Here is a 908,775-nt window from a genome sequence, read left to right on the forward strand (position 1 = left end):
TCGTCGCGGCTCTCGCCATCCTTCACCGTTTCGGTGGGGGTATCTTCCGGAGCCGACTGCTGCACGGTAGCGTCAGGAGCGACGGCCTCACCCTTCACTTCGGTGGCCGAAGTCACAGCGGCGTCGCCGGCAACTGGCGCGGCACCACCCGAGCGGCGGCGCGAACGACGCGTCGTGGTAGCTTTCTCAGCGGTAGCGTTTTTAGCTTCTAGCAGGGTGTCGTTGTAGTCCACCAGTTCAATCACGCACATGTCGGCGTTATCACCAAGGCGCGAAGCACTCAGCTTAATGATGCGGGTATAACCGCCGGGGCGGTTGGCAATTTTGCCCGCCACTTCACCGAACAATTCCTTGATGGCCTCTTTCTCCTGCAACTGGGCAAACACCAGGCGGCGCGAGTGCGTCGTGTCCTCTTTCGACTTAGTGAGCAGCGGCTCCACGTACTGGCGCAGGGCCTTAGCCTTAGCTACAGTCGTGGTTACACGCTTATGCATGATGAGCGACGTTGCCATGTTCGACAGCATCGCGTGGCGATGGGCGGTAGTCCGGCCCAAATGATTAATCTTTTTTCCGTGCCGCATGGACTGAAAAGTAAGTGTGCGCTTGCGGGTAGCGACCACGGCGGGTCAAAACCTCATTAGAACCGCTACCCCTCGGGCGCACTGGTTGAAAATGTGAGAAACAAAAAAAGTGGAGCAGTGCCACAGCGGTTACCCACTGCCGCACTGCTCCACCGCATTACTAGTCTTCTTCGAGGCGGTACTTGCCGAGGTCCATACCGAACTCCAGGCCGCGCTCCTCTACCAAGTTCTCCAACTCAGTCAGGCTCTTCTTACCAAAGTTCCGGAACTTCATCATGTCGGCAATCTCCAAGGTCACCAGCTCGCCCATCGTCTTGATGTCGGCAGCTTTTAGGCAGTTCTTAGCGCGCACGCTCAACTCCATGTCTTCCAACGGAGTTTTCAGCATTTTACGCATCTGCATGGTTTCCTCGTCGATGGGCTCATCTTCCACCACACGGGCTCCTACGGTAGCCATCGTACTGTCCGAAAACAGCATAAAATGCTGAATCAGAATGTTAGCCGCACCTTTCAATGCTTCCTCTGGATGAATAGAGCCATCGGTCTGAATTTCGAGAACAAGCTTCTCGTAGTCAGTCTTTTGCTCCACACGAGTGTTCTCAATGCTATATTTCACGTTCTTAATAGGCGTGTAAATAGCATCAATGGCAATCTGACCAAATACTTGGTCAGTCTGCTTGTTCTCGTCAGCCGGCACATAGCCACGACCACGGTTGATGGTCAATTCGAATTCCAGCTCCTTGCTCGGGTCAACGTGGCAGATCACGTGGTCCGGGTTTAACACCTGAAAGCCGCTGGCAAACTTGCTGATATCAGCACCCGAAAAGGTGTCCTGGCCTTTCACGCGCACCGTAATTTTGTCTGGAATGGCATCACTCACTTTCTTGAAGCGCACCATTTTCAGATTCAGAATGATTTCGGACATGTCCTCAATCACCCCCTCAATCGTCGAGAACTCGTGCAGCACGCTGTTGGTGCGCACCGATGTAATGGCAAAACCTTCCAGCGACGACAGCAGAATACGACGTAGCGCATTGCCGATGGTCACGCCGTAGCCCTTCTCGAGCGGTTTGAATTCAAACGTCCCGGTGAAGTCGTCGGATTTCTCCATCACTACTTTCTCCGGCATCTGAAAAGCTAAGATTGACATAGATGAGGCGTTAAAAACTAAAAAAAATGAGGGAGGCATTACGCACGAATGCGGCCCGGCAATTTGCCAGGCCGCACCCTATCGGCGCTATGCAGATTACTTTGAATACAATTCGACGATGAGCTGCTCCGTGATTTTCTCAGGGATCAACTCGCGCGAAGGTGCATTCACAAATTTGCCAGCCAGTTCTTTGCCATCCCACTCCAGCCACGAAAACTGGCGCGAGTTGCGAACCGAAAGACTCGTAGAAATAGCTTCCAGCGACTTCGATTTCTCGCGCACAGCCACGATGTCGCCGGCACGTAAATGATATGAAGGAATGTTTACCACCTCACCATTCACCGTGATGTGCTTGTGACCCACCAACTGACGAGCAGCACGACGGGTCGAAGCAATGCCCAAACGGTAAACCGTATTGTCGAGGCGCGCCTCCAGCAAGCTCAGCAGGTTATCACCCGTAATACCGGGCAAGCTTGCTGCTTTATGGAACAGGTTCTCGAATTGCTTCTCGAGCATCCCATACATGTACTTTACTTTCTGCTTCTCCATCAGCTGCACAGCGTATTCCGACTGCTTCTTACGGCGGCCGCGGCCGTGCTGGCCCGGAGGATAATTCTTCTTGTTGAGAGCCTTGTCCGGGCCGAAAATCGGCTCGGCGAAGCGACGGGCAATTTTGGACGTGGGGCCGGTGTAACGTGCCATGGTAATATAAAATCAGAGGTGAATAATCAGACGCGACGGCGCTTGGGCGGGCGGCAGCCGTTGTGCGGCAGCGGCGTTACGTCGCGGATGGTCGTCACCTCAATGCCCACGTTACCCAAGGCACGAATGGCCGACTCACGGCCCGAACCAGGGCCCTTCACGAACACTTCGGCTTTGCGCATACCCAAATCATGGGCAACCTTGCCACAATCGCTCATCGCCATTTGGGCGGCGTAAGGCGTATTCTTCTTCGAACCACGGAAGCCCATTTTGCCGGCTGAAGCCCACGAAATCACTTGCCCGTTGTTGTTCGTGATGGAGATAATAATATTGTTGAACGAAGCACGAATGTGCACCTGTCCAACCTGCTCCACCACGACAACGCGCTTCTTGGCTTTGTCTTTTCTTTTTTGTGCCATTTGGTTATCGCGAAAAATGCGGGAGGTGTTGACGCTGGCAACTCGAGTACATCACCCGTAGCTGCCAGCGCCGATTCCCACTAAAAGTTATTTCGTTGCCTTCTTCTTGCCGGCTACGGTCTTGCGCTTGCCCTTGCGGGTACGCGAGTTGTTTTTAGTGCGCTGGCCACGTACGGGCAGCCCTTTGCGGTGACGCAAACCACGGTAGCAACCGATGTCCATCAATCGCTTGATGTTAGTAGTTACCTCCGAGCGCAGTACGCCTTCAGTCTTATGTTCGGCAGCAATAATTGCGCGAATAGCACCAGACTCTTCTTCAGTCCAATCCTTCACTTTCTTATTAATGTCGACACCTGCTTTCACCAGAATTTTCTGGGAATTGCTTCGGCCGATGCCGAAAATGTAAGTCAGGGCGATTTCGCCGCGCTTGTTGTCCGGGATATCAACCCCTGCGATACGAGCCATGTAGTTTTATTATGTTTTTGCGGACAGAAACCCGGCAGCATCTTGGAAGGCGGCCACCATAGTGACCAGTACCCAAGGCTCCGGGATTCTTAAAAAAAGTTGCTTAACCCTGGCGTTGTTTATAACGGGGGTTCTTCTTGTTGATGACGTACAGTTTGCCATTGCGGCGGACGAGTTTGCAGTCCACACTGCGCTTTTTCACCGAGGTCTTGACTTTCATGACGAGGTTATTTGTAACGGTATTTAATTCTGCCCTTCGACAAGTCGTAAGGTGACATTTCCAGCTTCACTTTATCCCCCGGCAGAATTTTAATATAGTGCATCCGCATCTTACCGGAAATGTGGGCAATTAGTTGATGACCGTTTTCCAACTCCACGCGAAACATAGCGTTGGAAAGGGCTTCGAGGATGGTACCGTCCTGCTCAATAGAGGCTTGTTTGGCCATAAGGGGCTACTGCAATACTTTTTCGATGTATTCAAAAGACGTGAGAATCTCCGCCTTATCTTTTCTAACAACAACAGTGTGCTCAAAGTGCGCTGAAGGTTTGCGGTCTTTAGTACGGATGGTCCAGCCGTCCGCTTCCTGTACCACATCTTTTTTGCCCAAGTTCACCATTGGTTCAATGGCTAATACCAAGCCTGATTGAAGCAAAGGACCAGATCCTCGCTTGCCATAGTTTGGTACTTCAGGTTTCTCATGTAAGTTGGCTCCCACACCATGACCGACCAACTCCCGAACCACGCCGAAGCCCAAGGGACCTACATGATTCTGAATTGCGTAACTAATATCACCAACACGATTGCCACTAATTGCTTTCTCAATTCCTTTAAACAAGCTTGCTTTAGTTTCCTTAAGCAGAACTAATACCTCGGGGCTTACTTCCCCTATCGGATAAGTATATGCACTATCAGCATGGTATCCATTCATGAAAACACCGCAATCAACAGATAGTATGTCGCCGCTCTTTAACGGTTCATCTGTTGCGAATCCGTGAACTACCACCGCATTAGGTGAAAGACACAAACTAAAAGGAAACTTGTTATAACCCTTAAAGGAAGGCACTCCACCATTGTCCCGAATGAACTCCTCGGCGCGTTGGTCAAGTTGCCTCGTAGTAACACCTTCTTTTATTAGAGCGGCCACCTCACCATGGGCTTGAGCTAATATGTGAGCACTAACCCGGATAAGGTCAATCTCCTCCTCTGTTTTATATTGTATGCTGCCGTTTGCCATGATAACCGCTTACGAGGCTATAGCCACGTTTTGCGACCTTCCGCGTACCCGGCCAGATTTCATCATGCCATCGTAATGTTGCATCAGCAAGTAACTCTGCACTTGGTTCACTGTGTCCAATACGACGCCTACCATGATGATAAGAGAAGTGCCGCCGTAGAAAGCTGAGAAAGGTCGTGTAACACCTAATAGCAATGCAATAGCCGGAAAAATTGCAATGGCTGCCAAAGCAATAGCACCGGGCAAAGTGATTCGAGTCAGTATTTCATCGATGAATTCCGAAGTATCTCGTCCTGGTTTAACACCAGGCACAAAACCACCGCTTCGTTTTAAGTCATCAGCAATCTGATTGGGATTGACACTGATTGCAGTGTAAAAATATGTAAACACAACAATCAGAACCCCAAATGTCAGGTTGTATTGCCAAGAGGTGTAGTCTGAGAATTTTACTCCGATGTAGCTAGCAAAATCACTCTTATTTTGCCAGACTGAAGCAGCAATTGCTGGTACGAACATCAGCGATTGGGCGAAAATAATGGGCATCACGCCAGCAGCATTCACCTTCAACGGAATAAACTGACGTTGGGCGTCAAGCTGTGTTGTGCCCCCAACCTGCTTGGCATATTGCACAGCAATGCGCCGAACAGCTTGAGTCAACACGATAACGGCCATCACAACCAAAAACAGCACAACCAATTCTAGCAAAAAAATCAACGATTTGTTTACGCCTTTGGCAGCAGCTTCCCCAATCATCGCACCAGGTAGGCGGGATACAATGCCGATCATAATAATCATGGAAATACCGTTGCCAATACCCTTATCGGTGATCTTCTCACCCAACCACATACAAAACAGCGTTCCGGCTGTGATGATAAGCATAGTTGAGATTGTGAAGAAAGTACCCGGATTAGTGATTGCCTCGGCATTAATAGTGGCAATGAAGCCTACAGACTGTGCAAGAACAATCGGTATCGTTAGGATGCGAGTATACTGATTTATCTTCTTACGGCCTGACTCACCTTCTTTTTGCAATTTCTGAAAGTACGGTACTGCGATCGTTAACAATTGCAGTACAATACTAGCTGATATGTAGGGCATGATGCCCAAAGCAAAAATAGAAGCGTGGCTGAATGCACCGCCAAGCAACGTATCTAAAATACCAAATAGACCTTCGGCGCCCGTTTTTAGTCGGGTTGGATCAACGCCTGGGAGAACAACGTAAGAGCCCAGACGATAAATGGCAATGAAAAAAAGCGTATTGAGGATTCGCGTACGCAAGTCCTCAATCGCAAAGATATTTTTTATCGCGGTGATAAATTTATTCATTGCCTTTATTTGAGCTTTAGAGCGTTACCGCCTTGCCGCCCGCTTTCTCAATAGCTTCAACAGCCGACTTTGAAAAAGCGTGAGCATGAATTTCAAGGGCAGTAGTAATTTCACCACGACCCAAAACCTTGATTTTAGCGTTTTTTGACACCAGTCCGTTTGCTACAAAGTAGGCTGCATCCATAGTAGCGGTTTGCGTGCCCTCAACCAGAGAGGCAAGTACGTCCAAGTTGATAGCTTTGTATTCAACACGGTTGATGTTGGTGAAACCAAACTTAGGCACGCGGCGCTGAAGTGGCATCTGACCACCTTCAAAGCCAGACTTACGCTTGTAGCCCGAACGCGACTTGGCACCTTTGTGACCTCGGGTCGACGTACCACCACGGGTCGAGCCTTCGCCACGACCGATCCGCTTTTGGTTCTTTGTAGAGCCAACGGCAGGTTTTAGATTGCTAAGATTCATAATGATTGAAAGACTACAGGTCGGTTACTTGCACCAGATGCTGCACACTTTTAACCATGCCTAAAATAGCTGGATTAGATTCGTGTTGAGCAATACTGTTCATTTTGCCTAAGCCCAACGATTTGACGGTGCGCTTCTGGCGCTCGGGGCGGTCAATGACGCTACGCACGAGCTTTACTTGAATTTGTGCCATTGTCAATTAACCGTTAAATACACGGGACAAAGAGATACCACGTGCCTGTGCAATTTGCAACGGGTCACGCATCTTAGCTAATGCGTCAAAGGTAGCCTTAACTACGTTGTGGGGGTTCGACGAACCCTTCGACTTAGCCAAAACATCTTTAATACCTGCACTTTCAAATACGGCGCGCATGGCACCGCCAGCAATTACGCCAGTACCAGCTGCAGCAGGCTGCACCAGTACAAAGCCACCGCTGTACTTGCCTTGCATCACATGAGGTACAGTATGCTTGTACATTGGTACTTTTACTAAGTTCTTCTTAGCGTCATCGATGCCTTTAGCAATAGCATCAGTTACTTCGTTGGCTTTACCAAGACCGTAACCTACAGTACCATTACCATCACCCACTACCACAATAGCAGAAAAACTAAAGCGACGACCACCCTTCACCACCTTCGCAACGCGGTTGATGGCAACGACTTTTTCTTTGAAGTCGGAGTCCGGGCCCATGCGACTCGCTTCCTTGTTGCGGTCCCGGTCGTTGCTACGCTGACGGTCTCCGCCAGGACGATTGTTGTCGCGTTCTTGCGCCATGATATTTTAGAAATTGAGGCCGCCTTCGCGGGCTCCTTCTGCTAATGATTTTACGCGGCCGTGATACAAATAACCTGAACGGTCGAATACCACTTTCGAGATACCTTTCTCTTGCGCCACTACTGCTAGCTGCCGACCAACAGCGGCCGCTAGTGCTACACCGTTACCACCTTCGGCAGTTACTTGTTTCGACGATGCCGAAGCAAGGGTACGGCCAGCCGTATCGTCAATAATTTGAGCGTAGATGCCTGTATTACTACGAAACACCGACAACCGCGGCCGCTCGGACGTGCCAGCCACCTTCGTGCGGATGATGCGCTGGATTCGCTTTCTGCGGGTTGCTTTATCAAAAGCCATGATGCAAATTATTTAGAGGCTGTTTTACCAGCTTTGCGACGGATAATCTCACCCACAAAGCGTACACCTTTGCCTTTATAAGGCTCAACTTTACGCAGCGAACGAATCTTGGCGGCCACTTGGCCCAGCAGTTGGTTATCAATACTCGTTAGCGTGACAATCGGATTTTTACCCTTTTCTGTAACAGCCGTAGCGGTTACTTCTTTTGGCAATGCGATGTACACGTTATGAGAATAACCAAGAGCCAACTCGAGGGTAGTCCCAGCTAACGTAGCCTTGTAACCTACACCTACAAGCTCCAACTGCTTGGTGAAGCCATTACTCACTCCAACCACCATGTTGTTGATAAGCGAGCGATACAGGCCGTGCATAGCTTTGTGGCGCTTCTGCTCAGTAGGACGGGTTACGGTGAGGGTACCGTCTTCAACAGCAACGGCAATATCGCGGTCCACTTGCGTGGTCAGCGAGCCCCTGGGGCCCTTTACCGTCACCGCGTTGTCTTTGTCAACCGAAATATCGACCCCAGTGGGAACAGTAATCGGCAGTTTACCAATACGTGACATAGTTCTATTAGCTAAGCAGATTTCGAATTAGTACACGAAGCACAGTACTTCACCACCTACGTTCTCGGTTTTAGCCTCCTTCTCCGTCATCACACCTTTAGAGGTTGAGATAATGGCAATACCCAAACCGCTGAGTACACGCGGAAGGTTATCAGCCGCGACGTATTGACGCAAACCAGGCGTCGAAACGCGCTGAAGCTTGGTGATGGCCGGGACCTTAGTAGTGGGGTTGTACTTGAGCGCGATTTTAATCGTGCCCTGTACTGCTGCATCATCAAACCGGTAGCTCTGAATATACCCTTTGTGGTAGAGCACCTTCGTGATTTCCTTTTTGATATTGCTGGCCGGGATTTCTACTACCCGGTGGTTCGCCTTGATGGCGTTGCGCACCCGGGTCAGATAGTCGGCGATGGGATCAGTGTTCATTGAGTGCTAGATGCGTCCAGTTTTTTCGGAGCGCAAAGATAAGAAGATTTCGCCGGGCTTCCAATGGGGGCCAACGAAATCTTGGTTAAGACTACTTGGCTTGCCCGGCGACGGTACAGCCAATGGTTTCTTTCGGCAACCTGCCAAAGGGTCTGGGGCCTTCCCCAACTTTTCGGAGTGCAAATGTAGCAGGCTTACAGGGCTTTTGCAAGCGGGTAAGGAAGTTCTCTTTAGAAATTGTACATCAAGCTATTTTATATCTCTCCCCCACTACCCGCCGCCCAAGCATCAGCAAAAACTGAGAGTAGCAGGAGATTTACAAAATACAATTCAAATTAAGCATGTAATAAGGCTGAGGTCCTCCCAATTACTGGACCGGTCAAAAGTAGAGAGTCAGGCGTTCAAAGCTCGACAGTAGTAGCGGCTGCTGCCACCTCATCGGGGATTAAATTCTGTGAGGAACTGTGGGGTCGGAAGCCATTATACTCCTGCCGCCACTGCTCAATTTTCTCCTGGGCGTCGGGTAGCGAGAGAAACCTGTAGACTCCCCCTGTAAGTGAGCCAGTCAAAAGTAGAGGTCAGGCAGCTTGACGAAACTCGATGGGGGTTAAGAAGTTAAGGGCCTCATGGGGCCGCAGGTGATTATAATCATACTGCCAGCTCTGGCACTGTTCGCGCACCTGCCGCAGGCTGGTGAAGAGGTAGGCGTTGAGCAGCTCGCGGCGAAACGAGCCGTTAAAGCGTTCAATATAGGCGTTTTGGGTTGGACTGGCAGGCTGAATCCAGTGCAGCTCGATGTGCTGGTCCTGGCACCAGGTCTGCAAAACCTGGCTGATGAGTTCGGGCCCATTGTCTACTCGAATCCGGGCGGGTGGGCCGTGGCAGCCAACCAGCGTCGTGAGCAGGGCCACTACGCGCACAGCGGGCAGCGAGAAATCAACCTCGATACCGAGCACTTCCCGGTTCTAGTCCTCCACTACGTTGAGCGTGCGGAAGCGGCGGCCATCCGTTAAGGCATCGCTCATAAAGTCGGGCGACCAGCAGACATTAGGCTATGGAGGGACTTCCAAGGGCCGCTTGACCCGCTCGGGCAGGCGTTTCTTTTTGCGCCGCTTTCCTATTTGTAAGCTAATTACCTGATAGATATGCCATAAGCGCTTGTGATTAACCAGTACGCCCTGCTTGCGCAGGCGGTAGTAGTACTTCCAAAAGCCCCACCCGCTGTGGCGCGTGACCAGGGCCTGCAAGCGGCCCATTAGGTCAGCATCGGCGGGCTGGATGCCCCCACGGCCCCCACCGGGTGGCGGGGCGTAGCTGTTGCGGGCCAGGCCCACCAGCGTACACGCCTGGCGCTGGCTCAGCCCCCGCCCGCAGGCGTAGTGGGCTACTGCGCGCCGGGCCGTGGGGGTGGTTACTTTTTTCGCAAGACCTCCTTAGAGGCTATCCGAATAGGAAAAAGTCAGTTGTATTTTAGGGGTATGGCTACGGTTCAAGAATTTCGTATTTCGGACACGCTTTGGGAGCGCTTGTCCGCTCATTTGCCCGTGCATGTGCCCAAAGCACATCCCTTGGGCCGTCACCGGCAGCGGGTGCCGAACCGGCAGGTGCTGGACGGGATTTTCTTTGTGCTGCGCACGGGGTGTCAGTGGAAGGCGCTGAGTGCGACCGGCATCTGTTCGGGTTCGACGGCCCACAGCCGGTTCCAAGAGTGGGTGCAGGCTGGGGTTTTTGCCCGGCTCTGGGACGTAGCCCTACAGGACTACGAGGACTTGATTGGCCTCGATTTTGAGTGGAATTCCCTCGACGGCTCGCTGCACAAAGCGCCGTTGGGCGGAAAAAAAAACCGGGGCCAACCCCACGGATCGGGGCCAACCCCACGGATCGGGGCAAAGGCGGGGTCAAGCGCAGCCTGCTGACCGAGGCGCGGGGCATCCCCGTGGGCCTGGTGCTCGACGGAGCCAACCGGCACGACATGAAGTTGACGGAACCCACGTTGACGAGCCTACCCCCGGCGGCTGAAGCCGCCCGCGATGCCCACCGCGCCGGCGGCGGCGAGCAACACCTGTGCCTGGATGCCGGCTACGACTATAACCAGGTCCGGGAAATCGTCGCGGCCCACGGCTACACGGCCCACATCCGCCCGCGCGGGGAAGAGGTCCAAGCCAAAAAAGCCGGCCAGAAAGCCCGCCGTTGGGTCGTGGAGCGGACCCACTCCTGGCTCAACCGCTTCCGCCACCTGCTCATCCGCTGGGCCAAAAAGCCCGAAAACTACCTGGCCATGCTCCATTTTGCTTGTGCCCGAATTACCTGGTATAACTGTCTTTTTGGGTGACCCCGTTCCCCTATTCGGATAGCCTCTTAATGACCTGATTCTCCAGGCTCAGCTCCGCGTAGAGTTGTTTGAGGCGGCGGTTTTCGTCCTCCAGATGCTTGAGACGCTGTAACTCGCTGGTGCTCATGCCACCAAACTTGTTTTTCCACCCGTAAAACGTGGCCTCGCTAATACTATGCTCGCGGCAAATCTGGGTGACGGTCTGCCCTTGGTCCTGTTGGCGCAAAATGCCCAGAATCTGGGCTTCGCTGAATCGACTCTTTTTCATGAATAGCTAAAAATAGAGAAAGTGAAAAGTTACTACTTCTCTCTACTTTTGGCTGGCTCACTTACCGGGGGAGCCTACAGGGTAGCGAGAGAAACCAATGCACGTTTAATCACTCGTCGCGGAAGCTGCCGTTAAATGATTCCATGTACGGATTATCCGTGGGTTTGCCCGGCCGCGAGAAGTCCAGCGTGACGTGCTGGTCGTAGGCCCAGCGGTCCAGGGCCTTGCTGATAAACGCGCTGCCCTGGATGCGTTCGGGAACCAAGCCCAGTTCTTAGTGTAAGCGCTGCATGACGGCTATCACATCTTCCCCTTTGAGCGACTGCCCCACGTGAATAGCCAAACACTGGCGACTCTAGTTATCGACCACAGTTAAGGAGCGGATTTTGCGCCCATCAAAGAGGTTATCGGCCACAAAATCCATGCTCCAGCGCTGATGCAGGCGGCCCAGTGGTAGCCGTTCCAAGCGGTATGCGGCCAGCCCGGCTGCACTTGGGACGTTTGCTACATAAGTGCGCCTTCCAGGCAGTAAAGGCGGTGTATAGGGTGGTCCAGTGAAAACAGACAGGGAGCTAAGATAGGTTTATTTTCAGGTCCTATTCAAATTGGTGGGGCGAGCGGTAGCCGAGAGCGGAGTGGCGGCGTTCGAGGTTAAAGTAGACATCAAGGTACCAGGCGATTTCTAAGCGGGCTTCTTCGAGGGAGGCGAAAGGGGCATTGCCAGGCAAGAGTTCGGTTTTCAGGGTGCTCCAGCCGGCTTCGGCCTGGGCGTTATCATAGGGGTTGCCCGGCCGGCTAAAGCTGGGCACCGCGCCAGCTTGGTCGATACGGGCGCGGCAGGCTTGGCTGGTGTATTGGCTGCCGCGGTCGGCATGGATGAGGAGTCCCGGCGCGGGCTGGCGCAGGATCAAGGCCTGTTCCAGCGCCAGCAGCACGAGTTCGGTGGGCATCTGCGCGGCCAGGTGCCAGCCCACGACCCGACGCGAGCAGGTGTCGCGCCAGGTGACCAGGTAGCATCAACGCCCGCCCACCAGCGGCAGGTAAGTGATGTCGCCGACCCACACCTGGTCGGGGGCGGTGGGGGCCGGCTGGCCGAGCAGCCGGTTTTCGGCCACGACGGCCGCCGGGTCGGCCACGGTCGTGCGGGGGCGGTGCGGGTGGGTGCTCAGGGCCCGTAATCCGTTGCGGTGCAGCCAGGTGCGCAGCGCATAACGCCCCACCGCGTGCCCTTCGGCATGCAATTCGGCCCGCAACCGGCGGGTGCCATAACGGCGGGCATGACGCGCAAAGGCGGCCTGCGCCGCCAGCTGCCACGCCGTAGCTGGTGGGGCCGGGCGCTGACGCCACTGATAATAGCCGGCTGAACTGACCGCCAACAAGCGGCAGAGCACCCGCACGGGCCACGGTTCCACGCAGGCATGGATAAATGCGTAGCGGCTCATGACTGAGGCGGTTGGGAGAAGATGGTCACGACTTTTTTTAAAATATCACGCTCCATTTCTACGCGCTTGAGTTCGGTACGCAGCCGTTTGATTTCGTCGCGCTCCGCGCTGCTGGGCACGGCTTGTTCCAGCGCCTCGCGCTGCCAACGGCCCAACAAGGCGGGTGAAATGCCTTGGGCCCGAGCCACGTCGCTTTGTCGGGCACCAGCCGCCACTTGGCGAACGCATTCGGCCTTAAAAGCCAACGTGTACTTCTTGCGCGGGGCAGGCAGCGTTCCGCCTAGATTCAGTTTTTCAGTCATGGGCAATGGAAGATAAGACTTCACACTGTCCGTTTTAGCTAGACCACCTCAGTACACGCTTGTGATTAGCCAGCCAGCCTTCCCGCCGCAACAGGGTGTGCAGGCGCTGGCAACCGTAGCGAATACGCACCTGGGCCAACTCGCGCAAACGCTGGCGGAGCAAGGTGTCGTCCTGGCCATGCGCTTTGTAGGACCAACTGGCTCGTTGCAAGCCGATAACCCGGCAGGCCCGCCGGGCTGAGATGCGGTAAGCGTCGATTAAGTGTTGAGCCGCATGCCGACGCTGCACGGGCTTCAGAAGGTTGTTTAAGCACATCTTGGAGCAGCTGCTTGTCCAAGCTCAGGTCAGCCACGAGCTGTTTAAGCGGCTAATTTTCCTCTTCTAACTGCTTGATCCGACGCAGCTCAGGTACACCCAGGCCGCCATACTTCTTCTTCCAATTGTAGTAGGTGGCCTCGCTGATGCCCATCTTCCGGCACACCTCCGCGACGGTCACACCGGTGTCGGCCTGGCGCAGCGCGAACACGATTTGAGCCTCGGTAAACTTGGTCTTTTTCAGGACAATTGTCTGGATTTTAAGGTACGACAAGTGCCTGATTGCTCTACTTTAGCTTGGTCTAGTTTTATGGAAGAAGGTCAGGTGATTTACCTAGCGACGTATTTTGGGCGGTGGTCTATTAGCGAGTGAGGTTGTAAATTAGCGCATGGTTTATACGCAACACTTATGTGCCCGCTGTGGTAGTGAACACATCCGCCGCAATGGCACGCAGGGTGGTCAGCCTAAATACCAGTGCAAGGCGTGCGGGTATCAGGCACGGTTTATACCAGCGGCCGTGGCCAAGGCGGCACAGTATGCGCAGGTGGAAGCCTTGCTCACCGAGCGTAACTCCCAACGTAGCATCGTGCGCGCCACCGGCGTGGCACGGATGACCATCGCCAAGCTGATAAAAAAAAGCGGCCTTGGACTCGCCCCGGCTGCCGCGTCGCCGGACGAAAAAGGCCCAACGCCGGAAACCTGAAGCCCTCGAACTTGACGAAATGTGGACCTTCGTGGGCCGGCGCACGTGCAAAGTCTGGTTGTGGCTGGCCGTTGAACGGGCCTCGCGCCGCATCGTGGCCTGGGTGCTGGGTTGCCGGGGAGCCGCCACGGCCCGGCGCTTGTGGGCCGCGCTGCCGCGACGCTACCAACGCCACTGCCGCTACCACACCGACCAGTGGGAAGCCTACGCCAAGGTCTTGCCCGCCCACCAGCATCGGCCTCATCCCAAAGGCAGCGGCAAAACCAATATTGTTGAGGCTATCAACTGCTCCTTACGCCAGCGCTGCGGGGTATTGGTCCGCAAATCCTGCTCCTTTAGTAAAAGTTTGCGCATGCACACGGCTCGCATCAAGATTGTGATTGACAATTACAACCTCACTCTTCAATAGACCGCCGCCGTATTTTGTTTCAACGATTTGTGGTATTCTTTAATTTTCCACCGTCTTTAGTAGATTGTCGTCAACTGGGCCTGGTCCAGGCTCGTATCACTGCTCACCAGCTATAGCACGCCCTGCGACCCATCTTTGTTGAGAAAGATTTGCCGAGCCACGAGCACCGCCGGTTGGACGGAGCTCAACCAGACGTGCAGGGGCTGCTCATCGGGAAAAAGCGGGGCATCGAGGGCCTGAAACTGGCCATTCTTGCGGCCCTTATCACGCAGGGTTACGGTGCGCGAGGATGCGAGAGCCAGCACGAAGTCGTGGCCGAGTTCGAGCACCGTGTTCAGGTTCTCGGCTGAGGCATACCAACTGTCGGCCAGCAGGTAGCGGTAGCGGACGTGCTGCTGGGCCACGCGCAACATGGCCCGCAGGTACTCGTTTTTGGTGAACTTACTTTTAGCGCTGGTTTTCTGGGTCTTGGGATCCACCACGGCTTCGGTCTTTTCGATGAGCTCGACGGCGATGGGCAGGGACAGTTCGCCGGCCTGATAGCGTAGGCTCACGAAGTTGAGGCCTTTGACGAAGCGGCCCTTGCGGTGGTCGTAGTGGGTACAAATCAGCGCACTTGGGTCCGTGTGGGCCTTTTCCAGAATCGAATCATCCACGAGTAGGACGGCAAATTCCGCCGCCGGCCGCTGGCGCTCGGCTTGGCGAATTACGGGCTTGGCGGCGGCCCAGACCTGGGCCGAGTCCAGATACGAACTACTCAGCCAGCGCGTCACCTGGTCGTGGCTCACGGCCCCACCCAGGAGCCGCGACAAGCCCGTGGCGGAAGTTTGCCCCGTCGAGCTAATCAAGTAATCCGTGTGCAAATCCAGCGTGCAAGTCCTGGCCAGTTCGAAAATTACTCCCCAAATATCCGCGTAACATCAGTGATTAATATGCCAAAAAAAAGCGCCTTGATTAGTCAAGGCGCTTTTTTTATAAATAAGTCTCTATTACAAAAAACCTAAACTGGATACTACCAACTCGACTTGGTCACACCGGGAATTTTCCCGGCGAGCGCCATTTCGCGGAAACGCACGCGGCTGATGCCAAACTTGCGCATGTAGCCGCGGGGACGGCCATCAATCATGTCGCGGTTGTGCAGGCGCACGGGCGAAGCGTTTTTGGGCAGCTTATCAAGACCTTCATAGTCGCCGGCAGCTTTCAAAGCCTTGCGTTTCTCAGCGTAGCGGGCCACGGTGGCAATTCGCTTGCGCTCCCGTGCTTTAATGGATTCTTTAGCCATGAGTTCAAAAGATTAAGCTTCTTTCTTAGCGTTAGCGAAAGGCATACCGAATGCTTTGAGCAACTCGTAACTCTGCTCGTCATTCTCAGCAGTGGTCACAAACGTGATATCCATACCTGAAATACTCTTGATCTTGTCGATCGAAATTTCAGGGAAGATAATTTGCTCCTTTACACCCAGTGTGTAGTTACCACGGCCATCAAATCCTTTGTCATTGATACCTTTAAAGTCACGTACACGGGGCAATGCTACAGTCAACAAACGGTCCATAAACTCATACATCCGCTCGCCGCGCAAAGTCACTTTCGCGCCGATGGGCATACCCTCGCGGAGCTTAAAGTTAGATACCGAGCGCTTAGCAATCGTTGGAACAGCTTTCTGACCAGTAATAGTTGTCAGCTCTTCAACACCATTGTCGACCAGTTTTTTGTCAGCAACCGCTGCACCAATGCCGCGGTTAATGCAAATTTTGGAGATGCGCGGTACCTGCATGATGCTCTTAAACTGGAATTTCTCCTGGAGCGCTGGTACTACGTCTTTTTGATATATGTCTTTTAATCGGGCCATGATACGAGGAGGCTAGTTAAGCCTTTTTCGTGGCCGGTGCGCTTTTGCGCACCCGCTCACCGGTTTTAGGATCGACAACCTGCACATTGCTTACGTGCATTGGCGCCTCCATCTTAGTGATGCCACCTTGGGGTGACTTGGCGCTCGGCTTGTTGTGCTTAGTTACCAAGTTAAGACCGTCCACAATCACACGCTGGGTCACTCGGTTCACCGATTTGATGACACCAGTTTTCCCGCGCTCATCACCGGCAATCACCTTTACAGTGTCGCCCGATTTCACATGTAGCTTAACGGGCAGTTCTTTATTAATAGCCATGGCTTACAGTACTTCGGGGGCCAGCGATACAATTTTCATGAATTGGCGCTCACGCAACTCACGGGCCACTGGTCCGAAGATACGTGTACCGCGCGGCTCATCATTGTTGTTAAGCAACACAGCGGCATTATCGTCAAAGCGAATGTAACTACCGTCTTTACGGCGTACTTCCTTCTTTGTACGCACAACCACTGCCTTGCTTACAGTACCTTTTTTAGCGTTGCCAGAAGGAATAGCTGATTTAATAGCTACTACAATTTTATCGCCAACACTAGCGTATTTTTTGCCCGTGCCACCCAGAACGCGGATGCAAAGCACTTCCTTAGCGCCGCTGTTATCGGCTACCGTCAGGCGGGATTCTTGCTGAATCATTGGTCTGTGTTATTTAGCGCGTTCAATGACTTCTACTAAGCGCCACCGCTTAATCTTGCTCAGCGGACGGGTGCTCATAATGCGCACCGTATCGCCTTCGCCACACTCATTCTTCTCGTCATGAGCGTGAAACTTCGTGGTTTTAGTCACGAACTTCCCATACTTAGGATGTTTCTGCTTTTCAACTACAGCTACCGTGATGGATTTTTCCATCTTGCTACTGGTTACTTTACCAACGATTTCTTTACGCGCATTACGGTCGGAAGCTGGGTCGTGAGCCGGCAACAGTTTTTCTTGAGTTGGTTCCATTATTGAGCGGGATTAATGGCCTGCTCGTTATTGCGGCGGGTTTGCTCGGTAAGCAAACGGGCAACATTTTTGCGGCTAGCCTTCAGACGGGAAGGGTTTTCGAGCGGCGAAATGGCGTGGGCGAAACGTAATTGTTGGCCCTGAGCACGCTCAGTTTTAATTTGCTCTTTCAGCGCATCAGCGGAAAGACCTTTGATGTCGTTCTTGTTTTTCATGTTAAGCGGCGGCTTCAACGTAATCGCGGCGTACCACGAATGTAGTCCGAACCGGCAATTTTTGGGAGGCTAAGCGAAGCGACTCCTTCGCTACCTCCAGCGTCACACCATCCGATTCAAACATAATCTGGCCCGGTTTTACGCAGGCTACCCAGTACTCTGGCGAGCCCTTGCCCTTACCCATCCGCACTTCAGCGGGCTTCTTAGTAATGGGCTTATCGGGAAAAATGCGGATCCATACTTGCCCTTCGCGTTTCATTGCGCGGGTCATGGCAATACGGGCTGCCTCAATCTGGCGAGCCGTAATCCAAGACGTTTCCAGCGACTTGATAGCGAACGAACCGAAGTCTATGGAGCTGCCGCGGTAGGCTAAGCCAGTCACGCGACCCTTTTGCATCTTGCGATACTTAGTCCTTTTCGGTTGTAACATGAGAAATTAAATAAAAAGATTGTTAGGGATGGGCGGACTAAATGCGTAAAAAGTCTGCTTCGAGGTATTAAGACATGGGACCCAACACCCCGAAGTAGCTTCTTATCTTAGTTAATTAGCGGCGGGGTGCCCGGCCAGCTCCACCACCTTGGGCAGGGCCGTTGCGACGGGGGCCGTTGCTATCGCCACGGCCAGCACCGCCAGCAGGAGCACCACCGGCAGGATTACCGCCACGATCGCGGCGGGGACCACGGTCACCACCGCGGTCGCCACGTTCGCCACGAGGGCCACGATCATCGCGGCGTCCACCAGCATCGCCACCTGGATTAGTCTGCTGTTGGTTAGGTGATAGATCAGGCTTACCAAATACCTCCCCACGCATTACCCACACTTTGATACCAATTTTGCCATACACTGTCTGAGCTTCTGACAGCGCATAATCAATATCAGCGCGCAAAGTGTGCAAGGGAGTACGGCCCTCTTTATACTGCTCCGAACGGGCAATTTCAGCGCCACCCAAACGACCACCACACTGAATCTTGATGCCTTCAGCTCCAACCCGCATTGCAGCTTGGATAGACATCTTCATAGCACGGCGGAAAGAAATACGGGCTGCCAACTGCTGGGCAATGCTCTCACCTACCAGCTTAGCATCCAGTTCTGGACGCTTAATCTCAAAGATATTTATCTGGACATCTTTGTTGGTGATTTGCTTTAACTCATCTTTAATCTTATCAACCTCCTGACCACCCTTGCCAATTACCACGCCCGGGCGAGCCGTATTAATGGTAATGGTGATCCGCTTGAGCGTACGCTCAATCACAATGCGACTGATGCCACCTTTCTGAATACGGGCGTTGATGTACTTGCGAATTTTTTCGTCTTCCACCAATTTCTCGGCGAAGTCCTTACCGCCGTACCAGTTCGAGTCCCAGCCTTTGATGACGCCCAAACGGAAGCCAACCGGATTTACTTTCTGTCCCATATTATTTATGAGTTGGCCTCGGCCTGATTTTCGGTGGTGGCGGAATTAGCAGCTTGCGCCTGAGCGGATTTACTGCCGGCCTTCTCAATCATTGTATCGATTTTCAGCGTCACGTGATTGCTACGCTTGCGAATACGGTGACCACGGCCCTGAGGGGCAGGACGTAAACGCTTTAGCTGCCGACCTTCGTCAACGAAGATCTCGCTAATGTAGAGATTTGCCTCTTCAATACGCTGGTCTTCGTTATGTTGCTGCCAGTTGGCCAAGGCCGAGAGGAGCAGTTTCTCAATCTTCTCAGCACCGCTGTTGGCTTCAAAGCGGAGCAAGCCCAAGGCCCGCGTCACTTTTTGACCGCGTACCAAGTTGGCTACCAAGCGCATCTTGCGCGGCGAGGTAGGCACATTGCGGAGTTTTGCTACTGCTTCCATCTTAGCGCTTGCCTTTATCTTTTTTGGCGACGTGACCACGGAAGTTACGCGTCGGGGCAAATTCGCCCAACTTGTGCCCTACCATGTTCTCGGTCACGTACACCGGGATGAACTTATTGCCGTTGTGAACAGCGAAGGTGTGGCCTACGAAATCTGGCGAAATCATCGAGCGGCGCGACCAAGTCTTCACCACCGATTTTTTACCAGCCGTTTCGAGTGCCGTGACTTTCTTCTCCAGCCGGAAGTCAATGTACGGCCCTTTTTTGAGTGAACGTGCCATATATTACTTCTTGCCTTTGCGGCTCACAATCAGGTTCTCCGAATACTTATTTTTATCGCGAGTCTTGTAGCCTTTCGACAACAAACCATTACGGCTACGTGGGTGACCACCCGACGATTTACCTTCACCGCCACCCATTGGATGGTCAACGGGGTTCATAGCCACACCACGAACACGGGGGCGACGACCAGCCCATCGGTTCCGGCCGGCTTTGCCCATACGCACGTTCATGTGATCACCGTTTGAAACGGTACCTACCGTAGCCATACAAGTAACAAGAACCATCCGCATCTCACCCGAAGGTAATTTCAGGGTAGCATAGCGCTCTTCCCGGGCTACAATCTGAGCGTAGGTACCAGCCGAGCGAGCCATAGCCGCACCTTGGCCAGGCTGTAACTCGATGTTGTGTACGATGGTACCGAGAGGAATCTCACGTAATGGCAACGTGTTGCCAATTTCGGGAGCTACACCGGGGCCTGAAACTACTTGCGCGCCAACCGTAAGGCCGGCCGGAGCAATGATATAACGCTTCTCACCATCAGCGTAGCCGAGCAATGCAATGCGTGCGGTGCGATTAGGATCGTACTCGATAGTCTTCACCGTGGCAGGCACACCTGCCTTGTCGCGCTTGAAGTCTACGATACGGTACTGGGTTTTATGCCCGCCGCCGATGTAGCGGTTCGACATTTTACCGGAAGAGTTCCGGCCACCCGATTTCTTGAGGGAAGTCATCAGTGACTTCTCCGGGGTCGACGTTGTTAGCTCGTCAAACGCCGGCGCAACGCGGAAGCGTTGCCCTGGGGTTGTTGGTCTGAGTTTTTTAAGTGCCATTACTAGCTAGTTGTGCTTTTGCGGCGAAAATGCTACAGGTTACCGTAGAAGTCAATGATATCGCCTTCTTTTACAGTCACAATGGCTTTTTTGCCATGAGCGCGACGGCCAATGGCTTGGCCGCTGCGGGTAGCTTTTGACTTCATTTTGCCAATGGTGCGCATCGTGTTGATATCGGTTACCGTCACGCCATAAAGCGATTCGATATCTTTCTTGATTTGCACTTTATTGGCAGTACGCTCCACTTCAAAAGTGTAGCGACCTTTCTCGGTCAGGCCCGTAGCCTTCTCGGTAACGATGGGACGTTTCAGCGTGCTCATTATTCAGCGGTGCTATAGAGTTGAACCAACGAAGCCATACCGTCTTCGGAAATCAGCAACGTATCCGTATTGAGCAAATCATGAGTGTTAAGCCCAACCGGCGTCGACACTTTCACTTTCTGAAGATTACGGGCGCTGAGGATAACGTTTTTGTTCACCTCAGCGGTGACGAGCATCGTTTTCTTACCATTGTTAAGCTTGAGGCCGTCCATGATGGCAACGAAATCTTTGGTACGGGGAGCATCCATAGCAATGTTTTCCACTAAGGAAATCTTGCCGTCTTTAGCCAAACTTGACAAAGCCGAGAGGCGAGCTACGCGTTTAGTTTTTTTGTTGAGCTTGAAGTTGTAATCGCGAGGCTGCGGACCAAACATCCGGCCGCCACCAACGAACACGCCCGACTTCATGCTGCCAGCACGAGCACCACCCGTACCTTTTTGCTTCTTGAGCTTTTTCGTAGTGCCGTGCACCTCGTTCCGCTGCTTGGATTTGTGAGTACCCTGACGCTGATTAGCGAGGTACTGCTTTACGTCCAGATACATTACGTGCTCGTTGATTTCGAGCCCGAAGATATCGTCCGACAGCGTAACCTTGCGGCCCGTGTCTTCGCCTTTAATGCTATATACTGCGAGTTCCATTGCTACGTCGGGTTATTTCTCCAGGACCACGTAAGAATTCTTGGCACCGGGTATCGAACCGCTAACCAGAATCAGGTTCTTATCGACTACTACGCGCATTACTTTCAAATTCTGAATTTTGACGCGGTCACTACCCATGCGGCCACCCATGCGCATTCCTTTGAACACACGGGAAGGCCACGAGCAAGCTCCAATAGACCCGGGGTGACGTAGGCGGTTGTGCTGGCCGTGAGTCTGGCCACCGACACCCTGAAAGTTGTAGCGCTTTACTACACCCTGAAAGCCTTTGCCTTTTGAGGTACCAACTACATCGATAAGCTCGCCTTCTGCGAAGAGCGAAGCGTCGATAGTAGCACCAGCGGCGTAAGTTGATTCCGCATCGAGACGAAATTCAACGAGCTTTTTCTTGGGAGTGGTACCAGCTTTGGCGAAGTGACCGGCCAGAGCCTTGGTCGTATTCTTCGCCTTCTTTTCGCCGTATCCAATCTGAACGGCAGTGTAGCCGTCGTTGGCGATAGTCTTAACCTGCGTCACTACGCACGGACCCGCTTCGATGAGCGTGCAGGGAATATTTTTCCCGTCCGGAGTGAAGAGGCTTGTCATACCGATTTTCTTACCGATGATGCCAGGCATTCTGTGGAGATTTATAAACACAAAAAGAAAACGACCGAGTGTCGTTTTCGCTAAGGGAGTGCAAAGATAGAATTAAAGTCCGAATTTTCCCAATGTAGCATATAAATAATTTCCAAATGAGGCAGTTAGCTTTCAGAAATTCTATTCAGTATATGCGTTATTCGAAAGCAATTTCATTAAGAAGCCCCGTTTCGACTAATCGAGACGGGGCTTCTTAATGAATGCATTAAGTCCGGTCCTCAGACTTTGATTTCTACATCAACGCCGCTGGGTAGTTCCAGTTTCATCAAGGCATCTACAGTTTTCGACGAAGTCGAGAAGATATCCACCAAGCGCTTGTAAGTGCAAAGTTGGAATTGCTCCCGGCTCTTCTTGTTCACGTGGGGCGAGCGTAGGACGGTGAACTTCTCCTTTTGCGTCGGCAACGGGATTGGGCCGCTAACGATGGCACCGGTAGCCTTTACAGCTTTCACGATTTTCTCAGCCGATTTATCTACGAGGTTGTGGTCGTAAGACTTGAGTTTGATGCGGATTTTCTGGTTCATTGGTGGTTTTGGTCCGATTGACCAAGTTAGTGACCGATATTATTTAGCTCCTTTTACTTTAGCAATAATGGCATCAGCCAAGTTTTGAGGCACCTGCTCATAGTGCGAGAAGGTGAGCGAAGCTGAAGCCCGACCCGACGAGATCGTCCGCAGGTCCGTTACATAGCCAAACAGCTGCGACAACGGCACGTCGGCCTTGATCAACTGGGCACCGCCTTTGGTGTCCATGCCTTTCATCAGGCCGCGACGGCGGTTCAGGTCACCAGTTACGGGACCTGTGTACTCGTCGGGGCATACCACTTCTACGCTCATGATGGGCTCCATCAATTTGGGGCCAGCCAAACGGGCAGCTTCGCGGAAACCACCCCGGGCGGCCAGTTCGAACGACAGGGCATCCGAGTCAACGTCGTGAAAGGAGCCGTGGTAGAGGCGCACTTTCATGCCCTCAATCGGGAAGCCTGCCAAGGGGCCTTGCTTCATGGCTTCTTCAAAACCCTTCTGGATAGGGGCAATAAATTCGCGAGGGATGACACCACCTACAATGGCGTTATCAAACTCAAATCCAGGCTTTTCGGGTTCGGTTTCTTTCGGACCGAGTTCGAACAGGATATCACCGAATTTACCGCGGCCACCGGTCTGCTTCTTGTATGTTTCGCGGTGGTCGACTTTCTTGGTGAGAATCTCCTTGTAGGCCACCATCGGGGCACCCTGATTGATTTCCACTTTGAATTCACGACGCATGCGGTCAATGATGATTTCCAAGTGCAGTTCGCCCATGCCACGCAACACCGTCTGACCGGTCTCGGGGTCGGTGTTCACTTTCAGGGTGGGGTCTTCCTCAATGAGCTTAGCGATGGCCATACCCATTCTATCAACGTCGGCCTGCGTCTTCGGCTCAATGGCGTAGCCAATCACCGGTTCGGGAAAGCTCATCGACTCGAGGACGATGGGGTGCTTCTCTTCGCTCAGCGTGTCACCGGTTTTGATATCTTTGAAACCAACGCCCGCCGCAATGTCACCCGCCTGGATTTTATCAATCGGGTTCTGCTTGTTGGAGTGCATCTGCATGAGGCGCGAGATACGCTCCTTCTTACCAGTGCGGTTGTTGAGCACGTACGAACCGGCGTCCAATACTCCGCTATAGCAGCGGAAGAAGCACAAGCGGCCTACGAACGGATCGGTAGCAATTTTAAACGCCAGTGCGGTGAACGGCTCTGAGTTATCGGGGTGACGCTCAATTTCCGCCCCTGTATCGGGGTGAGTACCCATAATGGCAGGCATGTCGAGTGGCGACGGCAAATAGGCCATCACGGCATCCAGCATGGTCTGCACACCCTTGTTTTTGAAAGCTGAGCCGCACAACACCGGCGAGAACTTCATGTCGATAACCGCTTTACGGATAACGACCATCATTTCTTCCTTAGTGATGGAGTCGGGATTCTCGAAGAATTTCTCCAGCAACTCGTCATCGTACTCGGCCACGCTCTCAATGAGCTTCTGACGCCACTCGGCGACAGTTTCCACCAAGTCCTCGGGTACCGGAATTTCGCTGTACGACTTGCCTTCAGTGGCATCGTCCCATACAATGGCTTTGCCGGTCAGCAAATCAACGACGCCTTTAAAGGTATCTTCGGCACCAATCGGAATCTGGAGAGGCACGGGGTTAGCCCCGAGCTTATCCTTGATTTCGGCAACGGCCTTGAAGAAGTCGGCACCGGCGCGGTCCATCTTATTCACGAAACAGATACGGGGCACGCTGTACTTGTCAGCCTGGCGCCACACCGTCTCTGATTGCGGCTCGACGCCCGACACGGCGCAGAACAGTGCCACGGCACCGTCAAGAACGCGCAGCGAACGCTCCACTTCCACCGTGAAATCTACGTGGCCGGGGGTGTCAATCAGGTTGATTTTGTACTGGTGGGTATCCGCGACCGGCTCGCCTTTTATATCGGTAGGATAGTTCCAAAACGTAGTCGTTGCAGCCGAGGTAATCGTGATGCCGCGCTCCTGCTCCTGCTCCATCCAGTCCATCGTGGCGGCACCGTCGTGCACTTCCCCGATTTTGTGGGTTTTCCCGGTGTAATACAGAATACGCTCCGAAGTCGTGGTCTTACCGGCGTCGATGTGCGCCATAATCCCGATGTTGCGGAGGTATTGGAGTTCTTTGTTAACGGCCATGATTATGTTTAGGGTCTTAGGAATGAGGGGCCCCAAGGGCTTGGTTGTTCAACGTCAGGTTGCGTCAAAAAAATCCAAGTTCCTTGGGGCCCCAAATGCCGGACAACCAATTTAGAATCGGAAGTGCGAGAAAGCTTTGTTGGCTTCTGCCATGCGGTGCGTATCGTCTTTTTTCTTGACGGCAGCGCCTTCACCCTTGGCGGCAGCGATAATTTCGCCGGCCAATTTGTCTTTCATCGTTTTCTCACCACGGCGGCGAGCGTACTGAATCATCCATTTAGCCCCTACCGAAATGCGGCGATCAGCGCGCACTTCAATCGGAACCTGGAAGGTAGCACCACCTACGCGGCGGCTTTTCACCTCCACAGTTGGCATTACGTTATTCAGGGCTTTGCGCCACATTTCAAGGCCGCTTTCCTTGGTGCGCTGCTCCACTAAGTCGCAGGCATCATAGAAAATAGTGTACGCCAGGTTTTTCTTCCCGTCGTACATCATGTAGTTCACAAAACGCGTTACCAGCGTCTCTTTGTACTTAGGATCGGGAAGCAGAATGCGCTTCTTCGGTTTCGACTTTCTCATTTGAGTTTTTGGTATTGGGTAGTCGGTAGTCAGTAATTGAAGCCAGTGCTTATCAAACCAAAGGGCTTAAATACTGACAACCAACTACTCAATCACTATTTTTTCTTGCCAGGTGCGGCTTTTCCGCCTTTGCCAGCGGCTGCAGCAGGCTGGCCGGGCTTAGGACGTTTCGCGCCGTATTTCGAGCGGCGCTGTGTACGTCCGCTTACACCAGCGGTATCGAGGGCTCCGCGGATGATGTGGTATCGCACACCTGGCAAGTCTTTTACCCGGCCCCCACGAATCAGCACAATGCTGTGCTCTTGGAGGTTGTGGCCTTCACCGGGAATGTATGCGTTTACTTCCTTACCATTGGTAAGGCGCACACGGGCCACTTTGCGCATAGCCGAGTTCGGCTTCTTAGGCGTGGTGGTGTACACACGGGTGCACACGCCCCGACGCTGCGGGCACGAGTCAAGCGCGGGTGACTTTGACTTTGTGGTCAAAGCCTCACGGCCTTTTCGTACTAATTGGTTGATAGTTGGCATTTAGGGAATGATTAGCAGGAGCCGTTTGCCCCCAATTTTTGGCTTGCAAAGGTAGGTTTATTTCTTTGCAATAGCAAACTACATGCGTTGGTTAATTTTGAGTAGCCGCGGGGGGCCTACGCTTCCCCCACCGCACCACCGAAGCTTATCGGGTAATTGGGCGCGTCGCTGTGTACTTTGATATGGCCAAACGACTGCTCATAACGTTCCACATTTTCGGACAATGCCGCAAGCAGGCGCTTGGCATGTTCGGGCGTTACGACAATGCGCGACTTGACCTTGGCCTTCGGCATTCCTGGCATCATCCGAATAAAGTCAATCACGAATTCGCTGTTGCTGTGGGCTATCAGAGCCAGATTGGCGTACTCGCCTTCGGCCATGTTCTCGGAAAGCTCGATGTTGATGGCGTTGGGGTCTGGCGTTTGTTCGGGCTGCATATAGTCGTTTTTTTTGCGGCATTACGCCTAGGAAGGCCTGCCAGTAAATGAAAAAAGTAAAAGCCGACCGGCTCACACCGGTCGGCTTCTTCTTCACTCAACGCGGAGCCAGATTATTCGGCTACGGTTTCCCGCTTGCCAGCGCGCGAGGGGCGCTTGGCAGGCGTAGCTTCCTCGGCAGCTTTAGCAGCCTGCTGGGCTTCCACTTCGTCTTTAGTTTGCACTATCTGACGCGTGTATTCTAACAAACCGGTACCGGCCGGGATGAGGTGACCGACAATCACGTTCTCCTTCAGACCCAACAGCTCATCGGCTTTGCCACGGATAGCGGCTTCCGACAGCACCTTGGTTGTCTCCTGGAACGAGGCAGCCGAGATGAACGACTGCGTGCCCAAGGAGGCTTGCGTGATTCCTTGCAGCGTGGGGCGTGACACCGAAGGTTGCGCCTCGCGCACTTGCACGAGTTGCAGATCGCGGCGCTTCAGGCTGCTGTTCTCGTCGCGGAGGCGGCGAGCCGTCACAATCTGACCAGGCTTCATAGATGCCGAGTCACCGGCTTCCGTCACCACCTTCATATCGATGATGGTGTCATTTTCCTCCATGAACAGGATTTTGTTAATCACCTGGTTCTCGAGGAACGAGGTATCGCCAGCATCCAAGATCACCACTTTCTGCATCATTTGGCGGACGACCACTTCAATATGTTTGTCGTTAATCTTCACACCCTGCAAGCGGTATACTTCCTGAATCTCATTCACGAGATACTCTTGCACGGCCCCGGGGCCCTGAATGCTCAGGATATCGGAAGGTGTAATGGCACCGTCCGATAGCGGCATGCCGGCGCGGATGAAGTCGTTGTCCTGCACCAAAATATGCTTCGACAGCGGCACCATGTACTTCTTCTTTACACCGTCTTTCGACTCGACGAAGATTTCACGGTTACCACGCTTCACCGAACCGTAGGTTATCACGCCATCGATTTCCGACACAACGGCCGGGTTCGACGGGTTACGAGCTTCGAACAGTTCCACTACACGCGGCAGACCACCGGTGATGTCACGGGTTTTGCCCACCATGCGCGGAATCTTGGCCAGGATATCACCAGCCTTGATTTTCGCGTTGTTCGCAATGTTAATGTGTGAACCAACGGGCAGGCTGTAAGCCCGCTGAGCATCGGCATCGGCCTTTTTGCCGCCCTTCACAATGATGGACGGGTTCTGAGCCTTGTCTTTGCTTTCGATGACTACCTTCTCGCGGTGACCCGTTTGCTCGTCCGACTCTTCGCGGTAGGTAATGCCTTCCGTGATGGCGTCGTACTGCACCGTACCGTCAAACTCGGCCAGAATAACGGCGTTGTAGGGGTCCCAAGTGCAAAGTTCATGGCCTTTCTCTACCTGCTGACCTTCCTTCACCAGCAAGACCGAGCCATAGGGAACATGGTTAGATAGCAGCACTTTGCCAGTACCTGCTTCTACTACTCGGATTTCGCCCGAGCGGCCCATAACTACTTGGCCTTTGACGCCTTCGTTATTCAGGGTATCCACGGTGCGGATATCTTCAAACTCAACCACGCCAGCGAATTTCGCCTTGATGCCGGCCTCTACGGCAATGTTTGAAGCGGTACCACCCACGTGGAACGTGCGCAGCGTAAGCTGGGTACCGGGCTCACCAATAGACTGAGCAGCGATAACGCCCACTGCCTCACCGCGCTGGACCATGCGGCCCGACGACAGGTTACGGCCATAGCACTTACCGCAGATGCCACGCTTCGACTCACAAGTCAATACCGAACGAATCTCCACCGACTCAATGGCCGTTTGGTCGACACGACGGGTAATTTCCTCGGTAATCTCACCGCCGGCAATCAGGATCATCTCATCGGTCAGCGGGTCCACGATGTCGTGGACGGCTACTCGGCCGAGGATACGCTCGGACAGCGGCTCCACAATATCCTCGTTGTCCTTCAATGCAAAAGTTTCGATGCCCCGCAGGGTACCGCAGTCGCTTTGGGTTACGATTACATCCTGGGCTACGTCGTGCAGACGACGGGTCAGGTAGCCGGCGTCAGCCGTCTTCATAGCCGTATCAGCAAGGCCCTTACGGGCACCGTGCGTCGAGATGAAGTACTCAATTACGTCCAGGCCTTCTTTGAAGTTAGACAGAATCGGGTTCTCGATAATTTCACCTACTGAGCCTTGCAGCGACTTTTGGGGCTTGGCCATCAGGCCACGCATTCCGCCGAGCTGTCGAATCTGCTCGCGCGAACCACGGGCCCCCGAGTGCATCATCATGTAGATGGAGTTGAAGCCTTGGTCTTCCTTCTCCAGGCGGCCCATCAGGGTTTCCGTAATCTGGTTGTTAATGCGCGTCCAGATGTCAATAACTTGGTTGTAACGCTCGTTATTAGTAATCAGACCCATCTGGTAGTTTTGCGTCACCGCAGCTACGTCAGCCTGGGCTTGCGCAATCAACTCGTCTTTCTCCTTGGGAATGTTGATGTCACCAAGGCCCATGCTCAAGCCGCCTTTGTAAGCCGACTGGAAACCGAGCGTTTTGATGTCGTCCAGGAATTGCGCCGTGCGGGCCATGCCCGTGCGCTTAAACACCAGCGAAATAATCTGCTGAAGCTTCTTCTTAGTCAACAGCTCATCCACGAAGCCCACTTCAGCGGGCACCATCTGGTTGAACAGTACACGACCTGCCACCGTTTCAATGACTTTCGTCACCAAATCGTCGTTCTCATCGCGGATGATCGTGCGCACCTTGATGTAAGCGTGCTTCGAAAGCTTATTTTCATTTAGAGCAATTACAACCTCCTCGTCTGAATAGAATACCCGGCCTTCGCCTTGGATGTTCTCATCGTCTGTGCTGCGCTTGCCTTTGGTCACATAATACAGCCCAAGCACCATATCCTGCGAAGGCACCGCGATGGGGGCCCCGTTGGCAGGGTTCAGGATATTGTGCGAAGCCAACATCAGCATGGAAGCTTCCAGGATGGCAGCTGGGCCCAGAGGCACGTGCACAGCCATCTGGTCACCATCAAAGTCGGCGTTGAAAGCTGTACACACCAGCGGGTGCAGCTGGATGGCTTTGCCCTCGATGAGGCGCGGCTGGAACGCCTGGATGCCCAAGCGGTGCAACGTGGGGGCCCGGTTGAGCAGCACGGGGTGGCCTTTCAGCACGTTCTCCAGGATGTCCCAAACAACGGCGTCTTTGCGGTCCACGATTTTCTTAGCCGATTTCACCGTTTTCACGATACCGCGCTCGATGAGCTTGCGGATGATGAATGGCTTGAACAGCTCGGCAGCCATATTTTTAGGCAAGCCACACTCGTGCAGTTTCAGCTCGGGGCCCACTACGATAACCGAACGGCCCGAGTAGTCAACACGCTTACCAAGCAGGTTCTGACGGAAGCGGCCCTGCTTACCTTTCAGCATATCAGACAGCGACTTCAGGGCCCGGTTGCCTTCGGCACGCACGGCGTTTACCTTACGCGAGTTATCGAAGAGCGAATCGACAGCTTCTTGCAGCATCCGCTTCTCATTCCGTAAAATCACCTCCGGGGCCTTGATTTCAATCAGGCGCTTGAGGCGATTGTTGCGGATGATGACGCGACGGTACAGGTCGTTCAAGTCCGACGTGGCGAAGCGACCACCGTCAAGCGGCACCAGTGGGCGCAGCTCGGGCGGAATCACCGGCACCATGCGGATTACCATCCACTCGGGCTTGTTCTCCACACGGGTAGCGGCGTCACGGAACGCTTCCACCACGCGCAGGCGCTTCAATGCTTCAGCTTTACGCTGCTGCGAGGTTTCGTGCGCAGCCGAGTCGCGGAGCGAGTAGCTCAGCTCGTCGAGGTTAATGCGCTCCAACAGCATCTGCAAAGCGTCGGCCCCCATCTTAGCGATGAATTTATTGGGGTCTTCGTTCGGCAGCATCTGGTTTTCACGGGGCAGCTTGTCGATGACGTCCAGGTACTCGTCCTCCGTCATAAAGTCGAGTTGCTGCACGCCTTCTTCAGCCATTGCACCGGGCTGCACCACTACGTAGCGCTCGTAGTAGATAATCTGGTCGAGCTTCTTAGTGGGCAAGCCCAGCAGGTAGCCGATTTTGTTAGGCAACGACTTGAAGTACCAGATGTGCGCAACGGGCACCACCAACTCGATGTGACCCATCCGCTCACGGCGAACTTTCTTCTCGGTAACTTCCACGCCGCACCGGTCGCAGATGATGCCTTTGTAGCGAATGCGCTTGTACTTGCCGCAGTGGCATTCCCAGTCCTTCACAGGGCCGAAAATTCGCTCGCAAAACAGGCCGCCCATCTCGGGCTTGTAAGTGCGGTAGTTGATGGTTTCAGGCTTCACCACCTCTCCAGTCGAGCGCTCCAGAATTACTTCCGGGGACGCCAGCGAGATGGTAACTTTAGAGAAGTCCTGTACTAACTTCTTGTTTTTTGCGAAAGCCATTAGGTTGAATTATTAGCTGTTAGCTGTTTGGCTTTTAGCTGTTAGAGTTCGTTCTAACAGTTCGACGCTACGAAAAGTGCTCTACGGGTCGGACAGGTACGCCGCGTAGCAGATTTCCGTCAGGTCTCAGATACTCATTATCTATAAGCTCCCGATTCCTGTGGCTGCCCTGACCTGTCTCGGGACAACTGTTTCGTATCGGATGCTTTCTAACTACTCTCTTAGAATACAAAAGGCTTCGGGAAGCGGGGGCTCAAACTAGTTGGTTACTGGCGTTAACGCACCAGCAACCAACTAGTTCTGCCAAAATATTACTCCAGCGTGATTTCCAGTGCCAGGCCACGCAGTTCGTGGATAAGCACGTTGAATGACTCGGGGATATTCGGCTTGGGCAACACGTCGCCTTTTACGATGGCTTCGTAAGCTTTGGCACGACCCACCACATCGTCCGATTTTACAGTTAGGATTTCTTGAAGCACGTTGGAGGCACCGAAGGCCTCCAGGGCCCAAACTTCCATTTCGCCGAAGCGCTGACCACCGAACTGTGCCTTACCACCCAGCGGCTGCTGCGTGATAAGCGAGTACGGCCCAATGGAACGGGCGTGCATCTTGTCGTCAACCAAGTGGCCAAGCTTAAGCATGTAAATCACACCCACGGTCACGGGCTGGTCAAACTGCTGCCCGGTCAAGCCGTCGTGCAGGTAGGTACGGCCGAAGTGCGGCAAACCAGCTTCCGCCAATTCTTTCGATACTTCTGCTTCCGTAGCGCCGTCGAAAATTGGCGTCGAGTAACGACGGCCCATTTTCAGACCGGCCCAGCCCAGCACGGTCTCGTAGATCTGCCCGATGTTCATCCGGCTTGGTACGCCCAACGGATTCAGCACAATGTCCATCGGCGTGCCATCGGCCAAGAAAGGCATATCCTCATCGCGCACGATGCGGGCCACAACCCCTTTGTTACCATGGCGGCCGGCCATCTTGTCACCCACCTTCAGCTTGCGCTTCTTGGCTATGTAAACCTTAGCAAGCTGCACAATGCCTGCGGGCAGTTCGTCACCCACTTCCAGCGTGAAGCGGTGGCGTTTGAAGTGCGCCGTGATGGTGTTGCGGCGTTTGGCGTAGTTTTTCACCAGCGTCAGCAGCATTGCATTCACGCGAGCGTCAGCCGTCCAACCTTCCAGGATCAGGTCCTTAAACAGGTTTACCTCTTCCGGTACGGCGTAGTTGCTTTCGTCCTTATAGGGGTTCTTCTCGGGGAAGAGGCCCTCGTTGATGTTTTTGCGATTGAACTTAACGCCCTTGGCAATCATCTCCTCGCCAAAGCGGTGCTTGATGCCTTGCGACGTTTTGCCTTCGAGCAGCTGCACCAGCTTATCCACCATGATGGCTTTGATACCACGCAGCTCGTGCGCGTACTTATCTTTCAGGTCTTCCACTTCCTTCTTCGACTTAGCCCGCAGGTTTTTGTCTTTCTTAGGACGCGAAAACAGCTTGGTACCAATCACCACGCCCTGCAAAGAGGGCGGCGCTTTAAGCGAAGCATCTTTAACATCACCAGCCTTGTCGCCAAAGATAGCGCGGAGCAACTTCTCTTCCGGGGTTGGGTCCGTCTCGCCTTTAGGCGTGATTTTACCAATCAGAATGTCACCTTCCCGCACTTCAGCACCCAAACGGATGATGCCGTTATCGTCGAGGTTACGAACTGCTTCTTCGCTCACATTAGGAATTTCCGAAGTCAGTTCTTCTTCGCCGCGCTTGGTTTCACGCACTTCCAACTCAAATTCTTCAATGTGAATTGAGGTGAAAATGTCATCCCGAACTACGCGCTCCGAGATGACGATGGCATCCTCGAAGTTATAGCCCTGCCATGGCATAAAGGCCACCTGCATATTGCGACCCAGGGCTAGTTCGCCCTGGTTGGTACCGTAACCTTCGCACAACGGCTGGCCTTTGCTCACCCGCTCGCCGCGTTTTACCAGCGGCGTTAAGTTGAGGCAAGTATCCTGGTTGGTACGGCGGAATTTGATGAGGTCATAAGTGATACGCTCGGCATCAAAGCTTATCATCACATCGTCTTCCGACAAATCATACTTCACGATAATCTTGTTGGCGTCCACGTAATCGATTACGCCTTCACCTTCCGATACAACCAGCGTACGCGAGTCGGTAGCAATGCGGCCTTCCAAACCAGTACCCACGATGGGGGCCTCGGGGCGCACCAACGGTACAGCCTGGCGCTGCATGTTCGAGCCCATTAGGGCCCGGTTAGCATCGTCGTGCTCTAGGAAAGGAATCAGCGAGGCAGCTACCGATACAATCTGGTTTGGAGCCACGTCCATGTAAGAGTACTCTTCGGGGTTTACCACCGGGAAGTCACCTTCAAAACGGCCCTTCACCAGCTCCTGGGTAAGTTTACCATCATTATCAAGCAAGGAGTTGGCCTGCGCAATGTGATGCGTGTCCTCTTCCTCAGCGGTCAAGAACTTCACATTGGAACTCATGTCCACCTTACCGTTTTTTACGTCCCGGTAAGGGGTTTCAATGAAGCCCATCGAGTTCACGCGGGCGTGAACGCACAGCGACGAAATCAGACCGATGTTGGGGCCCTCCGGAGTTTCTATGGTGCACAGACGACCATAGTGTGTATAGTGCACATCACGTACTTCAAAACCAGCACGCTCACGCGACAGACCTCCCGGCCCAAGAGCCGATACGCGACGCTTGTGCGTCACTTCAGCCAGTGGGTTGGTTTGGTCCATAAACTGCGACAGCTGGTTCGTGCCGAAGAACGAGTTGATCACGCTGGACAGCGTCCGGGCGTTGATCAAGTCAACCGGTTTGAAATCCTCGTTATCGCGCACATTCATACGCTCCTTAATGGTACGGGCCATACGAGCCAAGCCCACGCCAAATTGCGCGTAAAGCTGCTCGCCCACCGTGCGTACACGGCGGTTGCTCAAGTGGTCAATGTCATCAACAATGGCCTTCGAGTTGATCAAACCAATGAGATATTTCACAATCAGCACAATGTCCTGGTTGGTCAATACCCGTGAAGCCTGGCTCATGTCAATGGCTAGCTTCTTGTTGATACGGTAGCGGCCTACTTCCCCAAGGTCATAGCGCTTGTCCGAGAAGAACAGCTTCTGGATAATGTCGCGGGCAGTTTCTTCGTCAGGGGCCTCCGTATTACGGAGCTGGCGATAAATCTGCTCTACGGCCTCTTTCTCCGAGTTAGAGTTGTCCTTCTGAAGCGTGTTGTATATGATAGCGAAGTCCGCAATGTTCACATTCTCGCGGTGCAGGATAACCGATTTCGCCCCAGCCTCTAAGATGGTGTCGATGTCAGCTTCCTCGATCATCGAGTCACGCTCCAAAAGCACCTCGTTCCGGTCGATGGAAACCACCTCCCCAGTGTCCTCGTCCACGAAGTCTTCCGTCCAGGTGCGTAGCACCCGGGCAGCCAGCTTGCGTCCAACAGCCTTTTTTAAGTTCTTCTTATCTGCTTTTACTTCCTCCGACAGCCCGAATAAGTCGAGGATATCTTTGTCGGTACCATAGCCAATGGCACGGAGAAGTGTTGTAACCGGAAACTTCTTCTTGCGGTCGATGTAAGCATACATCACGTTATTAACGTCCGTGGCAAACTCGATCCACGACCCTTTGAATGGAATGATGCGCGCCGAATACAGCTTGGTACCGTTGGTGTGCTTGCTCTGGGCAAAGAATACACCCGGCGAACGGTGCAACTGCGATACGATAACCCGCTCAGCGCCATTAATAACAAACGAGCCTTTTTCGGTCATGTACGGGATATTACCCAGAAACACTTCCTGCTCAATCGTTTCAAAATCCTCGTTGTCCTTATCGTTACAGATAAGGCGCAGTTTAGCTTTAAGCGGCACCGAGTACGTTAGGCCCCGGTCAATGCACTCGTCAACCGAGTACTTGGGTGGGTCAACGTGATAATCTATAAAATTCAGGACGAAATTTTCGCGCGAATCAGAGATGGGGAAGTTCTCGGCAAATACCTTGAACAAACCCTCATTTGACCGATTCTCAGCGGCGGTTTCCAACTGAAAGAAATCCTGGAACGACTGCACCTGCACGTCCAGGAAGTCCGGATATTCAATAACCTTTCTAATCTTAGCGAAACTGATTCGCTCAGCGGCGGCCGATTTCTGGAGCGCGGCCGTTTTTGCTTTCGGTGTAGCCAATGCGGAGGGGATTAAAAGATGGACACGGAAGCGTAAACCTGGGGGCCCCCCAACAGAGGTAGCCGTTCAGCCCTGTAAACCTATTGATTTACAGCCCAAAACAACTCTGCAAAACAGAATTGTATACTGACACAACGAAGCGCAAACCAAGTGGCTTGCGCTCCGGCGATACTACAAACAGGAAAAGACCTGGCTAAGTTGCCAGGTCTAATCATTATTTGAAGTAGGTTAGATGCAGCTTCAGGAGCTGCAATTACTTCACCTCTACTTCGGCACCAGCTTCTTCCAACTGCTTCTTCAGCGTGTCGGCTTCGTCTTTGGTTACGCCTTCTTTCAGGGGCCTAGGGGCACCGTCAACAAGTTCTTTGGCTTCTTTCAGGCCGAGGCCAGTCAGGTCTTTCACCAGCTTAACCACAGCCAATTTGGCTCCACCGGCAGCCTTCAAGATAACGTCGAACGACGTTTTCTCTTCAGGGGCCTCTTCGGCAGCAGCGCCACCGCCACCAGCCATCATTACAGGAGCAGCAGCAGCGGGCTCGATGCCATACTCGTCCTTCAGGATACCAGCCAGTTCGTTTACTTCTTTCACCGTCAGGTTGACGAGCTGCTCAGCGAATGCTTTCAAATCTGCCATTTCAGTAGATTGTTAAAAAAAGGTGTTGTTGAAAATTATATTAGAATACGAGAAACAAATAAAGCGATTAAGCTGCCTCTTTCTCGGAAAGCGTTTTAAGAATACCAGCCAGTTTATTGCCGCCGCTTTGCAGCGCCGAAATAACGTTTTTGGCAGGCGATTGCAGGAGGCCGATAAGCTCACCAAGCAATTCTTGTTTGCCTTTGATGGTAATCAAACCTTCAAGTTGATCCGAACCTACATAAATGCTGGCATCAACATAGGCTCCCTTCAACACGGGCTTAGGCTTCACGTTGCGACCGTAAGCTTGCGACTTATAAAAGTCGCGCAACAGCTTAGCAGGGGCCGAACCACTCTCTTGCGAGAACAGTACGCCCGATTGGCCTTTCAGCGCAGCGTCCATCTCCGAGGTGTCGTGGCCCAAAGTATCAAGCGCCTTACGGATAAAGGTGTTTTTGTACACCTTGTATTCCATACCACGGGTGAAGCACAGACGACGAAACTCGTTGATTTTCGCTACTGACATCACCGAAGCATCGACGATGTAGAACGAGTTGTGCGATTGAAACTTCTCGCTCAACTCGTCCACGAGGGTTTGTTTTTCTTCCCTGTTCATGGGTGAGTCGTTTAATTAGTTAGCGGAAGTAACCTGGCTGTCGACCGGTACGCCGGGCGACATAGTGCTGCTCAGGGTAATGCTCTTGATGTAAGTGCCTTTCGACGAAGACGGCTTCAAACGACCTAAAGTCTGGATGATCTCCAGCGCGTTTTCAGCCAGTTTGCTTTCGTCAAATGAAACCTTACCTACCGAGCAGTGAATGATACCGGTTTTATCAACTTTGAAGTCAATTTTACCAGCTTTCACTTCTCGCACAGCCTTAGCTACATCAGTCGTTACTGTACCTGACTTAGGATTTGGCATCAAGCCCCGGGGGCCCAATACACGACCCAGACGGCCTACCTTAGCCATTACGGCTGGCATAGTAATAATAACGTCAATGTCAGTCCAACCTTTCTCAATTTTCGAGATGTAGTCGTCCAGACCTACGAAATCAGCACCAGCGGCGAGGGCTTCGGCTTCCTTGTCAGGGGTCACGAGTGCCAACACACGCACAGTCTTGCCGGTGCCATGGGGCAGGGTTGCCACACCGCGTACCATTTGGTCAGCTTTGCGGGGGTCAACGCCCAAGCGCACGTCAATATCCACTGAAGAGTCAAACTTAGTGTAGGAGATATCCTTCACTACTTTTGCTGCTTCGAGAAGGCTACGCACCTCCGTCAGGTCATATTTGGCAAGGGCATCCTTGCGCTTTTTTGTGATCTTTGCCATTTGCTTTTCTCCGTTTAATTATTCTGCAAAAGGAGAATCGCCCTTAACGGTAATACCCATGCTGCGGGCCGTACCGGCCACTTGCTTCATGGCCGACTCCACCTTGAAGGCGTTCAAGTCAGGCATCTTCGTTTCGGCAATGGTACGGATTTGGTCCCAGGTAACTGAACCTACCTTGTTACGGTTAGGCTCCTTAGAACCGCTCTGCAACTTAGCTGCTTCCATGAGCAGTACCGGTGCAGGAGCAGTCTTCACCACAAAGTCAAAAGACTTATCGGTGTACATGGTAATCAATACGGGACAGATTTGGCCGGCCTTATCCTGGGTGCGCGCATTAAACTGCTTGCAAAACTCCATGATGTTAAGGCCTTTGCTACCAAGTGCAGGTCCTACCGGCGGCGATGGGTTCGCTGAGCCTCCCTTTATCTGCAAGCGCAGATAACCTCTAATTTCCTTGGCCATTTGATTTATAAGGCTGTGGTTCTCGCGTCGTAACTCGCAATTGCCTCAGTTAGTAGTATACTCCTGTTTGGAAGCCCAGCCGACCCGGAGCCAATGGCCGACATGGTATAATCAGGGCCCTAGGACTCTTTTTCTACCTGGGTGTAATTCAATTCCATCGGCTGTGAACGACCAAATATCTTTACGATGACATTAAGCTTTTTACGTTCATCAAAGATTTCGGAAACAGTCCCTGACATACCGGCAAAACCACCATCCGTTATTTTTACCAGCTCGCCTACCACGTAGGGTTTATCGAGGGTAGCGACTTGCTCTTCGGCTTCGTCTACAATGCCAAGAATCCGGTTGACTTCGGTGATGTGGAGCGGAACAGGCTTATTATTGGCAGCGTCCTTCTTGTCTTTATCGCCAAGGAAGCCGATTATGCCTGGGGTACTGGTAATAATATGGTCTACTTCTCCATGACCCAAGTCAGCGTGGATGATAATGTAGCCGGGATATAGATTACGCTCCCGAACGCGCTTCTTGCCGTTACGCATCTCAAATACCTTTTCCACTGGAATCAGGACCTGGGGAACTAACTCGGTCAGATTATGACGACCAAGTTCGGTTTCGAGATAATTTTTGGCTTTTTTTTCCTGGCCACTCACTGAGCGCACCACATACCATTTCAATTCGCCCATCTTCTACTGCGTGCTTAGCGAAATGACTGATAAAAAGCCGTCAGGCTTTTATTGAATGCAACGTCCATGATGCCGACAACTGCTGCGAACACCAATGAGCCGATGAGCACCAGCCCAGCGCTCTTTTGCAGTTCGATGGCAGTAGGCCACGTCACGCTGTAGCGCATTTCCTCAGCGGTTGCGCGGAAGTAATTAGTCAGCTTGTTCATTGCAGAAGGAACTGGCCAAGCCAGCAAAAATGAACCGAATGCGAGGCAACAGCCTCAAGATGCACGAGTGGAGAGATTCGAACTCCCATCAAAGGTTTTGGAGACCTCTATTCTACCCTTGAACTACACTCGTAAAGGACACTCCCGGTGGCAATATTTTATCAACGGGAGTGCAAAGGTACTACAACTTAGCGACAAAACAAATCCGCCCCTGCGGAGGCAGGAGCGGATTATCGTTTTAATCAGTCGGACTAGTCGAGCACTTCGGTTACCTGACCGGCACCCACCGTGCGGCCACCCTCACGGATAGCGAAGCGGAGGCCTTTCTCCATTGCCACCTTGCTGATCAACTCAACGGTGATGGTGATGTTGTCGCCGGGCATTACCATTTCTACACCCTCAGGTAGGGTGATGATACCAGTAACGTCAGTGGTACGCAGGTAGAACTGCGGACGGTAGTTGTTAAAGAACGGGGTGTGGCGGCCGCCTTCCTCTTTCGAGAGAACGTACACCTCAGCCTTAAACTTCTGGTGGGGAGTTACCGAGCCGGGCTTGCAAATAACCATACCGCGGCGGATGTCGTCCTTTTCAATGCCGCGGAGCAACAGGCCAACGTTATCGCCAGCCTCGCCACGATCCAGGATTTTGCGGAACATCTCCACACCCGTTACCGTCGACTTGAGGCCCTGCTTGGCGCCCATGCCGAGGATATCTACTTGCTCGCCCGAATTGATGATGCCGCGCTCGATACGACCGGTGGCAACTGTGCCACGGCCCGTAATCGAGAATACATCCTCAACTGGCATCAGGAAAGGCAATTCGGTCAGACGAGCGGGAATCGGAATGAACGAATCGACTGCAGCCATCAACTCGTCGATTTTCGGCACCCATTTGGCATCACCGTTCAGACCGCCGAGGGCCGAACCCTGAATAATCGGAATGTTGTCGCCATCGAAGTCATAGAACGAGAGCAACTCACGGATTTCCATCTCCACCAGCTCCAACAGCTCGGGATCGTCCACCATGTCTACTTTGTTCATAAATACCACCAACTGGGGTACGCCTACTTGGCGGGCAAGTAGGATGTGCTCGCGGGTCTGGGGCATGGGGCCATCGGTGGCAGCTACCACGAGGATAGCACCGTCCATCTGGGCGGCACCCGTTACCATGTTCTTCACATAGTCAGCGTGGCCGGGGCAGTCAACGTGTGCATAGTGGCGGTTAACCGTCGAATACTCTACGTGCGAGGTGTTGATGGTAATACCACGCTCTTTTTCCTCGGGAGCGTTGTCAATCGAGGAGAAGTCACGCTTTTCGGCCAGGCCCTGATTTGCCAACACCATCGTAATAGCAGCGGTCAGGGTCGTTTTGCCGTGGTCAACGTGGCCGATGGTGCCGATGTTAACGTGCGGCTTGGACCGGTCGAAATTTTCTTTAGCCATTGTAAAGAGTTGAAAAAAGAGGGTGGTGAATTTAAAAAATAGGCCCCTACGGCAAGAAAGCGAAACTCAGCTCCCAAAAGTTCAGGAAAACTGCGCGTCGCTTACTTCGTGTGGAGCTTGCCCATAGCGGGTGAGCCGACAGGACTTGTAAATAATGTGAGCCATTTATGGGATTTGAACCCATGACCTCTTCCTTACCAAGGAAGTGCTCTACCACTGAGCTAAAACGGCTTATTCTGTTTGAAATGAGCGGGAGACGAGGTTCGAACCCGCGACCTGCAGCTTGGAAGGCTGCCGCTCTACCAACTGAGCTACTCCCGCAGGTGGCATTCAATAATTATAAATGTGGGGGTAACAGGACTCGAACCTATGAACCCGAAGGAGGTGAGTTACAGTCACCCGCAATTGCCACTATGCGATACCCCCAAATTTGGCGCTGGCCGGCCGATTACCTGCAAGCATTCCCCTTGATTTACTAATTGCCGTAAAGCAGTAGTGTTTCATAAGGAAGCGCAAAATTACGGTTTTTCTTTTACGGGGCAAGGGGTACGCACAAAAAAATGGTTCTTTTTTCAGCTCTGCTGGGCAACTCCTTCTACATCAAATTATAAAATGCTTTGAGCCGTTGGTCAGTTTCCTGCTCGCGGATGCGCTGGAGGGTGGCTTTGAGCGCGGGGGTACTGGGTAGCAGCAGCGCTAAGCCCTTGTAGGCCCCCAGCCGCACGTCGTAGCGGGGGGCGCGGCGGGCGTATTCTTCGAGTAGTTGCTGGCCTTTGTCGCGCTCGACTGGCGGGATGTTGGCCATGAGGGCCCCGAAAGCTTGCAGGTAGCGGTAGAGGTCGCTCTCGGGCACGTCGGGCAGGCGGCGCAAGAACCACGCGTACTGGTTGAGGGCCCCATTTTGCGCGTAGTAGTCGGCCAGGGCCAGTACCAGCACATTGCTGGCCGTGTTGTCGAGAGCAGCCACTTGGGCCTGGATGCCACTGCCGGAGATTTTAGCAACAGCCGCTAAGGCCGCTGCGGCCACGGTGTACGAACTATCATTGAGGGCAGCCAAGAAGGTGGCACGGTACGCATTGTCTGGGAAACTGGCCAGCGTGGCCAACGCCTGGGCGCGCACCTGGGGATTGGGGTCGGTGGTGGCCACGCGCAGCACGGCTTGGCGCACAGCGCTGCCCTCGGGGCCCCGGTAGCGGCTCAGGTGCTCAAGGGCCGTGCGGCGGATGGCCCAGAACTTATCGTCCAAGGCATTCCGAAATAGGGCGCTGATGGACAAGTCGCCGGTTTTGTTTTGAAGTAGCTCCAGCACTTCGGCCCGCTGCAAGTAGCCGCGGGCGTGGTCGAATTGAAAAATTAACTCCTCGGGGGTGCGGTCTTCGTCGATTTGGGCCAGCAACTGGCCTTCGCTGTCGAACTTGACCAAGCTGGGCCGTTCCGCGGTGGGGAACGAAAAGGTTTGGTCAGCTTTGCTGACGGTAATGCGGTAATCGGTTGGCCGGTCTTTTTGCCACACCGTCACGGTCACCGGCAGGCGGTACACGGGCTGGTAGACGGTATCCTGGGTTTGCTGCACGCGCAGGGCCATAGCCCCACCGGCGTAGCTGTGGCTGATGCGCAGCTCGGGGTGCCCGCGCTTCAGGAACCACTGGTCGAAAAACCACATGAGGTCTTCGCCGGTGGTTTCTTCAAAAGCCGTGCGCAGCTTGGATATCTCCACCGCCGACTGCTTGTTCTGGGTCAGGTAGCGGTTGAGGGCCCCGAAGAAGGCGTCGTCGCCCACATACTTGCGCAGCATGTGCAGCACCCGGCCGCCCTTGGCGTAGGAGTGGCGGTCGAACATGTCTTCCCGCTCGTTGTAATGGTAGCGAATCAGCGGCTCGCGCTTGCCCTGGGCTTCGTCGAGGTAGCTGGCCAGCTTGGTTTCCTGCACCAATGCAGCTTCGTCGGGGCCGTACTTGCGCTCGGCCCAGAGGTACTCGCCATAGTCGGCAAAGGCCTCGTTCAGGGGCAGGTTACTCCAGCTCTTGCAGGTCACGTAGTTGCCAAACCAGTGATGCACCAGCTCGTGGGCAATAATGGACTCGTTGCCGGCGTACGTAGCGTCGAGCAGCTCGCGGCGCGTCACCTGCATGTTGGTGCCGTGCGTCACAGCCGTGGTATTTTCCATGGCCCCGCTCACGTAGTCGCGCACCGCCACTTGGGCATACTTATCCCACGGGTAATCCACGCCCAGTTTTTTCGAGAAAAACTCCAGCATCTCGGGCGTGTGGCCGAACACGGCTTTAGCAGTGCTGGCGTACGGCGGCTCCACGTAATACTCCACCGCTTTGCCGCGCCACACGTCGCTCACCACGGCGTAGTCGCCCACCACAATCGTGGTCAGGTAAGGCGGCTGGGGCTGGCTTTGGCGCCACGAGTCGGTGCGGGTGCCGTCGGAGTTATTTTTGGAGGAAATGAGCGAGCCGTTGGACAGCGTTTTGAACTGATTTTCCACCGTCAGGCTGATTTCCTGCGTCATGCGCTGGTTGGGCCGGTCGATGGTTGGGAACCAACACGAGTTCGATTCCGTCTCGCCCTGGGTCCAGATCTGGCGCGGCTTGTTTTTTTCCAGGCCCAGCGGGTTAATGAAGTACAGGCCTTTAGCAGCCGTGATGGCTACCGAGCCGCCGGCGGGCAGCTCATTGGGCTTAGCCACGTATACAATGCGTACTTGGTAGGCCTCGGTGCGTGAATAAGGACGGTCAAGGGTGAGGGTGAGTTGGCGCTTGTCGTAGGTGTACACCAGCGGTTTCACCTTGCGCTCGCCCACCAGCTCCACTTTTTGCACGTCGAAGCCTTTGGCGTCAAGCACTACCTGGCTCTGCGGGTAAAAGTGCGAACGCAGCGTGAGAATGGCCGTACCGAGCAGGTACTGCTTTTGGTAATCGAAGCGTGCGTCGAGCTTGGTGTTTGTGACCTCGGTGAGGATGGTAGCGGCCGGCCGCAACGGGCCTTCCGACGGCAGCCACGACGGCACCACCAGCGGCGCCGCGGCGGGGGGCCCGGCAGCAACCGCGGCGCCCTTGTGGCGCTGTGCCGCGTGGCTGGCCGGCCCCAGGGCACCAGGCCGCGCCTTTTGTGCCCAACCCCCTAGCGGACTGGCGAGTAGTAGCCCGCAAAGGCCCATTAACAAGTAATTCATAGCAGTGATAAGGGACGAAAAATCGCTGGAATTTCCGAAATAATTTGGGAATAGGGCTACCTTTAACCCCACTCCTGCCCCACCCGCTCCGTTCCTCATGCTTCAAATCAGCACCGGCCCCGACCGTTTTTGGGAGGTCGACTACCGCGCCACCGACGACCTGCGCCTCAATGGCCAAGCTTTTACCTGGGACGTGGCCACTGGGGCCCCCGGCCATTTTCAAGTTTTGCACAGCGGCCGGTCGTACGACGCGGAAGTGGTGAGCGCCGACTACGCCACTAAGCAGTTCGTATTGAAAATCAACGGCCAGCGCATCGAGCTACGGGCCAAAGACCGGTTCGACCAGCTGCTGGAGCGCCTGGGCCTAAGCAACGCTGCCGCCGTGCAGGTCAACGAGCTGAAGGCCCCCATGCCGGGGCTTATCGTGGACGTGCGGGTGCAGCCTGGCCAGGCCGTGCAGAAGGGCGACCCGCTGCTGGTGCTGGAAGCCATGAAGATGGAAAATATTCTCAAGGCCCCGGCCGACGGCACGGTGAGCGCCATCAAGGTGGGCCTGCGCGACAACGTGCAGAAAGGGCAGCTATTAGTGCAGTTCGGCTAGGGCCCCGGGGGCCCAGCGCCGACATTTGTCATTTACCTTATTCTTTACCAACGCTCCGCATTTTGAACTACCACCGTATTCTTCTCAAACTCAGCGGCGAAGCCCTGATGGGCCAGCAGCAGTACGGCATCGACGCTGAGCGGCTGATGCAGTACGCCTCCGAAATTAAGGACGTGGCTGCCACCGGCGTGCAAGTGGCCGTGGTGATTGGCGGCGGCAACATTTACCGGGGCGTGCAAGCCGAAGCGTTCGGCCTCGACCGTGTGCAGGGCGACTACATGGGCATGCTGGCCACGGTCATCAACTCAATGGCTTTGCAGAGCGCCCTCGAAAAGCTTGACGTGAGCACCCGGCTGCTTTCGGGCCTCACCATTCAGCGGGTGTGCGAACCCTATATCCGCCGCCGCGCGGTGCGCCACCTAGAGAAAGGCCGCGTGGTGATTTTTGGGGCCGGTATTGGCTCGCCATACTTCACCACCGACTCGGCCGCTTCGCTGCGGGCCATCGAGATTGAGGCCGACGTGGTGCTAAAAGGCACGCGCGTGGACGGCATTTACTCGGCCGATCCGGAGAAGAACCCCGATGCCGTGCGCTTCCCGGCCATCACCTTCGACGAGGTGATTGCCAAAAACCTGAACGTGATGGACATGACGGCCTTCACGTTGTGCAAGGAGAACAACCTGCCCATCATCGTTTTCGACATGAATACCCCCGGCAACTTGGCGCGCCTGCTCAACGGCGAGCCCATGGGCACCTTGGTGAGTATGAACGGTACCGCCGCGACCCGCCACAACAAGCCGCCGGTGCTCGACGCCAAGCACAGCGCCTTGCAGCCCGCGGTAGGGCCCCAGCCGGAGCAAGCCTAATTTCTGGTTTCCGCCGGCCGTCGTTAGTTTGTGCTGAAAAACTAACGACGGCCAGCAGCCGACAGACTGCCAACAACCGATAATTTTAAATTACAATGGACGAAGAAATTCAGTTCTACCTCGACGATGCGGTAGAGTCGATGGGCAAGGCCCTGGCCCACGTGGGCGTCGAAATGGGCCGCATCCGGGCCGGCAAAGCCTCGCCGGCCATGCTCGAAGGCCTCAAGGTAGATTATTACGGCACCCCCACGCCTATTGACCAGGTGGCCAATATTTCGGCCCCCGATGCCCGCTCGCTGCTCATCAAGCCGTGGGAAAAAAATATGGTGAGCGAGGTAGCCAAAGCCATCAAAGCCAGCGATTTGGGCCTGAACCCCGTATCGGACGCTGACGGGGTGCGGCTCAACATCCCGGCCATGACCGAGGAGCGCCGCCGCGATTTGGTGAAGCAGGCCAAAAATGAGTCGGAAGCCGGTAAAATCCGAATGCGCGGCATCCGCAAGGACGTGAACGAGGCCCTGCGGAAGCTGCTGAAAGACGGCGCTTCGGAAGACGCCATTAAAAGCGCCGAGGAGAAAGTGCAAAAAGCTACCGACAGCTACATCATGGAAGTAGAGAAGTCGCTGAGCAAGAAGGAGTCGGAAATTATGACTATCTGAGGTATTTTTCTGCCACCAAAAAAGCCCCAGCTACTGCGCGCAGCCGGGGCTTTTTGGTGGGAATTGAGGGCCCCGGTTACCGTTGTATTAATTCGCTAACTCAAGCTTGAAAATCGATGGTTGCCAAGGCTGCTTCTACTGCGGGCGGCACCAAGTAGCGGATGCTGTAACCGGCCCGCAGGCATTCCCGGATGTAGGTACCCGAAATATCCAGCAGCGGCGCTTCCAGCAGCTGCACGCGGGGGAACGCCGCTAAATGAGGCGCGGGGGCCCCGGGCCGGGGATACACATAGGTATCGGTTTCGGCCAGCAGGCGGTGGGCATTGTGCCACTGCGGCACGCCCGGCAGATTGTCGGCGCCCATCAGCAGCACGAATTCGGTACCGGGGTGGCGCAGGCGCAGGGCGTCGAGCGTGGCAACAGTGTAGCTGGGCCGCGGCAGTTCAAACTCGATGGCTTCGGCCCGCAGGTGCGGGTTGCCAGCTACAGCCAGCTCAACCCAGCGCAGGCGCTCGGCCTCGGGCAGCAAGCCGCCGGCGGCTTTGAAAGGGTTGTGGGGCGTGACGACCAGCCAAACCTCGTCCAAATCGGTGCGGGTGGCAAAATACTCAGCCAGAATGAGGTGGCCGGTATGCACGGGATTGAACGAGCCGAAGAGCAAGCCCACGCGGCGGCTCATACGGCGTCGGTCGCGGCCTGGGTGAAGTCGCGCACGAGTTTCTCGGCTTCGGCCGATGCCTGGTCCAAGTCGTCGTTGACCACCGTCACGTCGAAACGGTCCTCGAAGGCCAGCTCGAACGCGGCTTTGTAGAGGCGTGAGGAAATACTGGACTGCGAATCGGTAGCGCGGGCTTGCAGCCGCTCGCCCAGCGCTTCGATGGACGGCGGCCGCACAAAAACGGCCAGGGCCCTATCCTTGTAAAACTCCTTGATACTGAGGCCACCCTTTACGTCAACGTCGAGAATAGCGTGCTGGCCGTTGGCCCAGATGCGTTCGATTTCAGACTTGAGGGTGCCGTAAAAGGCACCCTCATACACTTCTTCCCACTCCACGAACTCGTCGTGGCGAATCTTCTCCTGAAAATCCTGGGCCGTGATGAAGTGGTAGTCCTTGCCGTTGACTTCGGAACGGCCGCGGCGGTCGCGGGTACAGGCCGAGATGGAAAAACTAAGCCCGGGCACCCGCTGCATGAGCCGGTGCACGATGGTGGTTTTGCCAGCCCCGGAAGGTGCCGAAAAAACGATAATTTTGCCTTGCATCGCGCAAAGCTAGGGGCTTTTACGCCATTTCGGCGTGCACGCGGGCCATGATGGACTGGGGCAGCCCGGCCGGCGTGGACTTGCGGCCAATGCGCGAATTCAGGAATTCGATGAAGACGTGCTGCTTGCCGATGCCGTCGAAGCAAGGCGAGCAGTCGGTGCCATGGTCGTAGAGGTAGTCCTCGTCTTCGGCCGTAATGGCTTGGCCTTCGGCCAGTTGTTCCAGAACAGTGTTCACGCGTTCGCAGTCGGGGCCGCCATCGAGTAGTGAAGCGGGGACCGACGTATTGGTGGAAGTAGTAGCGACTGAGTTCATAACGAAAAATGTGGAGAGCTGGGGATAAGAAGATAGTTGCTAGTTGGGAAGCTAATCATTCTCATCGTCGGGAAGTTCCGCCGTAGCACGCAATTCGTCGTGGCCATAGCCCATTGATTGGGCGTACCGCTCCAGTTTATCCTTGAGGAAGTTACGGGCCCGGTGCAAGCGCGAGCGTACCGTACCAATCGGAATATCAAGCACTTTGGCCATTTCCTCATAGGTAAATCCCTCCAGGTCACAGAGGATAATGACGGTGCGAAAATCGACAGGCAAAGAATTAAGGGCCCCGGCCACTTCGTCGCCAATTAAGTCGCGCGCCGATTGCTGACGCAGGTCAGACGACGAGGCACCCACTTCGCCTTCGGCCTCCACGTCGTCGGGGTTGTAGTAGCCTTCAATTTCGCTGTAGTCGACCTTGGCGGGCTGCTTGCTTTTCTTCCGAAAGTCGTTGATGAACGAGTTTTTGAGGATGCGGAACAGCCAAGCCTTGGCGTTGGTGCCGGGCTCGAAATACTCAAAAAACCGGTAGGCTTTGAGGTAGGTCTCCTGCACGAGGTCGTTGGCGTCGTCCTCGTCCAGCGTGAGGCGGTAGGCAAAGTTGTAGAGCGGATCGATGATGGGCATCAACTCGGCTTGAAAGCGCCGGTCTTTTTCTTCTTTGCTCAGTTTAACCCGTTCGGGAGAATCGCTCATGATAATGGGGCAGAGAATATAATAGGGTGTAACCTACAAAAGGGCAAGCGCAAGAAACCAAGGTCCTTGCATAAGCAACAACGGGCGTTAAAGTTGCGGCTGGGCTGCCCGTGGCAAGCAATGCAGGCCGCCACCCAACACAGGCGCATGGTAACGCAAGTGCGGACCCAGCGGTACACTGGCACATAACATTACGCCAAACCCCAACACAAGCTGGCAGATGTACGGAGGGTAACGGGCCCCGGGTTTCACCACTAAGCGGGATCCCTGGGCTTTTGCACCTGGCGTAGCCCCGGCGCTGGGCAGCGGCCAAAGCCGGCGAAGCGTGCGGCAGGGAGCTTGGCTGAGCATCATCGCTCGCCCAAAAAAACGGGCTGCCACGCCTGCACGCGCGCCGCCACGGCGGCGGCCGCCAGGGCCCGAATGCAGGTGCAAGCCGCGGGCTGGGCGCGGCAGTCCTGGCAATTGGGCCGGCCGAAGACGAGGTATTCGGCCCGGGGCCCTAGGGGCCCCCAGCGGCCGGGGTGCATGGGCCGGATGGGCGGGTACAGCCCCAGGGCGTGGCGGCCCAGCGCGGCGACCAGGTGCAGGGGCCCCGTGCTGCCCGCTACGATGCCATCGGCGGCCGCCAGGAAGGCCAGGAACTGCGGCATAGCCAGTTGGCCAGTAAGGTTGGCGGCCAGGTAGAGCGCGTTGGCGACCAGCCAGCCAGCCAGCTCGGCGCCCTCGGCGGCGGTGCCGGTGACGAACACGCGGTGGCCGGCGGCGTGCAGGAGCTGCGCCAGGTGGCCAAAATTATCCAGGCCCCACTCGCGGGCGCTGCCCCGGCTGCGGGGGTGCAGTACCACATTGAGCTGGCCGGGGCGGCGCTGGGCCAGCAGCAGCTGCCACGGAGGCCCCAGCGGCTCGGGAGCCCGCAGGCGCACCAGGTCGGCCACGGCAGGGAGGGGCAGGGTTTCGGCGCTGCCCAGGGGCTTGAGGAGCTGGAGGTTGAGCTGGGCTTCGTGCAGGGGCGAGTGGCGGCGGCTGAGAGCCACCAGGCGGTTACAATTCAGCCAGTGCCACCAGCGATTGCGGGTGCCGATGCGCACCGGAATGCCCGCCCGCCGTGCCAGGATGGCCAAGGCGCGGTTGGGGAATACGTGGATGATGGCCAGGGCCCCGTACGCCCGTAGGGCCCCCACTTGCGCGGCTACGGGCAGCGTTTGCAACGCGTCGAAGTCCAGCACTTCGTCGACCCACGGGCAGGCGGCAGCCACCGGCGCGGTATAGGCGCGGCCGATGAATACCACCCGGCACCCAGGAAACAGCTGCTTCAGGCGGCCGGCCACAGGCAGGGTCAGCACCACGTCGCCGATAGCGTCGGTGCGGGAAACGAGGAAGGTGGGGCTCATGCTTCGGCGCGTTCGGTGCGGGTTTTCAGCTTCGCAAATTTCAGGAACACGCCCCAGGCCGAAATGCCGGCGATGCACAGCCCGGCGAACCCATCGAGGAAGCCTAGCCGCAGGAAATAGCCGTGCCCGAACTTCCAGAGCGGCTTGAGCAGCAGGTGAAACAGCGTGACGCGGGTGCGGCCCTTTAAGGCCAGCTCCTGGGCGGTGATGCTAGTAAATTTATTCAACTGGCTGACGTGCTGCGCGATGGAATGATAGGAGTAGTGCAGCGCGTCGCCGGCCAGGATCCCAGTAGTGTGGCCGGGGCCCACCTCGTAGTGCTCGTGCAGCAGCAGGCCCTCCCAGCGGCCGAGGCGGCGGTCATAGAGGCGCAGCTTGCGGTCGGGGTACCAGCCGCCGTGGCGCACCCAGTGGCCGCAGTAATTGGTGAGGCGGGCCAGGGCGTAGGCGGCGTGCTGCCAATCGGCCTTCGCCTGCTGAATGCTCTGGCGCAGTTCTTCGGTCAGCACCTCATCGGCGTCGAGCTGGAGCACGTGGTCGAAACGGGCCTGGGCAGTAGCGAAATTCTTCTGCTCGACGTAGCCGGCGAAGGCATTTAGCACCACCCGGGCCCCGCGGGCGCGGCAGATTTCCACCGTATTGTCCGTCGAAAACGAGTCCACGACCAGCACTTCATCGGCCACGTCGCCCAGCGCGTCCAGGCAGCGCCCAATATTGGCGGCTTCGTTAAAGGTGATGACGACGACGGAAAGCGAAACCACGGCGGGCGGGCGAAAGGATAAGCGCAAAGGTCGGGCTGGGGCCCCTAGGCAGCGGGCGGCTGGTTGGCGTAACTGCGGAATTCGCGCGTCCAGTGGTAAGCTCCGTAGGCCGCCACGGCGCAGAACATGGCGTACTCGATGCCCACGAACTTGATGCCTTTCAGGAAGTACACGTAGGTCAGCACCACGTCGGCGAGCAGCCACACGTACCAGCTTTCCACCTTTTTACGCATCAGCAGGAAGGTGGCGGCAATGCTGAGCACCGTGGTAAACGAGTCGAGGTAAGGGAAGGCGCTGGGTTTGCTGAACACCAGCGGCACCCACTGGTGCAGGCGCTGGGCCAGGGCCCCCAGCAGTGCTGTGGCCACCAGGGCCCCGGCGCTACCCAGCAGCAGCACGGGCCGCGGGGTGTAGGTGATGCGCAGTTCCTGCTGCTGGTCGGCCTCGCGGGGGGCGGGGTGCGTCCATTGCCACCAGCCGATGAGGCTGGTCACGAAGAAGAACACCTGCAAAAAGGTATCGGGATAAAGCTGCACCTGAAAGAACAGGAAGAACGAGAGCACAATGCCCACCAGGCTCAGCGGCCAGCTCCAGACGTTGGCCCGGGCTGAGAGCCACACGGCCACGGCCCCCGTCAGCACCCCGAAGAATTCGAGGTAGCTCATGGGATAGCCGAGCAAGGTAAAAAAGATGGTTTCGACGCGCAAAAATTCGGGCATGGGACAAAGTAAGCACGGCCCCGGCGCCCAGGGCCCCAAAATATTCGGCACCGCAAACCGTCGTGCCGCGTATTAAGGACCACAACTTTCCCTTTTTTCACCACCATGGCTAACTTACAGAACCAAATCATTCTCATTACCGGCGCCACATCGGGCATCGGCAAGGTCACGGCCCAAGTCTTGGCCAAGCAAGGGGCCCACGTTATTCTGCTGGGCCGCAACCGCCTGAAAACCGAGCGCACCCGCCAGGAAATTATCGAAACTACTGGTAACCAGCGCGTGGACATGGCCCTGGCCGACCTCTCGTCGCTGCAAGAGGTGCGCGACGTGGCCGCCGAAATCAACGCCCAGTACCCGCACCTCGACGTGCTGGTGAACAACGCCGGCCTCATGCTGGGGGCCCAGCGCGAAGTATCGGCCGACGGCTACGAGCTGACGCTGGCCACCAACCACCTGGGACCCTTCCTGCTCACGAGCCTGTTGCTCGACCTATTGCGCAAAAGCCCGGCCGCCCGCATCGTGAACGTGGCGTCGATGGCCTACCGGTTTTCTAAGCCCACGCTCGACGATATTCAATCGGAGCGCAGCTACAGCCCCGTTTGGGAATACGGCACCACCAAGCTCTGGAACATCATGTTCACCCAGGAGCTAGCCCGGCGGCTGCGCACCCACAGCATCGCCAACGTGACCACCAATTCGCTGCACCCCGGCTCCGTGGCCACCGGCTACGGCCAGCAGTCGGGCGGCTGGCTTTCGGCCATACTGGCGCTGGGGCGGCCCTTCATGCTCTCGCCCGAGAAAGGGGCCGAAACCAGCATTTTCCTCGCTTCTGACCCCAGCGTGGCCGCGGTTAGCGGGGGCTACTACAGCAAGAAGAAGCCTGAACCCGTGAAAAGCAGCTTCAACACGCTGGCCAACAACCAGCGCCTTTGGGAAATGAGCGAAGAGCTAACGGGTGCGAAGTTTTTGAATTAGCGGGCTCGGTTACCTCCGAGAACGCGAAAAAGCCCCGCCAACACGCTGTTGACGGGGCTTTTTCGGTAAGGGCCAGGGGCCCTAGTAGCGGTACAGGTCCGACTTAAACGGGCCTTCCACCGTCACCTTGATGTAATCGGCCTGGTGCGTCGTTAGCTCATCCAGCTCCACGCCGATTTTAGCGAGGTGCAGGCGGGCCACTTTCTCGTCCAGGTGCTTGGGCAGCGTATACACTTGGTTATTGTACTGGTCGTTGCGCTCCCACAGCTCCAGCTGGGCCAGTACCTGGTTGGTGAACGAAGCCGACATCACGAACGAGGGATGGCCGGTGGCACAGCCCAGGTTCACGAGGCGGCCTTCGGCGAGGATGATGACCTCTTTGCCGTCGATGGTGTAGATGTCCACCTGCGGCTTCACCGTGTCCTTGGTGTGGCCGTAGTTGCCGTTCAGCCACGCCATATCAATCTCATTGTCGAAGTGACCGATGTTGCACACAATGGCCTTGTCCTTCAGGCTACGGAAGTGCTCTTCGGTGAGGATGTCGCAGTTACCGGTGGCAGTCACCACAATATCGGCCTCCTTCACGGCATTGGCAAGCTTCTTCACGGCGTAGCCATCCATGGCCGCTTGCAGGGCGCAAATCGGGTCAATTTCCGTTACGATGACGCGGGCCCCGGCGCCGCTCAGCGAGGCGGCGGTACCTTTTCCTACGTCGCCGTAGCCGGCTACCACGGCCACTTTGCCGGCCATCATTACGTCGGTCGCCCGGCGAATGGCATCCACGGCCGACTCTTTGCAGCCGTATTTGTTGTCAAATTTCGACTTCGTTACCGAATCGTTCACGTTGATGGCCGGGAAAGCCAGCGTACCGTTTTTCACGCGCTCGTAGAGGCGTAGCACGCCGGTGGTCGTCTCTTCCGACACGCCCCGGATGCCAGCAGCTAGCTCAGGGTACTTATTCAGCACCATGTTGGTAAGGTCACCGCCGTCGTCGAGAATCATGTTCAGCGGCTGGCGCTCCTTGCCAAAGAACAGCGTCTGCTCAATGCACCAGTCGAATTGCTCCTCGTTCATGCCCTTCCAGGCATACACCGGGGTGCCGGCGGCGGCAACGGCGGCGGCAGCGTGGTCTTGGGTCGAAAAAATGTTGCACGACGACCACGTCACCTCGGCGCCCAGCGCCTTCAGGGTTTCGATGAGCACGGCGGTTTGGATGGTCATGTGCAGGCAGCCGGCAATGCGGGCGCCTTTGAAAGGCTGCGCAGAACCGAACTCTTCGCGCAGGGCCATCAGACCGGGCATCTCGGCTTCGGCAAGGCGGATTTCCTTGCGGCCCCACTCGGCCAGCGACAGGTCTTTTACCTTGTAGGGAACGTAGGTGTTCGTTTTGGTTTCCACCATGATAGGGATTGATTTGTATAGTCGGGGTCAACCACAAAGATACGGCAATTGTTTCGGGGCCCCAGCCGCCAAAGGCATCTCCATCGTGCACAAAGGCGCACTTATCTTTGCTTCATGCAATATTATATCCCGTCGGCAAACCTAATCCCGCGCTTATATTTTATCGTGTTCCTATTGGCTTTGGCAACGGCGGCTCCGCGCCCGGCCGCGGCCCAGACGGGCCCCGCCACCATCCGGCTCCAGCCCGACGATGCCGCGCGCGGCCTCAGCGGCCCCCAGCACAATTTTTACTTCCTACCCCCCGGCAAAACGGGCGAGGACTACCAAAACGCCGGTTTCTTCGGCCAAAAGCTGCGGCCCTACTTGAGCCCAAACGCCGAAGCCCTGGCCCACCTGAACGACTACCGCCGCCAGAAAACCTTGTTCCTGGCCGACCGACTGGTGGCCGTGGGGGCCCTGGGCCTGTACGGCAGCCAGGTGTTTGCCAAAGACAGCGGCCAGCAGTATTTCAACGGCGCCCAGCAAGTAGCGGCGGGCTTGTTCATAGCGAGCTTGCTGGCCACCATCCCCATCAACCGCCACACCAATGAGCACTTACAGCAAGCCGTGTCGGCCTATAATAACGGCCCGACGGGTACCCACGGCACCTGGTGGCAGCAGTGGGGCCCCAGCACGGCGGGCCTGCGCCTAGGGCCCCAAAGCACGCCGCTGCTGGCCCTGGGCTGGGGCTTGCGCTAGGCCGCGGGGCACTATTTATGCTGCCCGCGGCGTTTTTCCCGTTATACCCGCTTACATGGAATTCCCTTTGCCCGAGGCGGCCCGTCGCTACATGGCCGCGCACTTGCACGACGACCCCGCCCACCTGGCCCTGCAAGCCCGCCGCCACCCCGGCCTGCCCGTTCCCGAATTGGTACGCCAAATCCAGGCCCGCCAGAAAGCCCAAAGCAAGCTCCCCACCTGGGCCGCCAACCCTGACCTCGCCTTCCCGCCCGCCCTGTCGGTCGAGCAAGCCTCGTCAGAGCGCACGGCTACTTTTAAGGCCGGGCTGGTGGATGGCCAGCGACTAGCCGACCTCACCGGCGGCTTTGGGGCCGATGCGGCGCACTTTGCCACCCGCGTGGCTCAGGTTGATTACGTGGAGCGTAGCGCCCAGCTGGCGGCCGTGGTGCGCTACAATTTCCGGCTACTCGGCATCGAGAACGTGGCGGTGCACCACGCCGATGCCCTGGCCTTCCTCAAGGAAACGCCCCATCATTACGACTGGATTTACCTCGACCCGGCGCGGCGCGACACGGCCTCGCGCAAGATTTTCCGGCTCGCCGACTGCGAGCCCGACGTACTGCGCCTGCTACCCTTGCTGCTGCGTAAGGCCGACCGCATACTTCTGAAAACCTCGCCCATGCTCGACATTGAGCAGGCCGTGCAGGAGCTGAAACATGTGCGCCGCCTCTGGGTGCTGGCCCTGGACAACGAGGTAAAAGAGGTGCTATATGAGTTGGGCCCCGAGCCCGCCGTGGACCCCGAGCGCTTCGCCCTGAACCTGCGGCGCGACGGCACCCGGCAGGAGTTTCGCCTCAACCGGGCCCGCGAGGCCCGGGCCGTGCCGCGCTACGCCGAGGCCCAGCAATTCCTTTACGAGCCCAACGCGGCTATACTCAAGGCCGGGGCGTTCCGCAGCATCGGCACAGCTTTCGAGCTACTGAAGCTCCATCAGCACAGCCACTTGTATACGTCGGCTACGCTACGAACCGATTTCCCGGGACGCATTTTTCGGGTGCTGGCGGTGGAAAAGGCCGACGGCGCGGCCCTGAAGGCCCACTTGGGCCCCGAGGCCCGCGCCCACGTCACGACCCGCAACTTCCCCGATTCAGTGGCTGATTTTCGACTGCGCACCGGCATCCGCGAGGGCGGCGACACGTATTTGTTTGCCACCACTGACTTGCGCGGCCGGCCCGTGGTGCTGGTTTGCGAAAAGGCCGTACTAACCAATTTCGCCGAACCCGCCCCAGCGGAGCCCACCTCTTCGGGCGGCATAGCGTAGTTTTGCCGTTCGCCCACGCATTGGTTTTGACCGCGTAAGCAGTTAGTTTTTTGCTTTTTATTGCTTCTCTTCCCGTTCTATGCCCTACCTGTTCACCTCCGAATCGGTTTCGGAAGGCCACCCCGATAAAGTTGCGGACCAGATTTCCGACGCCATCCTGGACGAATACCTGCGGCAGGACCCGGCCGCCAAAGTGGCCTGCGAAACCCTGGTGACCACCGATTTTGCGCTGGTAGCCGGCGAAATCAAATCGACTGCCCGCGTGGACGCCGAGCCCATCATCCGGGCCACCATCCGCCGCATCGGCTACGACAAGCCCGAGTATCTCTTCAACGCCGACACTTGCGAGGTGATGAACCGCCTGCACGAGCAGTCGCCCGATATCAACCAGGGCGTGGTGCGCGCCATGGCCGAAGACCAGGGCGCCGGCGACCAGGGCATGATGTTCGGCTACGCCACCCGCGAAAGTGATAACTACATGCCCCTGGCCCTCGACCTCTCGCACCGGCTGCTGCAAGAGCTGGCGGCCATCCGGCGCGAGGCCCGCGACATGCCCTACCTGCGCCCCGACGCCAAGAGCCAGGTCACGATTCGCTACGCCGACAACGGCACCCCCGAGGCCATCGACACCATCGTGGTGAGCACCCAGCACGACGAATTCGACGCCGACGAGGCCACCATGCTGGCCAAAATAAAGGCCGACGTGCAGGCCGTGCTCGTGCCGCGCGTGCTGGCCGGGCTGGGCCCCGACGTGCAAAAGCTCTTCACCGACCAGATTACCTACCACATCAACCCCACGGGCAAGTTCGTCATCGGGGGGCCCCACGGCGACTCCGGCCTCACGGGCCGCAAAATCATCGTGGACACCTACGGCGGCAAAGGAGCCCACGGCGGCGGTGCCTTTTCGGGCAAAGATTCAAGCAAAGTGGACCGCTCAGCGGCCTACGCTACCCGCCACATCGCCAAAAACCTGGTGGCCGCCGGCGTGGCCGACCACGCCCTGGTGCAGGTAGCCTACGCCATTGGCGTGGCCGAGCCGGTGGGCGTGTTCGTGGATACCTACAGTAGCACCAAGGCCCTGGGCCCCGACGGTAAGCCCCTCTCCAACGGCGCCATTGCCCGCAAGGTGGAGGAGCTGTTCGACCTGCGCCCCTACGCCATTGTGCAGCGCCTGGGCCTGCAAAATCCCATTTTTGGCGAAACCGCCGCTTACGGCCACATGGGCCGCCCGCCCGGCACCAAGCAGGTCACCATGCCCAGCGGCGAGGTAAAAACCTTCGACACCTTCACCTGGGAAAAGCTCGACTACGTGCCCAAAATCAAGGAGGCCTTCGGGCTGTAAAGACCGCTGGCTAACACTGCGGCAAAGCAAGAGGGCCCCGACTGATGAACTCAGTCGGGGCCCTCTTTTTACGTAAAAAGCCGGTGGCTATCGGCCGCCAGCCGGCGGTTCGGCACTAGTGCGTTTGCAAGGTTTTTTCCTTGTGTTTCACAATTTGGCGGCGCAGGCTTTCGGTGGCAGCATCGGTAGCGGCTTCGAACGAAGCAGCGTCCTCTTCGCTAAACAAGGTGCCGCCGGGTACCAGCAGCTTTATCTCGACGGTTTTGTTGGCAACGCCGTCCTTATTATTGATTCGCAAAGTGACTTCTCCGCCGGTCACTTTATCGTAAAAAGTTTCCAGCTTATTGAGCCGCTGCTGGATAAAATCGAGCAGCTTTTGGTCGGCAGTGAAATGCACCGCATTCATCTGAACTTTCATAGAGCGAAGAAGGAACTAAGGGTGAAGAAATTAACAAGCCCCGCGTTTAAGCCCGCGGGTGGGCTTGATCAAATACGGATTTTAGGCGATCGACGGACATGTGGGTGTACACTTGGGTGGCCGCTAAGCTAGCGTGGCCCAGCAGTTCCTTGATGGCGTTGAGGTCGGCGCCCTTGCCCAGCAAATGCGTGGCGAAGGCATGGCGCAGCGCGTGCGGGTGCTGCTGCGCCGCCGACGTGGTGACGGTACTTAGGTACTGCTTCACGGTACGGTACACGTGCTTTTCGTAGAGCGGCGCGCCCTTATCGGTAAGCAGCAGGGGCCCCGGCAGGGTCCCAAATGCGTGGGACCGACGGGCCTGATATTTAGCCAGCACTTGCAGCAGCGTGGGGTTGAGGGGTACAAGGCGCTGCTTGTTGCCCTTGCCCGTGACGCGCACCGTGCCGCCGGGCAAGCTCACGTCGGCCGCCTCCATGCCCAGCAACTCCGAGAGGCGGATGCCCGTGCCGTAGAGCATCTCCAGCACCAACTGGTCGCGCTGCCCGGCAAAGGAATCCTCAAACTCAAACGAGTTCAGCATATTATTCAGCGCCGCTTCGGGCACGAATTCGGGCAGTTTCTTGGCCATTTTAGGGGCCTTAATGCGCAGCATGGGGTTGGCCGCAATGGCGTTGGTGCGCAGCAGAAACTTGTAGTATGAGCGCAGGCAGGCCACTTTGCGGTTCACGGTGCGCGGGTCCAGGGCCTGCTGCATCAGGACCACCACCCAGCCCCTAATGGTGTGGTGCGTGGCCTGGCCGGGGCCCTCCGCGTCGCCCTCGGCCAGCAGGTAAGCGGCAAACTGACCCAAGTCGGTGCGGTACGAGAGCACCGTGTGCGGACTGTAGCGCCGCTCGAACTGCAAAAAATCAAAAAACGCTTCCATCTACCTACGCCGCAAAAAAGCCCGGCCTGTGGGACCGGGCGTCCAAAGTACAATTTTTTTATTTACTCGCAGCACTTAGCCCTAGCGGACGCGAAAAAACCGGCTGGCGGGTCCTAAGGAACCCACCAGCCGGTTTTTTATCCACAAAACAGGAGCCTATTCGTTGGGCGTGCCGTAGGTGGCCAGCTTGTATACGGCCTTCTGCTTCAGTTTGCGATCCGTCACGCTCGGCTTCTGGAAAAACGTGCGGCGACGCAGTTCTTTCAGCACACCAGTGCGCTCGAACTTCTTTTTGAAGCGCTTCAGGGCGCGGTCAACCGACTCGTTGTCTTTGATTTGGATGATGATCATATCGGGGATTGCGGGAAAATGTCAGGCGGGAAGCCGAGTAAATCGGGCCGCAAAGATAAGCAGAATTTTTGCCTAAGCAAAACAGCCAAATCACAATCTTACTTCAGCAACGTGCGTGCAATCACCAGCTTCTGAATTTCGCTGGTGCCTTCGCCAATGGTGCAGAGCTTGGCGTCACGGTAGAATTTCTCCACCGGGTAGTCCTTGGTGTAGCCGTAGCCGCCAAAAATCTGCACCGCCTCATTAGCCACGCGCACGCTCACTTCGGAGGCGTAGAGCTTGGCCATAGCCGATTCGCGGTTCACGTTCAGGCCGGCGTCCTTCATCTCCGCGGCGCGGTAGGTGAGCAGGCGGGCGGCTTCGATTTCGGTGGCCATGTCGGCCAGCTTGAAGGCAATGCCCTGGAACTGGCTGATGGGCTGGTTGAACTGCTGGCGCTCCTTGCTGTACTTAATGGCCGCGTCCAAGGCCCCCTGGGCAATGCCCAGGCTAAGGGCCGCAATGCTGATGCGCCCACCGTCGAGCACTTTCAACGACTGCACAAACCCCTCCCCCACCGCGCCGATAACATTCTCCAGCGGCACGCGGCAGTCGGTGAAGATTAGCTCCGTGGTTTCGGAGGCGCGCATGCCCAGCTTGTTTTCCTTGCGGCCGGCAGCGAAACCCGGCGTACCGCGCTCCACGATGAAAGCCGTCATGCCGTGCGAATCGCCCACCTCGCCGGTACGGGCAATAATCACAGCCACGTCGCCCGACTTGCCGTGCGTAATAAAGTTTTTGGCGCCGTTCAGCACGTAGGCGTCGCCGTCAAGCGTCGCTGTGGTGCGCATGTTGCCGGCGTCAGAGCCCGTGTTGGGCTCGGTGAGGCCCCAGGCCCCCAGCCACTCGCCCGTGGCCAGGCGGGGCAGGTACTGCTGCTTTTGTGCTTCCGATGCGTGCTGCAAGATGTGGCCCGTGCAGAGCGAGTTGTGCGCCGCCATGCTCAGGCCAATGCTACCGTCGATGCGCGACAGCTCGACGATGGCCGTTACGTACTCGGGGTAGCCAAAGCCGGCCCCACCGTACTCAGTGGGCACCAGCACGCCCATCAACCCCAGCTCGCCCAATTGGCGGAACACCTCGCGGGGAAACTCCTGGCTCTCGTCCCACTCCATGATGTGGGGTTGCATGTACTGGGCCCCAAAGTCGCGCACCATTTGCGCAATCAGGGTTTGGTTCTCGGTGGCTACAGCTTCCATAAAACGGAGAATGGGTGGGAATAAGGGAAGGAAAACGATGACTGAACATGCGGCTAACTAACGCTAGTTCGTGGCCAGCAAAAGTACGTCTTTAGCGGTTGAAAATCTTATGGTTGCCTACTACATATAGTGCATCGCATCAACAGGATGAAGCAAACGTGTTACTTTTGAGGCTTTTCGGGAGCATTTCGACAAGCATAGCCGGGCGCTTCACCGAATTATTCATCCTATCGGCACCTTTTTGGTCTGCATGTCTCCTTCTATTTTTGGCCGCTTCGGGCAGATTCTTCTAAGCTGCCTGCTGACCGCGCTGCTGTTTTCTTCGTGCGCCTCGACGCGCTATTACAACCAGCGCACCATGTTCCGCCTTACCGATGAGCGCGGCAGGGCCATAGATACAGCCAAGCTCCGGGTAGCGGTGAACCGGACGGCGCGCAATTATGTCATCCAGCCCAACGACTACCTCGAAGTAAGCGTCAATACGAACAAGGGCGAACGAATTCTAGACCCCAACGGCGAGTTGCAATTTGGCGGCACGGGCGGGGCCCCACTTTCCAGAACGACCGGTAGTAGTGGGTCATCGGGCGGCGGACAGCCGGGTGCGGGATCCTCTTTTCTGGTACAAGCCGACGGCACAGTGAGGTTGCCTTTGGTGAACCGAGTGCGGCTGAGCGGCCTCTCGTTGCTCCAAGCCGATAGCGTGCTCCAAATCAGCTACGGCAAATACTACATCGACCCTTTCGTAATGACGCGCGTGACCAACAACCGCATCATTTTGTTGGGGGCCCAGGGCGGCCGGGTCATTCCACTTCTCAACGACAACATGAACCTGCTCGAAGTGCTGGCCCTAGCTGGCGGCGTAGACGGGGGCGGCGGGGGCGGTAGCTTATACAGGTACGGCGGACGGGCTGACAATATCCGCATCATCCGGGGCAATTTGAAGTACCCTCAAATAGAGCAGGTAAACCTAACGACAATTGCGGGCATGCGGCGCGCCAATTTACAGGTAGAGCCTAACGATATCATTTACATCGATCCCATCCGCCGCCCACTACTAGAGAGCGTGACTGACTCCGCTCCGCTCCTTGGGGTTGCGGCTAGCATTACTTCACTGGTCATCACTATTACTTATCTTGTTATTAACAATAGAAAGTAAAAGCTTTGTCTAACAATGCGTTATCAAGATAGCATTATCAATTTTATTAAATAATCTTTATTAAGTTCATCGCAATGGCTGTAAACGAAAATGCGGAGCTAGAAGCTCTCATCCGCAACGCCATCGACGGCGGCACGGAGCCGCCTACTGCTGCAACCGTGGGCGCGGCCGCTGATGAAGAAGCTGATGACGGATTGGATTTGTCTACGCTGGCACTGGTAGCGCGGCGCAGCTTGTTGTGGCTGCTGTTGCTGTTAGCGCTGGGTGGCTCAGCGGCTTGGCTGTATTTACGTTATACAAAGCCAGTCTATAAATCTACTTCGCTGCTCAAAATAGACCAGCGAAGCGAAGCTGGCGTGGTGGGGCTGGGTGGCCAGCTTGCTGCTGCTGACCCCCGCGCCAGTAGCAAATTAGCAGGTGAGGTCCAACTAATTAAGTCGGAGATTATTTACAAAGAGTTGCGCGACTCTTTAGATTTGTATGTGAACTACTATGTGCAGGGCACGGTGCTGGAAAGTGAATTGTATGGCATTTCACCGTTCCGGATTGCGTACACCATCAAAGATAAAGAGCTTTACAATCAAAAGATTAGCTTGGAATTTACCAGTCCTACACGCTATAGCATTAGCTACAGTGGGCCGGGTGCCGCCCTCGATGGCGAGTATAACCTTGGGCAACAGGTATCACTGCCTGGCCTCGATTTGAAGGTGACGCCGACGCGGTATTTTGGACCCGCAACCCTAACTGCAAAATACCATTTCACTGTCCAAGACGAAGGCACGGTGAATGCTTATTTAGAAAAGAATCTGGCCGTTGATATTTCGAGCGCCGATGCTAATACCATCCAGATCTCCTTTACTGATTTTAATCCCAAGAAGGCGCAGCGCATTGTCAATAAAGTTGACACTGTGTACCAACGGGCCAAAGTGCTGCGCGAGCAGGAGAATACTGCGCGCACACTACGCTACCTCGACCAGCAGCTTGAAGTTAATTACGATAACCTGGAACGCGCCGAGAATCGCTACCAAGGTTTCGTTGAGAAAACAAAAACGTACGACGTAAGGTCGGAAGTGGCGGCACTGGCTGCCAAAGGCGAGAGCTTGGAGGAGCAACGGCTGAAGCTAAACCAAAACCTGGTGCTACTAAGCGAAATCTCCCGCATGGTGCAACAGCAAACCCATATTACCCGAAACGAGAACGAAACGATAGAGCAAAGTATTCCGGGCTTGGGGGACATTAATGACCCTGTGCTGAGCCAACTGCTGAGCCAGCTTAACGGCATGCAGTGGGACCAGGAACGGATCAGGCGCTCTTATACCGGCGCCACTGAGGCGGTCCAACAGAAGAACGCTCAGATGGATTACACCTTGAGCAGCATTTTACGGCAGATAACGCAGGCGCGCAAAGATTTACTTAGCAAAATAGCGTTGCTTGACCGGCAGCAAAATAAGCTTGATGCCAAGCAGGAAGGGCTGCCCAGCCGAGCCACTGAGCAGGCCCGTTTGCAACGCCCGCTCGCCTTGGCTGAGGGAACGTACACCATGCTGATGGGCAAAAAGGTGGACTACAACATTCAGAAAGCCGGCACTACTGCCGACTTCCAGATCTTGTTTCCCGCTTCGGAGCCGCGGGTACCCATTTCGCCGGTTCGGCTCATTGTGTATGCCATTGGGCTAGCCGGGGGCCTATTCCTGGGGTTGGGGTTGACTGCGGTGCGCTACTTAATGCACAATACCATTACCAACACCCGGGAGTTGGAACGAAGCACGCAAGCCGCCGTGCTGGGGGTTATTCCTACTTATGGCAAGGAAAAGATGGAGGTGTCGCGCCTCGTGGTGAACGACAATCCCAAATCGGCTATTTCTGAGGCCATCCGCTCCATTCGCACCAACTTGGATTTCATCAGCTCTGCCAAGAAAAAGCGACTGATTTCGGTGACGTCCACGATATCGGGCGAGGGCAAAACGTTCGTTACAGTCAACCTGGCGGGCATTATCGCTATGTCGGGGCAACGCGTTGTTGTGCTCGACCTCGACATGCGCAAGCCCAAGGTGAACCTGGCGTTTGGGGCGGAGAACGTGAAGGGCGTGAGCACCATCCTGATTGACCGGCACTCGGTGGCGGAATGCATTCAGCGCACGTCCATTGACGCGCTGCAGTTTATTTCGGCGGGGCCCACCCCACCCAATCCATCCGAGCTGATCCTCAGCCCGCGGTTCGAGCAGATGCTGGCCGAGTTGTACGAGAGCTACGATGTAATAATAATTGACACGCCGCCGGTGGGGCTGGTGACCGACGGCATTCTGGTCATGCGGCGGGCCGATATCCCAATTTACATCGTGCGGGCCGATTATTCGCGCAAAGCCTTCATCAAGAACATGAACCGCCTGATGCGCACCAATAACCTTACCCGCATGTGCACCATTCTCAACGACGCCCAGTCGAAGGGTGCCTATGGGTACGGCTACGGGTATGGGTACGGCTATGGCAGCGGCACGTATGGCCAAGGGTATTATGAAGATCCGGGGCCAACCACGCGCCCAACGCTGGCGCAGAAACTGGGCCGCCTCTTCAAATAAGCCATTTTAGGGCCCCGACCTGCACTGATGGCTACTTTCTGGCAACGGCTTTTTGGCCCGGCCGCCGCGCCCGCCGCCGTGGGCCCCGCCCCGGCGGGGGCCCTAGCGGCACTGGGCGCCGACATGCACTCGCACCTGCTGCCGGGCCTCGACGATGGCGCGGCTACGCTGGAGGACTCGCTGGCCCTGTTGCGTGAGCTGCGCCGGCTGGGATTTAAGCGGCTGGTGATGACGCCCCACATCATGGGGGACTTCTATAAAAATACGCCCGAAGGCATCCGGGGGGCCCTGGTGCTGTTGCGCGAAGCGGCCGCCGCCGAGGGCCTGGGCGACGTGGTGCTGGAGTGCGCGGCCGAATATTACCTCGACGAATTTTTAGGCCGCAAGCTGGCCGATGGCACCGAGATGCTCACCTTCGGAGGGGCCCAGCGCTACTTGCTGTTTGAGACGTCGTACCTGAACGAGCCACTTAACCTGTACGAAATCATCTTCGAACTAAAATCGCAGGGCTACCAGCCGGTGCTGGCCCACCCCGAGCGCTACACCTACCTCTACGGGCGGCTGGCCGACATCGAGAAGCTGCGCCGCGACTACGGCGTGCTGCTGCAAATCAACCTGAATTCACTGGCGGGCTACTACTCGCCCGCCGCGCAAAAGATTGCCGAGCAATTGATTGACGCGCGGCTCGTAGACTTTGTGGGCACCGACACGCACCACTTGCGCCACACTTCTACGCTGGGCCGCAAAGTGGCCTCTTCCCCCTACTACCAGCGTCTTTTGGAATTGCCGCTGCTCAACAAAACGCTCTGAGCCATGATTTTTGTCACGGGTGGCACCGGGCTGATTGGCTCTTTTCTGCTGCGGGCCCTGCGGGCGCGGGGCCTGCCGGTGCGCGCCCTGCACCGGGGCCCCGTGCCCGCCGGGGCACCGGCGGGCGTGGAGTGGCTGGCCGGCGACTTGCTCGATACTGACCTATTGCGGGCAGCCCTCACGCCCGACGTTACGCACGTGTTTCACTGCGCCGGGCTGGTGTCGTACGCGCCGCAGGACTTGGAGCTGCTCCAGCGCGTGAACGTGGACGGCACGGCGGGCGTGGTGGACGCGTGCCTGGACCGGCCGGGCATCCGGCTGGCGCACGTATCGTCGGTGGCGGCGCTGGGCACGCCCACGGCCCCGGGGCCCCAAGTGGTGACGGAAGCCACCATCTGGGACCTGGGGGCCGCCCACCCCGCCTACGCCACCAGCAAATACCTGGGCGAGCTGGAGGTGTGGCGCGGCGCGGCCGAAGGCTTGTCCACCGTCATCGTGAACCCGTCGGTGGTGCTGGGGCCCGGCGACTGGCACCGCAGCAGTACCCGCCTGCTGCGCTACGCCTACGACCAGCACCGCTTCTACACCCGCGGCTTGGTCAACTTCGTGGATGTGCGCGACGTGGTGGCGCAACTACTGGCCCTGGCCCTGGACCTGCCCACCATGCGCGACCAGCGCTTTATTCTGAGCGCCGGGGCCCTGCCGCTGGCTGATTTCTTTCAGCAGGCGGCGGTGGCGCTGGGCCGCCGCCCGCCCACGGTGGCCGTGCCCGACTGGGCGGCCGAGGGCATTTGGCGGGTGGAGCACGTGCGGGCCCTGCTAACGGGAGCCCGGCCGCTCATCACCCGCGATACGGCCCGCGCCGGCCGCCACCCCATTACCTACGCCAGCGCGCGGGTGCAACAGGCTACTGGCCTTCCCTTCAAACCGTTATCTGAAACCATCGCCTGGTGCGCAGCCACTTTGATAAAAGCGGCTGCGGCGACGTAGCTTTAGCCGCTGAAGACAACCACATCTGTGGCGCGGAGTTTTTTCGTTAATCGCACGGATTTTGGGGAATATTGTTAGTAATATTGGTTAAACCCCGGCGCCCACCGGTTGCACCGCGCCTGGCTTTAGCGGCCGGGCCGGGTCGCACCAGCCCCGGGGCTTAGCGGCGATACTATGCGAATGAACGAACATTATGAAAACCACCGGGCCGTGCTTGACACCGTCCGGCGCTTCGAGCAAATGCAGGCCCGCCAAGAGTCTGTTTTTTTCGACCTGGAAGATTTTGAATTAATCATTGACCACTACGTCACCAACGCCCGGTTTGAGGAGGCGTTGCAGGCGTGCGAAGCCGCGCTCGGCCAGTACCCTTTCTCTACAGAACTGCTCATCGACCGGGCGCAGGTGACGGCCATGCGCGGCGACTACACCGAAGCCGAGCGCCAGATTGACCACGTAGCCACCATTGACCCTACCAACGCCGACGTGGCCGTGACGCGGGGCATCATCAGCACCCAGCGCGGGCAGTTTGCCGAGGCCGTGGCATTTTTCCAAATTGGCTTGGAGCAGGAGCCTGAGCGCGACGACATCCACTTCAACTTGGGCCTGGCCTACCAGAGCTGGCAGAAGTTCAAGAGCGCCGCCAAGCACTACAAGCAGAGCCTGCGCCTGAACCCCGATAACGAAACCGGCGTGCAGGAGCTGCTGCACTGCCTGGAAATCAGCGGCCGGCTGGAAGAGCACTTGGAGTTCTTCCAGAAATTCACCGACGACGACCCTTACGCGGCAATGGCCTGGTACAACCTGGGCCAGTATTGGTACCGGCGCGAGGACTTCACGAAGGCCGCCGAGGCGTTTGACTACGCCATCGTCATCAGCCCTGATTTTTACGACGCCCACCACTGGCTGGCCGATGCGTTTGTCTGCCAGGAAGAATTCCGCAAGGCCATTGCCGAGTTTGAGCTGAGCTATGCGCCCGGCGAGCCCACCGACGAGGCCATGTGCAACATTGGCGAGTGCTACGAGAAGCTGCGCGAGTGGGACGCGGCCCGGCGCTTCTACCGCCAGGCCCTGGAGCTGAACCCCGAGATGGACGAGGCCTGGTTTGGCCAGGGCGTGCTGATGCAGGAGCAGGAGCGCTGGATGGAAGCCATCCACTTCTTCCGCAAGGCCACCGAGCTGTACGGCGACAGCGGCGAGTACTGGGCGGCGCTGGGCGCGGCTGAGAACCAGGTGGGCAACGTCGTCAGCGCCCTGGAGGCCTACGAAAAAGCCACCGAAGTGGCCCCCGAGGAAGCCCAGGGCTGGGTAAATTGGAGCGCCATCCTCTACGAGCAAGGCCACTTTGGCGAGGCGGCCGCGCTGGTGCAGCACGCCGTGGAGCTGCACCCCCACGAGGCCCACTTCCACTACATGCGCTGCGCTTACTTGCTGGCCGACGGCCACTTGCGCGAGGCGTACCAGTCGCTGGAGACGGCCCTGGCCCTGAACTACGACCAGCACACGCTCCTGTTCGATTACTTCCCCGAGCTGCGCCGCCAACCGGCCCTGCTGCGCCTCATCGACCAGCACCGATCGTAGCGGTGGGGCCCCGGCTGCTATTTTTGCACCTGCCTGCCCTTTGGGGCGGGCAGGTTTTTTTATTTCCGCCGCGCTTGCCGGCCCATTCTCCGCTTGTTTTTGCCCATGAACTACTCGATCAACCAACTTCCCGACCGCACCGCCAAGCCCCGCGAGCAAGGCTATACCATGGTAATGGACAAGGGCATGAGCCTGCGCGAGGTGGAAGATTTTCTGGAAGTTGGCGCCATGTACACCGACGTGGTGAAGCTGGGCTGGGCCACGTCGTACATAGTACCCAACCTGAAGCGCAAGCTGGAAATTTACCGGGCGGCTGGCATCCCGGTGTATTTCGGGGGCACGCTGTTCGAAGCCTTCATTATCCGCAACCAGTTCGACGACTACCGCCGCCTACTCGACCAGTACCAGATGGAGTACGCCGAGGTGTCGGACGGCAGCATCGACCTGGCCCACGACCGAAAGTGCGAGTACATCCGCGACCTGAGCAAGACCGTGCGGGTGCTGAGCGAAGTGGGCAGCAAGGACGCCGAGAAGATTATTCCGCCCTACAAGTGGATTTCGCAGATGGAAGCCGAGCTGGCTGCCGGGGCCATTAAGGTCATCGGCGAGGCCCGCGAGGGCGGCAACGTGGGCCTGTTCCGCAGCACTGGCGAAGTGCGCTCGGGCCTGGTGGAAGAGATTCTGACCAAGATTCCGGGCGAGAAAATCATCTGGGAGGCCCCGCAGAAGGCCCAGCAAGTGTGGTTCATCAAGCTGCTCGGGGCCAACGTGAACCTGGGCAACATTGCCCCCAACGAAGTAGTGAGCCTCGAAACCATCCGCCTGGGCTTGCGCGGCGATACGTTTACCCACTTTCTCGATATGGATGCGGTGGACCCCATGTTCCGCCCCGCCGCCAAAACCAGCAAGCCCGGCACGTCCATGCCCCGCGGCTAACCTTTGGGGCCCCGGCGCGGGCATTACGCACGCATCCTCACCAAAACGCTGGTCTCTTCTTGGCAGGGGCCGGCGTTTTGGCTGTTGGGGCAGGGCTTTGCGCCGGGATAATTTTCTTTGTTGCCTACTCTTTTGCGTCCGATGGAAATCCTTAAACACCTCTTCGACCTGCTGCTGCACCTCGACAAAACCCTCGTGAACGTAGTGCACGACTACGGCAGCCTCACGTACCTCATCCTGTTCCTCATCATTTTCACCGAAACGGGCATCATCGTCTTTCCTTTTCTGCCCGGCGACTCGCTGCTGTTTGCCGCTGGGGCCCTGGCGGCCCGCCCCGAAACGGGCCTGAGCGTGTGGGTGATCATCCCACTGCTGATTACGGCGGCCTTCGCCGGCGACAACGTGAACTACGCCGTGGGCGACTACTTGGGGCCCCGGGTGTTTCAGCAGGATTTTCGGTTTTTGAGACGCAAATACCTGGAACAGACCCAGGCTTTCTATGCCAAGCACGGCGGCAAAACCATCATTATGGCCCGCTTTGTGCCGATTGTGCGCACGTTCGCGCCGTTTGTGGCCGGCGTGGGCACCATGACGTACCGCCACTTCGCGTCGTATAGTATCGTGGGGGCCGTGCTGTGGGTGGTGCTGCTGACGCTGGCAGGCTACTTGTTTGGCAACATCGAAATGGTGAAGAAAAACTTCGAACTCATTGTACTGGGCATAATTGCCTTATCAGTGCTGCCGCCGCTGTGGTCGTTCCTGAAAAGCAAGCTGAGTCCCCGGACCGGGACCCCGGCGCAGTAGCCGTCCGTTTTTATTCCTGCCCCATGCGTGAGTTCGGACTCATCGGCCGCTCGCTCGGCCACTCGTTTTCGCAGACCTATTTCACCCAGAAGTTCCACGACCTGGGCCTGGCCGACTGCCGCTACGGCTTGTTTGAGCTGGCTAACGCCGCTGAACTGCCGGCGCTGCTGCGCGCCAACCCGGGCCTGCGGGGGCTCAACGTGACTGTACCTTACAAGGAAGAAGTGTGGCCTTTTCTGGATGAAGTGGTGCCCGCGGCGGCCCGCATCGGGGCCGTGAACGTGATTGACGTGCGCCCCGACGGCCGCCTAGTGGGCCACAACACTGACTACATTGGCTTCCGTGAGTCGCTGCGCCGGTTTTTCCCCGGCCGGGGCCCCGGAGCCCCGGCCCTGGTGCTGGGCATGGGCGGGGCGGCCAAAGCTGTGGAAGCCGCTTTGCACGACCTGGGCATTCCGTACCAGCTGGTGGGCCGCCGCCCGGGGGGCCCCGGCCTCACCTACGCCGACCTGACGCCAAAAGTACTGGCCGCGCACCCGCTCATCGTCAACGCCACGCCGGTGGGCACGTTTCCCCACGTGGACGAAGCCCCGGACTTGCTCTACGGGGCCCTCACGCCGGGCCACTACCTCTACGATTTGGTGTACAACCCGCGCGAAACCACGTTTATGGCCCGCGGCCGGGCGGCGGGGGCCCACGTCAAGAACGGCTTCGAGATGCTGTGCCTGCAAGCCGAGGCCGCCTGGGACATCTGGAACCTACCGGCTTAAGCTTCGCTAAACCGCAAACAAAAAGGGCTGCCCGTATGGGCAGCCCTTTTTTGTATCTAGAAGCGTTGCGCTTACTTGGCCAGCTTGCTGGCAATTTCGGCCGTGTGCTTGCCTTGGAAGCGGGCGCCTTCCAACTCGTTCTCGCTGGGCTGGCGCTCGCCTTTACCGCCGGCCACAGTGCTGGCGCCGTAAGGCGTGCCGCCGGTCACTTCCTCGTGGCCCATCTGGCCCTGCCAGGCGTAGGGCAGGCCCACAATGACGAAGCCGTGGTGCAGCAGCTCGGTGTGGAAAGAGCGGAGGGTTTCTTCCTGGCCGCCGTGCTGGGTGGCCGTGCTCACGAAAGCGCCGCCCACTTTGCCCACCAGGGCCCCCGTGGCCCATAGGCCGCCGGTGCTATCCATGAACGCCTGCATCTGGCCACAGAGGTTGCCGTAGCGCGTGGGCGTGCCGAAGATGATGGCGTCGTACTGCGTCAACTCGTCGGGCGTAGCCACGGGCACGTGGGCAAAGGCCTGCTGGGCCCCGGTGGCCCCGGTTTTGTCGAGCAATTCCTTGGGCAGCGTTTCGGGCACGCGCTTTACTATTACTTCGTTGCCAGCTACTTGGCGGGCGCCTTCGGCTACGGCTTCGGCCAATTTCCAGACGTGGCCGTAGGTGGAATAAAACAGAACCAGCGTTTTCATCGGGTTAGGGTTTGGGTTGGAAAAATGAGAGATTAACAGGCATTACCATACAAATGTACATACATTAAATGTAGCGACATGTTTTGCGGGCGCGTTACTTTTCGTTGCTGCTTAACTTATTTTAGGGAGCCGTGCCTGCCCGTGCAACCATCGGGGGGCGGCTGGCCTCCCGGGAATAGCCCACGGCTTTGCTAGTTCTACCCACCTCGCGCGCCCCTATGCCGGACTTTTTCTTTTTCGCTCATTTCACCGCTGGTCCTACCGGGCACCGGGTCGGTTTTTACCGCCGGCCCCGCGCATGAGCACGGCCGCCTGGCCGGCCCGCGAGGCCGACGAAACCGCCCTGCCGCACTTCACCGTGAGCCGTACCGCCCGCGCCGCGCCCACCGAAGAAGAGTTGATCACTGGCTGCCTCGCCGGCCGCCAGTTGGCCCAGAAACAACTGTACGACAAATACGCGGCCCGTATGATGGCCGTGTGCCTACGCTACGCTCAAACCACATTCGAGGCCGAGGACGTGCTCCAGGAAGGCTTCCTGACCGTGTTCCGGACGCTGGGCAGCTTCCGGCGCGAGTGCCCGCTCGAATTCTGGATTCGGCGGGTGATGGTGAACGCCGCCCTGCGCCAGCACCGCCGCAACGCCCCCTTGGTGGCGGTGAGCGACGCCGAGTACCCGGCCGCCCTGGCCAGCCCCGAGTTCACGCTCAGCAACTACAGCTTCCAGGAGCTGCTGGCGTTGGTGCAGGAGTTAGCCCCGCGCTACCGCATGGTATTCAACCTCTACGCCATCGAGGGCTACAACCACCGCGAAATCGGCGAGCTGATGGGCATTAGCGAGGGCACCAGCAAGTCGCAGTACTCGCGGGCCCGCGCCATTCTACAGGCCAAGCTGGAGCGCCTGGGCACTCCGCCCCGCCACGATTCTTAACAATTTATCTAGTTAACTACGATTCATTATGGCCCTCCACGATTTTTCTAGCCCGTCCGACCACGACGCCGACCGGCCCCAGGGCAGCCTGGAAGACCTGTTCCGCCACCACCTGGCCCAGGCAGAGGCCCCCCCGCGCCCGATGCTGTGGGAGCAAATTGACACCGCGCTGCTCGTGCGCCAGAACGAAACGTACCGCCGCCGCCTCGCCGCCACCCGCTGGGTAGCGGCCGCCAGCCTGCTGCTGGCCACCCTGGCCGGTGGCGCCAGCTGGTGGGCCCACCATACCCCGCCGGGGCCTTTCGTGGCCGCCGCCGCGCCCGGCCCTCCTGGCAGCGGCAGCACCGCGGAGGCCCCGGGCGCGGGCCAAACCGCCGGCGCCGCCTGGGCCCGCGTTGGCTCGGCCAGTGCCGAAGCCATCAATTCCAATGCAACGACGGACCAACTAACAGCGGGCCAGCCGCTAGCAGCACGTGCCATTTATGCTACTACTGGTGCCCCCAGGCACGGCGCTGGCTACGCAGCTGGGGCCCCGGTGGCGGGTGCCGGGCTCGATGGTACGCTATCCAGTTCCCAGGGGCAGGCCCGCACGGGCGGCAGCCACGGCGCAGCTTTCGGCACGCAGGCGGCGGGCGAGGCAGCTTTTGCCAGCTCAACCACCGGCCAGCGCGACGAAACCTACCGCACGGCCCTGAATACCTACGCCGCGGCGGGCACTGGGATGAACGCCCAGGGCCCCGGCTACGCCGAAGCACCTGCCGCCGCGCAGTTCGCGGCAGAATGGGATGCCCTGGCACAGCGGCCGGCGGCGCTGGCAAAGAATGCGGCTGCGTCGGCTTTGCCGGTTCGCCTGGCGGCGGTGGCCGTGGTGCCCAACGTGGCCGCTGCCCCCCTGAAGCGCTGGCAGTTCGGGGTTAGCGTGGCGTCGGGCGTGTTTTCTCCCAACGCCGATTTCTCGCAGGAAGGCGGCGCGCCGGCGTCCACGGTCAGCGTCCCGTACGCGGTGGCGGCCACCACCAACGCGGTAGCGTTCAACAACCGCTCGGCGGCTGAGTACCGCCAGCACCTGCGCGGCGGGCTCGACCAGCGCGTGGCCGTGCGCGCCACCCGCCTGCTGGGCGGCCACTGGGCCCTGCGCACCGGCGTAGAGCTGGGCCAGCACGAGGCGCAGTCGGCCACCAGCACCCGCTTCGTAGGCGAGCAGCCCACCTACTACGACTACAACAACGCCGCCACCCTGGCCATAATGGCCCCTGAGCCGGCGCTGCACACCACCTCCTTTCGCTACCGCACCGTGGGCATCCCCGTGGCGGTGCACTATGCCAACCCCGCCAAACGCGGCTGGAGCGGCTACGGCCACCTCGGCGCCGTAGTGGGGGCCCTGCTGAGCGTGCGCTCGGAGGTGGCCGGCGAGCCCAACGCCACCAGGGACTACCCTCTCGCCGCGGCCGGCTCGCCCTACCGGCGGCTGCTCACCACCCTGCGCGGCGGGGCCGGCGTGCAGTACCGCGCCGCCGCCGGCCGCTGGGCCCTCTCGGCGGGCCCCACGGCCGAGATTGGCGTGCTCTCGCTCAACGCCCAGCCGGTGCAGGATTTTGCGAACCAGCGCCGCCCCTACAGCGTGGGCCTGGAAGCCGCCGTCGATTTCGGGGGCACTGTGAAAATGCGGTAGCCGCCCGGGTCCCCGGGGGCGGAGCCGGCCAGCGCCAGTAGCCTTTTCCACCACCGCAGCGCAGGACGTTCTATGATTCAACTTCGACTCTTTTGCCTGGCGGCTTTCGGCAGCCTGCCCCTCTTGGCCTCCCAGTGCAGCCCCGCGGCCAGCGAGCCGGGGCCCCAGTGCAGCGCCAGCATCCAAGCCAAAATTGCGGAATTGGAGGCGCTGCCCAAAAGCAACCCGGCCTACGAAGTGTGGCAGTACACGTTCCGGGGCCAGCCGGTGTACCTGGTCACGGCCCCGTGCTGCGACCAATACGAAACGTTATACGACGCGTGCCTGAACGTGCTGTGCGCCCCGGGCGGCGGCCTCTCGGGCCAGGGCGACGGGCGCTGCCCAGAATTCTATCGGCTCGCGGCCGACCGGCAGCTGGTCTGGCGCGACCCGCGCTGAGCGGGGCCCCGGGCGGCGGCGCGCGCTATTTTTGTTGAAAGCGCAGAAACCCAAGCCCCTGGTTTGGGGTTGGGTAGGTCGGCCTTTTCCGCCGCTTTCCTTTCCGCATGGACTACCAGCTAACCTCTGAATTTCAGCCCACCGGCGACCAGCCCGCCGCCATCGCCAAGCTGGTGGCGGGCGTAAACAACGGCGAGCACGCCCAGGTGCTGCTGGGAGCTACCGGTACCGGCAAAACCTTCACGATGGCCAACGTCATCGCCGAAACCGGCAAGCCGGCCCTCGTGCTGTGCCACAACAAAACGCTGGCCGCCCAGCTCTACGGCGAATTCAAGGCATTTTTTCCCGAGAACGCCGTCGAGTACTACATCAGCTACTACGACTACTACCAGCCCGAGGCCTACATCGCCAGCTCCGACGTGTTCATTGAGAAGGACTTGGCCATCAACGAGGAGATTGAGAAGCTGCGCCTGCACACCACCTCCACACTGCTTAGCGGCCGGCGCGACGTGATTGTGGTGGCCTCTGTGTCGTGCATCTACGGCATCGGCAACCCCGAGGAGTTCGCCAAAAACATCATTTTCCTGGCCCCCGGGCAGCGCTACACGCGTAATAATTTACTCTACCAGTTCGTCCAGATTCTGTACTCGCGCACCGAGGTGGAGTTCACCCGCGGCACGTTTCGGGTGAAGGGCGACACCGTGGACGTGTTCCCGGCCTACGCCGACTACGCCTACCGCATCTACTTCTACGGCGACGAGATTGAGTCGGTGCAGAAGATTGACCCGGTGAGCGGCAAGAAGCTGAGCGAGGAGCAATCCGCCACGCTTTACCCGGCCAACCTGTTCGTGACCGGCAAGGAGACGCTGCAAACCGCCATCCACCAGATTCAGGACGACATGGTGGCCCAGCACGCTTACTTCGAAAAGGAAGGCCGCGACGTAGAGGCCAAGCGCATCCAGGAGCGTACCGAGTTCGATTTGGAGATGATTCGGGAGCTGGGCTACTGCTCGGGTATCGAGAACTACTCGCGCTACTTCGACCAGCGCACACCCGGCTCGCGCCCGTTCTGCCTCTTAGATTATTTCCCGAAAGACTACCTGCTGGTGGTGGACGAAAGCCACGCCACGATGCCCCAAATCCGGGCCATGTGGGGCGGCGACCGCAGCCGCAAAACCGCCCTTATCGAGTACGGCTTCCGCCTACCCTCGGCCCTCGACAACCGGCCCCTGACGTTCAACGAGTTCGAGAGCATGTACCAGCAGGCCGTGTTCGTGAGCGCCACCCCGGCTGACTATGAGCTGGCCCAGGCCGACGGCGTGGTGGTGGAGCAAGTCATCCGCCCCACGGGCCTGCTCGACCCCATCATCGACCTGCGCCCCAGCTCCAACCAGATCGACGACCTGCTCGACGAAGTGGACGAGCGAGTGAAGATGGGCGACCGGGTGCTCGTGACCACCCTCACCAAGCGCATGGCCGAGGAGCTGAGCAAGTACATGCTGCGCCTGGGCATCAAGGTTGAATACGTGCACTCCGACGTGAAAACCCTGGACCGGGTGGAGATTCTGCGCAAGCTACGGCTGGGCGAAATCGACGTGCTCATTGGCGTGAACCTGCTGCGCGAGGGCCTCGACTTGCCCGAAGTGAGCCTGGTGGCCATCCTCGACGCCGATAAGGAAGGCTTCCTGCGCGACCAGCGCAGCCTGATTCAGACCATGGGCCGGGCGGCGCGGAACGACCGCGGCAAGGTTATCCTTTACGCCGACCGCATGACCGGCTCGATGCAGCGCGCCATTGACGAAACCAACCGCCGCCGCGCCACCCAGGCCGCCTACAATGAGCTGCACGGCATCACGCCGCGCACCGTGCGCAAGAGCCACGCCCAGATACTGGGCCAAACCGACCTGGCCAACTACCGCACTGTGGAGCCCCAGGCCGCCCCCCTGGGCTACGCCGACGGCGGGGCCGCCCTGGCCATGGCCGCCGAGCCGGTGGTAGCCATGATGAATCGCCCCGAGCTGGAAAAGCTCATCAAGCAGACCGAGAAGCAGATGGAGGCCGCCGCCAAGGAGCTGGACTTCCTGCAAGCCGCCAAGCTGCGCGACGAGCTGGCCGCCCTAAAAGGCGTGCTGAAAGGCAAGCGCGACTAGTTTTTATTTGTAGGAAACGGGCCCGGGGCCCCTGCCGTGTGCAGGGCCCCGGGCTTTTTTTTATACATTTGGCATTGAAGCAGTTGGGCAGTTAAGGAATCAGCGCAATATGTTAGGTATTATATTCCTATCTATCAGCGAGTTGCACTATTATTAATCAGTTGTTCGTCATTGGTTAAAACTAAGTTGCCGCTACCGAAAGTAGAGAATAGGCTGGGCCCCGAGGATGGCAGGCCACAAGACGTTTATTGGGCAGCAATGGGCGCCGGGGCCCCGGCCATTTCCGGCGAAGGGACTTGAGCCAGGTATTGATTTCTTAGCTATTAACGCTTCTCATTTTCTTCATTATTCACATTCCATTCACCAAACCAACCAAAAAATGAAGCAAACTCTATTATTATTTGTCCTGCTCCTTGGCGGCCTGTTGCAGCAGGCCCAGGCGCAGAACCGAACCGTTTCTGGGAAAATAACCGACCGGGCCACGGGCCAAGGGCTGCCCGGAGTGACAGTGATTGTGAAAGGGCGGCCGACCGTCGGTACCACGAGTAACTCGGAAGGTGCTTTCGTGCTGAACGACGTGCCAGCAGATGCTTCTGCCTTGGTATTCAGCTTTGTGGGTTTTGCTACGCAGGAGCAGCCCATCACCGGCGGCGCCCTAAACGTGGCACTGGCCACCGACGCCAAGCAGCTGAGCGAGGTGGTGGTAACGGCCCTGGGCCTCCAGGCCAACCGCGACCAGCTGGGCACGGCCCAGGCCACGGTGCAGGGCGCGGCCCTGGTAAGCTCGGGCGAAACCAGCGTCGTGACCGGCATTTCGGGCAAGACGCCAGGCGTGCTCATCACCCGCTCGTCGGGCGACCCGGGCGCCAGCGCCAACATCCAGATTCGGGGCGCGGCCACCATCACGGGCAACTTGCAGCCGCTGATTGTGGTGGACGGCATTCCGATTTCTAACTCGTCTATTGGCAACGATGGTATCCTGACCAGCAACGGCGGCGCCGGCTCGAACCAGACCAACGGCGTGGTGCAGGCCTCGCGCCTCAACGACATCAACCCCGACGACATTGCCTCGATGGAAGTGCTGAAGGGCGCCGCCGCCGCCGCGCTGTGGGGCACCCGCGCCGCCAACGGCGTGATTGTCATCACCACCAAAAAGGGCAAGCTGGGCGACCGGATGCACATTGCTGTGCGCTCGACCTTCAGCTTCGACCGCATCAACAAGACGCCGGCGCTACAGCTCAACTATGGCCAGGGAGCCGGTGGTTTGTACAAATTTGGTAGCTCTAGCAGCCGAAGCTGGGGCGACTACATCGGCGACCGTACTGGCGCGGCCGATGCCCAGATTACCGACCCAACCAACCCTGCCTACAAAGGCTTCGTGACCTTCCCCGACGGCTCGACGCAGTACGCCATTGCCAACGGCACGGCGGCCAACCCCCACGGCGGCAAAAACAGCCAGCAGACCTACGACCACGGCCGCGATGTTTTCGGCACGGGCTATTACCGCGACAACTCTATCGAGTTTAGTGGCGGCGACGAGAAATCGACCTACTTCCTGAGCGGCAGCAACACTTACACCAAGGGCATTGTGTACAACAATAGCGACAACAACCGCACGACCATTCGCGCGAACGTGACCCGCAACTTGTCGGACAAGTTCAGCTCAGCCGTGAACGTGACCTACGCCCGGACATTCTCCAACCGTGTTCAACAGGGCTCCAACGTCAGCGGTATTTTCCTGGGCGGCCTGCGCTCGCCTGCTGACTATAACAACAGTCAATACATCGGGGACTACACTGATAAGACCGGCGCACTAATAGCAAATCGACAGGTAACCTATCGCAACCCGTTGGGCGCTGGCAACCCGGGCTACGACAACCCCAACTTTACCATCAACCGCATTACGAATACTTCCCTGGTGAACCGCCTGGTGGGTTCTACTGAACTTAACTACCACCCCACCGACTGGCTCAGTTTCCTTAACCGCACGGGGGTGGACACTTATACCGACCGTCGCGAGGCGTTTTTCCCGCGGCAGTCGGCCGCTAACCTATCGGGGGCCCTAACCGAGGAGTACATTACCGAGACGCAGGTAAACAACGACTTCATCGTGCGGGCCAACCACAGCTTTAGCGAGAACTTCTCGATTTCGGCCATTGTAGGCAACAACCTGAACGAGCGCCGGGCCGACCAAGTGGGGGCTTCGGCCACCAACATCGTGAACGTTCTCTCACCGCCCCAGCTCGATAACTCACCGGCCAACACCCGCGTCCCATACAATATCAAGTCGGTGATTCGCACGGCTGCCGTGTACGGCGAGGTGGACGTTTCGCTGCTGGACCAGTTCTACTTGACGGGTACCCTGCGCGGCGAGTCCGCTTCGACGTTCGGGCCCTCCACCAAAAGCACCTTTTACTTCCCGTCGGGCACTTTTGCCTGGCAGTTTACCAAGATTCCGGCGTTTGCCAACAACGCGGCGCTGAGCTTTGGCAAGCTACGGGTAGCGTACGGCCAAGTTGGGGTGCAGCCCGGCATCTACCAGACCCAAACTTATTACGTCCCGGGCAGCGGCAACTTCGTGGATGGCTTTGGGCCAGCCCTGGACGTGGCCAACTACGGCGGGGGCTACATTCGGAGCACAGTGCAGGGCAATCCGTTCCTGAAGCCCGAGCGCAAGTCGGAAGTGGAAACTGGGTTGGACCTGCGTTTCCTGAAGGACCGCATCAGCTTCAGTGCGACGTACTACAACAACAAGACGACCGCTGCTATCCTCCAGGTATCGACGCCGTACACCACGGGCTATTCGTCGCAGTGGCAGAACGCCGCTACTATCACCAACAAGGGCATTGAGTTGCAGTTGGACGGAGCCATCATCAAAACGGCTGATTTTGGGTTTAACCTGGCGGCTAACTTCTCACAGAACAAGAACAACGTGGCCGATTTGGCCGGGGTACAATCCGTGTTTCTTAACGGCTTCAGCGGCAACTCCATCAACTCAGTGGCCATCAAAGACCACCAGCTGGGCACGCTCTACGGGTCGCGGTTTGCCCGCACTACGGACGGCACCAATGCCCTGGCGCTGGACCCGCAGGGCTTCGCCGTGCTGGCCGCCACCAACGGCGTGGTGGGCGACCCCAACCCGCAGTGGCGCGGGGGCCTTGGCGCTACGCTGCGCTACAAGGGCCTCTCGCTGTACGCCCTGCTCGACCACGTGCACAGCTTTGACGTTTGGAACGGCACCCGCAGCATCCTGAACACGTTTGGCACGTCGGCCATTACTGGCACGCGCACCACGCTGAGCGCCGCCGACGCGGCCGCTACCAAAACGTTCGGGGGCGGCACCGTGGCCTCCAAAGTGGGTCAGAACGCCGCATATGTACTCAACGCCGACGGCAGCGTGACCTTCCGCGGGACGGTGAACAACTTTGGCGGGGGCCCCGTGGCGCTCGACGAGGACTGGTATTCAAACGGCGCCGGCAGCGGCTTTGGCGGCGCTGGCGAGCAGTATGTGGAGCACGTGAACACGACCCGCCTGCGGGAAGTCACACTGTCGTATTCGCTCAACTCTGCGGCCTTCCGCGACGCCACCAAGCTGCAATCCATCGATTTCAGCCTGACTGGCCGCAACATCTACTTGTGGACGAACTACTCGGGCGTGGACCCGGAGACGAACCTGACGGGGGTTTCTAACGGCCGGGGTCTGGATTACTTCAACAACCCCAGCACCCGCTCGGTCTTGTTCTCCGTGCGCCTCACGTACTAATTTTTCCAGCTTTTATTTGTTGATGCCTCGCATCTCCGCTTTATATGAAACGATCATTAAAAATACTTTTCCCCGGGCTTTTGGCCGCGGCGGCCCTAGGCGGCTGCGAAAAGTTTGTGACCGGGTTTGACGTCAACCCCAACTTACCATCAGCGGCCAGCACATCGCTACTACTCACGTCCGCGCAAGTAGCAACGGGGCTGCAAGAGGAAACGGGGGCGATGCGGGTTTCCAACATCTGGGCGCAGCAATTTACCGGTGTTTCGCGCCAGCAACTCAGCCTCGACGGGTACCAGACCCTGGCTTCGGACTACGACAACGACTGGAGCACGGTTTACCTGTACGTGACGAACAACGCCCGGCTGGCGGAAGCCGGGGCCGACGTCGACAAAAACCCACTGGTGAAAGGCATTGCCCAGACGCTGGAAGGCCTGTCGGTTGGCCAGGCTACGGCCTTATGGGGCGACGTTCCGTACTCGGAAGCGTTCAATCCGGCCATTGGTAAGCCCAAGTTCGACGCGCAGAAAGACGTGTATGCCAGTATGCAAACGCTGCTCACCGACGCTGCTACCAACCTGGCCAAGCCCGGCGCTAGCCCGGGCGCAGCCGACATCTTCTTTGCCGGCAGTGGCGCGCAGTGGCTGGGCGTGGCCAACACCTTGCGTGCGCGCTATTATCTGCACACGAGGGACTACGCTAACGCCGCTAAGTACGCCGCGCTGGGCATCTCGGCGCCGGCCAACAACATGACGTTCACGCACGGCACGGCTTTGGGATCAAACCAAAACCTGCTGAACTCTTTTCTGAACAACGACCGGCCGGGCGACCTCACCGCCGACGGTGCTTTTGCAACCAAGCTGCTGGCCTCGGGCCACAACAACGCCAAAACCACCGAAACAGGCCGCCTGAACTACTTCTACGCGAAAACCTTCCCGAACGGGAACGCCATCTTAGACTACGAGCCCAACATTACCAATGGGGCTTTTAAGATTGATAATTCTTACCCGATGGTTACGTTCGCCGAAACGCAGTTGGTGCTGGGCGAAGCGCAAATCCGGTTGGGTAACTTCTCGGCGGGCCTGGCTGCTTTGAACGCCGTGCGCGCCAGCCACACGGGCAGCGGCAGCCTCTACACCGCCAATGGCGCAGTGAAGTACGATGCCTACACGGCCGACGACTTCGCCGCCGGCGGCATGGCCGTGTACGGCGCAGCCAACGCCAACGAGGCTCTGCTGAAGGAAATCCTGACGGAAAAGTACCTGAGCATGATAGGCCAGATTGAGCCCTTCAACGACCAGCGCCGGGCCCAGCCGTTGGCCGGCGGCAGCGTACTGGCCAAAAGCCTGATCGGCGTGACGCCCAAGACGGGCGCTATGCTGCCCCAGCGATTCCTGTACCCGCAGATTGAGATAACGACCAACCCCAACACGCCCGCCCAGTTGGCGGCGGACCTGTTCGCGCCCACCAGCGTAAATAAGTAGTAGCCAGGTTAGCCGTTTTGAGGGCCCCGCACCGTTTGGTGCGGGGCCCTTTTTGCGTGGTGGGCGGGCCGTTTGGCCGTTCTTTGGGGCCCCACTTGCCCCGCCCGCCCATGCCCACCGGCACCATTTTGCTGATTGACGACGAAACCCAGCTGCGCACCGTGGTGGGGCGGCTGCTGGAGCTGGAAGGCTACACCGTGCTGCAAGCCCCCGACGCCCGCCGCGGCCTGCAAACCCTGCACGACCACGCCGACGAGGTGCTACTGGTGCTGAGCGACGTGAAGCTGCCCGACGGCCACGGCGTGGAGCTGCTGCCCCGCTTCAAGGCGCAGGCGCCCCTGGCCGAGGTGGTGCTGATGACCGCCTACGGCACCGTGGCCGACGGCGTGCGCGCCATGAAGGCGGGGGCCTTCGACTACCTCACCAAGGGCGACTCCGACGACCAGCTGCTGGTGGTGGCCGAGCGGGCCGTGGAAAAAGCCCGCCTCCAGCGCCGCGTAGCCGACCTGGAGCGCCAGGTGGCGGGGGCCCAGTCCACGTTCGACGCCATCATCGGGCACGCGCCGGCCCTGGAAGCGGCCAAGCACCTGGCCCGCCAAGTGGCGCCCACCGACGCCACCGTGCTGCTGGGGGGCCCCACGGGCGCGGGTAAGGAGCTCTTTGCCCAGGCCATCCACGGGGCTAGCGGGCGGCGCAACAAGGCCTTTGTGGCCGTCAATTGCAGCGCTTTTTCGCGCGAATTACTGGAATCGGAGCTGTTTGGCTACAAGAAAGGGGCCTTTACCGGGGCCCAGGCCGATAAGAAGGGGCTGATTGAGGAAGCCAACGGCGGCACGCTGTTCCTCGACGAGATTGGCGAGCTGGAGCTGGGCCTGCAAGCCAAGCTGCTGCGGGTGCTCGAAACCCAGGAGTTCCTGAAAATCGGCGACACCAAGCCCACCCGCGTGAACGTGCGCCTGGTGGCCGCCACCAACCGCAACCTCAAGCAGGAGGCAGACGCCGGGCGCTTCCGACCCGATTTGTACTACCGCCTTTCGGTGTTCGAGGTGCAGGTGCCGCCCCTCAGCGCCCGCCGCGCCGACGTGCCCGCGCTGGTCGCGTTCTACGCGCGGCAGCTGGCGGCCAAGCTCACGCGCCAGCCCCTGGTGCTCACCGCCGAAGCCCTGCGCGCTCTGCAAGCCTACGCCTGGCCCGGCAACGTGCGCGAGCTGCGCAACGTGCTCGAGCGCGCCGCCATCCTCACGCCCGCCGGCCAGCCGCTCGCCCTCGACGGCCTGCCGCTGGAGGTGCAGCTCGCCGCGGCCACTCCCGCGGGCCCCGCCACCGCCGACGATGAGCGCAGCCTGCGCCGCGTAGAGGAGCAGCACATCCGCCGCATCCTGCTGGAAGCCGGCGGCAACAAAACTGAGGCCGCCCGGGTGCTCGGCATCGGCCTCACCACCCTCTACCGCAAGGTGCAGGAGTACGGGCTGGGGTAGCGGGGGCCCGGCAGCGGGCGGGCCGGGCAACGGCCTTTCGGTGAGGCGAGGGCCCGGCCGTTCGTGTGGGCAAGGGGCCCCGGGGCGCAGCGCCGGCCGGGGGCCCCGGCCGCGCCCTACCAAAGTAGCAAGGCACCCTACCAAAACGGAAAGCCCCCGGGGCCCGTTGGTACGTCCCAAAAGCCCGCTAATAAAAATTATCTCCTGGTTATCATCATTTTACGCATCCAGCCATAACCCTGGGCCTACCGTGGCGCAGGGCTTGAAGCGGGGTCCCCGAGCTTTCCAACGATTCGGCACCTAGCCGAACCGCGGCTGGCCCCGCCCCGGTCGGTAGCGCGCCGGGGCGGGGCCCTACGCCGGGCGGGCTTCCCGCCTTTTCATTGAATTTTCCCATGCTGGACCCCACGCGCACGGCCGACTTGCTGGCCGCACATTTCCCCGGCCTGGCCCCTGCGCTGCACGCCCCCGCCACCTACCCCAGCGTGCACCGGCAGCTGGCCTGCTTCGCGGCCTACACCCGCGCCGCCGCCACCGCCGATGCCCTGCTGCGCCTGCAACGCTGTTTTGCCGTGGCTGACCGCCTGCGCAACGACGGCGACACGGCCTTGGCCGCCGCCATCGAAAGTGGCTACCTCCACTGCCTGCACCTCGACGGCACGGCGCGCGGCAACCAGCTTGCCCGGCAGCTCATGCCCAGCCGCCTGTACAGCGCCTATGCGCACCAGCACTACGCGCCGCTGCCGTAGCGTAGCTAGAGTGGTTTCGGGCTTCGTGTGCGCGAGCCACCGCGGGCGGAACCTCACCCCCAGCCCTTCAGGCCCCCCAGCTACCGGGCGATACTGTGCAGCGGCAGGTCGCCGTTGAACTCGCCGTGGGCGGCCCACAGCTCGTAGGCGGGCACCGACAGGCGCGGGGCCATAAACGCGCGCATGGCGTAGCCCCGGCACTCCAGGCAGTAGCGCAGGAAGCGGGGCTCGGCCCGGCCGCCGGGGAGGCCGCGCGCCAGCAGGCCAGCCCGCTGGGCGGTGGGCAGCTCGTCGAGCCAGGAAGCGAAATCGGTGGCAGTGAGGGGCAAAGCATTGGCTTGGGCGTAGTAAGCGCGGGCGGCGGCGGTGATTTCGGCCAGTAGGTCGGGCATGGGGCAGGTTGGATGATCGGTCCCTTTGATGCCAGCGCCGTGCCAGGGGCCCCAAAGCACCCCCAACGCCGCGCCGGGGCCCTAAGCGGCTGCGTGCGCCCGGCGCCACCCTGCCGTTTTGGAAAGCACCCTACCAAAACGGTAGGGTGGGCCGGCCGCCGGGCCCCTAGTACAGCAAGCCCAAAAAAATATTCCTCCCTGATAATCTTGCATTTAACATAAATACGGCGTCCGCTACCGGGGTTGGGAGCGGCGTTGGCTTGCCGCCCACGCATCCACACATTCTTCACTAAAGCTTTTTGCCATGGCCCCCGCCCTCATGATTCCGGTCCTCTCTGCTGCCGGCATCGGCTTTTTCTGGCTCTTTTTCAAATCGATCGATTTTTTCGACCACATCTAACCCGCTTTCGCGCCATGATGTTCGCCCTGCTTTTGCTCGCCGTTGCCACGTTCGGCTACCTGTGCTACGTGCTCCTCAAACCTGAGAAATTTTAACGCCTGCGGTGGCGTCCCGCTGCCGCCCACTTTTTGATATGAACAAAGAACTTCTCGGCATCCTCGGCATCTTTGGCGCGACGGTGCTGCTGGCTATTCCGCTGGGCCGCTACCTGGCTACCGTGTACCGGGGCGATAAAAGCTGGTCCGACTTTATGGCCCCTTTCGAGCGGCTGATCTTCCGCCTCGGCGGCGTCGATGCGAACAAGGAGATGACCTGGCAGCAGCACATGGTGGCGCTGCTCACCATCAACCTGGTCTGGTTTTTCTGGTCGATGCTCGTGCTCTGCACCCAGGGCAGCCTGCCGCTCAACCCCGACCATAACCCGAGCATGACGCCCGACCTGGCGTTCAACACCACCATCTCGTTTCTGGTAAACTGCAACCTACAGCACTACTCCGGCGAGTCGGGCCTGTCGTACCTCTCGCAGGTAGTGGTTATCACGTTCCTGCAATTTGTGTCGGCCGCCACGGGCATCGTGGCCTGCGTGGTCGTGTTCAACGCCCTCAAGGACGGCACCACCGAAAAGCTGGGCAACTTCTACAACTACTTCGTAAAAACCCATACGCGGCTGCTGGTGCCGATTGCGCTGGCGGTGGCCATGGTGCTGGTGTTCCAGGGCACGCCCATGACCTGGAGCGGCAAAGCGCCCATCGTAACCGTGCAGGGCGACTCCGTGAACGTGAGCCGGGGCCCGGCCGCCGCCATGATTGCCATTAAAGAGCTGGGCACCAACGGGGGCGGCTTCTTCGGAGTCAACTCGGCCCACCCGCTCGAAAACCCCACCTACATTACCAACGCCGTCGAAAACTTCGCCCTGGTGCTGATTCCGATTGCCCTGGTGTTTGCCCTGGGCTTTTACCTCAAGCGCCGCCGCCTGTCCTACATGGTGTTTGGGGTGATGACCGTTGGCTTCCTGATGCTGCTGGGCCCCACGGTGTATTATGAGATGCACGGCAACCCCGCCATCACGCACATGGGCGTCGACCAGCACCTGGGGGCCATGGAAGGCAAAGAAATTCGCCTGGGCGCGGCCGCCTCGGCCTACTGGGGCATCACCAACACCATCATTTCGTGCGGCTCGGTCAACTCCATGCACGACTCGCACATGCCTATTTCGGGCATGTGCGAAATGCTGGGCATGATGACCAACGCCTTCTACGGCGGGGTGGGCGTGGGCATTCTCAACTTCTTCGTCTTCGCCGTTATCGCCGTCTTCATCTCGGGCCTGATGGTGGGCCGCACCCCCGAGTTTCTGGGCAAAAAAATTGAGGCCCGCGAGATGAAAATCGCCGTCATCGTGGCCCTGCTGCACCCGCTGATGATACTGGTGGGCACGGCCATGGCCGCGCACCTCTACGCCGGCAACCCCACCGAATACGCCGCCTGGCTGAACAACCCCAGCTACCACGGCCTGTCGGAAATGCTCTACGAATACACCTCCTCGGCCGCCAACAACGGCTCGGGCTTCGAGGGCCTCGGCGACAACACGCCCTGGTGGAACATCTCCACGGGCGTGGTGCTCATCCTCTCGCGCTACCTGCCCATCATCGGCCCGGTGGCCATTGCGGGCCTCATGGGCCGCAAAAAATTCATCCCCGAAAGCGCCGGCACCCTGCGTACCGATACGTTCACCTTCGGCATCATGGTCTTTTTCGTGATTTGGATTATCGCGGCGCTGGCCTTCTTCCCAGTGCTGACCCTGGGCCCGCTAGCCGAGCATTTCACTCTCTTCGCAAAGTAAGCTGCCCCCTGGTCGCGCGCTTATCAGGCTTTCAATTTTCTCTCTGTTAAAAGCTAATAGCTATTAGTATTAGCTAACAGCTCAAGATAATGGCAACTCAATCCCAATCTTTATTTCAACCGGCGCTGGTGCGCGAGGCCATTGGCCAGGCTTTCGTCAAGCTCGACCCGCGCGTCATGTTCCGCAACCCGGTGATGTTCACCGTGGAAATCGGCACGGTGGTGATGTTCTTCCTCACCATCGGCCTGCTCTTCAAGCCCGATGCCGCGCAGGGCAGCTTTGGCTACAACTTCACGGTATTCTTCGTGCTGTTTCTGACCCTGTTGTTTGCCAACTTTGCCGAGGCCATTGCCGAGGCGCGGGGCAAAGCCCAGGCCGACTCCCTGCGCAAAACTCGCCAGGATACGCCCGCTAACGTGCGGATGGAAGACGGCAAAATGGTAGCCATGAGTTCGGCCCAGATCCAGAAAGGGCAGGTTTTCGTAGTTGAAGCCGGGGAATTGATTCCCACCGACGGCGAGATTATTGAGGGCCTCGCCACCATCGACGAGTCAGCCATCACGGGCGAGTCGGCCCCGGTTATCCGCGAGGCGGGCGGCGATAAATCGTCGGTTACGGGCGGCACGATGGTGCTCTCCGACCGCATCGTGGTGCAGGTGACGACGGCCCCCGGCGAGTCGTTCCTCGACAAGATGATTGCGCTGGTGGAAGGCGCTTCGCGGCAGAAAACGCCCAACGAAATTGCCCTTACCATCCTGCTGGCCGGCTTCACGCTGGTGTTCGTGATTGTGTGCGTGACGCTGGCCCCATTTGCCGAGTATTCCAAAACGCCCATCGCCATTTCGGCCTTCATTGCCCTGTTTGTGTGCCTGATACCCACCACCATCGGCGGGCTGCTCTCGGCCATCGGCATTGCGGGCATGGACCGGGCCCTGCGGGCCAACGTCATCACCAAGAGCGGTAAAGCCGTGGAAACGGCCGGCGACATCGACGTGCTGCTGCTGGATAAAACCGGCACCATCACCATCGGCAACCGCAAAGCCACCCACTTCTGGCCCGCCCCCGGCGTGCCGATGCTGGAGTTTGTGGAGCGGGCCACCATCGGCTCGCTCACCGACGAAACGCCCGAGGGCAAAAGCATTGTGGAGCTGGCCCGCGACAACAAGGTGGACCCCCAGGCCCTGCAAAGCCGCCTCGACGGGGCCGAACTGATCAAGTTCACGGCCGAAACCCGCTCTTCGGGCGTGACGCTCGGCGACGGCACCCGCATCCGCAAGGGCGCCGCCGATGCCATCCGCAAGCTGGCCGAGGCCGCCGGCCAAACCTACCACGACGACGTGGCCGACCGCGTAAAGGCCGTGGCCAGCAACGGCGGCACCCCGCTGGTGGTGAGCGAAAACGACCGCGTGCTGGGCGTGGTGGAATTGCAGGACATCATCAAGCCCGGCATCCAGGAGCGGTTCGAGCGCCTGCGCCGGATGGGCATTAAAACCGTGATGGTGACCGGCGACAACCCCCTCACCGCCAAGTTCATCGCCGAAAAAGCCGGCGTGGACGACTTCATCGCCGAGGCCAAGCCCGAAGACAAGATGCAGTACATCCGCGCCGAGCAGCAAGCCGGCAAGCTGGTGGCCATGATGGGCGATGGCACCAACGACGCCCCCGCCCTGGCCCAGGCCGACGTGGGAGTGGCCATGAACTCCGGCACCCAGGCCGCCAAGGAAGCCGGCAACATGGTAGACCTCGACAACGACCCCACCAAACTCATTGAGGTGGTGGAGATTGGCAAGCAGCTGCTGATGACCCGCGGCACCCTCACCACGTTCAGCATTGCCAACGACGTGGCCAAGTACTTCGCCATTGTGCCGGCCCTGTTCATGGTGGCCATCCCCGCGCTGGGGGCCCTAAACGTGATGGGGCTCAAGTCGCCGCAGTCGGCCATTCTGAGCGCCGTTATTTTCAACGCCCTCATCATTCCGGCGCTGGTGCCGCTGGCGCTCAAGGGCGTGGCCTACCAGGCCGTGGGCGCGTCGGCGCTGCTGCGCCGCAACCTGCTCATTTATGGCCTGGGCGGGGTGGTGGTGCCTTTTATCGGCATCAAAGCCATTGACCTGGTAGTGGGGCTCTTTTTGTAGAATCCCTTTGAAATCAAAAAGAACGTCATGCTTCGGCTTCGCTCAGCACGACGTTCCGAAAAATTAATTCTCATGAAAAATCAACTGCTTCCCGCCATCCGTTTCACCGCGCTCATGCTTGTGCTTTGCTGCGTGCTATATCCGGCTATCGTGTGGGCCGTGGCCCAGCTGGCTCCCGGCCGGGGCGAGGGCGTGCAAATCAGCCGCAACGGCCGCGTGGTAGGCTTTGCCAACGTCGGCCAGAAATTCGACAAGCCCGAATACTTCAACTCCCGCCCTTCAACCGTCGACTACCACGCCGACGGCTCCGGGGCCTCCAACAAAGGCCCTTCCAATCCCGAGTACCTGGCCCAAGTGAAGGCCCGCCTCGACACGTTTCTGGTGCGCAACCCCGGGGTGAAAGCCGCCGATGTACCCGCCGAGCTGCTCACGGCCAGCGGCTCGGGCCTCGACCCACACCTCTCACCCCAGGGGGCCCTGGTGCAGGTGGCGCGGGTGGCCGCCGCCCGCCGCCTGGCCCCGGCCCGGGTGCAGGCCCTAGTGCAGCAGCACGTCGAGCCCGGCCTGCTGGGCCCCGACAAAGTGAACGTGCTGGAACTCAACCTGGCGCTTGATGCGCTGGCCCAGCCCGCGGGCCGCTAACCCTTTTTTTCGCTTCGCCATGAAAGCTGCCTTAACCTTCTTATTGCTGCTGTGGTTGGCTATCGAACTGATAGTCTGAGGCCAATGGGGGCCCAATTAACTCCAATTATATTCTTTCCACACCTGCCTAAAAGCCCTCCCCGCGCGGCCTGCCCGGGCCGCCGGGGAGGCACTAGCTCCTTCCCGTTCCCACTTATTTCGATGAAAAACTTTTCTCGTTGCTTGTTACCGAAACCTTTGCTGACGGCCCTGCTGGCCGCCGGCTCTTTTGCCCCGGCCCTGGCCCAAACTACTGAAACCGGCGCCGCCCAAAACCCCGTTATCAAAGGCGATACGGCCAAGGCCGTGGCCTACTCGGCCCCCGCGGGGGCCCCGGCACCGGCCGCCAAAATCCCCTTCGACGGCATGGACCTGAGCTGGGTGAACGGCCAGAACCGCCAGCAGAACTTTCCGCTTCAGTTTAAGGACAAGGACGGCGAAACGGTGCTCACGGCCACCACGTTCCTTGATGGCTACTACAACTACAACTTCGCCCGGCCCCTCGACCATACCCAGACGATTTCGGCCGTGACGGGCCGCGCCCAGGAATTCTCGGTGGCGCTGGCCAGCATCGGCATCGAGAGCAACTATAAAAACATCATCGGCCGCCTGTGGCTGCAAACGGGCTCGATGCTGAACGTGATTCAGGAAACCGACGCCTCGGTGCTGCGCGGCCGCAACACGGGCACTACCATTGGGGCCAACGGCGTGAATAACGGCGTGGGCATCACCACCAACAACCTCAAGTACATCCGCGAGGCGGCGGCCGGCTACCACTTCAACGTGGCCTACGGCCTGAACCTGGAGCTGGGCATTTTCATGAGCTACATCGGCCTGGAAAGCTACGTGACCCAGGAAAACTGGAGCTACCAGCGTAGCCTGGTCTGCGATTTCACCCCCTTCTACTTCCAGGGGGCCCGGGCGCAGTTCTACCCCAGCAAGAAGTTCAAAACCGAGCTGTGGCTGATGAACGGCTGGCAGACTTACCACACCTATAACAACCGCCCGGCCATCGGCAACTCGAACTACTACCGGCCCAACGAAAATCTCCAGCTGGTGGCCAACTTCTACTACGGCAACGACTCGCGGCCGACGGCCGATAGCCTGGCCGTTGGCCGGGCCAGCTACCCCAACGTGCAGCGCTTCCACCACGATAACTCCATCGTGGCCCGCTACTACCACAAAGACAAGCGGGGGCCCCTGCACGGCATCACGCAGGCCGCCTTCAGCCTCAACACCCACTTTGGCTTCCAGAGCGGCGACGGGGTAGCCATCAAGAACAACTACATGGTGGGCAGCTCGCTGGCCAACCGCATCTGGTTTGCCAAAAACAAGCTGGCCGTGACCACCCGCGTGGGCTTTGTGAACAACCCCTCGCGCTACCTCAGCTTCAACCCGGCCGTGCCGGGCGGCGACGGCACCAACGCCTTTACCCGCACCGATGCCAAAAACCTGCGGGCCGAAGAAGGCACGATTACCTTCGACATGATGCCCTCGGACTTCGTGACCTTCCGGGTAGAGTACGTGCACCGCTCGGCCAACGTGCCCTACTTCGCCGGACCCGGCGGCACCACCTCGCCCAGCGGCTACGCCGACCAGGTGCTACCGCGCTCGTACCAGCCCGACCTGCGCGACTACGAAAACCGCCTGATTTTTGCTGTCAACTTTAGGCTTTAATCTGCTTAATTACAATATGTTGAATAATAATATCTACCCCTCGTTCTTCTTTCTTTCAGGTTCCCGCTTCTTTTCACCCCCTCCCCTTTTTTGTTGTGAAGTACGCACTGGCCCTGATCCTGAGCATTGGTACAACGCTGGCTTTTGGCCAGCAGCCCGTGCCCGGCCAAAACCCTAGCCCCGCCCCACCGGCGGGGACCCTGCCCACCGTGGACGGCACCAACGGCCGCAGCTTGCCCTCGCCGCTGGCCTCGCTGCCGTTTCCCAGCTCGGAGTGGGACGGGGCCCCGGTGGTAGGCATCTCGGCCGAAGCAGCCAATTACCCGCTGCAAAAGGCCCTGGGGCTAACCAAAAGCCGCTTTAAAATTTACGGCTGGGCCAGCATCGGCGGCAACCTGAGCACCTCGCACGACTCGAACGCACCGACTTCCTACAACCTGGTGCCCAACCAGGTAGTGCTCGACCAGCTGATTCTGCGCATCGAGCGCCAGCCCAACACCATCCAGACCGACCACATGGACTGGGGCTTTCTGGTGGACAATATATTCGGCACCGACTACCGCTACACTATCGCCAAGGGCATTTTCAGCGACCGGCTGCTGGCCGGCAACCACCTCTACGGCTACGACCCTACCCAGTTCTACGGCCTGCTGTACCTGCCTAAAATCGGGCAGGGCACGCTGCTGAAGGTGGGCCGCTTCATTTCGCCGGCCGACATCGAGGCCCAGTGGGCCCCCGACAACTACCTGTACTCGCACTCGCTGATGTTCACCGTGGACCCCTACACCTTCATGGGGGCCCAGGCCACAGTGCGCCTCAGCCCGTACTGGCAAATTGAGCTGGGCGTGCATGGCGGCAACGACGTGGCCGTGTGGAACGAGTCGGCGCACCTCAACGGGCTGGCCATGTTCCGCTACGTGTCGCGCACCAACAACAACTCCATCTACGCGGGCATCAACTCCATTGGCAGCGGGCAGTACAGCCACGAGCACGACAACCTGCAAATGGCCGTGGCTACCTGGGGCCACCGCTTCAACGCCAAGGTGCACACCCAATCCGAAGTTTACTACATCTGGCAGTACGACGCGCTGGTGGGCGGCACCGTGATTGACGGCCCCGGCCGCCGCTTCTACCAGGGCACCGGCGCGGGGGCCCTGCACCCGGGCACCTCCAACGCCGTGGGGGCCGTGAACTACACCCAGGTGCAGCTCGGCAAGCTTACCTACCTCTCGGTGCGCAACGACCTGCTGGTGGACCCGCAGGGCAACCGCACGAGCTATGCCACGGCCTACTCCAGCCACACCGTGGGCGTGGTGCACCACTTCAGCGAGCTGGTGCGCATCCGGCCCGAGGTGCGCTACGAGCGGGCCTACGCCGCCGGCGCCACGCCCTACGACAACGGCCAGAAGAGAGACCAGTTCACGGCGGCGATGGACGTGGTGGTGCGGTTTTGAGCGGGCGGCCAGCTTTGCTTTTGAATAAAATGAAAGGTTGAAGGGCCGGGTGGGCAGCGCCCCTTCAAGCCTTTGCTTTTGCTGGCTGCGGACGGGGCCAGCGGCAATTTTTTGGCTGATTTCACAAGCCTTTACCGACCAGCCTCCGTAACAGCCCCCATGCTCCAAAGCCTTACCCCCACCCCGCACGCTTCCCTCCAAAATAAGGCCACCACGGCCGGCACGCTCATCGCCCTTGGCATCGTGTACGGCGACATCGGCACCTCGCCCCTGTACACCGTGCGGGGCGTGTTCGTGAGCCGGCCCGTGACGGAAGACGTGGTGCTGGGCACGGTGTCGGCCATCATCTGGACGCTCACGCTGCTCACGACGGTGAAGTACGTGTTCATCGCCATGAAGGCCGACAACAACGGCGAGGGCGGCATTCTGTCGCTGTACGCGCTGCTGCGGCGGCTCAAAATCAAGTGGTTGTACTTGCCGGCCATCATCGGGGCGGCGGCGCTGCTGGCCGACGGCATTATCACGCCGCCCATCTCGGTGGCCTCGGCCATCGAGGGGCTGCGCATCCTCAAGCCCGACCTCGACACGGTGCCCATCGTGCTGGTGATTATCGTGGGGCTGTTCACCTTCCAGCAGGCGGGCACGGCCATCATCGGCAAGCTGTTTGGGCCGGTGATGCTGGTATTTTTCAGCATGCTGGCCGTGCTCGGGGCCACCCACCTGGTACAGGACTGGAGCATTCTGCGGGCCCTGAACCCATACTACGCCCTGCACATGATCATCACGGAGCCGGGCGGGTTCTGGCTGCTGGGTTCCATCTTTTTGTGCAGCACCGGGGCCGAGGCCCTGTACGCCGACATGGGCCACGTGGGCCGCTCCAACATTTACGTGTCGTGGACGTTCGTCAAAATCTGCCTGCTGCTCAACTACCTGGGCCAGGGAGCCTGGCTACTCCAGCACCTGGGGGCCCCGCTGGGCGAGCGGAATTTATTCTTCCTGATGATCCCGGCCTGGGGACTGCTGCCGGCCATCATCATCTGCACGCTGGCCACGATTATTGCGTCGCAGGCGCTCATTTCGGGCTCGTTCACGCTCATCATCGAGGCGCTGCGGCTCAATTTCTGGCCCAAGGTCAAAATCTCCTACCCCACCGAGCTGCGCGGCCAGGCCTACGTGTCGTCGCTGAACTGGATCCTGTGCGCCGGCTGCGTGGGCGTGGTGCTGCACTTCCGCGAGTCGGGCCGCATGGAGGCGGCCTTCGGCCTGGCCGTAACGGTGACCATGCTGATGACCACCGTGTTACTGGCCTATTACCTGCGCCTGCACCGCCGCAGCGTGGTGCTCATCGGCCTGCTGCTGGCGGTGTACTTCACCGTAGAGGGCTCGTTTCTGGTGGCCAACCTGCGCAAGTTCACCCAGGGCGGCTGGCTGAGCGTGCTGCTGGGCACGGCCCTGCTGCTGGTGATGGTGAGCTGGATTCAGGGCCGGCGCATCCGCAACCAGCTGGCCCAGTTCACGCCCCTGGCCGATTACCTGCCCCTGCTGGCCAAGTTGAGCGTGGACCAGACGGTGGCCAAGTTCGCCACCCACCTGGTATACCTCACCAAGTCGAACGACCCCAAGCAGGTGGAGAATGGCATCGTCCACAGCCTGTTCCGCAAAAATCCCAAGCGGGCCGACATGTACTACCTCATCCACGTGGTGACCACCGACGACCCCTACACCAAGACCTACCACGTGACGCACATCCTGCCCGACAACCTGATGCGCATCGAGTTCCGCCTGGGCTTCCGGGTGGACCACGCCATCAACTACATGTTCCGGCAGGTGCTCACAGACCTGGTGAAAACCGAGGACCTCGACCTCACCTCGCGCTACGAATCGCTGCGCGGCCAGGACATGACCGGCGACTTTGAGTTTGTCATCCTCAACCGCACCCTCCCCTACCAGGGCCAGCTACCGGCCTGGCAGAACGCCGTGCTGCGCGGCTACGGGGCCCTGCGCTGGCTGGGGGCCAGCGAGCAGCAGAGCTTCGGGCTCGACAACTCTTCTTTCACCATTGAAAACGTACCCCTGGCCCTGCCGCCCCGCCCCGAGCTATCCCTCACCCGCGACTAACCGCTTATGTCCCTTTCTATTCGTTTTCTCGCGGCCGCGCTGTTGGCCACCGGCTTGCTAAGGCCGGCCCGTGCCCAGCAGGTACCAGCGGCCCCCGCGCCGGCCCCCACCAGCACCACCACCACGGCCCCGCCCGCGGCGCCAACTACAGTGGGCGCCGCCACTACTGCCGCCGCCGCCACGGCCGACACGGGGGCCGAAGAACTCAAACCCGAGTTTTTTGGCTACGTGGGCGTGTACTACGGCTACGATTTCAACAATCCCGCCAGCCTGACGCGGCCGGGCTTCATCTACTCCGAGAGCCTGCACAACCAGATTGCCTTGAACCTGGCCCTGCTGGGGGCCCGCTACACAGGCAAGCGGGTGCGCGGCACCTTCGCCATCCAAACCGGTACCTACCCCGACGCCAACTACGCCGCCGAGCCGGGCATCTTCAAAAATATCTACGAGGCCTGGGCCGGGGTAAAAGTGGCCAATAACCTGTGGCTCGACGCCGGTATTTTTCTCTCGCACATCGGCCTGGAGGGCCCCAACTCGCGCGATAACCTCACGCTCACGCGCTCCATCATGGCCGACAACTCGCCCTACTACGAGGCCGGCGCCAAGCTCACCTACGACAAGGGCAAGAAGTGGCTGTTCTCGTTCCTGACCATCAACGGCTGGCAGGTCATCCGCGACCGCAACCAGAACCAAGCCATCGGCACCCAAATCCAGTTTCGGCCCAGCGCCAAGGTGCTGCTCAACTCCAGCACGTTCCTTGGCGAGGGCCGCAACGTGCCCGATTCGCTCGGTATCCGGCTGCGCTACTTCCACGACTTCTACGTCACCTACGACCCCTCGAAGAAATGGAAAATTGCCGCGGCCTTCGATACCGGCTGGCAGGAGAAGCTCGACGGCCGCGGCGGCTACGACGCCTGGCAGGGCGGCTCGCTCATTGTGCGCCGCCGCCTCTGGGAGCGGGCGGGCCTGGTGGGCCGGGCCGAGTTTTACCACGACCCCGCGGGCGTGCTGGCCCCCACGCGGGCGGGCGGCCTGCGCACTACGGGCTACTCGCTGGGCTTCGACTACCTGCCGGTGCCGCGCGTCATCCTGCGGGCCGAGGTGAAGGAGTTCGTCGATAAAAACCAGGTGTACCAGAAGGAAAAATCCTTCGGCCGCACCAACGTCGCCGCCACCCTCATGATAGGGTTTACCCTTTAACCACTATCCCTTTACCCCTACCCTACCGCCATGACGGCCCCCGAGCAAGACCCGCGCGACCTGTCCGCCGAGCGCTTCCTGCGCCTCGTGCAGGAAAAGCGGCGCGGCACGCTCAAGATCTACCTGGGCCTGGCCGCCGGCGTGGGCAAAACCTTCCGCATGCTGCAAGAGGCCCACGACCTGCACCAGCACGGCGTGCACGTGCTGCTGGGCTACGTGGAAACCCACGGCCGCGCCGGTACCGAGGCAGAGCTGCGCGGCGTGCCGCTGCTGCCCCGCAAGCAGGTGTACTACAAGGGCAGGGCCCTGGCCGAGATGGACCTCGACGCCATTGAGAAGCAGCGGCCCCAGGTGGTGATTGTGGACGAGCTGGCCCACACCAATGTGCCCGGCTCGCGCCACGAAAAACGCTGGCAGGACGTGGAGGAGCTGATGCAGAAAGGCATTTCGGTGATTACGGCCGTGAACGTGCAGCACCTGGAAAGCCTGCACGACCAAGTGCTGAAAATTACCGGCACCGACGTGACCGAGCGCATCCCCGACCGGCTGCTGAAGATGGCCGACGAGGTGGTGAACGTGGACCTGACCGTGGGCGAGCTGCGCGCCCGCTTGGAGGAAGGCAAGATTTACGACGCGGCCAAAGTGCCCACGGCGCTGGCCAATTTCTTTCAGGCCGAGAACCTGCTGCAACTGCGGCGCCTGGCCGTGCGCGAGGTGGCCCAGCTGCTGGGCCACCAGGTGGAAAACAGCGGCGGCGGGGCCCCCGCTGTGGACGCCCGGCGCCGCAACGACGACCGCATTCTAGCCTGCATCAACTCCAACGAAAAGGCGGCTAAGGAAATCATCCGCAAAACTTCGCGCTTAGCTGACCGCTTCGGGGCCGCCGCCTGGTACGTGCTGTACGTGCAAACCGGCCGCGAAAGCGCCAACCGCATCGGCCTGGCCACCCAGCGCCACCTCCTCAACAACCTCCAGCTAGCCACCGAGCTGGGGGCCCAAATCCTGCGCGTGAAGGACGACGACGTGGTGGGGGCCATCCGGCGGGTGGCGGCCGAGAAAAACGCCACCTTATTAGTGTGCGGCGTAACGGGCGAAAAAACCGCCTGGGAGCGCCTCGCCGGCCGCGGCGGCATCACCCGGGGCCTAGTGCGGGCCATTGCCACAGCTACGCCCGAATTAGATATTTTCCTGGTAACGTATTGACTGAGTAAATTATTTTTTTGATGAGAGGACGTCATGCAGCGCGCAGCAGAGCACAGTCGAAGCATCTCTACCGCGGTAGTAATCAATAGATAGTGAGCGGCAGAGATGCTTCGACTGCGCGGACGCTAGATGACCTAATCAACCCCGAACAACCAGCAACTGACAACGAATAACCAGCAACCAGCCCCCCGCCATGAACCTCAAAACCAAGATTACGCTGGGCTTCTTAGCCTTGCTGGTGCTGCTGGGCAGCATCGGCGGCTACGCCTACTACACGGTGCGGGGCCTCAGCGCAGACTCGGGCCAAATCCTGACGGCCAACTTCTATTCCGTGGAGCTGGGCCAGCAGATGCTGCAAGCCCTCGACCGGATGGAAACCGCGCCGGGGGCCCCGGCGGCCGCCCCAAAGTTTCAGCAGGCCCTCACGCGCGAGGCGGGCAACATCACCGAGCCCGGCGAGCGGGCCTTGGTCGACTCGCTCACCCAAGGGTTCGACGCCTTCCAGCGGCAGCCGTCTGTGCCGGTGCTGGAGCAGCTGCGCGCCCACACCCACCGCATGATCCGGCTGAACACCCTGGCTCTGAGGCGTAAAAACGGGCAGCTGGCCCAGCAAGCCACCGGCGCCGGGCGCAACCTGCTGCTGGTGGCCACGCTGGCCGTGCTGCTGGCCCTGCTGCTGGTGGGCAGCGTGCCCGAGGCGGCGGTGCTGCCGCTGCGCAAGCTCACCAACGCCTTGGAGCACGCCGTGGGCAGCAACTTCGAGGCCAGCATCCCGGTCGAAAGCCAGGACGAGTTTGGGCGGGTGGCGCGGGCCTTCAACCGCATGCTGGTGCAGCTGCAGGAGTACCGCACCTCCACCCTGGCCGAGCTGGTGACCGAGCGCAACCGGGCCCGCAGCGTGGTGAACGGCCTCGACGAGGGCCTGCTGCTACTGGACGAAAACGGCCGCATCCTGCTGGCCAACCCCGTGCTGGGCGAGCTGCTGGGCCTGCCCGTGGCCCAGCTCGTGGACCAGCTGGCCGCCGCCGTGGCCCAGCGCAACGACCTGCTGGCCGCCATGCTGCGCCCCCTGGGGGCCCCGCGCCGCGCCACCGCCGTGGCCGAAACCCCCCTGCTGACGGTGGCCCGCAACGGCGAGGAGGTGTACTACCGCCTGGCGGTGCAGGACTTGGTGAACTTCAACGAGGCCAGTGACAAAATGGAATTCGTGGGCCACGTGCTGACGCTGCGCAACGTGTCGGACTTCAAAAAGCTCGACCAGGTGAAATCGAACTTCCTGGCCACGGTGTCGCACGAGCTGAAAACGCCGCTCTCCAGCATCAACATGAGCCTGAAATTGCTGCAAACCGACAAGATCGACGCTGCCGAGCGCACGCGCGTCACCGACGGCATCCGGCGCGAAACCCAGCGCCTGCTGCGCCTGGTGGGCGAGTTGCTCGACGTGTCGCGCCTCGACCCCGGCGCCGGCATCGAGCTGAACTTCGGGGCCACCGCCCTGCCCGACGTGGTGGCCTTTGCCACGGCCACCGTGCAGGCCCAGCTCGACAACAAGCAGCTGCGCCTGGCCACCGAGCTGCCCGCCGACCTGCCCGCCGTACGCGCCGACGTGGAAAAGACCACCTGGGTGCTCATCAACCTGCTGGCCAACGCCATCCGCTACTCGCCCGCCGGCGAAACCCTGACGGTGCGGGCCGCCGCGGCCGGCAAGTTCGTGCAGGTAACGGTGCAGGACCGGGGCCCCGGTATTGCGGCCGAATACCACGACAAAATCTTCCAGCGCTTCACCCAAATCCCCGACAAAACCGGCTACCAGGGCGGCTCGGGCCTGGGCCTGAGCATCGCCCGCGAGTTCATCACCGCCCAGGGCGGCCGCCTGTGGGTCGAGAGCGAGCTGGGCAGCGGCAGCGCCTTCCACTTCACCCTGCCAGTGGCGGGGTAAGGGGTTCGGAATTAGGCTTAAGCTCCACCGCCTGTCATCCTAAAAAGCTGCTTGGTTTAATCTCCCGGCTCCCGGCACGGTGTAGAGACGCATCCTTGCGTCTCTACACCGTGCCGACGTTAACTTAAACAGGAGCTTCTAAACGCAGTGAAGGATGACAGGCGAGCAGGCGAGGTACCGCCCGTTGGGACTAACCAGCGGGCACGCATCCTTCCCAGCCCAAGCCCGGTTGCCGGGGCCCTAATTCCCGATGCCGAAGCCCAGGTACACCTCCAGGCTGCGGGTGTAGATGTTGTTGTTGGACAAGTACACGGCGCCGCTATTGTACTGCACATTGGCGTCTTGCTGGTAGAGGCGGCTGAAGCTCAGGTTATAGCGCGCGCCGAGGCGGGCGTTACCCACCCGGTATTCGAGGCCGCCCACCCCGCCCAGGGCGAAGCGCTGGTAGCGGCTGTCGAGCGGCACGGTGGCCCCGTCGCGGGCCACGTCGAGCAGCACCGACGCCTGGGGCCCCACGTGGAAGCTCAGGTTCGGCGTGATATTTCCCACGAACAGCACCGGCAAATCGAGGTAGTTGAGGCGCGTGGTGTAGGCATCGGGGCTACCCAGCGTGGTGCGGTAGCCGCGCCGGGCATACAGCAGCTCGACCTGCACCGAGGCAAACTTGTTGAGGCCCAGCTGCCCGTAGGCCCCCAAGTGGAAGGCGGGCAGACGGTCGGCGTTGGGCAGGGCGCTGGCCCCGTCGCCGGTGATGGACGAGAGCGAGTAGCCGGCCTTCAGGCCCACGCTGGTGCGGTTGGCGGGGCGCGGCGCGGGGGCCAGGGGTGTGGGCTTGGCGGGGGCGTCGGCATCGGCCTGGGCGCGGGCGGCGGGGGCTGCGGCAGTGCCCACGAGTAGGGCCAGGAGAAATTTTTTCATGAAACGCAGGATGAAACGGGGGTGATGGGCCACCTGGAAGGGCCGGCCGGCGCGCAAATAGCACGGGGGGTCCTTTTTTTTCCATGAAGTCCGCCGGGCCAATCGCCCAATTGCCCAAAAGCCCCGACTAACCCCGCCAAACGGGCCCCAGCCGCCGCGCCGGGGCCCCAGCCAAAACTTCTGCCTGCTTCCGGGGTTCATGCGCCGCCCAAGGGCCCTGCATTATATGCAACTTGCAGGACACCATTTGCTTTTGTGAATATTTGATGAGTATTTCCACCCTGCTTCCCACCGAAGACGACATCCACCGCCGCCGCATCACGGTGGCGGGACTGCTGGTCACGCTCGGCATCATTTTCGGCGACATCGGCACTTCGCCGCTCTACGTTTTCCAAACCATCATCGGGCCCCGGCCGGTGAGCGAACTGCTGGTGTACGGCGGCGTATCGGCCGTTTTCTGGACGCTCACGCTCCAGACCACCATCAAGTACATTATGCTGACCTTGGAGGCCGACAACCATGGCGAGGGCGGCATTTTTTCGCTGTACTCGCTGGTGAAGAGCCGCGGTAAGTGGCTGATGTTCCCGGCCATTATCGGGGCAGGTACGCTACTGGCAGATGGCATCATTACCCCACCCATCTCCGTCACGTCGGCCATCGAAGGCCTGAAAATCCTGTACCCGGCGCTCAACCAAGAAACCATCGTCATCGTGGTGCTGGTGATTATCAGCCTGCTGTTCGGGTTCCAGCAGTTCGGCACCAAAATCGTGGGCGCCGCCTTCGGGCCCATTATGCTGGTCTGGTTTTCGGTCATCGGCACGCTCGGTCTCATCCAGATTACGCACCACCCCGGCGTGCTGGCCGCACTGAGCCCCGTGTACGCCATCCGCCTGCTCACAGAATACCCCAAGGGTTTTTGGCTGCTGGGGGCCGTGTTTCTGTGCACCACCGGGGCCGAGGCCTTGTACTCGGACCTGGGCCACTGCGGCCGCAAGAACATCCGTTCGTCATGGGTTTTTGTGAAAACTGCGCTGGTACTCAACTACCTAGGCCAAGCCGCCTGGACGATGGGCCACGTGGGCCAGCCGCTGGCCGGCAACCAGAACCCGTTCTTTATGATTGTCCCGCAGTGGGGACTAGTGCCGCTCATAATTTTGGCCACGATGGCCACCATCATTGCCTCGCAGGCCCTCATTTCGGGCTCGTACACGCTTATTTCGGAGGCTGTGAGCCTGCGCTTCTGGCCTAAGGTGCGGGTGCTGTTCCCGACGGACCAGCGCGGGCAGATTTACGTGCCCAGCATCAACTGGTTGCTGTGGTTTGGCTGCGTGTGCGTGCAGCTGCACTTCCAAACCTCGGAGGCCATGACGGCGGCCTACGGCTTCTCCATCACGGTGGCCATGCTGATGACCAGCATCTTGCTCTCGCAGTACCTGCGCGGCGTGAAGCACTGGGCGGTGCCGGTGGTGGTGGGCCTCATGCTGGTATTCTTCACCGTCGAAACCTCGTTCCTCATCGCCAACATCACTAAACTGCTGAACCGGCTGGGCATTTTGGTGTTCGAGTGGGGCCTGATTTTCATGATGTACCTGGGCTACAAGGGCCGCGAAATCAAGAACCGCCTGCTGAAAACCGTGCCCGTGGCCGCGAGTGTGCCCACGCTGGACGAATTGAGCGCCGATACCTCGGTGCGCCGCTACGCCTCCAACCTGGTGTACCTCACGCACAGCAAAACGCCCGGCGAGCTGGAAACCGAAATCCTGTACTCCATCATGCGCAAGCAGCCCAAGCGCGCCGACCGCTACTGGTTTGTGAACATGAGCATCCTCACCGACCCGTACTCGACGCGCTACAGCGTGGAGGAAATGATACCGGGCGTAGCCTACAAAATTAACTTTAAGCTAGGATTCCGGGTGCAGCCGCGCCTCAACCTGCTGTTCCGCAAGGTATTGGAGGAAATGGGCAGCAAGGGCGAGCTGGACATTACCTCGCGCTACGACTCGCTGGCCCGCCACCACCTACCCGGCGATTTCCGCTTCGTGGTGCTCGAAAAAGTGCTCAGCTACGACAACGAACTGACCTGGCAGGAGCGCTTTTTTATGAACGGCTACTTCTTCATCAACCGCTTCGCCATCTCCGACCAGCAGCTCTTTGGCCTGGATACCAGCGACGTGGCCGTGGAGAAAGTTCCCCTCACCATCAAGCCCGCCGCCAGCAAGTACGACCTGCTGCGCGACGACCCCGATCTGACCCAGGACCCCGTACCCGCCGCCCTGGTGCCCGCCGGGGCCCCGGCGTAGCGCTGTCTGGAAGTAATTAAAAATGATAAATTACTTCCAGAACCACACCGGGGCCCCGTTACGCCACCGGCAGCACCAAGAAAACGCCCGTGCCCTGCCCCGGCCGCGAGCGAACGGTGAGCGTGCCGCCCAGCAGCCCCACCCGCGTGCGGATGCCGGCCAGCCCCAGGCCCGGCACGGCCACGGCCGCGTCGAAGCCCAGCCCGTCGTCCTCCACGCTCAGGTGCACCTCGGGGCCCTCGCGGGCCACCTGTACAAACACCTCGCGGGCGCGGGCGTGCTTCATCACGTTGTTGAGCAGCTCCTGCACCGTCCGGTACACGGCCGTGGCCAGCGGGGCGGGCAGGGGCTCGTCGAGGCCGCTCAGGTTCAGGTCGAGGGCGAGCTGATCGGCGGGGATGCGGCGGGCCAGCTCGCGCAGGGCCGCGGGCAGGCCCAGGTCTTCCAGCACGCCGGGCGTGAGCTCAAAGGCAATGGTGCGAACCGCCCGAATGGCCTCGCTAAGCAGGTCCTGGCCGGCGCGCACCGCCGCCGAGGGCAGCAGGGCGTCGAGGTGCAGGCGGGTGGCGTACAGGAGCTGGCCCACGCCGTTGTGCAGGGCCTCGGCAATGCGGCGGCGCTCCTCCTCCTGGGCCGTGAGCACGGCCGCCAGCAGCACCTGCTGCTGGCGGGCCACCGTACGCTTGAGCACTTCCGACTCGGTGACATCGATGAAAAACGTGACGCCCTCCTTGTGGTCGGGATCCCAAAAGCTGTAGGTGAGGAAGTGCACCGGCTGGCCTTCGTGCACGAACGTGGCCACGTGGCTGTCGCTGTGGCCGGCCAGCAGGCGCGCAATGTGGGCGGCTTCCTGCGGGAACTGCTTGGCGGCCACCTGGCCCACCAGGGCCCCATCAGCCAAGCCCAGGCGGCGCAGGCCAGCGCCCCGCAGGGCCCGGAAGGAGCCGTCGGGCGCGAGGCGGGCGAGGATAACGGGTAGGTTTTGGAGGATATTGCCGAGCAGCCGGTTTTGGAACCGCAGCGCCTCCTGGGCCTGGGCAGGGGCCGTCACGTCGCGCACCAGCCCGGCCATGCGCAGGGGCTGGCCGGTGGCCGCGTCGTACACGAAGCGGCCGGTGGCGGCCACGTGGCGCACGCTGCCATCGGCCCGCACGAGGCGGTGCTCCAGCTCGAAGTGGCCGTGGGCGGCCAGGGCCCGCTTCATAGCTGCGTCCACGCCGGCCAGGTCGGCGGGGTGCATGGCGGCTTGCAGGTCGGCCCACGGCACACGCGGGGCCGCCATGCCCAGAATTTCCTGGGCGCAGGCGTCTTGCTCCACCAGGCCGCTGGCCAAGTCCCAGGCCCACACGCCGGTGGCGGAGGCGGCCAGGGCCAGCTGCAGGCTCTCCTCGCTGTCGCGCAGGCGCTCCTGGCCCAGCCGGCGGTCGGTCACGTCGCGCCAAGTGATGTGCAGCAGCGCCTTGCCCTGCACCACCACCGGGTCGAAGGAAAGCTCGTCCCACACGGGCGCGCCGGCGGCATAGCGGCGCAGCTCGTGGCGGCACCAGCCCTGTGTCTGGGCCTGCTGGGCGCAGTGGCTCAGCACCTCCCGCAGCGGGCTGCCGCCGGGCTGGTCGTCGGGCCAGAACCCGGCCAGGTGGCGGCCTAGCACTGCTTTCTTGTCGGCGGCCCCCAGCAGGCGCAGGGCGGTGGCGTTGGCGTCCACCAGGCACAGGCTGCTCAACAGCAGCACGCCGTCGTGGCTTTGCTCAAAAGTGGCGTGGAAGCGGGCCTCGCTGGCGGCCAGAGCATCGGCGGCCTGGCGGCGGGCCGTCACATCGGTCAGGGCGAGGCGGCAGCCGGCGGGGGCGTAGTCATCACCGCCGGGCCCATCGACCACCACGCCTTCGAGCTGGGCAAAAAATGGGGCCTTGCCGGGGCCCAGCATAGCTAGCTCGCAGGTGTGGCGCTGGCCGGGAGCGGCCCACAGCCGGGCCAGGAACTGCGAAAACGCCAGCCGCTCGGAGGGCGCCACGTGCAGGCCCAGCCGGCGCCCCAGCAGCTGCTGGCGCATGGGGCCAAGCAGCTGGGCCAGGCGCAGGTTCATCTGGGCCAGGGTGCCGTCGGGGGCCAGGATGCAGTAGCCCACGGGCGCAAAGTCGTACAGATCAACGTACTGGGCGCGACTGGCTTCGGCATCGGCCTGGGCCAGCAGCAGCTCTTCGTACTGCATTTCCAGCTCAATCTGGTGCGCTTGCAGCTCCTGGGCCAGGCGCTGGGCATCGGCGGGGGCCAGGGGCACGGCGGCGGCCAGGCGCTGCCGCTCGGCGCGGGCGCGCAGCTGATTCAGGTTGTTGTGCGGGTCGGAGGGTTGCATAAGGCCGGCGGGCGTGGCCCCCCCGCCGGCGGGGGGCCCACGCCCCAAGGTAGCACCTGGCGGGCCCCCGGCTGCTAGGCCGGCGGGGCCACCACTTCCACGCCCAGCAGCACCTGGCCGGTGGACCGCCCCTGGCGCAGCAGGCGGCGGCCGTAGAGCACCACGCGCCGGGGCCCCAGGCCGGCAAAGTCGACCATCAGCGCCAGGCCGTCAAACTGGTCGTGGGGGTGGGTGGGTGGGGTCCAGCAGCTGGGCCAGCTGGGCCAGCAGAGCCGGTTAGTTCCAGGCCCCACCGCTGAGAACGGCCAGGGGCTTGCCGCGGATCTCGTTGGCCACCAGCCCAAAATCCTCGGCAAAGGCGTGGTTGGACACGCGCACGCGCAGCTGCGCATCGAGGGCCACGGAGGGCTGGGGCATGGCCTCCTGGAGGCTGTCGGCGAAGCGGGCGGTTTCCTGGAGCTGGGCTTCGAGCTGCTTGAGGGCCGTCACGTCGGTGAAGGTGATAACGGCGCCGTTGATGTAGTTATCGAGCGAGCGGCAGGGCAAAATGCGCATCGTGTGCCACTCGCCCCGGGTGGTCTGGATGTTGGCCTCCACGCTGGTGAGGCGGTCGAGCACCCGCTGGGCGTCGCGCAGCAGGTGCTCGTAGCGCAGGTTGGAGGCGACGTGGGCCAGCGGCCGCCCCACGTCGCCGGGCAGCAGGCTGATTATGTCGCGCACGTACGGCGTGAAGCGCTTAATCAGCAGGTCGTTATCGAGGAAAATAATGGCGATTTCGGTGGCGTCGAGCAGGTTTTTCATGTCGCTGGCCGTTTGCGAAAACTCCTCCGTTTTGGCCAGGTACTGCATGTTGAGGGTCATCAGCTCCTCGTTCAGGCTCTGCAGCTCTTCCTTGTTGGTCATGGCCTCCTCGTTGGTGCTTTGCAGCTCCTCGTTGGCGCTTTTGAGCTACTCCGGGCTGCCTTCCATCTCCTCCACCGTGGTTTGGAGGCGGCGCTTGGTGTACTGCAACTCCTGGTCGAGGACGGCGTCGCGGATGTCGGCGGCGGGGGTCTCGTCCTTATCCTTGGCCCGGCGCCCGCGGCGCGGGGTTGGCTGGTCCTCAAACACCACCAGCAGCAGCAGCCCGGCCAGGGCCTCGGGGGCCCCCAGGTGGCGCACCGACAGGCGCAGCGCCTGGGGACCGGCGGCGGTGGCCACGCGCACCCGCTCCACGGTCACGTCGGCCTTGGTTTGCAGGGCCCGGTGCACGGCCCCGCTGATTTCTACGCGCAGCTCGTCGCGGGCCATTTCAAACAGGTTGAGGCCGCCCACGCCGGGGGCCGGCTCCAGGTACTTGCCGGTACGGCCGTTCACGTAGAGGATTTCGCCCTTGGGCGTAATCACCACCGCCGGCGGGGTGTAGGCGGCAAGCAGGTTTTTTTGCACCAGGTCGGCAAAGGGCGCGCCCGAATGGGCGGCGGTGGGCGGCATAGCAGCGGGGTGAGCCACTACCGACGGCCAGGACGACATGGCGAAGGGGAAGTTCAGTAGCCGGGCGGGAGCCGCAGCGGTTTCGAGACGCCGCGAGATTTTCCACTTGCCGTTCAGGGGCTGAAACAGGTCCTGGAAGCCGGTCAGGTTTTCGCTGGGGCCCAAAAACAGGATGCCGCCCGGGCGCAGAGCGTAGTGGAACACGGGCAGCAGGCTTTTTTGCAGCTCTGCGCTCAGGTAAATCAGCAGGTTGCGGCAGCAGAGCAGGTCGAGCTTGGTGAAGGGCGCGTCCTTGTTAACATCGTGCAGGGCAAACACCACCACGTCGCGCACCTCCTTGCGGATTTGGTAGTGGCCGTCGACCTGCTGGAAGAAGCGCGCCAGGCGCGCGGGGGACACGTCGGCGGCCACCGCGGCCGGGTAGCGGCCGGCGCGGGCAAAGTCAATGGCATCGGGCGCAATGTCGGTGGCAAACAGCTGGAGCTTGAGGCCCCGGCCGGGGCCCGCTGCGTCGAAGCATTCGAGCAGCAGCATGGCCAGCGAGTACACCTCCTCGCCCGTGGAGCAGCCAGGGGCCCACACGCGCACGGTGCTGCACGGCTCCTTGGCCAGCACCAGCGGCTGCAAGTGCTCCTGGAGGCTGTCGAAGGCCGCACCGTCGCGGAAGAACCGCGTCACCCCAATCAGCAGCTCCCGGAAGAGCTGCTCCACCTCGGACGGGTTTTCTTGCAGGTAGCGCACGTAGTGGGCAAACCCCTTGATTTGGTGAGCGTTCATGCGCCGCTCGATGCGCCGGAATATCGTGTTGCGCTTGTAGAGGCTGAAGTCGTGCCCCGTACGCTGGCGGATGAGCAGGAAGATTTTTTGCAGCGCGTGGGCCGGCTGGGCGTTGGGATCCTTCTGGGGCGGGGGCAGCCGGTTGCCCCCGGGCATTTGCAGGCGGCCGGCGTAGGCCAGCAGTTCGGCGGGCATCTGGGCGGGAGCCAGGGCAAAATCGACGAACTCGGTGGCCAGCGCCGCGCGCGGCATGGCGTCGAAGGCGGCCGTGGCGGGGTCCTGGGCCACCACCAGCCCGAAGTTCTCCATCACTGCCTTCAGCCCCGCGCTGCCGTCGGCCCCCAGGCCCGAAAAAATGATGCACGCGGCCCGCGCGCCCACGTCTTTGGCCAGGCTTTCCAGGAAGAAATCGATGGGCAGGCGGTGGCCCGGCGGCTGGGTGGGTCGCAGCACAAACAAGCAGCCGTGCAGTAGGCTCAGGTCGCAGTCGGGCGGGATGACATACACGTGGTCGGGGCGTACGCGCAGGCCGTCGGTGGCCTCGGCCACGGGCAGCGGCGTAAAGTTTTGCAGCACCTGCGGCAGCTGGCTGTAGGGGGTGGCCCCCAAGTGCGTGACGACCACAAGCGCCAGCCCGGGCCGCTCCGGCAAGGCCCCGAAAAACGCCTCAAGCGCCTCCAGCGAACCTGCCGAGCCGCACAGCGCCACCACCGGAAACTTGTCGCCCCCGCCGCCGGCCCGGGGCTGGGGGGTAGGGCCGGCGGGGGCTGCGGTGGGCGTAGGGGCAGGCGGGGCAGCGGGCGCGACGGCCAGGGGCAAGGGTGGTTTCATCGAGGTAAAAACAAAGTTTCCCGCGGGGTACTAAGACGAATTATCCTATCAAAATTGCGCACAAATTGCCTAACGTACCACCCGGCGGGCCGTATAGTTGATATCAGGCCCCAGTCGGGGGCTTCTCATTTTCTTATTTCTCGCTTCATGGCCCTTCCTACCCACCTCATCGTGATTGGCACGTCGGCCGGCGGCATGGCTGCCCTGTTGCAACTCGTGGCCCAGCTGCCCGCCGCCCTGCCCGCTGCCCTGCTGGTGGTGCAGCACCTCCCGCCCGATGCCGACCCCGAAAGCCTCGTGATGCGGCTGGCCACCCACTCTGCCCTGCGCTGCCAAGTGGCCGGCCACGGGGCCCCGCTGCTGGCCGGCCACCTGTACCTGGCCCCGCCCGACCGCCACTTGCTGGTGAAGGAAGACCGGGTGCTGGTGACTAAGGGCCCCTTCGAGAACGGCTACCGCCCCGCCGCCGACGCCCTGTTCCGGGCGGCGGCCGTGGCGTTTGGGGCGCGCGTGGTGGGCGTGGTGCTCACCGGGATGCTGCACGACGGCACCGCCGGCCTGGAGTTCATCAAGCGCTGCGGGGGCACGGCCGTGGTGCAAGACCCCGCCGAGGCTGAGTTCCCGAGCATGCCCGAAAGCGCCCTGCGCAACGTAGCCGTGGACCACGTGCTGCCCGTGGCCGCCATGGGACCCCTGCTGGTGGGGCTGGTAGGCCCTGGCCACGCCGGCCCCGCCCACACCCTGGGCATCCCGCCCGATTTGCAGTTGGAGGCCGCCATTGCCGAACGTGTGGTAGGCACGGCCGACCAGGTAGAACAGTTGGGCAACCTGGTGCCCTTCACCTGCCCCGGTTGCGGCGGCAACCTCTGGGACGTGACTAAGGGCAAGGTGGTGCGCTTCCGCTGCCACACCGGCCACTCCTACACCGCAGCGGCTATACTGGAAGGCTCGCAGCGCAAGATGGAGGAAACCCTATGGGTAGCCCTGCGCATGATGGAGGAGCGCAAAAACTTACTCGCCAGCCTCGCCGCCCGCGACGAAGCCTACGGCACCGGCCGCCACACCGAGCGCCTCAACGACCTCAAGCGCCACGTCAACCGCATGCGCGAATTCCTACTCAACGAGTACGAGGGCGAAAACGAAGCCGCCGCCACGGATTAGGGCCCCGGGGGCCCTGCTTCACCAGCCCGGGCACGCAGGCCGGAGGCAGGTTTCCGCCTGCTTTCCCAAAACCGCAGTAGCCATCTTCCTTCACGTTCAGCGGGTTGGTGAAGTAGCCGTTGGGCAGAGCGAAGGCTGGGGGCCCCAACTGCTCAGAGGCAACGGGCCAGCGTAAAGGTTTCGGAGGGCACGTCGGTTACGCCGCCGAGGCCCTTTTGCTGGGCCACCCGCAGGCCCACCAGCCAGCGCTATTACAGGCCCAGGACCACTAACGCCAGGCAGCAAAAAAACCCTGGCTGAGGCCGTCCGTTGCACGAGCGTTTCAGTTTATAATAATCTACTAATAACAGGCGCTTTGATGCTATTCAACTACATTGTTTTCTGTTCCTAGAAGTACCCTTCCTATAAATCGAATGTATAGGATTTGGTCTGTCCAGCGATTACCTGCACACTTTGGGCAGTCGAAGCAGCCACTACGAATACGTAGTTTCCTGGATTTAAGCCATTTAAAACAATATTGGTTTTCAAGCGAGTGTTTGTAATCGGTGGTGGCGAGCCGGTAAATGGGCCATTGCGTAACGGGTTGCCAGTACCGGTTGTCGTGCGAATTAGCCAACCTTCTTCAGTGAAGAGGGAATAGCCGACGTAGACAGAGTCGTAAGTAACTGTCAGGTTGAGATTACCCGTGGTAGGAGCCGGTTCATTCTTTTTACAAGCGGAGACGAAAAAAATCGCAACCGTAAGCGCTACGAGGTAGAAACAGCGAAGAGTCATCGGAAATAAGAGGAAAGTATTGATGAGGAATTCCTACGAAACTATTTAGGAATTCGCCAGAAATTACTGGGCTGACAATAGCATAATTTTTGCACAAAAGCAGCCAAACCAAAAAGGCAGAACGGGCCGCCCGGTATGTTCCAATAAGGTGCAAGCGGAAAAGCATCACGTTCGAGGGCCCCTGCGCCGCCGGGTTGAAATCAGTGCAGTTTCGGGAGTGGTCTGAGAAGGAGTTTTACGTTACGTACCGATTCCAGGAGCTGCAAGGACAACCAGGGTTCTATCCGCTCCGCCTACAACCTATGCCGCTCGTTGCGCACGGCGTTGTGCAGGTCCCACACCACCGCCCGCTCAAAGGGGTGCGCGCGCACCGGACAGTCGGCCATGCGGCAGAGCGAGCAGGCGGCAAACGTGCACGGGTCGGCGTGGACGAACATCTCCACTTCCACCGCAAACTTCGCCCGGATCAGCTCCTCAATGTCGTGCAGCTCGGTGTGCACGTGCTCCAGGCTGTAGTAGTAGGGCATCTGCATGTGGCAGTCGATGTGCAGGTTGGCGCCGTAGCGCTGCACGCGCAGGTTGTGCACGTCAATCCAGGGGGCCCGGCGGTGGGCCTGCAGCTCGGCAATAACCTCCGTGACGACGGCCGTGTCAGTTTCGTCCATCAGGCCCGCCACCGAGCGGCCCACCATGCGCCCGCCGTTCACCAGAATGAAGCCGCCCAGCAGCAAGGCCGCCCCGCCATCAATGCGCACCACGCCGGTGGCCGCCACCAGCAGCAGGGCCCCCGACGACACGATGGACGTCAGGGCGTCGATGTACAAATGCTGGCCATCGCCGGCCAGGGCCACCGATTTCAGCGCCTTGCCCTGGCGCACCAGGTACAGGCCCAGGCCCAGGTTGGCCACCGCCGTGGTGGCCAGCAGCGCCACGCCCCAGCCGGGGCGGTCCACGGCGTGCGGGTGCAGCAGGCTGCCCGTGGCCGAATACAGGATGTAGGCCCCAGCCATGAAAATCAGGGCCCCCTCGAAGCCCACCGACAAGTACTCAATTTTGCCGTGGCCGTAGGGATGGTTTTCGTCCTTGGGCAGGGCGGCCAGGTACAGGCTGTACAGGGCAAAGCCGCTGGTGAAGATGTTGATGATGCTCTCCAGGGCATCCGTCAGCACCACTTGCGAGCGGGTGAGGTGGTAGGCGTAGAATTTGATGGCCACCAACGCCACGCTCACCACGAGGGAAAGCAGGCCGAGGCGGGTTTTAGTTTGGGCCAGCGCAGTCATAGTAAAAAGCAAACGGGCCGGCAAAGGTCGTTCCCCCGGGGCCCCGGCACTGACTTACCCGCAACTTTTCTCCGAATTCAGCGTATTTTAGGGCGTTTAAAATTAATTTTTAGACTAGTCTAAAAATTTGCTCTACCTTTGTAGTATTCTATGCCTGAGTTTACTCCCATCACTGCCGTGCCCGCCGCCGTATCCACCGTTTCGCCGCCCGTTGCCCTACCCGCCGAGCCGGGCTGGCGGCATCCCCGCCGGGGCATCTCGCTGAGCGAGGTGCACGGCAGCATTGCGGTGCCGGGCGAGGGAGCGTCGTTCTGGCGAAAATTCCGGGCCTACTGGGGCCCTGGGCTGCTGGTATCGGTGGGCTACATGGACCCTGGCAACTGGGCCACCGACATTGCGGGCGGGGCCAAGTTTGGCTACACCCTGCTAAGTGTGGTGCTGCTAAGCAACCTGTTTGCCATGCTGTTGCAGCACCTGGCCGTGAAGCTAGGCGTGGTCACCGGCCGCGACCTGGCCCAGGCCTGCCGCGACCACTACTCCAAGCCCGTAGCCATGGTGCTGTGGGTGCTCTGTGAAATTGCCATCGCGGCCTGCGACCTGGCCGAAGTCATCGGCTCGGCCATTGCCTTCAACCTGCTCTTCGGCCTGCCCATCACCTGGGGCATTGTGCTCACCACCTTCGACGTGCTGCTGATCCTGCTGCTGCAAAGCAAAGGCTTCCGGGTGATTGAGAGCATCGTGATGGCGCTCATTTTTACCATCTTCGTTTGCTTCCTCTACGAGATTATCGCCTCGCATCCCGACTGGGTAGGGCTGGCCGGCGGGCTGGTGCCGCGGGCGGTGGTGGTCACCAACCCGGCCATGCTCTACGTGGCCATCGGTATTCTGGGGGCCACCGTGATGCCGCACAACCTGTACCTGCACTCGGCCATCGTGCAGGTGCGCCAGATTGAGCCCACCGAAAAAGGCAAGCGCTCGGCCATCAAGTTTGCCACCATCGACTCGACCACGGCGCTGGGGCTGGCGTTTTTCGTGAACGCAGCCATTCTGGTTACGGCCGCTGCCGCCTTCCACGGCAAGGGCTACGACAACGTGGCCGACATTGCCGACGCCCACAAGCTGCTGACGCCGGTGCTCGGCGCGGGCGCGGCCAGCGTGGTGTTTGCCATTGCCCTGCTGGCCTCGGGCCAAAGCTCCACGCTCACCGGCACGCTGGCCGGGCAGGTGGTGATGGAGGGCTTCCTGCACATCAAGCTGCGGCCCTGGCTGCGGCGGCTCGTCACGCGGCTGCTGGCCGTGGTGCCGGCCTTCATCGTGGCGCTACTGTACGGCGAAAAAGGTACCGGTGAGTTGCTGGTGCTTAGCCAGGTCATCCTGTCGCTCCAGCTTTCGTTCGCCGTTATTCCGCTGGTGCTTTTCACCAATGACAAGCTCAAGATGGGCGTGTTCGTGAACCGGCCCTGGCTGCGCATTATGGCCTGGGTGGTGGCGGGTATTATTCTGGCATTGAACGCTTTCCTGCTTTACCAAACGTTTGCCGGTAATGAGTAGACGACTACCTACTTTTTAAATAACTGACTGGATTTTGCACGTGGGGTGCGGGGCTTGCCCCCGCCCTTCGTTACCCGAACCCAGCACCAATCGTTCAACGACGGGCGGGGGCAAGCCCCGCACTCTACCCGTAGCGGGTAGCGCTTACCCCTTCCCTTTTCCTCCCAATCCGGATTCTTTTTTCAAGCGGCTTTTCAGCTGGCTATTGGCCGCGCCTTGTCTTTTCAACTTGCGTATTTTATGAAACAACTTGTTCTCTTACTGTTACTTATTCCTTTTCTAGCGCAGGCCCAGGCACAGAGCCTGCGCGGCCAGGTGCTGGACGCCGAAGGCCGGCCGGTGCCCTTCGCCAGCGTGGCCGTGCCGGCCCTCACCCAGGGCACCGCAGCCGACGACAACGGCCGCTTCAGCTTCGCCAACCTGCCGGCCGGGGCGCAACAGCTGCAAGTAAGCGCCGTGGGCTACGCCACCACCAACATCAGCGTCACGATTCCGGCCGCTAAAGCTTTAACCATTAGAGTAAAGAACGAGGGCAAGACGCTGGCCGAAGTAGTGGTAACGGGCGTGGGCCGGGCCACCGAAATTCGGCGCTCGCCGGTGCCCATCGCAGCCATGTTGGGCAAGGAAATCCGCCTCAACGCCAACTCTAACGCCATTGATGCGGCTGTGCGCGGCATTCCGGGCCTGTCGGCCGTGACCTCGGGGCCCAACATCAGCAAACCTTTTATTCGGGGGCTGGGCTACAACCGGGTGCTCACCATGTTCAACGGCCTGCGCCAGGAAGGGCAGCAGTGGGGCGACGAGCACGGCATTGAGGTGGACGGCTACGGCGTGGACCGCGTGGAAGTGGTGAAGGGCCCCGCCAGCCTGCTCTACGGCTCCGATGCCGTGGCGGGGGTGGTGAACCTTATTCCGGCCCTGCCCCGGGGCCCCGACGGTGAGCTGCACGGCGAGGCGCTGGCCGAGTACCAGGGTGTGAACGGCATGGTGGGCAACTCCCTGGCTTTCAATTACCAAAAGAACGGCTTCCAGACCAGCCTGCGCGGTAGCCGCCGCCAGGCCCACGACTACCGCAACCCTGTGGACGGCCTGGTGTACAACACTGGCTTCCGGGAAGTGCAGGTGACCGGCATGGTAGGCGTGAAGAAGGAGTGGGGCGGCGCGCACCTCTGGCTATCGACCTACGACGACCGCCAGGAAATACCCGATGGCAGCCGCGACTCGCTGAGCCGGCGTTTTACCCGGCAGGTGTTTGAGGGTGACAAGGACGACATCAAGGACCGGCCGGTGGTGAGCGACCACGAGCTGAAAAGCTACGGCATCAGCAACTTGCGCCAGCGCATCCAGCACTACCGGGCCTTTGGCACCACCGAAATCCGGATGGGGCCCGGCGAGCTGCGGGCGCTGCTGGGCGTGCAGCAAAACCACCGCCAGGAGTTCAACCACCCCACCGACCCCACTCAGCCGGGCCTCGACCTGCAGTTGACCACCGTGAACTACCAGGCGCGCTACCTCTTCGATGCCATCAACGGCTACGAGTTCACGGTGGGGGCCAACGGCATGAGCCAGGACAACCGCCACCTCAACGCCACCGACTTCCCAATTCCACCCTTCCGGCTGTTCGATTTAGGCGGCTTCGGGCTGATTAAGAAGTCCTTTGGGGCCCTGGAGCTGACCGGCGGCCTACGCTACGACACCCGGCACGTGCATTGGAACAACTACTACGTGGGCCCCGACCCGGCCAACGGTTTTGAGCAGGCCGTGGGGGCCACTGCCCCCGATGCCAGGCTACAGTTCGCGGATTTCCAGCGCACCTTCACGGGAGTTTCGGCCAGCCTGGGCGGCTCCTACGCTCTGGGTGATAAGCTGGTGCTGCGCGCCAACATTGCCCGCGGCTACCGGGCCCCCAACGTGCCCGAAATCGGCTCCAACGGCCTCGACCCCGGCGCGCACATCATCTACCTGGGCAACCGCTCGTTTGTGCCCGAGTTCAACGTGCAGGAAGACATCGGCCTGCTGTACAAGTCGCCCGATTTTGAGGGCAGCGTGGAGGCATTTTACAACCACGTCAACAACTTCATTTACCAGGCCAAGCAGTACGATGCCAGCGGCCAGCCCCTGCGCGACCCGGTAGGCAACTCCACCTACCAGTTCCAGCAGGCGCAGGCCAACCTTTACGGCGGCGAGGTGGCGTTCAATATTCACCCCACGGCCCTGCCCTGGGTGAGCCTACGCACCGGCGCGGCCCTGGTCATCGGCCTCAACGAAAACGCCGCTTTGCACGAGCGGGCGGGCAATGCCGGCCGCTACCTGCCCCTGATTCCGGCCCCGTCGTCGCGCTCCGAAATACGCTTCACCGCACCCGAGCGTGCCGGTACGCCTTTCACGGGCAGCTACTTCCGCTTCACGGTGGATGCCACCGCCACTCAAAACCGCTTCTACGCCGTGGACGGCGCCGAAACCCGCACCCCCGGCTACGTGCTCTGCGGCGTGGGCGTGGGCACCAGCCTACGCACCAAAAGCGGCCGCGAGGCCGTGCAGCTGGTGCTACAAGGCGACAACCTCTTCAACGTGGCCTACCAGGCCCACCTCAACCGCCTCAAATACTTTGAGTATTACCGCTCTTCGCCCAATGGCCAACTGGGCATCTTCAGCCCCGGCCGCAACCTGAGCATGAAAGTAGTGGTGCCTTTTTAAGCTGTGCGGTAGGGTGCGGGGCTTGCCCCCGCCCGTCGCTGAACGATTGGCGCTGGATGCGCGCAATGCCGGGCGGGAGCAAGCTCCGCACCCTACTCACTTTAACTTATATCTACATGAGCTATAACGAAAGCCAGGATTGCTTGGGCCAAGCCGAAGCTGCCCTCTCCCACGGCCAGTACCAGCAGGCAGCGGGCCAGTACGAAGCCGTAGTAACCGGCCTGGGGCCCTCTGCCGGCCCCGCCCGGCCCCTCACGCCGCAGGCTTCCCTACTGGTGCGCGACTACGCCACCGCAAGCCGCGGCCAGAGCGCGGCCCTGGCCCGCCTCGGCGAAATGGAGGCCGCCGAAAGCACCCTGCTCACCGCCCTCAGCCGCCTGCGCGGCTGCATCAGCAACCTGGGCACGCCCGCCGCCGGGCGCGCCCCGCTACTCACCGAGTATAAGCTGTGCTTCTACGCGCTGGCCGACTGCTACTTTGCCGGGCAGCGAACCGAAAAGCTAACCGCTTACGTGCGCCGCCACGCCCCCGAAATTCAGCGCTGGGCCCAGGACCTGCACCTGGTGCGGGCCACCCCGGCCAGCAACTAGCCGCGCGGGCGGTTGTGCGCGCCTATATTTTTCACTAGTCGTTCGTTTTCACCCAAGCGCCCTTTTGACCATGCCAACCCTCAACGACCAGGCCGAGCAGCACATTGGCGGAACCAAGGGCCTGCACAACCATGTGCACGACCTGATTCACGACCCCAGCACCCGCCTCGACGCCCTGTGGCGTTACGACCAGTGCATTGCCAACGCCGAAAAAGGCGAGGCTGACAACAGCAAGCAATTCTGGCAAATCCTAAAAGCCCAGGAAATCAAGAACGTGGACGGCCTCAAGGAGCTGATTCGCAAGCGCGTGCAGAACAAGAGCCTCTAGCCTTTTTTTCATTCATCAGTAGCTGATTGGCCCGGCGGCAACTTGTGCCGTCGGGCCCCTACGCATGACTACCTGCTTCGCCATTTTTTTATGTCTGTCGCTGTTTCACACCCCGAAGCCCACCTCACCAGCTCCGCCTTTCTACAGGACATCGTGATTGGCCTCTCCGATGGCCTGACCGTGCCCTTCGCCCTGGCCGCCGGCCTGAGCGGGGCGGTGCAGTCGTCGGGCCTCATCATCACGGCCGGGCTGGCCGAAATCGTGGCCGGCTCCATTGCCATGGGCCTGGGCGGCTACCTGGCGGGCCGCACCGAAGTAGAGCACTACACCGCCGAGCTGGCCCGCGAGCACGAGGAAGTGCGCACCGTGCCCGATGTGGAGCGCCGCGAGGTATGCGAGCTGTTCGTAGAGATGGGCCTCTCCCATGCCACCGCCACTCAGGCCACCGCCGAGTTGGTGCAGGACTCCGCGCAGTGGGTGCGCTTCATGATGAAGTACGAGCTGGGCCTGGAGGAGCCCGACCCGCGCCAAGCCCCCAAAAGCGCCGCCACCATTACCGCGGCCTACGTGGCGGGCGGCCTACTGCCGCTGAGCGGCTACGTTTTCACCGCCACCCCGGCCGAGGGGTTGCGCTGGTCGGTACTCATCACGCTACTGTGCCTACTGGTGTTCGGGTATTTTAAGAGCCGCCTCACCGGCCAGCCGCCGGTTGCTGGGGCCCTGCGCATGGCGGCCATTGGCGCGGCTGCCGCCGGGGCCGCCTACTACGTGGCCCGGCTGGTGCAGGGAGTGTAGCGCGGGCAGCCTGGACTCTGTGAGTCAGCGCGTGGGAACGTTATTCGATGCCCCCACGCCCGGACTCACAGAGTCCAGGCCACTGCCCGCGCCATGTGAAGGCAAGGTCAAGAGAATTAGCTAAAAGTGTCCTATAATTGACATTACAATTTGCTTCTCTCCCCCTTACCTCTTCGCAATATGACTCATGCTTACTTAGCCAGGAAGTTTTGTGCCACCGGGATTTGCCTGCTGCTGGGCCTGCTGCTGCCTGCGACAGCGGGGGCCCAAACCGGCCAGCGGTTTACGCTTGTGGGCCAAGTGCGCGATGTCGGCGGGCAGGGCCTACCGGGCGCCACGGTACTACTGCGCGGCACCACACAGGGCGCCACCAGTGGCTCCGACGGGGCCTACTCCATCACGACGGGTACGCTGGCACCGGGGCCCTACACGCTCACGTTTTCGCTGGTGGGCTACAAAACGGAGGTGCGCCCGCTCACGCTGGGCGGGGCCGAAACCATAACCACCGACGTGCTATTGGCCGAAACCCGCCAGAACCTCGACGAAGTGGTAGTGGTGGGCTCCACCGTGACCACCAGCCGGCGCGAGTTGGGCAACGCCATCAGCACCATTAGCGGCAATGAGCTGACGCAGAGCGGCTCGGGCGGCGTGCTCAACTCGTTGCAGGGCAAGGTGCCGGGCGCACAGATTGTGCAGAACTCGGGCGACCCCGCTGGTTCCATCTCGGTGCGCCTGCGCGGGGTGCATTCGCTGGCCGGCTCCTCCGACCCGCTCTACGTTATTGATGGCGTAATAATTAGCAATGCCAGCACCAACGTGTCGCAATTGGCGGCGGCCAACGATGTGGGCGCGGCCAACCCCGGCCAGAACCGCCTGGCCGACCTCAACCCCAACGACATTGCCAGCATCAACGTCATCAACGGGGCCGCGGCGGCGGCGCAGTACGGCTCGCGGGCATCCAATGGCGTGGTGCTCATCACTACCAAGCGCGGGCAGAACAGTGCACCGCGCGTATCGTTTTCTACTAGCCTTCAGTTCAACGAGTTGCGCCACATGGTGCCGGTGAATACCTACGGTAAGCAGTTTGGCTTTGCTGGGCTGCGGCTCTACCCAATTGGGGGAATTTCGCCGGCCCAGGTGGCGGCCAACCCCGGCACTACCACTACCGGCATCACCCGCGCCAACGCCACTACCCAATTGGCTACCAATGAAGTAGATGTGACGCGCTACAACTACTTCGACCAGATTTTCCGGAAAGGCTACGGCACCGACAACGCCGTGTCGGTGGCCGGCGGCTCGGAGCGCACGCAGTACTACTTCTCGCTTGCCTACCTCAAAAATCAGGGCATTATTAAGGGCACCGATTTCACGCGCTACAACCTGCGCGCCCGCATCGACCAGCGCCTCACCGACTGGGCCAAGGTATCGGCGGGCGTGAGCTACATCAACAGCGCATCCAATGAAAAGGCCAATGGTAACGTCTTCTACAGCCCCATCAACTCGGTCAATATCACCAACAACATCTACGACATTACCCAACGCGACGCCAGCGGCAATCTGCTGGCCATAGAGCCCACCCGCGTAAACCCGCTCTCGACCATCGAGGACATGAAATTCACCCAGGGCATCAACCGCACGGTGAGCGATGTGCAGCTGAATCTCACGCCCGCCAAGGGCCTGTCGGTTGATTATGTACTGGGCGTGGATACCTACTCGCAGGCGGGGCAGAGCTACATTCGGCCCTACCCGTACCAGGCCACGGCGGGTTTGCCGGCTGCCCGCTACCCGCTGGGCTACGCCGCCAACGGCAACAACGTAGTGTTGCAGCTCAATTCCGACGTGAACGTGGGCTACGAGCATAACTTCACCGAAAACCTCAAGTTGAACCTGCTGGCCGGCTACAGCTACCAGCTTAGCCAGCAAGATTATACCACTACGCAGGGCCAGAACCTGGCCCCGTTCATCACCACCATTAGCGGGGCCTCCAACACCACCGTTACGTCGACCTACCTGCCCGACCGCTTCGACCTGAGCGGCTACTACGGGCAGGCTACCGTAGGCTTTCGCAACCTGGCCTTCCTCACGGGCTCGCTGCGGCGTGACCGCTCCTCGAAGTTTTCGGCTTCCGAAACCAGCCAGCTATACCCCAAAATCAGCGGCTCGCTGGTGGTATCCGATTTGGCCTTTTGGCAGGGGGCCAGCTACGTTAAGGCCATCAACAGCTTCAAGCTGCGGGCGAGCTACGGCGAGGCCGGCAACCTCACGGGCATCAATTCCTACGACCGCTTTTACCAGTTTACACCGGTGGGCTTTTTGGGGAAAAATACCATTGTGCCCGGCACCACCCTGGCCAACCCCGCCGTGCGCCCCGAGCGCATGGGCGAGCTGGAAGCCGGGGCCGACCTGGGCTTTTTGGGCGACCGCGTGGGGCTGGGTATCACGGTGTACCAGCAGAAAATCAGCGACTTGGTGGTACGCCGCAATCTGGCCGCCAGTACCGGTGGTTCCAGCATTGTGAACAACGTGGGCGCGATGCAAAACCGGGGCCTGGAAATAGTGCTGAGCGCTACCCCGGTAAAGACCAAGGACTTTGCCTGGGACGTAACCCTCATCTACAACCGCAACCGCAACAAGATAACCGATCTGCCGGGCTCGAACGGAGCCACCCAGGCCATCTCGGTAGACAACGTGGCCGGCGCACCGGTGTACCTGCTCAACGGCCAGCCGGCGGGCGTGTTCTACGGCTCGGCCTACGCCCGCAACGCCGACGGCTCGCTGCTACTCACGCCCCAGGGCTTCCCGCAGGATGAGCGCACCAGCGGCCAAGCCGTAGGCTCGACCACCCACGTGCCCGCCCGCGAGGCCAACGGCCAGCCCAGCTACGCGGCCGGTACTACCGTGGCCAACGTGGTCATCGGCAACCCCAACCCCAACTGGACGGGCTCGTTCAACACCAATTTCGCCTACAAAAAGCTGGCGCTGCACGTGCTGCTCGACGCCGTGCGCGGCGTGAGCGTGTTCAACGCCGACAAGCGCACCCGGCAGGGCGTGGGCCTGGGCGACTACGCCGAGCAGGAGCTGCGCGGCAACCTGCCCCGGGGCTACGTCTTCGCCGTGTACAACACCCAGGAATTTCGTATCGACGATGGCTCGTACGTGAAGCTGCGCGAGCTGGCCCTGAGCTACGCCCTGCCCACTATCAGCAAGTACATCAGTGCGTTGAATGTGGCCGTGGTGGGGCGCAACCTCTATTCCTGGGACCACTACAACGGCTTCGACCCCGAAACCAGCGCCGGCGGCGCGTCCGATTTGCTGCGGGCCATCGACTTCGGCAACGTGCCCATTCCGCGCACCTACCAACTCAAGCTCTCGGCCACGTTTTAGGTAACTTCTTGCTCTAGCACTATGAAAAAGCTATCCTTCCTGGCCGCCCTGCTCTCACTTACGCTTGGGGCCTGCAACAAAGAGTACCTCAACCCCAGCACGGCCAGCCAGACGCAAGTCGTGACCTCCTCCGACGGCCTGCTCACGCTCTGCAACGGCTTGCAGTACCGCTACGCCACGGGCGGCCTGCTGAGCGTGCTCTACAACGCCACGGCCCTGGGCGGCCTCAGCACCCGCGAGCTGGCTATTCTCAACGTGGGCAATATTGAGGAATACAACGTGAGCCTGGGGGCCGGCAACGTGAGCAACAGCAACGGCGTGGTGCGCAACGTGTGGACGCAGTGCCAGCTGGTGCGTGCTAACGCCGACCTCGTGCTGGCCAACGCCGGCAACGCCCCCGACGCGGGCACCCGCAGCGGCATTATAGCCTACGCCAGCATTTTCCGGGCCCTGGCGCTGGGCACGCTGGCCGAGTTTTTCGAGCAAGCGCCCCTCGTGACTGGCGACAACGCGCCCTTCGTGCCCCGCGCCCAGCTGCTGGCCGAGGCCGTGACCCAGCTCGAAACCGCCGCCGCGCAGCTGGCCACCACGCCGGCTTCGGCCGATTTTACGGCCAAGATTGTGCCCGGCCTCGACCTGCCCAATACCCTCCAGGCCCTCATTGCGCGCTACAGCCTCGAAGCCGGCAACTACGACAAGGCCCTAGCCACCGCCGCCAAAGTGGACTTAACCAGAAAATCGGTGTTCAACTTCGACGACAACACCCGCAACCCGATTTTTGAGGTAGCCTTCGGCAACCGCAACGTGTTTGAGCCCACCGATGCCAGCCTGGGCCTCACCGGCGCGCTCGCGCCCGCCCCCGCCGACCAGCGCCTACCCTTCCTGGTGCGGGCCAACCCCACCGCTACCCAAAACCGGGGCCTGGCCTTTTATACCGCCAACAGCGCGCCCATTCCGGTGTATTTGCCCGGCGAAATCCTGTTGATTCAGGCCGAAGCCTCCGCCCGCAAAGGCAACTTGCTCAGCGCCGTGGCGGCCCTCAACAAAGTGCTGACCAAAACGCCTGCCCAGGATGTATACGGCCTCGGCGCGGCCCTACCCCCCTACGCCGGTCCCCTCATCCCTGAGGCCGTGCTACTCGAAATCCTGCGCAACCGCGACATCGAGCTGGCCTTCCAGGGCTTCCGCCTGCCAGACAGCCGCCGCTTTGGCCGGCCCGGCCCCAGCACCCCCGGCGCCGAGCGTAACCGTACCTTCTACCCCTACCCGCGCACCGAGCGTGAGAATAATTCAGCTACCCCTGCCGACCCGGCTATCTAGAAGTAATAGGAAGTACCTAAAAACCAGAGGGGACGCCATGTGTACATGGCGTCCCCTCTGGTTTTTAGGTTGCTGTAAACAGTTACCTGAAATTACCCTGGAGCACGGCCACCACTACGAAGCAACCTAAAAAACACGAAGTTTACCATTGATAGTCAAGTAGATGCTTAGGTGGGCTCGTGCTTAGCGTCGAAAAGACCGTGTAGCCCTGAATTCACCTTGTCTTCACCAAACAAAATTCGTTGAAAAAGCTGTTTTTAATCCTACTGGGCACGGGCCTGCTGCCGGGCGCAGCGGCTGCGCAGGCCACCCGGCCAGGGCCCCCACTACCTACCTGGCTCCTACCGCCCGCCTCACGGCCCTGGAACTGGCCGCGCGGGCCCGCGCCAAGGCCGCCACTCTCAACCAGCAGGTGTCGGTGGCCTTAGTGGACGCCAGCGGGCAAACCATCCTGCTCACGCAGGGCGACGGCGTGGGGCCCCATAATACCGAGGCCGCCTGCCGCAGAGCCTACACGGCCCTCTCCACCAAAACGCCCGCCCTGCTGCTGGGCCGCAACGCCCGCGCCAACCCCGACACCCAGAACCTGGCCCACCTGCCCGAATTGCTGCTGTTAGGCGGCGGCGTGCCGCTGCGCTACCAAGGCCAGGTAATTGGGGCAGTCGGACGTCGGCCGCTGGGGCCCGCGCTGCGTATGCAGGGCAAATTTTAATTTCTTTCGAATGCCCCGTTTCTACGCCTGCCTACTGCTTGGCTTGGCCCTGGCCAGCCCGGCCGCCGCCCAAAAGCTTCAGAACGACACCGTTAGCGTCGACAAGAGCAAGTATACCATTTTTCGGCCCACGCCGCGCAAGTACATGCGGCCGATGGTGCCCGACCGCCCGGGCATCACCGAAAGCCCGTACTCGGTGGATGCGGGCCACTTCCAGTACGAAACCGATGCCCTGCGCTTGCTGACGCGGCGCGAGGGCAGCACTTACGGCCACGACTGGTACGTGAACCACGCGCTGGCCAAAATCGGCCTCACCGACCGCACCGATTTCCAGGTCGGCGTCGACTCGTACACTGACACCCGCAACTACAACGCCGCCGACCCCAGCCAATCGCAGCTGTACCGCGGTTTCGGCGACGTGACGCTGCGCCTCAAGCACACCATTGCCGGCGACGACAACAGCCGCTGGGCCCTGGGCCTGATTGGCTACGTGACGCTGCCCACCGGGGGCCCCCGCGGCGACGGGGCCGTGGAATACGGGGTGGTGCTGCCCGCGGTATACCAAATCACCAAGCCCTGGAGCATTGGCGGGCAGGTGGCGGCCGCTGTGTACTGGGACCGCGACACCCAGGCGCGCTATCTCCAGCTCACGCCCACCTTCACTACTGATTACCAGTTCAGTAAGCTAGTGCAGGCCTTTGTGGAGCTGGTGGGCTACTGGGATGTGCGCCAAGCGTCGTGGCGCAGCTCCATTAACGTGGGGCCCCAGCTCGACATCAGCGACAACGTGCAGCTCGATTTCGGCACCCACCTACCCGTCACCCACGGCGTCGACCGCGAATATTTCCTGGGCATCAGCTTCCGACGCTAATAATTGTTAGAGCAGTTTTCAGGTCCGTGCACGGTCCCGAAAACTGCTCTAACAATTATCATTTAACAACTGATGGCAGGCAATGCCATTGCATAAGGCTCAGTCTGCCGCGGGTTGTTAAATGATGATTGTTAAATGATATTATTTGTCCGACTTGCCGTCGTGGTTGCTGTCTGTGCGGGTATCGGCGGCCTCGTAGCCCTGCTCTTGGGTACCGCTTTTGCCGGGGCGGCGCAGGCCGGCCACGATGGAGTCGCCGCTGGGGTTGGCCTGGATGATGTCGCCGTGCTTGGGGCCACTCTCCTCTACGTGGGTAGAACCGTACTTTTTGGAATCGCCGCACGCGCTGACGCTAAGGCCGGCGGCCACGGCGGCAACCAAGAGGAGGGGACGAAAAAGGGTTTTCATGAGGTAAGAAAAAAATAGGAAAAGCCGTGGATAACGGCGTGGGTAAGCAGCGCGGCGCTAGTGGTCGGCCTTGCCGTCGCGGTTGTGGTCTACGTGCTCGTCGGCGTGCTCGTAGAGCTGCTCGCCGGTGGGGCGGCTCGACGTGTTGCGGTGCAGGCCAGCCACGGCTGAATCCTGGCCCATGCCGGCAGGGGGAATGCCTTCTTTGGGGTCGAAGGTTTTAGCAGCGCTGTTCTCGACATTGACTGCGCCGGGGGTGCTGGCGTTGCTGCTGCAACTGGCCAGGGCACCAACGAAGGCAATGGCCAGCAAGACGGGGAGGGGGCGCAAGTAGTTTTTCATGGCGATAAAGCAGAAAGAGCAGAAAGAGCCCGGCGGTGGCTCCCCGGTGCAAAGGTAAACGCAACCTCCGGCCCTGGGTTGGGTTAACTACCCGGCGGCTGGTTATTTTACCCGGCCGTTTCGCCCTTTCGCCTTTCTTCGCTCATGTCCGCCTCTTCCACTTCCCATGCTTTGCCGGCCCCGGCCTACACCTACGCCGAGTTCCGGGCCTTGGTGGGCACGCTGGCCACCGAGCACCGCACCACCGGCCCCGACCAGGGCCCCGCGCTGGTGCGCTTCACCGAGCAAAACCAGCAGCACCTCGACCGCGCCTACGCCCTGCCCCTGCTGCCCGCACTCGTGGACCGCCTGCGCCACCTGCCCGCCCCCCAGCGCTGGCTGGTGCTGGGCGAGGCTTGGTGCGGGGACACCGCCCACGAGCTGCCCCTACTGGCCCACCTAGCCGAAGGCAGCGGTGGCCGCGTGGCCCTGCACGTGCTGCTGCGCTCCGAGCACCCCGCCTTCATGGCCGCCCACCAAACCAACGGCAAAAACAGCATTCCCAAGCTCGTGATGCAGGACGCGGCCACCGGCGAAACCGTGGCCGAGTGGGGGCCCCGCCCGGCCGAAGCGCACGAGCTGGCCCAACGCCTGCACGCCGACCCCGAACAGCACACGACCGCCATTGTGCGCCAGATGAACGAGTGGTACACCGCCGACCAGGGCCAGTCGTTGCAGCGCGAGCTGCTGGCGGTGCTGGCGTAGCGGAGGGCACTATTCCGGGACCGGGGCGCGTTGTAGCGGCCCGGCCCGCGAGGCCCTTATAAATTTCCGTGTAATTTCACCTGCTCAATTGCCCTCCATGCCCCAGCCACTGCGCCTGCGCTTTGCCCGTTTCCTGGCCCCCGGGCCGTGGCGGCGGGTAGGCGTGCTGGCAGCAGTCAGCTTCGGGCTGGCCCTGGCGCTGGTGGGCTACGTGTTCGGGGCCGATGGGCATTTCTTCAGCCGGCTGGCCCCGGCGTTCTTTATCTTTTTCTGGCTGCTGGCTGTTACCTTCCTAGCCGTGGTACCGTTTGTGGGCTGGGCCACCGAGCATTGGTTTGGCCGGGGGTGGGCGGCTTCGTCGCCCACCCCGGCGGCTCGGCGGCCCCGCCCGACCCTGGCCCGGGAGTCTGTTCGTTCCGTATCTTCAACCGCCGCCGCAGGGCGGCCTTCAAAACGTTAGTTATATGTCTACGAACCTGCTATACATCAAAAACATGGTGTGCCCGCGCTGCGTCGAGGCCGTGCACAACCTGCTGGAGCGCGCCGGTTACAAGACCAAAGCCGTAACGCTGGGCACCGCCGAGCTCGACGCTACCACCCCCGTCGATCCCGAAACCGTGGCCCCGCTGCTCGAGGCCGCCGGCTTTGAGCTGCTGCGCGGCCGCGCCGAGCAGCTCACCGAACAAATCAAAGCCCTGCTCGCCGACTACCTCGAGCACCTGCGCACGGCCCGCTCGCCGCTCACCACCTCGGCCTTCCTCACCGAGCGGCTGGCCGCTACTTACTCGCACCTGAGCAAGGTATTTTCGCGCACCGCCCACCTCACCATCGAGAAGTACCTCATCCGCCTCAAAATCGAGCACGTAAAGGAACTGCTCAGCTACGGCGAGCTCACCCTGAACCAGATTGCCGACCAGATGCGCTACAGCTCAGGCCAGCACCTGAGCAACCAGTTCCGCCAGGTCACGGGCCACTCCGTGAGCGAGTTCCGCCGCCAATCCTTGCCGGCCCGCCTCTCGCTCGACGCGCTGTAAGGCACAGGTTTTAGATTTATGAAAAGGGGCCCCTACCAAATTGGTGGGGGCCCCTTTTTGGTTGATGGCTGTAGCGCTGAAGCGCGGACTTTAGCTACGCTACAAGTTATTTATACGATTTGCAGGCTTCCAGGCAGGCTTTGCAGGCGGCGGCGCATTCCTGGCAATGCTGGTGCTTGTGCTGGGCGCATTCGTCGTGGCACTTCTGGCAGATTTCAATGCACTCTTTGAGCACGTGCGGGGCGTGGTCGGATCCGCGGGCGATGAAGGCGGCGGTGAGGCGGCAGATGTCGGCGCAGTCGCGGTCGAGGCGGATGCAGGGCACCATCATCGCAATATCGTCTTCGCCGAGGCAGGCGGTGGCGCAGTGCTCGCAGGCGGCTACGCAACGGGCGAGGGCGTCGAGCACGTCTTGGTGGGCGGGGCGGGGGGCGGTGGAAATGGCCATGTACTGGGGCAGGAATAAGTGGAACAAATGAGCGGCGACGTGCCGCCCACATTGGCTTACGGGGCCCCGGCCGCCGGGGGCGTGCAGCATTCGGCCCAAAGCCAATACCATTCGGGCGGGGCCCCAAATCGTGAGGGCTCCCGGGCCGAATTGCATTGGCCCGCGTGAAAACCGGGTGAGGAAAACGAACGTTGTAAGGTTATGCACACTCCGCTACTCCCTTCCGCCGCCCGGGGCCCCAAGCGGGCCGCCGCCAGCCTGCTGGCCGCGGCCCTCGTGGCCCTGGCCGGGGCCCCCGCGCACGCCCAGCAGCCCGGCACCATGCCCGGTATGGCCATGCCGATGCCCGCCGACACCGCCCGCCCCAAAAAACCAATGGCCCCCATGAGCGGCATGGACCACGCAGGCATGGGCATGAGCAGCTCCGACGACAACCCCACCATGTCGGCCGCCACCTCGCGCAACCTGCCCATGAGCCGCAACGGCTCGGCCACCAGCTGGCAGCCCGACGCCACGCCCATGTACATGTGGATGACCCACAAGGGCCCCTGGATGGTGATGGCCCACGGTGGCGCCTACGGCCGCTACACCAGCCAGAACTTCAACCACAGCGGCGGCCGCGGCCACGCCAACGCCGCAGACGGCCCCAACTGGGGCATGGCCATGGCCCAGCGCAACGTAGGGCCCCACGGCCTGCTGAACCTCACGCTGATGATGTCGCTCGACGCGCTGACGGAAACCCGCGGCGGCTACCCGCTGCTGTTCCAAACCGGCGAGAGCTACAAGGGCCAGCCGCTCATCGATAAGCAGCACCCGCACGACCTGTTTTCGGGCCTGAGCGTGGGCTACGTGCAGGCCCTGAGCCCGGACGTGGACGTGAGCCTGTATCTGGGCTACCCCGGCGAGCCGGCCATCGGGCCGGTGGCGTTCATGCACCGCATTTCGGCCATGCCCAACCCCGACGCGCCCCTCTCCCACCACTGGACCGATGCCACGCACATCGCCTTCGGGGTGGCCACGCTGGGCGTGCGCTACAAGCAGTTCAAGCTGGAAGGCAGCAACTTCACCGGCCGTGAGCCCGACGAGCACCGCTATAATTTCGATAAGCCCCGCGCCGATTCCTGGGCCGCCCGCCTGAACTGGAACCCCAGCCGCGAGCTGGCTTTGCAGGTGAGTCGCGCCTTCATCAAAAGCCCCGAGGACCTGCACCCCGACGAAAACGTGACCCGCACCACGGCCAGCATCCTGCACAGCCACAGCTTCGGCGATGCGCGCCACTACATCGCCTCGGCCCTAATTTGGGGCATGAACCAGGGCTCCACCCCGCACCCCGAGCACGCCGTACTGGCCGAAACCAACCTCACCCTGGGCCGCCCCACCTTCTACGGCCGCTACGAGTTCGTGCAGAAGGACAGCGAGGAGCTGGGCTACTACTTGCAGGGCCCCGCCGACGAGCCCATTTTCTCGGTCTTCAACGTGCACGCCCTCACGCTCGGGGCCAGCTACCGCCTCACCGCCGACGGCTTCCGGGGCCCCGAGGTACACATCGGCGGCCAGCTCACGGGCTACGTGCCGGCCGCCGCGCTGCGCCCGCTCTACGGCGACGTGCCCCTCTCGGCCTCGGTGTACGTGCGCCTGAACGCGCCCTGGATGAGCATGGGCAAAATGAGCGGGATGAAGATGTAGCAGCAGGCGGGCGCGGGGCGGGGCGGGCTGTCGGCTTTTCGCCGGCTGCCCGCTAGTCGTTGAATCGCTGAATCATCGGGTTTTCCCAGGGGCCCCACCCGGGCCAACCCGCGCCAGCATGGGCCGCTCCTGGGGCCCCTGGCGATTACCGGGCAGCCGGCGGAAAGCCGGCAGCCCGGCCCGTTTCCGCACGCCGCGTAACCGCCACCGATTCTGCCCGACCTTTGCGGCCACTGAACCCGGGGCCCCCTGGCCGGGTTGATGGCTACTGTGTCGCTCGCTGCTCCCAAAATTCTGCTCATCACCCCGCCGCTCACGCAGCTCAACACCCCGTATCCGGCCACGGCCTACATCAAGGGGTTTTTGAAGGGCCGCGGCTACGACGTGGCGCAGGCCGACCTGGGCCTGGCGCTGGTGCTGCGGCTGTTTTCGGTCGATGGTTTGAAGCGGGTTTTCGCCGAAATAGAAGCGGGCGATTTTAGCCTCAGCGATAACGCCAAACGGATGCTGCGGCTGCAAAACCGCTACCTAACCACCATCGCGCCAGTTGTCAGGTTCCTGCAAAACAAGGACTTGACCATAGCCCCGCGCATCTGCCACGGCCGCTTCCTACCCGAAGCCAGCCGCTTCGATAACGTGGCCGACCTCGAAACCGCCTTCGGCACGATGGGCCTCACCGACCAGGCCCGCCACCTGGCCACGCTCTACCTGGAGGACCTGGCCGACCTCATCAAGGAAACCGTGGGGCCCCACTTCGGCTTCTCGCGCTACGCCGAAAAGCTGGCCCTCTCCGCCACCAGCTTCGAGCCGCTGCACCAGGCCCTGCAAGCGTCGGCTAATTTGCTGGATACCCTGCTGTTGGAAGAGCTGGACGCCCTGCTGGCGCGCACGCAGCCCGACGTGGTGGGCTTCACCGTGCCCTTCCCCGGCAACCTCTACGGGGCCCTGCGCCTGGCCCAGCACATCAAGCAAACCCGCCCCGAAACGCGGACCATCATGGGCGGCGGCTACCCCAATACGGAGCTGCGCACCATCCAGGAGCCGCGCTTTTTCGATTACATCGACCACCTGACGCTCGACGACGGCGAGGGGCCCTGGCTGCGGCTGTTCGATTTTTGGGCCGGCAAAATCCCGCAAAGCGAGCTGCAGCGCACGTTTTTGCGCGATGACGCGGGCCAGATTCAGTACGTCAACCACCCGCACCCCGACGTGCCGCACCCCGAAGTGGGCACGCCCGACTACTCCGACCTGCCCCTCACCGACTACCTCTCGGTACTCGAAGTGCTCAACCCCATGCACCGCCTCTGGAGCGACGGCCGCTGGAACAAGCTCACCGTGGCCCACGGCTGCTACTGGAAACGCTGCTCGTTTTGCGACGTAACCCTCGACTATATCAGCCGTTACGAAACCGCACCGGCCACGCTGCTCGTGGACCGTATCGAGCAAGTGATTGCCCAAACCGGCCAAACCGGCTTCCACTTCGTGGACGAGGCCGCCCCGCCCCTGGCATTGCGCGACCTGGCCGTGGAGTTACTCCGGCGGCGCGTGGCCATCACGTGGTGGGGCAACATTCGGTTCGAGAAAACCTTCTCGCCCGACCTCTGCCGGCTGCTGGCCGCCTCGGGCTGCATCGCTATTTCCGGGGGCCTGGAGGTGGCCTCGGATAGGCTGCTGGCGCTCATGGAAAAGGGCGTCACCATCGGCCAAGTAGCGCGCGTCACGGAGGGTTTCACGCAGGCTGGCATCATGGTGCACGCCTACCTGATGTACGGCTTCCCTACCCAAACCGCCCAGGAAACCGTTGATTCGCTGGAAGTTGTGCGGCAGCTGTTCGCAGCCGGCGTGGTGCAAAGCGGCTACTGGCACCGCTTCTCGATGACGGCCCACTCGCCGGTGGGAAAGAACCCCGCCAAGTACCAGGTGGCTGCCGTGGGCCCCGAGCCCGCCGGCTTCGCCTGGAACGACCTCTGGCACGACGACCCGCTGGGCACCGACCACGAAGCCTTCGGCCCGGGCCTCGCCAAAAGCCTCTACAACTACCTCCACGGCGTGGCCCTGAACGAGCCGCTGAGCTTCTGGTTCGACTTCAAAACGCCCAAAACCACCACCCCGCGCCAGCTGGTGGCCCAGGCCCTGCAAGCCCCCGAAAAGCCCGATTTCGCCAAGCAAAACCAGCGCCTGTTCTGGCTCGGCAACGCCCCCGAGCTACACGTCGAAGCCGGCAAAAAAGGCGCCCGCGCCATCATCACCTGCTACGAGCAAGCCGAGGATTTCGAGGTGAAGGCGCCCGAAGCCGCCGGCCGCTGGCTGTACGAGCTGCTCGTCAAACTGACCCACGACTACGATACGAAAGTGCTGCTAAAAGAAGCCGCCACTACGTTCCCAGCTGCGGCAGGTCCGTTCGAGGCCTTCCTCATCAGCCCCGCCTGGCAGCTGCTGCGCGAAAAAGGCCTGCTGCTGCTGTAACTGTAGCGCGGCTGTAGCGCGGACTTTGTAGTCCACGGCTCTCGCTTCATCCTGCCGATTAATCGTTGGGCGACTGTTCGCGGCTCTTGCTTCGTCCTGCTGATAACCGCTCAGCGACCGTTCAGATCCGCGGACTACAAAGTCCGCACTACAGCCGTACTACGGCCGGCGGGGCTAGCTTCGTGCCCGTGTCGCGCCTCTCCAAAACCCTGTCTGCCCTCGCCCGCCTGGCGCGCAACCCCTGGCTGCTAAACGCCGTGCTGGCCGCCGACACCAGCGCGTGGCAACGCCGGGCCGGGGCCCACGCCGCCCGCTGGGGCGTAGGGCCCCAGGGGCTGCCAGTGGTGCCGCTGCGCCACTTTCTGCCCCCAAACGGTACCGATACCGCAGCGCCCTTCGCCTTCCAGGACGGCGGCTCGCTACCCACCGATTTGCTGCTGCTGCGCGGCCTGGCCCGCCAGCGCCCCGGCTGCCGCTACTTCGAAATCGGCACCTGGCGGGGCGAGAGCGCGGCCAACGTGGCCGCCGTCGCCGCCTCGGTCCACACCCTCAACCTATCGGCCGCCGAGATGCAGGCCCTGGGTTTGGCGGAGGAATACATCGGCCTGCACGGGTTTTTCTCGCAGGCTTTGCCCAACGTCACGCACTTGCACGGCAACTCCGCCACCTACGATTTCGCCGGCCTGGGCCCGCCGTTTGATTTGATTTTCATCGACGGCGACCATCACTACGAGGCCGTGCGCCGCGACACGGCCCGCGTGTTCGCGCACCTCGTGGGGCCCCAGACCGTGGTGGTGTGGCACGACGCCAGCCGCCAGCCCGGGGCCCCGCGCTGGGAGGTGCTGGCCGGCTTACTCGACGGCCTGCCCGCCGCCGCGCCCGGCTACCTGTACCAGGTAAGTCATTCGCTGTGCGCCGTTTACAGCCCGCATCCGCTGCCCACCACGCCGCCCGGGGCCCCGCCGCTGGCCCACCGCGTTACGGTAGCGCTGCCGCAGTAGCAGCGCCAAGCGTTTGTTTGAAATTAAATGAATTATTGGGACGTCATGCTGAGCGCAGTCGAAGCATCTCTACTACACACTAAATCAATTGTTTAGCGAAGCAATAGAGATGCTTCGGCTGCGCTCAGCATGACGTTCTAATTGTCTGTTTAAATAAAAACGAGCACTTACTGCGGACGGGGCAGCCACTGCACCACCGCATCGGGCAGGCCCGGGGCGAAGGTGGCCCCCCCGGGGCCGGGCACCAGCAAACCAGGCCCAGCGGCGCGGTAGGTGCGCACGGCTGGGCTGCGCAGGGCCCCGCGCAAGCCGGCAGCGGCCGCGGCGGCGCTGGTTCCGCCACCCCCATACAGGCCCAGCATGGGCAGCTTTTGGCGGGCCAGGGCGCGGTAGGCATCGCGGCTGGCGGCGGCGGCAGGCGCATTTTGCACGATGAAGAACGCCGTGCGGGGGCCCCCGGGAGCGGCCAGGGCCAGCGCCGTGGCGTCGGCCCGGGAGCCTGTGGCCCAGGTGCCAAGGTTGGCGGTGTCCACGCCGGCGGTGTTGCGTAGCAAACGGCGGGCGGCGGCCAGCAGAGCCCCGGTGGGGGCCGGACTGGCCGAATCGGTGGCGGGCAGCAGCAGCACGGTGAGGCCGTAGCGGGCCAGGGCATCGGCCCAGATGGCGGCGGCGGGGCCCGTGGCGGCGTCGGGCAGCAGGGCCAGGCCGGGGCCCGCGGTGCGCACGTCGGCGGGGGCAAACAGCCAGGCCGAGCCCTGGGCCTGCGGCACTTCCTCGACGCGGTAAACGGTGGGCGTAGGCGGGCCGCGCCGCACCAGCAGCACGGGCGCCTGCGCCGAATCAAGGCGCAGCGTACCGCGCCAGAAGTTACCGTCGAGGGTCAGGGCCAGCGTTTCGCCGGGGCGGCCGGGGCGCACGAGGCGCAGCGCCCCGCCCTGAAACGCCACGGTGTCAGCCACAAAGCTCAGGGCTGGGGGGCCCGTCAGCTCGGCGGTGTAGTGGCCGGGGGCGGGGTGGCGCAGCTCCAGGGCTACGGGCTGGGCGGGCTGCCCGGCGGCGAGCTGCACCGTGCCCGCGTAGTGGCCCACGGGCGGCGGGGCGGGCGCGGCGCGGTCGGTCCCCGGCTGGCAGGCCGGCAGCCCCAGGGCCCCGGCCAGCGCAAGCAGCACCAGCCGCCCGGGCCCGCGCTGGGCCGCGGCAAGCAAGCGCCGCCTCAGAGCGGGTGGGGCCCCGGCGGACCGGCGCGGGGCGGGGCTGTCGCCCGGGTGGGCCCTCATCGGCCGGCCAGGCCTTTGCGCAGAATCAGGTCGCGGTCCACGGTTTGGCCCATCTGGAAGTCGTGGGCCCCGATTTCACGGAAGCCAAACCGCTGGTAGAAAGCCAGGGCGCGGGCATTTTTCTCCCACACGCCCAGCACTACGGCGTGGCAGTGCAGCTCATCGGCCAAGGCCAGCACGGCGCGCATCAGGGCCGCACCCAGGCCAGTACCTAGCCAGTCTTCGGCCACGTAGAGGCGCTCCACTTCGAGGCGGCCGGCGGGGGCGTCCTCGCCTTCGGGCAGGCCCAGGGCGGAGGGTTCGCGCAGCTTAGCGTAGCCCACCAGGGCCCCCTGCATGTGGGCCAGCAGAAAGGTGTTGGCCGAATCCTGCAACTCGGCCAGCTGCTGCGCGGGCCCGAAGGTTTCGGCCAGGAACGCGGCCATGTCGGCGGGCGCGGTGGTGGCGGCGAAGGTATCCTGGAAGGTTTGGCGGCCCAGGTCGGCCAGTTGGGCGGCGGTGGCGGCGTTGGCCTTGGCCAGCGCAATGCGGAGGGGAGACGACATAAGGGCAGCAAAGGTGGGGCCCCGCCGGCCAACCAAGCCCCGGGGCGGGGGCTAAAGGATAGTTTTTTTGACTGGGCCGTCGACCAGCTGGCCGCCGCGCAGCAGCCGGCGGCCGTAACGCACCAGCAGGCTGGCCCCCACCAGGCCCAGCAGGTACAGCAGCACCAGGCCCACTTCCAGCCCGCCCTCGATGCCCTCGATGGACCACGCATAGGCCGCAATGCTCAGTCGAATCAACTGGCCCAGCCCCAGCAAGATGCCGGTCCAGAGGAACATCCACCCCAGGAGGCGGCGGGTAGCGGGCGAAAGGGGAGCGGCGGCCATACCCCGTTTCATACGCCGCCCGCCGCGGCCGGGTTTTTAGCGGCCGAGCTTGTCGATTGGCCCCGGCACCGTACTTTTGCCTTACCAAACACCCCGCGAGAGTAGCTCAGTTGGTAGAGCATCAGCTTCCCAAGCTGAGGGTCGCGAGTTCGAACCTCGTTTCTCGCTCATTAATTAACAGCCACTTATCTACAATGATGGGTGGCTGTTTTGGCTTTTGGTTTAGCATTCAGTTTACTACAGGTATTTTTTAGATTATCAGCAGTAAATGGTTTAATCTACAGCCCATTGTGGATGTTATCTGCTAGATAATTGAAGACAAAACTATCTTTATCAACTTCAGCAGAGATACTCGCTTTCAATTGTTTTGCTTCCCATATACAAAGCCCTGTCTTTTATTAACGTACTGCCAGGAGGAACTACGCGGCCTTGGGCTATATACGTTCTTGGCGAGGATAATAAACCTCATCAATTTGTTGTAAAAGTTTTTAGAGATAACCCCTTGCAACCACAGCCTGCTGTGGCGAACGAAGTGTTAGGATTTGCAATGGCTGAATTATTTGAATTGCAGACACCTCAGGCCGCCTTTGTTGAATTTACTCAGGATTTTATTGAAACCCTTGCTCCGCAGCAGCTAGAACAATTAGGAACAGCACAAGTGGGCTTGAAATATGGTTGCCGATATATTGAGACTCCTCACCGATTCTCACCGGCCTTGGCGAAGCGATATCTTGCAGGGTATGATATGGCCTCGATATATGCGTTTGACAATCTAATCCTCAACCGAGACCGTGATGCAATCAAGCCTAATATGCTGTTGGTAGGCCAAGATGCCTACCTAATCGACCATGAAATAAGCATAGTAGGCGCTGGTTACGCTCAGAAAGAGCTTGAAATCGGAGAGTGGACTTATCAATACCAAGAACATGTTTTCTTTAATCATCTCAGATCAAATCAGTTAGAGGATATTTTAAAACTTTTTAACACGTTCACATGGTATTTGCAAAACGCTAATTTTGATGAACTACTACCATACTGCGAACAGTTGATAGAGTTAGGATTTGACGTCGAACACTTTGCCTCGTTCTACCGATACCTTCGCTATCAAAATGCCAATAGTAGCCAATTTGAAGACATACTGAAAAGAACTTTGCTGTGAAACCCTTCTATTTCAACCTGCTAAAATATGTACACTCACCCTTCTTAGGCGAGGAGGTGAATGTGGGTATACTGTTCTATTTCCCGGAGCAGAGGCAGCTGGAATTCCGCTTTCCAGATTCCTCACGTCGTCTTCGTCGGTTATATAGTAACTTCTCAGAGCGTCAATTGAAAGTTTACTTGCAATCTTTTAGCGAGTGGGTGGCTCGTGCTAATAAAGAGTTATATCCAGAACTTACTTTAGAAGGGTATGAAGTGCTATTAAGGCACAGTTTATTGGATGCTGATGCTACTGTTTTGCGGTTTGCGCCCACAGTAAAAGCTGTTCCTCATTCAGCACATATAGGTACCCTACTAGATCATTACTACGACTTATATTTCTCAGAAGCATATGCTCCACCTTTGCATGAGAGAACAAGAGATGAAGGATTTCTGCTTAGTCAATTCAGAAATTCAATTAAGCATTTGGATCCAGGTGCTGCTAAACTATTGAAAAAAGATGTGGAAATTTCTGTTCCTGCAACATCAGTAATATTCGATTATGCTTGGCAGAATGGCACATTTAATTTAGTGAAGCCGATCAGTTTTGATTTAAAAAACGAGAATGAAATCCATAAGAAGGCTCTGTTCTACTATGGAAATCTTAATCTATTGGCTGATAAGGCAAAGGAAAATCAGTATAGATTTGATATTCTAGTTGCGCGGCCAACAAATCCAAAGCTTAGCAGGGAATATAACAGAGCGGTTAGTATTTTGAAGAAAATAGATGCTCCTAGTAGTTTCATTGTAGAAGACGAAGAGCTACAAGAGTATTCAAAAATAGCAGCGCGTAATCTTCGCGAACACTATAAGCCAACTGATACTGGATTATTCCTTCCCACTTTCGATAATTAGTAAGTATCCGTTTTTTCAACAAAAAATTTGATAGACAATCACTTTCGCTAGTATATCGATCATTTAGTGTAGCATTTCCTTATATAACTAAAGCGAACAATTTTAAAGTAAATGCAAATACAATAAGCAGAATGCGAGCAAAATCGCTTCAGAATCTGGAAACCTCGCTAAAAAGATCAGGTGAGTGAGGGATTTTTGAAGAGAGAGCCAGTTAATGAGATGAGACTGCTTTTTTTTAATTACGAGAGGCTACGATGCATTGACTACTACAATTCTTATGGCCCCTACTCCACGCTGAGCGGCTTGGTGGCGGTACCGGCAGCGGTGGCCACGGCCACTAGGTAGCGGCCGGGGGGCAGGCCGGCTAGGTCGAGGGTGGCGGTGAGGCCGGCCACGGATTGCTCGCGCAGGCGGCGGCCCAGCATATCGCAGATGGTGACGTGGGCCCCCGGGGCGGGCAGCGTGAGGTTGGCCTGCTGGTGGGCGGGGTTAGGGAAAATATCGAACTTGACGGCCGCGGCGTTGCGATTGGCAGTGGGCATGTAGGCCCGGTTTTCGAGCACTAGGATACGGTCGTCGGAGGCGGCGGGGATGCCGCGGCCGTCGCGGTTGCTGGTGCCCACGTACACCCGGCCGTCGGGCGACACGCACAGGCTGCGCAGGCGGCCAAAGTCCGTCAGGAACTCGTTGCGGGCGGTGATGGCGGCGCCAGCGGCGTCCAGGGGCATTTGCACGAGGCGCTTGCCGCCCAGGGCTGCCACCAGTAGGCTGCCGCGCCAGCCCGGAATGGCGGGGTGGTCGTAGTATTTCAGGGCGGCTGGGGCGATGGTGGGCGTCCAGGTGGTGAGGGGCGCGCGCACGTTGTTAGCGGCGCAGAACGCGGCCTCGGCCGGCAGGTTGCAGAGGCCCTCCACGGCGGGCCAACCGTAGTTGCGGCCCCTCTCTATCTTATTGATTTCGTCGTCGTTGCTGGGGCCGTGCTCCGAGCTGTAAATGCGGCTATTAGCCAGCTGCACAAGGCCTTGGGGGTTGCGGTGGCCCAGCGTGTACACGTAGCTGCCGGGCGTGGGGTTATCGGCCGGAATGCTGCCGTCGAGGTTCAGGCGCAGGATTTTGCCGTTCAGTGAGGCCCGGTTTTGCGCCTCGGAGGCTTGCAGCGCGTCGCCGGTGGTCATCAAGATAGTGCGGTCGGGCAGGATGAGCAGGCGCGAGCCGCTGTGGTTGGTGGTGGCCACGATGCCGCCCAGCAGCACCAGCGGGGCCCCCAGCGTGCCGGCCGCGGCCGCGTAGGTAAGGCGCACCAGCTTCTCCTTCAGCGTCCCCTCCTCGGTGTAGTTGTACACCACGTACACGTAGGGCTGGGTGGCAAAATCGGGGTGCAGGGCCATTCCCAGCAGGCCGCTTTCGTTGTTCTGCGTCACGTCGGCGATGGTGAGCAGCGGCAGCACTGCCCCCGTGCTGGGGTTGATGCGGCTGATGCGCCCGGCCCGCTCGGTGGCCCAAATGAAATTGTCGGGGCCCCAGACGAGTTCCCAAAGCGTGGCCAGCCCGGGCGTCAGTTCCGACACCGTGACGGTGGCCGTGCCCACCGGAAACGTGGCCAGCGCCGGCGCCTGGGCGCGGGCGGCCAGCATGTTTCCGGCTAATATGGTGGTAAGCAACGACTTTTTCATCGGGAAATGACAACGAATCGGGGAATAATAATCCTTTCGGCGTCAAATATATACAGCCCGTCGATTACATGTACGCTTTACCCAAATTTGCAGCAGAGGCCACGGCGCAGCGCGCCCGGCCGCACCACCGCGCCGCGGCTGCCCACAACCCCCATAAAGACCCAGCCGGCCCGCCCCGGGGCCCTATTTAGCGGGGCTCGTCCATTGGCTGCTACTTATGCGGAAGCGCCAGGGCAGCGCCGCGGCTTCGGCGCCGGCGTAGGCCAGGCCCACGCGGGCGCTAGCCAGCACGGCGGCGGCGGGCACCGTTTCACCGTGGTCTTCAAACCATAATACGTTGCCATCCAGCGCCGTGCCGCTGAGGGCAGGGGTGATACCCAGGGCCTGGGTAAGCACGCCGGGGCCCGCAGTGAGGGCCCGCACGGGGGCCCCCAGGCCGCGGCGGCGCAGCATCTCGTCCACGCCCAGCAGCGGCTCGATGGCCCGAATCAGCACCGTGTCGGGGTGGGCGGCGTCGTGGGTGGCGATGTTGAAAAGGGCGTGGCGGGCGTACACGGTGTAGATGTAGGCGTGGCCACCGGGCACGTACAAAGCGCTGGCCTGCTGGCGCTTGCGTTGCAAGTGCATCGTCATGGAGTTGTCGCCCTCGTGGCGGTAGGCCTCGGTTTCAACCACCCGGCCGGCGGTTATTACGCCGTCCACGTTAGTGTACAGGTGCTTACCCAGCAGCTCGCGGGCAATTTGCAGCACGTCGGGCCGCTGGTAGAATTCCAAACCTAGCTTCATACCGCTTCCATACGGCCGGGGGCCCCGGGCGGCCGGCGCGGCAGCTTCGGCAAGCCGTTGTGGGTGGCCGGGGCCCTGGAGCAATTACCGCGCGACTGTACTTAGTGGCTATCAAGCCAGGGATTTGTCATTCCGACGAAGGAGGAACCTGGATAAAACCAGTTAAAGACCGTCTACAGATTTTTCCTTCGTCGGAATGACAAGTCCCTGGCTTGATAGATCCTTATGCGCAGCTTCAAAATCAGTATATCAGTTTAAGCGATGTAAGGGCGGGGGTTGCCCACGCCCGTCGTTGCACAGCATCGGTGGATTGGCGCAAACGTCCGGGCGGGGACAAGCCCCGCCCCTACCTCCACGAACTCCAGAAGGTGCCCTACCGCGGCCGGTACAGCAGCCCGAAGCCGAACGTGAGCCGGCCGGGCTGCCACGGCGCGGCGTTGGCCGGCTGGCCGTCTACGCGCAAGGTGGCGGCGGCGGGCAGGTCCAGGGCGGCAGTGCTGCGGCTGAGCCAGAAGCCGCTGCGCTCGTCGAGGGCCAGCTGGGTGCGAGTGCGGGGGAAGAGCAGGTAGCCCGCGTCGGCCACCAGCTCCAGGCGGCGGCTCAGCTCCACGCCCAGGCCCAGCTTGGGCTGGGGGGCCCCGGTGGTGGTGCGCAACGTCAGGCCAATTTCGTCGGCTTTGAAAGCGGTGCCGGCCACGCGCAGGCCGGCGTCGGGATTGTGATAGGGCCCCAGGTCGCGGCCCACGGTTTGGTGGAAATACGTCAGCCCCGCCCGCGCAAAAATTGGCCGGCGGCGCGGGTTTAGGTTGTGCTCGTAGGCCAGGCCGCCTTCCCAGCCGCTGCCGCCCAGCCGCCCGAAGCCGCTGCGCGAGGCCACGCGCACCCACCACCCACCCACGGTGTTGAACTCATAAGAGAAACTTGACCAATACGTTGTGCTTTGCGCCCGCAGCACCGCCGCGCCCAGCGCCTGAAACCCCGAGCCGGCCGGCGCAAACCCCACCTGCACCGCACCGCTTGCCTCCGCCACCGGCCAGCCGCCCACCAGGTAGCCGTAGCGCAACCGGCTCGGGCGGCGCACCGGAGCAGACCGGCCGGCCGGGGCCCCAGCAACTTGCCCGGGGGCCCCAGCCGCCGCCGCGGGCCCCGGGGCGGCCGCCCGACGCAGCGCCTGCTGCACGGCCGCGGGCGGCACCAGCGTGGTTTGGCGCTGCCAAAATGTGGAGTCGTAGGGCACCGCGTTTTCCAGGTACACGTCGCGGTACTGGGCGCGGGCCGCGTAGCCGGGCCGGGGCCCCTGAGCGGTGTCGATGGCCGTCGTCAGGTACTCCACCAGCACGTCGACGGGCGCGCTGGGGCCCCGCCGCGGGCGGCCCTGGGTGCGGTGCCAGGCGCTTTTGAGGTACCAGCGGCCGGCGTAGGGCTGGTAATCGACGCGGCTGCTGCGCCCTTCGATGGCCACGGCCGCCTGGCTTTCGTGGCGCAGGCCGGCCGGCGTGCGGTGCCACTCGGCCCGCAAAAAGGCGTAGCTGCCCTCCTCGATGTACAGCCGGCCCGCAAAATCGGCCCGCGCGGCCCGGCCCGGCTTGGGGGCGAAGGCAATGGCGTACACCGGCCGGCCCCGGAACGTAGTTTGCGGCAGTAGCCGGTAGTCATAGTCGCGGAAGTGGGCCGGGTTGATGAAGGCCGCGCGGCGATGTACAAAATCAAGCTGGTGTGGCACGAAGGGGCCCCCATACCAGTTGTGGTCGGCGGTGCCGGGGGCCCGCAGCTCCACCTTCCGCGACTCCCGGATTTCGACCGCTCCGTCGTCGCCCGGGTGCTGGTAACCAGCCTGGTACACCGTCAGTAAGCCCTCGGCAAAATACTGGAACTGACTAGTGTCGCCCCGCGCGTTTTCGGCCTCACGGTAGAAGCCCGTGAGGCGCGTGGGCCGCACCGGGTAGTTGCGCGGAATGCGCGCCACCGCCGCCCGGACAATGCCCGTCACGGAGCTGGTCACCGTCACCTCGCCCAGTGCGGCGGGGCTGATTTGCAGGCGGATAAGCAGCCCGGGGCCCGGCAGCGGCGGCAAGGCCTGGGTGTACTTGCGGTAGCCGAGCAGCGCCACTTCCAACGGCTCGTGCTGGTAGGCGGGCGGGACGCTGAGCGTGAAAACCCCATCGGCATTGGTGCTGGTACCCACGCGGTTGCCGGCCACGCCCACTTGCGCGTTGGGCACCGGCTGGCCGGTTTCGGCGTCCACCACGCGGCCGCGCAGCTCGGCGGGGCCCTGGGCCCGGGCGGGCCAGATGAGCAGCAACAGCAAGGCAACCAGAATTCCGCGCATAGAGCTGAATGTATACTCGTCACGAAGTAGGGTGCGGGGCTTGCCCCCGCCCATCGTTGAACGAAAGCCGACGGAACCGTTCAACGACGGGCGGGGGCAAGCCCCGCATCCTACTTCGTTTTCGCATTCCACTTCGTGAGCAGTATAGCGCGGACTTTCTAGTCCGCGGCGCTGCCCGGTCGCCCAACGGCAATCGGTACCACTGTAGCACGAACTTTAGCTGCGCTGGCCCTCGGTTGTAGTCCGCGGCGCTCGCTTCGTCCTACCGATTACCGTTGGGCGACCGGGCAGCGCCGCGAACTACAACCAAAGGCCAGCGTAGCTAAAGTCCGCGCCACATTCTACCCCACCAACTTGTTGGCTACCAGGTACTCGGCAATTTGTACGGCATTGGTGGCGGCGCCTTTGCGCAGGTTGTCGGCCACCACCCACAGGTTCAGGGTGCAGCCCTGGGTTTCGTCGCGGCGCAGGCGGCCCACCAGCACAGCGTCGCGGCCGTGGCTGTCTTTGGGCATGGGGTAAAGGTTCTGGCTGGGCTCATCCACCAACTCCACGCCGGCGGTGTGGCGCAGGATGGCGCGCACCTCGGCCATCGCAAACTCCTTGTGGAACTGTACGTTGAGGGCCTCCGAATGGCCGCCCATCACTGGGATGCGCACGCAGGTGGCCGTCACCTGGATGCTGTTGTCGCCCATGATTTTCTTGGTTTCGTGCACCATTTTCATCTCTTCCTTGGTGTAGCCGTTGGCCTCAAACACGTCGATGTGGGGCAGCACGTTCAGGTCGATGGGGTGCGGGTAGGCGGGGTTGCTGGCCGTTTGGCCGGCGCGCTCCTCCATGAGCTGGTCCACGGCTTTTTTGCCGGTGCCGGTCACGCTCTGGTAGGTGCTCACCACGATGCGCTGCAAGCCGTAGGCCTTATGCAAGTCGTTCAGGGCCACCACCATCTGAATGGTTGAGCAGTTGGGATTGGCAATGATTTTGTCGGCGACCGTGAGGATGTTGGCGTTGATTTCGGGCACCACGAGCTTCTTGGTGGGGTCCATGCGCCAGGCCGAGGAATTATCGACCACCGTGGTGCCCACGGCGGCGAAGCGCGGGGCATGCTCCTTTGAAACCGACCCGCCGGCCGAGAAAATAGCGATGTCGGGGCGGGCCGCAATGGCGTCGTCCATGCTCACCACCGGGTAGTCTTTGCCTTGGAAGTGAACTAGTTGGCCTACCGATTTGGCCGAGGCCACGGGCAGCAGCTCGGTGAGGGGAAACTGGCGCTCGGCCAGCACTTTCAGCAGTTCAGTGCCCACCAAGCCGGTGGCACCCACGATGGCAAGTTTCATGTATTCCAGTTAACAATGAGCGGTGAACAATGAACAATTCACCGGGCCAGGGGCCCCCGCGACGGCAAGCTTCGGGGAGGCGACCAGGGGAGGTTGAAGGAGCGCGCCAGGTGGCGCGCGCCCCCGGCAAAGGTCGCCAAAAATGGCTTACATTCGACGCTAATACCCTTTTAGTCTACTTATTAATGTCGAAACAATTACTATTCGTAGCTTTTTTATTGCTTTCCCACGCGGCCTCGGCCCAACTGCGCGACGATTTCGCCGACGGTAATTTTACCGCCAACCCCGCCTGGGCCGGCACCGCCAATTTCTTCACCGTCAACGCCCAGCATCAGCTGCAAAGCAACGGCCCAGCCGTGAGCGGCACCCGCCTCCAGTTGGCCGCGCCCTGCCGCGCCAGCACCGGTACCACCTGGGAATTCTGGGCCAACCTGCGCCTGGCCACCAGCGCCAGCAACGTGGCCGACGTGTGGCTAATGGCCTCAGGACCCGACTTGGGCAACGCCGCCACCAGCGGCTACTTCGTGCGCCTGGGCGGCACCGCCGACAACCTCACCCTATTCCGCAAAGACTCGGCAAAAGCGGCCGTAGCCCTCATCACGGGCAAGGCCAAGGCGCTGATCAGCAGCACTAACAACCTGGTCCGCATGCGCATTACCCGCAGCACCGCCAGCCGCTGGACGCTGGAGCGCGACCTCACCGGGGGGCGTAATTTCGTGGCCGACGGGGCCCCGGCCACCGACGCCGCGCACCAGCGCAGTGCCGCCGCGGGCGTAGCCCTGCTCTATTCGTCAGCCAACGGGAAGAACTTTTACTTCGACGATTTCAGCGTGGTTGATGCCACGCCGCCCCTGCTGCTGCGGGCCGCGCCACTGGATACGCGCCGGGTCGAGGTAGTGTTCAACGAGGCTGTGGACCCGGCCACGGGGGCCCTGGCGGCCAGCTACCGGCTGCGCGGCGGCGCAGCGCCGGTAGCGGCCGAGATTTTGGCCCACAACCCAGCCGTGGTGCGCCTGACGTTTGGGGCCGATTTGCCGGCGGCCAACGTGCTGGAGGTGCTGCAGATGGCCGACTTGTTTGGCAACGCGGCGCCGGGGCCCCTGGCAGCCAGCTTCGCTGGCCTGCCGGTAGCGCCGGGGTTTGGCGACCTGATTATCACCGAGATAATGACCCGTGAAACCCCGGCCGTCAGCCTGCCCGAATCGGAGTTTGTGGAGATTTACAACCGCTCGGCCACCAAGAGCCTCAGCCTGCGCGGGGTGCGGCTGGGCAAGACGGGTACCACCGCCCGGGCCATTTTCCCCGATACTGCGCGGCTGCTGCCGGGGCAGTGCGCGGTGGTCTGCGGCAGCACCCGGGCGGCGCAATTTGCCCCGTTCGGCAAGGTTTATGGGCTCATGAATTTCCCCGCGCTCAGCAATGGCGGCGACCAGCTGGTGCTGCGGGGCCCCGGCGGCCGGGTGCTGTTCGAGGTGACGTACTCGGAAGCGTGGTACCGCGACGCGCGCAAGCAGGCCGGCGGCTGGAGCCTGGAAATGCTGGACCCCGCCAACCTCTGCGCCGGGGCCGACAACTGGACCGCCAGCCCCGATCCGCGCGGCGGCACCCCCGGCCGCGCCAACGCCGCCGGGGCCCCGCACCCCGACGCCGCCCCACCCACCCTGCTCCGCGCCGTGGCCCTGGATACCCGCACCGTGCGCCTGTTCTTCTCCGAAAAGCTCGACAGCGCCGCCGCAGCCCTCCCCGCCCGCTACGCCCTGGGGGCCCCCGCGCCGGCTGTGGCCCGAGCCGCGCCCGTGGGGCCCGACTTTCGGGTAGTGGACCTGACGCTGGCCGGGGCCCTCGCGCCCAGCCGCCCCACGGCCCTCACGGTGCAAACCGCCACCGACTGCGCCGGCAACGCCAGCGGCCCGCTGCAAGCCGCTGAATTTGCCCTGCCCGAGGCCGCCGCGCCCGGCGACGTGGTAGTGAACGAGCTGCTGTTCAACCCCCGCGTGGGGGCCGTGCGCTTTATTGAATTGATGAACCGGAGCCAGAAATACGTTGACTTGCAGGGGTTTCAAGTGGGCGACGGCGCGGCGGCTAAGTCTGTCAGCCCGGGGGCCTACGTGTTGGCGCCGGGCCAATTGGTAGCCTTCAGCACCAGCCCGGCCACGGTGCAGGCGCAGTATCCGACGAGCGCCGAACCCGCCGCGCTGCTACCCGTGGGGGCCCTGCCCACCTGGCCCGACGATGCCGGGCTGGCCGTGCTGCTGGATGCGGGCGGCCAGGAAATCGACCGCTTCGCCTACAACAAAAGCCTGCACCTACCGCTGCTCGCCAGCCAGGACGGCGTGTCGCTGGAGCGCATCCGGGCGCAGGGCCCCAGCCTGGGCAGCAACTTCCACTCAGCGGCCGGCACCGTGGGCTACGCCACGCCCGGCCGCCCCAACTCGCAGGCCCAGGACGCGCCCGGCGGCGGCCAGGAGCTGACCGTAACGCCCGAAGTCTTCACACCCGACGACGACGGCCAGCAGGATTTTACGACGCTGAACTACCAGTTCGACCAGCCCGGCTACGTGGGCTCCGTAACGGTGTACGACGCCGTGGGCCGCCTCACGCGCCGCCTGCTGCGCAACGTGAGCCTGCCCACCGCCGGCTTCGTGGCCTGGGACGGGCTGGACGACGGGGGCCGCAAGGCGGCCGTGGGCTACTACATTCTGCACGTCGAGCTGTTTCGGCCGGCCGGCGGCGAGCGGCGCGAGTACAAGAAAACGGTGGTGCTGGGGGCCCGGTTTTAGCAGGCTTAACGCTTGGTAATTATCTGATATAAGCACAAAAAAACGGTCATGCTGAGCGAGGTCGAAGCATTTCTCCCGCAGCAGTAATCCCTGATTAGTCAGCGGGAGAGATGCTTCGACAGGTGAACGCCAGATGGGCATGACCGTTTTTTGCCTGACTGTGGCAACCTATTCACGGCCGCCACTTGAATGACTTATCGTCGATGGCGCGCATGGTGCACAGCACGCCGTTCAGGTGGTCGTGCTCGTGCTGCAACAGCTCGGACAAGTCGCCCGTCATGTGCCAGGTCTGCGGCTGCCAATTTTCATCCAAATAGTTGATGGTTAGGTGGGTGTGCCGCCGCACTTTGACTAGTAGATTGGGAAAGCTCATGCAGTCGTCCCACAGCTCAAACAGCTCGGTGCTCAGCCCACTAAGTTCGGGGTTGATGAAGACCACGGGCCGGTCGATGTTCAGGTAAATCAGCCGCTTCATGATGCCCAGCTGCGGCGCGGCAATGGCCCGGCCGAAATGGTACCGGCCCCTTATTTCCTGCATCACGTGGTGTAAATCGGCCACCCAACCCGCCACCAACGGCCGCTCGGCGGGCAAAACCGGCGCGCACGTTTCGTACAGCCGCGGGTCGCCCAGCTGAAGCAAATCGGCTAGTTTTTTCATAGATTTTGGTGATTACAAACGCTGGCTTCGCCCCCGTCGCGGTCAATTTAGCACAAGCCGGAGGAAACGGGCCATTGCCCAATTTTGCACTTCTGCCAATGGGCCAGTTCAGGCCTGGCGTCCGGTGCATTCTGGCTAGTCTTTTAAACCCTGCCCGCCGGGGGCCCTCTTACCGGCATGGATACCACCCAGCAACTCCAGCACTTGTATTGGCGCGCCGGCTTCGGGCCCCGGCCCCAGGACGTGGCCGCGGGCCTTAGTCCGCGCAAGGCCCTGCGGCAGCTGCTGCGCGATTCGGCGCAGTTCGAGCCGCTCGACGCGCCCAGCATGCACTTCGAGGACCCGCTGGGCGCGGTGATGGCCGTGCCCCCGGGGGGCCCTATGCCGGCTAAAAACCCCGTGTCCACCAGCATGGTCACCACGCCCGACCAGGCCCCGGCCACTATGAGCGGCAGCCCCGCCGAAGCTGCGCCCCCCGCCCCGGTGGCCGCGCTGCCCGCCCGCCAGCCCTACCGCATGGGCCCCGGCGGGGTGCCCCGGCTGCGCCGCGCCGACCTCACGCCCGAACAACGCAAAATGCAAAACCAGGGCCTGCGCGAGGCGTTCATCAACATCTCGACGGCCTGGATGGACCGCATGGCCACCTCGCCGGCCCAGCTGCGCGAGAAGATGACGCTGTTCTGGCACGGCCACTTTGCCTGCCGCGTGCGCCTGCCGGGCCCCGCCCTCAGCCTGCACAACACCACGCGGAAGTACGCGCTGGGCAAATTCCCCGACCTGCTGCTGGCCGTGAGCCAGGAGCCGGCCATGCTCGAATTCCTGAATAACCGCCAGAACCACAAGGGCCACGCCAACGAAAACTTCGCCCGCGAGGTGATGGAACTGTTCACGCTGGGCCGCGGCAACTACTCGGAGCAGGACGTGAAGGAAGCCGCCCGCGCCTTTACCGGCTGGAGCTACGACGCGCAGGGCAACTTCAAGTTCCGGCCCCAAGACCACGACGAGGGCCCCAAAACCTTCCTCGGCCGCACCGGCAACCTGCGGGGCGAGGATGTGCTAGCCATCATCCTGGAGCAGCCGGCGGCGGCTACCTTCCTCACCACTAAGCTCTACCGCTTCTTCGTGAACGATACGCCCGACCCAGCCCGCATTGCGCCGCTGGCCGATGCGTTTCGCAAGAGCGGCTACGACATCCAGGATTTAATGGAGCGCATGTTTTCGACCGACTGGTTTTACGACCCGGCCAACGTGGGCACGCACCTCAAGAGCCCGGTGGAGCTGCTGGCCGGCATCCGCCGCACGCTAGGCGTGCAGCTCGATAACGAACTGCCCCTGCTGGGCTACCAGCGGGCCCTGGGCCAGGTACTATTTGAGCCGCCAAACGTGGCCGGCTGGCCCGGCGGCCGCAACTGGATTGATTCGTCGTCGCTGCTGCTACGCCTGCAAATCCCGGCTATTCTCTTCAAAAACGCCGACTTCGCCGTGGCCCTCAAGCAGGACGAAAACGACATCGCCCCCAACCTCACGCGCGCCGACCGCACCGTGAAGCCCACCGCCGGGGCCCACCTGCCGCTAGGGCCCCTGCAACAGTTACTGGGCGCCACGCCCGCCCCGGCCCAGCCCGCCCGCCTCAGCGAGTTCCTGCTCCAAACGCCCATCCGGCCCGAAAACCTGGCCCTGGTGCAGCAAGCCGCCGCCCAAAACCCCGTCCCTGCCGAGGCCCTGCGCAACACGCTTATCAGCCTGATGAGCCTGCCGGAATACCAATTGTCGTAGCCCGGCCCGGGCTGCCGGCTTTTCGCCGGCTGCCCGGTAATCGCCCTGTAACTATTCTATTTATGCAACGCCGCGAATTCCTCCAGACTTCAATATTAGCCAGCACGCTTCTGTTCGTGCCCAAAATACTGCACGCCCTCGACCGGGGCCCCGGGCTGGCCCGGCTGGCCGATGCGCCGGGGGCCCGCCGCCTTATCGTGGTGCAGCTCGGCGGCGGCAACGACGGCCTGAACACCGTCATCCCATACCAGAACGACCTGTATTACAAGGCCCGGCCTACGCTGGGCATCAAGGAATCGGAAGGGATTTTGGCGCTGGACAAGGGGCTGGGCTTCCACCCGGCGCTGAAGGGTTTCAAGAGCCTGTACGACCAAGGCTACCTGGCCGTGCTCAACGGCGTGGGCTACCCCAATCCCGACCGCTCGCACTTCCGCTCGATGGACATTTGGCAGACCGGCTCGGGCAGCGACCAGAACCTGAGCACCGGCTGGCTCGGCCGCTACCTCGATTCGGGGGCCCCCGGCTGCCAAAACCCCTACAATGCCCTGGAAGTGGACGACACCCTGAGCCTGGCAATGAAGGGCACCCAGCGCAAAGGCCTGGCCTTTAAAAACCCCGACAAGCTGCATCAGCTCACCCAAAACCGCCTGCTGAGCAAGGTGAGTCGTGAAACCGGCTCCGACCACCACCACGCCCAGGTCGACTACCTCTACCAGACGTTGGCCGAAACCGCGTCGTCGGCCGACTACCTCTACAATAAGTCGAAGGTGTACAAGTCGGCCGTGACCTACCCCCAGTCCGAGTTTGGCAAGAACCTGAAAACCACCGCCGAGCTGATTAACTCCGGCGTGGAATCGCGGGTGTACTACGTGGCCCTCAACGGCTTCGATACCCACGTGCGCCAGCACGAGCAGCAGCAAAAGCTCTTCACCGACCTCGGCGACGGCTTGGCCGCCCTGGCCGACGACCTCCAGAAAAACGGCCAGTGGGCCAACACCCTGGTGTTGGTGTTCTCCGAATTTGGCCGCCGCGTGGGCCAGAACGCCAGCAACGGCACCGACCACGGCACTGCCAACCCAGTCTTCCTTATCGGCGGTAGCCTCCAGCAAAAAGGCATCCTCAACGACGCCCCCGACCTGGCCAACCTCGACCAGGGCGACCTGCGCCACCAAGTCGATTTTCGCGGCATTTACGCCACCGTGCTCAAGGATTGGCTCGGCGCGGATGACACGAGTATTTTGGGGACGGACTTTGAGCGGATGCGTGGGCTGGTGTAAAAAGAATGTGCCGAAATGTGAAGATGTGGGGGAATGTGAAAATTGAAATCAGCTTTAATTTTCACATTCCCCCACATCTTCACATTTCGGCACATTCTTTTTACAACAGCCCCTTAATCCACCCGCCATCCACCGGAATGGAGGTGGCGGTGATGTAGCTGGCCCGCGCCGAGCACAGGAACGCGGCCAGGGCCCCAAACTCGCGCGGCTCGCCGAGGCGGCGCATGGGGATTTCGTTTTCCCAGCGGGCCTGTGCCTCGGCGGGCGCGATGCCGTCGCGGGTGGCAATGGCCTGGGCCAGGGTTTCGACGCGGGCAGTGCGGGTGTAGCCGGGCAAAATGTTGTTCACGGTGATGCCGAACGGCGCTACTTCCGTGGCCAGCGTGCGGGCCATGCCCGTTACAGCCGCCCGCAAGCTGTTGGACAGCATCAGGTTATCCACCGGCTGCTTCACGCTGATGGACGTGATGTTGAGGATGCGGCCCCAGCCCTGTGCTTTCATACCGGGCAGCACGGCGCGCGTCAGCTCCACCACGCTGGTGAGCAGCAGGCGGGTGGCAGCGTCCCACATTTCGGGCGAAAGGGCGTCGAAACCGCCCGCCGGGGGGCCCCCGGCATTGGTCACCAGCACATCGACGCGGCCGAAGCGGGCCAGCGCGGCGGCCACCACCGCGGCGGGGGCCCCGGGCGCGGCCAGGTCGGCGGGCACGGCTAGCACCGGCACGCCGCTGGCGGCTTCGATGGCGGCGGCCGTGGCGCGCAGTTCCGCCTCGCCCCGGGCGCAGATCACCAACGAGACGCCTTCGGCGGCCAGCTCCTCGGCCACGGCGCGGCCCAGGCCCTTGCTGGCGGCGGCTACCAGCGCAATTTTACCTTTTAAGCCTAAGTCCATGACTTAAAACTGATTAACGCAAGTAAGCATCAGTTTTGTCGATCCAGTCCTGGCGGGGCGGGCTGAAAATGTCCACGTCGAGCGTGTCCTCCAGGGCCTCGGCCGAGTGCGGCACGTTGGATGGGATGTGGAGCACTTCGCCGGCCCGCACGATGATTTCCTGGGCCTGGTCGTCGCCGAGGTGGAAGCGCAGGGCCCCTTCGAGGATGTAGGTAATCTGCTCGTTTTCGTGGTGGTGCTTGGGCACGAGGGCCCCCTTTTTGAGGTACACGTGGGCGAGCATTGTCTTGTCGCCGGTGATGAAGCGGCGCGAAATCAAGTCCGTCATGCGCTCCTCGGGCATGTCGTCCCAGCGGTAGAAAGTAACCTGGTCGGTAGTCATTGGCAGTGGGTGGGTTTTAAGCGTTCTGTGGAGTTATGAAGTAAAAAGGCCGTCGTGCTCATCCGGCGTCCACGCAGTGAAGCATTTCCATCGCGGCAGTAAACCTAATTGATTGGATTACTTGCGTGGGAAAAATGCTTCACTGCGTGGACGCCGAATGAGCACAACGGCCTTTATTACGCAGTAATAATAACGTCAAACTGCCTGGGGCCCTACAGCGGCACGTTGAACCCGAAGGCGTAGATGGCCTGCGCCGAGGTGAACACGTGCGTCACGCGGCCCACTTTGTCGGCCCCGATCCAGGTGTTGGTGTAGTCGGCGAAGGCGCCCTGCACGTCGCCCTGCAAGAAAAAGTATTTGTAGATGTCGAGCTTGAGGCCGGCGCTGGTGCCCACCACCCAGCCGTGGTAGTGGAAAGGCCCCTCCTGGTGGCTGCCGAAAATGGTGGAGATGGTGTAGGAAATCATGGGGCCCCCACCGATTTTGCCGATGGCGCTGAGCTGCAAGTGCTTGCCCACGGCCAGCTTGTAGCGCTTCACCAGGTTCACCATCAGGTAGTTGTTACCGTTGGTGTGCTGGAGGTGCACGAAATCGGGCGTCACCAGCGTGTCTTTGTCGATGTAGCGGCCGCGGACGTTACCGCGCACGTGGATGATTTGGTTGTCATCGACCACGTACTTCAAGTGGTTCCAACTCACCTCGATGCCCAGGTCGTGCTTATCATTAAACAGGTAGCCCAGCGTGGCGTCGTACTGCGGAATGGTGAGCGAGCTAAACTTCCAGAATTCGCTCATGCTGGGGTGGTCGCTGGCGTGGGCGTTCACGAAGGTGAAGTCGTAGTTGTCCGTTTTCTGGTTTTGGAACCGGATGTCGGAGCGCGAGTACCAGTCGCGGTTGTAGCCCCAGCTGAAGTACAGGCTGCCGCGGTGCTTGGCGCCGGGCGGCAGAATGGTGGTGGGGGTGTGGGCCGTGGTAGCCGGGGCGGAGGCGGCCGGCACGTAGGTTTGGGCCCACAAGGGTTGGAAGCCGCCCAAAAACAAGGCGGCTAATAAGTAGCGAAATTTCATCGGAAGTGAAGAAGAATAAAGCCTCCGGCGCGGCCTGGCAGCGAAGCCCGACGGATGATAAATTTCGGCGCAAAGATAAGCGCCCCGTACCTAGGGCCGGATTTTTAGCTTAACCAACCAATGAATCGGGCTATTCGTTTGGGCCGCAACGGCGGGTTTCAGGCCGGGTGGCTTTTTCAAGGGCAGCAACTAAGCCTCGCTCGATGTCCGGTACGGATACCCGGATATTTTTTTCAATCGGTGGGAGGTGCTCCCCGCCGGCCGCCGGCTGGCAGCAGGCCGAGTAGCCCAGCCCGGCCAGCTGCGCCAGGTAGAGAAAATAATCGGGCACGTAATCGGGCGCGAAAATTTCGAACAGATGAGTGCCCGGCTGGCACCAGATAATGTTCGAAAACGAGGCTCCGTGGGGGCCCATGATGAAGGAAGCGTGGCGATAGAGGGTCAGTTGCTCGGCCAAGGTGCGCGGCCGGTCTTCCACTATGAAGAAATCGTATTTCTCTAACAGCGCCACCAGCGCGTCTTCGTTCACGATGCGGCGGCGCCCTGTGCGGCTGATATAAAGGCGGGCGTGTTTTTCGGCCGGCTCTTGGATGAGGGGAGCCAGGCGGTCGCGCAGCAGCTCCACATCCGTTGGGCTGGGGTAGTTCCATGCCCCGGCACTGGCCAGCAAGTAGCTGGCGGATCGCACGTTGTATAAGCGGCTGTCGAGCACATGCGCGAGCTCAAAACCCAGCACGGACAAAAATTCCTGCTCATAAGATGTTCCGAACAGCGGGTAAGCCACGATGGCGTCAGCCGGCTCCGGAACCGCCTGCGCCATGCGGCATAGCTTGGCTGCAATCAAAAACATGAAGTCGTAGTACCCACAAATGAAGTGCGCGTCCGGATAGTGGCTAAACGGAGCCACCAGCGCCCCGGCCTCCACCACCGCCCGTTTTTTCGTTTTAAGGAAGTCTTTTAGCACATGGTCCGTGAAGTAGTCGGTACAGAGCACGTAGCCGTCGATGCGCACGCTCCCATTGCGCAATAGCGCGGCGGGCGGCCCGCCCTCGTAGGTGCGGTGCCACACGTAACACGGCTGAGTCGCCGCGTCTTTGCGCTGGAAGATGCGCCGGCCGGGGTCCACCGCGTCGTACACCTCGGGAACGTTAATCAGTTCAGCAGGCCGGTGCACCAGTTCGCAAGGTTTTAGGTAAGCGATGGTCTGCGCTTTGGTCAGTAGCTGGAAGCCGGCCAAGCCGACAAGTTGCTTGACAAGCTTCTTGATTTCGTTTTTCAGTGTTGTGACCGATGGATTCATCTGCGTAACCAGAAATGTGGATTTTCCTGTGTTCGCTGCCCCTACTAGGCGTACCTGTGAGTTCTTTGCTAGCGTGCTCACGTGCTTATGCGTTTTTTTGCTAGAGTAAATAAACAGTATAATTAATTATTACAACGTTTAAAACGTTTGGGTTCATGAAAAATTCAGGAGAACATCCTGCTCGTCTGGCGCCCCACCCAACACCAGGGCGACTAATAAGTAACGGGATTTCATCAAAAAAATAGGGAAGCGCCGCAACTCCTCATCTCGGCCCGGCGGTAGATAAATCGACCGCAAAGATACGGGCCGGCGGCCGGAGCGGCGGACTTTATTAGCCCGGGCCGCGCATGGCCCGGCCCACCAAACGCCGTTCAAATAACTACTAATCTGATAGTTTATATTCGCTTTGCCAGGCCTTAGACGCCAGTTTCCAGCGGTAGCCTGGCCAATTCGCCGCCCGGGGCAAGCAGGCCGGCGCCCCGGCGGCAGCCGGCCATGGTTTGGCAGCTGGCCCTGGCGGAAAGCCGCGTAGCTTGCAGTTCCACTTTCAGCTTCTACCCCGCATGAAAAACGTACTCATTGGCTTGCTGGCCGCCGCCTGGCTGCTACCCAGGGCCCCGGCGCACGCCCAAGCTACGGCCCCAGGCGCCGCGTTGCCGCTAGTGGGCCGCAGCACGGGCACCACCTACCGGAGCCCCCGCTTCCCGGGCGGGCCCGACTCGCTGCAAGCGGCGCTGCGGCGCGTGCTGCCCCCCGCCAGCCCCGCCTTCCCCGGGCCGCTGTACCTGGCCCTGGAGCTAACCGGCACGGGCCGCCCGCGCAATTCTTATTTCCTGCCAGCACCTGTCGGGGCCCCAGCCCTCAGCCGCGCCGGGACGCAGGCTTTGCTGAAGCGGCTGGAGCAGCTGCCGGCCTGGCAGGTAGCGCAGGACGCGCCGAGCCAGCCGGGCATGCGGCCCGATTTCATTGTGCTACCGCTTGTTCTTGGGGCCCCGGCAGGGGCCCCCGCCCTTGCGTACAGCGACGAGCTACCTACCTTTCCGCTGCCAGCGGGCGCCGGCCAACGCCCGCTGGCCTTCAACCTGCTGGGCCTCCTGCAAAGGCAAACGCGCTACCCGGTCGATGACATCCGGCGGGGCAACCAGGGCACGGTGTATGCTTATTTCGAGGTGAGCGAAACCGGCGCCGTGGAGCAGCGCCGCATCGTGGGCAGCGTCAGCCGCACGCTCGACGCGGAAGTGCTGCGCGTGCTTCAGCTAGCGCCCGATGCCCTGACGCCGCCCCGCCAGCAGGGCCGCCCGGTGCGGGTGGGCTACGTGCTGCCGTTTGAGTTCCGGGTCGTAAGTCAAGTGCGGTAGGGGCCCCGGCTACTCCCCAAACACTGCGGCGGCCAGCGCCAGCACGGCGCGGCGGGTTTCCTCGGGCTGCTCCAGGTAGGCGAGGTGGCCGCTGCCTTCCAGAAACAGGGCGGCAGCAGTAGCGGGCAGCGCCGCCTGGCGCACCGAGTCGTCGAAGGGCACGGCCACGTCGTGCTTGCCGGCCACCAGCAGCACCGGAAACGCGGCCTGGGCCAGCACGGCGGTGCGGTCGGGGCGGGCAGCCATGCCGCGCAGGGCCCCGGCGAAGGTGGCAGCCGGCGTAGCCTTACCAATCTCTTCGAGCAGCTCGCGGGCTTCGGCCAGCCGGTCGCGGTTGGCGGGCGCGAAGAGTGGGCGCACGAAGCTGTCCATAAATTTCTCCACGCCGTGGCGCTCCACGAAGCCGATATTTTTTTCGCGATTCTGGCGCTTCTCGTCGGTATCGGGCAAAGCCGTGGAGTTGATGAGGGCCAGGCCGGCCACGCGGCTGGGGTAGCGCTCGGCCAGGGCCAGGGCCACGTAGCCACCCATGCTGTGGGCCACGAGCAATACCGGGTCGGCGGCGCCCTTGTCGGTGAGGTACTGCGCCACGTAACGCGCCTGGGCCTCCATGCTGAAATCGGGCACGGGGGCCCGGTTGGTGCCGTGGCCGGGCAGGTTGGGGGCCAGCAGCCGGTAGCCGGCCGGAAACGAGCGGGTGAAATCGGTCCACACCTCGCGGCTTTCGGCGAAGCCGTGCAGAAAAACGAGCGTCGGGGCAGTAGTAAGGGGGGCAGCCATGCCGGCAAATGTAAACGCCGGGCCCGGGGCCGTGCTTTCGGGCCGGCGGCTGGCACGTGGGGCACCAAAAACGGTTCAGCTGGCGCGGGTAGAAATAGTGAGTCCGCAAACGTTGCCGGCCGATTTAAAGGCAAGCCAGCGGTTTAAAAGAGAGCCTGGGGGCCCCCGGGTAGGGTTGACGGCGCGTTGGCCATTCCACGGGGCGCCAAGCTGGCTTTCTGGCTACAAACTCCACCCGGCCTTCTGATGTTACTACTCCATCTCAATCCCCCACCCCCAAAACACCATGCCCAAAATCGTTTCGCCGCAGGTCGAGTTCAGCTTTCTGCTGCAACAGGTCAAGCAACACGCGCCCGAAATTTTCGACCAGGACGGCCGTTTCCTCAACCTGCTCGAAGGCCGCTGGCAGGAGCCCGGCCAGCCCCGCGCCTTCTACTCGCCCGTCGACGGCTCAGAGTTGGGGAGCCTGCCCATGCTCGCGCACGACGTAGCCCTGCGGGCCGTAGCCGCCGCCAAGGCCGAAGCGGCTGCCTGGGCCGCTACCGACCTGACCGAGCGCCAGCGCCGCGTAAGAGACTGCCTCGATCAGCTCACGCCCTTGGCCGACCTCATCGGCAAGCTGCTGATGTGGGAAATCGGCAAGACTTACGCCCTGGGATTCAGCGACGTCGACCGCGCCATCGACGGCGCCCGGTGGTACGTGGACCACATTGAGCCCATGCTGCAAGACCGACAGCCCATCGGCCTGGTGAGCAACATTGCCTCGTGGAACTACCCGTTTTCGGTGCTCTTCCACGCCGTACTGGTGCAGGCCCTGGCCGGTAACGCCGCCATCGCCAAAACGCCTACCGACGGCGGCTTCATCTCCCTGAGCCTGGCCTTCGCCATTGCCCGCCGCTGCGGCCTGCCCGTGACGCTGGTGAGCGGCCCCGGGGCCGAGTTAAGCCAGGCCCTGGTGCAGGACACGCACGTTGACGCCCTGAGCTTCGTGGGCGGCCGGGTGGGCGGCCGCTACATCGCCGACGGCCTCACCCAGCAGCACAAGCGCTACATGCTGGAAATGGAGGGCGTGAACGCCTACGGCATCTGGAATTTCTCAAACTGGGACCTGCTGGCCCAGCACTTGCGCAAGGGCTACGACTACGGCAAGCAGCGCTGTACGGCCTACGTGCGCTTCGTGGTGGAGCGCCGCCTGTTCCCGCAGTTCCTCGAAACCTACCTCGACGTAATCAAAAGCCTGAAGGTGGGCAACCCCACGCTGGTGGACGGGCCCGACGACCCGCTGCCCGAACTGGCCTTCGGGCCGGTCATCAACGCCCGCCAGGCCGAAGACCTGGACCGCCTCTACACTAACGCGTTGCAGACCGGCGCCACGCCGCTCTACGACGGCAAGCTCGACGACAACCTGTTCCTGCCCGGCCAGGACCGCAGCGCCTACCGCGCCCCCCGGGCCCTGGTGGGCCTGCCCCGCCAGAGCGAGCTGTATTACAAGGAGCCCTTCGGCCCCATCGATAGCGTGGTGCTGGTGGACCGCGTGGAGGAGCTGGTGGGCGAGATGAACATCTCGAACGGGGCCCTGGTGGCGGCCATCGTGTCGGACGACGCGGCCTGGGCCACCCGCACGGCCAAGGAAATCCGCGCCTTCAAGGTGGGCGTGAACGCACTGCGCTCGCGCGGCGACCGGGCCGAAGCGTTCGGTGGCCTGGGCGAGTCGTGGAAGGGCGCCTTCGTAGGCGGGGCCCTGCTGGTGGAGGCCGTCACGCAGGGCAAAGCCCCCGTGCTCGGCAACTACCCCGACGCCACGCTGCTGCCGGAGAAAATATAGCGGCGCACGAAACGGTTACCCACGCGGCGGCTCCGGCAACGGGGCCGCCGCGTGCTATTTTTGGCCCTATCCTAATTCTTATCGGCGATGAACGAGCAACTAATTGTCAAAAACTTCGGCCCCATCAAAGACGCCACGGTGGACTTTAAGCGGGTAACGGTTTTTATAGGGCCCACAGGCGGCGGGAAGAGCACGCTGGCGAAGTTGGCGGCGGTGTTCCGGGATAAAAGATTTTATGCTGATAACGATGGCTCTAGTAAACCCGAAGATGAATTTAAAAACAGACAGATTTTAAGTATTTATTCTATCAATAAATACTTTAATATCCAAACTCAAATAGAATTTCAATCTGACACAGTTAAAATATCATACGCAAATGAACAAGACAGAATTGCATTGATCGGTAGTGGTGAGAGAGCAGCAAAGGAGTATTTTAATTATACTACTGAAGCACTTACATCTATCAGAAATATTTTGGCTAAAAGATTAGAACCATATGAATCTAAAACAAAGGGAACCGGAAATGAGCAGTCTCCCGATATTGGTCAAACGCAGGAAGATATTAAATCAATAATATTGAATTTAAGAGAAAGTAAAGTATTTTCTAATTTTGCAATGCGAACAAAGTCAGAATATATACCTGCTGAACGTGCATTTTTATCTGCTATTGAATATTCTTGGGCTGGATTAATTCGTGATAATATCGGTTTGCCAAAAATTCTACTTGATTTTGCTAACAGTTTTTCATTATCTCGAAAAGACGTTTCCGAGTTAGATATTCCATTTCTTAAAGCAAAATATTTGCACGTCAACGGGCGAGATTTTATTAAAATCCCCGACCGTGAAGAGCCATTAATGCTTCTTGAAACCGCCAGCGGCATCCAATCCGTCACGCCGATGCTGGTGTTGCTAGAGCACCTGAGCCGCAACACCGAGCAGGCGCAGAGCTTCATTATCGAAGAACCAGAATTAAACCTTTACCCCACCGCCCAGCAGGGGCTGTTGAACTGGCTGGTAGAGAAATGCACGAAGGGCGAGAATGATTTGACGATAACCACGCATAGCCCCTACATTCTCTCGCATTTAAACCTGCTGCTTTACGCGTACCATGTTGGCAGTAAGGATGAAGAAAAGCGCCAGAAAGTAGCTGTTATTATTCCCGAGAAATACTGGATAAATCCCGATGAATTCGCAGCTTACTACGTGAATGGCCCCGAGGGTGCGGGTGGCGTCCGGTCGTTGCTGGACCCGGAAACTAAACTTATTTCGCAGAATGAGTTAGATGCTGTTTCTGGTATTCAGGCTGATGAATTTGATCAATTGCTTGACATCAACCGCGGCTTTTAGAACATGCTAAATCCGCTACGCGAATCATTCCGCGACCAAATGCGTGGCAGCGCCTGCCAAGAAGCCATTACTGCGGTTGAGTTTCTTGTGCAGGACCCACCTGGTACTGCTCCTTGTTTTCACTACTTGCCTCCTACGCGCAATCGGTTCGATTTGCAAGTAATAAACGAATCTGGCCGTTTAGTTCACCTCATTAAAGTTGATGATTGCCTATATATGTCTGCTGAGGGACGCAGATGTGATTGCGCATTACTGACTACTGAGCAAACCTACTTTGTAGAGTTCAAGAAAGCTGAGCATGACATCACGAGCAGCGGCAATTTGCGCTACGCCCGCGCTGCCGATTGCGTGGAGCAACTAGAGCTTACTATCAAGGATTTCGTCAGCCGAGCTATTATTCCGCCGGGCGCATTGGTGCTGGCCTACGCCTGCGTCGGACGCACTTCTCAGCGGCCCTATCCTGGAGCAGATTTTTTAGCCTTGAGTGCTTCTTTCAACAATCGTTTTGAAGGAATACCCATTCGGGTTCGCTTAGTTGTTGAGAATGTACTCGTTATCAATAAGGGCCCATTAGCATAGGGCTCCGCCCCGGCCTTTCACAACCTGCCTCCCCACTGTACCCTACAGCCCCACCTTTCTGCTGCTTATTTCAAATTATTGCTGGCAGAAGCCCCGCAGCGACAGTTTCCCTGTGACGCGGCCTCGTACAGGGGCCCCAGCCCAACCATAACCCAGCGCAGCCGCATAGGGTAAACTGCTTCTACCCCAACCCGCTGCGCCATGGCCGACCTCCTCGATTCTGCTACTTCCCGCCGCGATTTTATGTGCACGCTTTCGCTGGGGGCGGGGGCCCTACTGACTGGGCCGGCGGCCCTGGCGGGATTGGCAGGCAGGGCCCCGGCGGCGCCCGGCCGCCCGCCGGGCGTGGCGCTGATGGGGCTGGGCAGCTACAGCGCCGGGCAGCTGGCCCCCGCCTTGTAGCAAACCAAGCTGTGCTGGCTGGCGGGCATCGTGACGGGCACGCCGGCCGAGGCCGTGCGGTGGCAGCAGCAGTACGATATTCCCGCCCAGAATATCTACGACTACCAGACCTTCGGCCGGATGATTGACAACCCGGCCACCGACATTGTGTACGTGTTGCTACCCAACGCTTTGCACGCCGAGTACGTGGTGCAGGCGGCGCAGGCGGGCAAGCACGTAATCTGCGAGAAGCCGCTGGCTACGTCGGTGGCCGATGCGCGCCGCATGGTGGCCGCCTGCCAGAAGGCAGGCAAGCAGTTCAGCATAGGCTACCGGCTGCACTTCAACCACAACTAGGAGATGATGCGCCTGGGCCAGCGCGAAACGTTCGGGCCGGTGCGGCACCTGGCGGCCGACAACAGCTTCCGGCTCAGTACGCCCAGCTGGCGCGTGGGTAGGGCCCTGAGCGGTGGGGGGCCCCTCATGGACATGGGCATTTACTGCGTGCAGGGCTACCTCTACACCAAGGGCCAGGTGCCGGTATCAGTCACGGCCCAGTTCACGCCCAACCCCGAACCCAAGCTGTTTAAGAACGTGGAGGCGGGGCTCGACTGGCAGTTTCAGTTTGCCGACGGCGCCACGGCCGACTGCCGCATCCGCTACACCGAAAACCTGGAAGGCCGCCTGCGCGCCGAGGGCCCCCGGGGCTAGGCTGAGCTGACTCCAGCTTCCAGCTACGGCGGCCTGGCGGGCACCACCAGTCAGCACGACGGCCGCATCAACCTGCCCAACATCAACCAGCAAGCCGCCCAAATGGACGATTTTGCCGACTGCATTCTGCGCAACCGGCCCACCCGCGTGCCCGGCGAAATGGGCCTGCACGGCGTGCAGTTGCTCAAAGCCGTCTACCACGCCGCCGAAACCAGCCAGCGGGTTTCGACCAAGGACGTGCTCCAACTCATCGACCGCAGCAGCGTCGGCCAATAGCCGGGGCCCCAATTGGGCCCCTAGCGCGCGCGCGCCGGGAACTTGGCAAATGCCTCGGCCACGCCCTTGTCAATTTGCTGGGCGGCTTTGTTGGGCTTGCGCGAGAGGATAGTGGTGGTGGTGCCCTGCCACACCTGCTCCCGGCGGGCGGCGTCCACCACGTCGATGGTGGCGGTGCCCGCGCGGTAATGGCCCACGGGTATATTTTGGGCCTGCCAGCGGTAGTTGCGCTGGCCGATGTAGTACGGGGCCCCGTCGTTCAGGAAGTTGGTTTCGCGGGTTTGGGTCAGCAGCCGGGTGGAGATGCCGATGTTCACCAGCAGGTCGGGCTGGGCGGCGCGCTGGTAGCCGCGGGCCTCCATTTCGTGGACCACGGCCCGCTTCAAGTCAAAAATATTTGCGCCTAAATCCGCCGACGCAGAATCGTTGCGCGCCGCTTCGTCCATAAAGTTGTATGTTTTGTAGCGCGTGAAGTCGGTGTCGGTCTTTTGGTCGGTTTGCGTGGCCTGGGCCCACGCGGGCGCGCCCGCCGCCAGCCCCAGGGCTAGCGCGAGCAACGGTTTTTTCAGTAATTGGAAAGGAAGGGACATGGCAAAAACTTATTAGAATGAATAGGATAGAAGAAATAATTAATACTCATCTGCCCAACGCTTCCTACGGAAGATTGATTTAAAAAAGATTTATTATCAAAAAGGCCCTGGCGGTGGTCTAATTTAGGATGAGGTTATAATTATCGATGACAATTTTGATGTGGGCCGTGTGCATGACCAAGCTTTTGCTAAACGACCATGAATTGCGCACGAGTACGCCGCACCGGTGGCGCAACGAACAATTAATCACCTCGACAATACTTGTATTGCCACTGCCTTTGGGCCGCGACCGGTGGTGGCGGGCGGGCAGAACATTCTGTCTTGTCCTGAAATAAGTTGACAGTTTTTGGCTTAAAAAACTGTCTTATGGAAGAGCACATTCGCGCCTTGCTCCGGCGCTTTCAGTACAGCGCGCAATTCAAAGAAACGGCGGTGTTCCGCATTGTCTTTGGGGGCGAAGAGCCCAGCCAGGTAATGGCCGACCTGGATATCCACAACAGCTATACGTTGCGCAACTGGGTAAGCCTCTACCAGCGCAAGGTGCAGACGGGCTTGTTCGTTAGTCCGGCGATGACGCGAACGAAAAAACGGGACGTGCACGCCTTGCAGCAGCGCAACGGCGAGTTGGAAGAAGCACTCCAGCAGGCCAATCTGTTGATTTTAGCCCTCCACCCGATGGTGGAGGTGGCCGAGCAAGAATTGAAACTACCCATCCGAAAAAAGTTTGGCACCAAACGGTCCGGAAACTCCAGGAAAACGAAATCGTGCGGGTGCGCGTCGCTCACCTGCGCCCCCATATGAGTTGCGGGTATCTAACGCCGGCTGCCGCCCACATTAGCACCGAGCCGCTGCAAAAGCACTGGAAACCTAAAGTATACAAGGCTGCTCAGACCCCAACATCAACCGACATAGCCTAACTTGACAACCTGCTATCAGGACTAAAACCAACTCTTTTCTTCTCACTCGAAAACTGACAACTTTTTTTCAGGATTGGACAACCTGTACAGCTGTAGTCGGACGAGACAGGCGCGTATGCCTCCCACTGGTAGCGCAGTGGTAGCGGTAAGGGCGGGGCAACGCCGCCCACAAGCGGCGGGCCGTCGCGGCACCCCGACAGCCGAGCATCCAGGCCACGATGCGGCGCGAGGCCCGCTCCACGGCCAGCCAGAGCCAGACTTTGCGCTTGCGACGGCCAACAAACGTTCGCATATCATCAAGTTCGAGCGCTTCCGGCTGCTTCTGCTGGGCCTTTTTCGGCCGTAACCGAGGCAACGGTAGCGAGGCCGCCGCCGCTTTTTTTTAGTAGTTTGGCCACCATCATGCGCGACACACCCGTGGCCCGCACGATACTGCGTTGCGGGTTCCGCTCGACCAACAGCTTCGCTACTTGCGCATACTGGATGGCTTTGGCCACCGCCGCCGGTACAAACTGGGCTTGGCAGCCGCACGCTTTGCACTGGTACTTAGCGTGCCCGCCCTGCGTGCCGTTATGGCGAATATGTCCACTGCCGCAGCGAGCGCACAAAGGTTGAATAAAAACCGTCCCCTAATTTATGGCGTTCACTCTTTAATAGACCGCCGCCGAGGCCCTGATATAGAACGCAGTGAAGTAGCTTAGCCTGAGGAGCTATTTTTTGACCAAGCCAAACTGTTATTAAATCAGTTCCAAACTGTTATCAAATCATTATTTCAGGTGTATATATTTGCGGAGTACCTTATTCAAATAGATGTTGCTCAACCTTGATACTAGCATTATTTGGAAGCTCAATGCTGTCGCGGCGAGATTTCCTTCCCTAAGCAGATTCGTCCACTTTGTCGGCAGCAATGAGTTGTTCCAAGGGGGGGTGATATTCGTGGCGGCAGTATGGTGGCTATGGTTTAAAGACGAGACGAGCTCGGAGGAGCGCAAACGCAGCAACCAGGAGATCATCATCGGTATCTTGGTGGGGTGCTTGCTTGGGGTGCTTGCCAAGCGCGTGCTCACGCACGTTCTGCCCTTCCGCACGCGTCCCGTCTTCGCGACCGAACTGCACCTGACCTCGCTTTTTCAGCTGCCGGCCGGCCTGGACCGCAGAACCTCGTTTCCGAGCGACCACGCCACGCTGGTTTTTTCGCTGGCTACGGGCTTCTTTTTTCGCTCGCGATGGATCGGCACCTGGGCCTTGCTGTACGCAATACTGGTGGTGTGTTTTCCGCGGGTGTTCCTGGGTTATCATTATCCGAGCGACATCCTGGTGGGGGGGCTGGTGGGAGCCGGGGCGGCGTGCTTGGCCAACTTGCCTATCGTGCGGCGCACCTTCTACCGGCCCGTTCTCGCCTGGCAGGTACAGTACCCGGCTTTGTTTTACATGTACTTGTTCCTGCTTACTTACCAGATCGCCACCCTCTTCAGCGACTTACGGGTACTGCTCGGCTCCTTGCTTCACCTCGGGTAGCCAGCCAGTAGGGCAAGCGGCCACCATCCCGTGCAAAACAAAGGGCCCCGCAACAGCTGTTGCGGGGCCCTTTGTGCTATTGAACAGCGCCTACTAAAACTAGGCCGCTTTTATTTTATCCAAGGCAGCCATGTCTTCCGATGAGAGCTGAATTTTAGCGGTTTTCATATTCTCTTCCAAGTGCTTTACCTTTGAGGTGCCGGGGATGAGCAGGATATTGGGCGAGCGATGCAGCAGCCAGCTCAGGGCAATTTGCTGCTGGGTGGCGCCGTATTTTTTGGCAATTTGGTCGAGGGCCGCCAGGGCCTCCTTGTTGCCGCCCGAGAGCGGGAACCACGGAATGAAGGCGATATTGTGCGCACAGGTGTAGTCGAGCACCGGCTCCCACTTGCGGTTATCGACGCTGTACATGTTCTGCACCGACACGATTTCCACAAATTCCTGGGCCTTTTTGAGCTGGTCTACATCGACTTCCGATAGGCCAATGTGCTTGATATAGCCATCCTGCTGGGCCTTTTGCAAGAACTTCAGCGTGTCTTCAAACGGCACGTTTGGGTCCACGCGGTGGAGCTGGTACAGGTCAATCTGATCGAGCTTCAGGCGCTTGAGGCTGCCGTGCAGCGCTTCCTCCAGGTGCTTGGGGCTGGCATCGATGGGCCACTGGTTGGGGCCCGTGCGCAGCAGCCCACCCTTCGTACCGATGACCAGGCCCTTGGCGTAGGGGCGCAGCGCCTCGGCAATCAGCTCTTCCGATACGCTGGGCCCATAGCTGTCGGCCGTGTCGATGAAGTTCACGCCCAGCTCCACGGCCCGCCGCAGCACGCGGATGGACTCGTCGTGGTCGGCCGGGGGCCCCCAAATACCTTCGCCAGTGATGCGCATGGCCCCGTAGCCGAGGCGGTTCACGGTGAGATCGCCGCCAATGGTGAACGTGGCGGGGTAAGTTGCGGTGATGGCAGCCATTGCTAAATCACTTAAAATGATGCTCCGGACCGGGTTTGGCTGGAGCGTCTGGTAAGACGTTTTATTGGCGGCTATGGTTTTGCCGGCTGCCCCGTGGGCGGTTACGGCAGGGCCCCACCGGGGCCCCTTTGGCTAGGTGTTGAAACAAAAAAGGGCCCCGCAGCTGACGCTGCGGGGCCCTTTTTCTGTAAGTTAAAGAAGACCGCTTCTTACCCCAGCACTGATTCGCGGGCGGCGTCTGTCACTTTAGCGGCCATTTCGCGCACGGCCTGGGCGATGCCGGGGGCGTCGAACCCACATTCTTTGTACAGCTGGTCCTGGGTACCATGCTCCACTACGCGGTCGGGAATACCGAGGCGGCGCAGGGGTAAGTGCAGGCCCTGGTCGGCCAGGAACTCGAGCACGGCCGAGCCAAAGCCGCCGGGCAGGCAGCCGTCCTCTACCGTCACGATGGCGCCGTAGCGGCGGGCCACGTCGCGCAGCATTTCTTCGTCCAGCGGCTTGCAGAAGCGCAGGTCGTAGTGGCCCACGTCGAGGCCCTCGGCGGCGAGGGCAGCGGTAGCTTTCACGGCGTAGTTACCGATGTGGCCAATGGTGAGGATGGCCACGCCGCCGGCCTCGCCCTCGCGCACTACGCGGCCCGTGCCCACAGCCACGCGCTGCAAAGGCGTGCGCCACTCCGGCATCACGCCCTCACCGCGCGGGTAGCGGATGCTGAAGGGCCCCGCATTCTCGGGCAACTGGGCGGTGTACATGAGGTTACGTAGCTCCTGCTCATTCATCGGGGCCGACACCACAATGTTGGGGATGCAGCGCATGTAAGCCAAGTCGTAACAGCCGTGGTGCGTGGGGCCGTCGGCCCCGGCAAAGCCGGCGCGGTCGAGGCAAAACACTACGTGCAGGTTTTGCAGGGCCACATCGTGGATGACCTGGTCGTAGCCCCGCTGCATGAACGAGGAGTAGATGTTGCAAAACGGCACCAGGCCCTGCGTGGCCAGGCCGGCCGAAAATGTAACGGCGTGCTGCTCGGCAATGCCCACGTCGAAAGCGCGGGTGGGCATGGCGGCCATCATCAGGTTCAGCGACGAGCCCGAGGGCATGGCCGGCGTCACGCCCATGATTTTGTCGTTGGCCTCGGCCAGCTCCACCAGCGTGTGGCCGAACACGTCCTGGTACTTGGGCGGCTGGGGCGTGGTGGGCGTTTTGGTGTAGATCTCGCCGGTAATTTTATCGAACAGGCCCGGGGCGTGCCACAGCGTCTGGTCCTTCTCGGCCAGCGCGTAGCCCTTGCCCTTCACCGTCACGCAGTGCAGCAGCTTGGGGCCCGGAATAGCCTTGAGGTCGTTGAGAACCGCCACCAAGTGCTGCACGTCGTGCCCATCCACGGGCCCGAAGTAGCGGAAATTGAGGGCCTCGAACAGGTTACTCTGCTTCATCAAAGTTGCCTTCATGGCGGCCTCCACTTTGCGGGCAATCTGCTGGGGGTTAGGGCCAAACTTGCTGAGCTTACCCAGCACGTTCCACAGCTCGTCGCGCACCTTGTTGTAGGTGCGCGAGGTGGTGATATCGGTCAGGTATTCCTTGAGGGCCCCCACGTTGGGGTCGATGCTCATGCAGTTGTCGTTGAGCACGACAATCATGTTGTTGTTCAGGGCTCCGGCCTGGTTCAGGGCCTCGAAGCTCATGCCGGCCGTCATGGCGCCGTCGCCAATCACAGCAATGTGCTGGCGGTCAAAATCTTTCTTGTAGTCAGAGGCCACCGCCATGCCCAGCGCCGCCCCGATGCTGGTGCTGCTGTGGCCCACGCCAAAGGCATCGTAGGGGCTTTCCGAAATTTTGGGGAAGCCAGACATGCCGCCGTAGCGCCGGTTGGTAGGAAACCGCTCGCGCCGACCGGTCAGGATTTTGTGGCCGTAGGCTTGGTGGCCCACGTCCCACACTAGCTGGTCGTAGGGCGTGTTGAAGACGTAGTGCAGGGCCACCGTCAGCTCGACCACGCCCAGCGAGGCCCCGAAGTGCCCGCCGTAGATGCTCACCGTGTCGATGATGAACTCGCGCAGCTCGGTGCTGACTTGTACTAGCTGCTCGGGGGCGAGCTTTTTAAGGTCGTCGGGCGAATTTATCGCCGCTAGGAGCGGGCCGGGTTCAATTGTCATCAGGGCAAGCGTCGGAGTGGGGGGCGGTATGCAACCGCCGGGCCCGCAAAAAGATTGGCCGGGCCGGCCATAAAGGTACGAAGGGACCGGGCGGGCGGTTGTGGCCTTCCGTAACAACTGGCCTAAAAAGAGGCTTATGTCGGGATAAAACGGCTCTTGGTCGGGGGTTCGCAAAAAAACCTGAAGCAGGTGCAACCTTTTGCCGCCGAATACGCACTTTGGGGGCTACCATAAATCATATGCAACCGAGAATTCTTCCCTCTACCCTACTACTAGCCACGGCTTTAGCAGGCTCCGTTTCTTCTGGCCGCGGCCAGCAGGCCCCCGCCCGCCCTGCCGCTTTGCCGGGGGCCCCTACCCGCGTGGCGGGCCGCCTCACGGGCACCGTGACGGACGGTGCCAACGGCAAACCCGTGTCGTACGCCTCAGTGGCGGTGCTGGACGCCGCCGGCACGCCCGTGAATGGCGGGGTGTGCGGCGACGACGGCAAGTTTGTGCTGCCCGGTATTTCGCCCGGCACCTACACCATTAAGGTCAGCTTCCTGGGCTACCAGGACATCACCCGCACGGGCGTGGTGGTGCCCGCGGCCGGCGGGGCCGTTGCCCTTGGTACCCTGCCCATGGTGACTTCAGCCCAGAAGCTGGGCGAAGTGGTGGTGGTGGCCCAAAAGCCGCTGATTGAGGAAAAGGTGGACCGCACCATATACAATGCCGACGTGGACAAAACCACGGCCGGCGGCGATGCCACCGACGTGCTCAAGCGCGTGCCGCTGCTCAGTGTGGACCTCGACGGCAACGTGAGCCTGCGGGGCAGCCAGAACATTAAGGTGCTGATTAATAACAAGCCCAGCACCATTGCGGCCAGCAGCGTGGCCGATGCGCTCAAGCAGATTCCGGCCGAGCAGATTCAGACCGTGGAAGTCATCACCTCGCCCTCGGCCAAGTACGACGCGGAGGGCTCAGGGGGCATCATCAACATTATCACCAAGCAGAACAACCTGCGCGGGGCTTCGCTGAACGTGAACAGCAGCGCCGGCACCCGCGCCAGCAACCTGGGCCTGAGCGGCAGCGTGAGCAACGGCAAGTTCGGCGCTTCGCTGGGCGGTTTTGGGCGGGCGCAGTACAACACGCCGGGCAGCTTCGAAAACGTACAGACCAGCAGTAACTTACAGAGCGGCCAGCGCACCACCGTGCAGCAAAACGCCGCCACCCGGCAAACCAACGCTTTTGGGCGCTATACGCTGGGCCTGACCTACGATTTCGACAAGCAGAACTCGCTGGCTGGCTCGCTGGCCTACGGCATCCGCAACGGCAAGAACTACCAGGACCAGCTCACCAGCCAGACCCTGGCCGGGGCCACCACGGGCATTACGTCGGTGCGCGATGTGGCCTCGACCAGCAACTCGGGCACCGTGGATGCGAGCCTCAACTACACCCACCTCTACGATGTGAAACAGCGCGAGCTGAGCGTGCTGACGTTGTTCAGCCGGAACAACCAGACCAGCGACTTCACCAACAACGTATTTGCGCCGACCGACCGGTCGTACCTGGGCGAGCTGGGCAACAACAACCAGAGCCACAACCAGGAAATAACCGGGCAGGTAGACTACCAAACGCCCACCGTCAAGGACCAGCTGCTGGAGGTGGGCGTGAAAAACATCGTGCGGCGTGTAACCAGTGACTACAGCTATTTCTACGGCCCTGGCCTGGCGCCCCCTACCCCTCCGGTTCCTAACTCCTTTTTGTATAAGCAGAACGTAGCCGCTGCCTACGTGGCCTACACGATGGCCCTGCCCAAGGGCTTTACCCTGAAGCCCGGCGTGCGCGCCGAGTACACCACCATCGGCGCCAGCTTCAGCGACCCCAACGGGGTGCTCACGGCTACCGCCATTCCCAACTACCTCAAGGTGCTGCCGAGCGTGAACTTGTCGCGCAAGTTCAGCAATGGCAACGTGCTCAAGCTGGCGTACAACATTCGGATTCAGCGGCCCTCGCTGCAATTCCTGAACCCGAACGTGCAGGCTTCCAACCCCTTGAACGCTTCGGCCGGTAACCCCATCCTGCGGCCCGAAAATACCCAAAACTACGAGCTGGGCTACAGCACCCAGATTAAGCAGAAGGTAAATTTGAACATCTCGACCTTCATACGCAACACAAACAACGCCATTCAGACCGTGCGGGTGCCGCTGGCCGACTCGCTCAACCCCACCAGGGCAGTGGGCGCGCTGCTCTCGACGTTCCGCAACGCGGGCACCGAGCGGGCCTACGGCACCAACCTATTCGTGGGCATCAACAACGCTAAGGTAAGCCTCAACGGCAGCATGGACTTGTTTTACAGCGTGCTGCGCAACAACGATGCTAACGCTATTTATAACTCTAGTAACCAAGGCTTTGTGATAAACGGACGGGTATTTGGCGCCTATAACCTGAATAAGAACTGGGCCTTGCAGGCGTTTGCCTTCGTGCGGGGCCAGCAGGTGCAGCTGCAGGGCTACCAGTCGGGCTTCGGCATCTACAGCTTGAGCTTGCAGCGCAATTTTGCCGAGAAGCGGGGCAGCATCGGCTTTGGGGCCGAGAACTTTTTCAGCAACCAAATTACCATTCGCAACTCGGTAAGCACACCCTACGTGGACCAGTACAACGGCGTCCCCATCAACGCGCCGGTGCTGACGCAAAATAGCTCTAACGTACTCAACCGCTTGAGCCTCAAGGTTAACTTTAGCTATCGCATTGGCAAGCTCACGGCCGGCGATGCGGGCCGGCGCGGCAAAGGCGTCAACAACGACGACCTCAAAGAAGGCGGCGACAACGGCGGCGGTGGCGGCGACACCGGTGCCCAGGGTGGCGGCGGTAGCGGCGGCGGCGCTCGCCAAGGCGGTGGCCAGCCCACTGGGGCCCCCGGGGCCCGCCCGGCCGCGGCTGCCCCGCGCGCCGGCACGACGCGCATCAACGCCACCGATTCGACCCGCACGGCCCCGGCCGGGGCCCCCGCCAACGGCGTGGCTCAGCCCAATGGCACCGCCGCGCCCGCCGCCACGCCGGTCCTCATCCCCGGCGCAGGTACGCCCACCGGCCTACCAGCGGCCCCGGACCCCGCCAACACGCCGGCCGCCACAACTCCGGCTGACAGCTCGGCGACGAAGCCTGCCACGCCGGCCAAAACCACGGTACCGGTAGGCACGCCCTCACCGGGCACCACGTCGCCGGGCGGCATCACGCCGGCCGGCAGCCCCGGCGGGCGGCCGTAGATTGCGGAGGTACACTGACTTGGAAACCATTATAATGTGTTGCTAACGCCCCACTGCGCCCGTCGCCGCGGGGCGTTTTGCGTGGGGCAGCGGGGCGGGGGCCCTGACCGGGGCGGCCGTACTTTTACCCGGCCATCCCCGCTCTTATGCCGCTCTCCGCCCCTCCGCCGCCCCCGCCCGCCAGCCCCCCCGCCGCCGACCAGGACGCCGCCCTGCTGCGGCAGCTGCGGCCGTCGCGCATTGTGGTGCCGGCCCTGATTGGGTTGAGCGTGGTGGCGTTCCTGTTCTGGCGCTCTTACAAACCCGGCGACCTGGCCCCGCTGCTCGACGCCAAGTGGGAGTGGCTGCTCGTAACCTTGCTTGTGCTGTGGGCCCGCGATTTGGGCTACATCTACCGCATCCACCACATCACCGAGCGGGCCCTGAACTGGCGGCAGTCATTCGGCGTGATTGTAGTGTGGGAGTTTGCCTCGTGCGTGCTACCCTCGGCGGCGGGCGGCACGGCAGTGGCCCCCATCATTCTCAGCCGCGAGGGCATTCCGCTGGGTAAATCATTGGCCTACACGCTCGTCACGGCCCTGCTTGACAACCTATACTACGTGCTGATGGTGCCGCTGGTGGTGGGCCTGGCCGGCGCTGGGCTGTACCCACAAGGGCTGCAATCGGCGTTTGTGCAAACACTGCGGGTACTGTTCGTACTAAGTTACACGGGCGTGTCGGCCTACGCCGGGCTGCTGCTCTACGCGCTGCTCGTGAACCCGCGCGCGGTGCGGCGGCTGCTGGTACGGCTGGCCTCGGTGCGGGGGCTGCGGCGGTTCCGGCGGCTAGCCTACCGCCAGGGCCAGGAAATGGTAAACGCCTCCAACCACTTGCGCGGCGCGGGGCCCTTGTACTGGTGGCGCGCCTGCCTGAGCACGGCGTTCGTGTGGACGGCCCGCTACGCCGTCATCGGCTGCCTCATCGCCGCCTTCGTACCCATGAGCACGGGCACATTCCTGTTCATTTTTGCCCGCAACATTACTTATAAGGTGGTACTGCTGCTGGCCATTACGCCCGGCGGCGCGGGCATTGCCGAGGGCGCATTCCCCACGTTTTTTGGCCACTTCATCGGCACGGCCACCATGACGAGCTTCCTCGTGCTGCTCTACCGCATCGTCACGTACTACTTCTACCTGGCCCTGGGCGTAGCCTACCTACCGCGCTGGCTGGCGCGGGTATTCGGCCCGCGGCCGGCTGCAGGCGGGGCCTCTACGGCCGAGTAGCCGGCGTCGCCAGGGCCCCGCCGGGCCGCGGGTAAGCATCCCAAAATTCGGGGCGATACGGCACCTCGGGCACGGCCACGGGCGGGCCCTTGGTTTTGGCGGCGGGCGGCGGAGAGGCGCCGGCGTCGAGCAACGGTTTGAAAAACAGTTCACTCAGGCTTTGGTAATAGAAGGGCCCCTTGCCTAGCACTCGGCCCGCGCTCTGGGTTTGGCCCACGCTGCGGCGGGCGTAGTAGCGGCCGTTGGGGCCCCGGGCGTAGTCCACCACATGGGTAGTGCGGTCGGCGGTGAAAACCTGGGCGAAGAGGCGGTCTCTCAGGCTCTCGCGGCCCCGGTTCTTGCGCGCCGCGCTGTTGAAGGCCGCGGTATCAAGCTGCCATAGCGCCTCGTAACGCAGCACGGCGTGGTCGCGCTGGCGCACCAGCAGGCGGCCCTGGTACACGCCCATCAAGTAGCTACCGGTGCTGCGGTGGTCAGCCTTCTTGGCGGCGAAGCTCAGCAAATACACCGTTTCGGGGCCCTGGCCGCACACGCTGTCAAGCTTAAGCGTAAAGCGCCGCAGCCGGCGGGCTTCGAACAGTGGCGACGTGCGCACTGGGTCAGCGGCACTCACGTAGTCACCCTGCACCCGGCTGTACAGGGCTATCCGGCTAATGGGGGCCCCGCGCTGCGCCAGCACATGCCGCTGCTGCGGTTGGTAGTCTACCCCGTTGCCCGCTCCCAGAAAGCCGCCCGTGAAGTGCCGGTAACCAGCCGGCACCCGCAGCCGGCCCACGGTTTCGGCTTCGTAGCGCAGCGTGTCGAAGTTGCTGATGCGGCGGTGGGCATACACCTCCGTGGCGTAGTCCTGCTGCTCGTAGTTGGCGGGAATATTTTTGATGACGTCCTGCATAATGGCCACCGGGTCGGGCGGAGCCGTGGGCACGCGCACCTCGTCCAAGGCGTAGGCCGACGGCGTTAGTTGCACCGTCAACTCTTCGTTACCGCGCGGCGACTGCACCACGGCCGTGGCGTAGCCCAAGCTGCTCACTTGCAGCGGCGTGGGGCCCGGCAGCGCCAGAGCGAAGCGGCCCTGCGCGTTGGCTGTAGTGCCCTTGCCCTGCCCCGGCACCACCACCGACGCGTAGGGCACGCCCGCCCGGCTACGCGCATCCAGCACCTGCCCATGCACCGTGCGCACCCCCGACACATCGGGGGCCGCCGCGCCCGCCCGCACCAGGGCCCCGCCCCGGCCGGCGGCGGGGTTGCGCGAGCCGGGCGGCGCGGCACGAGCCGCCACGACTGCCGCCGCGGTGTCGGCCGCTGCTGCTATCAAAGCCCCCGCGGCGCTGTCGGGGGCGGCCAAGTGCGGCGGCGCCACGCTGCGGAAGAACAGGAAGCCGTCGACCACCTCGCTCCAGGGACCCGCCAGCGGCTGGTAATCAAAGGCGTAGGTAGTGAGCTGCAGGCCGGGCGCGTCATGCTTCAGGCTGACGAAGGACAGGGGCCCCTCCTTTTCCAGCAGCTCGGCCTCCAGAGTACCGGCGGCGGGCGGGGGCACGGGCACGCCCGCGGTGCCCACCAGGCCGTGGGTGCCGCCGCCGGCCAGCGTACCCAGAATGTACACCTGGTTGGGCCCCAGCGCCGCCTTCACGGCGCGGCCCATGGGCTGGTAGGCGCGCAGCTCGTCGCTACCGAGCACCTCCACGCGGTTGGCGAAGTGCGGCAGGGCCCCCCAGCAAATAACTTTTTCGGCCGGGTGCTGGCGCAGGTACCACAGCAGGTTATCAGCCATCTGGGCGTCGCGCGGGTTGCTGTCGGCGGCCACGAAGGTGGCGGCGGTTTTGGCCCCGGGGTCGTGGGCGGCGTAGTCGCGGGCCAGGGCCCCCAGGCTGCGCAGGCACTGTTGCCAAAAGGCAGCTTCGGTGCGGCGGCTGGCAGCGGGGGCCCCGGCGGCCTTGCGCAGCAGCCGGTCGGCCTGGGCCAGCACGGCTTCAAACTCGGCCGGTTTTTGGGTGGGCGGGAAGGCGTAATGCGCGGCCATGTAGTCCACCACGTCGCCCAGCAACTCATAATTCACGGCGGCGGTGCCCTTCTCGGGTTCCAGGAAATCCTCCAGGTCGTCGGCCAAGTCGTCGCTGTAGTCGCCGCTCAGCTGTGGGTCGAAGCCCATCACGCGCAGGCCATCGGGGCCCAGCAGGGGCCCCACGGCCTGGAACTCCTGGGTGGCCGTCCACACCGGAAACACGCTGCTGCGCAGGTTTTTGGCCACCGACTTACCCGCCGCAATGCCCTGCTGGGCCTTGTGCAACTCAAAAAAGCCGCTCTCCATGCCCAGCGTAGTGAAGCCCATGCGCTGCTGCAAAAACGCCACCAGCCGCGCCTTGGCTGCCAGCACATTGCCCTCGCCGTGGGTGGGCTCGCCGAGGAACACTACCCGCGCACCGCCAATTTCCGACCGCAGAAACTCCAGCTCCGCAAACGACGTGTCGGCAGGGCTTAGGCTGCGCAGCGCGCGCGCTGGTACTGGCCGGGGCCCCGGCGCGGCCGGGGTTTGGGCCCGCCCCCCGGCGGCCCCCAGGCACGCTCCCCATAGTAGCAACATTCGAAACCAAGCCATTTTTTGAGTCAAAAGAAAATTTAAACCAAGCAGAATACCAAACGCAAAGAACCGCCTTCTGCGTGTTCGCTGCACCGGGCCGGCAACAAAAAAGCCCCGCGCCAATTTCGGCACGGGGCTTTCGCTACTGTTGAGAATTTAATTATTCCTTTTCCAGCATCAGCTTGGCGCCGCTGGTGCCCACCAAAGTCAGCTTGTTGTCGGTAAGGGTTTCCACCGCGAACTGGTTACCAGCGGTGGCACCCGTAGGCGTCATCATGATGGTTTTGGCGGCCTGGTCGAAGGTATACTTGCCCGAAACGGATTCGGCGGCGCTCGTCATGGTGTAGTTGCCATTGGCAAAAATGCGCAGTTCCTCCTGCTTTTGGGCGTCGGTTTGCTTCACTTTGTCGCCGGTGGCATCGGTTTCCTTGGCAGTTTTCCACACCTTGCTATCGGTGCCGTAGAGCATATTCACGGCTTCTACTTTGCCTTTGTCGTTGCCGCAAGCCACCACAAACAGCGAAAGCAGCAGGGCGAAGCTGGCCAGGAAAGAACGGGCAACCAATTGAGAGTTTTTCATGAAAGATGCAAGGGCAATGGAGTGGAAGTGATGCGCCGGCCCGTGCCGACTGCCTTGCTTACGGCCAGCTAATTAAATAGTTTATTAGGCAACTTCTATGCTTGGCGGCGCGTAAAAACCGCCAGTTGCCGCCGGCATCTCCCTTTGCAGGGGCCCCGGCAATGTATCATCCGTTTTCACCTAAAACCCCACCCCCACGCCATGGGCCTGATGGATTTCCTGAACACCGAAGGCGAAAAGAAGCCGGCCGATGCCTCCCAACCCACTGCTGGGGCCGGTGCCTCGTTCGGCAGTACCGACGCCAACACCTACACAGTGGCGAGTGGTGATTCCCTTTCGAAAATTGCCAAAAACCACTACGGCGACGGTACCAAGTGGCACCAGATTTACGAGGCCAACAAGGACCTCATCGGCACCAACCCCGACCTCATCGAAGTAGGCCAGGTGTTGATCCTACCTAGCATCTAGGTACTTTTTTGCAGAAAAAAGGCAAGAAAAGCCTGGGCCCCTGGCCCGGGCTTTTTTGAGCCTGCTGGCGAAAAACTTGTGGCGCCTTTTGCAAAAGCAAATTTTTCGCTTCTATATTTGCCATTACCAATCCGGTACGCTCCCCCTCGCGGTGGTGCAGCGTTTCATCTTATACAGAAGCGGCGAGAGACTAGGCTCTGTGACCCGCTGGCAACCTTCGACCGCGCGAAAGGTGCCACTTCCTACCCCTCGGCCCCCCGGTCGCTGCGGGAAATATAACCGGAGTGCCATGAACAACCCCCCCGCTTCCCATTCGACCCTATTTGCCCAGCCGGTCTTGCCGGTGCTGGGCTTTTTGGTGTTGGCCGGCCGAATGCGAATGTGTTGTTGGGGCCCGTGTTGTTGCGGCTAGGCTAATGCTGCGGGTTCTGCCCGCCACCTCCTGCCACCGGGTCTTTAGGTAGCGGCTAGCTGGGCCGCGCCGAGCAGCTGGGCTACTCATGGGGGCCCCTGGTTACCTCAACTACACGGGCTTTTTTGCTTGCCGGCACTACCGGTTCCAGCCAGTCCCTTCCCCCTCTTCTTCAGATTTTTACGGTTTTTAACCCTCCCTTTTTATGTCCGCTTCCCTGCACTTCGAAACCCTCCAAATCCACGCTGGCCAAGTACCCGACCCCACCACCGGCTCGCGCGCTGTGCCCATTTACCAAACCTCCAGCTACGTGTTCAAAAGCGCCGAGCACGGCGCTAATCTGTTTGCTCTGAAGGAGTTCGGCAACATCTACACCCGCCTGATGAACCCCACCACCGACGTATTCGAGCAGCGCATTGCGGCCCTCGAAGGCGGCGTGGCGGCCGTAGCCGTGGGCTCGGGCATGGCGGCGCAGTTCATTGCCCTGAACAACATCCTCAAGCAGGGTGACAACATCGTGGCCAGCTCCTACCTGTACGGCGGCACCTACAACCAGTTCAAGGTGGCCTTCAAGCGGTTGGGCATCGAGGCCCGCTTCGTGGACGGCGACGACGCCGACGGCTTTGAGAAGCTGATTGACGAGAACACCCGGGCCCTGTACGTGGAAACGATTGGCAACCCCAGCTTCAGCGTGCCTGATTTTGAGCGCATTGCGGCCGTGGCTCACAAGCACGATATTCCGCTGGTGGTCGATAACACGTTTGGCGCGGGCGGCTACCTGTTCCAGCCCCTCAAGCACGGCGCCAGCATCGTGGTGGAGTCGGCCACGAAGTGGATTGGCGGGCACGGTACCAGCGTGGGCGGCGTGATTGTGGACGGCGGCACCTACGACTTCGGCAACGGCAAGTACCCGCAGTTCACCGAGCCCAGCGAGGGCTACCACGGCCTGGTTTTCAACGACGTATTCGGCAAAAACGGGCCGTTTGGCAACATTGCTTTTGCCATCCGGGCCCGGGTGGAGGGCCTGCGCGACTTCGGCCCCGCCATCAGCCCGTTCAACTCCTTCCTGCTGCTGCAGGGCCTCGAAACCCTGAGCCTGCGCGTGGAGCGCACCGTGGAAAACGCCCTGAAAGTGGCCCAGTGGCTGGAAAAGCAGCCCGAAGTAGCCCACGTCAATTACCCCGGCCTGGCCAGCAGCCCCCACCACGCCAACGCGGCCAAGTACCTCAAGCGCGGCTTCGGCGGCGTGCTCTCCTTCACGCTGCACGGCACCAAGGAAACGGCCGTGGCCCTGATTGATAACCTCAAGCTCATCAGCCACCTGGCCAATGTGGGCGACGCCAAAACGCTGATCATTCAGCCCTCGGCCACCACGCATCAGCAGATGAGCGAGCAGGAGCAGCTGGTGGCCGGTGTGACGCCCACGCTGCTGCGCCTGTCGGTGGGCATCGAGCACATCGACGACATCACCGCCGACCTAGCCCAGGCCCTGGCCGCCGCCATCCAAGCCGCCCCTAAGGGCGACGCCCACACCGACGAATCCATTCCCGAGCCTGCGGCGCAGCACGCGCAGCCGCTGGAAGTATAACCCGCCCGCCAACGCGCAACGTGCCTGACGCCCAGGGCCCGAACGGCAGCCGCTGGGGCCCTGGGTTTTAGCATCAGACAGGTTTCGATTCATTTAAAGCCATGCCCGAATACATTTTTGAATTGCCCGACCCGTTCCCCTTGGAAAGCGGCGCGGCGCTGGCCGGGGCCCACGTGGCGTACCGCACCTGGGGCCAGCTGAACGCAGCCCGCGACAACGCGGTGTGGGTGTGCCACGCCCTGACGGCCAACGCCGACGTGCTGGACTGGTGGCCGGGCTTGTTCGGGCCGGGCTGTTTTTTCGACCCCGCCGACTGGTTCATCGTGTGCGCCAACGTATTGGGCTCGTGCTACGGCAGCACCAGTCCGCTCAGCCCCGACCCAGCCACCAGCCAGCCGCGCTACCAGGCGTTCCCGCTGCTCACCGTCCGCGACCTGGCGGCGGCCCACGAGGCCCTGCGCCAAGAGCTGGGCCTGGCGCGCATCCACACCTTGATTGGCGGCTCGCTGGGCGGGCAGCAGGCCCTGGAGTGGGCCGTGGCGCAACCCGATGTGTTTGACCACCTGGTGGTTATTGCCACCAACGCCCGGCACTCGGCCTGGGGCATTGCCTTCAACGAGGCTCAGCGGCTGGCCATTGAGGCCGACCCTACCTACCATGCCAACGAGCCCGGCGGCGGCGGCGAGGGCCTGCGAGCCGCCCGCGCCATTGCCCTGCTCAGCTACCGGAGCTACGACGCCTACGCCACCACCCAAACCGAAGCCGACGACGACCCACGCCTGCGCGACTACCGCGCCAGCACCTACCAGCGCTACCAGGGCGACAAGCTGGTGGCCCGCTTCGATGCGTACAGCTACGTGGCGCTAAGCCGAGCTATGGACACCCACCACCTGGGCCGCCACCGCGGCGGCGTACCCGCGGCACTGGCCGCCGTACGGGCGCGCACGTTAGTGCTGGGCATCACATCCGACGTACTGTTCCCCGTCAGCGAGCAGCGGGCATTAGCCCAAGGCATTGCCGGGGCCCTGTACATCGAGCTGGGTTCGATCTTCGGGCACGACGGCTTTTTGCTGGAGACTGTGCAAATCGCGCAGCGGCTGGAACGGTTCTACGCGCCGGCCCTGGCGCAGTAGCCGCCGGGGCCCCAGGCAGCGCCACCCCTCTTTATTATTCCGAACATGAGCTTCCTTTTCTTATCGGCCCGCCGTGGGCCGCAGGTCCTCTTGTGCGTAGCGCTGGCTTTGGGCGGGCTACTAACCGGCTGTGGCAGCGGCAGTAACAGCGCCGGCACCGCCGCTGCGCCCGAAACTGTACGCCTCGACTACGCCTACTACAACCCGCTCAGCCTCGTGCTGAAACAGCAGGGATGGCTGGAGAAAGACCTCGCCAAGCAGAACGTCAAGGTGGAGTGGGTGCTAAGCCAGGGTAGCAACAAAGCCCTGGAATTCCTCAACGGCAGCAGCCTCGACTTTGGCTCGGCAGCCGGGGCGGCGGCCCTGGTGGCCCGCGCCAACGGCAACCCGCTCAAGGCCGTTTACATCTTCTCGAAGCCCGAGTGGACGGCGTTAGTGGTGGGGCCCAAGTCGACCATTACCACGGTGGCCGGCCTGCGGGGCAAGCGCGTGGCGGCCACCAAAGGCACTGACCCTTACATTTTTCTGCTGCGCGCCCTCGACCAGGCCGGGATGAGCGAGAAAGACATCGAGCTGATTCCGCTGCAACATCCCGACGGGCGGGCCGCCCTCGAAAAAGGCGACGTGGACGCCTGGGCCGGCCTCGACCCACACATGGCCAAGGCCGAGCTGGAATCGGGCGCCAGGCTCCTCTACCGCAATCCCGAGTTCAACAGCTACGGCGTACTGAACGTCCGCGAAGCCTTTGCCAAAGACCACCCGGCCTTGGTGGGCGCCGTGCTACGCGCCTACGAGCAGGCCCGCGCCTGGGCCCGCCAGCACCCCGCCGAACTACAGCAAACCCTGGCCACCGCGGCCAAGCTGAGCCCGGCCGTAGCCGCCAAGCAGCTGGCCCGCACCGACTTCGCCGTCAATGGCTTCGGGGCCCCGCAGCTGGCTACCATCGCGGCAGCCGGTGACGTGCTCAAGAAAACCGGAACCATCGAAGCCGGCGTGGACGTGGCCCAAACCCTGAAGGCGCTGGTCGATCCGCAATTTGTGAACAAGCTACCCGCCGCGCCCGTGGCGGCCCGCTAGGGGCCCGGGGCCCAATGTGGGGCCTGGTCGGCTGCAACTCCTCATTTTTCCATGTCCGACTCCACCCTTGCTTTAGCCCCGCCCGTCCGCACGGTAGCCCAGCTAGCGGCGCGCGCGCCACGGCGCTGGCAGTGGCCATTAGGCGCCGTGCTCCCGCTGGTCCTGCTGGCGCTGTGGGAAATGCTGGCCCGCACCGGGGCCCTGCCGCCCAACCTGCTACCCGCGCCGTCCAAAGTGCTGGGCACCATTGCCGAGCTGGCCCGTACTGGCGAGCTGTGGCCGCACCTGGGCCTGACGCTGGCGCGGGTGGGAGCGGGCTTCGCGCTGGGCAGTCTGGCAGCCACGGCGCTGGGGGCCCTCACGGGCTATGCGCCGCTGGCCCGCCGCCTGCTCGACCCGCTGCTGCAAGGTGTGCGCAACATCCCATCGCTGGCCTGGGTGCCGCTGTTCATCCTTTGGATGGGCATCTACGAAACCTCGAAAGTGGTGCTGATTGCCGTAGGCGTATTTTTCCCGGTGTATCTGGGGCTGATGAGCGGCGTCCAGGGCGTAGACCGCAAGCTGGTGGAGGTGGGCCGTATGTACCGGCTTTCGGGGCTGGCGCTGGTGCGGCGGGTGTTTCTGCCGGCCACGCTGCCGGCCTACCTGGTGGGCCTGCGCAACGGCCTCGGCCTGGGCTGGATGTTCGTGGTAGCCGCCGAAATAATGGGCGCTAACAAAGGCCTGGGCTTCCTGCTAGTGGACGGCCAGATGACCGGCCGGCCCCAAACCATCCTGGCCAGCATCCTGCTCTTCGCCATCCTGGGCCGCACCACCGATGCCGGCCTGGTGTGGCTCAGCCGCCGCCTGCTGCGCTGGCAAGACACACACGGGACCAATGAGTGAATGGATGATTTGGTGAATGAGTGAATGAGGATCTGGAACGTCATGCAGAGCGCAGCGAAGCATCTTTCCCGCGTGACTAATCCTGATTACTGGCGCTAAAAAGATGCTTCGCTGCGCTCTGCATGACGTCCACCCATTCACTTATTCCTCTGTCCACCCACATTCTATACATTTCTCACACTCCCCACATTCTTCACATCTGAAACCATGCTGCGCATCGAGCACCTTGGCAAGCAGTTTGGGCCTCAGGTGGTGGCGTTGCAAGACGTTAGCTTCCAAGTGCAGCCCGGCGAAATCGTGGCCCTGGTGGGCACCAGCGGCTGCGGCAAAAGCACGCTGCTGCGCATCGTGGCCGGGCTGGAGGCGCCCAGCACCGGCCGCGTGCTGATTGACGGGGCCCCGGTGGCGGGGCCCCACCCGGCGGTGGGCTTTCTGTTCCAGGAGCCGCGGCTGTTGCCCTGGCTCACGGTGCGCCAGAACGTGGAATTCGGCATTGCCCACTTGCCCGCCCCCGAGCGCGCCGAGCGCAGCGCGGGGGCCCTGGCCCGGGTGGGCCTGGCCGATTTTACCGGGGCCTGGCCGCGGCAGCTTTCGGGCGGCATGGCGCAGCGGGCGGCCATTGCCCGGGCCCTGGTGGCGCGGCCGAACCTGCTGCTGCTCGACGAGCCCTTCAGTGCCCTCGATCCGTTCACGAAGATGGACTTACAGGAACACCTGCTCAGCATTTGGGCCGATGACCGCCCCACCCTCGTCCTCGTCACCCACGACCTGGAGGAAGCCCTCGTGCTGGCCGACCGCGTAGTGGTGCTGCGCAGCCGCCCCGGCCGCGTGCACCACACTTTCGCCGTGGAATTGCCACGCCCCCGCCGCCGCACCGCCCCCGCTTTCCAAGCCCAGAAGCAGCAATTGCTGGAGGCGCTGGGCGTAGCAGCGTAGGGGCTCCAGGAAGCTTTTGGCGGAGCGGAAAGTGGCTTACGTGTTGCAAATGACCGCTTAATGAGCGTTATGAGGTCCTACTTGATTTAAAATATCAGTAAATGCGATGCTTATCAAGGAGTTGAATAACTATCATTATATTTTACGTTTAAGGCGATAGTGTAGTCCTGCTAGTACGTGCGAGGACAACTGGCTACTGATGGGCGCAGCTAAAGTGTAGGGAAAGCCAGAAACGTTCAGATTGGCTAGCGCATCGACTACGAGTTCTACTTGGGGCGTCAGGGTGTAGCGCACGCTAGGCCCGAAGGTCAGGCTGACTTGATGTTCTGCGTAGCTACCAGTTTCGCTGCGGGTTGTCTTTCCCTGGGTGGTTTGCAGATAATTGCGATTTGTGAAGTAAACCAGCAGGGTAGGCCCAACCAGCGCGTCTACGTGCCAAGGGCCGGCGGATTTGGTCAGGGTAGCGCGCACCAGCACGGGCAAAGTGAACGTGTGGACATACGCATCGTTGTCTTCCATTACCAGCCCTACATTGGTATTGTAGGAACCGTGATACACATCGTGTCGCCACATGTACGCAGTGCTCAATTCCAGCGCTAGCCGGGGCTTTATCTGAGCGCCCAGCGTAAGAGCAGGGCCAAACCGGCTGCTGGAATAAGCATTGAAGGGCTGACCAGTTTGCATAGACAGTTTTGCCCCTACGTAAGCACTCTTTGTTTGGGGCGTTTCTTGCGCCCAGCAAAACAGCGGCACGCTGGCCAAGCCAATCAATAGTAAGGCTTTAGGCATAAGAAAGAAGTAAGTTCCCACGAACTTAAGCAATTCTTCACGTGCTGGGTAATTGACCTAGCAACAGGTAGTTGTTTTCGCCCTGCCCGCCGCCGCACCGCCCCCGAGTTCCAAGCCCAGAAGGGCAGCTGCTGGCGGCCCTAGGCATGGCGGGGTAACTGCTGGGAGCCCATAGGAAGCTTGTGGCGGTGTGGTTTACAAGTTGGAAAGTACGGTTCACAAGGGGTAGAACTCTGCGCTCAACGCAGGCCATTGTCGCTATACTGAGCCCTTTAGCCTACAATATTCTCCTTCTATCTGGTCGAATCAGCCACAGAATCAAGTTCCCCCGACGTGGTCAGTTGCGTGCTGCCAAGTTGCGCCCGCGTGGCCAGCGTGGCACTGAGCGCCTGCGCGTCGGCGACCACTTGCGCCGGGTAGTGCAGGCGCGCCAACAACCGAATGGCATTGCGCGTGGTCAGCGGACCGGCTTTGAGGCGGAAGTCGAAATACCAGTCTTCCTCCGTAACCGTCTCGCAAAAATGGTATTCGACAAAGCACGATTGCAAGAGCGCGCCCAGCTCCCCGTCGTGGGTGGCCGCCACGACCCAGCCGCGTGGCTGCAAGTAGGCTAGCACGGCCTTGTTGGCGGCGATGCGCTCCTGCGTATTCGTGCCTTTGAATAGCTCGTCCAGCAGCAGCAGGTAGCTGCCGGGGGCCGCGTCGCAGGCCAGCAATAACTGCCGCATGGTTTCGGCTTCGACCAGGTAGTAGCTCTTGCCCGTGGGCAGGCTGTCGGCCAGGCTGAGACTGGTGAGCACCCGGCAAAAAGGGGCGCGGTAGGCGGTGGCCGGGCACGTCGCTACCGTTTGGGCCAGCAGGGCATTCACGCCCAGCGTGCGCATAAAGGTGGTTTTGCCCGCCATGTTCGAGCCGGTGAGCAGTACGCCCTGCCCGGCCAGGGTCAAGTCGTTGGGCACGCACCCCGGCACCAGCGGGTGGTAGGCGGCTTGCAGCTGGATGCCCTCGGCGGCCGGCCCGAAGTGCGGCACGCAGGTGGCGTGGCGCTGGCGGAAGCTGGCCACTGCCAGGGCGCAATCGACGTAGCCGACCGCCTCAAAGATGGTCCGAATCGCGGGCGCGTGCTGCTGCACGGCTATCTGGCAGCGGGCATACACCAGCACGTCGAGCAGCAGCAGCATCTTGAGCAGTTCCAGCACCAGCCAGGCGGGGCCGGCCGCCTCCCCATTCAACTCGGCTTCCGCCTGAAAGAAAGCTACTTGTTGTACGATAGCCCCCAGCCGGGCCAGGGGCGCTGCCAGCTGCTGAAGCGGCCGTAGGGGCAGGGCCGCCCGGTGCAGCGCCCGCCCCGCCCGGTGCAAGCGGCCTATTTGCAGCAACGGGCGAACATTGTACCGAATCCGCGCGCGCTGCCAGAAGTGAAACACCGCATTGGTGAGGGCAAACGCCATCGTACCCAACCAGAGCACGGGCAGCCAAAAGCCCCCGAGCAACGTGGCCAACAGCCCCAGCGCGAGCACCGGCGCAAAGCGCGCGCCGCGCAACGTGGGCAGGGGCTGCCCAGTAAGCAAATCGGCCAGGTAGTACGCCTCGTGGGCCGTCAGCTGGTCGAGGGCGAGCAAGGCTTGCCCGCGGGCCGCGGGTTGCTGCGCCAGTAGGGTCGCGGCGGCATCAAACTCGTGCAGGGCGGCCTCGTCGGCGAGCGGGCTGCGCAGGCGGTGGTACAGGCACTGCTGGCCGACCCGGCTCACCGTGGCATCGAGCAGCTTAAAGAGCAATTCGCCGTTCAGGTCCTCCCAGGTTTGGTCGGGCAGGCGGTGGTACGCGGGCTCGTGCTGCACCTGGTCGTAGTAGCGGGCCACCACGGGGAAGTAGGGGGAGCGCGCAGCCGGCTGGTGCCAGGCCGCCTCCAAGCGGCGTAAGCGCTTGCGGGTAGAAGTCCACATAAGAAGCAGGGGTAGCTACCAGGGCGCGGGTGGTGAGGTGATGCCGCGGGTAGTTGCGGGCCGCGCGGAAAGCAGCTAAGTGCCCCTTATCAAGTGAAGTACCACGTTAGGCGTAGAAGCCGGCTGGGCCAAAAACTGCCACAATCCCAAGCTGTATCCGGCAAGCAATATCACTATTAATGAACTTTTTACAGGATCCGGGATTAGGTGATTGACCGCCCCGGGGCCCCGAACGCCCTGTTCTGACATTTTGTCCGGGGGCCCATTTTGCCGCCGCGCGCCAGCAGTGCCGCCCCTACTCGAACACGATGCGGAGCGGGGCCTGGCCGGGGAAGCGCAGCGAGTACACGCCGGCCGCGAGGGCCCCACGGGTTAGGCGCAGGTCGGCGGGGCGGGGGTCGAGGCGGCGCACTACGCGGCCGGTCATGTCGAGCAATTGGGCTTCGCCGAGCTGGCGCCAGGCGGCGGGGATGTTCAGCTGCACGGCATCGGTGGCGGGGGTGGGGTAGGCCTGGGCCTGGGGCCCCGCGGCGGTGGCGCGGGCGGCCAGCACGGTGCCGGTTTGCCGCAGCAGGGGCCGCATGAAGTCGCGTATCGTCCAGAACGCCGTGTCGGCGTAGGCGGCGTTGGTTTCGAAGGGAATGTGGCCAGCGCCCTTGAGGGTGCGCAGCGTGTTGGTGATGCCCAGGGCAGTGGCGCGGGGATTCAGACGGCCGCTGCCGTACACGTACTTGGGCGGTAGGCCCGCCCCGATTTTACCCTGGAAGTAGGGCACCGTCATGTCGGCCGTGCCGTGCACGCTGCACAGCGGGGCGTTGCCGGCCTCAATGTAATCGGGGCTTTGGGTGGCGCCGCTCAGGTTGAGCACGGCCAGCGGGGCGCTGCTGTAGCCGGGGTTGCCGCTCTGGCCTTCCACACCGCCCAGGCTGGCAATGTTCACGTAGGCCGGCACCTTACTATCCTTGTTCAGGTAGCCAACTTCGAGGGCCGCGAAGGCCCCGGCCGACGAGCCGCCCACGGCGATGTAAGCGGGGTTCACGCGGTAGGTTTTGGCGGTGGCCGCGTCCTGGCGGAAGAAACGCACGGCCGCTTTCAGGTCTTGGCCGCCCCGGATGGCGGCTTGCGCCAGGCCCACCGTGTCGGTGAGCACCGGGAGGCCCGTGAGCGGGAAGCCCAGCCGGTACTCAATGCTGGCCGTAACGTAGCCCAGCCGGGCCAGCCGGGTGCAGACGGCCACCATGTAGGCGTCGGTTTTGGAACCCAGGAAGAAGCCCCCCTGGTGGGCAAAGATGATGACCGGCCGCCGCTTCACCGTGTCGCCGGCGGGCTGGTAAATATCCATTTGCAGCGACTGGGTAATGCCGAGGAAAGTGGGAGCCGAGCCGTAGGCCACATTGCTGGTCACGTCCACGTTGGCAAATACGGGCTGGTAGTAGCGGGCGCGGGTGGTATCGATTTGGGCGGCGGCGGGGCCCACGGCGGCCAGCAGCCACAGCGCCAGCAAGAGTAAGGTTATTTTCATGATTGAGAAAAAAGCGTAAATAAACAAGGTTAACGATCTACTGGGCCGCACGTTGGCGCCTGCCGCCGCAAGGTGGCACGCGGCGGGTGAACAACGGCTGAGCACCGGCCCAACCCTAATGCCGCCGGCGCAACGCCCGGGCCACGGCGCCGGCCACCACGCCGCCCACCGTGTACCAGGCCACGGTCATGGCCTGGGTTTGGGGGGTGCGGGCGCTGGGCGCGGTGCCCAGGCCCAGGGGCCCCGGCAGCACCACGCCGCCCGCGCCGGCGGCCAGGCCCAGCAGCAGGCCGCGCCGCGGGGCGTGCAGGCCACTGCCCACCAGGCTGAAATAGAGCGCGTTGCCCACCACGTCGCCGGCCATGGTGAGGAAGTAGGTTTCCTGGTCGTCGGGCTGGTCGGCGTGAGCCCCGGCCAGCAGCTGGCGCAGGGCCCGTTCGCCGAGCAAGTCCAGGCGGGGCGCGTCGCGGGGGCGCAGGCGGCGCACGGTTTCGTGCAGGGCGGTGAGAGCCAGGGCCCCGGCGAGGCCGGCGGCGAGGGAAGGCAGGATTTTCATGGCGCGGGCCGTAGGGGCCCTGGGCAAACGGGGCCCCGGCGGGCGGGGTTGCTGCGGGCGGGGCGCGGGCGGCCGTTATTTTGCGGGCCCATTCGCCAGGTTTCGTTATGCCCATCCTTTTTCCGCCGCCGCTGCAAGCCGGCCAGCGCGTGGCCATCGTGGCCCCCGCCCGCAAAGTGCCGCCCGCCGACCTCGCCGGGGCCCTCGAAACCCTCGCCGGCTGGGGCCTGGAGGTGGTGCTGGGCGCGAGCATCGGGGCCGAAAGCCACCAGTTTGCCGGCGACGACGACCTGCGCCGCCGCGACTTCCAGCAGCAGCTAGACGACCCCAGCATCCGCGCCATCTTCTGCGCCCGCGGCGGCTACGGTACCGCCCGCATCGTGGACGGCCTTGATTTCGAGCGGTTTGCGCAAAGTCCGAAGTGGGTGGCCGGCTTCTCCGACGTCACCGTGCTCAACTGCCACTTGCTGCGCCGGGGCTTTGCCAGCCTGCACAGCCCGGTGCCGGTGCTATTCAACCAACCCGGTGGCGAAGAAGCGTTGGAAAGCCTGCGCCGCGCCCTGTTTGGCGTGCCCGATGCCGGCCTGGGGGCCCCGGCGCATCCGCTCAACCGGCCCGGCACGGCCACCGGGGCCCTGGTGGGCGGCAACCTGAGCCTACTGCACACGCTCACCGGCACGGGCTCGCAGGCCGGTTTTGCGGGCCGGATTTTGTTCCTGGAGGACCTGGACGAGTACCTCTACCACATCGACCGGATGCTGCTGCACCTGCACCGCAGCGGCCAGCTGGCGGGCCTGGCCGGCCTGGTGGTGGGCCACTTCTCGCAGATGCACGACAACGCCGTTCCCTTCGGCCATACAGCCCTGGAAATCATCAACAACTACGCCCGGCTGTACGATTTCCCGGTCGGCTACGGTTTCGCCGTGGGCCACGAGGCCGACAACAGGGCCCTGGTGGTGGGCCGCAACGTCACCCTGACGGTGGACGCCAGTGGTAGTCGGCTGAGGTATTAAGTGGCGGTGTAAAAAAGGCAATCGCAGACCGTCATGCTGAGCGCAGCGCAGCGAAGTCGAAGCATCTCTACTTCTCAACTAATCATGATTACTGCTGCGGTAGAGATGCTTCGACTCCGCTCCGCTGCGCTCAGCATGACGGGTTATAAAAAAAGGTTTTTAACTAGAAAGCCCCGCGTTGGCGGGGCTTTCTAGTTAAAACGCAACGACAAAATCAGTCCACGTACAGGGTTTGCAGCATCGTTTGGCCCACCGCTTTCAGGGTTTTGCGGTCGATGATGCTCATATTGTCGGCGGTGGTGTGGTGGTAGGCGGGGAAGATGTCGACGCTATTATTGTAGTGGTAGATGTCGATAGTAGGCACACCGGCTTTGTTGGCAAATACGTGGTCATCGGTGATGCTGCCGGTATCCTGGTAGCGGAAATAATCGGAGTAGCCGAGGCGGGCGGCCGTGTTCCAGATTTTGTTCAGGGGCCCCAGGGCGTTTTCGCGCGAGGTGCCCTCGCGGGTGAAGGTGCCGCCCTTAGCGCCCACCATGTCGAGCAGCACGCCATACTCGGCCTTGTAGCCGGCGGGCAGTAGGTGGGCGGCCCAGTACTGCGAGCCCAGACACCACGACGAGGTGGTGGCGCTTTCCTCCAGCTGGTCCTTCAGGTCGGCCTGGGTAGTGGTTTCGTAGCCCCAGTCCTCGGCGTCGAAGAGGATGAAATCGACGCCCACGGCGGGCGCCAGGCTGTCGGGCTGGAGGCTGAGCACGCGGGCCATTTCCAGGGCCACGGCCACAGCGCTGGCCCCGTCGGAGGCCCCGTCCATCGGCGCGTTCTTGTGCACCTTGTCGGCGTCGGCAAACGGGCGGGTATCCCAGTGGCCGAAGATAGCCACCCGGCGCGCGGCTTGCGGCTGGAACTGGGCGATGATGTTGCGGCCGTGGATGTTGGTACCATCAAACGTCATGGCATCAAACGGCTGCTGCAACACCTTCAGCTTGTAGCCTTTGAGCTTGGCCACCAGCCAGTCGCCGCAGGCAATGTGGGCCTTCGAGTTGGGTACCCGGGGCCCAAACGCCACCTGCTTGGCCGTGAAGGCGTAGGCCGAATCGGCGTTAAATACCGGCGCCTTGGGCAGCGCGGCCTCGGGGGCCCCGGCGTCGGTGCCGGCGTCGGGGGTTTTGCTGGGGCAGGCGGTGAGCAGCAGCAGGCCCGCCAAAGCGGCCAGGGGAAGGCGAAGGAAACGCATGGGTTGGGGTTGGGTCAGGCGGTCATGCGGTCATGCTGAGCTTGTCGAAGCATCTCTCCCGCTGACTAATTAATTGATATACTGCTGCGGGAGAGATGCTTCGGCTGCGCGGACGCCAGATGAGCATGACCGCTTTATTACTGATTTCACGCTTATCACAAATTTCGCGCCGGGGCCCTAGTCTTCACTGTAGGCCCACTCCACGCCGGCCTTGGTGTCTTTGATAACGATGCCCTGGTCCTTGAGGGCGGCGCGGATGACGTCCACCTTGTCGTAGGCTTTGTCGGCCTTGGCTTCGGAGTAGAAGCCCAGCGTGAGGGCCAGCAGCTCCTCGGCGTTGGCACGGGGCTCGTCGCGCAGGCCCAGCACGTCGGTCACCAGGGCCCGGTAGGCGGTGGCGGCGGCGGCCAGGGCGGCGTCGCTCACGGCAGCGCGGGCGGCGGGCGTGGTAGCCAGCGCGTTGAATTTGCGCAGCAAATTGAATAGCGCCGCGATGCTGCGGGCCGTGTTCAGGTCGTCGTCCAGCCCCACCCACAGGTCGGTAGTGAGCTTGGTTAGCTCGGCGTCGCCGGCGGTAGTATCGGCCGGGGCCCCTTCGACGGCGGTAGCAGCGGGGGCTTCGAGCTTGGGCAGCAGGCGCAGGCCGTTCATCAGCTTGCGGTAGCCTTTGCGGGCGGCTTGCAGGGCGTCGTCGCTCACGTCGACGGGCGAGCGGTAGTGGGCTTGCAGCAGGAAGAAGCGCACCACCATCGGCGAGTAGGCCTGGCTGAGGCCCCCGGTGGGCCCCGCAAACAAGTTGGTGAGGGTGATGAAGTTGCCCGTCGACTTGCTCATTTTGGCGCCGCCCACGGTAATCATGTTGTTATGCATCCACACGCGGGCCTCGTCGGTGTGGCTGTGGCTGCCCTGGCTCTGGGCAATTTCGCACTCGTGGTGCGGAAACATCAGGTCGAGCCCGCCGCCATGAATGTCAAACTCAGCGCCCAGGTACTTGCGGCTCATGGCCGAGCACTCGAGGTGCCAGCCGGGGAAGCCGTCGCTCCAGGGCGAGGGCCAGCGCATGATGTGCTCGGGTGCGGCCTTCTTCCAAAGAGCAAAATCGAGCGGGCTGCGCTTCTCGTCCTGCCCGGCCAGCGTGTCGCGGGTGCCGGCGAGCTGGTCCTCAATGCTGCGGTTCGAGAGCTTGCCGTAGCGCCCGGCTTTGTCGTGCTCCGCATCGTACTTGGGCACGTCGAAGTACACCGAGCCGTTCACCGCGTAGGCCAGGCCGTTGGCGATAATTTCCTCCACCATCCCGATTTGCTCGGTGATGTGGCCGCTGGCCTGGGGCTCGATGTCGGGGGGAAGGCAGCCGAGCTGGGCCATGTGGGCGCGGTAGCGGTTGGCGTAGTGCTGGGCCACCTGCATGGGTTCGAGGCGCTGGGCGCGGGCGGCTTTTTCGAGCTTGTCCTCACCCGTGTCGGCGTCGCTTTCGAGGTGGCCCACGTCGGTGATGTTGCGCACGTAGCGCACGGTATGGCCGAGGTAGCGCAGGTAGCGCGTGAGCACATCGAACACCACGGGGCCCCGGGCGTTGCCCAGGTGGGCCTCGCTGTACACGGTAGGCCCGCACAAGTACACGCCCACCACGGGCGGCCGAACGGGCACGAAGGGCGCCTTGGCGCGGGTAAGCGTGTTATAAAGGGTCAGCGGCATGGAAATCAGAAAGTCAGAAAGCGGGCGACCGGCGACCGGCACGGTTCGTCCGGCGGCGGGCGGCGCAAAGTTCGGCAATTTGCGCGGCACCGGCTAACCCCAGAGCCGGCCCACGCCGGGGGTGGGGTTATTTCGGCGCCAGCCGGTAGAGCCCTTCCACCGGGAAGTGGTCGCTCCACAAAATCTCGCGGTGCACGCGGCAGCCCAGCACCTGCCACCGCGGGCCGGCAAACTGCTGGTCGATGCGCAGACCGGGCAGGCGGCCGTGGTAGGTAGCGCCCAGGCCGAGGCCGGTGGCGGCCCAGGCGTTGGTGAGGGCCCCGGCGAATTGGTCGTAGGGATACGAGTAGGGCAGGTCGTTGAAGTCGCCGGCCAGCAGCACAGGGTAGGGCGAGCGGCGCACGCGGGCCAGCACGGTATCGGTTTGCCGGGCGCGGGCCACGGCCCCGTTGCGGAAGCGGCGCAGCAAGCCTGGGGCCTTGTCGCGCAGGCCGGCCTTGGTGGTGGAGGCGTCCACAATATCGCCCTCAGCCAGGCTCATGCTTTGCAGGTGCAGGTTGAAGACGCGGATGGTGTCGGCGGCCGGCCGGCCGGGGGCAGCCGGCCGGGCCAGGTCGACCCACATGGCGTGGTTCTGGCTGAGCTTGCCGAACGGAATGGTGCCGCGCCGCACGATGGGAAAGCGCGAAAAAATGGCCAGCCCAAACTCGGCCCCGATGCGGTTGGTGAGGCTCGTGCTCACGAACCCGTGCCGCCCGCTGCCGGGCCCCAGCCGCTCGGCGCTGCGAAATACCTGCCCGTTTTCGCGCGAGCCGCGGGGCTCGTTGTAGAACTCCTGGAGGCAGAGCACGTCGGCAGGGCTCTCGGCCAGCCAGGTAATAAAGCCTTTGGAAGACGCGAAATCGGGGTCACGCAGCGCGGCGTACACGTTGAAAATGCGCACGTTGGCCGAGAGCAACCGCAGGGCCCCGGGCACGGCCTCGGGCAGAAAGCTGGGGTTGGGGCCCTGGTTGGTGGCGGTACCCTGGTCGAAATTGGCCCGGGCCCCGGCCCAGTGCAGAGCCAGCCCGCGCTGCACGTGCGGCCAGCACAGGGCCAGTGCCACGGCCGGCAGCAGGGCCACGCGCCAGTTGCGGCGCAGCCAGTACAGAGCCAACGCCGCCGTCAGCAGCAGCGCCCCGGGCACCGTGAGGGCCCCGAACACGGCCGGCCACCAGGTACCCGCCGGCACCCGCTCGCAGGCAATGGCAAGTACGAGCCAGGCCAACGCTAAAAGTGTAATTTTGAAAGCGAACGAACGGCGCACAACGATTTTTTTAACGAGTGGCAAAGGTACCTTGGTAGGCCGGCGCCGCGCTGCCCGGCCCGCTCCCCCCTCGCTATGAAACAACGCTACTTTATGCGCTGCTGGGCCCTGCTGCTGGGGGCCGCTGCCCTGGCTTCTATCCCGCTGGCCGCCGCGCCGCGCTCGGCCGTGGCGCCCCGGTCGGCCCCCAGACCGGCCACCCTCGAATTCATCGAAAACAAGGGCCAGTGGGACGCCCGCGCCCGCTACGCGGCGGCGCTACCCGGCGGCCGGTTGTTTCTCGAAAACGCGGGCCTCACCTACTTGTTTGTCGACCCCGCCGCGCTGCCCCGCCACCACGGGGCCCCGGCCGAAACTGCCCCCACCCTGCCCGGCGACCAAGTGGCGGCCCACGCCTACACCGTGCACTTCAAAGGGGCCAGCCGGCGGGCGCACCCGGTAGCCACGGAGCCCACAGGCGAGGTGCGCAACTACTTGCAGGGCGCTGACGCGCGGCGCTGGGCCCGGGGCGTGGGCAGCTTCCGGCGGGTGCAGTACGCCGGGCTGTGGCCGGGCATCGACGCGGCGGTGTATGAAAACGCGGGCCAGCAGCTCGAGTACGACTTCGCCCTGGCCCCCGGCGCCGCCGCCGCCCACGTGGTTCTGCGCTACGAAGGCGCGCAGGCCATAGCTCTCGACGCCACCACCGGCGACCTGGCCATTACCACCGCCGTGGGCCGCGTAACGGAACTGGCCCCCCAGGCCTGGCAAACTGACGCCCAAGGCCGCCGCCAGCCCGTGACCTGCCGCTTTGCCCTGAGCGGCAGCACGGTACGCTTTGCACTGGGGCCCTACGACCAGACACGCACTTTGGTTATTGACCCGAAGGTGGTGTTTTCGAGCTTCACCGGCGCCACCGACGACAACTGGGGCTTCACGGCCACCTACGGGCCGGCGGGCAACCTGTATTCGGGCGGCATTGCCTTCGGGCCCGGCTATCCGATTACGCGGGGCGCGTTCCAAACCACGTTTGGGGCCCTGTGCGACGTGGCGCTCATCAAATACAACACCCAGGTAACCGGCGCAGCCGCGCGTGTCTGGGCCACGTACCTGGGCGGCAGCGGCACCGAATTCCCGCACAGTCTGGTCACCAACGCCTTGGGCGAACTGGTGGTGCTGGGCAGCACCGGCTCGCCCAACTTCCCTACCACCACGGGAGCCCTGAGCCGACGCTTCGGCGGGGGCACGGCCATCGAACCCTTCCAGGGCGGCGACGCCACCGAAATTCTGGCCAACGGGGCCGACCTGTTCGTGGCGCGCCTCAGCGCCGACGGCGGCACGCTGCTGGCCGGCACCTACCTGGGCGGCAGCGGCAACGACGGCGTGCTCGACCCCGACCCACGCGTAGCCGCCACCCAGCGCCTGGCGGCCAACTACGGCGAGGCCTTCCGCAGCGACGTACTGCTCGATGGGGACGGCAACGTGTACGTGGCGGCCAACACCAACTCTCCCAACTTCCCCGGCCTGGGCGCGGGCTTCAACGATACGTACCGCGGCGGCACCTCCGACGGCGTGGTGTGCAAGCTGCCCCCCGACCTGGGCGCCGTGACCTGGGCCGGCCTACTGGGCGGCAGCGGCGCCGACGCCGTGTACTCGGTGCAGCGCGACGACCAGGGACGGGTGTACGTGAGCGGCGGCACCACCAGCCCCAACTTCCCCACCACTGCCGGGGCCTACCGCGTGGCCCGGCCGGGCGGCGTCGACGGCTTCGCGGCCCGTATCAGCGCCGACGGCCGCACCCTGGAGCGGGCCACCTACGTGGGCACGGCCGGCTACGACCAGGCGCAGTTTCTACAGCTCGACGCGGCCGGCAACGCCTACTTGCTGGGCCAAACACTGGGCGGTGCTTTCCCCGTTACGGCCGGCCTGTACGCCAACCCGGGCAGCGGGCAGCGGGCAGTTCATCCAGAAGCTAAACGCCGACCTTACGGCCAGCCTGTACAGCACCGTGTTTGGGTCAGGCTCGGGCATCAACCTGGTGCCTACGGCGTTCCTTGTCGATGATTGTGAGCGCATCTACGTGAGCGGCTGGGGCGGCGACATCAACGCCGACAACCTGGGCGGCAGTACCCGCGGCCTGCCCGTGACGGCCGACGCGGCCCAGCGCACCACCGACGGCTCCGATTTTTACCTGGCTGAGTTCTTGCCCGGCATGGTGGGGCTCGACTACGCCACATACTTCGGCGAGGCGGGCGGCCGGGGCGAGCACGTGGATGGCGGCACGTCGCGCTTCGACAAGCGTGGCATTGTGTACCAGGCCGTGTGCGGCGGCTGCGGCGGCACCCAGGGGTTTCCGGTGCCACCCGGCGCCAATACCTACACCAGCCGCAACGGCAGCGCGAACTGCAATAACGCTGCCTTCAAGATGGACTTCCAGCCCGAAGTAGCCGACGCGGGGCCCCGGCGTGCCCTATGCGCCAGCGCCGCACCGGTGGCCCTGGACGGTACCCCCGCCGGCGGCGTGTGGAGCGGCCCGGGCGTGCAGCGAACCGCCAGCGGGAGCTACCAGCTCGTACCCAGCGCGGCGGGCCCCGGCGCGTTCGTGCTGACTTATAAGGTGACCACCACCGGCATTTGCCAGGCCACGCTGCGGGTGCGCTACCAAGTGGCGCCGGCTACGGTACCGGCCTTCGCGGCGGTAGGGCCCCGGTGCGTGAGCAGCCCGGCCGTGGTGCTGGTGGGCACACCGGCCGGCGGCATCTTCAGCGGGCCGGGCGTGACGGGCAACACGTTTTCGCCCCAGGTAGCGGGCGCGGGCACCCACACCCTCACCTACACCGTGGCCGACTCGTTGGCCTGCGGCGCGGCTACCCAGCAGGTGGTCGTCAGTAGTCCCGTGCAAGTGCTGGTGAGCCCCGACACTACGCTGTGCGCCGACCAGCTGCGGCCCTTTCAGCTGCGTGCCAACCCGGCCGGGGGCACCTGGAGCGGCACGGGCGTGAGCCCCGGCGGCCTCTTCACCCCGCCCAATACCCAGAACCGGGGCGGTGCATTCGAGCTGACCTACACCGTGGCGCAGGGCGTTTGCCAGACCACCGCCACCCGCCGCGTCATCCTGGCCCCCGCCAATCTCAGCGACGTGCCCCTGAACCTGCCCGTGTGCGCCGCCACGCCCCAGTATGCCGGCCTCGCGCCGTTTGACTGCCCGATGACGCCGCTGCTGGCCGGCGGCACTTATAGCTGGGACTTCGGCGACGGCAGCCCATTCAGCACCGAGGCCGCGCCCACGCACCGCTACGCGTAGGCCGGCACCTACCGCATCAAGCTCACAGCGCGCTACGCGGGGTGCGAAGTCGTCACGCAGTTTGCGCCGCTGGAAGTAGGCGACGTGTTCATACCCAACGTCATTACCGCCAACGACGACCAGCTGAACGCTACCTTTCAGCCGCGCTTTACCTGTCGTCCGGCCAGTCTGAAGGTGTTTTCGCGCTGGGGCCAGGAGGTGTACGCCACCGCCGACTACCACAACAACTGGGCGGCCGAGGGCCTGCCCGCCGGCCTCTACTACTACCTGCTGCGCGACGCCAACGACCGCCAGGTAAAAGGCTGGGTGCAAGTGGTGCGCTAGGGCCCCCAGCCGGGCCAACTGGCCTCGGGAAACCGTGGATAATCGGTACCTAAGCATTTATCTAACAGGCGTTAATGCTCATCGTGCCGTAGGGCGCGGGGCTTGCCACCGCCCGTCGTTCGCACCGTTTCAACGATTCCGTGCAATAGCGGGCGGGGGCAAGCCCCGCACCCTACGACGTTTTCGCTATTCACTTTGTTAGCCGGATGACCCGAGCTGCTCCTAAGCTGGGGGCCCTACCCTGCCTCCACGGCCAAGTCACGGGGCTGGCTTTTCTTCTTGGATTTGCGCGTGCGGTTCAGCCACAGGAGGGTGCCGGAAACGGGGAACGTGGCCCCCAGCAGCACGATGATGAAGGCCAGCACCTTGGTGGGCCAGCCGAAAATGGCACCCGTGTGCACCGGCTTGAGCAGCCCCTGGATGCGCAGCCCCAGCGGCTGCTGGGCGTAGGGGGCTTGGCGCAGCACCCGGCCCGAGTATTGGTCGAAGTACACGTCGTCGGTGGCCCGCTCGGTGAGGGCCCCGGGGCGCAGAATGCCAACCTGGAGGCTGCCGGTGGGCTCTTTGGGCAGCTGCACGGCATAGGTTAGGGCCCCGGGGGCTTGCCGGCGCGCCGCCGCCAGGGCCGCGTCGGCCCCGAAGGTGGCACCCGTTTCGGCCGGCACGGTGGAGGTGGGCGGTTCGGGGCGCTGCCGGGGCGAGTGCGTGAGGGTGTTGATGGTGTTGCCCACCCAATCGAACGACATGCCCACGCCGGTGATGGCCATAATAAACAGAAAAACAGAGGTATAGAAGCCCAACACAATATGGAAATCGTGGTTGAGGCGCTTCCAGCTGCTGCCCCACTTCACCGTCAGGCGCGCGGTGAGGGCCTTGCGGGCAGATGACCACCACAGCACAATGCCCGTGCCTAGGATAAAGAGGAAAATGATGGCGTTAATGCCCATCACGAGCTTGCCCACCCGGCCCGCCACCAGCCCCCGATGAATCTGCTCGACGAAGTGGAAGAACGAATCCTGGGTCTTCACTTCGCCCGTAATGGCTCCCGTGTAGGGGTTCACGAAGAGGCGCGGGCCGTTATTGTGGCCCTTACCCCCGCGGCCGCTGGGCCCCCCGGGCCCCGTGGGGGCCCCACTTTTGGGGCCCTGGGCTTCGGCGGGGTTGCGGCCCTCGGCCCGGCCTTCGCCTTGTTCTTGCCCGCCGCGGGGGCCCTGGCCGGCCGCTGCGCCGCTGCCCGCTCCTTTGCCGCCATTCTCGCCGCCGCCGCCGGCCAGGTTCACCTCCACGGTGCGGGTGGGGTCGGCGTATATTTTGAAGCTACTGACCTGGGCTTTGGGCTTGGCGGCCTGCACGGCGGCGGTGAGCTGGGCCAGCAGCAGGCGGGGGGCCCCGGCCGCCGCCACGTAGTAGCGCGCGGGGTGCCAGAGGTGCTCCAGCTCCTGCTCAAACACCAGCAACGAGCCCGTGAGGCACACCATTACCAGGAAAAGCCCCGAAGCCAGCCCGAGGTACAAGTGAATGCGGCGGAAAAACACTTTCATAGAAGACGGCTTTTCAGTAAATAACCCACCAGCCAGGCCGGTAGCTCAACTGATTAAGGACAGACAGGTGGAATGCGTCGACGGAGCGCCCGCATTCGCCGCCCTAGAAGTGGTAGCCCACCGTGGCCAGGAACTGGCGGGGCGGGATGGGGTTGATGCTGTAGCGGTCGTGCACCAGGTAATTCAGCTCGTTGGTGACGTTGGAAAGCTTGGCCAGAATGGAGAAGTGCTGGTAGGCGTAGCCGGCCGAGAGGTCCAGCGTGGTGAAGCCGCCCAGGGCGATGGTGCGGTTGAAGCCGCCGTCCTGGCCCACGGTATTGTTGTTGCCGCCCAGGCGCTGGCCGGTGTAGAAAGCTGATGCCCCGATTTTTAGGCCGCGCAGGCCGGGCCGGTCGAAGGTGTAGAAAATGGCGGCGTTAGCGGTGTTGGCGGGGTTGTTGGTCAGGCGCTCGCCGTTGACGGGGCTGCCCTTGGCGGTGCCCGCATTGGTGTAGCGCATGAAATTGTGGGCGTAGCCCGCGTTGAAGTAGAAGTTTTGCGAGAAGCTGCCGCTCACGTCCAGGTCCACGCCGTCGCTGGTGGTTTCGCCGCTCAGCTCCCGCAGGTTGGTGTTGCCGTTGGGCTGGCCGTACTGGTCCAGCGGTGCGATTTGGGCGAAGTTGTTGTTGCGGTAGCGGTACACGCTCAGGTTGGCAAACAGGCGGCTGCCCAGCAGCTCGCTCTTCACGCCGGCCTCGTACTGGTTCACCAGCGAGGGCGACAGGTTTTGCAGGTAAATATCCGTGCCCGTGTTGACAATGAAGTTGTTGGCGTAGCTGCCGTAGACCGACAGCAGGGGCAGCGGCTGGTAAATCAGCGCCGCTTTGGGCGAAAAGGCCTTGTCAACCTTATTGGCCGCCGGGCCGCCGCGCTCCCGCTGCTTGTCCTGGTTGAAGATGCTGGTTTGCTGCGTGTTCTGGTACGAGTAGCGCACGCCGGCCAGCACCTTGAGCCGGGGCGTGAGCGTGATTAAATCCTGCACGTAGGCCCCGAAGCGGTACGAAGGCGAGGTGGTGCGCGCCGTGTCCAGCACGGCCGGCACGTCGGTGCGCTCCGCGTATTTCGCGCGGTCGAGAATGTTAATAACGTCGTAGGCCGTGCCGATTTTTCCATTGGCGTTCTGGTACTTAAAGGCCGCGCTGGTGGTGCTAATGCGCAGCGCGTCGCCGCCCACCAGCAGCTGGTGGCGCAGGGGCCCGGAGGCAAACTTGCCGTTCAGGTTCAGCTGGCCGTTGTAGTCGCGCTCGCTGGTGCCCACGGCGCTCAGGCTGCGGGTGTAGTCGCCGTTGGCGGCAATGGCGTTGTTGGGCACCGCCGCCCCGAAGCCGCGCACGCGGGTATCCTGCACCCCCGCAATGGCGCTCAGCCGCCACTGCTCCGAAAAGCGGTGCGTGAGCACCGCCGAGCCGCTGGCCTGGTCGGTCACGTTGTAGGCCCAATTCGTGTTGATGAAGCGCGCGCGCGGCGTGGTGGGCAGGAATTGCGGCTCCGCGTTCAGGTTGACGACGCCCACCCCCGCGTCGGGCGTAATGTCGGAGCGCAGGTAATCGCCCTGCACCAGCAGCTCGGTTTTGTCGCTGAATTTGTAGAGCAGCGAGGGGTTAACGTAGAAGCGCTTCTGCGTCACCACGTCGCGGTAGCTTTTGGCGTTTTCGTAGGTGCCCACCACCCGGAACGCCAGTTTTTTGGTCAGCGGCCCGTACACGTCCACAATCGGCTTATAAAAGCCGTAGCTGCCGGCGCGCATCTCCACCGAGCCGCCCCATACGTAGCGCGGCTTCTTGGTGACCATGTTGATAATCAGGCCGCCCGACACGTTGCCGTAGAGCAGCGCCGCCGCGCCCTTCAGCACCTCTACCGACTCCAGGGTACTGGCATCGGGGAAGCCCTGGGTATTGGACAGCAGCCCGTTTTTGAAAATGCTGCCGCCCGCCCCGCCCACGCCGATGCTGTAGCCACGCGCCGAAAACGTTTCGGCCACCCCGCCGCGCTGCTGCGTGAGCGATACGCCGCTCACGTTGCGCAGCGCGTCGCCGAGGCGGTTCACCTGCTGGTCGGCAATCACGGCACTGCTCACGACGCCAATGCTTTGGGGCAGGTCGAGGGGCGCGAGGCCGGCCTTGCTGGCCGAGGCCGGGCGGTTGATGACGCGGGAGCCGGTCACGATTATTTCCTGGAGCTGCGCCGCGTTTTCCGTCAGGGTGAAGTCGGTGCGGGTGGTTTCGCCGGCCACCACCGCCACCGTTTGCTGCTGCGGCAGGCAGCCCACGCAAGACACTTGCAGCACGTGGGGCCCCGGCGCGACGCCAGCAATCTGAAACGAGCCGTCCGCCGCCGTATTGGCGCCCTTGCCCAACTCCGGGATGCCCGCGCTCACGAACGCCGCCGGCTTCCCATCGCTGGTGCGGACGGTGCCCTTGATGGTGCCCGTGCGCTGGTGCGTGCGGTTGGCGGCAGCGGGGGCGGGGGTAGGGACAGGCAGCGTCTGGCCAACAGCCGGCAGAGCGGCGCAGATAAGCAGCAGAGAAACGTAGAGGTCGCGCATCGTCTTATTTAGAATCGTTCAACGTAACGCAAAGGTCAAGCTGAGTTTAGACTAATTCCAAATAAATCCTGAAGCTGACGAGCGAACCTGCCTTCCTTCTTAGTGAATAATTTTTATGTATACATTTGAAGTAAAGCTTTATACGCATAAAAAAGAGCTGCCCACGGAGTTTCTTTTTTATTTAGAATAATACCAAATAAGGTTAGCGCTCTGCCTCATCGCTACCGTTTCGGCAGCCAGCTCATCAGCCAGCTCCGACTCAAAAGCTTCAGCCAGCAGCTAAGAAACCACCTCCGCGTACAGGGCCCAGAAGGCCGCACCCACGGCGGCGGGGCTGCACCGGGCCGCGGCGTCGGCCCGCAGGCGGGCCCCGTCGAACTGCTCGGGGTGGGCCAGTACTTCGGCCAGGGCCCTGGCCAGGGCAGCCTCGTCGTCGGGCGCTACCAACAGGCCAAAGGCGCCTTCGGGCGCAAACAGCTCGGGCACGCTGCCCATGCGGGTAGCCACCACCGGCCGTCCGCAAGCCCGGGCTTCGAGCAGCACCACGCCAAAGGTTTCGGCCCGACTGAACGAGACAAGGGCCGTGGCCTGTGCCATTTCGGCCGCCACAGCGGCGTGTGGCAGCTTGCCTAGAAATACCACCGTGCCGTCGGCCAGCAGGCCCAGCTCGGCGGCGTAGCGGCGCAGGGTGGCCTCGTCGGGGCCGTAGCCGGCCACCCGCAGACGCAGGCCGGGCCAGGCCGGGCGCAGGGCGGCTACTACCCGCAGTACGCCCGAGAGGTTTTTCACCCGATCGTGGTGGGCGGCCACGTGCAGCAGACGGCGGGCCTGGTCGGGGTCGTCGGCGCCGGCCGCCACAGGCCGGAACAAATTGGCGTCCACCACGTTGGCGATAACGGCCGTGCGCATGGCGCGGGCACCCAGGGCCCCTAACGCGTCGGCCAGCACCTGCGATACGGCGTGCAGGGCCGCCGCCCGCCGCACCACCGCCCGCGTGAGCAGCCGCCGCCACCAGCCCACCTGCGCCACCCGCGCCGGCAGGTACAGCGTCCAGTGCTCGGTGATGAGGTACGGGATGCCGCGGCGCGCCTTCAGCCACCACGCGGCCAGGCCCGTGCGCAGCAGCACGTGGGCGTGCACCAGGTCGGGGCCCGCGCCGCCCCAGTGGCGGCGCACGGCCCGGTAGCCGCGCCGCTGGCAGGCCAGCCACAGGCCCAGCTTCAGCAGCTGGTCGAGGGGGCCCCAGCCGGTGGGGCGGGCGCGGTAGTAGTAGCGCCAGGTGGGCACGGGACCCGCCAGGTCAATGTCTTCCTCAATAAAACTAGCCAGGGGCCCCCGCGCCACGGCGGCAAACACCACCGCCAGCTGCGCCCCCGGGCCGGCCGCCGCCGCAATGGCCGCCACGTGCCGCTCAATAAAGTCGCCATCCTGATCGTCGTAGCGGTGCGGGTACCACTTGGGCAGGTGCAGAATTCTCATCGGGAAGACCAAAGAAACTAACGCGCGGGGGCCCCGGCCAAGCGCAGCCGGGGCCCCAAAAGTAAAGCCCGCCGTTGCGGGCGGGCTTTGCTTTTGGGCCAGGCGGAGCGGTCAAGTCCGCCGCGGCAACCTGGAAGAACGGCTTAGAACGAGTAGCGCAGGCCCAGCTGCCCCTGCCAGCGCGAGGCCAGCTGGTCGATGGCGTAAGTGGCTGGCGAACCGTTGTAGGTGAAAGCCGGGCGGTTGAAAGTGCCGGCACTGTAGGTAGTTGAAATATTACCGGCGGCGTCGGCGAAGGCCACCTGCGAGAGGCCGGTGCCGAGCGTTGAGTTGAAGGTGTTCGGCACGAAGTACTGGCGGCCCCAGTTCTTGTTCAACATGTTGCCCACGTTCACCACGTCGAACGAAATCTGGATGCTGTGACCGGCAGCTACCACGCCGGCGGCGTTGGGCGAGAGGTTGCCCAGGCGGGCTTCCAGCATGAAGCGCACGTCGGCCTGGTCGTTCCAGGGGGTGCGGGCGCCGTTGCGCTCAGCATACGAGCCGCGGCGGGTTTTCAGGTACGGGTCGTTGTCGATGAAGCTGCTCAGGGCCGCATACTGGGCCCCGGAGGCTTCGATGGTGTAGGGCATCGACGAGTTGGCGCGCGAGACCAGCGTAATGTCAGCGGCCGAGCCGGGGATGTAGGCCAGCTGTACGTTCTGCTGGCCGTTGCCGAAGAAGCTGCCAGGGTTGGTATTGTAGACGTAAGTGAACGGCGAGCCGCTGGCGAAGGTCAGCACCGCGGTGGCGTAGGCCGTGAACCGGTCGCCGATGTTGTGGTGCAGGTTCAGGGAGCTCACCACGCGGTGGCGCAGGTCGAAGTTGGAGTAAGCCAGGCCGGGGTTGTTCACGTTCTGGGCGGGGTTCAACTCCCAGTTGCTCTGGGGCGAGTTGCGGATACCGTTGCTGATGTCCTTGCTCTGGCCGTAGGTGTAAGCCACGTTGGCATCAAACACGTTGGCAAACGTTTTGCCTAGCGAGCCCGTGAGCTGGTAGCGGTAACCCTGCTGGGTGTTGGTCAGGAAAAAGGCGTTCGAGAAGCCGTTGTTCACCTTGGTCGTAGAGACCGGCGTGGTGTTGCCAGCCGGAATCGGGTTGGTCGGGAAAGGGAAGCCCGTGTAGCGAGGCGTCTGGGTCGGGCCCTGGGCGAAGTAGGTAGCGTTGTCCACCAGGTTGATGTTCTCAAACTTCACGTCCTGCAACACCTTCGTGTAGAGGCCTTCTACCGAGGCGCGTACGCCGCCGGGCAGCTTCAGGTCGAGGGCCAGCGACGAGCGCCACACCTGCGGCATCTTGAAGTTGGGATCGATGATATTCAGCTCTGTCGTGCTCCGGGCCGAAGCAGGCAGTTGGGCATAAATCTGGTTCGGGTCCTGGTTGAGCAGGTACTTGGGGCCCGTGGTGGAGCCAGCACTAGGCTGGATGTTGTTCAAATCCACCGAGTTGTAATTCGTTGCGTTGTTGTAGTAGGCGTAGCCCAGCCAAGCGAATGGAATGCGGCCCGAAAAGAGGCCCGAGCCGCCGCGCACCACCACGCTCTGGTCACCCTTGGCGTCGAAGTTGAAGCCCAGGCGCGGCGAGAACTGCACTTTGCCCAGCAACTGATTATTCAGGTCCGCCCAATTCGTGTGTTGGTAGGTCTGATTCAGGGTGCGGCTGTCGTTGGTGCTCGTCACGCCATTGGCGGTCACGGCACCAACGTTCACCAGGGCCGTATTCAGCACCGGCGGGGTGGGCAGCGAGGTCAGGTCGAAACGGATGCCGGGCGAAATCTTCAACCGGTCGCTCACCGTCCACTCGTCCTGCAAGTAGGCCGAGTACAAATTGATGTTGAACGAAGCCGAGGGGTTGTTGTAGTTGTTGGCGTAGGTATTGTCGGCAATGTTGTAAGTGCCGCGGATGCGGCTCGGCTGGTCGTTCAGGAACTGGGCCACGTTGTTGTACTCAATGCGGCCGTTCCAGGAGTTGATGAAGCCGTAGTCAACCTTGTACAACTCGTTGTGGGTGCCCAGCGTCAGGGCGTGGGCCCCGGTGTAGTAGGTCAGGTTGTCGGTGATTTCGAAGGTCTTCGTGCGGGTGTTGAAGATGCTCGCCTCGCGGTCGGAGCCCAGCAAAATCTGGTTCGAGCCCAGGTAGCCGTTGTTGGCGTTCAGGCCCACGTTGTTGATTTGCACCGCCGGGAACACGCTGGCCTGCCCGCCCAGCAGCGAGCGGTAGTCGTGGATGTTGGTGTAGCCCAGAATCAGGTTGTTGGAGAGCTTGTTGGTGAAGTTCGACTTCACTTCCAGCACCGTCGAGTTTTGCAGGTTGTTCTGCACAAAGTCCTGCGAGCCAAACTTGAACAAGCTGTTGGAGCGCTCCAGGTTGGTGGCTTCCGACTTCACGTAGTTGTGGCGCAGCGTGATGCTGGTTTTATCGTCCACGTTCCAGTCGAGGCGGCCAAACAGCTTGTTGCTGTTGGCGTAAATGTTGTAATCGCCGTACGCGCCCACGTTGTAGCCATAGGTGTTTTGCAGCTTGCTGGTGATGTCCTGGGCCAGGCCGATGGACACCGGCGAGCCGGGCGCGCCGGCCGCGTAAAACTGAGGCTCGTTGCGGCGGGCAATTTCGTAGTTGCCGAAGAAGAACAGCTTATTTTTGATGATGGCCCCCCCGAGGCGCACGCCTGTCTGGTAGTCGTGGTAGGCCGAGCCAATTTTGGTATCGGCCCCGTCGATGCTGCGGCCCGTGATACCCTGGTTGCGGCCGTAGCCGTACACCGAGCCGTGGAAGTCGTTGGTGCCCGAGCGGGTCACGGCGTTGATGGAGCCGCCGGTGAAGTTGCCCAGCTTCACATCGAAGGGGGCCACCTGGGCCTGGATTTCCTGGATGGCGTCGAGCGAGATGGGGTTGGCGCGGGCCGAGCTGCCGGGCAGGCCGCTGGTACCGCCCTGCCCGCCCAGCGAGGGCGAGAAGCCGATAGCGTCGTTGTTCACGGCCCCGTCGAGGGTGATGTTATTGTAGCGGAACGAGGTGCCGGCAAACGAGCCGTTTGAGGCGCGCGGGTCGAGGCGCGTGAAGTCCTGGATGCTACGCGAAATGGTGGGCAGCTGCTGGATGGCCGCGCGGCCTACGTTGGTGCCGGCGCCGGTTTTGGTGACCTCCGTGTTGCCCACCACCACTACTTCGTTCAGCTGCTGGGCTTCGGTCACCAGCACCACATTCAGGCGGGTGGTGTTGCCCAGGGTCAGGAACACGCCGCCGATGGTCTGCTCCTTGTAGCCCACGTAGGTCACCGTCACGCTGTAGGGCCCGCCGGGGGCCAGGTTCGGGATGCTGAAGCGGCCGTCGGGCTCGGTGCCGGTGCCGCGCTTGGTACCGGTGGGCACGTTGGTGGCCACCACCGTCACACCAATCAGGTCTTCGCCCTTGTCGGAGGTCACCTTGCCGCTTATGGCTGAGGTGGTTACCTGCGCGCGGGCAGTCGTCGTCCAGGCCAGGAGCACGAGCAGCAGGCCACGAAAGAAAACAGTACGGTTGGGGAGCATAAAATGCGGGGTTGGTTTCGGGCACAAAGTTCCGGCCCGCATTTGGCCAATTTCAGGAATCCATGTTGCTTAATCGTTGTGTTATTAACATAGCCTTCATCTAATGGTAACATTGGCCGGGGCCCTACTGGGTCGCCGCCGGGGCCCCAGCCGTACCGATCTTTGCGGCCCACCCGCCGGCCCCCGGGGCCCCGGCCCACCCGCACTGCACCCCTCCCCATGCTTATTTCCATGACCGGCTACGGCCAGGCCCACCGCGAAACCGACGCCTACGCCGCCACCGTTGAGCTCAAATCGCTCAACTCCAAAACCCTCGACCTCACCCTGCGCCTGCCGCGCTTCCTGCTGCCGCACGAGCTCGAAATCCGCAACACCATCACCAAGGAACTGCTCCGCGGCAAGGTCAACCTCGCCCTCGACTTCGTGCGGCCCACCGCCGCCCGCGCCGCCGCCACGCTTAACAAGGAAGCCCTGGTGGCCGCCTTCCACGAGCTGCGCGCCGTGGCCGAGGGCCTGGGCCTGCGCGCCGGCGAGGAGACCCTGCTCGCCGCCCTGCGCCTGCCCGGCGTGGTGCCCAGCGCCGCCGACGCCCGCGACGCCGAACCCGTGGCCGACGACGTGCCGTGGGCCGAGCTCCAGCCGCTGCTGCACGAGGCCCTGGGGGCCCTCCAGCAGTTCCGGCGCGACGAGGGCGCCACGCTCACGGCCGAGATTCTGGGCTACGTGGCCACCATCCGCCAGCAACTGGCCGCCGTTGAGCTGCACGACCCCGCCCGCATTGCCCACGTGCGCCAGCGCTTGCAGGGCCACCTGGCCGAACTCACCAGCCACGAGCAGTTCAACGCCACCCGCTTCGAGCAGGAGGTGCTGTACTATATAGAGAAGCTCGACATTGCCGAGGAGAAGGTGCGCCTCGCTGCCCACCTCGCCTACTTCGAGCAGGCCGCCCACCAGCCCGACGAGGCCGTGGGCAAAAAGCTCGCCTTCCTGGCCCAGGAAATCGGCCGCGAAATCAACACCATCGGCTCAAAGGCCAACGACGCCACCGTGCAGCACCTGGTAGTGGGCATGAAGGAAGAATTGGAGAAAATAAAGGAACAATTGAACAACATTCTCTAGGCCCGCACCGGCCGACGCCGAAGTCGGTTAAGCGATTGTTAAATCGTAAAAATATACTTGCATTATTCAAGGTAAATAATGCATATTCAACATATTAATCACTGGCAATAAACCGTTGTTTATTGTTGCTTTTAAATGATGATTTAAAACGTAATAGGCTTTATTCAAGCAAATTGGCCATATTTAGTTAAATAGCTTGCACTGTGCGGGTAAGCGGTTTTTGGACCCCCGGGGCGGGGCGGGCAAATCGGGCATTTTTTGTTTTACCAGGATTTGGTAATTTTACGCAAGGGCTTTTATATTTCATCCCCGCCCGCTCCCCTCCGTAACTCCACCCGAACCCCCAGTCCCATGAAATCCACACTTTTACTCTGCTTCCTGGGCCTCTTTTTGATGGCGGCCCGGCCCGCGTCCGAAATCGAGTTGATAAAAAAACACGTGCTCAGCGAACGGGTGGAAATCCTCATCCCCAAGGGCTTCGAGGTGATGAGCGAGCAGCAAATGGACTTTAACTACGCCAAGGCGCAGAGCCGCCCCAGCGTCATTTTCACCAACAACAACCTGGTGAGCCTGGCCTTCAACTACTCCGACAACGAGGCGGACCAGGACATGGTGGACGTGTACGCAGCCACGTTTGCCAAAACCTACCACAAGCAGTACAAAGACGCTACCTGGTTCGGCGACGGCGTAAAAAACATCAACAACCACAAGGTGGGCTACCTCGAGTTCATGAAGCCCGAAATGGGCCACCAGGTGTACACACTGGTGTTCTTCACCGACGTGCAGGGCAAGCTAATGATCTGCACCTTCAACTGCGCCGACCGCCAGAAGCCCGAGTGGGAGCCCGTAGCCAAACAAATCATGCTCTCAGTAAAAGCCAACACCGAAGCCGGCAAATAACCCGCCCGCCTTCGCGCTAAACGCAAAAAGCCCCTCTGCCATTAGCAGAGGGGCTTTTTGCGTTATTACCCAGAATCCTTCCTGATTCGTGTTGAGCAATTGCAGAACGGAGTGGCACTCCACTTCCGAGCGAACGCAGAACGGAGTACCATTCCGTTCTACAGTTGGGACTTGCCTAAACCGGCTATACCCAGGCGGCGACCGGGCGGCGACGGGCCAGCACGGCGGCCAGCACCAGGGCCAGCAGGGCCCCGATGCTGTCGCCGAGCAGGTCCGACCATTCGGCGTGGCGGCCCTGGGCCATGAGGTATTGCAGCACTTCGATGAGGGCCCCGAAGGCGACGCAGCCGGCCAGTACCACCGCGGTGGCCTGCTGGGCCAGCACCGGCCAGCGGCGCTGCCGCCGCAGCGAAAACCAGCTGAGGGCGGCCAGCACCCCAAACACGCCCGCGTGGGCGGCTGTGTCGAAGGAAAGCAGCTCCCAGACGGGCGTAACGGGCATATCGCGGGCCGGCGTGAGGGTGAGCAGCAGCATGAACGCGGCCCACAGCAAGGGCAGCGCGGCGTAGGGCCGGCGGGCCGGCGGCAACGGAGTCGGCATCAGTAGCGGAGGGACTGGGGGGCCCTAAGCGCCCACCAGCTCGCCGTAGGCCTCGGCGCTGAGCAGGCCTTCGAGCTCGGCGGGGTTGGCAATGGCGATTTTCACCATCCAGCCGTCGCCGTAGGGGTCCGAGTTCACGGTCTCGGGGGCGTCGGCCAGCTTGGAGTTCACCTCCAGCACGGTGCCGGTGATGGGGCTGAACAGGTCGGACACCGTTTTCACGGCTTCCACGGTGCCGAACACATCGTGCTGGGCCACGTCCTTGTCAACGGTGTCAATGTCGACGTACACGATGTCGCCCAGCTCGCGCTGTGCGTGGTCGGTGATGCCAACGATGGCCACGTCGCCTTCCACGCGAATCCATTCGTGGTCTTTGGTGTAGTGCAGGGTGGTGGGCAGGGTCATCTTTAGGTATGAATTGTGAGTTATGAATTATGAGTTGGAGCGATGGGCCCCGGGGCTTTGCAGCAGTAAGCACGCAATCTGCTCTCAAAAGTAGAGCCGGCAGGCGTAGCCCGCCCGTCTTCCGCCCTCATTTTAACTACAATCAACTCATAATTCATAACCCATAATTCATAATCATCACTGCGTCAGACTGTAGCGCAGCAGTAGGCCGCCTTCTGTAGTGGCGTTGCGGAAGGCATTGCTGACGCGGGGCGTGGTGATGGTTTGGGTGTAGTAGAACTGGAGGTTGAGGCGGGTGTTGAGCAGGTAATCGACGGTGGGGCGCAGCTGGAACGTGCGCGCGCCGTTCACAATCTGGCTGCTGGGCGTGCCTACGCTGGCGGGGGTGAGCAGGGTGGCGTTGGCGGGGTCCACGTTATTCACGATGCTGCGCTGAATGGTGGTGTTGTCGTTGATGCTCAGGTCGAGCTTCACGTTGAGCGTGTTTTTCAGCACCCGCTGCTCGCCGCCCACCCGGAAGGGCAGCTTCAGGCCGGCGGTAACGTAGCCGAATCCTATTACCAGGGCCGTGGTGTGCAGCTCCGTCACCTGGGCGTTGGTGGTGTTCAGGCTCAGCAGGCGGTCGGTGCGGTACTCCACGCGGCCGGTTACCTTGTTCAGGGTCTGGAAGTTCACCCCAATCAGCGGGGCCAGGTGCTCCACGATGCTCACCTGCCCGATGACGTAGTACGGGATGTACTGCCCGGTGGCGCTAGCGCGGTTAGGGAAGTCCAGGTCGTTGTTGGTGTAGAGTGTGGAGGACGTGTAAGAGCCCACGTTGTAGCTCGAATTATAGGCGTGGTTGAGGGTAAAGGAGGCGAAGTAGTCGCGGAAAAACGGCAGCTGCGAGAGGCCGTTGTAGCCAATGTTCCAGTTGGGCAGGGGCAGTTGGTCAAAGAGGTTGAATTTCTTGGCCTGGTAGCTGTTCGACGACCGGCCGTGGTAGGCGTCGATAAAGGCCGGGATGAGCACGTCTTGCGAGTTGTAGCTATAGGCCCTCAGCGGCGTGTTCAGGCCCGTGTTCTGCGCATCGGCCGCCGCTTGCAGCCGGGCCTGGATGGGGCCACGGTTGTCTACGAACCGCGCAAAAGCTTTGGACACCTCCCCGTTGGCGCTCAGGTCGTTGAACAGCGTGTTGATAGTGATGGTGCTGGTACTGAACGAGCCCGACGTGAGGGACTGGGCTAGCTTCGGGTCCAGAATCTTGTTGCCCGCCGGATCGCGGGCGGCCAGCAGGCTCAGCGTATCAAGCTGGTTGCGGTAGTAGGCTTCGCTATTTTGTACCTTCTGCCGGCGCGCATCCACCTGGATGAGGAAGTCGCGGAACGGCTCCAGGGTGGTACGCAGGGTCAGGTTTTCGGTCAGCAGGCTGCTAAACGGGGTGTTCAGGTACTCGCTGCTGCCGGTGTACCAGCCGTTGCGGTTGGCGTAGTCGTAGAGGTCGCGCAGGTCGTACTGCTTGCCGATGACGAACGGGATGCCCGGAGCCAAGATACCGGATTTCCGGTAGTCGGTGAGGCCGAAGGCCGTGGTGCCGGGCAGGTAGCCGGGTAGCAGCGTGCCGCTGGAGCGGGCGTAGGTGAAGTTGAGCGAGCGGGCCGTCATCAGCGAGCGCAGCACGGCCTTCACGGCCCGCACCAGCACGGGGGTGGTGTCGCGGGGGGCGGCGGCGTCGGGCTTAGGGCGGGTGCCAGCGGCGTCGGGGGCCCCGGGGGCGGGCGGCGCGGGGCGCGGGGCCGGCGGCGGGGCGTTGTTAATGATATTCAGGAACCGCACCTTGTTGTAGAGCTTTACCAAATCGATGCGGCCGTTGGCGCTGATTTCGGCGTTGTTCTGGATAGTGTTGCCCAGCGCCAGGGCCACGGTGGTCGTGTCGGTGGGGTCGGCGGTGCCGTTCGATAAAAGTTTCGGATTGGGCGAACGCAGGGCCGTGGAGGCCGCCTGCCAGGTGTAGTTGGCCGCGTAGCGCACGTCAGAACTCAGCCAGTCGGTGAGCGGAAACTTGTCGAGCGGCAGGCGGTAGGTGGCCGCGATTTTCTGGAAGAAGTTGGTGGTGCGGCCCCCGGTCAGCAGGTTTTGGCGGATGAGCGTGCGGTTGTTGAGGGCCTCCTGGCTGGTGCCGATGGAACGGCCCACGCCCTCGTCAATCACGCCGCGGTTGGTGGCGGTGTAGTCGATGGTCAGGGCCTTGGTCAGGGCCCAGCTCAGGTCGTAGATACGGTTGATGTAGAACGACTTCTGGTACACGCCGGGGATGCCGAACGTGCTGGGCACCTCGCCGGGGTTCACCACGCGCTGCAAAAACCGCTCGTTGTAGCGCCGGTCCAGGTCGATGCGGAAGGCGAAGCGCGAGGGCAGCGGCGTGAAGTTCACCTGCTGCAAGAACTTCAGGTAGGGGTTGCTCAGGACCTTTACCTGAGCGAAGGGCATGTAGTTTTTGGGCGTGGTTTGGAAGGTGTAGGCCGCCGCCGCCTGAAACGAGCGGGAGTAGTCGCTGGCGGTGCGCACGTCGGAGTGCTGGCGCTCGGCGATGGAGTAGCTGAGGGCAATGTTCTCAATGTCCCAGGGCTTGGGCTGGCGCGGCGGCGCGGCGGGGCCCCCGCCGATGGGCGGGGCGGCCACCACCCGCTCCTTGCGCACGTTCAGCAGCGAGAGGCTGCGGGTGGTGGTCATGTCAATCACCTTCTTGCTGTAATCGGCGCGGGCGTTGGCATCGGTAAATTTCTCCAGGCTCTGGCGCAGCTTGGTGTCGGGGTCGAGGGGGTCGTACTCGGGGGCCCGGCGCTCGGCGCCTACTTGCAGCAGCACCGGCACGCGCAGGTGCAGCTGGGCGGGCAGCAGCTTGTCGGCGGCCACCACGGCGTTCAGGTCGCCGCGCAGCACGTCGTCGAGCGAGCGTTGCTGCACCTTGTCCTGCAAGCCGCCGAAGCCGATGCTGGTGAAGCTGCCGGTGGCCGTCACGGTGGCCAGGTCGGCCAGCTTCACGTTCATCCGGGCGTTGGCGGCGTAGCCGGCCTGCTGCTCAAAGTCGTACACCCGCAACTCATCGGCCCACATGCTCACGCTCTTAGCGCCCACATCGGCCGAGGTCGGGTTCAGAATGCCAATCATGCAGCCCTGCACGGTCGAAAAGTCGGGGTTGCCCACCACCGTCACGGTAGCCCCGCTGGGCAGCGTCACGGTGAAGGGTACCAGGTAATTGGGCGGCGACTGCTTGTTGCGCAGCGACTTGGCATCGATGAAGTCCTGAAACGCCACGTCGATATTGTTGGCCACGGGCCACACGTCGGACTGCGTAGTTTGGCCGGCCCGGGTCACCACCAGCGGCACTGAGTACTCGTAGTAGTTCTGGGTGTAGTCGGTGCCGATGCGCACGAAACCGCGCACGTCACCGTCTTTAATGTTCGGGTCGTCGGAGTCAGCGTGCAGGTACATGCGCAGGCGCTTATAGCGCAGCATGTTCACGGTCAGGTTTTTGTAGGCCGCTTTGGCGTAGCCGTCGCTGAGGCCCGTCACCGACAGGCGCAGGCTCTGCTCGTTCTGCACCCGCGCCACGGCCGAGCTGCCGTACTCGGTGTCGCGGATGATGTTGGGCGGCGTCACGTACGGAATGGCGCCGGGCGTGGCCGACTGCCCGTTTTCCTCCACGCTCACCGTGGAGATGCTGAAGGCCCGCGCGTCGGTAGTGATGTTGACCGGCAAGTTGCTCTGGGCCTGCGCGATGGGGTAGTTGTAGCGGCGCCACTGGTTGGCCACGAACTGCGGCTGCACCAGGCGCAGCACCACCGGCTGCTGCCAGCCGGTCATGTACATGCGGATGAAGCGGATGGACTTGTAGCCGAAATCCGTGGTGCTGGTCGCGCCGTTCATTACAATGCGCTGGTTGGGGTCGCGGATGGGGATGCGGAACTGGTACCACGTTACCGACTCGCCGCCGCTGCCGGTAATGGGCGGCGTCGTCACCTTGTCGATGATGTAGTTCTGGCCCACGTTCAGGGCGGTGGTGCTGCCATTGGGCCCCAGCGGAATGCTGTACTCGTGGTACTGCTCCACGTCCTGAATCACGTTGTCACGGTTCAGGTCCTCCTTATCGGGGTAGGCCGTGGACGTGGCCTGGCTGCCCTCGGGCGAGTTGCCCTCGTAGCCGTTGTAGTTCTTGTAGCGGCCCAGGATTTTGACGTTGTTGGCGTCGTAAAAGCCGTCGAGGTGGTAGCGGAAGTCGTCGGCGGCCGGGTCGGCAAACGAGCTGTAAATGCCCGCAATATTGCTGCCCGCCTGCGCCACGAGGGCCTGCTCGGCCACGTCGTTCAGCCCATCGAGGCCCACGTCCTGCACAGCCCGGGCCCCCGGCGCGGCCGAAAACGCATCGGTCAGGAACGGCACCTTGCCCACCCGGCCCCAGATGGTGCGCCGGGCCAGGCCGGTCGTGTCCGTCAGGTCGGGCGTGGGCAGGCCGTTCTCAAACTCGTGCTGGTTGCTGTCGCGCAGCAAATCTTCGCTCACATTGCCGAGGTTGATGACCAGCCGGCCGCCGCTGGTATTGTTAGTGGGCGGGTTGCTGGAGTCGTTCACCTTACCGTTGGTGCCGGGCAGAAACGGGTCCAGCATCCAGAACTCCAGGTATTCGATGTTGGCGTTGTCGAAGTCGGTGTCGAACGTAATGCCCCGCGAAATACCGCCGAAGCGGTTTTCAGGCAGGTTGGCCCCGGTATTGTCGGCGAAGTGCTGGCCGTCGGTCTGGATGTTGGGCGTGTAGTTGTAGGGCCCCCGCTCGCCGGGGAAGTAGGCCATGTCGAAGGTGTACTCGTAGCCGTTGCCGGTGGCGCCCAGGTCCTTGTTCGGGAACACCTCGTTGCGCGGAATGCCGCGGGTATAGTGGTTACTGAGCGATAAGTCGCCGGCGATGTTGGCCGGCACGCTGGGGCCCCCGGTGTAGTAGGTCTGGTCCACGGTGTACCAAGCTAGCTTGGCGCGCTGGTAGTTCACGCTTAGGTCGGTGGCCCGCGAGATGGTGGCCGGCGTGGTGGCCAGGCGCCAGGCCGGAATGGCCGTGAGGCCCCCCAGGGTGTAGGGCGTGCGGGCGTTCTCAAAGTCGTCGACGTAGCTGGTGCCGTTCTCGCCGCTGCCCAGCTGCGACTTGCCGGCCAGCAGCTTGGCAAACTCGCCGCTGAAGGCAAAGGTCGAAATCTCCTTGGTCGAGTAAAACGGCAGCCGGTCGAGCAGCTTGGTCAGCACCCGGCTGTCCTTGCGGATGCTGCCATCGACGCCCACGATGCTGTTGTTGGCCGGCTCGTCGCCGATGTTCACGCGGTTGATGCCGGGGGCCTGGTTTTCGAGCAAGTACAACGCCGTGCCGCCCAGCGTCACGTCCCGGTTCATGCGGTAGTCGAAGCGCGTGCCCACCAGGCGGCGCGGCTGCACCTGCACCAAGGCGTTTTTCTCGAAGGTGATGCGCAGCTCGTTGGCCGAGGCCAGGTACGACGGGTTCAGGATTTTCACCTTCGCCTGGTCGTAAAACACCTGGTAATCGGTGCCTTCCGTGAGCAGCGTCGAGCCCGAAAATACCCGCACCGAGCCCTGCGCCACGCCAATACCCGGCAGACTAATCTCGTCGGTGGTGGTGCCCTGGTAGCGGCCGCGCAGGTAAAACTTGTCCTTTTCCTGGCGCTGCTGGGCATCGCTCTGGGTTTGGGTGTACAGCTCGTTGTACACGTATTTCTGGAGCAGCGCGCGCTCGTTGGCCGCGTTCGCGCCCGGGGTCACGCCGGTGGTATCGAACTGCGCCCGCAGGTAGTCGCCGAAGGGCTGCACGCTGGGGAAAATGATGCGGCCCAGCTCGGGGTTGACGGTGACGCCCGGGAAAAAGTCGAAGTTGCCGTCCGGGTTGCGGTCGTTGTTGGGGTTCACCCGGTCCAAGCCCAGCACCTGAATCAGGGGGGTGTTCTGAATCTTCGCCCCTTCCTTGAGCGAAATCAGGTCGACGCCCGTCACGTCGTCTTTGTAAATAATCTGGAGCTGGAAATTATCGCGGTTGAGCTGCGTGGTATTCAGCGAATACACGTTTTTCATCATTAGGTCCCAGGTCGGCGTGTTGCGCGTGGGGGGCCCCGGGGGCACCAGCGGGTCGGGCCGGGCCGTGGGCAGCGTGCCGATGCCGGGGTTGGTGGCGCGCAGCAGCTTGAGGAAAATCACCTGGTCGGCGCTCACCGTGCCGTAGTCCTGCACGGTTTCGCCCACCTTGTAGGTGCGCCCGTTGTAGATGTAGGAGTAGCTCACGCCCAGGGCCTGGTCGGGCAGCAGGGTCGTGTTCAGCGACACGTAGCCCAGCTCGGCGTTGAAGGTGTACTCGTTGGGGTCGAGCTTGCGGGCCCGCACCCGCTCGTAATCCAGGTTTTTGGCCAGGCCCAGGCCGGCCAGGTACGAGTCGGCCGTGAGGTCGTTGCGGGCCTGGGCCCCGCCGCTCACCAGGGCGGCGTACTCCAGGTTGGCCTTGTTTTCGGCTGGCGTGCGCCCCGTGGCGTTGCGGCTGGGGTCAAGGAACCGCTGGCGGTAGAAGCGCAGCGGCTCGGCAATATCCATCAGGGCCACCACGTTGCGCAGGCTGGCGGTGGTGCGGTTGTCGTTGGTCACGTACACTTCCAGCTGCGTCACCTGCACGCCGCTCTGGATGGTGGGCAGGTTGCGCAGGGCCTGGTCGTAGCGCTCGCGGAAGTAGTGCGACAGGAAAAAGTGCTTGTCCTTCTCGTACTGGCTGGCCTTCAGCTCGAACTGCCGGCTCTGGGCTCCGTTCTGCACCCGCACCTCGTCGGCGGTGCCGCGCACGGTGGCGGCCACGGCCGTCACGCCCAGCCGCCCAAATTGCAGCTGGGCCTTGGCCCCGAACAGGTTTTGGCCGCCCTGCACCAGCGAGTTGCCCAGCGGCAGGCTCACGTTGCCCAGGTCAATTTTGCGGATGATGTCGGTTTCCTGCCCCGAGTAGTCGAACTTCATCTGGTTGTCGAAGTCGAACGAGGCCTTGGTATCGTAGTTGAACGCCAGTTTGAGCTTCGTCCCGACCTGCCCGGTCAGGTTGATGTTCATGCTCTGGTCGAAGATGAAGTCGCCCACCCGCTGCTGGCGCAGGGTCAGGGCCGGGTTTTCGTTCACGTTGAACTTTGCCCCCGCCTTGATGCTGACCGCGCCCGCCGGCCGGATATCCACGTAGCGCCCGCCAAAAATCCGGTCGCCTACGGGCCCCAGGTCAATCTTCGGAATTAGGCGCTGGGCCTGCGGCGTACCCGCCGCCACGGCCGGCCCCGTGATGCCGCCCCGGGCCCGCTCGCGGTAGTAGTTGCGGATGGCCTGGCGCTGCTGAAACTGTTCGTATTCTTTGTACGTGAGCCGGCTCGGGTCGCGGTAGTCAATGGCCTCGCCCACTTTTTCCTGCACGTCGAAGTTGCGCAGGCTGTCGTCCACGGCCACCTTCAGCTTCACGTTGGGGGGCAGGGGCAGCACCAGCGGCGACTCGCGCCGCTGCTGGCCCAGGGGGCTGCCCGGCCGGTCGCGCGCCCCCACCCGCGGCCGGCGGCTGGGCTTGTACACGGTATCGGCCGGCGCGTAGCGAGCGGCATCGGCCACCGCCAAGGCGCTGGAAGCCAAGGGCCACGCGTGGGCAGGGCGCCGCGCCAGCGGGCCGGCCTGGGCCCACCACGCCAGCAACGACGCCATCACAACTACCGACGGAGAGAGTAATTTACGACCGGGTTTCAAGCAGAATAAAGGTTGGGCAGCGGCCGCGCGCCGGGGGCCCGGGCCCGCCAAAACGGCCCCCGCAACCCCAGCGCGCACAAGAGTAATTATCCAACGAGCACCTCGCCGGCCGAGAGGGTTGCTTTGGCGGGGCCCCGCCAAATACTTCCCGCCAAGGCCTAGTGCGACTTCAAAGCAAACTTAATCATTTCCTCCACCGTCAGGCCGGGGCCGTGCTTTTGGGCAATTTGGTCCAGGTTCTTCTCGGCAGTAGCCCGGGCAAAGCCCAGGGTTACCAGGGCCTGCAACGCTTCGGCGCGCTGGGTATTGTGCTGGCGGGCCAGCGGCACGGTGTCCACGCCGGCCTTGGCCAGCAGCTCGTCTTTGCGCAGCTTGTCCTTTAGCTCCAGGATGACGCGCTGGGCCGTTTTGGGCCCCACGCCCTTGATGCTCTGGATGGTCTGCACGTCTTCGTGCACGATGGCCTCGCGGATTTCACCCACGCTCATACTGCTCACCATCACAATGCCCGTACCCGGCCCGATGCCCGACACCGAAATCAGGAGCATGAACAGCGCCTTTTCGGCCGGGTCGAGGAAGCCGTACAGCGTTTGGCCGTCTTCCTTGATGTGCTGGTAGGTGTAAATCTTGGCCGGGGCCCCTTCGGCCGGCAGCTTCGAAAACGTGGCCAGCGAAATCCGGACTTCGTAGCCCACGCCGCCCAGGTCCATGATGGCCTGCGTGGCGTCTTTGTAGGCCAGCTTGCCGTCGAGGTAAGCAATCATAAAAACCGTAATTTGGAAAGGAAGGCCCCGCGAGGGGGTTTTTACTGTCCAAATTTACTAAACTTTCATGCGAAAGTCCGATGCGTGGGGCCCCGGCGCAGGGCAGCCCGCGCCGGCCTCGTCCAACCACCCACCGGTTCCGGCCAGAAACTGCCAAACCGCTGCTTCGAGTAGCTCCGGCGGCGGCGGCGGCCAAACCAGCGGTGCACGAACCCGGGGCCCTTGTTCGGCAGCCAGCCGCCCGGCCACCTTTGCCGCAAGCGCGTTTGGTTTGTCCCCCAGCCTATGGGTTCCTCTGAAAAGAGAAACCCCAACGTTAGGATACGCCGGGGTTTCAGAAGTGCGGGGGTTTTAGTGCAACCTCCTTACTTCGAGTCAAATGGGATGTTGAAAAAAGCGTCTTATTGGGGTTTGCGAGTGGGATAGGTAAAGCCCTCTGGGCTTTGCTGCTCGCTTTCTTACTCCGGTAGTTGGCAAAGGGCCGGGGCCAGAGGTTCGGTCCTTCGTTTTTACCGATGCAAATACAATGGCTTTAACGGACTTGGTGACGGTGGCGTTGTTGGCTTTGTCAATCCTAAACGACTTGCGCAGGCCCATCAGCACCGGGCCGATGAGTCCGACGCCGCCGGTCAGGCCACCTTCTTGGCGGCGATGTAGTCGTTCACGACTTGCTCCAGGATTTCCAGCGGCAGGGCCCCGTTTTTCAGCACCACGTCGTGGAAGTCGCGCAGGTCGAATTTGGGCCCCAGCTGCTGCTTGGCGCGCTCGCGCAGCTCCAGAATCTTCAGCATCCCCATTTTGTAGGCGCAGGCCTGGCCGGGCATCACGATGTAGCGCTCCACTTCGGCCTCCACGTCGGAGACGGCCATGCCCGTGGTCTGGCGCATGTACCGAATGGCCTGCTCGCGCGTCCAGCGCTGGTCGTGGAGACCCGTGTCGACTACCAGGCGAGTGGCCCGGAACAGCTCGGCGCGCAGACCACCCAGCCGGTCATATGGGTCTTTCTCAAAGCCCAGCTCCGCAGCCAGCCGCTCGGCGTAGAGGGCCCAGCCTTCGACATAAGCGGTGAAGGGCACCAGGGTGCGAAATGTAGGCAGCCCCTTCAACTCCTGCGCCACACCGATTTGGAAGTGGTGGCCCGGAATGCCTTCGTGGTAGGCCAGCGTGCGCATGCCAAACTTGGGGGTGGCCTTCACATCGTAAAGGTTGGCGTAGAACGTACCGGGGCGCGAGCCGTCGAGGGCCCCCGGCTCGTAGTACGCCCCGGCCGACGTTTTTTCCTTGAACACCGGCACGCGGCGCACGTCCAACTTGGCCTTGGGCCGGGTGCGGAAGGCGCCGCTCAGGCCCCCGTCTACTTCGGTGAGGATGGTTTGGTAATCGGCCAGAATCTGTGCCCGGCCCGCGTCGGTGTCGGGGTACAGGAAGCGCGGCTCTTCGCCGAGGCGGGCCAGGGTGGGGCCCACGCTGTCGGCCCCGGGCACCTTTTGGGCTTGCAGAATGGCCCGCATTTCGGCCGTGATGCGCGCCACTTCGCTCAGGCCGATGGCGTGAATCTGGGCGGCGCTGAGATTGGTCGTGGTGTTGCTGCGCAGGCAGTAAGCGTAGTACGCCTTGCCGTCGGGAAATTTCCACACCCCCGCGTCAGTGGTAGAGCGCGGGCGCAGGGCCGCGAAGTAGGCTATCAGCTGCCGGTAGGCCGGGTACACGCTACCCGTAATCTGACGCTGGGTTTCAGCCAGCAGTTCGGTTTGGGCCGCCGCATCCAGCCCGTCGGCCTTTTTGAGCTTTTCCGCAAAGGAGGTGTACAGGATGCTTTGCGCGGGCGGCTGCGCCACGAGGCCCGACATCTCGGCTAATACCTTGTCAATGACGAACGTAGGCGGTACCACGCCGTGCTGCTCCCGTACTTTCAGGCCCTCCAGCACCTGCGCAAATTTCACTTTCACCGCCGCCAGCCGCTCGTTGTAGTAGTCGGCATCGCGGCGGTTGTGCACCTGGTGCACGTTGGCCATGAAGCCGGGAAACTCGTTCTGCACCCCGAACATTTGGCTGACGGGGTAATTGTCGTAGCGGAAAGCCGCACCGTCCGCCGCGTTGGTCATGTACCAATCAAGCACCCGGTAATTGAGGCGGTCCTGGCCGCGCATCCCGGTGGTGTCGTAGCGGTGCAGGGTAGTTAGGTCGTCGCGCAGGCGGGCCAGCTGCCGGGTAGTTTCGGCCTCCGAGGCATCGTCCAGCTTGCGGTTGTGGCCCTGAATGCCCACGCCTTCCACTAGCCGCAGCCGCGACAACAACTCGGGCGAGTCGAAGGCAATCTGCGCGAACACCCGCTCATAAAAGGCCCGAATGAAAAAGGGCTTGAACCAAATGGTGTTGATGACCAACACAATCAGCACCAGCAACAGCGCAGCCAGGGTGCGGAGGATAATCTTTTTCATACCGCAAAATAAACAGGATATGGCTATATCCAGGATTGTTTTTACCCTTTCCTGGATATAGCCCCGGGGCCCTACCTACATGCCCTTACCGCTCGACTGCGCATCGACCACGGCAATGGCGGCGATGTTCACAATGTCGCGCACCGAGGCGCCCAGCTGGAGGATGTGCACCGGCTTGCGCATCCCCATCAGCACCGGGCCGATGAGTTCGGCGCCACCGATTTCCTGGAGCACTTTGTAGGCGATGTTGCCCGATTCCACGTTGGGGAACACAAGGGTGTTGGCGCCTTTTTCGGCCAGCGGGCTGAAGCTGTAGTGCTCCTGTAGCAAGCCCGGGCTCAGGGCCACGTTGGCCTGCATCTCGCCGTCGAGGAGCAGGTCGGGGTAGCGGGCTTTGGCCAGCTCGGTGGCGCGGCGGGTTTTTTCGGGCAGGGCCCCGGCGTTCGAGCCGAAGTTGGAGTAGGAGACGACGGCGATGCGCGGCTCGTTGTCGAAGAAGCGCACGGCCCGGGCCGTGAGGCCAATTATCTCCACCATTTGCTCGGCGGTGGGGTCGATGTTCACCGTGGTATCGGCGAAGAAATAGGGCCCCCGCTTGTGCTGAATGATGTACATCGACGACACGCGCTTCACCCCGTCCTCGGTGCCAATGACTTGCAGGGCCGGGATGATGCTCTTGCCGTAGTCCTTGGTGAGGCCGGTGATGCAGGCATCGGCCAGGCCGGTTTCTACCATCATGGCGGCGTAGTAGTTGCGCTCACGCATCAGGCGGCGGCCTTCGTAGAGCGTCATGCCGCGGCGCTGGCGCTTCTGGTACAGCAGCTGGGCAAACTCAGCGCGGCGCTCATCCTCTTTAAGAATGTTGACGATTTCGCAGCCCTCCAGGTCGATGTTGTTGGCGCGGGCAATTTCCTCAATCTTCTCCTGGGGGCCCAGCACGATGGGCCGGGCAATGCCTTCGTCGCGCAAAATCTGGGCCGCCTTCAGCACTTTGTAGTTGTCGCCTTCGGCAAACACCACCCGCTTGGGCCCCGACTTGGCGGCGCTCGTGATGCGGTTCATCAGCTTCTGGTTGCCGCCGAGGCGGGCGTGGAGCTGCTCGCCGTAGGCCACCCAGTCGGTAATGGGCAGGCGGGCCACCCCGCTTTCCATCGCTGCCCGCGCCACCGCCGGGCTCACGGTGGTGATGAGGCGCGGGTCCAGCGGCTTGGGAATGAGGTAGCTGCGGCCGAAGGCCAGCGTGTTGTCGCCGTAGGCGCGGTTCACCATGTCGGGCACGGGCTCGCGGCTCAGCTCGGCCAAGGCGTGCACGGCGGCCAGCTTCATGGCTTCGTTGATTTCGGTGGCCCGCACGTCCATCGCCCCCCGGAAAATGTAGGGGAAGCCGAGCACGTTGTTCACCTGGTTGGGGTGGTCGCTCCGGCCGGTGGCCATGATGAGGTCGGGCCGGGTGCCCATGGCCAGGTCGTACTCGATTTCCGGGTTGGGGTTGGCCAGGGCAAACACGATGGGGTCGGCGGCCATTGCGAGCAGGTACTCAGCCGGCAGCACGTTGGCCGCCGACAGGCCCAGGAACATATCGGCCCCCACCAGGGCCTCGCCCAGGTTGTTGAGCCGGCGCGTGGTGGCGAACTGCATCTGGATGGGCGCCAGGTTGGTGCGCCCTACGTGGATGAGGCCGTCCTTGTCGAACACCACTACGTTCTCCTTTTTCAGGCCCAGGGCCAGGTACAGGCGCAGACACGACACGGCCGCCGCCCCCGCCCCGCTCACCACCAGCTGGATTTCGTCAATCTTTTTGCCCACCAGCGCCAGCGCGTTCAGCAGCGCCGCCGCCGTGATGATGGCCGTGCCGTGCTGGTCGTCGTGCATCAGCGGGATGTTCATCTGCTCGCGCAGGGCCGTCTCAATCTGGAAGCACTCGGGGGCCTTAATATCCTCCAGGTTGATGCCGCCGAAGGTGGGCTCCAGCGCCTTCACGATGCGGATGAACTCGTCGGGGTCGGTGGCGTCAATCTCAATATCAAAACAATCCAGGCCGGCAAACTTCTTGAACAGCACGCCCTTGCCCTCCATCACCGGCTTGCTGGCGGCGGGCCCGATGTTGCCCAGCCCCAGCACCGCCGTGCCGTTGCTGATGACGGCCACTAGGTTACCCTTGGCCGTGTACTTGTACACGTCGTCGGGGTTGGCGGCGATGGCCAGGCAGGGCTCGGCTACGCCCGGCGAGTAGGCCAGTGCCAAATCGAGCTGGGTGCTAACGGGCTTGGTGGGCACCACCTCAATTTTGCCCGCGGGGCTCTGCGAGTGGTAGTTGAGGGCATCCTGCTTGTTGATTTTCAGCATGGGTTGGAGCGAATCGGATAACGAAAGTAGCTTTGGTTTTCCTTGTTCGCTCATACCCACGGCTTCATGAATCATTCGGACGACGTTTCTCAGATGGCTAAATCAAAGCAAACAGCTGTCAAGGTAATTTATGAAAGCTTTAAAGTTCTTAAGGAAGCCGGGGGTGAATTGGCTGGGCGCGAGGTGCGTGAGCGCTTGCGCAACCGCCTGAATTTTTCGGACTGGGAAACCGAAGTTTCCGCTAAGACCGGTTATCTGCGCTGGGAAGCTATTTTCTCTTTCTACTCGGTTGATAGCGTGAAAGCAGGTTTTTTGCGCAAAAACAAGGGCGCTTGGTACCTGACGACCGAGGGCGAGAAAGCTATGCAGCAAGGCCCGATTAAGCTGTTCAATGCCGCAACCGCCGCGTACCGTAAATGGGCGGCTGATAATAAACCCGGCAAGGCAACGGAAGAAATCCCTACCGTGGCGGCTGAGCAATTCAAAAAAAGCCTGACAGACTTGGAGGACGAAGCTCTGGTAGGCATCACAGAGTTTATTGCGGCCAAAAACGCTTATGAGTTTCAAGACCTTGTGGCGGCCTTACTGCGGGCAATGGGTTATTACACCCCATTCGTAGCACCCCGGGGTAAAGACGGTGGCATTGATATAATGGCCTACCAAGACCCCCTGGGCACCACTGCACCTAGAATCAAAGTGCAGGTCAAACACAAGCCGATGGCGGCCGTGCCCGTGGATGACATCAGTAGTTTGAAGGGCATTATCAGCCGCGAAGGTGAAGTAGGCCTTTTTGTAACTTCTGGCCGCTTCACCGGCGACGCCGAGTCGTTCGCCCGGTCAGCCGACGTGCATATCCGGCTAATTGACCTCAACGATTTTGTGGCGCTGTGGCAAGAGTTTTATAAAAAGCTCAACGACGAGGAGAAAACCCTATTACCCCTTCACCCCATCTATTTTTTGGGTCGCGACGAGTAAGTCAGCCCTGTGGCACTAGCAGCTTTTGCCCCAGCTTCACGTCGTCGGAGGTGAGGTGGTTGAGGCGCCGCAACACCGCCACGCTCACCCCAAAGCGGCGCGAAATGTTGTAGAGCGTATCGCCGGGCTGCACCCTATGCGTCTTGGGTACTGCGGCGAGGGGCGCGGGCGCGGCCTTTGCCGGGGCCCCTGCCGGCGCCCCGAAGCGCAGGCGCTGGCCGGCTTCCACGGTTTCAGCGTCGAGGTGGTTCCAGGCCACGAGCTGGGCCACGCTCACGCCGCGCGCCTGGGCCAGTTTGGTCAGGTTGTCGCCCCGCCGCACTACGTAGCTGGCAGTAGCCGTGGGCGTTGGCTCCACTTCGGCGGCCGTGTCCCGCGGCCGGGCGGCAGCCTCCGCCGGGGCCCGGCGCAGCTTGGGCGCGGGAACTGCGGCTACTTCCGCAGGGCCCCTAGGGGCCGCTTCGTTATTAGCCAAGAGGGTTTCAGTAGCGGCAGTTTCGACCGAAGCGGACGCTAGCACCACCGGCTCGGCGGGCTTGCGCCCGGCCAGCGCGGCCGTGGTTTTAGCCAACGCGGCGGCCTGCACAGCGGCAATCCGGGCCTGGGCATGCTGAACAGCCTCCTGCCGCTGGCGTACCTTGGCCAGGCGTACGGCTTGCTGCTGCTCCTGCGCAGCCACGGCGGCCACGCGGGCCACTTCCTGGGCATTAGCGGCGGCTAGGGCCTGGCGGGCTGCTACTTGCTCCACCGAGGGCAGGGCGCGGGCGGGGCGCGGGGCGGGCACGGCGACGGCCGCTACCACTACCGGCGGCCGCGCGGCGGGCAGCGGCACCAATACCACCACGGTGCGGCCTGGCTTCAGCAGCTGCTTCTTGGTCAGCTCGTTCCAGCGGCGGAATTGGGCGGGGCTCACGTCGAACCGCTCGGCCAGGCCGGCCACGGTTTCGCCCCGGCGCACCACGTGGCGTACCCGCCGGACGCGCGGCACGGCGTTATCGTCAGCAGTCGCATCGGCCAGCAGCGGGGCGGGACGGTTCCAGGGCTCCACGCCGTCGAGGCGCGGCGGCAGGAAGGCTAGTGGCTGGGGCAGCGCAGCCAGCGGCTGGCAAAAGGCCAGCAGCGTGGCCCGGTCGGCCCCGCCGAAAGCAGCACGGGCCGTGGCCGGGTAGCGCACCACGTAGGGCCGGTAGCCGGCCGGCAGCCCGGCCCGGAACAGCTCGGGGTTGTAGCGAATGAGGTAGGTTGAGTCCGCATAGCCGCAGGCCACGCTCAGGCGGTGCAGGTCGAAAGCCTGGCCGCGCAGGCCCAGCGTATCCAGGGCCTCGGCGCGCTGGTAGGCCAGCTTGTCGGAGTGCAGGCCGTGCTGCTGGGCATACTTCATGCTGTACATCACGGCCGTGAAGGTGGGCACGTAGTTGCGCGTTTCGGCGGGCAAGTTCGGGTACAGGTCCCAGAAGGTTTTTTTGCCGGTGCGGCGCATCACCCGCTGCACGTTGCCCGCGCCCCAGTTGTAGGCGGCCAGCACCAGCTCCCAATCGTGAAATACGCCGTAGAGGTAGCGCAGGTGCTTGCAGGCGGCTTCGGTGGCTTTTTCGGGGGCCATGCGCTCGTCCACCCACTCGTCGCGGCGCAGGCGCAGGTCGCCGGCTGTAGGCCCCATGAACTGCCAGAGCCCGGTGGCCCCTACCTGCGATTTGGCCGTGGGAATCAGCGACGACTCCACCACGGCCAGGTACTTGAGATCGGTAGGCAGGTGGTACTGCGCCAGGTATTTCTCGAACAGTGGGAAGTACAGGTTTTCGCGCTCCAGCACCCGCTGCGTGTAGTCGCGCTTGCGCACCGTAAACAGGGTGATGTAGGCCATCACCGCGTTGTTGAACTGGTGCGGGGCATCGGTTTCGATGCAGCTCATCCGGTCGCCCACGAGGTCGCGCACGGTGGGCGGGGTTTGCAGCCAGGCAAGCCGCACCGAGTCGACGGGCACGACGGACAGCATAGCCAGCGAGTCGGGCAGCAGCAACACCGGCACCTTCGTGGTATCGGCGGAGAGGGGCGGTAGCTGCTGGGCCCCAGCGGCCACGGGGGCGGCCAAAGGCAGGGCCAGCGCCAGCCGCCGCCACAGGCGGCCGGGCCGAAACGCCAGGGTACGTCCTTGCTTCATATTGCCGAAGGTATAGAAAAACCCTGTAAATCCCAGCGTTTTTCCTAAAGTATTACTTCATCCGGTACACACAACGTGTTCAGCTACCGGCCGGAATCTTCGTCAATACGGAAACCCAGCGGCGCGGTTACGCTTCGGCTTCGGCCGGCACCAGCTCGGTAGCAAAGGCCAGCAGCTCGGCTTCGCGGAAGGCCCCGGCCATCACTTGCAGGCCCATCGGCATTCCTTCGGCATCTTCGCCCATGGGCACCGAAATGGCCGGCACGCCCGCCAGCGAGGCCTGCACCGTGAAAATATCGGCCAGGTACATGCTCACCGGGTCCTGCTTTTCGCCGATGCGGAAGGCCGTGGTGGGCGTGGTAGGCAGCACCAGAAAGTCGTATTGGCGCAGCAATTCGTCGGTCTTTTCCTTGATGAGGCGGCGCACGCGCTGGGCCTTGGTGTAGTAGGCGTCGTAGTAGTTGGCGCTGAGCACAAACGTGCCAAGGATAATGCGCCGCTGCACCTCCGGGCCGAAGCCCTGCGACCGGCTCTTCTTGTAGAGCGACTCCAAATCCGTCACGTCGGGGGCCCGGTAGCCGTACTTCACGCCGTCGAAACGGCTGAGGTTGGAGCTGGCTTCGGCCGTGGTGAGGATGTAGTAGGTCGGAATCATCACGTCGAGGTAATGGAAATCGACCGGCTCCACTACGTGGCCCAGGCCACGCAGGCGGTCCAGTTGGCCTTCGAGGGCGGCTTTGATTTCGGGGTTCAGACCCTCGTTATCGATGGCATCGGCGATGTAGCCGATGCGGTAGTGGCCGGCTGGGGCCAGCAGCTGGCTATAGGCGGGCACTTCGCGCTGGCTGGCGGTGCTGTCCATACCGTCGGGGCCCGCCATCACCTCCAGCAGCAGTGCGGCGTCTTCCACTGAGCGGGTCAGGGGCCCTATCTGGTCGAACGACGAGGCAAAGGCTACCAGCCCGTAGCGCGAAATGCGCGAGTAGGTAGGTTTCAGACCAATAACGCCGCAAAAGGCTGCGGGCTGGCGCACTGAGCCGCCGGTATCGGAGCCGATGGACGCCAAGCACATATCGGCCTGCACGGCCACGGCCGAGCCGCCAGACGAGCCGCCGGGCACCCGGTTGGGGTCGGCGGCGTTGCGGGCCGGGCCGAAGTATGAGCTTTCGTTGGAGCCGCCCATGGCGAACTCGTCGCAATTCTGGCGGCCGATGAGGATGGCGTCGGCGTCGAGCAGGCGCTGCACGGCCGTGCCAGTGAAGAGCGACTTGAAGCCGTCGAGCATCCGGCTGCTACTTTGCAGCGAATGGCCAGCGTAAGCTAGCACGTCTTTCAGGCCAATGACCATGCCGGCCAGGGGCCCGGCGGTACCGGCGGCGCGCTTGGCGTCCACGGCATCGGCTTGGGCGCGGGCCTCGTCGGGCCACACTTCCAGGAAGGCGTTGAGGTGCTGCTGCCGCTCGATGTTACCGAGGTAATAGTCAACGAGCTGACGGCAGGACGTGGTGCCCGCCGTCAGCTCGCGCTGAATTGCCGAAAGAGAACTGAAACGCTTCAAACTACTCGCAATTATTTGAGGGGTACTTAAACGCTGGGCGGGCTGTAGGGCTGCCGGGGCTGGGTGCCCTCGGGGGCCAGGTTGGGCGGCAGCACGGGGGCCACGTAGGGCTGCTCGGCGGGGGCCTCGGCTACCGGGTGCGGCTCGTAGCCTTGGGCGGGCTGGGCGGCGTAGGGGTCGTGCGGGGCCCCATTCTGCGGCGGGAAATTGGGGTTGTAGCCGGGGTTGGGGTTGTAGCCGGGGTTCGGGTTGTAGTTCGGATTGGGGTTGTACGGCGGCTGGGGCTGCTGGCCGGCGCGCTCGAACTCGTTGCGGATTTCGCTGCTGGCATCCTTAAACTCGCGGATGCCCTTGCCCAAGCCCCGGGCTAGTTCCGGGATTTTGTTGGCCCCGAAGAACACGAGGATGACGACCATGATGAGGATCAGCTCGGAGCCGCCGATGTCACCGAGAAATAAAAGGGGCTGTTGCATGGGTTTTAATTAAGATTATAGCGAATGAATAACCAGGCATGGGGCCCTAGCTCAGCTGCTGGCTGGGGTCGTTGGGGTTGCGGGCCGGCGGGGTAGGCTGCTGGTAGCCGGGCTGGTCGGGCTGCGGGTACTGGGGCTGGTAGCCGTTGGGCGGCTGCTGGTAGCCGTTTTGCTGCTGCGGGTAGCCGTTTTGCTGCGGGTAGCCCTGCTGCGGATAGCCCTGCTGCGGATAGCCCTGCTGGGGGTAGCCTTGCTGCGGATACTGGGGCTGGTAGCCGTTGGGCTGCTGGGGATACCCCTGGGGCGGATAGTTCTGCCCGCTGTTGTCCTGCGGATACGGCGCCTGGTCGCGGTACGCGGGCGGGGTTTCCTTGGTCGCGTCCTTAAATTCACGCACCCCCGACCCCAGGCCTTTGAACAGCTCCGGGATGCGCTTGGCCCCGAACAGTAGCACAATCACGAAAACGATCAACAGCAGCTCGCCGCCGTTGGGAATACCGAGCAGAAACAAGGAATTAAGCATAGGAGAAGGGCCGCTTGGCCCGGTAGAGGGTTGAGTAGAACGCTATACGCAGTCCGGGCCCGGCTGGATGGCAAAGGTACCGCATCGCCTGCGGTTGTGCGGCGCAGCCCCCAATAATTTGGTGGGGCCGGATGGGAAGTTGGCCGGGCGCTGGGGCCCCTTGATCGGATTATTAAATACAGCACTGATTTAGTAACGTAGTTTGTTTTTTATTAATGCCCGCCTTCTCCCGCTGGTTTATATTTTATTCCGTTCATGACCGTTTATCCGAATCAGGAACTGATTCAGCCGCCCGTAGCCGGCGGCGCCGACGTGCTGGCAACTGCCCCGCCCCAGTTCTTCGCCGATTTGGTGCACCTGGCGGCCGTGGCCTGTGGCGTGCCACAGGCGCTGGTGGCGCTGGCCGGGCCCGGCGCCCTGGCCGTACAGGCCCGGCACGGCTGGCCGGCCGCCACGCCCGAACTGGATAAGTTCTGCCGGACCCTGCTGCGGGCGGAACCTGCGGCGGCAGGCCTCGACGAGCCGGCTACCAACTTATCGCACACGCACTTTTGCGCGGGCGTGGTGCTGCGGGGCCCCGGGGGCGAAGTGCTGGGCGTGCTGGGCGCGGGGGCCCCGTACCCCCTAACGCTCGCCGACAACCAGCGCGAAGCCCTGGCTTGCCTGGCCCGCCGGGCCACCGACTATGTGGCCCAGGGCCTGGCCCAGCAGGCCCTGGCCGGGCAGCAGCAGCAGTTGGCGGCGGCGTTTCGGGTGGCCGGGGCGGCCGAGCCGGCGCAGCGGCCCGAGCTGTTCGTGAAGCAGGATACCCGCCTACTGCGCGTGCTGCCTGCCGATGTGACGCACTTCGAGGCGCTGGGCGACTACGTGAACCTGTACACCGTGCGGGAACGCTTCACCGTGTACGGCACCATGAAAGACATGGAAGCCCGCCTGCCCACCGCCGACTTTGCCCGCATCCACCGCAAATACATCATCCGCCTCGACCGCCTGCTGGCCTTCGAAGGCGACACCGTGCTGCTTGATGCCGGCCCGGGGGCCCCTGGCCGGCCCCCTACGGCCGTGCCCGTGGGCAACTCCTACCGGGCGGCGCTGCTAGCCCGCCTCCAGGTGCTGTAGCCGCCGGCTACTACCAGCCCGGATTTACCGAGTAAATCGACCCATTGAACGAATTGGCGAGGGGCCGCTTGCCTTCGCACCGCATTTTTGCATTGGCTAACGGCCATTAGCCGTCCCCGCAGGGCTTTGCCCTGCGCCGGGCGGTGGCCGCGGCTAAGTTTGTTTTCATAGCTTTGGAAAGACACCGCGCCTTGCTCGGTGTCTTTTTTTTGCCCCGCGCGGGGGCCCCGGGGCGCAGCTTAGCGGCGGCCCAGCCAGCTTTCAGGGTTGAGGTTGGCTGCGTTGTGCCACACCTGGAATTGCAACTCGGCGGTACCATCGCTGCCCGCGGCCACCGTGCCGATGACTTCGCGGGCGCGCACCCGCTGGCCGTCGCTCACGCTCACCGAGCGCATCTTGGCGTACACCGTGAAATAGTCGCCGTGCTGAATCATGACGATGGTGTTCATGCCCGCAATGCTGGTGATGGTGAGTACCTTGCCATCGAAGCAGGCCCGCACCGGCTCGCCGGCCCCGGTCTGAATGTCGATGCCCCGGTTTTCCACCATCACGTGGCGCAGCACCGGGTGCGGGTGCCGCCCAAAGCGCTGGCTGATGAAGCCGCGGCCCACCGGCCAGGGCAGGCGCCCCTTGTTGCCGGCGAAGTTGGACGCCACCAAAGCCGTTTCCGGGGTGAGAACTACGCGGCTGGCGCGGCGGTCGGCGGCAGTTTCGGGGGCGTCAGCGGTGGGCTCGTCGTCGCTGCGGGTGCCGCGCCGGCCGCTGCGGGCGCGAGCAGCGGCCAGGGCCTCGCGGCGGGCGGCCAGGCGTGCCTCCCGGGCGGCCCGGGCAATTTCTTCGCGCACGCGCTCGGCAATCAGGTGGTCGAGGCGCTCAACGGCCTGCTGGCGCTCGGCCAGCTCGGCGCGCAGGCCCTGCTCCTGCTGGCCCAGCTGCTGCACCACTTCGTCCTGCTGGGTTTTGAGGGTAAGCAGGCTTTTATTCTCCGACAGCTGGGTGTTCAGCAGGGCCCCCTTGCGGCGCTGCTGCTGCGTGAGGCCCGTGAGCTGCTCGTGCAGCCGCACCTGCGTACCCCGGATGCGCGCCGCCTGCTGCTGCCGCTCCTCGGTATACTGGCGCACGTAGCGCAGCCGCAGCACAAATTGGTTGAACGAGTCGGCGGCAAACAAAAACATGAGCTGGTTGAAGCCGTTGGCCGTTTTCGACGCTGTGTACAGCAGCCGGGCGTACTCGTCCTTCAGCTCGGCCAGGCTGTGCTGGGTTTGCAGCACCTGTTGGGCCGTCTGGTGCACGTTGGTGTCGATGCCGTGCAGCTGGGTCGAAATGTTCTGGATGACGTCCTGCTTCACTACCAGCTGCTCTTTGATGACGTTGAGCTGGCCCAGCGTCACCTTTTTCTTGGCCTGGGTTTGGTCCAGGACCCGGCTTTTCTCCTGAATGGCTTGCAGGTTGGCGCGCCGCTCGCGCTCCAACTGGGCCTTGCTTTTGGCCGGGGGCCCCGCCGCTGCGCGCGTTTTGTGGCGGTGCGCCGGGGCTGGGCGGCTCTTGGCCGGACGCGCCGGCGCGGCTTTTTTGCGGCGCGGGTGGTGCTGCGCCGGGGCCCCCAGTGCCTGGCCCAGCCACAGGCACAGCACCAGCAGGCCGGCCACAGGGGCCCGAAGCGAGCTGCGTCGCCGTTGCGTTGAGGGCCGTTGTGCTGCTTGCGCCGTGCCGTTCACTCTGCGTTATCTGTTGGCTTTCACCCGCTGGAAGCCCTTCGGGATATCAAAGGGAAAGCTCAGCCCGGCACCGCCGGCGCTCACCTTGCTGTACTTCAGGCTGGCCTTTGTGCCTACGGCACCCTGCTTGGCGTCTACCAACAGGCTGTGGGCAAACGGCACTTTGGCCCCGTCCACGGCCTGGAAATCGGCGTAATCGGCCGCGAGGCTGCGGTTGGAACCGGTTTCGGTCAGCGTCAGCTTTTCTACCCGGCCCGAGGCTGCTTGGAGCAGCTGCTCCACAATCACGCCGTTGAGGGGATAGGCCACGCGCTGGCCGCCGGTGGGGGCCGTACCCAGGGTGAGGGCCGCGCCGGCCGGGGCCGCCTGGTAATTACCCAGCAGCAGGGCCTGGGCCTGGGCGAAGCTCACCGGCACGTTCAGCAGCTTGGTAAGGTAGTCGTAGCCACCAGCGAAGTAGGTCTTGTCCAGGCGGTTGACAACCCGTACCGAGTCGGGCGTGAGCAGGGCCCGCACGCCTTCGAAGCCCAGCAGCCCGGCCGAAATCCAGATGGCGCTGTCGCGCCGCATCCGGATGTTGATGGTGGCCGACTTCTCATCGCCCTTGATGGTGGCCTGCACCTTGCCCTTGGCCGTGAGGTAGGGCGAGTCGAAATCGACGGCTTTCACTGCGGCCTCCTTGCTCGGGCGCACCGTGGTCGAGGTGGAAGCACCGGGGGCCGTGCCCTTCGTGGTGGGCACGGCGCGGTGGCACGCGCCGGCCCCCAGCCCGAGGGCCAGCAGCAAAACGGATTTATTCATACAGTTTACGGTCGCGGATTTTGCGGTCTAGAAATTCGGAGGCCCCGCCCCCGGCTTTGCGGGCGCGCTGCCAGGCGGCCAGGGCCGGTTCTTTTTCACCGAGCTGGTACAGCACGTCGCCGTAGTGCTCGATGACGGAGGCGTCCTTGGTGGTTTTGAGGGCCGTTTCCAGGGCCGTGCGGGCCCCGGCGTAGTCTTTTTGCTTGTAGAGCACCCAGGCGTAGGTGTCGAGGTAGGTGTCGCTGGCGGGGAACTCCTTCACCACGCGGCCAGCCATTTCCTTGGCCTTGTCGAGCTTCTGGCCACGCAGCGACAGGTAGTAGCTGTAGTTATTAAGCACTGCCCAGTTGTTGGCGTCGATGGCCAGAGACGCGTCGTAAGCGGCGTCCGATTTCTCATACTCCTTCATGGCGTGGTAGGCGTCGCCGAGCTGCGAGTCGAACTGGGCCAGCAGCTCCGGCGTGTCGGTGGCTAGCTTGCGGCCGTGCTCCAGCGAGGCCACGGCCTGCTGCGGCTGCTTCTTCATCAGCAGGCCCGTGCCGTTGAAAAACCACATCGACGCCTGGTTGGGAAACAGCTCCAGGGCCCGTTCCGAGTGTACCAGCAGCGAGTCCGTCTGGCCCAGCTCGGCATCGAGCAGCACGGTCTGTTGCCACACTTGGTAACGGGAGTTGTCGTACTTCAGGGCGCGCAGGTAGGCGTTGCGGGCCTCGCGCTTGTGGCCGGTCAGGGTTTGCACATCGCCGCTCAAGGCGTAGGCTTTGGCCTCTTTGGGGTGGGTGCGCACGGTGGCGGCGGCCAGGTCCAAGGCCAATTGGTTCAGAGTCGGGTTGGGCAGCTGTTTGATGTAGCTGGCCAGGATGCGCACCGCATTGTCAATGTCCAGCGCCGGCGAATCGAAGGCCAGCCGCAGCTCTTTTTCCGAGGCTTCGGGCTGTTTCTGCTGGCGGTAGGCGTCGGCCAGCAGCAGGTGGGCCCCGGCGCTGCCGGGGTCGAGCCGCAGGGCCTGCTGGGCCAGGCGAATGGCGTCGGGCAGGCGGTCGTTAGCGGCGTACATCTGGGCCTGGGCCAGCACGTAGCGGGGCTGGTCGGGGTTGGCGGCCACTAGCTTGTTGCCCTCGGCCAGGGCTAGGTCCAGCTTGTTCTGCTTGAGGTAAATCTGCTGTTTCTTGAACGATACCTCGTCGCTGGGCCCAAACTGCTGCTCGGCCTGGGCCAGGGTGGCCAGGGCCTCGGGCAGCTTGCCCTGCGCCAGGTACAAGTCGCTCAGGTTGAAGAGGTAGCCACCCGAGTTGGGCACTTCCTTCACCAGGGCGGCGTAGGTGCGGGTAGCAGCGTCATACTGCTTTTGGCTGGCCTGGGCCTGGGCCAGCAGCAGGTAATAGTAGGCGTTTTTGGGGTCGAGGCGCACGGCGGCGGCGCCGTAGTTGGTGGCGTCGCGCAGGTTGCCGCTCAGCAGGCTGGCTTCGGCCAGCTTGTAGTTCAGGGCCGCGTTGGTGGGGTTGAAGGAGTAGGCCTTGCCCAGGCGGTCGAGGGCCTTGGGGTAGTCCTCCAGCAACACGAATTTCACGCCGTCCACGAACAGCGACTCACTTACTTCGCGGTCGCGCTCCGAGAGCGCGGGCGCGGCGGGCGCATTTTTTTTGGCGGCGGCCTGGGCCTTGTCGGCTTCGCGCTGCTGCTTAGCAATGGCCCGGCGCTCGGCCCGGCTCAGCGACGGGCGGCTGTGCCCGGTGGGGGCCCCGGCTTCGGTAGGCGCCTGGGCGCGGGCGGCCCAGGCCGGCAGCAGCAAAAGAAAAACAACCAGGGCAGCGCGCATGACGAAAGAAGCTAGTTGGCCCCGCGGCCGGTTCCAAAATTACGGCGAATAAACGCCGGCGGCGCAGCCCCCACCGGAAGCCGCGCCACTTTAACGTAAATCCGCCCTAAAAATTTCCGCCCGTGGGCGGCTGGCTCACACGCGGATGTTGTTGTAGTCGCCCAGGCTCAGGTCGTCGGGGGTGCCAGTCACCACAGCGTGGTTGCCCACCATCGAGTTGGTGATGACCGTATTGAGCAGCGAGGCCGAGGTTTGCACGATGGAGTTGCTTAGGCGCGAGTCGCGCACGTTGGCGTGGTCGCCCAGGCTCACGTGGGGCCCCACCACCGAGTTGGTGATGATGGCGTGCTCGCCCACGTACACCGGCTCAATCAGCACCGAGTTGGTGATGATGGCCGACGGCGACACCAGCAATTCGCCGCGCTCCTTGAGGTACTCCAGGTAGCGCTGGTTGGTGAACACTGTGGCGTCTTTGTTGCCGCAGTCGAGCCACTCCGTCACGCGGCCGGGCACGAACACGGTGCCCTGATTCTTCATGTTTTCCAGGGCGTTGGTAAGCTGGTACTCGCCTTTATCCTTAATGTCGTTGTCGAGCAAATATTGCAACTCGCGGCGCAGGTATTCGCCGTCCTGGAAGTAGTAAATACCAATGATGGCCAGGTCGGACACAAACTCCACGGGCTTCTCCACGAAATCGGTGATCTGGCCCTGCTCATTGAGCTTCACCACACCAAAGGGGCGCGGGTCTTCTACCTGCTGCACCCAAATGGTGCCGGCCACGGTCGAATCCAGCGTGAAGTCGGCCTTGAACAGCGTGTCGGCAAAGGCCACCACCAGGGGCCCCGTCAGCGAATTCTGGGCGCACAGAATGGCGTGGGCCGTGCCCAGCGCCTCGTCCTGGTACACGATGGTAGCCTTGGCGCCCACCGATTCGGCGATGCCTTGGAGCTGCTTTTCCACGGTCGCCCCGAAGCGCCCGATGATGAACGCTACTTCGTCAACGGGCTCGCCACACACCTTGGCGATGTCCTCCACGAGGCGCTGCACGATGGGTTTGCCGGCGATGGGCACCAGGGGCTTGGGAACGGTGAGGGTATGGGGGCGCATGCGCTTGCCCATGCCCGCCATCGGAACGATAATTTTCATTGGGGGAAGTGTCGTTGAAGGGTGAGAAAGAAGAAGTAAGAGGTTAAGCAAAGAAAGGACCCCGGCGTTAATCGTCGGCGGCCAGCAGCGCAGCCAGCGTGGCGGGGTCTACGTTACCGCCGCTGAGCAGCAGCACCGTGTGGCGGCTGGGCGGCAGCGCGGCGCGGTGGCGCAGCAGCGCCGCCAGCGGCAGGGCGGCTGTGGGCTCCACCACCAGCCGGGCCTCGGTGAGGAGGCGGCGGGCGGCGCGGCGCAGGTCGGCCTCGCTCACGGTCACGATGTCGTCGGCATACATGCGGATGTGCTGAAAGGTCAACTCGCTCAGCCGCAACGTGCGCACGCCGTCGGCCAGGGTGCGGTTGGTGTCGGCGGCGGGCCACTCCACCACGTGGCCGGCGCGCAGCGAGGCCTGGGCATCGGCGGCCAGCTCGGGCTCCACGCCGATAATTTTGATGCTGGGCTTCAACGCTTTCAGGGCCACCGCTAAGCCGCTGAGCAGGCCGCCGCCGCCCACCGGGGCCAGCACCAGCTCCACGGCGGGCAGGTCCCGAAAAATTTCCAGGCCCGCCGTGCCCTGCCCGGCAATTACGTAGGGGTCGTCGAAGGGCGGCACCAGAATGCGCGGCCGCTGGGCCTGGAGGCGGGCAGCTATGTCTTCGCGCCGCTCGTGGGCGGGGTCGTACAGCACCACTTCGGCCCCCAGGGCCCGGGTGGCGGCCACCTTCACGGCCGGGGCATTGGTGGGCATCACGATGATGGCCGACATACCCAGCGCGCGGGCGGCGTAGGCTACGCCCTGGGCGTGGTTGCCGCTGGAGTAGGCAATGACGCCCAGCGCCCGCTCCTCAGCCGACAGGGCCAGGATGCGGTTGGCGGCGCCCCGGATTTTGAAAGAGCCGATGGGTTGGAGGCTTTCGGCCTTGAGGTACACGGCCTCATCGGGCAGCTCGGGCACGGCCAGCGGCAGCAGCGGCGTGTGCCGGGCCAGGCCGCGCAGCCGCCCCTGGGCTTGCTCGATATCGGATAAAGTAACGAAGTCCATCAGTCGGAAGGTATACGGAAGAAGGTGCCCCGGGGCTGGGCTGGGGCCCCGGCGGGCGGCTTTTTGCTGGCCGTTGGGTTGCCGTTGCCTCGATTTCCTGGGGGCCCCTAAACGACTGGTCAAGCTGCCGTAACGATTAGCCGGCAGCCCGCCACGCCTACGCCGCGGGGGCCCAGCTTAGCCGGCGCCGGTGCTGCCGTAGCCGCCGGTGCCGCGCCCGGTGGGGGCCAGGGTTTCGGTGGGCTGCCAGGCAATGGTTTCGTGCTTGGCAATGACCAGCTGCCCCACCCGCTCGCCGTCGCGCACTTCGAAGGGCACGTTGGAAAGGTTCACCAGCAGCACCCCGATTTCGCCGCGGTAGTCGGCGTCGATGGTGCCGGGGCTGTTCACCAGGGCCAGGCCGTGGCGCAGGGCCAGGCCGCTGCGGGGCCGCACCTGCCCCTCAAACCCCACCGGAATGGCCACCGCCAGCCCCGTCGGAATGAGGGCCCGCTCCAGGGGCCCCAGCGTTACGGGCGCGTCGAGGAAGGCGCGCAGGTCGAGGCCGGCGGCGTGGTCGGTTTGGTATTCGGGCAGCGGGTGGCGCGAACGGTTGACGACGGGTATTTGCATGGCGGCGAAGATAAATGCCGAACGCTTTCCGTAGGGGTGGGGCCAGCCCCCGCTCGCTTCGTTCCAGCAATTCCGTTCAGCGGCGGGCGGGGGCCAGCCCCGCCCCTACCCGCGCTTCACTTCGCCGTTCACGTGCAGGCGCACCACTTCGGTGGCGCTCAGGCCGTCGTTGTCCACCACTTGCACGGCCAGCACGTGGGCCCCGGGGCGGAGCTGGAAGGTCTGGACGCCGGTTTTGTCGAGCAGGATGCTGGGGCGGAAGCCTTGGGCGGGGTCGTGGTGGGCGTCCCAGGCGTAAAACTCGATGCCCGCTGGGCTCTCGCCGGTGGCGGTGAGGCGCACGGCCCGCTTGCCGCCGGCCCCGGCCGCCCCGGCGGGGCCCTCCAGCGCCGCCACGGCCACGGCCAGGCGGGGCTTGTGGGCCAGGGGCACAATGTCCTTCACGGCCACCAGCTCGATGCCGATGCCCTCCTTGGTGCGCAGGCGGGCGCACTCCTCCACGGCCCCCTTGCCAAACGAAAAGGCCAGGATGTAGCCCACCGGGGCCCCGGCGGCCCGCTGCCGGGCAAAGAGCGCCGCGTCGTGGCGCTCGGCGGCGGCGCGGAAGTTGTCCACCACATTGCGGCCTATGCCCTCGCTCTGCTTCACTTGCAGGGGCAGGCCCTCGCGGCTGGTGCCGTCGAGGCCGAGGTCGCCGCGCCGCTTCACGTTGGGCGTGCCGCCGAACTGCGTCACCAGCCAGCCCTCGAAGGCGTAGGGGTTCTGGGCCTTGAGGGCCTCCACGTCGTACTTGTGCAGGCGCACGGCGAAGTCGGAGCTGAACAGGTCGCGGCCTTGCAGCAGGCGCAGCTCGGTCACCTTCACGGCCTGCACGCTCTGGTCGATGCCCAGCCAGCGGCGCTTCAGGCGCTCGGCCGCCACCACCGTCGTGCCCCCGCCCACAAAGGGGTCCAGCACCACGTCGCCCTCGTGGCTGGCCATCGCAATGATGCGCTCCAGCAGTGCCACCGGCTTTTGCGTGGGGTAGCCGATGCGCTCTTTGGAGCCGGCACCTAATGCTGTAATGTCAGACCACTCATTTTGCAACGGCACCCCTGGCATGGTATCCAGGTATCTTTTGAATTGGGGCATTCCTGTTTTGCTGTAAACAAGTAAGCCATCTGCGTCAAACTTCTCCATGTTTTCAATGGAGTAAGCCCAGTAACGCCCTTTATAAGGTTTAACCCCTTTCCATTCGTAAGAAGTGTTTCCACCGCCTTTGGCCGCAGTTAAATCGCCCACACGATAACGACGTCCATCAGGGTCTTTGAACCGATACATTTCTTCAACATAGCTCTCGTCGTATTCAGTATAAAGCTGATTGAAATTATACTTACCGCTTTTGCTGTAATAGAAAATTTTATCCACGATGTTACCGAGTGCCTTACGGCCCTGCTTGGCGTCATTATGGGCCCCACTACGCTTCCAAGCTATTTCTGCCCTAAAGTTTTCCTCCCCAAAAATCTTATCCAGAATAAAGACCCGGATGTAAGCATCGGCGTGCCAGTCGCAGTGCAGGAACAGCGAGCCGGTGGGCTTGAGGACGCGGTGCAGCTCGCGCACCCGCTCGTTGAGCCAGTCGATGTACTGCATGATGCCGCCCGACCAGCGGTCCTCGAAGGAGCGGCGCTCGCCGGCATCGCCCCAGATGACTTCGTAGGTGCGGTTGGAGAAAAACGGCGGGTCGAGGTAGATGAGGTCCACCGATTCGGCGGGCAAGTGGCGCAACACTTCCAGGTTGTCGCCGAGGATAAGCTCGTTCATGGCGGCAAGGTAAGCCCGGCCCTAGCCCGCGGGCGGCGCGCCGGGGCCCCACCCCGGCGCGCCGCCCAAAAACAGCCGCCGGCCGCCCAAAAAGCCCGGCGCACCGGGTTAGTTGCCCGGCGGGCCAGGCTTTGGGGGCCGAACGCCGGGTTGCGGCAGCGGCGCGCCGCCCAAAAAGCCCGGCGCACCGGCAAAAAAGCCCGGCCCACCACTGAAAAAGCCCGGCCCGCCGAGCAATTTGCTTGGCGAACCGGGCTTTTTCAGTGGCCGCTGCTCAGCAGCCGTTTGCGTTACTATTCCTCGCGCAGTAGGGTGCGGGGCTCGCCCCCGCCCGTCGTTGAACGATTCGGGTGCCAACCGTTCAACAACGGGCGGGGGCAAGCCCCGCACCCTACCCGTTTACGCTGGCACCTGCCGGGTGCAGAGAAGCAAAGAGGCGGCTCCACACCATTCAACGACCAACGGCAGCTTCTTAGGCGGCCGGAGCGGGGGCTTTGGCGGCTTTGGTGGGGCGGGCGAAGCGGGGGGCCAGCTCGGCTACGGCGGCCTGGGCGCCGGGCTGGTTGTCTTTGGCGGCGCCTTGCAGGGCCCCGTAGCCGATGAGGGCGGCGGCGTAGCCTTCGGAGCCGGCCACCATGCGGGTGCTGTCGAGGTCGAGGGCCAGGGCGTCGGTTTCGAGGTAGATGGGCAGCAGGGCGGTGCTGGTGGCCGCGTCGGTGGCGAGGCCGGCCGCGTCGAGGTAGCTGGGCATGAGAGCGGGCAGGCTTTGGGCATACTCGGCCACCTTGGTCACAAAGGCCAGGCTTTTGTCGCCCATCTTGGGCAGGTCCTGGCGCTGCTGCGGCGTGAGCGGGTGCAGGTAGGGGGCCAGGTCGGCGCGGGCCGCGCGAATTTTGGCGAGGGCCCCGGCCAGCACGTCGGCCGGGATAAGTTCGGTGTTCAGGTTATTCATAAAAAAAGAGAATAGCGGGCCCCACGAGTAGCGCCGGGCCTAGGGGCAGCCGGCCCGGGATTTTCCCGCGCTGGCTGCCGGCCCGCAAGGTGCAACCGGCGCGGCAGTAGTGCGGCGCACGGGTGGCGCGGGCCCGTGCTTGGGCGTTCTTCGCGCCGTTGCCACGGTTCCGGGCAGCGATGGGCGAGGGAAAGCCTCGCCCCTACGCGGTTCGCCGGGGCCGCTCCACCAGGTAGAGCACCGCCACGAAGGCCAGCGACAGCCCTACGTGCCAGGCGTGCCGGGGGCCCCAGGCGGCCACCGGCACGGCCCAGCCCAGCGCCACCAGCCCCACGGCCAGCGCCAGCCACAGGCCCAGCCGCGCCACCGGGTACGGCACCGGGAAGTGCCGCTCGCCCAGCCGCCAGCACAGCACGGCCATCATAAAGTAGCAGGCCAGCGTGGCGATGGCCGAGCCCATGTAGCCCAGCACCGGAATCAGCAGGAAGTTGAGGGCGATGGTGAGCACCGCCCCGCCCGCCCCGATGTAGGTGCCGTAGTAGGTTTTATCGGTCAGCTTGAACCACACCGACAGGTTGTAGTACACGCCCAGAAACAGGTTGGCCAGCAGCAGCACCGGCACCACGGCCAGCCCCTGCCGGTACTCGGCCCGCCGCAGGAATATATTCCCGAAGTCCTCCACGTTCAGGCTAATAACTACGAAAATTACCGCACAGCACAGCGTAAACCACTTGAGCACCAGCGCGAATGTGGCCGGCGAGTTCTTCTCGGTGCTTTGGGCAAAAAAGAACGGCTCGGCCGCGTAGCGAAACGCCTGGATGACGAGCGACATGAAGATGCTCAGCTTGTAGCACGCCCCGTAGATGCCCACCGCCGTGAGGCTGCTTTTCCCCGGGTAGAAGCCCGTGGGCAGCCACTTAGCCAGCAAAATCCGGTCAAACGTTTCGTTCACCATACCCGCCAGGCCCATCAGCATCAGCGGGTAAGCATACTTGAGCAGCGGCCGCAGGGGCCCCCAGCTGAACCGGAACTGGAAGTCGAGCAGCTCCCGGCCCAGCAGCAGCAGCGTGGCCGCGCTGGCCACCAGGTTGGCCAGGAACACGTAGCCCACGCCCAGGCCGGGGTCGTAGACGCGGGCCACCAGGGGCCCCAGCGCGGGCAGCCACCGGCCGCTGGCCACGGCGGGGCACAGCACAATGAAGAACAGGTTCAGGGCCACGTTCACCACAATGCCAGCCATTTTGATGGTGGCGAACTTGCGGGCCTGGTTTTCGAGCCGCAGCCGGGCAAACGGGATGGCCGACACGGCGTCGAACGCCAAAATCAGGGCCACCCAGTAGAAGTAGCGCTCGTAGCCAGGGCCGATGTCGAGCAGGCCCAACAGCGGGCGGGCCAGGGCCATCAGCAGCAGCGCGAGCCCGGCGCTGCTCAGCAGCAGCAGGCTCAGCGTGCGGTCGTACAGGTCGCGGCGGTCGGTGCCGGGGCGGTTGGCGAAGCGGAAGTAGGTGGTTTCCATGCCGTAGGTGAACACCACGTTCAGAAACGACACGTAGGCATACAGCCCCGTCACCACCCCGTACTCGGCCGCGGCAAACGCGCCCGTGTACAGCGGCACCAGCAGGTACGTCAGCACCCGCCCCACGATGCTGCTCACGCCGTACACCGCGGTTTGGGAAACCAGCTTTTTGGCAATGCTCATGCTTGCTTAATTATGAATTGTGAATTGCGAATTATGAGTTATACTCGTCACGAAGTAGGGTGCGGGGCTTGTTCCCGCCCGTCGTTGAACGAAAGCCGACTGAACCGTTCAACAACGGGCGGGGGCAAGCCCCGCACCCTACTTCGTTTTCGCATTCCACTTCGTGAGCAGTATAGCACAGTCGAATAGATTCCCCAGTAGTACCCGGGGCCCTATGCACGTTGCTAATTCATAATTGATAATTTGCCCTTTACTTCCCCTGGAACACCGCCGGCCGCTTCTCTACAAACGCCTGGGTGCCTTCCTTAAAATCGTCGGTCTGGAAGGCGCGGCCGAAGGCTTCGGCCTCCGCCCCGTAGCCGTCCTGGCGGGGGTCGTAGCCGGCATTTACGCACTCGATAACCAAACCGAGCGCCACAGGGCCCTTGCTCAGCATCCGGGCCAGCAGCTGGCGGCAGAAACCCAGCAGCTCGGCTTGGGGTACCACGTGGTTGGCCAGGCCCAGGCGTAAGGCCTCATCGGCCTTTATCATGTCGGCCGTCAGCATCAGCTCCAGGGCCTTGGCCTTGCCCACCAGCTGGGGCAGGCGCTGGGTGCCGCCGTAGCCGGGCAGCAGGCCCAGGCTCACCTCGGGCAGGCCGAAGCGGGCCGTGTCGGCGGCCACGCGCAGGTGGCAGGCCATGGCCAGCTCGCAGCCGCCGCCCAGCGCGAAGCCGTTCACGGCGGCCACCACCGGCTTGGGGCTGCGCTCGAATTGGGCAAATACCCGCTGTCCGTACGCCGACGCTCCCGCGGCTTGCACAGCCGTGAGGGCAGCTAGCTCGGCAATGTCGGCCCCCGCCACAAAGGCCTTCTCGCCGCTGCCCGTGAGCAGGATGGCACGCACCGCGGGGTCGGCCAGGGCGTGTTGGGCGGCCGCGTCCAGCTCCGCAATGGTGGCCGCGTTCAGGGCATTCAGCTTAGCGGGGCGGTTGACGGTAAGGGTGAGCACGCCGGTGGCGACGTCGAGGTCGTAGAGCAGATTATCGAAGGAAGTGGCCATGGGGCAAGGGCTAAGCGGTTGGGGCAAAGGTAAGGCTCCGGGCCGGGGCCCTACTACGGCACCTTAAATCCACTAATACCGCTAGATATTACTATCCGCCCATTACATTTACCCTTACCCTTCTTATCGAGTACCCGGTTTCTGCTTTTTCATCTTCCACCCCCCTCTCCGTACCATGGGTATTGTTTCCGAATTTAAAGAGTTCATTTCCAAGGGTAACGTGCTCGACCTCGCCGTGGGCGTCATCATCGGCGCGGCGTTTGGCAAAATCGTTTCCTCCCTCACCGACGATGTTATCATGCCCCTGGTGGGGATGGTGGGTGGGGCCCCCGATTTCTCCGCCATCCACCTAGGGCCCCTAAAAGTGGGCTTGTTCCTGAACGCGGTGGTCGGCTTCCTCATCCTGGCCGTCATCATTTTCCTGATTGTGAAGGGGGCCAACACCATCAAAAAGGCCCCGGTGGAAGTGACCCCCACCGCCCCGGTAGACACCAAGGATCAGGTGTTGCTGGCCGAAATCCGCGACGCGCTGCGGGCCGGCGGCCGGCTATAGTCCGCCGTTGGCCGGCTCTGCCCGGCCGTCTGGCGGGGGCCCTGGCAACCAGGGCCCCCGCCAGACGGCCGGGCTTTATTTTTACAACTACCCCGGCAGCGTGCGCCACCAAGTTGGCCCAAGCGAACTTATTTTACTTATCGCCAGTTGCCGCGGTGCTTTTCCAAGTTCCTTCCCCTACTGCATGAGAAACATATTCGCCGCCGCCGGTTTCGCCGCCCTGAGTGCGTTGACTGCCGTTCCCGCTTTGGCCCAGTCGGCCCCGACCGACCCGCGCCAACCCGGCTTGACGGCCGAGGAGCTTAAGCATAACCAGCAAATGCAGGTGTTGGAAGCGCGCGCCGGCGTGGCCACCGGCAACACCAGTCTCGGCCGGGCGGCGGGCCCCGCCCGGCAGTTCGACACCAAAGCCGGCGGCTTCACGGTGCGCAAATTCAAGGCCGCGCCCGGCACGGGCAGGCAGGAACGCGGCCAGATGCACCCGGCCGGTGGTGCCAACCCATCGGGCAAGCCCCTGATACACAAGCAACACCGCCGCAAAAAGCACTTCCTACTCTTCTAAATCACAGATTTTATGGATTAGGGCGGACCTTTCGGATTTTAGAGATGATCCGTTATGAGGCCCCGGGTTCGATACCGGGGGGCTATCCGAGCAGGAGCTGTAATGCTGAGCCTGCGAAACATCTTATCGCTGCTGCACGATCTGTTTTATCTTGATAGGATGCTTCTTTCGTCAGCATGACAACCCATATTCAGATAGCCCCCCGGTAACCTACGCCACAGCATTAGCGCTACTTTTCACTGAATTTTCACCTTCGGACACAAAAGCAAAAAGGCGACCTTCTCAGGTCGCCTTTTTGCTTTAAATGAATCGGCTACAGGATCCGAAAGATCCGCCCTAATCCACAACATCCGTGGTCTAGAGGGTGCGCTTGATTTCCTTTTCCTCAAAGCCCTCAATGTTGTCGCCTTCTTGCAACTCGTTGAAGTTCTTGATGGAAATACCGCACTCGTAGCCCTGACGCACTTCCGATACGTCATCTTTGAAGCGCTTGAGGTCCTGAATCTCGCCGGTGTGCATCACGATGCCATTGCGCACCACCCGCACGCGGGTACGGCGGGTAAAAGAACCGTCCGTCACCATACAGCCGGCAATAGTGCCGACTTTGGTGATGTTGAACACGATGCGTACCTCGGCGTTGGCCACCACCACTTCCTGCACCGTCGGGGCCAGCATGCCTTCCATGGCATCCTTCACCTCGTTGATGGCGTTGTAGATGATGCTGTATAGGCGCACGTCAATCTGCTCCTGCTCAGCCAGTTTGCGGGCGCTCTGCGAGGGCCGCACCTGGAAACCGATAATGATGGCATCAGAGGCCGAGGCCAGCAACACGTCGCTTTCCGAGATGGCGCCCACCCCTTTCGAGAGGATGTTCACCTTTACTTCCGGCGTGCTCAGCTTCAGCAGCGAGTCCGACAGGGCTTCCACCGAGCCGTCCACGTCGCCCTTCACCAAGATGTTCAACTCCTTGAACGAGCCAATCGCCAGGCGGCGGCCAATCTCGTCGAGGGTAATGTGCTTCTTGGTGCGGATGCTCTGCTCGCGGGCCAACTGCAAGCGCTGGGTAGCGGTTTCGCGGGCTTCGCGCTCCGTCTCCATTACCTGGATGCGGTCGCCGGCCTGTGGGGCCCCGGTGAGGCCCAGCACTTGCACCGGCGTAGCGGGCGGCGCCGTTTTCATTTTCTTGCCGCGGTGGTCGGTCATGGCCTTCACGCGGCCGTAGTGCGGGCCGGCCAGCACGATGTCGCCCACGTTCAGGGTGCCGGTTTGCACCAGCACGGTGGTCACGTAGCCCCGGCCTTTGTCCAGCGAGGCTTCGATAACGGTGCCGATGGCGTTGCGGTCGGGGTTGGCTTTCAGCTCCAGCAGTTCGGCTTCGAGCAGTACCTTCTCCAGCAGTTCCTCGATACCAAGGCCCGATTTGGCCGAAACCTCCTGGCTTTGGTACTTGCCGCCCCACTCTTCCACCAGAATGTTGATTTGCGACAGCTCCTCGCGGATTTTCTCCGGGTTGGCGCTGGGCTTGTCAATCTTGTTCAGGGCGATGATGATAGGTACCCCCGCCGCCTGGGCGTGGTTGATGGCTTCCTTCGTCTGGGGCATCACCGAGTCGTCGGCGGCCACCACGATGATAGCAATGTCCGTCACCTTGGCACCGCGGGCCCGCATGGCCGTAAAGGCTTCGTGGCCCGGGGTATCAAGGAAGGTAATCGGGTTGCCGTTCTTAGTTTTCACTTCGTAGGCCCCGATGTGCTGCGTGATGCCGCCAGCTTCGCCTTTGGCCACACTCGCATCGCGGATGTAGTCAAGCAGCGATGTTTTACCGTGGTCGACGTGGCCCATGATGGTCACAATCGGCGCGCGGGGCCGCAGGTCTTCTTCGACGTCGCCGGCATCGATGCTGATTTCTTCCTCTTCGGCCGACAGGAACTCCACGTCAAAGCCAAATTCGTCGGCAATCACGGTGATGGCTTCCGCGTCGAGGCGCTGGTTGATGGAGACGAACATGCCCATGCCCAAGCACACCTTGATGACCTCGTTCACGTTCACATCCATCAGCGAGGCCAAGTCGTTGGCCGAGATGAACTCGGTGAGCTTGAGGATCTTGGCGTCCAGTTCGTTTTGGGCGCGCAGGGCCTCGCGGTCCTCGGCCAGCATGCTGCGCTTGTCGCGGCGGTACTTGGCGCGGTTGGTCTGGTTGGTTTTATTACCGCCCAGCTTAGCAAGCGTCGCCTTAATTTGTTCCTGGATCTGCTTCTCAGCCTGCTCGGGTGTAAGAGCCGGGGCGTTGGGCCGCGGTGCGGGCTGGCCGGGGCGGTTGCCGCCGGCTTGGCCGGGGCGGTTGCCACCAGGCTGGCCGGGGCGGCTGGCACCGCCGCCCTGGTTGGGGCGGTTGCCTTGGTAGCCGCCACCCGTGCCGGGCGCGCTGGTACCAGTGCCCGTGCCGGGAGGGCCAGGCAGGCGGGTACGCTTCTTCTGGCCGGGGCCCGCGGGCAAGCCGCGCTTGTTTACGTCGGACGACGCGATGGGCCGGGGGCCGCGCCCACCGGGGCCCCGGCGGTCGTTATTGGTAGCCGAAAGGTCAATTTTACCCAGTACCGTCAAGCCTTTCAGCTGGTCGGCCTTGGCCGTGATGGTGCCGGCGGGCTCTTCGGCCACGGGAGCCGAAGCCACGGGAGCTGCGGCAACAGCGGGAGCGGCCACCACGGGGGCAGCGGCTACTGGCGCGGCAACAACCGGAGCCGGCGTAGGAGCAGCAGCCGCAATGGGCGTTGCGGCCGGAGCCGGGGCGGGCGCTGCCACGGGGGCAGCGGCTTGCACTGGGGCAACCACTTGCTTGGGGGCAACCGGGGCGGGGGCGGGCGCCGCCGCTACTGGAGCAGCTACTACGGGCGCCGGGGCAACCACCGGAGCGGCAGCAACTGGTGCAGCAGGGGCCTCTACGGGCTTGGGTCGGGGGGGCACCACGCGGCCACGGCTATCAAGCTCAATTTTACCCAGCACTTTCAGGCCAGGTACAGAGGGCTTTTCGGGCGCAGTAGCAGTTGGTGCTGCCGGGGCTGCAGGTACTACCTGGGCAGCCACCGGAGTCGAGGCCGGCGTAGATACTGGCGTAGGTGCAGGCTTCGGAGCTACCACCGGCGCGGGGCGCGGCGGGGCGGGAGCAGGCTTAGGAGCCGCTTCTAAATCGCTCTGGCGCTTGGCCTGAATGATTTTCTGCGACTCCTGCCGGTCGAGCGCCGACGAGGCAAATTCCTTCTCCAACAAGCTCACTTGGTCCGCGGTCAGCTTCGTGGTAGGCTTGTTTTCTACTTGTGTTCCTTTTTTGGACAGGGCCGCAACGGCTGTGTCCATGCCAATTCCCAGGTCTTTGGCCGCCTGTTGTAGCCGTTTCGGGGTTGCTTCCGCCATTCTATGTTTCTCGCGAACGATACGCTTCTAAGTGCAAAGGTATTACATTAAATCTTGCCAGCGAGGCGCAAACCGCGCCTACTGGCGCGATTCAACGTCCTTGCCGTACCGGCCGCCCGGCCGTCATTGGGCCGCTTCAGCGGCTGAGCCGGCGCCCGCTTCCTCAGGGGCCGGGGCGGGGGCCTCGGCTTCAGGTGCTGTTTCCACGGTTTCGGCCACGGGAGCGGACTTTTTATTTGCTTCGGCCTGCCGCTCGTCGAGGTCATCGTCGTCGGCAAACTCTTGGCGGATAACGCGGTAAAGGTCATCCACCGTTTCTTCTTCCAACTCCGTGCGGCGCACGATGTCGTCTTTTTTCACGGCCAATACGGCGCGGCCGGTGTCGAGGCCAATTTTCTTCAGCTCGGCGATGATCCAAGGCTCAATCTCGTCGCTGAATTCTTCGAGCGAGATGTCCTCTTCGTAGTCAATGGCCTCGCGGAACACGTCGATTTCCATGCCCACCAACCGGCTGGCCAACTTAATGTTGGCACCGCCGCGGCCGATGGCCAGGCTCACTTGGTCGGGCTTCATGAAGACGGACACGCGTCCGTTCTCGGGGTTGATTTTCATCGAGCCCACTTTGGCTGGCGACAGGGCCCGGGCGATGTACAGCTCCAGGTTGTCGGTGTAGTTGATGATGTCGATGTTCTCGTTTTCCAGCTCGCGCACCACCGGGTGGATGCGGCTGCCCTTCATGCCCACACAGGCGCCCACGGGGTCGATGCGCTCGTCGTAGCTCTCCACGGCCACTTTGGCGCGCTCGCCGGGCTCGCGCACCACGTTTTTGATGGTGATGAGGCCATCGTAAATCTCGGGTACTTCCAGCTCAAACAAGCGCTCCAGGAAGGCCGGCGCGGCGCGGGAGAGGATAATTTTGGGCGTGCCATTGATGACTTCCACGCGGTGCACCACAGCGCGCACGGTGTCGCCCTTGCGGAAGCGGTCCTTGGGGATTTGCTCGCCCTTGGGCATCACCAGCTCATTGTCGTCCTTGTCCATGATGAGGGCCTCGCGGCTCCACACTTGGTACACTTCGCCGGTCACGATTTCGCCCACCTGGTCTTTGTACTTCTGGTACAGGTTGTCGCGCTCCAAGTCCTTCACGCGCTGAATCAGCGTTTGGCGGGCCATGAGCACGGCGCGGCGGCCAAAGTCTTCCAGCTTAATGGACACCGGCAAGGTTTCGCCTACTTCAAAGTCAGGCTCGATTTTCTGGGCCTCGGCCAGCGGAATCTTGTCGAAATCCCAGATGTCCTCCGAGTTATCGTCCACGATTTCGCGGTTGCGCCAGATTTCCAGGTCGCCGTTGTCGGGGTTGATGATAACGTCGAAGTTGCTGTCTTCCTCAAACTTCTTGCGAATCATCGTGCGGAACACCTCGTCCAGGATGGACATCATCGTGGGCCGGTCGATGTTTTTGCTGCGCGCAAATTCGCCGAAGGATTCGATTAGTTCGTTGCTGTTCATTTGCTTATTGTCATACTGAGCGGAGCGAAGTACCTTATCACAGCCGCGCCGTTTGGAATTAGTAATCCTGACGAAAGCAGCCGTGATAAGATGCTTCCTTCGTCAGCATGACAGAGGGTTACTTAAAAGAGATAACAACCGTGGCCTCCTTTATGTCCCCGAAGGTGTAAAAGGCGGCGGGCAGGATGCTTTTTTTGGTTTTGACTTTGATGACTTCGGCAATCTCGACGCCCTCGGGGGTGGCGGCAAGTAGCTCGCCGGTTTTCTCGGTGCCGTCGGCCAGCTTGAGGGCCAGCGAGCGGCCGATGTGGCGCTGGTACTGGCGCGGGTCGGTGAGGGGCTGGTCGGCACCGGGGCTCGTTACTTCGAGCGAGTAGGCAGCGTCTTCGCCGTAGTGCTCGTCGATGCGGCGGGCCAAGCGGCGACTCACCTTGGCGCACTCCTCGATGCCCAGGCCCAGGGGCCCGTCGAGGGTGACCGTGAGCTTAGGTAAAACCGAATCGGAGACGGTCAGATTCACCAGGAACACGTCCACATCGTCGCCGATGGCGTCGTGGAGCATTTGCAGCACTAAAGCGCGGTCGAGGACCATAAATTAACCCGGGCTAAGACAAAAAAAGAGGGGACTGCGCGTCCCCTCTTTTCAGATTGAATACCAAACTTCGGGTACAAAGATACGGCGTTGCCGCCGCTAAAGCAAACCACCCCGGGGGCCCCTACCTTTGGCCGCCGTACCGTTTTGGCCGCCTTATGAAATTTGTTTTGCTACGCCCGCTGCTTGAGGTGCTGGCGGTGCTGGCCCTGGTGCTGGGCGTGGCGCGGTGGGTGGCCGGCTGGTTTGGCAAGCGCACGCATACCTACCGCCTCACGGCGGCGCGGCAGCTGCGGCTGCTGGCCTGGCCCCTGCTGGCGCTAGGCACCGGCCTGAGCGTAGTGCCGGCCCTGGCCATGGGGCCCCACGGTAGCGCCAGCCCGCTGGAGTGGGGCCTGGCCGCCGCGCTGGTAGCCGTGGCGCTGGCGCTGGGGGCCCCGGCGGCGGTGCTGCACCTTCGCTACTGGGTGCTGAACCACGCCACCGTGCTGGTGCTGCAACCTCAGGAAAACCGCCTGGAGGTGTACCAGCACGGCCAGCGGCAGTACTTCGAGCGGCGCGACATTGCCCGGGTGCAGCGCGTGACGTGCCGCACCCGGGCCACTTTTTGGGCCCCTTACAACTATGTGCGCCTGCTACTGCACGACGGCCGCGAAATTGTGCTCACCTCGCTGCTGGCCGACTTAGAGCCGCTGACGGTATTTCTGCGCTCGGTGCCCACCGACCGGCGCACCGTGGCCTGGGCATGGGCTTGACTTTTCAGTGAACAGTTGACAGTGAGCAGTTAGATGTAATTCTAAATAAGAAATAGCACAGGAAAGAACGTCATGCAGAGCGCAGCGAAGCATCTCTGCCGCGTTGCTAATCATGATTACTGCCGCAGAAAAGATGCTTCGCTGCGCTCTGCATAACGTTCCGCTTTTTCCAATTCGGGAACAAGCCAAACTTCGAAATGCTCATTGTTAACTGATAACTGTTCACTCATTATGCCTGCTTCTCCCCTACTGCACTACCTCGACCAAGGCCAGGGCCGGCCGCTGGTGATTCTCCACGGCCTGTTTGGCGCGCTTGACAACTGGCAAACGCTGGCCCGACGCTGGACCCAGGAGGCCGGCCTGCGCGTCGTCAGCGTGGATTTGCGCAACCATGGCCGCTCGTTTCATAGCCCCGACCACAGCTACGACACCATGGCCGCCGACGTGGGGGCCCTGTTCGACCACCTGGGCCTGGGGCCCGATACTACGCTGCTGGGCCACAGCATGGGCGGCAAAGTGGCCATGCGCTTTGCCCTGAGCTACCCCGAGCGGCTGGCCCGGCTCATCGTGCTCGACATTGCGCCAAACTTTTCCGACATGACGCACCAGGACGAAGTGCTGACTGGGCTGCAAGCCGTGGATTTGGCTGCCATCACCAGCCGGCAGGAAGCCGACGCGGTGCTGGCCCAGCATATTCGGTCGGTGGGCGTGCGGCAGTTTTTACTGAAAAACCTGTACCGCGACGAGGCAAACGCCTTCGCCTGGCGCATCAACCTGCCAGTGCTGGTGAAGGCTATGCCGGCCGTGGGCGCGGAAATCACGGGCGAGCCCTTCCTGAAACCGGCCTTGTTCATTCGCGGTGGCAAGTCGGACTACATCACGGCCAACGACAAGCTGTACGTCATCCCAGCGCTGTTCCCGAACTCTGAAGTGGCCACCGTGCCCGACGCCGGCCACTGGCTGCACGCCGAAAAGCCCGACGAAGTGTACGAGCTCGTGCGGGCCTTTGTGGGGCAGTAGCCAGCGGTAGCAGCGCGGCATATCGCGCTCCCATCACCGCACGGCAATCCGTTCTCGCGGTCCAGAAGCGAAGCAACGCGCCGTTACATCCTTTTTTAAATCAATGCTTTACCTCATTCCCACGCCCCTGGCCGACGACACGGCCGCGCAGGTGCTGCCGCCGCAAGTAGTGGCGGCCGTGGCCCGGCTCCCGTACTTTCTGGTCGAGAATGCCCGCACGGCGCGGCGCTTCGTGAAGAGCGTGGCCCCGGCTCGGGTAATTGAGGACATTCGTTTCGGTGTGATTGACAAGGACAGCACACCAGCCGAGGTGCGCGCCGCGCTGGAGCCGCTACTGAAGGAGGGCCTGGAGGCTGGCGTGCTCAGCGAAGCGGGCTGCCCGGGCATTGCCGACCCGGGCGCGGCGCTGGCCGCCGAGGCCCACCGGCTGGGCCTGCGCGTGGTGCCGCTGGTGGGGCCCTCGTCGCTGCTGCTGGCCCTAATGGCCTCGGGCCTGAACGGACAGCAATTTGCGTTCCACGGCTACTTGCCCATTGAGAAGGGGCCCCGGGCCGCGGCTATCAAGATGCTAGAGCGCGAGGCGCAGCAGCGCAACCAGAGCCAGTTGTTCATCGAAACGCCCTACCGCAACGGGGCCCTGTTCCTGGATTTGCTGGCGCATTTGCAACCTGCCACGCGCCTGTGCGTGGCGGCCGACGTAACGGGCGCGGGCGAGTTCATCCGCACGCTGCCGGTGAGCGAGTGGCGGCGGCAGCCGGCGCCGGGACTGCACAAGATTCCGACCGTATTTGTACTCGGGGTATAAAAACATACCGGAAGCACAAACAGCGGGATCCGGCGGTGAAGCATTTTCACCGCCGGATCCCGCTGTTTGGGTTGCAAACTTAGCTCACCAGCATTGTTTCGCCGTGCTGGCTGGTGTCGAGGCCGTGAGCTTCGTTCTCGGCATTCACGCGGATGGGGATGAGCAGGTTGGTGAGCTTGTAGAGCAGATAGGAACCGCTGAACGTGAAGGCCGAAATGAACACCAGGGCCCCCAGGTGCTTCCACAGCAGCACCGCTGAGCCGGTGGTGGCCAGGCCGCCCTCTTTGGCAAACACGGCGGTGAGGATCATGCCTACGATGCCGCCTACGCCGTGGCACGGAAATACGTCGAGGGTGTCGTCGAGGGTGGTGCGGTTTTTCAACTCGATTGCGAAGGCGCTGATGGCTGCGGCCACCACCCCGATGAACAGCGCCGGGCCGTAGCTGACGTAGCCCGCGCCGGGCGTAATGGCTACCAGGCCCACCACGGCCCCCACGGCCGCGCCGGCCGCCGAGGGCCGCTGCCCGCGCACGGCCTCAATCAGCATCCAGGTGAGCATGGCGGCGGCCGAGGCCAAGTGGGTAGTAAAGAACGCCTGCACGGCCACCGCGTTGGCGCCCAGGGCCGAGCCGGAGTTGAAGCCGAACCAGCCGAACCACAGCAGGCCGGTGCCCAGCAACACGAAAGGTACGTTGGTAGGCGCGTGCTGCTGGCCCTCCTTGTGCACGTTGCGGCGGCCCAGGGCCAGGGCCCCGGCCAGCGCCGCGAAGCCCGCCGAAATGTGCACCACCGTGCCGCCCGCAAAGTCGAGCACGCCCCACTTGAACAGGAAGCCGTCGGGGTGCCAGGTCCAGTGGGCCAAGGGGCAGTAAATCAGAAGGCTGAACAGGCACATAAACAGCAGGTAGCCCCAAAATCGGATGCGCTCAGCAAAGGCCCCGCTGATGAGGGCCGGCGTGATGATGGCGAACTTGAGCTGGAACGCCGCGAACAGCACCAGCGGCAGGTTAGGCGCGATGCGCGGATGCGGGGCCGTGCCTACATGGTTGAAGAGCAGGAACGTCATCGGATTGCCAATCACGCCCCCGATGCTGTCGCCGAAGGCCAGCGAAAAGCCCACCACGTACCACAGCACCGAGATGACACCCAGGGCAATAAAGCTCTGCAAGAGCGTGGAAATCACGCTTTTCTTGCTCACCATGCCGCCGTAGAAGAACGCCAGGCCGGGCGTCATCAGCAGCACCAGGCCGGAGGCGGTGAGCATCCAGGCCACGTCGGCGGGGTCGAAGGACTTGGGGGCGGCGTCGGGGTGCACCTGCGGGATGAAGGCTGCCACGCACGCCAGCACCGCCAGCACGGCCACGCTAATGGAGGCCAGCCGTTGCTTGCGCGTAACGGTGGCTGCGGATTCGATGGCACCAGGCTCTAAATCGATAGTCATTTACCGGCGACAGGGGTAAATTTTAATCCCTACCGGAAACAAAAATAGATAAAATTCGAAATACCCCCCACTATTTTTAAGGACTTATCGATATTTTTAATAATTTGTACTGTGCAGGGCCCCTCACGGCAAACCGATGGTGAACGCCGTGCGCCCCCCAGGCCCGCTGGCCAGGCCAAACGCGAAGCCGTGGGCCAGCAGCACATCGCGCACCAGGGTGAGGCCGATGCCCTGTCCGCCGCGCTTGGTGCTAAAAAACGCCGTGAACAGCCGCTCGCGCACTTCGGCCGTGAGCCGGGCCCCGTCATTCTCAATGCTGACGATGAACGGGTTATCCGTGGTACGCACCCAAATGTTGCCGCCTTCGCCGATGGCTTCGAGGGCGTTTTTGGCCACGTTCAGCAGGGCTTGCTCCAGCTGCGGCGCGTCGGCTTCGATGATGAGCGGCGCGGCGCCCAACTCCCAGTGCCAGGCTACGCGGCGCTCGGCGCTTTGGGGCCCCAGCAGGCGGCCCAGGTTGCGCAGCAGGGCGTGCACGTCGGTGGGCGCGAGCTGGGGGGCGGGCAGGCGCACGAGGCGGGCAAAATCGGCGATGAAGCTGGCCAGCTGGGTGTTGCGGGCAATGCTGACGTCGAGCGCCTCGGTGAAATCGGGGCGGTCGGCGGGCGCGAGTTGCGGGGCGTAATGCCGGAAGCTACCCAAAATGGAGTTGATGGCCCCGATGGAGTTGTTGATTTCATGCGACATGAGCCGGATGAGCTGCTCGTAGGCCTGCTTTTCCTGCTTGATCAGCTCCTGCGTCAGCTCTTCCAGCACGACAAACCGGCGCGTGAAGCCCCGGTCGAGGAAGTGCGCGGCGTGGGCCCGGTAGGCTTGCAGGCCCGAGAGGCGCAGCGCCCGCGGCTGGCCCTCGGCCAGGGCCCCCAGCGCGGGGCCCCAGGGCCCCGGCAGGGCCCCCAGCGGCTGGCCCAGCCAGGGCCCCTGCGGCTGCCCCACGAAGCGCACCGCCGCCGCATTGGCTTGCTCCACATTCCCTTCAAAATCAAGCACTAATATGCCAGCCGGCGAGGCTTCAATGAGGCGTTCGAGCAGGATGCTTTTCTCGTGCTGGCTCACCCGCTCGCGGCGCAGCGCATCAATCATGGAATTATAAACGCCAATGAGCTGGTCCATTTCGCGCTGGCCCACGGGCACGAATTTCAGGGTGAAATCGCGCGCCTGCATGGCCGCCGTGCCCGCCGCAATGAGCTGCAACGGCCGCACGAAGCCCCGGTAGAGCTGCGCGCTCAGCACGAGGCTGCCCAGCAGCAGCAGCTCGGTGGCGATGAACAGCACCGCGTTGGTGGTACGCAGCTGGGCCGCCAGCGCCACCAGCACGGCGTGGATAACCACGACGAAGAGCAGAAACTTAACCCGCAGGCTCATCATAAGGAATATCGTATTTATCGAGGCGGCGGTACAAGGCCCCGCGGCTGAGGCCCAGCGCCCGCGCCACCCGGCTCAGGTTGCCCTGGTGGTGGGCCACGCTCTGGCGAATAGCCTGGGCTTCAAGCTGGTCGAGCGTAAGAGCACTCGGCACGGGCGGGGCCCCAGGGGCGGCGAATGGCGCCGTGGCGGCGGCCCCGCTTTGCTGGAAGTCGGCGGGCGTCAGCTCGTCGTGGCCGCTGACGAGCACGGCGCGCTCGACCAGGTTTTTCAGCTCGCGGATGTTGCCGGGCAGCGGCTGCGCTTGCAGCCAGTGCAACGCGGGGGCCCCCACGCGCAGGCCGGGCCGCTGGTAGGTTTCGCGCAGCTGGGCCAGGAAGTGGCGCACCAGCAGCGGCACGTCGTGGGGCCGCTCGCGCAGGGCAGGCAGGCGCAACGTGATGAGGTTGAGGCGGTAGAAGAGGTCTTCGCGGAAGCGGCCCTGGGCCACCAGCTCGGCCAGGTTCTTGTTGGTGGCGGCTACCACGCGCAGGTCCAGCCGGCGGGGCTTGCTGTCGCCGAGCACCTCGTAGGTGCGGTCTTGCAGCACGCGCAGCAGCTTCACCTGGCTGGCCAGCTCCAGCTCGCCAATTTCATCCAGGAAAATGGTGCCGCCGTTGGCCAGCTCGAAGCGGCCCACCCGGTCGGCCTTGGCATCAGTGAAGGCCCCACGCCGGTGGCCAAACAACTCGCTCTCAAACAACGACGACGAGATGCCGCCCAGGTTCACCTTCACGAAGGGCTGGCCGCGGCGGCGGCTGTTGTGGTGCAACGCCTCGGCAATCAGCTCTTTGCCGGTGCCGCTTTCGCCTTCGATGAGCACCGCCGCATCGGTGGCCGCCACCTGGCCCACCTGGCGCAGCACGGCCAATAGGCGCTCATCTTCACCCACAATATCGCTGAGGGCGAACTGCTTGTCCAGCGCCCGGCGGCCGGGCGGGGCCCCAGCGGCGGGCCCGGGGCCCCGCAACGCCAGCACTGTGCCGATGGTTTGGAGCAGCGCATCGTTGTGCCAGGGCTTGGTGACGAACTCCGCGGCCCCGGCCTTCATACCCGCCACGGCCAGCGCAATAGAGCCCCAGCCGGTGATGAGCACCACCGGCACCAGCGGAGCCAACGCCTTGATTTCATGCAGTAAGGCAAGGCCGTCGTCGCCGGTGGTGGCACGCGAAAAGTTCATGTCGAGCAGCACTAGGGCGGGCGTTTCGGCGCGCACGGCGGCCAGGGCCCCGGCGGAGCCGTCGGCGGCGCGAGTGGCGTAGCCGGCCTGCTTCAGCAGCAGGCCCAGCGAGGTGCGCACGGCCAGGTCGTCGTCGACGATGAGAATCATAGGGGGAATGGAGTGCGTTGGACTATTCAGCAGCGAAGCAAAGGTCGACCCAACTGAACAGCCAAAAGAACGTCATGCTGAGCTTGCCGAAGCATCTCTCCCGCTGAGTAAATAATTACTGCTGCGGGAGAGATGCTTCGGCAAGCTCAGCATGACGGCCTGAATGAATATACTTTTACAGAAATATCTGAAAATCAACTATATGTTGCGCACGCTGCCGCCACTGCCAGTGTGCTTCGTGACGGTGGGCGAGCCCTCGTACTTGATGCTGGCACCGCTGCTGGCCTCGGCCACCAAGGCGTCGCGCACGGCAATTTTCAGGACGCTGCCGCTGCTGGCCTGGGCCTCGCACTTGTCGGTTTGCAGGTCTTTACCGTTGAAGACGGCGCCGCTGCCGGTGCGAATGTCGAGGTGCGGGGCCTTGCCCTTGAGGGTGATGACGCTGCCACTGCCCTGGCGCACGGTGAGGTCGGTGGTGGCGATGTCGGCCCGCAGCACGGCCCCCGACGATACGTCGAGCTGGAAGGTGGGGGCCGCGTAGTTGCCCCGGGCGTCCACGGCCGCGCCGCTGCCGGCCGTGAGGGCCGTGAGCTGGTCGGCCGTCACGGCCACGCGCAGGTGCTGGGTACTGGTGTTGCGGCGGTTGTTTTCGTCGGGGGCCTCGTATTTAATAACGAGCACGCCGTCCTCCACGGTGGTTTTGATGCGGTCGCGCAGCTCGGCGGTGGCGGCGCTGGCCTCCACGCGCTGCACGGCGCCGGCGGTGAGGTCCAGGGCAATGCCGCTGCCTACCTTGACGGCGTGGAACGCGGCCACCGGGCGCACCTGCGCATCGGTTTGGGCAAGGGCGGGCACAAGGGCCACCAATGAGAGCAGGGCGGGGAGAAGGAGGTTTTTCATGAAAGACGGGAGAAAGAAGAGATGGATGGAGGATTTGGCGCGGCTACCGGGGCCCGGGCCGGTTCGTTACAGCGGCCAGCCAATAAACCTGGTACAGCCGGGACGTAAGATGCGGCAGGAGCGCCGCCAGTTGCCCGGGGCCCTAAAAAAACGCCGTACCGCGTCGGCAGGGCCCCGGGCCCATTATTCTTCGCGCAACGCCACGGCCGGCTGGATGCCCGCCGCCAACCGGCTGGGGTACAGCGCGCAAACTACCGTGAGCAGGTACACCAGCCCGGCGGCCAGCAGCATGGCCGTGGCGTACACGCCCGCCCGCACGCCCAGCACGCCCAGCAGCGGGAACTGCGCCGCCACCAGCAGCCCCAACGCCAGCCCGAAGGTGGCCACCACCAGAATCTCGCCCAGAATCTGCCCGCTGATGCCGCCGGCGCTGGCCCCGATGGCCCGCCGCAGCCCGATTTCGGAGCGGCGCTGGTTGATGGTTTGCCAGAGAACCCCGAACAGGCCCAGCGCTACGTTCACGATGAGGAACACGCAGGTGATGACCAGGGCCACCAGCGGCGTCAGCACGGCCTTCAGCTGCTTGTCGCGCATTTCGGCCAGCGGGGTAATGTTGCTGCTCCAGCCCGGGCCGATAGCGCGGATGTCGCTACTAATTTGCTTCTCCAGGGCCCCGCCAGCGCCGGGCTGCACCCGCACCAGCAGCGTTTCGAGATGTTCAAAAGTGGTATCCTGCAAGCCATTACGCAGAAAAATGGCCTGCTTGGGATCCGCAAAGTCGCCATCGGCTCGGAACGGGGCCGTCACGCCCACAATCCGCTTTTTCCCGTTTGAGACGACGAGCTTGCCCACGGCCGTTTCGTTCGGGAACAGCAGCTCCTTCATGTCGCGCGAGATGACCACCACCGGGGCCCCGTCGTCGCGCCGGTCGAACCAGCGGCCTTCTTCCAGAGGTAGTTGGAGCACGTCGCCGGCCGCATCGTCCAGGTTGTATACGTTGCCGGAGGGCCGCAGCACCCGCTGGTTGGGGCGCTCAGTATTATTCAAATTATGGCTGTTGCTGAACGGCGTATTAGAGCCGGAGCGCGTGACGGCGCGCACGCCGGGCAGCGACTTGATGCGCTGGATGATTTGCTGCTGGGTGGCGTAGCGCTCGGCTTTGGGCTGGATGCCGGGGTCGAGGTCCACGGCCCACACCTGCTCGTAAGCAAAGCCCAGCGGGGCCCGGTAGTTCTGCCAGCGGTACACCAGCAGGCTGCCCACCACGAACAGCACCACGAAGGCCAGAAAAATCTCCACAATCAGCAGCGCGTTGGCCTGCTTGCGGTTCCAGATGAGGGTGAATAAGTGCTTCAGCATTAGTTGGTTCCTCCTTTTAGGGCCTGAATGGCGGGTAGCTTCGACATTTTATAGGCTGGGTACACCCCCGACAGCAGCCCGAAAAACAGCACCGCCCCCAGCGCCACCGCAAACACCCGCCCGTTCAGGGCAAACTGGGCGTGCTCGATGATGCTGCTGCCGTTGAGCAGCGCCAGGACCCCGGCAGCCAGCGCCAGGCCCAGCACCCCGCCCAGCAGCGTGAGGAAGATGTTTTCGACCAGAAACTGCCCCACCAGCCGCCCCGCCGTGGCCCCGAACGCCTTGCGCACCCCGATTTCGGAGGAGCGCTCCAGCATCCGGCTCACGTTCAGGTTCACCAGGTTCAGGGCCGGCAGCAGCATAAATAGCAGGGCCACGCCGAGCGCCACGCGCCCAAACCAGGCCACGCCGTCGTCGGGCCCGTCGTTGTCGGTCATGAGTTCGCGCACCGTGAAGCCCAGCAGCGTATTGGCGTACACGCGCAGCTCGGTGAATTCCTTGGGGTCCTGCACCGGCACGTGGCGCATCACTTGCTTGAACTCCGCCTGCATGGCCGGCAGGGCTTCGGCGCTGGGCGCCAGCAATATGGCCATGCAGTTGCCGAAGTAGTTGGGCTCATTCACGTCCACGGCCAGGCCCAGCGGAATCCACATGTCGGCCGTGCTGAGGGTGCGCGCGGCGGGTACGTCGCGCACCACGCCCACCACCCGGTAGCCGGTAGCGTCGGCCTCGATGGTACGGCCCACCGCGCCCGCCACCGCGCCGAAGTAGCGGCGGGCCGTGCTCTCATTGATGACGGCCACGCGGGCGTCGGTGCCCACCTCCTGCACCGAGTAGGGCCGGCCGGCCAGAAAGTCAAAGTCCAGCACCTGCCAGAACGCGCCGTCGGTACCCTTCTGGCTCAGCTTCAGCTTAGTATTGCCCACGTAGGCCACCGCGTAGCCGCCGCCCGTGGCGATGGATACTTTTTCGGGCGTGCGCAGCGGCCGCACGTAGCGATTCAGAAACGAGTAGCTGGGGTTGGAATTGCTCTGGCTATTGGGGGCCCACAGCCCCACGTGCGTCACGAACAGCAGCCGGTCCACGCGCTTTTCGGGCGTGTGGGGCCCCACCGTGTGGTCGTACAAGGCGTACACCACCAGCAAAATCATCAGCGTAAAACTGATGCCAAACAGGCTGATGAACGTAAAGAACTTGCGCCGCTGCAAGACCTTCCAGGCAATTTTGAGGTAAGAAAGGAGCATGGTATTAATTATGAGTTTATAAGGCCGTCATGCTTATCTGGCGTCCGCGCAGCGCAGCGGAGTCGAAGCATGACGGGCTAGTGTTTTCATTGCTAACTATTCACTGATAATTGATTACCCCACCTGGCTGCCGTCGAAAAGGCGGATGAGGCGCTGGGTTTTCAGGGCCTGCTGCTCGTCGTGGGTCACCATCACGATGGTGGTGCCGTGCTCGCGGTTCAGGCCCAGCAGCAAATCCATTATTTCCTCGCCCATCACCGAGTCGAGGTTGCCGGTGGGCTCGTCGGCCAGGATGATTTCCGGGGCCCCGGCCAGGGCCCGCGCAATGGCCACCCGCTGCCGCTGCCCGCCCGAAAGCTGGCTGGGGAAGTGCCCGGTGCGGGCGCTCAACCCTACTTTGTCCAGCGCGGCCAGGGCCCGCTGGCGGCGCTCCTTGCCGCCCAGCCCGGGCCGGTACAGCAAGGGCAGCTCCACGTTGTCGAGCACCGCGAGGTCGTTGATGAGGTGGTAACTCTGGAAAACAAAGCCGATTTTCAAGTTGCGCAGCCCGGCTAATTCCTTGTCAGAATACGACTGCACCGCGCGGCCGTCCACGGCCACGGTGCCGTGGGTGGGCTCGTCGAGCAGGCCCATCAAGCTCAGCAGCGTGGACTTGCCGCAGCCGCTGGGCCCCATAATGGACACGAACTCGCCGCGCCCGATGGTGAGGTTGATGCGGTGCAACGCCACCGTTTCGATGGTTTTGGTCTGGTAGATTTTCTCGATGTCGGTGAGCTGGAGCACCGGCGCGGCGGGGGTTTGCATGAGGAGGTTGGTTGGTAGTGCTTGAGTGGTGGTGCGTGGGTGATACTTGAATGGTGGATGCAATAAGACCGTCATGCTGAGCGTAGCGCAGCGGAGTCGAAGCATCTCTACTGCTCAACTACACTCGTCACGAAGTAGGGTGCGGGGCTTGTCCCCGCCCGTCGTTGAACGAAAGCCGACGGAACCGTTCAATGACGGGCGGGGGCAAGCCCCGCACCCTACTTCGTTTTCGCATTCCACTTCGTGAGCGGCATAATCAGGATTACTGCTGCGGGAGAGATGCTTCGACTTCGCTCCGCTGCGCTCAGCATGACGTTTTCATTACTGACAAGAAAGAAGCGTGATTTCAATTAGGAAGGGTCGTCGCTGAGAGCCACTTGGCGGTCGAAGTCGTAGAGCGTGAGGGCCCGCAGGCGGTAGTGGGCCACCCAGCCCGCGCGCAGGGCCAGGATGTAGCCGCGCCTGGCCCCGTCCTTGGCGGCCTGGGCGATGATGAGGTCGGTGAGGCTGAGGCGGCCGGCCTCGTAGGTGGCGCGGGTGATGGCGTAACGGCGCTGGGCCAGCGCGTCGGCGCGGGCGGCCAGGCCCACCTGCTGGCCCAGGGGCCCCAGCTGGCGGGCCTGCACCAGCACGGTTTGGGCAAAGGTGGCCTCGTCCTGGGCCACGTTGCGCTGCTCCTGGTCGCGGTTCAGCTCGGCGGTGCGCACCAGGCTTTGGCGGCGGCCCCAGTCCACGAGCGGCAGGCTGAAGGCCAGGCTGACTTGCTGCTGGTTTTGCAGGCCCAGGTAGCTGGCGCTCAGGCGGTCGGCCTGGTTCACGTAGCCCAGGTTGGCCAGCAGCGTGGCCTGGAACCCGGTGGTGCCGCGGGCGTAGGCCACGTCGCGGGCCGCCAGCAGCAGCCGGCGCTGGAAGGCCAGGGGCGCGGCGCGGTGCTGGCGGGCCTGGGCCAGGGCCTCGGTGGGCACCACGGGCGGGGCTGGGGCGGGCACGGGCACGGCCAGCGCGGGGGCGGCCCCGGCCTGGGGCCCCGGCAGGCCGGCGTAGGCGGCCAGGGACACGGCGGCGTTTTCGGCATCGAGGCCGGCCTGGGTTTGGGCCTGCTGGGCGTTCAACAAATTCAGCTCCAGCTGGATAACGTCGCTCTGCGAGAGGCGGCCCAGGCGGTAGCGCTCCTGGCCCACGCGCAGTAGCTCGGCGGTGGCGCGGGCGTTTTGGGCGGCCACGGCGGCGTTCACCTGCTGCACCAGCACGTCGAAGTACAGCTCGGTGGCGCGCTGGGCCACGGTTTCGCGGTCTTCGGCAAACTGGCGCTGGCTCTCGCGGTAGCGCAGCGGCTCCACGGCCCGGGCCCAGCGCAACGGGTTGAAGTAGCCGATGGGCTGCGTCAGGCCCAGCGTAAAAGGCTGGTTGTTATACTGCTTGGTGTTCCCGTTGAAGTTATCGAACCGCTGCACCTGCGAGCCCAGTACCACCTGCCCACCCGTCAGGCCGATGTTCTGCGAGAGGGCCACGCCCAGCATCGAGTTGTTGATGCGCACCGACTGAAAGGAAGTAGTACCATCGGGCTGCACCACGGGCGCAATTACGCGGCTAAAATTAGGCAGCACCCCTTGCAGGCCCAGCTGCGGGCGGAAGCTGGCCTGGTAGGCGCGGTAGGCCCAGTAGCCGGTTTCGCGGTTGGTGCGCGCCTGCTGGCCCACGGCGGCGCGGCCCTGGGCCAGGGCCACCACGGCGGCCAGCGTCAGGCTGTCGGCGGGGCCCTGGGCGCGGGCGGGCACGAAGCCCAGAACGCTGATTATGAATAAATAGAAAAATTTCATCAGCAAGTTTGCTGTCAAATTATGGCGTACATCTTAGCTTCAAAAAGGCCGTCATGCGCTTCTTATTCAGTCGTGAAGCGCCAGCTCGGGCGTTTCCAAATGGTCTTTCATATCCGACACCACTACCTCGTCGCCGGCTTGCAGGCCGCTGGTTATCTGCACGTAATCGAAGTTGCTATCGCCGAAGCGCACCACTTTCCGCAGGGCCTTGCCGCCGCGCACCACGAACACTGCCTGCTCCTGCCCGCCCTGGTAGAAGGGTCCGTTTTTAATGCGCAGCACGTGCGGGTGGGCCCGGGTGATGACGAACACGTCGGCGCGCAGGTTGGCGCGTAGGGCGGGGGCGTGGTCGTTGGCCAGCTGGGCGTAGAAGGTCACCACGCCCTTGTCCACGGCCGGGCTGATGCTGGCCACGGTGCCGCGCAGGTCGGTGCCGTTGGCGCGCACCACCACGGGGTCGCCGGGGTGCAGCTGGCCCGCATAAGCGTCTGACAGCGTGGCCCGCACCCGGAAGCGGCTGAGGTCGGCCACCCGGGCCAGGGGCTCGCCGGCGGGCACGGCGGCCCCCAGGTTGTCGTTCACCCAGGTCAGCACGCCTGGCTGGGGACTGCTGATATCAGCCTGCCGCAGCTTGCCGGCCAGCTCGGCAATGCTGCGCTGCTGCATCGAGACGGTGTAGCCCAGCTCGCGCACGTCGGCGGCGCTGGCCCGGCGCTGGTTGGCGAGCTGGCGGGCCAGGCGGTCGGCTTCGAGGCGGGCTACGGCCAGGTTCAGCTCGGCCTGGCGCACAGCCTCGGCCGTGCCGCCGCCAATTTCCAGCAGGTGCTGCTCGTCGCGCAGCGTCGATTGCAAGCTGCTGACCTTCACGGCTTGCGAGGCCGCCTGGGCCCCCAGGTCGTTGAGGTGGCCTTCGAGGGCCAGGCGCAGCTGGTCGTTCTTGTTCTGGTTGCGCAGCTGCTCATCGTCGAGCTTGGCCAGGGCCCCCTGGGCGGCCTCCTTGTCGAGTTCCAGAATGGTCTGGCCGGGCAGCACCTGGGCCCCCACGGCCACCGCCACCCGCCGGATGGTGCTGGCTATTGGGCTGGAAATCACCGCCTCGTGGGCCGGAATGATGGTGCCGGCCGCGGTGAGGGCCGCTTCCACGTCGCCGATTTCCACGCGGGCCGTCAGCACGTCGGCGCGGCGCAGGCTGGGCTGCAAGGCCTTGCGCAGGCCCCACCAGCCAGCCACGGCCAGCGCCAGGGCCCCCAGGCCCAGCAGCCACTGGCGGCGGCGGCGGTTCGTTTGAACGGATGGGGCGAGGGCTCTGTCCATTTTCGGGCACTGTAGGGATTGGTTCTACCCTACTTTGCCAAGCCGCGTGCCAAATTTATAATCAATTGTATTTTAGCAATTTGTGATTAAAATCGTAAAAAATCAAGCTGTAAAAACTGTCCGTTTTCGGACACCTGTCCATTGGTGGATGGCTGGTGGGGCCCTCATCTGGGGAGCCTCACCCCCAGCCCCTCTCCAAAAGAGAGGGATGCGTTCAATTTGCTTATTCGAGAACTGGCTCCTAGCTGACGACTGGCGGGGCACCGCCAGCACAACCAGTTCCCAAAATCGGCCTACTTTCGCCCCATGACCCTTCGCCTCCCCCTACTCCTGCTTGCTACTTTCCTCCTAAGCGCGGCCCCCACACCGCGGCAACTGGTGGTGCCGGGCCGCAGCCTGGGGCAAGTGCAGCTGGGCCTGGCCCCGGCCGCCGCCCACCTGCCCACCACCCCGCCCAACAGCAGCGACGGGGCCATGGGCAAGGCCTGGGTTTCGTGGTACGGGCCCCGTCCAGCCCATGGGGCCCCCACCGAGCTGGACGTGTACACGGCCACACCGCCCGGCGGCGACGGCAGCCACCGCTCGGTACAAGTGGTGCGGGCCACGTCGCCCTACTTCCAACTGGCCAATGGGTTGCACACGGGCTCGAACCTGCGCAGCATCCGGGCAGCCTACGGAGCCCTGCCGCTAGCCACCACCTACAGCGTGCCCGGCGGCGTGCGCTACCTCTACGACGCGGGGGCCAAGGGCATTGCCTTCGAAACCAATGGCAAAGCCCCCGACAGCAAGTGCACCGCCCTCATCGTGCACCTGCCCAAGCTGGCCGCGAAGAGGTTCTACATCTCCATGGGCCAGTACCTGCACAACCGCACCAAGCCGCGTTAGGGGCCCTATGATTCTCTACACACAAGCTCTATTTGTTACTATAAGGCCGTCATGCTGAGCGCAGTCGAAGCATCTCTCCCGCGTAAGTGATTATTTACTTACGCGGGAGAGATGCTTCGACTGCGCTCAGCATGACGGCCCTCCGGTGGCCAACCCAACTGCACGAAGCCGCGCCAAAGCCCCTAGCTGCCCCAGATTTGCCAGACGAATACCGAAGCGGCGTAGGCCAGGCCGGTCATGTACACGAGCTGGGCGGCGGGCCAGCGCCAGCTCTTGGTTTCGCGGTAGGTCACGGCCAGCGTGCTCATGCACTGCATGGCGAAGACGTAGAATACGAGCAGCGAAAACGCCCGCGCCGGGGTGAAGAATGGCTGGCCGTTGAGGTCTTTTTCGGCCCGCAGCTTTTCCTGCACGGTACTCATATCGGCGTCCTGGCCCACGCTGTAGATGGTGCTCATGGTGCCCACGAACACCTCGCGGGCGGCGAAAGAGGTGAGCAGCGCGATGCCGATTTTCCAGTCGAAGCCCAGTGGGCGGATGGCTGGCTCCAGGGCGTGGCCGAACGAGCCGGCGTAGGAGGTTTCGAGGCGGGCCGAGGCCACCTGGCGGCCTAGCTCGGCGGGCGTCCAGCGGTGGATGGCGGCCTCGCGGCGGACCTGGGCCTCGGCCACGTCCTGGCGCTGGCCGGGGCCGTAGCTGGCCAGGCCCCACAGCAGTACCGAGATGGCCACAATCACCTGGCCTGCCTGCCACACAAAGGCCTGCACTTTTTGGTAGATGGTGAGGGCCACGTTCTTCCAGCGCGGCCACTTGTACACCGGGAATTCCATGATAAAGTAGCTCCGCTCGCGGGCCTTTAGCAGCACTTTCAGGAGCCACGCCGAGCCCAGGGCCGAGAACAGCCCGAGCAGGTACAGGCCCATCAGCACCACGCCGCGCAGGTTGAAAAAACCCACGCTCTCGTCGGGCACCACCAGCGCCACCAGCACCGTGAACACCGGAATGCGCGCCGAGCACGACATCAGCGGCGTCACGAAAATGGTAATCATGCGGTCCTTCCAGCTCTCAATCGTGCGGGCCCCCATGATGGCCGGCACGGCGCAGGCCAGGCCCGAAATCAGCGGCACCACGCTCTTACCGCTCAGCCCAAAGGGCCGCATCAGCTTATCCATGAGGAAGGTAACCCGGGCCATGTAGCCCGTTTCCTCCAGCACCGCCAGGAAGGCGAAGAGCAAAGCAATTTGGGGAATGAAGATGAGCACGCCGCCCAGGCCGGCCAGCACGCCCTCCGTCAGCAGGCGCGTGAGGGGCCCCGGGGGCAGCGTGCTTTGCAGCCAGCCGCTCAGGGCCCCGATGCCCTGGTCAATCAGGTCCATCGGGTACTGCGCCCAGGCAAAAATGGCCTGGAACAGCAAGAACAAAACGGCCAGAAAAATCAGGTAGCCGAACACCCGGTGCGTCAGCACCCGATCGATGCGGTTGCTGACGGGCTCGCGCTGCTCGGTGCGCGTCACCGTCACGGTTTCGAGCAGAATCTCGTTGATGCGGGCGTAGCGCCCAATGGTTTCGCTGGCCTGCTGGGCCGTGCCGTCAAAGGCGTATTCCTGCACCAGACCCTGCACATAGGCGCGGTCCTCGGCGCTGAGGAAGGCCAGGTACTCAGCCTGCTGGGCATAGTGCAGCGCCAGGTAGTCGCTGTGCAGTTGGAAGTGGGCGCGCAGCCGGTGCACCAGCGGCTGCACCGCCGAATCGGGCTGCCAGAAGCGCACGGGCGGGGCGGCCAGGCGCTCGGCCATTACAATTTTGAGGGCTGCTACGCCGCTGCCGCTGCGCGCGTTCATGGGCACCACGGGCACGCCCAGCTCGGCCGCCAGGGCCCCCAGGTCGATGTGCACGCCGTGGCGCTCGGCCACGTCGGTCATGTTAAGAGCTAAAATAGCGGGCAAGCCCAGATCGGCCAACTGGCTGAACAGCAACAGGCTGCGGCGTAGGTTACTGGCATCCACCGTCACCACTACAAAGTCGGGGTAGCTGGTGGAGGACGGGTCGTAGAGCAGGTCGGTGATGACGCGCTCGTCGAGGCTTTTGGGGTAGAGCGAGTAGGTGCCGGGCAGGTCCACAATCTCGGCGCGGCGGGCGGGCGTAAGCTGCGCCCAGCCGCTTTTGCGGTCCACGGTCACGCCGGGGAAATTGCCCACCTTCTGGTTGAGGCCGGTGAGCTGGTTGAAGAGCGAGGTTTTACCGGAGTTGGGGTTGCCAATGAGGGCGATGCGCATGGGCCGCGCCAACGCTTCCGGGGCCCCGGGGCCCGCGGCCGGCGCCGCCGCAATGGTCCGAGCATCCGCCATCCCGTTGGTAATTAGTCCTTAAGCAGAATGGTGGCCGCCTCGCTGCCGCGCAGTGAAAGCGTGTACTCCTCGTCGCCGAGTACCAGCATCAGCGGGTCGCCGAAGGGGGCGCGGCCGCTCAGGCGCACCGTCACGCCGGGCACGCAGCCCATGTCGAGCAGGCGCAGGGCCATCACGGGGTCTCCGAGGCAGCAAATGGTGCCGGTCTCGCCCACGCGCAAGTCGCGGGCCGTGCGCCGGGAAGCAGGGACGGGGGAAGGAGCAGCCACAGCGGAGGTATACGGCATTCTATTTAGAAAGGGTTTAAACAAAGGTACGCCACTGCTGCCAATCGCGGGGCCCCTAAACGGGGGCGTTACCGCTCCCCCCCAGGCATCCGGGCGAAAACCAATGACACGAAATCCTGCGTAATTGTTTAAGACAATTTTTTTTCCAATATCTTTCCGTCTGAATTTGCAGTATTTACCGCTGAACTATCTAATCATGTTAAGACGCTTACTTTTTATTGCATTATGCGGTGTTGTGCTACCCGCCTATACTTACGCACAGTCCGGACAAGTGCTACTTAAGGGCACCATCGTGGACGCGGTTACCAAGGAGCCTCTGCCCTTCACGTCCATCGGGCTGAAGGACGAGCAAGTGGGGGCCCTTAGCAACGAGCACGGCCAGTTTGTGGTGCCCGCGCCCACCAAAAACGCACAGGACACGTTGCTCATCATGGCCCTGGGCTACCTGCGCAAAACCGTGCTCGTGAAGCGCGGCGCCGCCCTCGACAACCTCACCATTGAGGTGCCCAAGCAGGCCGTGGCCCTGAAAGAGGTGACGGTGAAGGCCGGCAAAATAAAAAATGCTGCCCTGGGGGCTCGCACCAAAAACCCCGGCGAGGGCATGATTCAGGGCCAGGCGGGCTCGCAGTACGCCTTTTTTGTGAAGAACGACAAGCAGAAAAAGCTGGGGGCCGTGCGCACCGTGTCGTTCTACATTGGCGAAAATGGCTTCCCCCGCGAGCCCTTCCGGGTGCGGATTTACAAGGCCGATGGCAACTACAACGCCCCCAACACCGACCTGCTCACGGAAAACGTGGTGGTGTCGGCCCCCCAGGGCGGCCAGTGGTACACCGTGGACCTGACGCCCTACAACGTGGTGGCGCCCGACGAAGGGTTCTTTGTAGCCATGGAATGGGTAGTGAGCGGCGACAAGTTCTTCACCACCAACTTTATGGACGACTACACGCCCTACGGCCAGATCATGAAGCCCACGTTTGAATTCAAGGAGAGCCGCACCTGGACCTACAGCATCGGCAAGGGCTGGAACCTGATGACGCTGGCCAACGGCACCGGCCAGCGCTACAACGCCATGATCAAGGCCGACGTGGACATGATTAAGTAACCACCAGTAAGCCAAGCTATCCGCCCGCCTATTTTATTTTTTGGGGCCCCGCCCCCGCGGGGCGCGCCATTCGTCGTTATCCGTTATACATCCCGCTTCCATGCTGAAGAAACTACTTTTTCTCCTATTGAGCGCCGGCCTGCTGCCGGGCCTGGCCCGCGCCCAGGAGGGTCGCATCACCGGCCGCGTGGTGAACCAGGCCACCAAAGACCCTGTGGCGTTTGCTTCCATCAGCCTGCGCGACGAGGGCACCGGGGCCCTCACCAACGAGTACGGCTACTTCCAGCTGGCCATGCCCGAGCGCAGCCTCGACGACTCCATCGTGGTGGTGGCGCTGGGCTTCCGGCGCACGGCCATCCGCGTGAAGCGCGGGGCCAACATGGAAGACCTCATCATCGAGCTGCCCAAGCAGAGCGTGCGGCTGGCCGAGGTAACGGTGAAGGCCGCCCAAATGAAGCCCGCTATGCTGGGGGCCCGCACCACGTCGCCCGGCCTGGGCATGATCCAGGGCCTGCCCGGCTCGCAGTACGCGGCCCTGATGAAGAACGACAAGCAAAAAAAATTCGGCTACATCCGCTCCGTGTCGTTCTACATCGGCGAAAACGGCTTCCCGCGCGAGCCCTTTCGCGTGCGCCTCTACCGGGCCGACGGCAACTACAACGCCCCGAACTCGGACTTGCTCCTCGACAACGTGGTAGTATCGGCGGCCCGCGGCGGTGGGTGGTTTGATGTGGACCTGACGTCGTATAACATCCCGGCCCCCGACGAAGGATTTTACGTGGCGATGGAGTGGATCGTGAGCGGCGACAAGTTCTACACCACCAACTTCATGGACAACTACACGCCCTACGGCCAGATCCTGCGCCCCACCTTCGAGTTCAAGGACAGCCGCACCTGGCTCTACGCCATCGGCCGCGGCTGGAGCCTGATTACGCTGGCCAACGGCGCCTCGCGCTACAACGCCATGATCCGGGCCGAAGTGGACGCCACCAAGTAGGGCCCCGGCAGGCACGGAATTCTTGAATTGATAAAACTATGGAACGGTCATGCTGAACGCAGTGAAGCATCTTTACTGCGTCGTTGCCCGATTAAATTACTCAGCGGGAAAGATGCTTCACTGCATTCAGCATGACGGTCTTTTAGCCTTTTCTTAATTCGGGAATAAGTCTGCGCTTTATACCTGGCCAGCGCTGGCCAACTACCATAAAAAATCCCCCGGCAACGTGCGTTGCCGGGGGATTTTTTGCTACCTCTGGGGGCCCTATTTTTTGGCGGGGCCCCGCTCAGTAATCCAGGCGCGGATGGTTTCTTCGGCCAGGGGCGAGAACGTGGGCTTGGGCTGGCCGGCCACCACGGGCCACTGCCCCGGCTCGGGCTGGAACAGGTGGTTGACGCCGGGCAGTTTCTTTACCATGAGGCTTTTGTTGGCCTTGAGGCCTTTTTCCAGGGCCGCCAGGTTGGCGTCGGCGCCCACGAAGCCATCGGCCGTGCCGTTGAGCAGCAGCACGGGGCAGGCTACAAACTTGAGGTTGGCGGCGGGGTCAAACTCCAGAAAGTAGCGGTAGCGGGCGGTGGTCATTTCGGCGGCGCGGCGCTGGGCGGTGGCGGCATCGGTGGGGCTGTCGCTTTGGCGCAGCAGGTTGGTTACCATTATCCGGGCCAGGTCGTTGTCGGGCGTGCGGCCGATGACGTCGAACACAGCTTGCTGGCGCTTGGCAATGGCGGCCAGCTCCGCATTGTCGGTGCCGAGCTGCCGTAGCGTAGTGCTTTGCTGCTGAAGTACCAGCTCGCGGCCGGGCAGGCCGGCGGCGGCCAGCGCCACCACGAAGGCCGGCGGCAGCGGCTGGGCCGCCGCCAGCAGGGCCACGTTGCCGCCCTCGCCGTGGCCGATAAGGCCGAGCCGGGACGAGTCGGCTTCGTGCCGGGTACGCAAAAAGCTGAGGCCGGCCTGCGCGTCGCTCACCAGCTCGGCAACGGTAGGCCCAGGCCCGGGGGCCCCGCCCTGGCCCATGCCGCGGTTGTCGAAACGCAGCACGGCCACCCCGCGCCGGGTCAGGTAGTCGGCCAGCTGGCCCAGCGGGGCGTAGCCGTCCACGGCGCCGTTGCGGTCCTGCACGCCAGCGTCGCTCACCAGTACCACGGCAGGGAAGGGCCCCGGGCCCGCCGGCACCGTGAAGGTGCCGGCCAGGTTTGGCGCCGCGGCCCCGCCACCAAACGCCACGTTTTCTTCGCGGTAAGGCGGAGTGAGACGCGTGGAGGCGGCGGCCACCGGCACGGCCGAGTGCACCAGCGCCATGGCCACCTTAAAGCCGGGCTGCTGCCAGGTACCCACCAGCTGCTGGCCCCCGGCCGCCAGCACGCCCACGAAGCGGCTGCCCGCGGCCGGCGCGTAGAATTGTACCGTATCGTGGCTTTGCGTCACTTGCACTTCCAAGTGGCTCACCTTCTGAAGGGGCACGTCGAGGGTGCCAAAGTAGTCGCTGCTGGTGAGCTTGAGGAACCGGAAAATAACCTCCAGCGAACCACCGGGCACTTTCAGGGGGCCTTTCCAGAAGCCATCGAGGGCCCCGGGCACGGCAGCGGGCCGCACGGGGCCCCCGGCGCCCGGCGCACTGGACTGGGCGCTGGCCGGACGAGCCGCCAATAACAGCAGGCCCCAAACGGCCAATCCGGCCGGCTTAAATTGTATTCTGCGAGTAAACATTCCGCAAAATAACTACACCGGCGGACATTTTGAAAGGACGCGATTGAACTATGTTTATACGCTGGTACTTAACCAATTTCCTAAAGCACAAAACCGGGCCCCGGTGCCGCCAAGCCCTGCCCATTGCGGCAGAAACTTGGCGGCCCCGGGGCCCGGTTTTGCATTTTGGCTAGTCGCCCTAGCGGGTGCGCACGGCAATTTCGACGCGGCGGTTTTCCTGGCGGCCGGCGGCGGTGGCGTTGGTGGCCACGGGCTCGGCTTCGCCCATGGGCTCCACGCTCAGGCGGGCGGCGGCGATTTTACCGTTCGTGACGAGGTAGTTTTTCACAGCTTCGGCGCGCTGCTCGCTCAGGGCTTTGTTGTAGCCCTTGGTGCCGCGGGCATCGGCGTAGCCCATCACGCGCACGTCGCTTTTGGGGAAGCGCTGGCCGATGGAACCCGTAATCTGATCCAGGGCTTTGGCGGCGCTGGGCTTGATGGCGGCCTTGTCGGTGTCGAAAAGCACGGTTTCGTCCACGGTGTACACGTCGTAATCACCATCGCCGCGCACGATGATGCCGGGCAGGTTTACCTCCGCGAATTTCACGTCTTTCAGCTTATCCTTGCTCACCGTCCAGGTGTTGCTGATGGCCGTGCCGGCCGCGGCCACGGCGCCCTTGGCGGCATCCACGGCCCGGGCCCCTACGGTGTCGGCGGGGGCGCCGGTGCGGGCCACTACGGCCGTGTCGGCGGTGGCGTCGGCGAGGGTTTCTTTGGTTTCAGACGTTTTGGTTTGGCAGCTGGCGAGCAGTACGGTGGCAGCGACGAGGGAGAGGAAGGGCTTATACATGGTATTTCAGTAAATGAATGTTACCATACGCAGCCAGGGGCCCCGGCGTTGGCTTATTCCGTTACGAACACCCGTTTCACCCGCTCGCTCACGTTGGTGAGCAGCTCGTAGGCAATGGTGCCGATGCGGGCCGCCAGCATCGGCAGCGGCAGCTCCGCGCCGAATACCACGGCCACGTCGCCAGCCCGCGCCGCGGGGATATCAGTCACGTCCACCATGCACATATCCATCGCCACCGAGCCCACCACCGGCGCACGTTGCCCGTGCACCAGCACCACGCCCGCCCCGCTGCTGAAGCGTCGGTCGTAGCCGTCGGCGTAGCCGATGGCCAGGGTGGCAATGCGCCGCGCGGCCGCGGTAGCCGTGCCCCGGCGGCCATAGCCCACGGTGGCCCCGGCCGGCAGAGTTTTGATTTGCGAGATGGTGGTGCGCAGCGTACTCACCGGGCGCAGGGCATTGGCGTCCAGGCCGCTGGCGTCCACGCCGTAGAGGCCAATACCGAGCCGCACCATGTCGAGCTGCGCCTCTGGGAAACGCCGGATGCCGGCCGAGTTCAGGGCGTGCTTCAGCACGGGGCGGCCCAGGGCTTCCTCCAGGGCCCCCGCCATGCGGCCGAACGCGGCCAGCTGCTGGCGGGTAAAATCGTCGTGGGCGGGGTCGTCGGCCGCGGCCAGGTGCGTCATAATGCCGGCCACCGGCAGGCGGGCGCGGTGCTGGCGCAGCAGGGCCCCCAGCGCCGGCACATCGGCCTCCTCGAAGCCCAGGCGGCGCATGCCGGTGTCGAGCTTGATATGAATCGGTGGGTTGGTGAAGGAGGGAATCGGTGCGTCGGTGGCCGGGAAGGTGGCCAGGAAGGTGGCCAGGTACTCGTGGAGCAGCTCGAAGGAGTAGATTTCCGGCTCCAGGCGGTGGCGGCGCAGCAGCTCAAAGGCGTCGGAAGACGGGTTCATCACCATGATGGGCAGGCCGATGCCGGCCTCGCGCAGGGCAATGCCCTCGTCGGCGTAGGCCACGGCCAGGTAGTCGGCCCGCTGAAATTCGAGCAGGCTGGCCACTTCGTAAGAGCCCGCGCCGTAGGCAAAGGCCTTGACCATCACCATCAGCTTGGTGCCCGGCCGCAGCTGCTGGCGGAAGTGCTGGAGGTTGTGGCTCAGCGCGTCGAGGTTCACTTCGAGCACCGTGCCGTGCTGCTGCGCCTGCAACGCCACCACAATGCGCTCGAAGCCGAAGCGGCGCGCGCCCTTCACCAGAATGGTTTCGTGGGCAAAATCGGCCGGGTTGAGCTGGGCCAGGAAGGCCTCGGTGCTGGGGTAGAATTCAGTTAACAGTGAGTAGTTATCAGTTATCAACGGCCGGTTCTCAGTTGGCTCATTATTCACTATTAACCGCTCATTAGCATCTGTTAACTGCTCATTGATAACTGATAACTGACTAGAAATCTCCGGGCCGATGCCCACCAGGCGCGTCACGCCATGGGCGGGCAGCAGGGCCCCCACGCGGGCGTAGAGCGCGGGGCCCGTCAGGCCTGATTCGAGCACGTCGCTGAGGATGAGGGTACGGCGGCCGGGGCGGGCCTGGCGGCCGAGCGCGGCCAGGGCCAGGGCCAGGCCGGCGAGGTCGTTATTATAGGTGTCGTCGAGCAGGTACGAGTCGTGGCGGCCCTGCTTCATTTCGAGGCGCATGGCCACGGGCTGGAGGCGGGCCAGGCGGCGCTGGATTTCGGCCGGGGCTACGCCGCGGGCCAGCAGCACGGCCAGCCCGTGCAGGGCGTTTTCGACGGAGGGCTCGTCGGCGAAGGGCAACACGAAATCGGCCCGGGGCCCCAGCGTGCCGGCGCGCGCCCTCACGGCGGTGCGGCCCGGGCCGGCCGGCGCCACCCGGAAGCGCAGGGCCGCACCGGGCGCATCGTGGCGCGTCCAGCCGAAGCCGGGCAAGGCCAGGGCGGCCACGGCTTCGCGCACAGGGCCCTGGTCGGCGCAGTAGTAGAGGCGCCGGAACTGGGGGCCCTCAAACAGCCGCAGCTTCTCGCGCAGCTTCTCGGCTTCGGAGGCAAAGCCGGCGTCGTGGGCCGTGCCGAGGGTGGTAAACACGCCCTCGGTGGGCTGGATGATGGCGGCCAGTTTCGCCATTTCGTCCATTTCCGAAATACCGGCCTCAAACAGGCCCAGCGTGTGGCGCTCAGGACTTAACTCCCACACGCTCAGCGGCACGCCCACCTGCGAATTGTAGGAGCGCGGCGAGCGGCAAATCACCTCGTCGGGGCCCAAAAGCTGGGCTAGCCACTCCTTCACGATGGTCTTGCCATTCGAGCCCGTGATGGCCCACACGGGCCCCGCAAACTGCCGGCGGTGCGCCGCGGCCAGCGCTTGCAGGGCTCCCAACGGACTGGCCACCGCCACGAACCCCGCCCCCGGGTACGCCGCCAGGCCGCCGGGCAGCGCGGCGTTCTCCGCTACCACAAACAGGCGCACACCCTGGGCGTAGGCCTGCGGCAGGTAGCGGTGGCCGTCGTGGTTGGGCCCCCGCAGGGCGACGAACAGGGCCTCGGCGGGCGGTCCGGCGCGGCGGCTATCGAGCACCAGGTGGCGCACGGCAGCGGCCGGCTCAGCGGCGGCCTGCAACAGGTGGCCGCCCAGCAGGACCGGCAGATCAGCGAAAAGCAAGGGAGGTAGCACAGGTCAAAGGTCGGGCCCCAGGCTGTAGCGAGGACGCTGCGAGTCCACGACGAGCGCAGCGAGTATAACGATTGAACGGGCGGGGTGCTAAGTATTGAGCTTTTGGCTACTATCTAATTGATAGTTAATTTATTGCATCCTAATTAATGCATGATTGATTCAGACCAGGCACTTACTCGCTGCGCTCGTCGCGGACGCGCAGTGCCCACGACGAAAAAGAAGCCGTGCCGAAGACTCGGCACAGCTTCTTAAGTTTTAGGGTCCCGGCGGGTGGCTTACCGCTTCACGAAGTTGCTGAGCGATACCTCGTAGCTGCCGTCGGGCTTGGCCAGGATGCTGAAGTGCGTGGGGTAGTAGCCGGGCGTTTCGTACTGCGCCGGCTGCTTGATGTCCTGCTCCAGCGTGGGGTTGGTGCGCAGGTAGCTCAGGGCCACCATGGGCTCCCAGAAGGTGACGTGGCCGTTGTAGGTACCATAAACGAAGGTTTTGGTGAAGGGCTGCCCGTGCAGCTCCGGGCTGCTCACGTCGCTCCAGTGGGCCCCCATGGCGGGCACGCCGCCGGGGTTTCGCACGTAGCCGGCGGGCAGGTAGGCAGCGGCCGGCACCTTATCGAAGCCGGTTGGATTCACGGCGTAGGGCGGAATCTGCATCACTTCGGCCATCGGCATCATGTAGAAGTGAAAGTCGAAGTGCGGCACGTCGTAGATGCCGGCCGGCTCGTGGCCCAGCGGGTTCCAGTCAATCATGACGTGCCGAAACGGGGTTTTTTGGGTGGCGGCGTCGGGCAGGGCCAGCATGTACTCCGTGCCCGGCAGGGTGGCCGGCAACTGGTCGAGGGCCCCCTTGCTGATCGTGAAGCCCAGGGCCGTGGGGTTGCCCTGCGCGTCGAGGTTGACCCAGGTGTTGGCCTTGCCGTTGCCCATGGCCACGGCGGGGGCCGTTTGGGTACTGGGCTGGCTGGAATCGTCTTTCGCGCACGCGCCGAGCAACAGGGCAAGGCTGGCGCATAACCACAGGTTTTTCATAGTATAGGTTGGCAAGGGTGAGTGGAAGGCCCCGGCGCGATGCCGAATACCGTCGGCGCGTCAGGTTAATATATAAATATAATATTTTTTATATAAATTTCCGCGATTCGGCCAATTATTTACTCCGCGTTCTTTACGCTAGGCTAGCCAAGACGGGACCCCATCGGCGGCCTGGCTACTTCCATGCTTCGCTGGCCCGGCGCGATAACGATTTCCAGGCGCGCTGCCCGCTACTGCCCCGGGGCCCCAAACGGGTGGCAATGTGCGGTTTTAGGGCCCCAGAGCCGCGCTGGCCGCAACAGCCACCACCGGGCCGGCGTGGCAGCAATCCGCAAACTGGGGCGTTTTGTACTGCCGGCAGGCCGCGGCGAAACGGGGAGTCAGCCAAAGTTTATCATAACTAAATATGTCGTTTAAAATTAATTTATAATCAAACGTTATATTTGCCCCATGAACCTGCAACAACTCACCTACCTCGTGGCCCTCGACACGCACCGCAGCTTTGGGCTGGCGGCCGAAAAAAGCTTCGTGACCCAGCCCGCCCTCAGCGTGCAGGTGCAGAAGCTGGAAGACGAGCTGGGCGTGCTCCTGTTCGATCGCAATAAGAAGGGCGCCGAGCCCACAGCCGTGGGCGTGAAGGTGATAGCCCAGGCCCGGCAGGTGCTGCGCGAGGCCCAGCAGCTGCGCGAGCTGGTACAGGTGGAGAAGGGCGAAATGGTGGGCGAACTGCGCCTGGGCGTCATCCCCACGCTGGCGCCTTACCTGGTGCCGCGCTTTTTGGTGGGCCTCACCACGGCCTACCCGCAACTGCAAGTGCGGGTGGAGGAGTTGCGCTCGGAGGAAATTATGGTGCAGCTCAAGGACCACCGCCTCGATGTGGGCCTGCTCGTGACGCCCCTCGACGACCGCCAGCTGCGCGAGCTGCCCGTGCTGGAGGAGCCGTTCCTGGCCTACGTTTCGGCCAGCCACCCGCTGGCCGGCAAGGCCCGGATCGAGGCCGCCGACCTCAAGGCCCCCGGCATGTGGCTGATGCAGCAGGGCCACTGCTTCCGCCACCAGGTACTGAACCTGTGCGCCGCCACCACCGACCCCAACGCCCATGTAACCTACGAGAGCGGCTCCATCGAAACGCTGATGGAGCTGGTGCGCCGCCACCAGGGCTACACGCTGGTGCCCGAGCTGGCCGTACTCGACGAGGTAGACACGAACCCGCTGGTGAAGCGCTTCGTCGACCCCCAGCCCGTGCGCGAGGTGAGCCTGGTGGTGCACCACGGATTCGTGCGCGTGCCCCTGCTCACGGCCCTGCGCCAGCTCATCCTGGAGAGCGTACCCGAGCGCCTGTGGGCCGGGCAGTCGGGCGCCAAAGTGCGCTGGCGGTAGCAGGGGGCCCTCAGAAACCGGAAAACACCGCACGTTAGGGCCCGGGAGGCGGCCCTAAAGACCGTAGGTTTATGTATTGGAAGAGACCGTTTCTAGAATATAAAAAGCCACTTACTTAATGGGCTTGCCTTTATAACGGTTGGTTTAACAGCAGGTACTGGTACACTAAGTCGCCCGCTTCTGCCACCGCTTTCGCATCCTGGTGATTGGCCAGGATGATGACGCCTACTTGTCGGTCACGGTCGAATCGGACCAGCGACGAGTTGCCGAAGGTATCCCCATCCTTTTGATACACGCGGTGGCCCGCTAGTTGACGAATCTCCCAAGCCAACCCCATCGTGATGGTACTATCGTGGTAAACTGGTTGTTGGGTGCGTATGATGGCCCGGCCTAGAAGACCAGCAGGTGGTTTTAGCTGCGCACGCACGTAGCGGACCAAATCGACCACGTTCGATTTGAGTCCGCCAGCCGGAGCCACTGCGTTAATGACAATCGCGGGCCGGACTTCTCCCTTAGTCGTAAATCGGCCCGCGATGTGAGCCGTTTGGTACGTTAACCCCGTGGTGCGCAGGCCCAAAGGTTGCGCAATACGTTGCTGAACGAGGTCACCGTAGGAGCGTCCCGCACGTTGCGCCAACAAAGTCCCCAGCAGAGAAAAGGCAAAATTATTATAATGGTAGGTACCGGGTGCTTGGAGTGAATCAGTCTCGCGCAATATTTTAAATAGGTAATCGCGGCTTACTGAGTGAAAAGGCTGTACCGAGTCTTTGTCAATAAGGGCTTGAATGTAACGGTCATTGCTTAGGTTCGGCAGCCCGGATTGGTGCGAGGCCATAGCGGTAAGGGTAACGCGGTGCCGCAAGCCTGGTCGCAAGGAAACAGTGGCTGGAAGCAGGGATTCTAAATAAGCGCCCTTTGGTAATTTTCCAGCTTCTTGTTCATAAGCTAACAGTAAAGCAGTGAATGTTTTAGTAACAGAGCCTATTTCAAACAGGGTGGTACTATCTAGTGGCACGCCTTGCAGTGGTTGGGTATTGCCGAGCGCGTAGTAGGCGGTTGCCGGACCGCGTACTACCCCAATGCTAAGGCCAAGGTCGGGGTACCGGGTGTGGATGCCTTGCTTGCCGTAGAATAAAGAATCTAGTCCCTTAGGTAGCTGCTGCGCGCAAACACAGGTAGCCGGGGAAAATAGTACTGCTAGGAGCAGTCGTTGCCAGAGTTTTCGCATATTGAGGAACTGAGCGCTTTTCGGAGGAAAACCGAATAATTGCGGGAGATGCGAAAACACTAGCTGTGGTTGCCTGAAAAATTGACTTTACTTATTAAAAGTAAGCTAAGTTACTGATGCCAAGCCGCCTCGTTCTCGCCGCGCCGCGTTTGCCTCGGGGCCGGGGGGGGCCGGCCCCCAGGGCGTAGTTTTGTGGTTTACCGTTCCGTGCCCGCATGTCGTCGTTTACCCTATGGTTTCAGCAGCGCCCGTGGGCGCTGATGGTGCTGTGCTTGCTGGCGCTGGGCCCGGCGCTGTTCATCCACCTGGGGCTGCTGCCGCTGCAAGTGGATGAGCCGATTCGGGCCCTGGTGGCGCTGGAGCTGAAGGACTCAGGAAACTACTTCGTATCGACGCTGCAAGGCGTGTATTATTACAACAAGCCGCCACTGTACAACTGGCTGCTGCTGGGGCTGTTCAACCTCACCGGGAGCCAGTCGGAGCTGGTGGTGCGGCTGCCCACGGTGCTCTCGCTGCTGGGCTACGCAGCCACGCTGTTCGTGGTGGTGCGGCGGTATTTGGGGCCCCGGCTGGGGTTTGTGGCGGCGTTTGCGTTCATCACCTGCGGGCGGATGCTGTTCTACGACGCCTTCCAAGGCCTCATCGACACGCTGCACGCCTGGATCACCTACCTGGGCTTCGCGGCCGTGTTTTACTTCGCCGAGAAGGGGCAGTGGCGGCGGCTGTTTGTGCTCACCTACGCCCTCACGGCGGTGGGCTTCATGCTGAAAGGGCTACCCTCCATTGCGTTCCAGGGCATTACGCTAGCGGTTTTTTGCTGGTACTCGAAGAACTTCAAGCGGCTGTTTTCGGGGGCCCACTTCCTGGGCATCGGCGTGTTTGTGGCCATCGTGGGTAGCTACTTTCTAGTGTACAGCCGCTACAACTCGCTGCACGACTACTTCTACACCCTCTGGGACCAGTCGAGCCAGCGCACGGTGGCCGAGCAACCACTCTTCAAGTCCATTGTGCATGTGCTCACCTATCCGTTTGATTTCCTGGGCTGGTTTGCGCCCTGGACCTTGCTGGTGGTGTGCCTGGTGCGCCGGGGCTGGTGGCAAACCATTCAGGCCCACCCGTTTCTGAAGTTCAACGCCGCCATCTTCCTGGCCCTGACGCCCATTTTCTGGCTCTCGCCGGCCACCATTCCGCGCTACCTGTTCCCGCTCATCCCGCTGCTTATCACGGTGATGATCTACTTCTACGACCACTACCAGGCCCAGGGCCCCTGGCAAAACCGGGTGGTCGACGGCGTGCTGCTCTTCGTGCTTTCGGTGGTGGCCCTGGCGCTGCTCGCGCCGCCGTTCATCCCCCGCATTGCCGACGTGCCGGGCCTGTACTGGAAGTCGGCGCTGGTATTTGGGGCCCTGGTGGGGCTGGCCTACCTCTACCACACGCTGCCGGTGCAGCGGCTGGTGGTGCTGTGCGCCTACCTGCTGTGCCTGCGGGTGGGCTTCAACTGGTTTGTACTACCGGCGCGCTACAAAACCAACGACATCGTGCCCTACCGGGCCGCCAGCATTCGGGTGGGCCAACTCACTAAAGGCCAGTCGTTGTACGTGTACAAAGACTCGCGCCTCGACAACGACGAGGCCTTCTACATCACCCGCGAGCGGGGCGCCATCACCCGCGCCCTGCCCGCCCCCACCGATATGGGGGCCTACTACTTAGCCGAGGATTGCTACCTCGAAGGCCGCCGCTATCACCGGTTTTTCGACTTCGTAATTGACCGCCGCATCCATCTCAACCTGGTCAGGTTCGACGACGCCGAACCCGCCCCCGGCCAGGGGCCCCAGAACTGCCCCCCCGCCGATTACCTGGACCCCACCTACCACCGGTAGGCGCGCTGTAGCGCGGACTTTGTAGTCCGCGGCTCTCGCTTCGTCCTGCCGGTAATCGTCCTGCCGGTAATCGTTCAGCGACCGTTCAGAGCCGCGGACTACAAAGTCCGCGCTACATTCTAATCCCCAAAAAATGCCCTTCCTCTCCCACCGCCCGAAGCTGCGCCAGGCCCTCATTCTGGGGGCCAAGCTGGCGTTTGTGGTGGGGGCATTTTACTTTGTCTTCCAGCACATTAGCGTGCGTGATGTGCGGCGGGTGCTGGCCACGGCGCAGCCGGGGTGGCTGGCGCTGGCGGCGGGGCTATTTGCACTATCGAAGTGGCTGTCGGCGCGGCGGCTAAACTACTTTTTCCGGGCCATCAGCGTACCGCTGTCGGAGGGCGAAAACCTGCGCCTGTACTGGCTGGGGATGTACTACAACCTGTTTTTGCCCGGCGGCATCGGCGGCGACGGCTACAAGGTGTACCTGCTGCGCCAGCGCTTCCCCGGCAAAACCACGGCCCTGGTGCGCGCCCTGCTCCTCGACCGGGTGAGCGGGGTGCTGGCCCTGGGCGTGCTGGCGGGCGTGCTGCTGGCCTTCGTGCCGGCCGTGCCGCTGCCCTGGCGGGGGCTGGTGCTGGCGGGGGTGCCGGTGGGCGTGGCGGCTAGCTACTGGGCCAGCGGCCGTTTCTTCCCCGAGTTCCAGCCGCTGTTCGGGCGGGCGGGGTGGCTGGGGCTGGGCGTGCAGGGGGCCCAGGTGCTGTGCGCGTGGGCCATCCTGGCGGGCACGGGCACCACTAGCCAAGTCATTGATTACCTGGTAGTCTTCCTCGTGTCGTCGGTGGTGGCGGTGCTGCCGCTCACGGTGGGCGGCATCGGGGCCCGGGAGGTCACCTTCGTGCTGGGGGCCCAGGTGCTGCACCTGGATGCGGCTGTGTCGGTCACGGTCAGCCTCACGTTCTACCTCATCACGGCGGCGGTGGCGCTGCCCGGGGTGGTGTTTAGCTTCAAGGCCGGCAAACCAAGCTGAGCATCCTTGCGGCCGAAGCTGCTTACGGGTACTTTGCGCCGCCGCTGGCCGCAGGGACCCAGCGCTTTTTATAGCGGTTTCAAAATCAGTGCATTGGGACGGCTGCTCAGCACCTCCCCTGGCCCCTCCCCTCACCGCCGCCGAATTATCCACCAATCTCGGCTTTTGCTGGGCCGCCGCGGGAGGTACTGGTTTGGCCGCTGGCCCCAGCCTGTGTGCCCGGCGTGTTTGCCGCCAGCGACGGCCGCGCCGGGGCCCCGGCCCGCGTGGATGCCTTGGGCTACGGCGCCACGGCCATCAAGTTTGTGCGCTATTATTTGGCTGGGTAGTGCGCTACAGCTCGTCGTAGCGCACCAGCTGTATCTCATTCTCCACCAAGTATTCGGGCCACGCGCCGTCGCGCCAAAACTCGTATTCCGCCACGCGGTTCAGGTACGAGGTTGCGCGGTTGGCAAGGCCCGGGTGGGTCATAAACTCCACCACGGGGCCCCGGCGGAAGGCCCGCGCCAAGCCCTGGACAAACAACGGCAGCGTAGCATCCTGGGCGGCCGAAAAGTCGGCTACCAGCGCATTCGGCGATTGAAACCCGCGCAGGCCGTAGCGCGAGGCTACGCCGAAGGCGTTCAGCAGCTGGCCGCGCAGGGCATAGCCGGGCTGGCTGCTCCAGCGGCGCAGACGGCGGATGCCGTGCCGCCGCAAAATGCCCGTGAGCACGGGCCCCAGCGCCGGGTACAGGTGTTGATGCTGGTGGCTGTCGGCGTGCGAAACCGGGACGTCGAACCGCGCCAGGCGGGCCAGCTGGGCCACTACTTCGGTTTCCAGCTCGCCCACCCGCACCCGGCCGCTGAGGAAGCGCGCCAGCAGCTGCTGGCCTTTGAAAAACTGCCCGTCGGGCCCCAGCAGCGTGCGCACAACGGAGGCGCGGCTCAGCGGGGCCCCATCTATCAGGTTGAGGTGCAGGCCGGTGGAGATGTGCGCTTGCAGGCCCCCCAGGGCACGCAGATCGGCGTCGGTGGCCAGGTTGGCCATCACGGTGGTGCTGCTGATGCAGCGCTGCGCAGCCAGCTCCTGGATGGCAGCGGTGGCGGGCGCGTCCCAGCCGTAGTCGTCGCAGTTGATGATGAGCCGGCGCATGAGGGCTGGTAAGAAGCGGTTTGGAAGTTATACTGCTCACCAAGTGGAATGCGAAAACGAAGTAGGGTGCGGGGCTTGCCCCCGCCCGTCGTTGAACGGTTCCGTCGGCTTTCGTTCAACGACGGGTGGGGGCAAGCCCCGCACCCTACTTCGTGACGAGTATAAATGAAAGTGTACTTCAGGACGTCATGCTAAACGGCTTCATTCACTCAAACGGCCTCGTAAGCAAAGGAGAATCAGGGGCGCTTGGCGATTTTGTTGAACGTGATGCTGCGCTGGGCCTGCGACTTGAAGCGGGCATCGTCGACGGCGCTCTTGGCGCGGTGCTTGGTGGGGCGGCCCTGCACGCGGGCCCGCCAGCGGCGCCAGGAGGCGGCTTTCAGCTCGCGGCGCATGAGGTCGATGACGGCTTTTTCGGAGAGGCCGAACTGCGCCAGGATGGCTTCGAACGGCGTGCGGTCTTCCCAGGCCATTTCGATTACGCGGTTGGTATCTTCGGCGGTGAGGATGGGGGTTTCCATTTCAGGGGAGGGGCCGCGGGAGTAGCGCGGCGCTCCTTTAAGCGGGGCCGCGGCGGATAGGTTGCGCTGGGGCGGCCCGGGGCCCTATTTAATTGCCTGGGCCGCGGCGGGCACGGGCACTGGGGCGGGCACTGGGGCGGGCACTGGGGCGGCGGCGGGGGCCCCGGCGGCCTGGTGCACCAAGTGGCGCAGCACGTAGGGCCGGCGGTTGCGGCGGGCGAAGTAGGTGGAGGTTCCGATTTCAGCCAGCACCCCGAAGCTCAGCAGAAAGATGCCGCCCATGATGAGGAACAAGCTGAAAATGAACTCCATCGGAAAACGCGCCGAGATGTTCAGTCCAAAAAATACGGCCGCTACCAAAAAGCCCGACGTGAGGCCCCCGCCGATGAGCAAACTCAGGATACCGAGCACGCCGAACAGCCGGAACGGCTTGCGGGCGTAGACCACGGTGAAGCGCAAAATCAGCAAATCGACGATGACTTTGAAGACTTTGTTGAGGCCGTAGTTGCTTGTGCCGAACTCGCGGGCCCGGATTTCAATGGGGAACTCGATGTAGCGCACGCCCTTGCGCGCCACCAGGGCCCCCAGGAAGCGGTGGGCGTCGCCGAGCATCTCCACGTTAGTGAGCAGGTAGCGGCGGTAGGCCTTATAAGTGGCCCCGAAGTACTCCAGCTTCACCCCCGACAGGCGGCTGATGATGTTGTGGGCCCCGTTGGAAATCAGCGTTTTGAAGAAGCCCTCGGGGCGCTTGCTCTTGGCGCCACCCACCATGTCGTAGCCCGCGCGGATGAGGCGCACGAACTCGGGTAGGTAGGCCGGGTCGTGCTGCAAGTCGCCGTCCATGGCCACCACAATGCTGCCCTGGGCCTGCTCGAAGCCGGCGCGCAGGCCCAGCGTCTGGCCGTAGTTGCCGGCCATGTCGAGGCCAATGATGCAGGGGTTAGCGGCGGCCAGGGCGCTGATGTGGCCCCAGGTCTGGTCGGCGCTGCCGTCGTTCACCAATATCAGTTCGTAGCGGAAGCCGTGGGCTTCCATCACCTCCACAATCTGGCTGGCCAGCAGGCCCACGCTCTGCGCCTCGTTGTAGAGGGGCACGACGATGGAAATCAGCTCGTCGGCGTCGAAGGGCGGCGGGGTGGCGGGGGCCATCGGGAGGGTAGTGGGCATGGGCGGCGGCGGCAAAAAACGGGGGGGCAAAGGTACGGTTGGGGTGGGCGGGCGCAGAGTAGCCGGCTCGGGCTGCCGGCTTTTCGCCGGCTGCCCGGTAATCGTAGGGGCCCCGGGCACGGTGCTTTTCGCCGGGGCACTGGACTTCCCAAGCAGCGGCGCGTTTCCCGGCCCCGAGCCCTAGCTAAGTGCTCCGGCGATTACCGGGCAGCCGGCGAAAAGCCGGCAGCCCGGGCGCAAACCTTACCTTCGGGCTCGGTTCCCTTTACCCTACCCCGCCCCGATGGCCGCTGCTGTTTCTTCTGCTTCCCTTGTTCGTACCGCGCCGCTGTGGCAGCGGGCGCTGCCGCACCTGCTGGCGGTGCTGTTCTTTATTGTGCTGGCCTGCGCCTACTTCGCGCCCATTGTGTTCGATGGTAAGTCGTTGGCCCAGCACGATATTACCCAGTTCCAGGGCGGGGCCCAGGAGGTGCGCAACTGGGCCGCCACCCACGGTGGCCACGAGCCGCTGTGGACGAATTCCATGTTTTCGGGAATGCCGACCTACCTGATTTCGGTGCACTTCCCCGGCGACTGGTCGGTGTATTTGCAGAAGGCCCTGACCTTGGGGCTGCCCTCGGCGGTGTCGAACCTGTTCCTGGCGCTGCTCTGCGGCTACGTGCTGGGCGTGGTGCTGGGGCTGCCGCCGCTGGTGGCGGTGGCGGGCGCGGTAGCGCTGGGCTTTTCGAGCTACAACCTGGCCATTTTGCTGGCCGGCCACAACACCAAGTCGTTTGCCCTGGCCTACGCGCCGCTGGTGCTGGGTGGGCTGCTCGTCACGTTCCGGCGCGACAAGTGGCTGGGAGCCGCGCTCTTCGCCGTGGGCCTCACGTTGAATTTACGGGCTAACCACCCGCAGATTACCTACTACGTCGGTTTGCTGGTGGTTATTTACGGCATTGTGGAGCTGGTGGCGGCGGCCCGCGCCGGGCGGCTGCCGGCCTTTGGGCAACGGGTGGCACTGCTGGCCGTGGGGGCCCTACTGGCGGTGGGCGTCAGCTTCGGCCGCCTCTACACCACGTATTCGTACAGCAAATTCAGCAACCGGGCCCCGTCGGAATTGAAGGGCCTGCCCGCCGCGCCCGGCCAGGCCCCGGCCGCCAGCGCCGCCCAACAGGATGAGGACTACGCCTTTGCCTACAGCTACGGCGTGGGCGAAACCATGACGCTGCTCGTACCCAACTTCTACGGCGGCAGCAGCAGCATGGCCCTGGGCCCCGACTCGAACACCGCCCGCGAGCTGAGCACGCTCGGCGCCGACCCGCAGGCCGCCTCCCAAATGCCGACCTACTGGGGCGACCAGGCCTACGTGGCGGGCCCCGTGTACGTGGGCGTGGTGGTGTGCTTCCTGTTCGTGCTGGGCCTGTTTGTGGTGGACAAGCGCACCCGCTACTGGCTGCTGGCCGGTACCTTGGTATCGTTCGTGCTGGCCTGGGGCAAAAACTTTGAGTCGGTCAACAGTTTGATTTTCCACTACTTACCCGGCTACCGCAGCTTCCGCGCTGTGAGCATGGGCCTGGTGATGGCGCAACTGGCCATGCCGCTGCTGGCGGCGCTGGCCCTGGCGCGCATCCTGCGGCCGCGCGCCGCCGTGTTGCCCGTGGGGCCCCTAGGGGCCCCAGCCGAACCGATGCACCCAGCCCTGGCCAAGGCGGCCCGCGCCGCGGCGGGGGCCCCGGCGACGTTGCCCGGCTCGCCCGAAACCCAGGCGCGCCTGCGCCAGCTGCTCTACGCCGGGGCGGTCACGGCCGGGGTACTGGCCCTGGCCTGGCTGGCCAGTTTCAGCTTCGATTTTGCTGCGCCCGTGGACGCCAGCCTCATGCAGGGGCCCCAGAACCCGGGCGGCTTCCCGGCCGCGCTCATCGGGGCCCTGCGCGCCGACCGTGCCGAACTGCTGCGCAACGACGTGTGGCGCGGGCTGCTGTTTGTGGGCCTGGCGCTGGGCACGCTGTACTTCTATTTGAAAGGCAAGCTGGGCGCGGGCTCGGCCGCCGCGCTGGTGGCGGTGCTGGTGCTGGTGGATTTGTGGAGCGTGGACAAGCGCTACCTCGGCGAGAAGAACTTCCAGCCCACCAGCATCGCCCAGAGCTTCGAGCCCAGCGCGGCCGACCAGGCTGTACTGCAAGACAAGGACCTGAGCTACCGGGTATTGAACATCCAAAACCCGTTCAATGAGGCCCAGACGTCGTACTTCCACAAGAGCATCGGCGGCTACCACGGGGCCAAGCTGCGCCGCTACCAGGATTTGGTGGAGCGCGAGATTTCGCCCGAGATGCAGGCGCTGTTCAGCCAAAACGGGGGCGACTTCCGGCGCACGCCGGTGCTCAACATGCTGAATACCCGCTACTACCTGACGGGCAATGAGAAGCAGCCCGTCATCCGCAACCCCGGGGCTCTAGGCAACGCCTGGTTCGTGCGCGCAGTGAAAACCGTGGCTACGCCCGACGCCGAAATGGCCGCCCTCGCCACCCTCAACCCCGGCCAAACGGCGGTGGTTGACAACGTGAAATTCCCGGCCGTGCAGGCCGCCACCTACGCCGACACCACGGCCACCATCACCCTCACCACCTACGCCCCCGACGCCCTCAGCTACGGCTACAACGCCGCCCAGCCGGGCACCGTGGTGTTCTCGGAAGTGTACTACGCCGACGGCTGGAACGCCTACCTCGACGGCCAGCCAGCCCCATATTTCCGCGCCGATTTTGTGCTGCGCGCCATGCACGTACCCGCCGGGGCCCACAAAATCGACTTCAAATTCGAGCCCAAGGAGTACGCCACCGGTAACACTATGTCGCTGGTGGCCAGCATCGGCCTGGTGCTGGTGCTGCTGGGCACCGGCGCCTACATAGCCAAGCGCAAGCCCGAACCCGACGAAGCTTAGCGGCCCCCCCACCCCGGGCTGCCGGCTTTTCGCCGGCTGCCCGGTGAGCGCTGCGCCGGTTTGGACGGGCAGTTTAGGGCCCCCAGGAGTCTGATCCACGATTACCGGGCCAGGGCCGCAACGATTACCGGGCAGCCGGCGAAAATCCGGCAGCCCGGGCCGTTCCGGGGCCCCAACCCATGCCACCACCGATGAGCCCTTTCCTCCAGGAACTGCCTGAGCCCGTGGCCGCTGCCCGCGGCGTGCGCCTGCTGCTCTGGCGCGACGACCTGGTGAGCCCCGAGTTGCCCGGCAATAAGGCGCGCAAGCTCAAGTACAACTTGCTGGAAGCGCGGCGCTTGGGCCACGGCAAGTTGCTCACGTTTGGCGGGGCGTACTCCAACCACCTGGCGGCGGTGGCGGCGGCCGGGCGGCTGCACGGCTTCGCCACCGTGGGCCTGGTGCGGGGCGAGGCCGCCGGGGCCCCCAATCCCACCCTGGCCCGCTGCGCCGCCGACGGTATGGCCCTGCACTACCTCGACCGCCCCACCTACCGCCGCCGCGCCGAGCCTGCTTTTCTAGCCGAAGTGCAAGCCCAGTTTGGCCCCGCCTACCTGCTGCCCGAGGGCGGCACCAACGCACTGGCATTGAAAGGCATGGCCGAGCTACTCGCCGAAATCCGCCAGCACATGGCCTTCGACGCGCTGGCCGTGGCCGTGGGCACCGGCGGCACCCTGGCCGGCCTGCTCACCGGCCTGCGGGGCCCCGAAACGGCCGTGGGCGTGGCCGCCCTGAAAAACGGCGGCTTCCTAAAGGCCGAAATCGACGCGCTGACCCAGGCGGCCACCGGGCAGGTTTTCACCAACTACGACCTGGCCACGGCCTACCATTTCGGCGGCTACGCCAGATACTCGGCGGATTTGCTGGCCTTCATCCGGCAGTTTGAAGCCCGGCACGGCGTGCTGCTCGACCCCATCTACACCGGCAAGCTGCTATTCGGGGTGCTGGATTTGATTGGAAACGGCCATTTCCCGCCGGGCAGCACGGTGGTGGCGGTGCACACCGGCGGCTTGCAGGCCTGGGCTGGGTGGCACGCGCGCTTTGGTGAATCGGTGGATCAGTGAGTTGGTGATTAAGGGAATGCGAGAATGCTGGGGAAAGCTCATTCAACGACTTACCAGCTCACTGATTCACCGATTCAACTTATCCATATTTCCCCAACTTTTCCACACGCCCAGCGCGGCTAGCACGAACACGAACGGCAGCACCGGCGCCAGGAAGCGCACGTCGTAGTCGTCCACGGTGAGCGCGACTACGGCGGCTTGCAGCAGCGGCACTCCTATCAGGAATATCCGCGCCGGGGCCCAGATTTCCCGCCACCGGGCCCCGCGCACTGCCAGGCCGTACAGCGGCCAGAGCAGCAGCACGTTGGCCATGCGGTGCAGCAGGGAGTAATGCGGTTTCAGCCCGCTCGCAAACACGAACAGCTTGCCCAGCACGAGTCGGCCAAAAAAGCCGGGGTTGTGCGCCGCGAAGTACGCCACCCGCAGCGCCGGGCCCGTGCCGGGCGGCGGCAGGTGCAGCGGCGCGGCGGGGTGCACGGCCCACTGCGGCACCAGGTACATCAGCTCGCCGCGCTGGTAAGTATCGAGCAGCCCGAAGGTGGCCATCTGGTAGTTAAGCACTTGCCACAGCAGCGGCGCGACTAGCGCCAGGGCCCCCAGCACCGCCCAAAAGGCGCGCCGGCCCGGGCGCCGCCGCAGCGCTGCCAGGCCGGCCAGCGCCGCCGCCAGCGCCACCACGAAGCCGTTGGGCCGCGCCAGCGCCGTGAGTACCAGCAGCCCTAGCAGCACCGCCCAGGGGCCCCAGCCGCCGCCGCGCACCCGCACCAGCGCCGCCAGCGAGAGCACCGACAGGCTGATGAACAGCGACTCGGTGAGCAGGTAGGCGTTGAACTGCTGCACGTCGGGCCACACCATAAATAGGCCGGTGGCCAGCGCCGCCGGGCCCCAGGCCCCGCCCGCCAGCCGCCGCACGGCCCCGTACAGGGCCCCGGCGGCCAGGCCCGACAGCACCAGCTGCCCCGCCACGATGCCCCACGGCCCGGCGCCCAGCCACAGCCACGCGCTTTCGAACAGCGGGTACAGCACGTAGCGCCGGTAGTGGCCGGGCCCGAAGTAGCCGCGCCCGGCGATGGCGGTGGCGTAGTCGAAGTAGTTGTAGCTGTCGTTGGCGAAATGTGGGCCGCGGAATTTCCACAGGAAACCGGCCTGCGCCACGGCCCACAGGGCCCCCAGCAGGGCCCGGTGGCGGGGCCCCAGGCGCTGGGCCAGCCGCTGAACAACCGAAAGAAATTGCATGCCCTGCAAAACTAGGCCCCAACGGCGCGCCCCCGCCGCCGTATTCAAGTACCTATGAACCTCGTCCGTCTGATTCGCCGCCTCGTACCCCTCCTCTTTTTAGTAGCCCTGGGCTGGTTTCTGTGGAAGAAAATCGGGCCCGCGATCGACGGCCTCAACCCGCTGGTGCAGGAGCCGCGCGTGACCGTGACGCATAATACCGTCCTTACCCAAGTGGAGGCACTGGGCAAGCTGGAACTGGTGCGCTACCGCTTCAAGGACGTGGTGGAGTACAAGCGCGCCAACCGCATCACCATCCTGCCCGACGCCAAGGTGGCCCTGATTGTGGCCGGCGAAGCCACCGGCTGCCTCGACCTGCGCAAAATCCGGCCCCAGGACGTGGTACTGGAGGGCGACTCGGTGGTGCACGTGTTTCTGCCCGCGCCCGAGCTGTGCAACTTCCAGGTGCGGCACGACCAGAGCCGGGTGTTCAGCACCGAAAATGGCTTTTTCCAGGATGCCGACCTCGTGGACCAAGGCTATAAGTACGCCGAGGCCCAGGTGCGCACCGCGGCGCTGCAATCGGGCATCCTGGCCGAAACCCAGCGCAACGCCCAGCAAATTCTGGTGCCCCTGCTGCACACCCTCACCGGGCGGCGCGTGGTGCTGGGGCAGCGCCTGGAGCTGCCCACACTGGGCCGCAAGGGCTAGGCGGCGGTACGGGTTGAGTTGGTTTAAAGATGCTTCGACAAGCGGACGCCAGACAAGCATGACGGCCTCTTTTACTCGTTCAACTGCTACTCGTCGTCGGCGGCTTCGGCGGCGGCGTACTCATCGAGGGCCATTTTTATCAGGTCCTGCTCGTAGCCCTTGCCGGTGAGGTAGACGCTGATTTTCTGGCGGCGCACGCGCGGGTTCTTCTCCTTTTCCTGGCGGTCTTTTTTGGCCAGCACGTTCAGCAGGTTTTGGTAGTATTCCTCGCCGTCGATTTCCTTCATGCCCGATTTAATGCAGTACTCGCTGATGCCTTTCTGCTTGAGCTCCTGCACGATGCGGCGGCGGCCCCACTGCTTGTGGCGGTAGTGGCCGCGCACGAAAGCCTGGGCAAACCGCTCCTCGTCCAGTAGTTTTTCGCGGCTCAGGCGGATGATGATTTCGCCGGCCTCGTCCTCGTCAAGGCCATAGGAGCGCAGCTTTTGTTCCACTTCTTTCTGGGTGCGCTCCTGGTAGGCGCAGAAGGCGGCGATTTTTTGCAGGGCCTCGCCGGGCGTGTAGGTTTTGGGCGTTTTGTCGGTTTTGAACATCGGAAAAGGGAGAAAGGCGGCTGCCCGGAACACCCGGCGGCGCGGGATAATTGGCAAAGTGGTAAAATATTTTCCGGGGCTGCCCGTCAAGCTCCGGCGCGGGGGCCCGGCCAACCGAAGCAGCGCGGCAAAAAAAGTTAATGGAAACTTTAAACCCGTTTAAAGTTTCCATCGTATCTTTGCCGCATCGCTTATGGAAATCAAAGACCGCATCTTACAACACGCCGGGGCCCTGTTCCTGCGCAACGGCATCAAAAGCGTGAGCATGGACGACATCGCCGCGGAGTTGGCCATGTCGAAAAAAACGCTTTATAAAACCTTCGACAACAAGGACGAAATTGTGCTCGGCGTCATCACCCAGCACCTGGGCAAGTCGCAGAGCGATTGCACGCGCATGGCCAGCTACGCGGCCGACGCGGTGAGGGAAATGCTCGACATCTCGCACTGGGCCGAGCAGCAGTTCAGCGGCATCCACCCGAGCATTTTCTACGACCTGCGCAAGTACCACGCGGCCGCCTGGGCCCTGTTTTCAGCCCACAAGAACACGTTCATCCTCGACCAGATAATCCGCAACCTGCGCCGGGGCATTACCGAAGGCCTGTTTCGGGCCGACCTTGACGTGGAGGTGCTGGCCCGCCTCAACCTGGCCCAGATAGAGCTGGCCTTCGACCCCGGCCTCTACCCTCCCACCCAGTTTGCACCCGTCCGGGTGAATAAGGTATTCGACGAGCATTTTTTGCTGGGCGTGGCTACACTTAAAGGCCACCGGCTATTTAATAAGTACCAACACATTACGGAGGATGAATAAGCTGCCCGCCGCCGTCTCAATATCCCTATTTTTTTCACTGATGAACAAGACGTTGCAACGCCCCCGGCGCTGGCTGGGGGCCGCCTTGCTGGGCCTGGCCCCGCTGGCGCTGCCGGCCCAAACGCCCCAGGGGGCCCCGCCCGTGCTGGGCACCGGCGGCACCATGGCGCTGAGCCTGCCGCAGGCCATTCGCTACGCCGTGCAAACCAAGTCGAGCCTGCTGGCCACGCGCCTGGCCGAGCAAACGGCCGTAGCCCGGGTGGGCGAAATTAAGGCCCAGGGCTTGCCCCAGGTGAACGTGGCGGCCAACCTGGCCGACAACTTCAAGCTGCAAAAGAGCCTCGTAGACTTCAGTGCTTTTGGCGGCCCCCCGCTGAACGGCACCACCCTCACGCAGCGCGACATTGCGGCCGCCCAATCGGGCCAGGCCGTGACGCTGAGCCCGGCCTACGGCGTGGCCCCGGCCACTGGGCCCACGCCGCTGGCCTTCGGCTTGCAGTACGCCGGCAACACGGCGGCTTCGTTTTCGCAGCAGCTTTTCGACGGCTCGTACCTCATCGGGCTGAAGGCGGCCAAGGTGTACCAGGAGCTCTCGAAAAAGCAAACCCAGCAGGCCGAAATCGACGTGGTGGAGCAGGTGAGCAAGGCCTACTACAGTACGCTGGTGGCCCGCTCGCGCCTCGCGCTGCTGGCCCGCAACGTACAGCGCCTCGACACGGTACTCTACCAGACCAACCAGACGTTTAAGGCCGGCTTTGCCGAAAAGCTCGACGTAGACCGCCTGCGCGTGCAGCGCAACAACCTGGTGGTGGAGCAGCAGAAAGCCCAGCGTCTTACCGAGTTGAGCATTGCCTTGCTTAAGTTTCAGATGGGCCTGCCCCAGGCCCAGCCCGTGGTGCTGACCGACTCGCTGAACGCGGCCATAGTGGACGCCGGGGCCCTGCGCCAGCGCCTGGGCGCGGCCAACTTCGGCACCGGCAGCGGGCCCGGCGGCCTGGGGGCCCTGCCCGCCCCGCCGGCCGGCGCCGCCCCGGGGGCCCCAGCGCCGGCCCCGGGCCTCAACAATGGCCAGCCGGTGCAGACCGACGCCGCCTTCAACTACAACAACCGCATCGAGTTCTCGACGCTGCAAACCCAGCAGGCCCTGGCCGGCCTCGACCTGCGCAACCGCACCGCCGGGGCCTACCCGCGCCTGAGCCTGACGGCGGCCTACGGCTTCACCGGCTCGGCCAAATCGGTGACGGACTTATTTGCCTTCCGGGGCCCTAGCTCGCGGGCCACCAACGGCTTTCCTAACCAGAACTGGTTCGGCTTCGGCAACGTGGGGCTGGCGCTGACCGTGCCGGTATTCGACGGCTTCCGCCGCCACTACCAAGTGCAGCAGGCGCGCATCGCGCAGCAAACCATTGAGCGCGGCTTCGAAACTTTGCGCCAAAGCATTGACTTACAAGATGCGCAGAGCCGCACCACGCTCATCAATGCCCTCGACGTGCTCGACAACCAGCAAGACAACTTAACCCTGGCCGCCGACGTGGCCCGCGTAACGCGCATCAAATTCAACGCCGGCGTGGGCTCGAACATCGAAGTCTTCACGGCCGAAACCTCGCTGCGCGAGGCCCAGACCAACTACTACGCCGCCATCTACGACGTGCTGGTGGCCAAGGTGGACCGCGATAAGGCCACCGGCGAGCTGTACCAGCAAGCCAAGTAAGCACCTTAGCTAGTGGCTATTGGCCGTTGGCTTTTTCCCCGAAAAGACTTTCCTTTTAAGATGAAACGTACTCTTATTAAAGCCAGCAGCTATCAGCTATTAGCCATCAGCTTGCTATTGGCTTCCTGCGGCGGCAGCAAAGACCCCAACGCCGAGCTAACCAAGCTAAAGGCCGAGCAGGCCGCCACCCAAGCCAAAATCGCCGACCTCGAAGCCAAGACCGGCGCCGGGGCCAAGGCCGCGGCCAACGCCGCTACGCCGGTGTCGGTGTTGAAAGTGGCCCCCGAGAACTTTGCCGGCTACCTTGAAGTACAGGGCCGTGTCGACTTCGACCAGAACGCCACCGTGGGGGCCCGGGCCGCTGGCACGCTCACCAGCGTGCGCGTGCGGCGCGGCGACCACGTGCGCAAGGGACAGGTGCTGGCCACCGTGGACGCCAGCATTTTGGACGCCAACATTGCCGAGCTGCGCACCCGCCTGGACCTAGCCAAAGTCATCTATCAGAAGCAGGCTGGCCTGTGGAAGCAGCAGATTGGTACCGAAGTCCAGTACCTGCAAGCCAAGAACAATTACCAGGCTTTGCAGCGCAACCTGGCCTCGCTGAACCAGCAGAAGGCCCTCTACAACGTGGTGGCGCCCTACGCCGGCGTGGTGGACAACGTGCTGCCCAAGCTGGGCGAAACCGTGGCCCCCGGGGCCCCCGTGGTACAGCTGAATAGCGGCAAGGGCGGCAAGGTGCTGGCCGACGTGAGCGAGGCCTACGCCGGCAGCATCAAGGCCGGCGACAAGGCCCTGGTGACCATGCCCGACCTGGGCAGCGAGGAAATTACGAGTACCGTGCGCACCGTGAGCCGCAGTATTTCGGCCACCAGCCGCACCTTTACCGTGGAGCTGCGCCTGCCCGCTGACAAGACCAACCGCCTGCGCCCCAATATGGTGGCCACGGTGCGCATCCAAAACTACGGCCAGGCCAACGCCACTGTGCTGCCCGTGGACCTGGTGCAGCACGACGAGGACAACGCCTACGTGCTGGTGGTGAGCCGCACCGGCGGCAAGCCCGTGGCTCAGAAGCGCATCATCAAAACCGGCCAGACCTACAACGGCAAGCAGGAGGTGACCAGCGGCCTGAAGGCCGGTGACGAGGTCATCTCGGCCGGCTACCAGAATCTGAACGAAGGCCAGCCGCTGAAAATCAGCTAAATCCGCTCCAGCAACTACCTGTTATGCAAGATATTGAAAAGGAGTTTGGCCCGACGAGTTGGTCCATTAATAACAAGACCAGCATCTACGTCATCACGCTGCTGCTGACCATTGCCGGCCTGTTTGCCTACGTGAAGCTGGGCAAGGAGAAGTTCCCGGACATCGTGATTCCGCGCATCATTGTGGCCACGGTGTACCCCGGTACTTCACCCACGGACATTGAAAACCTGGTGACGCGCCAGCTCGAAAAGGAGATTAAGAGCGTGAACGGGGTGAAGAAAATCAGCTCTACCTCGAACCAGGACTACTGCATTGTGGACGTGGAGTTTAACTCGAACGTGAACGTACAGGCCGCCAAGCAGCTCATCAAAGATGCCGTGGACAAGGCCAGCACCGAGCTGCCCAACGACCTGCCCTCGGCGCCGCTGGTGAAGGAGGTGAACATCTCGGAGCAGCCGATTATGTACGTCAACCTGAGCGGCAACCTGCCCGCTGCGCAACTCAAAAAGCTCGCCGACGACTTCCAGGACAAGATTGAGGCGCTGCCCGAAATCACCCGCGTCGACATTGTGGGGGCCCTGGAGCAGCAGGTGAACGTGGACGTGGACCTATATAAATTGCAGGCCTCGCAGCTGAGCTTTGCCGACATTGAGGGCGCCATTGCCCGCGAGAACATTACCATATCGGGCGGTAGCATCGACGTGGGGGCCCAGAAGCGGGCCGTGCGCGTGGCCGGCCAGTACGTGAACGCCGCCGACATTGCCAACATCCAAATCAAGAACCTGCGCGGGGCCCCGGTGCGCCTCGGCGACATTGCCACGGTAGCCGACGGCTTCAAGGACCGCGAGAGCTACGCCCGCCTCGATGGGCAGCCCGCCGTGACGCTGAACGTGGTGAAGCGCCAGGGCGAAAACCTGCTCGACGCCTCCGACAAGATTCACCAGATTGTGAAAGACGAGCAAGCCAGCCTGGGCAAGAACGTGAAAATCACCATCACCGGCGACTCCTCGAACGACACGCGCAACACGCTTAACGACCTGATTAACACCATTATCATCGGCTTTTTACTGGTGACGCTGATTCTGATGTTCTTCATGGGCACCACCAACGCCCTGTTCGTGGGCTTGTCGGTGCCGCTGTCGATGTTTCTGGCGTTCATCATGCTGCCAGTCCTGGGTTTTTCGCTGAATATGATTGTGCTCTTCGCCTTCCTGCTGGCGCTGGGCATTGTGGTGGACGACGCCATTGTGGTCATCGAAAACACCCACCGCCTGCTGCACGAGCACCCCAACCTGAGCACGGCCCAGGCGGCGAAGTACGCGGCTGGCGAAGTATTTGTGCCGGTATTGGCCGGCACGCTCACCACGGTGGCGCCGTTCGTGCCGCTCATGTTCTGGCCTGGCATTGTGGGCTCGTTCATGTTCTATTTGCCCGTCACGCTCATCCTCACGCTGGGGGCCTCGCTCATCGTAGCCTTTATCATGAACCCGGTGTTCGCCGTGAGCTTCATGCAGCGCGAGGAGCACCTCGACCGCGCAGAGAAACCCAAGCTGACGCGCGGCTTCCTCATCGGCATGGGCGTGCTGCTGCTGGCGGCGCTGGGTGGCTACGTGTCTGGCTCCAGGTTCTTCGGCAACCTGATGCTGGCCGTCATCGCGCTGTGCCTCCTCAATAAGTACGTGTTTGTGTACATGATTGCCGGCTTCCAGCGCAGCGTGCTGCCCCGCTTCCAGAACGGCTACGCCCGCCTCGTGGAGCTGGCCGTGGGCGGCACGGTGTGGCGCCAAGGGGCCATTCTGGCCGGCCTGCTGGTGCTGGGCGTTATCAGCGTGGTGGCCGTGGGGGCCCGCAAGCCCAAGGTAGACTTCTTCCCCAAGGGCGACCCCAAGTTCATCTATACCTACCTGCAAATGCCGGTGGGCACCCGCGTGGAGGTAACCGACTCGGTGACCCGCGAGTTGGAGAAGCGCGTGTACAAGGTCATCGGCCGCCACAATCCCGACGTAGAATCGGTGATTACCAACGTGGCCATCGGCGCCGGCGACCCCTCCGAAGCCACGGCCGCCGGCACCTCGCAGTCGAACCTGGGCAAGGTGGGCGTGGCCTTTAAAGAGCTGAGCGAGCGCAAGGGCCAGGCCACCCACATCTACATGGACGACATCCGCGAAGCCGTGAAGGGCATTCCCGGGGCCGACATATCGGTAGACCAGGAGGCCAGCGGGCCGCCCCAGGGCAAGGCTGTGGCCATTGAGGTGAGCGGCGACGACTATCCCAAGCTGGCCGCGCTCAGCAAAAAAGTGGAACGCTATGTGGACTCGCTAAAAATCGGCGGCATTGAAGATTTGCGCTCTGACCTGCAGGACCGCAACCCCGAAATCGGGGTGTCCATCAACCGGACCCGCGCTAATCGCGAGGGCATCAGCACGGCCCAGATTGGCTCGGAGGTGCGCACGGCCATCTACGGCTACGAGGCCAGCAAATTCAAAACCCCCGACGACGAATACCCCATCCAAGTGCGCTACGCCAAGCCCTACCGCGACGACGTGAACGCCATCGTGAACGCTCCGCTCACCTTCCGCGACGCCACCGGCGCGGTGCGCCAGGTACCCATCTCGGCCGTGGCCGACGTCACCTACGGCACCACCTACGGCGGCATCAAGCGCAAAGACACACACCGCCTCATCACCATCAGCTCCAACGTGCTCAACGGCTTCACGGGCCCCGACGTGGTGGCCAACGTGCAGCGGGCTCTCAAGAGCTTCCCCACGCCACCGGGCTATACCGTGCGCATGGGCGGCGCCCAGGAGGACCAGAAGGAAACCAGCGACTTCCTCGGCATTGCCGCTGTGGGAGCCATCGCCCTCATCTTCCTGGTGCTCGTCACGCAGTTCAACTCGGTTAGCAAGCCGCTCATCATCCTCTCCGAAATCATTTTTTCCATCATCGGCGTGATGCTGGGCCTGGCCATTTCGGGCATGAATATCAGCATCGTGATGACGGGCGTGGGCGTCATCGCCCTGGCCGGCATCGTGGTGAAGAACGGTATTTTGCTGGTCGAATTCACCGACATACTGCGGGCCCAGGGCATGGGCCTGCACGACGCCCTGGTGCTGGCCGGCCGCACCCGCCTCAACCCCGTAGTGCTCACGGCCACGGCTGCCACGCTGGGACTTATCCCGCTGGCCATCGGCCTGAACATCGACTTCTACGAGCTCTTCAACTCGGGCCACCCCCACTTTTATTTGGGCGGCGAGTCGGTAGTGTTCTGGGGGCCCCTGGCCTGGACGATCATCTTCGGCCTCACGTTTGCCACCCTCATCACCCTGCTGGTGGTGCCAGTGATGTATTTGCTCAATGAAAAGTTCCTGGCCCTCTTCTCGGGGCGCGACAAGAACAGCCCGCCGCCCGCCCCCGAAGTCGACCAAGAAGAGGTAGATGCCGCCACGCCGGCAGTACTGGCCTAAAAATTGCACCAAGCTTTTTTAACTTCTCTCGGCTAAAAAACGCATTCCGTCGATTCTCTGCGCCGACGGAATGTGTTTCCGGTTGCTTTGCCACTGGGCCGTCTGCCCCGGCACCGCTTTTTCCCTTTTTTCCTGCCTGCTCTGCTCCAACATGTACTTGTCCACCGCCGCCGCCCATCCCGCTGCTTCCATTGAGCAGCAAGTCTTCCGCATCATCAGTAAGCGCAAGGCCATCCGGGCGTCGCGCGTGCGCAAAACTGCCAGCCTGGCCCGCGACCTGCGCTTCGATACGGTGGACGTGGTGGACATCATCCTCGAGCTGGAACGCAGCTTCCACATCGTCATCCCCGACGAAGTGCCCCTTTACACAGTGGGCGACTTTGTGCGCTTCGTGCGTGAGCACGCCGCCGCTTAGATCGCCCCCCAAAGCCCGGCGCGGCCCCTAAGTAAAAAGGCCCCGAAACGCATGTTTCGGGGCCTTTTTGGTATTAGCCGGGGGTTAGTTTGGGGGCCCTAGCGTACGTTGCCGCCGGTAGCCACGGTGCCGTGGCTGGCGTCGCGGCTGCTGTCGGTGGTGGTAGCGGCCACGTCGGGGCGCGGGGCGTGGGGCCCCTCGGGCGTCGGCGTGGTGCCGGCGTACTTGATTGATTCAGGTGCGGGCACCAGGCCTTCGTGGGGGGCCGGGGCGGCGGCGGCGCGGGCCGTCACGTCGTGCGGGCGGGTCAGTTCCCACTCGTGGAACTTGTCAATCTCAGTTTTAATAGTGAGCGAGAACCAGGCTACCAAGGCCACATCATCAACCAGGCCCAGCACCGGAATAAAGTCGGGGATGAGGTCAATCGGGCTGATGAAGTAAATGAGCACAGCCACCGCGGCCAGCAGCGTGCTGGACGGCACGCCCGTGTAGTCGCCGGCCACGGAGGCGCGGATGAGCCGGAACAACGTCTGGAGCGTCGTCCAGGCCTCGTGGGCGAGACTGCCCAGCTCGTTCTTTTGCTGGGCCTTGGTGTAGGCGGCGGTCAGCAGCTTGCGCAGTAGCGTGGGCTGCTGGATATACTTTTCGGCCTTGCCCAGGAATTTTTTGAAGAAGGCTGAGCCGGCCACGTCGGCACCGGAGGGAGGGGTACGGGGGTCCATAAGAGTCAGGAGAAATAAGCCGGGGCCCCAGCAGGGGGCCCCATGGGGGCATTATACCGCTTGCGCGGGGGCGGGGTTTGGCTGCCCGGCCACCGGGGCCCAAAAAAGCCCCGCACGGGGTGCGAGGCTGCTATTATTTCGGGGGCGGGGGCCCTTATTACTGGGCCATGGCCGGGGCATCGGCGGCGCTGGCTACGGCTTCGGCCAGTACGGCGGCGTCGGCGCGGGCGGCGGCGGGCACGCGGCCGGCGGCGTAGAAGTTGCGGTGGTAGTAAGCTTCATTGAGCGAGCTGACGCGCACGCCGCCGCTGCAGGCCGAGTGGGCAAACTTGCCGTCTTTCAGGTAGATGCCCACGTGGTAGATGGCTCCTTTGCCGTGGCGGAAGAACACCAGGTCGCCAGTTTGCATATCAGATTTGGCCACGTGCTGCACGGCCCCGAACATGGAGCGCGAACTGCGTTGCAGCACAATGCCGTACACCTCGTTGAACACCCGCGTCACAAAGCCCGAGCAATCGGTGCCGCGGCGCGAGCTGGCCCCGAAGCGGTAAGGCGTTCCGATCCAGTCCGTCACGGTTTGGAGCAGGCCCTTATTTTCGGTGTGGGCCAGCGTCAGGCCCAGCGTTTGGGCGTAGTAGCCGTAGGCGAGCGAGTCGCGGGCGGCGGCCAGGTCGGGCGTGGTGGCGGGTACGGGCAGCGCAGCTGGGTTAGTCATCAGGCCCGAAAGCAGCGATGCTTCGGCCACGGCCGGCGCATCGAGGGCGCGGGGCGTGAGCGAAGCATCGGGGGTGCGCTCAAAGCAAAACGAAAGGACCAGGGAAGCGGCGGCGAGGAAATAAAGCAGGCTGTTTTTCATTATCCGTCGAGGAGGGTGGGGTAAGCCCGGGTTCCGAAAGGGGGCGGAACGACCGGCAGAAAGCGTTTCTTGGGCGATAGGCAAGGCCGCAAGCGGCCAGAAGTCAGGGAGTGAAGCGAACCGGCGCGGTGATTAATTATGAAATAATACCACCACCCCGCCGGGTAAAACTAAGGCAAACTTTTGGTACTACCAGCCTGCAAAGACGAATAATCCCTCATTTTATTGACAGGATTATAATTTAACAAAAAATAATCATACATATACCTGCAACCGGCCATAATTATGCACCGTATATGGCGCTCCCCGATTTTTTAATTATTCCTCGATGACCGACGCTTCACTCCGCACTTGGGTGCACTCGCCGCTGGCCCGCATTGCCCGGCTCGTGCTGGGCGGCAACGCCCGCGTGGCCATGGTTATCGGGGGCACGGTGCACCTGAGCGGCGCCACCCGCGCCGAGTTCCTAGCCGACGCCGAGTGGGTGGCCCACGAGCGGGTGCACCTGCGCCAGTACCGCGAGCAAGGCCTGCTGCCCTTCCTCTACCGCTACTTAGTAGAGTCGGCGCGGGTGGGCTACTATAACAATAAGTACGAGGTGGAAGCGCGGGAGGAAGCCCGGCGCGTGGTGCTGGCCCAGCGCACCGGCGGGGGCCCCGCGCCGGCCTAGCGCGCACAAAAAAGCGCCCCGGCCAAACCGGCCGGGGCGCTTTCTTACTACTTGATGACAGGCGCAGGTTGATGACAGGCGCGGGCCTACAGCTGCGCCAGTCGGCCGCCGTCGACCACCAGCGTGGTACCGTTGATGAAATTGGCTTCGGGCGAGGCCAGGAAGCAGATGGCGGCGGCCAGCTCGTCGGGCGTACCCACCTGGCCGGTTACTACTTCGGTGCCGTTCATAATGTTAGGGTTGCTGTGAAGCATGGGCGTGTCGACGGCCCCCGGGGCCACGGCGTTAATGCGGGCGTGGCCGTACGGAATTTCGAGACTGAGGCCGCGCACAAACGCCTCGATGGCGCCCTTGCTGGCGGCGTAGGGCACCACATTAGGAGTGGTTTGGAAGGCGTGCACCGAACTCACGGCCACGATGGACCCACCCTTCATGTGGGGCAGGCACAGCTGGCAGAGCCGGAACAGGGCACGCAGGTTCACGTTCAATACGTTGTCCCAGTCAGCGGGGTCCATTTTCAGGATGGGCTTGAAGGTCATCACGGCCGCGTCGTTGATCAGCACGTCGATGCGGTTCCACTTGGCCAGGGTTGTCTCCACGGCGGCCACCAGGTCAGCGTCGATGCCCACGTCGGCCCGGATGAACATGGCCTGCCCGCCGGCTTTTTCAATCTCGTCCGTCAACGACTTCCCCTCCTGCACGTTGCGGCCCAGGGCGGCCACGCAGCCGCCTTCGCGGGCCAGCTGCAGGGCTGTGGCGCGCCCAATGCCCGAAGTGGCCCCAGTGACGAAGCAAACCTTATTATCAAAACGACCCATTACGAAAATAAAAACTTGAAAAATAGCGTAAAGCGGCAAAAAGCCGGCAGCAGAACCGCTGAGCCGGCGTACTGTTCAGCCCATGGCCCGAAAACCTACGCGCAGGGGCAACTTCCTACCACTGATTTGCGAATAACTACGCCTTACCTGAACTGTACCTTTTCATTTTTTTGCCATTCCCATGCGCTCAACCCCGCACCAAGACCCCGCCGCCGACGCGCCCATCAACGCCCCCGCCGCTGCTAAAACCGTTGCTTCCGAAACCACCGCCGCCACCGACGCCGCTAGCCAAAAGCTGGACGACGCCGTGGCCCAAGGCAAGGAGTGGCTGCAAAACTTTGACGTTCAGCAACTGCTGGAGCAGATTCCGCAGCCCGTGCGCGACCTGGGCACCCAGGTAATTGAGCGGGTGCGCCGCCTCAGTCCCACCCAACAAATCGTGGGCGGCGCCGTGCTGGCCTTCGGCGTGGGCCTGCTGGCCACGAGCGGCAGGCGCAACGCCCGCACCGCCGACGCCAAAGCCGGCAAAAAATACCGCGCCAAGTACGACTAACCCCGTGGGGCCCCGAGCCCTAAGCAAAAAGCCCCCGGCAACTGTGTTGCCGGGGGCTTTTTGCTTAACGATGAGCCTCTTATTGGACTCGAACCAACGACCTGCTCATTACGAATGAGCTGCTCTACCAACTGAGCTAAAGAGGCATTTACCGGCGGCCAGTTACCGCTTGGGAGCGCAAAGATAAGGCGGTGACCGAAAAAACCAGGGTTTGGGGCCCACATTTTTTCGGGCCGGCGGGGCTCAGCGGCTGTGGCCGTACCAGGCATTGTAGCGGCGCACCACCTGCGGCAGGGCCCGGGGCGGATAGCGGCCGGCGCGCAGGTCGCCGGCCAGGGCGGGGCAATCGGCGAAGTACTCGGCGGCCCGGGGCCGGAAGTTCCACCAATAAGTACCTATAAACGAGCCGGTATCGGTACGCAGCAGCACATCGCGGAAGAATGAGTTGCCGCCCCGAATGGGCATGTAGCGCTCGTAGACCTGCACCCGCCCCGCCTGCAACACCCGCAACAGGGCCCCCACCCGCAGCCGCGAAATGGGAAACAGCGCAGCCCGCTGGCCCACCGCCAGCACCACGGGCACCGAGGCCAGCTCGGGGCCGCAGTTGCGGTAGCGCACCGTGTCGGGGCCCCGCACGTAGCCGTAGGCCACCACTTCGGCATCGGTCAGGCGCAGGGGCTTAGTGCTGGTGGCGTGCAGCGGAATAAATTTTACAAACTGCTGCTGCTCGAAGTCGCTGGTCAGGTGCACGGCCCCGCGCAGGCTGTCGCCGCTGGCCAGCACCACGTAGCCGGGGCACACGCGCTGGGCCCGCGCCGCGGCGGCCGGCAGCAGGCCGGCCAGCAATATGCTCCAAAGTAAGCGGCGCATAACCGAATATTTAAGCGGTGATTACGACTCTACCCGGGGGCGGACCCCGCGGGGGTTAAACCAAATATACCCCAACCTTCGTTATGCTACGGGCGGGCCCCAACGCCCCGTTTCCTACCTTCGCATATGTCCTTCTGGCTGATCCTGCTGCTCTCGTTTTTCTTCATCCGCTACATCCTGCCCAACCTGCTGCGGGCGGCTTTGGGCGGCTTCGTGCGCCAGCAGGTGCACAAGGCCCAGCAAGGCGGGGGGCCCTTCGGGCCGATGAATGGCGGGCCTTTTGGGCCCCAGGGCCCCCCGCGGCCCACTGGCCCGCCCCCGGCGCCCGGCCAGGTGCACGTCGATTACGTGCCGCCCACCGCCAGCACGCCCCGCAAAGGCTCCGACCGCATGGGCGAATACGTTGATTTTGAGGAGATAAAATAATAGACAGTGGTCTAAAGCGGGGTGGCCTGGCGACGGAAAAAGTCGCCGGACCACTCCGCTTTAGACCACCTCCTAAAGTTGATCATTAGATCTAAAGACCCAGCGGGGCGACCCATCCGTTAGGGTCGCTCCGCTGGGGCTTTATCGTTGTTTTACTGCCAATTACTACCAACTGGCCGCCCCTACGGAATTAAAAATTACCTTTTTGCGTAGGTTCTCCTCCTAATTAAAAGCCGTACCCGGCGCGGATGCCAGTGCCGGTGCGCTGGCCCGATTGCAAGCCGGTGTAGAAATCGACGCGCAGCGCCTTGAAGATGTGCTCGATGCCCGCGCCCAGCTCCACGTAGTGGCCGGCCTGGGCGGTGTGCAGGTAGTTAAGGGAGAACACTTCCTGCCATTTCAGCTGGCGCAGCAGCGGGACTTTGTTGAGGATGAAGCCGTTGAAGTGGTGGCTGTAGTGCGCCTCCTGGTAGGCGCTGCGGGTGCTGTACTGGTAGTAGTCGAGCAGCTGGAAGTCGGTGAAATTGCCCGTGAGCAGGGTGCGGTTGCCGGAGAAGTGGCGGAAATCGGCGAAAGTGAGACCTTCCTGCTTGCCCACGAAGCCGCCCACGTACACGCGGTAGCTGCTAGTGCCCAGCAGGCCTAGGTCGATGCGCTGGGCCACGCCGGCTTGCAGCAGCAGGTAGCGCACATCGGTGCCCAGCACGTGCGGCACGGCCAGGCGGCCCTGGGCGTTGAAGGTGGGCCACTTCGAGCCCAGGTTGAACTTGCCGTCGGGCCGGTTAATGTAGCGCTGACCGGGCTTGAAGTCCAGGCCCAGGCCCACAGTCAGGGCCTTACTCTGGCCGAAGCCAGTGCCACCGGAGGCCTCCTCGGCCACGGGCTGGTTGGGCGTAAAGGCGCGGCCCTTCACGTCGATGAGCAGCCGGTCGGTGGTGTTGAACAGCTCGCGGCGGTCGAAGTAGCTGGCCGAGGTGCGCACAGTCAGGCCGTTCACGGGCTCGGCCAGGAAGTCCAGGTCGAGGCCGTCGCGACGGTAGAGCTTGGCGTAGTTGCGGTTGGCCAGCAGCGTATACACGGAATTGATGCCCGGCGTGAGCTGCGAGTTACGGTCGAAGTTTTCGACCGTGCGCCCGGCCACCAGGCTGAGCTGGCGCAGCACCACCGGGTCGAACTGCCAGGTAAGGCCCACGCTGGGGTTGAGCTGCTGGTTGCTGAAGCCGTAGCGCAGCACCGGCGTCAGCGACACGAAGCGGCGGTCGTCGGTGCGGCGCACGTAGGCCACACGGGCGTTGGCCACCACGCCCTCCACGGTGTTGTACTGCAAGATGTTGGCCACCGGCTGCACCGTGAAGCTCGTCTTTCGGAAGGAGTTGCGGTAGGTGTAGCCGCCCACCGCCAGGTCAATAAGCTCGAACTTGTTGCGCTTGCGGTCCATCGAGTCCTGGTAGGGGCGCGAGCGGCGGATGACCTCGGTGCTGTCCTTGGTGCGGTAGTCCTTCTGCTCATCAGCCGAGAGCGGCACCGGCCGAATCTGGGCCCAGTAGGCCGTGTCGCGCTCGTTCACGCCTTTTTCCACCAGTTGCACCTCGCCGCGGGGCATGCGGGCCAGCGGGTCGGCGCGCAGCGAGTCGCGGCGGGCCTGCTTCACCTGGCGGCGCACCTGGGCCCCCAGGCCCCGCAGGTCGGGCTTGAGCTTGCGGATGTCGGCGGCGGTTTCGCGGGCGGCGGGGGCCCCGGGCGCGGGCGGTGCGGCCACCGGGGCCACGGGCGGCGCGGGGTAGGTGGGCACCACGGCGGCGTAGTTCGAGAGCACCGACGTGATGTAGGCCGAGCCCTTGAAGCCCAGGCCCGAGAGGTTGGCCCGCAGCTCCTGCGACTGCATCACCCACACGTTGGGGTTGCCGGGCGCAGGCGCGAAAATTTGCCCGATGTGCAGGCCGTCCACGTAGTCGAGCTGGGCCTCTTTGCCCAGGTTCAAATCAACAGAATGCAGCCGCCACGAGCCATCCACGATGTACACGAAGCCGCTGAAAACCGGGTCGGTGCGGCGGCGGGGCACGACGCGGATTTTGTGCACCAGGGCCCCGTCGGCCTGCCGGGTGCTGCCCACCAGCTCGTACTGGTAAAAGAGCATGGCGCTGGCCGAAATCGGCGACACGAAGCCGCGCTCCGAAAAGCCCGATTTTATCAGGTTATCGTAGAAGTTGAGGCCCCGGCCCGCGCTGGCCCTATTGAAGCTGATACCCCGCGAGTCGCCACTCACCCGGCTCGACAACATCCTTTCCTTGACGATGTTGGGCTGGGTGAAGGCGATGTCAGACAGGCTTTCGGAGAGGTAAAAGATGCCGGGCTTGATGTCGGGGCCCAGCTTGAAGAGGCCCATGATTTTGCCCGGCGTTTCAAGGATGCGGCCCAGGCTTTTGCTGTAGAGGCGGGCCCGGAAGGCGGCCACCTCGCGCCGGTGGTAGGGCCGCCACTGCTGCGCCTGCTGGATGATGGCGTAGGCGGGGTCGCGGTCGGAAGCGCGCACCGTGACCTCGCCCAGGCTGTAGGCCTCGGGGGCCAGCTGCACGTTCAGCACAACGGTAGAGTCGCCGCCGGGCACGCGCACCGGCTCGATGCGCGGCCGGAAGCCCACGTACTGGAACACCAGCTCGTAGCGCCCGGCGGGCAGGCGCAGGGCGTACTGGCCCTGGTCGTTGGCGCCGGTGCTGGTGGTGGCGCCCCGCACGGCTACGTTGGCGAAGGCCAGCCCGGCCCCATCGGCCCCGCTGATGACGCCCTTCACGGTGCCAGCCCGGGCCCCCAGGGCCCCCAGCAGCAACCACCCCCACCACCAACTGCACACAAGAACCAACCTCATAAACAAGCAAAAAACCGAGTGAGCGGAAACCGTCCCAAAGTACGTTGATTCGCTGCGGCGCCCAAGGGTTGCCGGGGCCCGGCAACCAATACCTTTGTCGTTCTCCTCCTTTTTATTTGCTGCTTTATGAAAATCCGCACCGGCTTCGGCTACGACGTTCACCAGTTGCACGAGGGGCTGCCCTTCTGGCTCGGCGGCATCCAGGTGCCCCACACCCACGGGGCCCTGGGCCACTCCGACGCCGACGTACTCATCCACGTCATTTGCGACGCCCTGCTGGGGGCCGCTAATTTGCGTGACATCGGCTTCCACTTCCCTGACACCGACCCGCAGTACAAAGGCGTCGACAGCAAGCGCTTGCTGAGCGAAGTACTGCGCTTGCTACGCGAAAAAGGCTACGAGGTGGGCAACATCGACTCGACGGTGTGCCTGGAGCAGCCCAAGGTGAACCCCCACATCCCGGAGATGCGCCGCGTGCTGGCCGCCGTCATGGGCATTGCCGAGGATGACGTGTCCATCAAAGCCACCACCACCGAAAAGCTCGGCTTCGTGGGCCGGCAGGAGGGCGTGGCCGCTTACGCCACGGTGCTGATTCACAAGTTTATCTAGCCCAATTTCTTTTGATAAAAACACGGTCATGCTTATCTGGCGTCCGCGCAGTCGAAGCATCTCTACCGCAGCAGTAATCCTGCTTAGTTAAGCAGTAGAGATACTTCGACTCCGCTCCGCTGCGCTCAGCATGACGGTCTATCCTTGACGTTCTATTCATAACGTTCAAAGAACTGCTCCTTGCCCCTCCCCAATGCTGAAAAAATTTCTGTTGCCGGCGCTGCTGGCCCTGGCGGCGGCCGCGCCGGCGGCGGCCCAGGGCAAAGTCAAAGTCAAAACCAAGCCGGGCATAATGCCCACCCTGGGGGCCCCGCCCGCCAACCTGGTGGATTGGAGCATGCGCTACGCCGACCTCGTGGCGGCCGACCGCCTGCGCACCCACCTGAGCGTGCTGGCCTCGGACGAGTACGAAGGCCGCGAAACCGGCCAGAAGGGCCAGCATATGGCCGCCACCTACGTGGCCGCGCAGTTCCAGGCCGCCGGCCTGGCCGGCCCAGGGCCCGACGCGGGGGCCCCCTACCTCCAGAAATTCCAGCTCGAAAGCACGGCCTGGGGCCCTGGGGCTACCCTGCAAGTGGGTAGCGCCCGCTACCAGTGGCCAAACGACTTCTACGGCCGAGGCACGGCGGGCTTCGACCAGGAAACGGCGGTGCAGCCAGTGTTCGTGGGCTTCGGCATCGAGCAGGCCGGCTACTCCGATTACGACGGGCTGGACGTGGCCGGCAAGGACGTGCTGATTTTGCAGGGCGAGCCCACCACCGCCAGCGGCAAGCCCCTACTCGCCCCGCCCGACGGCAGCGCTACCCGCTGGGGCCTCGACGAGCGCGCCAAGCTGGCCGTGGCCCTGAAGAAAGGTGTGCGCAGCATTTTCTTCGTCGATTTCCGGCCCAACGGCAACTTCGAGAAGACGGCCAGCCGCATCGCGCCGGCCCTGGCCCGGCCCAGCCTGGCGCTGGCCGGTGTGGGGCCCCAGCGCCCGCCGGTATTCTACCTGGCGCCAACCGTGGGCTATAAGCTACTGAACACCACCGCGGCGGCCGCGACCAAGTACCTGGCCCAAACCGCCGCCAAGGGCCAGCCGCTGGCCTCGCCCTTTAAAGCAGGGGCCCTAAAAATCAGGTCCCCCAAAACGCGCACGCCCATTGGCACCGAAAATGCGCTGGGCTTTGTGGAAGGCACAGATAAGAGAGACGAAATTCTGGTCGTGTCGGCCCACCACGACCACCTGGGCATCGTCGACGGCAAGGTGTTCAACGGGGCCGACGACGACGGCTCGGGCACGGCGGCCCTCCTCAACCTGGCCGAGGCCTTTGCCCAGGCCAGAAAGGACGGGTACGGGCCCCGGCGCAGCATCTTGTTCCTGAGCGTGACGGGCGAGGAAGAAGGTTTGTTCGGCTCGGAATACTATGCGGCGCACCCGGTGTTTCCGCTCGCCAGCACCGTGGCCGACCTCAATGTGGACATGATTGGCCGCACCGATCCCGCCCACGAAGGCAAGCCCGATTACGTGTACGTCATCGGCTCCGACAAGCTGGCCTCGCAGCTGAAAGTGGTACTGGAAGCCGAGAACCAGCAGTACACGCATCTCAACCTCGACTACCAGTACGACGACCCGGCCGACCCCAACCGCTTCTACTACCGCTCCGACCACTACAACTTCGCGGCGCGCGGCGTGCCGGTGGCATTTTTCTTCAACGGTATGCACGCTGATTACCACCAGGAAACGGACGAAATTGACAAGATTCAGTTCGACAAGCTGGAAGCCCGCGCCCGGCTCGTGTTCCACACCGCCTGGGCCCTGGCCAACCGCGACGTGCGTATTTTGGTCGACTCAAACAAGCCGTAACTTCTTTTCTCATTTTCCCAAATCCATGCGCAACACGCTCGTTCTGACGCTGGCCGGGGCCCTCCTGGGCACGGCCGCGCTGGCCCAACAGGGCCCCCACGCCAAGGTAAAAACCAAGGCCAAGCCCGGGCGCACCGCGGCGGCTCCCGCCCCTGCGGCTGCCCCGGCTCCGCCCACCGACTGGTCGGTGCCCTACGCCGCCAGCATCACCCCCGACGGCCTGCGCAAAGACTTGAGCGTGCTGGCTTCGGACGAATACGAGGGCCGCGAAACCGGCACCAAGGGCCAGCGCATGGCTGCCGACTACATCAGTAAGCGCTTCGCGGCGCTGGGCTTGACGGGCCCCGTGAAGGGCTCAGACAACCCGTACATCCAGCACTTCCAGATGGACCGGGTGAGCACGGACGCCGCCACGTCGGTGAAAATCGGGAGCAAAACGTTCGTGTTCAATAAAGACTTTTACGCCCTGGTCGACGGTACGTTTGCTGCCCCTACGGAGGTGCAGCCCGTCTTCATTGGCTACGGCATCGGCACCGATGCTTACTCTGATGTTGCCAACGCGGGCGACCTGAAGGGGAAGGACTTGGTGATGTTGATGGGCGAGCCAAAGGGCAAGGATGGCAAGCCACTACTGCCCGCCAACGGCCCCGACGGCAAGCCGCGCCCGGCCTACGGCGAGCCCACTATTCAGTCGTTGATGGCGCGCTCCGGGGCCCTACGCCCACTGATGGCACGCTCCACGTTCTACGTGGTGCCCACCGACGCCGCGTTTGCCCAAATCCCGGCCAATTTCAAAGCCGTTCTGGGCCGCGAGCAGCTGGCGTTTGCTGATACTCCGCCACGCCGGGGCCAGAACCTGTTCATCGTATCGCCCGAAATGGGCGCGGCCCTGCTCGGCACCAAGGCGTCGGGGCTAGCCAAGTACGAGAAAGCCGTGGCCCAGGCCGGCAAGCCGGTGGCCTCGCCCTTCAAGCCCGCCACCGCCACTGTGCAAGCGGTGCAGAAGAAGGAGCCCTTCACGACCGAAAACGTGCTGGGCTACCTCGAAGGCACCGACAAAAAGGACGAGCTACTGGTGATGTCGGCCCACTATGACCACTTGGGCGTGAAGGACGGCAAGGTGTTCAACGGGGCCGACGACGATGGCTCGGGCACGGTATCGGTGCTGGCGTTTGCCGATGCGTTTGTGCAGGCCAAGAAGGACGGGCACGGGCCCCGGCGCAGCATTCTGTTCCTGGCCAACACGGGCGAGGAAGAGGGCCTGCTCGGCTCGCAGTACTATACCGACCACCCCGTATTCCCGCTCGAAAGCACGGTGGCCGATGTGAACATCGACATGGTGGGCCGCGTGGACCCCGAGCACGAGGGCAAGGGCGACTACGTGTACGTGGTAGGGGCCGACAAGCTGTCGTCGGAGCTGAACGCGGTGAGCGAGGCCACGAACCAGAAGTACAACCCCATCGCGCTGGATTACAAGTACAACGACCCCAACGACCCTGAGCACATCTACTACCGCTCGGACCACTACAACTTCGCCAAGCACAAAATCCCGGTGGCTTTCTACACTAGTGGCCTGCACGCCGACTACCACAAGGAAACCGATGAGGTGGACAAAATTGCCTTCCCGGCGATGGCCCGGCGCGACCAGCTCATCTTCCACACCGCCTGGGAGCTGGCCAACCGCGACAACCGGCCGGTGGTGGATTCCAACAAACCGTAGCCCGTTTTGAAGTAGCTTTATGCAGGGCGCGGCCATCCCGCGCCCTGCTTTTTTTGCTCCGCCCGCGCCATGATTAAGTCCCAACAATTCCAGATCGACGCCGAAACCAAGGCCTTCGACCGCGAGCACCGCCGTAAAATCCGGTTCAACATCGGCAAGTATGACGCGGCCGTGGCCCTGGGCATGAACTACTTCCAAAACCACGAGCTGGCCCGCGACCGGGGGGCCTACCTCAAGGCGCAGGTGCTGGAGAAGCTCGACGAATACCTGCTGCAATTTGAGGCGGCCTTCACGGCGCGCGGGGGCCGGGTGGTCTGGGCCCGCGACGCGGCCGAGGCCCTGGCCGAAATCGGCCGGCTGGCCGACGCGCGCGGGGCCCGCACCGTGGTGAAGGCCAAGAGCATGACCACGGAAGAAATCCACGTCAACCAGTACCTGGCGGGCAAGGGCATCGAGTCGGTGGAAACGGACCTGGGCGAGTACATTGTGCAGCTAAACGGCGAGCGGCCCTACCACATCGTAACGCCCGCCATGCACTTGAGCAAGGCCGACATTAACGACATTTTCGTGAAGCACCTGGGCACCGAAAGCACCGACGATGCCCAGCAGCTCGTGCTTACGGCCCGCCACCTGCTGCGCGACAAGTACACGGCGGCCGAAATTGGCATTACCGGGGGCAACTTCCTGGTGGCCAAGGAGGGCGGCGTGGCCGTGACCGAGAACGAAGGCAACGCCCGCCTCTCGGCCACCTTCCCGCAGCTGCACATTGCGGTGGTGGGCATCGAAAAAGTCATCCCGCAGTTGACGGACCTCGACCTGTTTTGGCCGCTGCTGAGCACCAGCGGCACCGGCCAGCAGGTGACGGTGTACAACACCGTGTACTTCGGGCCCCGGCAGCCCGGCGAGCCCGATGGCCCGGAGGAGATGGTCGTGATACTGCTCGACAACGGACGCACCAACCTGCTGGCCCAGCCCGACAAGCGGGCTGCGCTGCGCTGCATCCGCTGCGGAGCCTGCCTGAACGTGTGCCCGGTGTACAAGAACATTGGCGGCCACACCTACGAAACCACCTACTCGGGGCCCATCGGCTCGGTCATCAGCCCGCACCTGAGTGGCCTGCCCGAGCACATGCACCTGAGCTACGCCAGCAGCCTGTGCGGAGCCTGCACCAGCGTGTGCCCAGTGCGCATTCCACTGCACAACCTGCTGCTGCTCAACCGCCAACAGGCCGTACGCGAGGGCCACGCCCCCGCTGCCGAGCGCGCCGCCATCGGTATGTGGCGCTGGAGTATGCAGCACCGCTGGGCCCTGAACGTGCTGCCCGGGGCCCTAAAAGACTGGAGCCTGGGCCGCCTGCTCGACCAAGTGGGCTGGAGCAAGCGCCGGGCCGCGCTGGCCGCCGCACCCCAGTCGTTCGGCGAATTGTGGAAGGCCCGCGCCGCCAACTAGCCCGGGGCCCCAGCCGGCGTTTTGCCCGGCACGTGCGTTAGATGCGGTTATGAATTTAGAATCTTTGCTGACCCCGGCCCTGCGGCTGCTCGCGGCTGCGGGCGGCGTGGTGCTGGTAGTTTCTACCCTGTCGGCCGCCGTTCGGTCGTTCGTGTTGCCCCGCAACGAGTCGGTGCGGCTCAACAACTACATTTTTTCCAGCATCCGCCTGCTGTTCGACGCGGCGGCCAGCCGGGCCAACAACTACGCCCGGCGCGACCAGATAATGGCGCACTACGCGCCGGTGGCGCTGGTGACGCTGCCCATTGCGTGGCTGTCGCTGGTTAGCCTGGGCTATACCGCCATCTACTGGGCCCTGGGCATCGATTCGTGGTTGAAGGCCTACGAGCTGAGCGGCAGCTCACTACTCACGCTGGGCACCACCAGCGAGAACGGCCTGCTCATCAACGCTTTCAACTACTCCGAGGCCACCATTGGGCTGCTGTTGCTCACGCTGCTGCTCTCGTACCTGCCCACGCTGTACCAGGCGTTTTCGCGGCGCGAGGTGACGGTGGCCCGCCTGGAGCTGCGGGCCGGCACGCCCGCCACGTCCACCCACCTCATCGAGTGGCTGAATTCTAGCGGCTCGCTCACCGACGACGACGCGCAGTGGGCCGATTGGGAGCAGTGGTTCGTGGAGATTGAGGAGAGCCACACCTCGTTGCCCATCCTGAGCTTCTTCCGCTCGCCGCAGCCGGGCCGCTCCTGGGTGATGGCCGCTGGCCTGGTGCTGGACACGGCCAACCTCCTCTTCTCGGCCCTCGACGCCCCGCGCACCCGCCAAATGGAGCTGACTTTTACGGCTGGCTGCTTGTCTATCAACCGCGTGTACCGGTTTTTCGACACCAAGGCCAGCATCGAACCCGCTGCCGAGCTGCTCGACCCCATGCCCAGCACCGCGCCCGAACACCCCGAATTCGACCAGGCCCTCGACGACCTGGCCGCCCTGGGCCTGCCCGTGTGCGCCGACCGCGCCGCCGCCTGGACGCACTTCCAGGAGCGGCGCACGCGCTATGCCGCGGCCCTGAAATACCTAGCCAAGCTCACCATGTCGCCCGAAACCCGGGCCCTGTAGGGCCCCGGCGGGCGGGTTATTCGTTGTCGTCGGGCAGGATATTTACGTCCTGCACAAGCACCATTTTCTCAATTTCGCGGCCGCGCTTGGTGTTGGCTAAGCCCCCGAGAGCAGTTTCCTTGTAACGGGTTTCCATGCTCTGGCCCACCTCGCCGAGGGCCGCCACGCACTGGTCCACGGGAATCACCGGGTCAATGCCGGCAATGGCAATCTGGGCCGACGAGAAGGCGATGGCCGCCGCCGAGGCGTTGCGCACCACGCAGGGCACTTCCACCAGGCCCGCCACCGGGTCGCAGACCAGCCCCAGCATGCACTGGATGGTGACGGCCACCGCCGCAAACACCTGTTCCACAGGCCCCCCGAGGCAATACACAATGGCCCCGCTGCCCATGGCCGCCGCCGAGCCGGTTTCGGCCTGGCAGCCGCCCACAGCCCCAGCCAGCGAGGCATTTTGCTCGATGATGAGGGCAATGCCGGCCGCCACCAGCAGTCCTTCCAGGATTTGGCGGTCGGAGAGCTTGTGGATGTCCTGGATGGTGACGAGCACGCCCGGCAAAATGCCCGACGCCCCCGCCGTGGGCGCGGCCACCACGCGGCCCATGCACGAGTTCACCTCTTTAGCCCCCAGGGCCCTGGTGATGAGCTGCTTGAACTCGGGCGAGAGCACCGTAACGGGCGAAGCGGCAATCTTCTTCGCCCCGTTGTTAATCATGCCCGAGCGCGAGGTCATGTCGCCGGTCAGGCCCTCGTGCACGGCGTCGCGCATCACGTCGTAGGCCCGCTGCAAGCCCGCCCAGATTTCGTCCTCCGTGCGGCCCTTCTGCTCAATTTCGTAGTCGAGCACGGGCTGGTGCAGGGGCGCGCCGGTGGCGGCACAGTGCGCTTGCCAGGAAGCAAAATCGTTGAACAAGAGCGACATGGCGGGCGGGAGAGGAAAGGGAGTAGAATACGCAAACGCAAAGCCCCGGCCAAAGGTGGCTCCGGCCGGGGCATAAAACTACGGGGCGGGGCCCTGGCAACGACCTAAGCGGCCGAGGGCAACGGTGCGTTTTCCGTCACGAGCTTGACGCTGGCCGAGTTAATGCACAGGCGCAGGCCGCTGGGCGCGGGCCCGTCGGGGAACACGTGGCCCTGGTGGGCATCGCACACGTTGCAGAGCACTTCCACGCGCACCATACCGTAGCTGCTGTCCTTGTGGTAGCGAATGGCATCTTCCTCAACGGGTTGGGTGAAGCTCGGCCAGCCCGTACCGCTCTCGAACTTCGTGCGCGAATCGTAGAGCGGGGTGCCGCAGCACACGCAGGCGTAGAGGCCGGCCTCGTGGGCCTCGCAGTATTCGCCGGTGAAGGCGCGCTCGGTGCCGTGCTCGCGCGTGACGTGGTACTGCTCGGGGGTGAGCTGGGCACGCCACTCGGCGGCGGTTTTCTCCACGCGGCGGGGCGAGGGCACGGGATGGTTGGCGAGGCGGATGACGTCGTTCCAGGTTTGCATACGGGTTGGTTTTGGCGTTGAAACAAAAAGAGGGACTACGTGCAAAACGCAATTTTTTGCCGGGAAGTTTACTCCCGCTCTTCTTGGGGCCCTACAGCCACTTACGGAGCAGCGCCAATCCCGCTGGCCATTCGCTGTGGCCGCTATCGGCGTTGACGTGGCCCGCCGGGCCCAGGGCCACCAGTGCACTTCCCCAAGCCGTGGCAAAGTGCTGGGCCCGGGCCGCCGTCATCCAGTCGTCGTTGCTGCTGGCTACCACCGTGCTCGCAAATGGCAGCCGCTGCGAGGGCATGGGCACAAAGCCCGTGGTCGGGAACGCAGCGAAGTGGGCGGCTTCGACGTCGCTGGGGGCCACCAGCAGGGCCCCGCGGATGGCTTGCCCATGCTGCGCCGCCCAGTGCGCCACCGTGGCGCAGCCCAGGCTGTGGGCCACCAGCACCACGCGGCTCAGGTCTTCGCCGGCCAGGGCTTGCGCCACGGTGCTTACCCATTCGGCGCGGTCCGGGGCGTTCCAGTCGCGCTGCTCAATGCGGGTAAATTCGGGGTGGAGGCGCTCGAAGTAAGTTTGCCAATGGCGGGGCCCCGAACTGCCGAGGCCGGGCAGCAGGAAGACGCGGGCGGGTTGTTGCATTGCCAAAAGTAGCCTCGGCAATTTTTGGTGCGTTAATAGTCCCATGAAAATCCTCACCGCCGCCCAAACTCACCAGCTCGACCAAGCCACGATGCAGGCGCAGAACATTACGTCCACCGAGCTAATGGAGCGCGCCGCCGGGGCCCTGGCCGAGTGGTTTTATGGCGAATTTCACTCTAACGAGGCCGGCGAAATCCTGGTGCTATGCGGCCCTGGCAACAATGGCGGCGACGGCCTGGCCCTGGCCCGCCTGCTGCACGCGGCGGGCTACGCCGTGCGCGTGGCCCTGCTGCCCACCGAAAAGCAATCGGCCGACTGGCAGCACAACCGCCAGCACCTGCCCGCCGCCGTGCCGGTGGCCGAGCTGGCCGCCGGTGCCCTACCGGCCATCGCGCCCGGGGCCCTGGTTATTGATGCGCTGTTTGGCACCGGCCTGGCGCGCCCGCTGGCCGGGCTAGCAGCAGCTGTGGTGGCGCACCTCAACCAGGCCAGGGCCCATGTGGTGGCCGTGGACCTGCCCAGCGGCCTACTAGCCGACGGGCCCCAGCCCGACCCCGGGGCTCCGGTGGTACGGGCCAGCTATACGCTCGGCTTCGGGCTGCCCAAGCTGGCGTTTTTGCTGCCGCAGAACGCTGATTATGTGGGCGAGTGGCACGTGCTGGACATTGGCCTAGACCAGGATTTCATCGACCAGGCCGCGACGCCCTGGCACTTCACGCAGCTGGCCGATGCCAACGTGGCCCTGCCGCGCCGCGGCCGGTTTGGCTACAAAAACACCTTCGGCCATGCGCTGCTGCTGGCCGGCAGCCGGGGCAAAATGGGCGCGGCGGTGCTGAGCGCGGGCGCTTGCCTGCGCGGCGGCGTGGGCCTGCTCACGGCGCACATCCCCGGCGTGGGCTACGACGTTTTCCAGACTACCCGCCCCGAAGCCATGTGCCTGACCGACGCGCAAGCCGATTTCGTCAGCGAGCTGCCCGACCTGGGGCCCTACCAGGCCGTGGGCATCGGCCCCGGGCTGGGGCAGGCCGATGCCACCCGCGCCGTATTGGAGGAGCTGCTGCGGACGGCCAAGGTGCCGCTCGTCATCGATGCCGACGCGCTGAACCTGCTGGGTGCGCACCGCGAGCTGCTGGAATTACTACCCGAAAACACCGTGCTCACGCCCCACATCGGCGAGTTCACGCGCCTCACCGAAAAGGCCCACGACGACTACCACCGCCTCGATTTGCTGCGCGCCTTCATCCAAAAACACCGCTGCGTAGTGGTACTAAAGGGCGCCTACACCGCCGTGGGGGCCCCCGATGGCCAGGTGTACTTCAACAGCACCGGCAACCCCGGCATGGGCACCGGCGGCAGCGGCGACGTGCTAACGGGCCTCGTACTGGCCCTGCGCGCCGACCAGCGCCTGGGGCCCCTGCACGCCACCCGCCTCGCCGTGCTGGCCCACGGCCACGCCGGCGACCTGGCCGCCGCCGAAACCGGCGAGGCCGGCCTCATCGCCGGCGACCTGGTGGCGCACATCGGGCCGGCCTTGCAGGCGCTGACAGTTTAGCCCGGGGCCCCTGCCCGAGTTATCAGTTGCTAGCAATTTCACAACCAATTGACTAACAACAAGCAAATGACAACCCATCTACTTTTGCATGGCCCTTTCAGAAGATGAAATACGCCGCGGCTTGCACCAGCAGTACGCCGTCGGTGAGCAGGGCGAAGAAGTAATCGTCGCGCGACTCATCGGCCGTGGCGATGACGGCGGCGGCCAGCGCACCGGGCAGCAGCACGGCCAGCGGGGCCGCGCCGCGCCACAGGCCCAGGGACATGGCCCCGGCCAGCAGCGCCAGTGCCAGCCACCGGGCCACCGGCACTCCCAGCACCCCCGGAAACGTGCGGGTGCCCGCCGCCCGGTCGCGCCCGTAGTCGCGGATATCGAACACAATGGCCAGGGCCAGCACCAGCAAAAACCGCTGGTCGAGCAAGCTCTGGGCCTCGGCCCAGGGGCGGTGCAGGGCCAGCACGGGCAGCCCCACCGTGATGAGCGACCACACGCCAGCGATGAGGAACACCTTCAGCAGCGGCACATCGCGCAAGGCCACCGGACGGCCGCGCCACCGCCCTAGCGGCCACGAGTACAGCAGGGCCAGCGCCGCCAGCGGCACTAGCAGTGGCATATAGTGCCACCAGCCATCGGCAAAAAACAGGTAGGCGCCGCCCAGCGCGGCGGCAACGGCCAGCCCGGCCAGGGCTCCGCGGTGCCGCTGCTGCCAGGCCTTGCGGCCCGACGTACCGGCCGGCTCGCGGTGCTTGAAGGGCAGCACGGCGTCGAGGTTGTACACGAGCAGGGTGGCGGCAAATACCAGCGCCACCACGCGCCCGCCCGGGGCCCCGGCCGCGGGCCACAGCCGCAGGGTGGCCGCCGTTTGGGCGGCGGCGGCGGCGGCCAGCCAAGCGCTGCTGTAGAGCACGGCATCGAGCAGGCGCAGGGGCAACGGGCGGCGGACCATGGGCACAAAGAACGGCCCTGAAGCAAGCGGCTGCTTGCCCCAGGGCCGTCGAAACAGGCAGCTAGCCGGCGTGTTTAGCGCTTGCCGTTGCCGTAGGTATCCTCATAGAGCTTGATGCTGGCGTCGATGATGCGGTAGGCATCTTCGCGGCCCATGAAGCGCTCCACGCTCACGTGCTTGTGTTCCAAGGCCTTGTAGTCCTCAAAGAAGCGCTGCATTTCCAGCAGCATATGCGGGGGCAGGTCGGCGATGTCGTTGTAATGGTTCACCGAAATGTCGTGGGCGGCCACGGCAATGATTTTGTCGTCCTCCTCGTCTTGGTCCACCATCTGCATCACGCCGATGACCTTGGCCTCCACCAGGCACATGGGTACGATGTCGACCGAGCACAGCACGAGGATGTCAAGCGGGTCGTGGTCGTCGCAATAGGTCTGCGGAATGAAGCCGTAGGCGGCGGGGTAGTGCACGGCCGAGAACAGCACGCGGTCAAGCTTCAGCAGGCCGCTCTCTTTGTCGAGTTCGTACTTGCCCTTGCTGCCTTTGGGAATTTCGATGATGGATTGCACCGTGTGGGGGAGGTTGTCGCCGCGCGATACGTCGTGCCAAGGGTTAAAGTGGGAAGTCATTCAGGGATAAGAAAATGGAAAATCAAAAAGGGTAACGGGGCCTGACGAATGCAGCACATACCAGATGTACCCGGCCCCGTTGCCGGAACGGGGCACCAAGTTACTGGGCCCTGGCCGAATATGCCTCAACGCATAAACACGCCCCGGGTTGGGCCAGGCCCCATTCGTGGGGCCTTAATCCGGAGTTCCCAGGCCCGCCAAGGCCTGGGCTTTAGCGGCCCAGCACCTCGCGCAGCGGCGTGCCGGTGCACCCGCTGGGCTCCTGGATGTGCAGCCACTGGGCCACGGTGGGGGCAATGTCCACGATTTTTACCGGCGCGGCCGACTCGCCGGGCTTCACGCCCCAACCCCAGAACAGCAGCGGCACATGGGTATCGTAGGCCCAGGAGGCCCCGTGGGTGGTGCCCTTCACCACCGGAAAACCGTAGGCTTCGAGCCAGCCCGGCTCCAGCACGGCCAGCACGTCGCCCGAGCGCGGGGCGTAAAAGCCGTTTTCCTGGTACATGCCGGTGCTCTCGCTCCAGTGGCCGCGCTGGAGGTCGGTGGCGGTGAAGGCCTGCGCCACGTGGGGCAGGCGCAGCAGCAGCTCGGCCATTTCGCCCTGCACCTTAGCCAGGTCCAGGCCCTTCTGGGCCAGCAGCGGGCGGTTGAGGTACACCTGCTGGTTCTCGTAGTCGAGCACCCAGGCGCCGGGGCCGTGGCGGCGCACCAGGGCCTGCTGCAACGAATCGCGCATGACGTTGGGGCCCACGCCGCCGCCGGGCAACCGGTGGGCCTGCAAGAAGCCCGGCGACTGGTCGGCGGCGTGGTCGGCGGTGAGGAACACCAGCACCTGGCCTTTGCCCACGGTTTTGTCGAGGTAGTCGAGCACGCGGGCCAGGTCCTGGTCGAGGCGCAGGTAGGTATCCTCCGTTTCCACGGCCGTGGTACCGAACTGGTGGCCCACATAGTCGGTGCTGCTGAAGCTCAGGGCCAGGAAGTCGGTTTGGCCGCGCTGGCCCATCTGCTCGGCCCGGATGGTTTCGATGGCAAAATCGGCCGTGAGCGAGTTGCCGAACGGTGTGGAGCGAATCAGGTCCAGGTTTTGGGGCGTAGCCTTGGGCGCGGTTTCGCCGGTAGCTTTCAGCGTAGCGCTCACCGCGGCCGGCAGCCCGGCGCTGAGCCGAGGCAGGTCGTGCGGAAACACAGGTTTGTCCTCGCCCTTAAACGCGCCCTCCCAGGGCTCGTCGTCGGGCGTGCTTTCGGTGTACTGGGCCAGCGGCAGCAGCGTATTCCAGGGCTTGCTGAGGTACTCGGCGGCATGCCCGGCGGCGTTGAACTTGTTTACCCATTCGGGTAGGGCCTGGGTGTAAAACGTGCTGCTGATGAAGGCCCCGTTGGCGCCGTCGTACCAGTAGGCGGCGCTGGCCGCGTGCCCGGCTGGCAAAATGCTGCCCCGGTCTTTGATGCAAACGCCGATGGTCTTGCTCTGGAAATTGGTGGCCAGCCGCAGCTCGTCGGTAATGGTGGTGGTGAGCAGGTGGCGCGGGCTCTGCTGCCCGGCCGCCGCCGAGCCGCCCACCGCCTGCACGGTCTTGTCCTCGGTCACGTAGGTGCTTTTGCCGTCTTCGCGCACGTACCAGTTGTTGCCCACAATGCCGTGGTTGGCGGGCGTCGTGCCCGTGTAGATGCTGCTGTGGCCGGGGCCCGTGTAGGTGGGCACGTAGTTGTAGTGGCAGCTGGCGTAACTGAAGCCCTGCCCCAGCAGGCGCCGGAAGCCGCCGCTGCCAAACTTGTCCCAGTAGCGGTACAGGTAATCATAGCGCATCTGGTCCACTACGATGCCCACCACCAGCTTGGGGCGCGGCACGGGCTTGGGGCCGGGCTGGGAGGCAAATGCAGGGCCCACCAGCAGCGCGGCGGCCAGGGACAAAGCGGAGGCAAGGATTTTTTTCAAAGGCTGGGGCGAAGGCACCACCACGGCGCCGAACCAGGCAAAGGTACTGCCCGGTCTACGGCTGCATCCGCCCCCCGCCGTTAAGTTTCGTAGACCTTTTTGCCCATCGGGGGCCCCTCCTTTTTCCTAACCACTCCCGCTGTTTGCTACCTGCCCTCATTTTCGACATGGACGGCGTTATCGTTGATAATACCGCCTACCAAGCCCGCGCGTTCCATCTGTTATTCCGCGGCCTGGGCCTGACCACCAATACCCGCACTTTGCTGAAACGCCTGAACGGAATGCCCGCCACCGACATCCTCAAGTTGGTATTTCGCCACCCCGTACCCGCCAAGCAGCTTAAGGAATACGCCGCCCAGCGCGGGTTTCTCTACCGCACCTTAGTACTGGAGCAAGCGCCGCGAAACGCCCGGCCTCACCGCATTTTTGCAAGCCGCCCGCGCCGCCGGCCACCCCATCGGCCTGGGCACGGGCTCCGGGGGGGCCATACTGAGCTACATCCTCAACCACCCGGAACTGCGGCAGTATTTCGACGCGGTGGTGGGCGAAGACGACATCAGCAAGGGCAATAAGCCCCACCCCCGATACCTTCGCCGTGGTGGCCCAGAAGCTGGGCGTAGCGCCCGCCGACTGCGTAGTATTTGAAGACGCCGTGCTAGGCGAGCAGGCCGCCCACCGGGCCGGTATGCACTGCGTGGCCATCACGTCGTCGCTCCCCGCCAAGGCTTTTCAAGCTCCGTTGTTAGCCATCAAAGATTTCACCGGCCTCACCCCTGCCGGACTGCTGGCCGCCCGGCAGGCGCAGCTGGTGGGGCCCCGGCCGCCCCGCCGTTAGCTGGGGCCCCTAGCGCAATTTTCAAGTCAGTGTACAGTCCATATATATGGACGGCATGTAGAATGGAGCGGCACTCCGTTCTACATGCGAATGCCAAACGGAGCACCACTCCGCTACGGCACCAAGTACACCGATTCGGAAACCGCTCTAGGCTTGCGCCCAGCCCGGCGCCACCAAGGCCCGCAACAGTTCGGGGGCCGTTGAATATTCGCCCAAATCGAGCGGCAGGAAATGCAACCAGAAGCGTCCCGGAGCCGCCGCCACGGCGGTGAACACGTACCCGGGCTCCTGCCGCAGGTTCACGCGCAGACCCGCGTAAGCGTCCACCAGCCAAATAGCCGTCGCCGAAAAGTTATATAATGCGTCGGCCCACAGCGCGTAGCGGCCCGGGGCCAGGCCGGCTACGCTCAGCGCCACCGTGGTCGAATTGGTGAGTTGGGCCAGCGGCAAGGCATAGGCCACGGCTCCCGAGCGGACCGACAGCCGCAGGGCCCCCGCCGTATTTTCAGCCTCGCCCTCGAAGCGAATCAGGGTGCCCGATGATAGGCCGTCGGGCCCGTGCAACGTCAGGTGCAGTTGTGGGCAGAAATCATCGTGCTCAATGCGGGCCCCTGGCGTGGCGTAGACGTTGGCTAAGAAACGAGGCGCGCGCGCCTGGGCACCAGCAATGGCCTCAAAAAACTGGTTTTGCATGATCTAAGGAAGAGTGGCCTGCACCGAACGAATCTTGGCGAAAAGAAAATGGGCCTCCGGTTCCGCTTTTACCAGGGCCTAGACAGATCAGAAGTGGAGGCACCGCCTACTAGGCAAAGGCGGCTAATTGAGCAATAGATGAAATATTTCGCTAAAATATGCATTTTTTGGCATTTTACCATTCCCAAACACGCATTTCTTAGCCAAATACAATAATTATTCTCCTTAGAAGGCAACGTTCACGGAAGTTCACCCTACGAAATGGTTAGCGGGCGGCCCTATTTCTTTGGCCTCCCAGAGCAAAGTCCAAGTTCGAGCTACGCTACTTCAACTTGAGTTTTGTTCCAGGGGCCCGGCAGGATACCGAGCACAATCCTTCGCTACAGTGACAGCATCGCCCTAAGTGAGGGCAGTTCTAAAAGCAAAAAGCCCCGGAACCAATCGGTTCCGGGGCTTTCCAGTAACGTACTCTTTCCTAACCAGCGGCCAAGGCTTCGGCACCACCCACTATTTCGAGAATCTCAGTCGTGATGGCCGCCTGGCGCGTCCGGTTATAAGTCAATTTCAGCGACTTCAGCAATTCGCCGGCGTTCTCGGTGGCCTTGTCCATGGCCGTCATCCGGGCCCCGTGCTCCGAAGCATTGCTTTCCAACACTGCTTTGTAGAGCTGGATTTTCAGCGACTGCGGGATGAGTGTTTGCACAATATCCTCCTTGCTGGGCTCGAAAATATAGTCCACGTTGCTCGTGGCCACGGCGGCGGCTGGCGCCTCGGCGGGCACCAGTGGCAACAGCTGCTCGGTGCGCACCACCTGCGTGGCCACGTTCCGGGACTCGTTGAACACCATCATCACCTCGTCGTACTCGCCATTGCGGAAGCCGGCCATTGCCTGCTCAGCTGCCACGCGCACCGTGTCGAACGAAAGCTGGGCAAACACGTGCGTGTAGTTTCCCACCAACGGGCCCCGGCGGGCAAAGTAGTCGTTCGCCTTCTTGCCGATGGCCATCACCGAAATGTTAGCCGCCGGCAAATTCGCGTAACGTTGGGCCACCAAAGCGGCCACACCTTTGAACACGTTGGAGTTGAATGCGCCCGCCAAGCCCCGGTCCGATGTGATGGCGATAACCAGCACCCTGCGCACCTCGCGCACCGTGCCGTATTCGCTAACCGTATCGTCGTCAATCGCGCGGGTCAGGTTGGCCAGAATTGCATTCAGGCGCTGGGCGTAAGGCCGCATGCGCACGATGTTGTCCTGGGCCCGGCGCAGCTTAGCAGCCGCCACCATTTTCATGGCTTTGGTGATCTGTTGCGTGCTGCTCACCGATTGGATGCGCGAGCGAACTTCTTTTAAACTGGCCATTAATCCTTATTTAGTATACCCAGCAGTGGTAATGCATTCGCCGTTCAACGCGTGCCAGAGGTCGTTGACTCCCCGCGCAAAACCATCCCGGTGAGCAAACACGTTTAGAACAGACACCATCAGCACAACCCGCCAAAACGAGTTACCTGATTTCGGGGGTTTAGAGGTTGATGCCTTGTTCATGTAAGCACTGTTGAAATGGGATTCTTAAATTACTTCGCAGCGTAGCGCGACGATACATCCTTGGCTACCTCGCGCATGGCCTTGATGCCTGCATCTTCGAGCTTGCCGGCTTTGAGGGCCTTCAGCACGTCGGGGTAACGCGAGTTCATCGTTTGGGTGTACTCCTTCTCAAATTCGCGCACCTTGTTCACGGGCACCTTGTCGAGCAAGCCATTGGTAGCCGCGTAGATAATGGCCACCTGGTCTTCCACTTTCACCGGCGAGAACTGCGGCTGCTTGAGGATTTCCAGGTTGCGGCGGCCGCGCTCGATGGTGAGCTTGGTCGAGGCGTCAAGGTCGGAACCGAACTTGGCAAAGGCTTCCAGCTCGCGGAATTGGGCCTGGTCAAGCTTCAGCGTGCCCGACACCTTCTTCATTGACTTAATCTGGGCGTTTCCACCCACGCGGCTCACCGAGATGCCCACGTTGATGGCCGGCCGCACACCGGAGTTGAAGAGGTTGGTTTCGAGGAAAATCTGGCCGTCCGTAATCGAAATTACGTTGGTCGGGATGTACGCCGATACGTCACCTGCCTGTGTCTCGATCAGCGGCAATGCCGTCAGCGAGCCGCCGCCTTTCACGATGCCTTTGATGCTCTCTGGCAGGTCGTTCATGTCGCGGGCAATGCTGTCCGAGGCGTTGATTTTAGCGGCCCGCTCCAGCAAGCGGCTGTGCAGGTAAAACACGTCGCCGGGGTAAGCCTCGCGTCCGGGAGGACGGCGCAGCAGCAGCGATACCTCGCGGTAAGCCACGGCTTGTTTCGACAAGTCATCATACACCACCAGGGCCGGACGACCCGTGTCGCGGAAGAACTCGCCGATGGCGGCACCGGTGAAGGGCGCGTAGAACTGCAACGGCGCGGGGTCGGCGGCCGAAGCCGATACCACCACGGTGTAGTCCATGGCACCGCCCTTGGTCAGGGAGTTCACCACCTGCGCCACCGTCGAGGCCTTCTGGCCCACGGCCACGTAAATGCAAAATACGGGTTCGCCGCGCTCAAAGAATTCACGCTGGTTAATAATCGTGTCAATAGCCACGGCCGACTTGCCCGTCTGGCGGTCACCGATGATCAGCTCGCGCTGGCCCCGGCCAATCGGGATCATGGCATCGATGCTCTTGATGCCGGTTTGCAGCGGTTCGGTTACGGGCTGACGGAAAATAACGCCCGGCGCTTTGCGCTCCAGCGGCATCTCGTACAGCTGACCCTGAATGGGGCCCCGGCCGTCGATGGGCTGGCCGAGGGTGTTCACCACGCGGCCCACAATGCCTTCGCCCACCTTAATGGAGGCAATCTTGTTGGTGCGGCGCACGGTGGCGCCTTCGCGAATTTCGCTGTAGTCGCCGAGCATTACGGCGCCGACGTTGTCTTCTTCCAGGTTCAACACAAGGGCCTGGAGGCCGTTTTCGAACTCCAGCAATTCGCCCGACTGCGCCTTGGTGAGGCCGTAGATGCGGGCCACGCCATCGCCCACTTGCAACACGGTGCCGACTTCTTCCAGCTCGGCTTCGGACTTGAAATTGGACAGCTGCTGCCGCAAGATTGCGGATACTTCGTCCGGACGTACTTCTGCCATGATGCTGATTTACAGTTTATTTTGATATGAATTTTCTTGCAGAGCGGTGCGCATCTTCCGCAGGCTGGAACGAACAGATTCGTCGAGTTGCACGTCGCCCACCCGCAGCACGAAACCGCCAATCAGCGCCGGATCTACCTTTTCGGCTAGCTCCACACCGGAGTGGCCGGACTGGCGCGTTACCTCAGCGCGCATCTGCTCGCGCAGGGCGGGCGTGAGGGGCACGGCCGAAACAACTTCGGCCGTTTGGATGCCGCGCAATATGTTGTACTGCACCTTGAACTCCGCAGCGACGCTTTCCAACGCGCTTTCTCGGTTCTTATGGGTTAGGATGGTGAAGAAGCGCATGGTCATGTCCGTCACCTTACCCTGAAACAGCGCGGTGAGGATGGCCAGCTTCTTATCGTGCTTCACGATGGGGTTGCGCAACAGCAGGCGCAATTCGCGGCTGCCGCTCACTACTTGGTCCAGCAGGTCCATGTCCTGCTTCACCAGTTCCAGCGTACCTTGCTCCTGTCCTAAGTCGAGGAGCGACTTGGCGTAGCGGGACGCTACTCGTTGGTCAGCCATGTTGAGGGTAGCTAATAGCTATGGGCCGTTAACAAACGATTGGCCCCAGGGCCCGTCAGGAAACAGACCAAGTACCAACCGCTTTTAACCAGCGGCTTAGTTGAGTTTTACTTCTTTCAGGTACGAATCCACAAGCTGCGTTTGGGCAGTCGGGTCAGCGAGTTCGCGGCGCAGGATACGCTCGGCAATGTCGAGCGACAGCTGGGCAGCGGTATTTTTTACTTCGGCCAAGGCCGCGTTCTTTTCGGTTTGGATGGCTTCACGGGCCTGCTGCACGATGTAGTTGGCTTCGCTGGTAGCGCGGGCTTTCTCAGTTTCGCGGTGCTGGTTGGCCGCAACAGTGGCTTCCTGCATCATCCGGTCGCGCTCTAGGCGGGCATCGGCCAGCAGTTTCTCGTTGCCGGCTTTTAGCTGCTGCATTTCAATCTTGGCTTGGTCGGCCATGCGCAACGCGCTTTCGATACTGTCCTCGCGCTCCTTCAGCGACCCCAGGATGGGCTTCCAAGCGAACTTGGCCAGCAAAAGGAAGAGAATCAGGAAAATCAGGGTTTGCCAGAACAGCAAGCCAAATTCGGGGGTGATGAGCGACATATTATCAGCGATTTAACAGCCTGGCTAACAAAAGGGCAAGGGGCTTGGTGCTTCCAAGCTGCCCGTAATGGCACGCCTGGGCAGGGGCCCCGGCCCGTAACGAAGGAAAACCCGGCGCGGCTGGCCCCGGTCTACCGCAGTAGGCTAGGACCAGCCGGCCGGGGCCCACTGATGCAACTATTTTAGGTTCAGTGCGATGAGCAAGCAGACCACCACGGCAAACAGGGCCGCGCCTTCTATCAGAGCCGCTACAATCAGCATGGCGGTCTGAATTTTACCAGAGGCCTCTGGCTGACGGCCGATGGCATCCATAGCGCTACCACCGATGCGGCCGATACCTAGGCCAGCGCCGATAATAGCCAAACCAGCACCAATGCCAGCACCCATTACGGCCAGACCAACAGAATTAACAACTTGCAGTAACAACGAGAGAAGCATGGTAAAAGGGAAGTGTGTTGAAAAAATGAAAACGCAAAAATAGGTACGGAGCGCCGCCCGGGGCCCCATCAGAAGATATTAATATTAGTGAGCGGCTACGTCGGGGCGGGTGAGGCGGCCCAGGTTGGAGCCACCATGCAACTGTTCGGCGGTGCCAAAGTCTTCTTCGTGGTGGTGCTCTTCAACGGCTCCACCGATGTACATGGCCGTAAGCAACGTAAAGATGTACGCTTGCAGGATGGACACTAGCAGCTCCAATAGGCTGATGAACAGGCCGAAAGGAACCGATAGGAAGCCAGCCCCAGCCGAGCGAAAAATGAAAATCAGGCTGATGAAGCTGAGAATGATGATGTGGCCGGCCGTGATGTTGGCGAATAGCCGCACCGCGAGCGAGAAAGGCTTCACAATTATCCCGACCAGCTCAACCGGTATCATGATTATGTAGAGTGCCCACGGCACCCCGGGAGGCGCGAAGATGTGTCCCCAGTAGTTTTTGTTGCTGCTGAACAGGGTGATAATCAGCGTGAGGATGGCTAGCATGGCCGTTACGGCTACGTTGCCGGTCAGGTTGGCAGCCCCGGGCGTGAGGCCCAGCAGGTTGTTGAACCAGATAAAAAAGAACACGGTGAGCAGGTACGGCATGTAGCGCTCGTACTTGGGGCCGATGCTTTTCTTGGCTACCTCATCGCGAATAAATACTACGAACGGCTCTAGGAACGACTGCAAGCCGGTAGGGGCCTGGCCTACGCGGCGGCGGTAGCCGCGAGCCACCGACGTGAACACGAGTACCAAAACCAGGCTGCTCAGCATAAGAGCCACGACGTTTTTGGTAATGGAGAAATCGTATACTTTGCTGCCGTCCAGCGCGGTCAGGTGTTCATGCTCGAGCTTAAGGTTTTCGTAGCTTTTGCCTTCGGTTATTTTTTCCGACGAAAACACCGACAGGCCTTTGCCCGGCTGGTAGGCGATGATGGGGAAATAGCTAACGAAATTGCCGTTGTCGGTGGAGAACCAGTGCCATTCGTGGGAATCGGCGATGTGGTGCAAAATAACTTCCCCCGCGTTGAAGGCTTCGGCCGGCTCAGCGCCCTTGGCGGGCTCTTGGGCAAAAACCGGCAGGGTCAGCAGAAAAAGGAGAATCGATAGTAAATGCTTCATTCAAACGGACTTAATATCACAAACCGAAGTAACTAACTACTGCTCCGGTACTTGTTTTTTTGAAAACGGCCGCAAGTTAGTTAAAATAGCCCAAATTTCAAAGCCAGCAAAGAGAAAGTACAATATGAAGAAGGCGCCCAGGAAGGTGTAAGTGGCCCGTCCGGCGTGGGCCCCGCCGTTGTAGAGGTACGCTAGGACGGCCGCCAAGCCGGCCACCAACCGGAGCGCCACGGAGCCGAAATAGGCCGCCAGAAAATTATCGGGGTTGGCACGCACGGCCCGCGCTGTGATGGCCAAGCCGATGAAGGTGAGGGCCGCCAACCCGGCGAACAGAGACGGCGCCAGCGGATGCACCGCGGCGGCCCCGAAGGCGGCATGCAGCCCGTAGAGGACCAGGCCCACAACGCAACAAAAGGCCACGAATGGCCGCAAAAAAACGAACATGACGGAGCTGGCGCTAGGCGTTGTTGGTGAGGGAGCGTATGACTTGGTAGAGGGCCACGAGCACGCCCGCCAGCATGAGCCCGATGGTGAACCACGGCGTTTTGGTGTGGTAGTGGCCGTCGAGCCACGTGCCGGCCCAGGCGCTGAGGCCGATGGTGGCCAGCATCTGAAAAGCGATGCCCGAATACTTAGCCACGGTGCGCAGCCGGTCGTCGCCGGCAGGGTCGGATTCGGGCCCGGGGCCGGCGGTGGGTGGGAGGGGCATGAGCGGGACGTGAAGGACGGGGCGCAAAGCTACGGCCCAGACCGGCGGGGGTTTGGGAGGGGAAACGTAATTTTACCCGGCGGCCGCCGTTGGTATGGCGCGGGCGCGCGTTGCTGAGCGAACATTTCGGGGCCCCGGCGGCGTTAGGGCCCCAGCAGCCGGCTTTTTCCTTTTCTTTTGGCTTTGACGAATTACTCGCTGAATTTTCGCTGGCTGGCCTGGGCCGGGTTGCTGCTGGGCCTCGGGTGGCTGGCCGGCTGCGCGTCGAGCACCGGCGTGGTGGGCCACGCCATCAACAACGTGGCGGCGCGCGATAATGCCTACTTCCTGGCCCGCGAGCAACTGCGCGCCACCGAAACCAAGCTGTACGCGGGGCGCGTGAACGACTACAACCAGCGGCTACCGCTGTTCCCGACGCTGGACAGCGCCAGCGTGCGGGCCAACCGGGCCGATTTGAATGGCATCATCAAGCGGGCATCGATGCCGATTCAGAACCGGCCAGGGTCGGACTGGACCGACGACGCCTACCTGCTGGTAGCCTGGGCCCGGTTCTACGCGATGCAGTTTGACGATGCGGCGCTGACATTTAAATACGTGAACTCGACCAGCAAAGACCCCAACGCCCAGCACGAGGGCCTGATTGGGCTGATGCGCACCTTCATGGCCACCGACCAGCTGGAGAGCGCCAAGGCCGTGTCGGACCTGCTGGACCGGGAGGTGGGGGCCCCGGCCGACGCCCGCGAGCTGTTCCTGACCCGCGCCGACTACTACCTGCGCACTGAGGAGCCGAAACTGGCCATTCCGCAGCTGGAGCGGGCCGTGCCGCTGATTGAAATCAAGAACGAGCGTTCGCGCACGCGTTACCTGCTGGCCCAGCTGTACCAGGAGCAGGGCGACGACAAGAAGGCAGTGGCGCAGCTCAACGACATCCTGGCCCACAACCCGCCCTACGAGCTGGATTTTTTCAGCAAGCTGCTGCTGGCGCAGGTGTCGGGGCTGGACGCGGAGAACAAGGCCCGGCTCGATAAGTACTTCGCCGGGCTGCTGAAGGACCCGAAGAACAAGGAGTACCACGACAAGATTTACTACGAGCTGGCGCGGCTGGCTTACCGCCAGAAAGACTACGCCGGGGCCCTGGCTCAGCTGCGCACCGCCGCCAAGGCCACTACCACCAACCGCTCCCAGAAGAGCTACACCTACCTGCTGGCCGGGCGCATCTACTACGAGAACTTGCAGAAATTCCGCCTCGCGGCGGCCTATTACGACAGCACGGTGCAGAACATGAGCCAGACGGCCCGCACTTACGTGGCCGTTAAGGAGCGGGCCGACATTCTGAAGGAATTTGCCAAGCAGTACACCATCGTCGAAACCCAGGACAGCCTCCAGGCGCTGGTGCGGCTCGACCCAGGGGCCCTCGACCAGCGCCTCGACCAGTACGCCAGCGCCGAGCTGACGGCCCGCCAGGTGGCGCTGGCCAAGAAGGTGCTGGCTGACAAGGACCAGGCCCGCGCCGCCGAGCTGGCCGGCCGGCCGAGCCTCAGCAACGGCAGCTCGCTGAGCAACTTGCCCAGCGGCCAGTCGGCCATCGACCCGCTGGCGTTTGACCCCACCGCCGCCGGCACCGGGGCCAAGTGGTACTTCGACAACCCCGCCACGCTGGGCACGGCGCGCGCCGATTTCCTGCGCAAGTGGGACAACCGCCGCCTGCAGGACAACTGGCGCACCAGCAGCCAAGCCAACAGCGCCAACCCCGCGGCCAACGGCAGCGTGCCCGTCACCGTGACCGGCAACGGCGACACCCGCGTGAACCCCACCACCGGGGCCCCCGATGGCCCCCGCGTGGCTCCCGCCGTGGATCCTGCCGCCGAAAAGCGGGACCTACTAGTGCAGTACCGCCAGACGCTGCCCACCACGCCCGAAAAGCTGCAAGCGTCTAACAAACAGATTGAAGCGGCGCTGTACGAGCTGGGCAACATCTACAAAGAGCAGCTGAAGGAGCGCGACCAAGGCATTGCCACCTATGCCCAGCAGGTGCAGCGTTTCCCCCAGGGCCTCAACGCGCCCGACGCTTACTACCTACTGTATTTGCATTACAAAGCCCTGCCCGACGCCGCTAAAGCCGCTGGCTACGCGGCCGCTTTGCAGCGCGAATTTCCGCAGTCGCTCTACGCCAAGCTGATTGCCGACCCGCAGTACCGCGAGCACGAGCTGGCCCTGCATAAGGCCGTGGCCAGCCGCGTCGATTCGGCGTTTGTGCTTTATAAAAACCAGGAGTTCCGCAAGGCTTCGGGCGTGCTGGCGCGCACCGAGCGCCAATATCCCAAGAACGACCTCAGCGACCGGGTGGCGTACTTAAAAACGCTGCTCGTGGTGCGTACCCAGCCGCCGCTCACGGCCCGCGGCATGGTGGAGAAGTTCTATAAAGACTTCCCCGACAGCCCGCTGGTACCCGAGGCCCGCGCCCTGGCCAGCACCTACCAGCGGCAGGACGCCGGCCAAATCACCGGGGCCCTGGCCTCGATGGACAAGCCCGTAGTGTCGATATTCCGCCCCGGCGAAATCGACAGCCGGCTGCGCGTGTACTACAGCAACGATGAGTCGCCAGCCGCGGCCGTAACGCCCACGCCAGCCGCGCCCGCCCCGGTGGCGCCAGCGCCCCCCCCGGGAATAACGCCGGCTGCGGAGGCTCCCAAGGGCTCGCCAAAACCGACGGTACCGGCGCGGAGGGCCCCGAAGAATGCGCCCAAAGCAGCCGTAACGGGCGCGCCAGCAACAACTGCGCCCGCGCCGGTAGTGCCCAGGGCCGCCCCAGCGCCGGCCGCCGGCACCCCCACTCCCACTGGGGCCCCAGTGCCAGCCGCCGGCACCCCCACCACTGGGGCCCCAGCGCCGGCCGCAGGCACCCCCACTCCCACTGGGGCCCCAGCGCCGGCAGCTGACCCGAACGCCGCTGCTGCGCCCGCGCCTGCCGCGCCTGCTACGGCCTATGGCACGCAGCTGAGTGCAGCCCACGCCGTGGTGCTGGTGTTCCCGAAGGGTACGCCGCCGGTGGCCAATTTAGATGCGGCGCTGGACGCGTACAACCACCGCTGGTTCCGCGACGTGAACTTGCAGGTGCAAGCCGGGGCCCTCGACGACAAACAGGACTTGCTGGTGGTGCGTGCCCTGGTGGGCGCCAAGGTGGCCCAGAGCTACGCCGTGAAGCTGCGGGGGCCCCAGTCGCCGCTGGGGCGGCTGCGCGGACAAGGCTTCCAGGTGCTGGTCATCAGCCTCGAAAACCTGGCGCTGCTGCAAAGCTCCGGCGACTTGGCCGGCTACCAGGCGTTTTTTCAGAAGGTGTACAAGTAGGACCCCGGGCGGCGGGCTGGTGCTCTTTTTGCTGACAGGCCCGCGGCCCGCGCCGTGGGCTTTATTTTTGCGTGTTGATTTTGCCCTTATTTGCTTATGCCTGACTACTCTGCTGCTACGCCCCGCCGGTCCAATGGGGCCCCTGCGCCGGCCCGGCCGGGGCGCTACACGGCTTTTGTGCGCACGCTGTGGGTGCTGTTTGTGGGCGGTGCGCTGGTGGCCGGGGGCTACGTGCTGGCCGTGAACAGCAACTTCCTGAACCTGTTCGGGCGGATGCCGAACCTGAAATCGCTCGAAAACCCGCGCTCCGAGCTGGCCTCCGAAATCTACTCCGCCGACGGCATGCTGCTGGGCAAGTACTTCCGCGAGAACCGCACGCCCGCCGAGTACAAAGACCTGCCCCAGAACTTGATTGACGCACTGGTGGCCACCGAGGACGTGCGCTTCGAGCAGCACTCGGGCATCGATCCGCGCAGCATTGCGCGGGCGGTGGTAGCGCTGGGACACGGCGGCGGGGGCTCCACGCTCACGCAGCAGGTGGCCAAGGTGCTGTTCAAAACCCGGCCCGACCAGCCCAATACCCTGAACGACGGCCTGCTGAACGGCAGCGGCAAGGTGGGCATCCTGGTGGCCAAAACCAAGGAATGGCTGCTGGCCATCCGGCTGGAGCGCAACTACACGAAGCGCGAAATCCTGCGCATGTACCTGAACACGGTGGAGTACGGCTCGAACGCCTACGGCATCAATACGGCGGCCAAAACGTTCTTCAACAAGGCCCCGCGCCAGCTGACGACGCCCGAGGCGGCCACGCTGGTGGGCATCGTGAACGCGCCCGGCCGCTTCAGCCCCAAGGTGCACCCCGACCGCTCGCGCCGCCGCCGCAACTGGGTGCTGCGCCAGATGGCCAGGGCCCACTACATTCCGGCCGCCGAGCTGGCCGCCGACACGGCCCAACCCATCGTGCTGCACTACAACGTAGAAAACCCGGCCAAGGGCCTGGCCCCGTACTTCCGTACCGAGGTGGCCAAGTCGCTGCTGGCCTGGGCCCGCGAGACGGACCACGACCTGTACGCCGATGGCCTGAAGATTTACACCACCCTCGACGCGCGGATGCAGGAGCACGCCGAAGCGGCCGTGAACGAGCACCTGGCCTTGCAGCAGAAGTGGTTTTCGGCCCACTGGAAGGGCCAGCTGCCCTGGCGCGACGAGAACGGCCAGGTCATCCCCAACTTCCTGAACACTGCCATGCGCCGCACCCAGCGCTACAAGTCGCTGATGAACATCTACGAAGGCAACCGCGACTCGGTGAATTACTACCTGCGCAAGAAGTACAAAATGCAGGTGTTCAGCTGGCAGGGCGAGCGGGAAGTGCTGATGTCGCCGCTCGACTCGCTGGCCTACTACAAGCGCTATTTGCAGGCCGGCTTCATGGCCATGAACCCGCTGAACGGCCAGGTGAAGGCCTGGGTGGGGGGCGCCAACTTTAAGTACTTCAAGTTCGACCACGTGCGCCAGGGCAAGCGCCAGCCGGGCTCCACCTTCAAGCCGATTGTGTACACGGCGGCCATCGACCAGGGCTACTCGCCGTGCTACCCGCGGCCCGACGTGCCCACCACCTTCCCGGCCGTGGCCGGCCGGCCCCCCTACACGCCCCAGAACTTCGAGGGCAACTACTCAGGGCGCACCTTCACGCTGCGCCAGGCCCTGGCCCGCTCCATGAACTCCATCACGGCGTGGCTGGTGCTCAAGCTCACGCCCGAAGTGGTGGTGGGCTACGCCAAGCGCCTGGGCATCACCTCGCCTATTGATGCGGTACCGTCGGTGGGCTTCGGGGCCTCCGATTGCAGCATTTTTGAGCTTTGCGGGGTGTACGCCACCTTCGTGAACAAGGGCGTGTGGACCGCGCCAGTGATGGTGACGCGCATCGAGGACAAGAACGGCAACGTGCTGCGCGAATTCCAGCCCCAGACCAAGGAGGTGCTGAGCGAGGAAACGGCCTACATCATGACCAACATGCTGCAAGCCAGCACCACCGAGCCCGGCGGCACCAGCACCATCCTGCACACGGGCTTCAAGTTCCCCTACGATATCGGGGCCAAGACCGGCACCACCTCCAACTACTCCGATGCCTGGTTCATGGGCATCACCCCCGACCTGGTCTGCGGCATGTGGATTGGCGGCGAGGACCGCAGCATCCACTTCCGCACCGGGGCCTACGGCCAGGGGGCCCGGCTGGCGCTGCCGCTCTACGGCATCTTCATGAAGAAGGTGTACGCCGACAAGGACATCGCCATCAACCGGGGCCCCTTCCCGCTGCCGGCCAAGCCGCTGAGCATCGAGATTGACTGCTCGAAGTACACCGGCGCGGCCCAGCGCGACACCATCCCGTATGACCAGAAAATGGCCCAGCCCGACCTGGAGGGCCCCAACAAGCAGGATATTTAAGGACCCCCCGGGGGCCCTGGTCGGCGGCAGCCAATTTAAATCGGGGGTCCGACCCCCGATTTTGGTCCTCAGAGGATCTATTTTCATCCTCCGAGGACCGAGATAGAGCCCAATTGGCCCGATTTCGGGGCTTAAACCCTTAAAATCGGTCCTCTGAGGGTCTATCTCGAACCAAATTGGCTCCAAATAGACCCTCGGAGGACCGATTTTGAGCTTCCGAGGCGCTAAATTGAGCTTCTGAGGACTGAAATCGGGGGTCGGACCCTCGAAACGGACCCTCCGAGGTCCGAAATCGGGGGTCGGACCCGCGATTTAATTTTTCGGCTTGCCTTTTTAGGGGCCCCGGGGGTATTTGCGGCACAACGGGGCCGGTTTTGTCGTTCTACTCCGCAACTGTTTCCTTTCCCTCGCTTTCGCATGGCCGCTTCCCCCGATTTACAAGCCCAAATCAACCACCTCCCCCACCGGCCGGGGGTGTACAAGTATTTCGACGACGAGGGCATCATCTACGTGGGCAAGGCCATCGACCTACGCAAGCGGGTGAGCAGCTACTTCAACAAGAACGACCACAACAAGAAGACCCAGCAGCTGGTGCGCAACATCAAGCGCCTGGAATTCACGATTGTGGACTCGGAGTCGGACGCGTTTTTGCTCGAGAACAACCTCATCAAGCAGCACCAGCCCAAGTACAACATCCTGCTGAAAGACGGCAAAACCTACCCCTACCTCTGCCTCACCAGCGAGCGGTTTCCGCGCCTGCTGCCCACGCGCAACAAGGTGGCCGACGGCTCGCGCTACTACGGGCCCTACGCCACGGGCACGGCCATGAACGTGCTATTGGAGCTGATCAGGGCCCTGTACCCGCTGCGCACCTGCACCTACAACCTGGCGCCGGCCAACGTGGCGGCCGGCAAGTTCAAGGTGTGCCTGGAGTACCACATCGGCAACTGCAAGGGCCCCTGCGTGAACCTGGAGGACGAGGCCACCTACAACGGCTACATCACCCAGATCAAGCAAATCCTGAACGGCGATCTGCGCATTCCGAAGCAGTACTTCCGCGAGCAGATGGGCCGCGCCGCCCAGGAGATGCAGTACGAGCTGGCCCACCAGTTCAAGGTGAAATTGGACAAGCTCGACGCCTTCCAGGCCAAAAGCACGATCGTGAGCGACACGCTGACCAACATCGACGTGTTCGCCATTGCCTCGAACGAGAAGGCCGCCTTCATCTCCTACATGAAGGTGATGAACGGCTCCATCATCCTCACCCAGACCCTGGAAGTGACGAAGAAGCTCGACGAGCCCGACGCCGAAATCCTGGGGCCCCTGGTGATGCAGCTGCGCCAGGACTTTGAAAGCGAGGCCCGCGAAGTGCTCTCCAACGTGGCCCTGGAGCTGCCGCTGCCCGGCGTAGCGCTGGCCGTGCCCCAAATCGGCGACAAGCGCAAGCTGCTGGAGCTGGGCCTGAAAAACGTACTCTACCTGCGCAAGGAAAAGGAGAGCATGAACGAGCGTGGCAAGGACCTGAACGAGGTGCGCATCATGGAAACCATTAAGAAGGACTTGCGCCTCAAGGACTTGCCCAAGCACATCGAATGCTTCGACAACTCGAACTTCCAGGGCGACAACCCGGTGGCGGCGATGGTGTGCTTCCGCAACGCCAAGCCTAGTAAGAGGGATTACCGCCACTACCACATCAAAACCGTGGTGGGCCCCGACGATTTCCAGTCCATGTACGAAGTGGTGCACCGCCGCTACCGCCGCCTCAGCGAGGAGGGCGCCAGCCTGCCCCAGCTCGTCATCGTGGACGGTGGCAAGGGCCAGCTCAGCATGGCCGTGAAGGCCCTGAAGGACCTGAACCTATGGGGCCAGATCCCGGTCATCGGCATCGCCAAGCGCCTGGAGGAAATCTACGTGCCCAACGACCCGCTGCCCATCTACATCGACAAGCGGAGCGAGTCGCTGCGCCTGTTCCAGCGGATGCGCGACGAAGTGCACCGCTTCGGCATCACCTTCCACCGCTCCCTGCGCGACGCCGGCACCCTCAAAACCGAGCTAACCGATGTGAAAGGCTTGGGGCCCGTCACGGCCGAAAAGCTACTGAACAAGTTCAAGTCCGTGAAGAAGATCCGCGAGTTGAGCGAAGCCGAGCTAGTCGCCGAAGTCGGCAAAGCCAAAACCAAGGTGCTCCAAGCCTACTTCGACCAGCAGGAAGCCGAGCCCGCCGAGTAACCTCGTGGCAACGGCCTCGGCCTAAAGCCAAGGGGCCCCCAGCATTGCTGCCGGGGGCCCCTTTCTATTAAAACGTTCGGCTACGGAACTGGTGACTTAGAAAGACCACAAGTTGTACTCGTACTCCACCAAATCGGCGGCTGTCTGCTGCGCGGCCAGAATGCCTTGCTGCTGCCCACCGTAGATGTCGTCGAGGCGCGCATCCCCGGCGTTCGACACCTTAGTAATGTAGGAGTTGAACAGCCACAGCTCAAAAGCATCGGCCAGGTTCTTGTGCTGGGCGTCGTTCTGGGAGTTGAACCAGATGGCGTTCTGCGGGTTGGCGCGGAACACCTTCACTAAATCGTTGTATTTAAAATAACCGACGGTTTTCTCGATTCCCGACACGTTGGACGGTAGCGTGGATGGCACAAGGATGCCGATAGTCTTGATGTCGTGGTACATACGCGACCGTTTCTTGTCAAAGATCATGTCCTCCTTTAGCTCTAACTGGTACAGGTCCTTGGCCCGATACTCGTTCACAGGGGACACTTTCACCACCGGCGCTGCGGCCACGGCGGGTACCGTCTCGTAAATTACCCTGCCGCGCTTGTCCTTGAGTGGCTTACCGTTGGCACCCAGCTTAGGCCGGCGCGTGGTAGCAGCGGTTGATTTTTTCTTAGCCGGGGCCCCCCAACCGTCATCGGCGGCGGCACCGCCGCCCAGGTCGCTCTCGCTAAAGCCAGCGGCTTTTTCGTCGGCGCTCAGTTCGTTGGTTTTATCAGCATACGACATGTTGGACGACACTTCGGCCGGGGTGAAGGTCGAGGTTAGCGAATCGTTGCGGTAGGCCTGGATTTCGCCCCGCTTCACGGCATCAAGGATGACGCGGCTAATTTCCTTGCCTTCCGAGAACATGGGCTTGTTCTGCTTCTCGCGCAGGTCTATGGCGCGCCAGATGCTTTTGCGGAACATTTGGTCGGACAGCGGAATCGGCCGGCGCGAGCCCGTGCTGCTGGCCGTAGTGGCCTGCTCCTGGGCCATAGCAGCGGTGCTGAGCGTCAGGCTGGCGGCCATAATGGCCAGAGTTTGGGTAGCTTTCATGTGAACGCGGGATAAGCGGGGATAGAAACAGCCGGTCAACGCCGGACCCGGATAGATTAGTATTACAGCAGCGGAATGTTGAAAGTGCGCGATACGTTCACGGACTCCACATTATTCTGGAAGTTCATGCGCTGCACGCCTTTCACTTCAATGTAGAGGCGGTCACCTTCGCGGTAAGCATTTACTACATCGCTCAGGTTAGCATCGGGGCCCGAAATCGTGCGGGTAGGGATAGCGGGGCGCTTGCCGCGCACCAGCGTCACCTCGTAGCTCGACACCCGGAAGCGGGCATCATCGGGCAGGAAGGTCAAGAAACCGGCGTCCGGCACAGCTTTCAGCGTCAACGAACGCACGGCAGTACCAGGGGTTCCTTGCTTCTCGTTGGCCTCACGGCCGCCTACGAAACATTTGATTTCAGGCTTAGGAATGGGGCGCACCTGAAAGGTTTGCGAGCCAATGGCGTTGCCGCCGCTGCTCACGTTGAGGATTACCTCGCGGGCGTTGGGCACCAGCGTCACATCGCCGAGCTTGCTGCCTGTAATGGTAGTAGCACCCGAAGCCGAGAAGCCGGGCTTGTACTGGGCCCCCAGGGCCGGCACGTTCACGGTCAGCTTGTTGCCGCACTTGAAGTACAGGGCCTGCACCGAAGCCGACTGAATCTGCATCACCGGCTTGGTGATGGTGTAAGGGACCAGCACTTTGAAGGTGGTGTCGCGGCCGTTCTGGTTGAAGCGAACCGTACCCGTCCACGAAGCCTTAGCATTGCCCGAAGCATCGAAGCTACCGGGGCGGGCCGTGAACTCTACTTTACCGTGGCCATCGGGGCCCACGGCCAGCGACGAGCCGTTCAGCGTCATCGACGGGTGGATGCTCGAAGCAGCGGCGGTCAGGAACAGTTCGGCCTTGTACTTAGTGCCAGCGGCCACCGTGTTCGACTCAGCCGAAGCGAAAGCGCCGATCTTGTCAAATACAATGGTTTTAGCACCGACCTTCTGCGCTTGGGCCGACAAGGCATCAGCCTCGTATTTCAGCACTTCGGTTTCTTTCTGCGACAGCACGGCGAGGGCCGCTACCAGCGGCGTATTCTCGAAGTTCAACTCGGCGAAGTCCTTGTTGGCCTGCTCGGGCATGGTTTTCACCAGCGGGTCTTCTTTACCGTCGAGCGCCAGCGGCACGGCCGAGGGCACATAGCCTTTGATGTACGAAGAGTAATCGTTCAGCTTGGCCTTCATTGGGTAAGCCAAGCCATTCTTGGTGCCCCCAATCATGGTGATGGCTACCTTATCCTCGGCGCTCATGTTCTTGTATTCGGTAGCACCTTTCACGTTATCCGAAGCCGTTACCAGCTTGTCGCGGAGGTCGCGCAGGTAAGCCACCATCGTCTTGGTCTTTTCGCGGATTTCTTCGCTTTGAGCCAGCACGGCCTTGTCACGGGCCTGGTTTTGGTTTTTAACCACGGCGGCCTCAATGCCTTTTACCGTGCCATCGGCCGCCGCCGATGTTTTATCGTTCACACCAATTAAGCTGTCGTCGATGAACTTGAACTTCAGCAGAATTGCTGAGTTCACTTGCAGCGCAAGCAGAGCGGTTAGCACGAGGTACATCATGCCAATCATCTTCTGCCGCGGTGTTTCTTTTCCACCCGCCATCAGGAATATCCTTTAGAAATGAGTAATAAGGAATAATTAGGATAAGACACTTCCCTTAGGCTTGGGCAGGAACGCGCATTGCGCTCAGCATATTGCCGTACACCCGGTTAAGCGAGGTCAGGTTGCCGGTCAGGTCGGCCACTTGCTTCTGGAACTGCTCAGTGTCCTTGCCGGCCTGGGTCATGTTGTCCATGGCCTTGCCCAGCGTACCGTAGAACTGGTTCATGGACTTGAGATGCGTGTTGGCGTCCTGCAATTCCATTTCGTACACCGCATTCAGGGCCCCCAGGTTCTTAGTCACGTTCTGCACCTGCTGGTGATACTCTTTAGCGTCGCCCGTAGCATCGGCCAGCGACGTAATAGCCGCCGCGGTGTTCGAGTAAGCCACGTTGATTTTGTCGAGCGAATCGGCGGCGGTACGTACTTTCTTCGTGTACTCGTCGGTCACATTGGTAGCATCGCCCAACTGGCCCAACTGAGCCGTAGTGGTGCTGAGGCGGTTCAGGCCCTGGCCCAGGTTAGCAAGGGCTTCGGGGGTTACGTTGGCGTTTTTCAGCATGTCGTCCAGCTTACCAGTCAGGCCGTTCGGCTTGCTGTCGCGGAAACGGTTGTCATTGGTACTGGGGTCGTAGCCTTCGCTCAGTTCGGGGTACACCAGCGACCAATCGTGGTCGGATTGGTGGGGCTGGAAAGCGCTCAGGAAGAAGATAACGGCTTCCGTGCCCAAGCCCACCATAAGCATAATATCAGCACCTTTCCAGTGCAGAATTTTAAATAGTGCACCAATAATAACTACTGCAGCACCGATGCCATACACCTTGGGCATCACATCGTCATATAGAAAATTCTTTTTAGCGGCCATCTTAGTAAAAGTTAAAGAAGTGTGGAAGGTTAATTGTGGGTTGGGTGGTTAATATAAATTAGTTGAGCTTGGAATTGGAACCCATACCGATTTGAATCATCGAGCAGCGGAAGCCGATGTAGGAGCGGGCCGAGTCTTGGTATTCGAAATTGCGGGTACCGGTTTCGAGGAAGTAAGCAATGTCTTTCCACGAGCCGCCGCGCACCACTTTGCGGGGTTCGTTGTCGTCGGGGTTGGTGGGGTTCAAGTCCCACACCACGGGCACCGAAGCTTCCATATAAGCATCGTCGCACCACTCGGCTACGTTGCCCGACATATCATACAAGCCGAAATCGTTGGGGAAGAACGAGCCCACTTCTGAGGTGTAGGCGTAGCCATCGCTGACATAGTCGCCGCGGCCGGGCTTGAAGTTGGCCAGCATGCAGCCTTTGGTATTGCGCAAGTAAGGGCCGCCCCAAGGATAGGTAGCGCCTTCGCGGCCACCGCGGGCAGCGTACTCCCACTCAGCCTCCGAGGGCAAGCGGAAGTTGGGGTCGGCGGCATCGCCACGCTCTTCGCGGGTAGCGTTGCGGTATTTGGTGCGCCAGTTGCAAAAGTATTTTGCCGCGAACCAATCCACGCCTACCACTGGATAATCGTCGAACGCCGGGTGGGTGTAGTAATATTCCAGCAGGGGGTCGCCCATGTGGTAGGTAAAGTCGCGTACCCACACCGTCGTGTCAGGGTACAATTCCGTCATCACGTATTCCTCACCGAGCACATCCAGCGAGTCCTGCTTGATTGCTTCGATGAACTGACGGTATTTATTGTTAGTGATTTCCGTCTCGTCCATGTAAAAGCCGGCGATAGTCACCTGCTTGTTCATGTTCACCATCGACGCGGAAATGTCCTGGTCCGTCTGGCCCATATGAAAGGTACCGCCCGGGCAGGGTACCATTCCAAAAGGTACTTCTTGAGGATTGTAATAAGGCCGGTCCTGTGCGCCGACTAATTCGCCTTCGAAGCCCTTGCTAAAGCTGCAACCCCCCAAAAGGGCTCCAGAAAGCGCGAACAGGGATAATGCTAATAACTTATTCATGGGAGTAAAGAGTCGTGTTGAATTGGCAGAGCTATCGGTTTATGTTGTTCGGCTGGCAAATATACAATTTCCAGCACAATTGCACAATAATTTTTTATCGCAGGTGTGAGCACCGCAAAAGCGTAAAAAATGTCCCGCAACAATTGATGAGCAGATTGGTGCAGTGGGTGCACCAGCAAAGGCGGGGCCATAAAGGGCCTTACCAAGTGAAAAACAGCGTTTTTAACGGTCGCTCGATAGGCTAGAAACTGTAGCGGGGCGTGCGGATGGCCGGCCGGAGAATCAATCCGGGCTTAGGCAGGCGGTACGAGAGCAAAATTTCGTGGGAACTGAGGGCTCGCGCATCTTGATTAAATGCAACAAAATCAAAAGCGTAGCCTACGCGAATTGCATTGTCTTTAGCAAAGCTTAATCCAATTAAGCCCGAAACGGATTCTTGTAGCCTATAGTTTGCACCTATCCAATATTTATCATCAAGGGTGGCCCGTAGCCCTCCTTCAAAAGAATAATTTTTTGTGTTACCAAACTTGTTGCTCGATCCAGAATTGCCGGGCAGTACGGCCTTGGCTAGAATCGTGGGCGTAACAACAACGGAAGAAGATGCCTCAATATTGTATCCTGCCGTGAAATAAGCGTGATTTTCTCCTAAATAAGAAGGAACCGAATTGCCGTACTGGTTGGCGAAGTGATAAGTGGAGCGCAGTAAGTTGTTGGCGCTCAAACCGGCATAGAACTTTGGCGACTCGTACCAAATGCCGGCCCCCGCATCAAACTTGCGGTCGGACCCATTGTAAGGAATGTAAGGGTCGATGGGATCAATGGCCACGAACGTACCCGCGCTGATGTAGGTGAACGTGCCCTGAATGCCGAAACCCAGCTTACCGGCCCCCAGCTTGACGTGCTGCGAATACGACAAAGCGGTGTTGGTCACCCGTACTTCCCCGGCTTGGTCGTAGCTCACGGCCAGCCCCACGCCGCCGTTGAGGGCCAGAATGGGCAGCGAGGCCGTAATCAAGCCCGTGCGGGGGGCTCCGTTGGCGTCGCCCCGGCTATTAGTGAGATTGTAGTATTGGTAGCGGCCGATCAGGTTAACCTCGCCCTGCCCCTTAATGCCGGCGTACGCCGGGTTGAGGTACATGCCATTGAAGCCGTAGTGGGTGAACTGGGGCTGCTGTTGTGCCAGGGCCGGAGCTGCGCCACCGGCCAGTAGGAGAAGGGCAAGTAAGCTTTTTTTCATGGGGTAGAAACCAAGGAAAGGAGAAATAGGCCACAGAGATACGCACAGACCATGGGATGTACGTTCAAATGTAAGGTTAATTCGCGGGCTCGTGACCTGGTACGGGGCCCAACGCAAAACGCCGAAAACAAAGTTTTCGGCGTTTGTGAAATTCTCATCAACGGTTAAAAAAACTGGCTCAAAGGAGGCCTGTTTTATTTTATCAGGCCTGTTGATTGCGGCGAATATATGCCTCGATGGCCCCTGCCATAGAAGGCGCGTTGGGCATGGGGGCCTCGATGTCGAGCTCCAAGTTGGCATCGCGCACGGCCTTAGCCGTGGTGGGGCCGAAAGCTGCGATACGGGTACCGTCTTGCACAAAATTGGGGAAGTTGACGAACAGCGAGCTGATACCCGAGGGGCTAAAAAACGCCAGCACGTCGTACTTCACGTCCGACAAATCCGACAAGTCGCTGGCCACCGTGCGATAGATGACGGCTTCCGTAAACTTGAGGTTGTTGGCGCGCATAAACACCGGCAAGTCGTCTTTGCGAATATCAGAGCACGGGTAGAGAAAATTCTCGCCCTTGTGCTTTTTGATGACGTCGAACAAGTCGGCCGCCGTGCGCGTGCCCACAAAGAGCTTGCGCTTGCGCAACACGATGTACTTCTGCAAGTAGTTAGCCGTCTGCTCCGAAATGCAGAAATATTTCATTTCGGCAGGCATCTCGATTTTGGCTTCCTGGCAAATGCGGAAGAAGTGGTCGACGGCGTTACGGCTGGTGAAAATCACCGCCGTAAAGTCCGCAATATTGATTTTATCGCGCCGAAAGTCTTTGTAGGAGACTGGTTGAACTTCGATAAACTCCCGAAAATCAACCCGAATGCCGTACTTCTCAGCAAGGGCCGAATACGGGGAAACTTCGGTAGTGGGCTTGGGCTGGGTTACCAAAATGCTTTGGATGCGCTTGGTGTGCCGGCCGATGCCCGGCGTGTCTGCACTCTCGGCCATACAAGAAGAAAAGGAGTACTGCTAGAACGATAGAGGAAAGAAAACCTGGGCAAAGGCTGGGCGGGGGCCGCCCGGCAGCAACTAAGTGGTAAACACCAACAGCCTTAGCAAAATGAGCAGGGGCAGTATTTCGGTAGCACAAAGGTAAGCAAACAAATGAAGATTAAGCAGTGACGCCCGCTGGTGCACGGTGTGCAACACCCGCAGCACGGTGCCCACCAGCACCAGCGCGATGACGGCCGCCGCCGTACCGGCCACTGCGGCGGGGTAGCTGCTGTTTAGGCCCAGGTACAGGAGCAGCACAAAGGGCAGGAATAGCCCGGCCAGCAGCGTAGTGCGCAAAAACTCGCGGTATTGCACCGCTACCAACTCGCGCAAGTCGAAGGTGTAGGCCAGCAGCGACACGTACAGGTATTTGCCGAGCACGAAGCCCGCAATGAGGGCCGCGTAGAGCAGCACCCGCGCCACGATGGCGCGCTCGGGCACGGCCACGAACTGCCGCACCAAGGGCAGGTTTTCGAGGCCCGTGTGCAACGCAATGAGCAGCAGCGCGAAAGAGAGCCCGAACAGCAACACCAGCAGCATATTGAGCAACGAAAATGCCGGCCGCGCCAGGAAGGTGCCTTGCTCGGGGGTGTTGCCGAACAGCTCGTCGAACCGGAACACGCGGGCCAAGCCGGGCTGGTAGGTGGCGCGCACCCCGCCGTAGAGCAGCCCCAGCACCAGCAAAAAGCTCAGCAGCACGTTTTGGCCCAGCGGGTCGGGGGCCCGAATCTGGGCGATTTTTGCAGTGGTGTCGGGAGGGGCGTCGGGAGGGGCGGCAGCTGCTGCCGTGAACGAGGCCAGGGCCGGACTGCCGCCGGGCTGCCACACGCCCAGCAGATGGGTGCCCGGGGCCAGACCCGCCGGCAGCCGCTGGGCCAAATCGAAGGTATAGGGCCCTATCTGGTCGGCGGTGAAGATGAGTTGGTTGTCAACAAATAGGCTCAGGCCGCGCTGGGCCGCGAAGGCCACCGGAAACGGCTGGCCGCGGCGCAGGCGTACGTACTGGTAGTAGGCATGGGCCGGGGCGTGGTAGCCGGGCAGGTACAAAATGAGGCGGTTGCGGCCCACGTCGTGGATGAGCCAGTCGGCGGTGAGGCCGGTGGGCGCGGCCGGGGGCAGTGGCAGGTACTCGGCGGCGCGGCCGGGCAGGGCCCCCAGCAGCAACAGCAGCAACAGTAGCCCCAACGCGCCGCGCTGCCCCCGCCCCGGGGCCCACCGACCAGCAACGAAGCGCGACACTGCCATAGCGTGGAACTAGATTGAGGCTGGAATTAAACAGTAACGACCTCGCGGCGCAACCGGCTCTGGTACACGCCAATGAACACACTCAGCAGCACCGAGAAGCCCAGCAGAATACCGATGAGCGCCAGGTTACCGAGGTCGGCGAACTGAATCACGAACAGGATGACGAGCAGGTTGAGGACCCCCAGCAGCAGCACTGTGCTGATTTGCGAGAAGCCCATGCCCAACAGGCGGTGGTGGATGTGGTTGCGGTCGGGCGCGAAGGGCGACTTGCCGGCTGCCATGCGCAGCACAAACACCCGCAGCGTATCGAATAAGGGCACGAACAGAATGCCCAACGCCACCGCCGGCGTGGCGCTGAACGGCAGCCGCGTGCCGGGTTGCCCGCCCAATTCAATGAACTGAATGGCCAGCACCGACACGATGAAGCCGCAGACCAGCGAGCCAGTATCGCCCATAAAAATAGGGGCCCGGTGAAAGTTGTAGCGCAGGAAACCTACCATGCCGCCCATCAAGCACACCGCTACAAAGGCGTAGTTGCTATACGCTTCGCCCCCGTAATGATAAAAGTAAAAGCCGAACGTGCCCATGATAATCAGCACGATGGAACCGGCCAGGCCGTCGAGTCCGTCGATGAGGTTGATGGCGTTGGTGATGCCCACGATGGCGGCCAGCGTGAAGGCGTAGCTGACGCCCACCGGCAGGGTATAGATGCCCAGAATACCCTGAAAGCTGGTAATCCGCACGTCGGCCATGATCATGACGATGCCCGTGGCCAGCAGTTGGCCCACAAATTTCTTGAACACCGACATGCCCACCAGGTCGTCCTTCAAACCCACGAAGAACAGGATGATGCAGCCGGCCAGCAGCTCCTTCACGCCGTTTTGCAGGGGCCCGAAAATGGTGAGAGCCGACATGAAGCCCGCAAACACCGCCACGCCACCTAGCCGGGGCGTCAGCGACGAGTGCACGGTGCGCCCGTTGGGCGTGTCGAGCATGTTTTTAAGGTGGGCAATCTGGATGATGGACGGCACGGCGAACAGCGCCACTAAAAAGGCCCAGCCGGCCGACAGCACTAATTGAATAGCAACGGGATTCATAGCGTAGAAGTAAGGAAGGAAAGGTAGCGGCCGGGGCCCCGCGGCCCGCTAGCTATGCAGCACGCCCACCCGGTCGCCGAGCAGGGCGATGGGAATAAAATTGTCGGCCACGATGGAGTCGGGCACGAAGATGTATTTCTTGTCGAAAATCTGCGCGCCGCGGTAGTAGCTCACCCAGTATTGGTTATTGAGGTGAAACAGGGCGGGGTCGAGGGGCTCGATGGGCACGGCCGTGCGGGGCGGCACCTCCTCGAACAGGTAGCGCAGCGTGGAGGTGCGCACCGTTTCGCCGTCGGGCTGCTGGCCGTAGCCGTGGGCGTTCACGATGACGCTGCGCAGCGGGTAGGCGTTGTGGTTGAGCAGGTACACCTGCCACACGGGCTGGCTGGCGGGCGTCAGGGCCCCGTCTTCGGCCGGGGCGATGGCCACCGACACGCCTTCCACGGGGTCAAAGGAGATGTCTTGCTTCACAGGACCGCAGATTTAACGGATTTTAACGGATAAGAACAGGCTTTTTGGGGGTCCGCGTTGGGGCAGTGCCGGGGCCCCAACTAGGCGGCGTCGAAAAGCTTCTGCAAATGAGGCAACAGACGCTCCTGCACTTCTTCCACCGCCACGGGGCGGCCCAGCTCCTGGGCCAGCGAGGTGACGGCCTTATCAGTAATACCGCAGGGCACGATGTGGCCGAAGTAGGCCAAATCGGGAGCCACGTTCAGGGCGAAGCCGTGCATGGTCACCCAGCGGCTGCACTTCACGCCCATCGCGCAGATTTTGCGGGGGTTGGGGGCCCCTTCTTCCCAGCCCAGCCACACGCCGGTGAGGCCCGCAATGCGGCCGGCGCGCAAGCCGTACTCGGCCAGCGTTTGGATGACGGCTTCCTCCAGCGTGCGCAGGTACCAGTGGATGTCGGGCCGGAAATTGTCGAGGTCGAGGATGGGGTAGCCCACCAGCTGGCCGGGGCCGTGGTAGGTGATGTCGCCGCCCCGGTTGATGCGGTGGTAGGTAGCGCCGTGGGCGGCCAGCGCCGCTTCGTTGAGCAGCAGGTGCTCGGGCTTGCCGCTTTTACCCAGCGTGTAGGTGTGCGGATGCTGGCAGAGCAGCAGGTGGTTGGGGGTAGGCTGCGACGGCCGGCCGGCGGCAGCGGCCTCGCGGTTTTGATTTTTGATGGCCACAGTGGACGCCAACAGCTCTTCTTGCAGGGCCCAGGTGGGCACGTAGGGCACTAAGCCTAGCCGCTGCACGGCCAGCGCCCGGGCGGGCGGGGCGGCAATGGGCAGAGTGGGGGTGGCAGGGGCAGTGGTCATCTGTGCGGATAAGTCGATAAGGATAGCTACTTGTGGGGCCCGGCGACGCGGCCCTACCTTCGCGCAGCCCGCAACGCCCACTCACCACAAAGGTACAAACGGGCACAGAGTTCGGCCCGGGGCCCCAGCCTGGCACGGTTCGTTACAGCTTTTTCTTGTCCCAATGCACGCCCCCCACGCCTTGGGCCAGGCCGGCGAAGCAGCCGCCGCCGAGTTCTATACCGCCCGCGGCTACGAGGTGCTGGCCCGCGGCTACCGCTACGGCCGCGCCGAGGTAGACCTGGTGCTGCGCCAAGGTACCGCCCTGCTGGTATTTGTGGAAGTAAAAACGCGCTCCGGCGGCCAGTACGGGGCCCCGGAAACCTTCGTCTCGGCCCGCAAAAAGGAACTGTTCCGGCTGGCCGCCACCCACTTGCAGGAGGAGCTAGACTGGCGCGGTGACATTCGCTTCGACATCCTGGCCCTCACGCTGCGCCGCGGCGGCGGCTTCCTCATTGAGGCGTTTGAGGATGCCTTTTATTAAGCTGCGGGCTGGGGGCCCTAGCGGCCCTGGGCGCGTTTGGGCAGCACGTGGCCCGGGCGGGCCCCGGCGGGGGCCACGGGCTCGGGCTCGCCACGCTTGTCGATGTTTTTCTCCTTGTCGTACACCGCCAGGCCGTCGCGGGTGAACTGCTTGAGTAGCTCGGGCTCCTCTACTTCGGGATCGTAGCCACTTTCGGGGTACTGGTATTCGAAGTGGCGGAAATTGCGTTTTACCGGCCAGTAGTTCGTCCACACACCCACGCGGCGGCCGTTCTCAAACTGGCCCGACCACTCGCGCTGGCCCGTGGCGGTGTAGCGGGCGTAGTCGCCCTCCAGCTTGCCGTTCACGTAGGGCACCACTTCCTTCAGCATGGTGTGGCCGGCGTCGAAGTACGTGATGTTGGCGTCGCGCGGGAAGCCCATCTCGTAGTGGGTTTTGCTCAGCAGCGTACCGTTGCGGTCGTAGCGCTCCCAGCGCAAGTGCTTCACGCCCAATGCGTAGAAACCGGTTTCCATCACCTTGTTGTTTTGCAGCTTTTTGTAGGGCCCATGTAGAACCTTGGCGCCGGGATCCAGCTCACCAGCGGCGGCTTTGAATATTTTATGCTTCTTCGGGTCGTAGTAAAAGCGCGCCGGTGCCTGCACATTAGGCTGCTGAAAATACTTGAGGTAGTAAAATATTTCGATGGCCTGGTTGCGGCCCTTACCCCCCGACTTGGCAAAGCCCCGCTTGACGCGCTCACCGAGGAAAATTTTCTTTTTCTTGGATGGCTTGCGCTGGGCGTCCTTCTCCTTGTCCTTGGCGGCGCGCTCCTCGGCCTTGCTCATGACCACGCGGCGAGCGGTGCTGAGCGAGGGGCGGCCGGCCACCGAATCGGCGGCGCGGGTGAGCGTATCGGCGGCCACAGCCATCGTCGCCGGGGCCACTTCGGGGCGCGAGTTGAAGGAAACGGGGTGGCGGGCGCAGGCGCCGGCAAGCGCCAGCAGCAGCACCAGCCATGGAGCACCCCAACGGAAATTTGGCATGAGCGGCACGGATTTTTTTCGCGGCATCAACGCAAAGGTAGCCGGTTTCGTGCCCAGCTGGGGCCCTACCCCACCACCCGCCGGGTGGCCAAATCGAGCCGCTGGCCCGCTACCAGCAAGTGCGTGGTAAGCCCGTGGCCGCTGACGGGCTGCCGGGGCCCTGGGCCCACTAGGCTGATGTACTGGGCCGTGGCCGCGTCGAAAGCGAACACTACTTCGTCGCCGAATACTTCGGCGGGCTGGCCGGGGCGCAACAGTAGGCCGGTTTCTTCGCTCAGGCCCAGGCCCAGGCAAGTGGGGTGGGCCAGCACGGCGTGCAGCAGGCGCGGATAGCGGTGGCGCTCGGCAAAGTGCTGGTCGAGCACCACGCCCGGCAGCAGGCCCAGGCCGGGCACCACGGCCACGCCGCCGGGCAGCAGGCTGCGCCAGCCGCGGCCCTCCACCAGCATAAACTCGGCTAGGCCGGCGGCCCCGGCGCTGGTGCCGGCCAGTATAAAGCCCTCGTCGGCCCGGCAGCGCTCTCTCAGGACGGCCAGAAACTCGGTGCCCAGCAGGAACTGGGTGAGGCGCTCCTGGTTGCCGCCGCTGATGAACACCAGCGCCGCCCGGCGCAGGCGGGCCAGCGTGGCCGGCGCGTCGGCGGGGTGGGTCTCGTCCACCTCCAAGTGGCCCACATTTGGGCAGCCGCGCGCCTCCCACGAGCGGGCGTAGGAGGCGGCGGTGCGAGCGGGGTTGGCGGTGCTGGCAGTAGTGAGCACCTCGATGGGGGCCCCGGGGTGGGGCAACAGGCCGGCCAGCAGCGCCACCAGGGCCTCGTCGGCCCCGCCGCCGTAGAGGGCCAGGGTGGCGCGGGGAGCAGCGGAAAGGTCGGGCATGGGGCAGCGGGTAAGCGGTAAGGGCGGCAAGATGGGCAGTATCGGGCAGATACTTGGGGCCCCGGCCGTGCGGGGCATACGGCCTGGGGCGGGTTTCGGCGTAATTTCGTGGCGTAATCCCTTCATCAACCTTGCTTGCCTAGCGAAGCACTACCGCCCGTCCTGCCATGATGCCATTGTCGCCATCCGTGGAAACCATCACAACTCTGATTCAGGAGGGTGAATTTTTTAAGCTTAAGCAAATACTCCGCAACTTCCAGCCGGCCGAGTTGGTCACGCTCATCGAGAACGAGGACGAGCGGGAGCAGCTTATCATTTTCCGCCTGCTGCCCTTGAGCCTGGCCACGGAGGTATTCGAGTACCTCGACCTGGACGTGCAGCGGCACTTCCTCGACAACCTGGCCCAGGACAAGATGGCCGACATTCTCAACGAGATGTCGCCCGACGACCGCACCACCTTGCTCGAGTTCCTGCCGGCCAATTTTGTGGCCGAGCTCATTCAGAGCCTGTCGGAGCCCGAGCGCAAGGTGACGCTGGAGCTACTCGGCTACCCCGAGTACTCGGTGGGCCGGCTGATGACGCCCGACTACATCGCCATCCGCGAGAACTGGACCGTGCAGCAGGTGCTCGACTACGTGCGCCAGCACGGCGGGCAGTCCGAAACGCTGAACATGCTGTACGTGACCGACGCGCACGGCGTGCTGACGGACGACATCCGCATCCGCGAAATTCTGCTGGCTTCGCCCACCGTGCGGGTGCGCGACGTCATGGACCGCCGCTTCGTGCAGCTGCTGGCCGGCCAGGACCAAGAGGATGCCATCGACGTTTTCCGGCGCAACGACCGGGTGGCCCTGCCCGTGGTGAGCGACCAAGGCATTCTGCTCGGCATCGTGACGCTCGACGACATTCTCAGCATCCGGGAGCAGGAAGACACTGAAGACATCCAGAAGTTCGGCGGCTCGGAGGCCCTGGAGGAGCCCTACCTCACCATGCCCCTGCTACGGCTGGTGCAGAAGCGCGCCGGCTGGCTCGTTATCCTGTTTTTGGGAGAGCTATTGACGGCCTCGGCCATGCAGTTTTTCGAAGGCGAACTGCAAAAGGCCATCGTGCTGGTGCAGTTCATTCCCCTGATTATCAGCTCGGGCGGCAACTCGGGCTCGCAGGCCACGTCGCTCATCATCCGGGCCATGGCCCTCGGCGAATTCAAGCTCAGCGACTGGTGGCAGGTGCTGCGCCGCGAAATAGTGGGGGGCCTCCTGCTGGGCCTTATCCTGGGCATAGTCGGCTTCAGCCGCATCGCCATCTGGCAGAGCATCACGCCCATCTACGGTCCCCACTGGGTGCTGGTGGGCCTCACGGTGGGCTTCGCACTGGTGGGCATCGTGCTGTGGGGCTCGCTGGCGGGCTCCATGCTGCCGCTCATCCTCAAGAAGCTGGGCCTCGACCCGGCCACGTCATCCGCGCCCTTCGTGGCCACGCTGGTCGACGTGACGGGCCTCATCATCTACTTCTCGGTGGCGCTGCTGGTGCTCCGCGGCACACTTCTTTGACAATGAAGCCGTTTAGGAAGTCGTCAGACCGTCATGCTCATCTAGCGTTCAATTTTGAATTTCCAGACTTCCTAAACAGCTTTAATGAGTGAGTTAGCGAGTTGGTGAATTAAGGTAATTCCTGCTTTAAATTCACCAACTCACTCATTTACCAATTCACTCCGGCCGCCGGCGGTTGGCTTTTTTATCGCTTTGGATCTTCTTGCCTTCCAGGCGCTTGCGCACGGCGCCACGGCTGGGCTTGGTGGCGCGGCGCGGCTTAGGGCGGTGCAGGCTTTTGAGCAACAGCGCGTGGAAGCGGGCCAGCACGATTTCCTTGTTGCGGAGCTGGCTGCGGTCGTCCTGGGCGGTGAGCAGCAGCAGGCCGTCGGCCGTGAGCTGGGGCCCCAGTTTTTCGAGGATGAGCTGCTTCTGCTCATCGGCCAGCACCTGCGAGTCCAGCAGGTGCCAGCGCAACTCCACGCGGCTTTCCACCTTGTTCACGTTTTGGCCCCCCGGGCCGCTGGCGCGGCTGGTCTGGAAAACGATTTCGGGCAGAAACGCGGCGGTGGGCGGCAGCATGATTTTCAGTGAGTAGTTTATAGCCGTTCAGGCAGCCCGAACGACTGTTAAATGTTCATTGCTCACTGATAACTGTTAACTATTTGGTTAGCAGCATGGCGCCGTATGAGTAGCCGCCGCCGAACACAGTGACGATGACGTTGTTGCCGGGGCGCAGCGTGTCCCAGACTTCGGCCAGGCCGATGGCGGCGCCGGCGCAGCCCGTGTTGCCCAGGCGCTGGATGTTGTTCACGGCCCGCTCGGGGTCGAGGCCCAGCTGCTTGGTCACGTTCACCGAAATGCGCAGGTTGGCCTGGTGCGGGATGAGGTAGGTGAGGTCGTTGGCCACGAGGTGGTGGCGGTCGAGCAGCGTCTGCGTCACGCGCGTCATGTAGGTGCAGGCCTGCTGGAACACGTCGCGCCCGTACGGCATCACAATGCCTTTCTCCACCGGCTTCAGCGTCACGGCCTCGTCGGCCTTGCCCACGGGGGCCGCCCCGCCGGTGATGACCTCGGCAATACGCAGCGGCTGGGGCCCCAGCGGCTCCTTGGTGATGAGCAGGGCCGCTGCGCCGTCGCCCCACAGGTGGCCGGCAATTGTATCTTCCTCGTTGTTGTAGGCCGTGTTGTGCTCGCTCACCACTACCAGGGCACGGCGGGCCTTGCCCATGGCGAAGTACCCTTCCACAATCTCTACGGCGTTCAGCAGCGACGAGCAGGCCGAGGAAATGCTCACCGTCGGAATGTCGTTGATGTTGAGCGCGCGCTGCACAGCGTGGGCGGCGGTGTAAATGGTGTCGTGCGGGGTGTAGGTGCCGACCACAATCAGGTCGATGCTGGATGCGTCGAACGCCGGAATTTCGGCCAGCAGCGCCTGGGTGGCGGCCACGGCCATGGTATTGGCGTTTTCGCCAGGACCCGCCTTGCGGCGCTCCCGGATACCGGTGCGCTCAGTGATCCAGTCGGAAGCCAGTCCGTTGAGGCGGGTGAAGTACTCGTTGGTGACGACAGCCGTCGGCAGGTAAGCGGCCACGTGGTGTAAATACACGGAGGGTGGTAATTAGCGCGAGAAAAGACCGATATGGTCTCCCCATGAAGAAAAGCCAAAGCTAAACGGCCGCAAAAGTACGGGGCCCGGGCCGCCCCGGGTAGCAGCCGCCGCGCCCCAAGCGTATCAAAAAGGCCCTGTTGCGCGTTCAAACGCCCGATGCCGGGCGAAGTTCACCGGCGCCCGGTATAAGATTATGGCCTTTTTTCGTCTCCTTTTGAAACCCAACACCTTGCTGCTGATACTGCTGGGGGCAGGACTGGCCCAGCCCGCCGCCGCCCAGAAGTACCGCACCGCCGCAGGCCTGCGCCTGGGCAGCCCCTACGGCATCACGGTGCAGCAGGCGGTGGCCTCGCGCGTGACATTGGAAGGCCTGGTGGGCCTGGCCTCACGCGAGATAACGGGCACGGTGCTGGGCGAGTACCACTTCGGCATTCTGGGGCGCAGCCTGAACTACTACCTGGGGGCCGGCGGCCACCTGGGCAACAACAAAGACACCGGCCGCTTCGGCGGCTTCGACGGCATCATCGGCATCGAGTACAAAATTGCCTTCCTGCCCCTGGTACTCAGCTACGACTTCAAGCCGAGCGTAGAAATCCACAGCAACGACTGGGCGCGGTTCCCCTCGGCGCTGTCGGTGCGGTTCGTGCTATTCAAGCAGCGCAACAAAACCATCGGCGAGCGCACCCGGGGCCTGTTCGACAAAGTGCGGGGCCGCTAGGGTTGTTAGTTGCTCGTTGTCAGTTGCTCGTTGTTAGTTGCTCGTTGTCAGTTGCTCGTTGTCAGTTGCTTGTTGTCAGTCAATCATTTACAAATTAACTAGCAACAAGCAACTGACAACGAGCAACTTAAAACAGGGCGGCGCCGGCCAGCCCCACGGCCAGCACCACCAGCAGCAGCACGCCGCTGTAGGCCGCACCCAGCAGCAGCGACTTCGCTACCGTCTTGCCCCAGCTTTGCTGATAAAAAGTGTGCAGCGCCACCACGAAGTACACGATGGACGCCAGGCGGAGCAGGTTGCTCAGCCAATTTGGGACGTGCAGCTTATCGAGCCCAATGAGTAAGCCGATGAGAATGAACAAGAAGCACTGCATGTGGATGGTGAACACCAGGTGGCTGAGGTAGTAGCGGTGCTGCCGAAAATAAGCTCCCTTGAGCAGCAGCGCGGCCAGCGGCATCAGCAAAAACAGGAGGACGGAGCCCGCCCGCAGCGCCTGGTGCACAGTTTCCTCGCGGGTCGAGTCGCGCCAGCGCACCGCACGCCGCACCGCCAGCCGGCTGAAAAAGCTTGGCACTTCGCCGTAGCTGCGCAGCACCGAATCGGCCTGGGCCTCGGTGGGGTGCACCGGCAGTTTTTTTATTGCTGCGAAGGCAATTTGGATGCCCCCGCCATTGCGGGCCGCGGCCACCGTGCGCGCTTGTACACGCCGCGCAATCTCCAATACTTTCTGCTGTTCGGGCGTGGCCGGGGCCGCCGCTAGGCTGTCTACCGTGGTGGCCAAAGCCTTCCGAATGGCTTCGCTAGCATCTTTCCTGGCGGCTCGCCCGGCCTTGGGGCCCTGAAAGAACGTGATGCTGTCGTCATTGGCAACGAGCGCGGGAACGACGTTTTTTTTCGTGGCGGCGGGCTTCGCGATTTGTTCGGGGGCCTCTTCTTCTTCGTAGCTGAAAACTGTGCCCAGAAGCAGAAAAAAGACGAAGCTGATGAACACGTACAGCCGGATGGGTGGCACGTAGGGCACGCGCTGCCCGGCCAAAAAGCGCCGCGTCAGCTCGCCGGGCCGAAACAGCAGCAGCCCCGCCGTGCAGAACACCTTGCCGTCGGAGTGGAAGATGCCCTCCAGAAACTCCTCGACCACGTGCCCGAAGCTGATTTCAACGGCGTGGTTTTGCTACCCGCAGCGGGGGCAGAATTCGCAGGGCTCGCCGGGCACGAAAGTATAGTGGCAATTGGCGCAGTCGGCTGGTTGGGTAGCGTGGTGGGCCATGAGCGCCAACGGAGGAAAAGGCCCCAGCCGCGGCGGCCGGTGGCCGGGCCATTGGCGCAAACATATCGTGCGGGCCCATCCCGGCGCGGGCCGGGCCCCAGGGACCCCGGCCCGCTGGAAGCCGCAACCTGCGCCGGTACCTTTTCCGTTGAAAGTGCTTCATTACCTTGCCGTATCCAATGCCGGTGCTTCTGCCCGGTACGCCCGCCCCACTGGCCCTGCCGCGGCCTGTGGGGCCCGGGTTGGCTCGGGGCCCTGCTGGCGCTGGCTGTGTGGCCGGGCTTCCGCCCCTGGCTGCGCCGCACCTCAGAAAAGCAAGTCGCCCAGCAAACGCACGGCCAGTATCGGCTAACCAGCAGCAGCTTGCGCGCCCGCTTGCTACCGCGGGCCATGCACCTGCGCGGCCTCGTGCTCGGCTCGCTGCACTTGCACGTGGGGGCCCCGGCAGCCGGCGCCCCACCCGGGGGCCCGCCCTACCAGTAGAGGCCGGCGCGGCTGAACCACGGGGCGGTGCGGCACACCAGCGGCGGCTTCGGCCCGGCCGCCCCCCCCGCCCGCACGGAGGGCCCCGGGGGCCCTACGTGCGGGCGTCGCTCGTCAAAACTCAACGTGCACACGCAGCGCCACCACATGAATGGGGCCCTTGCGGTCGTGGTTGTAACCCGGATTTATGGCCAGCTGATAATCCGGCGTAATGGCGGCGTGGTACTTTGGAATATCAATGCTATAGTACAGCTCCGTGATGAACTCGGGAGCATAGTTCAGGGCCCCGTCGCCGAGCATGAAGCCGTAACCGCCAGCGGCCAAGTAGTTGCGGTGGCCGGGCGAAATACCGTTGACCACAGCGGCCAGCCCCAAGCGGTCGGTGGCGCGTTGCCAGCGGGCACCCGTGCTCACCAGGCCCAGGCTCAGGCTTTGGTCTACCTCCGTAAAAGCCCAGGTTTCATTCTTACCATCATTGTAGCTCAGGCGGCCAAAGGCACCCAGCTCACTGCTCAGCTCCTGCTCCACATTGATGGCAAAGCCGGTTTTGCCATGGCTGGGGCCGCGCACGCTGATAATGTTGGGCCGCCCTTCTACATAGGGCGACACCAGGGTTTGCGCGTAGCTGCCCATCGCCGCCACATTGTGGAAGCCCAGCACGCGCACCGTGCCCTGGTGGCCGCGCATATGGTAAGTTCTTGTAATTTCTACGGTTTCGCCGTGCGCTTTGGAGTAGTTGTAGTCGAGGGCTGGGCCGTTGGCATAGGTGGGCAGTAGTGCCGACGAGGCCCGCACCGCGAAACCGGGCACGATGTACTCGACAACGCCGCCCACGGTGTAGCCGCGGGTATTGGCGGCGTAGTCCCAGGCACCGGCACTCATCAGCGTCCAGTTCATAAACTGGGTGCGCGGGTCGTGCGAGTAGCTGTTCTGGTCGAAGTAGTCGGCCAGGCAGATTTTACCGGCCGTGATGCTGAGGTAGCGCACCGGGCGCGACCCACCCACCTGGTTGAGGTCGTCGTCGTCGTCCACCTCCTCAGGGCCCAGCGCAAAGCGCTGCTGCAAATACAGGCGCGCCAGGTAGAGCACCGGCTCGGGCGAGCCCACCCGGAAGGTTTCGCCGTTGAGGGCGCCGCCCAGGCCCGAGGCGCTGCTCAGGCCATTGCCCCCCGATACCTCGGGGTTGAGGATGGCGGTAGCATTTTTCCAGAGCCGGCGGCCCAGGTACAGGGTCGTCGTGAGCGACGTCTTGGCGTTTTCACGCGGCTGTAGGCTTAGGCTATCCGAATACGGCGCCGAAAAATTGGCATGCCACTGCCGGATAATAGTTTGCTGAAAGTGCAGGCTCCAGCCGTGGTAGTCGTTGGGCTGGCCGTTGTCTACGTGCACCGGCTCCTGGGCCGAGGCCCCTGCCGGGGGTTTGCGCGGCGTGGCCGATGAGGGCGGCGTCACGGCGCCCTGGCCGTAGGCTGTGCCAGCGAGCAAGCTTAGGGCAGCTACCCACGGCACCCGCGAGAAGTAAAAAGACATCAATTGAAAAGGCTAGAGGCGCGGGCAATATGCCCGGTAAAGGTAGGCCACTCGCCGGAGCCCGCACATTATTCACCTAATCTTCATGATATTAACTCACTTGCTGCACCGTGCCTTGCAAAAAAATATGGGCCGCGGTGAAATAGCTAAACTGCCCCGGCACATCCAAACGGGTAGCCACAAAGGTGGCCGGGGCAAAGCCAACAACTAACCCATGTACAAGCCCAGGATGCGAGTCGTCAGAAGCGCGTTGACCGGGCATGGGCCCCTGCTATTGCGTAACACCAGCTGCTGAGGACGAGCTACAAAACTGCGCGGTGGGAGCCGTAGCTGTAAGGTTTTTGGTGCATTCATAAAGTATAGCCAGCAGGAGTAGTACGGCGGGCCACGCTGCCCTGCTTCCTAAAACTCGACGTGCACCCGCATCCCCAGCACGTGCACCGGCCCCGGCAGGCGGTTGGTATTGTAGCCGGGATTAAAAATAATTTGATAGTCAGGGCTTAGCGCGGTGTGGTAGCGCGGAAAGTCAATGCTGTAATACACCTCCCCGATATACTCCAGGCCGTAGGCGAGTTGGCCATCGCCAAGGATAAAGCCCGAGCCGCCGGCGGCCAGGTAGGCGCGGTGCTCGGGCGAGAGTCCGTTGACCACGGCCGCCGCGCCGAGGCGGTCGGTGGGGCGCTTCCAACGCGCACCGGTGCTGGTGGCGCCCACGCTCAGGCTATGGTCAATTTCGGTGAAGACCCAGGTTTCGTTGTGGCCATCGTTGTAGCTGAAACGGCCAAAAACACCCACCTCGGGGCTCACTTCCTGCTCGGCGTTCACTACGAAGCCGTATTTGGTGCGGCCGTTGGTACGCACGGACGTGATATCGGCGCCATCGGGGCCAATGTCGCGCACGGCCAGCCGGTAGCTGCCCATCGCGGCCTGGTTGCGGAAACCCAGCAGGCGCACCGCCCCTGGGTGGCCGCCCAGGGTGTAAGGCTTGGTCAGCTCCACGGTCAGGCCCTGGGCCGTGCCGTAGTGATAGTCGAGGATAGCGCCGTTGGCATCGGTCGGCATTGAAGTAATAGCCGCGCGCAGGGCCATTTCGGGGGATACGTACTCCAGCACTGCGCCCACGGTGTAGCCACGCACGTTGGCGGGGTAATCCCAGCCGCCGGCGCCCATCAGGCTCCAGTTGAAGAATTGCGTGCGCGGGTCGTGCGCGTAGCTGTTCTGGTCGAAGTAGTCGGCGATGCTGAACTTACCCACGTTCAGGGCCAGGAAGCGCTTGGGGCGCAGGCCAGCCACTTGGTTGAGGTCGTCCTCAAATTCCTCGCCCTGCTCGGCGCCTATCGCCCACAGCTGGCGCAGGTAGAGCCGCGCCAGGTAAAGCTGCGGCGCGGGGTCACCAATGCGGAAGGTTTCGCCGTTGGTCGGGCCGCCGATGCCAGTGGCCCCACTCAGGCCGCTGCCGCCGGCCACTTCGGGGTTGAAGTACACGGCTGCCCCCTTCCACAGCCGCCGCCCAACGAAGAGCGTCGAGGTGAGCGAGAGCTTGGCACTCTCCCGCGCTTGCAAGCTCAACGGCCCTTCGTAGCGCGGGCTCAAGTCATTGTGCCACTGCTTGATAATAGTCTGCTGAAAGTGAACGCTCCACTTCTGCGACTTGTCGTCCGGATTGAAATGAATGGGCTGCTGGGCCGAGGCCGCCGCCGGTTGCTGGGTCGGTAACTTGTCAGAGGGTGGCGTAACCCCACGTTGGGCCAGGGCACGACCTGCCAGCAGTGCCAACGCGCCTGATACCAGTACCCGCGAAAAGTACAAATTCATATAGGTAAAAAATAAAGAGGTATGTTGTGAGCCATGTAAGACAAGGCACGAGGTTAAATTTTCACGCTTAATTTATTTGATAACCAGCGAGTTGTGTAAATTCCTTCTCTACCTCGGCGATAACCGGACTGATTGTAGCCGAAGCCACTGCCTCGCCTGTTGGCTACCGGCTGCGTTGTAGCCGTTTGCTTCACTCCGGTCGCCAACCAAGCACCGGTGTTGCGGGCCTCGGTAAGCCGAAGGGTGGCCGTAGCCAAGCTTCTGCTTTGCGCGGAGGACCACCTGCGCCAAGCCGTTTTTTAGGGGCCGGGCAGCTTGCACCTCCTGGTCCGGCCGGGGGGCAGGGGAATCGTGCACTCATTTTGGTACCAAGAGCCGCTACGCACACTTTTCACCAGCTCTCCGAAGCGGGCGCCTATACCTCAGTAGATCAGCCGCTTGTGCTCGACGGTGGGGCCGGGCCGGAAATAACGTCAACCAGCCGCACCAAGACTTACGCAAGGAGAATTTCGCCCAGGGTTGCTACCCTGCCAAACTCCGCGCGAAATAGTTACTGGCATGCCGCATACGATACATATTTTTGTATTTCAAGGAGATAAGTCATAAAAAAGAAAAAAGCAACGGCACAGCAAGCCCAGGGCCACCGGTAATGGCCACAATGGAAAGCGGTAAAAAGCGCTGAAGTAGCCTCGCCCTGGCCACCAGCTGCGAATCAGGTAGCGTTCAATTGTGGCGAGAACGGCTCAAAGGTAACAAATCTTTTAGCATAGACTAAAAATATTTTTAGTCTATGCTAAAATATTCGTTAAGAGCTTTGGCAAAAACGTGATTTTGGATGCCCCGGCGGTCCTCGGCAAAAATAGACGGCCACCGCAGGCCCGAAGTCAGCATACCAGTCGGAACGGCCTGCCCAAGCAGGCTTACCCAGCGCACAAACTGATTAGCAATCAGCCTAATGCAGGTTGTAAATTATCAACTGTCGGTTCTTAATTTTAGATAATATCCTGACCAGTAACAGATCGTTAGGATCACCACACTGGGGCGTTGATTCTGCTAATCAATTCCTTACTACCGACGGGCCGCCCCGCTGGGGCTACTGGGTGCCCAGTTGCATAAGTCCCAATTCACTCATTGTCAAAGAAGCGTGCCGTGCAGAAACAGATAGGCCACTGAGAAGTAGATAACCAACCCCGTCACATCCACGAGTGTGGCGACGAAGGGCGCCGACGAGGTAGCCGGGTCGAAGCCGACCTTTTTGAGCAGCAGCGGCAGCATGGAGCCGGCCAGTGAGCCCCACAGCACGATGCCCACCAGCGCAGAGCCCACGGCTAGGGCCAGCGCCACCCAGTGGGGGCCGTAGTCGCGCAGGTGCAGGCCCTGCCACAATGCAATGCGAATGGTGCCTACCATGCCCAGGATCGCACCCAGCGCCAGGCCAGTCAGCAGCTCGCGGCGCATTACCTGCCACCAGCGGCCCACGGTCACTTCGCCCAGGCTCATGGCCCGGATAATAAGCGAGGTGGCCTGGGAGCCGGCGTTGCCGCCGCTGCTGATGACCAGCGGCACGAACAGGGCCAACACCACGGCCTTTTCGATTTCGCCCTCAAAAAACCCCATCGCCGTGGCCGTGAACATCTCGCCCAAAAACAGTACCACCAGCCAGCCGGCGCGCTTCTTCACCATTTTGACCAGCGGTATTTCCAGGTAAGGCTCGTCTAATGATTCGGAACCGCCGAGCTTTTGAATTTCGCGGGTGTCTTCGCGCTCACGCAGAGCCAGGATGTCGTCGAGCGTTACGATGCCCAGCAGCATGCCCGCCGCGTTGGTCACGGGCAAGGCCACGCGCTGGTAACGGCGGAAGTCGGCCAGAGCCGCGTCCTGGCTTTGCAGGGCATCGAGGCACACGAAAATATTGTTGCGCACCTGCTGCACGCGGGCCGTAGGCTCGGCCACCAGAAACTCCCGAATGTGCACGTCGTCGAACAGCTTGCCCTGCTCATCCACCACGTAGAGCATCGTCACGGTCTCGGCGCTGGCCCCATGCCGCCGGATGTAGTCGAAGACCTGGGTCATGGTCCAGTTATCGCGCACGGCGATGTAGTCGGGCGTCATCAGGCGGCCCACGCTGTCGTGCGGGAAGCCCAGCAGCTCCAGTGTCACGCGGCGCTCGTCGGGCGAGAGGCGCTCGACCTGCGTTTTGACGAAGGCCGCCGGCAGGCGCTGGAACAGGCCCGTGCGGTCGTCGGGGGCCATGTCGTTGAGCACGTCCGTGACCTGCTCGGGCGTAAGGTGGCCCAGCAGCTGGTTTTGGGCGGCCGGGGCCAGGTAGCCGAACACGGCCGCCGCCTGGGCCAATGGCAGCAGCCGAAACAGCACCAGGAACTGCGCTTCCGGCAGCCCAGCAATAAGACGGGCCAGCTCGGGCGCGGGCCAGTTTTGCAGCGCCCCCTTCAGGGCCCTAAAATCGTGCTGGGCCAGCAGCTTGCGGACGTTGTCGGCGGGCGTGGCAATGGTATAAAGTGCCATAAATAACGAAGGGAAATCTTTTTCTCGCGCATACGCAAACGGGCCCCAAATCGCCGTTTCGGCAGCCTGGGGCCCGTTTGCGGAGGTAAGCCACAACTTACCAGATTTTTACCCGGGCCGAGTCGGGCAGGTAGAGCTTCTGGCCCGGCTTCACCCCAAAGGCTTCGTAGAAAGCGGGCACATCGGCCATGGGGCCGTTCACGCGGTACTGGGCCGGCGAGTGCACGTCGGTGAGCAGCTGCGAGGCCAGGGCTTCGTCGCGCTCGTGCATCTGCCAACCCAGGGCATAGCCCAGGAAGTAGCGCTGCGTGGGCGTGAGGCCGGCCACTTTTTTGCCCTCTTTGTACTCCTTGGTTTTCTTGAACGCGTCGAGGCCGATGACGATGCCGCCGAGGTCGGCAATGTTTTCGCCGGCCGTGGCCTGGCCGTTGATGTGCATCGAATCAAGCAGCGTATAGCTATTGAACTGCTTGACAATCACGGCTACACGCTGGTTGAAGCGCTTGCGGTCGTCCTTGCTCCACCACTCGTGCAGGTTGCCGTGGGCGTCGTACTGGCTGCCCTCGTCGTCGAAGCCGTGGGTCAGCTCGTGGCCGATGGTGCTGGCTCCGGCGTAGCCGTACACCAGCGCGTCGTCGGCATCAGCGTCGAGCAGCGTGGGGATGGCGAAGGCGGCGGCGGGCAGCACAATCTCGTTGTTTGAGCCGTTGTAGTAGGCGTTGTAAGTCTGGGGCGTCATGCCCCACTCGGTGCGGTCCACGGGCTTGCCCAGCTTGTGCAGCTGGTAGTTGTACTGCCACTGGTTGGCGCGCATTACATTGGCTGTCAGCGAGCTGCGGTCGATGGTCAGGTTCGAGTAATCCTTCCACTTGTTTGGGTAGCCCACCTTGGGCGCTATTTTGTGGAGCTTGTCCAGGGCCACCACTTTGGTGGGCGCGCTCATCCAATCCACCTTCTGGATGTGCTCGGCGAAGGAGGCCACCACGTTTTTCACCAAGGTATCGTAGCGCGCTTTGGCCTCGGGCTTGAAGTACTCCTTCACAAACAACTGGCCCAGGGCGTCACCCAGCGCATCTTCCTGCATGTCGAGCACGCGCTTCCAGCGGGGGCGCATGGCCTTAGCGCCGCGCAGCGTGGTACCATAAAACTTAAAGTTCTCCTCAACAAACGGTTGGCTGAGCGTGGGCGAATACTCGCGGGCCACCTGCCAGGTGAGATAGGCTTGCCAATCGGCCACGGGCTTGGTCTTTAGCAGCTGGCCCACCGTTTGGTAAAACTCGGGCTGGCCCACGATGACGGTATCAACGCGAGGGGCCCCCAGCTGGCCGAACCAGGTTTGCCAGTCGATGCCCGGCGTCAGCTTATCGAGCTGCGCGACGGTCATTTTGTTGTAGTTTTTGTAAGGGTCGCGCAGGGCTTCCAACTTGCGCGACGACTTAGCCAGGCTCGTTTCCAGGGCCATGACCCGCGCCGCATTTGTCTTGGCGGCGGTTGAGTCCTGGCCCAGCAGCTTAAAGGTGCTGGCCACGTGGCGCAGGTAGGCGCGGCGGATATTTTTGGTGCGGGTGTCGGTGTTGAAGTAGTAGTCGCGGTTGGGCAGGCCCAGGCCGCTCTGATAGAGATGCAGCGCCATCTTATCGCTGTTTTTGTCGTCCTGGCTCACCCGGGGCCCAATCAGGGCCCGCACGCCCAGCTGGATTTCGTGGGCGATGACGGCCGGCACCTCGGCCACCGTTTTCATCGCCGCAATGCGGTCCAGCTCGGACTTGATGGGTCCGTAGCCCAGCTTATCAGCCTTCACCGAATCGATGCCCACGGCCCAGAAGTCGCCAATTTTCTGCTGGTTGCTGCCGGCCGCTGCGTTGGCCTTCGCTGCCTCGATGCTGGTTTGGCGCAGGCGGGCGTAAATTTCCTTCTGCACCTCAATGCCGATGCCCGCGTTGCTTTCCGACGCCGGAATCGGGTGGTTCTTGATCCACGTGCCGTTGGCGTAGCTAAAAAAATCGTCGCCCGGGGCCACCGTGGTATCGAGGGCGGCGCGCAGCAAATCGGGCTTGGCGCCGGCGCCAGCCCCGGTGGGCGACGAGTTGCAGGCGGCGGCCAGGGCCGCCAGCAGCGGCAGGGCCAGGATGTTTTTGTTTATCATAGGGCGGCGGCGTAGGGCCCCGGGCGGGGCGCGGTTTTCGGTTCGGCAATGTTAAGCCAAAACCCGCCCCCGGGCCCTCTTTGTTGCTGGCCGCTAGATGAAGCGCCGGTGTTTTGCGTACACGGCGCATCGCCCACCCCTACCCGCTTTTCGCCGTGTCGCTCCGCTTGCTGCTGCTACTCAATTTTGCCCTGGCCGCCTACCTCACCGGCCTCATCTGGACGGTGCAAGTGGTGCACTACCCCGGCTTCGCGCTGGTGGGCAAGGCCGAATTTCCGCGCTACCACGCTGCCCATACCCAGCGCATGAGCTACGTGGTACTGGTGCCCATGGTGCTGGAGCTGGCCCTGGCGGCGTGGCTGGCCTGGGCCGGGCGCGAGGCCCTGCCCCGCGGTGCCGGCTGGTGGAGCCTTGGGCTAGTAGTGTTCGTCTGGGCCGTCACATTCTTCGTTTCCGTTCCGTTCCACAACCGCTTGGAGGCCAACGGCTACGACTACATTACCATCGACGGCTTGGTGCGCACCAACTGGCTGCGCACCCTGGCCTGGACGGCCCGGCTGACGCTGCTGGGCTGGCTGCTGAAGTAGGGCCCCCGGCGCGGGCTACCGGCTTTTCCGCCGGCAGCCCGCTAATCGTTGCATGTATGGGTAAATCCGGGCGCGGTTGTTCAAAAGCAAGCCGTTCGGCGATTACCGGGCAGCCGGCGAAAAAGCCGGTTGCCCGGCCCGATTTGCCTTGGTTATGCCACTATTTCGAGCGTGGTGCGGAACGAGGCGTACTTGCCGGCGAAGCGCCGGTCCATGTCGGCGCGCAGGGCTGGGGCGAAATGCGCCTGGTAGGCTTCGAGCTGCTCCAGGCTCAGGCAATAATATTGAGAGGCGTAGGTAATGCCGTCGTCCTCTTCGTTGAGCAAGCGGCAGAGCTGGCTTTTGATGAAGCAGCCGGTGGCCATCACCTCCGGCATGTGGGTGTCGCGCATGTAGGCCACCCATTCGTCGGCCACGGCGGGCTCCAGGCTGGTCGTAACGTTGTAAAGAATCATAACAAACTAGAAATCAGTAATTACGGGTAGGTGTCAACAAAAGGCTGGCCTACGCAGCGCGCGAAGCACGTGCGGCGGGGCCCACCTTCCAAAAAAGTGGCCTCAGACCCGCATGGTATCAAACTGGAAATCGTTGATGCGGGCCTGGATGTCGGCGGGCGAAAGCTTCTCTTTGGCCGCGGCCTGGGCCAGGGCGGGCAGTTCGGCGTCGCCGGCCAGGCGCAGGCGCAGAATCTGCTTCAGCGACAGGTCTTTTTCGAGCGGGGCAAACCGCTGGCCACTTACCTCAAAGTAGCGCTGGCGCACTTCGAGGCGGCAGATGCGGTCTTGCAGTGTGAGGGCGTAGTGCTGGCGCAGCATGAGCAGCACGCCCAGGCCCACCACTGCCAGGGCCCCCACCGTGAACCACAGGCGGGCAATCTGGTCGTCGTCGCCGGCCACGTGTACGTAGCGCGTTATGCCGTAGCCTGCCAAAATCAGGGCCGCGGGCAGGAGCACAAAGTGGTGCCAGAGATATAATTGAACGGGGTTTTTGGCAGCCATAACGGAAGTGAAAAATCAATGACAAACGGGCAATAAAAAACCCCGGCACCGGGCCGGGGTCTTCCCTACGGACAAGGGATGGGCCTAGTTCGCGGCCTTGGCGGCTTGTTTCTGAGCTTTTTCCATCTGTTTGGCGGCTTTGGCTTGCTGCTTGGCAGCCTTTTCCTGGCTCTTGGCAGCCTTTTCAGCCGTGCGCTGCTGCTTCATTTGCTCCTTGGCTATTTTTGCCTGGGAGCGCTGAGCGCGCATCTGGCTTTTCTGGTCTTTCAGCATACGCTCCTGCTCCCTGTAAGCATTTTTGCTTTCGCGGGTGGCCTGGCGGGCGTTGTCGGCCTGGGCCTGCTGCTGCTTGTAAGTATCGCGCGCATCGGCGGCGCTGGGCAACGGCGCAGCCACGGTCGTAGCGGGGTCGCCCGTAGTAGTCGTGGTTGTGGTAGCGGGAACGGTGGTTTGGGCGCGGGCGGCGGTGCCGGCCATCACCAAAGCGGCCAATACAAAAATCTTTTTCATAGCAGTTGAATGATGCAACACAGAGATGTTGCCTGCCCTATACGCAGAGGCTTAATCCGAAGTTTAGACAATGTACTATAGAGAGATTTTTCGTTCACCTGCACAGTCGCGCAGTCCTTACCAACTCGGCAGACGAGAAAGTATAAACAAAAATATATTTCTTTAATTAATTCAAAACTGTATTTTCATAGCCCTCCATCAGTAGTTGTGACACATTCTTTTACTTTTTCTCATTTAAATGGGTATAGTCAGCATATCTCTTGCACTTCCTTACTGCAGCAAGGATAATCATCAAGATGAACGGGCTTTTTTCTATAGGACTTACGCACTTTGAGGTAATTTAGGCAAAAACGCGCGCTCATACTGACTCAAACCACTTACATCGAGTGCCTGCTCAGTACGCCCACTAACTACACCTGTACGCATTTGGCGGCCCATCTGCCCGACGTGAGCCACGACCAGATAAACCGGTTTTTGCGTACGTATATACTGACCATCAACTAGTTGCGTGAATTAGTTGCGCCTTTACTCCGCGACTCCCCCGAGGCTTTTTTGCTCGTTGACGACCGTGTGCAAGACAAGTGCTACAGCCACTTCATCGGCGTGGCCAAGCGCCAGTACGCGGGCAACGCGCATGGCATGGTCACCGGCATCGGGCTGGTCAACCGGGTGCACAGCAGCGGCGAGGCGGGCGATTTTCTGCCCCTGGACTACCGCGTGTACGCGCCCGATGCCCACGGGCAAACGAAAAATGACCATTTCCTGACCATGTTTGACGAGGTAGTGGCCGAATATAAACTACTAGCCCGCAATATTTTATTCGATTCCTGATACGCGGGCAGCACGAATTTGAAGCGCATTCACCGCGCGGGGTGGACGTTTTTCACGACCCTGAAAAGCAACCGCTTGGTGAACCTGGCCCAAGGAGAGCGGCTACCAAGGCCTCGACACGCGCGAACCGCCGCCCCAGGGCTGGGGCCAGGGCGTGGAAATATGCCTCAAAGAAGTGCCCTTTGGGGTAAAGCTCTCCAAGCTGGTGGCCACGAACGGCGACATTGAATGGATCATGACCAACCACTTGGCCGCTCACTTAACGCGCGGAATGGTCATTGAGGCCGTGCAGGTGCGCTGGCAGGTCGAGGAATTTCACCGCAGCTTCAAGCAACTAACCGGGTCGGAGAAATGCCAGTGCCACAAGGCCACGGCGCAGCGCAATCGTTTGACTTGTTGCTAGTTGGCCTGGATATCGCTCCACCAACACGCCTGCCGGCTGGGGCAAACGATTTATCAGGCCCACCAACAGCAATGGGCGCCCTACCTGCGGCAGTTGCTCCAAAAACCCCTCATTCCAGCACTTGTGTAGTCGAGTGCGTAAGTCCTATTCTACATTGTGTGGTTTGTAGCCAACGGCGAACCAAGCACTTCATTCGCTGCTACTTCGGGATATATTGCTAAATCTGCCGCCACCTTTGAGGCAATCTATTTTGAATGAGTACTTAAAGAACGTTTCTTCGCCCTTTTACCCAGGGCCCCAGCAGCACCTTCGGCCTTGAAAACGAATCGCTTTATATCAATGAGAGTAAGCATCATTGTACCTATCTATAAGGTCGAACCTTACGTTGAAGCGTGCATTCAATCGATTATTGATCAGACCCACAAGAATATAGAGTTGATTCTTGTGAACGACAAGACGCCCGATGCTTCGTTCGAGCTAGCAAAAGCGGTGGTGGCCCGCAACAACTACAACGCGGTATTTATCGAGCACGAGAACAACAGCGGGTTATCGGCGGCGCGCAACAACGGTTTGGCCGTGGCCACCAGTGAGTTTGTGCTATTCGTGGACAGTGACGACATGCTAGAGTCCACCATGGTAGCGGAAATGAGCGAAAAAGCGCAAATTCCGGAGGTTGATATCGTGGTTTGCAATATGTACCGCGTCCCCTTTAACCAATCGCGGCCCCCCAAAGTGTGGGCATATCACACTCAAGGGTTAGTAGATAGTGAGACGGCCGTGAAAGCCGTTCTGGGTTTTAAGGAACGGATGTACGTCTGGTCCAACTTGTACCGCAAATCCATCTTCGACACTATCAAATTCGTCGAAAACGTTTATTACGAAGACATTATCATCCAACCTATGCTTTGGAAAGCCACGCGAAAAATGTATTTCCTAGCCAAGCCGCTGTACAACTACTTTGAACGCAGCGGCTCCATTACCACCACGCTGGGCGATTTAAACAAGTACGTGAGCATCCCAGCGTGCTTCAGCCAGATGGAAGCGAGCTTTTTTCAGGACCCCAAGGTGAGCCAAGAGATCCGCGGCGATCTGTTGTTATTCATGCATACTTGGGTTAGAAACTTGACGCTGACCATTTTGTCGGCAGGCTTGCCGTATAGCCAAGTAGGCCGCATCCTGAAGAAATACCAGGAGTATCTAAAGGTTTCCAACATCCGACGGCTGGGGTTTGGCCAAAATCGACGGCTAGCAATTTTTCTACTCATCCTGAAATTCAGCCCTTACCTGTACTGGAAACGGTTTTCTTCCCAGTTGCTCGCCCCTAAATTAGGTGCCTTTAAGGTAAAGTAGGTTTCCACTCCTAACCGACAGCAATCTGTGGGAGTTTTTAACTCGGCAGCTTCTAATTATTCTGTTGCCAAAATACTTTCGTGCTGTTTGAGTTTTAGCGGGTCGGGGCAGCCGCTGTGGCAGCCACCGGGCAGTTCGCTGTCCTCCACCTGCACAGTGGTGTGGTGAATGTGGAACTCGCGCAGCAAACCGGCCGACAAGTTGGCCAGCCAAGCGGCATCGGCCCCGCCAGGGCGCACCAGGTGGGCCGTGAGGGCGGCGTCGTGGCCATCGCTACTCAGGCTCCAGATGTGCAGGTCGTGCACGCTCTGCACCTGCGGCTGCCGCACCAGAAAGGCTTGCACGGCCTCCAGGTCGATGCCGTCGGGCACGGCTTGCAGGCCCAGGCGCACGGTGTCGCGCAACAGGCCCCACGAGCCCACGGCAATCACGCCAAGTAAAGCCAAGCTAATGATCGGGTCGAGCCAGGCCCAACCGGTGAAGTAGGTAATGGCTCCGCCCACCACCACACCCGCGCTCACCAGCGCGTCGGTGAGCATGTGCAGGTAGGCCCCACGCACGTTCACATCGCCCTTTTGCCCGTGCCGAAACAGCCAGGCCGTTAAGCCGTTGACCGCAATACCTAGCCCGGCCAGCAGCATCACCGAGCGGCCATTCACCGGGGCAGGATGGCGCAGGTGGTCTACGGTTTCCCATAAAATAAAGCCCAGCGCTGCGTAGAGCAGCGCCGCGTTCAGTAGGGCTGCCTGAATGGTGGCGCCCCGGTAGCCGAAGGTGTAGCGCGCCGTGGCCGGGCGGCCCGCCAGCCAGGCCGCGCCCCAGGCCAGGGCCAGGGCTAGCACGTCGCTCAGGTTGTGGCCGGCATCGGAGAGCAGGGCCGCCGAGTTGGCCGACAGGCCCCCGATGACTTCGACTACGATGAAGGCCGAATTGAGGGCAATGCCTCCGGCAAAAGCGCCGCTGAACGCACCCCCGGCCGGCGGCGTGGCATGCACATGGCCGGCGTGGTCGTGGCCGGCGTGGCTATGGGAATGGCCCATGGGTAATGGCAATGAAGCGAGGTACGAAGGAAAGCAGTGCCCCGCTAACCACAGGACCCGGCGGCGAAGTTCGGCGCGGGCAGGCAATAGATTTGCGAGGCGGGGCCCCAACCGGAGCCCCTGCCGCACTTTTGCAACCTTGTTGTTATCCCCTTACTTGCTTGTTGTTATGGCGCTGCTTCCTACTTTCACCATCAGCACCGATCCGGCCCGGCTCGACGTGGCCGCCGTCCACCGCTACCTCAGCGCGGAGTCGTACTGGGCCCGGCACATCCCCTACGATACGGTAGCGCGGGCCCTGGCCAACTCGCTTTGTTTCGGGGCCTACGCCCCGGACGGGCGCCTGGCTGGCTTCGCCCGCGTCGTTACGGACCGGGCCACGTTTGCCTGGCTGTGCGACGTGTTTGTACTGCCCGAGTTCCGGGGCCGGGGCCTATCCAAACAGCTAGTAAGCACTATGCTGGCCCACCCCGATTTGCAGAACCTGCGCCGCCACCTGCTAGCCACGCTCGACGCCCACGGCCTCTACCGGCAACAAGGCTACACGCCGCTAAAAAACACCGAGCGCTGGCTGGAAATTGCGCACCCCAACCCGTACCCAGCTCCGTAGCAACTGTAGCGCGGACTTTGTAGTCCGCGGCGCTGCCCGGTCGCTGCCCGATAATCAACAGAACGAAGCGAGAGCCGCGGACTGCAAAGCCCACGCTACAGTTGCGTTACAGCCCTACTTGAAGCTCAGCGGTACCACTACTTTGAAGCTCACCGTGCGGCCCATGTTGAAGACGCCCATGCGGCCGGTGGTGTAGTTGAGGTCGGCGTATTTGAGCCGGCTGAGGTGACTTTGGTAGGCCACGTCGAAGAGGTTGTTGGCCGTGACGAAGAGCGAGAACAGCGTGCGGCCCCGGGCATCGGCCACATCGGTGCCCACGCCGGCGTTGAAGAGCGTATAGGCGGGCGTAGCAGTTTCGGTACCGAAGGCCGAAAAATACCGATTTTGAGCAAAAGTATGCTCCATTTGGAATCGCACATAGCTGTTGGTGAGGCGCTTGCCCTGGCGGCGGAAGTTACCGCGCAGCTCCGATTGCAGGCGGTCGGCGGGGATGAAGGGCAGGTAGCGTTCGGCGTCGCCCACGCCCAGCTGGCGGGCGCGCACCATCGAAAACGAGTTCTCGAAGTGCAGCCAGTCGAGCGGGTGCGGGTGCACATCAAACGTAGCCTCGCCGCCTATCAGACGGGCGCGGCCCTGGGCGTACTCGTATACGCCCACGCTGGGGCTTTCAGGCATGGCCACGGTCATCGAGTCGGTGCCGGCGCGGTTGAGGATGCGGCGCGTAAAGATGTAGTTATCAATGCTGTTCTCGAACGCGTCCACGGTCAGGCGCACGTGGTCGGTGGCGTAGCTGATGCCGCCATCCACCTGCAAGCTGGTTTCGGCCTTGAGGTCGGACTGACCAATTTCGTAGCGAATCGTGCCCTCGTGGCGGCCGTTCGAGCCCAGCTCGGCAATGTTGGGGGCTCTGAAGCCGCGGGCCACGTTGGCCTTCACCGTAAGGCGGTCGCTCAGGTTGTAGGCCGCGCCCAGGCTGCCGCTGTAGTTCTTAAACGTGCTGCGGAAGCCGCCAAACTTAGTTTCAGAGTCGGGGGCCCCAGAAGTGGTGGGCCGGCCGTTGGCGTCCAAAAACAGCGCATCGGCCCCGAGGCGGCGCACGTCGTAGCGCAGGCCCCCGCTGAGGTCGAGGTTACCGATGGTTTTTTTGGCCACGCCAAACACGCCGGCCTCGTTCATCACGTAGCCCGGGATGAGGAATTCCTGGCCCAGGTTGCGGTTTTGCTGGTGCAGGCCGCTGGTGCCCACGGTCAGGTTCCAGCCGGCCATTTCGGGCAGGTAGTAGCGCAGGGCATAGTCGAGGGTGCGGAGCTGGAAGTAGAGGTTGGTTTCGGCGGGGTCGAGGGCGTTGCCGAACTCGCGGCGCAGGTTCTGCTGGTAGTTCACTTGCAGCGCCAGCCGGGCCCCGCGGTCGCCAAGGACGAAGCTATTGTCGGTACCAAATCGCAAGTGGTTGATTTGCTGGCGCGGCACGGCCAGCTCGTAGCCACTGAACCCAGTGTTGGCCACCGGCACCGAAAACAGGGCCCCGGCGATGGCGTAGTCGCGCACGAAGCGCCCGCTGGCCGAGTCGCGCCGGCCATCAATCAGGCCCAGCTGCTGGTTGAAGGTACTGAAGGTGAGGTGCGAGTAGCCCCAGCTTTTGTTCAGGCCCACGTAGCCGTTGGCGTCCCACTCGTTAAAGCCCGAGTTGAAAACGCGGCCGTCGTAGCGATTTTGGTAGTCACCGGCCACTTTGCGGGTCCCGCGGGCTAGCCAGTTCAGGCCATTGAGGTTACCCGCGTTTTCGAACGAGTAGCCCTGCTGGCGGTTGTTGGTCTGATAGTTGGCCGTAGCCGAGCCGATGATGTGGCCCTCGGCGATGGGCTCGGGGGCCAGGAAATTGATGACGCCGGCCATGGCATCGGAGCCGTACAGCAGCGAGCCGGGGCCCTTGATAATCTCGACCCGGTCGATGCTGAACTCGTCGATTTCGATGCCGTGCTCGTCGCCCCACTGCTGGCCTTCCTGCTTGGCGCCGTTGTTCAGGGTCGTCACGCGGTTATAGCCCAGCCCGCGCACCACCGGCTTGCTGATGGCGGCCCCGGTGGTGATCTGGCTCACGCCCGGCGTGTGGGCGATGGCGTCAATCACGTTGGTGCCCGAGGTTTGGTTGAGGCGGGTGCGGTCGATGACGGTAGTGGGCACCGGCGAGCGGCGCGCCTCGGTGGCCGCCGACACGCCCGTGACCACCACCTGGCCAATTTCGGTGGCCGCCGGGCTCAGCTTCACGGCCAGCGGCTGGCCCGCGCCCGTATCCAGGGTTAGGCTCACGGTGGTATAGCCCAGCGAACGAATTTGCACCCCGAACCGGCCCCGCGGCAGGTTGGCAAAGCTGAAGTTGCCGGCCACGTCGGTAGCCGTACCCTGCTTGAGGTCGGTGAAGAGCACGGTGGCGCCCGGCACGGCCTCGCCGGTGGCGGCGTCCGTCACGCGGCCGGTGAAAGCCGGGCTAGCCGCGGGCCGGGCCCGTGGCGCGGAGACCGTGGTTTGGGCCCCGACGTGTTGTGCTAACCCACTTAATAGCAATGTATTGATGATCACCAGGCGCAAGCCGTTGCGGGCCCCCAGGGCAGATTGAAAACCTATCCGCGGCCGGCCAGCTACCGCGCAAGAGAGCCCCGGCCAAGGGCCAAGGCCTCCCCGCAATTTCCCTAAAACCAACCGGGAGAAGGCAGAAGCTGCCAACCGCGGCAAAGCGTACTTATTGAGTCGTGCAGGAATACCCATACTTAGTTGTGTTATTTAAATGCGTGGCCATCAGCAGTAAAACCTGCGCAAAGCAGCGTGCAAACCGCCCCAGGCGCCAAGCCGGCGGGCACGGTAGATGGCCCCGGAAAATTAAGTGAGCGGCAGGTGCCCCAGGGCCCGCGCCAAATGATGCGGCGGCGCTACGCCACCGGGGGCCCCCGCAGGCAGCGCTGCGCCGCCACGACTTCGGCCCACACCGACGCCGCGAAGGGCGTGAGCACCCCCACCACGGCCGAGCGCCGGGGCCCCGGCACCACCAGCGGCGCCGCCGGCTGGAAAGCCGCGTCGTAGAACGACTCTTCGTGGCAGTGCCGGTGCTGGCCACTCAGCAGGGCCTTGCCCTTAGCGGGGCCAAAGCTGGCGCGCCGCGCTGGCTCGGCGGTGGTGTGCGCGTGGGCGTGCAGCGCCAGCACCCACGCCTCCGGCGGCAGCACCCGCACGAAGCAGAGCAGCAGGAAAGCAGCACAGAGTTGGCGACGCAACGGCACGGGCAACGTAGGTGAGGGGCTGGCGGCGGCCCACGCGGCCCGCAGGCCGGCAGCCCACCGGGGCCCCAAAGGTATAACACTGCAACATAATTGCGCTAAGTTTTGGTGGGAGCGCTACTTTTTGGCAACTAGCCAGCATTGCCCCTAACTCGTTAGTAAACACTAACACTACATAATTAAACGACCCTGCAAATCGGAATTTCCATAAATGCAACATAGTTGTATTTATGGAACCCTACTCATCTCTATAAGGCCATGGCCGCCGGCAACGCCGTGGGCGCGGGCTTAAGCAAGCTGCCCGTTGGCAGGGTGCGGCGCTGGGCGGCACGAGGGGCCAACGGCTTGCCACTGGCGCGGGCCACGCAAGTACGCTAGAGCGTTTTTCAGGTCCGTGTACAGCCCGGTCCGCCGGCTTTTTCAGCTGGCCGACTACTTATCGCCAGGGAGAACAAATGGCTGCTAATCAACCGGTCGGTCGGCTGAAAAAGCCGGCGGACCGGGCTGTACACGGACCTGAAAACTACCATAGGGGCCCCAGTATACTTGCGCGGCCCGCGCCAGCAGAGAGCTTGTAGTCGTATTTTTACCGACTGCCCCGCCCTGATATTTATTTCCCACCCATGCTCCTCCCCGTTGTCGATTCGCTCGTGGCACAGGCCGACGCGGAGCTGCGCCTGCTGCGCTTCCAGTGGGCGATACCATCGGAGGCCCACACCCGGCCGGCGTTTATGCGGGGGCTGGCCTTGCTGGCCCAGCACCAGGCCACCCGGGTGCTGGTTGATTTCACGGGGATGCCGCCCACCTCCGTCACCGAGGAAATCTGGCTGGCTCAGCACTGGCTGCCGGGCATCCCCCGGCAGGCCTGCCTGCTGCAAGCCGCGATGGTATTCGACAATGAGTACGATTTGCACAACTGGGCCAAAATGGAAAATATGCTGGGCCCCAGCCACTTGCGCAGCTTTCAATTTCAATTCTTCGACGACGCAGCTGCTGCCTTGCATTGGCTCACTGGCTCCGACGCGGCCGTGCGGCGCCTGCAAGCCGAGTGGACGGCCGGGCCGGGCCCTACTGGGGCCCCGCCGGCCTGAGCCCCCGGAAACCCTTCGCGGCCGGCGGTGGTTTTGGTGGGGCGGGGCAGCGCACACCGCCCCTTGTCCGTAGTTTTGACCCATGCCCCCCGCCGCCTCTGCCCCCGACCGTCTCGCTCAAACCATCATCCGCCACGGGCTGCGCCAAACGCCCGTGCGCCGCGCCGTGCTGGCCGCCCTGGCGGGCAAAGGCTACGCCCTCACCGGGGCCGAGATTGAGCAGGAAACGGGGCCCGGCACCGACCGCATCACCCTGTACCGCACCCTCAAAAGCTTCGAGCAGAGCGGCCTCATCCACCGCGTCATCGACGATTCGGACGTGCTGCGCTACGCGGCTTGCTCCATTGAGTGCAGCGCCGGGGCCCACTTCGACAACCATGTGCACTTTAAGTGCAGCACCTGCGCCCACACGTATTGCCTGAGCCAGGTGGCCATTCCGGCCGTGACGCTGCCCGGCGGCTTCCAGGCCAAGCGGCGCGACTACTTACTTTCGGGTACGTGCCAGCTGTGCCAACCCGCTGGCTAAACCCGATTGGCCGAGCCGAGCGGCTTACCGACCGGGTTTTTCACCCCGTTGGTCTAGATAGTAAGGCCCAGAAGGGGGTTTTTTCAGTAGTTGAGGCCCTAAAGCGGTGCATTATTTTATGCGGGCCGTTGCGTACTATTGCATTCATCTAGCTGGGTCCTGCGCTGTTAGGCGCTGTTTCTATATGATTATCAACGAAATTGGCGAGCTGCTGATGCAGTACAGCGAGCCCTTGAGCTTGCTGCGCATCAATTGGGCCGCGGGCCGCGACATGAGCCAGTTCCGTGGGGCCCTAACCCAGGCCCAGGCAGTTGCCCAGCGCCTGGGCGTGCGCCGGTGCCTGTTTGAGTTGGACGCCTTGCCCGACATTTCGGCCTACGACCAGGCATGGTTGGCTATCCAATGGATTCCAGGTTTACTACAACTACCACTACAACAAGTGGTTATCATGCTATCGCCCCGCCGCATCTACAACCACCAAGCGGTGGAAAACCTCTTGCTGGTGGGCCGCCCGTTCATCAAATTCGACGTGCAGTTCTTCTCGCATCCGGTGGCCGGCTTGCGCTGGCTGACCGAATACTCGCCGCTGGTGCCTGAGCTACTAGCGGAATGGGACGAGGCCTTCGGGCCCACGCCCCCGCCGCCGGGCGGCGTGCAGGAGCCCCGCGCCTACTACTACCGCCCCTAAGGGCCCCTGCGCTGTCAACCTGACAGCTTTTTTCGGCTTGGAACGCGCTTTGAAGCGGCCCCGGTGGCGGCTCGCCCCGGCGTGCCCGGCCAAAATTTCCATTTCGCCCTCATTCAACTTATTCTGCCATGCAGGAAACCGGCTCCATCTCGATCCACACCGAGAACATCTTCCCGATCATCAAGAAGTTCTTGTACTCCGACCACGAAATCTTCCTGCGCGAGCTGGTGAGTAACGCCGTCGACGCCACTCAAAAGCTGCAGAGCCTGGCCCGCCAAGGCGAGTTTCAGGGCGAGCTGGGCGAACTGAAAGTGCGCGTGACCGTGGACAAGGAAACCCGCAAAATCACGGTATCGGACCACGGCTTGGGCATGAGCGCCGAGGAAATCAAGAAGTACATTAACCAGATTGCTTTCTCCGGGGCTACCGAGTTCGTGGAGAAGTACAAGGAAACCGACGCCACGGCCAAGGATCAGATCATCGGGCAGTTTGGCCTGGGGTTCTACTCTTCCTTTATGGTAGCCAAGGAGGTCGAAATCTGGTCGCAGTCGTACCAAGAAGGGGCCCTGACGGCGCACTGGACCTGCGACGGCAGCACGTCGTACACCATCGACGAGCCCACCGGCGAGCACGCCAAGGCCGAGCGCGGCACCGACGTGGTGCTGCACGTGGCCGACGACTCGGACGAGTTTCTGGAAGTGGAGCGGCTGCGCACCATCCTCACCAAATACTGCAAATTCCTGCCGGTGCCGATTGAGCTGGAAGGCCAGCTCATCAACGACACCACCCCCATCTGGACGAAGCAGCCCAGTGAGCTGACCGACGAGGACTACCTGAAGTTTTACCAGGAGCTGTACCCAATGTCGATGGACGCGCCGCTGTTCTGGATTCACCTGAACGTGGACTACCCATTCAACCTGACCGGCATCCTGTACTTCCCCAAGGTGAAAGACGAGCTACAATTCTCGCGCAACAAAATCCAGCTCTACTCGCACCAAGTCTTTATCACCGACGAGGTTAAAGATGTGGTACCCGAGTTTTTGATGCTGCTGCACGGCGTGATTGACTCGCCCGACATTCCGCTGAACGTGTCGCGCAGCTTTTTGCAGGCCGACGCGGCGGTACGCAAAATCAACACTTACATCACCCGCAAGGTGGCCGACAAGCTCGGCGACTTGTTCAAGAAGGACCGCGCCGGCTACGAGGCGAAGTGGTCGGACATTGGCATGTTCGTAAAGTACGGAATGCTGTCGGACGAGAAATTCTATGACCGTGCCAAGGACTTCGTGCTGCTGAAGAACGTGGCCGGCAAGCTGTTCACCCTCAGCGAATACACCGAGCACGTCCAGGCTAATCAGCAGGACAAGGACGGCAACACCGTGGTGCTGTACACTAACGACGCCGAGGCCCAGCACGGCTTCGTGGTCGCTGCCCAGGAGCGCGGCTACGACGTGCTGAACCTCGACCAGGTGCTCGACTCGCACTTTATCGGCCAGCTGGAGCAGAAGCTGGAAAAAACCAGCTTCAAGCGCGTGGACGCCGACACGGTGGGCAAGCTCATCGAGAAGGACGAAGCCACCGAAAGCGTGCTCAGCGAGGACGACCAGACTAAGCTGGCGGAGGCCTTCAAAACGGCCATTGCCAACGACGCCATGCACGTGAAAGTGGCCGCCCTGAGCCCACAAGATGCGCCGGTGGTCATCACCCAGAACGAGTTCATGCGCCGCATGAAGGATATGCAGCGCACCGGCGGCGGGGGCGGTATGCAGATGTTCGGGGCCTTCCCCGAGAGCTTCGACGTGACCGTGAACGCCAACCACCCCGTGGCCCAGCGCGTGCTGGCCGAGGGCGGCGAGCAGCTGGCCCGGCAAGCCTTCGACCTGGCCCGACTGGCCCAGGGCCTGCTGAAAGGAGAGGCCCTCACGGCCTTCGTAAAGCGCAGCACCGAACTGCTGTAAGAGATTGGTTACTGATTGTCAGTTGTTGGTCAACCTGTTGCATAAATCCTGTTAACTGATAACCAGTAACCAACAACTAATCGAAAAGCCCCGTGGCCGGACTGGCCGCGGGGCTTTTTTATGGGTAAATGCCGGGCTCGACGTAGCTTGCTGTATGAAAGCACTTCTTGCCATTGCCTTGCTGGCGGGCACGTTGGCGGCCACGGCCCAGCCAATTAAAACTCCGACTACGGGCCTGCAAAACAACCAGGTGAAAGTTATCAGCGGCGCGCTGGCCGGCAGCGTAGCCACCAGTGGCATCCGCGAGTTCAAGGGCGTACCCTACGCCGCGCCGCCGGTGGGGCCCCGGCGCTGGCAGGCCCCGCAACCGGTGCAGCCGTGGGCCAACGTGCGGCCGGCCACCCAGTTTGGGCCCCGGGCCATGCAGCTGCCGCTGTTCGGCGACATGAACTTTCGCTCGAACGGCGTGAGCGAGGACTGCCTGTACCTGAACGTGTGGACGGGCGCCAAGTCGGGCCAGGAGCGCCGGCCGGTGCTGGTGTATTTCTACGGTGGGGGTTTCGTGGCCGGCGACGGCTCGGAGCCGCGCTACGACGGCGAAGCCATGGCCAAGCGGGGCATTGTGGCCGTGACAGTGAACTACCGGCTCGGCGTGTTTGGCTTCATGGCCCACCCCGAGCTGACCCAGGAATCGCCCCACCACGCCTCCGGCAACTACGGCTTACTCGACCAGGCCGCGGCTTTGGCCTGGGTGAAGGCTAATATTGCGGCCTTCGGCGGCGACCCGCAGCACGTCACCATCGCCGGCGAGTCGGCCGGCTCGTACTCGGTGAGCGCCCAAATGGCGTCGCCGCTATCCAAAAATCTGCTGGCGGGCGCCATCGGCGAGAGCGGCTCGCTGCTGGGATTACAGCCGCTGCCCACGCTGGCCCAGGCCGAGCAGACCGGTGTGGCTTTCGGCGCCGCGGTGGGGGCCCCCACGCTGGCGGCGCTGCGGGCCCTGCCGGCCGAGCAAGTGCTGGCCGCCACCGGCAAACCAGACGCGCCTCGCTTTTCACCCAACGTAGACGGGTATTTCCTGCCCCGCTCGCCCACTGAAATCTTTAGTGCCGGCCAGCAGGCGCACGTACCGCTGCTGGTAGGCTGGAACTCGCAGGAAATGGGCTACCAGATGCTACTGGGGCCCAACCCGCCCACGGCGGAAAATTACCAAGCCGCCGTACAGAAGCTGTACGGTGAGCGCGCCGCCAGGGCCCTAAAGCTCTACCCCGCCGCCACGGCCGAGCAGTCGGCCACCGATTTGGCCAGTGACCGGTTCATCGCCTACAGCACTTGGAAATGGGCCGACTTGCAGACCCAAACCGGCGGCCGGCCCGTGTACCGCTACCTCTACGCCCGCCCCCGCCCGGCTTTGGTGCCCGAGCTAGGCAATGCCACGCCCGGCCTGGCGGGCGGCGTCATCAAGGGCGGTGCGGGGGCCCCGGCGCCGCCGGCCAAGGGCGCGGTGCACTCAGCCGAGATTGAGTACGCGCTGGGTAACCTGCCCACTAACAAGGTATTTGCCTGGACGCCCGACGATTACAAAGTATCGGAGCAGCTGCAAGCCTACTTCGCCAACTTCATCAAAACCGGTAACCCCAACGGCCCCGGCCTGCCCGCGTGGCCGGCCGCCCAGCAGGGCCCCGGCGGGCAGCTGCTGCGCGTGGACGTGAACACCCGCGCCGAGCCCGACCAAACCCGGGCGCGCTACCTCTTTCTGGAGCAGAAATAGGGCCCCACCGGGGCCCCGGGGTAGCCACGCCGGGGCCCTATTTCAGGTTTTTGGCCACTACAAATATCCGGTCGCCGAAGCGGCCGGTGAGCTTGTTGAGGTAGTAGGTGGGGTACTGGCCGGCCAGCTTGCTCACCTTCTCAATCATGCTGCCGCCCAGGCGGATGTGCTTGGGCGGCTTCACGGGGTTCAGCAAATCGACGACTTCAAACCCGTTCTTCTCCAGCATCTTGCGGATAGTATTGGGCGTGAACTCGAACAAATGGTAGGGCGGAATATCCATCTTGCGCTCCTTGCCTAGGGCCCCGTAGGCGGCAAAGCCCAGGCGCACTGAGGGCAAGTTCAGCACCGACGGCAGGGCCAGCACCAGCAGCCCGCCGGGGCCCAAAATGCGGTGGAACTTGGCCAGCGTGGCCGAGGGCGAGCGCAAGTGCTCCAGCACGTCGCCCATGTAGGCCAGGTCGAACTGGTCGGTGTGGAAGTCCTCGGTGGTTTCGATATTACCGGTCACCACGGGCAGGTGCAGCTCGTGGCGGGCGAATTCTGCCGCGTGCTCGGATATTTCGAGGCCGTGGGTGGTCCAGCCCAGGGCTTGCAGGCTTTTGAGGGTGTAGCCGGGGCCACAGCCCACCTCCAGGTAGCGAAATTGCCGGCCCGGGTAGTGCGCCAGCACATAGTCGGTGAACTTGTCGGGCCGCAACTGGTTTAAGGCTTCGTTCTTCTGCCCGTCTTCGATGAACTTGACGTCCTGCTGGGTACGGTCGTAGTTGGGCCGGTCGGTGAAGTATTCTTTGCCGTAGAGCCGCTCCAACTGGGCCGGTGTGGGCTGCGGTTCGAGGAACATCAGCTCGCAGCGACGGCAGCGGGTGCCTTGCAGCTTTTGGCCCTCAAATTCGTAGTAGAAAGGCAGCTTTTTAAAATCGGAGCTGCCGCACAAGTCGCAGGTACGCATGGAAATAGCGCGAACTTGCTGGTTTGCGCCATTGCCCAATCAATTCTGGTACAACAACGCGGGGACGCGCATCACAAAGGTCGCCCCACTTTACGTAATTAGCTTAGCTCCTTTCTTTATGCTCGATGTTCTTGTAATTGGGGCCGGCCCCGTGGGCCTGGCCTGCGCCCTCGAAGCCCAGCGCCGCGGCCTGCAAGTGGCCGTAGTGGACAAAGGGGCCCTGGTGAATTCCATCGTGGGCTACCCCTACAACATGGAGTTTTTCTCCACGCCCGAGCTGCTCGAAATCGGCGGCTACCCCTTCCCCACTTTCCACTACAAGCCCCTGCGCGAAGACGCCCTGGACTACTACCAGCGCGTGGCCCGGTCCGAAAACCTGGCCCTGCGCCTGCACGAGGAGGTACTGAGCCTGACCGGCGAGCAAGGCAATTTCTTGGTAACGACCAATAAAGGCGTCATTCCGACCCGAAACGTGGTGGTAGCCATCGGCTTCTACGACTTACCCAACCCGCTGGGCGTACCGGGCGAAGATCTGCCCCACGTGAGCCACTACTACCGCGAGCCCTACCTGCACGTGGCGCAGCGCGTGGTGGTCATCGGGGCCAAAAACTCGTCGGCCAAAGCCGCCTTACAACTCACCCGCGCCGGGGCCCAGGTCACGCTCCTCGTGCGGGGCCCCGAGGTGAGCGACTCCGTGAAGTACTGGATTAGGCCCGACCTGGTGAACCGCATCAAAGAAGGCAAAATCACGGCCTACTTTAACACCACCATCACGGCCATCCGGCCCGACGCCGTGGAAATTCTCACCCCCGAGGGCCCGCAGGAAGTTCCTACCGATTTCGTGTACGCCCTCACCGGCTACCACCCCGACGAGGCCTTGCTCGGCCGCCTCGGCATCGAGCCCGACCCCGCCGACGAGGCCCGCGCCCCCCTCTTCGACCCCGCTACCCACGAAACCACTAACCCCGGCGTATTCGTGGCCGGCACCGTGTGCGGCGGCCGTGCCACCAGCCGCTGGTTCATCGAAAACGGCCGCCACCATGCCCAGCTCATCGCCGCGCACCTCGCGGCCGGCGTGCCCGCCTAGGGCCCCCAACGGTCGGTTTCAGCACAAAAAAGCCTCCTTCCCCAGCTGTGGGAAAGGAGGCTTTTGCTTGGGGCCCTGGGGGCCCTGGCTTACTGCGGGAAGACCACGCCGCGGTATTCGTTGATGTTTACCGTCGGAATGGACGCGCCATAATAATTATTGATATTGCGAATGAACTCATTGGCCAACAAGGCATAGCCACGGGGCGTGGGGTGCACCCCATCGAGGCCAAACAGGTTGCCGCTGACGAAAGCTGACGAGTTGGCCACTGCGTTGAACGCCACGCCTTGCTGCGCCACGGTCGTAAAAAAAGTATTCATATCCGCCAGCGCCACTTTGTTTTGGCGGGCAGTTTTAGCAATAATGGCGTTGAGCTGAATGGTCCGGGCCACCACTGCTGCGGCTTCGTCTGCGTCGAGCACATACTTATTGGGAAGCGGATTGCTAGGCGTCGAGCCCGCGCCCGTGGCCACAACGGCTTGGGCGGTAAGGGTCAACAAATCGGCGCTGGTGGCCAGCCGCACCGGGGTCGTTGTACTACTGGTCTGGATGAACACGCCGGGCGAAGCCGCGTTGGCGGCTTTAAACGCCGCAGCTACAGCAGCCACTGTTACGGTGGTGAAATACGGAATGCCGGTTACGTTCGGAATGTTGGCCGCAATGCCGGCCACCGTGCCTTTCTTCGACATGGTGCCCAGAATGGCCCGGTAGCCGATGCCAAAGCGCGTGGTATCGGTGAGGTTGCTGAAAGGGTCGGCAGCACTGGCCACCCCGCCGTTGGAGGCGTAAGTCAGCACGTCGTTGTTGCCCATCCAGCAGGTGAAGAAGGTCGGCGTCTTCTGGCCGATGTACGTTACGTAATCCTTGCTGGGCTTTTCGGCAGCCGTAAGCAGGCGCTCATAAAACGGGTTGAGCAAGCCGTAGGGTGCCAAACCGCCGGTGAAGGCCGATACGCTGCTCAGCACCGAAATGCCGGGCACACCCAGGTTGTCTGGCTGCGCACCGGTGTAAGCGGCTAGCTGCGGCTGGCCGCTGGCCAGAGCGCTGCCGGTAGCGGCCAGTTTCTCGCCCAGGTAGCCATTAGCGGCCGAAGGCACCACGGGCGCCAGGGCCCCGTTCACAATTTGCAGCTTGACGTGGCCCGAGCCATCTTGCTGGGCGGGAGCGAACGACGGCTGCGCGAAGCTAGCGGGGCCCTTGCCCGTTTTGCCGAATTGCTGGGCCAGGATGGCGGGGTACGACGTGGCCTGCGCCTCGTTGTAGAGGCCCCCGTCGGAGTAGCCCGACGTGAGCGAATTGCCCACAGCCACGTAGCTGGTGAAATCGGCCGTGCCGGCCGCCGCCGCGGGCGCGTCGATGTTGGGCTGGCAGCCGCCCACCGCCAAACCCAGCAGGCCCAGGGCCGGCGCAGAATACTTAAATATCCGGTTCATAAATACGTATGCTTGTAGCGAGGAGAAGATTCGTTAGAACGAGTAGCGCACCCCGATGCCGGGAATGAAGATGTCGGTGCGGTAGGTGCCGGCCACGCGGTCGGTGGTGCCATTGTTGAGCAGGTCCGACTGCGACTGGCTGCGCTTAGCGAAGCGCTCGAACTGAAACGAGGCGTCGATGCCCAGGTGCGGGTTGGGCTGGTAGGTGAGGCCGGCGGTGGCGATGTAGCGGTCGGCGTCGGGGGTTTCGGGCGTCACGTAGCCGTCCTTCACCGCCGCAAAGTCATAGGCCGAGCCCAGGCGCAGAATTAGCTGGTCGGTGGCCTTGTACTGGCCGCCCACGCGGAAGGCCAGCGCGTCCTGGTAGTAGCGCTTCGAGGTGCTGGTGGTGCTGCCGCCAACTAGGCCGGTGTTGGCGGCGGTGGCGGTGCCGCCGTTACCGTTATTGCCCGAGAACGCAAAGTCAAGGGTGCGGTAAGCGCTCCAAAACACCAGCGAGGCGTCGAAGCCGATGGTGAGCTTCTCGGTGGGCATGATGCCGATGCCCACCGACGCCATGGCCGGCAGCGGCAGCGTGGCGTCGAAATTCGTGGCCGTGAAGCCGCGGTTGACGGCGGGGGCCGAGGCGCCGGTGGCCAAGCCAGAGTAGCTTACGTTACCGCCCTTCACCTGGGCGTCTATCTTCGAGCGGTAGCTAATACCGAGGCTCAGCTTATCGCTGGGCTTGAAGTACAGGCCGGCGTTGACGCCCACCTGAAACTTGGTGGTGCCGTCGAGGGTGAGGTGGGCGGGGCCCGTGGGCAGGGGCAGGTCCTTCTGCAAGTTCACCGAGCCGTAGGCCAGCATGGTCACGCCCACGCCCACGCTAAACTGGGGCGAAAACGCGTAGGAGAACGTGGGCTGCACGTACACCGACTGCAAGTTAATCTCCGTCAGGCTGTAGCGGCCCTCCCAGTTGTCGGCGTAGCGCAGCTGGCTGCCGTAGGGCGTGTACACAGCCACCCCGAACTTATACTTGCCCGCCTTGCCAAACGCAGCGTAGAGGTTGAAGGGCGTCACCAGTAGATGTTGCAAATCGCGCTGCGCACCGCCGTTGTCGCTCGCGTAGGCCCCGCGGGCCAGGGCAAAGTTGGCGCCCACCTGCACGCCGTTGGCGCGCACCATGGCCAGGGCCCCGGGGTTGTAGAACATAGCAGCCTGGTCGAGCGAGAGGCCTACGCCCACGCCGCCCATGCCAATATTCTGCTGCCCGCCCAGGTTTATCTGGAAGCCGCTGGCCGCGGCCGTGGCGGCACTGCCCAGCAGGGTTCCGCTAGCAAGGAGTAAAGTTTTTAGCATCATAAAAAAAGAAACGAAGAGTAGATAATGATTCTGGGGCTTAAATGTAATGGGAAAACATGCAATCGATTTCTAGTAATACTCGGCGTACCTACTACATTCCCCGGGTTTTGTATCTTAGTACCGTCAAAAGGCGCCTTGCTGCGTATTTTTGAGCGTTTATCATCCACTCATTTTCACTTCTGGCTCCGGCCCCCCCGCAGTTATGCTACCTGACGTCATTTCCTCTATTTACCAACTTAGTGAAGAGCAGCTAGCCGTGCGCGACGCGGCCCGCGATTTTGCCCAGTCCGAACTGTGGGCGGGTGTGATTGAGCGCGACGAACACCAGAAATTTCCGGCCGAGCAGGTCAAAAAAATGGGCGAGCTCGGCTTCATGGGCATGATGGTGAGCCCCGAGTACGGCGGCTCGGGCCTCGACACCGTTAGCTATGTGCTGGCAATGGAAGAAATAAGCAAGGTTGATGCCTCGTGCTCGGTCATTATGAGCGTGAACAACTCGCTCGTGTGCTGGGGCCTGGAGCAATACGGCACCGAGGAGCAGAAGCAGAAGTACCTGCCGCGCCTGTGCTCGGGCGAAATCATCGGCGCCTTCGCCCTGAGCGAGCCCGAAGCCGGCTCCGACGCCACCAGCCAGCGCACCACCGCCGAAGACATGGGCGACTACTACCTGCTGAACGGCACCAAGAACTGGATTACCAACGGCACCACGGCCTCGGTGTACCTGGTCATCGCCCAAACCAACCCCGAGCTGAAGTCGCGCGGCATCAACGTGCTGATTGTGGACAAAGACACGCCCGGCTTCATTCAGGGCCCCAAGGAGAACAAGCTCGGCATCCGGGGCTCCGATACCTGCTCGCTGATGTTTACCGACGTGGTAGTGCCCAAAGAGAACCGCATCGGGGCCGACGGCTTCGGCTTTAAGTTTGCCATGCAGGTGCTGGCCGGGGGCCGTATCGGCATCGCGGCGCAGGCCCTGGGCATTGCTTCGGGGGCCCTGGAGCTGAGCCTGAAGTATGCCAAGGAGCGCAAAGCCTTCGGTGTGCCGATTGCCCAGCACCAAGCAATCCAATTTAAGCTGGCCGATATGGCCACCAACATCGACGCCGCCCGTTTGCTGTGCTTGCAAGCCGCCACCGACAAGGACCACCACGCCGATTATGCTAAATCCGGGGCCATGGCCAAGCTCTTCGCGTCGAAAACGGCGATGGATGCGGCCGTGGAAGCCGTGCAAATTCACGGCGGGTACGGCTTTGTGAAGGAATATCACGTTGAGCGTTTTATGCGCGATGCCAAAATCACTCAGATTTACGAGGGAACTTCTGAGATTCAAAAAATTGTAATCTCGCGGGAAATCCTCAAATAAGGTGAATTGCCACATTTTCAGATTATTTGCACAAAACCCAGCTAAAAAAAGGCTGGGTTTTTAGTTTTTCTCGCTGTTTATCTGTTGTATTGTACTCGGATTGTATCATTTACTAGAATTTGCATTAGAACTACACTTACTAACCGCCCTACAAGGATATTTTAAAATGGAAGATTACAATAAAGTCATTGAATCGTTAGGTGTCCGCTACATCAAATCCAAGAATTTGGTACTGCAGCAACCCTTTACTGTGCGAAATTTTTATGATGTCGGCAACACCCTTATCCTGCTGCACAAAGGCCGCGTTTCCTTCGGTGAGGACTCGCACGTGGTTGAAGAAGGCGAGATGCTGTTCGTACCCGGCGGCCGGGCTACCCGCGTGGGCTACGGCAACGAGCCGGGCGGCCGCGTTATTACCAACGACGACCTGATTACCAACAAAGACAAGTTTTTCTCCTCCAACGACCACATCGACCTGATTGGCGACGCCGAGCAGAGCCACAGCTTCGTGAGCTTCGACGCCAAGGTGTTCGACTCGGTGAACTTCTTCGCGTCGCTCGACGTGCCGGCGTTCCTTATCAACAAGAACAAAAAGATGGCCAACCTCATCAAGCAGGTGGTCGAGGAAAACATTCAGGACCTGCCCGGCCGTGAGCGGCTCATCAGCATCTACACCGAGAACCTGGTGGTGGAAGTGGTGCGCTACGTGCTGCAAAACAACATGTTTGTGGAGCAGCTGGCCACCAATAGCACCTACTTCAAAGACCCGCGCCTGATTGACCTGTTTAACTACATCAAGGAGCACCTCGGTGGCGACCTCTCGAACAAGGTCCTCAGCGGCGTAGCTAACGTGAGCGAGGACTATGTGGGCCAGTACTTCAAAATGCTGACCAACATCAACCCGCAGGATTACATTGAGTACCAACGCATGGAGCGCGCCGTGTTCCTACTGCGCACCACCAAAAAGAGCATCCGCGAAATTGGCAAGGACGTGGGCTACAAGGATACGGCCTACTTCTGCCGCCGCTTCAAGATGATGTTCGGCATTCCGGCCGGCAAGATGCGCCGCCGCGAGTCGGCAATGAACATCTAGCAGCGCCAGGCAATCGGTTGCAGCAAGTTATCATCCAGCAGGGACCCCACGGCCAGCCGCGCCGTGGGGTCCCTGCTGTTTTTGGGGCCCGCAGCCAATGCCTCGGGGCCCCCACGGCGCCCAAACTACACCGCCACCGCGGCCCCGCGCACCGCAGCCACCGCGGCGGCCAGAAACGCCGGCTCCTCGGCGATGCGGTTGCCCACCACCACTACATCGGCCCCGGCAGCGAGAGTAGCCGTAATTTTCTCGGCGGTGTTGAGGCCCCCACCCACGATGAGGGGCGTGGCCACCGTGGAGCGCACAGCGGCAATCATGGCCTCAGATACAGGGTACAGGGCCCCACTGCCACCGTCGAGGTAGGTGAGGCGCAGGCCCAGCTGCTCCCCGGCCAGGGCCGTAGTGGCGGCAATGCCAGGCTTATCGTGCGGCAGCGGGGCGGTGCCGCTCATGTACGAAGCCGTGGTGGGCCGGCCGCTATCCACTAGTAAGTAGCCGGTGGGCAGCAGTTCCAGCCCGCTGGCACGCAGGCGCGGGGCCGCTACCACGTGCTGCCCGATGAGGAACTCAGGGTTGCGGCCCGAAATGAGGGAAAGCAGCAGCAGGCCGTCGGCGGGGCCCTCCAGGTGCAGGCTGTGGCTGGGGAAAAGCAGCACTGGCACCTGGCTATGGGCCTTTAGCAACGCCAGAAGGGCAGCTTGGTGCGCACTCAGCACCAAGCTGCCCCCCACAAAAAAGTAATCAACGGGATGCTCGGCTACGCGCGCCAACAGGTCGCGCAGGCTGGCTTCGGTAAAATCATCAGGGTCGAGTAGCACAGCCAGCGCCTTGCGGCCGTGCTGCCGGTGGGCAATAAACGAATCAAGCAGGGTGCTGGCGGGGCGCATCCGGGGTGCTGGGCTGGGCGGGGGAAAACGGCCCCGCGGCCCCCGCACCAGCGGCAGCCGCGTCGGCGCGGGCCGCAAGGTCGGGATTTTTGGGCGCTTGCGCATCCTCCAGAGCCGAGTTAGCGGCCTTGTGGCTCACCAGCGCCGCAATGCCCGCCGCCGCGGCCTGCGAAATCAAGCCCCGGGCCACGTCCGACTGCCAGGCGGCCTTTGCCAAAGCGCCCAGCGTACTAGCAGCTTCCGATTTCAGCCACGACTCCTTAAGAACCGCTGGTTTTGCGGGAGCCGCTTTTTTGGAAGCGGGCGCCGGCCGGGCAGCTACGGCCTTGGGAGCCGAGGCGGCTGGCTGGGGCTGGGGCTCGAACGGATCAGGCTCGTGGACTACGGGCTGAGCGGCCCGGCCTACCGGGGCCGCGTCGAAGCCCATCATTTCCTGAAACACCGCTGCCGATGCCGCCGCCGATTTGGGTCCGTTGGGGTCTGGGGGCCCTTTTTTATCTTTTTTACCTTTGGGGGGCGCTACGGGGCCGCTCTCGTTGGCAAAGCGGCGGTGCTTTGGCTTGCGGCTGCTAAAGAGACGGGTGATAAGCCACACACTGCCCGCCAAGCCCGCACCGGCCAGGGCCACTTTGCCCACTTGCACGGTTTTTTCTTTTATCTGCTCGACGTCGCCGCGCAGGGCGCGTTCGTACTCAAGTTTTTTTTGCTCCAGAAACTCTTTTTCGCTGTCGAAAAGCGGGTTGTGCAGGTCACTCATGGCGAAAGAATGGGAAGAAACGGCGGGTATTAGTGCTTGTCTGATTTGTAGATGGTGTCTTTCAACACTTTGTCGGCCACGCCTTGAAACACTTTTTTATCGACACCCACCAGCACCAGCACCAATAGCAGCAAATAAAAGCCAGCCACGGCCGCGAAACCCAGTGAAGAACTGTTGAACACGTCGTTCAGGGCCAGCGCGGCGTACAGGTTGAGGAACAGAAAAAACATCAACCCGAAAAAGGCCAGAAATACGCCATGCAATACGTTACCGAAGAGAACGTTAGCTCGCTGTTGCAACTCCAGGCGAATCAGGTCGATACGGATATCGAGGTAGCCGGTGAGGTTGCTGATAAGGGTTTCGGGGCGCGGGGCGGAGGAATGGTCGTCGTGGGCCATAGGTGCGGGAGGAAAAACAGAAGATAGCAGACATGCGGTGCCTACGGGCGGTACCGGCCACTTCTACGCAAAACCGCCGGCCAGGGCTGACTTTTGCACCGGGCGGGGCCGCAACCCCGCCGGTTAGTTTGCTGTTGCGTGAGCCGTGGGGACCCCGGTTCCCGTTCCGTTTCGAGTTTTCCCGTGAGCCAAACCCATTACCAAGTGCTGGGCGTTGCCCCTACGGCATCGGCCGCCGACGTGAAGCGTGCCTACCGGCAGCTAGTGGTGCGCTACCACCCCGACAAGCACGGCGGCGATGTGCGCTACGAAGAGCAGTTCAAGGCCGTGGCCACGGCCTACCGCGTGCTGGGCGACGCCGGCCGGCGCGCTACCTACGATTTCCAGCTGGCCCAGGCCACCCGCCGCGCCGACGACGAGCGCCGCCACCAGCAGTACCGCCCCGCCAGCCAGCACGTGTACGGCGTGCCCATGCCGCCGCCCGCGCCGCTGCGCACGCGCCCACCCGCCAGCAGCCGCGAGCGCCATTACCAAACCATTCCGCGCCAGCGCGTGCGCTTCATGCGGCGCGACTGGCTGCTGACGCTGGCTTTTTTGGCGGCGGCGGCGCTGTTCAGCTTGTCGGTGAAGGCCACGATGGACCGCGTGACGGCCAACGCCCACTACCGCGATGGCTTGGCCGCGTACGTGCGCGGCGACTTCACCGCGGCTTATTCGGAATTCAGCCAAACGCTTGATTTTCGCCCCAATGCCGCGGGGGCCCTGCGCCGCCGCGGCGAGCTGCAACTGTTGGTGATTCATGACCCGGCCGCGGCCCGCGCCGACTTTCAGGCCGCGTTGCGGCAAGAGAATCCACCTGCTGTGGCGGCGCACCTCTGCTATTACCTCGGCCGCTGCGAAACGGCGCTGGGCCACCCCCCCGGAGCCGATGCGGCGTATTCGCGGGCCCTGGCCCTTGACTCGACCCTTAGCGCCGCCTGGGTGGCCCGGGGCCAGGGCCGCCTGCTCGACCTGCACCGCCCCGCCGCCGCCCTGGCCGATTTTGACCAAAGCTTGGCCCTGGCGCGGGCCGCCGGGCAGCCGGGGCCTTGGCGGGCCGCGCAGCTGCGCGGCCTGGCCCTGGCTACGCTGGGCCGCTACCCCGAGGCCCGGGCGGCGTACGAAGCGGCCTTGCTGGCCCGCCCGCTCGATGGCCAAACGCATTTCTTGCTCGGCCGCCTAGCCCAGCGCTTGGGCAATGCCCCGGCGGCGTGCGAGTTTTTCCGGCGGTCGCTGGAGCTGGGCTACATTTTTGCGGGCGCGGCTTACAAGCAAAGCTGCCACTAGCATGGCCCCGATGGGCCACAAAAAACCCCGCTGGCTTTACGCCAGCGGGGTTTTATTCTTTTAAGCGGTTCGCTCAAACTAAGGCATCAGCACGGTGTTGATGACGTGGATTACGCCGTTGCTCTGCATCACGTCGGCGATGGTCACGGTCGAAATACCGCCTTTCTCGTCTTTCAGCTCAATGGTTTTGGGGCCTTTCATCATAGCGGTCAAGGTGCCGCCGCTCACGGTTTTGAGGGTAGCCTTGCCTTTACCGGCCTTAATGGCTTTCTTGAGGTCAGCCACAGTCATGCGGCCGGCCACTACGTGGTAGGTCAGGATTTTGGTGAGGGTTGCCTTGTTTTCGGGCTTCAGCAGGGTTTCTACCGTACCAGCGGGCAGCTTGTTAAAGGCTTCGTTGGTGGGGGCAAATACGGTGAAAGGACCGGCGCCTTCCAGGGTTTCCACCAGGCCCGCAGCTTTCACAGCGGCCACCAGCGTAGTGTGGTCTTTCGAGTTAACGGCGTTCTCGATGATGTTTTTCGTGGGGTACATGGCCGCGCCGCCCACCATCACGGTACCGGGGGTCATTTTGGCCTGGGCCGAGGCGGCGGTCGAAATACCGGCGCTCAAAAGCATGCCCAAGGCTAGGGAGAAAAGAGTCTTTTTCATCAGGGTAAAAGGGTAAACAGATAAAATGAGTGGTTGAAACTGATACCCCACCTACGCCGAAGCCACGTTCGTTGGATTGCAGCACGATATTTTTTCTGGTTTCCCATACTTATCGGCTTGATTTTGGGCTCCTAACGGGCATAAAAAAAGCCCGTAGCAGAACGCTACGGGCTTTTTTTCGTGGCAACAGTTGGAATCGAACCAACGACACCAGCATTTTCAGTGCTGTGCTCTACCAACTGAGCTATGTTGCCATATTACGAGGCTAATTTCTTTGGCTTCGGGACCGCAAAGGTAAGCAGGCAAAACCAAGGCGCAAGAATTTCAGTTAAAAAGATACGCCGGGGCCCGGGGCCGTTGCCTTATGTTCGGCATGCCTACTAAATTGCGGGCCCAATCGGTGCTGGTTGTTTATATTTACTGCTATGTTGCAATCCATTCTTTTTGCGCTACTATTGGTGGCCGCGTTCGGCTTCTTTACCTGGCAAGTCCGGAAAATCCGGGCCAACGTCCTTGTCGGGCGCGACCGGGATATGAGCGGCCACCCGGCCGAGCGCCTGCGCAAAACCCTGCTCGTAGCCTTCGGGCAGCAGAAAATGTTCAAGCGCCTTACCCCCGCCCTGCTGCACCTGGTGGTGTACGTGGGCTTCTGGGTAATTAACATTGAAGTGCTGGAAATCGTCATCGACGGCTTGTTCGGCACCCACCGCTTTTTGGGTTTCCTCGGGCCGGTGTACAGCGCCCTGATGGCCACTAACGAGGTGTTGGCCGCGCTGGTGCTGGTGGCCGTGGCGGCCTTATGGTGGCGGCGTAACCGCCACCCGCCGCTCAAGCGCTTCACCGGGCCCGAGCTGCGGATGTGGCCCAAGCTCGATGCTAACATCATTCTCTACGTGGAAGTGGTGCTGATGGCGGCGCTGTTTTTTATGAACTCGGCCGATATCCGCCTGCACCAAGTAGAAGGCAAAGCCTTGCCTGGGGCCTTCCCGGTGAGCTACTTCCTGAGCGGCCTGCTGCCTACCAACGTGGGTACGCTGGCCGTGCTGGAGCGTGCCGGCTGGTGGATCCACATCACGGGCATCTTCTTGTTTCTCAACTATCTACCCAGCTCGAAGCACTTCCACATCATCATGGCATTTCCGGGGGTGTGGTACTCGCGTTTAGTGCCGCAGGGGCAGTTCAGCAACGTGGAGAGTATCACCCACGAGGTGAAGGCCATGATGGACCCGAGCTACGAAGTGCCCGCCGCGCCGCTGGGCCCCGACGGCTCGGCCCTGGCCCCCATGCCCTTCGGGGCCAAGGACGTGGAGGACCTGCCCTGGACCAACCTGCTGGCCGCCTACTCCTGCACCGAGTGCGGCCGCTGCACCTCGGTGTGCCCCGCCAACCTCACGGGCAAGCTGCTCTCGCCCCGCAAAATCATTATGGATACCCGCGACCGGGTGGAGGAAAAATATAATTCGCCGCTCATTTTCCGCCCCAACGTGTACGGAGCCGAGGCCAAGCACGAGCCCATTACGGACCTGGCCAACGCTACGCTGCTGCGCGGCAAGGTGACGCCCGAGGAGCTGTGGGCCTGCACCACCTGCAACGCCTGCGTAGAAAGCTGCCCCGTAAACATCAACCCGCTCGAAAGCATCATCGAAATGCGGCGCTTTCTGGTACTCGAAGAATCGGCGGCCCCGAACTCGCTCAATGTCATGTTCTCGAACATTGAAAACAATGGGGCCCCGTGGGCCTTCTCGCCTTCCGACCGTTTTAACTGGGCCGACGATTTATACGTAAAAGACTTGACCTTAGTACCCGCTGCGGTGTGACCGCGTGCGCGCGGTCCGCTGGTATTCAAAAAATTCCACCCTTTTTCCGTTCCGCGCCATGCAAAAGCTCACCGATTCCTCGCAATCCGCCGCTTCGACCGACTCGCCCGCGGAATTTACTACGCCTACCACACGTTCCGGTCCGCCGGTGGCCACGTTCCGGCAGTACCTCGAAGGGCCCGCCGAAGCGTTTGAGTTGGCTCGCCGCCAGGCCCGCGCTACCAGCACCCGCGCTGCCAGCACCCGGCCTGGTGGGGCCCCTGGCGCCGACGCGCGGCGCCTGTACGTTTACTAATACCATCCCGCCCCGGGCCCCAGCCCGCATGCCTTTTCTGCCTTTATGCTGCCCGAAACTGCCCCGGCCCCGCGCCAGATTACCGTTCCCGTCATGGCCGACTTGGCGGCCCGCAACGAGTCGCCCGAAATCCTGTTTTGGGTGGGTTGTGCCGGAGCCTTCGATGAACGCTACAAACGCGTGACGCGCGCCTTCGTGCGCATTCTCGACCACGTGGGTACCAAGTACGCGGTGCTGGGCCTGGAAGAATCGTGCACCGGCGACCCCGCCAAGCGGGCCGGTAACGAGTTTCTGTTTCAGATGCAGGCCATGCAGAACATTACTACGATGAACGGCTACGGCATCAAGAAGATCGTGACGGCCTGCCCGCACTGCTTCAATACGATTAAGAACGAGTACCCGGCGCTGGGTGGTGACTACGAAGTGATTCACCACAGCACGTACTTGCAGCAGCTCATCAACGAAGGCAAGGTGGGCGTAACGGGCGGCGAAAGCTTCAAGGGCCGCCGCATCACCTTCCATGATTCGTGCTACCTGGGCCGCGCCAATAACATTTATGAAGCCCCGCGCGACGTGCTGGCCACCCTCGACGCCGACCTGGTAGAGATGAAGCGTAGCCGCGCCAACGGCCTATGCTGCGGGGCCGGCGGGGCCCAAATGTGGAAGGAAGCCGAGCCGGGCAAGAAGGAAATCAACATCGAGCGCACCGAAGAGGCCTTGGCCACGCTGAGCGGCGCGGCGGCCGCGCTGGCCAACCTGGGCGGCGTCGAAACCGAAATCGCCGCCCCGGGGCCCCACGATTTGCAGGGTAGCATCATCGCCGTATCGTGCCCGTTTTGCATGACCATGATGAGCGACGGCGTGAAAAACAAGGGGCAAGAAAGCAAAGTACAAGTGTTCGACCTGGCCGAGTTGGTGGCCTCGGCCGAAGGCATCAACGCCTAGAATCGCGGATTTTGCGGATTTGACGGGTTTTGCAGATTTTTTTGGGTAATTTTTGTTTTTGAGTCGCCTAGCGGCACTGTTTGAGAAAACAAAGCTGTTGGACTACCACAGCCCCAGAATCCGCAAAATCCTCCTGAAAAATCCGCAAAATCCGTGCTTTATGAATGTGACCTTCGATGCCCTGCCCCCCACCGCGCGGGTCTGGATTTACCAAGCCAACCGGCCCCTGACCGACGCTGAGCTAGCCGCCGTGGGCCCCCACCTGGCCCAGTTTGCCACCGCCTGGACCAGCCACGGCGCGGCCCTGCGCGCGGCGGCCGAGTTTCGGCACCGGCAGTTTCTGGTCATTGGGCTTGATGAAGCGGTGGCCGGGGCCAGCGGCTGCTCCATTGATACGTCGGTGCGCTTCGTACACGAACTGGAAAACGCACTGTCCATTAGCTTACTCGACAAGGCACACCTGGCCTTTGGGGGCGCCGCCGGCTTGGAGCTACTGGAGCGCCGTGCCCTGAAGCTTGCCGTAGCCGCGGGCACGCTGGGCCCCGAAACGCCCTATTTCGATAATACCGTGGCCACTAAGGCCGAGATGGAGGCCCGGTGGCCCGCGCCGGCCGGCCGCACGTGGCTGGCCCGCTACTTCGCGCCCGCCCCTGCTGAGTCCGCTGGGGCCCCCACGCCGGCCTAAACCCTGCGGAAACGTAGTATTATTGCTAACCCAAAAACGGCGCCCGAACGGGCCGTCCGGGGCTGCCCCCTTCCCTTGCCCAATGAGACAACTCTTATTCGTTTGCGCGGCGGCCGGCTCGGCGGCGCTGTTGAGCGGCTGCGCAACGTCCGGCAAAGCCGATAAACGCTTCGCGCGCGGCGAGTACGAAGCCGCCATTGGCCTATACAAAGCCCAAATATCCAAGGGCCAAGCGGCACCGGCGGCCAACTACCGCATTGCCGAAGCCTACCGCTTGTCCAACCGCGTCGACCAGGCCGAGCCGTTTTATAAGGCGGCGCTCGACGGCAAGGTGCGCGCCGCCGACGCTGGCTTCCGCTACGCTGAGGCCCTGCGCGCCAACGGCAAGCTGGACGAGGCCGCCGCCCAGTTTAGCGCCTACGCCACCAGCGGCACCAACCGCACCTTGGCCGCCCGCGCCGAAACCGACGCGAAGAACGCCCTGGCCAGCAAGGCCTTGGTGGGCCAGGCCAGCGGCTACGATGTGCGCCCGCTCGACTCGTTGAACACGGCGGCGTCGGATTTCGGGGCCACCGTGAAGCCCGACACCAAGGAATTCGTGTTCGCTTCGGGGCGCAGCGGTAAGAAATACCCCGGCAACGGCGAGAATTTCACCGACCTCTACGCCGTAAAATTCACCGATGCTACGGCCATGACCGGCGGCACGGTGGCGCCACTGGCGGGACCCTTCAACTCGCCCGGCCGCCTGGAGGCTAGCGCCACCTACACACCCGATGGCAAAACGATGGTGTTTGCCCGCTCGAATGACGGCAGCAAAAAAGGCTACCTGAGCGTCGATTTGTGGATTTCGTACTTCAAGGCCGGCGCGTGGACGGAGCCCATTCTGGCCAACATCAACGACCGGACGGCGGATGATTTCGCGCCGGTGTTTGCGCCCGACGGCGTGACGCTGTACTTCGCATCGGGCCGCCGCAGCGGGCTGGGTGGCAACGACTTATTCAAGGCTACGCTGGGGCCCAACGGGCGCTTTTCGGCGGCTGAAAACCTGGGCGATGCCATCAACACGGCCGGCAACGACAACTTCCCCGGCGTGGCACCCGACGGCACGCTGTACTTCTCGTCGGACGGCCGGCCGGGCTACGGCAAGCTCGATATCTTCATGGTGCAGGCCGGCAAGCCGGTGAATTTGGGCCCCGGCGTGAACGGCCCCGCCGACGACTTCGCGCCGTTCCCGATAACCGCCGAAACGGGCGTGTTCAGCTCGAACCGCACCGGCGGCAAGGGTTCCGACGACTTGTACGCCTACAAAAAGAAGTCGCTAAAAACGGTCAACTTCTTCGTGGACGGCACTGTGCTGGAGCGCGATTCCAAGCGCAACACCACGGCCCCGGTGCCTGGCGAGACGGTGACCATCACCGACAGCAAGGGCCGCAAAACCGACGTGGTGGCGGGCCCCGATGGCAAGTTTACGGCCCCGCTGGACTCGGTGACCAGCTATGCGTTCTTTAGCGACCGGGCCGGCTACTTCACGGCCCGCGCCGCGCTGAGTACCGTAGGCCGCAAGCCCGCCCAATCCCAACTCACTCAGCCACAAACTGATATACGACTGGCGGTGACCCTCACGCTGAATAAAATTATCGTGAACCGAGCCATCGAGGTGAAGGATATTTTCTACGATTACGACAAGTTCAACATCCGGCCCGACGCCGCCATCCGCCTCGACACGTTGGTGCAGACGCTGGTCGACAACCCCAAAATCAATATCGAGCTGAGCTCGCACACCGACCAGCGCGGCAAGGACGCCTACAACCTCAAGCTCTCGCAGCGGCGGGCCGAGGCGGCCGTGGACTACATCGTGAGCAAGGGCATTGCCCGCACCCGCATCACGGCCCGTGGCTACGGCGAAACCCGCCCGATTATCGCCAAGCCCACCTCGGAGGCCGAGTACCAACGCAACCGCCGCACCGAGTTTAAGGTGACGCGGATTAATAAGTAAGCAATTCAATAAGAGCACCTTTTGCAAAAGACCCAGCCCGCCCGGCTGGGTCTTTTCTTTGGCGAGGGCCCCAGCGGTTGGCAAATTTTTCCCCTGGCACGGCATTTGGATTTGGGCGATGCAGCCGGCCGAAACCCTTCGCTGCCTGCTCATTCGCCCCGTTATGAAACCGTTCCTTACCCTCGTCGCCGCTGCTGGCTGGCTAGCTTTTGGTTTGGCTACTGCCAGCCAGGCCCAGCCCGCCGGCCCGCCGCCCACGGCCGTCAACTTCACGTCGGAGCGCGGGGTACCATTTGGCCTCGTGCTCGACGGGCAGTTGCTGGCGGCCCCGGTGGTGCGCGCGCTACACCTCGACTACCTGGCCCCGGGCCAGCACTGGGCCGAGTTCAGCGTGCCCTCGGCGGCGGGCCTGCAACGCTCGCAGGTGAACCTGTGGCTGGAGCCGGGCCTGGAAACCAGCTTCGTGCTAGTGCAGCGCCCCGGCCGGCCCGCGCAGCTGCGGCAAGTGAGCCGGGGGCCCCTCCTGCCCCGCGACTACCCCGCCTGGGCCCCAGGCCCCGACGACTACGGCCCCGGCCAGGGCCCCTACGGCGGCAATGGTAACGCCAATGACGGCAGCTACGGCGGCGCTTACCCGCCCGCTGGGCCGGGCAGCTACCCCTCGCCCGGCAACGCGCCCAGTTACCCGGGCCTAGTCGGCCCGGGCTACGGCACCCCAGCCCCGGGCGGCAACTACCTGCCCCCCCTGAATTCGCGCGACGCCGCCGACCTGGTGCAGACCCTGAGCCAGTACCCGTTTGACGACCAGCGGCTCGACATTGCACACCGGGCCCTGGAGCGCAGCAGCCTGCGCTCGACGGAGTTGGCTACGCTGGTGCGGACGCTGACTTTCGATAAATCGCAGAAAGAGCTGGCCAAATTTGGCTACGCCCACGTGGTGGACCCGCAGAATTTTTACCGCGTGTACGACGCCTTCACCTTCCCAACGAGCGCGCGGGAAGTGCAGCAGGCGCTGGGGCTGCCGCGCAATTAGCCCCTTGGGAGTATTGTAAAGACGGCCGGCCCGCTTCTCTTTGCAGAAAAGCGGGCCGGCCGTTTTGGCGATCTTGCGGGGGCCCTAGCGCAGGCGGTCCATGCTGCGCACGAGGCGCTCATCCTGGCGGATGTAGCGGCTGGCCAGTAGGTTGAGCACCAGCGCCAGGGTGGGCAGGTAGAAGCCGGCCAGGTAGTGGCCTTCCATTTTCACGTTCAGCATGGCATCGGCGCGACTCGAATACAGGAAGGCGGCCCCCAGCGTGGCCACCACCAGCAGCAAATTGAGCGAGCATACCAGCAGCTGCACCGCGCGGCGGCGGTACTGGAAAATGGCGTAGATAGCCGTGGCCGCCGCCGAGAGCGCCAGCGTGCCAATGGGCCAGGCCGAGGCCACCAGCCCGCCCGCGTCGGGCGAGGGGCCCCGGTAAAGGTTGAAGGCCGTGAGGGTGAGGCTAGCGTGGGTGAGGGGGTCGGTTTTCGTCCAGAGGGGCAGGGCGGCAGCGCCCAGCATGGCCAGGGCCAGCAGCAGTAAAAACACGCTTTGGATTCTTTGTATCATCTTTGTCGTTGTGGTTAAGGGCCGGCCTGTGCGGGGCCGGGCCACAAATTTAGCCTGTACCGGGGGCTTCGCGCCCCACAATATCTTCTTGCTGATGCCAAGTGCTTACATCGTGGACGCCGTGCGGACCCCGATTGGAAAATTCGGCGGCGCGCTGAGCAGCGTCCGCCCCGACGATTTGGCCGCGCTCGTGTTGCGCGAACTGCTGCGCCGCAATCCCACGCTCGATAAAAATGCCGTGGAGGACGTCATCATGGGAGCCGCCAACCAGGCCGGCGAAGATAACCGCAACGTGGCCCGCATGGCGGCCCTGTTGGCTGGCCTGCCCATCACGGTGCCCGGCGTGACGGTGAACAGACTATGTGCCAGTGGCTTGCAGAGCATCATGGATGCCTCGCGGGCCATTAAGGCGGGCGAGGGCGATGTGTACCTGGCCGGTGGCTCGGAAAGCATGACCCGGGCCCCGTTCGTGATGGCCAAGTCGGAAACGGCCTACGCCCGCGACTTCACGGCCTACGATACCACCCTCGGCTCGCGCTTCACCAATCCCAAGCTGAACCGCATGCACTTCCCCTACAACATGGGGCAGACGGCCGAGAACGTGGCCAAGCAGTTCAACATCAGCCGCGAAGAACAGGACGCCTTTGCCTTCGAAAGCCAGCGCAAGTACCACCGCGCGGCTGAGAAGGGGCGTTTCCGCAAGGAAATTGTACCCGTGTTCCTGCCGCAGCCCATCGGCGACACCGCCTTATTCGACACCGACGAGCAGCCGCGCATCTCGACCCTGGAGAAGCTGGCGACCCTCAAGCCCGTGTTTCAGCCCGACGGCGGCACCGTGACGGCAGGCAACTCGACCGGCATCAACGACGGCGCCGCAGCCGTGCTGATGGTAAGCGACGATGCCCTGAAACTTTACAACCTCAAGCCCATGGCGCGGGTGGTAACCTCGGCCGTGGTCGGCGTCGACCCCGCGATGATGGGCCTGGGGCCCATTACAGCCATCCGCAAGGTGCTGGCGCGCGCCGGCCTCACGCTGGCCGACATGGACCTGATTGAGCTGAACGAAGCCTTTGCGGCCCAGACCATTGCCTGCATCCGCGAGCTGGGCATGGACACCGACAAGATGAACGTAAACGGCGGATCCATCGCCATTGGCCACCCGCTGGGCTCGTCGGGCTCGCGCATCACGGCCACCCTACTGCACGAAATGCAGCGCCGCGAGGGGGCCCGCTATGGCCTGGCCGCCATGTGCGTGGGCATGGGCCAGGGCGCCGCGGTGATTTACGAAAAAGCCTGATTTTCAGTTAACAGTGAGTAGTTATCAACGAATAAACAGCCATTTTGATAAATACCCACTGTTAACTGATAACTGATTTGATGAAGTATTTCCTTCACCTCGCCTACGACGGCACGGCGTACTCCGGCTGGCAGGTGCAGCCCAACGCGCCCACCGTGCAGGCGGCCCTCAACGGGGCCCTGGCCAAGGTGTTGCGCCAGCCCATCAGCACCCTCGGCAGCGGGCGCACCGACGCCGGGGTGCACGCCCGCCACCAGGTGGCCCACTTCGAGGCTGAGCTGCCGGCCGGTATGGACGAGGCCTTGCTGCTGTACCGCCTGCGCCGCACCCTACCCGCCGACGTGGCCCCGCTGCGCCTGCACCCGGTGCCCCCGTCGGCCAACGCCCGCTTCGACGCCGAGGCCCGCACCTACGAGTATTTTTTGCTGGACGCGCCCGACCCGTTTCGGCGCGACCAAGCCCTGTACCTCGACCGGGCCCCCGACGTGGACCTGATGAACGCCGCCGCCGCCCACCTGGTGGGGCAGTTCGATTTCACCACGTTTTCAAAGTCCAAGGGGGCCGAGACGCACTACATCTGCCGCTGCACCGAGGCAGCCTGGCACCCCACGCCGGGCGGCTGGGTGTTCCGCATCCGGGCCAACCGCTTCGTGCGCGGCATGGTACGGCTGGTGGTGGGCACGCTGCTCGACGTAGGCCGCGGCAAGCACACGCCGGCCCAGTTCCAGCAGCTGCTGTGGGCCCAGCAGCGGATGGCGGCCGGCACTTCGGCCCCGCCGCAGGGGCTGTTCCTGACCCGGGTAGAGTACCCCGCGGGGCTGATACCGGAATAGGGCCCCGGCGGCCTAGCGGCTGTCGTTCCAACATTCCACGCATCAAGTGGAATGTCGGGATGGCAAGCTGCTCACCTGTTTGGATGACTCCCAAGTGGCCATCGGCCCAACTTTTTAGGCCGGCGTAACTTTGTAGCCTATGCAACCCCAACCCGACGCTACTTCCGCTACCAAAACCGGCCAGGTGTTCGATTGGCTGGTGCTGCGCCGCCTGCTCAGCTACGTGACGCCCTACCGCGGCGTATTCATCGGCCTGATTGTGCTGACCGTGGCCACGGCCGCCCTGGGCACGCTGCGGCCCTTCCTCATCCAGAAAATGGTGGACGTGAGCATCGAGCAGGGCGACCGCACCGGCCTGAACCACATGTTTTTGTGGCTGCTGGGCCTGCTCGTGGCCCACGCTGGCGTCAGCTACTTGCAGACCTACTACGGCGGCTGGCTGGGCCAATACATCGTGCGCGACATCCGCACCGACCTCTACCGCCACCTGCTGAACCTCAAGCTGAGCTTTTTTGACCGCACGCCCATCGGCGTGCTCGTAACGCGCAACATCTCGGACGTGGAAACGCTGTCCGACGTGTTCAGCGAGGGGCTGGCGGCGATGGTAGGCGACATCCTGCAAATCCTGTTCATTATGGGATTCATGTTTTACATCGACTGGCGCCTGACCCTCATCAGCTTGTCGGTGATTCCGCCGCTGCTCTTTTCTACTTATGTGTTCAAGGAGAAGGTGAAAGTATCGTTTCAGGACGTGCGCAACGCCGTGGCCAAGCTCAACTCGTTCGTGCAGGAGCACCTGACGGGCATGAGCGTGGTGCAGATTTTTGGCAACGAGCAGCGCGAATTCAAGAAATTTGAGAAGATAAACCGCGAGCACACCGACGCGAATATCCGCTCGGTGCTATACTACTCCATTTATTTTCCGGTGGCCGAGGTGCTGGGGGCTATTGGCGTGGGCTTGCTGGTTTGGTACGCGGCCCAGGGCCAGATCGAGGGCACGATTTCCAAGGGGGCCCTCATTGCGTTCATCATGTACAACGCGCTGTTCTTCCGGCCCATCCGCCAGATTGCCGACCGCTTCAACACCCTCCAGCTGGGCCTGGTGAGCACTGAGCGGCTGCTGAAACTACTCGACAGCACCGACCTGGTGGCCACCACCGGCGACTACGTGCCCGCCGCGCCACTGGAGGGCGACGTGCGCTTCGACCACGTGAAATTTGCCTATAACCCACCCGAGTGGGTGCTGAAAGACATCAGCTTCCACGCAAAGCCGGGCCAGACCATTGCCTTCGTGGGCGCCACCGGGGCGGGCAAAACCAGCATTATCAACCTGCTGAGCCGATTTTACGACATCCAGGAAGGCCGCATTTTGGTGGACGGGCGCGACCTGCGCGACTACGACCTGAGCGTGTTGCGCCGCCAGATTGGCGTGGTGCTGCAAGACGTGTTCCTGTTTGCGGGCAGCATCCGCGACAACATCACGCTGGGCAGCAGCGAAATAAACGACGAGCAAATTTGGGAAGCGGCCGACCTCGTGGGAGCCCGGCGCTTCATCGAGCGCCTGCCCGGGGCCCTCGACTACCCGGTGATGGAGCGCGGCGCCACGCTCTCGGTAGGCCAGCGCCAGCTCATCAGCTTCGTGCGGGCCCTGGTGTACCAGCCGCGGGTGATTGTGCTCGACGAGGCCACCTCGTCGGTCGATTCCGAGACGGAGGAAATGATCCAGAACGCCATCGAGAAGCTGATGCAGGGACGTACCTCGCTCGTCATCGCCCACCGCCTGAGCACCATCCAGAAAGCCGACCAGATCATCGTGCTCGACAAAGGCGAAATCAAGGAAGTGGGCACCCACGAAGAGCTGCTGCGCCTCGAAAACGGCTATTACGCCCAACTCTACCGCATGCAGTATGCGCTGGGCGAGGCTAGTTAAGTATTGAGGCTTTGAATTTTAGCTTTCTTACTCAATACACTCACAAAGAAGTAGGATGCGGGGCTTGCCCCCGTCCGTCGCTGCACAGTTGACGCACGATTCGTTCAACGGCGGGTGGGGGCGAGCCCCGCATCCTACTTCTTTCTCGCAAACTACTTCACGACGGGTGTAATCAATTCGGGCCGCGTACTTAAACCGACTTGGTGGGCGCCGCCGGGGGCCCCGGCGCGGCACTTGGCAAAGCCGGCGCGCTCCCGGGGATAAGGGGGGCACCGCGCTCGTCCTTCAGCATCGGCAGGAAGCTGCGCAGCACCAGCACTACGGCCATAAACAGCAGGAACGGTAGCAGCCAGCTGCGGCTGCGGTAGGGCTCGGTGCCCACGTAGCGCGGCCAAAACCACAGAAAAAACGCGGCCAGCGCCACCACGTTCACCACCACTGGTACCAGCAGAAGGGCCGTGGGGTTGGCCGCGGCGGCGGCCCAGCGCAGGGCGAAGCCGCCCGCCAGCAAGCAGCCCACCATAAAGGCCACGAGCCCCGCCAGGGCCTGCGTGCGGCGCAGCCGGAACAGGTTGGTGCCCAGCAGCACGCCGCCGGCCAGCATCGAAAACATGAGCGAAAACAGGACGATGGTGCCGGGCGAAAATAGCTCGGGGCCCTCGGCCGTATCGGGGTCGAAGGGCGCCTCGCGGCGGCGCACGACCTCCGCCGCGTCGTCTTCGGTGCGCTGCTGGGCCACGGCGGTTTCGAGGCCGGGGCGCAGGTCGTCTTCCTCGGGGGCGGGCTGGCCACGGCGGCGCAGCTCGGCCAGGGCAGCCAGCACGGCGGCGTCGCGGTACTGGGCGTAGCCGCTCACGTATTGGTGCAGCTCGGCCAAACTCTTGGCTTGCATTTTAGCCGCGTAATCTTCCATTGGTCGTCAAGTATTGACTGAAGTACGGCGAACGCGGCAAAAAGTGCCGGTTGCCCGCCCGGGGCCCTAGCCGGCGGCAAAAAAATCGTGCATTGCCGCCCCGGCCCGCCGCACGTCCTCAAACGAATTATACAGCGGCACGGGCGACAGGCGAATCACATTTGGCTCGCGCCAGTCGGCCACCACGCCCCGGGCGGCCAGGTAGTCGAACAGTTCGCGCCCGCGCTGGTGCACCAGCACCGAGAGCTGGCAGCCGCGCTGGGCGGGGTCGGCAGGGGTGATGATTTCGAGCTGGTCGGCGGGCAGGTTCAGGGCCCTGATCAGGCTTTCGAGGTAAGCAGTGAGCGGCTCGCTTTTGGCGCGCAGGGTGGCCATACCCCCGGCGCGGGCCACCAGGTCGAGGCTGGCGCGCAGGGGAGCCAGCAGCAGCACCGGCGAGTTCGACAGCAGCCAGCCGTCGGCGCCGGGCGTGGGGCGGAAGCCTTTTTTCATCTGGAACCGCTCGGCCGGCTCCTGGCCCCACCAGCCGGCCAGGCGCAGCAGGTCGGGCCGGTTGGCAAACCGCTCGTGTATGTAGGCCCCGGCAATGCCGCCGGGCCCCGAATTCAGGTACTTGTAGGTGCACCAACAGGCAAAGTCCACGTCCCAGTCGTGCAGGTGCAGCGGCACGTTGCCGGCGGCGTGGGCCAGGTCGAAGCCCACGGTAGCGCCCACCGCGTGCCCGGCGGCCGTGATGGCGGCCATGTCGAACACCTGCCCGGTGTAGTAATTCAGCCCGCCCAGCAGCACGGTGGCCAGCGAGTCGCCCAACTCGGCAATTTTGACGGCAATGTCCTCCGTGCGCAGCGTGTGCTCGCCGGGACGGGGCACCAGCTCCACAATGGCGTCGTCGGGGTCGAGGCCATGCAGGCGGGCCTGCGTTTCGATGGCGTACTGGTCGGAGGGGAACGCGCCGCCTTCCATCAGCACCTTGTAGCGGGCCCCGGCGGGCCGGTAGAAGGAAACCAGCAGCAGGTGCAGGTTCACGCTCAATCCGTTCATAATCACCACTTCGTGCGGCAGGGCCCCCACCACCGGCGCACTGGCCTCGGCCAGGGGCCCGTGGGAATGCATCCAGGGCGCGGTGCCGTGGAAGTGGCCCTCCACGGCCAGCTCGGCCCAGTTGGTCAGCTCGGCGTCGAGGGCGGCGCGGGTAGCCTTGGGCTGCAACCCCAGCGAGTTGCCGCAAAAATAGGCCACCGGCTGGCCATTGGGCCCGTTGGGGAACAGGAATTCGGCGCGAAAAGCGGCCAGCGGGTCGGCCGCATCAAGGGCGGCGGCGTGGGTGGGGTCGAGGAGCGCAGAGGACATGCCCAAAGGTACGGCCGGGGCCCCCGGCCGGTTGGCCTACCCCATAATAACGTGGCCACTACCGCTACCCGAGACCTACGGCTGGGCCGGCATTGGGACGGGCGCTTCGAGGTAGGCGCCGCAGACTTTGCAGGTGCGCAGGGCATCGTCGGCCCAGAAGCGGTTCATGATGGGTGGGAGCTGGGCCACGATGTCAGTGATTTCGGCGAACTCCTCGTGCAGCTTGTGGCCGCAGTTTTCGCAGTACCACTGGAAGCCGTCGAGCTCGCCGGGGGCCCGGTAGCGCTCCAGCACCAAGCCCACGCCGCCGACCGGGCGGCGCGGCGAGTGCGGCGTATTGGGTGGCAGCAGGAACATGTCGCCGGGCCCGATTTCCAGGTCCACGGGTTGGCCGTCGTCGATGATTTTCAGCGTCATCGTGCCTTCAATTTGCAAAAACAACTCCTCGCCCGCGTCCACGTGGTAGTCCTTGCGGGCGTTGGGGCCCCCAACCACCATCACGATAAAATCCTGGTTATCCTTGAATATCTGCTGGTTGTTTACCGGCGGCTTCAACAAGTGGCGGTGTTCGGCAATCCACTGTTGGAAGTTGAAAGGGCGGGCGATGGGCATGGCAGCGGGCGTGAAAGCGGTGGGGCAAAGCTAGCTACCAGCGCCGGCCTACTTTTGTTGGGGGCCCCGCGCGCCCGGACCCTCTCTGCCACGTCTTCATGCCCACCGCCCTTCCTCCGCCCGCCAACGCCCTGCGGGTCCGCGGCCTGCTGCTGGCCGGCCTGGCCTACGCCGCGCTGTTTGCCTGGTACTCGTGGCCGCTGGGCCGCGAGTGGAGCACCGCCTTCGTGGGCATTCCGCACCACGACGCCAACCAGTACATCTGGAACGTATGGAATTTCCAGCGGCAGGTGGCCGGCGGGCACAACCCATTTTTCACGCCAATGCTGCTGTTTCCGGCGGGCACCGGCCTATGGCTGCACACATACACGCCGGTGCTGGGGGCCCTTAACTTGCTGCTGCGCCAAGAGTTCTGGGCCGTGAACGCCGGGCTGCTGCTGAGCTTCGTGCTGAGCGGCATGGGCGCAGCGCGGCTGGCGGGGCGCTGGGTGCGGCAGCCGCTGCTGTGCGGGCTGGTGGGCTACGCGTTTGCGTTTTCGCCCTACAAGCTGGCCCACTGGCCCGAGCACTACCACTTGCTGCTCACGGCCACGGTGCCGTTCTACATCATGGCGTACCTCGACGGGCTGGCATTCCGGCCCGGGCGCTGGCGGCCACGGGTGCGCAGCGCGGGGCAGGTGGGCTGGGCGGCGGCGCTGCTGCTAATCACTTTGTTCAGTGATTATTACACCCTGGCGGGCCTGGCGTATTTCTCGGTAGGCTACGCGGCCTGGTGGGGCCTGCGGCTGGGCGAAACCAACTGGCGGCACTGGCAGCCATGGGCGGTGGTGGGCGTGGTGCTCGTGCTGGGGCACTTCGTCTCGCGGGGCCTGGGCCGGGTCGGGCTCTCCGATAACGCCGGCTTTTGGTGGGGCGGCGACCTAGCCGGCTACCTCGTGCCGCCGCTCGGCAACCGCTGGCTGGCCACGGCGGCCACTGACGCGCTCTGGCGCAGCCCTCACTTCTACACTCCCGGTTCGGTCGAGAACGTGTTGTTTCTGGGCTACTTGCTGCCGCTGCTGGCCTTGGTGCTGGCCGTGGTGGCGTGGCGGGCGCGCCGCGCCGGGGCCCCCGCCCCCCGGCGGCCCGCCGAAACCCGGCCCTTTTGGGCCCTGGCGATGCTGTTTGCCCTGCTTACTATGCCCGAGCTGCGGCTGCTGGGCCACGGCGGCCTGCGCCTGCCCACAAGCCTGGTGCACTACGTGCCGTTCCTGAACAACATCCGCTGCCCCACGCGGCACGTGCTGCTGCTCTCGCTGCTGCTGCCGCTGGCCACGTGCATCGGCCTCGACGGCTGGCTGCGGCGGGGCCCTACGGGCCGGGGCTGGGCCCTGGCAGCAGTGCTGGCAGCATTGCTGTTCTTTGAATTTCAGCCCGATGCGTACCCGCTCATCCGCCTGGCCGACGTGCCGGCGGCCTACGGCGTGGCGGCGGCCCAGCCGGGCCCCGTAGTGTTCCCCATCCCGCTGGGCCTGATTGACGGCTACCGCTCCGTGGGCGTGCTGGACGCAGCCGAACTGTTTTACCAGACACGGCACGGTAAGGCCATGCCGGGGGCCTACATCTCGCGGGTGCCGGCCGCCACCTTCGCCGCCTTTGCCCACGAGCCGGTGCTGGCCCGCCTGCTGCTGGCCCAGCGCCGCCCCGATTCGCTAGCCCTGGCGCCGCCGCCCACCCCAGCCCAGGTCGAAGCGTTCTGGCACCGCTACCCGGCGGCCACGTTCGTGGTGCACCCCGAATTCTGCAACCAGCCAGTGCACCGGGTGGTGCGTAGCCTGCTGCCCCCCGGCACCTACCAGGAGCAGCTGGTGCAAGGCTACGCCGTGCTGCGGCCCAAGCCGTAGGGCCCCGGGAAGGTTGCGGGGCCCCGGGTTTCAACGCTAAAGAACCCAGCCGGACACCCGCCCTTTTCTAAACCGCTTCGCTGACTGATACCTGGCAGTCCGTTCCCTTTTATCCTACCTAACAAACGCATTTTATGGCCGCTAATGCGTACTTGCCCTGGCGCCACCGCCCGGCCGTGCTCCTGGCCCTGGCCGGGGCCGTGTACGCGCTTGTCTCGCTCGTCAACCACTACAACTTCCGCACGGCGGCGCTTGACCTGGGCCTCGCCGCGCAGGTAGTGGGCGACTGGGCGCACTTGCGCGCGGCCACCACCACCCTGCTGCTCGACTCGCCGCCGACCAATTTTCTCTCCGTTCACTTCAGCCTGACGCCGGCCTTGGCCGTGCCACTGTACTGGCTGGTGGGGGGGGCCTGGGCCCTGCTGCTGCTGCAGCTGGGGGCCGTGCTGCTGGGCGGGCTGGGCGTGTGGCGCTACGCCCGGGCCCTGGGCGCCAGCGCGGGCGAAGCGCAGTGGGCGCTGGCGTTTTTCAGCGTGCAATGGGGCCTTTTTTCGGCGTTGGGGTTTGATTACCACGACAATGTGGTGGGGGCCATGGCCCTGCCGTGGCTGGCGCTGTGGGTGGCGCAGGGCCGCTGGGCCCCCGCAGCAGCGGCGGGCGGGCTGCTACTGGTCAGCAAGGAAAATATGGCCCTCTGGCTGGTTTTTGTGCTGCTGGGGCTGGCCTGGCAGCACCGGGGCCGCCGGGGCGTAGCGCTGGGCCTGGGGCTGGCCGCGGCGGGGGCCCTGGGTTACTTCCTACTAATCACGCGCTGGGCCATGCCGACGCTTGATGCGGCCCACCGGCCGTTTGGGCAGGCGGTGCGCTACCAGCAGTGGGGCCCCACGGTGCCCGCGGCGGCGGCCAATCTGCTGCGCCATCCGGCCCTGCTTTGGCAGGCACTGTTCCAAAATACGCTGCCCGATGCGGCCTACAACTACGTCAAACTGGAGTTTTGGCTGGCGCTGCTTTGCTCGGGCGGGCTGGCGCTGCTGCGGCGGCCCTGGTACGCGCTGATGCTGGCACCCGTCATCGGCCAAAAGCTACTGGCCAACGACCCGGCCCTGTGGGGCATCAACTCGCAGTATTCTATTGAGTTTGCCCCGGTGCTGGCCATGGCCATGGCCGATGCCCTGCGGCACTGGCCAGCCGGGGCCCCGGCGCGGCGGCGTGCCTGGCCGCTGGCGCTGGCTGGCGCGGCCATCTTCACGCTCGTCACGCTCTACACCCGCCAAAGCAAGTGGTACGACCGCACCACTACCAACTTCCTCACCGGCCGCCACTACCGCTCGCCCTACGACCGGGCCGCGCTGCGGGCCGCCCTGGCCCGGCTGCCGGCCGGGGGCCCGGTCAGCGCACAGTCCAACCTGACGCCCCACCTGCCCGCGCCCCGGCGGCTCTACCTGTTTCCGGCGCTGCACGACGCCCAGTACGTGGTGCTGCTGCGCCAGCCTACTATGGCCGCCGCCTGGCCCCTGCGCCCCGAGCAGAGCCTCCAGGCGCTGGCCCAACTCCGCCAGCGCCCCGACTTCCGAGTGTTTTACGAAGACGCTCAACTCGTAATATTTGCCCGCCGGGGCCCCGTGCGCAACCCGGCCGAAGTGCTTCAGTTTTAACTTTAGCGATGCCCGTTGGATTCGGTGAGCGCTGATGGGCCCTCCTTCTACCGGCTCCGGCTGGCATGATGTCATTATTAGCTGAAATAATTTCACGTCTGGAGCCCGCCTTGGCGAAGTCCAACGCTTGGCCGCCGGGGCCCCGGCGGCAACCCGCGCCCTGCCTTACCTTTGCCCGCGCACCTCCCCTGGTCCGTATGCCCCACGCCGCCCCTGATTTTTACGCCCACCCCACGGCCGTGCTCGACGAAGGCTGCCAGATTGGGCGCGGGAGCCGCGTGTGGCACTTTTGCCACGTGTGCGCCGGGGCCGCCATCGGCGAGGACTGCAACCTGGGCCAAAACGTATTTGTGGCCGACGGCGTGACCCTGGGCCGCAACGTGAAAGTACAAAACAACGTGAGCCTCTACGGCGGCGTGGTCTGCGAGGACGATGTGTTTCTGGGGCCCTCGGTGGTGTTCACGAACGTGAAAAACCCGCGCAGCGCCGTGCCCCGCCAGGGCCCCGGCCACTACCAGACCACGCACTTGGCGCAGGGCGCGAGCGTGGGGGCCAACGCCACCATTGTGTGCGGGGTGCGGCTGGGGCCCTACGCCTTCGTGGGGGCGGGCAGCGTCGTCACGCGCGACGTGCCGGCCTACGCCCTGGTGTACGGCAACCCCGCCCGGCCCCAGGGCTGGATGAGCGCCGCCGGCCACCGCCTGCGCTTCGACAAAAAGCGCCACGCCACCTGCCCCGAAACCGGCGAAACCTACGAGCTGAGTGCCGACGAAAAAACCGTTAAAACGGTGGATTAGCCAGTTATGAGCCCGTCGCTTAACTCATAATTCGCAACTCATAATTTATAATTAAAGAAGAATGTACGACCAATTATTGCGCAAGGAGGCCACACTGGCCGTTATCGGCCTCGGCTACGTGGGCCTTCCCATCGCCCTCGAATTTGCCAAGCAGCTCAAAGTCATTGGCTTCGACATCAACGCCGGGCGCATTGCGCAGATGCAGCAGGCCATCGACCCCAGCGGCGAGCTGGCGGCCCAGGATTTTGAGGGCTGCGACATCACCTTCACCGACTCGCTGGACGTGCTGCGGCAGGCGCAATTCTACATCGTGGCCGTGCCCACGCCCATCGACGAGCACGCCCAGCCCGACCTCCGGCCGCTGCTGGGGGCCTCCACCTCGGTGGGCAAGGTACTGAAACAGGGTGATTACGTGGTGTTTGAGAGCACCGTGTACCCGGGCTGCACCGAGGAAGACTGCATTCCGGTGATGGAAAAGCTCTCGGGCCTGAAATTTCCGAACGACTTTAAGGTGGGCTACTCGCCCGAGCGCATCAACCCCGGCGACAAGGAGCACACGCTGCGCCGCATTGTGAAGGTGGTGAGCGGCAACGACGCCGAGGCCCTGGACACGGTGGCCAAGGTGTACGAGCTGGTGGTGGACGCTGGTGTGCACCGCGCCAGCAGCATCCGGGTGGCCGAGGCCGCCAAAATCATCGAAAACACCCAGCGCGACGTCAACATCGCGCTGATGAACGAGCTGTCGATGATTTTCGACCGCATGAACATTAACACCTACGAGGTGCTGGAGGCGGCCGGTACGAAGTGGAACTTCCTGAAGTTCAGCCCCGGCCTGGTGGGCGGCCACTGCATCGGCGTGGACCCGTACTACCTGACCTACAAGGCCAAGGAGCTGGGCTACGACGCTAAAGTCATCCTGAGCGGCCGCACCACCAACGACAACATGGGGGCCTACATCGCCCGCAAAACGGTGCAGATGATGATCAAGAAGGGCAAGGACGTGGCCAAGAGCCGCGTGCTGGTGATGGGCGCCACCTTCAAGGAGAACGTGGAGGACATCCGCAACTCAAAGGTGGCCGACGTGATTCAGGAGCTGAAAAACTTCTCGGTGAACGTGGACATCGTGGACCCGCACGCCGATTCCAACGAGCTGCTGCACGAGTACGGCTTCCGCCTGACGGCCAACGACGACATTCGCACCGACTATGACGCCGTGATTGTAGCCGTGGGCCACAAGCCCTACGCCGAAAAGGACGAAGCTTATTTTCAGTCCATCACGACCGAAAACGCCGTATTGATCGACATCAAGGGCCTGTACCGTGGCAAAATGCAGGAGCTGCACTACTGGAGCCTATAATTTTTAGGCTGTTAGCCGTTAGCTGTTAGCTGTTAGCTGACCGCCTGATATAAAGCTAACAGCTAGTCGCTAATAGCTTAAAAATGAAAAAGATTCTCGTCACCGGCGGTGCCGGCTATATTGGTTCCCACACCGTGGTGGAGCTGGCCCAGGCGGGCTACGAGCCGGTCATCATCGACAATTTCAGCAACTCGCGAGAGTCGGTACTCGACGGGCTGAAGGCCATTCTGGGCCACGAGGTGCGTTGCTACGACGTCAATTGCGCCAATGCCGATGCGTTGCGCTGGGTGCTGAAGCAGGAAAAGGACATAGCCGGCGTTATTCACTTTGCGGCCTTCAAGGCGGTGGGCGAATCGGTGCAGAAGCCACTGGCCTACTTTCAAAACAATGTGGGCTCGCTGCTGACGCTGCTGCAAGTGATGCCCGAGTTCGGGATAGAGAACCTGGTGTTCTCGTCGTCGTGCACCGTGTACGGCAACCCCGACGCGCTGCCCGTGACGGAGGCCACGCCCACCAAGCCCGCCACCTCGCCCTACGGCCGCACCAAGCAGATGTGCGAAGACATTGTGCACGACGTGGCGGGGGCCAGCAGCAACCAGCTGCGCACCATTTTGCTGCGTTACTTCAACCCCATTGGGGCCCACGAATCGGCCAAAATTGGCGAGCTGCCCCTGGGCACGCCCAACAACCTGGTGCCGTTCATCACGCAAACCGCGGCGGGCATCCGCGAGAAGCTGACGATTTTCGGCAACGACTACGACACGCCCGACGGCACCAACGTGCGCGACTACATCCACGTGGTGGACCTGGCCAGGGCCCACATCGTGGCCGTGCAGCGCCTGCTGGACCGGAAAGCCGCCGACACCGTGGAAACATTCAACGTGGGCACCGGCCACGGCAACACGGTGCTGGAAGTGGTGCAAGCCTTCGAAAAAGCCAGCGGCCAGCAGCTGAACTACGCCATTGGGCCCCGGCGCCCCGGCGACGTGCCCGCCATCTACGCCGACGCCACCAAGGCCGAAACCGTGCTCGGATTTAAAACGACGACCTCGCTGCTTGACTCACTCGCCAGCGCCTGGAAGTGGCAGCAAACTTTGTAAATGTGGAAATTAATTGATGTAGAAATGTGAAGATGAATTCACTTTTTGTTCGCGCTCATTTCCACATTCCTCACATCTGCACACTTCTCACATTTTTAGAATATGAAAATCCTCATCACCGGCGGGGCCGGCTTCATTGGTTCGCACGTGGTGCGGCTGTTTGTTATGAAGTACCCCAATTATCAGATTATTAACCTGGATGCACTGACGTACGCCGGCAACCTGGAGAACCTGCGCGACGTGGAAGGGGCCCCCAACTACCGCTTCGTGAAGGGCGACATCGCCGACCAGGCGTTCATCGACGAGCTGTTTGCCCGCGAGGAGCCCGACGCTGTAATTCACCTGGCCGCCGAAAGCCACGTCGACCGCAGCATCACCGACCCGATGGCGTTCGTGAAAACCAACGTCATCGGCACCGTGAATTTGCTGAACGCGGCGCGTAACCTGTGGCAGCCGGGCGGCTACGCCGGCCACACCTTCTACCACGTGAGCACCGACGAGGTGTACGGCTCGCTGGACTTCGGCCCCGAGATGTTTACGGAGGACACCGCCTACGACCCCCGCTCGCCGTACTCAGCCTCCAAGGCCAGTTCCGACCACTTTGTACGCGCCTGGCACCACACCTACGGCCTGCCTATCAAGCTCAGCAACTGCTCGAACAACTACGGCCCCAACCACTTCCCCGAGAAGCTGATTCCGCTGGCCATCCACCGCCTGCGCACCGGCCAGCCAGTGCCGGTGTACGGCAAGGGTGAAAACGTGCGCGACTGGCTCTTCGTGAAAGACCACGCTACGGCCATCGACGCGGTGTTTCACAACGGCAAGCTGGGCGATACTTACAACATCGGCGGCGTGAACGAGTGGCAGAACCTGAAGCTCATCGAGCTGCTCTGCGACGTGGTGGACGAGAAAACCGGCCAGGGCCCCGGCACCTCGCGCCGGCTCATCAAGTTCGTCACCGACCGCGCGGGCCACGACATGCGCTACGCCATCGACAGCAGCAAGATCATGAACGAGCTGGGCTGGAAGCCGTCCGTCACCTTCGAGCAGGGCCTGGCCCAGACTGTGGACTGGTACCTCGCCAACGAGGAGTGGCTGAACAGCGTGACCAGCGGTGCCTACCAGGATTACAACACCAAGCAGTACGCGGGGCGGTAGCCAGGAAAGGAAGAACGTCATGCTGAGCGCAGCGCAGCGGAGTCGAAGCATCTCTACCGCTCCGTTGCAACGACATTGATTACTAATGAGGTAGAGATGCTTCGACAAGCTCAGCATGACGTGCTGATTAACTCAACAGAATGTACGATACCCCTTTCCACGACCGGCCGCTGTCGGATACTACGTTTCTCGTCACCGGCGGCGCGGGCTTCATCGGCTCCAACCTGGTGGAGTACCTGCTGAAGTACGGCGCCAAAAAGGTGCGCACCCTGGACAACTACTCCAACGGCTTCCGCAAAAACCTGGCGCTATTTGAAGGCGACCCGGCCCTGGAAATCGTGGACGGCGACATCCGCAACGCCGAAACGTGCGCCGCGGCCTGCGCGGGCATGGACGTGGTGCTGCACCAGGCGGCGCTGGGCTCGGTGCCGCGCTCCATCAAGGACCCGGTGCTGACCAACGACGTGAACGTGGGCGGCTTCGTGCAGATGCTGACCGCCGCCAAGGACGCGGGCGTGAAGCGCTTCGTGTACGCCGCTTCCAGCAGCACCTACGGCGACCACCCCGGCCTGCCTAAAGTAGAGGACCGCATCGGCAAGCCGCTCTCACCCTACGCCGTCACGAAGTATGCCAACGAGCTGTACGCCGACGTATTTGCCCGCACCTACGGGTTGGAAATCATTGGCTTGCGGTACTTCAATATTTTTGGGCCCCGGCAAGACCCCGGTGGGGCCTACGCGGCCGTGATTCCGCTGTTCATCGACGCCATTCTGGAAAACCAGGCCCCCACCCTGAACGGCGACGGCGGCCAGACCCGTGACTTCACCTTCGTGGAAAACTGCGTGCAAGCCAACATCCGCGCCGCCCTCACCACTAACCCCGGGGCCCTCAACCAGGTGTACAACATCGCCGTGGGCGACCGCACTTCGTTGGTTGAGATGTACGATATCCTCCGCGAGGAAGCCGGCTCGGACCTCGCCCCGCAGTTTGGCCCCGACCGCGCCGGCGACATCCGCGACTCGCTGGCCGACATCAGCAAGGCCGGCAACCTGCTCGGCTACGCGCCTCAAATCCGCATCCGCGCGGGCTTGCAGCAGACGCTGGACTGGTTCAGGGCCAACCAGGAATTTATCAAGGAGCGCAACTAGAGCGCAACTAGAGCGCAAGGTTTTGCGAGGTTAAAATAGGTTTCGCTGAACGAACCTACTGTGCTGCTTTCAGCGAAACCTATTTTAACCTCGCAAAACCTTGCGCTAGAAATCTATTTTAACCTCGCACAACCTTGCGCTTATGAAAGGCATTATCCTCGCCGGCGGCTCCGGCACCCGGTTGCACCCCCTCACCCTGGCCGTCAGCAAGCAGCTGATGCCGGTGTACGACAAGCCGATGATTTACTACCCGCTGAGCATCCTGCTGATGGCCGGCATTCGGGAAGTGCTGATTATCACCACGCCCCACGACCAGGCGCAGTTCCAGAAGCTACTTGGCGATGGCAAAAACCTGGGCTGCGACTTCCAGTACGTGGTGCAGGAAGTGCCCAACGGGCTGGCGCAGGCCTTCGTGCTGGGGGCCGACTTCATCGGCCAGGATAGCGTGGCGCTGGTGCTGGGCGACAACATTTTCTATGGCACGGGCCTGGAGGAACTGCTGAAATCGAACAATAACCCCGACGGCGGCGTGGTGTACGCCTACCACGTGCATGACCCCGAGCGCTACGGCGTGGTGGAGTTCGACGCCAACAAGAAGGCCCTGAGCATCGAGGAAAAACCCGCCCAGCCCAAAAGCAACTACGCCGTGCCGGGCCTGTATTTCTACGATAACAGCGTGGTGGAAATCGCCAAGAACCTGGAAATGAGCCCCCGCGGCGAGTACGAGATTACCGACGTGAACAAGGAATACCTGCGCCGCGGCAAGCTGAAGGTCGGCATCCTGAGCCGGGGTACGGCTTGGCTCGACACGGGCACTTTCGAGAGCCTGATGCAGGCCGGCGAGTACGTGCGCGTGATTGAGCAGCGCCAGGGCCTGAAAGTGGGCGCTATTGAGGAGGTAGCTTACCGCCAGGGCTTCATCACGGCCGATGAGCTGCGGGCCCTGGCCCTGCCGCTGCGCAAAAGCGGCTACGGCGACTACCTCCTGAACCTGCCCGAGCAGCTGGTGCTGGGCGCGCAATAGGGCCCCGGGCTGGACGGAAAGTGGCCGAAAGCCGCGGCCCGGCCGCGCGCTAGCGCGCGGCCGGGCCGCGGCTTTTGCCTAATTTAGCAGGACTAAAACGTATCCTATCTATCCCGCACGCCCTTATTGCGCGCTTTTATGTTCGCGGCGGTATTATGCGCCGAACACCTATGAAAATTCTCGTTTTTTCTTTTGCCCTGGTGGCGGCCCTAGTGCTGGGGGCCCCGGCGGCGCGGGCCCAGCACGCGCTGTGGGCCAGCAAAGTGGTGGAAGTGTCGTCGCAGAAAGCGGGGGGCAAAGAAGCTTTTTCGCCTCAGCAGGTGCTGGGGGCCCCCAACGCCCTTCCCCTGGGCCAGGCCAGCGACCGGGCCTGGATTCCGCGCAAAGAAGGGCGCGACGAATTTGTGGAAGTGCGCTTTGCCCGCTCGGTGCTGGCCCAGCAGATTACGGTGGTCGAGAACTTCAACCCCGGCGCCGTGACGAAGATTGAGCTCATCGACACCCACGGCGGGCACCACGAAGTGTATACCAACGACAACCCGGGGCCCCTGCCCGACTTGTACCGCACGCTGGAGGTGAAAATTGCCCCGGCCAAGCCGGCCTACCGCACCATCGGGGCGGTGGTGCACCTGAACACGGCCAAGGTGGAGGGCGTGAACCAGCTCGACGCCATCGGCGTGGCCGACGTGACGCAGACGATGGTGAAGAAGGACTTTAAAGCGCCCGACGCCGAGGCGGCCGGCGTGGCCCGCTTCGACTCGTCGCTCGTGAACCTGGGGCCCACCGTGAACAGCTCGGCTGTGGATACGCACCCCGTGATTTCACCGGACGGCCGCACCCTGTACTTTGCCCGCCAGAACCACCCGGGCAACATCGGCGGCAAAACCGACCCGCAGGACGTGTGGTTTTCGACCCTGCAAAGCGCCAGCGCCAAGGCCTGGGGCCCCGCCAAAAACATGGGCGGCCCCGTGAACACCGCCGGCTTCCCCAACGGGCTGGCCTCGGTATCGGCCAACGGGCAGCGCCTGCTGCTACTGGGCCACTACACGCCCGAGGGCCTGGTGCCCAAGGGCCCTAGCATGTCGGAGCATCGCCCGGGCGGCTGGTCGCAACCAGTCAACGTGGACATTGAGGACTTTTACAACAACGACGACGAGCACGCCGACTACTTTCTGGCCACTTCGGGCAAGGCCCTGCTGCTGGCCGTGGAGCGCACCGACGGCCTGGGCGAGCAGGACTTGTACGTGAGCTTTCCGAAGCCCGCGCCCCCCGGCCAGCCCGTGACGTGGACGCGCCCGCGCAACCTGGGCCCCAACGTGAACACCAAAAAGGCCGACTTCGCCCCCTTCCTCGCCCCCGATGAAAAGACGCTGTACTTCGCCAGCGAGGGCCGCGGCGGCTATGGCAAGTCCGACATTTTCTACTCCAAGCGCCTCGACGACACCTGGACGAACTGGAGCCCGCCCCGCAACCTGGGCGGCGCGGTGAACTCGCCCGACTTCGACGCCTACTACACCGTGTCGGCGGCCGGCGACGACGCCTATCTGGTGTCGACGCACAACGGAATAGGCGGCTCGAAGGACATTTTTCGCATCGCCCTGGCCCCCGCCTTCAAGCCGGAGGCCGTGACGCTGGTGCGCGGCCAGGTGCTGGACGCGGCTACCAAGAAGCCCATCAAGGCCATCATCCACTACGAAAACCTGCTGACGGGCGAGGAAATCGGCACCGCCGAAACCGACCCCACAGATGGCTCCTACACCATTGTGCTGCCCAGCGGCGTACAGTACGGCTACCGCGCCGAGGCCGCCAACTACATCGCCGAAAACGCCAACCTCGACGTGACGGCCCGCGACAAGTATTCGGAGCAAACCCAGGACCTGTTCATGGTGCCCTTTACGGTGGGCCAGACGGTGAAGCTCAACAACATCTTCTTCCAGCAAAGCAAGTACTACCTGCGCACCAACTCGTACCCCGAGCTGGCGCGCCTCGTGCGCATCATGCGCGACTACCCAACGGTGGAAATCAAAATCGGCGGCCATACCGATAACCAGGGCGACCCCGCCCTGAACCTCAAGCTGAGCCTCGACCGCGTGAATGAAGTACGTAAGTATATCATCAGCAAGGGTATCACGCCCTCGCGCATCACCACTGAGGGCTACGGCGGCACCAATCCCGTGGCCAGCAACGACCAGGAAGACACCCGCGCACTCAACCGCCGGGTGGAGTTCACCATCACGAAAAAATAAGCCGGGGCCCTAGCCAAGGAAACCAAAAAACGGTCGTGCTGAACGAATCGAAGCATCTTTTCCACTGGGTAATCCAATCAATTGGTTCACTCAGCGGAAGAAATGCTTCGCTTCATTCAGCATGACCGTTTTTTTGGTCGAATTGAAACGGAAATCTACTTATCCTTCTTGGTCAGGTTTTTACCCAAGTCTTCTACTTGCTTGAGGAAATCGTCGATATCGGTGTCGGCGTACACGCCGTAAGCCGTGGCGATGGTGCCTTTCACGCCGTCAGTAGCCTCGATGGCGTAGAGGATGGATGTGTCGTCGGGGTTGCTTTCGCCCTCGAAGCGGTAGAAGTCCACAATGGTCACCTCGTCGGCAGTGTAGCTCCGGCTCAAGCTAGGGTCGAGGGTGTGCAAGCGGCCGTCGGTCACCTTGAAGTCGTGCTTGTAGCCGTCCTTGGTGAGCTTGTTTTCAACGTTGACGAGCGAGCGTTCTTCTTCTTTGTCTTGCATGGCGCGGGGGGTGAGGAACAGCCCCGCCGGAAGGGCAGCGGCTACCCAGCTATACGGGCCCCGGGCCGCCCGGGGTTGCCCGCCGGGGCCCCTAAATTCAGCGCCCTGCCTCAGCGCCCGGCGCGGGCCGCAATGGTGCGCTCCAGGCGGTCCACATCAATGCCACCGCAGGCGCCGCAGCCCTTGGCGCAGCCCACTTGGTCCTTCGAGAAGAAGGCCCGCCAAGCCCGGCGGCCCAGGAAAAACAGGGCCCCCAGCACAATGGCGGCCACGAGGATGTATTGAACTAACATAGCGGTTAAGGAACGCCGGGGCCCTGGCAAAAGTTTGCGCCGGGGCCCCGGGCTACGTTTGGGGCGGGTACTGTGGGTGGGGTTGCTTGCTTTGTAGGAAACATAATACCCGTCACTTTTGAGCAGCAAGTACAACTGAGTAGCGTGCTGCCGTATCAGCTACTGATGCCGCAGCTTTTTTCTTCATAAATAAGTGCTGAGCATCTGGTTTGGCAAGCCATACAAACGGAGCATTTTTCTGCTTCTCGACGGTAGCTAAGTCGATAGTTCTAAGAACTACGCTGTAGGCCACGTAGCGGCCCGCCTTGACGAAGAGCAAGGTGCAATTACTCTCGTCCAGGCTCTGGCCGTCCACCTGGTCGCTTATTGCCGAGTAATTACTTATTGGCAAAGACTTTACCTCTGATTTTGCCACGTATGGTTTTACCACCAAAATAGAGTCCCACTGCCCGGCGAATCCTCGGCACAGCTTGGATTCCGATAAAGCAAGCGGCATGTTATCCGCCAAGGCAGCGGCGTAGTTGGGCGGGAACAGTTGCGCGGCCGGGTACTGCGCTACGGGCGTGGAGCAACCGCCCAGGCCCAGCAAAAGGCCACTGCATACCAAGAAGGCGCTTGCCTGGCGTAGGTATTTATACTCGTCACGAAGTAGGGTGCGGGGCTTGTCCCCGCCCATCATTGAATGAAAGCCGACTGAACCGTTCGACGACGGGCGGGGGCAAGCCCCGCACCCTACTTCGTTTTCGCATTCCACTTCGTGAGCAATATACGTGAGCAGTATAGAAGCTGGCAAAACTTTCATAACGCAAAGAGAATGAGCAACTAGCCGGGGAGAGGGGAATGCTACTCAAAACCAGCCAGGCCGGGGCCCTGGGTTATAAGCAATAACTTTAGTAAGCGATGACAAGCAGTTTCCTCTTGCCTTTTATTTTCAGCTTTTTACTAATCAGCCACTTGGCCAGCAAGCCTACCCCAAGCAAAGCCCCGCTTATAGCCAACGCCTGCGGCTCAATTTTGCCCGTGTTCACGATATCAATTGGCAAGAAGAACGCGCTGGCTAAGAAAAAGACTTTTTCATATTTGTACCTGAGAATGAACCACTGCTTAGTCTTGGCATCCACGTAAATTGCACCTATCTTGCTAGGATTCAGTACATGAGCTTCAAACACAACCAAGCTGTCCTGAAACCCCTTGATTTGGTCGGATACCTTTGCTCCGGTGCCCTTCAACTCAAACGTTACGACGTCACCGATGCCATACACGGCTTCCCGGTGGCCGTTTTTCCTGAAATACAGAAACTCTTGCCCTTTGGTGTGCGCGAAAGCCTGCCCCAAGCTGGGCAAGGCAGTCGCAAAAAAAGCAAATAGCACCGCGTAATACTTGAGCATAAAGGGCTGGCAGCTCGCCAACTTGCGCGCTTTTTGCCACAAGCAGCGACCACCAGCCTGGGGACTCCAGATTGCTGAATAAGGTTGCAGCCGGCCCCGGCGGCTGAAGCGGCACTGCCAAAAACATAGCCTTGCGCGCCAAATAGGGCCCTTCCCGCTACGCCCAGAACTCCCGAATCGTGGCCTGCATCTCCTCGTGCAGGTGGCCGTTGCTGGCCACCACTTCACGGCCGAACAGTGGGTCGCCGTCTTCCAGGAACTGGGTGACGCGGCCGCCGGCTTCGGTGACGAGCAGCAGGCCCGCGGCTACGTCGTAGGAGTTGATGTTGAACTCGAAGTAGCCGTCGAAGCGGCCGGCGGCCACGTAGGCCAGGTCGGTGGCAGCCGAGCCCAGGCGGCGCAGGCCGTGGGTACGCTGCATGTAGCTGCCCAGTACTTGCAGGTACTTATCGAGCTGGGCAAACTTGGTATAGGGAAAGCCCGTGGCGATGAGCGAGTTGGCCAGCGCGGGGGCCCCCGTCACGTGTATTCGGTCGGCGTTGCAGAAGGCGCCGTGGCCCTTGGCAGCGCGGAAGCTCTCGTCGCGGTTGGCTTCGTGCACCACGCCCACCACCAGGTCGGGGCCGTGCAGCAGGGCCACGCTTACGGCAAACACGGGCAGCGAGTGGATGAAGTTGGTGGTGCCGTCGAGCGGATCGATGATCCAGGTGAACTCCTGGGTTTCGCCGGGGGCCCCGGCCGTGCCTTCCTCGGTAATGAAGCCGGCGGCGGGCAGGATTTCGCGCAGGCCAGCCACCAGGCGGCGCTCGGCGCCCTGGTCTACGTAGCTCACCATGTCGTGCAGGCCCTTGTTCTCAATCTTGTTGGGGTCGAAGGTTTTGGCTTCGTGCAGGATGAACTGGGCGGTTTCGCGGCACAGCGCGGCTACTTGGTGCGAAAGGGCGAGGTAATCGGTCATGCTTGAGGGTTGGGGTATTAAGACGCAGGAAGTGGGTTAGCTTAGAACGTCATGCAGCGCGCAGCGAAGCATCTCTCCCGCTGACTATAGCATTGATTACTGCTGCTGGAGAGGTGCTTCGCTGCGCGCTGCATGACGTTCCTGCGATTAGTTTTTGGGCCCCGCGAAGGCCCGGGCAATTACCCAGCCGAGTAGCAGCAGGGCCAGGGCCTGGCAGCCGCGGCCGATGTATTCGCCCACGCGGGTGTAAAAGGTCAGCTTATCGTTCAGGTGCACGATGGCGCGGCTGGCGGTAGGCACCCAAGTGGGGGCCAGCTGCGTGAGGGCACCCTTCTGGTTGATGAAGCCGGTGAAGCCCGTGTTGGCGGCGCGGGCCAGATCGCGGCGGGTTTCGATGGCGCGCAGGGCCCCCAAGCGCAGCAGCTGGCGGTAGCCGGGCGTGTCGTACCACCAGGCGTCGTTGGTGACCAGACCCAGCAGGTTGGCCCCATCGCGCACATATTGGGCGGTGAAATCGCCGTAGATGGACTCGTAGCACACGAGGGGCCGCACCACCAGGGCGGGGGCCCCGGGCACGCGGAACAGGGTGGTTTCGGGCACCGTGCCGTAGCTGCCCACGTAGCCGCCCAGGTCGATGTGCGACACGAGGGCGGTGAGGAAGGGCGGCACTTTCTCGACGCCCGGCACCAGCCGCTCCTTGTGGTAAAACTGCACCGGAGCCGTGGCGCTGGCGAGGTAAGCGACCGTGTTGCACACGTCGTAGTAGCCGGCGTCGTCGCGGAAGCGGGCCGTTTCGCTGGCCGATTCCTTGTTGGGGTAGGTCACGACGCTGGTCATGCCCGTGACGAGGGCCACACCGGGGTGCTGCCCCAGCCAGGCCCGGATGCGCCGGATGCGGGGGTTGGCGTCGATGGTTTTCTCCACGTAGTAGTCCGCCAGGCTGGTTTCGGGCCAGAGCACGAGCCGGGTTTGGGGCGTGAGCTGCCGGGTGCTGAGGTCGAGCAGCCGTGTGAGCTGCACGTCGTAGGAAACAAAGTCGGCCGCTCCGGCAAACTTCTCGGTGTAGGGGTTGAAGTTAGGCTGCACCACCACCACTTCGGCCCCGGGGCCCTGTTCCTGGTAAGTAGCGCCGATGGCGTAGGATAAAACAAGCGGCAGTATTATCGCTAAAAAAGGCGCTAAAAACCGTGTGCCGAAGGGCCGTACGCCCACCAAATCGGCGGGCCCGGCCACTACGGCCGCAGCGGTTCCGGTGGTGAATCCCAGCGTTTTTTTGTCGACTACCGCAAAGAAAACCAGCAGGTTGACTACCCACACCCATACCGAGCCGCCGAGGAAGCCGGTGTACTCGTACCACTGCACCCACTGCGGCACGGCAGCAAAGCCATTGCCCAGCGTGAGCCAGGGCCAGGTGACGTCCCAGCGCAGATGAAACTGCTCGAAGGCAATCCAGTAGATGGGCAGCGCGAGGTAGCCAATGCGGGGCCCCAAGCGCTTCTTGGTTTGGCGGAAGGCCATGAGCGGCAGGCACATGAGCCCCGCGTTCAGGACTACGGCGGCGATGCCGGCGGCCAGGTCGGCGTAGCTCACCCACCAGGTGGTGCTGGCATTCCAGAGCAGCACAAACAGGTAGGTACCCGCAAACACGCGGCCCTTGCGGGCCCCCTGCTGCGTGAAGCGGCGCTCCATGAGCAGGTACGGCACCCAGCCCACGAACAGGCCCAGGGGCCAGAGCGTGCCGCTGGTCGACCAGCCGGTCCAGAGCAGGGCAGCACCGAGTGCGGCCAGCGCTACGGGATGGGCCGCGGGGCTAGTCTTCGCCAAATTCGTTGGAGTTATAAGCTTCATTTCCAAGAGAGTCGTCTACTTCGTCTTCGTCGCCGCGGGCGTAGCGGCCGGCCTTGCCGGGGCGGGGCGGCGGGGTGGGGTTGCCGGCCACCACCAGCACAATTTCGCCCTTGATGGCGGCCCGGGCCCCAAACTCGGCGGCGAGGCTGGCCAGCGTGCCGTTCACGGTTTCCTCAAACAGCTTGGTGAGCTCGCGGCTGACGGAGGCCGGGCGCTGGGCCCCAAACACCTCGGCCAGTTGGGTGAGGGTTTTCACCAGGCGGTGCGGCGATTCGTAGAAAATCATCGTCCGGGGCTCGGGCACCAGCTCGTGCAGGCGGGTTTGGCGGCCTTTTTTCACGGGCAGAAACCCTTCAAATGTGAAGCGCTCGGCCCCGAAGCCCGACTTGAGCAGGGCCGGCACCAGGGCGGTGGGGCCCGGCAGGCACTCCACGGCCAGGCCGCGGGCCAGGCACTCGCGCACCAGCAGGAAGCCAGGGTCGGAGATGCCGGGCGTGCCAGCGTCGCTCACCAGGGCCATCTTTTCGCCCTTTTCGAGGCGCTCCAGCAGGCGCGGCACCTGCTGGTGCTCGTTGTGGAGGTGGTAGCTGAGGAGCGGTTTTTTCAGGCCCAGGTGCTGGAGCAGGCGGCCGCTGACGCGGGTATCTTCGGCTAGCACCAGGTCGGCCTCGCCCAGCACGCGGATGGCCCGCAGGGTGATGTCCTCCAGGTTGCCGATGGGCGTGGGCACGAGGGTGAGGGCGGGAGCGTCGGGCATGGGGGCAAAGGTACGGGGCCCCGGGTTGGGGCTCCTTTACAACCCAAAGGGCCCAACCATAGTACACCCTTCTACTACCTGCTTTGCTTTCAACTTCATTTTCTATCCCATGCCCGTCGACCCGAACAACCGCCCCATCCGCGTCATCAACGACGACACTACCGACGAGGAAATGCGCGCCGGCCACCACATTCCCAACGCCGACCCACCCAAGAACGAGGCGGCCCGCGGCGGCTTTGGCAACCGCGACGGCAAGCAGGGCTTCGGCTCCGACACGGCCGGCGGCGCAACGGCCCTGGGCGTGAACGAGGACGCTGATGCGATGACGCCCCCCGCCGACAACATGCGCTCGGACGACGAGGGCCGCGATGCCCGCGCTGACCAAGACTTGCCGGCCCTCGAAACCTACGACGACGACCCCGACCTGGTGGCCGTGCACAACCCCGGCGGCCCCGTGGACGAGCTCGACGCCGACGACCGCCGCAAGGGGCCCGACGAAATGGAAAACCCCAAGTCGCGCGTAGGCATGGGCGAGATGGAGCCTAAGCCCCTCAAGCCCATCACCGGCACCGATACCAACGCCGAGCTGACCGACTTCAACGCCACCGACACGGCCATCGACCAGTAGCCAAGCTGGGGGCCCTACCCAGTAGTTCTTTTTCCCACCTAACCCATTTATACCATGCCTACCCACCACGATAACCGGAAGGACCGCGACAACTCCGACGAGCACAACCTCGAAGGCAAACCAAAAGCCGGCGTGCTACCGGTGGACGATTTTAGCGAAGCCAAGGAAGAGCAGCTGGAAAAAGATGCGCTGGACGCTGGCGTCACCCACCCCAACCGAGGCCACGACAAGCCCAGCATCGACAAGCCGGCCTACGATTAGTATTGCCTTTCCGAATATAGAAAGCGCCTCGCCTTACCCGGCGGGGCGCTTTTTTGTCATTCCGAGCGCAGCGAGGAAGCTGAATTAGGGCCCCCAGATTCCTCGCTACGCTCGGAATGACACGTTGTGCACGGGGTATCCGCCGCAGAACTACGCTACCCAATCAGCTCCGCCACAATCTTAGCCGATAATAAGCACAGCGGGATACCGCCGCCGGGGTGCACCGAGCCGCCGCAGAAGTACAGGCCGTCGAGCCGGCCCGAGAAGTTGGGGTGGCGTAGGAAGGCCGCCAGCGGGTTGTTGCTGGAGCTGCCGTACAGGGCCCCGCCGGACGATGACGTGTCGGCGGCAATGCCGGGCGGGGTCCAGATTTTTTCGGCTTTGATGAGCGGCTCGATGGCCACGCCCAGGGCCCCGGACAGCCGGGCCAGCACGAGGCGGCGCGTTTTATGGGTGAGAGCATCCCAGTCCTGACCTTCGTCGTGGGGCACGTTCACCATTACGAACCAGTTTTCGTGACCAGCCGGGGCGTCGGCGGGCGTTTTTTTGGACGTGACGTTGACGTACACCGTCACGTCGTCGGCCACGGTTTTATCCTCGAAAATGGCCTGGAATTCCTGCTGGTAATCGCTGGAAAAGAAGATGTTGTGCAAGTCCAACTCGGGAAATTCGCGAGCGATACCCCAGTAGAAAATCAGCGCCGAGGAGGAGCGCGGCTGGGCCAGCGTGCGCTCGGGCGCGGGCTGAGTGGGCAGTAGGCGGCGGTAGGTAGGCACCACGTCCATGTTGCTCACCACCAAGCCGAAGTCGTACACGTCGTGGGCCGTGCGCAGGCCCGTGATGTGTTTATCAGCCACCAAAATCTCCTCTACCGGCTCGTTGAACCGAAATTTCACTCCGAATTCTTCGGCTAGGCGGTACAGGCTTTCGGCAATGGCGTAGATGCCGCCCACGGGGTAGAACGCGCCAATGCCGTGCTCCAGGTGCGGAATCATGCTCAGCGTGGCGGGGGCCTGGTACGGGTCGGAGCCGTTGTAGGTGGCGTAGCGGTCGAAGAGCTGCACCAGGCGCGGGTCGGCAAAGGCCTTGGCGTGGCGCTGGTGCATGGTGCCGAGCAGGCCCAGCGCCGGCAGGGCCCCCACGGCCTTCAGGGTTTCGGGGCTGAAGTAGGTACCGGCCTTGTGCAGCGACTTGTGTAAAAACGTGCCCGCCGTGGCATCGTAGGCCTTGCCGCTGCGCGCCAGAAACTGCGTGACGGTGGCCGCCGGGGCCCCCAGCTTTTCCTCCACTTCGGCAGCAAACTTGTCCGCCTCGGCCCAGGCCGCTAGGCGCGTGCCGTCGGCGAAGAAGTAGTTGGTAATCGGGTCGAGCCGCTCGTAACGAAAATAATCGGTAGGCTCTCGGTGGGCCAGCCGGAAAATGTCATCCACCAGCTGCGGCAGCGTGAACAGCGAGGGCCCCGCATCGAAGCGGTAGCCGCCGGGCAGCTCAAACTGGTGCATTTTGCCGCCAAACGAGGGCCCCGCCTCGAACACCGTAACGGCGTGGCCAGCCACGGCCAGCCGCACGGCGGCGGCCAGCCCCGCCACTCCCGCCCCGATGACGGCCACGGGCGGCCGCATGGGCACTCGGTTTTTCTGTTGCGTATTCACTGCATTGCTAACCGCGATGCCCGGGGTAGAAGTTTGGGCCCCAGCGCTAAAAATGCTTCTTACCTTCGCGGCAGGTTACCGCTGCTTCGATTTTTCTAAATCAACCAGCGGCCGGTTTTTGGCCCTCGGGCCGGAATGAAAAGGGAATCGGGTGCAACTCCCGAACAGACGCGCTACTGTAAGTGCCACCCCGGCCGGGGCCCCTAGTTTTCCATTGGCAGGGCCCCCAGGCTGGCCGAGAAGGAAGGGCCCCGGCGGCGCAAAGTCAGGAGACCTGCCGGCCGCCATTTGATGCTTCCCTCGCGCTTTGGGGCTCCGCATCAGGTTTGGCACCGCCGGCAAGCCGGCTTCCGCACTACGGAAGCCGGGGCCGGTACGGCCACGCCTGGGCACGCGCACCACCGGGCAAGGAACGACGCACTCCACCGTTTTACCCTTACGCTCAGCTTTATGCAAGACCTTGCCGACCAGATTGCCCGCGCCGAGACGCGCATCTTCAAAGCCGTTTTCCCCGGCACCACCAACCACTACGATACGCTATTTGGCGGGGCTACCCTGCACATGATGGACGAGGTGGCCTTCATCACGGCCACCCGCTTCTCGCGCCTCAAAATGGTCACCGTATCGTCCGACCGGGTCGATTTTACGCACCCCATCCCCGGCGGCACGCTGGTCGAACTCATCGGCAATGTGGTGCGCGTGGGCACCACCAGCCTGCAAGTACGGGTCGAATTGTACGTCGAACAGATGTATTCAGAAGAGCGCCTGCTGGCCGTCACCGGCTCCTTCACCTTCGTAGCCCTGGACGACGCCCGCCGCCCCACGCCCATCCGGCCGGTGGCGGCAGCCATCTAAACAGTTGGGGCCCTCTCTCATTGCAGTGTGCGAAAAAAGAGGGTCCCAGCTATGTATTAAATGAACGGCGCAAGGCACCTAGTCCACGCTACTACTCCACGGCCAGCACCAGCCCTTTCAGGTACGCGCCCTCCGGGTGGAAGAGGCTCACGGGGTGGTCGGCAGGCTGGGTGAGGCGGTGCAGGATGCGGGCGGGGCGGCCGGCTTCGATGGCGGCGGCCAGCACAGCGCCTTCAAACAGCTCGGGGCTAACTACTTGCGAGCAGCTGAATGTAAAGAGCAGCCCACCCGGCGCCAGGTGCGCGATGCCCGCGGCGTTGAGGCGCTTGTAGCCCATGAGGGCAGCGTGCCGGGCCCCCATGTGCTTGGCGAAGGCGGGCGGGTCGAGTACGAGCAGGTCGTACGCGGCGGGGTGGTTTTTGAGGAAGCCGAGCACGTCGTCGGCGTAGGCGGCGTGGCGGTCGGCATGGGGGGCCAGGGCGGCGTTGCGCTCGGTGAGGGCAATGGCCTTCTTGCTGGAGTCGACGGAGTGCACCACCTCGGCCCCGGCGGCCAGGGCGTACACCGAGAAGCCGCCCGTGTAGCAGAACGTGTTCAGCACGCGGCGGCCGGCGGCGTAGCGGGCCAGCAGGGCCCGGTTGTCGCGCTGGTCGATGAAGAAACCAGTTTTCTGACCCGTCTCCCAGTCGATGGCAAACTGGTGGCCGTTCTCGGTCACGAGGTGCTCGGTGCCGGTGCTTTCGCCGAACAGGTAGCCATTCTGAGCGTCGGGTACGGCGTTGCCGGGCACGGTTTCGGCGCTTTTGTCGAAGATGGCGCGCAGCTTGTCGCCGAACACCACGCGCAGCGCGTCCGCTATTTCGGGGCGGGCGCGGTACATGCCCACGCTGTGGGCCTGCACCACGGCCACGTCGCCGTACACGTCAATGATGAGGCCGGGCAGGCCGTCGCCTTCGGCGTGCACCAGGCGGAACACGTTGGTACCGGCCGCGCCGGTCAGGGCCAGGCGCTGGCGCAATTGGTAGGCATTGCTGAGTTTGCGCACCCAAAAATCGGGCGTCGGCAACTCGGTTTCGGGTCCAAAATCGAGCATGCGCACGGCAATGGAGCCGCCGCCCGAGAAGTGGCCCATGCCCAGCAGCTCGCCGTCGGCGGCTTCCACGCGCACGGCGTCGCCCTCACCCGCGTCGCCCTTGAAGCGGGCAATGGCCCCCGAGAACACCCAGGGGTGGCGGCGGCGCAAGGAATGGTCTTTTCCGTTTTTGAGGACGATGGTGGCGGGCGAAGTCGAGTAGCTCATAGGCCCGCAAAGGTACGCCTCACCGAAACCAGCGCCGGTAGATGGGCTTGCGCCAAGCAAACTGCGCCCACATGGCCGGGTAAACTAGCACGTCCAGGGCCCTGAAAGCGGTGCGGTACTCCAGGTTGTCCACAATGATGCTGCCGCCCCGGGGCCCCGGCTCAATGAGGTGGCGGTGCCGCCAGTAGCGCAGCGGCGGGGGCAGGCGCCGGCCCTCGTCCACGAAGTAGTGGGTGCCGTCGGGCAGCACGCCGTCGTCGGTGATGAGCGACGTCCAGGACAGCTTTTTGATGCCGGTGTTCAGCTCGATTTCCACCACGTCGCCGGTGCGGCTGCCATCGTAGCGCACCAGCTTCAGCTTCGGAAACGGCGGGGCCAGCGCCAAAAACAGCTCGCGGGTAAACCCCGCCATTACGTGGGCGGGGTCCTGGCCCACAGCAGTACGAAGGATAACGCGCATATCCAGGCTTACGCCGGGGCCCCGGTTTGGTTGGCGCCGCACCGGGCGCCCTACCGCCAGTCGGGTAGGTTGCCGTCGGCAAACAGCAGGGTGCGGTTACGGCCGTCGGGTTCGGTCACCCACACGTCGGGGGCCGAGCGGTTGTCGTTGGGTGTATTCACGAAGTATAGCCGAAAGCCATCGGGCGCGTAGTGCGGGTACAGATCGTTGGTGCCGAGCTTCTTACCCCCGCCACTACCGCTGGTGCTACTGCCCGAAACGTCCACCGCCGCCGAACCGTCGAGGCGCTGCAAGTAAATGCGCGCGTCGAGCTGCCGGCCACCGGCATCGTCGAAGCCGGCCGCGTCGTGGGTGTAGGCCACCGTGCGCCCATCGATGCTGAAGGCGGGCGAATCGACGCGGCCGGGCAGGTTGCCTACCAGCGTCACCAGGCCACTGCCGTCGGTATTCCCGAGCAGAATTTCCGAGTCGAACACGTTAGGCCCCACGGTTTGCACCGCAATGCGGCCGCCGCCTTGGGCCGTCCAGTCGCACTCGCGGAAGTGGCGGCCGGCGGGGGCCGTAGCAATTTGCACCAGGCCCGTACCGTCGCGGTTCACGCGGTATAGCTGGTCGTAATGCGCATACAGCAGCTGGGCCCCGTCGGGCGACCAGCAGTAGCCCACGCCGGGGTTGTTGTAGCCCTCGGCCGCCAGCGTGGTAATGCGCCGCTTGTTGGAGCCGTCGCGGCTCATGGTGTACAGCTGGAACTGCCCTGTAGCGTTGGAGGCGTAGGCCACCAAATCGAGGTTGGGGCTGAGCCGGGGGGCCGTTTCCACGAAGGCCGAGCTGGTGAGCTGCACGAGGTTGGCCCCGGCTTCGTTCGCCGAATAGATGTCGGCGTTACCGTTCACGGTGCGCACAAACAGGAAGCGGTTGTCGGGCAGGGCCTTAGTTTGGAAGCTCCAGACAGGGCCCCGGGCGGCAACACCGGCGGGGTTGCGCACCGTCACCTGCCAGTAGTAGGTGGTATTGAAGCGCAGGCTCGGGGCCAGCACCGTAGTGTCGCGGGCGTTGCTCAGCAGGGTGCGCTGGTTAAGGTTGTTGCTCTCGTACAGCACCACATCGTACTTCAGCGAGTCGCTTTTGAGGGCCCCGGCGGCGGGACGCCAGCTTAGCTGCACGTCGGCGGGCTGCCCGGTGGCGCCCACTGTGGGCGTGGGCCGCGCGGCCACGCCGGGCGTGTTGGTGGTGGCGGTTTTGTTCAACAGCAGCACCACCGACTGAGGTTGGCCGTTGGTTATGGTGGCGCTGCCGGTAGTGGCATCGTAGGTGGCGCGGCGGGCGGCCACGCTCACGAGGCCCGTAGGTACGGAGGTAATGACGACTTGGCCCTTGGCGTCAGTCACGAACGAGCCAGTAGCGGGCGTGGTGCTCACGGCCACGTTGGCCAGCGGCTGGCTGGTGCTGCCGTCGAGCACGGTCACGGTGAGGGTGCCGAAGTAGGCGGGCTCCACTTGGGTGGGCTCGCAAGCGGCCAGCACCAGCAGGCAGAGCGAAAGCAGGAAGGCCCCGACTTGGGGGCCCCGCTCGAAGAACGATAAAATGCGCATAAAGCCGGGCAAGAACTTAACGCGCCGCGACTTGTACCGCCGAATCCTGGGCCACGATGTGCCCCGCCAGGTCCAGCACCCGCAGGTGGATGCGGTACGTGTCCTGAGCTGTGGCGTTCACCCGGGCCTCCGACAGCGACACCTCCTGCGCCGGGGCCACGTCGAACTCACCGCGCTGGGTGTTTTGCGAGCGGCCGCCGGCGCCTTCCTTCAGCAGCGACAGTTCGTAGCGGTAGCGGGCGGCGGTGGGCAGCAGGCTGCGGCAGTGGCCCGTTACGGTCAGGAATCCGTCTTGCTGGTGTAGTTCGAGGTGCGCGCGGCATGGCTCGGGGGGCCCGGCACCCTGCCAGGCCGCGAGTAGAAGTAATAGTGGGAGCATAATGAATGGGTGGGATGAGATTAGAAGAAAATCTATTTATACTGCTTACCAACAAGATGTTGCATTAGCCGTCGAACAAGACTTGCCCTACCAACAAGACAAGCCGGGGGCTATTGCGCCGCCGGCTTGTCTCGCTCGTTTTCCAGGGCCCCGTGTCCGGCAGCTTACTTCACTTTGCCTTGCTCAATGGTAAGGTTGATGCCAGAGCCGCGCATTTCCACGGTGTAGCCCGGGATGGCCGTAATGGTTGACTCCACTTGTTTCAGCACGTTGCCCGTGCCGTACTGGTTAATGGTATAGGCTTGTTTGTTTTGGTGAATCTCGCTGTCTACCCGGTTGCCGTTGCCATCCTGGTGGATGTTCAACTCGTTGCCGTTACCCACCACCAGGCCCGTCAGCCGGTTGCTGGCGCCCTTCTGCGTAAGGGCCGAGGCGTTGCCCTGGCCGTTCTGCGTGAGGTCGGCGTGGTTGCCGGTGCCGTTCTGTTCCATAGTGGCCACGTTGCCGCCCCCAATCTGTACCAAGCCCAACACGTTGGCCGCGCCCACCTGGGCCACGTAAGCTTGGTTGCTGACCCCGGACAAACTTTGCTGGTCGACGCGGGCGGTATTGCCGTTGCCATTTTGCAGCAGCGTAGCAGCGTTTTGCATGTTGGTGGAAGCACTGTTGAGCAACCGTTCCGGGCTCAGGTCCTCGGCCAGTCGCTGCGCGGCTGTGGCGGCCTCACTGGGGGCCCGCTGCTGGGCATGGGCCGCCTGGGCGGCGATTACCCCGCCGGCAATCATCAATAAGCAGTGTAGTTTCATGGATGGATGCGTAACGTGCTAAACCACAACAATATTACCCTAAATGGGCCAGGATCGATATCTCTTGCAAGATAGTTTCGAACCTGACCCATTCAGTGATTTAGCGGTAGTACGCCAGCGAATTACTTCTGAGTGATGATAGCTGTATTGGCGGCGCCAGTTTGCACCGATAAGGCGGCTGAGCGCACATTCGATTGGTTCATGCTCGAATAGTTATCCCGATTCGACTGCATCTGCTCGGCGTAGTTGCCCGAGCTTTGCTGGATGATATCAGCTCGGTTTCTGGTGCCAGTCTGGGTTTGCATAGCGTAGTTATCGTTGGCAGTAGAGCTAACCGACTGCTGAATTTGGGCCTTGTTGCCAAACCCATCTTGCGACTGCTCGGCGGTGTTACGGGTGCCAGGGTCACCTTGATGGATATAGGCGTCGTTAGAGCTTTTAGGATTCTGGATGTTACCGCCTCCACGCTGCGTCTGTTTGGCGTAGCTATTAGATGCTTCTTGATCGATACTAGCAGCTTGTAAAATGCCGGACTGCTGCTGCTCGGCATAGTTGCCAGAGCCACCACCAGCAACTGCGTAGCGCGTCTGATTGATTTGTGCTTGGTTAGCGATGCTCGCACCAGCAGCGTTTGCGCTTTGGTTTTGGATAGCACGGTTGCCCATGGTGCCATTACCTTGGAGAACAGTTGCAACGTTAGCAAAGCCGCTCGATTGGGACTGCTGAGTCTGGCTGCCCGAACCATTCTGCGTCGAGCGCATGAAATTACGATCTATACCATTGAAGGCTCCACTGTAGCCCTGATTATTATTAGTCGTCGCTTGGTTTTGTGACGCTTTGTTATTGTTACCGGTCTGGTCAAGGATAGCCGTGTTACCACGTGCTGCACCAGCAGTATTGGCCTGGTCAACAGTGGCGTAGTTGTTGTTACCAGTCTGACTCACGTAAGAATCCTGGCTGTAGTCGCTGTAGCTCTTGCTGTAGGTGCCTCTCGAAGCGCCGGGAACATCAGCTGGGGCGGCAGGGGCGGTGCCGGGGGCAGCTACCTGCCGGATGATGGGACCTTGGTACGTATTAGTTGGGCCTTGGGCGTTGGCAGCACCTGCAATCAGCAGGGCGGCGGCGAGTAGGGAAACGGATTTCATTTTGGTTGAATGAATGGGGTGGGAATTGAGGACTAGGACATTGGCTCTCTCCGGAAGAACTCTTCAAAAGTAGCAAGTATTTCTTTCAATATCAATAGAAATATATATAACTTCTACTAAAAAATATTTATTTATTGCTATAATTCATTCAGTTGCGTGGAAACAACGGTATCGCTTAAATGATAATAATAATTGTTAATATTTAATATTATGGCATGACTTTTGAGATTCGTGTCGCCCGCTTCCGACCCAGGTACAGCACGGCGCCAACGCGCCCGGCCAAGTAGTAGTCGTTGTAGCGGCCGGTCACCACCCCGTCGGCAGTGTCGTTGAGGAAGTAGTGGTAATCGGCCCCTACGCTCAGGCCCAGGCGGGGCGTGAGCAGGTACTCGGCCCCTACGCCGGCCATCACGTAGGGCACATAGCGGCTGTAGGTGCTCAGTTGCTGCCGCACCGCGATGCCCCCACCCAGCAGCGCGTAAGGCGTGAACTGGTCGCGCGGAAGCAGGCGTAGCAGCACCCCGGCCTCGGCATAGTTAAAGGTATAGTCGAAGAAGCTGCGGCCGGGGCCCGCGGCCAAGTGCAGGCGGCCGGCGTTCAGAAATATACTGGCCATTTCGCCGGGCTGGTAGCGCAGCGTGGCCTCGGCCCCAAGGGTGGGCATGGGCTGGGCATAGTCGCCGCCGTACTGAGTGACGGCCCCGGCTAGGCCCAGGGCCCAGGCAGCACGGCGCGGCGCGGCCTCGCGGCCCAGCACGTCAATGTTCAGGTTTTCGCTTTTCTCGCGTAGGTAGGCGGTGCGGCCCGGGCCGTGCAGCGCGACGGTGTCGCGCGGCAACCACAGCCGGTCATCGAAGCCTTCGTACACCAAGGCCTGCACTGCCTTCTCGATGGCGTCCTTCACGGCCATCTCGCTGGGCTCGTTGTAGGTAAACCCAGTTTCGGCTTCGAGCAGGCGCTTGAAACTGACGAACTGAAACAGGTTGGCATCGACCTGCTGCGAGAGGATGGTTTTGGACGTGTACACAGTTTTGAGCACCTTGCCCGTGTTGGTGCTCACGGCGCGCAGGTATACCGTCACGCGGTCTTGCCGGTACTGGCCCGAGGCCCCGGCCCCGAAGTAGCGCAGCCCCGCGCCACCGGTGAGGATATTACTGTCGTAGGAAATAATGCCGCCCTCCAGGATGACGCCGGCGAAGAGCAACGAAGGGAGGTAGGGCTGCTTCTGGCCGGTCTGATCGGTGTATTCCTGGCGGGTGCTGCGGATAATTTTACGCTCGTTGAGCAGGTTGCCCAGGTTTTCGCGCTCAATCGGCTCGAACCACTGCGACTCCTCCAGCGCCTTGATGAGCACCGTGGTGGCGCCCTGCGTAACGGCCGTCGAGAAGCTGGCCCCGTTAGCCTGGGGCTTGTACTGGCCCGTCTGGTCGCGGAATTTGTACACGGCCACCACCGTTTTGCGCAGCGGCGCGGGCAGTTGGCCCCACTGCTCGGGCGTGCGTAGCTCGGCCCCGAGGCGGGCAGCCTGGGGGGCCAGCGGGTGTTGGTATAGGTAGGGAGTGCAGGCGCCCAGCGCCAGCAGCGGCCCGGCCAGCCACCGGCGCCATGGAAGGAAGTGCATAAGGAAAGCAGCAGCGGATGAAAAAAAGGGTCCGGCCGGGGCCCCGCGTGGGGCACCGGCCGGCGCGTTGCGCCAAGCGCTCCGCTGCTACAGCCCGTTCGGAATGGTGATGATGGTCTGGTTACCCGTGGTAGGGTCCGTCACCTGCACGGTTATACCTCCCGCGCCCGGCGTGATTTGAATCTGGTAGTTGCCCACGTTGTAGCTACCAGCTTTGATGGCCCCCTGGCCAAACTGCGACGTGATGAGGCGGCTCGTGAGCTGGCTCAGCACCTGCTGGTTGATATTGGCCGTGAACTGCGTTAGCGGATCCGTCGCGGCCGTGGAGGCCTGCACGGGATCCTGGATGCGGTTTTGGGCCGTGGCCGAGGCTTGCAGCCACGAATAATTGAAGGTGCCGCTACCCCCGAAAGCCGGGTTAATGGGCTCGTAAACAAAACGTTGGGCCTGGGCGGGGCGGGCCCAGCCGCCCAAGGCTGCCAGCAGTAAAAGCGTAAAGAATATTTTCATTGTAGTAAATGAGTGGAATTTTTGAAAACTAGGATAATGCAGGAATGCGGGTAGCAGCCGGGCCCCGGGGCCCGGCCAAGTCAGTACACTTCGAGGGGTGCGCGCCGACCTGATTCCAGTTGGCGGCTCACGTTTTGGGCTTCTAACAGGTAGCCCTGGGCGGCTTCGACAGCCCCGGCTACCAGTTCCTCCATTTGGTCGAGGCGGGTGGGCAGGGGCGCTTCGAGCAGCTCCTGGTCGTTCACGGTGAGCACGATGAGCGACGAATTGCCGCGGCCGGGCCGCTCGCCCACCTGCACCGTGAAGTCAGCCACGCCGGCCGGGGCCTCAAAGCTGTTGTAAAACAGGTCGTAGAAGTCGTGGCCCGGCTTGGTCAGGGCTTGGTCGAGCACCAGGCCTGCCGCCTCAGTGCCAGTGCGGCGGCGGCTTACCGAGTCGGCCTTGAGCAGCAGGCGCAGGGCTTCTTCGAGCTGGGCGGGAGGCAGCGGGGCGGGGGCTTTGCGAGCTTGGGCGGGGCGCTTGGCAGGTTGCGCGTCGGCCCGGCCGGCCAGGGCCCCCAGCGCTACGGCCAGCAGCCCCCAGCCGGCCAAAGCGCGGAACCAAAGCATCCAGCCGGAAGCAAGCGGGGGGCAGTACATAGCAGCGTGGGTGGGGCGGAGCGGGGAGGACGAAAAGAGCACGGCGGGGCCTACAACGGGCCCGCCGGCAGGCCAACAAATATATATTTAGTTTTAATATATCCCAAAAAATAAAGCCATTATTTATTCTTTAAAGCCTATATAATATTTTGGGGCGGCGCGGGGCCCCGGGTGCGGTACCTTGCCCGCCCTTTACCCGTAGTTCTTATGTTCGACACCGACTACCTTCCAGGCCGCACCCTATGCACGGTAGCCGGCCGCAAGTACCTGTTTTGCAGCGGCACCGGCTATCTGGGCGCAGCCCGTAGCCCCACTTCGCCGCCCTGCTGGCCGAGGGCTTAGCCCGCTACGGTACCAACTATTCCAGTTCGCGTGGGTCGGGCATTCAGCTAAGCGTATTTGCCGAAGCCGAAGCATACCTGGCCGCCTGGACCGGCGCCCCCGGGGCCCCACATGGCCTGGACCAGCGGCTTACTGGCCCGCCTGGCGGTCGGGGCCCCGGGCCCGGTGGTCATCGTCAGCAACTCGCTCGACCCGCTGCGGCTGGAGCCCTACGATTTTGGCTGGGCCGCCCACTTGCCCCCCGGCCGGCCCACCACCCTGCTGCTCGACGATTCGCACGGCTTAGGCCTGGCCGGGCCGGGCCGGGCCGGGGTGGCTACGCTGCTGACGGCACTGCCGCCTCACGTACATCTGGTGGTGGTCAACTCGTTGAGTGAGGCACTGGGGGTGCCGGCTGGCGCGGTGCTGGCCGACGCGGCGTTCATTGCCCCGCTGCGCGGCGGCCCATTTTTCGGGGCCCGCTCGCCCGCAGTACCGGCGTATTTGTGAGCATTTTTGACAGCCGAGCGGGCGGGGCTGCACGCCGCGGCGCGGCAGCAGCTGGGGGCCTTGGTGGCGCAATTTACCGCGGCCGTGGGGGCCCTGGGGCTATTCCGCTACCAGCTCTGCTTCCCGGTTTTTTACACCGGGGCCAACGCGCTGGCTCCGTTTCTGGAGACGCGCGGTATCCTGATTTCCAGCTTCGCCTACCCCACGCCGGCCGATGCCTGCATCACCCGCGTGGTACTCAACGCCTTGCACACCAGGGCCGATATGACGCAGGTAGCCGCTGCCTGTCAGGCGTTTGCCGCTGCACGCTAGGGGCCCCGGCGGGCTTCCTCACAGCAGCAGCACGTCGATGCGGTGGGCGTGCACTTGCTGGAGGCCTTCGGACCACACGAACACGGTGAAGTTGCCGTCTTGCGAGGCCACCAGGGCCAGGGCGTCGTGCTGGTCGTGCACAAACTGGGCGGCGGCGAGGTGGCGGGTACCGCCGTTCTGGGCCGGGTGGGTGCGCAGGGCGGTGCTCCCCAGCACGGGCTCGGTCACGATGAGCTGCTCGACGGGCCGGCTGTGAGCGGCGCGCGTCACCTTGGCACCGAAGGCCAGCAGCTCGTAGTGCTGGGTAATGACGGTGGCCCCGTCGACGGCCGTGAAGCCGCCCACAATTTCGATGGCCCGCAGCGCCGCCTCAGGCCCCTCGGGCCCGGGCTGGGCCAGCGCGGCCGCGATGCCCGGATAGGCCGGCGCCACGGGGTAGCTGAGCGGCTGCACCACCGAGCCCTGCCACTGCGCCGAACCGGGTGGCACTACCAGCACCAGCCCGCCGCGGCCATGGGCCCGCATGGCGGAGGCCAGCTCCACCAGCACGTCGATGGTGGCGGCGCCCGCCGGAGCCGGGATGCTGGGCAGCGAGGCCCGCAACTCAGGATAGTCGTCCAGGCCCAGGTTTTCTTCGTCTATGATGCGCACCTGGTCGCCGCGTAGCACGGCCACGTTCACAAATTTGCCGAAGCCGTCGGCCCGGCGATGCTTCACCACCAGCAGGCCCGGCTCCACCACTTCCACCACGAAGCACACCGGCGGGATGCGCGTAGCGGCGCCCCACAGGTACAGGCCGTCGGCGTCGTGCCACACGCCCAGGTGTACGCCGGGGTGCTCCACGGCCGGGGCCAACTTGATGAGGGCCTGTGGCGTAAGCCGCGGCCGGCACCCAAACACCAAGGGCCCCGCGGCGGCGGTGGGCGGCAGCAGCGCCAGCGAAATACGGGGCGGCCGGCCTTCCTCGCGCCGCAAACTGGCCCAGAACGCTACGTCAATCACCACTTCCATCAGGCTGGCCGACGGCACTTCGCCGAGTTCGGCCCCCAACTGGCGGGCCGCCGCCAGGTGTTGCAAGAAATGGTTTTCGAGGGCGGGGGCCACCATGCGGGCGGCCAGGTAAGTAGGTTCGGAAAGCATACAAATAAGGCGGGCCAATGGGGCCCCCGGGGAGGCATAGCAACCGCGGGGGCGGGCGGGGGTTCAGCCGGGGCCCTTTATGGCAATAAACCTAGGGCCCCTAGATATACTTTGACTTGCTGATGAAACGCCAGGAAGCTTGTAGAGCGACTTTCTAACCAAGCAATGTCGATTCCAGCGGCCAACCGTTCTACAATCGGGTTCGAATGCTTAGTTGAGCATTTACGTGCTTGATAAACTGCTTCTTTTGCGTCGGGCCGGGGTTGGGTTTCGAGGTTAATATTTTTGGTCGAACCAGGGTTTTCAACTCGCCACTTCAAATACCAAAGCCAATGCTCAATGCATTGCACTGGTATCAGCAAAACGGCTTGTAACCTAAAGGCCCCGCAAAGTCTCTTGCATCTCGGCTTGCTTACGTTTAAAAGCAGCTAGGCTATGATCATCTAAGTCGCGCCCAACAAAAAAGCATTGCTGCTGATATTCTGACAAACCTATTTGACAAGCTTCGGCAAAAAGGTCATCTACCTGTTTTTTATTAACCCCGCGGAAACGGCCGGCAAATACCTCGTCGGCTTCGAATTGCCAGCTTTGCCCAACTGATATTACCGCCAGGTAGTGTTGTAGAAAAAGCCGTTGCGCGTCATCTTCCCCAAAGAACCCGTATCGCAACATCGTCATACCGGTACACCTCCTAAAAAGCCCGAAACCCAGTATTCTCCTAGTGCATCTGTGTAATGAATTGGTTCTTGTCCTGCTGCTTTTAACTTATCGTTGGTTTCACTTATGATATCACCTGCATTGTGAATAACAGTTTCCCCGTTCTCGCGGTCAAACACCGAAATGCACTCAGGAATATCCGCGAAATAATCTACCACATAAGGGCTATGCGAAGTAAGAATAATTTGAATATCGCGCAGCCGCGCTAATTCAAAAATAAAATCCATCACCTCTTTAATGCGCCGGGGATGAATCCCTTTCTCTGGCTCCTCCAGCAGCAGCAGCTTCGGCGGGTCGGGCTGATGAACAATGCACAGTATTGCTAAGAAGTAAAGGACGCCCTCAGATACTTCTTCAGCCCAGTATGAACATCTTGCAGCGTCGAAAAACTTCAGGCGAAGATTTCCATTTGTAGCAGGATCAGGCGGAGTAGAAAAAGAGGATAAACTAACAACACACTGAGCAAAATCGGTTCGAAGGCGAGCAAAATTATCTTCGTGGTTCTGACTTAATGTATATAAAAACGCTGTAATATTTCGCCCGTTTGCATCTAGAAAAGGTTGATTAGATAGTTCCGTACTAAACAAGAAAGCTGCTGGCTCAAACTTATATAATTTTAAATTGACGAATAATTTCTGAGATTCCCATATCACAGTAGGGACTTCTTCTTCACTTGAGTATCCTTCTTGCTCAAAATAATCACCGAAATTATGTTCAATATTTTTATTTGAAACAACAGTTAAATCTACTGCAAATTTTCCTTTTGAATCATAATTATAATCTCTATGATCATATGCGTATCCTAATATTAAGCTAATAGATTGTTGATCATTACTTGAGACTCGAGCAATAAATCTAATCAGTTCTTCTCTTGCTGTAAAAGTAGATTGGCGTGGTAAAAGGGTTTGGAATTGGTCTTCTGTTATTATTTTATTTCTAGGGAATGTTTTTAAGTATGCCCCAAGCATTGTTATTCCCTTCAAAAAATTCGACTTCCCCGAATTATTCGGCCCAATAAATAGATTCACTTGCCCCAGCTTCACCGAGGCGTCGCGGATACTGCGAAAATTCTGAATGCGGAGGGACGTAAGCATAGCGATGACATTAAGCGGAAGACTGTAGCGAAGGTAGGGGTCCCAACCTACCCCAGTAGCTCCTCAATATCGGCCCGCGTCAGGGTTTTGATGACCGCCTCATCCGTAGCAATCAACTCGCTGACCAGGTTGAGCTTACGCTGTTGCAAGGCCAGGATTTTCTCCTCCACCGTGTGCTGGGTGATGAACTTGTAGACGAATACCGGCCGCTGCTGCCCGATGCGGTGGGCCCGGTCCACGGCCTGGGCCTCCACGGCGGGGTTCCACCACGGGTCGAGCAGGAACACGTAGTCGGCGGCGGTGAGGTTGAGGCCCACGCCGCCGGCTTTCAGGCTGATGAGGAAGATTTGCAGTGCATCGGTTTCCTGGAAGCGGGCCACTTCGGCGGCCCGGTCGCGGGTGTTGCCGTCGAGGTAGGCGTAGGGCAGCTGGCGCTCGTCGAGGGCAGCGCGCACCAGGGCCAGGTGCTGTACAAACTGGCTAAACACCAATACTTTGTGCCCCTCGGCTACCACGTTGCGCACCATGCGCAGCACCTCGCGCAGCTTGCCCGACTCGTGGGTGTAGGTGGCGTCGGCGAGGTGCGGGTGGTTGGCCATCTGGCGCAGGCGCGTGAGGCCCTGGAGCAGCAGGAACTGCGTGCTGGCAGACCCGTGCTCGTCCAGGTTTTGCAGGATTTTATTGCGGTAGAAGCTCTTGGTTTCCTCGTAGGCTTGGGCCTGCTCGGGCGTCATGTCGCAGTAACTGAGCTGCTCAGTTTTGGCCGGCAATTCTTTGGCTACTTGTTCCTTATGGCGGCGCAGAATAAATGGCTTAATGAGCGCGTGTAGGCGGCGCATGCGGCCCTCATCGCGGTGCTGCTCAATGGGCTTCAGGAATTCTTTCCGGAAAAATGCCTGCGTGCCCAGCAAGCCGGGATTGATGAACGACATCTGCGACCACAGGTCCATCGTGCTGTTTTCTACCGGCGTGCCTGTGAGGATGAGGCGGTGCTTGGAGCGCAGCTGCCGCACAGCTTGCGAGGTGGTGCTCGACGGGTTCTTAATGGCCTGCGACTCGTCCAGAATCACGTAGTCGAAGCGGTAGCTGGCCAACAGCTCGGCGTCGAGGCGCACGATGCCGTAGCTGGTCAGCACCACGTCGTAGCCGGCAAACTGGGCCACATCCTTGGTACGGTAAGTGCCCGTGTACACCAGCAGGCGCAAGGCGGGCGTAAATTTCTGCGCCTCGCTCAACCAGTTGTACACCAGTGAAGTAGGCAAGGCCAGCAGCGACGCCGCGCCCTGCGCCGCACCACTTTCGGCCCGCTGCTGGAGCATGGCCAGCGTCTGAATCGTGTTGTGCGTGAGCACGAAGTTATCCGTCACGTACAGGCGGTCGGGGGCATCCACGGCGATGCACTGCGCGGGCATTGTACCCACCAGTTCTACCGCCTTGATGCCACGGCAGGGCTGGTATTTGCTTTTGGGCCGGTACAGCGCCGCCTTGCGCGCCAGCCGGAACGGCTGAATGTGCGGTGGCAGGCTCAGCGTGAGGGCGTAAGCCAACTGCCCGGTGCGCCGCGCTCCGTTGTGCGTGTAAGTCGGTATTTTGCTCGATTCTTTCACCGTGCCGCCCAGGGACTGCACCAGGAAAGTGACGCCTTTAATTAGCTCCACCGATACGGAAGTGAACTGGCACACATCGCCCGGCGCCGGCATATAGCCATCCGAATCCATCAACCCCTGGAGCACGGCCAGGCGCGTGGCCGCATCGTTGAACAGGTAGGCGTCGGGAATAAATTTGTCTTTTGAGCCCTTGCCTTTCAGCCCCAGGGCCCCGATCTGCTGCATCAGGTCGTTGGTCCAGCCGGCGGCCGTTTTCACAAACCGGTAATCGCACGTCGTGCCCTGCTGCCGCATGGCTAAGCCCGGGGGCAGCCCCAGCGCCACGTAGTTCACGATTTCCGCGTCCTCCATCGACAGCTGAACACTGTTTTGCCGGAAGCATCCATCGCCGAGCAGCAGGCCCATAAAATACGGCTCAACGGGCACCGGCTGCGTGGTCATCGCCACGGGCTTCACCATTGGAATAAACCACTTGGTGTTACCGTGCCGGTCATATAGGTTGCCGGCCAGCTCGTGCAGGGCCCGTACTTGGTAGCCCTGGCCGCGGCACTTCTGCACCGGGCTTTGCACAGCCCACAGGTGCTCGGCGCAGCACTCGGCCGTGGCACCATCCGTGAACATAACCCGGAAAATCTCCTTCTCGCCCTGCGGAAACACGCCCGTCACCCGCGAGGCCGTACCCTGCGAATTGATAACGGCGTCGCCCACGCGCATTTCGCCCATTTGCTTCCATCCACCGGGCGTCAGGATATTGGCGTGCAGCGGCTGCGCTTTCCCCAGCCCCATATCATCGGCCAGGCAGCCGCCGAAATGGTAGTCCTGCACGAAGCGCAGCCAGTTGTAGCCGGCCTTTTGGTAGGGGCGCAGCTCGCCGCGGAAGCCCACGGGCAGCGGGTGGTCCTCCACTTCGGCAAAGTCGCGCAGCTTCTCCAGCTTGCGGCCCAGCGTCACGGTGGCCAGCTCGTTGCTTTGCAAGTCGGCCACCAGGGCGAGGTGGTGGCGGCGCAGCGACAGGGCTTCGTCCTGCTCTTCGGCGAAGGCGAACAGCTCCAGGTAATCGGTAAACCACGCCTCGGGGATGATGGCCACTTGGCCGTTGGGCAGCCGGAACTCGCGCCGCCGCTGCAAAATGTGCCCCCGCAGCCGGATGAACGGCACCGCGATATCGCCGAAGTACACCGTGCCGCGCACGTCGAACCAGTCGCCGGCTTCCTGAATCCCCAGCTCGACGCGCACGGGCCCCAGGAAATACGGCTGGCTGGCCCCGGCGGCAGGCTCCACGGCAAAGCCCTCGGCCGCCAGCGATTCCGCATTGTCGTGCAGCCACTGGAAGGCCGTGACCCGGTCAAGGGCAGCGTAGCCATCGGCCAGTACCAGGCCGCGGGCGGCCAGTACGGCCGCGGCGGCCCGCTCGTCATCGGCGCTGCGCAGCAGGCGGTGGAAGGTATAACTGTCGTCGGCCTGCTCCAGGCGCACGCTCACGCGCTTGCTGGGGTCGAAGGGTACCGAAGCATCGCCGTAGCGGAAGCCCAGCTGGAAGTACAGGCGGTCGGCGCTGGGCGCGGGCGCGGGCTTGGGCTGGGGCACGCGGCCGCGGCGCGGGGGCCCCGGCGGCCTCTCGGGCGCCTCGGGCAGGGCCCCGGCGGGCGGTACGTCGCTGAAGGTGAGGCGCGGCCGGGCCCGGTAGCGGTCCGTGACGACGGCAAAGCCCACGCCGCGGGCGTGCACATCGAACGCCTCCATGAGCGGGGCCACGAACTTCTGGAAGTAGCTGGCCTCCATCTGCCGGGGCACCACGATGAACTTCTTGCTCAGAAACGGCTGGAGCTTGCGGCCATCCACGTCGTTGTGGAACGAGTGAATGACGCCGTCCAGCAGCAGCCAGGCCGGCTGCTGGCACACGAGCAGGGCCCCCTTGTACTGGAAATCCAGCTTCTGATTTTGGTACTGAATGGTGGGAAAGTAGTGCGTGCCGTCGTCGTTACGGCGGAAGTGGAATAGCACCGAGGCCGGCACCGGGGCCAGCGCAATTTCGCGCCAGGTGGGCTCGCCGTCGCGCCCCATGATGAACACCTGCTTACCATGCAAGCGGGCCAGCGCGGCGGCCATGCGCGTTTGCACGTAGCGGGCCACGGCATCTTGCAGCGCCTTGTCACCCTTGTCGGCGTTATAGGTTTTCAGGAAGAAGTCGGCCGCCGCAATCTTGCGGGGCCAGAATTCCTTGATAACCGCTTCTTGCTGAAGCTGGTCGCAGAGCTCAATCAGCTCAAAGTCCACCGCGTCGAGGCCACTGGCAAACTCGGGCGCGTTGCGGGCCGAAGCCGTTTGGTGCAGTAGCGTGAGCTGGCCCTTCGGCCCGCGCTGCACCAGGTAGGCCGCAAATAGGTGGCCCAGGAACTCGTGCTCAAAGAGCGAGTAAACGATTTGAAAAGGTTCGGTAGGCGATACTTTCATAGGCGGCCACGGGGGGGCGCAAGTTAGGGCCCCGCGTGCATCCGCACCGCATATTTCTTGGACTTTATCGCGCCGAAAAATGGACCAAAGCCCTGCTGCGGAGCTTACCAGGCCTTACGGGTAGCCCGGCCTACAGGTTATCGCGCAGTACCAGGCGGCCGGCGTTCAGGGCCGGGCGAATGCTCACGGCCAGCGTGATGAGCACGATGGCTAAGCTCGTGAGCAAAATATCGGAAAGCTTCATCTTCACCGGGTACGCGTCAACGATGCTCGTGGCCATGCCCATGCTCACCAGCCCAAAGCGCTGCTGGGCCCAGCAGATGCCCACGCCCAATACCAGCCCCACCACCGCGCCCACCAGCGCCACGATGGCCCCCACGCCCAGGAAGGTTTTGCGCACAATTTCTTCGGTGGCGCCCATGGCCAGTAGCACGGCAATGTCTTTTTTCTTGTCAATGACCAGCATCGAAAGCGAGAAAAAGATGTTGAGCGAGGCAATAAGCAGGATGAAGGCGAAGGTGATAAATACGAACAGCTTCTCAATTTTAATGGCCTTGAGCAGGCTCACGTGCTGCTCATCGGAGTCAAGCACCGTGAACCGGGGGCCCAGTTCTTCGCGCAAGGTTTGCTTCACGGCCTCCACCTGGAAGCTGTCGCCCACCTTCACGTAGAGGCCCGTGCGGCGGTTGCCGTAGCCCAGCAGGCGCTGGGCAAAACGCAGGGGCACAAATACGTAGCTGTCGTCCATGCGCTGCTCGATGAGGAACACGCCCCCGGCCTGCAAGCTTTCCTCGTTGAAGGCCTTGCTGGGGTCCAGGCTCAGGGTTTTGCCCGCGGTGTTGCGCGGGTAGAGCATGCGCAGGGGCGTAAGGCCGTTTTTGAGCGTGATGCTGAGCTCGTGCTGCACGCCGGCCCCAATGAGGGCAAAGTCGATGCTGTCGTGGTAGAGGCGGTGGTCGCCCTCGCGGATGCTGGCATCGATGCCGCTTTGGCCAAAATAGTTTTCGCTCAGGCCGCGCATTTTCACCACCATCCGGCGGTCGTGGTATTGCAGCAAGGCGTTGTCCTCAATCACTTGCGTGAGCAGGGCCACGCCGGGCGTGGCCTGGATGCGCTGGAGCAGCGGTGCCGTGACGGCAAACGACTTGCCCTTGGTGGCCGTGATGACGAGGTTGGGGTCGGACTTGCCGTAAAGGGTGCGCACCAGGTCTTCGAGCCCGTTGAAGACTGAGAGCACAATGATGAGCGACATGGTGCCCACCGCCACCCCAATCATCGAAATGTTGGAGATGATGGAGATGATGTTGCGCTTTTTCTTCGAGGAGAAGTAGCGCCGGGCAATCAGAAAGGGAACGTTCACGGAGTCGGGTTAGCCGGCTTTGCGGAGGAAGCCGTCCATGAAATCCTCCAGGCGCTTAAGGCGGGTTTCGTGCTGCTTCAACACAATATCCGTCAACTCTTTGATATCCCTTTTCATACCCCGGATTTCATCCAGAAAGATGATGTTGAACTGATCCTGGCGCTCGTTGAATTTCTCTTGGCGCTCGTTGAATTTCTCCTGGCGCTCATTGAATTTCTCTTGGCGGTCTGTCCACTCCAGCAGGCGCTGGTTAAATACGCTTTGCTGCTGCTGAAACTTTTGGTTGTCTTGTCGGGCGTTGCGCTGCTCCTGCACTACTTGCAGCAATATCTCGTTAGTGGTGGCCGCCTGAGCTTCCTGCTGTTCCATACGGTTCAGCAGCGCATCCATGAAGATTTGAAAATTATTAGGATCCATCAAGCGGGGCGGCAAAGAGTAACACAAAACGAAAGCAAGATACAAGCTTTTGCCGGCGGCGAACTAAGTCCGAGGGCCCTACTTCCAAGCCTTTACAATCAGGCCCGTGCCCGAGTCGTGGGCCGAGCGGGCGTCGAGCCAGTTCAGCACCAGGCAAAACGGAAACACAACGGCGTAGTAGAACGGCAGCAGCACGAAAAACAGCCGCGACTGCCCCAGCATCAGGATGGGGTACTTCATGCTCAGGCGCCACGACACCTGGCCCGGCTCGCCGTAGCTGTAGCGGGCCTCGATGCGCTCGAAGCCGGCCGTGCGCAGCTTCTGCTGAATTTCGTGGATGTTGTAGCCGTCGCGCACGTGCTCCTCAATAAAGCTGGTTTCAGCGTCGCCGTGCACGTCAGAACCACCCTGGTCGCTGGGTGTGGAGATGAGCAGCATCCCGCCGTCCTTCAGCGAGGCGTGGATATTGCGGAATACTTCCACGTCTTCCACAATGTGCTCCATCACGTCTACCGACAAGGCCAGGTCGAAGCTGTTAGGCTCCTGGTACAGCACCAGATCTTGCACGGCAAACTGCACATTGGGCCGCCCAATCTGGCGGAAGAAGCGGTTCGAATCGGCCACCTGGTCCTCTTTCACATCCACGGCCAGGATGTGCCAGGGCCGGCCCAGGCTGCTGAGCCAGTAGCTGTACTGGCCATAGCCGGCGCCCGCGTCGAGGATGTTCAGCGGCTCCTGGGTACGGCCCCGGGCCCACTGGCGCAGCTCCCGGTGCACATGCCAGGTGCGCAGCAGCAGCAAATCGAGCAGGTGGTAAAACAACCGGCGCAGGCCCGGGGTGCGGTTAAATACCTTGCCAAGCGTCTTCTTAATCGGGTCGTAATACAAGGACGGTGAATCGGTGAGTTGGTGAGTTGGTGAATGAGGGCAGCGAGCAGGTGCCAATCACTCATTCACCTTTGAACAGGCGCGGGCGTGGCGCGGGCAAGTCGCCGGGGCCCTCCGCATCGGGGGCTGAGGGCGGGGCGGGCGGAATGTGCAGCTGCCCGAGCACGCCGTCCATGTGGGCGGCATAAGCGGCGCTGTCGTCGTGAAAAAAGGTGAGCTCGGGTACCACGCGGGCCGTTTTGCGGATGCGCTTGGCCAGGGCCTGGCGAATTTCCCTGGCGCTGTCGCGCACCAAGGCCAGGCGGGCGTCGGCATCGGTGCCCAGCAGCAGGCTCAGGTACACCCGGGCCTGGCCCAGGTCGGGCGTCATTTTCACCAGGCTGATGCTCGGGGCTAGCCCGCCGCCAAACAAGTGCGGCAGGTCGCGCTGCAACACGGCGGCCAGCTCTTGCTGGAGCAGGCTGGCCATTTTTTGCTGTCGTTTGCTTTCCATATAGCTTGCAAAGGTACGCCCGCGGGAAGCTGGGCCGAATGCCGCCGCGCAACGAAGCCCCGCGCCCCGCCGCTGGGGGCCCCACGGGCGGCGAATACCTTTGCTGAGACAATTTGGCTTTTCTTTTTTTCTTCTTACCGTGCTGCGCTTTTTTCGAGGCTCGTTGCCCGCCCAACTGCTGGGGCTGCTGCTGTTACTGCTGGCCCTGCGCCTGCCGCTGCTGGCCCTGCAAGGCCTGCCCCTCACCGCAGGCGAATTGGGGGCCCTGCTGGTGGGCGAGCGGGTACACGGCGGGGCCCTGCCCTACCGCGACCTCTACGACGGCACCGCGCCGCTGGCAGCCTACTTGTTCGGCGCGCTCGACTGGGTAGGGGCCCGGCCGGTATTCCTGTACCGGGCACTAGCGCTGGCCTTGCTGCTGCTGCAAGCCCTGCGCCTGAACTTCGTGCTAAACCGCGCCGACGCCTTCCCCGACCGCGGCTACTTAGTGGCTCTCGTGTATTTGGTAATGAGCTGCATCAGCACCGACCTCGACGCGTTGTCGCCACTACTGATAGGGCATACCTTCGTGATATTCGCCCTCAGCGCCCTAATTCCGACCTCGCGCGAGGGCTACGACAACCGCCGCCTGTTCCGGGCCGGGTTTCTGATCGGGCTTGCAGGACTATGCTACCTGCCGCTGGTGCTGTTTGCCGGCGTGGGCCTACTGGCCGTTATCATCTTCGCGGCCAATGCATTTCGCAGCTTCTTGCTGCTGCTGTGTGGGCTGCTGTTTCCATACGCAGTAGCTGCCACATACTTTCTCTACGCCGGGGCCCTACCCAACTTCGTGCAGTTTCACCTTGAGCCGGGCTGGCACAATTTCCGCGCCGGGGCCTCCAGCGGCTTGCCCTTGGCCTTGCAGTTGCGGCTGCTGGCCCTGCCGGCGGCGGTGCTGCTACTAGCCATGGCACGCGGGCTCGGCACGCCATTAGGCCCCGTATTTCAGGCCAAGTTTCGGCAACTAATGGTGGCTTGGCTGCTGGTGGCCCTGGCGGTGCTGGCGGGCGGCGGCGGCACGGCGCCCGGGGCCCTGGTGTTGCTGTTGCCACCGCTGGCGTACTTCAGCCTCTTCCTATGGCAAGCTGGCCGGCCGGCCTGGGCTCCAGAAGTGCTGTTTTTAGTGCTGCTGGCCGCTGTATCGGTGGTGCGGTACCGATTCCTGGTGCCCGGCCTGGAAACCTTGCTACGCCTGCCCGCCGAAAGCACCTTCGCCCCTCGCCCCGACCCTTCCTTGTCCGGGCTCCATAACCAACGCCTGTTTGTGCTGGGCCCCGACCACCGCGCTTACCTCACCAACCCTTCGGCTACGCCCTACCTCGATTGGCACTTGGCTCTGCTTGATTTCAACCACCTCGATCAGTACGCCGCTGTGGTCCGCATCGGCCGGCAAGTAGGAGCTAATCCACCCGATTACATACTCGACCAGAGCCATTTGCTCCCACAATTGCGCTACCTGTTGCCTAGCGTGTTCGGGGCCTATGCGCCGGCCGGCCCACCAAACCTGTACAGGCACGTAGGAACTATCGAATAAAGCGGCAGCACCATAACGCCCCTTGGTTAGTACAATGGACTGGATTTAATGCATTTCGCGGCGCAAATAGCATTCGACCTTTGCAGCAATGTCTCTAATTGCTTATCTGGCCCAAGCACCTGATTTTCGCTAGGCGGGCCGCAACTTCCGTCGCTCTCTACTTTCTGGTTGTCCAAGTAGCGACCGCGCAAATTACTTTTTCCAGCAGGGTTACAGCGGCGGGCCTAGACGGTGCGTAGCTAACCCAAGTTGCGGAGTATTTGGGGGCATAAAAAAGTCTGCTCAGCAGAGCAGGAGGAGGTTTGAGGTCTCTAACCTCCTCCTGCTCTGCTTTCCCCATGCGCGAACAGGCCGTTGCCATGTACTACTTCCTCGCTGATTTACTGACCACGACAAGCGCCGGCGTGGGCTCGGCCGGCCGACCCGCGCCGGCGCTTGTCGGATGCGTAAGTGCTGACCACGGCCTTGGTAGCGGCCCGCTACTTTGGCGGTAATCTGGTGCTGGGGCAGCGCTACATGGAACAGCATTGGGGCCAGCAGAGCCTGAATAAGGGTGGCTTCAATCGGCAGTTATATGCCCTGGCCGATACGCTGGTGGGCTTGTTTGCCCCCTTTGGGCAACTGCTTAAAGGCCTGCACACCGAGGCCCGCTACGTCATCGACTCCTTCCCCGTGGCTGTATGGCATAATACGCGCATCCCACGCTGTAAACTACTGACCGGCAAGTCCTATCACGGCCGTTGCGCCAGCAAGCGTAGCTGGTTTTACGGGTTTAAAGTGCAGCTCGTGGCCACCACCGACGGGATTCCGGTCGACTATTACATCCATGCCAACAGTGAAGCCAACCAGACCGGCCTACGGGCATTGGCCCCGGACTTGCCCAAGGGCAGTGTCCGCTACACCGATGCCGGCTACTGAGGTGGTCGGGTGTCAGTGGACACGAAGCTAAGATAAGTTGAAACGGTAATGAAGTTCGATTTCGAGCGGGGTGCAGTAGCCCAGGGCGGAATGCAGCCGTTGCGTATTGTAGTAATGGTCCAGGTACTCGGCCAGTTCAAAGCGGGCCTCTTCCAGGTCAGCGAAGCAGGCCCCACGGGGCAGTAGCTCGGTTTTGAGCGTGCTCCAGCCGCTTTCGGCCAGGGCGTTGTCCTACGGATTGCCGGGCCGACTCAGGCTGGCAATGGCCTGCGTGCGTGTGAGCAACGAGGTAAAAGCGTCGCTGGTGTACTGGCTGCCCCGGTCGGCGTGCACGAGCAGGCCCGGTGGGGGCTGGCAGACGGCCACGGCCCGGTTAAAAGTGGTCAGAATCAAGTCCGTATGCAGCGACTCGCTCACGTGCCAGCCGACCACGCGCCGGGAAAAGGCATCGCGCCAGCAGGCCAGGTACGCCCACTGCCCCATGGCCAGGGCCAGGTAGGTGATGTCGCCCACCCAAATTTGGTTGGGCGCCGTCGCTGCGGGCCAGTTGGCGAGTTTGTTAGCCGCGGCAATGGCCTGCGGGTCGGCCTGGGTGGTACGCGGGGGACGGGTGCCGGCCCGCGTGCAGATGGCCCGTAAACCACTGCGGCTGAGCCAGCTGCGCAGCCGCTGCCGGCCCACCGCATGGCCTTCGCGCTGCAGCTGAGCCCGGAGGCGGCGCTGGCCATAGCGGCCGGCATGGGTGGTGAACACGCACTGGGCCGCTACTTGCCAGGCGACCGATGCGGGCTCGGCTGCCGGGCTGGGCGCGCGCTTGCGCCAGGCGTAGTACCCACTGGGGCTAACGCCCAGCACCTGACACTGCTGCCGCACGGGCCAACAGTGGGCGTGTAAGGCAATGAAAGTGAAGCGTTTCATCGGCCCGTCGGTTGCGAAAATGTCGTCAGCGCTTTTTTTAAAATATCGCGCTCCGTTTCAGCGCGGGCTAATTGGGCCCGCAACTGCTTGTTTTCCTGCTCCAGGGCCTCGCTGCCAGCGGGTCGGTTGGCTTGCGCCCGCGCGGCGCGCACCCACTTGCCCAATACGGCCTCGCTCATGCCCAGCGCCTGCGCGACGCGCGTGACTGCCTGCCCATCCTGGCTTACGCGGCGGACTGCTTCGAGCCGAAAGGCCGCATCATACTTGGTTCTAGGCCGTTTACCGGCTGGTTTTGCTGCTTCCATGACAAGGGAAAGCTACTTTCGCCGTGTCCACTTTTACCCGACCACCTCACGCAGCAGCAAGATAAGATTGGCCGTTTAACGTTCTCCTGATGACTTGCACGCTCGATTTGTACACGGATTATTTGGCAAGTTCGACGGGTCCCACGCCGGCCACGGACTTATCACGGTTGCTGGATGGGGCCTTGAGCCACGACCATCTCACACGCTGGCGGGCCTGGGTTCGCCCGCGCTCTGGCGGCAAGCCAAGCCCTTGATTCGCCAAGCCGAAGCCCCGCGTGGAACCGACGAGTTTGCCGTGCTTATCGTGGACGATTCTATCCTGGAAAAGGCCCATACTGATGCCAATGAGCTGATTTGCCCCCATTGGGACCACCGCCAGCAGCGCTTTGTCAAAGGCCTCAACTTTGTGAGCCTGCGCTACCAGGCCGGCGACCTGGCCCTGCCTGTCGCCGCCGAACTAGTGGTTGAAAAACATTAGCTAGTCGGGTATAATTTAGCTAGTTTGATGCGAGCGTCGGCCGTTTTGAACTGCCAGTTGCGGGGCTTAGGCCGCGCATTCTGGCGGTCTTGCCACTGTTCTACCACGTGGCGGACCTGCTCGCTGGTGGTGAACGGCTGGTCGAGGACCTGGCGACTAAGGACGGAGAATTCGATTTCGGCCATGTTCAGCCAGGAGCCGTGGGCCGGGGTGTAGGTGATGTCCATCCGTCGCAGATAGGCCTGGGCCACGGCAGGCGGAAAGTGGGCGTAGAAAAAGCTGCGCTTGTGCGTACGCAGGTTATCCATGACCCAGTGCACCTTCTTGGCCTCGCGGTAGGTCGAGTCCATCTGCCGGGCCACAAACTGCACCCAGGTGGCGGCTTTGTGGTCGGCCTCGACCGTCAGGCAGCGCCAGCCCCGTAAGGGCTCCGTGGCCACGAATAACTCCACCACGCCCCGGCGCACGTATTCCGAATCGCGGCAGCGCTGGCCGGTAGAGGTGATAAACGTTTCGTAATCCAGTAGTTGCTTGGGCGACTCGTCCAGGCAAACGACCGGATAGTCTGCGTCATAGGGTTGCTCGTAGAGGTCGAGTACCTGCTCCATCTGACAGACAAAAGAAGCGCTCTGCTCCGCCGGAATCACCCACTGCTGCGGGCCGTTGAACGGCTTGAGTTCGTTTTTTTTAGCAGCCGCGCCACCATCGTGGTCGAGATATGTTCGACCACTTGGAGTTCGACCAGCTGGTCGGCCAGCAACTGGAGCTGCCAGCGGGGCTGCTCGTCGGGCGGGGTCTGGCAGAGCAGGGCCAGTAAATGGGCTTCCACCCGCCCATCTATCTTCTTGTCCGAACGCGTTTTACGCGGCTTCGGCTCAAACAGGGCCATCCCTTCTTCGCAGAACTGGCGGCGCACCCGTTCGACGGTTCGGGTACAGACACCCAGCACGGCGGCTAGGTCGGCCGCCGGCCGGCGGCCAGTCTGTTCGTCGCTATTCAACAGAATCTGAATTCGTTGCAGTTTGGGCGAATGGCTTTTGTATTTCTTTTGCCAGCCTTCCAGGGTCTGGCGTTCTTCTGGGGTCAAATGCAGCCGATACCGTATCATATAGCAAGTGCTTTTGGAATAAACACCAACCGACTCAGTACTGTTTTTCAACCACTAGTGTACAAGACAGTTCCCGTGTTCCACCCTAAGACGCAGAAAACCAGTTATCAAAGCGCGTCTACCAAGAACGAATATTTGCAGCAAATGCTGCGCGTCGCCCAGCAGCAGGTCGCCTACCGCTACCTGCTGGCCGATAGCTGGTATGCCTCAGCCGAGAACATGAGCTTCATGCGGGCGCTGGGTCACCACTTTATTTTTCCTTCGAAAGCACCCGCACCGTGGCCCTGAGCGCCGAGGCGCGGGCGAAAGGGCAGTTACAGGCTGTGCAGACGCTGACTTTTCCCGATGAGCACCCCCTGCGGGTCTTTTCACGGTCCGTGCCAGACGCGGTCCTCGTGACCAGACAAGTCTTTACAAACAAAGACGGCAGCTAAGGCGTGTTACAGCTGGTCAGCAGCGGCACCGACCTGACACAGACCCAACTTCACACGATTTACCAGAGAAGGTGAAAAGTGGAAGAGTATCATAAGTCACTCAAACAGAACGCCTCGATGGGCAAATCGCCCACCGAAACCCTGACTACTCAGACCAATCACTTATTTGCTACGCTACTGGCTTATGGCAAACTTAAAGCGCTCAAACTCAAATGGGGGTTCGGGCATTTTCGCCTTAAAGCCCAACTCTGAGGTGGTCGGGTGAAACAGGAGAGAATGGGGTGGTAATTTCCCAAATTCATGGAAAAAGCCTCTCCCTCCAAACGGCCGCGCTATGATGCGGCCTTCCGGGCCGAAGCCCTGCGCCTGGCCAGCGAAAGCCGCTCCACGCTGGCCGCCGCTCGCGCCCTAAACATCAACGCCAAGTTGCTCTATCAGTGGCAGAAAGCGGCCCAACAGCCCTTACCCACTGACCCCCACGAAGCGGCCGAGGTGCGGGCCTTGCGGGTGCAAGTACGCCGACAGGCCCAGGAGCTGGAGATTTTAAAAAAAGCCATCGCCATCTTCTCGCATCCCCCGACCCCGTGAGCCAGCTGCCATTTATTGATCAGCAATGTATTCACTACCCGGTGCAGCTGCTTTGCCAGGTCTTATACGTCGTGCCCAGCCGCTACTACGCCTGGCGAAGAGGGGCGGTAGCGGGCGTGGTAGCCCCCGCGGAACCGGCCTGGGAAACGGCCCTGGCGACGTATTCGACGACCACCAGCGCCGCTACGGCATCCGCCGCCTACGCGTCGAGCTGCGCGAGTTGGGGTACCAGGTGGGGCGGCAGGCCATCCGCACGGCGCTGCGCCGCCAGGCGCGCAAGGCCTTGCAGCCCAAAGCGTTTGTGCCCCGCACGACCGATTCCACCCACGGTAAACGCTGCGCGCCGAACTTGCTGCTCGACCAGCCGAGGCCTATCCAAGCCAACCGCGTATGGGTCAGCGACATCACCTATTTGCCTTTGGCTAACGGCAACTGGGTGTACTGCTGTGCCTTTCAAGATGTATGCACCAAGCAGGTGGTGGGCTGGCAGGTGCGGGCCGATATGCCGGAAGCGCTGGTTACCACGGCCTTGCAGCGGGCTTTGCTCGCCCAGCGGCCCACTCCCGGCCTAATTGTGCACTCCGACCGGGGCGGCCAGTACGTGAGCAAGGTCTACAAAACCCTGCTGCGCGACGCCAAGGCTCACCTCTCGCACAGCCGCCGGGGCGGCTGCTACGACAACGCGCAGGCCGAGCGCCTGTGGTCGCGCCTCAAAACCGAACTGCTCGAACTGCGCGACTGGCCCGTTTTCACGGACCTAGCTGACGCGCAGACCAGCGTGGCCGATTATTTTGACTACTACAATCATAAACGCCGGCATTCCAGTATCGGCTATCTAAAACCTTATCTCTTTCACCAGCAGATACTTGCTAATATCACCCAACTCTCTCCTGCCTAACTAGACCACCTCAATCTACACCGTGGGCGTAAAAGCCATGTACCATCAACTCGTCCAGCTAAGTGCGTAACATCAGTTAATAAAACAAAAATCCTCTACTAGACGATTTTACCATCGTTTAGTAGAGGACTTACAATAAAGTTGGCGGCGACCGACTCTCCCACCGGTGAAGGCAGTACCATAGGCGCACCGGGGCTTAACGGCTCTGTTCGGAATGGGAAGAGGTGAACACCCGGGCTAAAGCCACCATTGCTGGCGTTACTCGTCGTGTTCGGTGACAAGCAGCAAAATCATTGACACAAGGGTAAAGAAAGAGAAGTAAAAGTCTGGGACAAGCGAAGCCCTCGGGCCATTAGTACGGCTCGGCTGTTCCATTTCTGGTTTTTCACCTGCCGCCTATCCACGTGGTCGTCTCCCACGGCCCTTCCAATTGGGATATCTCATCTCCAGGTGAGTTTCGCACTTAGATGCTTTCAGCGCTTATCTCCTCCCAGCGTAGCTACCCGGCGCTGCACCTGGCGGTACAACCGGCGCACCAGCGGCTGGTCCATCCCGGTCCTCTCGTACTAAGGACAGGTCCTGTCAAATATCCAACGCCCACCACAGATAGGGACCGAACTGTCTCACGACGTTCTGAACCCAGCTCGCGTGCCACTTTAATCGGCGAACAGCCGAACCCTTGGGACCTTCTCCAGCCCCAGGACGTGACGAGCCGACATCGAGGTGCCAAACCTCCCCGTCGATATGAGCTCTTGGGGGAGATCAGCCTGTTATCCCCGGCGTACCTTTTATCCTTTGAGCGACGGCCCTTCCATGCGGAACCGCCGGATCACTATATCCGTCTTTCGACCCTGTTCGACTTGTAGGTCTCGCAGTCAAGCCCGCTTCTGCTATTGCGCTCTGCGTCCGGTTACCAAGCGGACTGAGCGGACCTTTGAAAGCCTCCGATACTCTTTTGGAGGCGACCACCCCAGTCAAACTACCCAGCAGCCACTGTCTCCGCGTTCGCGGATTAGGCATCAGGCACGGCAAGGGCGGTATTTCAACGTTGGCTCCCCGAGACCTAGCGGCCCCGGTTCAGCGCCTCCCGCCTATGCTACACATGCCGAACCCAACACCAATGGCAACCTATAGTAAAGGTGCACGGGGTCTTTCCGTCCCGTGGCGGGTACTCGGCATCTTCACCGAGACTACAATTTCACCGAGCTCACGGCTGAGACAGCGCCCAGATCGTTACACCATTCGTGCAGGTCGGAACTTACCCGACAAGGAATTTCGCTACCTTAGGACCGTTATAGTTACGGCCGCCGTTTACCGGGGCTTCGATTCAAACCTTCGCAAGGTCGCCCCCACTAAGTTCCCCTCTTAACCTTCCGGCACCGGGCAGGTGTCAGGCCATATACGTCCGCTTGCGCGTTGGCATAGCCATGTGTTTTTGTTAAACAGTCGCCTGGGCCTTTTCACTGCGGCTTCTCTGGCTTGCACCAGAGGAAGCGACCCTTCTCCCGAAGTTACAGGTCCATTTTGCCGAGTTCCTTGGCCGTGATTCACTCGAGCGCCTCAGGATACTCTCCTTGACCACCTGTGTCGGTTTGCGGTACGGGTGATGAATCAATTAAAACGCTTAGCAGGTTTTCTTGGCAGTCGGATTAGGCACACTATCCGCGTGGCCCGAAGGCCGTGCGGTACTATCAGGTTTCGGCTAGGTGAGCGTACTTAACTACTCTCCCACTACCTACGCCCTTCAACGGGCACTTCCGTCCGCCCGCGGTGCTTTCACTTCTGCGTCACTGCATCACTTCAATTCATCAGTGCTGGACTATTAACCAGCTGGCCATCGAATACACCTCTCGGCTTTTCCTTAGGTCCCGACTAACCCAGCTCCGATTAGCGTTGAGCTGGAAACCTTGGTCTATCGGCGTGGGGGTTTCGCACCCCCATTATCGTTACTCATGCCTACATATGCGTTTCTCCACGCTCCACCGCCCCTGACGAGACGGCTTCTCCGCAAGAAGAATGCTCCCCTACCACGCAACTGTCTTGCAAGTCGCATCCAAAGCTTCGGTACCAGGTTTGATGCCCGCGTATTATCGACGCCCGATCGCTCGACCAGTGAGCTGTTACGCACTCTTTAAAGGAATGGCTGCTTCCAAGCCAACCTCCTGGCTGTCAAAGCAATCGGACCTCCTTTGTTCAACTTAACCTGGATTTAGGGACCTTAGCTGTTGGTCTGGGTTCTTTCCCTCTCGGCCGGGGACCTTAGCACCCCAGGCCTCACTGCCGGCTATACGTGCTGGCATTCGGAGTTCGTCAGGATTCGGTAGGCTCTGACACCCCCTAGTCCTATCGGTAGCTCTACCTCCAACACGCTCTACGCCGACGCTGTACCTCAATACATTTCGGGGAGTACGAGCTATTTCTCAGTTTGATTGGCCTTTCACCCCTACCCACAACTCATCCAAATCCTTTTCAACGGAAACTGGTTCGGACCTCCAGTGCGTGTTACCGCACCTTCATCCTGGTCATGGGTAGCTCACCGAGTTTCGCGTCTACCCCCCCCGACTACGCGCCCTGTTCAGACTCGCTTTCGCTGCGGCTCCGGGCCTTCAAGCCCTTAACCTTGCCGGGGAGGAGTAACTCGTAGGCTCATTATGCAAAAGGCACGCCATCAGGATACTAAATCCCTCTGACTGCTTGTAAGCACACGGTTTCAGGTTCTTTTCACTCCGGTATTCCCGGTTCTTTTCACCTTTCCCTCACGGTACTAGTTCACTATCGGTGTCTCAGGAGTATGTAGCCTTAGCGGATGGTGCCGCTCGCTTCAGACGGGGTTTCTCCGGCCCCGCCCTACTCAGGATCCCACTACCGTAAATCAGAATTGTCGCTTACCGGGCTCTCACCGTCTCTGGCACCGTTTCCCACCGGCTTCAGCTAACTCGATTTAATCAGATCTCGTGGTCCTACAACCCCACAGCGGCCGTGACCGCCGTGGTTTGGGCTCCTCCCCGTTCGCTCGCCACTACTTGGGGAATCATTGTTATTTTCTTTTCCTGCAGGTACTTAGATGTTTCAGTTCCCTGCGTTTGCCACCGCGGGTCAAGCCCGTCAGTTCACGACTCTTCCAGTCGCGGGGTTGCCCCATTCGGAAATGCGCGGATCACCGGGCATGTGCCCCTCCCCACGCCTTATCGCAGCTTATCGCGTCCTTCTTCGCCTCTGAGACCCTAGGCATCCCCCGTGTGCTCTTCATTACTTCTTACTTGCGCTTCATCTCACTAAAAGTGGGAATAAAGTGCTTATATGTCTATGACATGTAAGCCCGCTTTTTACTTCTCTTTCTTAGTTACCCTTACGTCAAAGAACGTTTACCACACTATTTGTGGCAATTGAAGGCTACAGATAGGAATCTATAGTCCTTGAAATTATTTGAATGAGGAAATAGACAATCAGTAGGGTGCTGGTAAAACGGCTGGGCTGGTCCCGTCGGGGACGGCGCGGCTCCAGAAAGGAGGTGATCCAGCCGCACCTTCCGGTACGGCTACCTTGTTACGACTTAGCCCTAGTTACCTGTTCTACCCTAACCGGCTTCGTTGCGGAGCACCGGCTTCAGGTCTACCAAACTTCCATGGCTTGACGGGCGGTGTGTACAAGGCCCGGGAACGTATTCACCGCGCCATTGCTGATGCGCGATTACTAGTGATTCCAGCTTCACGGAGTCGAGTTGCAGACTCCGATCCGAACTGAGAACGGCTTTTCGGGATTGGCGCACCATCGCTGGTTGGCAACCCGCTGTACCGTCCATTGTAGCACGTGTGTAGCCCTAGGCGTAAGGGCCATGATGACCTGACGTCGTCCCCGCCTTCCTCACTGCTTGCGCAGGCAGTCTGTCTAGAGTCCCCGGCTTAACCCGCTGGCAACTAAACATAGGGGTTGCGCTCGTTGCGGGACTTAACCCAACACCTCACGGCACGAGCTGACGACGGCCATGCAGCACCTTGCTTTGTGTCCCGAAGGAAAGGTTCGTCTCCGAACCGGTCACGCGCATTCTAGCCTAGGTAAGGTTCCTCGCGTATCATCGAATTAAACCACATGCTCCACCACTTGTGCGGGCCCCCGTCAATTCCTTTGAGTTTCACCCTTGCGGGCGTACTCCCCAGGTGGGATACTTAACGCTTTCGCTAAGCCACCAACCATCTATCGCTGGCAGCGAGTATCCATCGTTTACGGCGTGGACTACCAGGGTATCTAATCCTGTTCGCTCCCCACGCTTTCGTGCCTCAGCGTCAGTACCAGCCTAGTCAGCTGCCTTCGCAATCGGTGTTCTGGACGGTATCTATGCATTTCACCGCTACACCGCCCATTCCGCCAACCTCGTCTGGACTCAAGCCACGCAGTTTCCAGGGCAGTTCCGTTGTTGAGCAACGGGCTTTCACCCCAGACTTACGCGGCCGCCTACGCACCCTTTAAACCCAATAAATCCGGACAACGCTCGCACCCTCCGTATTACCGCGGCTGCTGGCACGGAGTTAGCCGGTGCTTATTCTCCCGGTACCGTCAGAGCCCCTCGCAAGGAACCGGTTCTTCCCGGAAAAAAGCCGTTTACGACCCAGAAGGCCTTCATCCGGCACGCGGCATGGCTGGGTCAGGCTCTCGCCCATTGCCCAATATTCCCTACTGCTGCCTCCCGTAGGAGTCGGGCCCGTATCTCAGTGCCCGTGTGGGGGACCAGCCTCTCAGCTCCCCTAGCCATCGTCGCCTTGGTGGGCCGTTACCCCGCCAACTAGCTAATGGCACGCAGCCCCATCCGAATCCAATAAATCTTTAACTATTAACCGATGCCGGCTCATAGTCTTATGCGGTATTAATCCGCCTTTCGGCGGGCTATCCCCCAGATTCGGGTAGGTTGGCTACGCGTTACGCACCCGTGCGCCACTATTTGTATTGCTACAAACCGTTCGACTTGCATGTATTAGGCCTGCCGCTAGCGTTCATCCTGAGCCAGGATCAAACTCTCCATTGTATAATGTCCTTCACCTACTCGTAAGTAGGCTGCTGTCTTGTGCGCGCCCCGTCCCCTTGAGGACGGAACCGCTCAACGCGTTTCTTGGCTGAGCCGCCGGGTTACCCCGGTGACTCCCTTACTATTTGTCTATTTCCGTCATTCAAAGAACGTACGCCGCTTCCTGTTGAAGCAACCGTGCGGGCTGGTAAACCGGCCCTTTTTTCTCAACTCAACCCCCTTGTTTTTGATTGGGAGTGCAAAGGTAAGAAAATATTTGATAATTTAGTAAGATTATCAGAATTATTTTTTAATTTGTTTAGCCTTTCTAAACCTGTTACTTCCAATTAAAGATGATAGTTGTTGTTTATTAAACTAGTATTGGAAGGCTTAATAAGCGTTTTTTTCTTTCGGGAGTGCAAAGATAAGGATTTTTTTTGATTAAACAATTTTTAGCGGGTTAATTTTTTTACCTACTTCGGGATTTAAGAATCCTGCAACTGTTAATCGGAGTCTTTGAATTCAGGATTTATGAAGTTTCGCGCTTCATCCTTGTACCACTTCCCTGTTTGGGAGTGCAAATGTAGCTAAATTTATTAACGAAACAAGGTATTGTTGACGCATTTCTCCCGAATCGCATAATTTGAGAAATAATACTTTGATAATAAGAAACTTATGCATTTAGTCAAACAGGTTTTAAGGCATACGGAACTAGTCAAGAATTTTTACTTGCCCGGGTATGAAGCATTGGCTGGTGCCTAGAATCTTCAATCAAACAATAGACAAAGTTTTAATAATAAGATACTTATCTTATATAATCTGTCCATTCATTATCTAGCACCCTTCGCAGTTCTATAACTAGGCAAACTCCTTTTTTAAGCTGCGCTTCTCCAATAGTGGCTGTTAAAGCAGATATGGCGGCTGACTACGACCGCATTCATTCGCTTGAGTTGGCTCTTGGTACTTCTACTATATATTCTGTTGAGCTTAAACACAGCTGTGGCGTTAGTTAATTTCCTAAGGTTTGCGGGACGATTACTTATCAGGGATTCGCAGTGATTTCTGTGCAGCTTTGCTTCTGTTGTTATGCTGGATCACTTTACCAGCAGTGTTTTCACTGCTCTAGTTTGCTTATCTACCTCGAAGGCGGCGCGGTTGGGCATACGACGGGCCCAATCAGTGCGGGGTACCAGTACCTGGCAATAGGCCCCGAGGTTGATGGTGCGGGCTGAATCGACGACGTAAAGGTTGGTGTTGGGTTGGCCTTGCAAGTAGCGGCCGATGGCGGCGCGCGCCGCTGCTTCGGTGAGGGCCCCGGCGGGAGTGTTGGAAGAAGCTGGAGCAGCTGCGGCCGAAGGGGCTTCGGTAGGCGCGGCAGTAGTGGGCGTTTACTAGCAGCTGACCAGGGCGGCGGCTAGGGCCCCCAGGATTATGAAGTAGTTCGGGCGCATCGTAAGTGCCCGTTGGTAAATAGCTTACGTTAAAATAGACGGCCATGCTGAGCTTGTTGAAGCATATATACTGCGCAAACAACTCTAGATGTTGTGATTAACCCCGAATAAGAGATGCTTCGACTGCGCTCAGCATGACGTTTTTCATATCAAACTAATTAGCAACGAGTACTTACCAGTATATATAAGGAAGTGGGGCCCCAGCCGCGGGCCCGAAGACGCCGTGGTTGGGGCCCCACCGAATGAAACCAAAGCAGGTTGGTTAATTAACAGGCGGGCCGATGGCAGTGCGGGCTGTTTCCTCGGCTTGCTGACGGGCCAGCTTGGCATTGAGACGGGCGGCGTCGCCGCGGCGCACCACGCGGGCAATGTGGATGCTGAGCTCGTAGAGGAGCATGATGGGGATGGTGACGATGATTTGGGCCGTGACGTCGGGCGGAGTGATGATGGCGGCCAACACCAGAATCACCACGATGGCATGCTTGCGGTAGAGCTGCATGATTTCGGGCGTAATCATGCCGGCCTTGGCCAGGAAAAACACGATCATGGGCAGTTCGAACACCAAGCCGCACGAGAGCGTCATGGTGGTGAGCGTGCTCAGGTAGCTCTGCAAGTCGATCTGGTTCTCGATGCTAGCATCGACGGTGTAGCCAGCCAAGAAGTTGATGCTCATCGGGGCGGCGATGTAGTAGCCGAACAGTACGCCCGCGACGAAGAGAATTGATACAAAAAATACAGCCCCTTGCGAGTTTTGGCGCTCGTTGGGATATAGGCCGGGCTTGATGAAGCGCCACAGCTCCCAAAACAGGTACGGAAAGGCCAGGATGCAGCCCGCAATGACGGACGTACTAATGTGCATCGAGAGCTGCCCGCTCATCTCCCGGTTCTGGATGATGAAGTTGACGTGGTCGGCGCACGGCTCGGTCGAGCCGAAGAGGGCCCCCATTTTGCAGAACATCCGGTAGGTCCAGAAGTCGGCGCGCGAGGGCCCCAAGATCAGGGTATGGAAGAGGAAATTCTTCGAAAAGAAGGCAATTGTGGCAAACACCACCACCGAAATCGCCGCCCGAATGACGTGCCAGCGCAACGCCTCCAAGTGGTCGATGAAGGACATTTCGTGCTGGTCGCCCAGCGAGGGGGAAGTTTGCGGTTGCGGTTGCACAGAATAGGAATTGGGGTAAGCAGCTTCGCGGGCTCAGTTGGTGGGCCCAGCGCGGGCCCACCAACTGAGCCCGCGCCGGGGCACCTACGAAATTTATGCGAAGAGCGGGTAATCCTGGAGCCAAGCGTTCACCTGCCGGCGCACGTGGCCCAGGCGGGTATCGTCGGCGTGGTGGGTCAGGGCCTCGTCGATAAGTTCCACGATGCGGCCCATGTCGGCCGTACCCAGGCCGCGGGTGGTGATAGCGGCCGAGCCGATGCGCATGCCGCTGGTCACGAACGGCGACTTGTCGTCGAACGGCACCATATTTTTATTAATGGTGATGTCGGCCTTAATGAGCGTGTTTTCGGCCAGCTTGCCGGTGAGGCCCTTGGAGCGCAGGTCAATCAGCATTAAGTGGTTATCCGTGCCACCCGAAATAATGTCGTAGCCCAGTCCGCTAAAGCCCGCCGCTAGCGCTTGGGCGTTGGCGGCCACCTGCCGGGTGTAGGTCGTAAAATCGTCGCTCAGCGCCTCGCCGAAGGCCACGGCCTTGGCGGCAATCACATGCTCGAGGGGCCCGCCCTGGGTACCGGGGAATACGCCCGAATCGAGCAGGGCCGACATGGGCCGCACCTCGCCCTTGGGCGTCTTCAGGCCAAAGGGGTTGTCAAAGTCCTGGCCCAGCATAATGAGGCCGCCGCGGGGGCCCCGCAGGGTTTTATGGGTCGTCGTCGTCACGATGTGGCAGTGCTCGAAGGGCGAGTTCAGCAAGCCCGTGGCGATGAGGCCCGAGGGGTGCGAGATATCAGCCAGCAGCAGGGCCCCTACTTCGTCGGCGGCTTCGCGCAGGGTTTTATAGTCCCAATCGCGCGAGTAGGCCGAGGCCCCGCAGATAATCATTTTGGGGCGCTCACGGCGGGCAATATCCTTGATTTTGCTCCAGTCGATGAGGCCTGTTTCCTGCTCCACGCCATAGAAGCTGGGCTGGTAGTATTTGCCCGAGAAATTCACCGACGAGCCGTGGGTGAGGTGGCCACCGTGACTCAGGTCGAAGCCGAGGATTTTGTCGCCGGGCTTGAGGCAGGCCAGAAACACGGCGGCGTTAGCCTGGGCCCCGGAGTGGGGCTGCACGTTGGCCCAGGCCACGCCAAACAGCTCCTTCACGCGGTCGATGGCCAATTGCTCCACCTGGTCAACTATCTCGCAGCCACCGTAGTAGCGCTTGCCAGGCAGGCCCTCGGCGTACTTGTTGGTGAGCACGGAGCCCTGGGCGGCCATCACCTGTTCCGAAGCGTAATTTTCGGAGGCAATGAGTTCAAGGCCGTGGGTCTGGCGGGTTTTCTCCTGCGCGATGAGGTCGAAAACGGCGGTGTCGAGGAGGCGGGCAGGGGCGGTGATTTCCATGGTACAAAGGTACAGTGGCCCCGCCGCCCCGCCCGCAGGCCCAGCGCTACCGGCCGGTGCTTGGGCAGTTCATAAATAAATCATACCTTCATTAAAAAATGCTAGTTCATAGTGCTATAAGATCAAATTATTCATTATCAATCATTTTTAAATACTATTCATTATGCCTACGCCACTTGCCGAGGTTCTGACGCACTTGCGCGTTGGCAACCAGAAATTTCTCATCGATTTCTATCAGCAGCGCCGCGACGTGTTTGCCCGGTGGGCCCTGCGCCAGCACCAGCTGGGGGCCCCGGCGGCGCACGCGCTGCTGCAAGAGGCCTTGCTCGATTTCTACGACCAGGTATCCGACGGCCGCCTCACGCGCCTGCCCCCCGACGTGCCGGCCCATGTAAACCAGCTCGCCGAATTGCGGCTGGCCTCGGCGGCTGCCCCCTTGCCCGCCGCCGAGGCCAGCCGCCGCCAGCAGCGGCTAGTGCACTTCCACCAGCTCGGGGCCGATTGCCAGCGGCTGCTGACCTATTTCTACTTCCACGGCTACAATTTTGAGCGGATGAGCGGCAAGCTGGGCTTCGCCAACCCTGCCGTAGCCCGCCGCCAAAAAAGTGCCTGCCTGCGCCGGCTGGTGGACCTGACGAACCCGCCCCACGGCTTCCGCGCGCACCTCGACGCGCTGGAGCACTTCGCCGACGGGGCCTTGGGCGAGGCGGCCCAAGAGGCGTTTGAGCAACGCCTGGCCACCGACGCCGACCTGGCCACCGCCCACGCTGCCTACGAGCAGTTTGCCGCCGACTTGCGCTGGGCCGCTGGTCACGATACCCTGCGCCTGCGCCTGCACCTGCTCGACCACCGCCTCGACCAGCGCACTACTTCGCTGGCCCGGCTCCAGCGCATCAGCCGGGGCCACCGGCGGCGCAGCCTATTGTGGACCACCGCGCTGCTGGTGGCGCTGGGCACTGCCGTAGCTTGGTGGACGACGAGCCGTGCGCCCCAGCCCGAAGAAGGCTGGGCCAGCTACTACCGCTTCGATCCCGCGCTGGCGCTCTCGCCGGCCCAGGAGCGCAGCCGCCCCCTGCTGGCCCAGGCCCTGGCCGAGTACCGCGCCGGCCACTATCCTACCGCCCTGCACACGCTGGGCCGCTTGTCGCCCAACGAAATCGGCGCCGATACGCTGAGCTACTACCGGGGCCTTTTTTTACTACAATCGGGTGAAAACCAGGCGGCCCAACCACCATTGCACCGTTTGGCTGAGGTTATGGGGGGGCCCCTGTCGCGCCGGGCCCTCTACCACTTGGGCATGGCCTACTGGCAAGCCCAGCAACCCGCCGCCGCCCGCGACGCCCTGCGCCGCGTAGCCGCCGATTCGCTCAATCCCTACCAAACCAGTGCGTTGCGCGTGCTGGCCGCCGGCGTACTCGACCCGCGCCCCTAACCCAGCCCAACGCCGGGGGCCCGGCACGTGTACACGGCGGGTACCAACCTTTTTAAAAACCCCCGCCATAGCCACGCCCACCGGCACCCCCAAGTACACCGCCCCCGCCACCGAGGGCAAGGAAAAACAGAACGAGGAAGAAGTGAAGGACAAGCCTTCGGGCAAGAAAGTAAAAATCCAGAAGAAGTAGGTTTCTCCCAGAAGCCAAAGAGCCCGGAGCGTCTGACGTTCCGGGCTCTTTGGCTTTTAGCAAGCAGGGCATAATTAGCGCTACCGTTTATTCCCAGGCGTGCAGCAGGCGGCGCACCAGAATTATTTCGCCGGTATGGTAAGCCGCGTGGTCGGCAATAAGGAAAGCTTCGCGCAAGATGGTTTGGCCAGTGCCATGCGGCAAGGGCGCCAGCAAGTTGGTGCCGGGGGCATGCAGCAAATGAAGAAAACGCTGCCGGTCCTGCCGAATGTAGTCCAGCGTTTCCTGCCACTGGTCTTCATCGGCGGTGGCATCTTGGGCAGGCCAATAGCCGTCCGGCCATTTTGGCGATTCATGCTTGGGTTCGAGGCAGAACTCTACAATATCCCACTGCGCGATGCGCACGTGTTCGACCAACTGCCAGATAGTGTAGGGCACATCCGGTACGCGTTGGTTCCACTGCGCCTGCTTCAGGTCAGCGCAAGCTTCCTCAAAGGTCGCGTGGGCATTGCCTTTCGTAAGCAGGCTGGTTAATTCGGCCACCAAGCCTTTTTGGTTGGGCCTATCCATTGGGGTTTTATTGCTTGCTATCATGCGTTCGCCGGCTCTAATCAGGCGGTTGTTTACATTAGGCGTGTTGAACGAATCGTGCCCTACTTTTTCTTCAGCAGCACTTTTAGGGCCCCGGTGGACCACAGCGCACCAGCAATCAGCACGGGTTGGAAGAACAGCCGGCCGAGCCGCTTGGCGTCGGTGTCGAGGCCAAAGGCGGAAAGGTGTTGGGTGTATTGGTGAATGTTGCCGGGGAATACCGCTGCATAGAAAGCCGCCAGCCCCATGCCCATGCGCACCCGGTTCTTGCCCTTCAACAGCAGTAGGGCCAGCCCCAACCCAATTTCCACCACCCCCGATTGCAGCACAACGGTGTCCTTATCCAAAGGCATAAAATCGGGCACCTGCGCCTGAAAATCCTGCCGCGCAAAAGTGAGGTGCCCCGTACCAGCCACCATCATAAAGGTACCCATGAGTCCGCGGGCTACGTTTTGCAAAGTTGTTGTGCGGGTGGTTTTGTGCAGCATGGCTTTAGCGGATTGGTTGAAAGCCCGACTATACGGCGATTAGACGGCAGTAGGTAGAGGTGCTCACAGAGTGCGCTTACGCATTTTTTCCAACGCTTGCTGGTAGGAAGAAGCGGCCACCTTTTCCTGGCGCGCCAGCTCCACCGCGCGCTGCTCGCGGGCTTCGGCCTCGGCAAAGAAGCCGAGCTGGTAGAGCAGGTGGGCCAGCGTATCGTTGTTATAAGCGGTAGGGTCGAGGTCTACCGTACGCTTGCTCCAGGTAATGGCGTGCGTGAGGTAGTTTTTATTGCGGGTACCGGTCTGGTAGATGACCCAGGCACCGTTGTTCAGCTCTTGCAGGAAAGATGCGGGCGGGCCACTAACGGTTATATACTGCACGGTGCGGGCTACTGCCTCCGGCCGGGGGCCCCGCGCCCGCTGCCGCGCCGCCGAATCGAGCCGCTGCAAAAGCGCGGGTTGACGCTGCCGAAAAGCTTGGAGAGCTACCAGCGCTTTTTTTACCGAGTCGGCTGGCAGGTTCAGGTAGTACCGTTCGTAGTAGGGCACCGCCTGCCGCAGGTAAGCCGTAGTATCTTTGATGCTCTGGTAAAACGCCAGCATGTTGCGCTCGTAGGTGCGCCCACCCCTAGCGTAGTCGTTGTTCCAGGTGCTACGGGCAAAGTTGGCACCTTTTTCGGCTAGGCTGCGGTCTTTGGCCGCGGTGGCCTGTGCCATCGTATTCTTAATAATAAGGCCGTTAATAGCCATCCGTTGGGGCAGGGGCAACACCCGGTAGAGGCTGTCAATCAGCTGCTGGTTTAGATGGGTAAGTTGATAAGCTTGGCTGCCCACTACCGGCCCACTTTCCAGGATGAATAGCACCTCGGTAGGCTGGTAAAACGCCTTGGCTGGTAATTGCTGCGCGTAGGCATTCAGCACGGCCGGCTCCACGGGCAGGTGCAGGTCGCGGCACTTTAGCACGTAGCGTTTCAGCAGCTCCGGGTCGCGGTTGCCCCCTTTAAATTCCGCGGCTAAAGAGCTTAGGTTCTGCGGGTCTTGCTGGGCCTGTTGCGCGGCGGCAACGTCTTTTAGGTACTGCTCCACATTGCTGGTATTGCCAAAGCGGCGGTACAGCAGGCTACCATCGGGGCTGAAGTAGAGGTAACTCGGGTAACTCGTCACGTTGTAGCGGCGCGCCGCCGCCCCCATTTCGGCGGTGCCGAAGGCTAGCTCTTTGTTCAAAAAGGCTTGGTTGAGCTTGTCGGCCACCGCAGGCGCGGAGAGGCCCGATTTATTCCGCTCCGCTTTTATGGCCGCCGGAAGGTTGGCGGGCGTCGGGGGCGGCGACAGCAGCAGGAACACCGGCTTATTTTGCTGCCGGGCCTTGGCAAACACCTGGCTCAAAGAGTCTTTCTCGAATCTAATGGCCTGCGCCCGCAGCGAACCCAGCGCGCTCCAGAAGACCCCAAAGGCTAGTAATGCATGTTTCATCGCCTATCGCAGTGCGTGTATATGGCAAAATAAACCCAGCGTGGGGCGCGAACTACCTGATTACGACGCCAGAACGTTGCTTTAAGCCTAATGCGCTTGCAGCCAGTTCCGCCCCGTGCCCACTTCCACTTCCAGCGGCACGCCGCGGGGCAGCAGCAGGGCCTGGGTCATTAGCTCCTTGATTTTGGGGGTGATGTATTCGACCTCTTCCTGCACGGCATCGAACACGAGTTCGTCGTGTACTTGCAGAATCATGCGGGTTTTTAATTTCTCTTCGCGTAGCCAATTATAGATATTGATCATCGCCAGCTTGATGATGTCGGCCGCCGTGCCTTGGATGGGGGCGTTGATGGCGTTGCGCTCAGTGTAGCCGCGCAGCGTGGCATTGCGCGAGTTGATGTCGCGCAGGTAGCGGCGGCGCTTGAGCAGCGTTTCAGCGTATTCCAGTTCGCGGGCCCGGTTGATGCTGTCGTCCATAAACTGCTTCACCGACGGAAATTCCTGGAAATAGGTGTCGATGATGTCGGCAGCTTCCTTGCGGCTGATGCCAATGCGCTGGGCTAGGCCGAAGGCCGAAATGCCGTAGATGATGCCAAAATTGACCGTTTTGGCCTTGCGGCGCATCTCGGCGTCTACCTCGCTTAGCGGCACGCGGAACACCTTGCTGGCCGTGCTGCTGTGGACGTCTTGGCCCAGCCGGAAAGCTTCAATCATCGTCGCGTCGCCCGAAAAATCGGCCATGATGCGCAGTTCCACCTGCGAGTAGTCGGCCGCCAGCAGTAGGTGCTGGTCGTCGCGCGGTACGAAGGCCTTGCGGATTTCGCGGCCCTTCTCGGTGCGAATTGGGATATTTTGCAGGTTCGGGTTGGTGCTGCTCAGGCGGCCGGTGGCCGTCACCGCCTGGTTGAAGCTGGTGTGCACGCGGCCGTCCACCACGCTCACCAGCTGGGGCAGGGCTTCCACGTAGGTGCTGCGCAGCTTGCTGAGCTGGCGGTACTCCAGGATGAGGGCAGCGATGGGGTTTTCGGCTGCGAGCTGGCTCAGAATTTCCTCGCCGGTGGCGTACTGGCCGGTTTTGGTTTTCTTGATTTTGCCGCCGCCCACCTGCATTTTATCAAACAGCACCTCGCCCAACTGCTTGGGCGAGCCGATGTTGAACTCCTGCCCGGCCTCCAGGAAAATCTGGCGCTCCAACTCTATCACGTAGCCCTGCAATTCGGCCGAGTACTCACCCATCGCCACCGAGTCGATGCGCACGCCCTCGTACTCGATGCTACTCAGCACTGGCACCAACGGGTTCTCCACGGTATTCAGCAGCTCCAACAGCCCCAGCTCTTTGAGCATGGGCTCGAACACGTGCTTGAGCTGCAAAGTCACGTCGGCGTCTTCGCAGGCGTAGTCCTTCACCTGGGCCGGGGCAATGTCGGCCATCGTAATTTGCTTCTTGCCCTTGGGCCCGATGAGGTCGGTGATGGGCACCGGGGCGTAGTGCAGGTAGGTTTCGGCCAGCACGTCCATATTGTGGCGCATGTCGGGCTCGATGAGGTAGTGCGCCAGCATCGTATCGAACAGGGGCCCCGCCACTTCCACGTTGTAGTGCCGCAGAATGCTGAGGTCGTACTTGATGTTCTGGCCGATTTTGAGGATGTCGGGGCTATTGAAAAACGGGCAGAACTCGTCCACAATGGCCTGGGCGGCGGGCAGGTCATCGGCTGGCACGGGCACGTAGTAGGCCTCGCCCGGCCGGTAGCAGAAGCTTAGGCCTACGAGGCGCGCCGTCATGGTGTCGAGGCCGGTAGTTTCGGTGTCGAAACTCACCTCCATTTGGCGCAGCAAAAAGTGCAGCAGCGACTGGCGCAGTGCGGGCGTGTCCATCAGGTGGTACTGGTAGGGCACGTCTTCGAGGCGGCGGCGGGGCCCGTCGGGGGCCCCGGCCTGGCCGGTTTCGCCGTACTCGGCCCCAATGGCCACCGCCTCGTCGCCGGGGTTGCCGAAGAGCGAGGCCTGGCCGCCGGCCGCCGGCTTGGGCCGCCGGGCCCCGGTAGTGCCGGGCTTGGCCACGCTGGCCGGGGTGCGCTCGGGGCCCCCGCCCAGCACGCGGGTGGCCAGCTGCCGGAATTCCAGCTCGTCGAACAGCTCGCGCAGCACGGCTTCGTTGGGCGCGTCGAGCACCAGCTTATCGGGCTCAAAGTCGAGCGGCACGTTCACGTGGATGGTGGCCAGCTCCTTGCTCATCAGGCCCTGCTCGGCGAAGTTGCGCACGTTTTCCTGCTGCTTGCCCTTCAGCTCGTCCACGTGGGCCAGCAGGTTTTCCACCGAGCCGTACTTCTGGATGAGCGTTTTAGCCGTCTTCTCGCCGATGCCGGGAATGCCAGGAATGTTGTCCGAGGCGTCGCCCTGCAAACCCAGGATGTCGATTACCTGCTCCACGCGCTCAATCTCGAAGCGGGCCAGCACGTGGGCCACGTCCAAAATCTCGGCCGCGTTGCCCATGAAGGCGGGCTTGTAAATTTTAATGTTTTCCGTCACCAGCTGGCAGTAGTCCTTGTCGGGCGTCATCATGAACACCTCAAAGCCCTGGGCCTCGGCACGTTGGGCCAGGGTACCAATCACGTCGTCGGCCTCAAACCCGTCCATCATTAGGATGGGGATGTGGAAGCCCTCAATGATTTTTTTGATGTAGGGCAGGGCAATGCCGATGTCCTCGGGCATGGCTTGGCGCTGGGCCTTGTAGTCGGCAAACTGCTCGTGGCGAAAGGTTTTCTTGGGCCCGTCGAAGCACACGCCGATGTGGGTAGGCTTTTCCTTTTGCAGCACCTCCACCAGGGTATTGGTAAAGCCCAGCACGGCCCCCGTGTTCATGCCCTTGGAGTTGATGCGCGGGTTTTTGCTGAACGCGAAGTGCGAGCGGTAAATCAGGGCAAAAGCGTCGAGCAGGAAAAGCTTTTTGGGGGCGGTAGCGGCGGTATCGGTCATGGTAAGCAAAAGTACGGCGGGGGCGGGCCGGCCGTTGGCTGCCCCTTGCGCCGGCGGGACCCCAGCCAAGGCCCGGGGCCCTAAAAAGTAGGGGCCCCGGAAGCGGCCGCAACTGCAACTTCCGGGGCCCCAAACAAAACCATTCGCTTAACTACATCTTCGACAGGCCCTTAAAGAAACCGTCCTGGTACGACTTGCCGATGGGCACGTAGTGGCCGCCCTTTAGGTTAGCGGTGTTGTCTTCGATGGACTCGATGTGCTGGGTATTGAGCAGGTAGCTGCGGTGCACGCGCACAAAGTTGGGGAACACGGCCAGCCGCGCCTCCAGGGCCTTCAGGGTGGTGTAGACGATGTACTTATGCTGCGCCGTGACGATGTTGACGTAATCAGACAGGGCCTCGACGTAGAGCACGTCGTCGAAGTTGATGCGCACCATGCGGCTGTTCACCTTCACAAACACGTCGGCGTTGGCGGGCGCGTCGGGGGCCCCAGACGCGGCGGCGCTGTGCCTCGGGTGCTGGCGTACGCGCTCCACAGCCTGGCTGAAGCGGCCGTACTCAAACGGTTTCACCAGGTAATCCGTCACTTGCAGCTCGAAAGCATCGACGGCAAAATCGTGGCGGGCGGTGGTGATGACGACGGCGGGCGGGTCTTGTAGCAAGCGCAGCAGTTCCAGGCCGTTGAGGTGGGGCATCTCAATGTCGAGAAACAGCAAATCCACAGCGTGGCCTTCGCGCAGGTAATCCAGGCCGGCAATGCCGTCGGCCAGCGAGGCCTTCAGCTCCAGGCCCGGCGTGAGACTCACGTAATGCTCCAGGGTGAGCCGGTTGATTTCGTCGTCGTCAATGATGGCACAGGTAAGCATAAACAAGGAACGCGGCTAGTAAAACCACTGGGCAAAAGGCCCCATTGGCAGAGCCAAGATAGCCGTTGAGCCAGCAAAACCAGGCATTAGTACAGATGTTTCTGTTTTTTTCCTGTGGGGCCCCTATGCTCCGGCGGCGGCCAACTCTTCAGCCAAGCGGGCCTGCACAGCCGGGCTATCAAAATCGGCGTCGGTTTGGATGTGCGGCATGAGCTGGGCCATCACCGCATCCTGGCGCTGGCCGGCGGCCCAGGCTTCGGCGTAGGGCAGGTGCGAAAACGTGACGCGGGTGTAGAGCGGCACCCACCGGGTGGGGTGCAGGGTGGCGATTTTATTCTCGATGCGCTTCTGGAGCAAGAAGCGCGGGTCGCCTACCCGGTCGCGCATTTCCACGAAGTTATAGAGGGCCAGGTCGGCCATGGCGTCGGCGTTGGGCTTGCGCTGCTGCTCGAAGGCGGCCATCACAGCGGGCCAGTTGGCGTCGCCGTGCGCGTCGAGCAGGCCGTCAAGCACGGTGCAGTCCTCGAAACCTACGTTCATGCCCTGCCCATAGAAGGGCACGATGGCGTGGGCCGCGTCGCCGAGTAGCAGCACGTCGGCCATGTGCCAGGGGTAGCAGCGCACCGTGACGAGCGAGCCCGTAGGATTCGTGAAAAACTCCTCGGCCAGGCGCGGCATCAGCGGCACGGCGTCGGCAAACACGTCGGCGAAAAAGGCCGTGACGGCCGCCGCGTCGAGCAGGGCGGCGAAGCTCGTGGGGCCCTCGTAGGGAAAAAACAGGGTAGCGTTGAACGAGCCGTCGAAGTTGGGCAGCGCAATCATCAGGTACTGACCGCGGGGCCAGATGTGGAGCGCGTTTTTCTCCAGGGCCCAGGTGCCGCCAGGGCCCGCCTCAATGGTCAACTCCTTATAGCCATACTCCAAATAGTCCTGCGAGTAGTTGTAGCGGTCGGTGCGTTGCAGGGCCCCACGCACGGCCGAAAATGCCCCGTCGGCCCCAAACAGCTCGGTGTAGGGCTCGGCGTACTCGCGGCCGGTGGCCACGTCGCGCAGGTGCAGGGCGCGGCCGGCCAGGTCGAGGCGCTGCAATTGCTGGCCGAAGCGCAGCTGCACCCCGGGCCGGGCCTCCAGTAAATCGAGCAGCGTGCGGTTGAGCTGGTCGCGGTTGACGGAGTAGATGGCCTGCCCGGGAGCCCCGTAGGGCTGGCCCGTGAGCTGGCCTTGGCGGTCATGCATCACGCGGCGGTGCATCGGAATACTGACCTGCCGGATGTCGTCGGCAATGCCCACGCCCTCCAGGGCCCGCCAGCCGCGGTCCGATAGGGCCAGGTTGATGGAACGACCCTCGCTGCGCTGGCGCAGGCGCAGGTCGGGGCGGCGGTCGAACACCTGCACCGCGTGGCCGCGCCGGGCCAGGTACAGCGCCAGCAGCGAGCCCACCAGCCCCGCCCCGGCTACCGTGAGGGGCACTGCCGCACCGGCCGGTTCTGCTGGGCCCCCAGCGGGCAAAGAAATGGGCAAGGCCATGGTCAAACGAGGAAAGTAAACGGGCCGCGAAACTACGCCCCCTCTGCAACAGCCGCCGGCGACCACGGTTCGTTAGGATGATTTTTCAAGCTGTTCGGCCCGCCGAAAGCGCCGTTGACCGAAAGCCCGTTCCGGCGGCAATCCAGCAGGGCCCCGTTTCGAGTTATAGAGCTGCCCGTTGAACAAAGGGATATTTTTTTGCATGATGAGGGATTTACCGGAAGCCCACGCTCACTTCGAGCCCACCACCAGCGCGGGCTTCCTCCAGTCGGCCACCAACCAGTCGGCCACCAACGCTGCCCCGGGGCAGCGGCCCCCAACGACTGGGTCCACGTTTTTCCTCTACGGCTACCTCGTCGGCGAATATACCGACACGCTGCTCTGCGGCCACCCCGATTTGGTGTATTAGCTCCGCCCGCGGGGCCCCGCCGCTACCTTTGTGGCATGACGACCCGCTACATTTTTCTGGCTGCCATTCTGCTGAGCGTACTAGCCGTGGGGGCCTACGGCTGGCTCGGCGGCTTCCGCCCCGCCGCCGTGGCCCTCGAAACCACTGCCACCCCGGTGTTTCTGGCCGGGCAGGCCTACGCCGGCTCGGCGCAGGGCGATGGTTTTGGGCCCCTGTTCCGCCGGGCCAAGCAGGTGCTCGATCAGGGCCGCCTGCCCGGCGCGGCCCTCGCCAACCTCTACTATAACAACCCCGAAACGGCCCACGATACCGTGCGCGCCTTCATCGGTCTGGCCGTGGCCGACACGCTGCGGCCCCTGCCCGCCGGCCTGCGCTACCGCCTTGTGCCCGCCGGCCAGCGCGTGGTGGCCGCCCGCGTGGCCGGCGTCAGCTACCTGCTCTCGCCCAACAAGCTCTACCCCGCCGCCCTCGACCTAGTGAAGGCCCAGAAACTAACGCCCCGCAATTTCTACCTCGAACGCTTCGGCCCCGGCGAAACCGCCGAAGTGTGGATAGGCGTGAAATAGGGCCCCCAGTGCGCGCACAAAAAAGCCCGGTAAATCACTTGTCCTTACCCAAAACTCAAAATCCCTTTCGGCTATGCGGCCGGAAGGGATTTTTTAGACGAGTGCTTGCCCAGATTGCGGCTTTTTGAGTGGTGTTAGCCAGCGAAAAAAGGCGCGTACGCTACTTCCAAGAAGCCAGCAAAAGATTTGGGTAAGGACAAGTAAATCACCGGGCTTTTTTTGTGCGCTGGAAATAACCCGGCAAGAGGCTATTTATAGTTAAAAAAGGACAAGATTTTCTAAGCCTCAGGGGCACCACACTAACCTAAGCGGGCCCCGAGCACCCGCCGCGGTGTGGACCTACATCCTACAAAACGCAAGGGCTACTTACCGAAATAGTAAGCTGCCCCCAGTTGGAAATTATTCAGGCTGAAACCCAGGTCCAGCGTGGAAGCACCGTCAAAGTTGGTGGCATAGGAGAGGCCCCGCAAGGAAGCTTCCAGGCCAAAGCGCGGGATGGGAAAGAAGGCCAGCCCCGGCGTCACGCTCAGGAAACCTTGATTATAACCGTCAGAACCTGTCGAATTGGTGCGGTTATAGCCCAGACTGCCTTGGCCAAATAGCGCAAATTTGTCGCCGCCCACAAACCGGTAATACCGAGCGAAAGGCCCCACGGCGTAGGAGTTGCTGCCGAAGCGGTCCGCGTTGCCACCGTAGAGGCTGACGCTGGCGCTGATGCCCACCGCCAGGTTGTCGGCCACGAATGTGCCCACCTTAGGGGCAAACTCGAAAAGATCAGTCGCCGCTCCTCCGCTGCTTTCGCGGCGGTAGCCAATGGTGCCCGATACTAACCCCTTGCCTTTGGTGAGCGGCGTTTGTGCGTGAGCGGTGCCGGCGACCAGGGCCAGCGACGCAAGTAGAAGTGCTTTTTTCATGTATGTGGAAAGGAAATGTGGAGTGTGGAATATTCCGACAAATGTATCCTTCCCTGGAGTGCTCGCACAAAAAAGCCCGGCCCTTCTGCTAGAGAAGGGCCGGGCTTTTTTGCGAGTCGGGGTGGCAGGATTCGAACCTACGGCCTCGTCGTCCCGAACGACGCGCGCTACCGGGCTGCGCTACACCCCGAAACTGGGGCCGATGGGGCGGCGCCCGTTTCTATTTCCAATTCCCGAAGCGGCCGAAAAAAGCCCTCGAACAAGAAGTTCGAGGGCTTTCAAGAGCGGCTGCCCTTCAAGTCGGAGTGGCAGGATTCGAACCTACGACCTCCAGCACCCCATGCTGGCGCGATACCAGGCTACGCTACACCCCGATGGGTAATTGGAGCGACAAAGGTAAGGCGTTTGCTGCGCCCGGTGCAAGCCAGTGCCAATTATTTTTTGCCCGCCCCGGCCGGCCAGGGCCCCCAGCGCAGCGCATTCGGGTGATTGGCGGGCCGTTATGTACTTTTACTCATGCCGTCGCTTTCGGCTTTTTTTATTCTTTTGATCGTTATGAAAATTCTATTCTTTATCCTTTGCGGTGGTGTTTTGGCCCTGGCCCCCACCGCTGTCCGGGCCCAGGCCAAGGCACCAGCCGCGAAAGCCGCCGTTAAACCACCAATTAAAGCCCCAGCCAAAGCGGCCCCGGCCAAGCCCCTCGCCGCGGGACCAACCGCCGCCAAAGCCGCCGCGGCCCCCGAGGCGCCCGCATCGGCCATCGCCCACGTGGCGCTGGCCCCCGCCACGCCTGCGGCCGACCCCACGGCCCTCAAAATCAAGGCCGAGGTGAACCCCACCACCCGGCAGCTCGCGGTATACACCAATGCCCCGGGGCCTACCACCATCGAGGTAAATGACGCCACTGGCCGCCCGGTGCTCACCCGCAACGTAATGGCCGGCACCAAGCCTATCGAGCTGAACGTGAGCCAACTGCCCGCCGGCTACTACGTGGTGCACTGCACGGCCGGCCTGCGCACCGGCATGCGCCGCGTGCACTTCGGCGACTAGCCACCCAGCGGCTCCAGCAAATCCCAGCGGTTACCGTACAGGTCCTCGAACACGGCGACGTAGCCGTAGGGCTCCGTGCGGGGCACCTCCAGGAAGCGCAGGCCGCGGGCTTGCAGCACGGGATAGTCGCGCCAGAAGTCGTCGGTATGCAGGAACAGCCAGACGCGGCCGCCGCCCTGCTGGCCCACAGCGCGCTGTTCCGCGTCGGTGTGGGCCTCGGCCAGCAGCAGGCCGCAGCCGGCGGTGGAGCCCTGGGGAGCCACTACCACCCAGCGCTTGCCGCCGCCCAAGTCGGCATCAGCCACGAGGCTGAAGCCTAGTACGTTGATGTAGAAGGCAATGGCTTCGTCGTAGTTGCGAACGAGCACCGTGACGTGGGCGAGGCGCTGGTTCATAATTGTCAGTAGGTTACGCTTCCTCGGCTTGCAACTGGCGCTCGTAGAGGGCGCGGTACAGGCCCTCGGGCTCGGCCATGAGGGCCTCGTGGGTGCCGTGCTGCACGATGGTGCCATCGTCAAGCACGAGGATGTGGTCGGCCAGCTTCACCGAACTCACGCGGTGCGAGATGATGAGGCTGGTGCGGTCGGCCATGATGCGCTGGAGGGCCCCTAGGATGGTATTCTCCGTCTTGGTATCGACGGCGGACAGCGAGTCGTCCAGGATCAGGATTTTGGGCTCTTTCACCAGGGCCCGGGCCATACTTACGCGCTGCTTCTGGCCGCCGGAGAGGGTAATGCCCCGCTCGCCCACCTTCGTATCGAAACCCTCGGGGAAGGCGATGATGTTGTCGTACACGGCCGCGTCGCGGGCGGCTTGCAGCATTTTTTCCTCCGACGGCCCGTCGAGGCCGAAGTTGATGTTTTGCCGGATGCTGTCCGAGAACAGGAACACATCCTGCGGCACGTAGCCGATTTGCTCGCGCAGGTTATCCAAAGCGTAGTCGCGCACATCGATGTTATCGATTTCGACCTGGCCCGCGGTAGTGTCGTAGAGGCGGCAGAGCAGGGCGGCGATGGTGCTTTTGCCCGAGCCCGTGTTGCCGATGACGGCCAGCGTCTGGCCCGGCCGGATGCGGAAGCTCACGTTGTGCAGGGCCCTGATACCGGTGTCGGGGTAGGTGAAGGACACGTTATCAAACACGATGTCGCCCTGCATTTCGTGCTGCAAGTTCTGGCGCGACACGATATCGGTTTTCTCGTCCAGAAATTCGTTGAGGCGGGCCTGCGAGGCCTCAGCGCGCTGCACCAGCGAGGACGTCCAGCCCAGGGCCGTAACCGGCCAGGTGAGCAGGTTCACGTAGATGAGGAACTCGGCGATGGTGCCCGTGGTAATGGTGCCGCGGATGACCTCCTGGCCGCCCACCCACACGGTGATGAGCGTGCTCAGGCCCACCAGGAACAGGATAAGCGGGAAAAATAACGAGTTCACGAAATTGAGGCTCAGCGACTTATCTTTATACTCGTTGCTGGCCTTGGTGAACTGAGCGTGCGAATCGGCCTGGCGCGAGAACGACTTCAGCACCCGAATGCCCGAAAAAGCTTCCTGGGTGAAGGTGGTCATGGCCGCCAGCGACCGTTGGATTTGGTCGGACTTACGTTCGATTAAGTTGTTGACGTAGAAGATGCTGACCGACAGCACCGGCAGCGGGGCCAGCGTGTAGAGCGTGAGCTTGACGTTCACCATCAGCATGAGCGGCACGACGAGCAGGAACAGCACCACGAGCTGCATGAAGTACATGATGCCGGGGCCCAGGTACATGCGCACGCGGCCCACATCTTCGCTGATGCGCGACATGAGGTCGCCGGTGCTGTGGCGGCGGTAGAAGCTGAGCGGCAGCGACTGGTAGTGCAGGTACACCTGGTTCTTCTGGTCGTTCTCGACCAAGCGCGACATGACGATGAGCGTCTGGCGCATGAAGAACAGGAAGATGCCCCGCAGCAGCGCCAGCGCGATGATGAGCATGCCGTAGAAGAGCACGTTGCGCCCGAACAAATCGTAGACGCCGCGCTGGGCCTGGGTGCCGGCAAAGAGGTGGTAGAGGTCGATGCCCTCGCTCACCAGGTCGAAGGCGTAGCGCACGAGCTGGGCCGGGAAAATGGTCAGCAGCGTGCTCAGCACCACGAACAGCATGCCCCCGAGGAAATGCCATTTATAGCGGTAAATGAACGGATTGACAGCGGTGAGGGCGCGCACAGACGGGCAGAAAAAAGGGCGGGATCGGAAAAAACGGGGTACTTTTGCGGCCGCAACGCCGAACAGCGCGCCGGGCCGGCCCCCCAATAAAACGGGCCGGCGGGCGCATGGTTCGGCGCCCCGGCCCGGCCCTGGGGCCCCGGTCACAACCTGCGCCCCGGCGCAAAGTTACGCCCGGCCCGCGCCGCCGGGACCCCGGAGCGCGTTGCCGCCCACTGCCTGCTTCATTACCGCCTACCGTTATATATAATGCTGAACCGCCGCCTCCTCCGCATCAAAGTCATGCAATCCCTCTACGCCTACCGCCAAGCCGTGGGGGCCGATTTCGGGCTGGCCCAGGACCGCATCGCGGAGGCATTTGAGCCCGACCTGAACGCCGAGGTGGCCCCCGACCGCCGCCAGCTCGAAGGCCAGCGCAAGCTGGGCGAGGCCCGCTTTCGCGAGTGGTACCGCACCCAGGAGACCCCCGAAAAATCGGACGACAAGGCCGTGGACCAGGCCCTGAACGACGCCATCCGCTACTTCCAGGAGCAGGTAAAAAAAGACGGCAAGTTTTTTGGCGGGCAGCTGCTGGCCGGTGCCGAAAGCATCCACGACCAGTACCTGCACCTGCTGAACCTGCCCGCCTCGCTGCTGCAAGTGCTGGAGGAAGAAACCGACCGCGAAGCCCGCCGCCGCCTGGGGCCCCGCGACACCGCCCTCGACACCACCCGCCTGGCCGGCAGCGCCGCCATCGCCAAGCTCATGGCCAACGAGCAGCTCCAGAGCCTCACCATCCGGCGCAAGCTGCAATGGCTGGGCACCGAAGAGCTGGACGCCCTGCGCCGCGCCTGGCGCGACGAGATGAGCGCCCACCCCACGGTGCTGGCCTACCTAAAGGGCCAGCCGCTATCGGCCGCCACCCTGGCCACGGCCGACGCCGAACCCGAAGCGGAAACCACCGCCGAGGGCCCCGACGCTGAGGGCCCCGACGAAGCCGCAGCCACCCCGGCCACGGCCGAAGCGGAGGGGGCCAGCCTGGCCGCCAGCGGCGAGGAAGCCGAGTACGAGGCCGACCTGGAGTTCCTGCGCTTCTTATATAAAGAGTTTGTTTTCAAGGGCGAGGAGCTGCCGCGCCAATTGGAGATTGACGACCTGAACTGGGAGGAAAACCGGCCCATTGTGCGCAACCTGGTGCTGAAGACCCTGAAGATGCTGCCCTACGCGGCCACCGATCAGCAGGAGCTGATGAACCTGAGCGCCAACTGGGCCGACGACCGCGAGTTTGCCGACACCTTGTTTAAGCAGACGCTGGTGGACGACGCCAAGTTTGAGGCCCTCATCGGCGGCTCGGTGCAGAACTGGGACGTGGACCGCGTGGCCCTGCTCGACAAAATTATCCTCAAGATGGCCCTGTGCGAAATGCAGCTCTTCCGCGGCATCCCGGTGAAGGTGACCATCAACGAGTACATCGAAATCAGCAAGCTCTACAGCACGCCCAAGAGCAAGCAGTTTGTGAACGGCGTGCTCGACAAGCTGGCCCAGGACCTGGCCGCCAGCGGCGACATTCGCAAGTCGGGCCGCGGCCTGCTCGACAACCAGTAGCGCGCGGTTGGGGGCCCCGGGGTATCTCGGCGGCCGTATATTTCGTAAAACAGCGCATTTCTCACCCTTCCTTTCCGCATCATGGCTGGCAAAACCACCACCGGCATTCTGTGTTTCACGGGCGGCGCCCTCACCGGGGCCCTCGTTGGCCTGCTCTACGCCCCCGAAAAGGGCCGCGAAACCCGCTCCTGGCTGAGCTACCAGCTCGAAAAGTCGCGCGCCATGCTGGCCGACCTTGCCGAGGGCCTCGTCACGAGCCGCGAGCTGGGGGCCTCATCGGCCAAGACCGAAGGGCAGCGCGTCATCTCCGACGCCCGCGATAAAGCCGAGCAACTGCTCGGTGACGTGGACCAACTCATCAACCAAATCAATTCCCGCAAGGGCGCTTAATAGATGCGGAAATGTGGAGATATAAAAATGTGCTAATTAGCTAAGATGCGGCCGCTCAGCCAGCCTCCTAGGTGGCTGTTGCAGACCCGTCATAGCCCACCAACTTGAGATATTTCCACATTCTCACATCTTCACATTAGTACATTATACCGAATGCACCTAGTAACCCTCATTCCTGGCGACGGCATCGGGCCGGAAATCACCAAAGCCGTTACCGATATTTTTGCTGCCGCGCAGGTGCCCGTGCAATGGGAAGAGCAAAACGCCGGCCAGACCACGTTTGACCAATCGGGCGAATTGATTCCGGTGGCATTGCTTAAGTCGCTGGAGAAGAACAAGGTGGCGCTCAAGGGGCCCATCACGACGCCGGTGGGCAAGGGCTTCCGCAGCATCAACGTGACGCTGCGCCAGAAGTACGACCTCTACCAGAACGTGCGGCCCAGCAAAACCACGCCCGGCATCCACACCCGCTACGAAGGCATCGATTTGGTGCTTTTTCGGGAAAACACCGAGGGCCTGTACTCAGGCCTGGAAGTATTCGACGAGCGCCTGGGCATCGCCGACTCCTTTAACCGTATCACGGTGGAAGGCTCGCGCAAGATTTGCCACGCCGCCTTTGCCTACGCCAATCGCCACGGCCGCAAAAAGGTGACGCTGGCCCACAAAGCCAACATCATCAAGATGGCCGGCACCATCATGATCAACGCCTGCAAGGAGGCCGCCGCCGAGTTTCCGCACATCGTGTTCGAAGATAAGATCATCGATAACATGTGCATGCAGCTGGTGAGCAAGCCTGAACAGTTCGACGTGATTGTGACGACTAACCTGTTCGGCGACTTGCTCTCCGACCTGTGCGCCGGCCTGGTGGGCGGCCTGGGCGTAGTAGCTGGGGCAAACATTGGCGACAACATGGCCATTTTCGAGGCCGTGCACGGCTCGGCCCCCGACATTGCCGGCCAAGGCAAGGCTAACCCCACGGCCCTGCTGCGCTCGGCCATCATGATGCTGCACTACCTGAGCGAACACGTAATAGCCGACCGCATCGATAAGGCCCTGGACGACACCCTGCTGCACCAGGACCAGTGCACCGGCGACCTCGGCGGCCACGCCACCACGAGCGAGTTTACCCAGCACATCATCGACAAGCTTTAGGACTTTTAGTTGTCAGTTATTCGTTGTCAGTTATCAGTATATCAATATTCTAACAACTGACAACGAATAACTGATAACCAACAACCGACAACTAACAACTACAATGAAACTTACCTCCCTTCTGGCCGGGGCCCTGTTGCTGGCCGCCTGCAACCGCGACAAAGGTGCCGACGTGGGCTCCCAGGGCATGAACGCTGCCGCCAACCAGGCCGCCGACGCCACTGCCAACCCCACCGTGGACAACCCCAACGTGGTGGGCGAAAGCGAAACCCCAAACCCCAACGCCCCGGTGATGGCCTTTGCCGAGCAGGAGTTTGATTTCAAGGACATTGCGGCCGACAGCAAGGTGAAGCACACCTTCGAGTTCACCAACACCGGCAAGTCGCCGTTGCTTATTGCCGACGCCACTGCCTCCTGCGGCTGCACCACCCCCAACTGGACCAAGCAGCCCATCGCCCCCGGGGCCAAGGGCACGCTGGAAGTACAATTCGACAGCCGCGGCAAGCAGGGCCTCATCAGCAAGCAGGTAAACGTGCGGGCCAACACTCAGCCCAGTATCACCACCATCACCATCAAAGGCAACGTGCTGACCGGCGCCACCGCCGCCAAATAACCTCGCCTTTTAGACCCGTTTTATGACGTTCCTGACCCTGTTGCTACAAGCCGCCCCGGCCGACTACACCCAATTTTTGTTTCCGGTTGCCATTGCGGCAGTGGTGTATTTCTTCATGATCCGGCCCCAGCAAAAGCGCTCGGCCGACACCAAGAAGTTCCGGCAGGCCCTGGCCAAGGGTGCGCGCGTGGTCACCATCGGCGGCCTGCACGGGCTGGTGATTGAGCTGACCGAAGAGACGGTAGTGGTGGAAGTAGACCGCGGCGTGAAGCTGCGCTTCGACCGCTCGGCCATTGCCCGCGAAGTGGGCACCAAGGCGGCCGACGCCGCCCTATAAGCCGTGCCGGGGCCCTGGGCGCGGGCCGGCCGGCTGGGCCGGTGGCTGGTGCATCCGTTCATCAGCCAAGAGCCCGTGTTTTACCGGGCCGCAGCCGTGTGCCTGTTGGCCGCGGTCCTGTTTTGGCAGATGAACGCGCTGAACAAAACCTACAGCACCCGCCTCAGCTGCCCGCTGGCGTGGCACTACGACACGGCCCGCTACGTGTCGCTCCGGCCCCTACCGGCCGCCGTGCCCGTGGTCGTCACGGGCCAGGGCTGGCGCCTGCTGCGGGCCAACCTCGGTATGGGCCTGCACCCGGCCGAGCTGTACCCCGTACCTCGCCCCGGCACCCGCTACCTGTCGGCCAGCACTTGGCAGCATAGCCTCCAAAGGGCACTGGAAGGCTTGCAGGTGGACGAATGGGCCAGCGATACCCTGCGCCTGACCTTCGACCACTACGCCACGCGCCGGCTCCCGCTGGTGCTGGCTGCCCCCGACTCGGGCCGTGCCCCGGACTACACAGCGCACTTCGAGCCCACCAGCCTCACGTTTCGAGGCCCCGCCAGCGTGGTGGCGCACCTGCCCAACCCCTACCCAGTGGCCGTGCCCGCCGGCACGGGCCCTGGCATAGCGCGGCTACCGGTGTGGGCCCCCGCACTGGTGCATCCCGCCGCCGCCCAGGTGCGCGCTGAGCTACGGCCCCAGCAACCCAGCCAGCGCAGCAGCTATTAGGTTGTTAGCCCTTCGCTGGCAGTTATTAGTGGGCCCATAAACCACTGACTAATAACTAAGTAGCAAGACAAAAGCAGTAAGAACCATGCTAAATATTGATTTTCAAGGATTTATGGCCTTACTACTTGCTACTTAATTCTGACTACTCACTTAACAAGGGGCAAACGACAACCCCTTTATTTTTACACAGCTACTTAACCCCTCGCATCGCACATGTTACGCATCGGCATCACCGGCGGCATTGGGTCAGGCAAAAGCGTGGTGAGCCGCGTGTTTAGCCTGCTGGGCATCCCGTTATACGATTCCGATCAGCGCGCCCGCTGGGTGATGGAGCACGATGCACTGCTACGCGAGCAGCTACTAAGCACCTTTGGGCCCGACACTTACACCGCCGCTGGGCAGCTCAACCGCCCCGCCCTGGCCCGCACCGTGTTTGCCGACCCTACGCAGCTAGCGCAGCTCAACGCGCTGGTACACCCGCGGGTGGGCGAGGATTTTGCCCGCTGGGCCGCCGTGCAGCAGGCCACCGGGGCCCCCTACATCCTTAAGGAAGCGGCGTTGCTTTTCGAGTCGGGGGCCTATAAAACCCTCGGCCGCATCATTACCGTGGCCGCGCCGCTGGCCGTGCGCAAGACCCGCGTGCTGCGCCGCGACCCGCACCGCACCGCTGCCGACGTGCAGGCCATCATCGGCAAGCAGCTGGGCGAAGATGAGCGCCAGCAGCGCGCCGATTACGTGGTGCACAACGACGACGTGCAGCTGGTGCTGCCCCAGGTGCTGGCCCTCGATACGCAGCTGCGGGCCCTGGGGGCTCCGGCCACCAAATAGCCGGGGCCCCCAGCCACTGCTTTAGAAGTTGTTTGAATCAAAACGCTGCAGAGACGCATCCTTGCGTCTCAGAATTGAACGATGTTCGGACAGGTCGTTCAATTCTAAGACGCAAGGATGCGTCTTTACATCCGTTCTCAGGAGCTAAAAATTAAGTCAAATAGCTTATTAGCGGATGATTGGGCTGCGCTCAAAGGGCCGGTCACGGTCGAAAAGGAAGCGGTAGGTGGCGTGGGTTTTGCGGACTTTGGCCCCGATAGAGCGCGTGGTCACCAGCATCCGCGGGTTGAAGTCGCCAATCCAGTTCATTTCAATGTCGGTGTAGCCACCTGATATGAAGCGCTTTTGCGCGTCCAGAATCAGTGCCGAGTCGAGGCCTGTGCCCTGGTGGGCCGGCACCACGCCGTAGATGATGCCGAGCATCTTCTTGTCGCGGCGGCGTCCGTAGCGCCACTGCTGCCACAGGAAGCGCACCTTGCCCAGCAAGTCGAGCCGGCGGCCCACGTGCTTGAAAATCTGGTTCAGCTCGGGCAGGCTGAGGAAGAAGGCCACCGGCTCGTCGTCGCAGTACGCGAAGGCCAGCAGGCGCTCGTCGAGCACCGGCTTCATTTCGCGCACCAAGGCGCGGGCCTGGTCGAGGTTCATAGGCTTCACGCCCGCGTGGCGGCCCCAGGCCAGGTTGTACACGTGGTGGAAGTCCTGGGCCAGCTTCTCGGGGTTGGCCTTACGGCCGTAGTCGAAGCGGTAGCGCGGGTCGGCCTCGAACTTGGCCAGGCGCTGGGCAAAGCTGGGGTGCAGCTCGGTGAGCACCGGCCGGGCGCAGGTGTACTGCCTGAAGTAAACCTGAAAACCGTAGTCCTCAAACAGTTGCTGGTAGTACGGCGGGTGCCAGAACATGCCGTAGTTGGGCTCCCACTCAAACCCGTCAATTAGCGCGCCCCAAAACCGGTCCCGCTCGCCGAAGTTGATGGGGCCGTCCATGGCCTGCATGCCGCGGGCCGCCAGCCAGGCACGGCCGGTGTCGAAGAGGTGGCGGGCCGCCACGGGGTCGTTGGGGGCCTCAAAAAAGCCTAGGCCGCCGGTGGGCAGGTCGGGGTTTTTTACATCCACGGCCTCGCGGTTGAGGAAGGCGGCCACGCGGCCCACAGCGATGCCCTCGGCGTCGAGCAGCACCCAGCGGATGGCTTCGCCAGTGGCTAGGTTCGGGTTTTTGCGGGGGTCGAACACGACCTCAATTTCGTTGTCGAGCGGGCCGATGTACTGCGGATGGTGGCCGTGCAGGCGCTGCGGCACCGCCAGAAACTGCCGGTGCCGGGCCAGCGAATCAACTTCGTGCAGGGTGTAGCTCATTGGGGCAAAATTAACGCTTTGGGGGGCCGAAACGGACAGTGCCGCCCGGGGGATCCAAGCAAAACGCCCACTCGGCCGGGGGCCAAGTGGGCGTTTCAGAAACTGGTGGGAAGTAAAGGATTCGAACCTTCGACCTCTGGCGTGTGAAGCAAGCGCTCTAAACCAACTGAGCTAACCTCCCGAAAAACACAAGCCCGTTAATGACCTATGGTAAGCTTGTGGGCCCCAACGTGGGCACCGGAATCAAAACAGCCACCTAGTTAATAGGCTAAGTAACTGTCAATCAAAGTGAGAGATACTGGGTTCGAACCAGTGACCCTCTGCTTGTAAGGCAGATGCTCTGAACCAGCTGAGCTAATCTCCCGGGGATATTTTTGTTTGGGAATGCAAAGATGGGGGATTTTATTTGCCCAGCCCAAACCACTGGGCCCCCAGAGCCCTGTTTCAGGACCAAAAGGCGAAAAATGTAAGTCAACCAATTTATTTTCAGTCAGATAAATTTCGCACTTTTTTGACCAGCCATACGCGGCGCGGGGCCCCAAAACGTAATTTGCACGCTTGCGTTGAAGTACCTGGCAATTTTGCTCACCCTATTCTTTTCACTACCCATGGACACGCAGCTCTTAAAGAACTATTCGGAAGCCGAGAAAACGGCCTATTTGAGCGCCATTGCCAGCCTGGCCACGGCCGACCGGCAGGCATCGGGCCACGAAACCGAATTTTTGCAGGCCCTGGCCCAGCAAGTGGGCCTGTCGGGCGGTGCGGCGCAACAAGTGCTGGCCGCTGCCCAAGACTCGAACAACCAGACCATTCGGCAAAATCTGGACGTGCTGAAAAACAGTGATTTGCGCTTCTCGCTCATCACCGACCTCATCAGCTTTGCCCGCGCCGACGGGGCCTATTCCAACGACGAAGAGGCCATGGTGGGCAAGATGGCGGAGTACCTGGGCATCAACACCGACCAGAAGCAGACCCTGGAAACGGTGGTGGACCAGGCCGCCAACGTACCCCACGACCCGCAAGACCCGGCCAAAGAAGGCTTTTTTGACCGCATTGGCGACAAGCTGTCCGGCGTGGGCATTCCCAAAGGGGCCCTGATAGCAGGCCTTCTCGGCGTGGTGGCCCCGATGGTGCTCTCGCGCATGGGCGGCGGCAATAACAACAACCAAAACCAGTCGGCGGGCGGTGGCTTACTGGGTGGCAGCATGGGCGGCCTGCTCGGCGGAGCGGCCCAGGGCGGCATGGGTGGCATGCTCGGCGGCTTGCTGGGCGGCGTAATGGGCGGCGGCCAGGGCAGTAGCCAGGGCTCGGCCATCGGCGGCGGCGGGCTGGGCTCGATGATGTCCGTTTTGGGCGGGCTGGGCGGCCAGCCCAACTCGCAGCCGGCCAGCGCGGGCGGCAGCGGCCTCGGCGGCCTGCTCAGCGGCGGCATGGGTGGCTTGCTCAGCGGTATTTTCGGCGGCAACCGCTAGGGTTCGGCGGCAACAATCAGGGCCCCGCAACGGGCCCATGCCACAATGTTCTTTGTGATGAATTAAGCATTAAAAATGATGGATTAAAAATTTGCCAGCCTCATTTTTAATTCATCATTTTTAATGCTTAATTCATCACATACCCTTCACTACCAGCCCATGGGGCCCTACACGCCGGCGCTGATGAGGGTGGTAGTAGTGGTGCTGGCAAACAGGCCGCCTTCTTTTTCCACCACTTCCACGAGGCGGTAGTTCAGCTCTTCCTTCGTGTCGAGGTATTCGTCGTAGCTGCTGGTTTCGACGAAGTACTGCACGGTTACTTCTTTGCCGTTAGGCGTGAGGGCGTTGAATTTCATCTGCACATCCTGCGTCACGAGCGGGTGCGCCTGCACGGCGGCAATGGAGCCGGCGATGATGGCGTGGAGCTGGGTGCTGGTGGTGCGCTGGTCGAAAATGAGTGTAAAGCCCACCCGGCGCGCCGTGCGCAGCGAGAGGTTATCCAACGGCTTGTCGATCATGCTTTTGTTGGGCACGGTGAGGTAGCTTTTTTCGGCCGTGCGCAGGCGGGTGCTGCGGAAGCCAATTTTTTCCACCGTGCCGCTCACGTTGCCGGCCGTCACGAGGTCGCCCACGCCGAAGGGCTGGTCGAGGAAGATAGTGAACGAGGCGAGCAGGTTTTCCAGGCTCTCTTTAGCGGCGAAGGCCACGGCCAGGCCCCCAATGCCCAGGCCCCCAATGAGGGCCGTCACGTTCACGCCAAATACCTGGCCCAGCGCCACCAAAAGGCCGATGACGGAGATGAATACCTTCAGCAAGTCTTTGGCAAAGGGCAGAAACTGATTGTCGAGGCGGTTGGCGCCCACGGCCTTGAGGACAGCGCGGCGCTGCACCACCAGCAGCGCAAAATCGACGAGCCGCGTGATGCCCCACACCACCGCCGTAATCACGCCCAGGTGGAACAGGCCCAGCAGCGCCACCTTGGGCCAGGGCTCGACGCTGGGCACGCCCCGCAACGGCAGCGGGTAGCGAATCAGGCCAAAGGCGAGGTAAAACGTCACCAGGAACAGCAGGATGCTCAGGGGCTGGATGAGCAGGTCGTGCAGCTCCGTTTCGCTCACGCCGGCCGTGTAGCGCTTGGTAAGGCGGAACAGCACGGCACTGACCAGGCGCGAGAGCAACCGGTTCAGGGCCCCGCCCAGCACCAACACCAGCAGGGCCCATGCGTAGTCGATCAGCTCGTTGCCCAGCACTTGGTGGTGTAGAAAAGAAGGTATTTCCATGCTTAATTTTGAGGACGAAAAACAAATTACTGTCGAGTCCTAATACGCTTCTAGGCGCTGACCTGTTGGTTTTGGGAGCTGGTAGGCCCCCGTGCTCTAGGCCCCGCCGGGGCTTGGTCCGAAAGTTATATCGGGATTGGGCCGAACCATATTACAAAAGATATTGTATTAGATTTATTCTAGATTTGTAGAATACACATGCTAGATTTGTAGAATGACCAGGCCCAATTAAACTACTGCATGAAACCTCTTCTTTCGCGCGTTGAAGCGCAACAGCTGGACCGCGCCGCGGCCATGTTAAAAGTTCTCTCTCACCCCAAGCGTCTGGCCATCGTCGACCTGCTCGGCAAAGGCAAAGGCAAAGATAACCAACTGTCCGTCACCGATATCTATCAAGCATTAGACCTGCCGCAGGCCATTGCCTCCCAGCACCTCATCACCCTCAAAGACCGGGGCGTGTTGAAGTCGACTAAAGTGGGCACCAAGATTTACTATTCGCTGGCCGTGCCCCAACTGCTGAAGGTTATCGATACGCTGGAAGATTATTCAAGCAAGGTTTAGCGCTACCCCACTAGCCTTCCACGCAAAAAGGCCACCCTTCGGGGCGGCCTTTTTGCGTTTTTTTAAGTTATTTTTTGGACGGCCAGCTAGGCGACTGGCTGCCGTTCGAGGTCGAAGAGGTTGCTGAGCAGCTCCATCAGCTGGCCGGCCTCGGCTTCGTCGCGCTGGCAGGCTGCCTTGAGGTGCAGCACCTGCTGCTTGAGTACTTTTTGCATCAGCGAGCGGGTCACCTCGTCAAGCAGCTTGCTTTCGGCGGGGGTGGCCTTCTTCTGGTAGCGGTCCAGCTCTTCGAGGCGCAGCTGCTCAAGGGTCGCTTTTACCTTTTGGATAATGGGCGAGACCAGCATCTCCTTGGCCCAGCTTTGCATACCGGCAATGCTCTCGGCAATAATGGCGCGCACCTGGGGCACGGCGGCCAGGCGCATTTCCAGGGCGGCGGAGGCCTTGCTCTGGATGGCGTCGACGTTGTAAACCAGTACGCCGGGCACCAGCTCCACGTCGGGGGCGATGCTGCGGGGCACACTCAGGTCGATGAAGAACTTGAAGCTCAGCACATCGAGGTGCTGCACCAGCTCAGGGGTGAAGAACGGCTCGCTGCGGTTGATGGACGAAATAATGACGTCGGCCTCACGCAGGGCCCCGGTAAGGTCTTCAAAGTTGACTACTCTGAGGCTGCCGCATTCTTCGGCCAGGGCGTCGGCCTTGCTGCGGGTGCGGTTGCAGAGCATGACGCTGGCAAACGCCTTGCTGCCGGCCAGGTGGCGGCACACGTCGGCCCCGATTTCGCCCAGGCCCACCACCAGCACGCGGGGGTTGGCCACGTCGGCGGTTAGCTCCTCGGCCAGCTCCACGGTGGCGTAGCTCATGGACGCGGCCCCGTCGCGGAAACGCGTTTCGGTTTGCACGCGCTTGTTGGTGAAGAAGATGGTGTGCAGCAGGCGGTGCAGGAAGGGCCCCGCGGCGTCGGCATCGGCCGACCACTGGTAGGCCATTTTCACTTGGTTGCTGATTTGCAGGTCGCCCACCACCTGGGCATCGAGGCCCATAGCCACATCAAACAAATGCTGCACGGCATCGTCGGCCACGGTCAGCAAGTCAAAGTAAGGCAAGAAGTTACCCACGTCGGGCCGCCCTTTGAGGGCCCCCAGTGCGAGAATAATTTCGCGGCTGCGGTCATCGTCGGCCGCGTAGTACACCTCGGTGCGGTTGCAGGTGCTGAGGACGAGCAGGTCGGATAGGCCCAACTCTTGGCGCAGCGCATTCAGGAAACGGCGACAAGCGGCTTCGTCCAAGGCCAGCAACTCGCGAATGGCGAGGGGGGCTTTTTTGAACGAAAGGCTAACGGCCTTAAACGGGTGGGACATAAGGAAGCCGGGAGGAAACCGGGCCACAAAATTACGGCTGGATTGACAAAGATTAAAACAGCTTAATCATGGATAGGGTTCGCGCTTGGCAAAGCATTTATTTACCAGCCGAACTGCCGGCCATTCTGGCTAAACGGCGGCTGTACATTTGCACTATGCCCGTACCTACCCCGCCGGCGGCCCTGCCCGTTTCCATCCCAGCCGCCGTGGCTACAGCTTCCAAAACCCCATTGGGGGCCCCGGCCGTGGCGCCCGCACCGCCACCCACGTCCGCCGCGGCCTGGGGCCTGCTGCTGCTGCTGGCCGCCATTTGGGGCACGTCGTTCATCCTGATGAAGAAGGGCCTAGTGGTGTTTTCGGCCCTGGAGCTGGGTGCCTGCCGCGTGAGCGTGGCGGCGCTGCTGCTACTGCCGTTTGCCCTGCGCCACGTGGGGCGCGTCGAGCGCAGCCGCTTCAAGTGGCTGGCGCTGAGCGGTGTGGTAGGCACGCTGCTGCCCGCGTTTCTGTTCGCCTACGCCGAAACGCGGCTGGCCTCGGGGCTGGCGGGTGTGCTCAACGCCCTCACGGCGGTGTTTGCACTGCTGGTGGGGGCCCTGCTGTTTGGGCAGCGCCTCACGGGGGCCCGCACGCTGGGCGTGGGCCTGGGCCTGCTGGGCACGGTGGTGCTCATGGGCCTGGGCGGTGCCGGCGCGGCCACTGCGCCCGCCGGGGCCAGCAACGCCTGGTATGGCCTCTATATTGTGGCAGCTACGGTGGGCTACGGCTTGAGCGTGAACGTGATAAAATATAAATTAAGCGGCCTCAAGCCCCTTGCCGTTACGGCGGTGCTACTGCTGCTCATTGGGGGCCCGGCGCTGGCTTACCTGCTGCTGGGCACTGGTTTCGTGCACAAGCTGACGGTGGCGCCGGGGGCCTGGACGGCGTTTGGCTACATAGCCCTGCTGGCCACCATGAGCACAGCGGTGGCCATGGTGCTGTTCAACAAGCTCATCCAGCAGTCCACGGCGCTGTTTGCCTCGTCCAGTACCTACCTCATCCCCATCGTGGCGCTGGGCCTGGGGGCCCTCGACGGCGAGGCCTTCAACCTATGGCACGCGGCGGGCATGGCCATCATTCTGGCCGGCGTGTTCATCATCCACCGGGCGCGGTGAATCGGTGAGTTGGTGAATAAAGATCCACTCACTCATTCACATAAGGCCACGCCTGGAACCGCTGGGGTAAGCCGGCGGCGCGGGCGTTGCCGGCCACGTAGGCCAAAATCCGCGTTAGTTCGGCCTCGTCCCCCACGGCGTACTCGTGCCAGCCGGCTTGCCAGAAATTGGCTTCGGGCGGCAGCTTGGGGCGCACGAGGCGGCGGCAGTTGGTGCCGGTACGCAGGTGCAGCAGGTCCAGGGCTTTGGGGAAGGAGAGGCCGCTCGCGGCGGGCAAATGCAGCACGAGGTGGGCGTGGTTGGGCAGGATGGCGAAGCCGTGCACCACGAAGCCGGTTTCCGCCAGCATCAGGGTTTCGCCGGCCAGCGCCTCGGCTATTTTCTCGTGGTCGAAATACGCCGGGCCGCTGGGGCCCCGGTCGAGCACGGCGTCGAACCGGGCGAAGAACTGCTTTTGGGCCCGGTGGTGGTCGGCGCCGGCCGGCTGGGGTTGGCGCAGCGTGGCGGCTAGCTCGCGCCCCGCAGCGGCCGGAATGGTGCCGTGCAGGCGGAAGGTGAGCAGGGCGGTTTCGCCGGGCGGCAGCATGGGCATTAGGAGGCCACCGGGGCCCCGGCCTGCCCCAGCCGCGAGTGCTTGTAGCCGTAGCCGAAGTACACCACCAGCCCAATCAGCAGCCAGATGAAAAACAGCACCCAGTTGCTGATGCCGAGTTGCGTCATCAGATACAGGTTGATGAGCAGGCCCAGGGTGGGCAGCAGCGAGAGGCTTTTCTGGAACGACACCACCGCCAGGCCCCCGCAAAACAGCAGGAACACGAGCATCGGGATTTGGTGGCGGAAGCCCTCGTAGCCCTCGCCGAAGCTGGCCAGGTGGGCGAAGGTGCGCACCTCGGCTTGGTTGTAGTGCCAGAGCAAGGCCCCACCGATTACTAAAATGGTTATCACTAGCCACTTGCCGTTGAGGTACGGCACCGTGAAGCGGGCCTCGGAGCGGCCGTAGGGGTCGATGATGAGGATGCCGCCGCAGACGAGCGCAAAGGCGAACAGGGTGCCGATGCTGGTGAGGTCCACCACCAGGTCCATGTTCAATATCAGGGCCGGCACGCCCACGAAAATGCCCGTGATGATGGTGGCGAACGAAGGCGTATGGAAGCGCGGGTGGATGTGGGTGAACACCTTGGGCAGCAGGCCGTCGCGGGCCATCGTGAGCCAGATGCGCGGCTGCCCCAGCTGGAACACCAGCAGCACCGAGGCCATCGCAAACACGGCGCTGACGGCTACCAGGCCCGAGAGGCGCGGCAGGCCCACTTTGGCAAACACGAAGGAAAGCGGGTCGCCCACCCCCAACTCCGTGTAGCTCACCATGCCGGTGAGCACCAGCGTGATAACCACGTAGAGCACCGTGCAGATGATGAGGGCGTACATCATGGCCCGGGGCAAGTCGCGCTGTGGGTTTTTGCACTCCTCGGCGGTGGTGGAAATGGCGTCGAAGCCGATGTAGGCGAAGAACACCGCCGACACGCCCTTGAGCACGCCGCCCACACCGTGGGGCGCAAACGGGTGCCAGTTGGCTGGCTTGATATAGAAGGCCCCCACGGCAATGACCACCGCCACCACAATCAACTTCAACACCACCAGCAGGTTGGAGGCGTACTTGCTTTCCTTGATGCCGATGTACACGAGGCAGGTGATGAGCACCGTGATGCCAAAAGCCGGCACGTCGGCCACCAGGTGCCAATCGCCAAACAGCACCGGTGCCGAGTTCCAGATTTTGTAGCCTTCGAGCTGGGCCGGCGTGGCCTGGGCCAGTGGCAGGTGGGCTTCCATGAGGGCCACCACGGCGGCGTAGCCCTGGTAGGCCCCCTGGGCCCCGGTACTGAGGTAGGCCGGGATGTGCCACCCAATGCCATCCATCAGGCTTGTAAAGTAGTCACTCCACGAAATGGCCACCACGATGTTGCCCACCGTGTACTCCATGATGAGGGCCCAGCCGATGATCCAGGCGGCCAGCTCGCCGAACGAAGCGTAGGCGTAGGTGTAGGCCGAGCCGCTGACCGGAATGGTGGCTGCGAACTGGGCGTAGCACAACGCCGAAAATGCGCAGGCCACGGCCGTGAACACGAACAGCATCGACACGGCGGGGCCCCCGTCGAGGCTGGCTTTGCCGATGGTGCTGAAGATACCGGCCCCGATGATGGCCGCGATGCCCAGCCCGGTGAGGTCGCGCACGGTGAGGTGGCGTTCGAGGCCACCGCCGGGCCCCTCGTGGTCGGCGGGCGGGTTTTGCAGGATGGCCGCGATGGTTTTGCGGCGGAAAAGAGAATTATCGGAACGCATGAACGGCGAGCGGGGCGGGTTTGAGGGGCAAAAGATAGGGCCCCTGGGCGGCTTATGGTTTGCCGGGGGCCCGCCGCCGCCTTAGCGCAGCAGGCTGCTCAGCACGCTGCCGCCCACGCTCAGCACGGCCGAACCGCTGCCGATGCGCACCGGCACGCCCACCGATACGGTGCCCATGCCGCCGCCGTAGCCGCTGTAACTGTTGCCGTAAGGCCCGTTGCGCTGGGCCAGCGGCGCAAAGCCGGCGTTGGCTGGCAGGGCGCCGCCCTCGGGGCCGTAGCCCCCCTCCGCGCCGTAGGCTTGCAGCCGGTAGGGAGCAAATGTGTACTGCACAAAAGGACGCGGCCGGCCGGTGGCGCTCGTGCCCAGCTGGTAGCGCAGGTAGGGCTGCACCCCGTAGCCGTAAGCCGCGGGGGTACTTAGCGGCACGTAGCCGCCCACCGCGTAGGCCCCCGCCAGAAAATGCCCCTTGCTGGGCGCCGCCGGGGCCGGGACTTCCAGCCCCAGCGCGCCCGACTGGGCATGGCCCGCCAAGGGCGTGAGCAATAGCACGAGCGAAGCCATTCGGAAAGAAAGAGCCATAACAAACAAAGAAAAGGGCGTGGGTACCGCCGGTTCAAGCCTGCCCAAGGTACAAGGTTTTGCAGGGATGGCCGGGCGGGCTACCGGGTAATCGTGGGGGCCCCGTGTGCAATTGGGAGGGGCGCGGCATCAAGGGAGAAAGCTGCTTTAACTTTCGTCCCATGCCTGCTCGCCCCACCTCCGTTCACATCCCGCAGCCCTGCGCCGAAAGCTGGGCCGCCATGACGCCCCGGGGCCCCGGCCGCCACTGCGCCGCCTGCCAAAAAACGGTGGTGGACTTCACCCAGAAAACGGACGCCGAAATCCTGGCCGTGTTACAGCACGCGGCCGGCCGCACCTGCGGCCGGTTCGCGGCGGGGCAGCTGGGCCGGCCCTTGCGGCCGCTGGCCGTGGGGGCCCCCAGCCGCTGGCAGGCCTGGCTGGCGGCCGCTGTGGCAGTGTGGGGGTTGCGGGAAGGCGCAGGCGCGGCGGCCCGGGCGCAGGTGCCGGTAGAGCAGGGGCCCCGACCAGTAGAACGAAAGGTGGGCCAAGCGGCGGCCGCTGTTGCGCCAACGGCTGTGGTGCTTCACGGGGTGGTACTGGACTCGGCTACCCGGCAGGGCTTGCCCGGCGTAACTGTTTTACTGAAAAGCACACTGATTGGCATCAGCACGGGTGATGACGGCCGCTTCGCGTTGGAAGTACCAACCGAACAGTTGAAGGCCGCTGGAAGGAAAGTGGTGATTTCTTTCGTGGGTTACATCTCGCAGGAAATTATTTTAGAAACTGTGGGTAACGCAGCCCAAATGCAAATCGTAATGCGTCCCTCACACGCGGATCTGGATGGACTGATTGTGATTAACCGCAAACCCTGGCCGTGGCACCCGCGCCGCTTCTACTACTGGCTCACCCGTCCCTTTCGCCGGGGCTAAATCAGCCATTCCGGCCAAACTTTTCGGGCCCCAAAAGCCTTTTTGGGGGGTATGAAATTTCTGCCTTTTGCCCTGGGTTTGCTGCTGGCTACCTCCTGCGCCACGCTCAAGCCTACGCCCACCACGCGCTTCAACCCCACCACTACCCGCGCCGAGCTGCCCCGCGAGGAGGCTCCGCACCCCAAAAACTCGCTGGAGTGGTGGTACCTCACCGGCCATCTCACCGACCAGACTACCGGCGAGCAGTTTGGCGTGGAGTACGTGTTTTTCCACTTCAACCTGAAGGACGGCAAGAGCGACTACCAGATGGTGAACGTGGCCCTGACCGACCCCCAGGGCCAGCAGTTTCGCTACGACTACAAGCTGGGCAAGCTGCCGCGCCCGCTCACCGACTCGCTGCCCGTGCGCTTGCGCGAGCACAAGGGGGCCCAGGTTTGGAAATTTGACGGGCAGGAAGGCCGCTACCAGCTGCAAGCGGCCCTCACCGGCAAGAAAAACGCGGGCTATGCCCTCGACCTACGCACCGCGCCCACCCGGCCCGTAGTGCTGCACGGCGGCGGCACCGGCTATGAGCACTACGGCAAGGGCATTGAAGCCGGCTACTACTCGTACCCGCGCCTGGCTACAACCGGCACCCTCACGGTGGGCGGCAAAACCCACCAGGTCGCCGGCGAAATGTGGTACGACCGCCAATGGAACTGCGCGGCCGTCGTGGATAAAAACACCGGCTGGGACTGGCTCAGCATCCAGCTCGACCAGCCCCGCGAGGAGCTGATGCTGTACTCTTTGCACAACCGCACCACCGGCGAAGCCCTCAGCAACGGCACCCTCAGCGGCGACGGCGGCCGCAACCTGCGCCTCACGGGGCCCGATTTCCAGCTCACGCCCCTCACGTACTGGACCAGCCCGAAATCGAAGAAAAAGTACCCCGCCAAGTGGCGCGTGCAGGTGCCCGGCCAGGGCTACGACCTCACCGTGGAGCCTCTGGTGCCCAACCAGGAACTTGCCCTGCGCTTCTTTCACGCCTTCACCATGTACTACTGGGAGGGCATGTGCCGCGTAACCGGCACCCACAACGGCCAGCCCGTAACGGGCAGAGCCTACGTGGAAATCACGAACCGCTAGGACTCAGTTAACAGTGAGCAATTAATAGTACCCTGCTCACTGTTAACTGCTCACTGGTTCAGCACGATGCGGAACGTGGTGCCGCGGCCCAGCTCGCTCCACTTCACGAAAAGCTTACCCTCGTGGTAGTTCTCGATGATGCGCTTGGCCAGGGCCAGGCCCAGGCCCCAGCCCCGGCGCTTGGTGGTGAAGCCGGGCATGAACACGCTCTCGAGCTTGTTTTTGGGGATACCCTTGCCCGTGTCGGTGATGTCGACGGCCACCTGGCGGCCGGGCGCGGCGCGGCGGTACCAGCTGCGGCGCACCCGCACCCGGCGCAGGTGCAGCGTGATGGCACCGCGGCCTTCCATGGCATCGACGGCATTTTTGCAGATGTTTTCCACCACCCAATCGAACAGCGGCACGTTCACGCGGGCGGGGGTGTCGAGCGGCAGGTCGGTTTCGATGGTGAACTTCACCTTCTTCGACACCCGGCTTTCGAGGTAGGCAATGGCGTTGCGCGTCACTTGCAGTAGGTTTTCGTCGTTGAGCACCGGCACCGAGCCGATGTTGCTGAACCGCTCGGTGATGATTTCCAGCCGCCGAATGTCCTTGCCCAGCTCCTCGATGATGGGCTCGTTGGCGAAGCGCTCCGACTCGCGCAGGTAGCTCTGCCAGCCCACCAGGCTGCTGAGCGGCGTACCCAGCTGGTGGGCCGTTTCCTTGGCCAGGCCCACCCACACGCGGTTTTGCTCCGAGCGCTTCGAGTAGCTGAAGGCGAAGTAGGCCATTACCGCCAGCGAGCTGATGACACCGAGCTGCACCAGCGGGTAGGTGCGCAGCTGGGCCAGCAGGTGCGAGTCGTTGTAGTAGATGTAGTCGCGGGCCCCGGCGGCGTACTCCACCACAATGGGCGGGTGGCGCTTTTTCATCAGGGCCAGCTCGTGGCGCAGGCGCGCCACCGAATCGGCCGGCGCCAAGTGGCGCGGAATGTCCACGTTGCGGGCCCCACCGATGACGCCCGCCTCGTTGGTGAAGATGATGGGGATCGTCTTGTTGACGTTGATAATCTGCTCCTGCACAAAGATGAGGCCGCCCTCCTCCTCCGTGTTCACGATGTAGCGCTGGGCCTTGGCGTACAGCTCAATCTGCTCCTGCTCGCGCCGCGCTACCTGCCGCACCAGAATGTTGGTGTACACCACCGTGGCCGCCCCGATGAGCAGGGCCCCCACCGCCACCAGTATTTTAACGCGGGATTTCTGGTCGTAAATCGGAATCATCAACGGGTTATCAAGAACGAACAAAGAACGTCATGCTGAGCGCAGCCGAAGCATCTCTTCCGCAGCAGTTAATTACTTACGTGGGAGAGATGCTTCGACAGTCTCAGCATGACATTCTCCCGGCATGACGTTCTGAATAGTCCTCCCCGGGGGCCCTATCCTACCAGCACGGCTTCGCTGCGGGCAATTTCGGCCATGATTTCGTACACCGCCTCGGGCGTTTCGGCGTCCACGAGGCGGGTGCGCCAGGCCTTGGCGCCCTCCAGGCCGCGGAAGTAGTGGGCGTAGTGGCGGCGCATCTCGAAAATACCCACCCGGGGGCCCTTCCATTCCACGCTGCGGTCGAAGTGCATCTGGCACATAGCAACCCGCTCCTCCAGCGTAGGCGGGGCCAGCAGGGCCCCGGTGGCCACGTAGTGCTTGATTTCGCGGAAAATCCAGGGGTAGCCGATGCTGGCGCGGCCCACCATCACGCCGTCCACACCGTAGCGGTTTTTGTACTCCAGCGCCTTTTCGGGCGTCGTAATGTCGCCGTTGCCGAAGATGGGGATGTGGATGCGCGGGTTGTCCTTGATGCGGGCAATCAGCCGCCAATCGGCCTCGCCCTTATACAGTTGCACCCGCGTACGGCCATGAACCGTGAGGGCGGCGATGCCGATGTCTTGCAGGCGCTCGGCCACGTCCTCCACGTTTTTGGTGCCCTCATCCCAGCCCAAGCGGGTTTTCACCGTCACGGGCAGGTGGGTGTTCCTAATGACGGCGGCGGTCATTTCCACCATCTTCGGAATGTCGCGCAGCAGGGCCGCGCCGGCGCCGCGGCAGGCCACCTGCTTCACCGGGCAGCCGTAGTTGATGTCGATGAGGTCGGGGCCCGCCTCGGTGCTGATGGCGGCGCACTCGCCCATCGTTTCCACGTCGGAGCCAAAGAGCTGAATGCCAATGGGCCGCTCGTAATCAAACACATCCAGCTTCTTGCGGCTTTTGGCCGCGGCCCGGATGAGGCCCTCCGACGAGATGAACTCGGTATACATCAGGTCGGCCCCGTTGGCCTTGCACACGGCGCGGAAGGGCGGGTCGCTCACGTCCTCCATGGGCGCGAGCAAGAGCGGAAAATCAGGAAGCTGGATGTTGGGACCGATGTTGACCACGGGGATAAGGGGAATTCAATTAGGCGGTCATGCTCATCTGGCGTCCGCGTAGCCGAAGCATCTCGCCCGCTCACTAACTAGCCGATTAGATTAGTTGAGCAGTGGAGATGCTTCGGCTACGCGGACGCCAGATGAGCATGACGGCCTAAGTTGGTGAGCGTTGCTTTAAGCAAGCCTAAATTAAATCTGGGGTAAATTTACAACCTCCCGAACTTGCCCGCCGCCATGAAAGGTTTCCCTGCCCGCCCTATGCACCCGCTTTTGCAAATCCTAGCGCTGGTGGGCCTGGCCTTCGCCGGCCTGTGCCTGGGCAGTTTTGGGGCCTTGGCGCTGGTGTCGGCGCTGTTTGGAACGGCCAGCCTTGGGCAGGCAGGCGCCGACCCCGGCGGCACCCCCCACGGCTGGGCCGTGCTGATGCTGACCCAGGGCTTCATGCTGGCGGGCCTGGGCGCCGGCGCGGCCGTCATGCCCCGGGTTGTGGGCCAGTCGTGGGCGGACTACTTCGCGCCGCGCCGCCTGGGCAGCGTGGGCTGGCCACTGGCCGCGGGGGCCCTCATTCTGGTACTTATTCCAATCATGTCGGTGCTGGTGGCGTGGAACGCGGATGTGCATTTCCCCGCCTTTCTGCACGGCTTTGAAGTGTGGGCGCGGGACAGTGAAAACCGCGCCGGGGCCCTCACCAAGTTCCTGACGCAGTTCGGCACCGTGGGGCGGCTGGTGGTGGGCGTGGTCGTCATTGCCGTGGTGCCGGCCGTGGCCGAGGAGCTGGTGTTCCGGGGCGTAATCCAACAGAACCTGGTGCGCTGGTTTGGGTCGCGGCACGCGGGCGTGTGGGTGGCGGCGGCTATTTTCAGCGCCATTCACTTCCAGTTTTTCGGGTTCGTGCCGCGTTTCGTGCTGGGGCTCATTTTGGGCTACTTATACGAGTGGAGCGGCAACATCCTGGTGCCCATGGCGGCGCACTTCACCAATAATGCCTTCCAGCTGGTGCTGCTGTACCTGGTGCAGCGCGGGGCTTTTGGCTGGAACACGGCCTTCGACCCCGATAGCACCGCGGCCCTGCCCTGGCCGCTGGCCCTGGCCTCGGCCGTGCTGGCGGGCGGGCTACTGTGGGGCCTGCGCCAGCGCATGGGGCCCCCGCGCCAGATGCGCACCGTCAGCCGCCAGGGCGTGGCCGCGGGCCCCGGCCAACCCCGGCCGTAATTTGGCGTCCTTTCCCCTGCCCTTCTTTCACTCCTGCTTTTGAACCCCGACCTGCCCCCCGCCGACGCCCGGCCTCCCGCCACCAAGCGCGTCCGCAGCAACCTGCGCCTGCGCGTCATCTGGGGCACCGTTGCGGCGGCGCTGCTCATCGGCTGCACCTACGGGGGGCCCATCTCATTCGGGCTGTTCTTTGCGGCGGTGCAGGCAGTGATGCTCAAGGAGTTCTACCGGATTATGCGGGCAAATGGGTACCGACCGGCCTCGTGGATTGGCGCTGTAATCGGAATACTGATTTTCGGTTATTTACATCTTTTTACTGGTTTCTTTCATTACGCCCAACTTTTCGGCTGGCAAACCGGCTGGACCATCTATCCGCCACTGTCGGCCTTGCCGCAGGTTTCGCCCGGCACCGTTTCACCCTGGATGGTGATGGTGCAGGAGACGAGCTACTTTTTAGTTGCCGCCGGGGCTCTATTGATGGTTATTCTGCTAATCCGCGAGATCATTCGCTGGCCCAACCACGGCAAGCCGTTCCTCAATTTGGCCGCTACCCTGGCGGGCCTTTTTTACGTCAGCTTGCCAATGGGCCTGCTTAATGCACTGGCTTTCGACCAGAAAGGCTACGATGCCCGCCACGTTTTCTGCCTCATCATCCTCGTCTGGGCGGCCGATACCGGGGCCTACTTCGCCGGCAAAAACTTTGGTAAGCATAAGCTGGCGCCCAGTATTTCGCCGGGCAAAACGTGGGAGGGCTGGGCCGGTGGGGCCCTGTTGGCCCTGATCACGGGTTGGGCGTTTGGGCAGTTCGTGCCCGATATTCCGCTGACGCACCGGCTGGTGGCTGCGGGCGTGGTGGCTGTGTTTGGGCCCCTGGGCGACCTGGCCGAGTCGATGCTCAAGCGCAGCGCGGGGGTGAAGGATTCGGGCACGTTCCTGCCCGGCCACGGCGGTCTGCTCGACCGCTTCGACGCGTTTCTGCTAGTGCTGCCGGTGCTGGTACTGCTGCAACTGTTGGCGGGGTAATTGCGGGGCCGCTGCGGGGTAACACTAAACTAACAATCGTTCGTATTTGCGGCAAAGTCAATACCTTTGCGCCTCCAAAACGTACTTCCCCCATCCCACCCAACAACCTCCATTAACTCCCTTATCCCCATGGCCGCCCACACCGTTTATAAAGAGCCAGCGCCGCTCGTCGACCGCGAAAACCCGCTGGAATCGATGATGTCCCGTTTCAACATCGCTGCCGAAATCCTCGGCCTCGACGAAGAAACCTACAACGTCCTCAAAACCCCGGACAAGCAGGTAATCGTGCACATTCCCGTGACGATGGACAACGGCAAGGTGCGCGTGTTCGAGGGCTACCGCGTAATTCACAACACCATTTTGGGGCCCTCGAAGGGCGGTATTCGTTACGACAAGAACGTATACCTCGACGAGGTGAAGGCCCTGGCGGCCTGGATGACCTGGAAGTGCGCCGTGGTGGACATCCCTTACGGCGGGGCCAAGGGCGGCATCATCTGCGACCCGACCACGATGAGCGCCGGCGAAATTGAGCGCATGACCCGCGCCTACACGCTGGCACTCAAGGATGTGTTCGGCCCCGACCGCGACATTCCGGCCCCCGACATGGGCACGGGCCCGCGCGAGATGGCCTGGCTGATGGACGAGTTCTCGAAAACTGTGGGCATGACTTCCTCGGCCGTCGTGACGGGCAAACCGCTGGTGATGGGCGGCTCGCTGGGCCGCACCGAGGCCACCGGCCGCGGCGTGATGGTGGCCACTCTGGCCGCCCTCGAAAAGCTGGGCCTCAAGCCCACGGAGGTTTCGGCCGCCGTGCAGGGCTTCGGCAACGTGGGCACGTGGGCCTCCAAGCTTTTGTTCGACAAAGGCTTAAAGATTAAAGCTATAAGCGATATTTCGGGCGCTTACTGGAACGCCGATGGCATCAACATCGACGAAGCCATTGCCCACAAAAATGCCCACGGCGGCCGCCTCGAAGGCTTCGCGGGCGCCGTACCGATGGACCCCGATGAGCTGCTGGTTTCGCCCGTGGACGTGTTGGTGCCCGCTGCCGTGGAGGACGTCATCACCGAGCACAACGCCGGCCGAATCCAGGCCAAGCTGATTGTGGAGGGCGCCAACGGCCCCACCTCGGCCTCGGCCGACCCCATCATTTACGAAAAAGGTATTTCGGTGGTGCCCGACATTTTGGCCAACTCGGGCGGCGTGACGGTGAGCTACTTCGAGTGGGTGCAGAACAAGCAGGGCTTCAAGTGGACCGAGGAGATGGTGACCGAGCGCGCCGACCGCATCATGAGCGATGCCTTCGAGAAAGTGTACCAAACCAGCCTGAAGTACAATGTTTCGCTGCGAATCGCGGCCTACGTAGTGGCTATCGACAAGGTCGCCCAAACCTATAAGTTCCGCGGCGGTTACTAAATTATTGATCTTGGCTGATTAACCGTGATTTTGTTGTTTCGTCGGTCGATTTTATTAGTTGCTGTTCTGCGAGCCGTAATTGCTTATTTTTGGTTGTAAAGGAGGGCACGGGCCATTTGGTCCGTGCCCTTTCTTTTTCTGACCGTAATTTATTCCGGCTGCCATTCCCAGCCGCCCTATTTTTTGCACTGGTTAGCCTCGTTGAAATCAGCGAAACTACGGTTAATCAGTCAAAATCAGTGATTTATGAAAGTACATAAAGAAGGCCGCCGCATCCTGTTCGTAACCATTTTGGTGCTGCTGGCCCTGAATTTGGCCCTCTACCAGTTCAACCGAGGGGCGGTGCTCTTCAACCGCATTTTTGCTGGGGTTTCGGTAGTGGCGTTTCTGGCGCTACTCCAGTTTTTCCGCAGTCCGTTCCGGCACCTCTTCACCCACGAAGACCTGCTACTGGCCCCGGCCGACGGCAAAGTAGTGGTGATTGAGGACGTGTACGAGCCCGAGTATTTCGACGATATGCGCAAGCAGATCAGCGTGTTCATGTCGCCCATCAACGTGCACGTAACCCGCAACCCGATTTCGGGCATGGTGAAATACTTTAAGTACCACCCCGGCAACTACCTGGTGGCCTGGCACCCCAAAAGCAGCACCCAAAACGAGCGCACCACCGTGGTGGTAGAGAGCGACGCGGGGCCCCTGGTGCTCTTCCGGCAGATTGCCGGGGCCATGGCCCGCCGTATTGTGTGGTACGTGAACGAGGGCGACGAAGTAAACCAGGGCGAGGAGTTCGGCTTTATCAAGTTCGGCTCACGGGTCGATTTGTTCGTACCCATCGACGCCGATGTGAAGGTGGAGCTGGGCCAGAAGGTGAAAGGTGGCGAAACAGTAATCTGCCAACTGAAGATCTGAACCGCAGATTAAGTGGATTTAACGGATAAGAACGGATTCCTTTTGGGCCGCTCTTATCCGTTTTTTGCTTTTTTGGGGCTTCGCCCTAATGTTCGTTAGCTTGGGAATTAGTAGACTGGATGGGTTTTTACAAAGCGCTTGTATTGCATGGAAGGGGGCCCGAAATTGATGAGCAGGCCGATGGACAGGAGGTAGGCTTCCAGGTAGTTGATGATTTGGGCGTAGTGGATGGGTGTTAGCTCGTACAGGGCTTTTAGCTCCAGTGAGACCGTTTCCTCAACTAGGAAATCGACGCGGTGCGAACCGATTTCCTGCTGCCGGTAATAGATCGGCATTTCCAATTCACGCTGGGCATTTATGCCGCATTGCGCCAATTCCACGGCCAGCGCCCGCTGGCAAATAACCTCTTGGAAACCCGTACCTAACACGCGGTGCACCCGCATGGCGCAACTAATTACCTTCCTCGTCAACTCCTTGTAAGTACCCATTAGTAAATAGCTTATGTTAAAACGGCCGGCCATGCAGAGCCTATTGAAGCGTATATTATGCGTGACTAGATCTAAATCTTATAGTTAACTCATAGAAGCTGTTTAGGAAGTGGGTGGTCGGGTAATTTTACGCAGTAGCAGCACGACAAAGGCGAGCCAGTGGAAGGCCAGCCAATTTTCCAGGCAGGTTTCGTAGCGCACCAGCAGGGTCTTGAAGCCGTCGAGCCAGGCGTTCATTTGCTCGATGACCAGCCGGCGCCGGTAAAGTTCGGGGTCCAGCGGCGTGTCATCATCCGTTTGCCAGTCGGTCGAGCGCCGGTTGCGGGGAATGTTGGCTTCGATGTCGCGCCGGGCGCAGGCCTGACGCAAGCTAGTGACATCAAAGGCTTTGTCGGCATTCAGAAAGAGGCCTTCCAGGCGCAGGTGCGCTTGTTCGAGCAGCTCACAGAGTTCGGCGAAGACGTGTTCGAGGGCAAACGTATCGTGGTGGTTGCCGGCTTGCGGCGTGGCCACGGCTAGGGGCTGGCCCGTGTTGTCGGCCAGAAACAGGGCGTTGGTGGTGCGGGCCGCCTTGCGGCCTTGATAGCCGACAGCCGCCCCGCCGTTTTTAGCCGGGGTGTGGCTGCCATCGAGTTGCACACTCGACAAGTCCAGCGCCGCGTGGTTCAAGCGCAAGACGCTCAACCAAAGCTGTTTCCAAGCACCTTGCTTGCGCCACTGGTTGAAATAATAGTAGACGCCCTGCCACGTCAGGGGGTGGGTTGGCAGCAATTCTCGCACGGGCAGCCAGCGCCACTGACAACCCGTTTTGAGCTTGTAGAGAATGGCGCCGACGACTTCCACCGGCTGGGCCGCCCGCCGACGGCCGTGGGCGCTAAAGGGCAAATGGGGGAGTATCCAGGCGGTAATGATATCTTTGGGCAGGACTTCCATGACGGAGGGAAAGGAGATGGGTCGCACCTCAAATTTCGCTCTGCCGTGGGAGTCTTTTCTGTTTTGAGCCCGCCTGACTACTTCCTAAACAGCTTCATAATAAGAGATGCTTCGACTGCGCTCAGCATGACGTTCTTTACATCAAGCTAATTAGCAACGGGCACTTATCAGCATTTGGACGATGGGCCCGCGGGGCCCTCGCCGGCCGGTGCTGGTGTTCTTCCACGGGGGTGCATTTGTGCTGGGCACCAGCAACGTGCCGCTGTACGACGAGGCCAATTTTGCCAAGCAGGGCGTCGTGTTCGTATCGCTGAACTACCGGCTGGGCATCGAGGGCTTCCTGAAAATACCGGGCGTGCCGTCCAACCTGGGCATCCGCGACCAGCTGGCGGCCTTGCGCTGGGTGCAGGCCAACATTGCGAATTTAGGGGGCGGCCCGGCCAACACAACCGTCATGGGCGAGTCGGCGGGGGCCATGAGCGTGGCCGTGTTGCTGGCCAGCCCGACTGCCCGGGGGCTATTTCGGCGGGGCATTATGATGAGCGGCTCGGGCCAGGCCGCGCTGAGCGGCGTACAGGCTAGCCGCATCGCCGCCCAGTACGCCAAGGTGCTGAAAATTCCGAACACCGCCCGGGTCCACCGCCGCTTCACGCCCGAGCAGCTACTGGCCGCCCAGGCCCAGGTAACGCCCAAAATAGTGCATCTCGAAACCGCGGAGCACGCCGAGCCCACCGGCGGCCTGGCGCTGTTCTTCCCGGTCATCGACGACGATATTGTGCCCGCCGTGCCGCTGGACGGCCTACGAAAAGGGGCCGGCGGCGCGGTGGATATGCTGGTGGGCTACAATTCCGACGGGGCCAACTACTGCCTGGTATCCACCGGGCTGCTGAAAAAAAACAGGCTCAACCTCATCCTTTATAAAGCGGCGCGGCTGGTGCACCCGGCCCCCGCCGCCCTGGTTGCGGTCCACAAAAAAGCGTATCCCAAGAAGAAGTTGGGCGAGCTGTTCTCGACCGTCATCACGGCCTATCAGTTCCAGGTGCCGTCGGTGCGGCTGGCCGATGCGCTCGCCCGCCAGGCCGGCCGCACCCATATGTACGAACTCGGATGGCGGTCGTCGGTGGCGGGTGGTGTCTACGGCGCGTACCACGGGCTGGCGCTGGTATTTGGCCACCGCGCCCTGATTACCGGGCCCCGAGGTGTGCTCGGGCCCGCCGGGGCCCCGGCCGCGCTGGCCACCCAAATGCAGGCGGCGTGGGTGGCGTTCGCCAAAACCGGCAACCCGGGCTGGGCGGCCTACCGGCCCGGCGCGCGCGGCACCATGTACATCAACACCACGTGGCAGCTGCAACCAAACCCCCACGCCAACGAAATCCAGGCCTGGGCGGGGGGTGCGCTAGCGCCGGGGCCCCGGCGCTAGCGCACCCCTATTCCGGCGGACTGGCCGGCGGGGCGGGCGCGGCCCGGGCCGCGCGGTCCACGTCACCGGTTTCGCGGATGAAGCCGGCCTTGAGGTGCTCGTAGAGCGAGTGCGGATCAACGAGCGATGCCACGCCCTGGGCCAGCATACCGCTGAGCAGCAGCTGGAAAATGGCCGAGTGCCGGTCTGTCATTTCCAACACCAGGATGGCGGCTGTGAACGGTGAGCGCACCACACCGGTCAGGAAGCTGACCATGCTCACCAGAATGAGCAGGTTACGGTCGGCCACGGCCACGTCGAAGACTTGGCAGATGCCGTCGCCCAGGATGGCCCCCGCGCTGAGCGAGGTGGCAAACACGCCGCCCGCCCCGCCGCTACTGTAGCTGAGGACCATGCCTGCGAAGCGCACCGGAAACAGGTACCACGGCGTCGCCCCGTCGTTCTGAAATAGCAGCCGGTTGATGATGGGCTTGCCCGTGCCTATGCCCTCGCGGCCCACCAGGTAGGCCAGCCCCCCCAGCAGCAGGCCGCAGCCCAGCACCCAGCCCGCCTGCATCGCCAGCGTGGTGAAGCGCTGCCGGTAGCGCCCCAGCCACAGCAGCGCCTTGGCAAAGGCCGCGCCCGCCAGCCCGCATACCAGTGCCACCACCACCACCAGCACCTGCACCCGCCCCGTGGCCGGAATAACTTTCGGGAACCCCAGGTACAGGTAGGGCCCCAGGAACGTCTGAGCCGTGAGGCCCGCGATAATGACGGCCGTGAACACCGCCATCCGAAACCGCGCCATGTGCATCTGGGTCAGTTCCTCCACCACAAACACGATGCCGCCCAGCGGCGTGTTGAAGGCCGCTGCCAGGCCCGCCGCGCCGCCCGTAACCAGGGCAATCTGGCGCGAGAGCTGCGGCCAGCCGGCCGGCTGCAACTTGTTGATGGCCCGGAAAATGGCCGCCGATACCTGAATCGTGGGGCCCTCGCGGCCAATCACGCCGCCGCCCAGCAGCAGCACCACGCTGCTGAGTATCTTGACGATGGCCACGCGCAGGCTCAGCAGGTAGGCCGTGCGGTGGTGCTGGCTGGCGTTTGACAGCTCGATGCCGGCCATGACCTGCGGGATGCCGCTGCCCCGCGCCGCCGGGGTCCCCCGCACCAGCAGCCACGACGCGCCAAAGGCCAGCGGCGTGAGCACAAACGCCAGCCACGGCGCGCGCGCCAGCCAGGCAAAGCTTGCCTTTTCAGCCCAGCCAAACACCATCTCGTAGCCCACGGCCATTAAGCCGGTTAGGAAGGAGGCCACCCAAAAGGGAAAACTCTGGAGGATGAGCCGCCGCACCCGGTCGGTGTAGAACGGGCGAATGACGCGCCGGTCGAGCCAGGCTAGCGCACGGGTGTAGCGGGAAGGAAAATCGGGCATGCCAAGGGAAAACAGGTGGACCAGCGGCAAAGGTCGGGCCCCCGCATCCGAAAATGCCCGGGGCGGGCCGCGCAAGGGATTCATTTTCTTGCGCATCTACTGGCTGGCGGGGCCCCGGCGTGGCAGCTGATGCCTAACCTTCATGCTAATAAAATTCAGGCCCGGGAAGGCGGGCGCTGGGGGAAACGGTGCACCTGCACTGGGCCCGGACTGCCCTGGCCCCGCTTTGGCCTTCCACGCAACCCTCTTTATTAATGCACAAGCTATTGCTTTATGGGCTGGCCTTCGGGAGCCTTTTGTTTGGTGGGGCCGGCCAGTTGCTGGCGCAAACCCGCGAAGTGCGCAACTTGGCCACCGATACCTTGCAGCCCGCGAACCCAAAATATTACCTGCCGGTAAGCCGCATCAGCACTGCCAACGGCCACCTGCTCTACGCGTTTATTCTTGATGGGCAAGCTGGGGCCCCCGGCCTTACGTTCACCTGGCGCAACCCGATGACGCTGCCCCGACCCAAGCCGCTGACCATCAAAATGGCGGAGGTGCAGTGGGTTCGGACCGGCAACGTGTACTACGAGCCCGTGCATTTGCGGGGCCAGCTGTGCTCCGGCCTGGCCCCACGTATTCTGGCCGGGCCCCGGGTAGAATTGTTCGACGTGGCTACGCTCAAAAGAGGGGTGCCTATTCCCTTGCCCGTGCCAGGCGGCGGGCTCATTTGGACGGGGGCATTCAGCAGTAAATACAACCACACCTGGCTTCTGCGCCGCCCCAGCCTCACCGGGCTCGTGCAGGTGCCGAGCGGCAAGCAGTTTGCCCCTTTCCTGGCCGAATATCTCGCCGATGCCCCCGCCCTGGCCGCCGCCATCCGGGCCGGGGCCGAGGGCCACCGCCATGCCGACGTGGCCCGGCTGCTCGAAGCCTACAACCAGGCCGCCGGGGCCCCGCACCAGTCTCCGGGGCCCTAGCTTCCGCCCCGCGGGCGGCACTTTTTTCAGTCCATTGGCCTTATCCTTGCTGAATTAATTAGCAAGAATGGCCAAAGTAAGAACCGTATTTTTCTGCCAAAGCTGCGGCGCGCAGTCGGCCAAGTGGATTGGCCGCTGCCCGGCCTGCGGCGAGTGGAACACCTACGTCGAAGAAGTCGTCCAGAAGGAAACCGTGGCCACCACCACCGGCCAGTGGAAGCCCGCCAGCACCGTGCCTGGCGGTAGCCTTACCAAAACCGCCAAGTCGGTGCCGCTCGGCGACATTATTGCCGAAGACGAGCCCCGCATCCTCACCCCCGACAATGAGCTGAACCGCGTGCTGGGCGGGGGCTTGGTGCCGGGCTCCATCGTGCTCATTGGTGGTGAGCCGGGCATCGGCAAGAGCACCCTCATGCTCCAGATTGCGCTGGGATTAAGGCAGTTACGGGTGCTGTACGTGAGCGGCGAGGAGAGCGAGGCCCAAATAAAGATGCGCGCCGAGCGCCTAGCCGACGGCCAGCACCCTGGCTGCTACATCCTCACCGAAACCAACACTCAGAACATCTTCCGGCAGATTGACCAGGTGAAGCCCAACCTGGTCGTCATCGACTCCATCCAGACTATGCACTCCACGCTGGTGGAAAGCGGGGCCGGCAGCGTGAGCCAGGTGCGCGAGTGCACCGCCGAGCTGCTGAAATACGCCAAGGAAACTGGCGTACCGGTGCTGCTCATCGGCCACATCACCAAAGACGGCAGCATTGCGGGGCCCAAAATCCTGGAGCACATGGTGGATACCGTGCTGCAATTTGAGGGCGACCGGCACCTGAGCTACCGCATCCTGCGCACCACTAAAAACCGCTTCGGTAGCACCTCAGAATTAGGTATTTACGAGATGCAGGGCGACGGCCTGCGCCAGGTCAGCAACCCCTCCGAAATCCTGCTCTCGCAGCGCGGCGAAAGCCTGAGCGGCATGGCCATCGGCGCTACCCTGGAGGGCAACCGCCCGCTGCTGGTGGAAGTGCAGGCCCTCGTGACGCCCGCCACCTACGGCACGCCGCAGCGCAGCAGCACCGGTTTCGACGCCAAGCGCCTGCAAATGCTGCTGGCCGTGCTCGAGAAGCGCAGCGGCCTGCGCCTGGGCCAGCAAGACGTATTCCTGAACATTGCCGGAGGCTTGCGCCTCGACGACCCGGCCCTCGACGCGGCGGTGTGCGCGGCGGTGGTGTCGTCGCTGCACGACGTGCCCATCGCGGGCGACGTCTGCCTGGCCGCCGAGGTGGGCCTGAGCGGCGAAATCCGGGCCGTAAGCCGCCTTGACCAGCGCCTGGCCGAGGCCGAAAAGCTGGGCTTCCGCGAGATGTACGTCTCGCAGTTCAACGGCAAGAACCTAGGGGCCCTGCGCCCTGGCTTGCGGGTGCGCCCGGTGGGCCGGCTCGACGAAGTGCTCGATGGCTTGTTCGGCTAGTCGGGGCCCCGGCGGCCAATTGTTCAGTATTAGATTATAACGAAAAGACGACTAGGCGAGTGCAGAAACAAGAAAAAGTGGACAGGAGCGAGAAATTGTATTTTATATAACCAGAGCCCGTACCTTCGGTTTGTGGATAGGCTTTTCCCAGGAAATGCATACTTGGTTGCACAGGTTTGCGTCCTACAAATGCTCCATTAGGATTGCTCGTTATCTTGGCTATGTCTAATATTCTTACTTCAACGTTTTATTGGCTGCTGGCGCTACCGTTGTTGTTGAGCCCGCTGCTAGGCCGGGCCCAGCAGGCGGCTGCGGAGGCCACCGCCGTTTCGGGGCCCGGCACGGCCGTGCTGACGGGACGCGTGAGCAACCCGGACGACGACTCGGTAGCCGTGTCGCTGCGCGACAACCCGCTCGACGCCAAGCCCCGGATTGTGCGCGCGGCCCTCAGCGGCAAGGGCGAATTCCGGCTTTCTATCCCCGTGGCCGGCGCCACCAAGGCCGATTTGGTATACGGCGACGACGTAGCCGCCCTGTTCCTCGACGCTGGCACCGACTTAGACGTGCGCTTCAAAGGCGGCGACATGGCAGGCTCGCTCAAGTTCAAGGCCAACATGCCCGCCGGGGTGTCGTCGAGGATGCGCGGTGGTAATGCCACCGACGAGCAGCGCCACCGCCTGCAAGCCACTAATGCCAATGCTTACCTGGCCGAGGTAGACCAGCAATTTGTGGAAAATGACGGTTTTCAAGTGCTTCCCGACAACGTACAGCTCTACGAAGCCCCGTTTCTATCGTTTCTGGAGTACCGCCGCAAGCACGAGCAGGAGTTCCTGGAAGAGCGCGCCGACAAGCAGGCATTCACGGCCGAATTTTATAAATATGCCAAGGCGGAGATTGACTACGCCTACGCCAACGACCGCCTCACCTTCCAGGATTTGCGCGAGCAGGTGGTGAGCACCGAGGGCCGCCTGAAAATGACGCCGACCTACTACGATTTCCTCAAAGATCCGGTTCTTATTGATAACCCCGACGCGGCGCAGAGCGAGCTATACCACGAGTTTCTGGTGAACTACCTGCACCACGCGGCCGCCGCGGCCAGCCACCAGCGCACTGACCCCGATTTCTACACCTACTCGTTTACGCTGGCGGGCAAGGAGTTGACGGGTCCCATCCGGGCCATCATTCAGGGGCGGGTGCTAGAAGAGTCGTTTCGTTTTGGCCACGTGAAACGCTCGGCGGCCATGCTGGCCGAATACCATGCCGCCGACCCGCAGAGCAAATTTTACCCAACGCTACTGGCCGATTTCAACCAGCACAAAGAATTTGCCATTGGGGCCCCGGCCCCGAATTTTCGGCTGCCCACCGTGGCCGGCGACTCGGTAAGCCTGCGCAACTACGCGGGCAAGCTAGTGTACCTCAACTTCTGGAAATCAACCAACGGCCTGTGCCTCCGCGACTTAGTGTATGCCCAGGACCTGATTCGCCGCTTTGAGAACAAGAACATCGTGTTCATCAACATTGCGCTTGATGAGAACGAGCTGGCTTGGCGGCAACTGGTGAAGTCCAAAAACCTGCCCGGTGTGCAGGCGCGCGTCCCCGGGGGCGGCTTCCGCTCGCCGGTGGCCAAGGCCTACTCAGTGCAGGACGTGCCGGCGTACTTCCTCATTGGCGAAGACGGTACCTTCCTCAACACCAAGCCCAAGCGCCTGAGCAGCCGCGCTGCCATCGACGAAATCAACCAGGCGTTTGGCAAAGCCAGTACTTATACCAGCGCCCTCGAACCGGCAAAATAGGACCCCCGGGGCCCCACTGCCGCGCCGCGTAACTTTGCTCAGACGACGGAAGCCCCGCGCTTCCGTCGTCTTTTTTTGTCAGTGGGGCCCCGGGCCCCTTGGCTTACCCCCCGGCCCATGCACCCACTCCTCGCCGACGGCCTTAATGTGCTGTCCAAAACTACTCCGCTGCGCCTCTGGAACGCGGCCCAGGTGGTGGGTTCCTACCTGCTGAGCAAGGCCACCGGCCGGGCCCGCCACCGCGGCCTGCCTTTGGCCCTGAGCTTCGAGCCCACTACCAGCTGCAACCTGCGCTGCCCCGAGTGCCCCAGCGGCCTGCGCTCGTTCACGCGGCCCACGGGCATGCTGGCCGACGACCTTTTTAAGAAAACTATCGACGAAGTGGCCAGCCGGCTATGGTACCTCATTTTCTACTTCCAGGGCGAGCCCTACCTGCACCCGCATTTCCTGGAGCTGGTGCAGTACGCCGCCAGCAAGGGCATCTACACCGCTACCAGCACCAACGCCCACTACCTGACGGACCAAAACGCCCGCCGCACCGTGGAAAGCGGCCTCGACCGGCTCATCATCTCGCTCGACGGCACCACCCAGGAGGTGTATCAGCAGTACCGTGTGGGCGGCAAGCTGGAAAAGGTGCTCGAAGGCACGCGCAACATCATGCGCTGGCGCAAAAAGCTGAAATCCAGCACGCCGCGCGTCATCTTCCAGTTTCTGGTGGTGGGGCCCAACGAGCACCAGATTGCCGACGCTCGGGCCCTGGCGCAAGCGATGGGCGTGGACGACGTATGGTTCAAAACCGCGCAGATTTACGACTACCAGCACGGCTCGCCCCTCATTCCCACCATTGATTACTACTCGCGCTACGAGAACAACCACAACGGCACCTGGAGCCTGAAAAACCGCCTCCTCAACCACTGCTGGAAGATGTGGCACTCCTGCGTCATCACCTGGGACGGCCTCGTGGTACCCTGCTGCTTCGATAAAGACGCAGAGTACCGCCTCGGTGACCTCAAGCACCAGTCCTTCACCAGCCTCTGGCAGGGCCAGAAGTACCAGGGCTTCCGTCAGGCGCTGCTCAAAGGCCGCGACCAAGTGGAAATGTGTCGTAACTGCACTGAAGGCACCAAGGTGTGGGGATAGGATTTTGGCTATTGGCCGTTAGCTAACGGCCAATAGCCAAAAACTACGACTGCCGGCCTTCCTCTCTGCCCGGTTTTACGCTGCCGCTGCCGGCGTTGGGGTTGGCAATAGAGTCGCGCATCTCGGTGTCTGCTTGCACGTTACGCATCTTGTAGTAGTCCATGATGCCGAGGTTACCGCTGCGGAAGGCTTCGGCGATGGCGCGCGGGATTTCGGCCTCGGCCTCCACCACTTTGGCCTTGGCTTCCTGGGTTTTGGCGCGGTACTCCTGCTCCATGGCCACAGCCATGGCGCGGCGCTCCTCGGCGCGGGCCTCGGCCACGCGCAGGTCGGCGCTGGCCTGGTCGGTCTGGAGCTTGGCCCCGATGTTCTCACCGATGTCGATGTCGGCAATGTCGATGCTGAGAATTTCGAAGGCTGTGCCGGCATCCAAGCCCTTGTGCAGCACTAGTTTAGAAATCTTGTCGGGATTTTCCAACACTTCCTTGTGCGAGACCGACGAGCCGATGCTTGTCACGATGCCCTCGCCCACGCGGGCCAGGATGGTTTCCTCACCGGCCCCGCCCACGAGCTGCGAGATGTTGGCCCGCACCGTGACGCGGGCAATGACGATGAGCTGGATGCCGTCCTGGGCTACGGCGGCCACGTTGGGTGTGTTGATTACCTTGGGGTTAACGCTCGTCGTGACGGCCTCGAACACATTGCGGCCCGCCAGGTCGATGGCCGTGGCCTGCTTGAAATCGAGCGGAATGTTGGCCTTGTCGGCCGAAATGAGGGCCTTGATGACGCTGGGCACGTTGCCGCCGGCCAGGTAGTGGGTTTCCAGGTCATCGGCCGTCAGCCGCAGGCCCGCTTTGGTGGAGGTAATCAGGGAGTTGACGATCAGCGAGGGCGGTACTTTGCGTACCCGCATGAAGGCCAGCTGCAGCAAGCTCACCCGCACGCCCGAGAATAGCGCTGTGATCCAGAGGCTAACGGGGAAAAAATACAGCAGCATCAGCAGCGCCACGGCCGCGATGATGAGGGGCAGGAAGGGGTAGTTCATGGCCGTAAGGTAGGGCAGAATCGGGCACCGCCGCCCGGGGCCCTATGCGCCCTCCACTACGATGCGATTTTGCTCGATGCCAAGCACCCGCACTGCGCGGCCGGCGTCCACAAATTCGCCGCGCGTCACGGCCTCGCGCCGCTCCTCGCCAAACAGCACCGTGCCCGCCGGCCGCAGCGCCGACAGTGTATGGCCCAGCGTGCCGGCGGGCACATCGGCGCGGCGCACGTCGCGCACCGAGCCTTCGCTCACCGAATGCAACGCCGCCCGGGCCAGGTTCTTCGGCCGCAAGCCGAGGTAGAGCACCATCCCCGCCAGGGCCCCCGCGCCCGCCAGGGCGTAGTGCCCGGCGGGCGTGCCCAGGTCGTGGTAGCTCAGCCATACGCCCCAGGCCAGCAGCGCGAACCCCACGAACCCTACCACCGTGGTGCCGGGAATAAAAATAACTTCGGCGGCTAAAAACAGCAAGCCGAACAGCAGGAGCAGAGCGATGGTGAGCATGGTGGGTGGGCGTTGGACTACCAAAAGGTACGCCCGGGCCGCCAGATGGCAGCCCGGGCGCACGGGTCCGGCGGGCTCGGGGCCCTACTGGGCCGGGGCGGCCTTGGCTTTGGTGCGCTTCAGGAAAGCGTTGAGGCGCCCGCCCGACGAGGTAATGCCCACGATGTCCAGCAGGTCTTCGTAATACTCGGCCACCTCGGCCCGGTCGGTGGTGCCGGGGGTGAGGGGCGTAAGGGCGGCCAGGCTGCCTTCCAGCACCTGGAAGTAGGCTTCCTCGGTGGGCCGCCCGCCCATGATTTGCAGGAAATCGTCGGTCGATTCGGCCAGGATGTGCGCCACCTGCGGCCGGTTTTTGAATGCCGCCAGCTCGCCCACGAGCGGCTGGATGGTGTCCTTCATCTTCACCAGCTTGCGGCTGGCGTCGGTGCGCGTGGGCAGCACGGCGGCCGCCGGCATCGGCGAGGCAACGGCGATGAGGGACGCGGCCGCGGGGTCGGGTGCGGTGGTGGTTTGGGCGTAGCCAGCCAGGGGCCCCAGCAACAAAAAGCAGAGTAAGGGTTTGCGCATAACTTCGGAGTAGGAGGAAAAGGTTAAGGGCCCGAAATATAAATAATTGTAAGGATAATATAATTAGCTTCGGCCAAAGAAAACGGAATGATAAAGGGCCGGCCCCGAAACAACGTTTCGGAACCGGCCCTTAGCAGTCAATCGTTAGAGCTGTTCCCGAATTAGAGACCGCACACGAAAGAACGTCATGCAGAGCGCAGCGAAGCATCTTTCTGGCGCTAGTAATCAGGATTAGTTACGCGGGAAAGACGCTTCGCTACGCTCTGCGTGACGTTCTGCCTTTTTTCTAATTTAAGGAATAAGTCTATTATCTGACTACGCTGCTGGCTAATAGGCCCGGGCGAAGTAGGCGCGGCGCGGGCTGGGGGCCCCCGTTACCATGCAGGTGCCGTCCTCATCGGGCTCGGCCAGGGCCAGGCAGCGCACGGTGGCCTTGGTATCTTCCTTGATGCGCTCCTCGGTTTCGGGGGTGCCGTCGTAGTGGGCCAGCACGAAGCCGCCCTTCTCGTCGAGCACCTGCTTGAACTCGTCGTAGCTGTCCACGCGGGTCATGTGCTGGTCGCGGTAGGTGCGGGCCTTCTGGTAGATGTTGGCCTGGATGTCGTTCAGCAGCTGGTCCACGGCGGCCACGATGTCGGCCAGTGGCAGGGTCATTTTCTGCTTGGTGTCGCGGCGGGCCACCTCCACGGTGCCGGCGTCGAGGTCGCGGGCCCCCACGGCCAGGCGCACGGGCACGCCTTTCAGTTCCCACTCGGCAAACTTGAAGCCGGGGCGCTCGGTGTCGCGGGCGTCCACCTTCACCGAAATGCCGCGCGCAATCAGCCCCTGCTGAATGGGCCGGATGCGCTCCAATAGCGCGTCCAGCTCGCCGGTTTTGTAGATGGGCACGATGACGACCTGAATCGGGGCCAGCTTGGGCGGCAGCACCAGGCCTTCGTCGTCGGAGTGGGCCATTACCAGGGCTCCCATCAGGCGGGTGCTCACGCCCCAGCTCGTGCCCCATACGTACTCGCGGGCGCCATCTTTGGTGGCAAACTGCACATCGAAGGCCTTGGCAAAGTTTTGGCCCAGGAAGTGGCTGGTGCCGGCTTGCAGCGCCCTGCCGTCCTGCATCAGCGCCTCGATGCAATAGGTGTCCTCGGCGCCCGCAAACCGCTCGTTAGCGGTTTTCACGCCCTTTATCACCGGCAGGGCCATGTGCTCCTCGGCAAACTCGGCGTACACGTCGAGCATCTGGCGGGTTTCGGCCACGGCCTCCTCGGCGGTGGCGTGGGCGGTGTGGCCTTCCTGCCACAGAAACTCGGCGGTGCGCAGAAACAGCCGGGTGCGCATTTCCCAGCGCACCACGTTGGCCCACTGGTTGATGAGCAGCGGCAGGTCGCGGTAGCTTTGCACCCAGTTTTTGTAGGTGCTCCAGATAATGGCCTCCGAGGTGGGGCGCACCACCAGTTCTTCTTCGAGCTTGGCGGCGGGGTCCACGCGCAGCTTACCGGGTCGGTCGGGGTCGGCTTGCAGGCGGTAGTGCGTCACCACGGCGCACTCCTTGGCGAAGCCTTCGGCGTTTTTCTCCTCAGCCTCGAACAGGCTTTTGGGGATAAAAATGGGGAAGTAGGCGTTTTCGTGGCCGGTGCGTTTGAACATATCGTCCAGCTGGCGCTGCATTTTCTCCCAAATGGCGTAGCCGTAGGGCTTGATGACCATGCAGCCGCGCACGGCCGAATTTTCGGCCAGGCCGGCGCGCTTCACTAAGTCATTGTACCAGAGTGAATAATCTTCGGCACGGGTGGGCAACTTTTTACTCATAATCGGCATCTAAGAGGGTAACCGAAACGGCTCCGAGAAGTGGTACAACATTTGACCTAATTTGCGGGCACCGTTTCGGGGTCAAATTACGTTATTAAACCACAGACCCGAAGTGCCCTCTAACCTCTCGGAAATGCGCTGGCCTAACTCAGCAAACTCTTTCGGGGATTAGCCGTTGAGAATAAACCCTGTAGTGGGGCTTCTTCACTAGGATTTCGCCCCCGGAGTTGTTACTTTACGTCTAGTCTATTCCGTCTTTTTATACTCGCTCATGAAAACCCTGCTCACCGCCTATCTGCCTGCTTTGGCGCTCCTTGCGCTGGGCGGCTGCGCCGGAACCACGGCCCTCACCACGTCGGAAAACGATGGGGTATATTATTCATCCAACGACCATACCACGGCCATTGCCACTGCTCCAGTGCAGCGCTACACGCCAGTACAGCGTTACACCCCGGTGCAGCAGGCCCCGTCGCAGGGCTACATCAGCCCGGCCGGGGCCCCGGCGGCCGGTACCGACGAGGCTACCAACCCCGACTACAACGGCAACACCGCTGCGGCCACTACCTCCGGCTCGGATCAGTATTACAACGGGAGCACGGCCAATAGCTACGACCCCAACGCATCGCTGTTCAACCAGCCCTACACGGGCCCCGGCATGGGCGGCTACACGCCCAACAGCCCCTACACTTCGCTGGGCTACGGCGGGGCTAGCCCCTATGCTTACAGTGGCGGCTACGGCGGCGGTGGCGGTGGTTATGGCTACGGCGGCTACGGTGGGCTGTCGCCCTACAGTGCTTTATATAGCCCCTTCGGTTTTGGCTACGGCTCGGGGTTGAGCATCGGCTTCGGCTTTGGCCGTCCCTTCGGCTACGGCGGCTACGGCTACGATCCTTTCTATAGCCCGTTCGGCTATGGTGGGTATGGCCTGGGCTACGGCGGCGGTTATGGCTTGGGCTACGGCGGCGGTTATGGCTTGGGCTACGGCGGCGGTTATGGCTTGGGCTACGGCGGCGGGTACGGCCTGGGTGGCTATGGCTACGGCGGTGGCTACTATGGATATGGCAACGGCTACCGCCGCAACGTGATTTATACCGGCAACGCCGGTGGCCGCTCCGACAACAATGGGGGTAACACTGTACTGGTGGGGCCCCGCGAAACCCGTGGGGGTGCCGCCTACGGCCGCAACGGCCTCCCGGCCGGGGCCCCTGCTCCGGTGGGTGCTGCGGCTACCGGCAACGGCCGGGGCGGGCGCTACGGCACTAACTCGGCCGCACCCATTAGCGCAGACCCGGCAATGACGGTCGGCCGTGCGAATTCGGGCGGTATGATCCGGCCCAGCGATGGACAGCCTGCCGGAAATATTGATTTCGGCGCTACCCGCGGCCGGTCCCAAAACCAGAACATGAGCCAGCCAGCAGTTGCCGGCGGCAACCAAGGGCAGCAATTGCAAAATGCTTCGCCCCAGGCCCAAGGGCAGCGCCGCGGCTTCTTCCGTGATATGTTCGCCTCGCCGAGCACTGGCCAGCCGCAAATGCAACGGCAGATGAATCCCGGCGGCCAAATGAGCAGCGGCAATTATGGCCAACCCCGCCAGCAGCGCACCTACGACCAGTCGCAACAGCGTTCGTACAGCCAACCGCAGCAGCCACAGCGCTCGTTTTCGCAGCCCTCCTTTAACGGTGGCGGCTCGCGTGGCGGGGGGGGTGGTTTTGGCGGCGGCGGCGGTGGCGGCGGCGGCGGGGCCCGCAGCGGCGGCCGTGGGCGTTAGCCTGTTCAGCTAATAGGCATTAAGGTATTGATCGTTCGTTATCAGTTGTTAGTGAATTTATAAATCATTGACTACCAACTGATAATCTGTTCACTTTTGCATGGTTACTCAGCATAGCGTTATTCCTCGCGAGCCGGCCCAGCGGCCGGCTCGTTTTTTATCCCTACCTCATGAAAAAACGGATTATTCAGCTTAGCCTGGCCCTGGCAGTGGGACAGGCCAGCCACGCCTTTGCTCAAGGCGCCACCGATGCTCTGCGCTATTCCCAACTGCAATTTGGCGGCCCGGCGCGCACACAGGGCATTGCCGGGGCCAACGTGGCCCTGGGGGCCGACTTTGGGAACCTGACCAGCAACCCGGCCGGGTTGGGCTTCTACCAAAAGTCGGAATTTCACGGCAGCCTGGGCCTGGGATTTGGGCAAACGGACGGCTCGCTCTACGGCAACGGCAAGCTGAACGAACAGAGCAACAGCGTAAACATCCCCAGCATCGGGCTGGTGCTGGCCACGCGCCTGCCCGACAGCGACAAGAGCAGCAGCTGGCGGGGCGGGGCGTTTGCGCTGGGCTTCACGCGGCTGGCCGATTTCAACCAATCGTACAACTACCAAGGGGCGGTGACCGGTGGACAGTCGCTTTTCCAGCGGCTGCGCGAGCCGCGGGTGTCACCCGCCGACATCAGCGGGCAGTATTACGACGGGCCGAACGGCACCTACACCAACCTCGACGGCTTAGCCCGCGGCACTTTTTTGACCCGTATTCAGAAGAATCCGTCCCGCACCGATTCTAGCATTGTGACCACCCCGCGGACGGGGCTCGTGGGGCAGGGCGAGCGAACGGTAGCAACGGGCTCGATGTCGCAGTTTGACGTGGGGTACGGCGGCAGCTTCCGCGACCGGCTCTACATTGGCGTGGGCGTGAGCCTCGTCAGCTCCAACTACCGCGAGGCCCGCGACTTTAGTGAGACGGCTACTAGACAGGATTTTGCCAGCTTGCAGCTGCACGACGAGCTGCACACCACGGGCCGGGGCGTCAACGGCCGGCTGGGGCTGATTTTCCGGGCGACGAATGCCATCCGCCTGGGGGCCTCCATCCAAACGCCCACGCTGATGTACCTGACTGACACGTACAGTACGACGCTGACGACGAATTTCACGGCTCCCGCGGGCACGTTTACCAGCAGCACCGCCCCTGGCGTATACGATTACACCCTCACCACGCCGTTCCGGGCCAACAGCGGGATATCGGTGGTGCTGGGCAAGTACGGCTTCATCAGCGGCGACGTGGAGTACGTGGGCTATGGCCAGGCGCGGCTCCACAACGACGCCAACAGTGCCAACGGCGACAATAACTCGTTTTCAGGCGCAAACCAGGACATTCAGGCCCTGTACCGCAATACCCTCAACTACCGCGTGGGGGCCGAGGGGCGTTTCAGCGTGTTCCGGGCCCGCCTGGGGTACGCCTACTACAGCGACCCTTACCAGACCCCCAGCGGCGGCGTCAGCAGCGCCCGCAGCTACTACACCGCTGGCCTGGGCCTGCGGCAAGGCAATTTCTTCTTCGACGTGGCCGAGGTGTACAATTCCTACAAAGGCAGCTACTCGCCCTACTTCCTCAATAGCGGCCAAGAGCCACAGGTGGCCCTCAGCACCCAACGCTACACCACCAGCATCACGGCGGGCGTGGTGTTCTAGCCACGGCTTTTGTTTTAACGCACAACGGGGCCCCCAGCATATTGCTGGGGGCCCCGTTGTGCGTTAAACGTATTTGCCAGCACAGGTAGTATCTGGCCTTTATGGATATGTCCTTACTCGCTCACCTGGCTTAGGGGCTGGATTTCCGCCACCCTGGTCGCAATTTTCGTCACTCGCTCCTCTCTGTTCTCGTCATCAGCGTGCTAGCCATTCTCCGCGGGGCCGACAACTTCGAGAATGTGGCTGAATTGGCCAGCAAAAGCAGGTTATACTAACCCGCTACTTGGTCCTGCTCTATGGAATTCCTTCTGCTGACACGTTCCGGCGCGTCTTTCAGCACTTGGACGCGAAGGTCTTTCATGCTCATAATCGCCGTTTCACCACAACTTAAATTAGCGCCAAGTTTATTTCTGGCTGCTACTTGTTTTGCCGGGTTTTAAGATCACCTTGGTCCATCCATTATCGCGGGCATTAAAGTGCTTGTAAGCATTCGGGGCCTCATCAAGGGAAAGTGTGTGGGAGATGATGGCAGAAGGCTTTGCTTTACCTGAAGATATTAGCGCGCAAAGTTCACGGTTGTAAGATTTTACATTAGCTTGGCCCGTTGCGATACTTTGTCCCTTCATCCAGAAGCTACCAAAATCGAAATCCATATGGCCTTTTTTCTGCAATTCCTCTTTTGACTTCGGATCTGCAGTGACAAAAACGCCTACTACGCCAATCGAACCGGTAAATTTCACCGTCTGTACCAGTTCGTTCATGGTTAGGTTCGACTGTTCTTGGCCGTGTTTGTTACAGCACTGGTAGCCCACGCATTCGCAGCCCCTGTCGGCCCCGTGGCCGTTTGTTAATTCCAATACTTGGTCAACAGCCGAGCCTTTCGAAGTATCAATGGGGATGCCTCCAAATTCTTCTGCTAATTTCAGCCGGTCGGGGTGGCTATCCACCACCATGATTTTATCGGCCCCTTTTATACGGGCAGACAGTGTGGCCATGAGCCCAACCGGCCCGGCGCCATAAATGACCACCGATTCACCTGGTTTCACCCCCGCGAGTTCCGTGGCATGGTAGCCTGTTGGGAAGATGTCAGAAAGCATGGCATAATCATCTTCCTTCTCGCTGGCATCCTCAGGCAATATCTGACAGTTAAAATCCCCGTACGGAACGCGCAGGTATTCTGCCTGCCCGCCCTCGTAAGGGCCCATGCCAGCAAAGCCATAGGCCGCGCCAGCAAAACCGGGGTTCATCGTCAGACAAAACGCGGTGAGTTGGCGCTCACAATTCCTGCAATGGCCACAGCCGATATTAAAAGGCATGCACACCATGTCGCCCACTTTAACATACACCACCGCCTTGCCAACCTCGATGACCCTACCGAGATTTTCGTGGCCAAAAATTCGACCTGCTTCCATGTTTGTACGGCCGTCGTACATGTGCAGGTCGGAGCCGCAAATATTGGTGGTAGTAATCTGCACCAACACGTCAGTGGGCTGCTCAATTTTAGGGTCGGGTACGTCGGATACTCTCACATCCAAGGGGCCGTAATAGACAACTGCTTTCATAATTTCCAGGTTGAAAGTTTACCCTATTAATTACGGAGCGCTTACACAAATAGTTGTTACAGTAGGGCTTATAGTCAAGTCTGAGGTGGTCTAGTTATGAGGTGATCGGCTAAATCTGGATATGACTGGGTAGTATCTTTCCTTCGTCATGAACGACACGCCAAAACCCGATAAACGCCGCAAGTATGACGCGGGCCTCCGTACCAGAACCTTGCGCCTGGCCGAGCAAAGCCGCTTGACCCAAGCCGTTGCGCGGGCGCTGAATCTGGACCCCAAACGGCTTTACCGGTGGCAGAAAGCCGCCCAAACACTGGTTGTAGCCGTATTGGGGGCCGCCCTGGATCCGGCTACGGCCGCCGAACTGCGCCAGTTGCGGGCCGCCAACCGGCGGCAGGCGCAAGAGCTGGAAATTTTAAAAAAAGCCATCGCCATCTGCCAAATGCTTGAAGCATATTTTCGCAGACACCGGACCACTGAGCAGCTACCGCTTTATCGATGCCGAGCGCGGGCACAACCCGGTGCGCCAACTCTGTCAGGTGCTCGGGGTGCCGGCCAGTGGGTATTATGCTTGGCACCAGGGCCGGCTGCGGGTTATGGAAAAGGAAATGCCAGCCTGGGGAACGGCTTTAGTGAAGGCCTGTGGGGTGCACCAGAGCCGCTACGGTACCCGCCGGCTGCAAGTGGCGTTGTGCCAGAACGGGCCCGCCGTAGGCCGGCAGCGCCTACGCACGGCCATGCGCTGCCGGGGCCTGCGCGCGCTGCAACCCAAGGCCTTCACCCTGCGCACGACCGATTCCACTTACGGGCTGTGCTACGCCCCCAACCGCCTGCTTGACCAACCCAAGCCCACCCGGGCCAATCAGGTCTGGGTGTCCGACAGCACGTACCGGCCCCTGGCCACTTGCAGCTGGGCCTATTGGCGCGCCTTCCAGGACGCAGGCACCACGCACGTCGTGGGCTGGCATGGGGGCCACGATGCCAGAAGAATTAGTCACGACGGCCTCGCAACGGGCTTTCTTCGCCCAGCCGCCCAGCCCGGACCTCCTCGTCCACTCCGACCGGGGCGGCCAGTATAGCGGCAACGCCTGCCGCGCCCTGTTGCACCAATACGGTGCCGTGCGCTCCCAGAGCCGCCGGGGCGAGTGCGACGATAATGCCCTACCGGGTACGACCCAGGCTGAAAGCCACTGGCCCCGCCTCAAAACGGAGGTGCTTGAACTGCGCGAACGAGCTATTTTCGCCGATCTAGCCGACGTACAGGCCAGCATCGCCGAGTATGTTGGCTATTTGTAACCACGACCGGCTACACTCCACTACCTCATGGTTCAGCGGTTGCAGCAACCGAGCAACTCGTGCACCCACTGCCAGGCCGAGGTTGGGGCATAGTCGATACGGTCCAGCATCTGGCGGTCAATCCGTTCTTCGCTTGAGCGGATCACTTCCACGACCGCTGCGGTGATGACGGCCGAAATCTCACCAATGGTGCCCTCGCTCAAGGTGTAAATGTTTTTGGCGGATTCGGGCTCGGCCAGGGCCGACGGTTGGCGCAGGGGCAGTAGCTGCTCAAAGCCGGCCAGCCGCTACTGGTAGCCTTGGGCCCTGTTGGGCGGCGTAGGGGCCTGAAATTATTTCTGCACCAGCACTTGGCAGGTAACGACGGTGGCCGGCGTGCGCACGAGGTCGGTGATGAGCAGGGCCCCGTACTTGGCACCACCGGGGCCCGTGGTGGCGGTGAGGAAGGCAACGACCGTGCCCTTCACCAGCGGGGCCGTGCGCAGTGGGTCGCCATTGGTGGCGGCGCCGGCATCAAAGGTAGAAGCCAGCAGAGCGTTGGTGGTGAGGCCAATAAAGTCGGTGGCTGTGAGTGCCGTGGCGTGGAGTGCGGTGGTATGCGTGCTCGTGCCCCATCCGGTAGTCACGAGGCTATCGGACCGAGTGGAAGACAACCGCAGCGTGACGCCCCGGCTGGTGCACACCAAGTCTACCAGGGCCCGGTTGGCGTCCTTGGTGGGGTTGGTGGCCGACACGGCGAAGTGCGGCAGCAAAAGGCCCTGGCGCAGGTTTAGGTAGGCCAGTGCCTGGTTTTGAGCGGCCGTGAGCGGCGCACTTGAACGGCCTGCGGGCACGGCTCCGAAGTAGGCGCGGTAGCTGTGCACCACAGCCGTGAGGGAATCGGTGCGGCGCAGCGACAGGCGATAGGCGCGGCTGGCGATGGCGCCCGTGGCGTCGGTCACGGTGTATTGCCACAAGTCAACCCCCGAGGCCGTGCGGCCCGTCAGCAGGTTAGTGAAGGCAATGTCCTTGGTGCCGGGGGCCAGCAGCGAGTCGAGGTACACCAGCTCGGGGTCATTGGGCGTGTCGGAGGCCCGGTAAGACGAAATAATTGTGGGGTACAGTACGGGCGTGCGGGTAGGTGCCGAATTGAGGGTGATGCGCAGGCGCATCAGGGCGGGGTCGTTTTTGAGGTCGGCAGCTTGGGCGTAGATCTTGCTGGCCAGCGAGTCGGCCGTTACGGTAGCCGTGGTGGTGATGCGCGAGGCGCTGATGAAGCGGCTGGCCCCTACGAAGTCGAGGCGCGGCGAGAGCACGATTTTGGTGCAGGCCGCGGCCAGCACCAGCAAGGGCAAAACGCGGAGAAGGAAGCGCATACGGCAAAGGTACGGGCCGGGGTAGGGCCCCCGGCCAAACAAGCCTGCCAACGGCGGGTTGCTGAGGTATATTGCTTGCTCGCTATGGCTACTTTCGTTTCGCTTGCTTCCGACTGGCGCGCGCTGCGCGGGGCCCTGTTGCTGGGGCTGCTGGCCGCCGCCGCCTGCCGCCCCGACCAGATTGAACACCTCAGGGAACACAAGCGCATCGGCATCGAGGCCGAGAACTGGGTAGTGAAGCGCATCATGCCCGCCGACCTGATGCACGCTACCCGCTGGGCCGGCGACTCGCTCACGGCCACCGCCGATACGCTGCTGCGCCGCACCTTAGCCCGCGCGCTGGCCACCGGGGGCGTGGCCGGGGCCATGTCCCTGTGCCGCCCCGAAACCTACCCCGCCGTCGACTCGCTGGCCCGGGTGCTGCACGCCACCGCCCGCCGCGTGAGCACCCGCCCCCGCGACCCCGCCCACCGCGCCATCCTGCTGGCCGCCGAAATGCGAACCGACACCACCCGCACCCTGCACCGCGAATCGGCAGAGGTGTTTTTCTACCAGCGCCCCATCGTGCTGAACAACGCCTTGTGCCTGCGCTGCCACGGCACCGTGGGCCGCGACATTGCCCCGGCCGATTACGCCCTCATCCGGCAGCAATACCCCCAGGACCAGGCCACCGGCTACCGCCTGGGCCAGCAGATGGGCGCCTGGCAAGTTAGCCTGGAGCGCGGCGGCGTGGCCGAGTTCTGGACCATGAAAACCCGCAAGAAGTGGAAGGAGCACAAAATGCCCAAGCTGTTTTGAGCCCCGTTGTGCGCCAGAAAACTAGTTGAGCTCCGCCTGCCGGTTCAGTAAATTGCTGGCGAAATCAAGGCGAACGGCTTCGCAAATCTCGTCTTTGTAATGGCGCTTGCGCAAAGTGCGCTCCCGGCGCTTGCCCTTGATGAGTTCAATGGGCGTCTTCATTAACGGCAGCGCCAGAAAGAATAAGTTGTCCGGAGTGCGTTCGGCCCGGAAGGATTCCCAGAATGAGTTATAGTCGAAAGTAATAGTATCGTATAGGCGCTCCTCGGTGCTGATGCCGGCTAAAACGTTGATGCCTAGGGCAGCGGCTACGCCTTGCAGCGCTGCAATAAGCAGGGCGGCGGGGGTGATGTCGTGGCAGCTTTTAGTGCATTGCCGGATCTGCTCAAAATTGCGCGTTCCTTGGATGCGGCTCACGAACAGCACCTGCGCCTGCGGGCTATGCACATACCGGCCCGGTGCCACCACGAAGGAAATGCTGTACAGCGGCATACCGTTGTGCGCAAAAATCAGGGCTAAGTCTCCTTCGAAGTCAATGCCGCTTGGAAAGGCAAGTTGGATGCTCATCACGCCATCTTCACCCCGGGAATCTTGCCAAAGCGGTACCCCAGCAAGCAGCGACGAGAAGAAACTGCTTTGTACCTGCCGGGTCAAATAATCATAGTGGTTGAACAGAATGCCTAAGCGTGCCTTTCGTGATAGGTTGTTGGCTAGGTAGTTGCCTAAATATTTGTAGCCTAGCCGGGGCTGGTGCTTGATGAGGGCCTGTAAGCTGGGGCTGTTCATGAGCCGGTTGAGCTTGAAGTGCGCTGGTAAATCGAGGACGATGGGAACCGCGCGCAAACCCGTTTTGAGCGTGAATAGCCCGCCGCGGTCGATGGACTCGCCAACTATGCGGAGCGTGGTGCGAAGAATCGTTGGTAAGCGAAAAATAGTTGAATACATTTTCTAAATAATTGATATCTGAAAGTAGGAGCTAAATCTAATAGGATTTATCACTTAATAAAGTGCATAAGTAGGGCCAAGATTAATACTAAATACTTGATGGAAAATATTTTAACTTTAAATTTGCATGAATACTCAAAGCTAGAAACTTTCAAATAGCTAACAAAAATTTAGTCCCCGGTGCGCGCTACTTGCGCCAACATTAAAGCCGGGTTCGGAGTTAGACGGGGCCATGACTGCTGACTCTTCTGCTCCTATTGTTATCGTCGGGGCTGGCATGGCCGGCCTGGCCTGTGCTACCTGGCTGCACCGCGCCGGCCGCACCGTGCGCGTGCTCGACGCGGCCGACGCCGTGGGCGGCCGCGTGCGTACCGATGCCACGCCCGATGGCTTTCTCCTTGACCGGGGCTTCCAGGTGCTGCTGACGGATTACCCCGAGGCCCGGCGCATGTTCGACTACAAGGCCCTGGACCTGCGGGCGTTCCGCTCGGGGGCCGTCATCCGGCTGCCCAACGGCGCCGAAACGACCTTGCAAAACCCGTTGCAGCGGCCGCTGGCGGCGTTTTCGGCGCTTGTCTCGCCCATCGGCAGCCTCTCTGATAAGCTGCGCATCCTCAGCCTGGTGCGCCACGTGCAACAGCACACACCGGAGGAGCTGCTGGCCCGCCCGGCCACCGACACGCTGAGCTTCCTACGGCGCTACGGCTGGAGCGAAACAATGATCGACAACTTCTTCCGGCCCTTCTTCGGCGGCGTATTCCTTGACCGGGGCCTGAGCACGGCCAGTAACTTTTTCGAGTTTGTGTTTCAACAGTTTGTGCGGGGGAAAGCCTCGGTACCTGCCCTGGGAATGCAGCAGCTGCCCGAGCAGCTGGCCGCCCGCTTGCCGGCAGGCACTATCCAGCTGAACACCGCCGTGGGGGCCCTGGAGGGCTCCTGCGTGCGCCTGGCTTCGGGCGAAGTACTGGCCGCCACGGCCGTGGTGCTGGCCGTGGACGGCCCCGCCCTGGCGCGCCTGCTACCCGCCGCCGGGGCCCCCGCCGCGGGCAGCCGCCTCACCACCAACACGTACTTTGTGGCCGAGGGCCATTCGCCCGGCCGTGGCGACGGCCTGTTGCGCCTTAACGCAGCGCCGGGGGCCCTGGCCCACAACGTGAGCTTCCCCGCCGATGTGGCGCCGGCCTACGCCCCGGCCGGCCGGGCCCTGGTATCGGTGAGCACCCACGGCGACACCGGCCTCTCGGAGGCGGCGTTGGCCGTGCGCTTGCACGAAGAATTGATTGCTTGGTTTGGGCCCAACGCCCGGCAGTGGCGGCACCTGCGTTCCTACCGCATCGCGCACGCCCTGCCGCCGTACCCCGCCGGCCAGCCGGTGCAGCAGCCCCTTAAGTTGGCAGAGGGCCTCTACCGCTGCGGCGACTGGGCCGCCTACCCGTCGCTGAACGCGGCGCTGGCCACCGGCCGCCAAGTGGCCGAGGCCATCATTGCCGGGTAGGTTATAGCGCGACTGTAGCGCCGTGACCGGGCAGCGACTGTTCAACCGTGCGGACTTACAGCGTTCACGCCACGTCGGGCTACCTGCGCTTTAGCTCGTAGATATGGGCCGAAAGTGGTTCTAATACTTCGTTGAGGGCTTGCAGGGGCTCCCCGCCGTTCAGTAGATCGGTGTAGGTGTACACGGCCTGGGCTGTGCCGGGAATGCCCATGGCCTGAAACGCGGCGGGCGAAATGATGAGGCCAGGCTGGTAGGCTTTGTCGGGGCTGAAGTTGACGACGACCAGTACCTGCTGCTGGTCGGTGTAGCGCAGGTAGGCGTAGAGGTGGCGCTGGTTGTACTGCTTGCCCAGGTTGTTGGCATCCTGCAATTCGTAGAATTTACCCCGGCGAATGGCGTCGCTACTGCCGGCCAGCGTGAGCAGGCGCTTGTAAAAGCCGCGCAGCTTCCGCTGTTCCGCGCTCAGCTTGCCGCCGTCGCATTTGCCTTGGTTCAGCCATTTCTGGTGCTCGGGCACGCCCCAGTAGTCGAAAATGGTGGTGCGGCCGTCTTCGCCGCTGAAGCCCTCGCTGCCCCGGCCAGGCTCGCCTACTTCCTGCCCGAAGTACAGCATCACGGGCCCCGAGGCCAGGGTGGCCGTCACGGTCATGGCCGGTACGGCGCGCAGCGGATCGGTAGCAAAGTCTTTGCTGGCAATGCGTTGCTCGTCGTGGTTTTCGAGGAAGCGCAGCATGTGCGACGAGAATCCGCGGCTTTCCTGCTTCCATACCTGGGTGAGGTCGTCGGTGCTGCCCTCGCTGCGCATCAGCCGGCGCAGGCCGTCGTAGAGGCCTACTTTATCGTATAGATAGTCGAAATGGCCCTTTTCGAGGTAGGTTTTGTACTCCTTGTTGTTGTAGGCTTCGCCGATGAACACGAGGCCGGGCTTTACCTTTTTCAACTCCGGGATAACGTAGGCCCAAAACTCGACGGGCACCATTTCCACCATGTCGCAGCGGAAGCCGTCCACGTCCTTCTGGGCCCAAAACACCAGGATGTCGCGCATCTTCTTCCACGTATTGGGCACGGGGCTGAAGTGCGCGGCGCGGCCGTGCTGGTAGTCCACGCCGTAGTTCAGCTTCACGGTTTCGAACCAGTCGTTGACGCTGGGCGCGGCCGAAAACACGTCGTTGCCAGTGGCCTTGGCGGGGTTCTCGGCGTACTTGCCGTCTTCGCGCGGGCCTTTCAGGGGCCCCAGCGGGTTGTAACCGGCGGGCACTACGAAGGGCTGGCCGGGTAGGTAGTAAAAGTTGTTCTGGGGCCCAAAAGCCTGGGTTTTGTCGTCCGTAGTGCCCAGGTCTATCACGCCCACGGGCTTGGCATCCGACTTGTACGCGCGGGCCACGTGGTTGGGCACGAAGTCCATCAGCACCTTCAGGCCGTGGGCGTGGGTGCGCCGGATAAGGGCCTCGTACTCGACCATGCGGTTGCTGGGCACCACAGCCAGGTCGGGGGCCACGTCGTAGTAGTCCTTGATGGCGTAGGGCGAGCCGGCGCGGCCCTTCACCACGTCGGCGTCGTCGGCCGGAATGCCTTGGGCGGCATAGTCCGTCATGGTGGCGTGCTCAATCACGCCAGTGTACCACACGTGGCTCACGCCCAAGGCCTTAATCTCGTCCAGGGCCCGGTCGGTGATGTCGTTGAACTTGCCGCAGCCGTTTTCGGCCAGGGTGCCGTAGGGCTTGTTCAGGGCCACCTTGTTGCCAAACAGCCGCGTCATCATTTGGTAAATGATGAGTTTGTGGTCCTGGGGCACCTCGTCGGTGGTGTTCGGGTCGGCGGCCGGGATGGACGCGGGCAGATGAGTAGGCACGAAAAAAAGGGGCAGGGAAGGCGCGGCCAGGGTCAGCAAGCCAGCGGCCAGCAGCAGGTTTTTCATAGCCGGCAAGTTAAGCAAATGGCGCGGGTGCCCGACTACCCGCGCCCGCGCCTTTTTTGCGGCGCCCCCACCCAGCCGGGCCCCCATAAAAAAAGCGCGGGCCCCACCGGGGCCCGCGCCTTGCTGGCAGCGGTGCGCTGCTTAGTCGTCGTTGCGGCTGATGAGTACCACGGCCACGGCGGCCACGGCAGCAATGCCCAGAACCAGTTGGGTAGTCGTAAATTTCCTGGCGGCTTTGCGCAGCAGGATGCCGCCGTTTTGCAGCAGGTCGTCCATGTGCTCGGTTCTGCCCTGAAATACGTGGTAGGCACTTTCAAAGGTGCGCACCAGGTCTTCGGGTAGAATCTTTTCGAGTTGGATGTCGAGGTCGTCGGAGGCCATGGGGTTAGGGCAAAACGGGTAGAAGAATCGATTGGCGCGGCCCGGCGGGGCCCGTGGCTTCCTTCTACGGGCCCACTGGGGCGGGGTTGTGGCCCCGCTTTATTCCACTACCAGAATGCGCGAGCCCGACTTGCTGCCCTCGCGCACCTGGCAGTAGTAGGCCCCGGCGGCGAGGCCGGCCAGGTCGAGCGGCAGCTGCTGGGCCCCCGCGGCCAGGGCTCTGTCAAAGGCTACCTGCACCTGGCGGCCCAGCGCGTCGAGCACTGCTACCTGCACGTGGCCGCCCGCGCTTTGGTAGGCCACGGTAGCCTGGCCGCCGCGCGGCACGGGGTTGGGAAACACGCTGAACTCGGCCACCTGGGCGGCGCTGCCGGCGGCCAGCGCGGTGGCCGGCCGCAGCACCGGCACGTAGGGGAAGCTCTGGCCAAACAGGGCCTGCAACGTGCTGGGTGCCACCTGGAACCAGTCTTGCAGAATGCTGGTGTAGATGCTGCGGAAGTCGAATTGCAGCGGGATGTTGTCGTTCACGCTGGCCGCGGCGGGCAGCTGGGGGTTGGCGCCGTGCACGATGGGGTTCACGCGGCTGCCGAACACGAACAGCGGGGCCGCCGAGCCGTGGTCGGTGCCCAGGCCCGCGTTGGACCGGATGCGCCGCCCGAACTCCGAAAACGTGAGGCCCACCACTCGGTCTTGCAGGCCCAGCCGCACCAGGTCGTCCTGGAAGGCCGCCACCGCTTCGGCCAGCTTGCCCAGCAGCGCGGCGTGGGTGCCGCCGGTGGTGGGGCCCGTGGCCGGCACTTGCAGCGCGTGGGTGTCGAAGCCGCCCATGTTGCACACGTAAATGCGGGTGCTGAGGCCCCCGGCCACCAGCTGGGCCACAATTTTGAGCTGGTCGGCCAAGCCGTTCTGGCCGGCGGTGGGGTACAGCGGCGAGAGGTTTTTGGCCCGGCCCGCCGCCGCCTGAATGGTGGTGGTGTATACCTGGGTTTGGGCCACCACCTGGCGGATAAACGTTAGTTCGTGGCCGGCCGGTGTGGCGGGGGCCGCGTCCACGCCGCCGCTCAGCAACTGGTAAAACGATGACGTGCTGGCGATGGCCATGCCCATGTTCACGGCGGGGCCCTGCACGCAGTTGCTCACCACCGAGCCGATGGTGACGGCCAGCGGGTCGGGGCTTTGGGCGCTGGGGTAGCCGGTGGGAAAGCCCGGGTACTCGCCGTCGAGGTAGCGCCCAGCCCAGCCCGTGGTCAGCGTCACGTCCGACGACGAGCCCGAGGTCCAGATGTCGGTGGCCCGGAAGTGCGAGAAGTTGGGGGTGGGGTAGCCCACGCTCTGCACCACGCCCACCTGCCCGTTCTGGTACAGGTTCTGGAGCGCGGCCATGGCCGGGTGGATGCCGGTGGCCGCCGTAAGGGGCAGCACGGCGGCCTCGGGCAGCGCAATGTTGGCGCGCGCCGCCAGCAGGGCCCCGTATTGGTCGCGCGGAATAATCATGTTCAACCCGTCGTTGCCGCCCTGCAACTGAACGATGACTAATACCTTATTGCTGGCCGTGGTGGCGTTGGTGAGGGCCACCAGCTCGGGCGAGTAGCCGTAAGCCCCCACCGGCAGTCCGCCCAGTAGGGCCGCGCCCGCCGTGGCCGCCGCCGTGTTCTGTAAAAAATCGCGCCGTTTCATAAGGTTAGCTGTTAGCTATTTGAATTAATAAATCCGTCATGCTGAGCGTAGTCGAAGCATCTCTCCCGCTGACTAATCATTGACTACTGCCGCAGTAGAGATGCTTCGACAAGCTCAGCATGACAGCCTAAATCAACTTCGAGCTAAAAGCCAAAAGCTCAAGATAAATGGTATTCCGCCAGGCCCATCAAGGAGCGCAGCATGGCTTGCAGCTTGGTGGCCACGGCGGCCTTTTTGGCGGCCACGGTAGGCGTGGCGACGTAATACGTCCACTCATTGGTCCACTCAAAATCGGGCAGGCCGGGGATGAGGGCGTTTTTGAGGAAGGCCAGCTGGATGGTCGTGAGGTCGAGGGGCACCATCAGGCGCACGAACTCGGCGATGACCAGGTTAGGGTCCGTGGCCGTGGCCGGGGGTAGGGCCAGTACCAGGGCTACGGGGTCGATTTTAGCCAAGACGCCCCCGCGCGAAACCCCATTGCCGATGTACAGGTCCGTCGCCTGGTTACGGCGGGGCAGCGTCACGGCGTTAATCCACAGCTCGTGGAACTGTGGTGTCTGGTAGTAGGCGGCCCAGCCGGCCACGTTGGGCGGGTCGCCCAGGGCTTGCTGCTGCACCAGGGCCAGGCCGTAGAGGTACTCCCAGTGGGCATATTGCGCCACCAGGCTGCTGGCCGGCGGCAACACCACCTGCATCTGCCGCACTAGGCCCACCGTGAAATCGAGCGGACTTTTGATGCGGCAGCCCACGGCGGCCACATCGAAAAAGTGCTCCGAGCCGAAGAGCCGGCGCAGCACTGGCGCCACCTCAAAGTTACTCTGAATGAGCAACGTAGCCAGCGGCTGAATGACGTTGGCTTCCGTGTCCGCGTCAATCAAATAGTACACAAACCAGCGGTAGAGCTTACGCACCAGGAACCGCGCCGTTTCGGCCTGCGCGAAAATGAGGTTGATTAAATCCTGGTACTCGGCGGCCCCGTTGGGCGCGATGACGGCGTTGCCGAAGGCCGCGGAGAACTGCTTGGGCTTGGCGTCGTGCCGGCCGGCGACGAAGTAGCCGGCAATTTTCACGTTGTCGTCGCGCCAGCCGGTGAGTACCCGGGCAGCGGCCTGCACGTCAGCCTCGGTGTAGTTGGTGTAGTTGCCCGCCCCCACCAGGGGCCCCTTGCCCACGGTGAACAGCTCCAGCAGCTCGCGGCCGTAGTTCTCGTTGGGGGCCCCCGCCACGCTCTGGTTGCCGTTGAGGTAGCGCAGCATGGCGGGGTTGATGGTCAAGTCTTTAGCCAGCTGGCGTACGTTACCCAGCGCGTGCTGGCGCAGCAACCGCACGTATTCATAGCTGTAGCGGGCGTCGTTAAGATTGCCGAACTCTACCACAAAATGGTTGTGCCAGAACAGCGTCATCTGCTCGCTCAGCGACGTGGTTTGGCCCAGTTGCTGGCCCAGCCACCAATCGCGCAGCGACACCGTGCGCACCCCCTGCAAGGTTTGGTCAAACGCCTGCGTCACCCACGTTTGGCCGATGGGCACGGTCGTGTCGGTGGCCGACACGTTCAGGGGCGGGGCCGGGGCCGCAGAGGCCGCCAGCAATCCATCGAGCGTAGGGCCCAGGCCCGCCGCCGCGGCCGTGGTTATTTCCGCCCGGGTGGGCCCAAACAGGGTGCGCCGCAGCAGGTGCGCGGCTTGGGCCGGGCCCCAGGGCCCCGCGTAGGCGGCCAGGGTGCCGGCGGTGATGCCCGCCAGGTGCAGCGGCAGCCGCTGGTTGGCGTGGGGGCTGATGGCCTCGGGCGGCGGGGGCCCCGGGGCGGGCGTGGGGGCCCCGGGGCGCTGGAGAAAAGCACGGCGGTTCATGGGCGCTTGGGGAAAGTGGGCGCAGCGTTTTTCTAAAGATGCCGTAAATGGGTGAAGGTTTAATGATGAAGAAGTTGTGAGCAAAATAAGTGGTTTAGGGCAGCGTGTAGCCGCTACGCCTGGCCCGCAGCCGCGGGCGCTGCGGGACCCCGGGCGGGGCTGGCGCTGCGGTTTTTGGGCCAAAAGCAATACCTTCGGTGCCATCCTTTTGCCCTTTCGTTTCGTCATGAAAAAGCACTTCCACTCCCTCGGCGACTGGCGCCGCAATGTGCTGCTGGTGGCCGCTGCCGGCAGCCTCGGCCTTAGTCTGCCCGCCTGCTCGGGCGACGATGGCCGCCGCGCCGATAGCAACGGCGCCGACGGTAGCTGGAGCGGTCAAACCTACAGCCAGGGCGTCGTCACGGAAATGACCGAGGTGAAGCCCGGCGAGTGGAAAATTACCGCTGAGCGCCCCGCCGGCAAGGAGGAGGTGGCCGCCGTGCTCCACCACTTCGATGGCAAGGTGGACACCCTCCAGGGCCAGGCCCTGCAACGCCAGATGCAGGACTACAGCCGCCAAAATCCCGAGAACCGCGCCCAAAGCTCGGGTATGATGAACGTGCTGATGTGGAGCGGCATCGGCTACATGGCCGGCCGCTACATGACGCCTAACCCCGGCTACTACGCCAACCCCGGCCTGCTCCAGCAAAACCAGGGCTGGCGCGCCAACGTAGCCCGCGAGCGCCAGGACCAGGGCCGCGGCTTCTTCGGCAGGGGCTTCGGCGGGGGCCGCACTTCGGCCAACGCCGGCATTCAGGAAAGCGGCTCCACGGTGCGCGCCTCGCCGCGGCCCAGCTTCCGCGGCAGCGCGCCGGCCGGCCGCAGCAGCGGCTTCGGCAGCCGCGGCGGCTTCCGCGGGTTTGGGGGGTGATGCTACTGGGGCCCCTGGCTTCGATGTAGTTATACCCGTCACGAAGTGGCTTGCGAATCGAGGACATGAAATTTCAGGCTCATCCGGGACGCGAGTTCTGGGCCAAACTCGGGGAGTCGGTCAAAGAAATCGAGGACGGCGGTTTTGAATTGGCCCTTGGTACGGAAGAAGGACGTGTTGATAATCTGCTAGCGCAGAAACTTCCACAGGCGCTCCATCAGGTTGAGATTGGGTGAATAGGAGGGCAGGAAGACCTGTACGAGGCGTTTGTTCTCCAGCCAGGCGTTCAGCGCCTTGTTTTTGTAGTGGCGGGCGTTGTCGCAGAGGACGTGCGCTGGGCCTTTGGGGTGGGTGGCCAGCCGTTTCTCGTAGAGCCGCTGGGTGCTTTGAGCGTTGACGCAGGCGGTCTCGTCGAGGTGGACCTGGGTGGAACAGTGGGCGTTGAGGACGGCGTTGCGGTTGACCCGTTCGCGGCCGCTGACGGTGAGCAGGGGGTGCTCTTTGCCGGTTTCGGTTCACACGTGGGTGGCGCGGGTGTTGTGGGTGGGATGGGCGGCGTCAGCAAAACAGACCACCGCTGCCTCGGCCTGGGCCAGCAGCGGGGCCAGCGTATCGGTCAGGAAGGCCGTTTGCGCCGCCGCATCGGCTTGGCAGGGCACGGCCGTGTCAATTTGTAGGAGTAGCCTAAGCCGGTGCAGCAGGTCCGTCAGGCCCGATACGGAGTAGCGCACGCTGTAGGTGGCGGCCAGCCAGTCGGCAATGGCCCGGCAATCGGTGTAGAGCGTCTGGCCCAGTTCCCGGCACAGGCCCGCGCGTTGGCCGCTGCTCAGCAAGCCCCAGTAGCCCGGCTGCTCGGCGGCCTGATAGCCCGCCAGGCCCTGCAAGCGGTACGGCTGGGCGTAGCGGTACACGCTGCTCCCGGCCAGCCCCAACGCCTGGCCAATCGTCGCGGCGGCATGCCCCTGGTCGAGCATGAGCGGCACCGGCACCGGCGCCTATCCCGCCTTGCCCCGGCAGGCGCTTTGCGCTTGCCGCAACAAGCCCCGCTCCAAATCAGTCAAGGTCAATTCCACGATGTAATCTTACCCCTTTTTTCTCTTTTAACTTTCCGATGAGTATAAATCAATCGGCAGGTTTACTTACGCACTCGTCTAGGAGAGAGCTTGGATGAGCAGGTTTCGGAGAAGCTGGCAGAGGTAGGGGCGCCGCTGCTGTTGGTGAGCCTGGTACGTGGTTTGCCCCAATCGGCGGGCGTGTTGGCGCAAGGAGACCCAGGCCCGGTAGCAGCAAGTCAAGTGGTTGCGTTGGGCATTGGCGTTGCGGCACTGGCACTTTTCGGCCCCCGTCAACTGCTTAAAACTGCGGTGAAACTCTTCCACCTGCCAGCGTACCTCCACGGCCTCTATCACCATTTCACGCGGCAAATGGGCCGCCAGGTGCTTGGTCATGACCCATTCAATGTCGCCGTTCGTGGCCACTAGCTTGAAGCGTTTCACGGCGAAGGGCACTTCTTTGAGGCGTATTTCCACGCCCTGGCTCCAGCCCGGCGCCGGCGGGCCGAGCGTGGCGAGGCCCTGGTAGCCGCTTTCTTTGGCCCGGTTCACCAGGCGGTTACTTTTCAGGGTCGTGAAAAAGGCCCAGCCCGCGCGGTGAATGCGCTTCAGGTTCGTGCTGCCCGCGTACCAGGAATCAAATAACAGCGGGCGGGCCAGCACCTGGCCCTCGGCCACCACCTGCTCAAACATGGCCAGAAAATGGTCGTTTTTGGTGAGCTCGTCGTCGTCGGACGCGTACACGCGGTAAGCAAGGGGCAGAAAATCGCCCGCTTCGCCGCTGCTGTGCACGAGGTTGACCAGCCCAATGCCGGTGACCATGCCGTGGGCGTTGCCCGGGTATTGGCGCTTGGCCACGGCAATAAACTAGCTGTAGCGCTTGTCCTGCGCGCGGTCGTCCACGAGCAGGAAAGCTTCGGATGAGTCGCGCAAGAGCGGCTGCACAAGGTCACGCAACTGACTGACGGGCAAATTTCTGGTGCGCAAAAACCGATTTACTTAGTCGTGGCTTACGCCAGGCAAATGCGCTGCCAGGTGGGTGCAGGTATAGTTTCTAGGCGTACTTAGCAGGTAGTCGATGCAGGTGCTCTGTGTCAGCATATAAAGATCATTTTGCTGAAAGTAGCCCAGCGTGCGTAAGTCCTAACGCAGTAGAGATGCTTCGGCTGCGCTCAGCATAACAGCCTGTTCAATTAGGCTCCAAGGAAATCTGGGGCCCCTGGGGCCTCACTTGCGCCGGTAAAGGGTGAACTCCGGGCCCTTCGTAAGCAACTCGTAGTGCGGGGCCGCCGCCGCGGGCAGCTGCTCGGTGGGCAGCACGATGTAGTAGTCGGCCAGGGGCGGCGCGCAGGTGAGGTAGCCGCGCAGGCCGCGCTGCTGGCCCACGTAGTACACGTAGAAGCTCTCCCACGAATACGCCACGCGCTGGCCCGTCCGAATCGGAAGCAGGCCGTCGGTAATGGCCCGGTAGGCCCGGCCGTTGTCGGACAGGTACAGGCCCTCCGGGTACTTTACGGGGCTGGCCCGCACAAACTGGCGCCCCAGCACCAGCAGCACCAGCGCCGTGCCGCCCAGCTGCCAGCGCGGCCGCCGCCAGTGGGCCGGCAGCTGCGCCAGCAGCCAGTAAAGCGTGGCTGGCACCAGCGCCAATGCCAAGCTGCAATGCCCAATCAGGTTGCGCTGGTTGATGCTGTGGCGCATACCCAGCATCAGCCCCACTGCTACCAGCAGCAGCAGCGCGTAGAAAAGGCCGTAGGCAAACCAGGCCGTGTCGCGCCGGGCCCCCAGCAGCAGCAGCGGCAGCAGCGCCAGCGCCTCGCTCAGCGGCACCCCCAGCCTGGCGTTGGAGAAGCAATACTCTATGAAGTCGTGCAAATCGTGGCCAAAGGCGGGCAGAAACCCGCCTAACGTGGCGCTGGTGGGCCGCACGTACTCGTTGCTAGTGAGGGCGGCCAGGCCCGAGAAGCCCAGCGCCGGCAGGTAGAACAGGTACACGGCCAGTAGGGCCCCCGCCTGGTAGCGCCAGAAGCGCCAGTCCAGCGCCCGCCGCTGCCACTGGTAGAGGACGCCAAAGGCCAGCTGCGCCAGGTGAAAAAACAGAAAAGTGGGCACCGTAGCGTAGCCCACCGCGCAGCACACCGCATTGAGCAGCAGCCAGCCCCCGCGCCGGTCGCGCCGGTAGCCAAACAGGCCGATGAACGCACCCCAGTGCGCCAGCGCATACAGGGCGTAGCCCCGGGCCTGGAACCCAAACCCCCACAGCGGGAATTGCAGCGCCACGGCCAGCGCCACCAGCGCCGCCAGCATCCGGTGCCCGGTCAGCCCCCGAAACCAGCCGTACACGCTGGCCACCGTGGCCAGGTATGCCACGCCGGAAAGTAGCCGTCCCGTCTGCACCAAGTCGGCCCACCCGCCAAACAGGCTACCATTTAATAAATTGAACAGCAGGTGGTTGTTGGGCAGCATGTAGTAGGCCACGGTTTGAAACGGCGGCAGCGGCGCGCAGTACAGCGCCGAAAACACTTCGTCGGGGCCCCGCACCACGCGGCCGTTGCCCCACCACCACAGCCCGCTGGCGGCCCCCAGCAGGCCCAGCAAATACAGCGCATCGGGCCACGCCAGGCCCGGCCCCGGCCCCGAGGGCCCCAGCCGCGGCTGCGGGGCCCGCCGCCAGCGATACAGCAGGAAGCCCAGCCCGGCGCTGCACAGCGCCAGCGCCAGCAGGGCCAGCAGGTTGCCCTGGGCCTTCACCGCCGGCGTGAAAAACCGCTGGGGCCAGCTCTCGGCGCGGTAAAAGCAGTCGTTCAGCCCCAGATACCAGCGCAGCAGCTCCTGGTAGGGCGTGAGCAGGTAGGCCCCGGCGCCCAGCAGCCCGGCCACCAAGGCCAGGCAGCCCAGGCCGTAGCGCCACCGGGGGCGCCAAAATATGCGCGTAATCAAAGTAAACAAGTCAATACAAAGAGGTAGCAGCCTAGCCAGCGAAACAGCTAGGGGGTCCCACCCAATCCAGGCTGCGCAAAGTAAAGCCGAATCCAACCCGGCACCCGCGGGGGCCCCAGCGCAATCGTGGCGGTTTCCGCATCGGGGCCCCGCGGGCCCAAGCAGCTGCCGCGGGCGGCGCTGGCCCCGCCCGCGCCGTGTTGAGGGTTCACGTTATCTTCACCGCCAACTCTTCCACCTTGCCCTAACCGGCTATGAAAACCCTGCTACTGGGCAGTGCACTGCTGCTGACCCTCGCCGCGTGCCGCAAAGATGCTCCGGACCCTGTGCAGCCGGACTATGCCGACTGGTACGCGCTGCGGGCCCCCGACGACCGGGCCGTTGAAGCGGTGGCCGGCGACCTCGACGGGACGCTGGTTATCACGACGGGCTACGCCGTTTACCAAACCACCGACCGCGGCAAAACGTGGCGCAAGGGCGATTACAAGAATAACCTTAAGGTTGTTGGCCTTGCCCAGCGCTCAGACACCCTGCTGACCCTAGCGGCCGAGCTTGGGGGCTTGCCGGATGGGGCGGCCTATGCCGCCAGCCCAAACTACTACAGCCTTGACCAAGGGCTGACGTGGCGGCCGTACCGCGACTGGCGGAGGAGTAATTTTGAACTCCGAGTGGCCCGCAACCGCGCAGCCGCACCGTCGGGCACGGGGTACAGCATTGATATTTTGCTGACGCCAATCAGCCCCGGCAGAAACTACCTCGAAACGATAGGCATTAAATCCACCACGGGCCGCCAGCTGCGCTTGCCCAAAGACCACTAAATTACGAGCTTATACTTCGACGCCAAGTCCCGGCTGTACGTGACGGCCTCGGCCGCGCTCTGCGGCCGCCGGGAAAACTTTGCTTTTTGCGGCGAGCAAAATGGCGTGCTCTACGTGTCGAAGGCCCCGCAGCCCTAGCCGGTTTCCCTCACAGCAGGGGCCCCAGCACGGCCCACACGTTGTCGGCCAGAATTTGCTGGCCGGCCGCGTTGGGGTGCACGCCGTCGGCCAGGCTCAGGGCGCGGTGGCCGAGGACGCCTTCGAGCAAAAAGGGCACGAAGGCCGCGCCGAACTGCTGGGCCAGCGGCCGAAACAGTGCTTTGAACTCGGCAGCGTAGCGCACCAGGCGGTGGTTGCCCAGCGGGCTGATGTTGAAGGGAAATTCCAGCCCGGCCACTACTAGCTGCGCCGCCGGCTGCTGCTGCTGCACGGCCTGTAAAATGGCCTGCAAATTGGCGCTGGTGTCGGGCACCGGCACGCCCCGGATGCCGTCGTTGGCGCCCAGGGCCAGCACAAACACGTCGGCGGGCTGGCGGGCCAGCGCGGCGGCCAGGCGGACGCGGCCGCCGGCGCTGGTGTCGCCGCTCACGCCGTAGTTGAGGGCCCGGTAGGGCAGGCCAGCAGTGTCAATCTTTTGCTGAACGAGGGCGGGGAAACTGGCGGCCGCGGGCAGGCCGTAGCCAGCGGTGAGGCTATCGCCGAAAAAAAGAATGTTCTTCATACGTCTTCCTTAACGCGGCGGGGGTACTGGAGGTGCCGGCATAACTGCCCGGGCTACTTGCTGGGGCCCAGCCATTCGAGGGCGAAGAAAAACAGCAATTGCACCACGTAGAGCAGCGGCACCAGGGCGTTGGTTTTAATAAAGCGGGCGCGGTTGAACAGCATCTGGGCCAGGCAGGCGAGGATGAACCAGTCGCGGAAGTTGCGGAACGGGATGACGCCCGCCGTCCAGTGCCAGAAGTCGAAGCGGCCGGCGGGCAGCTCCACGCACAGGTCGAAGCCCACCATCAGCAGGGCCGCCACCAAGGTGCGGCCTAGCTCGCCCAGGGGCAGGCGCTGGGCCAGCATACCGGCCAGGTAGGTCATAATCACCCAGTTGAGGCCAATGAGCGGGGGCACGTCGAACCACTTGGGGCCCAGCGTGTCGCCGTAGGCGTAGTTACCAAACAGCTTGCCCGTGTGCACGCCCACCACCTCGGCCACGTAGCCGAGCAGGCCTACGGTGAGGCAAAATTGCCAAAACGCCGCGTTGCGCTCCGGCTGAAACGCCACTAGCAGCGCCGCGCTCAGCAGCAGCGTGAGGGGCGTGAAGCGGAGGTAAAACCCGGGGTCGTGCGAGAACAACAGCCCCACCAGCCCCGTGGCGTGGAAAAGCAGCACCAGCCCCTGCGCCACCCGCAGCCGGGTGGCATTGGCCGCCAGCGGCGGGAAAGAATCAGACATCAGCAGAGGGTAGAGATTACGCGGGGCCCGGGGCCCCCAGCAAAATTAGCGCAAATGCCGGCCGGTTCGGTTCGGCGGCTGTGGCCGACCTTTGCGGCATGATTCTCCGCGCCGACCACCTCGTTAAGAAATACAAGGCCCGCACCGTCGTCAACGACATGAGCGTGACCGTGAAGCAGGGCGAAATTGTGGGGCTTCTGGGACCCAACGGCGCCGGTAAAACCACCTGCTTCTACATGATGGTGGGCATGGTGAAGCCCAACGGAGGCCGTATTTATTTGGACGACACCGAAATCACGACCATGCCCATCTACCAGCGGGCGCGCCTCGGGGTGGGCTACCTGGCCCAGGAGGCCAGCGTGTTCCGCGACCTGAGCGTAGAGGAAAACATCCTGGCGGTACTGGAAATGACCAACATGCCTAAAAAAGCGCGCCTCGACAAGATGGAGGAGCTACTCCATGAGTTCAGCCTCACCCACGTGCGCAAAAACCTGGGCAAGGTGCTGAGCGGCGGCGAGCGGCGGCGCACCGAAATTGCCCGGGCCCTGGCCGTCGACCCCAAATTTGTGCTCCTCGACGAGCCCTTTGCCGGCGTCGACCCCATCGCCACCGAGGAAATTCAGGGCATCGTCTCCAAGCTCAAGCACCGCAACATCGGCGTGCTCATTACCGACCACGACGTAAACTCGACCCTCAGCATCGTGGACCGCGCCTACCTGCTCTTCGAGGGCAAGCTCCTCAAAGCCGGCACCGCCGAAGAACTGGCCGGCGACGAAACCGTGCGCCGCGTATACCTGGGCAAAAATTTCGAACTAAAGCGCAACGTGTGATTTTTTAACGTGAAGGATGTAGACCGTCATGCTGAGCGCAGCCGAAGCATCTCTACTGCTTTACTAACCATGGATTACTGCTGCGGTAGAGATGCTTCGGCTGCGCTCAGCATGACGGCCTTTGGGGCCCTGTACCGCCTGGGGCTCCCTTACCGCCTAATTCCCCACATCTTCACATCTCCTAATTTCTCACATTAATTAACCTCGTGCTCGACCAGCTCCTGTCCGCCGCCGTGCAGCTTGAGAGCCGCCCCCGGCTGGCGCGGGTGCGAGCCGAGCCGCATGCCGTGCAGGCCCGCGTGCTGCGCGAGCTGCTGCGCCGCGCCCAGGGTACCGAGTGGGGCCGGCGCTACGGCTTCGCCGAGGGCCCCACGGCGGCCGAGTTTGCCCGGCGCGTGCCGGTGAGCACCTACGAGCAACTGTACCCGGCGCTGGAGCGCGTGCTGCGCGGGGCCCCCGACGTGCTCTGGCCCGGCCGCCCGCAGTGGTTTGCCCAGAGCAGCGGCACCACCAACGCCCGCAGTAAGTTCGTGCCCGTGACGCCCGAGAGCCTGCGCCAAGGCCACTACCGCGCCGGGCGCGACATGCTGGCCCTCAGCACGTTCCTCTACCCAAAGCATCGGTTGCTAGCCGGGCGCACGCTCTCGCTGGGCGGCACGCACGCCCCCAACCCGTTCCGGCCCCAGGAGCCAGCCTCGCGGGTTGGCGACGTGTCGGCGCTGATTATGCAGCAGCTGCCGGCCTGGGCCGAAAGCCTGCGTACCCCGCCCCTGGCCCTGGCTTTGCTCGGCGAGTGGCAGGACAAAGTGGAGCGCATCGCCCAGCACGCTTTGCGCCAGGATGTGCGCGTGCTGGCCGGCGTGCCCACCTGGATGCTGCTGCTGCTGCGCCGTGTGGTGGAGCTGGCCGGGGCCAACGACATTACCCAGGTCTGGCCGCACCTGGGGCTGTTCCTGCACGGGGCGGTGGCGTTTGGGCCCTACCGCGAGCTGTTCCGGCAACTCATCCCGGGGCCTCAGATGCAGTATTTGGAAATCTACAACGCCACCGAGGGCTACTTCGCCCTGCAAGACCAGCCCGGCAGCGAAGACCTGTTGCTACTGCTCGACCACGGCATTTACTACGAGTTCCTACCCGCCGCCCAGTGGGACGCGCCCGACCCTCGGCCCGTGCCGCTGCACGAGGTGGTGCTGGGCCAGCCCTACGCCCTGGTTATCAGCACCAACGCCGGGCTGTGGCGCTACGTAGTGGGCGATACCGTACGCTTCACCAGCCTGGGGCCCTACCGGCTGCGCATCACCGGGCGCACCAAGCACTTCCTCAACGCCTTTGGCGAGGAAGTGGTAATTGAGAACGCCGAGGCCGCCGTGGCCGCCGCCAGCCTGGCCACCGGCTGCCGCGTGCACGACTTCACGGCCGCGCCGGTGTATTTTGCCGCGGGGCCCGGCGGGCAGGTGCAGCGCGGGGGCCACGAGTGGGCCGTGGAACTGGCCCCCGGGGCCCCCGCCCCCGACGCCGCCCGCTTCGTGGCCGTGCTCGACGCCACGCTGCGCCGCGTCAATTCCGACTACGACGCCAAGCGCCACCACGACCTGGCCCTGGCCCCGCCCCTGCTGCGGGTGCTGCCCCCGGGTACGTTTGCGCGCTGGCTGGCCAGCCAGGGCAAGCTCGGCGGCCAGCACAAAGTGCCCCGTTTGCTGAATTCGCGGGCCGTGCTGGAGCAGGTGCTGGCCGTGGCCGCCGGGGCCCCGGCGTAGGCCGGAGCATAATTTGCAGCGGCGCAATCCAAGCTGTATATTTGCTCGTAAGTATTTGCCTGACAGGTATTAAAATGATGGGTATTTTTGGGATTTATTTTTATAATCTTATTATCTTTTGACGACCGATACCTAGTTCGGTTATTTTACTTCTCATCCTATCTTCCCTTGCCCACCCTCTCCGCTCCCCGTCCCCCCCGCGATTCGCGCCGCTGGCGCCAGGCTGCTCAGCGCAACCGCCCCGCCGATGGCCTCGAAAACCGCCCTTTTCTGTGGGTTTTGGCCATTACGGTAGCCGTGGTACTGGGCGCGGTAGGCGTACTCGTTGCGCAATCGATGAGCAGCAACGACCTGGCCGGCCGGCCGCCGGTGCTTGAGCAACCCCGCTAGCTGGCCCCGTGGTGCCCGGCCCCCGCGCTACTCGTCGAGCAAACCACCCACCAAGCCGCCCAGCACACCGCCGCTCTCCTTCTGGGCGTTGCCGCCGCCGGGAGACAGCGCCCGGATGAGCTTTTTGATGGGCATGGATTGCAGCCATACACGGCCGGTGCCGCGCAGCGTAGCCAGCAGCAGCCCTTCGCCCCCAAAAATCATCGATTTCAGCCCCCCGGCGCGGGCCACGCTGAAGTCCAAGCTGGGCTCGAAGGCCACCACGCAGCCGGTGTCCATGCGCAGCAGCTCGTTGTTCAGCTGCTTTTCGATGATGGTGCCGCCCGCGTGCACGAAGGCTTTGCCGTCGCCGGTGAGCTTTTGAAGGATGAAGCCTTCGCCGCCGAACAGGCCCGACCCGAATTTCTGGTTGAAGTGCAGGCTCAGTTTGGTGCCCTTGGCGGCGGCCAAAAAGCCATCCTTCTGCACGATGAGGCCCTGGGACAGGGTACCCAAATCGAGGGCGATGATGGTGCCCGGGTACGGGCCTGCAAACGCCACCTTACTTTTGCCGTGGCTACCGCGGTGCGTGAAGTGCGTGAGGAACAGCGACTCGCCGGTGAGCAGCCGCGTGCCGGCCGAAAACAGCTTGCCCAGTACGCCCTGGTCGGGCGCGGAGCCGTCGCCCATCTTGGTTTCAAAAGCAATGGCTTCCTCCATGTACACCATGGCGCCGGCTTCGGCCACCACAGTTTCGTTGGGGTCCAGCTCAATTTCCAGCACCTGGATGTCGGTGCCCAGGATGCGATAGTCTACGTCGTGCGAAAACATGGCGGCGGGGGCCGGCTGGTGCGCGGCCGGTGGCAAAGTTAGCCGCCCGCGCCGCCCGGCGCCAGGGCCCCGGTGGCGCAATAATTTCTACGTCCGAACCGTTTCAACTAATATATTAGTTGTACTTTGCCGCCGTTACCTTTCCGCCAACTTTCCTGCCCATGCGCTGCCGTAGCCTGCTCTTGCTGAGTTTATTATTGTGCGGGGCCTGCGCCAGCAACCGCCCCGCCGCCAACCGCACCGACCGCCACGGCTACAGCCAGGGCCGCTGGCGCACCTACTACGACGAGGCCGCCCGCACCCAGCCCTTCACGGCCGGGCGCTACCGCCACGGCCGGCCCGTGGGCACGTTCCGCTACTACGGGCCCACCGGGGCCCTGGCCCAAACCGAGCGCTACGGCCGCCAGGGTTTCTGCGAGGTCACGTACTGGTACCCGGGCGGCCAGGTGGAGCGCCGCGGCAAAGCCCAGTGGCTGACCGGCGCCAAGGGCGCCCGCTTCTACTGGTTTGGGCCCTGGACGCGCTACACCGAAACCGGCCAGGTGCGGGCCGTCGAAACCTACACCGACGGCAGCCACACCGCCACCGACGTGTACCAGGGCGGCCGCCTCACCGCCACCGAAATCTACAAAAACGGCCAGCTCGTCGAAACCCGCCCCGTGCAGTAGGGCGATTACGGATGCAGCATCGTTAAAATGCCGTCATGCTGAGCGCAGCCGAAGCATCTCTCCCGCAGCAGTAAATAGAATTACTTGCACGGTAGAGATGCTTCGGCTGCGCTCAGCATAACGGTCTTTACAGCCAGCTTACTACTATACCCCACGCCCAGGGCCCTATTCGTCGGTGGCGGGCAGTTCGCCGCGGGTTTCAGCAGCTTCGGAAGCGTCGTCGCCCTCGGGTTTCTTGCGCTTGGCCTCGCGGCTGGTGCGCTTCATGAAGTCCTCGTCGGTTTCTTCGGGCTCGGGGGCCAGGTCCTCGTCGTCCTCGGTTTTTTCGCCGAACTGGCCGGCGCGGTCCACCAACTTTTTATCGCGCACGTGGCGGCCCAGGAACTGGTTGATTTGCTCGATGCTGTAGTTGGAGGTGATTTCGCCCAGCGGGTTCACCCCGATTTCAAAGCCCTCCAGCTCTTTGTGCACGCGGGCTTTTTTATCAGGATCGGGGGCCGCTTTTTTGGGCTTGACGGGTTTCTTAGCCATAACGTTTGTCAATTAACAATTAACAGTGAGTAGTTAACAGTGAGTGGTTAACAATGGGTGATGCGGGGGCCTAGCGACGCCAACTGTTAACGGTTCATTGTTAACTGCTCACTGCAAAAAGACCGCGCCGTAGTGCATACGGCGCGGCCTTGGGCAAGGGTTATCTACTAAAGTTGTTCCCGAATTAGAAACCTCACAAAGAAGAACGTCATGCTTCGTCTCTGCTTGATGCGCTGAATGACGTTCTACCTCTTTTCTAATTAAGAAACAAGTCTACTGGCTACGCGGCCGGGGCCCCCAGGCGCTCCACGGCGGTGCGCAGGCGGCCGGCCGCCTCGTCGGTGCCGAGAATGACGAGGGTTTCGAACAGGTCGGGGCCGGCGGCGGCGCCGGTTACGGCCACGCGCAGGGCTTGCAGCACCTGGCCGGGTTTGAGGCCCTGGGCCTCCACAGTCTGGTTGAACAGGTTTTTGAGGCCCTCGGCCGAGGCGGTGGGGCCCCCCGCCAAGGCGTCGGCGTAGGCAGCGAGGGCGTCGGCCACCTGGGGTGTCCACTTCTTGGCCACTACGGTGGGGTCGTACTCCGTGGGGGCGTCGAAAAAGTATTTGGCCTCCTGCCAGAAATCCTGCGGGAAGCTCACGCGCTCCTTCATCACGCCCACAATCTGCTCGGCTTTTTCGGGGGTGCACTTCAGGCCGTGGGCGGCCAGGGCCTCCAGCAGGTAGGGGGCCAGCTCGGCGTTAGGTTTGGCGCGCAGGTAGTGCTCGTTGTACCACTTGGCTTTGGCCACGTCGAACTTGGCCGGCGACTTGCTCACGCGGTCAATGGCGAAGGCTTCGATGAGCTCATCCATCGAAAAAATCTCCTGCGCCGTGCCCGGGTTCCAGCCCAGGAAGGCCAGAAAGTTCACCAGCGCCTCGGGCAGGTAGCCGTCCTCACGGTAGCCGCGGCTGACGGTGGGCTCGCCGGTTTCGGCGTCCACGCCGTGCCACTCCAGCGGAAACACCGGGAAGCCCAGGCGGTCGCCGTCGCGCTTGCTGAGTTTGCCCGTGCCGTCGGGCTTGAGCAGCAGCGGCAAGTGGGCAAACTGCGGCATGGTGGCTTCCCAGCCCAGGTAGCGGTACAGCAGCACGTGCAGCGGCGCCGAGGGCAGCCACTCCTCGCCCCGGATGACGTGCGAAATGTCCATCAGGTGGTCGTCCACGATGTTGGCCAAATGGTAGGTCGGCATGCCGTCCGACTTCATCAGCACCTTATCGTCCACGGCGCTGGAGTGCACCACCACCCACCCGCGAATCATGTCCTGGAAGCGAATTTCCTCCTTGCGGGGCACTTTCAGGCGAATGACGTAGGCCGTGCCGGCGTCGAGCAGGGCCTGGGTTTCGTCCTCGGGCAGGGTCAGCGAGTTGCGCATTTGGGCCCGGGTGATGCTGTTGTACTGCGGGTTGGGCACTTTGGCGGCCTGCAGGCGGGCGCGCATGGCGTCCAGCTCCTCGGGCGTGTCGAAGGCGTAGTAGGCAAAGCCGTCGGCGATGAGCTGGTCGGCGTATTGGCGGTACATGGGCTTGCGCTCGCTCTGCTTATAGGGCGCGTGGGGGCCGCCCACGCCCACGCCCTCGTCAATCACGATGCCGCACCAGGCCAACGCCTCCAGAATGTACTGCTCGGCGCCGGGCACGAAGCGGTTCTGGTCGGTATCCTCGATGCGCAGGATCATGGTGCCGCCCAGCTTGCGGGCCAGCAGGTAGTTGTACAAAGCGGTGCGCACGCCGCCGATGTGCAGGGGCCCCGTGGGCGAAGGCGCAAAGCGCACCCGAACGTTTCTCTCGGTCATAAGTAATGAGCTGTTAGCCTTTAGCTGCTAGCTATTCGTCTTTCTTGTGATAGACAATGAGTTGCGAAGAGCGCAATATCAATTTGATTTTGCCTGCCTGCTTGAGTGCTCGTTCTTATTTAAACAGATAATCATACGGTCATGCTGAGCGCAATCGAAGCATCTCTACCGCACACTAAATTAATCGTTTAACGAAGCGGTAGAGATGCTTCGACTGCGCTCAGCATGACGGCCTAATAATTCTTTTAATTCCGAACGAGCACTTACTCACTAAAAAAAGCGCGTTCCGCCAAAGCCGGAACGCGCCGCAAAGGTAAGGCCGGGCCCCCCTGCTGGCCGCGCCGGCCGCAAAGGTGCTGGCCACCAGCCGGGAGTAACGGCGGGTTCGCTTCTTTGTGGGTATGAAAACTAAAAACTGGCGGCGGACGGGGCTGGTATTTTTGTTCGTGGCGGGCGGCCTGGCGTGGCCCTGGGTCCGGGCCTGGTGGCCAGCGCCCCCGCCGGCGCTGCTCTATGGCCAAGCCTACGGCAGCGTCCACCGCACGGCCACGCCCGTGCTGGTCGTCATCCTGCACGGCGATGCGCCGTTTCACCGGCCGAGCTACCAATACCAACTGGCCCAGCAGGTAGCCCGGGCCGCGCCCGACGTGGTGGCAGTGGGCCTACTACGGCCGGGCTACGCCGACCCTGCCGGCCACCGCTCGCCCGGCATACGCGGCCTGACCGTCGGCGATAATTACACGACCGCGGCCGTAGCTGCTGTGGCCGCCACCGTGCAGGCGCTCCGCAGGCGTTACGGGGCCCGCCGCGTCATCCTGGCCGGGCATTCGGGCGGCGCCGTGCTGGTGGGTGCGGTGCTGAGCCGCTACCCCCTGCTGGCCGATGGGGCCCTACTGGCGGCTTGCCCGTGCGACGTGCCCGCTTTCCGCCGGCACATGGCTTGGCAGCAACTCAACCCGCTGTGGTGGCTGCCGGTACCCCTGCTCTCACCGCTGAACATGGCAGCCCAGGTACGGCCGGGCTTGCCCGTGCGGGTAGTTACGGGGCTGGCCGACCCGTTGGCATTGCCCGCCTACAGCCGGCAGTACGTGGCCGCACTCCAAAGGCACCGCGTGGCGGCCCAGCTGGTGGAGCTGCCGGGGCAAGGCCATGAGATTTTTCTCGCGCCGGCAGTAGTCCGGCAAATCGTGGACTTGGCTACCACCGGGTTGCCACCGGCGCGGCTAGCCGCGCCGGCCGCCCACGCGCCACAGCACGAGCCCCAGCAGCGCAATACCGCCCCGGATGGCCCACGCCGCGTTGGGGCCCCAGTTATTAATCCACTGCAAAAAAACGTACTGCACGTTGGGGTTAATCAGTGGCAACACCAGCGAAATCAGGCCAACGAGCAGCAAAAAGAGGCCGAGTTCTTTCATGAGGGTGGAGGTTGGATAAGGTGATGCGGCGAACGGAAAGTTGTCATTCCGAGCGCAGCGAGGAATCTGGATGGTGCATTAAGTAGCCCAACCCAGATTCCTCGCTGCGCTCGGAATGACTACTTAGGACGGTTTCTAGGTCAGTGTGCCCAATTGCGACGTGCGCCTGTACCACCAAGCTGTGCTGGCACCGTAGGGGTCTTGCCCCAGGGGGCCCCTCAAGTGAAACCAAGCACAGACAGGCGCGCACCCCAGCCATATACACCGGCTTGGAAACCGCTGTAGGGCCCCTAGGGGCCGACGGCGATGCAGGAGATTTCCACTTCCACGTCGCGCGGTAGGCGGGCCACTTCTATTCTTGTTCACCTTCGTGCGCCTTATTTCTTCAATCAGGCAGCTTTTAACCACTGTACGGTATCAAATTTTGCATTACAGTGAATGTTAAACTTTGACTGATGATGTTATGAGTCTTCTTCTTTTTGCAAATAGCAAGTCGACTAAACCACTATGGACTGGAAGTCCATAGGTTAAACGCAACCGGAATGAAATTCCTAGCTTAGGATAATATTGTCGTTGTCTTTGTTGGAGGCTTCTCGGTGGTGTTCCAGGTATTGTTGCACCAGTTCATCAGTGATGTTGCCCGTACTCCACACCCCGTACCCAACGGCCCGGAAATGCCGCTCCCAATCCTCTTTGCGCAGCAACGGGTATTCTTCCTGCAACCGCCGCGAAGTGCGCCCTTTTAAGCGCTTGAGTAAGGCGCTGATGGATTGGGAAGGCGCGTATTCAATGTGCATATGCACATGGTCTTTGCTCACCATCCCTTTCAGCATTCGCACGTCCTCTGCGTCGCAGATTTGCTTGATGAGGTCGCGGCGACGGCGCTGTACGTCCCCCGTCAGCACATGGTAGCGGCACTTCGTGACCCAGACCACGTGCGCTGGCAGCCACGAAACGGTATGCCCACCCCGGCGTTGCTCATGGCTCATGCCGCAAACCTACGGCCGTGGGTAGCAACTGAAAACTATGCGCTTTCAGCGCATAGTTTTCAGTTGCGGTTGTGACCAATAAGTTTAATCCGATAAATCCGCGGTTCAGATCTTATACAGCTTTTCGTAGTATTCCTTGGCCATGCGGGTGCTCTCGAATATGGGCTCGACGTCCTTCATGGCGGTTTTTACCACTTTCAGGAAGTTTTTGGGCTGGTCGTAGTAGAGTGGCAGCACGTAGTTTTCGAGCACGTCGAGCAGGGCGGTAGCTTCGGCGGCATCCTTCACGTCGTCGGCCTGGTCCACGGGCGAATGGGGAATCACGAAGCCGTTCTCGCCGTCGCGGATGAACTCCGGAATCCAGCCGTCGGCGATGCTCAGGTTCACCGAGGCGTTCATGGCGGCGGTCATGCCGCTGGTGCCGCTGGCCTCGCGCGGGTAGCGGGGCGTGTTCAGCCAGATGTCAGAGCCCTTCTTCAGCTCGGCTGACAGCTCCAGCTCGTAGCCGGTGAGCACGGCGCAGTTGGGCAGGTTTTTGGTGCGCGTTATCAGGCTGTTGAACACGCCGATAGCGCCGTGGTCAAGCGGGTACGGCTTGCCGGCCCAAATAACCTGGATGGGGTGCTTGGCGTTGGTGGCTAGGGCTACGAAGCGCTCGAAGTGGTGCAAAATCAGGTCGGCGCGCTTGTAGGATGCGAAGCGCCGGGCCCACACAATGGTCAGCACGTCGGGGTCGAAGATATTGCCGGTCTGGTCAGCCACCACTTTGAAGAGCGCCTGCTTTAGCTCGCGCTTGCGGGCCAGCAGGGCCCCATCGCCCTTGCCTTTGGCCGCGGCGGCCAGCTGCGGGTCACGCCAGTAGGTGCCGTTCTGGCTGTTAGTGATGGGGATGATGGGGCAGATGCCCGCGTAGTGGCCCCACATTTCGTTGGCCACCTCGCCGTGCACCTTGCTCACGGCGTTGGCGCGGCGCGCGAAGCGCAGGGCCGTGAGGGTGTAGTTGAGCGTGGTGCCGTCGAGGCAGGCCACCCGGCGGATTTCCTCTTCCGGCACGGGCCCGAAGAAGGTCATGTCGGTGAGCAGCTTCATGGGGCGCTCCTCGTTGCCGGCCAGCTCGGGCGTGTGCGTCGTGAAAACGAGGCGCTTCTGCACCTCGGCCAGCTTGCGGCCGTGCTTCTCGTAGAGATAGAACGCCAGCGGCAGACCGTGGCCCTCGTTGAGGTGGTACACGTCGGTTTGGCGGTTCAGCACGTCGAGCAGCTTGCCGCCGCCCACGCCCAGCAAAATGGCCTGGGCCACGCGCGCCGCCGCGTCCGGGTCATAGAGGTGGTGCGAGATGGTGCGCGAGATGTAGTCGTTCTCTGGGATATCGGTGGTCAGGAAGAACATCGGGGCCGTGCCGAATACCTCCGGGGCCAGGTACAAGGCCCGCACGTGCACGTCGGCCCCGTGGATGGTGATGGGGAACAGCAGCCCAGTGTCCTGCAAGTACGAATAGCTTTTCTGCGTGTAGTCCACGCGCATGGTCTGGTCGGGGCTGCGGTCCTGGTCGTAGTAGCCGTAGCTCCACAAAATGCCGATGCCCACCAGGTTCTGCTTCAGCTCGTAGGCTGAGCGCATGTGCGAGCCAGCCAGAAAGCCCAGGCCGCCGGAGTAGATTTTCAGCGCCTGGTCGAGCGCAAATTCCATCGAGAAGTACGCCGCCGCCTGCTTGTACTTGGCCGCGGGCGTGTAGGGTTTAAACGTGAATTCCATGAAAGAACTGCTGGGGTGAAGAAGAGGAACGAAGGTAGCCGCGGGCCGGGGCCCCACGCGGCCGCAAGGTGCGCATAGCCGCGCAAAAAATAGCGGCAACCGACTTTTCGTTCGGTTGCCGCTCCGTTTATCACTGCGTGATGGGTACTGTTATATAAGGAGTGGTTTGCACAGCGGTTAGCGCAGCGCCACTTCGCGCACTTGCCCGCCAATGCCCCAGACGAGCAGCCAGCGGCGTACGGCCTCGGCCTGGGGCCGCTCGCCAAACGTGCCCACGAGCACGCGGCTGCGCTGGCGGCCGTCGAGCAAGTCGTTGGCCAGTTCCACGTGCACGTTGGGGTCGAGGGACTGAATTTTAGCCAGCACTGATTGCGCATCAGCCACCGTGGCAAACTCGCCCACTTGCACTTCAAACGTAGCCGGCGCGGCTACCGGCGCGGCGGCTACCACCGGGGCCGCTTCGGCAGCAGCGGCGGGGTCCACGGTGTAGGTCGTGAATGGGGCGTGGGGGTGCGGGTCGCCCAGGCACAGGGCCAGCAGGTTGTCGGGGGCCGTGGTGGGGCCCAGGGGGGTTTCGGGAGCTACTACTTCGGCCACGATGGTGGTGGCGCCCAGCTCTTGCAGGTTCAGCTCTTTGCTGGCTTTTTCGCTCAGGTCGATAATGCGGCGGTGGCGGAAGGGGCCCCGGTCGTTCACGCGCACCACCACCGAGTGGCCGGTAAGCACGCTGGTTACCCGCAGGCGGGTGTTGAAGGGCAGGGTTTTGTGGGCGCAGGTGTAGGCGAAGCGGTTGTAGCGCTCGCCACTGCCCGTTTTCATACCCTGGAAGTATTTGCCGTACCAGGAGGCCCGGCCGCGCAGCACCATGTTGGCACTAACCGCGTGGGGCTCCAGCACGTGCTTGCACATGTGGGTGTGGGCAAAGCGCCGCACCCGGGCCGACCGCTTGGTGCGAGCCGAGCTGGGCAAGCTCAAAAGTAACGATAGGAGTAAAACGAAAGCAGAAGCAGGACTACGAAATAATTGCATCGATAGCATCGGGTGGTGAATGGGTCAAAATTACCCGCCCCGCCCAGGGCGTGCTAAGAATTAGGACCCCGCTGCCAAGCCAACTAGCTTAAAAATTGTCCTTTTTATAGAAAACTTGCACAAAATTCATCTTTTTGCTAAAAAGCAAAAGCTGCCTAAGATGCCGGGGAACCTGCTTTTCAAAAATCCGGACCCCTGAGGGCCTATATCACGAAATAAGATTATGCGGCGGGTGCAAAATTTTGGCCTCGTCAGCCGCACTTAGCCATTTGCCCGGTTGCACACGTCAGTTTTTTTTTGTAATGCCTGAAGTGCCGCTTTAGGGCGCCGGCGGGGGCCCCGGGCGGCCCCCGGCCCTACCTTTGCCCCATGGATTTTGGCCGCCTGCCCGACCTGCGCTACGTCAACTTTGGCCTGCCCCCCGACCACCCCGACACGGCCCCGCTGCTGGCCCGCGCCCGCCCGGCGCAACCCCTGCCCCCGGCCCTGTACGTGGGCTGCCCCATCTGGACGAACAAGGACTGGCTGGGCTCGTACTTCCCGCTCGGCATCAAGGAGCCCGAGTACCTGCACTACTATGCCCGGCAGTTCAACAGCCTGGAGCTGAACACCACCCACTACCGCATCCCCGACGCGCCCACCGTGCGGCGCTGGCGGGCGGCGGTGGGCCCCGGCTTCCAGTTTTGCCCCAAGCTGCCGCGCAGCATCAGCCACGAGCGCGAACTGTTCCAAACCGACGACCTGGTGGTGCCCTTCGCTCGGGCCATCGAGGAGCTGGGGCCCGCGCTGGGCTGGGCCTTTTTGCAGCTGCCGCCGCATCTGGGCCCCGAGCACCTGCCGCGGCTGGAGCGCTTCCTGCTCGACTGGCCCGCCGCCGTGCCGCTGGCCGTGGAGCTGCGCCACCCCCGCTGGTTTGCCGACCGCGGCCTGGCCGACGCCGTGTTTGCCACGCTGGAGGCCCTGAACAAAACGCTGGTTATCACCGACGTGGCCGGGCGGCGCGACGTGCTGCCCATGCGCCTGACCACGCCCACGGCCTTCGTGCGCTTTAACGGCCACGGCCTGCACAGCACCGACTACCAGCGTGCCGACGCCTGGGCCGAGCGCCTGGCCACCTGGTACGCCCAGGGCCTGCACACGGCCTACTTCTTCATCCACCAGCGCGACGTGCGCCACGCCCCCATCTGGACGCAGCACTTCCTGGCCCGAATAAAGGAGCTGACCGGCATTGTGGTAGCCCCGCCGGCCATCATTCCGCAGGCGGTGCAGGGCAGCTTGTTTTAGAATGTGAAACCATGCCTTTGTTGGGCAGCTTTCAAATTAAGGCGCGGCTCTCCGACGTTTTCAGTGGAGCCCCAGTCGGTTGTTGAAGGCTGTAGCTAGCTGAAACTTCGTGGGGCGGGCGTGGCTGGTGGCGGCCCAGCGCGCCCGGGCCGGCGTAGCTTTGAAACCGCCCTTGTGGCCCTTTCGCCCGCTATGGTTTTCAGCAGCACGCTCTTTCTTTTTTACTTTCTGCCCGGCTTTTTGCTGCTCTATTACGCGGTGCCGGCGCGTTTCAAGAACGCCGTGGCGCTGCTGGGTAGCCTGTGCTTTTATGCGTGGGGCGGGCTCAACTTCCTGGGCTTATTTCTGGCTTCGGTAGTCGTCAACTTCGGGCTCATCCGCTACATGGCGGCCACCGATGCGCGGTGGAAGCAGCGCATTTTCCTCATCATCAGCGTAGTGCTGAACGTGGGAATGCTGTTTTACTTCAAATATGCCAACTTTTTTCTGGAAAACGCCAGCGCCGTGCGTGGCTACTTCGGCGGGGGCCCCCTCACCTGGGCGCAGGTGGCGCTGCCCATCGGCATCTCGTTTTTCACCTTTGAGAAGCTCACCTACACCATCGACGTGTACCGGGGCGTGAACAAGCCGCTGCAATCCTTCTGGGATTTCCTGCTCTACATCATGCTGTTTCCGAAGATGATTGCCGGGCCCATCGTGCGCTTCCACGAAATTGCCGGCCAGCTTGCCGACCGCAGCGCCTTCGACACCGTGGACCAGAAGCTGGCCGGCGCGTTTCGCTTCGTGGTAGGCCTGGCCAAGAAGGTGCTGGTGGCCAACGTGCTCGGTGAGCAGGCCGATATAATTTTCAAGGCGGCGCCGGCCGGGCTGGCCCCGGGCCTGGCCTGGCTGGGGGCCCTGGCCTACACGTTTCAAATCTATTTCGACTTCTCGGGCTACTCCGACATGGCCATCGGGCTGGGGCGAATGATGGGCTTCCAGTTCCCCGAAAACTTCAACAACCCCTACGTGGCGCGCTCCATCACCGAGTTCTGGCAGCGCTGGCACATCACGCTCGGCCGCTGGATGCGCGACTACCTCTACATCCCGCTGGGCGGCAACCGCGTGGCGCCCAGCCGGCTCTACGTCAACCTGTGGACCGTCTTCATCCTGTCGGGCTTCTGGCACGGCGCGGCCTGGAACTTCATTGCCTGGGGGGCCTACCACGGCTTTTTCCTCATCCTGGACCGGCTGTTTCTGCTGCGCCTGTACGAGCGCCTGGGGGCCCTAAGCATCGTGCCCACCTTCCTCATTACTGTCGTCGGCTGGGTGCTTTTCCGAGCCGAGTCGCTGGCCGGGGCCCTGCATTATATACGGGCCATGTTTGGCGCGGGCGGAGCGGCGGCGGCACCACCGTTTAGCCGCGAGTTTTGGTACACGCTGGGCCTGGCGGCCCTGGTGGCGTTTGCCGCCGCCTTCCCGCGGGTGGAACGCTGGGAGCTAGGGCTCCTGGCCCGGGGGCACTTCACGGTGCGCGGGGCCCTGGGGCTCACCTTCGGCACGGCCGTTTTGCTGGTGCTCAGCCTGAGCTACGTAGTGGGCAGCTCGTTCAATCCGTTCATTTACTTTCGGTTTTAGCGCCTTCGGGTGGGCTGGGCCGGTTGCTTTTTTCCCGCGTGGTGCAGCTGCTATTCAAACGTCTTTTGCTCGTTTCGCTCCTGGCGCTGCTGGTGGGGCCCGCGCTCCAGGCCCGGTTTCACTTCCGGCACGAAAAGGTGCTGGACGGGGCCTTCACCATCGCCCCGCACCCGGCCCTGACTTGGGCGGGCCTACGCGCCAACACGTTTCAGCCCGCCCTGGAGCACTACCTCGAAGACCGGATCGGGTTCCGGTCGTGGCTGATTCGGCTGCGCAATCAGCTCGCCTTTTCCGTGTTTCGGGTATCACGCTCCGCTGATGTCGTCATCGGGGCCCACGACGTGCTGTTCCAGCACACCTACATCGAGGCCTACGCCGGCAAGAATTTGCTGCCCGCGGCCGAAGTGCAATTCCGCGTGCGGCGGCTGTGGGCCGTGCAGCAGGCCCTGGCGCAGCGCGGCGTGCAACTGCTGTTCGCCATTGCCCCCAACAAGGCCCGCTTCGAGCCCGAAAACCTGCCCCCATCCTGGCGCCCGCCCCTCGGCACGGTTACCAACTACGACCTGTTTACACAGCAATTGCGCGCCCAAGGCGTTAACCTGCTGGATTTTGTGCCGCTTTTTGCGAAGTGGAAGGGCACCGCGCCCTACCCGCTCTACCCTCGCAGCGGCATCCACTGGAGCGGCTACGGGGCCACCCGGGCCGCCGATACGCTGATGCGGCGCATTGGGGCCCTGACGGGCACACGGCTGCCGGCAGTGCGCGCCGTGGGGCCCCCGCACCTGGTGTACCGCAGCGATTCGCTGCGCTCGACGGACAACGACCTGGGCGCGACCATGAATTTGCTGTTTGAGCGCGAAACCACCCCGCTGGCCTACCCCCGGCTGGCCTTCGCCCCGCCCCGGCCTGGCCAGCGGCTGCCCTCGGTGCTGTTCGTTAGCGACAGCTTCGTGTGGGGCCTGATGGTATTCGCGCCGTTCATCCAGCACCAGCTGGCGCCCGACACGCGGGTGTGGTTCTACAACAAGTCGGTGCACGCCCCCGACAGCCTGTACCATGCCACCGGCGAGCAAGCCGGCGACCTGGACCTGCGCGCGCAGCTGGCGGCGCGCCAGGCCGTGGTGCTCCTTTTTACCGAGCACAACATGGTGGAGCAGGAATACGGCTTCACCGAGCGGGTGTACCGCCTGTTCTATCCCGCTACGGCGGCCGAAACCCAGGCCGTGGACCGCCTTGCCGCGACGCTCCAGCAGTGTGTGCCGCCGGCCGAAGCCCGCCAAAACTCGGGCCAACTGGCGCAGCGCCTGCACAAGCAGGCCCAGGCCCTGTACGACCGCGCCCACACGCCGTAAGCCACTATCGAGCACGGCCATGCTGAGCGCAGCCGAAGTATCTCTACTGCACAACTATACCCGTCACGAAGTTGTCTCGTCCGACTACAGCTGTACAGGTTGTCCAATCCTGAAAAAAAGTTGTCAGTTTTCGAGTGAGAAGAAAAGAGTTGGTTTTAGTCCTGATAGCAGGTTGTCAAGTTAGGCTATGTCGGTTGATGTTGGGGTCTGAGCAGCCTTGTATACTTTAGGTTTCCAGTGCTTTTGCAGCGGCTCGGTGCTAATGTGGGCGGCAGCCGGCGTTAGATACCCGCAACTCATATGGGGGCGCAGGTGAGCGACGCTCACCCGCACGATTTCGTTTTCCTGGAGTTTCCGGACCGTTTGGCGCCAAACTTTTTTCGGATGGGTAGTTTCAATTCTTGCTCGGCCACCTCCACCATCGTGTGGAGGGCTAAAATCAACAGATTGGCCTGCTGGAGTGCTTCTTCCAACTCGCCGTTGCGTTGCTGCAAGGCGTGCACGTCCCGTTTTTGCGTTCGCGTCATCGCCGGACTAGCGAACAAGCCCGTCTGCACCTTGCGCTGGTAGAGGCTTACCCAGTTGCGCAACGTATAGCTGTTGTGGATATCCAGGTCGGCCATTACCTGGCTGGGCTCTTCGCCCCCAAAGACAATGCGGAACACCGCCGTTTCTTTGAATTGCGCGCTGTACTGAAAGCGCTGGAGCAAGGCGCGAATGTGCTCTTCCATAAGACAGTTTTTTAAGCCAAAAACTGTCAACTTATTTCAGGACAAGACACAGCCCCAACGCCTGGCTAATCGTCGCGGCGGCATGTCCCTGGTCGAGCATGAGCGGCACCGGCACCTACCCCGCCTTGCCCCGGCAGGCGCTTTGCGCTTGCCGCAACAAGACCCGCTCCAAATCAGTCAAGGTCAATTCCACGATGTAATCTTACCCCTTTTTTCTCTTTTAACTTCGCGATGAGTATAGTTGAATGAACGTCATGCAGAGCGCAGCGAAGCAGCTCTCTCGCAGCAGTAATCAATTGAATTAATCCGCGGGAGAGCTGCTTCGCTGCACTCTGCATGACGGCCTTTTATCCCGTAATACGCCCAACCAACACGCTCAAATAAAAATGATTAACCTACTGCCCCTTACCGGCGACGTATCGCCCGCCGTGCGCGCCCTGGGCTGGGGTTGGGCCCTGGAAGACGCCTGCCAGCACTATGTAGCCCGCGAAGCCGTGCAGCTCGCCGAGGCCGATGCCGAAATGCTGCTTCAGGCCGCCGACACGCTGTACGACATGCTGGTGGCGGCCATTCCCGACCCCATCCCCGACGCTTTTTTGCAGCAGCTGGCCATTGCGCCCAACCTCTGGGAGGCCGTGCGCCACTCCTGGAACGATGAGCGCCACTGGCACCTCTACGGCCGCTTCGACCTGGCCCTCACCGCCGAGGGCCCCAAGCTGCTGGAGTTTAACGCCGACACTGCTACCGGCCTGCCCGAGGCCGCCGTGGTGCAGTGGGCCAGCCTGGTAGCCGCCGGCCAATCGGGCGACGACCGCCAGGCCAACGGCCTCTTCGAGGGCCTCGAAGACCAGTTCCGCCACTGGCGCGCCCTCAACAATGACCGCCAGGCCACCCTGCTGCTCGTGCACCTGCCCGGCAGTGCCGAGGACGAGGCCAACTGCGGCGTACTGGCCGAGGCCGCCCGCACCGCCGGCTTTGCCGACACCTACGTGTGCTCGGTTGACGATATGCGGGTGTCGGTGGACGGCGCCGACCGCGGCGTGTGGGCCGAAACCGTGCCCGGGCAGTGGCAGCGGTTCGACTTCCTGTTCAAGCTCGTGCCCTGGGAAATCCTGGCCGACGAGGAGCCGGCCCTCACCGCCGACCTCACCCACCTGCTGCTCGCCCGCGACGTGGTTATTGCCAACCCCGCCTACGCCCTGCTGTTCCAGAGCAAGGCCCTGCTGGCCCGCCTCTGGGAGGTGTTTCCGCACCACCCGCTGCTGCTCGAAGCCAGCCTGGGGCCCCTGCCCGGCCACCACGTGCGCAAGCCGCTGCTGGGCCGCGAGGGCCAAAACGTGACCGAAGTGGGCCCCGACGGACGCCCCGCCGCCGAAGTGCCCGGCGAGTTTGGCGACCAGCCCACCCTCTACCAGCGTTGGGCCGAGCTACCCACCGACGCCCAGGGCCGCCGCTATCAGGCCGGCGTGTTCTGGGCGGGCGAGGCCTGCGCTATCGGCTTCCGGCGCGACGCGGGGCTCATCACGAACCTATCGGAATTCGTGCCGCACCTGCTTGTCTGAACCGCAGATTACGTGGATTTAACAGATAAGAACGGATTCGTTGGGGCCTGTTTTGGGCTTTCTTTTACTGGTCTTTACCTTGGGGTTTATTGGGTTAAGTACCCGGTGGTAAATAGTTCATGTTAAGTTTTCCTAACCCGCCCCCCCAGAGTTGTTAAGTTCTGACGGGTTACCCTCCGGCAACCTCACCCCGTCGCTCCACCGGGACCCCTACCCGGCCGCCACGGTGCGGCGGATACCCAGCTTTTTCATGCGGGCTTCCAACGTTTTGGGATTGATGTCGAGCAGCAGAGCCGCGCCCTGGGGCCCGCTCACGCGGCCGCTAGTGTGGCCCAAGGCCGTGAGGATGTGGTCGCGCTCCTGTTCGCGCAGCGTTTTCAGCGGGCGGCTGGCCGGGGCTTCCTGGTCCGCGAGGGGCCCCTGCGGGGCTGCGGCGGGGGGTAGGCCGGCAAACTCCAGGTAGGGCCCCTGGCTGACGATGAGGGCGTGCTCGACCAGGTGCTCCAGCTCGCGCACGTTGCCGGGCCAAGCGTAGGCTTGCAGGGCGGCCAGGTCGGCGGGGCGGATGGGGCGCAGGGGCTTAGCCAGGCGCTGGCTCAGGCGCTGCACCGAATGGCGGAGCAGGGGCCCTACGTCTTCGGGGCGGGTGCGCAGGGGCGGCAGCGTGATGGGAAACACGTTGAGGCGGTAGTACAGGTCGGCGCGGAAGCGGCCGGCGGCCACCTCATCGGCCAGCACGCGGTTGGTGGCGGCTACCACGCGGGCATCGGTGGTGAGCACGCGGCTACCGCCCAGGCGCTCAAACTCCTTTTCTTGCAGCACGCGAAGCAGCTTGGCCTGCAAGTCGAGCGGCAGCTCCCCGATTTCGTCGAGGAAAATAGTGCCGCCGTCGGCCAGCTCAAACTTGCCGATGCGCCGCTCCGAGGCCCCAGTGAATGCGCCTTTCTCGTGCCCAAACAGCTCGCTTTCAATCAGCTGGGCCGGCAGCGCGGCACAGTTGAGCTTGATGAGGGCGCGGCTGCGGCGCGGCGAGGCGTTGTGCAGAGCCCGGGCCACCAGCTCCTTGCCGGTACCGGTTTCGCCGCTCACCAGCACGGTGGTGTCGGTGGGCGCCACCTGGGCAATGCGCACCTGCACCGCGTGCAGGGCCTCGCTGGGCCCAATCAGCTCGGCGAACGTGGCCGTGGTGTTGATTTCGTCGATGAGGTAGGTGCGCTCCTGCTCCACCTGGGCCTTCAGGGCCTCAATTTGCTCGAAGGCAAAGAGGTTGTCGAGCGCCAGAGCCACCTGGGGGCCCAGGCCCTCCACGGTGGCCAGATTGTCGGCGCTGAAGGCGTGGGGGTCCGAGCTGGCCAGGGTGAGCACGGCGGCCCCGTCGGGGCGTTGCCACAGCGGCACGAAAAGCAGCGCTCGCACGCCGTACGCCTCGTATACGTGGCGCATGGCCGGGTGGCGCACGGCCAAGTCCTTGAACTCGTCGCCCACGTACAGGTTGCGCCCCTGCGCCTGCTGGTCGCGCTGCGTGTACAGTAAAATGGGGTCGGGGTATTCTTTGCCCCGGTAGCGGTCGGGCGCCAGCGTTTCGAACGGCGCGTCCACGGCTTGGCGCCGGAATTCGGCAAAGCCCTCGAACGCATCGTGCTGCCCCGCCCGCTGCACCCGAATGCCGAAGTACTTGAACGGCACCACGCGGCCCAGCTCCTCGGCCACGGCCCGAAACAGCGGCTCGCGCTGCTTAATGCTAAGCAAGGCGTTGCTGATGTTGAGCTGCAAGGTGCGCTCCTGCTCGCGGCGGGCCACGTCTTCAAACGCCAGCGTGTTGGCCACGGCCACGGCGATCAGCGAGCCAATTTTTTCCAGCAGGCTTTCGTCGGCCGCCGTCAGGGCAGGCTTGCGGCGGGCAGCCAGCGTGAGGGCCCCCGTGAGGCGCCCCCCGAGCCGCAGCGGCACCGATGTAAGGTAGCGAATGCCCTGCGCCCGCATGCGCTGAAACGGTTCAAAGTCAGGGTATTCCAGTAAGTAGTCTGCTAGCTCGATGCGGTGCATGTGCGCACTTACCAGTACCGACTCGAAGGGCGAGCCCACGATGGGCGTGAAGTGGGCCGGCGGCGCGGGCAGGCTGGGGGCCAATTCTTCGGCGTAGAAGTAGTCGCGCCAAAACAGCCGCTTGTTTTGCACAGCGGCGTCGAACACGCTGATGCCGATGATGTCGAACGGGAAGATGAGCCGCAGCTTGGTAGTCACCGTTTTGAACAGCGTCTCCTTGTCGCGGGTGGTGGCGATGGTTTCGTTGAGGTGCAGCAGCAGGGTTTCGTCGGTCGTGGTCATTCCTGATATAGCAGGACCGTTTAATGAGGGATTCCTGTTATATCAGGAACAATGTTGTGGGGCCCCGTTGTTTCAAATGCACTCCATTTAAATTAAAAAGGTGCTCATGCAACCTTCAAAGGCACTTTTTAGCCCTGCGGGGCCCTGGCCAGGTGGCCCGGTTTTGGCGTGGCACAGGCTTGGCTAAAGCGGATGCAACACTTTACCGCTTTCGCTCTATGTTTCCACGATTTCAATCCGCGGGTTTGGGCCAGTCGCCGCTGTTGCTGGGGGCCGCCTTGCTGCTGGCCAGCCCGGTGCTGGCGCAAAACCAGCCCGGCTTGCCCGCTTCGTCCCAGGCCATTGGCCTGACCAGCGACTCGCTGACGCTGGGCGGCACTGTGCAGGCCGTGCTGGACGCCAACCCCAGCCTCACAAACCTGACCGAGTTGGCCAACGCCGCCAGCAGCCGCCTGGCCCAGTCGCAGGCCGGCTTCCTGCCGCAGATAACGGGCACGGCCGCCTACACGCACCTCACGCCGGTATCACACGCCGCCTTCGGGGGTGGCCAGGAACTGAGGTTTGCGCCCAGCAACAACTTCGACGCGCACATTACGGCGCAGTACGAGCTGCTGGACTTTGGCAAGCGCGGTGCCAGCACGGACCTGTCGCGCTCGCAGGTACAAACGGCCCAGGACAACGTGGTAGTAGCCCGGCGCGACCTGGCTTTCAACGCGGCGCAGGCCTATTATAACATCCTGTTTATGCGCGAAAGCATTCGGGTGCAGGACCAGCAGATTGCCTCACTAGTGACGCACCGCAACGAAATGCAGAAGCGCGTGGATGCCGGCGTGAGCACCAAGTTTGACGTGACGACCACCGACGTGCGCATCACCCAGGCCCAGAACACCAAGCTCGACCTGCAAAACCAGCTCCTCAACCAACAGGTGCAGTTGGCGCGGCTGCTGCACAAGCCCCAGCAAACCGATATTCCGGTGAAAGGCCGCCTCGCCTACGAGCCGCAAGCCGTGGACCTGGCCGCCGAGTTGGCCAAAGCCGCCGAAAACCGCCCCGAGGTGAAGCTCAGCAAAGACGCTGAGATGACCGCCGAGCTACAGACCAAGCTCATCGACCGTAGTAATATGCCCAGCCTGGGCGTGGGCGCGCAGGTGGGCGGCAAAAATGGCTACATTTTGCCCACCGGCACCATCAACGACATTCGGTTTAATACTTTGGCGCAAGCCCAGTTATCGGTGCCCATCTACGATGGCGGTAGAAACCGCAAGCAGCGCGTAGAGGCCGTGGCCAACTACCGCAGCGCCATGGCCCGCACCCAGGACACGCAGGAGCAAATCCGGGCCGACGTGCGCCAGGCGGCCAACAACATGGAGTTCAGCCAGGCCCGCTACGACAATGCGTTGCAGCAAGTGGCGCAGGCCACCGACGCCCTCACCCGGGCCCAGGGCCGCTACCGCTACGGCGTGGGCCAGAACCTCGACGTGCTCGACGCCGAAACCCAGCTGGCGCAGTCGCGCCTGGCCCGCGTCCAGGCCATGTACAACTACACCCTGGGCCAGTACCAGCTGCGCCGCGCCACCGGCGAACAGATTTGGCAATAATCATTAAATGTGGGAAATGTGGCGAATGAAGAATGTGAAAATAGCCAAGGGCTTTGCCGGGGCCCATCGCAACAACGGTGTTTCTTCTCCGCTCATTTTCACATTTTTAATTTCCAAATTTTCACATCTCCTGTCAAAAGATGACCCTCACCTCCATCCTCTGCCCGCTTGACTTTTCGGCCGCGACGCCGGGGCTGGTGGCCTACGCGGCGGCCCTGGCCGCCGCCACCGGGGCCGAGCTGCGCCTGCTGCACGTGCGCGAGCCGCAGGACGCCGAGCCCCCCGCGGGGGCCGACCGCCTGGCCGGCCTGCGCCTGGCCGCCGAGCAAGCCGGGGCCCCCCACGTGAGCACAAATACGGTGCAGGGCGAGGCTGCCCCCGCCATAGTGGCCGAAGCCGGCCGCCGCCACGCCGACTTAATTGTTATCGGGGCCCACGGCCAGACGGGCCTCACCCGCTTCCTGATGGGCAACACCGCCGAGGTGGTGCTGCGCACTGCGCCCTGCCCCACACTCCTGGTGCGGGCCCCCGACGCCTAGCCCGGAGCCCCGGGGCCCTACCAAACATTTTCTACACCAGCCTTTTCCGCACCGTTTAACGTTTATCTCCAATGGCTACTTCCACTGCTCCCCAAGACACTTTTGCGCCCGACGCGGCGCCCGAGGCCGGCGCCGAGCCCCTCGAAGCGCCCAAGCGCCGCAACCCCCTCGTGCTCGTTATCCTGGCCGTGGTGCTGCTGGCCGGCGGCTTTTTTGGCTGGACGCGCTACCAGTTCTCGCAGGCCCACGAAAGCACCGACGACGCGGCCGTAGAAGGCGACGTATACCCGGTCATTCCTCGCGCAGGGGGCCCGGTTATCAAGGTATATATTGTTGACAACCAAATGGTTAAGAAGGGCGACACGCTCGTAACCATTGACAAGTCGGACTACCAGCAGCGCGTGAACGCCATGGAAGCGGCCCTCGTGGCCGCCCAGGCCCAGGTAGTGGCCGCCCGCGCCGGGGTGGGCACGGCCCAAGCCAACGTGCGCACTGCCCAAACCACCATCGGCGTGAGCGCGGCCAGCCGGGCGCGCTTGCAGCAGGACTTGGCACGCAGCGTGAAGCTTCGCAAAGACGACATCATCCCGCAGAGCGACTACGACGCGGTAGCGGCCAACCTGAAAATGACCGCCGCCCAGCAAAGCACTGCCCAAGACCAGGTGAGCGTGGCCCGCCAGCAAGTGATATCGGCCCAGCAGCAAATCACCGTGGCTCAGGCCGTGGTGAAGCAGCGCCAGTCGGACCTCGACAACGCCAAGCTTCAGCTTAGCTACACCACGCTCGTGGCGCCCGCCAACGGCATTGTGAGCAAGAAAAACGTGCAGCCCGGCCAAGTGGTGGGCCCCGGTCAGCAGCTCCTCGGCTTGGTATCGAGCGGCAAAACCTGGGTTGTTGCCAACTACAAGGAAACCCAACTTGAGAACATGAAAGTGGGCCAGAAGGCTAAAATAGAAGTAGATGCCTACCCCAACGAGGCGTTCGAGGGCCACGTCGAGTCGCTGTCGGCCGCCACGGGGGCCCGCTTCGCCCTGCTGCCCCCCGACAATGCCAGCGGCAACTTCGTGAAAGTGACCCAGCGCGTGCCCGTCAAAATTGTGCTCGACAAGGAGGATGCCCAGCACCCGCTGCGCGCCGGCATGAGCGTAAACGCCATTGTGGCGGTTAAATAACCAGTGAATGAGTGAGTTGTGAATGAGTGAGTTATTAGCTGCGGATGAGTGAATTACACTTATAAAATCTACTCATCCGCAGCTAATAACTCACTTTTACCCAACCACTTCACACCCTCCTACTTTAACAAAGAATGGAAACCGGATTTACCAAATGGATCATCGTCGTGACGGTGGTTCTCTGCGTTTTGCTGGAGCTGATTGACACCAGCATCGTGAACGTGGCCCTGACCCAGATGATGGGCAACCTCTCGGCCACGCAGCAGGAAGTGAGCTGGGTGGTGGCGGCCTACGCCATTGCCAACGTGATTGTGATTCCGATGACCGGCTTTTTGGCTGAGCAGTTCGGACGGCGCAACTATTTCCTGGCCTCGGTAATTCTCTTCACGCTGGCCTCGATAGCCTGCGGGCAGAGCACCAACATCTGGGAGCTGGTGGCATTCCGCTTCATCCAGGGCGTGGGCGGCGGGGCCCTCATGGCCACGTCGCAGTCCATCCTGGTCGACACGTTTCCGCCCAGGCAGCTGGCCCTGGGCCAAGCCCTGTTCGGCATGGGCGTCATCATCGGGCCTACCATTGGGCCCACGCTCGGCGGCTACATCGTGGACAGCAGCCTCGGCTGGCCCTGGATTTTCTACGTGAACGTGCCGGTGGGCATCCTGGCCAGCATCTTCACTTTCCTGTTCATCCGCGACCCCGAGCGCATCCGCAACGCCATCCCGACGCCTTTGCGGCGGATTGACTGGGCTGGCATTGGGCTGCTGATAATGGGCGTGGGCTCGCTGCAATACGTGCTGGAGCAGGGCGAAACCGAGGACTGGTTCGACAGCCGGATCATCGTGCTGTTCGCGACGCTGGCCGCCGTGGGCATCATCGGCTTCATCTGGCGCGAACTGACGGCCGCCAAGCCCATCGTGGATTTGCGGGTGCTCACGAAGAGCCGCAACCTGGCGGTGGGCGCATTCTTGTCGTTCGTGCTCGGGTTCGGGCTGTTCGCCTCGGTGTTCGTGCTGCCCATTTTCACGCAGCGCATCCTGGGCTTCTCAGCCGCCCAAACGGGCCTGCTGCTGCTGCCGGGGGCCCTGGCCTCGGGCTTCATGATGCCGGTCATCGGCAAGTCGCTGCAAAACGGGGTGCCCCAGAAGCTGCTGCTGGCCATGGGCTTCACCATCTTCTTCGGCTTCACGTTTTGGATGAGTGCCAAGATTTCGCCCACTGCCGGCACCAGCGACTTCTTCTGGCCCCTGATTGTGCGCGGCGTGGGCCTGGGCCTCATCTTCCTGCCCATCACCACCATGAGCCTGGCTGGCTTGCAGGGCAAAGACGCGGGCCAGGCCGCCGGCCTCACCGGTATGATTCGCCAGCTCGGCGGCTCGTTCGGGGTGGCCATCGTGGGCACGTACCTCGAGCGCGGCATGGCCAGCACCCGGATGGGCCTGCTGCCCAACATCTCACTCTACAACCCCGAGACGGTGCAGCGCATTCAGGCCTTTACCCAGAATTTCATCAACCGCGGCTTCCCCGCCGCGCAAGCCCGCCAGCAGGCCTACGCCGCCCTCGAAGGCGTGCTGATGAAGCAGGTATCCATCATCACCTACTCGCAGATATTCACCACATTGGGCTTCTTCTTCCTTGCCTGCCTGCCGCTTATCCTGCTGATAAAACGCGTCAAAGCCGGTGAAAAAATAGACCTCAACGCCGCCCACTAAAAAAACGTGGTCCGCAATTTGCCTAAGCTATTATACGTGGCTTGATTAGGTGACGATTCACTAGGATATAAAAAGGGCTTCCTGCATTTAGCAGGAAGCCCTTTTGGTGTGCGGTGGGGCCCCGGAGCGCTACTGGTACTGCACGTAGAGCGGCACCGGGGTTAGCTCGGCCAGCACCTCTTTGGGCGTCATCAGGTGGAACGGCTTGCGCTTGATGTCGTACTCGTAGAAGAGCTTGAAGCCCGTGTACTGCACCGGCTGCTTCTGCACATAGGCCTTGTACGAATCCTTTTTCAGCACCGGGTCGCCCCAGCCGTCCATGTCTATAATGACCTGCACGCGGGGGTCGAGCTTGATGTTTTTGTAGTTCGTGAGCATGCCCTGGGTGAAGCGGTGCACTATCAAAATCTTGGGCGGCAAGTGGTTTTCGCTCACGATGCGGGCCAGGAAGTTGATGGCGTAGTTCACGTCCTTGGCGTCGTAAGTGCCGATTTTTTTGCCCGGCCGCGCGTTTTTAGTGGCCATGGCAAACTCGGGGTCGATGCCCAGATGAATAGTCGGGTCCTTGAGGTATTCCGTCAGCTTGGGCAGCTCGTGGGGCAGGTCGCTCAGGCCCACCTGCACGTCCATGAACAGCAGGGCGTTTTTCTCCTTGGCCCAGGCGCGCGTCTCCTCAATCGTGCTTTTCGAGTTCATCAGGCGGTACTTGCCGTCGGCGCCGGCCGCGCCCTGAGCCGTGATGGTGACGCTGTGCAGCGCCGGCATCACGGGCAGGCTGGGGTCGGCGGCCTGCCACTCGGCCAGCACTTTATCAAACTTGCGCATCATCTGCGCCTTGGGCTCGCGGCCCAAAATGCCCATCCCTTTTGAGCGGATATTACCATAAAACGCCACAATGCGGTGGCCCGGCAGGATGGCCCCCGGCAGCTGCCCGGTTTTGCGGGCAATGCTGTCGGCCTTCAGCGAGTCGCGCTGCAAGACCAGGCGCTTGATTTTGATGGTGTCGACGACGGCCGGCGGCGTAGTGGTGGCCGACTCAACCGCCGATTTTTCGCCCTCGGTGGGGCGGTTTTGGCACGCGGGCAGGGCCCCGGCGGCCAGCAAAGCGCAAGCGGCCAGCGGGCCGAAAAATTTCGATGAAAGCACTGAATAAAAATCGGTTGGAAGGGCAAAAGACCTTCTAAAGGTAAGCGCGTTTTGCGCACCGCGGCGGGGCCCCGCCCGGGCCCTTGGTTTCAAAACTGCGCCCGGTGCACGTGGGGGCCTATTGGAGTAGTTTGGCACGGTTTTGAAACCAGTGGGCTTGGCTATCTGCTGGGAATCACACCGCCCGGCCATTCGCGTGTTCTATTCTTTCGCCTTATTCCGAAGGCCCCGCTGCCAGTGCAGCGGGGCCTTCTTGTGGGGCCCCGGCTCAGCGGGCACCCATGGCCCCGGTACCGCTCAGGCCCTGGGCCAGGCCCACGAGGCGTACCAGCTCGGCGCGGTAGCCGTCGGCATCGGGGCCCCGGCTGCCGGCGGCCAGCGCGGCGGTGGCGGCCCAGGTGGCAGTGCCGGCCTGCGGGCTTTGGCGCAGCAGCAACCCAAACTGGGCCACGGCGGCAGCAAATCGGAAATCGGCCGAGGCCTGCGCTACGGGCCCGGCCTCGCCGTTCAGCACCTGGAAAAGCAGTTGGCTGGTACGGCTCTGGGGCTGCTTATAGCGCAGCTTCACGGTCAGCACGTCGTTGTTAATGAACTGCTGCATGGTGACGGGCGGCGTGGGTGCAGGCTGGTACTTTAGCCGGTCTACCAGGGGCTGGGCCGCGCCCACGGGCACCAGTTCGTAGAGGGCCGTGACGGTGTGGCCAGCGCCCAGCTCGCCGGCGTCTTTGCGGTCGTTGTTGAAGTCTTCGGCGGCCAGCAGGCGGTTTTCGTAGCCCACGAGGCGGTAGTGGGCCACACGAGCGGGGTTGAATTCGACCTGCAACTTCACGTCCTGGGCCACGGTGAAAAGCGTACCGCCGAACTGCGCTACCAGCACGCGCTGGGCCTCGGCGAGATTGTCGAGGTAGGCGTAATTGCCGTTACCCTTGTCGGCCAGGGTTTCCATGCAGGCGTCGCGCAGGTTGCCGCGGCCGCAGCCCAGCACGGTGAGGAATACGCCGCTTTCGCGTTCGCTCACAATTAGTTGTTCCAGCGCCGCGTCCGAGCTTTCGCCCACGTTGAAGTCGCCGTCGGTGGCCAAAATTACGCGGTTGTTGCCTTCTTTCCGGAAGTATTGCCGGGCCGTGGCGTAGGCCAGGCGCAGGCCCGCGCCACCGGCCGTGGAGCCGCCCGCCTCCAGCCGGTCGATGGCCCCGAGGATGGCCTCGGGCTGGCTGCCGGGAGTAGGAGGCAGCACCAGGCCGGCGGCTCCGGCGTAGACTACCAGGGCCACGCGGTCCTGGGGCCGCAGCTGGCGCACGAGCAGCCGCAGGCCGGCCTGCACCAAGCCGAGGCGGTCGGGGCCCTGCATCGAGCCCGATACATCGACCAAAAATACCAGGTTGGCGGGCGGCAACGCGCTGGTTTCCACGCTGCGGGCCCGGATGCCGATGCGCGCCAGCTGGTGCGCGGGGTTCCAGGGGCACACGGCCAGCTCGGTGCTGATGCGCACGGGGTCGGGGCTGGTGGGGGCGGGCGCGGGGTAGTCGTAGTGGAAGTAGTTCAGCATTTCCTCCACCCGCACGGCATCGGCCGGGGGCAACTGGCCTTCGGTAAGGAAGCGGCGCACGTTGGCGTAGCTGGCGTTATCCACGTCGAGGGCGAAGGTGCTGAGCGGCGCTTGCTGAACGGCTTGGAAGGCGTTTTCGGCCACGTGGGCGTAGGTATCGCCGGCCCCGGCTTCGGGCCGGGCGGGGTAGGGTAGAGCGGGGTAGGACGCCGGGGCCCCGGGGACGAAGCTGGCCGTGGCCGCAGTGCCCGGAACGGCCACCCCGGCCGCCTGGCCCCGCAACTTCCTCTGCGCGGCGGGGCCCGTCACCACCACTTCTTGCAGCGCGCGGGTGTCGGGCTTCAGCACCACATTTACCACCCCGTCCTTGCCCACGCGCCACCCCTGGGCCATGTAGCCCACCGCCGAAAACACCAGCGTGGCCCGCATGGCGCGGGGCACCAGCAGCAGGTAGTGGCCCTGGGCGTCGGTGCTGGTACCGCGCATGGTGCCCTTAATGAGCACCGTGGCGCCGGGCAGCGGCTGGCCCCCGGCCTCGCGCACGGTACCGCTGATGGCAATGGCCCGGGCCGTGGTGGTGTCCATCAGCACGATGCCGCGGGGCCGGATGACGGGCGCCGGCAGCGGGATGGGCTCTTGGGCGCGGGCGGGGGCCCCGGCGGCCAGCAGCAGCAACAGCAGGAGGTTTTTCATGGTGGTGAAGGGGTTGGGCGGTGGAAGCTGCCGGAGAGATGCGGCCCCGACCCGGATTGCACACGCGCTGCCCAAAAAAAATTCGGGGCTCCGGGCTACCTTGCCGCGGCCGATGTTTTTCCGCCGCTCCCCGCCCGCCGCCGCCGCGCCACTCTCCGACCAGGAGCTGCTGGCCCGCTACCGCCTGCGCGGCGACGTGGCCGACCTCGGCGCGCTGTTCGACCGGCACCTGCCGATGGTGTTCGCCACCTGCCGCCGCTACCTGGCCCCGCCCGACGAGGACGCCCAGGACGCTAGTATGCAGCTATTTGAGCACCTGGTAGGGACCCTGCAAAAGCACGCACCCGACAACTTCCCCGCCTGGCTGCACACCACCGCCCGCAACCACTGCCTGATGCAGCTGCGCGCCCGCCAGCGCGCCGGCCCCAGCGCGGGGCCCCTGGTCATCAGCCTGCCCGACGCGGCCGATGTGGAATTGGCCGCCGCCCGGCATCTTCCCGATGCCGCGGCGGCCGACGAAGCCGCGGCCGCCACCGAAACCACCCTGCAAGCCCTGGAACACGCCCTCACGCAACTTCCCGACGGCCAGCGCCGCTGCCTGGAGCTGTTTTTTCTTGAAAATAAATCGTACCACGAAGTGGCCGGGGCCCTCGGCCTCGACCTCGGCCAAGTGAAAAGCCATCTGCAAAACGGCAAGCGCACGCTGCGCCGCCTCCTCACCGACGACCCGGCCCCGGCCGTGGCCCCCGCCCATGCCCCCCGCCGCTGACCTGCTGCCCACGGCCCTTGCGGCCCCCCGCGGCCCCCACCCGGCCGCCGACACGCTGCGCCAGTACGCGGCCGGCACCCTCGCGCCCGCCCAGCAGCACCAGGTAGAAGCCCACGCCCTGGACTGCGAAAGGTGCGCCGACACCCTGGCTGGCCTCGCCCAAACCGACGCCGCTACCACCGACCAGGCCCTGGCCGCCCTGCGCCACCGCCTCCACGCCCGCGTGGCCGCCGAGGCCGCCCGCCGCCCCGCCGCCTGGCACTGGCCGCGCCTGGCCGCGGCCGCCGCGGTAGTAGCCGGACTGGCGGGCGGCGGTTTATGGGAATGGCAGCACCGCGCCGCGCCCGCCGCCGAAGTAGCCACTGTGGCCGCGCCACCCAAAGCAGCAAAATCTTCGGCCGCAGCAGATGCTTCGGCGGGGGTCCCTGCTCCGCCACCAGCTCCCGCAACGGCCCCCGCCGAAGCTTCGGAGCCGCTCGCTACCACTACCGCCGCGCCCGCTATGCGGCGGCCCGCCCCGGCCGTTGCTTACGAGCCCCAGCGCACGGCCGCCCGGAAAATTGTTGCGTCAAATATTGATAAAGAAGCGGTTATGAGTGTGAGCGTAGCCGCGGATGATGCAGTGGCCAGGGCCCCAGCATCCGCAGCAATGATGGCAGCAGCCCCCAAAGCCGCCACCGATTCCCTAGCTACGCCGCTAGGCGAGATGGCGGTGAGCCGAGCTAAGCAGTCCGCGCCGGCCGCCAGGGCCCTGATGGGCCGCGTGGCGGGCGTGGCCGTAGTGCCCACCGTACCCACCGAAACTACCGTTGTGGCGCAACGCCTGTCGTTCACGGCGCCTGCCAACAGTGCCGTGGTGGGCGCCATGCCCGCCGGCCCGGCCCTGGCGCCCGCGCCAGTGGGTGGCCTGGGGCCTCTGCGCGACCAGTTGCGCCGTGAGGCCGCCGAGTTCGTACCCGAAGAAATGCCCCTCAAAGGCAACGTACGGGTCCGCTTCACGGTAGGCAACGACGGCAAACTCAGCAACCTGAGAGTAGCACGCGGCCTGCGCGCCGACTACGACGCTGAGGCCCTGCGCCTGGTGTGCGAGGGCCCCAACTGGGTGCCCGGCGTGGCCGGCGGCCGCCGCGCCGCTTTGCCCGTGGAGCTGGATGTAGTGTTTTAGGCGAGCAAATAAACGGGTACTGGCCTGGGTACTGGCCGTAATTCAGCGCGTAGCGCATAACTGCGAGCCACGGCATGGGGCGAGTTTGTAACTCGCAAAGACGAACGGCCAAATAGCGCAACCCGTGGGCCGCTACGCGGCCGTGAGTCGCAGACTTACCCCATCCATCGGCCAGCAGTTGCGCGCTGCGCGCTAAACTGCGGCCAGTGCCGTGCTATTATCATACGCACTGCGCTCGTCGCGGACTCGCAGCGTCCACGCTACAGCGGTTTACATGGCCATACCGGCTTTGAACGACTTGTCGTCCACTGATTTGAGGAAGGTGAGCAGGCCTTTCATGTATGTTTCCTGGTCGTCGTACATGCTCATGTGGCTGCCTTGGGGACAGATGAGGGCGGCGCCTTTTTGTACTTTGGTGGCAATCATGCGCATATGGGCGGGGTCCATTGTATCGTACTGCCCGCCAATGGACAGGAACGGCACCGACAACTTGGGCAGGTCGGGCACCCGGTCCCAGTGCGTGAGCTTGCCCGAAACGCCGAACTCGCTGGGACCCTGCATAGTGACGTACAGCGACCGGTTGATTTTACTCATGGCGCGCGTCACCGGCTCGGGGTTGGGCACGATGCGGCACAGGTGCTGGGCGTAAAAATTGGGCTCAAGCAAGCCCATGTAGCGCGGGTTGCTGAAGTCCTTGGCGGCCTCAATTTTACGGATTTCGGCCAGCACTTCCGGCTTCATCTGCTTGGCCAGCACCTCGTCGGCGTACTTGCCGTAGGCGGGGCAGCTCATCATCATGTTGCTGATGATGAGGCCTTTCAAATTTTTCTGGTACTTGAAGGCGTACTCGGCGGCCAGGATGCCGCCCCAGGAATGACCCAGCAGGTAGAAGTTGGTGCTGTCGAGCTTCAGGGCCTGGCGCACCTGCTCCACTTCCTCTACGTAGCGCGGCAGGCTCCACATCGAGGTATCGCGCGGGTTGTCGGAGTTGCCGCAGCCGAGTTGGTCGTAGTAAATGAATTCGACGCCTTCCTTGGGCAGGAAGCTTTCCATGCACTCGAAGTATTCGTGGGTGGCGCCGGGCCCCCCGTTCAGCAGCAACACCTTGATTTTTGGGTTGTTGCCAAACCGCTTGGTCCATACGTTGAACGTGCCTTTGGGCGTCTTAATCGGAATTACCTGCACGCCGCCCGTTTTCACGCCCGTTTCAGTGGGCGCGAAATAGGCGCTGGGGGCCCCCGCGGCGGCGCTGGTTTCGGTGGTGGCGGCGGGTGAGTTGCAGGCGGCGAGCAGGGCGGCGGCGCCCAGGACTCCGGCGGCACGTTGCAGCGTGGAAAGGAATTTCATAGAAGAAACGACAGTGGGTGGGGGGAATAGTAGGGCAAGCTACCAATGTAGCACGTCATGCAGCGCATTCTGCGCATCAAGCAGAAACGAAGCATCTCTCCCGCTGAGTAATTATGAGACAGGATGCAGGCAGCATGACGTTTTTCCACGATTCTTTTTCTCTTATTTTCAGAGCCAAAGACCAGCTAATGTGGAACCCCGGCGCTACTGCGCCACCACGGCCTTGGTGTTGATGTAGCGCTCGAAGAACTCATAGGTACGCAGCATCTGGTCGATGCGCTGGCGGTTGTCGCCCGAACGGGTCAGCTCGTGGGTGCCGCCGGGGTGGCGCACGTACTCCACGGGGCGGCCCAGCACTTTGAGGCTGCGGAACATCATTTCGCTCTGCACGAAGCCCGTGCGCCGGTCGCTCTCGCCGTGGAAGATGATGTAGGGCGTGGTGATGTTCTGGACGTAGGTGATGGGCGACTCGCGGGTGAGCACGGCGCGTACCGCCGGCTCCCAGGGGTAGCCGCCGAAGTAGTTGGGCACCAGGCGCCAGGCGTTACCCTCGCCGAAGAAGGTGGCCAAATCGTACACGCCCCGTTGCGAACAGGCCGCCTGGAAGCGGTGGTCGTGGGCGATGATCCAGGCCACGAGGTAGCCCGCGTACGAGCCGCCCGTCACGACCAGCTTCTGCGGGTCGGCCCAGCCTTCGGCCACGGTTTTGTCGAGGTAGGCCAGCACGTCGGCGCTGGGGCCCGTGCCCCAATCGTTGATGTTGGCGCGCAGGAACTGCTGGCCGTAGCCGCCCGAGCCGCGGGGGTTGCCGTACACCACGCCGTAGCCCTGGGCGGCGAAGTATTGGAACTCGTGCCACATGCTGGCCTCGCCGGGGCCCCACATGGCCGCGGGCCCCCCGTGGATGTCGAGCAGCAACGGGTACTTGCGGCCGGCCTGGTAGGCGGTGGGCTTCATCACCCAATACTCCACCGTCAAGCCCTTGTCGTTCACGAAGCTGTGCTTCTCAGGCATGGATAATTGCCGGTTTTTCACCCAGTCGTTGAAGGTGCCGGCGCGCTCCACCTTACGCAGCCCGGCGTCGGCCACGAACAGATCGGAGGGGTTACGCACGCCGGTTTGGGCAAATACCACCCGGCCCTGGGCCACGTCGAAGCTCAGGATGCCGGTGTCGGCGGCCGAGAGTTTTTCAATTTTCCGGGTTTTCACGTTGGCCCGGTACAGTGGAGCCCCGCCGTTGGCCTGGGCCGTGAAGTACAGGTACTGCTCGTCGCTACTCCAGGCCAGGGCCCCCTTGCTGCGGTCGAAAGGAATGGTAATCATATCCTTAGCACTACCGTTCAGTGGCAGCAGGGCCAGCGTGGGCACGGCCACGCGCCCGGTGGGCTCCTGCTGGAACGCCAGCCACTTGCCCGAGGGCGACACCCTCAGGCTGGAATACGCGGTGCTGTCGCGGCCCAGCAGCAGGCGCGGGTGGCGGCCGGCGCGGTCGGTCAGGTAGAGCCCGTTTTCCTGGGCGCGGTCGGGGTGGCGCAGCGAATCGAGGGCGGCCAGCAGCACCAGGTGCTGGCCATCGGGCGTGAACTCAGCCTGCGAAAACCGGTAGAAGCCGTGGGTAACCGCCACGGGCGGGGCCCCCGCCTCGATAGCGCTGACGAGGAAAAACTGCGAAAAGCTCTGCTCCGCCGACACATCTTTCTCGTCCTGGAAATTCAGGTTATCAAGCACTTTGGCCTTTTTATCCACCTCGTTTTTGTCGAGGTAAGCACGGATTTCGGCCAGGTTACCGTCGGCGTTGGGTTTGGCGGGGCCTAGCAGGCTGTTCTTGGCAAAGCCCGGTTTTTCGAACGACCAGCCCGGCACGCCCTTCGCCGCGTTCAGCACCGAGTCGCGCAGCAATTCGCGCAGCGGCACCGGCGACGAAAACAGAATTTGCCGGCCGTCGGGCGACCATTTGGGGGCCCCAGCGCCGTACTTGTAGCGGGTCAGCTGGCGGGCTTCGCCGCCATCAATGGGCATGACGAACACCTGCGGCTTGTCGTCCACGGTGCGCACGAAGGCCAGCTGGCGGCCGTCGGGGCTCCAGGCCGGCTGGCTCGCGCCTTCTTTGCTAGAAGTGAGCTGCCGCAGCGAGGCCCCCGCCGCGGTGCCCACCTGGTAGAGCTGGGTCACGTTTTTGTAATCGCCCTTACTCTTCTCGTCGGGCTCCGCGGCCAGCACCGTGAAGGCCGCCCGGCGCCCGTCGCGCGTCAGCGTGATGCCGCCCACCTGCTGGATTTTTAGCAAGTCGGTCACCTGCACCGGCCCGGGGCTCTGCTGGGCCCGGGCGGCGGGGATAAGGCCACAGGCCAGAAGAATAAGGGTCGTTTTTTTCATGAGTTAAGGGGTTAATTTGAATGTAGCGTTGCCTTTTTCGCGGCAGTAAGCATGATTAGTTATGCGGGAAAGATGCTTCGCTGCGCTCTGCATGACGTTCTACTTCGCTCATCTTTAACGCCAGCCCCGGGGCCCCGGCTACTGCACCGGCGCGGGCCCCGCTACGGCGGCGGCGCGGTTCACCTGGCCCGCAAACCGCTCGATGGCAGCGCCGGTGCGCCGGATTTGCTCGTCGGCTTCGGCCCACTTGCGCTCCTCCACGGCTTCGCGGATGCCGGGCAGGGTTTTCACACCGTAGCCAGTGTAGAAACCGGGCGCGTAGAGCTGGTGCCGGTACCAAGGGCGGCGCGGCAGTCCTTCGACGCTGAGCAGCTGCTGCTCAGCTTGATATAGTAATTGGTCAAGCTCCTTTTTGCGGTCTTCCGACAGCTTATTGGGGCCCCGGCGGGCCTGGTCGTAGGCCTGGGCGCTTTGTTCCAGCTTGGCCAGGGCGTTGTCGAGGGGCGCGAAGTTGAGGTAGGGCACGGCCTCCTGGGGCTTGGGGGGCAGCAGGGGCTGGTCGGGGTTCGATACCAGGTCGAAGCGCTTCTCAGCCAGTAGCTTGGCTTGCTTTTCGGTGTCGGTGCGCATGGTTTCGGCCAGCTGCTTCACCTCGGTGCCGTACTTGGCCACGGTGTTCGACAGGTTCTGGAACTCGAAGGGCAGCACGTCGGCGTCGGCCAGGCGCAGTGTGCAGCGGCCCATGGTTTGGGCCAAGGCCACGCCGTAGGCGAAGGTGGGGTCTTTGAAGCGGGTGAAGTCGTCGAACGAATCGAAGATGGAGTGGTACTCGCCGCCCTCGCCTTCGCCGCCGAAGCCCACGTTCAGAGCCGGGATGCCCAGGTGCTGGAGGTAGGGCGAGTAGTCGGAGCCGGAGCCCAGGGCCCCGATGCGCAAATCGGGCCGGTCACGGGCGTCCTTCTGAGCCTCAGGGCTACCCTCCACCAAATCATAGGCCCGGCGGCGCTCGATGATGGACACCTGCTTTTCGGGGTCCATTACGTCACGCCCCACCTGATTGAAGAATTTCTCCAGCGTGTGCGAGCCGGCCGCGTCCAGAAAGCCGCGGTCACTGTTATCGGTGTTCAGGTAGGCCACCACGTGCTTTTGGATGGCGGCGGCGTTGGTTTCGGCCCACTCCGTCGAGCCCAGCAGGCCGGGCTCCTCGCCGTCCCAGGCGCAAAACATGACGGTGCGCTTGGGCCGCCAGCCGGTTTTTACCAGCTCGCCCAGGGCCCGGGCTTCCTCCAGTTCGGCCACCATGCCACTGAGCGGGTCGCTGGCGCCGTTCACCCAGGCATCGTGGTGGTTGCCACGCATAATCCACTCGTCGGGGTACTGGCTGCCCTTTAGCGTAGCGATGACGTTGTACACGGGCTCGGTTTTCCAGTTGAAGGCCAGCTGCAAGTGCACCCGCGCCGGCCCGGGGCCCAGGTGGTACGGGATGGGCAGGGCCCCGCGCCAGGCCTCCGGCGCCATGGGCCCGGCCAGGGCCGCGAGCAGCGGCAGGGCATCGCCGTAGGAGATGGGCAGCACCGGAATCTGGGTGATGGTGGGCGCCTTTTTATAATCCAGGCGCTTGGCGTTTTTGGTCGAGCCGTAGCCGGGCGTGAGGGGGTCGCCGGGGTAGGTGGGCATGTCGAGCACGGAGCCGCGCTGGGCCCCGGTTTCGGGCCTGAAGGGGCCCTTGGGGTACACGTCGCCCTGGGCGTAGCCGTCGTCCTTGGGGTCGGAGTAGATGAGGCAGCCGATGGCGCCCATTTCGGCGGCCACCTTGGGCTTGATGCCGCGCCACGAGCCGCCGTACCTGGCAATCACCACTTTACCCTTCACGTCGATGCCGCGGCGGGCCAGCTCCTCGTAGTCTTTCGGGATGCCGTAGTTCACGAACACCAGCTCGGCCGTCACGTCGCCGTCCCGCGAGAAGCAGTTGTAGGTGGGCAGCTGCTCGGCGGTCTGGCCCGAGGTAGCGTCCTCCGGCACGGGCTTTTCGGCTAGCACGGCGGTATACTTGGTGGGGCCCACCAGCTCCAGCACGCGCAGCTTGGGCGTCGGAAACAGCACGTACGACACGTCAATCCGCGTGTCGTAGCCCCAGCTTTTAAACAGGCCGGCCATGTACTCCGCGTTGTCCTTGTCGTAGGGCGAGCCCACGTGGTGCGGGTGCGCCGACAGTCGCTTCATCCAGTCCCGCAGGTTGCCGGCCTTCAGCTGGGCGTCGAACCTGGTTTCGAGCTGGTACTCGGCGGCGGCCGCAGCGGGCTCGAAGCCCAGCAGCGGCTTGGCCTCGGTGGGCGGGGCGGTTTGGGCGGGGGCAAGGGGCCCCGCCAGCAGGCCAGCGGCCAGGAAAAAGGCGTAGCGTTTCAGCATAGAACAGTCTTTTTTTCAGAAAATAAAAGCACTGGGGGCCCTATTGGTCCTTGGCAGCCTAGCCGTAGTGCCGCGCAAGATAGCACGGGGGCCCAAGCCGTTGGCACACATTATTCTGTAGCGTGGACTTTGTGAGTCCACGTCGCTTAACGGTAATCGGCAGGACGAAGCAAGAGCCGCGGACTACAAAGTCCGCGCTACACGCAAAAAGCGCCGTGCTGGGCAGCACGGCGCTTTTCAGCACGGCAAAAACTGGGGGCCCTAGCCGCTGTAGCCGCCGCCGCTTTCGGGCTCGGTGGCGCTGCCGCCGGGCTTGGTGGGGGTGGGCAGGCCGGTTTCGGTTTTTATTTCAACGTCGCTGTAGTCGGGCACGCCGTCGCCCTGCACGGGTACGGGCGGCTCGGTGTGCGGGGCGGGGGTCGGATCGGTCTGGCTCATGGCAGGGAAATATTTAAGGAAATAGCAACTGCTGGGGTGTACGGGCCGGGGGCCCCGATGGCTGCCCGCGGGGGCCGGCCGGCTTACTTTTGCGGCCGTTGCCGGTTATTTTTTCTTCCGCTTTTTACTCCCGCACCCGAGGCCATGACGCAGTTCCGCACCGAAAAAGACACCATGGGCACCGTGCAAGTGCCCGCCGATGCTTACTGGGGGGCCCAAACCCAGCGCAGCATCGAGAACTTCCCCATCGCGCAGGACATCAACAAGATGCCTAAGGAAATCATCCGCGCGTTTGCCTACCTCAAGAAGGCCGCCGCCCTCACCAACCGCGACGCGGGCGTGCTAGATGCGGAAAAAGCCGCGCTGATTGGCCAGGTGTGCGACGAGATTCTGGAAGGCAAGCTGGCCGATTCGTTTCCGCTGGTGGTCTGGCAAACGGGCTCGGGCACGCAGAGCAACATGAACGTGAACGAGGTGGTGGCCTACCGCGGCCACGTACTGCACGGCGGGGCCCTCGCCGACGAGAAGAAGTTCCTGGCCCCGAATGACGACGTGAACAAGTCGCAATCGAGCAACGACACGTTTCCGACGGCCATGCACATCGCGGCTTACAAAATCCTGGTGGAAACTACGATTCCGGGCATCACTAAGCTGCGCGACGCGCTGCAGGCCAAGTCCACCGAGTTCATGGACGTGGTGAAGATTGGCCGCACGCATTTCATGGACGCCACGCCGCTCACGCTGGGCCAGGAGTTTTCGGGCTACGTGGCCCAGCTCAGCCACGGCCTCAAGGCCATCGACCACACGCTGGCCCACCTGAGCGAGCTGGCCCTGGGCGGTACCGCCGTGGGCACGGGCATCAACACGCCCCCCGGCTACTCGGAGAACGTGGCCCGGCACATTGCCGACCTCACCGGCCTGCCCTTCGTCACGGCCGAAAACAAGTTTGAGGCCCTGGCCGCGCACGATGCCATCGTGGAAGCCCACGGGGCCCTTAAAACGGTGGCCGTCAGCCTAATGAAGATCGCCAACGACGTGCGGATGCTCAGCTCGGGGCCCCGGGCGGGCATCGGCGAAATCTCCATCCCCGACAACGAGCCCGGCTCCAGCATCATGCCCGGTAAGGTGAACCCCACCCAGTGCGAGGCCCTGACGATGGTGGCCGCCCAGGTGATGGGCAACGACGTGGCCATCACCATCGGCGGCAGCATGGGCCACTTCGAGCTGAACGTGTTCAAGCCGCTGATGATCTACAACTTCCTGCACTCGGCCCGGCTCATCGGCGACGCCTGCGTATCGTTCACCGACCGCTGCGCCGTGGGCATCGCGCCCATCCTGCCCAACATCAAGAAGCACGTCGATTCGTCGCTGATGCTCGTCACGGCCCTCAACCCGCATATTGGCTACTACAAAGCCGCCGAAATTGCCCAGACGGCCCACAAAAACGGCTCGACCCTGAAGGAAACCGCCTTGCAGCTCGGCTACCTCACCGCCGAGCAGTTCGACGAGTGGCTGAAGCCCGAGGATATGGTGGGCGAGATTAAAAAGTAGCGCCTGGGGCCCCAGCGCCTCGCTTAGCCGCCTTGCCTGCCCGGGCGGGGCGGCTTTTTTTATCGACATCTTTGCAGGGCTATGGATTATACCAATAACCTCGTACTGGAAAACCGCCGCGTGCGCCTGCGGCCCCTCGAAGCCGCCGATTTTGAGGCCCTCAAGGCCGTGGCTTTCGACCCCGAACTCTGGCGCTACACCCTCAGCCGCGCCGACGACGTGCTGAGCCTGGCCGCCTACATTTCGGCGGCCGAGCAGGCGCGGCAAGCCGGCCAGCGCTACCCGTTCGCCATCATCGACCGCATCACCGGCGAGCTGGCCGGCAGCACCAGCTACTACAACGTGGTGCCCGACGACCAGCGCCTGAGTATCGGCCACACCTGGGTGGGCACCGCGTTTCAGCGCACCGGCCTGAACCGGGCGGCCAAGCACCTGCTGCTGTGCCACGCCTTCGACGCGCTGCAATACGAGCGGGTGGAGCTGGAAACCGACAGCCGCAACCTCAAGTCGCAGGAAGCCATGCGCCGCATGGGCGCCACCGAGGAAGGCACCCTGCGCCGGCATCGCTTCACGCAGGACAACGTGCGGCGCGACACAATGATTTTCAGCATTATCCGGCCCGAGTGGGACGCGCTGCGGCACTCCGTGTTCGCCGAGTTCGATGCGTAGCCCGCGGCCCCGGGCCCTGTCGGCCAAGGTGCTGCTGCGGCGGCGCGTGGCCAGCTTCGGCCACGCGCTGCGGGGGGTAGGCGCGGCCCTGCGCTCGGAGCTGCACCTGCGCTTCCACGCCGTGGCCACGGTGGCGGTGGTCGGGCTGGGGTTTTACTACGGCATTGCCCGGCTGGAATGGGCCCTGGTGGCGCTGGCCGTAGCCGCCGTGTGGGCCGCTGAGCTGGTGAACACCGCCATCGAGGCCCTTACCGACCTGGCCTCGCCCCACTACCACGCCCTGGCCGGCCGGGCCAAGGACGTGGCCGCCGGCGCCGTGCTGCTGGCCGCCCTGGGGGCCCTGGTGGTGGGGGCCCTGGTGTTCGGGCCCCGGGCGTTTGCGGGCCATCCGTAGGCCGGGCCCCGGCGCCGGCGCCAACCATTGCCAACCTCGGGCGTAAGCAGGCGGGTGGGGCCCCCGGTGCTCGGGGGCCCCACCCGCTCCTCACGCCGTCAACCAATTCTTATGCGCCCGCTGCCTACCCTTCTTGCTGCCACCCTGCTGCTGGCCTCTGCCTGCGGTGCCGACCGTGTGACGGTGGGCACGCCCACTACCCAGCCCAACGGCAACAGCATCGCCGAGAACAGCACGCCCGCCCCCACCTCGGCCAACACCGTGGACCCCGTGCCCGCCCGCATAGCCATCGAAGACACCACCGCCCGGCCCCAGTGGCTGAAGGCGCGCATTGCCGCAACGCTGGGCCACCGCAAGCAGTACCCCATCATCCGCATCTACCGCTACGTGTACAACGACCAGACGGTGTACTGGGAAACGGCGCCTTGCTGCGACCAGCAATCGACGGTGTACGACACCAAGGGCAACGTGCTGTGCCACCCCGACGGCGGCATCACGGGCAAGGGCGACGGCCAGTGCGCCAACTTCGAGAAGCGCAAGGCCAACGAAAGACTGGTGTGGCAAGACCCCCGGTGATAGGAATGTGCGGAATGTGGGCGATGCGGATGAATGTGAAAGCCATTAAAATTTTCTGTTACGCTATTTTCTGTCACGCTATTTTAATGCGCCTTCCTGATTTTCGCACTTTCAGGCTCCGCTGAATTTTCACATCTCCACATTCCACCACATTGCCGAATCAATTAAATGATTAATACCATCGCCAAGCTCGGCGTTTTTAACGTGTGGGCCAACGAAACTTTGCTGCGCCGCCTCGACTCATCGGTGGCCGCCGGCCGGGAGGCGCCCCAGCCGGCGCTGCGCATTTTCAGCCACGTCATCAATGCCCAGGCCATCTGGATTGCCCGCCTTTCGGGCACGGCCAGCCCGCTCAAAGTATGGCAGGAGCACGACCTCGCCGGCCTGCACCACTGGCACGAGCAAACCTCGCAGACCTTTGCCGACCTGTGCGCCAACGCCGACGAAACCGAGCTGCTGCGCCACATTCAATACTCCAACTCGCAGGGCGATGCGTTCGACTCGCAGGTAAGCGACATCCTGACCCACTGCATAGTACACGCCAGCTACCACCGCGGCCAGGTGGCCGTGAAGATGCGCGAAGGCGGCCTAGAGCCCGTTAATTCCGACTTCATTACCTATTGCCGCGAACAGGGCGGCCAAGTAGCACCGCAGCTGTAAAACGGAGTGCACTCCGTTTCGGGTTGGGCACGTTCTGGCGGAAACGGAGTACTACTCCGTTTTACAATTTTGGCGGGCCGCCCGGCAGTTATACTCGTCACGAAGTAGGGTGCGGGGCTTGTCCCCGCCCGTCGTTGCACGAAAGCCGACGGAACCGTTCGAGGACGGGTGGGGGCAAGCCCCGCACCCTACTTCGTTTTCGCATTCCACTTCGTGAACAGTATAGTTACGGGGCGGTCTGTTCGCGTTTGGGGGCCCTGCGTATAGCTGGGCAGTACGTCCGTTCTCATGAAAATTCTGCTGGTTGAAGACGAGCCGCCGCTGGCGTCGTTCGTTAAAAAAGGCTTTGCCCACGAGGGCTACGACCTCACCGTGGCCTACGACGGGCGCACGGGCTGGTCGCTCTACGAGCAGCAGCCCTACGACCTGGTAATACTGGACGTGAACCTGCCCTACGTGAACGGCGTGGAGCTGTGCCGGCGCATTCGGGCGCACAGCCGGCTGGTGCCCGTGTTGCTGCTTACGGCCCTCGATAGCCTCGACGACAAGGAGGCTGGCTTTGCGGCCGGAGCCGATGACTATCTGGTTAAGCCCTTCGAATTCAGGGAATTGCTAATGCGTGCCCGGGCCCTCACGCAACGCTACGCCGCGGCCAGCGGCGAGCGCCGAGAGCTGCGCATGGCCGACCTCGTGCTCGACCTCGACGCCAAAACCGTGGCCCGCGCCGGCCAGCGCATTGCCCTCACTACCCGCGAGTACTCGCTGCTGGAGCACCTGCTGCGCAACCGCGGCCGCGTAGTGTCGCGCGTGGACATTGCCGAGCGCGTCTGGGACCTGGACTTTGACACCACCACCAACGTCATCGACGTGTACGTGAGCTACTTGCGCAAGAAGCTGGACCGTGATTTTTCGCCTAAGCTCATCCACACCGTGGTGGGCATGGGCTACGTGATGCGCGAAGAGTAGCGCGGATGCTACGGATACGCGCATGGGCCATTCAACGCGCGGACACCCAGCGCACACGCTACATTTGAAAGTACCATGCTGATTCGCAATAAGCTGATGCTGCGCTTTACGCTGGTGGTGCTGGCCATTCAGGTCAGCTTTTCGGCGTTCATTTATTACTTCAACGCCAGCACACGGGCGCAGCGTTTTGAGCACCGGCTGGGCACCAGCGCCACGCTGGCGGCGCGGCTGCTCATTCGGCCGGGCAAACTCGCAACCGGGCAGCTGGGCAGCCTGCGCCGCCGCGACCTGCTGACGCTGCCCGATGAGCAAATCAGCATTTATGGGCCGGACGGCGGGTTGCGCTACAGCAGCGCTGACAACATTGACCAGGCCCTAAACCGGGCGCGCCTGGGCCCCCTGCAACCGGGCCGGCTGCTGAGCTTCCGGGCCGGGGGGCGACGCGAGGCGGTGAGCCTGAGCTACGAGCACGACGGCAAGCAGTACACCATTTTTGTGTCGGCCGACGACCAGGTGGGCTGGGCGCGGCAGTACCAGCTGGGCCTGCTGCTGCTGCTGGGCAACGTGGGGGCCCTGGCACTCATTATTTTAGCAGGTTGGTACTTCGCGGGCGCAGCGCTGGCTCCGGTGGCGCGCATCAGCCGGCAGGCGGGCCGCATTTCCGCCACCAATCTGGGCCGGCGGCTGTCGGAAGGCAACGGGCGCGACGAGCTGGCCCAGCTGGCGCGGGCCTTCAACACCATGCTGGCCGGGCTGGAGCAGGCGTTTGAGTCGCAGCGGAGCTTCCTGGCCCACGCCTCGCACGAACTGCGCACACCCCTCACTACCCTCACCGGCACCCTCGAAACGGCCCTGGCCTACGACGCCACCCTGCCCGACGCCCGCGAGAGCCTGGCCCACTCGCTCGATGCCGCCCGCCACCTGCAGGGCCTCACCAACAGCCTGCTGGCCCTGGCCAAGGCCGACGGCACGCTGCCACCCTTTGGGCCAGTTCGGCTGGATGAGTGCTTGGGCCAGGCCCTGGATTTTACCCGCGCCAAGTACCCCGGCCGCGAGTTTCGCCTGGCGTTTGGCACTTTGCCGGCGGCCGAGGCCGACGTATTCATGTTGCCCGGCAACGCCGAGCTGCTCACCACGGCCCTGCTCAACCTGCTCGACAACGCCGCTAAGTACTCGGCCGGCCCCGTACTGGCCGAGCTGGCCTACGAGGGCCCCACCACCCTGCGCGTGCGCGTCAGCGATGCCGGCCCCGGCCTCAGCCCCGATGAGCTGAGCCACATCTACGAGCCGCTGTACCGCGCTGCCGGGGCCATGGGCCGCCCCGGCTACGGCCTCGGCCTGCCCCTTACCCAGCGCATCGTGCGCCGCCACGAAGGCCGGCTGGAGCTGACTTCGGCCGTGGGCCAGGGTACTACGGCCACGGTGTGGCTGCCGGCGTCGCCGGTATAAGGGGGGTAGACACGGAGCTGTTTCGTTCTGGCGCGTCGCCCTCCGCGAGCGCCTCACCCCCCAGCCCCCTTTCCGAAAAGGAGAGGGGGAAATAGCTCTAATAGTTAGCTTTATCTAGGACTAAAAACTAGTCCCCGTTCTCCTTTTCGGAGAAGGGGCTATGGGATGAGGCGCACACGGGTGACAATTCACTCCGTTTTCATCTTTTCTAATGCGGTTCTCATACCGTTTTAATGTCGCGGGGGGTGCTTTGTGGGCAGTTGCCACTGCCCCGATTACTCATGCCTACTCCCTTTCGGCCGTTGAATTTCCTGGCTTTGCTGCTGGCGGGGGCCCTGGCTTTGTCGCTGGCACTCAATGGTTTTTTGCTATATAGCCGCGCCCCGGCGACGGTCGACTACGAAGACCTTCAGGAAACCGAAGCCGACCTGCGCCTCACGCAGCGGCTGCTGACCCGCTGCCAGGCCGACCACCAGCAGCAAGATAGCCTGCTGGCGCTGCGGCCCGCGCTGCCGGCCATTTTGCCCACCGCTACTACCTCGACCCAGTAACCAGCCGAAATCTTTTCGCTTGCTCATTTTTTACCCCCATGAATTTCTTGTTTCGCCGCGCCTTCTTTCGCCCATTCACGCTAGCTGCTACGGCGGGCCTGCTGGCCGCCGGCCTTAGCGGCTGCTCGGCCAGGGCCGAAAAAGACACGGCCGAGGCCCCGCCCGTTGTGCCGGTGGTGACGCTGAAAATCTCCAGCCAGGAGCTGCACCGCGACTACGTAGCCGACGTGCAGGCCGTGCGCAACGTGGAGGTGCGGGCCCAGGTGGCGGGTTTTCTGGAGCACATTTACGTGGAAGAAGGCAAGCCCGTGAAGAAGGGCCAGCTGCTGTTCCGCCTCAATGCCAGCGCCTACCAGAACAAACTGGCCCAGGCCCGCGCCGTCGTGGCCAGCGCCCAGGCCCAGGCCGCCGCCGTGCGCGTAGAGCGCGACCGCGTGCGCCTACTGGTGGATAAAAACGTGATTGCCAAGTCGGAGCTGGCCCTTTCGGATAGCAAGGTCAACGATGCGCAGGCCCAGATTGCGGCCGCCCGCGCCGGCGAGGCCGCCGCCCGCCTCAGCCTGAGCTACACGCTGGTGCGCGCACCCTTTGATGGGGTTATTGACCGCATTCCGCTCAAAATGGGTAGTGTGGTGCAAGAAGGCACCCTGCTTACCACGGTGTCGGACCTGAGCTCTGTGTTTGCCTACTTCGACGTGGCCGAGGGCAGCTACATGGACTACAACAAGGCTAAGAAGCTACATCCCGAGCTACACCCTGATTCTGTGCATCTTACCCTGGCTAACGGCGACGTGTACCCCCTCACCGGCCACATCGAAACGGCGGAGAGCGAGTTCAACCCCAACACCGGCTCAATTGCCCTCAAGGCCCGCTTTGCCAACCCGCAGCGGCTACTGAAGCACGGGGCCTCGGGCAAGGTGCGCATTACCAGCGAGCTGCCCACGGCGCTGCTGCTGCCGCAAAAGGCCGTGTTTGAGGTGCAGGACAAAAACTACGTGTACGTGGTGGACCAGAGCGGCCTGATCCACACCCGCAACTTCGTACCGCAGGCCCGCATAGGCGACAGCTACGTGGTGAAGGAGGGCCTTAAGCCCGGCGAGCGTGTGGTGTACGAGGGGGCCCCCGAGCTGCGCGACGGCCAGCTTATCCGGGCCAAAGCCGTGCTCCTGGACTCGGCGGCCGTGGCCGCGCAATAGCGTACTTGAGCAGCAGCACTTGGCTAAGCTAAAAGACCGTCATGCTCATCTGGCGTCCGCTTATCGAAGCATCTCTACCGCTTGGTTGCGACGATTGAGTTACTACTGCGACAGAGATGCTTCGACAAGCGGACGCCAGATAAGCAAGACAGCCTATTCGGCTTAATCTTTTGATTATAATTCAGTTAATTCATGTTCGATATTTTCATTCGCCGGCCCATCTTGTCGCTGGTTATCTCTGTGTTTCTGGTGCTGCTGGGCGGGCTGGCGCTGTTTACGCTGCCCATCACGCAGTTTCCGGACATTGTGCCGCCCTCGGTGATTGTGACGGCCAAGTACACGGGCGCCAACGCCGAGGTGTGCGCCAAGGCCGTGGCCACGCCCCTGGAGCGCGCCATCAACGGCGTGCCCGGCATGACCTATATGTCGTCGGTGAGCAGCAACAACGGCGTGACGCTCATCACGATATTCTTCGAAGTGGGCACCGACCCCGACCTGGCGGCCGTGGGCGTGCAAAACCGCGTGACGACCATTCTGGACGAGCTGCCCGAGGAGGTTATCAAGGCCGGCGTGACGACGGAGAAGGAGGTAAACTCGATGCTGCTCTACCTCAACATCACGAGTGATGACAAGGATGTGGGCGAGAAGTTTATCTATAACTTCGCCGATATCAACGTATTGCAGGAGCTAAAGCGCATCAACGGCGTGGGCTTTGCCGAGATTATGGGCTCGCGCGAGTACTCGATGCGTGTCTGGCTCAAGCCCGACCGCATGATGGCCTACGAGGTGGGCACCGACGAGGTAGTGCAGGCCATTCGGGCCCAGAACGTGGAGGCGGCCCCTGGCAAGGCGGGCGAAAGCTCGGGCGCGGGCCAGGCCCAGGCCATGCAGTACGTGCTGCGCTACACGGGCAAGCTGTTTGAGCCCGACCAGTACCGCAACATCGTGATTCGAGCCAACCCCGACGGCTCGGTGCTGCGCCTTAAAGAGGTGGCTGATATTGAGTTCGGTTCGCTTACCTACGGCATGTCGTCGAAAACCGACGGGCAGCCCTCGGCGGCTATTATGCTGAAGCAGCGGCCGGGCTCCAACGCCAGCGAGGTAATTGCGGGCGTAAAAGCCCGCATGGCCGAGCTGCAAAAAAGCAACTTCCCGCCCGGCATGAAGTACAGCATCGCCTACGATGTGTCGCGCTTTCTCGATGCCAGCATTCACGAGGTGCTGCGCACGCTGCTGGAGGCTTTTATATTGGTATTTGTGGTGGTGTACCTGTTTTTACAGGATTTCCGCTCCACGCTCATTCCGGCGCTGGCCGTGCCGGTGGCCCTCATTGGGGCGCTGTTTTTTATGAAGCTCTTCGGCTTCAGCATCAACCTGCTCACGCTCTTCGCGCTGGTGCTGGCCATCGGCATCGTGGTCGATGACGCCATTGTGGTGGTGGAGGCCGTGCACGCCAACATGCAAACCAAGCACCTGCCACCGCGGGCGGCCACGTTTGCGGCGATGCACGAAATCAGTAGCTCGCTGATTGCCATTACCTTAGTTATGGCGTCGGTGTTCATTCCGGTCTCGTTTATGGACGGGCCGGTGGGTGTGTTCTACCGGCAGTTTTCGCTCACGCTGGCCATTGCCATCGTTATTTCGGGGGTCAATGCCTTGACGCTCACGCCGGCCCTTTGCGCGCTACTGCTGCGCCACGATGCCAGCGAGGCGGGCCAGGGCAAGGGGCTGAAGGCGCGCTTTTTTGGAGCCTTCAACCGAAAGTTTGAGGCCCTTACCAACCGCTACGAGCACCTGCTGGGCCGCACCGTGATGCGGCGCGCGCTCACGCTGGGCGTACTGGCGGCCTTCGCGGCGGGCACCTGGGGCGTGAGCCGGGTGCTGCCCTCGGGCTTTATCCCGACCGAGGACCAGGGCATGATTTACGTGAACGTGACGACCCCCGCCGGGGCTACCGTGGAGCGCACCGAGGCCGTAATGGCCCAGGTGCAGCGCATTGCCCAGAAACTGGGCCCCGTAGAGTCGGTGTCGACGCTGGCCGGCTACAGCCTCATCAGTGAGGTGGCGGGCAGCAGCTACGGCATGGCCATGATTAACCTCAAGCCCTGGGACCAGCGCAAGCAGTCGGTACCCGAGCTGATTCAGGAGCTGGAAGCCAAGACCAAGGGCATTGCCGATGCCGACATTCAGTTTCTGCCCCCGCCCACGGTGCCGGGCTTCGGCAACAGCAGCGGCTTCGAGCTGCGCCTGCTCGACAAGTCGGGCACCGGCGACTTGCAGAAGACTGCCGCGGCCTCCAAAACCTTTCTGGCGGCGCTGGATAAATCGCCGGCCATCAGCGGGGCTTTCACGGGCTTCGACCCCAACTTTCCGCAGTACCTCATTCACGTGGACCAGGACATGGCCGCCAAAAAGGGCGTGACCGTGGACCAGGCCATGAGCACCCTGCAAACGCTGCTGGGCAGCTACTACGCCAGCAACTTCATCCGCTTTGGGCAGATGTACAAGGTGATGGTGCAGGCCGGCCCGCAGTACCGCAGCCGGCCCGACGACCTGCTGGCCCTGCACGTGAAAAACAACCGCGGCGAGCTGGTACCGTTCTCGACTTTCGTGCGCCTGGAGCGCGTGTTTGGCCCCGACCAGCTCACGCGCTACAACATGTACAACTCGGCCATGATAACCGGCGATGCGGCCCCCGGCTATAGCTCGGGCCAGGCTATCGAGGCCATTAAGGCGGTAGCCGCCAAGACATTGCCCAAGGGCTTCACCTACGAGTGGAGCGGCATGACGCGCGAGCAAATCCTGAGCGGCGACCAGGCACTGTACGTGTTCGGCATCGTGCTGATATTCGTTTACTTGCTGCTGGCCGCGCAGTACGAAAGCCTGCTGCTGCCGCTGCCTGTGCTGCTGAGCCTGCCCACCGGCATCTTCGGGGCCTTCCTGGCACTAAAGCTGTTGGGCCTGGAAAACAACATTTACGCGCAGGTGGCGCTGGTCATGCTCATCGGCCTGCTGGGCAAAAACGCCATTCTCATCATCGAGTTTGCCGAGCAGCGCCGCCGCGCCGGGGCCACCGTGGTGGAGGCCGCCATTCAGGGGGCCGTAGCCCGCCTGCGGCCCATTCTGATGACCTCGTTTGCCTTCATCTCGGGGCTCATTCCGCTGGTTATCGCCAGTGGGGCCGGCGCCCTGGGTAACCGCTCTATTGGCACGGCGGCGGCGGGCGGCATGCTGCTGGGCACGGTGTTCGGCCTGGTGCTTATTCCGGGCCTCTACGTGCTGTTTGCCAGCTTCGAGAAGGTAAAAAACCTGGACTCGAATGAGGACGACGAAGTGCCAGTGCCCACAGAGCCGGCGGCAACGCCGGAGCTGGTGGCGCATTAAGGCATTGTTCAACAAAGCGCCTCATCCCCCGGCCCCCTCTCCGAAAAGGAGAGGGGGGAGCCGAACGATAGCAGATAATCAGTAATCAATTGGTTATCAAAATTTTATAAAAAACACGTGTCGCTCCGCCGTGGCCCCCCCTCTCCTTTTCGGAGAGGGGGCCGGCCCCAAAGGGGTCCCGTGAGGCGTCCCGCCAGCACGAAAAAACCCATGCGCTTTCTCGCTTCTATAGCTTCCAGCTTCCTCCTCCTAAGCCTGGCCGCCGGCTGCCGCGTAGCCGCGCCCGCCGGCCCGGCCACCAGCCCCGACGCCCCCAAGTCCTTCACCCAGGTGCCCCTCACCGATACCATCAGCATCGGGGCCACGCCGTGGCGGCAGTTTTTCCAGGACCCCGCCCTGGCGGGGCTCATCGACACGGCGCTGCGGCAAAACCTCGATTTGCGGGTGGCCGTGCAGCGCGTGGAGATATTCCAGGCGCAGTACCTGGCGCGGCGTGGGGCCCTATTTCCGTCGGTCATGGCCGGGGGCTCGGCGGGCCTCGACCGCTACGGCAAGTACACCATGACGGGCGTGGGCAACTACGACACCAACCTCTCGCAGAACATCGACGGCAACCAGCGCATCGCCACCGGCCTCACGCCCGATTATTTCGTGGGCCTGCGCAGCTCATGGGAAATCGATATCTGGGGCAAGCTGCGCAGCCGCCGCAAGGCCGCCTACCTGCGCGTGCTGGGCTCGGAGCAGGGTCGCAACCTGGTAATTACCAACGTAGTAGCCGACGTGGCGCGGGCCTACTACGAGCTCTTAACCCTTGATAACCAGCTGGCTACACTGGAGCGCAACGCCCGCTTTCAGCAGGATGGCTTGGCGCTGATTCGCATTCAGAAGCAGGCCGGCCGGGTTACCGAGCTGGCCGTGCAGCAGTTTGCTGCCCAGGCCTTGCGCACCGAAAGCCTGGCCTACGGCACCCGCCAGCGCATTACCGAAACCGAAACCAGCCTCAACCAGCTGTTGGGCCGCTACCCGCAGCCCATTGGCCGGGGCCCCGCGCTGCCCAACCAGCAGGGCCTGCCCACCCGCCTCGGGGCCGGCCTGCCCGCCACGGCCCTGCTGCGCCGCCCCGACGTGCGCCAGGCCGAGCTGGAGCTGCGCGCCACCAGCGCCGACGTGGATGCCGCCCGCGCCGCCTTTTTGCCCAGTCTCACCCTCACGCCCTACCTGGGCCTCAACGCTTTCCGGGCCAACCTACTGCTCGACGCCGGCTCCGTAACCTACGGCGTGCTCGGGGGCCTGGCGGGCCCCATCCTCAACCGCGCGCAGTACCGGGCCGATTTCCGCCAGGCCGTGGCCAACAACTACGAGGGCTACTACCGCTACCAACAGGCCCTGCAATCGGGCTTTCGCGAAGTGGTAGTGGGCCTGCAAGGCCTCGAAAACTACCGCGCCGTAGCTGACCTCCGCGCCCGCGAGGTAGCCCAGCTGCAAAGCGCCGTGGCTACCTCCAACGAGCTGTTCGTTGCCGGCTATGCCACTTACTTAGAAGTAATTACCGCCCAGCGCAGCGTGCTCGAAGCCGAGTTGAGCCTCGCCGATGCGCGCCAGGCCCAACTGCTACAAAGCGTGAATTTATACCGGGCCCTGGGCGGCGGCTGGTAGTAGGGGCCCCAGCCTCGTGGGCCAATAAACCGGAGCCGGGCGACACCAATTCGCCTGGCTTTTTGTTCATAGCCCTCACGCCCGACGCCCTTCCTGATGCCCATCACCTCCGCTCCCGTTCTTACCGCCGACCAACTGGCCACCGGCCTCACTTATGCTGCCTACCGCCAGCACATCACCGCGGTACTGGCCGCCCAGGGCCCCGACCCGCAGCTGGCCAAAATGCTGCCCCACTACCAAGAGGGCGAGGCCCGCATGAACGCCCTGGCCCCCACGGTGGCCGTACTACCCGAGCTGCAAGCGGCGCTGCAACGCATTACGCAACAATACGTTTGGGTGGTCATCACAGAAGGCTGGTGCGGCGATGCGGCCCAGCTCGTGCCCGTGATGGAAGCCGTGGCCCAGGCCAGCAACGGCCGCCTCACCACCCGCTATTTCCTGCGCGACGCTAACCCCGACCTCATTGACCGCTACCTCACCAACGGCGGCCGCGCCATCCCGATGACCGTCGTGCTCCACGCCGACTCGCTCGCCGAAGCCGCTGTGTGGGGCCCCCGCCCGGCCCCGGCCCAAACCCTGTTCCAAGACCTTAAGGCCAGCCAAACACCCTTCCCCGAGCTGGCCGCCCAGCTCCACGGCTGGTACGCCCACGACGCCACCCGCACCACCCAGCACGAGCTGTTAGACTTAGTGCAAAAGCTAGCCTAGGGCCCCGGGACCTAACCGACCTGGACCTGTACCTAGTCAGACCAATCTTGCTAAACCAAAAAAAAGCCGCTCCCTGCACAGGGAACGGCTTTCTTTGGTTTAAGGTATATTCAAGCAATTAATTCAGCGGCGTGGTACCAAGGTCCGTCACTTGGTCGTTGGTAACTGTGACGCCCGTGCGCACCACGTATTTGTAGGCGGGCTGGCCGGTAGGCGCCGTGCCAGTTGGGAAGAACTGCACTTGATAAGTACCCGCCGGTAGGGCCCCCAGCTGGAACGCCCCCGAGGCATCGGCAAAAGTGCTCACCGTGTCGGGGCCCACGATGGACGAGCGGATAGCCAGTACCTGGGGCCGCGCCGCCGCCGGACTCACGGTGCCGCGCAAGCCGCCTTTGAGGTCCTGGGCTACTACCCGGATGACCGGCTTTAGCAGGTAGCGCTCCTTCTTGTCGTTGCTGGCTTTCCAGTTGCCGCGCTCCACCACCGACTTGGCCACATCGAAATCGAGCAGCAGCTGAAACGTTTCGCGCTGCTTCAGCGTGACCTTGTCGAGCTTGAGTTTTACGCCCGAGGTTTGGCCGCTGGGCGTTTTCAGGTCGTACTGCTGGCCGTCGGTGCCCACCACGTAGCTGTTGGGGCCCAAAATGAGCCGGATTTCCTTCAGGTCGCCGGGCGCGAAGTCGGTGTTCACCAGCAAGGCCGATTTGCCGTTCACGTAATCGAGCACGTTCACGGTTTGGGGCGTGAAGCTCAGCGTTTGCCAGCCGTCGGGGTTACCTTCCTCTTTGAGGTGCACTTCAATCTGGCGCACGTCCAGTACCACGCTGTTGAAGTTGCCAGGTGCGTCCGTCAGCCGCACTTCCAGTTTGGCCGCGGTGGCGCTGGGGTCGTCCGATGTGCTTTTCGAGCAGCTAGCCAAGCCCAGCAGCGCAGCGCCGGCCAGACCCAGGAGAGAATAATTTTTCATACTATGATGGTAAAAGGGAAGAGATAAGGTGAACAAGAAGCGCTAAAAAGAGAACAATAAGCAGGTTAAACAGGACATAAGAACGGTTGGATAACCAATTGGTTATCCAACCGTTCTGTTCAAAAACCCAGCCAGAAGATACCGGTCTTACTTCTTCGCGGTATCGGCGGGCACTGATTTTTTACGGCCACCAAACAGGCTATTGAGGCCTGCTCCAATGGCTTGCCTCGCCTTGGCTTCGGCCTCCAGCTTACGCTTTTGCAGCTCCAGGTTCAGCTGTTCCTGGGCGTTTTGCTGGGTGATGGCGGTGGCTTTCTGGGTGCTGTCGCCCTTGGCTTTATTCTTGTTGGCGAGGCCCAGCAGCGCATCGGTGAGCTTGGTTTTCACCACGTTGGCCACAATGGCCTTGCCCTGGTCCTTGAGGCTGCCGCTGGTCAGCTTCACGGTGGGGTTAGTAATGGAGCCACCAATGTCGAGGCCCAGCGTCACGCGGTCGGTGCCCTGGATGTTCTGCACGCCGGTGAGCTGCGTGAGCTTGCTGCTCAGAGCATTGCCAAGCTTGCCGGTAGGCGCGTTGATGGCGGCCACGTAGTCCACGATGCCGGCCAGGCTGTTGGTACCGCCCAGCGTCAGCTTAAGGTCGCCCACCGTGAAGTCGAAGGGCTTCACCACCAGCTTGCCGTCTACGATCTGCGCGTCCACCACTTTATTGATAATGCTCAGGTTTTTCAGCTCGGGCAGCGTCGTCAGGCTAGCAATTTGGCTCAGCACCGGCGACTGCAATACACTGGCTTTCAAGATGTCAAACAGGCCCTTGCCGCTCAGCGTGCTCAGCTTGGGCAGCATGTCCTGGCCCATTTCGCCGCTCACGTTGAAGTTGGTGCTGAACACGCCCTGCACGGCCGCGGCCAGCGGCACCAGAGCCTTCACCGTGTTGAAGGCTTTGAAGGCGTTCTGGAAATCAAGGTTTTTGATGTTCAGCCCCAAATCGAACTTGGGGTGCGCCAGATTCTGGGTATTGTAGCTGCCGTTGGTGCCGAAGGTAGCCCCCAGTGTATTGAAGGTCAGGTTTTTGAGCGTCGCTATCTGGTTGTTCACCGTCACGGTGCCGCTGGCGTTTTGCAGCTTCAGGTTGTCGTAGGTCACATTGTCCACCTTGCTGTTGAGCACCAAGTCAAAAAACTTCGGAATCGGTACCACGCCGTCGGCCTTCGCCGGGGCCCCCTTGCCGGTGGCCGTACTCTTGTTGCTCACCGGATCCACCATGAACTCGTTCACGTTGAAATTGTGCGAGGTCACGTTCATCGTGCCCTTAAGTGCCTGGCCCGGCGTGAACAAGTAGCCCAGGTAGTTGCTCACCGTGCCGCTGGCCGCAAAATCGGACGTGCCGGACGTACCGTTCAGCTGCTGGATGGTAATCTGGTTGTTGTTGAACGTGCCGCTGGCCGAGCTGATGTTCACGCCCTGCGGCAGGTCTTTGCTCTTGTAGGTCACGTTTTTGGCCTGCACCGTGCCGCTGGCTTTCACGTTCTGGTAGCGGCCGGCGTCCACGTCGGCCATGTTGCCGGCGGCGGCGATGTTACCCGATACCCGCCCGGTCACGGTCATGCCCGCCAGCGGGAAAATCTTGGTGATTTTGGTCAGGTCCACCGTGCCCTTCACGTTGGCGTCGAACACCGGCTGGTTGATATTGTGGGCCGTGAGGCGGCCGTCGAGCGGCTCGCCCTCCAGCACCATGTGGAACTGCGGCAGGCTCACGTAGGTATCATTCACCTGGCCCGTGGTGTTCACCACCGTGCCGCTCAGGTTAATGTCCTCAATCGGGGCCGGGAATTTGTTCGACTTCACGTAGCCGTTGGTCATCCGGATGGCGGCGTTCACCACCGGCATCTGCGTTTTCGAGTAGGTGCCCTTGCCCGTGGCATCCACCGCCAGCTGGCCGCGCATACTTAGGCCTGGCACCGGGTACACCTTCAGAGCGTCGGCTAAGTTCACGTTGGCTTTCACGCGCCCGTCCACCTTCATCGGGTTCAGGCCGTCGATGGCCACGTTGCCGTCTACGGGGTCGGGCCCCAGATCGAGGTGAAACTGCGACACGTTCACTTTCACGTTGTTGGTAAAGCCCGAGGGGTTGTCCACCACCATCTTCACGTTGATGTTCTTGGCCTCCTGCGGCAGGTCGGGGTACTTGAAGCGGCCATTGGTCACGGCCAGGTTCAGGCCGTAGCCGGGCATCCGCAGCTTGTTCTGCACGCCCTTGTAATAGCCGTCGAAGGCCACTTTGCCGCTGGTGGCCACATTCTTGAATTTGTCGGTGTACACGCCCGGCACCAGGCTGAGCAGGGTTTTGAAGTCCGTCTCCAGGGCCCTAAACGTTACGTCGTAGGTAATATCCGTGGCGTTGGGCAACCCGATGGCCCCGGCAAAGCTGAACGGGAAGTCGTTGAGCTTGATCTTGTTGTCCTTGAACGTGTACAGGTGCTTATTCAGGTCCATGTTCATCGTCACGTCGGCGTCGAGCTTCTTGTCCGTCACGTAGGCTACGCCGCCGTAGCGCATGTCGAGGCGGCCAGCCGTGGTTTTCGATTTCATGTCGAACACGTTGCTGGCGAAGTCGCCGCTACCGGTGTGGTTCACCTGGCGCGCCTCCATGCGGAAGGGCAGCGTCAGGTCCTCGTAGCGCAGATGGCCGTCAGTAATTTTCCAGCCCTTGATGGCCAGCCGTACCTGGCTGGTGTCCTGACCCTTAGCCGCGGCCGCCGAGTCCGAAATCATCACGTCCCAGTTGGCACGCCCGCTCTTCAGCACCCGCAGGCTGATATCGGGCCGGTCCAATTCCACACTATTAATTTTGATTTCCTGGCCCTTGATAACGGTCATAATATCGAGGCCCACGCGCAGGCCGGGCAGGTAGGCCAGCGTGTCGCGGCTGAACGAGTCGAGGCCAATCACACGCAAGTCCTTGATATCCAACGTCAGGTCGGGGAAGGAGTGGAGCACGCTCACGTCGATGCTGTTCGGGTCGTACTGCACTTTGGCGCGCACCCGTTGGGCAATCTGTTTGTCGGCCAGGGCCCGCAGCTTATCCTTAAACAAGAACGGCGCGGCCACCACGGCCACCAGCAGCAGCACGATAAAAACCAGAAAACCAAGCAGAATCTTACGCATCAGGAGGAGAAATAAAGTGGCAGCCGGCCTCTTAAAAGCACAGCTATTGAGTTTATTAACGCGAAAAGGCCGCAAAGCGCTTTCCGCTCCGCATTTTTTTGCCCGGCGGCCGATGTTTGCCTGGGCAGTAGCTGGCCAAAAATAACGCAGCCGCGGCCTACCCTCAACTGCAAACAGGCCCCGGCTCGTGAGAGCCAGGGCCCACGGGTCTTTAAAAGGATAACCACCCCACGCTATTTTATTAGTAGCTTCTGCTGGACGCTTGCGTGGCGGCCGGTTAGGGTTAGCAGGTAGAGGCCGGGCGCTAAGCCGACCGTGCTAAGCTGCATGGTTTGGCGGCCCGCAACCGGCTGGCGGACGACGACGGCCCCCGTAGCGGTAAGGATGCGCACTTCCAGCGTCGGGTCAGAGGCATCGGTGAGCAGCAGCGACACTTGGTTTTGGGCCGGATTGGGGAAAACCCGCAAAGCCGGCTCGTTGGCGGCCAGCGCTGGCTGGGTGGCCGTAACGGTAGCGGCACCGAAACTGAAACTATCGGTGTTGAAGCCCGGCGTGTCAACGACAAAGCGCAGCACCGCCGCGCCCGCCGGCAACGCCAGCGCCGTGCCCACCGCCTGCCACTGCTGCGGCCCGCCCGTGGCAGGCACAGCCACGCTGGCCGAGCGTTGGCCCCCAGCTTCAAAGTGAAACGCCCCCCCGCCCCCCAAGGAGGACACTCGCACCGCAACGCGGTACGTGCCAGCCGCTTGCACCTGCACGGTGTATGCGCTCCATTCGCCCGCCTCGGCGAAGTCGAGGTTGTAGCCGCCCGCTGCGCAACGCTCAATGTCTACGCCCGTGTTGCGGTACAGCACGCTTAGGTTGGTTGGGGTGGTGTCGTGGAAGCTCACGCCCTCGCCGCCCTCGTCAAAGTTCTCAGCTTCGACCATCCCCGGCACCGTGGCGGCCACGCCCTGGTAGGGGGCCTGCGGCCGGGTGGGCGGGGGCACGCCTTTGAAGTCAGTGATTTTCTGCTTCATCAGGTCGTAGTACAGCGCGCCGTGCCCGCCCGCCATCGGCTCAATATCGGAGCTATATTCCGTCAGCCATTGGTCCACGAAGGTGGGCAGGCTGGTCTTGCTCCAGTTGCCGGCCGACCATTCGTTCCAGGAGTGAATGAACACGAATTTGACCCCAGCTTTCTGGGCCGCGTCCATGTACTTGGTAAAATAGGCCCCGTTTTGCCGGCCCACGGCCCCCGGCGTGGGGTTAATCCCGTCGGTAGTCATGTACGAGGCCTGCGTGGCCACGGGCGCGCACATTTCCTCGGGCTGGCCGTTGTAGTAAAACGGCGGCGGCGGGGTGCTGGAGTTAACCTTAAATTGCCAGCAGCTACCCGAATTATCGAGGCCCCAGCAGTGGCGGGTGGTATAATCGGCAAAAATACCGGCGGTCGGCACGGCCGGCTGGCCCTTGTCCGACTGCCCCAGGTTGTCGAGCGGCTTGGCAACGAGCACGAGCTTCTTACCCAGATACTCGTAAAAAAGGTCGCTGCGATAAACCTTAAAATACGTGTCGCGGATGGTGGCCAGCGTGGCCTCGTTTTGGGCGAAGAACACAATCCTGGGCGTGGGCAGGCCGGCGTTCAGGCGCTCCTGCCACCGCTGGCACAAGGCTTTCGTAGCCGATACGTACGACGGGCCGCTATTAGTAAAGTCCTGGGCCCCGTTGGTAAAATCTAGGATGATGAAATCTACCCCTACCTGGCTGATTAAATCAGCGTGGTAGTCGAGCAGGTCGTTGTTGGCCTGCCTGGGGTCGCCGTTGAAGTAGAAGAGGTAATTGTTTTTGAGGGTACCGTCGCCGTGCGTGGTGGCCCACAACGGCTTGCCCCAAAAATGCGGCGTGCCCCCGTTCGGGCCATAGGCTGGGGTTTGCCCACGCATAATCCACGAATCGCCGGAGGGCGAGATAAACTTTGGCAGGTACAGGGTGTGGCCAAAGACCGGAAAATAAAACAGGCCCACCTGCTTTTGGGCACGGGCCGGGCTTACGCTTGCCAGCAACAACGTGCTACTGAGCAGGCCTCCTAGCAGCAAGCGCCGGCAGGGCCCCCAACGGCAAACGGCACGAGCGGTACCCGCCGGATATTCCTGGTTCATAACGAGTTATTTTTTACGATGAAAAGGTCGGGAGTTTCCCGATTGGGAGCCGCTGGGTTTACTAAGCAGCCTGGAAGCCGCCGCCGCGCGCAGGCGCTGAGCCGGTCATTTTATTATCGGCTTGAACTGCACTTGCAGGCCGGGGCCGAGTATTTCCACTAGGTATACCCCCGGTTTCAGCGCGGCACTACCAATAACGGGGCCGATGATTACTTGAATAAATTTTACATCAAAATACTACGTACGTACACCGTGGCGAATTAGCAGTAGCTGGTAGTGTAAGCGCAGTGCTGGGGTAAGCGGAGTTTCAAAGTTCCTTTCCAGGGCCCTAAACGTCACGTCGCAGATAATCCGTGGCGTTGCACAGCCCGATGGCCCCAACAAAGCCGAACGGAAAGTCGTTGAGCTTGAGATTTTTGTCTTCGAACGTGCACGGGTTAGGCAAGCCAGCGTGTGGCGGCTGAGCGAGCCGAGCCCGAGCGCACGCAGGTTCTCTTGAGGTCCACCACCGAATCTTGCGCAGAGCCAGTCGTACTAAACTGAATCAGATAAAAGTGGGCCGCCCGCCCGTTGCCCTCGCCTTAAACGGCCGGCCGGGGCCCTGGTGTTCATTCTCTGGGGCCCCAGCCGGACTTCCGGAGCCCCCGGCCGTACTTTCGTTGGCCGGCCGTACCAAAACCGGGCCCAACTACGTTTAGCCTGCCTTTATGCTCTGCTCCCTTCCACTGCGCGGGGCCCTGGCCCGCTGGCTGGGGCGTGGCACGGCCCTGCTGCTGGCCGTAGGGTTGGCCGCACCCGCCGCCCAGGCCCAGGACGTGTACTTCTCGCAGCCTTTCGCCACGCGCCTGCACGCCAACCCTGCCTTCACCGGCCTGCTCGACGACTACAGCGTGACGCTGAGCTACCGCAACCAGTTGCCCTCGCTGGCGGGGTCGTTCGTGACCACCCAGGCCGCGGCCGACTGGCGGCCCGACAAGCCCGGCCAACACCACGCCTTCGGCCTGCTCGTGGACCAGGACCGGGCGGGCTCCGTGGGCTACACCCGCATCCAGGCCGGGGCCCTGTACGCCTACCACACCCGCCTGACCCGGCAGGTGGCCCTGAGCGGGGGCCTGCGCGCCAGCTACGGCCGCCAGCGCGTGAGCTACGGCAACTTCACGTTCGGCGACCAGATTTCGGCCGACGGCCAGCTCACGGGGCCCTCGGCCGAGGCCATCGACTTCGCGCCCAGCAACTACCTCAGCGTGGGCACCGGCGTGGTGCTGTACTCCGACCAGGCTTGGCTGAGCATTGCCGGGCAGCACCTCAACCAGCCCAGCCTCGGGTTTCGGGCCCAAAGCCAACTACCGCTGCTGCTGAACGTGAGCGGCGGCTACAAATTTTTTGTCCTGAAACCGGGCGCCGGCCGCGAGCTGAGTTATACCCCCGTGGCGGCCTACAGCCGGCAGGGCGGCTCGCAGCGCGTTGAGGCCGGATTGTATTTCACCGCGTCGCCCGTCACGCTGGGGGCCGTGTACCGCAACCTTTTCGGCAACACCGGCGTTGGGCCGCAGCACGTGCTGGCCGTGGTGGCGGGGGTGCAGGCGGGGGCCCTGCGCCTGGGCTACAGCTACGACGTGGGCCTGAGCAGCTTAAGCGCAAATTTGGGCGGGGCCCATGAAATAACTTTGGCCATCAGGGCGTTTGACAAGCTCGAAAATGCCTACCAACGCCTGCGCCGGAGAAATTATCCTATCGCGCCTTGCCCGGCATTCTAGATTTTTTGTAATATTGCATTTAAATTGCAACCGAATTACTACTGATAACGATTCTTCACCCCTAGTTGAACTAGTCCAGTCATGAAATTATCCAACTATCTATGCCTGGGCGCACTCGCACTCGGGGCCTTAGCGAGCTGCAAGGACGGCCAGCGCAGCGCTACTAACCCCGGCAAGGATTCGTCGACGACGGGGGTCGAATACAACACCGAAAAGGGCATGCAGGTGTCCAGTTACAAGGGCCTCCCGGCCGGCCCGGGCCTCGTGTTCATCGAGGGTGGCCGCACCGTCCTGGGTACCCTAGAGGAGGATGTGACCCTTTCGCACGACAATATCGAGCGCACCGTCACCATTGCCTCGTTCTATATGGACGAGGCCGAGGTAGCCAACATTCACTGGCTGGAATATTTGCACTTTATCCGCACCGATTCGGCGGAGGAGTTCTATAAGTCGGCCCTGCCCGACACCACCGTGTGGGCCCGCGACCTGTCGTTCAACGACCCCTACGTGACCTATTACCTGCGTTATCCCGGCTTCCGCTACTTCCCCGTGGTGGGCGTGAGCTGGCTCCAGGCCAACGACTACTGCACCTGGCGCACCGCCAAGGTGAACGAAGGCCTGGCCAACACCGAAGGTAGTTCGGGCAAAAAGGGCGGGGGCTTGTTCTCGCGCAAAAAGAAAGACACCGCTGCCGAAGGCACTGCGGCCGCCGATAGCAAAAACCGTGTCTCCATCGAGAACGGCAATACTTTGCCTAACTACCGCCTGCCCACCGAGGCCGAGTGGGAGTACGCCGCCCTGGCCCTCATCGGCACCCAAGAGGTGGGCAACGAGAACCAGGAGGAAAAACGCATTTACCCCTGGGACGGCCGCACCACCCGCAACGCCTACGGCCACAAGCAGGGCCAGTTCCTGGCCAACTTCAAGCGTGGCCGTGGCGACTACGCCGGCATTGCCGGCAGCCTGAACGATGGCGCCATGATTACGGAGCAGATTTACGCCTACCCGCCCAACGACTACGGCCTCTACAACATGGCCGGCAACGTGAACGAATGGGTGCAAGACGTCTACCGCCCCCTTTCGTACCAGGACGTGGAAGACCTGAACCCCTTCCGCCGCAACGGCGTGCTGGACCCCGCCGACAAATACGACAAAAAAGGCTACCAGTCGTTGATCGACGACAAGGTGCGCGTGTACAAAGGCGGCTCGTGGCGCGACGTGGCCTATTGGCTCTCGCCCGGCACCCGCCGCTTTATGGCCCAGGATTCGGCCACGGCCACCATTGGCTTCCGCTGCGCGATGATCAACGCCGGCAGCAACAAGTAGGACCGCAGATTAAGTGGATTTAACGGATGAGAACGAGTTTTTAAAGTTCTGTTTCCAATTTCAAAATAAAAAAGGCGACCTATCCGGGTCGCCTTTTTTAATTCACAATCACCTACATACCATGTATACACCAGTGGAAGTAGGGTCTTGGGAATCCGTTTTATCTGTTAAATCCACGTAACCTGCGGTCAGGCACACGCAATAGTGGCGATGCTGATTTCCAGGGCCCCAGCGGCCAGCAAGGCCGCGCCGCAGGCTTCGAGAGTAGCGCCGGTGGTCAGCACATCGTCGACGAGCAGCACGCGGCGACCGGCTACCGACGCAGCATCGGCGGCTTCGAACACGGTGGCTACGTTTTCCCAGCGCTCGGCGCGGTTCTTTTTGGTTTGGGTGGCGGTGTGGGCGGTGCGGCGCAGAGCGGGGGCCCAGGGCAGGGCCAGGCCGGCGGACAGGCCTTCGGCAAACACCTCGGCTTGGTTGAAGCCGCGCCGGGCTAGCTTGCGCGGGTGCAGCGGCACGGGCACGATGAGGTCGAAGTCGGCGGCCAGGCCCGCCGCGGCCAACTCGGCGCCGTAGAGGCGGCCCAGGGCCGTGCCCACGCCGCGCTGGCCGCCATACTTGAGGCCATGCAGCAGGCGCTGCACGCGGCCCTGGCGCACAAACTGCAAGTAGCTGAGAGCGTGCCGCACGGGCAGCTTGCCCCAGAAACGGCGGGCCAGCGGGTTGGCCTCGGGCGGCAGGCGGTGGAAATCAGTATAGGGCAGCTCGGCGCGGCAGGCGGTGCAGAGGTGCGCCTCGCCCCGGGCCAGCGGCTCGCGGCAGGCCGGGCACAAGCGCGGGAAAACAAGGCCCACGAAGTCGGCCAGCCAGGAGCGGAGCATGGGCGTAAATTTGCGTTTTAGTTAGTGAGGCTACCGACGACTAAAGGTCGTCATGCTGAGCGCAGCCGGAGCATCTCTCCCGTAACAGCAGTAATTGCTCGACGAGAGAGATGCTTCGACAAGCTCAGCATGACGTTCTGGGGGCCCCATCGTTCAGCAAATAACCGATAATTCTACCATGTCCCAAGTAACCGAATTCAACGACTACCGCCAGCGGATGAACGAGAAGATTCTCGCCGCCGACAACAAGGTTATCAAGCGCTTTTTCAACCTTGATACCAACACCTACGCCGCCGGGGCCCTCGATGTAAAAACCAAGGAAATATTGGGCCTGGCCTGCTCCATGGTGCTGCGCTGCGACGACTGCATCAAGTACCACTTAGGTAAATGCTTTGAGGAAAAGCTCTCGGACGAAGAGATTTACGAGGTATTCGCCATCGCCAACCTCATCGGGGGCAGCATCGTCATTCCGCACTTCCGCCGCGCGGTGGAGTACTGGGAAATATTGAAGGAGGAAGCCGGCCAGAGCCTGCCCGCGCCCGACCACGCCCATGCCCACGGGGCCCCCGCCGCATGAGCGACGACCTGACCGCCCCGGAACACCTCGAAACCGAAGCCGATTTCGAGCACCGCTGGAACGCCCTGCTGGCCGAAATGGAAGCCCGCTTCGGCAAGCGCCCCGACCTGAACGCCCTACTGCTGCTCATCGGCGTGCAGGAGCTGGGGCAGGGCGTGGCCGAATTCACCAAGGAGCAGAAGCAGGACCTGATGCACATCGCCACCTGCAAACTGTTCAGCCTTAGTGGCCACTACGAGCTGGAGCGCGTGGACGAGGACGGCTGGCCGCACTACAAGCTGCTGCGCCCGGTGCCCTTCGCCTTCCTCAAAGAGCAGGAACGCATGATGAAGTGGCACATGCTGGAATATTTTAGCCTGGACGACTAGGAGAGCATGACGGCCTGAATTTTACAATAAACTGTTGAAAATCATTTCTTACAACGTCAACGGCCTGCGCTCGGCCCTGAGCAAGGGGCTGCTCGACTGGGTGGCGCATGCTGACCCGGACGTGCTCTGCCTCCAGGAAATAAAGGCTGGCGTGGGGCCCCTGGACGTGTCGGGCTTCGAGGCGCTGGGCTACTACGCCTACCTGCACCCGGCCCAAAAGCCCGGCTACAGCGGTGTGGCTACGTTCTCGAAAACCAAGCCCGTGGCCGTGGTGCACGGCTGCGGCACGCCCGCCTACGACGACGAGGGCCGCGTGCTGCGGCTGGATTTTGAGGACGTGTCGGTGCTGAACACCTACATGCCCTCGGGCACGAGCGGGCCGGCGCGGCAGGCTTTTAAGGTGGAGTGGCTGCACTTTTTCCGGCGCTACGTGGCCGGGCTGCGGACCCGGGGCGGGGCCCCGCTACTCATCGGCGGCGACTTCAACTGCTGCCAAACCGAAATCGACCTGCACAACCCCAAGGCCAACCAAAACAGCCCCGGCTACACGCCCGAGGAGCGCCAGTGGTTCCGCGATTTCCTGGCCGATGGGTTCGTCGATACCTTTCGCCACCACTACCCGGGGGCCCCGGGCCACTACTCGTGGTGGAGCTACCGGGCCGGCTCGCGCCCCCGCAATGTGGGCTGGCGCCTCGACCATTGGCTTGCCGATGCGGCCCTGCAACCGCGCCTAGCGGCGGCCGGCCTACTGCCCGACGCCGTGCACTCCGACCATTGCCCGGCTTGGGTGGAGCTAGGATGAAGCCGGGGGCCCGCCGATTGAACCAACGCCGCCGCGGTTTGCGTATCTTTCCCAGAGACAAGACCTGACTTATGGCTGTAGTGGTGGAGCACGATGCGCCCGGCGCGGACCAGTACCCGGCCCTGGCGCGGGTGCGGGCCGAGCTGGAAGCCTTCAAGCGCAAGTTTTACCTGAATTTGTTGGTGCGGGGGGCCCTGGTGGCGGGGGGGCTGTTGCTCACGCTGTTCGTGGCCTTCAGCCTGCTCGAATACTTCCTGTACCTGCCCACGGCGGTGCGGGCGGTGCTGCTGTTTGGCTTTTTGGGGCTGGCGGCGTACGCCTTTGCGCGCTGGATTTGGCGGCCCCTGGCGGCCCTCACCCACCTGCGCCGCCTGCTGAGCGACGAGCAGGCCGCCCGCCGCGTAGGCGAGCTGTTCCCGCAGGTGCAGGACCGCCTGCTGAACGCCCTCCAGCTGCAAGGCCAGGCCCGCGGCAACGCCCTGGTGGCCGCCAGCTTGGAGCAGCGTGCCGCCCAGCTCGGCCAAATTTCTTTTGCCGGAGGCATTAACATTCAGCAGCAGAGCCGCCCGCTGTGGAAGTATGCGCTGGGGCCCCTGGCGCTGCTGGGGCTGGCGCTGGCCGTGTTTCCAAGCTTTTTAAAGCAGGGCACCGAGCGCATCTGGCACTACCAGCGGGCGTATTCGCCGCCCGCGCCGTTCGAGTTCGTGCTGAAAAACAAGGAGCTGACAGCGTTTCGGGGCGAGAATTTTACCCTCGACGTGGCCGTGACCGGCAGTGCCCTGCCCGCCGAGGCCAGCGTCCGCTACGGCGGGGCCGAGCGCAAAATGCAGCGTGTGCCGGGCCACCCCGACCAGTTCCGCTACGTGTTCGAGCAGCTCCAGGCCGACGTTGATTTCCAGCTAACTGGCGCCGGCTTTGCCTCGCCCGAGCACCGGCTAGTTGTGCGGGAGCGGCCCAGCCTGCGCGACTTCAAGGTGCGCATCAGCTACCCCGCCTACACCGGCCGGGGCCCCGAAACCGTGGAAAACGGCGGCAACCTGACCGTGCCCGAGGGCAGCACCGTGCGCTGGGAATTTGCCACGGCCGCCACCCAAGCCTTAGCCCTGGTATTCGAGAACCCGGCCGAAACGCTGGCCGCCCAGCGCGACGGCGACGCCTTCGTGGCCACGCGGCAGGTGCTGCGCTCGCAGCCCTATCAGCTACGGCTGCAAAACGCCGCCAGCCGCAACCCCGACCCCATTGCCTACCAGCTCACCGCCGTCCCCGATGCGCCGCCCACGCTCACGCTGGAGGCATTTTCGGATACAACTTCGCTGAATTTCCTGGCCCTGGGCGGCACCGCGCGCGACGACTACGGCCTCACGCGCTTGGTGCTGCATTACACCGTGCACCGCGCCGGCCAGGGCCAGGGCCCCAATGCCGCTGGTGCAGCGCACGCCACGCCGCTGGCACTGCCCCGCGGAAGTGCGGGCACTTACAGCCACACCTGGAACATTGGGGCCCTGAGCCTGAAGCCCGGCGACCGCCTCGAATACTTTATGGAAGCCTGGGACAACGACGGCCTGCACGGCCCCAAGGCCACCCGCACCCGCCCAGCCGAGTTCCGGCTGCCCAGCCGCCGCGAGCAGCAGCAGCAGCTGGCCGCCGCCTCGCAGGCCGTGGCCAGCCAGATGAGCCAGGCCGCCAAGCAGAGCGAAAAGCTGGAGCGCGAGTTGGCCAAAACGTCCGATAAGCTGAAAACCAAGCGCGAGCTGAGCTTCCAGGACCGCAAACAGTTGGAGAATATGCTCGACCAGAAGCAGCAGCTCAACCAGCAAGTAGAGCAGATGCAAAAGGCTTTCGAGCAATTGCAGCAGAAGCAGGACCAGCTCGACCCCAAAAGCGAGGAGTTGGCCAAGAAGGCCGACGAGCTGAAAAAGCTGATGGCCGACCTGCTCGACCCCGAAACCAAGAAGCTGTACGACAAGCTACAAAAGCTGCTGGAGCAGCAAAAGCAGCCCGACGCCGAAATGCAGAAGCTGATGCAGCAGCTTGAAAACAAGGAGAATACCTTGCAGAAAGAGCTGGACAGGGCCCTGGAGATGTTCAAGCAAATGCAGTTTGACCAGAAGGCCGAGGCCACGGCCGACAAGCTGGAAAAGCTGGCCGAGGACGAGCAGAAATTAGCCGAAAAAACCGCCCAGAACGATAAGGACAACCCCGCCAACAAGGCCTCGAAGGAGCAGCAAAAAGCAGCGCAGGAGCAGCTCAAGCAAACCCAGGCCGAGAACCAGCAGCAATTTGAGGACCTGAAAAAGGACTTGCAGGACCTCAAGCAGCTGGACAAGGAAATGGGTAACCAGAACGGGGCCGACGAGCAAAAACCTGAGCAGGAGCAAACCGACCAAGACATGCAGGAAGGCCAGCAGCAGCTGGGCAAGAACCAGAACCAAAAGGCCGCCGCCAAGCAAAAAAGTGCCGCCCAGCGGATGCAGAAGATGGCTAAGAAGATGCGCGACCAGCAGGACCAGGAGGAGAGCGACCAGGCCCAGCAGAATATCGACGACCTGCGCTACATCCTCAAGAACCTGCTGACGCTCAGCTTCGACCAGGAGGGCCTGATGAAGGATTTCCGCCGCGTGGACCAGAGCGACCCGCGCTTCGTGCAGCTGGGCCAAACGCAGCGTAAACTGCGCGACGACTCGCGCATCATCCAGGACTCGCTGTACGCGCTGGCCAAGCGCGAGCCCAAAATCCAGAGCTTCGTGACCCGCGAAGTGGGCGACATGAACGGCCGCATGGACGAGGCGCTGGGCCACATCCAGCAGCGCGACGTGGGCCGCGCCACCGCTACCCAGCAGCAGGCTATGACCAGCATGAACAACCTGGCCCTGATGCTGAGCAGCTCGCTCAACGACATGCAGCAGGCCCAGGCGCAGGCCCAGGGCCAGCCCAAAAACGGCCAGGGCAAGCCCGGCCGCAAAAAGGGCAAGGGTAAAGGGCAGGGGCAAGGCAAGCCGGGCCCCGGCAACCTCGGCCAGATGCAGCAGCAGCTCAACCAGCAGATTCAGCAGCTTTCGCAAAGCGGCAAAACCGGGCGCGCCATGTCGCAGGAGCTGGCCAAGCTGGCTGGCCAGCAGCAGATGCTGCGCCAGGCCATGCAGCAGCTCGACCGGATGCAGGGCCAGGGGGGGCCCGGCGGCAGTGGTAAGCCCGGTGGCAAGGATGGCAAAGGCAACAATCCCAGCGAGAAAGATGCCAAAGGCGAGCAGAGCGGGGGTGGCAGCGGCGAAGTGAAGAAGCTGATGGAACAAACTGAAACCGACCTCGTAAACAAGCGCCTGACGGAGCAAACTTTGCTGCGCCAGCAGCAAATTCTAACCCGCTTGCTGGAGGTGGAGAAATCGGCTCGGGAGCGCGACCAGGACAGCAAGCGCGAGGCGCAAACGGCCAGGCCACAGCCGCCCGTGTTCCCACCAGCCTTTGATAAGTACAAAGTTTTGGGCCAGCGCCAAACCGACCTTTTGCGCACTAACCCCCCGACGCTCACGCCCTACTACCAGCGCGAGGTGGGCGAGTACTTCCAGAAAATGAAATAATTTACCGCAGGGGCCGTATTGGCTAGCCTGTATTTATCGTTAAAGTTTTTAATTTTGCCGCCCGGCGCCTGTCACTCTCCTTTGCCCTTTACTATATGAAACAAGTAAAAATCCAGATTCCGTCGCTGGTCGAGAACATTCGCGTGGTGGAGAGCTTCATCGATAACTCGAAGGATACCTTTCAGATTGAGGACGATATCTACGGCAACATCATGGTGGCCGTGACTGAAGCGGTGAACAACGCCATCCGCCACGGCAATAAATTTGATAAGGACAAAAACGTGTACCTCTCGCTGTACGTGCAGCCCAACCAGCTCAAGTTTGAGATTGAGGACGAAGGCACGGGCTTCAACCCTGAGAATCTGGACGACCCCACGGCCCCCGAAAACCTCGAAAACCCCGGCGGCCGCGGCATCTTTCTCATCCGCCACCTGGCCGATGCGGTGGAGTTCAGCAAAGAAGGCCGCCGCGTGGAGCTGACGTTCCAGCTGGCACCCGCCGAAACCTCGCCCACCGCCGCCGCGTGAACACTGCCCCGCCCGTAGAGCCGCCCGATTCCGATTCGTTTCCGCCGGGGCCCCTGCACCACGAGGCCCCCGGCATCGAGTTCATGGTGGAGGACGCGCCTAACTTTGCGCTGGCCGACGCCGAGGAGCTGGTGGACTGGATTGAGCGCGTGGCCGAAGTGCACGAGCACCGCATTGTGCAGCTCACGTACATCTTCTGCTCGGACGAGTACCTGCACCGCATGAACGTGGAGTACCTCGGCCACGACACGCTCACCGACGTCATCACCTTCGACAACGCCGACGATTCGGACATTCTGGAAGGCGACATTTTTATCAGCACCGAACGGGTAGCCGACAACGCCAACGACTTAGGCATCAGCTTCCGCGACGAGCTGCACCGCGTGATGATTCACGGCGTGCTGCACCTGCTGGGCTACCACGACAAGGACCTACTGAGCCAAACGGCCATGCGCGCCAAGGAAGACCATTGCCTGTCGCTGCGCACGTTTTAGGGGCCCCGGGCCCGTTTATTTGCCTGCCATGCCGCTCGTAATTCCCGGCGCCACCCTGGACTATTACCTGGGCCAGGGCTACTACCGGATGCGGCAGGACCTGTTCACCTGCCAGTTTTTGCCCCACGACGACCAGCTCTACACAGTGCACTGGCTGCGCGTGATGCTGCGCGACGTGCAGTTCGGCCCCAAGCAGCGCCACTTGCTGCGGCGCAACGCGGCGTTTTCGATGGCGGTGCGACCGTTTCGCCTCACGGCGGAATACGAGACGCTGTATAGCCTTTACCATCAATCCCTTGATTTTGAGGCTTCGCCAAATCTTGCCGAGCTGCTGCTTGCCGAAAAAACGATGCATTCGGTGTTCAACACGGCAATTGTGGAAGTGCGCGACGGCGAGTTGCTGGTGGCGGCCGGCATCTTCGACCAGGGCGTAGACAGCATTGCTGGCATCGTCAACTTCTACCACCCGGCTTACCGCCAGTACAGCCTGGGCAAGTACCTGATGCTGTTGAAAATAGCGCACGCCCAGCAGCAGCAGAAAACGTACTACTACCCCGGCTACGTGGTGCACGGCTACCCCAAATTCGACTACAAGCTGTGGGCCTGCCCGGCGGCCACCGAAGTCTTTGATTGCTACAGCCGCCAGTGGCCGCTTTTCTCCTGGGAAGTAGTGGCGCAACAGTCGGCAGCCATTGTGGCCGATTGGCTGGCGCGGGAGGGCCCCGGCAGCGTGGCGTAAAGCCATTGCGTATCTTTGCGCACGTTTTGAGCTAGTTGCGCTCTTTGCCCGCTGCAATAAATTTGGAGGCCGCAACTCGTTTTAATTGAAACGGGTAGCGGCTTTTTCGCGCAAAGTGCCGCGAAGTTGAAATTAAGTTTCGCAAAACTTTGGTTTCAATTTCGGCCGGCCCACTTGGCGCGGCGGCCTTGGCGAAAGCGGCGGCCTTGCCGAAACTTAATTTTTAAACTCAGCGAAACTTCGCGCGATATGTTTCCTTCCTCCGAATACGACGTGATTGTAGTGGGCGCCGGCCACGCCGGCTGCGAGGCCGCCGCCGCCGCCGCCCGCCTGGGCTCGCGGGTGCTGCTGGCCACCATGAACCTGAACACCATCGCCCAGATGTCGTGCAACCCGGCGATGGGCGGCGTGGCCAAGGGCCAGATTGTGCGCGAAATCGACGCGCTGGGCGGCCAATCGGGGCTCATCACCGACCAAACCATGATTCAGTTCCGGATGCTGAACCGCTCGAAGGGCCCCGCTATGTGGAGCCCGCGCGCGCAGAGCGACCGGATGCGCTTCGCCGAAGCCTGGCGCCTGGCCCTGGAAGGCATCCCGAACGTGGATTTCTGGCAGGAATCGGTAACGGGCCTGCTGGTGGAAAACGGGGCCGTGGCGGGCATCGTCACCCAGCTCGGTATCGAGTTCAGGGCCCCGGCGGTGGTACTCACTAACGGTACATTTCTGAACGGGCTCATCCACATCGGCGAGAAAAACTTCGGCGGCGGGCGGGCGGCCGAGAACGGCAGCCGCGGCCTGACGGAGCAGCTGGTGGCGCTGGGCTTCGAGGCCGGGCGCATGAAAACCGGCACCCCGCCCCGCGTGGACGGCCGCAGCCTGGACTATTCCAAAATGGAAGTGCAGGCCGGCGACGCCGTGCCCGGCAAGTTCTCGTACCTGGATACCGAGCCGCTGGCCCAGCAGCTGCCCTGCTACATCACGTACACCAACGAGCGGGTGCATGATATTTTGCGCGAAGGGTTCGAGAAGTCGCCCATGTTCCAGGGCCGCATCAAGGGCCTGGGGCCCCGGTACTGCCCGAGCGTGGAGGACAAAATCAACCGCTTTGCCGACAAGGACCGCCACCAGATTTTTGTGGAGCCCGAGGGTTGGAGTACCGTGGAGTGCTACGTGAACGGCTTTTCGAGCAGCCTGCCCGAGGACGTGCAGTACCGGGCCCTGCGCGCTATCGTGGGCTTCGAAAATGCCAAGATGTTCCGCCCCGGCTACGCCATCGAGTACGACTACTTCCCGCCCACGCAGCTGCGCGCTACCCTGGAAACCAAGCAGGTAGCGGGCCTCTACTTCGCGGGCCAGATCAACGGCACCACCGGCTACGAGGAAGCCGCCTGCCAGGGCCTGATGGCCGGCATCAACGCCCATAACAAGGTGCAGGGCCGCGAGCCGTTCGTGCTTTCGCGCAGCGAGGCCTACATCGGCGTGCTGATTGACGACCTCGTAAACAAGGGCACCGACGAGCCCTACCGCATGTTCACGAGCCGCGCCGAGCACCGCCTGCTGCTGCGCCAGGACAACGCCGACCTGCGCCTCACGCCGCTGGGCCACGCCCTCGGGCTGGCCTCGGACGAGCGCCTGGTGCGGGTGCAGCGCAAGCAGGCGCAGGCCACCGAAGCGACCGAGCTGCTGAGGGATTTTGCCATCGAGGCCCCCGCCATCAACCCGCTGCTGGGGGCCCTGGGCTCGGCCGAAATCCACGAGCGCACCCGCGCCATCAACCTGCTGCGCCGCCCCAACCTGGAGCTGGCCGACTTAGCCGGGGCCCTGCCCGCGCTGGCCGAGGCCCTGGCCGGCTTCGACGCCGAGGCGCTGGAGCAGGCTGTCATCGGCATCAAGTACGAGAGCTATCTGGTGAAGGAGCAGCAGCAGGCCGTCCGGATGCTGGAGCTGGAAAACTTCGTCATTCAGGGTCGGCTCGACTACAAGGCCATGCCCGCCCTCAGCCACGAGGCCCGCGAAAAGCTACTGAAGATTCAGCCCGAAACGCTGGGCCAGGCCAGCCGCATCAGCGGCATCTCGCCGGCCGACGTGTCGGTGCTGATGGTGTATTTGAACCGCTAGGCGGCGGTTGCACTCCCGGGCCGGGCGGCCGGGGCCCCGCAAGCGGTGGGGCCCCGGCCGCCCGGCCCGCCCGTTTACCTTTGCCGCGTTAGGCGTCGCGTTGCGGCGGGCGTGGCCCGGGCTTTGTCCGGCCGGCTCCGCGCAGCCCGCTCCCCAATTTGCACAGCCTGTGAACTACGAGAAAATAGAAAAATGCCCGGTTTGCGGCAAAACCGAGTTTCGCAACAAGCTGGTGGTGGAAGACCGCACCGTGAGCCACGAGAGCTTCGCCGTGGTAGAGTGCGTGGCCTGCGGGTTTCAGTTTACCAACCCGCGCCCGGGGCCCGCTGACATTGGGCGCTACTACGAATCGGCGGCCTACGTGTCGCACAACAGCGGGGCCGCCGGCCTCGTGAACCAGGTGTACCGCCTGGCGCGAGTGTTCACCATGCGCAGCAAAGTACGCCTGCTGGGCCGCTACGCCCCCCAGCGCGGCCGCGTGCTGGACTACGGCTGCGGCACGGGCCACTTTTTGGCCGCGGCCCGGGGCGCCGGCTGGCAAGTGGCCGGCCTCGAACCCAACGCCGCCGCCCGCGCCGAAGCCACCCGGCGCGTGGGCCAGCCCATTGGGGCCCCCGAGGATTTGGCGACGCTGAAAGCAGGCTCGTTCGACGCCATCACCCTCTGGCACGTGCTTGAGCACGTGCATGCCCTCAACGAAACCCTGGCCCAGCTCGTGCGGCTGCTGCGGCCGGGCGGCGTGCTGCTCATCGCCGTACCCAACGCGGCCAGCTTCGACGCCCGGCACTACGGGGCCCGGTGGGCGGCCTACGACGTGCCTCGCCACCTCTACCACTTCGTGCCCGCCACCATGGCCCGGCTGCTCAAAAAGCACCGGCTGGCCCTGCGCGCCACCCTGCCCATGCCCCTCGACGCCTACTACGTGAGCCTGCTGAGCGAGCCTGCCACCGGCGGGGCCGGCCGCCTGCTGCGGGCCCTGCGCCTGGGCTACGCCTCCAACCGCGCCGCGGCCCGGCACGAAGGGCAATATTCGAGCCTGCTCTACGTAGCGGGACGGGCGGAGGGAGTTATTCCTAAATAGAAAACCGCATATAAAAGAACGTCATGCAGCGCACAGCGAAACATCTTTCCGGCGCCAGTAATCATGATTAGTTACGCGGAAAATATGCTTCGCTGTGCGCTGCACAACGTGCTGCTTTCTTTCTAATTCAGTGCCGACTCTACTAAATACCAATTGCTGACGACCAAAATAATCATGGCTTTTCGCGTAGAACGATGGCTGGCCGTGGCGGCCCTGGGGGCCCTGGCGAGCTGCGCAGCCGTGGCCCCGCCCCAGGGGGGCCCCCGCGACGTGACGTCCCCGCGCCTCATCAGCAGCGTGCCCGACAGCGCGGCCCGCAACGTGAAATTGCAGTCGGTGCGGCTCGTATTTTCGGAGTATGTGCAGGTGAAGGAGTTGAGTAAGAACCTGCTTATCACGCCCCAGCTGCCGCCCGACAACAACTACAAATTGCGCGAGGACCGCAACACCGTCACGCTGCTTTTCGAAAAGCCGCTGGCCGACAGCACCACCTACAGCTTCAACTTCCGCAATGCGGTGGTAGACATCACAGAGAGCCTGCCAGCCAAAAATGCCCGGTTGAGCTTCAGCACCGGGGCGATACTCGACTCCGGGGCCGTGCGCGGCACCGTCACGGACCTGCTCACGGCCCTGCCCACCCTCGACGCCAGCGTGGCCTTATTCCGCGTGGCCGATACGGCCGGCGTGCGCCGCGGCCGGCCCTATTACCTCACCCGCACCGACAAAAAAGGCCTTTATAACCTGGGCTTTCTGCGGGCGGGCGCGTACCGGCTCTACGCCTTCGTGGATAAAAACACCAACAACCGCTTCGACGAGGGCGAGCGAATCGGCTACCTACCCGCGCCCGTGGTGGTGGGCCCCACGCCCCTCGTGGCCGACCTGCAGCTGACCCGACCCGACCGCCGGCCGCCGCTGCTCACCACCCAAACCCCGGGGCCCAACGTGCTACGCGTGGTCTTCAACGAAGGGCTGGCCGCCGCCGCCCTGGCCCCGCTGCCCGCCCCCGACCCCGCCCGCACCCCCGCCCCCGAGGCCGTGCAGCTCACCGATGCGAGCCGCAACGTGCTGCTCTTCAAGTCGCCGGGCCTGGCCGACGGCCGCTACCTGCTCACGGCCACCGACAGCAGCGGCAACGTGGCGCATGACACGCTGGCCGTGCGCTTCCCGGTGCCCGGCGCCGCCGCCCGCAAGACCGCGGCGCCGCTGGCCTACATCGTGGAGGGCAACCCCCGCAGCGTGTACCGCCAGGGCCGCGTGCGGCTGCAATTTCCGGTGCCGATACTGGCCGTGGCCGGCCGGCCGGTGGGCACGCTGGTGGAGGACTCGGTGCGCCGCCGCCCCCTGCGCCTGCCCGCCGACGGCACCTTCAACGCCGCCCGCACCGAGCTGACGGTGCTGCTGAACACCCAGGCCAAAAACCGCGTCGAACTCGTGCTTGACAGCACCGCCCTGCTGCCCGTAACCGGGCAGGCCCTGCGCTGGCCCCGCCGCCCCGTGCGCTTCGAGCCCGGCGAAGTAGACCCCGACGGCACGCTGTTCGGCACCGTCAAGACCGCGCGTAAAAGCTTCGTTTTGCAACTGCTCAACGACAAGTACGAGGTGGTGCAGGCCCTGGCCTCGCCCTCAGGCAAGTACCGCTTCGAGCACGTGGCCCCCGGCAAGTACCGCCTGCGCGTGCTCGTGGATGCCAACGGCGACGGCCGCTGGGAAGGCGGCAACCCCGACCTGCTCACGCCCCCCGAGCCGGTGCTCTTGCTCCCCAAGGTGTTCCAGATGCGCTCGAACTTCGAAATCGAAGAACCCGTGGTGTTTTAGCCATAGCAGTCCACATTAGTGGATAACTTTAGGCTATTTCCAGTTACTGAGGCCATTTTTGAGCGGTAATCCACCCGTTTTCCACCGGCTTATCCACATCCCTTTGCTCGGGGCCCCGTTTTGGTGGATAACCTGGGGGAAACCCACCGAACACAGGTGGATAACATGCGCACAACTTTATTTGGTGGGGGAGGGCCCCCGTACAGGGCGCGCGGCCTGGGGACAACCGGGGATAACTCCCCCACCAGATATGCCCAATCCCCAACGGCCCCGCCCGGTGGATTGTGCGTATGTGGAGAACGTGGGGATAGGTGGAAAATCGAATCAACACGCTGATTTACAGATTAATGATATCCACATTGCCGGTGGATATCCGGTGGAAAACCCCCATATTACCCACAAGTTATCCGCACGGTGGATAACCCCGCCGAGTTGTCCACTTGTTAACGTCCCTAATAACTGGAAATAGAAAGGGTTTTTTTAGAAAAAAATTTAGTCAAAGTTTATCCAGGTGGAAAACTCCCGGCTCCCGCTTCGGCTTGGCCCGCCGGCCGTGGCCCCCGGGCTGGGTTGGCCGAGGGCCCCGGCCGGGCGGTTAGTGCGGTTTCGAAAGCAGTGTAGGGGCGGGGCCTGCCCCCGCCTGGGCGTTTGCGCCAATCCACCGATTCCGTTCAACGACGGGCGGGGGCAAGCCCCGCCCCTACACTGACTCCCAAACGCGGTTATCCCCGTACTTATCCACTTTATCCCCATCGGGCCCCCCAATGCCGTTCGATTACACCCTCGATTTCGCTGCCGTTGATTTCCGCCAGCACCCCGAACTGTACCGCGTGGGGCGCGGCGAGCAGGGCGTACTGCTGGTGCAGCCCTACAAGGGCGAAATCCTGCCCCACTGGCGCTTCAAAGACGCGGCGGCGGCCATGGCCTCGTCGGAAGCTATTTGGGGCCTGTTCGAGGCGTATTTGAAGGCCGACGACTTTGTGGGGGCCGACATGGCGCGCAAGTTTTTGCAGATGGGCTTCACCCGGGCCCGGCGCTACGCCAACCACCGCGGTGGCAAGAAATACGCCGGCCCCGTACCCGCTAGCAAAAAAGGCCAGTCCGGGGCCCACGGCCGCGCCGAGCTGCCCCGCACCGCCGCGCCCGACCCCGACAAAATTGCCGCCGCCGAAATCTTCGGCCGGGAGTGGGACGAGGCCAGGGCCCACCCCGACTACGTGCGCCAGAAAGACGCTTTCATCGCCCGCTACGGCAAGTAGCCGGGGCCCCCGGGCCAACGCCGGGGCCCCGCGCCCCGTTCTTACCTTTGCGCATCACTTTTACTTACCAGCCCAATGGCAACCATTCAGCCCTCCAGCATCGAGGAAAACGAAATTACCCTGGGCACCGGCATGGGCCTGCTGCGCTTCGGTGCCACCATGGACGAGGTGCGCACCCTGGTGGGCGAGCCCGAGGAAATCGAGGAATCGGAAGACGAAGACGAGTTTGAGCACCAGGAGTGGGTGTACCACGAGGAGGAATACCTCGTGTCGCTGTACTTCGACCGCGAGGACGACTTTCGCCTGAGCTGCATCGAAACCGACAACCCCAACATGCGCCTTTTCGGCGAAATCATCCAGGGCCAGCCGCTCGAAAAGATCCAGGAGCTGATGCAGCGCAACGGCGTGGCCGACGCGGAAGTGGAAACCATGGATGGTGGCGAGATGCGCCTGAGCTATGAGCAATCGATGATTGATTTGTATTTCGACGAGGGCTTGCTGCAGTTCGTCAACTTCGGCGTATTCATCAACGACGAGCTGGAAGTACAGTGGCCCAAATAGGTTCCCTAGGTTATCCACAAAATAGCCCTTTTTCGCTGTGGATAAGTGGATAACTAGGTGAAAACGGCCTGTTTACCGTTGGATTTGAATGTTAGTGGTCAACGTTTTCTTCCACCCGCCGGCCCAAAAGCAAAAGAGGCTGTCCGCTGAACCGGGCAGCCTCTTTCTGCTGGGGCAGCAACCGAAAACGATACTGCAACGGGCCATCGGGCGGGTGATAGCGGAGTAGTTTTATCAGAAAATATATTTAAATATATATTTTCTGATCGTTAACCATTCACCTAGCTTTTGCTATGAAAAAAGTTCGGCAATGGTCTAAACCAAGGTGCTAAACTCGTTATTTAATATAATGATTTTGAGGAAAAATTATTGGATAAATATATTGTTAATCAATTATTTATGCATGAAATAAAAATAAATTCTAAGTCTGATTAATAAAGCTAATTCGGAAGTGTGTGTTAAGTTACTGCCCGTAGGCGAGGCGTAAATTTGGCTATGGATTACCTGAGTTTGCGCGAGCGGCCCCGCCAGTTTCTGGCCCTGACCAGCCTGCGAGCGGCGGAGTTTGACGACTTGCTGACCGACTTTGCCCCGGCCTGGGAGCGCCACCACCGCTACCACACCCTGGAAGGAACCCAACGGGCGTTCCCCGCCCACCGCGAGCGGGCCAACGCTGTGCTGGCGGGCAGCGATATAAAGCTCTTTTTTCTGCTCACCTACCTCAAAAGCAACGCCTTGCAAGAGCACCAGGCCGCCAGCTTTGGCATTTCGCAAGCGCGCGTCAGCCACTTGGCTACCGCCCTGCTGGGCGTGCTCAACCAGGTGCTGGCCCGGCGCGGGCTGCTGCCCGTGCGCGACGGCGGCGAGTTGGCTCAGCGCCTGGCTAACCACCCGGAGCCGGTCTTTGCCTACGACGGGGTCGAGCGGGGCGTACCACGTAACACGGACCGGGAGGCCCAGGCGGAGGAGTACAGCGCCAAAAAAAAGCGCACCGCGTGAAAAACATGACCTTATGCGATTCCACGCAGTACGTGCATTTTCTCTCGGCTACGGAAAGCGGGCGAGCGCACGACAAAAAACTGGCCGACGAGTACGCGCTGCACCTACCGGCGGGCTGCGTGTTACGGCAGGATTTGGGCTTGCTGGGCCACGCCCCGACCGGGGTCGTGGTGGAGATGCCCCACAAGAAGCCGCCGAAGCGGGAGTTGACGTTTGCCCAAAAGCTGTATAACCAGTTGCTGAGTCCGTTGCGCGTCGTTATCGAACACGCGCACAGCGGTATCAAGCGCCTGCACATGGTGCAGGGCACTATCCGCTTGCGCGGCGAATGGGTGCGCGATACGGTCATGGTCGTGGCCTGTGGGCTGCACAACCTGCGCGTGCGCAGCCCGCACCGCGCCTATCGCGCACCTGTCCACGCGAAACTCGCTAACTACGCCGAATAAGCTTTAATGATTTTGCAAATCACCATAAATTAGACGACTGCCAAAAGTTCTTTGTTGCTTGCCCGTTTTGTTTGCGTGCGCCGGGGCCCTGCCCGCCCAGGCGCAGAAGTCCCTGGCCGGCACCACCTGGGTGGGCATCGCCAGCATTCCTGAGCCCGTCGAAATCGTTTTGCAGTTCAAGCAGGACACGGTGTTCATGTTCGTTAAAGACAGCAAGCAGCTGGCCGAAACCATGCACTACACGCAGAAGGGCAACAACCAATTTGTCTGGCAAAAAATAAGCGGCGGCAGCCCCTGCGATACCCAGACGCCCGGTACCTGGGCCTACAAAATCAAGAAGGACGAGGTTAATTTTACCGTGGTGGATGATCCTTGCCCGGGGCGGACGCAGGCTTCGCTGGGTACGCCCTTCAAAAAAACAACCTGGCCCAACCCGTAGCTCCGGGGCCCTATTCGCTTATTTACGACAACGCCCGGCGCACTCGAAAGTGGCCGGGCGTTGGTGTGTTTAGGGGCCCCACGGGGCGCGGGGGCCTTAGCCCAGCACGGCGCGGAAGAGCAGGAACAGGAGCCCGGAGAGCACCATCGTGACGGGCACGGTGAGCACCCAGGCCAGGGCGATGTTGCGCACCATCTGGGGGTTGAGGTTTTTGATGCCGCGGTTGGCCACCATGCTGCCGGCGATGGCCGATGAGAGCACCTGCGTGGTGGAAGAAGCCAGGCCGAAAGCCGTGCTGGCCCCGATCATAGCGGCGGCCACCAGCTCGGAGCTGGCGCCCTGGGCGTAGTTGAGGTGCTCCTTGCCAATGCGCTCGCCGATGGTCGTCACGATGCGCTGCCAGCCGATCATGGTGCCGCAGGCCAGCGACAGCGAGACCATCAGCAGCACCCACCACGGGGCGTAGTCGGTGAAGGTTTTCATCTCCTTAATGGCCCCGTCGAAGGTGGTACGATCCTGGGTGCTGAGGCTCACCTTATTGGAGCCGAGGAGCTTTTTGGCGCGGTTGGCGGCCAGCAGGAGGTCGCGGCGGATTTCAAAGCGGGCGTTTTTGGGTAGTTGGGCCACGTCGGTTTTGCCGGCAAACAGGCGGTCGAGGTCCGCGGTCTGGGCGTTCACTTCGGCCAGTAGTTTTTGATCGGCGGGGCTTAGCTCGGCCCGGTTCACGCGGCCCATCACGAATTCCACCTTGGTCAGCGACTCGCGCAAATCCAATGGGTTCTTGCTCTGGTCGAGGGAGTAGAACGTGGGCACGATGCCGATGAGGATGAGCATGATGAGGCCCACGCCCTTCTGGCCGTCGTTCGAGCCGTGGAAGAAGCTCACCAGTGTGCACGTGACGACCAGCAGCAGCCGGATCCAGAGGGGCGGGGGCTTGCGTTTGTGCGGCTCCTTAAAGATGGCTTTGCTTTTAACGAAGCGTTTGAGCAGGAACATCATGCCGATGGTGAACGTGAAGCCCAGCAGCGGGCCGATGATGAGCGCCAGGCCGGTTTCGCCGGCCTTGCTCCAGTTCACGGCCGCGCCCTTGCTTTCCGGCAGCAGCGAAAACGCAATGCCCACGCCCAGGATGGAGCCGATGAGGGCGTGCGACGACGACGAGGGCAGGCCGTAGTACCAGGTGCCCACGTTCCAGACGATAGCGGCCAAAATCAGGGCCCCCACCATGGCAATGCCGTGGTACACGTTCTGGTCCACGAGGCTCTCGACAGGTAGCAGGTACACGATGCCCATGGCCACGGCAATGCCGCCCGAAAACACGCCGATGAAGTTCCAAAACGCTGACCAGACCACGGCTACCCACGGCCGTAGCGTGTTGGTATAAATGACCGTGGCCACGGCGTTGGCCGTGTCGTGAAAGCCATTGACGAACTCGAACGCGCAGGCGGCCAGCAGGCACACGCCCAGCAGCAGCAACACATGGGGTTCTAATCCAAACATATAAAGAGAATTGGTGGTTGGGCGGAGCGCAGTTCGGGGGCAAAGGTAGCGGGGTATCAGGTAGCGGATATGTTACCGAATTGTGACTACTGCCGGTAAGGGGGCTGACCAACTGGGGCCCCAGCGGGCCGCCGGGGCCCCGCCACCAAACGCAAAAAGTCCGGTATAGCCGGGCTTTCAGAGGGAAAACAGAGCCCCGCGCCAATGGTATTTAAAGTGGAATGCGCAGCACTACATCGCTGGCCCCGGCAAACAGGCCGTAGCCGCCCGGTACGTTGGAGCGCAGCGGCGCGGGCTCGGCAAAAATGCTGTTTTCGGTGTCGTAGTAGCGCTGTACCGACAGGTAATAGTTGTACGTATCGACCGGGATGCTGCTCACGAGCACCTCGATGAACGCCGGGGCCGGCGGGTTAGGATGATTGCCGTAGCCGCTCGGCGGGTTGTAATAAAACCGCACCTTGCCGCTGTACACCAGGCGCTGGCCGTTGCGGCCGGCGTCGCTCACGGGCAGCGTCTGGTAAAAAATGCCGGGCTCGGACAGGTCGAAGCGGTTCAGGTTGACGTCGGGGCCCTGGTTGTCGCGGCCGCTATTGTCCTGGTACACGCCGCCCCAGGGCTGGCCGTTGGCGTCCAGCACCCGGGCGTAGGCCAGGTAGTAGTCAGCGGTGGCCGCGTCGTCGAGTACCGCGAAGGAGAGCCGGCCCGTGGGATTGTTATACGGCGAAGACGACGTGGGCGAATCCGGCACGAAGCTGCCGGCCCCCAGGGTGGGCAGGGCGGGTAGGGCAAGCGTGGCCTCCACCGCCTCCACGCCCGGGGCGCTGGCCCGTAGGGTGTAGCGCTGGCCGGGCTGGCCCACGTAGCCGCGGGTGGGCACGTAGTAGCCACGCAATGTATCGTTGTTGTACAGGCCCCGATTTACGGCTCGGAACTGCTCCACCACTTGCCCGGCGGCGTCGCGTAGCTCCACCGTGGCGTCGGTGCGGCCCGCCAGCTTCTTGGTAGCCAGCACGCTCTGGCTGGTGCTCACGTAGAGGTCGCGGGCATCGCCGTAAAATTGCCAGTTGCCGGCTCGAGCCACGCCGTTGGTTACGGTGTAGGTGAGGGCCAGTCGGGGCGTGTGGGCCGGCGGCTCCACGCTCACCACCGACTCGCAGCCGACCAGGGCCCCCGCGGTGGCCAGCAGCAACCAGAGAAAGGTTTTCATGGGGCTCAAAATTTAAAGGCCTTGCTGACCGATGGGATGATGGGAAACAGCGACACCTGGCGGTAGCTGGGCGGCCGGCTCATCGTCCCATTACTTTCGAAGTAAGCCGCCTGGAAGTACAGGTAGTAGGGGTTGTTGCGGCTGTACACATTGTAGATGGAGAGGCTGTTGACGATTTCGCCCCAGCGCTTTTTCTTGGTTTTGCTCAGGTCCAGGTCGAAGCGGTGGTAGGCGGCCATGCGGAACGAGTTGCGGTCGCCGTAGTCGTTGTAGCCCTGCTGGGGCCCCGTCTGGAAGCGGCCCGAGGCGAGCGTAGTGGCGTTGCCCGTGCCGTACACCCACGTGCCGGAGAGCGTGAGCGTGGGGCTGAAATGGTGGATGACAACCAGGGAAATGTCGTGGCGCCGGTCGTACTTGTAGGGGAACGCGCGGCCCCCGTTCAGCTCCGGGAAGCGGCGGGTGCTCCAGGCCAGGGTGTAGCCTAGCCAGCCGGTGGTGCGGCCGGTTTTCTTCTGCAAAAATAGCTCGCCGCCGTAGGCCCAGCCCTGGCCGCTGATCACCTTACTCTGCCAGTCGCTGTCGGTGGTGTTCAAAAAGCTGGCCCCCTCGCGGTACTCCACCAGGTTTTGCATGGGCTTGTAGTAGGTCTCGAAGCTGAACTCGAAAGCCTCCCCCTTGTAGCGCAGCGTGCGGGCCGCCCCCAGGCTAAACTGGTGCGCCAGCTGGGGCCGCACCGCCGCCGTGGCCGGCACCCACAGGTCGGTGGGCAGGCCGATGCCGCTGTTGGTGAGCAAGTGGATGAACTGCGTGGTGCGGGCGTAGGCCGCCTTCAGCGCCCACTCGTCGGTGAGCATAAAGCGCGCGGCCAGGCGCGGCTCCACCGACGGGAAAAACTTATCGTCCACGAAGTAGCCGTTCAGGCGCAGGCCGGCGTTCACATTCAGCCGGTTGCTGAGGCGGTAGTCGTCCTCCACGTACAGGGCGCTTTCGGTGGCCAGCACGCGGCTGCCCGACGTTGCGCCGCTCCGGGCCGTGTCCAAGCGCTCGGTTTGGGCGAAGGCCCCGGGCCGGAACGCGTGCCGCGTGAGCTGGGCCCCAAACCGCACGTAGTGGTCGGGCGATGGGGCGTAGTCGAAGTCCGTTTTCAGGCTGAAATCGCGGATGTTCGACAGGTAGCGCAGGCTGTTGGTGGTGGTTTTGGTGTCGGCCTGGCCCGGGGCCCCCGTGCGGTCCTCCCGGTCCTGGCCCACGTCGAACTGGTACTGGCTGTAGGTGAGGTGGGTGTTCAGAAACAGCCGGTCGTTCACGACGTGGTTCCAGCGCAGGGCCCCCGTGAGGTTGCCCCAGCCGAGGTTGACGTCGGAGCGGGTGTAGGTGGACTGGGTCTCGTCGGCGTCGCGGGTGTTGGCGTAGAAGTTGTCGTAGCCCCGGTAGGCGCTCAGGTACAGGCGGTCGCGCCTGCTGAGCTTCCAGTTGAGCTTGCCGTTGAGGTCGTAGAAGTAGTAGCCCAGCGTGCCGGCACGCTTTTCATTGGCCAGCTACGCCTTCACAAACGGCCGGGCCACCACGTCGATGTAGGTGCGTCGGGCCGAGACGATGAACGAGGCCACGTCCTTCTTGATGGGGCCCTCCAGCGTAATGCGCGTGGCCACCAGCCCGATGGCCCCTTCGCCGTGGAACGCTTGGTCGTTGCCCTCCTTCATCGAGATATCCAGTACCGACGAGAGCCGCCCGCCGTAGCGCGCCGGAAAACCGCCCTTGATCAGCTCCACGTTGTTGAGCGCATCGGCGTTGAAGACCGAGAAGAAGCCGAACAGGTGGGAGGCGTTGTACACCGGCGTGCCATCGAGCAAAATCAGGTTCTGGTCGGGCGAGCCGCCGCGCACGTACAGGCCGCTGGTGCCCTCGCCGCCGCTCTGCACGCCGGGCAGCAGTTGCAGCACCTTCAGCACGTCGGTTTCGCCCATGAACTTGGGGAGGCTCTTGATTTGGGCAATGGGCACATTGATGGTGCCCATGCGCGTGCTGCGGGGCCCCCGGTCCTCTGCCTGGCGGTCGGCCACCACTTCCACGCCGGCTAGCTCGTTAGCCGCGGGCGCGAGCAGGAAGTCGTGGCCCGCGCTGCCGGTGGCCGGGGCGGCCCAGCGGCCACGGGCGTAGCCCACGTAGCTCGTCACCAGCCGCAGCGAGTCGAGGCCCGCGGCGGGCAGCGTGAGCGAGTAGAAGCCGTAGGTGTTGGTGGCGGTGCCCAGGCCGGTGCCGGCCTGCACCACGGCCACCCCGATGAGGTTTTCGCCCGTGGCCCGGTCGCGCACGTAGCCGCTAATGGTGACGCGCGCGGACCCTTGAGCCCGCGCAGAACCCGTGCCCAGCCATAAGCCCGGTAGTAACCAGCAGAAAAGGTGCTTCATAAGGAGAAAATAGGATGGGGTAGCATCCGGGCAACAGGGCCCCTAAGGTAGCGCTGAGGCCCCACGCGTGAGCGTTGGATGAGCCAATACTTGCCCATTCGGTTGCTTCTGGCTGGAAAATAATGGGCTCCCCAGCCGAGCTTAGGGAGCCGGCATTGGGGCCCCCAGCGCCATTGCTCCAGTGGGAAAGCCCAAGCAACTGCCGGCCGAAAGCACTGAAAGTACCGAACTCAAACGGCCCCAAAAAGCCCGTTCTTTCTGAAAAAAACGGGCTTTCTGGTACCACTGCCGCGATGCAGCTTACTTCCCGCCGAACATGTAGGATAGGTATAGCTGGAAGGCGCTGTTGCGGATGCTTTGGCCACCGCTGTACTCGCTGATGTTCTTAAAACCACCATTGTAGCGCAAGCCGATGCCTGGCCCAGCAGGTAACTGGTAGCCCAAACCCGCCGCGTAGCCAAAATCCACTATTTTGTAGTCTCTGCGGACGCTATAAGAACCGGCTGGGAAATTAGCGCTGCCGTCCTGCGCAAACTTGGCAGCTACCAGATAGCCAAACTGGGGCCCTGCTTCGAAGAACAAACCACCGGCGTTAATGCGCGCCAGCACGGGCACGTCGATGTAATGTAACGTCTTTCTACCATCCACCTGAGCTCCGAAACCATCATCCGCACTGAATTTGTAGCCCTTCATGGAGTACAATAGTTCGGGCTGAATCGAGAAGCCGTCGCTAATAGGTAGGTTGGCCACGAATCCGCCGTTGAAGCCGAGCTTGTTTTTAAAATTACTACGGTCAGCAAAGTTTGTCAGCGAAGCGCCGGCTTTGATGCCGAACGAGGGGCTTTGGGCCTGGGCCGCGGTGGCCGTAACGGCCAGCAGCGCGGTGGATAGAAGTACTTTTTTCATACGAAACGGGTAGAGAGTATGCGTGGAAACGCAGGATGAGTGGCAAAAGTATTGGTTGTTCTGTGTCGACTTCAGGGCCCTGCGCGGCCCAGCTTTGCCCTAAGGCCTGGGGCCATAATTGGACGCTTGAGTGCTGGCGCTAGCACGGCGGCTCCGGGCTCTAGATGAGCCAGCGCGGGGCCGTCCGGTTGCTTTTATCGCAGAAAATATTCGACGCCCTGGCCGGGCGCCTGGTTTCAGCGCGCCGGGGCCCGGGCGGTAATATCTACCTTTGTAGCCTATGAGCAATCCTACTGCCCCCGCCGACGCGGCCCAGCTGAAAGACATCGTGGCCCACGCCAAGGAATACGGCTTCGTGTTCCAATCCTCCGAGATTTATGATGGCTTGGCCGCCGTGTACGACTACGGCCCCAACGGCGTGGAGCTGAAAAACAACCTCAAGCGCCTGTGGTGGGAGGCCATGACGCAGCTGCACGACAACGTGGTGGGCCTCGACGCCGCCATTTTCATGGACCCCCGCACCTGGGAGGCCAGCGGCCACGTGGCGGGCTTCAACGACCCGCTCATCGACAACCTCGACAGCAAAAAGCGCTACCGCGCCGACGTGCTGCTGGAGGAAAAAGCCGCCGAATACGAGAAGGCCGGCGACCCGGCCCGCGGGGCCGCCCTCACCGCCGAGATGGGCCGCTTGCTGACAGCCAATGACTTAGCTGGCGTGCGCCAGCTCATCATTAACGAAGACATTCTGTGCCCCGTGTCGGGCACTGGCAAGTGGACGGAGGTGCGCCAGTTCAACCTGATGTTCTCCACCCAGGGCTCGGCCGTCGATTCGGACGCGCCGCCCGTGTACCTGCGGCCCGAAACGGCCCAGGGCATCTTCGTGAACTTTTTGAACGTGCAGAAGTCGGCCCGCCAAAAAATCCCGTTTGGTATTGCGCAGATTGGCAAGGCATTTCGGAATGAGATTGTGGCCCGGCAGTTCATTTTCCGGATGCGCGAGTTTGAGCAGATGGAGATGCAATTCTTCGTGCGCCCCGGCACCGAAGGCGCGTGGTACGACACCTGGAAGGCCGCCCGCCGCCGCTTCCACGAGGCCGTGGGCCTGAGCCCCGCCAAGTTGCGCTTCCACGACCACGATAAGCTGGCCCACTACGCCAAGGCCGCCGTGGACATCGAGTACGAGTTTCCGTTCGGCTTTAAGGAAATTGAAGGTATCCACTCGCGGGGCGACTTCGACCTGACCCAGCACCAAACCCTGAGCCGCAAGAAGCAGCAGTATTTCGACGCCGATATTGACCCCGGCACCGGCAAGGCCTATGGCAACTACATCCCGTTCGTGGTGGAAACCTCCGTGGGCGCCGACCGCCTGTTCCTGGCCACCCTCTGCGAGGCCTTCGCCGAGGAAACCATTACCGAAGGCGAAGGGGAGGCCCAGCAAACCAAAACCCGCACTTTCCTGAAGCTGCACCCGGCACTGGCCCCCATCAAGGCCGCCATTTTCCCGCTGGTGCGTAAAGATGGTATGCCCGAAAAGGCCCAGCAAATATTTGACGACCTGCGCTTTGACTTCCGCGTGACCGTGGAGGAAAAGGACGCCATCGGCAAGCGCTACACCCGCCAGGACCTCATCGGTACGCCTTTCTGCATTGTGGTGGACGGCCAGACCCTGGAAGACGACACCGTGACCGTGCGCGACCGCGACACCCGCGCCCAAACCCGCATGCCCATCAGCGCGTTGCGGGCTTACATCGCGGAAGCCGTAAGTTTCCGCCGCATCTTCGAGAAGTTGTAAGCTGCACCTTCTGAGAGGTATATTCGTTACCAATCCTTGCTAAATTCCTGAAGGTTATGGATACCGCCGACACCTATATTTTCGACCGCATCACCGTTAATCCGGCCCGTTGCAGTGGCCGTCCCACCATTCGGGGAACCCGGCTCACGGTGACCAATATCCTGGATTTTCTGGGCGCGGGCGATTCGGTAGAGGACATGCTCGATGAGTATCCGCAATTGGAGCGGGAGGATGTACTGGCCTGCATTCAGTTTGCGCTGGCTACCGTGCGCGAGAAATATGAGCCGCAAGAAGTATTGCATTAGTGGCTCTTTGATGTTTGCAACGGCCCAGCGCCCCAATTGTGGGGCAGTTTCTAGGATGCTCCTGCTGCACACCGCCACTTTTGTGGTATGACGACACCCCGCTTTCTACTTGACGCAAACCTTTCGTCACGTTCGCAGCACTGGCAGCAGCCCGCATTCGAATCGGCTCCCGACCATTGTGACGACCACACCGTTTGGCAATACGCCGCCGAGCACAACCTGATTATCGTAACCAAAGACGCAGATTTTGAGGAGCGGGCCTTGCGCTACGCTCCCCCGCAAGTAGTACGGTTTTGCACGGGCAACATGCGGCGGCAGGTGTTTCGCGCGTTTCTGAGCGAGGCTTGGCCGTGCATTTTGGCGGTGCTTGACCAACCGGGGGTGCGGTTGGTACGTGTATATGCCGACCGGCTTGAAACCACCTAGCCAAGTCGCATGCCTGGGGCCCCTACCTTTACTTATTCGCTAACCTCTAAAAGCTTATGTGGGGACACATTGCCCTCTTCATCATTAAGTACCGCGTTTGGCTGCTGAGCCTGATTGGTGTTTCGACCGTGTACATGGCCTGGGTGGCTAAGGATGTGGAGATGACCTACGACTTTGCCCAGGTGGTGAGCCCGAAGGACCCGGACATGGTGTACTTCCAGCAGTTTAAAAAAACCTTTGGCGAGGACGGCAACATTCTCGTGCTGGGGATGCAGGACAGCTCGGTGTACCAGCTCAAAAACTTCACCCAGCTCCAGAGCCTCACCGATACGCTGGCCAAAGTGCAGGGCGTGTCGGGCGTGCTGGGCATCACGCGCCTGATTCAGATTGAGAAGGACACGGCCCATGGGCGGTTCGTGACGGCCCCCGTTTTTAGGGGCCCGCCCCGCACGCAGCACGAGCTGGACTCGCTGATGCGGGTGGTGAACAACATCGAGTTCTACAAAGGCCAGATCATCGCGCCCCGCACCGGGGCCACGCTGCTGGCCGTGACGCTCGACCCGGCTTACCTGAACTCCAACCGCCGCCAGGCGGTGATGAACAGCATCCTGGGCCACGCCGGGCGGTTTGAGAAGTCCACCGGCATCAAGCTGCACTACGCGGGCCTGCCCTACGTGCGCTCAACGATGACCACGAAGGTGGCCGGCGAGATGAAGTTCTTCGCCCTGCTGGTGCTGGTGGTGATGGGTATCACGCTGTACTTGTTCTTTCGCACGTGGTCGGCGGTGGTGTTTCCGCTGCTGGTGGTGGCCATCGTCATGGTCTGGTGCATTGCCAGCATCGTGCTGCTGGGCTACAAAATTAACCTGCTCACGGGGCTGATTCCGAGTATTCTGGTGGTGATTGGGGTGCCCAACTGTACGTACCTACTCTCGCGCTATCACTACGACTATCGCAAATCGGGCAACCAGATTCTGGCCATGACGCGGGTAATCCGCAAAATCGGCCTCATCACCCTCATGAACAATACCACCACGGCCATCGGCTTCGTGGTATTTACCTTCACCGACATCGCCATTCTCTACCAGTTTGGCATGGTGGCCACGATCAACATTTTCGTGGCTTTTATTATCAGCTTCATCATGATTCCGGCGGTGTTCACCTACCTGCCGCCGCCTACCGAAAAGCAGCTCGAACACCTCGATTCGAAGCCACTGATGGGCATCATCAACTTCCTCGATTACATCGTGCTCAACCGCCGCGGCACCGTGTACCTGGCGGCGCTGGGACTGCTGGTCATCGCCGGCCTGGGTATTCGCAAGATTGAGGCCGTGTCGTTTATGGTGGACGACTTGCCTAAGAACAGCTCGGTAAACTCCGACCTGAGCTTTTTCGAGGCCCACTTCAGTGGGGTAATGCCCCTGGAGTTTGTGGTGGATACGGGTAAGCCCAACGGCCTGCTCAAGCTGCCCAACCTGCAAAAAATCGACCAGTTCGAGCGGTTTTTAAGGGCTCAGCCCGAGCTGTCGCCGCCCATCAGCATCGTCACCTTCGTGAAGGCCGCTACCCAGGCGTTCTATAACGGCCAGCCACAGTTCTACCACTTGCCCGACAACTCAGATAAGAATTTTATCCTGAGCTACCTGGCCAACTCGAAGGGCACCGGCGCGGGCACCGACAGCAAGCTCGTCCGCTCGTTCATCGACAGCAAATCGGAGAGCGCCCGCGTCAGCCTGAAAATTGCCGACATCGGTTCGCACAAGCTCGATACGCTGGTGAACCGCCGCATCCAGCCCGCCATCGACCGCATTTTCAAGGGCACGGGCATGAAGGTGACGCGCACGGGCACGACGGTGATTTTCACCAAGGGCAACGAGTACGTGATTGGTACGCTGCAAGAGAGCCTGTTGTGGGCCTTCGCGCTGGTGGCGCTGGTGGTGCTGCTGCTGTTCCGCTCGTTCCGCACCATCTTCTACGCCCTCACGCCCAACCTGGTCACGCTCTCGCTCACGGCCGGTATCATGGGCTACATCGGCATCGCGCTCAAGCCCAGCACGGCCCTGATTTACGTGATTGCGCTGGGCATTGATGGCGATAACTCCATCCACCTGCTGGCCAAGTTCCGGCAGGAAATGGCCATCGGGGGCCGCACCGTGCGCGAGGCCATCACGAACACGCTGAGCGAGGCCGGCACGAGCATGATTTACACCAGCATCGTGCTCTTTATTGGATTTAGTATCTTCGCCTTCAGCGAGTTTGGGGGCACCAAAGCCCTGGGTGTGCTCATGGGGGCCTCGCTGCTGATTACCAACTTTTCGAACCTGGTGCTGCTGCCGGCGTTGCTCGTCACCTTCGAGCACGGCAAAAACGAGCAGATTTCGGGCAGCGCACCCATCCGCCACTACGACGACAGCTACCACGAGGAAGACGACGACATGGACCAAAACCTGCAACGCCTGAGCGTGGAGCGGGTCAAGCCGGTGAAGACGGTTTGAATAGAATAATTATAGAAAACGTTGTGCCAAAAGGCCGTTGCGCGATGGTTGCGCTAAAAGGCCGTCATGCTGAGCGCAGTCGAAGCATCTCTACCGCTTGCTAATCAATAATTACTGCTGCGGTAGAGATGCTTCGACTGCGCTCAGCATGACGGCCTTCACCCCGGATATGACTTCTAATAATAATCAAAAAGCTAACAGCTACGGGCCGATTAAAGGCCCCCGCTGACCGCTAACAGCTCAAAACATGAAATACCCCGAATACAAACAGCCGCTCGACTACGCCAAAGTAGGGGAGGACGTGCTGGCGTGGTGGCAGCAGAACCACATTTTTGAGAAGAGCGTGAGCAGCCGCGAAGGCCAGCCCACGTTCGTGTTTTACGAGGGGCCCCCGTCGGCCAATGGGGCCCCCGGCATCCACCACGTGATGGCGCGGGCGGTGAAGGACATCTTCTGCCGCTACCAAACCATGCTCGGCAAGCAGGTGCCCCGCAAGGGCGGCTGGGACACCCACGGCCTGCCTATCGAGCTGCAGGTGGAGAAGGAGCTGGGCATCACGAAGGAGGATATCGGCAAGAAAATTAGCATCGCGGAATACAACCAGCGCTGCAAGGAAACCGTGATGCGCTTCAAGGCCCAGTGGGACGACCTGACCCAGAAAATGGGCTACTGGGTGGACCTCGACGACCCCTACGTGACCTTCGAGCCCGAGTACATCGAGAGCTGCTGGGCCCTGCTCAAGAAGCTCTACGACAAAGGTTTGCTCTACAAGGGCTACACCATCCAGCCCTACTCGCCCGCCGCCGGCACCGGCCTCAGCTCGCACGAGCTGAACCAGCCCGGCACCTACAAGGACGTGAAGGACACGACGGTGGTAGCGCAGTTCAAGGTGGTGCGGGACGAGAAATCGGAGAAACTGTTTGAGGCTGCTGAAAGTGTCACCTCAAGACCAAGTGATGGTAATGTTTTCTTTTTGGCTTGGACAACCACTCCTTGGACGCTTCCAGCCAATACAGCTTTGGCAGTTGGAAATAAAATCACTTACTATTTAGTTGATACAATCAACCCTTACACAAAAGAGGAGATTTCGGTAATTCTAGCGGAGGATTTATTCGATAAATACTTCGTTCACAGTTTAGTATTACCTGAAGGAGATTATGTTACGGATGCTGGAGAGCAAAAAGGTGAAATGCCTTATTTTGACAAAAAAGGCCGTATCACTAAATGGTTTGTTGCAGGAAAATTTACCGGAGCCGACTTAGTAGGCATCCACTACGAGCGCCTATTCGACACCGAAGCCGGTTTTCCGCACTTTGAGGGCGAGGAAAATGCTTTCCGCGTTATCCCCGGCGACTTTGTGACGACGGAGGACGGCACTGGTATCGTGCATATCTCGCCCACGTTTGGCGCGGATGACTTCCGGGTAGCGCAGCAAAATGGCATCCCGGCGCTGATGGTGCCCGATGCCGAGGGCAAGCTGGGACCCATCGTGGACCGCACGGGGCGCTATGTGGCGCAGATGGGCGAGTTTGGCGGCCGCTGGGTGAAGAACTACGACGGCCACGACCAGAGCGGGGCCGACTACAAGACGCTGGACGAGAGCATCGCCATCAAGATGAAGGGCGACGGTACGGCTTTCAAAGTGGAGAAGTACGAGCACACCTACCCGCACTGCTGGCGCACCGACAAGCCGGTGCTGTACTACCCGCTCGATTCGTGGTTCATCAAAACCACGGCGGTGAAAGACCGGCTCATCGAGCTCAACAAAACCATCAACTGGAAGCCCGAAAGCACTGGCACCGGCCGCTTCGGCAACTGGCTCGAAAACCTGGTGGACTGGAACCTGAGCCGCTCGCGCTACTGGGGCACGCCGCTGCCCATCTGGCGCACCCAGGACCGCACCGAGGAAATCTGCATCGGCAGCATCGCCGAGCTGAAGGCGGAGATTGATAAGGCCGTGGCGGCCGAAGTCATGACCCACAACCCCTACGCCAACGGGGAGAAAATCGACCTGCACCGGCCTTACGTCGACGATATTTTCCTCGTTTCGCCCACCGGCCAAGCCATGTACCGCGAGGCCGATTTGATTGACGTCTGGTTCGATTCGGGTGCCGTGCCCTACGCCCAGTGGCACTACCCGATTGAAAACGCCGACGTTTTCCACAAGAATTTCCCCGCCGATTTCATTGCCGAGGGCGTGGACCAGACCCGCGGCTGGTTCTTCACGCTGCACGCGCTGGCCGTGATGCTGGAAGACTCGGTGGCCTTCAAAAACGTGATTGCCAACGGCTTGGTGCTGGATAAGAACGGCAACAAGATGAGCAAGCGCCTCGGCAACGCCGTGGACCCGTTTGCCACCATCAAGCAGTACGGCCCCGACGCCACCCGCTGGTACCTCATCGCCAACGCGCCGCCGTGGGACAACCTCAAGTTCGACCCCGCCGGCATCGTGGAGGTGCAGCGGCGCTTCTTCGGCACGCTCTTCAACACGTACTCGTTCTACGCCCTGTATGCTAACCTCGACGGCTTCCAGCCCGCCGCTACCGGCCGCGTGCCCCTGGTCGAATTGAGCGAGCTGGACCGCTGGGTGCTGAGCAAGTTGCAGTCGCTGGTGGGCGAAGTGCGCAGCCAGCTAGATACTTACGACCCCACGAAGGCCGCCCGCGCCATCCAGGATTTCGTGACTGACCACCTCTCCAACTGGTACGTGCGCCTCTCGCGCCGCCGCTTTTGGAAGGGCGAGCTGACCACCGACAAACGCGGGGCCTACGAAACCCTGCACGAGTGCCTGACCACCGTGGCGCAGCTCATGGCGCCCATCGCGCCGTTTTTCGCCGAGTGGCTGTACCAGAACCTGACCTTCGGGGAGTTAAAAGTTAAAAGTGACGAGTCAACCGGGGCTGATTTCTCAAATCACAAATCACAAATCACAAATCATAACTCTCCCGAATCGGTGCACCTCACGCTGCTGGCTGAGGCCGATGCCACCCGCGTCGACCGGGCCCTTGAGGAGCGCATGGAGCTGGCCCAGCGCATCAGCTCGCTGGCCCACTCGCTGCGCAAAAAGTCGGTGCTGAAGGTGCGCCAGCCCTTGCAGCGTATCCTGGTGCCGGTACTGAACGACACCACCAAGGAGCAAGTTGGCCTCGTGGAGGACCTGATTTGCGCTGAAATTAATGTGAAGCATATCGAATTTCTGGACGACGAGAGCGGCGTGTTGGTGAAGTCGGTGAAGCCCAACTTCAAGCGTCTGGGCCAGCAGTACGGGCCCCGGCTGAAGGCTGTGGGGGCCCGGATTCAGGCCATGACGGCGGCGGAAATCTCGCAATTGGAGAAGGAGAGAAGCCTCGCCGTGGAAGTCAACGGCGAGTCCATCACCCTGGCGCCCGACGACGTGGAAATCCGCACCGACGATTTGCCCGGCTGGCTCGTGGCCACCGATGGGCCCCTGACCGTGGCCCTCGACGTGACCCTGACCGACGAGCTGCGCCAGGAAGGCCTCGCCCGCGAGCTGGTGAACCGCCTCCAAAACCTGCGCAAAGACTCGGGCCTGGAAGTGCAGGACCGCATCCGCGTGACGCTCGCCGACCAGGAGCCCGCCCTAACGGCTGCCGTGGCCGCGTTCGGCGACTACATCCGCACCGAAACCCAGGCCCTGGCGCTCGATTTCGCGCCGGAAGTGACGGGCGGCTCGGTGCTGGAATTTGATGACTTTGCAGTGCCCGTGCGCCTAGAAGTGGCAACTAGCTGAGAATGAACGGCTCGCCGGGGCCCCAAAACCCCGGCGAGTCCAACGCCGCACAAGGGCTTCATAAGCTCGTCTTTATTGGCTCAAAAGTCCAGTAAATCAGTTATAAAAGGTATAAAAAGTCGATAAGCCGGCTCCCCGTTGCTTCGGCAACTCCCCGGCACGCTGCCATGCAACCAACCCGCACCACCCGCCCCCAAACGGCGCTCAAATTCTTCCTGCTGGCCCTGTTGGTCATCGGCCTCGACCAGCTCTCGAAGTGGGCCGTGCATACCTACATGCAGCCCGGCATGCCGGGCGAAATCCCGCTCATCGGCCACTGGCTCAAGCTGCACTACACCCTTAACCCCGGCATGGCCTTTGGCGTGGAATTGCCGCCGCCGTACGGCAAAATCCTGCTCAGCAGCTTCCGCCTGCTGGCTGTGGGGGGCCTGAGCTGGTACATCGTGAAGCTGTGCCGCGAGCGGGCCGCCGCGGGCTTCATTGCCTGCATGGCGCTCATCCTGGGCGGGGCCGTGGGCAACCTGGTCGATTCCATCTTTTACGGCTTGCTCTACAAAAACGCACCGTTTGGGTCCCCTACGCCCTGGTTTCACGGCCAGGTGATTGACATGATTTACGTGGATATCTACGAAGGCTTCTTGCCGCAGTCGTGGCCGCTACTGGGCGGGAAGTACGTGTCGCTGTGGCCCATTTTCAACATCGCCGATTCATCCATCTTCATCGGCGTCGCGCTTATTCTGCTCAACCAAAGCCGGTTTTTCCAGCAGGAAGAAGCCAGCCCGCAACCCGCGTCCGGCACGGCCGAAGCCCCGGCCGCACACTAACTTCACGTCCCCGGGGCCCCTTGGCTTCGGGGATTTTTCTTGCCTGCCACTGCGCAGCCTGCTGCGCTTTTCTACCCCACCTTTCCCTTGCTTTCGCCGCCCGTGCCTCAACCGCTACTTACCGTTTCCAACCTCACGCTCGATTTCCTCAGCCACCGCGGCCACACCCGCGCCGTGGACGGCGTGTCGTTTGAGCTGAGCCGGGGCGAAACGGTGGCGATAGTAGGGGAGTCGGGCTCGGGAAAATCGGTGACGTCGCTGGCGCTGCTGGGGCTGATTCCGATGCCGCCCGGCCGGCTTGTCTCGGGCTCGGCCGTGTTCCAGTCGGGGGCCCTGGGCGAAGTAGACTTGCTGGCCCTGCCCGAAAAGCAGCTGCAAAAAGTACGGGGGAATGATATTGGGATGATTTTCCAGGAGCCGATGACCTCGCTGAATCCGGTGCTCACCTGCGGGGCCCAGGTGGCCGAGGCCTTGCTGCTGCACACCAGTCTCAGCAAAGCCGAGGCCCGGGAGCGCACCATCGAGCTGTTCACTGAGGCGCAGCTGCCGCGTCCGGCCGGCATCTTCACCAGCTATCCGCACGAGATTTCCGGGGGCCAGAAGCAGCGCGTGATGATTGCCATGGCCATGGCCTGCCGCCCCGCGCTGCTTATCGCCGACGAGCCCACCACGGCCCTCGACGTGACGGTGCAGGCCCGGATGCTGCGCCTCATCGACGACCTGCGGCGGCAGCACGACACGGCGGTGCTGTTCATCACCCACGACCTGGGCGTGGTGGCCGAAATTGCCGACCGCATTTTGGTCATGTACCGCGGGAAAGTCGTGGAACAGGGCCCCGTGCTGGAAATTTTCGAAAATCCGCAACATCCGTACACAAAAGGTCTTTTGGCGTGCCGTCCACGCCTCTCAGTGGGCCTAAAAAGGCTTCCCGTAGTAGCCGATTTCATGGCTGAAGACGCCAGTGGGCTCCTCACGGCCCAACCGGCGCCAGTGGTGGCCTTGGAGGATGAGGCACTTACGGATTCGTCGCCCGAAATCGAGGCCCAGCAGTTACGGGATAATTCCGGTACTACCAAAACGTTCCCCGTGGAACATCTACGGATGGGCGTGGAACAACCTGTCCCGACTGGGGCCCCCGTGCGGGCGCTTCAGCCTGGCGGGGCCCTAGCCTTGGTCGCCAGCTCCAGCCTTGCGGGCACGCGACCGCTGTTGCAGGTAGAGAATTTGCAGGTGCATTTCCCCGTGCGCAGCGGCTGGTTCCAGCCTAATGCCGTAGTACGGGCCGTGGACGATGTGAGCTTCACGCTCTACCCCGGCGAAACGGTGGGCCTCGTGGGCGAGTCGGGCTGTGGCAAAACCACCCTGGGCCGGGCCCTGCTCCGCCTCACGGAACCTACCGCGGGCCGCATTCTGTTTGAAGGCACCGACCTTGCCCGGCTGCCAGCCGAGGAATTGCGCCGTCGTCGGCGCGAGTTCCAGCTGGTATTCCAGGACCCCTACGCGGCCCTCAACCCGATGCTAACGGTGGGGGAGGCCATCTGGGAGCCCATGCGAGTGCACGGCGTGGGCGGTACCCGGGCCGCGCAAAAGGCGCGGGTGCTGGAGCTGCTGCAAATCGTGGGGCTGCGCGAGGAGCATTTTTTGCGCTACCCGCACGAGTTCAGCGGGGGGCAGCGGCAGCGCATTTGTATTGCCCGGGCCCTGGCCTTGCAGCCCAAGCTGATTGTGTGCGACGAGTCGGTGTCGGCGCTCGACGTGTCAGTCCAGGCCCAGGTGCTGAATCTGCTCAACGACCTCAAGCGCGAGTTCGGCATCACGTACTTATTTATTACCCACGACCTGTCGGTGGCCCGCTTCATGAGCGACCGGCTGCTAGTCATGCACCAGGGCCGCATTGTGGAGAGCGGCCCGGCCGCTGCCATCTACGCCCACCCCCAGCACGCCTACACCCAGGGCCTGCTGGCCGCCATTCCCAAAGACAGCCTGGCCGACATTCGGCTGGCGGTGGCCGGGCGGGCGGCTTGATTAGTTTTTGGTTGTTCGTTGTCAGTTGTTAGTTTTTGCTCGGATGGAATCGTCCGAATGAGGCTGTTTAGGAACAAGCAGAACGTCATGCTGAGCGCAGTCGAAGCATCTCTACCGCTTCGTATGAGCCGTTTAGAGAAGCAGTAGAGATGCTTCGACAAGCTCAGCATGACGTTCTGATGGCTTCTTTTGGACCATCAAATAGTTTCCAATAACTAGCAGCCCACTACTGCTAATTAGTAACTAAAATCCTACGCTTATAACCTCGCGGCCACGGCCGCGTTTTACTTACCTACTGCCGAGCCCCGCCCGGCTTCTCCGCCCGCCGCCTCGGCTCAATTCACCTATTGGCGGCCTACGTTTTAAATGGAACCAACGAATCCCCCCCGGCCGGCCCGCGCCAAGCGCGAACAGCCCGCCCCCGCGCCCATCACCCAAGAGTTGGTGTTGCGCGCTTTTACCGACAACCCTGAGAAGGTGCTGGCTTACCGCCAGCTTTCGCGCCGCCTGGGCGTGACCACCAAGCAGCAGCGCGAAGAGATATTCAGCTACCTTAAGAAGCTGCGCCAGCTTGGGGCCATCACGTTGCTCCAGAACGACGAGTACCGCTTGGCCGATGTCAGTGTCGCTCCCGCGCCGGAGCAGCCGGCTAAAGGCAAGAAAACTGCCAAAGCCGGGGCCCCCGCCAGCCATTCGTCGGGCCGCGAGTCGGTGGCGGAGTTCGGCCAGGACCCCATCGTGCACCGCCGCCGCGAGGCCGGCTTCGACTACGTGGGCGACGATTCGCGGCCCAGCCGCGACGCGAATACCATCATCGGCACCGTGGATTTGGCCACGGCCAACTTCGCCTTTGTGATACCCGAGGCGGAAGGCGGCGACGATATCCGCGTGTTCACCGATCAGCTTAAGTTTGCTTTGCAGGGCGATGTAGTGCGGGTGCGGATGCGCGGCTCGCGCGATGGCCGCCCGGTGGGCGATGTGGTGGAAGTGCTCAAGCGGCAGCGCCCCGAGGTGGTGGGCCGCCTGCAAGTACAGGGCACGCTGGGCTTTGTGAAGCCCGACAACCGCAAGATGTACTTCGACGTGTTCGTGCCGCCGCATGCCCTGGGCGATGCCCGCAACGGCGACAAGGTACTCGTGCGCATCGTGGAGTTTCCGGAGGACAGCCACCGCCAGCCGGTGGGCGAGGTGGTGCGTACCTTCGGCCAGGCCGGCGGCAATGAAGCCGAGATTAACGCCATCATGGCCGAGTTCGGTTTGCCGTTTGAGTTTCCGTCGGAAGTGGAGGAAGAGTCGGAAGCCATTTCCGATGTCATCCCCGAGTCAGAAATTGCCCTGCGCCGTGACTTCCGCAACGTCACCACGTTCACCATTGACCCGGCCGACGCCAAGGATTTCGACGACGCGCTGTCCATTGAAAAGCTGGAAAATGGCAACTGGGAAATCGGCGTCCACATCGCCGATGTGACCCACTACGTGCGCCCCAACACCGAGCTGGAGCGCGAGGGCAAGCACCGCGCCACGTCGGTGTACCTCGTGGATCGTGTGATTCCGATGCTGCCCGAGCGGCTCTCCAACGGCCTCTGCTCGCTGCGGCCCAACGAAGATAAGCTGACCTTTTCGGCAGTATTTGAGTTGGACGAGCAGGGCAAGCTGTACGAGTCGTGGTTCGGCAAAACCATCATTCACTCCGACCGCCGCTTCGCATACGAAGATGCGCAGGAGCGCATCGAAACCGGCGAGGGCGACTACGCCGAGGAGGTGAATATGCTCAACGGCATCGCCAAAAAGCTGCACGCCCAACGCTTCAAGCAGGGGGCCATCAGCTTCGAAACCCAGGAGGTGAAGTTCCGCCTGGCTCCCGACGGCAGGCCGCTCGGCGTATACGTGAAGGAGCGAAAGGATGCGCACAAGCTCATTGAGGAGTTCATGCTGCTGGCCAACCGCAAGGTGGCCGAGTTCGTGTTCAACCTCAAAAAGACCAAGCCGCGCTACACGATGGTGTACCGCACCCACGACGCCCCCGAGCCCGAGCGGCTCCAGAACTTCGCCCTCTTTGCCCAGAAGTTCGGCTATACCCTCAAGCTTGATAACCCCAAAAAGGTGAGTACCGAGCTGAATACCCTGAGCGAGGAAGTGATGGGCAAGCCCGAGCAGAACGTGCTCCAGGGCCTGGCCATCCGCACCATGTCGAAGGCCATTTACTCGACCGAGCCGCTGGGCCACTTCGGCCTGGCGTTTGCGCACTACTCGCACTTCACCTCGCCTATCCGTCGCTACCCCGACATGATGGCCCACCGCCTGTTGGAGCACTACCTGCTGGGCGGCAAGAACGTGCCCGTAGAGCCGGTGGAGGACGAGTGCAAGCACTCGTCGGCCCGTGAGAAACTGGCGGCCAACGCCGAGCGCGCCAGCATCAAATTCAAGCAGGTCGAGTTCATGGCCAACGAGATTGGCAACGTCTTCAAGGGCGTGGTGTCGGGCCTGACAGAGCGCGGCATGTACATCGAGATTGAATCGAACAAGTGCGAGGGCATGGTACGCCTGAGCGACATTCCGGGCGACACCTTCGAGCTGGATAAAGACAACTACCGCATCGTGGGCCGCGGCAGCAAGCGCATCATCCAGTTCGGCGACGAGCTGGACGTGGTGGTGAAGTCGGCTAACCTGCTCGACCGTACCATCGACTTCGACCTCGTGGACAACCGGCCCGACGACGTGAAGCGCCGCGAAGCCGAAGAGCGGAAGGCCCAGCGCAGCGCCCCCCGCGGCTACCGCGAGCATTCGGGCGATGGCCACAAGGGCGGCTCGAAAGGAGGCCCCAAGGGCGGTAACCGCCGCCGCTAGTTTTCAATGATTGGCACTGCACTGTCATCCTGAACGCGGCGAAGCGGAGTGAAGGACCTAGCGAGAATTGAACAACACGCAGTAGCTAGTCACTGCTAATTGTTCAGCTTTTTCAAGGTCCTTCACTCCGCTTCGCTGCGTTCAGGATGACACCTGCTACCAACCGAGATACTGTCAAAAGCTGTTCTTTGTACCCACATGACTCCGCAAGACTTCCCCGCCCACATCACCGCCGCCCTCGCCCAGCTCCACTACGGTGAGGCCCCCGACACGCTCTACGAGCCCATCCGCTACATCATGGGCCTGGGTGGGAAACGCATCCGGCCGCTGCTCACACTGCTGGGGGCCCACCTCTTCACCGACGACCTGGGGCCCGTCACCAAGCCCGCCCTGGCCACGGAGGTGTTCCACAACTTCACCCTGCTGCACGACGATCTGATGGACCAGGCCCCGCTGCGCCGCGGCCAGCCCACGGTGCACGAAAAATGGAACCCCAACGTGGCCATCCTCAGCGGCGACGTGATGCTGGTGCGGGCCTACGGGCTGTTTCTCGACGTGGCGCCGGCGCTGCTGCCGGTGGTGCTGCGCCGCTTCAGCCAAACGGCCGCCGAGGTATGCGAGGGCCAGCAGTGGGACATGAACTTCGAGACCGAAGCCCAAGTCAGCATCCCGCAGTACCTGGACATGATTCGCCTGAAAACGGCCGTGCTCCTGGGCTTCTGCCTGGAGCTGGGGGCCCGCCTCGCCGGGGCCACAGCGGCAGACGCCGAGCACCTGCGTCATTTCGGCACCGACATCGGTTTGGCCTTCCAGCTGCGCGACGACTTGCTGGACGTGTATGGCGACGCCGCCACGTTCGGCAAGCGGGTGGGCGGCGACATCGTGTCGGACAAGAAAACCTACCTGCTCCTCACCGCCCAGGCCCAGGCCAGCGCCGCCCAGCGCGCCGTACTGGCCCAGCACATCGGCCAGCCCGTGGCCGACGCCGACGCCAAAGTAGCCGCCGTGCGCGCCGTGTACGACGAGCTCAATATCCGGCCTCAGACCGAAGCCCTCATCAACGACTACTTCCAGCAGGCCCTGCATCATCTGGCCCGCGTGGGGGCCCCCGAGGCCCGCAAACAACCCCTGCACCACCTCGCCCTCCAGCTCATGGAGCGCGAAAAATAACCCGCCGTGTTCAGCCCCATCATCGTCATCATCGCCCTCACGGTCCTCGTGTCGGCCTACGCCCTGTCCAAGCCCGAGTTCATGAACGCCTGGATCCTCGAACCGGCCCTCATGGCCCGGCGCGGGCAGTGGTACCGCTTCCTCACCTCCGGCTTCTTGCACGCCGACTGGGGCCACTTACTGTTCAATATGTTCGCCTTTTACTCCTTCAGCAACGTGGTGCTGGGGGCCCTGGCGGGCAACTTCGGGCAGCTGCCGGGCCTGGGCTGGTTCATGCTGCTCTACCTGGGTGGCATTATCCTCTCCGACGTGCCCACCTACTACCGCCACCGCCGCGATGCCAACTACCGTAGCCTGGGGGCCTCAGGCGGCGTATCGGCGGTGGTGTTTGCCAGCATCCTGCTGTTCCCGGTGGCGCCGGGCGGGGGCGGCATCATCATCTTCCCCATCCCGTTTCCCATCCAGCCGTTCCTGTTCGGCTTCCTGTACCTGTTCTACTCGTGGTACCAAGGCCGTCGCCGGGGCGATAACATCAACCACGACGCCCACTTCTACGGGGCCCTGTTCGGCGTCGTGCTGATAGTGGCGCTGCTGCCGGCTACTGCTCCCCAATTCTTCATGCAGGTTCAGCAGTTCGTTTATTCAAAATTCTGATTATCAATTATTTATATATAATAAACCCGGTTTTTATATACCTAATTTTATTAAGGCGCGTAGAAGGCCACATATTCACCCCTTTCACTTGACTCCAATGCGCACCTTCAACTCTCTCACTTCGCGCGCACCCCTCGCTGCGCTCCTGCTGCCCTTGCTGCTGCTGGCCACCTCGTGCAGCCGCTACACCAACAATGGCAACCTAGCCATCTGGGGCTACGTGCTATTAGCCCTCGACGTACTGGCGCTGCTCGACGTTTTTCGTCAATCCTGGGATATTGGCAAGAAAATTCTTTGGGCCGCTATCATCTTCTTCTTCCCCCTGGGCGGCCTGATTATCTACTATCTCTTCGCGGGTCGCGGCAGATAACCCGCCGACGCGCTTTAAAAGCAAAGGGCCGGCCCGTCGTGATGACGGGCCGGCCCTTTGCTTTTAAAGCGCGTCGGCGGAGCTGCTATTGCAGCATCTTCCGCTTTTCCAGGCTGGCTGCGCCGCGTAGCAGTTCCCCTACGTTCGTGATTTCGGTCATCTGCCAGTGGTCGCCCCGGCGCAGCATTTTCACTTCCACCACCATCGTGGTGTCGTAGCGCGGCTGAGAGAACCCAATGCCAACCAGCGCCTGCTCACCCTGTTCAGTGGCGTATTTAATGCCCTTGAATTTGCTGTCGGGGCCCATCACTTTGCCCGCCAGGCCCAGGATGGATATGTTCGCGCCGTGCTTCGGCCCTGCTGCCGCCGCTGCCGCCACCGACCCGGTTTCGACGTAGCGCACCACTTCCTTGCGGGCGGCGCTGGCCAGCGCCGGTTTTAGCATGCGCAGGGCCCCGCCCATCATCAGGCCCCCGCCCGGCACCAGGGCCGTCAGCAGCGAGCCCTGGCTGGCCACGTTGTCGACCAGATGGGAGGTGACGCTGCCTACATCCACAAACTTTTCGAAGCTGGCCACGTCGTGCGCCTGCACGGCTGCCGCGGCTTGTACCAGGGCCCCGGTTGGGCCGTCCTTTTTACTTTTCACGTAGTAATAGGCCCCGGCAGCTAGGGCCAGCAATACGACGAACAGAAGCAGTTTTTTCATTAGTAAGCGGATAAAAGCGCGGTATTGGTGAGAAACAGGGTAAGCAATGAAACGATCAGAAGGCGTTCAAAATTACCTTCACCTACGTCCGGCACGAAATTTTTCGTGCGGCAATTAGCAAAAGGCACGCACGCCAGTAGTCATTCATGCCAACCGCCAACTGCACCGCCCCCAAGCGCCCCGAAGTGCACGGCCACCGGGGTTGCCGGGGCCTACTCCCCGAAAATACCTTACCCGGATTTCTGCACGCCGCCGCGCTGGGCGTGGATGTGCTGGAAATGGACGTAGTCATTTCGGCCGATCAGCAAGTGGTGGTGTCGCACGATCCGTGGCTGGCTACCCACCTTTGCCGCGATGCGGAAGGCCTTCGCATCGCTCCGGCCGAAGAGCGCCAGCACAACCTATACCACATGTCTTACGCCGCTATTCGGCAGTGCGACTGTGGGAGCTTGCCCCATGCTGGCTTCCCAGAGCAGCAGCCGGTAGCCGCACCCAAACCACTATTGCGCGAAGTGCTGGCTGCCACCGAAGCCTTGCCGCGCCCGCCCGGAGCCAGGCGTCTGCGCTATTCCGTCGAGATAAAATGTACCCCTTCTGGCGACAATCTTTACCACCCCGAGCCAGCGCAATTCCTAGCCTTGGTATTAGCCGAACTGGTAGCCGCTGGGGTAGTGGCCCACACGACACTGCTGTGTTTCGACCCGCGCATATTGCGCTTGGCCCGCGCCCAGCGTGGCCTTGGTTTGGCCCTGTGCCTGCTCAGCGAAAGCGGCCAGCCCTGGCCCAACGCCATAGCTGAGTTGGGCTTTCGGCCGGACGTTTTTGGGCCCAACTACGAGTCGGTTACCCCAATTGCTGTAGCAGAGCTCCGCCGCCTGTACCCGGGCACTGGCTTGGTGCCGTGGACTGTAAACAACCCCGTGGACATACGCCACGTGGTGTCAATGGGCGTTGAGGGACTGACTACCGATTACCCCAACCGATTACGGGCTATTTTAGGGTAGATAGCGGGAAATAATTACAAATGAACAAGTTTATTACAAAAAATGATACATTATATTTATGTGTAACAAAATTAAGTACTGTTACAAATTACAGTTTGTATTTTCGTCCGGTTGTAACGCCACTCATTTTGCTTAGATGTTTTGTTTTGTTACTGTATTTGATACATCTTTGTATTACTCGTTCTGATCCATTACCCAGATGCCACATCAAGGCGAAATCCTTCAAGAAGCCATCAAAAGCAGCGGTATCTCCATCACGCGTATTGTGGAGGAGATGGGCATTACACGCCCAACGATCTACCGTAAATTTAAAGAAGATACAATCGACTACAATTTCGTAAAGCGAGTCGGTGATGTGATTGGGCATGATTTTGCGAATGACTTTACAGTTTCGCTACAGTCATCCTTGCCTTTTGTAACACAACAGTCAACCGTTACACTTCGTTCTCCTGTTACATCTCGTGTAACGCCGCCTGTAATCGTTGATAACAGCCTTTCTGGCCAGTTATTGGTGCTCCAAAACAAGTACATCGCCTTGCTCGAAGCCTACAATGAGTTACTCTTGAAAGTGTACGGGCCCCGGTAACAAAAATGTTCCACGTGAAACATTTTTGTCATTAAACAATCTAAATAAATTGAGTTAGGAGTTACAGGAAAACCACTTCCTTGACTACCGCTTCGCCTACTTCGGCGTTGATGAGTTCAAGGACCTTTGTCTTGGCCATCATCAATTCGTGCTTCAGTGGGGCCGATGTTAGCCGGACGAAAAGCTTGCCTTGGTGCACGTACACTTCCTTGGTTTTAAGGGCGACCGGCTTCCCCATCACCCGCTCCCAACTGGCCACCACGGTCACCTCGTTCAGCTTGCCTTGCAAGCGGTAGGCTTTCACAAGGGCCGCTAAGCCGTCCTTCAAATCGATGACATCGTTGCGGCGGGAGGAAGCGGAGGGGCCTGGTTTTTTCACGGAGGGGCAGCGGAACCGGGAGGGGTGAGGGCCCCCGTAAAAACAACGAGCGGCTCCTCTGGCCCTGCGGCAAGGGTAGGCAACAAAGATACTCCGTGCCCGCGGAGCGGCTTGCTCCTACAGTTGCGCCGCAGTGCCGCCCTGCACGCGGAACCGGCGGATGTCTCCGCGCACGTTGGCCAAAGCCCGGTCGGTGCGCGCCAGGTTGGTATCGGTGAGGAATACCTGGCCGAAGGTGTCGTCGGCTACTAACTCAAGCAGCCGCGCAATGCGCTTGTCGTCGAGCCGGTCGAAGATGTCGTCGAGTAGCAGCAGGGGCTTGGCCGCTCCAGTGCCCGCCGTAGTCAGTCGTGAAGTGAGGATTTCGAACTGGGCCAGCTTGAGGGCAATGGCGTAGGATTTCTGCTGGCCCTGCGACGCATAGCTCTTAACGGGCAAGCCGTCCATCAGGAAAACAAAGTCGTCGCGGTGGGCCCCGGTGGTAGTGCGCTGCATAACCAAGTCGCGGCGCTCATTCTGGCGCAGCAGCTGGTCGAAGTCGGTGTCCAGTAATTGGCTTTTGTAAGTAAGCGAAACCTCTTCCCGGCCGTCGGCCAGCTGCTGGTAGTGCTGCTGGAAGATGGGCGTGAAGCGTTCCAGGAAAGCCGCCCGCTGCTGGCTGAGCCCCGTACCCAACGGCACCAGCTGGTCATCAATCGCCAGCAGGTAATCGCGGTCGAAGCCGTGGGCGGGGCGGTCGGCGGCTTGCTTCAGCAGGGCATTGCGTTGGCGCAGCAGAGCGTTGTAAGCCATGAGCACGTCCAGAAACCCGTGGTCGTACTGCGAGAGCAAGCTGTCGAAATACTTCCGCCGTTCCTCGCTGCCTTCGCGGATGAGGTCGGTATCATAAGGAGATACCAGCACGGCGGGATAGCGGCCAATGTGGTCGGCCATGCGCTCGTAATGCTGCTTATTGTGCGTCAGCGTCTTTTTCTGGCCTTGGCGCAAACTTACCTGGATGGTTTCGGCATCTGTGCCTTCGCCAGCACTAAATTTACCCTTAACTACAAAAAAATCAGCACCTTGCTTAATACTATTGGCGTCCACGGCCGTTAGGGCGCTCTTAGTGAGCGATAAGTAGTGGATGGCGTCGAGCAAGTTGGTTTTGCCACTGCCGTTATCGCCGATAAAGCAGTTGAGGCCGGGGGCGAATTGCAGCGCTGCCGCTTCGTAATTCTTGAAAAAAAGCAGTTGCAACGAGTCTAAGGTCATCGGGTTGTCGGTAGTACGGGCAGTTTTACGTAATTTCGCCCTTCCAACGCGAATAACTCATACGTGCTATGGTGGATACAAAAGTAAAAGACGCCCCTAAAAATGCGCCCGGTGCACCTACTGGCAACGGCAAAGCCGAGCAAGTAACCACCGCGCCGCAGCCCGATGCTGCCAGGCCAGGCCCCGACCGACCGGTGGACGCCGAGGGCGGAGCCGAGCCCCAGGCGCAAGCCGTGGCAGCGCCTGCCTTCCCCAAGGAAACCTACCTGCGCTGGTACGAGCAAATGCAGCTCATGCGCAAGTTTGAGGAAAAAGCCGGCCAGCTTTATGGCCAGCAAAAAATTAAAGGCTTTTGCCACCTCTACATCGGCCAGGAGGCGTGCGTAGCCGGGGCTATATCGGCGTTGGAGCAGGGCGACAAATATATCACCGCGTACCGCGACCACGCCCACCCGCTGGCCCTGGGCACCTCGCCCAACGCCGTGATGGCCGAGCTGTACGCCAAGGCCACTGGCTGCTCGAAGGGCAAGGGCGGCTCGATGCACATGTTCGACAAAGAGGTTGGGTTCATGGGTGGCCACGGCATTGTGGGCGGCCAGATTCCGATGGCTGCGGGCATTGCCTTTACCGAGAAATATAACAAAACCGGCAAGCTCTGCATCTGCTACATGGGCGATGGCGCCGTGCGCCAGGGGGCCCTGCACGAGGCCTTCAATATGGCCATGCTGTGGAAGCTCCCCGTCATTTTTGTGGTGGAAAACAACGGCTACGCCATGGGCACGTCGGTGCAGCGCTCGTCCAACATGACGGAGCTGTACAAGCTGGGCCTGAGCTACGACATGCCGTCGCAGTCGGTGAATGCCATGCAGGTGGAAGACGTGCACCACGCCGTGGCCCAGGCCGCCGAGCGCGCCCGTGCCGGCGATGGCCCCACGTTCCTGGAGTTCCGCACCTACCGCTACAAGGGCCACTCGATGAGCGACCCGGCGAAGTACCGCACCAAGGAAGAGCTAGAAGAGAAGCGCACCCACGACAGTATCGAGGCCGTGCGCCACACTATTCTGGAAAACCAAATGGCCACCGAAGACGACTTGAACGCCATCGACGAGCGCATCAAGGGCGAGGTGCAGGCCGCGGTCGAGTTTGCCGAGGTTTCGCCGTACCCCACGCCCGACGAGTTGTATAAGGACGTGTATGTGCAAACAGATTACCCTTACATCCACGACTAATTGCGTTGCCGAGGAACTGCTCGTCTGGCAGGGTCCGATTCGTCCATTTCAGGATACCATGTCTAAAATTCCGTTCACTGGCAAAAGCCAGCAGGCCCGCCAGGGGCAAGTGCAACAGGCCGTGCCCGCCGACCCGCTGGCCCCGGCCGAAAACTACGCCACGGAAAACCCGTTGCTCGAAGACCCCGATGCCCTGGCCGCCCGCTTGGTCGAATCGGAGGACTTCGTGCGCAACAACCGCAACCTGCTGCTGGGTATTCTGGCGGTGGTAGTTGCGGCCATCGTAGGTGGTTTTGGCTACTACACCTGGCGCGGCCAGCAAACCCAGAAAGCCCAGACTGCCATGTTCCGGGCCGTGGACGCCTGGGAGGCAGACTCGCTGAAGAAGGCCATGAAGGGCGACGGCCGGGCCCCCGGCCTGGCCACCGTAGCCAATGAGTACGGCAGCACCAAGGCCGGCAACCTGGCCAACTTCTACGCCGGCGTGGCTTCGCTAAAGGAAGGCAAGTACAAAGATGCCCTCGATTACCTGGAGGACTTTAGCTCGGACGACTACCTGGTGCAGAGCCGTGCCTACTCCCTGATGGGCGACGCGCAGCTGGAGTTGAACAAACCCAAGGAAGCCGCCGACCTCTATGCCAAAGCCGCCGACCACAAGGCCAACGAATTCTTCTCGCCTGGCTATCTGATGAAGGAAGCCATGGCCCGGGAGCTAGCCAAAGACAGCGACGGCGCCCTCAAGGCCTACGACCGCATCCTCAACGAATACCCCGCGGCCCAGGAAGTAGCCGAGGCCCGGCAGTTCAAGGCCCGGTTGCAGAAATAGCCGCCGCCTGTAACACAATCCGAATGCGCTTCCCCGGCCGGGAAGCGCATTTTTTGTCTCTGGCCCCGCGGACCGGGGGCCCCCAGGCCCTGCTTTGTTCGCACTGAAAACCCGTGCTGCCACGGATAAATAATTAAACCAACGCTATTATGGCCACCTCCCTGCAACACCTGAGTTCTTACGACGCTTCCAATTTTATCGACATCAGTGACAAGCGCTTTGGCTTGGTAGTGGCCGATTGGAACCGCGAAATTACCGACGTGCTGAACGCCGGGGCCTACGACACGCTCGTGAAGCACGGAGCCCTGGCCGAAAATATCTTCCGCAACAGCGTGCCCGGCAGCTTCGAGCTGACGCTGGGGGCCCAGTTCCTGGCCCAGCACGAAGAAATCGACGCCGTGATTTGCCTGGGCGTGGTGATTCAGGGCGAGACCAAGCACGACGATTACATCTGCCACGCCGTGGCCCAGGGCCTCACCACCGTTGGGCTGAAGTATAACAAGCCGGTGATTTTTGGCGTCGTAACCACCAACACCCTGGAGCAGGCCCAGGACCGCGCCGGTGGCAAGCTTGGCAATAAGGGCGTGGAGGCCGCCGTAGCCGCCATCCAAATGTTGGGCTTCTGAGAAGGTTAGGCGAAACGGTAACGCGCTTATTACCTTTGCAGGGCGGGGTGCAGAGCCCACGAAACCAGCCGGCGGGAAAGCGTAAGGGGCCCAGCAAACTATTTAGTGGCCGTTGCCGTTGCCTTGCCCACCCACGTTTTGTACGCTTGCTTATTCTGATTATTCCTTTCCTTTACCATGACCGACGAAAACGTCCGCTACTCGCGGGAAGACTTGAGCGAATTCGACCAGATTATCCAGGAAAAACTGGTGGCCGCCCGGCGGGAGCTTTCCTTCATCAAAGAAACCCTGACCCGCCGCAACGATTCGGGTACCGATAACACCGCCTCGTCGGCCAAGGTGCTGGAAGACGGCGCCGACACGGCCGAAAAAGAGAGCATGAACCAGTTGGCCTCGCGCCAGATGAAGTTTATCCAGCAGCTGGAAAACGCCCAGGTCCGCATCAAAAACGGTACGTACGGCGTGTGCATAGGCACGGGCAAGCTCATTCCCAAAGATCGCCTCCGCGCGGTGCCCCACACCCAGCACTCCATCGAAGCCAAAATGGCGCGCCGCGACTAGGTCCCCGCGCCTGGCGCTTTGCGCGTTCGACAGTCGGTACTGAATACATTCGGTGATCAGAGCGGCCGGGCCGGCCGGGCCCCGCATCTGACCCACCGGCTATTCGGTACCGACTGCTTTTTTAATTAATTTATCCCTTACCAACCGTACCGTAGCGATACGGCACTTAGCCATTGTTCCCCATGGGCAAGCAACATTTTTCGAAAGACAAGAACGACCGTCGCGGCGGTGGTTCCAGCGGCTCCGGTCGGCCTTCCTCCAGCGACCGTCCCAGCGGCGAGCGGCGCTCCTTCTCCAGCGACCGGCCCGGCGGCGAGCGGCGCTCCTTCTCGGGCGACCGGCCCAGTGGCGACCGACGCCCCAACACGGGCCCCGGGGGCTTTGGGGGTGGAAGCCGTGGCGCCGAGCGCGGTGGCGCCGGCCGTGAACAATCGGGCGGCAGCAGTTACGGTGGCAGCCGGCCTTCATTTGGCGGTGGCGGCCGCGAGCAATCGGGTGGCGGCCGGCCCTCGTTTGGTGGCGGCGGCCGCGAGCAGTCGGGCGGTGCGGGTGGCCGGCCCCCATTTGGTGGCGGCGGCAAGCGGTTTGGCGGCGACTCAGAGCGGCGGCCTTACGGTCAGGGCGGTGGCACCAGCTCCGGCGGCGCGCGCCGCGACGAGCGGCCCGCCAGCAGCCGGGAGCAGCGCACCGGCACCAGCTACGGCCGCACCGAGCGCAGCCCCGAGCGGCCCCCGCGCGAAGGCTTCGGCCGCAACGGCGGCGAGGCCAACGAGCGCCCCGCCCGGCCCTACCAGCCCCGCGAAAACTGGAGCGGCCAGCCCTACCGCCAGGAAGGCCGGCCGGCCGTGCCCCGCGGCACGCCGGGCGAGCGCAACCGGAAGTTCCAAAAGGAAAACCCCTACGGAGCCCCCGAGGGCGAGACAGGCGCGAGCCGCAGCACCACGGGCACGGGCTTCGGCCGCAGCACGCCCCGCGAGGAAAGCGCCCCGCGCTCGGCCGACGAGCGGGGACCCAACCGGCCCATCCGGGCGGCGCGGCCGTTTGAAGCCAACCCGCCGCAGCCCCGCGAGGAGCGCGGCGACGACCGTAGCGGACGCAATGACCGCCCCGACCGCAGTGACCGCAACGTTGGCGGCGACCGTGACGGCAGCCGCGACCGGGGTTTCGGGGGCGCGCGCGGCGGCGAAGGTGGCTTCGAGCGCAAGTTCACGCCGGGCGCGTTTGGCCGGCGCGACGGGGCCCCGGGGGCCCCGCGTATCAACGGCGAGCGGCCGGGCGGCTTTGAGAAGCGGAGCTTTGGCGGCGAGCGCGACGCGGTGCGCGTCGGCAGTGCCCGGCCCGACGGGGACGAGCGCCCGGCCCTGGGCAAATTTGCGCAGCGCCGCGAGGACCTGAAGGCCCAGGAGCGCAGCGTGCGCCGCTCGGGCACCGGCTACGGCACCGCCATTCAAACCAACCGCGCCGACAAGCCCGGCTTTGGCGAGCGGCCCGGTGAAGCCCCCGACTACAAAAACCTCAAGCACTACGATGCCGACCCCAACCGTGGCAACAAGCGCCGCCGCGACCAGGAAAACCAGGACTTTGGTACCGACGAGCTGCGCCTTAACCGCTACATCGCCAACGCCGGCATTTGCTCGCGCCGCGAAGCCGACGCGCTGATTGCCTCCGGCGAAATCCGGGTGAACGGCGAAGTGGTGACGGAAATGGGCTACAAAGTGCAGCCCACCGACACGGTGCAGTACGGCAAAACCAATCTCAACCGCGAGAAGTCGGTGTACGTGCTGCTGAACAAGCCCAAGGATTTCCTCACCACCACCGACGACCCCGAAGGCCGCCGCACGGTGATGGAGCTAGTGGCCAACGCCTCGAAGGAGCGCATCTTCCCGGTGGGCCGCCTCGACCGCAACACCACTGGCCTGCTGCTCTTCACTAACGACGGCGAGGTGGCCCAGCGCCTCTCGCACCCCTCGCATAAGAACAAGAAAATCTACCAGGTGGAGCTGAGCACGCCGCTCACCGAGGACGACCTGCGCAAGATTGGCGAAGGCATTGAGCTGGAGGACGGCAAGGCCGAGGTGGACGACGTGGCCGTGGTAGCGGGCAACCCGCACTTCGTGGGCATCGAAATCCACATCGGGCGCAACCGCATCGTGCGCCGTATTTTCGAGCACCTGGGCTACGACGTGGTGGCCCTGGACCGCGTGCAGTACGCCGGCCTCACCAAGAAGGAGCTGCCCCGCGGCAAGTGGCGCTTCCTGAGCGAGCAAGAGGTAATTCGGCTGAAGTACTTCATGTAAATTGTTGAATGACTGTGGGTTAAATTGTTGAGCATTAAGTATTCAACAATTTAACCCACAGCTATTTAGCCATGCAGTTTAATGCACACCCTAGTCCTCGACATCGGCAATACCGCCATTAAGGCGGGCTGCTTTGCAGGTGCGGCGTTGCGGGAGATGGTGGCGGGCCTCATGGCCGAAGAGGTGGATGCGCTGGTGCAACGCTGGGGCCCCCAGCACCTACTCATTGCGTCGGTGGCGGAGGAAGCGGCCCGGTGGGCCTTGCGCCTGCAAGACCTAGTGCCGGGCCGCATCCTGCTGTTTGCGCCCGGCGCCACGCCCGTGCCGCTGCGCAATGCCTACGCCACGCCCCTCACCCTGGGGGCCGACCGCCTGGCCGGGGCCGTGGCGGCAGCCGCCCTGCGCCCAGGCCGCGACACGCTGGTGCTCGACGCCGGCACAGCCCTGAAGTGCGACCTCGTGACGGCCGATGGCACCTACCGCGGCGGCAGCATCGGGCCGGGGCTGGGCATGCGGCTGCGGGCCCTGTACGAGTTCACTGGCCGGCTGCCGCTGCTGCCGCTGCCGCCCCCCGATGCAACGGTTCCGCTGGTGGGCGACTCTACGGTGGGGGCCCTGCTCAGCGGCGTGGTGAACGGGGCCGCCGCCGAAGCCAACGGCCTGATTACCGCCTACCGCCAGCACTACCCCGCCCTGGGCGTGCTGCTGACCGGCGGCGACGCCCCCCTGCTAGCCAGCCGGCTGGCAGGCCCTATCTTTGTTGTGCCCGAACTGGTGCTGCTCGGGCTTTACCGGATTTTAGCCTATAATGTTGAACAATAAGAACATGGCCCGGCGGTTGCTGTTGGCTGGGGGGATGGCGGCGCTGGCCGGCGGGGCGCAGGCGCAGGGCCTGGGCAATTCGCCCTATTCGCGCCTCGGCATTGGTGAATACTACCCCAACACCGGTGGCGTGCGCCAGGCGGGCATGGGCGGCGTAGGCTTGGCCGCGCCCAACGCCATCAATGTGAACGAGTTGAACCCGGCGCTGCTCTACTACACGGCCCGCACCACCTTTGAGGCGGCGTACAACGGACAGTACAAAACGGTGAAAAATAACACGGCCTCGGCCAACTCGGGCAGTGCCACGCTGGGCTACCTCTCGCTGGCCATACCGCTGAAGCGCCGCTGGGCCGCCGCCGTAGGCCTGAAGCCGCTGAGCGCCGTGGATTACGAAACCAACGTGCGCAGCACCATCGTGGGCGCCCCCCGCGACTCAGCCCTGACGCGCTACTCGGGTTCGGGGGGCATCTCGCGGGCTTACCTAGCTCAGGGCGTGCACGTTGCCCGCGACCTGAACGTGGGCTTTACGGCGGCTTATGTGTTTGGCACCGTGGACGAAACGACGGGTACCCGCATTGTGCTGGCCGACGGCTCGGCCAGCCAAACCACGCTGGACCGCCGCCACGTGCACTACTCCGACTTTGACTTCCGGGCCGGGGTGCACTACCGCCACAACCTGGGCAAGGACCTGCGCATGAACCTGGCCGGCGTGTACAGCTTCCCGGCCAACCTGGGGGCCCGGCGCACCACTACCCAGGAGCGGCAGGACGTGAACGGGGCCACCGTGGTCGGTACCAAGGTGCAGACCGAGGACGTGAACGGCACCGTGAAGGTGCCCGCCCTGGCCCAGCTGGGCATCAGCCTTGATAACGACAAAAACTGGAGTGCTAGCGTGGACGTGGCCCAGCAGCAGTGGTCAAAGTTTTCGAGCTTCGGCGTCGTCACGACGCCGCTGCACAACACCATGCGCATCGGTGTGGGCGGCGAATTCACCCCCGACCCGGGTTCGGTGGAGCATTACTTCCAGCGCGTGAACTACCGCCTGGGCGTCAACGTGGCCCAGCTGCCCTACCAGCCCGCGGGCAAAATGCTGTACGACCGCTCGGTGAGCTGGGGCTTTGGCTTCCCGCTGCCCACCTCCTCGCCCCTTGAAGCCACCACGTTCAGCCTGGCCTTCACCTACGGCATGCGTGGCAACACCGACCTGCTGGCGGCCGGCACCGGCGCCAGCAACGTGCAGGAAAACTACATGAAGATGACGTTTGGCGTGACGCTGAACAACCGGTGGTTCATCAAGCGCCGCCTGCAATAGCCGTGGGGCCCCGGGCACAAAGTGCGCGGCCCGGGCGCCAGCGGGGCCCCGGGGCTGGCTGGCTGGCTGGCGGCTTGCTGGCGCTGGCGCTGCTGGGCTGCGAAGAGCAAAAGACTGTAGGGCCCACGCTTATCTACAAGGGCCCCAACATGGAAAGCACCAACGTGCTGGAGCTGTTCAGCGATTCGGCCCGACTCCAAATTCGCCTCACCGCTCCGCTGGAGCAACGCTACGAAAATGGCGACGTAATCTATACCAAGGGCGTGTCCGTTACTTTCTACGCCAAAGACAAGTCAGTAGTGAACACCCTGACGGCGCACTACGGCAAGCTGGAGCAAACCAAAAACCTGTTCACCATGCGCGGCGACGTGCGGGTGGCCAACGTGCCCGAGCAACAGAAGCTTTTCACCGAGGAGCTGTTCTACGACCGCAACAAGCAGGTGATTTACACCGATTCGGCCATGTTCGTGCGGGTCGAAACACTCACCGAGCGCCTCACCGGCTACGGCCTCAAGGCCAATCAGAACTTCTCTTCCTACCGCATCACCCGGCCTGAGGGCGTGTTCGCCATCGACCAGTCCGTGGCCCCGTAGGGGCCCTCCTTGCCCATGAAATTCGACAAAGACCTGCTCCGCACCGTGCTCTTCGCCGTGGGCGTGGTGGCCATGGTCATCGGCATCTACCAAACGGTGCTCTACGACAATATTATTCGCAATTATTGGATTTTCATGGTGGCCTCGGCCTGTTGGATACCCCTAGTTTATTGGCGGCAGAAGGATACGGTGGCCGCCAAGCTGGCCGAGCAGGCGGCCAAAGCCGCCAAAGCTGCGCCCAAAGGCGGCAAGCCGGGCGGGGCCCCCAAGGGTGGCAAGCCCACCCCGCGACGGCGCTGAGGGGCCCCGGCTAGGATAAACCGGGGATTTCTGGTTATTTTGCGCCTCTTTTGACCTTACGAATTAGTTATCAGGTGTTGGTTGTCAGTTGTTCGCAAACAACTGACGGCCGGCAACTGACAACCAGCAACCAACAACTGACAACTAAAAAATGGCGTTAATCAACACGATACGGGAAAAATCGGGCTGGGCCGTGGGCACGGTGGCCATCGGGATGCTGCTCTTCATTGTGGGCGGCGACCTGGTGGGCGGCAAGAGCAAGCTGTTTGGCGGCAACGACAATGTGGTGGGCGAAGTGGCCGGCCAGAAAGTAGCGCTGGCCGACTACAATAACGCCCTGGAGCAGGCCAAGCAGCAGTTTACCGCCCAGCAGCAGCGCCCGCCCGACGACCAGGCCCTGAGCTACCTCCGCGACCAGGCCTGGAACCAGACCATCTACCGCCTGGCCTTCCAGCCCGAGTGGGATAAATTGGGCCTGGCCGTGAGCGACGACGAGCTGGTGGACATGGTGCAGGGCGACAACATCAACCCCGGCATCAAGCAGGCCTTTACAGACCCCAAGACCGGGCAGTTCGACAAAACGCGGCTGGTTGAGTACCTCAAAAACCTCGACAAGCTGCCCCCCGAAAGCCAGGCCGCCTGGCGCAATTTCGAGGCTAACCTGCCCGCCGACCGCCTGGCCAACAAGTACAACAGCCTGCTGAAGAACTCGGTGTACGTGACCAGCGCCGAAGCCAAGCGCTTCAACGACGACCAGAACACCAAGGCTATGGTGAAGTACCTGTTCGTGCCCTACGCCAGCATTTCCGACTCGGCGGTGAAGGTGACCAACGAGCAGCTGCAAGCCTACCTCGACAAGCACAAGGGCCAGTATAAAGTAGAAGACGGCCGCTCGGTGGAGTACATCACCGTGCCGGTGGTGGCCTCGAAGGAGGACAGCGCCGCCGTGCGCAGCACCATGGCCACCCTGGCCACGCAGTTTGCCTCGGCCCCGTCCGACTCGCTGTTTGTGAAGATGAACTCGGAGCAGCCCTACAACAAGGCCTTCCGCAGCCCCGCCGACTTGCCCGAGGAGCTGCGCAAGCAGATGCCCCTGACGGTGGGCAAAGTGTACGGCCCCTACGCCGAGAACGGCACGTACTCGCTGTATAAGGTGACTGGCGAGAAGGAGGGCCCCCAGTCCGCCCGCGCCAGCCACATCCTCATCAAGCCCGAGGCCCAGACGCCCCAGGCTAAGGCCGCGGCCAAAGCCAAGGCCCAGGACCTCATCAACAAAATCAAGGGCGGGGCCGATTTCGCGGCGCTGGCCCGGCAGTTCGGCACCGACGGCACCAAGGACCAGGGCGGCGACCTGGGCTGGTTCACGAAGGGCCGCATGGTACCCGAGTTTGAGAAAGCCGTGCTGGGGGCCCCCGTGGGCCTGCTGGCCACGCCGGTCGAAACCTCATTCGGCTACCATGTGGTGAAAGTGACCGCCCCGACCACCAAGCAGACCTACCAAGTGGCCGAAGTAAAGAAGGCCATCGTGCCCACCGACGCCACCCGCGAGGCCGCCTACGCCCGCGCCCAGCAGCTGAAAGGCCAGGCCACCGACCTCGCCAGCTTCCGCCAGCTGACGACCAAGGACAAGACCCTGCAAAAACAAGAGGCCCCTAACCTCGATCGCAACGCCCGCAGCGTGAACAACCTGCAGAGCGCCCGCGAGCTGGTGCGCTGGGCCTACGGCGCTGGCCCCAGCGGCGAAACCAAAATCGGCGACGTGAGCGAGGTGTACGAGATTGGCGACCAGTACGTCATCGCTGCCCTCACCGGCACCCAGGCCAAGGGCGAAGCCACGGTGGCTGGTCTCAAGCCGCAGCTGTCGGCCCTGGTGCGCAACGACCTCAAGGCCCAGCAAATTATGGCCAAGCTCGGCAAAACCGGCGCCATCGAGCAGCTGGCCGCCGCCTACGGCCCCATCGCCCAGGTGGGCACCGCCGAGGGCGTGGCCCTGGGCACGGGCACGCTGCCCAACGTGGGCTTCGAGCCCTTGGCTGTGGGCGCTGCCTTCGGCCTGAAGCCGGGCCAGCACTCGGCCCCGCTGCAAGGCGAGCAAGGCGTGCTGGTGGTGGAGTCCGTGAGCGTGGCCCCCGCCGCCGCCGCCGCCGACCTGAAAGCCGTGCGCCAGCAGCTGGCGCAGCAGCGCAGCAGCCGCCAGGATGGCCTGATCTACGAGGCTATCAAGGCCCACGCCAACGTGAAAGACAACCGCGCGAAGTTCTTCTAAGCGGCCAATCTATTGGTTACGAAAGGGCCGCTCCTCCGGGGGTGGTCCTTTTTTATTTAGGACTTACGCAAAGGCTCTTATGGCGCGGGGCCCTGCTCCGCGCCATAAGAGCCTTTGCGTAAGTCCTACTATTATTTCTTCCGGGCGGCGGGCGCTGGGCTTCGCGCCCGCCGCCCAAGAGTTGTCGACCCCGGCGTTCTACCCAAAAAGCTCGGCCCGCCGGGCAAAAGGCTTGGCAGGCCGGGCTTTTTAGGTGGCAGCCCGGGCTTTTTAGGCGGCGGCCCGGGCTTTTTGGGTGGCGCACCAGGCTTTTTAGGTGGAACGCTGGGCTTTTTGCCCGGCGGCCCGGGCTTTTTGGGTGGAAAGCCGGGGTCAGACCCCGGAACGCGGGGGGGGCCGTACGGGGCCCCGAAACGCGCTAACTTTCGCGTCCGCCGGGGCTGGCCCGGGATGAACGAACCCAGCCCCGGCGGGCGTTAAGAGCCTGCACTACCCGTACCCTGCCATGCGTCCGTCCCTTCTGCTGCTGAGCGCGGCCTTGCTACTCGCCGCCCCGGCCCGCGCCCAGGGCCCCCAGAGCGGGGGGGCCGCCGACGGCCCCGCCCTCGTGAAGGACTACGCCCGCCGGGGCGAGCCCGAAAAGGCTGTATTCCTGCTGGAGCGGCTGCCCGCCGAGCAGCAAACTAGCACCGAGCTGTTCCCGCTCTACGTGCAGGCCCTGATGGACCTCAAACGCTACAAAGACGCCGAGAAGCTGGCTAAAAAAGCCGTGAAGCTGCACCCCGACGACGCCACCTACGGCGTGGCCTTGGGCGGGGCCCTGCAAGCGGCCGGCGAAACTGCTGGGGCCGACAAGCAGTGGCAGCGCGTGGTGAACCAGCTGGCCCCCAATCAGGTGGGCCCCGTGGCGGCTGAATTCAGTCGGCGCAGCTTGCCGGCCTGGGCCGAAAAAACCTACCTGCGCGGCCGGGCCCTGGCCCGCAACGAAACCGAGTACGGGTCCCAGCTCATCCAGCTTTACACCCAAAGCCAGCAGCAGGACAAGCTGCTAGCCGAAACCCTGCGCCTGGTGCAGCAGGACGAGCAGCAGCTACCCTACGTGCGCAACATGCTCCAGAACGCGCTGCGGGAGGAAAAGGACTTCGACGCCCTCGAAAAGCAGCTGCTTAGTGCCGTGCAGCAGCACCCCGAGCAGGCCGCCTACGCCGAGCTGCTGCTGTGGCTGCAAGTGCAGCGCCACGACTTTGTGGGGGCCCTGATGCAGGCCCGGGCCCTCGACCGGCGCGGGCGCACCCAGGGCAGCCGGGTGCTGAACGTGGCCGCCATCGCTCAGCAAAACAAGGACTTCGAAAGCGCCCTGGCCGGCTACGACTACGTGCTGAAAGAGTATCGCACGGGGCCCCTCTACAACGTAGCCCGGCAGGGCCGCCTGTCGGCCCGCGAAGACCAGGTGCGCAGTACCTACCCCGTGGACCAGGCCCAGGTGCGGGCCCTGGCCACCGAGTACGAGCAGCTGCTGGCCGAGCTGGGGAGGGCCCCCGAGGCCGCCCAGGTACGCCGCCGCCTGGCCGATCTCTACGCCTTCCAGCTCGGCAACCAGGCCAAGGCCATGGGGCTGCTCCAGGCCGTCGTCGACCAGCCCCAGGCTCCCACCGGCCTGGTGGACGAGGCCAAGCTGACCCTGGGCGACCTGTACCTGCTGCGCGCCGAGCCCTGGGAGGCCACGCTGCTGTATTCGCAGGTGGAAAAAACCGAGCGCGACTCGCCGCTGGGCTACGAAGCCAAGCTGCGCAACGCCCGCCTGAGCTATTTCGCCGGCGATTTTAAGCTGGCCCAGAGCCACCTGGACATCCTGAAGGAAGCCACGACCCGCGAAATTGCCAACGACGCTATGCAGCTCTCGCTGCTTATCGCCACCAACACGGTGGAGGACACCCTGGGGCTGGCCCTGAAGGACTACGCCGCCGCCGAGCAGCTTGTGTTCCAGAACAAGCTGCCCGCCGCCGTGGCCGGCCTCGATGCGCTGCTGGCCAAGTACCCCGGCCACTCGCTCAGCGACAATGCCTATTACCTCAAGGCCCAGTTGCAGCGGCGCATGGGCGACTTCCCGGCCGCCACCGCTACCCTCGACCGCCTGCTGGCTGGCCCGGCCAACGGCGTGCTCAGCGACGACGCGCTGTTTTTACTGGCCCGCATTCAGGAAGAAGACCTCAAGGACCGGCCCAAGGCCCAGGCCCTTTACGAGCAGGTGCTGACCAAGTACCCCGGCAGCATCTACGTGGCCGAGGCCCGCAAGCGCTTCCGTAAACTGCGCGGTGACGCTGTGCAGTAAGGTTTGGCGCAGTAGGGGCCCTGGCGCGGGCCGCGGCGGGCTGCCGGCTTTTCCGCCGGCTGCCCGCTAATCGTTGCTACCGTTGCCCGGCTATCTTCAGGCTGGACGCTTGCCGCTGCCTTGCAATACCCAGGCTGGAGATAACCGGGCAGCTGGCGAAAATCCGGCAGCCCGGCGCAGCCCCTGAGTGCGCCCGGCTACCCGAAAAATACGAACAGCAGCGCCAGGAACACAATGAAAACCACGTACATCAGTCCATCGGAGAGGATGTACTGGCGGTAGCGGCGGTAGAAGTCGCGGAGCTTGGACATGGCGGAGGCGGGGGCTGGCAGGGCCCCGGGTAAAGGTACACCCGCATTCCGGGCGGGGGTTTGGGCGTACTTTCGTCCGATAGTCCTTCCGCATAACCTACCCTTAATGCCACCACCCGCCGCCAAAAGCTGGAACTTTGCGCCGGCTCCCGACCCGGCGCTGGTTCTGGCCATTACCGAGGCCCTGCCCGTAGGGCCCGAAGTAGGGGCCCTGCTCGTGCAGCGCGGCCTCGATACCCCCGAAGCCGCCGCCGCGTTCATCTACTCTGACCTGCGCCAGCTGCCCGACCCGTTCCTGCTGCGCGACATGGACCTGGCCGTGGACCGCCTCGTGCGGGCCCTGGAAACGGGCGAAAAAGTGCTCGTGCTGGGCGACTACGACGTGGACGGTATCACGTCGGTGGCGCTGGTCATCAGCTACCTCACGCCTCTGTTTGGGGCCGAGCGGCTGCGCGACTACATCCCCGACCGCTACACCGAGGGCTACGGCATCAGCCATACCGCCGTGGACGTGGCCGCCGCTGAAGGCTTCGGCCTGATTGTGGCCCTCGACTGCGGCATCAAGGCCCTGGAGCCGGTGGCCTACGCCGCGGCCAAGGGCGTCGATTTCATCATTTGTGACCACCACTTGCCTGGCGACGAGCTGCCCGCCGCCGTGGCCGTGCTCGACCCCAAGCGCAAAGACTGCTGCTACCCCTACAAGGATTTGTCGGGCTGCGGCGTGGGCTTCAAGCTGATGCAGGGCCTGGGCCAGCGCCTGGGCCGCGACACAGCGTTTCTCTACGACCTGCTAGACCTGGTGACGGTGAGCATTGCCGCCGACGTGGTGCCTGTAACGGGTGAAAACCGCGTGCTGGCCGCCCACGGCCTGCGCTGCTTCAACGAAGATGCGCACTTGCTGCGCCCCGGCCTGGCCGCCCTGCGCGAGCTAGCCACCCTGCGCGAGGGGCCCCTGACGCTCAGTAGCTTAGTATTCGGCTTTGCGCCGCGCATCAACGCCGCCGGGCGCATGGGCGACGCCCGCCGCGCTGTGGCCATGCTGCTGGCCGCCGACCAGCAGGAGGCCCGCCACACCACCGAAGTGGTGGACCGCATGAACCAAGAGCGCCGCGGCTCCGACCAGGCCACCACCCAGGAGGCCCTGGCCCTGATTGCCGCCAGCCCCACTTTGCAAACATCCCACGCCACGGTGCTTTACCAGGCCCACTGGCACCAGGGCGTGCTGGGCATCGTGGCCTCGCGCTGCCTCGACCAATACTACCGCCCCACGGTCATCCTCACGCAGCGCGATGGCAAGGCCACGGGCTCGGCGCGCTCGGTGGCGGGGTTCGACATCCACGCGGCCCTGGAGGCCTGCGCCCCGCTGCTGGAGCAGTACGGCGGCCACCGCGCCGCCGCCGGCCTCACCCTGAAGGTCGAAAACGTGCCCGCCTTCCAGGCGCAATTCGAGGAGGTGGTGGCCCGCACCCAGGCCACGGCCCACCTGGTGCGGCCCGTCGAGATTGATGCCCTGCTGCCGGTGGCCCGCATCACCGAAGGCTTCTTACAGGATTTGCGGCCCCTGGAGCCTTTCGGGCCCGGCAACCCCAACCCGGTGTTTGCCACGGCCCGCGTGCTGGCCGTGCCCGGCAGCGCCCGCGAAGTGGGCAACGGCCACCTCAAAATTCGTCTCGTGGCCGCCGACGCCCCCGGCCCCGCCGTGGAAGTCATCGGCTTCGGCCTGGCCGGCTACTTGCCCCAAATCAACGAAGGCCACCCCTTCGATGTGTGCTACACGCTGGAAATGAACGAGTACCGCGGCAGCCGCCACGTGCAGCTGCGGCTGCTGGATTTGCGCTGGGCGTAGGGCCCCTGGTTACTGAGCCTGGCTGTGGTCCGCCCTTAGGAAGTCGAACAGCAACGGGCCCAGGTCGCAGCAGTTGTCTTCGGGGGCCAGGTCGGCAGTAGCTACGACCTGGGCAGGGTCGAAATACCCGGCTACTGAGGCCAAGTAGGTCGAATTAACGGTTCTGAAGCCCATCGACCAATCGGCGAAGCAGCGCTGGTCCACGGGGCCGTCGGCCAGTTTGGTCATGTGCGCGTGGCGGGCATCGCCCCGGATGCGGGCGAAGATGGCGTGCACCTCATCGGCGGGGCCCTCCAGCACTTGCAGCAGCTCGCCATCGCAGTAAAGCAGCAGGCCCGTGAGGCCGTGCGCCGTGTTCCAAGCGCGCGATTTAATAAGCAAGGGCTCCAGTTGGGTTTCGCTCAGGAACACGGTAGCCGAGCTTTGGTATACCAAGCGGTGCAGGTGCTGGGAGGAAGGCATGGGGGAACGAAGCAAGTGAGTTAGGCAAAAGGTGCTGGGCCGCGCAGCGCGCTGGGGCCCAAGCCGGTCTCCGGTCGGTTGTTCAGCCCCTCGGGTTGGCCACGGGTAGGGCATCCACTGGGTAAATGCTGGGCCTTGGCAACCAGGTTTGTGGGTGGAGACATTTTATGAATATTCTGCTATTCTACAAAAAAATATTAAAACGGTGGCCTACCCCAGGTGCATTTAGCTAGAGCTTGGCCAAGCCCGCAAAGCGCCGGGCCGCCGCAGTGGGGTAATCAGAACAACAATTGGGTGGCCGCATAATGCGGATTAACAGTACATTATATTGTAATCTGAGCCAGCGGCGCGGGGCCCGGATAAGTAAATGCGCCCAAGCCAGATACTGCCGCTAATTTTTCGCAGTGAGCCGTAATCAACCATTTATATAATATAACTTTTACAATAAAATACTTAACTGACCTGCATCAGGGCCCCTGGTTGGGATAGGGCTCATCGCCGGGCCGCCCACGCCCACCACACCAGCAGGGCTTGCAAGGGCAAGCGGCCCCAGGCGGCCCAGGCCGGCACGCCCAGCGGGCCGGCCATTTGGGCCATGTACACGTTGGCCGGAAACACGGCCACTAGCAGTAGCACCAGGCCCAGCGCGGCCCACCAGCGTGTGGCGCCGACGAGCAGCCCCAGGCCGCCCGCTAGCTCAAAAAAGCCGCTCACGTATACCAGGGCCAGCGGCGCGGGCAGCCCTGGCGGCATGATGCGCAGGTAGGTGGCGGGCTTGATAAAGTGCAGCAGGCCCGCCCCCACGAAGACGGCCGCCAGCGCGTAGCGCGAAATAAGGTGAAGCATAGCGGCAAAGAACGGCCCCTGGGGCTCTGGCTTAGGCGGGCACACTCTGGGGCACGTGCCGGAGCAGCGCCGCCAGGCCCTGCACAAGGGCCCGGGCGGCCCGGTGCGCGTCCACCGACGCCACGCCGGGGGTTTCGAGCACGGCTAGGTGCGGGGTGAGCTGGGCCCCCAGCAGTTGCAACGAAGGCCGCAGGCGGTGGGCTAAGGCGGCCAGGGCGGCGAGGTCGGTGGCCGCCTGGGCGGCGCGCAACTCGGCTAGGGCCCCCGGCGTGTTGGCGTGGAATGCGGCCAGCACCCGGTTGATGAACACCAGGCTGCCGTGCGCCGTTTCGCGCAGCCGGACTAGGTCGTAAAGGGCCCCGGGGCCTTCCGCGTCCAGGCAGCGGGGCAGCGGCGCGGGCGGCGCGTCTTCTGCCCCCGGGCCGGGCGGCGGCTCGCCGAGCAGGGCGGCCAGCTTGGCCAGCAGTTCGGCTTCCACGTAGGGCTTGGCCAGGGTATCGTTGAGGCCGGCGGCGCGGTACTTCTCCGCATCGGCGCGGAAGGCGTTGGCCGTGAGGGCCAAGATGGGTGTGGCTGCCCGCACTGGGTCGGGGTGGGCGCGCAGGCGGGCGGTGGCTTCAAGGCCATTCATGCCGGGCATCTGAATGTCCATCAGTACGGCATCGTAGGCGTGGGCAGCAAATAGGGCCAGGGCGGCGGCCCCGCTGGCGGCCACGTCCACTACTACCCCGTGGCCGGCCAGCAGCAGCTGGGCCACTTCGGCACTCACCGGGTTATCTTCGGCTAGCAGCACGCGGCGGCCGCGCACCGCCCGGTGGCCCAGCATGGCTGCTGGCGGGGCAATGGCGGCGGCTTGCTGCGCAGCGGCGGCCTTGGGCAGCATGATGGTGAAGGTAAACGCACTGCCCTGGCCCACCTCGCTCTGCACGTGCAGGGCCCCGCCCATTTGCTTCACCAGGGCCTGGCTGATGCTTAGGCCCAGGCCGGTGCCCCCAAAGTGCCGGGCCGTGTCGGCGTAGGCCTGGGTAAATTCCTGGAAAATAGCCTCCAGCTTGTCGGGCGCAATGCCGATACCCGTGTCGGTGACCCGGAACTCGGTGGTGGTGGTGGTGGTGGTTTCGGCCACAAAAAAGCCGCCCACCGAGATGGTGCCCCCTGGCGGGGTGAACTTGATGGCGTTGCTCACCAAGTTGAGCAGGATTTGGTTGAGCCGGTACGGGTCGCCCACCACCCACGGGTGGGCGCACGATTCGCTCAGGCGCGTGCCCTGCACCGTAATGCCCTTCTGCTGGGCCAGCACCCCCAGGGGCTGCACGGCATCAAACATGCTCTCGCACAGGTTGAACGCAGTTTGCTCCAGCTCCAGCTGCCCCGAGGTAATCTTGGCCATGTCGAGCACGTCGTTCACCACCGAGAGCAGGTGCTGGCCCGTGTGCTGGATGGTGCCCACGAAGCGCTGCTGGTCGGCATCGAGTGGGGTTTTGGCCAGCAGCGAGGCCATGCCCAGCACCCCGTGCAGCGGTGTACGAATCTCGTGGCTCATGTTGGCCAGGAAGTTCTCGCGGGCCGTGGCCGCCGCTTCGGCCGCCAGCTGGGCGGCTTTCAGGGTCGTGATGTCGGTGCTCACGCACAACACGTGGGCGGTACCGTCGGGCTGCACCAGCGGGCACTTCATCGACTGGTACCAGCGCACTTCGCCGTTGGGCAGCGTGAGGCGGTCCGACACCATCAGCGGGCGGCCCAGGGCCACCACCTCGGCATCGGAGTGGTCGAACGAGGCGCGCTCCTCGTGCGGAATGCCTTCTGAGGCCGTGGCCGTGGTCGCCAGCTGCTTCACCAATTGGCGTAGCTCCAGCATGGCCCGGTTTTGAAACACCACTTCGGCCTGGGGCTTGCGCACGTAAATCAGGTTGGGGTTGAGGTCGAGCACTTGGGCCACGAAGGCCTGCTGGGCCGCCACCGCCGCTTCGCTGGCCCGCACCTGGGCTTCGGCCCGGCGCCGGCCGGTCACGTCCAGCCCGTAGCTGATGACTACGCGCAGGGCCCCATCGGCGTGAAACACGGGCTGGTACGAGCGCAGCCAGTGTACCGGCGGCCCGGCATCAACGCCTGGCCACTCTTCTTCCCAGTCCACGCCGGTGCGCTGGGCTACCGCCCGTTGGAACATGCGCTTGCGCCGCTCGGCCAGGGCCGCGGGGAGGTCATTCGCCTGGCAAAACTCGCCAAATGTGTGGCCCAGCCCAGCCTGTTGGCGGAGGGCATTGCCGGCCGGGTTGCGGTAGGTTAGGCGCTGCTCAACGTCGAGCACCGAAACGGCGGCCGGCATGTGTCGGAGCAAGGCCTCGTAAAAGGTATGCTGTTCGCGCAGCTCAGTTTCGGCCGCCTGCAGCTTTGTCACGTCGGTGAGGTAGAACAGCGTGTACACCTCGCCCTCCTCCTGCACCGGCACCACGCATACCAAAAAGTTGTGCCCGGCCACGTCCAACTCGTGCTCACTCGATTCGCCGGCGGCCCATACTGCGGCGGCCGTGTCGTTCATCCACTGCCGCACGGGCGTGCCGGGGCCCCCTACTAGCTCGGGTACCCGAAACGAGGCATCGTTGGCGTACTGCAACTGGCCCTCCGGGCCCAGGCGCACCAGCGCGTTGGAGCTGCGCTCGGCCAGGTGGGCCGTCAGGCGCAGGTGGATGGTTTCGGCTTCGGCCCGGCAGCGCTGCGCGCGCTCGGTGGCCAGCTCGGCGCGCAGTTCGGCCAGGGTGTCAGCCGCGGTGGGCGGGAGGGTAGAGGCAGCAACCATAACGAGAGGGCATAGCGGGAAAGTACCAATAGCTGCCGTAAATGTAGGGCCCCGGAGCCACTCGGCGGGCTATAATTCCTTGCGCAGCCGCGCCACCGGGATGTTCAACTGCTCGCGGTACTTGGCCACGGTGCGCCGGGCAATGTTGTAGCCCCTGGCGTTCAGCATCTTCTCCAGCTTGTCGTCGGCCAGCGGGTGCGATTTGTTCTCCTTGCCGATCAAATCCTTGAGGATGCTTTTTACCTCGCGGCTCGACACGTCCTCGCCCGAGTCGGTGGCAATTCCTTCCGAAAAGAAATATTTTAATGGATAGATACCAAATTCAGTTTGTACTGATTTAGAGTTGGCTACCCGGCTCACGGTGCTAATATCCATGCCAATTTGCAGGGCGATGTCCTTCAAAATCATCGGGTGCAGCTTGGTTTCGTCGCCCTCGATGAAGAAGTCGCGCTGCAAGCCCACAATGGCGTTCATGGTGCGCAGCAGCGTGTTCTGCCGCTGCCGGATGGCGTCGATGAACCACTTGGCAGAATCCAATTTTTGCTTGACAAAAGATACCGCTTCCTTCATCTTCTGGTCCTTCTTCGCGGCCTTGTCGTAGGTCCGGAACATTTCGGTGTAGGCCGGGCTCACGCGCAGTTCGGGGGCGTTGCGGGCGTTTAGCGTCAGGCTCAGCTCGCCGTTGTCGTTGGCAAGGATGAAGTCCGGCATCAGGTACTGCGTTTTGCCGGGGCCCGTGGGGCCCGAGCCGCCGGGCTTGGGGTTCAGCTTGAGGACCAGGCCCACGGCTTCCTTCAGCTCGCCGTCCTCCAGGTCCAGCTTCTGCTGGATGCGGGCGTAGTGCTTCTTGCTGAACTCGTCGAACAAGGTGCCGATGATTTGCTCGGCGTGCGCGGTGGTGGCGTCCTGGGGGCGGCGTTCCAGCTGCAACAGCAGGCACTCGGGCAGGTCGCGGGCGGCAATGCCGGCGGGGTCGAAGCCCTGCACCACGCGCAGCACGGCCTCAATTTCGGGCACGGCCACCTCCAGGTTCTGCGAAAACGCCAGATCATTGGCAATGGCGGCCAGGTCGCGCCGGATGTAGCCGTCGCCATCAATCGAACCAATGAGCTGCTGGCCAATGGCTTCCTCCCGCTCGCCGAGCTGGGTGAAGTGCAGCTGGTCGAGTAGCGAATCCAGGAGCGAGCCGCTAGTGTCGGCCAGGGGCATTTCGCGCTCCTCCTCCTCGCCGGGGCCGTCGCCCTGCATCTTGTAGCCCGCAATCTCGTCGTCGTTGAGGTAGTCGCTCAGGTCGAGGTCGGTGTTGTCGGGGCCCTCTTCCTTGGCGGGCTCGGGCTCGGGCGGTGCCTCGGCGGGGCCGTTGTAGTCGTCCACGTTGGCGGGCTCCTCAAAATCTTCGTCGAGCGTGCTGTTGTCGCTGTCGAACTCGGCGTCCGGGTCGTCGGCATCGGCTTCGTCGCGGTCGTCGTCGTCGCCGCTGTCCTGGTCCTCGGGCTCGTCGTTGTCGCCTTCCTCCAGGGCGGGGTTCACCTCCATTTCCTCTTTGATGCGCGTTTCCAGCTCCGCCGTCGGGATTTGCAGCAGCTTGATGAACTGAATTTGCTGGGGGCTGAGCTTTTGCGAGAGTAGCTGTTTTAAATCGAGGCGTTGCATAAGGGCAAAAGTAGCGGGCGGGGCGAAGGACGTACCACATAAATACGTAGGGGCCCCGGCGATGGATGAAGTTTGGCCTCGCCGCGGGGGCCCTACCTTTACCCGGTATTCTGCTTTCTTTTACCACTATGTCCCTCAAACGGTCTACAGTTCAGAGCCTGCTGGCCAGCCAGGAGCTCGACCGCGAAGTGCTCGTCAAAGGCTGGGTGCGCTCGCGCCGCGGCAACAAATACGTGCAGTTCATCATCGTCAACGACGGCTCCACCATCCACACCATCCAAGCGGTGGCCAACGCCGAGTTGTTTCCCGAGGAAAGTCTAAAGGACGTGGCCAACGGCGCCAGCGTGGCCATCCGGGGCCAGCTGGTGGCCTCGCAGGGCAAGGGTCAAGCAGTTGAGATTCAGGCCGCTGAAATCACCGTGCTCGGCAAGGCCGACCCCGAAACCTACCCGCTCCAGAAGAAGGCCACTTCGCTGGAGCACCTGCGCGAAATTGCCCACCTGCGCCCCCGCACCAACACGTTCGGGGCGGTGCTGCGCATCCGGCACGCGCTGGCGTTCGGCATCCATCAGTACTTCAACGACCACGGCTTTTTCTACGTCCACACGCCCATCATCACGGGCTCCGACGCCGAGGGTGCGGGCCAGATGTTTCGGGTGACCACGCTGCCGCCCGAGCACCCGCCCCGCACCGAGGACGGCTCGGTGGACTTCAGCCAGGATTTTTTCGGCAAGCAAACCAACCTCACCGTGAGCGGGCAGCTCGAGGGCGAGCTGGCGGCCATGGCCCTGGGCAGCATCTACACGTTCGGGCCCACGTTCCGGGCCGAAAACTCCAACACGGCCCGCCACCTGGCCGAGTTCTGGATGATTGAGCCCGAGGTGGCCTTCAACGAGCTGGAGGAGAACATGGACCTGGCCGAGGACTTCCTCCAGTACCTGGTGCGCTATGCCCTGGAGAAATGTGCCGACGACCTGCAGTTCCTCAACGACCAGTACGACAAGGAGTTGCTGGACCGCCTGCGCTCCGTGACCGACAACGCCTTCCAGCGTCTGACTTATACCGAGGCAGTGGAAATCCTGAAAGCGGCGAAAAAGAAATTTGAGTTCCCCGTCGATTGGGGCACCGATTTGCAGAGCGAGCACGAGCGGTATTTGGTAGAGAAGCACTTCAAAAAGCCCGTCATTCTCACCAACTACCCCAAGGAAATCAAGGCCTTCTACATGAAGCTGGACGAGGACGGGCGCACCGTGCGGGCCATGGACGTGCTGTTCCCCGGCATCGGTGAAATCATCGGCGGCTCGCAGCGCGAGGAAGACTACGACAAGCTAACGGCCCGCATGGCCGAAATGCACGTGCCCACTGATGAGCTGGACTGGTACCTCGACACGCGCCGCTTCGGCACGGTGCCGCACGCCGGCTTCGGCCTGGGCTTCGAGCGCCTCGTGCTGTTCGTGACCGGTATGGGCAACATCCGCGACGTGATTCCCTTCCCCCGCTACCCCAAAAACGCGGCGTTTTAGGTAGCCGTACAAAAGCAAATGGGTTGTTAGGTATTCGTTGCCAATTGTTGTTAGTAATTTGTAGACTCACTAACAACGAATAACTTAGGGCCCATGGGTAGCTGGTTTTCTGGAAAAGCGGCCCCCGATAGGCCGCTTTTTTTGGGCTCGGCGGTTAACCCCGGCGGCGCGTGGTACGTTGGTAATCGAAACTCGTTCCGCCCCGCCATGCTCCCCGAAATTGACCTGACCGACGCCGCTAGCCTGCCCGAGGGCGCGCTCAAATCCTTCCCCACGCCCCACGAGGGCCCCGAGGTGCTGCTGGTGCGCCACGAGGGCGAGGTGCACGCTTTTGCCGCGCACTGCCCGCACTACGGGGCCCCACTGGCCAAGGGCCAGCTCGTAAACGGCAAAATTGTGTGTCCCTGGCACCACGCCTGCTTCCGGGCGAAGGACGGCAGCCTCTGTGAGCCGCCGGCTCTGGACGACCTGCCCGCCTTTGCCGTGCGCGAGGCCGACGGGCGCGTGCTGGTGCAAGTGCCCAGGAAGCCCGCCGCCAGTACTGATAACTCCAGCGCCACGCCCACGGCGGAAGTGGGCGGCACGCCGCCCGCCGATACCCCCGGGGCCCCCGCCGATGCGCGCACGTTCGTGCTGGTAGGCGGCGGGGCGGCCGGCCAGTACGCCGCCCAAACCCTGCGCCACGAGGGCTTCGCGGGGAAAATCGTGCTGGTATCGGCCGACGAGAAAGCGCCTTACGACCGCACCAAGCTCAGCAAGCCTTACCTGGCGGGCAAGGCTAAGCCGGCGGCGCTGCCCCTGCGCGAGCCCGATTTTTATGAAAAGCACCGCATTGATTTGCAGCTGGGTACCCGCGCCACCGGCCTCGACCTGGCGCGGCAGGAGTTGCAGTTGGCGGGCCATCCGCCGCTGCGCTACGACCAGTTGCTGCTGGCTCCCGGCGGGGCCCCTAATCGCCTGCCCAAACTGCCTGGCCACGAACTGGCCGGTGTGCTGCCGCTGCGCACCCAGGCCGATGCCGACGCCATCCTGGCGGCCACCAAAGACGCTAAGCAGATAGTAGTTATCGGCTCCAGCTTCATTGGGATGGAAGCGGCCAGCAGCCTCGTGGGCGAAGGCCGCGCCGTGACGGTGGTGGCCCAGGACAAGGTGCCCTTCGCCCGGGTGCTGGGGCCCGAAATCGGGGCCATGTTCCGGGCCCTGCACGAGGAGAAAGGCGTGCATTTCGAGCCCGAAGCCGAGGTAACGGCCCTGCTGGGCGAAGCCGGCCGCGTGACGGGCGTGCAGCTGAAAACCGGCCGCGTACTGCCCGCCGATGCCGTGGTGCTGGGCGTGGGCGTGCGCCCGGCTACCGAGTTTTTGCAGGAGGCTTTTTTGCTGGAAAAAGACGGCGGCCTGGCCGTGGATACTTACTTGCAAGCCGCTGAGAATGTGTACGCCGCTGGCGACGTTGCCCGGTTCCCGCTGGGGGCCCCCGGCGTGCCCACGCGCATCGAGCACTGGCGCGTGGCCCAGCAGCACGGCCGCACGGCGGCCCGCAACATGCTGGGCCAGCGGGAAGCCTTCACCGCCGCACCGTACTTTTGGACGCAGCAGTACGGCAAGAGCCTGCGCTACGCTGGCCACGCCGAAAAATGGGACGAAATCATTTACCACGGCGACGTGGCCCAGCAGGATTTCCTGGCCCTCTACGTGCTGGACGGCCGCATCATCGCCGCCGCCAGCATGAACCGCGACGCCGATATGATTCATTTCGCCGAGCGTCTGGAGCAGGGCCAGCTACCCGCCCTGGCCGATACGCACGAGGGTATGAGCTGGGCCCCCGCCACCAACTAGCCGGGGCCCCACGCTGGGCAAGCCCACAAAAAAAAACCGCCCCTGCCGGCGGTTTTTTTGTTTAGCCGAACGGGTTAGCGTTAGTCGCGGTCCCGGCCATTGTCGTGGTCTCGGCCGTGGCCATTGTCATGGTCTCGGTGGCCATTGTCGTGGTTCCGGCCGTCGTCGTAGCCGGCGCGGTAAACTTTTTTGGCTTGGCCGGGCGGCAGGCCGTAGCCCTCGTAATATCCTTGGTGGTAAATCTTCTTGGCTTGCCCAGGGGGTAAGCCCCGGGGCGGGCCCGGGTTGTACACCACCGGGCGGTACCGGTCGCGGTGGGCTCCCACATACGCCCAGGGCTGGCGGCCGCGGTAATCGAGTACCACCGGGTGGAATCGATAAGGATCGTAGCCGTTGAGCGCGGCCACCGGTAGCCACCGGCCGTTGCGCAGTACGATGTATTGTTGGGCTTGCAGGTCGTAGTATCCATCAACCTCGGGGAGGTAATAATATTGGGCACCCTGTGGTACGGCGGGGCCCCAGGCGGGCCGCCCAATGTTCACATTAACGTTGATCTGAGCCTGGGCTGGCGGAGCGGCGGCCAGCGAAAAGCCGCCCAACAAAGCAGAAATGAGCAGATAGGTGCGAGAGTTCATGGGAAAATGGGAAGAAGAAGTGAACCCGCTGCTACTACGTTAGCGCTGAGGGCGCGGCTGAGTTAGACGTGAGGGTTGGGTAGGCCGCGGGGGTTGAATGGGCCGCGGGGGTTGAATGGGCCGCGGGGGTTGAATGGGCCGCGGGGGTTGAATGGGCCGCGGGGGTTGAATGGGCCGCGGGGGTTGAATGGGCCGCGGGGGTTGAATGGGCCGCGGGGGTTGAATGGGCCGCGGGTAACGGGCGCGGTAAGTGTCCACGTAGCGCCAAGGTTGGCGGCCCCGGTAATCCACCGGTACCGGGTGGAAATAGTAAGGGTTGTAGCCAGTCAGAGTAATGAACGTCAGCCAACGACCGTTGCGGCGCACGATGTACCGTTGAGAATACAAATCGTAGAAGCCATTAATTTCGGGGATGTAGTAGTACCGTGTGCCGGAGGGTACCTGGGGGCCCCAGGCGGGCTGGTGGATGGTGACGTTGATCTGCGCCCGGGCGGGCAGTGCGCTGGCCAGCAAGCCACCGCCCAGCACAACAATTAAGAAAAAGCGTAATAAAAACCTCATAGAGCTGGGGTTGAGGAGGTCGCAAAATACTCACATTTCTTTATATACACCACTCAGTGCCAGCCACGCTGGGCCCTGACCAGCTTTTTTGGTCAGGGACTCTAACGCCTAGCGGCCCCCGCGGCCGGGCCCCCTGCCACCATCGCCGCGGTTACCACCATCGCCGCGGTTGCCGCCATCGCCACGACCCGGGCCCGGGCTTCCGCCGACCTGCGGGCCTTGGCCGGGGCCGCGCCCGCCCTGGGGCCCCGTGCCCGGCCCGCCGCCGTGACCTGGGTCGAAGCCGCCGTTGTTGCGGCCGCCCTGGGAGCCCTGGCCGGGACCGTTGTTCTCGCCCGAACCGGGGTTGCCCCCGCCGGGGTACTGGCCGCCGCGGTTATCAAAGCCGCCGCGGTTGCCGCTGTAGTTCTCTCCGCGGTTGCCGCTGTAGTTCTCTCCGCGGTTGCCGCTGTAGTTCTCTCCGCGGTTGCCGCTGTAGTTCTCTCCGCGGTTGCCGCTGTAGTTCTCTCCGCGGTCGTCACCGTAATCCCTGCGGTCACCGTAGCCGTAGCCGCTGCCGTAGCCCCCGCGGTTATCATGGTCGCCGCGTTCGCCGTAGCCCCTGCGATGGTCACCGTAGCGCCCGCCATAGCCGTAGCCGGGGCGGCCATAACCCCCGCCATAGCCGGGGCGGCCGTAGTACCCGCCATAACCCGGGCGGCCGTAGCCGGGGCGGCCGGCGTAGTACCCGCCACCGCTGTAGGGTGCGTAGGGGCGGTAGGGGTAGCGGGCGTGGTAGTACGCGCCTTGCAGCCAGGGTTGGTTGCCGCGGTAGCCAACCACGACGGGGTGGAACTGGTAGGGGTCGTAACCGTAGAGCTCGGGTAGCGGCACCCAGTAGCCGTCTTGGTACACAATGTATTGCTGCGTGTACAGGTCGTAGTAGCCGTCAATTTCGGGGATGTAGTAGTATTGCGTGCCGTAGGGCACCTGGGGCCCCCAGGCCGGAATGCCAACGTTGACGCTGACCCCCACCTGGGCGCGGGCGGCCGGGGCGGCCAGCAAAGCAAACGCGCCCACCAGGGCGGCAGCGATGAGCTTGGGGAAGGCTTTCATAACGAGGGAGAAAAAAGGCGAGGGGCAGGGCGCAAACGCTGGCGCATGCCCAATGAATGCAAGGCAAATGCCAAGTTACCCGGCCGCGTGCAGGAGCGGGTCAAACAGTCGGCCAACAGGCCCGAAACCCCGGCGTGCCGGGGGCCCAAAAATTTGCGGGCACAAATGCCCCCGGTTTGGGGTTGTGCCTCTGCGCCCCGCGGGCGGCGGGGTTTTGCCGTAAACCCCCGCCACCAAGCGGCGTTTCCCGTACTTTTGCGGACTTATTCCGCTGCTTTTCCGCATGGCCAAAAAAAAACCGGCTACTTCCGTTGCCCCAGCTCCCAAAGTGGCGGCTACCTCGTTGAAAAAGAAACTAGAAGGCGCTACCACCGATGCCGCCGGGGCCCCGGGCAGCCAGCCCAGCGCCGCCGGCCTGGCGGTGGCCATGCAGCACCAAACGCCCGAAACCCTGCCGCCCGTGGGGGCCCCGGCGGGGGGGGCCACGGGGCTGCCCGCGCCGCGCCCCTTCGACGCCCCGTTCATCGAAGTGTATGGCGCGCGCGAGCACAACCTCAAAAACGTGAGCGTGCAGATTCCGCGCAACCGGCTGGTGGTGTTCACGGGCATTTCGGGCTCGGGCAAAAGCAGTTTGGCCTTCGACACGATTTACGCCGAGGGGCAGCGGCGCTACATGGAAACGTTTTCGGCCTACGCCCGCTCCTTCATGGGGGGCCTGGAGCGGCCCGACGTAGACAAGATTGAGGGCCTCTCGCCGGTTATCAGCATCGAGCAGAAAACCACCTCGCGCAATCCGCGCTCCACGGTGGGCACCATCACCGAAATCTACGATTTCCTGCGCCTGCTCTACGCCCGCACGGCCGAGGCCTTCAGCTACGCCACCGGCGCGAAGATGATCCGGCAGAGCGACGACCAGATCATCAATTACATCCTGCGGCACTACGACGGCAAAAAGCTGGTCGTGCTGGCGCCCGTGGTGAAGGGCCGCAAGGGCCATTACCGCGAAGATTTCCAGAAGATTGCCAAGCTGGGCTTCACCAAGGTGCGCGTCGACGGCGAGCTGCTCGACATCACGGCCAAGATGCAGGTGGACCGCTACAAAATCCACGACATCGAAATCGTCATCGACCGGCTGATTGTTAAGGAAGAGGACCGGTTCCGCCTCTCGGGCTCGGTGCAGAACGCGCTGACGCACGGCAAGGGCACCATGCTCGTACTTGACCCCGATGCCAAGGGCGAAAGCAAGGCCGAGAAGGGCAAGCCGCAGTTCTTCTCGCGCTTTCTGATGGACCCCGCCACCGGCATCGCCTACGACGACCCGGCGCCCAACACGTTCAGCTTCAACTCGCCCTACGGCGCCTGCCCCACCTGCCACGGCCTGGGCGAGGTGCAGGAGATTACGGAGGACGCTGTACTGCCCGACCGCAAGCTCAGCATCAGCCGCGGCGGCATTGCGCCGCTGGGCGAGTACCGCGACATCTGGATTTTCCAGCAGCTCCAGCTCATCCTCAAAAAGCACAAGGCCACCCTGAATACGCCCCTCGAAAAGCTGCCCGAGGAGCTGTTGCAGCGCTTGCTGCACGGAATTTCGGAGGACGAGGCCGACGACCGCAAGAGCGTGTACACCGAGCCGTTCGAGGGGCTCATCCCGTTCCTTCGTCGGCAGATGGACTCGGAGTCGGACAACATCCGCGAGTGGATTGCCCAGTACGCCCAGGCCCAGCCATGCCCCGAGTGCCACGGCTACCGCCTCAAGAAGGAAAGCCTGCACTTCAAGCTGGCCGGCCAGCACATCGGCGAGCTATCCACGATGGACCTGACAGAGCTGGCCGCTTGGTTTGAAGGCGTGGAAGACCGCCTGAGCGAGCGCCAGAACGTAATTGCCCGCGAGCTGCTCAAGGAAATCCGCAAGCGCATCGGCTTCCTGCTCGAAGTGGGCCTGGACTACCTGAACCTGCACCGCCCGGTGCGCACGCTCAGCGGCGGCGAGAGCCAGCGCATCCGCCTCGCCACCCAGATTGGTACCCAGCTCGTGGGCGTGCTCTACATCATGGACGAGCCCAGTATTGGCCTGCACCAGCGCGACAACGAGCGCTTGATCAAGGCGTTGCAGCACCTGCGCGACATCGGCAACTCGGTGATTGTGGTGGAGCACGACAAGGACATGATCCTGCACGCCGACTACGTGCTCGACATCGGGCCCGGGGCGGGCATCCACGGCGGGCACATCGTGGCCCACGGCACCCCACAGGAGATTCTGGGCTCCGGCTCGCTCACCTCGCAGTACCTCAGCGGGCAGAAGCACATCGAGCTGCAAAAGAAAAAGCGCAAGGGCGAAGGCACCGAGCTGGTGCTGAAAGGGGCCCGGGGCAACAACCTCAAAAACGTGACCCTGAAGGTGCCGCTGGGCAAGCTCACGGCCGTCACGGGCGTATCGGGCTCGGGCAAGTCGACGCTCATCCACGACACGCTGTACCCGATTCTGAACGAGTATTTCTTCAACGCCAAGCGCGAGCCACTTGCTTACGGCAGCATCGAGGGCCTGGAATTATTGGATAAGGTGATTGAGGTGGACCAGTCGCCCATCGGCCGCACGCCGCGCTCTAATCCAGCAACTTACACCGGGGTGATGACCGAAATCAGGGCCCTGTTTGCTGAGATGCCGGAGGCCAAAATCCGCGGCTATGGGCCCGGGCGCTTCTCGTTCAACGTGAAGGGCGGGCGCTGCGAAACCTGCGAGGGCGCCGGCATCCGCACCATCGAGATGAACTTCCTGCCCGATGTGCACGTGCCCTGCGAAACCTGCAAGGGCCGCCGCTACAACCGCGAAACGCTGGAGGTGCGCTTCAAGGGCAAGTCCATCACCGATATCCTCGACATGACGGTGGAAAAGGCGGTGGACTTTTTCGAGTTCCAGCCCCGCATTCTGCGTAAAATCAAGACCCTCAACGAAGTGGGCCTCGGCTACCTTACCCTGGGCCAGCAGGCCACCACCCTCAGCGGTGGCGAGGCCCAGCGCGTGAAGCTGGCCACCGAGCTGGGCAAAAAGGACACCGGTAAGACGTTTTACATCTTGGACGAGCCCACCACCGGCCTGCACTTCGAGGACATCAACCACCTCGCCGCCGTGCTCCAGAAGCTGGCCGACAAGGGCAACACCGTCCTCATCATCGAGCACAATCTGGACCTGATCAAAGTGGCCGACCACGTGATTGACATCGGGCCCGAGGGCGGCGGGGGCGGCGGCAGCATCGTGGCCCAGGGCACCCCCGAGCAGGTGGCCAAGAGCGGCAAGGGCCACACCAGCCGCTTCTTGGCCGAGGAGCTAAAGACGAGCAAGTACGCGGAGGCGTAGGGCCCCAGGGGCCCCGGCGCACTGGTTAATAGTTTTGAAGAGTTCACAGACCGGTTAACGAAAGCTACCAATTATTAATAAAATTGGTAGTTTTCGTTAACCGGTCTGGGTAAGCGCCGCGAAGGCAAAGTCAAAATACTGTACCTGCGCGCCGAAGACTTCGAAGAAGCGGTAACCCGGCTGAAAGATGGCCGGTAACAGCCGGCCGCATCGCCGATACCAGCCCTGGAGGCAACAGCACTGTGACCCTGGCCATGCTCTAGCAGAGTACTAACCGCTTACTAGCCAAGGAACTGCGCACTAGCAAGTGCGCGTAATCAACGTTTAGAACGGAAGCGACCAGCAGACTCAAAGTCGTGAATTGCTTCGTTCCAATTCCACTGCGTAGTTGATTGATAATTAGTACTATCCCGAATAACGTAGAGTTGAGACATATTCGGATTTTTGCTAATACTGTCACCGCTTTGTAGTTGCTGGGTAACCGTTCCCAAGTAGGGCAAAAAACTTTTTGAGCCATTATCCTGATAAAAAAATTGCGGTACCGCATGGTTGAATCTGTCAAATGCTACGCGGTGATGGAAGCTCCAGTGTTGGGGCCAATCTGCTGACTCAAACGTGTTGCCTACGCGAATAAATAGCTAGGCAAGACAAAAAACGAGTGCCGCAACTGCTGCTGGCGTATGCTGATGATACACAGCTTACTCTACCCTACTATTTTAGTTACTTTATAATGAGTTAGTTGATTGATAATCCATCGGAACACAGCATTCATGTTGGCGGTAAATACCGGGTCGGTGCTGCGGCCGGGCCGCGTGTACTGGCGCAGGGCGTTGAGGCCGTGGCGGCCAAAACTGGCGCGTTTGTAGCCGTTGTTCTTCTGGGGGATGGGTTGCACTTTTTCGTGCAGGCGGGTGCCCACGCTCACGCAAAGCGCGTAGGCCAAACTCACCAGGCCCACGAGTTTTTTGAGTTTGTCCCGGCAACGCAGGTGCGTGGCCCGCAAGGCAAAGCCCCGCCCTTTCAGGTTCTGGAAACAAGCCTCAATCGTCCAGCGCTTGCGATAGAACTGGCCCAAAAAAGCCGGGTTGGCCGTGCCGAAGAGGAAGAGGTACTCGCCCCCGGCCAAGGCCGTGACCTGCGCCCCGCCCCAAACCCCGTCGACTTGGCACACGGGCAACTGGCGGCACTGGCCTGGCCGCAGGCCCCAGTCGGCCACGGCGTGACGACGGCCTTGGGGGTCGGTGAGCAGGTGGTGCTTGGGCAGACGCATGACGAACAATATGCCCTTGTCTTTGAGGTATTTGAACCAGGCATGGCCCACAAACTCGCGGTCGCCCACTACCAGCCCCACGCGGTCGGGGCCCAGCACCCGCAGGCAAAAATCCAGCAGCGCCGTGCGGTCGGCGGTGCCGGAGTTGCCGCTGCGGTTGTCGAGCAACTCCCAGCACAAGGGCCAGTGGCAATCGCCCCGGCCCACCGTCACGAGCAGGATGTTGACCTGGCAGCGGCCGAAGTCCCACTCCGTGCGGTCGATGCACAGGCGCAGCTTGCCCGTGCCCGGCAAGAGGCCGACGAGCAACACGGCCAAGGCGACGTAATCCAGGTCGGCTTCGCGGAAAAAGTCTTGGATGCGCGTCTCGTTCGAGGCCAGTTTCACGCCGTCGTTGAGGTGCTGCGCCACCTCGCAGAATTGCACATTTCGGCTTTTAAAGAGGCCGAGCACGAAGCGGGCCACGAACTTTTTGCGGGCCAGGTTCCGCACCAGCGGGACCGAATGTAAAAGGGTCGTAATTTTGACCACGAGGCGTTGCTTCACGGGAAGGAGCGCATTTGGTAGTTGAGGAACTCCAAAGGTCGGGCCTTCCCGTTTTTATGCCCGATTTTTAGTAGGGTAGAGTATACACAGCTAATACCCGCCGAATCAAGAAACTCATTTCTTCTTTGTAAAAACTGCGTTTCCGGGCGCGCCGTCGTGACATTGAGAACTGCCGGGTATCCGGCTAGGGGCCCGGTTAGGCGGCGGGCGCCGGGTCCCCCACCGGGGCGTGCAGCGCCTCGTGCCGGGCCAGCAGCCGGCGGTAGCGGCGCTGGTACAGCTTCGACAGGGGAATGGTAAGCAATAGTAAAAACGGCGTGAAAAACGTCAGCCAGCTATTGGGCGGGACGAACTGCATGACCACCAGCGTGAGCACGAAGCCGGCGGCCGGCACTAGGGGCCGCCACCAGTCCATGTCGGGGTGCGTGGCGTCGGCTGGGTAAATAAGGCCGTGGGCCGGGTTGGCGAGGTAGCGCATCAGCCACACCTGCGCCACGGCCGCCAGCACGATGTTGACGGCGTAGACGGTAAACGGGGCCTTCACCGTGGCATACGAGCTGAAAAGGCCCGACGAGAACGGCATCAGCACAATAAAAAGTAAAAACAAGATGTTGAGCCACAATATTTTGGGATTGTAGTTGCGCATAAACCGAAAAATTCGGTGGTGCGCCATCCAGTAGAGGGCAATGACGGCAAACCCCGTCAGGAAGCCGATGAACTTGGGAATTAGCCGAACCAGCTGCTCCCAAATCTGGGCATCGGTGGGCCGGCCTTCCATTTCCGGGAGCTTTATCTCAATGGCCAGCAGCGTGATGGCGATGGCAAACACGGCGTCGGTGAACAGAATCAACCGCTCCAATTGGAACTCGGTGCGGTCGTGGTGGTGCAGGGCGGTAGCGGGATGGGCCATAAGCGGGGGCAAGCAGATGGGCTAAAGTAGGGCCCCCGCGGGACATTGGCCCGCAAAAAAGCCGCTGCCCATTGGGTAGCGGCTCGGGAAAGCGGCACGATAGGCTGCTTACATTTTCATTTTGTCGTCGGCCTTGGCCATACTGTCGTGCTGCTGGATGGTCGGCAGCGTTTTGGTGGCAAAACCCTTCACGTCAGCTTCTTTGCCGTTGGTAATTTCGCTTTGGAACAGGGCCACCGTCTTGTCGTGGTCGGCCACCATCTGGTCCATGTACTTTTTCTCCAGGTCGGGGCCCGACATTTTCAGCATGGCCTCGCGGATGGTTTGGTGCTCGGCGTCCATCATGCCCATCAGCTTCACGCCGTGCGCTTTGGCGATGGGCGCCAGCTCGGCACCGGCCTTGGTGTGGTCGGCAATCATTTTATCGGCGTAAGCTTTTGCGGTGGGCGACGGGTTTTTCATCAGCACTACCTTGCTCAGGCCCATCTCGTTGTGGCCGCCTTCGTCAACCTTGGTGATGAACTCGGAATCGGTCACCGGGGCCATCGGGGCCGCGGCGGTGGTGGAGGCCATCGGCGGAGCGGCATTTTCGGCGGGCGGCGTGGTGGCAGGCTGGCTGGCGGTGGCCGATTTATCGGCGCTGTTGCAAGCGCTGAAGGCGAGCAGACCGGCGGCGAGGGCGGGCAGGAGCGAACGGTTCATGGGGAAAGAAAGAAGGAGAAAAATAAGTGCCTGTCATACGCTAACGCCGCGTATGGGTTGGCGTAATAAACTTTTTATCAAACGGTTGAGCTTATTTTTCGATTGCCTCTTGGGTGGCTTCGGCGGCGGCCAGCTGGTCGCGCACGGGCTGGCCGTACCGGGCGGCAAAGGCGCGAATGTCGCCGTCATACGCCTGCTTTTCCATGTCGCCAAAGGCGTCGCGGTCCTTCTTCAGGGCCCTCACCACGGTTTCGAGGAGCTGCTTGTCCAGGGCCGGGCCCACCAGTTTGGCCACCTCGTGGTAGGCGGTTTGCTCGTTCTTGCCCATGTCGGCGGGCACGGCCAGCTGCTTGGCGGCGGCTAGCGTGCGCAGGGCCCCCAGCGCGTCGAGGCGGCTCTGCAGCAGGCGCGGGCCGTAGGCGCGCAGGGCCACGGTGGAGGCCCTGGCCTGGGCTAGCTTGGCCAGCTCCTGCTCCAGCAGGCCGTTGCTGGCGGTTTTCACCAGGAAGTCGGCATCGGCCAGCTGCTTGCGGGTGATGTCGGCGCCCTTGATTTTCTCCTCGTTCTGAGCCCGGGCGGCGGCCACGGGCGCGTCGGCGGAATTAGAATTGGAGGAGCAGCCCAGCAGGCCCGCCAGGGCCAGCAGCGGCAGCCGGTGCCAAAGAGTAGTCGGGAAAAGCATGGGGCGGGGGAAAAAGCCGCGGCAATACCGCCACGGCCGGCCCCACTTATACGCCAAACTGGGGGCCCCGGCCGCTTTTTTATTGCCCCGTAAAGACGGGTTTGCGTTTTTCGGCGAACGCGGCCACGCCCTCGCGGTAGTCGGCCGTGGCGCCCGCAAGTTCCTGGCAATGCGCTTCGTAGTCCAGTACCTCGTCGAGGGTGGCGGTGGCGGCCTTGTTCAGCATTTGCTTGAGCAGGCCGATGCTGCGGGTAGGGGCCCCGGCGTAGCGTGTGGCCAGGGCGTAGGTGGCCGCGTCGAGCTGGTCCGGGGCTACTACCTGGTTCACCAGGCCCAGGCGCAGCGCTTCCTCGGCCGGCACTTTCGCGCCCAGCGCGCACAACTCAAACGCCTTGAGCGTGCCCACTAGCCGCGGCAGAAACCACGAAGAACCCGAGTCGGGCACCAGCCCGATGTTGATAAACACTTCAATCAGAGAGGCTTCGGTGCTGGCCACCAGCGCGTCGCAGGCCAGGGCCAGCGAGCAGCCAGCGCCCGCCGCCACCCCGTTCAGCCGCCCGATGATGGGCTTGGGCAGCCCCCGCATGGCCCGGATGATGGGGTTGTAGCGCTGGTTCAGCGATTCGTGGAAGGAGCGGGGCTTGCCTTCGGCAGCCTCGGCCTCCTTGGCCGCCTTCAAATCCTGCCCCGAGCAGAAGGCGCGGCCGGCGCCGGTCAGCACCACGGCCCGCACGGCGCCGTCGCGCGCCACCTGCTTCCAGGCGTCTTGCAGCTCGTAGCTCAGCGCATCGTCGAAGGCGTTGAACACCTCGGGCCGGTTGAGGGTGATGGTGGCCACGCCGTCGGGGCGCACGTCGTAGAGCAGGCGGGTATAAGTCATTTTATTAATGTGAAAGATTTGGCAATGTGGAAGATGTGTAAATATTGGGAAGTATGGAAGTGAAGCTGCGGACACAAAACGAGCGGAAATGTACCGTCTCGTCCTTCCACATTTCTACATTCAACTCACACCTCCATATTTAATAAAGCTTCGGCTACCAGTAAATCTTCCGGGGTCGTGATTTTCAGGTTGCGGTAGTCGCCCTCCACCAGCTCCACGCGGCAGAGGTCGTCCACCACGCTGGCGTCGTCGGTGAAGGTGGGTAGCTCGGGCATGGCGTAGGCGCGGCGCAGCAGGTCAATTTCAAAGGTTTGGGGCGTCTGCATCAGGCGCAGGCGGCTGCGGTTGAGAGCCGACGAGCCGTGCTGTGACAGGGTGCGCACCGAATCTTTGGGGGCCACGGCGGCGGCGGCGGCGGCGTGCTGCGCGGCGGCGGCGTAGGTGCGCGCCACCACGGCGGTGCTCACCAGCGGGCGCACGCCGTCGTGCACGGCCACCAGGCCCTCGGCGTGGCCGGCCAGGGCCCCCAGGCCGGCCTTCACCGAGGCCCAGCGCGTGGGGCCCCCTGCTACCAGCCGGTGCGGAATGGCCACGCTATGCGCCGCGCACAGGGCCCGCCAGGTGGCCAGCTGGTCGGCGGGCAGCACCACGATGATTTCGGCCACGGCCAGCGCTGGCTCGGCAAAGCGGCGCAGCGTGTGCAGCAGCACCGGGGCCCCCCGCAGCAGCAGAAACTGCTTGGGCAGGCCCGCGCCCATGCGCGTGCCCGTGCCTCCGGCCACGATGATGGCGTAGCGCGGCGGTGGTGAATGAGTGAATGAGTAAATGAGTGAATGAGCCAAGGTAATGTGCGATTTGAGGCGCCAACGGGTAATGGTGCGGACTTCGGCTGCGCTGGCTTTCGGTTGCAGTTCGCGTGCTTAAACGGTCGCTAAGAAGCTGTTTGGTTTAACTTTTTGGCTCTTGAAACGGTGTAGAGACGCATCCTGGCGTCTCCGGCTTGAACGATTTTCGGACAAGTTGTTCAAACCGGAGACGCAAAGACGCGTCTCTACACCGTACTGGTGTTAATCAAAATAGCTCCTGAACAATTATCGGCAGGACGAAGCGAAAGCCGCGGACTACAACCGAAGGTCAGCGCAGCCAGAGTCCGCGCTACAAAAGAAAAGGCCCGGCCGCAAACACAGCCGAGCCTTCACTCATTCACAATTTACACTTACAAAATCAGCATGGCGTCGCCGTAGCTGAAGAAGCGGTACTTCTCCTTGATGGCTTCCTTGTAGGCTTCCATCAGCAGCGGGTAGCCGGCGAAGGCGGCCGTAATCATGACGAGCGTGCTCTCCGGCAGGTGCATGTTGGTGAGCAGGCAGTTGGCAATTTTGAACTCGTAGGGCGGGAAGATGAACCGGTCGTTCCAGCCCTGGGTGGGCTTCATGCGGGCGTTGGCCGACACCGACGACTCCATGGCCCGCAGCGTGGTGGTGCCGATGGCGCACACGCGCTTCTTGGCGTCCAGCGCTTTGTTGACGATGGCGCAGGCCTCGGGGCCCACGATGAAATTCTCCGAGTCCGTTTTGTGCTTGGTCAGGTCCTCCACGTCCACCGTGCGGAAGGTGCCCAGGCCCACGTGCAGCGTCACGGCCGCCGTTTCGATGCCCTTAATTTCCATGCGCTTCATCACCTCGCGGGTGAAGTGCAGGCCGGCCGCGGGCACGGCCACCGCGCCGATGTTCTCGGCATAAATGGTCTGGTAACGCTCCTTGTCGGCGGGCTCGGTCTCGCGTTGCAGCGTCTCCTTCGGAATGGGCGTTTCGCCCAGCTCGTGCAGCGCCTTACGGAAATCCTCGTCTGAGCCATCAAACAAAAACTTGATGGTGCGGCCGCGCGAAGTGGTATTGTCGATGACCTCGGCCACCATGTCGCTCTCGCCAAAGTACAGCTTGTTGCCAACGCGGATTTTCCGGGCCGGGTCCACCAGCACGTCCCACAGGCGCAGCTCCTTGTTCAGCTCACGCAGCAAAAACACCTCAATCGTGGCGCCGGTCTTTTCCTTGTTGCCGTACATGCGGGCCGGAAAAACCTTGGTGTCGTTGAGCACGAAGGTGTCGCCTTCGGTGAAGTAGTCGAGAATATCTTTGAAGCCGCGGTGCTCGATGGTGCCGGTGGCGCGGTGCAACACCATCAGGCGGCTGTCGTCGCGGTTGCGGGCCGGGTGCGTAGCAACCAGCTCCTGGGGGAGTTCAAACTTGAACTCATGCAATTTCATGGCCATCCGGGCAGTATTAGGGGGAAGTTAACGAAATTTGGGAACGCAAAAGTACGGCTTTTTTTGGAAGCAGCGGCGCTGGGCCCCCGGGGCGGGCGGCCAGCTTTTCGCTGGCTGCCCGCTAATTGCTGGAACAAACAGGGCTCCGCAAGCAACCGGTGCCCGGGGTCGTACTATGCATTAAGGAACAAAGCAGCGGTGGCAATGATTGGCGGGTGGCCGGCGAAAAGCCCGCCGCCCGCCCCGGGGGCCCGTTCACGCGGCTTGCAATTCGCGCCCGCGCTACCTTTACCCCATGCTCGCCCTGCGCCTCACCTTCGAAAGTATCCGTTTTGCCTGGGACGCCCTGCGGGGCAACGTGCTGCGCACGGTGCTCTCGCTGCTGGGCGTCACGGTTGGCATCTTTGCCATCATCGCCGTGTTCGCCGTCGTCGATTCGCTGGAGGCCAACGTGCGCCACAGCATGGACTTCATCGGCGACAAGGTGATTTACGTGGGCAAGTGGCCCTGGAAGTTCGACGCCAACCGGCCCTGGTGGAAATACTTCAACCGGCCCGTGCCCACCGAGCGCGAGTTTCGGGAGCTGCAAAAGCGCCTGGGCCCCAACAATAAGGGCGTGGCCATTTTCGTGGCCAACGGCGGCAACATCCTCAAGGCCGGGGCCAACTCCGTGGCCGACTGCGCTCTGCAGGGCGTGAGCTACGAGTATCGCGCCATCAGCAACGTGCCCGTGGAAGACGGCCGCTACTTCACGCCCCAGGAAATGGCCGACGCCCGGCCCGTGGCCATCCTCGGGGCCACCATTGCCGAAAACCTCTACCCGCAGGGCCACGCCCTGGGCCAGGAGTTCAAGGTGCGCGGCGCCAAGTTCATTGTCATCGGGGTGATGAAAAAGGAGGGTAAAAACATGCTCGACACGCCCAGCAACGACGCCAACTGCCTGATTCCGTACGGGGCCTTCGCCAAGCTGTTTGCCCTGAGCGCCACCGGCATGGGGGGCCCCAGCCCGTCGCTCGGCGTGAAGGGCCGCGACGATGACCCCGGCCTGCTGAACCTGGAGTACGAGATGGAGGGCGTGATGCGTAACATCCGCGGCCTCAAGCCCAAGCAGGAGGACAACTTCGCCCTGAACCGCCCCGAAATGATTGCCTCGGCCATCGGCAAGCTTTTCGACATCATTGGCATTGCGGGGGCCGTCATCGGCTCGTTTGCCATCCTGGTGGGCGGCTTCGGCATTGCCAACATCATGTTCGTGTCGGTGCGCGAGCGCACCAGCATCATCGGCATCCAGAAGTCGCTGGGGGCCCAGAACTTCTTCATCCTCTTCCAGTTCTTGTTCGAGGCCGTGTTTCTCTGTCTCATCGGCGGCGGGCTGGGCATCCTGCTGGTCTGGTTCATCACGCTGGTGCCGCAGGATTATTTGCCGCTGTTCCTCTCTAGCGGCAACGTGGCGTTGGGCCTGCTCGTGTCGGTGGGCATCGGCATCCTGGCCGGCATCGTGCCCGCCATCATCGCCGCCAACCTCGACCCCGTGGAGGCCATCCGGGCCAAGTAGCCAGGGGCCCCTGAATACAAGTAGGAACCGTCATGCTGAGCGCAGCCGAAGCATCTCTCCTGCTCAACTAATTATGATTGCCGGCGCGGGAGAGATGCTTCGGCTGCGCTCAGCATGACGTTTAAAAACGACACTCTCATGTGGACGAAAGATAAAATCCTGACCCTGGGTCAACTACGGGCCCAGCTGGCCGCGTGGCGCGCCGCTGGCCGGCCCATTGTGTTCACCAACGGTTGCTTCGATTTGCTACACCTCGGGCACGTCGACTACCTGGAGCAGGCCCGGCACCTGGGCGGAGCCCTGGTGGTGGGCCTGAACACCGACGCCTCGGTGAGCCGCCTCAAGCCCGGCCGGCCGCTGCAAGACGAGCAGGCCCGGGCCCGCATCCTGGCCAGCCTGGCCTTCGTCGATGCGGTGGTGCTCTTCGGCGAGCCCACGCCCCTGGCCCTTATCGAGGCCGTGCGGCCCGACGTGCTGGTAAAGGGCGACGATTATAGTATTGACGGAATTGTGGGCCACGATTTTGTGTTAAATAACGGCGGGCAGGTCCGCACCGTCCCCCTGGTGCCGGGCTACAGCACCTCACGCATTGTCGAGAAGGTGCGAAGCGGCGCCTAGCTGGTCTGATCCTTAATTTGCACTGTTGCCCGGGGCCCCGGGGCCCCAAAATTTTGTTTCCCTAATTCCTTTTTGCCATGTATTTCCTCGTAATTCTGTTGATGCTCGTGAGCTGGGGTATTCAGTGGCGCCTGCGTAGCAAGTTCAAAAAGTACGCCCAGGTGGGCCTGCAATCGGGCCTCACCGGGGCCCAGATTGCCGAGCTAATGCTGGCCGACCACGGCATTACCGACGTGCGCATTATCAGCACCGACGGTAGCCTTACCGACCACTACAACCCGGCCACCAAAACCGTGAACCTGAGCGAAGGCGTGTACGCCGAGCGCAGCGCCGCCGCCGCCGCCGTGGCCGCCCACGAGTGCGGCCACGCCGTGCAGCACGCCACGGCCTATTCGATGCTCCAGTTCCGCTCGGCCATGGTGCCGGCCCTCAGCGCCGTGTCGCGCTACATGCCCTGGATTTTGCTGGCCGGTATTTTCATGCTGAACCGCACCGTGATTCCGCTGGGCTTGGGCATCGCCCTTTTCTCGCTCACTACTTTGTTCTCGTTCGTGACGTTGCCCGTCGAGTTCGACGCCTCGCGCCGGGCCCTGGCCTGGATGGACAAGCGCGGCGTGGTGACCGTACAGGAGCACGCCATGGCCAAAGATGCCCTCTGGTGGGCCGCCATGACTTATGTGGTAGCCGCCATCAGCTCGCTGGCCACGCTGCTCTACTACGTGATGATTTTCATGCGCCGCCGCTAGTTTCTGCGGCTGGTTTCGCCTCTGGTAAGCCCCGGTTCTGCGCAGCAGGGCCGGGGCTTTTGCGTGGGCCAACACCTGGGCCCCAGCGCCCGTTAAGGCCGGGTATGAGCGACTCTCCCACGCTATTGCTGCGCGTAGCCACCGTCTGGGCCGTGCCCGGCCTGGGCCTGCTGGCCCTGCCCGCCGGCCCCGACGAGGCCCTGCGTGCCCACGTCCTGCACACGGCCTTGCCCGTCGAGGCCCGCCTACCAGGGGGGGGTACCGCCGCCGGCACCGCCACGGTGGAGGAAATCGAGCGCGCCGGCGTGGCCTCCTACGGCCTGCTGCTCGACCTGGGGGCTCTGGCCGCGGTGCCGCCGGACACCGAAATCTGGCAGGTGCCCAGCGCTGGCAAATAAGCGGGGCCAAGCTCAGGCAGCGGGGATAAATGCTACTTAATATAGTTTGTATAATATATATTGAGTAGCTTGGGGCATCTTTCCACCCCGTGGGAGCCCAAGCGTTGCCGGTTGGTCCGCGCGGCGGCCGCCCCGCCACCCTTTTGCCTTTGCGATGACGGCTTCTCCTCCGGCGGTTCTGCTCGTGGCCGCGCCTAGTTTGTTCCGGCAGGGTCTGCTGGGGCTGTTGCGCCAGCGCTGGCCCCAGCTGCTGCTCACCCTCACCGCCGATGCCACCCAGGTGGCCGCGCTGGTGGCCCGCCGCCCCTTCGGCGCGCTGGTGCTCGACGGCGGCAGCCTGCCCGGGCCGGTGCTGCCCCGCCTGCTGGCCCAGGTGCGCCAAGTGCGCCCCGCCCAGCGCCTGCTAGTGCTGGCCGATGCCCGCCCAGCCGCCCCGCTCGCCGGGCACGCGGGGCCCGGCCCGCCGCTGGTGCTGCCCCGCCACGTGCTGCCCCAGGCCCTGGCCGCCGCCCTGGCCCCCTGGCTGGCTGACGAGGCCGCGCCGCCGGCTACCACGCGCCCGGCCCGGGCCCCCGCCGTGGCCACCGCCTTCAGCCCTCGCGAGCTGGAAGTGCTGCGCCTGGTAGTGGACGACTACTGCAACCAGGAAATTGCCGGCCACCTCTACCTGAGCGTGCGCACCGTGGAGAGCCACCGCCGCGCCCTGCTCCAGAAATCGGGGGCCCGCACGCTGGTAGGGCTGGTGGCCTGGGCCCTGCGCGCGGGCATGGTGGCCTGACGATTAGCAACCGCGAGGCCTGGAAATTGGTATAAAGTATTGCCTTACAGAATATTTCACTTGAACCGCTGGTGTTACGGCCTCAAGCTGGGGCGCCGGGGCCCTGGCTGGGCAAAAAGAGTTTAAATTTTCCTCAACGCACCATGCTAGCGAAAAAAGCGCGAGCCGCCGCCCTCAAAAGTGCTACCGATCAGGTCCAGCAGGTGCTGGCGCTTCGCGACCAGGCCCTGCAAACCCGGCAGGCCGTGCTGAAAAAGCGCGCCTCCCAAACAGCCGGTGCGCGCCTGGCAGCACGGGCCGCTGCCCCCGCGCTGACGTCCACAGCGCAGGCGTTCGTCGCCGCCTACGGGGGCCTGCCCAGCGCCGGCATCCTGGTGGCCGAGGGCGATTCGTGGTTCGACTACCCGGGAACCGACATTCTGAAGCAGCTCGAAGACCAGCACGGGTTCGAGGTCGAATCGGTGGCGCACCGGGGCGACCCCGTGGAGGCCATGGCCTACGAGGGCGGCCAGCTCCAGGCCTTCGCCCGCACCCTGGAAAACGTGCTGCTGCGGCGTGGGGTGCTGCCGCGGGCCATCCTGCTGTCGGGCGGGGGCAACGATGTGGCCGGCTCCGACTTCCACGTGCTACTAAACCACGCCGAATCGACGGCGCCGGGCCTGAACCAAACCATCGTCCGGGGCCTCATCGAAGAGCGGCTGCAAGCGGCCTACGTCAACATTCTGGATACCGTGACGCAGATCTGCGTGGCGCGCATGGGCCAGCCGCTGCCCATCCTGCTGCACGGCTACGACTACCCCGTGCCCGACGGCCGGGGCTTCTGGGGCGGCTGGGGCCCCTTGCCCGGCCCGTGGCTGGCCCCCGGCTTCGAGCAGAAGGGCTACCACGACTTGGCGCAGCGCAAAGCCCTGGCCCGGCAGCTCATCGACGCCTTCAATGTGATGCTGGCCGAAGTGGTGGCCCGGCCCGAGTACGCCCATGTGCAGTACGTGGACCTGCGCGGCACCCTGCCCACCGACGGGCCCTACCGCACCTGGTGGGCCAACGAGCTGCACCCCACCCCCAAAGGCTTCGGCCGCGTGGCCGACCGGTTTGCGGCGCTGCTGGTGCCGGCGTAGGGCCCCCGCCCCCGGCTTGCTCCGCCCGTGTCTACGCAGGGGCCCCGCGCGGGCAGCAAGTAGCCACTTAGCCCCCCCCTAGCGACGTCGTTTCTTCTCACCCTCAATATTTTGCCGCCATGAGAAAGTGCGTTCTCTTCCTGCTCGCCGCCGTTGGCTGGTGCGGGTTCAGCAGCTGCGCCGGCTACCGAATCAAAAAAATCGACGCCGCAGATACCACCACCGAAGGCCTGCGCTACTGCCGCTCGGCCCCCTACCTGCTGGTGAGTTCGGTGAGCACCCCTGGAGAAACTGCTGCCACGGCGGCCTACCAGGTGGTGTACCTGCCCGACCCGGCCCAGACCTACGTCATCCAGCGGCACGGCGGGCTCGGCACCGTCAACGTCACGGCGGCCCTCACCGAGAGCGGGTTGCTCACCCAGTTTGGGGGCGCTACCGATTCAAAGGTGCCCGACCTCATCACGGCCCTCGGCGGTATCTTGCCCAGCGTGATAGGCTTGAAAGCGCGAGCCCAGGAGAACGGGCCCCCCGCTGCTCCCGCGCCGCGGCTCTTCAAAATAGTGTTCGGCGCCAACAACCCGGCTGGCATTAAGCTTGTTGAAGTTCAACTAGATACAACGGAAAAATAAGCATCTGCCCGTTCCTCGGCGCATAGCGAAAAAATAGCGCGAACCGGGCCGGTCCGCGCTGTTGCGTTGGTAAGCCAGGGGCCCCGGGGCCCTACCCCAGCTTCTTGTAGCGCACGCGCTTGGGCTCCACGTCCCCTAATCTTTTCCGCTTGGCTTCCTCGTAGTCGGTGAAGTTGCCCTCGAACCACACCACTTCCGAGTCGCCCTCGAAGGCCAGGATGTGGGTGGCCAGCCGGTCCAGAAACCAGCGGTCGTGGCTGATGATGACGGCGCAGCCGGCAAAGTTTTCCAGCGCGTCCTCCAGGGCCCTAATAGCGTTCACGTCCAGGTCGTTGGTGGGCTCGTCGAGTAGTAGCAGGTTGGCGCCCTGCTTGAGCGTCATGGCCAGGTGCACGCGGTTCTTCTCGCCGCCGCTTAGTGTGCCGACCTTCTTCTCCTGGTCGCCGCCGCCGAAGTTGAACTTGCTCACGTAGGCCCGTGAGTTCACCGGACGGCCGGCCAGCAGCATGGTTTCGGTGCCGCCCGTGATGGTGTCGAACACCGACTTGCTGCCGTCGAGTGAGTCGTGTTGCTGGTCGATGTAAGCGGTAAGCACCGTGGGGCCCACCTCAAACGTGCCCGCGTCGGGCTGCAGCTGGTCCGTTATCATCCGGAAGAGCGTGGTTTTGCCCGCGCCGTTGGGCCCGATAATGCCCACGATGCCGCCCTGGGGCAGCGAGAAGCTCAGGTTCTCGAACAGCAGCTTGTCGCCAAAGGCCTTGCGCAGGCCCGCGGCCTCAATCACCTGGGCCCCCAGGCGCGGGCCGTCCGGGATGAATAGCTCCAGTTTCTGCTCCTTGTCCTTGGCTTCCTCGCTGGCCAGCTTGTCGTAGTTGGCCAGGCGGGCCTTGCCCTTGCTCTGGCGGGCTTTGGGCGACATCCGTACCCAGTCCAGCTCGCGCTGCAAGGTTTTGGCACGCTTGCTTTCCGAGTTTTCCTCCTTAGCCATGCGGTCGGTTTTCTGCTCCAGCCAGCTGCTGTAGTTGCCCTTCCACGGAATGCCCACGCCGCGGTCCAGCTCCAGAATCCAGCCCGCCACGTTGTCGAGGAAGTAGCGGTCGTGGGTCACGGCAATCACGGTGCCTTTGTACTGCTGCAAGTGCTGCTCCAGCCACAGCACGCTCTCGGCGTCGAGGTGGTTGGTGGGCTCGTCGAGCAGCAGCACGTCGGGCTCGCGCAGCAGCAGGCGGCACAGGGCCACGCGGCGCTTTTCGCCCCCCGAAAGGGTGCCGACGATGGCCTCCTGCGGCGGGGTGCGCAGGGCGTCCATGGCGCGCTCCAGGCGGGCGTCGAGGTTCCAGGCGTCGAGCTGGTCCAGCCGCTCCTGCACGGTGCCTTGCCGCTCCAGCAGCTTGTCAAAATCGGCGTCTTCGGCCCCGAAGGCCTCGTTGATTTCGTCGTATTCGCGCAGCAGGGCCACGGTTTCGCCCACGCCTTCCTCCACAATCTCGCGCACCGTTTTGGTGGGGTCGAGCTGGGGCTCCTGCTCCAGGTAGCCCACCGAGTAGCCGGGCGAAAACACCACCTCGCCCTGAAACTGTTTGTCGACGCCGGCAATGATTTTTAAGAGGCTCGATTTGCCCGAGCCGTTGAGGCCGAGCACGCCAATTTTGGCCCCGTAGAAAAACGAGAGGTAGATATTTTTGAGAACTTGCTTTTGCGGCGGGTAAATTTTACTCACGCCGGCCATGCTGAAGATGATGGTCTGGTCGCTCATGGGAAAAGGCGTAGGGATGGGGTGTGGGACGGAAAAAAACAAAGAACGGCAGCCCGCTCGGGAAACTGGCCCGCCCGGGGCCCCGCGTCCGGGGCAGGTTCTGTTTCCCGCGTGGCCGTTTTCGCGTAAACTTGTAATTTCTGGCCGTTTCGGGTGGCCACTGCCCTTCTTATTGCCTCAAATTCCTGCCTGTACTTTTCTTATGGAACCAACCGACCACTTGCTGGCTGCTGCGCAGCGCTTCGGCTACGTGGCCGACGGCGAAGTGTGGCTGCGCCCCGTGCTGGGCCAGCCCGCCCGCCGCGTGGGCCTGGTGAAGGAGTCGGACGCCGACGCCCTCACTTACTTCGCCCGCCGCTTCGAGGCCTTCCGGGCCAAAGTCGACGAGCTGCTGGACCGCATGGCGGCCAGCGACAACCAGGGCTCTTTCCTGATGAAGGTGCTGCACCTGAAGGAGCAAACCCTGGCCTACGACGCGCTGGGCGACTTTGCTGCCCTGCGCCTACAACTGGAGGCCGCCGAGGCGGCCGTGGGCGTGGGCGTGGCCCGCAACCGCGAGAAAAACCTGGCCACCAAAATCGGTTTCGTAGAGGAGGCCGAGGCCCTGCGCGAGAGCGTGGAGTGGGTGTCGGCCAGCGAAAAGGTGAAGGACCTACGCCAGGGCTGGCTCAAAACCGGGCCCGTGGACAAGCCCCTGGCCGACGAGCTGGAGGCGCGCTTCCAGGCCGCCCTTCAGGCTTTTTTCGACCGCCGCCGGGCCTTCCAGGCCGATAAAAAGGCCATGGCCAACCGCGTCATGAACCGCTACCGCGACCTAGTGCTACAAGCCGAGCAGCTCCGCGAATCGACGCAGTTTGAGGGGGCCTCGCGCCAGCTCAAACTACTCCAGCAAACTTGGCGCGAAGTAGGCGGCAGCCTGCCCAAGAAGCAGGCTGCCGAGCTGTGGGCGCGCTTTCGCGGGGCCAACAACTACTTTTTCGAGCGCCTCAAGCAGCACGCGGAGGCCCAGCGCGCCGCGGGGCCCCACGCCGGGGCTCCCGGCTTGCCCGAGGAGCTGCTGGCCCGCAAGCGCTCCCTGGCCGAGCGCGCCGAAGCCCTGCTGGCCGTGCCCCCGCAGGAAGCCATTCAGCAGGCCAAAAACCTGCAAACCGAGTGGAAGCAGGTCGGCACGGTGCGCGGCGAAGAGTCGGACCGCATCTGGCAGCGCTTCATGCTGGCCTGCGACAAGGTGTTTGAGCTGAGCGCTTTGGAGTACCATTTGCGCAAGCGCCCGCTGCCCGAGGGTGGGGCCCCCGGCGGCCGCGCCCAGTTGCGGGCCGCCGCCCTGCGCGAGCTGCTTAAAACTGACGCTGAGGAGCTGGAAACGCTACGCGGCAACTTCGACAACCTGGCCGCCACGCCCGCCAACGAGGCGTTCCGGCAGCTGCTGCAAACCAAAATTCGCTCGCTGGAGCGAAAAGTGCGCACCAAAAACGATTTAATTGTGCTTTTTGACCAGCAGGCCGGTAAAATGGCTTAACCTTTGAAGCCGGTTTACGTTGGCGGGAGCGCGAACCTATTGCCGTACTTATTCGGTCTTAGCGCCTACCTTCGCTCAACTCTTTATTTTTTTTTTACTATGTACTGGACCCTCGAACTGGCCTCCTACCTGGAAGACGCCCCTTGGCCCGCCACCAAAGACGAATTGATTGACTTTTCCATCCGCTCGGGCGCGCCCATGGAAGTGGTAGAAAACCTCCAGGGCCTGGAAGACGACGGCCAGCCCTATGAGAGCATCGAGGAGGTGTGGCCCGACTACCCCACTAAGGAGGACTTCATGTTCAACGAGGACGAGTATTAAGTGAACTAAAAATTCAAAAAAAGGCAGGAATAGGGCCCCGGGTTTCGCCAGAAACCCGGGGCCCTATTCCTGCCTTTTTTTGCCTGGCCGGCCGCGCAGCACGTGCCCGATGGAGCGCATAAAGGGCCCCGGGGCCACCGAATTCATCACCCGCAGGTTGTCGGCCCAGCTGGTGGTTTCGTCCAGAAACCGGAAGATGCGGTCCACCGAATTGCGGGCGAATAGCTGCCGGAAAATGTCGCGCGTAGTTTCGCCCTGGCGCTGCATGATGTCGAGCAGCAGCGTATCGAAAAGCCGGAATTGCCAACGGTCGCCGGTGGCGTCGGCGGGCAGGTGGCCGGTGGCGGCCAGGGCGGCCACCAGCCGCGCCGAGTGCGCCTGGATGCGCCGGAATGCGTAGCCCGTGCTGGGCTTGGCCCGCCCGCCGCGCGTGCCCAGGTTAACGATGTGGGCCCCCACGCGGGCCGGCAGCGGGTGGTCGGTCATCGGGATGGCGCCGGCTTCTTCGGCTATCACGCGGTACTGGCCCGCGGCCAGCCCCAGCGTATGCTGCAAGTAATCAGTAATATGGGCTTCGTATTCGGCCTTAGGCAGCGGGGTTTCCGAGAACAGCGTGTACTCGACCAGGGCCCGGCGCGGGCCAAACGGCAGCACGTAGATGAACCGCGCCTCGTGGTGCTGGGGCCCCCGGAAGTCCATGAATTCCACTACGCTGGGGTCGAACGCGTCGGTGTCTGTTTCCACCTCCCAACCCACGAAGTGCTGCAACAGGTAGCGGTGCTTGGCGGGGTTTTGCACCACGGCGGGCGGGCGGCTGTCGAAGCCGAAGCGGGCCGTGGCGGTGCCGGCGCTGCCGCGGGCGCGCACCCCGGTGGGCGTGTTAGCCAACTCGTCCACGGTGCCGCGTTGCAGCGTGAAGCGCGGGTTGGTGGCCAGGGCCTGGCGCACGAAGGTGTAAAAATCCAGCCCCCGAATCATTTGGTAGCGGTAGGGCCCCAGGCCGATAACCCGCTCAAAACCCGGGCTGCGGAACGCAATGCGGTGCCACTCGTGCGCCACGATGGCCTCGAAGGGGTGCGGCTCGGCCGTCCAGAACGACCAGGTGCGGTCGTTCTGGTCCTTGGCCTCGGGCTCGATGAGCAGCACGGTTTTATCGGCTAGCCGCGGCTCCTGGCTGAGGTGGTAGGCCAGGCTGAGGCCCGCCGCGCCGCCGCCCACAATGAGGTAATCTGTCTGAACCACGGATTTACCGGATTTATCGGATGGGTCGGATTTTGGGGACGGCAGCATTGGGTTGTAAAGGTGGGCCTGCTACAAACAAGAAAGCCGGGCCCCAAGGCCCGGCTTTTGGCAACGATAAGTGAATGCCCAATAACAGCCGCTGATAAAAAATCAGCGAAATCACGGTTAGCTGCGATTAATCAGTGATTTAGAAGTTGGGCGAGAGCGAATATTTGTGGTAAAAGTCGTCGATAATTTTTACGGCTTCGCTGGCGTCGTCCACAATCTGAATCAGGTTTAGGTCGGCGGCCGAGATGTTATTCTCCTGGTCGAGCATCACATCGGTAATCCATTTAAACAAGCCGTTCCAATAGGCCGAGCCCACCAGCACGATGGGGAAGCGGCCGATTTTCTTGGTTTGGATGAGCGTGATGGCTTCAAATAGCTCGTCGAGCGTACCAAAGCCGCCGGGCATGCCCACGAAGGCCTGGGCGTACTTCACAAACATCACCTTGCGCACAAAGAAGTAGTCGAAGTTGATGCACTTGTCCTGGTCGATGTAGATGTTGTGGGTTTGCTCGAAAGGCAACTCGATGTTGAGGCCTACCGACTTGCCACCCTCGGCGCGGGCGCCCTTGTTGCCGGCTTCCATGATGCCGGGGCCCCCGCCGGTGATGACGCCGTAGCCATGGCGCACCAGCTTCGAGGCAATTTCCTCGGCCATCTGGTAGTATTGGTTGTCGGGCTTGGTGCGGGCCGAGCCGAAGATGCTCACGCAGGGCCCGATTTTGGACATCTTCTCAAAGCCCTCCACAAACTCGGCCATGATTTTGAAGATCTGCCAGCTGTCGGCGATCTTAATCTCGTTCCAGTCCTTGTCCACAAAAGCCTTGCGCAGGCGCTGCTCGTCGTCGACGGCCACCGTGGTGTTGCCCTGCCCGTGGGCCTGCTCGCGCATCTCGGTGATGGAGGTCAGCTTGTCGTCGTTGACGTTGGGCTGCTTGATGGTTTTGCCGCTGCCGGCATTTTGAATATCGTCGGCCAGCTTGGTTTTGCTGGTTTTGGGCGCTTTTTTAAGATCAGACATACGCTATAAAAAGGGTGGGAGGAGGCAAAAGAAAACCGCCCCGGGGCGGGGCGGCCAAAAGTAGGGCGCCAAAGTTACCGAATTGCTAACGGAAAATGGCCGTTGCGCCGGCCCCCGGGCTGGGGCTTCTACGCCGCTTCGGCGGCTACCGCCCGGCCCGTGCGCCCGGCCTGCACCATGCTGAGGGCGAAGCTGATGCCGCCGAGCAGCACCACAAGCAGCGTTTGGGCCCCGTGCACCACCAGGGCGTAGGCAATGCCGGCCTCCAGGCTCACGCCGTAGGCCACCAGTGTGCTCTGCACCATCACGTGGAAGGGCCCGATGCCGCCCGCCACCGGCGCGGCCATGCCAAACGCCCCGAAGGTGAGCACCGCCAGGCCCGCCCGCAGGCCCAGCTGGTCGGTCTCAGGAAAGCAGAAAAACGCCAGGTAATCCATCAAAAAATACACGCCCCAGGTGAAGGCCGTGTGCGCCAAAAACACGCCCTTGTGCTCCATCCGCCAGATGCTGAACATGCCCGCCAGCATGCCTTTGGCAAACACCGCGGCCCGGGCAAACAGCCGGTGCTGGCGCAGCCGCTCCAGGTTGCGCACCAGGGCCCCGGCGGCCAGCGCCAGCAGCAGTACCGTAATGCCGGCGGCCCACAGCAGGGGCGTGCGGTTGCGGGCCAGGGCGTCGAAGCGCCCGCCCAACACTTTGTCGGTTACGAAGGTCCAGAACGTGTGGAAGTCGAGCAGCAGCGTGGCGGCCAGCAGCAAGGCCAGCACCAGCACGTCAATCACGCGTTCGGTAACGACCGTGCCCAGCGATACCTCGACCGGTACGCGGCTGGTGCGCCGCAGCACCGAGCAGCGGATGACCTCGCCCATGCGCGGCAGCACGATGTTGGCCAAATAGCCCACCATCATGGCGTGGTACACTTCCCAATAAGCGGTTTTGTGCCGCGAGGCGGTGAGCTGCATTTGCCAGCGGTAGGCGCGGCTGAGGTAGCCCAGCACTGAAAGCACCATGGTGAGGCCGAGCCAGAAGTAGTTGGCCGTGCGGATGTAGTGCCCGATGCGCGAGAGGTCTTGGCCGCGCACGGCGTACGCCATCAGGGCCCCCGACACGGCCAGCAGCAGCGCGTACTTGAGGATGGTGAAAAGGAACTTCAATTTCTAGCTGTTGGCTGATAGCTACTGGCTGTCAGCTCTTTGTTGAGGTGTTTTTGAAAAGCTAACAGCCAGCAGCTATGAGCTAACAGCTAAAAAACCTATACCAGGCGGTTGTGCTCGTTGGGGAAGATGACGGTGGGGCGGTGGGCCCGGGCCTCGGCAAAGTCAATCTGGGCGTAGGAGAAGATGATGACCACGTCGCCCAGGGCCACCTGGCGGGCAGCGGGCCCGTTGAGGCACAGGGTGCCCGTGCCCCGCGCCCCGCGGATGGTGTAGGTCTCGAACCGGGCCCCGTTGTTGACGTTGACAACCGTTACCTTCTCGTTTTCCACCATGTTGGCCGCGTCCAGCAGGTCTTCGTCGATGGTGACGCTGCCCACGTAGTGCAGCTCAGCCTGCGTAACCGTGACGCGGTGGATTTTAGATTTCATCACCTCGATGTACATCGCCATAAACGGGGAAAGCTGGAATTGGTCGGAAGGGTAGGATTTGGGGCCGCAAAGGTACGCTGCCGGCCGGTGGGGGCTCCGGCCTCATACCCTCTCATCCTCCACCATCACGTTGTCGATGAGGCGTACGCCGCCCAGGTCGGCGGCCAGGCACAGCACCACGGCCCGGCCCGGGGCGTAGGCGGCCAGCGGCTGCAAAGTAGCGGCATCGGCCACGGCGAAGTACTCCAGCGTAATGCCGGGGCCCTGGGCTAGGGTGGCTTCGGCCTGGGCCTGCACCTGGGCGGGCGGCACGCCCTGGCGCACCTGCGCAGCGGCGGCGGCCAGCGCCTGGTGCAGCTGCGGCGCGGCGGCGCGGGCCGCGGGGCTCAGGCGGCGGTTGCGCGAGGACATGGCCAGTCCGTCGGCCTCGCGCACCGTGGGGAAGGCCACGATTTCAAGGTCGAACGATAGGTCGGCCACTAGCTGCCGCACGATGGCCACCTGCTGCCAGTCCTTCTGCCCGAAGTACGCCCGGTGGGGCCGCGCCGCGTGGAAGAGCTTGCTCACCACCGTGGCCACCCCGTTGAAGTGGCCCGGCCGCTGGGCCCCCTCCATCACCCGCTCCAGGGCCCCGAAGTCGAAGCGCAGCAACGCCGGCTGAGGGTACATTTCCTCGGCGCTGGGCAGGAAGGCGGCGGTGCAGCCGGCGGCGGCTAGCAGGTCGGTATCGGCCTGGGGCAGGCGCGGGTAGAGGCGGTAGTCGTCGGGGTTGTTGAACTGCGTGGGGTTTACGAACACGGTGGCCACCACGGCGTCGCACTCGGCGCGGGCGGCGGCCACCAGCTGGAGGTGGCCGGCGTGCAGGGCCCCCATGGTGGGCACCAGGCCCAGGCGGTGGCCGGCGCAGCGCGTGGCCTCGGCAAAGGCGCGCAATTCGGCTACGGTAGAAAATATTTGCATAGCAAAAGGGCCCGTTGGCCGAGCCCCGGGAAGAAAGGGGTTGAATTTCTGCCCAAAATTGTGTAATTTTGTTCGGCCATCGTATGGCCTTTTCATTTTTTCTTTTAAATCCACCTGTATGTCGAAGTTGCGCATCCTTTACGCGGCCACCGAAATTGACCCTTTCCTGAACACGACGAAGGTGGCGGAGTTGCTGCGCCGGCTACCCGCCGGCATGCAGGAAATGGGTTGTGAGATTCGGATTTTCGTGCCCCGTTTTGGCATTATCAATGAGCGTAAAAACCGGCTGCACGAGGTAGTGCGCCTCTCGGGCATCAACATTGCCGTGGGCGACGACGAAAAGCCGCTGGTCATCAAGGTGGCCTCTATCCCGACGGCCAAGTTGCAGGTGTACTTCATCGATAACGAGGACTACTTCCACCGCAAGTCGGCCCTGGTCGACAAGGACGACCACTTCCACGCCGACAACGACGAGCGCGCCATCTTCTTCTGCAAGGGTGTGCTGGAAACGGTGAAGAAGCTCGGCTGGTCGCCAAACATCGTGCATTGCTCGGACTGGATGACGGGCCTCATCCCGCTCTACCTGAAAACAACCTACAAAAAAGACCCGGTGTTCAAAGACGCCAAGTCGGTGTTTTCGATTTACAACAACGAGTTCCCCGACAAATTCGAGGGTAACATCCTGGCAAAAGCGAAGATGCTCGACATCGACGACCAGATGCTGAACTCGCTGAAAACGGCCGATTTCAGCGGCTTCGTGAAAATCGGCATGGACTACGCCGACACCGTGGTGCGCTCCGACGAGGACTTCTCTGACAACCTCAACGGCATGTTCCAGGAGTACGCCTCGCGCAAAACCCTGAGCCAAGTCGCCACCGACGAGAACTTGCATTCTTCTTACCTGGCCCTCTACAACGAGCTGGCTAACTAAGCAGCCCGGGGCCCCGGCCAACCGTTTGGTAAGCTGCAATACCAAGGCAGCGTGCGGCGGAGTACCTCATGTCTTTATCTGCTGACCGCCAGTTTATTATCTGGTGAGGGTAGCGCAAGGCGGGGCCCCGGGGCCCCGCCAATACCCCAAAAAACAGTAGCTTCGCCTTTCATTGCTTTGCATTGCTCGTGAACTGCGCTGTATTTGTACTTAACGTTAGCTGTTTCCAGCGGCATTCGCTCCGCCTTGCGCAGGGCGCGCAGTCAGATTTTTGCGCCGGCGGCCTGTCCTTTCCCTGGATGGGCCGCCGGTTTTTTTAAATAAACCTTCAATTATTTAACGCTTTACTACTATGTGCGGCATTGTTGCGTACCTGGGCCACCGTCAGGCCTGCCCCATTATCCTCAAAGGCCTCCACCGGCTCGAATACCGCGGCTACGACTCAGCCGGCGTGGCCCTGATGAACGACGGGGAGCTGAACGTGTACAAGAAAAAGGGCAAGGTGGCGGAGCTGGAGAAGTATATCGCCGAGAAGGATACCCAGGCACGCGTGGGCATGGGCCACACCCGCTGGGCCACCCACGGCGAGCCCAACGACACCAACGCCCACCCGCACTACTCGACCTCGGAGCGGCTGGCCATCATCCACAACGGCATTATTGAGAACTACGCGGCCCTGAAAACGCACTTGCAGCAACAGGGCCACGAGTTTCATTCGGACACCGATACGGAGGTATTCGTGAACCTGATTGAGGAGATTCAGACCCAAAACCACTGCAACCTGGAGGAGGCCGTGCGCCTGGCCCTGCACGAAGTGGTGGGGGCCTACGCCATCGTGGTGATGAGCCGCGACGCCCCCAACCAGCTCATCGCCGCCCGTAAGGGCTCGCCGATGGTGATTGGTATCGGCGACGGCGAGTTTTTCATCGCCTCCGACGCCACGCCCATCATCGAGTACACCAACGAGGTGGTGTACGTGAACGACTACGAGATTGCCATCATCCGCGACGGGCGGCTGGAGCTGCGCAGCAAGGAGGACGTGGAGCAGACGCCCTACATCCAGAAGCTGGAAATGGAGCTGGACAGCATCGAGAAGGGCGGCTACGAGCACTTCATGCTGAAGGAGATTTTCGAGCAGCCGCGCTCCATCATGGACTCGATGCGCGGCCGCCTGGAGCTGAACGCTGGCCACCTGAACATGGGCGGCTTCCGGGCCTACGAGCAGAAATTCGTGAACGCCCAGCGCATTATCATCGTGGCCTGCGGCACGAGCTGGCACGCCGGCCTGGTGGCCGAGTACCTGCTGGAGGACCTGGCCCGCATCCCAGTGGAAGTGGAGTACGCCTCGGAATTCCGCTACCGCAACCCCATCATCACGGAGCGCGACATCGTGATTGCCATTTCGCAGAGCGGTGAAACGGCCGATACGCTGGCCGCCATTGAGCTTGCCAAAAGCAAGGGCGCCACCATCTTCGGCATCTGCAACGTGGTGGGCAGCAGCATTGCCCGCGCCACCGACGCCGGGGCCTATACCCACGCGGGCCCCGAAATTGGGGTGGCCAGCACCAAGGCCTTCACGGCCCAGGTAACGGTGCTGACCCTGCTGGCCATGCTGATGGGCCAGAAGCGCGGCACGATTACCGACACCAAGCTGCGCGAGCTGATGGTGGAGCTGGACACGATTCCGGCCAAGGTGGAGCAGGCGCTGAAGCTGGACGACGAGATCCGTAACATCGCCGCCGTGTTCTGCGACGTGCCCAACTTCCTGTACCTGGGCCGCGGCTACAACTTCCCGGTGGCGCTGGAAGGGGCCCTCAAGCTCAAGGAAATCAGCTACATCCACGCCGAGGGCTACCCGGCCGCCGAGATGAAGCACGGCCCCATCGCTCTCATCGACGAGAACATGCCGGTGGTAGTTATCGCCACCCGCGATAGCTCCTACGAGAAGGTGGTGAGCAACATCCAGGAGGTTAAGGCCCGCAAAGGCCGCATCATCGCCGTGGTCACGGAGGGCGACGACGTGATCCGCGGCATGGCCGAGTTCGTCATCGAAGTGCCCTACACCTCGGAGGCCCTGGTGCCGCTCGTGTCGGTCATTCCGCTGCAACTGCTAAGCTACCACATCGCCGTGATGCGCGGCTGCAACGTGGACCAGCCCCGCAACCTGGCCAAATCAGTTACGGTAGAGTAAAAAAAAAGTGAAAATGAGGGGGAATGTGGGAGGTGTGAAAATTGATTAATTCTCGTCAATTTTCACACCTCCCACATTCCCCCTCATTTTCACATTTCCCACATTCTTCTCATTTTCACATTCAAGCACATGCCCCACCAAATCATCCTCACCGACCAGGCGCCCGCACCCATCGGGCCCTACAGCCAAGCCGTGCGCGCCGGCAACACCGTGTACGTATCGGGCCAGATTCCGCTGGACGCGGCCGGCCAGCTCGTGCCCGGCGACGTGGCCGCCCAGGCTCACCAGGTACTAAAGAACCTGACCGCCGTGCTGGCCGCCGCCGGCTTGCAGCTCACCGACGTGGTGAAGTGCAGCATTTTCGTGAAGGACCTGGGTAATTTTGCTGCCATCAACCAAGTGTACGGCACGTACTTCGCCGATGCCACCGCGCCGGCTCGCGAAACCGTGGAAGTGGCCCGCCTGCCGCGCGACGTTGAAGTGGAAATCTCCTGCATTGCTGTGGGCGAGTAGGGGCCCCGGGCCGGGCTACCGGCTTTTCGCCGGCTGCCCGGTAACCGCTGAACGATGCGCCGCCCTGGCCATCGGCACCCAGGGGCCCTGCTAAATACGAAACTGTACTACTCCCCAAAAACTGGACAGTGAAAGCGGGCTAGCTTAGCTCGATTATGACCCCAAAACGCACCCGCCGTCGTTACACGGCTGAGTTCAAAGCCGAGGTAGCGCTGGCTGCGCTCACCGAGCGCCAGCCGCTAGCCGAGTTGGCCGCCCACTACAATTGGCGGTGGCCCAAATTACGCGATGGAAGCTGCAATTGCGCCAGCAGGCATCCCAGGCCTTCGCCGAAACGCCCGTTGCTGGTGAAGCAGTGCCGGATGTAGAGCCTTTGTACGCGGCCATTGGCCGGCTGCAAGTGGAAAACGCGCTGCTAAAAAAAACGCTGGGGCCATGTCGGTAGCCCAGCAACGTACCGTGGTCGCCCAGGCCGACCCGGCCAGCTCGGTGCAGGCCCGCTGCCAGGCGGTGGGTCTTTCGCGCAGTAGTTTTTATTACCAGCCGCGCCTATAATCTGGAGCTGATGCGCCTACTCGCCGAAGAGTTTGCCGACCACAATTTCAAGGGCGTGCTCGGCCTGCGCGACCACCTGCGCCTGGTCGGCCACGCTGTCAACGAAAAGCGTGTACGCCGCCTCGTGCGCCTGATGGACCACGGGCCGGGCTATCCCAAGCCGCGCTTAAGCGTGCCGGGACAAGGCGTTACGCCCTATCCCTACCTGCTGCGGGACCGGCCGGCGACGGCCCCGGATGAGGTGTGGAGCACCGACATTACCTTGTACTCATGGCCAAGGGCTTCCGCTACCTGGCTGCTGTGCTCGACTGGCACTCACGCTACGTGCTGAGCTAGCAGTTCTCCAATACGCTGGACGTGGGCTTTTGCCTGCAGACGCTGGCTGATGCCCTGCGCGTCGCCCCGGCCCCACACATCTTCCATTCCGACTAGGGCAGCCAGTTCACCTCCCTGGCCTACGAGCAGGCCTTGCTCGCCGCCGGCTGCCGCATTAGCCGCGACGGCCGGGGCCGCGCTACCGATAATGCCTTCATCGAGCGGCTCTGGCGCACGGTTAAATGGGAGCACAGCTACCTCAACTCGGCCAATGATGGCCACCACCTGCACCAGCAATTACAGGCGTACTTTGCCTACTACAACCACCGCCGACCCCACCAAAGATTGCGCGGCCAGATACCCGCCCAGATCTTTCGCCAAAACTCTTAATTCAAACATAACTATATTTCTTAACACGACCCGCTAAACTGTCCAGTTTTTGGGGAGTAGTACAGCTCGTGCCCTACGACGCGGCCGCCATGCGCGAGTACAAAATCACGAAGCGCGTGAACTCGCCCGCACACAACGACCCCGAGGTGCTGGCCGCCGCGTAGCCCGCCGGGGCTCCCGACGGGGCTAGTGGAACGTACCGCCAAGCTGCGCTTGGCCTTGCCTATGCTGCAATAGGGCCCCTAGAGCAAGGCTAAGCGCAGTTTGGCAGACACCCATCGTTCCAAAACTGTGCTAGCGATGCATGCCCTCGCCCAGGCCCTGCTGGATAATGCGGAAAGCCGGGTCGTTGGGCTTCAACACTTTGCGTAACTGGTTTTTAGCCTGCACGAAGTGCGGGCGGGCGTCCACGAGCTGGCCCAACTGCATGGACAGGATGCCCGCGTACAGGTGCAAATAGCCCTGTGCCTTGGGCGTGGACGGGGCCGTGGGCAGCCGGCTGTTGAAGAACGCCAGCAGGGCTGGGGCGGCGTTCTCCGCTTCGTAGATGCTCATCAGGTCGGTGTACACCTGCTCGTCGTTCGGGTTGAGCCGGAACAGCTGGCCGGTGAGGGCCGGGGCCTGCGGCGCGTGGGCCGCCACGGCCGCGGCTACCTCGCCCTTGAGGGCCGCGTAGGGCCCCGTGGGGGTCGTGGTAGTGGGTGCCGCTCCCGGCGTTTGCGCCCGCAGCGGGGCCGGGGCCCCAGCCAATAGTAAACCAATAACAAGCAGAGCAAAGCGCATAACCATCCAAAAAATGACCAGGGGAATTGGGCCGGCAAGTAACCACCGGCGCGCCACACCTTGCCCAGCTCTCGGCCAGGCGGCCGGTTGCCAACCCTTGCCCGGCCTATCGGAAGGCGGCGAAAAGCAAGGCGCTGTGCCTGCCCGGGGCCCCGCGCAGCGGGCGCGCCAGGGCCCCCGGCGGCCCGGCCCGGCGCAATGCCCGGCGGCACCGTATTTTGCTGCCTATGCTGGCCTACCACATCATGAAACCCATCGTGCAGGCGTCGCTGCGCGTGTTTTTTCGGCGCGCCGAGGTGCGCCACCCCAAGCGTCTGGCGCTGCCGGGGCCCCTGCTGCTGGCTGTGAACCACCCCAATACCCTGATGGACCCGCTGCTGGTGGCCGCCCATATGCCCCGCCCGGCGGCGTTCCTGGCCAAGAGCACGTTCTTCAAAAACCCGGTGTTGCGGGCCATCTTTGAATCGGTAAACTGCCTGCCCATCTACCGCCGGCAGGATGCCGAAGCGGCCGCCACCGCCAGCGGCCGGGCCCTGAACGCCGCCGAGTTGCACGCCCAAAACGAGGCTGCTTTCGGCAAATGCTACGATTACCTGGAGCAGGGCCGGGCCATCATGATTTTTCCCGAAGGCGTCAGCCTGAACGAGCGCAAGCTGCGCCCCCTCAAGACCGGGGCCGCCCGCATTGCGCTGGGGGCCGAGGCCCGGCACAATTTCCAGCTGGGCGTGCACGTGCTGCCGGTGGGCATCAACTACTTCGATCCCACGCGGTTCCGCTCCGACGTGCTGCTGAACGTGGCCCCGCCCATCCGGGTGGCCGACTATGCCGCGGCCTACGCCGCCGACCCTGACGCCGCGGCCGACGCCCTCACCGCCGCCATCCGCCAGGCGCTGGAGCGGCGCCTCGTCATCAGCCGCGACGCGGCCAGCGACGCCCTGGGCCATCAGATTGAGCGCACCTTCGGCGACCACCTCAACCCCGACGACGACCCCGATACGCTCTACGACAACTTCCAGCTCGGGCGCACGCTGCTGCAAGCCGTGGCCTACTTCGAGCAGCACGACCCCGCCCGCCTCGCCGCCGTGCGCAGCCAGCTCGCTGATTACCTGGGGGCCCTGCACCGTCACGGCCTCGACGATGCGGCCCTCGACGAGCAGCGCCGCGGCCGCCTGGCCGGCCTTGTGAACCTGGCCCTGGGCCTGCCCGTGTGGCTATACGGGGTGCTCAACAACTACCTGCCCTACCGGCTGCCGGCGGCCGTGGCCACGCGCGTGACGCCTGCCGAGCCCGAGTTCCGGGCGGCGGTGATGATGGGCGTGGGGCTGGTGGTGTTTCCGCTTTTCTATGGGCTGCAAGCCGCCGCCGTGCAGCACTGGCTCACGCACCGCTGGTGGCTGACGGCGCTGTACGTGCTCAGCTTGCCCATCAGCGGCTTCTACGCCCTGGGCTACGGGGTGGAGCTGGCGGCCCGGCTGCGGCGGCTGCGGGCGCTGCGGCTGTTCCGGCAGGCCCCGGCGGTAGGGGCGGGGCTGCTGGCCCAGCGGGCGGCCATCGTGGCGGCCCTGGAGGCGGCGCGGGTGCGCTACCTCGGAGCCTCGGCGCGCCCGGCTTAGGGCCCCGGGTCCTCCGCCAGTTGCCCGGTTTTTGCCCAAGTCCTGCCAATCATTAGCCCGGTTATCAAGGCGGTGCGCGGTAGTGCGCACTTTATGGTTCGCACTACCGCGCCGATTCAACGATTACCGGGCAGCGATGCACACCACAAAGTGCGCATAACAACCCAGCTGCCTTTTACGCCAACCTAAGATTTGCGCTAGTTGCTTGTTGTCAGTTGTCTGTGCTAATTCTGATAACCAACAACTAAAGCCTACCCCGCCAGGGCCCCCGCGCCCAGTGCCGCCGCCACCAGCGCCACGGCCGGTACCCGCTCCCAGAGCAGCAGCAGGAACGTGGTGCCCACCAGCAGCGGGTTCAGGGGCACGGCGGCAATGGGGCCCAGGTGCCAGTGCCAGGGCAGGGCCAGTAGGCGGTCGGGGAGGGGGTGGTAGAGCAGCAGCGTAGCGGCGCAGACCAGCCCGGCGCTCACGGCATTGATGCCTTCGAGCGAGGCCTTCACCACGCGGTACTGCCGCAGCCGGGCCCAGAAGCGCAACACGAAGAAAATCAGGAACGTACCCGGTAGGAAGATGCCCGCCGTGCCCACCAGGGCCCCCAGCACCTGGCCGGTGGTGCCGCTGCCCTGCGCCCGCATGGCCAGGGCCCCGATGTAGGCGGCAATGGAAAAATTGGGCCCCGGCACCAGCTGCACCACGCCCAGGCCCGACAAAAACTCGGGCGCCGTGAGGTAGTGCTTAAACTCGACGAACTCGGCGAACAGCAGCGGGGCCAGCACCTGCCCGCCCCCAAACACCAGCGAACCGTTGCGGTAAAAGTTCTCGAACAGCCGCACCGGCAGCCAGTGCGTGTAGTGCCCCAGCACCGCCGCGCCCACTAAAATGCCCAGCCAAAGCAGGAAATTGGCCCATTCCACTTGCAGCGGCTTCTTCTCGGTTTCGATGGCGTGCTTGCGGTAGCGCGCCGTGGTCACGGCGCCGCCGGCCAGCAGCAGCACCGGTAGCACCCACGGCAGCTGAAAGAAGTAGGCCAGCATAGCCGAGGCCACGGTGAGGGCCACCGCGGTCTTGGTTTGAATCACTTTCTCGCCGATGCGATAGGCCGAAAACGCCACGAAGCCCACCGCCACCGGCTGCACAAACTGCACTAGCGCCGCCACCAGCACGGGGTTTAAGCGGCTGAGGGTGAGGGCGGCCAGCGTCATGAGCACCGTGGCCGGCAGTACCCACACCAGCAGCGTGAGGTAGGCCAGGTTGGGGCCCCCCAGCCGGTAGCCAATCACGGTCACGGTTTGGGTGGAGGTGGGCCCCGGCAGCAGCGCGCACAGGGCCTGTAGCTCCAGCAGCTCGGCGGCGCTGAGGTAGCGGCGCTTCTCCACCAGCAGGCGGAACATCATGGCCAGGTGCGCCGAGGGCCCCCCGAAGGCCGTGCAGGCCAGTGCGGCCACGTCTTTCAGAAACACGAAGTTGCGGCCCCGGCGCAGGCGGCGCCCGCCCTTCCGCAAGGGGACCGGAAACGAGCGGGGAGTGGGGGGCGGGGGCGGCACGAACGGGTAGTAATGGCGGGCGCCGAAGATAACGGCCGGCCGGGGCCCCGCAAAAAAAAGACTGCTCGGGGCCCCGGGCAGTCTTTTGCAAAACGGCAAAAAAGATATTTATTTCTTTTTCAAGCCTAACTCAATCAGGCGCTCGTTCAAAAATTCGCCAGCCGTGATGTCGGCTTCCTTCTTGGGGTTGTCGGCCGTGACGAGGTGCGGCAGGGCGGCCAGGCTCATTTCCGAGCGTGGGTGCATGAAGAACGGAATACTGTAGCGCGAGGTGTTCATCTTCTCGCGCGGCGGGTTCACCACCCGGTGGATGGTGCTGCGCAGCACACCGTTGGTGAGGCGCTGGAGCATGTCGCCCACGTTCACCACAATCTGGTCGGGCAGGGCCGTGATGGCAATCCACTGGCCGTCGCGGCGCAGCACTTGCAGGCCGTCGGCGCTGGCGCCCATCAGCAAGGTAATCAGGTTGATGTCACCGTGCTCGGCGGCGCGCACCGCGTCGGCCGGCACCGCGTCGGGGTCCTCAATCGGGAAGTAGTGGATGGGCCGCAGGATGGAGTTGCCGTGGCGCACTTTGTCGTCGAAGTAGTTTTCGGGTAGCTCCAGGTACAGGGCGATGGCGCGGAGCACGTCCTGGCCGGCGGCCTCCAGCGTGCGGTAGGCGTTGAAGGTGCTATCGTGAAAACCAGGCACTTCCGCGGGCCAGATGTTGTCGGGATACTCGCCCTTCACGGGGTCGGTGGCGTCTTCCACCTCCTGGCCCACGTGGTAAAATTCCTTGAGGTCGCCGGTGTTGCGGCCCTTGGCGTGCTCCTTGCCCTTGCTGATGTAGCCGCGCTGGCCGGCCAGCTCCGGCTTTTCATAGGCCTGCTTGGCCGCATCGGGCAGCTGGAAAAACGCCTGCACGTTGGCGTACAGCTCCTTGGTTTGCGCGTCGTTGAGGCCGTGGTTTTTCAGGGCCACGAAGCCAATGCTTTGGTACGCTTTGCCGAGCTGCTGCACAAAGTGCGCCTTGCGCTGCGGGTCGCCGGAGCGGAAATCGGCGAGGTCGAGGGACGGAATCTGGTCCAGGAGCGGGTCTTGCATGGCCAAAAATCAGAGAATGAAACGAATAAATAAAAACGTGGCCCGGCTTGGCCTGGGCGAGCAAAGCCGGGCCGCAAGGTAAGAAACCGGCGGCGGCGGCGGTTGGTTTCAAGGCCGGCTGCGCCCGCGAATGCCAAAGTATTGCGTTATTCGTGCAGATATTACCTGCCGCGCGCTCATTCTTTCGCCTTTTGCACTTTTCTGATAAACACCGTACCGTATTCCTATGAAAAACCGCTTCGCTTCTTGGTTGCCCACCGGCCTGCCGCTGGCCCTGGGCCTGCTCGCCGCCACCGCCTGCGATACCAGCCGCTCGTCGACCGACGCCGCGGCGTCGAACAGCAACGTGCCCTCCACCACGCCCACCGCCGCCCAAAGCAGCGGCATGAAGGCCGACGCGATGGAGAAAAACGGCATCCGCCTCACGCCGTTCAGCGATTCGCCCAAGTTCCCGGAGGCGCAGATGCGGCTGGTTTCGCCGCCGTCGGGCTCTACCGTGCCCAGCGGCGAGGTGCGCTTCAACTACCAGGTTAGCAACTTCATCCTCACCAAAATGAGCGGGGGGCCCGAAATGGCCCAGATGGCCAACTCGGCCAAGGGCCAGCACATCCACAACATCGTGGACGACATGCCCTACACCGCCCACTACGAAACCTCGTTCAGCAAACCCATCGCCGACGGCCAGCACGTGGTGCTCTCCTTCCTCTCGCGCTCGTACCACGAGAGCCTGAAGCACCGCGGCGCCTACGACCTGCGCATCATCAACGTGGGCAACGCCCCCGCCCCGGCCGAGCCAATTATCGACGTCAACAAGCCTAACCTGTTCTACAGCCGGCCCAAAGACACGTACTCGGGCGCCGATGCCAAGAAAATCATGCTCGATTTTTACCTCGTGAACACCACCCTCGATTCGGGCGGCAACAAGGTGCGCGCCACCATCAACGGCACCGAGTTCATGATCGACAAGTGGTTGCCCTTCCAGATGGAAGGCCTGCCCGCCGGCGAAAACACCGTCAAGCTGGAGCTGGTCGACAACAGCGGCACCTTGATTCCGGGGCCCTACAACTCGGTTACGCGCACCTTCACGGTAGCCCCGTAGATTGCTTGGCTGCCTGATAAACAGAGTGTCACGCAGAACGCAGTGAAGCATCTCCACCGCTCACTAATCATGAATTACTGCCGCGGTAAAGATGCTTCACTGCGTTCTGCATGACGGCCTCTTTGCTAACCAATAAAAAAATCCCGCCCTTGCCGGTGGGATTTTTTTATGCTCGCCCGGGGCCCCTGCCGTCACCGGGCGCGGCCGGGTCCCGTACTTTGCTACATGGCCGCCGCCGCTCCCGAACCCGTAGTTTCTGCTGCCGTGCCGCCGCTCACCCGCGAGCTGGTGCTGCGCGCACTGCGGCAAATTGACCGGGCCGGGGCCCCGCTGCCGGCCAGCACCGTATACGAGCTGGTGTACCGCAGCCGCCGCTATCCGCCCCGCGCCGTGGCCGAGTGGGCCCACCGCCTGGCCACCGGCGACGCCGCCGCCCGCTGGCCCCATCCCGCCGGCACGCCCACCAACGCCGTGCTCGAAGCCCTCGACTTCACCATCAGCACCAAGCGCCCCGTGCTGGCCCCCGGCCACGCCGCCGACGCCGCCGAACCAGCCGACGGCCTCTACCTCGGGGGCCCCGCGCCGGCCGCCCTCGCGCTGGCCGCCGAGCCCGGGGCCCCCTACGCGCCCGCCAGCCTGCCCCCCGCGCCCGCCGCGCCCTACACCAAGGCCGAGGCGCTGGCCGAGCTGCTCATCACGGAAGATGAGTTGGATGCCGCCCTCTCCGGCTTGGCCCGCCGCCGCAACCTGCTGCTGCAAGGGCCCCCGGGCACGGGCAAAACCTTCCTGGCGCGGCGGCTGGCCTGGCTACTGCTGGGAGCCCGCGACGAAAGCCGCCTGGAGCTGGTGCAATTCCACCCCAGCTACGGCTACGAGGACTTTGTGCTCGGCTTCCGGCCCGACGACCGGGGCCAGTTCCGGCTGGTGCCGGGCGTGCTGCCGCTGCTGTGCCAGCGCGCCGCCGCCGACCCCGGCCGGCCCTACGTGCTGCTCATCGACGAGCTGAACCGCGGGCAGGTGGCCCGCATTTTTGGCGAGCTGCTGGGCTTGCTTGAAGCCGACAAGCGGGGCCCCGCCCACGCCCTGCGCCTGCCCTACGCCCCGCCCGAGGCCCCGCGCTTCTTCGTGCCCGAAAACCTGTTCGTCGTCGCCACCCTCAACCTAGCCGACCGCTCCCTGAGCCCGCTCGACTACGCCCTGCGCCGCCGCTTCGCCGTGGTGGCGCTGCAGCCGCAGTTCGGGGCCCCGCTGCGGGCGCTGCTGGCCGCCCACGGCGTGCCCGGGGCCCTGGCCGAGCGCCTCACCGCCCGCCTCGCCGCCCTCAACCAAACGATAAGCGACGACCCCGGCCTGGGCCCCGAGTTCGCCGTGGGCCACAGCTACTTCGTGCCGCCGCCCGGCCCGCTGCCCGCGCCCGCCGCGTGGCTGCGCCTCGTCATCGACCAGGAAATAGGGCCCCTGCTGGCCGATTACTGGCGCGACGAGCCCGCCACGGTCGCCGCCCAGCTCCGCAAGCTGCGGGGGATACTGGAGTAGCGGGAAGTAGGGGCCTGAGCCGCGTTGCTGAACGTGGGGAGCGTATTCGGGAAACCTTTCTAGAATTCTGGGTCGCTTCAGAGGCTGTTTAAATCAATCAAAGCGGTCATGCTGAGCTTGTCGAAGCATCTCTCCCGCTTCGTTGAATAGCCCTAGCGAAGCAAGAGAGATGCTTCGACAAGCTTAGCATGACGGTTCCATCTTAAGTTTTCAGATTTCCTAAAAGCTTCCGCATGAGGACCCATAAAATAGGTTGTTAATTCACGAGCGCGCTACTTTCCTCTTGCTGGTACCAGCTTGCCATTTGGCGTTGAATCGTCTGCTCGGAAGTGGTATCTGCCAGTAATTGCTGGTACGTCATTTTTTTTACGTCCAGGCAATAGGTGGTAAGAATAAGGTAGTTAACGTATTCACGGCTGGTGCTGGTGCTGTCGGCTAGCGTGATGCCCCACTCGTGCGGCGTGGCTTGCTCCGCTTGGGTTAGCTGCTGAATCTGCTGGCGCAGGGGCGGGTAGTTGGGGCCCCGGCGCGCGACGTACTCCGCGTAGCCCTCCCACTTCCACGGCGGGTAGTGCGCTACCGGGTTCGAGTGCCAGAAACCCAACCGCCGTACCTGGTAGCAGTGGGTGGCTTCGTGGGCGAGTAGCTGCACCAGGTTCCACCGGTACCCATTCAGCAGCAGGTAATTCGGCATCGGGTTGGCTGCGCCGCTGAGCACAACGTTTCGGTAAAAGCCCCACGCAAACGCAGGGCCCTGCAACTTTTCTACCAGGCCGGGGTACCGTGACCCGTCGTTCAGGCAGATGTTCAGGCGCAGGGCCGGATCGAACCAGTTGCTTCGTTGTACGAGTGCGCGCGCCTGCTCCACGCGGGGCAGCAGCGCCGGGTCCAGGGGGCGGTTGTGGTAGATGACGTAGTGGGCTGTCGCCGTTCGGTTCGCATACAAGAGCCCAGGATTCAGCAACAACAAGGCAAATACCAGGCTCAGCAGCATGCCGGAGGTCAGGAGCGAAACCGCCCATTTCTTACTTGTGCTCATGCCAACGTAATTTTCCGGCCCGTGTGGGTTGCCCGGTATACTCGTCACGAAGTAGGGTGCGGGGCTTGTCCCCGCCCGTCGTTGAACGAAAGCTGACTGAACCGTTCAATGACGGGCGGGGGCAAGCCCCGCACCCTACTTCGTTTTCGCATTCCACTTCGTGAGCAGTATAAATGCCTTCTATCACCCGCATGTCTTTGCGGCCTTCCTCGCCAGATATATGGACAGGCAAATGCTGGGCAATGTCATCCAGCTGCGCCGCCTGCTGATTGACCACGGGAAAATCAAACGTGGCCCGGCTGGTGTGGCCTTTTAGAATCCCAAGCCGCTCTGATATCGGAAAGCATCCGTCAAAACGAAAACCCTTTACAGGCCAAAAGGCTAACTTGGTAGACTTCTAACCAACGCATTAGTTATTAATGCGTTGCTTTGGAACTTGTTTGCCCACTGGTAGCAGGTAGGCAAACGCGGCCTGTACAGTCCGGTTGTAATAGCTCTGCGGTTCCTGCAAGGCGCTGAGTACATCTGCGTTGGTCAGGCCAGCGCTGTAGGTTACTTGCAGCAGCGCCGCTCCGCATCGGTACCCCACGCCCGCCTGGAGGCCGGCATCCCAGCGTTGCGCGTAAAATGCGTCTGCCTCCACGGCTTCCGCACCGGGCCGGATTGGCTGCTCGCTGTCGTAAAAATAGGTCCCCGTGGCATACTCGTACTGGTTGTGCACAGTGCGCTTACCCCCTAATAACAGCCCCACATACCCGCCGCCGAAGACTTGCCACCCTTCCCCGCTAGCCTTTTGGGTGTAGGCCACGTTCACGGGCAGGGTCAGGTAGTTTAGGCGCCGCGTTAGCTCGGCTCGCGCTGGCCGGGAGCTGCCAACGATGGACGGCTTCTTCGTTCCCGTGAGCACAAATCCCTTCTGCGCGTACAACAGCGCCGGTTGCCACGAAAAATGCCGGTAATTAATGTTCGCCACCACGCCCGTTTCCAGCCGCGTAACCGATTCAGTAGTGAAGGTATAGGGCACCGTACCGCTGTAATTGAACTTAGCGCTGGCAACATTGACCCCCACGCGGGGGCCAAGGCTGATGCGGGCTTGCGCGCGCGCCGAATGCAGGTGGGTGCCGAAGCACAGGCCCGTGGCCAAGGCGCAAAGGGGAAAGCGAGAAAATCGGGGCATCTGCGGAAAAGAGGTAAAGCAGTGAATGCTTAGGATGTAGCTAATCTAAAGACGTATTGAGCGCGGCGAAGCATCTCCGGGGCGTTGGTAAACGATTGATTTAGTAACCGGTAGAAAAATATGCAGAATAATCGGCAAATCAAATTGAGAGGGCTGTTCAGGTAGGCATTAAGCGCCAAGCGGAGCAAATCCAATGCCTGAAGCGCACTTTTGAGAAGGCCCAGCCGTTCGCTGCGGCTCCCCTGATGCCGGGCTTCGCAGGTTTCAGCAGGACCTCATCCATTGCCGGGTGTAAAATTCTTCGCGCGAACGCCAAGCGCGCCGCGCCGCTTTTCGTAAGCCAGCCTACCGTCCCTACACCGCCCACATGGCCCCCACCGTTCCGCTCGCCACGCTCTATTACCTGCTGTGCTACGCCTGGAACCGCCTGCCCGAGCCCGCCGACTGGGCCCCGGGCGGCTCCGCGCCCTTCCACAGCCCGCTGGAGCTGCTGGCGCAATTGCTGCTGCAAGCCACGCGCCGGCTGTTGCGCACGGGCCTGCCCTTGGCTTTTGAGGAGCATGAGGACGTGCTGGGCACCCTGCGCGGGCGCGTGGCGCTGGGGCCCTCGCTGGCGCGGGGGCTGCTGCCGCAGGGCCGGGCCGTGTGCCGCTTCGTGGAGCTGGGGCCCGACGCGCCGCTGGCCCGCCTGCTGGCCGCCACCCTGGCCGCGCTGGCCGCTCGCCCCAGCCTGCCCGTGGCGCTGCGGCGCGAGGTGCAGCACCTACGCCGGCGGCTTCCTGGGGGCTTGGCGCTGGCCCCGGCCGGGGCCCCATCGGCCGCGCTGCTTGGGGCCCTGCGCCGGCAGCGGTGGGGCGGCGAGGCGGCGTTTGCCCTGCACCTGTGCGAGCTGGTGTGGCGGCACGCGCTGCCCGCGCCCGGGGCCCCGGGCCGGGGCCGGGTGCTGGATTTCCGGCGCGACGAGCCGTTGATGGCGCGGCTGTTTGAGCAATTTGTGCGCAACTTCTACCGGCGTGAGCAGCGCCAGTACCGGGTGTTTGCCGAAACCATTGCCTGGCAGGCCCAGGCCGCCGCGCCTGCCGACCTCGACCTGCTGCCCACCATGCTCACCGACACGACGCTGGAGAGCCCGGCGCGCAAAATCATCCTCGACACCAAATACTACGCCGCCGCCCTGCGCCCGCGCTACGACCGCCAGCGCCTTATCGCGCCCCATCTCTACCAGCTCTTTGCCTACCTGCAAAACCAGGCGCCCGCCCCCGGCCAAGCTCTGGAGGGTATTTTGCTGTACCCCGCCGCGGCCGCGCCCCCGCTCGACGCGCGCTACACCCTGGGGACCCACCCCGTGCGCGTGGCCACCCTCGATTTGCACCAGCCCTGGCCCGGCATCGCCGCCGATTTGCTGGCGCTGGTGGCCTGAGGCCAGCGCACAAAAAACCGCCCGGTCTTCCTTGCGGAAAACCGGGCGGTTCGAATGGGTGGTAATTAAGCGGCTGGCGTTACGGCCAGCCTGCTAATTATTTCTTCACCTCGGTGGTGGTGGTGGTAGTGCCAGCGGCAGGAGCCATAGCGCCGTCCATTTTAGCACCGTCCATCTTGGCACCGTCGGCGGGAGCCGTGGTACCAGCGGCAGGAGCCATTGCGCCATCAGCAGCAGGAGCCATTGCGGTGGTGTCGGTGGTAGCCGTGGTGGTGGTTTCGGTGGTAGTGGGGGTGGTGGTGGTGGTTTCGGCGGTCTTCGACTCGCACGACGACAGACCAGCGGTGAGGGCGAGGCCCAGGGCAGCAAATTTAACGAGCTTGTTCATGTTGGGGTATTTTTGAAAAGATTTTAACTGGAAATCGCCCTTTATCCGGCTTTCCGTAAAAGGTAACCCGTCCGGCAAAACTTTTTTTTCGGCGGGTTACTTCCTACTCTTCCCTGTATTAACCCCCAAAGCGAATGAGCAGAGGCGACTCTTCTTTTTCTTCTTCGACTCCCTTGGTACCCGCCCCCGACGAAGCTTTGATTGCCGCCATCCGCGGCGGCGACGAGCGGGCCCTGGCGCAGCTCTACCGGCTGCACTGGCCCATGGTGTCGCATTTCGTGCTGCAAAACAGCGGCTCGGACGACGACGCTCAGGACGTGTACCAGGAAGGCGTGATGGTATTTTATGAAAAGGTGCGCGACGGCTCGCTGGAGCTCAACTGCCAGGTCAAAACCTACCTCTACGCCGTGTGCCGCCGCCTCTGGCTCAAGCGCCTTACCAGCAAAAGCCGCTTCGGCGTGCGCTTGCAGGAAGACGATGACCTGGGGCCCCTGTACCATACCGGGGCCGAAGATGACCTGCTCGCCGCCGAGGAACAGGACCGCCGCTTCACCACCATGAGCGAGGCCCTCGACCACCTCGGCGAGCCGTGCCGCTCGCTACTCGAAGGCTTTTACCTGCTGGAGAAATCCATGCAGGACCTGACGGCGGAGTTCGGCTATACCAACGCCGACAACGCCAAGAATCAAAAATACAAGTGCCTCGTACGCCTCAAAAAACTCTTTTTTGTTCACTACAAGGAAGCACCGATTTAGAATTTCAGTGAGTAGTTATCAGTAAGTAGTTAACAGTTAGCATTCGGCAGCAGGCTCCTTTGGGCCCCGCTGTAAACTGCTCCTTGTTGATAGATAACTGATAACTGAAAAGCTGCCTCCGCCATGCAAACCGAAGCCGATTACTACGCCTTATTTGAAGCCTACAACCGGGGCGAGCTGGCCCCGCCCGCCCGTACCGGCCTGGAGGCCCGCTTGGCCGCCGACCCCGACTTGGCCCTGCGCTACGCCGACTTCGGCGAGCTGACGAGCACGCTCCGGGCCGTGGGCCAGCGCCGCGCCCTGCGCCAGCAGCTGCGCGGCCTGCACGTCGAAATGCTGGCCGAAACCGTAGTTAAACAGCCGGTTGCCGACGCGCCGGCCCCCGGGGCCCTGCGCGCCACCGTGCACCCCGTGCTGCGCATTTCGCGCACCGAGCGGGTGCTGCGCGAGTTTTGGAGCGGGCACCGGGCCACGGTGGGCGTGGCCGCCTCAGTGGCGGTGCTGGCCGTATTTGGCTCGCTGCTGGGCCTGGAGTGGTGGCGCGCCGCCAACACCAAGCCCTCAATGTACGGCTACACGGTGCTGCGCCGCGAGCTGAACCAGCTGCAAAACAACCAGCGCGCCCTCAGCCGCAGCCTCAACCAGGTGGACGCCGCCAAAGGCGGGGCCCCGGTGCCCGTCAACAACGGCAAGTTCAGCGGCACGGGCTTCGCCCTCACCGCCGACGGCTACTTGGTGACGAGCTACCACGTGATTCAAGGTGCTGACTCGCTGCTGATTGAAGGCCGCGACCAGCAGCATTACCACGCCGAAACCGTGTACTCAGATCGCGCCCACGACTTGGCCATTCTGCGCATCAAGGACCGCGACTTTAACGGCTTCGGCCGCCTGCCCTACACGTTTAAGGCCGGGCAGGCCGACCTCGGCGAGCGGGTGTACACCCTGGGCTACCCGCGCGAAGACGTGGTGTACGGCGAAGGGGCCCTGAGCGCCCGCTCCGGCTTCGGCGGCGACACGGCCTTTTACCAGGTCAGCATTCCGGTGAACCCGGGCAACTCCGGGGGCCCCCTGCTCGATGAGCGCGGTAACCTGATCGGGGTGGTGAGCGGCCGCCAGAGCGACGCACAGAGCGCAGCCTTCGCCACTAAGTCGTCGCTGCTGCTGCGCCTCGTCGATTCGCTGGCCAAGAAGCAGCCCGCCGCCCCCTACCACTTGCCCCACACCAACCGCCTGGCCGGCACCCCGCGCCCCCAGCAAATCAAGAAGCTGCAAGACTTCGTGTTCGTGGTGAAGGTGTTCGAGAAAGATTAGCTGTTGATATACCATGGAAAAGGCCCGGCTGCTCATCGAGCGGCCGGGCCTTTTTGGCTCTGAACCCCGATTACTTAGCGGGCATCAGCACCGCATCGATGGAATGCACGACGCCGTTGGTGGCTATGATATCGGCTTTCTGCACAGTGGCGGAACCGCCTTTGGCGTCCACGATCATTACGTTACCGCCTTCTTTTTTTACTGTCAACATTTCGCCTTCCACGGTCTTGAGCTTCTGCCCGTCTTTTAGGCTGGCGGCTTTGTGGATGCCGGGTACCACGTGGTACGTGAGGATGCCGCTGAGCGTCTTCTTGTTCGCAGGCATCAGTAACTTATCAAGCGTACCGGCGGGCAGCTTGTCGAAGGCCGCGTTCGTGGGCGCGAACACCGTGTAGGGCCCCTTGCCTTTGGCCCGGTCGGCCAAACCAGCGGCCTTTAATCCCGCCAGCAGGGTGGTGTGGTCGGGCGAAATAGCGGCGCTAGCAGCTAGGTCTTTGTGGGTGGCCTGAGCGGTGGACGTCAGCTGGACGCCCAGCATCAGGAACAGGCCCAGCAGGGCGGTGAACAAAGTTTGCTTACGCATGACAAAGTGGGTTAGGTGAAAGAGTACCACCGAAAGCCCAATGCCATGCTTTTTGTTTGTGCTCATAAATTGGCTAAGAGATATTTAAGTTGAATAGCAAGGCCCCATAAGGAACCGGGCCCCGCTTGAGGGCCTCGCCTAAAACCACTGCGCCGCCCGCTGCATGAGTTGCTCCAAGGCGGCCTGGTCGTCGGCATCGAAGTCGTTGAGCTGGTCGCTGTCCACGTCGAGCACAGCCACCACGGCGCCGTTTTTGAGGATGGGCACCACGATTTCCGACTTCGAATCGGAGCTACAGGCGATGTGGCCGGGGAACTGCTCCACGTCGGGCACGAGCAGAGTGCGGGCCTGCGCCCAGCTGCCGCCACACACGCCCCGCCCGTGGCGGATGCGGGTGCAGGCGATGGGACCCTGGAACGGCCCGAGCACCAGCTCGTCGCCTTTCACTAAATAAAAGCCCACCCAGAAAAAGCCAAACGCCTGCCGCAGCGCGGCGGCCGTGTTGGCCAGGTTGGCGGTCAGGTCGGGCTCGCCGGCGGTGAGGGTATCGATTTGGGGCAGTAGCTCGGCGTAGCGGGCGGCCTTGGTGGTGGCAGTGAGGGCGAGGGTTTCAGCCATTAGAGGTAGCGGGGACTCTGCGAGTCCCCGCGTTTGGGTGGTGGTTTATTTATCGGTTAACTAATCGTTCAACGCGCGTACTCGCAGCGTTCACGCTACTCGTTCAGGTAGCGGAACAGCTGGTCGTCGCCCACGGCCTCCACGCTTTGTAAGCCGCTGAGGCCCAGGCGCGGGGCGGCCACGCCGGCCCCTAGCTTGCGGGGGCTGCGGAAGATGCGGATTTCGTCCCACAGCCCCGCTTTGAGCAGGGCGTTGAGCACTGTGGGGCCCCCTTCCACCAGCACCGACTGCACCTGGCGCTGCCAAAGGTCGGCCAGGATTTGGGGCATCAGGTCATCAGCTTCGGTGAGGGTGGCGTAGGCCCGGTTTTCGGTGTCGGGGCGCTGCCGGTAGGTGTAGAACAGGGTGGGCTGCTGGCCGTCGAGCACGTGGTGGGTGGGCGGCAGGCACAGGTTTTTGTCGAGGATGACGCGCAGCGGGTCGGGGCCCGGCCAGTCGCGCACGGTCAGGTGGGGGTTGTCGTGCAGGGCCGTGCGCGTGCCCACCAGAACGGCCTGCTCCTCGGCCCGCCACTGGTGGGTGAGCAACCGCGCCTGGGGCCCGCTGATGGCCACCGTTTGGAAGTAGGGCCCGGCCAAAAAGCCGTCGGCCGTTTCGGCCCATTTCAGCACCAGGTAAGGCCGCTGCTTTTCGTGGAAGGTGAAGAAGCGCCGGTTCAGCCAGCGGCCTTCGGCGGCCAGCAGGCCGGTTTCGACCCGGGCCCCGGCGGCGCGCAGCTTCGCGGTGCCGCGGCCCGCCACCAGCGGAAACGGGTCATCGTTGCACACCACTACTTCGGGCACGCCGTGGGCGATGAGCAGGTCGGCGCAGGGGGGAGTTTTGCCGTGGTGGGCGCAGGGCTCCAGCGTCACGTACACGCGGCTCTCTCTTAATAACGACGGGTCGGCCACGCTGGCCACGGCGTTTACCTCGGCGTGGGGCCCCCCGTACCGCTCGTGCCAGCCCTCGCCGATGATGCGGCCCCGGTGCGTTACCACGCAGCCCACCAATGGGTTGGGCCGGGCGTAGCCGGTGCCGCGCAGCGCTAGGTCGAGGGCGCGGCGCATGAACAAGGAGTCGTCGGGAGCGTCGGGGGTGGGGGCGTCGGCCATGCCGCAAAAGTAACCGCGCCGCGGCACTGGCCTACTTTTGCCCAATGACCACCCGCGCCCTCACCGACCGCCTCGCCGCCGCCCTTGCCGCCGCGTACCCCGCCCCGGAGGCCGCCGCCATCGCCGCGCTGGTGGCCGAGCACCTGCTGGGCTTCGATGCGCTCCAGCGCCGCATGCGGGCCCAGGATGCTGTATCGCCCGCCGTTCAGCAGCAATTGCCGGCCCTCGAAGCCCGTCTGCTGGCCCACGAGCCGGTGCAGTACGTGCTGGGTACCGCCCACTTCGCCGGTATGGAGCTGGAAGTGACGCCCGCCACCCTCATTCCGCGCCCCGAAACCGAGGAGCTGGCGCGCCTGGTAGCGCAGGAAAACCAGGGCCCCGGCGCACTGGCCGTGCTCGACGTGGGCACCGGCTCGGGCTGCCTGGCCTTGGCGCTGGCCCGCGCCCTGCCCGGGGCGCAGGTGCTGGCCGTCGATATTTCGGAGGCTGCCCTGGCCGTGGCCCGCCGCAACGGCGCCCGTTACGCCCCGCGGGTACAGTTTCAACAAGTTGATATTCTGAAGGGAAACCCCGCTGGCGTAGCGCCCGGGGCCCTGGATGTTCTGGTGAGCAACCCGCCCTACGTGCGCGAGAGCGAGCGGGCCCGGATGCGCGCCAACGTGCTGGCCTGGGAGCCCGCCACGGCCCTGTTCGTGCCCGACGCCGACCCGCTGCTGTTCTACCGCCGGCTGGGGGCCCTGGGCCGCGAGCTGCTGCGCCCCGGCGGCGGCCTCTACCTGGAAATCAATGAGGCGCTGCCGGCCGAAACGGAAGAACTGCTCCGCGGCCAAGGCTACGCCGAGGTGCGCGGAATAGCGGATATGTTCGGTAAGGCGCGCATGGTGCGGGCCATTGCGCCGTAATGTGGGGGACAAGGCAACAATTGCCCGACTTTGCGCCCAAGCGCTGGCCCTTCTGGTACTTGTACGCCAGCGGGCATTGTTTCGCTGCTCAAAACAATCCGCTTTCTGCCGCGCTTGCGTAGCTGAAAGTTAAAGACTTACCCCAAAGCCCACGTAACATGGTAAAAGTAGGATTGCTGGTACGGCTCGAAGCCAAGCCCGGAAAAGAGCAGGCCGTGGCCGATTTCCTGCGCGGCGGGTTGGCCCTCGTGATGGAAGAGCCCGATACCGTGACCTGGTACGGCATCCAGATGGGGCCCTCCACGTTCGGAATTTTCGACACGTTTGCCGAAGACGCCGGCCGCAAAGCCCACCTCGGGGGCAAGGTAGCCGCCGCCCTCATGGCCCACGCCGAAGAGCTTTTTTCGACCCCGCCGGCCATTGAAATGATTGATATACTGGCCGCTAAGTAGAAAGCCAGTAATATCCGTAAACGGGAGATTCGGTTATGCCGAATCTCCCGTTTTTTATGGCACGCTACCGCAGCAAAAACTCCTTCAGGGCCCCAAAGTCCACGGCCATCGGAATGGCTTGCTTGGGGCGGCCTTGCAGGTGTAGCACGGCCGCCGGTAGCTCGATGGGCTGGCCGATGATGGGCTCCAGCACGTCGGGGAACTTGACGGGGTGGGCCGTGGCGAGGATGAAGCCCGCGGCGTCGGGGTACTGGGCCTGGTGGCGGAGCAGCGCGGCGTAGGCCACGGCGGCGTGGGGGTCCAGCAAGTAGCCGTTCTCAAACCACACCTGCAAGATGGTGGCCACCGTGTCGGGGTCGCTCACGGTTTCGGCGCTGAGGGCGGCCTTCAGGGCCCCCAGGTCGTGGCCAAACAGCTCCAGGATGCGGACGAAGTTGCTGGGGTCGCCCACGTCCATGGCGTTGGAGTGGGTGGCCACGGCGGCCTGGGGCGCGTAGGTGCCCAAGCGCAGGTAGCGCGGCACGGGGTCATTGGCGTTGCAGGCGGCGATAAAGTGGCCTAGCGGCAGGCCCGAGGCCCGCGCCAGCAGCCCGGCGCAAATGTTGCCGAAGTTGCCGCTCGGCACGCTCACCACCGGCGGCGTAGCGGCGGCGTGCCACTGCTGGGCCGCGAAGCAGTAGTACAGCTGCTGGGGCAGCCAGCGCGCCACGTTGATGGAATTAGCCGAAGTAAGGAAGCGGTGGGCGGCCAGCTCGGGGTCGCGGAAGGCCTGCTTCACCAGGGACTGGCAATCGTCGAAGGTGCCGCTAACCTCCAGGGCCGTAATGTTTTGGCCCAGCGTGGTGAGCTGCTGCTCCTGTACCGGGCTCACCTTGCCCTGGGGGTAGAGGATGACCACTTCCACGCCCGGCACGCCCAAAAACCCGCTGGCCACGGCCCCGCCGGTATCGCCCGAGGTGGCCACCAGCACCGTCATGGGCGGCGTGTTGCCGCGCTGCGCGAAGTAGCCCAGGCACCGGCTCATGAACCGGGCCCCCACGTCCTTAAACGCCAGCGTGGGCCCGTGGAAAAGCTCCAGGGCCGTAATGCCGGGGCTCACGGGCACGAGCGGAAACGGGAAATCGACGGCCGCGGCGCAAATCCCGCGCAGGTCCGCGTCGGGAATGGTGCCGCCCACGTAGGGCCGCATCACGGCCAGGGCCAGGTCGGCGCGGTCCAGCGCGGGCAGGTCGCGCAGGAAATCAGCCCCGAACCGCGGAATGGTTTCCGGGAAGTACAAGCCGCCGTCGGGGGCCTGGCCGGTAATGGCGGCGGTACGGAAGTCTACCGGCGGAGCTTGGCGGCGAAGGCTGTGGTACTGCATCGGGCGGAGAGGCGGGCGGAGAAGTGTGGCAATAAAGAATCCTTAAAATGGTGGTTTTGATAAATAGGCCGCCGGCGAATGTACGGCCAGGAAGTTGCCCAGCGTACTCGTTAATAAACTGTTAACCTACCGGCCGGCGGGGCTATTCGGCCACCACGCGGGCGCCTTCCGGGGCCACCGTCCCCACGTACAGGTTAAACTCGATGCCCAGCTCAGCAAACACGCTGCCCAGGGCCGCGGCTACGGCATGGGCCGTGGGCTCGTCGCGGTTCAGCATGAAAATGGATGGCCCCGAGCCCGAAATGCCGCCGCCCAGGGCCCCCGCCGCCAGGGCCCGCCGCCGCGCCTCGGCCAGCCCGGGGATGAGCGGAGCCCGCGCCGGCTCCACGATGTAGTCGTCGAGCGAGCGGCTAATCAGGCCATAGTCCGCCGTGAGGAAGCCGGCCACCAGGCCGGCCACGTTGGCCCACTGGCGCACGGCCAGGCCCAGCGGCACGGCGGCGGGCAGCACCTGGCGGGCATCCTTGGTTTTGATTTCAATTTGGGGGTGCACCACGGCCACCCACAGCGTCGGCGCGGGCAGGGCCACGATGTCGGTGGCCGGCTCCAGGGCCCGCACCACCGTGAAACCCCCAAAAATAGCCGGCGCGACGTTGTCGGCGTGGCGGGCCCCGGAGGCCAGGGCCTCGCCCGCCATCGCAAACTCCACCAGCTCCAGCTGGCTGAAGCGGTTGCCCAGCAGGGCGTTGGCCGCTACCACGGCCCCCGCGGCACTGGCTGCGCTACTGCCCACCCCGCTGCCGGGCTTGATGCCCTTGGTAATTTCCATCTCAAAGCCCACGGCCTCGGGCACAGCTGCCAGCAGGGCCAGCAGGGCCACGCCAGCCACGTTGCGGGCCGGGTCGGTGGGCAAATTATAAGCGTCGAGGTGCCGGATGCGCACGCCCGGGGCCCCGGTGCGGCGCAGGCGAATGGTGTCGTAGGGCGCGGCCAGGGCCAGGCCAAACACGTCAAAGCCGCAGCCTAAATTGGAGAGCGTGGCGGGGGCGTGAACGAGAACAGAGTCGGGGAGGGGCATTGAAATGGCGGCCTTTTTATTTGCCTGGAACTTGAGCCGGGTATGATTACAACCTCGCGGCGCGAATAATATCTGCAAACACGCCAGCGGCCGTGACTTCCGCCCCGGCCCCCGCGCCCTTCACCACCAGCGGCTGCTCGGCGTAGCGGTCGGTGTAGAAGAGCACGATGTTGTCCTTGCCGCGCAGCTCGTACACGTCGTGGCTGGGCAGCACGGCTTGCAGGCCCACGGCGGCGGCCCCGTCGTTGAAGCGGGCCACAAACTTGAGGCGCTTGCCCTCGGCTGTGGCCGCGTCGTACAGGGCCCGGAAGTGGGCCTCATGCGCGGCCAGCTGCTCGTAAAAGGCTTCCACATCGCCCTCCAGGCAAGATGCGGGCAGGAACGAGTCGATTTGCACGTCGCTCATTTCCAGCGGGTGGCCGGCCTCACGGGCCAGGATCAGGATTTTGCGGGCCACGTCGGTGCCGCTCAGGTCGAGGCGCGGGTCGGGCTCGGTGTAACCCTCGGATTGGGCCTGGCGCACCACCTCGGCGAAGGGCCGCGAGCCGTCGTAGTTATTGAACACGAAGTTGAGCGTGCCCGAAAGTACCGCCTCCATGTGCCGCACCACGTCGCCGCTGCTGGTCAGGTCGTTGAGGGTGCCAATGATTGGTAGACCCGCGCCTACGTTGGTTTCGAACAGAAACCGGGTGTTGAAATCCTGCGCCAACGCCTTGAGGCGGGCGTAGTTGGCATAGGCCGACGACGCGGCTACCTTGTTGCAGGCCACCACGGCCACGCTCTTCTCGAGCAGTTCGGCGTAGTGGTCGGCGGCGGCGGGGTTGGCCGTCACGTCCACCAGAATGGAGTTGCGCAGGTTGCGGCTCACGATGAGCTGGGTGAATTCTTCCAGCGTACAGGGCCCCGCGGCGGCCAGCGCGGCGGGCCAGGCGGCCAGGTCCAGGCCGTTCTCGTCCACGACGCAGTGGCGGCGGTTGGCAATGGCCACCACCCGTACCTGCAAGCCCAGGTGCTGCTGCAAGTGCTGCTGCTGCTGCGCCAGCTGGGCCAGCAGCTTGCTGCCCACGTTGCCGGGCCCCAACACGTACAGGTTCACCTGCTTATAGGCCGGCTCGAAGAAGGCTTCGTGCAGCACGTTGATGGCCTTGCGCACGTCGGCGGCCCGGATGACGGTGGAGATGTTGCGCTCCGACGAGCCCTGGGCAATGGCCCGGATGTTCACGCCATTCTGGCCCAGGGCCCCAAACAGGCGCCCGCTGATGCCGGGGTGGTTCTTCATGTTTTCGCCCACCAGCGCCACAATGGCCAGCCCGTTCTCGGGGCACAGCGGGGCAATGCGCCCATTGGTAATTTCGGTGGCAAACTCGGCGTCGACGGCGGCCTGGGCCCCGGGCACGTCGGCGACGGCCACGCCCACGCAAATGGAGTACTCCGACGAGCTTTGGGTGATGAGCACCACGTTGATGCGCTCGCGGGCCAGGGCCTCAAACAAGCGCTTCGAGAAGCCCGGGATGCCCACCATGCCGCTGCCCTCCAGGTTCAGCAGCGACAAATTGCCGATGCTGGAGAGGCCGCGCACCACCTCGCCGCTCGGCGGCGGGGCCGTTTCCACCAGCGTGCCGTAGTCGGCCGGGGCGAAGGTGTTCTTGATCCAGAGCGGAATGCCGCGCTCCATTACCGGCTGAATGGTAGGCGAGTACAGCACCTTGGCCCCGAAGTGCGACAGCTCCATGGCCTCCTGGTACGAGATGCCGGCAATGGGCCGCGCGCGCGACACGAGGCGCGGGTCGGCGGTCATCAGGCCGCTCACGTCGGTCCAGATTTCGAGCACCTCGGCGTCGAGCGCGGCGGCCAGTAGGGCGGCCGTGTAGTCGGAGCCGCCGCGGCCCAGCGTGGTAGTATTGCCCTCGCCGTCAGCGGCAATGAAGCCTGGCACCACCCACAGCTCGCCGGGGTGCGCGCGCTGAAAGGCCTGCACCTGCGCGCGGGTGATTCCTGCGTTCACTTCGGCCGCGCCAAAGCGCGCGTTGGTGCGGATGAGCTGGCGGGCGTCGGCCCACACGGTCGGGGTACGGGCCCCCAGGGCTTCGCGCACCAGCTGCGACGAGAATAATTCGCCGTAGCTCATCAGCCGGTCGAGGGTGCGGGCAGACAATTCGCTGAGCGAAAAAATGCCGTCGCACAGCTGAAGCAGCTCCGAAAAGCCGCGGGTGAGCAGGTCGGTGATATCGGGCTGGCCGGCTGGGGGCAGCAGGGCCTGGGCGGCGGCCAGGTGCCGCTGTTGCAGCTGGGCCAGCGTGTCGCGGTAGCGGTAGTCGCCACTGGCCGCCGCGCGGCCCGCCCCGATGAGGACGTCGGTGGCGCCGCCCAGGGCCGATACCACCATCACCGCGGGGCCCCGGGCTAAGGCGTTGAGCGCGATGGCGCACGATTTCTCAATGTTTTCCGCGGAGGCTACGGACGTGCCTCCGAATTTGAGCACTTGCATTTAAGGTAGCGGTTGGGCAGGTGGGGCCAGGTGGATGGGCCGGCAAAGGGCAGGGCAACCGACACCGGGCTCCCCCAGCGCCGGCTGGCCGGGGCCCCTAGCCGCGCACGGCGGAAAAAGGAACGCCCGACCCAAACGGCGGTGTTTGAATCCAGTATCTTTGCAAACTACTGACTATTTTTTTCGACCACCAAAATGCTGGACAAATTAGAAGCCATCCGCCTGCGGTACAACGACGTGAGCGAAGAGCTGATGCAGCCCGACGTGATGTCGGACCTAAAGCGCTACAAGTCGTTAAACAAAGAATATAAAGACTTGGGCAAAATCGTGGTGGAGTACCGCAACTACCAGCAGGTGCTCAGTAACATAGAAAACGCCCGGCAGGTCATTTCGACCGAAAAAGACGAGGACTTCCGCGAAATGGCCAAGGCCGAACTCGACGAGCTCGGACCGGAGCAGGACCGCCTGGAGGCCGCCATCAAGAACTTGTTGATCCCCAAGGACCCCAATGACTCGAAGGACGTCATTATGGAAATCCGGGCTGGGGCCGGCGGCGACGAGGCTGCCCTTTTCGCCGGCGACTTGCAGCGCATGTACCTGCGCTTTGCCGAAAAGCAGGGCTGGAAAATGGAATTGGTGGACGCCATGGAGGGCACGGCCGGCGGTTACAAGGAAATTATCCTGGCCGTGAAGGGCGAGGACGTGTACGGCAAGCTCAAATTTGAGAGCGGCGTGCACCGCGTACAGCGCGTGCCGGCCACCGAAACCCAGGGCCGAATCCACACCAGCGTGGCCTCGGTGGTGGTGATGCCGGAAGCCGAAGAGTTCGACATCGATCTGGATATGAATGATATCCGCAAGGACCTCTTCATGTCGAGTGGCCCCGGCGGCCAGTCGGTGAACACGACCTACTCGGCCGTGCGTCTCACCCACCTCCCCACCGGCCTCGTGGCCCAGTGCCAGGACCAGAAATCGCAGCTCAAGAACTTCGACAAGGCCCTGCAAGTGCTGCGCTCGCGCATTTTCGAGATTGAGCTGGCCAAGAAGAACGAAGCCGAGGGTGCCATCCGCAAGAGCATGATTGGTAGCGGCGACCGCAGCGACAAGGTGCGCACCTATAACTACCCCCAGGGTCGCGTCACAGACCACCGCATCGGCTACACCGTGCACAACCTGCCCAGCGTAATGGACGGCAACGTGGACGATTTCGTGGAAAACCTGCGCATCGCCGAAAGCGCCGAACGCCTGAAAGTAGGCGTGTCGTAGCGGAAAAACAGGGCCCCTGAGCCGTTATCATCTCCATTATAAATAGCAACTCAGGCCGTCATGCAGAGCGCAGCGAAGCATGACGGCCTCAATGCGCCGAATCATATTTTATAATGCGCCACTTTTTCCTTGCCTTCATCTTACTCGGCTGCCTATCGGCGTTGCTGCCGGGCTGCGAGCCTAAGGAAGACCTGGTGCAAACCTCGGGAAACTTGAGCTTTGTGCAGGATACGGTGCAGTTTGATACTGTGTTCACCACGGTGCGCACCGTGACGAAGCGGCTGTGGGTGTACAACCGCAACCGTGGGGCCCTGAAGACGGACATCCGCCTGGCCGGGGCCGGGGCCAGCCCGTACTCGCTCATTATCAGTGGCGATGCAGGGCCCGGGGCCAGCGGCATTACCGTGCGGGGCAACGACAGCCTGCTCATCCTGGTGCGCGCCACCGTGGGCGACAACGGCACGGCCACCGCGGCCAAGCAGTTTGTGGTAGCGGACCAGATCAACTTCCTCACCAACGGCAACGCCCAGAACGTGAAGCTAGTGGCCTACGGCCAGAATGCCTATTTCCACCACGGCGAATTTATCGATAAAGACGTTACCTGGAAGACCGACAAGCCCCACGTCATCATCAACCGCACCTATGGCAGTGGCACGCAAGCCTATGTGGTGGGCGTGGCCGTGAACCCGGGTACCACGCTGCGCATCCCCAAGGGGGCCCGTATTTATTCGCACGCCGGGGCCACGCTGCAAGTGGCGGGGCGGCTGTTGGTGAACGACTTAAGTGAGCCCAACGCCTTCGTACCCACCGATACGGTGAAGGATACCAACGCCAACATCGTGCGCTTCGGCGGCGACCGGCTCGAAGATTTCTACGCCGATACGCCGGGGCAGTGGGGCGGTCTGGTGTTCACGAGTACCAGCCGCGGCAACCGCATCCGCTACGCCGAAATCAAGAACGCCACCTACGGCCTGCTGCTGCTGAACACCGCCCCCACGGGGCCCCTCCCCGACGTGGCCGTGGACAACACGACGATCAAGAACATTTCCGGCAATAACGTGTCGTTTGCTGGCGCTGCCCAGACGCCCGTGGCGCTGGATACCGGCGGCGGCATCATCAGCATTGCCGGCGATGTGAAGGCCACCAACTGCCTGTTCGCTAACTGCGCCGAATACGCTTTGTTGGGCTTCGGCGGGGTGTATGATGTGAATTTCTGCACCGTGGCCAACTACCCCGCCACCAGCGCAGTGCGCAAATCGGCCTCGCTGACATTTACTGATAAATCGCCCCTGGACGGCGTAACTACGCTGTCTTCGCCGCAAATCACGCTGCGCAACAGCATCGTGTGGGGTTCTATTGATGACGAACTGTACTTCGACAACGTGGATGCTTACCGCGCCAGCCTCGTGGTGCGCAACTCGGTGCTGCGCACCGGCACCTACGCCGGCACCGCCTTTGCCACCGCCGGTAAGCCGGGCCTCGCCGATGCAGTGCTCGGCAACCTGCTGAATACCGACCCGCTGTTTGCGCGCTCACCGTTCGGCGGCGGCCAGCTTGATTATTCGTTGCAAGCCACTTCGCCAGCCCTCAAGATGGGTCCCGCCTATGGCACCGCCCCGGCCCGCGACCTGCGCAACCTGCTCCGCGTAGCCCGCACCGTGGGGGCTTACGAACACAAATAGGGCCCCGGCGCGGGCTGCTGGCTTTTCCGCCGGCTGCCCGCTAATCGTTCAGCGTTGCCCAAATGTGCTGCTTAGCGTTGCACCTGCCCGGCCGCCGCGTAGCGCAGCGTGTCGAACAGCACCAGCTTCTGGGTGCCCTGCACCGCGTAGGTGGTCAGCAGGCCCTGGCGCAGGTCGAGCCGCAGGTGCTTGCGGGCCGCGAACAGCGCGTTTTTCTGGTCTACGTCGGCCGTGATTTCCTCGGGGGCGGCCCCAGCGCTCAGCACCGACAGCCGGCCAACTGGGGCAATGTCGTGGCCGGGCCGGCGGGTGTAGGTGCGGCGCAGCCGCCCATCGGGCAGCCGGGCCGAATCGATGGCATAGGCGCCGCGCAGGGCAGCCTTATTAATGTCGGCCTGGAAGAACAATTGCAGCTCGTCGGCCCACTTCACGGCCGGCACGCGCACCGTTTCAATGGCACCGCCGCGCACGCTCACGCGTTTGAGGGTGGCGGTATGGGCCTGGTTGAGCTGCTTAATTTGTTGGTCGAGCAAGCCCTTTACGTCGAAGTATAACGGCTGGGCGGCGGCCGGCGCGGGGGCCCCGGCCCCGGGCCCCCCGCAGCCAGCCAGCAGCAGCGCCAGGGCCCCCAGCCAGGCGCCGCTGCCCTTATGCATGCGGGGCGTCGGCGGGGCGCAGCAGGTTCAGGCCGGTCATCTCGGTGGGCTGGGCCACGCCCATCAGCGCCAGAATGGTGGGGGCGAGGTCGGCTAGCTTGCCATCGGCGAGGGTGCCGTGGTAGTTGTCATCTACCAAAATGCAGGGCACCAGGTTGGTGGTGTGGGCCGTGTTGGGCGAGCCGTCGGCGTTGCGCATGAATTCGGCGTTGCCGTGGTCGGCGATGATGATGCTAGTGTAGCCGGCGGCGCGGGCGGCCTCCACCACGGCGCGGGCGCAAGCGTCGGCCGTTTCCACGGCCTTCACCACGGCCGCAAACACGCCGGTGTGACCCACCATGTCGGGGTTGGCGAAGTTTAGTACCACGAAATCGGCGGTATTGGCTCGCAGCTCGGGAATCAGGGCGTCGCGCAGGTCGGCGGCGCTCATTTCGGGTTGCAGGTCGTAGGTGGCCACCTTGGGCGAGGGGCACATGATGCGCTTCTCGCCCTCAAAGGCCACCTCGCGGCCGCCCGAGAAGAAGAAGGTCACGTGCGGGTACTTCTCCGTTTCGGCGATGCGGATCTGCGTCTTGCCGTTCTCGGCCAGCACCTCGCCCAGCGTGCGGTTGAGGTTGTCCTTCTCAAACACCGGCGTCACGCCCACGAAGCTGTCGTCGTAGTTCGTCAGCGTGAGGTAGTGCAGGTTGAGCCGGTGCATCTGGAAGGCGTGGAAATCCTGCTGCGTAAGGGCTTCCGTAATTTCGCGGCCCCGGTCGGTGCGGAAGTTAAAGCACAGCACCACGTCGTCGTCCTGAATGATGGCCAGCGGCTGCCCGTCGCTGCCCACCTTCACGATGGGTTTCAAAAACTCGTCGGTAACTCCCTCTTTGTACTGCTCCTGAATAGTTTGGATCAGGTTCTGCGAGGGCGTGCCCACGCCGTTCACCAGCAGGTCGTAGGCCACTTGCACCCGCTCCCAGCGCTGGTCGCGGTCCATGGCGTAGTAGCGGCCCACTACGGAGGCAATTTTGGCGCCCGTGCGCTCCACGTGCTGCTCCAGGTCGTTGATGTAGCGCACGCTGCTCTTGGGGTCGGTGTCGCGCCCGTCCGTAAAGGCGTGCACGAACACCCGCGGCACGCCCGCCTCGTGGGCGATGGTGCACAAGGCCTTCACGTGGTCGATGTGCGAGTGCACGCCGCCGTCGGATAGTAACCCAATGAGGTGCAAGGGTTTATTATTGATACGGGCGTACTCGAAGGCTTTCACCAGGGCCGGCATCTGGCCCAGCTTCCGGTCGCGGATGGAGCGGCCGATGCGCACCAGCTCCTGGTCCACCACGCGGCCCGCGCCAATATTCATGTGGCCCACTTCCGAGTTGCCCATCTGGCCCTCGGGCAGGCCCACGGCTTCGCCCGAGGCTTGCAGGGTGCTGTGCGGGTAGCGCGCCAGAACTTCGTGGTAGAAGGGCGTCTGCGCTTGGTCAACGGCCGAATTGGTCGTGTTTTGGGTCAGGCCCCACCCGTCCAGAATGACCAATAATACCTGTTTATTCATGCCCCAAAGATACGGGGCCCCGGGGCAAGGGTTGACGGCAGCCGCGCCCCGGGGGATAATTTTGGGCAGATTTTTGCCCGGCTGCCTGCCAACCCGCGCGGGCCGCCGCCCGTAATCTGGCCCTGGCTGGGGGGGGGGCTCCAACTGGCACTGTTTTCGCTACACCCCGCTTTGATGATAAGTTCTTTACTTTTTACCATGAAACCCTTCCTTTTGCGAACGTTGGCCGCCGCGTGGCTGCTGGTGCTGCTGGGCTTTACGGCCCAGGCTCAGGCCGACCTGGGGCCCGTGCGCGGGGCCCTGCGCAACGGCTCGGCGCACGAGCTGGCCCAGTTCCTGGCCCCGGCCATTGAAATCAGCTTCGACGGCGATAAGCAGAACTTTAACGCCACCCAGGCCGAGTTGGTGCTGAAAGATTTCTTCGCCAAAAACGGTCCCATCGGATTCGATTTTATCCACCAGGGGTCCAGCGGCGAGGGCATCCAGTACGCGGTGGGGCGCTACGCCAGCCGCGGCGGCACCTACCGCGTCTACGTCAAGCTGAAGCCCTCGCGCGGGGCCCCGGTGATTGATAACCTGGACTTTACCAAAGAATAGCTAAGCTAAGAAAAGCTTGGTTAAACGTTAAAAGTGAAGAGTCAAAACCGGACATTGGTTTTGACTCTTCACTTTTAACGTTTAACCAGCTATGCCCAGCAGCAAGGCTTCGCGTTGGGGCCCTGGTTGTGCTTCCGCGGCAAGGGCGGGGCCCGTACCTTTGCGGCGTGCAACCACTCCCCGCTTACCTAACCGACGAGGCCCTCGCCACCTTCATCCGCTCGGCGTTGGCCGAAGATGTGGGCGACGGCGACCATTCGGCGCTGGCCGCTATTCCGGCCGAGGCCCGCAACCGCGCCCGCCTGCTGGTGAAAGGCACCGGCGTACTGGCCGGCGTGGCCCTGGCCCCGCGCATCTTCGTGGCGGTAGATGAGGCTTTGGAGGTGCGCGAGGCCCTGCCCGACGGCACCCGCGTTCGGCCCGGCGATGTGGCCTTCGTAGTGGAGGGCCCCGCGCGCAGCATCCTCACAGCCGAGCGCCTGGTGCTCAACTGCATGCAGCGCATGAGCGGCATCGCCACCTACACGGCGCAACTCACCGCGCTGCTGGCCGGCACCAAAGCCCGCCTCCTCGACACCCGCAAAACTACGCCCAACTTCCGCCTCTGCGAGAAGTGGGCCGTGCTGATTGGCGGCGGCGTGAACCACCGCTACGGCCTCTTCGACATGATCATGCTGAAGGACAACCACGTGGACTACGCCGGCGGCGTGGCCGCGGCCTTGGCCGCCACGCACGCCTACCTGGCCCGCACCGGCCGGCAGCTGCCCATCGTACTCGAAACCCGCACCCTGGAAGAAGTGCAACAGGCCGTGGCCGCCGGCGGCTTCCAGCGCCTGATGCTCGACAACATGACGCCCGCCCAGATGCGCGAGGCGCTGGCCGTGGTGGCCGGCCGCTTCGAAACCGAGGCCAGCGGCGGCATTACCGAGCAAACCCTGGCTGCGGTGGCCGCTACCGGCGTCGACTACATTTCGGTGGGGGCCCTCACGCACTCGGCCGATATCCTGGACCTGAGCCTGAAAGCATTTTAAGAATTAATGTGTTGAGTGTGGAGAATGTGAAAATGTGGGAGATGGAAAGTTTGCTATAAACTACCAAAATACTCATTGTCAAGTTTCTACACATCTACACACTCTGTATATCTCTACATTTAAAAGAATCATGAACCAACCCAACCAACGCGGCGGGGGCGGCGGCTTCCGCCAGCAGCAGCAGCCGTCGCCGCTGGCCATCGTCACCAAAAAAACGCAGTTCGACACCAACGCCTACACCAAGCTGGCCATGGCCGAGGTGTGGCGCAAAGACTGGGTGTACGCCCTGGTGCCATTCGCCCTTGGGCTGCTGCCGGCCATCATCTGGCATTCGTGGTGGTGGCTGGTGCTAAGCTTTGTGCTCACGCTGCTGTTTGTGCTGCTGCGCTCGGCCCAGGTCACGGGCGTGACGCAGATGGAGCAGAGCAAGCCCCTGTTTGAGCGCATGAGTTTTGAGATGGACCCGAAGCAACTGCTGCTGCGCGTGAGCAAGGAAAAAGCCATGCAGCTCACCTGGGACATGATCGGCAAGGTGCGCCGCGACGATGACGCTTACCTGCTCTACCTTAAGCCCGGCGCCCCGCCCGCCGACACCGCCGGCTGGCGCCTGTGGATTGCCCGCACGTTCGACGTGCCGGTATTTTTACACTTGCCCCAGCGCATTTTCAATTCCGACAACGACCGCAAGCTGTTTGAGGCCCTGCTGCGCCGCAAGAACCTGCTGGCTTAATTTGCCGTGCAAAAGCAACTGGGTTGTCAGTTGCCGGTTGTTAGAGCAAATCTTAAGTCAGTGTACACTTATTGCCAGTCTCGCTCCCCCTCTCCTTTTTGGAGATGAGGCCCAAGGGGTGAGGCAAACGCGGGAACGAGCCGTGTACACTGACTTGAAAACCGCTCTAGGCAGTGTTTATGAAATTACTGTCAGCCGCTAGCTAACAACCAACAACGCAGGGCCCCCGCTAAAAAAAGCGCGGCCTGGCCCCACCCCGCCGTCCGCCGCTACGTAACGCATTCCATCTGACCGCTATTGCTTGTTTTCTCACCCATGAAATTCCTATCCCCCCGCTTGCTGGCCCTGGCTACTGCCGCCCTCGCCCTGAACGCTTGCAGCAGCGAGCCCTCCGACTGGCGCCCCGACGAAAAAGTATCGCTGGATATGGTGGCCCCCGGCACCCGCATTAGCGAGATGCACGCCAGCGACTCGGCCGACATGCCCAACGCGGCCAAAGGCGGCGCCATCCCACGGCCCATCAACTCGTCGGAGCACCTAGACGAGCGTCCCATGCCCAACGCCGCCGAAGCCATGTCGGCCGACGCTACCAACCTGAAGGGCGAGGAGAAAAAGAACGACGCCTCGCCCGCCGATGGGGACGCGCGCCACCAGGCAGCGGCAAAGAAAAAGTAGCCATTTGCCGGACCGGTAATTTTTGCAGCGGCCGCCTGCTCCGCCGACCGGCGCGGGGCAGGCGGCCGCTTTTGTGCGGCCGCGGGGCGGCCGCTTTTTGCGTTTTCGCGGATGTGGATTGCCATTTTTGTATTGCTGGGCACGGTGCTGGGGGCAGGCTGGGCCGCCGGCTGGCTGCCCGCCGCCCTGGGCCAAGCGGCCCTGAAGCCGCTGCTGGCCTTCAGCGGGGCCTACTTGTTCACGCTCACCGTCACGCACTTGCTGCCCGAAGCCTGGCAGATGGTGCCGGGCCAGGGCCCCCGGGTGGGCTACTGGGTGCTGGGTGGCTTCTTTGGGCAAGTGCTGCTGGAAGTGTTTTCGCACGGCATCGAGCACGGCCACGTGCACGCGGCCGAGGCCCACGCGGCCCGGGCCGGCCGGGTGCCGCTGCTGCTGCTGGGGGCCTTGGCGGTGCACTCGCTTTTAGAGGGCAGCATTTTGGTACCGGCCGCTGGTGGGGCGGTGGGGGCCCCCTACTATGCCATAGTGGCTGGGGTGGCGTTGCACCACATACCCGCCGCGTTTGCGCTGGCCACGCTGCTGCACCAGCGGCCTGGCCCCGCCCGGCGCACGTGGCCCGCGCTGCTAATCTTTGCCCTGGCCGGCCCGGTGGGCATCCTGAGCAGCAACTACTTGGTGCTGAGCGAGCGGCTGGGCCCGGGGGCCTACGCCGCGCTGCTGGGGCTGGTAGCCGGCAACTTCCTGCACGTTTCCACTACCATCCTGTTCGAAACCAGCCCCGAGCACCGGCTCGACTGGGCCAAGCTCGGAGCCACCGTGGTGGGGGCTGGGTTAGCCCTAGCCATCGCCTGACTTTTCAGTTATCAGTGAATAATGAGCAAACCTCTGTGTATCTTTCAATCAGTAGCTGCTCACTGTTAATTGCTCATTGCTCGTTGTCAATTGATACCTGTTAATTGAAATCTATAGTGGGCCCCCGGCCTTGCAGGAACTGCTCTAGCTGCTGGGCGCGAGAGGTTTCGCGGGCTAGGGCGGCTTGCAGGCCCAGCAGACGCTGGCGCATGGCCAGCACGAGGTCGAGGGCTTCGGGGGGCACCCCCAGGCCGTGGTGCAGGCGGGCCAGGCGCGGCAGCAACTCATCGGGCTCGTCGTCGATTTCCACGGCGTTGGGGGTGGGAGCCGGACGCAGCAAGCCTACGGCTACGAAGCCGTGCAAATCCTCGGCGTTGAGGCCGTAGCGAACGGCGCATTCCTGGAAAGTGAGAACGAACATAAGCGGGTGGAAAAGACGAAAATTCAGGAAAATCAATGGCTATGCGTCGGGGCTGCGCAGCGCGGCCAGTTGCTCAATCAGCGCCTTTTCCTCGTCGGTGAGGTGCTGGGGCAGGGCGATGGTCAGGCGCAGGTAGAGGTCGCCGGACTGGCCGGGTTGGTCGTATACCGGGAAGCCCTTGCCGCGCAGGCGCAGGCGGGTACCGTTCGGCGTTTCGGGCTTGATTTTGATTTTGACTGGGCTGCCCAGCGTGGCTACGGTTTGCTCGCCGCCGAGCAGCGCGGTGTACAGGTCTACGGGCACGTCCTGGGTCAGGTCGTTGCCTGTGCGCGCGTAGCGCGCGTCGGGCGCGAGGCGGAAGGTGAGGAGCAGGGCCCCGTCGGGGCCCCCGTTGCGGCCGGGGCCCCCCTGGCCGCGCAGCCGGATGGTTTGGCCGTCGGCCACGCCCGGCTTCACGGTCAGGCGCAAGTTCTTGCCGTTCACCGTGATGGTGCGCGGGCCGCCCTGGTAGGCTTCCTCCAGGCTCAGCTCCAGCTCGGCCTGGTAGTCCTGGCCCGCGCCGGGGCGGGCGCTGCGGCCCCCGCCGCCGCCCATGTTGCCGAAAATGGAGCCGAAAAAGTCCGAAAAATCGCCGTCTTCCTCGCCAAACGGGCTGCTACCCCCGCCCCCGCCGCCCTGCGTATACTGGCCCCAGTCAAAGCCCCCGCCGCCGCCGGGGGCCCCGCGCCCGCCCGCGGGGCCCCGGCCGGCACCCTGCTGCTCGTAGCGCTTCCAGTCGGCGCCCAGCTGGTCGTATTTCTTGCGCTTGTCGGCGTCGCTCAGCACCTCGTTGGCCTCGTTTACCTCCTTAAACTTGCGCTCCGCCTCCGGGTCGTTGGGGTTCACGTCGGGGTGGTGCTGGCGGGCCAGCTTGCGGTACGCCTTCTTGATTTGCTCGGCCGTGGCGGTCTTTTCTACGCCCAGCGTCTTGTAATAATCCTTGTATTCCATTGCCAATTAGTGAGTTTGTAAATGAGCAGATGAGTGATTGAGATGGACGAGCAAAGGGTAAAATCACTCATTCACTTAGCCACCCACTCACTTTTTGAGCGGGTCGTGGCCCCAATTCATCAGCGAGTAGCGCCAGCGCGTGTGGGCCACGTCGCCGCTGGGGCGCTGGGCTGAGTGGCGGGCAATGTAAGAATGCACTTTGTGCATGTGGGCCTCGTCGTCGGGGCTGAGGTCGCCCTTCTTTTTATGCAAAATAGCAACAATGTGCTTGCCCGATTGGTGGCCAATGCTTTCGCCGCCGTTGTCGGCCTGACCCACGCTTTTCGACTCATCGGTTTTTAGCCACTTTTCCAATTCGGAAGCAGTCATGTTCACTTCCTCGTGGAAAGTATGGTACAGATCGCCGGCGGAAATTTTCGTGGCCATGGGAAGGAGAGTGTTAATTAATCCGACGCTGATCAGCCCGGTACCAGTTGAACGTAAGGAAGCCGGTCCGCGTTTTTGCCGCCGTGCCTGTGTCGTTGGTATCGGTTTTGCATAAGGGTTTGATAGGGCACCAGGTAGCGTAATATATTTGCTCCGTCCGAAGTCTTCCGTTAAAAGCATACCTGTTTAAATTCAATTTATCTAAAAATTACCCATTATGCGTATTCCATTCCGATTTGTGATTTTTGGGGCTTTGCTGTTGGGCGCCGCCGGGGCCCAGGCGCAAACCAAGTTGCCGCCGCGCCGCGCCGCCGTGGCGGCCCGGGCGCGCCTGGCCGCCACGCCGGGTGCCGGCGTGAAGGACGGCCTGGCCCTTGTGAACGGCCGCGTGGTACTTACCGAGCAAGGCCTCGCCAACCCGCTCACGGCCGATAAAAAGCTGCTGAGTGGCTACACCGTCAGTCCGGCCGGCCTCGTTACGTCGCCCAACGGCACCACGGTGCAGATGGCCGAGGGCGACGTGGCCTCGCTCACGGGCCGCGTCACGACCCATAAGGTAATGGTCGAGCAGGACAGCCTGCTGAAAATTCAGCAGTACGATATCAAGTACCCCGGCAAGCGCGAAAAGATGGCCAAGGAGCTGGAGCGCAAGGCGAAAGAAAAAGCCAAGCGCGACGAAGCCCTCGAAAAAGCCAAGGCCAAGCGCGAAAAAGACAAGAAGTAAGCGCCGCCCGCGGCGGCACACGCACGAGCCCACGGGGCCGCTCGGCCAGTGGCCAGGCGGCCCCATTTTAGGTTTAAGTCCCTAGGCGCGGGCCGAGTAGTAGGCCAGCACCTCGTGGCCGGCTTTATCGTCGTCGGCTTCTACCACTTCGTCGAGCACTTGTTGGACTTCGACTGCTGACCAACCCTGGGCTTCGGCGGCGCGCACCCAATGGTCGAGGGCGGCGAAACGGCCTAGGCCGGGCGGGTACGTCCAGGCTACTTTCTTGCGAATGTTGTGGTTCATGGCCGCAAAAGTAGCTAGCGCCCGCCCCCCCGCGGGGCCGCCCGGATGACTTCGAGGCGCACGGGCACCACGCCGGCGCGCACCAGGTCGAGGCGGCGGGCGGCTTTGCCCGACACGTCGACGATGCGGCCGGCCACGTGGGGGCCCCGGTCGTTCACGGTCACCTTCACCGAGCGGCCGTTGCGCACGTTCGTCACGCGGATGCGGGTGCCGAAGGGCAGCGTGTTGTGGGCGGCTGTCATCTTGCTGGGCCGGTAGGGGGCTCCGCTGGCTGTGGGCCGCCCCCGGAATTTGTTGGCGTAGTACGAGCCCTGGCCCGACTGCGTGAAGCCCGGCCGACTGCTGCCGCAGCCCGTGGCCAGCAGCCCCGCCACCAGGGCCCCAGCCAGCGCAACCCGGCGCACCCAAGGGCCCCCGTGCATAATTTGGCGATCGAAATAGTTCTTCATGTTACGTTCAGACACCAGGCCCAACTTTCGGAAAGTTACCCGCTACAACTCACTCACCTCCTTTTTTCGCATACCATGAAGACCACCCTCAAACTCGTTGCTGCCCTCGCCCTCACGGCTTCCTTCTTCAGTGCCTCGGCCCAAACCGATGGCAAGATGGCCAAGAAAGACGCCAAAATGATGGCCAAGGAAGACAAGAAAATGAAGCACAAGGCCGGCGACGACAAAATGATGAAGAAGGACGCTAAGATGATGAAGAAAGAAGATAAAATGGCTCCTAAGATGTAAGTACTTGGCTCTTTTGGCCATAAAGGAGCCGCTCGGCGGTGTTGCTTCACAAAAGCAGCGCTGCCGGGCGGCTTTCTTACGGCTGGGCCCTATGGTTCAGCGGTGGACAGGCGCGGCGGCCGGCGCCGGCACGCGCAGGGCCAGTAGTGCAGCGTAGCTGCCCTGGAACACGTTGAAATCGACCGCGCCGTGGATGCCGGGCACGTAGGCCTCATCGGAATGTTGCCAGATGATCCACTTGCCGGGGGGAAGGGTGGGGCGCTCCACTTCGTAGTGGGCCAGCCAGAGGGGGTACTCGTCGAAGTGCCCGGCTAGGTGGCGGCGGTAGAAGCCGTGGTTGGAATACACGATGGGCCGCACACCGTAGTGCGCTTCCACCAGGCGCAGCCAAGTGGCCACCTCGCGGCGCATCACGGCCACGTCGTGGAACTGGGTGGCTTCTACGTCGAGCACCGGGGGCAGGTCGCCGGGGCGCAGCGGCACGGTACTGATGAACAGGCGCGCCTGCTCGGCCCCGCTGCGGTTGGGCGAAAAGTAGTGGTAGGCCCCCCGGCAAATGCCCGCCGCCTGCGCCTCGCGCCAGTTGCGGGCAAAGCGCGGGTCTTGCAGGCGCACGCCCTCGCTGGCCTTGATGAAGGCAAACTGTACCGCGTGGCGCGCCACCTCGGGCCAGTCGATGTGCCCCTGGTAAGCCGATACGTCGATGCCGTGCACCGAGAACCCGGCCAGCAGCGGCGTTTTTTCGCGCCCCGTGAGGCCCCCGCGCGTGAGCGTGGCCCAGGTGCGCCGGGCGTAGCGGTTGAGCTGCACCGCGTGGCGGGCGTAGTACACGCCGGCCCCCAGCAGGCCCAGCAGCAGCGCCGCCGCCAGCCAGCGCGCCGCCGGCCGCCGGGGGCGGGGCAGGGGCGCGGCGGGCGCAACGGGAACGGGGCGGAGGCGGGGCATGGGGCAGGGCTTGGCCAAAAATAACGCCAGCCCGGGCGGGTTGCGTGCCCGGGCCACCCGATTTGTGCCAACTTTGTCGTTGTTTCCTCTCTTTTTTTCTGCCGCCGTGCCCCTTCCTGCCGACGCCCGCGACGAATCGGGCCACCTCATCCGCGAGCTGCACGGCGTCACGCTGGTCGTCATCCTCGAATATTTGCTGGCCGCCTACGGGTGGCCGGGCCTCGATGAACGCCTGCGAATCAACTGCTTCGCTGTCAATCCGAGCATTAAGTCAAGTCTGGTTTTTCTACGGCGCACGCCCTGGGCCCGTACCAAAGTGGAGGACCTGTACGTGCGGGCCCGCACGGCCGAGGTGCTAGGGCGGCCCCGCCCATAATTTTCGGTTAGTTCCCTTTTCGCCCCCAACCGCCATGGCCAACGCGCCCCAACCAACAGCTTTTCCTACGTGGCTGGCCGGTCTGCTTGGGTTCGTGGCGTTCGAAGCCGTGGCCTACTTTGGCCTGCGCTGGGCCCTGTCCGGCCTGGGTGAAAGTAATCAACACCAAGAAGATAACACCATTGTGAGCAATTGGGTGAAGGCCATGGCCTTCGTGGTGCTGCACTTGGCCCTGTCCATTGGGGCCCTGCTGGTGGCCAGCAACCGCGTGCCGCGCCGCTACCGCGGGCAGGTACAAGGCTGGTTCTACGTGGCGCTGCTGCTAAGCTTCGTGCTGCTGATTCCGCTGTTTTAGAATGTAAAACTGTCATCCCGACGAAGGAGGAATCTGCGGATTGTCCTTAGGTTTTACCCAGATTCCTCCTTCGTCGGAATGACAGCCATTTATTCGGGCAGCCACTAAAGGGCAAAAAAAACCACCGCTGTGGGCGGTGGGAAAGCAGTCAGAGATAAGAAAGGCGGCCGGTCGGTCCCGGCTTTATCAGTGGACGGCGGTGCCGGTCGGTCCCGGCAGTATAAAAAGGAGCCTATTCCTCGTGGCGGATATCCAACTCGCGGGGCTCATCGTTGGTACGTTTGTAAGGGATGCGCACGCGTAGCTCGGGGCCGTGTTGCACGGCGTCGATGCGGGCCACGTCGAGGTTGGCAGGCAAATCAAGCACACGCATGAACAGCGGGGCCGAAAGCTCGTCGTCAGGTTGGTGGCGATAGGCGCCGTACACGGTCAGGCGCTGGTTGTGCAGAGCCACGTGAAACGTATCGGGCGAAGCTGATGGTAACGCCACCCGTAAAATTACGCCCTGCTCGCGCTTGTCGAGGCGCACCTGGGGCTGGGCCACGCCCCCACCAATGGTGTTAAGCAGGTCCATTTGGGGAGCAAAATCACGGATTATTTTCGAGTTGATGAGTTTCATGGCAGAGGAGCCGGCTATAGTGTCGGCCACACTCCACCATTATCAAAGCCCGTACCAAGCCCGTGGGGGCCCTGGCAACCGCCCAATTCGGCCAATCTGGCTGGCTATTATTTTTAATAATAGTACTATTCGGCCAATTTGGCTAGTATTTACTCAAAAATTGTGGAATGGCAGGTCCCCCTCTAGAACCGGTTCGTAATGCCGAAATGGATCTTCGAGTTGCCCAGCGCGAAGCGTTGGTTGGCGCTGCTCGACTGCCCCACCGAGTACACAAACTGAAACAGGCCCGCCGCCGTGCGGAAGCTCAGGCCCGCGCCCAGGCCCGTGGGCTGGTCAGTTACCGCGGCCTGGCTGGCCACCGCCCCGCGCCGGAAATAAGCCTGGTCGGCAAACAGGAACACGTACGATTCGGCCCCGATGAACTGCCGGTACTCGGCCGTGGCCACGGCGTAGCTGCTGGCGTAAAACTGGTTCTCGTTGAAGCCCCGCAGCGAATTGAGGCCCCCCAGCCGGTACATCTCGTTGAGGAACAGGCGCTGGTTGGCCAGGCTCTCGCCGCGCACGCGCAGCAGCACTACCCCTGCCCGGCCCACGGGCGCGTAGCGTTCGGCCCGCAGTGCTAGCGTGGTTTGCGTCGAGCGCAGTGCCAGGCTGTCGTACAGGTCCGAGCGCAAATCGGGGTTGCGGGTGATGATTTTAGTACCCACGGCGGCCTGGCCGTTCAGCAGGTAGCCGCGGTGCGGAAAAAACAGGTCGTCGAGCGTGTTCCAGGCGTAGCTCAGGCCGTAGGACGTGTATTGCGAGTCGATATTCTCGGGTAATATCGTGAGCCTCCGCGACGCGGCGCTATCAGTGAAGAGCCGCGAGTTGCGCTGCTCCACAAAAAACGTGACCCGCCCGGCCCGCGCCGATGGGTACGTGACTTGCAGTCGCGGCCGTACCGTCAGGAAAGCGTCGGTTTGCTTGTACAGGTTGAAGCTGCCGGCCAGCTCCAGCGGTGTACCGAAGAAGTTTGGGTGGACGTACTGAATGTCAAGTAGCTGCGACAAAGCATCGACCTTGCGAAATTGCAGCCCCACCTGCTTGCCGCCGCCCTTGAGGTTGCGCAGGTTGATGGTGACGTCGCCCGTGAACTGCACGCCCTGGCCCGTGCCGGCGCCGGGCAGCACGCCCACAATGGCGTCGAACTGGTTGGATGGTCTATCGTCGAGCAGCAAATACACCCGCGCCCGGCCCCGGGCGAAGCGCACCTCCGGCTCGGCTCGCACCTTCAGGTACGGCAGCTGGCGCAGGAGCTGGGCGGCGGCCTGCACCCGCTGCTGGCTGTAGGGCTGGCCCGGGAAAATCTGCAAGTACTTGGTCAGAAACTGCTTGCGCGTTTTGGTGGCCCCCACAATCTGGATGGAGTCGAAGACAATGGCCCGGCCGCGCTTCAGCACCACGCGCCCCGCAATGCTGTGGCCGTCGAGCCGCACTGAGTCGAGACCTACCGTGGCGAAGGGGTAGCCCTGGTTTTCGGCCTCCGTCAGCACGCGCTCCTGCAACTGGGCCCACTCGCCGGGCCGGAACGGGGCCTGGCGGAAAAACCGTTCGCGGTAGCCAGCGCGTGTCAGTAGGCCGTCGCCGAGGTTGCCGTTGCGCAGGTAGGCCCACCGAAACGGCTCGCCCACAAAAATGCGCGCCCGCACCGTGTCGGGGCCCCACTTTATTTCGTCGGCCGAGGCCGTAAGGTACGATTCGCCTTGCAGCGCCAGCACCAGCTCGCGCAATTCGCGCAGGGCGCTGAGCGAGTCGGGCACGCTGGCTTTCGGCTTGTAGCGCCGCAGCAGGGCCGCATCGGCGGGCGCGGCGTCGAGGCGCAGCACCCGCGGGTGCACCGGCCGCTTGGGGGCCCCGGCCGTGCTGGGCACGGCGGCGGGCGGCGGCAGCGGTGGCGAGGCCAGCCCCGGCTGGTTGGGTGCGGCGGGGTCGAGATTAGGCGTTTGGGCGTGGGCGGCCGGGGCCCCCAGTCGCAGTGCCAAGCCCAGCAGCCAGCCAAAACGCAGAAAAAACCGGACGTACATTCGGGGACGATAACGCGCCAACCGGCGTTTAATTTCCCGAATGTAAAACGGCCACCTTCCCCGTTTTGCCGCCCATGCCCGGCCTCTACCTCCACATCCCGTTCTGCAAGCAAGCCTGCTCGTACTGCGATTTCCACTTCAGTACTTCGCTGGCCCTGAAAAGCCGCCTGGTGGACGCCCTGGTTCAGGAAATTGCCCTGCGCCAAAATTACCTGGGGCCCCACGCGGTGCTCGATACCATTTATTTCGGCGGCGGTACCCCCTCGTTGCTTACCGCCAGTGAGTTAGGATTGATATTTGAAGCCATTCACCGGCACTTTACCGTGGCGCCGGGGGCGGAAATTACTCTCGAAGCCAACCCCGACGACCTCACGGGCCCCAAGCTGGCCGAGCTGGCGGCCACCGCCGTCAACCGCCTCAGCATCGGGCTGCAAAGCTTCTACGAGCCCCACTTGCGCCTGATGAACCGGGCCCACACCGCCCCCGAATCGGCCGCGGCCGTGCGCCGGGCCCAGGACGCGGGCTTTGAGAACCTATCCATCGACCTGATTTACGGCGTGCCCGCGCCCGGCCACCACATTTGGGAAGCCGACCTGGCCAATGCCTTCGCGCTCGGCGTGCCCCACGTGTCGGCCTACGCCCTCACCATCGAGCCCGATACGCTGCTGGGCCGCCGCCAGGGCAAGGGCACGTTTGCCGCGCCGCCCGACGAGTTCGTGGCCGTGCAGTTCGAGCTGCTGCTGGCCCAGATGCGCGCCCATGGCTACGGGCAGTACGAAATCAGCAACTTCTGCCGCCCCGGCCGCGAGTCGCGCCACAACGGCAACTACTGGCGCGGCGTGCCCTACCTGGGTGTGGGCCCCAGCGCCCATTCGTTCGACGGCCACAACCGCCAGTTCACCCTCGCTAACAACCCGCAGTACGTGGCCGCCGTGCTGGAGCGCGGCGAGGTGCCCGCCACAGTGGAGGTGCTCACGGCCCGCGACCGGGCCAACGAGTACCTGCTCACCACGTTGCGCACGGCCCGCGGCTGCGATCTGGCCCACCTGCGCGACGCGCTGGGCCTCGACCTGGCGGGGGCCCACCCGGCCTACCTGGCCACGCTCACGGCCCAGGGCTGGGCCACCATCCGGCAGGAAGTGCTTACTTTGACCGACGCGGGCAAGCTGCTGGCCGACCAGATTACGCTGGATCTGTTCCAAGCGGCCCCCGCGGGTGCATGAAACTCCTGAGCGACAGCCTCGCCGATGACGTGGACTTCTTTGTGGAGCACGTGTACGTCGTGGCCATTGTGTTCGATAATACCGACGACGTGACCGTGTGGGCCACCACAGATTTCGACCACGAGCCCCATTTTTTCCACCTCGCCCTGCCGTTTCAGTCCCTCGACACTTTGCTGCGCCTTACCGCCGACCGCGCCGAAATCCTCCAGGAAGAAGTAGCCGACGCCCTGGCCGCCAGCGAGTGGCCCGCCCTGCTCGAATTCAACTCCGATGAGGCCCCGCCTGTGCCCCTGCCCAGCGTGGCCCTCAAGCTATCCGTTACCTACCCCGCCGACGAAGAAGGCGAAGACGATCCCCAGCCCCACAACATCTTCTACCTCGAAGGCGTGTACGTGCGGCTCGATTCGTGAACGCTGCGCCGGGGCCCTATTTCTACCTCATTCCGGGCTTGGGGGCCGACGAGCGGGTATTTCAGCGCTGGCAATTGGCAGGCCAAGTGCACATTATGAGTTGATTATCGCCGCAATCGGCTACCGAGCCGCTGGCGTACTACGCCGCCCGGCTGGCCGCGGCCGTACCGGCGGCGCAGGCGTGCTGGTTGGTGGGCGTGTCGTTTGGGGGTTTGCTGGCGCTGGAAATTGCTCAGTTGCGGCCCCTGGCGCGGGTGGTGCTGGTTTCGAGTTTGGCGGGCCCCCACGAGTTGCCTTGGCCGCTGCGCGTAGCCCGCGCCACGGGCCTGGACCGCTTGGTGCCCCCAACGCTGCTCCAGAAATTGCCCCAGGCCGCCAAGTGGGCGTTCGGCGTGAAAACCAAGGGCGAATACGTGCTGCTCCGGCAAATCATCGCCGATACCAACCCCGCGTTTGCCCAGTGGGCCATCGGGCAGCTGCTGCGTTGGCGGGGCGTGCCGGGCCCGGGGCCCACCGCCCGCCTGCACGGCACCCACGACCGGCTGCTGCCGCCCCCCGCCGCCAGCATTGATTGCCTGGTGGCCGGTGCCGGGCATTTCCTCGTGGTTAGCCACGCTACGCAGATTAGCCAGTTTCTGAATCAGTTGGCAACCAACAGCCACTGATTTAGGGAATTAGGGATTAACTTGGGAAGTTAATTATCCCCGGGATCTTATTGCTCCCCATGCGACTGTTCAAAACACTTGTGGTGGCGGCGCTGGCCATCGGGACGGGGCCCCTGCGGGCGCAGAGCCCACCGCCCCGGCTGCGACTGAAGGCCGGCTTCAACCTCGCCCACCTGGTCATCAGCCCCGACGTGCGCGGCCGCTTGGTAGTGCCGCTGGCGTTGGGAGCCGAATACCGCGTGGAGCCCCAGCTCAGCCTCTACGCCCAAGCCGAAGCTTACCTGCCCACGGGCCGCGCCACCGGTAACCGCCGGGCCCGGGCCACGCTGCCCCTGCTGGGCGGCACCGGGGCCCTGGGCGCGCGCTACTACTACCGCCATGCCTGGCCCACCAATTTGGTGGCCCGCCGCCCGGCCCGGTTCGGCGACTACCTGGCCCTGGAAGGCAGCGGTGAGTGGCAAGATCTGGCCGCCGCGCGCGGCCGGGGGCACAACCGCACGGTACCGGCCCGGCTCGTGCCCGGGGTGTACGCGCTGGTGGGCACGCAGCGCGGCTGGGCCGGCCACCCGCTGCTGTTCGATGCCAACGCGGGCCTTGGCTTGCAAGCGCCCGTACAGTATTATGCCCGCCCCGAGCAAGTGCCGACGCACGCCTGGACTGTGGCGGCCCAGGTGAACCTGCGGGCGTACTTCGGGTACTAGCCAATTACAGGCACCCGAAACTACGAAAGGGCTGCCCCGGTAGGAGCAGCCCTTTTAGTCATTTGCCCGAAGGCAAAAATGCTGGAAGCTAGGCTTGCGCGGCTTCGGCCATGGCCGGGACCACCGTCACGAACGAACGGTCTTTGCGGCCTTTGTTGAACTGCACCGTGCCGTCAACCAAAGCGAACAGCGTGTGGTCCTTGCCGATGCCCACGTTGGCGCCGGGGTGGTGGCTGGTACCGCGCTGGCGCACGATGATGTTGCCGGCGATGAGCGCTTGCCCGCCAAAAATTTTCACGCCGAGGCGCTTGGAATGCGATTCGCGGCCGTTGTTCGACGAGCCGACACCTTTCTTGTGAGCCATATTTTTAGGGAGTTATGAATTATGAATTATGAATTATGAATCAGGTAAAATTGCCCGAACAGCAATTCATAATTCATAATCTTTAATTCATAATTGGCCTTAGCCAATGCTATTAATCATTAACTTGGTGTAATCCTGGCGGTGGCCGTTCATCTTCTGGTACCCCTTGCGGCGTTTCTTCTTGAAGACGAGCACCTTGTCGCCCTTTACGTGGGCGAGAATGGTGCCAGTCACGGCCACGTCCAAGGTGGGGGCGCCTACGGTGAGGGTGCCGTTGTCATCGGTCAACAGGGCATTGCCCAATTGCACGGTGTCGCCGACGTTGCCGGCCAGCTTGTAGGCGTAAACGAATTTGTTGGCTTCAACTTTGGTCTGTCGGCCAGCGATATTGACAATAGCGTACATCGGTCTGCGCGGGGTTTCTGAAAATCGGAAGGCAAAAGTACGCGATTGACTCTGGAAAACCAAACCTAAATCATTAATCCTCATTTGCCCGGCGTTTTGTGGGGGCCCGCAACGGGCGTAAAACGCGGCCCAGAACACCGCTGGCTGCCGGGGCCCCGCGCGGGCTCAGTACCCTGAATTGCATTGAGGTAAGGCTGATTTTGTGGACAAGTCCCACTTATCCACAGCTGTTATGTGGATAAGTGCCTGTAAATGGGTGAATTTTCGGTGTGTTCGTGGAGTATTACTGGAGTGTTACGGGCGACGTGGGAATCGGATACTACCGGGAAAATGGTTCTATTGACAAGCTTATTGGTAGAAAAGGTAATTGAAAAAAAACTGCATTTTCTCGCGTTCTGATAGTCGGGTACTTGCCTATCTTTGGAGTCGGGGGCCCCGTGCGGCCGTTGCGCCGCGGCCAAACAACGGCCGCGCTAGCTGGTTTGCCTACCCAATCCCTTCGTTTTTTCGCCACCCCTAGCCGCTACCGCATGGAACCGCTCCTCGCCGAAAACCCCAACCGATTTGTGCTTTTTCCGATCCAGAACGCCGAAGTATGGCAGTTCTACAAGAAGGCTGAGGCCTCGTTCTGGACCGCCGAGGAAATCGACCTGAGCCAGGACCAAAAGGACTGGAACAACCTCAACGACAACGAGCGCCACTTCATCAAGCACGTATTGGCCTTCTTCGCAGCCTCCGACGGCATCGTGAACGAGAACCTGGCCGTCAACTTTATGCAGGAGGTGCAGTTGCCCGAGGCGCGTTGCTTCTACGGCTTCCAGATTATGATGGAAAATATTCACAGCGAGACGTATTCGCTGCTGATTGACACGTACATCAAAGACCCAAAGGAGAAGGATTACCTGTTCAACGCCCTCGAAACGGTGCCTGCCGTGCAGAAGAAAGGTGAGTGGGCCCTGAAGTGGATTAACTCCGAAAACTTCGCCGAGCGCCTCATCGCCTTTGCCGCCGTGGAAGGTATCTTCTTCTCAGGCTCATTCTGCTCCATTTTCTGGCTGAAAAAGCGCGGCCTGATGCCCGGTCTGACGTTCTCCAACGAGCTGATTTCGCGCGACGAGGGGCTGCACTGCGACTTCGCCTGCCTGCTCTACGGCTACCTCCAAAATAAGCTGCCCACGGAGCGCGTGCAAGCCATCATCGCCGACGCGGTGGCCATCGAGCAGGAATTTGTGACGGAGGCCCTGCCGGTGAGCCTTATCGGCATGAACGCCAAGACGATGTCGCAGTACATCGAGTTTGTGGCCGACCGCCTGCTGGTGGCCCTGGGCTGCGGTAAAATCTACAACACCACCAACCCGTTCGACTTCATGGAAATGATTTCGGTGCAGGGCAAAACCAACTTCTTCGAGAAGCGCGTGGCTGAGTACCAGAAGGCCGGCGTAATGAGCGAGCGTAACGACAACGTGTTCTCGCTGGACGAGGATTTTTAGGGCGGCTAATGCAACGGTTAGTAGGGCCCCGGGTATCTGGGTAAAATGCCTTATTCTTCCGTCCCATGCGCCCTCGTCAACTCCTTGCCTCGCTCTTGATAATAATCATCGCGGCCGCCTGTAAGAAAGATCAGCCGCAAATCTGTGGTGGTAACTATCGGAGCGCCACCGTGCTTCATGGAACCAGCGGGTGCCAGCAATATGATTTTCTGCTACAAGTGGATGGCGACGATACCTACCGGGTAGTAGTTGGTAGTCTGCCAGCTAACTTTCAGCGAGTGGGGTTAAAGGTATGTGTTACTTACACCATCGTGCCTGACTTAGGTTTGTGCCCGTGTTGTGGCGGTACCCGACTAAAAATTCAGGGTATACAACAATAAATTTACTTACTGGCTGTATAAACAAAGAAGCCGCCCGGACTGGATTCAATCTAGTTAGGCGGCTTCTTTGCAAATGAGAATTGCTAGTAAACTACAGCCCCAAATCCGTCAACTCTGGGTGGTCCGCCGGCCGGGGGCCCTGGAGCCAGTAGAATTTCCGGTCCTCCTCCGCAATGGTTACTCGTTGATGCTAGCTTCGCGGCGCTGCATGAGGCCCTGGGCGTCGAATTCCTACTGTTCGTTGCCGTAGGCGCGGAACCACTGGTTTTGGGTGTTGCGGTACTCGTATTGGAAGCGCACGGCGATGCGGTACTCGTGGAAGCCCCAAAGCTCCTTGATGAGGCGGTATTCGTGCTCCTGGGCCCACTTGCGGGCGAGGAAGGCCTGGATGGCGGCGCGGCCCGTGAAGAACTCGCTGCGGTTGCGCCACTGGCTGGCTTCGGTGTAGGCCAGGGCTACGCGGGCGGGGTCGCAGGAGCTCCAGGCGTCTGCGGCGAGGCGGGCTTTTTGGGTGGCCGTCTCGAAGGTAAACGGGGGCAGGGGCGGGCAGGCGTCGGGCATGCGGGCGGAGTAGGTGACCTTTTGCGGAACGCGGTATCTACCGTCGAGCGCAAGCTATGGTTTTACCCCTTCACCCCGTACCCCGATGATGCCTATCCCCGAACAATGGCCGCTGCCCGGCCAGGTCGACCCCGCGCTTTCGCCCTGTGCTTTTTGCCGCCGCCGGCTGCGCATCGGTGGCCGGCCGGTATTGGCTTCGTGCTCGTGCAAGGCCCTGGGGGCCCCAGTGACGGTTGGGGCCCTGGTGGTGGGTGGGGCCCTGGTAATGAGTGGGCTATGGTGGGGTTTCAGCAAAAAATGATGCATATTGCGTGTGGCATAATGCCAATAATTAGCTGACCTATAATCATTATTCACTTAATGTCCACATCTGCCGCCCAGCTCGTTTTTGAAAAAGCGGCCGGGCGGCCTCATTTTCAAGCTATGTGGAAAACTTCTAAAGTTTTCCCTTGGGGCCCCCCAACCTTCGGAGTAATTTCCGGTCTTGAAAGTCCTGGTTCTGCTTTAGCAAGCCACTGAAATATTCTCCTTTGCTCACCCCAAAGAATTAACTATGCTAGTAATTAAACGCGACGGCCGCCGTGAATCCGTGAAATTTGATAAAGTCACGGCCCGGATTGAGAAGCTGTGCTACGGCCTGCACATGGATTTCGTGTCGCCGATTGAGGTGGCCAAGAAGGTGATTGACGGCATCTACGACGGCGTGACGACCGTGGAGCTGGACAACCTCGCCGCCGAAACTGCTGCCTCGCTCACCACCCGCCACCCCGACTACGCCATCCTGGCGGCGCGCATCGCGGTGAGCAACCTGCACAAGGTGACTTCCAAGTCGTTCAGCAGCACCATGAAGCGGCTGTACACCTACGAGGACCCCAAAAACGGCGACAATGCCTCGCTGCTGGCCAAGGACGTGTGGGAGGTCATCCACAAGCACGCCGCCACGCTGGACTCGGCCATCATCTACGACCGGGACTACAACTATGACTTCTTCGGCTTTAAGACCTTGGAGCGCAGCTACTTGCTGCGCCTGGAGGGCAAGGTGGTGGAGCGGCCCCAGCATATGCTGATGCGCGTGTCGGTGGGCATCCACAAGGAAGACATTGAGTCGGCCATCAAAACCTACAATTTGATGTCGGAGCGCTGGTTCACCCACGCTACGCCCACGCTCTTCAACGCGGGCACGCCGAAGCCGCAGATGTCGTCGTGCTTCCTGCTGACGATGAAGGACGACTCGATTGACGGCATTTACGACACGCTGAAAAACTGCGCGCTGATTTCGCAGAGCGCCGGCGGCATTGGCCTGTCCATCAGCAATGTGCGGGCCACGGGCTCCTACATCAAGGGCACGAACGGCAACTCGAACGGGCTGGTGCCGATGCTGAAGGTATTCAACGACACTGCCCGCTACGTGGACCAGGGCGGTGGGAAGCGCAAGGGCGCGTTTGCCATTTACCTGGAGCCCTGGCACGCCGACGTGTTCGAATTCCTCGACCTGAAGAAGAACCACGGCAAGGAGGAAATGCGCGCCCGCGACCTGTTTTACGCCATGTGGACGCCGGATTTGTTCATGAAGCGGGTGGAGGACAACGGCGACTGGACGCTGATGTGCCCCCACGAGTGCCCGGGCCTGGAGAACTCCTGGGGCCCCGAGTTCGAGAAGCTGTACCTGAAGTACGAGCGCGACGGCCGCGGCCGCAAAACCATCAAGGCGCAGGAGTTGTGGTTCGCCATCCTGGAAAGCCAGACGGAGACGGGCACGCCCTATATGCTGTTCAAGGACGCGGCCAACCGCAAATCGAACCAGCAAAACCTGGGCACGATTAAGAGCAGCAACCTGTGCACCGAGATTCTGGAGTACACTGATAAAGACGAGATTGCGGTGTGCAACCTGGCCTCGCTGGCGCTGCCCCGCTACCTCGTGACGGACGCCAAGGGCAACGTCACCTTCGACCACGACAAGCTGTACGAGGTGACCTACCAGGCCACGCTGAACCTGAACAAGGTGATTGACGTGAACTACTACCCGGTGCCCGAAACGCAGCGCAGCAACTTCCGCCACCGCCCCATCGGGCTGGGCGTGCAGGGCCTGGCCGATACGTTCATCGCCCTGCGCATGCCGTTCGAGAGCGACGAGGCCTCGGGCCTGAACGAGGACATCTTCGAAACCATCTACTTCGCCGCCATGACGGCCTCGAAGGACCTGGCCATGAAGGAGGGGGCCTACGAAACCTTCCAGGGCTCGCCCCTGAGCCAGGGCAAGTTCCAGTTCGACCTCTGGGGCGTGACGCCTAAGTCGGGCCGCTGGGACTGGGACACGCTGCGCGCCGAGGTAATTGAGCATGGCGTGCGCAACTCGCTACTAGTGGCGCCCATGCCCACGGCAAGTACCGCCCAGATTCTGGGCAACAACGAGTCGTTTGAGCCCTACACGAGCAACATTTACGTGCGGCGCGTGCTGAGCGGCGAGTTCATGGTGGTGAACAAGCACTTGCTGAAGGACCTGGTGGCCCTGGGCCTGTGGAACGACGCGATGAAGCAGGAAATCATCGCCGCCAACGGCTCGGTGCAGGGCATTGCCCGGGTGCCGCAGCACATCAAGGACCTGTACAAGACGGTGTGGGAGATTTCACAGCGCCGCATCATCGACATGTCGGCCGACCGCGGGGCCTACATCTGCCAGAGCCAGAGCCTGAACCTGCACGTGCTGAACGTGAACTTCGGCAAGCTCACCAGCATGCACTTCCACAGCTGGAAGCGCGGCCTGAAAACCGGCATGTACTACCTGCGCACCAAAGCCGCCGCCGACGCCATCAAGTTCACGGTGGAAAAGCAAGCCGCCGAAACCCTGGAGCCGATGCTCGTGGCCGCCCAGAACCAAAGCGACATGAGCTGCTCGCTGGATAACCCGGACGCCTGTGAGGCCTGCGGGTCGTAGTTCGGCGTGAAGTCCATTCCGTACCAACAGTTCGTAGCTCTACTGCGAATGCTGGGGCTGGTCTTGATTCGCACCGAGGCCAGCCACCAGCAATGGGATTTCCCATCTGAAGCAGGTAAAAAACTGCTTCGTACCATCACTATTCGTGACAAGGATAAAGACATCCCAATGTTGCATATGCACACCAACTTGAGCACGTTGGAGCTATCGGGAGTAGTAACCAGGGAAGAATTTAACAAAATGCTGGCGGAACAGGCCAATCCCAAGGCCGCGAAAGCCGCTGCTCGTAAGCGCAAAAACGAGCAGTAAGATCAAAGAAAAAGCCTCTGCTTTACCAGCAGGGGCTTTTTCTTTGAAAATCCGGGTGAACTTAAGCCGGTAATAGTACCTCTTCAGTGAGGATGCGGCGGCTACGGGCCGTTTGGTTAAGCAACTCGACGGACAACCGCGGGGGCTCGTAAACGGGCTCGGGCTGCTTAAGGAGCCGCCAGCCTAACGCCAGTAACAATTGGTCGAGAGTGCCACGCTCTGCCGTGTCTTTAAGGAAGATCGCCAACGCATCTTCAAACGCGGCGCGGGCCTCGTCTTCGGTGTCGCCGTAAGAAGATAACTCCAGCGCTGGGCAGTAAGCCACATATTGGCCGCTGTCGTCATCAAGAACGAGTAAAACCTCTACCTGGGCTTTGGTGAGGCGGCCGTGAGGGTCGGTGAGTAGCGTAGCCATAGGAAAACAAGCAAGGAAACCGAACCAAGGCCCGGTTTAAGTAAAGCTAGTGCAAAGTTCAATACCGTGAACAAGTATGGGGGGCGGTTCTGTTCGCGGGCACTTGCAACAGCATGGAGGCCATGAATATTCGCTAACCCACCTAACCTACCATATTCCGATAGAAAAGCAAGCCGCCGAAACCCTGGAGCCGATGCTCGTGGCCGCCCAGAACCAAAGCGACATGAGCTGCTCGCTGGATAACCCCGAGGATTGCGAGGCCTGCGGGTCTTAAGGGGGGGATAAAAAGAAGGCCGCTCAATTTGAGCGGCCTTCTTTTTATTACATAAGTATTTTTTTGATTCTATCCGAAGAGTAACTACCTATATCTTAACTACCAGGTAGTATACGAGCAAGATTCATAGAGTCTTTTTCCAATAGTATCCATTGGAGCAATGTCATATTTAGGTTTTTGGAGCAGTCCTAGTGCTTGAAGATCCTTAACCATTTGGTTCATTTCAACAAAGTTCGGGTCTTGGCCAAACTTTTTTTCCCCTTCGGCAAGGACTGTTTCTAATTCTTGGAGATCTTTCATGATTGAGGCGGGAAAAGTGAGGTTAGCTGAGAAGGATTGAAAAGTTAAAAGCCAAGCTTAGAATGAATTAGGGCAGGAAATTGGTGTCGTAAGATGTAGCTAAGAATCATATCGTTATAGCTTCTGATAAGGTTTCGCAGCGGAACATCCTTCGAATAGTCTTCTACTTCAAGCCTCAGTACTGTTTGAATGGTATTGATTCCGATGAACCGTCCGTGCGAATGCCATCTTTTGTTATCCCCCAAGTCTCTTGCAATAGAATCTGCTCTATCTATTTTTTCTTGGTTAGTTACAGGCTGTCCCTTCTTTTGGGCGTCCGTGCGATGGGTGGTCCAATCTTTAAATTTGTACTGAACTAGCCAATCCTTCATTAGGGAGATAGTTAGCTCTTTCGCCTGCTGATAAAAGTTTAGCTTAGCTATATCCTGTTGTTGCAACATCAGAAACTCCGCTTGGGTCAGAGTGCCAGCGGCAGACTTTTTGATGAACTCGTCAACTTTGTCCAAGTAACCCAAGGCTGGCACGTAAGCATTGCCAACGAGAACCTGGGGATCAATGGGACCTAATGAAGATGAATAGTCCATATAAATCTTGTCACCTGCCATACAGAACAGAGTGCCAGCTGACATTGCGAAATCAGGGACTACAAAGTACAATTCGCTATAGTTTGCCCTAACGATTTCGACCATTTTCTCGGTGGCTTCAGCTGAACCACCAGGCGTATTGAGAACAATAGTGAGTCTCTCATGCATCTTTTCTTGGTTTGCGGGGCTTTTTAATTCCTCTATGCAATCCCTGAAAAGCTTTATGTAAGAAATATCTATTGGTCCATAGTAAAACAGGACGTCAGAATCAAGTTTTGCTTCCAGATCTTTGAGTTGGTTGGTAACCAAATCGAAGATGGTCTTGTCAAATAGTTCTCTCGGAAGGCTCATTCTTATGTTAAAATTTCTGACTAAAGGTATGATGTTTATTATCACACTATAAAACTGCTTCCCGCTAAAGAGTCGTTTTAAAGCGACTGTCCCCAAAAAATATTTTATTCATGTATCAACAGGCACCTCCTAGCCGCTGCCGCCCCCGGTAGCGGCTGGTTTGCGCTTGGGGGTAGGGGCCCCGGGCGGGGTTTGTATCTTCGGCATATGGCAACTCCTGTTTCACCTACTCACCCACGCATTACTCTCGACTACGATATCTGCCACGGGCAACCCGTGGTGCATGGGCTGCGCTACCCGGTGTGGTCGGTGCTGGAATACGTGTCTTCCGGCATGAGCGAAGCCGAAATCCTGGCCGATTATCCAGACCTGGAAGCGGAGGACTTGCGCGCCTGCCAAGCCTATGCGGCGTCAATTCTGAAAAAGATAAGTCAGACCTTAGCAGGCGACGGAACCCGGCGGGCAGTGACGAAACAAGAGATGTTGGCGCACCTGATACAAACCGGAAAGGTGCCACCCGGCACGGTCCTGAACGAACGAGGGCAGCTACCCTTGCGGCACTAGTTGCTTACGCGGCGTGGTGCAGGGCCGCTTGCAGGTCGAGGGCTTCCAGGTCGGGCATTTCGGCCAGAATCTGCTCGGCGGTGAGGCCCGCGGCGAAAAGCTGGCGCACGTCGGCCACCCGGATGCGCATGCCCCGGATGCAGGGCCGGCCGCCGCACTGGCGCGGATTGGTGGTGATCCGCGCGAGCAATGATTCCATGTAGCGAAGGTACCAGCCGTTTCCGCGGCCGCTGGGGCCCCGGGCGCGGCGGGGTTGCGTTTGGATGTAGGGGCCCCGGGCGATGCGTTGAGCCGCTGCACTGGCGCCGAACGACTATTTTCGGGCGATTACTACCCGTTATTTCGTTTCAAGATGAGTTGGTTTAGCCGCCGTGCCCTGCGTTGTTTGATTGGCTTGCCTGGGCTGCTGGGCCTGGCGGCTTGCGCCACCACCCAGCACCAGCCCGTGGCTGGGGGCCCCGCGGGGGTGGCCCCGGTGTCGGTGCTGCTGCTGGGATGCAGCCACCTGGCGCAGCTTTACAAGGCCGGCAATGCAAATTCGGACGTGCTCACGCCGAAACGCCAGGCCGAGCTGGGGGCCGTCCTCGACGGGTTGCAGCGGTACCGGCCCGACGGCATTCTGGTGGAGGCCCTGCCCGAGCGGCAAGCCGCGCTCGACAGCCTCTACCAGCTTTACCGGCAGGGCCGGCTCGATTTGAGCACCCTGCCCGATGGCCGCTCCGAAGTGTACCAGCTGGGGTTTGCGCTGGGCAAGCGGCTGGGGCTGGCCCGCATCCACTGCGTGAATGCCCCGGGCGGCACCTCCCAAAGCATTCTGCACGAGGGCCAAAACATCGAAATTTATCAGCAAGCCACCGCCCGCTGGCGCGCCGTGGCCGCGCCCTTCGACCAGCAGCTGCTGGACGGCTCCCACACGCTGCCGCAGTACCTGCGGACGCTGAACGCCCCCGCCACGGTGCAGCAGCTGCACGCGCTGGTGTACCGCACGCCGGCCCGCGTCACCCACGGCACCCTGAAGACCGACCCCATGGTGGACGCGGCCTTCCTGAACCCCCAGTACGTGGGCGCCGAGTTTATTTCCGTGTTCTACAACCGCGACTTGAAGGTCTATTCCAACATCGTGACCACGCAGCTGGCCACCCACCAAACCCGCCAGCTCGTGCTAATGGGCGTGCGCCACGTAGGCTCGCTGCAAGGCATTTTCCGCGACGACCCGGCCTACCGAATAGTCGAAGCCGCGCCGTACTTAGGCCGCAACTAGCTGGGGGCCCGCGGCCTTGGGCGCGCCCGGGTACTGGGCTCCGGGCGCGGTGGGGTTGCGTTTGGGGGTAGGGCCCCGGCGCTAGTACAGGACGCGGCTTTTGCAAACGGCCCGCGCCATTTCCCCGGGGTAGTGAGTTGTACCTTCACCGTACCCGTTTTTCGGTGGCGCTCCGGCGCTTGCTCCTTATTCCTTTGGCACATGAAAAAACTTGCCTTCCTGCTCCTGGCGGCCGTGGCCGCTGGCTGCAACCAATCCTTTCCGCAAGCCGCCGCTACGGCCCCGGCTGCCGCACCAACGGCCGCCGGGCTGGGCCCGGGGGGCCCCACGGCGGCCATCAACACGCCCAAAGCCAAGCAGCTGCTGGCCCAGCCTGCTACGGTGGTGCTGGACGTGCGTACGCCCGCCGAATACCAAACCGGGCACTTGAGCCAGGCGCGCAACCTCGACGTGAGCAACGACGATTTTGCCCAGCAGGTAGCCAAGCTCGACACCGCCAAGACCTACGTGCTGTACTGCCGCTCGGGCAAGCGCAGCAGCAAAGCCGCCGACATCATGTACCAACAAGGTTTTCACCGGGTTGTGAACGGCGGGGGCTACGTTGATTTAAAGGAATAACCCCGGCCATTTGGCCCGCCCGGCGAAGCCCGTCGCGCCGCAGTTGGCCGGGTCGCGCGGGTAGTGGTTGGCTGGCTCTGCCTGGGGCGGGGCCGTTTTCGCGGTGGGTTGCACTTTGGGGCTGGGGCCCCGCCCTGCCCGTTTTCTCCGCACCCGTGCCGCCCACTAGTAAAAGCGCCGTGCCGCCGCCCGCGCTGCTGGCGCTAGCCAATGCGGTGTCGCACGTGCTTTGGTCGGTACTAGGGCTGGGGCCCCTCGGCGGGTGTTGCTTCCGGCAAGGCATTGGCCAGCAGCGGCAATGCAAATGCTGGGGCTCGGCTGGCTCAGCGCTGATTTAGAGCGAGGTAGGGCCCCGGCGGCACTAACTACTTCCTGGCGGCGGTGTGCTGCGGCCGGGAGTCGCCCGCCCAAGGGCATCGCCCATCGCCAGCGGCCGTATAGGGCTTTTATGATTCCACTGATTGCCCAAACGCCCCGCCTGACCATCCTCGCGGCCAGCCGGGCGCTGCTCACCGCCGAGCTGCACAAGCCCCAATACTTCCCGCTGCTGCTCGGGGCCGCCCTGCCCGCGGCCTGGCCTCTCCCCGGCGGCCCCAGCCGCGCGGCCCAGGAAGGCGCCCTGGCGCAGCTCACCGCCGGCGGGCGCGACGCCGCCGGCTGGTACGGCTGGTATGCGCTGCGCAAAGCCGAGGGCGACGTGCCGCGCACGCTGGTGGGTGTGGGCGGCTTCGCGGGGCCCCCGGACGCGGCGGGCATGGCCGAACTGGATTTTTTCATCGCCGAAGAATGGCGCGGCCAGGGCCTGGCCACCGAGCTGGTAGGTGGGTTGGTGCAACAGGCCGCCGCCACGGGCCGAGTGCGCCGGCTGGTGGCCCACACCCCGGCTGGCCACCCGGCCGCCCAGCAGGTGCTGCGCCGCAACGGCTTTGAGCCAGCCGAAACTGCGGCGGAGACCCTGTGCTTCGAGCGGGCCGTGGTGCCTGCGGCCGACGCCGCGCTGGGCCCGGTGGGGGCATAGCTGCCCGGTGGGCGGTGGCTACCTTTAGCAAAATAGCGCCGCGGCGGTTGCCGTGCGCTCGAGGGTCCCCCGCCGGGGCCCAATCGATGACGCTTCCAGCATGATTGTTCGCGAAAAAGGAAATTGGCTGCGCCTGCTGTTTGTATGGCACGGCTCGGTGTTGCCGCAAATTTTGCCGCGCCTGCTGGTGCTGGGGATACTGTCGGGGGCGGTGGTGTACGGGCACGGCCACCTGCTGCACTACAAAGTGCCGCTGAACGCGGCGCCCTTCACGCTGTTCGGCGTCACGCTGGCCATTTTCCTGAGCTTCTACAACAACGCCAGCTACGACCGTTTTTGGGAAGGGCGCAAGCAGTGGGGCGCGCTGCTGAACACCACTCGCTCGCTGGCGCGGCAGGCCCTCACGCTGGGCCACCACCCCGCCGACGCGCCGGGTCCCCCGCACTTCGTGCGGCTGCTCATTGCCTTCACCCACGCCCTGAAGCACCAGCTGCGGTACACCGACGCCGCCCCCGACCTGGCCCGGCTGCTGCCGGCTTCGGTGGCGCAGGCCGTGCAGGGCGCCGCGTTTAAACCCGTGCTGCTGCTGCTGGAAATGGGCCGCTGGGTGCAGCAAGGCCGGGAAAATGGCCAGTTCGACACCACCACGCAGCTGGCTTTCGACCACAACTTCAACCTGCTGGCCGACATTGTGGGCGGGTGCGAGCGGCTGGCGGGTACGCTTATTCCGTATACTTACAGCGTCATTCTGCACCGCACGGTGTACCTGTACTGCTTTCTGCTGCCATTTGGGCTCGTGGACAGCATTGGCTGGCTAACGCCGCTCATCGTGGTTTTTGTAGGCTACACCTTCATGGCCCTCGATGCCATCATGCGCGAAATTGAAGAGCCTTTTGGCTTGGGAGCCAACGATCTAGCATTGAACACCATGAGCCACACCATCGAAAGCACCTTGCTCGAAATGGTGGGCGCGCCCGTTCCGCCCGCCCCGGAACGCGCCGCGCGCTACATCTTCGACTAGCGGTGGGGCCCCGGCCGCTGGTTTTCACCCTTTAGTTTTTCTATTGCATGAAAGTTTATACGCTTGCCCTTGGCCTGGGCGGGGCCGCCCTGTTGGCGGGCAGCGCCCGCTCGGCTGCTCCTGCCAAAACCTATGACCTGGTAATCAGCCACGTGGGCGTGGTGGACGTGGTTACCGGCCAGGTACTGCCCGACCAAACGGTGGCCGTGGCCGGCGGCAAAATTGTGCAGGTGGGCCCCGCCGCCCGGGCCCGCTACGCCGCCCGGCAGACCATCGACGGCACCGGCCGCTACCTGATGCCCGGGCTATGGGACATGCACGTGCACTTCCGCGGCGGCGACAGCCTGGCGGCGGCTAATAAGAAAAGCCTCGCGCTGTACCTGGTTCATGGCATCACGACGGTGCGCGACTGCGGCGGCGACCTCACGCAACGGATTTTCGCGTGGCGGCGCGCCGAAGATGCGGGTACGCTGGCGGGGCCCCGCATCTTCACGTCGGGGCCCAAAATTGACGGCCCTGCGGCCTACTGGCCCGGTTCGCTGGAAGTGGAAACGCCCAACCAAGTCAGCCAGGCCCTCGACTCGCTGCAACGGCTGAAGGTGGACTTTGTGAAGATTTACGATAGCAAAATTTCGCCCGAGGCCTACCTGAACACCATCACCCAGGCCGAAGCCCGTGGCATGAAAACCACTGGCCACATGCCCTACTCCGTCACGCTGGGCGACGCCGTGTCGCGAGGCCTGGACGCTACGGAGCACTTGTACTACGTTTTCAAAGCCTGCTCAAGCAAAGAAGACAGCCTTACGGCTGTGGTGCGGGCCAGTCTGAAAACGCCCAAGCCGCTGGGGCTGTTTGCCATGTTGCCGGCCGTGTACGATACCTACAGCCCAGCCGCGGCAGCGCGCATTTTTCAGGCCATGGCCACCCACCACACGGCCGCCGTGCCCACGCTGGCCATTGGCAAAACCCTGGCCGAGCTGGGCGAAAACGACCACGCCCACGACTCACTGCGGGCTTACATCGACCCCAAAATCCAGGCCACCTACGCGCGGCGGCTGGCCAGCGCCCGCCTGCAGCCCGCCGCCACCCGGGCTTTCACTCAGAAGCTGGAAGCTAAGTTCATGACCCTTGTGCCGCAGATGCAGGCCGCGGGGGTCGTGCTGCTGGCGGGCTCCGACAGCGGGGCCTTCAACTCGTTTATGTACCCCGGGTCCTCGCTGCAAGATGAGCTGACGCTGCTGGTGCAGGCCGGCCTCACGCCCGCCCAGGCCCTACGCGCGGCCACCCTCAACGGGGCCCGGTTCATGGGCGTGGCCGACCGCAGCGGCACCATTGCCGTGGGCAAAGACGCCGACTTGCTGCTGCTGAACGCCAACCCGCTGGCCAACATCAACAACGTGAAGCAGATAGCCGCTGTGGTGGCGCGCGGCAAAGCCTACCAGCGCGCCGACCTGAACCGGATGCTGGCGGCTGTAAAAAACAAGTAGCGTGGGCTTTACGAGTCCGCGCGTTGAACGGCAATCGTTCGACGCGCGGACTCACAAAGCCCACGCTACAAGTCGGGTAAGCTACTTTACGCCCGGCCCATTTGCCGGAGGAAAGCCACGTGCGAGGCCACGGCGTAGCGCATCTTGGGGTATTCCTGGTAGGGGAGGCCGAACTCCTCGCAGGTCTGGCGGATGATTTTGCTCAGCTTGGGGTAGTGCACGTGCGAGATTTTGGGGAACAAGTGGTGCTCGACCTGGAAGTTGAGGCCCCCCACGAGCCAGCTAATCACGCGGCTGTCGGTGGCGAAATTGGCGGTGGTGCGTAGCTGGTGGATGGCCCAATCGTCCTCCATTTTGCGGGTGGTTTCGTGGGGCACGGGGAAGGCTGCCTGCTCGACGGTGTGCGCCAGCTGGAACACGATGCTGAGCGTGAAGCCGGCCACGGCGCTCGTCAGCAGGAAGCCGGCCAGCCAGGGGCCCCAGCCCACCATGTAAATGGGCAGGGCCACGTATAGTCCTAAATTCAGGAGCTTGAAGCCCCAGAAAATCAGGTGGTCGTTGGTGCTCATTGGCTTGAGGTCCACGCTACCGATTTTGCGGCTGAAATACTTCTGGTAGTCGGTGAAGAAAATCCAGGAGATGTAGAGCAGGCAGTAGAAAAACCCGAAGTACAGGTGTTGAAAGCGGTGGGCGCGGTGGCGGGGCTGGTCGGGCGTCATGCGCATCCAGGGCCGGATGTCGAGGTCGTCGTCCACGCCGTCGATGTTGGTGTACATGTGGTGCACGGTGTTGTGCTTGGCGTCCCACATGTAGCTGCTACCGCCCAACACGTTGAGGGTGAAGGCTGCTACTTTGTTCAGCCAGCCGTGGCGGCTGAAGCTGCCGTGGGCCCCGTCGTGCATCACGTTGAAGCCGATGAGGGCCAGTACGCCGCCCATCAGTACGCACTCGGCCAGGGCCCAGCCGGCGGCGGGCGTGAAGAACACCAGGTGCACGTAGAGTGCCACCAGGGCTCCGAGTAGCAGGGCGGCCTTGCCCAGCAGCGAGGCGTTGCCGGTTTGGGCCTTGCCCGTGGTTTGGAAATACTCGGCCGTGCGGCGCTTCAGCTCGGCGTGAAAAGAGCGCGGGGGCGCAAATTTGGGAAGCAGCATAACGTAGAAAAAACCAACTAGTAGCCCGTGGCAGCACGGGCCGCTGGAGTGGTGCTGCGTGGCCAGTTGGCAACAACAGCGGGCTTCTGCACCTTGCACAAGCCAAATGCGTTAGGAGGTACGCAGCCGCCCACCCCGGGGGATTGGCGCCCGGCGCTCCGGCCCGCAAAAACACAACGCCCCACCCCCCGCGGAAGTTAGCGGGGGCCCTAATGTTGTTGGCCCGGGGCCGCGCGGCGGCGCACAGCCCCGGGCCGCCAAACGCCGTAGAAGGCAAAATATTCACCCTTTTCTTCCCTCGCCATGTCCCGTCTGTTGCTTCTCGCCTTGCTCTTTGTGGGGGCCCTGGCCCGGCCCGCCGCGGCCCAGTCGGCCGCCGGGCTGCCGGCCCGCCCGGTACCGTTCCAGTTCGTGACGGACCAGGCCAAATTGATGGCCCCCGCCGACGCCAAAAAACTCGACGGCGGCCTGCGCCGCTACGCCGACCAAACCGGTACCCAGGTGGTGGTGGTGACGGTGCCCAGCCTGGGCGGCCGCCAGGTATCGGACTACGGCCGGGCCCTGGGCACGGCCTGGGGCGTGGGCCAGCGCGGCAAAAACAACGGCCTCGTGGTCATCGTGGCCGCCCAGGAGCACAAGGTGACCATCCAGCCCGGTAGCGGTCTGGCCGATAAAGTCACGCCCGCCCTAATCCAACGCGTCATCGCGCAGGATTTTGGGCCCAATTTCAAGCAGAACAACTACTTCGCCGGTTTGCGCAAGGGCCTGAGCACGTTGATGCTGGCCGCCAACCCCGCCTCCAACCCAAATAAAACTACTACCGCCCCGGCCGCCGCCGGGGCCCCCAGCGCGGCCGCCCCGGCACTGAGCAGCGCGGTGCCCAACGCCGCGCCCGATGCCCCGACAAGTAACATGGCTACCAACGGCGGCGGTGGCTTGTCTTCGGTTGCCACTCCGACCGATTCCACGGGCCCGGGCATTGGCACGGGTGTGCTGCTCATCGGCGCGCTTGTGATGGGCGGCCTGCTGTATCTATTGGTGCGCATGTTCCGGCGTAAAACCGCGGATAACGCCGCCTCAGGGCCCCAGGCGTCCAACAACCCGAACTTCTACCCTAACCAACCCAACCCGAACCAGCCTAACCAGCCGGGCGGCACGCCCAACTTCCTGCCCAACGCGCCCCAGGGCGGCAACTACGGCGGCCAGGCCCCCAACCAGGGCGGCGGCGGCTTCGGCATGGGCAGCATTCTGGCCACCGGGGCCGCCGCCGCCGCGGGCGCCTACCTCGGCAACCGCATGTCGGAAGGCCACAGCGGCGACACCGGCAGCGCACACAATTTCGATACCAACAACGCGGGCTTGGGCGGCGCAGCGGCGGCGGGCGGCGCGGCAGCGGCGGGCGGCGCAGCGGCGGCCGGGGCCGCCGGCACCGGTGCCGCGGGTGACTACTTCGCCGGGCGCGGCGGGGAGGCCAACGAAAGCGCCCCCGATTACTTCTCCGACAACAACACCGGCAACGAGCAGTCGGGCGACTACTTCTCTTCCGACGATTCCTCCTACGACGACACTTCCTCGGACGACACCGGCGGCGGCGGCTTCGACGACACGGGCAGCGACAACAGCGGCTCGTGGTAACGCCTTGTGAAACAAGATTCTAAGGTAGCAATTTGAATTAACGGCAGCACGAAGTAGAGACGTATCCTTGCGTCTCCGGTTTGAACAACTTGTCCGACATCGTTCAATTCTGAGACGCAAGGATGCGTCTCTACTTCGTGCTGGCGTTAGCCCAAACTGCCCCCACAGCAAAAACAGCCGCCCAAAATTGGGCGGCTGTTTTTGCTGTGGGGGCAGTTTGGGGCCCCGGTCGTGGGGTGGCTACTTCGGCATGGTGCCTTCCAGTTCGCCGACTTTGATGACGCCGCGGTGCTTGGGCTGTTGGGCGCGCCGGGCCTGCCGCCGGGCCCGCCGCCGGGCGAAGAAGCCCATGCGGGCGTTGCGCTTACGCGCCTGGCCCCGGTACTTGTAGGCCTTGTAGCGCGGGTGGTGGTCGGCGGTGGGCGCACTGGCCGCGGCGGCCGCCTGGGCATCGGCCAAGCTGAGCAAGCAGCAAAGCAGCACGAGGATAATTCGAATCATAAGGGAATGATAAAAAGTGAACTATAAGTAGTTAGAAACGCAAAGTAACCTCCCGGCCTGCATTCACGGTTTGCACCGGGCCCCGTTGTTCGGCGTATAATGGGTAGGGCAAAGTTTTTTTATGAATTTTAAAACAAAAGTGCAACTATACATTGTAAAAAATCTATGTGATTAACTGGTTGATGATTGCTTTGAAAGAAAGGCGAGAACAACCGATTTAAAGAAAGTAGGAATTGTTTGGAAATAACCCGAAGGCTGCCCTTCGTTTCCTAAATCAGCTTACTAAAAGGATATTTCCCCCGTATGTAGGGCGCTTGCGGCGGCGGGCCCCGGGCCCGCCGCCGCAAGCGCCCGCTCGGTAGTATTTTGCTGCCATTCAACCCGTTTTTTAGTGAGCGACGAGATTACCATTGTTAAGGGCGAGGCGGGTATGGCCAAGCCCACCATGCGCCGCTTCGCCGTCAATGTGGCGTCGCTGTTCAGCGTGCAGGTGGCCAATTTCCTGCTGCCGCTGCTCACCGTGCCCTACGTGGTGCGCATCATCGGGCCCGACAAGCTGGGCCTGCTCAACTTCTCGCAGGCCTACGTCACCTATTTCAGCTTGCTCATCAACTACGGCTTCGACATGGCAGCCGTGCGCGTCATCGCCGCCAACCGCGCGGACACCGAGGCTACCAGCCGCATCTTCAGCCAGGTAATGGCTGGCAAGGCGCTGCTGTGGGTGCTGTCGGTAGTCGTGTTCACCGTCGTCACGCTCTCCAACCCTGAGTTCAAAGGGCACCTGGGGCTGCACATCTGCACGTTTTTGGTGTGCATCGGCACGGTGCTTTCGCCGTTCTGGCTGTACCAGGCCATGGAAGATTTGGGGCGCGTGGCCATGTTCAATCTGGCCGTGAAGCTCATCTTTTCGCTCTCGGTGCTGCTGCTCATTCGCAAGGCTGATGACTACGTGTACCAGAACCTGGCCATCAGCGTGTCGCAGATTTTGGTGAGCGTGGCTGCGCTCTACGTGGCCGTGCGGCGCTTCAAAATCAAGTTCACTTGGCCTACGGGCCCTGAGCTGCGCAACCGCTTCAAGGAAGACCGGACGCTGTTTTTCTCGTCGGTGATGATTACGATCTACGCCAGCTCGAACGTGTTCATCCTCGGCCTGCTCAGCCTGCCCTACAACGTGGGCATCTACGCGGCCGGCACGCGGCTGGAGGGTATGGCCGAATCGTTCGTGGGCCTGGCGCTCAACCAGGCCTTTTTCCCCATTGTGGCCCAGGCTTTTGGGCAAGGGCGCGAGCAGGGGCTGCGCATGGTGCGCACCACGTTTTTCCCACTTTTCATTGTAATGGCCTTGGTGAGCGCGGGGCTGTGGCTGGTGGGGCCCTACGTCATCACGCTGCTCTACGGGGCTAAGTTCGCGGGGGCCGTCACCATCCTGCGCATCGTGGCGCTGCTGCCGCTCATCATCGGCATGAGCAACCTGCTGGGCCTGCACACCATGCTAAACTTGCGCATGGATCGCGCCTTTTTCACGGTCACGGCCGTGGGCTCAGTGGTGGGCCTGGCCCTGAACCTACTGCTCATCCGCCGCTATGCGCACGTGGGGGCCGCCTACGCGCTGGTGCTCACGGAGGCCTACATCACGGGGGCCATGTACGTGTACCTGCGCTGGAAGGGTATCGAAGTCATCAAGGTGTCACACCTGCGCGAAGCCATCGCCTTTACTAAATCGCGCGTATTAGCATTAAAAAACAGGTAGTTATGGAAACAATTGCCGCTTTGGTGGTTACCTACAACCGCCTGGCCGACCTCAAGAAGTGCCTCGACACGCTGCGCGAACAAACGCGGCCGCTCGACGCCATCTTTATTGTGAACAACGGCAGCACCGACGGCACTGCCGAGTGGCTGGCCACCCAGACCGGCCTGCTGGTGACCACCCAAGCCAACCTGGGCGGGGCCGGCGGCTTCGCCACGGGCATCGATACGGCCTACCGCGCCGGCCATACCTGGATTTGGTGCATGGACGACGATTGCCTCGCCGCGCCCGACGCCCTGGCCCAGCTGCTGGCCGCGCCCAACCTGGGGCCCTGCATCAAGAACGCAATGTCGGTGAGCGTGAACAACCGCGACGAGTTGGCCTTCTTCGTGGACCGCCCCAACCAAGCCTACCGCAAGGTGAGCGACATGACCGGCGTGGACTTGATTTACGGCGTGGCCTCGTTTTTCAACGGCACGCTGGTGCACCGCAAGGTGGTGGAAACCATTGGTATTCCTGACAAGGACTTGTTTATTTGGGGCGATGAGGTGGAGTACATGACCCGGGCCCAGAAGCACGGCTTCCCCGTTGTGACGGTGCCCAGCAGCGTGTTCTATCACCCCGCTTCGTTCGATCGCGACGGTATTCCGTGGCCCGCCGCCTGGAAGCAGTACTATGCTGTGCGCAACCAGCGCCGCGTGCTGCAAAATCAGTTTGGTAACACCCTCGGCTGGGCATTGTACGCCAGCTGGGCCGCCAAGGCCACCTTGCAGCAAGCCCGCGCCAAGCGCGACAACCGCCTCTACAACTTCCTGCTCTACGGCGAGGCCGCCCTCGACAGCCTGACCGGTAATTTTCGCAAGCGGCCCGATACCATCCGCACGCTCCAACTCTACAAGTGGCGCAATAAGTAGCGGAAGCTGCTTCACAAGCCCCCATAGAGGCCTTGCGAGGCGCTACGCAGGGTAGGTAAGTACCTGCTAAAGATATGTTGCAACAAAAAAGAGCAGCCCATCAAGACTGCTCTTTTTTGTTGGTAATTCCTGAAAGAAACCGGGCACGATAAGCGCCGGGGCCCTATTTCTGCACCACTTGCATGCTCACGCGGCGGTTAAGGGAGCGGCCCTCCTGGGTGTCGTTGCTGGCGAGGCCGTCGAGGGCCCCGTAGCCCGTCGAGGTGAGGCGGTCGGCGGGCACCCCCATGCTCACGAGGGTGGCCATGGCGGCCTTGGCGCGCTCCTGGCTCAGGCGCAGGTTGATGTAGGGGCTGCCTGAGCTGTCGGTGTAGCCGCCCAGCTTCACCTTGGCTGCCGGAAACCGCTTGAGAATACTGGCGATGTTGGAGAGCTGCCACAGCGATTCGTTGGTTAGAATAGCTTTATTGGATTCAAAATAAATGCGGTCGAAGCCGATCCAGCCCTTTGACGGGTTCAGCAAGTCAACCTCCTTGGTGGGGTCGATGAGGAACTGGTAGAGCTTGCTCTCGGTCGAGTTGGACCCGATGATTTGGCGCACGCCATTTTTGAGCTTGAGCACCACCGGTACCGCCGTTTTGCCGCGGGCCGCGTCGGCGGCCGACGTCAGGTTGGCCACCGGCACGGCCGTGTAGGGCCGGCCCGACGGGGCGCTGGCGTCGAGGGCGGGGGCGGCTGAGGACACCGCGGCCACCTCGGCATCGGGGGTGCGGGTGCCCAGGATGTAGCCAAACTCGGCCACCGCAATAAGGCCTACGCTCAGCAGCAGCGCGTTGGCGTGCCGCGCCACCCACGAGGAGGCTACGGCCGGGGCTCCGGCCGCTGTGGACGCGGCGGCAAACTCGGCGGCCAGCGGGGCCCCCGCGGCCGAAGCAGCGCCCGGTTGCGGCCGCAGCCACTGGCTCAGCTCCTGGGCCGTCCAGCTATTTTGGGCCACCAGGCCGCCCATGATGCTGAGCGCCGCGCCACTTACCCGCTCCACCAGCTGGTTCACCGACGCGGTTTGGATGCCGGTGGCCGTGGCCACGCTGTGCACCTTGCCGTGGTAGCGGTCGTCGAGGGCCGTTTTCACCAGGTCCGCATCGGCGTCGGGCTGCGGGGCGGTGTGCGCGGCGCGGGCCGCGTTCCAGAGGGAGTCGCGGCCGCTGGGCTGCCCGGCCAGCTCCTCGAAGGTGCTCATTACCAAGTCGGCCACGCGCGAAATGGCCAGCTGCACCCCCACCTGGTGCTCGGCCGCCAGGGGCCCCGTGGGGGCTGAGCTGTGCGTCCGAAGGAAGTTTTTAATGTCTTCCGGCATGTTGTGCAGCGTGGTCATGGTAATGGGTTGACGAAGGAGTGAAGAAAAAAGGTGCTGTTTTTTATGGCTTCAGTACCAAATGGACTTACGAAAGCCGGTCCGCCAAGGATTGGGCCCTGGCTGAAGATGCAAAACGGGGTTTTGCCGGTGTCCGCCCCAGCGGCGCTTGCAGTGCGCCAAGCAGATTTTTGGGGCCCTAGGCCAGCGGGGCGTAGCGGATAATTACATTTTCAGCAGCGCGTTACCACTTAAAAACGCGCAATTTGTTTCCTGTAAATATAAATTATATTAAATATAATTTATATTTATAACGAAGGACTTGGCCTTAGTAGCCGGGCCCCGGGCTGGGCTACAGCTGCTCGACGCGGCCGCCGGGGTACACCACGAACGTGGCGCTGTCGAGGGCCAGGGCTCCGGCCTTATTTTTGGCGCGGTAGGCGTGCACCAGCTGGGTGCCCAGGCGGGCCGAATCCTTCACGCCGATGAAGCTGTTGGCGATGACCAGTAGCGAATCGTTGTGCTTATTGGCCTTGCCATAGCGGGCCATGATGGCGGCGGTTTTGGCCGGCGCGTCGTGGCGGGCCAGCGAGGCTTTGTAGTTGGCCAGCGCCTGGTTGCGGGGCGTTAGGGCGTCGTCAAAGGCCTGCATGGCTAACACGCCCTTGATGGCGGCCTCGTTCATTTTGGTGTAGGCGGCGGGGGCTCCCCAGCGCACGGGCTCGTAGCCGGGGAAGGCCGCGGCGTGGGCGGCTACGTACGCCGCCACGGCCTGCTGCAAGGTATCGGCCGGGGCGGCGGCCTTGGCTGCGGGGGCCCCTGCGGCGGCCTTGCCGGCCGGGGCGGGGGAGTTGCAACCAGCGGCGGCCAACAAAAAAACGAGCGTGGGGAAAAGGTTTTTCATGGCGGGGACAAGCTATTGGATGATGCGGAGTATGGGGCCAGCCGGTGGGAAGCTGGGCACTGCGGGGCCGCCCCAAGCAGTCAAGGCGTTAGCTCGGCGGTTGCGCGGCTCTACGGTACGGCGCGTTGTGGAGTTTCCGCGGGGCGGCCCTGCTGGCCGGTGGGGCCCCGGGCGCGGTGTGGGCGAAGCGCCGGGTTTGTTGCGCAACCGTGAACGGGTTAAAATCCGTATGGCTCAGCGAATTCAACCGTCCGGGAGATTTTCGCCGCTGGAACGCGCCCGGGCAATGGCGCGCCGCAAGCAAGTTATTTTGTCACAATACTTGCAAATTTGACTAATAATTTATTTATTCAACTTTTTGAATGTTCTACTCATGATGTTATTTTTCCGATTACGCTGGTTGGGCTGGGGGTTACTGTTGGGTTTGGGAAGCTGCGTGACGCAGCAAAAGCTGCCGTATTTGCAAAGCAGCAGCTATTCGACGCAAAAGCCGGTGGAGGTGAACAACGCCCGCCCGGCGTACCTGCTCCAGCCGGGCGACGTGCTCAGCATCCGGGTGCAGAGCGTGCAGCCCGCCTTGAGCGAACTTTTTAACGTGCCGACGCCCCAGAGCATGGTTTCGGGCGACCCCAGCACCCTCTACCTCACGGGCTACCCCGTCGACGAGGCCGGCACCATCAATCTGCCCACCGTGGGCCGCCTCAAGGTAACGGGCCTCAGCCTGACCCAGGCCCAGGCACTGCTCGAGCAGAAGGTGGGCGCTTACGTGCGCGACGCCAACGTGCTGGTGAAATTGCTAAGCTTTAAAATCACGGTATTGGGCGAAGTGCGCCTGCCGGGCCGCTACTTCATTTACAACCCGCAGGCCACCGTGCTGGAGGCCCTGGGCATGGCCGGCGACCTCACTGAATTCGGTAACCGCCAGAACGTTAAGCTCGTTCGGCAAACCGCCAAGGGGTCGGAAGTCGTATTGCTAGACTTGACCGACCCCAAACTGCTGCAATCGCCCTACTATTACCTGCTGCCCAACGACGCCCTGTACATAGAACCGCTGAAGGCGCGCACGGCCCGGGGCAACGCTAACAACTTGGGCCTGGTATTTGCCGGCATCTCCGCCGTTGTGCTGTTGATCGGCTATTTTACTACGAGAAAATAACCGGGTTTAACCGTTTGATTTTTTGGGGTTCTGCCCAAGCTAAATACCTATGGAAGCGCGTCCTGCCCCTTTTGCTGCCGAATTAGACTTACACGAGCTTTTTTTCAAGCTCCGCCGCCGCTGGACCTGGTTCGTCGCGGCCCTGGCCATCGCCGGGGTCCTGGCCTGGGTGTACCTGCAAGTGAAGGCTCCGGTCTATGATTTTCAGTCCACTTTGCTCATCGGCGACCAATCGACGGGCTCCAAGCAGGCCCAGGAATTGCTGCAACTGCTGGACAGCAAGCCCAAGGGCCTCAAGCTGGAAGACGAAGTGGGCCTGCTCTCCTCGTCGGACATGATGCGGCGCACGCTGGCCCAGCTGCCGTTTTCGGTGAGCTACTACGCCGAGCCCAACTCGTGGCTGAACTGGGTGCGGCCGTTGCAAGTGCGCGAGCGGGCGGCCGGCGATATGCCCTTCTGGGTAGTGGCCGTGCCGGGCCGGCCCCAGCTCACGGGCGTGCCCATTTACGTGGAGTCGCTGCCAGGCAACAAATTCCGGGTGCACGCCGACGCCAAGCGCGGCCAACTGCGCCAGCTGGCCACCGGCGACTTGGTGCGCGAGGTAACCGACGTGGAATTTGACCAGACCGTGGCCGCCGGCGACACGTTGCGCAGCCCCTTGCTGACGCTGGTGTTCCGGCCCGAGCCCGACCAGCTGGGCGGCGGCAAAGCCAGGTACTTCTTCAAGCTGAACGACCTGGCCAGCCTGACGGCCGAGTACCAGGCCCGCCTCAAGGTGCGCCCCACCGACCACGAGTCGCGCATTCTGGAGCTGACCACCTCGGGCACGGTGCCGGCTAAGGAAGCCCAGTTCCTGAACACGCTGATGGCCACCTATGTGCAGGACGACCTAAGCCAAAAAAACCAGGTGGGTAGCAAAACCCTGGCCTTCCTCGACAACGAAATCAGTAAGCTGTCGGGCTCGAAAACACGCGCCGCGCAGGACCTGAGTTCCTTCCGTTCGGCCAACAGCGTGGTGGACGCCGGGGCACAGTCGGGCGTGGGCATTCAGCAGCAAAACGAGCTGAACGCCACCCGCAACCGCCTGGCTACCAGCCAGCGTCGCTACGAAAATATGCTCTCCTACCTGCGTGCCCACCGCGGTGCTGGCAGCGTAACGGCCCTGAGCAGCGGCGGCCTTGACGACCCGGCCGCGACTGGCCTCATCCAGCAGCTTTCGGAGCTGGGCAGCCAGCGCGCCGCCCTGATCGTGAACGCCAGCGAAATCAACCCTTTGGTGGTGGTGCTCGACGAGAAAATCAGCACGACCAAGGAGCTGCTTATCCAGACCCTGACCGGGCTGGTGAACTCGTCGGCCAGCTCGCTGCGCGACGCCGACCAGCAGCTGGGCGAGGTGCGCGGCCAGCTGAGCCGGATGCCCGAGAATGAGCGCCAGCTCGGCTCGCTGCAAACCAATTCCCAGTTCAACGAGAAGAACTACAACTACCTGGTGGAGAAGCGTAACGAGGCCGCCATTGCCCTGGCCACCAACGCTACCGATAAGAAGATTGTGGACGCCGCCAAGCAAAACGGCCTGGGACCCTCGGCACCCAAGCCGCTGCTGGTAGGCCTGCTGGCGCTGCTGGCCGGCCTGGTGCTGCCCGCCGCCCTCGTGCTGATGCAGGACAAAACCAACCGCCGCGTGCAAAGCAAGGAAGACTTGGCCCGCCTCACCGGCATTCCGCTGCTGGGCGCCATCCCGCACGGCTCCGACGAGGACAAGCAGAGCATGCTGCACGACCCGCGCAGCGCCATTGCGGAAGCCTTCCGGGCGGTGCGCGTGAACCTGCAATACCTCTCGGCGGGGCTGGATAAGCGCGTGATTGGCGTCACGTCGTCGGTGCCGGGCGAGGGCAAGAGCTTTTGCACCGTGAACCTGGCCGCCGAGCTAGCCCAGAGCGGCCGCCGGGTGGCGGTGCTGGAGTGCGACATGCGCCGCCCCACACTGGCCAGCTACTTCGGCATCGACCGCCGCGCCGCGCACGGCCTCAGTACTTATTTGGAAGGCACCAGCACCCTAGACGAGGCCCGTAGCAGTACTAGTATTGACAACCTCGACGTGTTTTGCTGCGGCCCGCTGCCCCAGAACCCCACGCGCCTGATTGAAAGCGCACGATTGGGCGAGCTGGTGCAACAGTTACGCGGTGAGTACGACTACCTGCTGGTGGATATTCCACCGCTGGGCTACGTGTCGGAGTTCCTGGTGCTGCTGCAATACCTCGACGCCAAGGTGTATGTGGTACGCCAGAATTATACCGACCGCTCGCTGGTGGGCCAGATCAACGAAATGCACCGCGACCAAAAAGTCAAGCAACTCTACCTGCTCATCAACGACGTGCGCTTCGCCAACACCTACGAATACCGCTACAAAGCCGACGCCTATAAATACGGAGCGTAGTTTTTAGCTGATGGCCATTAACTATTGGCTGTTAGATTTTTACAAGTGGAAAAGAACATCTTTGTCTTAAAAAGCTAACAGCTAAAAGCCATCAGCTAAAAAAATGGCCGTAACCACCCAAAACCTGTCTTCGGCCGCCGTGCGCGGCGTGCAATGGACGACGGCCGCCACGGTGCTCACCGCCGTGATGCAGATTGGCTACACCGCTGTGATGGCCCGCCTGCTCGACCCCGCCGCCTTCGGGCTGGTGGCCATGGCGGGCGTGGTGCTGCGCTTTGGTAGCTACTTCGCCGAAATGGGCCTGGGCCACGCCCTGGTGCAGCGCTCCGAGATTGATGGCCACGATGTGCGGGCCACCTTCACGGCGTCGCTGGGCCTGGGGCTGGCCGTGGCGGGCATTGCCTGGCTGGGGGCCCCATTGGCGGTATTGTTTTTGAAAAACGAGGCCGTGGTGCCGCTGGTGCGGATGCAGGCCCTGGGCTTCATCATCGTGGGCCTGGGGGCCACCGCCACCAGCCTGCTGCGTCGCGAAATGCGCTTTGAGGTCATTGCCAAGGTAGAAGTGGCGGCCTACGTGCTGGGCTACGGCGGCGTGGGCATTACAATGGCCCTGCTGGGCGCGGGCGTGTGGAGCCTGGTGGCGGCCAGCTTGGCCCAGCAGTTTTTCGCGGCCCTGATGAACTACCTGGTAGTGCGGCACTCGCTGCGCTTCATCTTCGACCGGGCCCCCTACGCCCGGCTGCTGGGCTACGGCGGGCGGGTGTCGGTGGTGGGCTTTCTGGAGTTCATCAACGGCAACCTAGACACGCTGCTGATTGGGCGGCTGCTGGGCTCGGTACTGCTGGGTATCTACAACCGGGCCTACATGCTGCTGTATTTGCCCATGTACTTCCTGACGAACAGCCTGGCGCGGGTGGCCTTCCCGGCCTTCAGTAAAATCCAGGACGACCTACCCCGCACCCGGGCCCTGTACCTCACCAGCAGCACGCTGGTGGCCACCGTGGTGCTGCCCGTGTGCGCCGGCGTGGCCGTGGCCGCCCCCGAGCTGGTGCAGGTGCTGCTGGGGCCCCGGTGGGCGGCGTCGGTACCCATCCTGCGGGTGCTTTGCCTGTCCATTCCCCTGAGCATGACCACGTTGTTTGCCGGCGTGGTGGCCGACGCCCGGGCTAATCTGAAACAGAAAATTATCCTCAACCTGGAGTTTATGGCCCTGCTGGCGGGGCTATTCTGGGGCCTGAAGGGCTACGGGCTTGCCGGCATTGCCGGGGCCATTGGCACGGGCGAGGTAGTGCGCACGTTCTTATACATGCGCATCACGCACCGCGACATTAGCATTCCCTACGGCCGGCTGTTTGCCATTTACAAGCCCGGGTTGCTGAACGCCGCCGCTGTGGGCCTGGGCCTGCTGGCCGTGGCCACGCTGGTGCGCCCGCTGCACGCGCCCGCCCTGGTGGCCCTGCTCGCCCAGATAGCCGCCGGGGCCCTGGTGCTGGGCGCGGTGGTGCTGCGCTGGCCTTCGGACGAGCTGCGGCCGATGTTGCAGCAGGGCCTGGGGCGGCTGCGCGGCCGGGCCTCACTACCGGCCGGGGCCCACGTGCGGCTGGCCCGTTACGCCGCTTTTCTGGAGCGCGACGCCAGCGAATTCCCAGTGCTGGAAGCCTTTGATAATTCCCTGACCCCATGAATATTCTGCTAACCTCGCTGCAAGTGCCGGGTGCGGCGTCGGGCGTGCGGGTGCACTACGAGCGGCTAAGCGCGCTGCTGCGGGCCCAAGGCCACCAGGTAACGGTCATCACCCTGAACGACTTGCCCGCCTGGGGGCAGCGCCTGGTGGGGGCCCTGCGCCATGGGCTGGCGCTGCTGCCGGGCCGCCTGGGCCAGCGCCTGGGCCTGGAGCTGACCGACGTCATCAAGATTTACTTCGCCATCGACCGCCGACAGGCTTACGATGTGGTGAACGCCCAGGACGTGAGCAGCGGGTGGGCCGCTCGGCTAGCCCTGCGCGACCGGGTGCCGGTGGTGGTGACCGGCCACTACAACGACCACCCCGGCGAGGAAATAATCAAGCAGGTGGGCCTGAAGCCCAACGGCTGGGCGGCTCGCTTCGAGTTGACGTGGTTCAACTTCCTGCTGCGCCGCACCAAGTTTTTTTTGGGCATCTCTGAGTACGCGCTGCGCCTCACACTGCCTCTGCTGCCGCCCGATGCCCGCACGGCCATTGCCCACAACGGCGTGGACATGGACGCCTTTGCCCGGCCGGCCCCCGGCGGCACCCCGCTGCCCGGCCCCGACCTGCGGGCCCTGTTTCCGGGCCGGCCCATCGTGCTGAACATCGGCCAGTGGGAAGCCCGCAAAAACCAGCAGTATCTGGTGCAGGCCGCCGCCGAGCTGCGCCGCCTGCACCCCGGCTGCGTAACGGTGCTGGTGGGCAAGGGCGAAGACGAGGCCATGCTCCGGGCCCTCATCGCGCAGCACGGCCTCGAAAACGACGTGGTGCTGCTGGGCTACCACCCCCACGTGGCCCCGCTGCTGCACGCCGCTGACGTGTATGTGCACACTGCCACCCGCGAGAATTGCCCCTACGTGGTCATTGAGGCCCTAGCGGCGGGGTGCCCGGTGCTGGCCCTGGCCGCCGGCGGCAGCCCCGAGCTGCTGGCCGGCACGCCCGAAGCCTCGGTGCCCAAGCCCACCCCGCCCGCGGCCCTGGCCGCGCAAGTGGCCGCGCTGCTCGCCGACCCCGCCGCGCTGCGCGGCCTCCAGCAGCGCCAGTACGCCTACGCCCGGCCGCGCTTCGACGTGGCGGAGATGGTGCGCAATACCCTGGCGTTTTACCGGCAGGCCACCGGGCAGGCGCCGCTCCGGCCGGCGGCCCCCGCGGCGGCCCCGCAGCTTGCCTAGCCCGGCCGCGGCTTTACCTTACGCTACGTCATGAAAATCAAGCTGCATTTCCTTCTGATTTTGCCCATGCTGGCCGTGCTGGCTACTAACGCGGCGTTTTGGGAATTTATTTATGGGTTCCAGGTAGACCAGGAGCCCGACGGGGTGAAACTGTACACCTACGGGCTGTTTGCGGCCGCCTTTGCCGCCATGGTGTGCTACGGGCGCTACATGGAGCCCCTCGTTCGGTGGTGGATGTGGGTGGTGCTGGCTGCCATCGGCGGGCTGATGCTGGAATCGTATGCCAACCAGGGCTCGTGGATGGCTTACCCGCACGTGTTCAGCAAGTTGTTCATGCTGCTGATTATGTTCGGTATCTACTGTTTCCACCGGCGCTTCGGGCTGCCGTCGCTGGGCCAGCTGCTGGGCGTGCTCACGCTAGTGCTGGTGGCCAACCTGCTTATTTATCACCGCGACTCACTCAGCTTCACGGCCTTCGCCGAAAACGAGCGGGGGTTTGGCTCGTCGGCAGCCTACCTGTTCGTGCCGGTGGCCCTGTATTGCCTCAACCGCTACCTTACCCACGGCCAGCTGCTGGCACTGGGCGGGTTTTTCCTGTGCCTGCCGCTCATCATCTTCCTCCAGCACCGCTCGGTGTGGATTGCCACGGCGGTGGCCATTCCGCTCGATTTGCTGCTGCTGCGCCGCACGCCGGGCGTGCGGTTTTCTTTCACCAAGGCCTTTATGCTGGTGGTGGTGCCCGGCATCCTGGGCTCGCTTGGGGCCACAGCCCTGGTGCTGAACAACCCCGAGGTAGTAACCCGCCTGGCTACTAGCATGGACGACATGGCCAACGCCGACAAGCAGGGTACCGGCAGCTGGCGCCTCAAGCAGCTGGAGTCGTACATACCCTTGGTGCAGGAGCGCCCCATCGCCGGCTGGCGGCTGGAGGGCTTCGAGGTGCCCATGCAGTTCTACGACCCCAGCAACGACCAGCCCATGTGGGCCGACCGCACCGGCCACCACTTCCACAACTTCTACCTCGACCGGGCCTTCTACTTCGGTATCCTCGGCATCTTATTGGTGCTGCTCGTGCCCATCGTCCGCATTGGGCAGCGCCTGCTTCAGCCGGGCCCCATGCGCCCCGATACCGCGCTGCTGATTGCCTACTTCGGCTGCCTTTTGGTGTTTTCGGCGTCCTACGACTGGTCCACGTACCACTTCGGCCTGCTGGGTTTGCTGCTGGCTGCCCTGGCCGAGCCCGAGCCCCAGCCCTTGGCGTTCCCCGCCGCAGAAGAGCCCGCAGAGGACCAGGAAATAGTAAGAGACGCCTACGTAAGTGTTTGATTTAATTATTAATTGGTACATCTTTGCTTAGAGCCGCCCGCATTCCCGGCGGCCCAAACCTGGCATGGCATTAAAAGTCCTCTGGTTAGCACCCTTTCCGCATCCCCTCGAAACCGGCGGCCACCCGGTGCCGTGGGTGGGCACGCTGGCCAACTTATTAAAAAAGCAACCCGGGATTGAACTGACGGTGCTGAACTGGTCGCACCGCATCGCGGCGCCGGTGGACGAGTTTGACGCCGAAGGCATCCACTTCATCTACCTCAAAACGCCCACCGTCCGCTACGACATCCTCACATTCTATCGGCGGCGCATCGCCGTGGTGCGGGCCTACCTGCGGGCCCACGCCCACCGCTACGACCTGCTGCACCTGCACGGCTCGGAGCTGCAATTGCCCGCTATGACCGCCGGCCTGCCCGTGCCGCTGCTGCTCTCGGTGCAGGGCATCGTGTCGGAGTACGCGAAAGTGGTGCCCAACCCGTTTTCCATTCTGAAAGTACTCTGGACGCTGGCGGGCTACTACGAGCGGCGCTACCTGCCTACCGTGCACCATTTCTCGTGCCGCACCCACTGGGACAAAGCCCACACGGCCCGCCTCAGCCCGGGCTGCACCATCTACCACAACTGGGAAGCCCTGCGGCCGGAGTTCCTTGCCGCCGCCGACCAGCCCGCGCCCGCCCCGCCGGCGCGGCCCCAGGTCCTGTTCGTGGGCGGCAACCAGGCCATCAAGGGCTTTAAAGAGATGCTGCTGGCCTACGACCAAATCCGCCAGCAGGCCGACGTGAAGCTTATGATTGTGGGCCGCCTTGCGCCGGCCGATGTGGCGGCCGTGGCCCAGCGCCACGGCCTGGCCCACCTGGGGCCCGAAAACGTGGAATACCGCCCGTTTCAGGACGCGGCCGGGCTGGCGGCGCTGCTGCGCGAGTCGTTTTGCCTGCTCCACCCCTCGTATATCGACAACAGCCCCAACAGCGTGTGCGAGGCCCAGTTGGTGGGGTTGCCCGTGGTGGCGTCGGACGTGGGTGGCGTTAGCTCGCTCATCACTGAGGGCGAAACTGGCCTGTTGTGCACCCTGGAGCCCGCCTCACTGGCCCGGCAGGTACTGCGGCTCTGCCACGACCCCGCCCTCCGCAGCCGCATTGCCCAGCAAGCGCAGGCCGTGGCCCGGGAGCGGCACGATCCGAACACCATTATCCAACGTACACTAGCCATCTATCACGCCGTGGCCCAGCCCGTGGGCCCGGCCAACTACGCCAATGCCCCGGCGGCGTTGGCGGTCCATTAACCGATACCCGTACAGGCCGTTCGCATCCCAACGGCTCCGCTATGCCCTATTCTCACGCTTCCCCACCCGATGGGCCCCTGACTACCCCGGTCTTGCTGCTGCTATTTAACCGGCCCGACACCACCCGGCGCGTGTTCGACACCGTCCGGCGGGCCCGGCCCGCCCGGCTGTACGTGGCCGCCGACGGCCCCCGCCCCGGCCACCCCACCGATGCCCTGCGCTGCGCCGAAACCCGCGCCGTGGTGCAAGACGTGGACTGGCCCTGCGAGGTGTTTACCCTGTTTCAGGAAAAAAACCTGAACTGCGGCCTGGCCCCCGTCACGGCCATGAACTGGTTTTTTGAGCACGAAGCCGAGGGCATTATCCTCGAAGACGACTGCGTGCCGGCCCCCAGCTTTTTCCCGTTTTGCCAGGAGCTGCTGGCCCGCTACCGCGACGAGGCGCGGGTGATGCACATCGGTGGCAACAACTTCGGCTCGGAGGCCCAAGGGCCCCTGGACCCAGCCGCACCCTCGTACCATTTCTCGACGCAGCGCAACAGCTGGGGCTGGGCCACCTGGCGGCGGGCCTGGCAGCTGTACGACTACCACCTCACCGATTTCCAGCGGGTGGCGGACGCCGGCGAGCTGGACAGTACTTTCAGCGGGCCCCTGGAAAAGCGCTACCGCCTGGGCAAAATGGCTGGCGTGCTGGCCCTGCCCCAGCCGCCCGACGTGTGGGACTACCAATGGGAGTATACCATTGCCCGCCACCGGGGCCTCTACGTTGTGCCCGCCGTGAACCTGGTGGGCAACATCGGCTTCGGCAACGGCTCGACCCACACCCACGACGGCGGCGACGCCATGGGGGCCCTGCCCGCCTGCGACCTGGCCTTTCCGCTGCGCCACCCCGCCGCGGTGGCCCAGGACCGCCGCCGCGACAACCGGCGCTTCAACGAATTTTTGCGGGGCCGCCTGGGGGCCGTGGTGCGGCGCGTATTCGCGGGCCAAAAGCCAGTGGCCGCCGGCCTGCAAAGCCCTAAACAAGCCGCCAAGCCCGCCGCCCCGCAGCCCACCAACGCCCTGCCCCAATGAAGCTGCTGCTCTCGGCCTACGCCTGCGACCCCAACCGCGGCAGCGAAGAAGGCTCCGGCTTCAGCTGGCTGTGGCAGTCGGCGGCGCTGGGCCACGAGGTGTGGTGCCTCACCACCCCGCGCGGCCGCCCCAGCCTGGAAAAACTGCTGGCCGACCGCGCCGCTGACCCCACGGTGGGCCGCATTCACTTGGCGTTTGTGACCGTGCCCCGGGCCGTGGAGTTCCTCTACCGCTGGCAGTTTGGTGTGTACCTGCACTACATTGTGTGGCAGTACCGGGCCTGGCGCGTGGCCCGCCGGCTCGACGCGCAAGTGAATTTCGGGGTCGTGCACCACGTTACCTACAACAGCCTCCAAATGGCGTCGTGGCTGTGGCGCCTGAAGAAGCCCTTGCTGCTGGGGCCCCTCGGCGGCGGCATGACGGCCCCCACCTCGCTGCGCCAGTACCTGCCCGACTGGTTCAAGACCGAGACCCTGCGCAACGCCATCAGCAGCCTGCTCACCACTTTCGACCCCAACGTGCGGCAGTCGCTGCGGCACGCCGCGCTGGTGCTGGCCGCCAATAGCGACACCGCCGCGCTGGCCCGCCGGCTGGGGGCCCCCCGGGTGGCGCTGGCCATGAGCGCCGCGCTGCCGGCCAGCTACTTCCCCGCCGCCTACGCGCCCCGCTCGCCCCTGGCCGGCCGCGAGTTGCGCATTTTGTGGCTGGCCCGGCTGTTTCCCCGCAAAGGCCTGCCCTTGGTGCTGGAGGCCCTGGGCAAAGTCGATGCGCGGGTGAAGTTCCATCTTGACATTATGGGCGACGGGCCCGTGGGGCCCCTGGTGCCCGGCTGGATTGCCGCCAATGGCCTGCAAGACCGCGTGACCTGGCACGGCAGCGTGCCCTACGAGGCCACTCGCGCCGCCTACCTCGGCCACGACGTGTTCATGCTGTGCAGCCTGCGCGACACCTACGCCAACCAGTACCTGGAAGCCATGGCCCTGGGACTGCCCATTCTCACGCTCGACCACCACGGGGCCGCCGATTTCATTCCCGCCGAAGCTGGCATCAAGGTGCCCGTGCAGTCGGCCGCCGCCACCACGGCTGCGCTGGCCCGGGCCGTGGAGCACCTCTACGACCACCCGGCCGAGCTAGAGCAAATGGGCCGGGCGGGCTTCGCCTACGCCGCGCAGTTTGCATTGCCCAAGCTGGTGGCCAGCCTCTACCAGCAAGCCGCCGATGCCGCGCCCGAACTGGCCCCACTGAGTAAAGGATTGCATGAGCGAACGAGTGAAGGCGTGGGGCAAGCAACCAGCTGAGCCAGCCGGGCCCCCACCCCTTCATTAAACATCACTTATTTATTCATTCGCCCATTTACTCATTATTATAAAGGAAGTGCTCTATATTATCATTCCGGTTTTCAACCGCTGGCGCTACACCCGGGAGTGCCTGGAGTCGTTGCGCCAGCAAACCAGCCAGGCGTTTCGCACCGTGGTGGTGGACGACGGCTCGACCGACGAAACTGCCGCGGCCCTGGCCCGCGACTACCCCGCGGTGGAGGTAGTGACCGGCGACGGCAACCTGTTCTGGACCGCCGGCGTGAACCTGGGCATCCGCCGGGCCCTGGCCCTGGGCGCCACCCGCGTGCTCACGCTGAACAACGACGTAGTAGCCGCGCCCGACTTCGTGGCCCAGATGCTGGCCGCCGCCGCCGCGCACCCCACCGCCGTGCTGGGGGCCCTGGAGTTCGACGCCGCCACCGGCGAGGCCATTTACGGGGGCGAGCGGCTCGATTTCCGGACCAATACGCGCACCGACCTGCTCCAGGAGCTGCCCACCGGCCAGCGCACGGGGCTGCACCCAGTCACGTATCTGCCGGGGCGCGGGCTGCTTATTCCGCAGGCAGTGATTGAAAAAATTGGGCTTTTCGACGAAAAGCGCCTGCCGCACTACCTCGCCGATTTTGACTACACCAGCGTGGCCCGCCGCGCCGGCTTTCCGGTGTACTGCAATTACGCTGCCCAGCTCAGCACCTACCCCGAGGAGAGCGGCCAGACCCTCACGCGCCAGCACCGCAGCGTGAAGGGCTACTACCAGCACTTGTTCGGCATCCGGGGCGGGGGCAACATGGTCAACTTCACGCACTTCGCTCTGAAGAACTGCCCGGGGCCCTACCTACCGTACTTCTTGCTCAACGGTTACGCCCGGCGCATCGTGGGCTACTTCCTGCACTGATGGGCACGGCCAAAAGCCTGGGGTGCTGGCTCTTGCTGGCCGGGTTGGACTGGGGCGGGCTGAAAACGTGTGTGCGCCACGCTGCCGCTCCGGTCGACGCCGTGCTCGTCATCACGAAGGGCGGCACCTACTCGGGCACCTACCGCAGCAGCGCCTCCGGGGTGGCCTGCGTGCGCGTGGCCACGGCCGAGCCCGTAGTGCTGGATGGCTGCGTGCTGGCTGGCCCCGGCCACCTGATTGTGGCTGGGGAGGGGGCCGACCTGACCGTGCGCAATTGCCGCGGCCAGGGCCTGCCGCCCACGGTGGACAAGCAGCCCACCGGCCGGTTCGTGGACGCCTACCGGCCCCGCCGCCTGGTAGTCGAGCACAATGAGTTCACCCAAACCACGGGCATCGGCGTGAACCGCTGGGCTAGCCCCGGGGCCCCGGCCCAAACCCTGACGGTTCGTTACAACCAGGCCCGCAACATCGACGGGCGCTGGCGCAACGGGGGGGGGGCGCGGGCGAGCTTCCTGATATTGAACACGGTGCAGCACCTGCCCGGCGTGGACGTCGCCTACAACGAGGTGCTCAATACGCCGGACCAGAGCCTGGTGGAGGACAACATCAACCTGTACAATTCGTCGGGCACGGCGGCCAGCCCGCTGCACGTGCACGACAACTTCGTGCGCGGGGCCTACCCGTTCCCGGCCACGGGGGGCCCCTTCACGGGCACGGGCATCACCACCGACGGCGACGCGCAAACCCTGGCCGCGGCGACGGGCTTCGTGGAGGCCGACCACAACCAGTTCGTGGGCATCGGCAACTCGGCCATGAACATCGCCAGCGGCCACGACGTGTACTACCACGACAACCGGGCGGTGAGCAGCGGCTACCTGCCCGACGGGCGGCGCTTCAGCGCGGGCTTCTGCGGGCTGGGGGTGTTCAACTACTACCGGCAGCCGGGGGGCGTATTCGCCAACCACCGGGTGGCCGACAACACGGTGGGCGTGGTGCGCTGGGGGGGGCACAGCCCCTCTGCCGACCGGCAGGACGAGGCCCCCGACGCCTGCGCCCCGTGCCAGGGCACCGTCCACCTGCCCGGCCCCATCACGCTGGCCACCGAGCAGGCCGAGTGGGTCCGCTGGCAAGCCAAACTCGCCCTCAACGGCTTGACCGTTGGACCCTTAACAGCTCAAAAAACGGGCAACTAGCGCGGTTTCTAAGTGTGCGCTACCGATTCGCGGCTACACACCACACATCAACCTGGTAACCGATCTAGGTAGGTAATAAGCAAGCACCAGCATAGGTCTTACTACATGGGTGCTCTTGCTTATGACAGGACTGGCCGGACCCGCATTGGCTGCATTTTGCCCAGGGTCAGCGAGCGCCAGGCCCATTCCACGGGGCCGTAGCTGAAATGTTGGAGCCAGTAGGCGCTTAGGCCTACTTGTAACATGAAGATGGGCAGGCTCAGTAAGCTCGCCACCCACAATTGGCTGGTGCCTTGCAGCCCCAGGCCATAGCCAAAAAATAGCAGCGAACCCACCAGCGTTTGGAGCAAGTAGTTGGTTAAGGCCATGCGGCCCACCAAGGACAAGGGCGCCACGGCCCAGCGCCCGGGCCAGTATTGAAAAAGCAGCGTCAGGCCGGCGATGTAAAAGGCGGTGGTGGCGACGTTGCGCAGGTCGTACACCGTGCGGAATATGGCCCGAACCGCATCAGATGCCTGTAGCTCGGGCCCGTACGTTCGGGTGAGAAGTAGGGCAAGTGCTTTGGTGCCCACCAACACCAGCACAGCGAAAAAAGCGAAGCGCCGGAAAAGCGCCTGCTTTTCTGTGGCGTACTGAAAAATCCGACGGCGGCCCGCGTACAGCCCAATCAAAAAAGCCCCTAACGTTTGGTAAATCCGCCCGCTGCCAAACTGAAAATTCAAGGCGTTGCCAAACGAATGGGCGTTGGCCAGGAAATTGTCGCTGTAGCTGCCGTGCACCAAAGTACGGTAGTTGGTCACGGCGTTGCGGGCCAGCAGAGCCAGCCGGTGCTGGCGCTCGGACTGGGTAGGGGGAGCCGCCCAGCCGTGGTAAATCCGCACGAGGTTGACCGGCAGATTCAGCGCCAGCAGGAGGCCAAATAGTAGGACCACCCGGTTAGAAACCCGGTTGAAAAGTAGCAGCAAAACACCCAGCGCTGCATAAATGAGCAGAATGTCGCCCCGCCAGTGGAGGTAATGCAACAGGCCGATGGCCCCTAAAATGCAAAGCCGGCGGAGGAAACGCCGGTAAAAAACGGCCGGCGCTTCGTGCGAGCGGCTGATCATCAAGGCGAAGCTCAAGCCAAACAAAAAAGAGAAGAGCGTATAGAATTTGTCAACGAAGAGCAACTCCACCTTGCCGATTACCAGCGCGTTGAGGGGCCCTGCCGCGTGGAAATCGTACAGCTGCTTGGGTAAGGCGTCGGCCGTGAACCACCGGTTGCAATGAACCACTAAAATGCCCAGCAGGGCTGCACCCCGCAGGGCATCAACCACCTGCAAGCGGGCCGCTTGGAGGCGTTTGGTTGGCAAAGCGTAGGGTATCGTCAAGTCGGTAGGGGTTAAGGTTCTAGGCAACGGCGCGCGGCCCGCTTGGCAGCTCCGAGGTGAATAAACGTACCCTATTAAATAAATGTTAACTACCGTTTACCTACTTCATGTGGTTACGTGCAAAGCAGGCTCGCTACGAACGGCACCTTGGCCAACGTCGCAGGTGCCCGCCCTGCCATGGGGCGCGCCTCTGTGCCGGATGGCCGCCGGGAACCAGCGGCCACGACGTGTACTACCACGACAACCGGGCGGTGAGCAGCGGCTACCTGCCCGACGGGCGGCGCTTCAGCGCGGGCTTTTGCGGGCTGGGGATGTTCAACTACTACCAGTAGCCGGCTACAATATTTTTTCACAACTAGCTGGATAGCAATGCATTGGATGTAGTGCGATGGGATGAGCACGCGTCCTTCGCCGACTGCCAGCACGGGGCCCCTGATGCCTGCGCTCCGTGCGCAGGGCTTGCCCGCCCTCGTCACGGCCGCCACCAAGCGGGACGAGTGGGCCCGGTGGCCGGCCAAGCTGGGCCGTAACCGCGTGGCTACTGGCACCGTAACAGCCCGAAAGCCGACCAAATAGGCTTTCGTTTTCTTTCTTGCATGTACATCGGAGTGCTGGCCCCCATTGCCACTAACGACCTGTTGCCCCCGGCCGAGCGGCGCGCCTGCCCGTACCCCAAAGGGCGCGAAGGGGCCCCACTCATCAGCAACCTCATCCGTGAGTACGTGGCCCGGGGCCACCAGGTGCTGGCCATAACCCTCGACGACCAACTGGCCGACGACGCCGCGCCCTTCGTGCACGAGGGCCCCGGCCTGACCTACGTGGTGGTGCCCGCCCGCCGCCGCACCTTCCGCCCCAACGGCCGCCGGCTGGGCCGCACCGCCGATTTTTTCTGGTTCGAGCGCCAAGGGCTGCTGGCTGTACTGCGGCGCTACCGCCCTGAGGTGGTGCACGCCCACTGGACCTATGAGTTTGCGCTGGCCGGCCTCGCCTACGATCCGCAAACGCTCGTGACGGTGCACGACAACGCCCAGATTATCTTCCGATACGTGCGCACACTCAACCGGCTGTTTCACCTGCTCATGGCCCGCTACGTGTTCCGCAAGGGCCGCTGGTTCACGGCGGTATCGCCGTACATGGCCGCCACGGTGCAGCCCTGGACCACCGCCAAAGTGGCCGTGGTGGCCAACCCGGTGGTGATCCCAGCCCGGCCCAGCGCCACGAAGGCCCCGCTGGAGCGGCCCGTTATCAGCCTGATTGTGAACGGATGGGACGACCGCAAAAACAGCACCACGGCCCTGTTGGCCTTTAAAGCCGTGCGGCAGCGGCACCCGGCGGCAGTGCTTTGGGGCATGGGCACGGCCTTTGTGCCAGGCGAAGAAGCGGCGGCATTTTGCCATGAGCACGGCATTGAGGGCGTTGTGTTCATGGGCCCCACGCCCCACGAGCAAGTGCTGGAAAACATTGCGGCCAGTACCCTCGTGCTGCACGCTTCGCTCGAAGAATCGTTCGGCATGGTGCTGGCCGAGGCCATGGCCTACGGGGTGCCCGTGGTGGCCGGCCGGGCCAGCGGGGCCGTGCCCTGGGTGGTAGCCGATGGCGGCCTGCTGGTGGACGTGGCCAGCGCCACGGCCATTGCCGAGGCCGTGAATGGCCTGCTCGCCGACCAGGCCCTGTACGAGCAGTTGTCGGCGCGGGCCGTGGCCGTCATCGCCGAGCGGTTCCCGCTGGCTAAAGTCGCCGACGAATACCTGGACTTGTACATGAAAATGGGTAGCAAGCAGCCGGTGGCCTGATTCAAGCTGCTGGCTGGGCCTTGAGGTAGTCGGCCAGCAGCAGGGCGTGGGCCACGATGGTAAGCGTGGGGTTGGCGTGGCCCCCGGTGGGAAACACCGAAGAACCAGCCACGTACAAATTGCTCACCCCGTGTACTTTGGCATTTTCGTCCACAACGCCCGTGCGTGGGTCTTCCGACATGCGGGTGGTGCCGATGTGGTGCGAGGCCGAGTTGTAGGCCGCAATCCGCTTGTGCAGGTAGCGCCGCAGCTCGTCTTCGTCGTAATTAATGTCGCCCAGGTTTTGCGCCCGGAAGCGGCTCACGAACAGCGTGTGCGCCGTGACGATGGACTCCAAATCTGCTTCCAAGAACGCCAGCTTTACTTCGGCGCGGGGCACGCCGAAGGTGTCCTTTTCCGTGGCCGACAGGCACACCCGGCTGTCGCGGTTGGGGGCCTGCTCGGCCTGAAAGTACAGGCCCCAGTAGGCGTTTTGCTTCGAGGGCATGAGGAACGGCAGGCGGCGCTTGGCCATGCGCTTCAGGCCCAGTCGCACCAGGTTGGGCACTTCCCACAGCCCGTTTTTGGCGATGTTGGCGGCGTGCTCGCGCAGGCCCGGCAGCAGCAGCCGGGCTTGGTGCGCCGTTTGGGCCACCGAGCGCTGGCTGAGGATGGAGAGCACCGACTTGGCCACGAACCGCGACGAAAACAGCACGTCGCGGTGGCCGTTGTCGGTGTTGGCGTGGTAGAGAAAAAAGATGTGGTTCAGCATCTGGTGCGCCGCCTGCGTGGGTTCGGGAAACCACCAGCGCCGGCGGCAGTACACGCCCCCGGGGTCGCGCTCGAAGTCGGCCCGCAGCTGGGTTTTGTCGCGCAGCTTCACGTCGGCATACGTGCCACTGAAGTGGACCATGTAGTAGCGCCCCACGTTGTCGTGCTGGTTGCCCAGCCCGCTTGGAAACTGGTCGTTGGCGGAGGCCAGCAGCAACCGGGCGTTTTCGATGCCGCCCGTGGCCAGCACGAAGCGCCCGGCCGTTACCGTCAGCGCTTGGCCGTGCAGTGACACCTCCGCGTGGCTCACCGTGGCGCTGCCGGCCGGGGCATGCAGTGCCAGTACGTGGGCGTCGAGCAGCACTTGCACGTTGGCACTTTTTTCGAGGGCCCCTCGGTAGGCCTTGCCGAAATGCACCGGGGGGCTCCACCGCTCCAGCGGGTAGGAAACCAGCTCCTCCGAGTCGAGGCCCGCCAGAATTTCCGGGTGGCTGCCGGGAAAGGCTTTCTGGGCATCAAACTCAAAATCACCGACTTGGCACAGCTCGGCCGCCTGGTGGTAGTAGGGCAGCAGGTCGTCGTAGGCGAAGGGCCAGCCGCTGCCAGGCACCCAGGCCCGGGCCTTAAAATCAAGCGGCTCGAAAGGAATGCACCGCCCGCCCCAGGCCGCCGAGGTGCCGCCGAACTGGCGGCGGCGGTTTTCCTCCAGGGGCTCGTGCGAGCCGGCGGGCCACACACTGCCCCGGTACAGGTCCTGGCTGGCCACGGTCTCGGCCCAGCCGCCGCCCGCCAGCACCACGACGCGCAGCGGGGTGCCGTCCAGGCGCAGGGCCAGGGAAATAGCCGCCGGCCCGCTGCCGACGATGCAGACGTCGGCGGCCAGGGTGTGGCCGGGCTGAAAAGTTTTTTCGGTAACAATCATGCGGTCACAATCAGGAAAGCAACTGGGTGATGGCCGGCAGGGCAGGGGGTAGGCTGGCCACGTAGCGCAGCGCCGCGATGTTGTGAGCCAGGTGGGCCGGGTTGCTGGTGCCGAACAGCACGGCGTCGGCCTTGTGCTCGGCCAGCGCGGCGGCAATCAGCAGCTGGGGCAGCGAGATGTCCGCCAGCCCGTCCATCCTCTGGATGGCCGCCATGTGCCGTGCAAATGCCGGCTGCAAAGCGGGGTAGGGTTGCAGTACTTGGTTGGCAATCACGGGGATGCCGTGGGCGCGGCAGAGCGCGGCAATGGCGTGGCCGCTGGGGCCCCAGCCCACGGGCGTTTGCACCAGCTGCACCTGCCCGCGGGCAATGCCGGCCTCCACCACGCGGTAGTCGTCGGTCGAAACGCCGGTGTAGCGGGCCAAGCCCTGCTGCCGAATCTGGGCCAGGCCGTCCCAGGCATCGGTGCCGGCCAGGGCGTCCCAAGTAGGCTCGTGCAGCAGCAGGGCATCGGCGGTTTCCACGCCCAGGCGCTGGTTGCTGCGCTGCACGCTGCCCACGAGGTAGGCGGCCGAGTAGTTGTTGCGGGCCCCGGCGCGCTGCCTGATTTTTTTGGCAATTTGGTTGAGGGGCGACAGCCAGCCGGGGGCGTGCACGCGGGGCAGCCCGGCCTTCGTGACGACGAAAAACGGGTAGCCCGTGGCGCGCAAGCCCCGGCCAATGAGCCGTTCCGCATCGCCCGAACCATAAAAATCAGAGGTGTCGATCAGGTTAACGTTCTGCTCGGTGGCCAGCTTGAGGAAGGCGTTGAAAGCCGCCGGAGCCATTCGGCTGCCCAGCGAGGCGGCCCGGCTGGTGCCAAGCCCCACCCGCGACAATTGGGTTATAGAAATCATGCAATCAGCAGCGTGCGCGGCGTTTGTGAAGAAAGAGCGGCTGCGCCCTGCCGGCCCGCCTTCGCCCAGATACGTGCAGCGGCCGGACTAAGGTAGCCCGGCGGCCCAAATTAGCCCAGTTTTTTTGGGCTTGTCCGCCCCTCTGTGGCCCTGGCCTCGCCATTATTGAGCCCCGGCCCCGGAACACCACGTCCCACCAGAAGGCCTGGTTATCCAGCACGTGGTGCGTAGAATTGGAAAACGTAGCCGGTACGCCGTAGTGCTGCAAAACGGGCAGCGTACGGAGATTGTTGTAACACCCGTCGTCGAAGTGATGAGGACGTATTCCGCACCGATTCGAGGCCGCGTAGCACGTCGGCCGGGATTACAAACGTGTAACCGTGGGCCAGGAAGCAGGCCACGGTTACACGTTTGTAATCCCAGTGGTGATTCGCTGCTGGGGATCCACTTTGTACCGTTCCATCTCGTTCGCGTTCCCAAAGAGCACGTGAAACATGGACACCATCAGGGCGAGCCGCTCAGGTACAGCAGCCCCCAAGTGGATCAAAGATGCCATTTCGTCGAGCCTGTTAAGTGCCCGTTTCCAAACACAGTCCATAGCAGCAGGTGGGATAAAAATGGCTTAAACGAATATTAATTATCAACTAAAGCAGGTGGTTTATTCGGCCAAGCAAGCGATAATTATTGCTAATCCAGCGCAATAGTTGGCAAAATGGCTGGGAGCGCTGCCAGGGCCTTAGCAAGGTGGGGAAATACTCAAAAATTGCATTTTGCTATTTTGATAGCGGGTTCTTATGAAGTAAATAGTTTGATAGTTTTTCATACTAGTGCGTAATTCAATAGCTTACGTTTGCCGACGGCCTCCTATATTTGCCACAATAGAACTTATGAATTATGAAGATTTCTATTGATCGGCGATCTTAACCAGCACGTTTATGGTAAAAAAATATAACTTTTTTGGTAAACTGGTACAGGTCCGCTCTGCTATTGCCTGCGCCGCGCTGGCCATCGGAGTGGGGGCGCTGCTGCCCGGGGCTACCCAGGCGCAGGCTATCAGCTACGCGGGCCCTTTGGTCATCACTCAGGGCGGCACCTACACCGGCAATTACCAGAGCCTGTCCTCAAGCGTGCCGTGTGTGCTGGTCAACACCACCGCGCCCGTGGTGCTCCTGGGATGCAACTTGTCCGGGGCGGGCAACCTGATTCAATCGGGATCGGGGGGCAACTTAGTGGTGCGCAACTGCACCGGCACCGGCCTGGCCCCCACGGTGGACAACCAGGCCCCCGGCCACTTCGTGGACGCTTACCAGTCGCAGAGCCTGGTGATTGAACACAACTTCTTCTCGGGCACGAGCGGTATCGTGGTCAACCGCTGGAGCGGGGCGGGCTTGGGGCCTACGCTGACGGTTCGTTACAACCGGGCCCGCAACATCGACGGGCGCTGGCGCAACGGGGGGGGGGCGCGGGCGAGCTTCCTGATATTGAACACGGTGCAGCACCTGCCCGGCGTGGACGTCGCCTACAACGAGGTGCTCAATACGCCGGACCAGAGCCTGGTGGAGGACAACATCAACCTGTACAATTCGTCGGGCACGGCGGCCAGCCCGCTGCACGTGCACGACAACTTCGTGCGCGGGGCCTACCCGTTCCCGGCCACAGGGGGCCCCTTCACGGGCACGGGCATCACCACCGACGGCGACGCGCAAACCCTGGCCGCGGCGACGGGCTTCGTGGAGGCCGACCACAACCAGTTCGTGGGCATCGGCAACTCGGCCATGAACATCGCCAGCGGCCACGACGTGTACTACCACGACAACCGGGCGGTGAGCAGCGGCTACCTGCCCGACGGGCGGCGCTTCAGCGCGGGCTTCTGCGGGCTGGGGGTGTTCAACTACTACCGGCAGCCGGGGGGCGTGTTCGCCAACCACCGGGTGGCCGACAACACGGTGGGCGTGGTGCGCTGGGGGGGGCACAGCCCCTCTGCCGACCGGCAGGACGAGGCCCCCGACGCCTGCGCCCCGTGCCAGGGCACCGTCCACCTGCCCGGCCCCGTCACGCTGGCCACCGAGGACAACGAAGGGTCCCTGTGGGCCCAGAAGCTGCAACAGAACGGCGTAGTGGTGGGGCCCCTGGGGGCCGCTGCTCCAGCCCCGGCCCCGGTACTGGCCCCGGTTGTGCCAATCACCGCCACCGGCCAGGTCGTTAACCCGGGCTTCGAAGCCGACGGCGCTGCCTCGGGCACGCCCGCGGGCTGGCAAGCCACCTTCGATGCCAACGCCGAATACACCGAATCGTACGCCGGGGCCCACACGGGCACTTACCACGGCACCCACTACCGCACCAAGGCCTACGAGGTTTACACCTACCAGGTGGTCAATGGCTTGGCAAACGGCACGTACGCCTTCAGCGCCTGGGTGAAAAGCAGCGGCGGCCAAGCCGCGGCCCAGATGCGGGCCAGTAACTACGGGGGCCCCGTGCTGAACGCCGACTTTACCGCCACCCCCGGCGGCGTGACGGCCCCGGGCTGGGTGCTGCTCACTGTGGCCAACATTGTGGTGACCAACGGCCAGTGCGAAATCGGCTTTTATTCCAAGGCCAGCGGCAGCCAAGCCATCTACTTTGACGATGTGACGCTGGCGCCCCAGCAAGCCGCTGCCCCCAACGTGGCGCCCACCGTGGCCCTGACGGCCGCCAGCAGCATTGTGCTGGGCCAGGCCCTGGCCTTGAGCGCTACGGCCGCCGATTCCGACGGCACCGTGGCCAAAGTGGCGTTTTTTAACGGCACCACCAAGCTGGGCGAAGCCACCGCGGCCCCTTACCAATTGAGCTGGACGCCCACCGCCGCCGGCACGTACGCGCTGATTGCCGTGGCTACCGACAACGCGGGCGCGGCCACAACCTCGGCCGTGGTGTCCGTGGCCGTGGTGGCGGCACCGGTTGCGCCGGCCCCCGCGCCGGTGGTTGCCGGAGCCAACCTGGTGCTGAACCCCGGCTTTGAAGCCGATGGAGCGGCCGTGGGCTCACCTGCTAACTGGCAAACCTGGACGGGCCAGGACACCGACGCCAGCGCCAACTATACCGAGGCCTACGGCGGGGCGCACACGGGCACCTACCACGCCACCCACTACCGCACCGAGGCCTACGAAATCTACACCTACCAGGTGGTACAAAACGTGCCGGCCGGCAGCTACGTAGTGCGGGCCTGGGTGAAAGGCGGGGGCGGCCACCAAACCCAGCTGCGCATCAAAAGCTACGGCGGGCCCGACATTACGGTGGACGCGCCCGCCACGCCCGACGGGCAGTGGGTGCAGGTGGCACTGCCCGACTTGGCCGTGACGAGCGGGCAGTGCGAAATCGGCTTTTACTCCAAAGCCGGGGCTAGCCAGTGGCTTTACTTCGACGATGTGGAGCTGGTGGCGCAAAATAGCCCTGGCACGGACCAGGTGGCCGCCGCCGCGCTGCTGAACCCCGGCTTCGAAGCGGGTGGCCAGCCAACGGGGGCCCCTGCCGGCTGGCAAACCGCCACCGGCCTGAACACCAGCGACAATGTTGACTACACTGAAGCTTACGCTGGAGCGCATGCGGGCTTATACCACGGCACGCACTACAGCCCCGAGGCTTACCAAGTGTACACTTACCAGGTAGCGAAGGGCTTGCCTGTGGGCACCTACACGCTGCGTGCCTGGGTAAAGAGCGGCGGTGGCCAGCCCCGGGCCGAGATGCGGGCCAGTAACTACGGCGGCGACATGCGCCTCGCTAGCCTCAATACCGTCATGAACGATTGGACCCTGGTGCAAATCCCGAACATTAGCGTGACGAACGGGCAGGCCGAAATAGGTTTCTACTCCAGCGCCAAAGCGGAGCAGTGGCTGTATTTCGACGACGTAGAATTTGTGCTCCAGCCCACCGCAGCCGGGGCTAATTCTGCGCTGAACGCCAGCTTCGACGACGACCTTACCGCGCTATTGGGGCCCCGCCAGTGGACTACTCAAGCCTTTGGCGCTACCCGGCCTTTCGCCAGCTACACCGAGGCGTACCCCGGGGCCCACTCGGGCCTGTACCACGGCACGCACTACCGCCCCGAGGCCTACGAAGTCTATACTTACCAAGTCGTGAAGAACCTGCCGGCTGGTACCTACACGCTGCGTGCCTGGGTAAAGAGCAGCGGCGGCCAGCCCCGGGCCGAGGTGCGGGCCAGCAACTACGGCGGCTCGTTAGTGAGCACCGCCGCCCCGGCCACCCCCGACGGGCAGTGGGTGCAAATCACGGTGCCAAACATTGTGGTGAGCAACGGCCAGTGTGAAATTGGCTTCTACTCCAAGGCCAGCGGCGGGCAGTGGTTGTACTACGACGACGTGGAACTGGTGCTGCAAGGCGGCGCCTCCGCAACGAGTGCAACGGCTGGCATGGCCGCCAGTGCACTCCCCGCCGGCCCCACGCTCTTCCCCAATCCGGCCGACGGCCAGGTAACGGTGTCTGTAAATTTTGCGCAGGCCACAGCGGTGACGCTGGTGGTTACCGACATGCAAGGCACTCCCGTGGCCCGCTCCCAGCAGCAGGCCACGGCCGGCGACAACCAGTTTACGCTCGATACCAGTACCCTGCCCAGCGGCATCTACACCCTGCAAATCCAGAGCAGCCAGCCGACGCTGGTGCAGCGCCTGGAGGTGAAACATTAGGGCCCCCGACAGCGCTAAAAAGGGGGAGATTGAGCAATGGCCGTTGCTCAATCTCCCCCTTTTTAGCTTAATAGTAGTCGCGAAGTGGTTTGAGAAAAAGAGGTAGGGCGCGGGGCTTGCCCCCGCCCGTCGTCCGCACCGTTTCAACGATTCCGTTCAATGGCAGGCGGGGCAAGCCCCGCACCCTACTTCACAACGGGTAGGGCTTAATTACTCATTTTCAGCCCTTAACCAGCGAGGTGCGGGCCAGCAGGAAAAGGAACCGCGAGTTGGTGACGAGGTAGCGCTTCCACAGCCGGCGGGGCTCCAGCCAGAGGCGGTAGGCCCACTCCAGCCACAGGCGGCGGGCCCACACGGGTAGCCGCTGCTCCATGCCGGCGTATACCAGGAAGGCCTGGCCCACGCCCAACATGCAGGCTTTTACCTGGCCGCGGTGCGCGGCCATCCAGCGCTCCTGCCGGGGGCAGCCCAGGGCTACGAACAGCAAATCCGGGTCGGCGGCGTTGATGGCGGCCACGTGGGCGGCCTCTTCCTCGGGGGTAAGGGCGCGGAAGGGCGGGGCACAGGTGCCCACCAGGCGCAGGGTGGGAAGCTCGTGCTTGGCCCGCGCCACAATGGCGGCCAGCACATCGTCGGTGGTGCCGTAGAAGTATACGGACTGGCCGCGGCGGGCAGCTTCTTCCAGCAAGGCGGGCACCAGGTCCATGCCGGCCACGCGCTCCTGGGGGTGGCCGCCGCGCCACCCGGCCACGCTGGCCACAGGGCCCCCGTCGGGGGTCACGAGGTCGGCCTCGGCCAGCACCTGGCGGAAGCTGGGGTCGCGGTGGGCTTCCACCACCATGTGCACGTTGGCGCAGCACACATAGGCCGACTGGCGGGCCGCGCCCAGGTGCAGGATGCGGTCCACAAATTCGTCGAAGGACCCCGTGGTGATGCCCGAACCAATAACAGTTTGCGTCGCTAACATAGGCGCTAAGGTAAGGGGCAGGGCCGCGGGCGAGCTGGCGCGGTTAGTACGCATTCTTCTCGCCGGCCACCATGTTCCACACCGTCTTGCCGATAATTTTCATGTCGAGCAGCAGCGACCAGTTTTCCACGTACTCCAGGTCGTACTCCACGCGCTTCTCCATGGCCCCGGCGGCGCGGGTTTCGCCGCGGTGGCCGTTCACCTGGGCGTGGCCCGTGATGCCGGGCGTCACGGCGTGGCGCTGGGTGTAGGTGTGGATGTACTTGGAATATTCTTCCAGCTGCGACACCATGTTGGGCCGGGGCCCTACCACCGACATGTGGCCAAGCCACACGTTAAAGAACTGCGGAATCTCGTCGAGGCTTGACGAGCGCAGGAAGCGGCCAATGCGCGTCACGCGGGCGTCGCCCTTGGTGGCTTGCAATTCAATGCCGCTCAGGTCGGTGCGCATCGTGCGCAGCTTGTAGCACGGGAATAGTTTATTCCGCTTGCCGGGTCGCATTTGCTTGAAGAACACGGGGCCCGGCGAATCCAGCTTGATGAGCAGCGCTAGGATGGGCAGCAAAATCGGGAATATGCCCACGATAACCAAGCCCGAAAACACCAGGTCAAACCCACGCTTGGCAATCTGGTTGGTGCGGAACGCCAGGGGGTGGCGGCGCACCGTGAGGATGGGGCCCCGGCCGTAGTAATGCACGTTCACGCCTTTGTGCAGGGTGCCTTCAAAGTCGGGCACGATGCGGAAGGCCATGAAGTGGTCGTCGGCAAAGGCTGAAAGCTCCGAAATCAGCTCGGACTGGTTGAGGGGCAACGCGAAGTACATCTCGTCCACCTGCTCCCGCTCGCAAAAATCCTTGAGGTCGGCCAAGCCGCCGCGCACCAGCGGCTGGGTGTCGGCCGCTACCGGTTCGTCGGTGAAGAAGCCCAGGAACTGGTTGGCCACCGGGTCGTGCAGCGTCAGGAACTGGTGCATTTCGCGCCCGCTGCGGCTAGCGCCCACAATCACGAAGCGGCTGTGGGGCCGGGCCAGTCGGTAGCGGTAGGTGCGGTAGAAAAAAGCCACCAGTAAGCGCCCGCTCACCACGGCCGCGCCCGCTATGCCATAAAGCAGCACGATGTAGCGGATGGGCAACAGCCGCACCCGCAGCAGCAAAATGCCAGCCGTGAACACCACCGCGTGGATGAGAAAGGCCAGCACCAGGGCCCAAAATTTCTCCGAATACGTCGTGAGCCGGTCCAGCGAAGTGGGGGCGGTTACCTGGCCCGCCACAATCCACCACAACAAGGCAAAAACGGCAAAAAACAGCGGGTAATCGCCGCCAAACTGCCAGTCGCCGCGCTGAATAAAATTGATTGCGCGGAAAGTCCCGAAAATAAGCAAAACATCAGCAGCCAACAGAATCATCTGGTTGATGTGGGTCCGGCGTTCGTAAAGTATCATGAGAATATAAGCGGGTAGGTTTATACTATTATCATATCAGTGACTTCGTGTCCAACGACAGTCCGTCAGGGTTTTGTGAGGGGACATACGGAGTGGAGGATCCATTAGCCTTGCCGATTATGATTTAAAAGGTATCTAATTGTAAATTTTATAAAAGCAATCAGTTGCACACCATATTTAAGCAGAATAATTATATTTTATAAATTGAATCGATTCCAAGATCGAACTGTATTTTATCGTTTTCAACTATTGTAGTAGTGGGTGGCAGCCATTAATAATAGTCTAATATACTATATATTATATATTAACCAAAGAAATTGTCATTATTTAGTTTTTACCTGTACTTAAAATGACTTGTTCCAAAGGTTGTGCCAAAAATTAGTGGGTTAGTTCTACGTTGGGGTAGGGAGCGGCCACTTCCACGGGCACGTTGATGGCGGTGGGAAAGGCCAGGAAGTGCGTCACGTACGGCGGCTCGGGGCCCCGGTGGAACTGCCGCACCTGCTCCTCCACTACTTGGTCGTCGCGGGTGAAGCGCTGGTGCTGGCGCAGGTGCTCGCCCCAGGTAGCCACGGTGAAAAACTCGGTGATGCGCGCGGGGTCGGCCAGGTCGGCATACACGCCGGCGCGCAGGGCCCCATCGCGCAGGCGCAGGCGCGAGAGGCGGCTGGCCACCGGCTGAAACGCGGCCCAGTCGGCGGGGTCGATGCGGTACTCAATCATCACCACCACGGGGCCATCGTCGGGGTCGGCGGGGCCACCGGCCACGGGCGGGTCGAGCCAGGGCTCGGCGGGGTCGAGGTTGAGGTTGTCGGCGGCCCAGAGCGGGTATGGGAAAGCCAGCAGGGCGCTGGCGGCCATCCAGCCGGCGGCCGCGCACAGGGCCACCTGCGGGCTGAAGTAGTCGGCGAGCTCGCCCCAGGCCAGGCTGCCGAGACTCATGCCCGCCTGAAACAGCAGCATATAGATGCTGATGACCCGCGCCTGCACCCACTTCGGCACGTTCAGTTGCACGGTGGTGCTGAAACTGGTCATGGCCATGAGCCAGGCCGTGCCCGATACGAACATGATGGGCCCCAGGATGGCGGTGTTCTCGACGAAGGCCAGGCCCAGGTTGGTGCCCACGAAGGTGAGCACGCCCAGCAGCACCCGCTGGTTAAGGCTGACGCGCTGCCCCGCCCGGCCCATGAGGAAGGCCCCCGCCACGGCCCCGGCGCCTAGCCACGAAAGCATGACGCCGTAGTGGCCGGCGCTCAGGTGCAGCTTGCGGGCGATGACCACCGGCAGCAGCGCCCACATGGCGCTGGCCCCAAACCCAAAGGCAAACACCCGCACCAGCACCGCGTGGATGGGCGGCGCGTAGTGCACGTAGCGCATGCCCGCCCGCAGGGCCCCCAGGAAGTGCTCGGCGGGGCCCTGGCTTTCCTCCGCGTCGCGCTTCCAGTAGTATATCACCGCGAACGTGCCCAGAAACGACACGCCGTTCAGCATAAATACCCAGCCCGGCGAGTAGTAGGCGATGACCAGCCCGCCCAGCGCCGGCCCGATGGCCCGGGCAATGTTGTTGCTCACGCCGTTCAGGGTAATGGCGAAGGGCAGCACCGGGCGCGGCACCAGCTCGGTGGTCACGGTTTGCCAGACAGGGCCGTTCAGGGCCGAGCCCATGCCCAGCAGAAACGTGAAGCCCAGTACCCCCAGCGCCGATACCTGCCCGCCCAGCGTAAGGGCCCCCAGAATGGTGGCCATCACCGCCATGAAGCCCTGGGTGCCCAGCAGCAGCTTGCGCCGGTCAACGAGGTCGGCCAGGGCCCCGCCGGGCAGGCTCAGCAGGAAGGCGGGGAGGCTGGAAGCAGTTTGCATCAGGGCCACGAGCAGGGCCGAAGTGGTGAGCGTGGTCACGAGCCACACGCCGGCCACGTTTTGCATCCAGGTGCCCACGTTCGAAACAAGCGAGGCAATCCATACGGCCCGGAATACGTGGTAGGCCAGCGGGCTCCACATGGTAGCCCGGGCGGCCGGGGCAGGGGGAAGGGAAGGGGTCATTAAGGAAATAACAGCGCGGACCAGCTTACGGATTTGGGGCCCCTGGGGTGCGCGCCCTAGGGCCCCAGGGCCCTAGGGCGCGCCTGGGAGCGATACATTGGAAATAGTAAACCGGCGAAAAGTTGATTAGGCGAAAGCCACGTTGTGTAATACTTTAACGCGCAGAGCACTGGCCACCCCAGTGCGCCGGGGCGGCCAGGACGCGCCGGCCGGGGTCCCGCGGGGCCCAATACCACCGGCCCTTAGGGCGTCATTTGTTTGAAAATCAAATAACTAGGCATAAAATGACGGTTGACTACAACGCTGCTTCGGCGGGCCTCTACCGCCCGGAGTTTGAGCACGACGCCTGCGGCACGGGCTTCATCACGTCCATCACCGGGCGCAAGTCGCACCAGATGGTGGTCGACGCGCTGACTATGTTGGAAAACATGGAGCACCGCGGCGCCTGCGGCTGCGACCACGACTCGGGCGACGGCGCGGGCCTGCTGCTGCAAATTCCGCACTGGTTCCTATTAGAGGAGTGCCTGGCCCTTGACATTCAGCTGCCCGAGCCCGGGGCCTACGGCGTGGGCCAGGCCTACTTGCCGAAGGACGCGGCCGCCCGCACCACCGCCCGGGGCCTCATCGACGTGGCCGCCTCGCAGCTGGGCCTGCGCATCCTGGGCTACCGCCCCGTGCCCGTGAACCCAGCCGGCATCGGCGTCACGGCCCTCAGCGGCGAGCCGGTGATGGAGCAGGTGTTCGTGGCGCGGCCCGTAGACGTGGCCACCACGGAGGACTTTGAGCGCAAGCTTTACGTGCTGCGCCGCCTCATCGTGCAGAACGTGAAGGAAGCCCTGCCCGGCGGCCTCGACGATTTGTACTTCGCCTCGCTCTCGTGCCAGACCATCGTCTACAAAGGCCAGCTCACTACCTACCAGGTGCGCGGCTACTTTCCCGACCTCACTGACGAGCGGGTGACGACGGCCTTCGGCCTGATTCACTCGCGCTTCTCCACCAACACGTTCCCGAGCTGGCGGCTGGCCCAGCCCTTCCGCTACCTGGCCCACAACGGCGAGATTAACACCCTGCGCGGTAACCTCAACTGGTTCTACGCCGGCCTGCGTACCTACGCCTCGCCCTTCTTCTCGGCGGAAGAAATGGCCATGCTGCTGCCCGTGATTGACGCCGGGCAGTCGGACTCGGCCTGCCTCGACAACATCGTGGAGCTGCTGCTGCACTGCGGCCGCAGCCTGCCCCACGTGCTGATGATGCTGGTGCCCGAAGCCTGGGACGGCAACGAGCAGATGGACCCGCTGAAAAAAGCCTTCTACGAGTTCCACGCCACGTTTATGGGCCCCTGGGACGGCCCCGCGGCCCTCAACTTCACCGATGGTCGGCTGGTTGGGGCCATGCTCGACCGCAACGGCCTGCGCCCGCTACGCTACGTCGTCACCAACGACGGCCGCGTGCTGGTGGCCTCCGAGGCCGGCGTGCTGCCGATTCCCGAGGAAACTATCCTGGAAAAAGGGCGCTTGCAGCCGGGTAAAATGTTCGTAGTAGACACCGTTGCCGGCGAAATCATCACCGACGCCGAAATCAAGCACCAGGCAGCCAGCCGCCAGCCCTACGGCGACTGGCTGCGCAATTACCAGATTCGGCTGGACGAGCTGGAGGAGCCCCGCCAGGTGTTTTCCGACCTCGGCGCGGCGGCCGTGCTCAAGTACCACCAGGTGTTCGGCTACTCCCGCGAAGACATCGAAACCGTCATTCTCCCGATGGCGCTGGAAGGCAAGGAAGCCATCGGCTCGATGGGCGTGGATGTGCCCCTGGCCGTGCTCTCCGACCAGCCCCAGCACCTGAGCAGCTACTTCAAGCAGTTCTTCGCTCAGGTCACCAACCCGCCCATCGACCCCATCCGCGAGCGGCTGGTGATGAGCCTGGCCACTTTTATCGGCAACAACGGCAATATCCTCGACGAGGACAAGATGCACGGGCACTGCGTGGCCCTGCGCCACCCCATTCTGGCCAACCACCAGCTCGAAAAGCTGCGCAGTATCGACACCGGCCTGTTTCACGCCAAAACGCTGCAAACCTATTTCAAGGCCGACGGCCAGCCCGGCTCGCTCGAAAGCGGCCTGGCCCGCCTCTGCCGCTACGCCGAGGACGCGGTGAACGACGGGTTCGAGGTGCTGATTCTCTCGGACCGGGCCCTGGACTCGGAGCACGCGCCGATTCCGTCGCTGCTGGCCGTGTCGGCCGTGCATCACCACCTGATTCGCATCAGCCGGCGCGGCGCGGTGGGGCTCGTGGTGGAGGCCGGCGACGTGTGGGAAGTGCACCACTTTGCCTGTTTGCTGGCCTTCGGGGCCACCGCCATCAACCCCTACCTGGCCCTGGCTACCATCAGCACCACGCATTTGGAAGGCCGGCTCGATACCATGTTGGAGGGCCCCCAGCTGGTGAAAAACTACGTGAAGGCCGTGAACGACGGTTTGCTGAAGATTTTCTCCAAGATGGGGATTTCGACCCTGCTTTCCTACCACGGGGCCCAGGTGTTCGAGATTTTGGGCCTGAACCAGGAAGTGGTAGACCGCTACTTTACCGGGGCCGTGACGCGCATCGGGGGCCTGGGGCTCGACGAAATTGCCCGTGAGACGCTGTACAAGCATTTCCAGGGGTTCCGCAGTAGCACCCCGCCCGAGCCGGAATTGCTCGGCGAGGGCGGTTTCTACCAGTGGCGGCGGCGCGGCGAGGCGCATATGTTCAATCCCGAGACGGTGCATCTGCTGCAACTGGCCACCCGCACCGGCAACTACGCTACCTACCAGCGCTACGCCAAGCTGCTCAACGAGCACCCCAGCCAAGCGTTCAGCATCCGCGGCCTGCTCGACTTTGCGCAGCACCGCGAGGCCATTCCGCTTGATGAGGTGGAGCCGGCCGCGCTGATTATGAAGCGCTTCGCCACCGGGGCCATGTCGTTCGGCTCGATTTCGCACGAGGCCCACAGCACCCTGGCCATCGCCATGAACCGCATCGGCGGCAAGAGCAACACCGGCGAGGGCGGCGAAGACCCCATGCGCTTCGAGGTGATGCCAAACGGCGACTCTATGCGCTCGGCTATCAAGCAGATTGCCTCGGCCCGCTTCGGCGTCACGGCCCACTACCTCACCAACGCCGACGAGCTGCAAATTAAGATGGCTCAGGGCGCAAAGCCCGGCGAGGGCGGGCAATTGCCGGGCCACAAGGTGGATGAGTGGATTGCCCGGGTGCGCCACGCCACGCCCGGCGTGGGCCTGATTTCGCCGCCGCCCCACCACGACATCTACTCGATTGAAGACTTAGCGCAGCTGATTTTCGACCTGAAAAACGCCAATCGCGCCGCCCGCATCAACGTGAAGCTGGTGTCGAAGGCGGGGGTGGGCACCATCGCCGCCGGCGTAGCCAAGGCCCACGCCGACGTCATCCTCATCTCCGGCTATGACGGCGGTACGGGGGCCTCACCGCTCAGCAGCATCCGCCACGCCGGCCTGCCCTGGGAGCTGGGCCTCGCCGAAGCCCACCAAACGCTGGTGCGCAATCAGCTGCGTAGCCGCGTGGTGCTACAAGCCGATGGCCAGCTTAAAACCGGCCGCGATTTGGCCGTGGCGGCGCTTTTGGGGGCCGAAGAGTGGGGCGTGGCCACGGCCGCCCTCATCGCCGGGGGCTGCGTGATGATGCGTAAGTGCCACCTCAATACCTGCCCCGTGGGCGTGGCCACCCAGGACCCCGAGCTGCGTAAGCTGTTTTCGGGTAAGCCCGAGCATATCGTCAACCTCTTCCGTTTCCTGGCCGAAGAGCTGCGCGAAATCATGGCCATGCTGGGCTTTCGCACCGTGAACGAAATGGTGGGCCGCTCGCAGTTCCTCAAGCGCCGGGCCGGCATCAGCCACTGGAAAGCCCGTCAGGTGGACCTGAGCGGGGTGCTCTACCCGGCCCCCAACCCCACCGGAGCCACGTTCTACAACAGCGAAACCCAGGACCACGGCCTCGCCGACATCCTCGACTGGCAGCTGCTGGCCCTGGCCCAGCCCGCCCTGGCCCACCAAACGCCGGTGGCCGGGGCCTTCGCCGTGCGCAACACCGACCGCACCATCGGCACGCTGCTCTCCAACGAAATCACGAAGCGCTACCACGCCGCCGGCCTGCCCGAAGGCACCATCCGGTTCGACTTCAAGGGCTCGGCGGGGCAGAGCTTCGGTGCGTTTGCGGTCAGGGGCCTGGCCTTCAGCCTGGCCGGCGAGGCCAACGACTACGTGGGCAAGGGCCTCTCGGGGGCCCAGCTAGCCATCTTCCCGGCCCCAGAAAGCACGCTGGTGCCCGAAAACAACATCATTATCGGCAACGTGGCGCTGTACGGGGCCACCTCGGGGGCCTTGTTTGCCCGCGGGCAGGCCGGCGAGCGGTTTGCCGTGCGCAACTCCGGGGCCACGGCCGTGGTGGAGGGCGTGGGCGACCACGGCTGCGAGTACATGACCGGCGGCCGGGCCCTCATTCTGGGCCAGACGGGCCGCAACTTCGCCGCCGGCATGAGCGGCGGCATCGCCTGGATTTACGACCCCGACGGCGCGTTCCCCGCCAACTGCAACCTGGAAATGGTGGAGCTGGAGGGCCTCTCGGCCGACGACGAAGACCAAATCCAGGCCCTGCTGCGTCGCCACCACGCGCTAACCGGCAGCGACAAAGCCGCCTTCCTCCTCGCCAACTGGCCCGAGGAAACCGGCCGCTTCGTCAAGGTCTTCCCTTCGGAATACAAAAAGGTGCTGCAACGGGCGCAACTGCAAGCGGCGCGGTAGGCCCCTGTTTTATGGTGAATTGTGCAAAAAAGGCCGTCATGCTTCGACTTCGCTGCGCTCCGCTCAGCATGACGGCCTAATAACCAAAAATCTAACTTTCAATATTATACCCGCAATGGGCAACATCACCGGTTTCAAGCAATACCCCCGCGAGCTGCCCGCCAAGGAGGCCCCGCAGGTGCGCACCACCAACTACCAGGAGTTCATCGGCTTGTACCCGCCCGAGGCGCTGCACCAGCAGGCGGCCCGGTGCATGAACTGCGGCATTCCGTTTTGCCACTCGGGCTGCCCGCTGGGCAATATCATCCCCGAGTTTAACGAAGCCGTGTACCGGCAGGACTGGGCCGATGCCTACCAAATCCTCACCACCACCAATAATTTCCCTGAGTTCACGGGCCGCATTTGCCCTGCGCCCTGCGAGTCGGCCTGCGTGTTGAGCATCCACAGCACGCCGGTGGCCATCGAGGAAATCGAGAAGCACATTATCGAAATTGCCTTCGAGAAAGGCTACGTGCAGCCCACCGCGCCGGTGCTGAAAACCGGCAAAACCGTGGCCGTGGTGGGCTCGGGGCCCGCCGGACTGGCGGTGGCCGCGCAGCTGGCCAAGGCCGGCCACGCCGTCACGGTGTTCGAGCGCGACGAGCGGCCCGGGGGCCTGCTGCGCTACGGCGTGCCCGATTTCAAGCTGGAAAAATGGGTAATTGACCGCCGCATCGAGTTGATGGAGAAGGACGGTATCGTGTTCCGCTGCAACACCGAAATCGGCCGCGACCTGCCCGCCGCCGAGCTTCAGCGCACCTTCGACGCCGTGGTGCTGGCCGGCGGCGCCATCGCCCCGCGCGACCTGCCGCTGCCCGGCCGCGCGCTGGCCGGCATCCACTACGCCATGGATTACCTCGGCCAGCAAAACCGCCGCGTGAGCAGCCTCCCCGTGCAGGGCCCCGACATTCTGGCCACGGACAAGCACGTGGTTGTCATTGGCAGCGGCGACACGGGCTCCGACTGCGTGGGCACCGCCAACCGCCAGCAGGCCACCGCCGTGGCCCAGTTCGCCCTCATGAACCAGCCCTCCAACGAGCGGCCGGCCCACACGCCCTGGCCGCACTACCCCACGGTGTTCCGCACCAGTAGCTCGCACGAAGAGGGCTGCCAGCGCCACTGGGGCATCAGCACTCAGGCGTTTCTGGGCGATGAGCACGGCCACGTCCGGGCCCTGCAAGTGAGCGACGTGACCTGGGAAACCGACGCCATGGGCCGCCGCCTCACCTCGGAAGAAGTGCCAAACTCGACCCGCGAAATCCCCTGCGAGCTGGTGCTGCTGGCCATGGGCTTCCACGCCAACCCCTACGAGGGCGTGCTGGCCCAGCTGGGCGTAACCGTGGAAAAGAACGGCCTCGTGCAGGCCCCCGAAACCACTTACCAAACCAACGTGCCCGGCGTGTTCGTGGCCGGCGACATGCGCCGCGGCCAGTCGCTGGTCGTCTGGGCCATTTCCGAAGGCCGCGAAGCCGCCCGCCAAATCGACCTGTTCCTAACGGGGCAAACTGCGTTGCCAAGCAAGAACGCGGTAGGCATGTTCGCGTGAGATGATTAGAAACAATTAATTGAGAAGGAGGGCACTGGAAGCATTTGTTTTCAGGGTTTTTCAGTTATTGTCTTTGTAATTCTTCTTTGCTTCTACTGATATAACCTCATCTTCTTTTAATTCATCAACTGAATTTATATATTCATAAATAATTTTGTCTTCATACTCAGGTTCTACTTTAATGTATATTTTACCCGAAGTATTGTAGTCTCTGGCTAATATTTTCCATTGAATAGGAATTATATATTCTTTAAACTTGGGTATTATATGAGCTTCGAAATATCTATTATCTTTTTGGATAAGGGGTTCATTATCTTTTGGCGTGTACGATATCTTTCCATCTTCCACATATGTCCTTTTATATTTTAGTGCCATAAGATTAATCATACCCATAGGACCTGTTCCAAGTTGGTCAAAAAATTCAATATATTCTCCAGTAATTTCTAAAGTCACTCTCCAATCCTCTATTACGACTGAGCCTTCATTAATCATAATAATTTCAAAAGAGCAAATAGCTTCATTAATTTTACCCTGTGTAATTAATGATATGTTAGCAGGGTTAAGATTATCATTCCAAGACCCAAGGCCTAATGTTCGTGGCCTAAAAAGTGCCATTTCATTACCATAATCGCTTAATCTATATTTTTTTATGGTTCTGACGCATTTAGGCTTGATGGTAAACTCTTCCTGAAAATTATTTAACAATATTTTAAAATCAAATCTAGACTTATATTGCTGATTATTAACATAATAATTGTACGTGTCCCTGTTTTCATCGATTAAATCGGCAATATCTTCCCAACAATAAAGAAGTATTTCAAATCCTCCAGACCTTGTACTTTCAATATCTTTTTCTCTTACATATTCCTCTATGCTTGAGTCCTTGTTCATGGATGAAGCAAAAATGAGGACTTTTAACTTTGGCTTGAATGATTTGGCTTTAATTATTTCTTCATTTATTTCTCTTCTTGTTAATTTAGCATCTGTATATTCATCCTTGCCCTTGCATTGAATACCCCAATAGTCAATTTCGCCATTAGGCACGCCGTAAATATCAACACCTGCCTGTAACTGCCCAGTTCGGCCATTTTTTTTGATTTTCATAGGTATCCCCCATATTTCGCCCCATAGTTTTTTGCAAAGGGATTCAAAATCTTGCCAATTCTCAGGCTTTTGAATAATTTTTTTCATGTATTCAAAAAATCAGTTTGAATTAATATGCTAATCCTGTCATCTTGTTGCGTAATACATCCTGGATATCTGGTACGCTAAACCCGCTCCCATTGTGTGAAAAGCGAATTTACTCCACCAAATCCAGCACGTCGCGCACGTCGCTAATGTGGTGCTGGGGCCCCAGGGCCATGCAGGTCACGGCGTCGCCGAAGCCGTAGGCGGCCCAGCAGGCGGGCACGCCGACGCTGCGGGCGAAGAGCAGGTCGGAGGGCGTGTCGCCGATCATCAGCATGTTGGCGGCGGGCGTGCCCAGGAAGTGCGGCTGCACGGCTTCGTAGAACATGTCGGGGGCCGGCTTCAGGGCCAAGGGCCGGTCGGGGAAGCTGCCCTCGCCCACGACGAGCGAGGCGTAGCGGCGCAAGTCGAGCCGGTCGAGCGACGTGCCCAGGGTGACGATGTTCTTGTTGCTGACGTAGGCCAGGCCGTAGCCGGCGGCTTGCAGCTCGGCCAGCACCGCGGGGGCCCCGGCGAAGGGCTGCACCAGCGGCTCGCCCTCGGCGGCGTAGATGGCGCGGTAGGCGGGCACCCAGGCCGCGACGTCGGCGGCGGGGCCGGCGGGGTGCAGCAGTTGCAGGATTTCGAGGGTGGGCAGGCCCAGGGTCATCACCTCGTCGAGGGCGGCCGGGGTGGGCACCGGCGCGCGGTGCCGGCGGAACACCTGCTGGAGGCTGTGGTAAATGGCCTGGCGGGTGTCGCACAGGGTGCCGTCGTAGTCGAAAAGTAGCGTGGAATAGGGCATGCGGCAAAGAAAAGCACGCGCCGGCCCCGCGTGGGGCCCCGGCGCGCCAAAGGTGAGGCAATGAAACCCCCGGGGGCCCCCACGGTTATACGGGGCCCCATCAAACGAACAAAAACATGGAATCCCTCAAAGGAAAAATTGCCCTGGTGACCGGCGCTGGCAAAGGCATCGGCCGCGCCACGGCCGTGGCCCTGGCCCACGAAGGCGTGCACGTGGGCCTGCTGGCCCGCACCGAAAGCCAGCTGCAAGAAGTAGCGCAGGAGCTGCAGGCCCTGGGCGTGAAAACCGCCGTGGCCGCCGCCGACGTGGCCGACCGCGCCGCCGTGGAAGCCGCCGTGGCCCAGATTCAGCAGGCCCTGGGGCCCATCGACATCCTCATCAACAACGCCGGCATCGGCACCTTCGCCAAGTTCCTCGACATGGAGCCGGCCGACTGGGAGCACATCATCCAGGTGAACCTGCTGGGCGTGTACTACGTGACGCGCGCCGTGCTGCCGAGCATGCTGGAGCGGCAAACGGGCGACATCATCAACGTGGCCTCCACGTCGGGGCAGCGCGCCTCGGCGGGCAGCAGCGCCTACAGCGCCAGCAAATTCGCCCTCATGGGCCTCACCGAAGCGCTGATGCAGGAAGTGCGCAAGCAGAACATCCGCGTGTCGGCCCTCACGCCGAGCACCGTGGCCACGGACCTGGCCATCGGCAGCGGCCTCACCGACGGCAACCCCGACAAGGTGATGCAGCCCGAAGACTTGGCCGAGTTCATGGTGGCCCAGCTCAAGCTCAACCGCCGCATCTTCATCAAGGAAGCCGGCATGTGGAGCACCAATCCGTAGGGAATGGGTATCATACTCGTTGCGAAGTGGTTGGTAACATGGAGTAGGGTGCGGGGCTTGCCCCCGCCCGTCGCTGCACGGTTGGCGCGTGCTTCGGGCAACGACAGGCGGGAGCAAGCCCCGCACCCTACTCTATGTTGCGTATAAATAAAAAGGCCGGGGCCCCCAATTAGGGGCCCCGGCCTTTTTATTTATACGCATTTCACATAGTACCCAATGGGCAAAAGAAAAGGCCGCTTTCCAGATGGAAAACGGCCTTTTAGGTAGCGGGGATAGGATTGCAACCCGCTTTTTTAGAACGACCGTAGAATGATATAAAATAGCCCTGCAATAGCCTAGAACGGCTTTTGTACCTGTCCTACGGTCGGTATGAGTAAGGACAAATACGGTATAAATCGGCTTTTTTGTCCTACGTTGTGTCCTACAATAGGACAGATGCACTACTTTTGAAACGGCAACTACAACCCGTTTCAACGTGGCAAAAATCTCCTACCTGCTGAACGCGCCAGGCGCGGATAAGCCCACCCCCATCTTTACCTTCCTGAGCTTTGACGGGCGACGGGTGAAGGTGTACGCGAACCGTTCCATTCACCCCCGGCAATGGGATGCGACCGAACGCCGTGCCCTTACCCGTGGCTACCCGCGCAACGGGGCGCTGAACGATTGGCTTGACCTGCTGGCCGACCGGCTCACTACCCGTTGCGACACCCACGCCGCTGCCGGCACCGCGCCCACGGCCGCCGAGTTACGGGCGCTGGCCGAAACCGAAGCCCCCGAACCGGAACCTGACCCCGTTGAAGCCGCTGGCCACGGCCCGGTATTCTGGCAACGATACGACGAATGGGTAAACTACACCCGTGCCGCCGGCAACGTTCGCACCGCGCAAGCCCACGCCACCGCCGGGCGACATCTACGGGAGTTTTCCGAAGCCAACGGCTACACGATTGACTTTGATACGCTCACGTCTACCGTGGGCGACCGCTGGGCGGCTTACCTGCTAAATACGGTCGACCTGACCGACAACACAATCAATAAGCATTTGGGGCGGCTCAAATCCTTTATGAAGTGGGCAGCCAAACGGGGCTACACTGAAAACACGGCACTTGACCGGGTAAGCTGGGCGCGAAGGGAGCCCGATGTAATGGCCTTATCCGTAGCCGAGCTGGGGGCCCTCGAAACTTTGCCGCTACCCGTGGGCTCCCGGTTAGAAAAAGCCCGCGCCTGGTTCCTGCTGGCCTGCTACACGGGCCTACGGTATTCCGACCTGGTGAGCATCAAGCCCCAGCACGTACGCCCCGCTACGGCCACCCTTCCGGCACACCTACGGCTGACTGCCAAGAAAACCCGCGCCGTGGTGAACGTACCCCTGAGCGCCGCCGCCCTGGGCATTGTGAACCGCCTACTGGCTGGGGAGCTGGCCAGCATCAAAAGCCAACCCATTACCAACCCCGTGCTGAACCGGTTCCTAAAGGAGCTGGGGCAACTGGCCGGCATTGATTCGCCCGTTGAAGTGATACGCTACCGGGGCGGGGTTGCCGACGTGGCCACGGCCCCGAAATACGAACGCCTGACCGTTCACACGGCCCGCCGTACGTTCGTTACCCTGAACCTGGGGAAGGGTATGAGTGCCGAGTTTGTGATGAAGCTGACCGGGCACACGTCCTACAAATCCTTTCAGCGGTACGTGAACCTTACGCCCCAGCGGGTAGCGGAAGAATTCGCCCGGTTCCACGAAATGCCGGAATAGGCAGACAAAACCGGACACCCCAACGCGCCCGCGCAAAGCTGGCAAGGTTGTATTATTACCCCAAACAAAGAGCTGGCAAGCTATGAATACACCTGTTCAATCCGCCGGGGAGCCGGCCGGCCTTATTCGCAAGTATTACCCCAGCTTGGGGGAGCATTTACCTTCGCCCACCTTGCCGGACTTAGCAGCGGAATGGTATTCCGACCTATCTCGACTAGGTATAGAAGACCTTGATTACTATGTTGCTGAACGGTACGAACGGGCAAGTAATAAAGCAGAGTTTACGGACTGTGTAGCTATGTTGCTAGCTGAGGTTGAGCAACACGCTCACTTACCTGGTTACGGCTACCGGCGGCATTACCCCCCTGACTACCTGACCCCTGAGCGGGAAGCGGAAATAGTAGCTAGCGGGCGGGCTACGTTGCGGGCCGTGCGGGAATGGCATACGCGGGCCATTCTTTCGCTAGTAGAACAGTTCTTAGACCGCGCCCGTAAAATTGAGCTGTGGCAAAATGACCGGCACCAATTGACTACCCGTGAGGGGGGGCTTGAGGAATGGGGAGAGGAATACGCTGTGTTGCTAATGGCTTTGCGGCGGGCCGTTCCCACCGCCAAAAAGCAACTATTGCGAGCCGCCTACACTGAGTTAAAGCAACTACTACCCACCTTAGCAGCAAGCCGCCCGTTAAAATGGCAACGGCTTCACGATGAGGGATACCCGTTCTTTTCAAGTTCTCTAACGGCTACGTACCCTTATTCAGAATTCGTCCCATTGCGTCCCACGCAAACCACCACAAGCCAAATAACAGAATTCTTTTTTCAGTACCTACACCTACACCTGTTTCAAAAAGAGTGGCACGTATGGCAGGCGCTAATTCTGCTGGCTGGGGCGTTAGGTGAAGCGGCCCCGCCCACGCCGGCAACCTTTCAGGAAAAGCAAGCGGCGGCCGCTCCCCACCTCGACACGCCCGCGCCCGCCTCACTACGGCCTGAACTACCTGAAAAGCCTACGGCCGCGCTGACCGTTGCCGAATTGTGCTGTAATGGGTTCGCCCCGCCCAACCTGAACGACCTACTGAAAAGGCTAAAGGTAATTGATACTGACGGTAACTGTTTGACCAATAAATTATTGGGTAAGGCACAAGGTAAGCGGGGCGCATTTACGGCGGCATACCGGGTACTGCATCGGGCGGGGTTGTTGGCTCCCACGGCAACCGATAAAGTGTGGGCCGACGCTTTCAAAAAAGAATATGATGCTAACCTGGGGGCCGATGTTATTGCCCACCAACTGACCCCACACGGCCAAGCTCCCACGTCGGCACCCGGCCCGTTTCAAAGTGCCGTTGCCGACGCTATCGAATGGGTGAACGAACGGAAAGCCGCTGCTAAACCCCCCTTTATTGCCCCCTAATGCCCTTTATTGCCCCCCATCGGTAATAAAGGGCATTAGAACTTGTCGCTTTGCATCACCCGACCGGTACACACACCCGGCGGGCCGTTGCAAATGCAAGCTGTTATTCCCGTAGGCTTTACCTACGACCAAATGAAGGAGGACATTCGGGCTATTGTCCGCTACGAACTCACCAACGCCCCAGCGGCCCCCGCCGGCCCGCCCACGGCCCCGGCCGATGAACTACTAAGCATTCGGGAAGCGGCTACCCTGCTGGGCGTAACCGTGCAAACCGTCCACGAATGGAAGCGGCGCGGGCTGCTGAAGTATCATAAGCTAGGTAGCCGCAGTTACCTGAAAAGGGCCGACGTGTCAGCAGCGTTACAGGGCCACCAGCGCACGGTGAAAACGGGAAAGGGGGGCGGCCGTGCATAACACCGAACTGCTACTCGACCAGGGCACGGCCTTTTTCATCCTGAGACACTACCGGTACCGCGTCGCCCTGATTCGCAAGCGTGATTGGTCGGCCGCGCCGGAGGGGGCGTTCATCATCATTCAGGGCGACTGCGAAGGCGTTGACCGTGGCCAGCGCATTTTCTGGCCCGGCTACGTGGTGAAGAACACCCTGCACACCCGCAATGGCTCCCTGGTTTTCCGGCCGTGCTACCCGCGCCCGGGGGATGATGAAGCGTTCACGTTCGGCAAGGATGAAATAAAGCGCCTTTACTGGCCGCTGGCCGCGCCGGAGCCCGCCGCCGTGCCCGGCCCTGACCAACTCGACCCCGCCCCGGTCAGCAAACCGAAAGGGAGCCCGCGCCGTGGGTAAGCTGATGTATAGAATCAGCATGTCAGGTCGGGCGCTGCTGGCGACCCGGCCGGGGCTGGCCGTATTTCTGGCGGGTTTGCCTCACCTGAACCTGAGCGACACCGGCCGCCGCAACGTGGCCCGGCGCTTCGCCCTGACCGATGCCGAGCTGGCCGATGCGCTGGCCGCCGCCGGGCAACACGGGCACCGGCTATGAATGCGCCCCCGCTGGCCGCCGCCCTGCTGGCCGCCGGGCCCGACGCGCTGCGCTGCCTATTTACGGAAGCCCTACCCACGCGGGCCGTGCTGCTGGCTAATCTGGCCGCTGGCTGGCCCGATGCCGACGCGGCTACCCACGGCCCGGCCCTCGATGCACTGCTGGCCGCCGGGCACCTGTTGCCGAGCGTTTCGACGCGGGGCCGCTACCGGCTGGCCAGCGAAGTATTTGACGGGTACGAAAGCAGGAAAGAAGCAGTAATAAAACCGCCCGCCCCAGCGCCCGCAATCGAAATAGAACCGGAACGGCTGGCCCCGCCGCTGTTCAGCTATTTCCGGGGGCCGATAAGCAACCCAACCCCCCACGCGGCTATCACACCGGCCCAACTGCACACGGTACTGATTTCGCCCCGGCACCGCGCCCAAACCGAAGCCCTACGCGCCGCCCCCGTGGGCAGCCCCCAGCGAGCCGAGCTAAAAAAGGGACTCGACTACGTAACGCCGGCCGGCACCTTCGCCCGCCGCGCCAACGATGCGCTGGCCGAACCGTCGGGCCTGTTGGTGCTGGATTTTGACCATGTGCGCGACTTGGCCGCCGCCCGCGCCGCCCTGCTGACCGATGCCGAGCTGGCCCCTGAACTGGTGCTCCTGTTCACCAGCCCCAGCGGCGACGGACTGAAAGCCCTGGTGAGAACCGACCCCGCCGCCGGCCACCTCGACAACTTCCGCGCTTACGCGGCCTACCTGGGGCGCACGTACGGCCCGCTGGGGCTGACCCCCGACGAAGCCGGCAAGGACGTGGCCCGCGCCTGTTTCGTGCCTTATGCCCCCGATGCCTGGCTGGCCCCTGCTTACGCCCGCACGGCTTGAAACCCTACAAAACCCTACCTTTTAAGCTGGCAACAATGGATATTAACAAGCTACGGGCGGCCACGCCCGCCGACCCCGACCCGCCCAAAACTGACCCAACCCCGCGCCCACCCGCGCCCGGTCTTACTCCGACTGACGCGGCGGCCTGGTGCTACGAACAACACACCGCCCACCACGGCCAGCCGCCCGTTCCTGGGGGCGGCCATAACCACTGGCTAACGGGCTTCACCAAGCTTTGCAACGAACGCGGGGCCGACCTACCCGACGTGCTGGCCCTTGCCCTCGACACGGCCCCGGCCGGGCATGATACGGGCAAGATAGAGGCTACCGTAACGGGCATTTACCGCCGCGAAGCCGCCGCCCACGGTAGCAAGCCCTACACCGCCCCCGGCCAGCACGGGAGCGGCAATAAAGTGGGTTCCGATGCCTATTCCGGACAAAAGGAAAACGGCCCGGCCGCGCCCCTTCCCGACACGTTCCCGGCGGCCGTGTACGACGCGCTACCCGACTACCTACGGCGCTGCTGTGAGCGGTTCGACGGGCACGAACGCGCCGTCATGCTGCTGGGCACGTTGGCCGTGTTGTCGGGCTGTTTCCCGGCCGTGGGCGGCACCTACGCCAAGCGCCGGTACGGGCTGAACCTGTTTGCGTTCATCATTGCCCCGGCGGCCAGCGGCAAGGGTACGCTGGGCTGGGCGCGGCGGCTGGCCCAACCGTATCACAAGATGCTGACCGATGCCAGCAAGGCCGCCCGCCTCGACTACGATGCCGACCTGGCCGCCTACAAAAACGCCGGCAAGGCAAAGGCCAGCCTGACCCCGCCGCCGGCCGCCCCGCCGCCTTACAAGCTGCTGTACTTGCCCGGCAACACTACGGCCGCCGCCCTGCAAACGGCGCTGGCCGAAAACGACGGGCGCGGCATCATGTGCGAAACGGAAGCCGACACCCTGACCGGGGCGCTGGGGGCCGACTTCGGGAATTTCAGCGACGTGTTACGGAAAGCCTTTCAGCACGAACCCATTTCGCTGCTACGCAAAACCGACCGCCAACACCTCGACCTGGCCCGGCCCGCCCTGAGCATTGCCCTGACCGGTACCCCCGGCCAGCTCCCCCGGCTGATGCCCACGGCGGAAGATGGATTGGTGAGCCGGTTCCTGTTCTACACCTTCGCCCAAACGCCCACCTGGCAGGACGTGAGCCCCAGCGCCGGCCCGGCCCTCGACCCCTACTTTGACGCGCTGGGGCAAGAGCTAACGCGCATGATTGCGGCCGCTCCTGAAGCGCCCGACGAAGCCAGCACGTACCCCGTAGAAATTACCCTGACCCCGGCCGACTGGCAACGGGTGAACGAAGCCGGGGCCGCCGGCCTTGACGAAGCCCTGACCGTGGGCGGCGGGGCCGGCGGAAGTTCAGCCTTCCGGCTGGGGCTGATTGCCTGGCGAGTGGCCGGCCTGCTAACCGTGCTGCGCTGCTTTGAGAACGGCGAAGCGCCCGCCGGCCGGCTGCTGGCTGACCCGGTCGACGTGGGTACCGCCCTGGCTATTATGGACACGGCCCGCGCCCACGCCTTAGCCGTGCTGGCCAGTTTACCCGCCCCCGCCGGTACCGCCCACGCGGGCCGCTATGCCGCCAAAGCCGGACAGGAAGCGAAGGTGAAAGAGCTACACGCCGCCGGCCTGAGCGTTCGGGCCGTTGCCGAGTTGGTGGGCGTACCTAAATCCACGGTAAGCCGCTGGCTGGCCTAGTGTCCCATTTGTCCCACGTCCCAAAAACGGGACGGGACACTTTTGGGACACTAATTCTAAACCCCCCGAATTGGTGGTATTTGAAACCGCCCTACCCCGCCGGTACACTTTCGGGCCACCAATCCAAAACTGGATTCTGCCCTCGCTAAAAGCAAAACAGCTTTCTGCCCCCTCACCAATTCAACACTGAATCCAGCACCCATCCCATGCGACAGTTTATTTTAGAAACCATCAAGGCCGAAACCCCGCTGGCCCACCTGTTCAACGCTTACATGAAAGGGCTTTCCACGGTGGAAATATTCAGTACGCCCCGCGAATCCATGCGCCTGTGCCGGGAGCTGTTCACCGCCGCCCCCCCGGCCAGTAGCAGACGGGAAGCCAACGCGGAACCGCCCGCCCTTTCCATTGTGAGCCAAGCCCAACGCTACTACGAGCTAACGGTACTGAGCAACGCCCTGAACGCCCTACACGGCCACGTACAAGGCGCGGCCGACCTGCTGGCCACGTTCTTCACTGACTACGGCGGCGACCTGCTGGCCTATGCCACCGCCAACCGTCGGCACCTGCTGAACGAGTACGGCGACGGGGAAGAGGCCGACTGGTACCACACCGGCACGGGCGACCCCGACGCGGGCGAAGGGTGGGAAGTAACCGACACCACCGACCCCGCCCGCCTCGCTGAGTATAGCCTACACCGGGAGCTGGCCCGATTCTTTCCCGACCCCGAAAGCCACGGGGAATATATCGGCACCAGCGGGCCGGAAGACTTCGCCCGGTACACGGCCAGCGTCGCCAATCAAACGGCCTACTGTATCCGCAAGATGTTTGCCGCCGTGGCCCACGTCGACATACCCCTCTATCGGCCAGATGAAACCGGCCAGATGATACCCATCCCGGTAATTGACCAAATAGAGCGGGAGCTGAATGAGGACGTAGCCAACGAACGGCTGGCCGGTTATTTCTGCGCTGTGCTGAACGCGGGCCAACAGTTGGCCGTGCTACACGCCACCATGCCGCCCGATGACCTACGCGGCTACCGGGTGCTACGGGAGTGCCTGAATAGTATGCTGGCCGTGGAGATGGCAGCCCACCCGCCGTTTTAGGGGCGGGGGGTAGGGGGTCAACTTCTTAAACGATACCACCCTGGGAAACCAATGTATCCCCCCAAAAAGACATACGTGCATAATTCAACCCCCAAAAGTTAGGGCCGCTTTCTTGCTTTAACCTTGCTTTTTTCACCTAACCCCTTCTGTTATGGCTGCTGGCCGACCTCTGAAACCCACCGCATTAAAAAGGCTTGGCGGCACGTTGCAGCTGTGCCGCACCAACGCCCACGAACCCGTGTCGGCCGTGCTGCTACCCACCCCGCCCGCCTGGCTGAGCGACAAGGCCCGGCAATACTGGGCCGAAATCGGGGCCGTACTGCTGGACATGAAGCTGTGCACCGTCGCCGACGGGCCGGCGCTGCAACTGCTGACCGAAACGCTGGCCGAATGGGCGGAAGCCCGCCAAGCCGTGCACACCAAAGGGCTTGTCTACGAAACGAAAATGGTAACCGGCGACATCATGCAGCGCCCCGTGCCAGAAGTGGCAATTGCCTCCGATGCCATGAAGCGGAGCTTGCGGATGCTGGCCGAATTCGGGCTGACCCCGGCCAGTAGGGGAAAGGTTTCCGCCTTGGGAGACGACGACGGCCTTGACCCCTTCGCCCAAATGCTGGAAGATATGAAAGGATAACACGGCCTTGTGCCCCCGTCCACGAAAAAGCCCCGCGCCCTCACTGCTGAGGAACGCGGGGCTTTTGCCGTTGGGTCGAGCTGGCAACTACAAACCTGGCGGGCTGATGCAAATATACGCGGGCCGGCTCTGCTGATTCTCCCTTATCCATCCGGCAAAACGAGCGGCTGGGCCCGGCCCTAAAGCGGGCGCTTCATTCTATCGAACGGCGGGGCGTTATTACTGCCACGTTGGTAGGGGGTCGGCTGAATTTGTCCTATGAAGTGTCCTATGGACAAAAGAAAAGGCCGTTTCCAATATGGAAACGGCCTTTTAGGTAGCGGGGATAGGACTCGAACCTATGACCTTTGGGTTATGAGCCCAACGAGCTACCAACTGCTCCACCCCGCACTGTTTGTAATACAAAGGTAATACAAATTTTAAGAAAAGCGGCAAAATGTGCGCAATTGGCGCGGCGGCCAGGCCGAGACGGTGAGTATCAGCGCGAAAAAATGCAACAACGGGGATGAAGCGGCTATTTTTGCGGGTCTTTTCGTCGTTTATGCCCGCTCCTAGCTCTTCGCCCCGCCCCGCCGCCCTGGGTTTTATTTTCGTCACCGTACTCATCGACGTCATTGGGTTGGGTATCATCATTCCGGTGCTGCCCAAGCTGCTGGAGCAGCTCACGGGCGAGGGCATCAGCCGGGTGTCGTTGTATGCGGGGTGGCTGTCGTTTGCTTACGCGGGGGCCCAGTTTGTGTGCGCGCCGGTGGTGGGGGCCCTCAGCGACCGGCTGGGGCGGCGGCCGGTGCTGCTGGCCGCGTTACTGGGCCTGGGGCTTGATTACGTGTTTCTTAGCTTCGCGCCCACGCTGGCCTGGCTATTTGTGGGCCGGGTGCTGGCGGGCATCACGGGGGCCAGCTTCACCACGGCCACGGCCTACATCGCCGACATCAGCACGCCCGAAAAGCGCAGCCAGAACTTTGGCTTGGTGGGGGCGGCCTTTGGGGTGGGCTTCATCATCGGGCCGGCACTGGGCGGATTGCTGGCTACCTGGGGGGCCCGGGTGCCGTTCATGGCCGCGGCGGTCCTGAGCCTGGTTAACTTCTGCTACGGCTACTTCGTGCTGCCCGAGTCGTTGCCCGCCGAGCGGCGGCGGCCCTTTGCTTGGGCCCGCGCCAACCCTGTGGCCTCGCTGCTGCGGCTGGGGCGCTACCCGGTCATCCTGGGGCTGGTGGCCTCGCTGGTGCTCATCTACTTGGCGGGCTCGGCCACGCAGTCTGTCTGGACGTTCTACACCATTTATAAGTTTGGCTGGGGCACTAAGCTGGTGGGCTACTCGCTGGGCGCAGTGGGTTTGTTTACGGCCCTGGTGCAGGGCGGGCTGGTGCGGGTGGCCATCCCGAAGCTAGGGGCCCCGCGCGCCATTGTGGTGGGGCTGCTGTGCTACGCAGTTGGTTTTGTGCTGTTTGCCTTCGCCACGCGGGGCTGGATGATGTTCGCCTTTTTAGTGCCGTATTGCCTGGGCGGCATTGCGGGGCCGGCGTTGCAGGGCACCATTTCGGGCCAGGTGCCGCCCACCGAGCAGGGCGAGCTGCAAGGGGCCCTCACCAGCCTCATCAGCCTTACCGGCGTGGCGGGACCCCTGCTGATGACGCACTTGTTCGCCGCTTTCACCGGGCCCGGGGCCCCGGTCGAATTTCCAGGGGCCCCGTTTGTGCTCGGGGCCGTGCTCACGGTGGCCAGCGCCGCCTTGGCTGTGCGCACGCTGCGCAAATACCCCGCAGCTACTGCGGCGGCCACTGGCCCGGTAACCGCCGCGCTGCACTAATTCTGGAGAAGACTCATTTTTGCTGTCCTGCTATCCTATTTTATCCATTTAGAATAGTGGTCTAAAGTGGGGTGATTCGGCGACTTTTTCCGTCGTCGGACCACTCTTGCGCTGACCCGGAGCCGCTGTTCTTTTGGTAAGAGCAGCCTGACGAAGCCCTTCGGGTAATTCGCTGGACCATGCCGTCTTAGACCACTGCCATCCGTCTTTATATCTATACCTGATGCCATGCCCTTGCTTGACGTCGTGCATCGCGCCGACCTCGGCATCCTGTTGGGCCGCTGGGGCTACCAGCCCGATCCGGTGGCCCTGCCCGCCGCCTACGCGCACCTCACGGCCCACGCCCACGCCGCCAATTGCCGCTACTGGCTACAGGACATCCGCCGCCGTGCCTCCAACGACCCGTCCATCACCGCGCGGCTGGGCCCTCAGTTGTGCGTGGCCTACCTCACCAGCCCGGCCCTGCACCAGTCGATTCGCGAAGCTCCCGGCTTTGCCGACGTGGACGCCTACGCGGGCCGGCCGTTCGCAGTGGCCTTCTTTAGCGACGAGGGCGCGGCCGTGGCGTGGCTGCACGCGCAGCAGCAAAGCCAGGGCGTAGCGGGCGGGTAAAATTAGAATTAATTAAAAATTAAAAATGATGGTTCTTGGAGGCTTTTAGTGGAGCTGAGGCAACTTGAGCATTTATTGTGGCATAAATTACTGAAATTAAATAGGTTATGATTCATTGCTTATCCGCTAGGTAACTGCTCCACTAAAAATCTCTAAGAACCAAAATGATGAATTAAAAACTTGGCCGTCAGATTTTTAATTCATCATTTTTAATTAATTCCGAAGAATGCACTGGCTCGGCAACCGCCACCCAAGGCGTTGCTGGGGAAATTACTGGGCCCCCAGCGCGTGGTGGCGGTGCGGGCCAGGGCCAGCCAGGAAAACAACCCAGGCAGCCCCCGGTAAGCCGCTTGCGCTTGGCCCGTGAATGCCCGATTGGGCCAGCTATAAAAATATTTTTGGTACGGGAGATACTTATTACGATTGTTTCGTAGATTTACGAAACAATCGTAATACGACCTGATGGAACGCCTTACCCAACCCGAAGAAGATGCCCTACTGGCCCTGTGGCCCCTGCCCGGCGGGGCTTTTGTGAAGGACGTGCTCGACGGCCTGCCCGCCCCGCGCCCGCCCTATACCACCCTGGCCAGCACCCTGCGCAACCTGGAGCGCAAGGGCTACGTGCACGCCGAGAAGCTCGGCAACTCCTTTCGCTTCAGTACCTTGGTGTCGGCCGAAGATTACCAGCGCCGCTCGCTGGGAGCTCTGGTGAAGGAGCACTTCCGCGATTCATATAAGGAGCTGGTGTCCTTTTTTGCGAAGGAGGAAAAGATCAGCGCCGCCGATTTGCAGGACATTCTCCGCCTCATCGAGGGCGGCGATAAAAAGGCCGAGTAGCCATGCCGTCCGCGCCCCTGCTTTACTTGCTCAAGGCCCACGCGGTGCTGCTGCTGTTTGCGGCGGCCTACTCCGGGCTGCTGCGCCCGCTCACCTTCTTCGCTCTCAACCGGGCGTACCTGGCGTTTGCGCTGCTGTTTGCCGCCGCCTACCCGGCCCTGCCCATGCCCGCGCTGTGGCCGGCCGCCGCCCCGGGCCCCGCCGTGGCCTGGGTGCTGGCCGAATTGCCCCCTGGGGTCCCCGCGGCGGCGCTGCCCGCTCCGGGGCCCGACTGGCCGGCGTGGTTACTGGCCGGCTACGCCGCTGGCGCGGCGCTATTGCTGGGCCGCCTGCTGATGCAGCTGCTGTCGCTGGCGCGGCTGCACCGGCAGGCCCGCTCCGCCGGGGCTTCCGGCGGCGTGGCGTACCGGCAATTGGCTGGCGGGGGCGGCCCGTTTTCGTTTGGCCGCACCATCTACCTCGACCCGGCCCAGCACCCAGCCCCCACCGAGCTAGCTGCGGTGCTGGCCCACGAGCAGGCCCATGTGCGCCAGGGCCACACCCTCGATGTGCTGCTGGCGCACGTGGCCACAGCCGTGTTTTGGCTGAACCCGGCGATGTGGCTGCTGCGCCGCGCCCTGCTCGACAACCTCGAGTACCTGGCCGACGCGGCCACCCTGCGCACCGGCCTCGACCGCCGCGCCTACCAGTACAGCCTGCTGCGGCTGGGGCCCCCGGCGGGCAGCCCGGCCCTTGTCTCGCCCTTTTCACTTTCCACCCTCAAAAACCGCATTCTGATGATGAATCGCCCCGTTTCCAATCGGTTGCAGCTGCTGCGCTACGCCCTGGCGGGGCCCCTGGTAGTGGCCGCCGCGCTGGCCTACTCGGCCGCCCACGCGCAGGCCGCCCCCAACCCGGCCACGCCCGCCGACGAGTCGTTCGCCATCACTAATAAGGCCGGTACCACCGTGATGAAGCTGGCCGGGCCGGCCGCGTATTACGTTGACGGACAGATAAGAAGCTACGCTAACCTGGCCAAAGTAGACCCGGCCGCCGTGGCCAGCGTGCGCGTGGTGCCCGCTGAGCAGGCCCGCCCGCTGTTGGGTACCGACCAGGCCACCTACGTCATCACCACGGAGGCTAAAAAGGCGGAGCCCGCCGTGGTGGCTTTCAACGAAAAAGTGCGACGCGTGGCCCCGTACCGCATGGGAATTGACAGGCAGGGCGATGCCACCCTAACGCGCGAGAGGCCCTCCAAAGCAGGCGCGACAGCTGCGCCGCAGGGAGGGCCAAAGCCCGGGCTCAAGCCGTTCAGCGGGGCGGCGCGCAGCTACTACGTGGACGGCAAGCATGTTGACGAAATGACGGCTACGGCTGTAAAGGATATCGTTAGTATGCAAATCTTGAAGGGGGAAATGGCAAAGCAGTTTTTGGGGTACGATGGCGATTCGCACCTCGTCATGGTTATCACGACCAAAGCCAAAATAGCTGCGCCCGAAGTGGTTGAGTTTAATAACAAAATCCAGCAAATAGCGCCGCTAAAGGGCCTGATTGCCGACCTTGCCAGCGGCGTGCCCCAGCTAAGTTCTCCCGCCCAAGCCGCCCCGCCCGCCGGCCGCGAAGTGCCCATCAGCTACGTGGCAGCCCCGGCGCTGGCTTACATCACCCAGAATTACCCCGACAGCCGCATTACGGGCGTGGCGGAGGTGAAAAACGCCAAAACGGGGCAGCTGAACTACCGGGTGGAAGTCACCAAAGGCCGCCGGCCGCAGTATGCCGTGTTTGACGCCCAAGGCCAGCCCGTAGCCGAATAATTTGTAGTTTCCCCTTCCCATCTTCATTCACACAACTACTTCATTACCATGCGAAAACAACGATTTTCCGCCCGTTTGTCGAGCTTGCGCCGGGCCTTGGTGGGGCCCCTGGCCGTGGTGCTGGCCCTGGGCGCCACCGGGGCCCAGGGCCAAACCGTGACGCCCACGGTGGTGGCCGCCAGAGCCCCAAAGCCGCTGCCCACGGACGTGGTGTACTACGTGGACGGTAAGCTGTTGGCCCCCGACGCTCTCAGCGCCATAAGCCCCGGCGATATTGGTTATATCAACGTGCTAAATGGCAAGGAAGCACAGGCACTGACTGGCAATACTTTGGCTAATAAAGTTGTCATTATTACCACTAAAGCCAACGAAAGGTCATTAGAGGTGCTGGCCTTCAGCAAGAAGCATAACATCGCGCTAATCCCGGCCTGGCCGGCCCGAACCGCTGCCGAAGCGGCCGTTCGGGACTATATCAAGCAAACCTACCCCACCGCCAAGCTGCATTCCATCTACGAAGATAAAAAGCAGGCGGGCCATTATGTGACGGAATTTGAAAACGGCGGTCAAACCTACAAGCTACGCTTCGACGGCCAGGGCCACCCAGTGGCCGAGTAGGGCCCCTACAGCACTGGGTGTTCCGACTCGAAAACTGCTTTAGCCGGCCAAAATGCGGGCCGTGACGAGCAACTGGCTCACGTGGCGCTGGGTGTGCTCGGCGGCGTGCACCAGCAGGCCGATGACGGTGGACGGCAGGGCGGCGCGGCCCACCGGCCGGGGCGTGGCCCAGCAGGCCCAAATCCTGCCGCAGCACACTGCCTACCGGCAAGTGCAAGGGGTGCTCGGCGGCTATTTTTTGTTGTGCGTCCGCCCGGATTCGGTGGGCGAGAGGTAGTGCAGGTACTGCGTGTCGTCGCACAAGGTGTTGTTCAGGGCATGGGCTTTTTTTGGTACTGTATCCCGCTTCCTAGCCGGCCCGATCCGCGTTGCGGGGAATACCGCGCGCCACCCCGTCGCAGGTGAAAACCTGGTCGGGGTACGCGGCCAGGCGCTGGGCCAGCGGGGCCCCGTCGCGCACAGGCAACAGGTGCCGGGCGGCCAGTGCCTGGTTGAGTACGCCGAGCAACGGACCCGCCAGGCGGCTGACGCGGGTCGGCGAGAGGCCGAAGCTGGCGGCCTGGGGCTGCTGCAAGGAATTGGTTTTGGGGTAGGTGAGCAAAAAGAAAAGCTTCGTGTCGGTGCCGGGCAAGGTGGCGTTGGCACGCTCCCCGTGCGCCGGGATGCGCCGCCGTTCGCCATCGAGGGTGTGGTAGCGGTGGTAGCGTTCCCAGCGGGGCGCAAAATCGGTGCGCAACGCGTCAAATTCGGTGGGCAGCAGACTGGTCAAGGCCAAAAACTGCGTCGGCCGCTCGCGCAGAGCTAAGTAATCCGTGCCGCAAAATATGACCTCGCCGCACGCATTAGTGTAGCTAAATTTGCCGCATCAACACTAGTATGTAACGCACCAAAGTATGTAAAGCACCAAAGGTAATGCCGCTGCAAAACACCGCTGAATAGCACCCCAACCAAGCGCACAGCCTAGCGGAACGCCGCCGTCGCGTACTTTTCAGGCATGAAAACATTTTCCCTCGGATTATTGCTGACCGCCGGCTTGCTGGGGCCCCCAGCGGCGCAGGCCCAGCGCCAGCCGCAGCACGAGCTGCAAATCACGCCGGCCACCGCTGCCTGGGGCTACTACGACGCCGCCGCGCCGCCAGTGCTGCGCATCAAGTCGGGCGAGAGCGTGCGGGTACACACGCTCATTACCTCCACCCCGGCGCGGCTGGAAGGGGCGGGCGTGCCCCCGGCGCAGGTCGAGCAGTCGCTGCGCGACATCACCACGCAGGTGACTAACAAAGGGCCCGGGGGGCACATTCTCACGGGCCCCATTTTTGTGGAAGGGGCCGAGCCGGGCGACGTGCTGGAGGTGCGCATCCAGCGCATCAAGCTGGCCATTCCGTACGCCTACAACGCGTTCGGGGCCAAGAGCGGCTTCATCCCGGAGGATTTCCCGTACGCGAAGATGAAGATTATCCCGCTCGACGAAAAGCAGGGTGTGGCGCACTTTGCACCCGGTATTGACGTGCCGCTGCGGCCGTTTTTCGGGAGCATGGGGGTGGCCCCGCCGGTGGCCGCCGGCCGCATCAACAGCGCACCGCCCGGCATCCACGGCGGTAACCTCGACAACAAGGAGCTGGTAGCGGGCACCACGCTGTACCTGCCAGTGCACGTGCCCGGGGCCCTGTTTTTTGTGGGCGACGGCCACGCCGGGCAGGGCAACGGTGAGGTGGACATCACAGCCCTGGAAACGTCGCTCGTCGGCGACCTCCAGTTCATCGTGCGCAAAGACCTGCACCTCAAGCTGCCCCGCGCCGAAACGCCCACCGCCTACATCAGCATGGGCCTGAACGAAGACCTGACCCTGGCCGCCAAAGACGCGGTGCGCGAGATGATTGATTTCCTGGTGGCTACCCGCGGCCTGAGCCGCGACGACGCCTACATGCTGGTGAGCGTGGCCGGCGACCTTGACGTGACGCAGGTGGTGGACGGCACCCGCGGGGCCCACATCATCCTTCCCAAAAGCATTTTTGGGAAGAAATAGGGGCCCCGGGCCCGGCGCTTCGGTGGCTATTTGCCGCCGGGGGCGTATGTTTGAGGCGTAAACTTTAGGGGTGCCCCGCCATGCGGGGCTGAGACAATACCCTTGGAACCTGATGCGGATAATGCCGCCGAAGGGAAAAGTACTGGTCCGCACGCGGCCGCCCGACGGGCGTGCCGTGGCCGGCGCCCACTATTGTTTACGGTTCGTATTATCCCAACTAATCAACTAGTTGCATGGTTTGCTACGTAAATAATTTACCCCACGAAGCCGCTGAGCAGCAGCTGCTCCAGGAGCTGCTTGCCGGGCTGGGGCTGGCCCAGCCGCACGGCCTCGCCGTGGCCCTGAACGACGCCGTGGTGCCCCGCGCCGAGTGGGCCACCTGCGCCGTGCAGCCCCACGACCGCCTCACTATTATCCGCGCTACCCAAGGGGGCTAGGCGGATGCCGGCTCCTTCTCTCCCCATTTTCCGATGAAGAAAAAAGACCAAGCTCCCCAGCACATGCTGGTGGCGCGCCAGCCCCTCACCGGCTCGCGCAAAGTGTACGTGCCCGGCACGCTGCACCCGCAAATGCGCGTGGCGATGCGCGAAATTGCGCTGGCCGATACCGAGCGCAAGTTCGATTTTGGCTTCCCGTCGGAGTCGAACCCGCCCGTGACGGTGTACGACACCAGCGGACCCTACACGGACCCGGATATTGAAATTGACCTGAAAAAAGGCCTGCCCCGCCTGCGCGAGGAATGGATCCGGGAGCGCGGCGATGTGGAGCAGCTGCCCGGCACCACCTCCGATTACGGCCAGCAGCGCGCCGCCGATAATGGCCTGGACCACTTGCGCTTCGAGCACATTGCGGCCCCGCTGCGCGCCAAAGCGGGGGCCAATGTGAGCCAAATGCACTACGCCAAGCAGGGCCTCATCACGCCCGAGATGGAGTACATCGCCATTCGCGAAAACCAGCGCTTCGACGAGCTGCCGGCCGACGACCCGCTGCGCGCCCAGCACCGTGGCCACAGCTTCGGGGCGCGTACGCCGCAGGGCCCCATCACGCCCGAGTTTGTGCGCCAGGAGGTGGCCGCCGGGCGGGCCGTTATTCCCGCCAACATCAACCACCCGGAGAGCGAGCCGATGATTATCGGGCGCAATTTCCTGGTGAAAATTAACACCAATATTGGTAACTCAGCTATCACGTCATCCATTGAGGAAGAGGTAGATAAGGCCGTGTGGAGCTGCCGTTGGGGCGGCGATACGCTGATGGACCTGAGCACGGGTAAGAACATCCACGAAACCCGCGAGTGGATTATCCGCAACTGCCCGGTGCCGGTGGGCACGGTGCCCCTCTACCAAGCCCTGGAAAAGGTGAACGGCAAGGCCGAAGACCTCACTTGGGAGCTGTTCCGCGACACGCTTATCGAGCAGGCCGAGCAGGGCGTGGACTACTTCACCATCCACGCCGGTGTGCTGCTGCGCTACGTGCCGATGACCGCCAAGCGCGTGACCGGCATCGTGTCGCGCGGTGGCGCCATTATGGCCAAATGGTGCCTGGCGCACCACCAGGAGAGCTTCCTCTACACGCACTTCGAAGAAATTTGCGAGATTATGAAGGCCTACGACGTGGCCTTTTCGCTGGGCGACGGCCTGCGCCCCGGCTCCATCGCCGATGCCAACGACGAGGCTCAGTTCGCCGAGCTGGAAACGCTGGGCGAACTCACCAAAATTGCCTGGGCGCACGACGTGCAGGTGATGATTGAGGGCCCCGGCCACGTGCCCATGCACCTCATCAAGGAGAACATGGACAAGCAGTTGAAGGAATGCCACGAGGCGCCCTTCTACACGCTGGGGCCCCTAACGACGGATATTGCCCCGGGCTACGACCACATCACGTCGGCCATCGGCGCGGCCATGATTGGGTGGTTTGGCACGGCCATGCTCTGCTACGTGACGCCCAAGGAGCACCTCGGCCTGCCCAACAAGCAGGACGTGAAGGACGGCGTAATCGCCTATAAGATAGCCGCCCACGCCGCCGACCTCGCCAAGGGCCACCCGGGGGCCCAGTACCGCGACAACGCCCTGAGCAAGGCCCGCTTCGAGTTTCGGTGGGAAGACCAGTTCAACCTCTCGCTCGACCCCGATACCGCCCGCGACTACCACGACGAAACCCTGCCCGCCGAAGGGGCCAAAGTCGCGCATTTCTGCTCGATGTGCGGCCCCCACTTCTGCTCCATGAAAATAACGCAGGAGGTGCGCGACTACGCCGCAAAGCAGGACCTCACGGCCAACGAGGTGCTGGCTCGGGGCATGGTAGAAAAGTCGCGGGAATTCGTGGCGAAGGGCAGCGAGCTTTATCTGTAAAACCCTAACGCCGAACCCCACCCCCGGCCCTTCCCCGATGGGGAGAGGGAGGCCTGACGACCACTTGCCCTCGGCTCTCCTCCCCATCGGGGAAGGGCCGGGGGTGGGGTGAATAGCAGAACGACCACAAAATCCCATGCCTACTCCCCGTCCCTACGCCCTCACCATTGCCGGCTTCGACCCTAGCGCCGGGGCCGGCGCGTTGGCCGACGTGAAAACGCTGGAAGCCAGCGGGGTGTACGGGCTGGCCGCTTGCACCGCCCTCACGGTGCAAACCGACGTGGCGTTTGAGCGGGTGAGCTGGGTGCCGCTGGCTGATATCCAGGACCAGATCCGGCCGCTGCTGGGGCGGTTCGAGGTCGGCTTCGTAAAGGTTGGCCTCGTTGAAAGCCTGCCGCTACTGTTGGAATTGTTGCAGTGGCTAAAGGCGCAAAACCCACAAATCCAGGTCGTTTGGGACCCAGTGCTGAAAGCCACGGCGGGCTATGAGTTTCATAATCAACCCGATCCGCAGCTGCTGCAAGCCATCTGCCAGGAGCTTGCCCTCATTACGCCCAACCAGCCCGAAGCCCTGCGCCTCTGCCCCGCAGCCACGGCCGAAGCGGCCGCCGAAACGCTGGCCGCCTGGTGCCCGGTGCTGCTGAAGGGCGGGCACGCCGCCGGGGCCCTGGCCACCGATGTGCTGCTGGCCGCTGGCCAACGGCACGCGTTTGGGGCCCCGCGCCTGCCGCACGGGGCCAAGCACGGCAGCGGCTGTGTGCTGTCGGCGGCCGTGCTGGCCCGGCTGGCCCAGGGGCAGAGCCTGGTAGAAGCGTGCCGGGCGGGCAAGGCCTACACGACCGCCTTTTTGGCTAGTAACGACACGCTGCTGGGGTATCATTATAGAATTTAAAATAATGCAAATTAGTAAGTTGCACTACTTGGTCACCCACGCGGAAGCCGCTGAGCTGGCTTGCCAGGGCGGGGTGCGCTGGGTGCAGTTCCGGGCGAAAAACCTGCCTTATTTCGAGTGGCAACAGCGCGCCCTGGAAACCCAGGTCGTGTGCCGCCGCCACGGGGCTACGCTCATCGTCAACGACAACCCGGCGCTGGCGCTGGAAATCGGAGCCGACGGCGTGCACCTGGGCCGGCAGGACATGAGCCCGGGGGAGGCCCGCGCCCTGCTGGGGCCCCGCTTCCTCATCGGCGGCACGGCCAACACCTTTGCCGACGTCGAGCGGCTGGCCGCGGCGGGCGTGGACTACGTGGGGCTGGGGCCGTTCCGCTTCACCGCCACCAAGGAAAAGCTGAGCCCGCTGCTGGGCTTAGCGGGCTACGCCGAGATTTTGGCCCAGTGCCGGGCGGCGGGGCTGGCGCTGCCCATCGTGGGCATTGGGGGCGTGGTGCTGGCCGACGTGCCCGCGCTGCGAGCCGCCGGGCTGCACGGCGTGGCCGTGGCAGGGGCCATCGGTGGGGCCCCCAGCCCAATGGCGGCGGCGGCCCAGTTTCTGGAAGTTTTGGATAAACCATTGAAAGCATTTGCGTTATGAAAACCCAACCCCTGGTAATTGCCGGGCGCACGTTCACGTCGCGGCTGCTTACGGGCACCGGCAAGTTTAGCTCGTCGGCGCTGATGGCAGAAGCCTTGCTGGCCTCCGGATCGGAGCTGGTGACGGTGGCCCTGAAGCGCGTGAACGTGGCCGACGCCGATGATGACATCCTGCGCCACCTGGGCCACTCGCAGTTCAGTTTGCTACCCAACACCTCGGGCGTGCGCACGGCCAGGGAAGCCGTTTTTGCTGCCCAGCTGGCCCGCGAGGCCCTGGAAACCAACTGGCTGAAGCTCGAAATTCACCCCGACCCCAAGTACCTGCTGCCCGACCCCATTGAAACCCTGCGCGCCGCCGAGGAACTGGTGAAGCTGGGCTTTGTGGTGCTGCCCTACATCCACGCCGACCCGGTGCTGTGCAAGCGCCTGGAGGAAGTGGGCGTAGCCGCCGTGATGCCGCTCGGGGCCCCCATCGGCTCCAACAAAGGCTTGCTGACCAAGGAGTTTCTGGAAATCATCATCGGCCAGAGCCGGGTGCCGGTGGTGATTGACGCCGGCCTCGGGGCCCCCTCGCACGCCGCCGCCGCCCTGGAAATGGGCGCCGCCGCGGTACTCGTGAACACCGCCATTGCCGTGGCTGGCCAGCCCGTAGCCATGGCCGTTGCCTTCAGGCTGGCGGTAGAGGCTGGGCGCTTGGCCTACGAGGCCCGGCTGGCCGCACCGGCGGCGGCGGCCGTGGCCAGCTCGCCGCTCACAGCATTTCTGGATTAAATCCCCCGTAATTATGAGCTTCCGCCCCGTTTTTGAGGCCCACGCATGGGATGACGTTAAGGCTAGCATTTACGCCAAAACGGCGGCCGATGTAGAACGGGCCCTGGCCGCGCCGCGCCGCACGCTGGACGATTTCAAGGCCCTGATTTCGCCCGCGGCGGCGCCTTATCTGGAGCAGATGGCGCAGCTCAGCCAGGGGCGCACGCGCCAGCGGTTCGGCTACACCATGCAGATGTACGTGCCGCTGTATCTGAGCAACGAATGTCAGAACATCTGCACGTACTGCGGTTTTAGCCTGGACAATAAAATAGCCCGGCGCACCCTCAGTAGCGTGGAAATGCTGGCCGAGGCCGCCGTATTGAAGGGCTGGGGCTACGAGCACGTACTGCTGGTGACCGGCGAGGCTAACCAAACCGTGGGCGTCGAGTACCTCGAAAAGGCCCTGCGCACGCTGCGCCCGCACTTCGCCCATTTGTCGATGGAAGTGCAGCCGCTGGACCAGGAAGACTACGAACGCCTCATTCCCGAGGGGCTGAATACGGTGCTGGTATACCAAGAGACTTACCACCAGGAGGACTACAAAAAACACCACCTGAAGGGCAAAAAGTCTAATTTCTACTACCGCCTCGATACGCCCGACCGGCTGGGGCGGGCCGGCATTCATAAGATGGGCTTGGGCGTATTGATTGGGCTGGAAGACTGGCGCACCGACTGCTTCTACACCGCGCTGCACCTTGATTACCTGGAGCGTACGTACTGGCAGACTAAGTACAGCCTGTCGTTTCCGCGGCTGCGGCCGGCCGTAGGAACCCTGCCGCCGAAGGTGGAAATGAGCGACCGGGAGCTGGTGCAGCTCATCTGCGCCTACCGGCTGCTGAGCGACGAAGTAGAGCTGTCGCTCTCGACGCGCGAAAACCCAACCTTCCGCGACCATGTTGTGCAGTTGGGCATCACCAGCCTCAGCGCCGGCTCCAAAACCAACCCCGGCGGCTATGCCGTGGCCCCGGAGTCGCTGGAGCAGTTCGAGATTTCCGACGAGCGTAGCCCGGCCACCATCGCGGCCATGCTACGCCGCCAGGGCCTCGAACCCATCTGGAAAGACTGGGATGCCACCCTCACTGCCCTCGCCCGATGACCCCCGCCGTACCCTCCGAAACCCTGTCCGCCGCCGAAACCCACCGCTACAGCCGCCACCTGCTGCTGCCCGAAATTGGGGCCCCGGGCCAGCTCAAGCTGAAGGCCGCCAAGGTGTTGGTGGTGGGTTGCGGAGGGCTGGGCTGCCCGGTGCTGCAATACCTGGCCGCCGCCGGCGTGGGCACCCTGGGCCTGCTCGATTTCGACACCGTGGACGAAAGCAACCTCCAGCGCCAGGTGCTGTACACCACCGCCGATGTGGGCCAGCCCAAGGCCCTGGCCGCCGCTGCCCGCCTGGGGGCCCAAAACCCGTTCATTGAATTGGTGCCGCACCAGTTTGCCCTCACGACAGCCAATGCCCTGGGCTTGCTAGCCGGCTACGACCTAGTGGTGGATTGCTCGGATAATTTCGCCACCCGCTACCTCGTGAACGACGCCTGCGTGGTACTGGGTAAGCCGCTGGTGTACGGGGCCATCTTCAAATTCGACGGCCAGGTGTCGGTGTTCAACTACCAGCACGGGCCCACCTACCGCTGCCTCTACCCCGAGCCGCCGGCCCCCGGCGAGGCCCCCAGCTGCGCCGAAATTGGGGTGTTGGGCGTGCTGCCCGGCCTGGTGGGTACCTTGCAGGCCACCGAGGTACTGAAGTTGCTGACCGGCATTGGCGAAGTACTCAGCGGCCGGTTGCTGGTGATTGACGCCCTCGGGATGCGCTTCCAAACGCTGCGTTTCCGCGCCGTGCCGGCCGAGCAGCAGCGCACCGCACTGGAAGCCGACTACGCCGCTTTCTGCGGCGAGGCGCCGCCCACCGCGCCGCCCGCGCCCGAAATCAGCGCCGCTGAGCTGCGCGCCTGGCAGGCCAGCGGCCGGCCCCTGCAACTGCTCGACGTGCGCGAGCCCCACGAGCACGCCCAGCGCCACATTGGTGGCCGGCTGTTGCCGCTGGGCCAGCTGGCCGGGGCTCTAGCCGTACTGCCCACCGACGTGCCTACCGTGGTACACTGCGCCAGCGGTGTGCGCAGCCAGCGCGCCGCTCGGCTGCTGCTGGAGCACGGTTTTCGCGAGGTGTATTCGCTGCGCAATGGCTTGGCCGATTGCTGATTAGTTATTAGTTGTTCAGTAACCACGTAGTTCATTGTTTGACAACTAACAACTGACAACCCGTTTGCTTTTGCACGGCTACTTAGGGCAGTTTCCAGGTCGGTGTACGTAGCTGCGACGTTAGCGTGTACCAGTACGCGGTTCTTGGTCTTGCCCCAGGGGCCCTCACGCGAGACCAAGCACCGCTTGGCGGTACAGACTGGTGCCGCACCCAGGTACACGGACTCCGAAATTACTGTAGGAGTCCTCTCAGAAAACGGAAAATAGAGCACGCTAAGGAACCCGGCCGCCTGTTACCTGACCACCAAGTAGCGAGGCTACTCTGCCCGAAGCCGGACCAGCGCTAGGTATCCGGCAACGCTCAGCGCGGCCCCGGCCGCTAAGCCGAACGTCCAGCCCGGCCCGGCCAGCTGCCATACCGCGCCCGCGCCCAAGCTGGCTCCCAGCGCGGCTAGGCTGCCTAGCCCGCCAAAGGTGCCCAGGGCCGCGCCGGTATCGGCGCGGGCGCAGAGGTTGCTTACCCAGGCCTTGGCCACGCCCTCGGTGCTGGCCGCGTACAGTCCGTAGAGCGCAAATAGGCCCGCGAAGGCCCAGCCGTCGCGGGCAAGCGCCACCCCGCCGTACACCGCGGCGAAGGCCAGCAGCCCGCCCACCAGCAGTCGGCGCGGCCCCAGGCGGTCGGCCAGGTGGCCCAGGGGCCAGGCGCTGAGCACGTACACGCCGTTGTAGAGAATGTAGAGGCCGATAACGCCAGCTTCGGACATGCCCCGCTGCCGGGCCAGCAGCAGCAGGAATGCATCGGAGCTGTTGAACAGGGCAAAGACGAGCAGCGCCCCCACCACGCGCCGGTAGGCGGGCGGGGCCACGCGCCAGTAGCTAAACGAGGCCCAAAATGGTTGCGGCGGCCGGCCCGAGGGCGCGGCGGGCCGCTCACGCAGGGCGAAGGTCACGGCCACGGCCAGCACCCCTGGCACGAACGCCCACCAAAACAGCGGTCGGAACTGGCCTGGCCGCGCCGCCAGCCACAGTAGCGCCACCGTCGGCCCGAACACCGCGCCCAGCGTGTCCATCGAGCGGTGAAAGCCGAACACCTTACCCTTGTCCGCGGGCGTGGTTTCGTCGGAGAGCAGCGCGTCCCGCGCTCCGGTGCGCAGGCCCTTGCCCAGCCGGTCCACGGTGCGGGCCAGAAACACCCACCACGGCGCGGCCAGCACCGCCAGCATAGGCTTGGATAATGCACTCAGTCCGTAGCCCCATTGCACAAAGGGCACGCGCCGCCCCAGCCGGTCAGACCATTGCCCGAAGTACCCCTTGCTTAGCCCCGCCACGGCTTCGGCCACCCCTTCAAGTAGGCCAATCAACAGCACCGAAAAGCCGATGGATTGCAGGTAGAGCGGCATGACCGGGTAGAGCATCTCGCTGGCCAGGTCGGTGAAGAGGCTGATGAGCGAGAGTAGCCAGACGGCGCGGGTGAGGTAAGCGAAGCGGCCCATCAGAGCGTCAGTTTTAAGGCGATGTTGGCCACAAGGCCATCCAGCGGGGCATACAGCGGCCGGAACAAGGGCCGGTCAATGGGACCGTACACGACCTGTTCGTAGCGCGTCTGGCGCACGTCCAGGAAGTTCTCGACGTTCACGACCAGCGAGAAATGGGGTGGGAACTGCTTTTCGGCCAGCGCGCCCAGCAGCCAGAAGCCGCGTCCTTGCCGGTCGCCCTCGCCCAGGTACTGCGGGCCATTAAAGGTGCCTTCCAGGCCCAGGCGGAAGTTTTTGGGCTGTTCGTACACCGTGGTGAGCACCAGCCGGTGTTTCGAGACAAACGGCAGCTGCGCGGGCTGGCTCAGGTCGTAGGTCTGGCGGGCATCGGTAAAGGTGTAGGCCGTGAAGAACTGCAAATCTTCGATGTTGAGCCGCAGGTTAGTTTCCAGGCCCCGCGCCGTAATGGGCGACGAGGAATTGGCAAACTCGATGATGCCCAGCGGCTGCAAGGCCGGATTCGGAATTAGGGCGTGTTCCAGCCGGGTGTAAAAAGCGGCCTGGTTCAGCACCACGCCCAGGTCGCCGATAAGGCCCTTCAGCGTCACATCGGCGTTGAGACCCCGCGAGGTTTCGGCCCGCACGGTGTTGGGGTTGAGGGCGCGCACGCCCACGTAGGCTTGCTGCTCGGTGGCGTTGGCGAAGATGGTGGGCGCTTTGTAGCCGTAGCCGCCCCCGGCCCGCAGCGCGACGTGCGCCCCGGCCTTGTAGAGGGCCGAGAAGCGCGGCAGCACGAACCAGCCGTAGGTCTGCTGGTAGTCGGTGCGTATGCCGGCTTGCAGCGTCAGGTTTTCCAGGGGCTTCCAATCGTCCTGCGCGAACAGCCCGTAGGTCTGGTACTGGTAATCGCGCGGGGCCGTGCCGGGCACCGGGGCAGTAGTCTCGCGGAAGTTATCGGTCGTGACCGTGGCCCCGAACACGGCCCGGTGCGCCCCGGCCGGCACCAGGTAGGAGGCTTCTGAGTAGGTGGAAAACTGCTTGCCCGCAAAGTAGGCGTCGCCGGCCTGGATGTTGCGCGTAAACGAGCTGAGGCTGTTTTTGAGCGTCAGCACCTGCCCGCCCCGCCGCTTGGCATCGACCCGGAATTGGGTGCTGTACCGCTCGGAGCGGTTGCGCTCGATGTAGCGGTGCAGGCCCACCGGCTGGTTCACGATGGCCTCCAGGTCGCCGCCGGTGCGGGTTTCCACGCCGGCTGTGGCCCCCAGGTAGACCGTGGTCGAATCATTGAGGTAGTAGTACAGGCGCGGGTTCACGTTGGTGAGCTGCACTTGGGGCAGGTCGGTGAAGCCGTCGCCGTTCACGTCGTAGGCCCGCTGGGTGTTTTGGGTGGCCAGCAATGTCAGGCCTAACTGCCCGGTACGCCCGCTGTAAAAGGCGGTCAGGTCGCGCCCGCCCTTGTGGGTCTGGTTGAGTAACACGTTCAGCTCGGGCGTGGCGATGGGCGTTTTGGTCACCAGGTTCACCAGGCCCGCGATGGCGTCGCCGCCGTACAGGGCCGACGACGCGCCCTTGATGATTTCGACCTGCCGCAAATCCAGCGGCGGAATCTGCACCAAACTCAGCCCCTGCGAAAAGCCTCCGTAGAGTGGGAAGCCGTCGCGCAGAATCTGGGTGTAGCGTCCGTCCAGGCCCTGAATACGGAAGGCCACGTTGCCGGAATTAGCCGAGGTAAACTGGGGCTGAATGCCGCTGGCCTCCGTGAGCAGCATGGCGATATTGGCCGGTTTCATGCTGCTTTTTTCGTCCAGCTCCTCCGGCCCCAGCACCTCGATGCGCACGGGCACGTCCTCAATGCGCGAGCCGGTGCGGGTGGCTTCGACCACCACGCCTTGCAGCTCCAGACTGCTAGGTTCCAGCTCGACCAGCGCCGGCTCGGTCGATGCTTGGGGCAGGGTAAAGGACACGGTGCGGGTGCCGTAGCCGATACTGGAAAAGGTGACTTGCTGCGGGCCGGTCGGTACGTTGGGCAAGTCAGCTCGGCCGTTGGCATCGGTGGCCGCCCCGATTTTAAGCGTTGGAATGACGACGGTTACGCCCGGCAGGGCGGTTTTGGTGCGCTCGTCGCGCACGAGCACGCGCAGCGGGCTTTGGGCCACGGCCACGCCGACGCTGCCGAGCAGCGCCAGGAACAACAGAATAACTTTCATGGGAAATAGGCGCAGAACGCCGAAAAGGCTAAAAACAGGACAAACACGAACGGGCGGCCCTCGTCAGAGAGCCGCCGGGGCGGAGTTAATACCCGTATCAGACTTGCAGCACGGCGTAGCGCAGGTAGAGCCGGCGCATAGGGGGCGGCAGGTTCGCCACCCAGGGCCAGGCGCTGGCCCTGCCGTGCTGACCCGCACAGACCGGGTAAGGAACTAGGCTTGGCCCCGCGACGATAATTGCTGCCAGCGCATCGGGCTGCGGGGCCGGGGCGGGAACCTCGACGGTCGAGGCGGCCGTGACGTACTCGTGGCTTTCGTGGGCGAAATTCTGCCGGGCTTCGGCCGCGTCCAGTTCGCACACGCCGCCCAGGTAAAGCAGCCCAAGCAGAAAGGCGAACGAACGAAATAGCAGGCGCAACGGCAGCATAACAAGGGGGAGTCGCCCAAAAGTAAAGGATGGCAGCTATCTAGCCCCGGCCAGGCTGTAACCAGTTAGCCAACAGGCTGTTTAACTAGCTCCAGCTTTAGCCGGATTTCTTAACGTACTCGCTAGCAACTCAATTGCAAGGCCTGGAAGGCGGCTACCGGGTCGGGGCTCTGCCACACCGCGCCCAGCGCGGCCGCGCCCGCAAAACCCATTTCTCGCACAGCGCCAAGGTTGGCCGCCGCAATGCCGCCCAGGGCCAGCACCTGCGGCCGGTAGCTGGGCCGGGCCGCCCAGCGGGCCAGGGCCCCCGGCAAGGTACCTAGATCGAACGCCGCCCCGTAGCCGGGCTTGCTGAGGCTATCGAAAATAGGGCTCAGGAACACGTAGTCGTAGCGGCGGCGGTGCTGGGCCACCTCAGCCAGGCTGTGGAACGACGTGGACAACGTAAAGTCGCTGTCCGGCCGCCAGGGCGGGGGCCCGGCCGCCCGCCGCCCGGCCGGGAGGTGGGCCCCGCGCAGGCCGTAGTGCGGTACTAGCTCGTAGTGGCTGTGCAGCACGAGCCGGGGATGAAATTCTTCCGGAATGGCCTCAATGTAAGCCGCCAGCTCCTGGGCCGGGGCCCCCGGCTTGCGCAGGTGCAGCGCGGCCAGACCCGCCGCCAGCAGGGCCCCCGCTACGTGGGGCTCGGCGGCCGCGGTGGTGGGCGGCGTGATGACAAACAGCTGCATGGCCGGCGGCTTAGAGGCGGAACTGGGCCCCCACGCGGATGCCGAAGTTGCGGGGCTTGGGTTCGCCGAGGCCCGTGCCCAGGGCGTCGCGGTAGGTAAGGCGGTGAATGAAATCGATGCGCACGAACTTGAAAATATTCTCGATGCCGTAGCCCACCTCCACGTAAGGCACTTTATCCAACGTGGCCAGTGGGGCCTGGGGGCGGCCTTGGACGTCAAGCGGCTGGCGCTGGTTCAGAACGCTTAGGCCGCCGTATAGGGCGTTGGCGGTGGCCACCAAGCGCCAGTTCAGGGCCCGGATGCCGGGGATGGCGTTTAGAAAGATACCTTCGAAGTGGTGGTCGAGCCGCAACGAAAGCGAGCGGTCGGTAACGAACTCGAAGTAGTTCATCAGGTTGAAGGCGTTGGCGTTGTAGAACGGCGTTTGGTTGCCGAGCGGAATTTTGAGGAATAGCGCCGGTAGGCGGTCGGGGGTATAGCTACCCTCGGCGCGGTAGTTGAGGCGGCCAAAGTGCCCCGCCGACACGCTGTGGCTCACGAGTAGATTGAGCTTCTGGTACGAGCTGCCGCCGGCGCCGGTGAATAGGTCGCGGGCCCCCAGCATGTAGCGGAACGTGAACACCGGCCACCGCTTCAGACCGATGGCGCGGCGGCGGTTTTCCGACTGCACCAGGTTTTCGTCGGGCGCGTAGCGCGACTCAAACACGATTTCCGAAAGCGTGATGTCGGGCACGATGCGGTTTTCGCGGCGGTACACGAAATCGTTGAGGAACCGAATGTTCTGCTCACGCACCGTCACCGTTTCGGTGAAGCCGTGGAACAAGTCGCGCTGCACCGACCCCAAAATCAGGTCGCGCAAAACGGGCTTGCCCTCGCTGAACTTGCCCCAGCGCGAGGCCGCTACAAACAGGTTGTTGTCGGGCAGAAAGTCGTTGTCGAGCAGTGCGGCTTGCTCCACATCGTGCCGGAACTCGCCGCTAAACACCGTCCAGTGGCGGCGTTCGGCAATGTAGGCGCTCTTCAGGCCGTACTTCACCCGGCCGTCGCGGGTGCCGTAGGCCACGTAGGCCTGCGTCACGGTGTTGCGGCTGATGGCGGGCGTAGTGCGGAAGCCTAGCCGGAAGCGGTTGCCCTCGTAGTCGTTGTGGGCGTAGGAGTTGATGATGGGCCCCAGCTCGAACTTGCCCACGTGCTTGTAGCCGTTCACTACCAGATCGATGAGGTCTAGCGTGCTGCGCACCGACGGCAGCTCGCGGGCCGAGTCGAGCACGGCGAAGGTCTGCCGCTCGCTCAGGTTCAGCGTATCGGGTCGGTGCTGGTCGAAGTAGCCGTCGCCGGCCTTGGCCTGCCCGCTGATGAGGCCCAGGCTGCCGCGCCCGTTTTCGGCCGGCTCCATGATGGTGGACACGATGGGCCGGTCGTAGAACCCGCCCTCATGCGGCTGGTTGCGCACCACGTTGCTGGCCACCGTGGTGAAGCGCACGCGCATGGCGGCCTGCTTGTCGTAGGGCCGTATGCCCACCACTAGCTTGGTGCGGGTGGCCAGCCCGGGCCCGTCGGCGGGCGGCGTCAGCTCCTGAAAAATGCGCAGGTCGCTCACGAAGTTAATGTTGGCGTTGGGGTTGGCCGCCAGGTCTACGCGCCGCAGGGCGTAGCCGGTTTTAGTAATCCAAATGGTGCCCTGGAAGGCCAGGTCGTGGCTGCGCTTGGGGGCCACAGTCAGCTTGTAGCACTCGTCCTGGCCCACCAGCACCGAGTCCACCAGCTCGTAGTTGTAGGTAATGCGGCCGCCCTCGGCAATGGGCGAGATAAAGTCCTTGCCCAGAATATTTTGCCAGTTGGGGTAAAAGTCGAAATTCTCGAAGTTCGAGCCCAGCATCTGCGACAGGATGGAGCCCTCGCGGGGCCCCGCGCCGCGCATTTGCTTGTGCTGAATATCTTCGCGGCGGCGCAGGGGCCCGTAGCGCTGGTACACGCGCGAGCCTACTTCGGAGGCAAACAGCGGCAGGGGAGCGTCAGCGTCGGAAGCTGCGGCGGCGCCCTGGCGCACGGCCAGCGCCCGGATGTCGCGTACTACCTTGCGCTTGGCCAACGCGGGCGGCAAGTCGGTGAGGCTCACTTCGATGCGGTTATAGGCATCGTATTCGGCGGCACTCAGGGTTCCGCGCTCGTTCTGGGGCTTGTGCTTTTGCACCTCGCGCAGGATGCGGAAGGCCGGGTTTTCGCCGGGGCGCACTACTACTTCGGCGAGGGCTACGCCGCCGCCTTTTTTCAGGCGCAGCAGCACCGTTTGCTCGGCGTCGGCACTGAGCTTGCGCCGGGCCGTGAGGAAACCCAGCGACGACGCCGCTACCGAATCGGCGGGGCTGCCCAGCACCAGCTTAAACTTGCCATCCACGTCGGCCGTGGCCCCGGTGCTCGTGCGCGGCACAAATACCGACGCAAACGGCACCGGCTCGCCCGTGGCGGCTTCCACCACTTGCCCACGCAATATAATTCGCTGGGCCGCGGCCGGCAGCGCCAGTAGGCACCCCAGTAGCAGCGAAGCCAAAAACTTCATAGAAAGGACGGTTGGGCCCACCAACATGGTCTGCCGATGGGTACGCAAGTTACGCAAAGTACCTGCGGCCCCAAGTGGTTCCGTCGCCGCGCAGATATTTTTTCTTGGCTCCGTCCTAGGGCCCTGGGTCCCAAAAGAAAAGCGTGGCCCCGGCCTAGCTGGCCCGGAGCTGGCCCGCAAAATTCGCCATCACGCCGTCGATGGACAAGTGCGCCTCGGCGTAGCGGCGGGCATTACGGGCGGTGGCGGTGTGGTCGTGGGCGAAGGCGTTGGCGAGGCCAGCGTTCAGGGCGGCCTGGTTTTCGGCTTCCACCAAAATGCCCATTGCGTGCTGCTGCACCAGCGCATGCATGCCCGAGCCGGGGTTGGAGGTGATGAGCGCCACCCCGCCCACGGCCAGCACGGTGGTGAGCTTGGAGGGCATCACCAAATCGCCGGCGTTGGCTTTTTGGATGACCAGGTGCACGTCGGCGATGTTGAGGAAGTCGTTGAATTTCTCGAACGGCTGCAACGGCAGGAACACCACGTTGGGCACGTCCAACTCGCGGGCCAGGGCCATCAGCTTTTCCTTGTAGGGCCCCGAGCCGCAGATGACAAACTTCACGCGGGGCTGAGCGCGGAAGGCCACCGCGGCGTGCAAAATGGCCTCCAGGCCCTGCTTCTCGCCAATGGCACCCGAATACAGGGCAATGCGGTCGGTGGGCTGGAAGCCGAATTCCGTCTTCAGCCGGCCGCGGTCGGCCACAGGGTAAAACTTAGCCACGTCGGTCCAGTTCGGAAACATGGCTACGGGCCGCGTTGTCTTTTCCTGGATTTTGGCCACCATGCCTTCGCCCACGCTGGTCACCAGGTCGCTGCGGTTGAAAATGAACCGCTCCAAGCCAAACAGCAGGCCGATGGCTTTTTTCGATTTGATCATACCTAGGTCGCGGGCCGCCTCAATTTGCAGATCCTGAATGTGGTACGCCAGCCGCCCACCGCGAATTTTCTTATACAGCACGCCCAGCAGCCCAAACTGAAACGACGGCGCCACGGCCACCACGTAGTCGAACCGGGGCCCCACCAGCAGCCGCAGCACCTGAAAAAAAGCGGAGAGCGAAAACGAAAAATCGAGCAGCATCCGCTTGAGGCCGGTGGGCTTGGCCGGCACATACATCGGGCAGCGGTACACGGTCACGGCGGCGCCGGGGCCCAACTGCTCGGTTTCCTTCTGGTACCAGAAGCGGCGCTTGCGGTAGGGGGCCTGCACCGCCCAATGCGGGTAGTAGGGGTAGGTGGTCACAACGGTGCAGTCGTAGCCATTCTTAGCCAGCCAGGCCATCATCTCGCCGCTGTACTTGCCAATGCCCGTGGGCTCGGGGGCGTAGTTGTAGCCGATTAGCAGCACGCGCTTCCTCGTCATAATAGTAAATAACGTTTATAGATAGAAGCGCAAAATTACCTCAGGCTGGCTGCATCCGGCGCGCGCGCACAAAAACGGCAGGGTTACCGGTGTATATTCCCCAGGTATCCAGCGACTTGGTGGCCACCGAGCCCACCGTGAGGATGGCGTGCGCGCCGCACGCCACGCCCGGGCACACCACCGACTGGGCCCCCACCCACACGCCGTCGCCGAGGCGAATAGTGCCCAGTCGGTACGGGAAGTTGGGCACCGTGTAGTCGTGGTTGCCGGTGAGCAGCAGCGCCCCCTGCGACACGCTCACGTGGCTACCGATGGCCACGTCGGCCAGGTTATCAATCCACACCGACTCGCCCAGCCAGCAGTGGTCGCCGATGGTGAGCCGCCAGGGATTTTTGATGCGTACCCTGGGCTTAATGACCAGGCCTACGCCCACCCGGGCCCCAAACGAGCGCAACAGCCAGGTTTTGAGCCCGTAGGGCCACGGAAAGGCGCTGGCAAACACGTAGTAGTTCACGAAGTACCACAGCAGCACTTTGAGGCGGGGCCCCGCGCGGTAGTCGCCCGGGTCGAATTTAGAGAGGTCGGTTGTTGCGGGCATAGGCCGTTGGTTATGTAGGAATTAATTGCCCTCGTCGTGCTGGTACGCCAGCCAGCGCATGATCTTGCGAAACAGCAATTCCCACACCACTAGGCCCAATCCTGCGCCGATGCTGTTGAAGATAACGTCGTCGATGTCGGTGACGCCCACGTGGAATACGTATTGCAACGTTTCGATGAGCACGCTCACGGCCACGCCGCAGCCGAAAAGAACCCTCCGGCTGCGCAGGCCCGTCACGCCAGCAAGAAGCGTGGGCAGTGGCAAAAAGAGGACGATGTTGCCAAAAATATTGCTCCAGTAATTCCACCACCCAATGTCGTCGATGTTGCGGTGGTCGCGGATGGTGCCGATGAGCGGCATCAAGTTCACCATGTTGGGCGACCAAACCAGGATGCTGCGGCGGCGCGCAAAAAAAACGATATACACCAGCACGGCGGCGTAGAGGGCCAGGGCCAGCCACAGCAGGGCCCGGACGGCGGGTTTGGTACGGCGGGGGGTGAAGCGCATGGGGGTCGGTGGGGCAGGGTCCGCTGCGTAAGAGCGGGAGGAAAGGCAAGCCATTAGTCCCGGGCCAGGGCCGCCAGCAGGCGGTCGGCGGCATGGCCCATGGCAAAGTATTGTTCAAAAGCCGCGCGGGCGCGGCGGCCCATGGCTTGCTGCTCAGCGGGGGAAAGCGCCGCCCAGCGGGCCAGCAGGCCGTGCGTGCCGGCGGGGGTGTCGTCGGCCACCAGGCCCGCGCCAGCTGCCTCAATTTCGCGCCAGATATTGATTTGGTTGGAGATGAGCACCGGCGTGCCGCAGGCAAGAGCTTCCACCACGGCAATGCCAAAGTTCTCCTGGTGGCTGGACAGCACAAACGCCGCCGCGCCATAAAACGCGCCCCACTTGCCATCGCCGGCCAGCATGCCCGGGAATACCACCTTGCCCGCCGGGGCCCCCGCGGCCAGCGCCGCCACCCCCTGGCCGTAGGGCGTATCGAGCCCGGGGCCGGCCACCACCAGCGGCGGCGCAGCGGGCCCCGCCGCCCCGCCCGCATAGGCCTGCACCAGTAAATCGACGCCTTTTTTCTCGTGGATGCGGCTGAGAAATAGCAAGAACGGCTGCTCGGTAGCCGCGGGCAGGGCAGTGGCCAAGGCCGTGCGCATGGCCTCGGCGAAAGCGGGGGGCTCCTCCACGCCCAGGCCTACCACCAGCTCGCGCCGGGGCCCATAGGGGCGAAAAGGTTCGCGGGCCAGGCGGCGCTCCTCTTCGCAAGTGAAGAGCACGCCGGTGGCCTCGTTCACCACCGCGCCCTCCACCAGTTTCCAGTACGCCCAGTTGCGCGCTGCCTTCAGCCGGCGGCCGGGGGCCCGTTGGAAGTACGGATCGAGCATGCCGTGGGGCATCACGTACAGTGGCGGCGCGCCGGGGCCCTGCCGCCGCCAGGCCTGCCGGGCGGCGTAGCTGATGTACAGCCACAGGCCATGCACCAGCACGGCGTCGAAGCGGCCTAGGTTGGCGTCGAGCCAGGGGCCCAGGCGAGCGCTGTAGGCCCAGGGCCCCCGGCCGGGCCCCAGCGCGTGCAGCGGAAACGGACCGGCGGCGACGTAAGGCGCGGCGGGGTCGTCGAGGCTGGCCACTTCGCTGGCCACGCCCCGGGCGGCCAGGCCCGCAATCATGGTGCGCACGGCCTGGCACACGCCCCCGGCCCGCGGGTCCATGTCGGCGGTGAGGTGCAGAATGGTCATGCGGCGGTGGGGGTGCGAACGATGTCCTGGTAAATGGCCTCTATTTGGGCCAGCGAATGGGCCGCCGTGAAGCGCTGGGCATTGGCCAGCCCAGCCGCTACGGCCTGCGCCCGCGCCTCGGGGCCCAGGGCGGCTACTTGCTCCACGGTGCGGGCTGCGTCGGCGGCCCAGGCGGTGCCCCCGGTAGCCGGCCGGCGCGGAATCAAAAAGCCCGCGGTGTCGGCTACTTCCGTCATGGGGGCCTCGGCGGTGGTCACCACCGGGCAGCCCGAGGCCATGGCCTCGGCAATGGGCCAGCCAAAGCCTTCGGCCAGCGACGGAAACAGGAAGATTTGTGCCCCGGCGTATGCCTGGCGCACCAGCGCGTCGTCGGCCTGGGTAAGGAAGTGCACATCGGCACGGTAGGGCGAGGTGGCGTGGTCGGCCACCAGCGCGGCGTCGGGGGCCTGGCCAATGAAGAGCAGTGGCCAAGTATGCGCGCTCAGGGCACGCCAGGCATTATAGAGCTCCAGCACGCCGCGCCGGTTCTTGTACCATTGGTTGCCGCCCACGTGCAGTAGATAGCCATCGGCCAGGGGCAGGCCGGTTTTGGCAGCCAGATGGACCCGCGCCGCTCCTGGGTCCTGGGGCCCGAAAGCCTGGTTGAGGCCGTTGTACACCACGTCGGAGCGCACCGGCGGGGCCGGCAGAAAGCGCTGCAAGTCGGCAGCGGTGCTGCGCGAAACGGAAATAAAATTACGCGCCTGGGTATAGCCGCGCCGAATCAGGGCTTGGTACTGACGGCCAGTCCAGCCGGTGGGGTTCTCGGGGATTTCGCCGAGGGCCGAGCGCTGGGCCAGAAAATCGTGGCAGTGCACGGCGTGGGGCCGGCCAACTACCAGCGGCACCCAGGGCCCCAAAGCGTGGTCGGTAAACACAAACAGCGTATCGGGTGGGCAGGCCCGCAACCGGCGCCGCACCTGCGCCGGAAACGCGGCGTACTGGTCGAGGTAGCCCAGCCACTTGCGCAGGGGCCCCGGGGCCGGCAGGCGCGAAAAAGCCGCCTCCGGGGCCCATACCACCACCGTGTGGCCGCGGGCGGCCATACCGTCGGCCAGCATCTGGGCGAATCGGGGCATGCTCTGGTGGCCCAGAAAGGCGGGATGGGCGAAAAAGACGATGTTCATCAAAAGCAAAAGTTAGCGCAAAGAAGGGCCCCGGCCCGTTGCCGCTGTTCCGGCCAGAACAGCGGCAATGGACCGGGGCGGGCGCTGGGCGGCCACCATCAGCCCGCCCAGCAGCACACTGAAGCCCAAGGCCGTGGGCTGGGCCCATTGCCCCTGGGCCAGCGTGAGCAGCCCGAAGCTGACCAGCAGCCACGCCAGAAACTGGCCCTGGACGAGTTGCCGGTAGGCGCCGAGCGCAATTTTAGCCATTAGCCCCAGGCGCAGAAAAATAACCGTGAGGCCCAGCAGGACGCCTAGCTCGCCAATGTTACGGGCCCATTCCTCTTCGGCAATAAGAAATCCGCGGTCGCCGGAGCTCGAAACCAGGCTGCTGCCCACGTTGGTGCCCAAGCCGATGCCGTAGCCAAAAAATGGCTCGCGCGCCGAGCCCGAGCCCGTGAGGGCCCCCACCATGCTGCCCAGGTACCGGTCGCCGAGCGTGCCCTTCACGCCGCCTTCAAATTCGTTGGCCGATTCGATGCGGCTGGTGAAGGCTTCGAGCGGTGTTTTTAGTACGCTGGTTTGGCTCAGCGGAACCAGGGCCAATACGCCCACCAACAGCGCTGGCACAATACGGGCCAGGTAGGCCGGCCGGCGGGCCGCGGCAAACAGGGCAAACAGCAGCGAAATGATGATCTGAAACAACAGGCCCCGCGAAATGGAAAACGGAATGGCCGCCAGCATCCCAAGCGAAGCCCCAATCAGTGCCAGCCGGTTGGCCTTGCCGGTGTTCAGCCAGAAATAGAAGACGAAGCACGCCAGCAAACTGTAAAATTCAGTTGTGCCGTTGGTGAACGAAAAGGTGCCAGGCGGCCGAAAGAAACCCATGGCCCCGCTGAAGCCGGCGCCTTCCGTGTCGCCGCCCACGCCGCGGTTCACCCAGGCCGACTGCGGGCTGTAAAATTGCAGGCCGATGAGGACCGTCATGGGAATGGCAATCCAAAGCATAGCTCGCCCGATGCGCTCTACGTCGGCCCGGTCGAACACGCGCCCAACGACGAAAATGAGGGGGAAGTGCAGCAGAAAAATACGGGCCCCATACACGGCCACCGGCAAGTTGCCATGGCCAAAGAGCAAGGCCGTAAAAAAGCCAACCACTCCCACCACCGTCATGCCCGTGAGGTAGATATTGGCTGGCAGCAGCCCCTGCCGCCAAGTAGCCAGAACAAGCCACAACGCCAGCGGGTCACGGATAACGAGCAAGGGCGACGCCAGGCCGGGCAGCACCCATTTGCGCAGCGCGCCCTCGAAGAGTAGCAGCAGAAAATAGGCCCAAATGCCTTGCTTGAGCCGTCGCGTAGGGTCGGCGGCGCGGTGCGGTGCGGCCGGCGAAAATTGGGCCGAAGCAGCTGGAAAGTGTGCGAGGGAAGGCGTCATGGGGGAAGGCATTGGGTGGGGCTACCGGGCCAGGGCAGCGGCGAGTTCCTGCCCGTAGGCCGCCCACGGCCGGCGGCGGGCCGCTTCTTGGGCGGCGCGGCCAGCCTGGGCCACGGCGGCGGGCTGGTGCAACAGGTTGGCCAGGGCGGCCTGCAATGCGTCGGTTGAGCCGGCTTCGACGAGCCAGCCGCTGTGGCCGTGCTCGATGAGGTCGGGGCCCGCCGTGCGGTCGGTGGTGATGACCGGCGTGCCCTGCGACATGGCCTCGCTGATTACCAGCCCGAAGCCTTCGAACAACGACGGAAAAGCCAGTACGTCGTGGGCCCGCATCAGGCGCAGCACCTCGGCGTGCGGCAGGCTGGGAATCCAGTGGTGCAGGGCCAGGGCCGCGTCGAGGGCCGGGCAGGGGCCCCCGGCCTTGTGGCCCACCACGGTCAGCTCCACGTGCGGCGCCAAGGCTGCCACGGCCGCGAATAGGTTGGCCACGCCCTTGCGCTGCGACAGGCTGCCCACAAACAACAGCTTTAGGGGCCGGCCGGTGGGCGCGCTGTACGTGCGGGGTTCGCCCACGGCCGGGAAGCCGTAGGGAATGACTTCAATGGGCGCCAGCGGGCCAGAGTAGTCACATAGGGTATTAGCGGTAAATTTACTGGCCACAAAAATACGATCGGCCAGGCGCAGCTCTTCGTCTTTGCGGGCCAGCTTGGCGTCTGAATCGCCAAAGCCTTCCAGCGTGGGGGCCCACGCTGGCCACCGCTCGCGCTCGGGAGCTAGCAGCCGCCGCGCCGCCCGCCAGTACCCAATGGGCAAGTCGTAAAAGCACGTCAAGCCAAGACCTTTGGCGGCCTGGAAAGCACCGGCCGCGCCGTCCTCGTAGGCGTACACGCCGGTGGCGCCCTGCCGGGCGGCGTTCGCTAAACTGCCCGCCACCCGTCGGTCAAGGCTCTGGTACACGGCATCGACAGAGAAGGGGCCCACCTCGGGGCGCGTCAGCGACGCCAGGCCGGTGCGGCTGGCCAGCAAGCGGCCGGCTTCGCGCCAAGGCCAGGTGTGCGTAAGTGGGGCCAAGGCGGCCTCAAAGCCGCGGCGGCGTAGCTCGGCCAGGGGCCCCGCGGCACCCAGCCGGTCAAGTAGGCTGCCCGGAAAAGCCGCAATGGCGGTATGAAACGCCGCCAGCTGGCCGCTCTGCTCCAGCCCGGCCGCGGCGGCGCGCACGTTGGCGTTGCCAGTAGGGTGCGAGAAAATGAGTTTACCGGTCATGGTTTAATAATCCTTGGCCCAGCGGAGAACTCTGCACGTCAAGGTGGTGGCCAAGAATTTGGGGAAAGTAATAATAAACCTTGGTAAGCGGCGACGGAAAACCTTGTCGCGTGGGGCCCCACGGGTGGGCAGGGCACCAGACTGCGGTGCCGCTCAGGAAGGAAGTAATTTATTCCGAGCCTGCGGCGTAGGGCTAAGCCTACGCTGTCTGTGCTTCACGTTTCGCCCGCTGCATTTTAAGAATGCTGTAGGTTATCAGCATAGTAAGTTGAACGCAGATTACCAATATGTTGAGCACGATGATACCTTTTAGCGTAGAAACATCGAATAGCGCCACGCCAGCGGCAATCGACAGAATGCTGACTGGAATAAAAATTAAGGGGTTGATGACCCACCCCCGAAAAGTGCACAGCGAAAAAGCGGCGCCTTGCATCAGACTGAGTGCGCCAGCACCCATATTAAGCACCATTTCGGTTTTTAACGCCGCGTAATTTTTACCCAACACCCAAAGCAGCTGATTGGCGAACAACCACGAGCCGCCCACAATGCCAAGGGAAAATATCACTAAGCCAGCCTGGAGCTGCAAGTACCGCTTCAGCAGCACCGGCGAATTACTAGGCAGCCGCGCAAACCTTGGCGTAATCAGCGTGCCAAACAATGCCCCGAAGACGCCAATGCCCATGGCCAGCCGGCCCAGGGCTCCTATTTGGGCCACGGCTGCGGTAGACCCCGCCAGTGAAATAAGCCAAATCGTAATTTGACCCGACAAACAGTAGTAAATCGCATCGGGTAGCAAGCGCTTCACGATGGACAAAATCTCCCGGCGAACCACTGGGTCTGGCGCTTGATGCCAATCGGCGTGTACCAGCGATAGCTTGCGGAGCCATTGGTTCGACCAAATTTGGGGAAGCCCCGCCGCAAGAATGGCCACGAAAGCCCATGGAAACGCAAAGAGCGTTACGCACAGCATGGCCAGCCGCCCGATGTTGCCCCCGACTTGGATTTTCTGCAACGGCACAATGTCTTGGTGCAGCCGCGGGGCCACTTCCAATAAGTTGCCGGAGAGCGAGGCGAGAAACGCAGGAATGAGCGCTGCCACCAGCAAAAACGACATCGTCCAACTGGCATCGTGGTGCCGTAGTAAATAAACTAGCGCTGGGGCAGCAATCAGCAAGCTTCCCACCGCAAATTTTCTGCGCAAATCGAGGCCAGTGGCAAGCACTGCACCCATTTGGATGCGATCTTGCCACACCCGGGCCCCCTGCGACATAACCCCGTTGGTGATGCCGCCATCGGCGAGGACGACCATCGTCCCCAGCATGGTATTGGCAAGCGTGTACAGGGCGTACTCTTTCGTTGGCAGCAGCCGAATAACCAAGATGCCGCAGGCAAAGCTGACGGCCTGCACCACCAGCTGCGCCGACCCGGTGATGCTGGCCAATTTCCCCCACGCCATCAACTTGGCAAATTCGGGATAAGCCGTAATCCGTTGAAAAAAACCTCGGGTAAAATACGTTTTGTTCGATACAGGCATAAATACAAAAATAGGAGTGGGTCCAGGAGCTAATAGTTAGTTCTTAAGCCCACTATATATTAAGCTCTTATTTCTAGTGAATTACTCCGCTTAGCAGCTTTATTGGCCGACTTTTCATCGTAGCCATATCCATAAGCGTATGAATCTTTATTTTTAATGTCATTCAATACGATCATACTGTGGCAAAGCGAATTACTGCGATATATACTATCAATGATGGCCAGCTGTTTTTTGTAGGTATAATTGCAACGAACTAAATAAATCGACGAATCCACCGCCGAGCTAAGACTCAGCGCATCGGCTACCAAACCCACTGGCGCAGTATCTAAAAGAATGTGGTCGAAGCTTAAACGTAATTCAGCTAATAGCTCTCCCAGTTTAGGCGACATCATCAGTTCAGCCGGATTCGGAGGTATAGGGCCCGAGCTGATGGCCATTAGGCCCGGGATTTTATTCGAAGCCTTGAGAAGGTCGTGAATCGGCACTTCATTCGATATCAGGTAGTCGGTCAGGCCCGGGCCAGGGGTCAGGTCCAACTCCTGCGACAAAGCCGGCTTGCGCAAATCCAATTCAAGCAGCAACACGCGTTTGCCTGCCAGTACCAGACTGGCGCCTAGGTTGATAGTAAAAAAAGTCTTTCCTTCCCCACCCATTCCCGACGTCACCAAAAGAACTTTGTTTTCGCGTCCGCCGGCAGCAAACGATAAGTTAGCGCGGATAAACCGGAACGTTTCCGCGGCAGGGCTGCGGTTGCTCTTGCTCAAGATGATGCCACTGTCGGTGCTATGTGCCAATTCGCCAAGGATAGGCGTCTGGGTGAGTTGCTCCACCTCCTGACGGGTTTGCACCTTATCGTTGAGAAGGTCTTTAATAAAAATTCCGGTAAACGGCACCACAATTCCTAGCAGTATCGACACAAGGTACAGCAGCTGTTTGTTGGGACTTACCGGATAAGGTTCAACTGTTGCCACATCAATAATACGAGAATTGGAACTGGTTGCGGCTAAAACCAGCGCAGCTTCTTCCCTCTTTTGCAGCAGGTATTCATATAATGTTTGCTTAATGGCTTGTTGACGAGTAATTTCTAGTATCTCCCGCTGGATAACGGGCACATTGCGAATGCGTGACGAAAACTGCCGGGAATTCGCCTTTAAGCTATTGCTGGTGATAACCAAGCCGTTTTTAATATTGCGAAGGTTTTCAAGGATATTCGCCCTTAGATTAGTGATCTGCTCATTTATTGACTGTACTATTTGATTACCGGGCTCAGCTGTGCGCAACATCCGTTCACGCTCCATTTGCAAATCGTTGAACTTCGTGATAAGCCCGGTTAGCGTTTGGTCTTGAATACCTAGGGTGCTGGGTACCAATTGGGACTGGCCAGGGCCAGTACTCTGGCGTAAATAGTCTTCTATAGACTCTAAAACACTTATTTGGGTAGCCCAATCGCTCAGCTTACGAGTATTTTCGCCAGCCTGCGCCACGTAGCTCGATGCTTGGGTACTTACGTCCGCTACTTCATTCTGGCTTTTGTATTTTTCTACCCGGTTCTCTACGCCGCTTAGTTCAGCAGTAAGATTACTTAGTCGATTGTCTAGGAAGCTTATCGTGCTCGTGGCAGCCAAATTTTTATCCTCAAGCGCTTCTTTATTATAGTCCTCCAGTAATTTGCTAATAACAGCTTTGCCACGCTCAGGCAGGGCGTCAACTATACTTACCAGCAGAGCGTTGCTTTCCTTTTTTATGGGAGCAATCGTAAGGTTACCATTAAACTCATCAACTAAGCTGCGGGGAGAGCGGAAGCGAACAATAATCTTCTTACTCTCTGATCCTTTTTGTTGGATATAAGCGGAAGTAGAAACGATCGTGAAAGTGCCATAAGAAGTGGTAATTTGTTTTCCAAACTCATGGGAAACATTTCCTCCCGTAAGATCATTTAAAAAAAACGAATTATTGGAAGTAGGTTGAACAACAATAGTCTTATCAAAAGCAGTGGAATCTAAATTATTGATAATAAGCTTAATTGATAAATTTCGCTCGTACACTTCCACATCTTTGAAACGCCCTTGCACATAATAGCTAGTATTTAGCGATAGCTCATTAACCACTCGCAGCATCAAGCTTTTTGACTTTAAAACTTCTATCTCATCGTCAACACTTTTTGTAGCTTGAGTGGCTTCAGAAGCCGTGAATTTACCAGCGCCAGATAGATCAGGATTTGCTTTATTATCTTTAATTAGCAGCGTGCTAGTAACCAAAAATTTTGGTATTGCTAAATACCGCAAGTATACAATAGTGCAGCCAATTGCAATCGCAACACCTAGCAAGAACCAATACCAATACCGTGCATAGCCAGCAATAGTAGCGCTGATGCTTTTGGCGTTATTCCGCTCAGAACCTAATGGGAACATTTCCATCACTATTACTTTTAATTGTATAAATATTAGAAATGAAAATAGACTTAGCGAAAACGAATATTGGTGAATAGAATAACCAGGACGGATAATACAGATAAGTAAATAGGCAAGTTAACGGACCGCGTGCTAACCTGCAATGCCTTGGCCTTATCGGGTTCTACATATACAATATCGTTTTGCTGGAGGTAGAAGTAAGGAGAGTTTAGTGTGCTCTTGTTATTCAGATCAATGCGTGTAGTAGTTCGCACGTTATTCTTCTCTCTGATAATGAGCACATCGTCACGACGACCGTATCCCGTCATGTCGCCAGCCAATCCAAGCGCCTCCAAAATATTTATTTTTTCCGTAGGTACTATAAATGTTGAAGGTCTATTTACCTCCCCGATAACAGTAACTCGGAAGTTTAGAAATCGAATGGTAACCAAAGGCGATTTTGCTGACTTACCGACTAAACTGATTATTTTCTCAGTTGCTTCTTCTTTGGTTAATCCAGCCAATTTTATTTTCCCAATTATTGGAAAATTAACGTCTCCATTGGAATCAACCAAGTACCCTTCGTTGATCCGATTAACAGCGGCTGTCCCGGCGCTGGAACCGGCTGTTATGGGAAGCAAAATGCCGCTGTTGAAGGCTTGGTTAGTCTCGGCATTTAAGCTGCTTACAATAATGCTCAGCAGATCACCAACTTCAATTTTAGGCTCAATGCTATTCAGAATGGGGGTTTGATTGGGGGCTGTGTTGCTTAAATCGCTAAAATAAACCAGGTTTCGACCAGTTGTGCAGGCGCCTAAGGAGAAGACGGCTAAGTAAAGGGCCGCATAAACGAGTGTTTTGCAACTAGAAACTATAGATTTTGTACTTTTTGTGAACATAAATTTTTACGTAAAAATCAGGAAATTGAATTGGACAACTAGCGAAATCGGTGATGGCAAGGATTCAGGTCGAGATTGTTTATAAAGATATCAAAAAATTCTAATATCATCGAACAATTTGCTGTTTACGGTTCAGGACAAATATTGAACTTTATTTCTTACAAGAAAATCAGCCAAATTTCACCTTCAAAGGCAAAGCATATAATAACATACCAATAATGAATAGCACAATGTATTTGTATTTACTTTGATGTCCTGACTTTTTTTATTGATCCTTTGTATCCGCATTGGTACACTTAAAAAGGCGCGGTACCCAGCCGTCGCCTAGTCAGCACCTATAGGCACTGGCAGGAGGTAGTTGGGTACCGCGCCTTTTTAAGTGTATTATATTGCTTTTACAATACTCGTTACCCTTCGTTCTGAAGCTACGGAGTGGATAAATCGAGCGTTTTTGATTGTCACGCTGACGTGAAGCTATGTTAATCCTAAAGTAATATCGATTTAAGGACCCGTTGGTAAATAGCTTATATTAAAACAGACGGCCATGCTGAGTTTGTTGAAGTATATGTGCTGTGTAAATAACTCTAAATGTTGTAGTTAATCCCGAATAAGAGATGCTTCGGCTGCGCTCAGCATGATGTTCTTTACATCAAACTAATTAGCAACGGGTACTTAGAAAGCGTTGTCATGTCCTTTAACCGCTTGTACAACTGTCATAACTACGATCTTTAAATCCAGTAAGAACGACCAGTTTTTGATGTACCAAACATCAATTTTTACACGCTTGGCCATAGCAATAGTTTCTTTCGTTTCACCGCGAAACCCGCGAACTTGTGCTAAGCCCGTGATACCGGGAGTGACGGTGTGGCGCTCCATGAAGCCGTGCACAACTTGAGAATATTCTTCAGTGTGTTTGAGCATGTGAGGACGCGGACCAACGATTGACATCTCACCTAGTAATACATTGAGGAATTGCGGTAATTCGTCGATGTTGGTTTTGCGCATGAAGGCCCCTACTCGGGTAATCCGCGCATCGCCCTTACTAGCTTGTTTGTGATTGGCTTCATCATTCACGTACATGCTGCGAAATTTGAAGCAGTAAAATGGCTGGTTATCTTTGCCAGTCCGCAGTTGCTTGAAAAACGCTGGGCCCTTTGACTCTGATTTAATAATTAAGGCCATTAGTGGAATCAACCAACTTAATAAGAGCACTAGTACTAGGAGTGCGAATGCAATATCAAATAGCCTTTTTGCAGATAGAGGACGAAGATCGTTAGCACTATCTTGGTATCCGCCACTGGTATTGGCCTGACGTTCAGTTCCGGGGAGGGTTAAGTTATATTCCACAATATGTGAAGCGAAGAGATGAAGTGTTGGTAGTGATAGTGGTAGGGCAGGTCTCAAATAGGCATTCGACTGATTTTAATAGAAATAGAGAAGCTAACAAGTTGTCTTCAGCCTTTTGCAGTAAATTCACTACTTCATACCTTCAATAGGCATAGTCCAAAACCCTAATTTAGTGCTAATTTCTTTGTTTTGTTCAAAAATATATTGGAAACCTTAACTATATAGCAAATATAGGTAACAGTTGTCTTATGTCAAGTAAATTATTCACTGTCTGAGTTCTTTGATAATAAGCGTCTAAAAATAGTGCTCAAAACAATTGTATTTACCTAAGCTGAAACTGTTTGCATCGTCAGTCCATTCGATGGGATGCAGTTATAAGATGAGCATAAAGCCATTATATTGCTTAGTCATATTAATATACTGACTATCAATACTTTAATTTTTATTCTTGTATCACATAACGAACTTAGTAACGATTGTGCTGTACCTGATGAATTGAAGTATTCTGCTTGCACAATCGAAGGCGGCCTCCGAAAAATTACGGACAGATATTATCCGAATCTAAGACAATGAAAATTCAAGATTTTTAAAAAATACTTGTTAGACTAACAATCTCCTACGCTGCCAAAGTGCAGTGTTGATCTGGATCGTCCCGAGAACTGATTGCACATAACCACCGACCCCTGATAGTTTGAGTATAAAACCGGGAGCTAAGCAACTGGTCATAATTAACCAGACTGAGGTGGTCGGGTAGAAATGGACACGGAGAAAGTAACTTTCCCTTGTCATGGAAGCAGCAAAACCAGCCGGTAGACGGCAGCGAACGAAGTATGATGCGGCCTTTCGGACCGAGGCGGTCCGCCGCGTAAGCCAGGATGGGCAAGCGGCGACGCGGGTCGCGCAGGCGTTGGGCATGAGCGAGGCCGTGTTGGGCAAATGGGTGCGGGCAGCTCGCAGCCAAGCGGCTCGTCCAGCAAGCGGCTCGTCCAGCAGGCAGTGAAGCGCTGGCGCAGGAAAACAAGCAGTTACGGGCCCAATTGGCCCGCGCGGAAATGGAGCGCGACATTTTAAAAAAAGCGCTGACCATATTCTCGTAACCGACGGGCCGATGAAACGCTTCGCTTTCATTGCCTCACACGCCCCCTGTTGGCCCGTGCGGCAGCAGTGCCAGCTGCTGGGTGTCAGCCCCAGCGGCTACTACGCGTGGCAAAAGCGCGTCCCCGTTGCGGCGGCCGAGCCAGCGCTTGCCGCCTGGCAAGTGGCGGCCCAGCGCGTCTTCTCCGCCCATGCCGGCCGCTACGGTCAACGCCGGCTACGGGCTCAGTTGCAGCGCGAAGGCCACGCGGTAGGCCGGCAGCGGCTGCGCGGCTGGCTCATTGCCAGTGGCTTACGCGCCCGCTGCACCCGCACCAGCTCCCGGCCCCCGCGTACTACCCAGGCTAACCCGCAGGCCGTGGCCGCCGCCAACAAATTAGCCTCCTGGCCCGCGGCCACGGCCCCCAACCAAATCTGGGTCGGCGACATTACCTACCTGGCCCTGGCCCTGGCTACGGGGTACTAGGCGTACCTGGCCTGCTGGCGCGATGCCGTTGAGCGGCGCGTGGTGGGCTGGCACGTGAGCGAATCGCTGCATACGGACTTGATGCTGACCGCCTTTAGCCGGGCGGTGGCCGTCTGCCAGCCCCCGCCCGGTCTGCTCGTGCACGCCGACCGCGGCAGCCAGTATACCAGCGACGCCTTTACCACCCTACTCGACCGGACCCAGGCCATTGCCAGCCGGAGCCGGCCCGGTAACCCCTACGACAACGCCCTGGCAGAGAGCGGCTGGAGCACGCTCAAAACCGAGTTGCTGCCTCGCGGAGCCTGCTTTGCTGACCTGGAAGAGGCCCGGCTAGAACTGGCCGAGTATCTGGACCATTATTACAATACCCAGCGACTGCACTCCGCCCTGGGCTACTGTGCCCCGCTCGAAATCGAACTCCACTACCTTCTCAACCTGCCTTAGCGCGGTGTCCATTTGCATCCGAACACCTCATAAAATGAATTGTGGGCCTTTTTTCGGCCTTGATACGCTACGCCTGAACCCCCTTTTTTGCCGGACTGTGGGTACCGTCCGGATTCAATTCAGCAGGAGTTATTGCGACCGATTTATCCCGCAGCAGGGCTTGATAGGCTTGTTCAAAAATCCCAAACTTGCTCCAGCGGTTGTAAAAATAATGCACTGCTTGCCAGGAATAGGGATAGATATCCCCCTCACAATCAAGAAAAATAAACTCTCATTGACAGCCTGTTTTTAATTTGTGTTGAATACACTTCAAAATAAAGAAAGGCGAAATTTTACTGGCAAACCCGCGTTTATTCTTGGGGATTAGGGGGATAAAATATTTGTCAATCTGCTTAGCAGTTAAATCATGAATTGGGTTCTTTTTGTTTTCCACTATATTGGCCATTAGTTTGTTATTCAAAATAAACTTGCCCTAAAAATAGTTTAAATGTCTTCGAAGCTAAAACTAAAAACTAGTCCCCCCTCTTTTTTGGAGAGGGGGCTAGGGGGTGAAGTTCCCCGCCCTGGGGCCCCTAGCGGTTGCGGCCGTACTGCTCGTGGCTACTCACCCAGTCCGAGCTACTGATGGCGGCGCCCAGGCTCAGCTCGCCGGCTAGTACCACGCCGGCCACGATTTCGGCGAACTTGTACACCGTGCCGCGGCCTGTGCAGCCCAGCAGGCGCAGGCATTCGTTTTGGGTAGCCAGGCCGGTGCCGCCGCCGTGGGTGGCCACAATCAGGCTCGGGATGGTGATGTTGATGTACAAGTCGCCCTCCTTTGTCACCTCCGAGTACAGCACGCCGGCGCTCGACTCGCTCACGTTGGCCACGTCCTGCCCCGTGGCAATGAACAGCGCCGTAATGCCGTTGGCCGAGTGGGCCCCGTTGTTATTAGCGCCTGAGAGAAAGGCACCTACGTTGCTCACCTGCCCGTGGTAGGCCAGCTGCTCGGGCGTCACGCGCATGCGTTGCTGCAAGATGTCGCGCTTAATTACGGCCTCCGCCGTCACGCGCTTGCCGCGGGTGCGCATCACGTTGATTTGCGAGGCCTTTTTGTCGGTGGCGAAGTTCGATTCGAGGTAGAAATGCTCGACTTTAGGGCCCCCGTAGTTGGCCAGAATCCAGGAGCAGGCGGCGAAGGTGGCGCGGCCCACCATGTTCTGGCCCGCCGCGTCGCCGGTCGAAAAGTTGAAACGCAGGTAGGCAAACTTGTTGGCCAGGTACGTGTCGATGTACTGGAGCTTGGCGATGCGCGACGTACTTTCGGCCTCCGGCCGGATACGCTCTAGGTTGTCGGCCACCCACTTACCGAAGTCGCGGGCCCCGCGCGCGTCGCTGAACACAAACACCGGGGCCCGCTGCATGGCGTCGCCAATCACGGTGCACTTCACGCCGCCGCACAGGTTCAGCACCTGCATGCCGCGGTTGTAGCTGGCCACGAGCGTGCCCTCGGTGGTGGCCATCGGGATGAGGAAGTCGCCCTGCGCATGCTCGCCGTTCACGGTCAGGGGCCCCGCCAGGCCCACCGGCACCTGCGCCACGCCCATGAAGTGCTCGCAGTTGCCCTGCAAGTCGTGCGCATCAAACGAGTACGACTTCAAGTGCTTAAAATGCTGCTGCGTAAACTCTTCGGCAAACCGCTGGCGGGCCTGGATGGCGGCCTCCGAGTAATCGTCGTCGTCGGAGCGCGGGATGCGGGGGCGGCTGGCGGTAGCGCCCACAATGGTGTCCTCCACCTCCACGTGCAAGTCGCCGAGCACATCGGTCGAAAACCACACCTGCATCGGATAAATGCCCTCGGGCAAGGCCGCTGTGGCCAGCATAAACGTGAGGCTGCGGCCCACGGGCAGCTCCAGGGCCTGGCCGTCGGCGGGCCCCAGGCTGGCGGCGGGGCGTGTTTCGCCGCCGCCCAGGTCCAGCGTGACCTGCGCGGCCGGCACCACCGTGTCGCCCACCTGCACCTGGCGCAAGCCGGTGATTTTCACCGTATCCAGCCGGTTCTTGATGCTGAAAGCGATGCCCTGGCCATCGGGCAAATTGTGCAGGCTGCCGCGCGTGTACAGCAGTTTCAGTAGCATCGGACTGGGAGTGAAAACCATCAGGAATCGGGATTAGAAAAGGTAATGTGCCGCTTGTACTGCAATTAGGGCCCCAGCAAAGGTGCAGGATTATGGGGTCGAAGGCTTGGGCTTTTTGAAAGTAATGGGCAAGGTGTACGGTATAGCAACCGGCCGGCCGCCACTCATTCCCGGTGTAAATCCATCCATTGCCTTTATTACTCGAATGACTTCGGCATCAGCGGCTGGCGACAAACCTTTGACTATAATAGGTTTCTGCACAAGGCCAGCCGTGTCGATGGTAAAAGTGACGAAGACTCTTCCTTCGGGAAAATCTGGCTGGTACCGGATGTTGCACTGTACGTAATCTACTATGCCGGAACTGCCACTATTGAAATCCTTCTTTTGGAAAGAAGGCATTCGTTCATAGCGTGTTATTGAAATCGGTTCTGTTGCTTCGCCAATCAGGTATGTTGGCTCATCCGCGGGGCTCCGTTTTGGCTTTAGCCCGTCCAAATCTGCTTGGGTGGGCCCGGGGGATATCTTATTGTCCGGCAGTGCTTCAATATCTCCCAATAATTCTACTCGTTTTGCCGGCTGCACAACTTTAACCTTGTGGTGTGGGGCCCCCTGCCGCACCTGGGCCAGCGCCTCCCGCGCGCTCAGCCCCTGGGCCACCACCAGCACCAGCGCCACCAGAAACCAGCGCAGCTGCCGCGTGAGGGGTAGGGGCCCCTGCACCTGGGCCCCGGCGAAGCGGCCGCACACGCGCCCGTCGGGCGCGGTGGCGCGGGAGGCGGCCAGGTCGGCGGCGGGGTTTTGGGACTGGCTAAAGTCGAGCACCACGCGCTGGCAGCGGGCGCAGTAGTGGCCCAGGGCCGTGGGCGTCAGGGCGGCCCGGGGTTCGGAGCACGGCAGTAGGCGGGCGTGGAAGGTGGGCAGAAGCAGCATGGCGGGCGGGGCGGAAGGGCCCGAAAAGGTACCGATTTTCCGGCTGGGGGCGGTGCAGGTAATTGATTATTGTGAACGCCTCATAAACCACGCTTATGGCTGGGGCCCCACGCCGGGTTGCGGGAGGGCCAGCCGCGGGGCCCCTGCAACGGTTTCTCAAAAACTCCGTATTTGCTGTGCTTGACCCAATTCGTTGATCAGTAGCCTACTACTAATGCGCGGGGCCGCGCAATAACCAAAAGGCCCGGCTTGTTGGTTTACCGTTGCTGCTTTTGGAAAGCTGCCTGGCTTCCCGAATGCAGCCCAGGCGCCGGGGCGCCGGGGCTGCCCGCGCACCGGGGGCCCTGTGTTACCTTTGCAGGCTATTGGGTTGGGACCGCCAGTCTACCGCTCTATCTTCACTATGTCCTCATCTTTCGAATACCCTCGCTTTACCCTTGGTGCTACGCTCACCGATGAACAGCGGGCTTTTTTTGCCAAACACGGTTTTCTGCATTTTCGGCCGTTTGCTTCGCCTGCCCAGGTACAGGAAATTCTCCACGCCACCCAGGATGTACAGCGCCGCTGGCTGGCCGAGGGCGTGGAAAAAGTGAACGGCGTGCCCATCAAGTACGGCCAGGACGTGGACGGCGCCCGCATCGTGCAGCGCTTCGCGTTCACGTCGCAGCACCACCCGCTGCTGCGCGAGCTGCTGCAAGACCCGCGCTTCCAGGCCCTGTTTCCGCTGCTGGAGGCCGAGGGCGGCCGGGTGGGCGAAAACGAGAAGGACGGCCTCGTGGTGAATCACTACGTGAATATCCCGGGCTCGGAGTTCAGCCAGATGGGCTGGCACACCGACTCGCTGCGCGACGTGTTCTACGGCAAGCGCATCGGGCCCATGCTCAACGTAGGCCTGCACCTCGACGGCACCAAGGCCACCAACGGCGGCCTGCGCGTCATTCCCGGCACGCACCGCCAGGGCCTGGGCAAGATGCTCTTCCGCAAGAAATACTACAAGGACGTGCACTATGACCCGAACGAAATCGCCATCGAAACCGAGCCCGGCGACCTCACCGTGCACGACGGCCGCATGTGGCACCGCGTGGCGCAGTCGCCGCTCATCGGCGATGCCTCGCGCCGCCGTGTGATGTACGTGCCCATCATTTCGGGCAAGTACCAGCCCAAGAGCGAGGACAGCCCCACGCCATTCTACCTGCGCTTTTTACACTTAGTGAAATAGCATTGGCAGCGGCAACTAGGCCGTCATGCTGAATGCAGTGAAGCATGACGGCCTAAAAAAGCTACCTGATTGGATTTTAAAGTTTTAAAATAAAGCGTGGGGCCCCGGAAGCAGCAATTGCTCCCAGGGCCCCACGCTTTATTTTAAGCCCAGCCTACGCCGGCGCCGTGGGCCAGATGCGGCCTGCCAGCCAATAGGCCAGCCAGGCGAAGAGCGGGGCCCCCAGCACGTCGTACACGTAGTGCACGTGCTGCACCAGCACCAGCACGCCGATGGTAGCGGCCAACACGCCGAGCGCCCCGCGCCACCAGCGCCCGCGCACGGCCAGCGCCAGTAGCGCCACGGTGGCCGTGTGGCCCGAAAAAAACAGGTCCCGGGTGATGGGCACGGCCGTACTGGCGTGGAACAGGTGCTCGGTCACCGGGTCGGGGAAGGGCAGGATGCCCATTGGCGGCTCCAGCGGCAGTACCCAGATGGTGGCCATGCGCAGCAGCTGCAAAAACAGGTAGGCCCACACGCCGCGCATCAGCAGCTGCGGCCGCCCCAGCAGCCAGGCCACAGCGGTGATGCAGCTGCCGTACATCAGCAGGAAAATGGGGCTGGCCACGTTGCGGGCGGGCAAGTAGGCCAGCACTGGGTCGGCCAGGTGGTGGCCGGCGCGGTGCTGGATGAATTGGTAGAACGGCGCTGCCGCTGGTACCACGCCCGCAAAAATCAGGGCCAACGCCAGTGCCAACAGGGCCCGAAACCCGGGCTGGGCCCACGCGCCCGGCCAGGTCTGGGCGGGCGCTTCCGAAGGCGTATTGGTTGCAACAGGGAACGAAACACGCATAGCGACGAATAAAACCGACAAGCTCAACCTGGATGAGCAACAAAAATAATGCGCAAACCTGCTCCGGCCTTACATTGCCGTAACATTGGCCGCCCGGCCGTAACCCACAGGTAACCATTTGCCATGACTTTTCCGCTGCTTTCGCGGCCCGCACTGCGCGGGGCCGCCCTGGGCCTGGGGGCCCTGCTGGGGCCCCTGGCCGCCACCGCCCAAAACGCCGCCCTCGATGCCCGCATCGCCAAGCTGGCGGCGGCTGAGGAGCCCAAAGTCATTGCCTGGCGGCGCGACCTGCACGAGCACCCCGAGCTGGGCAACGAGGAAAACCGCACCGCCGCCCTGGTAGCCGCGCACCTCAAAAGCCTGGGCCTGGAGGTGCAGACGGGCGTGGCCCGCACCGGTGTGGTGGGTATTTTGCGCGGCGGCAAGCCGGGCCCCGTGGTGGCCCTGCGCGCCGACATGGACGGCCTGCCCCTCACCGAAACCAGCGGCCTGGCCTTTGCCTCGACCGTGAAAACCACCTACCTGGGCCAGCCCGTGGGCGTGATGCACGCCTGCGGCCACGATACCCACGTGGCCATGCTCATGGGGGCGGCCGAGGTGCTGGCCCAGGTGAAAAAGGACCTGCCTGGCACCGTCAAATTTATTTTCCAGCCCGCCGAAGAAGGCTCGGTGCCCGGCATGGAGGGCGGGGCCAAGCTGATGGTGAAGGAAGGCGTGCTCGAAAACCCCAAGGTGGACGCCGTGTTCGGCGTGCACATCAACGCCTCTACCGAGGTGGGCGTGCTCAAGTACCGGCCCGGCGGCGAAATGGCCAGTTCCGACCGTTTCACCATCAAGGTGCACGGCAAGGGCGCGCACGGCGCCGCCCCCTGGAATAGCGTGGACCCGGTGGTGACGGCCGCCCAGATCATCATGGGCCTGCAAACCATCGTGAGCCGGCAGGTGAAGCTCATCGACGACGCGGCCGTGGTGACGGTGGGTACCGTCAACGGCGGCGTGCGCTACAACGTCATCCCGCCCGATGTGGAGCTGAGCGGCACCATCCGGGCCCTGAACCCGGCGGCGCAGCAGCAAATTTGGGCGTCCGTGCGCCGCATTGCCACCAATATTGCCGAGAGTGCCGGGGCTACGGCCGACGTATCCATCGAGCCTTATGTGCCCGTGACCATCAACGACCCCGCCCTCACGGCCCGGATGCTGCCCACGCTGCAAGCCGTGGCCGGGGCCCCCAACGTGCACGAAATCAAGGCCGTGACCGGGGCCGAGGATTTTGCTTTTTACCAGGAAAAGGTGCCCGGCCTGTTCCTGTTCGTGGGCGGCATGACGCCCGGCACCGACCCCAGCACCGTAGCCGACCACCACACCGCGGGCTTCAAAATCGACGAGAGTGGCCTAACGTTGGGCGTGAAAACCCTGGCCACCCTGGCAGCCGACTACCTCGCCCAAAAGCGTCGCTAACGCAGTTGCCAAGGCAGTGCCCTAGCGCGGTTTCGGAATTAGCGGGTGCAAGGGCGGGGCTTGCCCCCGCCCTTGCACCCGCGCCAGGCTACTGATTCCGTTCAACGACGGGCGGGGGCAAGCCCCGCCCCTGCATCGTCTAAACTGTATAGTAACTTCGAAACAGCTTTAAAACCAACGGGCAACTACCCGTTTACCCAACTAGCTGGCAGGCAGCAAGCAAAGGGGGCCCCCAGCAGTGCTGAGGGCCCCCTTTTTATGGTAGCAAATGGTTGGCTCAGCGCCCGATGGCGTAGTCCAGCTTCAGCATCAGGGTGCCGAAACCGTCCTTCACGTTGGGGTTGCCGCGCTGGCTGATGTCGTCGAGGTTGTCGGTGGTGGTGAGGTAGTAGTTGCCCTCCAGCGTCAGATTGAACTGGTCGGTGAGGGGCACCACCACGCCCGCGCCCACGGGCAGCACGCCGGCCAGGGCGGGGTAGTCGTTGCGCTCGGCGGGCAGGTAGGCGGTGGTGCTGGTGGGCCGCGCCGTGCCGAGGTAGGCCTGCGGGTTGTAGAGCAGCAGGCCTAGCCCGGCCTGCACGAAGGGCTGCACCCGCCGCGCCGCGCCCGGGGTAGCGTACACCGACGGGTCGCCCAGCAAATCGTAGCGCACGAAGGCCGTGCCCAGCCCGTTGTGGCCATAAAAAGCCAGGCCGCGGCTCGGCAGGTAGTCGCGGGCCCCCATGCCGAAGTAGCCCAGCTCGCCGCCGATGCGCCAGTGGGGCCCCAGGCTATAGAGCAAGCCCAGGTTGAGGGCAGGGCCCAGGAAATCGTTGCTCAGGCTGTTGCCCAGGTCGCCGTTGTAGAAGGCCGTGCCCACGCCGGCGCTCACTCGCAGGGGCCCCAGGTAATAGGCGTGGCCGTTGTGGTCGTGGCGGCGCCGCCGGGCCACGTTCTGGGCGCGGGCCGCCGGAGGCCCGGCCAGCAAAACCAAGCCAAACAGGCCACCGGCCAAGCAGTTGCGCAACGAAAAAGCCATGTGTTAAGCAAGGATGAAATGAAAACGGGCCGCCGCCCGGCCGCGGGCCGGTACTTACGGCAACAACGGCCGGGCGGTAGGGCCCTGGCGCAACTTTTTTGCGCTACTTGAACTTGCCCTGCGGGTCGGGCTGCTTGGCGAGCAGGTCGCTCACGAGGCCAAAGTCGATGCTGGCGGTGCTCAGGGCCTGGCCTTTGTGCACGGCCTCCCAGGCCTCGGGGTACTTCTCCTGGTAGTAGTAGCCGCGGGCTAGCTGCTGCCAGGCGTTGGCATTGGTGGCGTCGGCGGCCACAGCGCGCTGAAGCAGGTCCAGGCCGGTAGTGAGGTCCCTCTTTTTCTTGCCGGTGCCGTAGCGGATGAGGTGGCTCGTGCCCAGGTCGCTCAGCACCAGCGAGTTGGTGGGCGTGATGGCTAGGGCTTGCTGGAGCAGGGCGATGGAGGCGTCGGGGGTAGGTTGGCTGCTGGCCACCACGCCCAGGCCCCGGTAGGCGTCGGCGTTGCGGGGGTTGAGCAGCCAGGCCAAGTTGAAGCGCGACGTGGCCGTATCAGGCTGGTTTTCTGATAAATACTCGAAGCCCTTGGTGGCGAAGAATGCGCTGGCTTCTTCCTTCGAGGCAAAGCTTTTGGCCACGGCCTCCAGCTTGGGGGCCCCGTAGGCGGCCGTGGCCTGGGCCGGACTCAGGCCCCCAAACAGGGGCTGCAAGCGGGCCGGGCGCGGGGCAGTGCCCGCGGCGGGCTGGCCGCCGTCGATGGGCTGGCGCACCTTTTGGGCGCGGGCCAGGCGGGGGCTGCCCACCAGCAGGGCTAGCGCAAGGCCAGCCGTCGTAAGCACACGAGTTGTCGTCATAACCAATCCAATAAAAAATGCGGCCGGGGCCCGAAAGCGCAAAGGTAGCCGCCGCCTGGGGCAAACTGTGCACCCTCGCGCGGCGTAGGTAAGCGCGGCCGGAAGGGCTTTGCCCGCCGCCGCGCACTTCTACCCCTAACATGAGAATTACCCGTTTATTGCTGGTGCCCGTGGGGGCCATATTGGTGCTGGGCGCCGTGCTGGGCGCCACCGAGTATGCAGCGGCCTGCCCCAGCCACCGCACCGCTGACGTGCCCTACGTGCCCGCCACCACGCCCGGCTTCGACGCCAAGTACAACCTGCTCGACGTGTACGCGCCCAAAAAAGCGGGCCCCGCCGCCGGCTACCCGGTGGTGCTGTTCATCCACGGCGGCAGCTGGACCAGCGGTGACAAAAACTTCTACTCCTTCATCGGGCGGCGGCTGGCCAAGCAGGGCGTAGTAGGCGTCGTCGTCAGCTACCGGCTCTCGCCCAAAGTGCACGTGCCCGAGCAGGCCACCGACTGCGCCCGGGCCCTGGCCTGGACGGTGAACAACATCAAAAACTACGGCGGCGACCCGGCCCGGGTGTTCGTGATGGGCCACTCGGCCGGCGGCGGCCTGGCCGCCCTGCTCGCCACCGACGATACCCTGCTGGCCCGCAACGGCCTGCCCACCAACCCCGTGCGCGGTGCCATTCTCGACGACCCCGCCGGGCTCGACATGTACGACTACCTGAAAAAGATGCAGTACCCCGGCGACGAGAAGTACCTCGTCCCCTTCACCAAAGACCCGGCCGTGTGGTACGAAAACTCCGCCATCTACAAAATCCGCGCCGGCCTGCCACCGTTCCTCTTCTTCATTGGCGGCGAAACCTACCCCAGCATCAGCAGCAGCTCGGCCCGCTTCCGCGCCAAGCTAGCGGCCGTGGGGGCCCCGCCGCGCTACACCGTGCTGCCCGGCAAGCACCACATCCCCATGGTGTTGCAACTCTACTGGCAGCACAACATCATCTACCAGGAGCTGCTGAAACTGGTGGGCGCGTAGGGCACCCGGCGTGAATGGCAAGGAAGCACAGGTACTGACTGGCAATACTTTGGCTCATAAAGTTGTCATTATTACCACTAAAGCCAACGAAAGGTCATTAGAGGTGCTGGCCTTCAGCAAGAAGCATAACATCGCGCTAATCCCGGCCTGGCCGGCCCGAACCGCTGCCGAAGCGGCCGTTCGGGACTATATCAAGCAAACCTACCCCACCGCCAAGCTGCATTCCATCTACGAAGATAAAAAGCAGGCGGGCCATTATGTGACGGAATTTGAAAACGGCGGTCAAACCTACAAGCTACGCTTCGACGGCCAGGGCCACCCAGTGGCCGAGTAGGGCCCCTACAGCACTGGGTGTTCCGACTCGAAAACTACTTTAGCCGGCCAAAATGCGGGCCGTGACGAGCAACTGGCCCACGTGGCGCTGGGTGTGCTCGGCGGCGTGCACCAGCAGGCCGATGACGGTGGACGGCAGGGCGGCGCGGCCCACCGGCCGGTAGTCGGTCAGCGTGTTTTCGGGGGTGAGGTGCAGTTGGGCCAGGGCCTGCTGCACTTCATTTCCGAAGGCTTTTTGCAGCGCTTCTACCTGAGCAGCAGGGGCCTCGGCGCCGAGTGCGGGGTGGCCTTCGGCGGCTAGGTAGGCCAGTTGAGCGGGGCTCAGGGGCTGGTTTTGGGCGTAGGTGAGCATGCGGTCGAGCACGCCGGTGAGGTGCTGGAGGTGGAAGCCTACTGCGGCCACGCCGGCCGGCTGGGCCCACAGCTGGGCGGCGGGGAAGGGGGCGAGGGCAGCAGCTACGTCGGCCTGGGCTTGCAGCAGGGCGTAGGCCACCGGCTGGAGCAGCGGCGGCACGGCGGGCAGGGGCCCCCGGAGCCACACTTCGGGTAGGGCATCAGGCGGGGTATTGGGCATAAGGGGGCGTGGATTAGTTTTAAAAGTAAGGCACGGGGCAGGGCATCGCACCACCAAGCTGTGCCTGGCCTGGCTCGTGCTGCCCCGGAGGGCCCCAGGAAAGGCCAGGCACGGCTTGCCAGTACGGCAAAAACAGGTCGCACAGCCAAACGGGCCGTACTTTTGTGGCCTATGTCCGCTACCATCCCCGCCGAAGCCCTGCTGGCCGCTGCCGAGCAGTTTGGCACCCCGCTCTACGTGTACCAGGCCGAAACCATCGCCCGGCAGTTTCACCAGTTGGAAACGGCCTTCACTGGCCACCCCACGCGGTTTTTCTACGCTTGTAAAGCTCTTAGTAACCAGACTGTTCTGCGCCACCTGCGGGGCCTGGGCGCGGGCCTCGATTGCGTGAGCCTCAACGAAGTGAAGCTGGGCCTGCACGCCGGCTTTGCGCCCGAAAACATCCTCTTCACGCCCAACAGCGTCACGTTTGAGGAAATTGTGGCCGCCAAGGACTTGGGCGTGCATTTAAACATCGACAATATTTCGATGCTGGAGCGCTTCGGCACCACGTATGGCGGCAGCTATCCGGTGTGCATCCGGCTGAACCCGCACATTGAGGCGGGCGGCAACTACAAAATCTCTACTGGCCACATCGATAGCAAATTTGGCATCAGCATCCATCAAATGCGCCATTTGGAACGCGTAGTTAAAAGTACTGGCCTGAATGTGAAGGGTTTGCATATGCACACGGGCTCCGAAATAAAGGACGTGGACGTATTTCTTAGGGCCCTGGAGGTGCTGTTCGACGCCGCCCGCCGCTTCCCCGACCTGGAGTTTCTGGACCTGGGCTCGGGCTTCAAAGTGCCCTACAAGCCCGGCGACGTGGCCACCGATATGGCAGAGCTGGGCCTCCGCGTCACGGCTGCCTTCGCCGAGTTTGAGCAAGAGTACGGCCGGCCGCTGCAAGCCTGGTTCGAGCCAGGCAAATACCTGGTGAGCGAAGCCGGCTTTCTGCTGGTGCGCGTAGCCGTGGTGAAGCAAACGCCGGCCACGGTGTTCGCCGGCGTCGATTCGGGGTTCAACCACCTTATCCGGCCCATGTTCTATGACAGCTACCACACCATCAGCAACTTAAGTCACCCCGAGGGCCCCGAGCGGGTGTACACCGTGGTGGGCAACATCTGCGAAACCGACACCTTCGCCTGGGACCGCCGCTTGCCCGAAGTGCACGAGGGCGACTTGCTGGCCTTCCACAACGCCGGCGCCTACGGCTTCGAGATGAGCAGCAGCTTCAACTCGCGCGTGCGCCCCGCCGAGGTACTGCTCGAAAACGGTGAGTTGCGCCAAATTCGCCGCCGCCAAACGTTCGAGGATTTATTAGCTGGACAAGAATAATTAATTACTGAATTAATTAATTCGGTAATTGATTAATTCAGGCGTGACAACTGAGAGGCCGTTATGCAGAACGAAGTGAAGCATCTCTCCCGCAGCAGTAATTGATTACTTATGCAGTAGAGATGCTTCACTTCGTTCTGCATGACGGCCTTTCAGCACGACAGCTACTGGGCGATAACCGCCTAGTAGCTGTCCTGCTGATTAGCTGTTCATTACCCTCTCCTGGTGCGTTACCGACTCCAGGTGCACGGCTTCCATGTAGCGCTCTACGAAGTCTTCGGTGAGGCCGACTTGGGCCCCTTGGCGCTTGCTGCGCTCCATGATTTCGTTGAGGCGGGCGGTTTGGAGGATGGTGATGTCGTTGTCTTTCTTATACTGCCCGATTTTTTCGGCCACGGCCATGCGGCGGCCCAGCAGCTGCATCATCTCGGCGTCAAGGTTGTTGATTTGCTCGCGCAGGCCGGCCAGGGCGGTCAGGAATTCCGCCTTGTCGGTGGTTTCGTGGCGCCACACAAGGTTAGTAATGAGCTGGCCGAGCACCTCGGGCGTGATTTGCTGCTTGGCGTCGCTCCAGGCGTTGTCGGGGTCGATGTGGCTCTCGATCATCGTCCCGTCGAAGTCCAAATCCAGGGCCTGCTGGGCCACGGCAAACAGCGTGTCGCGCCGGCCGCAGATGTGGCTGGGGTCGTTGAGGATGGGCAGCTCGGGCATGCGGCGCTTCATTTCGATGGGCAGGTGCCACATCGGCGCGTTGCGGAAATCGGTGTTGCCGTAGCTCGAAAAGCCGCGGTGAATCATGCCCACTTGCTTCAAACCCGCCTTTTGCAGGCGCTCAATGGCGCCCACCCACAGCTCTAGCTCGGGGTGAATGGGGTTTTTTACCAGCACCGGAATGTCCACCCCGCGCAGGGCGTTGGCAATTTCCTGCACCGAAAACGGGTTGCCGGTAGTGCGCGCGCCCACCCAGACTAGGTCCACGCCGAAGGCCAGGCAGTCTTCGACGTGCTTGGCGGTGGCTACCTCTACGGCCACGGGCAGGCCGGTCAGTTCGCTGGCTTTTTTCAGCCAGGGCAGGCCCTTGGCGCCCACGCCTTCAAAGCCGCCGGGCTTGGTACGGGGCTTCCAGATACCGGCGCGCAGGGCCTGCACCTTGCCGGTAGCGGCCAGGCGCTGGCAGGTTTCCAGCACTTGGGCTTCGGTTTCGGCCGAGCAGGGCCCCGAAATGAGGAACGGCTTGTCGTTGGGTTGGCGGTTGAAGAGCTTGTCAAACATGGGATTGGGGAGGTTATCGGTTGATGGAGAGTGGCAGGAGCAATTCAGGCTCTGAGCTGCTATTTGTGCCGGTTTGTACTTTTTATTACTGAATCCTTAAGGAATAGTCTTGCGGATGTGGTTGGCCTGGTTGATTTGGGTAGTCAGCCCGGCGTAGTCTTCCTGCGCCAGCAAGTCGCGGAGGTGCTGAAGCTGGTGCAGGTGCTCGTCGAGCACGTCGAGCACATTGGGCCGGTTCTGGCGGAAGATGGGCACCCACATGGCCGCCGAGCTTTTGGCCAGCCGCACAGTCGAAGCAAAGCCGCCGCCGGCTAGATCGAAGATGCGCTGCTCCTCCTTTTCCTTCTCCAACACGGTGAGGGCCAGGGCAAACGAGGTAATGTGTGAGATATGCGATATGTAGGCCGTGTGCAAGTCGTGGGCCTGCGCATCGAGGTAGAGTAGCCGCATGGGCAGGGCCCTAAACAGCTTTTCGACCAGCTGCAAGGCGTCGGCGTCGCTGTGGGCGGTGTCGCAGAGTACCACCGTTTTGCCTTCGTACAAGCCGAGCACGGCGGCCTCGGGGCCCGAATATTCGGTGCCGGCCATGGGGTGCGTGGCTACAAAGCGGCCCCGGCGCGGGTGCCCGGCCACGGCCGCCAGCAGCGTCACTTTGGTCGAGCCCACGTCAATCACCGTTTGCCGGGGCCCCGTGGCGTCGAGTACCTGGGGCAGCACGGTTAGCATGGCGTCCATGGGCACGGCCACCACCACAAGGTCGGCGCGGCGCACGGCAGCGGGCAGGTCAGCTTCCACCTCGTCCACCAAGCCCAGCTCCAGGGCCCGGCGCGCGTGCTCGGCGCTCTGCTCCACCCCAATAAAGTGCGCAGCCAGCCCGTGCTGCCGCAGGCTGAGCGCCAGCGAGCCGCCGATAAGTCCCAAGCCGATAATGGTAACGGTCATGATTTAGGATAGGAGGATTTGAGGATAGACGGGTAGGAGGATGTGAGGGTAAGCGGGTAGGCAGGTTACAGTTAAGCGGTCATGCTGAGCTTGTCGAAGCATCTCTACTGCGACAGTAATTAATAATTTAGTCAACGGGAAAGACGCTTCAATAAGCTCAGCATGACCGCCTAGTTATCTAATTAACTAACCAGTGGAAGAGCGGCTTCTTCGCTTTCCATACGACGGCCTACTTGCATTGCCACGACGCGGGCCAGGGCCTCGCGCAGCAGGGCTTCCGGCTGGCACAAACTGGCGCGGATGTAGCCCAGCCCGTTGCTGCCAAAAATACCGCCGGGCGTCAAAAATACCCGGGCTTCGGCTAGTACGGCGTCGCTGAGGGCGTAGCCATCGGCGTACTGCGGCGGCACGGGGGCCCAAATGAACAGGCCCACCTGGCCCGGCGCGGGTGCGCAGCCCAGCGCTTGCAGCAGCTCGACGACCAGGGTACGGCGGGCGCGGTAGGTGGCGTTCAGCTCCTGAAACCAGTCGTCGCCCAGCGCCAGGGCGGCTACGGCAGCCTGCTGCACGGGCAGGAACATACCTGAATCCATGTTGCTCTTGAAGCGGAGCACGGCGGCCAGCAAGTCGGCGCGGCCCACCAGGGCCCCCACGCGCCAGCCGGCCAGGTTGTGCGATTTGCTCAGCGAGGTCAGCTCCAGGGCAACGTCTTTGGCGCCGGGCACCGAGAGCAAGCTCGTGGGTGGCGTCTCGTTTAGAACGAAGCCGTAGGGGTTGTCGTGCACCAGCAGGATGTTGTGGGCGCGGGCAAATCCCACGAGTTCGGCAAGGAACGGCCGGCCGGCGGGCGTGCCGGTGGGCATGTGCGGGTAGTTCACCAGCATCATTTTTACCCGTGACAAGTCGGTGGCCGCCAGGGCCCCCAGGTCGGGTAGCCAGCCGGTCGCGGCGGTCAGGTCGTACGTGCGCACTTCGGCCCCGCAGATTTCGGCCACGGCCTGGTAGGTCGGGTAGCCGGGGTTGGGGATGAGCATGGCGTCGCCGGCCTCCAGAAACGTCATCCCGATGTGCATCAGCCCTTCCTTCGAGCCCAGCAGCGGCAGGATTTCGGTGGCTGGGTCGAGGGCCACGCCGTAGTGGCGCTGGTAGAACTCGGCCAGGGCCCCGCGCAGGGCCGGCGTGCCTTGGTAGCTCTGGTAGCCGTGGGCGTTGGGCAGCGCCGCCGTGGCCGCCAGCGCCGCCGTCACGCTCGGATGCGGCGGCAAATCGGGGCTGCCGATGCCCAGGCTGATGATGTTGGCCCCCGCCGCGTTGAGGGCCGCCAGCTCGCGCAGCTTGCGCGAGAAATAATATTCGCCAGTGTGGGCAAGGCGGCTGGCTATGGAGACGTTCATATTAATTCAATTAATTATTTACAGGTAATAGTTGGGATTAGGTAATTAATTAGGCTGTCATGCCAAGCGTAGCATATTTATTGCTCAACTAATTAATTATTATCGTAGTAGAGGTGCTTCGCTGCGCTCGGCATGGCGACCTATTTGCACAATCTTTTTAGGCAGTCGTCTAATTTATAGTTATTTGCAAATTATTAATCAGACTGAATATTTATTTTTGTCTCATGTATAAACCGCTCATTAACAATGTATTTATCTAATAATTTTTCCTTAAAAACCATTTAATTAAATAACGAGTTTAGCACCTTGGTTTAGACCACCGCCCCTTTTTAATAACTCTACATGCTGCCTCCCGACGCCTTACTATTCGTTACCAATCCCTCAAATTCCATGCTGCCGCGCTGGTACACACCCAGCACGCGCAACTCCTCCGTCATGCTGGGCAGCTCTTGTAGCAGCGCTTCCAACAGGGCGGGGTTGTCGAATTCTACGTCAGCATGGAAGCCGTAGTGCCAGGGCTGGCTAGGGCGCGGGCACGACTGCAACTTGCTCAGGTTGAGGCCGTGGGATGCTACCAGCGTGAGCACCTGGGCCAGGCAGCCCGGCGCGTGCGACGTGTAGAAGTACAGCGAGGCCTTGTCGGGCGCGGCCACGGGCTGGGCTTCCGGGGCCCGCTCCAGCATCAGGAAGCGGGTGTAGTTGTGGGGGTCGTCGTGGATGGCGGGGGCCAGCACTTGCAGGCCAAACGCCGCGGCCGCCTGGGCCCCGGCCACCACGGCTACGCCCGGCGTTTGGCGCTCGGCCAACAGCTGGGCGCTGAGGCCGGTATCCTCGGTTTCGACGAGTTGCCAGCGGGGGTGCTGGGCCAGGAAATCGCCGCACTGGCGCAGGGCCATGGGGTGCGAGTGCACCGCCTGTACGTCGGCCAGCGTGGTGCCGGGCAGCGCCAGTAGGTGCTGGTAAATGGGCAGGTACACCTCGCCGGTGATGGTGAGGTCAGCACGCTCCAGCAATAAATAATTAGGTAAGATGCTGCCGGCCAGCGAATTTTCCATGGCCATGAGGGCGGCGTCGGCGCGGCCGTCGGCCACCTGGGCCACTACTTCGCCGAAGGTGGCGCAGAAATTCAACGCCGCGGCCGCCCCGAAGTACTGGTGGGCGGCTACTTGGTGGAAACTTCCCTGGAAACCCTGGATGGCAACACGCATGGCAGTGGAGGCGAAAAAACGACAATAAAAAAGGCCGCCGGAAATCTGGGGGCCTTGCTTCGTTGAGGGGGTGTGCTTGGTAATTAGCATCCGCAACGGCAGGCCCGGTTCTTCTTGAAAAAGAAGAAATAGCGGTAGCCGAAATAATAAAAAGCGGGGGCGGCAAGCATCAAAGTAAAAAAAACGGGCATTAAAAAAGCGCCTCCCGAAGAACGAGCGGCGCTAGCGGTGGGCTATGGGGCGGCTTGTTCTACGCGACGGCGTAGAAGTAATAAAAGCCAAAAAGGTAGCTGGTGCGGGGCATGAGATAGCGGATTTGCGGCGGCAAGTTCTGCTCGAATACTGGGATATCCTAGTAAATGAAGGAAAAAGATTGCTCCCGGGGCCCTAACTAAGTGGCGTTAGCACAGCTTTTTCCCCCAAAGATTATACATTCGCTGCATGACAAAAGCATCTCTTTGCATGGGCTTGGCGGCCGCGGCGCTGGCCCTGGCCGGCTGCGCCCGCAGCACCCCGGCTACTACGGCGGTGGCCCCGCCGGCTGCCGTTCCTACTGCTTCGCCCGCCGCGCCCGACCCGAAAGGCGTGGGCCTCGACGTAGCCGACCTCGACCGCACGGTCGACGCGTGCGACAACTTCTACCAGTTTTCGGGTGGCAACTGGCTGAAGAATAACCCGCTGCCCGACTACGCCTCGCGCTGGGGGCCCCGCAACCTGCTCGGCGAGCGCACCCAAAAGCTGCTGCGCCAGATCCTGGAGGATGCCGCCGCTAACCGCAGCGCGGCCCCCGGCTCGAACGCCCAGAAAGTGGGCGACTTCTACGCGGCGGCTATGGACACGGCGGCCATTGAGCGGGCCGGCCTGGGGCCCCTACGGCCCGAGCTGGCCCGCATTGCTGGGCTGCGCGACCGGGCACAATTGCCTACCCTCATCGCCCACGAACACGAATTGCAGACGGGCATATTCTTCCGCAGTGGGGTGCAGGTCGACGAGAAGAACACGATCCGCTACGTGGTGCAACTGGACCAGGGCGGCCTCACGCTGCCCGACCGCGACTACTACTTTAAGGACGATGCACGCACGGCCAAGGTGAAGGCCGCATACCGCGCGTACATGACGCAGGTGTTTAATATGCTGGGCGATACGCCTGCTACAGCCGCCCGCAATGCCGCCGTCGTAGAGCGTATCGAAACGCGCTTGGCCAAGGCCTCGCGTACCCGCGTGGAACTGCGAAACCCCCAGGCCAACTACAACCAAATGGCCCTGGCCGCGGCCCAAAAACGCTACCCGGCCCTCGACCCCAGGCGCCTGCTGGTGGCCCAGCAATTAGGCCAGGCCCAGGAAGTAATTGTGGGCCAGCCCGCGTTTTTCGACGAGCTGAACGCCGCGCTGAAAACCGAGCTGCTGGTCGACCTGAAGACCTACATGCGCTGGCACCTGGTGCGCTCGGTGGCCCCAGCGCTGCCGGCGGCCTACGCCGACGCGGCCTTCGCCTACAGCCAGGCGCTGACCGGCGCCAAGCAGCCGCCCGCCCGCTGGAAACGCGCGCAAACGGCCACCGACCAAAACCTGGGCGAAGCCTTCGGGCAGCTCTACGTGGACCAGGCCTTTAGCCCCGCGGCCAAGCAAAAGGCCCTGGAAATGGTGAACAACGTGAAGGCCAGCATGGCCGAGCACATCCAAACCAACACCTGGATGAGCGCGCCCACCAAGGCCGAAGCCCTGAAAAAGCTGGGGGCCCTGCACGTAAAAATCGGCTACCCCGACGTGTGGAAGGACTATTCTAAACTCGCCATCACCCGCGCCTCCTACGTACAGAACCTGCTGGCCGCCCGCGCCTGGGACAGCCGCCAGGAGCTGGCGAAGTTTGGAGGCCCCATCGACCGCAACGAGTGGGGCATGACGCCCTCCACCATCAATGCGTACTACAACCCGCCGCTGAACGAAATCGTGTTTCCGGCCGGCTACTTGCAGCCACCGTTCTTTGACCCCAAGGCCGACGACGCGGTAAATTACGGGGCCATTGGCGGGGTGATGGGCCACGAAATGACCCACGGCTTCGACGACCAGGGCCGCCAGTACGACGCCCAGGGCAACCTGCGCGACTGGTGGACGCCCGCCGACGCGGCCGAGTTTACGAAGCGCGCTGCCATCGTAGGGCGCCAGTACGACGAGTTTTCGCCCCTCGACTCGGTGCACGTGAACGGCAAGCTGACCATGGGCGAGAACCTGGCCGATTTCGCCGGCCTCACCGTGGTGTACGGGGCCCTGGAGAAGCAATTGCAGCAGCGCTACGGCGCGGGGCCCCGGCCCAGCTTCGACGGCTTCACGCCCGAGCAGCGGTTTTTCCTGAGCTGGGCCCAGTTGCGGCGCTCCAACATCCGGCCCGAGGCCCTGCGCCAACAAATCCTCACCGACCCGCACTCGCCCGACCAGTACCGTACCATCGGCCCCGTTATGAATATGCCGCAGTTCCAGGCGGCCTTCGGCTGTAAGGAAGGCAGCAAAATGACCCGGACGGCTACCGACCGGGCCGTGATTTGGTAATTGTTTTGGCAATGGTCTAAACCAAGGTGCTAAACTCGTTATTTAATATAATGATTTTGAGGAAAAATTATTGGATAAATATATTGTTAATCAATGGTTTATGCATGAAATAAAAATAAATTCTAAGTCTGATTAATGATTTTGTAAATCACCATAAATTAGACGAATGCCCAATTTTAATACCCCTACCCAAACAGCCCGCCCTGCGCTGGCCGCTCGAAAGCCAGGAGCCAGCGCTTGCGCACCAGGCCGCCAGCGTAGCCGGTGAGGCTGCCGTTGGCCCCGATGACGCGGTGGCAGGGACAGATGATGGAAATCGGGTTTTGGCCATTGGCCGCGCCCACGGCGCGCACGGCCCCGGGGTTGCCCAGTAGCTTGGCTACTTCGAGGTACGAGGCGGTGCGGCCGTGGCCGATGCCGGCCAGGGCCCCCCACACCTGCCGCTGGAAATCGGTGCCGGTGAGGGGCGCGCAGGTTAGGTCGAAGGCGCGCAGCTCGCCCGCGAAGTAGGCGGCGAGTTGCGCGTGGGCCGGGCGCAGGCACTCGGCCACGTCGGCCGGGGCGGTGGGCGCGGCCGCGTCGGGGCCCTCCAGGAAGCGCACGGCGTGCAGGCCCGCATCGGAACCGGTGAGGGCCAGCAGGCCGATGGGTGAGTAGAGGTGGGCGGTGGTGGGCGCGGTCGGCATGGGCAAAGTGCAGATTTACTGTAAGAAACGAATTCTTATGCGGCGTATTGCCCGGGGCCCCTGCTGGGCTACGAAACCAGCGCCGGGGCCCGGCGGGGCCGCGCGGCGGCCACCATGGCCTGGGCTTCGAGCAGGGCCTCGGCGCTGGGCTGGTGCAGCACGCGGGCCGGGCCGGGGCGGCTCAGGTCGGCGTCCCACAGGCCCGAGCGGTGCCACTGGTCGAGGTGGTCCCAGTCGGGGCGGTCCACCACGGGGTAGAGGCAGGCGCCCCACAGCGGCAGGCCTTCGGCGAGCACGGCGGCGCACTCCTGGCCAATCATGCGGAGCCAAACGGGGCGGTCTTCGGCCGGGTGGCTGGTTTCGGTGATGGCGAAAGGACGCTCGTAGCGGCGGTAGGCCTCACGCAGCAGCTGGCGCAGGGGCCGCAGGCGCGGGTCGGGTACGTCGTCGTTCCAGCCCATGATGTAGTGCGGGTTCAGCTGCCACTGGTTGTCGTAGTAGTAGTTGAAGCCCACAATGTCGAGTAGCGTGGGATGGCCGCCCAGCTCGGGGCACAGGCGTCCGCACAAGATGTCGGTGGCCTGGAACTGGTTGGTGTGGGCCTCGCGGGCCTCGCGAATTTCGCGGGCCGAGGCCCCAAACCGCGGCGCGATGGCAATGAGCGGCTCGGTGGTGAGGAGGCGGATGCTGGGGTCGGCCTCGCGCAGGGCGTTGGCGCCCTCAATGTAGGCGCGCATCAGCTCGTACTTCACCTGCCAGCCGTTGCCGTTGCAGTAGGGCGAGGTGCCGCGGGCGTCGCCGCCGAGCCACGAGATGAAGCTCACCTCGTTGATGGGCGTGACGATGAGCGTGCCCGTGGGCTGCTGGCTGCGGTAGAAATCCACAAACGCCCGGCACAGGGCCGCAAACCGCCGCGCAAACATGGGGTGCAGCGGCGTCAGGTCGTCGGGGTAGCCAAAGTGGCACAAGTCCCACACCTGTTGGATGCCGTGGCGCTGCCCGGCGTCGAGCATGATTTTTACGGTGCTGAAATCGTACTGGTAGGGCGTTTTTTCGATGTGAGCCCAGCGGATGCCCTCGCGCACGGTGCGCAAATTGAACGGGGCCAAAGCGGCGTAGTCCTCATCAAGCAGCGGTAGGTGGCCGGTGAGGGGCAGGAAATCGACGCGGTTGCCGAAGGCATTCAGCTGGTCGGTGCATTCGAAGCCGCCCCACCAAAAAGACTGGAACGGGCTGGCACCAAGCGTAGTAAAATCCATCACGAAAGGGGATATGTACAACAAAGTGGCCGCCCCCAGTCGCCGCGAACGGGGCAGGGGCGGCCTCCTTGTACCTTGAAACTGCCGCCGGGGTTCGAAACCGGGCGGTAGACTACGTGCTTTCGGCCCGGCTGGCCAGGTGCTTGGCCTCTATAAAAATCCGCTGAAACTCAGGGTATTTGGCCCGGATGGCATCCTGCAAACCGTCCACAGCTTTCTCCACCCCATCCGATTTCAACTGGTCGTCGAACTCCACATCGAGCGCCAGCACTACGTCCCGGGGCCCCAGGTACATCGTTAGGGGCGCGCGCACCTGGCACACGCCGGGCTGGGCCAGGGCAATGCGGTTGAGTTCGGCGAGGGTTTCGTCGTCCACGCCTTCGCCCACCAGCAGGCCCTTGGTTTTGTAAATCAGGAAGATGGCCACGGCCATCAGCAGCAGGCCGATGGCGATGGACGCGGCTCCATCGAGGTAGGGATTGCTCAGCAAGTGTCCAAAAAATACGCCGGCCAGCGCAATGGCCAGGCCCAACAGGGCGGCCAGGTCTTCTATCAAAATGGCAAACACCGAGGGGTCTTTGCTGCGCGCCAGCGTGGTTGTGAACGAGGCCGAGCCCCGGTCGCGGTTGAAGGCCTGGAATGCGAGGAAGCACGAAATGCCCTCGAACAGCATCGAGAGGCCCAGCACCCAGTAGTTCCAGGTAGGGTCGGTGATGGGGGCTGGGTGCTGGAGGTGCGCAATGCCTTCGTAGAACGACATGCCGCCGCCGACGGCGAACACCAGCACTGCCACGATGAGGGCCCAGAAGTACAGCTCTTTACTACGCCCGAAGGGGTGACGCGCGTCGGCCGGCTTCTCCGACTGCTTCACGCCGTAGAGGATCAGCAGGCCGTTGCCGCTGTCGACGAGCGAGTGGATGCCCTCGGAAAGCATGGCCGAGCTGCCGGTAAAAAACGCCGCCACGAACTTGCTGATGGCGATGGCCACGTTGGCCCCGATAGCGCCGTAAATGGCGAATTTAGAAGAGTGAGCGTCTGACATATCAAGGAATGGGGCCCCATCGCATTGGGCGGCCGGCGGCACAAGCTGCAAATTAACGCCCCGCCGCGGCGGAATGAAGCTGGCGTGAGGTAGCGCCCGCTGGGCCCCCGGGGCCTCAGCAGGCACTACTTTCGCGGCCTATGTCGCAACCAACTCTTCAGCGCCGCCTGGGCCTCGTACAGGCTACTGCCCTCAACATGATTGACATGGTGGGCATCGGGCCCTTCGTGACGCTGCCGCTGGTGATGGGCTTCATGGGGCCCAACTTCCTGCTGGCCTGGCTGGTGGGCGCCGCCCTGGCCTCGGTCGACGGCCTGATTTGGAGCGAGCTGGGCGCGGCCTACCCCGCGGCGGGCGGCAGCTACCGCTTCCTCAAGCTGGCCTACGGCGAGCAGAAGTGGGGCCGCTACATGTCGTTTCTCTACGTGTGGCAGACGCTGATTCAGTCGCCGCTGGTACTGGCCTCCGGGGCCATCGGCTTCGCCCAGTACTTCGGCTACCTCGTGCCGATGACCGCCTGGTGGCAGCCCAAGCTGGTGGCCGGCACGGTGGTGCTGCTGCTCATCGCGCTGCTCTACCGCCGCATCGAGGACATTGGCAAGCTGGGCGTGGCCCTGTGGGTGGGTGTGCTGAGCCTGATGGGCTGGCTGATTTTTGGGGGTCTCACCCACATCAACCATCCGGTGGCCATCCTGCCCGCGGGCGGCGTGGGGGCCCTGCCGGGCCTGCTCATTTCGGCCGCCATGGGCCAGGCAGCCGTCAAAACCATCTATTCCTACCTGGGCTACTACAACGTGTGCCACCTGGGCGCCGAAATTAAGGGCCCCGAGAAGGTCATTCCGCGCAGCATTTTCCTGAGCATCCTGGGCATCGCAACGCTGTATTTATTGCTGAACTGGAGCGTGGGCACCGTCATCGGCTGGGAGGAGGTGCAGGGCTGGCAAGCGGGTACTTCTGATAAGTCGCAATTCATTATCAGTGTGTTCATGGAGCGGCTCTACGGGCCCGCGGCGGCCAACCTGGCCACGGCCATGGTGCTGCTGGTGGCGTTTGCCTCGCTGTTTGCGGTGCTGCTGGGCTACTCGCGCATCCCCTACGCTGCGGCGGCCGACGGCGAGTTCCTGCCCGTATTCGCCAAGCTGCACCCTACCAAGCACTTCCCCTACGTGTCGCTGCTGCTGCTGGGCGGCGTGGGCTTCGTGTTCAGCCTGCTGTTTCGGCTGGGCGAGGTCATTTCAGCTATTCTGGCCATGCGGATTCTGGTGCAGTTTGTGGGGCAGGCGGTGGGGCTGGTGCTACTGCGCCGCCGGCGCGGCACGGGGGCCCTGCCGTTCAAAATGCCGCTCTACCCGCTGCCCGTCATTCTGGCCATCGTCGTGTGGCTGTTCGTTTTCGCCGGCATCGCTCCGGTCGCGGTCAACTGGGGCGGCGTGGCGTTCAAGCTTTACTTCCAGGTGGCCGCCGTGGGCATGATGGCCCTGGGCACAGGGGCGTTTTTGCTCTGGAGCAAGCAGCAGGGCAAGTGGCCGTATGAGAATAAATGATTAACGTTGCTAGTGGTCTGACAACTTAGTTTCGTCAGTTTTTTTGGTTAATTCAGCGTATCTGTTTTTCAACTTATCGCGGGCCTTTTTGGTGGTGAAGGACCAATTGACTTTGGTGGCGGCGGCGTTGCGCTTGGCTTGCCAGGCCAATGCCTCTTGTTCGAGTCGTTGCTGGGTGGCGATACGCTGGGCCAGGCACTGGCGGGAGAGGGCGGCAAATTCGATTTCCGCCATGTTGAGCCAGGAGCCGTGCTTGGGCGTGTAGTGGAATTCGAGGGTGTGGCGCAGGTAGCGGGCCGTCTCGAGGGGTAGGTGTTCGTAAAAGGCCCCGTAGGTGTGGGTGCTGTAATTGTCTTGCACGAGCTGGATTTTGGCCGCCTCGGGGTAGTGGGTTTGCACGAGCCAGTCCATAAAACGGGCGTAATCGCCCTTGTTTTTGGTCGTCGTCACCTGCAAGTGGCGCTGACCTGTGTCGATGTTATAAGCCAGCAGCACGTTGCAGACGCCTTTTCGCACGTACTCCTGGTGTTCTTTTTGGGTCGCGTTGGGCTTGGGCGGCAGCGGCGTAAGCACGTGGTCGAGCAGTTGGCAGGGCCGCTCGTCGAAACACAGGCGCACCACGCCCGCTGCGGCCGGGGCGCTGTAGACGTCGAGCACGTCCTCCATATTGGCCAGGTATTCGCCCGTGATGGTGCCAATGCACCACATTTCTTTTAGCCAGGGCTTGAGGTGGCTTTTTTTAACACCTGGCGAATCGTTTCCTTGGAAACGGCCGGTCCGTAGTCGAGCGAGACGAGGGTTTCGTTGAGCAGCGAGAGCGTCCAACGGGCCGCCCCGGTCGGCAATTCACTGCACGCCAGACTGGTGATACGCGCTTCCAGGGCGGGCGTCACCTTCGGCGGTTGCCCGCTGCGCGGGCGCTCTTCCAGCGCCTGGGCCAGCCCCCCGGCCAGGTAGCGGCGCTTGAGGCGATAGTACTGGGTGGGGGAAATGCCCCCTTCGGCCTGCACGGCGGCGGCTCCTTTGCCGCTGCTCATGGCCAGTAGGGCACGGGCACGCGCGATTTTGCGGCTCTTGTGGGTGCCTTTTTTGACAATCGCCTGCAATTTGGCGGCATCGGCAGGCGGTAGATTGACGGGTTTGGCGAGGCGGGGCATTAGCGAAAAACGGATGGTGTCCACTCGTTACTGTTACAAACGGAATTAAGTTGTCAGACCACTAGGTCCGATAACCAACTATTTATAAGATGATTCGCTATTCATTATTTTGTTTGCTCTTGTTGCTGGGGCTTCGCGGTTCTGCCCAATCGCAAAAGCCCTTGCCGCCTGGCTATTTGCAATGGAGCGCTACCAGACGCTTGCAGAGTGCCGATTTTCAAATGAAAGTGCGCCCGCAGAATAACCTGAACCAGAGCGTAGGCAACTTAGGTATTCAGATGAACGGAGGCATTATGGACCTGTTTGGTAAAAATGCCAACCGCGCGGTACAAAACGTCTTTCATTGCGGGGGCTCTTACCTCGATTCGGCGGGGCGACTGAGCACCGAAATCCAAATCCGCTACATGCAAACGCTGTGGGACCTCAACGAAGTAGCTGCCCGAAAACTCCGGCAGGAGCTGCGGGCCAATGCCAAGCGCATCATTTTGTGGGGGAAGCCCGACGCTAATGACTTAATAAGAACGGCTTACGAAGTCGTTGGCCAACGGCAAATTCAGTACGCTGGCGAAACTAAGTATGGCTTGTTTCTTGACAAACAAGAAGCCTGGAAAAGGCAAATTCAAAACGAGCTGCTGGAGTTAGCAGCCTTCGCCGTACCAGATTAGCCCAGCCACTTCTCGTAGCAAAAGAACCGCAGCCCCGGCCGAAACGCCAGCTTGATTTCGCCCGCAAAGCGGTAGCCTAGCTTGGGGAACAGCCGCTGCGTGGCCGCGTTTTCCGAATTTGTGTCCACGCGCAACGTGCGCAGGCCCAGGGTTCGGGCTTCGTGTTCAGCTTGCGCCAGTAGGGCCCCGGCCACGCCGCGGCCCTGGGCTTCGGGGACCACGGCGAGGCGGTGCGTCACGAGGGCGGGCTCGGCGGCGTCCCAGTCGGCGTCGGCGTACTCGGGGTCTTGGTCCTGGGTGAGGGCGGCGACGCCTTCCAGGGCCCCCAGGCGCTCGGCTACCCACAGGTACTGGCGCTCGATGTCGCGCCGGAACACGGCTTCGTTTGGGTACTCGCTGGTCCACTGCATGTTGCCAGCGGCGTTCATTAGCGGCACTACGGCCTTCACCAGCGCCACGACGGCCGGTAAATCGGCCGCCGTGGCGCGGCGAATGGTCAAGTCGGTGGTCATGCTAGCCCTTGCGCAGCACCTCGGCCGCTTCCTTGGCGAAGTAGGTGAGGATGGCGTCGGCCCCGGCGCGCTTGATGCTCAGCAGTACCTCCATCATGGTGCGCTCGCCGTCCATCCAGCCGTTCAGGGCGGCGGCTTTCACCATGGCGTACTCGCCCGATACGTTGTAGGCCGTCACGGGTAAGTTAGTGCGGTCCTTCACCTCGCGGATGATGTCGAGGTAGCTCAGGGCGGGCTTAATCATCACCATATCTGCGCCTTCGGTTTCGTCGAGGGCTAGCTCGCGCAGGGCCTCGCGGCGGTTGGCGGGGTTCATCTGGTAGCTTTTCTTGTCGCCTTTTTTGGGGGCCGAGTCCAGCGCGTCGCGGAAAGGGCCGTAAAACGCCGAGGCGTACTTAGCCGTGTAGCTCATGATGCTCACGTGCTGGAACGCGTTGCTGTCCAGCATATCCCGAATCCAGGCCACGCGCCCGTCCATCATGTCCGAGGGCCCGATGATGTCGGCGCCGGCACGGGCCTGGGCCAGGGCCATCTGGCCCAGTACCTCTAAGCTAGCATCGTTGAGGATTTCGCCGGTGTCCACGTCCACCACGCCGTCGTGGCCGTCGCTGCTGTAGGGGTCCATGGCCACATCGGTCATAATCACCACCTCCGGGAACTGCCGCTTGATGTCGGCCACCGTTTTCAAATACAGCCCGTCGAGGTTGGCCGACTCGCGCGCCAACCGGTCCTTCAGGCTGTCGCTGATGCTCGGAAACGGCGCGAACGACTTGATGCCTAACTCCACGCAGCGCCCGACTTCATCAATCACCGTATCGGCCGAGTAGCGGTAGATGCCGGGCATGGACTTCACCTCCAGCCGCTGGCTGTGGCCTTCGATGAGGAATAGCGGAAAGATAAAATCGTGGGCGGTGAGGCGGGTTTCCTGCACCATGTCGCGGATTACCTGCGATTTACGGTTGCGGCGGGGGCGGTCGATGGGAAGAATCGGCATAAAAATTTCAGGGACTAGCAAAGGAATGTAACCGCACTGGGGCCCTGGAGGTTGCGCCCCCGGGGCCCCAGCGGCCAGAAGTAAGCGGTCGAATTAAGCCTTTTTCTTCGCAGTTTTCTTTGGACTGAACAGCTTGTAGAGCAGAAACAGCACCACCAGGCCGGCAGCCGTGTAGCCTAGCGCGGTGAAAAATCCGACCCCAAAAATGAGGTTCACCAGCGCCGCCAGGCCCGCCAGCACGGCCAGCACCACGCCGATAAAAAACAAAGCCACGCGCCCTAGTCCTGCCTCGGCTGTGCGCTGCGTGTGGGCTATGGCCCCGGCAGCCCGGCGGTGGGGTTGCAGCTGCGCTAGCAACTCCGGCGCGGCCGAGGGTTGGGGTAAAGGGTGCAGTGCCAGCAATTGCCGCGCTTGGTTCCGCACCGACTGGCCAAAGCTTTTGCGGGCCGGGGCCCCTGTTGCAACTGCTGTTACGGTTGCCGGGGCCCCTAGAGCAGTGTCTGGCGCTTCGGCTGAGGCGGTGGTGACTGGCGCTACGAGGGCCCCAGCCGGCGCAGGGCGCGTACCCCGCGCCAGGGCCCCGGGGCTCGCACCAACAGGCGTAGTGAACCGGAAGGCGACCTGCTCGCTCCGGCAACCGGCCACCAAGCTTAGCACGAATAAAAAGGCAACCGGGCGTAAGCGTACAGAAATCATGGAGGGAGGCCCCGGGCTAGAAATCCCGGATTACGTCCGCAATTACGTCGCAGGCCTCGTGTAGTTGTGCCTCGGTGATGACGAGCGGCGGCGCGAAGCGGATGATGTCGCCGTGGGTGGGCTTGGCCAGCACGCCGCGTTCCATCAGGCTCACGCACACGTCCCAGGCCGTGCGGCCGTCGGCAGCGGGCCGGATGACCACCGCGTTGAGCAGGCCGCGGCCGCGCACCAACGCCACCGTGGCGGGGCACTCGGCCTGCACCTGCCGCATGCGCTGCCGGAACATCTCGCCCAGGCGGGCGGCGTTCTCAGCCAGCTCTTCGTCGATGAGCACGTCCAGCGCCGCCCGCATCACGGCGCAGGCCAGCGGGTTGCCGCCAAATGTGGAGCCGTGCTGCCCAGGCTGAATCGTGAGCATGATTTCATCATCGGCCAGCACCGCCGACACCGGCAATACGCCGCCGCTCAGGGCCTTGCCGAGGATGAGAATGTCGCCGCGCACTGCCTCGTGGTCGGAGGCCAGCAGCTTGCCCGTGCGCCCCAGGCCGGTCTGGATTTCGTCGGTAATCAGCAGCACGTTGTGCTCCTTGCAGAGCGCGGCGGCCTGGGCCAGGTAGCCCACGGCGGATAGTACCACGCCCGCCTCGCCCTGGATGGGCTCAATCAGAAAGCCGCACACGTGCGGGTCTTGCAGGGCCGCGGCCAGGGCCTCAATGTCGTTGTAAGGCACCACCTGATAGCCGGGCGTGTAAGGCCCGAAGCCGCCCGTGCTCTCGCCGTCGGTGCTGAAGGAGATGATGCCCGTGGTGCGCCCGTGGAAGTTGTGCTCGGCCACCACAATACGGGCCTGGTTGGGCGCAATGCCCTTTTCCTGGTAGCCCCACTTGCGGGCCAGCTTGAGGGCCGTTTCCACAGCCTCCGCCCCGGAGTTCATCAGCAAAGCCTTGTCGTAATTGAACAGCTCGCACAACTGCTGCTCAGCTGCCCCGAGTTGGTCATTGAAAAACGCCCTTGAAGTCAGCGTTAGCAGCTGCGCCTGTTCCGTTAAGGCCCCGATGATGCGCGGGTGGCAGTGCCCTTGGTTCACGGCCGAGTAGGCGGAGAGAAAGTCGGAGTACCGCTTGCCGTCCACGTCCCAGAGGTACACGCCCGCGCCGCGGGCCAGTACCACCGGCAGCGGGTGGTAGTTGTGGGCCCCGTAGCGGTCTTCGAGGGCCATGAGTTGCTCGGCTCGGCTATCGGTGGTGGGCAGGGCGGGGGCGGGAAATTGCATGAAAGGGGGGGATGGGTGACGGGTAATCAAAAGTAAGCACGAACGCGGCAGGGCCCCGCCGCCCGCTGGCCACCCAGCGGCGGCCCCGCCATCGTATGGGCCGCGCCCGCCGCCGTTACCTTTGCCCCATGCAAGCCCTTCACCACCCCAACGCACCCGCCGCCGTGGGGCCCTATGCGCAGGCCATCGTCGCCGGCGGCTTCGTGTTTTGCTCCGGCCAAACGCCGCTCGTGCCCGCCACCATGCGCATCGAGGCTCTTACCATCGAGGACCAGACTCGGCAGGTACTGGCTAACCTGGCCACGGTGCTCTCGGCGCAAGGCCTGGGCCTGAGCGACGTTGTGAAAACGTCGGTGTTCCTGAAAAACTTCGCCGACTTTGCCCGCATGAACGCCGTGTACGCCGAAGTATTCGGGGCCCACCGCCCGGCCCGCACCACCGTCGAGGTGTCGCGCCTGCCGCTGGAGGCCCTGGTCGAAATCGAGTGCATCGCCGTGCTGCCTGCCGATGCCCGCTGAGCCCACGCGCCCCACGCTGGAAGAGTTCGCCGCCCGGCCCCTGCTGCCTGGCGATTACTACACCACGCCTGAGGGTTACCTGGTTTTCACGGCCCAGTACCACCAGCGGCGCGGCTACTGCTGCCGCAACGGCTGCCGCCACTGCCCCTGGAATTTTAGGCCCCCGGGGCCCCCGTCGGCATGAAAATGAAACGGGTAGTTGGTAATTGGCAGACTTTTACCGATATTTGCGGCCCGTTTCCCTGCTTTGTAATTTCTAATCCCCCCGATATCATGGCCCGAGTTTGTGATTTGACCGGCAAGCGCACCCGCGTTGGCAACAACGTGTCGCACGCCAATAACAAAACCAAGCGCAAGTTCTACCCGAACCTGCAAAAGAAGCGCTTCTACATCCCCGAGCAGGACGCCTGGGTGACGCTGAAAGTAGCTACTTCCACCATCCGCACCATCAACAAAAACGGCATCACGGCCGTGTTGAAAAAAGCCAAGGAGCAAGGTTTCGTAGTATACTAACTGAGCGCGCCGTCGGGCGGGCTGGGCCACTGGCGCCCGGCCCGCCGACGGCGCTTACTGCCAAAGCCAGCGCCGATGCGCCAGCCCCCGGGCCGGGCATCGGCGCTGGCTTTGGTGGGCCCCCAGGGCCCTGGCACGGCCGGAAATGCCCTGGCTGATAAGACTATAAATAAGCAATAGGTGCTTCATCTTTTGCGGTTTCCCCAAAAGGCCGTACCTTTGCAATCCTAAAACCAAAAACAACCCCCGTCGAGATGGCCAAGAAAGGAAACCGGGTGCAGGTTATCATGGAATGCACCGAGCATAAGAACTCGGGGCTGCCGGGCACCTCGCGCTACATCACCACCAAGAACCGCAAGAATACCCCCGAGCGCATCGAGCTGAAGAAATTCAACCCGATCATGCGTAAAATGACCGTTCACAAAGAGATTAAATAACCTGCGTTATGGCTAAGAAAGTAGTAGCAACTCTGAAAACCACGGAGAACGCCAAGAACTGGGCAAAGGTCATTCGCGCCGTGAAATCGGAGAAGACGGGCGCCTATACCTTCAAGGAGGAAATGGTGCTCCTCGACAAAGTACAGGAGTTCATCACCACTGGTAACAAGTAAGCTGCCGGCCGTTGAATAACAAGAAAGTCCCGCCTTTGTGGGACTTTCTTGTTTTATGGGGGTATGAGGTAAATGTTTGGACAGGACGGACGGTGGCAAGTGCTCCGCGCGCCCTTGCCCGACTAATTCCTGGCCCCGTACCCTCTTCCCTCATTCCCTTCCCTCATGGGCCTCTTCGATTTTTTTAAGAAAGACAAGGACAGCAAGGAGCAGCAAGCCTCGCTCGACGCGGGCCTGGAAAAAACCAAGACTAGTTTTTTCAACCAGCTCAGCAAGGCCGTGGTCGGCAAAAATACGGTCGACGAAGCCGTGCTCGACGACCTGGAAGCTCTGCTGGTGCACGCCGACGTGGGCATCGACACGACGGTGAAGGTGATTGACCGCATCGAGCAGCGCGTGGCCCGCGACAAATACGTGAGCACCAATGAGCTGGACCGCATCCTGCGGGAGGAAATTGCCGCCTTGCTCGAAGACAACAACACCGGCTCGACGGCCGTGCTCGAGCGCGGCGACGCGGCGCAGGGCGCGGGGCCCTTCGTGATTATGGTGGTGGGCGTGAACGGCGTAGGCAAAACCACGACCATCGGCAAGCTGGCCCACCGCTTCCACAGCGCCGGCAAAAAGGTGGTGCTGGGGGCCGCCGACACGTTCCGGGCCGCGGCCGTCGACCAACTCATCATCTGGGGCCAGCGCGTGGGCGTGCCCGTGGTGAGCCACGGCATGAACACCGACCCCGCCTCCGTGGCCTACGACGCCGTGCGCAAGGGCGTGGAGCTGGGGGCCGACGTAGTAATCATCGACACCGCCGGGCGTCTGCACAACAAGGTGAACCTGATGAACGAGCTCACCAAAATCAAGCGCGTGATGCAGAAGGTGATTCCCGACGCGCCGCATGAGGTACTGCTGGTGCTGGACGGCAGCACGGGCCAGAACGCCTTTTTGCAGGCCAAGGAGTTCACCAAGGCTACCGAGGTATCGGCCCTGGCCATTACTAAGCTCGACGGCACAGCCAAGGGCGGGGTGGTGATTGGCATTTCGGACCAGTTCAGCATCCCCGTGCGCTACATCGGGGTGGGGGAGAAGATGACCGATTTACAGCTCTTCGACAAGCACACCTACGTCAATTCGCTGTTCCGCAAGTAGCCGCGGGCACTAAATCGCCCCGGCCGGCCGTTGCGGTCGCAAAGCCTTTTTGCCATGCGTCTTTCCTTTGCTTCGCTACTTGCACCAGTTCTGTTTGTAGGGGCCCTGGCCTCGTGCAGCTCCGGCGGCAGCAACGCCGAGCCGCTGATTCCCTACGCGCCGGTCAACCTCGTAATCGACCTCACCAACCAGCAGTACCGGGCCCTGCGCTTCGACAACGGCGTGGTGACCCTGCCCGTGCAGGGCCCCGCCGGCACCGGCGGCGTGAAGGGTGTGCTGGTGGTGCGCCAGAACGCCAGCAGCTACCTGGCCTTCGAGCGCAATTGCCCTTACCACCCCTACGATGCCTGCTCGCTGGTGAGCCTCGACCGCTCATCGAGGTTGTTTTTGCGCGACTCCTGCTGCGATTCGCGCTTCAGCCTCGCCGGCCAGGTCATTGGGGGCCCCGCGGTGCGGCCCCTGCGCGCGTATGCTACCAGCCTGCAAGGCACGCAATTAAGCATCATTAACTAAGCGTCCAGCGCATTTTTTTAACTTTTTTTCTACTCTCATCTTGCGCTAACCGGGACAGCGCCGTAAGTTTGCAGTCCGAAAACGCCGGTTTCGGAACGAAATGCTTCCTTAGCTCAGCCGGTTAGAGCATCTGACTGTTAATCAGAGGGTCCCTGGTTCGAGCCCAGGAGGGAGCGCTACAAGTCTGAAACGCCCCGCAAACCATGTGTTTGCGGGGCGTTTTTCTTGGGGCCTCTGGTAGGATTCAATGCATAAAAAGGGCCCCCTACCAAACTGGTCGGGGGCCCCTTTTTTATGGCTCCAGTTTCTGGGCGTCGGCTTGGCTGGGTGCCGGTGTCCGTATTCGTGCGGTTAATATACACGGTTTAGGTTAAAACCTGTTGCAACGTGCGAAATAAAATAATTTTGTGTAGGAGGTGCTTGCGCTGGGGCCTCGGCTTAGGCTGCCCACTCGTGAAGTGGCCGGGGCCCCACAGCCCAGCGGCGCGTTTCTAGCGGACGGGTTTGGCTGGGGTGCTGTCGAGGGCCTGCCGCACTTCGCCCCAGCTCATCTCACCGGCCACGTAGCGCTGGTACAGCTGCTGCGCGTGCGGTGGGGCCTTGGCCTTCAAGCCGGGAATAACGGCTTGCATCTGGGTCAGTACCCAGGCGCGTTGCTGCGGCGTTTGGGCACTGGGGCCGAATTTTGGATCGTGTACCATTGAGCAAGGGGTAGCGCTTGCGGAGTTGCAGTAGCAAAGTTCAACAGGCATTGAGCCCCCACGGTGTAGTCAACTACTGATTTTTGTGCGCGAAAAACACTGGTAATTACTGAATTATTGACATATAAGCCCGGCGCTACCCGAGGAAAGACGACCGGGCAGGGCCTCAACTGGTAGCGGCTGTAACCACGCACCAGAATTAGGCCGCCCGTGCCAACTTTTCGGGCGGGGCCCCGGCGCTAAAAATTCAACATGGCGTTATACCTTTGGGCACGTGAAACCCGTGCCTTAACGGCAACAATGCCGGCTCTGGACCAGCGCCGGTGGGCCCCTTGAATATGAATGCTTTACAACGCAACAACGTCAAAGTTTCGGGGCAGGGCACGCAAGCCATCGTGTTTGTGCACGGCTTCGGCTGCGACCAGCACATGTGGCGGCTGATTGCCCCGGTCTTTGAGGTCCACTACCGGGTGGTGCTGCTCGACCTGGTGGGCGCTGGCCAGTCGGACCTGGCCGCTTACGACCCGGCCCACTACGCCGCGCTGGGCGCCCACGCGGCCGACGTGCTAGCGGTGCTGCGGACCCTGGGCCTGCACGGCGTTGTGCTCGTGGGCCACTCGGTGGGCGCCACCATCGGGGCGCTGGCCGCTGCGCAGGAGCCGGTGCGAGTGGCCCGGCTGGTGCTGGTGGCACCCACGCCCCGGTTCCTCAACGACGACGGCTACCTTGGGGGCTTCGAGCCGGCCGACCTGGAGGAGCTGTTTGGGGCCTTGGATGATAATTACCTGGCCTGGGCCGCGGATTTGGCCCCAGTGGTGATGGGCTACCCCGACCGGCCGGAGCTGGCCGCCGAGCTCACCCGCAGCTTTTGCCGCACCGACCCGGTGATTGCCCGGCACTTTGCCCGCGTCACGTTCTGGAGCGACCATCGGGCCGACCTGGCCCGCGTGCGTACCCCGACGCTGATCCTGCAAAGCGCCCGCGACGCGCTGGTACCGCTGGCGGTGGGGGTCTACCTCAACCAACACCTGCGGGGCAGCCAGTTGGTGGTGCTCAACACCCTGGGTCACTGCCCGCACCTGAGCGCCCCGCGGGCTACCACCGCGGCTATCGAACAGTTTCTACCCCCACCCGTACGCTAAAGGCATGAGCCCCGACGCCGACGAGTGCCTGCCCAAGCTAGACCTGCGCCTGACCCAGGAAAACCCGGAGGACCTGTACGAGCACGCCCCCTGCGGCTACTGCTCGTGCCTGCCCGATGGTACGCTGGTGAAGCTCAATGCGACCCTGCTCGGCTGGCTGGGCTACGCCCGTGAGGAGCTGGTGGCGCGCCAGGCCCTGCCGCAGCTACTCACGGTGGGCGGCCGCCTGCACTTTGAAACGCACGGCATACCCCTGCTGCTACTCTACGGCCAAGTGCACGAACTAAGCTACTCGCTGCGCCGCAAAGACGGCACCGCGATGCCCGTGCTGCTGAGCGCCGTGCTGGTGCGCGAAGTCGACGGCACGCCCCTGGTGGTACGCGCCATGCTGTTCGACATTACCGAGCGCCGCAAGTACGAGCAGGAGATGCTGCGCGCCAAGGCGCTGGCGGAGGAACGGGGGGCGCAGCTGGCCTGCGCTAATGCCCAGCTTATAGCCCAGAACGAGCAGCTCACGCGCACTATCGCCGATCTCGATGGCTTCGTGTACACGGCTTCGCACGACCTCAAGCAGCCCATCGACAACATGATGGGCTTGTTTGAAGAGCTCAAGCGCACCGCCACCTTCGCCGACCCCGAGGCGGCGGGCATGCTGGGCATGTTCGGCGGGGCCGTGCAGCAACTAGTGGGCACCATCGAGGGGCTGGCCGAGGTGGTGCAGGTGCAGCGGCAGCTAGAGGAAGTGGCCGTCGAAACCGTGGCGTTGCAGCACTTGGCCGAGGAGGTTGTGCGAAGCCTGCAGCCGCAGGCCAGCGAGTTGGGCGCCCGGTTTGAGTTCGACTTTGCCGCCGTGCCTACGCTGCGCATGGCCCGCCCGGGCGTGCAGAGCCTGCTCTACAACTTGCTCAGCAATGCGTTGCGCTACGCCCAGCCCGGGCGCCGGCCCCACGTGCGCGTCAGCACCGCCCGGGCCGGCATGGGCACCGTGCTGACGGTGCAGGACAACGGCCGCGGCATCGACCTGGAGCGTCACCGCCGCCACCTGTTCCAGCTCTTCCGCCGCTTCCACCCCGAAGTGGCCGGCTCGGGCGTAGGCCTGTACTTGGTGCAGCGGCTGGTGCACCAGGCCGGTGGCCGCGTGGAAGTGGACAGCACTGTGGGCCAGGGCACTGCCTTCCACCTCCACTTCCCCGGGTAGCCCGCAGGCCCCTTGCGGGCGCTACGGGCGCGGCGGCCTGGTCGTAGGCGCGCAGCATAGCCAAGGCTACTACAACGAAAAGAACAGCCAAGCCGGTGGTGCCAGAAGAAGCGCTGGAGCGCGGGCGGTGCATGGCGAAACGGAAGGAAGAAACAGCCAAAAAATTTACCTAGCGCGTTTTTCAGGTCTGTGTACCGTTTGGCCGCTGCCGGTTCGCCAGCTTTTTCAGCCGACCGATTTGTCGCCAGGGAAAACAAATAGCTGTTAGTCAACCGGTCGGCCGGTTGAAAAAGCCGACGGGCCGGGCCGTACACTGACCTGAAAACTGCTGTAATTATCAATAATAGGACTTACGCAAAAAGTGTAACTTGAAAGGAAAAGCCATGAAAGTGACGGCACAACTGTACGGGCAGTTTTTGGTGAGCAGCCAGGTCAACTACACGGGGACGTATCTGGCCGAGCATCTGGAGGGCCTCTCGCACGACAACGTGCGCTATTTTCTCAAAACCCGGCGTTTCACCCCCCGCCAGCTCTGGCAGCAAGTACGCCCACAGGTGATGCTCAGCGCGCGGGGCTACGTCCTGTTTGACGACACGGTGCTCGACAAGCACCACAGCCGGCGCATCGAACTCGTACGCCGCCAGTACAGCGGCAACGCCCACGGCGTGATTGCCGGCATCGGCCTGGTGACGTGTGTGTACGTCAACCCCGAAACCGACCAGTTCTGGCTCATTGACTACCGCCTTTTCGCCCCCGACACCGACGGCAAGACCAAGCTCGACCATGTGGCCGACATGCTCGGGCAATTGGCCCCGCGCAGTATCCCATACCGCACGGTGCTCATGGATAGCTGGTACGCCACCACGGCCCTGTTCAAGTGGCTGCTGGACGAAGGCAAAACATTTTACTGCCCGCTGAAAAGCAACCGGCTCGTCGATGATTCCGGCGGCCAGCAGCCCTACCAGCCCGTGGCCTGCCTGTGCTGGTCGGCCGCCGAAGTAGAAGCTGGCAAAATCCTGAAAGTGAAGGGCATGCCCAAAGATTGCAAACTGAAACTCTTCCGCGTACTGGTGTCCACCCACCGGACGGACTACCTCCTCACCAACGAGGTTGAGCCCTTGCACACGGCCGCTGCCGAACACGAAAGCAGCGTCCGCTGGACGATTGAGCAGTTTCACCGCGAACTCAAGCAACTCACCGGCGTGCAGGCCTGCCAGTGCCGGCTGGCCCGCAGTCAGCGCAATCATATTGCCCTGGCCGTGCGCGCTTGGACCTGCCTTAAACAAGCCGCCTACCAAACCAAACAAACCGTCTATCAGCTCAAACAAGGCTTTTTGGATGAGTATATGCGACATGAATTACGCCAGCCTTCGCTCGCGTTTGCGTAAGTCCTAAATAAGAAAGCTAAAAGCTAAAGGCTCAATACTTGCGGCGCTTTTTTTGCGCTGCTGCCGTTGCGGATGGGGCCAGGGGGGAGCGAATATCCCGGTACGGCGCACTATGGCCCATCGGCACGCGGTTGGTTGGGCCGGGGCCCTGTTCTTTGAGCCCGGTTACCGGCCCGGTTGCGGCCTCTGCGGAAACGGGCTGGTCCGGCTTCGGGCCGGGGGGCCGTCCTTTGCCGGGCGCACTTTGCTTTTTCCCTTTTTTAACCCGCCGGAATGGACTTGCTAACGGTATCGGGCCTCGGCCTTGCGGAGCGCGGCCGGGCCGTGTTGGCGCCCCTCAGCTTTGGGTTGCGCGCCGGCCAGCGCCTGGCCCTGGCCGGCGAGAGCGGGGCTGGTAAAAGCACGCTGCTCCAGCTCATTGCCGGCCTGGTGCAGCCCAGTAGCGGCACCGTGCACGTGGCCGGCCGCCGCGTGCGGGGCCCCGCCGAGGTGCTGGTGGCTGGCCACCCGGGCGTGGCATACCTCTCGCAGCGCTCCGAGCTGCCGCAACACCTGCGCGTGGAGCAGGTGCTGCGCTACGCCCACGCCCGCCCCGCCGTGGACGCGCCAACCTTGTACGCCCTCTGCCGCATCGACCACCTGCTGGCCAACCGCACCGACCAGCTCTCGGGCGGCGAGCAGCAGCGGGTGGCTCTGGCTCGGCTGCTGCTGGGGGCCCCCCAGCTGCTGCTGCTCGACGAACCGTTCTCGAACCTTGACCGCACCCACAAGCGGCAGCTCCGCGCCGTACTCGACGACGTGGGCGCGCGCCTGGGCATCACCAGCGTGCTGGTGTCGCACGATGCGGCCGACACGCTGCCCTGGGCCGATGAAATCCTGGTGCTACGCCGCGGCCAGCTGGTGCAGCAGGCCCCCCCGGAGCAGCTGTACCGCCAGCCAGCCGACGCCTATACCGCCGCCCTCTTTGGCGATTATTACCTGGTGCGCGGGGCCGACCGCCAGGCCCTGACCGCCGCCGCCAAATCCTCCGCCACTGCGGAACCCGCCGCCGGCACCGCCCTGCTCGTGCGCCCCGAAGGCCTGCGCCTCGGGGCCCCCAGCGCCGGCGCTGCGGCCGGCACAGTACGGGCCGTGCGCTTCATGGGCAGTTATTACGAGCTGGAAATTCAGCTCGCCGCCGCTACCGTGCGCCTGCCCGCCGCTGCCGCCGCCCTGGCCCCCGGCGACGCGGTGCACGTGGCCCTGGCCCCCGGCGCCGGCTGGGAAGTAAAGGACGACGGGGGAAGGGACGCGTAAAGGCTGGATATAAACAGGACTTACGTGAAACGTTGCCTTTGAGCCCCAGCGGGGCGGCTCGTCGGTCGTAAATAGCTGTAAATGAACGATAAAGCCCCGGCGGGGCGACCCAACAGACAGGGCCGCCCCGCTGGGGCTTTGGTTATGATAACCAACTCCTTACTGCCGCCGGGCCGCCCCGCTGGGGCTACCGGATGCCAAGTTGCGTAAGTTATAAAGTAATTACTGCCGCGGCAAAGCTGTTTCGGCTACGCTCACCACGACGTGCTAATTGCCTGGCCTGAAAACCGCTCTAATTACTGCTGTTGCGCAGTGCCTTTGGACAAGTGCCACGCTACCCTCTGCTGCATAATAGCAGTTAATTACAGGTTAATTTGACTATAATAATTTTAATTATCAATAAGAAAGATAACAGCTATATGCTCCGCACCCTACTGCGTTTTCGCAAACTACTTCGCGACGAGTATAAAAGCCAAAGGTCCAATAATTAAGACTATTTCTGTACATCGAATGCGGAGCTGTTCTGGCCCTCGCCCACCTCGGTCTGGGTAAAAAAACGGGCAGTGGTCTAAACCGTGGTGATTTGTTTATTATGGTTATCGATACATATTTTGATTCTTGCATGGTGCAGGGTCAATGATTCACTGAACGAACAGGATTTGCGAACCAAGACCCCGCAGCGGTGGCGGAGCGACCAGTTGAGGGCCTCCACGGTACTGGTTCGCCCGCTGCCTTTGGCGCTGGGCAGGTGCGCGTGGGCGAGCAATACCGTGGCATAGGCTTCCCAGGCATCCGTGTAGTACGTCGTATTGGTCTGCTAACGGGCGGGTAAGGCTTGAAAGAGCCGCCGCTCTGTGGCCGCTCCCCGGCAGCCCAATACCCCAGCCACGATGCGCCGGGAGGCCCGTTCGACTGCCAACCACCGCCATACTTTGCGCTTGCCGACAAAGGTCTACCCTTCATCCGGTTCCAATACCGCTTCTTCCGGCTCAACCACTTTCGTTCCAACCACCTTCGGTCCAACTACCTCCGGCTCAACCGCCTTCATTATGACTTTTTTATCCACCGCGCAATCGTCATGCGGGCAACACCCGTGACCCGCACCACGCTGCGTTGCGAGTTGCGCTCGACTAGCAACTTGAGCCCCTGCTCGTACTGAGCGGCCCGCTGCGGCGCGGCGGGGGCAAAAACCGCCTGATGGCCGCAGTCGTAGCAGCGATACTTGGCTTTGCCGCGACTTGCCCCATTTTTTTAGAGCCGTTGGCTGGCACACTTGGCACACGTTAAGTGCTCGTTCTTATTTAAACAGATAATCATACGGTCATGCTGAGCGCAATCGAAGCATCTCTACCGCACACTAAATTAATCGTTTAACGAAGCGGTAGAGATGCTTCGACTGCGCTCAGCATGACGGCCTAATAATTCTTTTAATTCCGAACGAGCACTTAGAATAGTTGAAATTATACATAAATATAATAGCTCATCACGATTTAGACCACCGCCAAAAAACGATGGCTGCGCCCTTTATAACTGAGGGGCTCATTCGCCCCGGCAGCGCTGGCGCCACGGCCGGGCAGTGGCGCCGCCTGCCGTTGCACAATGCCTAGCCGGGGCTGCACGACGCCTTGGCTGGCCGACCGGGCCCTGGTTTGGTTCGCCGGGGCCCGGGCGCCGTTGGCCGGGTTTTCGCCGTTGCCCGTCTAAACGCCCGAACCCCAGCGGGGCCCCGTGCGCAATTTTGGAATACCAACCGCCGCGGAACCAAGCCGGTAAGCAACTGCTGAGTTGGTACACTTTCTCCTCAACACCCTGTTTTTTAGCTGTCTATGAAAACTGCTTTACTTGCTGCGTGCCTGTTGCTTTTGTTCTTAGGCGCGGCGGTGGCTGCCCCCCACGCCCTGCCGGGGCCCTGGTCCCACCGCGGAAGCGCCCGGCCGCTGCTGCGTTTCCTGGTAGCTACGCTGCGAGTGCCCGATCGCCAGGCGCTGGCCATCCAGCAAGTGCTTAAAACCCGCGCCCTGGGCACGCCCACCGCCGATGAGCTGGCCGTCCTGTTGCGCCCGGTGCTCACCGAGGCCCAGTTTGCCAAATTTCAGGACCTGGCCAGCAGCGAGCTGTTAGGCCCCAACCTGACGTACCTGGCCTCACTGCACTAAGCCGGCCCAGGGCCAGCGGGCGCGCCGCGCCGCCAACGGGCCCCCAGGGCCCCGCTTGGGCGCATCTTTACGCCCCACCTAGCGCCCCGCCCCATGACCCTCGCCTGGACTCTTCAGCCCTTCGCCACCTTGTCGGTGCCCGAGCTTTACGCGCTGCTCCAGCTGCGCAGCGCCGTGTTTGTAGTGGAGCAAACCTGTGCGTTTCAAGATATTGACGGCCACGACGCCGACGCGCTGCATCTGCTGGGCCGCACCGAAACCGGCGAGCTGGCAGCCTACGCCCGGCTGTTTCCGGCGGGCCGTAGCTACCCCGAAGCCAGCATTGGGCGGGTGGCGGTGGCCCCGGCGTTTCGCCGCCACGGCCTGGGGCGGCAGCTCATGGGCGAGGCCCTGGCCCGGTGCGCGGCGCAGTGGGGCCCCCAGCCCATCCAAATCGGGGCGCAGCTCTACCTGCGCGATTTCTACCGCAGCTTCGGCTTCGAGCAAGTGGGCGAAGGTTACCTGGAGGACGACATTCCACACATCTACATGCTGCGGACGTAACAAAATATAGTATTGTGAAATATATATAATGGCTAATAAAATTAACAAATAAGGCGGTGGTCCAAAGCAGGATGATACCGGACCTTTAGTTTGTTAATTAAGTCAGCTTAAAAACACGTCAGGAAAGCTGGAAGGACGAATATTCAGACATCATAAATTGAGTGAAATACCGAAATCATCTCGCTTTGGACCACCGCCACAAATAATACTTGCGATTAATAGCCTAATGTTTGCACTAGATTAATTACTTCTTGTTCTTGAGGTGGTCGGGTAGAAATGGACACGGAGAAAGTAACTTTCCCTTGTCATGGAAGCAGCAAAACCAGCCGGTAGACGGCAGCGAACGAAGTATGATGCGGCCTTTCGGACCGAGGCGGTCCGCCGCGTAAGCCAGGATGGGCAAGCGGCGACGCGGGTCGCGCAGGCGTTGGGCATGAGCGAGGCCGTGTTGGGCAAATGGGTGCGGGCAGCTCGCAGCCAAGCGGCTCGTCCAGCAAGCGGCTCGTCCAGCAGGTAGTGAAGCGCTGGCGCAGGAAAACAAGCAGTTACGGGCCCAATTGGCCCGCGCGGAAATGGAGCGCGACATTTTAAAAAAAGCGCTGACCATATTTTCGTAACCGACGGGCCGATGAAACGCTTCGCTTTCATTGCCTCACACGCCCCCTGTTGGCCCGTGCGGCAGCAGTGCCAGCTGCTGGGTGTCAGCCCCAGCGGCTACTACGCGTGGCAAAAGCGCGTCCCCGTTGCGGCGGCCGAGCCAGCGCTTGCCGCCTGGTAAGTGGCGGCCCAGCGCGTGTTCTTCACCCATGCCGGCCGCTACGGTCAACGCCGGCTACGGGCTCAGTTGCAGCGCGAAGACCACGCGGTAGGTCGGCAGCGGCTGCGCGGCTGGCTCATTGCCAGTGGCTTACGCGCCCGCTGCACCCGCACCAGCTCCCGGCCCCCGCGTACTACCCAGGCTAACCGGCAGGCCGTGGCCGCCGCCAACAAATTAGCCTCCTGGCCCGCGGCCACGGCCCCCAACCAAATCTGGGTCGGCGACATTACCTGCCTGGCCCTGGCCCTGGCCCTGGCCCTGGCCCTGGCCCTGGGGCAGTGGGCGTACCTGGCCTGCTGGCGCGATGCCGTTGAGCGGCGCGTGGTCGGCTGGCACGTGAGCGAGTCGCTGCATACGGACTTGATGCTGACCGCTTTTAACCGGGCCGTGGCCGTCTGCCAGCCCCCACCGGGCCTGCTCGTGCACGCCGACCGGGGCAGCCAGTACACCAGCGACGCTTTTACCTCGTTGCTGGACCGCACGCAGGCCATTGCCAGCCTGAGTCGGCCCGGCAATCCGTATGACAACGCCCTGGCCGAAAGCGGCTGGAGCACGCTCAAAACCGAGCTACTGCCCCGTGGGGCCTGCTTCGCTGACCTGGAAGAGGCCCGCTTTGAACTGGCCGAGTACCTGGACCATTACTACAATACGCAACGGCTGCATTCCGCCCTGGGCTACTGCACCCCGCTCGAAATCGAACTCCACTACCGTTTCAACCTACCTTAGCTTCGTGTCCACTGACACCCGACCACCTCAGCTACCGTGGGGCCCTTGCGGGTGATTGGCCGGCGCGGCGCGGGCGGCCGAACTTTGCCCGCGCTTGCGCCGCGGGTTCTGCGGCGGCTTGCTTTGTTGTGTTATGCCGCGTTCCTTTCGTTTTTCGCTGCCCGCCGTGCCGGCCGTGCTGCTGGCCATTGTGAGCGTGCAGGCCGGCGCGGCCATTGCCAAGGGCCTGTTTCCGGTGCTGGGGGCGGCCGGTACTACCAGCTTGCGGATTGGCTTGTCGGCCCTCGTGCTGCTGGCGGTGGTGCGGCCCCGGCTGGGGCGGCTGGAGCCCGCGCAGTGGCGGGCCGTGGTGCCCTACGGCCTGGCGCTGGGGGCCATGAACTTCTTGTTTTATTGCGCGCTGGCCCGCGTGCCGCTCGGCCTGGCCGTGACGCTGGAATTTGTGGGGCCCCTGGGGCTGGCGCTGGCCGGCTCGCGGCGCTGGCCCGACGGCGTGTGGGTGCTGCTGGCCGCCGCTGGCATTGCCCTCATTGCCCCGTGGCACGGCGCGGGCGTGGACCTGCTGGGGCTGGGCTTCGCGCTGGCCGCCGGCGGGTGCTGGGCCGTGTACATCGTGCTGGGCCAGCGCACGGCCGCCGTGCTGCCCGGGCCGGTGGCCGTGGCGGTCGGGATGCTCTTTGCCGCGCTGCCGGTTTTGCCCTTTGGCATAGCCAGCGGCAGCTTGTTGGGGCTCACGCCGCACCTGCTGCTGCTGGGCGGGCTGCTGGCGCTGTTCTCCAGCGTGCTGCCTTTTTCCCTGGAAATGCGGGCCCTCAAGTCGTTGCCTACCCGCACGTTCAGCATCCTGATGAGCCTGGAGCCCGTCGCGGCGGCCTTGTCGGGCTGGCTGCTGCTGGGCGAGCGGCTGACGGTGGGGCAGTGGCTGGCCGTGGGCTGCATTGGGGTGGCCAGCGCGGGCGCCACCCTCACCACCCGGCACCCCTAGCCTGTGCCCACTAGCGAATGATGCGGGGCCCCCGCGGGCGCGCAGCCTTACCCGGCGCGCAGCAGAACGCGGCTTCGCTTTGTTCGGGTCATTTTTTCCGCTGCTCGGGGTGGGCCGCCGCCCGGTGCTCGCCCGCGCGGTTCTCGCCATGCGGCCATTGGCTGGTTAATGATCCCAGGAAAATCGGCCGAAACCTGTTCGTTTATTTGGCCTCAGTTTAGTAGCAATTGCTGGACAAACCGCACCGTAATGACCTGGAAACGCAGCCGCCGAATGCATGCTTCCGCCGTTTTAGCCAACTGGCAACGGTAATGTTTGCGCGTGGCTTCTGCGAAATATTCCCGTTTTTTTTTACGTTATTTCAGCTAACTGTAGTAATTTGTACGTAATGAAAAATAGGTGTCGGTTTACTGCTTATTTGCATTACTTTTGCTCCACAATAATCACGCAATTTTATTTTTTGACAACATGGCTTTGAATTTTGATGAATTTCAGAAAGTAGTTGAATCTGCCCAGCAGGCAGACGCCATGAAAGCGGACCTCAAACGTGCTTTGAAAAAAGTTACGGGGGCCCTGGATGCGTTGCAAGGTGCTCTCGGTGACATGGAAACCGTTCTCGCCGACGATTACGTGGCCACGCCAAAAGAGCGCAAGCCGCGCCAGCCGCGGGCCCCCAAAGCCGAAACCGACGGTGGGGCCCCCAGCGCAACGGGTAAAAAGCCCGGCCGCCCCAAGAAATCGGCCGAATAATCCTGCTGGTTATCAATAAAAACGCCCCCGCCTTTTAAATAAAGCGGGGGCATTTTTATTGACCTCGTTCGGAGTGGCGCGCACATTTTTCATTTTGCCAGCTAAGCGGACGCGGGTGCACCTAGTGTTTCTGAACTTAGAAAATATTTAGTGCTGTTGAAATGTGAAGTGGTTATCTGCGCTCCAAACCGTAAAAGGCATTTGGGTTTCATTCTTTCGTTGGCTTTTATTTTGGCGGCTATCAGGCGCTATCGGGGCCGTGATTGGCGTGGCCGTTGACTAAGCCCACACGAAAGAGCCGGTGCATAATTTAATTCGACTTGAATTATGCTATTCTTGGGTATTTGCTATTTAGTGGCTCATGCTATTGGTTGGAAGTTTATTGCCAGCAATTGTATTTACTGCTTTTCGCGTTGTTCATCGATGGAGCGTTACCTGTGCACAGCTGCCAATAAACCCAATAAACCAAAGGAGCCCCGGCCGCTGCGGCGGCCGGGGCTCCTTTGGTTGCGGGGCCGTGGGGTCCTACAGGTTTTTTAGCCAGGTGGCGCGGGCGGCCAGTTGGTCGGGAGTGGCGGCGGGGTCGGGGGCGAAGTGGTAGCGCTGGATATCCTCAGCGGCGGTCAGCTTCACGCGCACGTCTTTGGCGGGGGCCCCGGCGCGGCTGGTGCTCAGGGCCAGATCGGCACCGGCGGGGCGGGCACTGATTTTATCCAGCATGCCGGCGTAGTTGCGGCGGTCCACAAAAGCGCCGTCTATGGCCGTGAGCTGGTCGCCGGCGGCCACCCCGGCGGCTTGCAGGGCCGGGCTCACCTGGCGGAAGTACACGTCGTCGCCGCGCACCTGGAAGGCCACGGGGGCCCCCAGGGTGGCCAGCTGATGGCCGGTGTGCAGCACGGCGTCGTAGCGGATGCCGATGCGGCCGAAGTATTCCTTCAAAGGCAGCGGCTCGGCGCCCTGCACGTAGCGCCGGAAGAAGTCGCCGATTTCGGGGTAGGTAAGGGCGGTGAAGTCCCGAAAGAAGTTTTGCTCGCTGATGGGGCTATCGGGGCCGTATTTTTTGGCCAGTTGCAGTAGCACATCGCGCAGGCCGCGGGTGCCGTGGCTGAGTTCGAGCAGGCGCAGGTCGAGGGCGCTGGCGGTGAGGGCCCCGCGCTGGTAAATGTTGCCGTACTGGCGCTGCCCTTCATCGGAGAACGAGTTGAGGCCCAGTTTACTAAGCGAATATGTAGTGTCGGATCGGGTGCGGTCGTAGCGCTCCTCGTTGTGCAGCACCGAGAGGTAGTCGTCGAGCGGCACGAGGCCCCCGCGCAGCTGCATCATGTGCGAGGCCCACTCCGTCACGCCCTCGTACAGCCACAGGTGCTGCGAGCCGGTGGGCTTCACGAAGTTGAAGTGCTCGATGATTTCGGAGTGGATATTGAGCGGCGTCACGATGTGGAAAAACTCGTGCGCGGCAATATCCACCACGTTCTGGGCGAATTCCGGCGTCAGGGCCCCTTCCCGCAAAATGTACTCCGAGCTATAGGAGTGCTCCCAGGCCCCGGCCACTTTATCGCTGAACAGGTACAGGAAGGCATAGCGCTTCACCGGCAAGTCGCCGCCCAGGAAGGCCTGCGCGGCGCCCAGCATTTTCTGCATGTCGGCGAGCAGCGGCGTGGCCTGCACCAGGCCGGTGGCCGAGTAGCAGTACAAGGCCACGTCGGCGTTGCCGACCTTGGTTTTGGCGTTGGTGAGGTTGCCGAGCAGAATGGGCGAGTCCACGGCTTGGTCGTAGCTTTTGGCGTGGAAGTAGCCATCGGCGTCGGGCACGAGCACGGTGCCCACCGTCCAGGCACTGGGGTAGTTCAGCTTGAGGCGCAGCGGCTTGGCCTGCCAGCCCTGCGGATAGCCGAGCACCGTTTGGCCGTTCACCAGGGCGTGATCGGGCTCAAGCGACGAGCCGCACATACGGTAGATGTTGTGCTCGGGCACCGGCGTGGCCCAGGTTTCGGCGATAGTGTAGCGGATTTCGCGGGTTTTGGTGGGCTGGGCCAGCTCCCACTGGTTGGGGCTGATTTGCTTGCTGCCCAGCGGCTTGCCATTGGCGTCGAAGGCCGCGAACTGGCGCACGTAGCGGCCCATGTCCATCACCTGGTAGGTGCCGGGCGCGGTGGCGGCGAACTGGTACACGGCCTGCTCCTTGCCGAGCTTGGGTGTTTCGAGCCGCACCCGGAACTGGTGGGGCCCCGCGGCGGGATCCATGCTCACGGTGTAGGTCAGCTCTTTGGGGGCCGGGGCGGCCACGGCGGGGGCAGCAGCCAGCAGCAGCGCGGCCAGGCCGAGAAAGGAGGTTTTCAAAGAAAAAATGGGAATGAGTGGGAAAATGCAGGCGCAAAGTACGGCAGCGGTAGCGCAGGTTGGCGCGGCTCACGTAAGCGGTTTGAGAGGCCCGGCACCGACAGCCCGGTGCCGAGGCAACTTGCGTGAGTGGGTTGTGGGCCCCTGCAGCCCAGCCCTGCTTCCCACTCTTCACTCCTCACTTCCCGCTCTTCACTTCCCGCAGAAATGTACACCAATCCCATCCTCGACGACAACTTTCCCGACCCCACCGTCATTGGGGCCCCCGACGGCTGGTACTATGCCTATGGCACCCAGACCCGGCGGGCCGATGGGCAGATTGTGAACATCCAGGTGGCCCGCTCGCGCGATATGGTGGCCTGGGAATACCTCGGCGACGCCCTGCCCCAGAAGCCCGCGTGGGCCGCGGGCACCCAAAAGTTCTGGGCCCCCCACGTGAGCCACGCCGCCGGCCGCTACTACCTGTACTACTCGGCCCGGCCCGACGACGCGCCCGACGGGGCCCTGGCGCTGGCCGTGGCCGTGGCCGACGCGCCCGCTGGCCCGTTTGTGGACGTGGGCCGGCCGCTGCGCCGGGGCCCCGGCTTCACCTGCATCGACCCAATGGCCTACGACGACCCCGCCACCGGCCAGCGCCTGCTGTACTGGGGCTCGGGCTTCGGGCCTCTGTGGGTGCAGGCACTGGCCGAAGACCGGGTGAGCTTCGCGTCTGATAGTGAGCCGCAAGCACTGATCTGGCCCAGCGGCCCGGCCGACGACGCGGCCAATTACCACCGCCTTATCGAGGCCAGCTGGGTGCACCGGCACGCAGGCTGGTACTACCTGTTTTTTTCGGGCGATAACTGCTGCGGGCCCCGCGCCCACTACGCCGTGCTGGTAGCCCGCAGCCGCGCCGCCACGGGGCCCTACGAGGTGCAACCCGCGCCCGTAGTGGCGGCCAACGCGCACTGGCTCGCGCCGGGCCACAACTGCGTCGTGGCCGATGCCGCCGGGCACGACTGGCTGGCCTACCACGCCATTGACCCCGCCCAGCCCACCTTCGCTGCCATCGACGATTCGGAGGGCTACGCCCGCCGCGCCCTGCTGCTCGACCGCCTCACCTATGGCCCCGACGGCTGGCCGTGCGTGGCCGGCGGGGGCCCTTCGTGGCAGCCGCAACCCGCCCCCGCCGGGCCCCTCGTACCTTAGAAGCTCCTGCTTGAGGTATCGTCAGAGCGGTGTAGAAACGCATCCTTGCGTCTCCGGCTTGAACGACTTGTCCGAACATCGTTCAAACCGGAGACGCAAGGATGCGTTTCTACATCCGTTCCAAGAGCCAAAAAATTAACTCAAACAGTTTCTTTGGCTTTCCCACCCCCGCGCCGCCGCTTATGCCGCTTCTCTTTACGAATGCCTGCCGCCGGGCGGCGCTGCTGGCGCTGGCCGCCGGGGCCCTCGCCGGGTCCGCCGCCGCCCAGAGCCCCGGGTCCCTGGCTGCCCCCGAAGTGGCCTGCGGGCTGGTGCCGCTGGCGCCCGCCGCGCGCGCCGCCGGGGCCCCACTTATAATAGAGGCCCAGGTGCTGAGTGCCCAAAGCTTCTGGGACGCCAGCCGCCGGCACTTGTTCACCCGGCACCGGCTGCGGGTATTCAGCCTGCTGAAGGGCAGCGCGGCCGATACCGCCGGCCTGGTGGTCGTAACCGAAGGTGGTCGGCTAGGGCTTGATCAGCAGTTGCTTACCAACACGTTGCGCCTGGCGCCGGGCCAGCAGGGCGTGCTGTTTCTGGCGCCCGCGCCGTGGCCCGGGCTGGGCCTGGCAGGCACTGCCTACGCAGTCTACAGCAGCGCGCAGGGCTTCGTGGCCTACGACCTGGCCCACGCCACCGCCGCCGACCCGGTGCGTACCTACCCGGCCATCGACGCCACTTTCTATCGGGGCCTCGACCCGCTGGGGGCCCAGGCGCGCCGCGCCTTGCAGCCTAACCCCGCCCTGGCCGCCGCCCAACGGCACCAGCTGGCCGCCGCTAAAGGCACGGCGGTAGCTACCATTTTGGGGATGCAGCCGGTGCAGCTCGCGGCGGGCACCGGGGCGGTGCTCACCATCCGGGGCAGCGGGTTTGGCGACGTGCGAGGCGCGGGCTTCGTGGAGTTTGCCAACGCCGACGACGGCGGGCGCACCTTCGAGCAGCCCCTGGCCACCGACTACGTGGCCTGGGCCGACGGGGCCATTCAGGTGCGGGTGCCGTCGTCGGGCGCGGGCGGGCATCCAGCCGGCTCGGGGCTGGTGCGCGTCACGCCCGACGGCGGCACAGTGGGCGCCAGCCCCCAGCTGCTCACGGTCGTGTATGCCCTCAGCAACGTAAAAAGTACCGACGCCCAGCCCACCGTGCAGCGCCCCAACCACGTGGCCACCAATGGGCTGGGCGGCCTCACGTTTCACTTCACGCCCAACTTTGGGGGCAACGCCGCTGCCGGCGCGGCCTGGCAGCGGGCCCTGGCCAGCTGGCGCTGCCAAACCGGTATGAACTGGGCCCTGGGCGACGCCGCCCCCGCCAACGACATCGCCAGCGACGGCCGCAGCACAGTGGCCTTCGACCTGCCCAGCGCCGCGCTGCCGGCGGGCATTTTGGGGCGTACCACCAGCTACTACCAGGGCTGCTACGCGGCCGACCGCTCGGTGGTGTACTACGTGGGCGAAGTGGACATGCAGTTCAGCACCGTGGCCGCGTTTCAGTTTGGCCCGGCGCTGGCGCTGGGCTTAGCCATTGATTTTGAGACGGTAGCGGTGCACGAGCTGGGACACGCCCAGCAGTTCGGCCACCTCATCCGGCCGGGAGCCATCATGCACTACGCCGTGGCCCGGGGCCAAAACTCGCGCCGCCTGGCCCCCGAAAGCGACGTGGCCGGCGGCCGCCAGGTGCTGCGCACCCGCAGCTTCCGCAACCGGGGCTGCGGCGGCCCGGCGCTGCTGCCGGCCCCGCTCACGGCCCTCAGCGCCGCCGTGGAAGCTGGCGCGGGCCCCGTGCTGCGCTGGGCCACCCAGGCCGAGTGCTTCCTCGCCGGCTTCGTGGTGGAGCGCAGCGCCGGCCTCGACACCGCCGCGGCCACCGCCGGCTGGCAGCCCGTGGCCACCGTGGCGCTGGGGGCCCCCGGCGGCACCTACCAGGTAACCGATGCCCAGCCCGCCGCCCGCCTCGTGTACTACCGCCTGGCCCTGCTGCGCCCCGACGGCACCCGCGATTACGCCGCGCCCCTGCCCGTGGCTCCCGACGCCGCGCCCCAGGTCGCGCTGTTCCCCAACCCCGTCACCGGCACGCAGCTCAGCCTCCAATACCCCGCCGCGGCCAATGCCACGGCCCTGACCTACAGCATCTACGACGAGCTGGGCCGCCGCTACCGGCTGGCCGCCGCCGCCGTGCAGCCCGGCCTCAACGTGCTCACCTTCGACGTGGGGGCCCTGCCGCGGGGCTTCTACATCTTCCGCTGGCAGGACGGGCAGGGCAACAACCAGAGCCGCAAGTTCCTGCGCTTGTAGCGTGGCCGATGGGCGTAAGCGTGTTGGCGCTCGATTTTTACGAGGAATTCTGCTGACGAGCTGCATGGTCCCCCTACGGTGGACGCGCTGTACGCCCAGGTCTTAGAAGCCATAGCTAAAATTGGCTTCATTTGATAATGCATTCATTATCAAAAATTTGTGCCGTGCCGTGCCGTGCCGTGCCGTGCCGTGCCGTGCCGTGCCGGAGGGCGTATCTTCGACCGCATGATTGCATTTTCGTCTCCGGCTTTTTTTGGAAGCAAGAACATAAAGGACATCTTTTACGGGCTGTTGCGCCGCCGGCAAGCTGATTTGGTTGGTAAAGATGTATTGGACCTGCCCGCCGGTTACGGCGATACGGCCCGCTTCTTGACGGACTTGGGGGCGCGGGTAACGGGGGCCGATTTGTATCCGGAAATCTTTCGCTATCCCGCCATTCCGTGCGTAAAAGGCAATTTGAACGAGACGTTGCCCTTCCAGGCAGCAAGTTTTGATTGGGTTATCTGCCAGGAAGGCATCGAGCACATGCCCAATCAGTTGCACCTGTTTCAGGAGCTGAACCGCATCTTGCGGCCGGGGGGGCGGGCCATCATCACCACCCCGAACTACTCCAATCTGCGTACCCGCGTGAGCTACGCCCTGCTGGAGAGCGAAACGTACCGCATCATGCCACCCAACGAGGTGGATTCGGTGTGGGCGGCCGAAAATGCCCGGACCATCAACGACGTGTACCTCGGCCACATTTTCTTCGCCAACATCACCCGGCAGCGGGTATTGGCGGAGCTCTCGGGCATGCGGCTCATCGAAGTGCACCCCAGCCGAGTAAACTATACCTCGCTGCTGCTCTTGCCCTTGTACTATCCCTGGATTAAGCTGGCCGGCTGGTTTGCCCGGCGGCGGGGCCTCCGGCGGGAACAGCCTTCCGCCCAGCGCGCCGGGGTCTACGACGAGTTGGCGCAACTGAACGGCGACCTGAACGTGTTAGTCGGCGGCCACCTCATCCTGGAATTTGAAAAGCGGGCGGAAGCTGCCGAAGTAATTGCGGGCCTGTCGGGCAAACTCGACACGGACGTTACGATGCCGGCCCCGAAAATATTCTAGCCATTAACCCAACTGCCTAGCAGAGCGGTCGCGGGGTGTGTACGTAGGGGCCAAGGCTTGCTCCCACCGTTTGCGCCCGCCCACTGCCTGGGCCCCAGCCTGCGGGGGTAAGCCCCTGGGCCGCGGCCGAAAAGCATGTGCACAGCGCCAGGGCCCAACGGAGTACACCGGGCCGGCTCACAAAGGGAGCGAGGGGAGAAGGCATTAGCCGTCAATGTTCTAGCGCTCCCAAGATAGGGCCCCGGCGCTAAAAGCTGGGCGGCGCGGCGCTGGCCACGGCTTGCGCGGCCGGGGCCACGGTGTAGGCGGCCAGCTGGGCCGCATCGAGGTTGCCGTTCAGCCACTCGGTTTCAATGTGGGCCCCCAGCCTTTGGTAGAAGCCGATGGCGGGCGCGTTCCAGTCCAGCACCTGCCACTTCAGGCGGTGGGCCCCGGTAGCGCGGGCCTCGGCCACCACGGCGTCGAACAGCAGCCGGCCCAGGCCGCCGCGGCGGGCGGCTTCGGTGATGACTAAGTCTTCGAGGTACAGCATGCGGCCCTTCCAGGTGGAGTAGGCGGTGTAAAAAAGGGCCAGGCCGATGAGCTGCTGCTCCACGTTTTCAAGCACGAAAAACCCGAAGATGGGCTGGGGCCCAAACCCGTCGCGCTGCATCGCGGCCAGGGTGTTGGTCACGGCGTCGGGCGCTTTTTCGTAGATGGCCAGCTCCTGGATGAGGGCTAGCACCTGGGGCAAGTCGGCGGCGGTGCCGCGGCGGAGAATGGGTAAAACAGTCATAGTCAGTCGGCGGGGAGCAGCGAAGATAGCGCCGGGGCCCCGCTGGGCGGGTTGGAAGAAAACAAAAAAGAGCAGTGCACAATGCCGCTCAAGGGCATCGTACACTGCTCATAAGCGCCTGATGGCAAGCAGATTACATCTGCGGCTGCATGTTCTTAATATCCTGGGTGGCGTTCACCGAGTTCAGCTCACGCAGGGCGCTGGGTTGCTTGTTGCCCTTGGTGCTGTCGGGGGCGGGGGGCAACGGGGGCAAGGCCGTCACGTGGGCGTTGTCGTCGGTGGCGTCGGCCGACGAGCCGCAGGAGGTGAGCGAGAGCGAAACCAGGGCGGCCAGCAGGCCGGGGAACAGCAGCTTTTTCATGAAGTAAAAACGGGTTTGGGGCCGCAAGTTACGCACGGTTGCCGGGCGGCGGCGGGCGGCTCCACGTAATTGGCTGGGCCGGTGGGCCCCCGGGCGCCAACTTATTTCACGTTGGGCGTCACGTTCATGTTGGCGAAGCAGAAGCTCCACACGTCGGCCCACTCCTGGATTTGGAGCTTGGTGCTTTTGCCCGCGCCGTGGCCCGCGTTCACGTCCACCCGAATGAGGGTGGGGTTGGGGCCCGTGTTGGCGGCTTGCAGGGCGGCGGCAAACTTGAACGAGTGGGCCGGCACCACGCGGTCGTCGTGGTCGGCAGTGGTCACCATCGTGGCCGGGTAAGCGGCCGGCTTCAGGTTGTGCAGCGGCGAGAACTTGTAGAGGTTGGCAAACTGCTTAGCGTCCTTGCTGGTGCCGTACTCCGGGGCCCAGTTCCAGCCAATGGTGAAGTCCTGGTAGCGTAGCATGTCCATCACGCCCACCGCGGGCAGGGCCACTTTGCACAGGTCGGGGCGCTGCGTCATGGTGGCGCCCACCAGCAGGCCGCCGTTCGAGCCACCAGCAATGGCCAAATGCTCGTAATCAGTATATTGGCTAATTTTCAGGTACTCAGCAGCGGCGATAAAGTCGTCGAACACGTTTTGCTTGCGAGGCGTCATGCCGGCCTGGTGCCAGGCCTCGCCGTACTCGCCGCCGCCGCGCAGGTTGGGGATGGCCAGCACGCCGCCGTTTTCCAGCCACAGCATGCGCGCCACCGAAAAGCCCGGTGTGAGCGAGACGTTGAACCCGCCGTAGGCGTAGAGGTAGGTTGGGTTCTTGCCATCCAGTTTCACGCCTTTTTTGTGGATGATGAACATCGGAATCTTTGTGCCGTCCTTGCTGGCGTAGAAGATCTGGGTGGTCAGGTAATCGTCCGGGTTCACGTCCACGGCGGGGGCCTTAAACACAGTGCTGGCGTTGGTGGCCAGGTCGTACTTGTAAACCGTGGTCGGGTACGTGAACGACGTAAAGGCGTAGTACACGGCCTTGTCCGAGCGGCGGCCGTCGAAACCGCTGGCCGTGCCAATGGCCGGCAGCGCCACGTCGTGCTGGAACTTGCCGGCCTCGTCGTACACCTTCACCTGCGAGCTGGCGTCGTGCAAGTACGTGGCCACCAAGTGCCCGCCCACCTGGCTGGCGCCTTCGAGCTTGTCGGGGCCCTCGGGTAGCACGGTGCGCCAGTTGGCTTCCAGGGGCTTTTTGGGGTCGATGGCCACTACCCGGAAGCGGGGCGCCTTGTAGTTGGTGTGTACCAGTACCTCGCCGCCCACGTTGCCAATGACGTGGTTCTGAAACTCGTAGGAGCTGATGAGCGTGGCCCAGGCGGCGGCCTGCTTGGGGTCGCGCAGGTCGCGCACCAGCAGGCGGTTGCCGTCGGATTTGCCGTCGGTCAGCGACAGGGTCAGGAACCGCTCGTCCTCCGTGGCGGTGGCCATGCGGAAGCCCAGTACCATTTTCTTGTCCTCGTACACCAGCTTGTCGGCGCTCTGGGGCGTGTTCAGCTTATGGAAGTACACTTTGTGGAACTCGTTCTTGCCGGCCAGGCCGTTTTCGCCGGCCTTGGGCGCGTCGTAGCGGCTGTAGTAAAAGCCGTTTTTCACCCACGACGTGCCCGACACCTTCACCCAGTCCAGGGTTTCGGGCAGGGCTTTGTTCGTGGTCAGGTCCATAATTTTCACCTGGTGCCAGTCCGAGCCGCCGCCGCTGGTGGCGTAGGCCAGGTAGCGGTGGTCGTTGCTGAAGGCTGTGCCCGCCAGCGCCGTCGTGCCGTCGGCCGAGAACTTGTTGGGGTCGAGTAGTACCTGGGGCTCGCCGGCGCCGGTTTGCACGTACAGCACGGCCTGGTTTTGCAGGCCGTCGTTTTTGCTGAACACCAGCCGCTCACCCACCAGCTCGGGCACGCCGTAGCGCTCGTAGTTCCAGAGCTTGGTGAGGCGGTCGCGGATTTTGTCGCGGAACGGAATCTGGCTCAGGTAGCCAAAGGTCACCTCGTTTTCGGCCGTCACCCAGGCCTTGGTTTCGGGCGTGTCGAGGCTTTCGAGCCAGCGGTAAGGGTCGGGCACTTTAGTGCCGAAGTAGTCGTCAACCTGGTCGGTTTTGCGGGCAACGGGGTATTTCAAGGGCGGATTGGGGGCGAGAGGAGGCACGTATTGGGGGCGCTTGGCGTGGGTGGGCTCACCGTACTCGGGCACCGTCATTTCGGTCAGGGCCTGGTGGTTGGGCAGCGTATTGCGGGGCGGTGGCGTGGCCTGGCAGGCGGCCGGGGCTGCTAGTAGCCCCAGCAGGGCCAGCGTGTGGGTAGTGTTCATGCGGACGGGAAAAGGCTGAAGCGCAGTAGTATTTTCCAAATATAGAATAACCGGCTGCATTAAAGATAACCTTATCTCCGGCCGCACTCCAAAAGGGAGGCGTATTTTCAAAATGCCAACAAGCAGCTGCTTTTAGTAGATGACTGGCATCCCCGATCTTTTAGAGATGGGCCCCACCGCAGTGTGTAGTGTGCCCTGCCCTGCCTACTGCGCCGTATCCGGCGCGGGCGGGGCCCCGGCGGCGGCGGCCAGCAGCCCGGGCAGCTGGGCGCGGAGCCAGGTCATTTCCTCGTCCACGCGCTGGCTCACGAGGCGCTCCACCTCCAGGCGCTGGGTGTGGGTGAGGAGTTCGGAGGCGGGGGGCGGGGCGGGGCTTTCGCCGGGGGCCCCGGCGGCCAGCACCAGGGCTTCGGCGCGCTTCACGCGGGCGGCGGCGTCGGCCACCGCGGCGGTGGCTTGCTCGGCGGCGGTTTTGGCACCGGCGGCGGCGTGGGCGGCGCTCAGGGTTTCGCGGCGCTGCTGCCGCCGCCACTGCCCCAGGCTGACGCGCAACATCACGTACAGCACCAGGCTGAGGATGCCTAAAATGAGGGCCAGCGGCGCGGCAAAGCGGTCGAGCAGGCTGGCCGTGGCCGACGGGGCGGCCGCGTCGGGCGGGAGCATGGCGCCGGGGTTGGCGTCGCGCACGGCCTGGGCCTCGGCGGTTTCGGCCAGGCCGGGGTCCCCGTTGTCGGCCGTAGCGGCGGTATCGGCGGTGGTGGGTACCATGGCGGCGGGCACGTCGCCGGGGGGCGTACCGTGGGCCACGTAGTTGGTGAGGGCCGTTTCGAGGGCTTGCAGGCGGGCGAGGCGGGCGGGGTCGCGGCGGCGGGCGGGGGAGGCCTTCAGCTGCTGCACAATGGCCTTCACCAGCGCCCCCAGCTGGGCCGGCGTACCTTTTTTGCCCTGGTAAATAACGCCCCGGCCCTCGATGGGCTGGTAGAGTACCGAGTACACGCGCAGGCTGTCGGGCCGCAGGCTGGCGGCCAGGGCGGGCAGGTCGGCGCCGGCGCAGCGCACGGTGCGCTTGAGGCCGGGCCGGCCAGCGTCGTCGTACACGAAGCGGGCCGTGGCGCACCAAATCTGCACCTTGGCCTCGTCGAGCGAGGGCTGGCCCAGGGGCGTTTGGGCCGGCGCGGGCCGGGCGGCGAGCAGGCCCAGGGGCAAAGCAAGCAGGAACGAAAAGCGGCGAAACATCATGTGGAGCAAACGACAAGTAGGGCCCGCAAAGTACGCCAGCCCGCGCCGGGTTAGAAGCGGCCGGGCTACAGCGCGGGCGCCAGCTTACAGGCTCAGCAGCTCGCGGAACAGGCCCGACTGGCTGCGCGACACCTCCACGTCGGGCCCCTCGCGGAGGCTGATTTTGAGCGTGTTGCTGAACCAGGGCGCGATGCCGGCCACCCAGTGCAGGTTGATGATTTGCTGGCGGTTGGCCCGAAAAAAAACCTTGGGGTCGAGGCGGGCCTCCAGCTGCTGCAAGCTGCGCGGAATGAGCGGCCGGTGCTGCTCGAAGTACACCCGCGTGGCGCTGCCGCTGATTTCAAATAGCCGGATATCGGCCAGGCGCACAAACCAGCACCGCTCGCCGTCTTTCACAAACACTTGGTCGTGGGCCGCGAGGGTGGGCAGCGCCGGCTCGGGCTCCGCTGCTGGGGCCCCGGCGGCGGCGGCCAGCGGCCGGATTTTGGCCAGCGCCGCCGCCAGCCGGGTTTCGCTCACCGGCTTCAGCAAGTAGTCCAGCGCGTTGACCTCGAACGCTTGCAGGGCGTACTGGTCGTAGGCGGTGGTGAAGATGACGCGCGGGGCCGGCCCCTCCAGCGAGGCCAGCAGCTCGAACCCCGTTTCGCCGGGCATGTGGATGTCGAGGAACAGCACGTCGGGCCGCAGGGCGGCAATTTGCTGGCGGGCTTCGGCGGCGTGGCGGGCCTCGCCCACCACCGTCACCTCGGAGAAGGCGCGCAGCAGGTGGCGCAGCTCGGTGCGGGCCAGGCGCGAGTCGTCAATCAGCAAAGCGTTCATCGGCAATGCGCTTATCAGCAAGGGGTTCGTCGGCAAAGTATTTATCGGCAGCGGGTTGGGGCGCGGAGGCGGGCAGGCGCAGCTCGGCCAGCACGGTGTCGGGCAGCAGCGGGTCGGGGCCAATGGCAAAGGCCGCGGCCGGCCCAAACAGCAGGTGTAGGCGCTCCCGCACGTTGCGCACGCCCACGCCGGCGTGGCCGGGCCGGGGCTGGTAGGTGCCGGTGTTGCGCACGGCAATGCAGAGGCTGCCGTCGGCCGGGGCCCGGCGGGCGCTGAGGCTGAGCTGGCCGCCGGCCGGCCGCGGGGCCAGCCCGTGCTTGATGGCGTTTTCGACCAGCAGTTGCAGCGTCATGGGCGGCAGCAGCAGGGGCAGTGCGTCGGGGGCCACGTCGAGGCTATAGCGCAGGCGCTCTTCAAGCTGCAAAGCTTCGAGCTGGAGGTAGTTATCCACAATTTCCAGCTCGGTGGCCAGCGGCACCTGCGCGGTGCCGTTGCGCTGCATGGCGTAGCGCAGCAGCTCGGCCAGATGCGTCATCATGGCTCGGGCGCGGGCGGGGTCCTCCATCACCAGGGCCCGGATGTTGTTCAGCCCGTTAAACAAAAAGTGCGGGTTGAGCTGGGCTTGCAGCGTGCGTAGCTCGGCCTCGCGGGCGGCGGCGGCCAGCTTCCAGCGGTCCACCTCGGCCTGTTTGTAGCGGTCGAGGTAGTGCAGGCCGAAGTAGCAGGCCGTCCACAGCCAGAGTACGAAATAGGTTTGCAGCACGTAGCCTACAAACTGGCCGCCGCCCGCCGGGCCGCCCAGGCTGGCCGGCGGCCGGATGACGAATGCAATGAGGGCCCCCAGCACCAGCTGGCTGCCCAGGGCGGCCGCGCCGTTGGCCAGCGCCAGGCGCCACAGCAGCCCGCCCAGGCCCAGCGCCCGCCAGCCGCGCCGCCCAAACAGCGTGCGCAGCCCGTGGCTGGTGAGCACCAGCACCGCCGCCATCGTCACCTGAATGGCCACCAGGTGCCAGGTAATGGCCACCGCGAAGGCGAACAAGTGAATCATTAGCAGCCCCAGGGCCCCGTACAGGGCCCAGCCGGCCACCTGCAACACCCAATAAAGCCGGCGGCGGGGAAGAAACATGGGGCGCGAGGAGAAGGGAGAAAAGAGAAAATCAGGCAACGGCCGGGGCCCCTGACGGGAGCTGGGCCGCCCGCTTCTGGTACGATGCAAAGAGCACCGAGCCCAGCACCGCCAGGGCCCCCGCCATAAACGCTGGCAGGTAGTACAGCGTCGCTCCGCTGGTATTCAGCCCGATGACCAGGCAGCCGATGGCCATGACGCCCGCCAGCACGGCATAGGCTTTTTCGTGGTAAAACCAGGCGTAGGGAAACAAGTGGGCCCCCGTGATGACGCTGTACACGAGGATGAAGTACGCCGGCTGCCGCAGGTAAATGAACACCAGAAAAGGGAAATAAAACAGCTGGGCCACGTTCAGCCACAGCCCCAGCGGCTGCAACGGGTTACCCTTGACGGTCCACGTGGTACGGAAAACCTTGGAGAACCCAAACGCCAGCGGCATCATCAGCCCGCTGAGGCAAAAGGTGAGGAACCCGCGGTGGGCCGGGCTGTTGGGCTGCGCCCAGATGAAGGCAATGGCCACCCACAGCAGCGTGGCGGCCGCAATAAAATCGACGCCGTTTTTGGCCTTCACCGAGAGTTCCAGCTTCAGGTCCGTCAGGTCTTGCGCGTGCATGGGAAAGGGTCTTTTAGAGCGGTTCCTAGGTTGATGCACGCCTTGGATATGAAGCTGTTTAGGAAGTCGTCAGCATGACGGTCAACCTTGAATTTCTAGCCTTCCTAAACAGCTTCTATAATTAATGCTCAGTGGCCCTGAAATCGTTTTAACTAGAAAAAGCGGTGGCCGCCCGCCCGGGGCCCTACTTGCCTGCCCCGCCCGGCTGCCGCAAAAAGGCGTCGGTTTGGGCGAAAAACCACTGCGGGTCGTCGTACATCAGGAAGTGGCGGCCGGCTTCTGAGAGCTCGATGCGCGCCTGCGGCAGCCGGGCGTACTGCTGGGTAAAAATGGCGCGGGTACTCTCCTTGGTGGCCCCGTACTGCTGGTAACCGGCCCACGAGCCCAGCACCAGCACCGGCTGCTGGATGCGCGCCAGCTCGGCCCGCAGGTCGGTGGTGTACAGGTCGTACATGGCCTGGGCCACGGTGGCGGGGTCGGAGGCCAGGCCCCAGCGCGCCACCTGCGATATGCGGGCCGAATCCGTGACGAGCGCGGCTACCATCAGGCGCTCGGCGGCGGGCGTGAGGCGGCCTTGGCGCACCTGCTGGCGCAGTTGCTCGGCCTGCGGGCGGGCGGTTTCGGTGGTGGCGGCGGGGTTTTGCGCAGCCGAGAAGAAGGGCAGTGAATCCACAATCTCCAGCGGGCCCAGGGCCCCAGGGGCGGTGGCGGCCATCCACAGGGCCAAAAAACCGCCCAGGCTGTGGCCGATGACGACGGGCTGCTTCAGCTTTTGCGCCTTCACGTAGGCCAGCAGCTGGTCGCGGGCCCCCAGCAGCAGCGCCGCCGGCACTGGCTGCTGGGGCCCCACCTCGCCGAAGCCCGCCAGCGACACCACATGGCACTGGTGGCGGCCCTGGTAGCGGGCTACCGTTTCGTCCCACACCGCGCCGGGGCACGTCAGGCCCGGAATAAGCAGCACGGGCCGGCCCTGCCCCACCACGCGCACCGTGAAGGCAGGGTGGGCCGCCGGGGCCACCGGTGCGGCGGCTTGGGCGGCGGCCGGGTGGGCAGTGGTGGGCTGGGCGGCGGCCAGGCGGGCGGCGGCTACGGCCAGCCCCAGGGTGGCTACCGAAAAATAACGGGCAAGCGAGGTGGTGCGCATGGCAGCGAAATGGCTGGGTTGGTGAAAGAATGGCCCAAACCTACCGGCCCGCCCCCGGGGCCCCAACGCCGTGCCCCGCGAGCGGCCCCCGCGCCCGCCCAACGGTAAAAAACGCGGGCTGAGTTGCGCGGCCCTTGGCTACGCCAGATGGGCTTGCTGGTCATTTTGGTGGAATAACCCGGGGCCCGCGCCCGGCGCGCCCGCCCAAGCCCAGCCAACGGCGTTACTTGCGCCATGAACTTCCCCCTCATTATCGTCATGGGCGTCTCGGGCAGCGGCAAAACCACCGTGGGCCAGCTGCTGGCCGCCCGCCTGGGCCTGCCGTTCTACGATGGCGACGATTTCCACCCGGCCGCCAACGTGGCTAAGATGGCCGCAGGCCACCCCCTCACCGACGAAGACCGGGCCGGCTGGCTCGCCACCCTGGCCGCGTGCCTGGGCCAGTGGCGCGCGACCGGCGGGGCCGTGCTGGCCTGCTCGGCCCTAAAGGAAGCCTACCGCCAAACCCTGCAAGCCGGTGCCGGGGGCCCCCTCAGCTGGGTGTTTCTCGACACCGACCCCGCCGTGCTGCGCGCCCGCCTGGCCGCGCGCCAGGGCCATTACATGAAGGCCGACATGCTCGATTCGCAGCTGGCCACGCTCGAAAAACCCACCTACGGCCTACGCCTTACCGACGATGCGCCGCCCGAGACCCTGGTAGACCAGGTGGTAGAGCAGCTGCACCTACTACCAGCCGGGACCTAGCGCAGCCTGCTCGGCAAGCTCCGTATTAGTCAGTCCGCGCTGATGGCCTGGGGCCCTGGCAGTGCCCGCAAATTTCGTTGGCGGGCCGGGGCCCAACGCCGGCGCCTGCCACGGGCTAGAGCTTGAGCAGGCCGTACTTGACGATGCAGTAGAGGGCCCGGAACCCGTCGCGCCAGCCAATCTTTTTGCCCTCGGCGTAGGTGCGGCCGTAGTAGCTGATGCCCACTTCGTAGATGCGCACGCCGGGCACGCGCGCCACCTTGGCCGTTACCTCGGGCTCGAAGCCGAAGCGGTTTTCCTTCAGGTCCAGGCCCTGGATGATGTCGCGCCGGAACAGCTTGTAGCACGTTTCCATGTCCGTCAGGTTCAGGTCGGTGGTCATGTTCGAGAACACCGTGAGCCAGTAATTGCCGATGCTGTGCCAGAAAAACAGGATGCGGTGGGGGTTGCCACCCATAAAGCGCGAGCCGAATACCACGTCGGCAAAACCCTTTAAAACGGGCTTAATCAGCAGGTTGTATTCCTCCGGGTCGTACTCCAAATCGGCGTCCTGCACGATAACGTAGTCGCCGGTGGCGGCCCGCAGGCCCGTGCGCAGGGCCGCGCCCTTGCCCCGGTTCACGGGGTGGGTGAGCAGGCGCAGGCCCAGGCTAGGGTGGCGCGCGGCGTAGGCGTTGATGGCGGCCGCTGAGTCGTCGGTCGAGCAGTCGTCCACCAAAATTATCTCCTTGCCAATGCCGTTGGGGAGCTGCAATTCGCGCAGCAAATCCAAAATTTGGTGAACGGTGCGGGCCTCGTTGTAAACGGGCACCACGATGGAGAGGGTGTCGAATTTGACCAAGGCAGCGGGAATTAATTGCAGGAGTAAAGGGCAGGGATTTTTGGCACACCACCCGGCCACTCACGTTGTTTCACGCCACAAAAATCATCAATTAAATCAGCTGCTGCCAAAACCTGCCCTGTACTTCCCGGCCGCCTGCGGCAGTAATGGTTAAGCGAACTTCTTGAAATTGATTAGCCGAACGGCCGGCCAGCAACAAAGTTCGCCATCGCCGTTGCTGCCTGGGGCCCGGTCCCGGGGCCCCAGCGCAGTTTTCAGGTCCGTGTACGGTCCGCCAGCTTTTTCAGCCGGCCGACCGGTTGCCCCGCCGCCGTTTGTTTTCCCTGATGAGAAATGGTCGGCCGGCTGAAAAAGCCGGCGGACCGGCAACAACCAAGCTGTAAACTGACCTGAAAAATCGCCCTAGCTGTAGTCAATCTCAGTGTTGTCGCCGATGTTGAGGCTGTGGTTGAGGCCCCGGAATGAGGCGTCGGAGCCCACGATGCAGTCGTGCATCACGGCCGAGCGCAGCTCGGAATACGAGCCGATGATGGAGTTGCTGATAATGGTGTGCTCGACGATGGTGCGGTCGCCGATGGCCACGTTGGGGCCGATGATGGAGTTTTCGATGCGGCAGCCGGGCCCGATGCTGACGGGCGGGATGATGACCGTGCCCACGAACTCGGGGTAGTCGCGCGGCTCCAGAAACTCGGGCCGGTTGAGCAGGCGCGCATTGGCTTCGAGCAGCGTGTCCTTGCGGCCGCAGTCGAACCAGTTGTCCACGGCGGCCGTGGTCATGGCCTCGCCTTGCTCAATGAGGTGCATCAGGGCGTCGGTGAGCTGGTACTCGCCGTGGGTGCGCACATTGCTGGCAATGAGCCACTCCAATGCTTCGGCCAGCTTCTCGGCGTCGGCCAGCTTATACAGGCCCACCAGGGCAAAGTTGGACTTGGGGATGGTGGGCTTTTCCACCACCTTGCGCACGCGGCCCCCGGGGCCCGTTTCCACGAGGCCGAAGAGCGAGGGCGTCTTCACTTCCTTCACGGCCAGTACCGAGCCCGGCGTGGCCAGCAGGGCAGGCAGGTCCACGTCCACAATGGTGTCGCCGAGTAAAATCAGCACCCCGTCGGGGTCGTGCCGGAACGTGTCGCGCGCCAGCCACAGGGCGTGGCCCAGGCCCTCGCGGGGCTCTTGCAGCACGAAGGTCGCGTTCAAATTGGGATAGTGGCGGCGCACATAGCTTACCACCTTGTCGCCGAGGTAGCCCACTACAAACACGAACTCGGTGAGGCCGGCGGCCGTCAGCCGGTCGATGATGTGGCCCAGGATGGTGTTGCCGGCCACCGGCACCAGGCTTTTGGGCTGGGTGTGGGTGTGGGGGCGCAGGCGCGAACCAATGCCGGCAACGGGAATGATGGCTTTCACAGCGGGGAAAAGTAAAAATGAGGAAACCGGCCGTACTTGCAGCTTCACTGGCCCGCAAGTACGGCCCCGGCCGGCAAACAACCGTTGGGCTACGGTTGCGTATGGGCCCCTGACGCTGGCCTCAACCGGCCGGGACGCCGTTCGGTTGGGCCCCGCGCCACTTTCTTTCGTCTTCAACCCCCTTCACCTTACCCGTTCTCTTCATGAAACGCCTCCTCCTCTACTTCGCAGGCTTCATCATCCTGCTCTCGCAATCGTCGTGTGGCTACAACGGCATGGTCACCCGCGACCAGGAAGTGAAAAACAAGTGGGCCGCCGTGCAAAGCTCCTACCAGCGCCGCTCCGACCTGATTCCCAACCTGGTGAACACCGTGAAGGGCGCCGCCAACTTTGAGAAATCAACCCTCGAAGGCGTCATCGAAGCCCGCGCCAAGGCCACCAGCGTGCAGATTAACGCCGACCAGCTGACCCCCGAAAACCTCCAGAAATTCCAGGCCGCCCAAAGCCAGCTGTCCTCCGGCCTCGGCCGGCTGCTGGCCGTGTCGGAAAACTACCCCGAGCTGAAGGCCAACGCCAACTTCCAGGAGCTGCAAGCCCAGATTGAGGGCACCGAAAACCGCATCAACGTGGCCCGCAACGACTTCAACACCGCCACCACCGACTACAACACCTTCACCCGCTCGTTCCCGAATAACTTGTTTGCCAACATGTTCGGCTTCAAGGAGAAGCCTTTCTTCGAGGCTGACGCCGCCGCCAGCAAGGCCCCCACGGTGCAGTTCTAAATTATCAGTGAACAGTGAGCAGTGAACAGTTTGCACGCTGGGCAGCACGATTGCCTGCTTACAAACTGTTCACTGCTCACTGTTAATTGTTAACTGATAAGCTATGAAATCTCCCCTTACCCCCGCGCAGGACGCGGCCCTGGTGGCGGCCATCCGCCAGGCGGAAGTCACCACATCGGGCGAAATCCGGGTGCACCTGGAAGACGCCTGCCCCACGCCCGAGCCCCTCGACCGGGCGGCGCAGGTGTTCGGCGAGCTGGGCATGCACCGCACCGCCCAGCGCAACGGCGTACTTTTTTACCTGGCCTGGACTACCCGCCAATTTGCTATTGCCGGCGACGTGGGCATCAACTCAGTGGTGCCCGACGACTTTTGGGAAATCACCAAGGATGCGGTGCTCCGCGACTTCCGGCAGGAAAAGTACGTGGCCGGCCTTGAGCACGGCATCCGCCAAGTGGGCGAGCAGCTGAAGCGCTACTTCCCCTACGACGCGGCCACCGACCAGAACGAGCTGGACGACAGCATCTCCATTGGCGGCGATGAGCCGTCGCCCCGCTCATGAGTAGGCTCCCCTACCTGCGGGCCGCTACCGCGCAGCTCTGGCTGCGCCGGGCGCTGGGCGTATTGCTGCTGGCCGTGCTGGCCGCCGCCGGGGCCCTGGCCCAGGGCCTGCCGCCGCGCCCCACCCCGCCGCGCCTTGTGAACGACCTGGCCCACCTGATGCAGCCCAAGGAGGCCGACGCGCTGGAGCAAAAGCTGGTGGCTTACAACGACAGCACCTCCTCACAAATTGCCGTCGTGACCGTGCCCAACCTGGGCGGCAACGATATTGCCGACTACGCCCAGAAGCTGTACCGCGCCTGGGGCATTGGCCAGAAGGGCAAGAACAACGGCATTCTGGTGCTGGTGGCGCAGCAGGAGCACGCCGCCCGCATCCAAACCGGCCAGGGCCTGGAAGGCGCCGTGCCCGATGCCCTGGCCAAGCGCATCATCAGCAACACGTTGGTACCAGCCTTCAAGCAAAACCAATACTACGCCGGCCTCGACCGTGGCACCGACCAGCTCATTGCCCTGGCCCGCGGCGAGTACAAGGCCGACCCGGCCGATGCCCGCGGCCGCGGCCAAGGCGGCGGGGGCCCCGGCTTCGGCCTGATTGTCGCCATTCTGATTGCCATTTTCATCTTTATCCAGATTAGTCGCCGCGGCGGTGGCGGCGGCGGCGGCGGCCGTAGCGGTGGGTTTGGTCCCATCCTCTTCGGAGGGCTGGGCGGCTTTGGGGCCGGTGGTGGCTTCGGCGGTGGGGGCGGCGGCTTCGGCGGCGGTGGGGGGGGCGGCGGCGGCTTTGGTGGGTTCGGGGGCGGCAGTAGCGGCGGCGGCGGCGCCAGCGGCAGCTGGTAGGGGCCTTGGGCTCAATCTTTTGCCGGTGCGGGTAGTATCATGCCGGGACAGTAGCGCTGGCTCCTTCCCTTTTTCACTCCCATTCCTTAATGCCGTACGTTCCCTTCGGTTTTCCTTGTTTCTGTTGCTCGGCGTCCTCAGTTTTTCCCTGAGCAGCTGCGCCGCCATTGCCGGTATCTTTAAGGCCGGGGCCTACACGGGCATCATTGGCGTGGTGCTCGTCATTGCCCTGGTTATCTTCGTTATACTCGTCACGAAGTAGGATGCGGGGCTTGTTCCCGCCCGTCGTTGCACGAAAGCCGACTGAACCGTTCAACGACGGGCGGGGACAAGCCCCGCACCCTACTTCGTTTTCGCATTCCACTTCGTGAGCAGTATATCAGCAAAATCAGCGGCGGCGGCAACTAGGCCTAGAGCCCCGAGAAACCAGAGTTGTTAGTCATTAGTTACTTGTTGTTGGTTGTTAACTAACGAGTTATAGGTTTGCTGACAACAAGTAACTAGCATCTCAGTAACCCACAAAAAAGCGGCGCTTCCCAGTTGGGAAGCGCCGCTTTTTTGTGGCTGGCCTGGGGCCCTACTCGCCCTGGCGGGCCCTGGGCATGGTGCCGATAACGTGGTCCCAGAGGGTGCTGCTCACGCCAAAAGCCACCTCGTCTTGGCGGTAGTGGTGTTGGCTGTGGTGCGTCCACCACACTTTCAGAAAGTTTTTGGGCGGCGAATACGCGTGGATGGCGTAGTGCACAAACAGGTACGATGCGTAGCCGAACGTGAAGCCGGCCAGAATGCCGAACGCCCAGCTGCCAAACACCAGCCGGAAGATGAAAAACAGCAGCGACGCCACGAACACCGTGACGATGGGCGGCATGGCCAGCCGCGTCTTGTCTTTCGGAAACTCGTGGTGCACGCCGTGCATTGTGTACTGGAACTTGGCCTTGCGCGGCGTGGTGGCCGGCAGGTGGTATAGGTAGCGGTGCACCGCGTACTCAATAAAGGTGAACAGGAGCAGCCCGCCCAAAAATAATCCCAGCGCCGAAAGCCCCGACAGGAAGCCATGGGTGAAGCCGTAGTACAGGCTCAGCAGCGTGGTAGCGACGAAAATGCCCACCGGCCAGGCAATGTGGGTGTGCGAGAGCCGCTCAAGCAGCGGGTTTTCGAAAAGCTGGGCCGACCCTTTGTGTTTGGGCCGCGGGGCGGCGGGGGTAGGAGCTGCGGGTGCTGATTGCATAAGGTGTTGATAAAGTACGCGAACGCTTCGGCCCGCAAATTTACGCCCCCCGGCCTAAACCTAAACGGGGGCTCCGGCCGGAAAGCCGGCTTGGGCCAGTGCGGGCAACAATGCGGCCAGTGGCTCGCGGGTTTCTGCAAAGCGCAAGCGGGCCTGGCTATAAAACTGCTGGCGGGCCGCCAGGGTTTCGGCCAGCGCCGCGGCCAGCTGGAGCCCCGCGCCCGCCAGCAGCGGCCGCCGCGCCGCGCCGCCCCGCTCCAGGCGCCGGGCCAGTACGGCTACTGGCACATCAAGCCACAAGGTGAACGTGCTGGAATTGAGCACGTTGAGATTGCCGTGGAAGCAAGGGGTGCCGCCGCCCGTGGCCAGCACCAAGGGCCCTGGGCGGGCCACCACGGCCCGCAGCGCGTCGGCCTCTAATTGCCGGAAATTGGCCTCGCCGTGCTCGGCAAAAATGGCCGGGATGGCCTGCCCGGCCCGCGCCACGATCTCGGCATCCAGGTCCAGAAACCGCCAGTTGAAGTGCTGGGCCAGGGCCTGGCCCAGCGTGGTTTTGCCCGAGCCGGGCATGCCGAGAATGGAAAGATGCATGAGCGACAAGGTAGTTATTGGCTTATTTTTTAGTGCATGACGGCCGTTTTGTGCCATGCGCACTGCACTAGCTCAATTGATTTTCACCCGCGGGTCGAGCACAGCGTAGAGCACGTCCACGGCGATGTTGATGAGCACGAACAGGGCCGCCACGAACAGCGTGGCGCCCATCACGACCGGGAAATCGAGGTTTTCGACGGCCCGCAGCGTGACGGTGCCCAGGCCCTTCCAGTTGAAAATGTACTCGATGAAGAACGCGCCCGCCATCAGCGAGGCCAGCCAGCCCGACACGGCCGTGACCACTGGGTTCAGGGCGTTGCGCAGGGCGTGGTGCAGCACGGTGGCGCGGTAGCTCAGGCCCTTAGCCCGCGCCGTGCGGATGTAATCCTGCCCCAGCACATCCAGCATACTGGAGCGCGTGAGCTGGGTGATGACCGCCAGCGGCCGCACGCCCAGCGCCACGGCCGGCAGCAGCAGGTTGCGCAGTACCAGGTGCCGTACGCCCGTGAATGGGTCGTTTTCAAAGAGTTGGCCCGTCAGGCTAAGGCCCGTCCAGTGGCTCCAGTAAAAGCCAAACGTGACGGCGATGAGGATGGCCGCCACGAATGAGGGCACCGAAATACCTAGCACCGAAGTCGTCACCAGGGCCCGGTCCAGGGCCGACTGGGGCCGCAGCGCCGCCAGCACGCCCAGGGCTACGCCGCCCACGCTGGCAATGAGCATGGCCGCCAGCGCCAGCCACAGCGTGCCGGGGAAATAGTCGAGTAAGATGCGGAGCACGTCCTTGTTGCTCTGGAACGAGCGCCGCAAATACGGCACCTTCAGCACCAGCGCCCGGGGCCCCAGCGGCAGCACCGTGAGGCCCCCGTAACGGGCCCGCCCAGCCGAGTCGCGCGGGTGCACGCCCAGCGGCGACACGTCGTTGAGATAGCCCACCAGGCGCTGGGGCAGGGGCTGGTCGAGGCCCAGGTCGGCGTTGATGGCGGCCTTGGTAGCCAGGTCGGTGCGTTGGCCGGCCAGCAGGGCGGCGGGGTCGCCGGGCAGCACGTTGAACAGAAAGAACACCGTGCACGCCACGCCCACCAGCACGAGCAGGCCCTGGCCCAGGCGGCGGAGGAAAAAGCTGAGCATGGGGCCCCAGGCTAATACAGCTTCTCCACGTCGTACAAGTTCGGCACGTCGTGGTAATGGTACTTGGCCAGGATTTTGCCGTCCCGCAGCACCATCAGCCCGGGGTTGGAGCGCACCATGGACTTGAGCACGGTGGCGTCGGCGGTGTAGTAGGGCACGGCCAGGTTCACGTCGTGGCGGAAGGCGTCGAACTTGGCCGGGCTGGTGCTCGTGATGGCCAGCACGTCGATGTGCTTGCGCGATTTCTCGGCTGCGGCCAGCAGGGTGTTGATGGGCGCGAACCGTTCGCGGTCGGCCTTATTGCTATTCTGGACGATGATAATCAGCTTGTTGCCGGTCAGGATTTGCTTAGTCACATCGTTGCCTTCGAGGTCGTACACCGCAAAATCGGTAATGGTGGGGCGCGACTTTTCGGGGTTCAGCACCGTCATGGCCTGGTACTTCCAGGTCGAATCGGTCGGGAATTGGTCGAACTCCTTGGTTTCGCCGTTGCGGGTGAAGGTGTAGCGGTAGCGGGCCGCCTCTGGGGCCTTCATCAGCTGCGGAATGCTGTTGCCCACTTTGTAGGGCAGGAAATCGAAGTACGGCTGGTGGCCCAGGGCCCGCATACCGATGCCCACGGCCAGGGCCGTGGCCACGGTCATCATCATCAGGCCCATGGTGCCGGGGGCGAAGGTGCGCCGCAAAAACCGCTGGTTCCGGAACACCACGCCCCACAACCCCAACAGCACCAGGTTTTTGGTGAACGAGGCCCAGGGCGTGAGCTTGAGAAAGTCGCCGAAGCAACCGCAGTCCGTCACCTTGTTGAAGGCGGCCGAATAGAAAGTGAGGAAACCGAAAAACACCAGCAGTACCAGCAGCACCCATAGCGTTTGGCGCAGGTACCAGCGCAGCAGTACGGCCACGCCCAAAATTACCTCCAGCGAACTGAGGAAGATGGACAGGAAACGGGCGGCATCCTTAAAGTGCAAAAAAAACGGGCTGATGTCCTTGGCAAATACCTCGAAATATTCCTCCAGCTTGTAGGCGGTACCTACCGGGTCGTTCAACTTAATCAGTC

Annotated in this window: 801 protein-coding genes, 13 tRNA genes, 3 rRNA genes, 16 pseudogenes and 3 riboswitches (2 of these 836 running past the window's edge); of the genes and pseudogenes, 400 read left to right on the forward strand and 433 right to left on the reverse strand. The window is 62.5% G+C overall.

All coding sequences use genetic code 11. The features are described 5' to 3' along the window. The 17 genes and pseudogenes from rplQ to DDQ68_RS12720 form a co-directional block, all read right to left on the reverse strand. Window positions 1-581 carry the 5' portion of a 50S ribosomal protein L17 gene (rplQ, locus tag DDQ68_RS12640; protein ID WP_109656630.1) on the reverse strand. 19 nt of this gene lie to the left of the window's left edge, so the window shows 581 of its 600 coding nt (coding positions 1-581); the start codon lies at window positions 579-581; its stop codon lies off the left edge, out of view. Between the two features lie 160 nt (window positions 582-741). Beyond that, complete coding sequence (locus DDQ68_RS12645; protein WP_109656631.1) at window positions 742-1,731, reverse strand: DNA-directed RNA polymerase subunit alpha; 990 nt, start codon at window positions 1,729-1,731, stop codon at window positions 742-744. A 96-nt stretch (window positions 1,732-1,827) separates the two neighbouring features. Continuing rightward, window positions 1,828-2,433, reverse strand: a complete 606-nt coding sequence (gene rpsD, locus DDQ68_RS12650) for a 30S ribosomal protein S4 (protein WP_070744251.1) — start codon at window positions 2,431-2,433, stop codon at window positions 1,828-1,830. A gap of 26 nt (window positions 2,434-2,459) precedes the next feature. Then, on the reverse strand, window positions 2,460-2,852 hold the full coding sequence (gene rpsK, locus DDQ68_RS12655) for a 30S ribosomal protein S11 (protein ID WP_035567868.1): 393 nt from the start codon (window positions 2,850-2,852) through the stop codon (window positions 2,460-2,462). An 87-nt stretch (window positions 2,853-2,939) separates the two neighbouring features. Next, on the reverse strand, window positions 2,940-3,317 hold the full coding sequence (gene rpsM / locus DDQ68_RS12660; protein ID WP_068236362.1) for a 30S ribosomal protein S13: 378 nt from the start codon (window positions 3,315-3,317) through the stop codon (window positions 2,940-2,942). A gap of 103 nt (window positions 3,318-3,420) precedes the next feature. Beyond that, entirely contained in the window at window positions 3,421-3,537 is a 117-nt protein-coding gene (gene rpmJ, locus DDQ68_RS12665; RefSeq protein ID WP_044016053.1) for a 50S ribosomal protein L36, read from the reverse strand. 7 nt (window positions 3,538-3,544) lie between these two features. Then, the gene (gene infA / locus DDQ68_RS12670; RefSeq protein WP_035567874.1) at window positions 3,545-3,763 is read right to left on the reverse strand and encodes a translation initiation factor IF-1; all 219 of its coding nucleotides are present in this window, start codon (window positions 3,761-3,763) and stop codon (window positions 3,545-3,547) included. A gap of 6 nt (window positions 3,764-3,769) precedes the next feature. Further along, complete coding sequence (map, locus tag DDQ68_RS12675; RefSeq protein WP_109656632.1) at window positions 3,770-4,552, reverse strand: type I methionyl aminopeptidase; 783 nt, start codon at window positions 4,550-4,552, stop codon at window positions 3,770-3,772. Window positions 4,553-4,561: 9 nt separating this feature from the next. Continuing rightward, window positions 4,562-5,878, reverse strand: coding sequence for a preprotein translocase subunit SecY (gene secY, locus DDQ68_RS12680; RefSeq protein ID WP_109656633.1), 1,317 nt, complete (start codon window positions 5,876-5,878; stop codon window positions 4,562-4,564). A gap of 16 nt (window positions 5,879-5,894) precedes the next feature. Next, entirely contained in the window at window positions 5,895-6,341 is a 447-nt protein-coding gene (gene rplO, locus DDQ68_RS12685; RefSeq protein ID WP_109656634.1) for a 50S ribosomal protein L15, read from the reverse strand. 13 nt (window positions 6,342-6,354) lie between these two features. Continuing rightward, entirely contained in the window at window positions 6,355-6,534 is a 180-nt protein-coding gene (gene rpmD, locus DDQ68_RS12690; protein WP_109656635.1) for a 50S ribosomal protein L30, read from the reverse strand. 6 nt (window positions 6,535-6,540) lie between these two features. Next, window positions 6,541-7,032 carry a 30S ribosomal protein S5 gene (gene rpsE, locus DDQ68_RS12695; protein ID WP_070744285.1) on the reverse strand — a complete coding sequence of 164 codons (492 nt, stop codon included), beginning with the start codon at window positions 7,030-7,032 and terminating at the stop codon, window positions 6,541-6,543. 90 nt (window positions 7,033-7,122) lie between these two features. Continuing rightward, window positions 7,123-7,473, reverse strand: coding sequence for a 50S ribosomal protein L18 (gene rplR / locus DDQ68_RS12700; RefSeq protein ID WP_068236383.1), 351 nt, complete (start codon window positions 7,471-7,473; stop codon window positions 7,123-7,125). A gap of 8 nt (window positions 7,474-7,481) precedes the next feature. Further along, a complete protein-coding gene (rplF, locus tag DDQ68_RS12705) occupies window positions 7,482-8,036 on the reverse strand; it encodes a 50S ribosomal protein L6 (RefSeq protein WP_109656636.1) in 555 nt (184 codons plus the stop codon). A gap of 27 nt (window positions 8,037-8,063) precedes the next feature. Further along, window positions 8,064-8,462, reverse strand: a complete 399-nt coding sequence (gene rpsH, locus DDQ68_RS12710) for a 30S ribosomal protein S8 (protein ID WP_109656637.1) — start codon at window positions 8,460-8,462, stop codon at window positions 8,064-8,066. Between the two features lie 401 nt (window positions 8,463-8,863). Further along, window positions 8,864-9,007 (reverse strand): annotated as a pseudogene (locus tag DDQ68_RS12715) (integrase core domain-containing protein); the annotation flags it as partial. Between the two features lie 33 nt (window positions 9,008-9,040). After that, the gene (locus DDQ68_RS12720) at window positions 9,041-9,418 is read right to left on the reverse strand and encodes an integrase core domain-containing protein (RefSeq protein ID WP_109656638.1); all 378 of its coding nucleotides are present in this window, start codon (window positions 9,416-9,418) and stop codon (window positions 9,041-9,043) included. 522 nt (window positions 9,419-9,940) lie between these two features. Between DDQ68_RS12720 and DDQ68_RS12725 the strand changes: the two are divergent. Beyond that, window positions 9,941-10,794: pseudogene (locus tag DDQ68_RS12725) on the forward strand (IS5 family transposase). Window positions 10,795-10,822: 28 nt separating this feature from the next. Here DDQ68_RS12725 and tnpA (DDQ68_RS12730) read toward each other — a convergent pair. From tnpA (DDQ68_RS12730) to DDQ68_RS23905, 6 genes and pseudogenes are all read right to left on the reverse strand, one after another. Beyond that, window positions 10,823-11,062: pseudogene (gene tnpA / locus DDQ68_RS12730) on the reverse strand (IS66 family insertion sequence element accessory protein TnpA); the annotation flags it as partial. Window positions 11,063-11,174: 112 nt separating this feature from the next. Beyond that, window positions 11,175-11,504, reverse strand: a pseudogene (locus DDQ68_RS23900) (DDE-type integrase/transposase/recombinase); the annotation flags it as partial. 154 nt (window positions 11,505-11,658) lie between these two features. After that, complete coding sequence (locus DDQ68_RS12740; protein ID WP_162550080.1) at window positions 11,659-12,036, reverse strand: integrase core domain-containing protein; 378 nt, start codon at window positions 12,034-12,036, stop codon at window positions 11,659-11,661. A 42-nt stretch (window positions 12,037-12,078) separates the two neighbouring features. Continuing rightward, the gene (locus DDQ68_RS12745) at window positions 12,079-12,504 is read right to left on the reverse strand and encodes an IS3 family transposase (protein WP_109656642.1); all 426 of its coding nucleotides are present in this window, start codon (window positions 12,502-12,504) and stop codon (window positions 12,079-12,081) included. Continuing rightward, the gene (locus tag DDQ68_RS12750) at window positions 12,501-12,806 is read right to left on the reverse strand and encodes a transposase (RefSeq protein ID WP_109656643.1); all 306 of its coding nucleotides are present in this window, start codon (window positions 12,804-12,806) and stop codon (window positions 12,501-12,503) included. Before DDQ68_RS12750 ends, DDQ68_RS12745 begins: the two co-directional genes overlap by 4 nt. A gap of 46 nt (window positions 12,807-12,852) precedes the next feature. Then, window positions 12,853-13,366 (reverse strand): annotated as a pseudogene (locus DDQ68_RS23905) (transposase); the annotation flags it as partial. A 145-nt stretch (window positions 13,367-13,511) separates the two neighbouring features. Here DDQ68_RS23905 and DDQ68_RS22885 point away from each other — a divergent pair. Both DDQ68_RS22885 and DDQ68_RS12765 read left to right on the forward strand, forming a co-directional pair. Beyond that, window positions 13,512-13,826: a transposase-like zinc-binding domain-containing protein gene (locus tag DDQ68_RS22885; RefSeq protein ID WP_162549800.1), complete on the forward strand. Its 315-nt coding sequence runs from the start codon at window positions 13,512-13,514 to the stop codon at window positions 13,824-13,826. A gap of 19 nt (window positions 13,827-13,845) precedes the next feature. Next, a complete protein-coding gene (locus DDQ68_RS12765) occupies window positions 13,846-14,235 on the forward strand; it encodes an IS1 family transposase (protein WP_162550044.1) in 390 nt (129 codons plus the stop codon). Between the two features lie 59 nt (window positions 14,236-14,294). On the opposite strand, the pseudogene DDQ68_RS12770 reads toward DDQ68_RS12765, so the two are convergent. The 34 genes and pseudogenes from DDQ68_RS12770 to DDQ68_RS12935 all read right to left on the reverse strand — a co-directional run. Then, a pseudogene (locus DDQ68_RS12770) lies at window positions 14,295-15,122 on the reverse strand (transposase); the annotation flags it as partial. A 125-nt stretch (window positions 15,123-15,247) separates the two neighbouring features. Further along, on the reverse strand, window positions 15,248-15,517 hold the full coding sequence (gene rpsN, locus DDQ68_RS12775) for a 30S ribosomal protein S14 (protein ID WP_035567891.1): 270 nt from the start codon (window positions 15,515-15,517) through the stop codon (window positions 15,248-15,250). A 12-nt stretch (window positions 15,518-15,529) separates the two neighbouring features. Beyond that, window positions 15,530-16,084, reverse strand: a complete 555-nt coding sequence (gene rplE, locus DDQ68_RS12780) for a 50S ribosomal protein L5 (protein WP_068236391.1) — start codon at window positions 16,082-16,084, stop codon at window positions 15,530-15,532. A gap of 16 nt (window positions 16,085-16,100) precedes the next feature. Further along, window positions 16,101-16,400 carry a 50S ribosomal protein L24 gene (gene rplX, locus DDQ68_RS12785; protein ID WP_109656646.1) on the reverse strand — a complete coding sequence of 100 codons (300 nt, stop codon included), beginning with the start codon at window positions 16,398-16,400 and terminating at the stop codon, window positions 16,101-16,103. Window positions 16,401-16,403: 3 nt separating this feature from the next. Then, complete coding sequence (rplN, locus tag DDQ68_RS12790) at window positions 16,404-16,772, reverse strand: 50S ribosomal protein L14 (protein WP_046246583.1); 369 nt, start codon at window positions 16,770-16,772, stop codon at window positions 16,404-16,406. A gap of 9 nt (window positions 16,773-16,781) precedes the next feature. Continuing rightward, entirely contained in the window at window positions 16,782-17,081 is a 300-nt protein-coding gene (gene rpsQ, locus DDQ68_RS12795; RefSeq protein ID WP_070744243.1) for a 30S ribosomal protein S17, read from the reverse strand. Continuing rightward, window positions 17,081-17,296 carry a 50S ribosomal protein L29 gene (rpmC, locus tag DDQ68_RS12800; protein ID WP_109656647.1) on the reverse strand — a complete coding sequence of 72 codons (216 nt, stop codon included), beginning with the start codon at window positions 17,294-17,296 and terminating at the stop codon, window positions 17,081-17,083. The genes rpsQ and rpmC overlap by 1 nt, the downstream gene beginning before the upstream one ends. A 1-nt stretch (window position 17,297) precedes the next feature. Continuing rightward, complete coding sequence (gene rplP, locus DDQ68_RS12805; RefSeq protein WP_068236399.1) at window positions 17,298-17,726, reverse strand: 50S ribosomal protein L16; 429 nt, start codon at window positions 17,724-17,726, stop codon at window positions 17,298-17,300. A 115-nt stretch (window positions 17,727-17,841) separates the two neighbouring features. Next, a complete protein-coding gene (rpsC, locus tag DDQ68_RS12810; protein ID WP_109656648.1) occupies window positions 17,842-18,711 on the reverse strand; it encodes a 30S ribosomal protein S3 in 870 nt (289 codons plus the stop codon). 5 nt (window positions 18,712-18,716) lie between these two features. After that, on the reverse strand, window positions 18,717-19,139 hold the full coding sequence (rplV, locus tag DDQ68_RS12815) for a 50S ribosomal protein L22 (protein ID WP_109656649.1): 423 nt from the start codon (window positions 19,137-19,139) through the stop codon (window positions 18,717-18,719). A 1-nt stretch (window position 19,140) separates the two neighbouring features. Then, the gene (gene rpsS / locus DDQ68_RS12820) at window positions 19,141-19,419 is read right to left on the reverse strand and encodes a 30S ribosomal protein S19 (RefSeq protein ID WP_068191730.1); all 279 of its coding nucleotides are present in this window, start codon (window positions 19,417-19,419) and stop codon (window positions 19,141-19,143) included. A 3-nt stretch (window positions 19,420-19,422) separates the two neighbouring features. Next, entirely contained in the window at window positions 19,423-20,250 is an 828-nt protein-coding gene (gene rplB / locus DDQ68_RS12825; RefSeq protein ID WP_109656650.1) for a 50S ribosomal protein L2, read from the reverse strand. A 32-nt stretch (window positions 20,251-20,282) separates the two neighbouring features. Continuing rightward, window positions 20,283-20,570, reverse strand: a complete 288-nt coding sequence (gene rplW, locus DDQ68_RS12830; protein ID WP_109656651.1) for a 50S ribosomal protein L23 — start codon at window positions 20,568-20,570, stop codon at window positions 20,283-20,285. Continuing rightward, window positions 20,570-21,208: a 50S ribosomal protein L4 gene (rplD, locus tag DDQ68_RS12835; RefSeq protein ID WP_109656652.1), complete on the reverse strand. Its 639-nt coding sequence runs from the start codon at window positions 21,206-21,208 to the stop codon at window positions 20,570-20,572. Before rplD ends, rplW begins: the two co-directional genes overlap by 1 nt. A 12-nt stretch (window positions 21,209-21,220) precedes the next feature. Further along, complete coding sequence (rplC, locus tag DDQ68_RS12840) at window positions 21,221-21,841, reverse strand: 50S ribosomal protein L3 (protein ID WP_109656653.1); 621 nt, start codon at window positions 21,839-21,841, stop codon at window positions 21,221-21,223. 239 nt (window positions 21,842-22,080) lie between these two features. Further along, the gene (rpsJ, locus tag DDQ68_RS12845; RefSeq protein ID WP_035567915.1) at window positions 22,081-22,386 is read right to left on the reverse strand and encodes a 30S ribosomal protein S10; all 306 of its coding nucleotides are present in this window, start codon (window positions 22,384-22,386) and stop codon (window positions 22,081-22,083) included. A 39-nt stretch (window positions 22,387-22,425) separates the two neighbouring features. Continuing rightward, on the reverse strand, window positions 22,426-24,564 hold the full coding sequence (gene fusA / locus DDQ68_RS12850) for an elongation factor G (protein WP_109658423.1): 2,139 nt from the start codon (window positions 24,562-24,564) through the stop codon (window positions 22,426-22,428). Between the two features lie 111 nt (window positions 24,565-24,675). Further along, on the reverse strand, window positions 24,676-25,143 hold the full coding sequence (gene rpsG, locus DDQ68_RS12855) for a 30S ribosomal protein S7 (protein WP_035567919.1): 468 nt from the start codon (window positions 25,141-25,143) through the stop codon (window positions 24,676-24,678). Between the two features lie 95 nt (window positions 25,144-25,238). Beyond that, window positions 25,239-25,670 carry a 30S ribosomal protein S12 gene (gene rpsL / locus DDQ68_RS12860; protein ID WP_068236417.1) on the reverse strand — a complete coding sequence of 144 codons (432 nt, stop codon included), beginning with the start codon at window positions 25,668-25,670 and terminating at the stop codon, window positions 25,239-25,241. 116 nt (window positions 25,671-25,786) lie between these two features. Continuing rightward, the gene (locus tag DDQ68_RS12865) at window positions 25,787-26,107 is read right to left on the reverse strand and encodes a DUF3467 domain-containing protein (RefSeq protein WP_070744229.1); all 321 of its coding nucleotides are present in this window, start codon (window positions 26,105-26,107) and stop codon (window positions 25,787-25,789) included. Between the two features lie 113 nt (window positions 26,108-26,220). Next, window positions 26,221-30,573, reverse strand: coding sequence for a DNA-directed RNA polymerase subunit beta' (gene rpoC / locus DDQ68_RS12870; protein WP_109656654.1), 4,353 nt, complete (start codon window positions 30,571-30,573; stop codon window positions 26,221-26,223). Between the two features lie 311 nt (window positions 30,574-30,884). After that, a complete protein-coding gene (rpoB, locus tag DDQ68_RS12875) occupies window positions 30,885-34,787 on the reverse strand; it encodes a DNA-directed RNA polymerase subunit beta (protein WP_109656655.1) in 3,903 nt (1,300 codons plus the stop codon). A gap of 253 nt (window positions 34,788-35,040) precedes the next feature. Beyond that, the gene (gene rplL / locus DDQ68_RS12880) at window positions 35,041-35,421 is read right to left on the reverse strand and encodes a 50S ribosomal protein L7/L12 (RefSeq protein ID WP_109656656.1); all 381 of its coding nucleotides are present in this window, start codon (window positions 35,419-35,421) and stop codon (window positions 35,041-35,043) included. Between the two features lie 67 nt (window positions 35,422-35,488). Then, entirely contained in the window at window positions 35,489-36,037 is a 549-nt protein-coding gene (gene rplJ, locus DDQ68_RS12885; RefSeq protein WP_109656657.1) for a 50S ribosomal protein L10, read from the reverse strand. 15 nt (window positions 36,038-36,052) lie between these two features. Further along, window positions 36,053-36,751 carry a 50S ribosomal protein L1 gene (gene rplA / locus DDQ68_RS12890; RefSeq protein ID WP_109656658.1) on the reverse strand — a complete coding sequence of 233 codons (699 nt, stop codon included), beginning with the start codon at window positions 36,749-36,751 and terminating at the stop codon, window positions 36,053-36,055. An 18-nt stretch (window positions 36,752-36,769) separates the two neighbouring features. After that, complete coding sequence (gene rplK, locus DDQ68_RS12895) at window positions 36,770-37,213, reverse strand: 50S ribosomal protein L11 (RefSeq protein ID WP_070744219.1); 444 nt, start codon at window positions 37,211-37,213, stop codon at window positions 36,770-36,772. Window positions 37,214-37,332: 119 nt separating this feature from the next. Next, on the reverse strand, window positions 37,333-37,896 hold the full coding sequence (nusG, locus tag DDQ68_RS12900; protein ID WP_109656659.1) for a transcription termination/antitermination protein NusG: 564 nt from the start codon (window positions 37,894-37,896) through the stop codon (window positions 37,333-37,335). A gap of 14 nt (window positions 37,897-37,910) precedes the next feature. Continuing rightward, a complete protein-coding gene (gene secE / locus DDQ68_RS12905; protein ID WP_109656660.1) occupies window positions 37,911-38,105 on the reverse strand; it encodes a preprotein translocase subunit SecE in 195 nt (64 codons plus the stop codon). A gap of 62 nt (window positions 38,106-38,167) precedes the next feature. Then, window positions 38,168-38,238, reverse strand: a tRNA-Trp gene (locus DDQ68_RS12910). A gap of 118 nt (window positions 38,239-38,356) precedes the next feature. Then, window positions 38,357-39,547, reverse strand: coding sequence for an elongation factor Tu (tuf, locus tag DDQ68_RS12915; RefSeq protein ID WP_109656661.1), 1,191 nt, complete (start codon window positions 39,545-39,547; stop codon window positions 38,357-38,359). Between the two features lie 159 nt (window positions 39,548-39,706). Then, window positions 39,707-39,778, reverse strand: a tRNA-Thr gene (locus DDQ68_RS12920). Window positions 39,779-39,795: 17 nt separating this feature from the next. After that, window positions 39,796-39,868 (reverse strand) — tRNA-Gly (locus tag DDQ68_RS12925). A 25-nt stretch (window positions 39,869-39,893) separates the two neighbouring features. Then, window positions 39,894-39,973 (reverse strand) — tRNA-Tyr (locus DDQ68_RS12930). Between the two features lie 169 nt (window positions 39,974-40,142). After that, a complete protein-coding gene (locus tag DDQ68_RS12935) occupies window positions 40,143-42,728 on the reverse strand; it encodes a M1 family metallopeptidase (protein WP_109656662.1) in 2,586 nt (861 codons plus the stop codon). A gap of 97 nt (window positions 42,729-42,825) precedes the next feature. On the opposite strand from DDQ68_RS12935, the gene DDQ68_RS12940 reads away from it, so the two are divergent. The 3 genes from DDQ68_RS12940 (at window position 42,826) to frr (ending at window position 44,854) form a co-directional block, all read left to right on the forward strand. Continuing rightward, entirely contained in the window at window positions 42,826-43,329 is a 504-nt protein-coding gene (locus tag DDQ68_RS12940) for an acyl-CoA carboxylase biotin carboxyl carrier protein subunit (RefSeq protein ID WP_109656663.1), read from the forward strand. Window positions 43,330-43,391: 62 nt separating this feature from the next. Then, complete coding sequence (pyrH, locus tag DDQ68_RS12945; protein WP_109656664.1) at window positions 43,392-44,195, forward strand: UMP kinase; 804 nt, start codon at window positions 43,392-43,394, stop codon at window positions 44,193-44,195. Window positions 44,196-44,290: 95 nt separating this feature from the next. Then, window positions 44,291-44,854, forward strand: a complete 564-nt coding sequence (frr, locus tag DDQ68_RS12950; RefSeq protein ID WP_109656665.1) for a ribosome recycling factor — start codon at window positions 44,291-44,293, stop codon at window positions 44,852-44,854. A 100-nt stretch (window positions 44,855-44,954) separates the two neighbouring features. Here the strand turns inward: frr and nadD are convergent, their stop codons facing one another. The 7 genes from nadD to pnuC form a co-directional block, all read right to left on the reverse strand. Further along, window positions 44,955-45,533, reverse strand: coding sequence for a nicotinate (nicotinamide) nucleotide adenylyltransferase (gene nadD / locus DDQ68_RS12955; RefSeq protein ID WP_109656666.1), 579 nt, complete (start codon window positions 45,531-45,533; stop codon window positions 44,955-44,957). Beyond that, window positions 45,530-46,114, reverse strand: a complete 585-nt coding sequence (gene gmk / locus DDQ68_RS12960) for a guanylate kinase (RefSeq protein ID WP_109656667.1) — start codon at window positions 46,112-46,114, stop codon at window positions 45,530-45,532. The genes nadD and gmk overlap by 4 nt, the downstream gene beginning before the upstream one ends. Before the next feature lie 19 nt (window positions 46,115-46,133). Next, window positions 46,134-46,430 (reverse strand): hypothetical protein, encoded by a 297-nt coding sequence (locus tag DDQ68_RS12965; RefSeq protein WP_109656668.1) that lies wholly within the window; start codon window positions 46,428-46,430, stop codon window positions 46,134-46,136. Between the two features lie 51 nt (window positions 46,431-46,481). After that, window positions 46,482-47,126, reverse strand: coding sequence for a sigma-70 family RNA polymerase sigma factor (locus tag DDQ68_RS12970; RefSeq protein WP_109656669.1), 645 nt, complete (start codon window positions 47,124-47,126; stop codon window positions 46,482-46,484). A gap of 350 nt (window positions 47,127-47,476) precedes the next feature. Further along, window positions 47,477-48,520, reverse strand: a complete 1,044-nt coding sequence (locus DDQ68_RS12975) for a glycosyltransferase family 9 protein (protein WP_109656670.1) — start codon at window positions 48,518-48,520, stop codon at window positions 47,477-47,479. Further along, window positions 48,517-49,281: a glycosyltransferase family 2 protein gene (locus tag DDQ68_RS12980; RefSeq protein ID WP_109656671.1), complete on the reverse strand. Its 765-nt coding sequence runs from the start codon at window positions 49,279-49,281 to the stop codon at window positions 48,517-48,519. Before DDQ68_RS12980 ends, DDQ68_RS12975 begins: the two co-directional genes overlap by 4 nt. A 44-nt stretch (window positions 49,282-49,325) precedes the next feature. Continuing rightward, window positions 49,326-50,000, reverse strand: coding sequence for a nicotinamide riboside transporter PnuC (gene pnuC, locus DDQ68_RS12985; protein WP_109656672.1), 675 nt, complete (start codon window positions 49,998-50,000; stop codon window positions 49,326-49,328). A 105-nt stretch (window positions 50,001-50,105) separates the two neighbouring features. On the opposite strand from pnuC, the gene DDQ68_RS12990 reads away from it, so the two are divergent. Next, window positions 50,106-50,975 carry an SDR family oxidoreductase gene (locus tag DDQ68_RS12990; protein WP_109656673.1) on the forward strand — a complete coding sequence of 290 codons (870 nt, stop codon included), beginning with the start codon at window positions 50,106-50,108 and terminating at the stop codon, window positions 50,973-50,975. A gap of 81 nt (window positions 50,976-51,056) precedes the next feature. Here the strand turns inward: DDQ68_RS12990 and ahcY are convergent, their stop codons facing one another. Then, on the reverse strand, window positions 51,057-52,376 hold the full coding sequence (gene ahcY / locus DDQ68_RS12995; protein ID WP_109656674.1) for an adenosylhomocysteinase: 1,320 nt from the start codon (window positions 52,374-52,376) through the stop codon (window positions 51,057-51,059). Between the two features lie 114 nt (window positions 52,377-52,490). On the opposite strand from ahcY, the gene DDQ68_RS13000 reads away from it, so the two are divergent. The 3 genes from DDQ68_RS13000 to metK all read left to right on the forward strand — a co-directional run bounded on the left by DDQ68_RS13000 (window position 52,491) and on the right by metK (window position 55,759). Then, window positions 52,491-53,114 (forward strand): hypothetical protein, encoded by a 624-nt coding sequence (locus tag DDQ68_RS13000; protein WP_109656675.1) that lies wholly within the window; start codon window positions 52,491-52,493, stop codon window positions 53,112-53,114. 55 nt (window positions 53,115-53,169) lie between these two features. Further along, on the forward strand, window positions 53,170-54,417 hold the full coding sequence (locus DDQ68_RS13005; RefSeq protein WP_109656676.1) for a class I SAM-dependent methyltransferase: 1,248 nt from the start codon (window positions 53,170-53,172) through the stop codon (window positions 54,415-54,417). A 79-nt stretch (window positions 54,418-54,496) separates the two neighbouring features. Next, complete coding sequence (gene metK, locus DDQ68_RS13010; protein ID WP_109656677.1) at window positions 54,497-55,759, forward strand: methionine adenosyltransferase; 1,263 nt, start codon at window positions 54,497-54,499, stop codon at window positions 55,757-55,759. Between the two features lie 115 nt (window positions 55,760-55,874). Here metK and hpf read toward each other — a convergent pair whose 3' ends face one another. The 4 genes from hpf to DDQ68_RS13030 form a co-directional block, all read right to left on the reverse strand. Continuing rightward, on the reverse strand, window positions 55,875-56,177 hold the full coding sequence (gene hpf, locus DDQ68_RS13015; protein WP_109656678.1) for a ribosome hibernation-promoting factor, HPF/YfiA family: 303 nt from the start codon (window positions 56,175-56,177) through the stop codon (window positions 55,875-55,877). A gap of 46 nt (window positions 56,178-56,223) precedes the next feature. Further along, entirely contained in the window at window positions 56,224-57,102 is an 879-nt protein-coding gene (locus tag DDQ68_RS13020; RefSeq protein WP_109656679.1) for a tyrosine-type recombinase/integrase, read from the reverse strand. Between the two features lie 156 nt (window positions 57,103-57,258). Further along, on the reverse strand, window positions 57,259-57,453 hold the full coding sequence (gene rpsU / locus DDQ68_RS13025; protein ID WP_068236499.1) for a 30S ribosomal protein S21: 195 nt from the start codon (window positions 57,451-57,453) through the stop codon (window positions 57,259-57,261). 98 nt (window positions 57,454-57,551) lie between these two features. Next, window positions 57,552-58,691 carry an acyl-CoA dehydrogenase gene (locus DDQ68_RS13030; RefSeq protein ID WP_109656680.1) on the reverse strand — a complete coding sequence of 380 codons (1,140 nt, stop codon included), beginning with the start codon at window positions 58,689-58,691 and terminating at the stop codon, window positions 57,552-57,554. Window positions 58,692-58,941: 250 nt separating this feature from the next. On the opposite strand from DDQ68_RS13030, the gene DDQ68_RS13035 reads away from it, so the two are divergent. From DDQ68_RS13035 to DDQ68_RS13070, 8 genes are all read left to right on the forward strand, one after another. Beyond that, entirely contained in the window at window positions 58,942-59,847 is a 906-nt protein-coding gene (locus DDQ68_RS13035; protein WP_109656681.1) for a polysaccharide biosynthesis/export family protein, read from the forward strand. Window positions 59,848-59,921: 74 nt separating this feature from the next. Further along, a complete protein-coding gene (locus DDQ68_RS13040) occupies window positions 59,922-62,426 on the forward strand; it encodes a polysaccharide biosynthesis tyrosine autokinase (RefSeq protein WP_109656682.1) in 2,505 nt (834 codons plus the stop codon). A 27-nt stretch (window positions 62,427-62,453) separates the two neighbouring features. Beyond that, on the forward strand, window positions 62,454-63,236 hold the full coding sequence (locus DDQ68_RS13045; RefSeq protein WP_245897035.1) for a tyrosine-protein phosphatase: 783 nt from the start codon (window positions 62,454-62,456) through the stop codon (window positions 63,234-63,236). Between the two features lie 3 nt (window positions 63,237-63,239). Further along, window positions 63,240-64,226, forward strand: coding sequence for an NAD-dependent epimerase/dehydratase family protein (locus DDQ68_RS13050; RefSeq protein WP_109656683.1), 987 nt, complete (start codon window positions 63,240-63,242; stop codon window positions 64,224-64,226). Window positions 64,227-64,406: 180 nt separating this feature from the next. Continuing rightward, window positions 64,407-65,804, forward strand: coding sequence for a tetratricopeptide repeat protein (locus DDQ68_RS13055; protein WP_109656684.1), 1,398 nt, complete (start codon window positions 64,407-64,409; stop codon window positions 65,802-65,804). Between the two features lie 105 nt (window positions 65,805-65,909). Further along, complete coding sequence (locus DDQ68_RS13060) at window positions 65,910-66,740, forward strand: phosphosulfolactate synthase (RefSeq protein ID WP_109658425.1); 831 nt, start codon at window positions 65,910-65,912, stop codon at window positions 66,738-66,740. A 141-nt stretch (window positions 66,741-66,881) separates the two neighbouring features. After that, window positions 66,882-67,544, forward strand: a complete 663-nt coding sequence (locus DDQ68_RS13065) for a DedA family protein (RefSeq protein WP_109656685.1) — start codon at window positions 66,882-66,884, stop codon at window positions 67,542-67,544. 23 nt (window positions 67,545-67,567) lie between these two features. Next, the gene (locus DDQ68_RS13070; RefSeq protein ID WP_109656686.1) at window positions 67,568-68,314 is read left to right on the forward strand and encodes a shikimate dehydrogenase family protein; all 747 of its coding nucleotides are present in this window, start codon (window positions 67,568-67,570) and stop codon (window positions 68,312-68,314) included. A gap of 71 nt (window positions 68,315-68,385) precedes the next feature. On the opposite strand, the gene wrbA is transcribed toward DDQ68_RS13070, so the two are convergent. Continuing rightward, window positions 68,386-68,997, reverse strand: a complete 612-nt coding sequence (wrbA, locus tag DDQ68_RS13075; protein ID WP_109656687.1) for an NAD(P)H:quinone oxidoreductase — start codon at window positions 68,995-68,997, stop codon at window positions 68,386-68,388. Window positions 68,998-69,295: 298 nt separating this feature from the next. Here wrbA and DDQ68_RS13080 point away from each other — a divergent pair, with 298 nt between their 5' ends. From DDQ68_RS13080 to DDQ68_RS13115, 8 genes are all read left to right on the forward strand, one after another. Further along, window positions 69,296-69,925, forward strand: a complete 630-nt coding sequence (locus DDQ68_RS13080; protein WP_109656688.1) for an RNA polymerase sigma factor — start codon at window positions 69,296-69,298, stop codon at window positions 69,923-69,925. Between the two features lie 28 nt (window positions 69,926-69,953). Beyond that, entirely contained in the window at window positions 69,954-71,597 is a 1,644-nt protein-coding gene (locus tag DDQ68_RS13085) for a hypothetical protein (protein WP_109656689.1), read from the forward strand. A 72-nt stretch (window positions 71,598-71,669) separates the two neighbouring features. Beyond that, on the forward strand, window positions 71,670-72,035 hold the full coding sequence (locus DDQ68_RS13090) for a DUF6970 domain-containing protein (protein WP_109656690.1): 366 nt from the start codon (window positions 71,670-71,672) through the stop codon (window positions 72,033-72,035). 107 nt (window positions 72,036-72,142) lie between these two features. Next, window positions 72,143-74,185, forward strand: coding sequence for an excinuclease ABC subunit UvrB (gene uvrB / locus DDQ68_RS13095; RefSeq protein ID WP_109656691.1), 2,043 nt, complete (start codon window positions 72,143-72,145; stop codon window positions 74,183-74,185). 379 nt (window positions 74,186-74,564) lie between these two features. Next, window positions 74,565-77,948 (forward strand): SusC/RagA family TonB-linked outer membrane protein, encoded by a 3,384-nt coding sequence (locus DDQ68_RS13100; RefSeq protein WP_162550083.1) that lies wholly within the window; start codon window positions 74,565-74,567, stop codon window positions 77,946-77,948. Between the two features lie 44 nt (window positions 77,949-77,992). Then, the gene (locus DDQ68_RS13105; RefSeq protein WP_109656693.1) at window positions 77,993-79,429 is read left to right on the forward strand and encodes a SusD/RagB family nutrient-binding outer membrane lipoprotein; all 1,437 of its coding nucleotides are present in this window, start codon (window positions 77,993-77,995) and stop codon (window positions 79,427-79,429) included. A 110-nt stretch (window positions 79,430-79,539) separates the two neighbouring features. Next, window positions 79,540-80,907: a sigma-54-dependent transcriptional regulator gene (locus DDQ68_RS13110; RefSeq protein ID WP_109656694.1), complete on the forward strand. Its 1,368-nt coding sequence runs from the start codon at window positions 79,540-79,542 to the stop codon at window positions 80,905-80,907. Between the two features lie 395 nt (window positions 80,908-81,302). Continuing rightward, complete coding sequence (locus tag DDQ68_RS13115; protein ID WP_109656695.1) at window positions 81,303-81,656, forward strand: DUF7674 family protein; 354 nt, start codon at window positions 81,303-81,305, stop codon at window positions 81,654-81,656. 80 nt (window positions 81,657-81,736) lie between these two features. On the opposite strand, the gene DDQ68_RS13120 is transcribed toward DDQ68_RS13115, so the two are convergent. Continuing rightward, on the reverse strand, window positions 81,737-82,048 hold the full coding sequence (locus DDQ68_RS13120; RefSeq protein ID WP_109656696.1) for a hypothetical protein: 312 nt from the start codon (window positions 82,046-82,048) through the stop codon (window positions 81,737-81,739). Between the two features lie 417 nt (window positions 82,049-82,465). Between DDQ68_RS13120 and kdpF the strand changes: the two genes are divergently transcribed. The 10 genes from kdpF to DDQ68_RS13170 all read left to right on the forward strand — a co-directional run bounded on the left by kdpF (window position 82,466) and on the right by DDQ68_RS13170 (window position 96,695). After that, complete coding sequence (kdpF, locus tag DDQ68_RS24785; protein WP_109658426.1) at window positions 82,466-82,543, forward strand: K(+)-transporting ATPase subunit F; 78 nt, start codon at window positions 82,466-82,468, stop codon at window positions 82,541-82,543. A 38-nt stretch (window positions 82,544-82,581) separates the two neighbouring features. Continuing rightward, window positions 82,582-84,288, forward strand: a complete 1,707-nt coding sequence (gene kdpA, locus DDQ68_RS13130; protein ID WP_109656697.1) for a potassium-transporting ATPase subunit KdpA — start codon at window positions 82,582-82,584, stop codon at window positions 84,286-84,288. An 89-nt stretch (window positions 84,289-84,377) separates the two neighbouring features. Further along, entirely contained in the window at window positions 84,378-86,423 is a 2,046-nt protein-coding gene (kdpB, locus tag DDQ68_RS13135) for a potassium-transporting ATPase subunit KdpB (protein ID WP_162550084.1), read from the forward strand. A 72-nt stretch (window positions 86,424-86,495) separates the two neighbouring features. Then, a complete protein-coding gene (gene kdpC, locus DDQ68_RS13140; protein WP_109656699.1) occupies window positions 86,496-87,065 on the forward strand; it encodes a potassium-transporting ATPase subunit KdpC in 570 nt (189 codons plus the stop codon). 222 nt (window positions 87,066-87,287) lie between these two features. Further along, window positions 87,288-88,781 carry an outer membrane beta-barrel protein gene (locus DDQ68_RS13145; RefSeq protein WP_162550085.1) on the forward strand — a complete coding sequence of 498 codons (1,494 nt, stop codon included), beginning with the start codon at window positions 87,288-87,290 and terminating at the stop codon, window positions 88,779-88,781. A 95-nt stretch (window positions 88,782-88,876) separates the two neighbouring features. After that, on the forward strand, window positions 88,877-90,235 hold the full coding sequence (locus DDQ68_RS13150) for an outer membrane beta-barrel protein (RefSeq protein ID WP_162550086.1): 1,359 nt from the start codon (window positions 88,877-88,879) through the stop codon (window positions 90,233-90,235). A 159-nt stretch (window positions 90,236-90,394) separates the two neighbouring features. Further along, window positions 90,395-92,353: a KUP/HAK/KT family potassium transporter gene (locus tag DDQ68_RS13155; protein WP_109658427.1), complete on the forward strand. Its 1,959-nt coding sequence runs from the start codon at window positions 90,395-90,397 to the stop codon at window positions 92,351-92,353. A 6-nt stretch (window positions 92,354-92,359) separates the two neighbouring features. Further along, window positions 92,360-93,553, forward strand: coding sequence for a porin (locus DDQ68_RS13160; RefSeq protein ID WP_109656702.1), 1,194 nt, complete (start codon window positions 92,360-92,362; stop codon window positions 93,551-93,553). Between the two features lie 30 nt (window positions 93,554-93,583). After that, window positions 93,584-94,756: a histidine kinase gene (locus DDQ68_RS13165; protein WP_109656703.1), complete on the forward strand. Its 1,173-nt coding sequence runs from the start codon at window positions 93,584-93,586 to the stop codon at window positions 94,754-94,756. A 193-nt stretch (window positions 94,757-94,949) separates the two neighbouring features. Then, a complete protein-coding gene (locus DDQ68_RS13170) occupies window positions 94,950-96,695 on the forward strand; it encodes a HAMP domain-containing sensor histidine kinase (RefSeq protein ID WP_109656704.1) in 1,746 nt (581 codons plus the stop codon). A gap of 240 nt (window positions 96,696-96,935) precedes the next feature. Here the strand turns inward: DDQ68_RS13170 and DDQ68_RS13175 are convergent, their stop codons facing one another. Then, a complete protein-coding gene (locus DDQ68_RS13175; protein WP_162550087.1) occupies window positions 96,936-97,613 on the reverse strand; it encodes a porin family protein in 678 nt (225 codons plus the stop codon). Window positions 97,614-97,879: 266 nt separating this feature from the next. Here DDQ68_RS13175 and DDQ68_RS13180 point away from each other — a divergent pair, with 266 nt between their 5' ends. Continuing rightward, the gene (locus DDQ68_RS13180) at window positions 97,880-99,913 is read left to right on the forward strand and encodes a KUP/HAK/KT family potassium transporter (protein ID WP_109656706.1); all 2,034 of its coding nucleotides are present in this window, start codon (window positions 97,880-97,882) and stop codon (window positions 99,911-99,913) included. A gap of 58 nt (window positions 99,914-99,971) precedes the next feature. On the opposite strand, the gene DDQ68_RS13185 is transcribed toward DDQ68_RS13180, so the two are convergent. The 4 genes from DDQ68_RS13185 to DDQ68_RS13195 all read right to left on the reverse strand — a co-directional run bounded on the left by DDQ68_RS13185 (window position 99,972) and on the right by DDQ68_RS13195 (window position 105,350). Continuing rightward, window positions 99,972-102,269, reverse strand: coding sequence for a sensor histidine kinase (locus DDQ68_RS13185; protein WP_109656707.1), 2,298 nt, complete (start codon window positions 102,267-102,269; stop codon window positions 99,972-99,974). Between the two features lie 74 nt (window positions 102,270-102,343). Next, complete coding sequence (locus DDQ68_RS22890) at window positions 102,344-102,562, reverse strand: hypothetical protein (RefSeq protein WP_162550088.1); 219 nt, start codon at window positions 102,560-102,562, stop codon at window positions 102,344-102,346. Next, complete coding sequence (locus DDQ68_RS13190) at window positions 102,546-103,172, reverse strand: PAS domain-containing protein (RefSeq protein ID WP_109656708.1); 627 nt, start codon at window positions 103,170-103,172, stop codon at window positions 102,546-102,548. Before DDQ68_RS13190 ends, DDQ68_RS22890 begins: the two co-directional genes overlap by 17 nt. A gap of 45 nt (window positions 103,173-103,217) precedes the next feature. After that, window positions 103,218-105,350: a CheR family methyltransferase gene (locus tag DDQ68_RS13195; protein ID WP_109656709.1), complete on the reverse strand. Its 2,133-nt coding sequence runs from the start codon at window positions 105,348-105,350 to the stop codon at window positions 103,218-103,220. Window positions 105,351-105,497: 147 nt separating this feature from the next. On the opposite strand from DDQ68_RS13195, the gene DDQ68_RS13200 reads away from it, so the two are divergent. After that, a complete protein-coding gene (locus tag DDQ68_RS13200) occupies window positions 105,498-106,511 on the forward strand; it encodes a chemotaxis protein CheB (protein WP_109656710.1) in 1,014 nt (337 codons plus the stop codon). 402 nt (window positions 106,512-106,913) lie between these two features. Here DDQ68_RS13200 and DDQ68_RS22895 read toward each other — a convergent pair whose 3' ends face one another. After that, on the reverse strand, window positions 106,914-107,285 hold the full coding sequence (locus DDQ68_RS22895) for a hypothetical protein (protein WP_162550089.1): 372 nt from the start codon (window positions 107,283-107,285) through the stop codon (window positions 106,914-106,916). A gap of 293 nt (window positions 107,286-107,578) precedes the next feature. Further along, complete coding sequence (locus DDQ68_RS13205) at window positions 107,579-108,565, reverse strand: cation diffusion facilitator family transporter (protein ID WP_109656711.1); 987 nt, start codon at window positions 108,563-108,565, stop codon at window positions 107,579-107,581. A gap of 150 nt (window positions 108,566-108,715) precedes the next feature. On the opposite strand from DDQ68_RS13205, the gene DDQ68_RS13210 reads away from it, so the two are divergent. From DDQ68_RS13210 to DDQ68_RS13250, 9 genes are all read left to right on the forward strand, one after another. Beyond that, window positions 108,716-110,116, forward strand: coding sequence for an Nramp family divalent metal transporter (locus tag DDQ68_RS13210; protein ID WP_109656712.1), 1,401 nt, complete (start codon window positions 108,716-108,718; stop codon window positions 110,114-110,116). 240 nt (window positions 110,117-110,356) lie between these two features. Then, window positions 110,357-112,813, forward strand: a complete 2,457-nt coding sequence (locus DDQ68_RS13215) for a TonB-dependent receptor (RefSeq protein ID WP_109656713.1) — start codon at window positions 110,357-110,359, stop codon at window positions 112,811-112,813. Between the two features lie 116 nt (window positions 112,814-112,929). Beyond that, window positions 112,930-113,403 carry a hypothetical protein gene (locus DDQ68_RS13220; RefSeq protein ID WP_109656714.1) on the forward strand — a complete coding sequence of 158 codons (474 nt, stop codon included), beginning with the start codon at window positions 112,930-112,932 and terminating at the stop codon, window positions 113,401-113,403. A 70-nt stretch (window positions 113,404-113,473) separates the two neighbouring features. Then, the gene (locus DDQ68_RS13225; RefSeq protein WP_109658428.1) at window positions 113,474-113,731 is read left to right on the forward strand and encodes a hypothetical protein; all 258 of its coding nucleotides are present in this window, start codon (window positions 113,474-113,476) and stop codon (window positions 113,729-113,731) included. A gap of 90 nt (window positions 113,732-113,821) precedes the next feature. Continuing rightward, entirely contained in the window at window positions 113,822-114,526 is a 705-nt protein-coding gene (locus tag DDQ68_RS13230) for a VIT1/CCC1 transporter family protein (RefSeq protein ID WP_109656715.1), read from the forward strand. 180 nt (window positions 114,527-114,706) lie between these two features. Continuing rightward, window positions 114,707-117,910 (forward strand): SusC/RagA family TonB-linked outer membrane protein, encoded by a 3,204-nt coding sequence (locus DDQ68_RS13235; protein WP_109656716.1) that lies wholly within the window; start codon window positions 114,707-114,709, stop codon window positions 117,908-117,910. Window positions 117,911-117,931: 21 nt separating this feature from the next. After that, the gene (locus DDQ68_RS13240) at window positions 117,932-119,230 is read left to right on the forward strand and encodes a RagB/SusD family nutrient uptake outer membrane protein (protein WP_109656717.1); all 1,299 of its coding nucleotides are present in this window, start codon (window positions 117,932-117,934) and stop codon (window positions 119,228-119,230) included. A gap of 412 nt (window positions 119,231-119,642) precedes the next feature. Next, window positions 119,643-119,942 (forward strand): heme-binding protein, encoded by a 300-nt coding sequence (locus DDQ68_RS23910; RefSeq protein ID WP_245897036.1) that lies wholly within the window; start codon window positions 119,643-119,645, stop codon window positions 119,940-119,942. 10 nt (window positions 119,943-119,952) lie between these two features. Next, window positions 119,953-120,813, forward strand: a complete 861-nt coding sequence (locus DDQ68_RS13250; protein ID WP_109656719.1) for a transporter — start codon at window positions 119,953-119,955, stop codon at window positions 120,811-120,813. Between the two features lie 141 nt (window positions 120,814-120,954). Here the strand turns inward: DDQ68_RS13250 and DDQ68_RS13255 are convergent, their stop codons facing one another. Together DDQ68_RS13255 and DDQ68_RS13260 are read right to left on the reverse strand one after the other, a co-directional pair. Then, entirely contained in the window at window positions 120,955-121,221 is a 267-nt protein-coding gene (locus tag DDQ68_RS13255) for a hypothetical protein (RefSeq protein WP_109656720.1), read from the reverse strand. Between the two features lie 57 nt (window positions 121,222-121,278). Continuing rightward, window positions 121,279-121,563 (reverse strand): hypothetical protein, encoded by a 285-nt coding sequence (locus DDQ68_RS13260; RefSeq protein ID WP_109656721.1) that lies wholly within the window; start codon window positions 121,561-121,563, stop codon window positions 121,279-121,281. Between the two features lie 144 nt (window positions 121,564-121,707). Between DDQ68_RS13260 and DDQ68_RS13265 the strand changes: the two genes are divergently transcribed. From DDQ68_RS13265 to DDQ68_RS13275, 3 genes are all read left to right on the forward strand, one after another. After that, window positions 121,708-122,307, forward strand: a complete 600-nt coding sequence (locus DDQ68_RS13265) for a thioredoxin family protein (protein ID WP_109656722.1) — start codon at window positions 121,708-121,710, stop codon at window positions 122,305-122,307. Window positions 122,308-122,404: 97 nt separating this feature from the next. Continuing rightward, window positions 122,405-122,767 carry a hypothetical protein gene (locus DDQ68_RS13270; RefSeq protein WP_109656723.1) on the forward strand — a complete coding sequence of 121 codons (363 nt, stop codon included), beginning with the start codon at window positions 122,405-122,407 and terminating at the stop codon, window positions 122,765-122,767. Between the two features lie 4 nt (window positions 122,768-122,771). Continuing rightward, window positions 122,772-123,341, forward strand: coding sequence for a helix-turn-helix domain-containing protein (locus DDQ68_RS13275; RefSeq protein ID WP_109656724.1), 570 nt, complete (start codon window positions 122,772-122,774; stop codon window positions 123,339-123,341). A 106-nt stretch (window positions 123,342-123,447) separates the two neighbouring features. On the opposite strand, the gene DDQ68_RS13280 is transcribed toward DDQ68_RS13275, so the two are convergent. Further along, window positions 123,448-123,789, reverse strand: coding sequence for a four-helix bundle copper-binding protein (locus DDQ68_RS13280; RefSeq protein ID WP_109656725.1), 342 nt, complete (start codon window positions 123,787-123,789; stop codon window positions 123,448-123,450). A gap of 201 nt (window positions 123,790-123,990) precedes the next feature. Between DDQ68_RS13280 and DDQ68_RS13285 the strand changes: the two genes are divergently transcribed. From DDQ68_RS13285 to DDQ68_RS13295, 3 genes are all read left to right on the forward strand, one after another. Then, complete coding sequence (locus DDQ68_RS13285; RefSeq protein WP_109656726.1) at window positions 123,991-125,475, forward strand: hypothetical protein; 1,485 nt, start codon at window positions 123,991-123,993, stop codon at window positions 125,473-125,475. Between the two features lie 261 nt (window positions 125,476-125,736). Then, window positions 125,737-127,941, forward strand: coding sequence for a B12-binding domain-containing radical SAM protein (locus DDQ68_RS13290; RefSeq protein ID WP_109658429.1), 2,205 nt, complete (start codon window positions 125,737-125,739; stop codon window positions 127,939-127,941). Window positions 127,942-128,027: 86 nt separating this feature from the next. Next, window positions 128,028-128,942, forward strand: a complete 915-nt coding sequence (locus tag DDQ68_RS13295; RefSeq protein WP_162550090.1) for a class I SAM-dependent methyltransferase — start codon at window positions 128,028-128,030, stop codon at window positions 128,940-128,942. A 167-nt stretch (window positions 128,943-129,109) separates the two neighbouring features. Here DDQ68_RS13295 and DDQ68_RS13300 read toward each other — a convergent pair whose 3' ends face one another. The 3 genes from DDQ68_RS13300 to DDQ68_RS13310 form a co-directional block, all read right to left on the reverse strand. Then, a complete protein-coding gene (locus DDQ68_RS13300; RefSeq protein WP_162550091.1) occupies window positions 129,110-130,147 on the reverse strand; it encodes a hypothetical protein in 1,038 nt (345 codons plus the stop codon). A gap of 68 nt (window positions 130,148-130,215) precedes the next feature. Further along, entirely contained in the window at window positions 130,216-130,764 is a 549-nt protein-coding gene (locus tag DDQ68_RS13305) for a GNAT family N-acetyltransferase (RefSeq protein ID WP_109656729.1), read from the reverse strand. 51 nt (window positions 130,765-130,815) lie between these two features. Then, complete coding sequence (locus tag DDQ68_RS13310; RefSeq protein ID WP_162550092.1) at window positions 130,816-131,088, reverse strand: hypothetical protein; 273 nt, start codon at window positions 131,086-131,088, stop codon at window positions 130,816-130,818. A gap of 95 nt (window positions 131,089-131,183) precedes the next feature. On the opposite strand from DDQ68_RS13310, the gene DDQ68_RS13315 reads away from it, so the two are divergent. The 3 genes from DDQ68_RS13315 to DDQ68_RS13325 all read left to right on the forward strand — a co-directional run bounded on the left by DDQ68_RS13315 (window position 131,184) and on the right by DDQ68_RS13325 (window position 133,140). Further along, window positions 131,184-131,256: transfer RNA gene (locus DDQ68_RS13315), tRNA-Gly, on the forward strand. Between the two features lie 199 nt (window positions 131,257-131,455). After that, a complete protein-coding gene (locus tag DDQ68_RS22900; RefSeq protein ID WP_162550093.1) occupies window positions 131,456-132,247 on the forward strand; it encodes a HipA family kinase in 792 nt (263 codons plus the stop codon). Window positions 132,248-132,309: 62 nt separating this feature from the next. Then, a complete protein-coding gene (locus DDQ68_RS13325; RefSeq protein WP_245897442.1) occupies window positions 132,310-133,140 on the forward strand; it encodes a hypothetical protein in 831 nt (276 codons plus the stop codon). Between the two features lie 284 nt (window positions 133,141-133,424). Here DDQ68_RS13325 and DDQ68_RS13330 read toward each other — a convergent pair whose 3' ends face one another. From DDQ68_RS13330 to DDQ68_RS13345, 4 genes are all read right to left on the reverse strand, one after another. Beyond that, entirely contained in the window at window positions 133,425-134,813 is a 1,389-nt protein-coding gene (locus tag DDQ68_RS13330) for a PQQ-dependent sugar dehydrogenase (RefSeq protein WP_109656733.1), read from the reverse strand. Between the two features lie 183 nt (window positions 134,814-134,996). Beyond that, window positions 134,997-135,599: a DNA-3-methyladenine glycosylase gene (locus DDQ68_RS13335; RefSeq protein ID WP_109656734.1), complete on the reverse strand. Its 603-nt coding sequence runs from the start codon at window positions 135,597-135,599 to the stop codon at window positions 134,997-134,999. Window positions 135,600-135,972: 373 nt separating this feature from the next. Then, entirely contained in the window at window positions 135,973-137,928 is a 1,956-nt protein-coding gene (locus tag DDQ68_RS13340; protein WP_162550094.1) for a carboxypeptidase-like regulatory domain-containing protein, read from the reverse strand. Between the two features lie 341 nt (window positions 137,929-138,269). Further along, complete coding sequence (locus DDQ68_RS13345; protein WP_109656736.1) at window positions 138,270-139,265, reverse strand: aspartate-semialdehyde dehydrogenase; 996 nt, start codon at window positions 139,263-139,265, stop codon at window positions 138,270-138,272. Between the two features lie 185 nt (window positions 139,266-139,450). Here DDQ68_RS13345 and DDQ68_RS13350 point away from each other — a divergent pair, with 185 nt between their 5' ends. Beyond that, window positions 139,451-142,045, forward strand: a complete 2,595-nt coding sequence (locus DDQ68_RS13350) for a lamin tail domain-containing protein (RefSeq protein WP_109656737.1) — start codon at window positions 139,451-139,453, stop codon at window positions 142,043-142,045. A gap of 172 nt (window positions 142,046-142,217) precedes the next feature. On the opposite strand, the gene DDQ68_RS13355 is transcribed toward DDQ68_RS13350, so the two are convergent. Beyond that, window positions 142,218-142,703: a peptide deformylase gene (locus DDQ68_RS13355; RefSeq protein WP_109656738.1), complete on the reverse strand. Its 486-nt coding sequence runs from the start codon at window positions 142,701-142,703 to the stop codon at window positions 142,218-142,220. 177 nt (window positions 142,704-142,880) lie between these two features. Between DDQ68_RS13355 and DDQ68_RS13360 the strand changes: the two genes are divergently transcribed. Together DDQ68_RS13360 and DDQ68_RS13365 are read left to right on the forward strand one after the other, a co-directional pair. After that, on the forward strand, window positions 142,881-144,479 hold the full coding sequence (locus DDQ68_RS13360; protein WP_109656739.1) for a DUF1800 domain-containing protein: 1,599 nt from the start codon (window positions 142,881-142,883) through the stop codon (window positions 144,477-144,479). 62 nt (window positions 144,480-144,541) lie between these two features. Further along, window positions 144,542-145,756, forward strand: a complete 1,215-nt coding sequence (locus tag DDQ68_RS13365) for a DUF1501 domain-containing protein (protein ID WP_109656740.1) — start codon at window positions 144,542-144,544, stop codon at window positions 145,754-145,756. A 100-nt stretch (window positions 145,757-145,856) separates the two neighbouring features. Here the strand turns inward: DDQ68_RS13365 and DDQ68_RS13370 are convergent, their stop codons facing one another. The 4 genes from DDQ68_RS13370 to DDQ68_RS13385 form a co-directional block, all read right to left on the reverse strand. Next, window positions 145,857-146,648, reverse strand: a complete 792-nt coding sequence (locus tag DDQ68_RS13370; RefSeq protein ID WP_109656741.1) for an SDR family oxidoreductase — start codon at window positions 146,646-146,648, stop codon at window positions 145,857-145,859. Between the two features lie 13 nt (window positions 146,649-146,661). After that, window positions 146,662-147,030 (reverse strand): cupin domain-containing protein, encoded by a 369-nt coding sequence (locus tag DDQ68_RS13375; RefSeq protein WP_109656742.1) that lies wholly within the window; start codon window positions 147,028-147,030, stop codon window positions 146,662-146,664. Between the two features lie 212 nt (window positions 147,031-147,242). After that, a complete protein-coding gene (locus tag DDQ68_RS13380; protein ID WP_245897037.1) occupies window positions 147,243-148,097 on the reverse strand; it encodes a hypothetical protein in 855 nt (284 codons plus the stop codon). Window positions 148,098-148,227: 130 nt separating this feature from the next. Then, entirely contained in the window at window positions 148,228-149,478 is a 1,251-nt protein-coding gene (locus DDQ68_RS13385; RefSeq protein WP_162550095.1) for a glycosyltransferase family 61 protein, read from the reverse strand. A gap of 482 nt (window positions 149,479-149,960) precedes the next feature. Between DDQ68_RS13385 and DDQ68_RS13390 the strand changes: the two genes are divergently transcribed. Next, window positions 149,961-150,755, forward strand: coding sequence for an energy transducer TonB (locus DDQ68_RS13390; RefSeq protein ID WP_109656744.1), 795 nt, complete (start codon window positions 149,961-149,963; stop codon window positions 150,753-150,755). A gap of 9 nt (window positions 150,756-150,764) precedes the next feature. Here the strand turns inward: DDQ68_RS13390 and DDQ68_RS13395 are convergent, their stop codons facing one another. Next, window positions 150,765-151,535, reverse strand: coding sequence for an alpha/beta fold hydrolase (locus DDQ68_RS13395; protein ID WP_109656745.1), 771 nt, complete (start codon window positions 151,533-151,535; stop codon window positions 150,765-150,767). 286 nt (window positions 151,536-151,821) lie between these two features. On the opposite strand from DDQ68_RS13395, the gene DDQ68_RS13400 reads away from it, so the two are divergent. The 7 genes from DDQ68_RS13400 (at window position 151,822) to DDQ68_RS23930 (ending at window position 156,654) form a co-directional block, all read left to right on the forward strand. Then, window positions 151,822-153,360 carry an aldehyde dehydrogenase family protein gene (locus tag DDQ68_RS13400; protein WP_109656746.1) on the forward strand — a complete coding sequence of 513 codons (1,539 nt, stop codon included), beginning with the start codon at window positions 151,822-151,824 and terminating at the stop codon, window positions 153,358-153,360. A gap of 87 nt (window positions 153,361-153,447) precedes the next feature. Further along, window positions 153,448-154,707, forward strand: coding sequence for an AAA family ATPase (locus DDQ68_RS13405; protein ID WP_109656747.1), 1,260 nt, complete (start codon window positions 153,448-153,450; stop codon window positions 154,705-154,707). A 3-nt stretch (window positions 154,708-154,710) separates the two neighbouring features. Further along, window positions 154,711-155,286 carry a hypothetical protein gene (locus DDQ68_RS22905; protein ID WP_162550096.1) on the forward strand — a complete coding sequence of 192 codons (576 nt, stop codon included), beginning with the start codon at window positions 154,711-154,713 and terminating at the stop codon, window positions 155,284-155,286. A 201-nt stretch (window positions 155,287-155,487) separates the two neighbouring features. Continuing rightward, entirely contained in the window at window positions 155,488-155,688 is a 201-nt protein-coding gene (locus tag DDQ68_RS23915; protein WP_245897038.1) for a hypothetical protein, read from the forward strand. Between the two features lie 30 nt (window positions 155,689-155,718). Further along, window positions 155,719-156,024, forward strand: a complete 306-nt coding sequence (locus tag DDQ68_RS23920) for a Gfo/Idh/MocA family protein (RefSeq protein WP_245897039.1) — start codon at window positions 155,719-155,721, stop codon at window positions 156,022-156,024. A gap of 3 nt (window positions 156,025-156,027) precedes the next feature. Beyond that, window positions 156,028-156,378 carry a Gfo/Idh/MocA family protein gene (locus DDQ68_RS23925; protein WP_245897040.1) on the forward strand — a complete coding sequence of 117 codons (351 nt, stop codon included), beginning with the start codon at window positions 156,028-156,030 and terminating at the stop codon, window positions 156,376-156,378. A 102-nt stretch (window positions 156,379-156,480) separates the two neighbouring features. After that, the gene (locus tag DDQ68_RS23930) at window positions 156,481-156,654 is read left to right on the forward strand and encodes a hypothetical protein (RefSeq protein WP_245897041.1); all 174 of its coding nucleotides are present in this window, start codon (window positions 156,481-156,483) and stop codon (window positions 156,652-156,654) included. 20 nt (window positions 156,655-156,674) lie between these two features. On the opposite strand, the gene DDQ68_RS13415 is transcribed toward DDQ68_RS23930, so the two are convergent. Then, window positions 156,675-157,244 carry a DUF4136 domain-containing protein gene (locus DDQ68_RS13415; protein ID WP_109656748.1) on the reverse strand — a complete coding sequence of 190 codons (570 nt, stop codon included), beginning with the start codon at window positions 157,242-157,244 and terminating at the stop codon, window positions 156,675-156,677. Between the two features lie 366 nt (window positions 157,245-157,610). Between DDQ68_RS13415 and DDQ68_RS13420 the strand changes: the two genes are divergently transcribed. Next, window positions 157,611-158,045 (forward strand): transposase, encoded by a 435-nt coding sequence (locus tag DDQ68_RS13420; RefSeq protein ID WP_109656749.1) that lies wholly within the window; start codon window positions 157,611-157,613, stop codon window positions 158,043-158,045. Between the two features lie 183 nt (window positions 158,046-158,228). Here DDQ68_RS13420 and DDQ68_RS24790 read toward each other — a convergent pair whose 3' ends face one another. Further along, complete coding sequence (locus DDQ68_RS24790) at window positions 158,229-158,453, reverse strand: IS1 family transposase (protein ID WP_162550097.1); 225 nt, start codon at window positions 158,451-158,453, stop codon at window positions 158,229-158,231. Between the two features lie 518 nt (window positions 158,454-158,971). Here DDQ68_RS24790 and DDQ68_RS13430 point away from each other — a divergent pair. Continuing rightward, window positions 158,972-159,679, forward strand: coding sequence for a phosphatase PAP2 family protein (locus DDQ68_RS13430; RefSeq protein WP_109656751.1), 708 nt, complete (start codon window positions 158,972-158,974; stop codon window positions 159,677-159,679). Between the two features lie 99 nt (window positions 159,680-159,778). Here the strand turns inward: DDQ68_RS13430 and DDQ68_RS13435 are convergent, their stop codons facing one another. Then, window positions 159,779-160,642, reverse strand: a complete 864-nt coding sequence (locus tag DDQ68_RS13435; RefSeq protein ID WP_109656752.1) for an aldo/keto reductase — start codon at window positions 160,640-160,642, stop codon at window positions 159,779-159,781. A gap of 209 nt (window positions 160,643-160,851) precedes the next feature. After that, window positions 160,852-162,798: a 1-deoxy-D-xylulose-5-phosphate synthase gene (gene dxs, locus DDQ68_RS13440; RefSeq protein ID WP_109656753.1), complete on the reverse strand. Its 1,947-nt coding sequence runs from the start codon at window positions 162,796-162,798 to the stop codon at window positions 160,852-160,854. A 239-nt stretch (window positions 162,799-163,037) separates the two neighbouring features. Between dxs and DDQ68_RS13445 the strand changes: the two genes are divergently transcribed. Next, entirely contained in the window at window positions 163,038-166,046 is a 3,009-nt protein-coding gene (locus DDQ68_RS13445; protein WP_211320147.1) for a TonB-dependent receptor domain-containing protein, read from the forward strand. Between the two features lie 146 nt (window positions 166,047-166,192). Continuing rightward, on the forward strand, window positions 166,193-167,308 hold the full coding sequence (locus DDQ68_RS13450) for a lysylphosphatidylglycerol synthase transmembrane domain-containing protein (RefSeq protein ID WP_109656754.1): 1,116 nt from the start codon (window positions 166,193-166,195) through the stop codon (window positions 167,306-167,308). Here the strand turns inward: DDQ68_RS13450 and DDQ68_RS13455 are convergent. Further along, a complete protein-coding gene (locus tag DDQ68_RS13455; RefSeq protein WP_109656755.1) occupies window positions 167,295-169,907 on the reverse strand; it encodes an erythromycin esterase family protein in 2,613 nt (870 codons plus the stop codon). The two genes, DDQ68_RS13450 and DDQ68_RS13455, sit on opposite strands and share 14 nt — an antisense overlap. A 142-nt stretch (window positions 169,908-170,049) precedes the next feature. Beyond that, the gene (locus tag DDQ68_RS13460) at window positions 170,050-170,469 is read right to left on the reverse strand and encodes a hypothetical protein (protein ID WP_109656756.1); all 420 of its coding nucleotides are present in this window, start codon (window positions 170,467-170,469) and stop codon (window positions 170,050-170,052) included. 201 nt (window positions 170,470-170,670) lie between these two features. On the opposite strand from DDQ68_RS13460, the gene DDQ68_RS13465 reads away from it, so the two are divergent. The 6 genes from DDQ68_RS13465 (at window position 170,671) to DDQ68_RS13490 (ending at window position 176,968) form a co-directional block, all read left to right on the forward strand. Then, window positions 170,671-170,937, forward strand: a complete 267-nt coding sequence (locus DDQ68_RS13465; protein ID WP_109656757.1) for a LysM peptidoglycan-binding domain-containing protein — start codon at window positions 170,671-170,673, stop codon at window positions 170,935-170,937. Between the two features lie 166 nt (window positions 170,938-171,103). Beyond that, window positions 171,104-171,219: riboswitch (SAM riboswitch) on the forward strand. A gap of 335 nt (window positions 171,220-171,554) precedes the next feature. After that, window positions 171,555-172,937 carry an O-acetylhomoserine aminocarboxypropyltransferase/cysteine synthase family protein gene (locus tag DDQ68_RS13470; RefSeq protein WP_109656758.1) on the forward strand — a complete coding sequence of 461 codons (1,383 nt, stop codon included), beginning with the start codon at window positions 171,555-171,557 and terminating at the stop codon, window positions 172,935-172,937. Window positions 172,938-173,038: 101 nt separating this feature from the next. Next, complete coding sequence (locus DDQ68_RS13475; RefSeq protein WP_109656759.1) at window positions 173,039-174,070, forward strand: homoserine O-acetyltransferase family protein; 1,032 nt, start codon at window positions 173,039-173,041, stop codon at window positions 174,068-174,070. Window positions 174,071-174,115: 45 nt separating this feature from the next. Continuing rightward, the gene (locus DDQ68_RS13480; protein ID WP_109656760.1) at window positions 174,116-175,147 is read left to right on the forward strand and encodes an aliphatic sulfonate ABC transporter substrate-binding protein; all 1,032 of its coding nucleotides are present in this window, start codon (window positions 174,116-174,118) and stop codon (window positions 175,145-175,147) included. Window positions 175,148-175,198: 51 nt separating this feature from the next. Continuing rightward, window positions 175,199-176,032 (forward strand): ABC transporter permease, encoded by an 834-nt coding sequence (locus DDQ68_RS13485; protein ID WP_109656761.1) that lies wholly within the window; start codon window positions 175,199-175,201, stop codon window positions 176,030-176,032. A gap of 207 nt (window positions 176,033-176,239) precedes the next feature. After that, window positions 176,240-176,968 carry an ABC transporter ATP-binding protein gene (locus tag DDQ68_RS13490; RefSeq protein ID WP_109656762.1) on the forward strand — a complete coding sequence of 243 codons (729 nt, stop codon included), beginning with the start codon at window positions 176,240-176,242 and terminating at the stop codon, window positions 176,966-176,968. Window positions 176,969-177,103: 135 nt separating this feature from the next. Here DDQ68_RS13490 and DDQ68_RS13495 read toward each other — a convergent pair whose 3' ends face one another. The 4 genes from DDQ68_RS13495 to DDQ68_RS13510 all read right to left on the reverse strand — a co-directional run bounded on the left by DDQ68_RS13495 (window position 177,104) and on the right by DDQ68_RS13510 (window position 181,781). Beyond that, window positions 177,104-177,757 carry a putative outer membrane beta-barrel protein gene (locus DDQ68_RS13495; RefSeq protein ID WP_109656763.1) on the reverse strand — a complete coding sequence of 218 codons (654 nt, stop codon included), beginning with the start codon at window positions 177,755-177,757 and terminating at the stop codon, window positions 177,104-177,106. 293 nt (window positions 177,758-178,050) lie between these two features. Beyond that, window positions 178,051-179,703: a MutS-related protein gene (locus DDQ68_RS13500; RefSeq protein WP_162550098.1), complete on the reverse strand. Its 1,653-nt coding sequence runs from the start codon at window positions 179,701-179,703 to the stop codon at window positions 178,051-178,053. 295 nt (window positions 179,704-179,998) lie between these two features. After that, on the reverse strand, window positions 179,999-181,225 hold the full coding sequence (locus DDQ68_RS13505; RefSeq protein ID WP_109656765.1) for an alpha/beta hydrolase: 1,227 nt from the start codon (window positions 181,223-181,225) through the stop codon (window positions 179,999-180,001). Between the two features lie 115 nt (window positions 181,226-181,340). Then, window positions 181,341-181,781 (reverse strand): hypothetical protein, encoded by a 441-nt coding sequence (locus DDQ68_RS13510; RefSeq protein ID WP_109656766.1) that lies wholly within the window; start codon window positions 181,779-181,781, stop codon window positions 181,341-181,343. 107 nt (window positions 181,782-181,888) lie between these two features. Between DDQ68_RS13510 and DDQ68_RS13515 the strand changes: the two genes are divergently transcribed. Next, window positions 181,889-182,794: a S66 peptidase family protein gene (locus DDQ68_RS13515; RefSeq protein WP_109656767.1), complete on the forward strand. Its 906-nt coding sequence runs from the start codon at window positions 181,889-181,891 to the stop codon at window positions 182,792-182,794. 214 nt (window positions 182,795-183,008) lie between these two features. Here DDQ68_RS13515 and DDQ68_RS13520 read toward each other — a convergent pair whose 3' ends face one another. The 3 genes from DDQ68_RS13520 to DDQ68_RS13530 form a co-directional block, all read right to left on the reverse strand. Next, window positions 183,009-184,031, reverse strand: coding sequence for a M28 family peptidase (locus tag DDQ68_RS13520; RefSeq protein WP_109656768.1), 1,023 nt, complete (start codon window positions 184,029-184,031; stop codon window positions 183,009-183,011). Between the two features lie 177 nt (window positions 184,032-184,208). After that, the gene (cysS, locus tag DDQ68_RS13525; RefSeq protein ID WP_211320148.1) at window positions 184,209-185,726 is read right to left on the reverse strand and encodes a cysteine--tRNA ligase; all 1,518 of its coding nucleotides are present in this window, start codon (window positions 185,724-185,726) and stop codon (window positions 184,209-184,211) included. A gap of 127 nt (window positions 185,727-185,853) precedes the next feature. After that, window positions 185,854-186,993, reverse strand: a complete 1,140-nt coding sequence (locus DDQ68_RS13530; protein ID WP_162550099.1) for an endonuclease/exonuclease/phosphatase family protein — start codon at window positions 186,991-186,993, stop codon at window positions 185,854-185,856. Between the two features lie 114 nt (window positions 186,994-187,107). Between DDQ68_RS13530 and DDQ68_RS22910 the strand changes: the two genes are divergently transcribed. From DDQ68_RS22910 to DDQ68_RS13540, 3 genes are all read left to right on the forward strand, one after another. Then, window positions 187,108-189,075 carry a DUF7948 domain-containing protein gene (locus DDQ68_RS22910; protein WP_162550100.1) on the forward strand — a complete coding sequence of 656 codons (1,968 nt, stop codon included), beginning with the start codon at window positions 187,108-187,110 and terminating at the stop codon, window positions 189,073-189,075. Next, entirely contained in the window at window positions 189,020-190,315 is a 1,296-nt protein-coding gene (locus DDQ68_RS13535; protein ID WP_162550101.1) for a hypothetical protein, read from the forward strand. The genes DDQ68_RS22910 and DDQ68_RS13535 overlap by 56 nt, the downstream gene beginning before the upstream one ends. Window positions 190,316-190,399: 84 nt before the next feature. Then, complete coding sequence (locus tag DDQ68_RS13540; protein ID WP_162550102.1) at window positions 190,400-190,639, forward strand: T9SS type B sorting domain-containing protein; 240 nt, start codon at window positions 190,400-190,402, stop codon at window positions 190,637-190,639. 236 nt (window positions 190,640-190,875) lie between these two features. Here DDQ68_RS13540 and DDQ68_RS13545 read toward each other — a convergent pair whose 3' ends face one another. The 4 genes from DDQ68_RS13545 to DDQ68_RS13560 all read right to left on the reverse strand — a co-directional run bounded on the left by DDQ68_RS13545 (window position 190,876) and on the right by DDQ68_RS13560 (window position 199,812). Continuing rightward, window positions 190,876-192,180 (reverse strand): PepSY-associated TM helix domain-containing protein, encoded by a 1,305-nt coding sequence (locus DDQ68_RS13545; RefSeq protein WP_109656772.1) that lies wholly within the window; start codon window positions 192,178-192,180, stop codon window positions 190,876-190,878. Between the two features lie 103 nt (window positions 192,181-192,283). Then, entirely contained in the window at window positions 192,284-194,764 is a 2,481-nt protein-coding gene (locus DDQ68_RS13550) for a TonB-dependent siderophore receptor (RefSeq protein WP_109656773.1), read from the reverse strand. A gap of 279 nt (window positions 194,765-195,043) precedes the next feature. Then, the gene (locus tag DDQ68_RS13555; protein ID WP_109656774.1) at window positions 195,044-196,243 is read right to left on the reverse strand and encodes a glycosyltransferase; all 1,200 of its coding nucleotides are present in this window, start codon (window positions 196,241-196,243) and stop codon (window positions 195,044-195,046) included. A 143-nt stretch (window positions 196,244-196,386) separates the two neighbouring features. Beyond that, entirely contained in the window at window positions 196,387-199,812 is a 3,426-nt protein-coding gene (locus DDQ68_RS13560; protein ID WP_109656775.1) for a TonB-dependent receptor, read from the reverse strand. A gap of 219 nt (window positions 199,813-200,031) precedes the next feature. Between DDQ68_RS13560 and DDQ68_RS13565 the strand changes: the two genes are divergently transcribed. Together DDQ68_RS13565 and DDQ68_RS13570 are read left to right on the forward strand one after the other, a co-directional pair. Beyond that, window positions 200,032-200,931: a YicC/YloC family endoribonuclease gene (locus DDQ68_RS13565; protein ID WP_109656776.1), complete on the forward strand. Its 900-nt coding sequence runs from the start codon at window positions 200,032-200,034 to the stop codon at window positions 200,929-200,931. A 351-nt stretch (window positions 200,932-201,282) separates the two neighbouring features. After that, window positions 201,283-201,831, forward strand: a complete 549-nt coding sequence (locus tag DDQ68_RS13570) for a hypothetical protein (RefSeq protein ID WP_162550103.1) — start codon at window positions 201,283-201,285, stop codon at window positions 201,829-201,831. 184 nt (window positions 201,832-202,015) lie between these two features. On the opposite strand, the gene DDQ68_RS13575 is transcribed toward DDQ68_RS13570, so the two are convergent. From DDQ68_RS13575 to DDQ68_RS13600, 6 genes are all read right to left on the reverse strand, one after another. Then, window positions 202,016-202,432, reverse strand: coding sequence for a VanZ family protein (locus tag DDQ68_RS13575; protein WP_109656778.1), 417 nt, complete (start codon window positions 202,430-202,432; stop codon window positions 202,016-202,018). A gap of 24 nt (window positions 202,433-202,456) precedes the next feature. Beyond that, on the reverse strand, window positions 202,457-202,837 hold the full coding sequence (gene gcvH, locus DDQ68_RS13580; protein ID WP_109656779.1) for a glycine cleavage system protein GcvH: 381 nt from the start codon (window positions 202,835-202,837) through the stop codon (window positions 202,457-202,459). Window positions 202,838-203,014: 177 nt separating this feature from the next. Beyond that, on the reverse strand, window positions 203,015-210,583 hold the full coding sequence (gene sov, locus DDQ68_RS13585; protein WP_109656780.1) for a T9SS outer membrane translocon Sov/SprA: 7,569 nt from the start codon (window positions 210,581-210,583) through the stop codon (window positions 203,015-203,017). A gap of 200 nt (window positions 210,584-210,783) precedes the next feature. Further along, the gene (ruvA, locus tag DDQ68_RS13590) at window positions 210,784-211,389 is read right to left on the reverse strand and encodes a Holliday junction branch migration protein RuvA (RefSeq protein WP_109656781.1); all 606 of its coding nucleotides are present in this window, start codon (window positions 211,387-211,389) and stop codon (window positions 210,784-210,786) included. Between the two features lie 629 nt (window positions 211,390-212,018). Next, the gene (locus DDQ68_RS13595) at window positions 212,019-213,830 is read right to left on the reverse strand and encodes a DUF885 domain-containing protein (RefSeq protein ID WP_109656782.1); all 1,812 of its coding nucleotides are present in this window, start codon (window positions 213,828-213,830) and stop codon (window positions 212,019-212,021) included. A 75-nt stretch (window positions 213,831-213,905) separates the two neighbouring features. After that, a complete protein-coding gene (locus DDQ68_RS13600) occupies window positions 213,906-216,176 on the reverse strand; it encodes an NADP-dependent malic enzyme (RefSeq protein ID WP_211320149.1) in 2,271 nt (756 codons plus the stop codon). A gap of 42 nt (window positions 216,177-216,218) precedes the next feature. On the opposite strand from DDQ68_RS13600, the gene DDQ68_RS13605 reads away from it, so the two are divergent. Next, window positions 216,219-217,151: a restriction endonuclease gene (locus DDQ68_RS13605; protein ID WP_211320150.1), complete on the forward strand. Its 933-nt coding sequence runs from the start codon at window positions 216,219-216,221 to the stop codon at window positions 217,149-217,151. Between the two features lies 1 nt (window position 217,152). Here DDQ68_RS13605 and DDQ68_RS13610 read toward each other — a convergent pair whose 3' ends face one another. From DDQ68_RS13610 to DDQ68_RS23940, 4 genes and pseudogenes are all read right to left on the reverse strand, one after another. Beyond that, the gene (locus DDQ68_RS13610) at window positions 217,153-219,312 is read right to left on the reverse strand and encodes a LysM peptidoglycan-binding domain-containing protein (protein ID WP_109656784.1); all 2,160 of its coding nucleotides are present in this window, start codon (window positions 219,310-219,312) and stop codon (window positions 217,153-217,155) included. Between the two features lie 127 nt (window positions 219,313-219,439). Further along, window positions 219,440-220,870 carry an Asp-tRNA(Asn)/Glu-tRNA(Gln) amidotransferase subunit GatA gene (gatA, locus tag DDQ68_RS13615; RefSeq protein WP_109656785.1) on the reverse strand — a complete coding sequence of 477 codons (1,431 nt, stop codon included), beginning with the start codon at window positions 220,868-220,870 and terminating at the stop codon, window positions 219,440-219,442. Window positions 220,871-220,896: 26 nt separating this feature from the next. Continuing rightward, window positions 220,897-221,343, reverse strand: a complete 447-nt coding sequence (locus tag DDQ68_RS24440; protein WP_109656786.1) for a Sec-independent protein translocase subunit TatA/TatB — start codon at window positions 221,341-221,343, stop codon at window positions 220,897-220,899. 367 nt (window positions 221,344-221,710) lie between these two features. After that, window positions 221,711-221,866, reverse strand: a pseudogene (locus DDQ68_RS23940) (Sec-independent protein translocase subunit TatA/TatB); the annotation flags it as partial. Window positions 221,867-222,121: 255 nt separating this feature from the next. Here DDQ68_RS23940 and DDQ68_RS13630 point away from each other — a divergent pair. Next, a complete protein-coding gene (locus DDQ68_RS13630) occupies window positions 222,122-222,985 on the forward strand; it encodes a LytR/AlgR family response regulator transcription factor (protein WP_109656788.1) in 864 nt (287 codons plus the stop codon). 239 nt (window positions 222,986-223,224) lie between these two features. On the opposite strand, the gene DDQ68_RS13635 is transcribed toward DDQ68_RS13630, so the two are convergent. From DDQ68_RS13635 to DDQ68_RS13685, 10 genes are all read right to left on the reverse strand, one after another. Continuing rightward, the gene (locus DDQ68_RS13635; protein ID WP_245897042.1) at window positions 223,225-224,634 is read right to left on the reverse strand and encodes a murein hydrolase activator EnvC family protein; all 1,410 of its coding nucleotides are present in this window, start codon (window positions 224,632-224,634) and stop codon (window positions 223,225-223,227) included. Window positions 224,635-224,709: 75 nt separating this feature from the next. After that, the gene (gene lolB1 / locus DDQ68_RS13640; protein ID WP_109656789.1) at window positions 224,710-225,504 is read right to left on the reverse strand and encodes a lipoprotein insertase outer membrane protein LolB1; all 795 of its coding nucleotides are present in this window, start codon (window positions 225,502-225,504) and stop codon (window positions 224,710-224,712) included. Continuing rightward, the gene (locus tag DDQ68_RS13645) at window positions 225,497-227,323 is read right to left on the reverse strand and encodes a tetratricopeptide repeat protein (protein ID WP_109656790.1); all 1,827 of its coding nucleotides are present in this window, start codon (window positions 227,321-227,323) and stop codon (window positions 225,497-225,499) included. Before DDQ68_RS13645 ends, lolB1 begins: the two co-directional genes overlap by 8 nt. 135 nt (window positions 227,324-227,458) lie before the next feature. Continuing rightward, window positions 227,459-228,469 (reverse strand): sugar phosphate nucleotidyltransferase, encoded by a 1,011-nt coding sequence (locus DDQ68_RS13650; RefSeq protein WP_109656791.1) that lies wholly within the window; start codon window positions 228,467-228,469, stop codon window positions 227,459-227,461. Window positions 228,470-228,536: 67 nt separating this feature from the next. Beyond that, window positions 228,537-229,511, reverse strand: a complete 975-nt coding sequence (locus DDQ68_RS13655; RefSeq protein ID WP_109656792.1) for a threonine ammonia-lyase — start codon at window positions 229,509-229,511, stop codon at window positions 228,537-228,539. 177 nt (window positions 229,512-229,688) lie between these two features. Further along, on the reverse strand, window positions 229,689-230,123 hold the full coding sequence (gene dut / locus DDQ68_RS13660) for a dUTP diphosphatase (RefSeq protein ID WP_109656793.1): 435 nt from the start codon (window positions 230,121-230,123) through the stop codon (window positions 229,689-229,691). A 105-nt stretch (window positions 230,124-230,228) separates the two neighbouring features. Then, window positions 230,229-231,926: a site-specific DNA-methyltransferase gene (locus DDQ68_RS23500; protein WP_109656794.1), complete on the reverse strand. Its 1,698-nt coding sequence runs from the start codon at window positions 231,924-231,926 to the stop codon at window positions 230,229-230,231. Between the two features lie 472 nt (window positions 231,927-232,398). Beyond that, entirely contained in the window at window positions 232,399-232,878 is a 480-nt protein-coding gene (locus tag DDQ68_RS13675) for a hypothetical protein (protein WP_109656796.1), read from the reverse strand. A 202-nt stretch (window positions 232,879-233,080) separates the two neighbouring features. Continuing rightward, window positions 233,081-234,577: a lipopolysaccharide biosynthesis protein gene (locus DDQ68_RS13680; RefSeq protein ID WP_109656797.1), complete on the reverse strand. Its 1,497-nt coding sequence runs from the start codon at window positions 234,575-234,577 to the stop codon at window positions 233,081-233,083. A 250-nt stretch (window positions 234,578-234,827) separates the two neighbouring features. After that, window positions 234,828-235,619, reverse strand: a complete 792-nt coding sequence (locus tag DDQ68_RS13685) for an enoyl-CoA hydratase/isomerase family protein (RefSeq protein ID WP_109656798.1) — start codon at window positions 235,617-235,619, stop codon at window positions 234,828-234,830. Window positions 235,620-235,794: 175 nt separating this feature from the next. On the opposite strand from DDQ68_RS13685, the gene mscL reads away from it, so the two are divergent. Together mscL and DDQ68_RS13695 are read left to right on the forward strand one after the other, a co-directional pair. Beyond that, entirely contained in the window at window positions 235,795-236,172 is a 378-nt protein-coding gene (gene mscL / locus DDQ68_RS13690) for a large conductance mechanosensitive channel protein MscL (protein WP_109656799.1), read from the forward strand. Window positions 236,173-236,356: 184 nt separating this feature from the next. Then, complete coding sequence (locus tag DDQ68_RS13695; protein ID WP_109656800.1) at window positions 236,357-236,734, forward strand: hypothetical protein; 378 nt, start codon at window positions 236,357-236,359, stop codon at window positions 236,732-236,734. Window positions 236,735-237,091: 357 nt separating this feature from the next. Here DDQ68_RS13695 and infB read toward each other — a convergent pair whose 3' ends face one another. From infB to DDQ68_RS13710, 3 genes are all read right to left on the reverse strand, one after another. Then, window positions 237,092-240,145, reverse strand: coding sequence for a translation initiation factor IF-2 (gene infB, locus DDQ68_RS13700; RefSeq protein WP_109656801.1), 3,054 nt, complete (start codon window positions 240,143-240,145; stop codon window positions 237,092-237,094). 123 nt (window positions 240,146-240,268) lie between these two features. Next, on the reverse strand, window positions 240,269-241,654 hold the full coding sequence (gene nusA, locus DDQ68_RS13705) for a transcription termination factor NusA (protein WP_109656802.1): 1,386 nt from the start codon (window positions 241,652-241,654) through the stop codon (window positions 240,269-240,271). 118 nt (window positions 241,655-241,772) lie between these two features. Next, window positions 241,773-242,246 (reverse strand): LSm family protein, encoded by a 474-nt coding sequence (locus DDQ68_RS13710; protein WP_109656803.1) that lies wholly within the window; start codon window positions 242,244-242,246, stop codon window positions 241,773-241,775. 158 nt (window positions 242,247-242,404) lie between these two features. Here DDQ68_RS13710 and DDQ68_RS13715 point away from each other — a divergent pair, with 158 nt between their 5' ends. The 3 genes from DDQ68_RS13715 to DDQ68_RS13725 all read left to right on the forward strand — a co-directional run bounded on the left by DDQ68_RS13715 (window position 242,405) and on the right by DDQ68_RS13725 (window position 244,826). Further along, the gene (locus DDQ68_RS13715) at window positions 242,405-243,001 is read left to right on the forward strand and encodes a PH domain-containing protein (protein WP_109656804.1); all 597 of its coding nucleotides are present in this window, start codon (window positions 242,405-242,407) and stop codon (window positions 242,999-243,001) included. A 231-nt stretch (window positions 243,002-243,232) separates the two neighbouring features. Beyond that, the gene (locus tag DDQ68_RS13720; protein WP_109656805.1) at window positions 243,233-244,021 is read left to right on the forward strand and encodes an alpha/beta fold hydrolase; all 789 of its coding nucleotides are present in this window, start codon (window positions 243,233-243,235) and stop codon (window positions 244,019-244,021) included. Window positions 244,022-244,124: 103 nt separating this feature from the next. Further along, entirely contained in the window at window positions 244,125-244,826 is a 702-nt protein-coding gene (locus DDQ68_RS13725; protein WP_109656806.1) for an SAM-dependent methyltransferase, read from the forward strand. A gap of 79 nt (window positions 244,827-244,905) precedes the next feature. Here the strand turns inward: DDQ68_RS13725 and DDQ68_RS13730 are convergent, their stop codons facing one another. The 9 genes from DDQ68_RS13730 to DDQ68_RS13770 all read right to left on the reverse strand — a co-directional run bounded on the left by DDQ68_RS13730 (window position 244,906) and on the right by DDQ68_RS13770 (window position 256,502). Then, a complete protein-coding gene (locus tag DDQ68_RS13730) occupies window positions 244,906-246,267 on the reverse strand; it encodes an ammonium transporter (RefSeq protein ID WP_109656807.1) in 1,362 nt (453 codons plus the stop codon). Window positions 246,268-246,390: 123 nt separating this feature from the next. Next, on the reverse strand, window positions 246,391-247,695 hold the full coding sequence (locus DDQ68_RS13735) for a sensor histidine kinase (RefSeq protein WP_245897043.1): 1,305 nt from the start codon (window positions 247,693-247,695) through the stop codon (window positions 246,391-246,393). Next, complete coding sequence (locus DDQ68_RS13740) at window positions 247,676-249,061, reverse strand: sigma-54-dependent transcriptional regulator (protein ID WP_109656809.1); 1,386 nt, start codon at window positions 249,059-249,061, stop codon at window positions 247,676-247,678. Before DDQ68_RS13740 ends, DDQ68_RS13735 begins: the two co-directional genes overlap by 20 nt. 198 nt (window positions 249,062-249,259) lie before the next feature. Further along, a complete protein-coding gene (locus tag DDQ68_RS13745; RefSeq protein ID WP_109656810.1) occupies window positions 249,260-249,961 on the reverse strand; it encodes a head GIN domain-containing protein in 702 nt (233 codons plus the stop codon). A gap of 183 nt (window positions 249,962-250,144) precedes the next feature. Then, a complete protein-coding gene (locus tag DDQ68_RS13750) occupies window positions 250,145-251,320 on the reverse strand; it encodes an ABC transporter permease (RefSeq protein WP_109656811.1) in 1,176 nt (391 codons plus the stop codon). Continuing rightward, the gene (locus DDQ68_RS13755; protein ID WP_109656812.1) at window positions 251,320-252,564 is read right to left on the reverse strand and encodes an ABC transporter permease; all 1,245 of its coding nucleotides are present in this window, start codon (window positions 252,562-252,564) and stop codon (window positions 251,320-251,322) included. Before DDQ68_RS13755 ends, DDQ68_RS13750 begins: the two co-directional genes overlap by 1 nt. A gap of 114 nt (window positions 252,565-252,678) precedes the next feature. Then, entirely contained in the window at window positions 252,679-253,368 is a 690-nt protein-coding gene (locus DDQ68_RS13760; RefSeq protein WP_438830706.1) for an ABC transporter ATP-binding protein, read from the reverse strand. Between the two features lie 350 nt (window positions 253,369-253,718). Next, window positions 253,719-255,188 (reverse strand): TolC family protein, encoded by a 1,470-nt coding sequence (locus tag DDQ68_RS13765; RefSeq protein WP_109656813.1) that lies wholly within the window; start codon window positions 255,186-255,188, stop codon window positions 253,719-253,721. 66 nt (window positions 255,189-255,254) lie between these two features. Continuing rightward, complete coding sequence (locus DDQ68_RS13770; RefSeq protein ID WP_109656814.1) at window positions 255,255-256,502, reverse strand: efflux RND transporter periplasmic adaptor subunit; 1,248 nt, start codon at window positions 256,500-256,502, stop codon at window positions 255,255-255,257. Window positions 256,503-256,808: 306 nt separating this feature from the next. On the opposite strand from DDQ68_RS13770, the gene DDQ68_RS13775 reads away from it, so the two are divergent. After that, a complete protein-coding gene (locus DDQ68_RS13775) occupies window positions 256,809-257,387 on the forward strand; it encodes a hypothetical protein (protein WP_109656815.1) in 579 nt (192 codons plus the stop codon). Between the two features lie 182 nt (window positions 257,388-257,569). Here the strand turns inward: DDQ68_RS13775 and feoB are convergent, their stop codons facing one another. Both feoB and DDQ68_RS13785 read right to left on the reverse strand, forming a co-directional pair. Then, window positions 257,570-259,735, reverse strand: coding sequence for a ferrous iron transport protein B (feoB, locus tag DDQ68_RS13780; protein ID WP_109656816.1), 2,166 nt, complete (start codon window positions 259,733-259,735; stop codon window positions 257,570-257,572). A gap of 11 nt (window positions 259,736-259,746) precedes the next feature. Next, the gene (locus tag DDQ68_RS13785) at window positions 259,747-260,004 is read right to left on the reverse strand and encodes a FeoA family protein (RefSeq protein ID WP_245897044.1); all 258 of its coding nucleotides are present in this window, start codon (window positions 260,002-260,004) and stop codon (window positions 259,747-259,749) included. A gap of 253 nt (window positions 260,005-260,257) precedes the next feature. Between DDQ68_RS13785 and DDQ68_RS13790 the strand changes: the two genes are divergently transcribed. Further along, window positions 260,258-261,124: a carboxypeptidase-like regulatory domain-containing protein gene (locus DDQ68_RS13790; protein ID WP_162550104.1), complete on the forward strand. Its 867-nt coding sequence runs from the start codon at window positions 260,258-260,260 to the stop codon at window positions 261,122-261,124. A 100-nt stretch (window positions 261,125-261,224) separates the two neighbouring features. Beyond that, window positions 261,225-262,121, forward strand: a complete 897-nt coding sequence (locus DDQ68_RS13795) for a carboxypeptidase-like regulatory domain-containing protein (RefSeq protein ID WP_109656819.1) — start codon at window positions 261,225-261,227, stop codon at window positions 262,119-262,121. Window positions 262,122-262,385: 264 nt separating this feature from the next. Here DDQ68_RS13795 and DDQ68_RS13800 read toward each other — a convergent pair whose 3' ends face one another. From DDQ68_RS13800 to DDQ68_RS13815, 4 genes are all read right to left on the reverse strand, one after another. Continuing rightward, complete coding sequence (locus tag DDQ68_RS13800; protein ID WP_162550105.1) at window positions 262,386-263,768, reverse strand: alpha/beta hydrolase family protein; 1,383 nt, start codon at window positions 263,766-263,768, stop codon at window positions 262,386-262,388. A gap of 238 nt (window positions 263,769-264,006) precedes the next feature. Continuing rightward, a complete protein-coding gene (locus DDQ68_RS13805; protein WP_109656821.1) occupies window positions 264,007-264,657 on the reverse strand; it encodes an OmpA family protein in 651 nt (216 codons plus the stop codon). A 53-nt stretch (window positions 264,658-264,710) separates the two neighbouring features. Beyond that, window positions 264,711-267,332 (reverse strand): bifunctional UDP-N-acetylmuramoyl-tripeptide:D-alanyl-D-alanine ligase/alanine racemase, encoded by a 2,622-nt coding sequence (locus DDQ68_RS13810; protein ID WP_245897045.1) that lies wholly within the window; start codon window positions 267,330-267,332, stop codon window positions 264,711-264,713. 275 nt (window positions 267,333-267,607) lie between these two features. Next, window positions 267,608-268,357, reverse strand: coding sequence for a DUF5602 domain-containing protein (locus DDQ68_RS13815; RefSeq protein ID WP_109656823.1), 750 nt, complete (start codon window positions 268,355-268,357; stop codon window positions 267,608-267,610). A gap of 450 nt (window positions 268,358-268,807) precedes the next feature. On the opposite strand from DDQ68_RS13815, the gene DDQ68_RS13820 reads away from it, so the two are divergent. Further along, window positions 268,808-269,737: a hydrogen peroxide-inducible genes activator gene (locus DDQ68_RS13820; protein ID WP_109656824.1), complete on the forward strand. Its 930-nt coding sequence runs from the start codon at window positions 268,808-268,810 to the stop codon at window positions 269,735-269,737. Window positions 269,738-269,867: 130 nt separating this feature from the next. Here the strand turns inward: DDQ68_RS13820 and DDQ68_RS13825 are convergent, their stop codons facing one another. Then, window positions 269,868-270,965, reverse strand: coding sequence for a serine hydrolase domain-containing protein (locus DDQ68_RS13825; RefSeq protein WP_162550106.1), 1,098 nt, complete (start codon window positions 270,963-270,965; stop codon window positions 269,868-269,870). Between the two features lie 215 nt (window positions 270,966-271,180). Between DDQ68_RS13825 and DDQ68_RS13830 the strand changes: the two genes are divergently transcribed. Continuing rightward, window positions 271,181-272,845 carry an ArnT family glycosyltransferase gene (locus tag DDQ68_RS13830; protein ID WP_109656826.1) on the forward strand — a complete coding sequence of 555 codons (1,665 nt, stop codon included), beginning with the start codon at window positions 271,181-271,183 and terminating at the stop codon, window positions 272,843-272,845. Between the two features lie 133 nt (window positions 272,846-272,978). Further along, window positions 272,979-273,854 carry a lysylphosphatidylglycerol synthase transmembrane domain-containing protein gene (locus DDQ68_RS13835; RefSeq protein WP_109656827.1) on the forward strand — a complete coding sequence of 292 codons (876 nt, stop codon included), beginning with the start codon at window positions 272,979-272,981 and terminating at the stop codon, window positions 273,852-273,854. Between the two features lie 333 nt (window positions 273,855-274,187). Here DDQ68_RS13835 and DDQ68_RS13840 read toward each other — a convergent pair whose 3' ends face one another. The 3 genes from DDQ68_RS13840 to DDQ68_RS13850 all read right to left on the reverse strand — a co-directional run bounded on the left by DDQ68_RS13840 (window position 274,188) and on the right by DDQ68_RS13850 (window position 276,676). Continuing rightward, window positions 274,188-274,988 (reverse strand): carbohydrate deacetylase, encoded by an 801-nt coding sequence (locus DDQ68_RS13840; RefSeq protein ID WP_109656828.1) that lies wholly within the window; start codon window positions 274,986-274,988, stop codon window positions 274,188-274,190. A 236-nt stretch (window positions 274,989-275,224) separates the two neighbouring features. Beyond that, window positions 275,225-275,509, reverse strand: coding sequence for a TIGR03643 family protein (locus DDQ68_RS13845; protein WP_109656829.1), 285 nt, complete (start codon window positions 275,507-275,509; stop codon window positions 275,225-275,227). Between the two features lie 84 nt (window positions 275,510-275,593). Further along, window positions 275,594-276,676, reverse strand: a complete 1,083-nt coding sequence (locus DDQ68_RS13850) for a glycosyltransferase family 2 protein (RefSeq protein ID WP_109656830.1) — start codon at window positions 276,674-276,676, stop codon at window positions 275,594-275,596. 283 nt (window positions 276,677-276,959) lie between these two features. On the opposite strand from DDQ68_RS13850, the gene DDQ68_RS13855 reads away from it, so the two are divergent. Further along, window positions 276,960-279,596, forward strand: a complete 2,637-nt coding sequence (locus DDQ68_RS13855; protein ID WP_109656831.1) for a hypothetical protein — start codon at window positions 276,960-276,962, stop codon at window positions 279,594-279,596. 191 nt (window positions 279,597-279,787) lie between these two features. Continuing rightward, the gene (locus DDQ68_RS13860) at window positions 279,788-280,699 is read left to right on the forward strand and encodes a 1-aminocyclopropane-1-carboxylate deaminase/D-cysteine desulfhydrase (RefSeq protein ID WP_109656832.1); all 912 of its coding nucleotides are present in this window, start codon (window positions 279,788-279,790) and stop codon (window positions 280,697-280,699) included. 66 nt (window positions 280,700-280,765) lie between these two features. Here the strand turns inward: DDQ68_RS13860 and DDQ68_RS13865 are convergent, their stop codons facing one another. Next, the gene (locus DDQ68_RS13865; protein WP_109656833.1) at window positions 280,766-281,935 is read right to left on the reverse strand and encodes a hypothetical protein; all 1,170 of its coding nucleotides are present in this window, start codon (window positions 281,933-281,935) and stop codon (window positions 280,766-280,768) included. A 54-nt stretch (window positions 281,936-281,989) separates the two neighbouring features. Here DDQ68_RS13865 and DDQ68_RS13870 point away from each other — a divergent pair, with 54 nt between their 5' ends. Beyond that, entirely contained in the window at window positions 281,990-282,625 is a 636-nt protein-coding gene (locus DDQ68_RS13870; protein ID WP_109656834.1) for a DUF4230 domain-containing protein, read from the forward strand. An 86-nt stretch (window positions 282,626-282,711) separates the two neighbouring features. Here the strand turns inward: DDQ68_RS13870 and DDQ68_RS13875 are convergent, their stop codons facing one another. Next, on the reverse strand, window positions 282,712-283,218 hold the full coding sequence (locus DDQ68_RS13875; protein ID WP_109656835.1) for a regulatory protein RecX: 507 nt from the start codon (window positions 283,216-283,218) through the stop codon (window positions 282,712-282,714). A 193-nt stretch (window positions 283,219-283,411) separates the two neighbouring features. Here DDQ68_RS13875 and DDQ68_RS13880 point away from each other — a divergent pair, with 193 nt between their 5' ends. The 5 genes from DDQ68_RS13880 (at window position 283,412) to DDQ68_RS13900 (ending at window position 290,816) form a co-directional block, all read left to right on the forward strand. Further along, entirely contained in the window at window positions 283,412-284,026 is a 615-nt protein-coding gene (locus DDQ68_RS13880) for a TetR/AcrR family transcriptional regulator (protein WP_109656836.1), read from the forward strand. Between the two features lie 40 nt (window positions 284,027-284,066). Further along, window positions 284,067-285,737 carry a TolC family protein gene (locus DDQ68_RS13885; protein WP_162550107.1) on the forward strand — a complete coding sequence of 557 codons (1,671 nt, stop codon included), beginning with the start codon at window positions 284,067-284,069 and terminating at the stop codon, window positions 285,735-285,737. 60 nt (window positions 285,738-285,797) lie between these two features. Continuing rightward, window positions 285,798-286,937: an efflux RND transporter periplasmic adaptor subunit gene (locus DDQ68_RS13890; protein ID WP_109656838.1), complete on the forward strand. Its 1,140-nt coding sequence runs from the start codon at window positions 285,798-285,800 to the stop codon at window positions 286,935-286,937. Between the two features lie 23 nt (window positions 286,938-286,960). After that, window positions 286,961-290,401, forward strand: coding sequence for an efflux RND transporter permease subunit (locus tag DDQ68_RS13895; protein WP_109656839.1), 3,441 nt, complete (start codon window positions 286,961-286,963; stop codon window positions 290,399-290,401). 151 nt (window positions 290,402-290,552) lie between these two features. After that, on the forward strand, window positions 290,553-290,816 hold the full coding sequence (locus DDQ68_RS13900; protein WP_109656840.1) for an acyl carrier protein: 264 nt from the start codon (window positions 290,553-290,555) through the stop codon (window positions 290,814-290,816). A 364-nt stretch (window positions 290,817-291,180) separates the two neighbouring features. Here the strand turns inward: DDQ68_RS13900 and DDQ68_RS24985 are convergent. Beyond that, window positions 291,181-291,283: pseudogene (locus DDQ68_RS24985) on the reverse strand (YkvA family protein); the annotation flags it as partial. 412 nt (window positions 291,284-291,695) lie between these two features. Further along, entirely contained in the window at window positions 291,696-292,394 is a 699-nt protein-coding gene (locus DDQ68_RS13910; RefSeq protein ID WP_245897046.1) for a C40 family peptidase, read from the reverse strand. Between the two features lie 328 nt (window positions 292,395-292,722). Here DDQ68_RS13910 and DDQ68_RS13915 point away from each other — a divergent pair, with 328 nt between their 5' ends. Further along, window positions 292,723-293,064, forward strand: a complete 342-nt coding sequence (locus tag DDQ68_RS13915; RefSeq protein WP_109656842.1) for a DUF4157 domain-containing protein — start codon at window positions 292,723-292,725, stop codon at window positions 293,062-293,064. 86 nt (window positions 293,065-293,150) lie between these two features. Here the strand turns inward: DDQ68_RS13915 and DDQ68_RS13920 are convergent, their stop codons facing one another. Next, a complete protein-coding gene (locus DDQ68_RS13920; protein ID WP_109656843.1) occupies window positions 293,151-293,882 on the reverse strand; it encodes an SDR family NAD(P)-dependent oxidoreductase in 732 nt (243 codons plus the stop codon). 181 nt (window positions 293,883-294,063) lie between these two features. On the opposite strand from DDQ68_RS13920, the gene DDQ68_RS13925 reads away from it, so the two are divergent. Next, the gene (locus DDQ68_RS13925; protein WP_109656844.1) at window positions 294,064-294,435 is read left to right on the forward strand and encodes a hypothetical protein; all 372 of its coding nucleotides are present in this window, start codon (window positions 294,064-294,066) and stop codon (window positions 294,433-294,435) included. Between the two features lie 73 nt (window positions 294,436-294,508). On the opposite strand, the gene DDQ68_RS13930 is transcribed toward DDQ68_RS13925, so the two are convergent. Both DDQ68_RS13930 and DDQ68_RS13935 read right to left on the reverse strand, forming a co-directional pair. Next, window positions 294,509-294,581 (reverse strand) — tRNA-Thr (locus tag DDQ68_RS13930). Window positions 294,582-294,678: 97 nt separating this feature from the next. Further along, the gene (locus tag DDQ68_RS13935) at window positions 294,679-295,305 is read right to left on the reverse strand and encodes a hypothetical protein (RefSeq protein WP_162550108.1); all 627 of its coding nucleotides are present in this window, start codon (window positions 295,303-295,305) and stop codon (window positions 294,679-294,681) included. 126 nt (window positions 295,306-295,431) lie between these two features. Here DDQ68_RS13935 and DDQ68_RS13940 point away from each other — a divergent pair, with 126 nt between their 5' ends. Next, window positions 295,432-295,731: a hypothetical protein gene (locus tag DDQ68_RS13940; protein ID WP_109656846.1), complete on the forward strand. Its 300-nt coding sequence runs from the start codon at window positions 295,432-295,434 to the stop codon at window positions 295,729-295,731. Window positions 295,732-295,957: 226 nt separating this feature from the next. On the opposite strand, the gene DDQ68_RS13945 is transcribed toward DDQ68_RS13940, so the two are convergent. Continuing rightward, window positions 295,958-298,597 carry a DUF5686 and carboxypeptidase regulatory-like domain-containing protein gene (locus DDQ68_RS13945; RefSeq protein WP_109656847.1) on the reverse strand — a complete coding sequence of 880 codons (2,640 nt, stop codon included), beginning with the start codon at window positions 298,595-298,597 and terminating at the stop codon, window positions 295,958-295,960. A gap of 126 nt (window positions 298,598-298,723) precedes the next feature. On the opposite strand from DDQ68_RS13945, the gene ispF reads away from it, so the two are divergent. From ispF to DDQ68_RS13970, 5 genes are all read left to right on the forward strand, one after another. Then, complete coding sequence (ispF, locus tag DDQ68_RS13950; protein ID WP_109656848.1) at window positions 298,724-299,206, forward strand: 2-C-methyl-D-erythritol 2,4-cyclodiphosphate synthase; 483 nt, start codon at window positions 298,724-298,726, stop codon at window positions 299,204-299,206. Window positions 299,207-299,399: 193 nt separating this feature from the next. After that, the gene (locus DDQ68_RS13955) at window positions 299,400-301,052 is read left to right on the forward strand and encodes a M28 family peptidase (RefSeq protein WP_109656849.1); all 1,653 of its coding nucleotides are present in this window, start codon (window positions 299,400-299,402) and stop codon (window positions 301,050-301,052) included. Window positions 301,053-301,077: 25 nt separating this feature from the next. Beyond that, window positions 301,078-302,772, forward strand: coding sequence for a M28 family peptidase (locus DDQ68_RS13960; RefSeq protein WP_245897047.1), 1,695 nt, complete (start codon window positions 301,078-301,080; stop codon window positions 302,770-302,772). Between the two features lie 69 nt (window positions 302,773-302,841). Beyond that, window positions 302,842-304,221: a lactate utilization protein B gene (locus tag DDQ68_RS13965; RefSeq protein ID WP_109656850.1), complete on the forward strand. Its 1,380-nt coding sequence runs from the start codon at window positions 302,842-302,844 to the stop codon at window positions 304,219-304,221. Between the two features lie 49 nt (window positions 304,222-304,270). Then, the gene (locus DDQ68_RS13970; RefSeq protein WP_162550109.1) at window positions 304,271-305,335 is read left to right on the forward strand and encodes a hypothetical protein; all 1,065 of its coding nucleotides are present in this window, start codon (window positions 304,271-304,273) and stop codon (window positions 305,333-305,335) included. Window positions 305,336-305,351: 16 nt separating this feature from the next. Here the strand turns inward: DDQ68_RS13970 and sdaAA are convergent, their stop codons facing one another. The 3 genes from sdaAA to DDQ68_RS13985 form a co-directional block, all read right to left on the reverse strand. Further along, a complete protein-coding gene (gene sdaAA / locus DDQ68_RS13975; protein ID WP_109656852.1) occupies window positions 305,352-306,254 on the reverse strand; it encodes an L-serine ammonia-lyase, iron-sulfur-dependent, subunit alpha in 903 nt (300 codons plus the stop codon). Between the two features lie 104 nt (window positions 306,255-306,358). Then, window positions 306,359-306,826 carry a peptide-methionine (R)-S-oxide reductase MsrB gene (gene msrB, locus DDQ68_RS13980; RefSeq protein ID WP_109656853.1) on the reverse strand — a complete coding sequence of 156 codons (468 nt, stop codon included), beginning with the start codon at window positions 306,824-306,826 and terminating at the stop codon, window positions 306,359-306,361. A 91-nt stretch (window positions 306,827-306,917) separates the two neighbouring features. Beyond that, window positions 306,918-307,457, reverse strand: coding sequence for an RBBP9/YdeN family alpha/beta hydrolase (locus DDQ68_RS13985; protein ID WP_109656854.1), 540 nt, complete (start codon window positions 307,455-307,457; stop codon window positions 306,918-306,920). A gap of 43 nt (window positions 307,458-307,500) precedes the next feature. Here DDQ68_RS13985 and DDQ68_RS13990 point away from each other — a divergent pair, with 43 nt between their 5' ends. Then, complete coding sequence (locus DDQ68_RS13990; RefSeq protein ID WP_109656855.1) at window positions 307,501-309,009, forward strand: NAD(P)H-hydrate dehydratase; 1,509 nt, start codon at window positions 307,501-307,503, stop codon at window positions 309,007-309,009. A 97-nt stretch (window positions 309,010-309,106) separates the two neighbouring features. Here the strand turns inward: DDQ68_RS13990 and DDQ68_RS13995 are convergent, their stop codons facing one another. The 3 genes from DDQ68_RS13995 to pafA all read right to left on the reverse strand — a co-directional run bounded on the left by DDQ68_RS13995 (window position 309,107) and on the right by pafA (window position 312,517). Continuing rightward, complete coding sequence (locus DDQ68_RS13995; protein ID WP_109656856.1) at window positions 309,107-309,955, reverse strand: UbiA prenyltransferase family protein; 849 nt, start codon at window positions 309,953-309,955, stop codon at window positions 309,107-309,109. A gap of 74 nt (window positions 309,956-310,029) precedes the next feature. Then, the gene (locus tag DDQ68_RS14000) at window positions 310,030-310,581 is read right to left on the reverse strand and encodes an inorganic diphosphatase (protein ID WP_109656857.1); all 552 of its coding nucleotides are present in this window, start codon (window positions 310,579-310,581) and stop codon (window positions 310,030-310,032) included. Window positions 310,582-310,792: 211 nt separating this feature from the next. Further along, window positions 310,793-312,517, reverse strand: coding sequence for an alkaline phosphatase PafA (gene pafA, locus DDQ68_RS14005; RefSeq protein WP_109658437.1), 1,725 nt, complete (start codon window positions 312,515-312,517; stop codon window positions 310,793-310,795). Window positions 312,518-312,943: 426 nt separating this feature from the next. On the opposite strand from pafA, the gene DDQ68_RS24795 reads away from it, so the two are divergent. Together DDQ68_RS24795 and DDQ68_RS23510 are read left to right on the forward strand one after the other, a co-directional pair. Next, complete coding sequence (locus tag DDQ68_RS24795; protein ID WP_211320151.1) at window positions 312,944-313,162, forward strand: HAD family hydrolase; 219 nt, start codon at window positions 312,944-312,946, stop codon at window positions 313,160-313,162. Beyond that, window positions 313,113-313,352: an HAD-IA family hydrolase gene (locus DDQ68_RS23510; protein ID WP_211320152.1), complete on the forward strand. Its 240-nt coding sequence runs from the start codon at window positions 313,113-313,115 to the stop codon at window positions 313,350-313,352. The genes DDQ68_RS24795 and DDQ68_RS23510 overlap by 50 nt, the downstream gene beginning before the upstream one ends. A gap of 147 nt (window positions 313,353-313,499) precedes the next feature. Here the strand turns inward: DDQ68_RS23510 and DDQ68_RS14015 are convergent, their stop codons facing one another. The 9 genes from DDQ68_RS14015 to DDQ68_RS14055 form a co-directional block, all read right to left on the reverse strand. Further along, window positions 313,500-314,045 carry a hypothetical protein gene (locus tag DDQ68_RS14015; RefSeq protein ID WP_109656858.1) on the reverse strand — a complete coding sequence of 182 codons (546 nt, stop codon included), beginning with the start codon at window positions 314,043-314,045 and terminating at the stop codon, window positions 313,500-313,502. 475 nt (window positions 314,046-314,520) lie between these two features. Beyond that, entirely contained in the window at window positions 314,521-315,405 is an 885-nt protein-coding gene (gene atpG, locus DDQ68_RS14020) for an ATP synthase F1 subunit gamma (RefSeq protein ID WP_109656859.1), read from the reverse strand. A gap of 212 nt (window positions 315,406-315,617) precedes the next feature. After that, window positions 315,618-317,201, reverse strand: a complete 1,584-nt coding sequence (gene atpA / locus DDQ68_RS14025; protein WP_109656860.1) for a F0F1 ATP synthase subunit alpha — start codon at window positions 317,199-317,201, stop codon at window positions 315,618-315,620. Window positions 317,202-317,210: 9 nt separating this feature from the next. Next, window positions 317,211-317,771 (reverse strand): ATP synthase F1 subunit delta, encoded by a 561-nt coding sequence (gene atpH, locus DDQ68_RS14030; RefSeq protein ID WP_109656861.1) that lies wholly within the window; start codon window positions 317,769-317,771, stop codon window positions 317,211-317,213. A gap of 96 nt (window positions 317,772-317,867) precedes the next feature. Continuing rightward, entirely contained in the window at window positions 317,868-318,362 is a 495-nt protein-coding gene (locus DDQ68_RS14035; protein WP_109656862.1) for a F0F1 ATP synthase subunit B, read from the reverse strand. 177 nt (window positions 318,363-318,539) lie between these two features. Next, window positions 318,540-318,800: an ATP synthase F0 subunit C gene (gene atpE / locus DDQ68_RS14040; RefSeq protein ID WP_070747576.1), complete on the reverse strand. Its 261-nt coding sequence runs from the start codon at window positions 318,798-318,800 to the stop codon at window positions 318,540-318,542. 84 nt (window positions 318,801-318,884) lie between these two features. Further along, window positions 318,885-319,958: a F0F1 ATP synthase subunit A gene (atpB, locus tag DDQ68_RS14045; protein ID WP_109656863.1), complete on the reverse strand. Its 1,074-nt coding sequence runs from the start codon at window positions 319,956-319,958 to the stop codon at window positions 318,885-318,887. 36 nt (window positions 319,959-319,994) lie between these two features. Next, on the reverse strand, window positions 319,995-320,402 hold the full coding sequence (locus DDQ68_RS14050; RefSeq protein ID WP_162550110.1) for a hypothetical protein: 408 nt from the start codon (window positions 320,400-320,402) through the stop codon (window positions 319,995-319,997). 13 nt (window positions 320,403-320,415) lie between these two features. Further along, on the reverse strand, window positions 320,416-320,667 hold the full coding sequence (locus DDQ68_RS14055) for an AtpZ/AtpI family protein (protein WP_109656865.1): 252 nt from the start codon (window positions 320,665-320,667) through the stop codon (window positions 320,416-320,418). A 183-nt stretch (window positions 320,668-320,850) separates the two neighbouring features. Here DDQ68_RS14055 and porW point away from each other — a divergent pair, with 183 nt between their 5' ends. From porW to uvrC, 3 genes are all read left to right on the forward strand, one after another. Beyond that, window positions 320,851-324,015, forward strand: a complete 3,165-nt coding sequence (gene porW, locus DDQ68_RS14060) for a type IX secretion system periplasmic lipoprotein PorW/SprE (protein ID WP_109656866.1) — start codon at window positions 320,851-320,853, stop codon at window positions 324,013-324,015. 96 nt (window positions 324,016-324,111) lie between these two features. After that, complete coding sequence (locus DDQ68_RS14065; RefSeq protein WP_109656867.1) at window positions 324,112-326,460, forward strand: penicillin-binding protein 1A; 2,349 nt, start codon at window positions 324,112-324,114, stop codon at window positions 326,458-326,460. Between the two features lie 417 nt (window positions 326,461-326,877). Beyond that, the gene (gene uvrC, locus DDQ68_RS14070) at window positions 326,878-328,689 is read left to right on the forward strand and encodes an excinuclease ABC subunit UvrC (RefSeq protein WP_109656868.1); all 1,812 of its coding nucleotides are present in this window, start codon (window positions 326,878-326,880) and stop codon (window positions 328,687-328,689) included. Between the two features lie 96 nt (window positions 328,690-328,785). On the opposite strand, the gene porN is transcribed toward uvrC, so the two are convergent. From porN to lipB, 10 genes are all read right to left on the reverse strand, one after another. Beyond that, the gene (gene porN / locus DDQ68_RS14075) at window positions 328,786-329,772 is read right to left on the reverse strand and encodes a type IX secretion system ring subunit PorN/GldN (protein ID WP_109656869.1); all 987 of its coding nucleotides are present in this window, start codon (window positions 329,770-329,772) and stop codon (window positions 328,786-328,788) included. 62 nt (window positions 329,773-329,834) lie between these two features. After that, window positions 329,835-331,421 (reverse strand): type IX secretion system motor protein PorM/GldM, encoded by a 1,587-nt coding sequence (gene porM, locus DDQ68_RS14080; protein WP_109656870.1) that lies wholly within the window; start codon window positions 331,419-331,421, stop codon window positions 329,835-329,837. 55 nt (window positions 331,422-331,476) lie between these two features. Further along, window positions 331,477-332,283: a type IX secretion system motor protein PorL/GldL gene (gene porL, locus DDQ68_RS14085; protein ID WP_109656871.1), complete on the reverse strand. Its 807-nt coding sequence runs from the start codon at window positions 332,281-332,283 to the stop codon at window positions 331,477-331,479. 58 nt (window positions 332,284-332,341) lie between these two features. After that, window positions 332,342-333,361, reverse strand: a complete 1,020-nt coding sequence (gene porK / locus DDQ68_RS14090; RefSeq protein ID WP_070742779.1) for a T9SS ring complex lipoprotein PorK/GldK — start codon at window positions 333,359-333,361, stop codon at window positions 332,342-332,344. Window positions 333,362-333,602: 241 nt separating this feature from the next. After that, window positions 333,603-334,598: a PorP/SprF family type IX secretion system membrane protein gene (locus tag DDQ68_RS14095; protein WP_109656872.1), complete on the reverse strand. Its 996-nt coding sequence runs from the start codon at window positions 334,596-334,598 to the stop codon at window positions 333,603-333,605. Window positions 334,599-334,800: 202 nt separating this feature from the next. Beyond that, complete coding sequence (locus DDQ68_RS14100; RefSeq protein ID WP_109656873.1) at window positions 334,801-335,589, reverse strand: uroporphyrinogen-III synthase; 789 nt, start codon at window positions 335,587-335,589, stop codon at window positions 334,801-334,803. Window positions 335,590-335,670: 81 nt separating this feature from the next. Beyond that, on the reverse strand, window positions 335,671-336,879 hold the full coding sequence (locus DDQ68_RS14105; RefSeq protein WP_109656874.1) for a DUF4271 domain-containing protein: 1,209 nt from the start codon (window positions 336,877-336,879) through the stop codon (window positions 335,671-335,673). 26 nt (window positions 336,880-336,905) lie between these two features. Further along, window positions 336,906-337,976 carry an MraY family glycosyltransferase gene (locus tag DDQ68_RS14110; RefSeq protein WP_245897048.1) on the reverse strand — a complete coding sequence of 357 codons (1,071 nt, stop codon included), beginning with the start codon at window positions 337,974-337,976 and terminating at the stop codon, window positions 336,906-336,908. 48 nt (window positions 337,977-338,024) lie between these two features. Beyond that, window positions 338,025-338,447 (reverse strand): hypothetical protein, encoded by a 423-nt coding sequence (locus DDQ68_RS14115; protein ID WP_109656875.1) that lies wholly within the window; start codon window positions 338,445-338,447, stop codon window positions 338,025-338,027. Window positions 338,448-338,527: 80 nt separating this feature from the next. Then, window positions 338,528-339,280 carry a lipoyl(octanoyl) transferase LipB gene (gene lipB, locus DDQ68_RS14120; protein ID WP_109656876.1) on the reverse strand — a complete coding sequence of 251 codons (753 nt, stop codon included), beginning with the start codon at window positions 339,278-339,280 and terminating at the stop codon, window positions 338,528-338,530. 163 nt (window positions 339,281-339,443) lie between these two features. On the opposite strand from lipB, the gene DDQ68_RS22915 reads away from it, so the two are divergent. After that, window positions 339,444-339,803, forward strand: a complete 360-nt coding sequence (locus tag DDQ68_RS22915; protein ID WP_162550111.1) for a YraN family protein — start codon at window positions 339,444-339,446, stop codon at window positions 339,801-339,803. Between the two features lie 17 nt (window positions 339,804-339,820). Here DDQ68_RS22915 and DDQ68_RS14130 read toward each other — a convergent pair whose 3' ends face one another. Next, window positions 339,821-340,828: a toxin-antitoxin system YwqK family antitoxin gene (locus DDQ68_RS14130; RefSeq protein ID WP_162550112.1), complete on the reverse strand. Its 1,008-nt coding sequence runs from the start codon at window positions 340,826-340,828 to the stop codon at window positions 339,821-339,823. Window positions 340,829-340,893: 65 nt separating this feature from the next. Next, window positions 340,894-341,703, reverse strand: coding sequence for a cyanophycinase (locus DDQ68_RS14135; RefSeq protein WP_162550113.1), 810 nt, complete (start codon window positions 341,701-341,703; stop codon window positions 340,894-340,896). A gap of 167 nt (window positions 341,704-341,870) precedes the next feature. Here DDQ68_RS14135 and mgtE (DDQ68_RS14140) point away from each other — a divergent pair, with 167 nt between their 5' ends. Next, window positions 341,871-343,253: a magnesium transporter gene (gene mgtE, locus DDQ68_RS14140; protein WP_245897049.1), complete on the forward strand. Its 1,383-nt coding sequence runs from the start codon at window positions 341,871-341,873 to the stop codon at window positions 343,251-343,253. A 156-nt stretch (window positions 343,254-343,409) separates the two neighbouring features. On the opposite strand, the gene arfB is transcribed toward mgtE (DDQ68_RS14140), so the two are convergent. Together arfB and DDQ68_RS14150 are read right to left on the reverse strand one after the other, a co-directional pair. Then, window positions 343,410-343,814, reverse strand: coding sequence for an alternative ribosome rescue aminoacyl-tRNA hydrolase ArfB (gene arfB, locus DDQ68_RS14145; RefSeq protein WP_109656880.1), 405 nt, complete (start codon window positions 343,812-343,814; stop codon window positions 343,410-343,412). A 79-nt stretch (window positions 343,815-343,893) separates the two neighbouring features. Beyond that, window positions 343,894-344,841: a 3-oxoacyl-ACP synthase III family protein gene (locus DDQ68_RS14150; protein WP_109656881.1), complete on the reverse strand. Its 948-nt coding sequence runs from the start codon at window positions 344,839-344,841 to the stop codon at window positions 343,894-343,896. A gap of 217 nt (window positions 344,842-345,058) precedes the next feature. Here DDQ68_RS14150 and DDQ68_RS14155 point away from each other — a divergent pair, with 217 nt between their 5' ends. Beyond that, complete coding sequence (locus DDQ68_RS14155; RefSeq protein WP_109656882.1) at window positions 345,059-345,562, forward strand: hypothetical protein; 504 nt, start codon at window positions 345,059-345,061, stop codon at window positions 345,560-345,562. Between the two features lie 127 nt (window positions 345,563-345,689). Here DDQ68_RS14155 and DDQ68_RS14160 read toward each other — a convergent pair whose 3' ends face one another. Continuing rightward, window positions 345,690-346,700, reverse strand: coding sequence for a DUF3667 domain-containing protein (locus DDQ68_RS14160; RefSeq protein WP_162550114.1), 1,011 nt, complete (start codon window positions 346,698-346,700; stop codon window positions 345,690-345,692). 399 nt (window positions 346,701-347,099) lie between these two features. On the opposite strand from DDQ68_RS14160, the gene DDQ68_RS14165 reads away from it, so the two are divergent. Continuing rightward, on the forward strand, window positions 347,100-347,312 hold the full coding sequence (locus DDQ68_RS14165) for a hypothetical protein (RefSeq protein ID WP_109656884.1): 213 nt from the start codon (window positions 347,100-347,102) through the stop codon (window positions 347,310-347,312). 114 nt (window positions 347,313-347,426) lie between these two features. Here DDQ68_RS14165 and DDQ68_RS14170 read toward each other — a convergent pair whose 3' ends face one another. From DDQ68_RS14170 to DDQ68_RS14185, 4 genes are all read right to left on the reverse strand, one after another. Beyond that, window positions 347,427-348,842, reverse strand: coding sequence for a carbohydrate porin (locus tag DDQ68_RS14170; RefSeq protein WP_109656885.1), 1,416 nt, complete (start codon window positions 348,840-348,842; stop codon window positions 347,427-347,429). Between the two features lie 402 nt (window positions 348,843-349,244). Next, the gene (locus tag DDQ68_RS14175; protein ID WP_109656886.1) at window positions 349,245-350,657 is read right to left on the reverse strand and encodes a carbohydrate porin; all 1,413 of its coding nucleotides are present in this window, start codon (window positions 350,655-350,657) and stop codon (window positions 349,245-349,247) included. 1,134 nt (window positions 350,658-351,791) lie between these two features. After that, window positions 351,792-353,183, reverse strand: coding sequence for a magnesium transporter (gene mgtE, locus DDQ68_RS14180; protein ID WP_109656887.1), 1,392 nt, complete (start codon window positions 353,181-353,183; stop codon window positions 351,792-351,794). 97 nt (window positions 353,184-353,280) lie between these two features. Then, complete coding sequence (locus tag DDQ68_RS14185) at window positions 353,281-355,329, reverse strand: M13 family metallopeptidase (protein WP_109656888.1); 2,049 nt, start codon at window positions 355,327-355,329, stop codon at window positions 353,281-353,283. A gap of 155 nt (window positions 355,330-355,484) precedes the next feature. Between DDQ68_RS14185 and DDQ68_RS14190 the strand changes: the two genes are divergently transcribed. Continuing rightward, a complete protein-coding gene (locus DDQ68_RS14190) occupies window positions 355,485-355,916 on the forward strand; it encodes a hypothetical protein (RefSeq protein ID WP_162550115.1) in 432 nt (143 codons plus the stop codon). A 152-nt stretch (window positions 355,917-356,068) separates the two neighbouring features. On the opposite strand, the gene DDQ68_RS14195 is transcribed toward DDQ68_RS14190, so the two are convergent. The 3 genes from DDQ68_RS14195 to DDQ68_RS14205 form a co-directional block, all read right to left on the reverse strand. Continuing rightward, a complete protein-coding gene (locus DDQ68_RS14195; protein WP_109656890.1) occupies window positions 356,069-356,371 on the reverse strand; it encodes a DUF4286 family protein in 303 nt (100 codons plus the stop codon). Window positions 356,372-356,473: 102 nt separating this feature from the next. Beyond that, a complete protein-coding gene (locus DDQ68_RS14200; RefSeq protein ID WP_109656891.1) occupies window positions 356,474-356,914 on the reverse strand; it encodes a DUF6526 family protein in 441 nt (146 codons plus the stop codon). Window positions 356,915-356,998: 84 nt separating this feature from the next. Continuing rightward, entirely contained in the window at window positions 356,999-357,424 is a 426-nt protein-coding gene (locus tag DDQ68_RS14205) for a hypothetical protein (protein WP_109656892.1), read from the reverse strand. A gap of 360 nt (window positions 357,425-357,784) precedes the next feature. On the opposite strand from DDQ68_RS14205, the pseudogene DDQ68_RS24990 reads away from it, so the two are divergent. Together DDQ68_RS24990 and DDQ68_RS14220 are read left to right on the forward strand one after the other, a co-directional pair. After that, a pseudogene (locus DDQ68_RS24990) lies at window positions 357,785-358,787 on the forward strand (IS701 family transposase). Between the two features lie 210 nt (window positions 358,788-358,997). Continuing rightward, the gene (locus DDQ68_RS14220; protein WP_109656895.1) at window positions 358,998-360,008 is read left to right on the forward strand and encodes a glycosyltransferase family 2 protein; all 1,011 of its coding nucleotides are present in this window, start codon (window positions 358,998-359,000) and stop codon (window positions 360,006-360,008) included. Between the two features lie 56 nt (window positions 360,009-360,064). Here the strand turns inward: DDQ68_RS14220 and DDQ68_RS14225 are convergent, their stop codons facing one another. Then, the gene (locus tag DDQ68_RS14225; RefSeq protein ID WP_109656896.1) at window positions 360,065-361,048 is read right to left on the reverse strand and encodes a cation diffusion facilitator family transporter; all 984 of its coding nucleotides are present in this window, start codon (window positions 361,046-361,048) and stop codon (window positions 360,065-360,067) included. Window positions 361,049-361,217: 169 nt separating this feature from the next. Between DDQ68_RS14225 and DDQ68_RS14230 the strand changes: the two genes are divergently transcribed. Further along, entirely contained in the window at window positions 361,218-361,658 is a 441-nt protein-coding gene (locus DDQ68_RS14230) for a GNAT family N-acetyltransferase (protein ID WP_109656897.1), read from the forward strand. Window positions 361,659-361,772: 114 nt separating this feature from the next. Here DDQ68_RS14230 and DDQ68_RS14235 read toward each other — a convergent pair whose 3' ends face one another. Next, window positions 361,773-364,127, reverse strand: coding sequence for a TonB-dependent receptor (locus tag DDQ68_RS14235; protein WP_245897050.1), 2,355 nt, complete (start codon window positions 364,125-364,127; stop codon window positions 361,773-361,775). 458 nt (window positions 364,128-364,585) lie between these two features. Continuing rightward, window positions 364,586-364,933, reverse strand: coding sequence for a hypothetical protein (locus tag DDQ68_RS14240; protein WP_162550119.1), 348 nt, complete (start codon window positions 364,931-364,933; stop codon window positions 364,586-364,588). Window positions 364,934-365,553: 620 nt separating this feature from the next. On the opposite strand from DDQ68_RS14240, the gene DDQ68_RS14245 reads away from it, so the two are divergent. The 5 genes from DDQ68_RS14245 (at window position 365,554) to DDQ68_RS14265 (ending at window position 370,964) form a co-directional block, all read left to right on the forward strand. Beyond that, window positions 365,554-366,021 (forward strand): STAS/SEC14 domain-containing protein, encoded by a 468-nt coding sequence (locus DDQ68_RS14245; RefSeq protein ID WP_109656900.1) that lies wholly within the window; start codon window positions 365,554-365,556, stop codon window positions 366,019-366,021. Window positions 366,022-366,103: 82 nt separating this feature from the next. After that, window positions 366,104-366,547, forward strand: a complete 444-nt coding sequence (locus DDQ68_RS14250) for a Fur family transcriptional regulator (protein WP_109656901.1) — start codon at window positions 366,104-366,106, stop codon at window positions 366,545-366,547. 184 nt (window positions 366,548-366,731) lie between these two features. Beyond that, window positions 366,732-367,235, forward strand: coding sequence for a hypothetical protein (locus DDQ68_RS14255; RefSeq protein WP_109656902.1), 504 nt, complete (start codon window positions 366,732-366,734; stop codon window positions 367,233-367,235). A 128-nt stretch (window positions 367,236-367,363) separates the two neighbouring features. Further along, entirely contained in the window at window positions 367,364-369,193 is a 1,830-nt protein-coding gene (gene htpG, locus DDQ68_RS14260) for a molecular chaperone HtpG (protein ID WP_109656903.1), read from the forward strand. Between the two features lie 154 nt (window positions 369,194-369,347). Then, window positions 369,348-370,964, forward strand: coding sequence for a carboxylesterase/lipase family protein (locus DDQ68_RS14265; protein WP_109656904.1), 1,617 nt, complete (start codon window positions 369,348-369,350; stop codon window positions 370,962-370,964). Window positions 370,965-371,001: 37 nt separating this feature from the next. Here DDQ68_RS14265 and DDQ68_RS14270 read toward each other — a convergent pair whose 3' ends face one another. Beyond that, window positions 371,002-371,916 (reverse strand): class I SAM-dependent methyltransferase, encoded by a 915-nt coding sequence (locus DDQ68_RS14270; protein ID WP_109656905.1) that lies wholly within the window; start codon window positions 371,914-371,916, stop codon window positions 371,002-371,004. 118 nt (window positions 371,917-372,034) lie between these two features. On the opposite strand from DDQ68_RS14270, the gene DDQ68_RS14275 reads away from it, so the two are divergent. Further along, window positions 372,035-373,003, forward strand: a complete 969-nt coding sequence (locus DDQ68_RS14275) for a YpdA family putative bacillithiol disulfide reductase (RefSeq protein WP_109656906.1) — start codon at window positions 372,035-372,037, stop codon at window positions 373,001-373,003. An 89-nt stretch (window positions 373,004-373,092) separates the two neighbouring features. On the opposite strand, the gene DDQ68_RS14280 is transcribed toward DDQ68_RS14275, so the two are convergent. Further along, a complete protein-coding gene (locus DDQ68_RS14280) occupies window positions 373,093-374,436 on the reverse strand; it encodes an SGNH/GDSL hydrolase family protein (RefSeq protein ID WP_109656907.1) in 1,344 nt (447 codons plus the stop codon). A 33-nt stretch (window positions 374,437-374,469) separates the two neighbouring features. After that, window positions 374,470-375,777: an OmpP1/FadL family transporter gene (locus DDQ68_RS14285; RefSeq protein ID WP_109656908.1), complete on the reverse strand. Its 1,308-nt coding sequence runs from the start codon at window positions 375,775-375,777 to the stop codon at window positions 374,470-374,472. Window positions 375,778-375,979: 202 nt separating this feature from the next. Here DDQ68_RS14285 and DDQ68_RS14290 point away from each other — a divergent pair, with 202 nt between their 5' ends. Continuing rightward, complete coding sequence (locus tag DDQ68_RS14290) at window positions 375,980-377,140, forward strand: acyl-CoA dehydrogenase (protein WP_109656909.1); 1,161 nt, start codon at window positions 375,980-375,982, stop codon at window positions 377,138-377,140. A gap of 166 nt (window positions 377,141-377,306) precedes the next feature. After that, the gene (locus tag DDQ68_RS14295) at window positions 377,307-378,233 is read left to right on the forward strand and encodes an AraC family transcriptional regulator (protein ID WP_109656910.1); all 927 of its coding nucleotides are present in this window, start codon (window positions 377,307-377,309) and stop codon (window positions 378,231-378,233) included. 125 nt (window positions 378,234-378,358) lie between these two features. Here the strand turns inward: DDQ68_RS14295 and DDQ68_RS14300 are convergent, their stop codons facing one another. From DDQ68_RS14300 to DDQ68_RS14310, 3 genes are read right to left on the reverse strand one after another with little or no spacing between them, the layout of a single operon-like run. Further along, on the reverse strand, window positions 378,359-379,120 hold the full coding sequence (locus DDQ68_RS14300) for a geranylgeranylglyceryl/heptaprenylglyceryl phosphate synthase (RefSeq protein ID WP_109656911.1): 762 nt from the start codon (window positions 379,118-379,120) through the stop codon (window positions 378,359-378,361). Beyond that, complete coding sequence (locus DDQ68_RS14305) at window positions 379,095-379,877, reverse strand: hypothetical protein (protein ID WP_109656912.1); 783 nt, start codon at window positions 379,875-379,877, stop codon at window positions 379,095-379,097. Before DDQ68_RS14305 ends, DDQ68_RS14300 begins: the two co-directional genes overlap by 26 nt. 29 nt (window positions 379,878-379,906) lie before the next feature. After that, on the reverse strand, window positions 379,907-380,275 hold the full coding sequence (locus DDQ68_RS14310) for a phage holin family protein (RefSeq protein ID WP_109656913.1): 369 nt from the start codon (window positions 380,273-380,275) through the stop codon (window positions 379,907-379,909). 183 nt (window positions 380,276-380,458) lie between these two features. Here DDQ68_RS14310 and DDQ68_RS14315 point away from each other — a divergent pair, with 183 nt between their 5' ends. Beyond that, a complete protein-coding gene (locus DDQ68_RS14315) occupies window positions 380,459-381,601 on the forward strand; it encodes a J domain-containing protein (protein ID WP_162550120.1) in 1,143 nt (380 codons plus the stop codon). Between the two features lie 78 nt (window positions 381,602-381,679). On the opposite strand, the gene DDQ68_RS14320 is transcribed toward DDQ68_RS14315, so the two are convergent. Both DDQ68_RS14320 and DDQ68_RS14325 read right to left on the reverse strand, forming a co-directional pair. After that, entirely contained in the window at window positions 381,680-382,252 is a 573-nt protein-coding gene (locus DDQ68_RS14320) for a fasciclin domain-containing protein (protein ID WP_211320153.1), read from the reverse strand. Between the two features lie 181 nt (window positions 382,253-382,433). Continuing rightward, window positions 382,434-382,506, reverse strand: a tRNA-Phe gene (locus DDQ68_RS14325). 171 nt (window positions 382,507-382,677) lie between these two features. On the opposite strand from DDQ68_RS14325, the gene DDQ68_RS14330 reads away from it, so the two are divergent. The 6 genes from DDQ68_RS14330 (at window position 382,678) to DDQ68_RS14355 (ending at window position 389,023) form a co-directional block, all read left to right on the forward strand. Continuing rightward, window positions 382,678-384,069, forward strand: a complete 1,392-nt coding sequence (locus DDQ68_RS14330) for a 4Fe-4S dicluster domain-containing protein (protein ID WP_109656915.1) — start codon at window positions 382,678-382,680, stop codon at window positions 384,067-384,069. A gap of 58 nt (window positions 384,070-384,127) precedes the next feature. Further along, a complete protein-coding gene (locus tag DDQ68_RS14335) occupies window positions 384,128-384,364 on the forward strand; it encodes a hypothetical protein (RefSeq protein WP_109656916.1) in 237 nt (78 codons plus the stop codon). A gap of 93 nt (window positions 384,365-384,457) precedes the next feature. Then, complete coding sequence (locus tag DDQ68_RS14340; RefSeq protein WP_109658441.1) at window positions 384,458-385,309, forward strand: (Fe-S)-binding protein; 852 nt, start codon at window positions 384,458-384,460, stop codon at window positions 385,307-385,309. Between the two features lie 160 nt (window positions 385,310-385,469). Continuing rightward, a complete protein-coding gene (locus tag DDQ68_RS14345) occupies window positions 385,470-385,994 on the forward strand; it encodes a hypothetical protein (protein WP_109658442.1) in 525 nt (174 codons plus the stop codon). 82 nt (window positions 385,995-386,076) lie between these two features. Beyond that, window positions 386,077-387,990: a CHU_0125 family OmpA-like outer membrane integrity protein gene (locus DDQ68_RS24290; RefSeq protein ID WP_109656917.1), complete on the forward strand. Its 1,914-nt coding sequence runs from the start codon at window positions 386,077-386,079 to the stop codon at window positions 387,988-387,990. A 163-nt stretch (window positions 387,991-388,153) separates the two neighbouring features. Further along, complete coding sequence (locus tag DDQ68_RS14355; RefSeq protein WP_162550121.1) at window positions 388,154-389,023, forward strand: proline and serine-rich protein 1 family protein; 870 nt, start codon at window positions 388,154-388,156, stop codon at window positions 389,021-389,023. Window positions 389,024-389,107: 84 nt separating this feature from the next. Here DDQ68_RS14355 and DDQ68_RS14360 read toward each other — a convergent pair whose 3' ends face one another. Then, window positions 389,108-389,584, reverse strand: a complete 477-nt coding sequence (locus DDQ68_RS14360) for a DUF4293 family protein (protein ID WP_109656919.1) — start codon at window positions 389,582-389,584, stop codon at window positions 389,108-389,110. A 94-nt stretch (window positions 389,585-389,678) separates the two neighbouring features. Between DDQ68_RS14360 and DDQ68_RS14365 the strand changes: the two genes are divergently transcribed. The 3 genes from DDQ68_RS14365 (at window position 389,679) to DDQ68_RS14375 (ending at window position 393,644) form a co-directional block, all read left to right on the forward strand. Then, window positions 389,679-390,881, forward strand: coding sequence for a thiolase family protein (locus DDQ68_RS14365; RefSeq protein ID WP_109656920.1), 1,203 nt, complete (start codon window positions 389,679-389,681; stop codon window positions 390,879-390,881). Window positions 390,882-390,961: 80 nt separating this feature from the next. Further along, window positions 390,962-391,714 carry a tRNA pseudouridine(38-40) synthase TruA gene (gene truA, locus DDQ68_RS14370; protein WP_109656921.1) on the forward strand — a complete coding sequence of 251 codons (753 nt, stop codon included), beginning with the start codon at window positions 390,962-390,964 and terminating at the stop codon, window positions 391,712-391,714. 139 nt (window positions 391,715-391,853) lie between these two features. Further along, complete coding sequence (locus DDQ68_RS14375; RefSeq protein WP_109656922.1) at window positions 391,854-393,644, forward strand: ABC transporter ATP-binding protein; 1,791 nt, start codon at window positions 391,854-391,856, stop codon at window positions 393,642-393,644. A gap of 190 nt (window positions 393,645-393,834) precedes the next feature. On the opposite strand, the gene DDQ68_RS14380 is transcribed toward DDQ68_RS14375, so the two are convergent. The 3 genes from DDQ68_RS14380 to DDQ68_RS14390 all read right to left on the reverse strand — a co-directional run bounded on the left by DDQ68_RS14380 (window position 393,835) and on the right by DDQ68_RS14390 (window position 396,519). After that, window positions 393,835-394,557, reverse strand: coding sequence for a hypothetical protein (locus tag DDQ68_RS14380; RefSeq protein ID WP_109656923.1), 723 nt, complete (start codon window positions 394,555-394,557; stop codon window positions 393,835-393,837). 66 nt (window positions 394,558-394,623) lie between these two features. Continuing rightward, window positions 394,624-395,907, reverse strand: a complete 1,284-nt coding sequence (kynU, locus tag DDQ68_RS14385) for a kynureninase (protein ID WP_109656924.1) — start codon at window positions 395,905-395,907, stop codon at window positions 394,624-394,626. A 75-nt stretch (window positions 395,908-395,982) separates the two neighbouring features. After that, window positions 395,983-396,519 carry a 3-hydroxyanthranilate 3,4-dioxygenase gene (locus DDQ68_RS14390; protein WP_109656925.1) on the reverse strand — a complete coding sequence of 179 codons (537 nt, stop codon included), beginning with the start codon at window positions 396,517-396,519 and terminating at the stop codon, window positions 395,983-395,985. Between the two features lie 98 nt (window positions 396,520-396,617). Here DDQ68_RS14390 and DDQ68_RS14395 point away from each other — a divergent pair, with 98 nt between their 5' ends. The 9 genes from DDQ68_RS14395 to DDQ68_RS14435 all read left to right on the forward strand — a co-directional run bounded on the left by DDQ68_RS14395 (window position 396,618) and on the right by DDQ68_RS14435 (window position 408,887). After that, the gene (locus tag DDQ68_RS14395; protein ID WP_109656926.1) at window positions 396,618-398,402 is read left to right on the forward strand and encodes a hypothetical protein; all 1,785 of its coding nucleotides are present in this window, start codon (window positions 396,618-396,620) and stop codon (window positions 398,400-398,402) included. 134 nt (window positions 398,403-398,536) lie between these two features. Then, entirely contained in the window at window positions 398,537-400,057 is a 1,521-nt protein-coding gene (locus DDQ68_RS14400) for a DUF2079 domain-containing protein (RefSeq protein WP_109656927.1), read from the forward strand. 197 nt (window positions 400,058-400,254) lie between these two features. After that, the gene (locus DDQ68_RS14405; protein WP_109656928.1) at window positions 400,255-400,854 is read left to right on the forward strand and encodes an acyltransferase; all 600 of its coding nucleotides are present in this window, start codon (window positions 400,255-400,257) and stop codon (window positions 400,852-400,854) included. A 61-nt stretch (window positions 400,855-400,915) separates the two neighbouring features. Next, window positions 400,916-402,211, forward strand: coding sequence for a nucleotide sugar dehydrogenase (locus tag DDQ68_RS14410; RefSeq protein WP_109656929.1), 1,296 nt, complete (start codon window positions 400,916-400,918; stop codon window positions 402,209-402,211). Between the two features lie 83 nt (window positions 402,212-402,294). Next, window positions 402,295-403,311, forward strand: coding sequence for a UDP-glucose 4-epimerase GalE (gene galE / locus DDQ68_RS14415; RefSeq protein ID WP_109656930.1), 1,017 nt, complete (start codon window positions 402,295-402,297; stop codon window positions 403,309-403,311). A 102-nt stretch (window positions 403,312-403,413) separates the two neighbouring features. After that, a complete protein-coding gene (gene rfbB, locus DDQ68_RS14420; RefSeq protein WP_109656931.1) occupies window positions 403,414-404,469 on the forward strand; it encodes a dTDP-glucose 4,6-dehydratase in 1,056 nt (351 codons plus the stop codon). Window positions 404,470-404,609: 140 nt separating this feature from the next. Next, a complete protein-coding gene (locus tag DDQ68_RS14425; RefSeq protein WP_109656932.1) occupies window positions 404,610-405,617 on the forward strand; it encodes an SDR family oxidoreductase in 1,008 nt (335 codons plus the stop codon). A gap of 142 nt (window positions 405,618-405,759) precedes the next feature. Beyond that, window positions 405,760-406,641, forward strand: a complete 882-nt coding sequence (rfbA, locus tag DDQ68_RS14430; protein ID WP_109656933.1) for a glucose-1-phosphate thymidylyltransferase RfbA — start codon at window positions 405,760-405,762, stop codon at window positions 406,639-406,641. Between the two features lie 170 nt (window positions 406,642-406,811). Further along, the gene (locus DDQ68_RS14435; RefSeq protein ID WP_109656934.1) at window positions 406,812-408,887 is read left to right on the forward strand and encodes an OmpA family protein; all 2,076 of its coding nucleotides are present in this window, start codon (window positions 406,812-406,814) and stop codon (window positions 408,885-408,887) included. A gap of 155 nt (window positions 408,888-409,042) precedes the next feature. Here the strand turns inward: DDQ68_RS14435 and DDQ68_RS14440 are convergent, their stop codons facing one another. From DDQ68_RS14440 to rsmI, 7 genes are all read right to left on the reverse strand, one after another. Beyond that, on the reverse strand, window positions 409,043-409,384 hold the full coding sequence (locus DDQ68_RS14440) for a hypothetical protein (protein ID WP_109656935.1): 342 nt from the start codon (window positions 409,382-409,384) through the stop codon (window positions 409,043-409,045). A 110-nt stretch (window positions 409,385-409,494) separates the two neighbouring features. After that, a complete protein-coding gene (locus tag DDQ68_RS14445) occupies window positions 409,495-409,677 on the reverse strand; it encodes a FeoB-associated Cys-rich membrane protein (protein ID WP_109656936.1) in 183 nt (60 codons plus the stop codon). 112 nt (window positions 409,678-409,789) lie between these two features. Further along, window positions 409,790-410,479 carry a hypothetical protein gene (locus DDQ68_RS14450; RefSeq protein ID WP_162550122.1) on the reverse strand — a complete coding sequence of 230 codons (690 nt, stop codon included), beginning with the start codon at window positions 410,477-410,479 and terminating at the stop codon, window positions 409,790-409,792. An 88-nt stretch (window positions 410,480-410,567) separates the two neighbouring features. Continuing rightward, window positions 410,568-411,065, reverse strand: a complete 498-nt coding sequence (locus tag DDQ68_RS14455; RefSeq protein ID WP_109656938.1) for a hypothetical protein — start codon at window positions 411,063-411,065, stop codon at window positions 410,568-410,570. 157 nt (window positions 411,066-411,222) lie between these two features. Then, a complete protein-coding gene (locus DDQ68_RS14460; protein ID WP_109656939.1) occupies window positions 411,223-412,023 on the reverse strand; it encodes an inositol monophosphatase family protein in 801 nt (266 codons plus the stop codon). A 147-nt stretch (window positions 412,024-412,170) separates the two neighbouring features. After that, complete coding sequence (gene lnt, locus DDQ68_RS14465) at window positions 412,171-413,847, reverse strand: apolipoprotein N-acyltransferase (protein ID WP_162550123.1); 1,677 nt, start codon at window positions 413,845-413,847, stop codon at window positions 412,171-412,173. Next, on the reverse strand, window positions 413,834-414,628 hold the full coding sequence (gene rsmI, locus DDQ68_RS14470) for a 16S rRNA (cytidine(1402)-2'-O)-methyltransferase (protein WP_109656941.1): 795 nt from the start codon (window positions 414,626-414,628) through the stop codon (window positions 413,834-413,836). Before rsmI ends, lnt begins: the two co-directional genes overlap by 14 nt. A gap of 109 nt (window positions 414,629-414,737) precedes the next feature. Here rsmI and DDQ68_RS14475 point away from each other — a divergent pair, with 109 nt between their 5' ends. Then, entirely contained in the window at window positions 414,738-415,256 is a 519-nt protein-coding gene (locus DDQ68_RS14475; RefSeq protein ID WP_109656942.1) for a hypothetical protein, read from the forward strand. 54 nt (window positions 415,257-415,310) lie between these two features. Beyond that, window positions 415,311-415,517, forward strand: a complete 207-nt coding sequence (locus DDQ68_RS14480) for a hypothetical protein (protein ID WP_109656943.1) — start codon at window positions 415,311-415,313, stop codon at window positions 415,515-415,517. Window positions 415,518-415,672: 155 nt separating this feature from the next. Here the strand turns inward: DDQ68_RS14480 and crtD are convergent, their stop codons facing one another. Continuing rightward, window positions 415,673-417,139, reverse strand: coding sequence for a 1-hydroxycarotenoid 3,4-desaturase CrtD (gene crtD, locus DDQ68_RS14485; RefSeq protein ID WP_109658443.1), 1,467 nt, complete (start codon window positions 417,137-417,139; stop codon window positions 415,673-415,675). Between the two features lie 125 nt (window positions 417,140-417,264). Continuing rightward, window positions 417,265-417,465, forward strand: a riboswitch (cobalamin riboswitch). Between the two features lie 154 nt (window positions 417,466-417,619). Between crtD and DDQ68_RS14490 the strand changes: the two genes are divergently transcribed. Next, a complete protein-coding gene (locus DDQ68_RS14490; protein WP_109656944.1) occupies window positions 417,620-418,024 on the forward strand; it encodes an acyl-CoA thioesterase in 405 nt (134 codons plus the stop codon). 91 nt (window positions 418,025-418,115) lie between these two features. Here the strand turns inward: DDQ68_RS14490 and DDQ68_RS14495 are convergent, their stop codons facing one another. The 9 genes from DDQ68_RS14495 to DDQ68_RS14535 all read right to left on the reverse strand — a co-directional run bounded on the left by DDQ68_RS14495 (window position 418,116) and on the right by DDQ68_RS14535 (window position 426,475). Continuing rightward, entirely contained in the window at window positions 418,116-419,324 is a 1,209-nt protein-coding gene (locus DDQ68_RS14495) for a class I SAM-dependent rRNA methyltransferase (protein ID WP_109656945.1), read from the reverse strand. A 19-nt stretch (window positions 419,325-419,343) separates the two neighbouring features. Further along, window positions 419,344-419,784, reverse strand: a complete 441-nt coding sequence (locus tag DDQ68_RS14500) for an SRPBCC family protein (protein ID WP_109658444.1) — start codon at window positions 419,782-419,784, stop codon at window positions 419,344-419,346. 50 nt (window positions 419,785-419,834) lie between these two features. After that, window positions 419,835-421,376, reverse strand: coding sequence for a PD40 domain-containing protein (locus DDQ68_RS14505; protein ID WP_109656946.1), 1,542 nt, complete (start codon window positions 421,374-421,376; stop codon window positions 419,835-419,837). A gap of 16 nt (window positions 421,377-421,392) precedes the next feature. Beyond that, window positions 421,393-421,755 carry a curli-like amyloid fiber formation chaperone CsgH gene (gene csgH / locus DDQ68_RS14510; RefSeq protein WP_109656947.1) on the reverse strand — a complete coding sequence of 121 codons (363 nt, stop codon included), beginning with the start codon at window positions 421,753-421,755 and terminating at the stop codon, window positions 421,393-421,395. A 164-nt stretch (window positions 421,756-421,919) separates the two neighbouring features. Then, a complete protein-coding gene (locus DDQ68_RS14515) occupies window positions 421,920-422,561 on the reverse strand; it encodes a hypothetical protein (RefSeq protein WP_162550124.1) in 642 nt (213 codons plus the stop codon). 122 nt (window positions 422,562-422,683) lie between these two features. After that, window positions 422,684-423,706, reverse strand: coding sequence for a hypothetical protein (locus DDQ68_RS14520; RefSeq protein ID WP_109656949.1), 1,023 nt, complete (start codon window positions 423,704-423,706; stop codon window positions 422,684-422,686). Window positions 423,707-423,914: 208 nt separating this feature from the next. Next, window positions 423,915-425,327, reverse strand: a complete 1,413-nt coding sequence (locus DDQ68_RS14525; protein WP_109656950.1) for a CsgG/HfaB family protein — start codon at window positions 425,325-425,327, stop codon at window positions 423,915-423,917. A gap of 87 nt (window positions 425,328-425,414) precedes the next feature. Further along, a complete protein-coding gene (locus tag DDQ68_RS14530; RefSeq protein ID WP_109656951.1) occupies window positions 425,415-425,837 on the reverse strand; it encodes a curli assembly protein CsgF in 423 nt (140 codons plus the stop codon). An 80-nt stretch (window positions 425,838-425,917) separates the two neighbouring features. Continuing rightward, the gene (locus DDQ68_RS14535; RefSeq protein WP_109656952.1) at window positions 425,918-426,475 is read right to left on the reverse strand and encodes a CsgE family curli-type amyloid fiber assembly protein; all 558 of its coding nucleotides are present in this window, start codon (window positions 426,473-426,475) and stop codon (window positions 425,918-425,920) included. 453 nt (window positions 426,476-426,928) lie between these two features. Between DDQ68_RS14535 and DDQ68_RS14540 the strand changes: the two genes are divergently transcribed. After that, entirely contained in the window at window positions 426,929-427,306 is a 378-nt protein-coding gene (locus DDQ68_RS14540; RefSeq protein WP_109656953.1) for a hypothetical protein, read from the forward strand. Between the two features lie 6 nt (window positions 427,307-427,312). Further along, window positions 427,313-427,618 (forward strand): hypothetical protein, encoded by a 306-nt coding sequence (locus DDQ68_RS14545; RefSeq protein WP_109656954.1) that lies wholly within the window; start codon window positions 427,313-427,315, stop codon window positions 427,616-427,618. 18 nt (window positions 427,619-427,636) lie between these two features. Here DDQ68_RS14545 and DDQ68_RS14550 read toward each other — a convergent pair whose 3' ends face one another. The 8 genes from DDQ68_RS14550 to DDQ68_RS14580 form a co-directional block, all read right to left on the reverse strand. Continuing rightward, entirely contained in the window at window positions 427,637-428,758 is a 1,122-nt protein-coding gene (locus DDQ68_RS14550; protein WP_109656955.1) for a putative sensor domain DACNV-containing protein, read from the reverse strand. Between the two features lie 375 nt (window positions 428,759-429,133). Further along, entirely contained in the window at window positions 429,134-429,436 is a 303-nt protein-coding gene (locus DDQ68_RS22920; RefSeq protein WP_162550125.1) for a hypothetical protein, read from the reverse strand. Further along, window positions 429,433-430,569, reverse strand: a complete 1,137-nt coding sequence (locus tag DDQ68_RS14555; protein WP_109656956.1) for an AAA family ATPase — start codon at window positions 430,567-430,569, stop codon at window positions 429,433-429,435. Before DDQ68_RS14555 ends, DDQ68_RS22920 begins: the two co-directional genes overlap by 4 nt. Window positions 430,570-430,616: 47 nt before the next feature. After that, complete coding sequence (locus tag DDQ68_RS24445) at window positions 430,617-434,630, reverse strand: SNF2-related protein (protein WP_109656957.1); 4,014 nt, start codon at window positions 434,628-434,630, stop codon at window positions 430,617-430,619. Window positions 434,631-434,760: 130 nt separating this feature from the next. After that, window positions 434,761-435,990 (reverse strand): ABC transporter permease, encoded by a 1,230-nt coding sequence (locus tag DDQ68_RS14565; protein WP_109656958.1) that lies wholly within the window; start codon window positions 435,988-435,990, stop codon window positions 434,761-434,763. Between the two features lie 9 nt (window positions 435,991-435,999). Then, window positions 436,000-436,407: a hypothetical protein gene (locus DDQ68_RS14570; RefSeq protein WP_109656959.1), complete on the reverse strand. Its 408-nt coding sequence runs from the start codon at window positions 436,405-436,407 to the stop codon at window positions 436,000-436,002. Window positions 436,408-436,485: 78 nt separating this feature from the next. Next, the gene (locus DDQ68_RS14575) at window positions 436,486-437,295 is read right to left on the reverse strand and encodes a class I SAM-dependent methyltransferase (RefSeq protein WP_109656960.1); all 810 of its coding nucleotides are present in this window, start codon (window positions 437,293-437,295) and stop codon (window positions 436,486-436,488) included. A gap of 61 nt (window positions 437,296-437,356) precedes the next feature. Beyond that, on the reverse strand, window positions 437,357-437,788 hold the full coding sequence (locus DDQ68_RS14580; RefSeq protein ID WP_109656961.1) for a ribosome-binding factor A: 432 nt from the start codon (window positions 437,786-437,788) through the stop codon (window positions 437,357-437,359). Window positions 437,789-437,927: 139 nt separating this feature from the next. Here DDQ68_RS14580 and DDQ68_RS14585 point away from each other — a divergent pair, with 139 nt between their 5' ends. Beyond that, window positions 437,928-439,361 (forward strand): hypothetical protein, encoded by a 1,434-nt coding sequence (locus tag DDQ68_RS14585; protein ID WP_109656962.1) that lies wholly within the window; start codon window positions 437,928-437,930, stop codon window positions 439,359-439,361. Between the two features lie 338 nt (window positions 439,362-439,699). Continuing rightward, a pseudogene (locus DDQ68_RS14590) lies at window positions 439,700-440,276 on the forward strand (transposase); the annotation flags it as partial. Between the two features lie 30 nt (window positions 440,277-440,306). On the opposite strand, the gene DDQ68_RS24800 reads toward DDQ68_RS14590, so the two are convergent. From DDQ68_RS24800 to DDQ68_RS14605, 3 genes are read right to left on the reverse strand one after another with little or no spacing between them, the layout of a single operon-like run. Then, window positions 440,307-440,501 carry an integrase core domain-containing protein gene (locus DDQ68_RS24800; protein WP_109658445.1) on the reverse strand — a complete coding sequence of 65 codons (195 nt, stop codon included), beginning with the start codon at window positions 440,499-440,501 and terminating at the stop codon, window positions 440,307-440,309. A gap of 9 nt (window positions 440,502-440,510) precedes the next feature. After that, complete coding sequence (locus DDQ68_RS14600) at window positions 440,511-441,197, reverse strand: IS3 family transposase (RefSeq protein ID WP_109656964.1); 687 nt, start codon at window positions 441,195-441,197, stop codon at window positions 440,511-440,513. Then, window positions 441,194-441,502: a transposase gene (locus DDQ68_RS14605; protein WP_109656965.1), complete on the reverse strand. Its 309-nt coding sequence runs from the start codon at window positions 441,500-441,502 to the stop codon at window positions 441,194-441,196. Before DDQ68_RS14605 ends, DDQ68_RS14600 begins: the two co-directional genes overlap by 4 nt. An 86-nt stretch (window positions 441,503-441,588) precedes the next feature. Here DDQ68_RS14605 and DDQ68_RS24995 point away from each other — a divergent pair. Then, window positions 441,589-441,965: pseudogene (locus tag DDQ68_RS24995) on the forward strand (IS701 family transposase); the annotation flags it as partial. Between the two features lie 11 nt (window positions 441,966-441,976). Here DDQ68_RS24995 and DDQ68_RS23515 read toward each other — a convergent pair. Then, entirely contained in the window at window positions 441,977-442,588 is a 612-nt protein-coding gene (locus DDQ68_RS23515) for an IS630 family transposase (protein WP_245897051.1), read from the reverse strand. A gap of 35 nt (window positions 442,589-442,623) precedes the next feature. Next, window positions 442,624-443,067 carry a helix-turn-helix domain-containing protein gene (locus DDQ68_RS23520; protein ID WP_211320155.1) on the reverse strand — a complete coding sequence of 148 codons (444 nt, stop codon included), beginning with the start codon at window positions 443,065-443,067 and terminating at the stop codon, window positions 442,624-442,626. A 75-nt stretch (window positions 443,068-443,142) separates the two neighbouring features. Between DDQ68_RS23520 and DDQ68_RS25000 the strand changes: the two are divergent. From DDQ68_RS25000 to DDQ68_RS14625, 3 genes and pseudogenes are all read left to right on the forward strand, one after another. Further along, window positions 443,143-443,774, forward strand: a pseudogene (locus tag DDQ68_RS25000) (transposase); the annotation flags it as partial. A 48-nt stretch (window positions 443,775-443,822) separates the two neighbouring features. Then, on the forward strand, window positions 443,823-444,110 hold the full coding sequence (locus DDQ68_RS14620; RefSeq protein ID WP_109656967.1) for a transposase: 288 nt from the start codon (window positions 443,823-443,825) through the stop codon (window positions 444,108-444,110). 52 nt (window positions 444,111-444,162) lie between these two features. Continuing rightward, entirely contained in the window at window positions 444,163-445,008 is an 846-nt protein-coding gene (locus DDQ68_RS14625; protein WP_211320156.1) for an IS3 family transposase, read from the forward strand. A 139-nt stretch (window positions 445,009-445,147) separates the two neighbouring features. On the opposite strand, the gene rrf is transcribed toward DDQ68_RS14625, so the two are convergent. The 6 genes from rrf to glyA all read right to left on the reverse strand — a co-directional run bounded on the left by rrf (window position 445,148) and on the right by glyA (window position 454,006). Continuing rightward, window positions 445,148-445,259: ribosomal RNA gene (gene rrf / locus DDQ68_RS14630) — 5S ribosomal RNA — on the reverse strand. A gap of 81 nt (window positions 445,260-445,340) precedes the next feature. Next, window positions 445,341-448,267: ribosomal RNA gene (locus DDQ68_RS14635) — 23S ribosomal RNA — on the reverse strand. Window positions 448,268-448,512: 245 nt separating this feature from the next. Beyond that, window positions 448,513-450,028, reverse strand: a 16S ribosomal RNA gene (locus DDQ68_RS14640). Together the 16S, 23S and 5S rRNA genes form the textbook arrangement of a ribosomal RNA operon. A gap of 1,073 nt (window positions 450,029-451,101) precedes the next feature. Beyond that, window positions 451,102-451,278 carry a hypothetical protein gene (locus tag DDQ68_RS22930; protein ID WP_162550127.1) on the reverse strand — a complete coding sequence of 59 codons (177 nt, stop codon included), beginning with the start codon at window positions 451,276-451,278 and terminating at the stop codon, window positions 451,102-451,104. 442 nt (window positions 451,279-451,720) lie between these two features. Continuing rightward, window positions 451,721-452,620 carry a twin-arginine translocase subunit TatC gene (gene tatC / locus DDQ68_RS14645; protein WP_245897052.1) on the reverse strand — a complete coding sequence of 300 codons (900 nt, stop codon included), beginning with the start codon at window positions 452,618-452,620 and terminating at the stop codon, window positions 451,721-451,723. A 93-nt stretch (window positions 452,621-452,713) separates the two neighbouring features. Then, window positions 452,714-454,006, reverse strand: a complete 1,293-nt coding sequence (glyA, locus tag DDQ68_RS14650; RefSeq protein ID WP_109656970.1) for a serine hydroxymethyltransferase — start codon at window positions 454,004-454,006, stop codon at window positions 452,714-452,716. A 163-nt stretch (window positions 454,007-454,169) separates the two neighbouring features. Between glyA and DDQ68_RS14655 the strand changes: the two genes are divergently transcribed. Next, window positions 454,170-455,438, forward strand: a complete 1,269-nt coding sequence (locus DDQ68_RS14655; protein ID WP_162550128.1) for a tetratricopeptide repeat protein — start codon at window positions 454,170-454,172, stop codon at window positions 455,436-455,438. Further along, entirely contained in the window at window positions 455,392-455,628 is a 237-nt protein-coding gene (locus DDQ68_RS22935) for a hypothetical protein (RefSeq protein WP_162550129.1), read from the forward strand. Before DDQ68_RS14655 ends, DDQ68_RS22935 begins: the two co-directional genes overlap by 47 nt. An 87-nt stretch (window positions 455,629-455,715) precedes the next feature. On the opposite strand, the gene DDQ68_RS14660 is transcribed toward DDQ68_RS22935, so the two are convergent. The 6 genes from DDQ68_RS14660 to DDQ68_RS14685 all read right to left on the reverse strand — a co-directional run bounded on the left by DDQ68_RS14660 (window position 455,716) and on the right by DDQ68_RS14685 (window position 463,545). Beyond that, the gene (locus DDQ68_RS14660) at window positions 455,716-456,198 is read right to left on the reverse strand and encodes a DinB family protein (protein ID WP_109656972.1); all 483 of its coding nucleotides are present in this window, start codon (window positions 456,196-456,198) and stop codon (window positions 455,716-455,718) included. 83 nt (window positions 456,199-456,281) lie between these two features. Then, complete coding sequence (locus DDQ68_RS14665) at window positions 456,282-456,707, reverse strand: DoxX family protein (protein ID WP_109656973.1); 426 nt, start codon at window positions 456,705-456,707, stop codon at window positions 456,282-456,284. 63 nt (window positions 456,708-456,770) lie between these two features. Next, a complete protein-coding gene (locus tag DDQ68_RS14670; RefSeq protein WP_162550130.1) occupies window positions 456,771-458,177 on the reverse strand; it encodes a hypothetical protein in 1,407 nt (468 codons plus the stop codon). A gap of 87 nt (window positions 458,178-458,264) precedes the next feature. Continuing rightward, window positions 458,265-461,153 (reverse strand): DNA polymerase I, encoded by a 2,889-nt coding sequence (gene polA / locus DDQ68_RS14675; protein WP_109656975.1) that lies wholly within the window; start codon window positions 461,151-461,153, stop codon window positions 458,265-458,267. Window positions 461,154-461,304: 151 nt separating this feature from the next. Then, window positions 461,305-462,018 carry a LytR/AlgR family response regulator transcription factor gene (locus DDQ68_RS14680; protein WP_109656976.1) on the reverse strand — a complete coding sequence of 238 codons (714 nt, stop codon included), beginning with the start codon at window positions 462,016-462,018 and terminating at the stop codon, window positions 461,305-461,307. 123 nt (window positions 462,019-462,141) lie between these two features. Then, window positions 462,142-463,545 carry an FAD-dependent oxidoreductase gene (locus DDQ68_RS14685; RefSeq protein ID WP_109656977.1) on the reverse strand — a complete coding sequence of 468 codons (1,404 nt, stop codon included), beginning with the start codon at window positions 463,543-463,545 and terminating at the stop codon, window positions 462,142-462,144. A 202-nt stretch (window positions 463,546-463,747) separates the two neighbouring features. Between DDQ68_RS14685 and DDQ68_RS14690 the strand changes: the two genes are divergently transcribed. Both DDQ68_RS14690 and DDQ68_RS14695 read left to right on the forward strand, forming a co-directional pair. Then, window positions 463,748-463,954, forward strand: a complete 207-nt coding sequence (locus DDQ68_RS14690; RefSeq protein WP_109656978.1) for a hypothetical protein — start codon at window positions 463,748-463,750, stop codon at window positions 463,952-463,954. 35 nt (window positions 463,955-463,989) lie between these two features. Then, window positions 463,990-464,520 carry a GyrI-like domain-containing protein gene (locus tag DDQ68_RS14695; RefSeq protein WP_109656979.1) on the forward strand — a complete coding sequence of 177 codons (531 nt, stop codon included), beginning with the start codon at window positions 463,990-463,992 and terminating at the stop codon, window positions 464,518-464,520. 362 nt (window positions 464,521-464,882) lie between these two features. Here DDQ68_RS14695 and DDQ68_RS14700 read toward each other — a convergent pair whose 3' ends face one another. From DDQ68_RS14700 to DDQ68_RS14710, 3 genes are all read right to left on the reverse strand, one after another. Then, window positions 464,883-465,434 (reverse strand): hypothetical protein, encoded by a 552-nt coding sequence (locus DDQ68_RS14700; RefSeq protein ID WP_109656980.1) that lies wholly within the window; start codon window positions 465,432-465,434, stop codon window positions 464,883-464,885. A gap of 116 nt (window positions 465,435-465,550) precedes the next feature. After that, window positions 465,551-465,624, reverse strand: a tRNA-Pro gene (locus DDQ68_RS14705). Between the two features lie 110 nt (window positions 465,625-465,734). Next, window positions 465,735-465,808 (reverse strand) — tRNA-Pro (locus DDQ68_RS14710). A gap of 181 nt (window positions 465,809-465,989) precedes the next feature. On the opposite strand from DDQ68_RS14710, the gene DDQ68_RS14715 reads away from it, so the two are divergent. Further along, a complete protein-coding gene (locus tag DDQ68_RS14715) occupies window positions 465,990-466,484 on the forward strand; it encodes a T9SS type A sorting domain-containing protein (protein ID WP_162550131.1) in 495 nt (164 codons plus the stop codon). Here the strand turns inward: DDQ68_RS14715 and DDQ68_RS14720 are convergent. Then, the gene (locus DDQ68_RS14720; RefSeq protein WP_109656982.1) at window positions 466,481-466,879 is read right to left on the reverse strand and encodes a VOC family protein; all 399 of its coding nucleotides are present in this window, start codon (window positions 466,877-466,879) and stop codon (window positions 466,481-466,483) included. The two genes, DDQ68_RS14715 and DDQ68_RS14720, sit on opposite strands and share 4 nt — an antisense overlap. A gap of 13 nt (window positions 466,880-466,892) precedes the next feature. Further along, the gene (locus DDQ68_RS14725; RefSeq protein WP_109656983.1) at window positions 466,893-468,677 is read right to left on the reverse strand and encodes an ABC transporter ATP-binding protein; all 1,785 of its coding nucleotides are present in this window, start codon (window positions 468,675-468,677) and stop codon (window positions 466,893-466,895) included. 282 nt (window positions 468,678-468,959) lie between these two features. Between DDQ68_RS14725 and nusB the strand changes: the two genes are divergently transcribed. The 7 genes from nusB (at window position 468,960) to coaE (ending at window position 474,295) form a co-directional block, all read left to right on the forward strand. Continuing rightward, window positions 468,960-470,261 carry a transcription antitermination factor NusB gene (gene nusB, locus DDQ68_RS23955; protein WP_245897053.1) on the forward strand — a complete coding sequence of 434 codons (1,302 nt, stop codon included), beginning with the start codon at window positions 468,960-468,962 and terminating at the stop codon, window positions 470,259-470,261. 81 nt (window positions 470,262-470,342) lie between these two features. Continuing rightward, a complete protein-coding gene (locus tag DDQ68_RS14735; protein WP_109656984.1) occupies window positions 470,343-470,651 on the forward strand; it encodes a YtxH domain-containing protein in 309 nt (102 codons plus the stop codon). A gap of 153 nt (window positions 470,652-470,804) precedes the next feature. Beyond that, window positions 470,805-471,803, forward strand: coding sequence for an isocitrate/isopropylmalate dehydrogenase family protein (locus tag DDQ68_RS14740; protein WP_109656985.1), 999 nt, complete (start codon window positions 470,805-470,807; stop codon window positions 471,801-471,803). Window positions 471,804-471,906: 103 nt separating this feature from the next. Continuing rightward, complete coding sequence (locus DDQ68_RS14745) at window positions 471,907-472,416, forward strand: DUF1573 domain-containing protein (protein WP_245897054.1); 510 nt, start codon at window positions 471,907-471,909, stop codon at window positions 472,414-472,416. A 22-nt stretch (window positions 472,417-472,438) separates the two neighbouring features. Continuing rightward, complete coding sequence (gene yajC, locus DDQ68_RS14750; RefSeq protein WP_109656986.1) at window positions 472,439-472,753, forward strand: preprotein translocase subunit YajC; 315 nt, start codon at window positions 472,439-472,441, stop codon at window positions 472,751-472,753. 3 nt (window positions 472,754-472,756) lie between these two features. Continuing rightward, the gene (locus tag DDQ68_RS14755) at window positions 472,757-473,467 is read left to right on the forward strand and encodes a hypothetical protein (RefSeq protein ID WP_109656987.1); all 711 of its coding nucleotides are present in this window, start codon (window positions 472,757-472,759) and stop codon (window positions 473,465-473,467) included. A gap of 213 nt (window positions 473,468-473,680) precedes the next feature. Next, complete coding sequence (gene coaE, locus DDQ68_RS14760) at window positions 473,681-474,295, forward strand: dephospho-CoA kinase (RefSeq protein ID WP_109656988.1); 615 nt, start codon at window positions 473,681-473,683, stop codon at window positions 474,293-474,295. Window positions 474,296-474,463: 168 nt separating this feature from the next. On the opposite strand, the gene DDQ68_RS14765 is transcribed toward coaE, so the two are convergent. The 3 genes from DDQ68_RS14765 to DDQ68_RS14775 all read right to left on the reverse strand — a co-directional run bounded on the left by DDQ68_RS14765 (window position 474,464) and on the right by DDQ68_RS14775 (window position 476,009). After that, entirely contained in the window at window positions 474,464-475,645 is a 1,182-nt protein-coding gene (locus DDQ68_RS14765; protein WP_109656989.1) for a hypothetical protein, read from the reverse strand. A 103-nt stretch (window positions 475,646-475,748) separates the two neighbouring features. Continuing rightward, window positions 475,749-475,826 (reverse strand) — tRNA-Val (locus DDQ68_RS14770). A 108-nt stretch (window positions 475,827-475,934) separates the two neighbouring features. Further along, a tRNA-Val gene (locus tag DDQ68_RS14775) sits at window positions 475,935-476,009 on the reverse strand. Window positions 476,010-476,253: 244 nt separating this feature from the next. Here DDQ68_RS14775 and DDQ68_RS24295 point away from each other — a divergent pair. Then, complete coding sequence (locus DDQ68_RS24295) at window positions 476,254-477,117, forward strand: TerB family tellurite resistance protein (RefSeq protein ID WP_162550132.1); 864 nt, start codon at window positions 476,254-476,256, stop codon at window positions 477,115-477,117. Window positions 477,118-477,284: 167 nt separating this feature from the next. Here DDQ68_RS24295 and DDQ68_RS14785 read toward each other — a convergent pair whose 3' ends face one another. Continuing rightward, complete coding sequence (locus DDQ68_RS14785) at window positions 477,285-478,397, reverse strand: mechanosensitive ion channel family protein (RefSeq protein ID WP_109656991.1); 1,113 nt, start codon at window positions 478,395-478,397, stop codon at window positions 477,285-477,287. A 240-nt stretch (window positions 478,398-478,637) separates the two neighbouring features. On the opposite strand from DDQ68_RS14785, the gene DDQ68_RS14790 reads away from it, so the two are divergent. Next, on the forward strand, window positions 478,638-478,958 hold the full coding sequence (locus tag DDQ68_RS14790) for an ArsR/SmtB family transcription factor (RefSeq protein WP_109656992.1): 321 nt from the start codon (window positions 478,638-478,640) through the stop codon (window positions 478,956-478,958). An 86-nt stretch (window positions 478,959-479,044) separates the two neighbouring features. Here DDQ68_RS14790 and hemA read toward each other — a convergent pair whose 3' ends face one another. Next, window positions 479,045-480,322 carry a glutamyl-tRNA reductase gene (gene hemA / locus DDQ68_RS14795; RefSeq protein ID WP_109656993.1) on the reverse strand — a complete coding sequence of 426 codons (1,278 nt, stop codon included), beginning with the start codon at window positions 480,320-480,322 and terminating at the stop codon, window positions 479,045-479,047. Between the two features lie 155 nt (window positions 480,323-480,477). On the opposite strand from hemA, the gene DDQ68_RS14800 reads away from it, so the two are divergent. Further along, window positions 480,478-481,473, forward strand: coding sequence for a DMT family transporter (locus tag DDQ68_RS14800; protein ID WP_109656994.1), 996 nt, complete (start codon window positions 480,478-480,480; stop codon window positions 481,471-481,473). A gap of 28 nt (window positions 481,474-481,501) precedes the next feature. On the opposite strand, the gene DDQ68_RS14805 is transcribed toward DDQ68_RS14800, so the two are convergent. From DDQ68_RS14805 to DDQ68_RS14815, 3 genes are all read right to left on the reverse strand, one after another. Next, window positions 481,502-482,065, reverse strand: coding sequence for a hypothetical protein (locus DDQ68_RS14805; protein ID WP_109656995.1), 564 nt, complete (start codon window positions 482,063-482,065; stop codon window positions 481,502-481,504). Beyond that, on the reverse strand, window positions 482,065-483,810 hold the full coding sequence (locus tag DDQ68_RS14810; RefSeq protein WP_109656996.1) for an amino acid permease: 1,746 nt from the start codon (window positions 483,808-483,810) through the stop codon (window positions 482,065-482,067). Before DDQ68_RS14810 ends, DDQ68_RS14805 begins: the two co-directional genes overlap by 1 nt. A gap of 81 nt (window positions 483,811-483,891) precedes the next feature. After that, complete coding sequence (locus tag DDQ68_RS14815) at window positions 483,892-484,392, reverse strand: hypothetical protein (RefSeq protein ID WP_162550133.1); 501 nt, start codon at window positions 484,390-484,392, stop codon at window positions 483,892-483,894. A gap of 161 nt (window positions 484,393-484,553) precedes the next feature. Between DDQ68_RS14815 and DDQ68_RS14820 the strand changes: the two genes are divergently transcribed. Then, window positions 484,554-485,303, forward strand: coding sequence for a carboxypeptidase-like regulatory domain-containing protein (locus DDQ68_RS14820; protein ID WP_109656998.1), 750 nt, complete (start codon window positions 484,554-484,556; stop codon window positions 485,301-485,303). Between the two features lie 51 nt (window positions 485,304-485,354). Next, window positions 485,355-486,428 carry a lipocalin-like domain-containing protein gene (locus DDQ68_RS14825; protein ID WP_109656999.1) on the forward strand — a complete coding sequence of 358 codons (1,074 nt, stop codon included), beginning with the start codon at window positions 485,355-485,357 and terminating at the stop codon, window positions 486,426-486,428. A 50-nt stretch (window positions 486,429-486,478) separates the two neighbouring features. On the opposite strand, the gene DDQ68_RS14830 is transcribed toward DDQ68_RS14825, so the two are convergent. Both DDQ68_RS14830 and dusB read right to left on the reverse strand, forming a co-directional pair. Beyond that, window positions 486,479-487,711: an ATP-binding protein gene (locus DDQ68_RS14830; RefSeq protein ID WP_245897055.1), complete on the reverse strand. Its 1,233-nt coding sequence runs from the start codon at window positions 487,709-487,711 to the stop codon at window positions 486,479-486,481. Window positions 487,712-487,842: 131 nt separating this feature from the next. After that, window positions 487,843-488,835 (reverse strand): tRNA dihydrouridine synthase DusB, encoded by a 993-nt coding sequence (gene dusB / locus DDQ68_RS14835; RefSeq protein WP_109657001.1) that lies wholly within the window; start codon window positions 488,833-488,835, stop codon window positions 487,843-487,845. A gap of 249 nt (window positions 488,836-489,084) precedes the next feature. Between dusB and DDQ68_RS14840 the strand changes: the two genes are divergently transcribed. The 4 genes from DDQ68_RS14840 (at window position 489,085) to DDQ68_RS14855 (ending at window position 493,386) form a co-directional block, all read left to right on the forward strand. Next, window positions 489,085-490,038 (forward strand): CPBP family intramembrane glutamic endopeptidase, encoded by a 954-nt coding sequence (locus DDQ68_RS14840; RefSeq protein WP_162550134.1) that lies wholly within the window; start codon window positions 489,085-489,087, stop codon window positions 490,036-490,038. Window positions 490,039-490,077: 39 nt separating this feature from the next. After that, window positions 490,078-491,061: a phosphatidate cytidylyltransferase gene (locus DDQ68_RS14845; RefSeq protein ID WP_162550135.1), complete on the forward strand. Its 984-nt coding sequence runs from the start codon at window positions 490,078-490,080 to the stop codon at window positions 491,059-491,061. Window positions 491,062-491,190: 129 nt separating this feature from the next. After that, complete coding sequence (locus DDQ68_RS14850; protein ID WP_109657004.1) at window positions 491,191-492,477, forward strand: Glu/Leu/Phe/Val family dehydrogenase; 1,287 nt, start codon at window positions 491,191-491,193, stop codon at window positions 492,475-492,477. 246 nt (window positions 492,478-492,723) lie between these two features. Beyond that, window positions 492,724-493,386 carry a phosphatidylserine decarboxylase family protein gene (locus tag DDQ68_RS14855; protein ID WP_109657005.1) on the forward strand — a complete coding sequence of 221 codons (663 nt, stop codon included), beginning with the start codon at window positions 492,724-492,726 and terminating at the stop codon, window positions 493,384-493,386. Window positions 493,387-493,493: 107 nt separating this feature from the next. Here DDQ68_RS14855 and DDQ68_RS14860 read toward each other — a convergent pair whose 3' ends face one another. Together DDQ68_RS14860 and DDQ68_RS14865 are read right to left on the reverse strand one after the other, a co-directional pair. After that, window positions 493,494-493,829 (reverse strand): GxxExxY protein, encoded by a 336-nt coding sequence (locus DDQ68_RS14860; RefSeq protein ID WP_342767405.1) that lies wholly within the window; start codon window positions 493,827-493,829, stop codon window positions 493,494-493,496. A gap of 147 nt (window positions 493,830-493,976) precedes the next feature. Further along, window positions 493,977-494,807: an IS5 family transposase gene (locus tag DDQ68_RS14865; protein WP_109656237.1), complete on the reverse strand. Its 831-nt coding sequence runs from the start codon at window positions 494,805-494,807 to the stop codon at window positions 493,977-493,979. A gap of 181 nt (window positions 494,808-494,988) precedes the next feature. Here DDQ68_RS14865 and DDQ68_RS14870 point away from each other — a divergent pair, with 181 nt between their 5' ends. Continuing rightward, entirely contained in the window at window positions 494,989-496,227 is a 1,239-nt protein-coding gene (locus DDQ68_RS14870) for a carboxylesterase family protein (protein WP_109657007.1), read from the forward strand. A gap of 7 nt (window positions 496,228-496,234) precedes the next feature. On the opposite strand, the gene DDQ68_RS14875 is transcribed toward DDQ68_RS14870, so the two are convergent. Then, window positions 496,235-497,638 carry a chloride channel protein gene (locus DDQ68_RS14875; RefSeq protein ID WP_109658448.1) on the reverse strand — a complete coding sequence of 468 codons (1,404 nt, stop codon included), beginning with the start codon at window positions 497,636-497,638 and terminating at the stop codon, window positions 496,235-496,237. 254 nt (window positions 497,639-497,892) lie between these two features. On the opposite strand from DDQ68_RS14875, the gene DDQ68_RS14880 reads away from it, so the two are divergent. The 4 genes from DDQ68_RS14880 to DDQ68_RS14895 all read left to right on the forward strand — a co-directional run bounded on the left by DDQ68_RS14880 (window position 497,893) and on the right by DDQ68_RS14895 (window position 502,998). Continuing rightward, window positions 497,893-498,600, forward strand: coding sequence for a hypothetical protein (locus DDQ68_RS14880; protein WP_109657008.1), 708 nt, complete (start codon window positions 497,893-497,895; stop codon window positions 498,598-498,600). A 67-nt stretch (window positions 498,601-498,667) separates the two neighbouring features. Then, window positions 498,668-500,065: a DNA repair protein RadA gene (gene radA, locus DDQ68_RS14885; RefSeq protein WP_109657009.1), complete on the forward strand. Its 1,398-nt coding sequence runs from the start codon at window positions 498,668-498,670 to the stop codon at window positions 500,063-500,065. A gap of 221 nt (window positions 500,066-500,286) precedes the next feature. Next, window positions 500,287-501,858 (forward strand): TlpA family protein disulfide reductase, encoded by a 1,572-nt coding sequence (locus DDQ68_RS14890; RefSeq protein ID WP_109657010.1) that lies wholly within the window; start codon window positions 500,287-500,289, stop codon window positions 501,856-501,858. 117 nt (window positions 501,859-501,975) lie between these two features. After that, window positions 501,976-502,998, forward strand: coding sequence for an SPASM domain-containing protein (locus DDQ68_RS14895; protein ID WP_109657011.1), 1,023 nt, complete (start codon window positions 501,976-501,978; stop codon window positions 502,996-502,998). A gap of 43 nt (window positions 502,999-503,041) precedes the next feature. On the opposite strand, the gene floA is transcribed toward DDQ68_RS14895, so the two are convergent. The 4 genes from floA to proS form a co-directional block, all read right to left on the reverse strand. Then, window positions 503,042-504,043, reverse strand: a complete 1,002-nt coding sequence (floA, locus tag DDQ68_RS14900; protein WP_109657012.1) for a flotillin-like protein FloA — start codon at window positions 504,041-504,043, stop codon at window positions 503,042-503,044. 42 nt (window positions 504,044-504,085) lie between these two features. Then, on the reverse strand, window positions 504,086-504,544 hold the full coding sequence (locus DDQ68_RS14905) for an NfeD family protein (RefSeq protein WP_109657013.1): 459 nt from the start codon (window positions 504,542-504,544) through the stop codon (window positions 504,086-504,088). Window positions 504,545-504,628: 84 nt separating this feature from the next. Then, entirely contained in the window at window positions 504,629-505,111 is a 483-nt protein-coding gene (locus DDQ68_RS14910; protein ID WP_109657014.1) for a DUF4844 domain-containing protein, read from the reverse strand. A gap of 327 nt (window positions 505,112-505,438) precedes the next feature. Further along, window positions 505,439-506,914, reverse strand: coding sequence for a proline--tRNA ligase (gene proS / locus DDQ68_RS14915; protein ID WP_109657015.1), 1,476 nt, complete (start codon window positions 506,912-506,914; stop codon window positions 505,439-505,441). Window positions 506,915-507,185: 271 nt separating this feature from the next. Between proS and DDQ68_RS22940 the strand changes: the two genes are divergently transcribed. The 3 genes from DDQ68_RS22940 to DDQ68_RS25005 all read left to right on the forward strand — a co-directional run bounded on the left by DDQ68_RS22940 (window position 507,186) and on the right by DDQ68_RS25005 (window position 510,764). Continuing rightward, on the forward strand, window positions 507,186-508,682 hold the full coding sequence (locus DDQ68_RS22940) for a hypothetical protein (protein WP_162549650.1): 1,497 nt from the start codon (window positions 507,186-507,188) through the stop codon (window positions 508,680-508,682). Window positions 508,683-508,852: 170 nt separating this feature from the next. Next, window positions 508,853-510,373 (forward strand): OmpP1/FadL family transporter, encoded by a 1,521-nt coding sequence (locus DDQ68_RS14925; RefSeq protein WP_109657016.1) that lies wholly within the window; start codon window positions 508,853-508,855, stop codon window positions 510,371-510,373. Between the two features lie 283 nt (window positions 510,374-510,656). Continuing rightward, on the forward strand, window positions 510,657-510,764 hold the full coding sequence (locus DDQ68_RS25005; RefSeq protein WP_162550136.1) for a transposase family protein: 108 nt from the start codon (window positions 510,657-510,659) through the stop codon (window positions 510,762-510,764). A gap of 13 nt (window positions 510,765-510,777) precedes the next feature. Here the strand turns inward: DDQ68_RS25005 and DDQ68_RS14935 are convergent, their stop codons facing one another. Next, on the reverse strand, window positions 510,778-511,935 hold the full coding sequence (locus DDQ68_RS14935) for a glutathione-independent formaldehyde dehydrogenase (RefSeq protein WP_109657018.1): 1,158 nt from the start codon (window positions 511,933-511,935) through the stop codon (window positions 510,778-510,780). A gap of 148 nt (window positions 511,936-512,083) precedes the next feature. Here DDQ68_RS14935 and DDQ68_RS24805 point away from each other — a divergent pair. The 3 genes and pseudogenes from DDQ68_RS24805 to DDQ68_RS24810 form a co-directional block, all read left to right on the forward strand. After that, a pseudogene (locus DDQ68_RS24805) lies at window positions 512,084-512,260 on the forward strand (transposase); the annotation flags it as partial. Window positions 512,261-512,378: 118 nt separating this feature from the next. Beyond that, window positions 512,379-513,011 (forward strand): hypothetical protein, encoded by a 633-nt coding sequence (locus DDQ68_RS23970; RefSeq protein WP_245897057.1) that lies wholly within the window; start codon window positions 512,379-512,381, stop codon window positions 513,009-513,011. Further along, a complete protein-coding gene (locus tag DDQ68_RS24810; RefSeq protein ID WP_162550137.1) occupies window positions 512,911-513,228 on the forward strand; it encodes a hypothetical protein in 318 nt (105 codons plus the stop codon). Before DDQ68_RS23970 ends, DDQ68_RS24810 begins: the two co-directional genes overlap by 101 nt. 32 nt (window positions 513,229-513,260) lie before the next feature. Here the strand turns inward: DDQ68_RS24810 and DDQ68_RS14950 are convergent, their stop codons facing one another. Both DDQ68_RS14950 and DDQ68_RS14955 read right to left on the reverse strand, forming a co-directional pair. Beyond that, window positions 513,261-513,431, reverse strand: a complete 171-nt coding sequence (locus DDQ68_RS14950) for a hypothetical protein (protein ID WP_162550138.1) — start codon at window positions 513,429-513,431, stop codon at window positions 513,261-513,263. A 129-nt stretch (window positions 513,432-513,560) separates the two neighbouring features. Further along, entirely contained in the window at window positions 513,561-514,583 is a 1,023-nt protein-coding gene (locus DDQ68_RS14955; protein WP_109657022.1) for a hypothetical protein, read from the reverse strand. 84 nt (window positions 514,584-514,667) lie between these two features. On the opposite strand from DDQ68_RS14955, the gene DDQ68_RS14960 reads away from it, so the two are divergent. Continuing rightward, window positions 514,668-515,381 carry a c-type heme family protein gene (locus DDQ68_RS14960; RefSeq protein WP_109657023.1) on the forward strand — a complete coding sequence of 238 codons (714 nt, stop codon included), beginning with the start codon at window positions 514,668-514,670 and terminating at the stop codon, window positions 515,379-515,381. Between the two features lie 21 nt (window positions 515,382-515,402). On the opposite strand, the gene DDQ68_RS14965 is transcribed toward DDQ68_RS14960, so the two are convergent. Further along, complete coding sequence (locus DDQ68_RS14965) at window positions 515,403-516,326, reverse strand: DUF535 family protein (protein ID WP_109657024.1); 924 nt, start codon at window positions 516,324-516,326, stop codon at window positions 515,403-515,405. Window positions 516,327-516,558: 232 nt separating this feature from the next. Here DDQ68_RS14965 and DDQ68_RS14970 point away from each other — a divergent pair, with 232 nt between their 5' ends. After that, window positions 516,559-517,821 (forward strand): protoporphyrinogen/coproporphyrinogen oxidase, encoded by a 1,263-nt coding sequence (locus DDQ68_RS14970; RefSeq protein WP_109657025.1) that lies wholly within the window; start codon window positions 516,559-516,561, stop codon window positions 517,819-517,821. A 79-nt stretch (window positions 517,822-517,900) separates the two neighbouring features. On the opposite strand, the gene DDQ68_RS14975 is transcribed toward DDQ68_RS14970, so the two are convergent. From DDQ68_RS14975 to DDQ68_RS14990, 4 genes are all read right to left on the reverse strand, one after another. After that, window positions 517,901-519,739: an alpha-amylase family protein gene (locus tag DDQ68_RS14975; protein WP_109657026.1), complete on the reverse strand. Its 1,839-nt coding sequence runs from the start codon at window positions 519,737-519,739 to the stop codon at window positions 517,901-517,903. A 141-nt stretch (window positions 519,740-519,880) separates the two neighbouring features. Continuing rightward, window positions 519,881-520,120 carry a hypothetical protein gene (locus tag DDQ68_RS14980; RefSeq protein WP_109657027.1) on the reverse strand — a complete coding sequence of 80 codons (240 nt, stop codon included), beginning with the start codon at window positions 520,118-520,120 and terminating at the stop codon, window positions 519,881-519,883. A 99-nt stretch (window positions 520,121-520,219) separates the two neighbouring features. After that, the gene (locus DDQ68_RS14985) at window positions 520,220-521,797 is read right to left on the reverse strand and encodes a DUF1501 domain-containing protein (protein WP_109657028.1); all 1,578 of its coding nucleotides are present in this window, start codon (window positions 521,795-521,797) and stop codon (window positions 520,220-520,222) included. A gap of 158 nt (window positions 521,798-521,955) precedes the next feature. Then, a complete protein-coding gene (locus tag DDQ68_RS14990; protein ID WP_162550139.1) occupies window positions 521,956-523,647 on the reverse strand; it encodes a DUF1800 domain-containing protein in 1,692 nt (563 codons plus the stop codon). A 226-nt stretch (window positions 523,648-523,873) separates the two neighbouring features. On the opposite strand from DDQ68_RS14990, the gene DDQ68_RS14995 reads away from it, so the two are divergent. Then, entirely contained in the window at window positions 523,874-524,557 is a 684-nt protein-coding gene (locus DDQ68_RS14995; protein WP_109657030.1) for a Cj0371 family chemotaxis-regulating polar lipoprotein, read from the forward strand. A gap of 188 nt (window positions 524,558-524,745) precedes the next feature. On the opposite strand, the gene DDQ68_RS24815 is transcribed toward DDQ68_RS14995, so the two are convergent. The 4 genes and pseudogenes from DDQ68_RS24815 to DDQ68_RS15020 all read right to left on the reverse strand — a co-directional run bounded on the left by DDQ68_RS24815 (window position 524,746) and on the right by DDQ68_RS15020 (window position 528,558). Continuing rightward, complete coding sequence (locus tag DDQ68_RS24815; protein ID WP_109658449.1) at window positions 524,746-525,048, reverse strand: transposase; 303 nt, start codon at window positions 525,046-525,048, stop codon at window positions 524,746-524,748. Window positions 525,049-525,072: 24 nt separating this feature from the next. Then, window positions 525,073-525,531 carry a helix-turn-helix domain-containing protein gene (locus DDQ68_RS15010; RefSeq protein ID WP_162550140.1) on the reverse strand — a complete coding sequence of 153 codons (459 nt, stop codon included), beginning with the start codon at window positions 525,529-525,531 and terminating at the stop codon, window positions 525,073-525,075. A gap of 177 nt (window positions 525,532-525,708) precedes the next feature. Then, window positions 525,709-526,710 (reverse strand): annotated as a pseudogene (locus DDQ68_RS15015) (IS701 family transposase). A gap of 126 nt (window positions 526,711-526,836) precedes the next feature. Then, on the reverse strand, window positions 526,837-528,558 hold the full coding sequence (locus DDQ68_RS15020; protein WP_162550141.1) for a hypothetical protein: 1,722 nt from the start codon (window positions 528,556-528,558) through the stop codon (window positions 526,837-526,839). A 245-nt stretch (window positions 528,559-528,803) separates the two neighbouring features. Here DDQ68_RS15020 and DDQ68_RS15025 point away from each other — a divergent pair, with 245 nt between their 5' ends. Then, window positions 528,804-529,367 (forward strand): beta propeller repeat protein, encoded by a 564-nt coding sequence (locus tag DDQ68_RS15025; protein ID WP_109657035.1) that lies wholly within the window; start codon window positions 528,804-528,806, stop codon window positions 529,365-529,367. A gap of 148 nt (window positions 529,368-529,515) precedes the next feature. Here DDQ68_RS15025 and DDQ68_RS15030 read toward each other — a convergent pair whose 3' ends face one another. Continuing rightward, window positions 529,516-530,088, reverse strand: a complete 573-nt coding sequence (locus tag DDQ68_RS15030; protein ID WP_109657036.1) for an arylesterase — start codon at window positions 530,086-530,088, stop codon at window positions 529,516-529,518. 53 nt (window positions 530,089-530,141) lie between these two features. Then, a complete protein-coding gene (locus tag DDQ68_RS15035; RefSeq protein WP_109657037.1) occupies window positions 530,142-530,810 on the reverse strand; it encodes a carotenoid biosynthesis protein in 669 nt (222 codons plus the stop codon). Between the two features lie 98 nt (window positions 530,811-530,908). Here DDQ68_RS15035 and lptB point away from each other — a divergent pair, with 98 nt between their 5' ends. The 3 genes from lptB (at window position 530,909) to DDQ68_RS15050 (ending at window position 533,787) form a co-directional block, all read left to right on the forward strand. Further along, window positions 530,909-531,640, forward strand: a complete 732-nt coding sequence (lptB, locus tag DDQ68_RS15040; protein ID WP_109657038.1) for an LPS export ABC transporter ATP-binding protein — start codon at window positions 530,909-530,911, stop codon at window positions 531,638-531,640. Window positions 531,641-531,846: 206 nt separating this feature from the next. Beyond that, window positions 531,847-533,397, forward strand: a complete 1,551-nt coding sequence (locus tag DDQ68_RS15045; RefSeq protein ID WP_245897059.1) for a GH3 auxin-responsive promoter family protein — start codon at window positions 531,847-531,849, stop codon at window positions 533,395-533,397. A 168-nt stretch (window positions 533,398-533,565) separates the two neighbouring features. Then, the gene (locus DDQ68_RS15050; protein ID WP_109657039.1) at window positions 533,566-533,787 is read left to right on the forward strand and encodes a hypothetical protein; all 222 of its coding nucleotides are present in this window, start codon (window positions 533,566-533,568) and stop codon (window positions 533,785-533,787) included. 27 nt (window positions 533,788-533,814) lie between these two features. Here DDQ68_RS15050 and DDQ68_RS15055 read toward each other — a convergent pair whose 3' ends face one another. Further along, on the reverse strand, window positions 533,815-534,597 hold the full coding sequence (locus DDQ68_RS15055) for a TIGR00266 family protein (RefSeq protein ID WP_109657040.1): 783 nt from the start codon (window positions 534,595-534,597) through the stop codon (window positions 533,815-533,817). 161 nt (window positions 534,598-534,758) lie between these two features. On the opposite strand from DDQ68_RS15055, the gene DDQ68_RS15060 reads away from it, so the two are divergent. Beyond that, the gene (locus DDQ68_RS15060) at window positions 534,759-535,265 is read left to right on the forward strand and encodes a toxin-antitoxin system YwqK family antitoxin (protein ID WP_162550142.1); all 507 of its coding nucleotides are present in this window, start codon (window positions 534,759-534,761) and stop codon (window positions 535,263-535,265) included. A 165-nt stretch (window positions 535,266-535,430) separates the two neighbouring features. On the opposite strand, the gene DDQ68_RS15065 is transcribed toward DDQ68_RS15060, so the two are convergent. Beyond that, the gene (locus DDQ68_RS15065) at window positions 535,431-535,796 is read right to left on the reverse strand and encodes a hypothetical protein (protein WP_109657042.1); all 366 of its coding nucleotides are present in this window, start codon (window positions 535,794-535,796) and stop codon (window positions 535,431-535,433) included. Between the two features lie 280 nt (window positions 535,797-536,076). Then, entirely contained in the window at window positions 536,077-537,630 is a 1,554-nt protein-coding gene (gene gltX, locus DDQ68_RS15070) for a glutamate--tRNA ligase (protein WP_109657043.1), read from the reverse strand. Between the two features lie 401 nt (window positions 537,631-538,031). Between gltX and DDQ68_RS15075 the strand changes: the two genes are divergently transcribed. Beyond that, window positions 538,032-539,069, forward strand: a complete 1,038-nt coding sequence (locus DDQ68_RS15075; RefSeq protein WP_109657044.1) for an alpha/beta hydrolase family protein — start codon at window positions 538,032-538,034, stop codon at window positions 539,067-539,069. A gap of 527 nt (window positions 539,070-539,596) precedes the next feature. Here the strand turns inward: DDQ68_RS15075 and tnpA (DDQ68_RS15080) are convergent. From tnpA (DDQ68_RS15080) to DDQ68_RS15090, 3 genes are all read right to left on the reverse strand, one after another. Further along, the gene (gene tnpA / locus DDQ68_RS15080; protein WP_109657045.1) at window positions 539,597-540,034 is read right to left on the reverse strand and encodes an IS200/IS605 family transposase; all 438 of its coding nucleotides are present in this window, start codon (window positions 540,032-540,034) and stop codon (window positions 539,597-539,599) included. A gap of 105 nt (window positions 540,035-540,139) precedes the next feature. Beyond that, window positions 540,140-541,789 (reverse strand): alpha-glucan family phosphorylase, encoded by a 1,650-nt coding sequence (glgP, locus tag DDQ68_RS15085; RefSeq protein WP_109657046.1) that lies wholly within the window; start codon window positions 541,787-541,789, stop codon window positions 540,140-540,142. Between the two features lie 177 nt (window positions 541,790-541,966). Next, complete coding sequence (locus DDQ68_RS15090; RefSeq protein WP_162550143.1) at window positions 541,967-542,758, reverse strand: septal ring lytic transglycosylase RlpA family protein; 792 nt, start codon at window positions 542,756-542,758, stop codon at window positions 541,967-541,969. A 429-nt stretch (window positions 542,759-543,187) separates the two neighbouring features. Between DDQ68_RS15090 and DDQ68_RS15095 the strand changes: the two genes are divergently transcribed. The 3 genes from DDQ68_RS15095 to DDQ68_RS15105 all read left to right on the forward strand — a co-directional run bounded on the left by DDQ68_RS15095 (window position 543,188) and on the right by DDQ68_RS15105 (window position 547,071). Continuing rightward, entirely contained in the window at window positions 543,188-544,102 is a 915-nt protein-coding gene (locus DDQ68_RS15095) for a DUF72 domain-containing protein (RefSeq protein ID WP_109657048.1), read from the forward strand. Window positions 544,103-544,342: 240 nt separating this feature from the next. Continuing rightward, window positions 544,343-545,719: an MBOAT family O-acyltransferase gene (locus DDQ68_RS15100; protein WP_211320157.1), complete on the forward strand. Its 1,377-nt coding sequence runs from the start codon at window positions 544,343-544,345 to the stop codon at window positions 545,717-545,719. 65 nt (window positions 545,720-545,784) lie between these two features. After that, entirely contained in the window at window positions 545,785-547,071 is a 1,287-nt protein-coding gene (locus DDQ68_RS15105) for an alginate O-acetyltransferase AlgX-related protein (protein ID WP_162550144.1), read from the forward strand. Window positions 547,072-547,394: 323 nt separating this feature from the next. On the opposite strand, the gene DDQ68_RS15110 is transcribed toward DDQ68_RS15105, so the two are convergent. After that, window positions 547,395-547,802 (reverse strand): transposase, encoded by a 408-nt coding sequence (locus tag DDQ68_RS15110; RefSeq protein WP_109657050.1) that lies wholly within the window; start codon window positions 547,800-547,802, stop codon window positions 547,395-547,397. A gap of 386 nt (window positions 547,803-548,188) precedes the next feature. On the opposite strand from DDQ68_RS15110, the gene DDQ68_RS15115 reads away from it, so the two are divergent. Then, window positions 548,189-549,364: a glutathionylspermidine synthase family protein gene (locus tag DDQ68_RS15115; protein ID WP_109657051.1), complete on the forward strand. Its 1,176-nt coding sequence runs from the start codon at window positions 548,189-548,191 to the stop codon at window positions 549,362-549,364. 210 nt (window positions 549,365-549,574) lie between these two features. Here the strand turns inward: DDQ68_RS15115 and DDQ68_RS15120 are convergent, their stop codons facing one another. Further along, a complete protein-coding gene (locus DDQ68_RS15120) occupies window positions 549,575-551,692 on the reverse strand; it encodes a sigma-54-dependent Fis family transcriptional regulator (RefSeq protein ID WP_109657052.1) in 2,118 nt (705 codons plus the stop codon). 218 nt (window positions 551,693-551,910) lie between these two features. Between DDQ68_RS15120 and DDQ68_RS15125 the strand changes: the two genes are divergently transcribed. The 4 genes from DDQ68_RS15125 to DDQ68_RS15140 all read left to right on the forward strand — a co-directional run bounded on the left by DDQ68_RS15125 (window position 551,911) and on the right by DDQ68_RS15140 (window position 556,710). Continuing rightward, complete coding sequence (locus tag DDQ68_RS15125) at window positions 551,911-553,290, forward strand: TolC family protein (RefSeq protein ID WP_162550145.1); 1,380 nt, start codon at window positions 551,911-551,913, stop codon at window positions 553,288-553,290. A gap of 140 nt (window positions 553,291-553,430) precedes the next feature. Further along, window positions 553,431-553,829: a universal stress protein gene (locus DDQ68_RS15130; RefSeq protein ID WP_109657054.1), complete on the forward strand. Its 399-nt coding sequence runs from the start codon at window positions 553,431-553,433 to the stop codon at window positions 553,827-553,829. A 71-nt stretch (window positions 553,830-553,900) separates the two neighbouring features. Beyond that, window positions 553,901-555,001: an HlyD family secretion protein gene (locus tag DDQ68_RS15135; RefSeq protein ID WP_109657055.1), complete on the forward strand. Its 1,101-nt coding sequence runs from the start codon at window positions 553,901-553,903 to the stop codon at window positions 554,999-555,001. A gap of 134 nt (window positions 555,002-555,135) precedes the next feature. After that, on the forward strand, window positions 555,136-556,710 hold the full coding sequence (locus DDQ68_RS15140; protein ID WP_109657056.1) for a DHA2 family efflux MFS transporter permease subunit: 1,575 nt from the start codon (window positions 555,136-555,138) through the stop codon (window positions 556,708-556,710). Between the two features lie 129 nt (window positions 556,711-556,839). On the opposite strand, the gene DDQ68_RS15145 is transcribed toward DDQ68_RS15140, so the two are convergent. Next, the gene (locus DDQ68_RS15145; RefSeq protein ID WP_245897060.1) at window positions 556,840-557,856 is read right to left on the reverse strand and encodes a hypothetical protein; all 1,017 of its coding nucleotides are present in this window, start codon (window positions 557,854-557,856) and stop codon (window positions 556,840-556,842) included. Window positions 557,857-558,124: 268 nt separating this feature from the next. Then, complete coding sequence (locus DDQ68_RS15150) at window positions 558,125-560,098, reverse strand: vWA domain-containing protein (protein ID WP_109657057.1); 1,974 nt, start codon at window positions 560,096-560,098, stop codon at window positions 558,125-558,127. A 112-nt stretch (window positions 560,099-560,210) separates the two neighbouring features. Here DDQ68_RS15150 and DDQ68_RS15155 point away from each other — a divergent pair, with 112 nt between their 5' ends. Both DDQ68_RS15155 and DDQ68_RS15160 read left to right on the forward strand, forming a co-directional pair. Beyond that, on the forward strand, window positions 560,211-560,867 hold the full coding sequence (locus tag DDQ68_RS15155; RefSeq protein ID WP_162550146.1) for an RNA polymerase sigma factor: 657 nt from the start codon (window positions 560,211-560,213) through the stop codon (window positions 560,865-560,867). Beyond that, entirely contained in the window at window positions 560,851-562,032 is a 1,182-nt protein-coding gene (locus tag DDQ68_RS15160) for an energy transducer TonB (RefSeq protein WP_109657059.1), read from the forward strand. Before DDQ68_RS15155 ends, DDQ68_RS15160 begins: the two co-directional genes overlap by 17 nt. A gap of 270 nt (window positions 562,033-562,302) precedes the next feature. Here the strand turns inward: DDQ68_RS15160 and DDQ68_RS15165 are convergent, their stop codons facing one another. The 4 genes from DDQ68_RS15165 to DDQ68_RS22945 form a co-directional block, all read right to left on the reverse strand. Beyond that, window positions 562,303-563,379, reverse strand: coding sequence for a proline iminopeptidase-family hydrolase (locus DDQ68_RS15165; protein WP_109657060.1), 1,077 nt, complete (start codon window positions 563,377-563,379; stop codon window positions 562,303-562,305). A 204-nt stretch (window positions 563,380-563,583) separates the two neighbouring features. Continuing rightward, complete coding sequence (locus DDQ68_RS15170) at window positions 563,584-565,755, reverse strand: S9 family peptidase (RefSeq protein ID WP_109657061.1); 2,172 nt, start codon at window positions 565,753-565,755, stop codon at window positions 563,584-563,586. 138 nt (window positions 565,756-565,893) lie between these two features. Then, on the reverse strand, window positions 565,894-568,164 hold the full coding sequence (locus tag DDQ68_RS15175; RefSeq protein WP_109657062.1) for a transferrin receptor-like dimerization domain-containing protein: 2,271 nt from the start codon (window positions 568,162-568,164) through the stop codon (window positions 565,894-565,896). A gap of 261 nt (window positions 568,165-568,425) precedes the next feature. Continuing rightward, entirely contained in the window at window positions 568,426-568,602 is a 177-nt protein-coding gene (locus DDQ68_RS22945; RefSeq protein WP_162550147.1) for a hypothetical protein, read from the reverse strand. Between the two features lie 144 nt (window positions 568,603-568,746). Between DDQ68_RS22945 and fumC the strand changes: the two genes are divergently transcribed. The 12 genes from fumC to DDQ68_RS15235 all read left to right on the forward strand — a co-directional run bounded on the left by fumC (window position 568,747) and on the right by DDQ68_RS15235 (window position 582,362). Then, a complete protein-coding gene (fumC, locus tag DDQ68_RS15180) occupies window positions 568,747-570,153 on the forward strand; it encodes a class II fumarate hydratase (RefSeq protein ID WP_109657063.1) in 1,407 nt (468 codons plus the stop codon). Window positions 570,154-570,234: 81 nt separating this feature from the next. After that, window positions 570,235-570,822, forward strand: a complete 588-nt coding sequence (locus DDQ68_RS15185; protein WP_109657064.1) for a GNAT family N-acetyltransferase — start codon at window positions 570,235-570,237, stop codon at window positions 570,820-570,822. Next, window positions 570,815-571,216, forward strand: coding sequence for a diacylglycerol kinase family protein (locus tag DDQ68_RS15190; protein WP_109657065.1), 402 nt, complete (start codon window positions 570,815-570,817; stop codon window positions 571,214-571,216). Before DDQ68_RS15185 ends, DDQ68_RS15190 begins: the two co-directional genes overlap by 8 nt. A gap of 111 nt (window positions 571,217-571,327) precedes the next feature. Beyond that, a complete protein-coding gene (locus DDQ68_RS23980; RefSeq protein WP_245897061.1) occupies window positions 571,328-571,792 on the forward strand; it encodes a DUF6970 domain-containing protein in 465 nt (154 codons plus the stop codon). 168 nt (window positions 571,793-571,960) lie between these two features. Beyond that, window positions 571,961-572,452, forward strand: coding sequence for a DinB family protein (locus DDQ68_RS15200; protein ID WP_109657066.1), 492 nt, complete (start codon window positions 571,961-571,963; stop codon window positions 572,450-572,452). A 288-nt stretch (window positions 572,453-572,740) separates the two neighbouring features. Beyond that, a complete protein-coding gene (locus DDQ68_RS15205) occupies window positions 572,741-573,418 on the forward strand; it encodes a response regulator transcription factor (RefSeq protein ID WP_109657067.1) in 678 nt (225 codons plus the stop codon). Window positions 573,419-573,493: 75 nt separating this feature from the next. Beyond that, on the forward strand, window positions 573,494-574,867 hold the full coding sequence (locus DDQ68_RS15210) for a sensor histidine kinase (protein WP_109657068.1): 1,374 nt from the start codon (window positions 573,494-573,496) through the stop codon (window positions 574,865-574,867). A 281-nt stretch (window positions 574,868-575,148) separates the two neighbouring features. Beyond that, window positions 575,149-575,418 carry a hypothetical protein gene (locus DDQ68_RS15215; RefSeq protein ID WP_162550148.1) on the forward strand — a complete coding sequence of 90 codons (270 nt, stop codon included), beginning with the start codon at window positions 575,149-575,151 and terminating at the stop codon, window positions 575,416-575,418. A gap of 38 nt (window positions 575,419-575,456) precedes the next feature. Further along, a complete protein-coding gene (locus DDQ68_RS15220) occupies window positions 575,457-576,614 on the forward strand; it encodes an efflux RND transporter periplasmic adaptor subunit (protein WP_109657070.1) in 1,158 nt (385 codons plus the stop codon). 192 nt (window positions 576,615-576,806) lie between these two features. Further along, complete coding sequence (locus DDQ68_RS15225) at window positions 576,807-579,998, forward strand: efflux RND transporter permease subunit (protein ID WP_109657071.1); 3,192 nt, start codon at window positions 576,807-576,809, stop codon at window positions 579,996-579,998. 210 nt (window positions 579,999-580,208) lie between these two features. Further along, a complete protein-coding gene (locus DDQ68_RS15230; protein ID WP_109658454.1) occupies window positions 580,209-581,654 on the forward strand; it encodes an efflux transporter outer membrane subunit in 1,446 nt (481 codons plus the stop codon). A 96-nt stretch (window positions 581,655-581,750) separates the two neighbouring features. Further along, window positions 581,751-582,362: a thioredoxin family protein gene (locus DDQ68_RS15235; protein ID WP_109657072.1), complete on the forward strand. Its 612-nt coding sequence runs from the start codon at window positions 581,751-581,753 to the stop codon at window positions 582,360-582,362. A gap of 118 nt (window positions 582,363-582,480) precedes the next feature. On the opposite strand, the gene DDQ68_RS15240 is transcribed toward DDQ68_RS15235, so the two are convergent. The 3 genes from DDQ68_RS15240 to DDQ68_RS15250 form a co-directional block, all read right to left on the reverse strand. Further along, window positions 582,481-583,329 (reverse strand): DUF4382 domain-containing protein, encoded by an 849-nt coding sequence (locus DDQ68_RS15240; RefSeq protein ID WP_109657073.1) that lies wholly within the window; start codon window positions 583,327-583,329, stop codon window positions 582,481-582,483. 147 nt (window positions 583,330-583,476) lie between these two features. Then, the gene (locus DDQ68_RS15245; protein ID WP_109657074.1) at window positions 583,477-586,497 is read right to left on the reverse strand and encodes an AsmA family protein; all 3,021 of its coding nucleotides are present in this window, start codon (window positions 586,495-586,497) and stop codon (window positions 583,477-583,479) included. A gap of 233 nt (window positions 586,498-586,730) precedes the next feature. Beyond that, window positions 586,731-588,422, reverse strand: a complete 1,692-nt coding sequence (locus DDQ68_RS15250; RefSeq protein ID WP_162550149.1) for a carbohydrate-binding protein — start codon at window positions 588,420-588,422, stop codon at window positions 586,731-586,733. Window positions 588,423-589,345: 923 nt separating this feature from the next. Here DDQ68_RS15250 and DDQ68_RS15255 point away from each other — a divergent pair. Continuing rightward, entirely contained in the window at window positions 589,346-590,395 is a 1,050-nt protein-coding gene (locus DDQ68_RS15255) for a PorP/SprF family type IX secretion system membrane protein (protein WP_109657076.1), read from the forward strand. Between the two features lie 81 nt (window positions 590,396-590,476). After that, window positions 590,477-591,721 (forward strand): gliding motility lipoprotein GldJ, encoded by a 1,245-nt coding sequence (gene gldJ / locus DDQ68_RS15260; protein ID WP_109657077.1) that lies wholly within the window; start codon window positions 590,477-590,479, stop codon window positions 591,719-591,721. Window positions 591,722-591,909: 188 nt separating this feature from the next. Here the strand turns inward: gldJ and DDQ68_RS15265 are convergent, their stop codons facing one another. Beyond that, entirely contained in the window at window positions 591,910-592,602 is a 693-nt protein-coding gene (locus DDQ68_RS15265) for a ComF family protein (protein ID WP_109657078.1), read from the reverse strand. A gap of 178 nt (window positions 592,603-592,780) precedes the next feature. On the opposite strand from DDQ68_RS15265, the gene DDQ68_RS15270 reads away from it, so the two are divergent. The 15 genes from DDQ68_RS15270 to DDQ68_RS15340 all read left to right on the forward strand — a co-directional run bounded on the left by DDQ68_RS15270 (window position 592,781) and on the right by DDQ68_RS15340 (window position 608,405). Then, window positions 592,781-593,179 (forward strand): carboxymuconolactone decarboxylase family protein, encoded by a 399-nt coding sequence (locus DDQ68_RS15270; RefSeq protein WP_109657079.1) that lies wholly within the window; start codon window positions 592,781-592,783, stop codon window positions 593,177-593,179. Continuing rightward, window positions 593,176-593,547: a hypothetical protein gene (locus DDQ68_RS15275; protein ID WP_109657080.1), complete on the forward strand. Its 372-nt coding sequence runs from the start codon at window positions 593,176-593,178 to the stop codon at window positions 593,545-593,547. Before DDQ68_RS15270 ends, DDQ68_RS15275 begins: the two co-directional genes overlap by 4 nt. Window positions 593,548-593,581: 34 nt before the next feature. Further along, window positions 593,582-594,349, forward strand: a complete 768-nt coding sequence (locus tag DDQ68_RS15280) for an exodeoxyribonuclease III (protein WP_109657081.1) — start codon at window positions 593,582-593,584, stop codon at window positions 594,347-594,349. A 71-nt stretch (window positions 594,350-594,420) separates the two neighbouring features. Continuing rightward, window positions 594,421-597,927 (forward strand): DUF4175 family protein, encoded by a 3,507-nt coding sequence (locus tag DDQ68_RS15285; RefSeq protein ID WP_109657082.1) that lies wholly within the window; start codon window positions 594,421-594,423, stop codon window positions 597,925-597,927. Window positions 597,928-598,022: 95 nt separating this feature from the next. Then, window positions 598,023-598,454 carry an ATP-binding protein gene (locus DDQ68_RS15290; RefSeq protein WP_109657083.1) on the forward strand — a complete coding sequence of 144 codons (432 nt, stop codon included), beginning with the start codon at window positions 598,023-598,025 and terminating at the stop codon, window positions 598,452-598,454. Then, a complete protein-coding gene (gene ybeY, locus DDQ68_RS15295; RefSeq protein WP_245897062.1) occupies window positions 598,451-598,948 on the forward strand; it encodes an rRNA maturation RNase YbeY in 498 nt (165 codons plus the stop codon). Before DDQ68_RS15290 ends, ybeY begins: the two co-directional genes overlap by 4 nt. Window positions 598,949-598,976: 28 nt before the next feature. Then, window positions 598,977-599,687 (forward strand): GNAT family N-acetyltransferase, encoded by a 711-nt coding sequence (locus DDQ68_RS15300; RefSeq protein WP_245897063.1) that lies wholly within the window; start codon window positions 598,977-598,979, stop codon window positions 599,685-599,687. 249 nt (window positions 599,688-599,936) lie between these two features. After that, window positions 599,937-601,805 carry a tRNA uridine-5-carboxymethylaminomethyl(34) synthesis enzyme MnmG gene (mnmG, locus tag DDQ68_RS15305; protein ID WP_109657084.1) on the forward strand — a complete coding sequence of 623 codons (1,869 nt, stop codon included), beginning with the start codon at window positions 599,937-599,939 and terminating at the stop codon, window positions 601,803-601,805. Window positions 601,806-601,974: 169 nt separating this feature from the next. Next, complete coding sequence (locus tag DDQ68_RS15310; RefSeq protein WP_109657085.1) at window positions 601,975-602,886, forward strand: methyltransferase domain-containing protein; 912 nt, start codon at window positions 601,975-601,977, stop codon at window positions 602,884-602,886. A gap of 174 nt (window positions 602,887-603,060) precedes the next feature. Next, window positions 603,061-604,701 carry an Ig-like domain-containing domain gene (locus tag DDQ68_RS15315; RefSeq protein WP_162550150.1) on the forward strand — a complete coding sequence of 547 codons (1,641 nt, stop codon included), beginning with the start codon at window positions 603,061-603,063 and terminating at the stop codon, window positions 604,699-604,701. Window positions 604,702-605,465: 764 nt separating this feature from the next. Next, window positions 605,466-605,960 (forward strand): DUF4385 domain-containing protein, encoded by a 495-nt coding sequence (locus tag DDQ68_RS15320; RefSeq protein WP_109657087.1) that lies wholly within the window; start codon window positions 605,466-605,468, stop codon window positions 605,958-605,960. Between the two features lie 75 nt (window positions 605,961-606,035). Next, the gene (locus tag DDQ68_RS15325) at window positions 606,036-606,521 is read left to right on the forward strand and encodes a hypothetical protein (RefSeq protein ID WP_109657088.1); all 486 of its coding nucleotides are present in this window, start codon (window positions 606,036-606,038) and stop codon (window positions 606,519-606,521) included. Between the two features lie 495 nt (window positions 606,522-607,016). Continuing rightward, window positions 607,017-607,520: a transposase family protein gene (locus DDQ68_RS15330; RefSeq protein WP_109654768.1), complete on the forward strand. Its 504-nt coding sequence runs from the start codon at window positions 607,017-607,019 to the stop codon at window positions 607,518-607,520. Between the two features lie 5 nt (window positions 607,521-607,525). Then, window positions 607,526-607,966 (forward strand): transposase family protein, encoded by a 441-nt coding sequence (locus tag DDQ68_RS15335; RefSeq protein ID WP_109654769.1) that lies wholly within the window; start codon window positions 607,526-607,528, stop codon window positions 607,964-607,966. A gap of 58 nt (window positions 607,967-608,024) precedes the next feature. Further along, window positions 608,025-608,405, forward strand: a complete 381-nt coding sequence (locus DDQ68_RS15340; protein ID WP_162550151.1) for a hypothetical protein — start codon at window positions 608,025-608,027, stop codon at window positions 608,403-608,405. 96 nt (window positions 608,406-608,501) lie between these two features. Here DDQ68_RS15340 and DDQ68_RS15345 read toward each other — a convergent pair whose 3' ends face one another. The 5 genes from DDQ68_RS15345 to DDQ68_RS15360 all read right to left on the reverse strand — a co-directional run bounded on the left by DDQ68_RS15345 (window position 608,502) and on the right by DDQ68_RS15360 (window position 614,429). Beyond that, the gene (locus DDQ68_RS15345) at window positions 608,502-609,905 is read right to left on the reverse strand and encodes an inorganic phosphate transporter (RefSeq protein WP_109657090.1); all 1,404 of its coding nucleotides are present in this window, start codon (window positions 609,903-609,905) and stop codon (window positions 608,502-608,504) included. A gap of 211 nt (window positions 609,906-610,116) precedes the next feature. Then, window positions 610,117-611,112 carry a DUF4249 family protein gene (locus tag DDQ68_RS15350; protein WP_109657091.1) on the reverse strand — a complete coding sequence of 332 codons (996 nt, stop codon included), beginning with the start codon at window positions 611,110-611,112 and terminating at the stop codon, window positions 610,117-610,119. 5 nt (window positions 611,113-611,117) lie between these two features. Further along, window positions 611,118-612,650: a TonB-dependent receptor plug domain-containing protein gene (locus DDQ68_RS23985; protein WP_342767451.1), complete on the reverse strand. Its 1,533-nt coding sequence runs from the start codon at window positions 612,648-612,650 to the stop codon at window positions 611,118-611,120. Then, window positions 612,651-613,523 (reverse strand): TonB-dependent receptor, encoded by an 873-nt coding sequence (locus DDQ68_RS23990; RefSeq protein WP_245897064.1) that lies wholly within the window; start codon window positions 613,521-613,523, stop codon window positions 612,651-612,653. Between the two features lie 300 nt (window positions 613,524-613,823). Next, window positions 613,824-614,429, reverse strand: coding sequence for a porin family protein (locus DDQ68_RS15360; RefSeq protein ID WP_109657092.1), 606 nt, complete (start codon window positions 614,427-614,429; stop codon window positions 613,824-613,826). 280 nt (window positions 614,430-614,709) lie between these two features. Between DDQ68_RS15360 and DDQ68_RS15365 the strand changes: the two genes are divergently transcribed. The 11 genes from DDQ68_RS15365 (at window position 614,710) to DDQ68_RS15415 (ending at window position 631,088) form a co-directional block, all read left to right on the forward strand. Further along, window positions 614,710-616,221 carry a glycine--tRNA ligase gene (locus DDQ68_RS15365; RefSeq protein ID WP_109657093.1) on the forward strand — a complete coding sequence of 504 codons (1,512 nt, stop codon included), beginning with the start codon at window positions 614,710-614,712 and terminating at the stop codon, window positions 616,219-616,221. A 56-nt stretch (window positions 616,222-616,277) separates the two neighbouring features. Continuing rightward, window positions 616,278-616,526, forward strand: a complete 249-nt coding sequence (locus tag DDQ68_RS15370) for a DUF433 domain-containing protein (RefSeq protein ID WP_109657094.1) — start codon at window positions 616,278-616,280, stop codon at window positions 616,524-616,526. A gap of 87 nt (window positions 616,527-616,613) precedes the next feature. Then, on the forward strand, window positions 616,614-616,952 hold the full coding sequence (locus DDQ68_RS15375; RefSeq protein WP_109657095.1) for a DUF5615 family PIN-like protein: 339 nt from the start codon (window positions 616,614-616,616) through the stop codon (window positions 616,950-616,952). Between the two features lie 56 nt (window positions 616,953-617,008). Next, entirely contained in the window at window positions 617,009-619,447 is a 2,439-nt protein-coding gene (locus DDQ68_RS15380; protein WP_109657096.1) for an efflux RND transporter permease subunit, read from the forward strand. Window positions 619,448-619,694: 247 nt separating this feature from the next. Beyond that, complete coding sequence (gene ileS, locus DDQ68_RS15385; RefSeq protein ID WP_109657097.1) at window positions 619,695-623,198, forward strand: isoleucine--tRNA ligase; 3,504 nt, start codon at window positions 619,695-619,697, stop codon at window positions 623,196-623,198. Between the two features lie 167 nt (window positions 623,199-623,365). Next, window positions 623,366-624,022 (forward strand): lipoprotein signal peptidase, encoded by a 657-nt coding sequence (locus DDQ68_RS15390; protein ID WP_109657098.1) that lies wholly within the window; start codon window positions 623,366-623,368, stop codon window positions 624,020-624,022. A 102-nt stretch (window positions 624,023-624,124) separates the two neighbouring features. Next, window positions 624,125-626,047 (forward strand): ABC transporter ATP-binding protein, encoded by a 1,923-nt coding sequence (locus tag DDQ68_RS23525; RefSeq protein WP_211320158.1) that lies wholly within the window; start codon window positions 624,125-624,127, stop codon window positions 626,045-626,047. Between the two features lie 366 nt (window positions 626,048-626,413). Next, window positions 626,414-628,894, forward strand: coding sequence for a ribonuclease R (rnr, locus tag DDQ68_RS15400; RefSeq protein WP_109657100.1), 2,481 nt, complete (start codon window positions 626,414-626,416; stop codon window positions 628,892-628,894). A gap of 198 nt (window positions 628,895-629,092) precedes the next feature. Continuing rightward, window positions 629,093-630,064, forward strand: a complete 972-nt coding sequence (locus tag DDQ68_RS15405; RefSeq protein ID WP_109657101.1) for a polyprenyl synthetase family protein — start codon at window positions 629,093-629,095, stop codon at window positions 630,062-630,064. 6 nt (window positions 630,065-630,070) lie between these two features. After that, entirely contained in the window at window positions 630,071-630,718 is a 648-nt protein-coding gene (locus DDQ68_RS15410; protein ID WP_245897065.1) for a rhomboid family intramembrane serine protease, read from the forward strand. Window positions 630,719-630,815: 97 nt separating this feature from the next. Further along, window positions 630,816-631,088: a PLD nuclease N-terminal domain-containing protein gene (locus DDQ68_RS15415; RefSeq protein WP_109657102.1), complete on the forward strand. Its 273-nt coding sequence runs from the start codon at window positions 630,816-630,818 to the stop codon at window positions 631,086-631,088. A gap of 85 nt (window positions 631,089-631,173) precedes the next feature. Here DDQ68_RS15415 and DDQ68_RS15420 read toward each other — a convergent pair whose 3' ends face one another. Then, window positions 631,174-631,794, reverse strand: coding sequence for a hypothetical protein (locus DDQ68_RS15420; RefSeq protein WP_109657103.1), 621 nt, complete (start codon window positions 631,792-631,794; stop codon window positions 631,174-631,176). 146 nt (window positions 631,795-631,940) lie between these two features. Between DDQ68_RS15420 and DDQ68_RS15425 the strand changes: the two genes are divergently transcribed. Then, window positions 631,941-632,798, forward strand: coding sequence for a glycerophosphodiester phosphodiesterase family protein (locus DDQ68_RS15425; protein ID WP_109657104.1), 858 nt, complete (start codon window positions 631,941-631,943; stop codon window positions 632,796-632,798). 199 nt (window positions 632,799-632,997) lie between these two features. After that, on the forward strand, window positions 632,998-633,384 hold the full coding sequence (locus DDQ68_RS15430) for a helix-turn-helix domain-containing protein (RefSeq protein WP_109657105.1): 387 nt from the start codon (window positions 632,998-633,000) through the stop codon (window positions 633,382-633,384). Between the two features lie 61 nt (window positions 633,385-633,445). Here DDQ68_RS15430 and DDQ68_RS15435 read toward each other — a convergent pair whose 3' ends face one another. After that, window positions 633,446-633,763: a DciA family protein gene (locus DDQ68_RS15435; RefSeq protein WP_109657106.1), complete on the reverse strand. Its 318-nt coding sequence runs from the start codon at window positions 633,761-633,763 to the stop codon at window positions 633,446-633,448. A 117-nt stretch (window positions 633,764-633,880) separates the two neighbouring features. After that, entirely contained in the window at window positions 633,881-635,014 is a 1,134-nt protein-coding gene (gene recF / locus DDQ68_RS15440; protein ID WP_109657107.1) for a DNA replication/repair protein RecF, read from the reverse strand. A 68-nt stretch (window positions 635,015-635,082) separates the two neighbouring features. Between recF and pdhA the strand changes: the two genes are divergently transcribed. The 12 genes from pdhA (at window position 635,083) to recJ (ending at window position 650,335) form a co-directional block, all read left to right on the forward strand. Then, the gene (pdhA, locus tag DDQ68_RS15445; protein ID WP_109657108.1) at window positions 635,083-636,243 is read left to right on the forward strand and encodes a pyruvate dehydrogenase (acetyl-transferring) E1 component subunit alpha; all 1,161 of its coding nucleotides are present in this window, start codon (window positions 635,083-635,085) and stop codon (window positions 636,241-636,243) included. Window positions 636,244-636,301: 58 nt separating this feature from the next. Further along, window positions 636,302-637,069: a tetratricopeptide repeat protein gene (locus DDQ68_RS15450; RefSeq protein WP_245897066.1), complete on the forward strand. Its 768-nt coding sequence runs from the start codon at window positions 636,302-636,304 to the stop codon at window positions 637,067-637,069. A gap of 149 nt (window positions 637,070-637,218) precedes the next feature. Next, window positions 637,219-637,695: a 6,7-dimethyl-8-ribityllumazine synthase gene (gene ribH / locus DDQ68_RS15455; RefSeq protein WP_109657109.1), complete on the forward strand. Its 477-nt coding sequence runs from the start codon at window positions 637,219-637,221 to the stop codon at window positions 637,693-637,695. A 177-nt stretch (window positions 637,696-637,872) separates the two neighbouring features. Continuing rightward, complete coding sequence (locus DDQ68_RS15460; RefSeq protein WP_109657110.1) at window positions 637,873-638,256, forward strand: TraR/DksA family transcriptional regulator; 384 nt, start codon at window positions 637,873-637,875, stop codon at window positions 638,254-638,256. A 182-nt stretch (window positions 638,257-638,438) separates the two neighbouring features. Further along, the gene (locus tag DDQ68_RS24300) at window positions 638,439-640,553 is read left to right on the forward strand and encodes a pseudouridine synthase (RefSeq protein ID WP_281271041.1); all 2,115 of its coding nucleotides are present in this window, start codon (window positions 638,439-638,441) and stop codon (window positions 640,551-640,553) included. An 81-nt stretch (window positions 640,554-640,634) separates the two neighbouring features. Beyond that, entirely contained in the window at window positions 640,635-641,375 is a 741-nt protein-coding gene (locus tag DDQ68_RS15470; protein WP_109657111.1) for a type III pantothenate kinase, read from the forward strand. After that, entirely contained in the window at window positions 641,362-642,687 is a 1,326-nt protein-coding gene (gene bamG, locus DDQ68_RS15475) for a BamG family beta-barrel-assembly machinery protein (protein WP_109657112.1), read from the forward strand. Before DDQ68_RS15470 ends, bamG begins: the two co-directional genes overlap by 14 nt. Before the next feature lie 2 nt (window positions 642,688-642,689). Then, a complete protein-coding gene (gene lptC / locus DDQ68_RS15480; RefSeq protein ID WP_245897067.1) occupies window positions 642,690-643,280 on the forward strand; it encodes an LPS export ABC transporter periplasmic protein LptC in 591 nt (196 codons plus the stop codon). Between the two features lie 15 nt (window positions 643,281-643,295). Further along, window positions 643,296-643,580, forward strand: a complete 285-nt coding sequence (locus DDQ68_RS15485; protein ID WP_109657113.1) for a hypothetical protein — start codon at window positions 643,296-643,298, stop codon at window positions 643,578-643,580. 151 nt (window positions 643,581-643,731) lie between these two features. Next, a complete protein-coding gene (locus DDQ68_RS15490; RefSeq protein WP_109657114.1) occupies window positions 643,732-645,846 on the forward strand; it encodes a peptidylprolyl isomerase in 2,115 nt (704 codons plus the stop codon). 505 nt (window positions 645,847-646,351) lie between these two features. Further along, entirely contained in the window at window positions 646,352-648,178 is a 1,827-nt protein-coding gene (locus DDQ68_RS15495) for a tetratricopeptide repeat protein (RefSeq protein WP_109657115.1), read from the forward strand. Window positions 648,179-648,595: 417 nt separating this feature from the next. Beyond that, window positions 648,596-650,335 (forward strand): single-stranded-DNA-specific exonuclease RecJ, encoded by a 1,740-nt coding sequence (gene recJ, locus DDQ68_RS15500; RefSeq protein ID WP_109657116.1) that lies wholly within the window; start codon window positions 648,596-648,598, stop codon window positions 650,333-650,335. 9 nt (window positions 650,336-650,344) lie between these two features. On the opposite strand, the gene DDQ68_RS15505 is transcribed toward recJ, so the two are convergent. From DDQ68_RS15505 to rpoN, 4 genes are all read right to left on the reverse strand, one after another. Next, a complete protein-coding gene (locus DDQ68_RS15505) occupies window positions 650,345-650,797 on the reverse strand; it encodes a BLUF domain-containing protein (RefSeq protein ID WP_162550152.1) in 453 nt (150 codons plus the stop codon). Between the two features lie 492 nt (window positions 650,798-651,289). Continuing rightward, window positions 651,290-651,643 carry a DoxX family protein gene (locus DDQ68_RS15510; RefSeq protein ID WP_109657118.1) on the reverse strand — a complete coding sequence of 118 codons (354 nt, stop codon included), beginning with the start codon at window positions 651,641-651,643 and terminating at the stop codon, window positions 651,290-651,292. Window positions 651,644-651,674: 31 nt separating this feature from the next. Next, the gene (locus DDQ68_RS15515) at window positions 651,675-654,440 is read right to left on the reverse strand and encodes an ATP-binding protein (protein ID WP_109657119.1); all 2,766 of its coding nucleotides are present in this window, start codon (window positions 654,438-654,440) and stop codon (window positions 651,675-651,677) included. A 69-nt stretch (window positions 654,441-654,509) separates the two neighbouring features. Continuing rightward, complete coding sequence (rpoN, locus tag DDQ68_RS15520) at window positions 654,510-656,093, reverse strand: RNA polymerase factor sigma-54 (protein ID WP_109657120.1); 1,584 nt, start codon at window positions 656,091-656,093, stop codon at window positions 654,510-654,512. Between the two features lie 128 nt (window positions 656,094-656,221). Here rpoN and asnS point away from each other — a divergent pair, with 128 nt between their 5' ends. Both asnS and DDQ68_RS15530 read left to right on the forward strand, forming a co-directional pair. Beyond that, a complete protein-coding gene (asnS, locus tag DDQ68_RS15525; protein ID WP_170121926.1) occupies window positions 656,222-657,616 on the forward strand; it encodes an asparagine--tRNA ligase in 1,395 nt (464 codons plus the stop codon). 207 nt (window positions 657,617-657,823) lie between these two features. After that, window positions 657,824-659,452, forward strand: a complete 1,629-nt coding sequence (locus DDQ68_RS15530) for an FAD-dependent oxidoreductase (RefSeq protein ID WP_162550153.1) — start codon at window positions 657,824-657,826, stop codon at window positions 659,450-659,452. Between the two features lie 80 nt (window positions 659,453-659,532). Here DDQ68_RS15530 and DDQ68_RS15535 read toward each other — a convergent pair whose 3' ends face one another. Together DDQ68_RS15535 and DDQ68_RS15545 are read right to left on the reverse strand one after the other, a co-directional pair. After that, window positions 659,533-660,087: a hypothetical protein gene (locus DDQ68_RS15535; RefSeq protein WP_109657123.1), complete on the reverse strand. Its 555-nt coding sequence runs from the start codon at window positions 660,085-660,087 to the stop codon at window positions 659,533-659,535. A 669-nt stretch (window positions 660,088-660,756) separates the two neighbouring features. Continuing rightward, a complete protein-coding gene (locus DDQ68_RS15545; RefSeq protein WP_109657125.1) occupies window positions 660,757-661,743 on the reverse strand; it encodes a hypothetical protein in 987 nt (328 codons plus the stop codon). 283 nt (window positions 661,744-662,026) lie between these two features. Between DDQ68_RS15545 and uvrA the strand changes: the two genes are divergently transcribed. Further along, entirely contained in the window at window positions 662,027-665,098 is a 3,072-nt protein-coding gene (gene uvrA / locus DDQ68_RS15550) for an excinuclease ABC subunit UvrA (RefSeq protein WP_245897068.1), read from the forward strand. A 703-nt stretch (window positions 665,099-665,801) separates the two neighbouring features. Here uvrA and DDQ68_RS15555 read toward each other — a convergent pair. The 7 genes from DDQ68_RS15555 to queA form a co-directional block, all read right to left on the reverse strand. Next, a complete protein-coding gene (locus DDQ68_RS15555; protein ID WP_109656069.1) occupies window positions 665,802-666,914 on the reverse strand; it encodes a transposase in 1,113 nt (370 codons plus the stop codon). Between the two features lie 196 nt (window positions 666,915-667,110). Next, entirely contained in the window at window positions 667,111-667,824 is a 714-nt protein-coding gene (locus DDQ68_RS15560) for a TMEM175 family protein (protein WP_109657126.1), read from the reverse strand. 108 nt (window positions 667,825-667,932) lie between these two features. Then, a complete protein-coding gene (locus tag DDQ68_RS15565; RefSeq protein ID WP_109657127.1) occupies window positions 667,933-668,526 on the reverse strand; it encodes a DUF4142 domain-containing protein in 594 nt (197 codons plus the stop codon). A 91-nt stretch (window positions 668,527-668,617) separates the two neighbouring features. Next, window positions 668,618-669,208 (reverse strand): DUF4142 domain-containing protein, encoded by a 591-nt coding sequence (locus DDQ68_RS15570; protein WP_109657128.1) that lies wholly within the window; start codon window positions 669,206-669,208, stop codon window positions 668,618-668,620. Window positions 669,209-669,287: 79 nt separating this feature from the next. Beyond that, complete coding sequence (locus DDQ68_RS15575) at window positions 669,288-670,088, reverse strand: enoyl-CoA hydratase-related protein (protein WP_109657129.1); 801 nt, start codon at window positions 670,086-670,088, stop codon at window positions 669,288-669,290. A 125-nt stretch (window positions 670,089-670,213) separates the two neighbouring features. After that, a complete protein-coding gene (locus tag DDQ68_RS15580; protein WP_245897069.1) occupies window positions 670,214-670,930 on the reverse strand; it encodes a 2-C-methyl-D-erythritol 4-phosphate cytidylyltransferase in 717 nt (238 codons plus the stop codon). 374 nt (window positions 670,931-671,304) lie between these two features. Beyond that, a complete protein-coding gene (gene queA / locus DDQ68_RS15585) occupies window positions 671,305-672,354 on the reverse strand; it encodes a tRNA preQ1(34) S-adenosylmethionine ribosyltransferase-isomerase QueA (RefSeq protein ID WP_109658463.1) in 1,050 nt (349 codons plus the stop codon). A 295-nt stretch (window positions 672,355-672,649) separates the two neighbouring features. Here queA and DDQ68_RS15590 point away from each other — a divergent pair, with 295 nt between their 5' ends. The 7 genes from DDQ68_RS15590 to DDQ68_RS15620 all read left to right on the forward strand — a co-directional run bounded on the left by DDQ68_RS15590 (window position 672,650) and on the right by DDQ68_RS15620 (window position 678,196). Next, window positions 672,650-673,909 carry an ABC transporter permease gene (locus DDQ68_RS15590; protein ID WP_109657130.1) on the forward strand — a complete coding sequence of 420 codons (1,260 nt, stop codon included), beginning with the start codon at window positions 672,650-672,652 and terminating at the stop codon, window positions 673,907-673,909. Window positions 673,910-674,047: 138 nt separating this feature from the next. Continuing rightward, complete coding sequence (rfaE2, locus tag DDQ68_RS15595; RefSeq protein WP_109658464.1) at window positions 674,048-674,527, forward strand: D-glycero-beta-D-manno-heptose 1-phosphate adenylyltransferase; 480 nt, start codon at window positions 674,048-674,050, stop codon at window positions 674,525-674,527. 77 nt (window positions 674,528-674,604) lie between these two features. Further along, window positions 674,605-675,273, forward strand: coding sequence for a zinc metallopeptidase (locus DDQ68_RS15600; RefSeq protein WP_109657131.1), 669 nt, complete (start codon window positions 674,605-674,607; stop codon window positions 675,271-675,273). A gap of 104 nt (window positions 675,274-675,377) precedes the next feature. Next, window positions 675,378-675,671, forward strand: a complete 294-nt coding sequence (locus DDQ68_RS15605) for a hypothetical protein (protein WP_109657132.1) — start codon at window positions 675,378-675,380, stop codon at window positions 675,669-675,671. A 154-nt stretch (window positions 675,672-675,825) separates the two neighbouring features. Further along, window positions 675,826-676,449 carry a LuxR C-terminal-related transcriptional regulator gene (locus DDQ68_RS15610; RefSeq protein ID WP_162550154.1) on the forward strand — a complete coding sequence of 208 codons (624 nt, stop codon included), beginning with the start codon at window positions 675,826-675,828 and terminating at the stop codon, window positions 676,447-676,449. 143 nt (window positions 676,450-676,592) lie between these two features. Next, window positions 676,593-677,567, forward strand: coding sequence for an SGNH/GDSL hydrolase family protein (locus DDQ68_RS15615; protein WP_109657134.1), 975 nt, complete (start codon window positions 676,593-676,595; stop codon window positions 677,565-677,567). 119 nt (window positions 677,568-677,686) lie between these two features. After that, on the forward strand, window positions 677,687-678,196 hold the full coding sequence (locus tag DDQ68_RS15620) for a hypothetical protein (protein ID WP_109657135.1): 510 nt from the start codon (window positions 677,687-677,689) through the stop codon (window positions 678,194-678,196). A gap of 91 nt (window positions 678,197-678,287) precedes the next feature. Here the strand turns inward: DDQ68_RS15620 and ettA are convergent, their stop codons facing one another. Next, on the reverse strand, window positions 678,288-679,952 hold the full coding sequence (ettA, locus tag DDQ68_RS15625) for an energy-dependent translational throttle protein EttA (RefSeq protein WP_109657136.1): 1,665 nt from the start codon (window positions 679,950-679,952) through the stop codon (window positions 678,288-678,290). Between the two features lie 202 nt (window positions 679,953-680,154). Here ettA and DDQ68_RS15630 point away from each other — a divergent pair, with 202 nt between their 5' ends. Both DDQ68_RS15630 and DDQ68_RS15635 read left to right on the forward strand, forming a co-directional pair. Next, complete coding sequence (locus tag DDQ68_RS15630) at window positions 680,155-681,471, forward strand: DUF349 domain-containing protein (protein ID WP_109657137.1); 1,317 nt, start codon at window positions 680,155-680,157, stop codon at window positions 681,469-681,471. Between the two features lie 99 nt (window positions 681,472-681,570). Next, window positions 681,571-681,792: a DUF2795 domain-containing protein gene (locus DDQ68_RS15635; RefSeq protein WP_068238128.1), complete on the forward strand. Its 222-nt coding sequence runs from the start codon at window positions 681,571-681,573 to the stop codon at window positions 681,790-681,792. 63 nt (window positions 681,793-681,855) lie between these two features. Here the strand turns inward: DDQ68_RS15635 and DDQ68_RS15640 are convergent, their stop codons facing one another. The 5 genes from DDQ68_RS15640 to panC all read right to left on the reverse strand — a co-directional run bounded on the left by DDQ68_RS15640 (window position 681,856) and on the right by panC (window position 686,645). After that, a complete protein-coding gene (locus DDQ68_RS15640; RefSeq protein ID WP_162550155.1) occupies window positions 681,856-683,034 on the reverse strand; it encodes a lycopene cyclase family protein in 1,179 nt (392 codons plus the stop codon). Between the two features lie 187 nt (window positions 683,035-683,221). Beyond that, window positions 683,222-683,971: an LOG family protein gene (locus DDQ68_RS15645; RefSeq protein WP_245897448.1), complete on the reverse strand. Its 750-nt coding sequence runs from the start codon at window positions 683,969-683,971 to the stop codon at window positions 683,222-683,224. Window positions 683,972-684,228: 257 nt separating this feature from the next. Beyond that, window positions 684,229-685,254 carry a lysylphosphatidylglycerol synthase transmembrane domain-containing protein gene (locus tag DDQ68_RS15650; protein ID WP_109657140.1) on the reverse strand — a complete coding sequence of 342 codons (1,026 nt, stop codon included), beginning with the start codon at window positions 685,252-685,254 and terminating at the stop codon, window positions 684,229-684,231. 98 nt (window positions 685,255-685,352) lie between these two features. Then, window positions 685,353-685,700: an aspartate 1-decarboxylase gene (gene panD / locus DDQ68_RS15655; RefSeq protein WP_109657141.1), complete on the reverse strand. Its 348-nt coding sequence runs from the start codon at window positions 685,698-685,700 to the stop codon at window positions 685,353-685,355. Between the two features lie 87 nt (window positions 685,701-685,787). Next, window positions 685,788-686,645 (reverse strand): pantoate--beta-alanine ligase, encoded by an 858-nt coding sequence (gene panC / locus DDQ68_RS15660; RefSeq protein WP_109657142.1) that lies wholly within the window; start codon window positions 686,643-686,645, stop codon window positions 685,788-685,790. A 118-nt stretch (window positions 686,646-686,763) separates the two neighbouring features. Between panC and DDQ68_RS15665 the strand changes: the two genes are divergently transcribed. From DDQ68_RS15665 to DDQ68_RS15685, 5 genes are all read left to right on the forward strand, one after another. Further along, window positions 686,764-687,576 (forward strand): glycogen/starch synthase, encoded by an 813-nt coding sequence (locus tag DDQ68_RS15665; RefSeq protein WP_109657143.1) that lies wholly within the window; start codon window positions 686,764-686,766, stop codon window positions 687,574-687,576. Window positions 687,577-687,928: 352 nt separating this feature from the next. Next, the gene (glmS, locus tag DDQ68_RS15670) at window positions 687,929-689,767 is read left to right on the forward strand and encodes a glutamine--fructose-6-phosphate transaminase (isomerizing) (RefSeq protein ID WP_109657144.1); all 1,839 of its coding nucleotides are present in this window, start codon (window positions 687,929-687,931) and stop codon (window positions 689,765-689,767) included. Between the two features lie 129 nt (window positions 689,768-689,896). Continuing rightward, the gene (locus DDQ68_RS15675) at window positions 689,897-690,280 is read left to right on the forward strand and encodes a RidA family protein (RefSeq protein WP_109657145.1); all 384 of its coding nucleotides are present in this window, start codon (window positions 689,897-689,899) and stop codon (window positions 690,278-690,280) included. A 565-nt stretch (window positions 690,281-690,845) separates the two neighbouring features. Then, complete coding sequence (locus DDQ68_RS15680) at window positions 690,846-691,166, forward strand: hypothetical protein (RefSeq protein ID WP_109657146.1); 321 nt, start codon at window positions 690,846-690,848, stop codon at window positions 691,164-691,166. Window positions 691,167-691,303: 137 nt separating this feature from the next. Next, window positions 691,304-691,540: an integrase core domain-containing protein gene (locus DDQ68_RS15685; RefSeq protein ID WP_162550156.1), complete on the forward strand. Its 237-nt coding sequence runs from the start codon at window positions 691,304-691,306 to the stop codon at window positions 691,538-691,540. Between the two features lie 294 nt (window positions 691,541-691,834). Here the strand turns inward: DDQ68_RS15685 and DDQ68_RS15690 are convergent, their stop codons facing one another. Continuing rightward, on the reverse strand, window positions 691,835-692,323 hold the full coding sequence (locus DDQ68_RS15690; protein ID WP_109657148.1) for a tetratricopeptide repeat protein: 489 nt from the start codon (window positions 692,321-692,323) through the stop codon (window positions 691,835-691,837). Window positions 692,324-692,550: 227 nt separating this feature from the next. On the opposite strand from DDQ68_RS15690, the gene DDQ68_RS15695 reads away from it, so the two are divergent. Continuing rightward, complete coding sequence (locus DDQ68_RS15695) at window positions 692,551-693,936, forward strand: lysophospholipid acyltransferase family protein (protein ID WP_109657149.1); 1,386 nt, start codon at window positions 692,551-692,553, stop codon at window positions 693,934-693,936. Window positions 693,937-694,187: 251 nt separating this feature from the next. Here DDQ68_RS15695 and chrA read toward each other — a convergent pair whose 3' ends face one another. Together chrA and DDQ68_RS15705 are read right to left on the reverse strand one after the other, a co-directional pair. Beyond that, window positions 694,188-695,438: a chromate efflux transporter gene (gene chrA, locus DDQ68_RS15700; RefSeq protein WP_109658465.1), complete on the reverse strand. Its 1,251-nt coding sequence runs from the start codon at window positions 695,436-695,438 to the stop codon at window positions 694,188-694,190. A 150-nt stretch (window positions 695,439-695,588) separates the two neighbouring features. Further along, window positions 695,589-696,566: an isopenicillin N synthase family dioxygenase gene (locus tag DDQ68_RS15705; RefSeq protein ID WP_109657150.1), complete on the reverse strand. Its 978-nt coding sequence runs from the start codon at window positions 696,564-696,566 to the stop codon at window positions 695,589-695,591. Between the two features lie 226 nt (window positions 696,567-696,792). Between DDQ68_RS15705 and DDQ68_RS15710 the strand changes: the two genes are divergently transcribed. Both DDQ68_RS15710 and DDQ68_RS15715 read left to right on the forward strand, forming a co-directional pair. After that, window positions 696,793-697,665, forward strand: a complete 873-nt coding sequence (locus DDQ68_RS15710) for a hypothetical protein (protein WP_245897070.1) — start codon at window positions 696,793-696,795, stop codon at window positions 697,663-697,665. Window positions 697,666-697,890: 225 nt separating this feature from the next. Beyond that, the gene (locus DDQ68_RS15715; protein ID WP_109657151.1) at window positions 697,891-699,201 is read left to right on the forward strand and encodes an AAA family ATPase; all 1,311 of its coding nucleotides are present in this window, start codon (window positions 697,891-697,893) and stop codon (window positions 699,199-699,201) included. A 256-nt stretch (window positions 699,202-699,457) separates the two neighbouring features. On the opposite strand, the gene DDQ68_RS15720 is transcribed toward DDQ68_RS15715, so the two are convergent. Beyond that, complete coding sequence (locus tag DDQ68_RS15720; protein WP_109657152.1) at window positions 699,458-700,195, reverse strand: hypothetical protein; 738 nt, start codon at window positions 700,193-700,195, stop codon at window positions 699,458-699,460. Between the two features lie 454 nt (window positions 700,196-700,649). Beyond that, window positions 700,650-701,417, reverse strand: a complete 768-nt coding sequence (locus DDQ68_RS15730) for an outer membrane beta-barrel protein (RefSeq protein WP_109657153.1) — start codon at window positions 701,415-701,417, stop codon at window positions 700,650-700,652. A gap of 367 nt (window positions 701,418-701,784) precedes the next feature. Here DDQ68_RS15730 and DDQ68_RS15735 point away from each other — a divergent pair, with 367 nt between their 5' ends. Continuing rightward, window positions 701,785-702,837: a 5-methylcytosine restriction system specificity protein McrC gene (locus tag DDQ68_RS15735; protein ID WP_109657154.1), complete on the forward strand. Its 1,053-nt coding sequence runs from the start codon at window positions 701,785-701,787 to the stop codon at window positions 702,835-702,837. A gap of 97 nt (window positions 702,838-702,934) precedes the next feature. Here DDQ68_RS15735 and DDQ68_RS15740 read toward each other — a convergent pair whose 3' ends face one another. Then, a complete protein-coding gene (locus DDQ68_RS15740; RefSeq protein WP_109657155.1) occupies window positions 702,935-703,225 on the reverse strand; it encodes a hypothetical protein in 291 nt (96 codons plus the stop codon). 134 nt (window positions 703,226-703,359) lie between these two features. Between DDQ68_RS15740 and DDQ68_RS15745 the strand changes: the two genes are divergently transcribed. Both DDQ68_RS15745 and DDQ68_RS15750 read left to right on the forward strand, forming a co-directional pair. Next, window positions 703,360-703,980, forward strand: coding sequence for an RNA polymerase sigma factor (locus tag DDQ68_RS15745; protein WP_109657156.1), 621 nt, complete (start codon window positions 703,360-703,362; stop codon window positions 703,978-703,980). Between the two features lie 123 nt (window positions 703,981-704,103). Then, a complete protein-coding gene (locus tag DDQ68_RS15750) occupies window positions 704,104-705,291 on the forward strand; it encodes a S1C family serine protease (RefSeq protein WP_109657157.1) in 1,188 nt (395 codons plus the stop codon). Window positions 705,292-705,361: 70 nt separating this feature from the next. Here DDQ68_RS15750 and DDQ68_RS15755 read toward each other — a convergent pair whose 3' ends face one another. From DDQ68_RS15755 to ribD, 3 genes are all read right to left on the reverse strand, one after another. Continuing rightward, window positions 705,362-705,874: a fasciclin domain-containing protein gene (locus DDQ68_RS15755; protein WP_109658467.1), complete on the reverse strand. Its 513-nt coding sequence runs from the start codon at window positions 705,872-705,874 to the stop codon at window positions 705,362-705,364. Between the two features lie 138 nt (window positions 705,875-706,012). Then, window positions 706,013-706,492 (reverse strand): free L-methionine (R)-S-oxide reductase MsrC, encoded by a 480-nt coding sequence (locus DDQ68_RS15760; protein WP_109657158.1) that lies wholly within the window; start codon window positions 706,490-706,492, stop codon window positions 706,013-706,015. A gap of 95 nt (window positions 706,493-706,587) precedes the next feature. After that, window positions 706,588-707,643: a bifunctional diaminohydroxyphosphoribosylaminopyrimidine deaminase/5-amino-6-(5-phosphoribosylamino)uracil reductase RibD gene (ribD, locus tag DDQ68_RS15765; RefSeq protein ID WP_109657159.1), complete on the reverse strand. Its 1,056-nt coding sequence runs from the start codon at window positions 707,641-707,643 to the stop codon at window positions 706,588-706,590. Between the two features lie 44 nt (window positions 707,644-707,687). Between ribD and prmC the strand changes: the two genes are divergently transcribed. Together prmC and DDQ68_RS15775 are read left to right on the forward strand one after the other, a co-directional pair. Beyond that, a complete protein-coding gene (gene prmC, locus DDQ68_RS15770; protein ID WP_109657160.1) occupies window positions 707,688-708,545 on the forward strand; it encodes a peptide chain release factor N(5)-glutamine methyltransferase in 858 nt (285 codons plus the stop codon). Window positions 708,546-708,703: 158 nt separating this feature from the next. Next, complete coding sequence (locus tag DDQ68_RS15775) at window positions 708,704-708,997, forward strand: putative quinol monooxygenase (protein ID WP_109657161.1); 294 nt, start codon at window positions 708,704-708,706, stop codon at window positions 708,995-708,997. Window positions 708,998-709,061: 64 nt separating this feature from the next. On the opposite strand, the gene thrC is transcribed toward DDQ68_RS15775, so the two are convergent. The 3 genes from thrC to thrA all read right to left on the reverse strand — a co-directional run bounded on the left by thrC (window position 709,062) and on the right by thrA (window position 713,926). Beyond that, window positions 709,062-710,360 carry a threonine synthase gene (gene thrC, locus DDQ68_RS15780; RefSeq protein WP_109657162.1) on the reverse strand — a complete coding sequence of 433 codons (1,299 nt, stop codon included), beginning with the start codon at window positions 710,358-710,360 and terminating at the stop codon, window positions 709,062-709,064. Window positions 710,361-710,502: 142 nt separating this feature from the next. Then, window positions 710,503-711,438, reverse strand: coding sequence for a homoserine kinase (locus DDQ68_RS15785; protein ID WP_109657163.1), 936 nt, complete (start codon window positions 711,436-711,438; stop codon window positions 710,503-710,505). Between the two features lie 46 nt (window positions 711,439-711,484). Continuing rightward, on the reverse strand, window positions 711,485-713,926 hold the full coding sequence (thrA, locus tag DDQ68_RS15790; protein ID WP_109657164.1) for a bifunctional aspartate kinase/homoserine dehydrogenase I: 2,442 nt from the start codon (window positions 713,924-713,926) through the stop codon (window positions 711,485-711,487). Between the two features lie 195 nt (window positions 713,927-714,121). Here thrA and prfA point away from each other — a divergent pair, with 195 nt between their 5' ends. Together prfA and DDQ68_RS15800 are read left to right on the forward strand one after the other, a co-directional pair. Beyond that, window positions 714,122-715,192, forward strand: a complete 1,071-nt coding sequence (prfA, locus tag DDQ68_RS15795; protein WP_109657165.1) for a peptide chain release factor 1 — start codon at window positions 714,122-714,124, stop codon at window positions 715,190-715,192. 113 nt (window positions 715,193-715,305) lie between these two features. Then, the gene (locus DDQ68_RS15800; protein ID WP_109657166.1) at window positions 715,306-716,874 is read left to right on the forward strand and encodes a hypothetical protein; all 1,569 of its coding nucleotides are present in this window, start codon (window positions 715,306-715,308) and stop codon (window positions 716,872-716,874) included. A 71-nt stretch (window positions 716,875-716,945) separates the two neighbouring features. Here the strand turns inward: DDQ68_RS15800 and DDQ68_RS15805 are convergent, their stop codons facing one another. Further along, window positions 716,946-717,530 (reverse strand): hypothetical protein, encoded by a 585-nt coding sequence (locus tag DDQ68_RS15805; RefSeq protein ID WP_109657167.1) that lies wholly within the window; start codon window positions 717,528-717,530, stop codon window positions 716,946-716,948. Further along, a complete protein-coding gene (gpmI, locus tag DDQ68_RS15810; protein ID WP_109657168.1) occupies window positions 717,523-719,067 on the reverse strand; it encodes a 2,3-bisphosphoglycerate-independent phosphoglycerate mutase in 1,545 nt (514 codons plus the stop codon). Before gpmI ends, DDQ68_RS15805 begins: the two co-directional genes overlap by 8 nt. 198 nt (window positions 719,068-719,265) lie before the next feature. Here gpmI and DDQ68_RS15815 point away from each other — a divergent pair, with 198 nt between their 5' ends. The 5 genes from DDQ68_RS15815 (at window position 719,266) to DDQ68_RS15835 (ending at window position 722,952) form a co-directional block, all read left to right on the forward strand. Continuing rightward, the gene (locus tag DDQ68_RS15815) at window positions 719,266-719,664 is read left to right on the forward strand and encodes a DUF4783 domain-containing protein (RefSeq protein ID WP_162550157.1); all 399 of its coding nucleotides are present in this window, start codon (window positions 719,266-719,268) and stop codon (window positions 719,662-719,664) included. A 167-nt stretch (window positions 719,665-719,831) separates the two neighbouring features. Continuing rightward, on the forward strand, window positions 719,832-720,695 hold the full coding sequence (gene nadC, locus DDQ68_RS15820; RefSeq protein WP_109657170.1) for a carboxylating nicotinate-nucleotide diphosphorylase: 864 nt from the start codon (window positions 719,832-719,834) through the stop codon (window positions 720,693-720,695). Between the two features lie 130 nt (window positions 720,696-720,825). Next, complete coding sequence (locus DDQ68_RS15825) at window positions 720,826-721,425, forward strand: YcxB family protein (RefSeq protein ID WP_109657171.1); 600 nt, start codon at window positions 720,826-720,828, stop codon at window positions 721,423-721,425. A gap of 315 nt (window positions 721,426-721,740) precedes the next feature. Then, window positions 721,741-722,100: a hypothetical protein gene (locus tag DDQ68_RS15830; RefSeq protein WP_109657172.1), complete on the forward strand. Its 360-nt coding sequence runs from the start codon at window positions 721,741-721,743 to the stop codon at window positions 722,098-722,100. A 111-nt stretch (window positions 722,101-722,211) separates the two neighbouring features. Then, the gene (locus tag DDQ68_RS15835) at window positions 722,212-722,952 is read left to right on the forward strand and encodes a ZIP family metal transporter (RefSeq protein WP_109657173.1); all 741 of its coding nucleotides are present in this window, start codon (window positions 722,212-722,214) and stop codon (window positions 722,950-722,952) included. A 100-nt stretch (window positions 722,953-723,052) separates the two neighbouring features. Here DDQ68_RS15835 and DDQ68_RS15840 read toward each other — a convergent pair whose 3' ends face one another. The 3 genes from DDQ68_RS15840 to DDQ68_RS15850 form a co-directional block, all read right to left on the reverse strand. Further along, on the reverse strand, window positions 723,053-723,373 hold the full coding sequence (locus tag DDQ68_RS15840) for a chaperone modulator CbpM (RefSeq protein WP_109657174.1): 321 nt from the start codon (window positions 723,371-723,373) through the stop codon (window positions 723,053-723,055). Window positions 723,374-723,412: 39 nt separating this feature from the next. Continuing rightward, window positions 723,413-724,363 (reverse strand): DnaJ C-terminal domain-containing protein, encoded by a 951-nt coding sequence (locus DDQ68_RS15845; protein ID WP_109657175.1) that lies wholly within the window; start codon window positions 724,361-724,363, stop codon window positions 723,413-723,415. Between the two features lie 87 nt (window positions 724,364-724,450). Further along, window positions 724,451-724,789 (reverse strand): DUF3140 domain-containing protein, encoded by a 339-nt coding sequence (locus DDQ68_RS15850; RefSeq protein ID WP_109657176.1) that lies wholly within the window; start codon window positions 724,787-724,789, stop codon window positions 724,451-724,453. A gap of 217 nt (window positions 724,790-725,006) precedes the next feature. Here DDQ68_RS15850 and DDQ68_RS15855 point away from each other — a divergent pair, with 217 nt between their 5' ends. Beyond that, window positions 725,007-725,513, forward strand: coding sequence for a DUF6799 domain-containing protein (locus DDQ68_RS15855; protein ID WP_109657177.1), 507 nt, complete (start codon window positions 725,007-725,009; stop codon window positions 725,511-725,513). Between the two features lie 81 nt (window positions 725,514-725,594). On the opposite strand, the gene DDQ68_RS15860 is transcribed toward DDQ68_RS15855, so the two are convergent. Both DDQ68_RS15860 and DDQ68_RS15865 read right to left on the reverse strand, forming a co-directional pair. Further along, window positions 725,595-725,798: a hypothetical protein gene (locus DDQ68_RS15860; protein WP_109657178.1), complete on the reverse strand. Its 204-nt coding sequence runs from the start codon at window positions 725,796-725,798 to the stop codon at window positions 725,595-725,597. Window positions 725,799-725,812: 14 nt separating this feature from the next. Continuing rightward, entirely contained in the window at window positions 725,813-726,220 is a 408-nt protein-coding gene (locus DDQ68_RS15865) for a septal ring lytic transglycosylase RlpA family protein (protein WP_109658468.1), read from the reverse strand. A 102-nt stretch (window positions 726,221-726,322) separates the two neighbouring features. Between DDQ68_RS15865 and DDQ68_RS15870 the strand changes: the two genes are divergently transcribed. Then, window positions 726,323-726,535 carry a hypothetical protein gene (locus DDQ68_RS15870; protein WP_109657179.1) on the forward strand — a complete coding sequence of 71 codons (213 nt, stop codon included), beginning with the start codon at window positions 726,323-726,325 and terminating at the stop codon, window positions 726,533-726,535. Window positions 726,536-726,631: 96 nt separating this feature from the next. Here the strand turns inward: DDQ68_RS15870 and DDQ68_RS15875 are convergent, their stop codons facing one another. Next, window positions 726,632-727,480, reverse strand: coding sequence for a glycoside hydrolase family 25 protein (locus DDQ68_RS15875; RefSeq protein ID WP_162550158.1), 849 nt, complete (start codon window positions 727,478-727,480; stop codon window positions 726,632-726,634). A gap of 106 nt (window positions 727,481-727,586) precedes the next feature. On the opposite strand from DDQ68_RS15875, the gene DDQ68_RS15880 reads away from it, so the two are divergent. After that, window positions 727,587-727,856 (forward strand): VF530 family protein, encoded by a 270-nt coding sequence (locus DDQ68_RS15880; protein WP_245897072.1) that lies wholly within the window; start codon window positions 727,587-727,589, stop codon window positions 727,854-727,856. 34 nt (window positions 727,857-727,890) lie between these two features. Continuing rightward, on the forward strand, window positions 727,891-728,211 hold the full coding sequence (locus DDQ68_RS15885; protein WP_109657181.1) for a hypothetical protein: 321 nt from the start codon (window positions 727,891-727,893) through the stop codon (window positions 728,209-728,211). 232 nt (window positions 728,212-728,443) lie between these two features. Here the strand turns inward: DDQ68_RS15885 and DDQ68_RS15890 are convergent, their stop codons facing one another. Both DDQ68_RS15890 and DDQ68_RS15895 read right to left on the reverse strand, forming a co-directional pair. Continuing rightward, a complete protein-coding gene (locus DDQ68_RS15890) occupies window positions 728,444-728,830 on the reverse strand; it encodes an Hsp20 family protein (protein ID WP_109657182.1) in 387 nt (128 codons plus the stop codon). Between the two features lie 182 nt (window positions 728,831-729,012). Further along, entirely contained in the window at window positions 729,013-730,893 is a 1,881-nt protein-coding gene (locus tag DDQ68_RS15895; protein ID WP_109657183.1) for a BamA/TamA family outer membrane protein, read from the reverse strand. Window positions 730,894-730,967: 74 nt separating this feature from the next. On the opposite strand from DDQ68_RS15895, the gene hemW reads away from it, so the two are divergent. The 4 genes from hemW (at window position 730,968) to DDQ68_RS15915 (ending at window position 733,892) form a co-directional block, all read left to right on the forward strand. After that, window positions 730,968-732,116, forward strand: coding sequence for a radical SAM family heme chaperone HemW (gene hemW / locus DDQ68_RS15900; protein ID WP_109658470.1), 1,149 nt, complete (start codon window positions 730,968-730,970; stop codon window positions 732,114-732,116). Next, complete coding sequence (locus tag DDQ68_RS15905) at window positions 732,113-732,526, forward strand: hypothetical protein (RefSeq protein WP_109657184.1); 414 nt, start codon at window positions 732,113-732,115, stop codon at window positions 732,524-732,526. The genes hemW and DDQ68_RS15905 overlap by 4 nt, the downstream gene beginning before the upstream one ends. Before the next feature lie 152 nt (window positions 732,527-732,678). Continuing rightward, a complete protein-coding gene (locus DDQ68_RS15910; RefSeq protein ID WP_342767452.1) occupies window positions 732,679-733,191 on the forward strand; it encodes an alpha/beta fold hydrolase in 513 nt (170 codons plus the stop codon). Between the two features lie 59 nt (window positions 733,192-733,250). After that, on the forward strand, window positions 733,251-733,892 hold the full coding sequence (locus DDQ68_RS15915) for a hypothetical protein (protein WP_109657186.1): 642 nt from the start codon (window positions 733,251-733,253) through the stop codon (window positions 733,890-733,892). An 88-nt stretch (window positions 733,893-733,980) separates the two neighbouring features. Here the strand turns inward: DDQ68_RS15915 and rpmA are convergent, their stop codons facing one another. Next, entirely contained in the window at window positions 733,981-734,256 is a 276-nt protein-coding gene (gene rpmA / locus DDQ68_RS15920) for a 50S ribosomal protein L27 (RefSeq protein ID WP_109657187.1), read from the reverse strand. 99 nt (window positions 734,257-734,355) lie between these two features. Then, window positions 734,356-734,661 (reverse strand): 50S ribosomal protein L21, encoded by a 306-nt coding sequence (rplU, locus tag DDQ68_RS15925; protein ID WP_109657188.1) that lies wholly within the window; start codon window positions 734,659-734,661, stop codon window positions 734,356-734,358. 530 nt (window positions 734,662-735,191) lie between these two features. On the opposite strand from rplU, the gene DDQ68_RS15930 reads away from it, so the two are divergent. Then, on the forward strand, window positions 735,192-736,151 hold the full coding sequence (locus tag DDQ68_RS15930) for a ribonucleoside-diphosphate reductase small subunit (protein ID WP_109657189.1): 960 nt from the start codon (window positions 735,192-735,194) through the stop codon (window positions 736,149-736,151). 611 nt (window positions 736,152-736,762) lie between these two features. On the opposite strand, the gene DDQ68_RS15935 is transcribed toward DDQ68_RS15930, so the two are convergent. Then, on the reverse strand, window positions 736,763-737,092 hold the full coding sequence (locus DDQ68_RS15935) for a DUF1348 family protein (RefSeq protein ID WP_245897074.1): 330 nt from the start codon (window positions 737,090-737,092) through the stop codon (window positions 736,763-736,765). An 85-nt stretch (window positions 737,093-737,177) separates the two neighbouring features. Here DDQ68_RS15935 and DDQ68_RS15940 point away from each other — a divergent pair, with 85 nt between their 5' ends. The 3 genes from DDQ68_RS15940 (at window position 737,178) to DDQ68_RS15950 (ending at window position 740,336) form a co-directional block, all read left to right on the forward strand. After that, complete coding sequence (locus tag DDQ68_RS15940; RefSeq protein WP_109657190.1) at window positions 737,178-737,393, forward strand: hypothetical protein; 216 nt, start codon at window positions 737,178-737,180, stop codon at window positions 737,391-737,393. A gap of 252 nt (window positions 737,394-737,645) precedes the next feature. Beyond that, window positions 737,646-740,027, forward strand: a complete 2,382-nt coding sequence (locus DDQ68_RS15945; protein WP_109657191.1) for a ribonucleoside-diphosphate reductase subunit alpha — start codon at window positions 737,646-737,648, stop codon at window positions 740,025-740,027. 48 nt (window positions 740,028-740,075) lie between these two features. Next, window positions 740,076-740,336, forward strand: a complete 261-nt coding sequence (locus tag DDQ68_RS15950; RefSeq protein ID WP_109657192.1) for a hypothetical protein — start codon at window positions 740,076-740,078, stop codon at window positions 740,334-740,336. A 61-nt stretch (window positions 740,337-740,397) separates the two neighbouring features. On the opposite strand, the gene DDQ68_RS15955 is transcribed toward DDQ68_RS15950, so the two are convergent. Next, window positions 740,398-740,751 carry a type II toxin-antitoxin system HicB family antitoxin gene (locus tag DDQ68_RS15955; protein ID WP_068238615.1) on the reverse strand — a complete coding sequence of 118 codons (354 nt, stop codon included), beginning with the start codon at window positions 740,749-740,751 and terminating at the stop codon, window positions 740,398-740,400. A gap of 103 nt (window positions 740,752-740,854) precedes the next feature. Here DDQ68_RS15955 and DDQ68_RS15960 point away from each other — a divergent pair, with 103 nt between their 5' ends. Then, the gene (locus tag DDQ68_RS15960; protein ID WP_162550159.1) at window positions 740,855-741,025 is read left to right on the forward strand and encodes a hypothetical protein; all 171 of its coding nucleotides are present in this window, start codon (window positions 740,855-740,857) and stop codon (window positions 741,023-741,025) included. A gap of 99 nt (window positions 741,026-741,124) precedes the next feature. Here DDQ68_RS15960 and DDQ68_RS22955 read toward each other — a convergent pair whose 3' ends face one another. Next, on the reverse strand, window positions 741,125-741,325 hold the full coding sequence (locus DDQ68_RS22955; RefSeq protein ID WP_162550160.1) for a hypothetical protein: 201 nt from the start codon (window positions 741,323-741,325) through the stop codon (window positions 741,125-741,127). Window positions 741,326-741,369: 44 nt separating this feature from the next. Then, the gene (locus tag DDQ68_RS15965) at window positions 741,370-742,260 is read right to left on the reverse strand and encodes an SDH family Clp fold serine proteinase (RefSeq protein WP_109657194.1); all 891 of its coding nucleotides are present in this window, start codon (window positions 742,258-742,260) and stop codon (window positions 741,370-741,372) included. A gap of 207 nt (window positions 742,261-742,467) precedes the next feature. On the opposite strand from DDQ68_RS15965, the gene DDQ68_RS15970 reads away from it, so the two are divergent. Next, the gene (locus tag DDQ68_RS15970) at window positions 742,468-742,824 is read left to right on the forward strand and encodes a DUF433 domain-containing protein (protein ID WP_109657195.1); all 357 of its coding nucleotides are present in this window, start codon (window positions 742,468-742,470) and stop codon (window positions 742,822-742,824) included. 4 nt (window positions 742,825-742,828) lie between these two features. Here the strand turns inward: DDQ68_RS15970 and DDQ68_RS15975 are convergent, their stop codons facing one another. Further along, window positions 742,829-743,023, reverse strand: a complete 195-nt coding sequence (locus tag DDQ68_RS15975) for a DUF433 domain-containing protein (protein WP_109657196.1) — start codon at window positions 743,021-743,023, stop codon at window positions 742,829-742,831. Window positions 743,024-743,218: 195 nt separating this feature from the next. Here DDQ68_RS15975 and DDQ68_RS15980 point away from each other — a divergent pair, with 195 nt between their 5' ends. The 5 genes from DDQ68_RS15980 to DDQ68_RS16000 all read left to right on the forward strand — a co-directional run bounded on the left by DDQ68_RS15980 (window position 743,219) and on the right by DDQ68_RS16000 (window position 748,229). Continuing rightward, window positions 743,219-744,085, forward strand: a complete 867-nt coding sequence (locus DDQ68_RS15980; protein ID WP_109657197.1) for a DUF5694 domain-containing protein — start codon at window positions 743,219-743,221, stop codon at window positions 744,083-744,085. Window positions 744,086-744,286: 201 nt separating this feature from the next. Continuing rightward, complete coding sequence (locus DDQ68_RS15985; RefSeq protein WP_109657198.1) at window positions 744,287-744,703, forward strand: rhodanese-like domain-containing protein; 417 nt, start codon at window positions 744,287-744,289, stop codon at window positions 744,701-744,703. Window positions 744,704-745,151: 448 nt separating this feature from the next. Beyond that, complete coding sequence (locus tag DDQ68_RS15990; RefSeq protein WP_162550162.1) at window positions 745,152-745,721, forward strand: GNAT family N-acetyltransferase; 570 nt, start codon at window positions 745,152-745,154, stop codon at window positions 745,719-745,721. A gap of 100 nt (window positions 745,722-745,821) precedes the next feature. After that, on the forward strand, window positions 745,822-746,742 hold the full coding sequence (locus DDQ68_RS15995; protein WP_109657200.1) for a bestrophin family protein: 921 nt from the start codon (window positions 745,822-745,824) through the stop codon (window positions 746,740-746,742). 47 nt (window positions 746,743-746,789) lie between these two features. After that, window positions 746,790-748,229: an amidohydrolase family protein gene (locus tag DDQ68_RS16000; RefSeq protein ID WP_109657201.1), complete on the forward strand. Its 1,440-nt coding sequence runs from the start codon at window positions 746,790-746,792 to the stop codon at window positions 748,227-748,229. Window positions 748,230-748,315: 86 nt separating this feature from the next. Here DDQ68_RS16000 and DDQ68_RS16005 read toward each other — a convergent pair whose 3' ends face one another. After that, complete coding sequence (locus DDQ68_RS16005; RefSeq protein WP_109657202.1) at window positions 748,316-749,380, reverse strand: fatty acid desaturase family protein; 1,065 nt, start codon at window positions 749,378-749,380, stop codon at window positions 748,316-748,318. 303 nt (window positions 749,381-749,683) lie between these two features. On the opposite strand from DDQ68_RS16005, the gene DDQ68_RS16010 reads away from it, so the two are divergent. Further along, window positions 749,684-751,015, forward strand: a complete 1,332-nt coding sequence (locus DDQ68_RS16010) for a TPM domain-containing protein (RefSeq protein WP_109657203.1) — start codon at window positions 749,684-749,686, stop codon at window positions 751,013-751,015. A 240-nt stretch (window positions 751,016-751,255) separates the two neighbouring features. Here DDQ68_RS16010 and DDQ68_RS16015 read toward each other — a convergent pair whose 3' ends face one another. Continuing rightward, window positions 751,256-751,516, reverse strand: a complete 261-nt coding sequence (locus tag DDQ68_RS16015) for a hypothetical protein (RefSeq protein WP_109657204.1) — start codon at window positions 751,514-751,516, stop codon at window positions 751,256-751,258. A gap of 391 nt (window positions 751,517-751,907) precedes the next feature. Here DDQ68_RS16015 and DDQ68_RS16020 point away from each other — a divergent pair, with 391 nt between their 5' ends. Together DDQ68_RS16020 and DDQ68_RS16025 are read left to right on the forward strand one after the other, a co-directional pair. Then, window positions 751,908-753,266, forward strand: a complete 1,359-nt coding sequence (locus tag DDQ68_RS16020; protein ID WP_245897075.1) for a flippase — start codon at window positions 751,908-751,910, stop codon at window positions 753,264-753,266. Between the two features lie 2 nt (window positions 753,267-753,268). Continuing rightward, complete coding sequence (locus tag DDQ68_RS16025) at window positions 753,269-754,177, forward strand: glycosyltransferase family 2 protein (protein WP_109657205.1); 909 nt, start codon at window positions 753,269-753,271, stop codon at window positions 754,175-754,177. A 163-nt stretch (window positions 754,178-754,340) separates the two neighbouring features. Here the strand turns inward: DDQ68_RS16025 and DDQ68_RS16030 are convergent, their stop codons facing one another. Together DDQ68_RS16030 and DDQ68_RS22960 are read right to left on the reverse strand one after the other, a co-directional pair. Next, window positions 754,341-755,552 carry an OmpA family protein gene (locus DDQ68_RS16030; RefSeq protein ID WP_109657206.1) on the reverse strand — a complete coding sequence of 404 codons (1,212 nt, stop codon included), beginning with the start codon at window positions 755,550-755,552 and terminating at the stop codon, window positions 754,341-754,343. A gap of 331 nt (window positions 755,553-755,883) precedes the next feature. Next, the gene (locus DDQ68_RS22960; RefSeq protein ID WP_162550163.1) at window positions 755,884-756,435 is read right to left on the reverse strand and encodes a hypothetical protein; all 552 of its coding nucleotides are present in this window, start codon (window positions 756,433-756,435) and stop codon (window positions 755,884-755,886) included. Window positions 756,436-756,859: 424 nt separating this feature from the next. On the opposite strand from DDQ68_RS22960, the gene DDQ68_RS16040 reads away from it, so the two are divergent. From DDQ68_RS16040 to DDQ68_RS16085, 10 genes are all read left to right on the forward strand, one after another. Then, window positions 756,860-757,591: a polysaccharide biosynthesis/export family protein gene (locus tag DDQ68_RS16040; protein ID WP_211320160.1), complete on the forward strand. Its 732-nt coding sequence runs from the start codon at window positions 756,860-756,862 to the stop codon at window positions 757,589-757,591. A 49-nt stretch (window positions 757,592-757,640) separates the two neighbouring features. After that, window positions 757,641-760,028 carry a polysaccharide biosynthesis tyrosine autokinase gene (locus tag DDQ68_RS16045; protein ID WP_109657208.1) on the forward strand — a complete coding sequence of 796 codons (2,388 nt, stop codon included), beginning with the start codon at window positions 757,641-757,643 and terminating at the stop codon, window positions 760,026-760,028. 103 nt (window positions 760,029-760,131) lie between these two features. Beyond that, the gene (locus DDQ68_RS16050; RefSeq protein WP_109657209.1) at window positions 760,132-761,712 is read left to right on the forward strand and encodes a lipopolysaccharide biosynthesis protein; all 1,581 of its coding nucleotides are present in this window, start codon (window positions 760,132-760,134) and stop codon (window positions 761,710-761,712) included. Further along, window positions 761,709-762,926 (forward strand): glycosyltransferase family 4 protein, encoded by a 1,218-nt coding sequence (locus DDQ68_RS16055; protein WP_109657210.1) that lies wholly within the window; start codon window positions 761,709-761,711, stop codon window positions 762,924-762,926. The genes DDQ68_RS16050 and DDQ68_RS16055 overlap by 4 nt, the downstream gene beginning before the upstream one ends. 30 nt (window positions 762,927-762,956) lie before the next feature. Continuing rightward, entirely contained in the window at window positions 762,957-764,252 is a 1,296-nt protein-coding gene (locus DDQ68_RS16060; protein WP_109657211.1) for an O-antigen ligase family protein, read from the forward strand. Window positions 764,253-764,316: 64 nt separating this feature from the next. Beyond that, window positions 764,317-765,534 carry a glycosyltransferase family 4 protein gene (locus DDQ68_RS16065; RefSeq protein ID WP_109657212.1) on the forward strand — a complete coding sequence of 406 codons (1,218 nt, stop codon included), beginning with the start codon at window positions 764,317-764,319 and terminating at the stop codon, window positions 765,532-765,534. Between the two features lie 41 nt (window positions 765,535-765,575). After that, window positions 765,576-766,607, forward strand: coding sequence for a nucleotide-diphospho-sugar transferase (locus tag DDQ68_RS16070; protein ID WP_211320161.1), 1,032 nt, complete (start codon window positions 765,576-765,578; stop codon window positions 766,605-766,607). Further along, a complete protein-coding gene (locus DDQ68_RS16075) occupies window positions 766,604-767,905 on the forward strand; it encodes a glycosyltransferase family 4 protein (RefSeq protein ID WP_109657213.1) in 1,302 nt (433 codons plus the stop codon). Before DDQ68_RS16070 ends, DDQ68_RS16075 begins: the two co-directional genes overlap by 4 nt. Window positions 767,906-767,981: 76 nt before the next feature. Further along, window positions 767,982-768,821 (forward strand): glycosyltransferase family 2 protein, encoded by an 840-nt coding sequence (locus DDQ68_RS16080; protein WP_109657214.1) that lies wholly within the window; start codon window positions 767,982-767,984, stop codon window positions 768,819-768,821. Further along, window positions 768,821-770,014, forward strand: a complete 1,194-nt coding sequence (locus DDQ68_RS16085; protein ID WP_109657215.1) for a right-handed parallel beta-helix repeat-containing protein — start codon at window positions 768,821-768,823, stop codon at window positions 770,012-770,014. Before DDQ68_RS16080 ends, DDQ68_RS16085 begins: the two co-directional genes overlap by 1 nt. 119 nt (window positions 770,015-770,133) lie before the next feature. On the opposite strand, the gene DDQ68_RS16090 is transcribed toward DDQ68_RS16085, so the two are convergent. Next, window positions 770,134-771,366, reverse strand: a complete 1,233-nt coding sequence (locus tag DDQ68_RS16090; protein ID WP_245897076.1) for a DUF418 domain-containing protein — start codon at window positions 771,364-771,366, stop codon at window positions 770,134-770,136. A gap of 125 nt (window positions 771,367-771,491) precedes the next feature. On the opposite strand from DDQ68_RS16090, the gene DDQ68_RS22965 reads away from it, so the two are divergent. From DDQ68_RS22965 to DDQ68_RS16095, 3 genes are all read left to right on the forward strand, one after another. Further along, window positions 771,492-771,716, forward strand: coding sequence for a hypothetical protein (locus tag DDQ68_RS22965; RefSeq protein ID WP_162550165.1), 225 nt, complete (start codon window positions 771,492-771,494; stop codon window positions 771,714-771,716). 103 nt (window positions 771,717-771,819) lie between these two features. Further along, the gene (locus tag DDQ68_RS22970) at window positions 771,820-771,960 is read left to right on the forward strand and encodes a hypothetical protein (RefSeq protein WP_162550166.1); all 141 of its coding nucleotides are present in this window, start codon (window positions 771,820-771,822) and stop codon (window positions 771,958-771,960) included. Window positions 771,961-771,980: 20 nt separating this feature from the next. Next, a complete protein-coding gene (locus DDQ68_RS16095) occupies window positions 771,981-773,177 on the forward strand; it encodes a glycosyltransferase family 4 protein (RefSeq protein ID WP_109657217.1) in 1,197 nt (398 codons plus the stop codon). Between the two features lies 1 nt (window position 773,178). On the opposite strand, the gene DDQ68_RS16100 is transcribed toward DDQ68_RS16095, so the two are convergent. Both DDQ68_RS16100 and DDQ68_RS16105 read right to left on the reverse strand, forming a co-directional pair. Beyond that, window positions 773,179-774,849, reverse strand: a complete 1,671-nt coding sequence (locus DDQ68_RS16100; protein WP_109657218.1) for a GMC oxidoreductase — start codon at window positions 774,847-774,849, stop codon at window positions 773,179-773,181. Between the two features lie 10 nt (window positions 774,850-774,859). Beyond that, window positions 774,860-775,744, reverse strand: a complete 885-nt coding sequence (locus DDQ68_RS16105) for an aldo/keto reductase (RefSeq protein ID WP_109657219.1) — start codon at window positions 775,742-775,744, stop codon at window positions 774,860-774,862. A 935-nt stretch (window positions 775,745-776,679) separates the two neighbouring features. On the opposite strand from DDQ68_RS16105, the gene DDQ68_RS16115 reads away from it, so the two are divergent. After that, a complete protein-coding gene (locus DDQ68_RS16115; protein ID WP_109657221.1) occupies window positions 776,680-780,423 on the forward strand; it encodes a T9SS type A sorting domain-containing protein in 3,744 nt (1,247 codons plus the stop codon). Window positions 780,424-780,643: 220 nt separating this feature from the next. Here DDQ68_RS16115 and DDQ68_RS16120 read toward each other — a convergent pair whose 3' ends face one another. The 3 genes from DDQ68_RS16120 to DDQ68_RS16130 all read right to left on the reverse strand — a co-directional run bounded on the left by DDQ68_RS16120 (window position 780,644) and on the right by DDQ68_RS16130 (window position 784,874). Next, window positions 780,644-781,390, reverse strand: coding sequence for a WecB/TagA/CpsF family glycosyltransferase (locus tag DDQ68_RS16120; RefSeq protein WP_109657222.1), 747 nt, complete (start codon window positions 781,388-781,390; stop codon window positions 780,644-780,646). A gap of 43 nt (window positions 781,391-781,433) precedes the next feature. Next, window positions 781,434-782,831 (reverse strand): exopolysaccharide biosynthesis polyprenyl glycosylphosphotransferase, encoded by a 1,398-nt coding sequence (locus DDQ68_RS16125; RefSeq protein WP_245897077.1) that lies wholly within the window; start codon window positions 782,829-782,831, stop codon window positions 781,434-781,436. Between the two features lie 378 nt (window positions 782,832-783,209). Further along, the gene (locus DDQ68_RS16130) at window positions 783,210-784,874 is read right to left on the reverse strand and encodes an MFS transporter (protein WP_109657224.1); all 1,665 of its coding nucleotides are present in this window, start codon (window positions 784,872-784,874) and stop codon (window positions 783,210-783,212) included. Between the two features lie 284 nt (window positions 784,875-785,158). Here DDQ68_RS16130 and gltB point away from each other — a divergent pair, with 284 nt between their 5' ends. Beyond that, a complete protein-coding gene (gene gltB, locus DDQ68_RS16135; protein ID WP_109657225.1) occupies window positions 785,159-789,688 on the forward strand; it encodes a glutamate synthase large subunit in 4,530 nt (1,509 codons plus the stop codon). A gap of 115 nt (window positions 789,689-789,803) precedes the next feature. Continuing rightward, entirely contained in the window at window positions 789,804-791,273 is a 1,470-nt protein-coding gene (locus DDQ68_RS16140; RefSeq protein WP_109657226.1) for a glutamate synthase subunit beta, read from the forward strand. A 60-nt stretch (window positions 791,274-791,333) separates the two neighbouring features. On the opposite strand, the gene DDQ68_RS22975 is transcribed toward DDQ68_RS16140, so the two are convergent. Next, a complete protein-coding gene (locus DDQ68_RS22975; RefSeq protein WP_162550167.1) occupies window positions 791,334-792,464 on the reverse strand; it encodes a hypothetical protein in 1,131 nt (376 codons plus the stop codon). 109 nt (window positions 792,465-792,573) lie between these two features. Beyond that, on the reverse strand, window positions 792,574-793,245 hold the full coding sequence (locus tag DDQ68_RS16145; protein ID WP_109657227.1) for an HAD family hydrolase: 672 nt from the start codon (window positions 793,243-793,245) through the stop codon (window positions 792,574-792,576). Between the two features lie 116 nt (window positions 793,246-793,361). Between DDQ68_RS16145 and DDQ68_RS16150 the strand changes: the two genes are divergently transcribed. From DDQ68_RS16150 to DDQ68_RS16190, 10 genes are all read left to right on the forward strand, one after another. Continuing rightward, entirely contained in the window at window positions 793,362-794,078 is a 717-nt protein-coding gene (locus DDQ68_RS16150; RefSeq protein ID WP_109657228.1) for a 3-ketoacyl-ACP reductase, read from the forward strand. A gap of 475 nt (window positions 794,079-794,553) precedes the next feature. Next, window positions 794,554-795,825, forward strand: coding sequence for a tyrosine-type recombinase/integrase (locus tag DDQ68_RS16155; RefSeq protein WP_109657229.1), 1,272 nt, complete (start codon window positions 794,554-794,556; stop codon window positions 795,823-795,825). Between the two features lie 82 nt (window positions 795,826-795,907). Beyond that, window positions 795,908-797,236 (forward strand): hypothetical protein, encoded by a 1,329-nt coding sequence (locus DDQ68_RS16160; RefSeq protein WP_162550168.1) that lies wholly within the window; start codon window positions 795,908-795,910, stop codon window positions 797,234-797,236. Window positions 797,237-797,329: 93 nt separating this feature from the next. Next, window positions 797,330-797,650: a helix-turn-helix domain-containing protein gene (locus tag DDQ68_RS16165; protein WP_109657231.1), complete on the forward strand. Its 321-nt coding sequence runs from the start codon at window positions 797,330-797,332 to the stop codon at window positions 797,648-797,650. Next, window positions 797,643-798,041 (forward strand): hypothetical protein, encoded by a 399-nt coding sequence (locus tag DDQ68_RS16170; protein ID WP_109657232.1) that lies wholly within the window; start codon window positions 797,643-797,645, stop codon window positions 798,039-798,041. Before DDQ68_RS16165 ends, DDQ68_RS16170 begins: the two co-directional genes overlap by 8 nt. Window positions 798,042-798,045: 4 nt before the next feature. Then, window positions 798,046-798,237, forward strand: coding sequence for a hypothetical protein (locus tag DDQ68_RS22980; RefSeq protein ID WP_162550169.1), 192 nt, complete (start codon window positions 798,046-798,048; stop codon window positions 798,235-798,237). Continuing rightward, window positions 798,234-799,106 (forward strand): BT4734/BF3469 family protein, encoded by an 873-nt coding sequence (locus DDQ68_RS16175; protein WP_109657233.1) that lies wholly within the window; start codon window positions 798,234-798,236, stop codon window positions 799,104-799,106. Before DDQ68_RS22980 ends, DDQ68_RS16175 begins: the two co-directional genes overlap by 4 nt. Before the next feature lie 35 nt (window positions 799,107-799,141). After that, the gene (locus DDQ68_RS16180; protein WP_109657234.1) at window positions 799,142-800,851 is read left to right on the forward strand and encodes a DUF3987 domain-containing protein; all 1,710 of its coding nucleotides are present in this window, start codon (window positions 799,142-799,144) and stop codon (window positions 800,849-800,851) included. Between the two features lie 206 nt (window positions 800,852-801,057). Further along, window positions 801,058-801,954: a hypothetical protein gene (locus DDQ68_RS16185; protein WP_109657235.1), complete on the forward strand. Its 897-nt coding sequence runs from the start codon at window positions 801,058-801,060 to the stop codon at window positions 801,952-801,954. Between the two features lie 151 nt (window positions 801,955-802,105). Beyond that, the gene (locus tag DDQ68_RS16190; RefSeq protein WP_109657236.1) at window positions 802,106-802,588 is read left to right on the forward strand and encodes a phage terminase small subunit P27 family; all 483 of its coding nucleotides are present in this window, start codon (window positions 802,106-802,108) and stop codon (window positions 802,586-802,588) included. A 317-nt stretch (window positions 802,589-802,905) separates the two neighbouring features. On the opposite strand, the gene DDQ68_RS16195 is transcribed toward DDQ68_RS16190, so the two are convergent. Next, window positions 802,906-802,978: transfer RNA gene (locus tag DDQ68_RS16195), tRNA-Met, on the reverse strand. A gap of 151 nt (window positions 802,979-803,129) precedes the next feature. Here DDQ68_RS16195 and DDQ68_RS16200 point away from each other — a divergent pair. From DDQ68_RS16200 to DDQ68_RS16220, 5 genes are all read left to right on the forward strand, one after another. Further along, window positions 803,130-804,398 (forward strand): TCR/Tet family MFS transporter, encoded by a 1,269-nt coding sequence (locus DDQ68_RS16200; protein WP_109657237.1) that lies wholly within the window; start codon window positions 803,130-803,132, stop codon window positions 804,396-804,398. Window positions 804,399-804,626: 228 nt separating this feature from the next. Further along, complete coding sequence (locus tag DDQ68_RS16205; RefSeq protein ID WP_109657238.1) at window positions 804,627-805,010, forward strand: hypothetical protein; 384 nt, start codon at window positions 804,627-804,629, stop codon at window positions 805,008-805,010. 462 nt (window positions 805,011-805,472) lie between these two features. Beyond that, window positions 805,473-805,847 carry a BlaI/MecI/CopY family transcriptional regulator gene (locus tag DDQ68_RS16210; RefSeq protein ID WP_109657239.1) on the forward strand — a complete coding sequence of 125 codons (375 nt, stop codon included), beginning with the start codon at window positions 805,473-805,475 and terminating at the stop codon, window positions 805,845-805,847. Between the two features lie 2 nt (window positions 805,848-805,849). Continuing rightward, the gene (locus tag DDQ68_RS16215; protein WP_109657240.1) at window positions 805,850-807,640 is read left to right on the forward strand and encodes a M56 family metallopeptidase; all 1,791 of its coding nucleotides are present in this window, start codon (window positions 805,850-805,852) and stop codon (window positions 807,638-807,640) included. 48 nt (window positions 807,641-807,688) lie between these two features. After that, window positions 807,689-808,255, forward strand: coding sequence for a hypothetical protein (locus DDQ68_RS16220; protein WP_162550170.1), 567 nt, complete (start codon window positions 807,689-807,691; stop codon window positions 808,253-808,255). Between the two features lie 39 nt (window positions 808,256-808,294). On the opposite strand, the pseudogene DDQ68_RS16225 reads toward DDQ68_RS16220, so the two are convergent. Then, window positions 808,295-808,414: pseudogene (locus tag DDQ68_RS16225) on the reverse strand (DinB family protein); the annotation flags it as partial. 190 nt (window positions 808,415-808,604) lie between these two features. Continuing rightward, window positions 808,605-809,030, reverse strand: a complete 426-nt coding sequence (locus DDQ68_RS16230) for a hypothetical protein (protein WP_109657242.1) — start codon at window positions 809,028-809,030, stop codon at window positions 808,605-808,607. 219 nt (window positions 809,031-809,249) lie between these two features. On the opposite strand from DDQ68_RS16230, the gene DDQ68_RS16235 reads away from it, so the two are divergent. The 8 genes from DDQ68_RS16235 (at window position 809,250) to moeB (ending at window position 817,160) form a co-directional block, all read left to right on the forward strand. Next, window positions 809,250-810,278: an acetamidase/formamidase family protein gene (locus DDQ68_RS16235; RefSeq protein ID WP_109657243.1), complete on the forward strand. Its 1,029-nt coding sequence runs from the start codon at window positions 809,250-809,252 to the stop codon at window positions 810,276-810,278. A gap of 56 nt (window positions 810,279-810,334) precedes the next feature. Continuing rightward, a riboswitch (TPP riboswitch) is annotated at window positions 810,335-810,431 on the forward strand. 80 nt (window positions 810,432-810,511) lie between these two features. Further along, window positions 810,512-810,715: a sulfur carrier protein ThiS gene (thiS, locus tag DDQ68_RS16240; protein ID WP_109657244.1), complete on the forward strand. Its 204-nt coding sequence runs from the start codon at window positions 810,512-810,514 to the stop codon at window positions 810,713-810,715. 33 nt (window positions 810,716-810,748) lie between these two features. After that, on the forward strand, window positions 810,749-812,626 hold the full coding sequence (thiC, locus tag DDQ68_RS16245) for a phosphomethylpyrimidine synthase ThiC (protein WP_109657245.1): 1,878 nt from the start codon (window positions 810,749-810,751) through the stop codon (window positions 812,624-812,626). Between the two features lie 136 nt (window positions 812,627-812,762). Continuing rightward, entirely contained in the window at window positions 812,763-813,518 is a 756-nt protein-coding gene (locus tag DDQ68_RS16250) for a hydroxymethylpyrimidine/phosphomethylpyrimidine kinase (RefSeq protein WP_109657246.1), read from the forward strand. Window positions 813,519-813,522: 4 nt separating this feature from the next. Beyond that, window positions 813,523-814,155, forward strand: a complete 633-nt coding sequence (locus DDQ68_RS16255; protein ID WP_109657247.1) for a thiamine phosphate synthase — start codon at window positions 813,523-813,525, stop codon at window positions 814,153-814,155. Further along, window positions 814,152-814,925 (forward strand): thiazole synthase, encoded by a 774-nt coding sequence (locus DDQ68_RS16260; RefSeq protein WP_109657248.1) that lies wholly within the window; start codon window positions 814,152-814,154, stop codon window positions 814,923-814,925. Before DDQ68_RS16255 ends, DDQ68_RS16260 begins: the two co-directional genes overlap by 4 nt. A 13-nt stretch (window positions 814,926-814,938) precedes the next feature. Further along, entirely contained in the window at window positions 814,939-816,060 is a 1,122-nt protein-coding gene (gene thiH, locus DDQ68_RS16265; protein WP_109657249.1) for a 2-iminoacetate synthase ThiH, read from the forward strand. Next, window positions 816,057-817,160 carry a molybdopterin-synthase adenylyltransferase MoeB gene (gene moeB, locus DDQ68_RS16270; RefSeq protein WP_109657250.1) on the forward strand — a complete coding sequence of 368 codons (1,104 nt, stop codon included), beginning with the start codon at window positions 816,057-816,059 and terminating at the stop codon, window positions 817,158-817,160. The genes thiH and moeB overlap by 4 nt, the downstream gene beginning before the upstream one ends. 317 nt (window positions 817,161-817,477) lie before the next feature. On the opposite strand, the gene DDQ68_RS16275 is transcribed toward moeB, so the two are convergent. The 16 genes from DDQ68_RS16275 to DDQ68_RS16350 form a co-directional block, all read right to left on the reverse strand. After that, window positions 817,478-818,653, reverse strand: a complete 1,176-nt coding sequence (locus DDQ68_RS16275; protein WP_109657251.1) for an MFS transporter — start codon at window positions 818,651-818,653, stop codon at window positions 817,478-817,480. Then, complete coding sequence (locus DDQ68_RS16280; RefSeq protein WP_109657252.1) at window positions 818,653-820,842, reverse strand: TonB-dependent receptor; 2,190 nt, start codon at window positions 820,840-820,842, stop codon at window positions 818,653-818,655. The genes DDQ68_RS16275 and DDQ68_RS16280 overlap by 1 nt, the downstream gene beginning before the upstream one ends. A 97-nt stretch (window positions 820,843-820,939) precedes the next feature. After that, window positions 820,940-821,269, reverse strand: coding sequence for a hypothetical protein (locus tag DDQ68_RS16285; RefSeq protein WP_109657253.1), 330 nt, complete (start codon window positions 821,267-821,269; stop codon window positions 820,940-820,942). A gap of 122 nt (window positions 821,270-821,391) precedes the next feature. Then, complete coding sequence (locus DDQ68_RS16290) at window positions 821,392-821,997, reverse strand: thiamine phosphate synthase (protein WP_109657254.1); 606 nt, start codon at window positions 821,995-821,997, stop codon at window positions 821,392-821,394. A gap of 10 nt (window positions 821,998-822,007) precedes the next feature. Beyond that, window positions 822,008-824,557: a DUF5686 and carboxypeptidase-like regulatory domain-containing protein gene (locus tag DDQ68_RS16295; RefSeq protein ID WP_162550171.1), complete on the reverse strand. Its 2,550-nt coding sequence runs from the start codon at window positions 824,555-824,557 to the stop codon at window positions 822,008-822,010. Window positions 824,558-824,711: 154 nt separating this feature from the next. Continuing rightward, window positions 824,712-825,959 (reverse strand): WcaI family glycosyltransferase, encoded by a 1,248-nt coding sequence (locus tag DDQ68_RS16300; RefSeq protein ID WP_109657256.1) that lies wholly within the window; start codon window positions 825,957-825,959, stop codon window positions 824,712-824,714. A gap of 40 nt (window positions 825,960-825,999) precedes the next feature. Continuing rightward, window positions 826,000-826,557: a WcaF family extracellular polysaccharide biosynthesis acetyltransferase gene (locus DDQ68_RS16305; RefSeq protein WP_109657257.1), complete on the reverse strand. Its 558-nt coding sequence runs from the start codon at window positions 826,555-826,557 to the stop codon at window positions 826,000-826,002. A 21-nt stretch (window positions 826,558-826,578) separates the two neighbouring features. Further along, a complete protein-coding gene (locus tag DDQ68_RS16310) occupies window positions 826,579-827,064 on the reverse strand; it encodes a VanZ family protein (protein ID WP_162550172.1) in 486 nt (161 codons plus the stop codon). Between the two features lie 53 nt (window positions 827,065-827,117). Further along, complete coding sequence (locus DDQ68_RS16315) at window positions 827,118-828,284, reverse strand: glycosyltransferase (protein WP_109657259.1); 1,167 nt, start codon at window positions 828,282-828,284, stop codon at window positions 827,118-827,120. Further along, entirely contained in the window at window positions 828,281-829,450 is a 1,170-nt protein-coding gene (locus DDQ68_RS16320) for a glycosyltransferase (RefSeq protein WP_109657260.1), read from the reverse strand. Before DDQ68_RS16320 ends, DDQ68_RS16315 begins: the two co-directional genes overlap by 4 nt. A 12-nt stretch (window positions 829,451-829,462) precedes the next feature. Beyond that, window positions 829,463-830,866 carry an O-antigen ligase family protein gene (locus tag DDQ68_RS16325; RefSeq protein ID WP_211320162.1) on the reverse strand — a complete coding sequence of 468 codons (1,404 nt, stop codon included), beginning with the start codon at window positions 830,864-830,866 and terminating at the stop codon, window positions 829,463-829,465. 21 nt (window positions 830,867-830,887) lie between these two features. After that, window positions 830,888-832,126 (reverse strand): glycosyltransferase family 4 protein, encoded by a 1,239-nt coding sequence (locus DDQ68_RS16330; RefSeq protein WP_109657261.1) that lies wholly within the window; start codon window positions 832,124-832,126, stop codon window positions 830,888-830,890. Between the two features lie 199 nt (window positions 832,127-832,325). Then, window positions 832,326-833,660 (reverse strand): lipopolysaccharide biosynthesis protein, encoded by a 1,335-nt coding sequence (locus DDQ68_RS16335; RefSeq protein ID WP_109657262.1) that lies wholly within the window; start codon window positions 833,658-833,660, stop codon window positions 832,326-832,328. Between the two features lie 59 nt (window positions 833,661-833,719). Continuing rightward, window positions 833,720-836,077: a GumC family protein gene (locus DDQ68_RS16340; RefSeq protein WP_109657263.1), complete on the reverse strand. Its 2,358-nt coding sequence runs from the start codon at window positions 836,075-836,077 to the stop codon at window positions 833,720-833,722. A 44-nt stretch (window positions 836,078-836,121) separates the two neighbouring features. Continuing rightward, window positions 836,122-836,949 (reverse strand): polysaccharide biosynthesis/export family protein, encoded by an 828-nt coding sequence (locus tag DDQ68_RS16345; protein ID WP_109657264.1) that lies wholly within the window; start codon window positions 836,947-836,949, stop codon window positions 836,122-836,124. Window positions 836,950-837,621: 672 nt separating this feature from the next. After that, the gene (locus DDQ68_RS16350; protein ID WP_162550173.1) at window positions 837,622-838,296 is read right to left on the reverse strand and encodes an exopolysaccharide biosynthesis polyprenyl glycosylphosphotransferase; all 675 of its coding nucleotides are present in this window, start codon (window positions 838,294-838,296) and stop codon (window positions 837,622-837,624) included. 787 nt (window positions 838,297-839,083) lie between these two features. On the opposite strand from DDQ68_RS16350, the gene DDQ68_RS24820 reads away from it, so the two are divergent. The 3 genes from DDQ68_RS24820 (at window position 839,084) to DDQ68_RS16365 (ending at window position 840,301) form a co-directional block, all read left to right on the forward strand. Further along, window positions 839,084-839,296 (forward strand): transposase, encoded by a 213-nt coding sequence (locus DDQ68_RS24820; protein WP_109657266.1) that lies wholly within the window; start codon window positions 839,084-839,086, stop codon window positions 839,294-839,296. Window positions 839,297-839,404: 108 nt separating this feature from the next. Continuing rightward, complete coding sequence (locus DDQ68_RS16360) at window positions 839,405-839,857, forward strand: IS3 family transposase (protein ID WP_109657267.1); 453 nt, start codon at window positions 839,405-839,407, stop codon at window positions 839,855-839,857. A 54-nt stretch (window positions 839,858-839,911) separates the two neighbouring features. Further along, complete coding sequence (locus DDQ68_RS16365) at window positions 839,912-840,301, forward strand: integrase core domain-containing protein (protein ID WP_245897449.1); 390 nt, start codon at window positions 839,912-839,914, stop codon at window positions 840,299-840,301. A 67-nt stretch (window positions 840,302-840,368) separates the two neighbouring features. Here DDQ68_RS16365 and DDQ68_RS22985 read toward each other — a convergent pair whose 3' ends face one another. The 3 genes from DDQ68_RS22985 to DDQ68_RS22990 all read right to left on the reverse strand — a co-directional run bounded on the left by DDQ68_RS22985 (window position 840,369) and on the right by DDQ68_RS22990 (window position 843,348). After that, window positions 840,369-840,518, reverse strand: a complete 150-nt coding sequence (locus DDQ68_RS22985) for a hypothetical protein (RefSeq protein ID WP_162550175.1) — start codon at window positions 840,516-840,518, stop codon at window positions 840,369-840,371. A 355-nt stretch (window positions 840,519-840,873) separates the two neighbouring features. Next, entirely contained in the window at window positions 840,874-842,418 is a 1,545-nt protein-coding gene (locus tag DDQ68_RS16370) for a hydroxymethylglutaryl-CoA reductase (RefSeq protein WP_245897078.1), read from the reverse strand. A gap of 90 nt (window positions 842,419-842,508) precedes the next feature. Next, window positions 842,509-843,348, reverse strand: a complete 840-nt coding sequence (locus DDQ68_RS22990; protein WP_162550176.1) for an energy transducer TonB — start codon at window positions 843,346-843,348, stop codon at window positions 842,509-842,511. A gap of 403 nt (window positions 843,349-843,751) precedes the next feature. On the opposite strand from DDQ68_RS22990, the gene DDQ68_RS16385 reads away from it, so the two are divergent. Further along, window positions 843,752-844,567 carry a phytanoyl-CoA dioxygenase family protein gene (locus DDQ68_RS16385; protein ID WP_109657271.1) on the forward strand — a complete coding sequence of 272 codons (816 nt, stop codon included), beginning with the start codon at window positions 843,752-843,754 and terminating at the stop codon, window positions 844,565-844,567. A gap of 154 nt (window positions 844,568-844,721) precedes the next feature. On the opposite strand, the gene DDQ68_RS16390 is transcribed toward DDQ68_RS16385, so the two are convergent. Then, on the reverse strand, window positions 844,722-845,399 hold the full coding sequence (locus DDQ68_RS16390; RefSeq protein WP_109657272.1) for a phosphatase PAP2-related protein: 678 nt from the start codon (window positions 845,397-845,399) through the stop codon (window positions 844,722-844,724). Between the two features lie 123 nt (window positions 845,400-845,522). Between DDQ68_RS16390 and DDQ68_RS16395 the strand changes: the two genes are divergently transcribed. Next, window positions 845,523-846,857, forward strand: a complete 1,335-nt coding sequence (locus DDQ68_RS16395) for an amidohydrolase (RefSeq protein ID WP_109657273.1) — start codon at window positions 845,523-845,525, stop codon at window positions 846,855-846,857. Window positions 846,858-847,134: 277 nt separating this feature from the next. Here the strand turns inward: DDQ68_RS16395 and DDQ68_RS16400 are convergent, their stop codons facing one another. Further along, on the reverse strand, window positions 847,135-847,875 hold the full coding sequence (locus tag DDQ68_RS16400) for an outer membrane beta-barrel protein (protein ID WP_109657274.1): 741 nt from the start codon (window positions 847,873-847,875) through the stop codon (window positions 847,135-847,137). A gap of 103 nt (window positions 847,876-847,978) precedes the next feature. Next, window positions 847,979-848,722: a tetratricopeptide repeat protein gene (locus DDQ68_RS16405; protein ID WP_162550177.1), complete on the reverse strand. Its 744-nt coding sequence runs from the start codon at window positions 848,720-848,722 to the stop codon at window positions 847,979-847,981. Window positions 848,723-848,862: 140 nt separating this feature from the next. Between DDQ68_RS16405 and DDQ68_RS16410 the strand changes: the two genes are divergently transcribed. Beyond that, entirely contained in the window at window positions 848,863-849,747 is an 885-nt protein-coding gene (locus DDQ68_RS16410; protein ID WP_109657276.1) for an alpha/beta hydrolase, read from the forward strand. Between the two features lie 49 nt (window positions 849,748-849,796). Next, window positions 849,797-850,081, forward strand: a complete 285-nt coding sequence (locus DDQ68_RS16415; protein ID WP_162550178.1) for a hypothetical protein — start codon at window positions 849,797-849,799, stop codon at window positions 850,079-850,081. Window positions 850,082-850,120: 39 nt separating this feature from the next. Here the strand turns inward: DDQ68_RS16415 and DDQ68_RS16420 are convergent, their stop codons facing one another. Continuing rightward, a complete protein-coding gene (locus DDQ68_RS16420; protein WP_109657278.1) occupies window positions 850,121-850,654 on the reverse strand; it encodes a DinB family protein in 534 nt (177 codons plus the stop codon). A 171-nt stretch (window positions 850,655-850,825) separates the two neighbouring features. Here DDQ68_RS16420 and lysA point away from each other — a divergent pair, with 171 nt between their 5' ends. Beyond that, window positions 850,826-852,031, forward strand: coding sequence for a diaminopimelate decarboxylase (gene lysA, locus DDQ68_RS16425; RefSeq protein ID WP_109657279.1), 1,206 nt, complete (start codon window positions 850,826-850,828; stop codon window positions 852,029-852,031). A gap of 201 nt (window positions 852,032-852,232) precedes the next feature. On the opposite strand, the gene DDQ68_RS23995 is transcribed toward lysA, so the two are convergent. The 4 genes from DDQ68_RS23995 to DDQ68_RS16445 form a co-directional block, all read right to left on the reverse strand. Further along, on the reverse strand, window positions 852,233-853,303 hold the full coding sequence (locus tag DDQ68_RS23995; protein ID WP_109657280.1) for a chorismate mutase: 1,071 nt from the start codon (window positions 853,301-853,303) through the stop codon (window positions 852,233-852,235). 96 nt (window positions 853,304-853,399) lie between these two features. Continuing rightward, entirely contained in the window at window positions 853,400-854,245 is an 846-nt protein-coding gene (locus DDQ68_RS24000; RefSeq protein ID WP_109657281.1) for a prephenate dehydrogenase, read from the reverse strand. Window positions 854,246-854,427: 182 nt separating this feature from the next. After that, on the reverse strand, window positions 854,428-855,639 hold the full coding sequence (locus DDQ68_RS16440; RefSeq protein WP_109657282.1) for a pyridoxal phosphate-dependent aminotransferase: 1,212 nt from the start codon (window positions 855,637-855,639) through the stop codon (window positions 854,428-854,430). A 338-nt stretch (window positions 855,640-855,977) separates the two neighbouring features. Beyond that, on the reverse strand, window positions 855,978-856,847 hold the full coding sequence (locus DDQ68_RS16445; protein WP_109658472.1) for a prephenate dehydratase: 870 nt from the start codon (window positions 856,845-856,847) through the stop codon (window positions 855,978-855,980). 441 nt (window positions 856,848-857,288) lie between these two features. On the opposite strand from DDQ68_RS16445, the gene DDQ68_RS16450 reads away from it, so the two are divergent. After that, window positions 857,289-859,394, forward strand: coding sequence for a M13 family metallopeptidase (locus DDQ68_RS16450; RefSeq protein WP_109657283.1), 2,106 nt, complete (start codon window positions 857,289-857,291; stop codon window positions 859,392-859,394). A gap of 185 nt (window positions 859,395-859,579) precedes the next feature. Here the strand turns inward: DDQ68_RS16450 and DDQ68_RS16455 are convergent, their stop codons facing one another. The 3 genes from DDQ68_RS16455 to DDQ68_RS16465 form a co-directional block, all read right to left on the reverse strand. Next, window positions 859,580-860,080: a methylated-DNA--[protein]-cysteine S-methyltransferase gene (locus DDQ68_RS16455; protein WP_109657284.1), complete on the reverse strand. Its 501-nt coding sequence runs from the start codon at window positions 860,078-860,080 to the stop codon at window positions 859,580-859,582. A gap of 68 nt (window positions 860,081-860,148) precedes the next feature. Further along, entirely contained in the window at window positions 860,149-861,339 is a 1,191-nt protein-coding gene (locus DDQ68_RS16460) for an amine oxidase (RefSeq protein ID WP_109657285.1), read from the reverse strand. Window positions 861,340-861,451: 112 nt separating this feature from the next. Continuing rightward, window positions 861,452-862,381 (reverse strand): cation diffusion facilitator family transporter, encoded by a 930-nt coding sequence (locus tag DDQ68_RS16465; protein WP_109657286.1) that lies wholly within the window; start codon window positions 862,379-862,381, stop codon window positions 861,452-861,454. 140 nt (window positions 862,382-862,521) lie between these two features. On the opposite strand from DDQ68_RS16465, the gene DDQ68_RS16470 reads away from it, so the two are divergent. Then, window positions 862,522-863,925 carry an APC family permease gene (locus DDQ68_RS16470; protein WP_109657287.1) on the forward strand — a complete coding sequence of 468 codons (1,404 nt, stop codon included), beginning with the start codon at window positions 862,522-862,524 and terminating at the stop codon, window positions 863,923-863,925. A gap of 9 nt (window positions 863,926-863,934) precedes the next feature. Here DDQ68_RS16470 and DDQ68_RS16475 read toward each other — a convergent pair whose 3' ends face one another. Then, window positions 863,935-864,633, reverse strand: coding sequence for an IS630 family transposase (locus tag DDQ68_RS16475; protein ID WP_109651629.1), 699 nt, complete (start codon window positions 864,631-864,633; stop codon window positions 863,935-863,937). 5 nt (window positions 864,634-864,638) lie between these two features. Further along, window positions 864,639-865,082, reverse strand: coding sequence for a helix-turn-helix domain-containing protein (locus DDQ68_RS16480; protein WP_162549656.1), 444 nt, complete (start codon window positions 865,080-865,082; stop codon window positions 864,639-864,641). A gap of 89 nt (window positions 865,083-865,171) precedes the next feature. Between DDQ68_RS16480 and DDQ68_RS16485 the strand changes: the two genes are divergently transcribed. Further along, window positions 865,172-865,747 (forward strand): hypothetical protein, encoded by a 576-nt coding sequence (locus DDQ68_RS16485; protein WP_162550179.1) that lies wholly within the window; start codon window positions 865,172-865,174, stop codon window positions 865,745-865,747. On the opposite strand, the gene DDQ68_RS16490 is transcribed toward DDQ68_RS16485, so the two are convergent. The 4 genes from DDQ68_RS16490 to rocD all read right to left on the reverse strand — a co-directional run bounded on the left by DDQ68_RS16490 (window position 865,744) and on the right by rocD (window position 869,222). Continuing rightward, the gene (locus DDQ68_RS16490) at window positions 865,744-866,259 is read right to left on the reverse strand and encodes a GNAT family N-acetyltransferase (protein ID WP_245897079.1); all 516 of its coding nucleotides are present in this window, start codon (window positions 866,257-866,259) and stop codon (window positions 865,744-865,746) included. The two genes, DDQ68_RS16485 and DDQ68_RS16490, sit on opposite strands and share 4 nt — an antisense overlap. Before the next feature lies 1 nt (window position 866,260). After that, window positions 866,261-867,253: a porphobilinogen synthase gene (gene hemB / locus DDQ68_RS16495; protein ID WP_109657289.1), complete on the reverse strand. Its 993-nt coding sequence runs from the start codon at window positions 867,251-867,253 to the stop codon at window positions 866,261-866,263. 93 nt (window positions 867,254-867,346) lie between these two features. After that, window positions 867,347-867,949 (reverse strand): hypothetical protein, encoded by a 603-nt coding sequence (locus DDQ68_RS22995; RefSeq protein ID WP_162550180.1) that lies wholly within the window; start codon window positions 867,947-867,949, stop codon window positions 867,347-867,349. A 16-nt stretch (window positions 867,950-867,965) separates the two neighbouring features. Next, window positions 867,966-869,222 carry an ornithine--oxo-acid transaminase gene (gene rocD, locus DDQ68_RS16505; protein WP_109657291.1) on the reverse strand — a complete coding sequence of 419 codons (1,257 nt, stop codon included), beginning with the start codon at window positions 869,220-869,222 and terminating at the stop codon, window positions 867,966-867,968. 128 nt (window positions 869,223-869,350) lie between these two features. Between rocD and DDQ68_RS16510 the strand changes: the two genes are divergently transcribed. The 8 genes from DDQ68_RS16510 to DDQ68_RS16545 all read left to right on the forward strand — a co-directional run bounded on the left by DDQ68_RS16510 (window position 869,351) and on the right by DDQ68_RS16545 (window position 872,695). Continuing rightward, window positions 869,351-869,740 (forward strand): RidA family protein, encoded by a 390-nt coding sequence (locus DDQ68_RS16510; RefSeq protein WP_109657292.1) that lies wholly within the window; start codon window positions 869,351-869,353, stop codon window positions 869,738-869,740. Continuing rightward, on the forward strand, window positions 869,730-869,924 hold the full coding sequence (locus DDQ68_RS16515; protein ID WP_109657293.1) for a C1orf53 family protein: 195 nt from the start codon (window positions 869,730-869,732) through the stop codon (window positions 869,922-869,924). Before DDQ68_RS16510 ends, DDQ68_RS16515 begins: the two co-directional genes overlap by 11 nt. An 89-nt stretch (window positions 869,925-870,013) precedes the next feature. Next, the gene (gene rpmB / locus DDQ68_RS16520) at window positions 870,014-870,253 is read left to right on the forward strand and encodes a 50S ribosomal protein L28 (protein ID WP_109658474.1); all 240 of its coding nucleotides are present in this window, start codon (window positions 870,014-870,016) and stop codon (window positions 870,251-870,253) included. 254 nt (window positions 870,254-870,507) lie between these two features. Next, on the forward strand, window positions 870,508-870,690 hold the full coding sequence (gene rpmG, locus DDQ68_RS16525) for a 50S ribosomal protein L33 (RefSeq protein ID WP_068227398.1): 183 nt from the start codon (window positions 870,508-870,510) through the stop codon (window positions 870,688-870,690). An 8-nt stretch (window positions 870,691-870,698) separates the two neighbouring features. Beyond that, window positions 870,699-870,863: a DUF4295 domain-containing protein gene (locus DDQ68_RS16530; RefSeq protein WP_071889711.1), complete on the forward strand. Its 165-nt coding sequence runs from the start codon at window positions 870,699-870,701 to the stop codon at window positions 870,861-870,863. A 165-nt stretch (window positions 870,864-871,028) separates the two neighbouring features. After that, complete coding sequence (ftsY, locus tag DDQ68_RS16535; RefSeq protein ID WP_109657294.1) at window positions 871,029-872,006, forward strand: signal recognition particle-docking protein FtsY; 978 nt, start codon at window positions 871,029-871,031, stop codon at window positions 872,004-872,006. A 54-nt stretch (window positions 872,007-872,060) separates the two neighbouring features. Next, window positions 872,061-872,519, forward strand: coding sequence for a Rieske (2Fe-2S) protein (locus tag DDQ68_RS16540; RefSeq protein WP_245897080.1), 459 nt, complete (start codon window positions 872,061-872,063; stop codon window positions 872,517-872,519). A 102-nt stretch (window positions 872,520-872,621) separates the two neighbouring features. Beyond that, window positions 872,622-872,695 (forward strand) — tRNA-Asn (locus DDQ68_RS16545). Window positions 872,696-873,010: 315 nt separating this feature from the next. On the opposite strand, the gene DDQ68_RS16550 is transcribed toward DDQ68_RS16545, so the two are convergent. Beyond that, complete coding sequence (locus tag DDQ68_RS16550) at window positions 873,011-873,220, reverse strand: hypothetical protein (protein WP_109657295.1); 210 nt, start codon at window positions 873,218-873,220, stop codon at window positions 873,011-873,013. A gap of 338 nt (window positions 873,221-873,558) precedes the next feature. Between DDQ68_RS16550 and DDQ68_RS16555 the strand changes: the two genes are divergently transcribed. The 5 genes and pseudogenes from DDQ68_RS16555 to DDQ68_RS25015 all read left to right on the forward strand — a co-directional run bounded on the left by DDQ68_RS16555 (window position 873,559) and on the right by DDQ68_RS25015 (window position 878,244). Further along, complete coding sequence (locus tag DDQ68_RS16555) at window positions 873,559-874,362, forward strand: alpha/beta fold hydrolase (RefSeq protein WP_109657296.1); 804 nt, start codon at window positions 873,559-873,561, stop codon at window positions 874,360-874,362. A gap of 4 nt (window positions 874,363-874,366) precedes the next feature. Beyond that, window positions 874,367-875,560: a sensor histidine kinase gene (locus DDQ68_RS16560; protein WP_109657297.1), complete on the forward strand. Its 1,194-nt coding sequence runs from the start codon at window positions 874,367-874,369 to the stop codon at window positions 875,558-875,560. 383 nt (window positions 875,561-875,943) lie between these two features. After that, a complete protein-coding gene (locus DDQ68_RS16565; protein WP_109654788.1) occupies window positions 875,944-876,948 on the forward strand; it encodes an IS701 family transposase in 1,005 nt (334 codons plus the stop codon). Between the two features lie 351 nt (window positions 876,949-877,299). Beyond that, a pseudogene (locus tag DDQ68_RS25010) lies at window positions 877,300-877,635 on the forward strand (ATP-binding cassette domain-containing protein); the annotation flags it as partial. Window positions 877,636-878,013: 378 nt separating this feature from the next. After that, window positions 878,014-878,244: a TOBE domain-containing protein gene (locus DDQ68_RS25015; protein WP_438830722.1), complete on the forward strand. Its 231-nt coding sequence runs from the start codon at window positions 878,014-878,016 to the stop codon at window positions 878,242-878,244. Between the two features lie 568 nt (window positions 878,245-878,812). On the opposite strand, the gene DDQ68_RS24825 is transcribed toward DDQ68_RS25015, so the two are convergent. Beyond that, complete coding sequence (locus DDQ68_RS24825) at window positions 878,813-879,010, reverse strand: hypothetical protein (RefSeq protein ID WP_109657299.1); 198 nt, start codon at window positions 879,008-879,010, stop codon at window positions 878,813-878,815. A gap of 1,060 nt (window positions 879,011-880,070) precedes the next feature. Here DDQ68_RS24825 and DDQ68_RS16580 point away from each other — a divergent pair. The 6 genes from DDQ68_RS16580 (at window position 880,071) to DDQ68_RS23000 (ending at window position 884,221) form a co-directional block, all read left to right on the forward strand. After that, on the forward strand, window positions 880,071-880,400 hold the full coding sequence (locus DDQ68_RS16580; protein WP_162550181.1) for a hypothetical protein: 330 nt from the start codon (window positions 880,071-880,073) through the stop codon (window positions 880,398-880,400). Between the two features lie 93 nt (window positions 880,401-880,493). Beyond that, a complete protein-coding gene (locus DDQ68_RS16585) occupies window positions 880,494-880,943 on the forward strand; it encodes a GNAT family N-acetyltransferase (protein WP_109657301.1) in 450 nt (149 codons plus the stop codon). A 307-nt stretch (window positions 880,944-881,250) separates the two neighbouring features. Next, the gene (locus DDQ68_RS24830; RefSeq protein WP_109657302.1) at window positions 881,251-881,460 is read left to right on the forward strand and encodes a transposase; all 210 of its coding nucleotides are present in this window, start codon (window positions 881,251-881,253) and stop codon (window positions 881,458-881,460) included. Between the two features lie 276 nt (window positions 881,461-881,736). Beyond that, a complete protein-coding gene (locus DDQ68_RS16595) occupies window positions 881,737-882,486 on the forward strand; it encodes an IS3 family transposase (protein WP_162550182.1) in 750 nt (249 codons plus the stop codon). A gap of 133 nt (window positions 882,487-882,619) precedes the next feature. Further along, complete coding sequence (locus DDQ68_RS16600; protein ID WP_109657304.1) at window positions 882,620-883,471, forward strand: EamA family transporter; 852 nt, start codon at window positions 882,620-882,622, stop codon at window positions 883,469-883,471. A 552-nt stretch (window positions 883,472-884,023) separates the two neighbouring features. Next, window positions 884,024-884,221, forward strand: a complete 198-nt coding sequence (locus DDQ68_RS23000) for a hypothetical protein (RefSeq protein WP_162550183.1) — start codon at window positions 884,024-884,026, stop codon at window positions 884,219-884,221. Window positions 884,222-884,746: 525 nt separating this feature from the next. On the opposite strand, the gene DDQ68_RS16610 is transcribed toward DDQ68_RS23000, so the two are convergent. Continuing rightward, window positions 884,747-886,561, reverse strand: coding sequence for a M61 family metallopeptidase (locus DDQ68_RS16610; protein ID WP_245897081.1), 1,815 nt, complete (start codon window positions 886,559-886,561; stop codon window positions 884,747-884,749). Window positions 886,562-886,768: 207 nt separating this feature from the next. Between DDQ68_RS16610 and DDQ68_RS16615 the strand changes: the two genes are divergently transcribed. The 3 genes from DDQ68_RS16615 to DDQ68_RS16625 all read left to right on the forward strand — a co-directional run bounded on the left by DDQ68_RS16615 (window position 886,769) and on the right by DDQ68_RS16625 (window position 891,174). Continuing rightward, a complete protein-coding gene (locus DDQ68_RS16615; protein WP_109657306.1) occupies window positions 886,769-887,749 on the forward strand; it encodes a glycoside hydrolase family 43 protein in 981 nt (326 codons plus the stop codon). A gap of 182 nt (window positions 887,750-887,931) precedes the next feature. Continuing rightward, complete coding sequence (locus tag DDQ68_RS16620; protein WP_162550184.1) at window positions 887,932-890,073, forward strand: T9SS type A sorting domain-containing protein; 2,142 nt, start codon at window positions 887,932-887,934, stop codon at window positions 890,071-890,073. Window positions 890,074-890,298: 225 nt separating this feature from the next. After that, window positions 890,299-891,174 carry a class I SAM-dependent methyltransferase gene (locus tag DDQ68_RS16625; RefSeq protein ID WP_109657308.1) on the forward strand — a complete coding sequence of 292 codons (876 nt, stop codon included), beginning with the start codon at window positions 890,299-890,301 and terminating at the stop codon, window positions 891,172-891,174. 247 nt (window positions 891,175-891,421) lie between these two features. On the opposite strand, the gene DDQ68_RS16630 is transcribed toward DDQ68_RS16625, so the two are convergent. The 8 genes from DDQ68_RS16630 to DDQ68_RS16665 all read right to left on the reverse strand — a co-directional run bounded on the left by DDQ68_RS16630 (window position 891,422) and on the right by DDQ68_RS16665 (window position 899,596). Next, complete coding sequence (locus DDQ68_RS16630) at window positions 891,422-891,949, reverse strand: GNAT family N-acetyltransferase (protein ID WP_109657309.1); 528 nt, start codon at window positions 891,947-891,949, stop codon at window positions 891,422-891,424. 133 nt (window positions 891,950-892,082) lie between these two features. After that, window positions 892,083-892,310 (reverse strand): hypothetical protein, encoded by a 228-nt coding sequence (locus DDQ68_RS16635; RefSeq protein ID WP_109657310.1) that lies wholly within the window; start codon window positions 892,308-892,310, stop codon window positions 892,083-892,085. A gap of 101 nt (window positions 892,311-892,411) precedes the next feature. Continuing rightward, entirely contained in the window at window positions 892,412-894,655 is a 2,244-nt protein-coding gene (locus DDQ68_RS16640) for a prolyl oligopeptidase family serine peptidase (RefSeq protein ID WP_245897082.1), read from the reverse strand. Between the two features lie 204 nt (window positions 894,656-894,859). Next, window positions 894,860-895,894: a hypothetical protein gene (locus DDQ68_RS16645; protein WP_162550185.1), complete on the reverse strand. Its 1,035-nt coding sequence runs from the start codon at window positions 895,892-895,894 to the stop codon at window positions 894,860-894,862. A gap of 84 nt (window positions 895,895-895,978) precedes the next feature. Next, complete coding sequence (locus DDQ68_RS16650) at window positions 895,979-896,713, reverse strand: LytR/AlgR family response regulator transcription factor (protein WP_109657312.1); 735 nt, start codon at window positions 896,711-896,713, stop codon at window positions 895,979-895,981. Beyond that, window positions 896,694-897,839 (reverse strand): sensor histidine kinase, encoded by a 1,146-nt coding sequence (locus tag DDQ68_RS16655; RefSeq protein ID WP_109657313.1) that lies wholly within the window; start codon window positions 897,837-897,839, stop codon window positions 896,694-896,696. The genes DDQ68_RS16650 and DDQ68_RS16655 overlap by 20 nt, the downstream gene beginning before the upstream one ends. A gap of 31 nt (window positions 897,840-897,870) precedes the next feature. Continuing rightward, window positions 897,871-898,452 (reverse strand): DUF7010 family protein, encoded by a 582-nt coding sequence (locus DDQ68_RS16660; protein ID WP_109657314.1) that lies wholly within the window; start codon window positions 898,450-898,452, stop codon window positions 897,871-897,873. Window positions 898,453-898,636: 184 nt separating this feature from the next. Then, a complete protein-coding gene (locus DDQ68_RS16665; protein ID WP_109657315.1) occupies window positions 898,637-899,596 on the reverse strand; it encodes an alpha/beta fold hydrolase in 960 nt (319 codons plus the stop codon). Window positions 899,597-899,830: 234 nt separating this feature from the next. Between DDQ68_RS16665 and DDQ68_RS16670 the strand changes: the two genes are divergently transcribed. Beyond that, window positions 899,831-900,340 (forward strand): gluconokinase, encoded by a 510-nt coding sequence (locus DDQ68_RS16670; RefSeq protein ID WP_211320164.1) that lies wholly within the window; start codon window positions 899,831-899,833, stop codon window positions 900,338-900,340. Between the two features lie 115 nt (window positions 900,341-900,455). Here DDQ68_RS16670 and DDQ68_RS16675 read toward each other — a convergent pair whose 3' ends face one another. Further along, on the reverse strand, window positions 900,456-901,181 hold the full coding sequence (locus tag DDQ68_RS16675) for a glycosyltransferase family 2 protein (protein WP_109657316.1): 726 nt from the start codon (window positions 901,179-901,181) through the stop codon (window positions 900,456-900,458). A gap of 402 nt (window positions 901,182-901,583) precedes the next feature. Then, entirely contained in the window at window positions 901,584-902,585 is a 1,002-nt protein-coding gene (locus DDQ68_RS16680) for a sugar phosphate nucleotidyltransferase (protein ID WP_109657317.1), read from the reverse strand. Between the two features lie 203 nt (window positions 902,586-902,788). Between DDQ68_RS16680 and DDQ68_RS16685 the strand changes: the two genes are divergently transcribed. The 4 genes from DDQ68_RS16685 (at window position 902,789) to DDQ68_RS23290 (ending at window position 905,027) form a co-directional block, all read left to right on the forward strand. Beyond that, the gene (locus DDQ68_RS16685; protein ID WP_109657318.1) at window positions 902,789-903,367 is read left to right on the forward strand and encodes a LemA family protein; all 579 of its coding nucleotides are present in this window, start codon (window positions 902,789-902,791) and stop codon (window positions 903,365-903,367) included. A gap of 103 nt (window positions 903,368-903,470) precedes the next feature. Then, a complete protein-coding gene (locus DDQ68_RS16690; RefSeq protein WP_109657319.1) occupies window positions 903,471-903,929 on the forward strand; it encodes a TPM domain-containing protein in 459 nt (152 codons plus the stop codon). Continuing rightward, on the forward strand, window positions 903,926-904,765 hold the full coding sequence (locus DDQ68_RS16695) for a TPM domain-containing protein (protein ID WP_109657320.1): 840 nt from the start codon (window positions 903,926-903,928) through the stop codon (window positions 904,763-904,765). The genes DDQ68_RS16690 and DDQ68_RS16695 overlap by 4 nt, the downstream gene beginning before the upstream one ends. Window positions 904,766-904,880: 115 nt before the next feature. Continuing rightward, complete coding sequence (locus tag DDQ68_RS23290; RefSeq protein WP_170121927.1) at window positions 904,881-905,027, forward strand: hypothetical protein; 147 nt, start codon at window positions 904,881-904,883, stop codon at window positions 905,025-905,027. A 315-nt stretch (window positions 905,028-905,342) separates the two neighbouring features. Here the strand turns inward: DDQ68_RS23290 and DDQ68_RS16700 are convergent, their stop codons facing one another. From DDQ68_RS16700 to DDQ68_RS16715, 4 genes are all read right to left on the reverse strand, one after another. Continuing rightward, window positions 905,343-905,993 carry a sterol desaturase family protein gene (locus DDQ68_RS16700; RefSeq protein WP_109657321.1) on the reverse strand — a complete coding sequence of 217 codons (651 nt, stop codon included), beginning with the start codon at window positions 905,991-905,993 and terminating at the stop codon, window positions 905,343-905,345. A 60-nt stretch (window positions 905,994-906,053) separates the two neighbouring features. Then, window positions 906,054-906,584, reverse strand: coding sequence for a shikimate kinase (locus tag DDQ68_RS16705; RefSeq protein WP_162550186.1), 531 nt, complete (start codon window positions 906,582-906,584; stop codon window positions 906,054-906,056). Between the two features lie 72 nt (window positions 906,585-906,656). After that, window positions 906,657-907,715, reverse strand: a complete 1,059-nt coding sequence (locus tag DDQ68_RS16710) for an ABC transporter permease (RefSeq protein ID WP_109657323.1) — start codon at window positions 907,713-907,715, stop codon at window positions 906,657-906,659. 11 nt (window positions 907,716-907,726) lie between these two features. Continuing rightward, window positions 907,727-908,775 carry the 3' portion of a BT_3928 family protein gene (locus DDQ68_RS16715; RefSeq protein ID WP_245897083.1) on the reverse strand. It continues 127 nt past the right edge of the window, so 1,049 of the gene's 1,176 nt are visible here — the last part of the coding sequence; the start codon falls outside the window, past its right edge; its stop codon occupies window positions 907,727-907,729.

Source organism: Hymenobacter nivis (genome assembly GCF_003149515.1).
GTDB lineage: Bacteria > Bacteroidota > Bacteroidia > Cytophagales > Hymenobacteraceae > Hymenobacter > Hymenobacter nivis.

What these genes read in the sequence shown, in the direction of transcription:
- DDQ68_RS12645 (WP_109656631.1), bottom strand. Translation starts at nt 1,731, where the DNA reads ATGTCAATCTTAGCTTTTCAGATGCCGGAGAAAGTAGTGATGGAGAAA.
- rpsD (WP_070744251.1), bottom strand. Translation starts at nt 2,433, where the DNA reads ATGGCACGTTACACCGGCCCCACGTCCAAAATTGCCCGTCGCTTCGCC.
- rpsK (WP_035567868.1), bottom strand. Translation starts at nt 2,852, where the DNA reads ATGGCACAAAAAAGAAAAGACAAAGCCAAGAAGCGCGTTGTCGTGGTG.
- rpsM (WP_068236362.1), bottom strand. Translation starts at nt 3,317, where the DNA reads ATGGCTCGTATCGCAGGGGTTGATATCCCGGACAACAAGCGCGGCGAA.
- rpmJ (WP_044016053.1), bottom strand. Translation starts at nt 3,537, where the DNA reads ATGAAAGTCAAGACCTCGGTGAAAAAGCGCAGTGTGGACTGCAAACTC.
- infA (WP_035567874.1), bottom strand. Translation starts at nt 3,763, where the DNA reads ATGGCCAAACAAGCCTCTATTGAGCAGGACGGTACCATCCTCGAAGCC.
- map (WP_109656632.1), bottom strand. Translation starts at nt 4,552, where the DNA reads ATGGCAAACGGCAGCATACAATATAAAACAGAGGAGGAGATTGACCTT.
- secY (WP_109656633.1), bottom strand. Translation starts at nt 5,878, where the DNA reads ATGAATAAATTTATCACCGCGATAAAAAATATCTTTGCGATTGAGGAC.
- rplO (WP_109656634.1), bottom strand. Translation starts at nt 6,341, where the DNA reads ATGAATCTTAGCAATCTAAAACCTGCCGTTGGCTCTACAAAGAACCAA.
- rpmD (WP_109656635.1), bottom strand. Translation starts at nt 6,534, where the DNA reads ATGGCACAAATTCAAGTAAAGCTCGTGCGTAGCGTCATTGACCGCCCC.
- rpsE (WP_070744285.1), bottom strand. Translation starts at nt 7,032, where the DNA reads ATGGGCCCGGACTCCGACTTCAAAGAAAAAGTCGTTGCCATCAACCGC.
- rplR (WP_068236383.1), bottom strand. Translation starts at nt 7,473, where the DNA reads ATGGCTTTTGATAAAGCAACCCGCAGAAAGCGAATCCAGCGCATCATC.
- rplF (WP_109656636.1), bottom strand. Translation starts at nt 8,036, where the DNA reads ATGTCACGTATTGGTAAACTGCCGATTACTGTTCCCACTGGGGTCGAT.
- rpsH (WP_109656637.1), bottom strand. Translation starts at nt 8,462, where the DNA reads ATGAACACTGATCCCATCGCCGACTATCTGACCCGGGTGCGCAACGCC.
- DDQ68_RS12745 (WP_109656642.1), bottom strand. Translation starts at nt 12,504, where the DNA reads ATGAGCCGCTACGCATTTATCCATGCCTGCGTGGAACCGTGGCCCGTG.
- DDQ68_RS12750 (WP_109656643.1), bottom strand. Translation starts at nt 12,806, where the DNA reads ATGACTGAAAAACTGAATCTAGGCGGAACGCTGCCTGCCCCGCGCAAG.
- DDQ68_RS22885 (WP_162549800.1), top strand. Translation starts at nt 13,512, where the DNA reads ATGGTTTATACGCAACACTTATGTGCCCGCTGTGGTAGTGAACACATC.
- DDQ68_RS12765 (WP_162550044.1), top strand. Translation starts at nt 13,846, where the DNA reads ATGTGGACCTTCGTGGGCCGGCGCACGTGCAAAGTCTGGTTGTGGCTG.
- rpsN (WP_035567891.1), bottom strand. Translation starts at nt 15,517, where the DNA reads ATGGCTAAAGAATCCATTAAAGCACGGGAGCGCAAGCGAATTGCCACC.
- rplE (WP_068236391.1), bottom strand. Translation starts at nt 16,084, where the DNA reads ATGGCCCGATTAAAAGACATATATCAAAAAGACGTAGTACCAGCGCTC.
- rplX (WP_109656646.1), bottom strand. Translation starts at nt 16,400, where the DNA reads ATGGCTATTAATAAAGAACTGCCCGTTAAGCTACATGTGAAATCGGGC.
- rplN (WP_046246583.1), bottom strand. Translation starts at nt 16,772, where the DNA reads ATGATTCAGCAAGAATCCCGCCTGACGGTAGCCGATAACAGCGGCGCT.
- rpsQ (WP_070744243.1), bottom strand. Translation starts at nt 17,081, where the DNA reads ATGGAACCAACTCAAGAAAAACTGTTGCCGGCTCACGACCCAGCTTCC.
- rpmC (WP_109656647.1), bottom strand. Translation starts at nt 17,296, where the DNA reads ATGAAAAACAAGAACGACATCAAAGGTCTTTCCGCTGATGCGCTGAAA.
- rplP (WP_068236399.1), bottom strand. Translation starts at nt 17,726, where the DNA reads ATGTTACAACCGAAAAGGACTAAGTATCGCAAGATGCAAAAGGGTCGC.
- rpsC (WP_109656648.1), bottom strand. Translation starts at nt 18,711, where the DNA reads ATGGGACAGAAAGTAAATCCGGTTGGCTTCCGTTTGGGCGTCATCAAA.
- rplV (WP_109656649.1), bottom strand. Translation starts at nt 19,139, where the DNA reads ATGGAAGCAGTAGCAAAACTCCGCAATGTGCCTACCTCGCCGCGCAAG.
- rpsS (WP_068191730.1), bottom strand. Translation starts at nt 19,419, where the DNA reads ATGGCACGTTCACTCAAAAAAGGGCCGTACATTGACTTCCGGCTGGAG.
- rplB (WP_109656650.1), bottom strand. Translation starts at nt 20,250, where the DNA reads ATGGCACTTAAAAAACTCAGACCAACAACCCCAGGGCAACGCTTCCGC.
- rplW (WP_109656651.1), bottom strand. Translation starts at nt 20,570, where the DNA reads ATGAGCACGCTGAAACGTCCCATCGTTACCGAGAAGGCTACGGGCCTG.
- rplD (WP_109656652.1), bottom strand. Translation starts at nt 21,208, where the DNA reads ATGGAACTCGCAGTATATAGCATTAAAGGCGAAGACACGGGCCGCAAG.
- rplC (WP_109656653.1), bottom strand. Translation starts at nt 21,841, where the DNA reads ATGCCTGGCATCATCGGTAAGAAAATCGGTATGACAAGCCTCTTCACT.
- rpsJ (WP_035567915.1), bottom strand. Translation starts at nt 22,386, where the DNA reads ATGAACCAGAAAATCCGCATCAAACTCAAGTCTTACGACCACAACCTC.
- fusA (WP_109658423.1), bottom strand. Translation starts at nt 24,564, where the DNA reads ATGGCCGTTAACAAAGAACTCCAATACCTCCGCAACATCGGGATTATG.
- rpsG (WP_035567919.1), bottom strand. Translation starts at nt 25,143, where the DNA reads ATGAGAAAGTCGAAACCGAAGAAGCGCATTCTGCTTCCCGATCCTAAG.
- rpsL (WP_068236417.1), bottom strand. Translation starts at nt 25,670, where the DNA reads ATGCCAACTATCAACCAATTAGTACGAAAAGGCCGTGAGGCTTTGACC.
- DDQ68_RS12865 (WP_070744229.1), bottom strand. Translation starts at nt 26,107, where the DNA reads ATGCAGCCCGAACAAACGCCAGACCCCAACGCCATCAACATCGAGCTT.
- rpoC (WP_109656654.1), bottom strand. Translation starts at nt 30,573, where the DNA reads ATGGCTTTCGCAAAAAACAAGAAGTTAGTACAGGACTTCTCTAAAGTT.
- rplL (WP_109656656.1), bottom strand. Translation starts at nt 35,421, where the DNA reads ATGGCAGATTTGAAAGCATTCGCTGAGCAGCTCGTCAACCTGACGGTG.
- rplJ (WP_109656657.1), bottom strand. Translation starts at nt 36,037, where the DNA reads ATGAACAGGGAAGAAAAACAAACCCTCGTGGACGAGTTGAGCGAGAAG.
- rplA (WP_109656658.1), bottom strand. Translation starts at nt 36,751, where the DNA reads ATGGCAAAGATCACAAAAAAGCGCAAGGATGCCCTTGCCAAATATGAC.
- rplK (WP_070744219.1), bottom strand. Translation starts at nt 37,213, where the DNA reads ATGGCCAAGGAAATTAGAGGTTATCTGCGCTTGCAGATAAAGGGAGGC.
- nusG (WP_109656659.1), bottom strand. Translation starts at nt 37,896, where the DNA reads ATGGGCGAATTGAAATGGTATGTGGTGCGCTCAGTGAGTGGCCAGGAA.
- secE (WP_109656660.1), bottom strand. Translation starts at nt 38,105, where the DNA reads ATGAACAAGCTGACTAATTACTTCCGCGCAACCGCTGAGGAAATGCGC.
- tuf (WP_109656661.1), bottom strand. Translation starts at nt 39,547, where the DNA reads ATGGCTAAAGAAAATTTCGACCGGTCCAAGCCGCACGTTAACATCGGC.
- DDQ68_RS12935 (WP_109656662.1), bottom strand. Translation starts at nt 42,728, where the DNA reads ATGAATTACTTGTTAATGGGCCTTTGCGGGCTACTACTCGCCAGTCCG.
- DDQ68_RS12940 (WP_109656663.1), top strand. Translation starts at nt 42,826, where the DNA reads ATGCTTCAAATCAGCACCGGCCCCGACCGTTTTTGGGAGGTCGACTAC.
- frr (WP_109656665.1), top strand. Translation starts at nt 44,291, where the DNA reads ATGGACGAAGAAATTCAGTTCTACCTCGACGATGCGGTAGAGTCGATG.
- nadD (WP_109656666.1), bottom strand. Translation starts at nt 45,533, where the DNA reads ATGAGCCGCCGCGTGGGCTTGCTCTTCGGCTCGTTCAATCCCGTGCAT.
- gmk (WP_109656667.1), bottom strand. Translation starts at nt 46,114, where the DNA reads ATGCAAGGCAAAATTATCGTTTTTTCGGCACCTTCCGGGGCTGGCAAA.
- DDQ68_RS12965 (WP_109656668.1), bottom strand. Translation starts at nt 46,430, where the DNA reads ATGAACTCAGTCGCTACTACTTCCACCAATACGTCGGTCCCCGCTTCA.
- DDQ68_RS12970 (WP_109656669.1), bottom strand. Translation starts at nt 47,126, where the DNA reads ATGAGCGATTCTCCCGAACGGGTTAAACTGAGCAAAGAAGAAAAAGAC.
- DDQ68_RS12975 (WP_109656670.1), bottom strand. Translation starts at nt 48,520, where the DNA reads ATGAGCCCCACCTTCCTCGTTTCCCGCACCGACGCTATCGGCGACGTG.
- pnuC (WP_109656672.1), bottom strand. Translation starts at nt 50,000, where the DNA reads ATGCCCGAATTTTTGCGCGTCGAAACCATCTTTTTTACCTTGCTCGGC.
- DDQ68_RS12990 (WP_109656673.1), top strand. Translation starts at nt 50,106, where the DNA reads ATGGCTAACTTACAGAACCAAATCATTCTCATTACCGGCGCCACATCG.
- ahcY (WP_109656674.1), bottom strand. Translation starts at nt 52,376, where the DNA reads ATGGTGGAAACCAAAACGAACACCTACGTTCCCTACAAGGTAAAAGAC.
- DDQ68_RS13000 (WP_109656675.1), top strand. Translation starts at nt 52,491, where the DNA reads ATGCAATATTATATCCCGTCGGCAAACCTAATCCCGCGCTTATATTTT.
- DDQ68_RS13005 (WP_109656676.1), top strand. Translation starts at nt 53,170, where the DNA reads ATGGAATTCCCTTTGCCCGAGGCGGCCCGTCGCTACATGGCCGCGCAC.
- metK (WP_109656677.1), top strand. Translation starts at nt 54,497, where the DNA reads ATGCCCTACCTGTTCACCTCCGAATCGGTTTCGGAAGGCCACCCCGAT.
- hpf (WP_109656678.1), bottom strand. Translation starts at nt 56,177, where the DNA reads ATGAAAGTTCAGATGAATGCGGTGCATTTCACTGCCGACCAAAAGCTG.
- DDQ68_RS13020 (WP_109656679.1), bottom strand. Translation starts at nt 57,102, where the DNA reads ATGGAAGCGTTTTTTGATTTTTTGCAGTTCGAGCGGCGCTACAGTCCG.
- rpsU (WP_068236499.1), bottom strand. Translation starts at nt 57,453, where the DNA reads ATGATCATCATCCAAATCAAAGACAACGAGTCGGTTGACCGCGCCCTG.
- DDQ68_RS13030 (WP_109656680.1), bottom strand. Translation starts at nt 58,691, where the DNA reads ATGGAAGCTGTAGCCACCGAGAACCAAACCCTGATTGCGCAAATGGTG.
- DDQ68_RS13035 (WP_109656681.1), top strand. Translation starts at nt 58,942, where the DNA reads ATGTCTCCTTCTATTTTTGGCCGCTTCGGGCAGATTCTTCTAAGCTGC.
- DDQ68_RS13040 (WP_109656682.1), top strand. Translation starts at nt 59,922, where the DNA reads ATGGCTGTAAACGAAAATGCGGAGCTAGAAGCTCTCATCCGCAACGCC.
- DDQ68_RS13045 (WP_245897035.1), top strand. Translation starts at nt 62,454, where the DNA reads ATGGCTACTTTCTGGCAACGGCTTTTTGGCCCGGCCGCCGCGCCCGCC.
- DDQ68_RS13050 (WP_109656683.1), top strand. Translation starts at nt 63,240, where the DNA reads ATGATTTTTGTCACGGGTGGCACCGGGCTGATTGGCTCTTTTCTGCTG.
- DDQ68_RS13055 (WP_109656684.1), top strand. Translation starts at nt 64,407, where the DNA reads ATGAACGAACATTATGAAAACCACCGGGCCGTGCTTGACACCGTCCGG.
- DDQ68_RS13060 (WP_109658425.1), top strand. Translation starts at nt 65,910, where the DNA reads ATGAACTACTCGATCAACCAACTTCCCGACCGCACCGCCAAGCCCCGC.
- DDQ68_RS13065 (WP_109656685.1), top strand. Translation starts at nt 66,882, where the DNA reads ATGGAAATCCTTAAACACCTCTTCGACCTGCTGCTGCACCTCGACAAA.
- DDQ68_RS13070 (WP_109656686.1), top strand. Translation starts at nt 67,568, where the DNA reads ATGCGTGAGTTCGGACTCATCGGCCGCTCGCTCGGCCACTCGTTTTCG.
- wrbA (WP_109656687.1), bottom strand. Translation starts at nt 68,997, where the DNA reads ATGAAAACGCTGGTTCTGTTTTATTCCACCTACGGCCACGTCTGGAAA.
- DDQ68_RS13080 (WP_109656688.1), top strand. Translation starts at nt 69,296, where the DNA reads ATGAGCACGGCCGCCTGGCCGGCCCGCGAGGCCGACGAAACCGCCCTG.
- DDQ68_RS13085 (WP_109656689.1), top strand. Translation starts at nt 69,954, where the DNA reads ATGGCCCTCCACGATTTTTCTAGCCCGTCCGACCACGACGCCGACCGG.
- DDQ68_RS13090 (WP_109656690.1), top strand. Translation starts at nt 71,670, where the DNA reads ATGATTCAACTTCGACTCTTTTGCCTGGCGGCTTTCGGCAGCCTGCCC.
- uvrB (WP_109656691.1), top strand. Translation starts at nt 72,143, where the DNA reads ATGGACTACCAGCTAACCTCTGAATTTCAGCCCACCGGCGACCAGCCC.
- DDQ68_RS13100 (WP_162550083.1), top strand. Translation starts at nt 74,565, where the DNA reads ATGAAGCAAACTCTATTATTATTTGTCCTGCTCCTTGGCGGCCTGTTG.
- DDQ68_RS13105 (WP_109656693.1), top strand. Translation starts at nt 77,993, where the DNA reads ATGAAACGATCATTAAAAATACTTTTCCCCGGGCTTTTGGCCGCGGCG.
- DDQ68_RS13110 (WP_109656694.1), top strand. Translation starts at nt 79,540, where the DNA reads ATGCCCACCGGCACCATTTTGCTGATTGACGACGAAACCCAGCTGCGC.
- DDQ68_RS13115 (WP_109656695.1), top strand. Translation starts at nt 81,303, where the DNA reads ATGCTGGACCCCACGCGCACGGCCGACTTGCTGGCCGCACATTTCCCC.
- DDQ68_RS13120 (WP_109656696.1), bottom strand. Translation starts at nt 82,048, where the DNA reads ATGCCCGACCTACTGGCCGAAATCACCGCCGCCGCCCGCGCTTACTAC.
- kdpF (WP_109658426.1), top strand. Translation starts at nt 82,466, where the DNA reads ATGTTCGCCCTGCTTTTGCTCGCCGTTGCCACGTTCGGCTACCTGTGC.
- kdpA (WP_109656697.1), top strand. Translation starts at nt 82,582, where the DNA reads ATGAACAAAGAACTTCTCGGCATCCTCGGCATCTTTGGCGCGACGGTG.
- kdpB (WP_162550084.1), top strand. Translation starts at nt 84,378, where the DNA reads ATGGCAACTCAATCCCAATCTTTATTTCAACCGGCGCTGGTGCGCGAG.
- kdpC (WP_109656699.1), top strand. Translation starts at nt 86,496, where the DNA reads ATGAAAAATCAACTGCTTCCCGCCATCCGTTTCACCGCGCTCATGCTT.
- DDQ68_RS13155 (WP_109658427.1), top strand. Translation starts at nt 90,395, where the DNA reads ATGCTCCAAAGCCTTACCCCCACCCCGCACGCTTCCCTCCAAAATAAG.
- DDQ68_RS13160 (WP_109656702.1), top strand. Translation starts at nt 92,360, where the DNA reads ATGTCCCTTTCTATTCGTTTTCTCGCGGCCGCGCTGTTGGCCACCGGC.
- DDQ68_RS13165 (WP_109656703.1), top strand. Translation starts at nt 93,584, where the DNA reads ATGACGGCCCCCGAGCAAGACCCGCGCGACCTGTCCGCCGAGCGCTTC.
- DDQ68_RS13170 (WP_109656704.1), top strand. Translation starts at nt 94,950, where the DNA reads ATGAACCTCAAAACCAAGATTACGCTGGGCTTCTTAGCCTTGCTGGTG.
- DDQ68_RS13175 (WP_162550087.1), bottom strand. Translation starts at nt 97,613, where the DNA reads ATGAAAAAATTTCTCCTGGCCCTACTCGTGGGCACTGCCGCAGCCCCC.
- DDQ68_RS13180 (WP_109656706.1), top strand. Translation starts at nt 97,880, where the DNA reads ATGAGTATTTCCACCCTGCTTCCCACCGAAGACGACATCCACCGCCGC.
- DDQ68_RS13185 (WP_109656707.1), bottom strand. Translation starts at nt 102,269, where the DNA reads ATGCAACCCTCCGACCCGCACAACAACCTGAATCAGCTGCGCGCCCGC.
- DDQ68_RS13190 (WP_109656708.1), bottom strand. Translation starts at nt 103,172, where the DNA reads ATGACCAACAAGGAAGAGCTGCAGAGCCTGAACGAGGAGCTGATGACC.
- DDQ68_RS13195 (WP_109656709.1), bottom strand. Translation starts at nt 105,350, where the DNA reads ATGAAACCACCCTTGCCCCTGGCCGTCGCGCCCGCTGCCCCGCCTGCC.
- DDQ68_RS13200 (WP_109656710.1), top strand. Translation starts at nt 105,498, where the DNA reads ATGGCCCTTCCTACCCACCTCATCGTGATTGGCACGTCGGCCGGCGGC.
- DDQ68_RS22895 (WP_162550089.1), bottom strand. Translation starts at nt 107,285, where the DNA reads ATGACTCTTCGCTGTTTCTACCTCGTAGCGCTTACGGTTGCGATTTTT.
- DDQ68_RS13205 (WP_109656711.1), bottom strand. Translation starts at nt 108,565, where the DNA reads ATGACTGCGCTGGCCCAAACTAAAACCCGCCTCGGCCTGCTTTCCCTC.
- DDQ68_RS13210 (WP_109656712.1), top strand. Translation starts at nt 108,716, where the DNA reads ATGCCTGAGTTTACTCCCATCACTGCCGTGCCCGCCGCCGTATCCACC.
- DDQ68_RS13215 (WP_109656713.1), top strand. Translation starts at nt 110,357, where the DNA reads ATGAAACAACTTGTTCTCTTACTGTTACTTATTCCTTTTCTAGCGCAG.
- DDQ68_RS13220 (WP_109656714.1), top strand. Translation starts at nt 112,930, where the DNA reads ATGAGCTATAACGAAAGCCAGGATTGCTTGGGCCAAGCCGAAGCTGCC.
- DDQ68_RS13225 (WP_109658428.1), top strand. Translation starts at nt 113,474, where the DNA reads ATGCCAACCCTCAACGACCAGGCCGAGCAGCACATTGGCGGAACCAAG.
- DDQ68_RS13230 (WP_109656715.1), top strand. Translation starts at nt 113,822, where the DNA reads ATGTCTGTCGCTGTTTCACACCCCGAAGCCCACCTCACCAGCTCCGCC.
- DDQ68_RS13235 (WP_109656716.1), top strand. Translation starts at nt 114,707, where the DNA reads ATGACTCATGCTTACTTAGCCAGGAAGTTTTGTGCCACCGGGATTTGC.
- DDQ68_RS13240 (WP_109656717.1), top strand. Translation starts at nt 117,932, where the DNA reads ATGAAAAAGCTATCCTTCCTGGCCGCCCTGCTCTCACTTACGCTTGGG.
- DDQ68_RS13250 (WP_109656719.1), top strand. Translation starts at nt 119,953, where the DNA reads ATGCCCCGTTTCTACGCCTGCCTACTGCTTGGCTTGGCCCTGGCCAGC.
- DDQ68_RS13255 (WP_109656720.1), bottom strand. Translation starts at nt 121,221, where the DNA reads ATGAAAACCCTTTTTCGTCCCCTCCTCTTGGTTGCCGCCGTGGCCGCC.
- DDQ68_RS13260 (WP_109656721.1), bottom strand. Translation starts at nt 121,563, where the DNA reads ATGAAAAACTACTTGCGCCCCCTCCCCGTCTTGCTGGCCATTGCCTTC.
- DDQ68_RS13265 (WP_109656722.1), top strand. Translation starts at nt 121,708, where the DNA reads ATGTCCGCCTCTTCCACTTCCCATGCTTTGCCGGCCCCGGCCTACACC.
- DDQ68_RS13270 (WP_109656723.1), top strand. Translation starts at nt 122,405, where the DNA reads ATGCCCCAGCCACTGCGCCTGCGCTTTGCCCGTTTCCTGGCCCCCGGG.
- DDQ68_RS13275 (WP_109656724.1), top strand. Translation starts at nt 122,772, where the DNA reads ATGTCTACGAACCTGCTATACATCAAAAACATGGTGTGCCCGCGCTGC.
- DDQ68_RS13280 (WP_109656725.1), bottom strand. Translation starts at nt 123,789, where the DNA reads ATGGCCATTTCCACCGCCCCCCGCCCCGCCCACCAAGACGTGCTCGAC.
- DDQ68_RS13285 (WP_109656726.1), top strand. Translation starts at nt 123,991, where the DNA reads ATGCACACTCCGCTACTCCCTTCCGCCGCCCGGGGCCCCAAGCGGGCC.
- DDQ68_RS13290 (WP_109658429.1), top strand. Translation starts at nt 125,737, where the DNA reads ATGGCTACTGTGTCGCTCGCTGCTCCCAAAATTCTGCTCATCACCCCG.
- DDQ68_RS13305 (WP_109656729.1), bottom strand. Translation starts at nt 130,764, where the DNA reads ATGTCGTCTCCCCTCCGCATTGCGCTGGCCAAGGCCAACGCCGCCACC.
- DDQ68_RS13310 (WP_162550092.1), bottom strand. Translation starts at nt 131,088, where the DNA reads ATGGCCGCCGCTCCCCTTTCGCCCGCTACCCGCCGCCTCCTGGGGTGG.
- DDQ68_RS13330 (WP_109656733.1), bottom strand. Translation starts at nt 134,813, where the DNA reads ATGAAAAAGTCGTTGCTTACCACCATATTAGCCGGAAACATGCTGGCC.
- DDQ68_RS13335 (WP_109656734.1), bottom strand. Translation starts at nt 135,599, where the DNA reads ATGAAGCTAGGTTTGGAATTCTACCAGCGGCCCGACGTGCTGCAAATT.
- DDQ68_RS13340 (WP_162550094.1), bottom strand. Translation starts at nt 137,928, where the DNA reads ATGCGCGGAATTCTGGTTGCCTTGCTGTTGCTGCTCATCTGGCCCGCC.
- DDQ68_RS13345 (WP_109656736.1), bottom strand. Translation starts at nt 139,265, where the DNA reads ATGAAACTTGCCATCGTGGGTGCCACCGGCTTGGTGGGCACTGAACTG.
- DDQ68_RS13350 (WP_109656737.1), top strand. Translation starts at nt 139,451, where the DNA reads ATGTCGAAACAATTACTATTCGTAGCTTTTTTATTGCTTTCCCACGCG.
- DDQ68_RS13355 (WP_109656738.1), bottom strand. Translation starts at nt 142,703, where the DNA reads ATGAAAAAACTAGCCGATTTGCTTCAGCTGGGCGACCCGCGGCTGTAC.
- DDQ68_RS13360 (WP_109656739.1), top strand. Translation starts at nt 142,881, where the DNA reads ATGGATACCACCCAGCAACTCCAGCACTTGTATTGGCGCGCCGGCTTC.
- DDQ68_RS13365 (WP_109656740.1), top strand. Translation starts at nt 144,542, where the DNA reads ATGCAACGCCGCGAATTCCTCCAGACTTCAATATTAGCCAGCACGCTT.
- DDQ68_RS13370 (WP_109656741.1), bottom strand. Translation starts at nt 146,648, where the DNA reads ATGGACTTAGGCTTAAAAGGTAAAATTGCGCTGGTAGCCGCCGCCAGC.
- DDQ68_RS13375 (WP_109656742.1), bottom strand. Translation starts at nt 147,030, where the DNA reads ATGACTACCGACCAGGTTACTTTCTACCGCTGGGACGACATGCCCGAG.
- DDQ68_RS13380 (WP_245897037.1), bottom strand. Translation starts at nt 148,097, where the DNA reads ATGAAATTTCGCTACTTATTAGCCGCCTTGTTTTTGGGCGGCTTCCAA.
- DDQ68_RS13390 (WP_109656744.1), top strand. Translation starts at nt 149,961, where the DNA reads ATGAAAAACGTACTCATTGGCTTGCTGGCCGCCGCCTGGCTGCTACCC.
- DDQ68_RS13395 (WP_109656745.1), bottom strand. Translation starts at nt 151,535, where the DNA reads ATGGCTGCCCCCCTTACTACTGCCCCGACGCTCGTTTTTCTGCACGGC.
- DDQ68_RS13400 (WP_109656746.1), top strand. Translation starts at nt 151,822, where the DNA reads ATGCCCAAAATCGTTTCGCCGCAGGTCGAGTTCAGCTTTCTGCTGCAA.
- DDQ68_RS13405 (WP_109656747.1), top strand. Translation starts at nt 153,448, where the DNA reads ATGAACGAGCAACTAATTGTCAAAAACTTCGGCCCCATCAAAGACGCC.
- DDQ68_RS22905 (WP_162550096.1), top strand. Translation starts at nt 154,711, where the DNA reads ATGCTAAATCCGCTACGCGAATCATTCCGCGACCAAATGCGTGGCAGC.
- DDQ68_RS23915 (WP_245897038.1), top strand. Translation starts at nt 155,488, where the DNA reads ATGGCCGACCTCCTCGATTCTGCTACTTCCCGCCGCGATTTTATGTGC.
- DDQ68_RS23925 (WP_245897040.1), top strand. Translation starts at nt 156,028, where the DNA reads ATGATGCGCCTGGGCCAGCGCGAAACGTTCGGGCCGGTGCGGCACCTG.
- DDQ68_RS23930 (WP_245897041.1), top strand. Translation starts at nt 156,481, where the DNA reads ATGGACGATTTTGCCGACTGCATTCTGCGCAACCGGCCCACCCGCGTG.
- DDQ68_RS13415 (WP_109656748.1), bottom strand. Translation starts at nt 157,244, where the DNA reads ATGTCCCTTCCTTTCCAATTACTGAAAAAACCGTTGCTCGCGCTAGCC.
- DDQ68_RS13420 (WP_109656749.1), top strand. Translation starts at nt 157,611, where the DNA reads ATGGAAGAGCACATTCGCGCCTTGCTCCGGCGCTTTCAGTACAGCGCG.
- DDQ68_RS24790 (WP_162550097.1), bottom strand. Translation starts at nt 158,453, where the DNA reads ATGCGAACGTTTGTTGGCCGTCGCAAGCGCAAAGTCTGGCTCTGGCTG.
- DDQ68_RS13430 (WP_109656751.1), top strand. Translation starts at nt 158,972, where the DNA reads ATGTTGCTCAACCTTGATACTAGCATTATTTGGAAGCTCAATGCTGTC.
- DDQ68_RS13435 (WP_109656752.1), bottom strand. Translation starts at nt 160,642, where the DNA reads ATGGCTGCCATCACCGCAACTTACCCCGCCACGTTCACCATTGGCGGC.
- dxs (WP_109656753.1), bottom strand. Translation starts at nt 162,798, where the DNA reads ATGACAATTGAACCCGGCCCGCTCCTAGCGGCGATAAATTCGCCCGAC.
- DDQ68_RS13445 (WP_211320147.1), top strand. Translation starts at nt 163,038, where the DNA reads ATGCAACCGAGAATTCTTCCCTCTACCCTACTACTAGCCACGGCTTTA.
- DDQ68_RS13450 (WP_109656754.1), top strand. Translation starts at nt 166,193, where the DNA reads ATGCCGCTCTCCGCCCCTCCGCCGCCCCCGCCCGCCAGCCCCCCCGCC.
- DDQ68_RS13455 (WP_109656755.1), bottom strand. Translation starts at nt 169,907, where the DNA reads ATGGCTTGGTTTCGAATGTTGCTACTATGGGGAGCGTGCCTGGGGGCC.
- DDQ68_RS13460 (WP_109656756.1), bottom strand. Translation starts at nt 170,469, where the DNA reads ATGAAAAACTCTCAATTGGTTGCCCGTTCTTTCCTGGCCAGCTTCGCC.
- DDQ68_RS13465 (WP_109656757.1), top strand. Translation starts at nt 170,671, where the DNA reads ATGGGCCTGATGGATTTCCTGAACACCGAAGGCGAAAAGAAGCCGGCC.
- DDQ68_RS13470 (WP_109656758.1), top strand. Translation starts at nt 171,555, where the DNA reads ATGTCCGCTTCCCTGCACTTCGAAACCCTCCAAATCCACGCTGGCCAA.
- DDQ68_RS13475 (WP_109656759.1), top strand. Translation starts at nt 173,039, where the DNA reads ATGCCCGAATACATTTTTGAATTGCCCGACCCGTTCCCCTTGGAAAGC.
- DDQ68_RS13480 (WP_109656760.1), top strand. Translation starts at nt 174,116, where the DNA reads ATGAGCTTCCTTTTCTTATCGGCCCGCCGTGGGCCGCAGGTCCTCTTG.
- DDQ68_RS13485 (WP_109656761.1), top strand. Translation starts at nt 175,199, where the DNA reads ATGTCCGACTCCACCCTTGCTTTAGCCCCGCCCGTCCGCACGGTAGCC.
- DDQ68_RS13490 (WP_109656762.1), top strand. Translation starts at nt 176,240, where the DNA reads ATGCTGCGCATCGAGCACCTTGGCAAGCAGTTTGGGCCTCAGGTGGTG.
- DDQ68_RS13495 (WP_109656763.1), bottom strand. Translation starts at nt 177,757, where the DNA reads ATGCCTAAAGCCTTACTATTGATTGGCTTGGCCAGCGTGCCGCTGTTT.
- DDQ68_RS13500 (WP_162550098.1), bottom strand. Translation starts at nt 179,703, where the DNA reads ATGTGGACTTCTACCCGCAAGCGCTTACGCCGCTTGGAGGCGGCCTGG.
- DDQ68_RS13505 (WP_109656765.1), bottom strand. Translation starts at nt 181,225, where the DNA reads ATGAAAATAACCTTACTCTTGCTGGCGCTGTGGCTGCTGGCCGCCGTG.
- DDQ68_RS13510 (WP_109656766.1), bottom strand. Translation starts at nt 181,781, where the DNA reads ATGAAAATCCTGCCTTCCCTCGCCGCCGGCCTCGCCGGGGCCCTGGCT.
- DDQ68_RS13515 (WP_109656767.1), top strand. Translation starts at nt 181,889, where the DNA reads ATGCCCATCCTTTTTCCGCCGCCGCTGCAAGCCGGCCAGCGCGTGGCC.
- DDQ68_RS13520 (WP_109656768.1), bottom strand. Translation starts at nt 184,031, where the DNA reads ATGCGTTTCCTTCGCCTTCCCCTGGCCGCTTTGGCGGGCCTGCTGCTG.
- cysS (WP_211320148.1), bottom strand. Translation starts at nt 185,726, where the DNA reads ATGCCGCTGACCCTTTATAACACGCTTACCCGCGCCAAGGCGCCCTTC.
- DDQ68_RS22910 (WP_162550100.1), top strand. Translation starts at nt 187,108, where the DNA reads ATGAAACAACGCTACTTTATGCGCTGCTGGGCCCTGCTGCTGGGGGCC.
- DDQ68_RS13545 (WP_109656772.1), bottom strand. Translation starts at nt 192,180, where the DNA reads ATGAAAGTGTTTTTCCGCCGCATTCACTTGTACCTCGGGCTGGCTTCG.
- DDQ68_RS13550 (WP_109656773.1), bottom strand. Translation starts at nt 194,764, where the DNA reads ATGCGCGACCTCTACGTTTCTCTGCTGCTTATCTGCGCCGCTCTGCCG.
- DDQ68_RS13555 (WP_109656774.1), bottom strand. Translation starts at nt 196,243, where the DNA reads ATGAGAATTCTGCACCTGCCCAAGTGGTACCCGCACCGCTACGACGAT.
- DDQ68_RS13560 (WP_109656775.1), bottom strand. Translation starts at nt 199,812, where the DNA reads ATGCTCCCCAACCGTACTGTTTTCTTTCGTGGCCTGCTGCTCGTGCTC.
- DDQ68_RS13565 (WP_109656776.1), top strand. Translation starts at nt 200,032, where the DNA reads ATGCTTATTTCCATGACCGGCTACGGCCAGGCCCACCGCGAAACCGAC.
- DDQ68_RS13570 (WP_162550103.1), top strand. Translation starts at nt 201,283, where the DNA reads ATGAAATCCACACTTTTACTCTGCTTCCTGGGCCTCTTTTTGATGGCG.
- DDQ68_RS13575 (WP_109656778.1), bottom strand. Translation starts at nt 202,432, where the DNA reads ATGCCGACTCCGTTGCCGCCGGCCCGCCGGCCCTACGCCGCGCTGCCC.
- gcvH (WP_109656779.1), bottom strand. Translation starts at nt 202,837, where the DNA reads ATGACCCTGCCCACCACCCTGCACTACACCAAAGACCACGAATGGATT.
- sov (WP_109656780.1), bottom strand. Translation starts at nt 210,583, where the DNA reads ATGGCGTCGTTGCTGGCGTGGTGGGCCCAGGCCGGCCCGCTGGCGCGG.
- ruvA (WP_109656781.1), bottom strand. Translation starts at nt 211,389, where the DNA reads ATGATTGCTTACCTCGACGGCAAGCTGGCCTACAAAGACGCCACGCAG.
- DDQ68_RS13595 (WP_109656782.1), bottom strand. Translation starts at nt 213,830, where the DNA reads ATGAAAAAGATTATCCTCCGCACCCTGGCTGCGCTGTTGCTGGTGCTG.
- DDQ68_RS13600 (WP_211320149.1), bottom strand. Translation starts at nt 216,176, where the DNA reads ATGCTGAAAATCAACAAGCAGGATGCCCTCAACTACCACTCGCAGAGC.
- DDQ68_RS13610 (WP_109656784.1), bottom strand. Translation starts at nt 219,312, where the DNA reads ATGAAGCAAGGACGTACCCTGGCGTTTCGGCCCGGCCGCCTGTGGCGG.
- DDQ68_RS24440 (WP_109656786.1), bottom strand. Translation starts at nt 221,343, where the DNA reads ATGCAACAGCCCCTTTTATTTCTCGGTGACATCGGCGGCTCCGAGCTG.
- DDQ68_RS13630 (WP_109656788.1), top strand. Translation starts at nt 222,122, where the DNA reads ATGACCGTTTATCCGAATCAGGAACTGATTCAGCCGCCCGTAGCCGGC.
- lolB1 (WP_109656789.1), bottom strand. Translation starts at nt 225,504, where the DNA reads ATGAATAAATCCGTTTTGCTGCTGGCCCTCGGGCTGGGGGCCGGCGCG.
- DDQ68_RS13645 (WP_109656790.1), bottom strand. Translation starts at nt 227,323, where the DNA reads ATGCGCGCTGCCCTGGTTGTTTTTCTTTTGCTGCTGCCGGCCTGGGCC.
- DDQ68_RS13650 (WP_109656791.1), bottom strand. Translation starts at nt 228,469, where the DNA reads ATGAAAATTATCGTTCCGATGGCGGGCATGGGCAAGCGCATGCGCCCC.
- DDQ68_RS13655 (WP_109656792.1), bottom strand. Translation starts at nt 229,511, where the DNA reads ATGGACTTCGTTACTTTATCCGATATCGAGCAAGCCCAGGGGCGGCTG.
- dut (WP_109656793.1), bottom strand. Translation starts at nt 230,123, where the DNA reads ATGCAAATACCCGTCGTCAACCGTTCGCGCCACCCGCTGCCCGAATAC.
- DDQ68_RS23500 (WP_109656794.1), bottom strand. Translation starts at nt 231,926, where the DNA reads ATGAACGAGCTTATCCTCGGCGACAACCTGGAAGTGTTGCGCCACTTG.
- DDQ68_RS13675 (WP_109656796.1), bottom strand. Translation starts at nt 232,878, where the DNA reads ATGAATAACCTGAACACCGAACTTATCCCGGCCGACGTGCTGGCCGGG.
- DDQ68_RS13680 (WP_109656797.1), bottom strand. Translation starts at nt 234,577, where the DNA reads ATGAGCATTGCCAAAAAGCTGGTTTCCCAAACCGCGGTGTACGGCGTG.
- DDQ68_RS13685 (WP_109656798.1), bottom strand. Translation starts at nt 235,619, where the DNA reads ATGGCCACTTCCTTCGATAATCTGCTCTACGACCTCGACGTCGCCACC.
- mscL (WP_109656799.1), top strand. Translation starts at nt 235,795, where the DNA reads ATGGGTATTGTTTCCGAATTTAAAGAGTTCATTTCCAAGGGTAACGTG.
- DDQ68_RS13695 (WP_109656800.1), top strand. Translation starts at nt 236,357, where the DNA reads ATGAGAAACATATTCGCCGCCGCCGGTTTCGCCGCCCTGAGTGCGTTG.
- infB (WP_109656801.1), bottom strand. Translation starts at nt 240,145, where the DNA reads ATGGCGGAAGCAACCCCGAAACGGCTACAACAGGCGGCCAAAGACCTG.
- nusA (WP_109656802.1), bottom strand. Translation starts at nt 241,654, where the DNA reads ATGAACAGCAACGAACTAATCGAATCCTTCGGCGAATTTGCGCGCAGC.
- DDQ68_RS13710 (WP_109656803.1), bottom strand. Translation starts at nt 242,246, where the DNA reads ATGGTCCTCGACCGCGCTTTAGTGCTGCAAATGCTCCACGACGCCATC.
- DDQ68_RS13715 (WP_109656804.1), top strand. Translation starts at nt 242,405, where the DNA reads ATGAAATTTGTTTTGCTACGCCCGCTGCTTGAGGTGCTGGCGGTGCTG.
- DDQ68_RS13720 (WP_109656805.1), top strand. Translation starts at nt 243,233, where the DNA reads ATGCCTGCTTCTCCCCTACTGCACTACCTCGACCAAGGCCAGGGCCGG.
- DDQ68_RS13725 (WP_109656806.1), top strand. Translation starts at nt 244,125, where the DNA reads ATGCTTTACCTCATTCCCACGCCCCTGGCCGACGACACGGCCGCGCAG.
- DDQ68_RS13730 (WP_109656807.1), bottom strand. Translation starts at nt 246,267, where the DNA reads ATGACTATCGATTTAGAGCCTGGTGCCATCGAATCCGCAGCCACCGTT.
- DDQ68_RS13735 (WP_245897043.1), bottom strand. Translation starts at nt 247,695, where the DNA reads ATGATGAGCCTGCGGGTTAAGTTTCTGCTCTTCGTCGTGGTTATCCAC.
- DDQ68_RS13740 (WP_109656809.1), bottom strand. Translation starts at nt 249,061, where the DNA reads ATGATTCTCATCGTCGACGACGACCTGGCCGTGCGCACCTCGCTGGGC.
- DDQ68_RS13745 (WP_109656810.1), bottom strand. Translation starts at nt 249,961, where the DNA reads ATGAAAAACCTCCTTCTCCCCGCCCTGCTCTCATTGGTGGCCCTTGTG.
- DDQ68_RS13750 (WP_109656811.1), bottom strand. Translation starts at nt 251,320, where the DNA reads ATGCTGAAGCACTTATTCACCCTCATCTGGAACCGCAAGCAGGCCAAC.
- DDQ68_RS13755 (WP_109656812.1), bottom strand. Translation starts at nt 252,564, where the DNA reads ATGCTCCTTTCTTACCTCAAAATTGCCTGGAAGGTCTTGCAGCGGCGC.
- DDQ68_RS13760 (WP_438830706.1), bottom strand. Translation starts at nt 253,368, where the DNA reads ATGCAAACCCCCGCCGCGCCGGTGCTCCAGCTCACCGACATCGAGAAA.
- DDQ68_RS13765 (WP_109656813.1), bottom strand. Translation starts at nt 255,188, where the DNA reads ATGAAATTTTTCTATTTATTCATAATCAGCGTTCTGGGCTTCGTGCCC.
- DDQ68_RS13770 (WP_109656814.1), bottom strand. Translation starts at nt 256,502, where the DNA reads ATGGACAGAGCCCTCGCCCCATCCGTTCAAACGAACCGCCGCCGCCGC.
- DDQ68_RS13775 (WP_109656815.1), top strand. Translation starts at nt 256,809, where the DNA reads ATGACCCTTCGCCTCCCCCTACTCCTGCTTGCTACTTTCCTCCTAAGC.
- feoB (WP_109656816.1), bottom strand. Translation starts at nt 259,735, where the DNA reads ATGGCGGATGCTCGGACCATTGCGGCGGCGCCGGCCGCGGGCCCCGGG.
- DDQ68_RS13795 (WP_109656819.1), top strand. Translation starts at nt 261,225, where the DNA reads ATGCTGAAGAAACTACTTTTTCTCCTATTGAGCGCCGGCCTGCTGCCG.
- DDQ68_RS13805 (WP_109656821.1), bottom strand. Translation starts at nt 264,657, where the DNA reads ATGTATAAGCCCTTCCTCTCCCTCGTCGCTGCCACCGTACTGCTCGCC.
- DDQ68_RS13815 (WP_109656823.1), bottom strand. Translation starts at nt 268,357, where the DNA reads ATGAAAAACCTGTGGTTATGCGCCAGCCTTGCCCTGTTGCTCGGCGCG.
- DDQ68_RS13820 (WP_109656824.1), top strand. Translation starts at nt 268,808, where the DNA reads ATGAACCTGCAACAACTCACCTACCTCGTGGCCCTCGACACGCACCGC.
- DDQ68_RS13825 (WP_162550106.1), bottom strand. Translation starts at nt 270,965, where the DNA reads ATGCGAAAACTCTGGCAACGACTGCTCCTAGCAGTACTATTTTCCCCG.
- DDQ68_RS13830 (WP_109656826.1), top strand. Translation starts at nt 271,181, where the DNA reads ATGTCGTCGTTTACCCTATGGTTTCAGCAGCGCCCGTGGGCGCTGATG.
- DDQ68_RS13835 (WP_109656827.1), top strand. Translation starts at nt 272,979, where the DNA reads ATGCCCTTCCTCTCCCACCGCCCGAAGCTGCGCCAGGCCCTCATTCTG.
- DDQ68_RS13840 (WP_109656828.1), bottom strand. Translation starts at nt 274,988, where the DNA reads ATGCGCCGGCTCATCATCAACTGCGACGACTACGGCTGGGACGCGCCC.
- DDQ68_RS13845 (WP_109656829.1), bottom strand. Translation starts at nt 275,509, where the DNA reads ATGGAAACCCCCATCCTCACCGCCGAAGATACCAACCGCGTAATCGAA.
- DDQ68_RS13850 (WP_109656830.1), bottom strand. Translation starts at nt 276,676, where the DNA reads ATGCCCACTACCCTCCCGATGGCCCCCGCCACCCCGCCGCCCTTCGAC.
- DDQ68_RS13855 (WP_109656831.1), top strand. Translation starts at nt 276,960, where the DNA reads ATGGCCGCTGCTGTTTCTTCTGCTTCCCTTGTTCGTACCGCGCCGCTG.
- DDQ68_RS13860 (WP_109656832.1), top strand. Translation starts at nt 279,788, where the DNA reads ATGAGCCCTTTCCTCCAGGAACTGCCTGAGCCCGTGGCCGCTGCCCGC.
- DDQ68_RS13865 (WP_109656833.1), bottom strand. Translation starts at nt 281,935, where the DNA reads ATGCAATTTCTTTCGGTTGTTCAGCGGCTGGCCCAGCGCCTGGGGCCC.
- DDQ68_RS13870 (WP_109656834.1), top strand. Translation starts at nt 281,990, where the DNA reads ATGAACCTCGTCCGTCTGATTCGCCGCCTCGTACCCCTCCTCTTTTTA.
- DDQ68_RS13875 (WP_109656835.1), bottom strand. Translation starts at nt 283,218, where the DNA reads ATGTTCAAAACCGACAAAACGCCCAAAACCTACACGCCCGGCGAGGCC.
- DDQ68_RS13880 (WP_109656836.1), top strand. Translation starts at nt 283,412, where the DNA reads ATGGAAATCAAAGACCGCATCTTACAACACGCCGGGGCCCTGTTCCTG.
- DDQ68_RS13885 (WP_162550107.1), top strand. Translation starts at nt 284,067, where the DNA reads ATGAACAAGACGTTGCAACGCCCCCGGCGCTGGCTGGGGGCCGCCTTG.
- DDQ68_RS13890 (WP_109656838.1), top strand. Translation starts at nt 285,798, where the DNA reads ATGAAACGTACTCTTATTAAAGCCAGCAGCTATCAGCTATTAGCCATC.
- DDQ68_RS13895 (WP_109656839.1), top strand. Translation starts at nt 286,961, where the DNA reads ATGCAAGATATTGAAAAGGAGTTTGGCCCGACGAGTTGGTCCATTAAT.
- DDQ68_RS13900 (WP_109656840.1), top strand. Translation starts at nt 290,553, where the DNA reads ATGTACTTGTCCACCGCCGCCGCCCATCCCGCTGCTTCCATTGAGCAG.
- DDQ68_RS13910 (WP_245897046.1), bottom strand. Translation starts at nt 292,394, where the DNA reads ATGAAAAACAGCCTGCTTTATTTCCTCGCCGCCGCTTCCCTGGTCCTT.
- DDQ68_RS13915 (WP_109656842.1), top strand. Translation starts at nt 292,723, where the DNA reads ATGACCGACGCTTCACTCCGCACTTGGGTGCACTCGCCGCTGGCCCGC.
- DDQ68_RS13920 (WP_109656843.1), bottom strand. Translation starts at nt 293,882, where the DNA reads ATGGGTCGTTTTGATAATAAGGTTTGCTTCGTCACTGGGGCCACTTCG.
- DDQ68_RS13925 (WP_109656844.1), top strand. Translation starts at nt 294,064, where the DNA reads ATGCGCTCAACCCCGCACCAAGACCCCGCCGCCGACGCGCCCATCAAC.
- DDQ68_RS13935 (WP_162550108.1), bottom strand. Translation starts at nt 295,305, where the DNA reads ATGCGCCGCTTACTTTGGAGCATATTGCTGGCCGGCCTGCTGCCGGCC.
- DDQ68_RS13940 (WP_109656846.1), top strand. Translation starts at nt 295,432, where the DNA reads ATGTCCTTCTGGCTGATCCTGCTGCTCTCGTTTTTCTTCATCCGCTAC.
- DDQ68_RS13945 (WP_109656847.1), bottom strand. Translation starts at nt 298,597, where the DNA reads ATGAGGTTGGTTCTTGTGTGCAGTTGGTGGTGGGGGTGGTTGCTGCTG.
- ispF (WP_109656848.1), top strand. Translation starts at nt 298,724, where the DNA reads ATGAAAATCCGCACCGGCTTCGGCTACGACGTTCACCAGTTGCACGAG.
- DDQ68_RS13955 (WP_109656849.1), top strand. Translation starts at nt 299,400, where the DNA reads ATGCTGAAAAAATTTCTGTTGCCGGCGCTGCTGGCCCTGGCGGCGGCC.
- DDQ68_RS13960 (WP_245897047.1), top strand. Translation starts at nt 301,078, where the DNA reads ATGCGCAACACGCTCGTTCTGACGCTGGCCGGGGCCCTCCTGGGCACG.
- DDQ68_RS13965 (WP_109656850.1), top strand. Translation starts at nt 302,842, where the DNA reads ATGATTAAGTCCCAACAATTCCAGATCGACGCCGAAACCAAGGCCTTC.
- DDQ68_RS13970 (WP_162550109.1), top strand. Translation starts at nt 304,271, where the DNA reads ATGAATTTAGAATCTTTGCTGACCCCGGCCCTGCGGCTGCTCGCGGCT.
- sdaAA (WP_109656852.1), bottom strand. Translation starts at nt 306,254, where the DNA reads ATGTCGCTCTTGTTCAACGATTTTGCTTCCTGGCAAGCGCACTGTGCC.
- msrB (WP_109656853.1), bottom strand. Translation starts at nt 306,826, where the DNA reads ATGCAAACCTGGAACGACGTCATCCGCCTCGCCAACCATCCCGTGCCC.
- DDQ68_RS13985 (WP_109656854.1), bottom strand. Translation starts at nt 307,457, where the DNA reads ATGCAACAACCCGCCCGCGTCTTCCTGCTGCCCGGCCTCGGCAGTTCG.
- DDQ68_RS13990 (WP_109656855.1), top strand. Translation starts at nt 307,501, where the DNA reads ATGAAAATCCTCACCGCCGCCCAAACTCACCAGCTCGACCAAGCCACG.
- DDQ68_RS13995 (WP_109656856.1), bottom strand. Translation starts at nt 309,955, where the DNA reads ATGGTCCGCCGCCCGTTGCCCCTGCGCCTGCTCGATGCCGTGCTCTAC.
- DDQ68_RS14000 (WP_109656857.1), bottom strand. Translation starts at nt 310,581, where the DNA reads ATGACTTCCCACTTTAACCCTTGGCACGACGTATCGCGCGGCGACAAC.
- DDQ68_RS14015 (WP_109656858.1), bottom strand. Translation starts at nt 314,045, where the DNA reads ATGCAAAACCAGTTTTTTGAGGCCATTGCTGGTGCCCAGGCGCGCGCG.
- atpG (WP_109656859.1), bottom strand. Translation starts at nt 315,405, where the DNA reads ATGGCCAGTTTAAAAGAAGTTCGCTCGCGCATCCAATCGGTGAGCAGC.
- atpA (WP_109656860.1), bottom strand. Translation starts at nt 317,201, where the DNA reads ATGGCAGAAGTACGTCCGGACGAAGTATCCGCAATCTTGCGGCAGCAG.
- atpH (WP_109656861.1), bottom strand. Translation starts at nt 317,771, where the DNA reads ATGGCTGACCAACGAGTAGCGTCCCGCTACGCCAAGTCGCTCCTCGAC.
- DDQ68_RS14035 (WP_109656862.1), bottom strand. Translation starts at nt 318,362, where the DNA reads ATGTCGCTCATCACCCCCGAATTTGGCTTGCTGTTCTGGCAAACCCTG.
- atpE (WP_070747576.1), bottom strand. Translation starts at nt 318,800, where the DNA reads ATGCTTCTCTCGTTGTTACTGCAAGTTGTTAATTCTGTTGGTCTGGCC.
- atpB (WP_109656863.1), bottom strand. Translation starts at nt 319,958, where the DNA reads ATGAAGCATTTACTATCGATTCTCCTTTTTCTGCTGACCCTGCCGGTT.
- DDQ68_RS14050 (WP_162550110.1), bottom strand. Translation starts at nt 320,402, where the DNA reads ATGTTCGTTTTTTTGCGGCCATTCGTGGCCTTTTGTTGCGTTGTGGGC.
- DDQ68_RS14055 (WP_109656865.1), bottom strand. Translation starts at nt 320,667, where the DNA reads ATGCCCCTCCCACCCACCGCCGGCCCCGGGCCCGAATCCGACCCTGCC.
- DDQ68_RS14065 (WP_109656867.1), top strand. Translation starts at nt 324,112, where the DNA reads ATGCCTGACTACTCTGCTGCTACGCCCCGCCGGTCCAATGGGGCCCCT.
- uvrC (WP_109656868.1), top strand. Translation starts at nt 326,878, where the DNA reads ATGGCCGCTTCCCCCGATTTACAAGCCCAAATCAACCACCTCCCCCAC.
- porN (WP_109656869.1), bottom strand. Translation starts at nt 329,772, where the DNA reads ATGAAAGCTACCCAAACTCTGGCCATTATGGCCGCCAGCCTGACGCTC.
- porM (WP_109656870.1), bottom strand. Translation starts at nt 331,421, where the DNA reads ATGGCGGGTGGAAAAGAAACACCGCGGCAGAAGATGATTGGCATGATG.
- porL (WP_109656871.1), bottom strand. Translation starts at nt 332,283, where the DNA reads ATGGCCGCTAAAAAGAATTTTCTATATGACGATGTGATGCCCAAGGTG.
- porK (WP_070742779.1), bottom strand. Translation starts at nt 333,361, where the DNA reads ATGAATAAGTTATTAGCATTATCCCTGTTCGCGCTTTCTGGAGCCCTT.
- DDQ68_RS14095 (WP_109656872.1), bottom strand. Translation starts at nt 334,598, where the DNA reads ATGAAAAAAAGCTTACTTGCCCTTCTCCTACTGGCCGGTGGCGCAGCT.
- DDQ68_RS14100 (WP_109656873.1), bottom strand. Translation starts at nt 335,589, where the DNA reads ATGGCCGAGAGTGCAGACACGCCGGGCATCGGCCGGCACACCAAGCGC.
- DDQ68_RS14105 (WP_109656874.1), bottom strand. Translation starts at nt 336,879, where the DNA reads ATGGCAGTGTCGCGCTTCGTTGCTGGTCGGTGGGCCCCGGGGCGGGGG.
- DDQ68_RS14110 (WP_245897048.1), bottom strand. Translation starts at nt 337,976, where the DNA reads ATGAATCCCGTTGCTATTCAATTAGTGCTGTCGGCCGGCTGGGCCTTT.
- lipB (WP_109656876.1), bottom strand. Translation starts at nt 339,280, where the DNA reads ATGACCACTGCCCCTGCCACCCCCACTCTGCCCATTGCCGCCCCGCCC.
- DDQ68_RS22915 (WP_162550111.1), top strand. Translation starts at nt 339,444, where the DNA reads ATGCACGCCCCCCACGCCTTGGGCCAGGCCGGCGAAGCAGCCGCCGCC.
- DDQ68_RS14130 (WP_162550112.1), bottom strand. Translation starts at nt 340,828, where the DNA reads ATGCCAAATTTCCGTTGGGGTGCTCCATGGCTGGTGCTGCTGCTGGCG.
- DDQ68_RS14135 (WP_162550113.1), bottom strand. Translation starts at nt 341,703, where the DNA reads ATGCCCGACCTTTCCGCTGCTCCCCGCGCCACCCTGGCCCTCTACGGC.
- mgtE (WP_245897049.1), top strand. Translation starts at nt 341,871, where the DNA reads ATGATGCCATTGTCGCCATCCGTGGAAACCATCACAACTCTGATTCAG.
- arfB (WP_109656880.1), bottom strand. Translation starts at nt 343,814, where the DNA reads ATGCTGCCGCCCACCGCCGCGTTTCTGCCCGAAATCGTTTTCCAGACC.
- DDQ68_RS14170 (WP_109656885.1), bottom strand. Translation starts at nt 348,842, where the DNA reads ATGTCTTTTTACTTCTCGCGGGTGCCGTGGGTAGCTGCCCTAAGCTTG.
- DDQ68_RS14175 (WP_109656886.1), bottom strand. Translation starts at nt 350,657, where the DNA reads ATGAATTTGTACTTTTCGCGGGTACTGGTATCAGGCGCGTTGGCACTG.
- mgtE (WP_109656887.1), bottom strand. Translation starts at nt 353,183, where the DNA reads ATGGCACTTTATACCATTGCCACGCCCGCCGACAACGTCCGCAAGCTG.
- DDQ68_RS14185 (WP_109656888.1), bottom strand. Translation starts at nt 355,329, where the DNA reads ATGATAAACAAAAACATCCTGGCCCTGCCGCTGCTGGCGGCCCTGGCC.
- DDQ68_RS14195 (WP_109656890.1), bottom strand. Translation starts at nt 356,371, where the DNA reads ATGATTCTTTACAACGTTACGACCAGCCTGGAGCCCGCCGTGGCCGAC.
- DDQ68_RS14200 (WP_109656891.1), bottom strand. Translation starts at nt 356,914, where the DNA reads ATGGCTGCCAAAAACCCCGTTCAATTATATCTCTGGCACCACTTTGTG.
- DDQ68_RS14205 (WP_109656892.1), bottom strand. Translation starts at nt 357,424, where the DNA reads ATGAAAAAGATTTTTGTATTGGCCGCTTTGGTGATGGCCGGCACCGCC.
- DDQ68_RS14220 (WP_109656895.1), top strand. Translation starts at nt 358,998, where the DNA reads ATGAGAGTAAGCATCATTGTACCTATCTATAAGGTCGAACCTTACGTT.
- DDQ68_RS14225 (WP_109656896.1), bottom strand. Translation starts at nt 361,048, where the DNA reads ATGGGCCATTCCCATAGCCACGCCGGCCACGACCACGCCGGCCATGTG.
- DDQ68_RS14230 (WP_109656897.1), top strand. Translation starts at nt 361,218, where the DNA reads ATGGCGCTGCTTCCTACTTTCACCATCAGCACCGATCCGGCCCGGCTC.
- DDQ68_RS14245 (WP_109656900.1), top strand. Translation starts at nt 365,554, where the DNA reads ATGCTCCTCCCCGTTGTCGATTCGCTCGTGGCACAGGCCGACGCGGAG.
- DDQ68_RS14250 (WP_109656901.1), top strand. Translation starts at nt 366,104, where the DNA reads ATGCCCCCCGCCGCCTCTGCCCCCGACCGTCTCGCTCAAACCATCATC.
- DDQ68_RS14255 (WP_109656902.1), top strand. Translation starts at nt 366,732, where the DNA reads ATGATTATCAACGAAATTGGCGAGCTGCTGATGCAGTACAGCGAGCCC.
- htpG (WP_109656903.1), top strand. Translation starts at nt 367,364, where the DNA reads ATGCAGGAAACCGGCTCCATCTCGATCCACACCGAGAACATCTTCCCG.
- DDQ68_RS14265 (WP_109656904.1), top strand. Translation starts at nt 369,348, where the DNA reads ATGAAAGCACTTCTTGCCATTGCCTTGCTGGCGGGCACGTTGGCGGCC.
- DDQ68_RS14270 (WP_109656905.1), bottom strand. Translation starts at nt 371,916, where the DNA reads ATGCGTACCTGCGACTTGTGCGGCAGCTCCGATTTTAAAAAGCTGCCT.
- DDQ68_RS14275 (WP_109656906.1), top strand. Translation starts at nt 372,035, where the DNA reads ATGCTCGATGTTCTTGTAATTGGGGCCGGCCCCGTGGGCCTGGCCTGC.
- DDQ68_RS14280 (WP_109656907.1), bottom strand. Translation starts at nt 374,436, where the DNA reads ATGAACCGGATATTTAAGTATTCTGCGCCGGCCCTGGGCCTGCTGGGT.
- DDQ68_RS14285 (WP_109656908.1), bottom strand. Translation starts at nt 375,777, where the DNA reads ATGATGCTAAAAACTTTACTCCTTGCTAGCGGAACCCTGCTGGGCAGT.
- DDQ68_RS14290 (WP_109656909.1), top strand. Translation starts at nt 375,980, where the DNA reads ATGCTACCTGACGTCATTTCCTCTATTTACCAACTTAGTGAAGAGCAG.
- DDQ68_RS14295 (WP_109656910.1), top strand. Translation starts at nt 377,307, where the DNA reads ATGGAAGATTACAATAAAGTCATTGAATCGTTAGGTGTCCGCTACATC.
- DDQ68_RS14300 (WP_109656911.1), bottom strand. Translation starts at nt 379,120, where the DNA reads ATGCGCCCCGCCAGCACCCTGCTTGATTCGTTTATTGCCCACCGGCAG.
- DDQ68_RS14305 (WP_109656912.1), bottom strand. Translation starts at nt 379,877, where the DNA reads ATGAGTGACCTGCACAACCCGCTTTTCGACAGCGAAAAAGAGTTTCTG.
- DDQ68_RS14310 (WP_109656913.1), bottom strand. Translation starts at nt 380,275, where the DNA reads ATGGCCCACGACGACCATTCCTCCGCCCCGCGCCCCGAAACCCTTATC.
- DDQ68_RS14320 (WP_211320153.1), bottom strand. Translation starts at nt 382,252, where the DNA reads ATGAAAAAGACTCTTTTCTCCCTAGCCTTGGGCATGCTTTTGAGCGCC.
- DDQ68_RS14330 (WP_109656915.1), top strand. Translation starts at nt 382,678, where the DNA reads ATGTTGCAATCCATTCTTTTTGCGCTACTATTGGTGGCCGCGTTCGGC.
- DDQ68_RS14335 (WP_109656916.1), top strand. Translation starts at nt 384,128, where the DNA reads ATGCAAAAGCTCACCGATTCCTCGCAATCCGCCGCTTCGACCGACTCG.
- DDQ68_RS14340 (WP_109658441.1), top strand. Translation starts at nt 384,458, where the DNA reads ATGGCCGACTTGGCGGCCCGCAACGAGTCGCCCGAAATCCTGTTTTGG.
- DDQ68_RS14345 (WP_109658442.1), top strand. Translation starts at nt 385,470, where the DNA reads ATGAATGTGACCTTCGATGCCCTGCCCCCCACCGCGCGGGTCTGGATT.
- DDQ68_RS24290 (WP_109656917.1), top strand. Translation starts at nt 386,077, where the DNA reads ATGAGACAACTCTTATTCGTTTGCGCGGCGGCCGGCTCGGCGGCGCTG.
- DDQ68_RS14355 (WP_162550121.1), top strand. Translation starts at nt 388,154, where the DNA reads ATGAAACCGTTCCTTACCCTCGTCGCCGCTGCTGGCTGGCTAGCTTTT.
- DDQ68_RS14360 (WP_109656919.1), bottom strand. Translation starts at nt 389,584, where the DNA reads ATGATACAAAGAATCCAAAGCGTGTTTTTACTGCTGCTGGCCCTGGCC.
- DDQ68_RS14365 (WP_109656920.1), top strand. Translation starts at nt 389,679, where the DNA reads ATGCCAAGTGCTTACATCGTGGACGCCGTGCGGACCCCGATTGGAAAA.
- truA (WP_109656921.1), top strand. Translation starts at nt 390,962, where the DNA reads ATGAAGTATTTCCTTCACCTCGCCTACGACGGCACGGCGTACTCCGGC.
- DDQ68_RS14375 (WP_109656922.1), top strand. Translation starts at nt 391,854, where the DNA reads ATGCAACCCCAACCCGACGCTACTTCCGCTACCAAAACCGGCCAGGTG.
- DDQ68_RS14380 (WP_109656923.1), bottom strand. Translation starts at nt 394,557, where the DNA reads ATGGAAGATTACGCGGCTAAAATGCAAGCCAAGAGTTTGGCCGAGCTG.
- kynU (WP_109656924.1), bottom strand. Translation starts at nt 395,907, where the DNA reads ATGTCCTCTGCGCTCCTCGACCCCACCCACGCCGCCGCCCTTGATGCG.
- DDQ68_RS14390 (WP_109656925.1), bottom strand. Translation starts at nt 396,519, where the DNA reads ATGCCCATCGCCCGCCCTTTCAACTTCCAACAGTGGATTGCCGAACAC.
- DDQ68_RS14395 (WP_109656926.1), top strand. Translation starts at nt 396,618, where the DNA reads ATGCCCACCGCCCTTCCTCCGCCCGCCAACGCCCTGCGGGTCCGCGGC.
- DDQ68_RS14400 (WP_109656927.1), top strand. Translation starts at nt 398,537, where the DNA reads ATGGCCGCTAATGCGTACTTGCCCTGGCGCCACCGCCCGGCCGTGCTC.
- DDQ68_RS14405 (WP_109656928.1), top strand. Translation starts at nt 400,255, where the DNA reads ATGCCCCACGCCGCCCCTGATTTTTACGCCCACCCCACGGCCGTGCTC.
- DDQ68_RS14410 (WP_109656929.1), top strand. Translation starts at nt 400,916, where the DNA reads ATGTACGACCAATTATTGCGCAAGGAGGCCACACTGGCCGTTATCGGC.
- galE (WP_109656930.1), top strand. Translation starts at nt 402,295, where the DNA reads ATGAAAAAGATTCTCGTCACCGGCGGTGCCGGCTATATTGGTTCCCAC.
- rfbB (WP_109656931.1), top strand. Translation starts at nt 403,414, where the DNA reads ATGAAAATCCTCATCACCGGCGGGGCCGGCTTCATTGGTTCGCACGTG.
- DDQ68_RS14425 (WP_109656932.1), top strand. Translation starts at nt 404,610, where the DNA reads ATGTACGATACCCCTTTCCACGACCGGCCGCTGTCGGATACTACGTTT.
- rfbA (WP_109656933.1), top strand. Translation starts at nt 405,760, where the DNA reads ATGAAAGGCATTATCCTCGCCGGCGGCTCCGGCACCCGGTTGCACCCC.
- DDQ68_RS14435 (WP_109656934.1), top strand. Translation starts at nt 406,812, where the DNA reads ATGAAAATTCTCGTTTTTTCTTTTGCCCTGGTGGCGGCCCTAGTGCTG.
- DDQ68_RS14440 (WP_109656935.1), bottom strand. Translation starts at nt 409,384, where the DNA reads ATGCAAGACAAAGAAGAAGAACGCTCGCTCGTCAACGTTGAAAACAAG.
- DDQ68_RS14445 (WP_109656936.1), bottom strand. Translation starts at nt 409,677, where the DNA reads ATGTTAGTTCAATACATCCTCGTGGCCGCCATTGTGCTGGGGGCCCTG.
- DDQ68_RS14450 (WP_162550122.1), bottom strand. Translation starts at nt 410,479, where the DNA reads ATGAAAGTTTTGCCAGCTTCTATACTGCTCACGTATATTGCTCACGAA.
- DDQ68_RS14455 (WP_109656938.1), bottom strand. Translation starts at nt 411,065, where the DNA reads ATGCTCAAGTATTACGCGGTGCTATTTGCTTTTTTTGCGACTGCCTTG.
- DDQ68_RS14460 (WP_109656939.1), bottom strand. Translation starts at nt 412,023, where the DNA reads ATGACCGATTACCTCGCCCTTTCGCACCAAGTAGCCGCGCTGTGCCGC.
- rsmI (WP_109656941.1), bottom strand. Translation starts at nt 414,628, where the DNA reads ATGCCCGACGCTCCCGCCCTCACCCTCGTGCCCACGCCCATCGGCAAC.
- DDQ68_RS14475 (WP_109656942.1), top strand. Translation starts at nt 414,738, where the DNA reads ATGCCCGTCGACCCGAACAACCGCCCCATCCGCGTCATCAACGACGAC.
- DDQ68_RS14480 (WP_109656943.1), top strand. Translation starts at nt 415,311, where the DNA reads ATGCCTACCCACCACGATAACCGGAAGGACCGCGACAACTCCGACGAG.
- crtD (WP_109658443.1), bottom strand. Translation starts at nt 417,139, where the DNA reads ATGCGGCCGCCCGTGGCCGTCATCGGGGCGGGAGTGGCGGGGCTGGCC.
- DDQ68_RS14490 (WP_109656944.1), top strand. Translation starts at nt 417,620, where the DNA reads ATGCAAGACCTTGCCGACCAGATTGCCCGCGCCGAGACGCGCATCTTC.
- DDQ68_RS14495 (WP_109656945.1), bottom strand. Translation starts at nt 419,324, where the DNA reads ATGAGCTACTCGACTTCGCCCGCCACCATCGTCCTCAAAAACGGAAAA.
- DDQ68_RS14500 (WP_109658444.1), bottom strand. Translation starts at nt 419,784, where the DNA reads ATGCGCGTTATCCTTCGTACTGCTGTGGGCCAGGACCCCGCCCACGTA.
- DDQ68_RS14505 (WP_109656946.1), bottom strand. Translation starts at nt 421,376, where the DNA reads ATGCGCATTTTATCGTTCTTCGAGCGGGGCCCCCAAGTCGGGGCCTTC.
- csgH (WP_109656947.1), bottom strand. Translation starts at nt 421,755, where the DNA reads ATGCTCCCACTATTACTTCTACTCGCGGCCTGGCAGGGTGCCGGGCCC.
- DDQ68_RS14515 (WP_162550124.1), bottom strand. Translation starts at nt 422,561, where the DNA reads ATGAAACTACACTGCTTATTGATGATTGCCGGCGGGGTAATCGCCGCC.
- DDQ68_RS14520 (WP_109656949.1), bottom strand. Translation starts at nt 423,706, where the DNA reads ATGAAATCCGTTTCCCTACTCGCCGCCGCCCTGCTGATTGCAGGTGCT.
- DDQ68_RS14525 (WP_109656950.1), bottom strand. Translation starts at nt 425,327, where the DNA reads ATGCACTTCCTTCCATGGCGCCGGTGGCTGGCCGGGCCGCTGCTGGCG.
- DDQ68_RS14530 (WP_109656951.1), bottom strand. Translation starts at nt 425,837, where the DNA reads ATGAAAATATTCTTTACGCTTTTACTGCTGGCAGCCTTGGGCGGCTGG.
- DDQ68_RS14535 (WP_109656952.1), bottom strand. Translation starts at nt 426,475, where the DNA reads ATGTACTGCCCCCCGCTTGCTTCCGGCTGGATGCTTTGGTTCCGCGCT.
- DDQ68_RS14540 (WP_109656953.1), top strand. Translation starts at nt 426,929, where the DNA reads ATGGCCTGGACCAGCGGCTTACTGGCCCGCCTGGCGGTCGGGGCCCCG.
- DDQ68_RS14550 (WP_109656955.1), bottom strand. Translation starts at nt 428,758, where the DNA reads ATGCTTTCCGAACCTACTTACCTGGCCGCCCGCATGGTGGCCCCCGCC.
- DDQ68_RS22920 (WP_162550125.1), bottom strand. Translation starts at nt 429,436, where the DNA reads ATGACGATGTTGCGATACGGGTTCTTTGGGGAAGATGACGCGCAACGG.
- DDQ68_RS14555 (WP_109656956.1), bottom strand. Translation starts at nt 430,569, where the DNA reads ATGCTTACGTCCCTCCGCATTCAGAATTTTCGCAGTATCCGCGACGCC.
- DDQ68_RS24445 (WP_109656957.1), bottom strand. Translation starts at nt 434,630, where the DNA reads ATGAAAGTATCGCCTACCGAACCTTTTCAAATCGTTTACTCGCTCTTT.
- DDQ68_RS14570 (WP_109656959.1), bottom strand. Translation starts at nt 436,407, where the DNA reads ATGGATCCTAATAATTTTCAAATCTTCATGGATGCGCTGCTGAACCGT.
- DDQ68_RS14580 (WP_109656961.1), bottom strand. Translation starts at nt 437,788, where the DNA reads ATGGAAAGCAAACGACAGCAAAAAATGGCCAGCCTGCTCCAGCAAGAG.
- DDQ68_RS14600 (WP_109656964.1), bottom strand. Translation starts at nt 441,197, where the DNA reads ATGAAACGCTTCACTTTCATTGCCTTACACGCCCACTGTTGGCCCGTG.
- DDQ68_RS14605 (WP_109656965.1), bottom strand. Translation starts at nt 441,502, where the DNA reads ATGGAAGCAGCAAAACCAGCCGGTAAACGGCCTAGAACCAAGTATGAT.
- DDQ68_RS23515 (WP_245897051.1), bottom strand. Translation starts at nt 442,588, where the DNA reads ATGGAGCAGGTACTCGACCTCTACGAGCAACCCTATGACGCAGACTAT.
- DDQ68_RS14620 (WP_109656967.1), top strand. Translation starts at nt 443,823, where the DNA reads ATGGAAAAAGCCTCTCCCTCCAAACGGCCGCGCTATGATGCGGCCTTC.
- glyA (WP_109656970.1), bottom strand. Translation starts at nt 454,006, where the DNA reads ATGGAAATCACCGCCCCTGCCCGCCTCCTCGACACCGCCGTTTTCGAC.
- DDQ68_RS14655 (WP_162550128.1), top strand. Translation starts at nt 454,170, where the DNA reads ATGCCTACGCCACTTGCCGAGGTTCTGACGCACTTGCGCGTTGGCAAC.
- DDQ68_RS14660 (WP_109656972.1), bottom strand. Translation starts at nt 456,198, where the DNA reads ATGGATAGGCCCAACCAAAAAGGCTTGGTGGCCGAATTAACCAGCCTG.
- DDQ68_RS14665 (WP_109656973.1), bottom strand. Translation starts at nt 456,707, where the DNA reads ATGCTGCACAAAACCACCCGCACAACAACTTTGCAAAACGTAGCCCGC.
- DDQ68_RS14670 (WP_162550130.1), bottom strand. Translation starts at nt 458,177, where the DNA reads ATGAAACATGCATTACTAGCCTTTGGGGTCTTCTGGAGCGCGCTGGGT.
- polA (WP_109656975.1), bottom strand. Translation starts at nt 461,153, where the DNA reads ATGACCGATACCGCCGCTACCGCCCCCAAAAAGCTTTTCCTGCTCGAC.
- DDQ68_RS14680 (WP_109656976.1), bottom strand. Translation starts at nt 462,018, where the DNA reads ATGCTTACCTGTGCCATCATTGACGACGACGAAATCAACCGGCTCACC.
- DDQ68_RS14685 (WP_109656977.1), bottom strand. Translation starts at nt 463,545, where the DNA reads ATGGCCTTGCCCATTTCTTTGCCCGCTGGGGGCCCAGCAGAACCGGCC.
- DDQ68_RS14690 (WP_109656978.1), top strand. Translation starts at nt 463,748, where the DNA reads ATGATGAGGGATTTACCGGAAGCCCACGCTCACTTCGAGCCCACCACC.
- DDQ68_RS14695 (WP_109656979.1), top strand. Translation starts at nt 463,990, where the DNA reads ATGACGACCCGCTACATTTTTCTGGCTGCCATTCTGCTGAGCGTACTA.
- DDQ68_RS14700 (WP_109656980.1), bottom strand. Translation starts at nt 465,434, where the DNA reads ATGAAAAAAGCACTTCTACTTGCGTCGCTGGCCCTGGTCGCCGGCACC.
- DDQ68_RS14715 (WP_162550131.1), top strand. Translation starts at nt 465,990, where the DNA reads ATGAAAATTCTATTCTTTATCCTTTGCGGTGGTGTTTTGGCCCTGGCC.
- DDQ68_RS14720 (WP_109656982.1), bottom strand. Translation starts at nt 466,879, where the DNA reads ATGAACCAGCGCCTCGCCCACGTCACGGTGCTCGTTCGCAACTACGAC.
- nusB (WP_245897053.1), top strand. Translation starts at nt 468,960, where the DNA reads ATGCAATCCCTCTACGCCTACCGCCAAGCCGTGGGGGCCGATTTCGGG.
- DDQ68_RS14735 (WP_109656984.1), top strand. Translation starts at nt 470,343, where the DNA reads ATGGCTGGCAAAACCACCACCGGCATTCTGTGTTTCACGGGCGGCGCC.
- DDQ68_RS14740 (WP_109656985.1), top strand. Translation starts at nt 470,805, where the DNA reads ATGCACCTAGTAACCCTCATTCCTGGCGACGGCATCGGGCCGGAAATC.
- DDQ68_RS14745 (WP_245897054.1), top strand. Translation starts at nt 471,907, where the DNA reads ATGAAACTTACCTCCCTTCTGGCCGGGGCCCTGTTGCTGGCCGCCTGC.
- yajC (WP_109656986.1), top strand. Translation starts at nt 472,439, where the DNA reads ATGACGTTCCTGACCCTGTTGCTACAAGCCGCCCCGGCCGACTACACC.
- coaE (WP_109656988.1), top strand. Translation starts at nt 473,681, where the DNA reads ATGTTACGCATCGGCATCACCGGCGGCATTGGGTCAGGCAAAAGCGTG.
- DDQ68_RS14765 (WP_109656989.1), bottom strand. Translation starts at nt 475,645, where the DNA reads ATGAGCTACACCCTGCACGAAGTTGATTCGCTGGCCCGGCACCGGCAG.
- DDQ68_RS24295 (WP_162550132.1), top strand. Translation starts at nt 476,254, where the DNA reads ATGGACACGCAGCTCTTAAAGAACTATTCGGAAGCCGAGAAAACGGCC.
- DDQ68_RS14785 (WP_109656991.1), bottom strand. Translation starts at nt 478,397, where the DNA reads ATGGAAATACCTTCTTTTCTACACCACCAAGTGCTGGGCAACGAGCTG.
- DDQ68_RS14790 (WP_109656992.1), top strand. Translation starts at nt 478,638, where the DNA reads ATGAAACCTCTTCTTTCGCGCGTTGAAGCGCAACAGCTGGACCGCGCC.
- hemA (WP_109656993.1), bottom strand. Translation starts at nt 480,322, where the DNA reads ATGTCCCACCCGTTTAAGGCCGTTAGCCTTTCGTTCAAAAAAGCCCCC.
- DDQ68_RS14800 (WP_109656994.1), top strand. Translation starts at nt 480,478, where the DNA reads ATGCCCGTACCTACCCCGCCGGCGGCCCTGCCCGTTTCCATCCCAGCC.
- DDQ68_RS14805 (WP_109656995.1), bottom strand. Translation starts at nt 482,065, where the DNA reads ATGCCCATGCTGCCGCCCGGCGAAACCGCCCTGCTCACCTTCCGCCTG.
- DDQ68_RS14810 (WP_109656996.1), bottom strand. Translation starts at nt 483,810, where the DNA reads ATGCGTTCCGATAATTCTCTTTTCCGCCGCAAAACCATCGCGGCCATC.
- DDQ68_RS14815 (WP_162550133.1), bottom strand. Translation starts at nt 484,392, where the DNA reads ATGGCTCTTTCTTTCCGAATGGCTTCGCTCGTGCTATTGCTCACGCCC.
- DDQ68_RS14820 (WP_109656998.1), top strand. Translation starts at nt 484,554, where the DNA reads ATGCCTGCTCGCCCCACCTCCGTTCACATCCCGCAGCCCTGCGCCGAA.
- DDQ68_RS14825 (WP_109656999.1), top strand. Translation starts at nt 485,355, where the DNA reads ATGAAATTTCTGCCTTTTGCCCTGGGTTTGCTGCTGGCTACCTCCTGC.
- DDQ68_RS14840 (WP_162550134.1), top strand. Translation starts at nt 489,085, where the DNA reads ATGCACCCGCTTTTGCAAATCCTAGCGCTGGTGGGCCTGGCCTTCGCC.
- DDQ68_RS14850 (WP_109657004.1), top strand. Translation starts at nt 491,191, where the DNA reads ATGGCCGCCCACACCGTTTATAAAGAGCCAGCGCCGCTCGTCGACCGC.
- DDQ68_RS14855 (WP_109657005.1), top strand. Translation starts at nt 492,724, where the DNA reads ATGAAAGTACATAAAGAAGGCCGCCGCATCCTGTTCGTAACCATTTTG.
- DDQ68_RS14860 (WP_342767405.1), bottom strand. Translation starts at nt 493,829, where the DNA reads ATGCGGGTGCACCGCGTGTTAGGTACGGGTTTCCAAGAGGTTATTTGC.
- DDQ68_RS14865 (WP_109656237.1), bottom strand. Translation starts at nt 494,807, where the DNA reads ATGGAAGTCCTGCCCAAAGATATCATTACCGCCTGGATACTCCCCCAT.
- DDQ68_RS14870 (WP_109657007.1), top strand. Translation starts at nt 494,989, where the DNA reads ATGGGCCCGCGGGGCCCTCGCCGGCCGGTGCTGGTGTTCTTCCACGGG.
- DDQ68_RS14875 (WP_109658448.1), bottom strand. Translation starts at nt 497,638, where the DNA reads ATGCCCGATTTTCCTTCCCGCTACACCCGTGCGCTAGCCTGGCTCGAC.
- DDQ68_RS14880 (WP_109657008.1), top strand. Translation starts at nt 497,893, where the DNA reads ATGCACAAGCTATTGCTTTATGGGCTGGCCTTCGGGAGCCTTTTGTTT.
- radA (WP_109657009.1), top strand. Translation starts at nt 498,668, where the DNA reads ATGGCCAAAGTAAGAACCGTATTTTTCTGCCAAAGCTGCGGCGCGCAG.
- DDQ68_RS14890 (WP_109657010.1), top strand. Translation starts at nt 500,287, where the DNA reads ATGTCTAATATTCTTACTTCAACGTTTTATTGGCTGCTGGCGCTACCG.
- DDQ68_RS14895 (WP_109657011.1), top strand. Translation starts at nt 501,976, where the DNA reads ATGCACCCACTCCTCGCCGACGGCCTTAATGTGCTGTCCAAAACTACT.
- floA (WP_109657012.1), bottom strand. Translation starts at nt 504,043, where the DNA reads ATGAACTACCCCTTCCTGCCCCTCATCATCGCGGCCGTGGCGCTGCTG.
- DDQ68_RS14905 (WP_109657013.1), bottom strand. Translation starts at nt 504,544, where the DNA reads ATGCTCACCATCGCTCTGCTCCTGCTGTTCGGCTTGCTGTTTTTAGCC.
- DDQ68_RS14910 (WP_109657014.1), bottom strand. Translation starts at nt 505,111, where the DNA reads ATGCGCAAACCCTTACTCTGCTTTTTGTTGCTGGGGCCCCTGGCTGGC.
- proS (WP_109657015.1), bottom strand. Translation starts at nt 506,914, where the DNA reads ATGAGTAAAAAGTTGCCCACCCGTGCCGAAGATTATTCACTCTGGTAC.
- DDQ68_RS22940 (WP_162549650.1), top strand. Translation starts at nt 507,186, where the DNA reads ATGAAAACCCTGCTCACCGCCTATCTGCCTGCTTTGGCGCTCCTTGCG.
- DDQ68_RS14925 (WP_109657016.1), top strand. Translation starts at nt 508,853, where the DNA reads ATGAAAAAACGGATTATTCAGCTTAGCCTGGCCCTGGCAGTGGGACAG.
- DDQ68_RS14935 (WP_109657018.1), bottom strand. Translation starts at nt 511,935, where the DNA reads ATGAAAGCAGTTGTCTATTACGGCCCCTTGGATGTGAGAGTATCCGAC.
- DDQ68_RS24810 (WP_162550137.1), top strand. Translation starts at nt 512,911, where the DNA reads ATGCCAGAAGAATTAGTCACGACGGCCTCGCAACGGGCTTTCTTCGCC.
- DDQ68_RS14955 (WP_109657022.1), bottom strand. Translation starts at nt 514,583, where the DNA reads ATGCGCTTCCTTCTCCGCGTTTTGCCCTTGCTGGTGCTGGCCGCGGCC.
- DDQ68_RS14960 (WP_109657023.1), top strand. Translation starts at nt 514,668, where the DNA reads ATGGCTACTTTCGTTTCGCTTGCTTCCGACTGGCGCGCGCTGCGCGGG.
- DDQ68_RS14965 (WP_109657024.1), bottom strand. Translation starts at nt 516,326, where the DNA reads ATGTATTCAACTATTTTTCGCTTACCAACGATTCTTCGCACCACGCTC.
- DDQ68_RS14970 (WP_109657025.1), top strand. Translation starts at nt 516,559, where the DNA reads ATGACTGCTGACTCTTCTGCTCCTATTGTTATCGTCGGGGCTGGCATG.
- DDQ68_RS14975 (WP_109657026.1), bottom strand. Translation starts at nt 519,739, where the DNA reads ATGAAAAACCTGCTGCTGGCCGCTGGCTTGCTGACCCTGGCCGCGCCT.
- DDQ68_RS14980 (WP_109657027.1), bottom strand. Translation starts at nt 520,120, where the DNA reads ATGGCCTCCGACGACCTCGACATCCAACTCGAAAAGATTCTACCCGAA.
- DDQ68_RS14985 (WP_109657028.1), bottom strand. Translation starts at nt 521,797, where the DNA reads ATGAAACGGCGCGATTTTTTACAGAACACGGCGGCGGCCACGGCGGGC.
- DDQ68_RS14990 (WP_162550139.1), bottom strand. Translation starts at nt 523,647, where the DNA reads ATGAACCGCCGTGCTTTTCTCCAGCGCCCCGGGGCCCCCACGCCCGCC.
- DDQ68_RS14995 (WP_109657030.1), top strand. Translation starts at nt 523,874, where the DNA reads ATGAAAAAGCACTTCCACTCCCTCGGCGACTGGCGCCGCAATGTGCTG.
- DDQ68_RS15010 (WP_162550140.1), bottom strand. Translation starts at nt 525,531, where the DNA reads ATGCTCGACCAGGGGCATGCCGCCGCGACGATTGGCCAGGCGTTGGGG.
- DDQ68_RS15025 (WP_109657035.1), top strand. Translation starts at nt 528,804, where the DNA reads ATGAAAACCCTGCTACTGGGCAGTGCACTGCTGCTGACCCTCGCCGCG.
- DDQ68_RS15030 (WP_109657036.1), bottom strand. Translation starts at nt 530,088, where the DNA reads ATGAAGAACATTCTTTTTTTCGGCGATAGCCTCACCGCTGGCTACGGC.
- DDQ68_RS15035 (WP_109657037.1), bottom strand. Translation starts at nt 530,810, where the DNA reads ATGTCTGATTCTTTCCCGCCGCTGGCGGCCAATGCCACCCGGCTGCGG.
- lptB (WP_109657038.1), top strand. Translation starts at nt 530,909, where the DNA reads ATGATTCTCCGCGCCGACCACCTCGTTAAGAAATACAAGGCCCGCACC.
- DDQ68_RS15055 (WP_109657040.1), bottom strand. Translation starts at nt 534,597, where the DNA reads ATGTTTTCGCACGACGTAGACTATCGCATCCTGGGCACCGACATCCAG.
- DDQ68_RS15060 (WP_162550142.1), top strand. Translation starts at nt 534,759, where the DNA reads ATGCGCTGCCGTAGCCTGCTCTTGCTGAGTTTATTATTGTGCGGGGCC.
- DDQ68_RS15065 (WP_109657042.1), bottom strand. Translation starts at nt 535,796, where the DNA reads ATGGCTAAGAAACCCGTCAAGCCCAAAAAAGCGGCCCCCGATCCTGAT.
- gltX (WP_109657043.1), bottom strand. Translation starts at nt 537,630, where the DNA reads ATGACCGAGAGAAACGTTCGGGTGCGCTTTGCGCCTTCGCCCACGGGG.
- DDQ68_RS15075 (WP_109657044.1), top strand. Translation starts at nt 538,032, where the DNA reads ATGAAAACTAAAAACTGGCGGCGGACGGGGCTGGTATTTTTGTTCGTG.
- tnpA (WP_109657045.1), bottom strand. Translation starts at nt 540,034, where the DNA reads ATGAGCCATGAGCAACGCCGGGGTGGGCATACCGTTTCGTGGCTGCCA.
- glgP (WP_109657046.1), bottom strand. Translation starts at nt 541,789, where the DNA reads ATGGAATTCACGTTTAAACCCTACACGCCCGCGGCCAAGTACAAGCAG.
- DDQ68_RS15095 (WP_109657048.1), top strand. Translation starts at nt 543,188, where the DNA reads ATGGATTTTGGCCGCCTGCCCGACCTGCGCTACGTCAACTTTGGCCTG.
- DDQ68_RS15110 (WP_109657050.1), bottom strand. Translation starts at nt 547,802, where the DNA reads ATGGAAGAGCACATTCGCGCCTTGCTCCAGCGCTTTCAGTACAGCGCG.
- DDQ68_RS15115 (WP_109657051.1), top strand. Translation starts at nt 548,189, where the DNA reads ATGATTAACCTACTGCCCCTTACCGGCGACGTATCGCCCGCCGTGCGC.
- DDQ68_RS15120 (WP_109657052.1), bottom strand. Translation starts at nt 551,692, where the DNA reads ATGACCACGACCGACGAAACCCTGCTGCTGCACCTCAACGAAACCATC.
- DDQ68_RS15125 (WP_162550145.1), top strand. Translation starts at nt 551,911, where the DNA reads ATGTTTCCACGATTTCAATCCGCGGGTTTGGGCCAGTCGCCGCTGTTG.
- DDQ68_RS15130 (WP_109657054.1), top strand. Translation starts at nt 553,431, where the DNA reads ATGACCCTCACCTCCATCCTCTGCCCGCTTGACTTTTCGGCCGCGACG.
- DDQ68_RS15135 (WP_109657055.1), top strand. Translation starts at nt 553,901, where the DNA reads ATGGCTACTTCCACTGCTCCCCAAGACACTTTTGCGCCCGACGCGGCG.
- DDQ68_RS15140 (WP_109657056.1), top strand. Translation starts at nt 555,136, where the DNA reads ATGGAAACCGGATTTACCAAATGGATCATCGTCGTGACGGTGGTTCTC.
- DDQ68_RS15150 (WP_109657057.1), bottom strand. Translation starts at nt 560,098, where the DNA reads ATGAAAAACCTCCTGCTGTTGCTGCTGCTGGCCGCCGGGGCCCCCGCC.
- DDQ68_RS15155 (WP_162550146.1), top strand. Translation starts at nt 560,211, where the DNA reads ATGTTTTTCCGCCGCTCCCCGCCCGCCGCCGCCGCGCCACTCTCCGAC.
- DDQ68_RS15160 (WP_109657059.1), top strand. Translation starts at nt 560,851, where the DNA reads ATGCCCCCCGCCGCTGACCTGCTGCCCACGGCCCTTGCGGCCCCCCGC.
- DDQ68_RS15165 (WP_109657060.1), bottom strand. Translation starts at nt 563,379, where the DNA reads ATGAAATTCCTTTCCACGCTGCAACGTGCCGCCGGAGTCCTGGGCGCC.
- DDQ68_RS15170 (WP_109657061.1), bottom strand. Translation starts at nt 565,755, where the DNA reads ATGAAAAAAACGACCCTTATTCTTCTGGCCTGTGGCCTTATCCCCGCC.
- DDQ68_RS15175 (WP_109657062.1), bottom strand. Translation starts at nt 568,164, where the DNA reads ATGCTGAAACGCTACGCCTTTTTCCTGGCCGCTGGCCTGCTGGCGGGG.
- DDQ68_RS22945 (WP_162550147.1), bottom strand. Translation starts at nt 568,602, where the DNA reads ATGAGCCAGACCGATCCGACCCCCGCCCCGCACACCGAGCCGCCCGTA.
- fumC (WP_109657063.1), top strand. Translation starts at nt 568,747, where the DNA reads ATGACGCAGTTCCGCACCGAAAAAGACACCATGGGCACCGTGCAAGTG.
- DDQ68_RS15185 (WP_109657064.1), top strand. Translation starts at nt 570,235, where the DNA reads ATGGATTATACCAATAACCTCGTACTGGAAAACCGCCGCGTGCGCCTG.
- DDQ68_RS15190 (WP_109657065.1), top strand. Translation starts at nt 570,815, where the DNA reads ATGCGTAGCCCGCGGCCCCGGGCCCTGTCGGCCAAGGTGCTGCTGCGG.
- DDQ68_RS23980 (WP_245897061.1), top strand. Translation starts at nt 571,328, where the DNA reads ATGCGCCCGCTGCCTACCCTTCTTGCTGCCACCCTGCTGCTGGCCTCT.
- DDQ68_RS15200 (WP_109657066.1), top strand. Translation starts at nt 571,961, where the DNA reads ATGATTAATACCATCGCCAAGCTCGGCGTTTTTAACGTGTGGGCCAAC.
- DDQ68_RS15205 (WP_109657067.1), top strand. Translation starts at nt 572,741, where the DNA reads ATGAAAATTCTGCTGGTTGAAGACGAGCCGCCGCTGGCGTCGTTCGTT.
- DDQ68_RS15210 (WP_109657068.1), top strand. Translation starts at nt 573,494, where the DNA reads ATGCTGATTCGCAATAAGCTGATGCTGCGCTTTACGCTGGTGGTGCTG.
- DDQ68_RS15215 (WP_162550148.1), top strand. Translation starts at nt 575,149, where the DNA reads ATGCCTACTCCCTTTCGGCCGTTGAATTTCCTGGCTTTGCTGCTGGCG.
- DDQ68_RS15220 (WP_109657070.1), top strand. Translation starts at nt 575,457, where the DNA reads ATGAATTTCTTGTTTCGCCGCGCCTTCTTTCGCCCATTCACGCTAGCT.
- DDQ68_RS15225 (WP_109657071.1), top strand. Translation starts at nt 576,807, where the DNA reads ATGTTCGATATTTTCATTCGCCGGCCCATCTTGTCGCTGGTTATCTCT.
- DDQ68_RS15230 (WP_109658454.1), top strand. Translation starts at nt 580,209, where the DNA reads ATGCGCTTTCTCGCTTCTATAGCTTCCAGCTTCCTCCTCCTAAGCCTG.
- DDQ68_RS15235 (WP_109657072.1), top strand. Translation starts at nt 581,751, where the DNA reads ATGCCCATCACCTCCGCTCCCGTTCTTACCGCCGACCAACTGGCCACC.
- DDQ68_RS15240 (WP_109657073.1), bottom strand. Translation starts at nt 583,329, where the DNA reads ATGAAAAATTATTCTCTCCTGGGTCTGGCCGGCGCTGCGCTGCTGGGC.
- DDQ68_RS15245 (WP_109657074.1), bottom strand. Translation starts at nt 586,497, where the DNA reads ATGCGTAAGATTCTGCTTGGTTTTCTGGTTTTTATCGTGCTGCTGCTG.
- DDQ68_RS15250 (WP_162550149.1), bottom strand. Translation starts at nt 588,422, where the DNA reads ATGCGTGGGCAAACCCCAGCCTATGGCCCGAACGGGGGCACGCCGCAT.
- DDQ68_RS15255 (WP_109657076.1), top strand. Translation starts at nt 589,346, where the DNA reads ATGCTCTGCTCCCTTCCACTGCGCGGGGCCCTGGCCCGCTGGCTGGGG.
- gldJ (WP_109657077.1), top strand. Translation starts at nt 590,477, where the DNA reads ATGAAATTATCCAACTATCTATGCCTGGGCGCACTCGCACTCGGGGCC.
- DDQ68_RS15265 (WP_109657078.1), bottom strand. Translation starts at nt 592,602, where the DNA reads ATGCTCCGCTCCTGGCTGGCCGACTTCGTGGGCCTTGTTTTCCCGCGC.
- DDQ68_RS15270 (WP_109657079.1), top strand. Translation starts at nt 592,781, where the DNA reads ATGTCCCAAGTAACCGAATTCAACGACTACCGCCAGCGGATGAACGAG.
- DDQ68_RS15275 (WP_109657080.1), top strand. Translation starts at nt 593,176, where the DNA reads ATGAGCGACGACCTGACCGCCCCGGAACACCTCGAAACCGAAGCCGAT.
- DDQ68_RS15285 (WP_109657082.1), top strand. Translation starts at nt 594,421, where the DNA reads ATGGCTGTAGTGGTGGAGCACGATGCGCCCGGCGCGGACCAGTACCCG.
- DDQ68_RS15290 (WP_109657083.1), top strand. Translation starts at nt 598,023, where the DNA reads ATGAAACAAGTAAAAATCCAGATTCCGTCGCTGGTCGAGAACATTCGC.
- DDQ68_RS15300 (WP_245897063.1), top strand. Translation starts at nt 598,977, where the DNA reads ATGCCGCTCGTAATTCCCGGCGCCACCCTGGACTATTACCTGGGCCAG.
- mnmG (WP_109657084.1), top strand. Translation starts at nt 599,937, where the DNA reads ATGTTTCCTTCCTCCGAATACGACGTGATTGTAGTGGGCGCCGGCCAC.
- DDQ68_RS15315 (WP_162550150.1), top strand. Translation starts at nt 603,061, where the DNA reads ATGGCTTTTCGCGTAGAACGATGGCTGGCCGTGGCGGCCCTGGGGGCC.
- DDQ68_RS15320 (WP_109657087.1), top strand. Translation starts at nt 605,466, where the DNA reads ATGCCGTTCGATTACACCCTCGATTTCGCTGCCGTTGATTTCCGCCAG.
- DDQ68_RS15325 (WP_109657088.1), top strand. Translation starts at nt 606,036, where the DNA reads ATGGCAACCATTCAGCCCTCCAGCATCGAGGAAAACGAAATTACCCTG.
- DDQ68_RS15330 (WP_109654768.1), top strand. Translation starts at nt 607,017, where the DNA reads ATGGATTACCTGAGTTTGCGCGAGCGGCCCCGCCAGTTTCTGGCCCTG.
- DDQ68_RS15335 (WP_109654769.1), top strand. Translation starts at nt 607,526, where the DNA reads ATGACCTTATGCGATTCCACGCAGTACGTGCATTTTCTCTCGGCTACG.
- DDQ68_RS15345 (WP_109657090.1), bottom strand. Translation starts at nt 609,905, where the DNA reads ATGTTTGGATTAGAACCCCATGTGTTGCTGCTGCTGGGCGTGTGCCTG.
- DDQ68_RS15350 (WP_109657091.1), bottom strand. Translation starts at nt 611,112, where the DNA reads ATGAAAACCTTTCTCTGGTTGCTGCTGGCCACCGCGGGGGCCCTGGTC.
- DDQ68_RS23990 (WP_245897064.1), bottom strand. Translation starts at nt 613,523, where the DNA reads ATGAAGCACCTTTTCTGCTGGTTACTACCGGGCTTATGGCTGGGCACG.
- DDQ68_RS15360 (WP_109657092.1), bottom strand. Translation starts at nt 614,429, where the DNA reads ATGAAAAAAGTACTTCTATCCACCGCGCTGCTGGCCGTTACGGCCACC.
- DDQ68_RS15365 (WP_109657093.1), top strand. Translation starts at nt 614,710, where the DNA reads ATGAGCAATCCTACTGCCCCCGCCGACGCGGCCCAGCTGAAAGACATC.
- DDQ68_RS15370 (WP_109657094.1), top strand. Translation starts at nt 616,278, where the DNA reads ATGGATACCGCCGACACCTATATTTTCGACCGCATCACCGTTAATCCG.
- DDQ68_RS15375 (WP_109657095.1), top strand. Translation starts at nt 616,614, where the DNA reads ATGACGACACCCCGCTTTCTACTTGACGCAAACCTTTCGTCACGTTCG.
- DDQ68_RS15380 (WP_109657096.1), top strand. Translation starts at nt 617,009, where the DNA reads ATGTGGGGACACATTGCCCTCTTCATCATTAAGTACCGCGTTTGGCTG.
- ileS (WP_109657097.1), top strand. Translation starts at nt 619,695, where the DNA reads ATGAAATACCCCGAATACAAACAGCCGCTCGACTACGCCAAAGTAGGG.
- DDQ68_RS15390 (WP_109657098.1), top strand. Translation starts at nt 623,366, where the DNA reads ATGCAACCAACCCGCACCACCCGCCCCCAAACGGCGCTCAAATTCTTC.
- rnr (WP_109657100.1), top strand. Translation starts at nt 626,414, where the DNA reads ATGGAACCAACGAATCCCCCCCGGCCGGCCCGCGCCAAGCGCGAACAG.
- DDQ68_RS15405 (WP_109657101.1), top strand. Translation starts at nt 629,093, where the DNA reads ATGACTCCGCAAGACTTCCCCGCCCACATCACCGCCGCCCTCGCCCAG.
- DDQ68_RS15415 (WP_109657102.1), top strand. Translation starts at nt 630,816, where the DNA reads ATGCGCACCTTCAACTCTCTCACTTCGCGCGCACCCCTCGCTGCGCTC.
- DDQ68_RS15420 (WP_109657103.1), bottom strand. Translation starts at nt 631,794, where the DNA reads ATGAAAAAACTGCTTCTGTTCGTCGTATTGCTGGCCCTAGCTGCCGGG.
- DDQ68_RS15425 (WP_109657104.1), top strand. Translation starts at nt 631,941, where the DNA reads ATGCCAACCGCCAACTGCACCGCCCCCAAGCGCCCCGAAGTGCACGGC.
- DDQ68_RS15430 (WP_109657105.1), top strand. Translation starts at nt 632,998, where the DNA reads ATGCCACATCAAGGCGAAATCCTTCAAGAAGCCATCAAAAGCAGCGGT.
- recF (WP_109657107.1), bottom strand. Translation starts at nt 635,014, where the DNA reads ATGACCTTAGACTCGTTGCAACTGCTTTTTTTCAAGAATTACGAAGCG.
- pdhA (WP_109657108.1), top strand. Translation starts at nt 635,083, where the DNA reads ATGGTGGATACAAAAGTAAAAGACGCCCCTAAAAATGCGCCCGGTGCA.
- DDQ68_RS15450 (WP_245897066.1), top strand. Translation starts at nt 636,302, where the DNA reads ATGTCTAAAATTCCGTTCACTGGCAAAAGCCAGCAGGCCCGCCAGGGG.
- ribH (WP_109657109.1), top strand. Translation starts at nt 637,219, where the DNA reads ATGGCCACCTCCCTGCAACACCTGAGTTCTTACGACGCTTCCAATTTT.
- DDQ68_RS15460 (WP_109657110.1), top strand. Translation starts at nt 637,873, where the DNA reads ATGACCGACGAAAACGTCCGCTACTCGCGGGAAGACTTGAGCGAATTC.
- DDQ68_RS24300 (WP_281271041.1), top strand. Translation starts at nt 638,439, where the DNA reads ATGGGCAAGCAACATTTTTCGAAAGACAAGAACGACCGTCGCGGCGGT.
- DDQ68_RS15470 (WP_109657111.1), top strand. Translation starts at nt 640,635, where the DNA reads ATGCACACCCTAGTCCTCGACATCGGCAATACCGCCATTAAGGCGGGC.
- bamG (WP_109657112.1), top strand. Translation starts at nt 641,362, where the DNA reads ATGTTGAACAATAAGAACATGGCCCGGCGGTTGCTGTTGGCTGGGGGG.
- DDQ68_RS15485 (WP_109657113.1), top strand. Translation starts at nt 643,296, where the DNA reads ATGAAATTCGACAAAGACCTGCTCCGCACCGTGCTCTTCGCCGTGGGC.
- DDQ68_RS15490 (WP_109657114.1), top strand. Translation starts at nt 643,732, where the DNA reads ATGGCGTTAATCAACACGATACGGGAAAAATCGGGCTGGGCCGTGGGC.
- DDQ68_RS15495 (WP_109657115.1), top strand. Translation starts at nt 646,352, where the DNA reads ATGCGTCCGTCCCTTCTGCTGCTGAGCGCGGCCTTGCTACTCGCCGCC.
- recJ (WP_109657116.1), top strand. Translation starts at nt 648,596, where the DNA reads ATGCCACCACCCGCCGCCAAAAGCTGGAACTTTGCGCCGGCTCCCGAC.
- DDQ68_RS15505 (WP_162550152.1), bottom strand. Translation starts at nt 650,797, where the DNA reads ATGCCTTCCTCCCAGCACCTGCACCGCTTGGTATACCAAAGCTCGGCT.
- DDQ68_RS15510 (WP_109657118.1), bottom strand. Translation starts at nt 651,643, where the DNA reads ATGCTTCACCTTATTTCGCGCTACGCGCTGGCGGCCGTCTTCGTGGGG.
- DDQ68_RS15515 (WP_109657119.1), bottom strand. Translation starts at nt 654,440, where the DNA reads ATGGTTGCTGCCTCTACCCTCCCGCCCACCGCGGCTGACACCCTGGCC.
- rpoN (WP_109657120.1), bottom strand. Translation starts at nt 656,093, where the DNA reads ATGCAACGCCTCGATTTAAAACAGCTACTCTCGCAAAAGCTCAGCCCC.
- asnS (WP_170121926.1), top strand. Translation starts at nt 656,222, where the DNA reads ATGTCCCTCAAACGGTCTACAGTTCAGAGCCTGCTGGCCAGCCAGGAG.
- DDQ68_RS15530 (WP_162550153.1), top strand. Translation starts at nt 657,824, where the DNA reads ATGCTCCCCGAAATTGACCTGACCGACGCCGCTAGCCTGCCCGAGGGC.
- DDQ68_RS15535 (WP_109657123.1), bottom strand. Translation starts at nt 660,087, where the DNA reads ATGAACTCTCGCACCTATCTGCTCATTTCTGCTTTGTTGGGCGGCTTT.
- DDQ68_RS15545 (WP_109657125.1), bottom strand. Translation starts at nt 661,743, where the DNA reads ATGAAAGCCTTCCCCAAGCTCATCGCTGCCGCCCTGGTGGGCGCGTTT.
- uvrA (WP_245897068.1), top strand. Translation starts at nt 662,027, where the DNA reads ATGGCCAAAAAAAAACCGGCTACTTCCGTTGCCCCAGCTCCCAAAGTG.
- DDQ68_RS15560 (WP_109657126.1), bottom strand. Translation starts at nt 667,824, where the DNA reads ATGGCCCATCCCGCTACCGCCCTGCACCACCACGACCGCACCGAGTTC.
- DDQ68_RS15565 (WP_109657127.1), bottom strand. Translation starts at nt 668,526, where the DNA reads ATGAACCGTTCGCTCCTGCCCGCCCTCGCCGCCGGTCTGCTCGCCTTC.
- DDQ68_RS15570 (WP_109657128.1), bottom strand. Translation starts at nt 669,208, where the DNA reads ATGCTTTTCCCGACTACTCTTTGGCACCGGCTGCCGCTGCTGGCCCTG.
- DDQ68_RS15575 (WP_109657129.1), bottom strand. Translation starts at nt 670,088, where the DNA reads ATGACTTATACCCGCCTGCTCTACGACGTGCGCCCCGACGGCGTGGCC.
- queA (WP_109658463.1), bottom strand. Translation starts at nt 672,354, where the DNA reads ATGAAATTGCATGAGTTCAAGTTTGAACTCCCCCAGGAGCTGGTTGCT.
- DDQ68_RS15590 (WP_109657130.1), top strand. Translation starts at nt 672,650, where the DNA reads ATGCTCGCCCTGCGCCTCACCTTCGAAAGTATCCGTTTTGCCTGGGAC.
- rfaE2 (WP_109658464.1), top strand. Translation starts at nt 674,048, where the DNA reads ATGTGGACGAAAGATAAAATCCTGACCCTGGGTCAACTACGGGCCCAG.
- DDQ68_RS15600 (WP_109657131.1), top strand. Translation starts at nt 674,605, where the DNA reads ATGTATTTCCTCGTAATTCTGTTGATGCTCGTGAGCTGGGGTATTCAG.
- DDQ68_RS15605 (WP_109657132.1), top strand. Translation starts at nt 675,378, where the DNA reads ATGAGCGACTCTCCCACGCTATTGCTGCGCGTAGCCACCGTCTGGGCC.
- DDQ68_RS15610 (WP_162550154.1), top strand. Translation starts at nt 675,826, where the DNA reads ATGACGGCTTCTCCTCCGGCGGTTCTGCTCGTGGCCGCGCCTAGTTTG.
- DDQ68_RS15615 (WP_109657134.1), top strand. Translation starts at nt 676,593, where the DNA reads ATGCTAGCGAAAAAAGCGCGAGCCGCCGCCCTCAAAAGTGCTACCGAT.
- DDQ68_RS15620 (WP_109657135.1), top strand. Translation starts at nt 677,687, where the DNA reads ATGAGAAAGTGCGTTCTCTTCCTGCTCGCCGCCGTTGGCTGGTGCGGG.
- ettA (WP_109657136.1), bottom strand. Translation starts at nt 679,952, where the DNA reads ATGAGCGACCAGACCATCATCTTCAGCATGGCCGGCGTGAGTAAAATT.
- DDQ68_RS15630 (WP_109657137.1), top strand. Translation starts at nt 680,155, where the DNA reads ATGGAACCAACCGACCACTTGCTGGCTGCTGCGCAGCGCTTCGGCTAC.
- DDQ68_RS15635 (WP_068238128.1), top strand. Translation starts at nt 681,571, where the DNA reads ATGTACTGGACCCTCGAACTGGCCTCCTACCTGGAAGACGCCCCTTGG.
- DDQ68_RS15645 (WP_245897448.1), bottom strand. Translation starts at nt 683,971, where the DNA reads ATGCGCGAGCAGGCCCACGGGCAGGGCAACACCACGGTGGCCGTCGAC.
- panD (WP_109657141.1), bottom strand. Translation starts at nt 685,700, where the DNA reads ATGTACATCGAGGTGATGAAATCTAAAATCCACCGCGTCACGGTTACG.
- panC (WP_109657142.1), bottom strand. Translation starts at nt 686,645, where the DNA reads ATGCAAATATTTTCTACCGTAGCCGAATTGCGCGCCTTTGCCGAGGCC.
- DDQ68_RS15665 (WP_109657143.1), top strand. Translation starts at nt 686,764, where the DNA reads ATGTCGAAGTTGCGCATCCTTTACGCGGCCACCGAAATTGACCCTTTC.
- glmS (WP_109657144.1), top strand. Translation starts at nt 687,929, where the DNA reads ATGTGCGGCATTGTTGCGTACCTGGGCCACCGTCAGGCCTGCCCCATT.
- DDQ68_RS15675 (WP_109657145.1), top strand. Translation starts at nt 689,897, where the DNA reads ATGCCCCACCAAATCATCCTCACCGACCAGGCGCCCGCACCCATCGGG.
- DDQ68_RS15680 (WP_109657146.1), top strand. Translation starts at nt 690,846, where the DNA reads ATGCGCCTACTCGCCGAAGAGTTTGCCGACCACAATTTCAAGGGCGTG.
- DDQ68_RS15690 (WP_109657148.1), bottom strand. Translation starts at nt 692,323, where the DNA reads ATGCGCTTTGCTCTGCTTGTTATTGGTTTACTATTGGCTGGGGCCCCG.
- DDQ68_RS15695 (WP_109657149.1), top strand. Translation starts at nt 692,551, where the DNA reads ATGCTGGCCTACCACATCATGAAACCCATCGTGCAGGCGTCGCTGCGC.
- DDQ68_RS15705 (WP_109657150.1), bottom strand. Translation starts at nt 696,566, where the DNA reads ATGCAAGACCCGCTCCTGGACCAGATTCCGTCCCTCGACCTCGCCGAT.
- DDQ68_RS15710 (WP_245897070.1), top strand. Translation starts at nt 696,793, where the DNA reads ATGAAAAACCGCTTCGCTTCTTGGTTGCCCACCGGCCTGCCGCTGGCC.
- DDQ68_RS15715 (WP_109657151.1), top strand. Translation starts at nt 697,891, where the DNA reads ATGGCCGCCGCCGCTCCCGAACCCGTAGTTTCTGCTGCCGTGCCGCCG.
- DDQ68_RS15720 (WP_109657152.1), bottom strand. Translation starts at nt 700,195, where the DNA reads ATGCTGCTGAGCCTGGTATTTGCCTTGTTGTTGCTGAATCCTGGGCTC.
- DDQ68_RS15730 (WP_109657153.1), bottom strand. Translation starts at nt 701,417, where the DNA reads ATGCCCCGATTTTCTCGCTTTCCCCTTTGCGCCTTGGCCACGGGCCTG.
- DDQ68_RS15735 (WP_109657154.1), top strand. Translation starts at nt 701,785, where the DNA reads ATGGCCCCCACCGTTCCGCTCGCCACGCTCTATTACCTGCTGTGCTAC.
- DDQ68_RS15740 (WP_109657155.1), bottom strand. Translation starts at nt 703,225, where the DNA reads ATGAACAAGCTCGTTAAATTTGCTGCCCTGGGCCTCGCCCTCACCGCT.
- DDQ68_RS15745 (WP_109657156.1), top strand. Translation starts at nt 703,360, where the DNA reads ATGAGCAGAGGCGACTCTTCTTTTTCTTCTTCGACTCCCTTGGTACCC.
- DDQ68_RS15750 (WP_109657157.1), top strand. Translation starts at nt 704,104, where the DNA reads ATGCAAACCGAAGCCGATTACTACGCCTTATTTGAAGCCTACAACCGG.
- DDQ68_RS15755 (WP_109658467.1), bottom strand. Translation starts at nt 705,874, where the DNA reads ATGCGTAAGCAAACTTTGTTCACCGCCCTGCTGGGCCTGTTCCTGATG.
- DDQ68_RS15760 (WP_109657158.1), bottom strand. Translation starts at nt 706,492, where the DNA reads ATGGCTGAAACCCTCGCCCTCACTGCCACCACCAAGGCCGCCCGCTAC.
- ribD (WP_109657159.1), bottom strand. Translation starts at nt 707,643, where the DNA reads ATGGCCGACGCCCCCACCCCCGACGCTCCCGACGACTCCTTGTTCATG.
- prmC (WP_109657160.1), top strand. Translation starts at nt 707,688, where the DNA reads ATGACCACCCGCGCCCTCACCGACCGCCTCGCCGCCGCCCTTGCCGCC.
- DDQ68_RS15775 (WP_109657161.1), top strand. Translation starts at nt 708,704, where the DNA reads ATGGTAAAAGTAGGATTGCTGGTACGGCTCGAAGCCAAGCCCGGAAAA.
- thrC (WP_109657162.1), bottom strand. Translation starts at nt 710,360, where the DNA reads ATGCAGTACCACAGCCTTCGCCGCCAAGCTCCGCCGGTAGACTTCCGT.
- DDQ68_RS15785 (WP_109657163.1), bottom strand. Translation starts at nt 711,438, where the DNA reads ATGCCCCTCCCCGACTCTGTTCTCGTTCACGCCCCCGCCACGCTCTCC.
- thrA (WP_109657164.1), bottom strand. Translation starts at nt 713,926, where the DNA reads ATGCAAGTGCTCAAATTCGGAGGCACGTCCGTAGCCTCCGCGGAAAAC.
- prfA (WP_109657165.1), top strand. Translation starts at nt 714,122, where the DNA reads ATGCTGGACAAATTAGAAGCCATCCGCCTGCGGTACAACGACGTGAGC.
- DDQ68_RS15800 (WP_109657166.1), top strand. Translation starts at nt 715,306, where the DNA reads ATGCGCCACTTTTTCCTTGCCTTCATCTTACTCGGCTGCCTATCGGCG.
- DDQ68_RS15805 (WP_109657167.1), bottom strand. Translation starts at nt 717,530, where the DNA reads ATGCATAAGGGCAGCGGCGCCTGGCTGGGGGCCCTGGCGCTGCTGCTG.
- gpmI (WP_109657168.1), bottom strand. Translation starts at nt 719,067, where the DNA reads ATGAATAAACAGGTATTATTGGTCATTCTGGACGGGTGGGGCCTGACC.
- DDQ68_RS15815 (WP_162550157.1), top strand. Translation starts at nt 719,266, where the DNA reads ATGAAACCCTTCCTTTTGCGAACGTTGGCCGCCGCGTGGCTGCTGGTG.
- DDQ68_RS15825 (WP_109657171.1), top strand. Translation starts at nt 720,826, where the DNA reads ATGAACCAACCCAACCAACGCGGCGGGGGCGGCGGCTTCCGCCAGCAG.
- DDQ68_RS15830 (WP_109657172.1), top strand. Translation starts at nt 721,741, where the DNA reads ATGAAATTCCTATCCCCCCGCTTGCTGGCCCTGGCTACTGCCGCCCTC.
- DDQ68_RS15835 (WP_109657173.1), top strand. Translation starts at nt 722,212, where the DNA reads ATGTGGATTGCCATTTTTGTATTGCTGGGCACGGTGCTGGGGGCAGGC.
- DDQ68_RS15840 (WP_109657174.1), bottom strand. Translation starts at nt 723,373, where the DNA reads ATGTTCGTTCTCACTTTCCAGGAATGCGCCGTTCGCTACGGCCTCAAC.
- DDQ68_RS15845 (WP_109657175.1), bottom strand. Translation starts at nt 724,363, where the DNA reads ATGGAATACAAGGATTATTACAAGACGCTGGGCGTAGAAAAGACCGCC.
- DDQ68_RS15850 (WP_109657176.1), bottom strand. Translation starts at nt 724,789, where the DNA reads ATGGCCACGAAAATTTCCGCCGGCGATCTGTACCATACTTTCCACGAG.
- DDQ68_RS15855 (WP_109657177.1), top strand. Translation starts at nt 725,007, where the DNA reads ATGCGTATTCCATTCCGATTTGTGATTTTTGGGGCTTTGCTGTTGGGC.
- DDQ68_RS15860 (WP_109657178.1), bottom strand. Translation starts at nt 725,798, where the DNA reads ATGAACCACAACATTCGCAAGAAAGTAGCCTGGACGTACCCGCCCGGC.
- DDQ68_RS15865 (WP_109658468.1), bottom strand. Translation starts at nt 726,220, where the DNA reads ATGCACGGGGGCCCTTGGGTGCGCCGGGTTGCGCTGGCTGGGGCCCTG.
- DDQ68_RS15870 (WP_109657179.1), top strand. Translation starts at nt 726,323, where the DNA reads ATGAAGACCACCCTCAAACTCGTTGCTGCCCTCGCCCTCACGGCTTCC.
- DDQ68_RS15875 (WP_162550158.1), bottom strand. Translation starts at nt 727,480, where the DNA reads ATGCCCCGCCTCCGCCCCGTTCCCGTTGCGCCCGCCGCGCCCCTGCCC.
- DDQ68_RS15885 (WP_109657181.1), top strand. Translation starts at nt 727,891, where the DNA reads ATGGCCAACGCGCCCCAACCAACAGCTTTTCCTACGTGGCTGGCCGGT.
- DDQ68_RS15890 (WP_109657182.1), bottom strand. Translation starts at nt 728,830, where the DNA reads ATGAAACTCATCAACTCGAAAATAATCCGTGATTTTGCTCCCCAAATG.
- DDQ68_RS15895 (WP_109657183.1), bottom strand. Translation starts at nt 730,893, where the DNA reads ATGTACGTCCGGTTTTTTCTGCGTTTTGGCTGGCTGCTGGGCTTGGCA.
- hemW (WP_109658470.1), top strand. Translation starts at nt 730,968, where the DNA reads ATGCCCGGCCTCTACCTCCACATCCCGTTCTGCAAGCAAGCCTGCTCG.
- DDQ68_RS15905 (WP_109657184.1), top strand. Translation starts at nt 732,113, where the DNA reads ATGAAACTCCTGAGCGACAGCCTCGCCGATGACGTGGACTTCTTTGTG.
- DDQ68_RS15915 (WP_109657186.1), top strand. Translation starts at nt 733,251, where the DNA reads ATGCGACTGTTCAAAACACTTGTGGTGGCGGCGCTGGCCATCGGGACG.
- rpmA (WP_109657187.1), bottom strand. Translation starts at nt 734,256, where the DNA reads ATGGCTCACAAGAAAGGTGTCGGCTCGTCGAACAACGGCCGCGAATCG.
- rplU (WP_109657188.1), bottom strand. Translation starts at nt 734,661, where the DNA reads ATGTACGCTATTGTCAATATCGCTGGCCGACAGACCAAAGTTGAAGCC.
- DDQ68_RS15930 (WP_109657189.1), top strand. Translation starts at nt 735,192, where the DNA reads ATGGAACCGCTCCTCGCCGAAAACCCCAACCGATTTGTGCTTTTTCCG.
- DDQ68_RS15935 (WP_245897074.1), bottom strand. Translation starts at nt 737,092, where the DNA reads ATGCCCGACGCCTGCCCGCCCCTGCCCCCGTTTACCTTCGAGACGGCC.
- DDQ68_RS15940 (WP_109657190.1), top strand. Translation starts at nt 737,178, where the DNA reads ATGATGCCTATCCCCGAACAATGGCCGCTGCCCGGCCAGGTCGACCCC.
- DDQ68_RS15945 (WP_109657191.1), top strand. Translation starts at nt 737,646, where the DNA reads ATGCTAGTAATTAAACGCGACGGCCGCCGTGAATCCGTGAAATTTGAT.
- DDQ68_RS15950 (WP_109657192.1), top strand. Translation starts at nt 740,076, where the DNA reads ATGCTGGGGCTGGTCTTGATTCGCACCGAGGCCAGCCACCAGCAATGG.
- DDQ68_RS15955 (WP_068238615.1), bottom strand. Translation starts at nt 740,751, where the DNA reads ATGGCTACGCTACTCACCGACCCTCACGGCCGCCTCACCAAAGCCCAG.
- DDQ68_RS22955 (WP_162550160.1), bottom strand. Translation starts at nt 741,325, where the DNA reads ATGAAAGATCTCCAAGAATTAGAAACAGTCCTTGCCGAAGGGGAAAAA.
- DDQ68_RS15965 (WP_109657194.1), bottom strand. Translation starts at nt 742,260, where the DNA reads ATGAGCCTTCCGAGAGAACTATTTGACAAGACCATCTTCGATTTGGTT.
- DDQ68_RS15970 (WP_109657195.1), top strand. Translation starts at nt 742,468, where the DNA reads ATGGCAACTCCTGTTTCACCTACTCACCCACGCATTACTCTCGACTAC.
- DDQ68_RS15975 (WP_109657196.1), bottom strand. Translation starts at nt 743,023, where the DNA reads ATGGAATCATTGCTCGCGCGGATCACCACCAATCCGCGCCAGTGCGGC.
- DDQ68_RS15985 (WP_109657198.1), top strand. Translation starts at nt 744,287, where the DNA reads ATGAAAAAACTTGCCTTCCTGCTCCTGGCGGCCGTGGCCGCTGGCTGC.
- DDQ68_RS15990 (WP_162550162.1), top strand. Translation starts at nt 745,152, where the DNA reads ATGATTCCACTGATTGCCCAAACGCCCCGCCTGACCATCCTCGCGGCC.
- DDQ68_RS15995 (WP_109657200.1), top strand. Translation starts at nt 745,822, where the DNA reads ATGATTGTTCGCGAAAAAGGAAATTGGCTGCGCCTGCTGTTTGTATGG.
- DDQ68_RS16000 (WP_109657201.1), top strand. Translation starts at nt 746,790, where the DNA reads ATGAAAGTTTATACGCTTGCCCTTGGCCTGGGCGGGGCCGCCCTGTTG.
- DDQ68_RS16005 (WP_109657202.1), bottom strand. Translation starts at nt 749,380, where the DNA reads ATGCTGCTTCCCAAATTTGCGCCCCCGCGCTCTTTTCACGCCGAGCTG.
- DDQ68_RS16010 (WP_109657203.1), top strand. Translation starts at nt 749,684, where the DNA reads ATGTCCCGTCTGTTGCTTCTCGCCTTGCTCTTTGTGGGGGCCCTGGCC.
- DDQ68_RS16015 (WP_109657204.1), bottom strand. Translation starts at nt 751,516, where the DNA reads ATGATTCGAATTATCCTCGTGCTGCTTTGCTGCTTGCTCAGCTTGGCC.
- DDQ68_RS16025 (WP_109657205.1), top strand. Translation starts at nt 753,269, where the DNA reads ATGGAAACAATTGCCGCTTTGGTGGTTACCTACAACCGCCTGGCCGAC.
- DDQ68_RS16030 (WP_109657206.1), bottom strand. Translation starts at nt 755,552, where the DNA reads ATGACCACGCTGCACAACATGCCGGAAGACATTAAAAACTTCCTTCGG.
- DDQ68_RS22960 (WP_162550163.1), bottom strand. Translation starts at nt 756,435, where the DNA reads ATGAAAAACCTTTTCCCCACGCTCGTTTTTTTGTTGGCCGCCGCTGGT.
- DDQ68_RS16045 (WP_109657208.1), top strand. Translation starts at nt 757,641, where the DNA reads ATGGAAGCGCGTCCTGCCCCTTTTGCTGCCGAATTAGACTTACACGAG.
- DDQ68_RS16050 (WP_109657209.1), top strand. Translation starts at nt 760,132, where the DNA reads ATGGCCGTAACCACCCAAAACCTGTCTTCGGCCGCCGTGCGCGGCGTG.
- DDQ68_RS16055 (WP_109657210.1), top strand. Translation starts at nt 761,709, where the DNA reads ATGAATATTCTGCTAACCTCGCTGCAAGTGCCGGGTGCGGCGTCGGGC.
- DDQ68_RS16060 (WP_109657211.1), top strand. Translation starts at nt 762,957, where the DNA reads ATGAAAATCAAGCTGCATTTCCTTCTGATTTTGCCCATGCTGGCCGTG.
- DDQ68_RS16065 (WP_109657212.1), top strand. Translation starts at nt 764,317, where the DNA reads ATGGCATTAAAAGTCCTCTGGTTAGCACCCTTTCCGCATCCCCTCGAA.
- DDQ68_RS16070 (WP_211320161.1), top strand. Translation starts at nt 765,576, where the DNA reads ATGCCCTATTCTCACGCTTCCCCACCCGATGGGCCCCTGACTACCCCG.
- DDQ68_RS16075 (WP_109657213.1), top strand. Translation starts at nt 766,604, where the DNA reads ATGAAGCTGCTGCTCTCGGCCTACGCCTGCGACCCCAACCGCGGCAGC.
- DDQ68_RS16085 (WP_109657215.1), top strand. Translation starts at nt 768,821, where the DNA reads ATGGGCACGGCCAAAAGCCTGGGGTGCTGGCTCTTGCTGGCCGGGTTG.
- DDQ68_RS22965 (WP_162550165.1), top strand. Translation starts at nt 771,492, where the DNA reads ATGTGGTTACGTGCAAAGCAGGCTCGCTACGAACGGCACCTTGGCCAA.
- DDQ68_RS22970 (WP_162550166.1), top strand. Translation starts at nt 771,820, where the DNA reads ATGCCTGCGCTCCGTGCGCAGGGCTTGCCCGCCCTCGTCACGGCCGCC.
- DDQ68_RS16095 (WP_109657217.1), top strand. Translation starts at nt 771,981, where the DNA reads ATGTACATCGGAGTGCTGGCCCCCATTGCCACTAACGACCTGTTGCCC.
- DDQ68_RS16100 (WP_109657218.1), bottom strand. Translation starts at nt 774,849, where the DNA reads ATGATTGTTACCGAAAAAACTTTTCAGCCCGGCCACACCCTGGCCGCC.
- DDQ68_RS16105 (WP_109657219.1), bottom strand. Translation starts at nt 775,744, where the DNA reads ATGATTTCTATAACCCAATTGTCGCGGGTGGGGCTTGGCACCAGCCGG.
- DDQ68_RS16115 (WP_109657221.1), top strand. Translation starts at nt 776,680, where the DNA reads ATGGTAAAAAAATATAACTTTTTTGGTAAACTGGTACAGGTCCGCTCT.
- DDQ68_RS16120 (WP_109657222.1), bottom strand. Translation starts at nt 781,390, where the DNA reads ATGTTAGCGACGCAAACTGTTATTGGTTCGGGCATCACCACGGGGTCC.
- DDQ68_RS16125 (WP_245897077.1), bottom strand. Translation starts at nt 782,831, where the DNA reads ATGATACTTTACGAACGCCGGACCCACATCAACCAGATGATTCTGTTG.
- DDQ68_RS16130 (WP_109657224.1), bottom strand. Translation starts at nt 784,874, where the DNA reads ATGACCCCTTCCCTTCCCCCTGCCCCGGCCGCCCGGGCTACCATGTGG.
- gltB (WP_109657225.1), top strand. Translation starts at nt 785,159, where the DNA reads ATGACGGTTGACTACAACGCTGCTTCGGCGGGCCTCTACCGCCCGGAG.
- DDQ68_RS16140 (WP_109657226.1), top strand. Translation starts at nt 789,804, where the DNA reads ATGGGCAACATCACCGGTTTCAAGCAATACCCCCGCGAGCTGCCCGCC.
- DDQ68_RS22975 (WP_162550167.1), bottom strand. Translation starts at nt 792,464, where the DNA reads ATGAAAAAAATTATTCAAAAGCCTGAGAATTGGCAAGATTTTGAATCC.
- DDQ68_RS16145 (WP_109657227.1), bottom strand. Translation starts at nt 793,245, where the DNA reads ATGCCCTATTCCACGCTACTTTTCGACTACGACGGCACCCTGTGCGAC.
- DDQ68_RS16150 (WP_109657228.1), top strand. Translation starts at nt 793,362, where the DNA reads ATGGAATCCCTCAAAGGAAAAATTGCCCTGGTGACCGGCGCTGGCAAA.
- DDQ68_RS16160 (WP_162550168.1), top strand. Translation starts at nt 795,908, where the DNA reads ATGAATACACCTGTTCAATCCGCCGGGGAGCCGGCCGGCCTTATTCGC.
- DDQ68_RS16165 (WP_109657231.1), top strand. Translation starts at nt 797,330, where the DNA reads ATGCAAGCTGTTATTCCCGTAGGCTTTACCTACGACCAAATGAAGGAG.
- DDQ68_RS22980 (WP_162550169.1), top strand. Translation starts at nt 798,046, where the DNA reads ATGTATAGAATCAGCATGTCAGGTCGGGCGCTGCTGGCGACCCGGCCG.
- DDQ68_RS16175 (WP_109657233.1), top strand. Translation starts at nt 798,234, where the DNA reads ATGAATGCGCCCCCGCTGGCCGCCGCCCTGCTGGCCGCCGGGCCCGAC.
- DDQ68_RS16180 (WP_109657234.1), top strand. Translation starts at nt 799,142, where the DNA reads ATGGATATTAACAAGCTACGGGCGGCCACGCCCGCCGACCCCGACCCG.
- DDQ68_RS16185 (WP_109657235.1), top strand. Translation starts at nt 801,058, where the DNA reads ATGCGACAGTTTATTTTAGAAACCATCAAGGCCGAAACCCCGCTGGCC.
- DDQ68_RS16190 (WP_109657236.1), top strand. Translation starts at nt 802,106, where the DNA reads ATGGCTGCTGGCCGACCTCTGAAACCCACCGCATTAAAAAGGCTTGGC.
- DDQ68_RS16200 (WP_109657237.1), top strand. Translation starts at nt 803,130, where the DNA reads ATGCCCGCTCCTAGCTCTTCGCCCCGCCCCGCCGCCCTGGGTTTTATT.
- DDQ68_RS16205 (WP_109657238.1), top strand. Translation starts at nt 804,627, where the DNA reads ATGCCCTTGCTTGACGTCGTGCATCGCGCCGACCTCGGCATCCTGTTG.
- DDQ68_RS16210 (WP_109657239.1), top strand. Translation starts at nt 805,473, where the DNA reads ATGGAACGCCTTACCCAACCCGAAGAAGATGCCCTACTGGCCCTGTGG.
- DDQ68_RS16215 (WP_109657240.1), top strand. Translation starts at nt 805,850, where the DNA reads ATGCCGTCCGCGCCCCTGCTTTACTTGCTCAAGGCCCACGCGGTGCTG.
- DDQ68_RS16220 (WP_162550170.1), top strand. Translation starts at nt 807,689, where the DNA reads ATGCGAAAACAACGATTTTCCGCCCGTTTGTCGAGCTTGCGCCGGGCC.
- DDQ68_RS16235 (WP_109657243.1), top strand. Translation starts at nt 809,250, where the DNA reads ATGAAAACATTTTCCCTCGGATTATTGCTGACCGCCGGCTTGCTGGGG.
- thiS (WP_109657244.1), top strand. Translation starts at nt 810,512, where the DNA reads ATGGTTTGCTACGTAAATAATTTACCCCACGAAGCCGCTGAGCAGCAG.
- thiC (WP_109657245.1), top strand. Translation starts at nt 810,749, where the DNA reads ATGAAGAAAAAAGACCAAGCTCCCCAGCACATGCTGGTGGCGCGCCAG.
- DDQ68_RS16250 (WP_109657246.1), top strand. Translation starts at nt 812,763, where the DNA reads ATGCCTACTCCCCGTCCCTACGCCCTCACCATTGCCGGCTTCGACCCT.
- DDQ68_RS16255 (WP_109657247.1), top strand. Translation starts at nt 813,523, where the DNA reads ATGCAAATTAGTAAGTTGCACTACTTGGTCACCCACGCGGAAGCCGCT.
- DDQ68_RS16260 (WP_109657248.1), top strand. Translation starts at nt 814,152, where the DNA reads ATGAAAACCCAACCCCTGGTAATTGCCGGGCGCACGTTCACGTCGCGG.
- thiH (WP_109657249.1), top strand. Translation starts at nt 814,939, where the DNA reads ATGAGCTTCCGCCCCGTTTTTGAGGCCCACGCATGGGATGACGTTAAG.
- moeB (WP_109657250.1), top strand. Translation starts at nt 816,057, where the DNA reads ATGACCCCCGCCGTACCCTCCGAAACCCTGTCCGCCGCCGAAACCCAC.
- DDQ68_RS16275 (WP_109657251.1), bottom strand. Translation starts at nt 818,653, where the DNA reads ATGGGCCGCTTCGCTTACCTCACCCGCGCCGTCTGGCTACTCTCGCTC.
- DDQ68_RS16280 (WP_109657252.1), bottom strand. Translation starts at nt 820,842, where the DNA reads ATGAAAGTTATTCTGTTGTTCCTGGCGCTGCTCGGCAGCGTCGGCGTG.
- DDQ68_RS16285 (WP_109657253.1), bottom strand. Translation starts at nt 821,269, where the DNA reads ATGCTGCCGTTGCGCCTGCTATTTCGTTCGTTCGCCTTTCTGCTTGGG.
- DDQ68_RS16290 (WP_109657254.1), bottom strand. Translation starts at nt 821,997, where the DNA reads ATGCAGCTGTTTGTCATCACGCCGCCCACCACCGCGGCCGCCGAGCCC.
- DDQ68_RS16295 (WP_162550171.1), bottom strand. Translation starts at nt 824,557, where the DNA reads ATGAAGTTTTTGGCTTCGCTGCTACTGGGGTGCCTACTGGCGCTGCCG.
- DDQ68_RS16300 (WP_109657256.1), bottom strand. Translation starts at nt 825,959, where the DNA reads ATGACGAGGAAGCGCGTGCTGCTAATCGGCTACAACTACGCCCCCGAG.
- DDQ68_RS16305 (WP_109657257.1), bottom strand. Translation starts at nt 826,557, where the DNA reads ATGCCCGCAACAACCGACCTCTCTAAATTCGACCCGGGCGACTACCGC.
- DDQ68_RS16310 (WP_162550172.1), bottom strand. Translation starts at nt 827,064, where the DNA reads ATGCGCTTCACCCCCCGCCGTACCAAACCCGCCGTCCGGGCCCTGCTG.
- DDQ68_RS16315 (WP_109657259.1), bottom strand. Translation starts at nt 828,284, where the DNA reads ATGACCATTCTGCACCTCACCGCCGACATGGACCCGCGGGCCGGGGGC.
- DDQ68_RS16320 (WP_109657260.1), bottom strand. Translation starts at nt 829,450, where the DNA reads ATGAACATCGTCTTTTTCGCCCATCCCGCCTTTCTGGGCCACCAGAGC.
- DDQ68_RS16325 (WP_211320162.1), bottom strand. Translation starts at nt 830,866, where the DNA reads ATGACGCCTTCCCTCGCACACTTTCCAGCTGCTTCGGCCCAATTTTCG.
- DDQ68_RS16330 (WP_109657261.1), bottom strand. Translation starts at nt 832,126, where the DNA reads ATGACCGGTAAACTCATTTTCTCGCACCCTACTGGCAACGCCAACGTG.
- DDQ68_RS16335 (WP_109657262.1), bottom strand. Translation starts at nt 833,660, where the DNA reads ATGCCTGTATCGAACAAAACGTATTTTACCCGAGGTTTTTTTCAACGG.
- DDQ68_RS16340 (WP_109657263.1), bottom strand. Translation starts at nt 836,077, where the DNA reads ATGGAAATGTTCCCATTAGGTTCTGAGCGGAATAACGCCAAAAGCATC.
- DDQ68_RS16345 (WP_109657264.1), bottom strand. Translation starts at nt 836,949, where the DNA reads ATGTTCACAAAAAGTACAAAATCTATAGTTTCTAGTTGCAAAACACTC.
- DDQ68_RS24820 (WP_109657266.1), top strand. Translation starts at nt 839,084, where the DNA reads ATGGAAGCAGCAAAACCAGCCGGTAGACGGCAGCGAACGAAGTATGAT.
- DDQ68_RS16360 (WP_109657267.1), top strand. Translation starts at nt 839,405, where the DNA reads ATGAAACGCTTCGCTTTCATTGCCTCACACGCCCCCTGTTGGCCCGTG.
- DDQ68_RS16370 (WP_245897078.1), bottom strand. Translation starts at nt 842,418, where the DNA reads ATGCTACTGAAACTGCTGTACACGCGCGGCAGCCTGCACAATTTGCCC.
- DDQ68_RS22990 (WP_162550176.1), bottom strand. Translation starts at nt 843,348, where the DNA reads ATGCTGCTTCTGCCCACCTTCCACGCCCGCCTACTGCCGTGCTCCGAA.
- DDQ68_RS16385 (WP_109657271.1), top strand. Translation starts at nt 843,752, where the DNA reads ATGTCCTCATCTTTCGAATACCCTCGCTTTACCCTTGGTGCTACGCTC.
- DDQ68_RS16390 (WP_109657272.1), bottom strand. Translation starts at nt 845,399, where the DNA reads ATGCGTGTTTCGTTCCCTGTTGCAACCAATACGCCTTCGGAAGCGCCC.
- DDQ68_RS16395 (WP_109657273.1), top strand. Translation starts at nt 845,523, where the DNA reads ATGACTTTTCCGCTGCTTTCGCGGCCCGCACTGCGCGGGGCCGCCCTG.
- DDQ68_RS16400 (WP_109657274.1), bottom strand. Translation starts at nt 847,875, where the DNA reads ATGGCTTTTTCGTTGCGCAACTGCTTGGCCGGTGGCCTGTTTGGCTTG.
- DDQ68_RS16405 (WP_162550177.1), bottom strand. Translation starts at nt 848,722, where the DNA reads ATGACGACAACTCGTGTGCTTACGACGGCTGGCCTTGCGCTAGCCCTG.
- DDQ68_RS16410 (WP_109657276.1), top strand. Translation starts at nt 848,863, where the DNA reads ATGAGAATTACCCGTTTATTGCTGGTGCCCGTGGGGGCCATATTGGTG.
- DDQ68_RS16420 (WP_109657278.1), bottom strand. Translation starts at nt 850,654, where the DNA reads ATGCCCAATACCCCGCCTGATGCCCTACCCGAAGTGTGGCTCCGGGGG.
- lysA (WP_109657279.1), top strand. Translation starts at nt 850,826, where the DNA reads ATGTCCGCTACCATCCCCGCCGAAGCCCTGCTGGCCGCTGCCGAGCAG.
- DDQ68_RS23995 (WP_109657280.1), bottom strand. Translation starts at nt 853,303, where the DNA reads ATGTTTGACAAGCTCTTCAACCGCCAACCCAACGACAAGCCGTTCCTC.
- DDQ68_RS24000 (WP_109657281.1), bottom strand. Translation starts at nt 854,245, where the DNA reads ATGACCGTTACCATTATCGGCTTGGGACTTATCGGCGGCTCGCTGGCG.
- DDQ68_RS16440 (WP_109657282.1), bottom strand. Translation starts at nt 855,639, where the DNA reads ATGAACGTCTCCATAGCCAGCCGCCTTGCCCACACTGGCGAATATTAT.
- DDQ68_RS16445 (WP_109658472.1), bottom strand. Translation starts at nt 856,847, where the DNA reads ATGCGTGTTGCCATCCAGGGTTTCCAGGGAAGTTTCCACCAAGTAGCC.
- DDQ68_RS16450 (WP_109657283.1), top strand. Translation starts at nt 857,289, where the DNA reads ATGACAAAAGCATCTCTTTGCATGGGCTTGGCGGCCGCGGCGCTGGCC.
- DDQ68_RS16455 (WP_109657284.1), bottom strand. Translation starts at nt 860,080, where the DNA reads ATGCCGACCGCGCCCACCACCGCCCACCTCTACTCACCCATCGGCCTG.
- DDQ68_RS16460 (WP_109657285.1), bottom strand. Translation starts at nt 861,339, where the DNA reads ATGGATTTTACTACGCTTGGTGCCAGCCCGTTCCAGTCTTTTTGGTGG.
- DDQ68_RS16465 (WP_109657286.1), bottom strand. Translation starts at nt 862,381, where the DNA reads ATGTCAGACGCTCACTCTTCTAAATTCGCCATTTACGGCGCTATCGGG.
- DDQ68_RS16470 (WP_109657287.1), top strand. Translation starts at nt 862,522, where the DNA reads ATGTCGCAACCAACTCTTCAGCGCCGCCTGGGCCTCGTACAGGCTACT.
- DDQ68_RS16475 (WP_109651629.1), bottom strand. Translation starts at nt 864,633, where the DNA reads ATGTGGTGCATTGGCACCATCACGGGCGAATACCTGGCCAATATGGAG.
- DDQ68_RS16480 (WP_162549656.1), bottom strand. Translation starts at nt 865,082, where the DNA reads ATGCCCCGCCTCGCCAAACCCGTCAATCTACCGCCTGCCGATGCCGCC.
- DDQ68_RS16485 (WP_162550179.1), top strand. Translation starts at nt 865,172, where the DNA reads ATGATTCGCTATTCATTATTTTGTTTGCTCTTGTTGCTGGGGCTTCGC.
- DDQ68_RS16490 (WP_245897079.1), bottom strand. Translation starts at nt 866,259, where the DNA reads ATGACCACCGACTTGACCATTCGCCGCGCCACGGCGGCCGATTTACCG.
- hemB (WP_109657289.1), bottom strand. Translation starts at nt 867,253, where the DNA reads ATGCCGATTCTTCCCATCGACCGCCCCCGCCGCAACCGTAAATCGCAG.
- DDQ68_RS22995 (WP_162550180.1), bottom strand. Translation starts at nt 867,949, where the DNA reads ATGATTTCTGTACGCTTACGCCCGGTTGCCTTTTTATTCGTGCTAAGC.
- rocD (WP_109657291.1), bottom strand. Translation starts at nt 869,222, where the DNA reads ATGCAATTTCCCGCCCCCGCCCTGCCCACCACCGATAGCCGAGCCGAG.
- DDQ68_RS16510 (WP_109657292.1), top strand. Translation starts at nt 869,351, where the DNA reads ATGCAAGCCCTTCACCACCCCAACGCACCCGCCGCCGTGGGGCCCTAT.
- DDQ68_RS16515 (WP_109657293.1), top strand. Translation starts at nt 869,730, where the DNA reads ATGCCCGCTGAGCCCACGCGCCCCACGCTGGAAGAGTTCGCCGCCCGG.
- rpmB (WP_109658474.1), top strand. Translation starts at nt 870,014, where the DNA reads ATGGCCCGAGTTTGTGATTTGACCGGCAAGCGCACCCGCGTTGGCAAC.
- rpmG (WP_068227398.1), top strand. Translation starts at nt 870,508, where the DNA reads ATGGCCAAGAAAGGAAACCGGGTGCAGGTTATCATGGAATGCACCGAG.
- DDQ68_RS16530 (WP_071889711.1), top strand. Translation starts at nt 870,699, where the DNA reads ATGGCTAAGAAAGTAGTAGCAACTCTGAAAACCACGGAGAACGCCAAG.
- ftsY (WP_109657294.1), top strand. Translation starts at nt 871,029, where the DNA reads ATGGGCCTCTTCGATTTTTTTAAGAAAGACAAGGACAGCAAGGAGCAG.
- DDQ68_RS16540 (WP_245897080.1), top strand. Translation starts at nt 872,061, where the DNA reads ATGCGTCTTTCCTTTGCTTCGCTACTTGCACCAGTTCTGTTTGTAGGG.
- DDQ68_RS16550 (WP_109657295.1), bottom strand. Translation starts at nt 873,220, where the DNA reads ATGGTACACGATCCAAAATTCGGCCCCAGTGCCCAAACGCCGCAGCAA.
- DDQ68_RS16555 (WP_109657296.1), top strand. Translation starts at nt 873,559, where the DNA reads ATGAATGCTTTACAACGCAACAACGTCAAAGTTTCGGGGCAGGGCACG.
- DDQ68_RS16560 (WP_109657297.1), top strand. Translation starts at nt 874,367, where the DNA reads ATGAGCCCCGACGCCGACGAGTGCCTGCCCAAGCTAGACCTGCGCCTG.
- DDQ68_RS16565 (WP_109654788.1), top strand. Translation starts at nt 875,944, where the DNA reads ATGAAAGTGACGGCACAACTGTACGGGCAGTTTTTGGTGAGCAGCCAG.
- DDQ68_RS16580 (WP_162550181.1), top strand. Translation starts at nt 880,071, where the DNA reads ATGAAAACTGCTTTACTTGCTGCGTGCCTGTTGCTTTTGTTCTTAGGC.
- DDQ68_RS16585 (WP_109657301.1), top strand. Translation starts at nt 880,494, where the DNA reads ATGACCCTCGCCTGGACTCTTCAGCCCTTCGCCACCTTGTCGGTGCCC.
- DDQ68_RS24830 (WP_109657302.1), top strand. Translation starts at nt 881,251, where the DNA reads ATGGAAGCAGCAAAACCAGCCGGTAGACGGCAGCGAACGAAGTATGAT.
- DDQ68_RS16600 (WP_109657304.1), top strand. Translation starts at nt 882,620, where the DNA reads ATGCCGCGTTCCTTTCGTTTTTCGCTGCCCGCCGTGCCGGCCGTGCTG.
- DDQ68_RS16615 (WP_109657306.1), top strand. Translation starts at nt 886,769, where the DNA reads ATGTACACCAATCCCATCCTCGACGACAACTTTCCCGACCCCACCGTC.
- DDQ68_RS16620 (WP_162550184.1), top strand. Translation starts at nt 887,932, where the DNA reads ATGCCGCTTCTCTTTACGAATGCCTGCCGCCGGGCGGCGCTGCTGGCG.
- DDQ68_RS16625 (WP_109657308.1), top strand. Translation starts at nt 890,299, where the DNA reads ATGATTGCATTTTCGTCTCCGGCTTTTTTTGGAAGCAAGAACATAAAG.
- DDQ68_RS16630 (WP_109657309.1), bottom strand. Translation starts at nt 891,949, where the DNA reads ATGACTGTTTTACCCATTCTCCGCCGCGGCACCGCCGCCGACTTGCCC.
- DDQ68_RS16635 (WP_109657310.1), bottom strand. Translation starts at nt 892,310, where the DNA reads ATGAAAAAGCTGCTGTTCCCCGGCCTGCTGGCCGCCCTGGTTTCGCTC.
- DDQ68_RS16640 (WP_245897082.1), bottom strand. Translation starts at nt 894,655, where the DNA reads ATGAACACTACCCACACGCTGGCCCTGCTGGGGCTACTAGCAGCCCCG.
- DDQ68_RS16645 (WP_162550185.1), bottom strand. Translation starts at nt 895,894, where the DNA reads ATGATGTTTCGCCGCTTTTCGTTCCTGCTTGCTTTGCCCCTGGGCCTG.
- DDQ68_RS16650 (WP_109657312.1), bottom strand. Translation starts at nt 896,713, where the DNA reads ATGAACGCTTTGCTGATTGACGACTCGCGCCTGGCCCGCACCGAGCTG.
- DDQ68_RS16655 (WP_109657313.1), bottom strand. Translation starts at nt 897,839, where the DNA reads ATGTTTCTTCCCCGCCGCCGGCTTTATTGGGTGTTGCAGGTGGCCGGC.
- DDQ68_RS16660 (WP_109657314.1), bottom strand. Translation starts at nt 898,452, where the DNA reads ATGCACGCGCAAGACCTGACGGACCTGAAGCTGGAACTCTCGGTGAAG.
- DDQ68_RS16665 (WP_109657315.1), bottom strand. Translation starts at nt 899,596, where the DNA reads ATGCGCACCACCTCGCTTGCCCGTTATTTTTCGGTAGCCACCCTGGGG.
- DDQ68_RS16670 (WP_211320164.1), top strand. Translation starts at nt 899,831, where the DNA reads ATGAACTTCCCCCTCATTATCGTCATGGGCGTCTCGGGCAGCGGCAAA.
- DDQ68_RS16685 (WP_109657318.1), top strand. Translation starts at nt 902,789, where the DNA reads ATGAAACGCCTCCTCCTCTACTTCGCAGGCTTCATCATCCTGCTCTCG.
- DDQ68_RS16690 (WP_109657319.1), top strand. Translation starts at nt 903,471, where the DNA reads ATGAAATCTCCCCTTACCCCCGCGCAGGACGCGGCCCTGGTGGCGGCC.
- DDQ68_RS16695 (WP_109657320.1), top strand. Translation starts at nt 903,926, where the DNA reads ATGAGTAGGCTCCCCTACCTGCGGGCCGCTACCGCGCAGCTCTGGCTG.
- DDQ68_RS16700 (WP_109657321.1), bottom strand. Translation starts at nt 905,993, where the DNA reads ATGCAATCAGCACCCGCAGCTCCTACCCCCGCCGCCCCGCGGCCCAAA.
- DDQ68_RS16705 (WP_162550186.1), bottom strand. Translation starts at nt 906,584, where the DNA reads ATGCATCTTTCCATTCTCGGCATGCCCGGCTCGGGCAAAACCACGCTG.
- DDQ68_RS16710 (WP_109657323.1), bottom strand. Translation starts at nt 907,715, where the DNA reads ATGCTCAGCTTTTTCCTCCGCCGCCTGGGCCAGGGCCTGCTCGTGCTG.